The organism is Micromonospora jinlongensis (assembly GCF_013410645.1).
Taxonomy (GTDB): Bacteria; Actinomycetota; Actinomycetes; order Mycobacteriales; family Micromonosporaceae; genus Micromonospora; species Micromonospora zamorensis.
The window spans coordinates 2,964,178-3,876,605 of sequence record NZ_JACCHK010000001.1 but is presented as its reverse complement, the minus strand read 5'-3'; the positions used below and the strand labels follow the sequence as shown (position 1 = coordinate 3,876,605).

General features: G+C 71.4%; 844 protein-coding genes, 10 tRNA genes, 3 rRNA genes, 11 pseudogenes and 3 riboswitches (2 of these 871 only partly in view). Of the genes and pseudogenes, 538 read left to right on the top strand and 330 right to left on the bottom strand.

The annotated features are described in order from the left end of the window. The 3 genes from HNR22_RS17140 to HNR22_RS17130 all read left to right on the top strand — a co-directional run. Window positions 1-152 carry the final stretch of a DUF3618 domain-containing protein gene (locus tag HNR22_RS17140; protein ID WP_179781206.1) on the top strand. Its footprint begins 502 nt before the window's first position, so only the last 152 of its 654 coding nucleotides appear in the window; the start codon falls outside the window, past its left edge; its stop codon occupies window positions 150-152. Beyond that, window positions 121-1,008: a hypothetical protein gene (locus HNR22_RS17135; protein WP_179781205.1), complete on the top strand. Its 888-nt coding sequence runs from the start codon at window positions 121-123 to the stop codon at window positions 1,006-1,008. Before HNR22_RS17140 ends, HNR22_RS17135 begins: the two co-directional genes overlap by 32 nt. A gap of 149 nt (window positions 1,009-1,157) precedes the next feature. Further along, window positions 1,158-1,667 carry a GNAT family N-acetyltransferase gene (locus tag HNR22_RS17130; protein ID WP_179781204.1) on the top strand — a complete coding sequence of 170 codons (510 nt, stop codon included), beginning with the start codon at window positions 1,158-1,160 and terminating at the stop codon, window positions 1,665-1,667. Between the two features lie 775 nt (window positions 1,668-2,442). Here the strand turns inward: HNR22_RS17130 and HNR22_RS17125 are convergent. Genes HNR22_RS17125 through HNR22_RS17095 form a run of 7 tightly spaced genes read right to left on the bottom strand, consistent with a single transcriptional unit; the run spans window position 2,443 to window position 10,697 of the window. Continuing rightward, window positions 2,443-4,668, bottom strand: a complete 2,226-nt coding sequence (locus tag HNR22_RS17125; protein ID WP_179781203.1) for an AAA family ATPase — start codon at window positions 4,666-4,668, stop codon at window positions 2,443-2,445. Window positions 4,669-4,704: 36 nt separating this feature from the next. After that, window positions 4,705-5,241, bottom strand: coding sequence for a hypothetical protein (locus tag HNR22_RS17120; RefSeq protein ID WP_179781202.1), 537 nt, complete (start codon window positions 5,239-5,241; stop codon window positions 4,705-4,707). Between the two features lie 38 nt (window positions 5,242-5,279). Next, window positions 5,280-6,041, bottom strand: coding sequence for a GTP-binding protein (locus HNR22_RS17115; protein WP_179781201.1), 762 nt, complete (start codon window positions 6,039-6,041; stop codon window positions 5,280-5,282). Further along, on the bottom strand, window positions 6,019-6,504 hold the full coding sequence (locus HNR22_RS17110) for a DUF742 domain-containing protein (protein ID WP_179781200.1): 486 nt from the start codon (window positions 6,502-6,504) through the stop codon (window positions 6,019-6,021). Before HNR22_RS17110 ends, HNR22_RS17115 begins: the two co-directional genes overlap by 23 nt. Then, window positions 6,501-6,974 carry a roadblock/LC7 domain-containing protein gene (locus HNR22_RS17105; protein ID WP_179781199.1) on the bottom strand — a complete coding sequence of 158 codons (474 nt, stop codon included), beginning with the start codon at window positions 6,972-6,974 and terminating at the stop codon, window positions 6,501-6,503. The genes HNR22_RS17110 and HNR22_RS17105 overlap by 4 nt, the downstream gene beginning before the upstream one ends. Further along, window positions 6,971-9,538 (bottom strand): sensor histidine kinase, encoded by a 2,568-nt coding sequence (locus HNR22_RS17100; protein WP_179781198.1) that lies wholly within the window; start codon window positions 9,536-9,538, stop codon window positions 6,971-6,973. The genes HNR22_RS17105 and HNR22_RS17100 overlap by 4 nt, the downstream gene beginning before the upstream one ends. Continuing rightward, window positions 9,525-10,697 carry a hypothetical protein gene (locus HNR22_RS17095; RefSeq protein ID WP_179781197.1) on the bottom strand — a complete coding sequence of 391 codons (1,173 nt, stop codon included), beginning with the start codon at window positions 10,695-10,697 and terminating at the stop codon, window positions 9,525-9,527. Before HNR22_RS17095 ends, HNR22_RS17100 begins: the two co-directional genes overlap by 14 nt. 373 nt (window positions 10,698-11,070) lie before the next feature. On the opposite strand from HNR22_RS17095, the gene HNR22_RS17090 reads away from it, so the two are divergent. Beyond that, entirely contained in the window at window positions 11,071-13,935 is a 2,865-nt protein-coding gene (locus HNR22_RS17090) for an alpha/beta fold hydrolase (RefSeq protein ID WP_179781196.1), read from the top strand. Beyond that, window positions 13,935-14,831 (top strand): ABC transporter permease, encoded by an 897-nt coding sequence (locus HNR22_RS17085; protein WP_088950431.1) that lies wholly within the window; start codon window positions 13,935-13,937, stop codon window positions 14,829-14,831. The genes HNR22_RS17090 and HNR22_RS17085 overlap by 1 nt, the downstream gene beginning before the upstream one ends. A 10-nt stretch (window positions 14,832-14,841) precedes the next feature. On the opposite strand, the gene HNR22_RS17080 is transcribed toward HNR22_RS17085, so the two are convergent. Further along, window positions 14,842-15,540: a DUF4232 domain-containing protein gene (locus HNR22_RS17080; protein ID WP_179781195.1), complete on the bottom strand. Its 699-nt coding sequence runs from the start codon at window positions 15,538-15,540 to the stop codon at window positions 14,842-14,844. Window positions 15,541-16,126: 586 nt separating this feature from the next. Between HNR22_RS17080 and HNR22_RS17075 the strand changes: the two genes are divergently transcribed. Continuing rightward, window positions 16,127-16,588 (top strand): DoxX family protein, encoded by a 462-nt coding sequence (locus tag HNR22_RS17075; protein ID WP_179781194.1) that lies wholly within the window; start codon window positions 16,127-16,129, stop codon window positions 16,586-16,588. Between the two features lie 71 nt (window positions 16,589-16,659). Here HNR22_RS17075 and HNR22_RS17070 read toward each other — a convergent pair whose 3' ends face one another. Beyond that, window positions 16,660-16,965 carry an ArsR/SmtB family transcription factor gene (locus HNR22_RS17070; protein ID WP_099848963.1) on the bottom strand — a complete coding sequence of 102 codons (306 nt, stop codon included), beginning with the start codon at window positions 16,963-16,965 and terminating at the stop codon, window positions 16,660-16,662. A gap of 91 nt (window positions 16,966-17,056) precedes the next feature. On the opposite strand from HNR22_RS17070, the gene HNR22_RS17065 reads away from it, so the two are divergent. The 3 genes from HNR22_RS17065 (at window position 17,057) to HNR22_RS17055 (ending at window position 20,988) form a co-directional block, all read left to right on the top strand. Next, window positions 17,057-18,025 carry a DMT family transporter gene (locus HNR22_RS17065; RefSeq protein ID WP_179781193.1) on the top strand — a complete coding sequence of 323 codons (969 nt, stop codon included), beginning with the start codon at window positions 17,057-17,059 and terminating at the stop codon, window positions 18,023-18,025. 67 nt (window positions 18,026-18,092) lie between these two features. Beyond that, window positions 18,093-18,228: riboswitch (SAM riboswitch) on the top strand. 10 nt (window positions 18,229-18,238) lie between these two features. Next, entirely contained in the window at window positions 18,239-19,525 is a 1,287-nt protein-coding gene (thrC, locus tag HNR22_RS17060) for a threonine synthase (RefSeq protein WP_179781192.1), read from the top strand. A 443-nt stretch (window positions 19,526-19,968) separates the two neighbouring features. Next, window positions 19,969-20,988, top strand: a complete 1,020-nt coding sequence (locus HNR22_RS17055; RefSeq protein ID WP_179781191.1) for a GNAT family N-acetyltransferase — start codon at window positions 19,969-19,971, stop codon at window positions 20,986-20,988. A 9-nt stretch (window positions 20,989-20,997) separates the two neighbouring features. Here HNR22_RS17055 and HNR22_RS17050 read toward each other — a convergent pair whose 3' ends face one another. Beyond that, window positions 20,998-23,190: a hypothetical protein gene (locus tag HNR22_RS17050; protein ID WP_179781190.1), complete on the bottom strand. Its 2,193-nt coding sequence runs from the start codon at window positions 23,188-23,190 to the stop codon at window positions 20,998-21,000. A gap of 179 nt (window positions 23,191-23,369) precedes the next feature. On the opposite strand from HNR22_RS17050, the gene paaN reads away from it, so the two are divergent. Further along, on the top strand, window positions 23,370-25,043 hold the full coding sequence (gene paaN / locus HNR22_RS17045; RefSeq protein ID WP_179781189.1) for a phenylacetic acid degradation protein PaaN: 1,674 nt from the start codon (window positions 23,370-23,372) through the stop codon (window positions 25,041-25,043). A gap of 169 nt (window positions 25,044-25,212) precedes the next feature. Here paaN and HNR22_RS17040 read toward each other — a convergent pair whose 3' ends face one another. Next, window positions 25,213-25,743, bottom strand: a complete 531-nt coding sequence (locus HNR22_RS17040; RefSeq protein WP_179781188.1) for a GNAT family N-acetyltransferase — start codon at window positions 25,741-25,743, stop codon at window positions 25,213-25,215. Between the two features lie 337 nt (window positions 25,744-26,080). On the opposite strand from HNR22_RS17040, the gene HNR22_RS17035 reads away from it, so the two are divergent. From HNR22_RS17035 to groL (HNR22_RS17025), 3 genes are all read left to right on the top strand, one after another. Beyond that, window positions 26,081-26,284, top strand: a complete 204-nt coding sequence (locus tag HNR22_RS17035; RefSeq protein WP_088950422.1) for a cold-shock protein — start codon at window positions 26,081-26,083, stop codon at window positions 26,282-26,284. Between the two features lie 96 nt (window positions 26,285-26,380). Continuing rightward, window positions 26,381-27,517 (top strand): hypothetical protein, encoded by a 1,137-nt coding sequence (locus HNR22_RS17030; RefSeq protein WP_179781187.1) that lies wholly within the window; start codon window positions 26,381-26,383, stop codon window positions 27,515-27,517. Between the two features lie 272 nt (window positions 27,518-27,789). Next, window positions 27,790-29,412 (top strand): chaperonin GroEL, encoded by a 1,623-nt coding sequence (gene groL, locus HNR22_RS17025; RefSeq protein WP_030490078.1) that lies wholly within the window; start codon window positions 27,790-27,792, stop codon window positions 29,410-29,412. Between the two features lie 56 nt (window positions 29,413-29,468). On the opposite strand, the gene HNR22_RS17020 is transcribed toward groL (HNR22_RS17025), so the two are convergent. From HNR22_RS17020 to HNR22_RS17010, 3 genes are all read right to left on the bottom strand, one after another. Beyond that, a complete protein-coding gene (locus HNR22_RS17020; RefSeq protein WP_218906466.1) occupies window positions 29,469-29,717 on the bottom strand; it encodes a hypothetical protein in 249 nt (82 codons plus the stop codon). A 78-nt stretch (window positions 29,718-29,795) separates the two neighbouring features. Next, the gene (locus tag HNR22_RS17015; RefSeq protein ID WP_179781186.1) at window positions 29,796-30,731 is read right to left on the bottom strand and encodes a GNAT family N-acetyltransferase; all 936 of its coding nucleotides are present in this window, start codon (window positions 30,729-30,731) and stop codon (window positions 29,796-29,798) included. 68 nt (window positions 30,732-30,799) lie between these two features. Continuing rightward, the gene (locus HNR22_RS17010; RefSeq protein ID WP_179781185.1) at window positions 30,800-33,454 is read right to left on the bottom strand and encodes a S8 family serine peptidase; all 2,655 of its coding nucleotides are present in this window, start codon (window positions 33,452-33,454) and stop codon (window positions 30,800-30,802) included. 282 nt (window positions 33,455-33,736) lie between these two features. On the opposite strand from HNR22_RS17010, the gene HNR22_RS17005 reads away from it, so the two are divergent. Beyond that, complete coding sequence (locus tag HNR22_RS17005; RefSeq protein WP_179783587.1) at window positions 33,737-35,554, top strand: FAD-dependent oxidoreductase; 1,818 nt, start codon at window positions 33,737-33,739, stop codon at window positions 35,552-35,554. Window positions 35,555-35,642: 88 nt separating this feature from the next. Further along, window positions 35,643-36,179 carry a hypothetical protein gene (locus HNR22_RS17000; protein WP_179781184.1) on the top strand — a complete coding sequence of 179 codons (537 nt, stop codon included), beginning with the start codon at window positions 35,643-35,645 and terminating at the stop codon, window positions 36,177-36,179. Window positions 36,180-36,192: 13 nt separating this feature from the next. Here the strand turns inward: HNR22_RS17000 and HNR22_RS16995 are convergent, their stop codons facing one another. Further along, window positions 36,193-37,593, bottom strand: a complete 1,401-nt coding sequence (locus tag HNR22_RS16995; RefSeq protein WP_179781183.1) for an FAD-binding oxidoreductase — start codon at window positions 37,591-37,593, stop codon at window positions 36,193-36,195. Window positions 37,594-37,661: 68 nt separating this feature from the next. Between HNR22_RS16995 and HNR22_RS16990 the strand changes: the two genes are divergently transcribed. Further along, on the top strand, window positions 37,662-37,946 hold the full coding sequence (locus HNR22_RS16990; RefSeq protein ID WP_179783586.1) for a DUF4031 domain-containing protein: 285 nt from the start codon (window positions 37,662-37,664) through the stop codon (window positions 37,944-37,946). Here the strand turns inward: HNR22_RS16990 and HNR22_RS16985 are convergent. Next, a complete protein-coding gene (locus HNR22_RS16985) occupies window positions 37,918-38,574 on the bottom strand; it encodes an HD domain-containing protein (protein WP_343059851.1) in 657 nt (218 codons plus the stop codon). The two genes, HNR22_RS16990 and HNR22_RS16985, sit on opposite strands and share 29 nt — an antisense overlap. Before the next feature lie 107 nt (window positions 38,575-38,681). Between HNR22_RS16985 and HNR22_RS16980 the strand changes: the two genes are divergently transcribed. After that, on the top strand, window positions 38,682-39,917 hold the full coding sequence (locus HNR22_RS16980; protein ID WP_179781181.1) for an FUSC family protein: 1,236 nt from the start codon (window positions 38,682-38,684) through the stop codon (window positions 39,915-39,917). A gap of 19 nt (window positions 39,918-39,936) precedes the next feature. Here HNR22_RS16980 and HNR22_RS16975 read toward each other — a convergent pair whose 3' ends face one another. Then, window positions 39,937-41,187 (bottom strand): aminotransferase class V-fold PLP-dependent enzyme, encoded by a 1,251-nt coding sequence (locus HNR22_RS16975; RefSeq protein ID WP_246382384.1) that lies wholly within the window; start codon window positions 41,185-41,187, stop codon window positions 39,937-39,939. A 70-nt stretch (window positions 41,188-41,257) separates the two neighbouring features. After that, window positions 41,258-41,378, bottom strand: a riboswitch (SAM riboswitch). 23 nt (window positions 41,379-41,401) lie between these two features. Between HNR22_RS16975 and HNR22_RS16970 the strand changes: the two genes are divergently transcribed. Then, window positions 41,402-42,883 carry a PrsW family intramembrane metalloprotease gene (locus HNR22_RS16970; protein ID WP_179781179.1) on the top strand — a complete coding sequence of 494 codons (1,482 nt, stop codon included), beginning with the start codon at window positions 41,402-41,404 and terminating at the stop codon, window positions 42,881-42,883. A 21-nt stretch (window positions 42,884-42,904) separates the two neighbouring features. On the opposite strand, the gene HNR22_RS16965 is transcribed toward HNR22_RS16970, so the two are convergent. Both HNR22_RS16965 and HNR22_RS16960 read right to left on the bottom strand, forming a co-directional pair. Next, on the bottom strand, window positions 42,905-43,072 hold the full coding sequence (locus HNR22_RS16965; RefSeq protein ID WP_172862117.1) for a hypothetical protein: 168 nt from the start codon (window positions 43,070-43,072) through the stop codon (window positions 42,905-42,907). Window positions 43,073-43,165: 93 nt separating this feature from the next. Beyond that, the gene (locus HNR22_RS16960; protein ID WP_088950411.1) at window positions 43,166-43,504 is read right to left on the bottom strand and encodes a GroES family chaperonin; all 339 of its coding nucleotides are present in this window, start codon (window positions 43,502-43,504) and stop codon (window positions 43,166-43,168) included. A 160-nt stretch (window positions 43,505-43,664) separates the two neighbouring features. On the opposite strand from HNR22_RS16960, the gene HNR22_RS16955 reads away from it, so the two are divergent. Further along, window positions 43,665-44,975, top strand: coding sequence for an AI-2E family transporter (locus tag HNR22_RS16955; protein WP_218906463.1), 1,311 nt, complete (start codon window positions 43,665-43,667; stop codon window positions 44,973-44,975). Between the two features lie 160 nt (window positions 44,976-45,135). On the opposite strand, the pseudogene HNR22_RS32030 reads toward HNR22_RS16955, so the two are convergent. Next, window positions 45,136-45,831 (bottom strand): annotated as a pseudogene (locus tag HNR22_RS32030) (ATP-dependent DNA helicase); the annotation flags it as partial. Window positions 45,832-45,942: 111 nt separating this feature from the next. Next, window positions 45,943-47,340: pseudogene (locus HNR22_RS32025) on the bottom strand (ATP-dependent DNA helicase); the annotation flags it as partial. A 102-nt stretch (window positions 47,341-47,442) separates the two neighbouring features. Between HNR22_RS32025 and HNR22_RS16945 the strand changes: the two are divergent. After that, a complete protein-coding gene (locus HNR22_RS16945; RefSeq protein ID WP_088950409.1) occupies window positions 47,443-47,949 on the top strand; it encodes a DUF402 domain-containing protein in 507 nt (168 codons plus the stop codon). Between the two features lie 23 nt (window positions 47,950-47,972). On the opposite strand, the gene sigJ (HNR22_RS16940) is transcribed toward HNR22_RS16945, so the two are convergent. Further along, window positions 47,973-48,935, bottom strand: a complete 963-nt coding sequence (sigJ, locus tag HNR22_RS16940; protein ID WP_179781177.1) for an RNA polymerase sigma factor SigJ — start codon at window positions 48,933-48,935, stop codon at window positions 47,973-47,975. Window positions 48,936-49,069: 134 nt separating this feature from the next. Here sigJ (HNR22_RS16940) and HNR22_RS16935 point away from each other — a divergent pair, with 134 nt between their 5' ends. The 3 genes from HNR22_RS16935 (at window position 49,070) to HNR22_RS16925 (ending at window position 51,778) form a co-directional block, all read left to right on the top strand. Next, the gene (locus tag HNR22_RS16935; RefSeq protein ID WP_179781176.1) at window positions 49,070-50,011 is read left to right on the top strand and encodes a PPK2 family polyphosphate kinase; all 942 of its coding nucleotides are present in this window, start codon (window positions 49,070-49,072) and stop codon (window positions 50,009-50,011) included. A gap of 128 nt (window positions 50,012-50,139) precedes the next feature. Beyond that, on the top strand, window positions 50,140-50,766 hold the full coding sequence (locus HNR22_RS16930) for a DUF47 domain-containing protein (RefSeq protein WP_053655020.1): 627 nt from the start codon (window positions 50,140-50,142) through the stop codon (window positions 50,764-50,766). Window positions 50,767-50,770: 4 nt separating this feature from the next. Then, a complete protein-coding gene (locus HNR22_RS16925; protein WP_091402868.1) occupies window positions 50,771-51,778 on the top strand; it encodes an inorganic phosphate transporter in 1,008 nt (335 codons plus the stop codon). Window positions 51,779-51,832: 54 nt separating this feature from the next. On the opposite strand, the gene HNR22_RS16920 is transcribed toward HNR22_RS16925, so the two are convergent. Next, the gene (locus tag HNR22_RS16920) at window positions 51,833-52,801 is read right to left on the bottom strand and encodes a Gfo/Idh/MocA family protein (protein WP_179781175.1); all 969 of its coding nucleotides are present in this window, start codon (window positions 52,799-52,801) and stop codon (window positions 51,833-51,835) included. Between the two features lie 153 nt (window positions 52,802-52,954). Between HNR22_RS16920 and HNR22_RS16915 the strand changes: the two genes are divergently transcribed. Further along, window positions 52,955-53,788, top strand: a complete 834-nt coding sequence (locus tag HNR22_RS16915) for an NUDIX hydrolase (protein WP_179781174.1) — start codon at window positions 52,955-52,957, stop codon at window positions 53,786-53,788. 156 nt (window positions 53,789-53,944) lie between these two features. On the opposite strand, the gene pstB is transcribed toward HNR22_RS16915, so the two are convergent. The 7 genes from pstB to HNR22_RS16880 all read right to left on the bottom strand — a co-directional run bounded on the left by pstB (window position 53,945) and on the right by HNR22_RS16880 (window position 61,151). Then, entirely contained in the window at window positions 53,945-54,721 is a 777-nt protein-coding gene (gene pstB / locus HNR22_RS16910; RefSeq protein WP_088950403.1) for a phosphate ABC transporter ATP-binding protein PstB, read from the bottom strand. 17 nt (window positions 54,722-54,738) lie between these two features. Continuing rightward, on the bottom strand, window positions 54,739-55,827 hold the full coding sequence (gene pstA / locus HNR22_RS16905; RefSeq protein WP_179781173.1) for a phosphate ABC transporter permease PstA: 1,089 nt from the start codon (window positions 55,825-55,827) through the stop codon (window positions 54,739-54,741). Then, window positions 55,824-56,915: a phosphate ABC transporter permease subunit PstC gene (gene pstC / locus HNR22_RS16900; RefSeq protein WP_179781172.1), complete on the bottom strand. Its 1,092-nt coding sequence runs from the start codon at window positions 56,913-56,915 to the stop codon at window positions 55,824-55,826. Before pstC ends, pstA begins: the two co-directional genes overlap by 4 nt. Window positions 56,916-56,954: 39 nt before the next feature. Then, window positions 56,955-58,061 (bottom strand): phosphate ABC transporter substrate-binding protein PstS, encoded by a 1,107-nt coding sequence (pstS, locus tag HNR22_RS16895; RefSeq protein WP_179781171.1) that lies wholly within the window; start codon window positions 58,059-58,061, stop codon window positions 56,955-56,957. Window positions 58,062-58,423: 362 nt separating this feature from the next. After that, entirely contained in the window at window positions 58,424-59,350 is a 927-nt protein-coding gene (mshD, locus tag HNR22_RS16890) for a mycothiol synthase (protein WP_179781170.1), read from the bottom strand. Window positions 59,351-59,411: 61 nt separating this feature from the next. Next, window positions 59,412-60,242, bottom strand: coding sequence for a polysaccharide deacetylase family protein (locus HNR22_RS16885; RefSeq protein ID WP_343059848.1), 831 nt, complete (start codon window positions 60,240-60,242; stop codon window positions 59,412-59,414). Between the two features lie 189 nt (window positions 60,243-60,431). Further along, window positions 60,432-61,151, bottom strand: a complete 720-nt coding sequence (locus HNR22_RS16880) for a winged helix-turn-helix transcriptional regulator (RefSeq protein WP_179781168.1) — start codon at window positions 61,149-61,151, stop codon at window positions 60,432-60,434. A gap of 243 nt (window positions 61,152-61,394) precedes the next feature. Between HNR22_RS16880 and HNR22_RS16875 the strand changes: the two genes are divergently transcribed. The 7 genes from HNR22_RS16875 (at window position 61,395) to HNR22_RS16850 (ending at window position 66,476) form a co-directional block, all read left to right on the top strand. Continuing rightward, entirely contained in the window at window positions 61,395-62,453 is a 1,059-nt protein-coding gene (locus HNR22_RS16875) for a hypothetical protein (protein WP_179781167.1), read from the top strand. Between the two features lie 104 nt (window positions 62,454-62,557). After that, window positions 62,558-63,346, top strand: a complete 789-nt coding sequence (locus HNR22_RS16870) for an LmeA family phospholipid-binding protein (RefSeq protein WP_179781166.1) — start codon at window positions 62,558-62,560, stop codon at window positions 63,344-63,346. Between the two features lie 92 nt (window positions 63,347-63,438). Further along, window positions 63,439-63,516: an Ms5788A family Cys-rich leader peptide gene (locus HNR22_RS31870; RefSeq protein ID WP_310503780.1), complete on the top strand. Its 78-nt coding sequence runs from the start codon at window positions 63,439-63,441 to the stop codon at window positions 63,514-63,516. 206 nt (window positions 63,517-63,722) lie between these two features. Then, window positions 63,723-64,571: a sulfurtransferase gene (locus HNR22_RS16865; RefSeq protein WP_088950396.1), complete on the top strand. Its 849-nt coding sequence runs from the start codon at window positions 63,723-63,725 to the stop codon at window positions 64,569-64,571. 2 nt (window positions 64,572-64,573) lie between these two features. Then, window positions 64,574-64,894: a DUF1416 domain-containing protein gene (locus HNR22_RS16860; protein ID WP_099848916.1), complete on the top strand. Its 321-nt coding sequence runs from the start codon at window positions 64,574-64,576 to the stop codon at window positions 64,892-64,894. 143 nt (window positions 64,895-65,037) lie between these two features. Beyond that, a complete protein-coding gene (locus tag HNR22_RS16855) occupies window positions 65,038-65,574 on the top strand; it encodes a winged helix-turn-helix domain-containing protein (RefSeq protein ID WP_179783584.1) in 537 nt (178 codons plus the stop codon). Window positions 65,575-65,615: 41 nt separating this feature from the next. Continuing rightward, window positions 65,616-66,476: a hypothetical protein gene (locus tag HNR22_RS16850; RefSeq protein WP_179781165.1), complete on the top strand. Its 861-nt coding sequence runs from the start codon at window positions 65,616-65,618 to the stop codon at window positions 66,474-66,476. Window positions 66,477-66,495: 19 nt separating this feature from the next. On the opposite strand, the gene HNR22_RS16845 is transcribed toward HNR22_RS16850, so the two are convergent. The 3 genes from HNR22_RS16845 to HNR22_RS16835 form a co-directional block, all read right to left on the bottom strand. After that, window positions 66,496-68,550 carry an amylo-alpha-1,6-glucosidase gene (locus HNR22_RS16845; protein ID WP_179781164.1) on the bottom strand — a complete coding sequence of 685 codons (2,055 nt, stop codon included), beginning with the start codon at window positions 68,548-68,550 and terminating at the stop codon, window positions 66,496-66,498. After that, window positions 68,547-68,927, bottom strand: coding sequence for an SCP2 sterol-binding domain-containing protein (locus HNR22_RS16840; RefSeq protein WP_179781163.1), 381 nt, complete (start codon window positions 68,925-68,927; stop codon window positions 68,547-68,549). Before HNR22_RS16840 ends, HNR22_RS16845 begins: the two co-directional genes overlap by 4 nt. A gap of 79 nt (window positions 68,928-69,006) precedes the next feature. Further along, window positions 69,007-69,381, bottom strand: coding sequence for a DsrE family protein (locus tag HNR22_RS16835; RefSeq protein WP_179781162.1), 375 nt, complete (start codon window positions 69,379-69,381; stop codon window positions 69,007-69,009). Between the two features lie 12 nt (window positions 69,382-69,393). Between HNR22_RS16835 and mtfM the strand changes: the two genes are divergently transcribed. Further along, window positions 69,394-69,498 (top strand): small membrane protein MtfM, encoded by a 105-nt coding sequence (mtfM, locus tag HNR22_RS31675; RefSeq protein WP_030327764.1) that lies wholly within the window; start codon window positions 69,394-69,396, stop codon window positions 69,496-69,498. Window positions 69,499-69,553: 55 nt separating this feature from the next. Next, entirely contained in the window at window positions 69,554-70,144 is a 591-nt protein-coding gene (locus tag HNR22_RS16830; protein WP_179781161.1) for a heme-binding beta-barrel domain-containing protein, read from the top strand. On the opposite strand, the gene HNR22_RS16825 is transcribed toward HNR22_RS16830, so the two are convergent. Beyond that, on the bottom strand, window positions 70,145-71,023 hold the full coding sequence (locus HNR22_RS16825) for an aminotransferase class IV (RefSeq protein ID WP_179781160.1): 879 nt from the start codon (window positions 71,021-71,023) through the stop codon (window positions 70,145-70,147). It abuts the gene before it with no gap. Window positions 71,024-71,092: 69 nt separating this feature from the next. On the opposite strand from HNR22_RS16825, the gene HNR22_RS16820 reads away from it, so the two are divergent. The 4 genes from HNR22_RS16820 (at window position 71,093) to HNR22_RS16805 (ending at window position 74,535) form a co-directional block, all read left to right on the top strand. After that, a complete protein-coding gene (locus HNR22_RS16820; protein WP_088950387.1) occupies window positions 71,093-71,521 on the top strand; it encodes a Fur family transcriptional regulator in 429 nt (142 codons plus the stop codon). After that, window positions 71,518-72,630, top strand: a complete 1,113-nt coding sequence (gene ygfZ, locus HNR22_RS16815; protein WP_179781159.1) for a CAF17-like 4Fe-4S cluster assembly/insertion protein YgfZ — start codon at window positions 71,518-71,520, stop codon at window positions 72,628-72,630. The genes HNR22_RS16820 and ygfZ overlap by 4 nt, the downstream gene beginning before the upstream one ends. A 23-nt stretch (window positions 72,631-72,653) precedes the next feature. After that, window positions 72,654-73,481, top strand: coding sequence for a beta-keto acid cleavage family enzyme (locus HNR22_RS16810; protein ID WP_179781158.1), 828 nt, complete (start codon window positions 72,654-72,656; stop codon window positions 73,479-73,481). Between the two features lie 94 nt (window positions 73,482-73,575). After that, window positions 73,576-74,535 (top strand): asparaginase, encoded by a 960-nt coding sequence (locus HNR22_RS16805; RefSeq protein WP_179781157.1) that lies wholly within the window; start codon window positions 73,576-73,578, stop codon window positions 74,533-74,535. 7 nt (window positions 74,536-74,542) lie between these two features. On the opposite strand, the gene HNR22_RS16800 is transcribed toward HNR22_RS16805, so the two are convergent. Continuing rightward, window positions 74,543-75,340: an alpha/beta fold hydrolase gene (locus tag HNR22_RS16800; RefSeq protein ID WP_179781156.1), complete on the bottom strand. Its 798-nt coding sequence runs from the start codon at window positions 75,338-75,340 to the stop codon at window positions 74,543-74,545. Window positions 75,341-75,452: 112 nt separating this feature from the next. Between HNR22_RS16800 and HNR22_RS16795 the strand changes: the two genes are divergently transcribed. The 6 genes from HNR22_RS16795 (at window position 75,453) to HNR22_RS16770 (ending at window position 79,947) form a co-directional block, all read left to right on the top strand. Beyond that, complete coding sequence (locus HNR22_RS16795; RefSeq protein WP_179781155.1) at window positions 75,453-76,085, top strand: helix-turn-helix domain-containing protein; 633 nt, start codon at window positions 75,453-75,455, stop codon at window positions 76,083-76,085. Next, window positions 76,082-76,804, top strand: coding sequence for a hypothetical protein (locus HNR22_RS16790; protein WP_179781154.1), 723 nt, complete (start codon window positions 76,082-76,084; stop codon window positions 76,802-76,804). Before HNR22_RS16795 ends, HNR22_RS16790 begins: the two co-directional genes overlap by 4 nt. A gap of 71 nt (window positions 76,805-76,875) precedes the next feature. Next, window positions 76,876-77,190: a DUF2516 family protein gene (locus tag HNR22_RS16785; protein ID WP_088950380.1), complete on the top strand. Its 315-nt coding sequence runs from the start codon at window positions 76,876-76,878 to the stop codon at window positions 77,188-77,190. Next, window positions 77,187-78,074: an alpha/beta fold hydrolase gene (locus tag HNR22_RS16780; RefSeq protein WP_179781153.1), complete on the top strand. Its 888-nt coding sequence runs from the start codon at window positions 77,187-77,189 to the stop codon at window positions 78,072-78,074. The genes HNR22_RS16785 and HNR22_RS16780 overlap by 4 nt, the downstream gene beginning before the upstream one ends. Window positions 78,075-78,085: 11 nt before the next feature. Beyond that, entirely contained in the window at window positions 78,086-78,823 is a 738-nt protein-coding gene (locus tag HNR22_RS16775) for an alanyl-tRNA editing protein (RefSeq protein ID WP_179781152.1), read from the top strand. 209 nt (window positions 78,824-79,032) lie between these two features. Then, window positions 79,033-79,947, top strand: a complete 915-nt coding sequence (locus tag HNR22_RS16770) for an SDR family oxidoreductase (protein ID WP_179781151.1) — start codon at window positions 79,033-79,035, stop codon at window positions 79,945-79,947. Here HNR22_RS16770 and HNR22_RS16765 read toward each other — a convergent pair. Genes HNR22_RS16765 through HNR22_RS16745 form a run of 5 tightly spaced genes read right to left on the bottom strand, consistent with a single transcriptional unit; the run spans window position 79,938 to window position 84,504 of the window. Continuing rightward, window positions 79,938-80,906 carry a WYL domain-containing protein gene (locus HNR22_RS16765; protein WP_179781150.1) on the bottom strand — a complete coding sequence of 323 codons (969 nt, stop codon included), beginning with the start codon at window positions 80,904-80,906 and terminating at the stop codon, window positions 79,938-79,940. The two genes, HNR22_RS16770 and HNR22_RS16765, sit on opposite strands and share 10 nt — an antisense overlap. 24 nt (window positions 80,907-80,930) lie before the next feature. Then, window positions 80,931-81,572 carry a response regulator gene (locus HNR22_RS16760; protein WP_179781149.1) on the bottom strand — a complete coding sequence of 214 codons (642 nt, stop codon included), beginning with the start codon at window positions 81,570-81,572 and terminating at the stop codon, window positions 80,931-80,933. Beyond that, window positions 81,569-82,837, bottom strand: coding sequence for a sensor histidine kinase (locus HNR22_RS16755; RefSeq protein WP_179781148.1), 1,269 nt, complete (start codon window positions 82,835-82,837; stop codon window positions 81,569-81,571). The genes HNR22_RS16760 and HNR22_RS16755 overlap by 4 nt, the downstream gene beginning before the upstream one ends. A gap of 11 nt (window positions 82,838-82,848) precedes the next feature. Continuing rightward, window positions 82,849-83,583: an ABC transporter permease gene (locus HNR22_RS16750; protein ID WP_179781147.1), complete on the bottom strand. Its 735-nt coding sequence runs from the start codon at window positions 83,581-83,583 to the stop codon at window positions 82,849-82,851. Window positions 83,584-83,595: 12 nt separating this feature from the next. Next, complete coding sequence (locus HNR22_RS16745; protein ID WP_179781146.1) at window positions 83,596-84,504, bottom strand: ABC transporter ATP-binding protein; 909 nt, start codon at window positions 84,502-84,504, stop codon at window positions 83,596-83,598. Window positions 84,505-84,630: 126 nt separating this feature from the next. On the opposite strand from HNR22_RS16745, the gene HNR22_RS16740 reads away from it, so the two are divergent. The 5 genes from HNR22_RS16740 (at window position 84,631) to HNR22_RS16720 (ending at window position 88,712) form a co-directional block, all read left to right on the top strand. Next, a complete protein-coding gene (locus tag HNR22_RS16740) occupies window positions 84,631-85,494 on the top strand; it encodes an EI24 domain-containing protein (protein ID WP_218906453.1) in 864 nt (287 codons plus the stop codon). Window position 85,495: 1 nt separating this feature from the next. After that, window positions 85,496-86,011 carry an O-acetyl-ADP-ribose deacetylase gene (locus HNR22_RS16735; RefSeq protein WP_179781144.1) on the top strand — a complete coding sequence of 172 codons (516 nt, stop codon included), beginning with the start codon at window positions 85,496-85,498 and terminating at the stop codon, window positions 86,009-86,011. Between the two features lie 187 nt (window positions 86,012-86,198). Then, window positions 86,199-87,329 carry an ABC transporter permease gene (locus tag HNR22_RS16730; protein ID WP_179781143.1) on the top strand — a complete coding sequence of 377 codons (1,131 nt, stop codon included), beginning with the start codon at window positions 86,199-86,201 and terminating at the stop codon, window positions 87,327-87,329. After that, entirely contained in the window at window positions 87,326-88,057 is a 732-nt protein-coding gene (locus tag HNR22_RS16725; protein ID WP_179781142.1) for an ABC transporter ATP-binding protein, read from the top strand. Before HNR22_RS16730 ends, HNR22_RS16725 begins: the two co-directional genes overlap by 4 nt. Window positions 88,058-88,127: 70 nt before the next feature. Further along, window positions 88,128-88,712, top strand: a complete 585-nt coding sequence (locus HNR22_RS16720) for a TetR family transcriptional regulator (protein ID WP_179781141.1) — start codon at window positions 88,128-88,130, stop codon at window positions 88,710-88,712. A gap of 32 nt (window positions 88,713-88,744) precedes the next feature. On the opposite strand, the gene HNR22_RS16715 is transcribed toward HNR22_RS16720, so the two are convergent. Together HNR22_RS16715 and HNR22_RS16710 are read right to left on the bottom strand one after the other, a co-directional pair. After that, window positions 88,745-89,641, bottom strand: a complete 897-nt coding sequence (locus HNR22_RS16715) for a GNAT family N-acetyltransferase (protein ID WP_179781140.1) — start codon at window positions 89,639-89,641, stop codon at window positions 88,745-88,747. 1 nt (window position 89,642) lies between these two features. Then, a complete protein-coding gene (locus tag HNR22_RS16710) occupies window positions 89,643-90,056 on the bottom strand; it encodes a RidA family protein (RefSeq protein WP_179781139.1) in 414 nt (137 codons plus the stop codon). Between the two features lie 253 nt (window positions 90,057-90,309). Between HNR22_RS16710 and HNR22_RS16705 the strand changes: the two genes are divergently transcribed. After that, window positions 90,310-90,843, top strand: a complete 534-nt coding sequence (locus HNR22_RS16705; RefSeq protein WP_179781138.1) for a hypothetical protein — start codon at window positions 90,310-90,312, stop codon at window positions 90,841-90,843. 551 nt (window positions 90,844-91,394) lie between these two features. Here HNR22_RS16705 and HNR22_RS16700 read toward each other — a convergent pair. From HNR22_RS16700 to HNR22_RS16675, 6 genes are all read right to left on the bottom strand, one after another. Then, window positions 91,395-92,402 carry a LacI family DNA-binding transcriptional regulator gene (locus HNR22_RS16700; RefSeq protein WP_179781137.1) on the bottom strand — a complete coding sequence of 336 codons (1,008 nt, stop codon included), beginning with the start codon at window positions 92,400-92,402 and terminating at the stop codon, window positions 91,395-91,397. Window positions 92,403-92,422: 20 nt separating this feature from the next. Continuing rightward, a complete protein-coding gene (locus HNR22_RS16695) occupies window positions 92,423-93,802 on the bottom strand; it encodes a GH1 family beta-glucosidase (RefSeq protein ID WP_179781136.1) in 1,380 nt (459 codons plus the stop codon). Beyond that, complete coding sequence (locus HNR22_RS16690; protein ID WP_179781135.1) at window positions 93,799-94,632, bottom strand: carbohydrate ABC transporter permease; 834 nt, start codon at window positions 94,630-94,632, stop codon at window positions 93,799-93,801. The genes HNR22_RS16695 and HNR22_RS16690 overlap by 4 nt, the downstream gene beginning before the upstream one ends. Next, window positions 94,629-95,618 carry a carbohydrate ABC transporter permease gene (locus tag HNR22_RS16685; protein WP_179781134.1) on the bottom strand — a complete coding sequence of 330 codons (990 nt, stop codon included), beginning with the start codon at window positions 95,616-95,618 and terminating at the stop codon, window positions 94,629-94,631. Before HNR22_RS16685 ends, HNR22_RS16690 begins: the two co-directional genes overlap by 4 nt. A 69-nt stretch (window positions 95,619-95,687) precedes the next feature. Beyond that, window positions 95,688-96,995: an ABC transporter substrate-binding protein gene (locus HNR22_RS16680; RefSeq protein WP_179781133.1), complete on the bottom strand. Its 1,308-nt coding sequence runs from the start codon at window positions 96,993-96,995 to the stop codon at window positions 95,688-95,690. Between the two features lie 185 nt (window positions 96,996-97,180). After that, a complete protein-coding gene (locus HNR22_RS16675; protein ID WP_179781132.1) occupies window positions 97,181-97,939 on the bottom strand; it encodes a maleylpyruvate isomerase family mycothiol-dependent enzyme in 759 nt (252 codons plus the stop codon). A gap of 69 nt (window positions 97,940-98,008) precedes the next feature. Here HNR22_RS16675 and HNR22_RS16670 point away from each other — a divergent pair, with 69 nt between their 5' ends. Next, window positions 98,009-99,091, top strand: a complete 1,083-nt coding sequence (locus tag HNR22_RS16670) for a UDP-N-acetylmuramate dehydrogenase (protein WP_179781131.1) — start codon at window positions 98,009-98,011, stop codon at window positions 99,089-99,091. Window positions 99,092-99,251: 160 nt separating this feature from the next. Here the strand turns inward: HNR22_RS16670 and HNR22_RS16665 are convergent, their stop codons facing one another. Continuing rightward, window positions 99,252-100,040 (bottom strand): class I SAM-dependent methyltransferase, encoded by a 789-nt coding sequence (locus HNR22_RS16665; protein ID WP_179781130.1) that lies wholly within the window; start codon window positions 100,038-100,040, stop codon window positions 99,252-99,254. Window positions 100,041-100,120: 80 nt separating this feature from the next. Continuing rightward, the gene (locus HNR22_RS16660; protein WP_099848859.1) at window positions 100,121-100,888 is read right to left on the bottom strand and encodes an SDR family oxidoreductase; all 768 of its coding nucleotides are present in this window, start codon (window positions 100,886-100,888) and stop codon (window positions 100,121-100,123) included. A gap of 204 nt (window positions 100,889-101,092) precedes the next feature. Here HNR22_RS16660 and mshA point away from each other — a divergent pair, with 204 nt between their 5' ends. The 3 genes from mshA (at window position 101,093) to HNR22_RS31865 (ending at window position 104,254) form a co-directional block, all read left to right on the top strand. Continuing rightward, window positions 101,093-102,457: a D-inositol-3-phosphate glycosyltransferase gene (gene mshA, locus HNR22_RS16655; RefSeq protein WP_179781129.1), complete on the top strand. Its 1,365-nt coding sequence runs from the start codon at window positions 101,093-101,095 to the stop codon at window positions 102,455-102,457. 57 nt (window positions 102,458-102,514) lie between these two features. After that, window positions 102,515-103,030, top strand: coding sequence for a type III secretion system chaperone family protein (locus HNR22_RS16650; protein WP_088952043.1), 516 nt, complete (start codon window positions 102,515-102,517; stop codon window positions 103,028-103,030). A 360-nt stretch (window positions 103,031-103,390) separates the two neighbouring features. Next, complete coding sequence (locus tag HNR22_RS31865; protein ID WP_425488105.1) at window positions 103,391-104,254, top strand: hypothetical protein; 864 nt, start codon at window positions 103,391-103,393, stop codon at window positions 104,252-104,254. 372 nt (window positions 104,255-104,626) lie between these two features. Here HNR22_RS31865 and HNR22_RS16640 read toward each other — a convergent pair whose 3' ends face one another. Both HNR22_RS16640 and HNR22_RS16635 read right to left on the bottom strand, forming a co-directional pair. After that, the gene (locus tag HNR22_RS16640; protein WP_179781127.1) at window positions 104,627-105,922 is read right to left on the bottom strand and encodes an MFS transporter; all 1,296 of its coding nucleotides are present in this window, start codon (window positions 105,920-105,922) and stop codon (window positions 104,627-104,629) included. A 98-nt stretch (window positions 105,923-106,020) separates the two neighbouring features. Beyond that, window positions 106,021-107,307, bottom strand: coding sequence for an MDR family MFS transporter (locus tag HNR22_RS16635; protein ID WP_179781126.1), 1,287 nt, complete (start codon window positions 107,305-107,307; stop codon window positions 106,021-106,023). Between the two features lie 152 nt (window positions 107,308-107,459). Between HNR22_RS16635 and HNR22_RS16630 the strand changes: the two genes are divergently transcribed. Next, window positions 107,460-108,227: a phosphoglyceromutase gene (locus HNR22_RS16630; protein WP_141911319.1), complete on the top strand. Its 768-nt coding sequence runs from the start codon at window positions 107,460-107,462 to the stop codon at window positions 108,225-108,227. A gap of 65 nt (window positions 108,228-108,292) precedes the next feature. Here the strand turns inward: HNR22_RS16630 and phoU are convergent, their stop codons facing one another. After that, window positions 108,293-108,946, bottom strand: coding sequence for a phosphate signaling complex protein PhoU (gene phoU, locus HNR22_RS16625; RefSeq protein WP_179781125.1), 654 nt, complete (start codon window positions 108,944-108,946; stop codon window positions 108,293-108,295). A gap of 204 nt (window positions 108,947-109,150) precedes the next feature. Between phoU and HNR22_RS16620 the strand changes: the two genes are divergently transcribed. Beyond that, window positions 109,151-110,434, top strand: a complete 1,284-nt coding sequence (locus tag HNR22_RS16620; RefSeq protein WP_179781124.1) for an ATP-binding protein — start codon at window positions 109,151-109,153, stop codon at window positions 110,432-110,434. Window positions 110,435-110,457: 23 nt separating this feature from the next. Further along, a complete protein-coding gene (locus HNR22_RS16615) occupies window positions 110,458-111,141 on the top strand; it encodes a response regulator transcription factor (protein WP_030329696.1) in 684 nt (227 codons plus the stop codon). A 301-nt stretch (window positions 111,142-111,442) separates the two neighbouring features. Here HNR22_RS16615 and HNR22_RS16610 read toward each other — a convergent pair whose 3' ends face one another. Genes HNR22_RS16610 through HNR22_RS16600 form a run of 3 tightly spaced genes read right to left on the bottom strand, consistent with a single transcriptional unit; the run spans window position 111,443 to window position 112,859 of the window. Beyond that, complete coding sequence (locus HNR22_RS16610) at window positions 111,443-111,793, bottom strand: type II toxin-antitoxin system death-on-curing family toxin (protein WP_343059843.1); 351 nt, start codon at window positions 111,791-111,793, stop codon at window positions 111,443-111,445. Window positions 111,794-111,825: 32 nt separating this feature from the next. Then, a complete protein-coding gene (locus HNR22_RS16605; RefSeq protein ID WP_145790112.1) occupies window positions 111,826-112,026 on the bottom strand; it encodes a ribbon-helix-helix domain-containing protein in 201 nt (66 codons plus the stop codon). Window positions 112,027-112,061: 35 nt separating this feature from the next. Continuing rightward, window positions 112,062-112,859 (bottom strand): DUF3109 family protein, encoded by a 798-nt coding sequence (locus HNR22_RS16600; RefSeq protein WP_179783583.1) that lies wholly within the window; start codon window positions 112,857-112,859, stop codon window positions 112,062-112,064. Between the two features lie 80 nt (window positions 112,860-112,939). Here HNR22_RS16600 and HNR22_RS16595 point away from each other — a divergent pair, with 80 nt between their 5' ends. Further along, a complete protein-coding gene (locus HNR22_RS16595) occupies window positions 112,940-113,884 on the top strand; it encodes a Ppx/GppA phosphatase family protein (protein WP_179781122.1) in 945 nt (314 codons plus the stop codon). A 75-nt stretch (window positions 113,885-113,959) separates the two neighbouring features. After that, the gene (locus HNR22_RS16590) at window positions 113,960-114,766 is read left to right on the top strand and encodes a TIM barrel protein (protein WP_179781121.1); all 807 of its coding nucleotides are present in this window, start codon (window positions 113,960-113,962) and stop codon (window positions 114,764-114,766) included. Between the two features lie 30 nt (window positions 114,767-114,796). Here the strand turns inward: HNR22_RS16590 and HNR22_RS16585 are convergent, their stop codons facing one another. The 3 genes from HNR22_RS16585 to HNR22_RS16575 are packed head-to-tail and all read right to left on the bottom strand — an operon-like array spanning window position 114,797 to window position 116,844. Further along, entirely contained in the window at window positions 114,797-115,384 is a 588-nt protein-coding gene (locus tag HNR22_RS16585; RefSeq protein WP_088950349.1) for a CGNR zinc finger domain-containing protein, read from the bottom strand. A gap of 19 nt (window positions 115,385-115,403) precedes the next feature. Continuing rightward, window positions 115,404-116,570 carry a glutathionylspermidine synthase family protein gene (locus HNR22_RS16580; RefSeq protein WP_179781120.1) on the bottom strand — a complete coding sequence of 389 codons (1,167 nt, stop codon included), beginning with the start codon at window positions 116,568-116,570 and terminating at the stop codon, window positions 115,404-115,406. 1 nt (window position 116,571) lies between these two features. Further along, the gene (locus HNR22_RS16575) at window positions 116,572-116,844 is read right to left on the bottom strand and encodes a hypothetical protein (protein WP_343059842.1); all 273 of its coding nucleotides are present in this window, start codon (window positions 116,842-116,844) and stop codon (window positions 116,572-116,574) included. Window positions 116,845-116,993: 149 nt separating this feature from the next. Between HNR22_RS16575 and HNR22_RS16570 the strand changes: the two genes are divergently transcribed. From HNR22_RS16570 to HNR22_RS16525, 10 genes are all read left to right on the top strand, one after another. Beyond that, window positions 116,994-117,914, top strand: coding sequence for a proline dehydrogenase family protein (locus HNR22_RS16570; protein ID WP_179781119.1), 921 nt, complete (start codon window positions 116,994-116,996; stop codon window positions 117,912-117,914). Between the two features lie 103 nt (window positions 117,915-118,017). After that, complete coding sequence (locus tag HNR22_RS16565; protein WP_179781118.1) at window positions 118,018-118,818, top strand: alpha/beta fold hydrolase; 801 nt, start codon at window positions 118,018-118,020, stop codon at window positions 118,816-118,818. Window positions 118,819-118,862: 44 nt separating this feature from the next. Beyond that, window positions 118,863-120,155 (top strand): hypothetical protein, encoded by a 1,293-nt coding sequence (locus HNR22_RS16560; RefSeq protein WP_179781117.1) that lies wholly within the window; start codon window positions 118,863-118,865, stop codon window positions 120,153-120,155. Window positions 120,156-120,238: 83 nt separating this feature from the next. Then, window positions 120,239-121,630, top strand: coding sequence for an efflux RND transporter periplasmic adaptor subunit (locus HNR22_RS16555; protein ID WP_179781116.1), 1,392 nt, complete (start codon window positions 120,239-120,241; stop codon window positions 121,628-121,630). After that, complete coding sequence (locus HNR22_RS31385; RefSeq protein WP_343059841.1) at window positions 121,627-122,622, top strand: ABC transporter ATP-binding protein; 996 nt, start codon at window positions 121,627-121,629, stop codon at window positions 122,620-122,622. Before HNR22_RS16555 ends, HNR22_RS31385 begins: the two co-directional genes overlap by 4 nt. Then, a complete protein-coding gene (locus HNR22_RS16545) occupies window positions 122,619-123,803 on the top strand; it encodes an ABC transporter permease (RefSeq protein ID WP_179781115.1) in 1,185 nt (394 codons plus the stop codon). The genes HNR22_RS31385 and HNR22_RS16545 overlap by 4 nt, the downstream gene beginning before the upstream one ends. 233 nt (window positions 123,804-124,036) lie before the next feature. Further along, window positions 124,037-124,246 carry a helix-turn-helix domain-containing protein gene (locus tag HNR22_RS16540; RefSeq protein WP_007465625.1) on the top strand — a complete coding sequence of 70 codons (210 nt, stop codon included), beginning with the start codon at window positions 124,037-124,039 and terminating at the stop codon, window positions 124,244-124,246. Window positions 124,247-124,460: 214 nt separating this feature from the next. Continuing rightward, complete coding sequence (locus HNR22_RS16535) at window positions 124,461-124,562, top strand: 30S ribosomal protein bS22 (RefSeq protein WP_007465623.1); 102 nt, start codon at window positions 124,461-124,463, stop codon at window positions 124,560-124,562. A 122-nt stretch (window positions 124,563-124,684) separates the two neighbouring features. After that, entirely contained in the window at window positions 124,685-125,758 is a 1,074-nt protein-coding gene (locus HNR22_RS16530) for an NAD-dependent epimerase/dehydratase family protein (RefSeq protein WP_179781114.1), read from the top strand. Between the two features lie 55 nt (window positions 125,759-125,813). Beyond that, on the top strand, window positions 125,814-126,893 hold the full coding sequence (locus tag HNR22_RS16525) for a lysophospholipid acyltransferase family protein (RefSeq protein ID WP_218906447.1): 1,080 nt from the start codon (window positions 125,814-125,816) through the stop codon (window positions 126,891-126,893). 1 nt (window position 126,894) lies between these two features. Here HNR22_RS16525 and HNR22_RS16520 read toward each other — a convergent pair whose 3' ends face one another. The 3 genes from HNR22_RS16520 to HNR22_RS16510 all read right to left on the bottom strand — a co-directional run bounded on the left by HNR22_RS16520 (window position 126,895) and on the right by HNR22_RS16510 (window position 130,003). Beyond that, window positions 126,895-127,764 (bottom strand): HAD-IB family hydrolase, encoded by an 870-nt coding sequence (locus tag HNR22_RS16520; RefSeq protein WP_179781113.1) that lies wholly within the window; start codon window positions 127,762-127,764, stop codon window positions 126,895-126,897. Between the two features lie 127 nt (window positions 127,765-127,891). Continuing rightward, window positions 127,892-128,770, bottom strand: coding sequence for a DUF5667 domain-containing protein (locus HNR22_RS16515; protein ID WP_425488060.1), 879 nt, complete (start codon window positions 128,768-128,770; stop codon window positions 127,892-127,894). A 279-nt stretch (window positions 128,771-129,049) separates the two neighbouring features. Beyond that, on the bottom strand, window positions 129,050-130,003 hold the full coding sequence (locus HNR22_RS16510) for an ECF subfamily RNA polymerase sigma factor, BldN family (RefSeq protein WP_179781111.1): 954 nt from the start codon (window positions 130,001-130,003) through the stop codon (window positions 129,050-129,052). 584 nt (window positions 130,004-130,587) lie between these two features. On the opposite strand from HNR22_RS16510, the gene HNR22_RS16505 reads away from it, so the two are divergent. The 3 genes from HNR22_RS16505 to HNR22_RS16495 are packed head-to-tail and all read left to right on the top strand — an operon-like array spanning window position 130,588 to window position 133,143. Continuing rightward, the gene (locus tag HNR22_RS16505; RefSeq protein ID WP_179781110.1) at window positions 130,588-132,216 is read left to right on the top strand and encodes an AMP-binding protein; all 1,629 of its coding nucleotides are present in this window, start codon (window positions 130,588-130,590) and stop codon (window positions 132,214-132,216) included. Further along, window positions 132,206-132,460: a glutaredoxin family protein gene (locus HNR22_RS16500; protein WP_030329740.1), complete on the top strand. Its 255-nt coding sequence runs from the start codon at window positions 132,206-132,208 to the stop codon at window positions 132,458-132,460. The genes HNR22_RS16505 and HNR22_RS16500 overlap by 11 nt, the downstream gene beginning before the upstream one ends. Before the next feature lie 20 nt (window positions 132,461-132,480). After that, window positions 132,481-133,143, top strand: coding sequence for an HAD family hydrolase (locus HNR22_RS16495; protein WP_179781109.1), 663 nt, complete (start codon window positions 132,481-132,483; stop codon window positions 133,141-133,143). On the opposite strand, the gene HNR22_RS16490 is transcribed toward HNR22_RS16495, so the two are convergent. Both HNR22_RS16490 and HNR22_RS16485 read right to left on the bottom strand, forming a co-directional pair. Then, window positions 133,124-133,777 (bottom strand): response regulator transcription factor, encoded by a 654-nt coding sequence (locus HNR22_RS16490; RefSeq protein ID WP_088950337.1) that lies wholly within the window; start codon window positions 133,775-133,777, stop codon window positions 133,124-133,126. The genes HNR22_RS16495 and HNR22_RS16490 overlap by 20 nt on opposite strands. A 53-nt stretch (window positions 133,778-133,830) precedes the next feature. Further along, window positions 133,831-135,135 (bottom strand): sensor histidine kinase, encoded by a 1,305-nt coding sequence (locus tag HNR22_RS16485; RefSeq protein WP_179781108.1) that lies wholly within the window; start codon window positions 135,133-135,135, stop codon window positions 133,831-133,833. A gap of 370 nt (window positions 135,136-135,505) precedes the next feature. Here HNR22_RS16485 and HNR22_RS16480 point away from each other — a divergent pair, with 370 nt between their 5' ends. From HNR22_RS16480 to HNR22_RS16455, 6 genes are all read left to right on the top strand, one after another. Then, complete coding sequence (locus HNR22_RS16480) at window positions 135,506-136,276, top strand: redox-sensing transcriptional repressor Rex (protein ID WP_179781107.1); 771 nt, start codon at window positions 135,506-135,508, stop codon at window positions 136,274-136,276. Beyond that, entirely contained in the window at window positions 136,273-137,670 is a 1,398-nt protein-coding gene (locus HNR22_RS16475) for a glutamyl-tRNA reductase (RefSeq protein ID WP_179781106.1), read from the top strand. Before HNR22_RS16480 ends, HNR22_RS16475 begins: the two co-directional genes overlap by 4 nt. Next, complete coding sequence (gene hemC / locus HNR22_RS16470; RefSeq protein WP_179781105.1) at window positions 137,667-138,635, top strand: hydroxymethylbilane synthase; 969 nt, start codon at window positions 137,667-137,669, stop codon at window positions 138,633-138,635. The genes HNR22_RS16475 and hemC overlap by 4 nt, the downstream gene beginning before the upstream one ends. Further along, window positions 138,632-140,212, top strand: coding sequence for a bifunctional uroporphyrinogen-III C-methyltransferase/uroporphyrinogen-III synthase (locus tag HNR22_RS16465; protein ID WP_179781104.1), 1,581 nt, complete (start codon window positions 138,632-138,634; stop codon window positions 140,210-140,212). The genes hemC and HNR22_RS16465 overlap by 4 nt, the downstream gene beginning before the upstream one ends. 20 nt (window positions 140,213-140,232) lie before the next feature. Beyond that, entirely contained in the window at window positions 140,233-141,216 is a 984-nt protein-coding gene (hemB, locus tag HNR22_RS16460) for a porphobilinogen synthase (RefSeq protein WP_179781103.1), read from the top strand. A gap of 584 nt (window positions 141,217-141,800) precedes the next feature. Further along, window positions 141,801-142,316 carry a helix-turn-helix transcriptional regulator gene (locus HNR22_RS16455; RefSeq protein ID WP_179781102.1) on the top strand — a complete coding sequence of 172 codons (516 nt, stop codon included), beginning with the start codon at window positions 141,801-141,803 and terminating at the stop codon, window positions 142,314-142,316. 29 nt (window positions 142,317-142,345) lie between these two features. On the opposite strand, the gene HNR22_RS16450 is transcribed toward HNR22_RS16455, so the two are convergent. The 3 genes from HNR22_RS16450 to HNR22_RS16440 all read right to left on the bottom strand — a co-directional run bounded on the left by HNR22_RS16450 (window position 142,346) and on the right by HNR22_RS16440 (window position 148,235). Further along, a complete protein-coding gene (locus HNR22_RS16450; RefSeq protein WP_179781101.1) occupies window positions 142,346-145,624 on the bottom strand; it encodes a lamin tail domain-containing protein in 3,279 nt (1,092 codons plus the stop codon). A gap of 94 nt (window positions 145,625-145,718) precedes the next feature. Continuing rightward, a complete protein-coding gene (locus HNR22_RS16445) occupies window positions 145,719-146,735 on the bottom strand; it encodes a GNAT family N-acetyltransferase (protein ID WP_179783581.1) in 1,017 nt (338 codons plus the stop codon). 72 nt (window positions 146,736-146,807) lie between these two features. Further along, window positions 146,808-148,235, bottom strand: coding sequence for a lytic murein transglycosylase (locus HNR22_RS16440; RefSeq protein ID WP_179783580.1), 1,428 nt, complete (start codon window positions 148,233-148,235; stop codon window positions 146,808-146,810). A 55-nt stretch (window positions 148,236-148,290) separates the two neighbouring features. Here HNR22_RS16440 and HNR22_RS16435 point away from each other — a divergent pair, with 55 nt between their 5' ends. After that, complete coding sequence (locus HNR22_RS16435; RefSeq protein WP_088950326.1) at window positions 148,291-148,506, top strand: FmdB family zinc ribbon protein; 216 nt, start codon at window positions 148,291-148,293, stop codon at window positions 148,504-148,506. Between the two features lie 152 nt (window positions 148,507-148,658). Continuing rightward, a complete protein-coding gene (locus HNR22_RS16430) occupies window positions 148,659-151,499 on the top strand; it encodes an ATP-binding protein (RefSeq protein ID WP_179781100.1) in 2,841 nt (946 codons plus the stop codon). 141 nt (window positions 151,500-151,640) lie between these two features. Here HNR22_RS16430 and HNR22_RS16425 read toward each other — a convergent pair whose 3' ends face one another. Further along, window positions 151,641-152,174, bottom strand: a complete 534-nt coding sequence (locus HNR22_RS16425) for a phospholipase A2 (RefSeq protein ID WP_179781099.1) — start codon at window positions 152,172-152,174, stop codon at window positions 151,641-151,643. A 183-nt stretch (window positions 152,175-152,357) separates the two neighbouring features. After that, on the bottom strand, window positions 152,358-154,025 hold the full coding sequence (locus HNR22_RS16420; protein WP_179781098.1) for a glycoside hydrolase family 10-like protein: 1,668 nt from the start codon (window positions 154,023-154,025) through the stop codon (window positions 152,358-152,360). Between the two features lie 206 nt (window positions 154,026-154,231). Here HNR22_RS16420 and HNR22_RS16415 point away from each other — a divergent pair, with 206 nt between their 5' ends. Then, window positions 154,232-155,728: an amino acid permease gene (locus tag HNR22_RS16415; RefSeq protein WP_179781097.1), complete on the top strand. Its 1,497-nt coding sequence runs from the start codon at window positions 154,232-154,234 to the stop codon at window positions 155,726-155,728. Between the two features lie 50 nt (window positions 155,729-155,778). Here the strand turns inward: HNR22_RS16415 and HNR22_RS16410 are convergent, their stop codons facing one another. Genes HNR22_RS16410 through arfA form a run of 5 tightly spaced genes read right to left on the bottom strand, consistent with a single transcriptional unit; the run spans window position 155,779 to window position 161,549 of the window. Beyond that, complete coding sequence (locus tag HNR22_RS16410) at window positions 155,779-156,807, bottom strand: glycoside hydrolase family 43 protein (protein WP_179781096.1); 1,029 nt, start codon at window positions 156,805-156,807, stop codon at window positions 155,779-155,781. Further along, entirely contained in the window at window positions 156,804-157,661 is an 858-nt protein-coding gene (locus HNR22_RS16405) for a carbohydrate ABC transporter permease (protein WP_172862114.1), read from the bottom strand. The genes HNR22_RS16410 and HNR22_RS16405 overlap by 4 nt, the downstream gene beginning before the upstream one ends. Before the next feature lie 10 nt (window positions 157,662-157,671). Further along, entirely contained in the window at window positions 157,672-158,637 is a 966-nt protein-coding gene (locus HNR22_RS31860; RefSeq protein WP_179781095.1) for an ABC transporter permease subunit, read from the bottom strand. Between the two features lie 6 nt (window positions 158,638-158,643). Beyond that, on the bottom strand, window positions 158,644-159,975 hold the full coding sequence (locus tag HNR22_RS16395) for an ABC transporter substrate-binding protein (RefSeq protein ID WP_179781094.1): 1,332 nt from the start codon (window positions 159,973-159,975) through the stop codon (window positions 158,644-158,646). 59 nt (window positions 159,976-160,034) lie between these two features. Next, entirely contained in the window at window positions 160,035-161,549 is a 1,515-nt protein-coding gene (gene arfA / locus HNR22_RS16390; RefSeq protein WP_179781093.1) for an arabinosylfuranosidase ArfA, read from the bottom strand. Window positions 161,550-161,696: 147 nt separating this feature from the next. Between arfA and HNR22_RS16385 the strand changes: the two genes are divergently transcribed. After that, a complete protein-coding gene (locus HNR22_RS16385; RefSeq protein WP_179781092.1) occupies window positions 161,697-162,704 on the top strand; it encodes a substrate-binding domain-containing protein in 1,008 nt (335 codons plus the stop codon). Between the two features lie 16 nt (window positions 162,705-162,720). Here HNR22_RS16385 and HNR22_RS16380 read toward each other — a convergent pair whose 3' ends face one another. The 3 genes from HNR22_RS16380 to HNR22_RS16370 all read right to left on the bottom strand — a co-directional run bounded on the left by HNR22_RS16380 (window position 162,721) and on the right by HNR22_RS16370 (window position 165,691). Further along, a complete protein-coding gene (locus HNR22_RS16380) occupies window positions 162,721-163,446 on the bottom strand; it encodes a methyltransferase domain-containing protein (RefSeq protein ID WP_179781091.1) in 726 nt (241 codons plus the stop codon). A 260-nt stretch (window positions 163,447-163,706) separates the two neighbouring features. Then, the gene (locus HNR22_RS16375; RefSeq protein ID WP_088950315.1) at window positions 163,707-164,015 is read right to left on the bottom strand and encodes a hypothetical protein; all 309 of its coding nucleotides are present in this window, start codon (window positions 164,013-164,015) and stop codon (window positions 163,707-163,709) included. A 38-nt stretch (window positions 164,016-164,053) separates the two neighbouring features. Continuing rightward, the gene (locus HNR22_RS16370) at window positions 164,054-165,691 is read right to left on the bottom strand and encodes an ABC-F family ATP-binding cassette domain-containing protein (protein WP_179781090.1); all 1,638 of its coding nucleotides are present in this window, start codon (window positions 165,689-165,691) and stop codon (window positions 164,054-164,056) included. A gap of 63 nt (window positions 165,692-165,754) precedes the next feature. Here HNR22_RS16370 and HNR22_RS16365 point away from each other — a divergent pair, with 63 nt between their 5' ends. The 5 genes from HNR22_RS16365 to HNR22_RS16345 all read left to right on the top strand — a co-directional run bounded on the left by HNR22_RS16365 (window position 165,755) and on the right by HNR22_RS16345 (window position 169,637). After that, window positions 165,755-166,525: an ROK family protein gene (locus HNR22_RS16365; protein ID WP_179781089.1), complete on the top strand. Its 771-nt coding sequence runs from the start codon at window positions 165,755-165,757 to the stop codon at window positions 166,523-166,525. Window positions 166,526-166,637: 112 nt separating this feature from the next. Beyond that, entirely contained in the window at window positions 166,638-167,006 is a 369-nt protein-coding gene (locus tag HNR22_RS16360; protein ID WP_099848795.1) for a tetratricopeptide repeat protein, read from the top strand. A 121-nt stretch (window positions 167,007-167,127) separates the two neighbouring features. Next, a complete protein-coding gene (locus HNR22_RS16355; protein WP_007465523.1) occupies window positions 167,128-167,382 on the top strand; it encodes a Smr/MutS family protein in 255 nt (84 codons plus the stop codon). 191 nt (window positions 167,383-167,573) lie between these two features. Beyond that, on the top strand, window positions 167,574-168,590 hold the full coding sequence (locus tag HNR22_RS16350; protein WP_179783579.1) for a hypothetical protein: 1,017 nt from the start codon (window positions 167,574-167,576) through the stop codon (window positions 168,588-168,590). 105 nt (window positions 168,591-168,695) lie between these two features. Next, the gene (locus tag HNR22_RS16345; protein ID WP_179781088.1) at window positions 168,696-169,637 is read left to right on the top strand and encodes a threonine/serine dehydratase; all 942 of its coding nucleotides are present in this window, start codon (window positions 168,696-168,698) and stop codon (window positions 169,635-169,637) included. Between the two features lie 92 nt (window positions 169,638-169,729). Here the strand turns inward: HNR22_RS16345 and HNR22_RS16340 are convergent, their stop codons facing one another. Then, entirely contained in the window at window positions 169,730-172,150 is a 2,421-nt protein-coding gene (locus HNR22_RS16340) for a M28 family peptidase (protein WP_425488059.1), read from the bottom strand. A gap of 290 nt (window positions 172,151-172,440) precedes the next feature. Between HNR22_RS16340 and HNR22_RS16335 the strand changes: the two genes are divergently transcribed. The 7 genes from HNR22_RS16335 to HNR22_RS16305 all read left to right on the top strand — a co-directional run bounded on the left by HNR22_RS16335 (window position 172,441) and on the right by HNR22_RS16305 (window position 181,206). Continuing rightward, window positions 172,441-173,640 carry a SpoIIE family protein phosphatase gene (locus HNR22_RS16335; protein ID WP_179781087.1) on the top strand — a complete coding sequence of 400 codons (1,200 nt, stop codon included), beginning with the start codon at window positions 172,441-172,443 and terminating at the stop codon, window positions 173,638-173,640. Next, window positions 173,637-175,370 (top strand): sensor histidine kinase, encoded by a 1,734-nt coding sequence (locus HNR22_RS16330; protein ID WP_343059839.1) that lies wholly within the window; start codon window positions 173,637-173,639, stop codon window positions 175,368-175,370. Before HNR22_RS16335 ends, HNR22_RS16330 begins: the two co-directional genes overlap by 4 nt. After that, window positions 175,367-175,819 (top strand): response regulator, encoded by a 453-nt coding sequence (locus HNR22_RS16325; protein ID WP_179781086.1) that lies wholly within the window; start codon window positions 175,367-175,369, stop codon window positions 175,817-175,819. The genes HNR22_RS16330 and HNR22_RS16325 overlap by 4 nt, the downstream gene beginning before the upstream one ends. Then, window positions 175,812-176,621 (top strand): inositol monophosphatase family protein, encoded by an 810-nt coding sequence (locus HNR22_RS16320; protein ID WP_179781085.1) that lies wholly within the window; start codon window positions 175,812-175,814, stop codon window positions 176,619-176,621. Before HNR22_RS16325 ends, HNR22_RS16320 begins: the two co-directional genes overlap by 8 nt. Window positions 176,622-176,848: 227 nt before the next feature. Continuing rightward, complete coding sequence (locus HNR22_RS16315) at window positions 176,849-177,853, top strand: coiled-coil domain-containing protein (RefSeq protein WP_179783576.1); 1,005 nt, start codon at window positions 176,849-176,851, stop codon at window positions 177,851-177,853. Between the two features lie 36 nt (window positions 177,854-177,889). Next, window positions 177,890-179,452 (top strand): fused MFS/spermidine synthase, encoded by a 1,563-nt coding sequence (locus HNR22_RS16310; RefSeq protein WP_179781084.1) that lies wholly within the window; start codon window positions 177,890-177,892, stop codon window positions 179,450-179,452. Between the two features lie 71 nt (window positions 179,453-179,523). Then, window positions 179,524-181,206 (top strand): serine/threonine-protein kinase, encoded by a 1,683-nt coding sequence (locus HNR22_RS16305; RefSeq protein WP_179781083.1) that lies wholly within the window; start codon window positions 179,524-179,526, stop codon window positions 181,204-181,206. A gap of 44 nt (window positions 181,207-181,250) precedes the next feature. Here the strand turns inward: HNR22_RS16305 and HNR22_RS16300 are convergent, their stop codons facing one another. Next, the gene (locus HNR22_RS16300; RefSeq protein ID WP_343059838.1) at window positions 181,251-181,919 is read right to left on the bottom strand and encodes a potassium channel family protein; all 669 of its coding nucleotides are present in this window, start codon (window positions 181,917-181,919) and stop codon (window positions 181,251-181,253) included. 17 nt (window positions 181,920-181,936) lie between these two features. Continuing rightward, entirely contained in the window at window positions 181,937-183,271 is a 1,335-nt protein-coding gene (locus tag HNR22_RS16295; protein WP_179781082.1) for a potassium transporter TrkG, read from the bottom strand. Window positions 183,272-183,412: 141 nt separating this feature from the next. Between HNR22_RS16295 and HNR22_RS16290 the strand changes: the two genes are divergently transcribed. From HNR22_RS16290 to HNR22_RS16255, 8 genes are all read left to right on the top strand, one after another. Continuing rightward, a complete protein-coding gene (locus HNR22_RS16290) occupies window positions 183,413-184,537 on the top strand; it encodes a glycerophosphodiester phosphodiesterase (RefSeq protein ID WP_179781081.1) in 1,125 nt (374 codons plus the stop codon). Window positions 184,538-185,021: 484 nt separating this feature from the next. Further along, entirely contained in the window at window positions 185,022-186,221 is a 1,200-nt protein-coding gene (locus HNR22_RS16285; RefSeq protein ID WP_179781080.1) for a substrate-binding domain-containing protein, read from the top strand. A gap of 3 nt (window positions 186,222-186,224) precedes the next feature. Further along, window positions 186,225-186,968, top strand: a complete 744-nt coding sequence (locus HNR22_RS16280; protein WP_179781079.1) for an ABC transporter ATP-binding protein — start codon at window positions 186,225-186,227, stop codon at window positions 186,966-186,968. Further along, window positions 186,965-187,693, top strand: coding sequence for an ATP-binding cassette domain-containing protein (locus HNR22_RS16275; protein ID WP_179781078.1), 729 nt, complete (start codon window positions 186,965-186,967; stop codon window positions 187,691-187,693). The genes HNR22_RS16280 and HNR22_RS16275 overlap by 4 nt, the downstream gene beginning before the upstream one ends. Continuing rightward, on the top strand, window positions 187,693-188,583 hold the full coding sequence (locus tag HNR22_RS16270; protein ID WP_088950297.1) for a branched-chain amino acid ABC transporter permease: 891 nt from the start codon (window positions 187,693-187,695) through the stop codon (window positions 188,581-188,583). The genes HNR22_RS16275 and HNR22_RS16270 overlap by 1 nt, the downstream gene beginning before the upstream one ends. After that, window positions 188,580-189,683 carry a branched-chain amino acid ABC transporter permease gene (locus HNR22_RS16265; RefSeq protein ID WP_179781077.1) on the top strand — a complete coding sequence of 368 codons (1,104 nt, stop codon included), beginning with the start codon at window positions 188,580-188,582 and terminating at the stop codon, window positions 189,681-189,683. Before HNR22_RS16270 ends, HNR22_RS16265 begins: the two co-directional genes overlap by 4 nt. A gap of 99 nt (window positions 189,684-189,782) precedes the next feature. Beyond that, on the top strand, window positions 189,783-191,906 hold the full coding sequence (locus tag HNR22_RS16260; protein WP_343059835.1) for a RecQ family ATP-dependent DNA helicase: 2,124 nt from the start codon (window positions 189,783-189,785) through the stop codon (window positions 191,904-191,906). A gap of 299 nt (window positions 191,907-192,205) precedes the next feature. Continuing rightward, complete coding sequence (locus HNR22_RS16255) at window positions 192,206-193,132, top strand: hypothetical protein (RefSeq protein WP_179781076.1); 927 nt, start codon at window positions 192,206-192,208, stop codon at window positions 193,130-193,132. A gap of 140 nt (window positions 193,133-193,272) precedes the next feature. Here HNR22_RS16255 and HNR22_RS16250 read toward each other — a convergent pair whose 3' ends face one another. Further along, complete coding sequence (locus tag HNR22_RS16250; protein WP_088950292.1) at window positions 193,273-193,689, bottom strand: helix-turn-helix domain-containing protein; 417 nt, start codon at window positions 193,687-193,689, stop codon at window positions 193,273-193,275. Window positions 193,690-193,932: 243 nt separating this feature from the next. Here HNR22_RS16250 and HNR22_RS16245 point away from each other — a divergent pair, with 243 nt between their 5' ends. Then, window positions 193,933-194,343, top strand: a complete 411-nt coding sequence (locus HNR22_RS16245; RefSeq protein ID WP_179781075.1) for a hypothetical protein — start codon at window positions 193,933-193,935, stop codon at window positions 194,341-194,343. Here HNR22_RS16245 and HNR22_RS16240 read toward each other — a convergent pair. Next, window positions 194,340-195,500, bottom strand: a complete 1,161-nt coding sequence (locus tag HNR22_RS16240) for a class I SAM-dependent methyltransferase (RefSeq protein ID WP_179781074.1) — start codon at window positions 195,498-195,500, stop codon at window positions 194,340-194,342. The two genes, HNR22_RS16245 and HNR22_RS16240, sit on opposite strands and share 4 nt — an antisense overlap. An 86-nt stretch (window positions 195,501-195,586) precedes the next feature. Further along, a complete protein-coding gene (locus HNR22_RS16235) occupies window positions 195,587-197,293 on the bottom strand; it encodes a DEAD/DEAH box helicase (RefSeq protein WP_179781073.1) in 1,707 nt (568 codons plus the stop codon). Window positions 197,294-197,576: 283 nt separating this feature from the next. Here HNR22_RS16235 and HNR22_RS16230 point away from each other — a divergent pair, with 283 nt between their 5' ends. Next, window positions 197,577-198,227 (top strand): ferritin-like fold-containing protein, encoded by a 651-nt coding sequence (locus tag HNR22_RS16230; RefSeq protein ID WP_179781072.1) that lies wholly within the window; start codon window positions 197,577-197,579, stop codon window positions 198,225-198,227. A gap of 69 nt (window positions 198,228-198,296) precedes the next feature. Here the strand turns inward: HNR22_RS16230 and HNR22_RS16225 are convergent, their stop codons facing one another. Then, complete coding sequence (locus tag HNR22_RS16225; RefSeq protein ID WP_179781071.1) at window positions 198,297-198,524, bottom strand: DUF3107 domain-containing protein; 228 nt, start codon at window positions 198,522-198,524, stop codon at window positions 198,297-198,299. Window positions 198,525-198,588: 64 nt separating this feature from the next. Beyond that, window positions 198,589-199,227, bottom strand: a complete 639-nt coding sequence (locus HNR22_RS16220) for a TetR/AcrR family transcriptional regulator (protein ID WP_179781070.1) — start codon at window positions 199,225-199,227, stop codon at window positions 198,589-198,591. A 1,511-nt stretch (window positions 199,228-200,738) separates the two neighbouring features. On the opposite strand from HNR22_RS16220, the gene HNR22_RS16215 reads away from it, so the two are divergent. From HNR22_RS16215 to HNR22_RS16190, 6 genes are all read left to right on the top strand, one after another. Continuing rightward, window positions 200,739-202,949, top strand: coding sequence for a hypothetical protein (locus tag HNR22_RS16215; protein WP_425488104.1), 2,211 nt, complete (start codon window positions 200,739-200,741; stop codon window positions 202,947-202,949). A gap of 23 nt (window positions 202,950-202,972) precedes the next feature. After that, entirely contained in the window at window positions 202,973-203,947 is a 975-nt protein-coding gene (locus tag HNR22_RS16210) for an alpha/beta fold hydrolase (protein ID WP_179781069.1), read from the top strand. A gap of 5 nt (window positions 203,948-203,952) precedes the next feature. Continuing rightward, window positions 203,953-204,807 carry a DUF3152 domain-containing protein gene (locus HNR22_RS16205; RefSeq protein WP_179781068.1) on the top strand — a complete coding sequence of 285 codons (855 nt, stop codon included), beginning with the start codon at window positions 203,953-203,955 and terminating at the stop codon, window positions 204,805-204,807. A 101-nt stretch (window positions 204,808-204,908) separates the two neighbouring features. Beyond that, window positions 204,909-205,730 (top strand): DUF3152 domain-containing protein, encoded by an 822-nt coding sequence (locus tag HNR22_RS16200; RefSeq protein ID WP_179781067.1) that lies wholly within the window; start codon window positions 204,909-204,911, stop codon window positions 205,728-205,730. A gap of 123 nt (window positions 205,731-205,853) precedes the next feature. After that, entirely contained in the window at window positions 205,854-207,035 is a 1,182-nt protein-coding gene (gene moeZ, locus HNR22_RS16195; protein ID WP_088950282.1) for an adenylyltransferase/sulfurtransferase MoeZ, read from the top strand. A 58-nt stretch (window positions 207,036-207,093) separates the two neighbouring features. Continuing rightward, entirely contained in the window at window positions 207,094-208,035 is a 942-nt protein-coding gene (locus tag HNR22_RS16190; protein ID WP_343059833.1) for a prenyltransferase/squalene oxidase repeat-containing protein, read from the top strand. Between the two features lie 57 nt (window positions 208,036-208,092). On the opposite strand, the gene HNR22_RS16185 is transcribed toward HNR22_RS16190, so the two are convergent. Together HNR22_RS16185 and proB are read right to left on the bottom strand one after the other, a co-directional pair. Beyond that, on the bottom strand, window positions 208,093-209,334 hold the full coding sequence (locus tag HNR22_RS16185; protein ID WP_179781065.1) for a glutamate-5-semialdehyde dehydrogenase: 1,242 nt from the start codon (window positions 209,332-209,334) through the stop codon (window positions 208,093-208,095). Window positions 209,335-209,424: 90 nt separating this feature from the next. Beyond that, window positions 209,425-210,582: a glutamate 5-kinase gene (gene proB, locus HNR22_RS16180; RefSeq protein ID WP_179781064.1), complete on the bottom strand. Its 1,158-nt coding sequence runs from the start codon at window positions 210,580-210,582 to the stop codon at window positions 209,425-209,427. 13 nt (window positions 210,583-210,595) lie between these two features. On the opposite strand from proB, the gene HNR22_RS16175 reads away from it, so the two are divergent. From HNR22_RS16175 to HNR22_RS16165, 3 genes are all read left to right on the top strand, one after another. Continuing rightward, window positions 210,596-210,910, top strand: coding sequence for an MGMT family protein (locus HNR22_RS16175; RefSeq protein WP_179781063.1), 315 nt, complete (start codon window positions 210,596-210,598; stop codon window positions 210,908-210,910). 107 nt (window positions 210,911-211,017) lie between these two features. Continuing rightward, window positions 211,018-212,430, top strand: a complete 1,413-nt coding sequence (locus HNR22_RS16170) for an MFS transporter (protein ID WP_179781062.1) — start codon at window positions 211,018-211,020, stop codon at window positions 212,428-212,430. 27 nt (window positions 212,431-212,457) lie between these two features. Then, window positions 212,458-213,939, top strand: coding sequence for a pyridoxal phosphate-dependent decarboxylase family protein (locus tag HNR22_RS16165; protein WP_179781061.1), 1,482 nt, complete (start codon window positions 212,458-212,460; stop codon window positions 213,937-213,939). A 52-nt stretch (window positions 213,940-213,991) separates the two neighbouring features. On the opposite strand, the gene HNR22_RS16160 is transcribed toward HNR22_RS16165, so the two are convergent. Both HNR22_RS16160 and HNR22_RS16155 read right to left on the bottom strand, forming a co-directional pair. Further along, a complete protein-coding gene (locus HNR22_RS16160) occupies window positions 213,992-215,188 on the bottom strand; it encodes a hypothetical protein (protein ID WP_179781060.1) in 1,197 nt (398 codons plus the stop codon). Further along, a complete protein-coding gene (locus HNR22_RS16155; protein WP_343059831.1) occupies window positions 215,181-215,717 on the bottom strand; it encodes an RNA polymerase sigma factor in 537 nt (178 codons plus the stop codon). Before HNR22_RS16155 ends, HNR22_RS16160 begins: the two co-directional genes overlap by 8 nt. A 270-nt stretch (window positions 215,718-215,987) precedes the next feature. Between HNR22_RS16155 and HNR22_RS31670 the strand changes: the two genes are divergently transcribed. The 3 genes from HNR22_RS31670 to HNR22_RS16140 all read left to right on the top strand — a co-directional run bounded on the left by HNR22_RS31670 (window position 215,988) and on the right by HNR22_RS16140 (window position 218,694). After that, complete coding sequence (locus HNR22_RS31670) at window positions 215,988-216,257, top strand: hypothetical protein (RefSeq protein ID WP_218906443.1); 270 nt, start codon at window positions 215,988-215,990, stop codon at window positions 216,255-216,257. A 206-nt stretch (window positions 216,258-216,463) separates the two neighbouring features. Further along, complete coding sequence (locus tag HNR22_RS16145; RefSeq protein WP_179781058.1) at window positions 216,464-217,045, top strand: NADH-quinone oxidoreductase subunit B; 582 nt, start codon at window positions 216,464-216,466, stop codon at window positions 217,043-217,045. 332 nt (window positions 217,046-217,377) lie between these two features. Then, complete coding sequence (locus HNR22_RS16140) at window positions 217,378-218,694, top strand: DUF2252 domain-containing protein (protein ID WP_179781057.1); 1,317 nt, start codon at window positions 217,378-217,380, stop codon at window positions 218,692-218,694. A gap of 16 nt (window positions 218,695-218,710) precedes the next feature. Here the strand turns inward: HNR22_RS16140 and HNR22_RS16135 are convergent, their stop codons facing one another. Beyond that, complete coding sequence (locus HNR22_RS16135) at window positions 218,711-219,757, bottom strand: alcohol dehydrogenase catalytic domain-containing protein (protein ID WP_179781056.1); 1,047 nt, start codon at window positions 219,755-219,757, stop codon at window positions 218,711-218,713. A gap of 106 nt (window positions 219,758-219,863) precedes the next feature. On the opposite strand from HNR22_RS16135, the pseudogene HNR22_RS16130 reads away from it, so the two are divergent. Further along, window positions 219,864-220,460, top strand: a pseudogene (locus HNR22_RS16130) (NADH-quinone oxidoreductase subunit C); the annotation flags it as partial. Window positions 220,461-220,702: 242 nt separating this feature from the next. Continuing rightward, a complete protein-coding gene (locus HNR22_RS16125; RefSeq protein WP_088950268.1) occupies window positions 220,703-221,665 on the top strand; it encodes a complex I subunit 1/NuoH family protein in 963 nt (320 codons plus the stop codon). A gap of 9 nt (window positions 221,666-221,674) precedes the next feature. Here HNR22_RS16125 and HNR22_RS16120 read toward each other — a convergent pair whose 3' ends face one another. Next, the gene (locus HNR22_RS16120; protein ID WP_179781054.1) at window positions 221,675-222,694 is read right to left on the bottom strand and encodes a glutathione S-transferase C-terminal domain-containing protein; all 1,020 of its coding nucleotides are present in this window, start codon (window positions 222,692-222,694) and stop codon (window positions 221,675-221,677) included. Window positions 222,695-222,783: 89 nt separating this feature from the next. Here HNR22_RS16120 and HNR22_RS16115 point away from each other — a divergent pair, with 89 nt between their 5' ends. Beyond that, a complete protein-coding gene (locus HNR22_RS16115; protein ID WP_179781053.1) occupies window positions 222,784-223,212 on the top strand; it encodes an ester cyclase in 429 nt (142 codons plus the stop codon). Here the strand turns inward: HNR22_RS16115 and HNR22_RS16110 are convergent. Further along, a complete protein-coding gene (locus tag HNR22_RS16110) occupies window positions 223,193-223,768 on the bottom strand; it encodes a Uma2 family endonuclease (protein ID WP_179781052.1) in 576 nt (191 codons plus the stop codon). The two genes, HNR22_RS16115 and HNR22_RS16110, sit on opposite strands and share 20 nt — an antisense overlap. Window positions 223,769-223,863: 95 nt before the next feature. Between HNR22_RS16110 and HNR22_RS16105 the strand changes: the two genes are divergently transcribed. From HNR22_RS16105 to HNR22_RS16060, 10 genes are all read left to right on the top strand, one after another. Continuing rightward, the gene (locus tag HNR22_RS16105) at window positions 223,864-224,481 is read left to right on the top strand and encodes a NuoI/complex I 23 kDa subunit family protein (protein ID WP_179781051.1); all 618 of its coding nucleotides are present in this window, start codon (window positions 223,864-223,866) and stop codon (window positions 224,479-224,481) included. 25 nt (window positions 224,482-224,506) lie between these two features. Continuing rightward, window positions 224,507-225,073, top strand: a complete 567-nt coding sequence (locus HNR22_RS16100) for an NADH-quinone oxidoreductase subunit J (protein WP_179781050.1) — start codon at window positions 224,507-224,509, stop codon at window positions 225,071-225,073. Next, the gene (gene nuoK, locus HNR22_RS16095) at window positions 225,070-225,432 is read left to right on the top strand and encodes an NADH-quinone oxidoreductase subunit NuoK (RefSeq protein ID WP_179781049.1); all 363 of its coding nucleotides are present in this window, start codon (window positions 225,070-225,072) and stop codon (window positions 225,430-225,432) included. Before HNR22_RS16100 ends, nuoK begins: the two co-directional genes overlap by 4 nt. Next, the gene (locus HNR22_RS16090) at window positions 225,429-227,360 is read left to right on the top strand and encodes an NADH-quinone oxidoreductase subunit L (RefSeq protein ID WP_179781048.1); all 1,932 of its coding nucleotides are present in this window, start codon (window positions 225,429-225,431) and stop codon (window positions 227,358-227,360) included. Before nuoK ends, HNR22_RS16090 begins: the two co-directional genes overlap by 4 nt. Continuing rightward, a complete protein-coding gene (locus HNR22_RS16085; RefSeq protein ID WP_179781047.1) occupies window positions 227,357-228,865 on the top strand; it encodes a complex I subunit 4 family protein in 1,509 nt (502 codons plus the stop codon). Before HNR22_RS16090 ends, HNR22_RS16085 begins: the two co-directional genes overlap by 4 nt. Before the next feature lie 55 nt (window positions 228,866-228,920). Continuing rightward, a complete protein-coding gene (locus HNR22_RS16080) occupies window positions 228,921-230,408 on the top strand; it encodes an NADH-quinone oxidoreductase subunit N (RefSeq protein WP_179781046.1) in 1,488 nt (495 codons plus the stop codon). 116 nt (window positions 230,409-230,524) lie between these two features. Next, on the top strand, window positions 230,525-231,400 hold the full coding sequence (htpX, locus tag HNR22_RS16075; RefSeq protein ID WP_179781045.1) for a zinc metalloprotease HtpX: 876 nt from the start codon (window positions 230,525-230,527) through the stop codon (window positions 231,398-231,400). Between the two features lie 147 nt (window positions 231,401-231,547). Further along, window positions 231,548-232,807 (top strand): MFS transporter, encoded by a 1,260-nt coding sequence (locus HNR22_RS16070; RefSeq protein WP_179781044.1) that lies wholly within the window; start codon window positions 231,548-231,550, stop codon window positions 232,805-232,807. 153 nt (window positions 232,808-232,960) lie between these two features. Continuing rightward, entirely contained in the window at window positions 232,961-233,488 is a 528-nt protein-coding gene (locus HNR22_RS16065; RefSeq protein WP_088950256.1) for a dihydrofolate reductase family protein, read from the top strand. A gap of 229 nt (window positions 233,489-233,717) precedes the next feature. Continuing rightward, window positions 233,718-233,981, top strand: coding sequence for an SDR family oxidoreductase (locus HNR22_RS16060; protein ID WP_179781043.1), 264 nt, complete (start codon window positions 233,718-233,720; stop codon window positions 233,979-233,981). A 67-nt stretch (window positions 233,982-234,048) separates the two neighbouring features. On the opposite strand, the gene HNR22_RS16055 is transcribed toward HNR22_RS16060, so the two are convergent. Next, entirely contained in the window at window positions 234,049-234,543 is a 495-nt protein-coding gene (locus tag HNR22_RS16055) for a YajQ family cyclic di-GMP-binding protein (protein WP_088950253.1), read from the bottom strand. Between the two features lie 147 nt (window positions 234,544-234,690). On the opposite strand from HNR22_RS16055, the gene HNR22_RS16050 reads away from it, so the two are divergent. Beyond that, window positions 234,691-234,774 (top strand) — tRNA-Tyr (locus tag HNR22_RS16050). A 747-nt stretch (window positions 234,775-235,521) separates the two neighbouring features. Here the strand turns inward: HNR22_RS16050 and HNR22_RS16045 are convergent. Then, on the bottom strand, window positions 235,522-236,142 hold the full coding sequence (locus HNR22_RS16045; protein ID WP_179781042.1) for a type III secretion system chaperone family protein: 621 nt from the start codon (window positions 236,140-236,142) through the stop codon (window positions 235,522-235,524). Window positions 236,143-236,331: 189 nt separating this feature from the next. Then, on the bottom strand, window positions 236,332-237,891 hold the full coding sequence (locus tag HNR22_RS16040; RefSeq protein WP_179781041.1) for an endonuclease NucS domain-containing protein: 1,560 nt from the start codon (window positions 237,889-237,891) through the stop codon (window positions 236,332-236,334). Window positions 237,892-238,129: 238 nt separating this feature from the next. Between HNR22_RS16040 and HNR22_RS16035 the strand changes: the two genes are divergently transcribed. The 58 genes and pseudogenes from HNR22_RS16035 to truA all read left to right on the top strand — a co-directional run bounded on the left by HNR22_RS16035 (window position 238,130) and on the right by truA (window position 281,939). After that, entirely contained in the window at window positions 238,130-238,753 is a 624-nt protein-coding gene (locus tag HNR22_RS16035) for a hypothetical protein (RefSeq protein ID WP_179781040.1), read from the top strand. A 142-nt stretch (window positions 238,754-238,895) separates the two neighbouring features. Then, window positions 238,896-239,384: a NucA/NucB deoxyribonuclease domain-containing protein gene (locus HNR22_RS16030; RefSeq protein WP_179781039.1), complete on the top strand. Its 489-nt coding sequence runs from the start codon at window positions 238,896-238,898 to the stop codon at window positions 239,382-239,384. Between the two features lie 973 nt (window positions 239,385-240,357). Further along, window positions 240,358-241,026: pseudogene (locus HNR22_RS16025) on the top strand (EAL domain-containing protein); the annotation flags it as partial. Window positions 241,027-241,119: 93 nt separating this feature from the next. Further along, a tRNA-Thr gene (locus tag HNR22_RS16020) sits at window positions 241,120-241,192 on the top strand. A gap of 24 nt (window positions 241,193-241,216) precedes the next feature. Continuing rightward, a tRNA-Met gene (locus HNR22_RS16015) sits at window positions 241,217-241,289 on the top strand. Window positions 241,290-241,423: 134 nt separating this feature from the next. Continuing rightward, entirely contained in the window at window positions 241,424-241,591 is a 168-nt protein-coding gene (rpmG, locus tag HNR22_RS16010; protein WP_007073056.1) for a 50S ribosomal protein L33, read from the top strand. 124 nt (window positions 241,592-241,715) lie between these two features. After that, the gene (locus tag HNR22_RS16005) at window positions 241,716-242,162 is read left to right on the top strand and encodes a MaoC family dehydratase N-terminal domain-containing protein (protein ID WP_088950251.1); all 447 of its coding nucleotides are present in this window, start codon (window positions 241,716-241,718) and stop codon (window positions 242,160-242,162) included. Window position 242,163: 1 nt separating this feature from the next. Beyond that, entirely contained in the window at window positions 242,164-242,556 is a 393-nt protein-coding gene (locus HNR22_RS16000) for a MaoC family dehydratase (protein WP_179781038.1), read from the top strand. A gap of 129 nt (window positions 242,557-242,685) precedes the next feature. After that, a tRNA-Trp gene (locus HNR22_RS15995) sits at window positions 242,686-242,758 on the top strand. A gap of 214 nt (window positions 242,759-242,972) precedes the next feature. After that, on the top strand, window positions 242,973-243,365 hold the full coding sequence (gene secE, locus HNR22_RS15990; protein ID WP_088950249.1) for a preprotein translocase subunit SecE: 393 nt from the start codon (window positions 242,973-242,975) through the stop codon (window positions 243,363-243,365). A gap of 39 nt (window positions 243,366-243,404) precedes the next feature. Further along, window positions 243,405-244,127, top strand: coding sequence for a transcription termination/antitermination protein NusG (nusG, locus tag HNR22_RS15985; protein ID WP_179781037.1), 723 nt, complete (start codon window positions 243,405-243,407; stop codon window positions 244,125-244,127). A 187-nt stretch (window positions 244,128-244,314) separates the two neighbouring features. Continuing rightward, complete coding sequence (gene rplK, locus HNR22_RS15980) at window positions 244,315-244,746, top strand: 50S ribosomal protein L11 (protein WP_088950247.1); 432 nt, start codon at window positions 244,315-244,317, stop codon at window positions 244,744-244,746. 77 nt (window positions 244,747-244,823) lie between these two features. After that, window positions 244,824-245,540, top strand: a complete 717-nt coding sequence (rplA, locus tag HNR22_RS15975; protein ID WP_179781036.1) for a 50S ribosomal protein L1 — start codon at window positions 244,824-244,826, stop codon at window positions 245,538-245,540. Window positions 245,541-245,619: 79 nt separating this feature from the next. Continuing rightward, a complete protein-coding gene (locus HNR22_RS15970; RefSeq protein ID WP_179781035.1) occupies window positions 245,620-246,486 on the top strand; it encodes an ABC transporter ATP-binding protein in 867 nt (288 codons plus the stop codon). Further along, window positions 246,483-247,172: a hypothetical protein gene (locus HNR22_RS15965; protein ID WP_179781034.1), complete on the top strand. Its 690-nt coding sequence runs from the start codon at window positions 246,483-246,485 to the stop codon at window positions 247,170-247,172. Before HNR22_RS15970 ends, HNR22_RS15965 begins: the two co-directional genes overlap by 4 nt. A 340-nt stretch (window positions 247,173-247,512) precedes the next feature. Further along, entirely contained in the window at window positions 247,513-248,058 is a 546-nt protein-coding gene (gene rplJ, locus HNR22_RS15960) for a 50S ribosomal protein L10 (RefSeq protein ID WP_030329872.1), read from the top strand. Between the two features lie 55 nt (window positions 248,059-248,113). Next, window positions 248,114-248,503 carry a 50S ribosomal protein L7/L12 gene (rplL, locus tag HNR22_RS15955; protein WP_099848686.1) on the top strand — a complete coding sequence of 130 codons (390 nt, stop codon included), beginning with the start codon at window positions 248,114-248,116 and terminating at the stop codon, window positions 248,501-248,503. A gap of 572 nt (window positions 248,504-249,075) precedes the next feature. After that, window positions 249,076-252,507, top strand: a complete 3,432-nt coding sequence (rpoB, locus tag HNR22_RS15950; protein ID WP_179781033.1) for a DNA-directed RNA polymerase subunit beta — start codon at window positions 249,076-249,078, stop codon at window positions 252,505-252,507. 80 nt (window positions 252,508-252,587) lie between these two features. After that, complete coding sequence (locus tag HNR22_RS15945; RefSeq protein WP_088950242.1) at window positions 252,588-256,475, top strand: DNA-directed RNA polymerase subunit beta'; 3,888 nt, start codon at window positions 252,588-252,590, stop codon at window positions 256,473-256,475. Window positions 256,476-256,569: 94 nt separating this feature from the next. After that, complete coding sequence (locus HNR22_RS15940) at window positions 256,570-256,938, top strand: hypothetical protein (RefSeq protein ID WP_179781032.1); 369 nt, start codon at window positions 256,570-256,572, stop codon at window positions 256,936-256,938. Between the two features lie 640 nt (window positions 256,939-257,578). Further along, window positions 257,579-257,959 (top strand): hypothetical protein, encoded by a 381-nt coding sequence (locus HNR22_RS15935; protein ID WP_179783572.1) that lies wholly within the window; start codon window positions 257,579-257,581, stop codon window positions 257,957-257,959. A 504-nt stretch (window positions 257,960-258,463) separates the two neighbouring features. Then, entirely contained in the window at window positions 258,464-258,838 is a 375-nt protein-coding gene (gene rpsL / locus HNR22_RS15930) for a 30S ribosomal protein S12 (RefSeq protein ID WP_007465318.1), read from the top strand. A 1-nt stretch (window position 258,839) separates the two neighbouring features. Then, window positions 258,840-259,310, top strand: coding sequence for a 30S ribosomal protein S7 (gene rpsG, locus HNR22_RS15925; RefSeq protein ID WP_007465317.1), 471 nt, complete (start codon window positions 258,840-258,842; stop codon window positions 259,308-259,310). A 75-nt stretch (window positions 259,311-259,385) separates the two neighbouring features. After that, on the top strand, window positions 259,386-261,482 hold the full coding sequence (fusA, locus tag HNR22_RS15920; protein WP_179781031.1) for an elongation factor G: 2,097 nt from the start codon (window positions 259,386-259,388) through the stop codon (window positions 261,480-261,482). A 212-nt stretch (window positions 261,483-261,694) separates the two neighbouring features. Continuing rightward, window positions 261,695-262,888 carry an elongation factor Tu gene (gene tuf, locus HNR22_RS15915; protein WP_088950239.1) on the top strand — a complete coding sequence of 398 codons (1,194 nt, stop codon included), beginning with the start codon at window positions 261,695-261,697 and terminating at the stop codon, window positions 262,886-262,888. 350 nt (window positions 262,889-263,238) lie between these two features. Continuing rightward, the gene (rpsJ, locus tag HNR22_RS15910; RefSeq protein ID WP_007073037.1) at window positions 263,239-263,547 is read left to right on the top strand and encodes a 30S ribosomal protein S10; all 309 of its coding nucleotides are present in this window, start codon (window positions 263,239-263,241) and stop codon (window positions 263,545-263,547) included. A gap of 11 nt (window positions 263,548-263,558) precedes the next feature. Beyond that, window positions 263,559-264,224, top strand: coding sequence for a 50S ribosomal protein L3 (gene rplC, locus HNR22_RS15905; RefSeq protein ID WP_099848680.1), 666 nt, complete (start codon window positions 263,559-263,561; stop codon window positions 264,222-264,224). Continuing rightward, on the top strand, window positions 264,221-264,871 hold the full coding sequence (rplD, locus tag HNR22_RS15900; RefSeq protein WP_007465305.1) for a 50S ribosomal protein L4: 651 nt from the start codon (window positions 264,221-264,223) through the stop codon (window positions 264,869-264,871). Before rplC ends, rplD begins: the two co-directional genes overlap by 4 nt. Continuing rightward, window positions 264,868-265,170 carry a 50S ribosomal protein L23 gene (gene rplW, locus HNR22_RS15895; RefSeq protein WP_007465304.1) on the top strand — a complete coding sequence of 101 codons (303 nt, stop codon included), beginning with the start codon at window positions 264,868-264,870 and terminating at the stop codon, window positions 265,168-265,170. Before rplD ends, rplW begins: the two co-directional genes overlap by 4 nt. A gap of 12 nt (window positions 265,171-265,182) precedes the next feature. Further along, window positions 265,183-266,022 carry a 50S ribosomal protein L2 gene (gene rplB, locus HNR22_RS15890; RefSeq protein WP_088950237.1) on the top strand — a complete coding sequence of 280 codons (840 nt, stop codon included), beginning with the start codon at window positions 265,183-265,185 and terminating at the stop codon, window positions 266,020-266,022. A 12-nt stretch (window positions 266,023-266,034) separates the two neighbouring features. After that, window positions 266,035-266,316 (top strand): 30S ribosomal protein S19, encoded by a 282-nt coding sequence (rpsS, locus tag HNR22_RS15885; protein WP_007465299.1) that lies wholly within the window; start codon window positions 266,035-266,037, stop codon window positions 266,314-266,316. Between the two features lie 42 nt (window positions 266,317-266,358). Next, entirely contained in the window at window positions 266,359-266,817 is a 459-nt protein-coding gene (rplV, locus tag HNR22_RS15880) for a 50S ribosomal protein L22 (RefSeq protein WP_007465297.1), read from the top strand. Next, complete coding sequence (gene rpsC, locus HNR22_RS15875; protein WP_088950236.1) at window positions 266,817-267,704, top strand: 30S ribosomal protein S3; 888 nt, start codon at window positions 266,817-266,819, stop codon at window positions 267,702-267,704. The genes rplV and rpsC overlap by 1 nt, the downstream gene beginning before the upstream one ends. 3 nt (window positions 267,705-267,707) lie before the next feature. Further along, window positions 267,708-268,133, top strand: a complete 426-nt coding sequence (gene rplP, locus HNR22_RS15870; RefSeq protein WP_007465292.1) for a 50S ribosomal protein L16 — start codon at window positions 267,708-267,710, stop codon at window positions 268,131-268,133. Next, entirely contained in the window at window positions 268,133-268,369 is a 237-nt protein-coding gene (gene rpmC / locus HNR22_RS15865; protein WP_007465283.1) for a 50S ribosomal protein L29, read from the top strand. The genes rplP and rpmC overlap by 1 nt, the downstream gene beginning before the upstream one ends. Beyond that, the gene (rpsQ, locus tag HNR22_RS15860; protein ID WP_030489590.1) at window positions 268,366-268,644 is read left to right on the top strand and encodes a 30S ribosomal protein S17; all 279 of its coding nucleotides are present in this window, start codon (window positions 268,366-268,368) and stop codon (window positions 268,642-268,644) included. Before rpmC ends, rpsQ begins: the two co-directional genes overlap by 4 nt. Before the next feature lie 97 nt (window positions 268,645-268,741). Then, entirely contained in the window at window positions 268,742-269,110 is a 369-nt protein-coding gene (gene rplN, locus HNR22_RS15855; RefSeq protein WP_007073026.1) for a 50S ribosomal protein L14, read from the top strand. Further along, window positions 269,107-269,427, top strand: a complete 321-nt coding sequence (rplX, locus tag HNR22_RS15850) for a 50S ribosomal protein L24 (protein WP_179781030.1) — start codon at window positions 269,107-269,109, stop codon at window positions 269,425-269,427. Before rplN ends, rplX begins: the two co-directional genes overlap by 4 nt. Further along, on the top strand, window positions 269,427-269,993 hold the full coding sequence (gene rplE, locus HNR22_RS15845) for a 50S ribosomal protein L5 (RefSeq protein WP_088950235.1): 567 nt from the start codon (window positions 269,427-269,429) through the stop codon (window positions 269,991-269,993). The genes rplX and rplE overlap by 1 nt, the downstream gene beginning before the upstream one ends. 1 nt (window position 269,994) lies before the next feature. Then, complete coding sequence (locus HNR22_RS15840) at window positions 269,995-270,180, top strand: type Z 30S ribosomal protein S14 (RefSeq protein ID WP_007465272.1); 186 nt, start codon at window positions 269,995-269,997, stop codon at window positions 270,178-270,180. Window positions 270,181-270,296: 116 nt separating this feature from the next. Further along, complete coding sequence (gene rpsH / locus HNR22_RS15835; RefSeq protein ID WP_007465270.1) at window positions 270,297-270,704, top strand: 30S ribosomal protein S8; 408 nt, start codon at window positions 270,297-270,299, stop codon at window positions 270,702-270,704. A gap of 16 nt (window positions 270,705-270,720) precedes the next feature. Beyond that, window positions 270,721-271,263, top strand: a complete 543-nt coding sequence (gene rplF, locus HNR22_RS15830) for a 50S ribosomal protein L6 (RefSeq protein WP_088950233.1) — start codon at window positions 270,721-270,723, stop codon at window positions 271,261-271,263. Continuing rightward, window positions 271,260-271,649: a 50S ribosomal protein L18 gene (rplR, locus tag HNR22_RS15825; protein WP_088950232.1), complete on the top strand. Its 390-nt coding sequence runs from the start codon at window positions 271,260-271,262 to the stop codon at window positions 271,647-271,649. Before rplF ends, rplR begins: the two co-directional genes overlap by 4 nt. A gap of 33 nt (window positions 271,650-271,682) precedes the next feature. Then, entirely contained in the window at window positions 271,683-272,297 is a 615-nt protein-coding gene (gene rpsE, locus HNR22_RS15820; protein WP_007465263.1) for a 30S ribosomal protein S5, read from the top strand. Beyond that, the gene (rpmD, locus tag HNR22_RS15815; protein WP_007465262.1) at window positions 272,297-272,479 is read left to right on the top strand and encodes a 50S ribosomal protein L30; all 183 of its coding nucleotides are present in this window, start codon (window positions 272,297-272,299) and stop codon (window positions 272,477-272,479) included. Before rpsE ends, rpmD begins: the two co-directional genes overlap by 1 nt. Continuing rightward, window positions 272,479-272,922 (top strand): 50S ribosomal protein L15, encoded by a 444-nt coding sequence (gene rplO / locus HNR22_RS15810; protein ID WP_030329906.1) that lies wholly within the window; start codon window positions 272,479-272,481, stop codon window positions 272,920-272,922. The genes rpmD and rplO overlap by 1 nt, the downstream gene beginning before the upstream one ends. Window positions 272,923-273,155: 233 nt before the next feature. Beyond that, complete coding sequence (gene secY / locus HNR22_RS15805) at window positions 273,156-274,484, top strand: preprotein translocase subunit SecY (RefSeq protein WP_121653125.1); 1,329 nt, start codon at window positions 273,156-273,158, stop codon at window positions 274,482-274,484. Beyond that, window positions 274,485-275,138: an adenylate kinase gene (locus HNR22_RS15800; protein WP_088950228.1), complete on the top strand. Its 654-nt coding sequence runs from the start codon at window positions 274,485-274,487 to the stop codon at window positions 275,136-275,138. 87 nt (window positions 275,139-275,225) lie between these two features. Next, window positions 275,226-276,077, top strand: coding sequence for a type I methionyl aminopeptidase (gene map, locus HNR22_RS15795; RefSeq protein WP_099848674.1), 852 nt, complete (start codon window positions 275,226-275,228; stop codon window positions 276,075-276,077). 149 nt (window positions 276,078-276,226) lie between these two features. Then, window positions 276,227-276,772, top strand: coding sequence for a DUF1707 SHOCT-like domain-containing protein (locus HNR22_RS15790; protein ID WP_179781029.1), 546 nt, complete (start codon window positions 276,227-276,229; stop codon window positions 276,770-276,772). A gap of 340 nt (window positions 276,773-277,112) precedes the next feature. Beyond that, window positions 277,113-277,334 (top strand): translation initiation factor IF-1, encoded by a 222-nt coding sequence (gene infA, locus HNR22_RS15785; RefSeq protein WP_007073013.1) that lies wholly within the window; start codon window positions 277,113-277,115, stop codon window positions 277,332-277,334. 91 nt (window positions 277,335-277,425) lie between these two features. Further along, window positions 277,426-277,539 (top strand): 50S ribosomal protein L36, encoded by a 114-nt coding sequence (rpmJ, locus tag HNR22_RS15780; protein WP_088952025.1) that lies wholly within the window; start codon window positions 277,426-277,428, stop codon window positions 277,537-277,539. Window positions 277,540-277,806: 267 nt separating this feature from the next. Beyond that, window positions 277,807-278,187 carry a 30S ribosomal protein S13 gene (rpsM, locus tag HNR22_RS15775; protein WP_088950226.1) on the top strand — a complete coding sequence of 127 codons (381 nt, stop codon included), beginning with the start codon at window positions 277,807-277,809 and terminating at the stop codon, window positions 278,185-278,187. Window positions 278,188-278,276: 89 nt separating this feature from the next. Continuing rightward, window positions 278,277-278,684 carry a 30S ribosomal protein S11 gene (gene rpsK, locus HNR22_RS15770; RefSeq protein WP_030329919.1) on the top strand — a complete coding sequence of 136 codons (408 nt, stop codon included), beginning with the start codon at window positions 278,277-278,279 and terminating at the stop codon, window positions 278,682-278,684. Window positions 278,685-278,697: 13 nt separating this feature from the next. Beyond that, the gene (gene rpsD / locus HNR22_RS15765) at window positions 278,698-279,324 is read left to right on the top strand and encodes a 30S ribosomal protein S4 (protein WP_179781028.1); all 627 of its coding nucleotides are present in this window, start codon (window positions 278,698-278,700) and stop codon (window positions 279,322-279,324) included. A 99-nt stretch (window positions 279,325-279,423) separates the two neighbouring features. Beyond that, a complete protein-coding gene (locus HNR22_RS15760; protein ID WP_007465227.1) occupies window positions 279,424-280,446 on the top strand; it encodes a DNA-directed RNA polymerase subunit alpha in 1,023 nt (340 codons plus the stop codon). A gap of 34 nt (window positions 280,447-280,480) precedes the next feature. Continuing rightward, window positions 280,481-281,041, top strand: a complete 561-nt coding sequence (gene rplQ, locus HNR22_RS15755; RefSeq protein ID WP_179781027.1) for a 50S ribosomal protein L17 — start codon at window positions 280,481-280,483, stop codon at window positions 281,039-281,041. Between the two features lie 67 nt (window positions 281,042-281,108). Continuing rightward, window positions 281,109-281,939, top strand: coding sequence for a tRNA pseudouridine(38-40) synthase TruA (gene truA, locus HNR22_RS15750; protein WP_179781026.1), 831 nt, complete (start codon window positions 281,109-281,111; stop codon window positions 281,937-281,939). A gap of 18 nt (window positions 281,940-281,957) precedes the next feature. Here truA and HNR22_RS15745 read toward each other — a convergent pair whose 3' ends face one another. After that, window positions 281,958-283,034, bottom strand: a complete 1,077-nt coding sequence (locus tag HNR22_RS15745) for a hypothetical protein (protein ID WP_246380895.1) — start codon at window positions 283,032-283,034, stop codon at window positions 281,958-281,960. Window positions 283,035-283,137: 103 nt separating this feature from the next. On the opposite strand from HNR22_RS15745, the gene HNR22_RS15740 reads away from it, so the two are divergent. The 5 genes from HNR22_RS15740 to HNR22_RS15720 all read left to right on the top strand — a co-directional run bounded on the left by HNR22_RS15740 (window position 283,138) and on the right by HNR22_RS15720 (window position 288,757). Further along, window positions 283,138-283,743 carry a methyltransferase gene (locus tag HNR22_RS15740; protein WP_179781024.1) on the top strand — a complete coding sequence of 202 codons (606 nt, stop codon included), beginning with the start codon at window positions 283,138-283,140 and terminating at the stop codon, window positions 283,741-283,743. 41 nt (window positions 283,744-283,784) lie between these two features. Continuing rightward, on the top strand, window positions 283,785-285,464 hold the full coding sequence (locus HNR22_RS15735) for an ABC-F family ATP-binding cassette domain-containing protein (RefSeq protein WP_179781023.1): 1,680 nt from the start codon (window positions 283,785-283,787) through the stop codon (window positions 285,462-285,464). Next, a complete protein-coding gene (locus HNR22_RS15730) occupies window positions 285,461-286,261 on the top strand; it encodes a nucleotidyltransferase domain-containing protein (protein ID WP_179781022.1) in 801 nt (266 codons plus the stop codon). The genes HNR22_RS15735 and HNR22_RS15730 overlap by 4 nt, the downstream gene beginning before the upstream one ends. Before the next feature lie 37 nt (window positions 286,262-286,298). After that, entirely contained in the window at window positions 286,299-287,261 is a 963-nt protein-coding gene (locus tag HNR22_RS15725; protein WP_179781021.1) for an aldo/keto reductase, read from the top strand. Between the two features lie 266 nt (window positions 287,262-287,527). After that, the gene (locus HNR22_RS15720; protein ID WP_179781020.1) at window positions 287,528-288,757 is read left to right on the top strand and encodes an MFS transporter; all 1,230 of its coding nucleotides are present in this window, start codon (window positions 287,528-287,530) and stop codon (window positions 288,755-288,757) included. A gap of 57 nt (window positions 288,758-288,814) precedes the next feature. On the opposite strand, the gene HNR22_RS15715 is transcribed toward HNR22_RS15720, so the two are convergent. Continuing rightward, window positions 288,815-289,357, bottom strand: a complete 543-nt coding sequence (locus HNR22_RS15715) for a hypothetical protein (protein ID WP_218906431.1) — start codon at window positions 289,355-289,357, stop codon at window positions 288,815-288,817. A gap of 65 nt (window positions 289,358-289,422) precedes the next feature. Continuing rightward, complete coding sequence (locus HNR22_RS15710; protein ID WP_179781018.1) at window positions 289,423-295,254, bottom strand: ThuA domain-containing protein; 5,832 nt, start codon at window positions 295,252-295,254, stop codon at window positions 289,423-289,425. A 291-nt stretch (window positions 295,255-295,545) separates the two neighbouring features. Further along, window positions 295,546-295,655, top strand: a riboswitch (TPP riboswitch). Here HNR22_RS15710 and thiE point away from each other — a divergent pair. From thiE to thiC, 7 genes are all read left to right on the top strand, one after another. Then, window positions 295,650-296,276, top strand: coding sequence for a thiamine phosphate synthase (gene thiE / locus HNR22_RS15705; RefSeq protein ID WP_179781017.1), 627 nt, complete (start codon window positions 295,650-295,652; stop codon window positions 296,274-296,276). It overlaps the preceding riboswitch by 6 nt. Then, the gene (gene thiO / locus HNR22_RS15700) at window positions 296,270-297,448 is read left to right on the top strand and encodes a glycine oxidase ThiO (RefSeq protein ID WP_179781016.1); all 1,179 of its coding nucleotides are present in this window, start codon (window positions 296,270-296,272) and stop codon (window positions 297,446-297,448) included. Before thiE ends, thiO begins: the two co-directional genes overlap by 7 nt. Further along, window positions 297,439-297,639: a sulfur carrier protein ThiS gene (thiS, locus tag HNR22_RS15695; RefSeq protein WP_179781015.1), complete on the top strand. Its 201-nt coding sequence runs from the start codon at window positions 297,439-297,441 to the stop codon at window positions 297,637-297,639. Before thiO ends, thiS begins: the two co-directional genes overlap by 10 nt. Next, window positions 297,636-298,415, top strand: a complete 780-nt coding sequence (locus tag HNR22_RS15690; RefSeq protein ID WP_179781014.1) for a thiazole synthase — start codon at window positions 297,636-297,638, stop codon at window positions 298,413-298,415. The genes thiS and HNR22_RS15690 overlap by 4 nt, the downstream gene beginning before the upstream one ends. After that, window positions 298,412-299,152, top strand: a complete 741-nt coding sequence (locus HNR22_RS15685; protein ID WP_179781013.1) for a thiamine phosphate synthase — start codon at window positions 298,412-298,414, stop codon at window positions 299,150-299,152. Before HNR22_RS15690 ends, HNR22_RS15685 begins: the two co-directional genes overlap by 4 nt. Next, window positions 299,149-299,934: a bifunctional hydroxymethylpyrimidine kinase/phosphomethylpyrimidine kinase gene (thiD, locus tag HNR22_RS15680; protein WP_179781012.1), complete on the top strand. Its 786-nt coding sequence runs from the start codon at window positions 299,149-299,151 to the stop codon at window positions 299,932-299,934. The genes HNR22_RS15685 and thiD overlap by 4 nt, the downstream gene beginning before the upstream one ends. Before the next feature lie 17 nt (window positions 299,935-299,951). Next, window positions 299,952-301,544: a phosphomethylpyrimidine synthase ThiC gene (thiC, locus tag HNR22_RS15675; RefSeq protein ID WP_179781011.1), complete on the top strand. Its 1,593-nt coding sequence runs from the start codon at window positions 299,952-299,954 to the stop codon at window positions 301,542-301,544. A 161-nt stretch (window positions 301,545-301,705) separates the two neighbouring features. Here thiC and HNR22_RS15670 read toward each other — a convergent pair whose 3' ends face one another. The 4 genes from HNR22_RS15670 to HNR22_RS15655 form a co-directional block, all read right to left on the bottom strand. Continuing rightward, window positions 301,706-304,696 carry a hypothetical protein gene (locus HNR22_RS15670; protein WP_179781010.1) on the bottom strand — a complete coding sequence of 997 codons (2,991 nt, stop codon included), beginning with the start codon at window positions 304,694-304,696 and terminating at the stop codon, window positions 301,706-301,708. A 77-nt stretch (window positions 304,697-304,773) separates the two neighbouring features. After that, a complete protein-coding gene (locus HNR22_RS15665; RefSeq protein ID WP_007465195.1) occupies window positions 304,774-305,082 on the bottom strand; it encodes a cupin domain-containing protein in 309 nt (102 codons plus the stop codon). Continuing rightward, window positions 305,079-306,029, bottom strand: coding sequence for an LLM class F420-dependent oxidoreductase (locus HNR22_RS15660; RefSeq protein WP_179783571.1), 951 nt, complete (start codon window positions 306,027-306,029; stop codon window positions 305,079-305,081). The genes HNR22_RS15665 and HNR22_RS15660 overlap by 4 nt, the downstream gene beginning before the upstream one ends. A gap of 2 nt (window positions 306,030-306,031) precedes the next feature. Then, entirely contained in the window at window positions 306,032-306,817 is a 786-nt protein-coding gene (locus HNR22_RS15655) for an ABC transporter ATP-binding protein (RefSeq protein ID WP_179781009.1), read from the bottom strand. Window positions 306,818-307,087: 270 nt separating this feature from the next. On the opposite strand from HNR22_RS15655, the gene HNR22_RS15650 reads away from it, so the two are divergent. Next, the gene (locus HNR22_RS15650; RefSeq protein WP_179781008.1) at window positions 307,088-308,119 is read left to right on the top strand and encodes an ABC transporter substrate-binding protein; all 1,032 of its coding nucleotides are present in this window, start codon (window positions 307,088-307,090) and stop codon (window positions 308,117-308,119) included. Window positions 308,120-308,222: 103 nt separating this feature from the next. Next, window positions 308,223-309,083, top strand: coding sequence for an ABC transporter permease (locus tag HNR22_RS15645; RefSeq protein WP_179781007.1), 861 nt, complete (start codon window positions 308,223-308,225; stop codon window positions 309,081-309,083). Window positions 309,084-309,170: 87 nt separating this feature from the next. On the opposite strand, the gene HNR22_RS15640 is transcribed toward HNR22_RS15645, so the two are convergent. Further along, entirely contained in the window at window positions 309,171-310,349 is a 1,179-nt protein-coding gene (locus HNR22_RS15640) for an ABC transporter substrate-binding protein (protein ID WP_179781006.1), read from the bottom strand. Between the two features lie 444 nt (window positions 310,350-310,793). Between HNR22_RS15640 and HNR22_RS15635 the strand changes: the two genes are divergently transcribed. From HNR22_RS15635 to HNR22_RS15620, 4 genes are all read left to right on the top strand, one after another. After that, window positions 310,794-313,925, top strand: coding sequence for a nitrate- and nitrite sensing domain-containing protein (locus tag HNR22_RS15635; RefSeq protein WP_179781005.1), 3,132 nt, complete (start codon window positions 310,794-310,796; stop codon window positions 313,923-313,925). Continuing rightward, window positions 313,922-314,329, top strand: coding sequence for a roadblock/LC7 domain-containing protein (locus HNR22_RS15630; protein ID WP_007465177.1), 408 nt, complete (start codon window positions 313,922-313,924; stop codon window positions 314,327-314,329). The genes HNR22_RS15635 and HNR22_RS15630 overlap by 4 nt, the downstream gene beginning before the upstream one ends. An 89-nt stretch (window positions 314,330-314,418) precedes the next feature. Then, window positions 314,419-314,784, top strand: a complete 366-nt coding sequence (locus tag HNR22_RS15625; protein ID WP_088950207.1) for a DUF742 domain-containing protein — start codon at window positions 314,419-314,421, stop codon at window positions 314,782-314,784. Beyond that, entirely contained in the window at window positions 314,765-315,388 is a 624-nt protein-coding gene (locus HNR22_RS15620; RefSeq protein WP_179781004.1) for an ATP/GTP-binding protein, read from the top strand. Before HNR22_RS15625 ends, HNR22_RS15620 begins: the two co-directional genes overlap by 20 nt. Before the next feature lie 47 nt (window positions 315,389-315,435). Here the strand turns inward: HNR22_RS15620 and HNR22_RS15615 are convergent, their stop codons facing one another. The 5 genes from HNR22_RS15615 to HNR22_RS15595 are packed head-to-tail and all read right to left on the bottom strand — an operon-like array spanning window position 315,436 to window position 322,958. Next, on the bottom strand, window positions 315,436-316,524 hold the full coding sequence (locus HNR22_RS15615; RefSeq protein WP_179781003.1) for a uroporphyrinogen-III synthase: 1,089 nt from the start codon (window positions 316,522-316,524) through the stop codon (window positions 315,436-315,438). Next, a complete protein-coding gene (nirD, locus tag HNR22_RS15610; RefSeq protein WP_179781002.1) occupies window positions 316,524-316,871 on the bottom strand; it encodes a nitrite reductase small subunit NirD in 348 nt (115 codons plus the stop codon). The genes HNR22_RS15615 and nirD overlap by 1 nt, the downstream gene beginning before the upstream one ends. After that, complete coding sequence (nirB, locus tag HNR22_RS15605; protein WP_179781001.1) at window positions 316,868-319,393, bottom strand: nitrite reductase large subunit NirB; 2,526 nt, start codon at window positions 319,391-319,393, stop codon at window positions 316,868-316,870. Before nirB ends, nirD begins: the two co-directional genes overlap by 4 nt. Beyond that, a complete protein-coding gene (locus tag HNR22_RS15600; protein ID WP_179781000.1) occupies window positions 319,390-320,829 on the bottom strand; it encodes an FAD-dependent oxidoreductase in 1,440 nt (479 codons plus the stop codon). Before HNR22_RS15600 ends, nirB begins: the two co-directional genes overlap by 4 nt. Next, window positions 320,826-322,958, bottom strand: a complete 2,133-nt coding sequence (locus HNR22_RS15595) for a molybdopterin oxidoreductase family protein (RefSeq protein ID WP_179780999.1) — start codon at window positions 322,956-322,958, stop codon at window positions 320,826-320,828. Before HNR22_RS15595 ends, HNR22_RS15600 begins: the two co-directional genes overlap by 4 nt. A gap of 412 nt (window positions 322,959-323,370) precedes the next feature. Between HNR22_RS15595 and HNR22_RS15590 the strand changes: the two genes are divergently transcribed. The 7 genes from HNR22_RS15590 to glmM all read left to right on the top strand — a co-directional run bounded on the left by HNR22_RS15590 (window position 323,371) and on the right by glmM (window position 328,831). Further along, the gene (locus tag HNR22_RS15590) at window positions 323,371-324,066 is read left to right on the top strand and encodes a class I SAM-dependent methyltransferase (RefSeq protein WP_179780998.1); all 696 of its coding nucleotides are present in this window, start codon (window positions 323,371-323,373) and stop codon (window positions 324,064-324,066) included. Window positions 324,067-324,156: 90 nt separating this feature from the next. Beyond that, window positions 324,157-324,414 (top strand): DUF6364 family protein, encoded by a 258-nt coding sequence (locus HNR22_RS15585; protein ID WP_088950199.1) that lies wholly within the window; start codon window positions 324,157-324,159, stop codon window positions 324,412-324,414. Beyond that, the gene (locus tag HNR22_RS15580) at window positions 324,404-324,697 is read left to right on the top strand and encodes a hypothetical protein (protein WP_179780997.1); all 294 of its coding nucleotides are present in this window, start codon (window positions 324,404-324,406) and stop codon (window positions 324,695-324,697) included. Before HNR22_RS15585 ends, HNR22_RS15580 begins: the two co-directional genes overlap by 11 nt. 129 nt (window positions 324,698-324,826) lie before the next feature. Then, window positions 324,827-326,209 (top strand): MFS transporter, encoded by a 1,383-nt coding sequence (locus tag HNR22_RS15575; RefSeq protein WP_179780996.1) that lies wholly within the window; start codon window positions 324,827-324,829, stop codon window positions 326,207-326,209. A 209-nt stretch (window positions 326,210-326,418) separates the two neighbouring features. Next, the gene (gene rplM, locus HNR22_RS15570) at window positions 326,419-326,862 is read left to right on the top strand and encodes a 50S ribosomal protein L13 (protein ID WP_030489638.1); all 444 of its coding nucleotides are present in this window, start codon (window positions 326,419-326,421) and stop codon (window positions 326,860-326,862) included. A 20-nt stretch (window positions 326,863-326,882) separates the two neighbouring features. Next, window positions 326,883-327,356 carry a 30S ribosomal protein S9 gene (gene rpsI, locus HNR22_RS15565; RefSeq protein ID WP_074314527.1) on the top strand — a complete coding sequence of 158 codons (474 nt, stop codon included), beginning with the start codon at window positions 326,883-326,885 and terminating at the stop codon, window positions 327,354-327,356. Window positions 327,357-327,472: 116 nt separating this feature from the next. Beyond that, window positions 327,473-328,831 carry a phosphoglucosamine mutase gene (glmM, locus tag HNR22_RS15560; protein ID WP_179780995.1) on the top strand — a complete coding sequence of 453 codons (1,359 nt, stop codon included), beginning with the start codon at window positions 327,473-327,475 and terminating at the stop codon, window positions 328,829-328,831. 70 nt (window positions 328,832-328,901) lie between these two features. Here the strand turns inward: glmM and HNR22_RS15555 are convergent, their stop codons facing one another. Together HNR22_RS15555 and HNR22_RS15550 are read right to left on the bottom strand one after the other, a co-directional pair. Beyond that, window positions 328,902-330,089 (bottom strand): pyridoxal phosphate-dependent aminotransferase, encoded by a 1,188-nt coding sequence (locus HNR22_RS15555; RefSeq protein ID WP_179780994.1) that lies wholly within the window; start codon window positions 330,087-330,089, stop codon window positions 328,902-328,904. A gap of 40 nt (window positions 330,090-330,129) precedes the next feature. Continuing rightward, window positions 330,130-331,158 (bottom strand): MmpS family transport accessory protein, encoded by a 1,029-nt coding sequence (locus HNR22_RS15550; protein ID WP_179780993.1) that lies wholly within the window; start codon window positions 331,156-331,158, stop codon window positions 330,130-330,132. 238 nt (window positions 331,159-331,396) lie between these two features. Here HNR22_RS15550 and glmS point away from each other — a divergent pair, with 238 nt between their 5' ends. Continuing rightward, complete coding sequence (gene glmS / locus HNR22_RS15545; protein ID WP_179780992.1) at window positions 331,397-333,310, top strand: glutamine--fructose-6-phosphate transaminase (isomerizing); 1,914 nt, start codon at window positions 331,397-331,399, stop codon at window positions 333,308-333,310. Here the strand turns inward: glmS and HNR22_RS15540 are convergent. Both HNR22_RS15540 and HNR22_RS15535 read right to left on the bottom strand, forming a co-directional pair. Beyond that, a complete protein-coding gene (locus HNR22_RS15540; protein ID WP_179780991.1) occupies window positions 333,297-334,913 on the bottom strand; it encodes an alpha/beta hydrolase in 1,617 nt (538 codons plus the stop codon). The two genes, glmS and HNR22_RS15540, sit on opposite strands and share 14 nt — an antisense overlap. Continuing rightward, window positions 334,910-335,206, bottom strand: a complete 297-nt coding sequence (locus HNR22_RS15535) for a hypothetical protein (RefSeq protein ID WP_179780990.1) — start codon at window positions 335,204-335,206, stop codon at window positions 334,910-334,912. The genes HNR22_RS15540 and HNR22_RS15535 overlap by 4 nt, the downstream gene beginning before the upstream one ends. A 174-nt stretch (window positions 335,207-335,380) precedes the next feature. On the opposite strand from HNR22_RS15535, the gene HNR22_RS15530 reads away from it, so the two are divergent. The 6 genes from HNR22_RS15530 to ung all read left to right on the top strand — a co-directional run bounded on the left by HNR22_RS15530 (window position 335,381) and on the right by ung (window position 340,819). Beyond that, the gene (locus HNR22_RS15530; protein WP_179780989.1) at window positions 335,381-335,749 is read left to right on the top strand and encodes a holo-ACP synthase; all 369 of its coding nucleotides are present in this window, start codon (window positions 335,381-335,383) and stop codon (window positions 335,747-335,749) included. A 54-nt stretch (window positions 335,750-335,803) separates the two neighbouring features. Then, entirely contained in the window at window positions 335,804-337,273 is a 1,470-nt protein-coding gene (locus HNR22_RS15525; protein ID WP_179780988.1) for an NAD(P)H-hydrate dehydratase, read from the top strand. Between the two features lie 79 nt (window positions 337,274-337,352). Beyond that, entirely contained in the window at window positions 337,353-338,471 is a 1,119-nt protein-coding gene (gene alr, locus HNR22_RS15520) for an alanine racemase (RefSeq protein ID WP_179780987.1), read from the top strand. Continuing rightward, window positions 338,468-339,571 (top strand): alpha/beta fold hydrolase, encoded by a 1,104-nt coding sequence (locus HNR22_RS15515; protein ID WP_179780986.1) that lies wholly within the window; start codon window positions 338,468-338,470, stop codon window positions 339,569-339,571. The genes alr and HNR22_RS15515 overlap by 4 nt, the downstream gene beginning before the upstream one ends. Beyond that, window positions 339,568-340,050, top strand: coding sequence for a tRNA (adenosine(37)-N6)-threonylcarbamoyltransferase complex ATPase subunit type 1 TsaE (gene tsaE, locus HNR22_RS15510; protein WP_179780985.1), 483 nt, complete (start codon window positions 339,568-339,570; stop codon window positions 340,048-340,050). The genes HNR22_RS15515 and tsaE overlap by 4 nt, the downstream gene beginning before the upstream one ends. Window positions 340,051-340,117: 67 nt before the next feature. After that, on the top strand, window positions 340,118-340,819 hold the full coding sequence (gene ung / locus HNR22_RS15505) for a uracil-DNA glycosylase (RefSeq protein WP_179780984.1): 702 nt from the start codon (window positions 340,118-340,120) through the stop codon (window positions 340,817-340,819). 5 nt (window positions 340,820-340,824) lie between these two features. Here ung and HNR22_RS15500 read toward each other — a convergent pair whose 3' ends face one another. Continuing rightward, complete coding sequence (locus HNR22_RS15500; protein WP_179780983.1) at window positions 340,825-341,529, bottom strand: helix-turn-helix domain-containing protein; 705 nt, start codon at window positions 341,527-341,529, stop codon at window positions 340,825-340,827. 361 nt (window positions 341,530-341,890) lie between these two features. On the opposite strand from HNR22_RS15500, the gene tsaB reads away from it, so the two are divergent. Genes tsaB through HNR22_RS15480 form a run of 4 tightly spaced genes read left to right on the top strand, consistent with a single transcriptional unit; the run spans window position 341,891 to window position 344,355 of the window. Next, window positions 341,891-342,568: a tRNA (adenosine(37)-N6)-threonylcarbamoyltransferase complex dimerization subunit type 1 TsaB gene (tsaB, locus tag HNR22_RS15495; RefSeq protein WP_179780982.1), complete on the top strand. Its 678-nt coding sequence runs from the start codon at window positions 341,891-341,893 to the stop codon at window positions 342,566-342,568. Next, a complete protein-coding gene (gene rimI / locus HNR22_RS15490) occupies window positions 342,565-343,047 on the top strand; it encodes a ribosomal protein S18-alanine N-acetyltransferase (RefSeq protein ID WP_179780981.1) in 483 nt (160 codons plus the stop codon). Before tsaB ends, rimI begins: the two co-directional genes overlap by 4 nt. Then, window positions 343,040-344,086 (top strand): tRNA (adenosine(37)-N6)-threonylcarbamoyltransferase complex transferase subunit TsaD, encoded by a 1,047-nt coding sequence (gene tsaD, locus HNR22_RS15485; protein WP_179780980.1) that lies wholly within the window; start codon window positions 343,040-343,042, stop codon window positions 344,084-344,086. The genes rimI and tsaD overlap by 8 nt, the downstream gene beginning before the upstream one ends. 14 nt (window positions 344,087-344,100) lie before the next feature. Then, window positions 344,101-344,355 carry a hypothetical protein gene (locus HNR22_RS15480; RefSeq protein WP_179783570.1) on the top strand — a complete coding sequence of 85 codons (255 nt, stop codon included), beginning with the start codon at window positions 344,101-344,103 and terminating at the stop codon, window positions 344,353-344,355. A gap of 31 nt (window positions 344,356-344,386) precedes the next feature. Here HNR22_RS15480 and HNR22_RS15475 read toward each other — a convergent pair whose 3' ends face one another. The 8 genes from HNR22_RS15475 to HNR22_RS15440 all read right to left on the bottom strand — a co-directional run bounded on the left by HNR22_RS15475 (window position 344,387) and on the right by HNR22_RS15440 (window position 351,921). Then, window positions 344,387-345,130 (bottom strand): DUF4142 domain-containing protein, encoded by a 744-nt coding sequence (locus tag HNR22_RS15475; RefSeq protein WP_179780979.1) that lies wholly within the window; start codon window positions 345,128-345,130, stop codon window positions 344,387-344,389. 125 nt (window positions 345,131-345,255) lie between these two features. After that, a complete protein-coding gene (locus HNR22_RS15470) occupies window positions 345,256-345,546 on the bottom strand; it encodes a DUF1707 domain-containing protein (RefSeq protein WP_179780978.1) in 291 nt (96 codons plus the stop codon). 19 nt (window positions 345,547-345,565) lie between these two features. After that, window positions 345,566-346,747, bottom strand: coding sequence for an ROK family protein (locus tag HNR22_RS15465; RefSeq protein WP_088950177.1), 1,182 nt, complete (start codon window positions 346,745-346,747; stop codon window positions 345,566-345,568). A 20-nt stretch (window positions 346,748-346,767) separates the two neighbouring features. Beyond that, the gene (locus HNR22_RS15460) at window positions 346,768-348,030 is read right to left on the bottom strand and encodes a sugar ABC transporter permease (RefSeq protein ID WP_179780977.1); all 1,263 of its coding nucleotides are present in this window, start codon (window positions 348,028-348,030) and stop codon (window positions 346,768-346,770) included. Next, window positions 348,027-348,845, bottom strand: a complete 819-nt coding sequence (locus HNR22_RS15455; protein WP_179780976.1) for an ATP-binding cassette domain-containing protein — start codon at window positions 348,843-348,845, stop codon at window positions 348,027-348,029. The genes HNR22_RS15460 and HNR22_RS15455 overlap by 4 nt, the downstream gene beginning before the upstream one ends. Window positions 348,846-348,960: 115 nt before the next feature. Continuing rightward, entirely contained in the window at window positions 348,961-350,055 is a 1,095-nt protein-coding gene (locus HNR22_RS15450) for a sugar ABC transporter substrate-binding protein (RefSeq protein ID WP_179780975.1), read from the bottom strand. Window positions 350,056-350,234: 179 nt separating this feature from the next. After that, window positions 350,235-350,714: a Cys-tRNA(Pro) deacylase gene (ybaK, locus tag HNR22_RS15445; RefSeq protein ID WP_179780974.1), complete on the bottom strand. Its 480-nt coding sequence runs from the start codon at window positions 350,712-350,714 to the stop codon at window positions 350,235-350,237. Window positions 350,715-350,724: 10 nt separating this feature from the next. Beyond that, complete coding sequence (locus HNR22_RS15440; RefSeq protein WP_179780973.1) at window positions 350,725-351,921, bottom strand: THUMP-like domain-containing protein; 1,197 nt, start codon at window positions 351,919-351,921, stop codon at window positions 350,725-350,727. A gap of 259 nt (window positions 351,922-352,180) precedes the next feature. On the opposite strand from HNR22_RS15440, the gene groES reads away from it, so the two are divergent. From groES to HNR22_RS15425, 3 genes are all read left to right on the top strand, one after another. Beyond that, the gene (gene groES / locus HNR22_RS15435) at window positions 352,181-352,495 is read left to right on the top strand and encodes a co-chaperone GroES (protein WP_030330046.1); all 315 of its coding nucleotides are present in this window, start codon (window positions 352,181-352,183) and stop codon (window positions 352,493-352,495) included. A gap of 70 nt (window positions 352,496-352,565) precedes the next feature. Continuing rightward, window positions 352,566-354,206: a chaperonin GroEL gene (groL, locus tag HNR22_RS15430; protein ID WP_179780972.1), complete on the top strand. Its 1,641-nt coding sequence runs from the start codon at window positions 352,566-352,568 to the stop codon at window positions 354,204-354,206. 125 nt (window positions 354,207-354,331) lie between these two features. After that, window positions 354,332-356,104: a molybdopterin-dependent oxidoreductase gene (locus tag HNR22_RS15425; protein ID WP_179780971.1), complete on the top strand. Its 1,773-nt coding sequence runs from the start codon at window positions 354,332-354,334 to the stop codon at window positions 356,102-356,104. Window positions 356,105-356,453: 349 nt separating this feature from the next. On the opposite strand, the gene HNR22_RS15420 is transcribed toward HNR22_RS15425, so the two are convergent. Both HNR22_RS15420 and HNR22_RS15415 read right to left on the bottom strand, forming a co-directional pair. After that, entirely contained in the window at window positions 356,454-357,014 is a 561-nt protein-coding gene (locus HNR22_RS15420; RefSeq protein WP_179780970.1) for a hypothetical protein, read from the bottom strand. Window positions 357,015-357,847: 833 nt separating this feature from the next. Beyond that, window positions 357,848-358,231 (bottom strand): WhiB family transcriptional regulator, encoded by a 384-nt coding sequence (locus HNR22_RS15415; protein WP_179780969.1) that lies wholly within the window; start codon window positions 358,229-358,231, stop codon window positions 357,848-357,850. Between the two features lie 253 nt (window positions 358,232-358,484). Here HNR22_RS15415 and HNR22_RS15410 point away from each other — a divergent pair, with 253 nt between their 5' ends. Continuing rightward, complete coding sequence (locus HNR22_RS15410; RefSeq protein ID WP_179780968.1) at window positions 358,485-359,303, top strand: LuxR C-terminal-related transcriptional regulator; 819 nt, start codon at window positions 358,485-358,487, stop codon at window positions 359,301-359,303. Window positions 359,304-359,480: 177 nt separating this feature from the next. Here the strand turns inward: HNR22_RS15410 and HNR22_RS15405 are convergent, their stop codons facing one another. Continuing rightward, a complete protein-coding gene (locus HNR22_RS15405; RefSeq protein ID WP_088950168.1) occupies window positions 359,481-359,900 on the bottom strand; it encodes a DUF5319 domain-containing protein in 420 nt (139 codons plus the stop codon). Between the two features lie 185 nt (window positions 359,901-360,085). On the opposite strand from HNR22_RS15405, the gene guaB reads away from it, so the two are divergent. Together guaB and HNR22_RS15395 are read left to right on the top strand one after the other, a co-directional pair. Then, window positions 360,086-361,648 carry an IMP dehydrogenase gene (gene guaB / locus HNR22_RS15400; RefSeq protein ID WP_179780967.1) on the top strand — a complete coding sequence of 521 codons (1,563 nt, stop codon included), beginning with the start codon at window positions 360,086-360,088 and terminating at the stop codon, window positions 361,646-361,648. A gap of 30 nt (window positions 361,649-361,678) precedes the next feature. Then, window positions 361,679-362,797, top strand: a complete 1,119-nt coding sequence (locus HNR22_RS15395; protein ID WP_179780966.1) for a GuaB3 family IMP dehydrogenase-related protein — start codon at window positions 361,679-361,681, stop codon at window positions 362,795-362,797. A 72-nt stretch (window positions 362,798-362,869) separates the two neighbouring features. On the opposite strand, the gene HNR22_RS15390 is transcribed toward HNR22_RS15395, so the two are convergent. Continuing rightward, window positions 362,870-363,979, bottom strand: a complete 1,110-nt coding sequence (locus HNR22_RS15390) for a sugar phosphate isomerase/epimerase family protein (RefSeq protein ID WP_099848583.1) — start codon at window positions 363,977-363,979, stop codon at window positions 362,870-362,872. 184 nt (window positions 363,980-364,163) lie between these two features. On the opposite strand from HNR22_RS15390, the gene HNR22_RS15385 reads away from it, so the two are divergent. Together HNR22_RS15385 and HNR22_RS15380 are read left to right on the top strand one after the other, a co-directional pair. After that, the gene (locus tag HNR22_RS15385; protein ID WP_179780965.1) at window positions 364,164-365,585 is read left to right on the top strand and encodes a M1 family metallopeptidase; all 1,422 of its coding nucleotides are present in this window, start codon (window positions 364,164-364,166) and stop codon (window positions 365,583-365,585) included. 107 nt (window positions 365,586-365,692) lie between these two features. Next, window positions 365,693-367,150: a M1 family metallopeptidase gene (locus HNR22_RS15380; RefSeq protein WP_179780964.1), complete on the top strand. Its 1,458-nt coding sequence runs from the start codon at window positions 365,693-365,695 to the stop codon at window positions 367,148-367,150. A gap of 6 nt (window positions 367,151-367,156) precedes the next feature. Here the strand turns inward: HNR22_RS15380 and HNR22_RS15375 are convergent, their stop codons facing one another. Beyond that, window positions 367,157-368,275 (bottom strand): LCP family protein, encoded by a 1,119-nt coding sequence (locus HNR22_RS15375; RefSeq protein WP_179780963.1) that lies wholly within the window; start codon window positions 368,273-368,275, stop codon window positions 367,157-367,159. Between the two features lie 145 nt (window positions 368,276-368,420). On the opposite strand from HNR22_RS15375, the gene HNR22_RS15370 reads away from it, so the two are divergent. Together HNR22_RS15370 and guaA are read left to right on the top strand one after the other, a co-directional pair. After that, the gene (locus tag HNR22_RS15370) at window positions 368,421-370,118 is read left to right on the top strand and encodes an FAD-dependent oxidoreductase (protein WP_179780962.1); all 1,698 of its coding nucleotides are present in this window, start codon (window positions 368,421-368,423) and stop codon (window positions 370,116-370,118) included. A 66-nt stretch (window positions 370,119-370,184) separates the two neighbouring features. Further along, window positions 370,185-371,741, top strand: a complete 1,557-nt coding sequence (guaA, locus tag HNR22_RS15365) for a glutamine-hydrolyzing GMP synthase (RefSeq protein WP_179780961.1) — start codon at window positions 370,185-370,187, stop codon at window positions 371,739-371,741. A gap of 7 nt (window positions 371,742-371,748) precedes the next feature. On the opposite strand, the gene HNR22_RS15360 is transcribed toward guaA, so the two are convergent. After that, window positions 371,749-372,123, bottom strand: coding sequence for a PspC domain-containing protein (locus tag HNR22_RS15360; RefSeq protein ID WP_179780960.1), 375 nt, complete (start codon window positions 372,121-372,123; stop codon window positions 371,749-371,751). A gap of 143 nt (window positions 372,124-372,266) precedes the next feature. Here HNR22_RS15360 and HNR22_RS15355 point away from each other — a divergent pair, with 143 nt between their 5' ends. The 3 genes from HNR22_RS15355 to HNR22_RS15345 all read left to right on the top strand — a co-directional run bounded on the left by HNR22_RS15355 (window position 372,267) and on the right by HNR22_RS15345 (window position 376,489). Then, window positions 372,267-373,217, top strand: coding sequence for an NUDIX hydrolase (locus HNR22_RS15355; RefSeq protein ID WP_099848569.1), 951 nt, complete (start codon window positions 372,267-372,269; stop codon window positions 373,215-373,217). 970 nt (window positions 373,218-374,187) lie between these two features. Further along, window positions 374,188-375,204, top strand: a complete 1,017-nt coding sequence (locus HNR22_RS15350; protein WP_425488058.1) for an NUDIX domain-containing protein — start codon at window positions 374,188-374,190, stop codon at window positions 375,202-375,204. A 346-nt stretch (window positions 375,205-375,550) separates the two neighbouring features. Next, entirely contained in the window at window positions 375,551-376,489 is a 939-nt protein-coding gene (locus HNR22_RS15345; protein WP_179780958.1) for a CDP-alcohol phosphatidyltransferase family protein, read from the top strand. Between the two features lie 105 nt (window positions 376,490-376,594). Here HNR22_RS15345 and HNR22_RS15340 read toward each other — a convergent pair whose 3' ends face one another. The 3 genes and pseudogenes from HNR22_RS15340 to HNR22_RS15330 all read right to left on the bottom strand — a co-directional run bounded on the left by HNR22_RS15340 (window position 376,595) and on the right by HNR22_RS15330 (window position 380,444). After that, on the bottom strand, window positions 376,595-377,848 hold the full coding sequence (locus tag HNR22_RS15340; RefSeq protein ID WP_179780957.1) for a phosphatidylserine decarboxylase: 1,254 nt from the start codon (window positions 377,846-377,848) through the stop codon (window positions 376,595-376,597). Between the two features lie 557 nt (window positions 377,849-378,405). Then, a pseudogene (locus HNR22_RS31855) lies at window positions 378,406-378,651 on the bottom strand (hypothetical protein); the annotation flags it as partial. Further along, window positions 378,648-380,444 carry a PspC domain-containing protein gene (locus HNR22_RS15330; protein WP_246380890.1) on the bottom strand — a complete coding sequence of 599 codons (1,797 nt, stop codon included), beginning with the start codon at window positions 380,442-380,444 and terminating at the stop codon, window positions 378,648-378,650. The gene HNR22_RS15330 and the pseudogene HNR22_RS31855, both read right to left, overlap by 4 nt. Before the next feature lie 181 nt (window positions 380,445-380,625). Between HNR22_RS15330 and HNR22_RS15325 the strand changes: the two genes are divergently transcribed. From HNR22_RS15325 to HNR22_RS15295, 7 genes are all read left to right on the top strand, one after another. Then, on the top strand, window positions 380,626-381,864 hold the full coding sequence (locus HNR22_RS15325; protein WP_179780956.1) for a PspC domain-containing protein: 1,239 nt from the start codon (window positions 380,626-380,628) through the stop codon (window positions 381,862-381,864). Between the two features lie 2 nt (window positions 381,865-381,866). Beyond that, window positions 381,867-382,553 carry a response regulator gene (locus HNR22_RS15320; RefSeq protein ID WP_088950154.1) on the top strand — a complete coding sequence of 229 codons (687 nt, stop codon included), beginning with the start codon at window positions 381,867-381,869 and terminating at the stop codon, window positions 382,551-382,553. A gap of 581 nt (window positions 382,554-383,134) precedes the next feature. Beyond that, complete coding sequence (locus tag HNR22_RS15315; RefSeq protein ID WP_179780955.1) at window positions 383,135-384,775, top strand: peptide ABC transporter substrate-binding protein; 1,641 nt, start codon at window positions 383,135-383,137, stop codon at window positions 384,773-384,775. A gap of 148 nt (window positions 384,776-384,923) precedes the next feature. Next, window positions 384,924-385,850 (top strand): ABC transporter permease, encoded by a 927-nt coding sequence (locus HNR22_RS15310; RefSeq protein WP_179780954.1) that lies wholly within the window; start codon window positions 384,924-384,926, stop codon window positions 385,848-385,850. Next, window positions 385,843-386,811, top strand: a complete 969-nt coding sequence (locus tag HNR22_RS15305; RefSeq protein ID WP_179780953.1) for an ABC transporter permease — start codon at window positions 385,843-385,845, stop codon at window positions 386,809-386,811. Before HNR22_RS15310 ends, HNR22_RS15305 begins: the two co-directional genes overlap by 8 nt. A gap of 10 nt (window positions 386,812-386,821) precedes the next feature. Continuing rightward, window positions 386,822-387,865: an ABC transporter ATP-binding protein gene (locus HNR22_RS15300; protein ID WP_425488057.1), complete on the top strand. Its 1,044-nt coding sequence runs from the start codon at window positions 386,822-386,824 to the stop codon at window positions 387,863-387,865. Then, window positions 387,858-388,871 (top strand): dipeptide ABC transporter ATP-binding protein, encoded by a 1,014-nt coding sequence (locus HNR22_RS15295; RefSeq protein WP_179780952.1) that lies wholly within the window; start codon window positions 387,858-387,860, stop codon window positions 388,869-388,871. The genes HNR22_RS15300 and HNR22_RS15295 overlap by 8 nt, the downstream gene beginning before the upstream one ends. A 140-nt stretch (window positions 388,872-389,011) precedes the next feature. Here the strand turns inward: HNR22_RS15295 and HNR22_RS15290 are convergent, their stop codons facing one another. Next, the gene (locus tag HNR22_RS15290) at window positions 389,012-389,407 is read right to left on the bottom strand and encodes a chorismate mutase (protein WP_179780951.1); all 396 of its coding nucleotides are present in this window, start codon (window positions 389,405-389,407) and stop codon (window positions 389,012-389,014) included. A 326-nt stretch (window positions 389,408-389,733) separates the two neighbouring features. Here HNR22_RS15290 and pcrA point away from each other — a divergent pair, with 326 nt between their 5' ends. Then, window positions 389,734-392,139, top strand: a complete 2,406-nt coding sequence (pcrA, locus tag HNR22_RS15285; RefSeq protein WP_179780950.1) for a DNA helicase PcrA — start codon at window positions 389,734-389,736, stop codon at window positions 392,137-392,139. Window positions 392,140-392,235: 96 nt separating this feature from the next. On the opposite strand, the gene HNR22_RS15280 is transcribed toward pcrA, so the two are convergent. Beyond that, window positions 392,236-393,012 carry a peptidoglycan DD-metalloendopeptidase family protein gene (locus HNR22_RS15280; RefSeq protein ID WP_179780949.1) on the bottom strand — a complete coding sequence of 259 codons (777 nt, stop codon included), beginning with the start codon at window positions 393,010-393,012 and terminating at the stop codon, window positions 392,236-392,238. A 272-nt stretch (window positions 393,013-393,284) separates the two neighbouring features. Then, window positions 393,285-393,995: a peptidoglycan DD-metalloendopeptidase family protein gene (locus HNR22_RS15275; RefSeq protein ID WP_179780948.1), complete on the bottom strand. Its 711-nt coding sequence runs from the start codon at window positions 393,993-393,995 to the stop codon at window positions 393,285-393,287. A 504-nt stretch (window positions 393,996-394,499) separates the two neighbouring features. Between HNR22_RS15275 and icmB the strand changes: the two genes are divergently transcribed. The 3 genes from icmB (at window position 394,500) to sucD (ending at window position 397,398) form a co-directional block, all read left to right on the top strand. Further along, a complete protein-coding gene (icmB, locus tag HNR22_RS15270) occupies window positions 394,500-394,904 on the top strand; it encodes a coenzyme B12-dependent isobutyryl CoA mutase small subunit (protein WP_179780947.1) in 405 nt (134 codons plus the stop codon). Window positions 394,905-395,329: 425 nt separating this feature from the next. After that, the gene (gene sucC / locus HNR22_RS15265) at window positions 395,330-396,508 is read left to right on the top strand and encodes an ADP-forming succinate--CoA ligase subunit beta (RefSeq protein WP_088950144.1); all 1,179 of its coding nucleotides are present in this window, start codon (window positions 395,330-395,332) and stop codon (window positions 396,506-396,508) included. Window positions 396,509-396,510: 2 nt separating this feature from the next. After that, window positions 396,511-397,398: a succinate--CoA ligase subunit alpha gene (sucD, locus tag HNR22_RS15260; protein WP_179780946.1), complete on the top strand. Its 888-nt coding sequence runs from the start codon at window positions 396,511-396,513 to the stop codon at window positions 397,396-397,398. Between the two features lie 73 nt (window positions 397,399-397,471). Here the strand turns inward: sucD and HNR22_RS15255 are convergent, their stop codons facing one another. Then, on the bottom strand, window positions 397,472-397,738 hold the full coding sequence (locus tag HNR22_RS15255) for a DUF4190 domain-containing protein (protein ID WP_179780945.1): 267 nt from the start codon (window positions 397,736-397,738) through the stop codon (window positions 397,472-397,474). A gap of 198 nt (window positions 397,739-397,936) precedes the next feature. Here HNR22_RS15255 and HNR22_RS15250 point away from each other — a divergent pair, with 198 nt between their 5' ends. Next, a complete protein-coding gene (locus HNR22_RS15250; RefSeq protein ID WP_179780944.1) occupies window positions 397,937-399,226 on the top strand; it encodes a cell division protein PerM in 1,290 nt (429 codons plus the stop codon). 54 nt (window positions 399,227-399,280) lie between these two features. Here the strand turns inward: HNR22_RS15250 and HNR22_RS15245 are convergent, their stop codons facing one another. Then, window positions 399,281-399,796, bottom strand: coding sequence for a DUF4190 domain-containing protein (locus HNR22_RS15245; RefSeq protein WP_179780943.1), 516 nt, complete (start codon window positions 399,794-399,796; stop codon window positions 399,281-399,283). Between the two features lie 329 nt (window positions 399,797-400,125). Here HNR22_RS15245 and purN point away from each other — a divergent pair, with 329 nt between their 5' ends. Both purN and purH read left to right on the top strand, forming a co-directional pair. After that, entirely contained in the window at window positions 400,126-400,746 is a 621-nt protein-coding gene (purN, locus tag HNR22_RS15240; RefSeq protein WP_179780942.1) for a phosphoribosylglycinamide formyltransferase, read from the top strand. After that, window positions 400,743-402,314: a bifunctional phosphoribosylaminoimidazolecarboxamide formyltransferase/IMP cyclohydrolase gene (gene purH / locus HNR22_RS15235; protein WP_179780941.1), complete on the top strand. Its 1,572-nt coding sequence runs from the start codon at window positions 400,743-400,745 to the stop codon at window positions 402,312-402,314. Before purN ends, purH begins: the two co-directional genes overlap by 4 nt. Window positions 402,315-402,409: 95 nt before the next feature. On the opposite strand, the gene HNR22_RS15230 is transcribed toward purH, so the two are convergent. The 5 genes from HNR22_RS15230 to HNR22_RS15210 form a co-directional block, all read right to left on the bottom strand. Then, window positions 402,410-403,450, bottom strand: coding sequence for an ABC transporter ATP-binding protein (locus HNR22_RS15230; protein ID WP_179780940.1), 1,041 nt, complete (start codon window positions 403,448-403,450; stop codon window positions 402,410-402,412). Beyond that, window positions 403,431-404,471 carry an ABC transporter ATP-binding protein gene (locus tag HNR22_RS15225; protein ID WP_179780939.1) on the bottom strand — a complete coding sequence of 347 codons (1,041 nt, stop codon included), beginning with the start codon at window positions 404,469-404,471 and terminating at the stop codon, window positions 403,431-403,433. The genes HNR22_RS15230 and HNR22_RS15225 overlap by 20 nt, the downstream gene beginning before the upstream one ends. Window positions 404,472-404,478: 7 nt before the next feature. Further along, the gene (locus HNR22_RS15220; RefSeq protein ID WP_179780938.1) at window positions 404,479-405,435 is read right to left on the bottom strand and encodes an ABC transporter permease; all 957 of its coding nucleotides are present in this window, start codon (window positions 405,433-405,435) and stop codon (window positions 404,479-404,481) included. Between the two features lie 72 nt (window positions 405,436-405,507). After that, window positions 405,508-406,446: an ABC transporter permease gene (locus tag HNR22_RS15215; RefSeq protein WP_088950134.1), complete on the bottom strand. Its 939-nt coding sequence runs from the start codon at window positions 406,444-406,446 to the stop codon at window positions 405,508-405,510. 197 nt (window positions 406,447-406,643) lie between these two features. Next, entirely contained in the window at window positions 406,644-408,245 is a 1,602-nt protein-coding gene (locus HNR22_RS15210; RefSeq protein ID WP_179780937.1) for a peptide ABC transporter substrate-binding protein, read from the bottom strand. Between the two features lie 448 nt (window positions 408,246-408,693). Between HNR22_RS15210 and HNR22_RS15205 the strand changes: the two genes are divergently transcribed. Beyond that, entirely contained in the window at window positions 408,694-409,554 is an 861-nt protein-coding gene (locus HNR22_RS15205; RefSeq protein WP_179780936.1) for a bifunctional methylenetetrahydrofolate dehydrogenase/methenyltetrahydrofolate cyclohydrolase, read from the top strand. A gap of 140 nt (window positions 409,555-409,694) precedes the next feature. After that, window positions 409,695-410,645: a malate dehydrogenase gene (locus HNR22_RS15200; RefSeq protein WP_088950131.1), complete on the top strand. Its 951-nt coding sequence runs from the start codon at window positions 409,695-409,697 to the stop codon at window positions 410,643-410,645. A 131-nt stretch (window positions 410,646-410,776) separates the two neighbouring features. On the opposite strand, the gene HNR22_RS15195 is transcribed toward HNR22_RS15200, so the two are convergent. Continuing rightward, window positions 410,777-411,613: an MBL fold metallo-hydrolase gene (locus HNR22_RS15195; RefSeq protein WP_179780935.1), complete on the bottom strand. Its 837-nt coding sequence runs from the start codon at window positions 411,611-411,613 to the stop codon at window positions 410,777-410,779. 138 nt (window positions 411,614-411,751) lie between these two features. Here HNR22_RS15195 and HNR22_RS15190 point away from each other — a divergent pair, with 138 nt between their 5' ends. Then, window positions 411,752-412,969: an NADP-dependent isocitrate dehydrogenase gene (locus HNR22_RS15190; RefSeq protein ID WP_091406326.1), complete on the top strand. Its 1,218-nt coding sequence runs from the start codon at window positions 411,752-411,754 to the stop codon at window positions 412,967-412,969. A 324-nt stretch (window positions 412,970-413,293) separates the two neighbouring features. Here the strand turns inward: HNR22_RS15190 and galT are convergent, their stop codons facing one another. From galT to cysC, 3 genes are all read right to left on the bottom strand, one after another. Then, window positions 413,294-414,370: a galactose-1-phosphate uridylyltransferase gene (gene galT, locus HNR22_RS15185; RefSeq protein WP_179780934.1), complete on the bottom strand. Its 1,077-nt coding sequence runs from the start codon at window positions 414,368-414,370 to the stop codon at window positions 413,294-413,296. Continuing rightward, the gene (locus HNR22_RS15180; protein WP_179780933.1) at window positions 414,367-415,191 is read right to left on the bottom strand and encodes a DeoR/GlpR family DNA-binding transcription regulator; all 825 of its coding nucleotides are present in this window, start codon (window positions 415,189-415,191) and stop codon (window positions 414,367-414,369) included. The genes galT and HNR22_RS15180 overlap by 4 nt, the downstream gene beginning before the upstream one ends. 112 nt (window positions 415,192-415,303) lie before the next feature. Further along, window positions 415,304-416,833, bottom strand: coding sequence for an adenylyl-sulfate kinase (gene cysC / locus HNR22_RS15175; RefSeq protein ID WP_179783567.1), 1,530 nt, complete (start codon window positions 416,831-416,833; stop codon window positions 415,304-415,306). Window positions 416,834-417,252: 419 nt separating this feature from the next. Here cysC and HNR22_RS15170 point away from each other — a divergent pair, with 419 nt between their 5' ends. The 5 genes from HNR22_RS15170 (at window position 417,253) to HNR22_RS15150 (ending at window position 421,426) form a co-directional block, all read left to right on the top strand. Further along, the gene (locus HNR22_RS15170; protein ID WP_088950126.1) at window positions 417,253-418,167 is read left to right on the top strand and encodes an ABC transporter ATP-binding protein; all 915 of its coding nucleotides are present in this window, start codon (window positions 417,253-417,255) and stop codon (window positions 418,165-418,167) included. Next, on the top strand, window positions 418,160-419,065 hold the full coding sequence (locus tag HNR22_RS15165) for an ABC transporter permease (RefSeq protein WP_179780932.1): 906 nt from the start codon (window positions 418,160-418,162) through the stop codon (window positions 419,063-419,065). Before HNR22_RS15170 ends, HNR22_RS15165 begins: the two co-directional genes overlap by 8 nt. Further along, complete coding sequence (locus HNR22_RS15160; RefSeq protein WP_179780931.1) at window positions 419,065-419,976, top strand: ABC transporter ATP-binding protein; 912 nt, start codon at window positions 419,065-419,067, stop codon at window positions 419,974-419,976. Before HNR22_RS15165 ends, HNR22_RS15160 begins: the two co-directional genes overlap by 1 nt. A 1-nt stretch (window position 419,977) precedes the next feature. After that, entirely contained in the window at window positions 419,978-420,688 is a 711-nt protein-coding gene (locus tag HNR22_RS15155) for an ABC transporter permease (protein ID WP_179780930.1), read from the top strand. 87 nt (window positions 420,689-420,775) lie between these two features. After that, window positions 420,776-421,426, top strand: a complete 651-nt coding sequence (locus HNR22_RS15150) for a hypothetical protein (protein ID WP_218906418.1) — start codon at window positions 420,776-420,778, stop codon at window positions 421,424-421,426. Window positions 421,427-421,475: 49 nt separating this feature from the next. On the opposite strand, the gene valS is transcribed toward HNR22_RS15150, so the two are convergent. The 8 genes and pseudogenes from valS to HNR22_RS15105 form a co-directional block, all read right to left on the bottom strand. Then, entirely contained in the window at window positions 421,476-424,043 is a 2,568-nt protein-coding gene (gene valS / locus HNR22_RS15145; RefSeq protein ID WP_179780928.1) for a valine--tRNA ligase, read from the bottom strand. Between the two features lie 80 nt (window positions 424,044-424,123). Then, window positions 424,124-426,004: an ABC transporter transmembrane domain-containing protein gene (locus HNR22_RS15140; RefSeq protein ID WP_179780927.1), complete on the bottom strand. Its 1,881-nt coding sequence runs from the start codon at window positions 426,002-426,004 to the stop codon at window positions 424,124-424,126. Further along, entirely contained in the window at window positions 426,001-427,878 is a 1,878-nt protein-coding gene (locus HNR22_RS15135) for an ABC transporter transmembrane domain-containing protein (protein ID WP_179780926.1), read from the bottom strand. Before HNR22_RS15135 ends, HNR22_RS15140 begins: the two co-directional genes overlap by 4 nt. Before the next feature lie 38 nt (window positions 427,879-427,916). Next, window positions 427,917-428,426, bottom strand: coding sequence for a methylated-DNA--[protein]-cysteine S-methyltransferase (locus HNR22_RS15130; RefSeq protein ID WP_179780925.1), 510 nt, complete (start codon window positions 428,424-428,426; stop codon window positions 427,917-427,919). Continuing rightward, entirely contained in the window at window positions 428,423-429,940 is a 1,518-nt protein-coding gene (locus HNR22_RS15125; RefSeq protein ID WP_179780924.1) for a DNA-3-methyladenine glycosylase 2 family protein, read from the bottom strand. The genes HNR22_RS15130 and HNR22_RS15125 overlap by 4 nt, the downstream gene beginning before the upstream one ends. Window positions 429,941-430,011: 71 nt before the next feature. After that, window positions 430,012-431,423, bottom strand: a pseudogene (locus HNR22_RS30995) (FAD-binding oxidoreductase). Window positions 431,424-431,710: 287 nt separating this feature from the next. Further along, window positions 431,711-432,214, bottom strand: a complete 504-nt coding sequence (locus HNR22_RS15110) for a hypothetical protein (protein ID WP_179780922.1) — start codon at window positions 432,212-432,214, stop codon at window positions 431,711-431,713. Continuing rightward, on the bottom strand, window positions 432,211-432,720 hold the full coding sequence (locus tag HNR22_RS15105) for a SigE family RNA polymerase sigma factor (protein WP_179780921.1): 510 nt from the start codon (window positions 432,718-432,720) through the stop codon (window positions 432,211-432,213). Before HNR22_RS15105 ends, HNR22_RS15110 begins: the two co-directional genes overlap by 4 nt. A gap of 138 nt (window positions 432,721-432,858) precedes the next feature. On the opposite strand from HNR22_RS15105, the gene HNR22_RS15100 reads away from it, so the two are divergent. The 5 genes from HNR22_RS15100 (at window position 432,859) to HNR22_RS15080 (ending at window position 436,737) form a co-directional block, all read left to right on the top strand. Then, window positions 432,859-433,365, top strand: coding sequence for a hypothetical protein (locus HNR22_RS15100; RefSeq protein ID WP_246380881.1), 507 nt, complete (start codon window positions 432,859-432,861; stop codon window positions 433,363-433,365). Window positions 433,366-433,426: 61 nt separating this feature from the next. Further along, window positions 433,427-434,161, top strand: a complete 735-nt coding sequence (locus HNR22_RS15095) for a Type 1 glutamine amidotransferase-like domain-containing protein (RefSeq protein WP_179780920.1) — start codon at window positions 433,427-433,429, stop codon at window positions 434,159-434,161. A gap of 94 nt (window positions 434,162-434,255) precedes the next feature. Next, window positions 434,256-435,341: a redox-regulated ATPase YchF gene (gene ychF / locus HNR22_RS15090; RefSeq protein WP_179780919.1), complete on the top strand. Its 1,086-nt coding sequence runs from the start codon at window positions 434,256-434,258 to the stop codon at window positions 435,339-435,341. A gap of 230 nt (window positions 435,342-435,571) precedes the next feature. Further along, window positions 435,572-436,069 (top strand): SigE family RNA polymerase sigma factor, encoded by a 498-nt coding sequence (locus tag HNR22_RS15085; protein WP_343059825.1) that lies wholly within the window; start codon window positions 435,572-435,574, stop codon window positions 436,067-436,069. Then, a complete protein-coding gene (locus HNR22_RS15080) occupies window positions 436,066-436,737 on the top strand; it encodes a hypothetical protein (protein ID WP_179780918.1) in 672 nt (223 codons plus the stop codon). The genes HNR22_RS15085 and HNR22_RS15080 overlap by 4 nt, the downstream gene beginning before the upstream one ends. 279 nt (window positions 436,738-437,016) lie before the next feature. On the opposite strand, the gene HNR22_RS15075 is transcribed toward HNR22_RS15080, so the two are convergent. The 3 genes from HNR22_RS15075 to HNR22_RS15065 are packed head-to-tail and all read right to left on the bottom strand — an operon-like array spanning window position 437,017 to window position 438,853. Next, the gene (locus HNR22_RS15075) at window positions 437,017-437,823 is read right to left on the bottom strand and encodes a nucleotidyltransferase (RefSeq protein WP_179780917.1); all 807 of its coding nucleotides are present in this window, start codon (window positions 437,821-437,823) and stop codon (window positions 437,017-437,019) included. 39 nt (window positions 437,824-437,862) lie between these two features. Continuing rightward, window positions 437,863-438,465, bottom strand: coding sequence for an NAD(P)H-dependent oxidoreductase (locus HNR22_RS15070; RefSeq protein WP_179780916.1), 603 nt, complete (start codon window positions 438,463-438,465; stop codon window positions 437,863-437,865). 13 nt (window positions 438,466-438,478) lie between these two features. Further along, window positions 438,479-438,853: a VOC family protein gene (locus HNR22_RS15065; protein WP_179780915.1), complete on the bottom strand. Its 375-nt coding sequence runs from the start codon at window positions 438,851-438,853 to the stop codon at window positions 438,479-438,481. A gap of 116 nt (window positions 438,854-438,969) precedes the next feature. Here HNR22_RS15065 and HNR22_RS15060 point away from each other — a divergent pair, with 116 nt between their 5' ends. Genes HNR22_RS15060 through HNR22_RS15050 form a run of 3 tightly spaced genes read left to right on the top strand, consistent with a single transcriptional unit; the run spans window position 438,970 to window position 440,221 of the window. Continuing rightward, window positions 438,970-439,428, top strand: a complete 459-nt coding sequence (locus HNR22_RS15060; protein ID WP_179780914.1) for an SRPBCC domain-containing protein — start codon at window positions 438,970-438,972, stop codon at window positions 439,426-439,428. After that, window positions 439,425-439,775: an ArsR/SmtB family transcription factor gene (locus HNR22_RS15055; RefSeq protein ID WP_179780913.1), complete on the top strand. Its 351-nt coding sequence runs from the start codon at window positions 439,425-439,427 to the stop codon at window positions 439,773-439,775. Before HNR22_RS15060 ends, HNR22_RS15055 begins: the two co-directional genes overlap by 4 nt. A gap of 2 nt (window positions 439,776-439,777) precedes the next feature. Then, a complete protein-coding gene (locus HNR22_RS15050) occupies window positions 439,778-440,221 on the top strand; it encodes an SRPBCC family protein (protein ID WP_179780912.1) in 444 nt (147 codons plus the stop codon). Here the strand turns inward: HNR22_RS15050 and HNR22_RS15045 are convergent. From HNR22_RS15045 to HNR22_RS15025, 5 genes are all read right to left on the bottom strand, one after another. Further along, window positions 440,205-441,485 (bottom strand): MFS transporter, encoded by a 1,281-nt coding sequence (locus HNR22_RS15045; protein ID WP_179780911.1) that lies wholly within the window; start codon window positions 441,483-441,485, stop codon window positions 440,205-440,207. The genes HNR22_RS15050 and HNR22_RS15045 overlap by 17 nt on opposite strands. 81 nt (window positions 441,486-441,566) lie before the next feature. After that, window positions 441,567-441,767 (bottom strand): hypothetical protein, encoded by a 201-nt coding sequence (locus HNR22_RS15040; protein ID WP_179780910.1) that lies wholly within the window; start codon window positions 441,765-441,767, stop codon window positions 441,567-441,569. Window positions 441,768-441,878: 111 nt separating this feature from the next. Beyond that, entirely contained in the window at window positions 441,879-442,610 is a 732-nt protein-coding gene (locus HNR22_RS15035; RefSeq protein ID WP_179780909.1) for a class I SAM-dependent methyltransferase, read from the bottom strand. 234 nt (window positions 442,611-442,844) lie between these two features. Beyond that, complete coding sequence (locus HNR22_RS15030; RefSeq protein WP_030337500.1) at window positions 442,845-443,207, bottom strand: PH domain-containing protein; 363 nt, start codon at window positions 443,205-443,207, stop codon at window positions 442,845-442,847. Window positions 443,208-443,273: 66 nt separating this feature from the next. After that, window positions 443,274-444,158, bottom strand: a complete 885-nt coding sequence (locus HNR22_RS15025) for a LysR substrate-binding domain-containing protein (RefSeq protein WP_179780908.1) — start codon at window positions 444,156-444,158, stop codon at window positions 443,274-443,276. A gap of 115 nt (window positions 444,159-444,273) precedes the next feature. Between HNR22_RS15025 and HNR22_RS15020 the strand changes: the two genes are divergently transcribed. After that, on the top strand, window positions 444,274-444,702 hold the full coding sequence (locus HNR22_RS15020; RefSeq protein ID WP_179780907.1) for a VOC family protein: 429 nt from the start codon (window positions 444,274-444,276) through the stop codon (window positions 444,700-444,702). Between the two features lie 78 nt (window positions 444,703-444,780). Here the strand turns inward: HNR22_RS15020 and HNR22_RS15015 are convergent, their stop codons facing one another. Then, a complete protein-coding gene (locus HNR22_RS15015; RefSeq protein ID WP_088950099.1) occupies window positions 444,781-445,104 on the bottom strand; it encodes a hypothetical protein in 324 nt (107 codons plus the stop codon). Between the two features lie 126 nt (window positions 445,105-445,230). Continuing rightward, window positions 445,231-445,539: a 4a-hydroxytetrahydrobiopterin dehydratase gene (locus HNR22_RS15010; protein WP_179780906.1), complete on the bottom strand. Its 309-nt coding sequence runs from the start codon at window positions 445,537-445,539 to the stop codon at window positions 445,231-445,233. A gap of 183 nt (window positions 445,540-445,722) precedes the next feature. On the opposite strand from HNR22_RS15010, the gene HNR22_RS15005 reads away from it, so the two are divergent. Beyond that, window positions 445,723-446,172 carry a (deoxy)nucleoside triphosphate pyrophosphohydrolase gene (locus tag HNR22_RS15005; RefSeq protein WP_088950098.1) on the top strand — a complete coding sequence of 150 codons (450 nt, stop codon included), beginning with the start codon at window positions 445,723-445,725 and terminating at the stop codon, window positions 446,170-446,172. Window positions 446,173-446,302: 130 nt separating this feature from the next. Here HNR22_RS15005 and HNR22_RS15000 read toward each other — a convergent pair whose 3' ends face one another. From HNR22_RS15000 to HNR22_RS14980, 5 genes are all read right to left on the bottom strand, one after another. Continuing rightward, window positions 446,303-447,367 (bottom strand): succinate dehydrogenase/fumarate reductase iron-sulfur subunit, encoded by a 1,065-nt coding sequence (locus HNR22_RS15000; protein WP_179780905.1) that lies wholly within the window; start codon window positions 447,365-447,367, stop codon window positions 446,303-446,305. Beyond that, entirely contained in the window at window positions 447,364-449,292 is a 1,929-nt protein-coding gene (locus HNR22_RS14995) for a fumarate reductase/succinate dehydrogenase flavoprotein subunit (protein ID WP_179780904.1), read from the bottom strand. The genes HNR22_RS15000 and HNR22_RS14995 overlap by 4 nt, the downstream gene beginning before the upstream one ends. Before the next feature lie 12 nt (window positions 449,293-449,304). After that, window positions 449,305-450,111 carry a hypothetical protein gene (locus tag HNR22_RS14990; protein ID WP_179780903.1) on the bottom strand — a complete coding sequence of 269 codons (807 nt, stop codon included), beginning with the start codon at window positions 450,109-450,111 and terminating at the stop codon, window positions 449,305-449,307. 244 nt (window positions 450,112-450,355) lie between these two features. Next, window positions 450,356-451,762 carry a metallopeptidase TldD-related protein gene (locus HNR22_RS14985; protein WP_179780902.1) on the bottom strand — a complete coding sequence of 469 codons (1,407 nt, stop codon included), beginning with the start codon at window positions 451,760-451,762 and terminating at the stop codon, window positions 450,356-450,358. Further along, window positions 451,759-453,195, bottom strand: coding sequence for a TldD/PmbA family protein (locus HNR22_RS14980; RefSeq protein ID WP_179780901.1), 1,437 nt, complete (start codon window positions 453,193-453,195; stop codon window positions 451,759-451,761). The genes HNR22_RS14985 and HNR22_RS14980 overlap by 4 nt, the downstream gene beginning before the upstream one ends. 648 nt (window positions 453,196-453,843) lie before the next feature. Here HNR22_RS14980 and HNR22_RS14975 point away from each other — a divergent pair. From HNR22_RS14975 to HNR22_RS14955, 5 genes are all read left to right on the top strand, one after another. After that, window positions 453,844-454,899, top strand: a complete 1,056-nt coding sequence (locus HNR22_RS14975) for an oligopeptide/dipeptide ABC transporter ATP-binding protein (protein ID WP_179783565.1) — start codon at window positions 453,844-453,846, stop codon at window positions 454,897-454,899. After that, on the top strand, window positions 454,896-455,897 hold the full coding sequence (locus tag HNR22_RS14970; protein ID WP_179780900.1) for an ABC transporter ATP-binding protein: 1,002 nt from the start codon (window positions 454,896-454,898) through the stop codon (window positions 455,895-455,897). The genes HNR22_RS14975 and HNR22_RS14970 overlap by 4 nt, the downstream gene beginning before the upstream one ends. Further along, window positions 455,894-456,901, top strand: a complete 1,008-nt coding sequence (locus HNR22_RS14965; protein WP_179780899.1) for an ABC transporter permease subunit — start codon at window positions 455,894-455,896, stop codon at window positions 456,899-456,901. The genes HNR22_RS14970 and HNR22_RS14965 overlap by 4 nt, the downstream gene beginning before the upstream one ends. 11 nt (window positions 456,902-456,912) lie before the next feature. Beyond that, on the top strand, window positions 456,913-457,899 hold the full coding sequence (locus tag HNR22_RS14960) for an ABC transporter permease (RefSeq protein ID WP_179780898.1): 987 nt from the start codon (window positions 456,913-456,915) through the stop codon (window positions 457,897-457,899). Between the two features lie 146 nt (window positions 457,900-458,045). Further along, entirely contained in the window at window positions 458,046-459,788 is a 1,743-nt protein-coding gene (locus HNR22_RS14955) for an ABC transporter substrate-binding protein (protein ID WP_179780897.1), read from the top strand. A gap of 66 nt (window positions 459,789-459,854) precedes the next feature. On the opposite strand, the gene HNR22_RS14950 is transcribed toward HNR22_RS14955, so the two are convergent. After that, window positions 459,855-460,280, bottom strand: a complete 426-nt coding sequence (locus tag HNR22_RS14950) for a hypothetical protein (protein WP_179780896.1) — start codon at window positions 460,278-460,280, stop codon at window positions 459,855-459,857. A gap of 150 nt (window positions 460,281-460,430) precedes the next feature. Between HNR22_RS14950 and HNR22_RS14945 the strand changes: the two genes are divergently transcribed. From HNR22_RS14945 to HNR22_RS14935, 3 genes are all read left to right on the top strand, one after another. Next, a complete protein-coding gene (locus HNR22_RS14945) occupies window positions 460,431-461,081 on the top strand; it encodes a DUF998 domain-containing protein (RefSeq protein WP_179780895.1) in 651 nt (216 codons plus the stop codon). A 33-nt stretch (window positions 461,082-461,114) separates the two neighbouring features. Then, window positions 461,115-461,486: a YciI family protein gene (locus HNR22_RS14940; protein ID WP_179780894.1), complete on the top strand. Its 372-nt coding sequence runs from the start codon at window positions 461,115-461,117 to the stop codon at window positions 461,484-461,486. 64 nt (window positions 461,487-461,550) lie between these two features. Further along, window positions 461,551-462,789: an RNA polymerase sigma factor gene (locus tag HNR22_RS14935; RefSeq protein WP_343059822.1), complete on the top strand. Its 1,239-nt coding sequence runs from the start codon at window positions 461,551-461,553 to the stop codon at window positions 462,787-462,789. Window positions 462,790-462,877: 88 nt separating this feature from the next. Here HNR22_RS14935 and HNR22_RS30990 read toward each other — a convergent pair. After that, window positions 462,878-463,578: pseudogene (locus HNR22_RS30990) on the bottom strand (XRE family transcriptional regulator). Between HNR22_RS30990 and HNR22_RS14925 the strand changes: the two are divergent. The 3 genes from HNR22_RS14925 to HNR22_RS31665 are packed head-to-tail and all read left to right on the top strand — an operon-like array spanning window position 463,535 to window position 464,389. Next, a complete protein-coding gene (locus HNR22_RS14925; RefSeq protein ID WP_179780892.1) occupies window positions 463,535-464,005 on the top strand; it encodes a hypothetical protein in 471 nt (156 codons plus the stop codon). The pseudogene HNR22_RS30990 and the gene HNR22_RS14925 overlap by 44 nt on opposite strands. A 12-nt stretch (window positions 464,006-464,017) precedes the next feature. Then, complete coding sequence (locus HNR22_RS14920) at window positions 464,018-464,215, top strand: hypothetical protein (protein ID WP_179780891.1); 198 nt, start codon at window positions 464,018-464,020, stop codon at window positions 464,213-464,215. A gap of 39 nt (window positions 464,216-464,254) precedes the next feature. Then, on the top strand, window positions 464,255-464,389 hold the full coding sequence (locus tag HNR22_RS31665; protein WP_281374165.1) for a hypothetical protein: 135 nt from the start codon (window positions 464,255-464,257) through the stop codon (window positions 464,387-464,389). Between the two features lie 209 nt (window positions 464,390-464,598). Here HNR22_RS31665 and HNR22_RS14915 read toward each other — a convergent pair whose 3' ends face one another. Continuing rightward, window positions 464,599-465,501, bottom strand: coding sequence for an NADP-dependent oxidoreductase (locus HNR22_RS14915; protein WP_179780890.1), 903 nt, complete (start codon window positions 465,499-465,501; stop codon window positions 464,599-464,601). Window positions 465,502-465,606: 105 nt separating this feature from the next. Here HNR22_RS14915 and HNR22_RS14910 point away from each other — a divergent pair, with 105 nt between their 5' ends. The 3 genes from HNR22_RS14910 to HNR22_RS14900 are packed head-to-tail and all read left to right on the top strand — an operon-like array spanning window position 465,607 to window position 467,488. Beyond that, the gene (locus tag HNR22_RS14910) at window positions 465,607-466,005 is read left to right on the top strand and encodes a winged helix-turn-helix transcriptional regulator (protein ID WP_179780889.1); all 399 of its coding nucleotides are present in this window, start codon (window positions 465,607-465,609) and stop codon (window positions 466,003-466,005) included. Between the two features lie 55 nt (window positions 466,006-466,060). Then, entirely contained in the window at window positions 466,061-466,981 is a 921-nt protein-coding gene (locus HNR22_RS14905; RefSeq protein ID WP_246380879.1) for an SDR family NAD(P)-dependent oxidoreductase, read from the top strand. A gap of 9 nt (window positions 466,982-466,990) precedes the next feature. Next, window positions 466,991-467,488: a MerR family transcriptional regulator gene (locus tag HNR22_RS14900; protein ID WP_179780888.1), complete on the top strand. Its 498-nt coding sequence runs from the start codon at window positions 466,991-466,993 to the stop codon at window positions 467,486-467,488. Between the two features lie 84 nt (window positions 467,489-467,572). Here the strand turns inward: HNR22_RS14900 and HNR22_RS14895 are convergent, their stop codons facing one another. After that, window positions 467,573-469,717, bottom strand: a complete 2,145-nt coding sequence (locus HNR22_RS14895; RefSeq protein ID WP_179780887.1) for a prolyl oligopeptidase family serine peptidase — start codon at window positions 469,715-469,717, stop codon at window positions 467,573-467,575. 86 nt (window positions 469,718-469,803) lie between these two features. Here HNR22_RS14895 and mshB point away from each other — a divergent pair, with 86 nt between their 5' ends. From mshB to HNR22_RS14880, 3 genes are all read left to right on the top strand, one after another. Beyond that, entirely contained in the window at window positions 469,804-470,730 is a 927-nt protein-coding gene (gene mshB, locus HNR22_RS14890) for an N-acetyl-1-D-myo-inositol-2-amino-2-deoxy-alpha-D-glucopyranoside deacetylase (protein ID WP_179780886.1), read from the top strand. A 17-nt stretch (window positions 470,731-470,747) separates the two neighbouring features. Further along, window positions 470,748-471,182 carry a hypothetical protein gene (locus HNR22_RS14885; RefSeq protein ID WP_179783563.1) on the top strand — a complete coding sequence of 145 codons (435 nt, stop codon included), beginning with the start codon at window positions 470,748-470,750 and terminating at the stop codon, window positions 471,180-471,182. An 82-nt stretch (window positions 471,183-471,264) separates the two neighbouring features. After that, window positions 471,265-471,729: a hypothetical protein gene (locus HNR22_RS14880; protein ID WP_179780885.1), complete on the top strand. Its 465-nt coding sequence runs from the start codon at window positions 471,265-471,267 to the stop codon at window positions 471,727-471,729. Between the two features lie 624 nt (window positions 471,730-472,353). Here HNR22_RS14880 and HNR22_RS14875 read toward each other — a convergent pair. Then, window positions 472,354-473,487 carry a GNAT family N-acetyltransferase gene (locus HNR22_RS14875; protein WP_343059821.1) on the bottom strand — a complete coding sequence of 378 codons (1,134 nt, stop codon included), beginning with the start codon at window positions 473,485-473,487 and terminating at the stop codon, window positions 472,354-472,356. A gap of 79 nt (window positions 473,488-473,566) precedes the next feature. Here HNR22_RS14875 and fdxA point away from each other — a divergent pair, with 79 nt between their 5' ends. Genes fdxA through HNR22_RS14850 form a run of 5 tightly spaced genes read left to right on the top strand, consistent with a single transcriptional unit; the run spans window position 473,567 to window position 477,349 of the window. After that, window positions 473,567-473,893, top strand: coding sequence for a ferredoxin (gene fdxA / locus HNR22_RS14870; RefSeq protein ID WP_007464872.1), 327 nt, complete (start codon window positions 473,567-473,569; stop codon window positions 473,891-473,893). Continuing rightward, window positions 473,890-474,996 carry a succinyldiaminopimelate transaminase gene (dapC, locus tag HNR22_RS14865; protein ID WP_218907870.1) on the top strand — a complete coding sequence of 369 codons (1,107 nt, stop codon included), beginning with the start codon at window positions 473,890-473,892 and terminating at the stop codon, window positions 474,994-474,996. Before fdxA ends, dapC begins: the two co-directional genes overlap by 4 nt. A 16-nt stretch (window positions 474,997-475,012) precedes the next feature. Beyond that, complete coding sequence (locus HNR22_RS14860) at window positions 475,013-476,041, top strand: prephenate dehydrogenase (protein ID WP_179780884.1); 1,029 nt, start codon at window positions 475,013-475,015, stop codon at window positions 476,039-476,041. A gap of 10 nt (window positions 476,042-476,051) precedes the next feature. Then, window positions 476,052-476,702 carry an SIMPL domain-containing protein gene (locus HNR22_RS14855; RefSeq protein WP_179780883.1) on the top strand — a complete coding sequence of 217 codons (651 nt, stop codon included), beginning with the start codon at window positions 476,052-476,054 and terminating at the stop codon, window positions 476,700-476,702. Then, on the top strand, window positions 476,702-477,349 hold the full coding sequence (locus HNR22_RS14850) for a nucleoside/nucleotide kinase family protein (protein ID WP_179780882.1): 648 nt from the start codon (window positions 476,702-476,704) through the stop codon (window positions 477,347-477,349). The genes HNR22_RS14855 and HNR22_RS14850 overlap by 1 nt, the downstream gene beginning before the upstream one ends. Before the next feature lie 50 nt (window positions 477,350-477,399). On the opposite strand, the gene HNR22_RS14845 is transcribed toward HNR22_RS14850, so the two are convergent. Continuing rightward, window positions 477,400-477,957 carry a sugar O-acetyltransferase gene (locus HNR22_RS14845; RefSeq protein WP_343059820.1) on the bottom strand — a complete coding sequence of 186 codons (558 nt, stop codon included), beginning with the start codon at window positions 477,955-477,957 and terminating at the stop codon, window positions 477,400-477,402. A gap of 137 nt (window positions 477,958-478,094) precedes the next feature. Here HNR22_RS14845 and HNR22_RS14840 point away from each other — a divergent pair, with 137 nt between their 5' ends. Continuing rightward, window positions 478,095-481,454 carry a S8 family serine peptidase gene (locus tag HNR22_RS14840; RefSeq protein WP_218906414.1) on the top strand — a complete coding sequence of 1,120 codons (3,360 nt, stop codon included), beginning with the start codon at window positions 478,095-478,097 and terminating at the stop codon, window positions 481,452-481,454. Between the two features lie 51 nt (window positions 481,455-481,505). On the opposite strand, the gene dapD is transcribed toward HNR22_RS14840, so the two are convergent. Then, the gene (gene dapD, locus HNR22_RS14835; protein ID WP_179780881.1) at window positions 481,506-482,465 is read right to left on the bottom strand and encodes a 2,3,4,5-tetrahydropyridine-2,6-dicarboxylate N-succinyltransferase; all 960 of its coding nucleotides are present in this window, start codon (window positions 482,463-482,465) and stop codon (window positions 481,506-481,508) included. Window positions 482,466-482,543: 78 nt separating this feature from the next. Between dapD and dapE the strand changes: the two genes are divergently transcribed. The 8 genes from dapE to HNR22_RS14795 all read left to right on the top strand — a co-directional run bounded on the left by dapE (window position 482,544) and on the right by HNR22_RS14795 (window position 495,128). Next, complete coding sequence (gene dapE, locus HNR22_RS14830) at window positions 482,544-483,617, top strand: succinyl-diaminopimelate desuccinylase (protein ID WP_099848438.1); 1,074 nt, start codon at window positions 482,544-482,546, stop codon at window positions 483,615-483,617. A gap of 389 nt (window positions 483,618-484,006) precedes the next feature. Next, the gene (locus HNR22_RS14825) at window positions 484,007-484,870 is read left to right on the top strand and encodes an LOG family protein (RefSeq protein ID WP_179780880.1); all 864 of its coding nucleotides are present in this window, start codon (window positions 484,007-484,009) and stop codon (window positions 484,868-484,870) included. Next, window positions 484,870-485,415, top strand: coding sequence for an LOG family protein (locus HNR22_RS14820; protein ID WP_179780879.1), 546 nt, complete (start codon window positions 484,870-484,872; stop codon window positions 485,413-485,415). Before HNR22_RS14825 ends, HNR22_RS14820 begins: the two co-directional genes overlap by 1 nt. Before the next feature lie 204 nt (window positions 485,416-485,619). Beyond that, window positions 485,620-489,363 carry an ATP-dependent helicase gene (locus HNR22_RS14815; protein WP_179780878.1) on the top strand — a complete coding sequence of 1,248 codons (3,744 nt, stop codon included), beginning with the start codon at window positions 485,620-485,622 and terminating at the stop codon, window positions 489,361-489,363. After that, window positions 489,360-492,764 (top strand): ATP-dependent helicase, encoded by a 3,405-nt coding sequence (locus tag HNR22_RS14810; protein ID WP_179780877.1) that lies wholly within the window; start codon window positions 489,360-489,362, stop codon window positions 492,762-492,764. Before HNR22_RS14815 ends, HNR22_RS14810 begins: the two co-directional genes overlap by 4 nt. 226 nt (window positions 492,765-492,990) lie before the next feature. Next, the gene (cspE, locus tag HNR22_RS14805) at window positions 492,991-493,194 is read left to right on the top strand and encodes a transcription antiterminator/RNA stability regulator CspE (RefSeq protein ID WP_007464836.1); all 204 of its coding nucleotides are present in this window, start codon (window positions 492,991-492,993) and stop codon (window positions 493,192-493,194) included. Window positions 493,195-493,417: 223 nt separating this feature from the next. Then, on the top strand, window positions 493,418-494,734 hold the full coding sequence (locus HNR22_RS14800; RefSeq protein WP_179780876.1) for a DEAD/DEAH box helicase: 1,317 nt from the start codon (window positions 493,418-493,420) through the stop codon (window positions 494,732-494,734). A 193-nt stretch (window positions 494,735-494,927) separates the two neighbouring features. Beyond that, window positions 494,928-495,128, top strand: coding sequence for a hypothetical protein (locus HNR22_RS14795; protein ID WP_179780875.1), 201 nt, complete (start codon window positions 494,928-494,930; stop codon window positions 495,126-495,128). 107 nt (window positions 495,129-495,235) lie between these two features. On the opposite strand, the gene HNR22_RS14790 is transcribed toward HNR22_RS14795, so the two are convergent. Genes HNR22_RS14790 through HNR22_RS14775 form a run of 4 tightly spaced genes read right to left on the bottom strand, consistent with a single transcriptional unit; the run spans window position 495,236 to window position 498,406 of the window. Next, complete coding sequence (locus HNR22_RS14790) at window positions 495,236-495,688, bottom strand: Rrf2 family transcriptional regulator (protein ID WP_179780874.1); 453 nt, start codon at window positions 495,686-495,688, stop codon at window positions 495,236-495,238. Window positions 495,689-495,691: 3 nt separating this feature from the next. Then, on the bottom strand, window positions 495,692-496,576 hold the full coding sequence (locus tag HNR22_RS14785) for an ABC transporter permease (RefSeq protein ID WP_179780873.1): 885 nt from the start codon (window positions 496,574-496,576) through the stop codon (window positions 495,692-495,694). Next, window positions 496,566-497,345: an ABC transporter ATP-binding protein gene (locus HNR22_RS14780; RefSeq protein ID WP_088950061.1), complete on the bottom strand. Its 780-nt coding sequence runs from the start codon at window positions 497,343-497,345 to the stop codon at window positions 496,566-496,568. Before HNR22_RS14780 ends, HNR22_RS14785 begins: the two co-directional genes overlap by 11 nt. Then, window positions 497,342-498,406, bottom strand: coding sequence for an ABC transporter substrate-binding protein (locus tag HNR22_RS14775; protein WP_179780872.1), 1,065 nt, complete (start codon window positions 498,404-498,406; stop codon window positions 497,342-497,344). The genes HNR22_RS14780 and HNR22_RS14775 overlap by 4 nt, the downstream gene beginning before the upstream one ends. A 173-nt stretch (window positions 498,407-498,579) precedes the next feature. On the opposite strand from HNR22_RS14775, the gene HNR22_RS14770 reads away from it, so the two are divergent. Then, window positions 498,580-499,695 carry an LLM class flavin-dependent oxidoreductase gene (locus HNR22_RS14770; RefSeq protein ID WP_179780871.1) on the top strand — a complete coding sequence of 372 codons (1,116 nt, stop codon included), beginning with the start codon at window positions 498,580-498,582 and terminating at the stop codon, window positions 499,693-499,695. Between the two features lie 32 nt (window positions 499,696-499,727). Here the strand turns inward: HNR22_RS14770 and HNR22_RS14765 are convergent, their stop codons facing one another. Beyond that, window positions 499,728-500,012 carry a hypothetical protein gene (locus tag HNR22_RS14765; protein ID WP_179780870.1) on the bottom strand — a complete coding sequence of 95 codons (285 nt, stop codon included), beginning with the start codon at window positions 500,010-500,012 and terminating at the stop codon, window positions 499,728-499,730. Window positions 500,013-500,164: 152 nt separating this feature from the next. Here HNR22_RS14765 and HNR22_RS14760 point away from each other — a divergent pair, with 152 nt between their 5' ends. From HNR22_RS14760 to nudC, 3 genes are all read left to right on the top strand, one after another. After that, window positions 500,165-501,475: an insulinase family protein gene (locus tag HNR22_RS14760; protein ID WP_179780869.1), complete on the top strand. Its 1,311-nt coding sequence runs from the start codon at window positions 500,165-500,167 to the stop codon at window positions 501,473-501,475. Continuing rightward, window positions 501,472-502,818 carry a M16 family metallopeptidase gene (locus HNR22_RS14755; RefSeq protein ID WP_179780868.1) on the top strand — a complete coding sequence of 449 codons (1,347 nt, stop codon included), beginning with the start codon at window positions 501,472-501,474 and terminating at the stop codon, window positions 502,816-502,818. Before HNR22_RS14760 ends, HNR22_RS14755 begins: the two co-directional genes overlap by 4 nt. A 67-nt stretch (window positions 502,819-502,885) precedes the next feature. Continuing rightward, window positions 502,886-503,845, top strand: a complete 960-nt coding sequence (gene nudC / locus HNR22_RS14750; RefSeq protein ID WP_179780867.1) for an NAD(+) diphosphatase — start codon at window positions 502,886-502,888, stop codon at window positions 503,843-503,845. Window positions 503,846-503,973: 128 nt separating this feature from the next. Here nudC and HNR22_RS14745 read toward each other — a convergent pair whose 3' ends face one another. The 3 genes from HNR22_RS14745 to HNR22_RS14735 all read right to left on the bottom strand — a co-directional run bounded on the left by HNR22_RS14745 (window position 503,974) and on the right by HNR22_RS14735 (window position 505,761). Beyond that, complete coding sequence (locus HNR22_RS14745; protein WP_179780866.1) at window positions 503,974-504,249, bottom strand: hypothetical protein; 276 nt, start codon at window positions 504,247-504,249, stop codon at window positions 503,974-503,976. Between the two features lie 213 nt (window positions 504,250-504,462). Further along, window positions 504,463-504,702 carry a DUF397 domain-containing protein gene (locus tag HNR22_RS14740; protein ID WP_088950053.1) on the bottom strand — a complete coding sequence of 80 codons (240 nt, stop codon included), beginning with the start codon at window positions 504,700-504,702 and terminating at the stop codon, window positions 504,463-504,465. 78 nt (window positions 504,703-504,780) lie between these two features. Next, the gene (locus HNR22_RS14735) at window positions 504,781-505,761 is read right to left on the bottom strand and encodes a Scr1 family TA system antitoxin-like transcriptional regulator (RefSeq protein ID WP_179780865.1); all 981 of its coding nucleotides are present in this window, start codon (window positions 505,759-505,761) and stop codon (window positions 504,781-504,783) included. Between the two features lie 216 nt (window positions 505,762-505,977). Here HNR22_RS14735 and HNR22_RS14730 point away from each other — a divergent pair, with 216 nt between their 5' ends. Beyond that, window positions 505,978-507,270 carry an MFS transporter gene (locus tag HNR22_RS14730; RefSeq protein ID WP_179780864.1) on the top strand — a complete coding sequence of 431 codons (1,293 nt, stop codon included), beginning with the start codon at window positions 505,978-505,980 and terminating at the stop codon, window positions 507,268-507,270. A gap of 68 nt (window positions 507,271-507,338) precedes the next feature. Here HNR22_RS14730 and HNR22_RS14725 read toward each other — a convergent pair whose 3' ends face one another. After that, window positions 507,339-507,581, bottom strand: a complete 243-nt coding sequence (locus HNR22_RS14725; protein WP_088952000.1) for a mycoredoxin — start codon at window positions 507,579-507,581, stop codon at window positions 507,339-507,341. 92 nt (window positions 507,582-507,673) lie between these two features. On the opposite strand from HNR22_RS14725, the gene HNR22_RS14720 reads away from it, so the two are divergent. From HNR22_RS14720 to HNR22_RS14710, 3 genes are all read left to right on the top strand, one after another. Beyond that, a complete protein-coding gene (locus tag HNR22_RS14720) occupies window positions 507,674-509,842 on the top strand; it encodes a UvrD-helicase domain-containing protein (protein WP_179780863.1) in 2,169 nt (722 codons plus the stop codon). A gap of 122 nt (window positions 509,843-509,964) precedes the next feature. After that, entirely contained in the window at window positions 509,965-510,213 is a 249-nt protein-coding gene (locus HNR22_RS14715) for a hypothetical protein (protein ID WP_179780862.1), read from the top strand. 131 nt (window positions 510,214-510,344) lie between these two features. After that, window positions 510,345-510,710, top strand: coding sequence for a WhiB family transcriptional regulator (locus tag HNR22_RS14710; RefSeq protein WP_030490434.1), 366 nt, complete (start codon window positions 510,345-510,347; stop codon window positions 510,708-510,710). Window positions 510,711-511,003: 293 nt separating this feature from the next. Here the strand turns inward: HNR22_RS14710 and HNR22_RS14705 are convergent, their stop codons facing one another. The 3 genes from HNR22_RS14705 to HNR22_RS14695 form a co-directional block, all read right to left on the bottom strand. Then, window positions 511,004-512,350 (bottom strand): AarF/UbiB family protein, encoded by a 1,347-nt coding sequence (locus HNR22_RS14705; RefSeq protein ID WP_179780861.1) that lies wholly within the window; start codon window positions 512,348-512,350, stop codon window positions 511,004-511,006. Continuing rightward, window positions 512,347-513,459: a TOMM precursor leader peptide-binding protein gene (locus tag HNR22_RS14700; RefSeq protein WP_179780860.1), complete on the bottom strand. Its 1,113-nt coding sequence runs from the start codon at window positions 513,457-513,459 to the stop codon at window positions 512,347-512,349. Before HNR22_RS14700 ends, HNR22_RS14705 begins: the two co-directional genes overlap by 4 nt. 215 nt (window positions 513,460-513,674) lie before the next feature. Beyond that, complete coding sequence (locus HNR22_RS14695) at window positions 513,675-513,845, bottom strand: DUF5679 domain-containing protein (RefSeq protein ID WP_167457767.1); 171 nt, start codon at window positions 513,843-513,845, stop codon at window positions 513,675-513,677. Window positions 513,846-514,358: 513 nt separating this feature from the next. Between HNR22_RS14695 and HNR22_RS14690 the strand changes: the two genes are divergently transcribed. Both HNR22_RS14690 and HNR22_RS14685 read left to right on the top strand, forming a co-directional pair. Next, window positions 514,359-514,889 carry a M48 metallopeptidase family protein gene (locus tag HNR22_RS14690; RefSeq protein ID WP_179780859.1) on the top strand — a complete coding sequence of 177 codons (531 nt, stop codon included), beginning with the start codon at window positions 514,359-514,361 and terminating at the stop codon, window positions 514,887-514,889. Between the two features lie 261 nt (window positions 514,890-515,150). Further along, a complete protein-coding gene (locus HNR22_RS14685) occupies window positions 515,151-515,759 on the top strand; it encodes a glycosyltransferase family protein (RefSeq protein WP_179780858.1) in 609 nt (202 codons plus the stop codon). A 332-nt stretch (window positions 515,760-516,091) separates the two neighbouring features. Here the strand turns inward: HNR22_RS14685 and HNR22_RS14680 are convergent, their stop codons facing one another. After that, window positions 516,092-517,381, bottom strand: coding sequence for a zinc-dependent metalloprotease (locus tag HNR22_RS14680; protein ID WP_179780857.1), 1,290 nt, complete (start codon window positions 517,379-517,381; stop codon window positions 516,092-516,094). Window positions 517,382-517,495: 114 nt separating this feature from the next. Here HNR22_RS14680 and HNR22_RS14675 point away from each other — a divergent pair, with 114 nt between their 5' ends. The 7 genes from HNR22_RS14675 (at window position 517,496) to HNR22_RS14645 (ending at window position 524,172) form a co-directional block, all read left to right on the top strand. Further along, a complete protein-coding gene (locus HNR22_RS14675) occupies window positions 517,496-518,509 on the top strand; it encodes a YlbL family protein (protein ID WP_179780856.1) in 1,014 nt (337 codons plus the stop codon). A 96-nt stretch (window positions 518,510-518,605) separates the two neighbouring features. Then, window positions 518,606-521,596 (top strand): UPF0182 family membrane protein, encoded by a 2,991-nt coding sequence (locus tag HNR22_RS14670; protein ID WP_179780855.1) that lies wholly within the window; start codon window positions 518,606-518,608, stop codon window positions 521,594-521,596. 188 nt (window positions 521,597-521,784) lie between these two features. After that, complete coding sequence (locus tag HNR22_RS14665) at window positions 521,785-522,294, top strand: SigE family RNA polymerase sigma factor (protein WP_179780854.1); 510 nt, start codon at window positions 521,785-521,787, stop codon at window positions 522,292-522,294. Then, on the top strand, window positions 522,284-523,231 hold the full coding sequence (locus HNR22_RS14660) for a hypothetical protein (protein WP_179780853.1): 948 nt from the start codon (window positions 522,284-522,286) through the stop codon (window positions 523,229-523,231). Before HNR22_RS14665 ends, HNR22_RS14660 begins: the two co-directional genes overlap by 11 nt. An 83-nt stretch (window positions 523,232-523,314) precedes the next feature. Further along, window positions 523,315-523,388: transfer RNA gene (locus HNR22_RS14655), tRNA-Met, on the top strand. 123 nt (window positions 523,389-523,511) lie between these two features. Beyond that, window positions 523,512-523,585 (top strand) — tRNA-Met (locus tag HNR22_RS14650). Between the two features lie 338 nt (window positions 523,586-523,923). Further along, entirely contained in the window at window positions 523,924-524,172 is a 249-nt protein-coding gene (locus HNR22_RS14645) for a hypothetical protein (RefSeq protein WP_179780852.1), read from the top strand. A 56-nt stretch (window positions 524,173-524,228) separates the two neighbouring features. Here HNR22_RS14645 and HNR22_RS14640 read toward each other — a convergent pair whose 3' ends face one another. Beyond that, the gene (locus HNR22_RS14640) at window positions 524,229-525,560 is read right to left on the bottom strand and encodes an ABC transporter substrate-binding protein (RefSeq protein WP_343059819.1); all 1,332 of its coding nucleotides are present in this window, start codon (window positions 525,558-525,560) and stop codon (window positions 524,229-524,231) included. Window positions 525,561-525,698: 138 nt separating this feature from the next. Here HNR22_RS14640 and HNR22_RS14635 point away from each other — a divergent pair, with 138 nt between their 5' ends. Next, window positions 525,699-526,532, top strand: coding sequence for a phosphoribosylaminoimidazolesuccinocarboxamide synthase (locus tag HNR22_RS14635; RefSeq protein WP_099848396.1), 834 nt, complete (start codon window positions 525,699-525,701; stop codon window positions 526,530-526,532). Window positions 526,533-526,547: 15 nt separating this feature from the next. Here the strand turns inward: HNR22_RS14635 and glpK are convergent, their stop codons facing one another. Further along, window positions 526,548-528,032: a glycerol kinase GlpK gene (gene glpK, locus HNR22_RS14630; protein WP_179780850.1), complete on the bottom strand. Its 1,485-nt coding sequence runs from the start codon at window positions 528,030-528,032 to the stop codon at window positions 526,548-526,550. A gap of 101 nt (window positions 528,033-528,133) precedes the next feature. Here glpK and HNR22_RS14625 point away from each other — a divergent pair, with 101 nt between their 5' ends. After that, window positions 528,134-529,072, top strand: coding sequence for a ribose-phosphate diphosphokinase (locus tag HNR22_RS14625; RefSeq protein ID WP_179780849.1), 939 nt, complete (start codon window positions 528,134-528,136; stop codon window positions 529,070-529,072). Window positions 529,073-529,154: 82 nt separating this feature from the next. Here the strand turns inward: HNR22_RS14625 and HNR22_RS14620 are convergent, their stop codons facing one another. Continuing rightward, the gene (locus HNR22_RS14620) at window positions 529,155-529,610 is read right to left on the bottom strand and encodes an ATP-binding protein (protein WP_179780848.1); all 456 of its coding nucleotides are present in this window, start codon (window positions 529,608-529,610) and stop codon (window positions 529,155-529,157) included. Between the two features lie 119 nt (window positions 529,611-529,729). Between HNR22_RS14620 and macS the strand changes: the two genes are divergently transcribed. Then, complete coding sequence (macS, locus tag HNR22_RS14615; protein WP_179780847.1) at window positions 529,730-530,872, top strand: MacS family sensor histidine kinase; 1,143 nt, start codon at window positions 529,730-529,732, stop codon at window positions 530,870-530,872. Window positions 530,873-530,886: 14 nt separating this feature from the next. Beyond that, complete coding sequence (locus tag HNR22_RS14610; RefSeq protein ID WP_088951996.1) at window positions 530,887-531,540, top strand: response regulator; 654 nt, start codon at window positions 530,887-530,889, stop codon at window positions 531,538-531,540. Window positions 531,541-531,546: 6 nt separating this feature from the next. Here the strand turns inward: HNR22_RS14610 and HNR22_RS14605 are convergent, their stop codons facing one another. The 3 genes from HNR22_RS14605 to HNR22_RS14595 all read right to left on the bottom strand — a co-directional run bounded on the left by HNR22_RS14605 (window position 531,547) and on the right by HNR22_RS14595 (window position 534,007). Continuing rightward, entirely contained in the window at window positions 531,547-532,119 is a 573-nt protein-coding gene (locus HNR22_RS14605; protein ID WP_099848385.1) for a DUF5709 domain-containing protein, read from the bottom strand. Between the two features lie 89 nt (window positions 532,120-532,208). Beyond that, window positions 532,209-533,009, bottom strand: coding sequence for an ATP-binding protein (locus HNR22_RS14600; protein ID WP_179780846.1), 801 nt, complete (start codon window positions 533,007-533,009; stop codon window positions 532,209-532,211). Beyond that, window positions 533,009-534,007 carry an SDR family oxidoreductase gene (locus HNR22_RS14595; RefSeq protein ID WP_179780845.1) on the bottom strand — a complete coding sequence of 333 codons (999 nt, stop codon included), beginning with the start codon at window positions 534,005-534,007 and terminating at the stop codon, window positions 533,009-533,011. The genes HNR22_RS14600 and HNR22_RS14595 overlap by 1 nt, the downstream gene beginning before the upstream one ends. A 225-nt stretch (window positions 534,008-534,232) precedes the next feature. Between HNR22_RS14595 and HNR22_RS14590 the strand changes: the two genes are divergently transcribed. After that, entirely contained in the window at window positions 534,233-535,432 is a 1,200-nt protein-coding gene (locus HNR22_RS14590) for a glycosyltransferase (RefSeq protein WP_179780844.1), read from the top strand. Window positions 535,433-535,457: 25 nt separating this feature from the next. Here the strand turns inward: HNR22_RS14590 and HNR22_RS14585 are convergent, their stop codons facing one another. From HNR22_RS14585 to aroA, 4 genes are all read right to left on the bottom strand, one after another. Then, the gene (locus tag HNR22_RS14585) at window positions 535,458-536,312 is read right to left on the bottom strand and encodes a hypothetical protein (RefSeq protein WP_425488103.1); all 855 of its coding nucleotides are present in this window, start codon (window positions 536,310-536,312) and stop codon (window positions 535,458-535,460) included. 59 nt (window positions 536,313-536,371) lie between these two features. Then, window positions 536,372-537,190 carry a histidinol-phosphatase gene (hisN, locus tag HNR22_RS14580; protein WP_179780843.1) on the bottom strand — a complete coding sequence of 273 codons (819 nt, stop codon included), beginning with the start codon at window positions 537,188-537,190 and terminating at the stop codon, window positions 536,372-536,374. 28 nt (window positions 537,191-537,218) lie between these two features. Continuing rightward, on the bottom strand, window positions 537,219-538,229 hold the full coding sequence (gene rsgA / locus HNR22_RS14575) for a ribosome small subunit-dependent GTPase A (protein ID WP_099848374.1): 1,011 nt from the start codon (window positions 538,227-538,229) through the stop codon (window positions 537,219-537,221). A gap of 121 nt (window positions 538,230-538,350) precedes the next feature. After that, complete coding sequence (aroA, locus tag HNR22_RS14570; RefSeq protein WP_179780842.1) at window positions 538,351-539,652, bottom strand: 3-phosphoshikimate 1-carboxyvinyltransferase; 1,302 nt, start codon at window positions 539,650-539,652, stop codon at window positions 538,351-538,353. A gap of 103 nt (window positions 539,653-539,755) precedes the next feature. Between aroA and HNR22_RS14565 the strand changes: the two genes are divergently transcribed. From HNR22_RS14565 to rsrA, 5 genes are all read left to right on the top strand, one after another. Beyond that, a complete protein-coding gene (locus HNR22_RS14565; RefSeq protein WP_179780841.1) occupies window positions 539,756-540,466 on the top strand; it encodes an SOS response-associated peptidase in 711 nt (236 codons plus the stop codon). A 197-nt stretch (window positions 540,467-540,663) separates the two neighbouring features. Further along, window positions 540,664-541,056, top strand: coding sequence for a WhiB family transcriptional regulator (locus tag HNR22_RS14560; protein ID WP_088951995.1), 393 nt, complete (start codon window positions 540,664-540,666; stop codon window positions 541,054-541,056). A gap of 52 nt (window positions 541,057-541,108) precedes the next feature. After that, window positions 541,109-541,726 carry an alpha/beta family hydrolase gene (locus tag HNR22_RS14555; protein WP_179780840.1) on the top strand — a complete coding sequence of 206 codons (618 nt, stop codon included), beginning with the start codon at window positions 541,109-541,111 and terminating at the stop codon, window positions 541,724-541,726. Window positions 541,727-541,953: 227 nt separating this feature from the next. Next, the gene (locus tag HNR22_RS14550) at window positions 541,954-542,778 is read left to right on the top strand and encodes a sigma-70 family RNA polymerase sigma factor (RefSeq protein WP_179780839.1); all 825 of its coding nucleotides are present in this window, start codon (window positions 541,954-541,956) and stop codon (window positions 542,776-542,778) included. 1 nt (window position 542,779) lies between these two features. After that, on the top strand, window positions 542,780-543,067 hold the full coding sequence (rsrA, locus tag HNR22_RS14545) for a mycothiol system anti-sigma-R factor (RefSeq protein ID WP_088950022.1): 288 nt from the start codon (window positions 542,780-542,782) through the stop codon (window positions 543,065-543,067). Window positions 543,068-543,188: 121 nt separating this feature from the next. On the opposite strand, the gene HNR22_RS32020 is transcribed toward rsrA, so the two are convergent. Next, entirely contained in the window at window positions 543,189-543,263 is a 75-nt protein-coding gene (locus tag HNR22_RS32020; RefSeq protein ID WP_369814844.1) for a 50S ribosomal protein bL37, read from the bottom strand. Window positions 543,264-543,490: 227 nt separating this feature from the next. On the opposite strand from HNR22_RS32020, the gene HNR22_RS14540 reads away from it, so the two are divergent. Together HNR22_RS14540 and HNR22_RS14535 are read left to right on the top strand one after the other, a co-directional pair. Continuing rightward, entirely contained in the window at window positions 543,491-543,706 is a 216-nt protein-coding gene (locus HNR22_RS14540; protein ID WP_179783558.1) for a biotin/lipoyl-binding carrier protein, read from the top strand. Continuing rightward, window positions 543,703-544,212, top strand: coding sequence for a GNAT family N-acetyltransferase (locus tag HNR22_RS14535; protein WP_179780838.1), 510 nt, complete (start codon window positions 543,703-543,705; stop codon window positions 544,210-544,212). Before HNR22_RS14540 ends, HNR22_RS14535 begins: the two co-directional genes overlap by 4 nt. Window positions 544,213-544,224: 12 nt before the next feature. Here HNR22_RS14535 and HNR22_RS14530 read toward each other — a convergent pair whose 3' ends face one another. Then, complete coding sequence (locus HNR22_RS14530) at window positions 544,225-544,848, bottom strand: TetR family transcriptional regulator (protein WP_179780837.1); 624 nt, start codon at window positions 544,846-544,848, stop codon at window positions 544,225-544,227. Between the two features lie 111 nt (window positions 544,849-544,959). On the opposite strand from HNR22_RS14530, the gene HNR22_RS14525 reads away from it, so the two are divergent. Beyond that, complete coding sequence (locus tag HNR22_RS14525) at window positions 544,960-546,549, top strand: MDR family MFS transporter (protein WP_179780836.1); 1,590 nt, start codon at window positions 544,960-544,962, stop codon at window positions 546,547-546,549. 75 nt (window positions 546,550-546,624) lie between these two features. Here the strand turns inward: HNR22_RS14525 and HNR22_RS14520 are convergent, their stop codons facing one another. Continuing rightward, window positions 546,625-548,463, bottom strand: coding sequence for a tetratricopeptide repeat protein (locus HNR22_RS14520; protein ID WP_179780835.1), 1,839 nt, complete (start codon window positions 548,461-548,463; stop codon window positions 546,625-546,627). A gap of 189 nt (window positions 548,464-548,652) precedes the next feature. Between HNR22_RS14520 and HNR22_RS14515 the strand changes: the two genes are divergently transcribed. Beyond that, on the top strand, window positions 548,653-549,684 hold the full coding sequence (locus HNR22_RS14515; protein ID WP_179783557.1) for an SIS domain-containing protein: 1,032 nt from the start codon (window positions 548,653-548,655) through the stop codon (window positions 549,682-549,684). A 25-nt stretch (window positions 549,685-549,709) separates the two neighbouring features. Beyond that, window positions 549,710-551,302: a histidine kinase N-terminal domain-containing protein gene (locus HNR22_RS14510; protein ID WP_179780834.1), complete on the top strand. Its 1,593-nt coding sequence runs from the start codon at window positions 549,710-549,712 to the stop codon at window positions 551,300-551,302. Window positions 551,303-551,712: 410 nt separating this feature from the next. On the opposite strand, the gene HNR22_RS14505 is transcribed toward HNR22_RS14510, so the two are convergent. Then, window positions 551,713-553,173, bottom strand: a complete 1,461-nt coding sequence (locus tag HNR22_RS14505) for a glycosyltransferase family 39 protein (RefSeq protein WP_179783556.1) — start codon at window positions 553,171-553,173, stop codon at window positions 551,713-551,715. Between the two features lie 413 nt (window positions 553,174-553,586). Here HNR22_RS14505 and HNR22_RS14500 point away from each other — a divergent pair, with 413 nt between their 5' ends. Genes HNR22_RS14500 through HNR22_RS14485 form a run of 4 tightly spaced genes read left to right on the top strand, consistent with a single transcriptional unit; the run spans window position 553,587 to window position 557,009 of the window. Further along, window positions 553,587-555,299: a nitrite/sulfite reductase gene (locus HNR22_RS14500; protein ID WP_179780833.1), complete on the top strand. Its 1,713-nt coding sequence runs from the start codon at window positions 553,587-553,589 to the stop codon at window positions 555,297-555,299. Further along, the gene (locus HNR22_RS14495) at window positions 555,296-555,457 is read left to right on the top strand and encodes a hypothetical protein (RefSeq protein WP_179780832.1); all 162 of its coding nucleotides are present in this window, start codon (window positions 555,296-555,298) and stop codon (window positions 555,455-555,457) included. The genes HNR22_RS14500 and HNR22_RS14495 overlap by 4 nt, the downstream gene beginning before the upstream one ends. Continuing rightward, window positions 555,454-556,215 (top strand): phosphoadenylyl-sulfate reductase, encoded by a 762-nt coding sequence (locus tag HNR22_RS14490; protein WP_179780831.1) that lies wholly within the window; start codon window positions 555,454-555,456, stop codon window positions 556,213-556,215. The genes HNR22_RS14495 and HNR22_RS14490 overlap by 4 nt, the downstream gene beginning before the upstream one ends. After that, window positions 556,197-557,009, top strand: a complete 813-nt coding sequence (locus HNR22_RS14485) for a sirohydrochlorin chelatase (protein ID WP_425488056.1) — start codon at window positions 556,197-556,199, stop codon at window positions 557,007-557,009. Before HNR22_RS14490 ends, HNR22_RS14485 begins: the two co-directional genes overlap by 19 nt. Window positions 557,010-557,096: 87 nt before the next feature. Here the strand turns inward: HNR22_RS14485 and HNR22_RS14480 are convergent, their stop codons facing one another. Together HNR22_RS14480 and HNR22_RS14475 are read right to left on the bottom strand one after the other, a co-directional pair. Further along, window positions 557,097-557,354, bottom strand: a complete 258-nt coding sequence (locus HNR22_RS14480; protein WP_007072794.1) for a WhiB family transcriptional regulator — start codon at window positions 557,352-557,354, stop codon at window positions 557,097-557,099. 449 nt (window positions 557,355-557,803) lie between these two features. Next, window positions 557,804-558,754, bottom strand: coding sequence for a diacylglycerol/lipid kinase family protein (locus tag HNR22_RS14475; RefSeq protein ID WP_179780830.1), 951 nt, complete (start codon window positions 558,752-558,754; stop codon window positions 557,804-557,806). Between the two features lie 43 nt (window positions 558,755-558,797). Here HNR22_RS14475 and HNR22_RS14470 point away from each other — a divergent pair, with 43 nt between their 5' ends. After that, window positions 558,798-559,187, top strand: coding sequence for a hypothetical protein (locus HNR22_RS14470; RefSeq protein WP_179780829.1), 390 nt, complete (start codon window positions 558,798-558,800; stop codon window positions 559,185-559,187). 50 nt (window positions 559,188-559,237) lie between these two features. On the opposite strand, the gene HNR22_RS14465 is transcribed toward HNR22_RS14470, so the two are convergent. Genes HNR22_RS14465 through sodN form a run of 3 tightly spaced genes read right to left on the bottom strand, consistent with a single transcriptional unit; the run spans window position 559,238 to window position 560,600 of the window. Beyond that, window positions 559,238-559,645, bottom strand: a complete 408-nt coding sequence (locus tag HNR22_RS14465; protein WP_179780828.1) for an ATP-binding protein — start codon at window positions 559,643-559,645, stop codon at window positions 559,238-559,240. Between the two features lie 32 nt (window positions 559,646-559,677). Then, window positions 559,678-560,199 carry a GNAT family N-acetyltransferase gene (locus tag HNR22_RS14460; protein WP_179780827.1) on the bottom strand — a complete coding sequence of 174 codons (522 nt, stop codon included), beginning with the start codon at window positions 560,197-560,199 and terminating at the stop codon, window positions 559,678-559,680. Continuing rightward, entirely contained in the window at window positions 560,196-560,600 is a 405-nt protein-coding gene (gene sodN / locus HNR22_RS14455) for a superoxide dismutase, Ni (RefSeq protein ID WP_099848348.1), read from the bottom strand. Before sodN ends, HNR22_RS14460 begins: the two co-directional genes overlap by 4 nt. Window positions 560,601-560,653: 53 nt before the next feature. On the opposite strand from sodN, the gene HNR22_RS14450 reads away from it, so the two are divergent. The 3 genes from HNR22_RS14450 to HNR22_RS14440 all read left to right on the top strand — a co-directional run bounded on the left by HNR22_RS14450 (window position 560,654) and on the right by HNR22_RS14440 (window position 563,380). Then, window positions 560,654-561,034, top strand: coding sequence for a S24/S26 family peptidase (locus HNR22_RS14450; protein ID WP_179780826.1), 381 nt, complete (start codon window positions 560,654-560,656; stop codon window positions 561,032-561,034). Window positions 561,035-561,176: 142 nt separating this feature from the next. Next, complete coding sequence (locus HNR22_RS14445; RefSeq protein WP_179780825.1) at window positions 561,177-562,355, top strand: NAD(P)-dependent malic enzyme; 1,179 nt, start codon at window positions 561,177-561,179, stop codon at window positions 562,353-562,355. Between the two features lie 62 nt (window positions 562,356-562,417). Continuing rightward, complete coding sequence (locus tag HNR22_RS14440) at window positions 562,418-563,380, top strand: zinc-binding dehydrogenase (RefSeq protein ID WP_179780824.1); 963 nt, start codon at window positions 562,418-562,420, stop codon at window positions 563,378-563,380. A gap of 153 nt (window positions 563,381-563,533) precedes the next feature. On the opposite strand, the gene HNR22_RS14435 is transcribed toward HNR22_RS14440, so the two are convergent. Further along, a complete protein-coding gene (locus tag HNR22_RS14435) occupies window positions 563,534-564,502 on the bottom strand; it encodes an alpha/beta hydrolase family protein (RefSeq protein WP_179780823.1) in 969 nt (322 codons plus the stop codon). 97 nt (window positions 564,503-564,599) lie between these two features. After that, window positions 564,600-565,649, bottom strand: a complete 1,050-nt coding sequence (locus tag HNR22_RS14430) for an aldo/keto reductase (protein WP_179780822.1) — start codon at window positions 565,647-565,649, stop codon at window positions 564,600-564,602. 89 nt (window positions 565,650-565,738) lie between these two features. Here HNR22_RS14430 and HNR22_RS14425 point away from each other — a divergent pair, with 89 nt between their 5' ends. Continuing rightward, on the top strand, window positions 565,739-566,131 hold the full coding sequence (locus HNR22_RS14425; protein ID WP_179780821.1) for a MerR family transcriptional regulator: 393 nt from the start codon (window positions 565,739-565,741) through the stop codon (window positions 566,129-566,131). A gap of 27 nt (window positions 566,132-566,158) precedes the next feature. Here HNR22_RS14425 and HNR22_RS14420 read toward each other — a convergent pair whose 3' ends face one another. Further along, a complete protein-coding gene (locus HNR22_RS14420) occupies window positions 566,159-567,052 on the bottom strand; it encodes an alpha/beta hydrolase family protein (protein WP_179780820.1) in 894 nt (297 codons plus the stop codon). A 158-nt stretch (window positions 567,053-567,210) separates the two neighbouring features. On the opposite strand from HNR22_RS14420, the gene HNR22_RS14415 reads away from it, so the two are divergent. Further along, entirely contained in the window at window positions 567,211-567,384 is a 174-nt protein-coding gene (locus HNR22_RS14415) for a hypothetical protein (protein ID WP_179780819.1), read from the top strand. Between the two features lie 78 nt (window positions 567,385-567,462). Here HNR22_RS14415 and HNR22_RS14410 read toward each other — a convergent pair whose 3' ends face one another. From HNR22_RS14410 to HNR22_RS14400, 3 genes are all read right to left on the bottom strand, one after another. After that, the gene (locus HNR22_RS14410; RefSeq protein WP_179780818.1) at window positions 567,463-568,578 is read right to left on the bottom strand and encodes an acetate/propionate family kinase; all 1,116 of its coding nucleotides are present in this window, start codon (window positions 568,576-568,578) and stop codon (window positions 567,463-567,465) included. After that, the gene (gene pta, locus HNR22_RS14405; RefSeq protein ID WP_179780817.1) at window positions 568,575-570,644 is read right to left on the bottom strand and encodes a phosphate acetyltransferase; all 2,070 of its coding nucleotides are present in this window, start codon (window positions 570,642-570,644) and stop codon (window positions 568,575-568,577) included. The genes HNR22_RS14410 and pta overlap by 4 nt, the downstream gene beginning before the upstream one ends. A 76-nt stretch (window positions 570,645-570,720) precedes the next feature. Next, window positions 570,721-571,413, bottom strand: coding sequence for a TetR/AcrR family transcriptional regulator (locus HNR22_RS14400; protein ID WP_179780816.1), 693 nt, complete (start codon window positions 571,411-571,413; stop codon window positions 570,721-570,723). A 101-nt stretch (window positions 571,414-571,514) separates the two neighbouring features. Between HNR22_RS14400 and HNR22_RS14395 the strand changes: the two genes are divergently transcribed. The 3 genes from HNR22_RS14395 to HNR22_RS14385 all read left to right on the top strand — a co-directional run bounded on the left by HNR22_RS14395 (window position 571,515) and on the right by HNR22_RS14385 (window position 575,581). After that, window positions 571,515-572,633 (top strand): FAD-dependent oxidoreductase, encoded by a 1,119-nt coding sequence (locus HNR22_RS14395; RefSeq protein WP_179780815.1) that lies wholly within the window; start codon window positions 571,515-571,517, stop codon window positions 572,631-572,633. Between the two features lie 127 nt (window positions 572,634-572,760). Next, a complete protein-coding gene (locus HNR22_RS14390) occupies window positions 572,761-573,426 on the top strand; it encodes a hypothetical protein (RefSeq protein ID WP_179780814.1) in 666 nt (221 codons plus the stop codon). After that, window positions 573,419-575,581 carry a bifunctional polysaccharide deacetylase/glycosyltransferase family 2 protein gene (locus HNR22_RS14385; protein ID WP_179780813.1) on the top strand — a complete coding sequence of 721 codons (2,163 nt, stop codon included), beginning with the start codon at window positions 573,419-573,421 and terminating at the stop codon, window positions 575,579-575,581. The genes HNR22_RS14390 and HNR22_RS14385 overlap by 8 nt, the downstream gene beginning before the upstream one ends. A gap of 73 nt (window positions 575,582-575,654) precedes the next feature. Here HNR22_RS14385 and HNR22_RS14380 read toward each other — a convergent pair whose 3' ends face one another. Beyond that, window positions 575,655-575,834: a DUF6104 family protein gene (locus HNR22_RS14380; RefSeq protein ID WP_088949992.1), complete on the bottom strand. Its 180-nt coding sequence runs from the start codon at window positions 575,832-575,834 to the stop codon at window positions 575,655-575,657. Between the two features lie 120 nt (window positions 575,835-575,954). After that, entirely contained in the window at window positions 575,955-579,713 is a 3,759-nt protein-coding gene (locus HNR22_RS14375) for a multifunctional oxoglutarate decarboxylase/oxoglutarate dehydrogenase thiamine pyrophosphate-binding subunit/dihydrolipoyllysine-residue succinyltransferase subunit (RefSeq protein WP_179780812.1), read from the bottom strand. 280 nt (window positions 579,714-579,993) lie between these two features. Here HNR22_RS14375 and HNR22_RS14370 point away from each other — a divergent pair, with 280 nt between their 5' ends. Both HNR22_RS14370 and HNR22_RS14365 read left to right on the top strand, forming a co-directional pair. Next, window positions 579,994-580,332 (top strand): hypothetical protein, encoded by a 339-nt coding sequence (locus HNR22_RS14370; RefSeq protein ID WP_179780811.1) that lies wholly within the window; start codon window positions 579,994-579,996, stop codon window positions 580,330-580,332. Then, the gene (locus tag HNR22_RS14365) at window positions 580,329-580,724 is read left to right on the top strand and encodes a hypothetical protein (RefSeq protein WP_179780810.1); all 396 of its coding nucleotides are present in this window, start codon (window positions 580,329-580,331) and stop codon (window positions 580,722-580,724) included. Before HNR22_RS14370 ends, HNR22_RS14365 begins: the two co-directional genes overlap by 4 nt. A gap of 58 nt (window positions 580,725-580,782) precedes the next feature. Here the strand turns inward: HNR22_RS14365 and HNR22_RS14360 are convergent, their stop codons facing one another. From HNR22_RS14360 to HNR22_RS14350, 3 genes are all read right to left on the bottom strand, one after another. Beyond that, on the bottom strand, window positions 580,783-581,607 hold the full coding sequence (locus HNR22_RS14360) for an ABC transporter permease subunit (RefSeq protein WP_179780809.1): 825 nt from the start codon (window positions 581,605-581,607) through the stop codon (window positions 580,783-580,785). Continuing rightward, complete coding sequence (locus tag HNR22_RS14355; RefSeq protein ID WP_179780808.1) at window positions 581,604-582,539, bottom strand: ABC transporter ATP-binding protein; 936 nt, start codon at window positions 582,537-582,539, stop codon at window positions 581,604-581,606. Before HNR22_RS14355 ends, HNR22_RS14360 begins: the two co-directional genes overlap by 4 nt. Window positions 582,540-582,680: 141 nt before the next feature. After that, on the bottom strand, window positions 582,681-583,328 hold the full coding sequence (locus tag HNR22_RS14350) for a hotdog family protein (protein ID WP_179780807.1): 648 nt from the start codon (window positions 583,326-583,328) through the stop codon (window positions 582,681-582,683). A gap of 158 nt (window positions 583,329-583,486) precedes the next feature. Here HNR22_RS14350 and HNR22_RS14345 point away from each other — a divergent pair, with 158 nt between their 5' ends. The 9 genes from HNR22_RS14345 (at window position 583,487) to HNR22_RS14305 (ending at window position 592,965) form a co-directional block, all read left to right on the top strand. Next, on the top strand, window positions 583,487-584,299 hold the full coding sequence (locus HNR22_RS14345) for a GNAT family N-acetyltransferase (RefSeq protein ID WP_179780806.1): 813 nt from the start codon (window positions 583,487-583,489) through the stop codon (window positions 584,297-584,299). Continuing rightward, window positions 584,296-585,231 (top strand): 1-acyl-sn-glycerol-3-phosphate acyltransferase, encoded by a 936-nt coding sequence (locus HNR22_RS14340; RefSeq protein ID WP_179780805.1) that lies wholly within the window; start codon window positions 584,296-584,298, stop codon window positions 585,229-585,231. The genes HNR22_RS14345 and HNR22_RS14340 overlap by 4 nt, the downstream gene beginning before the upstream one ends. 263 nt (window positions 585,232-585,494) lie before the next feature. After that, window positions 585,495-586,319 (top strand): DUF4097 family beta strand repeat-containing protein, encoded by an 825-nt coding sequence (locus HNR22_RS14335; protein ID WP_179780804.1) that lies wholly within the window; start codon window positions 585,495-585,497, stop codon window positions 586,317-586,319. After that, the gene (locus HNR22_RS14330; RefSeq protein WP_179780803.1) at window positions 586,316-586,927 is read left to right on the top strand and encodes a helix-turn-helix transcriptional regulator; all 612 of its coding nucleotides are present in this window, start codon (window positions 586,316-586,318) and stop codon (window positions 586,925-586,927) included. The genes HNR22_RS14335 and HNR22_RS14330 overlap by 4 nt, the downstream gene beginning before the upstream one ends. An 86-nt stretch (window positions 586,928-587,013) precedes the next feature. Further along, on the top strand, window positions 587,014-587,715 hold the full coding sequence (locus HNR22_RS14325; RefSeq protein WP_030336721.1) for a response regulator transcription factor: 702 nt from the start codon (window positions 587,014-587,016) through the stop codon (window positions 587,713-587,715). Then, window positions 587,712-589,280, top strand: coding sequence for an ATP-binding protein (locus HNR22_RS14320; protein WP_179780802.1), 1,569 nt, complete (start codon window positions 587,712-587,714; stop codon window positions 589,278-589,280). Before HNR22_RS14325 ends, HNR22_RS14320 begins: the two co-directional genes overlap by 4 nt. 62 nt (window positions 589,281-589,342) lie before the next feature. Further along, window positions 589,343-590,899: a trypsin-like peptidase domain-containing protein gene (locus HNR22_RS14315; protein WP_179780801.1), complete on the top strand. Its 1,557-nt coding sequence runs from the start codon at window positions 589,343-589,345 to the stop codon at window positions 590,897-590,899. Between the two features lie 181 nt (window positions 590,900-591,080). Continuing rightward, on the top strand, window positions 591,081-591,752 hold the full coding sequence (locus HNR22_RS14310) for a BON domain-containing protein (protein WP_179780800.1): 672 nt from the start codon (window positions 591,081-591,083) through the stop codon (window positions 591,750-591,752). A 157-nt stretch (window positions 591,753-591,909) separates the two neighbouring features. Next, window positions 591,910-592,965: a glycosyltransferase family 4 protein gene (locus tag HNR22_RS14305; protein WP_246382171.1), complete on the top strand. Its 1,056-nt coding sequence runs from the start codon at window positions 591,910-591,912 to the stop codon at window positions 592,963-592,965. A gap of 27 nt (window positions 592,966-592,992) precedes the next feature. Here the strand turns inward: HNR22_RS14305 and HNR22_RS14300 are convergent, their stop codons facing one another. Further along, window positions 592,993-594,417: a protein kinase domain-containing protein gene (locus HNR22_RS14300; protein WP_179780798.1), complete on the bottom strand. Its 1,425-nt coding sequence runs from the start codon at window positions 594,415-594,417 to the stop codon at window positions 592,993-592,995. Window positions 594,418-594,582: 165 nt separating this feature from the next. Here HNR22_RS14300 and HNR22_RS14295 point away from each other — a divergent pair, with 165 nt between their 5' ends. The 7 genes from HNR22_RS14295 to HNR22_RS14265 all read left to right on the top strand — a co-directional run bounded on the left by HNR22_RS14295 (window position 594,583) and on the right by HNR22_RS14265 (window position 603,083). Continuing rightward, window positions 594,583-595,416 (top strand): patatin-like phospholipase family protein, encoded by an 834-nt coding sequence (locus tag HNR22_RS14295; protein ID WP_088949977.1) that lies wholly within the window; start codon window positions 594,583-594,585, stop codon window positions 595,414-595,416. Then, window positions 595,416-596,420 (top strand): 1-acyl-sn-glycerol-3-phosphate acyltransferase, encoded by a 1,005-nt coding sequence (locus tag HNR22_RS14290; RefSeq protein ID WP_179780797.1) that lies wholly within the window; start codon window positions 595,416-595,418, stop codon window positions 596,418-596,420. Before HNR22_RS14295 ends, HNR22_RS14290 begins: the two co-directional genes overlap by 1 nt. 83 nt (window positions 596,421-596,503) lie before the next feature. After that, the gene (cutA, locus tag HNR22_RS14285) at window positions 596,504-596,824 is read left to right on the top strand and encodes a divalent-cation tolerance protein CutA (protein ID WP_179780796.1); all 321 of its coding nucleotides are present in this window, start codon (window positions 596,504-596,506) and stop codon (window positions 596,822-596,824) included. Window positions 596,825-596,872: 48 nt separating this feature from the next. Then, a complete protein-coding gene (locus tag HNR22_RS14280) occupies window positions 596,873-600,283 on the top strand; it encodes an SCO7613 C-terminal domain-containing membrane protein (protein ID WP_179780795.1) in 3,411 nt (1,136 codons plus the stop codon). Between the two features lie 142 nt (window positions 600,284-600,425). Continuing rightward, window positions 600,426-601,478, top strand: a complete 1,053-nt coding sequence (locus HNR22_RS14275) for a fatty acid desaturase family protein (protein ID WP_179780794.1) — start codon at window positions 600,426-600,428, stop codon at window positions 601,476-601,478. A gap of 160 nt (window positions 601,479-601,638) precedes the next feature. After that, window positions 601,639-601,932: a 4a-hydroxytetrahydrobiopterin dehydratase gene (locus HNR22_RS14270; RefSeq protein ID WP_179780793.1), complete on the top strand. Its 294-nt coding sequence runs from the start codon at window positions 601,639-601,641 to the stop codon at window positions 601,930-601,932. After that, window positions 601,929-603,083, top strand: a complete 1,155-nt coding sequence (locus tag HNR22_RS14265; protein WP_179780792.1) for an FHA domain-containing protein — start codon at window positions 601,929-601,931, stop codon at window positions 603,081-603,083. The genes HNR22_RS14270 and HNR22_RS14265 overlap by 4 nt, the downstream gene beginning before the upstream one ends. A gap of 52 nt (window positions 603,084-603,135) precedes the next feature. Here the strand turns inward: HNR22_RS14265 and rocD are convergent, their stop codons facing one another. From rocD to HNR22_RS14250, 3 genes are all read right to left on the bottom strand, one after another. Next, window positions 603,136-604,350, bottom strand: a complete 1,215-nt coding sequence (rocD, locus tag HNR22_RS14260; protein WP_179783554.1) for an ornithine--oxo-acid transaminase — start codon at window positions 604,348-604,350, stop codon at window positions 603,136-603,138. Beyond that, window positions 604,350-605,165 carry a dimethylargininase gene (gene ddaH / locus HNR22_RS14255; RefSeq protein ID WP_179783553.1) on the bottom strand — a complete coding sequence of 272 codons (816 nt, stop codon included), beginning with the start codon at window positions 605,163-605,165 and terminating at the stop codon, window positions 604,350-604,352. Before ddaH ends, rocD begins: the two co-directional genes overlap by 1 nt. A 450-nt stretch (window positions 605,166-605,615) precedes the next feature. Further along, the gene (locus HNR22_RS14250) at window positions 605,616-606,488 is read right to left on the bottom strand and encodes a thrombospondin (RefSeq protein ID WP_343059816.1); all 873 of its coding nucleotides are present in this window, start codon (window positions 606,486-606,488) and stop codon (window positions 605,616-605,618) included. A 188-nt stretch (window positions 606,489-606,676) separates the two neighbouring features. Between HNR22_RS14250 and HNR22_RS14245 the strand changes: the two genes are divergently transcribed. Then, window positions 606,677-607,486, top strand: a complete 810-nt coding sequence (locus HNR22_RS14245) for an Fpg/Nei family DNA glycosylase (protein ID WP_179780791.1) — start codon at window positions 606,677-606,679, stop codon at window positions 607,484-607,486. Between the two features lie 181 nt (window positions 607,487-607,667). Here the strand turns inward: HNR22_RS14245 and HNR22_RS14240 are convergent, their stop codons facing one another. Continuing rightward, on the bottom strand, window positions 607,668-608,534 hold the full coding sequence (locus tag HNR22_RS14240; RefSeq protein ID WP_179780790.1) for an aminoglycoside phosphotransferase family protein: 867 nt from the start codon (window positions 608,532-608,534) through the stop codon (window positions 607,668-607,670). A 76-nt stretch (window positions 608,535-608,610) separates the two neighbouring features. Here HNR22_RS14240 and HNR22_RS14235 point away from each other — a divergent pair, with 76 nt between their 5' ends. The 4 genes from HNR22_RS14235 to HNR22_RS14220 all read left to right on the top strand — a co-directional run bounded on the left by HNR22_RS14235 (window position 608,611) and on the right by HNR22_RS14220 (window position 612,335). Further along, window positions 608,611-609,462, top strand: a complete 852-nt coding sequence (locus tag HNR22_RS14235) for an LLM class flavin-dependent oxidoreductase (protein ID WP_179780789.1) — start codon at window positions 608,611-608,613, stop codon at window positions 609,460-609,462. Beyond that, window positions 609,459-609,884: a nucleoside deaminase gene (locus HNR22_RS14230; protein WP_179780788.1), complete on the top strand. Its 426-nt coding sequence runs from the start codon at window positions 609,459-609,461 to the stop codon at window positions 609,882-609,884. Before HNR22_RS14235 ends, HNR22_RS14230 begins: the two co-directional genes overlap by 4 nt. 235 nt (window positions 609,885-610,119) lie before the next feature. Beyond that, on the top strand, window positions 610,120-611,385 hold the full coding sequence (locus tag HNR22_RS14225; RefSeq protein WP_179780787.1) for an AGE family epimerase/isomerase: 1,266 nt from the start codon (window positions 610,120-610,122) through the stop codon (window positions 611,383-611,385). Next, a complete protein-coding gene (locus HNR22_RS14220) occupies window positions 611,382-612,335 on the top strand; it encodes a PfkB family carbohydrate kinase (RefSeq protein WP_179780786.1) in 954 nt (317 codons plus the stop codon). The genes HNR22_RS14225 and HNR22_RS14220 overlap by 4 nt, the downstream gene beginning before the upstream one ends. Before the next feature lie 100 nt (window positions 612,336-612,435). On the opposite strand, the gene HNR22_RS14215 is transcribed toward HNR22_RS14220, so the two are convergent. From HNR22_RS14215 to HNR22_RS14205, 3 genes are read right to left on the bottom strand one after another with little or no spacing between them, the layout of a single operon-like run. Further along, complete coding sequence (locus HNR22_RS14215; protein WP_425488055.1) at window positions 612,436-613,455, bottom strand: LacI family DNA-binding transcriptional regulator; 1,020 nt, start codon at window positions 613,453-613,455, stop codon at window positions 612,436-612,438. Between the two features lie 27 nt (window positions 613,456-613,482). After that, entirely contained in the window at window positions 613,483-614,862 is a 1,380-nt protein-coding gene (locus tag HNR22_RS14210; RefSeq protein ID WP_179780785.1) for an FAD-dependent oxidoreductase, read from the bottom strand. A 21-nt stretch (window positions 614,863-614,883) separates the two neighbouring features. Beyond that, window positions 614,884-616,020, bottom strand: coding sequence for a carboxylate-amine ligase (locus HNR22_RS14205; RefSeq protein WP_179780784.1), 1,137 nt, complete (start codon window positions 616,018-616,020; stop codon window positions 614,884-614,886). Window positions 616,021-616,193: 173 nt separating this feature from the next. On the opposite strand from HNR22_RS14205, the gene HNR22_RS14200 reads away from it, so the two are divergent. The 4 genes from HNR22_RS14200 to HNR22_RS14185 all read left to right on the top strand — a co-directional run bounded on the left by HNR22_RS14200 (window position 616,194) and on the right by HNR22_RS14185 (window position 620,358). Then, window positions 616,194-616,487: a DUF6412 domain-containing protein gene (locus tag HNR22_RS14200; protein ID WP_343059815.1), complete on the top strand. Its 294-nt coding sequence runs from the start codon at window positions 616,194-616,196 to the stop codon at window positions 616,485-616,487. Window positions 616,488-616,588: 101 nt separating this feature from the next. Continuing rightward, entirely contained in the window at window positions 616,589-617,344 is a 756-nt protein-coding gene (locus tag HNR22_RS14195; RefSeq protein WP_179780783.1) for a YidC/Oxa1 family membrane protein insertase, read from the top strand. A 73-nt stretch (window positions 617,345-617,417) separates the two neighbouring features. Further along, the gene (locus HNR22_RS14190) at window positions 617,418-618,824 is read left to right on the top strand and encodes a carbohydrate-binding protein (RefSeq protein WP_179780782.1); all 1,407 of its coding nucleotides are present in this window, start codon (window positions 617,418-617,420) and stop codon (window positions 618,822-618,824) included. 148 nt (window positions 618,825-618,972) lie between these two features. After that, on the top strand, window positions 618,973-620,358 hold the full coding sequence (locus HNR22_RS14185) for a chitinase (protein WP_179780781.1): 1,386 nt from the start codon (window positions 618,973-618,975) through the stop codon (window positions 620,356-620,358). A gap of 51 nt (window positions 620,359-620,409) precedes the next feature. Here the strand turns inward: HNR22_RS14185 and HNR22_RS14180 are convergent, their stop codons facing one another. Together HNR22_RS14180 and HNR22_RS14175 are read right to left on the bottom strand one after the other, a co-directional pair. Continuing rightward, on the bottom strand, window positions 620,410-621,081 hold the full coding sequence (locus tag HNR22_RS14180; RefSeq protein ID WP_179780780.1) for a DedA family protein: 672 nt from the start codon (window positions 621,079-621,081) through the stop codon (window positions 620,410-620,412). Window positions 621,082-621,138: 57 nt separating this feature from the next. Further along, window positions 621,139-621,765, bottom strand: a complete 627-nt coding sequence (locus tag HNR22_RS14175) for a DUF1349 domain-containing protein (protein ID WP_179780779.1) — start codon at window positions 621,763-621,765, stop codon at window positions 621,139-621,141. A gap of 57 nt (window positions 621,766-621,822) precedes the next feature. Here HNR22_RS14175 and HNR22_RS14170 point away from each other — a divergent pair, with 57 nt between their 5' ends. Together HNR22_RS14170 and fabG are read left to right on the top strand one after the other, a co-directional pair. Then, a complete protein-coding gene (locus HNR22_RS14170) occupies window positions 621,823-623,475 on the top strand; it encodes an alpha-amylase family protein (protein ID WP_179780778.1) in 1,653 nt (550 codons plus the stop codon). A gap of 43 nt (window positions 623,476-623,518) precedes the next feature. Beyond that, window positions 623,519-624,277 carry a 3-oxoacyl-ACP reductase FabG gene (fabG, locus tag HNR22_RS14165; RefSeq protein ID WP_179780777.1) on the top strand — a complete coding sequence of 253 codons (759 nt, stop codon included), beginning with the start codon at window positions 623,519-623,521 and terminating at the stop codon, window positions 624,275-624,277. A 54-nt stretch (window positions 624,278-624,331) separates the two neighbouring features. Here the strand turns inward: fabG and HNR22_RS14160 are convergent, their stop codons facing one another. Further along, window positions 624,332-624,748, bottom strand: a complete 417-nt coding sequence (locus HNR22_RS14160; protein WP_179780776.1) for a hypothetical protein — start codon at window positions 624,746-624,748, stop codon at window positions 624,332-624,334. After that, window positions 624,741-625,133 carry a hypothetical protein gene (locus HNR22_RS14155; protein ID WP_141910966.1) on the bottom strand — a complete coding sequence of 131 codons (393 nt, stop codon included), beginning with the start codon at window positions 625,131-625,133 and terminating at the stop codon, window positions 624,741-624,743. Before HNR22_RS14155 ends, HNR22_RS14160 begins: the two co-directional genes overlap by 8 nt. A 955-nt stretch (window positions 625,134-626,088) precedes the next feature. Here HNR22_RS14155 and HNR22_RS14150 point away from each other — a divergent pair. After that, a complete protein-coding gene (locus HNR22_RS14150; RefSeq protein ID WP_179780775.1) occupies window positions 626,089-626,991 on the top strand; it encodes a Gfo/Idh/MocA family oxidoreductase in 903 nt (300 codons plus the stop codon). A 29-nt stretch (window positions 626,992-627,020) separates the two neighbouring features. Here the strand turns inward: HNR22_RS14150 and HNR22_RS14145 are convergent, their stop codons facing one another. Further along, window positions 627,021-627,212 (bottom strand): DUF2795 domain-containing protein, encoded by a 192-nt coding sequence (locus tag HNR22_RS14145; protein ID WP_088949951.1) that lies wholly within the window; start codon window positions 627,210-627,212, stop codon window positions 627,021-627,023. A gap of 129 nt (window positions 627,213-627,341) precedes the next feature. Here HNR22_RS14145 and HNR22_RS14140 point away from each other — a divergent pair, with 129 nt between their 5' ends. Next, the gene (locus tag HNR22_RS14140) at window positions 627,342-628,598 is read left to right on the top strand and encodes an erythromycin esterase family protein (protein ID WP_179780774.1); all 1,257 of its coding nucleotides are present in this window, start codon (window positions 627,342-627,344) and stop codon (window positions 628,596-628,598) included. 99 nt (window positions 628,599-628,697) lie between these two features. Here HNR22_RS14140 and HNR22_RS14135 read toward each other — a convergent pair whose 3' ends face one another. The 3 genes from HNR22_RS14135 to HNR22_RS14125 all read right to left on the bottom strand — a co-directional run bounded on the left by HNR22_RS14135 (window position 628,698) and on the right by HNR22_RS14125 (window position 632,022). Then, window positions 628,698-630,899: an MMPL family transporter gene (locus tag HNR22_RS14135; RefSeq protein WP_179780773.1), complete on the bottom strand. Its 2,202-nt coding sequence runs from the start codon at window positions 630,897-630,899 to the stop codon at window positions 628,698-628,700. Then, on the bottom strand, window positions 630,899-631,486 hold the full coding sequence (locus HNR22_RS14130; RefSeq protein WP_179780772.1) for a TetR/AcrR family transcriptional regulator: 588 nt from the start codon (window positions 631,484-631,486) through the stop codon (window positions 630,899-630,901). Before HNR22_RS14130 ends, HNR22_RS14135 begins: the two co-directional genes overlap by 1 nt. Before the next feature lie 101 nt (window positions 631,487-631,587). Further along, window positions 631,588-632,022, bottom strand: coding sequence for a winged helix-turn-helix transcriptional regulator (locus HNR22_RS14125; RefSeq protein ID WP_246380835.1), 435 nt, complete (start codon window positions 632,020-632,022; stop codon window positions 631,588-631,590). Window positions 632,023-632,097: 75 nt separating this feature from the next. Here HNR22_RS14125 and HNR22_RS14120 point away from each other — a divergent pair, with 75 nt between their 5' ends. The 5 genes from HNR22_RS14120 (at window position 632,098) to HNR22_RS14100 (ending at window position 637,920) form a co-directional block, all read left to right on the top strand. Beyond that, window positions 632,098-633,582, top strand: a complete 1,485-nt coding sequence (locus HNR22_RS14120; RefSeq protein WP_218906400.1) for an MFS transporter — start codon at window positions 632,098-632,100, stop codon at window positions 633,580-633,582. 31 nt (window positions 633,583-633,613) lie between these two features. Continuing rightward, window positions 633,614-634,573: a non-homologous end-joining DNA ligase LigD gene (locus HNR22_RS14115; RefSeq protein WP_179780770.1), complete on the top strand. Its 960-nt coding sequence runs from the start codon at window positions 633,614-633,616 to the stop codon at window positions 634,571-634,573. A gap of 71 nt (window positions 634,574-634,644) precedes the next feature. Further along, entirely contained in the window at window positions 634,645-635,094 is a 450-nt protein-coding gene (locus HNR22_RS14110) for a helix-turn-helix domain-containing protein (RefSeq protein WP_179780769.1), read from the top strand. Window positions 635,095-635,099: 5 nt separating this feature from the next. Beyond that, window positions 635,100-635,510, top strand: coding sequence for a VOC family protein (locus tag HNR22_RS14105; RefSeq protein ID WP_179780768.1), 411 nt, complete (start codon window positions 635,100-635,102; stop codon window positions 635,508-635,510). Between the two features lie 28 nt (window positions 635,511-635,538). Continuing rightward, window positions 635,539-637,920, top strand: coding sequence for an ATP-binding cassette domain-containing protein (locus HNR22_RS14100; RefSeq protein ID WP_179780767.1), 2,382 nt, complete (start codon window positions 635,539-635,541; stop codon window positions 637,918-637,920). A gap of 22 nt (window positions 637,921-637,942) precedes the next feature. Here the strand turns inward: HNR22_RS14100 and HNR22_RS14095 are convergent, their stop codons facing one another. Then, entirely contained in the window at window positions 637,943-638,569 is a 627-nt protein-coding gene (locus tag HNR22_RS14095; RefSeq protein ID WP_179780766.1) for a TetR/AcrR family transcriptional regulator, read from the bottom strand. Between the two features lie 123 nt (window positions 638,570-638,692). On the opposite strand from HNR22_RS14095, the gene HNR22_RS14090 reads away from it, so the two are divergent. Next, entirely contained in the window at window positions 638,693-640,828 is a 2,136-nt protein-coding gene (locus HNR22_RS14090; RefSeq protein WP_179780765.1) for an ABC transporter permease, read from the top strand. 56 nt (window positions 640,829-640,884) lie between these two features. On the opposite strand, the gene HNR22_RS14085 is transcribed toward HNR22_RS14090, so the two are convergent. After that, entirely contained in the window at window positions 640,885-641,310 is a 426-nt protein-coding gene (locus HNR22_RS14085; RefSeq protein ID WP_179780764.1) for a VOC family protein, read from the bottom strand. Between the two features lie 107 nt (window positions 641,311-641,417). On the opposite strand from HNR22_RS14085, the gene HNR22_RS14080 reads away from it, so the two are divergent. After that, on the top strand, window positions 641,418-642,386 hold the full coding sequence (locus HNR22_RS14080) for a helix-turn-helix transcriptional regulator (RefSeq protein WP_179780763.1): 969 nt from the start codon (window positions 641,418-641,420) through the stop codon (window positions 642,384-642,386). A gap of 195 nt (window positions 642,387-642,581) precedes the next feature. Then, the gene (locus tag HNR22_RS14075) at window positions 642,582-643,364 is read left to right on the top strand and encodes a peptidoglycan DD-metalloendopeptidase family protein (protein WP_179780762.1); all 783 of its coding nucleotides are present in this window, start codon (window positions 642,582-642,584) and stop codon (window positions 643,362-643,364) included. Between the two features lie 105 nt (window positions 643,365-643,469). Here HNR22_RS14075 and HNR22_RS14070 read toward each other — a convergent pair. The 4 genes from HNR22_RS14070 to HNR22_RS14055 all read right to left on the bottom strand — a co-directional run bounded on the left by HNR22_RS14070 (window position 643,470) and on the right by HNR22_RS14055 (window position 646,718). Continuing rightward, window positions 643,470-643,544, bottom strand: a tRNA-Arg gene (locus HNR22_RS14070). A gap of 92 nt (window positions 643,545-643,636) precedes the next feature. After that, a complete protein-coding gene (locus HNR22_RS14065; RefSeq protein ID WP_179780761.1) occupies window positions 643,637-644,332 on the bottom strand; it encodes a winged helix-turn-helix domain-containing protein in 696 nt (231 codons plus the stop codon). Between the two features lie 899 nt (window positions 644,333-645,231). After that, window positions 645,232-645,900 (bottom strand): DUF305 domain-containing protein, encoded by a 669-nt coding sequence (locus HNR22_RS14060; protein ID WP_179780760.1) that lies wholly within the window; start codon window positions 645,898-645,900, stop codon window positions 645,232-645,234. Between the two features lie 8 nt (window positions 645,901-645,908). Then, window positions 645,909-646,718, bottom strand: a complete 810-nt coding sequence (locus HNR22_RS14055; RefSeq protein WP_141910951.1) for a thioredoxin-like domain-containing protein — start codon at window positions 646,716-646,718, stop codon at window positions 645,909-645,911. Window positions 646,719-646,815: 97 nt separating this feature from the next. On the opposite strand from HNR22_RS14055, the gene argS reads away from it, so the two are divergent. The 10 genes from argS to HNR22_RS14005 all read left to right on the top strand — a co-directional run bounded on the left by argS (window position 646,816) and on the right by HNR22_RS14005 (window position 665,284). Next, window positions 646,816-648,483, top strand: a complete 1,668-nt coding sequence (argS, locus tag HNR22_RS14050; protein WP_179780759.1) for an arginine--tRNA ligase — start codon at window positions 646,816-646,818, stop codon at window positions 648,481-648,483. 1 nt (window position 648,484) lies between these two features. After that, entirely contained in the window at window positions 648,485-649,870 is a 1,386-nt protein-coding gene (gene lysA / locus HNR22_RS14045) for a diaminopimelate decarboxylase (RefSeq protein ID WP_179780758.1), read from the top strand. A gap of 8 nt (window positions 649,871-649,878) precedes the next feature. After that, on the top strand, window positions 649,879-651,189 hold the full coding sequence (locus HNR22_RS14040) for a homoserine dehydrogenase (RefSeq protein WP_172862230.1): 1,311 nt from the start codon (window positions 649,879-649,881) through the stop codon (window positions 651,187-651,189). A gap of 138 nt (window positions 651,190-651,327) precedes the next feature. Then, complete coding sequence (gene thrC, locus HNR22_RS14035) at window positions 651,328-652,377, top strand: threonine synthase (protein WP_099848224.1); 1,050 nt, start codon at window positions 651,328-651,330, stop codon at window positions 652,375-652,377. Between the two features lie 142 nt (window positions 652,378-652,519). Then, window positions 652,520-655,795, top strand: a complete 3,276-nt coding sequence (locus HNR22_RS14030) for an efflux RND transporter permease subunit (protein ID WP_179780757.1) — start codon at window positions 652,520-652,522, stop codon at window positions 655,793-655,795. Between the two features lie 157 nt (window positions 655,796-655,952). Then, window positions 655,953-656,771: a polysaccharide deacetylase family protein gene (locus HNR22_RS14025; protein WP_179780756.1), complete on the top strand. Its 819-nt coding sequence runs from the start codon at window positions 655,953-655,955 to the stop codon at window positions 656,769-656,771. A gap of 11 nt (window positions 656,772-656,782) precedes the next feature. Then, window positions 656,783-658,015 carry an MFS transporter gene (locus HNR22_RS14020; protein WP_179780755.1) on the top strand — a complete coding sequence of 411 codons (1,233 nt, stop codon included), beginning with the start codon at window positions 656,783-656,785 and terminating at the stop codon, window positions 658,013-658,015. A 230-nt stretch (window positions 658,016-658,245) separates the two neighbouring features. Beyond that, window positions 658,246-659,190 carry a homoserine kinase gene (gene thrB / locus HNR22_RS14015; protein WP_179780754.1) on the top strand — a complete coding sequence of 315 codons (945 nt, stop codon included), beginning with the start codon at window positions 658,246-658,248 and terminating at the stop codon, window positions 659,188-659,190. Between the two features lie 297 nt (window positions 659,191-659,487). Continuing rightward, a complete protein-coding gene (gene rho, locus HNR22_RS14010) occupies window positions 659,488-661,647 on the top strand; it encodes a transcription termination factor Rho (protein ID WP_179780753.1) in 2,160 nt (719 codons plus the stop codon). Window positions 661,648-661,789: 142 nt separating this feature from the next. After that, on the top strand, window positions 661,790-665,284 hold the full coding sequence (locus tag HNR22_RS14005; protein ID WP_179780752.1) for a phosphodiester glycosidase family protein: 3,495 nt from the start codon (window positions 661,790-661,792) through the stop codon (window positions 665,282-665,284). 42 nt (window positions 665,285-665,326) lie between these two features. Here HNR22_RS14005 and HNR22_RS14000 read toward each other — a convergent pair whose 3' ends face one another. Then, window positions 665,327-666,223, bottom strand: a complete 897-nt coding sequence (locus tag HNR22_RS14000; RefSeq protein ID WP_179780751.1) for a phosphatase domain-containing protein — start codon at window positions 666,221-666,223, stop codon at window positions 665,327-665,329. Window positions 666,224-666,501: 278 nt separating this feature from the next. Between HNR22_RS14000 and rpmE the strand changes: the two genes are divergently transcribed. After that, window positions 666,502-666,726, top strand: a complete 225-nt coding sequence (gene rpmE / locus HNR22_RS13995) for a 50S ribosomal protein L31 (protein WP_124821187.1) — start codon at window positions 666,502-666,504, stop codon at window positions 666,724-666,726. A gap of 127 nt (window positions 666,727-666,853) precedes the next feature. Next, complete coding sequence (gene prfA, locus HNR22_RS13990) at window positions 666,854-667,942, top strand: peptide chain release factor 1 (RefSeq protein WP_179780750.1); 1,089 nt, start codon at window positions 666,854-666,856, stop codon at window positions 667,940-667,942. Between the two features lie 127 nt (window positions 667,943-668,069). On the opposite strand, the gene HNR22_RS13985 is transcribed toward prfA, so the two are convergent. Next, window positions 668,070-669,617, bottom strand: a complete 1,548-nt coding sequence (locus HNR22_RS13985) for a diguanylate cyclase domain-containing protein (RefSeq protein ID WP_179780749.1) — start codon at window positions 669,615-669,617, stop codon at window positions 668,070-668,072. Window positions 669,618-669,688: 71 nt separating this feature from the next. On the opposite strand from HNR22_RS13985, the gene prmC reads away from it, so the two are divergent. The 4 genes from prmC to HNR22_RS13965 all read left to right on the top strand — a co-directional run bounded on the left by prmC (window position 669,689) and on the right by HNR22_RS13965 (window position 674,117). Further along, window positions 669,689-670,636, top strand: coding sequence for a peptide chain release factor N(5)-glutamine methyltransferase (gene prmC, locus HNR22_RS13980; RefSeq protein ID WP_179780748.1), 948 nt, complete (start codon window positions 669,689-669,691; stop codon window positions 670,634-670,636). Next, a complete protein-coding gene (locus HNR22_RS13975; protein WP_179783548.1) occupies window positions 670,636-671,283 on the top strand; it encodes an L-threonylcarbamoyladenylate synthase in 648 nt (215 codons plus the stop codon). The genes prmC and HNR22_RS13975 overlap by 1 nt, the downstream gene beginning before the upstream one ends. Then, on the top strand, window positions 671,284-671,895 hold the full coding sequence (locus HNR22_RS13970) for an arsenate reductase/protein-tyrosine-phosphatase family protein (RefSeq protein ID WP_179780747.1): 612 nt from the start codon (window positions 671,284-671,286) through the stop codon (window positions 671,893-671,895). A 107-nt stretch (window positions 671,896-672,002) separates the two neighbouring features. Next, window positions 672,003-674,117 carry a transglycosylase domain-containing protein gene (locus HNR22_RS13965; protein WP_179780746.1) on the top strand — a complete coding sequence of 705 codons (2,115 nt, stop codon included), beginning with the start codon at window positions 672,003-672,005 and terminating at the stop codon, window positions 674,115-674,117. Window positions 674,118-674,129: 12 nt separating this feature from the next. Here HNR22_RS13965 and HNR22_RS13960 read toward each other — a convergent pair whose 3' ends face one another. Further along, window positions 674,130-675,590 (bottom strand): DUF2867 domain-containing protein, encoded by a 1,461-nt coding sequence (locus tag HNR22_RS13960; protein ID WP_179780745.1) that lies wholly within the window; start codon window positions 675,588-675,590, stop codon window positions 674,130-674,132. A gap of 35 nt (window positions 675,591-675,625) precedes the next feature. Between HNR22_RS13960 and HNR22_RS13955 the strand changes: the two genes are divergently transcribed. The 13 genes from HNR22_RS13955 (at window position 675,626) to HNR22_RS13895 (ending at window position 686,622) form a co-directional block, all read left to right on the top strand. Then, a complete protein-coding gene (locus HNR22_RS13955) occupies window positions 675,626-676,915 on the top strand; it encodes a serine hydroxymethyltransferase (RefSeq protein ID WP_179780744.1) in 1,290 nt (429 codons plus the stop codon). Continuing rightward, entirely contained in the window at window positions 676,908-677,333 is a 426-nt protein-coding gene (locus HNR22_RS13950) for a hypothetical protein (RefSeq protein WP_179780743.1), read from the top strand. The genes HNR22_RS13955 and HNR22_RS13950 overlap by 8 nt, the downstream gene beginning before the upstream one ends. Window positions 677,334-677,522: 189 nt before the next feature. Beyond that, window positions 677,523-677,759 carry an AtpZ/AtpI family protein gene (locus HNR22_RS13945; protein ID WP_030488045.1) on the top strand — a complete coding sequence of 79 codons (237 nt, stop codon included), beginning with the start codon at window positions 677,523-677,525 and terminating at the stop codon, window positions 677,757-677,759. Window positions 677,760-677,770: 11 nt separating this feature from the next. Further along, window positions 677,771-678,568: a F0F1 ATP synthase subunit A gene (gene atpB, locus HNR22_RS13940; RefSeq protein ID WP_179780742.1), complete on the top strand. Its 798-nt coding sequence runs from the start codon at window positions 677,771-677,773 to the stop codon at window positions 678,566-678,568. A gap of 67 nt (window positions 678,569-678,635) precedes the next feature. Then, window positions 678,636-678,869 carry an ATP synthase subunit c family protein gene (locus tag HNR22_RS13935; RefSeq protein ID WP_067312849.1) on the top strand — a complete coding sequence of 78 codons (234 nt, stop codon included), beginning with the start codon at window positions 678,636-678,638 and terminating at the stop codon, window positions 678,867-678,869. A gap of 26 nt (window positions 678,870-678,895) precedes the next feature. After that, window positions 678,896-679,435, top strand: coding sequence for a F0F1 ATP synthase subunit B (locus tag HNR22_RS13930; RefSeq protein WP_179780741.1), 540 nt, complete (start codon window positions 678,896-678,898; stop codon window positions 679,433-679,435). Continuing rightward, window positions 679,435-680,256, top strand: a complete 822-nt coding sequence (locus HNR22_RS13925; RefSeq protein ID WP_179780740.1) for a F0F1 ATP synthase subunit delta — start codon at window positions 679,435-679,437, stop codon at window positions 680,254-680,256. Before HNR22_RS13930 ends, HNR22_RS13925 begins: the two co-directional genes overlap by 1 nt. 140 nt (window positions 680,257-680,396) lie before the next feature. Further along, a complete protein-coding gene (atpA, locus tag HNR22_RS13920) occupies window positions 680,397-682,049 on the top strand; it encodes a F0F1 ATP synthase subunit alpha (RefSeq protein WP_179780739.1) in 1,653 nt (550 codons plus the stop codon). A gap of 4 nt (window positions 682,050-682,053) precedes the next feature. Further along, window positions 682,054-682,983: a F0F1 ATP synthase subunit gamma gene (locus HNR22_RS13915; protein WP_179780738.1), complete on the top strand. Its 930-nt coding sequence runs from the start codon at window positions 682,054-682,056 to the stop codon at window positions 682,981-682,983. Beyond that, the gene (gene atpD / locus HNR22_RS13910) at window positions 682,983-684,419 is read left to right on the top strand and encodes a F0F1 ATP synthase subunit beta (RefSeq protein WP_179780737.1); all 1,437 of its coding nucleotides are present in this window, start codon (window positions 682,983-682,985) and stop codon (window positions 684,417-684,419) included. The genes HNR22_RS13915 and atpD overlap by 1 nt, the downstream gene beginning before the upstream one ends. 228 nt (window positions 684,420-684,647) lie before the next feature. Then, window positions 684,648-685,784: an LCP family glycopolymer transferase gene (locus HNR22_RS13905; protein WP_179780736.1), complete on the top strand. Its 1,137-nt coding sequence runs from the start codon at window positions 684,648-684,650 to the stop codon at window positions 685,782-685,784. 88 nt (window positions 685,785-685,872) lie between these two features. After that, entirely contained in the window at window positions 685,873-686,154 is a 282-nt protein-coding gene (locus HNR22_RS13900) for a F0F1 ATP synthase subunit epsilon (protein WP_151491389.1), read from the top strand. Between the two features lie 12 nt (window positions 686,155-686,166). Next, window positions 686,167-686,622: a DUF2550 domain-containing protein gene (locus tag HNR22_RS13895; protein ID WP_179780735.1), complete on the top strand. Its 456-nt coding sequence runs from the start codon at window positions 686,167-686,169 to the stop codon at window positions 686,620-686,622. A gap of 212 nt (window positions 686,623-686,834) precedes the next feature. On the opposite strand, the gene HNR22_RS13890 is transcribed toward HNR22_RS13895, so the two are convergent. Then, window positions 686,835-687,407, bottom strand: a complete 573-nt coding sequence (locus HNR22_RS13890; protein ID WP_179780734.1) for a cob(I)yrinic acid a,c-diamide adenosyltransferase — start codon at window positions 687,405-687,407, stop codon at window positions 686,835-686,837. Here HNR22_RS13890 and murA point away from each other — a divergent pair. Together murA and HNR22_RS13880 are read left to right on the top strand one after the other, a co-directional pair. Further along, the gene (gene murA / locus HNR22_RS13885) at window positions 687,406-688,848 is read left to right on the top strand and encodes a UDP-N-acetylglucosamine 1-carboxyvinyltransferase (protein WP_179780733.1); all 1,443 of its coding nucleotides are present in this window, start codon (window positions 687,406-687,408) and stop codon (window positions 688,846-688,848) included. The genes HNR22_RS13890 and murA overlap by 2 nt on opposite strands. 146 nt (window positions 688,849-688,994) lie before the next feature. Further along, window positions 688,995-689,843, top strand: a complete 849-nt coding sequence (locus tag HNR22_RS13880; RefSeq protein WP_099848176.1) for a 3-hydroxyacyl-CoA dehydrogenase family protein — start codon at window positions 688,995-688,997, stop codon at window positions 689,841-689,843. A gap of 51 nt (window positions 689,844-689,894) precedes the next feature. On the opposite strand, the gene HNR22_RS13875 is transcribed toward HNR22_RS13880, so the two are convergent. Together HNR22_RS13875 and HNR22_RS13870 are read right to left on the bottom strand one after the other, a co-directional pair. After that, window positions 689,895-690,740 carry an ABC transporter permease gene (locus tag HNR22_RS13875; protein WP_179780732.1) on the bottom strand — a complete coding sequence of 282 codons (846 nt, stop codon included), beginning with the start codon at window positions 690,738-690,740 and terminating at the stop codon, window positions 689,895-689,897. Beyond that, window positions 690,737-691,588, bottom strand: a complete 852-nt coding sequence (locus tag HNR22_RS13870; protein ID WP_179780731.1) for an ABC transporter ATP-binding protein — start codon at window positions 691,586-691,588, stop codon at window positions 690,737-690,739. The genes HNR22_RS13875 and HNR22_RS13870 overlap by 4 nt, the downstream gene beginning before the upstream one ends. A 151-nt stretch (window positions 691,589-691,739) precedes the next feature. On the opposite strand from HNR22_RS13870, the gene HNR22_RS13865 reads away from it, so the two are divergent. Next, window positions 691,740-693,746, top strand: coding sequence for a protein meaA (locus HNR22_RS13865; protein ID WP_179780730.1), 2,007 nt, complete (start codon window positions 691,740-691,742; stop codon window positions 693,744-693,746). A gap of 15 nt (window positions 693,747-693,761) precedes the next feature. On the opposite strand, the gene HNR22_RS13860 is transcribed toward HNR22_RS13865, so the two are convergent. Beyond that, window positions 693,762-694,379: a DUF4126 family protein gene (locus tag HNR22_RS13860; RefSeq protein ID WP_179780729.1), complete on the bottom strand. Its 618-nt coding sequence runs from the start codon at window positions 694,377-694,379 to the stop codon at window positions 693,762-693,764. Window positions 694,380-694,449: 70 nt separating this feature from the next. Between HNR22_RS13860 and nucS the strand changes: the two genes are divergently transcribed. Further along, the gene (nucS, locus tag HNR22_RS13855) at window positions 694,450-695,109 is read left to right on the top strand and encodes an endonuclease NucS (RefSeq protein ID WP_088951983.1); all 660 of its coding nucleotides are present in this window, start codon (window positions 694,450-694,452) and stop codon (window positions 695,107-695,109) included. Between the two features lie 29 nt (window positions 695,110-695,138). Here nucS and HNR22_RS13850 read toward each other — a convergent pair whose 3' ends face one another. Next, entirely contained in the window at window positions 695,139-695,798 is a 660-nt protein-coding gene (locus tag HNR22_RS13850) for a methyltransferase domain-containing protein (RefSeq protein ID WP_179780728.1), read from the bottom strand. Window positions 695,799-695,877: 79 nt separating this feature from the next. Continuing rightward, on the bottom strand, window positions 695,878-697,374 hold the full coding sequence (locus tag HNR22_RS13845) for an aldehyde dehydrogenase family protein (protein ID WP_179780727.1): 1,497 nt from the start codon (window positions 697,372-697,374) through the stop codon (window positions 695,878-695,880). A gap of 256 nt (window positions 697,375-697,630) precedes the next feature. Between HNR22_RS13845 and HNR22_RS13840 the strand changes: the two genes are divergently transcribed. The 7 genes from HNR22_RS13840 (at window position 697,631) to HNR22_RS13810 (ending at window position 704,048) form a co-directional block, all read left to right on the top strand. Continuing rightward, the gene (locus tag HNR22_RS13840) at window positions 697,631-698,047 is read left to right on the top strand and encodes an FHA domain-containing protein (RefSeq protein ID WP_088949895.1); all 417 of its coding nucleotides are present in this window, start codon (window positions 697,631-697,633) and stop codon (window positions 698,045-698,047) included. Window positions 698,048-698,165: 118 nt separating this feature from the next. Beyond that, entirely contained in the window at window positions 698,166-699,236 is a 1,071-nt protein-coding gene (locus HNR22_RS13835) for an alpha/beta hydrolase (RefSeq protein ID WP_425488054.1), read from the top strand. A 136-nt stretch (window positions 699,237-699,372) separates the two neighbouring features. Beyond that, window positions 699,373-701,163, top strand: a complete 1,791-nt coding sequence (locus tag HNR22_RS13830; RefSeq protein WP_179780725.1) for a 3-hydroxybutyryl-CoA dehydrogenase — start codon at window positions 699,373-699,375, stop codon at window positions 701,161-701,163. A gap of 40 nt (window positions 701,164-701,203) precedes the next feature. Further along, window positions 701,204-701,698, top strand: a complete 495-nt coding sequence (locus HNR22_RS13825; protein ID WP_179780724.1) for a SigE family RNA polymerase sigma factor — start codon at window positions 701,204-701,206, stop codon at window positions 701,696-701,698. After that, window positions 701,695-702,762: a hypothetical protein gene (locus tag HNR22_RS13820; RefSeq protein ID WP_179780723.1), complete on the top strand. Its 1,068-nt coding sequence runs from the start codon at window positions 701,695-701,697 to the stop codon at window positions 702,760-702,762. Before HNR22_RS13825 ends, HNR22_RS13820 begins: the two co-directional genes overlap by 4 nt. A 64-nt stretch (window positions 702,763-702,826) precedes the next feature. Next, complete coding sequence (locus tag HNR22_RS13815) at window positions 702,827-703,150, top strand: hypothetical protein (RefSeq protein ID WP_244236068.1); 324 nt, start codon at window positions 702,827-702,829, stop codon at window positions 703,148-703,150. A 100-nt stretch (window positions 703,151-703,250) separates the two neighbouring features. Continuing rightward, window positions 703,251-704,048, top strand: a complete 798-nt coding sequence (locus HNR22_RS13810; RefSeq protein WP_179780722.1) for an alpha/beta hydrolase — start codon at window positions 703,251-703,253, stop codon at window positions 704,046-704,048. Between the two features lie 4 nt (window positions 704,049-704,052). Here HNR22_RS13810 and HNR22_RS13805 read toward each other — a convergent pair whose 3' ends face one another. The 3 genes from HNR22_RS13805 to HNR22_RS13795 form a co-directional block, all read right to left on the bottom strand. After that, the gene (locus HNR22_RS13805) at window positions 704,053-705,132 is read right to left on the bottom strand and encodes an AI-2E family transporter (RefSeq protein WP_179783547.1); all 1,080 of its coding nucleotides are present in this window, start codon (window positions 705,130-705,132) and stop codon (window positions 704,053-704,055) included. A 126-nt stretch (window positions 705,133-705,258) separates the two neighbouring features. Beyond that, window positions 705,259-705,447, bottom strand: a complete 189-nt coding sequence (locus HNR22_RS13800) for a DUF397 domain-containing protein (protein ID WP_179780721.1) — start codon at window positions 705,445-705,447, stop codon at window positions 705,259-705,261. Then, entirely contained in the window at window positions 705,438-706,217 is a 780-nt protein-coding gene (locus HNR22_RS13795) for a helix-turn-helix domain-containing protein (protein WP_179783546.1), read from the bottom strand. Before HNR22_RS13795 ends, HNR22_RS13800 begins: the two co-directional genes overlap by 10 nt. 430 nt (window positions 706,218-706,647) lie before the next feature. Here HNR22_RS13795 and HNR22_RS13790 point away from each other — a divergent pair, with 430 nt between their 5' ends. Continuing rightward, a complete protein-coding gene (locus HNR22_RS13790; protein WP_179780720.1) occupies window positions 706,648-706,989 on the top strand; it encodes a hypothetical protein in 342 nt (113 codons plus the stop codon). Between the two features lie 95 nt (window positions 706,990-707,084). Here HNR22_RS13790 and HNR22_RS13785 read toward each other — a convergent pair whose 3' ends face one another. The 4 genes from HNR22_RS13785 to mce all read right to left on the bottom strand — a co-directional run bounded on the left by HNR22_RS13785 (window position 707,085) and on the right by mce (window position 713,218). Continuing rightward, a complete protein-coding gene (locus HNR22_RS13785) occupies window positions 707,085-709,211 on the bottom strand; it encodes a hypothetical protein (protein WP_179780719.1) in 2,127 nt (708 codons plus the stop codon). 179 nt (window positions 709,212-709,390) lie between these two features. Further along, window positions 709,391-710,653, bottom strand: a complete 1,263-nt coding sequence (locus HNR22_RS13780; RefSeq protein ID WP_179780718.1) for a DivIVA domain-containing protein — start codon at window positions 710,651-710,653, stop codon at window positions 709,391-709,393. A 342-nt stretch (window positions 710,654-710,995) separates the two neighbouring features. Further along, window positions 710,996-712,351, bottom strand: a complete 1,356-nt coding sequence (gene ccrA / locus HNR22_RS13775; RefSeq protein ID WP_179783545.1) for a crotonyl-CoA carboxylase/reductase — start codon at window positions 712,349-712,351, stop codon at window positions 710,996-710,998. A gap of 390 nt (window positions 712,352-712,741) precedes the next feature. Continuing rightward, window positions 712,742-713,218, bottom strand: a complete 477-nt coding sequence (gene mce, locus HNR22_RS13770) for a methylmalonyl-CoA epimerase (RefSeq protein ID WP_179780717.1) — start codon at window positions 713,216-713,218, stop codon at window positions 712,742-712,744. Between the two features lie 83 nt (window positions 713,219-713,301). Here mce and HNR22_RS13765 point away from each other — a divergent pair, with 83 nt between their 5' ends. Further along, window positions 713,302-714,501, top strand: a complete 1,200-nt coding sequence (locus HNR22_RS13765; RefSeq protein WP_179780716.1) for an acetyl-CoA C-acetyltransferase — start codon at window positions 713,302-713,304, stop codon at window positions 714,499-714,501. A gap of 55 nt (window positions 714,502-714,556) precedes the next feature. Beyond that, entirely contained in the window at window positions 714,557-715,561 is a 1,005-nt protein-coding gene (meaB, locus tag HNR22_RS13760) for a methylmalonyl Co-A mutase-associated GTPase MeaB (protein WP_179780715.1), read from the top strand. Between the two features lie 94 nt (window positions 715,562-715,655). On the opposite strand, the gene HNR22_RS13755 is transcribed toward meaB, so the two are convergent. Together HNR22_RS13755 and HNR22_RS13750 are read right to left on the bottom strand one after the other, a co-directional pair. Continuing rightward, a complete protein-coding gene (locus HNR22_RS13755; RefSeq protein WP_179780714.1) occupies window positions 715,656-716,969 on the bottom strand; it encodes a DUF2207 family protein in 1,314 nt (437 codons plus the stop codon). Between the two features lie 3 nt (window positions 716,970-716,972). Next, window positions 716,973-717,539: a LemA family protein gene (locus HNR22_RS13750; RefSeq protein ID WP_179780713.1), complete on the bottom strand. Its 567-nt coding sequence runs from the start codon at window positions 717,537-717,539 to the stop codon at window positions 716,973-716,975. Between the two features lie 120 nt (window positions 717,540-717,659). Between HNR22_RS13750 and HNR22_RS13745 the strand changes: the two genes are divergently transcribed. From HNR22_RS13745 to HNR22_RS31370, 4 genes and pseudogenes are all read left to right on the top strand, one after another. Further along, window positions 717,660-718,070, top strand: coding sequence for an Asp23/Gls24 family envelope stress response protein (locus tag HNR22_RS13745; protein WP_179780712.1), 411 nt, complete (start codon window positions 717,660-717,662; stop codon window positions 718,068-718,070). Window positions 718,071-718,195: 125 nt separating this feature from the next. After that, window positions 718,196-719,884 (top strand): coenzyme B12-dependent isobutyryl-CoA mutase large subunit, encoded by a 1,689-nt coding sequence (icmA, locus tag HNR22_RS13740; protein WP_179780711.1) that lies wholly within the window; start codon window positions 718,196-718,198, stop codon window positions 719,882-719,884. Between the two features lie 154 nt (window positions 719,885-720,038). Beyond that, on the top strand, window positions 720,039-720,962 hold the full coding sequence (locus HNR22_RS13735; RefSeq protein ID WP_179780710.1) for a tetratricopeptide repeat protein: 924 nt from the start codon (window positions 720,039-720,041) through the stop codon (window positions 720,960-720,962). Window positions 720,963-721,028: 66 nt separating this feature from the next. Continuing rightward, window positions 721,029-722,010: pseudogene (locus HNR22_RS31370) on the top strand (arginase family protein); the annotation flags it as partial. A 743-nt stretch (window positions 722,011-722,753) separates the two neighbouring features. On the opposite strand, the gene HNR22_RS13725 reads toward HNR22_RS31370, so the two are convergent. Next, window positions 722,754-724,718 (bottom strand): penicillin-binding transpeptidase domain-containing protein, encoded by a 1,965-nt coding sequence (locus HNR22_RS13725; protein ID WP_179780708.1) that lies wholly within the window; start codon window positions 724,716-724,718, stop codon window positions 722,754-722,756. 289 nt (window positions 724,719-725,007) lie between these two features. On the opposite strand from HNR22_RS13725, the gene HNR22_RS13720 reads away from it, so the two are divergent. Next, window positions 725,008-730,089 carry an NAD-glutamate dehydrogenase gene (locus tag HNR22_RS13720; protein ID WP_179780707.1) on the top strand — a complete coding sequence of 1,694 codons (5,082 nt, stop codon included), beginning with the start codon at window positions 725,008-725,010 and terminating at the stop codon, window positions 730,087-730,089. A gap of 74 nt (window positions 730,090-730,163) precedes the next feature. On the opposite strand, the gene HNR22_RS13715 is transcribed toward HNR22_RS13720, so the two are convergent. Both HNR22_RS13715 and HNR22_RS13710 read right to left on the bottom strand, forming a co-directional pair. Further along, window positions 730,164-730,862 carry a class F sortase gene (locus HNR22_RS13715; RefSeq protein ID WP_179780706.1) on the bottom strand — a complete coding sequence of 233 codons (699 nt, stop codon included), beginning with the start codon at window positions 730,860-730,862 and terminating at the stop codon, window positions 730,164-730,166. A 1-nt stretch (window position 730,863) separates the two neighbouring features. Then, window positions 730,864-732,057, bottom strand: coding sequence for a putative sodium/potassium/calcium exchanger (locus tag HNR22_RS13710; protein WP_179780705.1), 1,194 nt, complete (start codon window positions 732,055-732,057; stop codon window positions 730,864-730,866). 618 nt (window positions 732,058-732,675) lie between these two features. Between HNR22_RS13710 and HNR22_RS13705 the strand changes: the two genes are divergently transcribed. After that, on the top strand, window positions 732,676-734,451 hold the full coding sequence (locus tag HNR22_RS13705; RefSeq protein WP_179780704.1) for a glycoside hydrolase family 6 protein: 1,776 nt from the start codon (window positions 732,676-732,678) through the stop codon (window positions 734,449-734,451). Between the two features lie 119 nt (window positions 734,452-734,570). Here the strand turns inward: HNR22_RS13705 and HNR22_RS13700 are convergent, their stop codons facing one another. The 5 genes from HNR22_RS13700 to HNR22_RS13680 all read right to left on the bottom strand — a co-directional run bounded on the left by HNR22_RS13700 (window position 734,571) and on the right by HNR22_RS13680 (window position 738,882). Next, entirely contained in the window at window positions 734,571-734,957 is a 387-nt protein-coding gene (locus HNR22_RS13700) for a hypothetical protein (RefSeq protein WP_179780703.1), read from the bottom strand. Between the two features lie 135 nt (window positions 734,958-735,092). After that, the gene (locus HNR22_RS13695; RefSeq protein ID WP_179780702.1) at window positions 735,093-735,401 is read right to left on the bottom strand and encodes a hypothetical protein; all 309 of its coding nucleotides are present in this window, start codon (window positions 735,399-735,401) and stop codon (window positions 735,093-735,095) included. A gap of 16 nt (window positions 735,402-735,417) precedes the next feature. Then, window positions 735,418-737,076, bottom strand: a complete 1,659-nt coding sequence (locus HNR22_RS13690; protein ID WP_179780701.1) for a sodium:solute symporter family protein — start codon at window positions 737,074-737,076, stop codon at window positions 735,418-735,420. Window positions 737,077-737,260: 184 nt separating this feature from the next. Continuing rightward, window positions 737,261-738,277 carry a hypothetical protein gene (locus HNR22_RS13685; RefSeq protein WP_179780700.1) on the bottom strand — a complete coding sequence of 339 codons (1,017 nt, stop codon included), beginning with the start codon at window positions 738,275-738,277 and terminating at the stop codon, window positions 737,261-737,263. Between the two features lie 11 nt (window positions 738,278-738,288). Then, window positions 738,289-738,882: a hypothetical protein gene (locus tag HNR22_RS13680; protein WP_179780699.1), complete on the bottom strand. Its 594-nt coding sequence runs from the start codon at window positions 738,880-738,882 to the stop codon at window positions 738,289-738,291. A gap of 138 nt (window positions 738,883-739,020) precedes the next feature. Here HNR22_RS13680 and HNR22_RS13675 point away from each other — a divergent pair, with 138 nt between their 5' ends. From HNR22_RS13675 to HNR22_RS13640, 8 genes are all read left to right on the top strand, one after another. Beyond that, the gene (locus HNR22_RS13675; RefSeq protein WP_179780698.1) at window positions 739,021-740,508 is read left to right on the top strand and encodes a catalase; all 1,488 of its coding nucleotides are present in this window, start codon (window positions 739,021-739,023) and stop codon (window positions 740,506-740,508) included. Between the two features lie 258 nt (window positions 740,509-740,766). Next, on the top strand, window positions 740,767-743,181 hold the full coding sequence (locus HNR22_RS13670) for a sensor histidine kinase (protein WP_179780697.1): 2,415 nt from the start codon (window positions 740,767-740,769) through the stop codon (window positions 743,179-743,181). A 12-nt stretch (window positions 743,182-743,193) separates the two neighbouring features. Beyond that, window positions 743,194-743,616, top strand: coding sequence for a roadblock/LC7 domain-containing protein (locus HNR22_RS13665; RefSeq protein WP_179780696.1), 423 nt, complete (start codon window positions 743,194-743,196; stop codon window positions 743,614-743,616). Beyond that, complete coding sequence (locus tag HNR22_RS13660) at window positions 743,606-743,995, top strand: DUF742 domain-containing protein (protein WP_179780695.1); 390 nt, start codon at window positions 743,606-743,608, stop codon at window positions 743,993-743,995. The genes HNR22_RS13665 and HNR22_RS13660 overlap by 11 nt, the downstream gene beginning before the upstream one ends. Continuing rightward, a complete protein-coding gene (locus HNR22_RS13655) occupies window positions 743,976-744,578 on the top strand; it encodes an ATP/GTP-binding protein (RefSeq protein WP_179780694.1) in 603 nt (200 codons plus the stop codon). Before HNR22_RS13660 ends, HNR22_RS13655 begins: the two co-directional genes overlap by 20 nt. A gap of 87 nt (window positions 744,579-744,665) precedes the next feature. Continuing rightward, entirely contained in the window at window positions 744,666-745,703 is a 1,038-nt protein-coding gene (locus tag HNR22_RS13650) for a beta-propeller fold lactonase family protein (protein ID WP_179780693.1), read from the top strand. 158 nt (window positions 745,704-745,861) lie between these two features. Then, window positions 745,862-747,616 (top strand): substrate-binding domain-containing protein, encoded by a 1,755-nt coding sequence (locus HNR22_RS13645; protein WP_179780692.1) that lies wholly within the window; start codon window positions 745,862-745,864, stop codon window positions 747,614-747,616. A gap of 212 nt (window positions 747,617-747,828) precedes the next feature. After that, window positions 747,829-749,310, top strand: a complete 1,482-nt coding sequence (locus HNR22_RS13640) for an exopolysaccharide biosynthesis polyprenyl glycosylphosphotransferase (RefSeq protein ID WP_179780691.1) — start codon at window positions 747,829-747,831, stop codon at window positions 749,308-749,310. A 9-nt stretch (window positions 749,311-749,319) separates the two neighbouring features. Here the strand turns inward: HNR22_RS13640 and HNR22_RS13635 are convergent, their stop codons facing one another. Continuing rightward, on the bottom strand, window positions 749,320-750,450 hold the full coding sequence (locus tag HNR22_RS13635) for a PP2C family protein-serine/threonine phosphatase (protein ID WP_179780690.1): 1,131 nt from the start codon (window positions 750,448-750,450) through the stop codon (window positions 749,320-749,322). 66 nt (window positions 750,451-750,516) lie between these two features. Between HNR22_RS13635 and HNR22_RS13630 the strand changes: the two genes are divergently transcribed. Next, a complete protein-coding gene (locus tag HNR22_RS13630; protein ID WP_343059813.1) occupies window positions 750,517-751,164 on the top strand; it encodes a MarR family winged helix-turn-helix transcriptional regulator in 648 nt (215 codons plus the stop codon). Window positions 751,165-751,224: 60 nt separating this feature from the next. On the opposite strand, the gene HNR22_RS13625 is transcribed toward HNR22_RS13630, so the two are convergent. Together HNR22_RS13625 and HNR22_RS13620 are read right to left on the bottom strand one after the other, a co-directional pair. After that, window positions 751,225-752,835, bottom strand: coding sequence for a SpoIIE family protein phosphatase (locus tag HNR22_RS13625; protein WP_179780689.1), 1,611 nt, complete (start codon window positions 752,833-752,835; stop codon window positions 751,225-751,227). Between the two features lie 125 nt (window positions 752,836-752,960). Next, a complete protein-coding gene (locus HNR22_RS13620) occupies window positions 752,961-754,199 on the bottom strand; it encodes an ROK family protein (protein WP_179780688.1) in 1,239 nt (412 codons plus the stop codon). Between the two features lie 81 nt (window positions 754,200-754,280). On the opposite strand from HNR22_RS13620, the gene xylA reads away from it, so the two are divergent. From xylA to HNR22_RS13605, 3 genes are all read left to right on the top strand, one after another. Further along, on the top strand, window positions 754,281-755,468 hold the full coding sequence (gene xylA, locus HNR22_RS13615; RefSeq protein ID WP_179780687.1) for a xylose isomerase: 1,188 nt from the start codon (window positions 754,281-754,283) through the stop codon (window positions 755,466-755,468). 9 nt (window positions 755,469-755,477) lie between these two features. Further along, on the top strand, window positions 755,478-756,905 hold the full coding sequence (xylB, locus tag HNR22_RS13610; RefSeq protein ID WP_179780686.1) for a xylulokinase: 1,428 nt from the start codon (window positions 755,478-755,480) through the stop codon (window positions 756,903-756,905). Window positions 756,906-756,998: 93 nt separating this feature from the next. Next, window positions 756,999-758,453: an MFS transporter gene (locus HNR22_RS13605; protein ID WP_246380827.1), complete on the top strand. Its 1,455-nt coding sequence runs from the start codon at window positions 756,999-757,001 to the stop codon at window positions 758,451-758,453. A 126-nt stretch (window positions 758,454-758,579) separates the two neighbouring features. Here HNR22_RS13605 and HNR22_RS13600 read toward each other — a convergent pair whose 3' ends face one another. From HNR22_RS13600 to HNR22_RS13580, 5 genes are all read right to left on the bottom strand, one after another. Further along, entirely contained in the window at window positions 758,580-760,253 is a 1,674-nt protein-coding gene (locus HNR22_RS13600) for a glycoside hydrolase family 13 protein (RefSeq protein WP_179783542.1), read from the bottom strand. A gap of 98 nt (window positions 760,254-760,351) precedes the next feature. Continuing rightward, window positions 760,352-761,398 (bottom strand): substrate-binding domain-containing protein, encoded by a 1,047-nt coding sequence (locus HNR22_RS13595; protein ID WP_179780685.1) that lies wholly within the window; start codon window positions 761,396-761,398, stop codon window positions 760,352-760,354. A gap of 68 nt (window positions 761,399-761,466) precedes the next feature. Next, the gene (locus tag HNR22_RS13590) at window positions 761,467-762,435 is read right to left on the bottom strand and encodes a carbohydrate ABC transporter permease (protein ID WP_179780684.1); all 969 of its coding nucleotides are present in this window, start codon (window positions 762,433-762,435) and stop codon (window positions 761,467-761,469) included. A 1-nt stretch (window position 762,436) separates the two neighbouring features. Beyond that, a complete protein-coding gene (locus HNR22_RS13585; RefSeq protein ID WP_179780683.1) occupies window positions 762,437-763,483 on the bottom strand; it encodes a carbohydrate ABC transporter permease in 1,047 nt (348 codons plus the stop codon). Window positions 763,484-763,553: 70 nt separating this feature from the next. Next, window positions 763,554-764,900 carry an ABC transporter substrate-binding protein gene (locus tag HNR22_RS13580; RefSeq protein WP_179780682.1) on the bottom strand — a complete coding sequence of 449 codons (1,347 nt, stop codon included), beginning with the start codon at window positions 764,898-764,900 and terminating at the stop codon, window positions 763,554-763,556. A 251-nt stretch (window positions 764,901-765,151) separates the two neighbouring features. Between HNR22_RS13580 and HNR22_RS13575 the strand changes: the two genes are divergently transcribed. Further along, window positions 765,152-765,925, top strand: a complete 774-nt coding sequence (locus HNR22_RS13575; RefSeq protein WP_179780681.1) for a M23 family metallopeptidase — start codon at window positions 765,152-765,154, stop codon at window positions 765,923-765,925. Window positions 765,926-765,978: 53 nt separating this feature from the next. Here the strand turns inward: HNR22_RS13575 and HNR22_RS13570 are convergent, their stop codons facing one another. The 5 genes from HNR22_RS13570 to HNR22_RS13550 form a co-directional block, all read right to left on the bottom strand. Beyond that, the gene (locus tag HNR22_RS13570; protein WP_179780680.1) at window positions 765,979-766,473 is read right to left on the bottom strand and encodes a TspO/MBR family protein; all 495 of its coding nucleotides are present in this window, start codon (window positions 766,471-766,473) and stop codon (window positions 765,979-765,981) included. 348 nt (window positions 766,474-766,821) lie between these two features. Further along, on the bottom strand, window positions 766,822-766,965 hold the full coding sequence (locus HNR22_RS13565) for a GPGG-motif small membrane protein (protein WP_007464364.1): 144 nt from the start codon (window positions 766,963-766,965) through the stop codon (window positions 766,822-766,824). Then, window positions 766,956-767,732 carry a metallophosphoesterase family protein gene (locus HNR22_RS13560; RefSeq protein ID WP_179780679.1) on the bottom strand — a complete coding sequence of 259 codons (777 nt, stop codon included), beginning with the start codon at window positions 767,730-767,732 and terminating at the stop codon, window positions 766,956-766,958. Before HNR22_RS13560 ends, HNR22_RS13565 begins: the two co-directional genes overlap by 10 nt. A gap of 10 nt (window positions 767,733-767,742) precedes the next feature. Further along, complete coding sequence (locus HNR22_RS13555) at window positions 767,743-768,018, bottom strand: BON domain-containing protein (protein WP_088949847.1); 276 nt, start codon at window positions 768,016-768,018, stop codon at window positions 767,743-767,745. Continuing rightward, window positions 768,015-768,599 carry a nucleotidyltransferase gene (locus HNR22_RS13550; RefSeq protein WP_179780678.1) on the bottom strand — a complete coding sequence of 195 codons (585 nt, stop codon included), beginning with the start codon at window positions 768,597-768,599 and terminating at the stop codon, window positions 768,015-768,017. Before HNR22_RS13550 ends, HNR22_RS13555 begins: the two co-directional genes overlap by 4 nt. Window positions 768,600-768,780: 181 nt before the next feature. On the opposite strand from HNR22_RS13550, the gene HNR22_RS13545 reads away from it, so the two are divergent. Next, window positions 768,781-769,452, top strand: coding sequence for a dTMP kinase (locus HNR22_RS13545; RefSeq protein ID WP_179780677.1), 672 nt, complete (start codon window positions 768,781-768,783; stop codon window positions 769,450-769,452). Here HNR22_RS13545 and HNR22_RS13540 read toward each other — a convergent pair. After that, window positions 769,437-770,126, bottom strand: coding sequence for an SDR family NAD(P)-dependent oxidoreductase (locus tag HNR22_RS13540; protein WP_179780676.1), 690 nt, complete (start codon window positions 770,124-770,126; stop codon window positions 769,437-769,439). The two genes, HNR22_RS13545 and HNR22_RS13540, sit on opposite strands and share 16 nt — an antisense overlap. A gap of 113 nt (window positions 770,127-770,239) precedes the next feature. Between HNR22_RS13540 and HNR22_RS13535 the strand changes: the two genes are divergently transcribed. The 4 genes from HNR22_RS13535 to HNR22_RS13520 all read left to right on the top strand — a co-directional run bounded on the left by HNR22_RS13535 (window position 770,240) and on the right by HNR22_RS13520 (window position 774,564). After that, the gene (locus HNR22_RS13535; protein WP_179780675.1) at window positions 770,240-771,256 is read left to right on the top strand and encodes an NAD-dependent epimerase/dehydratase family protein; all 1,017 of its coding nucleotides are present in this window, start codon (window positions 770,240-770,242) and stop codon (window positions 771,254-771,256) included. Window positions 771,257-771,329: 73 nt separating this feature from the next. Next, on the top strand, window positions 771,330-772,244 hold the full coding sequence (locus HNR22_RS13530; protein ID WP_179780674.1) for an SIS domain-containing protein: 915 nt from the start codon (window positions 771,330-771,332) through the stop codon (window positions 772,242-772,244). Further along, window positions 772,241-773,197: an N-acetylmuramic acid 6-phosphate etherase gene (gene murQ / locus HNR22_RS13525; RefSeq protein WP_179780673.1), complete on the top strand. Its 957-nt coding sequence runs from the start codon at window positions 772,241-772,243 to the stop codon at window positions 773,195-773,197. The genes HNR22_RS13530 and murQ overlap by 4 nt, the downstream gene beginning before the upstream one ends. Before the next feature lie 377 nt (window positions 773,198-773,574). Beyond that, window positions 773,575-774,564: a sigma-70 family RNA polymerase sigma factor gene (locus HNR22_RS13520; RefSeq protein ID WP_088949840.1), complete on the top strand. Its 990-nt coding sequence runs from the start codon at window positions 773,575-773,577 to the stop codon at window positions 774,562-774,564. A 70-nt stretch (window positions 774,565-774,634) separates the two neighbouring features. Here the strand turns inward: HNR22_RS13520 and HNR22_RS13515 are convergent, their stop codons facing one another. Continuing rightward, on the bottom strand, window positions 774,635-775,612 hold the full coding sequence (locus HNR22_RS13515; protein WP_179780672.1) for a C40 family peptidase: 978 nt from the start codon (window positions 775,610-775,612) through the stop codon (window positions 774,635-774,637). 495 nt (window positions 775,613-776,107) lie between these two features. On the opposite strand from HNR22_RS13515, the gene HNR22_RS13510 reads away from it, so the two are divergent. Next, window positions 776,108-776,629, top strand: coding sequence for a DUF6232 family protein (locus HNR22_RS13510; protein ID WP_088949838.1), 522 nt, complete (start codon window positions 776,108-776,110; stop codon window positions 776,627-776,629). A gap of 47 nt (window positions 776,630-776,676) precedes the next feature. Here the strand turns inward: HNR22_RS13510 and HNR22_RS13505 are convergent, their stop codons facing one another. Both HNR22_RS13505 and HNR22_RS13500 read right to left on the bottom strand, forming a co-directional pair. Continuing rightward, entirely contained in the window at window positions 776,677-777,006 is a 330-nt protein-coding gene (locus HNR22_RS13505) for a DUF3817 domain-containing protein (RefSeq protein ID WP_179780671.1), read from the bottom strand. Window positions 777,007-777,031: 25 nt separating this feature from the next. After that, window positions 777,032-777,454, bottom strand: a complete 423-nt coding sequence (locus HNR22_RS13500) for a hypothetical protein (RefSeq protein ID WP_179780670.1) — start codon at window positions 777,452-777,454, stop codon at window positions 777,032-777,034. A gap of 121 nt (window positions 777,455-777,575) precedes the next feature. On the opposite strand from HNR22_RS13500, the gene HNR22_RS13495 reads away from it, so the two are divergent. From HNR22_RS13495 to HNR22_RS13485, 3 genes are read left to right on the top strand one after another with little or no spacing between them, the layout of a single operon-like run. Continuing rightward, window positions 777,576-777,917, top strand: coding sequence for a DUF6158 family protein (locus HNR22_RS13495; RefSeq protein ID WP_425488102.1), 342 nt, complete (start codon window positions 777,576-777,578; stop codon window positions 777,915-777,917). Beyond that, window positions 777,917-778,255, top strand: a complete 339-nt coding sequence (locus HNR22_RS13490; RefSeq protein WP_099848083.1) for an SRPBCC family protein — start codon at window positions 777,917-777,919, stop codon at window positions 778,253-778,255. Before HNR22_RS13495 ends, HNR22_RS13490 begins: the two co-directional genes overlap by 1 nt. A gap of 56 nt (window positions 778,256-778,311) precedes the next feature. Next, on the top strand, window positions 778,312-778,851 hold the full coding sequence (locus HNR22_RS13485) for a DUF1360 domain-containing protein (RefSeq protein ID WP_179780668.1): 540 nt from the start codon (window positions 778,312-778,314) through the stop codon (window positions 778,849-778,851). A 65-nt stretch (window positions 778,852-778,916) separates the two neighbouring features. Here the strand turns inward: HNR22_RS13485 and HNR22_RS13480 are convergent, their stop codons facing one another. The 5 genes from HNR22_RS13480 to HNR22_RS13460 all read right to left on the bottom strand — a co-directional run bounded on the left by HNR22_RS13480 (window position 778,917) and on the right by HNR22_RS13460 (window position 782,441). Next, window positions 778,917-779,111, bottom strand: coding sequence for a hypothetical protein (locus HNR22_RS13480; protein ID WP_179780667.1), 195 nt, complete (start codon window positions 779,109-779,111; stop codon window positions 778,917-778,919). Between the two features lie 23 nt (window positions 779,112-779,134). Next, window positions 779,135-779,368: a hypothetical protein gene (locus HNR22_RS13475; RefSeq protein ID WP_218907803.1), complete on the bottom strand. Its 234-nt coding sequence runs from the start codon at window positions 779,366-779,368 to the stop codon at window positions 779,135-779,137. 76 nt (window positions 779,369-779,444) lie between these two features. Then, window positions 779,445-780,128, bottom strand: a complete 684-nt coding sequence (locus tag HNR22_RS13470; RefSeq protein ID WP_179780666.1) for an SDR family NAD(P)-dependent oxidoreductase — start codon at window positions 780,126-780,128, stop codon at window positions 779,445-779,447. A gap of 45 nt (window positions 780,129-780,173) precedes the next feature. Further along, window positions 780,174-781,055 (bottom strand): helix-turn-helix domain-containing protein, encoded by an 882-nt coding sequence (locus tag HNR22_RS13465; protein ID WP_218907802.1) that lies wholly within the window; start codon window positions 781,053-781,055, stop codon window positions 780,174-780,176. Window positions 781,056-781,346: 291 nt separating this feature from the next. Then, on the bottom strand, window positions 781,347-782,441 hold the full coding sequence (locus HNR22_RS13460) for a 3-deoxy-7-phosphoheptulonate synthase (RefSeq protein ID WP_179780664.1): 1,095 nt from the start codon (window positions 782,439-782,441) through the stop codon (window positions 781,347-781,349). Between the two features lie 272 nt (window positions 782,442-782,713). On the opposite strand from HNR22_RS13460, the gene HNR22_RS13455 reads away from it, so the two are divergent. After that, window positions 782,714-782,932, top strand: a complete 219-nt coding sequence (locus HNR22_RS13455; RefSeq protein ID WP_179780663.1) for a hypothetical protein — start codon at window positions 782,714-782,716, stop codon at window positions 782,930-782,932. Here HNR22_RS13455 and HNR22_RS13450 read toward each other — a convergent pair. Continuing rightward, window positions 782,899-783,642: a phosphodiesterase gene (locus HNR22_RS13450; RefSeq protein WP_179780662.1), complete on the bottom strand. Its 744-nt coding sequence runs from the start codon at window positions 783,640-783,642 to the stop codon at window positions 782,899-782,901. The genes HNR22_RS13455 and HNR22_RS13450 overlap by 34 nt on opposite strands. Window positions 783,643-783,742: 100 nt before the next feature. On the opposite strand from HNR22_RS13450, the gene HNR22_RS13445 reads away from it, so the two are divergent. The 4 genes from HNR22_RS13445 to HNR22_RS13430 all read left to right on the top strand — a co-directional run bounded on the left by HNR22_RS13445 (window position 783,743) and on the right by HNR22_RS13430 (window position 788,162). Beyond that, window positions 783,743-785,032 (top strand): M16 family metallopeptidase, encoded by a 1,290-nt coding sequence (locus HNR22_RS13445; protein WP_179780661.1) that lies wholly within the window; start codon window positions 783,743-783,745, stop codon window positions 785,030-785,032. Next, the gene (locus HNR22_RS13440; protein ID WP_179780660.1) at window positions 785,029-786,372 is read left to right on the top strand and encodes a M16 family metallopeptidase; all 1,344 of its coding nucleotides are present in this window, start codon (window positions 785,029-785,031) and stop codon (window positions 786,370-786,372) included. Before HNR22_RS13445 ends, HNR22_RS13440 begins: the two co-directional genes overlap by 4 nt. Window positions 786,373-786,565: 193 nt before the next feature. After that, on the top strand, window positions 786,566-787,591 hold the full coding sequence (locus HNR22_RS13435; protein WP_179780659.1) for an aspartate-semialdehyde dehydrogenase: 1,026 nt from the start codon (window positions 786,566-786,568) through the stop codon (window positions 787,589-787,591). 130 nt (window positions 787,592-787,721) lie between these two features. Beyond that, the gene (locus HNR22_RS13430) at window positions 787,722-788,162 is read left to right on the top strand and encodes a PPOX class F420-dependent oxidoreductase (protein ID WP_179780658.1); all 441 of its coding nucleotides are present in this window, start codon (window positions 787,722-787,724) and stop codon (window positions 788,160-788,162) included. Between the two features lie 18 nt (window positions 788,163-788,180). Here the strand turns inward: HNR22_RS13430 and HNR22_RS13425 are convergent, their stop codons facing one another. Next, window positions 788,181-788,762 (bottom strand): nucleotidyltransferase family protein, encoded by a 582-nt coding sequence (locus HNR22_RS13425; RefSeq protein WP_179780657.1) that lies wholly within the window; start codon window positions 788,760-788,762, stop codon window positions 788,181-788,183. A 264-nt stretch (window positions 788,763-789,026) separates the two neighbouring features. Here HNR22_RS13425 and HNR22_RS13420 point away from each other — a divergent pair, with 264 nt between their 5' ends. Next, on the top strand, window positions 789,027-789,443 hold the full coding sequence (locus tag HNR22_RS13420) for a CBS domain-containing protein (protein WP_179780656.1): 417 nt from the start codon (window positions 789,027-789,029) through the stop codon (window positions 789,441-789,443). Window positions 789,444-789,519: 76 nt separating this feature from the next. Here the strand turns inward: HNR22_RS13420 and HNR22_RS13415 are convergent, their stop codons facing one another. Then, window positions 789,520-790,626, bottom strand: a complete 1,107-nt coding sequence (locus HNR22_RS13415; protein WP_179780655.1) for a winged helix DNA-binding domain-containing protein — start codon at window positions 790,624-790,626, stop codon at window positions 789,520-789,522. A gap of 196 nt (window positions 790,627-790,822) precedes the next feature. On the opposite strand from HNR22_RS13415, the gene HNR22_RS13410 reads away from it, so the two are divergent. The 5 genes from HNR22_RS13410 to HNR22_RS13390 all read left to right on the top strand — a co-directional run bounded on the left by HNR22_RS13410 (window position 790,823) and on the right by HNR22_RS13390 (window position 795,773). Beyond that, a complete protein-coding gene (locus HNR22_RS13410) occupies window positions 790,823-791,194 on the top strand; it encodes an SCP2 sterol-binding domain-containing protein (protein WP_179780654.1) in 372 nt (123 codons plus the stop codon). Continuing rightward, window positions 791,194-793,254: an amylo-alpha-1,6-glucosidase gene (locus HNR22_RS13405; protein ID WP_179780653.1), complete on the top strand. Its 2,061-nt coding sequence runs from the start codon at window positions 791,194-791,196 to the stop codon at window positions 793,252-793,254. Before HNR22_RS13410 ends, HNR22_RS13405 begins: the two co-directional genes overlap by 1 nt. Before the next feature lie 93 nt (window positions 793,255-793,347). Continuing rightward, a complete protein-coding gene (locus tag HNR22_RS13400) occupies window positions 793,348-794,100 on the top strand; it encodes a lysophospholipid acyltransferase family protein (RefSeq protein WP_179780652.1) in 753 nt (250 codons plus the stop codon). 79 nt (window positions 794,101-794,179) lie between these two features. After that, window positions 794,180-794,788 (top strand): cysteine hydrolase family protein, encoded by a 609-nt coding sequence (locus HNR22_RS13395; protein WP_179780651.1) that lies wholly within the window; start codon window positions 794,180-794,182, stop codon window positions 794,786-794,788. A gap of 4 nt (window positions 794,789-794,792) precedes the next feature. Further along, window positions 794,793-795,773, top strand: coding sequence for a GlxA family transcriptional regulator (locus HNR22_RS13390; RefSeq protein WP_179780650.1), 981 nt, complete (start codon window positions 794,793-794,795; stop codon window positions 795,771-795,773). Here HNR22_RS13390 and HNR22_RS13385 read toward each other — a convergent pair. The 5 genes from HNR22_RS13385 to HNR22_RS13365 all read right to left on the bottom strand — a co-directional run bounded on the left by HNR22_RS13385 (window position 795,655) and on the right by HNR22_RS13365 (window position 800,027). Continuing rightward, window positions 795,655-796,377 carry a hypothetical protein gene (locus tag HNR22_RS13385; protein ID WP_179780649.1) on the bottom strand — a complete coding sequence of 241 codons (723 nt, stop codon included), beginning with the start codon at window positions 796,375-796,377 and terminating at the stop codon, window positions 795,655-795,657. The two genes, HNR22_RS13390 and HNR22_RS13385, sit on opposite strands and share 119 nt — an antisense overlap. A gap of 72 nt (window positions 796,378-796,449) precedes the next feature. Further along, window positions 796,450-797,163: a response regulator transcription factor gene (locus tag HNR22_RS13380; protein ID WP_179780648.1), complete on the bottom strand. Its 714-nt coding sequence runs from the start codon at window positions 797,161-797,163 to the stop codon at window positions 796,450-796,452. Continuing rightward, the gene (locus HNR22_RS13375) at window positions 797,136-798,311 is read right to left on the bottom strand and encodes a hypothetical protein (protein WP_179783541.1); all 1,176 of its coding nucleotides are present in this window, start codon (window positions 798,309-798,311) and stop codon (window positions 797,136-797,138) included. Before HNR22_RS13375 ends, HNR22_RS13380 begins: the two co-directional genes overlap by 28 nt. Before the next feature lie 22 nt (window positions 798,312-798,333). Further along, window positions 798,334-799,512, bottom strand: coding sequence for a sensor histidine kinase (locus tag HNR22_RS13370; RefSeq protein ID WP_179780647.1), 1,179 nt, complete (start codon window positions 799,510-799,512; stop codon window positions 798,334-798,336). 119 nt (window positions 799,513-799,631) lie between these two features. Then, entirely contained in the window at window positions 799,632-800,027 is a 396-nt protein-coding gene (locus HNR22_RS13365) for a VOC family protein (protein WP_179780646.1), read from the bottom strand. A 183-nt stretch (window positions 800,028-800,210) separates the two neighbouring features. Between HNR22_RS13365 and HNR22_RS13360 the strand changes: the two genes are divergently transcribed. Then, entirely contained in the window at window positions 800,211-801,221 is a 1,011-nt protein-coding gene (locus tag HNR22_RS13360) for a hypothetical protein (RefSeq protein WP_179780645.1), read from the top strand. Between the two features lie 173 nt (window positions 801,222-801,394). Further along, on the top strand, window positions 801,395-801,802 hold the full coding sequence (locus HNR22_RS13355) for a four-helix bundle copper-binding protein (RefSeq protein ID WP_179780644.1): 408 nt from the start codon (window positions 801,395-801,397) through the stop codon (window positions 801,800-801,802). A gap of 58 nt (window positions 801,803-801,860) precedes the next feature. On the opposite strand, the gene HNR22_RS13350 is transcribed toward HNR22_RS13355, so the two are convergent. Beyond that, the gene (locus HNR22_RS13350; protein ID WP_179780643.1) at window positions 801,861-802,184 is read right to left on the bottom strand and encodes a plasmid stabilization protein; all 324 of its coding nucleotides are present in this window, start codon (window positions 802,182-802,184) and stop codon (window positions 801,861-801,863) included. Window positions 802,185-802,532: 348 nt separating this feature from the next. On the opposite strand from HNR22_RS13350, the gene HNR22_RS13345 reads away from it, so the two are divergent. Both HNR22_RS13345 and HNR22_RS13340 read left to right on the top strand, forming a co-directional pair. Further along, window positions 802,533-803,006: an STAS domain-containing protein gene (locus HNR22_RS13345; RefSeq protein ID WP_179780642.1), complete on the top strand. Its 474-nt coding sequence runs from the start codon at window positions 802,533-802,535 to the stop codon at window positions 803,004-803,006. Window positions 803,007-803,101: 95 nt separating this feature from the next. Continuing rightward, window positions 803,102-803,500, top strand: a complete 399-nt coding sequence (locus HNR22_RS13340; protein ID WP_179780641.1) for a nuclear transport factor 2 family protein — start codon at window positions 803,102-803,104, stop codon at window positions 803,498-803,500. Window positions 803,501-803,519: 19 nt separating this feature from the next. On the opposite strand, the gene HNR22_RS31660 is transcribed toward HNR22_RS13340, so the two are convergent. After that, window positions 803,520-803,645: a hypothetical protein gene (locus tag HNR22_RS31660; protein ID WP_281374164.1), complete on the bottom strand. Its 126-nt coding sequence runs from the start codon at window positions 803,643-803,645 to the stop codon at window positions 803,520-803,522. 539 nt (window positions 803,646-804,184) lie between these two features. Here HNR22_RS31660 and HNR22_RS13335 point away from each other — a divergent pair. Continuing rightward, window positions 804,185-804,487: a MerR family transcriptional regulator gene (locus HNR22_RS13335; RefSeq protein ID WP_179780640.1), complete on the top strand. Its 303-nt coding sequence runs from the start codon at window positions 804,185-804,187 to the stop codon at window positions 804,485-804,487. A 115-nt stretch (window positions 804,488-804,602) separates the two neighbouring features. Here the strand turns inward: HNR22_RS13335 and HNR22_RS13330 are convergent, their stop codons facing one another. Together HNR22_RS13330 and HNR22_RS13325 are read right to left on the bottom strand one after the other, a co-directional pair. After that, a complete protein-coding gene (locus tag HNR22_RS13330; RefSeq protein ID WP_218906382.1) occupies window positions 804,603-804,983 on the bottom strand; it encodes a VOC family protein in 381 nt (126 codons plus the stop codon). A gap of 142 nt (window positions 804,984-805,125) precedes the next feature. After that, window positions 805,126-806,112 (bottom strand): aldo/keto reductase, encoded by a 987-nt coding sequence (locus HNR22_RS13325; protein ID WP_179780638.1) that lies wholly within the window; start codon window positions 806,110-806,112, stop codon window positions 805,126-805,128. Between the two features lie 129 nt (window positions 806,113-806,241). On the opposite strand from HNR22_RS13325, the gene HNR22_RS13320 reads away from it, so the two are divergent. Further along, window positions 806,242-807,090, top strand: coding sequence for a helix-turn-helix transcriptional regulator (locus tag HNR22_RS13320; protein WP_179780637.1), 849 nt, complete (start codon window positions 806,242-806,244; stop codon window positions 807,088-807,090). Window positions 807,091-807,238: 148 nt separating this feature from the next. Here HNR22_RS13320 and HNR22_RS13315 read toward each other — a convergent pair. Then, window positions 807,239-807,311: transfer RNA gene (locus HNR22_RS13315), tRNA-Arg, on the bottom strand. 158 nt (window positions 807,312-807,469) lie between these two features. Here HNR22_RS13315 and HNR22_RS13310 point away from each other — a divergent pair. Then, window positions 807,470-808,174: a hypothetical protein gene (locus tag HNR22_RS13310; RefSeq protein WP_179780636.1), complete on the top strand. Its 705-nt coding sequence runs from the start codon at window positions 807,470-807,472 to the stop codon at window positions 808,172-808,174. A gap of 240 nt (window positions 808,175-808,414) precedes the next feature. On the opposite strand, the pseudogene HNR22_RS13305 reads toward HNR22_RS13310, so the two are convergent. Next, a pseudogene (locus HNR22_RS13305) lies at window positions 808,415-809,443 on the bottom strand (alpha/beta hydrolase); the annotation flags it as partial. A gap of 165 nt (window positions 809,444-809,608) precedes the next feature. Further along, window positions 809,609-810,049 carry an HPF/RaiA family ribosome-associated protein gene (locus HNR22_RS13300; protein ID WP_179780635.1) on the bottom strand — a complete coding sequence of 147 codons (441 nt, stop codon included), beginning with the start codon at window positions 810,047-810,049 and terminating at the stop codon, window positions 809,609-809,611. Window positions 810,050-810,353: 304 nt separating this feature from the next. On the opposite strand from HNR22_RS13300, the gene HNR22_RS13295 reads away from it, so the two are divergent. From HNR22_RS13295 to HNR22_RS13285, 3 genes and pseudogenes are all read left to right on the top strand, one after another. Continuing rightward, window positions 810,354-811,109 (top strand): single-stranded DNA-binding protein, encoded by a 756-nt coding sequence (locus tag HNR22_RS13295; RefSeq protein WP_179780634.1) that lies wholly within the window; start codon window positions 810,354-810,356, stop codon window positions 811,107-811,109. Between the two features lie 301 nt (window positions 811,110-811,410). Then, window positions 811,411-812,406: pseudogene (locus HNR22_RS13290) on the top strand (cobalamin biosynthesis protein); the annotation flags it as partial. Window positions 812,407-812,558: 152 nt separating this feature from the next. Then, window positions 812,559-814,118, top strand: a complete 1,560-nt coding sequence (locus tag HNR22_RS13285) for a cobyric acid synthase (RefSeq protein ID WP_179780632.1) — start codon at window positions 812,559-812,561, stop codon at window positions 814,116-814,118. Between the two features lie 328 nt (window positions 814,119-814,446). Here HNR22_RS13285 and HNR22_RS13280 read toward each other — a convergent pair whose 3' ends face one another. Continuing rightward, a complete protein-coding gene (locus HNR22_RS13280) occupies window positions 814,447-814,848 on the bottom strand; it encodes a rhodanese-like domain-containing protein (protein ID WP_088949799.1) in 402 nt (133 codons plus the stop codon). 339 nt (window positions 814,849-815,187) lie between these two features. Here HNR22_RS13280 and HNR22_RS13275 point away from each other — a divergent pair. The 5 genes and pseudogenes from HNR22_RS13275 (at window position 815,188) to HNR22_RS13255 (ending at window position 820,577) form a co-directional block, all read left to right on the top strand. After that, window positions 815,188-815,960 (top strand): annotated as a pseudogene (locus HNR22_RS13275) (uridine kinase family protein). Window positions 815,961-816,090: 130 nt separating this feature from the next. Beyond that, the gene (locus tag HNR22_RS13270) at window positions 816,091-817,236 is read left to right on the top strand and encodes a M48 family metallopeptidase (protein WP_179780630.1); all 1,146 of its coding nucleotides are present in this window, start codon (window positions 816,091-816,093) and stop codon (window positions 817,234-817,236) included. Window positions 817,237-817,272: 36 nt separating this feature from the next. Beyond that, window positions 817,273-818,616 carry a dipeptidase gene (locus HNR22_RS13265; RefSeq protein ID WP_179783540.1) on the top strand — a complete coding sequence of 448 codons (1,344 nt, stop codon included), beginning with the start codon at window positions 817,273-817,275 and terminating at the stop codon, window positions 818,614-818,616. A gap of 77 nt (window positions 818,617-818,693) precedes the next feature. Further along, the gene (locus HNR22_RS13260; RefSeq protein WP_030333429.1) at window positions 818,694-818,900 is read left to right on the top strand and encodes a hypothetical protein; all 207 of its coding nucleotides are present in this window, start codon (window positions 818,694-818,696) and stop codon (window positions 818,898-818,900) included. An 84-nt stretch (window positions 818,901-818,984) separates the two neighbouring features. Further along, on the top strand, window positions 818,985-820,577 hold the full coding sequence (locus HNR22_RS13255) for an ATP-dependent DNA ligase (protein ID WP_218906380.1): 1,593 nt from the start codon (window positions 818,985-818,987) through the stop codon (window positions 820,575-820,577). Window positions 820,578-820,587: 10 nt separating this feature from the next. Here HNR22_RS13255 and HNR22_RS13250 read toward each other — a convergent pair whose 3' ends face one another. Further along, complete coding sequence (locus HNR22_RS13250; RefSeq protein ID WP_179780629.1) at window positions 820,588-821,217, bottom strand: hypothetical protein; 630 nt, start codon at window positions 821,215-821,217, stop codon at window positions 820,588-820,590. A gap of 115 nt (window positions 821,218-821,332) precedes the next feature. Beyond that, window positions 821,333-822,154: an SURF1 family cytochrome oxidase biogenesis protein gene (locus tag HNR22_RS13245; RefSeq protein WP_179780628.1), complete on the bottom strand. Its 822-nt coding sequence runs from the start codon at window positions 822,152-822,154 to the stop codon at window positions 821,333-821,335. A gap of 183 nt (window positions 822,155-822,337) precedes the next feature. Between HNR22_RS13245 and HNR22_RS13240 the strand changes: the two genes are divergently transcribed. Continuing rightward, on the top strand, window positions 822,338-823,741 hold the full coding sequence (locus HNR22_RS13240) for a cobyrinic acid a,c-diamide synthase CobB (protein ID WP_179780627.1): 1,404 nt from the start codon (window positions 822,338-822,340) through the stop codon (window positions 823,739-823,741). Further along, window positions 823,738-824,307: a GNAT family N-acetyltransferase gene (locus tag HNR22_RS13235; protein WP_179780626.1), complete on the top strand. Its 570-nt coding sequence runs from the start codon at window positions 823,738-823,740 to the stop codon at window positions 824,305-824,307. Before HNR22_RS13240 ends, HNR22_RS13235 begins: the two co-directional genes overlap by 4 nt. A gap of 13 nt (window positions 824,308-824,320) precedes the next feature. Here the strand turns inward: HNR22_RS13235 and HNR22_RS13230 are convergent, their stop codons facing one another. After that, window positions 824,321-826,450: a transglycosylase domain-containing protein gene (locus HNR22_RS13230; protein WP_179780625.1), complete on the bottom strand. Its 2,130-nt coding sequence runs from the start codon at window positions 826,448-826,450 to the stop codon at window positions 824,321-824,323. A 121-nt stretch (window positions 826,451-826,571) separates the two neighbouring features. Between HNR22_RS13230 and cobC the strand changes: the two genes are divergently transcribed. From cobC to HNR22_RS13210, 4 genes are all read left to right on the top strand, one after another. Beyond that, window positions 826,572-827,639 carry an Rv2231c family histidinol phosphate aminotransferase CobC gene (gene cobC / locus HNR22_RS13225; RefSeq protein ID WP_179780624.1) on the top strand — a complete coding sequence of 356 codons (1,068 nt, stop codon included), beginning with the start codon at window positions 826,572-826,574 and terminating at the stop codon, window positions 827,637-827,639. After that, entirely contained in the window at window positions 827,639-828,754 is a 1,116-nt protein-coding gene (gene cobT / locus HNR22_RS13220) for a nicotinate-nucleotide--dimethylbenzimidazole phosphoribosyltransferase (protein ID WP_179783538.1), read from the top strand. Before cobC ends, cobT begins: the two co-directional genes overlap by 1 nt. A 40-nt stretch (window positions 828,755-828,794) precedes the next feature. Next, entirely contained in the window at window positions 828,795-830,036 is a 1,242-nt protein-coding gene (cobA, locus tag HNR22_RS13215) for a uroporphyrinogen-III C-methyltransferase (RefSeq protein ID WP_179780623.1), read from the top strand. A gap of 315 nt (window positions 830,037-830,351) precedes the next feature. Then, complete coding sequence (locus HNR22_RS13210; protein ID WP_179780622.1) at window positions 830,352-830,609, top strand: hypothetical protein; 258 nt, start codon at window positions 830,352-830,354, stop codon at window positions 830,607-830,609. Between the two features lie 118 nt (window positions 830,610-830,727). Here the strand turns inward: HNR22_RS13210 and otsB are convergent, their stop codons facing one another. The 4 genes from otsB to HNR22_RS13190 all read right to left on the bottom strand — a co-directional run bounded on the left by otsB (window position 830,728) and on the right by HNR22_RS13190 (window position 835,541). Next, entirely contained in the window at window positions 830,728-833,307 is a 2,580-nt protein-coding gene (gene otsB / locus HNR22_RS13205; RefSeq protein ID WP_179783537.1) for a trehalose-phosphatase, read from the bottom strand. 26 nt (window positions 833,308-833,333) lie between these two features. Then, a complete protein-coding gene (locus HNR22_RS13200) occupies window positions 833,334-834,734 on the bottom strand; it encodes a trehalose-6-phosphate synthase (RefSeq protein ID WP_179780621.1) in 1,401 nt (466 codons plus the stop codon). 143 nt (window positions 834,735-834,877) lie between these two features. Continuing rightward, window positions 834,878-835,264, bottom strand: coding sequence for a hypothetical protein (locus HNR22_RS13195; protein WP_179780620.1), 387 nt, complete (start codon window positions 835,262-835,264; stop codon window positions 834,878-834,880). Then, window positions 835,257-835,541, bottom strand: a complete 285-nt coding sequence (locus tag HNR22_RS13190) for a hypothetical protein (protein ID WP_179780619.1) — start codon at window positions 835,539-835,541, stop codon at window positions 835,257-835,259. Before HNR22_RS13190 ends, HNR22_RS13195 begins: the two co-directional genes overlap by 8 nt. Window positions 835,542-835,752: 211 nt before the next feature. On the opposite strand from HNR22_RS13190, the gene ettA reads away from it, so the two are divergent. The 4 genes from ettA to HNR22_RS13170 all read left to right on the top strand — a co-directional run bounded on the left by ettA (window position 835,753) and on the right by HNR22_RS13170 (window position 839,333). Further along, complete coding sequence (ettA, locus tag HNR22_RS13185; protein WP_179783536.1) at window positions 835,753-837,429, top strand: energy-dependent translational throttle protein EttA; 1,677 nt, start codon at window positions 835,753-835,755, stop codon at window positions 837,427-837,429. A 13-nt stretch (window positions 837,430-837,442) separates the two neighbouring features. Further along, the gene (locus HNR22_RS13180) at window positions 837,443-837,889 is read left to right on the top strand and encodes an acyl-CoA thioesterase (protein ID WP_141910847.1); all 447 of its coding nucleotides are present in this window, start codon (window positions 837,443-837,445) and stop codon (window positions 837,887-837,889) included. Next, complete coding sequence (locus tag HNR22_RS13175) at window positions 837,886-838,617, top strand: DUF8185 domain-containing protein (RefSeq protein WP_179780618.1); 732 nt, start codon at window positions 837,886-837,888, stop codon at window positions 838,615-838,617. The genes HNR22_RS13180 and HNR22_RS13175 overlap by 4 nt, the downstream gene beginning before the upstream one ends. A 131-nt stretch (window positions 838,618-838,748) precedes the next feature. After that, complete coding sequence (locus HNR22_RS13170) at window positions 838,749-839,333, top strand: type III secretion system chaperone family protein (RefSeq protein ID WP_088949785.1); 585 nt, start codon at window positions 838,749-838,751, stop codon at window positions 839,331-839,333. Window positions 839,334-839,352: 19 nt separating this feature from the next. On the opposite strand, the gene HNR22_RS13165 is transcribed toward HNR22_RS13170, so the two are convergent. The 3 genes from HNR22_RS13165 to HNR22_RS13155 all read right to left on the bottom strand — a co-directional run bounded on the left by HNR22_RS13165 (window position 839,353) and on the right by HNR22_RS13155 (window position 842,458). Continuing rightward, window positions 839,353-839,781: a globin gene (locus HNR22_RS13165; RefSeq protein ID WP_343059808.1), complete on the bottom strand. Its 429-nt coding sequence runs from the start codon at window positions 839,779-839,781 to the stop codon at window positions 839,353-839,355. 69 nt (window positions 839,782-839,850) lie between these two features. Next, the gene (locus HNR22_RS13160) at window positions 839,851-841,233 is read right to left on the bottom strand and encodes an MFS transporter (RefSeq protein WP_179780616.1); all 1,383 of its coding nucleotides are present in this window, start codon (window positions 841,231-841,233) and stop codon (window positions 839,851-839,853) included. Between the two features lie 232 nt (window positions 841,234-841,465). Next, on the bottom strand, window positions 841,466-842,458 hold the full coding sequence (locus tag HNR22_RS13155) for a mechanosensitive ion channel family protein (protein ID WP_425488101.1): 993 nt from the start codon (window positions 842,456-842,458) through the stop codon (window positions 841,466-841,468). Window positions 842,459-842,789: 331 nt separating this feature from the next. Between HNR22_RS13155 and HNR22_RS13150 the strand changes: the two genes are divergently transcribed. Then, a complete protein-coding gene (locus tag HNR22_RS13150; RefSeq protein ID WP_179780615.1) occupies window positions 842,790-843,326 on the top strand; it encodes an HNH endonuclease in 537 nt (178 codons plus the stop codon). A gap of 27 nt (window positions 843,327-843,353) precedes the next feature. Here HNR22_RS13150 and HNR22_RS13145 read toward each other — a convergent pair whose 3' ends face one another. Further along, window positions 843,354-844,940 carry a DUF6194 family protein gene (locus HNR22_RS13145; RefSeq protein WP_179780614.1) on the bottom strand — a complete coding sequence of 529 codons (1,587 nt, stop codon included), beginning with the start codon at window positions 844,938-844,940 and terminating at the stop codon, window positions 843,354-843,356. A gap of 96 nt (window positions 844,941-845,036) precedes the next feature. On the opposite strand from HNR22_RS13145, the gene HNR22_RS13140 reads away from it, so the two are divergent. After that, window positions 845,037-845,774 (top strand): TioE family transcriptional regulator, encoded by a 738-nt coding sequence (locus tag HNR22_RS13140; RefSeq protein WP_343059807.1) that lies wholly within the window; start codon window positions 845,037-845,039, stop codon window positions 845,772-845,774. Here the strand turns inward: HNR22_RS13140 and HNR22_RS13135 are convergent. From HNR22_RS13135 to HNR22_RS13125, 3 genes are all read right to left on the bottom strand, one after another. Continuing rightward, window positions 845,720-846,493, bottom strand: a complete 774-nt coding sequence (locus tag HNR22_RS13135) for a class F sortase (RefSeq protein ID WP_246382108.1) — start codon at window positions 846,491-846,493, stop codon at window positions 845,720-845,722. The genes HNR22_RS13140 and HNR22_RS13135 overlap by 55 nt on opposite strands. Window positions 846,494-846,568: 75 nt before the next feature. Further along, the gene (locus tag HNR22_RS13130) at window positions 846,569-847,090 is read right to left on the bottom strand and encodes a hypothetical protein (protein ID WP_179780611.1); all 522 of its coding nucleotides are present in this window, start codon (window positions 847,088-847,090) and stop codon (window positions 846,569-846,571) included. 106 nt (window positions 847,091-847,196) lie between these two features. Then, window positions 847,197-847,661, bottom strand: coding sequence for an AsnC family transcriptional regulator (locus HNR22_RS13125; RefSeq protein ID WP_179780610.1), 465 nt, complete (start codon window positions 847,659-847,661; stop codon window positions 847,197-847,199). Window positions 847,662-847,809: 148 nt separating this feature from the next. On the opposite strand from HNR22_RS13125, the gene HNR22_RS13120 reads away from it, so the two are divergent. The 14 genes from HNR22_RS13120 to HNR22_RS13055 all read left to right on the top strand — a co-directional run bounded on the left by HNR22_RS13120 (window position 847,810) and on the right by HNR22_RS13055 (window position 860,752). Next, a complete protein-coding gene (locus HNR22_RS13120) occupies window positions 847,810-848,712 on the top strand; it encodes a tryptophan 2,3-dioxygenase family protein (protein WP_179783534.1) in 903 nt (300 codons plus the stop codon). After that, window positions 848,688-850,013, top strand: coding sequence for a kynureninase (gene kynU / locus HNR22_RS13115; RefSeq protein WP_179783533.1), 1,326 nt, complete (start codon window positions 848,688-848,690; stop codon window positions 850,011-850,013). Before HNR22_RS13120 ends, kynU begins: the two co-directional genes overlap by 25 nt. Beyond that, window positions 850,010-851,347, top strand: a complete 1,338-nt coding sequence (locus HNR22_RS13110; protein ID WP_179780609.1) for an FAD-dependent oxidoreductase — start codon at window positions 850,010-850,012, stop codon at window positions 851,345-851,347. The genes kynU and HNR22_RS13110 overlap by 4 nt, the downstream gene beginning before the upstream one ends. Beyond that, complete coding sequence (locus HNR22_RS13105) at window positions 851,344-852,852, top strand: 2-hydroxymuconic semialdehyde dehydrogenase (RefSeq protein WP_179780608.1); 1,509 nt, start codon at window positions 851,344-851,346, stop codon at window positions 852,850-852,852. Before HNR22_RS13110 ends, HNR22_RS13105 begins: the two co-directional genes overlap by 4 nt. A gap of 20 nt (window positions 852,853-852,872) precedes the next feature. Further along, window positions 852,873-853,670, top strand: a complete 798-nt coding sequence (locus HNR22_RS13100) for a 2-keto-4-pentenoate hydratase (RefSeq protein WP_179780607.1) — start codon at window positions 852,873-852,875, stop codon at window positions 853,668-853,670. Next, on the top strand, window positions 853,667-854,602 hold the full coding sequence (locus tag HNR22_RS13095; protein ID WP_179780606.1) for an acetaldehyde dehydrogenase (acetylating): 936 nt from the start codon (window positions 853,667-853,669) through the stop codon (window positions 854,600-854,602). Before HNR22_RS13100 ends, HNR22_RS13095 begins: the two co-directional genes overlap by 4 nt. After that, entirely contained in the window at window positions 854,599-855,723 is a 1,125-nt protein-coding gene (gene dmpG / locus HNR22_RS13090; RefSeq protein ID WP_246380818.1) for a 4-hydroxy-2-oxovalerate aldolase, read from the top strand. Before HNR22_RS13095 ends, dmpG begins: the two co-directional genes overlap by 4 nt. Further along, window positions 855,720-856,493: a 2-keto-4-pentenoate hydratase gene (locus HNR22_RS13085; RefSeq protein WP_179780605.1), complete on the top strand. Its 774-nt coding sequence runs from the start codon at window positions 855,720-855,722 to the stop codon at window positions 856,491-856,493. The genes dmpG and HNR22_RS13085 overlap by 4 nt, the downstream gene beginning before the upstream one ends. Next, on the top strand, window positions 856,490-856,912 hold the full coding sequence (locus HNR22_RS13080; protein WP_179780604.1) for a Rid family hydrolase: 423 nt from the start codon (window positions 856,490-856,492) through the stop codon (window positions 856,910-856,912). The genes HNR22_RS13085 and HNR22_RS13080 overlap by 4 nt, the downstream gene beginning before the upstream one ends. Continuing rightward, window positions 856,909-857,433 (top strand): 3-hydroxyanthranilate 3,4-dioxygenase, encoded by a 525-nt coding sequence (locus tag HNR22_RS13075; protein ID WP_179780603.1) that lies wholly within the window; start codon window positions 856,909-856,911, stop codon window positions 857,431-857,433. The genes HNR22_RS13080 and HNR22_RS13075 overlap by 4 nt, the downstream gene beginning before the upstream one ends. Beyond that, on the top strand, window positions 857,433-858,434 hold the full coding sequence (locus tag HNR22_RS13070) for an amidohydrolase family protein (protein ID WP_179780602.1): 1,002 nt from the start codon (window positions 857,433-857,435) through the stop codon (window positions 858,432-858,434). Before HNR22_RS13075 ends, HNR22_RS13070 begins: the two co-directional genes overlap by 1 nt. An 88-nt stretch (window positions 858,435-858,522) precedes the next feature. Next, window positions 858,523-859,986 carry an amidase gene (locus HNR22_RS13065; protein ID WP_179780601.1) on the top strand — a complete coding sequence of 488 codons (1,464 nt, stop codon included), beginning with the start codon at window positions 858,523-858,525 and terminating at the stop codon, window positions 859,984-859,986. 57 nt (window positions 859,987-860,043) lie between these two features. Then, window positions 860,044-860,358 (top strand): aa3-type cytochrome oxidase subunit CtaJ, encoded by a 315-nt coding sequence (gene ctaJ, locus HNR22_RS13060; protein WP_435794572.1) that lies wholly within the window; start codon window positions 860,044-860,046, stop codon window positions 860,356-860,358. After that, window positions 860,345-860,752 (top strand): DUF5130 family protein, encoded by a 408-nt coding sequence (locus HNR22_RS13055; RefSeq protein ID WP_179780600.1) that lies wholly within the window; start codon window positions 860,345-860,347, stop codon window positions 860,750-860,752. The genes ctaJ and HNR22_RS13055 overlap by 14 nt, the downstream gene beginning before the upstream one ends. 161 nt (window positions 860,753-860,913) lie before the next feature. On the opposite strand, the gene pepN is transcribed toward HNR22_RS13055, so the two are convergent. Next, window positions 860,914-863,463: an aminopeptidase N gene (gene pepN / locus HNR22_RS13050; protein ID WP_179780599.1), complete on the bottom strand. Its 2,550-nt coding sequence runs from the start codon at window positions 863,461-863,463 to the stop codon at window positions 860,914-860,916. Between the two features lie 221 nt (window positions 863,464-863,684). Between pepN and HNR22_RS13045 the strand changes: the two genes are divergently transcribed. The 4 genes from HNR22_RS13045 (at window position 863,685) to HNR22_RS13030 (ending at window position 866,933) form a co-directional block, all read left to right on the top strand. After that, window positions 863,685-864,311 carry a mycothiol-dependent nitroreductase Rv2466c family protein gene (locus HNR22_RS13045; RefSeq protein WP_179780598.1) on the top strand — a complete coding sequence of 209 codons (627 nt, stop codon included), beginning with the start codon at window positions 863,685-863,687 and terminating at the stop codon, window positions 864,309-864,311. 202 nt (window positions 864,312-864,513) lie between these two features. Next, window positions 864,514-865,089 (top strand): hypothetical protein, encoded by a 576-nt coding sequence (locus tag HNR22_RS13040; RefSeq protein WP_179780597.1) that lies wholly within the window; start codon window positions 864,514-864,516, stop codon window positions 865,087-865,089. An 88-nt stretch (window positions 865,090-865,177) separates the two neighbouring features. After that, window positions 865,178-866,377 (top strand): DUF1015 family protein, encoded by a 1,200-nt coding sequence (locus HNR22_RS13035; protein WP_179780596.1) that lies wholly within the window; start codon window positions 865,178-865,180, stop codon window positions 866,375-866,377. A gap of 88 nt (window positions 866,378-866,465) precedes the next feature. Then, window positions 866,466-866,933, top strand: coding sequence for a ribose-5-phosphate isomerase (locus HNR22_RS13030; protein WP_179780595.1), 468 nt, complete (start codon window positions 866,466-866,468; stop codon window positions 866,931-866,933). A 2-nt stretch (window positions 866,934-866,935) separates the two neighbouring features. On the opposite strand, the gene HNR22_RS13025 is transcribed toward HNR22_RS13030, so the two are convergent. Then, a complete protein-coding gene (locus tag HNR22_RS13025; RefSeq protein WP_179780594.1) occupies window positions 866,936-867,277 on the bottom strand; it encodes a hypothetical protein in 342 nt (113 codons plus the stop codon). 140 nt (window positions 867,278-867,417) lie between these two features. On the opposite strand from HNR22_RS13025, the gene HNR22_RS13020 reads away from it, so the two are divergent. Continuing rightward, on the top strand, window positions 867,418-867,963 hold the full coding sequence (locus HNR22_RS13020; protein ID WP_179780593.1) for a hypothetical protein: 546 nt from the start codon (window positions 867,418-867,420) through the stop codon (window positions 867,961-867,963). Window positions 867,964-868,149: 186 nt separating this feature from the next. Here the strand turns inward: HNR22_RS13020 and HNR22_RS13015 are convergent, their stop codons facing one another. Both HNR22_RS13015 and HNR22_RS13010 read right to left on the bottom strand, forming a co-directional pair. Beyond that, window positions 868,150-868,416, bottom strand: coding sequence for a hypothetical protein (locus tag HNR22_RS13015; protein ID WP_179780592.1), 267 nt, complete (start codon window positions 868,414-868,416; stop codon window positions 868,150-868,152). 95 nt (window positions 868,417-868,511) lie between these two features. Then, entirely contained in the window at window positions 868,512-870,656 is a 2,145-nt protein-coding gene (locus HNR22_RS13010; protein ID WP_179780591.1) for a M14 family zinc carboxypeptidase, read from the bottom strand. Between the two features lie 195 nt (window positions 870,657-870,851). On the opposite strand from HNR22_RS13010, the gene HNR22_RS13005 reads away from it, so the two are divergent. From HNR22_RS13005 to HNR22_RS12995, 3 genes are all read left to right on the top strand, one after another. Then, entirely contained in the window at window positions 870,852-871,361 is a 510-nt protein-coding gene (locus HNR22_RS13005) for a SigE family RNA polymerase sigma factor (protein ID WP_179780590.1), read from the top strand. Beyond that, the gene (locus HNR22_RS13000) at window positions 871,358-872,200 is read left to right on the top strand and encodes a hypothetical protein (protein ID WP_179780589.1); all 843 of its coding nucleotides are present in this window, start codon (window positions 871,358-871,360) and stop codon (window positions 872,198-872,200) included. Before HNR22_RS13005 ends, HNR22_RS13000 begins: the two co-directional genes overlap by 4 nt. A 126-nt stretch (window positions 872,201-872,326) precedes the next feature. Next, window positions 872,327-872,824, top strand: a complete 498-nt coding sequence (locus HNR22_RS12995) for a GNAT family N-acetyltransferase (protein WP_179780588.1) — start codon at window positions 872,327-872,329, stop codon at window positions 872,822-872,824. Here the strand turns inward: HNR22_RS12995 and HNR22_RS31850 are convergent. Beyond that, window positions 872,767-873,072, bottom strand: a complete 306-nt coding sequence (locus HNR22_RS31850) for a putative immunity protein (RefSeq protein ID WP_425488053.1) — start codon at window positions 873,070-873,072, stop codon at window positions 872,767-872,769. The genes HNR22_RS12995 and HNR22_RS31850 overlap by 58 nt on opposite strands. 333 nt (window positions 873,073-873,405) lie before the next feature. On the opposite strand from HNR22_RS31850, the gene HNR22_RS12990 reads away from it, so the two are divergent. Both HNR22_RS12990 and HNR22_RS12985 read left to right on the top strand, forming a co-directional pair. Further along, window positions 873,406-873,756 (top strand): hypothetical protein, encoded by a 351-nt coding sequence (locus tag HNR22_RS12990; RefSeq protein ID WP_179780587.1) that lies wholly within the window; start codon window positions 873,406-873,408, stop codon window positions 873,754-873,756. Window positions 873,757-873,804: 48 nt separating this feature from the next. Beyond that, complete coding sequence (locus tag HNR22_RS12985) at window positions 873,805-874,020, top strand: hypothetical protein (protein ID WP_179780586.1); 216 nt, start codon at window positions 873,805-873,807, stop codon at window positions 874,018-874,020. A 102-nt stretch (window positions 874,021-874,122) separates the two neighbouring features. On the opposite strand, the gene HNR22_RS12980 is transcribed toward HNR22_RS12985, so the two are convergent. Next, window positions 874,123-874,196: transfer RNA gene (locus HNR22_RS12980), tRNA-Gly, on the bottom strand. 200 nt (window positions 874,197-874,396) lie between these two features. Here HNR22_RS12980 and HNR22_RS12975 point away from each other — a divergent pair. The 6 genes from HNR22_RS12975 (at window position 874,397) to HNR22_RS12950 (ending at window position 880,052) form a co-directional block, all read left to right on the top strand. After that, a tRNA-Pro gene (locus tag HNR22_RS12975) sits at window positions 874,397-874,470 on the top strand. A 137-nt stretch (window positions 874,471-874,607) separates the two neighbouring features. Beyond that, entirely contained in the window at window positions 874,608-875,948 is a 1,341-nt protein-coding gene (tig, locus tag HNR22_RS12970; protein ID WP_179780585.1) for a trigger factor, read from the top strand. Between the two features lie 196 nt (window positions 875,949-876,144). Beyond that, on the top strand, window positions 876,145-876,786 hold the full coding sequence (locus HNR22_RS12965; protein ID WP_088988027.1) for an ATP-dependent Clp protease proteolytic subunit: 642 nt from the start codon (window positions 876,145-876,147) through the stop codon (window positions 876,784-876,786). 10 nt (window positions 876,787-876,796) lie between these two features. Beyond that, window positions 876,797-877,459 (top strand): ATP-dependent Clp protease proteolytic subunit, encoded by a 663-nt coding sequence (locus tag HNR22_RS12960; protein WP_007464109.1) that lies wholly within the window; start codon window positions 876,797-876,799, stop codon window positions 877,457-877,459. 209 nt (window positions 877,460-877,668) lie between these two features. After that, window positions 877,669-878,964 (top strand): ATP-dependent Clp protease ATP-binding subunit ClpX, encoded by a 1,296-nt coding sequence (gene clpX, locus HNR22_RS12955; protein ID WP_088949750.1) that lies wholly within the window; start codon window positions 877,669-877,671, stop codon window positions 878,962-878,964. Window positions 878,965-879,254: 290 nt separating this feature from the next. After that, the gene (locus HNR22_RS12950) at window positions 879,255-880,052 is read left to right on the top strand and encodes a carbon-nitrogen hydrolase family protein (RefSeq protein ID WP_179780584.1); all 798 of its coding nucleotides are present in this window, start codon (window positions 879,255-879,257) and stop codon (window positions 880,050-880,052) included. On the opposite strand, the gene HNR22_RS12945 is transcribed toward HNR22_RS12950, so the two are convergent. Beyond that, window positions 880,049-880,273, bottom strand: a complete 225-nt coding sequence (locus tag HNR22_RS12945; RefSeq protein ID WP_088949748.1) for a hypothetical protein — start codon at window positions 880,271-880,273, stop codon at window positions 880,049-880,051. The two genes, HNR22_RS12950 and HNR22_RS12945, sit on opposite strands and share 4 nt — an antisense overlap. 635 nt (window positions 880,274-880,908) lie before the next feature. Here HNR22_RS12945 and HNR22_RS12940 point away from each other — a divergent pair. The 3 genes from HNR22_RS12940 to rrf all read left to right on the top strand — a co-directional run bounded on the left by HNR22_RS12940 (window position 880,909) and on the right by rrf (window position 886,122). Then, a 16S ribosomal RNA gene (locus HNR22_RS12940) occupies window positions 880,909-882,423 on the top strand. Between the two features lie 379 nt (window positions 882,424-882,802). Continuing rightward, window positions 882,803-885,912 (top strand): 23S ribosomal RNA (locus HNR22_RS12935). Between the two features lie 93 nt (window positions 885,913-886,005). Beyond that, window positions 886,006-886,122: ribosomal RNA gene (gene rrf / locus HNR22_RS12930) — 5S ribosomal RNA — on the top strand. The 16S, 23S and 5S rRNA genes sit together here, the layout of an rRNA operon. Window positions 886,123-886,319: 197 nt before the next feature. Here rrf and HNR22_RS12925 read toward each other — a convergent pair. Next, window positions 886,320-887,006 carry a hypothetical protein gene (locus HNR22_RS12925; protein WP_179780583.1) on the bottom strand — a complete coding sequence of 229 codons (687 nt, stop codon included), beginning with the start codon at window positions 887,004-887,006 and terminating at the stop codon, window positions 886,320-886,322. Between the two features lie 69 nt (window positions 887,007-887,075). On the opposite strand from HNR22_RS12925, the gene HNR22_RS12920 reads away from it, so the two are divergent. The 3 genes from HNR22_RS12920 to HNR22_RS12910 are packed head-to-tail and all read left to right on the top strand — an operon-like array spanning window position 887,076 to window position 891,495. Beyond that, window positions 887,076-889,694 carry a valine--tRNA ligase gene (locus tag HNR22_RS12920; RefSeq protein WP_179780582.1) on the top strand — a complete coding sequence of 873 codons (2,619 nt, stop codon included), beginning with the start codon at window positions 887,076-887,078 and terminating at the stop codon, window positions 889,692-889,694. After that, the gene (locus HNR22_RS12915) at window positions 889,691-891,025 is read left to right on the top strand and encodes a glutamate ligase domain-containing protein (protein ID WP_179780581.1); all 1,335 of its coding nucleotides are present in this window, start codon (window positions 889,691-889,693) and stop codon (window positions 891,023-891,025) included. Before HNR22_RS12920 ends, HNR22_RS12915 begins: the two co-directional genes overlap by 4 nt. Beyond that, window positions 891,022-891,495, top strand: coding sequence for a DUF4233 domain-containing protein (locus HNR22_RS12910; protein WP_179780580.1), 474 nt, complete (start codon window positions 891,022-891,024; stop codon window positions 891,493-891,495). The genes HNR22_RS12915 and HNR22_RS12910 overlap by 4 nt, the downstream gene beginning before the upstream one ends. 42 nt (window positions 891,496-891,537) lie before the next feature. Here the strand turns inward: HNR22_RS12910 and HNR22_RS12905 are convergent, their stop codons facing one another. After that, window positions 891,538-893,004 (bottom strand): VOC family protein, encoded by a 1,467-nt coding sequence (locus tag HNR22_RS12905; protein ID WP_179780579.1) that lies wholly within the window; start codon window positions 893,002-893,004, stop codon window positions 891,538-891,540. 142 nt (window positions 893,005-893,146) lie between these two features. Here HNR22_RS12905 and ndk point away from each other — a divergent pair, with 142 nt between their 5' ends. Then, the gene (gene ndk, locus HNR22_RS12900; protein WP_088949743.1) at window positions 893,147-893,572 is read left to right on the top strand and encodes a nucleoside-diphosphate kinase; all 426 of its coding nucleotides are present in this window, start codon (window positions 893,147-893,149) and stop codon (window positions 893,570-893,572) included. A gap of 37 nt (window positions 893,573-893,609) precedes the next feature. On the opposite strand, the gene sigJ (HNR22_RS12895) is transcribed toward ndk, so the two are convergent. From sigJ (HNR22_RS12895) to HNR22_RS12885, 3 genes are all read right to left on the bottom strand, one after another. Then, a complete protein-coding gene (sigJ, locus tag HNR22_RS12895; RefSeq protein ID WP_179780578.1) occupies window positions 893,610-894,488 on the bottom strand; it encodes an RNA polymerase sigma factor SigJ in 879 nt (292 codons plus the stop codon). Beyond that, window positions 894,485-894,916, bottom strand: coding sequence for a carboxymuconolactone decarboxylase family protein (locus tag HNR22_RS12890; RefSeq protein WP_218906371.1), 432 nt, complete (start codon window positions 894,914-894,916; stop codon window positions 894,485-894,487). Before HNR22_RS12890 ends, sigJ (HNR22_RS12895) begins: the two co-directional genes overlap by 4 nt. Before the next feature lie 111 nt (window positions 894,917-895,027). Then, window positions 895,028-896,188 (bottom strand): acyltransferase family protein, encoded by a 1,161-nt coding sequence (locus HNR22_RS12885; RefSeq protein WP_179780576.1) that lies wholly within the window; start codon window positions 896,186-896,188, stop codon window positions 895,028-895,030. A 169-nt stretch (window positions 896,189-896,357) separates the two neighbouring features. Here HNR22_RS12885 and HNR22_RS12880 point away from each other — a divergent pair, with 169 nt between their 5' ends. From HNR22_RS12880 to HNR22_RS12870, 3 genes are all read left to right on the top strand, one after another. Further along, entirely contained in the window at window positions 896,358-897,908 is a 1,551-nt protein-coding gene (locus HNR22_RS12880; RefSeq protein ID WP_179780575.1) for an alkaline phosphatase D family protein, read from the top strand. 381 nt (window positions 897,909-898,289) lie between these two features. Next, a complete protein-coding gene (gene ileS / locus HNR22_RS12875) occupies window positions 898,290-901,460 on the top strand; it encodes an isoleucine--tRNA ligase (RefSeq protein WP_179780574.1) in 3,171 nt (1,056 codons plus the stop codon). A gap of 97 nt (window positions 901,461-901,557) precedes the next feature. Then, window positions 901,558-902,247, top strand: coding sequence for a 1-acyl-sn-glycerol-3-phosphate acyltransferase (locus HNR22_RS12870; RefSeq protein WP_179780573.1), 690 nt, complete (start codon window positions 901,558-901,560; stop codon window positions 902,245-902,247). Between the two features lie 15 nt (window positions 902,248-902,262). Here HNR22_RS12870 and HNR22_RS31365 read toward each other — a convergent pair whose 3' ends face one another. Further along, the gene (locus HNR22_RS31365; RefSeq protein WP_246382817.1) at window positions 902,263-903,483 is read right to left on the bottom strand and encodes a hypothetical protein; all 1,221 of its coding nucleotides are present in this window, start codon (window positions 903,481-903,483) and stop codon (window positions 902,263-902,265) included. Window positions 903,484-903,561: 78 nt separating this feature from the next. Between HNR22_RS31365 and HNR22_RS12860 the strand changes: the two genes are divergently transcribed. The 6 genes from HNR22_RS12860 to HNR22_RS12835 all read left to right on the top strand — a co-directional run. Next, a complete protein-coding gene (locus tag HNR22_RS12860) occupies window positions 903,562-905,556 on the top strand; it encodes a TIGR03960 family B12-binding radical SAM protein (RefSeq protein ID WP_179780572.1) in 1,995 nt (664 codons plus the stop codon). Between the two features lie 243 nt (window positions 905,557-905,799). Then, entirely contained in the window at window positions 905,800-906,240 is a 441-nt protein-coding gene (locus HNR22_RS12855) for a hypothetical protein (RefSeq protein WP_179780571.1), read from the top strand. Between the two features lie 10 nt (window positions 906,241-906,250). Further along, window positions 906,251-907,723 (top strand): hypothetical protein, encoded by a 1,473-nt coding sequence (locus HNR22_RS12850; protein WP_179780570.1) that lies wholly within the window; start codon window positions 906,251-906,253, stop codon window positions 907,721-907,723. 10 nt (window positions 907,724-907,733) lie between these two features. After that, window positions 907,734-909,137 (top strand): type VII secretion-associated serine protease mycosin, encoded by a 1,404-nt coding sequence (gene mycP, locus HNR22_RS12845; RefSeq protein ID WP_179780569.1) that lies wholly within the window; start codon window positions 907,734-907,736, stop codon window positions 909,135-909,137. 151 nt (window positions 909,138-909,288) lie between these two features. Beyond that, a complete protein-coding gene (locus HNR22_RS12840; RefSeq protein WP_179780568.1) occupies window positions 909,289-910,101 on the top strand; it encodes a TIGR03936 family radical SAM-associated protein in 813 nt (270 codons plus the stop codon). Between the two features lie 131 nt (window positions 910,102-910,232). Next, window positions 910,233-912,428: the 5' portion of an Rne/Rng family ribonuclease gene (locus HNR22_RS12835; protein WP_179780567.1), read on the top strand. Its footprint extends 894 nt past the window's final position; the window shows 2,196 of its 3,090 coding nt (coding positions 1-2,196); it begins with the start codon at window positions 910,233-910,235; its stop codon lies beyond the right edge, outside the window.

The following is a 912,428-nucleotide window of genomic DNA, read 5'->3' as shown; positions in this document are numbered from 1 at the left end:
ACAACCTGCGGGAGCCCGCGCAGCAGGCGGCCCAGTCAGTGCGGTCCACCGCCCAGCAGGGGGTGTCCGCAGTCCGCGATCAGGGCCGTTCGGCCGCCGGGCAGGTGCAGGGGGAGACGCATGCGGCCGCCGACGACCTTCGGCAGCGCTGACCCGATCGGCGCGTCGGGGCCGGGGCGGGTGATGCGGGTTCGCTCCGCGTCTGCGCCGGCCCCGGCCCGGCCGGTCAACGAGGACCTGGTCTTCCGGTTCGGTCCGCTGGTCGGCGTCCTGGACGGCGCGACAGTGCCGGACGGTTTCGACACCGGCTGCGTGCACGGGCCCGAGTGGTACGTCCGGCACCTGGCCGCCCGGATCGGTGTCGCGGAAGCGGTCCGCCCGGCGGCCCGGCTGACCAGCAACCTGGCCGCGGCCATCCTCGCGGTACGCGCCGACCACGGCGGGCAGTGCGACCTCGACCATCCGGGCACCCCGTCCAGCACGGTCTGCCTGCTGCGTGACTGCGGCGACCAGGTGGACTACCTGGTGCTCTGCGACAGCCCACTGGTCCTGGACACCGGCGGCCAGGTCAGCGTCGTGACCGACAACCGGCTGGACACGGCCATGGCGGAGCTGCGGGAGACGGTCGCGGCCGTACCGGGTGGCGGGGCGGACCCGGTCACCCGGTTCCGGCACGCCGTGAGCGTCCAGCGGGAGCGGATGAACCGCACCCACGGCTACTGGGTCGCTGCGGCCGACCCCGACGCGGCCTTCCACGCGGTGACCGGGACCCTGCCACGGCACGGCCCGGCGGCGCTACGCCGGGCGGCGCTGCTCAGCGACGGCGCGTCCAGCGCGGTCGAGCAGTTCGGGTTGACCGACTGGGCCGGTCTGCTGGACCTGCTGAGCACCGACGGGCCGGGCGGGTTGATCGACCGGGTCCGGGCCGCCGAGCGCGACCACCCCGACCGGCTGCGCCGGCACAAGCCCACCGACGACGCCTCGGTGGTGTTCTGCGAGTTCGAGTAGGCGGATCAGGAATTTTCTACCCCGACGGGTGACAACGGAGCGTGAGGAGGAACACCGAAGCCGCCCGACCGGCCGGTACGACTGACCGGACCGCCACTGGATGTCCAATGGGGTGGACTTCGAGCATTGAGGCCGGCAGACTGCGGCACGTGGCGGGTGCGGTCCGGCTGGAGCCGGTGGACGAGCAGAACCTGGAGCCGTTGCTCTCCGTAGCGGCTGCTGAGGCCGAGCCGGATGACGTGATGCCTCCGGTCGAGGCGCCCGCAGGTTGGTCGCTCGCCCGTCGGGAGGCGTTCCGCGACTTTCACCGAGCGAGTTTCGGTGGCCTGGACGGCCCGACCGGTTCGCAGATGTACGCGATCCTCGTCGGCGGCGAGGTCATGGGCATGGTCCGGATGACGCGCTGTGACGAGCCCGGCACGGTGGAGACCGGCATGTGGCTCGGGCGCTCGGCCCGGGGCCAGGGGATCGGCGTCGTCGCCCTGCGCGAGCTGCTGAACGCGGCTGCGCGGGCCGGCATGCGGGCCGTCGTGGCGGAGACGACCCGGGACAATTTCGGCGCGGTCGCCGTACTCGAGAAATGCGGCGCGAAACTGCGCGAGGCCGGCGGAAAGGTGCGCGCCGAGATCTGCCTCGATTCGACGCCGCCCGCGCTCTGAGCCCCCGCCGGTCGACGGCGACCGGGTTGGTCGGCGGCGACCGTGGGGGCCACCGCCGACCGCCTGGATCAGGCTGGCACGCGGACGATGTCGTAGTCGGTGTTGGGGGCCGACTCGACGTCCAACCGGCCGTTGACCACGTACACGCCGAGCCGAGCAGGTCACCGGTGGCCGGCGACCGCAGTTGCGGGCCGGTGATCTCCCGCTGGACCACCCCGGCGGTGTAACCGACGTTCATCCGGACCACGGCGATGACGTTGGTCAGGTTGCGGATCACGTAGAGGGTGCGCCCCCGCAGCACCAGCCCGTCGGCCCGTTCCACCGAGTAGCCACCGAGGTCGACGAGGCGGCTGCCGCCGGTACGCGGGTCGACCCGGACGAGCTGGCCGCTGAGCATCTGCGCGACCAGCAGATCCCCGTCCGGCAGCGCCACGATCCCGTTGTGGTGCACATCCGGCGTCGCGGCCGGTGCGTAAGTCCCCCCGCCACACCGCTCCGTCCAAGATAGATCCCACGTACACGGTCGTCCCGCGACCGATCGTCAGCCCTTCGGGGGTGAATCCGTTCGGCAGGGCGATCCGGCCGGGAATGGTTTCGCCGGATGGGGTCGCCGGTGCACCGACCGTGACCAGGGTCGCCGCCGCCACCAGGGGGGCGAGGAGGAGGGAGGACAACGTGCGCAAGGAACACCGCCTGACGTCGGAGTGAACAAGTCCACTGAGGAAAGTGACGTCAAAGGAACGCCCGGGTGTGGGGAAAGGTTGTCCTGCTCTGATCACTCCCGGTTGGCGGCGTACGCGGCCAGCCAGGCGACCTGGGCCGGGTCCAGTGACGGGCGTACCCGTGCTCGCGCGGCCGCGACGTGTTCGGCGGTCACCGTGGCGGCGGCGAGCGACTCACGCATCGCGGCCAGCGCCGCCTCCCGGACCAGCGCCGCGCAGTCCGCCGCGGAGAAGCCGGTCAGTTCGTCGCCGAGGGCGGCCAGGTCGACGTCCGGGGCCAGTGGCACCTGTCGGGACGCGGCGCGGAGGATCTCCGAGCGGGCCGGCCCGTCCGGCGGCGGCACGTAGACCAGCCGCCCCAACCGGCCCGGGCGCAGCAGCGCCGGGTCGACCAGGTCCGGCCGGTTCGTCGCGCCGATCACCACCACGTTGCGCAGCGTCTCCACCCCGTCCAGTTCGGTGAGCAGTGCGGCGACCACCCGGTCCGTGGTGCCACCGTCGGTGGCCTGGCCGCGTACCGGGGCCAACGCGTCCACCTCGTCCAGGAAGATCAGGGTGGGAGCCGCCTCCCGAGCACGGCGGAACAGCTCCCGGACCGCGCGCTCGCTCTCCCCGACCCATTTCGAGAGCAGCTCCGCTCCCTTCACCGACAGCACGTTGGCTCGCCCCGACCCGGCCAGCGCGGTCACCAGATAGGTCTTGCCGCAGCCGGGCGGCCCGTAGAGCAGCACGCCGCGCGGCGGCTGCACCCCGAGCCGGGCGAACGTGTCCGGGTAGGTCAACGGCCACAGCACCGACTCGGTCAAGGTCTGCTTGACCTCGTCCAGGCCACCCACGTCGTCGAGGGTCACCGAGGCCAGATCCAGGGTGGACGCCGCCATCGTGGTCGGCCGGACCACCTCCAGGGCAGCGGTGAAGTCGGCCATCGACACCGTCGGCGTCTCGGCGGACTTCTGCCGCAGCGCCGCGCGTACCCCGGCCTCCCGGACCAGCGCGGCCAGGTCCGCCGCGACGAAGCCGGGGGTACGGGCGGCCACCTCGTCCAGCCGGACGTCGTCGGCCAGCGGCACCTGCCGGGTCAGCACGGTGAGTTGCTCGCGGCGCAGCGCCTGATCGGGGAGCGGGATGCTGATCCGCAGCGACAGCAGGTCGGGCGCGCGCAGTGCGGGATCGGCCGCCTCCGGTCGGCTGGTGGTGCAGACCACGGCGACGCCGGCTCGAATGCACTCGGTGAGCACCTGGCGGAACACCGTCGCCACCGGGCCGGGGCTCTCCGCCGGTGCGAGGGCCTCGACGTCGCTGACCAGCAGGACCGCCGGCCCGCCGTCCCGGGCCGCCGCCGCCGCGCCGCGCAACCGGTCGGCTGCGGCCTGGTTGGTCAACGCGGCCACCTCGGGCGCCCAGAGGGGATGGACGCGGGCACCGACCCGGGCGGCAACGGCCCGGACCAGCGCCGACTTCCCCGAACCCGCCGGGCCGACGAGCAGCACGCCCAACGAGATGGTGGTGCCCAGCCGGCCCAGCACCTCGCGGTGGTGGAAGCCGAGGTCGAGCAGTTCGGTCAGCTCCTCGGCCTGGGCCCGCAGACCGGGCAGCTCGTCCACGTCCGGCGCGTCGTCCGGCACGTCGGCCGCCGGGGCCGCGTCGGCCGTCCCGCGCGGCCGGCCCGGCGCGGTGTCGACCGGGGTGGGCCCGCCGTGGGTGGTCGCGCCATGCTCCCAGGCGATCACCGTGTTCATGGTGACCAGAGCCCCGGCCGACGGTTCGATCTCGACCACGCTGAGCAGGGTGCTGGTCCAGGCGAAGCCGACCGTGTTGGCCAGGCTGCGTCGAGCCGCCTCGACCAGGCTGCGCACCGACGCGTCCGGCAGCACGTCCTGCGGCAGCAGCGACACGTCGTCGCCCGCGGTGAGCACCTTGCCCAGCAGGGCGAGCCGGAGCATCTCCGGGCTGACCGCCGCGACCACCTCCACCGGGCCGGCCAGGACGACCCGGTCCGCCGGGGTCAGCGGCATCGGAGTGACCCGCACCTGACCGCCGTCGCGCAGGCCCAGGTTGCCCAGGATCAGGTCGTCGGCGTACAGCAGGGCGCTGCTAGCGCCCGGCGCAGCCGCCGCCACGATCCCGGCCGTCTCCCGACGGCCGGCAAGCCGGACCGGGTCGCCGGGGCGCAGCCCGAGCGCGGTCAGCGCCTCCGGGTGCAGCCGGACGATGCCCCGTCGGGCGTCCAGCGCGGCCGGCCGAAGGCTCGCCGTCAAGGTCAGGTCGGGTTGCGCCACCGCCCGACCGTAGCCGCCGACGGCCAACCTTGCCGGTCAGCGCCGCGGATCCAGCTCGTCCAACAGCGACGGGTCCCGGCGGATCAGCTCGGCCAGCCGTGCCGCCGGGTCCGGGGTCAACCCGTTCGGGCCGGGTGCCCAGGCGGGAACCGTCCGGCCGGAGAGCGGCCAGGTCGGCGGAGGTGTCACCGGGGCCACCGGCGGTGTCACCGGTGCTGCCGGGGGCACCGGCCCGACCGTGACGTCCGGCCCGTCCCAGGAAACCCGCAACGGGTACGTCCGCCCGGCGTGCTCCACGTGCACGGTCACCGCCAGTCCCGGGTGGGCACCGACGATCTGACGCACCGCCTCGGCCACCTCCTCGACCGGCCCCCAACCGGCCACGTCGGCCGAGGGGTCCACCCCCGCGTGGCGGGGACCGTGCCCGCCCGGCACCGCGTCGCGGGCGTCGCCGCGCGCGAGCTCGGGCTGACCCGAGTGCGGTGTGGTGTCGGCACGGTCGTTGACCCGTCGGCGTTGCGCCTCCTCGCGCCGGGCCAGTCGGGCCAGCGTCTCGTCCAGGTCACCCCTCACCACAGAACTCCTTCCCGCCACGGCCGGAGCCGGTCAGCTCAGGCCCTCCGGTCCCGCGTAGCCCGGTCCCGCGCACGGTCCAGGACGACCAGCAGGGCATCCCGTACCGAGAGCCGGTCCCGGGCATCGAACTGCACCAGGGGAACGTGGTCGCCGATGGCCAGCGCCCACCGGATCTCGCCGAGTTCCAGGGCCAGCCGCCCGTCGAAGGCGTTCACCCCGACCACGAACGGCAACCCGGCCCGCTCGAAGAAGTCGATCGCCGGGAAGCAGTCGTCCAGCCGGGCGCTGTCCACCACCACCAGGGCGCCGAGCGCACCCCGGGCAAGGTCGTCCCACATGAAGCCGAACCGGGACTGCCCCGGCGTGCCGAACAGGTAGAGCTTGAGGCTGCGGTCGATGGTCACGCAGCCGAAGTCCATGGCCACCGTGGTGGTGGTCTTGGAGGATCGGGCACCCGGGTCGTCCACGCCGATCCCGGCGGTGGTCATCTCGGCCTCGGTGGTCAGGGGCGCGATCTCCGAGATCGCGCCCACGGTGGTCGTCTTGCCCACCCCGAAGCCGCCGGCAACCAGGATCTTGACCGGGACCGGCGGCGCGGCGGGTCTTCCGACCGGCGGCGATGACGCCCGCGTACCGGACGGGGGCTGATACGGCGGCGGCGGTGCGCTCGACGGCTGCTCGGCCCGCCCGACGATCGGCCCGGTGCCCGGTGACATGCCGTACCGGGCGGCGGCGCTGTTCGCGGCGACCCCGCCGAGCGGGGCGACCGGCCATTCAGGAGATCGCACGGAGTCCATCAATCACTCGCAGGATGAGGTTGGGGTCGAGAGCGTCGTCGGTGTCGGTGACGTGCACGTCCAGGTGCCCGGCCGCCCGGAGGTCACCGACCAGGACCCGCGTCACGCCGAAGTGCAGCCGGGTCCGGGCCGAGATCTCGGCCACCGAGATCGGCTCGGCGCAGAGCGCGATGATCGCCTGGATCTCCGGTGCCATCAGGACCCCGGGAGGGCTGCTCCACCAGCCGCTGTCCGGGCGGACGGTCACCTGCGTCTCCAGCCCGATCGCCGGGTCGGCACCCGCCACCCGCCCGGAGGTGAGCACGAATGGACGGGGACCGGCCGGCCCACCGCCCCCCTCCTCCGGCTCGGGCAGCGCCGGTGCCGCGACGCCGTCCCCGGCCGGGGACGGCGCGCGCAGGTACGGGCGGATCCGGACCCGGGGGTCCGGGTCCGGATCCTCGCCGGCGACCTCGGGGGTCATTGTTGGACGGCGTTCTTCAACTCGACGATCAACCGCGGGGTCAGGGCGCCACCGGCCCGCCCGGCGAAGAGCGTCATCTCGTACGCGACGGTGCCCAGGTTGGCCGACCGGTCCGCGACGACCCCGAGCACGGAACCGCTACTGATCGCGCTGATCAGCAGGTAGCCGTCGGCCATGTCGACGATCACCCGGTTCAGGCCGCCGAGCGCGTACCAACTGGCCGCCCCACCGGCGAGGCTGGTCATTCCGGAGACCACGGCGGCCAACCGCTCGGCGTTGGACCGATCCTTGATCGCCGACATGGCCATCAGCAGGCCGTCCGAGGAGACCGCGATCGCCTCCAGGACCCCGGCGGTGCTGGAGGTGAAGGAGTCCAGCAGCCAGTTGAACGTACGAGCCTCCGGGCTGAGGTCCCCGATGGCGGCGGTCGGGCTCTGGTCGACGTTGTCGTGCAGGAAGGGGCTGGTCACCGTGATGATCCCTCTTCGTTCCGGTGGTCTGGGCTGACTTCGCGGAGAGCACGGGCGACGCCCTCCTCGAACTCGCTGATCTGATCTCGGACCTCGGCCGGGTCACCGAGGTGGGTACTGGGCGGCTGGCAGGCCGGGATGGCGGTCAGGTTCGCCCCCGGCACCCGCCGGCTCAGCCGGGCCCGACCCGACGTGCCATCCGACGGTCCCGCGTTGTCCGTCACCGTCGGGCCGGCGCCACCCGGTGTGCTCGGCAGGTCGACGGTCACGCTCGGGTCCGCCATGGTCGACCGGACACCGGACGCGGCCTCGGCCCGGCGTACCCCGGCCTGGAAGGCCTCGACCAGGGCGCGGGCTGCGTTGGGGTCCGCGCCGGTGGCGTCCACCGGCCGGGTCGGCGCGGCGGTGGCGTGCAGGCTGGCCCCGGGCACCCGCTGCCGGACCCGCGGCCCGGCCGGCGTGCCCGACGGCTCCGGCGCCTGGGGTGTGGGAGCGACCTGCTCCGTCTGGCCGGGGCCGAACGCGTTCCAGGACGGGCCGGCCTCCAGGCTGCGGGTGGCTCGGCTGAGCAGGTCCGAGTCGAAGCGGGCCGGCGCGGCGCCGGCCGCCGCGAGGGTCCGCGCGTCGTGGTCGTCGTCCGCCGCGGTGGCCGTACGTCGGTCCCGTGCCGGCACGGCGGCCCGGGCCACGGCGGCCCCGGCCCGGTCGGCGCGGCGCAGCACCAGTGACGCCGACGGGATCTCCAGGTGTGCGGTCACCCCACCGCCGCCGGTGGCGGCCAGGCCCACCTCCCAGCCGTGGCGACGGGCCAACCGGCCCACCACGAACAGGCCCAGCACCTCGGTCGGTGCCAGGTCGAGCCGTTCCCGGCGGGTGAGCCGGGCGTTCTCCTCGGCCAGCCGTTGCTCGCCCATGCCGATGCCGTGGTCCACCACAGTGATCCGGGCGCCGAGGCCGGACGCCTCGGCGGCAACCAGCACCCGCGTGTGCGGCGGAGAGAAGACTGTGGCGTTCTCCATCAGCTCGGCCAGCGCCAGGATGAGGTCACCGACCACCGCCGGCGCGGCCGAGATGCCCGCGGGCACCCGCACCTCCACCCGGGTGTAGTCCTCGATCTCGCCCAGCGCCAACCGGACGACGTCGGCCAGCGGCACCGGCGCGGTGTGCGCGTCGGCCCCGGCCGCGCCGGAGAGCACCACGAGGCTGCCGGCGTTGCGCCGCAGTCGGCTGGAGATGTGGTCGAGGCGGTACAGGTGCTCCAGCCGGCCCGGGTCGGCCTCCTGCTGCTCCAGCCGGTCGATCAGGGCGATCTGCCGGCCCACCAGGTTCTGGGTGCGCCGCCCGACGTGACCGAACATCTGCGCCACGTTGCGTCGGCCGGCGACCTGCCGCTCGACCAGCCGCGCGGCGGTGGTCTGCACCCGGTCGAAGGCCCGCGCCAGGTCGCCGATCTCGTCGTTGGCCCGGACGTCCACCGGCTCCAGCCGGACCGGTTGTGGGCTCTCCGTCTCGTCGTCGGTGACCCGGACCAGTTCGGCCTCGGCGACCCGGGCGACGCGGTCGGCCGAGCGGGTGAGGCGGGTCAACGGTCGGGCCACGGTCCGTGCGACCGCCGCACTGAGCATCACCACCAGCGTCAGGATCAGCGCCGCCGCGGCACCGACCAGGTACGCGGCGGTCAGCGCCCGCCGCTGCTCGGCGGTCACCTCGGTGAGCACGTCGGCGACCAGTTTCTTCTCGACGAACTGACCGAGTCGGATCATCGTGCGGACGGCCGGGAAGAGCGCCTCGATCGGCACGTCGCGGACTGCGCCGGCCGGGTCCCGGGCGCTGGTGACCAGGAAGTCGGGGCTGGTACGCGCGGCCACCGCCGCGTCGTTGAGCTGCGCCACCGCGAGCTGCTCGGGCGTGATCAGGGCGCGGAAGCGCCGACTGTCGACCTGGAGCGCGGCGATGCACGCCACGTAGGCGGCGCTGGTGTCCGGGCTGCCGATGACCTTGACCAGCACGCTCAGGGTGGCGCAGGCGCCCAGGCCCTCGTCGGCGCGGAGCAGCCCGTCGAGGGCGAGCACCTGACGGCCCGCCTGCGTTTCGGTGTCCACACCGAACGCCAGCCGCAGGGAGTCGATCATGCCCACGTTGACCGGACCGAACGCGTCCATCACCTGCCCGGGGTTCGCGGCCCGGGCCAGCACGGCCGTGCGCAGGTCGCTGAGGCTGGACACACCGTCCAGGGCGCGGTCGACGCGGTCGGTCAGCGCGTCGTTCCCGTCGGCCCGCAGGTCGGCCGCCCGGTCGTCCACGTCGGCGGACTTGCGGATCAGCTCACTCCGGTCGACCCGGCCGAGCAGGAAACCGACGGAGAGGATGCGTTCCTGCTGGAGGTCCTGGACCAGGCTGCCGACGCGACTGGCGAGTCGTACCCGGTCGGCGGTGTCGCCGGCCCGCTGTGCCGCGGCCACCCGGTCGAGCATCACGGGCACGGCCAGGCCGACCATGCTGAGCAGCGGGATCACCACGAGCAGCGCGAGCTTGCCGCGGATGCGGAGCCTACCGAGCAGCATCGAACGCCCCCCACTGCGCGGTCTCCGGCTCCCGGAGCGCGCCGGTCGGTTGCAGCTCTCGTGGGTCGGCGGCGGCCGGTTGCCAGGGGTCTCCCCGGGACGGGGTGTCGGGGGCTTCCGACTGGGTCGCAGCCAGGGTGGCCCGGCGTCGGGCCCGGCGACCGGCGCCGATCAGCAGTGCGGCGAGCCAGCCCAGCAACAGCACGGCGACGACCCCGGCGGCGATGGTCAGCCAGCGGTCCCGGTCCAGCCCGTCGATGCGCTCGACCAGCAGGGCGTCCAGTTCGGCGAGGATGACCGGCTGGAGTTGGCGCGCCGCGCGGTGCGTGTTGAGCCCGGCGGCTGCCAACTGACCCTGGTCCACGCCTCCGGCGCCGGGGGTGGAGAACGCGGCCAGCGCCTCCACCGAACGCTGGTAGGTGTCGAGCGGGGTCAGCACGTTGGCGCCGAGATCGGTGCTCTCCGAGCCGTCGACGGCGGAGCGCAGGTTGTCCACGACGTCGTTGGCCGGCGCCAGGGCGGTCACCCGCAGGCCGGTCAGCTCCATCAGGCCACGGGGTTGCTCGACGGCGGGCCGGCGGGAGATCAGCGTGCCCAGGTCGGCGAGCCGGCCGGCGGCCACCACCGCCTCGGGCAGCTCCTCGCCGGCGCTGTCCTGGAGGAAGAAGGAGTCCGTTGCGGGGTCGCGTACCAGGCCGGAGCTTTCCCGGACCTTGCGGTGCAGGGCCAGCAGCAGGTCGGCCGCCTCGCCGTACGCGGTGTAGGCGGACTCCGGGTCGGCGGGGCTGCGGCCGCGCAGCGCCTCAAGCTTTGCGCGTACCCCGGCCCAGCGCTCCTGGCTGAGCAGCTCGACGCCGATGCGGGCGTCCACAGCGGCGGCCTTCTCGACCGCCTGGTCCAACGCCTCCCGGGCGACGGGGCGACCGTTGACCGCGGCCGACTGGGCCTCGACCAGGGCATCGGTGACCCCGGCCAGGGCGCCGAGGTACTGCACACCGAGTCGTTCGCGGGCGGCCAGGGTCCGGTCGTCGCTGGTCTGCCGCCAGGCAGACGTGACGAGCAGACCCACGGGCACCAGCAGTGCCCCGACGAGCAGCAGCGGCAGCAGTCGGCCCAGCGTGGACGGCCGTCGACGGGCCCGCGGCGCGGGGACTGTCATGTGTGTCTCCTCCGGCGGGGAAGCGCGAGTTGGCGCGGTCTCGGGTCAGCCGATAAGTCCCGTGCACCGGACCGGAAAACTAATCGAAACCCCCACCGGTCAGACCTCGGTCGGCGAGTCAGGTTCGCGTCACTTCGAGCAATGTCAGCATTTGTCCGCGCCTCCAGCCCACTTTGTTTCGTCGATGGGTGTGACATGGAGGGATCGAGGTGGATATCCGGCATAGATCGGAATTCACGGAATCCGAAGTCAACTCACTGTGCCGCGTCGGACGTTGCGCGCTCGCACCCCTCTCGACACCGATCGGGGCAACCGGACGGACGTACGGCGGATCTCAGCCAACGCTCAGGCTGCGGGCCGTACCGTGTGCCGCATGACATCGCCGTCGCCGGCCGCGTGGTTCCGGCGTGCCCTGCCCACCCGCCGTCGCGCGATCGCCGCAGCGGCGGTCGTCGTGCTGCTGGCCGCCGCCGTGACCTGGGCGGTGTGGCCGCAGGGGCCGGGCGTACGCACCGAAAGCGCGATGCTCACCGTCCGCTCCGGACCGTCCGGCGACCAGCCGGTGGATCTGGACACGACCTTCTACCTGCCGGACGACGCGTCGTCCGGGCGGAAGGTGCCGGCGGTGCTGCTGGCACACGGGTTCGGCGGCACGAAGGAGTCGGTGCGCTCCGACGCGGAGGAGTTCGCCGGTCGCGGCTACGCGGTGCTCACCTGGACGGCCCGGGGCTTCGGTCGCAGCGGCGGTGAGATCCACCTGGACAGCCCCGACTACGAGGTGCGCGACGCTCAGCGGCTGCTGGACTGGTTGGCCGCTCGGCCGGAGGTGCGCACCAACGCCGCCGGTGACCCGCAGGTCGGTGTGGTCGGCGGCTCGTACGGCGGCGGGTTGGCACTGCTGCTGGCCGCCCAGGACAGTCGGGTCGACGCGATCGTCCCCATGATCACCTGGAACGACCTGTCCCGCGCCTTTCTGCCGGAGAGCACCGGCGGAGCGCCGACCGAGGGCGTGTTCAAGAAGGGCTGGGCCGGTCTGTTCTTCGGTGGCGGCGGCAACGTGGGTTCCGGGCCGGCAGGGCTCTCCGGTGCGACCGCCGCCCAGCCGCAGGGAGCCCCGGAGTCGGCAGGTCCGCCCAGTCCCGGGCCGGGCGCTGGCCCGGGCACCGGTCCCGGTGGTGCCCCGGCCGGTGCCGCCGACCCGTCCTGCGGAAGGTTCGCCGCCGACGTGTGCGCCGCGTACCTGCGGATCGCCACCACCGGTCAGGCCGACCAGGCCGCCGTTGACCTGCTGCGCCGCTCCAGCCCGGCGGGTGTCCTGGACCGGATCAAGGCGCCCACCCTGCTGGTGCAGGGTGAGGCGGACACCCTCTTCCCGCTCGGTGAGGCCGACGCGAACGCGCGCGGCATCGCCGCCGCCGGCACCCCGGTGCGGGTCGCCTGGTTCACCGGCGGGCACGACGGTGGCAGTGGACCCCGCTCGGACGAAGACCGGGTGAAGTTCCTGACCGTCCAGTGGCTCGACCACTACGTCAAGGGCGAGGGCGACGCGCCCGGCGACGACTTCACCTGGTCGCGGATCGCCGGCTTCGACGCGCTCGACCGGGGTCTGGTCGCCACCGGCTTCCGCCGCGCCGACTACCCGGGCCTGACCGGCAACTCCCGCCGGGAGATCCCGGTCGCCGGCCCGGCCCAGCCGATCGCCAACCCGCCCAACGGCAACCCAGCCGCGATCTCCTCGATCCCGTTCGCCGGCGGGCTCGCCTCGCTGCTGGACGGCGTGGCCGGTGACGTGCCCGGCCAGCACGCCCGCTTCGAGTCGGCGCCGCTGACCGAGGCGGTGGACGTGGCCGGTGCGCCGACCGTCACCGTGCGGGCCGCGTCGCCCACCGGCGAGGCGGTGCTGTTCGTCAAGCTCTACGACGTCGACCCGGACGGCGCGGCCACCCTGCCGAACGGGCTGGTCGCCCCGATCCGGCTCACCGGCCTGCCGCAGCAGGTGCAGGACGCCCGCCCGGTCACCGTGACGCTGCCCGGGATCGTCCGACGGGTGGAGGCCGGCCACCGGCTGCGCCTCGTCGTGGCCACCTCCGACCAGGCGTACACCACGCCCGCCCAGCCCACCGTCTACACGGTGGCGGTGGACGGCGCTGTCACCCTGCCCACGGTCAGCGGCGAGCCGATCCCCACCGCCGCGACGCTCTGGCGCTGGGTGCTCGCCGGCCTGCTCGCCGCCATCGCCGTCGGGCTCGTCGTGGTCGTCGCCGTGGTCCGCCGCCGGCACCGTCGCCAGGACCGCTCGGTGCACCCGGAGTACGCGGACACCCCGCTGGCCGTGCGCGCACTGCGCAAGGAGTACGCGGACGGCTTCGTCGCGGTGTCGAACGTGGACTTCGAGGTGCACCCGGGTCAGGTGGTGGGTCTGCTCGGGCCGAACGGCGCCGGCAAGACCACCACCCTGCGGGTGCTGATGGGGCTGACCCAGCCGACCGCCGGGGAGATCTACGTCTTCGGTCGCCGGTTGGTGCCCGGCTCGCCGGTGCTGTCCCGGATCGGCGCGCTGGTGGAGGGCCCCGGCTTCCTGCCGCACCTGTCGGGTCTGGACAACCTCAAGGCGTACTGGCGGGCCACCGGACGGCCGTGGGAGGACGCGCAGTTCGACGCGGCGCTGGAGATCGCCGGGCTGGGCGACTCGGTGCACCGGAAGATCAAGAACTACAGCCACGGGATGCGTCAGCGCCTCGCCATCGCCCAGGCCATGCTCGGTCTTCCCGAGCTGCTGGTGTTGGACGAGCCGACCGACGGGCTCGACCCGCCGCAGATCGCCGAGATGCGCCGGGTGCTCCAGCGCTACGCCACGGACGGGCGCGCGGTGCTGGTCTCCAGCCACCTGCTGGCCGAGGTGGAGCAGACCTGCACGCACGCGGTGGTGGTCAACAAGGGCCGGATCGTGGCGTCCGGGCCGGTGGAGGAAATCGTGGGCGAATCGCCGAGCGTGCTGTTCGACGTCACCGACCCGGTGGCGGCGCGCGCGGTGCTGGACCGGCTGCACGGGGTCCGGGTCCTGCCGGAGAGCGACGGCCAGTTGGTGGTCGACACCAACGGCACGGCCCGCAGCGAGGTGGTGGCCGAGCTGGTGCGTGCCGGCATCGGAGTGGACCGGGTGGTGCCCCGGCGGCGCCTGGAGGACGCGTTCCTCGCCCTGGTGGGCGAGAACTCTCGGGGAAGCGGTGACCGGTGATGGCAGGCTCTTCCGTCGAGACGCCGCTGGGCGTGACCGACCCGGCCGGTGCGGCCCGGGGTTACCGCCCGTCGGCCACCATGCCCTTCGCGGCGGAGTTCCGGCGGCAGGCGTCCCGGCGGCGCACCCAGCTGGCGCTCGGCTTCATGGTGCTGCTGCCGCTGATCATCCTGATCGCGTTCCAGTTCGACTCGGGCGGCGACGACGACAACGGTCGCAACGAGTTCTCCAGCCTGGTCGAGCTGGCCACCTCGGGTGGCCTCAACTTCACCCTGTTCTCGATCTTCGTGTCGGCGTCGTTCCTGCTGGTGGTGGTGGTCGCGCTGTTCTGCGGCGACACCGTCGCCAGTGAGGCGAGCTGGGGCAGCCTGCGCTACCTGCTGGCGATCCCGGTGCCCCGGGCCAGGTTGCTGACGGTGAAGCTGGTGGTCGCGCTCGCGTACTCGGGGCTGGCCCTGATCCTGTTGGCCGGCACCGCGCTGCTGGCCGGGACCCTGCGCTACGGCTGGTCGCCGCTGCGCAGCACGGTCGCCGCCGAGCTGGAACCCACCGAAGGGCTGCTCCGGTTGCTGGCGGTGCTCGGCTACCTGGCGGTCGTACTCCTGGTGGTGGCCGGGCTGGCGTTCCTGCTGTCGGTGACCACGGACGCCGCGTTGGGCGCGGTGGGTGGTGCGGTGCTGCTGTGGATCCTGTCCAGCATCCTGGACCAGATCACCGCCCTGGGCGCGGTACGCGACTTCCTGCCCACCCACTTCAGCACCGCCTGGCTGGGGCTGCTCTCGACTCCCGTGCAGACCGACGACGTGGTACGCGGATGCATCTCGGCGATCAGCTACGCGACGTTGTTCTGGGGGTTGGCGTTCTGGCGCTTCACCCGCAAGGACATCACCAGCTGACGGGCCGGGCTCACAGCCGACTGTCGGGCGGGCTCACCGACGACGGCACGGCGCTCGGCACCGGCGGCGGGGCCGGGCGCGTCGGCGCCGGTGCGGACGGGTCGGCCTTCTTCCATGCGCTGACGCCGATCCGACCGGTGTTGCCCAGGTCGACCGGCCCGTCCGGGTCGACCTCGTGGGGCGGTTGGCCGGCTGCGGGTGCCACCGTCAGGAACTCGCCCGTGCTGGCCACCACTGTCGGGTCGGTGACCAGGTTGCGCCAGAGCACCACGGCGGTGGCCCGCTCGTCGGGGGCGAGGGTGACCTTGCGGGGCGGCTGGTCGAAGCCCGAGGTGATCTCCTTCGCGCCGTTGACCACGCGCAGCATAATCGGCTCGCGCTGCTCGTCGTAGACGTGCAGCACCGGGTATCCGTTGAGCTGGTAGGGGCGGTCGCCGCAGTTGACCAGCTCCAGGCCCAGGGCGCGAAGGCCCATCGCGGCGTCCGACCCGGTCGACCGGATCCGGACGCCGGACGCCGGGCACTCGGCCAGCGGGTCGGTGCTCGCGGACGGGCTCGCCGACGCACCGGGTGCGGTCGGCGGCGGGCTCGTGGGGTCCCCGGACTGGCCGCGATGGTCGCCGGGTGCGCAGGCGCCGAGCGCGAGCGCAGACGCGAACACCGCGAGCGATCGGCCGGCCCGTCGTGCTGCCATCTTGCGGGAGATCATCGACCGATCCTCGCGCACGGGAGGCCTGCCGCCGCTGCCCACCCAGCGCGCCGCTGCCCGCCGCTGCCCACCCTGCCCGTCGCGGCCGCCGCGACCCGCCGCTGCCCGCCTTGATCGACTCGGTCTCCTTGAATCCGGGGCATCCTGGCCCCAGGGATACCGCGGCTTCAAGGAAACCGAGTCGATCACCGGGATCGGCCGGCTGCCCACGTCGGGTCGGCGGGGTAGGCAGGCTGCCCACGTCGGGTCGGCGGGGTAGACAGGCTGTCCACGTCGTCGGCGGGGTGGACGGGCTGTCCACGTCGTCGGCGGGGTCGATGGGCTGTACGGCCCATCAGGCAGGCTGTACCGTCATTCGGGAGCGCTCCCATACTGCGGTTGACGCGGCACTGACGCCAATTTTCCTGCGTAACCGCAGCTCAGAGCGTCGGCACGACGCAGTCCGGCCCCGCCTGCTCGTCGCTGGCGGGCATTGCGCCGACATATTTCAACCGGGGATCTTCCCACCAGCAAGGAATTTATTAACTTCGATATAGCCATGCGTCACGATGGACGGGATCCATCCATTTTCCTCAATGGAGGTCCCATGAACGTCTCTCGGCTCGGCGGGCCGACCCTGTCCCTGTTCCGCATCGTGATCGGCCTGCTGTTCACGTTGCACGGCCTGACCTCGGTCTTCGGGTTGTTCGGCGGCAACCCGATGACCGGCAAGGCGGTACCGCTCGGCACCTGGCCGGGCTGGTGGGCCGCCCTGATCCAGTTGGTCTGCGGCGCGCTGGTGCTGGCCGGGCTCTTCACCCGACCCGCCGCTCTTCTGGCATCCGGCTCGATGGCGTACGCCTACTTCGTGGTGCACCAGCCGGATCACCTGCTGCCCATGCAGAACGGGGGCGAGCTGTCCGCTCTCTTCTGCTGGTCGTTCCTGCTGATAGCGGCCCTCGGCCCGGGTGCCTGGGCGCTCGACACGCTGCTCGCCCGGCGTCGCGCCGACTCCCCGTCGGCACCAGCGCCCGGCTCGGTGGCCGAACCCAGCTCGGTGGCCGTCTGACCGCACTCGTACCGCGCGTCGCCGGGGCCTCGACGAGGCGGCTCCGGCGGCGCGCTCGGCGACGGCGGGGGTCAGGCCGGCGGGCGAGGGCTGAGGACCGCGTCCAGGAGGCCGGGGTAGAGCTCGTTCAGCTCGTCACGCCGGAGTCGGACCAGGCGGCTGGTGCCGGCGGCGCGGGTGCGGGTGAGGCCGGCCTCGCGCAGCACCCTGAGGTGGTGGCTGCGGGTCGCCTTGGAGACGCCGAAGTCGAAGCTGCCGCAGGCCGCCTCGCCACCCTCGGCGAGCGCCCGGACGATCTGCAACCGCACGTCGTCGGCGAGTGCGGCCAGCACGGCGGTGACCGGTACGGCGGTCAGTTCGGGTTCGTGCGGCTCCATGTGAGCAGTGTAACCCTTGTTCGACAATTGTCGAACAAGCTCCTACTGTCAGTTCCGTTGGTTCGACGATACTCGAACATTGGAGCTGACGATGCGATCCCGCGCCGCCGCATACCCGCTGCTCGCCGTCCTCGCCTGGGGAGTGATGTTCCCGGTCCTGGCCACCGCGCTGACCCGGGTCGACCCGCTCAACCTGACCACCGCCCGCTACCTTCTCGCCGCCGTCATCCTGGTCGCCGTCCTCCTGCTGCGTGAGGGTGCCGGCGCACTGCGGTTGGGTGGTCGGGCGGCCGAGGTGGTGGTGCTCGGAGTGGTCGGCTTCGCCGGCTTCAACCTGCTCACCAGCCTGGCCCTCGAACACGCCGCCCCGCAGCAGGTCGCGCTCTTCGTGGCCACCACCCCGGTGATCACCCAACTGGTCCGTTGGGCCCGTGACGGCGTACGCCCGAAGCCGCTCCTGCTGGGTCTCTCCCTGGTGGCGCTCCTCGGTGTCGGCCTGGTGATCACCCGCGGGAGCCTGACCGGGCTCGGCCAGTTCGGTCTCGGTGGGCTGATGATGATCGGCGCGGTGCTCGGCTGGGGCATCTACACCCACGGTGCCAGCCGCTTCGGCGAGTGGTCGCCACTGCGCTTCACCACGCTGACCGCACTCGCCGGCACGGCCGCCATGCTGGCCGCGAGCATCGGCGCCGACGCCGTCGGCTGGCAGCACGCGCCGGCCGCCGCCGACCTCGTGGCGGTCACCCCGCAACTGGCGTACGCGGTGGTCCTGGGCGCCGTGATCGCGGTCCTGGCCTGGAACACCGGCGTGCAGCGACTCGGTGCCGCCAACGCCGCGTTGTTCATGAACCTGGTCCCGGTGACCACGTTCGCGGTGCAGATCGCCCGCGGCTACCGCCCGGAGCCCGTCGAACTGGTCGGGGCCGCCATCACGATCGCCGCCCTGGTCGCCGCGAACCTGGCCACCCGGCCCCGGACCCGCTCCGCGGCGCTGCCCCGGACCACAGCGGTCACGGACCCGGTCGCGGTGATCGACCCCGCGGCGGTGAGCGTCCGCTGACCCACTACCTGGGATCCGCCCTGGAGGCCGCGCCCGGGTTTGCCTAGACTCGACGGCACAACTGCATACCTCATCCAGAGGGGCTGAGGGATACGGCCCGACGACGCCCCGGCAACCACCCCGCGCGCTCACCGCTGAGCGACCCGCGGGGCAGGTGCCAATTCCGTCCCCGCCGCACCGTGCGATGCGGGGAAAGATGAGAGGACTCTCGACATGACGTCGACGCTCGCCGCCTCCGGCATCGACACCTCCGCCAGCCCCGCCCGCGCCCTGGTCTGTCGCGCCTGTTCGGCGCGCTACCCGCTCGCCGCCCAGCACGCCTGCTACGAGTGTTTCGGCCCGCTCGAGGTCGACTACGACACCGCCTCCCTGGCGACGGTCACCCGGGAGCAGATCGAGGCCGGGCCGAAGAACATCTGGCGGTACGCCGCACTGCTCCCCGCCGGTCAGGACCCAGCCAGCCGGGTCACCCTCGACCCAGGACTGACCCCGCTGGTGGCGGCCCCGCACCTCGCCGCCGAGCTGGGCATCACCGCGCAGCTCTGGGTCAAGGACGACAGCGCCAACCCCACCCACTCGTTCAAGGACCGGGTCGTCTCGGTGGCGCTCACCGCCGCGAAGGCGCTCGGCTTCACCCGGTTCGCCTGCGCGTCGACCGGCAACCTGGCCAACTCGGTGGCCGCGCACGCCGCCCGCGCCGGGGTGCCCTCGGTGGTCTTCATCCCCAGTGACCTGGAGCAGGGCAAGGTCATCACCACTGCCGTCTACGGGGGCGAGCTGGTCGCCATCGACGGCTCGTACGACGACGTCAACCGGCTCTGTGGCGAGCTGGTGGAGACCGACGAGTTCGAGGACACCGCGTTCGTCAACGTGAACGTCCGCCCGTACTACGCGGAGGGCTCCAAGACGCTCGGCTACGAGGTGGCCGAGCAGCTCGGTTGGCGGATCCCGGCGCAGGTGGTGATCCCGATGGCCAGCGGTGAGCTGCTCACCAAGATTGACAAGGCGTTCTCCGAGCTGGTGGAGATCGGTCTGGTCGAGGCGCCGGCCGGCGGCTGGAAGGTCTTCGGCGCGCAGTCCGCCGGTTGCAACCCGATCGCCACCGCCCTGCACGCCGACACCGACACGATCACCCCGGTCAAGCCCACCGGCATCGCCAAGTCGCTCAACATCGGCGACCCCGCCGCCGGCCTCTACGCGCTGGAGGCGGTCCGCCGCACCGGCGGCTGGATGGAGTACGCCGACGACGACGAGATCCGCGCTGGCATCCGCGATCTGGCCCGCACCACCGGCGTCTTCGCGGAGACCGCCGGTGGGGTGACAGTGGCGGTGCTGCGCAAGCTGGTCGAGTCCGGCCGACTCGACCCGACGGCGGAGACCGTGGTGTTCAACACCGGCGAGGGTCTGAAGACAATCGACGCGGTGGCCGGTCAGGTCGGGCCGACCCACCACATCAAGCCCTCGCTGCGCGCCGCCCGCGACGCCGGCCTCCTGGGCTGACCCGCCGCCCGGGCGCGTCGCTCGGTCGGTCTTCGCCGGTCGACGCCGGCCTCGGCCGGGCTTGATCCACTCGGGTTTGCGGAAGTCGGGGTGTCCGGGCCGCTTGGACACCCCGACTTCAGTGAAACCGGGTGGATCATGTGCAGGGCCGCGTCGTGCGGGCTGGTTTGACGGGGGAGTGGGCCCGCCCGGAACCGGTCCGAGTCGATCAGTCGGTAACTGGGTTTTAGCTGTGAGTGTGGGAAACCCGCCGCTACGGACTTGACGGCAGGAACCGGACGGCGCAAGATGCTCCGTGCGGGAGGGCATTTCGCCGAAGACTTTTGAAGTTCTTGCGACCCAACGCCGGAGGCGTTGTGCGAGTGTCCCTCCCGACCAACGTTCGATCGGGCCAGCGAGTAATTCGCTGGCCCGATCGCTTTTGTACGGTGCACGCTCACCGCATGAGCATCACCATCGCGTCGTTCGACGGCGCCGACCGCACCTCGGTCGACGAGGCGTACCGGATCGGCGCGGCGGCCATCGAGGTCGACCTGCCGGACTTCCCACCCTTCTGCCGACGCCGCTTCGACGCGCTGTTCCACACGCCGATGCCCGGCACCGAATCGCTCTGGGCGCTGGCCCGGCTGGACGGCGCGCCGGCCGGCTACCTCCAGCTGGACCTGCCGCAGCTCGACAACACCGACAACGCCACCGCCGAGCTGACGGTGCATCCCGAGCTGCGGCGCCGGGGTGTCGGTCGCGCGCTGCACGAGTACGGCGTACGCCTGCTCCGCGAGCGCGGCCGCAAGCGGGTCGTCGCGATGACCGTCTCCGCGCTGCCCGACGGGCCGGCGCGATCAGCGGCGGGAGACGCGTTCGCCGCCACCACCGGCGCCCAGTCGGCGCTGCCCGAGGTGCGTCGCCGCCTCGACGTCGACGCGATCGACCGGATCGCCCTGCGCGCGGCGCTGGCCGAGGCCCGGCCGCGGGCGGAGGGCTATCGATCGGTCTGCTGGCAGGGTTCCACCCCGCAGGAGTACGTGGCGGACATCGCCTACCTGGACGGCCGGTTGCTCATGGACGCGCCCATGGGCGACGTGCAGTGGGACCCGGAGCAGGTGGACGCCGAGCGCATCCGTGGCACCGAGCGCGCCCTGGACGCCCGGGGTCGGCGGCGCTACCACCTCGGGATGCGCCACGAGGCGTCCGGGCGGCTGGTCGCCTGGACCCTGCTGGACGTGAGCGCCTCCACCGACTGGCACGCCTTCCAGCAGATCACCATCGTCGACCCGGCCCACCGTGGGCACCGGCTCGGTCTCATCGCCAAGGCGGAGAACCTGCACCACCTGCTGACCCACGAGCCGACGGTCCGCGTCATCGACACCTTCAACGCCGCGAGCAACAGCTACATGGTGGCGATCAACGAGCAGCTCGGCTTCCGCCCGGTGGACGCCTGGAACAACTGGCAGCTCTCCCTCTGACCCGGGCGGTCACCCGTCCGTCCGCTCCAATCGCCCGACCAGCTCGCGGATCGCGTCGTGGAAGTCGTCGTCCGGGGTGAACCGGTGGCCCTGCACCGGTGGGGGCACGGTGTCGGTCGGTGGGATGAGCAGTCCCTTCGGGTCCCGCACCCGACGGTCGACCCGGGCTGCCGGGTCGTCGGGTCCGTCCAGGAGCGGGACGAACACCGGTCCGCCCACCGCGTCGGTGTACCGCCACAGGTTGATCCACCGCCAGGCCAACCGGCCGCCGACCTCGCGCAACATCTCGTCGCTGACGTACGCCGGGAAGATCCGCCGGTAGCGGTTTCCGAGCGGGGAGCCGTAGGTCAGCAGGGCCACCCGTCGGCGACAGTGGTCGGGGAGTTGCAGGATCGTCACCGCCGCGAGCACGCTGCCGTGGCTCTGTCCGGACAGCACCACCGCGTTCCCGTCGGCGGTGAGCTGCCCGATCCGGCGGGTCAGCTCCGGGACCGCCCGCTCGACGTAGCACGGCGGGGCGAGCGGGTGCGCGGCGCGCGGCCAGAAGGTGGCCAGTTCCCAGAGCACCCCGACCAGCCGGATCGCGCCGGATCGGTAGGCGACCAGTCCCATCACCGCGAGGACCGTGGCGAACAGCCCGATCAGCAGAGCGCCCAGGTCGGTCACGAAGATCACCGGACGGGCCAGCGACTCGCCGCCCAGTCGCAGCGCCAGCGCACCCGGGCCGGGACCGACCACCGAGAGCCCGGCCGCCGCGAGGGTGAGCAGTGCCAACACCACGTACGCGGCGACCAGCAGCGGCCCGAGCCGATCCGTGAGCCGGGCACGCACGATCGCGTCGCGGACGGCCCGGACCCGTTCCGGGGCCGCCCGGGAGGCTTCCGGATAGTCCCGCCGGACCAGTTCCTCGGCCTCCCGGCGGCGACGGCCACGGCGAAGCCGGGGCACGAGCACTGCCGTCATGATCACCAGGAGCACGGCGAGGGAGAAGCCGAGGGTGGCCCAGCGGAAGGCGATCGGCGGCGACAGCGGTGGCGCACCAGGCGGTAGCGGCCGTGCCGGCGTCGGGCTGGAACCACGGTCCAGATACTCGGCGAGCCCGTAGGTCAGGCCCGAGTCGTAGGCGACGCCCAGCCCGATCGCGACGGTGATCAGCACCGGCGCGCCCAGCCCGGCCAGCAGGAAGTGGGGGCGAGGAAGGGAACGCCGCTGCACCACGACCACCAGGCCGAGCATCGCGAGCAGCGCCACCTGCCCGGCGAACAGCCCGGCGGCAAGCATCCCGTACCCCGGCAACATTCCCTCGGCCGTCCACGACGGACGTGGCAGCGACGCGTACCCCAGGGTCAGTGCGGTGAGCGCGACGGCCACCCAGCGGATCGTCAGCGAACTGCGCTGGTCGTGCTCTCCGCGCCGCTCGATCGCCGGTCGGCAGAGCAGCACCACCGCCCCGGCGAGCAGCACCACGTCCGCCGCCAGCAGCAGCCAGCCGGGCACTGTGGCGTCGTGCGGCGCCAGAGCCAGCAGCAGAGTGAGGTTGAGCGTGCCCAGCGCCACCGCGACGTGCACCGAGCGCAAGCGGCGCAGCAGCGACCGAGTGTCCCAGAAGGCGGGCGCGTCGAGCCGGTCCGCACCCACCCCGGGCGCGTGGTCGCTGTCCTCGGGGAGCTGCCAGGTCCGGGCACCGAGCCGCCAGATCAGGACGATCGCGATGATCGGGGGTACGGCCAGCAGCGCGAGCCGCTGACCTGGTGGCACGCCGCCCAGCCAGGAGATCTCCCGCCGCCCCTCCAGACACCTCGGGTAGGCCGCGCACTGCCAGGCGATCAGGTCGAGGGACACCCCGACGGCGGAGAGCACGTACATCGCGGTCATCGTCGCGGCCAACACTCGGCACAGCGCCCGCGCGGCACGGCCTTCGCCACCGGTGACCGGCAGCATCCAGACCGCGATGTTGCTGAGCATGAACGGCAGGAGCAGGACCAGGGAGAACGTCCGGGTCGCGGTGCCGCCGGTCAGCCGGCTCCAGCGGTACGCCTCAAGCGTCACCCCGTCGCGGTCCGCGGGGGCACCGTAGCCGGGCCGCGGTCGGTAGAAGCCGGCATTGTCGTCTCCCGCGACCCGCGCGACGATCGGCCGGTCGAGGATCGTCTCCGGCCCCTTGTCGGCGACCCCGTGCACCCGGATCTCGGTGATCCTCACCCGCCGCCCTCCCGTGGCCGGCTCTCCTGGCCGGAGGCCCGCGGTTACCCGCTGGCGCCGCGGGCAACCGCGGTGCCGTCGGTCATTGGCGCTTCTGCTCCCGAACCCGACTGCGGCATGAGCCGCTGTCGGGCATTCGCGCTACTGCTCGCGGACCGGACTCAGGCATGATGGCGGGCATGACGGAGACCCCGCATCCCCTGTACGACAGGCACGCCGACACCCTCAACCGTGCGCTGACCGCGATCACGGAGCGGGGCTACTGGTCCGCCTATCCCGAATCCCCCAGCCCTCGGGTGTACGGCGAGACCGCCGCCGCCGACGGCAAGGCCGCCTTCGAGGCGTACCTCGGTGGTGACTTCCCGCTCGACCAGCCGGGCGCTGGCGACCGGGTCGCCACCGAGACGAGCCCGTTCGGGGTGGAGCTCGCGGTGCGCTACCCGCACGCCGGCCCCGGCGAGCTGGTGAGCGCCGCCTCCGCCGCACTGCCGGCCTGGCGCGACGCCGGCCCGCAGGCCCGGGTGGGAGTCTGCCTGGAGATCCTCGACCGGCTGCACAAGAACATCTTCGAGCTGGCCAACGCGGTGCAGTTCACCAGCGGGCAGGCGTTCGTGATGGCCTTCCAGGCCGGCGGCGCGCACGCACTGGACCGGGCCCTGGAGGCGCTGGCGTACGCGTACGCCGAGATGACCCGGCACCCGGGCACGGCAGGCTGGGAGAAGGCCGCCGGTAAGGGTGACCCGCTGCGGATGACCAAGACGTTCCACGTGGTGCCGCGTGGGGTGGCGCTGGTGATCGGCTGCAACACCTTCCCGACCTGGAACTCGTACCCCGGGCTGTTCGCCTCGCTGGTCACCGGCAACCCGGTGATCGTCAAGCCGCACCCGCGCGCGGTGCTACCGCTGGCCATCACCGTGAAGTACGCCCGGGAGGTGCTCGCCGAGGCCGGGTTCGACCCGAACCTGATCATGCTGGCGGCCGAGGCGCCCGGTGAGAAGCTCGCCAGCGACCTGGCCCTGCACCGCTCCGTGAAGATCGTCGACTTCACCGGCTCCACCGAGTACGGCGACTGGCTGGAGACGCACGCCCGGCAGGCCTCGGTCTACACCGAGAAGGCCGGCCTGAACACTGTCGTCATCGACTCCACCGACGACTTCGCCGGCATGTGCCGCAACCTCGGTTTCACGCTGACCCTTTACAGCGGCCAGATGTGCACCACCTCGCAGAACATCCTCATCCCCGCCGGCGGCATCGAGACCGACCAGGGGCACAAGAGCTTCGACGAGGTGGCCGGCGGGATCGCCGCAGCGGTCGGCAAGCTCACCGCCGACCCGGCCCGAGGCGTGGAGCTGACCGGCGCCATCGTCAACGACGGGGTGCTGGAACGGCTGGCCGAGGTGACCAGGGTCGGCGAGCCGGTGCTGGAGTCGCGGGCCGTGGCGCACCCGGCGTACGCCGACGCGGTGGTGCGTACCCCGACGATCGTGAAGCTGGCGGCGGACGACGCGGAGACGTACGGCCGGGAGTGGTTCGGGCCGATCTCGTTCGCCATCGCCACCGACTCCACCGCGCACAGCCTGGAGCTGCTGCGCCGGACTGTCGGCGAGAAGGGCGCGCTCACCGCCGGGGTCTACTCCACCGACGAGACGGTGCTGGACGCCACCGAGGCGGTCGCGGTCGAGGTCGGGGTGCACCTGTCCTGCAACCTCACCGGCGGGGTGTTCGTGAACCAGTCGGCGGCGTTCTCCGACTTCCACGGCAGCGGGGCCAACGCGGCGGCCAACTCGGCGTTGACCGATGGGGCTTATGTGGCCAACCGGTTCCGGATCGTTCAGTCGCGGCGTCACGTGTAGTGGTTGCGGTGGGGGTTTCCGGGGCAGCCCGACCCGCTCCGGGCGGTCAGGCTTGATCCCTGCGCGGGTCGGGCTGCCCCGGAAACCCTTTGTGGGCACTGTGGCGCGGGCGCTTCCGGTTTCTTTATGGGGGCATCTCAGTGGTTCTGCCTTGGGATGGGTTTTTCTTTTAGGCGGGTCTGCGCATCTGTAGCTCGTTCAGGGCTGGGATTGTGGGGTGGGGGACTCGTACCCCGGTGTCCTTGAAGCCCAGCCGCTGGTACGCCCGGTAGGCGCGGTCGTTGCCGACCACGACCTCCAGCAGCAGCTCCGGTCGGCCGCAGGCCCGTGACCAGTCGGCCACCCCGTCGATCAGGTCGCCGAGAAGGCCGCTGCCCCGCCAGGTCGGCGTGACGTACACGGCGTAGATCACGGTCAGCCCGGGCTCGTCCGGGGCGACAGTGCCACCGGCATGCCCGACCAGCCGACCGCCCGGGTCCGCGACGAACTGCGCGTTGTTCGGGCCGGCCGAGGTGTACGCGACCCGTGCGGCGTACTCGTTGTGCGGTCGGGCCGCCGCGTCCGCCAAGGTCTCCAGGAAGGCCAACGGTGCGTCGGCGAGCATCTCCAGTCGCAGCGCCCGCATCCGGGCGGCGTCCTCCGGCCGGCCCCGGCGGATCTCCGCCCGACGAACGGAGGTCGAGTCCGTATCGGTGGTCATGCCGCATGCCTATCACAGGGGGCGAACGGCATTTTCCGGGTCGGGCCCGATCTTCACCGGGCCGCGGCGCAGCCTCGATCACCTTCCCCCAGGCACTCACGACGATAAATCCGTCGGATCGCTGCGCCGGGTCGACCGGTGCGGCCGGAGCTGGTGTCGAAGCCACCAGGGCCATGCCCGATTTGTGGTCGTGCGCGGCTGTCAGTCCTCGTGTAGCGTGCGATTTCGGTCACCTGCTTCAATGGCGGTCATCGATTGCCGAGGTGGTGGTCCGAGGGCGCCCGGCCGCTCCGTGCGCCGGGTCAGGCAGCACCGCGCAGAGTGAGGGAAGTGCACCGTGGCACAGGGCAGCGTCAAGTGGTTCAACGCCGAAAAGGGCTACGGCTTCATCGCCGTCGACGGCGGTCAGGACGTGTTCGTTCACTTCTCCGCGATCGAGATGGACGGCTACAAGGCGTTGGACGACGGCCAGCGGGTCGAGTTCGAGATCGCCCAGGGCCAGAAGGGCCCCCAGGCGGAGCACGTACGCGTCATCGCCTGACCGTTCGCACCGGTCGGCCGCCGCCTTGGGGGCTGGCGGCGCGGGCGCGCAGCCGGGAAGATCGTGAACCGTTCCAGCCGATGCTGAGGAGCGTTCATGACCGACCAGCCACCCTCGTCCACCCCGCCCTACGGGCCGGGTGAGCCAGGCCCGTCCGACCCGACGCAGGGTCAGCCTGGCCCGGCCGGTCAGCCGCCTGGCTCCGTGCCGGGTCTCCCGCCGGCTGGTTGGGATCCTGCGCAGGGTGCCTGGGGCCCGGCCGGTCAGCCGCCGCAGGGGTGGGTGTTCCCGCCCACCGGGGGCTACCCGCCGGGAGCGGGGCCCTACGGTCCGCAGCCGTGGCATCCGGGGCCGCCGGTCAACTGGTACCCGCCGGGTTACGGGTACGACCCGAACGACCCCCTGGTCACTCCACCCGGTGCCGGCCTCGCCGGCTGGTTCAGCCGGTGCGGGGGAGCGCTGCGCCGAGGCTGGCGGCAGTTGGTGCCCATCATGCTGCTCACCCAGGTGCTGCCCGCGGCGGTGCTCTCGGTGATCTCGCTCGGGGTGGACCCGTCGGCGAACTGGGCCGCCGAGGCCGAGACGAGCACGACCGCCGCCCTGCCGGACAACTTCGCCGTCGAGCTGGTTGGCCTCCTGGTCGTGCTGATCGGCGGCAGCGTGCTGGTCGGGTTGTTGCAGGCCGTCGGGTGGGCTGCCGGCAGTTGGGTGATCACCCAGCAGGCGGCCGGTCAGCCGGGCAGCCTGGATTCAGCGCTGCGCTACGGCATCCGTCGGGCACTCGGGCTGTGGGGGTGGACCCTGCTGGTCAGCCTGCTCATCGGCATCGGTGTCTGCTTCTGCGTCCTGCCGGGTATCTACCTGGCGTTCGCGCTGAGCATGGCCGGTCCGGTCTACCTCTTCGAACGCCACAACCCGATCGGCCGGTCGTTCCGGATGTTCCACGACCGGCTCGGCCTGCTGCTCGGTCGGGTGGCCCTGGTCGCCCTGGCGGTGATCGTCGGCACCTTGATCCCCGGCGCCCTGGAAGGCGTGGGCACCTCGGCGTTCGGTACGGATCCCTTCGCGTCCCCGGGCAACGCGGTCGGGGCGGTGGTGGTGATCGGGATCACCGCGGTGCTGGCCCTCCCGGCCCACCTCGCCCAGATGATCGGTCTGCTGGTCACGTACGCCGAGCAGCGCGCCCATGAGGCGCCGGTGAACACTCCCGGACTGGCCGCGGAACTCGGCTGAGCGGCCCCATCGTGCTTGCACTCGGCAGGGGAGAGTGCTAAACAAGTCATTGGCACTCGCATACCGTGAGTGCCAACGGTCGGGACGGTGGGGCCAGGTTGTGCCGGTGTGGAGACACCGGGGCAGCACATGGCCGGTCGTCGCGGGCTATCCGGCCCGGCCGAAGGACGTCGTCGTCGCCAGGTGGCGACGTCCCTAGGTGCGCACACCAGGCGGCCCATCCGGGGCACACATCTCGGGTGGCCCGTGAGTGTCCAGGAGGACAACGCCGTATGGCCAAGATGATCGCTTTCGACGAAGAGGCTCGCCGCGGCCTCGAGCGGGGCATGAACCAGCTCGCCGACGCCGTAAAGGTGACCCTCGGCCCGAAGGGCCGCAACGTCGTGCTCGAGAAGAAGTGGGGTGCCCCCACCATCACCAACGATGGTGTGAGCATCGCCAAGGAGATCGAGCTCGAGGACCCGTACGAGAAGATCGGCGCTGAGCTGGTCAAGGAGGTCGCCAAGAAGACCGACGACGTTGCCGGTGACGGCACGACGACGGCGACCGTCCTGGCCCAGGCCCTGGTTCGCGAGGGCCTGCGCAACGTGGCCGCTGGCGCCAACCCGATGGCCCTGAAGCGGGGCATCGAGGCCGCGGTCGCGAGCGTCTCGGAGGAGCTGTCCAAGCTCGCCAAGGACGTCGAGACCAAGGAGCAGATCGCCTCCACCGCCTCCATCTCCGCTGGCGACAGCACCGTCGGCGAGATCATCGCCGAGGCGATGGACAAGGTCGGCAAGGAAGGCGTCATCACCGTCGAGGAGAGCAACACCTTCGGGCTGGAGCTGGAGCTCACCGAGGGTATGCGCTTCGACAAGGGCTACATCTCGGCCTACTTCATGACCGACCCGGAGCGTATGGAGGCCGTCTTCGACGACCCGTACATCCTGATCGCCAACAGCAAGATCTCGTCGGTGAAGGACCTGCTCCCGATCCTGGAGAAGGTCATGCAGTCGGGCAAGCCGCTGCTGATCATCGCCGAGGACCTGGAGGGCGAGGCCCTCGCCACCCTGGTGGTCAACAAGGTCCGTGGCACCTTCAAGTCGGTCGCCGTCAAGGCGCCGGGCTTCGGTGACCGCCGTAAGGCCATGCTGACCGACATCGCCATCCTCGCCGGTGGCCAGGTCATCAGCGAGGAGGTCGGCCTCAAGCTCGACGCCGCCAGCCTCGACATGCTGGGCCGCGCCCGCAAGGTCGTGGTGACCAAGGACGAGACCACCATCGTCGACGGTGCCGGTGACGCCGAGCAGATCCAGGGCCGGGTCAACCAGATCCGGGCCGAGATCGACAAGAGCGACTCCGACTACGACCGCGAGAAGCTGCAGGAGCGGCTGGCCAAGCTGGCCGGCGGCGTTGCGGTCATCAAGGTCGGCGCGGCCACCGAGGTCGAGCTCAAGGAGCGCAAGCACCGCATCGAGGACGCCGTTCGCAACGCGAAGGCCGCCGTCGAGGAGGGCATCGTCCCGGGTGGTGGCGTCGCGCTGGTCCAGGCCGGCAAGACCGCCTTCGACAAGCTCGACCTGGTCGGCGACGAGGCGACTGGTGCGAACATCGTCAAGGTCGCGCTGGACGCCCCGCTGCGGCAGATCGCCGTCAACGCCGGCCTTGAGGGCGGCGTCGTGGTGGAGAAGGTCCGTAACCTCGAAGCGGGTCACGGCCTCAACGCCGCCAACGGCGAGTACGTCGACCTGCTGGCCGCGGGCATCATCGACCCGGCCAAGGTGACGCGCTCGGCGCTGCAGAACGCCGCTTCCATCGCGGCGCTGTTCCTCACCACCGAGGCCGTTGTCGCGGACAAGCCGGAGAAGACCCCGGCTGCCCCGGCTGGCCCGGGTGGCGGGGACATGGACTTCTGAGTCCAGTTCCGACACAGAACGGGGCGGGCCGCTGACGCGGTCCGCCCCGTTCGTCGTCAGGTCGGCAGTGGGCGCTGGTTGCGCCGCTTCTGTGCCCGGTTGTACGGCGGAAGCAGCTGGATCGGCTCGTCCACCATCTCCCGTGGCTCCTCGACGACCGCCGACCCGTCGTCGGTGGTCATCTCGGCCAGTTGCTCGGCGTCGCCGTAGTCGAGCCGGTCGAACGGCAGTTGGCCGGGGAGTTCGCCGACCGGTTTCCAGGTGATCGGCGGGCCGTCCTCGGTCTGGTCGTCATCCGTGGTCATGGCTGCCTCCTCTACCGAAACGGTAGGGGGCGTCGATGACCGACGCGGGCGAATGGATCAATATCCCCTTTGCCCCGGTTACGCCACCGACAGGGTCCGCCGGTACAGGAAGAAGACCCGCTCGATCCGGGCACCCGCGCTGCCCGAGTAGAACGGCACCGGTCCCACCCAGCCGATCTCCGCCCGGGTCAGCCCCGCCGCCTGCTGGTCCCGCAGGCAGCGCCGCAGCAGCACGCCACCGATGCCCGACCCCTCGGCTGCCGGCGCGGTGCCCATCGGCCCGAACCAGCTCGGCCGGGACGACCCGTACGCGGCGAAGCCGAGCACCTCGCCGCCCCGCTCCGCCAGGTGGCAGCCGGCGCCGTCACGACCCACCGACCCGGCCAACTCGCCGTCCCACGTGCCGCCGAAGGTGGACCGGGCGAACGCGGTCAACGCCGGGAGGTCCGCCGGCTCCGCCCGGCGCACTGTGACGCCCTGATCGGCCAGCCGCCTCTCCGCCGCCTCGGTGGACCGCAGTGCCGGTGACCCGTCGTACGACAGGTCGGCGGTCATGTTCCAGGCGGTCCGGTCCTGCTGGTAGCCGAGCGCGAGGGCGGCGCAGACCGCCGGGGTGTAGCGGACGTCGATGCCCGGCCACGCGTAGTACGGCGGGTTCCCGGCCAGCAGCACCTCGGTCACACCGCGCTCGGCCAGCACCTGCTCGGCCCGCCCCAGCAGCGCCCGACCGACGCCCCGGCGACGCTGATCCGCATGTACCGCGACCAGGTCGACATGCCCGATGCCCGGCTCGGTCGACGACACCGAGCAGAACAACACCCCGACCAGGTCCGCACCCCGGTACGCGCCCAGCCCGACCACCGGCCGGTCGGCGGCGGCCCGGGGCCAGAGCACGTCCACGATGGCGGCGGCCTCGGTGGCGTCCTCGGGAAGGTCGAGAGCCTGCTCGCAGAGCCGCACCACGGTGTCGGCCAGGTCGGGGGTCAGCTCGGTGACGGTGATCTCGGCGTCCATGGTCGCCGACCCTAGAACACCGTGTGGCGGCCCGCGCTCCCGCCCGTCGGATCAGGAAGGAAACCTGCCTATTGCTGGGCGGCGCGCACGGCGGCGTACGCGTCCACCTCCCCGGCACCCGTGACGTTCGACGGAGCACCGCAGGCGTCGGACGGGTTGTCGGAGCGGTAGGTGGGCGTCGCCGCCGTGGCGGTGTCCCGCAAAATCTGCCGGGTCCGGGCCACGTCGCCGACCAGCGCCGGGTTCGCCGACCACATCAGCGCGACCACCCCGGCCACCTGCGGGGTCGCCATCGAGGTGCCGTCCAGCGCGGCGTACGTGCCGCCCGGCATGGCCGACACCACACCCACACCCGGCGCCAGCACGTCCGGCTTACTCGCACCCGGCACCGGCCCGCGCGAGGAGAACTCGGCGACCCGGCGCTGCGCGTCCACCGCGCCCACGGTCAGCACGTCCGCGTACGGCGCCGGTGGGTCGTCGATCGACGCGCACCACGGCCCGGTGTTGCCGGCGGCGGCGACCACGAAGATCCCGGCGGCGTCCAGTGCGGCGGTTGCCGGCCGCAGCACGCGCTGGTCGCAACCCTCGATGGGCGGGCAGCCCCACGAATTCGTCAGCACCTGCGGGGCGCGCTCCGGACGGCCGTCGGTCAACGGGTCGCCACCGGTCGGGAAGGGCGCCAGCATGAACTGGAGGCAGTCCAGGTAGTGCGCGGGGCTGCCGAGGTTGCGGTCCAGGTTGACGCAGCCCACCCACTGCGCGTCCGGCGCCACCCCGATGCCGTCGCGTCCCACCGCACTGCCCACCGTGTGGGTGCCGTGCCCACCCTGGTCGGTCGGGCTGCGGGTGTCGTCCCACGGGTCGTACCAGGAGTCGTCTCCGCCCCGGAACCCGGCGCGCAGCGCCGGATGGGCGCCGTCCACCCCCGAATCCGAGCTGCCCACCACGATGCCCGTGCCGGTCACCCCGAGCTGGGACCACACCCGGTCCGCGCCGATCTGGCGGATGTTCCACTCGGGGCCGGTGGGCGTCGGCGCGGTGCCCCGGTTCTGCCCCGCCGGGGCCGGCAGTGGCCGCAGACGTTGGCTGACCAGCACCCGGGCCACCTCCGGCCGGCGGGCGAGCCACGCCCGCACCGCCGGACCGCCGTCGACCTCCACCGCGTTGACCAGGTAGTACGACACCGGATCGAGTCGCAGTCGACGCAACCCCCGGAGCAGGTCGGCCTGGCTCTGCTCGGCGGTCGTCACCAGCCGTCGGTAGACCTCCGTCGCGCGGGCGTCCCGCCCGGCCCGACCCGCCGCGCCGGCCGGCAGACCAGTCAGGTCGGCCTGCGTCCGCAGCACCACGAACAGTCGCTCGCCGTACAGGCCCGGTTGGCCCGGACCCAGGTCGACCACACCGAACGCCACCAACAGCACCACGGCTGCCACCGCGGCGGACCGGCGGCTCGGGGTACGTGCCGTCGGCCGGGCGAGCAGCACCGCGTACCCGATGGCGACCAGGACCGCGACGGCGAGCCCGGCGCCAGCGGCGGCCGCCACCCAGAACGGGATGTCCCGGGTGCCGACCAGCAGCAGGGTGATCTCTTCCGGGTCGGTGAAGGCCAGCGGGCCGAGTGCGGCCAGGCCCACGAGCCAGCCGGTCGCCGTTTGGCCGGCGCGTGCGGCGACGGCCGGGTCGGTGGTGGGTCGCCAGGCCGCGGCCCACAGCGCGGCCAGTGCGAAACCCACCGGGGGCAGGGTCAGCAGCGCCGGCAACTGCGCGCCGGACTGGCCGGTGCCGGCCGCGAGCAGCAGCAGCGCCACCCCGGCGACCAGGCCTCCGAGCAGGACGAGCCGGGCCGGCCGGGGCGGTCGGCCAACCGCGAACCGGGACCAGAAGGTGGCGTCCAACAGTGTCGCGGCCAGCACCCCCAGCGCGGCTGCCGCCAACAGCGCGAGGATGGTTTCCAGGAGCCCGCCGAGTGCGCCCAGCCAGGCCCACGGCAGCAGCAGCGCCAACCCGGCGGCGACCGCGAGCAGCGGGACCGACCCGGTCCGGCGCAGGCGCCGCTGGGGTTCGACCGGGTTCGTGCTCCCGGCGGCGGTCGAAGCGGCGTCGACGCTCAGCCCCGGGCTTGCGACGGCCTCGACTCGGGCGACGTCACCGTTCAGCGCCGCACCACCGGTGCCGACGTCCGGCGACGACGCGGTGCCGGCGGGCGCGCTGCCGTCGCCGGGTGATGACGTGCTGGCAGCGGGCGCGGTGGCGTCGCTGGCCGTTGGCGCCGTGGCGTCGTGCGTTGCGCTGGCGACCGAGCCGGACGATCGTCGCGCCGACCAGAGCACGGCGAGCGCGCTGAGCAACGCGGCGCCGGCCAGCCCGGCGAGGTACGCCTCGTGGTGCACCGGCGGCACGACCCGCAGCAGTGTGAGCACGCCGAGAGCGAGTGCCCCGATCAGCCAGGCCCTCCCGGTGGCCCGGACCGTGGCCGACCGGGGCAGCACGGCCAGCAGCAGGGCGGGTGTGCCCACCAGCACGACGGTGACCAGGCCGAGTACCGGCCAGAGCCAGCCGACGCGGTCCAGCCCGAAGCCCAGCAGCACCTGATCGGTGACCCAGCCGCCGGTCTGGGTGGCCGCAGTGACCGCGACCGTCCAGCAGCCGACCAGCACGGCTGCGACCACCGACCAGGGGGAGCTGCGGTCGCTGAATCCGGGTTGCGCGGGGTGACCTTGCATCCGAGAACCTTACGACCGCGGCGAGCGGTTTCAACCCGGCCGTCGCGTTGCGGGTTGACCGAAGAACCCTGCAGATCTTGGACAGTTTCCGTCAGCCGCTGACGGAAACTGTCCACGATTTCCGATCGGTCGGCCGGGAACGGAGCTGAAGGGCCTGGGTGCGATCCGCCCGGAGGGCCCGGCAGCGAGACGTGCCGTGCACACGACGTGGCAGTACCGGGCGGGCGGCGAATGTCGACACGCTGGCCTGGCGGTTACCGTGGACGGGTGCGTGACCCCAACATCTCCCGATCCGTCGCCGGCCAGCTCTCGCCGGTCCGCCGTGCGTCCGACCTGCGTCGACTGCGCGCCGAGCGCTTCGACGTCCTGGTCATCGGGGGCGGGGTGACCGGTGCGGGTGCCGCTCTGGACGCGGCGTCCCGGGGCCTCAAGGTGGCTCTCGTCGAGGCGCGTGACCTCGCGGCGGGCACCTCCAGCCGGTCGAGCAAACTCATCCACGGTGGCCTGCGCTACCTGGAGCAGTTGGAGTTCCACCTGGTGCACGAGGCGCTCACCGAGCGCGGCCTGCTCGCCACCCGGCTCGCGCCGCACCTGGTACGCCCGGTGCCGATCCTGGTGCCCCTGCCCGCCGGGCGAGGGCTGCGGGACCTGCCGGCCCGCATCTTCCGCCGCTCCTACTACGGCGCGGGTGTGGCCGCGTACGACGCCTTCGCCGGAATCTTCGGCGGTGGGCGGGGCATGCCACTGCACCGGCACCTGACCCGCGAGGGGGCCCGACGGGTCTTTCCGAGTCTGCGGCCCGACACCCTTGCCGGGGCGATCCGCTACTACGACGGGCAGGTCGACGACGCCCGCCTGGTGGTGACCCTCGCCCGCACCGCCGCCAGCCTCGGCGCCACTGTGGTGAGCAGCGCCCGCGCCGTCGGGCTGATCCGGCAGGCGCGTGAGGTGACCGGCGTCCGGGTCCGTGACCTGGAGGCGCCGGCAGGCTCACCGGACGCGGAGTTCGAGGTGCACGCCCGTACCGTCATCGCCGCCACCGGTGTCTGGAGCGACGACATGTCGCGGATGCTCAACGACGTGGGCCTGCGGCCCGGCGTCCGGGTGCGCGCCTCGAAGGGGGTGCACCTGGTGGTGCCCCGCTCGGCGATCACCGGCGAGGCGGGGCTCATCCTGCGGACGGCGAAGTCGGTGCTCTTCGTCATCCCGTGGGGCGGGCACTGGATCATCGGCACCACGGACACCGACTGGCGGCTGGACCGCTCCCACCCGGCCGCCTCGGCCAGCGACATCGACTACCTGTTGCAGCAGGTCAACACCGTGCTGGACCGGCCGCTGACCACCGCCGACATCGAGGGGGTGTACGCGGGGCTGCGGCCGTTGCTGGCCGGCGAGGCCGACTCGACGTCGAAGCTCTCCCGTGAACACGCTGTCTTCGAGCCCATGCTCGGGCTGCTGCTGGTCGCCGGCGGCAAGTACACGACGTACCGGGTGATGGCCTCCGACGTGGTCGACCGGGCGGCCCGCCGGCTCGGCGGCACGCGCTCGTCGCGTACCGCCGACCTGCCTCTGCTGGGTGCCGACGGCTACCCGGCGATGTGGCGGGACCGGGCCGACCTGGCCCGCCGGCACGGCGTGCCGGTGGGCGTGGTGGAGCACCTGCTGGAGCGGTACGGCACCCTCACCCTGGACCTGCTGGCCCTGATCGACGCCGACCCGTTGCTCGCGTCTCCGCTGGCGGGTGCTCCGGAGTATCTGGCGGCTGAGGTCGCGTACGCGGCGCGGGCCGAGGGTGCGCTGCACCTGGAGGACGTGCTGACCCGGCGGACCCGGATCTCGTTCGAGACCAGCCACCGGGGGCTGGAGTCCGCGGAGCACACCGCCGAGCTGATGGGCGCGGTGCTCGGCTGGGACGAGGCGACCCGGGCCCGCGAGGTGGAGCACTACCGCGCCAGGGTGGAGGCCGAGCGGCAGTCCCAGTTGATGCCGGACGACGCCGCGGCGGACGCCGCCCGGCTCGGCGCTCCGGATGTGCGGGGTTACGCCGCCGACCGTGGCGGCGACGACGATCAGGCGGAGCTGCGTCCGTCCGCTCGATGACGAATTGCGACGTTACCAATGGGTAACCATCGATACCGACCCGGATGGTGGTTTCGGTCGCTACCTACGGTGGGGTAGGTTTCCGCGCGTGCTACCCCGCGCGCGCCCTCGTCTGCTCCTACCCCTCCTCGCCGTCGCGCTCGTCGGTGCCCTGACCGGGTGCTCGCTGTTCGACCGGGACAAGCCGGATACGACTCTGGCGCAACCGTCCGCCCCGGTGGCGGGAGGCGGATCGCAGCTGGAAATCCCGACCACCGTCGCCGCCGGTCAGGTCAGCCTGCTCCAGCGGCTCGGCGAAGACGGGCCGATGCGCACCCTGAGCGTCGAGCGCAACGGCGCGTGGCAGTGCCTCGACTGCGCCGGCGACGGGGTCACCTCCCGGGGCACCCTCGCACCGGAGCTGACCGAACGGCTCCAGGTGCTGCTCGCCAACCCGAGGTTGGCCGCCGAGACCGATCAGGCCCGGAGGTACCGGACCACCTGCATCGACGCGCTGACGTCCAGCCTGCTCACCTCGACCGGGCTGATCACCTCGCAGGACTGCCCTGGTGAGGAGCGCACACCGGTCGCCGGGGAGATCCTGCTGCTGCTCACCCAGGCGACCCCGGCCGAGGTCAAGGGCTGACCTTCAGCCAGGGTCAGAGCACCTTGCCCGGGTTGAGCAGACCAGCCGGGTCGAGGGCCGACTTGATCGCCTGGTGCACCCGGACGCCGACCGGCCCGATCTCCCGGGCCAGCCAGTCCCGCTTGAGCAGCCCCACCCCGTGCTCGCCGGTGCACGTGCCGCCGAGGTCCAGGCCGAGCCGCATGATCTCGTCGAACGCCCGCCGGCCCCGCTCCACACTCGCCGGGTCGGCCCGGTCGACCACGATGTTCGGGTGCATGTTGCCGTCCCCGGCGTGCCCCACCACCCCGATCGGCACCTCGCACTCCGCCGCGATCCGGGCCACCCCGTCCAGCAGCGCGGCAAGCGAACCGCGCGGCACCGCCACATCGTCGATCACCAGACCGCCGTTGCCACCCGGGTAGGCGTCGGCGGCGAACTTCTCCATGGCGGGGTGGGCCAGCCGGCGGGCCTGGAGCAGCGCCGCCGCCTCCACCGCGTCGGTGGCCGCGTAGACCTCGTCGGCGCCGGCCGCCTCGCACACAGCGGCCAGGGCAGCAAGGTCGTCGGCGGCACGGGTGCCGGTGTCCGCGGCGGCCAGCAGCAGGGCCTGTGCGTCGGTCCGCAGCCCCATCGGCTGGTACGCCTCGATCGCCCGGAGGTGGGTCTGGTCGAGCAGTTCCAACAGGCTGGGCGTGAGCCCGCGGGCGGCGATCTCGGCCACCGCGGCGCCGGCCGCCGCCGTGGACGGAAAGACCGCCACCAGGGTCAGCGACTCGGCCGGCGCGGGCCGCAACGCCACGGTCACCTCGGTGATCACCCCGAGGGTGCCCTCCGAGCCGACGAACAGCCGCGTCAGGTCGTACCCGGCCACCCCCTTGGCCGTACGCCGGCCGGTGCGCAGCACCTCACCGGAGGCGAGCACCACCTCCAGGCCGAGGACGTACTCGGTGGTCACGCCGTACTTCACGCAGCACATGCCACCGGCGTTGGTGGCCACGTTGCCGCCGATCGTCGACGACTCCCAGGAGCCAGGATCCGGCGGATACCAGAGGCCCTGCTTCGCCACCGCCCCGGCCAGCGCCGCGTTGACCACCCCGGGTTGGACCACCGCGATCCGGCTCACCGGGTCGATCTCCCGGATCTCGTCCATCGCCACGGTGCTCAGCACCACCGCGCCGTCCACCGCGTTCGCCGCGCCGGCCAGCCCGGTGCGCGCACCCTGCGGCACCACGGGTACGCCGTGTCGCGCCGCTGCCCGGACCACGGCGACCACCTGGTCGGTGCTGCGCGGACGGGTCACCACGAGCGGGGTGCCGGCGGCGCACAGGTCGGCCTCGTCCCGCTGGTGCATCCGCAGCAGGTCCGGGTCGGTGAGCACGGCGTCGCCACCGAGCGCGTCGCGCAGGTCGTCGAGGAGATTGGTGGGGGCCATGCAGCCGAGGCTAGGTCGCCAGCGGGCGATCATCAACATGATCAACTGTGCCGGATAGCTTGGGCACCATGCTCTACCTGGACCGGCCTGCCTGGCCGTGGCGCGGTCGGCTCTGGTCGCACCTGATCAGCGACGTCTCGTACGCCGAGCTGCACGCCTTCGCCGAGACGCTGGGCGCGCCCCGACGCGGCTTCGACCGGGACCACTACGACATTCCGGCCGACCGGTTCGCGGCGGCGGTGTGGCTCGGCGCGCAGGTGGTGCCGAGCCGGGAGCTGGTCCGGTTGCTCCGCTCCGCGGGCCTGCGTCGCCCGAAGCACCTGGTCAGCCCGCGCCCGCCGACCCCTCGCTGAGCGCGGCCAGCTCGCGGCGCACGTTGTCCCGGGCGGGCTCCTCCCATCGGGCGGCCAGCGGCGGCAGCCGGAACAGCGCGGGCAGCGCCAGCAGGCTCGTCAACACCGCGGCCCGCCCGGCCCGGAAGGCCGGCTCCGGCACGTGCGCGTACTCCCGCCGGATGGCTGCCGCGTACCTGTCGTAGTCGGCCGGCGGCGCGGCCAGCACGGCGAGGTCCGCGTCGCACAGCAGGGCGCCGTCCGGGTCGCCCGGTGCCACCGTGTGCCCAGCGGTGAGCAGTACCAGCCGGCGCGCCTCCGCCGCCGTGGCCGCCGGCACCCCGAGCCCGGCGAGCACGCTCTCGGCCAGCGCGGCGCTGTCGCGTTCGTTGGCGTCGCCGGCGGACCGCGGGTCGTAGACGGCGTCGTGGAACCAGGCCGCCAACCGGACCACGTCGGGCCGGCGGGCCAGGTCGGCGTGCTCGTCCACCACGTCGAGCACGGCCGTCAGGTGGGCCACCGTGTGATAGTGCCGGTGCGGCTCCCGCCACCGGGCGAGCAGCTGCTCCCCGGCACTGGTCGACGTCAGGCCCGAAGGCGCACCGGCGCCCCGGGCCGCGATTCGCCAGCGATCCAGCAGATCAACCACCGCCCGAGTCTGCCGCATCCACCCAGGACGCGCGAGAAAGGGAGGATTCAGCGGGCCCACCACGGGTAGTCGCGCCCATGGCCGTGGCCCGGGACAAGCGACCTCCGATGGTGCGACGCACCCCGTTGCGCGAAGGGCTGGTGGACATCGACGGCGCCCGGATCGCCGAGGCCACCGAGGAGCTGCGCCATCGCGGCCGGGCCACCCTGCACGACCGGCTGCACCGGGTGCGGATGGCCGGCGGACTCGCCGTGCAGGCCGGGCTGGCTGCCGGGCTGGCGTACTTCGTCTCGCACCGGCTGCTCGGCAACCCGCAACCGGTGTTCGCGCCGATCTCCGCGGTCGGCACTCTTGCCGCGTCGGTCGGCCAGCGGTTCCGCCGGACCGTGGAGTTGATCGTCGGGGTAGGGGTCGGGGTTGCCGTCGGCGACCTGCTGATCTACCTGCTCGGCACCGGGGCCTGGCAGCTCGGCCTGGTGGTGACGGTGGCGATCCTGCTCACGATCTTCGCCGGGGCGAGCGTCGCCATCGTCATCCAGGCGGCGGCCACGGCGGTGCTGATCGTCACGCTGAGCCCGTCGACCCAGAACCTGGAGATCCCCCGCTTCGTCGACGCGTTCCTCGGCGGTGGGATCGCGCTGCTGGTCACGGCGGTGCTGCTGCCACTGAACCCGCTCCGGGTGATCAACCGGGCTGCCCGGCCGGCGCTGGACCTGCTCGCCGCCCAACTCGACGCCACCGCCGACGGGCTGCGCAACCGTGACCGCGCCGGCATCCAGCGCGCACTGGACCGGCTGCGCAACAACAAGGAGGAGCTGGCCACCCTGGCCGAGGCGATCGAGGGCGCGAAGGAGACAGCCACCCTCTCCCCGGCCCGTTGGCACCGCCGCGACGAGTTGACCCACTACGCGGAGGCGGCCGACCCGATCGACCGGGCGATGCGCAACAGCGGCACGCTGATCCGCAGGTCAGTCACGCTGATCGAGGACGAGGAGCCGGTGCCCGATCCGATGCCGGACGCGATCAACCACCTCGCCGAGTCGGTCCGGCTGCTCAAACACGAGTTCGCCGCCGGCGAGGAACCGGAGAAGGCCCGCGAGCGGTCGCTGCGGGCCGTCAGCGAGGCCGGGCGAGCGTACGGCGACGGGGTCGGCTTCTCGGGCAGTGTGGTGGTCGCCCAGATCCGGACCACCGCGAGCGACCTGCTGGTGGCCTCCGGAATCGAACAGGAGGAGGCGAACCGGTGGATCCGCACCGCCTTCGGTGAGCAGGAGCGCCCGGTCGGAGAGCCCGCCGAGCCGGGCGAGGCGCCGAGACCACCCACCGCCCCGCCGGTCGGCTGAGCGAGGGCGCGCGGAGGCCTCAGCCCAGCTCGGCGAGCGCGGCGATCAGCCGGTCCACCTGGGCCGCCGTGCTGCCCAGGCCGATGCTGGCACGCAGCGCGGTGGGCGGCAGGTCCCGCCGACCGGTACGCCCCGCCGCCTCGGCGAGCAGCCGCCGGGCCAGCGGGTGAGCGCAGAACAACCCGTCCCGTACGCCGATGTGGTGCTCGGCCGCCAGCCGCGCGGCCACGTCGCTGGACTCCCAGCCGGCGACCACGAACGAGACGATCCCGACGCGGGGCGCGTCCGGGCCGAAGGTGCGCAGCTCCACGACGTTCGGCAGGGCGGCGATGCCGGAGCGCAGTCGAGCCAGCAGCCCCTGCTCGTGGGCGGCCAGTGCGGCCCGGTCGGCGTCGTCGAGCGCCGCACACACGGCTGCCAGCGCCACCGCCCCGAGCAGGTTCGGGGTGCCGCCCTCGTGCCGGGCCGGCCCGGTCGCCCAGGTCACGTCGTGGGTCGCCGGCCCGACGTGGCTGGTGGCACCACCACCGGCCAGGTACGGCGGGGCGTCGTCCAGCCAGTCCGCCCGGCCGATGAGCACACCCGCACCGAACGGCGCGTACAGCTTGTGGCCGGACACGGCCAGGTAGTCGACGTCGAGCGCGAGCAAATCGACCGGGACGTGCGGGGCGAGTTGCGCGGCGTCCAGCACGATCCGGGCGCCGTGCCGGTGTGCCACCCGGGCCAGCTCGGCGACCGGCCACAGCTCACCTGTCACGTTGCTGGCACCGGTCACCGCGACCAGTACCGGCAGCGCCAGGTTGCTGCCCCGGCGCAGCTCGGTGAGGGCGGCGGCGAGGTCGCGTACCGCCGCGTCGGGGTCGGTGGGCACCGGCAGCCGGACCGAGCCGCGTGGCCAGGGCAACAGGTTGGCGTGGTGCTCGGAGGCGTTCGTGACCACCGTCGTGCCGGCCGGCAGGGAGCGCGCCAGCAGGTTGAGCGCGTCGGTCGTGTTGCGGGTGAAGATCACGTGGTCGTCGGCGCGGACGCCGAAGAAGTCACCGACCGTCTGCCGGGCCTGCTCGTAGGCGAGGGTGCAGCGCCGGGACAGCGCTCCCGCGCCACGATGCACGCTCGCGTACCACGGCAGCAGCTCGGCCACCGCGTCGGCGGCGGCCCGCGCGCACGGTGCGCTGGCCGCGTAGTCCAGGTTGATCTCGCCTGGTATGCCGAGAACGTCCAGCGGTCGCGACGAGGCCGGCCGGGCCGCGGCGTCGAGGCGGGTGGGCAGCGAGGGGACAAGGGTGACGGACACGCCGGAACCTCCGGGGTCAGGGACCCCGGGTGCGGCATCGGGACGGGGTCCGCGCTTGCCCAGCACACCGATCGGGCTGGGCCCGGTCATCACCCGGGGCACCCCACCGCGAACTCGACGAGGGTTGCCGGCCAGCAAGCCGGGGCTTGACGCTGGCGCTCGTGACCTGCCGGCAGCATAGCGGCTGCCGATGCGACCGGACCAGCCGGCGGCAGATCGCTACGCTGACCGCATGGCCGACACCCCGCCCGGTTCACCCCTGCCGTCGTCGCCCGCGCCAGCGGCCCCGTCCGTCGGCGAGGCACCCCGGATGCCGCTGCGCCGACTGGGCTGGCGGCGGTTCCTGGCGCTGGCCGGGGTGGTGCTGCTCATCGCCGCCTGTGCGGTGTTCATGGTCTTCACGCTCGGCCAGTCGCTCGGCGTGCAGGCCCTGCTGATCGGGGTGGCCGCCGCCATCCTGCCGGTGCCGGTGCTGGTCGCCTGCTTCCTCTGGCTGGACCGGTACGAACCGGAGCCGTTGAAATATCTGATCTTCTGCTTCGCCTGGGGAGCGTTCGTCTCCACCGCCGCCTCGCTCACCGTAAACGACTTCGCGGCCAACCGCTTCGAGGACTGGGGTCTGCCCGACGCGCTCACCGGGGTGCTGGTGGCACCGTTCATCGAGGAGCTGACCAAGGCGCTCGGCCCGATCCTGCTGCTGGTGTTCCGCCGCCGCGAGTGGTCCGGGATCACCGACGGCCTGGTCTACTGCGGGCTGTCCGCGGTCGGCTTCGCCATGGTGGAGAACATCCTCTACCTGGGCGGGCTGGGCTACGCGTCCGGTGTCGACCGGTACGGCCCGGCCACCGGCATCCAGCAGGTCATCGCGATCTTCATCCTGAGGATCCTGCTGTTCGGGTTCGCCCACCCGCTCTTCACCTCGATGACCGGTGTGGGGCTGGGCATCGCGGCGCGGACGGCCGACCGGCGGGTCCGGGTGCTCGCCCCGATCGGCGGCCTGCTGCTGGCGATGATGTTGCACGGCACGTGGAACCTGCTGCCCACGCTGACCCAGGCCACCGGCCAGGCGTTGATCATGCTGTACGGCTTCCTGGGCCTGATGGTGCCGGTGTTCTTCGGGATGGTGGGGCTGGCGGTGTGGCTGCGCGCCTGGGAGGGGCGGCTCACCGAGCGGACCCTGCCGGACTACGTACGCGCCGGCTGGCTGAGCCCGCCAGAGGTGGCCGCGCTGAGCAGCCTCGGCCGGCGGCACGCGGCCCGCAGGTGGGCCCGGCGGGTCGCTGGTGACGCCGGGGTGCGCGCCATGCGCGGCTACCAGTCCGCGGCCACCCGTCTGGCCCTGCTGCGCGACGGCACCCTGCGCGGCCTGGACCGCAAGCCCGCCGACCAGGACCGGAGCGCGCGAGAGGAGCGGGAGCTGCTGGACGCGATCACCGCGTACCGGTCGTTCTTCGTCGGCCGGGACCCGCAGGCCCCGACCGGGGTCTGGGACGGCAGCCGCTACCACCTGCGCTTCCCGGACGGTACGCAGCGCCCGGTGGACGCGCCGGACGAGCCGGTGGTGCCGATTCCGGTGGTGCTGGCCCCTGCCGCGCCTCCGGTGGGCTACGCCCCGTCCGGCTGGCCCGCTGCCCTGCGACCGCCCGCGCCCTGGCCGCCGCATCACCCCTGACGGCCGGTGCCCCGGCCCAGCTCAGGTCATCAGGGTGGTGAGGAAGTCACCGAAACCCTGGAACATCGCGATCAGGGCTGCCCCGATCGCCTTGAACATCTGCGCGGCGCCGTCCGGCCGGAAGGCCACGAAGTAGATCAGGAACGCGACGCTGCCCCAGGTCAACAACTTCTTAACGAATACCGGCATCGTCCCTCCCCAGGGCCACGGTCGCCGGATGGCTTCCCGTCGTGCGGCCGGGCAAACGGCGCGCGGCGGGGCGTGGTGGCCCGGGGAGGTGCGTCAGAGGTAGAGGCCGGTGGGGTCGTTCTCGATCCGCTCGGCGGCCACGGCGTGCACGTCCCGCTCGCGCAGCAGCACGTACCCACGGCCGTGCAGCTCGACCTCGGAGCGGTCGTCCGGGTCGAAGAGCACCCGGTCGCCGGAGACGATGGCGCGGACGTTCGGGCCCACTCCCACGGCGGTGGCCCAGGCGAGGCGTTTGCCGACCTGGGCGGTCGCCGGGATGACGATGCCGGCGGTGGAGCGACGTTCGCCCTCGCTGCCCTCCATCCGCACCAGCACCCGGTCGTGCAGCAGGCGGATCGGCAGGCCGGCGTCGAGATCGTTGTCGACGGTCACGCCGCAGACGCTACCGTGTGGCCGACGGCCGGCTGCCGGTGGTTACGCCGGTGGTGGCGGGGGCAATGTGTGGCGGAACTGCCCTACGGTGTCGGCAACGGACGTATGCTGTCCGACCTGTCGCCGTGGGCGGACCGATTTCTTCTGCCAGGAGGTGCGCTTGAGCCGCTTCGAGCGGGTACGCGGGCGGCTGCGCCGCGCCTACCAGTCACGACAGGATTCGGCGCCTGCCGACGAGGGCAGCACGAGCGAGGAGTTGAGCGGCGTGTCGGACGCCGCCCGGGTGGCGTCGCCGGCCGTACCGGGGCCGCCCGCACCGCCGAGCGCCTCGGTGTTCGGCGCGGAACCTCCGGTGGACCTGCACAGCTCAACCTCCAGCCGGGATGACGCTGACGTCCCGCACGGGCTGCGGATCGCCGCCGCGTGGTGCTGGCGCCTGATCGTGATCGGTGTGGTGGCCTGGGCCCTGCTCCGGGTCGTCGGCACGATCAAGATCGTGATCATCCCGCTGGCCATCGCTCTGCTGCTCTCCGCGCTGCTCGCGCCGGCGGTGGGCTGGCTGTTGCGGGCCCGACTGCCCCGGTCGCTGGCGACGGCGGTGGTTCTGGTCGGCGGCCTGGCCGCGGTGATCGGCACGCTGACGCTGGTGGTCAACGAGTTCATCCGCGGTGTGCCGGAGCTGAGCGAGAAGTCCTCGGAGGGCGTCCGGCAGATCCAGGACTGGCTGAAGACGGGCCCGCTGCACCTGTCCGACGGCCAACTCGACCGCTACATCGACGAGGCGCAGGCCTGGATCAACGACAACACCTCGAAGTTCACCAGCGGTGCGCTGAGCACGGCCGCGACGCTGGCGGAGGTGCTGACCGGCACGCTGCTGGTGCTCTTCGCGACGTTCTTCTTCCTGCGTGACGGCAACCGGATCTGGCGTTTCCTGGTCCGGCTGCTGCCGGTGGCCGCCAGGTGGAAGGTCGACGACGCTGGCCGCGCCTCCTGGCACACGCTCGGCGCCTACGTCCGTGCGACAGTGCTGGTCGCCTTCATCGACGCGGTCGGCATCGGCATCTTCCTGGTCATCTTCGACGTTCCGTTCGCCTTCCCACTGGCCGCGCTGGTCTTCCTCGGCGCGTTCATCCCGATCGTCGGTGCGGCGCTCTCCGGTGGCGTGGCGGTGTTGGTGGCGCTGGTCGACAGCGGCCCGGTCACCGCGTTGATCATCCTGGGGGCGGTGATCGGTGTTCAGCAGATCGAGGGGCACGTGCTCCAGCCGCTGATCATGGGCCGGGCGGTCGCTCTCCACCCGCTCGCCGTGATCATCGGTATCGCCGCCGGTGTCGTACTCGCCGGCATCACCGGCGCCCTGGTCTCCGTGCCGCTCATCGCGGTGCTGAACACCGCGGTCCGCCGGCTCGCCGCCCGAAGGGTCCCGGACACCCCACCCGACGCCGTGGTGGTCGCCTCCCAGGCCCCCTGACCTCCCAGGCCCCTGACCTCCCGGGCCGCTGGCGTCAAGATCACGCACGATCGTGGAAACAGTGGCCTCCCCGCTCGGGGAGGCCACTGTTTCCCTGTTGTAGCGCGATCTTGGCGGCGCGACAGCGGCGCGCGGGGCGGGGCGTCGCGGCGCGTTGGGTTCAGGACTTGGCGAGGCGTTCCAGGGCGCCGCGGGCCACCTCGGGGCGGGTCGTGTACCAGAAAGGCGGCAGCGAGCGGCGCAGGAACGGCCCGTAGCCCCGGGCCGTCTCCAGCCGGGAGTCGAGCACCGCGACCACGCCCCGGTCGCCGGTCGCCCGGATCAGCCGGCCCACACCCTGGGCCAGCCGGACCGCCGCGATCGGCACGCTGACGGCGGAGAAGCCGGAACCACCACCGGCGTCCACAGCCGCCGCGCGGGCGGCGGCCAGCGGCTCGTCCGGACGGGGGAAGGGCAGCCGATCGATGACGACGAGCTGACAGGCGTCACCCGGCACGTCCACCCCCTGCCACAGCGACATCACCCCGAACAGGCAGCTCGCGCGCTCCTCCCGGAACCGGCGGACCAGCAGCGGCAGGGCCTCCTCGCCCTGGAGCAGCACCGGAAGGTCGGTCCGCGCCCGCAGCAGCTCCGCGGCCTGCTGCGCGGCCCGCCGGGAGGAGAAGAGCCCGAGAGTACGACCACCGAGTGCCTCGACCAGCCCGAGCAACTCCTCCCCGGCGGCCTCGGGGAGCCCGGAGACGCTGGGGCGGGGCAGATGCGCGGCGACGTACAGGATGCCCTGCCGGGCGTAGTCGAACGGCGACCCGACGTCGAGGGACCGCCACCCGGGACCCTCGGTGGCCGGTACGACGGCGCCGGCGGTGACATCTCCAGCGAGGCGACGGCCCGGCGCCTCGGCGGCCGGACGGCCCGGGCCGGTGCGGGCGGCCATCGCGGCCGCGGCGGGAGTCGGCGGGGCGGGCGGCGGCGCGTCCAGCCCGAGGGCGCGGGCCACCGTGTCGAACCGGCCGCCCAGCGCCAGGGTCGCCGAGGTGGCGACGACTGTGCGTTCGTCGTACAGGTGGGTGGCGAGGGTGCCGGCCACCGAGAGCGGCGCGACCACCAGCGCACGACGGCTGCCGCTGTCGTTCTTCTCCACCCAGGCCACGTCGTGGTCGGCCTCCTCCAGCAGCCGCTGCGCGGTGGTGGAAAGCTCGTCCAGTGCGGCCTTGGCCTGCTGCTTGCGGACCGGGTCGGGGTCGTCGGCCTTGATGTCGCCGATCGCGTCCAGGGCGGAGCGGGTTGCCGCGTCGAGCAGCGTGCACGCCTCCCGAAGAGGCGTCGGCAGCCCGGCGGTGAGCCGCCCGGCCGGCGCCTCGGCCAGCCCGACCGCGAGGGCGTCACCGGCAGCGGTGAGTGCCTCGGCGGTCTCCGGCCGCAGCAGCGTACGGGCCCGTCGGGTGGTCCGGTCGATCAGCTCCGGCACCAGCTCCGCCTGGGCCGCGGAGGAGACGCGGTCGGCCAGCTCGTGCGCCTCGTCGACGATGAGCAGCTTGTGCGGTGGCACGATGTGCCGGTCGGCGAGCATGTCGACCGCGAGCAGGCTGTGGTTGGTCACCACGATGTCGGCCTCGCGGGCACGGGCCCGGGACGCCTCGGCGAAGCACTCCTGCCCGAACGGGCAGCGGGTCGCGCCGACGCACTCGCGGGCCGGCATCGACACCAGCCGCCAGGCCTGGTCGTCGACGCCCGGGTCCAGCTCGTCGCGGTCGCCCGTGGCGGTCTTCTCGGCCCAGTCACGCAGCCGCTCGATCTGCTTGCCCAGCCGGCCCGCCTCACCGAGCCACTTCGTCCCGCCGCCGGGGCGGGCCGCCGGGGCGTCGAAGAGGGTGTCCTCCGGCTCCTCCTCGGTGGAGTTGTCCAGTCGGGCGAGGCAGAGGTAGTGGTGGCGACCCTTGAGCACCGCGAAGGTGGGCCGACGGCCGAGCACCGGCTCGACCGCGTCGGCGAGTCGGGGCAGGTCGTGGTCGACCAGCTGGGACTGCAACGCCAGGGTGGCGGTGGAGACCACCACCGGGCCGTCCACGGTGAGCGCCGGCGCGAGGTAGGCCAGTGACTTGCCGGTGCCGGTGCCGGCCTGCACGAGCAGATGCTCGCCGCCGGCCACGCACTCCTCGATCGCTTCGGTCATCTGCTGCTGGCCGGGGCGTTCCGCGCCACCGGGCACCGCGCCGACCGCCGCCGCCAGCAGCTCTGTGCCGCTGGGCCGGGCACCCCTCCGGCGGCCCTTGGCGCGGGCCGACGGGGTGGCGGAACCGGTGGCGGTGCGGGGCGGAGTCACCGTGCGACGGTACCCGTCGTCGCCGACACCGGCCGCGCCCATCCGGCGCGTGGCGAGATGCCGGTACGGCCGGTCGGTCCGGGCCATGCCGTCCGGTTACCGCCGCGCTACGACGCGTGGGCAGTATCGGTTAGGGTGCGAATCATGCCGAGCGACATGGTCCGAGTGATCTACCGCAAGTACGACGGCAGCGCCCACCGCGACTACCCGGCCCGCCGGCTCACCGAGGACGATCTCGGCATCTGGCTCGGCGTGCCCGAGGGCACCGCGTCGGTCTACCACGGCCGGCCATCGGTGGAGAAGATCCCGTTCGTGCTGCTGGTGCCACATCGCGCCTGGTGGACGGCCATGTTCAACCCGCCGCCCCGCACCAGCGAGGTCTACTGCGACATCACCACCCCGGCCCACTGGGAATCCGACGACGTCGTGCACATCATCGACCTGGACCTCGACGTGGTCCGGCGTCGAGCCACCGGCCTGGTGGAGCTGCTCGACGAGGACGAGTTCGCGGAGCACCGGGCCCGGTTCGGTTACCCGGACGACGTGGTGGCCGAGGCCGAAGCCGCAGCCCAGCGGCTGCTCGGGTCACTCGGCGACGGCACCGAGCCGTTCGCCACCGCGTACCGCAAGTGGTTGGCCCTCGTGGTCTGAGGCCGCACGCCCGGTCGGTCGGCTCACCAGCGCGGCGGCCAGGTGTCGTCGTCGCCCAACGGCGCCAGGCCGGTCAGTTTCTCCGGGTTGAGCTGGTTGTAGATGGCGGTGATCCGCCCCTGGTCCACGGCGAACGCGGTGACCAGTCGGATCGGCCGCCCGTCGCTGTGCGCCGTCTCCATCTGTAGGCCGAGCGCGCCGTCGACCAGCACCGGTCGGGACCGTACGCGGTCGGCGTACCGGCCGGCGCGGCCGAACAGGCCGAGCGTGAAGCGACCCACCGCCGCCGCGCCGAGCACCGGCTGCCGGGCCGCGGGGAAGTGCCCGCCGGAGTCGCCGACGAAGACGACGTCCGGCGCGAGCACCCGGAGCAGCTGGTCCAGCTCGCCGGACTCGGTGGCGGCGACGAACGCTTCGAGCACCCGGCGCTGCTCGGCCAGGTCGGCGGTGTGCCGGGGGACGTCCGAGGAGGTGATCGCCCGCCGTGCGCGGGAGGCGAGCTGGCGGGCGGCCACCTCGGTGGTGCCGAGCGCGTCGGCGACCCGGGCGAACGGCACCGCGAACACGTCGTGCAGCACGAGGGCGACCCGCTGCTCCGGCGCGAGCCGTTCCAGCACCACCAGCAACGCCGCGCCGACCTGGTCGGTGCGGACCGCCCGTTCCGCCGGGTCCGTCGCGTACGCGTCCGACGACGGGCCGCCCAACGCGCTCACCACAGGTTCCGGCAGCCACTGCCCGGGGTACGCCTCCCGCCGCACCCGGGCCGAACGGAGCACGTCCAGGCAGATCCGGGCGCAGGTGGTGGTCAGCCACGCGGACAGTTCACGGATCTCGGCGCGGGCCGTCGGGTCGGCGAGCGCCCCGGCGTAGCGCAGCCAGGTCTCCTGCACCGCGTCCTCCGCCTCGCTGCGGCTGCCCAGCATCCGGTGGGCCACCACGAGCAGCCGGCCCCGCTCGGCCTCGAACTCCGTCGCCAGGTCCCGCACGACCCACCACCCTCCCGGTCGGCACCGTCCTGGCGTACATCCTCCCGTCGACCGCACGCGCTGGCAGCCCCGCCCGTCATCCGAGGGGTGGCCCTCGGCGGGCGGATGGCCTGCGGGTGGGCGATGATCCGTGGATGAGCGCACCCCAGCAAGGGCAGATCGTGGCACCGGTCGGTGGCTCCGTGCGGGAGCTGCTGCGGGTCACCGCACCGGTGGATCTCGGCGGGATCGATCCCCGTGCCACGCCCGGCCTGCCGGAGACTGTCGGTCGCGGTGAACGCCGTAAGGCCTGGGCGCGGGAGCAGGTGGAGCTGGTCGGCGGAGAGCTGGGCCGGCAGCAGGAGATGCTCTTCGCGATGGCCAAGACCGGGTCGGAGCGGCCCGCGCACCGGGTGCTGCTGGTGCTCCAGGCCATGGACTGCGGTGGCAAGGACGGCACGATCAAGCGGGTGGCCGGTGCGATGAACCCGCTGGGTCTGCACATCCGCTCGTTCGGGCCGCCAACCCGGAAGGAGTTGCGGCACGACTTCCTCTGGCGCATCCGGCGGGAGCTGCCGCCGCCGGGTTACGTGGGGATGTTCAACCGCTCGCACTACGAGGACGTGTTGATCGCCCGGGTCGGTGCGCTGGTGCCGGAGGCGACCTGGCGGGCCCGCTACGACGCGATCAACTCGTTCGAGCGGGAGCTGACCGAGGGCGGCATCACCGTGGTCAAGGTGATGCTGCACATCTCGTACGAGGAGCAGGGCAACCGCCTGCTGGAACGGCTCACCGACCCGCAGAAGCACTGGAAGTACAACCCCTCCGACATCGACTCCCGGGGGCACTGGGAGGACTACCAGGCCGCGTACGCCGAGGCCCTCAGCCGGTGCACGACGGACGCCGCGCCCTGGTTCGTGGTGCCGGCGGACCGTAAGTGGTACCGGGACTGGGCGGTGGCCCATCTGCTGCGTGAGACGTTCGACACGCTTGATCTGGGGTATCCGGCTGCCGATTTCGACGTGGCTCAGGAGCGGGAACGCTTGCTTGCTGGGGGACCGGGTGCGCGTGGGACGGCCGAGATGAACAGCAGGTGAACGAGCGGTGAATGAGGCTTGGCCAGGGGTGGGCCGGCGAATTCACGGTTCTGTCGGCTCCTAGCATTCACCGAGCGGACGTTCTTCGGGCGCCGCCACCCTTCCACCGACGCGACGAGGTCTGTGCTGTGAAGTTTTCCTTCCGCCCCACCGAGGGCGCCTTCTACGAGCTCTTCACCAGGGCCGCGCAGAACCTGGTCCGGGGCACCGCGCTGCTCAACGAGCTGGCCCTGCCCGGTGTCGACGTGCAGTCCGTGAGCGAGCGGCTGACCGAGGTCGAGCACGACAGCGACCAGATCACCCACGACCTGTACAAGAAGATCAACTCGACCTTCATCACGCCGTTCGACCGGGAGGACATCTACCGACTCGGCTCGCTGCTCGACGACGTGATGGACCACCTCGAGGCCGTCGGTGACCTGCTCTACCTGTACGGGCTGACCGAGCTGCCGGCGCTGCCCCGTGAGCTGCACGAGATGGTGAACGTGCTCGACCAGCAGGCCAAGCTGACCGCCGACGCGATGCCCCGGCTGAAGTCGATGAAGGATCTTGAGGACTACTGGATCGAGTGCAACCGGCTGGAGAACGAGGGCGACCGGATCAACCGGCAGCTGCTCGTCCGCCTCTTCTCCGGCGAGTACGACGCGTTGACGGTGCTGAAGATGAAGGAGGTCGCCGACGAGCTGGAGGCCGCCTGCGACGCCTTCGAGCACGTGGCGAACACCGTCGAGACCATCGCCGTCAAGGAGTCCTGAGCCGGTGTCCCCTGAACTCATCGCCGTGCTGGCGGTGATCGCGGTGGCCCTGGCGTTCGACTACACCAACGGCTTCCACGACGCCGCCAACGCGATCGCAACAAGCGTCTCCACCCGGGCGCTGACACCCCGGATCGCTCTCGGGCTCGCCGCGGTCGGCAACTTCGTCGGCGCGCACTTCGGCGCCGGTGTGGCCAAGACCGTCGGCGACGGGCTGGTCACCCTCCCGACCGGGGTGAACAGCCTCGGTGTGGTCTTCGCCGGGGTGCTCGGGGCGATCGCCTGGAACCTGATCACCTGGTACTTCGGTCTGCCCTCGTCCTCCTCGCACGCGCTCTTCGGCGGTCTGGTCGGCGCGACCCTGCTGTCCACCGGCGGCATCGTGCAGTGGGGCAACATCGGCGAGAAGGTGCTGCTGCCGATGGTGCTGTCGCCGATCGTCGGCCTCACCCTCGGTTACCTGCTGATGCTGGCCATCCTCTGGCTGTTCCGGAAGGGGCAGCCGGGCAAGCTCAACCGGGGCTTCCGCTGGGCGCAGACCGCCTCGGCCGCCGCCATGTCGGTCGGCCACGGCATGCAGGACGCCGCCAAGACCATGGGCATCGTGGTGCTGGCGCTCTACACCGGCGGTTTCCAGGAGAGCAAGACGCACATCCCGGGGTGGGTGTTCTGGACCTCGGCAACGATGCTGGCCCTCGGCACGTACGCCGGTGGTTGGCGGATCATCCGGACCCTCGGTCGCAAGATCATCGACCTGGGGCCGCCGGAGGGCTTCGCCGCCGAGACGGTCGCCAGCGCGGTGCTCTACTTCAACGCCCTGGTGTTGAAGGCCCCGATCTCCACCACCCACACGATCACCTCGGCGATCATGGGTGTCGGCGCGACCAAGCGACTCTCCGCGGTCCGCTGGAACGTCGCCGGCAACATCGTGCTCGCCTGGATCATCACGTTCCCGGCCGCAGCGCTGATCGCCTGCGTCACCTACCTGCTGGTCCGGCCGCTCTTCGGCTGACCCGGCCCCGGGCCCCTTGTCGACGCCTCATGCGTCAACAAGGGGCCCGTTCCGTCAGACGTAGCGCACGCCGATCTGCTCGCGGACCATGTCCAGCAGCGCCATCACCTCGAGGGTCGTGGAATGCGGCACCACCGGGCTCTCGGTCAGGCCGGCGGCCAGGCAGCGCTGCACCTCGATCGCCTCGTACTGGTAGCCGTTGCCGGATCCGTCGGCGACGATCGTCTCCGGCTCCGCGCCAGCCCGGTGCAGGGTCACGGAACCCGGACGGAAGAACGGCTCCGGCAGGTCGATCCGCCCAGTCGTGCCGGTGATCGAGGCGGTCTGCCCACTCAACCCGACCATGCCGCAGCTCAGGGTGGCCAGTGCTCCGGTGTCGTAGCCGAACAGCATGCCGGTGTTCTCGTCCGTCCCCTCCGGGCCGAGCTGCGCCCAGGAGCGGATGTGCTGCGGCACGCCCAGCAGCAGGTGGGCCAGGCTGATCGGGTAGATCCCCAGGTCGAGCAGGGCGCCCCCGCCCAGCGCCGCGTTGCGCATCCGGTGCTCCGGCGGGAACGGCCCGGCCACCCCGAAGTCGGCCCGGACGCCGGTCACCGTGCCGATCGCCCCGTCCGCGATCAGCTCGACCACGCGCAGGATCATCGGATTCAGCCGCATCCACATGGCCTCCATCAGGAAGACCCCGGAGGCGCGGGCGGTGTCCACCAGCTCGGTGCTGGTGGCCAGGTCGAGGGTGAACGGCTTCTCCAACAGCACCGCGCGCCCGGCGGTCAGGCAGGTCATCGCCGCCTCGTAGTGCGCGGAGTGCGGCGTCGCCACGTAGATCGCGTCGATCTCCGGGTCGGCGGCCAGCTCCACCCAGGAGCCGTAGGCGCGCTTCGCGCCATAGGTGTCGGCGAAGCGCTGCGCGCTCTCCGCGGCACGGGAGCCGACCGCGACCAGCTCGGCGTCCGGCACCAGCCGGAGGTCTTCGGCGAAACGGCTGGCGATGTGGCCGGTGGCCAGGATGCCCCAACGAGTCATGTCGGGCACGCTAGCCCAGCCAGGTGAACCACCCGGTGCCCGGCCGCCGACCAGCTCATCCGTCGGGACCTCGGTGCGCTCCGGGCCGCCCCGCCGGCCTGCCCGCACCCCGCGCGAGCCAGCGCCGGTTCGCCGGGGAACTAGGCTCGCGGCATGACGATCGACAGCGACGGTTTCGCCGCCCCGGCCGCCCTGGTCGAGCACGCCCGCCGGTTCCAGGCCGAGGGTGGCACCCCGGTGACGCCGCGGGTCGCGGCCACCGTGCTGCTGCTGCGTCCGACCGACGACGACTTCGAGGTGTACGTCATCCGCCGGGTTGCCGCCATGACCTTCGGCGGGATGTACGCCTTCCCCGGCGGCGGGGTGGACCGCTCCGACTCCGAGGCGCACCTGGACTGGGCCGGGCCGGCGCCCACCGAGTGGGCCGGGCGGCTCGGGGTGACCCCGGACGCCGCCCAGGCGGTGGTCTGTGCCGCCGCCCGGGAGGTCTTCGAGGAGGCGGGCGTGCTGCTCGCCGGCCCGGACCGGGCGACAGTGGTGGGCGACGTCAGCGGCGACGACTGGGAGGCCGCCCGGCAGGACCTGGAGGGGCGCCGGCTGGGCTTCGCCGCGCTGCTCGCCGAGCGTCAACTCACCCTGCGATCGGACCTGCTGTTGCCGTGGAGCCGGTGGATCACCCCGGAGTTCGAGCCGCGCCGCTTCGACACGTACTTCTTCGTCGCCCTGCTGCCGGCGGGGCAGCGGACCCGCGACGTCTCCGGCGAGGCCGACCACACCCTGTGGATCCGGCCGGCGGACGCGCTGGCCCGGGCCCAGGCCGGGGAACTGACCATGCTGCCGCCGACCATGGTCACGCTGGCGCAGGTGGCGGCGGCCGGCGACCTGGCCGGAGTGGCGCGAGCGGCGGCCGAACGGGACGCGGCCACCCCGATCACGCCGCGCCTGGACCTGCCCCCGAACGGCGAACCCCGCTTCGTCCTGGGCTGACCCGGAGTTGCCGCGCTGCCCGCCTCTCGACGTGCGCGGTCCGGTCCCGGTCCCGGTCCCGCCAAGATCGCGCTCGAACGTGGAAGTAGTGGCCTCCGTTTCCGGCGAGACCACTACATCCTTGATCGAGCGCGATCTTGGGTAGGGGTATGCGGCTCAGCCGAAGCGCCCGGTGATGTAGTCCTCGGTCTTCTTCACGCTCGGGTTGCTGAAGATCTTCTGGGTGTTGTCGTACTCGATCAGCCGGCCCGGGTCGCCGGTCTTCTCGATCGAGAAGAAGGCGGTCCGGTCCGACACCCGCGCGGCCTGCTGCATGTTGTGCGTCACGATGATGATCGTGAACTTGTCCTTGAGCTGGAACATCAGGTCCTCGATCGCCAGGGTGGAGATCGGGTCCAAGGCCGAGCACGGCTCGTCCATCAGGACGACCTGCGGCTCGACCGCGATCGTCCGGGCGATGCAGAGCCGCTGCTGCTGACCGCCGGAGAGGCCCGCGCCGGGCTTGCCCAGCCGGTCCTTGACCTCGTCCCACAGGTTCGCCGAGCGCAGCGCCTTCTCGGCCGTGTCCTCCAGGATCGACTTCTTGCGGACCCCGTTGAGCTTCAGCCCGGCCACCACGTTCTCGAAGATGCTCATGGTGGGGAACGGGTTCGGCCGCTGGAAGACCATGCCGATCGTGCGCCGGACCGCTGTGACGTCCACGTCCCGGTCGTAGATGTCCTGGTCGTCGATGGTCAGGCTGCCCTCGACCCGGGCACCCGGCAGCACCTCGTGCATGCGGTTGATCGACCGCAGGAACGTGGACTTGCCGCAACCGGACGGCCCGATGAGGGCGGTGACCGTCTTCGGCTCGACGGTCAGGTTGATGTTCTCGATGGCCTTGAACCCGCCGTAGTACGCGGTGACGTTCGAGGCTGAGACGCGCTTGGCCATGGTGGTACCTCCGGGGTTCATCGGCTGAGCCGGTTGCGACGGGCCAGCAGCTTCGCCGCGATCGTCAGGATGAGCACGAGGGCGACCAGGGTGAGTGCCGCGGTCCACGCCCGTGCCGGTGCGTACTTCGACGCGTCACCGGCCTGCTGGTAGACGAAGAGGGACAGCGACGACTGGTTGTTCTCGAAGGGGTTCGTGTTGATCGCGGCGCCGCCGCCGGCGACCAGCAGCACCGGCGCGGTCTCGCCGGCCGCACGGGCGATGGCGAGCATGACGCCGGTGACGATGCCGGGCAGTGCCGTCGGCACCACCACCCGCAAAATGGTCTTCCACTTGGGTACGCCGAGCGCGTACGCGCCCTCGCGCAGTGGTGCCGGGACGAGGCGGAGCATCTCCTCGGTGGACCGGACGATGGTGGGCAGCATGAGCACGCTCAGCGCGAGCGCGGCGGCGAAGCCGGAGAAGCTCGGCCGGCCGTCGTTGAACCACGGCGACACGACCAGCACCCAGAACGCCAGCACGAAGAGGCCGGAGACGATCGACGGGATGCCGGTCATCACGTCCACGAAGAACCGGATCGCGAAGGCGAACTTGCCCCGGCCGTACTCGACGATGTAGATCGCGCAGAGAACGCCGAGCGGGACGGTGATCAGGGTGGCGATGCCGACCTGCTCCAGCGTGCCGACGATCGCGTGGTACGCGCCGCCGTTGGCGTCCCGGGCCCCGATGTTGTTCATCGAGGTCTGGAAGAAGTTGGCGTCGAACCGCTCGGCGCCCTTGCTGACCAGCGTCCAGACCACCGAGACGAGCGGCAGCACCGCCAGCACGAAGGCGGAGTGGATCAGTGCGCTCCAGGTGCGGTTGCGCGCCGATCGGCGCCCCTCGACCGCGTTGGCGGCGGCGAAGAGCCCGACCAGGTAGAGGATCGCGCCGAGGACGACCACGAGGACCGGGCCGCCGATGTCGGTGCCGTAGACGATCACGGCGGAGAGCACCAGGGCTGCCACGGCGATGGCCGGGGCGGCGTACCAGGGCAGCCGCCTGGCCCGCAGCGAGGCGGGCTGGGCCGGCGGCCGGGTGCGGTGGGAGGTGACGGTTGTGGTCATGCGGCCGACTCCGTGAACTCCCGGCGGCGGTAGATGATCGCCCGCGCCGTGATGTTGACGATCAGCGTGATGGTGAACAGCACCAGGCCGGAGGCGATCAGCGCGCCCCGGCCGGTCTCGTTCGCCTCGCCGAACGCGTTGGCGATGTTGGCGGCGATGGTGTTGCCGCCGTTCTGGATCAGGTTGAACGAGATGCCGAAGGTGATGCCGAGGGTCAGCGCCAGGGCGATGGTCTCGCCGAGCGCCCGGCCGAGGCCGAGCATCACCGCGGCGATGATGCCGGGGCGGCCGTAGGGCAGCACCGCGGTGCGGAGCATCTCCCAGCGGGTGGCGCCCAGCGCGAGGGCGGCCTCCTCGTTCGCGGTCGGCGTCTGGAGGAACACCTCGCGGGAGAGCGAGGTGATGATCGGCAACACCATGATGGCGAGCACCAGGGCGCCCAGCATGATCGACTTACCGAACGGCCCGTCGCCGCCGAAGATCGGGATCCAGCCGAAGTACTCGTTCAGCCAGACGGAGAAGTCCCGGACCGGGTTGATGAAGATGTCCCGCCCCCAGAGGCCGAAGACCACGCTCGGCACGGCGGCGAGGAGGTCGACCAGGAAGCCGAGCGCGGTGCCCAGCCGGCGGGGTGCGTAGTGCGAGAGGTAGAGCGCGATGCCCAGCGCCACCGGTACCGCCATGAGCAGCGCCAGCGCCGAGCTGAGCACGGTGCCGAAGGCGAGTGTGCCGATGCCGAACTTCGGCTGCGTCTCGTTGGGAGACCAGCCCTCGTAGGACCAGAAGTTCTCGGTGTTGGCGCGGAGGGCCGGCACCGCCTTGGCGATCAGGAAGATCGCGATGGCGGCGATGATGACCAGAACGGCGGTGCCGGCGGCCAGTGTGAGACCGCGGAAGGCCCGCTCGGCGCCGAACTTACGGCTGCGCGGCAGTGCGCCGCCGCCGCCCAGTCCGGTGCCGCCCGGGGAACGGGTGCTGACTGGTGCCTCGGCCACACGCGCCGAGACACCGGCGGGCCACTCGTGACTCTGGGTCACGCGCGTCCCGCCGGTGCCGGCGTCGGCCGAGCGGTGAGGGGTTTCACCCATCTGCTCGCTCGATTCGGTTGCGGAGGTGGTGGGGTCGGGTCAGGAGAGGTTCTTGACCGCGGTCTCGACCTTGGTGCGGACCGTCTCGGGCAGCGGGGCGTAGCCCAGGTCGGTCAGCGAGGTCTGGCCCTCGGCGCTGGCGGCGTAGCCCAGCAGACCCTTGACCAGCTTCAACTTGTCGGCCGCGAGGCCCTTGCTGCAGACGATCTCGTACGTCGCCAGGACGATCGGGTAGGCCCCGGCCTCCTTGGTGTTGTAGTCGATCTTCAGCTTGAGGTCGTCGCCCTGGCCCTCGACCGCCGCGCCGGCGATGGTCTTGCCGGCAGCCTCGGCGGTCAGCGCGGCGAACTCGCCCGCGCCGTTTCCGATCTTGGCCATCTTCAGGCCGGCGTTCTCGGCGAACGACCACTCCATGTAGCCGATGGAGCCGTCGGCGCCCTTGACCGAGCTGGCCACGCCGTCCGAACCCTTGGCGCCGGTGCCGCCCGGGGCCTTCCACGCCTTGGCCTTGCCGAGGGTCCAGTCGGCCTCAGCGGTCTTCGACAGGTAGTTGGTGAAGTTGTCGGTGGTGCCCGACTCGTCCGAGCGGTGGACGGTCTGGATGGTGGTCGACGGGAGCTTGGCGTCCGGGTTGTCGCCCTTGATCGCCGCGTCGTCCCACTTGGTGACCTTGCCGGCGAAGATCTTCGCCAGGGTGGCCGGCTTGAGCTGGAGGTTGTCCACACCGCTGACGTTGTAGGCGACGGCAACCGGGCCGATCACCATCGGCAGGTGGATGGCCTTGCCGCCGACGCACTTGGCGTCGGCCTGCGGCTGCTCCTCCGGCTTGAGCGCGGAGTCGGAGCCGGCGAAGTCGGCGGTCCCGGCGATGAACGCCTGGATGCCTGCGCCCGAGCCGGTCGGCTCGTAGTTGATCGTGGTGCCCTGGCACTTCTGCTGGTACGCCTTGATCCACTCGGCCATGGCGTTCTTCTGCGCCGACGAGCCCTGGGCGTTCAGCGTTCCGGTAGCGCAGTCGACCGCGGCGGTCGAGCCCGAAGCGCTGGCGCCGGAGGCGGGCTCGTTGTTGTCCGAGCCGCATGCACTGAGGCCGAGCGTCGCGGCAAGGGCGAGGCAGGCAATAGTGCCGTACCGCTGGAGCTTCACCTGAGGGGTTTCCCTTCGCGTCTGACTTGGCGCCCCGATCCCGGGGCCCGAGGACCGGCACTGACCGGCTGACACGAAAGTTAGAAGTGCCAGGTAGCCGGTTCGCCGGTCACAAGTGAACGCAGGGTGAACACGTACGGCCCGCGAGGTGACCGCTTGCTGAGGGTGAGTTGTCCGTTAAGTGAACCGGGGTACACCTGTCGGAAGTATGGGTATATTTCCGGTTCGACGTTACGGCGCCGACGCCCGGCCGTTACCCGCCGGTGATCGGGCCCAGCCGCCAGCCGCCAGCCGCCCGCCGACAGCCATGAGCCTGCGGCCGGCGGCAGGCGGCCGGCTGAGGGGTCGTGCGGTGACGGCGGTCAGCCCAGGTGGTAGTTGATGTGCGCGGACCAGCGGGCGAAGCCCAGCCGTTCGTAGAGCGCGACCGCCCCGGTGTTCGACTCGTCCACGTAGAGCATCACCCGGTCCAGGCCGCGCTTGTCCCGCAGGTACGCCAGCCCGGCGGTGGTCAACGCCCGGCCGAGCCCACCACCGTGCGCGGTCGGCTCCACTCCGAGGACGTACACCTCGCCGATCCGGGCCGACCCGGGCCGCTCATGCACCTTGGTCCAGTGGAAGCCGAGCAGTCGGCCGGTCGCGGTCTCCTCGGCGAGCAGGAAGCCGGCCGGGTCGAACCACGGCTCGGCAAGCCGGGCCCGGAGGTCGTCCGAGGTCCACCGGCCCTGCTCCGGGTGCTCGGCGAAGGCGCGCGCGTTGAGACTGAGCCAGGTCGCGTCGTCCGCACCGGGTTGGAACGCGCGCAGCGCCACCCCGTCGGGCAGGCGTGGCTCGCCGAGCGGGGCGGCCAGGGGTCGGCGCAACTGCCAGAGCACCCGCGCCCGGGTGAAGCCGAGATCGACGCCGAGGGCGGCGGCGGACGGGTGGTCGCCGTGGGCCCACGCCCGCAGTGGCCCGGTGGCCGAGGCGAGCACGCCCCGGGCCAGGGCGCGGCCGGTGCCCCGCCGCCGGTACGCGGGATGCACCACCAGCTCGACGCCGATGCCACCGACGGGGTCGGTCGTGTCCAGGTGTGCGTACCCGGTCAGGGTGCCGTCGTCGGCGCGGGCGATCAGGTGCAGAGCCGGGGCGTCCGGGTCGCGCAGTCGGAGCAGGACGTGCTCGTCGAGCGGGTCCGCGCCGTCGGTGTCGCCCGCGGAGCTGGCGAGGGCCAGCACGTCGGCGATGTCCGCCGGTGTCAGTCGGTCGGTCCGGGTCACCTGGTCGCTGGTCGGCTCCGCGCTGCTCATCCCGTCACCGTATCCGTTGCGTGTCGTGACGCCCGGACCGTCGCCGAGCGAAAGCTGTGGCTCAGGTCGGGTCGGTGGGCAGTGCCTCCAGGTCGAAGCGCGCGGTCAGGTCGGGCAGGATCCGCCGCAACGCGTCCACGGTGCCCTGCCGGTCGCCGCCCGCGTCGTGCAGCAGCACCACCGAGCCCGGTTCGGCCTGGCTCAGCACCGTTGCGGTGATCTTGGCGGCGCCGGGTAGATCCCAGTCCGACGGGTCGACCGACCAGTGCAGCGGGGTCATGCCGAGCTGCCGCGCCACCGACACCACCGGGTACGTCCAGGCGCCGCCCGGCTGGCGGTACCAGACGATCGGCGCGTTCGGCACGGCCGCCCTGATCGCCTCGTTCGTGCGCAGGAGATCGGCCCGAATCGCGTCGGCCGACCGGGTGCCCAGGCCGACGTCGTGGTGCCAGGAGTGGTTGCACAGGGTGTGGCCGTCGTGCGCGATCGCCTGGACCAGGTCGGGGTGGTTCTGAGCGTTCTCGCCGACCACGCAGAACGTGGCCTTCACATCGAATTCGCGCAGCGTGGCGAGGACCTGCGGGGTGTACCGCGGGTCCGGCCCGTCGTCGAAGGTCAGCGCGAGCCGTGGGGAGCCGGTGGTGGCGTGCGCGCCGAACAGCTTGTCGCCGCCGCCGTCCCGCTCCGACCCGTCCTGGCCGGCCTCGGCGGGGCCGTTGCTGGCGCCGGGGTTCGGAACGCCGTCCGGCTCGCCGTCGCTGGGCTGGTCGGCGTAGTGCGGCCCGTCCGAGTGCGCGGTGACATCGGTGGGATGCCGGGGGGTCGGGTCGACGACGAGGCTGCGGCCCAGCGCGTACGCCGAGCCGAGCAGCGCCGCCAACACCAGCGTCACGATTCCCGTCGCCCGCGCGGTCGAACTGCCCCGCGTCACGGCTTCCGCCCGGTCTGCCGGCCAGGCCGACCCGTCGCCCCCGTGGTCACTGCGCGCACCGTCGCCCCTTTCTCCGACAAACCCGGCAGTCAGAATAGAACCGCCAAGCCGCGCAAAAAGGGCATATAGGAAAGCTGAGTGACTCGCCGATCAGACGGGCAGGGGCGCGTGCTCCGCCTCGGGCAGGGACCGCGACGGCGGGACGACGAACTTGTAGCCGACCTGGCGGACGGTGCCGATCATCGACTCGTACTCGGAGCCGAGCTTGGCGCGCAGTCGCCGGACGTGCACGTCCACAGTGCGGGTGCCGCCGAAGTAGTCGTAGCCCCAGACCTCCCGCAGGAGCTGGTCCCGGGTGAACACCCGCCCCGGGTGCTGGGCCAGGAACTTCAGCAGCTCGAACTCCTTGTAGGTGAGGTCGAGAGGGCGGCCCTTGAGCTTGGCCGCGTACGTGTCGGGGTCGATGGTCAGCTCGCCGGCCCGGATCGAGCCACCGGCGCCGGCGGTCGCGTTGCTCAGGCGGCCGACCGCGAGCCGCAGTCGTGCCTCCACCTCGGCGGGACCGGCCGAGGCGAGGATGACGTCGTCGACGCCCCAGTCGGCGTTCAGTGCGATCAGGCCGGCCTCGGTCACCACCGCGACCAGCGGCACGCCGAGCCCGGTGGCGTGCAGCATCCGGCAGGTCGCCCGGGCCTCGCTCAACTCCGACCGGGCGTCCACCAGCACCGCGTCGGGGCTGGGGCCTGCGACCAGGGTGCGGACGTCGCGCGGCGCGGTGCGGACCGAGTGCGGCAACAGGTCGAGTGCCGGCAGCACAGCCGACGGTTCGCCTGCGCGCGCGGTCACCAGCAGCAGGATCTCCACGATCACCTCCGTCCCGGCGGCGCTTCGGCCGCACGCGACCAGACACACTCGCGGGGGAGTGTGCTGAGAAATTGCGTGGTCCCGGCGTCGCTGACGGGCGGGTAACGGGGTTGAGCGTAACCGATCGCCTCGGCCGCGCCCTCTGGCTATTTCCCGTTTGTCTACCTTGCCCCTGATCGTGGAGCAGATTTTAACGTTGCTGAAACCCGTGACCGTCGTGTCCGGCCGACGGTCTGGCACGATCGGGTCGTGTTTCCCTCCACCTCGCCCGAGGCCGGCCGCGAATCGTGGCCCGCCGGGCCCCACCCGGGCCCGGCCGCCGCAGCGACGCGCGGCAACCCGCCCGCGCCGCGTACCGGTCCGGCCACCACCGACGGCGAACGTCGTGAACGGGGTGGGCCACGCCGAGCCCGTCGCTCCGGCGAACCGGCCCGCCGATCCGAAGACGAGATCGACGAGCCGGAAGAGGAGGTCGTACCCCCGGTCGAGGTGCACCGTCAGCTCGCGTTGACCATCGCCGGCTTCGCCGCGCTGCTCGGCGTCGGCCTGGTGCTCGGCGCGCAGACGTCCGGGCCCGGTCACCGGCTGCCGTTCGCCTTCATCATCTTCGGCGTCCAGTTGCTCTTCGTGCTCGCCTGGACGATTGCCATGCGCCCGCCCGCGATGCTGGTGGTCGCCGGGATCAGCGCCGTGGTCGCGGCACTCGCCGACATCGCCGCGGTGCAGACCGATGTCGCCGGGCTGGCGCCACTGGGCTACCTGGCCGCTGGCGGGTTCCTCGCCGCGGTGCTCGGCCAGCTGGTCCGCCGCGTCGACCGGGTCCGCGTCACCGACTCCCTCGGCGCCACGCTGCTCATCGTGGTCGGGGTGGTGGCCTTCGGCACCCTGATCGTGCTCAGCCGGATCCCGGCCGGCACCCAGGCGATCACCGTCTGCCTGACGGCGAGCGGCGTCGCGCTGACCGTCGCCCGGCTCACCGACGCCGTCCTGCCCTGGCCCCGGCTGGCCCCGCAGGTGCCCCGGGGGGCTGCCGGCGTGGTGGCCGGCGCGATGGTCGGCACGCTGACCAGCGCACTTCTCGGCAGCTACCTGGTGGCGCCCTTCACGCCGACCCGGGCCGCCGTGATCGGCCTGGTCGCGGCGGTCACCGCCGTGCTCTCCGACCTCGCCGTCGGGTACGCGGAGGCGGGCCGGCTGATGGCCGGAGAACCGCCCACCATGTGGGTGGCCCGGCACATGCAGGGTCCGCTCGGCGGTTTCGCCCTGGCGGCGCCGGCCGCGTACGCGATGTGCATGCTCTTCCTCTGAGTCACGGTTGAGCCTGGAGCCGGTCGGGTACCTACGGGTGCGCCGCGCAGCGGCACCGGTGTGGAAGACCCGTCGCGGTGCGGCGGGTGGAGACAGGAGGCGGCGTGGCGGAGGACTATCCGGCGGACGGGGCGCGGCCCCGACGGCGAGGCCGCAAGCTGCTCATCGGCCTGTTCGTCCTGCTCCTGGTGGTGGCGGGGTTGCTGGTGGTCGCCGACCGGGTGGCGGTCGGGGTCGCCGAGCGGGAAATCGCGAAGCGGGTCAGCCAGGAGGTCAGCAAGCAGGGGGCGCAGGCCGCCGAGCCCGATGTGAAGGTTTTCGGCACGCCGTTCCTCACCCAGGTGCTCGATGGCCGCTACCAGCGGATCACCATCAACCTGCGGGACGTGCAGGCCCCGGTCGAGGGCGACGTCGTGCGGCTGTCGGTGCTGGACGTGGACGCCCGCAACGTCCGGGCCTCACTGGACACCCTGCGTACCGGCCAGGGTGACATCGTGGCGGACACCGTCAACGGCACCGGCACGATCAGCTACGACAGCCTCGCCGCGCTGTTGAAGCGTCCGGGGCTCACGCTTGGCGAGCAGAACGGCAAGCTCGCCGTCACGGGTCCGGCCGACATCCTCGGTCAGAAGATCACGATCAGCGGCACCGCCGACGTCACCGTCGCAGACAACGGCGCCGTCGCCCTGCGCTTCAACGACCTGGACGCCGCGGGCCTGCCGAACCTGCCGATGGCGCGCGGCCTGCTGAACAACTTCGCCAAGAGCATCTCCATCGACGTGCCCCTGCCCGAACTGCCGTTCCAACTCGCCGTCCGGGAGGTCCGGCCGCTGCCGGAAGGGTTGGCTGTCACCGCCGACGCGAAGAACGTACCGATCAATTCCGTCAGCTGAGTGGGAACCCGATCCGGCAGGTGATCCGGTCGATTCCCGGATGGTGGTCGGCTCAGTGGCAGCCCGGTCACTGGCTGGTAGGCTCCCTGGCCATGGGGACCCACCTCACCAAACGGCGCGCGGTCGACCTGTGCCGCGTGGCCACCTGCCTGTGTCGCCCCGTCATCTGACGGCGGGGCTGTCTCCGGCCGCCTGACGGCGGCCACCGGCACAGGGTTCTCGCACCCTCCGGTGATCCCACCGAATGCCCGGCAGCGGCGCCGTCGCACGAACCCGTGATCCCGTCCTTCCGCTGGGTCCCGCGCGTGGTGCGACAGTTACACCCATCAATGCTCGCGCGTTGGCTCACCATCCATCCTCACCAGGGAGTGATTCGATGAGTCGCGACACCGCACTCGTTTCGGCCGAATGGGCCGAGAAGAACCTCGACGCCCCGGGCGTCGTCTTCGTCGAGGTCGACGAGGACACCTCGGCCTACGACACCGGCCACATCGCCGGTGCCATCAAGATTGACTGGAAGACCGACCTGCAGGACCAGGTCCGTCGGGACTTCGTCAACAAGACGCAGTTCGAGGCGCTGCTCTCCGAGCGGGGCATCAGCAACGACGACACCGTCATCCTCTACGGCGGCAACAACAACTGGTTCGCCGCGTACGCCTACTGGTACTTCAAGCTCTACGGCCACGGCGACGTGAAGCTGCTCGACGGCGGTCGCAAGAAGTGGGAGCTGGATGCCCGCCCGCTGGTCACCGATTCGGTGGCCCGCCCGGCGACGCAGTACGTCGCGCAGGAGCCGGACACGTCGATCCGGGCCTTCCGGGACGAGGTCGTGGCCGCGATCGGCACCAAGAACCTGGTCGACGTGCGCAGCCCCGACGAGTTCGCCGGCCGGCTGCTCGCCCCCGCCCACCTGCCGCAGGAGCAGGCGCAGCGGGCCGGGCACATCCCCACCGCGATCAGCGTCCCGTGGTCCAAGGCGGCCAACGAGGACGGCACCTTCCGGTCCGACGACGAGCTGCGCAAGATCTACGGCGACGCGGGGCTCGACGACGGCAAGGAGACCATCGCCTACTGCCGGATCGGCGAGCGCTCCTCGCACACCTGGTTCGTGCTCCAGGAGCTGCTGGGCCACCGCAACGTCAAGAACTACGACGGTTCCTGGACCGAGTACGGCTCGCTGGTCGGCGTGCCGGTCGCGCTCGGTGACGAACCCGGGGAGGCCTGATCATGACGCTTCCCATCGCCGCGGGTTGCGCCGCACCGGACCAGGCCGCACCGTTGCCGGCCAGTCTGGACCTGGAGAAGGAAACCGTCATCACCGGGATCGTCCGCTCCACCGAGGACGAGCCGGTGCCGGGCGCGTACGTCCGGCTGCTCGACTCGACCGGTGAGTTCACCGCCGAGGTGGTGACCTCGGCCGCCGGCCAGTTCCGGTTCTTCGCCGCGCCGGGCTCCTGGACGCTTCGGGCGCTGTCCCGGCACGGCAACGGCGACACCGCCGTCACCGCTGGCCGTGGCGTCAACGAGGTTGGCGTCACCGTCGCCTGACCCATGCTCTGATCGACCGGGGCCGGTCACCCTCCTGGGGTGGTCGGCCCCGGTCGTGTGTTCGGGCCGTCCCGCCGGCCCGGGCCGCGAAATCAATCGGCATACGTCACTATCTACTGGTGGAAATCACGGGTGAGGGTGGCATGTCCGGCGAAGAGGTTCCGATCGTCGTCTGCGTCAGCGCGGACATGTCGATGCGGGAGCGTGTGCTGCGTCAACTCGACGGCCTCGGCCCGGTGCTCAGCTGTGCCGACCTGACCGAGCTGCGCGAGCTGCTGGCGTCGCCGGCCGCCCCGCCAGCGGCCCGTTCCGCGACCGTGCCGCCCGCCGCTCCGGTCGGTCCCGCGATCGTGCCGCCCGGAGTGCCGCAGGGCCTGGTCAGGTGGGGTGAGCTGGTCGTCGACCGGGCTGGACACCGGGTCACCTGGCGCGGGGACCCGCTCCCGCTCACCCCCACCGAACGGGAACTGCTCGCCCTGCTCATCGGCCCACCGCTGGTGGTGTGGAGCTACGAACAGCTCTTCGCCGCCGTGTGGCGCGGCCCGTACCGGGGCAGCGCCATCCTGCACTCCGCCGTCAAGCAGCTCCGGCACAAACTGCGTGGTCTCCCGGGAGGGCCGCAGGTGCACACCGTCCAGGGGATCGGCTACCGGCTCGATCCACCACCCCGCTCGACCTGACCGCCGGTGGGCCGGCGGCGGACCCGTGACACCATGGCCGGGTGAACGGTGCTGTCCAGACGGGTTGGGCTCCTTCGGCCGGTCCCGCCGCGCCGCCTCCTGCCCGGTCGTGGCGGCGTTGGTTGCTGGCCGCGACGGCGGCCTGGGCCGTGTTGCTGGCCCTGCTCACCTGGACGTCGGTCCGCGACGACCCACCGACCGTGCGCGAGCAGCGGTCCCTCGACCAGGCCGGCCCGGTGGTCGACCGGGCGATCGGTGAGCTGGCCCGGGCGGCCGGTGCGGCCGGTCTGCTGGAGCTGGGTCCGGCGCGGATCGCGGAGGGTTGCCGGGTCACCCCGTTCGCCGACGGGGCGAGGCTGCGGCGTGACGTCGGGGTGGTCGCGCCCACCGGCACCGAGCAGACCGTGCTGAAGGGGATCGCCGAGCGGCTGCCGGCGAGCTGGCGGACCGGGGTGGGCCCCGGGCTGAACGGCATCGAGCTGTACGCCGACGCCGGAGAGTTCGTGGCCGTCCAGGGACGGCCGACCGCGGATGGTCGGGTGCGACTGGTCGTCGACACCGGTTGCCGGCCGGTCGGCTCCGGTTACACACCGGTCGCGGCCACCGCCGGCCCGGAGGCCGCCGCCCTGACCGCGGCGCTGCGGGCGCTCGACCGCCCGGCCGACGCCGCGCCGGAGCTGGTCACCGCACCCTGCCCGGGCGGCGGGTCGGCCCACACCGTACGTTCCGCTGAGGGCCCCGGCCCGGCCGCGTCGACAGCCGCGCTCGCCGCGCTGGCCGGCAACGCCCCACTGCTGGACCAACCCCCGGTGTACGCGTACCGCACCGGCCCGGTCACCGTGCTGGCGGAGCTCAACCAGGACGCGACCCGGCTGGCCGCCACCGTCGGCTGCCCGGGTTGAGTCGGGCGGCTCGTTCGGATCAGCCGCCGCCCGGCTGATCCTCCGGGTCACGGCTGCGACCCAACGCGTCGACCTTTCCCCACCGGCCGGGGATGTCCAGCAGCTCGACCCGGCCCATGCCGGGTGGCACCGCCGGGTCGATGATCAGGTGCTCGCCCTGCGGCTCCAAGCCCAGCATGACCCGGAGCAGCAGCAGCGGAGTGCCGGTCGACCAGGCCTGCGGGCTGCACGCGGTCGGGTACTCCACCGGATAGTCGGTGAGGTCGCGGGCGTATCCGGCGAACGCCTCCGGCAGCCGCCCCTCGAAGTACCGGGACGCGGCCAGCATCGTGTCGCAGATCAGCCCGGCCTCATGCCGGAAGCCGTACCGCCACAGCCCCCAGGCGATGATCGAGTTGTCGAACGGCCACACCGTGCCCACGTGGTACCCGATCGGGTTGTACCGCCCCTCGTCCTCGGCGAGCGTCCGCACCCCCCACCCGGAGAACAGGCGCGGCCCGAGCAGGTGCTCGACCACCTTGCCGGCGCGGGACTCGTCCACGATGCCGCTCCACAGCAGGTGCCCGATGTTCGAGGTGAGCGCGTCCACCTGCCGGCCGTCGGCGTCCAGCGCGAGCGCGTAGTACTCGCGGTCGGCGATCCAGAAGTCGCGGTCGAACCGCCGCTTGAGGTCGGCGGCCTCCCGCTCCAGCCGGTCGGCGTACGCCGGGTCGTTCCAGAAGGTCCGGGCCAGCCGGGCGGCCCGGATCTTCGCGTCGTACGCGTACCCCTGAAGTTCGCAGGTCGCCCGGGGGAAGTCGGGCATCTCGCCGTCGGCGTACGAGATGGCGTCCCAGGAGTCCTTCCAGCACTGGTTCTGCAGACCGGTTTCCGGGTTGCGGGTCTGGTACCAGAGGTAGCCGGTGCCGAGCAGGTCCCCGTACGTGTCGATCCACTGCAACGCCGCGCGGACGTGCGGCTCCAGCCGGCGGACCAGCGCGGAGTCACCCGTCCACCGTTCGTACTCGTCGATCAGGATGATGAACAGTGGTGTCGAGTCGGCCGACCCGTAGTACGGCGAGTGTGGCTGCTCCTCGAAGCCGGCGGTCTCCCCGTACCGCAGCTCGTGCAGGATCTTGCCGGGTTCCTCGTCCCGGAAGTCGTCCACCCGGTGCCCCTGTAGTCCGGCCAGCATCAGGATGGTCGGTGGGACCAGCTCCGGCAGGAACGGCAGCACCTGCAACGAGGTGATGATGCTGTCCCGGCCGAACAGGGTCATGAACCAGGGCAGTCCGGCGGCGATCAGCCGAACGCCCAGGGCGATCGACTCGTAGCGCAGGGCGGCCAGGTCGTTGAGGCTGCGCCGGTACGCCCCGGCCAGTGGCTGGCAGTCGCAGCCGAGCTTGGGCGCCCGGTCGATCAGTTCCTGCTGCTCGGCCCGGATGGCGTCCGCGCTGCGGCTGCCGCCGTAGGGGAGGGTCGCGCGGATGTCCTCACCGCGCGCCCCGAAGACGACGCTGGACACGCGCAGCCGGGTGGTCCACCTGCCGTTGCGGGCTATCCGGATCCGGAAGGTCATCCCGGTGGTGTCGACCTGCGCCGGCGCACTGGTGCTGACCGTCGTCTCCCGGTGGAACGCCTCCCGACGGTAGGTCAGCCGCAACTCGTTCTCCGAGACCGTGACCGTGGTGCGCCCCTTCTTCTGCCGACGGTGTTTGATCTCGAACAGGTCGGCGAAGTCGGCCGCGATGTCGATCCGGACGGTGAACTCGACGTCCGCCTCGGTGTGGTTGAGGACGGTCAGTTCCTCCGCGAAGCTGCCCACGATCGCACGGCTGCGGATCACCGACGCCTTCGCGTCCAGGTAGTGCGTGGGTTCGCCGGGGGCGAGGAAGAACTTGGTGCGGTACGACTCGGTGTCGTCGACGGAGAGGGCGTGCAACCGCTGGCCGTCGAGGGTGAGCATCCACTTGGACAGGAACCGGGTGTCGAAGGAGAACAGCCCGGTGGGGAAGTCGTAGGACGGCTCGATGTCCCCCCGCCGGTCGCTGACCAGGAAGGTGTTGCCGTCCAGAATGCTGACGAGTTCCTTCACGTGAGTCGCCTGGCCGCCCGGCGGGCCACGTCACGGGGGTCGCGGGTGCCGGGTGGGTCGGGGAAGAACCGGCGGAAGGCGAGGAAGAGCACCACGTTTCCGCTGAACGTGCTCTCGTTGCGCAGCACCGCCGCGACACCCTGGGCCTCGCCGGTGATCAGTCGATCGAAGAGGGCGGCGCTGCTGAACCAGATGGCGTCGGCCGGCCCGCGCTCGCGGCTGACCCGCACCGACCCGGGCCGCATCCGGACCAGCCAGTGCTCGGTCCGGTGGTCGCTGCCGAGGTCGATCTGCAGTGTTCCGTCGGCCAGGCCGCCCAGGACGTCAGGGGCGCGCGCCGGCAGTGATTCGAAGAACCTCTCCGCCGCCTCGGTCACATCCGAATCGTAGGCAGCCGTCCGAGATGTCGGGTCGGTATCGGCACTCCGCCCGGATCAGCCCCACCGCGTCGGATGGTCAGTAGACCAGTGCCTGCGCGCCCTCGGCCAACGCCTCCTCGACGAAGACCGCGGCGCCCGCGATCCGCACCCCGGGCAACACGTCGTCCGGGCCGATCTCCCGGCGGGCGGCGCACTGGGTGCAGGCGGTCACCCGGCCACTGGTCAGGATGACGTGCAGCAACTCGGCCAGCGGTGCGGAGTGCGGCAGCTCGAACTCCTGGGCGCGACCGGGCAGCGCGAACCAGGTCGATTCACCGGTCAGCCAGAGCGACACGTCCACCCCGGCCGCGACGGCCGTCGCGGCGACAGTGAATGCCTGCGCGCACCGCTCCGGGGCGTCCGCCCCCGCGGTGGCCTTGACGACGAGAGTGCGGGCCATGTGGCCCAGCATAGGATGGCCGGGATGGTTACCGAGATCGGGTTTGTCAGCCTGTTGGTCGCTGGCCTGGGCGGGCTCGCCGGTGGCCTGGTCTACCTTGCCGTACGCATTTCGAGAGGACGCTGGTGAGCGCGAGGAGTGAGCCGGGCCTGCGAGCCCCGCAGTCGCGAACGAAGGTGGCCCTGTGAGCGACGAGAACCCGCTGCAGCCGCCGTGGCTGAACGCGCCGCCGGTCGAGGAGTACCCGTTCGAGGAGAGCCACGACCTGCGTGTCGGGCCGAAGCTGCACCCCGCCCTGGACGGCCTGCTGCCCTACATCGGGCTGTGGCGCGGCCGGGGCAAGGGTGGTTTCCCCACCATCGAGGACTTCGACTACGCGCAGGAGATCCGGATCAGCCACGACGGCCGACCGTTCCTGCACTACGAGTCCCGCGCCTGGATCCTGGACGAGCAGAGCAAGCCGGTCCGGCCGGCCGGTCGTGAGATCGGCTGGTGGCGGCCGGTGCTGGTGGACGGGCGGGCGACCGACGAGCTGGAGGCGCTGCTGAGCACCCCGACCGGGGTGATGGAGCTGCACCTGGGCAAGCGCACCGGCACCCAGGTCGAGTTCGCCACCGACGCGGTGGTCCGGACTCCGACCGCCAAGGAGGTCACCGGCGGGCAGCGACTCTTCGGCATCGTCGAGGGTGCGCTGCTGTACGCCCAGGAGATGGCCGCCATGGGCCACGGTCTCAGCCCGCACCTCTCCGCCCGGCTCGTCCGGGTCGGCGGCTGACTAGACCGGGAAACCCAGCAGGGCGTGCAGGGCGGGGGTGCGCGGGCAGCGAGCCCGACGCACCCCGTCCAGCGTGTGCACCTCGGCGGCTCCGCGTAGCGACGAGGTGAACCACAGACCGTCCGCGGCGTGCAGCTCGGCCACCGTGACCAGCCGCTCGGCGGTGTTCAGGTCCAGCTCGGCGGCGTGGGCGAGCAACCAGGCGACGGTCGTGCCGGCGAGGATGCCGGTGGTCGCGGCCGGCACGGTGCAGAGCGTGTCGTCGGTGAGCCACACCACGTTGGCCGTGGGGCCCTCCAGCGCGTAGCCGTCGGAGGAGACCCAGAGCACGTCGTCCACGCCGGCCCGGCCGGCCCAGCGCCGGGCGGCGCTGCTGACCGCGTACGACGTGGATTTGATCCCGGCCGGCAGCCAGCTCAGCCCGGGGCGAGCGTCGGCGGGCACCCCCAGCGGCAGGGTGGCCACCCTGATTCCGCTCCGCCGTGCTGCCCGGGAAGGCGCCGGAACCTCGGCCAGCGTGGCGTAGACCGTCGGCGGGCCGCCGGCTTCCGGGCCTCTCGTGCAGACCAGCCGGAGCGCCCCTTCCACTGGCGTCGGCCAGCCTGCGCGTACCTCGTCGAGCAGGTCGGTCAGCGCTGCGGTGGGGGGTAGGGGCAGGTCGATGGCGGAGGCCGCCGCGACCAGGCGGGCCAGGTGCTCGTCGCGCAGCCACGGCCGGCCGTGCCGCAGGTGCATGGTTTCGAAGATGCCGTCGCCGTGCACGACGCCGAGGTCGTCGGGGCGAAGCACGGGGTCGCCGGTCGGAATCAGGCCGCGCCCGAGCACGGCGATCTGCGCGGTCGGGCCGACCGCGCCCTCCCCGCCGGACGACTTCACCATGACCGTCGAGCGTAGCGGCGGTCGATCGCGATGTGAGGAGCAGCCTGGTGGCCGAACTATGATCGGACGGTGTCCGAATCCTCCCTCGCGGAAATGCTGCGGGCCCGTGGGCTGCGGCTGACGGCCCAACGGCAGCTCGTCCTCCAGGCGGTGCTCGATCTGGGGCACGCCAGCCCGGAGCAGGTGCACACCGCCGTCCGGGAGGTCGCGGCCGGCGTCAACATCACCACCATCTACCGCACGCTTGAGCTGTTGGAACGGCTCGGCCTGGTCACCCACACGCACCTGTCGCACGGCTCACCGACCTATCACGCCGCCGGAGAGCACCAACACGTCCACCTGGTCTGCCGGGAGTGCGGCGCGATCGACGAGATCGATCCGGAGCTGCTGCGCCCGCTCGCCGACCAGTTGGCCACGCAGCGCGGGTTCCGGGTGGATATCGGGCACGTGTCACTTTTCGGCGTCTGCGTACGCTGCGAGAACGGGGACGACAAATGATCGACATCGCGGGCGCGGTGGCCGTCGAGGGCATCGACGAGGCCAGCCGTGACCAGCCGGATCCGGCGCATGTCGCGGCCGGGGTGCGGGGGGTGGCCGCACACTACGGCGACCCGCTGCGTGAGCAGCGCACCCTCGACACCGAGGTCGGTCTGGTCGACCGGTCGCACCGGGGGATCATCGCGGTGCCCGGGGAGGAGCGGGCCAGCTGGCTGCACACTGTCACCTCGCAGCACCTGAGCGCGCTCGCCGCCGGTGAGGGCACCGAACTGCTGGTGCTGTCCCCACACGGGCACATCGAGCAGCACGCCATGGTCGCGGAGGACGGCGAGACCACCTGGCTGGACACCGAGCCGGGGTCCACCGAGGGTCTGCTGGCCTACCTGAACAAGATGCGGTTCTTCAGCAAGGTCGAGCCGCGCGACGCGACCGCCGAGCGGGCACTGTTGTCGCTGGTCGGGCCGGCGGCGACGGAGGCGCTGGGCACGCTCGGCGTGACCGGGCTCGCCGAGCCGGACCAGGTCGCGGTGCCGGGTCCGAAGTTCCCGCACGGTGCCGTGCCACCCCGGGCGAGCGCCCGGTACGACGTACGGCCGCTGCCGATCGGTGGCTGGGCCCGACGCGGCCCGCTCGGGGTGGACCTGCTGGTGCCCCGCTCGGCAATGGAGCAGGTCGTGGCGGAGCTGCGCGGCGCGGGCGTGCCGGTCGCGGGGCTCTGGGCGTACGAGGCGATCCGGGTGGCCGCGCGCCAGCCCCGGGTCGGGGTGGACACCGACCACCGGACCATTCCGGCCGAGGTGGACCTGATCGGCCCGGCGGTGCACCTGGACAAGGGTTGCTACCGGGGGCAGGAGACGGTGGCGCGGGTGCACAACATGGGTCGGCCGCCGCGTCGCCTCGTACTCCTGCACCTGGACGGGGTGACCACCGACCAGCCGCCGGCGGCCGGTACGCCGGTGACCCTCGACGGCCGGGCGGTCGGCTTCGTCGGCACCGCAGTGCTGCACCACGAGCTGGGTCAGGTTGCCCTCGCCGTGATCAAGCGGAACGTCTCCGACGACGCCGCGCTGATGATCGGCGAGACCGCGGCGGCGATCGACCCGTCCTGAGCGGGCCGTCTAGGATCGCCGGCATGACGACAGGGACGTTGATCACGGTGGCCCCGACCGGCGCTGAGTCGGCCAAGGCGGAGGTGCCGGCGCTGCCGGTGACCCTCGACGAGTTGCTGCTCACCGCCAAGGAGTGCGAGGCGCTCGGTGCCGCCGTGATCCACGTCCACATCCGCGACGACGAGGCGCGGCCGAGCCTCGACCCGGTGCGCCTGGCCGACACGGTGGCGGCGCTGCGGGAGAGCACCGACCTGATCGTGCAGCTCTCCTCCGGCGGCGCGGTGACCGATCCGGAGGCCGCTCGGCTGGCCGTCCTCGACGCCAGGCCGGACATGGCCTCCTGCACGATGGGCACCGTCAACTTCGGCGACGACGTCTTCCTCAACCGCTGGGAGTTCATCGTCGACCTGCACACCCGCATGCAGGAACGCGGGATCGTGCCGGAGTACGAGATCTTCGACCTCGGCCACCTGTCCGCGTTGCAGCGGTTGCTCGGCAGGTACGGCCTGCCGGCCGGCGGGCACGTGCACGTCGACTTCGTGATGGGCGTGCCGGGCGGTATGCCGGGCACCACCGAGACGCTGGTCGCGGCGCACCGGATGCTGCGGGACCTGCCCGAGGGCACCACGTTCTCGGCCACCGGGGTCGGCCGCAGCACGATTCCGGTACTGCTGGCCTCCCTGTCGACCGGCGGGCACCTGCGGGTCGGCATGGAGGACACCGTGACGTACGCCAAGGGCCGTCCGGTGGAGTCCAACATGCAACTGGTCGCCCGCGCGGTGGGTTTCGCCCAGCTCGCTCAACGCCCGCCGCTGACCACCGCCGAGGCTCGCGAGCTGCTCGGGCTGTAAGGGCGGGCCGGTCCCGCGCTCCTGTCACCCGGGCGGTGGACCTCCTGGTCACCCCGCCGCCGGGCACCCCCGGACCGTCGGTACCGTCCAGCGCGTGACGAAGACGTACGAGGGCGGCGCGCCGCTCGCCGAGGTGGTCCGGTCCGGGTTCGTGGAGGGTGTGCACCGCGGCTCGGTGGTGGTGTTGGACGCCGCCGGTGTCGCGGTGGCGGCCGCCGGGGACGTGACCTCGCCGGTCTTCCCCCGCTCGGCCAGCAAGCCGATGCAGGCGATCGGGATGATCCGCGCCGGTCTGGCCCTGACCGACCCGGCCGACGTGGCGCTGGTCTCGGCGAGTCACGCGGGCGAGGAGTTCCACCTGGCCCGGGTCGGTGCGCTGCTGGAGCGCGCCGGGCTGGACGCGTCGGCGCTGCACTGCCCGCCCGACCTGCCGGTGGGCGCCGCGGCCCGGGAGGCGGTGCTGCGCGCCGGTGGTGGCCCGAGCCGGGTGCAGATGAACTGTTCCGGCAAGCACAGCGGGATGCTGCTGACCTGCGAGGCCGCCGGTTGGTCGCGGGAGGGCTACTGGCGGCCGGAGCACCCGCTACAGCAGCGGTTGCGGGCCACCATCGAGGAGTTCACGGGTGAGCAGGCGGCGGCGGTGGGGGTCGACGGTTGCGGTGCCCCGGTCCTCGCGGTGTCGCTGACCGGCCTGGCCGGGGCGTACCTCCGGCTGGTCGACGCCGAGCCGGGCTCGGTGCCGCGCACGGTGGCCGACGCGATGCGGGCGTACCCGGAGATCGTGGGTGGCACCCAGGCCGACGACACCCGGCTGATGCGCGGGGTGCCGGGGCTGCTGGCCAAGGTCGGCGCCGAGGGCGTGATCGCCGTGGCGTTGCCGGGCGTCGGCGCCGTCGCACTGAAGATCGACGACGGCGCCGACCGGGCCCGGATGCCGGTGCTGGTCTCCGCGCTGCGCCGGCTTGGCGTGGACGCTCCGGTGCTGACCGAGTACGCCGAGGTGCCGCTCTTCGGCGGCGGCGTCCCGGTCGGCGCGGTCCGCCCGCTCTGGTGACTGTCGTCTAGCTCAGGAAGTCGAGCAGCGCGGCGTTGACCGGCTCCGGACGCTCCAGCGGCAACAGGTGTGCGGCGTCCGGCACGTCCGGCAGCCGTACCGCGCCGGGGACCTCGGCGGCGATCCGGTCGGCGAGCCGGCTGATGTCCGGTACGTCGGCGGCGCCGGCGGTGACCAGGACGGGCACCGTCAGCTCGCCGAGGCGACCGATCGCCGGCGGCGTCAGCTCTCCCACCTCCACCGCACCGAGCGCCAGCTCGGCGGCGAGCGCACGCTGGTCCATCTCCTGCGCGAACGCGACGAGCGCGGGGTCGACGTCCTGCGGCTGGCGACCCGGACCGACCACCCAGAACCGCACCTCACCGGCAGCGCCGGCGACGAAGTCGTCGGGGTCGACCTCGCCGACCAGTTCGTCCCAGAGGTCGTTCGCCTCCTCGGACCACTCGTTGCCGGAGACCGCCGTGTCGAACAGCGCGAGCGCGCTCACCCGGTCGGGGTGGGCCAGTGCGGTGTCGATGGCGACCGCGCCGCCGAAGGAACAGCCGACCAGGGCGGCCCGGGGCAGGTCGAGTGCGTCCAGCAGCCCGGCCACGTCGTCGTGGTGCGCGAACGGGGTCGGCGGCAGCTCCGAGTCCCCGTAGCCGCGCAGGTCCGGGACGATCACCCGGTGGCGGGCGGCGAGCGCGGGAAGCTGCCCTCGCCACATCCGTCGGTCGGCGATGCCAGCGTGCAGCAGTACGACGGGCGAACCGGTGCCCGCCTCGTCGTACGCGATGCTTGCTCCATTGACTGTGATCTTGTGCACGGACGGACCGTACGGATCGGGGGAGCGGGGCGCAAACGGGGCGCTGAGACGTTGCTAACTATGGCTAGCGTTTCGCTTGCAGGAGCTAGCGCGGCCGGTTAGCGTCGGAGTCATGGCCACACCGAAGGACCTTCCCGACGTCGGCGGGTTCATCCGCGATCTTCGGCGGAACGCCAAGATCTCGCTCCGGCAGCTCGCCGAGCAGGCGGGGGTCAGCAACCCGTACCTCAGTCAGATCGAGCGCGGCCTGCGCAAACCCAGCGCCGAGGTGCTCCAGCAACTGGCGAACGCGCTGCGGGTCTCCACCCCGGCGATGTACCTGCGCGCCGGGCTGCTCGACGACAAGGAAGGCCACGGCGTGCTCGCGGCCATCGCCGTTGATGCCGACCTGACGATGGCTCAGAAGCAGTCACTCACCCAGATCTACGAGACGTTCCGCCGGGAGAACACCCGGCTGGCCGACGCCCAGGCCCCCGCCGAGGGCAGCGGCACCGGGTCCACCGGCGGCACGGCCGGGGCGACCACCCCGACCGATGTCGGCGATCAACCCGCCGACGTGGCGAACCTGGCCGCCACCGGCCCCACCACCGCAGGCGGCACCCCGACCGAGGCCGTACTCGAGTCGGTCGCCGTCACCGAGGCGGGCACCGCACCCGCCCCGGGCAGCACCAACACCCCCGAGAAGAAGGCCGCCGGTCCGGCGGTCCGCGAGGCCGCCACGGCGGCCGAAGAGGAGACGTCATGAGCGAGCCGAAGACCAACCGCATCCCCGCCCCGATCTACGCCGCCGCTGGCGCCGGTGAGCTGGCCATCGAGCAGTTGCGCAAGCTGCCGGCCGTGGTCGGCGTCCTCAGCACCCGGGTCGTCGCCGACCTGGGCGGCCGGGCCGTGCTGACCGGCTACGAGCTGCGCCAGAAGGCCACCGAGACCCTGCGTACCGCCAACGAGACCGCCGGCACGCTGCGCGAGCGGGCGCAGGCCGAACTGGACCTGGCCAAGCTGCGCGACTCGGCCGAGCTGGCCAAGCTGCGCGAGGCCGCCGACCTGGCGAAGCTGCGCGAGGTCACCGACCTCGACAAGCTGCGCGCTGCCGCGACCCGCAACGCCATCATGGTGTACGCGGGCGCCCAGGCCGCCCAGGAGCGGGCCTTCGCCGCGTACGGTGCGCTGGTCGCCCGGGGCGAGCGCGTCGTCGGCGCCGGTGTGCTGGAGGCCGCCGAGACGGTCAACGCCGACATCGAGGCCACCCAGGGCGTGCCGGCGACCACCTCCACCGCCACCCCGGCTCCCGCCGCCCCGGCCCCGGCCGAGGTGCCGACCCCGGCCGACGTGGCCGAGATCGCCGAGGCCAAGCCGGCCGCCGTCAAGAAGGCGGCGCGGGCGCCGAAGGCCGACAAGCCGGCCGCGACCCCGTCGGCGAAGCTGCCCCGGGCCACCAAGCGGACCCGCCCGGCGGCCGAGTAGTTCGCCATGTCGACGACCCCGGCGGCGTCCTTGTCGGACGTAGCCGGGGTCCTCGACATAAGCTTGCCGGCATGGCCAACGCCGCGCCGATCTTCGCGTTCGAAGTCCGCTACGTGATCGAGCTGATCCTGCTCGTCTTCGCGCTGATCGTTCAGGGCGTCGCCCTGGTCCACGCGATCACCCAGCGCTCCGACGCCTTCCCCGCCATCGGGACACTTCCCAAGGGTGGCTGGATCGCCATCCTGGCGGTCTGCCTCGTGCTGACCCTGCTCGGCTTCGGGCCGATCAGCCTCTTCGGACTGATCGGCATCGCCGCCGGTCTCATCTACCTGCTCGACGTTCGGGTCGGCCTTCGCGACCTCAGCGACGGCAAAGGGTTCTGGTGAGAGGTTTCCGCTGGCCACCCCCACCGGACAGCGGCCCCCGCACCTGGGGGCCCGGTCCCGGTGGGCCGCGTACCGGCCGCCCGGCGCTGCCGGAGCCGGACACCGACCTGGTCGCCACCCCGCACGGCGTACGGCTGGAGCGGCTGGTCACGGGCACCGGTGATCCGGTGACCGTGTTCGCGCACGGGCTGGGCAACGGGATTGCCACCACCCGCCCGTTCGGCAGTGGGGTGACGGGCCGCAAGGTGTTCTTCCAGTTCCGGGGGCATGGCCGCTCCGAGGCCCCGGACGGGCCGTGGAACTACCTGGACCTCGCCCGGGACCTGCGGGCGATCGCGGACCTCGGCGGTGCCAGTCGGGCGTTCGGCGCCAGCCTCGGCGCCGGTGCCCTCTGCCGGCTGCTCGTGGAGAGCCCGGACCGTTTCGAGAAGCTGGTCTTCTTCCTACCCGCGGTGCTCGACCGGCCGCGTGGCCCGGTCGCGCAGGAACGCATCACGGACCTGCTGGAGGCGGTGGAGAGCGGGGACGCCTCGGCGGTCGCCGACGTCGTCACCCTGGAGCTGCCCCCTGCGGTGCGTAACACTCCCGCCGGCTGGGCGTACCTGCGGCAACGGCTCGACCAGTTGCTCCGCGACGGTCTGGCCGGCGGCCTGGCGGGCCTCGCCGAGCAGACGCCGTTGCGCGACACCACCGCCCTCGCGGCGGTGACCGCGCCGGCGCTGGTGATCGCCAACGCGGGCGACGACCTGCACCCGGTCGAGGTCGCCGAGCGACTCGCCGCCGCGTTGCCCCAAGCCACCCTGCACGTGTACGACCGGCCTGGGGTCCTCTGGTCGGAACGCGCCGACCTGCGGGACCGCATCGCCGGCTTCCTCAACGAGTAACGTGCCCTGTCATGGGCGTCACACAACATGGCCGGACGCACCGGCTCGACCTCGCTGACCCGACCCTGCGTGAGTGGACGTGCACGGTCCTGCACGCCGACGCCGAGCAGGGCATCGTGCTGGACCGCTCGGCGTTCTACCCGGGCGGCGGTGGCCAACCGCCGGACCACGGCGTGCTGCTGTGGCAGGGCGTGCAGACCCGGATCGTCGGCACCCGCAAGGGCGACGACCCGTACCTGATCCCCGCCGAGGGTGGCCCGCTGCCGCCGGCCGGCACCGAGGTCGTCGGCGCGGTGGAGGACGAGCGCCGCACCCGGCTGATGCGTACCCACTCCGGGCTGCACGTGCTCTGCGGTGTGGTGTTCCGCGACTTCGGTGCTCTGGTGACCGGAAACTCGATGGAACCGGGCGAGGCTCGGATGGACTTCAACCTCCCCGAGGTGCCCCCGGACTTCAAGAGTCGGATCGAGGAACTGGTCAACGCGGAGGTGGCCGCCGACCGCTCGGTCGCCACCCGGGTGCTGCCGCGCACCGAGGCGCTGGCCCTGCCGGACATCATCCGTACCCAGTCCAACCTCATCCCGCCGGACGAGCAGGAGGTCCGGATCGTCGACATCGTCGGGCTGGACGTGCAGGCCGACGGCGGCACCCACGTCGCGTCCACCGCCCAGATCGGCAAGGTGCAGGTCGTGAAGGTGGAGAGCAAGGGCCGAGCCAACCGCCGGGTCCGAGTCAGACTGGTGGACTGAGACGCCCCGGGCTGGACCGGTCGCGAAATGAGAGACACGGGCCGCTACGCCCTGTAGAGCTGCCTCAGATATGGGGCGCGTGCGGACGGCGAGTGCCGCCCCGTTTGTGGGGCAGCTCTACAGGGAGCGCCGAGGTCTCCCCGCGGTTCGCCAGAGCGGTCCGGGAATTCGGACGCCGGTTGTCAGGTATCGCTGACAACCTCGCAGGTATGACACAACCGCTCGCAGGAAAGATCGCGCTCGTCGCCGGTGCCACCCGGGGCGCGGGTCGGCAGATCGCCGTCCAGCTCGGCGCCGCTGGCGCCACCGTGTACGCCACCGGTCGCAGCAGCCGCACCGGTCGCTCGGAGATGGACCGGCCGGAGACCATCGAGGAGACCGCCGAGCTGGTCACCGAGGCCGGGGGCACGGGCATCGCCGCCCAGGTCGACCACCTGGTGCCCGAGCAGGTCCGCGACCTCGTCGCCCGGATCGACGCCGAGCAGGGCCAACTCGACGTGCTGGTCAACGACATCTGGGGCGGCGACCCGCTGGTCACCTGGGACAAGCCGGTCTGGGAACAGCCGCTGGACGCTGGCTTTCGGACCCTGCGACTGGCCATCGACACCCACATCATCACCAGCCACTTCGCTCTGCCGCTGCTGATCCGCAAGCCGGGCGGGCTGCTGGTGGAGATGGGCGACGGCACCAAGGCGTACAACGACGACAACTACCGGCTCTCGGTCTTCTACGACTTGGCCAAGGTGTCGGTCAACCGGCTCGCCTTCAGCCAGGCACACGAGCTGAAGCCGCACGGCTGCACGGCGGTGGCGCTCACCCCCGGCTGGATCCGCTCCGAGGCGATGCTGGAGCACTTCGGAGTGACCGAGGACAACTGGCGCGACGGTGCTGCCACCGACCCGAACTTCCTCATCTCGGAGACCCCGGCGTTCGTCGGCCGCGCGGTGGCGGCGCTCGCCGCCGACGACGACAAGGCCCGCTGGAACGGCCAGTCCGTCGACGCCGGCACGCTGTCCAAGGTGTACGGATTCACCGACCTCGACGGCAGCCAGCCGGAGGGGTTCCGGTACATCGTCGAGGTGGTCGACGCGGGCAAGCCCTCCGACGTCACCGGCTACCGGTAGAGCGCCCGGAACCGGTCGGCCGCGTCGGTGAACAACCGCCGCAGCTCGGGCGGGTCGAGGACCTCCACCTCGGGGCCGAGCCCCAGCAGTTGGTGGTACGCGACCTCGACGGACTCGACGGGCAGCCGGGCCACCACCCAGCCCTGCCCGTCGGGTGCGCCGGCGGCGGCGACCAGCTCGTCGTACACGAAGGGGGCATCGACCAGGTGCCGGAGCCGGCGCAGGCCGGCCGGGCTGAGCCGGACGGTGACCTCGGCCCGCAGCATGGTCCGCAGGAACGACCCGGCCTGCTCGCGCCAGTGCCCGGCCAGGTCGAAGCCCTCGTCCCGCTCGAAGCTCTCCTCGCCGACCTCGACCCCGGTCACCCGGTCCACCCGGTAGGTGCGGGTGTCGCCGCCGACCCGGCCGACCAGATACCAGGCACCGCTCTTGAGCACCAGCCCGTACGGCTGGACCCGCCGGGTCACCTCCCGGTCACCGCGCCGGTAGCGCAGCTCCACCACCCGGTCGCGCCAGACCGCCCGGGCCAGCTCGGTCAGCCACGGCGGCGGCGCGGTCTCCCGGAACCAACCCGGCACGTCCAGGTGGAACCGCTGCCCGGCGCGGGCCGGGGCGTCGCGCAGGGCCGGCGGCAGGGCGGCGAGCACCTTCAACTCGGCGGCGGCGACCGCGTCGGCGAGCCCCATGTCGCCGGCCGGGCCGGGCAGCCCGGAGAGGAAGAGCGCCTCCGCCTCGTCCCGGGTCAGCCCGGTCAGTCGGGTGCGGTAGCCGCCGAGCAACCGGTACCCGCCGGCGCGGCCCCGGTCGGCGTAGACCGGCACCCCGGCGGCGGAGAGCGCCAACACGTCCCGGTAGACGGTCCGCTCGGAAACCTCCAGCTCCCGCGCCAGCTCACCCGCCGTCATCGACCCGCGCGCCTGCAACAACAGGAGCAGCGAGATCAGCCGGGAGGCGCGCACCCGCCCATCCTGCCCGGCCCCCGCTCACCGCCCGCCGGGGGTCAGCAACCCCCTGTCGTACGCGGTGGCCACCGCGGCGGCCCGGTCGTTGACCCCGAGCTTGGCGTACACGTGCAGCAGGTGCGTCTTGACGGTGGCCTCGCTGATGAACAGCCGAGCCGCCGCCTCCCGGTTGGAGGCACCACGGGCCACCAGGGTGAGCACCTCCAGCTCACGCTGGCTGAGCGGCTCCTCGACCGGTGCACGCAGCCGGCCCATCAGCCGGCCGGCGACGCTCGGCGCGAGCACCGACTCGCCCCGGGCGGCGGCCCGTACGGCGCGGACCAGTTCCTCGCGGGGCGTGTCCTTGAGCAGGTAGCCGGTGGCACCGGCCTCGATCGCGGGCAGCACGTCGGCGTCCGTGTCGTACGTGGTGAGCACCAGCACGCGGGCGGTGCTGCCGGAGCGGGCCAGCCGGCCGATCGCGGTCACGCCGTTCATTCCGGGCATCCGCAGGTCCATCAGCACCACGTCCGGCCGCACCGTCGCGACCAGGGCCAACGCCTCCGAGCCGTCCGCGGCCTCGCCGACGACCTCGAACCCGGGGTCGCCGGTGAACATCCCGCGCAGCCCGTCGCGCACCACCGGGTGGTCGTCGACGATCAGCAGCCGTATCGGGGCGGTCAACCGGCACCTCCCGGCAGCGCGGGGACGGACGCCGAAATGGCGGTGCCGACTCCCGGTTCGGATTCGACGGCCAACTCGCCACCGACCCGGGCCACCCGCTGCCGCATCGCGGTCAGCCCGTACCCGCCGCCCGGCTCGCGGGGCGCAGGCTGCCCGGCGACGTCGAAGCCCGTCCCGTCGTCACGGACATCGAGAGTGACCACGTCGGTCATGTACGACAGGGTCAGCCCGACCCGGGACGCGGCGGCGTGCCGGGCCACGTTGGCCAGCGCCTCCTGGGCGGCCCGCAGCAGGGTCACCTCGACCTCCGGGTGCAGGGGGCGGGGCGTACCGGTGGTGGCGACCTCGGCCCGTACCCCGTTCAGAGCCGACCAGCGCCCGCCCAGCTCGACGAGCGCGTCCGGCAGCCGGGCTGTCTCCAACGTCTCCGGACGGACGGCCCGCACCGAGCGGCGGGCCTCGGTGAGGCTCTCCCGGGCCAGCGCGAGCGCGTTGTCGACGTGCCGCCGCCAGTCGGCGGAGCGGTCGCGGGTCTGCTCCGCCGCCTCCAGTTGGGTGATGATCCCGGTCAACCCCTGGGCCAGGGTGTCGTGGATCTCCCGCGCCATCCGTTGGCGCTCGTCCAGCACGCCGGCCTCCCGTGCCTGGGCGAGCAGTTGGGCGTGCAGCCCGGCGTTCTCCCGGACCGTCTCGGTGAGTTGACGGTTGGCCTCGCCGAGCTCCGTCATCAACCGCCGGCGTTTGGTGTCCTCCTGTTCGGCGATCATCGCGAACCAACTCACCGAACCGGCCACCAGCAGGTTGAAGAGCACCAGCACCAGCCAGAGTGGCCAGTGCGACGTCACCACCGCCAGACCACCGCCCTGAGACGTGGCCACGAGGGCGGCCGTGGTGACCATCCCGGCGACCCGCCAACGCCCGGGCAGCACCGGGAAGGCGTGGATGTAACCGATCCAGGCGAAGAAGCCGTACCACGGGCTGGCGGCCACCAGCACGGCCGCGAGCGTGAGCAGTCCGGCGTAGTAGACCGCCATCGGCCTGCGCCGGCTCTGCCAGTCGGGGTGCAGGGTCACGAACCAGGCGACCCAGCATCCGGCCGCCACGGCGACCGCGAGGGTGGGCGCCGCCCCGGGGCTGGCGGGTGCCGGTGCGACGAGGGCCAGCAGGGTGCCCAGAGCCAGCCCGCCGTACGGGAACACGCGATAGACGTTCGCCTCGCGCTTTCGCCAGTTGGTCAGACGGTCGTGCCCACCGCTGCTGGTCATCGGATCCCCGCTCACTCCCAGCGGAACAGTTTCGCCGCGCCGGCCCCGGCCGCCACGGCGATCACCGCCATTATCGCCAGGTGCGATGGCTGCGGTGACGCGCCGGTCCAGGCGTCGAGGAGCGCCTGCACCCCGGGCGGCGTGTAGTCGCCGATCCGCGCCACGGCGTCCGGAAGCAGGAACCGGGGCAGATAGACCCCGCCGAAGAACATGGTGAGCAGGAACAGTGGCACGGCCAGGGCCTGAGCCGCCTTCGTCGTCCGGGCCACGGCGGCGACCAGCAGCCCGAGCGCCAGCAGCGCCGCCGTGCCGAGGACGAACGCCAGGATGAAGCCGAGCGGGTGCCGGGGGAGCGGCACCCCGAACGCCAACCGGCCGACGATGATCAGCAGCAGCGCGCTGGCCAGGATCGCGGCCAGGGCCACCACCATCTGGGCGGCGAGCAGAGCGGCCGGGTGCGCCGGGGTGGTCGCCAGCCGACGCAGCACGCCGCGTTCCCGGTAGGTCGCCAGCGCCATGGGCAGCGTGTTCACCCCGACCATGGCGAGGGTGACCACCAGCAGCGACGGGGCGAAGTAGTTGACGAAGTTCTGCCCGTCGAAGTTCGGATCCGGCTCGCGGAGTGAGGGGATCAACCCGAGCACCACCAGGATCATTGTGGGCAGCCCGACTATGGTGAGCAGCGTCGGTAGGTCCCGCAGGTAGAGCCGCGCCTCGATCCTCAGGATCTGACGGAAGGCGTGCATGCTTGCCCCTTTTCAGTCGACGGGCCGGTGCCCGGTCAGCTCGACGAAGGCGTCGTCGAGGGTGGACTGCTCCAGCCGCAGGTCGGCGGCGACGATCTGGTGGCGGGCGAGCACCGAGGTGACGGCGTGCAGCAGGTCACCGGTGCCGGTCACCACCACCTGGCTGCCGGTGCGCTGCACGGCGGACACCTCGGGCAGGTCGGTGAGGAGCCGGTCGTCGACCGGTGCCGAGGGCCGGAACCGGATCCGCTGCTCCGGAGCCACCGCCGACACCAGGCCCGTCGGGGTGTCCAGGGCGACGACCCGGCCCCGGTCGATCACCGCGATCCGGTCACAGAGCCGCTCGGCTTCCTCCATGAAGTGGGTGACCAGCACGATGGTCACTCCGCTGTCCCGGACCTGTTCGATGAGACCCCAGGTGTCCCTGCGGGCCTGCGGGTCCAGCCCGGTGGTCAGCTCGTCGAGGATCGCGATCTCCGGGTTGCCGACCAGGGCCAGCGCGATGGAGAGCCGCTGCTTCTGACCGCCGGAGAGCTTCTTGTACGCGGTGTTCCGCTTCTCGCCGAGGCCCAGCTTGTCGATCAGAGCGGCCGGGTCGGCCGGGTTGCGGTAGAACGAGGCGTACAGCTCCAGGGCCTCGGCCACCCGGAGTCGGTCCGGCAGTTGGCTCTCCTGGAGTTGCACCCCGACCCGCTGCCGCAGCTGCGCCGCGTCCCGGCGTGGGTCGAGCCCGAGGACCGACACCCCGCCCCCGTCCGGGACACGCAGCCCGGCGACACACTCGACTGTCGTGGTCTTGCCGGCGCCGTTCGGGCCGAGCACGCCGAAGATCTCCCCGGCCTCCACGGTGAGCGACACGTCGTCCACCGCCGTCAGATCGCCGTACCGCTTCCTCAGGTGGGTCACCTCGATGACCGACATCGTGCCGCCCTTCGCCGCTGTCCTCGTACCCCCTCAAGGGTTGTCGGGGTGACCCGCCGGCGAATCGACTGGTCGGCGATGATCCCCGGCGTCCCCGGTGGATCAGCTCCGTCAACCAACCGGTTGATGTGGACGCGGAGAGTCACTGCTACGGCTCCACCCGGCGGATCGGATCATCGGTCGATAGGCTGCTCGATCGTGGATGTCAGCAGAGTCGCCAGCCCGGTCACCGGAGTCGTCGGCCGCTTCCTCGCCGGGGCGGGGCTGCTCGTGCGCGGGCTGGGCCTCTATGTCCGCAGCCCGGGGTTGATGCTGCTCGGGGTCGTGCCGGCGCTGATCTCCGGCGCGTTCTTCCTGGCCGCGCTCGGCACCCTGGTGTACTTCGTGGACGACCTCGCCGCGCTGGTCACCCCGTTCGCCGACGACTGGTCGAGCACCGCCCGCAGCCTGGTCCGGGTGATCGCCGGCCTGGCCTTCCTGGGGCTCGGCGGCCTGCTCGGCGTGCTCACCTTCACCGCCGTCACCCTGGTCATCGGCGACCCGTTCTACGAGAAGATCTCCGAGCAGGTCGAGCAGCGGTACGGCGGCACGCCGGGCGCGGTGGACGTGCCCTTCTGGTCGTCGTTGCGGCGTAGCCTCGCCGACTCGGTACGACTGGTGGCGCTCACCGCGCTGGTCGGGATTCCGCTCTTCCTCGCGGGCTTCATCCCCGTGGTCGGCCAGACGGTCGTCCCGGTGATCGGCGCGGCAGTGGGCGGCTGGTTCCTCGCCGTGGAGCTGGTCGGGGCACCGTTCTACCGACGCGGCATGCGGCTGCCGCAGCGCCGGACGATCCTGAAGGCCGACCGACCCACCGCGCTCGGCTTCGGGGTGGCCGTCTTCCTCTGCTTCCTCATCCCGCTCGGCGCGGTGTTGATCATGCCGGCGGCGGTCGCCGGCGCGACGCTGCTGGCCCGCCGATCGCTCGGCCAGTCGATCGAGAAGGACTGACATGGAGATCACCCTGGTCGAGGGGGACATCACCACACAGCAGGTCGACGCCATCGTGAACGCCGCCAACTCGTCCCTGCTCGGTGGCGGCGGGGTCGACGGCGCCATCCACCGACGCGGCGGGCCGGCCATCCTGGCCGAGTGCCGGGCGCTGCGGGCATCCCGCTACGGCAGGGGTCTGCCCACTGGCCAGGCGGTGGCGACCACAGCGGGGGAGCTGCCGGCCCGCTGGGTGATCCACACCGTCGGGCCGGTCTGGTCCGCCAGCGAAGACCGGTCGGCGCTGCTGCGCGACTGCTACGCCAACAGTCTCCGCGTGGCCGACGAGCTGGGCGCGACCACCGTGGCCTTTCCGCTGATCTCCGCCGGCATCTACGGCTGGCCGGTCGAAGACGCGGTCCGGCAGGCCCTGACGGTGCTGCGCCCGGCCACGCCCGCCACCGTCGTCGAGGCCCGCCTGGTGCTGTTCGGGGCGGACACCCATGCCACTGCCTGCCGCGTTCTCGACATCGCCTGATCACTACGCCGGGCGGCCCCTGTCCGCCTGATCACTACCGGCCTGGGTGGCGTCCGCGGTCCGCTCGCCCGGGCTGTTTTCGCAGCGTGCGGTGTGGCGAAGGCATCAGCGGAGCACGTCAACTTTTACCAACAGCGTGTTGATAACATGTCGACATGATGTCGATAACCTACGAGGGCGGGCGCTGATGTTCCTCGCAATTCGTGAGCTGAACTTTGCCCGCCTGCGGTTCGCGCTGATGGGCGCGGTGATCGCCCTGATCGCAGTGCTGATGGTGATGCTGTCGGGCCTGTCGGTCGGGCTGGTCCGCGACGGGGTGTCCGGGCTGCAGAACCTGCCGGTCACCTCATTCGCCTTCGCGCAGGACGTCCAGCGTGACTCCGCGTTCTCCCGCAGCGTCGTCGACCTGTCGGCGGTGGACGAGTGGGACGCCCAGCCGGGCGTCGCGGATGCGGCACCGTTCGGCAACACGCTGGTGAACACGCGTACCGACCGGGGAACCGAGGTCGATCTGGCACTGTTCGGGGTGCAACCCGACTCGTTCCTGTCTCCGTCGGTCAGTCAGGGTGAACGACTGGGAACCGAGGACGGAATCGTGGTCAGCCCCACGGCGTTGGACGCGGGCCTGCAGATGGGCGACACGGTCACCATCGATCGACTCGGCACGCGACTGCGGGTCGTCGGCGTCACCGAGCAGCAGGACACCTTCGGACACGTGGACGTGGCGTACGTGCCGCTGGCGGCGTGGCAGGCCATCAAGTCCGGCACCGCCCCCGGCACGGCGCTGCCGCAGCGTGCCGCAACGGAAATCACGGCGGTGGCGGTTCGCGCGGACGACGGAAAGTCCGTCGACCTGGCCGCCGGGGACACCGCGGCAGGCACCGAGAGTCTGACCCTGAAGGACTCTTACGGTGCCTCGCCGGGATACACCGCCGAGACGACCACCCTGCAACTGATCCAGGGATTCCTGTACGCGATCTCGGCGCTGGTCGCCGGAGCGTTCTTCGCGGTGTGGGCGATCCAGCGCAAGCCGGAGGTGGCCGTCCTGCGGGCGCTGGGCGCCTCGACCGGCTGGGTGTTGCGGGACGCGCTGACCCAGGCGTTCGTGCTGTTGGCGGCTGCTGTCGCCGTCGGTGTGGGGATCGGGCTCGCGCTCGGCGCCCTCATCACCGGCAGCGGTATCCCGTTCGCCCTCAGCATGCCGAGCATCTCCGCAGCCGGTGTCGGCCTCGTCGTCCTCGGCCTGGTCGGAGCCGGCGCGGCGGTCATCCGTATCACCTCTGTCGACCCGGCCACCGCTCTGGGAGGAAACCGATGAGCAGTCGTCCCGCTCCGACCGCTTCGACCACACCCGTCGACGACGCACCCGAGCGGCTCGGGTTGGTGATGCGTGCGGTGTCCCTGCGGCACGGCAACGCCGCCGAGACCGTGCAGGCGCTCGACGACGTCGACCTGACGGTGCGACCCGGTGAACTCGCCGCCGTCGTGGGTCCGTCCGGTGCGGGCAAGTCCAGCCTGCTCGCCGTCGCCGGCGGTCTGGCCCGGCCCGACCACGGAACCGTCACCGTGGCCGGTCAGGACATGACCGTGCCGAGTCGCCGCACACGGACGGAGTTGCGCCGCCAACATGTGGGGTTCGTGTTCCAGTCGGGCAACCTACTGCCGGCGTTGACCGCCGCCGACCAGTTGCGGCTGCCGCTGCGGCTGGGGCCGCGGTCGCAGCGGTCCGGCCGTGACCCGCTGGAACTGCTTGCGGGCGTCGGCATGGCGGACAAGGCCGACCGGCGCCCGCACCAACTGTCGGGCGGCGAACGTCAGCGCGTCGGGATCGCCCGGGCACTGGTCACCGAGCCCAGCGTGCTGTTGGTCGACGAACCGACGGCGGCCCTGGACCGGGCCCGCAGCCACGAAATCGTGCAGCTACTGGCCCGCGAGGCCCGGCAGCGGTCGGTCGCGGTGGTCATGGTCACTCACGACCACGATGTGCTGCAATACTGTGACACCGTCTACGAGATGGTCGACGGCAAGCTCGCGGCCAGCAGCTAGCCACGACGGCAGGGTGCGGGCGCGGCGCACGACCAGACCGGTCACGTCCGTCCGGAACAAGGGGGGCGGCGTGCCGAAGATCCAGGCCGCGACTGTCGCTGAGCACCGGGCCTCCCAACGCGCCGCGCTGCTCGACGCGGCCCGCACCCTGCTGTCGAAACACCCCGAGCAGATCCCTGGTCTGGCCGAGGTCGCCCAGCACGCCGGCCTCGCCCGATCCAGCGTCTACTCGTATTTCAAGTCCCGCGCCGACATGTTCGACGCACTCGTCATCGACACGTTCCCCCGCTGGTCGGCGTACGTCGAGAAGCACATGGACGAGGCCGCCGCCCCCGGGCCGAAGATCCAGGCGTACGTGGAAGCCAACCTGCAACTGGTTGCCCGAGGCGACCACGCACTGGCCCGCGCGCTGGCCTCGGCGGGTAGCAGCGAGACACTCGCCTCGTCCAGTCGACTCATGCACGACCGCCTGGAAGCCCCGCTGCGCGCCGCGCTCACGGATCACGGCTCGTCGGACCCGGTCCGCATGGCAGAACTGGTCCAGTCGATCGTCTACGCCCTGAGCCGGATGATCGAGGGAGGGCTTCCCCTGCGGACCGCAACCGGCCTCGCCCGCGAACTTCTCAGCCCGTACCTCGATCTCGACAACGGCTGAGGGTTCGGCCCGACCGGGCGACGATGATCAGGTCAGGTCAGCTCCGCCAGGCAGGACCACTGGGACGCCACCGGCCGGTAGCCCAGCCGGGCGTTGATCGCCAACATCGGCGCGTTCGCCTCGTCGTTCGAGGTGTACGCGACGCGTACGCCGGTGGCGGCGGCCCGGTGCAGCGCGGCCGCCTTGGCCAGCCGCGCCAGCCCTCGGCCCCGGTACGCCGGGATGCTGCCGGTGTAGTCCGACCACATCCGGTCCCCGTCCCGCTTCACCAGGCTGAACGCGACCACCTCACCACCGACCTCGGCCGCTATGCTGGCCGCCTTGTCCAGCCCGAGGTTGTCCCACACGTCGTACTGCCAGCTCTCGTAGCTCTTCGCGTCGACCGGCACGTCGCCCGGTTCGTCCGCCGCCGAGGCCACGTCCGCCATGTACAGGAGGTGCGGGTCCAGGTCGGCGATCGGAAGCAGCCGTACGCCCGGTGGCGGGTCGGGCAGCGCGGGTGCCGGATTCAGGTCGAGCGCGGAGTAGCGCACCTCCCGACTGGGCTCGTAGCCGTGCCGCCGGGCGTACGGCAGCGCGTCGGGCTGTGCCATGGCACGCACCCGGCGGATTCCCAACGGGCGGAGGAAGTCGGTCGCGGCGGTCAGCAGGGCGGTGCCGATGCCGTGCCGCCGGTGTTCCGGGTGCACGTGCAGCAGGTTGATGCCACCGACGTCCGCCGCCGACGTCGTGCCGATGCGTTCGGCGGACACCCAACCGACCACCCGCTCGTCGACCTCGGCCACGAACGCGGTCCAGTCCTCCTCGGGCGGCGGTTGGGCGATCATCTTCGCGGTCGACTCGACCCCACGCACCAGGTACGGGTAGACAGTCGCCCGCAGGGCCACCACGGCCGGGGCGTCGTCGGGTCGTGCCACCCGGATACGCATGTCAGGCCTCCGTCCGTACGGCGGCGACGGCCTCGACCTCGACGAGCTGGTCGGTGTAGCCGAGCACGGCGACCCCGAGCAGGGTGCTGGGTGGGTCGTGGTCGCCGAAGAAGTCCCGCACCACCTCCCAGACGGTCACCAGATCCTTCTGCTGCGAGGACGCCACGTAGACGGTGGTCTTGACGACGTCGGTGGGGGTGGCGCCGGCCGCCGCGAGGGCGGTCTCCAAATTCGCCATCACCTGCCGGGCCTGTGCGGCGTGGTCGCCCGGCGCGACGGTGCGTCCCTCAGCGTCCAGCGGGCACGCCCCGGCGGTGAAGACCAGCCGGGCGGGCGGCTCGACGACGGCCGCGTAGGCGTACTCGGCGACGTCGGACAGGGCGGGGACGTGCAGCAACGCGACAGGATCCGGCATGCCGGCGAGGCTAGCGACGATCACGCACCCGGGCGACGCATTAACCGCCTGGGCGGCAGCGACCTCACGGGTATGACGGGCTGCTGATTCGCAGCTGGGCCCGGGTGCGCGGAGTGGTCCTTCGCTCTGCTCGGGCCGGGGCAGACATGCGTCGATTCCTTCAGTATTCTGCCCGGGCTGGGTTCGTCACTGCACGGGGGCAAACGACTCGCCGCGTTGACGGCTGGGATTTGAAGTGAGGAAGAGGTAAGGCATGCGTGTGCTGTCCAAGGCTGCGGTGGTTGGCGTGGCAGGTGCCGCGGTGGCGGCGACCTTCGCCGGCGTTGCGCTCGCGGCAAACGATGACTCTCCGACGGATACCAACGGTGGCTCCATCGTGGAGGATTTCAAGTACCCGGGCGCGGCGGCCATTCTGGCCGCACAGAACATCGAGCTGATCTCTGGTGACGGTCACATCGTGCTGGCCGACTGCGGCACCCCCGTCAGCAACAACATCGGCGTGATCAAGGTGTGGACGACCGAGCCGATCGGTCAGTCGAGCGATGGCCTGGTCTGCTTCAAGGCTCTCGCGGCCACCGGCCGGCTTGATCTCAAGGTGCCCGGCGTCTACGAGATCCGCGGCGACGGGCAGACCTCGACCACCGGGCACAACGGGACGGCGACCGTCACCACCGACGCCGGCACGAAGACCACGAAGGACCTGGACCCGAACGGCAGCACCCAGTTCGGGATCGGCGACGGCGGCGAGGAGCCGACCACCCTGCTCCAGTTGACCGTCAAGCCGTGAGCTGACCGGCTGTCGTCCTGGGACGGCTGCCGGCACGCTGGAGCGACGACGGGCGATGAAGGCGCAGTTTGCTGACGGCAGATACACGGTGACGATGGATCGGAACGAACTCGTCGTCATTATTTCCGCACTCGTCATGCTCGATGAGGTGGTGCCGTCGGACGGCGCTCCGAGACTACGTCGGCCGGACGAGGGAGGACTTCAGGCGGCTCACCGACGAGCTGGCGGAAGTCTGCGGCCCGGAGCCGTACCGGCCGGAGGACGATCGGCTGGCCGGGCACTGAGTCGCACGATTCGGGTCGTCCCCTGATACGGGGACGACCCGAGCCGTATCCGGAGGGTGCCCGACCGTCGGCGGGCGGTCTGCCCGACAGGTAGCGGCGTCGGCGGCGACGGCCCAGGACGCGGCAGCCAGGGCGACCGCCTCGGCGAACGAACCCACCAGGTCCGCCGTCTGGGCGCAGGCTTTCGCCACACGGGCCCGAAAGTACGCGACGGACGCCTACGCCTCGTACAAGCGGGCCTACGACCACGCCTCGTCCGGACGTCGACTACGCCGACTCGCGGACGACCAGCTCGGTGGGGAGCATGACGGCCTGTTCGATGGTTTCGCCGGCGGCGAGCCGGAGCAGTTGCCGGGTCATCCGGCGGCCGAGTTCCACGATCGGCTGCCGGACGGTGGTCAGCGGTGGCTCGGTGTACGCGGCCGTCTCGATGTCGTCGAAGCCGACCACCGCGACGTCGTCGGGCACCCGCCGGCCGGCTTCGCGCAGCGTCCGCAGGGCGGCGTGCGCCATCAGGTCGGAGGCGGCGAAGACGCCGTCCAGGTCGGGGTGCTCGGTGAGCAGACGACGCATCGCCGCCGCCCCGGACTCGCGGGTGAAGTCGCCGACGGCGATCAGCTCGGGCAACCCCGCGTCGGCGACCGCGCTGCGGTAACCGCTGAGTCGTTCGATCCCGGCGACCATGTCCTGTGGGCCGGCGATGGTGGCGATCCGCCGCCGACCGATGTCGATCATGTGTCGGACGGCTGTGGTCACCCCGGCCACGTGGTCGACGTCGACGTACGGCACGGGCACGTCGCCGAGCGGCCGGCCGCTGACCACCACCGGGATGCCGAGCCGCGCCAGTGTGCCGGGCAACGGGTCGGCGCCGTGCAGCGAGGCGAACAGCACCCCGTCGACGTGCCGGCCGGTGGTGTACCGCTCGACCCGCTGATGCCCGGCCGGCGAACCGGCGAGCATCAGCACCAGTTGCTTGTCGGCCGCCTCCAGCTCCTGGCTGACGCCACGGATGATGCCGGGGAAGACCTGGTCGTCGGAGAAGACCCGGGTGGCCGCCTCCGGCATGACCAGGGCGATCGAGTCGGTGCGTTGGGTGACCAGGCTGCGGGCGGCCAGGTTGGGCACGTAGCCCAGCTCGGCGACGGCCCGGGTGACCGCCTCCCGGATCGGCTCCGCGACGGTGGTGGAGCCGTTGACCACCCGCGACACGGTGGCGCGGGACACCCCGGCCCGCGCCGCCACCGCTTCGAGCGTCGGCCGCTGCGCCGTCGTCATCGCGCCTTTCCCCCCGCTCGTCACAGCCCGTTCCGGGAGATCACCTCCTGGTACCACCGGGCGCTGGCCTTCGGTGTGCGCCGCTGGGTCAGGTAGTCGACGTGCACGATCCCGAACCGCTTGCGGTAACCCTCCGCCCACTCGAAGTTGTCCAGCAATGACCATACGAGATAACCGCGCAGGTCCACGCCCCGGGAGATCGCCTCGTGCGCCGCGCGCAGGTGCCCGTCGAGGTAGGCGATGCGATCGGTGTCGATGACCTGTGTCGGCCCGTCGGGCGAGTCGGCGCCCGGCTTGTCGGGGAACGCCCCACCGTTCTCGGTGATCAGCAGGGGCACGCCGGGGTAGTCGGTGGCGATCCGTTCCAGCAACCGGGTCAGCCCGGCCGGCTCGATCATCCAGCCCATGTCGGTCAGCGGCCCGGTCGGCGGCACGAAGTGCACAGCGCCCTCGGTGCCCGGGTAGGCGTCGTTGCCGGCGCCGTCGGGTCGGCCTGCCACGTAGCCGGGCGCGTAGTAGTTGATCCCCAGCAGGTCGATCGGTGCGGCGATCAGCTTCTCGTCACCGTCGCGGATGAACGTCGGCTCGATGATCCGCGCGACGTGCTCGCGGACGTCGTCCGGGTAGCCGCCGGCCAGCAGCGGGTCGAGGAAGATCCGGTTGTGCAGGCCGTCGACCAGACGCACCGCGGCGGCGTCCGCCGCGCTCTCCGGGTCGACCGGTCGCACGTCGGCCGGGTTGACGGTGATGCCGACGCTGCTCGCGCCGGCTGACCGCAGCGCCCGCGCCGCCAGGCCGTGGCCCAACAGCAGATGGTGTACGGCGGTGAAGGCCGCTCCCGGGTCCTGCTCGCCCGGGGCGTGCACCCCGTTGCCGTAACCGAGGTAGGCCGAGCACCACGGCTCGTTGAGCGTGGTCCACACGTCGATCCGGTCGCCGAGGCGGGCGTACACGGCGGTGGCGTAGGTGGCGAAGTGCTCGGCGGTGTCCCGGTTGGTCCAGCCGCCACGGTCACCCAGGGCCTGCGGCAGGTCCCAGTGGTAGAGGGTGACGATGGGGTCGATTCCCCGATCGAGCAGGGCGTCGGTGAGACGGTCGTAGAAGTCCAGCCCGCGCGGGTTGGCCGGGCCGGTGCCGTCGGGCTGGATGCGGGGCCAGGCGACCGAGAAACGGTACGCCCGCAGGCCCAGCTCGGCCATCAGCGCCACGTCGTCGGCGTACCGGTGGTAGTGGTCGCAGGCGACGTCGCCGGTGTGACCCTGGTACACCTTCCCCGGCGTACGGCTGAAGGTGTCCCAGATGGACGGACCGCGACCGTCGTCGCGGGCCGCGCCCTCGATCTGGTACGCGGCGGTGGCCGCCCCCCAGAGGAAATGGTCGGGAAAACGGAGTTCCTTCACGCCTTGACCGCACCTTCCATGATCCCGCCGATGATCTGCCGGCCGAACAACACGAAGACCAGTAGCAGGGGCAGCGTCGCGATCGCTGTCCCGGTGAACACCTGCGACATGTCCTGGTAGTAACCGTCCGACAGCGCCCGCAGGGAGAGCTGCACGGTGGGATTCGCCGGGTCGTTCAGCACAGCGTACGGCCACAGGAAGTCGTTCCAGGTGGTCATGAACGTGAGCAGGCCGAGCACGGCGGCGGCCGGGCGCAACGCGGGCACCACGACGTGCCACCAGATCCGGGCGGTGCCGCAGCCGTCCATCCGGGCGGCCTCGATCAGCTCGTCGCTGATGGCCTGGCCGGCGTACTGCCGCATCATGAACACCCCGAACCCGGTGACCAGCACCGGGACGATCACCGCGGGCAGCCGGTCGTTCCACTGCAGCCGGGTCATCAGCAGGTACAGCGGAATCACGCCGAGCTGGGTCGGCACCATCATCGTCGCGATGATGACCAGCAGCAGCGCGTTGCGACCGCGGAACCGCAGCTTGGCGAAGGCGAACCCGGCCAGGCTGGAGAAGAACACCACGGACACGGTGACCGTGCTCGCCACGATCGTCGAGTTGATCAGGCCGGTGGCGAAGTACGCGTCGGTGTTGTCGAACAGCCGGGCGATGTTCGCGCCCAGGTTGCCGCCGGGGGTGACCGGGGGCGGCAGTTGGCCCATCGCGTCGTTGGAGCGGCTGGCGACGACGATCATCCACCAGATCGGGAAGATCGACAGGCCGGCCGCGACGACCAGGGCCAGGTAGGTGAGCGGGCTGGCCCGCCAGAGCCGGCTCATCGCGCCGATCCCTTCCGTGCGTCGGGGCCCGATCCGCCGCCGAGGCGGCGCAGGATCAGCACATTGACCATCGCGACGATCGCGATGAGCGCGAAGAGCAGCCAGGCGACCGCCGAGCCATAGCCGAAGTTGTAGTGCGGGGCGAAGGCGTTCTCGAACATGTACATGGTCAGGGTCTGCGACTCGCGCAGCGGTCCGCCGCGGATCGGGTTGGTGCCGGAGTGGAACATCCGGGGCTCGGTGAAGAGTTGCAACCCGCCGATGGTGGCGATGATGGTGCAGAAGATGATCGTCGGTTTGAGCAGTGGCACGGTGACCGACCAGAACTGTCGGGCCCGGTTGGCGCCGTCGATCGCCGCCGCCTCGTACAGGTCCCTGGGGATGGCCTGCATGGCGGCAAGCAGGATCAGCGCGTTGTAGCCGGTCCACCGCCAGTCGACCATGGCGGAGATGGCCACCCAGGAGGCGAACCGGTTGGACTTCCAGCCGATCGGGTCCATCCCGATCAGGTCGAGCAGCCAGTTGATCATGCCGAACTCGCGGCCGAAGAGCACTCCGAACACGATCGCCACGGCGGCGGTGGAGGTCACGTTGGGAACGAGTACCGCCATCCGCCAGCCGGTACGCGCCCGCAGGCCCCGGTTGAGCAGATTGGCCAGCCAGAGCGCGGCGAGCAGCTGCGGGACGGTGGAGATCACGAAGATGCCCAGCGTGTTGACCAGCGCGTGCCAGAAGTCGGTGTCGGCGAGCAGTCGGGTGTAGTTTTCGGCGCCGATGAACGGGTGGTCGGTGCCGAGCAGGTCCCAGTCGTGCAACGAGACCCAGAAGGTGTAGGCCAGCGGGTAGGCCCCGAAAATCGCAAAGATCAGGAAGAACGGGGCGATGTAGAGGTACGGCGAGAACCGGGTGTCGAGCCGGCTGAAGCGACCTGTCGGACGCGGGGGTGCCGGTGCGACCGGCGGGCGGGCTTCGAGCTGGGCGGTCATGCCCGGGGACTCCTTTCGCCGTGCGGGCGGGACTCCGGTGACCGGGGCCCGCCCGCACGATCGCTCGGGCTACTTGGCGGCGGCCTTCTTGGCGTTGGTCACCGCGTCCGTCCAGCCCTGCGCGGGGCTGCGCTGGCCCAGCTCCACGGTCCGCACGGCGTTCTCCACCTCGGTGCGGACGGCCTGGTTCTTCGGGCCCATGTAGACCGGCTTGAGGCTCTTCGCGCCGGTGCCGAAGATCGAGCCGACGGGCGCCCCGGAGAAGTACGCGTTGGTCGCGCCGGTGATCGCCGGGTCGTCGAGTGCCTGCGGCGAGGAGGGCAGCGGGCCCTTCGCCTTGAACGCGCCGATCTGACCCTTGGCGCTGGTCAGGAACTTGGCCAGCTCGATGGCCTCGGCCTGGTGCTTGCTCTGCTTCGGCACGGCGAGGTGCGACCCGCCCCAGTTGCCGCCGTTGCCGGGCACCTTGGCGATGTCCCACTTGCCCTGGGCGGCCGGGCCGGAGTTCTGCTCGATGACACCGGTCATCCAGGCGGGGCAGGCGATGGTGGCGAACTTCGACTGCTTGAAGGCGGACACCCACTCCTCCGACCAGGAGCCGTACTTGCCGGAGAGGCCCGAGTCGATGATGTCCATGGTGGTGTCGTAGGCCTGTCGCACGGCCGGGTTGCTGTCGACGACCAGCTTCTCGCTGGTGTCGTAGTAGCTGTAGCCGCTGCTGTTGCCGGCGGTCTGCAGCAGGATCGTGTTGAACGTGTTGGTGGCCGCGTCGAGGAAGGACGCCCCGGTCTTGGCCGCGGCGAACTTCTCACCGGTGGCGATGTAGTCCGGCCAGGTGGGCCAGAGCTTGGAGACCTCGTCGCGCTCGGTGGGCAGGCCGGCCTTCTCGAAGAGGTCCTTGCGGTAGCACATGGCGATGCCGCCGACGTCGGTGCCGAGGCCGATGAGCTGCTTGCCGTCGGCGGTCAGGCCGGCGTTCCACTTCCACTCGAGGAAGTTGCCCTTGAGGTCGGCGGCGCCGTGGTCCAGCAGGTTGACGAAGTTGCCGGGGTTGGCCTTGTACTCGACCATCAGCCCCTCCTCGATGGCCACCACGTCGCCGGCGCCCCGGCCGGCGGCGAGCCACTGGGTCAGCTTCGGCGAGTACTCGTCGAGGTTGGTGCCGGTGCCGCGCTCGACGATCTTCACGTCGGGATTCGCGGTCATGTACTCCTGGTAGAGCTGCTCGTAACCGAACTGACCGAAGACGTCGACGGTCAGGGTGACCGGCCCGTCCCCGCTCTGCTCGTCGCCGCCACCGCAGCCGGCGGTGACGAGCAGGGCGGTGGTCGCGGCGAGGGCTACCGCGGCGAGCCGGCGGCGCGGGAAGACAGCCATGGGTTTCGACCTCTCTCAAGGTGGTCGGTGGTGGCAGATGGTTAAGAGAGCGCTCTCACGGACAGGGTGGTGGGACATGTCCGGCCCTGTCAAGAGAGCGCTCTCTTTGATATCCCGACGTGACCCACGACGTGTTCGAGGGCGCCCCCCCGTCAATGGGTGACGCCCTCGTCGGCAAGGCCCGCTCAGTCGGGGCGCAGACCGTCCAGCAGGCCCCGGTCCCCGGCGACATCCAGCGTCTCGAAGCTCACCCGACCCCAGAGCGCCAGCAGCAGGTCGCTCGCCGTGCCGCTGACCTGCGCCCGGGCATGGTGGTCGTCGTGGTCGAAGATGGTCGCGGTGTCGAGCAGCGCCACCCCCTCGCCACGTAGCCGCAGATACCACTCCTGGGCCGCGTCGGTCGCGGAAAGCTGCACCACCCCGTGCCAGTCGCCCGGCACGTGCCGCCGACCCGCCGGCAGCCAGGTGTCCAGAACCTCGCTCACCCCGTCGGCCGCCAGCTTCGCCTCGACCGGGTCACCGGCCCCGATGGCGAGCTGGGCGTCCCAGCGGTGCACCGCCGTCTCGTGAGCCATCCGACGCGGCCAGAAGCCGGCCTTCTTCGGCTGCGGCGCCCAGTTCCACGCCGGTGCCTCCGGGTCGAGGCCGTCGAAGACGGTCAACAGCCGGTCGTACCCCTGCTGCCAGAGCTGGAGCGGGCTCACGCCCGGGTCCGCCTCGATCGGCTCGCGGCGGGCCGGCTGCGCGGTCGCGCCGGAGCCGACGAACGACGACACCCAGTGATAGATGCCAGCGAGGTGCAGTGTCAGGTCGTTGACCGTCCAGCCCGGACAGGACAGCACCGGTGTCTCCGGCGGCGCCTCGGCCACCGCCGCCGCGAATGCCGGACCTTCCGCCCGGAGCGCCCCGATCCAAAAATCCTTGCTGCCCTGCAGTCTGCTCATCGCCATCCTCCCGGGGGTGCCGGGCGACCAGTGGGTGCCACGGCTACTACTCAGCCTAAGGTGAAGGGCGTGCCAGACGCCTCCGCCCAGCCGACAACCGCAGCCGATCGTGCCATCCCTGGTCCACTGGCCAGCTACACGACTCTAGGGATGGGTGGGTCGGCCGCGCGCATCGTCACCGCCGGCAGTGCCGAAGAGATCATCCGCGCGGTCCGGGACGCGGACGAGCAGGTCCTGATCCTGGCCGGTGGCAGCAACCTCGTGATCGGCGATTCCGGCTTCCCCGGCACCGTCGTCCTGGTGCGCTCCCGGGGCCTGCGCGTCGTCGCGGAGGATGCCGGGTCGGTCACCGTACGGGTCGAGGCCGGCGAGCCGTGGGACGACCTGATCGCCGCCACGGTCGCCAACGGCTGGGCCGGTCTGGAATGCCTCTCCGGCATCCCCGGCTCGACCGGCGCAACCCCGATCCAGAACGTCGGCGCGTACGGCCAGGAGGTCGCCGAGACGATCACCGGCGTCGAGGTGTACGACCGGGTCGAGGGCACCCGCCAGATCATCCCCGCCGCCGACTGCGGGTTCGCCTACCGAGGCAGCATCTTCAAGTACGCGGACCGCTGGGTGGTGCTCTCCGTCGACTTCCGGCTCACCCGGTCCCCGCTCTCCGGGCCGGTGCGCTACGCCGAGCTTGCCAGGGCGCTCGGTGTCGAGGTGGGCGACCAGGTGCCGCTGGCGGACGCACGGGCGACGGTGCTGCGGCTACGCGCGGGCAAGGGCATGGTGCTCGACGCCACCGACCCGGACACCCGCTCCGTCGGCTCCTTCTTCACCAACCCGGTGCTCGACGGGGCGACGTACGAGCTGCTCCGGGAGCGCGCCGCCGACATCGGCGACCCGCCCGCCTGGCCGGGAGCCGACGGCATGGTGAAGGTCAGCGCGGCCTGGCTGATCGACAAGGCCGGCTTCACCAAGGGCCACCCCGGCCCGGGCGGGACGGCCATCTCCAGCAAGCACACGCTCGCCCTCACCAACCGCAGCGGCACCGCCCACACCGCCGACCTGCTGGCCCTGGCCCGCGACATCCGCGACCAGGTCCACGCCCGCTTCGGCGTAACCCTCCACCCCGAACCAGTCCTCGTAAACTGCACCCTCTAACCCACCCCCCACCCCCACACCCACCCCCCTCCCATCCGGTCGATCATGGAGTTGTGGTGCTGGGCAAACGGGATACCCGGGGTGAAAACACCCACCATAACTCCATGATCGACCGACCGGGGCCGGGCGGGGGGTTCGGGGCGGGTCGGGCCGGCGGGGGTCAGGGGAGGGGCCAGGGGAGGGTCAACTCGCCCTGGCGCCAACGGCCGGGGCCGTTCAGGATCGGCCAACTGGTCTCGCGGAGGCGGCTCACCGCTCTGAGCCAGCGTTGGCGGGGGCCGAAGGTGGCGTACGGGGCGGCGGCCTGCCAGGCGTCGTCCAGCGCGCGGATCAGATCGTGCACCGGCTCACCGGGAACGTTGCGGTGAATCAGCGCCTTCGGTAGCCGCTCGGCCAGCTCTGCGGGGCTGCCCAGCGTGGTGAGTTTCGCGGCGAGGGTCAGCGTCCGGGGGCCCTGGGCGTCGATCAGCAGCCAACTGGCGAGGCGGCCCAACTCGTCGCACGTGCCCTCGACGAGTGCCCCACCCGGGGCCAGCGCGGCGGTCATCGTCCGCCAGGCGTCCGACACCTCGCTCTCGTCGTACTGTCGGAGCACGTTGAACGCGCGGACCAGCACCGGCCGGAGCCCGGCCAGCTCGAACCCACCCCGGGCGAACGTGAGGCCGGGGGGGTCGGCGGCCGGCGCCGCCGCGGCCACCCGGGCCGGGTCGATCTCCAACCCGACCAGCCGTACGTCGGGACGCACCCCCGCCGCCAGCCGAGCGCGCAGTTCCACAGCGGTCACCGGGGTGGCGCCGTAGCCGAGGTCGACCACCAGGGGGTCGGCCGCCGCCGACAGCCGGTCGGCGCAGGTGGCGACGATCCAGTTGTCCACCCGACGGAGTCGATTCGGGTTGGTCGTGCCCCGGGTGACCACGCCGAGCGGCCGGCGCCGCGCCGCGCCGCTCATACCCGGCTCACTCCTCGCGCTTCACTGGCCGCTTGTGTTCGCGACTGCGGGGCTCGCAAACCCGGCTCACTCCTCGCCCTTCACTGGCTGACTCGGTGCACCTTGTGCTGGGCGGCCTGCGCCCGTGGTCGGACCACCAACCGGTCGATGTTGACGTGCTCCGGGCGGGTGGCGCACCAGGCGATGCAGTCGGCGACGTCCTCGGCGACCAGCGGCCCCGGCACCCCGGCGTAGACGGCGGCCGCCCGTTCCGCGTCACCCTCGAAGCGAACCAGCCCGAACTCGTCGGTCTTCACCATGCCCGGGTCGATCTCGATCACCCGCAGCGGCCGGCCGCACAGCTCCAGGCGCAGGGTGCCGGCAATGGCGGTCTGCGCGTGCTTCGCCGCCGTGTAGCCGCCCCCACCTTCGTAGACGGTCAGTCCGGCGGTGGAGGAGACCACCACGATGGTGCCGGAACCGGACGCCTCCAGTGCGGGCAGCAGCGCCTGGGTGACCCGCAGAGTGCCGAGCACGTTGACGTCGTACATCCACTGCCAGTCGGCGACCGAGCCGGACTCCACCGGGTCCAGTCCACGCGCTCCGCCGGCGTTGTTGACCAGCAGGGTGACCGGCCCGGGTGCCTGCGCGGCGGCCTCGGCCAGCGCGGCCACCGACTCGTCCGAGGTGATGTCGCAGGTCACCGCGGTGGCCTGCCCACCGGCGGCGGTGATCTCGGCGACCAGGTCGGCGAGGCGTTCGGCGCGGCGGGCGGCCGCGAGCACGTGGAAGCCCTCGGCGGCGAGCCGGCGGGCGGTGGCCGCGCCGATCCCGCTGGATGCTCCGGTGACGATGGCGACAGAGGTCATTTCGACATTGTGCCCCGGCCGCACGATCCGCCCCGACCGGGCGCGGGGGCACCCGTTGACGGCGTCCCCTTGATGAGGTCCGTCACCCGTGGGGGCCGCGCCGGGAATTTCCGAAGCCCGATGGGGAAGATGACATCCGGCGCACAGGTTGACCGAGAAGCGCCGGTCGTGCGAGACGGCATCAACCGTGGCGAAGGAGCGGATGTGGCGGAAATGCACACCGGTGTCGGGCGTCAGCGAGGTGCCCAACCGTGGCCCCGGCCTCGCCGCATCGCCACCCTGTCGGTTCACACCTCCCCCCTGCACCAGCCCGGCACGGGCGACGCCGGTGGAATGAACGTCTACATCCTCGAAGTCGCCCGGCGGCTCGCCGAGGCCAACGTCGAGGTGGAGATCTTCACCCGGGCCACCTCCGGCGACCTCCCCCCGGTTGTCGAGATGGCGCCCGGCGTGCAGGTCCGGCACATCACCTCCGGGCCCCTGGAGGGCCTCACCAAGGAGGAACTGCCCGGCCAGCTCTGTGCCTTCACCGCCGGGGTGCTGCGCGCCGAGGCGTCCCGCCCGCCCGGGCACTACGACCTGATCCATTCCCACTACTGGCTCTCCGGTCAGGTCGGCTGGCTGGCCAAGGAGCGGTGGGGTGTGCCTCTGGTGCACACCGCGCACACCCTCGCGAAGGTCAAGAACGCCCAGCTCGCTGCCGGTGACCGACCAGAGCCGAAGGCTCGGGTGATCGGCGAGGAGCAGGTGGTCGCCGAGGCGGACCGGCTGGTCGCCAACACCCGGGTCGAGGCCAGCGACCTCCTCGATCGGTACGACGCCGACCCCGCCCGCGTGTCCGTCGTACAGCCGGGTGTCGACCTGGGCCGGTTCCGGCCCGCGCCGGGCGAGCGGTCCGCGGCTGCCCGCAAGGCTCGCCGCCAGCTGGGGCTGCCGGCCGAGGGGTACGTCGTCGCCTTCGTCGGTCGGATCCAACCGCTCAAGGCCCCGGACGTGCTGATCCGCGCGGTTGCCGCCCTGCGGGAGCGTGACCCGGCACTGGCCGACCAGGTGACCGTGGTCATCTGCGGCGGGCCCAGCGGCAGTGGCCTGGACCGGCCGACCGCCCTGATCGAGCTGGCCGGCAAGCTCGGCGTCACCGACGGGGTGCGGTTCCTGCCCCCGCTCACCGGCGACGACCTGCCCGCGCTGTACCGGGCCGCCGATCTCGTCGCCGTGCCGTCGCACAACGAATCGTTCGGGCTGGTCGCCCTGGAGGCACAGGCCTGCGGTACGCCGGTGCTGGCCGCCGCCGTCGGAGGACTGGTCACCGCCGTACGGGATCAGGTGAGCGGCGTACTCATCGACGGCCACGACCCGGTCGACTGGGCCCGTGCGCTGGGTCGCCTTCTGCCGGACCGGGCACTCCGGGCGGTGCTGGGCCGAGGCGCCGAGCAGCACGCCCGGCAGTTCTCCTGGGACCGCACGGTCACCGGCCTGCTCGGGGTGTACGGCGAGGCGATCGCCGGGCAGCGCGCCCGACTCGCGGCGGACCTGGCCGGTGATCCGGCGCTGTCCTGCTCCTGGTGACCCGGTACACCGGTCGCCAACCGGTGCGTTGGCCGGGTCGGTCGTAGAGTGGGTCCGGTGAGCCCGAAGAGCGATCTTGCGACCCTGATCGAGTCGGTCTGTGCCGAGCGTGACCTGGCCTGGGAGTCGACCGGCCCCGGCTCGTACGCGGTGACCCTGCCGGGCACCCACAAGCTCAAGACGATCTGCAACCTGATCGTCGGCGAGCACGCGCTGCGCATCGAGGCGTTCGTGATGCGTCAGCCGGACGAGCGCCGCGAGGAGCTGTGGGCCTGGCTGTTGCAGCGCAACGCGCGTATGTACGGCGTCTCCTTCTCCACCGACGCCGTCGGCGACGTGTACCTGACCGGGAGGGTCAACCCGGCCGGCGTGGACGCCGACGAGTTGGACCGGCTGCTCGGTTCCGTGCTCACCTACTCCGACGAGTCGTTCGACACGATGCTGGAGATCGGCTTCGGCAGTTCGATCCGTCGGGAGTACGAGTGGCGGGTCAAGCGCGGCGAGTCGACCGCCAACCTGGCCGCGTTCGCCCATCTCTTCGAGCCCTCCGGCTCCGGCCCCGACCCGGCCTGACCGCACAGCGGCACCGCGCTCGGTGCCGCGCCTCCCGCGCCTCCCGCGATGAGGGTGGTTCGGAGTGCTCCTGACGGGTATGCCGCACCGCGCGGTGCGGCAAGGGACCCCCGCGCGCCGAGGACGGAGTGCCAAGGAGCGGAGCATCCCATGGCTCAGCGGAACAGCTCAGGTCGCGGCGCGACTGCGACCAGGACGAAGCGACAGGCCGGTAACCAGACGCCGGGTACCCCGGGAGTCTCCGAGTCGGAGATCTCCCGGATGCGGGTGGACGACATCCGCGGGCAACTGCGCAAACGCGGGGTCTCCGGGATCTCCGCGCTGCGTAAGCCCGACCTGGTGAAACAGCTGGTGCGTTCGATGCGGGCCGGCGCGGGTCGGAGCAGCACCGGCCCGTCGGGTCGGGCCACCGGCACCAGGGCGTCGGCGGGTCGTGCCGCCGCCACCAAGAAGTCGGCGGCCAGGGCGGCGCCGAGCCGGGCGAAGGCCGCGCCGGCGAACAAGAGCGCACCGGCGAAGCGGGCAGCGGCGAAGAAGACGACCGCCGCCCGCAAGTCGACAGCGGCCAAACGGACGACGGCGGCGCAGAAGACGACGGCGGCGAAGAAGACGACAGCCGCCAAGAAGACGACGGCGGCGACGTCTACGGCCGCGCGCAGGACGGCGACGGCCCGTACGGCGCCGGCCCGCAAGGCGCCGGCCAGGAAGGCGCCGGCGCGGCCGGCGGCGAAGCGTACGGCACCGGCGAAGCGCACAACGGCGAAGCGGGCGGCGCCCGCCAAGCGCACCACGGCAAAGCGTGCGGCCCCTGCCAAGCGCACCGCGCCGGCCGGTGGCGGCGCGGCAGCCGGTGGGATCCGGACCGGACGGGGAACCGGACGGTCGGTCCGCAGCTCGCAGGTGATCTCGTCGTTGACGGATCGGCCGGAGCGGCCCGGGCGGAGCCTGATCACCGCGAATCACGAGGTGATCCAGCGCTGGGCCCGGGAACGCGGGGCGAAGCCGGCGACCATCGCCGGCACCGAGCGGGATGGTCGGGCGGGTGTGTTGACCTTCAACATCCCCGGATACCGGGAAAGCAGCCGGATTCGGGAAATCACCTGGGATGACTGGTTTTACACTTTCGACCTGCGCAAGCTGAACCTGATTTATCAGGAACAGATGCGCGACGGCCGGCAGAGCAACTTCTTCCGGACCGAGTCACCCGATCGGGAAGACGGTTAGGCGTTTGCGGGAATGGCTGCCGGGTACGCGGCTGTTGCCAATGACCGAGGCCGGAACAGCGGATACTCGCCAGTTGTGACGGGCGAGACAGCCGATCTGGGTTGAATCCAGAATCCGGGCGAACTAGCTTTATTGCACCGCACCACGCTTGGAAACGTTCGGGGGAGCGGCGGATCGATCAGATCCGCGCACCAGGCGAGGTGCGAGGGGACGGGTGGATAACCGTTGGGGGACGGTGACCACCTGTTTGGACCGGCGGCGTGAGCGGGCGACGCTTACGGGGGTGAGTGTCTGCCCGCCGCCGCCGGCCCCACCGGCGGGCGCCCACCATGACTTTCGGGTCGTGGTGGGCGCTTTGCCGTGGAATGCTGATTACGCGGTTGGCACGCGGTCTGCGGTTGTTGTCAATTCTGGCCGGGCGGCCTGACGCAGCGCGGCGACGTGTCGTTCCCGGGGTGGCCCGGCCAGCAGATGCCCGAGCGCGGCCAGCAGGCCCACCCCACCCACGATCAGCCAGTGCAGGTCGCCGAGGTGCTCAAGGCTCACTCCGCCGAGCGTGGGAGCGATGAAGGCGGCCGCCGGGAACGTCAGGTAGAAGACCGACTGGTAGCGCGCGCGCAACTGCGGCGGTGCCAGGTCGGCGTTGATCTGCGCGTTGGGCGGGGCGGCGAGCATCGAGCCGACCGTCCAGACCACTGCGGCGCCCAGGTAGACGGCCAGTTCGTCGGCGACGGCGAGCACCCCGAAGCCGAGCGCCAGCAGTGCGGTGGAGGCGGCCAGCACGACGTCCTTGCGGTGCCGGTCGATCAGCCGGGGCACGAACAGTTGCCCGATCACGATCAGCGCGCCGCCGAGCGCCACCACCACCCCGTACGCCGACGGGCCCAGGCCGTCCGCCCGCATGGCCAACGGCATGATCGTCGACGTCTGCATGGTGAGTACGGCCAGCACGAAGGTGAGCCCGACGAAGACCAGGAACGTGCGGTCGGTCAGCGCGGTGTGCAGTCCTGGCCGGCGGGGCCGGACGGACCTCGCCGCGGCACGGGCGGCCGGCGGATGGTCGGCTGTGGGCCTGGCCAGACGCAGGGTTTCCGGCACCTTCCAACCGATCACGGCGGCGGCGGTCAGAGTGGCACCGGCGTCAACCAGGAACAGCGCGGTGAAGCTCGCCTCGGCCAGCACCCCGGCGAGCAACGAGGCGACCGCCATGCCCAGGTTGAACGCCCAGAACTGGAGGTTGAAGGCGCGTGAGCGGCGCTCGGCGGGCACCACGTCGACGATCGCCGCGACGAACGCCGGGCTGGGCATCGAGTGGACCACGCCGACGAGCGCGGCGAGCACCGCGATCAGGAGGAGGGGTCGGCTGAAGGCGAGCGCCACCATCAGGGCGGCCGTTGCCAGGTGCGCGGCGAGCAGCGTCGCCCGGCGGCCCCAGCGGTCGGCGAGCACCCCGCCGAGCAGCACTCCGGCGGCTCCTCCGGCCCCGTACGCGCCGACGACAGTGCCGGCCAGCCCGACGCTCGCCCCGCGGACGTCGGTGAGGTACAGCGAGAGGAACAGCATGGCGAAGGCGCCGGCCCGGTTGATCAGTAGGCCGGCCCAGAGGTACCAGAAGGTGGCGGGAAGTCCGCCTGCGGTGTCGTGCCACCAGCGCCGCGCGGCGTACAACCGGCCTCCCTACAGTTCAGCTTCTTAACCGTTTCATCTGCACGGTAGAAAACCCGGGCCGCGTCGCGCCAGTTGAAGCCCGAACCTCGGGCGTGTCGTCAGACGGCGGCCTCGGCGGGCTGGGACCCCCGGGTGGCGGTGACCGGTGTCAGCGCCTCGCCGGAGCGGCGCAGCGCGGCGGCACGCCGCTCCCGGGCCGGCCCCGACACCAGGTGGGCCACGGCGGTCACGACGCCGAGCGCGGCGCAGCCGTACCAGAGCGCGTCGTTGCCGATGTGCTCGCGCACCAGGCCGCCCAGGATCGGCGCGCTGGCCCCGGCGATCTGCCAGGAGAGGGAGAAGACGCCCTGGTAGCGGCCGCGCAGCTCGGCGGGGGAGAGCTCGGCGATCAGGGTGGAGTTGGACGGCGAGTTCAGCATCTCGCCGACCGTCCAGATCAGCACGGTCAAGCCGTAGAACCAGGCGGTGCCGGCGAACGCGGTCAGCCCGAACCCGACGCCCATCACCACGGATGCCAGCGCGAGCACGTGTGAGCGGCTCCGACCCCGGATCAGTCGGGGCACGAAGAGCTGGCCGACCACGATCAGGATGCCGTTCAGCGCGATCACCGAGCCGTAGGTGGCCGGGCTCAGGCCGTCGTCGCCCATCGCGATCGGCAGCATCGAGATGTGCTGAAGGAAGACCAGCGCGGCGAACAGGTTGAGTGCCACGAAGCCGAGGTAGACCCGGTCGGTGAGGATCGTGCGCAGGGCGCCGCGCGGAGCCGCGGTGGTGACGGTGGCGGTGACCGAACGAACCTGCCGGGTCTCCGGCACCCGGCTGAAGATGATCAGCGCGGTGATCAGCATCGTGCCGGCGTCGACCACGAACAGCAGCAGGTAGTCCGCCTGCGCGGCGAGACCGGCGAGGACGGCGGCGCAGGCGAAGCCCAGGTTGATCGCCCAGTAGTTGAGCGAGAACGCCCGCAGTCGGTCCTTCGCCGGCACCACGTCGATCATCATCGCGCCGAACGCGGGTCGGGCCGCCTCGGCGAACATGCCGAGCAGCAGGGCGCCCAGCGCCACCGCCCAGAGGTCCCGGGCCAGGCCGAGGCCGAGCATCATCACGGCGGCGCCAACGTGTGCGGTGAGCAACGTCGGTCGCCGGCCCCACCGGTCCGCGAGAGTGCCGCCGGCAGTGGTGCCGAACGCGCCGCCGACGCCCCACAGGCCGATCACAAGCCCGGCCTGGGAGGCCGAGAAGCCGCGTTCCTGGGTCAGGTAGATGGCGAGGAACACGAGGACGAACGAGCCGAGCCGGTTGATCAGGGTGCCCGACCACAGGTACCAGAAGGTGGTGGGCAGGCCGCCGGTGGTGTCCCGGAACCAGCTCCGCATCGTCCGCATATGGCGCCCCGCTTGCAAGTAATGACCGATGTGACTGTTGCGCCTTACAACCCTAGTGGCGGGCCGAGCCGCTGGTCACCCGGATTTTCACGTGGTGGTCGTCACGACGGCTGCCCGCGTGTCCCCTCGGCGGTTGAGGCAGGATGATCCGCATGACTGCGAGCGAAGGGCCCACCGTCGGGACGCTGGTCCTGCTGCGACACGGTGAGAGCGACTGGAATGCCAAGAACCTCTTCACCGGTTGGGTGGACGTCGACCTGACCGAGAAGGGCGAGGGCGAGGCGAGGCGCGGCGGTGAGCTGATGCGCGAGCACAGCCTGCTGCCGGATGTCGTGCACACCAGCGTCATGCGCCGTGCGATCCGCACCGCCGAGCTGGCGCTCAACGCCGCCGACCGGCACTGGATCGCGGTGCGCCGGTCGTGGCGGCTCAACGAGCGGCACTACGGCGCCCTGCAGGGCAAGAACAAGAAGCAGACCCTCGACGAGTACGGCGAGGAGCAGTTCATGCTCTGGCGCCGGTCGTACGACACGCCGCCGCCGCCGATCGCGGACGACGACGAGTGGTCGCAGGTGGGTGACCCCCGCTACGCGCTGCTGCCGACCGAGCTGATGCCGCGTACGGAGTGCCTCAAGGACGTCGTCGACCGGATGCTGCCCTACTGGTACGACTCGATCGTGCCGGACATCCTGGCCGGCCGGACGGTGCTGGTGGCCGCGCACGGCAACTCGCTGCGCGCCCTGGTCAAGCACCTGGACCAGATCTCCGACGAGGCGATCGCCAAGCTCAACATCCCGACGGGCATCCCGCTGCGCTACGACCTCGACCCGCAGCTGCGCCCGCTCACGCTGGGCGGCACCTACCTCGACCCGACCGCCGCGAAGGCAGCCGCCGCGGCGGTGGCCAACCAGGGCCGCTGAGCTGTCGGAAAGGGCCCCCTGTCACGCGCGAAGCGATGATCGGGGGCCCTTTCTCGTCTCGTACGTCAGTTGCTGGTGGGCGCGCTCTGCCCGGTGATCAGGTAGATCACGTGCTCGCCGGCGTTGACCGCGTGGTCGGCGAAGCGCTCGTAGAAGCGACCCAGCAGGGTGGCGTCGATCGCGGTCTCCACCCCGTACGGCCAGTCGTCGCCGAGCAGCACCGCGAACAGGTTCTTGTGCAGCTCGTCCATGGCGTCGTCGTCGCCGTCCAGTTCGCCGGCGAGGTCGACGTCGGGCTTCGCCAGCACCGAGCCGATCTTGACCGCCATCCGGTCGGCGATCTCGGACATCTCGGTGAAGACCGTCCGAAGCTCGGCCGGGACGGCGGGGGAGGGGTGCCGGCGCAGCGCGGTCTTCGCCACGTGCTCCGCCAGGTCGCCCATCCGTTCGAGATCAGCGGCCACGTGCAGCGCGGTGATCATCGCCCGGAGGTCGGAGGCGACCGGCGCCTGTCGGGCGAGCAGGTCACAGACCCGCTCCTCGACGTGCCGGTAGAGGTCGTCGATCTCGGCGTCCCGCTCGATGACCGTCTCGGCGGCCTGCCGGTCGGCGGTGAGCAGGGCCCGGGTGGCCTGGCGCATGGCGGCGCGGACGCCCTCCGCCATGTCCACCAGCAGTTGGCTGACGATCTGGAGGTCGGCCCGGAACTCGTCGCGCATCATCACGTCCTGTGTTCGGTCGCCGCCGACGGGTGCCGGCGCAGGGGGTTGAGCAGGTGCGACGCCAACGGTAGGGCGCGCGGACGGACCCCGGATGAACCACGGTGAACGACGTCAGACGCGGGGGTGAACAGTTCTGAAAGTGAGGGTGGTTCGTCCCGATCTGTGTGGTAGCCAGGTTAACAATGACCCTACGATCGCCGGGTGGAGTGGGCAGTGGCGGTCGTGGTCGCCGTGGCGTTGGTGGCCGGGTTGGCCGCCGGTTTCCTGCTGCCCCGGTTCCTGCCCGCACGGGACGGCCGCTCCACGTCGACGGGCAGCGCGAGCTCCCGCTGGAGCAGGGGGAGGCCCGCGATAGCCGACGAGCAGCAGACCGGGCTCGGCCGCCGGACGATCGACTCGCTCCGGGCCGGCGTCGTGGTACTCGACAACGACGACGAGCCCGTGCTGATCAACCCGGCCGCCCGCGCGATGGGGCTTCTGCGTACCGGCAGCACCCCCGGCTCGATAGCCGCGCACCCGCTGATCCGTACCCTTGCCGGCCAGGTGCGACGCACCGGCGTGCGGCGCGAGATCGAGCTTGACCTGCCCCGAGGTCGCGACAGCGCGGGCGAGAACCCACTCGGCGTGCACCTGCGGGCGATGGGTCTGGGCAACGGTTTCATCGCCGTCGAGGCGGTCGACGTGACCGAGTCGCACCGGCTGACCCGGGTGCGACGCGACTTCGTGGCCAACGTGAGCCACGAGCTGAAGACCCCGATCGGCGCACTTCAACTGCTGGCCGAGGCCCTGCTGGACGCCACCGAACCGGCCGACGCGGCGGCGCCCGACCTCTCCGAGGACCTGGTGGCTGCCCGCCGGTTCGCCGAACGCATCCAGCACGAGTCGACCCGGCTGGGCCGGCTGGTGCAGGAGTTGCTGGAGTTGACCCGCTTGCAGGGCGCGGAACCGCAACCACCACCGGAGCCGGTCGCGCTGGACTGGGTGATCGCCGAGGTCGTCGATCGGACCCGCACCACCGCCTCCGCCCGAGGTGTCGAGGTGACCGTGGACGGTCAGCGGGGCCTCACCGCGTACGGCAGCGACTCGCAACTCGCCACGGCGGTGGCGAACCTCGTGGAGAACGCCATCAACTACTCCGGCGCGGACACCACGGTGCGGGTCACCCTGCGCGGCGACGACGAGCACGTCGAGGTCGCCGTCGCTGACCAGGGCATCGGCATCGCGCCCACCGACGTGGACCGGATCTTCGAACGGTTCTACCGGGCCGACCAGGCCCGCTCGCGTGCCACCGGCGGCACCGGGCTCGGGCTGGCGATCGTGAAACACATCGCGAGCAACCATGGCGGACGGGTCGAGGTGTCGAGCACTCTTGGTGGTGGATCGACGTTCACCCTCCGGCTGCCTGCCAGTCCACCGGACGACCTCCTGGCGACACTGCCGCCGGTTGGGATCGAGTCCGGTCCGGCTGGGCTACGGCAGGTCTGACAGCAATGGAAAGGAAATCCCCGTTGAGCCGCGTTCTCGTGGTCGAGGACGAGGAGTCGTTCTCCGACGCCTTGTCGTACATGCTCCGTAAGGAGGGTTTCGAGGTTTCGGTCGCCGCGACCGGCACCGACGCCCTCACCGAGTTCGACCGGACCGGCGCCGACATCGTGCTGCTCGACCTGATGTTGCCCGAGATGTCGGGGACCGAGGTCTGCCGGCAACTGCGGCAGCGCTCGGCCGTGCCGATCATCATGGTCACCGCCCGGGACAGCGAGATCGACAAGGTGGTCGGGCTGGAGATCGGCGCCGACGACTACGTCACGAAGCCGTACTCGCCGCGGGAGCTGGTCGCCCGGATCCGTGCGGTGCTGCGCCGGCAGAGCCCGGAGGTGGCCGAGGCGGGTGCCCCGACGCTGGCCGCCGGGCCGGTGCGGATGGACATCGAGCGGCACGTGGTGACCGTCGACGGCGGGGCCGTGCAGCTGCCGTTGAAGGAGTTCGAGCTGTTGGAGCTGCTGCTGCGCAACGCGGGCCGGGTGCTGACCCGTGGCCAGCTCATCGACCGGGTCTGGGGTGCGGACTACGTCGGTGACACCAAGACGTTGGACGTGCACGTCAAGCGCCTGCGCTCCAAGATCGAGCCGGAGCCGTCCGCGCCGCGCTTCATCGTCACCGTGCGGGGTCTGGGCTACAAGTTCGAGCCGTGATCGGCGTACCTGAAGGGGGTCTGCGCTCGGCGCAGGCCCCCTTCAGGCTGTCCGGACAGTGGCTGGGGTGGTGTCCTTCTCCGCCTGTAAAGCTGCCCCAGTTATGGGACGGCGCAAGCGCGTTGCGCTCGCGAGGGCTGGGGACACACGCCGCCCTGGCCCGACGGGTGTACCCGCGCCACCCTGGTCTGCTGCCCCATTGCCGGGGCAGCTCTACAGGTGGAGAAGGGATGGTCCGGTGGGCCGGCAGCGGACGGACCAATGCCTGGTGGGACAGCACGCGGGCGCGTTCGGGTGCTGTTCAGAACAACTTGTGCAAGGCGCCCGCGATGTCGGCCACCTCCGTCAGCCGGCTTTCCGTAACGCTGATGACGAGGTCGTACGCGATGTCCTGGTCGACCTCGTCGAGCTGAGCGATGGTGACGGCGTGATTCTGGAGCAGGAAAGTGATCGCCACGATCCAGCCGATCCGCTTGTTGCCGTCCACGAACGGGTGGTTGTTGACCAGTGAGTGCAGCAGTGCCGCTGCCTTGGTCCACAGGTCGGGGTAGGCGTCTTCGCCGAACACGCTCGTCTGCGGCCGGGCCACAGCCGACTCGACGAGGCCGGCGTCCCTGATCCCAACGCCGATCTTGCGGGCGATGCTCGCCACGTCAGCGAGCGTGGGGTAACGGGTCTCCGTCATCACTCCGCCAGGCGAGCGAGCAGCGTGGCGTGACGCTCGATGATCTCGTCGGCGAGGTCGCCGAACTCCTTGGCGTTCCGCCGGGCCAGGTAGTCGTCGATCGCGGTGACGACGACGGCGTGCATCGACCGTGCCTCTTCGTCCGCAACGAGACGGAGTCGCCGTTCACGGTCGTCGTCAAGTCGCAGCGTCATGGCCATGCCGAAAATGGTAGCAGCAGTGCTACCAAGATCCGCTAGAGTTGGTCGGCGGGGTGCGGGGCGACCATGCCCTGCTTCGTCCGGGCCGCGCACAGCTCGGCCAGCCGCTCGTACGCGGCAGCGCCGATCAGCGCGGTCAGCTCCGGGGAGTACGACAGGTACATCGGTTCGGCGCCGACGTGCGCGTCCGTCGAGGAGGTGCACCACCAGTCCAGATCGTGCCCGCCGGCTCCCCAGCCCCGCCGGTCGAACTCGGACAGGGTGGAGACCAGCACCTTGGAGTTGTCCGGGCGCTTGACCCAGTCCTGATCGCGGCGGATCGGCAACTGCCAACAGACGTCCGGCTTGTATTCCAGCGGGTGCACCCCGTCGCGCAACGCCTGGGCGTGCAGGGCGCAGCCACCCCCGCCGACGAAGTCGGCGTCGTTGAGGAACACGCACGGGCCGTCGGCGCCCTGGGTGGCGGTGCGGCGGGCCGGGTTCTTGCCGTCGATGGTGTCCTCGTCGGTCCAGTTCTTGAACCCGCGCCGGAAGTGCTGCCAGGTTTCCGGGGTGAGCCGCTTGACGGCGTTGCGGACCCGCTTCTCGTCGTCCGAGTCGGTGAAGAACGCCCCGTGCGAGCAGCAACCGTCGGCGGCCCGACCGGCGATGATGCCGTGGCAGCCCTTGCCGAAGATGCAGGTCCAGCGGGAGAGCAGCCAGGTCAGGTCGGCCCGGATCAGGTGCGTCTCGTCAGCCGGGTCGGTGAACTCGATCCACTCCCGGGGAAAATCCAGTGGCACCTCGCGACTGCGCGGATCGCCCGGGTCGTCCACCAGCACACGGAGCTCCATCGTCACCCGGCCCAGCGTACGCGTGGTGGCGTCCGCAGGCCGACGAGCCGCGCAAACGTGTTGCGCCTAGGGTCTTCACCATGCGACTGGGTGTCCTCGACGTCGGATCCAACACGGTGCACCTCCTCGTGGTTGACGCGCACCACGGCGCGCACCCGTGGCCGGCGCACTCCGAGAAGGTGGTGCTCCGGCTGGCCGAGCAGATCGGCCCCGACGGTGCGCTGACCGAGGCGGGCGCCGACGGGCTGGTCAAGGCCGTCGGCATGGCGAAGGCGGCGGCCGCCGGGCTGGAGGCAGACGACCTGATCGCGTTCGCCACGTCCGCGGTGCGCGACGCCACCAACGCGGCCGACGTGCTGGCCCGGGTCCGGGACGAGACCGGCGTACGGCTGGCGGTGCTCTCCGGTGCGGACGAGGCGCGGATGACGTTCCTGGCCGTGCGGCGGTGGTTCGGCTGGTCGGCTGGTCGGCTGCTGGTGCTGGACATCGGCGGTGGCTCCCTGGAGATCGCCGCCGGGATCGACGAGGACCCGGCCGCCGCGGTCTCGCTGCCGCTCGGCGCCGGCCGGCTGACCCGGGAGCGACTGCGGGTCGACCCGGCCAGCGTGGCCCCGCCGTCGGCGGAGGCCGTCGAGAAGCTCCGCGAGTACGTGGACGGCCGGCTGGACAAGGTGGTCGACCAGATGACCGAGGTCGGCTGGGATCGGACGGTGGCCACCTCGAAGACGTTCCGCACCCTGGCCCGACTGGCCGGGGCGGCGCCGTCCGGTTCCGGGCTCTGGGTGCGTCGCAGCCTGACCCGCGCCGGGTTGCGGCAGGTCATCGGGTTCATTCGGCACATCCCGCCGGCGAAGCTCATGGAGTTGGAGGGTGTCAGTGCGGGGCGGGCCCACCAGTTGCTGGCCGGCGCGGTGGTCGCCGAGGCGGTGATGCGCCGCCTGGATCTGGACTCGCTGGACATCTGTCCGTGGGCACTGCGCGAGGGGGTCATCCTCCGTCGGCTGGATCAACTCGAACCGATCTGAGCGGGCTCCCGGTTTCGGGCGGTTTGCCGGCGCTCGTCACGATGTCCCGGGCGCTGCCGGGCTACGCTGGTTGATGTGACTTCCCGCGTTCCTGTGCTTCTGTCCAGCTCGTCGGTCTTTCCCGAGCCGACCGCGGCGGCGTTCCAACTGGCTGCGGCACTCGGCTACGACGGCGTCGAGGTGATGGTCTGGACCGACGTGGTCAGCCAGGACGCGGGCGCGCTGCGCGGCCTCTCGGAGCACTACGGCGTGCCGGTGCTCTCGGTGCACGCGCCCTGCCTGCTGGTCACCCAGCGGGTGTGGAGCCCGGACCCGTGGGAGCGGCTGCGGAAGGCCGCCGAGCTGGCCGAGACGCTGGAGGCGCCGACCGTCGTGGTGCACCCACCGTTCACCTGGCAGCGGGACTACGCGCGCAACTTCACCGAGGGGCTGGCCACCGTCGGGGACCGGTTCCCCGGGCTGCGCTTCGCCGTGGAGAACATGTACCCGGTGCGGATGGCCGGTCGGCAGTTCGTCCCGTATGTCCCGGGTTGGGATCCCACCGACACCGGCTACCCGTCGTACACCCTGGATCTGTCGCACTGCGCGGCCTCGCACAGCGACCCGCTGGAGATGGCCGACCGGATGGGCGCCGGTCTGGCGCACGTCCACCTCGGCGACGGCACCGGTGAGGGCCGCGACGAGCACCTGGTGCCCGGTCGTGGCACCCAGCCGTGCGGTGAGCTGCTGTCCTCGCTGGCCGGGCGTGGCTTCACCGGGTCGGTGGCGGTGGAGGTCGCCACCCGGGGCGCGAAGAGCCGCGCGGTGCGCGAAGCCGACCTGCGCGCCGCGCTGGAGTTCGCCCGCCAGCACCTGACCGCGCCGTCACCGGTCGACGTCTGACCCGTCCGCCCGAACCGGGCGGTGGCGGTGTCAGCTGACCGGCGAGAGCGAGTCGACGCCGGCGGTCGGCTGCGCGGCGACCGTCACCTGCTCGCCGATTGCCGCCCGCTTGCGGGCCCGGTGCGCCGCCACGTGCGAGCGGGTGGCGCACCGCTCCGAGCAGAACCGCCGGCAGCAGTTGGACGACGTGTCCAGGTAGACGTTGCCGCACCGCTCGTCGGCGCAGACCCCGAACCGGGCGCTGCCGTACTCGCAGAGCCAGACCGACAGCCCCCAGACCGCGCCGGCCAGGTATTCGGCACTGACCGAGGCACCGCGGCTGGTGACGTGCATGTGCCAGTCGCTGGAGTCGTGCCCGGAGATGCGCGGCTGCACCGGAAACGCCTCAAGCAGCGCGTTCAGCTCGGTGACCGCCTGGCCGTCACGCCCGGAGGTGCCGTACTCGAAGACGTCGCGCAACCGCTTCTGGGCCCGTCGGAAGATCGCGACGTCCCGGTCCGCGACCTCGTCGCGCATCCAGGCGTTGTCGTCGGGGAAGAGGGCCCGCAGGTCGTCGAGGTCGTCCAGGCGGGCGTTGACCAGGTCAACACCGGTCCGGGCGTACGCGTCGAAGTTCACGCCCCCAACGGTAGACGACTCACGGGGTGCGCGGCGCGTCGATGTAGTGGGGCAGGAACCGCGCGTAGCCGTCGGTGATCAGGCTGGCGCTCTCCCGCACCCCCACCCCGGCCGATTCGCCGTCGACGATCCAACTGCCCAGCACCATCCGGTTGCCCGCGAACTGCGGCAGCGCCCGGAACTCCTGGTAGCACCAGCCCTCGTCGCCGTAGATCCCCGGGTTGGTGATCTCCTCGTCGGCGGTGACGATGCGTACCGAGCCGCCCTCCCGGCCGAGCAGGGGCTTGGCCACGTACTCGGACATGCCGCGCGGCGAGTCGAGGTACGCCGGGAGCAGGTACTCGTGGTCGGGGTACAGCTCCCACAGGACGGCGAGCAGCGCCTTGTTGGACAGCAGCAGCTTCCAGGCCGGCTCGATCCAGGTGGTCGGGGTGCCCGGTGCCAGTGCCGCCGGCCCGTACGGCTCGGCCAGCATCCACTCCCACGGGTAGAGCTTGAAGCAGGTGGTCACCGGAAGGTCGTCGGCGTCGACGAAACGCCGGCCGTCCCAGCCGATCTTCTGGATCGGGAGCAGCTCGACGTCGAGGCCGGCCTGTCGGGCGGTCTCGGCGAGGTAGCCGGCGGTCATGTGGTCCTCGCCGGACTCCTCCTCGTTCGACCAGAGCACGTGCACCCGGCGCTCGTGCAGCCCGGCCCCGATCTTGGCCCAGGCGCCGACCAGCCGCTCATGCAGGCTGTTCCACTGATCCAGCTCCGGCCGGGTCTGCTCCAGCCAGTACCACTGGATGATGCTCGCCTCGACCAGCGCGGTCGGGGTGTCCGCGTTGTACTCCAGCATCTTCGGTGGCCAGGTGCCGTCGTACGCCAGGTCGAAGCGCCCATAGAGGGTGGGTGGCGCCTCGCGCAGCGACCGGGCCACCGCGTCGGCCGCCCACTGCGGGATGCCGAACTCGGCGTACCGGCGGTGGGTCACCACGTGCTCGGCGGCGGCCACGGACATCCGGTGCAGCTCCTCGGTGGCTTCCTCCAGGCGCAGCACCTCGTCCAGGTCGAAGGCGTACGCGGCGGTCTCGTCCCAGTACGACATGATCCCGCCGTCCGGCAGCTCGGTGTCGACGTAGACCAGCCCCTGCTCCCGAATGGTGGTGTCCCAGTCGGGTCGGGGTGTGACCGTCATACGGCGCATGTCAGCCGCCGCAGGCGGCGAGGTGGGTGCCGAACCCGCCGCGATCGGGCAGAGCCGCGGTGGTCGGCTCCGGGGCGGCGCGACCGGCGGCGGAGTCGGGGACCCGCATCGCCAGCGCGACCGTGTCGCCGCCGCCGACGGGCCCGAGAGCGCAGTCGTCGTCATCGTCGTCGTCCGAGGTCATGTTGCAGCCGGAAAGGGCGAGCGCGAGAGCGGTGAGCGCGCCGAGCTGCACGGAGGCCGACCGGAGCCGGCGGCGGGGGCGTTGGTCCACGGCATCGTTGTAGCCGATCGGCGCCACCGCCGCCGTCCCGCCCCTGGGTCAGGAGGGATTTTGTTGTGCAACGGGCCCTTCCCGGCATCCGGGCGGGCCGCACCGCCGCCCCTCGGCGGGGGCCCTGGCAGGGGCGTTACGCTCGGCTCATGCTCCGTTCCGTCATCCTCGCCGCCTCCCGGTCATCCCAGGTCGAGCGGCTCGTCGCGACTGCCCCGTACACCCGGGACGTCGTCCGCCGGTTCGTCGCCGGCGCTGCCACCGACGACGCGTTGCGCGCGACCCGCGGGCTCGTCGACGACGGTCTCGCTGTCACCCTCGACCACCTCGGTGAGGACACCGTCACTCCCGAGCAGGCCATCGCCACCCGCGACGAATACCTGAAGCTGCTGAAGACGCTCGCCGCCGCGGGGCTGACCCCGGCCGCCGAGGTGAGCGTGAAGCTGTCCGCGCTCGGCCAGATGTTCGACGAGCAGTTGGCGTACGACAACGCGCGGGCGATCTGCGCGGCGGCCGACGCGGCGGGCACCACTGTCACCCTGGACATGGAGGACCACACCACCACCGACTCGACGTTGGAGGTGCTGGGCCGGCTGCGCAAGGACTTCCCGTCGACGGGCGCGGTGCTCCAGGCGTACCTGCGCCGGACCGAGTCGGACTGCCGGGAGCTGTCCTCGGCCGGGTCGCGGGTGCGGCTGTGCAAGGGCGCCTACAAGGAGCCGGAGTCGGTGGCGTACCAGTCGGCCCGTGAGGTGGACAAGTCGTACGTGCGCTGCATGAACATCCTGATGTCCGGCGACGGCTACCCGATGCTGGCCACCCACGACCCTCGGATGATCGCCATCGGCGAGGACCGGGCCCGGTGGTTCGACCGGGGGCCGGAGCGCTTCGAGTTCCAGATGCTCTACGGCATCCGCCCCGAGGAGCAGGCGCGCCTCGCGGGCGAGGGTTACACCGTGCGGACCTACGTCCCGTACGGCGACGAGTGGTACGGCTACCTGATGCGCCGGCTCGCCGAGCGCCCGGCCAACCTGGTCTTCTTCGGCCGCGCCCTGATCTCCAAGAAGTAGCCCGACATCGGTCGACGGGCCGGCGGTGACCCCCGGGGTCGCCGCCGGCCTGTTTCGCGTGATCCGGGTGACTCCCTTGACCAGGAGCCTTAGCTTCTGAGCTGTGACAACTAGCCAGGTGCGGCGCGACGGCGGACACATCGCGTACGAGGCGCACGGGCAGGGCCCGCTGGTCGTCCTCGTGCACGGCATGGGGGAGAACCGGGCGAGCTTCCGGCACCTCACGCCACTGCTGGTGGCGGCCGGTTACCGGGTCGCCTCGGTCGACGTCCGGGGGCACGGGGAGTCCACCGCCGGCTGGCCCACGTACGCACCGGCCGAGGTCGGCGCCGACCTGCTGGCCGTCGTCCGCGACCTCGATGCCGGGCCGGCCGTGCTGGTCGGCAGCTCGTCCGGCGCCGCGGCGGTGATCTTCGCCGCCACCGACGCCCCCGAGCTGGTCTCCGGCATCGTGCAGATCGGCGCGTTCGTCGGTAAGCCGAAGCTCAACCCGCTGCTGCGGTTGACGCAGGCCGCAGTGCTGCGCAGCCCCCGACTGTTCGGGAGGTTCCACAACACGCTCTTCCCGGTGCACCGGCCCACCGATGACGCCGCGTACCGCCGGTCGATGGTGGCCAACCTGCGCGAACCCGGCCGGATGGCCGCGACCCGCGGCGTGATCGCGCCGGCCGAGCCGCACTGGACGGCCCGCGCCCCCCAGGTCCGGCAACCCGTGCTGGTGCTGATGGGTTCCAAGGATCCGGACTTCCCCGACCCGGGCGCGGAGGCCCGGGCCGCCCGCCGGCTCTTCCGCACCGCCGAGGCCCGGATGATCGAGGAGTCCGGCCACTACCCGCACGCCGACCGGCCGCAGCGCACCGCCGAGGAGCTGCTCGGCTTCCTGGCGGTGTGCACCGGTGCCTAGGGTCGGCCTCGCCCCTCTCAGCAATTGGTCGTACCCTTCGGCGGGTGACTGACGGGGTGCAGCAGCCAGCACCACGGCGGCTCTGGCCGCTGTGGACGGTGCTCGTGGTGGTCTTCCTGCTGCTGGGCTGTGGCCTGCCGGCGCTGCTCGTCGTCGGAGTGATCCGGGAGAACGGCACCCGGTCCACGATCAGCCGGGCCGGGGTCTCGACGGCCGACGATCCCGCCACCGCGGTGGCCCGAGGGCTCGCCGACCGGATGACCGCCCAGCTCCAACGACAGTCCGCGGCCCTGCTCGGCGGCGACCGCACCGGTTTCCTCGCCGTCGCCGACCCCGCCGCGCACGGCGACCTGCGCCGACGCTTTGCCGCGCTACGCGAGCTGAAGGTCACCGTCTGGCGGGCCGAGCCGAGCGGTCTGCCCGCGCCGATCACCGACAAGCCGGGCGAGTGGCGGCTCCTGGTGCGTTTCCAGTACTGCTTCGTCGCACCGAACTGCCAGCCCAGCCCGGTGCTGATCGGCACCCGCTGGCGGGAGAACGGCGACCAGCCCCGGTTGGTCGCCATGGAGGAATCCAGGTCGGCGGAGACCGGCACCCGACCATGGGAGATCAGCGACCTGGCCGTGGCGATCGGCGCGCGGACCATCGTCGCCACCACGCCAGCGCTGCGCGGCAAGCTGCCCGGCCTGCTCGCCCAGGCCGAGGCGGCGGCCAAGGTCGCCGACGGGTACGTGGCGCCGGGGTCGTCGCCGCCGGACCGCTACCGGATCTTCTACGCCGGCCGGAACGAGTGGAAACGCTGGTACGGCGGCGACCGGCCAGAATGGACCGGCGGCTACGCGGTGACAGTGGGCGGCGGCCATCACGAGGTCGTGCTCAACGCCGACGGGCTCTCCAGCAGCGGCACCGACGACCTGCTCCGACACGAGTTGACCCACGCGGCCTCGCTGCCCGAGCGTGGCTACCCGGGTAAGGCGACCTGGTGGCTGGTGGAGGGGCTGGCCGAGTTCGCCGGCGCCGGCGGCCAGGCGGTCGACCGGTACGAGGGGATCGCCGAGGTCCGCAAACTGGTCCGGGGCGGTTGGGACGGCAAGTTGGAGGGCATCAACCCCGCCGACGACGCCTCCGCCGAACGGGTCGGCGGCAGTTACGGCGTGGGCTACCTGGCCGTCCGGCACCTCGTCGACCGGTACGGGCCGCAGCGGTTGCTGGCCTTCTTCAAGATCGTGGTGCACGACCGCAGGACCCTCGACGAGGCCGCCGAGCAGGCGTTCGGCGAGCAGTGGTCGACGCTGCACGACGAGTGCGTCGCGTACGTCCGCGCCGCCGCCGCCTGACCGGCACCTCGTCGTCCAGGGCCTTCGGGCGGGAGTAACCGAGCGGCTGGGGGCGCCCGGACGGCTGGTCGTACCATCGATGGGTGCGCCGCCCTCAGTTGCCGCGGCCCGCCAGCACCACGCGGCCCCGCCTGCTCATCGCCCTGACCGCCGTCGCCGTCCTCACCGCCACCACCGCCGCCTCGTGCGGTGACGACCAGCCGCCTGTCGCGCTCGCCTCGGCCGCCCGCAATCAGGTCAGCGAGGTGATCGACGCGCCGGCGACGGTGACGGCCCGGGCCGCCGCCACCCTGACCGCTCCCGCCGACGGCACCCTGTCCAGCCTGCGTGTCCAACCGGGACAGTCGGTGAAGCGTGGCCAGGTTCTCGCCGTGGTCGACTCGCCCTCCGCCCAGCAGCGGCTGCGGCAGGCGAAGGAGGCGTTGGACGCGGCGAAACGCGCCGGGCGGGGTGTCTCGACGGGTGACCTGACCGGCAGCCGGCGCGACACCGACAAGGCCGCGAACGAGGCGTTCGACGCCGCCCGGAAGGCCGCCGAGAAGATCGCCGACCCGCAGCTGAAGAACGCGCTGCTGACCCAGGTGACGTCCGCCCAGCGGCAGTACACTGCCGCCGCCCGGAGCGCCGACCAGGCCGTCCGCGCGGTGCAGCGGGGGATCAGTGGGCTGAACTCGGCCGTCGGCGCGCTGTCCGCGGCGCAGCGGCTCCAGGCCCAGCAGGGGTACGACCTGGCGAAGTCGACGGTCGACGCGCTGACCCTGCGCGCTCCGATCGCCGGTGTGGTGCAACCCGGCGGCACCCGGGCCGGCGGCGGCGCGACCGGAGGCCTCGCCGGGCTGTTGGAGCAGGCCGGTGGCGCTCAGGCCGCCGGCCTCGACCCGTCGGTGCTGGCGCCCAGCCAGGGTGGACCGCCGGCCGGGGTGGACGACGCGGTCGCGGTCGGCGGCCGGGTCACCGCCGGCACGCCGGTGCTGACCGTGGTCGACACCGGGCAGTTGGGGCTGCTCGCCGAAGTGGACGAGACCGACGTGCTGCTGGTCAAGGCCGGTGTGACGGCCACGGTCGAGCTGGACGCCGTCACCGGCGCCAGCTACGACGCCACCGTCCGGTCGGTCGACGTGCTGCCCACCAGCTCCGCGCAGGGCGGGGTCAGCTACCGGGTACGCCTCGCACTGGGCGCCGGGAAGCTGGCCGAGGACGAGCGCGCCCCGACACCCCGCCCCGGCATGAACGCGATCGTCCACCTGCGGGTCCGCGAGGCCGCCGACGCGGTGACCGTTCCCGCCTCGGCGGTGTTCTCCGCCGACGGGCGGGACGCGGTCTGGGTGGTCCGCGACGGCAAGGCCGGCCGGGCGGCGGTGACCGTGGGCGTCCAGGGGTCGGATCTGGTGCAGATCCTCAACGGTGTCCAACCCGGTGACCGGATCGTGGTGCGCGGCACCGACCAGGTGCGCGACGGCCAGGAGGTGCGGTGACCGGCGCACCGCCGGCGATCGAGGCGGTGGACGTGTCCCGGACGTACCACCTCGACGGGGTGTCCGTCGAGGCGTTGCGCGGGGTGTCGCTGGTCGTGCAACCGGGGGACTACGTGGCCCTGGTCGGCCCGTCCGGCTCGGGCAAGTCCACGCTCATGCACCTCCTCGGTGGGCTGGACCGGCCGACCGGTGGCCGTCTGGTGATCGGCGGGCGGGACGTCAACGCGCTGGCCCCGCCGGAGATGGCCACACTGCGCAACGAGACGATCGGCTTCGTCTTCCAGGCGTTCCACCTGCTGCCGCGTACCTCGGCGGTGGAGAACGTGGCCCTGCCGCTGGTCTACCGGGGTGTGTCGGCGCGGCAGCGCCGGGAGCGGGCGGCGGCGATGCTCGGCCGGGTCGGCCTCGGGCACCGACTGGACCACCGGCCCAACCAGATGTCCGGCGGTGAGCAGCAACGGGTCGCCATCGCCCGCGCGCTGGTCACCGAACCGACGGTGCTGTTGGCCGACGAGCCCACCGGCAACCTGGACAGCGTCACCGGCGCGGCCGTGCTGGAGCTGTTGGAGCGGTTGAACGCGGAGTCCGGGGTGGCGCTGGTGATGGTCACCCACGATCAGGAGGTGGCGGCTCGGGCCCGTCGCCGGATCACGATGCGCGACGGCGTGGTCGTGGCGGACAGCGCCGCAGTCGACAGCGCCGCGGCCGCACACCCGGCAACCGCCGACGACCCGCACCCCGACCATGATCGACCGCCGTCCGTTGATCACGGTCGACCTGCGACACTGGTCCCCGCTCCCAGCGCGGAGCCCCGGTCCGCGTCCGGAAGCGGTCCGGGGCACCCGTCCGGTGGCTCCGGTGGCGCCGCCGGAGCCACCGGGCGCCTTCCGCACGAGGTCGAGCGGCCCGAGACCGACCCACGCGACGTCCCCCCGGGCGCCGCCGACTCCCCGGGTGATCCCCGGACCGGCCGGCCCGGAGGCGCGGCGTGAGGGTCGCCGAGGCGTGGCGGGTGGCGCTGGACGCCCTACGGGCCAACCGGTTGCGCAGCGCGCTGACCATGCTCGGGGTGATCATCGGGGTGGCCTCGGTGGTCCTGCTGGTGGCGATCGGCACCGGCACCAAGCAGAAGGTCGAGCAACAGGTCGAGGGCCTCGGCTCCAATCTGCTGCTGGTCGTCCCCGGCCGGATCGAGGTGGGCAACGCGCCGGTGGTCTCGCCGCTGACCCTCAAGGACGTGGACGCCGTCACCCGGGTGGTCGGCGATCCGGACCGGGTGGCGGTCACCGTCGCCTCCGGTGCGACCGCGCGAGCCGGCACCCGCTCCGACTTCACGACAGTGCAGGGGGTGCTGGAGACCACCCCGGCGGTGTTCACCCGGTCGCTGGCCCGGGGCCGCTACCTCACCGGCACCGACGTGGACACCAGCCGGCGGGTGGCGGTGCTCGGCGACTCGGTGGCCCGCGCGCTCTTCCCCGACCGGGACCCGCTCGGCCAGCAGGTGGCGCTGGCCGGGGTGCGGTTCCGGGTGATCGGCGTCTTCGCGCCGCTGGGGCAGAGCCTCGGCGTCGACCGGGACGACGAGGTGCACGTACCGGTGACCGCCGCGCAGCGACTGTGGGGCACCCAGCGGGTGGACGGCATCGCGGTGAAGGCACCCGACCGGGAGCGCATCGACGAACTGGGCGAACGGATCGTCGCCGAACTGAACCGCCGCCACCCCGACACCGAGTTCAGTGCGGTCACCCAGCAGCAGATCCTCGGTGTGCTCGGTGACATCCTCGGCGTCCTCACCGGCGTCCTGGCCGCCATCGCCGGCATCTCGTTGCTCGTCGGCGGCGTCGGTGTCTCCAACATCATGCTGGTCAGCGTCCGGGAACGGACCCGGGAGATCGGGCTGCGCAAGGCCGTCGGCGCGCGCCCGCGCGACATCGGGGTGCAGTTCCTGCTCGAAGCGGTGCTGCTCACCACGATCGGCGGGCTGACCGGGATGGCGCTGGGCGTGGGGACCGCCCTGCTGGTCAACGCGCTGTCGCCGATCCCCGCCGCGATCACCTGGTGGTCGTTGGCGCTCGCCTTCGGCGTCTCGGCGGTGGTGGGCATCGTCTTCGGGGTCGTGCCCGCGCAGCGCGCCGGCCGGCTCGACCCGGTGGTCGCGCTGCGCGCCGAATGAGCGAGCAACCGGGACGCCAGGTGGGCGTTGGAGCAACCGGACGCCGGTCGCAGGCGGGCAGATACCGGGAGCACGGATCGGGTGAACCAGCGATCGAAGCATGATCAGTTGTACGAAGGGATCGCGCCGGTCACAACCGCCCCGCTACCGTACTGGTAACACGCGCGTCGCCGGCCCGGCCCGGAGCATCCCTCGGGTTGGCACGCGCCGGGCATGGGATGGGTCGGTGAGCCATGGCCGGGTCGCAGTCCGACGGACGGCTGTCGGAGGTCAAGTTCCTGACCGTCGCTGAGGTGGCGACGGTCATGCGGGTGTCGAAGATGACGGTCTATCGACTGGTGCACAGCGGTGAGCTCACCGCCGTCCGGGTCGGCCGCTCATTCCGGGTGCCCGAGCATGCGGTGCACGAATATCTTCGGGGTGCTTTTCAGGAAACCGCCTGAGCCACCGTTCCGCCCTCCAGGTGCCACGTAACCGGCATCGACGGGGGCGCGTTGGTCCGGCTGACGCTCTCCGGCTACCCTGGAGCCCGACCGAGACCCCACCGGTGCGCCCCGCCGCCCAGACTGGTCCGGTCCGTTGTCCGCAAGCGGTCGCCGTCGCCACCTGCGTGGTGTCATCCGGTCCGCCCCGAACGTTGTATCGAAAGGCTGTCGTATGGGCTCGGTGGTCAAGAAGCGCCGTAAGCGCATGGCTAAGAAGAAGCACCGCAAGCTGCTGCGCAAGACCCGCGTCCAGCGTCGCCGTCTCGGCAAGTGATCGCCGCCGGGCTCCTAGCCCGGCGTTCGGCGTCACTTGCCAAACTGTCGACCCCCGGAGGCTCAGGTGATCAGGCCGTGGTCGTCCCGGCTCGATCCATCCTGCCGGGGTAGGTGCGTCAGATGACCCCCGGTGGCACCTCAGGTGCTCCGGGGGTCGTCGTCGTCACCGGGGTCGGCCGCTATCTGGGTGCCCACGTGGCGGCCCGACTCGCCGCCGACCCGCGGATCGAGCGGGTCATCGGGGTGGACGCACCGGACTCGGGCACCGAGTTCACCGACCTGCTCGACCGGGTCGAACGGATCCGCGTCGACAACGAAGCGCTCGGTGGGCTCCTCGCCGACCTGGACGTCGACGCGGTGGTGCACCTCGCGCTGGTCAGCTCTCCCGACCCGCAGCACGGTGGCCGGTCGGCCATGAAGGACCAGAACGTCATCGGCACCATGCACCTGCTGGCCGCGTGCCAACGGGCACCCCGGCTGCGCAAGATCGTGGTCCGCTCGTCCACCGCCGCGTACGGGGTGTCGTTCCGGGACCCGGCGGTCTTCACCGAGGAGACCGAGCCACGCGAGGTCCCGCGCGGCGGTTTCGGCCGCGACATCCTCGACCTTGAGGGGTACGTCCGTGGTTTCCGGCGCCGTCGGTCCGACGTCACCGCGACGGTGCTGCGCTTCGCGCCGTTCATCGGCTCGACCGCCGACACCACGTTGACCCGCTACTTCGCGCAGCCCTTCGTGCCGACAGTCTTCGGCCGCGACCCCCGTCTGCAGTTCCTGCACTTCGACGACGCGTTGGAGGTGCTGCACCGGTCGATCGTGGAGGATCACCCGGGCACGTACAACGTCGCCGGCCCCGGGGTGTTGTCGCTGTCCCAGGCGATCCGGCGAGCCGGCCGGGTGGCCGTGCCGGTGTTGGAACCGGGCCTCTCCGGTGCCGCCGCGCTGGCCCGCACCATGGGTTTCGGCCGTTACGGCCTGGACCAGGTCGACCTCTTCGTGCACGGCCGGGTGGTCGACACCAGCCGACTTGAGCAGGAGTACGGCTTCACGCCCCGCTCCACCGCCAAGGCGTTCGAGGACTTCATCCGCGCCCACCAGGGTGGGGTGGTGGTCACCCGGGGTCAGTTGGCCGCTGCCGAGCAGCTCGTCCTGGACGGCATCCGGCAGGTCCGCTCCGCGGTTCAGGAGCGGCCATGAGCGCGAGGAGTCAGCCGGTTGTGCGAGCCGCGCAGTCGCCAACCGAGGTGGCGTCATGACCGGGCCGGCAGAGGGGCGTGACCCGCAGGGGGTCGGGCGCTTCGACGTACCCCAGCAGTCGCCCGCACCGGATGCGGAGCCGGCGCGGCGCAACGGGCATCGGCCGGCGGCGCGGGTCGCCCCGACGCCCACGCCGGCCGACGAGGTCGACACCGCGGCCACCGACGAGCCCGTCGGCGCGGGCGACGCCTCGACGCCGGGTGGCACCCCTCCGGCCGTGGCGGACCGGCCGGGGGACCACTGGGACCGCAAGGTCGCCAACGGGCTGGCGTTCCTGCGCCGACGGCTCGCCGGCGACTACGAGGTCGACGAGTTCGGCTTCGACCCGGAGTTGACCGACGCGGTCTTCCACCCGCTGCTGCGGCTGCTCTACCGGGACTGGTTCCGCACCGAGGTCAGTGGGGTGGAGCACGTGCCGGTCGGCGGGCCCGCCCTGGTGGTCGGCAACCACTCGGGGACGGTGGCGCTGGACGCGTTGATCCTCTCGGCTGCCCTGCACGACAAGCACCCTGCCCACCGCTACCTTCGGCTGCTCGGCGCCGACCTGGTCTTCCGGATGCCGGTGGTCTCCGAGCTCGCCCGCAAGACCGGCGGCACGGTGGCCTGCAACCCGGACGCCGAGCGGCTGCTCGGTGGGGGAGACCTGGTCGGTGTGTTCCCCGAGGGCTTCAAGGGGGTCGGCAAGCTCTACGCCGACCGGTACAAGCTGCAACGGTTCGGGCGGGGCGGTTTCGTCTCGGCGGCGCTGCGCACCGGCACCCCGATCGTGCCGGTCGCCATCGTCGGTGGCGAGGAGATCTACCCGATGCTCGCCGACATCAAGCCCCTGGCCCGGCTGCTCAAGCTGCCCTACTTCCCGGTCACGCCGACCTTCCCGTGGCTCGGCCCGCTGGGCATGGTGCCGCTGCCCAGCAAGTGGCTGATCGAGTTCTGCCCGCCCATCCCGACGGCCCACCTGACCGACTCGGCGGACGACCCGCTGGTGGTGTTCAACCTCGCCGACCAGGTGCGGGAGACCATCCAGCAGACCCTGCACACGTTGCTGGAGCGACGGCCCGACCCGTTCGGCCCCTGAGTCAGTCGGCGCGGCGGCGGCGCTGCAACGCCAGGCCGGCGGTGACCGCGCCGGCGACCAGACCGGCCGCCGCGGTCGACGGCACGGCGATCTTGACCGCGCGCCGGCCGGTGCGGAAGTCCCGTACCTCCCAGCCGTGCTGGCGGGCCTGCCGCAGCAGGGTGCCGTCCGGGTTGACGGCCACCGCCCTGCCCACCGCACGGAGCAGCGGCAGGTCGTTGGCCGAGTCGCTGTAGGCCGCGCAGCGGGTCAGATCGAGCCCTTCCACCGCGGCGAGATGGGTGACCGCCTCGGCCTTCGCCGGCCCGTGCATCAGGTCACCCACCAACCGCCCGGTGTACGCCCCGTCCGCGATCTCGGCCACCGTGCCGATGGCACCGGTCAGGCCGAGCCGTGCGGCGATCACCCGGCCGATCTCCACCGGGGCCGCGCTGACCAGCCACACCCGCTGGCCGGCGCCCAGGTGACCTCGGGCGAGCTGGTGGGTGCCGGCCCAGATCCGGGGAGCCATCATCTCGTCGAAGATCTCCTCGGCGAGGCGCTCCACCTCGTCGACCCGCCAGCCTTGGACGAAGGCCAGCGCGGCCTCCTTGGCCAGCGACATGTCACCGGCGTGCTCCCGGGCCAGCAGCCGGAACCGGAGCTGCTGCCAGGCGAACCGGGCAAGGTCGGAGGTGGTGACGTAGTTCCGGGAGGCGAGCCCGCGGGCGAACCAGTAGATCGAGGCGCCCTGCATCATGGTGTTGTCCACGTCGAAGAACGCCGCGGCCGTCGAATCCGGTGCGGTAGCCGGGGCGAGGTCGGTCTCCGCCCAGCCCGCGGTGTGCCCCTCGGCGTCGGTGCTGACCGTCACCTTACGGCTGCGCGCCACGCGACTCCCTTTCTCACCGGTACGACGGATGCCTCCCAGCGAAGGGTAGCCGCCGGATACGGTCGACCGGCCGAGCACAGAACGAACTGTGGCGCGGCCGGTCGGACCTGCGGTATAGGGGTGCGGGTCAGCGCGCCCCGGGGCAGGCGCTCGGGTTGGGGCCGAGGGTGTCGCTGGCGGTCGGGGCCGGGAGGCCGCAGGCGACTGCCGCGCGCAGCGCATCCGAACGCTCCCGGATGGTGTCCAGGAGGACCAGCGACCGTTGGGTCCGGGCCCGGTCGGCGCGGGTGCTCCCGTCGAGCAGGCCACTCACCGCCCGGCGTTGGCCCGAGACGAAGGTGTTGAGTGTGTCCAGGCTGCCCGACTCGGCCCGCTGCACGGCGGCGGCGGTCAGCAGGCGTACGCCCTGCCGGGTGTCGGCGTCCATATCGTCGAGGACCGCGCTGTAGCCGATCCGGTCGCCGCGCAGCTTGGCTGCCTCGCCGACTCTGGTCCGGGCGAAGTCCAGGAAGAGCTGGCCGCGGCTGATGTCCGAGCTGGCCAGGGCGAGTTGCGCGCGTTCGGTCGAGCGCTTCATGCCGTAGAGGGCGTCGCCGGGCACGGCGTTCTCGCTGGCGGCGGAGATGCCGGAGACCGCGATGGCGCCGGCCGCGATGCCGATCAGGATCGCGCCACGGGCTCGGGCCCGCCGGGCGGTGACCGCCGGCAGGAGCCGCCCGCGGGTCGTCGTCGTGGTGGTTGGTTCGGTGGCCGCCGGTGCGGTGCCCAGCCCTTCGCGTTCGGCGGTCGCGAGCAGCATTGCCCGCAGGCCGGTACGGAAGTCCGGGTTCACCTCCACAGCCGGAGGGTCGACGGTGAGCCGCTGACCAACCGCGACGAGCGACGCGAGCTGACCGTCCACCCGGGATCGCACGTGGTGTCGTCGAGCGCCGTTGGCCTCGTCGAGAAGCTGCGCGAAGCGCTCGGCGCGCCGGCGGGAGAAGAGGATGTTGTCCACCGCAGGCACCTCCTCTCGCTGGTCACGGCCGGTCGGCCGCGGTCGTTGCCAGCGACCGGGCGGCAGTGTGACACCACGGAGGTGAGGTGCCGCCGGCGTGCCGGTCGGACCTCGTGCCCCGGGCCTGCCAGGACATCCACCGGTCGCACCCGGAGAAACGCGGCGGACCGGGCACGGGTTACGGGCCTGGCGGGCCGGAAATTACAGAAAGTGATCGTCGTCACCGGGCGGGACCGACTCTGACCTGCAAGGACGTTGATCGGCGTCCATCGGCCCCGCCGAAACAATCTACGGCTGGAAGCCGTCGGGAAGGAGGCGGGCCAGGGCGCGAACCGCCCGGTACTGGAGGGCCTTGATGGCGCCCTCGTTCTTGCCCATCGCACGGGCCGTCTCGGCGACCGAGAAGCCCTGGAGGAAGCGGAGCACGATGCACTCCTGCTGCTCCGGGTTGAGCTGTTTGACGGCGGTGAGCAGCGCGACGTTGGTGATGTGCTCCACCACCGCGGCCTCCGGGCTGCCCTCCGGGCCCCGGTCCTCCCGGTCGGCGTCGAGCACGTCGCCGGTGGTGACCTCCAGCCGGTAGCGGCCCGACTTGAAGTGGTCCGCGACCAGGTTGCGGGCGATCGTCACCAGCCAGGCGCCGAGGTCTCGGCCCTGCCAGGTGAAGCTGCCGATCCGCTTGAGCGCGCGCAGGAAGGTGTCCGAGGTGAGGTCCTCGGCGAGTTGCCGGTTGCCGACCCGGAAGTAGACGAATCGGAACACCGTGTCCACGTACCGGTCGTAGATCAGACCGAACGCCTCGGACTCGCCGGCCTGGGCCCGCTCGATCAGCGTCCAGACCTCGGTGGCGGGGTCGGACGGGTCCGGGCGGCTCGGGAAGCCGGTCGGGGTGGTGGCGGTGGTGGCCGGCACTGCCGGGATCACCGCTGTCTCACCCGCCGCCGGGTCGGTGGTCACCGCTGGTGTGTCGCTGACCCGTCGTCCCTGCGCGGGCAACGGTCGGGGCGGTACGGCGACGCGCCCCCCGGGCGGTCCACCGTTCCCGCCCGGCACCGCGGGGCGTGGCGTCGGTTCGTTGTGGTGTGGCCGGCTGCGTGTCCGATGCGCCGCGCCGTCGCCCCGCACGGCGGTGCCGTGTGGGTCGTCCAGCGGGGAACGGGCCATCGGCCGCTCGTTGACGTGTGAGCGGGCCGGCTGACCGGTCAGGCCGAGCGGGCGTTCCGCGTAACCGAAGGTGGTCACCGGGCTGCCCCCGTCCCGTTGGCCACCGGACGGGCCGGTCTGTAGGTCATCGGGACGGGCCGACCGGGATCCCGGTCGGGCAGGACGGTCATGGGAGTTGCCGGCGGGCGGCAACTCCCATGGAGGTGCTGGTCCAATGCGCTCACAGGCACGGGGGCCTCCTCGGGCTGAGGGGTGTCGACTCACGGCAAATGGGGTGACCCGACCCGAGTGATGATAGGGCCAACGTCACCCGCGCGTGGCAAGTCCGTTACACAAGGCGGAAGTATTTCCCGCTCCGCCGCACCGGTGGCGGACCGGTTGTCCGTCGTGTGCGTTTGACTTTGCGTCGGTGCGGTGTTCCAGGATGGATCACCTGGTCCGGGGCTGATTGCCCGTTCGGCTGGTCGCCGCGCCGGGCGGCCGCGCTCGCTTGGCCGAGGCGTCTGTGGACGGTTTGGACCGTCCCATCGACAGGACCAGGCCGGACCGTCGGCGGCACACAGGAGAGTCCCGTTGATGGGACTTTCGCAGTGCCGCTCCCGGGCGCTGGCCCACCTGTCGGCCATAGTCTGTCGCCGCGCGCTGTGCCAGACTCGATCACCGTGCAGGACTCCTCGGCAAACCCCGCGCCGAACCTCGCCGACCGGGTCCGCCGGGCGGCTCTCGACCGCGATGACCGGGCCGCGCTGCACTGGCGCGACCAGACACTCAGCTGGTCCGACCTGGATGCCGCGGTGGACGCCGTCGCACGTGGCCTGTCGGCCGCCGCGCCGCCCAGCGACCCCGGCGGTACACCGCCGCGCGTCGCGATCGCGCTGCCCAACACGCTCGACTTCGTGGTCACCTGGCTCGGCGCCCTGCGCGCCGGGCTGGTCGCCGTGCCGGTCAACCCCGGCTTCACCGCCCCGGAGCTGCGGCACGTGCTGGCCGACTCCGGCGCGTCGGTGCTCATCGCCACCGATCAGGTCCGGAGCCTGGTCGCCGACGTGGCCGCCGAGCTGCCCGCGCTCGGCCACGTGTCCGGCACCCCGCCGACCTCCGAGGCACCCGGACCGCCGGCCCGCCCGCGACGAGGCGGTGCCGACCTGGCTGTACTGCTCTACACCTCCGGCACCGAGGGGCGGCCCAAGGGGGCGATGCTCTCGCACCAGGCGCTGCTCGCCAACCACGAGCAGGTCGACGGGATCCAGCCGCCGGTGGTCGGCCCGACGGACACCGTGCTGCTCGCGTTGCCGCTGTTCCACGCGTACGGGCTCAACTCGGGGCTCGGCGCGGTCGTCCACCATGGCGCGACCGGCGTGCTGCTCGACGAGCCGGGCCCGACGGCAGGGCTGGACGAGATCGCCCGGCACCGGGTCAGCGTGCTGGTCGGCGTACCGTCGATGTTCCTGACCTGGGCCGATGCCCCCGCGGCCCGCGCGGCGACCGCGTCGGTGCGGGTGGCGGTCTGCGGCGCGGCGCCGCTGGAGCCCGCCGTCGCGGCGCGCTTCACCGAGGCCACCGGTCATCAGGTGCACATCGGGTACGGCCTCACCGAGACCGCCCCGGTGCTCACCTCCACCCTGGTCGGTGGTGTGGCCAAGGCGGGTTCGATCGGTCGGCCACTGCCCGGTGTGCGGCTGCGCCTGATCGGCGCCGACGGGGTGGACCTGTGGCGCGACGGGCTGACCGTTCCCGACGACGACCCCGATGAGCTGGACATCTCCGATGTGTCGCCGGGCACCGACCCGGGGCAGATCGTCGTGTCCGGCCCCAACCTCTTCGACGGTTACTGGCCCGACGGTCGGGGCGGCCCGGACGCCGACGGCTGGTGGGGCACCGGCGACATCGCGTACGCCGACGAGGACGGTGACCTCTTCCTGGTCGACCGGCTCGGCGAGCTGATCCTGGTCAACGGGTTCAACGTCTATCCGCACGAGGTCGAACTGGTGCTCACCGGGCACCCCGGGGTGGCCGAGTCGGCGGTACTGGGTGTGCCGCACCCGCGGACCGGCGAGACTGTGCGGGCGTACGTGGTGCCGGCGCCCGGGCGACCGGTGACCGGCGACGAGCTGCTCGCCCACTGCGCACGGAACCTGGCCCGGTTCAAGTGCCCGACCGCCGTCGAGTTCGTCGACGCCCTGCCGCACTCGGCGATCGGCAAGGTACGAAAGGTCCAGCTCCGGCCGGCGACGCCAGCCGACCCGCCCGCACCCGCCGACACCCGCACGGAGGTAACCGATGGCCACTGACGCCCGGCTCGCCCTGATCACCCGCCCCGGCTGCCACCTGTGCGACGACGCCAAGGCCGCGCTCGACCGGGTGGTGGCGGTCACCGGCGACAAGTGGGTCGAGTGGGACGTCACCGGCGACGAGGGGCTGGAGCGGGAGTACGGAGACCGGCTGCCGGTGGTGATGCTCGACGGCAAGGAGCACGGCTACTGGCGGGTCGAGGAGGACCGGCTGCTGCGGGACCTGACCACCCCGCAGCTCTGAGCGGTGCCTAAGGTGTCCTGATGACCCCTGCACACCCTCATCTCGTGTGGGACTGGAACGGGACGCTGCTCAACGACCTCAGCCTGGTGGTGTCCGCCACCAACGTCGTGTTCGCGAGCCTGGGCGGGCCGACGGTCACCCTGGACGAGCACCGGGTGCGGTTCCGCCGACCGATCGCCGAGTACTACGCCGAGGTGCTCGGCCAGGCCGTCGACGACGACGAGTTCGGCCGACTGGACCGGATCTTCCACGACGCGTACCGCACCGGGTTGACCACCTGTGAGCTGGCCGCCGACGCGCGCACCGCGATGGCCGCCTGGCCGGGCAGTCAGAGCCTGCTCTCCATGTGGTTCCACGAGGAGCTGGTGCCGACCGTGCACACGTACGGGCTGACCGGCCACTTCGCCCGGGTCGACGGGCTGCGGGCCACGGTCGGCGGCGGCCGTAAGGCCGAGTCGCTGCAACTGCACCTGGCCGAGTTGGGCGTGGACGGCGCCTCGGTGGTGCTGATCGGCGACTCCATCGACGACGCGGACGCGGCCCTCGCGGTGGGCGGCCGTGCGGTGCTCTACACCGGCGGGTTCACCGACCCGGCCCGGCTGCGTGACTCCGGTCACCCGGTGGCCGACACGCTCACCGACGCGGTGACCCTGGCCCGGGAGATCAGTTCCGCAGGTAGGTGAGGACGGCCAGCACCCGCCGGTGCTGCTCGGTGTCGGGCGGCAGGGTGAGCTTGGTGAAGATGTTGCGCACGTGCTTCTCCACCGCGCCGTCGCTGACCACCAGGGAGCGGGCGATGGCCGTGTTCGAGCGGCCCTCGGCCATCAGGGCGAGCACCTCGCGCTCGCGGGGGGTCAGCTCGCTCAGTGGGTCGTCGCGGCGGCGTCGGGCGAAGAGCTGACCGACCACCTCCGGGTCGAGCACCGTGCCGCCGGCCGCCACCCTGCGCAGCGCGTCCAGGAACTCGTCGATCGCGGCCACCCGGTCCTTGAGCAGGTAGCCGATTCCGCCGCCGGCACCGCCGGTGGTGGCGAGCAGATCATCGGCGTACGAGACCTCGACGTACTGGGAGAGCACCAGGATCGGGGTACGCGGCACCAACCGGCGTGCCTCCACCGCTGCTCGCAGCCCCTCGTCGGTGTGCGACGGCGGCATCCGGACGTCGACGATCGACACGTCCGGGCGGTGCTCCACCACCGCCTCGACCAGCGCGTCGCCGTCCCCGACGGCGGCCACCACCTGGTGGCCGCTCTCGGTGAGCAGCCGGACCAGCCCCTCCCGGAGCAGGACGGCGTCGTCCGCGATCACGATGCGCATGGCTGTGTTGTCTACCACGTCCGGCCCGTAGTGGGGGCGCGGCACGGGACTGATCACAGCGGGAGCTCAGCGCGGATCTCGGTGGGGCCGCCGGCCGGGCTGACCACCACCAGTTCACCGCCGGCGGCCCGGACCCGGTCGGCGATGCCAGCCAGCCCGTGCCCCTTGGCCAGGTGCGCGCCGCCCTGACCGTCGTCGCCCACCCGCACCTGGAGGTGGGCGCCCTGCCGGGCGACCGCCACCACGGCCTCGGTGGCCCGGGCGTGCTTGGCGACGTTGGTCAGCGCCTCGGACACCACGAAGTACGCGGTGTTCTCCACCGCCGGGTCGAGCCGCCCGCCCGGGGTGCCGAGCTGCGGATCCACCTGGAGCTCGATCGGGATCAGCCCACGCGCGGCGATCGCGGCCAGGGCGCTGGGCAGGCCCCGGTCGACCAGGATCGGCGGGGCGATGCCCCGGGACAGCGCCCGCAGCTCGGCCAGCGTGTCCCGGGTCTGGGTGACCGCCTCGTCGATGGTCCGGCCGGCCGCCTCCGGGTCGGAGGCGAGCTGCATCCGGGCCCGGCTGAGGTCCATCGCCAGGCGGACCAGGCGCTGCTGGGGGCCGTCGTGGATGTCGCGTTCCAACCGACGTAGCGCGGATGCCTCGGCGGACACGGCGGCCCGCTTCTGCTCCTCCAGCACGGTGATCCGGTCGCGCATCTCGGCCACCCCGGTCAGCATGGCCTTGGCGAAGCTGGCCTGGAGAAGCGCGCAACCCCGGACCACGATCGGCAGGGTGATCAGGAAGAACACCCCGGTCGCGGTGTACAGGCCGATTCGGGCCGTGGTCGAGTCGCCCAGACCGAGCAGTTGGGCCAGGTCCTTGTCACCCTCGCCGTCGGCTCGGGGAAGGGCCCAGTCGTAGGCCCAGTACAGCGAGCCGGCGATCGCTCCGGCCCACCAGACCAGGGCCACCACGAAGGTGCCGACCGCAGCGATCAGCCGCAGGATGCCGTGCGCCAGGTCGAGCCAGGACTGGGCGTCCCGCATCGGCACGAAGATCCGCCGCCAGGCGTTCGCGCCCGTCTCGGGCAGCCGGTAGTGCGGCCGGATCCGGGGCTGCCGGAGCACCGCGGGCAGCCGCAGCCGCTCGATGTCGGCGAGCCCGCGGGCGGCGTACAGGGTGCCGCTGAGGATCGGCAGGCCGACCACCGTCACCACCAGGCCGATGCCGACCGCGGTGCCGACGATGAGGACCACGAAGCTGGCCACCGCCAGGGGCAGGCCGAGCAGCACGTACCCGGAGTCGACGAAGAGTTGGCGGGGGATGCTCGGTGCCAGCGTCGGTGGGTCGCTGGTGGCGGCAACGGCGGTCATGCCCAAAAGGCTAGGCATTCGGACTTCGGGTCCCCATCCCGAAGCCCTGCCTCTCCCCCGTAGTGCTGCCCCTACCACCCGGGGGACAGCCCCGGAAGGCTCGGCGCGGGATTGGTCAGAGAAGTCGGGATTGAGCAATAATCGCCCGGGCGGCGTGGGCGGAGGCCCGTCGGATCGATCTTGCGGAATGGAGGTGCTGGTGAGGTTGCGTGACGCAGCGGCAAGATCGCGATTTGTGCACGTCTTCACAAGCGCCTACTCTGTGACTCCGACGCGCCCTGCTAGCACAGCCGGCAATCTCGGTCGCCAGCGGGAGTCCATAAGCGGCCGACCAGCGGAGTTGGCCGAGGATCGCACCGCACGGAGTCTCATGAGTCAGCACCGTCACCCAGGCGCGCCCGGCCGCGCCGGTGCCGTACCGGCGCTACCGGATCTGCCCGAGGCGACCGTCGCTCGGCTCCCGGAGTACCTGCGCGCGCTGCACAACCTCGCCGACACCGGGCACGAGACGGTCTCCAGCGAGGGCCTCTCCGCCGCCGCCGGTGTCAACTCCGCCAAGCTCCGCAAGGACCTCTCCCACCTCGGCTCGTACGGCACCCGGGGCGTCGGCTACGACGTCGCGCTGCTGATCGAGCAGATCGAGTTTGTGCTCGGGCTCACCCAACGCAGGGCTGTCGCCCTGGTCGGCGTGGGTAATCTCGGTCACGCCCTGGCCGGCTACGACGGCTTCGCGGGCCGGGGCTTCCGGATCGCCGCACTGCTCGACGCCGATCCCTCCCGGGTCGGCGAGGAGATCAACGGCCTGGTTGTCCGGCATGTCGACGACCTGCCGGCGGTCGCCGCGGAGGAATCCCTGGCGATCGGCGTGATCGCCACCCCGGCCGCAGCCGCCCAGCAGGTCGCCGACCAACTGGTCGCCGTCGGCGTGACAAGCATCCTCAACTTCGCACCGTGCGTACTCTCGGTTCCGGAGGGGGTCGACGTGCGCAAGGTCGACCTCGCCATCGAGCTGCAGATTCTGTCCTTCCACGAGCACCGCAAGGCAACGCTGACCGCGCTGCCCGCCACCGGCGGGTCCGCTCTCACCGCCCTGCCGGGCGGGTTCGCGGCCACCGACACCCAGGAGGCGATCGGCACGTGAAACTGCTCGTCGTCGGCGCGTCCTATCGGACCGCCCCGGTCGCCACGCTGGAGCAGCTGGCTGTGCCCCCCGCCGACCTGACCCGCACCCTGGACCGCCTGATCGCCCAGCCGTACGTCGCCGAGGCGGTGATCGTCTCCACCTGCAACCGGGTGGAGGTCTACGCCGCCGTGTCCGGTTTCCACGGCGGGCTCGGCGACGTCTGCGCCGTCCTGGCCGAGCAGGCCGGCAGCCCGCCGGCGGCGCTCGCCAGCCACCTGTACGTGCACTACGACACCGCCGCCGTCGACCACGTCTTCCGGGTCGCCACCGGCCTGGACTCGATGGTCGTCGGTGAGGCGCAGATCCTCGGGCAGCTGCGCGACGCGTACCACTGGGCCACCGGCGCCGACTCGGCCGGCCGGCTGCTGCACGAGCTGATGCAGCAGGCGTTGCGGGTCGGCAAGCGGGCCCACGCCGAGACGGGCATCGACCGGGCCGGCCAGAGCGTCGTCACCGCCGCGCTGGAGCTGGCCGCCGGGCACCTCGACGGCGACCTCGCCGGCCACCCGGCCCTGGTGGTCGGCGCCGGCGCGATGGGCTCGCTCGGGGTGGCCACGCTGTCCCGGCTGGGTGCTGGGCCCCTCACCGTCAGCAACCGGGGCGCCGACCGGGCCGTCCGGCTCGCCGAGTCGTACGGGGCGAGTGCGGCGCCGATGACCGAGCTGGCCAACACCCTCTCCACAGTGGACATCGTAGTGGCCGCCACCGCGTCCACCGAACCGGTCCTCACCCGTCCGGTGGTCAGCGCGGCGCTGGCCGAGCGGGACCCGGCCCGGGGCCCGCTGGTCCTGCTCGACCTGGCCGTACCGCGCGACGTCGAGGATGGTGTCGCCGAGCTGCCCGGCGTCGAGGTGATCGACATCGACCGGATGGCGGCGCTGCTCGCCGACGGTCCGGCGGCTGCCGACGCCGCCGCCGTCGAACGGATCGTGCTGGCCGAGGTGGAGGGCTTCCTCACCTGGCTGCGCGGCGCCGACGTGGCACCCACCGTGGCCGCGCTGCGCGGCCGGGCCGACGACGTGGTCACCGCCGAGCTGCGCCGGCTCGCCCAGCGCCGCCCCGACCTCGGCGACGACCTGCGGGCCGAGGTGGCCCGCACCGTGCACCGGGTGGTGCAGCGACTGCTGCACCAGCCCACCGTCAAGGTGCGCCAGTTGGCCGCGGAGCCCGGCGGCGACCAGTACGCGGCCCTGCTGCGCGAGCTGTTCGACCTCGAGGTGCCGCAGACCTCTCCGGTGGACACCGTCCCGGACGTGCTGACCCCCGACCTCGGCACGGCACTGCTCGGCACCGACCCGGTGTCCGGAGCCGACGCCGCCGAGCCGACCCCGCCCACCGGAGGTGCGCGATGACCGCCCCCCTGCGCCTCGGCACCCGGGGCAGCGCCCTGGCGATGGCCCAGTCCAGCCAGATCGCCGAGGCGTTGACCGCCACCACCGGACGCCCGGTCGAGCTGGTCGAGGTGATCACCGCGGGCGACCGCTCCAACGCGCCGGTGCACCGGCTCGGCGTCGGGGTGTTCGTCTCCGCGCTGCGCGACGCGCTGACCGCCAGGACGATCGACTTCGCGGTGCACTCCTACAAGGATCTGCCCACGGCCGCCGCCGCCGGGCTGCACATCGCGGCGGTGCCGGCCCGACAGGACCCGCGCGACGCGCTGATCGCCCAGGGCGGCCGGACGCTCGCCGAGCTGCCGCCCGGTGCCACGGTGGGCACCGGCGCGCTGCGCCGCATCGCCCAGCTGCACGCCCTCGGGCTGCAACTGGAGGTCACCCCGATCCGCGGCAACATCGACACCCGCCTAGCGCGGGTGCTCGGCCCCGAGGCCGACCTCGACGCGGTCGTGCTGGCCCGGGCCGGGCTGGCCCGGATCGGTCGGACCGACGCGATCACCGAGACGCTCGACCCGATGCTCATGCTGCCCGCGCCCGCCCAGGGTGCGCTGGCGGTCGAGTGCCGGGTCGATGACCAGGACCTGGTCGAGCTGCTCGCGCTGCTCGACCACGCACCGTCGCGCGCCGCGGTCACCGCGGAACGCGCGTTGCTGGCGACCCTGGAGGCCGGGTGCAGCGCACCCGTCGCCGCCTACGCCGAACTCGCCGAAGGTGACGACGGCGATGAGATCTACCTGCGCGGGGCGGTGATCAGCCCGGACGGCACTCGTGACCTCCGGCTGTCCCGCACCGGAACGCCCGCCGACGCGGCGGAGATCGGTAAGGCACTCGCCGCCGAACTCCTCGAACTCGGCGCCGACTCGATCCTCGGCCACGAAGGACACACCGGCCCGGGGACCCAGCAATTTGGGAGCACAGAATGACCCGCACCCGTAAGCCCGTCGGCCGTATCGCGTTCGTCGGGGCTGGCCCCGGTGACCCAGGTCTGCTGACCCGTCGGGCACACGACGCCCTGGTCGACGCCGACCAGGTGATCTACGACCGGGGAGTCCCGGAGTCGTTGCTCGCCGTCGTTCGTGCCGATGCCAGGGACGATGCCGAGTTCACGCCGGCCGAGGGCGCGCCCGGGGACGTGGCGAAGGTGCTGATCTCCGCGGCCCGTTCCGGGTTGAACGCGGTGCACCTCGTCGCCGGCGACCCGTTCGGCCACGACTCGGTGGTCAAGGAGGTGCAGGCCGTCGCCCGCACCGCCGCCCACTTCGAGGTGGTGCCCGGCGTCGGCCAGGCCGAGGGTGTGGCCACCTACGCCGGTGTGCCGCTGCCGGGTGTGCGGACGGCTGCCGACGTCGAGGACGTCAGCGCACTGGACTTCGAGGCGCTGGCCACGGCCGTCGGCCGGGGTTCGCTCGCGCTCGCCGTGGACGCCGGTGACCTCGCCGCCGTCCGGGACGGGCTGCTCGCCGCAGGGGTCGACGGCACCACCGGCGTCGGCGTGACCGGCGACGGCACCGGCGAGACCCAGTACACGACCACGTCGACCGTGGACAGCTTCGTGGCCGCCGCGCTCGGCTTCACCGGACGGGTGGTGCTCACCGTCGGTGTCGGGGTGGGTCAGCGCGACAAGCTGAGCTGGTGGGAGAACCGCCCGCTGTACGGCTGGAAGGTGCTCGTACCCCGCACCAAGGAGCAGGCCGGTGTGATGAGCGCCCGACTGCGCGCGTACGGGGCCATCCCGTGTGAGGTGCCGACCATCGCGGTCGAGCCGCCGCGCACCCCGGCGCAGATGGAGCGCGCGGTCAAGGGCCTCGTCGACGGCAGGTACGCCTGGGTGATCTTCACCTCGGTGAACGCGGTCCGCGCGGTCTGGGAGAAGTTCGCCGAGCACGGTCTGGACGCCCGGCACTTCGGCGGCGTCAAGATCGCCTGCATCGGTGAGGCGACGGCGGACGCGGTCCGCGCGTTCGGCATCCAGCCGGAGCTGATCCCCAGCGGGGAGCAGTCCTCCGAGGGGCTGCTGGCCGAGTTCTCCCCGCACGACGAGATCCTCGACCCGGTGGGCCGGGTGCTGCTGCCGCGCGCCGACATCGCCACCGAGACGCTCGCCGCCGGGCTCACCGAGCGCGGCTGGGAGGTCGACGACGTGACCGCGTACCGGACGGTGCGGGCCGCGCCGCCGCCCGCCGAGATCCGGGACGCGATCAAGTCGGGCGGGTTCGACGCGGTGCTCTTCACCTCGTCCTCCACCGTGCGCAACCTGGTCGGCATCGCCGGGAAGCCGCACGCCCGGACCGTTGTTGCCGTCATTGGGCCCAAGACGGCGGAGACCGCGACGGAGTTCGGCCTGCGGGTCGACGTCCAGCCGCCCCACGCCTCGGTGCCCGACCTGGTGGAGGCGCTCGCCGCCTACGCCGTCGAGCTGCGCGAGAAGCTGGCCGCCATGCCGGCCAAGCAGCGCCGCGGCTCGAAGGTGCAGGGCCCGACCGCTCTGCGCTTCCGGTAGTCGTTCGAGGAGGCCCTTCCATGTCGTACCCCGAGATCCGGCCCCGCCGGCTGCGCCGCACCCCGGCGATCCGCCGGCTGGTGTCGGAGACCCGAGTCGACCCGGCCGAGCTGGTCGTGCCGATGTTCGTCAAGGAAGGGCTGACCGAGCCGCGGGCCATCGGTTCGCTCCCGGGGGTGCTCCAGCACTCCCGGGACTCGCTGCGCAAGGCGGCGGCCGAGGCGGTCCAGGCCGGTGTCGGCGGGATCATGCTCTTCGGCGTGCCGGAACGGCGGGACCCGACCGGTTCCGGGGGCATCGACCCGAACGGCATCCTCAACGTCGCCATCCGCGACGTGGTGGCCGAGGTCGGTGACGACACCGTGGTGATGAGCGACCTGTGCCTGGACGAGTTCACCTCGCACGGGCACTGCGGGCTGCTCACCCCCGACGGCGAGGTGGACAACGACTCCACCCTGGCCGCGTACGCCGAGATGGCGGTGGCCCAGGCCGCCGCCGGGGTCGGCATGGTCGGGCCGTCCGGAATGATGGACGGCCAGGTCGGCGTGGTGCGCCGGGCGCTCGACGCCGCCGGGCACCAGGACGTCGCCGTGCTGGCGTACGCCGTGAAGTACGCCTCCGCCTTCTACGGCCCGTTCCGGGAGGCGGTGGAGTCGGCGCTGGAGGGCGACCGACGCACCTACCAGCAGGACCCGGCCAACCTGCGCGAGTCGCTGCGCGAGGTGGCGCTGGACGTCGCCGAGGGCGCCGACCTGGTGATGGTCAAGCCGGCGCTGCCCTACCTCGACGTGGTGTCGGCGGTCCGGGCCGCGGTGGACGTCCCGGTCGCCGCCTACCAGGTCTCCGGTGAGTACGCGATGGTCGAGGCTGCCGCCGCGAACGGCTGGATCGACCGGGAACGCGTGATGCTGGAGACGCTCACCTCGATCAAGCGGGCCGGCGCGCAGGTCATCCTCACCTACTGGGCGGTCGAGGCCGCCGGGCTGCTGCGTCAGCGCTACTGACCCCAGGTCCGACCCCGGCCGCGCTGTCTTCCTGGCCTGCGAAGGCGGCGTCGGCTCGCGCACGGCCGGCGCGTCCTGCCCGCGTGCCCCGTCGGCACGCGGCGCGGTATAGCTGCCCGACGTACCGGCTCGTGGACCGACCGACCTGCGGACCCAGCGACCTGCGGTGCTGCGGACCCGCAGACCCGCGGACCCACCGGCAGAAACGGCTCGCGGAGCGTAACCATCTGACGAGCCGCCCCCACCTCCCCTCCCGCCTTTGCTCTGCACCCACGACGGCGACGCTCACCCTCCGCTGTCGGCGCATATTGAACTGCAGAGCAAAGGGGGCGGGTATGGGGTGGTGGGTCTGCTGGCGAGGATGGGGATTCCCCCTGGTCAGTCCGGTGATGTGTCCGGCCTGGTCTGGCTGCTCGACGGGGCAGCGTAAAACCCCGTGACGCGCTGTAGTGGCGGGTGTAATTGGTGCCGCGTGCACGGACAGTGATCCGCCGGGCTGCGGACGATATCCACAGGTCAGCTGGTTGTCCACAGGCCCGGCAAGCGGGATTGCGTCCAGCTCCACCAGGCGGGACGGTGGCGGCATGAGTGATTCGCCAGCCTCAGCCGAGCCGGTCCTGCTCACTGAGCCTTCCGACGCGCCCTGGCCTGCCGCCGGTATCGTCCGGGCGGTCCGCCGTCGCGCCGACCTGAGCCAGCGCGAGCTGGCCCGGTGGGCGGGTGTGCACCATGCCACCATTGGCCGGATCGAGGCCGGCCGCATGGTGCCGAGCATCGTCCTGCTCCGGCGCATCATCGGTGTGGTGGGCTGCCGGTTGGCCGTGGTAGACGAGTTCGGCCGGGTGCTCAAACCGATGCAGGACTGGCAGGACACGTACAACGGCGCGGACCGTCGCTACCCGTCGCACCTCGACACCATTCTCGACCCTGAGCCGGGCGAATGGTGGGCGGACATCTACGGGCTGGCCCGTCCCCCCGAAACGTTCTACCGCGACCGGGCAGTTCGGGACGCGATGCGGCGCCGAAGCCAGTGGGAGGTGCGTGTGGCTCAACACCGGCACCTGCCCCGACCACCGTGGCCCCCGCGCGGGGTGGTCTGACCTTGACACCAGCGAGGGAACGCGCGACGTCAGTCGTCGTTGGTGATCGTGCCGACCGCGAGCGGGTCGGCCAGCCGCAGGCCGGGGACCCCGGCCACCAGCAGCGTCAGCTTCTCGTCCGCCTCCCGCTTACGGTCACCGCGTACCGACACGGGGAACGCCACCGACGTCTGCCCGGCCGCCAACACCTTGCAACCGGCGTACGGGTCGAAATCCGAACCACCCTGCGCCGTGAGGCCGACCGTGGTGGCACAGAGCAGCACCGGCTGGGACAGCGGCCGGGACACCGTGGCGGTGAAGGTGAGCCGCCTGGTGCCCTGGTTGCCCTCGACCACCGTCGTGTCGGCGACGGTCAACGACGCCCGGGACCGGAACCGGGCCACCTGCGGGTCGTGGTCACTGGAACCCCGCGACCCGTCGCCGGTGAACTCCGCCGGCCAGTCGGCGTTGATGTGCGCTGCTCGCACCTGCACCAGGTCGCCGTAGAGCGCGTCGTTCACGAACAGGTGGTCGAGCGTCTGCGCCTGCCCCTCGAAGCTGTACGAGTACGCCGACGCCGGCACGTCCGCCACCAGGTTGTCCCACAGGTTGTGCAGGCCCGCCTCGTAGAGCGGTGCGAGCTGGTCCGAGGGCGTGGGCTGGCTGCCGGTGGCGATGGGATCGTCCGGGCGGGGGAAGACGTTCAGGTCCCCGCCGTAGACCACCCGGGCGGTCTGGTCGGCCGCCTCGATCGCGGTGACGATCGCCGCGCCGTACCTCGCCTGCTCCCGCCGCTGCCCGACCCGACTGTCCGGGCCCGAGGAGTAGTGGTTGCTGAGCGCGTACAGGGTGAACCGCTCGGTCGAACCGGGTGCGGCGGCCACTGTGAACTTGCCCAACTGGGGAGCGCGGGTGAAGACGTTGCTGCCATCCCGACCGGTCGAGGTGTCCACGTCCGACGGGAGCACCGCGTTGAGGGCCTTCGGGTTCTGCACGTCCGCGTTGGCCGGCAACCCCGCAGCTCGGTACTGGACGGTCGGTGCCGAGCCCAGCAGCGGGTCGTTCGCCGTCGCGGCCGCCAGCGACAACCGGTCCGTGCGGTACAGGAAGGCGGCGGTGATCCCGCGGGCGTCCGCGCCGGTCCGGTCATAGGCAGCGGCGTACGCCGGCCCACCGGCTGCCGCCACCGTGAGCGCCAACTCCTGGATGCTGTCCGGAGCGCCGTCCGCGTTGTCGGTGTCGCCGCAGCTCAACGTGGTGCCGGAAACCGTGCAGATGTCCTGGTCCTCGGCCTCCTGCACCAGGATCAGGTCCGGTGCGTGCAGGTCCTTGACGATCTGGTCGGCGAGAGCACCGAGCTGCTGCCGGTAGTCCGCCTCACTGCTCGGCACGTAGTCGAACGGCGGGTTGACGCCCGGGCAACCGGCGTTGCCGGTGAAGTCACAGCCGTCGAACGGGTCGTCGCGGTAGTCGTACAGGTTCTCCACGTTGTAGGTGGCCACGGCCACCTCCTGCGACCTGTCGGCCGGCTTGGGCGGGTTGTTCTTCGACGGGTCGGCCCCGGCGGCGAACTCCGCCCGCTCGACCTGGACGCCGTACTTCTCGAACGAGTAGTAGACCCCGCCCACCGCGTCCACGCGCAGCGTGTCGAAGGTGCGCGCCGGCGGGAGCAGCGCGGCGCTGTCCCCGGCGGTGGCCTTCACACCCATGCTGCCGAACAGCGTCCGCTGGCCGTTGCCGTCGTCGAAACGGCGGGTCGGGTCGTTGTCCAGCGGGTGCGAATCACGGAAGACCCGCCGGGTGTACGGGTCGGCGCGGTCCAGCAGTGGATCGTCCCGGTCCACCACCCACAGCTCGGCGTCGGCCGTGGACGAGAAGACGTCCCGTCCGCTCACCGCGCCGCTGCCCGCGCGTACCCGCATCCGGGCGCCCTCGTGCCGCTCCCAGAAACGCTGCGCGTCGGTCACCTCGGCCGGTGGCACCGCGTCGGTGACCTCGACCGCGGTGTCAACGGCCAGCCCGCCGGCGATCCGGCGGACCAGCGAGGCACCGGAGAGCTGGGTGAAGCCGAAATACTCCGACACCCGGGCCCGCAACACCACCTCGTCGCCGACCGCCGGGACGTAACCGCCGACCAGTGAGGTGAACGCGCCCATGAACACGAAGATGCCGTCGGAACTGGTCGGGTCGCCGTCGGTGTCGCCCGTGCGGCTCTGGAGGAAGAAGCCGTGCTGCTCCGCCCCCGCCGAGGTGCGCGCCAGGGTCAACTGGGTGATCACGCCGCGGACGTCGTACAGGGTGCTGCTCGTGCCGTTGCCGCTCGCCGGTGCGAGCGGCGACCGGTCGCTCGGACCGGACTCGGCGTCGGTGGTCGGACCCTGCACCTCGCCGACGGTCAGCTCCCGGGTCACCTGCACGACCAGCGCGCAGCTGGCGGTGCCGCCGTCCGCGTCCGTCGCGGTGAGGGTGACGGTGTACGCCCCGGCGGTCAGGTCGGCGCTGGTGCCGACCGTGGCGCGGGCGGTGCCGCCCACCCCCTCTGCGGGGGTGACCGCGGTGCGGGTGATCGAGCCGGTGGTCGGGGTCGGGCTGATCCCCGTCACGGCCAGGTCGACGATCGTGTCGTCGGGGTCGGTGGCGGTGACCTCGCGCGTCGCGGCCGTGCCCGCCGCGGTGACCAACGGGCCCCCGCAGGTCAGCGTGGCCGGCACGTCGGCCGGGCCGCCGCCGTCGACGGTGTGTGCGCCGAGCCCGTCGAAGGTGTCGACCGGGAAGCCGGCCCACTGCGCGGCCGGGTCGAAAGCGTCCGTCGGGTCCGTGTCACCGGCGGCCACGGTTGGCAGCCGGCGCAGGGTGTTGTCGGCGGTGCTGGTTGTGCCGGCCCCCCACTCGGTGCCCGGGTCGACCCCGACCTGCCCGATCGAGTCGAGCACTGTGGTGCCCCGGCGCAGCACGATCGCGTCGTCACCGTTGAGCAGGCTCGCCCCGGTGGTCTGGTCGGCCTGGGCGAGGATGGCGGCCCCGGCCGAGGCGCTCGCGAACACGAACGCGTCACCAGCGGCCACGCTCCCGGTCAGCGCGATCGTGGTGGCCGTGGTGGAGCCGTTGAAATAGAGCTGCAACTGGTAACCACCGGCCGCCAGGTCCACGGCGGCGCCGGTGCCGTTGAACAGCTCGATCGCCTTGTTGTTCGACGAGCCTTCGACGTACTCGGAGATGAACAGGTCGGTGGGCGCGGCGCTGGCCGCGGTGGGTGCGACGCCGAGCGCCGTGATGGTCACGGCGGCGGTGGCGGTCGCGAGCGCGGCGATTGAGCGGCGCGGGCGCATAGGGCCTCCACGATGGGTGGATGGGGGTCGAACGCACGTTAAGGTGCGCGGCTGTCCGCCGTCCATCCCCAAGTGGACAGTTTCGTGAATTCCCTCAGCGGGGTGGGTCGAGGCGGTGCACCAGCTCAGCGACGTCGACGCTGTATTCGCACCAGTCCCGGTCGGACCGGTAACCCAACTCGGCGTTGACCTTCAGCATCGCCTCGTTGGCCTGCGCGTTCCAGGTCTGCACCTCGATCAGCTCCGGCTCGGCGGAGCGCAGCTCCAGCAGCATCCGAGCCTTGATCGCCCGGTCGATGCCGTAGCCGCGGTGGTCCTGCGCGACGATCGTGTCGTACTGGTCGGCGCGGGTGGGGTGCTGCGCCGGGACCACCACCTCGGTCAGGCCGGCAACCTCGCCGCTCTGCTCGTGCCGGGCGAGCACGATGTACGGCTTCATGCCCCGCCGGTGCAGGGTGTCGAGGCTGTCACGCAGCCGCTCCGGGTCGTAGGAGCTGGGGCGCAGCTCACCGTCGTCCACGTCGCGCACCTCGGCCTTCGCCCGCGCGTACGCCTCGATCAGGTCATCCGGTGGCCCGCCGGGGAAGAACTCCAGGTGGTAACCCGCCCCGATGCCGGTCGCCATCTCGGCCAGCTCGGCCCAGTCGACCGCGGTCAGGTCGAGCACGCTGCGGGTCTCCACGTATTCCCGGGCGAAGCCGAGCGACTCGTAGAAGGCCACCGCCGGCGTGTCGCCGACCACCTCCACCCCGATCGACTGGAAGCCCTCCTGGTAGACCCGGCGGGCGGCGCGCAACACCAGGTCACGACCGAGACCGCTGCGCCGCGCGGACGGGTGCACCAGCACCTCGAGCACGCCGATGTCACCGAGGAGCAGCACGTGCACCTGGCCGAGCACCGCGCCCGGGTCGCCGGGAGCGGTCGGCTCAGCCTGGGCGATCCAGGAGATCCGCCGCTCGCCGGGCATCACCTCGGCGAGGTATTCCCGCAGCGAGGTCTCCCGCCACGGCGGGTCCTGCGGCAGATCGGCCGCCAGGACCGCGTTCAGCGTCGACAGCAGCGACGCGATCTCGGCGGACGACGCGGTCCTGGGGTCCCACTCGCGCACCATCACCCGTCTAGCTTGCCGCTAACAGAGGCCGGGGGGAAGTGTCCAGTTCTCCAACGTATCGAGACGATCACTTCACGAGCGACTGGCCCGTCCGTACTGGTTCGCGGTGTCGTAGACGTCCTGGGCGTAGCGCCGCACGTCGTTGTAGGAGAGGATCGCGTTCCACCAGTCGCCCGGAATGCTCAGGTTCCGGCCACCCTTGCAGAGGTAGTTTCCCGCTGCCAGGGCGGCGTCGTCCAGGTCGTGCGGGTCCTTCTTGCCGTCGTTGTCGGCGTCCGCGCCGATCTCCTGCCAGGTGGTCGGGATGAACTGCATCGGCCCGATCGCCTTGTCGAGGACCGGGTCCCCGTCGAGCGCCCCACGGTCGGTGTCGATGATCCGCATCCGGCCGTCCTTGCCGTCCAGAGGCAGCCCGATGATCTTCGGCAGTGCCATGCCGTCCGCCCCCAACCGCGCGCCGTTGGCTGAGCCGTGCCCCGACTCGACCTTGCCGATCGCGGCCAGCGTGGTCCAGCTCAACGCGCAGCTGCGGTTGGTCTGGGCGAGCACCAGCTCGGCGTACCCGTACGCCTGCATGGCGGTCGGGGGGACACCCACCTTGGCGCCGACCTGCTGAGCCCAACCGGCCAGAGCGTCCGAGGGGCGACCCCCGACCACCGGCCCGATGGCGGGCCCGGTCGGCAGCCCACTGCCGGGGAGGCCGCCACCGGGCAGCCCACCGCTGGGCAGCGGGCCGGTCGGCACCGGCCCGGTGGGCAGCGGGCCGGTGGGGAACCCGGACGGCGCCGCTGGCGGTACGGCCGGCGTGGCGGAGGAGTCGGCCGCGACCGGGCGCGGTGCGCGGATGGTGGCCGGCACGAGCAGCGCACCCGCCGCTGCGGTCGCGGCCACCAGCGCCAGCAGGAACACACCGGGCAGGGTGAGCCGACCGCTCGGCCGCCGAGCCCAGGCGCGGGTCGCATGGGCGGCGGCGGTCGCTGCCCGACGTGGCTCCAGCCGTACCGCGTGCGCGAACGGCACCCGCCGACGCCGGGCGGGATCGGACGCCGGCACGACGGGTACGCCGTCCACCATGGTCTTCGCCGGATCCGCGGTGGCGGCCACGGCCGCGGTCTTCGCATCGCCGTCGGCGGTGCGGGTCTTCGCATCGGCCGGCGTGTCGGCGCTCGGTTCGGCGGGCTTCGGCGCGGCCGGGTCACCGGCGCCGGCGTCCGCCTTCGCGTCCTCCACCGTGGCGTCCGCGGTCTTCGGGTCTGCGGTCTTCGGATCCGCGACCGAGGTTGCCTCGGCCTTCGCGGCCGGGCCGGGGGCGGCCGGTGCGGGTGTGGCCGCTGGTGTGGTCGACCCCCCACCCCCGGACCGTCCGCTCAGCCATGGCCTGCGGGGTCGGGGCACCGCGCGCACCGGATCGGGTGCGGCCCCCGAGCCCTCCAGTGGGCCGTCCAGCGGCGCGGCCGGTCGTAACGGTTGCACACGCGTGTCGTCCTCGCCGTCCACCACCCGTCGAGTATCACCCATGCCCCGCCGAACGTCAGGTCCCCGTACCCTGGGTGCCATGCCCCGGTACGAGTTCCGCTGCCGCGCCTGCGGAGACACCTTCGAGGTCAACCGTTCGATGGCTGCGGCCGGTGAGCCGGCCACCTGCCCACAGGGACACGCCGACACGGTCAAGTTGCTTTCCGCCGTCGCGGTCACCGGCCGGGGTGGTTCCGCCGGTGGTGCTCCGGCACCCGCCGGCGGTGGCTGCTGCGGCGGCGCCTGCGGCTGCTGATCGGGCCAGTTCGCCGCCGCCTGGTGGGCAGTCCTTGCCGGGAGCGGGTCCGAGTGGCACCTTGAGGCGGCACCTGCCCGGCCGTTCTCACGATGCGTGATCGCTCGGATTCAGGCAGCATGAATCCGACGTCACGGGCGGAGGTTCCACGCATGTCGCCACGGATCCAGCTCCCGAGCGGTTGGGTGACCTTCGTGTTCACCGACATCGAGGGCTCGACCCGGCTGGCCCAACTGCTCGGTCCGGACTACCGGCCGGTGCTCGCTGAGCACCGGCGGTTGCTGCGCCGGACGCTGGCCAGCACGGGTGGCGCGGAGCTGCTGACCGAGGGCGACTCGTTCTTCCTGGCCTTCGAGGACGCGGCGGCGGCGCTGACCGCCTGCCTGACCGCCCAACGGGCATTGTCCAACCACGACTGGCCCACCGCGGAAGCCGCACCCCGGGTGCGGATGGGCCTGCACACCGGCTACGCCGAGCCGCGCGACGGCGAGTACGCCAGCCCTGAGGTGCACCGGGCCGCCCGGGTGGCCGCCGCCGCCCACGGCGGGCAGGTCCTCTGCTCGGCGTCCACCGCACGTCGGGCCGAGCCGTTGCCGCCCGGTGCGACCCTGCTCGACCTGGGCCTGCACCGGTTGCGCGGCTTCGACGACCGGGAGCGGCTGTTCCAACTCATCGCACCGGGCCTGGAGCGGCAGTTCCCCCGGCCCCGCACCGCCGACACGGTGCCGCACAACCTGCCGACCCAGGTGACCTCGTTCGTCGGTCGGCAGACCGAGCGCGTCGAGCTGGGCCTGTTGGTGCGACAACACCGCCTGGTCACCGTGCTGGGAGCGGGCGGCGCGGGCAAGACCCGCCTCGCTGTGGAGCTGGCCAGCGGCGTCGTCGAGGCGTACCCGGACGGGGTCTGGTTCGTCGACATCGCCGCGGTGACCGACCCGGGGCTGGTGGCGTTCGCGATCGCCGCGGTGCTCGGCCTGCGACCCGAGCCGGGCCGGCCGATGCTGGACACCCTTGTCGAGTACGCGGCCAACCGCCGCATGCTGGTCGTACTGGACACCTGCGACACCCAACCGGCCGCCTGCGCGGAGGTGATCGCGCGGCTGCTGTCCGGTGGGAGCGGCGTACGGGTGCTGGCCACCAGTCGGGAGTCGTTCAGCCTGCCGGGCGAGGTGGTGTGGCGGATCCCGCCGCTCTCGGTCGACCCACGGCCGGACGGCGTGGAAAGCGACGCGGTGGCGCTCCTGCTGGACCGGACGGCGGCGGCGCGCGGCGGCCGGCAGCCGGACCCGGCCGAGTCGGCCGATCTGCGCCGTGTGGTGCAGCGGCTCGACGGGTTGCCGCTCGCCATCGAGTTGGCCGCCGCCCGACTGCGGGTGCTCTCCGTCGGCCAGCTCGCCGAGCGACTGGACGACGTGCTCGGCACCCTGGACGCCGGCCGGGACGACCCGGAGCCGCCGCCGGTGGAGCGGGGCTGGTCCGGCAACCAGCAGGACACCGTGGACCTGGTCGCGGCGGCGGCCGGCGCGACACCGCCCAGCCCGGCGACCAGGGCGGTGCATCGCTCGGCCACCGAGCGGCACCTGACCATGCAGGCCACCGTCACGTGGTCGTACCGGACGCTGGGGCCCCGGGCCGCCCGCCTGCTGCGCTGGCTGGCGGTCTTCGCCGGGCCGGTGGACCTGGGGACGGTGGAGTGGCTGCTGGGCGACGACCCGCTGGACCCGCTGTCGGTGCTGGTGGACAAATCGATGGTCCTGGCCGAGCCGCGTGCGGCGGGCAGCACCTACCGGATGCTCGATCCCATCCGGGCGTACGCGGCACGGCGGTTGGCCGAGGCGGGTGAGGAGCAGGCCGCCCGGAACCGGCACGTGGCCTGGTCGGCGCATGCGCTGGGCCAGGCACACCTGGGCCAGGACGGCCGGCCCGTCACGCTGTCGTTGTACGCCCTGGACCCGCTGGCCGGGGAGTTGCGCGCCGCGCTGCGGTGGTGCGCCACCGGTGGCAGTGCCCGTGCCGGTCTCGGTCTGGCTGGTGGCCTGGACCAGTGGTGGCTGGAGCGGGGCCTGGCCCGGGAGGGGCGGCTGTGGTTGTTCCGGTTGTACGGGCGGATCGCCGAAACGGGCGAGCGGATCCCGGAGGCGGAGCTGGCGGCGGCGTACCACATGCACTCGCTGCACGCCGGTGCCGACGGCGAGTTCGCGGAGGAGCTGCGCTACTCCCAGCGCGCGGAGGCAGCCGCCCGTCAGGCCGGTGACGCCGGGTTGCTGGCCCGGGTGCTCGCCGGCAGGGCCGCGCCACTGGTGGACATGGGGCAGTTCGTCGAGGCCGAGCGGGTGTGCCGGGAGGTCATCGACTGGGCGCACGGGCAGGACGTGGTCGGCGAGGCGTTGTTCGCGGTGTTCAGCCTGGCCGAGCTGCTCTGGCGGCGGGGCGCCCTGGAGGAGGCGGCCGACCTGCTCGGGGCGGTCCGCCCGGTGGAGGCGGCCCGGCCGGTGGAGCGGGGCCGGCGTTCGGTGGACATGCTGCTCGGGATGGTCGCGCTGGCCCGGGGCGACGTCGTCGCCGCACACGAGCACCTGCTGGTGGCGCTGCGGTCCCGGATGGGGCACGGCTACCACGGCCGGGCGTGCGACACGTTGAACGCGGTCGCGGTGCGCTGCGCCATCGGCGGGGACCGGTTGACCGCGGCTCGCCTGTTCGGGGCGGCGCAGGCCACCCGGGCGAGCATGCGGGCGACCCCGGGCATCTACGGCGGCTACTGGGCGGAGCAGCAGGCACAGCTGCGTACGGTGCTGGGTGACGCGGCCTTCGACGACGCATACGGCGAGGGTGCCGAGTTGGGGCTGGACGAGGCGGCGGCGCTGGCCCTCGACGTGGAACACCCGGACCTGGCGGCCGACTCGACCCGCTTCAGCACCGGCCTGTCCCAGCCAACCCCCCGCCGTCCCGCCGACCCGGACCGCCACCCGGCAACCCGAACCGAACGCGCCTAACCCACACACCCCAACCCACCCCGGCCCACCCCCACCCGCCCTCGTTGACCATGAAGTTATTGCTGCGACACGCCGGGCGGACGGGCAATAACTTCATGATCAACGGGTGAAGGGGGTTGGGGTGGGTGGGGTGGGGTGGGGTTAGGCGCGGGCTTCGGCTTCGGCTTGGGCCTTCATTTGGGCGGCGCGGTCGATGTCGGCCTGCTGTACGGCCGCCACGGAACCGAAGACGCTGACCGCCTGGTAGTAGGTCCAGGCCAGGCTGTAGCAGGCCGGTCGGACGACCGCGTTGTACGTGGTGCAGACGCGCTTCAGGTCCTCGTAGAAGGCGCTGTCCAGTCGGGACTTGTTGGCGGGGAACTGGCCGACCGCCTTGTAGTTGCGGTAGCCGAAGTCGTGCCGGTAGCAGCCCAGGTTGAAGGTGAACCCGAGCGGGTTGTCCGGGCTGGACGAGCAGTAGTCGGTGGACCAGTTGAAGTTGTACTCGGCCCAGGGGGCCCGGTTGACGCGGGCGCTGTTCCAGGCGTTGTAGCTGGACGCGCTGGTCTGCGTCCAACTGGACAGCACGGACAGCTTCTGCGCGGGGGTGACGGCGGCGGCGGGGGAGGCGATGGCGAGGGTGGCGAGCAGCGCGAGCGCGCCCGAGGCGAACAGGGTGGCGAGACGTCGGGGCACGGGTTACCTCCGCGGGGGTGGGCGGGTGGGACGGAAGTTACCGGCGGGTCACCGGATGTCGATCAGTTTCGATCAAGTGATCAACTGCTCGGTATGTGCCTCGCCAACTATTGGTGACATGCGTTCAAACAGACGAATGCCCCGGGCGCACGAGGCGCCCGGGGCGTTCGTCGGGAGAACGGGTCAGCGCAGGACGAATGCCGGCGGGCTGGCCGGGCTCTCGTTGGCCGACCGGTCGAGCGCGGTCACCTGGTAGGTGTAGCGCTTACCGGGCACGGCCGAGGTATCCACCCAGGACTGTGCTCCGCCGGGCGTGGCCCGGACGGTGTCGACCAGGTGCGCGGCGTCCGCCGTGCCACACCGACCGGGCAGGGTGGTGCCGTCGAAACGGTAGATCGCGTACGAGGTGGCGGTGCCGAGTGGCCCGACGCCGTCCGCCGGTTGACGCCAGGTCAGCCGTACTCCGTCGGCCTGTCGGGCCGCCCTGGTGACCACCGGGAAGAGCAGTGGCTTGGCCGGCAGGTGCGTCATGGCCGGCACCAGCGCGGGCCGGGAATAGTGCTCGGCCGCGTAGATGTCGGTGGCCCCGAGGCGGTTGGCCCGCACCTGGACGGCGGAGAAGTGCACGTTGCCCTGCACCTCCGGGTACGACCGGTTGAGCGTCAGGTGGTCGGACAGCTCACGCGGGTTCTGCCAGAACGGCCCGTACGCGGGGTCGCCGCTCTTGTAGTCGGCTTGGCCGATGTAGAGCTGCACGCGGGTCCCGCGCACCGTCTCGGCCCACCACGGGACGAGCCGCGCGTAGTCGGCGGCCGGGTACTGGCCGATGTACCAGTAGAGCTGCGGCACCACGTAGTCGATCCACTCCTGCTTGACCCACTTGCGGGTGTCGGCGGAGATGATGTCGTACGACTGGCTGCCGGTGGTGTCCGAGCCGAGCGGGTCGGCGGTCTGGTTGCGCCAGATGCCGAACGGGCTGACGCCGAACTTCACCCGCGGCTTCGCCGCCTTGATCTTGCCGTTCATCTCCTGGATCAGCAGGTTGATGTTGTCCCGCCGCCAGTCCGCCCGGTCGGTGAAACCCCGGTTGTGTGCGGCGAAGGTGGCGTCGTCGGGCACCTGGTAACTGCCACTGGGGTAGGGGTAGAAGTAGTCGTCGAAGTGCACGCCGTCGACGTCGTACCGGCTGACCGCGTCCATCATCGCGGTCTGCACGAACTCGCGTACCTCGGGAATGCCGGGGTTGTAGTAGAGCCGGCTGCCGGCCACGCCGGCCGGCGGGTAGGCGAAGGTCCAGTCGGGGTGCTGCCGGGCCGGGTGGTCGGGGGCGAGCAGGTTGAGGTCCGCGCCGGCGCCGCCGGGGGCCGGCATGGAGACGCGGTACGGGTTGAACCACGCGTGGAATTCCAGGTTGCGCTTGTGTGACTCGTCGACCAGGAAGGCCAGCGGGTCCCAGCCCGGGTCCTGCCCACGGGTGCCGGTCAGGTACTCCGACCAGGGCTCGTACGGCGACGGCCAGAGCGCGTCGGCGGTCGGCCGGACCTGCACCACGACGGCGTTGTGGTTCAGCCGCTCGGCGAGGTCGAGCAGTTCCCGATACTCGGCCTGCTGGGCGGCGACCCGGTCCGGGCTGGTCTGGGACGCCTTGCTGGGCCAGTCGATGTTGACCACCGACGAGATCCACATGGCCCGGAACTGCCGCTTCGGAGTGGCGGGGTCGGTGGTGCAGTTGGTGCTGGAGGTGCTGGTGGCGCTGGCCGTGTCGGGCGCCGCGTTCGCGGGGGCGGCGGCGACGAGGCTGCCGAGCAGGGTGGTGATCAGCCCGGCGGCTGCGAGGCGAGTTGGCTTCATGCGGTGTGTCCCTCCGTTGGGGCTCCCGTGTGATGAGCGCGGCACCCTCGGCAAGATTCGCCGACGGCTATCTACCGCTGGTAGGAAATTTTCACAGTCGGGCCGTTACCGCAAGGGCTCGTGGTTGACCATTCCCGCCGCTGGGTAGCAACGCCGGTCACCGGCCGCCACGGGGGTGGTCGCACGGTGGTGGGAGGGGTGAGCGCATGTCCGTGCTGCGCACAAAACCGATCAAGGACGTGATAGCTCAAGGTGAGGCGGACGGCAGCGACGGCCAGCTGGGGCTGAAGAGGCGGCTCGGTGCGATCGACCTCACCGGCTTCGGCATCGGCATCGTGATCGGCACCGGCATCTTCACCCTCACCGGAATCGAGGCCCGCGACAGCGCCGGCCCGGGCGTGGTGATCTCCTTCGCCATCGCCGGCGTGGTCGCCCTGCTCGCCGCGCTCTGCTACGCCGAGCTGGCCTCCAGCGTGCCGACCGCCGGCAGCGCCTACACCTACGCGTACGCCACGATGGGCGAGATCGTCGCCTGGATCATCGGCTGGGACCTGCTCCTGGAGTTCGCCCTCGGCGCCGCCGTGGTGGCCCGCGGCTGGTCCGGCTACCTGGCCGAACTGCTCGACCTGCCGACCCGCTGGTTCGGCGAGGAGGGCAGCACGGTCAACGTCGGCGCCATCGCCATCGTGCTGATCCTCGGCATCGTCGCGATCGTCGGCATCCGGGAGTCCGCCCGGATCACCAACCTGCTGGTGCTGGTCAAGGTGGCCATCTGCGTGTTCGTGGTGGTCGCCGGCCTGTTCTTCGTCAAGGCCGCCAACCTCACCCCGTTCATCCCACCGGCCGAGCCCGCCGGGAGCGGCGACGACGGCATCAAGCAGCCGGTCACGCAGGCGCTCTTCGGGCTGGAGCCGTCGGTCTTCGGCTTCGTGGGGGTGCTCAGCGCCGCCGCGGTGGTCTTCTTCGCGTACACCGGCTTCGAGGCCGTGGCCAACCTGGGTGAGGAAACGAAGAAGCCCAAGCGGGACCTCACCCTGGGTCTGCTCGGCACGCTGCTGATCTCCACCGTGCTCTACATCGGCGTCTCGCTGGTGGTGGTCGGGATGGTGCCCTACACCGAGATCGACCGGGGTGCCCCGATCGCGTCGGCGTTCGAGTCGGTCGGCGCGGGCTGGGCGGCCGTGCTGGTCTCCATCGCCGCGGTCGCCGGCCTGACCAGCGTCATCCTGGTCGACCTGGTGGCGATGGGCCGGATCGGGTTCGCCATCGCCCGGGACGGGCTGATCCCGCCCTCGATCGCCAAGGTGCACCCGCGCTGGGGCACCCCGTACCGGATCTCCGCGATCATGACGGTGGCGGTCGCGCTGCTGGCCGGCTTCCTGCCGTTGTCCGCCCTCGCCGACCTGGTCAGCATCGGCGCGCTCTGCGCGTTCGTGCTCGTGTCGATCGCCGTGCCGATCCTGCGTCGCAAGCGCCCCGACCTCGAGCGTCCGTTCCGGGTGCCGTTCTCCCCGGTGCTGCCGGTGGTCTCCGCGCTGGCCTGCTTCTATCTGATGCTCAACCTGTCGGTGGAGACCTGGCTGCGGTTCCTGGCCTGGATGCTGCTCGGCGCGATCATCTACTTCGGCTACGGGTACCGCCGCAACCGGCTGGCCCAGCACGAGCCGGCGGTTGCCCCGACCCCCCGCGAGCCGACCGCCTGACCGACACGTGCGGAAGGGCCCCAGCTTCCGGGCCCTTCCGCACGGCCAGCTCAGGGGCGGGGCTGCGGCGTGGCCGTCGGACCCTTGACGACCGGCTTGCCGTCGACCCAGGTCACCTCGTCGAGCCACACCTGCCGGCCCGGGTCGGTGCTGCCCTCCTGGCCCGGCGGCCAGGCGTGGTACAGCAGCCAGGTCCGCCCGTCCCTGACCACCATCGACGCGTGGCCGGGGCCCGAGGCGGCCCCGTTGCTCTTCAGGATCGGGTTCTCGGTGGCCTTCACGCACGGGCCCGTCGGACCCTCGCAGACCGCGTAGCCCTCGGCGTACTCCGCCCTGTCGTACGCGTTGGCGGCGAAGAAGAGCAGCAGCCGACCGTCCTGACGGTGGAAGAACGGCCCCTCGATCAGGGTGCCCTCCCACGGCTCGGTCTGCTTCAGCAGCTTCGTCGGCTCACCGACGAGGGTCAGGCCGTCGTCGGCGAGGCGCTGCGACCAGAGCCAGGTGTCCACCCCGATCGCGTTGCCGTCGTTCTTCCACAGCAGCCACAGGCTGCCGTCGGTGTCCCGGTACGGGCTGGCGTCGATCGCCCCGCCCAGGTCGGCCTGGCAGATCAGCGGGCCGGCAGCGTCATCGGAGTACGGCCCCTGCGGCGCGCTGGCCACCGCCCGCCCGACGCACTGCCGGCCGGACTCCCGGCCGGCGACCGTGTAGTAGAGCAGGAACCTGTCCGGTGCGAGCTGGATCGCCTCGGGCGCCCAGGTCTTGCCGGCGTCCGCCCAGTCCGGGAGCGTCGGCAGGGCATCCCCGGCCTCGGTCCAGTCGACCAGATCGGTCGAGGTGAGCACCGGGACGTTGCGGCCGCCGGAGTTGGTGTGGAACAGGTACCAGGTGTCGCCCACCTGGATCGCCTGCGGGTCCGGGGCGTCGGTCTTCACGACCGGGTTGGTGAACACGCTGGAGTCGCTCCCGCTGCTCGTGGTGGGGGTGGGTTCGGTGCCGTCGGAGCAGCCCGCAACGAGCAACGCGGCGGCGAGAACGCTCGCCGCCGCGCCACGTCGCCGGGCGGTCGTACGCGTCATCCCTTCAGACCGCTGCGGGAGACACCCTGGATGATGTGCCGCTGGGCCAGCACGAAGAGGATCAGCACCGGCAGGCTGGCCAGCACCGCACCCGCCATGATCACCGGGTAGTCGGTGACGTACGAGCCCTGGAGCAGGCCCAGGCCCGGCGGCAGGGTGAGGTTCTCCGGGCTGAACAGCACGAAGATCGGCCAGAGGAAGTCGTTCCAGTTGGTGAGGAACGACAACACGGCCAGGGTGGCCAGCGCCGGCCTGGACAGCGGCAGCACCACCTTGTAGAAGATCTGCCACTGGTTGGCGCCGTCCAGCGTGGCGGCCTCCTCCAGCTCGTTGGGCAGGGAGAGGAAGAACTGCCGCAGGAAGAACACCCCGAACGCGCTGGCCGCACCGGGCACCACGACCACGGCGAGGGTGTCGATCCAGTTGAGCTGGTCGACGATCAGGAAGTTCGGGATGATCAGCGAGGTCGGCGGGATGAACAGCGTCCCGACGATCAGCGCGAAGGTCACCCCGCGCCCCCGGAACTTCAGCCGGGCCAGGGAGTACGCGGCCATCGAGGCGGTCACCAGCACCAACGCCGAGTGCAGCGTGGCGGCCACCATGCTGTTGAGGAACCAGCGCAGCACCGGGTTCGCCGAGTTGTTGAGGATCTGCTCGTAGCCGTAGCCGGCGAGCGGGTTCGGCAGCCAGCTCGGTGGGATCTGCTGGGCGGCCGTGTAGGTCTTCAGCGAGGTGATGACCATCCACACCAGCGGGACCAGGAAGATCAGGGCCAGGGCGACCAGGGTGGCGTAGAGCCCGACCCGGCGCAGCCCCGGTGCGGAGCCGTCGGTGGTCGGCGTGGGCGTCGTCATGGCGGTCCCCTCAGTCTTCCTTGTAGCGGAAGAGGCGGAAGTTGGCGATGCTCACGACCGCCAGCAGCAGGGCGAACACGATGCTCATCGCGGCGGCACGACCGGCGTTGTTGTTGCGCAGGCCCTCTTCGACGATGAACCACACCACCGTGCGGGTCTCCGTGCCGGGCGTCCCCTGGGTGATCAGGAACGACTGACCGAACATGTTCGCCGAGGCGAGCACGGTCGTCGTGATCACGAAGAGCAGCACCGGCCGCAGCCCGGGCAGCGTGACGTTGCGGAACCGCTGCCACGCGTTCGCGCCGTCCATCCGGGCCGCCTCGTACAGCTCCGGCGAGATGTCCTGGAGGCCGGCCAGGTAGATCACCGCGTTGAAGCCGGAGGTCCACCAGACGGTCACCCCGACCAGCGAGATCCACGCCCACGGCATGTTCGTCACCCAGGGGGTGTCCGACGGCAGCCCGACCACGCCGAGGAGCCGGTTGACCAGGCCCAGGTTGGCGTCGAGCAGGAACCGCCAGAGCAGGCCGATCACCGCGACGCCCAGCACGTACGGAGCGAAGTAGATCGCCCGGAAGAACGTCCGGCCCGGGAAGGACCGGTTGAGCAGCAGTGCCAACCCCAGCGGTACGACCACCAGCAGCGGCACCGACAGCACCGTGAAGATCGCGGTGGCCCGGATGCTCTGCCACCAGTCGCCGTAGACGGCGGAGTCGCTGGAGAAGAGCTGCTTGTAGTTGTCCAACCCGACGAACGGCCGGTTGGGCAGCTGGAAGTCCCACTGGTGCACGCTCAGCCAGAGGCCGAGGATGATCGGCAGCAGGCCGAACACCCCGAACAGGACCAGGTAGGGGGCGAGGAACAGATATGGCGTCGCCCGTCTGGTCCGACCCGCCGAGGCGGCCCGGCGGGCTGCCTCGGCCGCCGGGGGCGGCGCGTCACCGCGCGCCGCCCCGACCTCGATCACGTCCGCCACGGGGTATCAGCTCCCGTACTTCTTGCGGTTGTCCTCGAGCTGCTTGTTGGCCTTCGCCACACCGTCGTCGAGCGCCTGCTTGGGCGACTTCTTGCCCAGCGCGGCCTCGTTGAAGGAGTTGTAGAAGGTGGTCATGACTTCGCCGAGACCCGGGGCGGCCGGCGGGAACGCCGCGTACTCCAGCTCGGGGGCGAGCGACGAGATCTCCGTCAGCGCCTTGAACTCGGCGCCCTCGCGGACGGCCTTACGGGCCGGGATCTGGCCGCCCTTCGCCCAGTCCAGCGAGTGCTCGCTGAGCCAGTTGATGAAGACCTTGGCACCGGAGACCTTGTTGGCGTCGTTGGCCCGCTGCTTCACGATGGTGAAGTTGTGCGAGTTGGCCCAGGCCGCCGGCTTGCTGCCGATCTGGGGGAGCGGGGCGACGCCCCACTGCACCTCGGGGCTCTTCTTCAGATCGTTGATCTGCCAGATGCCGTTCCAGGTGAAGGCGTTCTTGCCGCTCTTGAACGACAGGTAGTCGGCGTCCTGACCGACGTTGGCCGGCGAGAAGCCCTGCTTGATCATGTCGACCAGCCAGGTGCACGCCTCGACAGCCGGGTCCGAGTTGAAGGTGGCCTTGGCCACGTCCGCGTCGAAGAGGGTGGCGCCCCACTGGTTGAGCAGCGAGTAGAAGGTCATGCCGCCGGTGAACTGGAACGGGCTGACCCAGAAGCCCTGGATGCCGGCCTTCTTCAGCTCGGTCAGCGCGGCGACGTAGTCGTCCTTCGTCGTCGGCGGCTTGTTCGGGTCCAGGCCGGCCTTCTGCATGACGGACTTGTTGTAGTAGAAGCCCAGCGGGTGCATGTCCAGCGGGATGCCGTACCGCTTGTTGTTGTAGAGCCCGCCCTTCCACACGGTGGGGGCGAAGTCGCCCTCGGCGAGCTCCAGGTTCTTGGCGACGTCGTCCAGCTCGGTGATCACGCCGCGCGCGGCGAAGGTGGCGAGCTGGTCCATGTGCATGACCGCGATGTCCGGGCCGTTGCCGCTGGAGGCCGCGCCGGGGAGCTTGTTGTAGTAGTCCTCCCACTGGTACGTGGCCACCGACACGGCGATGTTCTTGTGCTCGGTGTTGAACTGGTTCACCAGCGTCTTGAAGATCTCGCCGTCACCGCCGGTGAAGCCGTTCCACAGCTTCAGGTCCACCTTGGGGCCGGTGTACTCCTTGCCCCCGTTGCCCGCAGCCGGACCGGAGGCGCTGTCATCGCCTCCACCGCAGCCCGCGAGGGTCAGCGAGGCCGCGGCGCCGAGTCCGAGACCGAGGCCGAGCAGGCGACGCCGGCTCATGTCGTTCTGGATCATGCTTTATCTCTCCTTGAGGGGGACGGATGAATTGTGCCTGCTCAGAACCGGTGTGACACCTACGCGTTGGCCGGGCCGAAGCGGAGCACGCTCCAGGACACGGCGGGCAGGCGCACTGTGCACCGGCCGCCGTCGGGGGTGGGGGTGGGCAGGTCCCGAGGCGTCACCCGGTCGGGGTCGGCCTCGGTGTTCGTCGCCGACGGATCAGACCCGGCAGCGATGCTCTGGAACGAATAACCGGATAGTCCTGGCAGACCGCGCAAATCGATGTCCAATGCAAGGTCCGTATTGTCCCGGTTGACCGCGAACACGGTCAGCTCGCCGGTCTCCTCGTCGTGCACGGCGACGGTGTCGAGCACCGGCACGTCCCCGTACTTCTTCGTGTCGTAGCGCGGCGACACCGGGTCGGTGCGCAGCACGGTGCCCCGGGCGTGCCGGGCGGTCAGCGCGAACGGGTGGAAGATGCTCTGCCGCCAGGCCGGGCCGCCGTTGCGGGTGCGGATCGGCGCGATCACGTTGGCGAGCTGGGCCTGCGCGGCCACCCCGACCCGGTCCGCGTGGCGCAGCAGGGTGATCAGCAGATCGCCGACGACCACCGCGTCGACCGCTGTGAAGTCGTCCTCGATCAGCGCCGGGGCCTCGACCCAGCCGCGCCGGTCCAGGTCGGCCTGGAGGCGGGACTCGTACCAGACGTTCCACTCGTCGAAGGAGATCTTCAGCTTGCGCTTGTGCCGCTGCTTGGCGGCCACGTGGTCGGCGGTCGCGACGACCTCGGTGATGAAGTTGTCCATGTCGACGGCCGAGGCCAGGATGCTGGCCTGGTCGCCGTCGGACGGGTCGTAGTAGGTGTGCGCCGAGATGTAGTCGACGTGCTCGTAGGTGTGCTCCAGCACCGTCGCCTCCCAGGAGGCGAAGGTGGGCATCCGCCGGTTGGAACTGCCGCAGGCGATCAGGCTGATCGACGGGTCGATCATCTTCATCGCGCGGGCGGCCTCGGCGGCGACGCGGCCGTACTCGTCGGCGGTCTTGTGGCCGACCTGCCACGGGCCGTCCATCTCGTTGCCCAGGCACCACAGCCGCACCCCGTACGGGTCCTCGGCGCCGTGCTTGCGCCGCAGGTCGGAGAGCTCCGTGCCGCCCGGGTGGTTGGCGTACTCCAGCAGGTCCAGTGCCTCCTGGACCCCGCGCGTGCCGAGGTTGACCGCCATCATCGGTTCGACGCCGGCCTCGGCGGCCCAGGTCATGAACTCGTCCAGCCCGAACGCGTTGGTCTCGATCGTCTTCCAGGCCAGGTCGAGTCGGCGGGGCCGGTTGCCGACCGGGCCGACCCCGTCCTCCCAGCGGTAGCCGGAGACGAAGTTGCCGCCCGGGTAGCGGACCACCGAGACGCCCAGCTCACGGGTCAGGTCCAACACGTCGCGGCGCAGGCCCCGGGAGTCGGCGCTGGGGTGGCCGGGCTCGTAGATGCCGCCGTAGACGCACCGCCCCATGTGCTCGACGAATGAGCCGAAGAGGCGTCGGTCGGCCGGGCCGATGGAGAAGGCCGGGTCGATCGTCAGCTGCGCGGTCCGCAAGGGGGTGCCACCTTTCCTCGTGCCGATGCCCGGGTGAGCGCGGTCACCGTTCACCCGGTGTCCATCGTTTCTACAACGTTGTAGGCAACGTTGTAAAGGGTTGCCCAGACGGTAGGGTGCGGAGTGTTACATCGGGGAGGTTGCGGAGTGCGACACAGGCTCAAGGACGTGGCCGAAAGGGCCGGGGTGTCGGTGAAGACCGTCTCCAACGTCGTGAACGGTTACGTGCACGTCCGGCCGGACACCCGTGCCCGGGTCGAGGAGGCGATCGCCGAGCTCAACTACCGGCCCAACCTCTCGGCCCGCCACCTGCGCAAGGGCCGCACCGGCGTGATCGCGTTGGCTGTGCCGGAACTGGACATCCCGTACTTCGCCGAGCTGGCCCGCTACGTGGTCGACGCCGCCGCCGCCTACGGCTGGACGGTGCTGATCGACCAGACCGGGGGTCGGCGCGAGCAGGAACGGGTGGTCGCCTCCGGCATCACCGACCACCTGATCGACGGGCTCATCTTCAGCCCGTTGGCGCTCACCGCCGAGGACCTGGCCGGCCTGGACGGCACGCCCATGGTGCTGCTCGGCGAGCGGGTCGAACACGGCCCCGCCGACCGAGTGGTGATCGACAACGTGACCGCGGCCCGGGAGATCACCGCTCACCTGATCCAGCTCGGCCACCGCCGGATCGCGGCCATCGGCTCCCAGCGCACCGACGAGGGTGCCAGCGCCCGGCTGCGCCTGGCCGGCTACGCCGACGCGCTGCGCGCCGCCGGGCTCGACTACGACGAAGCCCTGGTGGCGCCCGCGTCGGCCTGGCACCGCGCCGACGGCGCCGCCGCCATGCAGGGCCTGCTCACCTCCGGCGTACGCCCCGACGCCGTCTTCTGCTTCAACGACACGCTCGCCCTGGGCGCCCTACGCGCCCTGCACGAGGCCGGGCTGCGGGTGCCCGAGGACGTGGCGGTGGTCGGCTTCGACGACATCGAGGACGGCCGGTTCTCCATCCCCACCCTGAGCACCGTCGCCCCGGACAAGGAGAAGATCGCCCAACTGGCGGTCGAACTCCTGGCCAACCGCCTGGACGGCGACCGCACCGCCCCGGCAAAGGCGCTTTCCGCTCCCTACCGCCTGGAACTCCGCGAATCCACCCGGGCGCTGTAAGCCGCCACCGGCCTGGTCAGTCGAAGAAGCGGGCCAGGTGTGACTTCGGGGCGGTGTCGGCGTCCGGTGGGAGCGGAGTCAGGTCGGCGAAGATCGAGGCGCCGTCGCAGCCGGCGTGCAGGGGATACCACCGTGGGGTGCCTGGTGGGCGGCCCTGGCAGATCCCCTTGAACGTCTGCACGTCCATCAGCCGGACGTGGGTCGGGTCGGCCACCGCGTTCACGTGCCCCCACCAGGGACTCATCACGTGCAGCACGCCACCCGGCCGCAGCACCCGGTGACACTCGTCCACCAGCGGCAGGAAGTCGATCAGGTGCTCCAGGATGTGCACCGCGAACAGGACGTCCACCGAGTTGTCCGCGAGTGGCAGCGAGCCGGACAGGTCCGCGACCGCGTTCACCCCCGGCGCCGGGTAGATGTCCAGCCCCAGGTTGCTCGACCACTGCTTGGTCGGCCCGCAACCGAGGTCCACGACCACCGGCGCCCGCCCCCCGATGCCGACCCGGCACCAGATGCCGTAGACGCCCGCCAGTCGGCCCACCAGGTCCCGTACCAGCCGTAACTGGCTCGGCTCGGCGACGTCCCCGCTGAGATGGGCCACCCCCCGGTCGAACCGCACCTCCACCGCCAGGCCCCGCAGCCGGTCGTCGTGTCGAACCTGGTCCACCCATGCCTGGGCGAGGGAATCGTCGATCGCCCGCAGCCGGTCGGCCGAGGGCGGAGTCTGTGCCAAAGCGACCATTCGGGCCACCTCCCGCCGCGCGATACCCGCAATCGCGCCCGGTATGCCCCGCTCGGCAGCCCGGCGGGCATCGCGGCGTTAAGCGACATACCTCTGGGTCATAAATATGACTCAGAGGTATATCGCTCTCACCAGTAACACCGGCCCGAGTCGGCGCACACGCGATGAGGCGGGGCCGCGGAAGGCCAGGCGCCTTGTGCGCGAAGATGGCCACGCTGGGCGGCCACGCGGCGGGCGGCCACGCGGGCGGGCCGGTCGGGTCAGCCCGAGAGGGTACGGCGGCCGCCGCGCATCCGTTGGCGGGGTGGCGGCTCGGCGGGCTTCGGCCGCTTGAGGTGATAGCGGTGCAGCTCGTTGTTGCCGGGCAGGGACGGGTCCTCGCTCATCGCGACCAACTCCCAGCCCTGGTCACCGGCCCGGTTCAGGTGGGCCAGGGCGGTGTCGCCGTACGGCGTCACGTCGACCATCGAGCCGTCCGGGCCGTACCAGACGAAGACGACCTCCCAGCCGAGGTCGTTGGTCGCGGCCTGGCGGCGGCGGACCAGCAGGGCGTACTCCCACTTGAGCATGGCGTCATTCTCACCCCGCGCTGGCCCGCCGGCACGGATCAATCCTCGGCGATCCGCCCGCCGTCGACGCGGAGCCGCCGGTTCGTCTCGATGGCGGCCAGCATCCGCCGGTCGTGGGTGACCAGCAGCAGCGTTCCGGGGTAGCTGGCCAGCGCCGACTCAAGCTGCTCGATGGCGGGCAGGTCCAGGTGGTTGGTGGGCTCGTCGAGCACCAGCAGGTTGACCCCGCGACCCTGGAGCAGGGCCAGCGCCGCCCGGGTCCGCTCACCGGGGGAGAGGGTGGCCGCCGGTCGCGGCACGTGCGCCGAACGCAGCCCGAACTTGGCCAGCAGGGTCCGCGCGTCCGCCGGCGACATGTGGGGTACGGCCGCGTGGAACGCGTCGATCAGCGGCGCGTCGCCGAGGAACAACCCTCGGGCCTGGTCCACCTCGCCGATCACGACGCCGGGCCCGAGTGTGGCGGTGCCCGCGTCCAGCGGCAGCCGCCCCAGCAGCGCGGCCAGCAGGGTGGACTTGCCCGAGCCGTTCGCCCCGGTCACCGCCACCCGGTCCGCCCAGTCGATCTGGAGGTCGACGGGGCCGAGGGTGAACCCGCCCCGGCGTACCACCGCACCTCGCAGCGTGGCCACGACGGCGCCGGCGCGGGGGGCGGCGGCGATCTCCATCCGCAGCTCCCACTCCTTGCGCGGCTCCTCGACCACGTCGAGCCGTTCGATCAGCCGCTCGGTCTGCTTGGCCTTGGCGGCCTGCTTCTCGCTCGACTCACTGCGGAACTTGCGGCCGATCTTGTCGTTGTCGGTGGCCTTGCGGCGGGCGTTCCGCACGCCCTTCTCCATCCACCCACGCTGGGTGCGGGCCCGTGCCTCCAGCCCGGCCTTGGTGTCGGCGTACTCCTCGAAGTCGGCGCGGGCGTGCCGGCGCGCCACCTCGCGCTCCTCCAGGTAGGCCGCGTAACCGCCGCCGTAGTGGTGCACCTGCTGCTGGGGCAGGTCCAGCTCCAGAATCCGGGTCACCGTGCGGGTGAGGAACTCGCGGTCATGGCTGACCAGCACCGTGCCGGCGCGCAGCCCGGTGACGAACTCCTCCAGGCGCTCCAACCCGGCCAGGTCCAGGTCGTTGGTCGGCTCGTCGAGCAGGAACACGTCGTAGCGGCTGAGCAGCAGCGACGCCAGCCCCGCCCGGGCCGCCTGACCGCCGGACAACCCGGTCGTCGGGTGGTCCAGGTCCACCGCGAGCCCCAGGTCGGCGCTCACCTGCTCGGCGCGCTCGTCCAGGTCCGCGCCGCCGAGGGCGAGCCAGCGCTCCAACGCGTCGGCGTACGCGTCGTCGGCGCCCGCCGCCCCAGCGGTCAACGCCTCGGTCGCCGCATCCAACGCCGCCTGCGCCGCGGTCACCCCGGTCCGCCGGGCCAGGAAGTCCCGTACCGTCTCGCCCGGCCGCCGCTCCGGCTCCTGCGGCAGGTGCCCGACACTCGCGGAGGGCGGGCTGAGTCGCACGCTGCCGGCCTCGACCGGCAGCAACCCGGCGAGGGTACGCAGCAGCGTCGACTTGCCGGCCCCGTTCGGCCCGACCAGGCCGATCACGTCACCGGGGGCGACCACCAGGTCCAATCCGGCGAAAAGCGGGCGGTCGCCGTGCCCGGCTGCCAGGTCCTTGACGATCATCGTGGCGCTCATCAGGACGGCAGCCTATCCGGCCCCCCCGCATACGAGCGCCCGGCAGCGGGCAGACTCAACGACGTGGTGACCACACTCGCGATCGACTGCGGCGGCGGAGGCATCAAGGCCTCCGTGCTCGACGAGGCGGGAACGATGCGGGCCCGACCGTTGCGGGTGCCCACGCCGTACCCGTTGCCGCCTGCGCTCTTCGTCCGGACCCTGCTCGATCTGGGCGGGCGCCTGCCAACGGCGGACCGGCTGACCGTCGGCGTACCCGGAATGATCCGGCACGGGGTGGTGGTCGCCACGCCGCACTACGTGACCCGCAGCGGCCCCCGCAGTCGCGTCGACCCGGACCTGCTCGCCGAGTGGTCAGGCTGGGACGCGCGGGGCGCCCTCGCGGACGCGTTCGGGGTGCCGGCGCTGGTGCTCAACGACGCCGAGGTGCACGGCGCCGGGGTGGTCGCCGGCACCGGCTGCGAGCTGGTGCTGACCCTGGGCACCGGGCTGGGCAGCGCGCTCTTCGACGGCGGGGTGCTCGCACCGCACCTGGAGCTGTCGCACGCGCCGGTGCGGTGGGGCACCACCTACGACACGTACGTGGGTGAGCCGGAACGCCGGCGGCTCGGCGACGCCTTCTGGTCCCGGCGGATCCGGCAGGTGGTCGACGGGCTCCGCCCGGTGTTCCGCTGGGACCGGCTCTACCTGGGCGGGGGCAACTCCCGGCTGATCCGGCCCGAGCAGCTGGCCCGGATGGGCGACGACGTGGTGGTGGTGCCGAACACCGCCGGGATCGTCGGCGGTGTCCGCGCGTGGGAGCTCTCCGTCGGCCGCCGGGACGCCCGCACCTGACCTTCTCGGTGCCGCAACTGACCCGATCGCGACTGCCGGGAACAGTCGCCAAACGCCCGGTGTTGTGCCAGCGTCGGAACAGGTGACGGTGCGACCCGAGGGGGTGGGGCAGATGGATCTTCTGGCGGACTACCGGCGGGCGACCATGTTCTTTGAAACCGGTGACCCGAGCGGAGCGGCCCGACTGCTGGAGCCGATCATCGACGCCGAACCCGGCAACACGGCCGTACGGCAGTTGCTGGCCCGGGCGTACTTCCAGTCGGCGCAGCTCAACCGCGCCGAGGAGCACCTGCGGGAGCTGGTCGACCGGGACCCGAGCGACCACTACTCGCACCACGTGCTCGGTCGGACGCTGGAGCGGCTCAACCGGCACAACGACGCGCTGCGGCACCTGCGGATCGCGGCGGCGATGTACGCGACCAACGACGACTACCGGATCGCGCTGGAGCGGGTGGAGACCCGGGTGGGCGGCACACGCTGAGCGTGGACCGGTGACATGGCAGGGGCGGTCCTTCGGGGCCGCCCCTCCGTCGTCCGGCGGGTGGAGTGCCGGACGTGCCTAGGATGGCGGACATGGGACCTGACCGGCCGGGGACTGCGGCATGAAGCTCAAGCTGGACCTGCACGAGATCTTCAACAAGGGCCAGGACATCGACCGCGCGCTGCGCGGGATCATGGACGAGGCGGTGGCGAAGAAGGCCACCCTCGTCGAGATCATCCCCGGCAAGGGGTCCGGTCAGCTCAAGAAGCGCGTGCTGCGGTTCCTCGACCAGAAGGACGTCAAGCAGCTCTACCACCGCGTGGAGAAGGACTCGAAGAACTTCGGCCGGCTCTTCGTGCACTTCCGCTGGAAATAGCTACCGAGCCGCGTTCGGCGCGCCGCAGCCGCCGGCGGTGGTTTGCTCGTGGGGGTAGCGCCGGTGGACCTGCGACGTCCCACCGGTGACGAGCAGCAACGAGGGCAGGGATCCGCGTGGCTAGCAGGTCTCGGGACACGTCAAGTGGACGGGCGCGCCGCCGCCCCGGAATCGGTTGGCTGGGCCGCCGCCTGCCGGCCCGGGCGGTCGAGGCGGCGTCGCACCTCCAGGCGTTCGTGCTCTCCGGCGTGGTCACCGTGCTGGCCTTGCGGGCGTACCTGGAGGCCACCAACTATCCGCAGCTCGGCGGCGGCGGACTGCACATCGCGCACGTGCTCTGGGGCGGCCTGCTGCTCGCGGTCGGCCTGGGGATCCCGCTGGTCTTCCTTGGCGAAGGGCCGCGAACAGCCGGGGCGGTGGTCGGCGGCGTCGGGTTCGGGCTGTTCATCGACGAGGTGGGCAAGTTCGTCACCACCGGCACCGACTACTTCTACGCCCCGGCAGCCGCCATCATCTACGTGGCGTTCGCCCTGCTCGTCCTGCTCACCCAGGCGGTACGCGGGCGTACCGGCCGGTCCCGGCTGACCTCGGCGGAGCGCACCGCCAACGCGTTGGACGTGGTGCTCAGCGGTCAGCCTGCCGGTCTGACCGACCGGCGGCGGGCGGAGGTACGCCGTCTCGTGCGGGGCGCCGGGTCGGCCACCGAGGCGGCCATGGCGCAGTTGCTGGACACCCTGCCCCGGCGGGAACCGCCGCCGGCCGGGTTCTGGCAGCGGTCGATGGACCGGGCCCGGCGTCTCGCCGTCTGGGCGACCAGGCAGCGCTGGCTGGTCTGGCTGGTGGTGGCCTACCTGGTGGTGGAACCGTTCCTGATCATGGTGGCGGTGCTGCTGGACGGCGTGACCGGAGAGCTGGACCAGGAGCGCGAGTGGGGCGCGGTGCTGGGTGTCACCGCCACCGCCCTGGTCACCGCGGTGCTCAGCCTGCGGGCGGCGTGGCTGCTGCGCTCGAACCGACCCGATGCGTTCCGGCTGTTCAAGCTCGCCCTCCTGATCGACCTGCTGTTCGGGCAGGTTTTCAACTTCACGGTCAACCAGTTCGGTGCGGTCGCCGTGGTCGCGCTCGACCTGGCCCTGCTGGGGGTGGTGACCGCCGAACACCGCCGGCTGCGGCGCGCCGCCGACCGCGGCGACCATCCACCGCGCTGACGTGGGCGGACCCCGGCCACTGACGCGAAGGGCATCGGCGAAGGATGGCCGACGAAGCTCCATAGGATGGCTCACCGACGACGGTCGTAGTGAAGGGCGTTTCCCATGGTGAACAGAAGCGACGTCGAGGCGGCCGCCGCGCTGGTGCAGGGGCGGGTGCGGGAAACCCCGGTCATCGCTGTCGACGGCGCCGATCTGGGCGTGCCCGGCCAGCTCAGCCTCAAGTTGGAGCTGCACCAGCACACCGGCTCGTTCAAGCCGCGCGGCGCGTTCAACCGGATGCTCCAGGGGCCGCTGCCGCCGGCGGGGGTGATCGCCGCGTCCGGCGGCAACCATGGCCTCGCCGTCGCGTACGCGGCCCGGTCGCTGGGCGTGCCGGCGGAGGTCTTCGTGCCGGTGACCTCCTCGCCGGTCAAGGTTCAGCGGCTCGCCGGGCTGGGTGCCCAGGTGCGGCAGGTGGGTCAGCACTACGCCGAGGCGTTGGCCGCGAGCACGCAGCGGGCGGACGAGACCGGCGCGTTGGTCGTGCACGCGTACGACCAGCCGGAGGTGGTGGCCGGTCAGGGCACCGTCGGCCGGGAGCTGGAACGGCAGGTGGACGGGATCGACACCGTGCTGGTGGCGGTCGGCGGCGGCGGGTTGGTGTCCGGCATCGCGGGTTGGTTCGACGGCTCGGTACGTGTCGTCGCCGTCGAGCCCGAGCAGATCCCCACCCTGCACTCCGCGCTGAAGGTGGGCGGGCCGGTCGACATCGAGGTGGGCGGCATCGCCACGGACTCGCTGGGCGCCCGCCGGATCGGCGACATCGCGTTCGACACCGCCCGCCGGACCGGGGTGGTCTCCGTGCTGGTCAGCGACGAGGATCTGGTGCGGGCGCGTCGGTTGCTCTGGTCGGAGCTGAGGGTCGCCGCCGAGTTCGGTGGCGCCGCGGCGCTGGCCGCGCTCGTCGGCGGCGCGTACGTGCCGCGGGCGGGAGAGCGAGTGGCGGTGATCGTCTGTGGCGGCAACACCGACCCCAGTGACCTGGGGCCCGCCGCGCCGCACTGACCGGGCACCGTAGGTAGGTGGTGCGTCCGCGGGTGCAGAGCAAGGACGCGGGTCCGGCGGGTAGCACCCCCGCCGGACCACGACCCGTCCCGTCAGAAGGGGTAGGTGCGCGCCACCGCCAGCATCTCGGAGCTGTGCGATCCGACCACGCCGACGGCCGGCGGCCGGGGGCGGAAGCCGGGCAGCGCGTCCAGACCGTCGCTGGCGTCCATGGCCCGCAACGCCACCTGCCCGGCGATGGGCCGCAGGGTCAACGTGACCTCGATGCCCTCGGTGGGCGGGGCGTGGAACACCAGCCCGAAGCCCCACCTCCCCTCGCGGGGCTCCACCGGCACCGGCCGTCCGGCGACCTCGGCCCGCAGGACGGTGGCCGTCGACGTGTCGACGTGCAGGGTGGCGAGCCGGGCGGCCCGCTGCGGGGTGAGCCGCAACCGCAGCGTGCGTTCACCACCAGACGTGGTGTCGGCCACCACCTCCAGCTTCGGTGCCGGCAGGTTCGCCGCCTGTGCCGGCCCGGCCCGCAGTTCACCGTCGCCGAGCCCGGGGAAGTCGTCGCCGACGTCGGCTGTCCCGTCCACGTAGCCGTCCGTCCACGACTGCGGGTCACTCTCGTGGCTGAGCCAGCGGGCCTGGCCGGTGCCGGCGTCCATCGCGTACATCAGGTGGGTGGGCGCGGGATGGGCGGCGTCGAAGCGGTCGACGCCCAGCCCGACCCCGGCGAGCACCACCGCCGCCACGGCCGTGGCGGCGGCCGGGAGCACGCCGAGCCGTCGGGCCCGCAGCGCCAGCAGGCCGCGCTGGCCGCCGGCCTGCGGGTGCAGCAGGTCGACCACCGGCAGGGCGGTCAGGCCGAGCAGCACCGCGACCAGCGCGGCAACCCCGCCCATGCCCATCCCCAGCGCGGGGAAAAGCAGCACCACGGTGGGCAGCAGGATGACCACACCGACGGCCGCGGCGGCGGTCACGGCCACCACCGGCCACGGCCCGGTCTGCCGGGTACGCAGCGCGACCAGCCCACCGAGGGCGCCGGCCAGCGCCGGCACTGTGGTGAGGTACGCCCCGCCGGGCACCGCCACGGCGAGCAGCACTCCGAGCAGCGCCAGCCAGGCCAGCCCGCCGACCGCGAGTGCGGCCGGGCCGATCCGGCGGCGGGTCAGCGCGTACCAGGCGAACAGGATGGCGGCGGCGAGCGCCACGACGGCCAGGCGGTACCAGATCGGCCGGTACGGGTCGAGCAGTTCCGCGTACCCCGGTCGGATCGTGGTGATCGCCAGCCAGAGCAGTTGGGCGGCGACCGGCGCGACCACGATCGGCACCAGGGCCAGCCCGAAGCCGGCGGCGAGCCGGCCGATGCTGGCCCGGCCCTGCCGACGGGTCAGCCAGCCCAGTGCGGCCACCGCCGCCACCGCGAGCAGGGCAAGCGGCAGGGTGAGCGTGCCCGGGTAACGGACGAGGCCGCCGGGGACCGGGAAGTAGGTGGCGTCGTGCCCGGAGCGCAGCTCGGTCAGGTTGGTCGCGCCGAACTCCCGGGCCAGGCCCAGCGCGTTGTCTCCGTGCTGCTGGAGGCTGCCCCGGTTCATGGCCTCCGGGGTGTCCAACGGTGTGTGGTAGATCGCGCCACCGTCGATGTACGCCGAGTTCAGCCCGATGAACTTCTGATCCAGGAACGCGGTGAAGTCGGTGTCGTTGGGCAGCGCCCGGTAGATCTCCACCGCGAACGAGGTGCCGACCGGGTGCGGTGCGGCCCGGCCGAAGATGTCCACCAGTTTCGCGTTGTTCCGGGACGTCTCGAACATGATCACCGGCCCGGTGGAGCCCCGCGCCTCCAGGTTGAGCACCACCCCGCCGTCGGCGGCCAGCGGGTGACTGGTGGCGAACGCCGCCGCGCCGCACAGGCACGCCTCCTCGGCGTCGGTGAGCACGAAGACGATGTCGTTGCGCGGTCGGGGGCCGGTGGTCAGCGCGCGGGCCACCTCCAGGATGGCCGAGGTGCCGGCGGCGTCGTCGTTGCCACCCGGCCCGGTCTGCACCGAGTCGTAGTGGGCGGCCAGGAAGACCCGACCGGTCGAGTCGGTGCCGGGCAGCCGGGCCACCACGTTGCGCACGCGCGCCAGTGTCGCCCCGCCCGCCGCCCCGCTGAGCTGGCCGGCCTCCGGTGCCACAGTGTCCTGCACCTCGGTCTCCAGGCCCAGGCCGCGCAACTGCTGCTCGAGGTGCGCGCGGACCTGGTCGTTGGCCGGGCTGCCGGCAACGTGCGATCGGGCCGCGATCACCTGGACGTCCTCGTACGCCCGGCTGGCGCTGAACTCACCCGCCGGCGCGTCCGCCGGCTTCGGTGCCGGGGTGCGCAGGTCGAGCAGGCTGCCGGCGCCGACGGCGGCCAGCGCGACCAGAGCCGCAGCGGCGGCCAGGAGCCGCCGGCGAGGTCGCGTCAGGGCCCGGTCGGCAGGGGGTACGCCTGGAGCCGGACGGGCCGGCGTGCCCGTCGTGGCCGGGGTGGTGGGTGCGCCCACGGGAACTCCTCGGGGGGTGGTGGGGCCTGGGGTGGCACCATCCTGCCCGTCAGCGGCCACCGATGGGACGGCCGGTAGGCCCTCCATCGACCGCCCGCCCGGTTTGTCATCCGACGGGCAGTGATGAGGCCCATCCCCGCCCGCGCCGGAGCCATCGTGTTGTGTGCGACCGTTGTCTAATACAGGATCAGCAGGGCACTCGGAAGGAGCCCGACATCACCAGCGAACTCCCGCGCCTCGCGGCGGTGACCCGGCCGACCCGGGGAGCCGGTCTGACCGGTTCCCCAGTAGTGCCGTACCCGCACGGCGGTCTGGCGCGGCACGCCAATCTGCCACCGGGCGAGCGGTTGCGGGTGCTGCTGGTGGAGGACGACGAGGGCGACGCCTTCCTGGTCGGCGAGCTGCTCGCCGAGACGAACTCGATGATCGACCTGATGGTCGCCACCAGCCTCCGGGAGGCGCGGCAGCGGATCGCCGACGTCGACTGCGTCCTGCTCGACCTGGGCCTGCCTGACGCGCAGGGGCTGGATGGGCTGCGCCAGGTGCTGGAGATGTCCAGCGGCGCAGCGGTCTGTGTGCTGACCGGCCGCTCGGACGAGCACCTGGGCGTCGTGGCGGTCGCCGAGGGCGCACAGGACTACCTGGTCAAGGGTCAGGTCGACGGGGTGCTGCTGACCCGGGCGCTGCGCTACGCCGTGGAGCGTAAGCGCGCCGACGAGAACGCCCGGCGGCTGCGCGAGGTCGAGTTGCGCCAGGCCGAGTCGGCGCGACTCGAGCGCGGCCTGCTGCCCCAGCCGCTGATGACGACCGACCAGGTGGCGGTGCACACCTTCTACCGGCCCGGCCGGCACGCCGCGTTGATCGGCGGGGACTTCTTCGACGTGGTGCAGACCCGCCCGGACCGCATCGACCTCATCGTCGGTGACGTCTGCGGGCACGGGGTGGACGAGGCCGCGCTCGGTGTGGAACTGCGGGTGGCCTGGCGGGCCCTGGTGCTCGCCGGAGTGCCGGACGACGAGGTGCTGCCCGCGCTGGAGCAGGTGTTGATGAGTGAGCGCCGCCTCCAGGAGATCTTCGCGACGGTGGCCACCACGAGACTTGACCTGGACGCCAACCGGGCCACCGTCCGACTCGCCGGGCACCCGCCGCCTCTGCTGCTCTCCGGCGGCCGGGTCGCCCCGGTGCCCGCGCCCGGCGGCCGACTGCTGGGCGTACGACCCCGCCGGCCGATCGCCTACGACCTGGAGTTCGACACCGATGACTGGTCCCTGCTGATGTACACCGACGGCCTCATCGAGGGGCGGGTGGGAGCGGGCAACGAACGCCTCGACGTGCCGGGGCTGACCGGCCTGCTCGACGAGCCCACCAACCGGTCGGTGTCGCTGCCCGAGCTGCCGGCCTGGCTGGTCGGCCGGGCCGAGCGGCTCAACGGTGGCGCGCTCGCCGACGACGTGGCCATGCTGCTGGTCAGCCGGGGCGGTGGCCGGTGAGGCCGGTGGTCGGCGGCTGGAGTCTGCGCCGCCGGGTCATCAGCCTGCTCACCGTCGTGGGCTTCCTGTTGATCGCCCTGGCCGGCGCGGAGGCGGCGATGGCCGCCCGCAACCGCACCCAGATCGACGCCGTCCTGAACGAGACCGGCCCGTTGCGGGTGCAGTCCCAGGAGTTGCTCAACGCGCTGCTCGACCAGGAGACGGCGATCCGCGGCTACGCGGTCAGCGGTGATCAGGACGACCTGACCCCCTATCGGGAAGGGCTCGCCCAGGAAAAGAGCGTCGTCGCCTCGATGCGGACGCTCCTGGACAACTATCCGCAGATCAGCCAGGAGCTGCGGACCGTGGAGGACCGCATCGCGCAGTGGCGGCAGTCGGTCGCCGAGCCGGTGATCGCCACCACCGAGCGGAGCGGCACCAGCGCGGGCCAGGCACTGGTCACCGAAGGTGCCCGGCAGCAGTTCGACGACGTGCGCACGGCGGTCAACGACCTCCAGGAGGAGGTCCTGGCCGCCCGGGAACAGACCGCGAGGAACGTGCGCACCAGCAGCAACGTGCTGGTCGTCCTGCTGATCGTGGCCGCACTGGTGGTGGTCGTGGCCGGTGCGGTCCTGCTGCTGTCGCTGGACCGGATGGTGGTCCGGCCACTGACCGGCCTGGCCATCCAGGTCCGCGAGGTCGCCGAGGGCGACTACCAGCACCGCATCGCCACCGTCGGCCCGCCGGAGTTCATCCAACTCGGCGAGGACGTGGACGCGATGCGTCAGAAGATCGCCGCCGACCTGGCCGAGGTGCGGGCTGCCCGCGAGCGCATCGAGTGGGTCAACAGTCAGCTCCAGAAGCAGGCCGAGGAGCTGACCCGGTCCAACCGTGACCTGGAGCAGTTCGCGTACGTGGCTTCGCACGACCTCCAGGAGCCGCTGCGCAAGGTGGCCAGCTTCTGCCAGTTGCTCCAGCGCCGCTATGCCGGGCAGCTCGACGAGCGGGCCGACCAGTACATCGCCTTCGCGGTGGACGGCGCGCAACGCATGCAGCGCCTGATCAACGACCTGCTCGCGTTCTCCCGGATCGGCCGGCTCACCACCGGTTTCGTCGAGGTCGACCTCAACAAGGTGATGGGCGACGTGGCCGGCCAGACCGAGGCCGCGCGGCAGTACGCCGACGCCGAGCTGACCTGGACCGACCTGCCGGTGATCTCGGGTGAGGAACCGCTGCTCACCAACCTGCTGGCCAACCTGGTCAGCAACTCGATCAAGTTCCGGCGCGCGGACGTCGCGCCCAAGGTGCACATCTCGGCCCGGTTGGTGGGCGCCGAGTGGGAGATCAGCTGCCAGGACAACGGCATCGGGATCGAGCCGGAGTTCGCCGACAAGATCTTCGTGATCTTCCAGCGGCTGCACTCGAAGGACGCGTACCCGGGCACCGGGATCGGGCTGGCCATCGTCAAGAAGATCGTCGAATACCACGGTGGCCGGGTCTGGGTGGACACCGACGTACCGGAGGGCACCGCGATCCGCTTCACCCTGCCGGCACTTCCGGCGGACGTGCAGGCGGCTGCCGCTGTCGACTCGCCGGAGGAGCCGCCGGCTCTGGCCGCGGGCGACACGACGGCCTCGAACGAGGATCCGGCAGAGCCGGCGGAGCAGTCGGGAGGGCCGGACCGGCCGGACCGGGCCGACGGGGCGCCGGAAGGCGGTAGAACGGGTGACATGAGGGAGACGGTGGGATGACCGCGCCGGCGGATGGCAAGAGCCCGATCGAGGTCCTGCTCGTGGAGGACGACCCGGGTGACGTGTTGATGACCCAGGAGGCGTTCGAGGAGCACAAGCTGCGTAACCGGCTGACCGTCGTCTCCGACGGCGCCGAGGCGCTCGCCTACCTGCGGCAGGAAGGCCAGTACGCCGACGCGGTGACGCCGGACCTGATCCTGCTCGACCTCAACCTGCCCCGCCGCGACGGCCGGGAGGTGCTGGAAGAGATCAAGAAGGACGAGGACCTGCGCCGGATCCCGGTCGTGGTGCTCACCACCTCGCAAGCCGACGAGGACATCCTGCGCAGCTACCAGCTGCACGCCAACGCCTACGTGACCAAGCCGGTGGACTTCGAGCGCTTCATCTCGGTGGTCCGTCAGATCGACGAGTTCTTCGTCAGCGTGGTCAAGTTGCCGCCGCGTGGCTGACACCCTGCTCGACGACGTTGGCGACCTGCTCCGGGAGGCCGCCGACCAGGTCGTGCTGCCACTGTTCCGCAAGCTCGACGACGCCGACGTGTCGGAGAAGGCGCCCGGTGAGGTGGTCACCGTCGCCGACCAGCGGGCCGAGGAGCTGCTGTCGGCGGGGTTGCGTCGACTGCGTCCGGGCTCGATGGTGGTCGGCGAGGAGGGCGTCGCCGACGACCCGGCGCTGCTGCGCCACCTGGGCGACGGCGGGGACGTCTGGTTGGTCGACCCGGTCGACGGCACCGCCAACTTCGCCGCTGGTCGCCGGCCGTTCGCCCTGATGGTGGCGCTGCTGACCGACGGACGGCCGAACGCCGGCTGGATCCTCGACCCGCTCGCCGACACCCTCGCCGTCGGCTCGGCGGACGACGGCACCCTGCTCAACGGCCGCCCGGTCGACACCACCGCCTCGCTGCCGCCGCTCGGCGAGCTGCGTGGCGCGGCGATGACCAAGTTCCTGCCGTCGGAGATCCGGGACCGGGTCCGCGCCGGCGGTCAACGCCTCGGTGAGCTGCTGCCCGGCCAGCACTGCGCCGGCCGCGAATACCTGGACATCCTCACCGGTGAGCAGCAGTTCGTCCTCTTCTGGCGCACCCTGCCGTGGGACCACGCTCCAGGCACCCTGCTGGTCCGCGCGGCCGGTGGCGTCGCCCGCAGGTTCGACGGCGCCGACTACCACCCCTCCGACGACGGCCGCGGGCTGCTCGTCGCGGCCAACGAGCAGATCTGGGACGAGGTACGCGACGCCCTGCTCAGCCCCTGATCCGGACGCTGCGCGAGGCGTCTGGACGCGCTGCGCGATGGCGCTGGAACGCTCTGTCGACATCTGGGCGGCCCGGCGGTCAGGGGGATGGTCAGCAGCCCACAGTCCGGTATCGTGACCGGCGGTCTCCGCCAGCAGGCCGCCGACCGGCGCCGGCGGGGACGCCGCCGCGCAGTGGTTCACCGGGGGCCGGCGGTCGACGGAAGGACGCTTTCGTGCCCAGGACCATGCTCCGCCCGCGGCTCGGTCGCCGCAGTCTGTTCGCTCTGCTCGCCGCCGTCGCGCTGGTGCTCGGCGGTGCCGCCGTGCCCGCGTACGCGGAGCCCGGCGAGGGGGGCAGCAAGAAGCTGCAGGACGCGTTGGAGCTGACCGCCAAGGGGCACATCGAGGCGAAGGCCAAACTGGACAACTCCAAGCGTCGCCAGACGGCGCTGACCGGCGAGCTGGCGGCGGTCGAGGGTCGACTGGTCGGGCTGAGCGCCCAGGTTGGCGAGGTGGCCGCCCAGTCGTACCGGGTCGGCCGGCTCACTCCGGCGACCATGCTGCTCAACACCAGCACACCGCAGGCGTTCCTGGAACGCGTCAGCGACCTCGACATGATGGCCCAGCGGGACAGCAAGCGGCTGCGTGACCTCGTCGAGACCCGGGAGCAGGCGCAGCAGGCCAAGGTCGCCATCGACGCCGAGGTCCGTGAGCAGCAGAAGCAGCTCGCCGTGATGGCGAAGAAGAAGAAGGAGGCCGAGGCGGCTCTCGCCGAGGTCAGCTCGGGCAGCAGCAACGGTTTCAGCGGCGGCAGTTCCACCTCGGCGAAGCCGGCCCCGCGCAACTCCGACGGGTCCTGGCCGTCGGAGTCGTGCTCGGTGAAGGACCCGACCACCTCCGGCTGCATCACCCCGCGCACCCTGAACGCGCTCAAGGAAACCCAGGCGGCCGGCTACAAGCGGCACGTCTCCTGTAAGCGCGAGGGCGGTGGCGGCGAGCACCCGAAGGGGCGCGCCTGCGACTTCGCGGCCGCCACGAACGGCTTCGAGGACCGCAACGCGACCGGTGGCGACAAGGCGTACGGTGACAGCCTCGCCGCCTGGCACGTGCGCAACGCCGACCGTCTCGGCGTGCTCTACGTCATCTGGTACCGGCAGATCTGGCACCCCGGCACGGGGTGGCGTTCGTACAGCGGCAGCGGCAGCCCCGCCGCATCCCACACGAACCATGTTCATCTCTCGATGTACTGACCCGGAGCACCAGCTTCGCTGCGTACCATCGCGACGATGAGCACCCCACCGTCCGACGTAGCGGCCCCGCCGGCGTCCTCGGCCCCGCCCGTTGCGGTCACCGGCCGGGCGCTGCCCAACGGCCTGGCCGCCTTCCTGGTCTTCTTCTCCAGCGGCGCCGTGCTGGTGCTGGAAACCGTCGCGCTGCGCCTGGTGGGCCCCTACGTCGGGGTGACCCTTCAGGTGACCAGCTCGGTGATCGGCATCGCGTTGGCCGCGATCGCGTACGGGGCCTGGTCCGGTGGTTGGCTGGCCGACCGGCGCAACCCGCGTGGCCTGCTGGCACCGGCGCTGGTGCTGGCCGGCATCGCCACCGCGATCACCCTGCCCGTCGTCCGGTACGCCGGTGAGGTGCTGCGGGGCGGTGCGGCCAGCGCGATCCTGCTGCTGGTGGCGCTGGCCGTGTTCGTGCCGGCCGCGTTGCTGGCGGCGGTCACGCCGCTGGTCGTGAAGCTCCAGCTCGCCGATCTGCGCCGCACCGGCCAGGTGGTCGGTCGACTCTCCGGGATCGGCACGCTGGGCGGCATCACCGCCACCCTGCTCACCGGCTTCGTGCTGGTCGCCGCGCTGCGCAGCACCGTCATCCTGCTGACCCTCGCGGTCGCGCTCGGGCTGGTCGGCCTCGGCCTCGGCTGGTACCTGCGCCGGCAGGAGCCCACCGAGCTGCCCGGTCCGGCCCGGACCCGGGCCGCGCTGGCCGTGCTCGGCCTGGTCGGGGCAGGGCTGACCACCGTGGCGCCGAACCCGTGCGACATCGAGACGGCGTACCACTGCGCCCGGGTCACCTCCGATCCGGACCGGCCCACCGGACGGACGCTGTTGCTCAACTCGGCCCAGCACTCGTACGTGGACCTCGCCGACCCGAAGCACCTGGAGTACGCGTACACGAAGTGGATCGGCGCGGTCGCCGACGTCGCCGCGCCGGCCGGCCAGCGGCTGGACGCGCTGCACCTGGGCGGCGGCGGGTTCACCGTGCCGACCTACCTGACCGCGACCCGGCCGGGCACCGGGAACGTCGTGTTCGAGATCGACGGCGGGCTGGTCGAGCTGGGCGAGCGGGAGTTGGGCGTACGCCCGGGGCCGGAGCTGCGGACGGTGGTGGGCGACGCCCGGATGCTGGTCGTCGGCGAGCCGACGGACAGCCGTGACCTGGTGGTCGGTGACGCCTTCGGTCACCTGGTGGTGCCCTGGCACCTGGCCACCCGGGAGATGGCCGCCGAGGTCCGGCGGGTCACCCGCCCCGGCGGCGTGTACGTGCAGAACGTCATCGACTACCCGCCGCTGCGGTTCATCCGCGCCGAGCTGGCCACCGTGGCGGCCGAGTTCCGGCACGTCGCCCTGATCGCGCCGCCGGAGGCGCTCGCCGAGCAGCAGGGTTCCAACTTCCTCATCGTCGGCTCCGATGCGCCGCTGCCGCTGGAAGCCGTCCGCACCCGACTGGGCGAGGTGGACCCCAAGGTCAGCCTGCTGTCCGGCGCGGCGCTGACGGATTTCGTCGGTGAGGCGATGGTGCTGACCGACGACTACGCCCCGGTGGACCAACTGCTGGCGACCGCCTGAACGAGTGACAATCCTGACCGATTCCGATCCTCGGGGTGTAGGTCGGTGGGTTGTGGGCAACAACGCACACCATGGGTGGTGGGGACCGAAAGGGCGCGCAACTGCTCGATCAGCGGTACCGGCTGATCGAGCAGCTCGGCGCGGGCGGGATGTCGGTGGTCTGGCGCGGGTACGACGAGGTGCTCGGCCGCCAGGTCGCGGTGAAGGTGCTGGCCTCCCGGTTGGCCAGCGACCGGGCCTTCCGCCACCGGATCCGGATCGAGGCGCAGGCCGCCGCGCGGCTCTGCCACCCCAACATCACCAACGTGTACGACTACGGCGAGTCCGAGCAGGTCGGTCTGACCGTGCCGTACGTGGTGATGGAACTGGTCGACGGCGCCTCGCTGGCCAGCCGGCTGGGCCGGGAGAGCCAGCTTCCGTGGCGGGAGGCGGTGACCATCGGCGCGGAGGTCAGCTCGGCGCTGGCCACCGCGCACGCCCGCGGTGTGGTGCATCGTGACGTGACCCCGGGCAACGTGATGCTCACGTCGACCGGGGTCAAGGTTGTCGACTTCGGCATCTCCGCGCTGGTGGGTGAGAGCGAGAAGGGGCCGGACGGCGCGCTGCTGGGCACTCCCGCGTACCTCGCCCCGGAACGGCTGGACAACGGTCAGGTCTCCCCGGCCACTGACGTGTACGCCGTCGGGCTGCTGCTCTACCGGATGCTCACCGGCCGGTTGCCGTGGCAGGCCAGCACCACCACCCAGATGTTGCGGGCGCACATGTACACCGACCCGGATCCGATGCCGGAGGTGCGGGGGCTGCCCGACGAGGTGACCGACCTGGTGCGGCGCTGCCTGGCCAAGCAACCCGCAGACCGGCCGGCGACCGGCGAGGTGGCCCGGACCCTCGCCGACGCGGCCGGGATGCTGGCGGCGGTGCCGGTCTCGCCGGCCGGAGGGCCGCTGGACCCGGCCGCGCTCGCCAGCGCGGGCACCACGATCCTGCCCTGGTCGGCGGAGACTGACGCGTTGCCGATATCCCGTACCCGCCAACGGGACCAGCGGGTGCGCCAGCGGGTGGGCCGTCGTCGGCGGGTGGAGGCCGGGGTGGCTGCCGTCGGGCTGATCGCGGTCACCGGCGTCATGTGGGGGTTCACCTCGCGTACCCCGGCCAGCGGTGAGGGCCGGCCGACCACCGAGGCCCGGATGGGCCTGCCGGCGAAGGTGCCGTGCGAGGTGGCGTACGCGCTGCGCACGGACTCCGGCACCGACTTCGCCGCCGAGCTGACGTTGACCAACACCGGTGAGAGTGAGCTGCGGGACTGGGCGATGAGTTTCACCTTCCCCGGTCAGCAGACCGTCACGAAGGCGGAGCCCGCGCCGGTGCAGCAGCACGGCAGCACCGTGCTGGTCCGGCCGGTGGCCGAGCGCACCACGCTGGCGCCCGGCGCGGCCGAGAAGCTCACCCTCACCGGAAAGTACAGCGGGGCGAACCCGCTGCCGGTCGAGTTCCGGCTCGGCGACGTGACCTGCGGCGTACGCGTCTCCGGGGTGGCCGGCAGCACGGCGTCCACCGCCCCGCCGAGCACAGCGGCCACCACGGCGAAGACCCTGCCGAAGGCCCCGCCCAAGGCCCCGCCGAAGGCGGCGACAGCCGGCGGCGGCCAGGGTCCGGGTGGCTCCAGCTCGGGCAGTGGCGCGACGAAGGCCAAGCCTGAGAAGCCCGGCAAGGGCAAGGGGTCGGGTGGTGGTTCGGGAAAAGCGGGAAAGTGACCAAGGGTAAGGGGAAGGGGAATGGCGGCAAGAAATGACGCCGTTCAGCGTCGTCCCGCGAACCGTTGCACCTGGTCGATCCCACCCTCCACCACCAGCAGCCCACCCTGCGCCAACGCCGTGTCGTCCGAGGCGTAGCGGAAACGCTCACCGGGCGCCTTCGCGCCGATCACCCGGACCCCGGAACGCTCCTCCGGACGCAGGTCGAGCAGGGTGCGCCCGACGAGCGACTCCGGCACCCGGACGGTGGCGATGGCGAAGTCGTCGTCGAACTCGATGAAGTCGAGCAGCCGGCTGACGATCAGGTGCGCCACCCGCTCGCCGGTCTCCGCCTCCGGGAAGATCACGTGATGCGCGCCCACCGACGACAGGATCTTGGCGTGTTTCTGCGAGGTGGCGCGTGCCCAGATCTGCGGCACACCCAGCTCGACCAACGCCAGCACGGTGAGGACGCTCGCCTCCACCGACGCCCCGATGGCCACCACCGCCCGGTCGAAGCTGGTGATGCCGAGCTGTCGCAGCGCACCCTCCTCGGTCGAGTCGGCCTGGACCACCCGGTCGAGCTGGGCGGAGAAGCGCTGCGCCTGATCCGGGTTGCGGTCGACGGCCAGCACGTCGTGGTCCATCCGGGTGAGCGACGCGGCCAGATGGCAGCCGAAGCGACCCAACCCGATCACCACGATGCCCCCGCCGTCCGATCGTCTCGCCGACACCTCGACCCTCCTCGCTCCTAGCCGACAATGGGTTGTTCCTGGGGGTAGCGGTAGAGCCTGCGCCGGGTGTTCAGGGCGATCGCCGACCCGAGGGTGAGCGGCCCGACCCGGCCGATGAACATCAGCACGGTCAGCACCAGCTGGCCGCTGGCCGGCAGCTCGCCGGCCAGACCGACGGTGAGCCCGGTGGTGCTGAACGCGGAGGTGACCTCGAACAGGGCCGCGACGAACCGCGCACCCTCGGTGAGCAGCAGCAGGAGCATGGTCCCGGCGGTCACCAACGCGACGCTGAGCAGGGCCACGGTCACGGCCTGCCGCTGACTCGCGGTGGCCACCCGGCGGTGCCCGACCGTCACGTCGGGCTCGCCGCGCAACTCCGCCCAGATGGTGAACGCGAGCAGGAAGAACGTGGACACCTTGATGCCGCCGGCCGTGCTGGCACTGCCGCCGCCGATGAACATCAGCACGATCAGCAGTGGGTAGCTCTCCTCCTGGAGGGCGGCGATGTCCAGCACGCTGAAGCCGCCGGTGCGACTCAACGCGATCTGGGTGAACGACGCGAGCACCTTGCCCCCGGCGTCGTACGAGCCGATGGTGCTGGCGTTGGTCCACTCGGAGGCGAGCAGTCCGAGGAAACCGATCAGCAGCAGGGCGATGCTGCCCCAGATGGTCAGCTTGGTGGCCACCGCCCACCCCACCGGCTTGCGCCATTCCCGGACGGCCTCGAACAGGGCGGGAAACCCCAGTCCGCCGACGATGGCCCCGAACGCCAGCGGCAGCGACACCCACGGATCACGGTCGAAGGCCAGCAGACCCTCGGTGTAGAGCGCGAAACCACCGTTGTTGAATGCCTGGACGGAGTGGAACACGCCCGACCACAGGGCCCGCCCGGGCGGATAGTCGTACGCCCACCAGAGGCGGCCGGCGACCACAGCGGTCATCACGGCCTCGCAGGCGAAGACCGTGATCGCGATTCGGCGCAGCAGCCGACCCACGTCACCGATGCCGAACTCCGCCGTCTCGGCCTGCACCAGCAGCCGGTTGCGCAGGCCAAGCTGGCGTGAGACCACCAGGATGACCAGCGCCGCCGCGGTGAGGATGCCGAGACCACCGAGCTGAGTCAGCAAGGTAATCACCAGAAGGCCGGCGCCGGACCAGTAGTTGGGGGTGTCGTTGATCGCCATCCCCGTCACCGACACCGCCGACGTGGCGGTGAACAACGCGGTGACCAGGGGCGGGCGCTGATGCTCGATGGTCGACCAGCGGGTCATCAGCAGCCCGGTACCCAGCAGGATCGGCACCAGGAACCCCAGCGGCACCAGCCGCACGGGGTTGCGGAAAAACCGGCGCACCAGACAATCTTCCTTTCCCGCCCGTCGCCCGGAGCGGGAACGCTCATTCCGGAGATTCACCTCCCGGCCAACCCTCGACCAACTGCCGGCCAATCCGGGGCGGTCTGCTGAAGCGGCTCACCCCCACGACAGGAGACGGCGTTGCGACGTACCCTTTCGACCCTCGGCCTGGCCGGCGTGCTGCTCGCCGCCGCCGCCATGGCCGTGCCCACCATCGCCGCCGCCGAGCCCTCGGTCGGCGCGGACCGCACCCGGGCGAACGACCGGCCGATCGTGATCGGTCACCGAGGTGCCAGCGGCTACCGGCCGGAACACACCCTGGAGGCGTACCGGCTGGCGATCCGGATGGGCGCCGACTACATCGAGCCCGACCTGGTGTCCACCTCCGACGGCGTCCTGGTCGCCCGGCACGAGAACGAGATCTCCGGCACCACCGACGTGTCGACGCACCCGGAGTTCGCGGCCCGCAGGGCGACGAAGACCATCGACGGTGTCGCCGTGACCGGCTGGTTCACCGAGGACTTCACAGTGGCCGAGCTGAAGACGCTGCGGGCCAAGGAGCGACTGCCGCAGGTCCGCGTGGCGAACACCGCGTTCGACGGCCGCTTCGAGGTGCCCACCCTCCAGGAGGTCATCGACCTGGCCAGGACCGAAGGGCGGACACGGGGCCGCACCATCGGCATCTACCCGGAGACCAAGCACCCGACCTACTTCACGTCGATCGGCCTGCCGCTGGAGGAGCCGCTGCTGCGGGTGCTGCGGCAGAACAAGCTGGACCGCAGGAACTCGCCAGTCTTCATCCAGTCGTTCGAGACGGCCAACCTGCGACGGCTGAGCCGGATCACCGACGTGAAGCTGGTCCAACTGCTCGACGCCGCCGGCCGCCCGTACGACTTCACCGTCGCCGGTGACACCCGCAGCTACCAGGACCTCGTCACGCCCGCCGGGCTGAAGTGGATCGCCGGGTACGCCGACGGCATCGGGGCGAACAAGAACCTGCTCGTGCCCCGGGACGCCGCCGGCGCCCTGCTCGCCCCCACAAACGTCGTGCGCGACGCGCACCGTGAGCGGCTGCTCGTGCACTCCTGGACGTTCCGCGCGGAGAACCAGTTCCTCCCGGTGGACTTCCGGATCGGCACCGACCCCAACGCGCGCGGCGATATCACCGCCGAGTACGAACTCTTCCTCGGCCTGGGCCTGGACGGCGTCTTCAGCGACCACCCGGACACCGCCGTCGCCGCCCTCGCCGGCCTCGCCGGGAACTGACCCCTCCGCCCGTCGGCGGGGAACCTGCCCGCCGAGCCGACCTCGGCCCGGAGCTGATCCGCTCCGAGCCGACCGCCGGGCCGATCACGCCCGGCCCACCGCTGGCCCGCCGTCCGCCACCCGGACGGCGGGCCAACGCAAGATCACGCTGGATCCAGGATGTAGTGGCATCGCCGCGAGTTCGATGCCACTACAACCACGATCGAGCACGATCTTCGAGCGTGCAGCGCGGCGGCCCACGACGGCCCCTGTGGTTGACCGATCGGGGCAGATGGGGCGAGGCGACACAGACCTCGGGTGGTCCGTGGAGGTTCAGGCCACCGGGAGCGCCGGCTCTCCGGTGACCGTGCGGCCCGTTGTAACCCCCGGCCACCTCATTCCTGTTACTTGTGTGTTTCCGCCACATAGCTCGTGGGTGACGTCACTTCTAGCGTGAGCCGTCACGAAGAAGTTCTCTCCCTCCGAGTCCTCATGTGGAGTCGCAATGACGGTCCGGACGACGCGGCGGGTGTTCCTCTCCGCCGCCACGATGATGGCCGCGGCGCTGGCCGCCACGGCCTGTGGTAGCCCGCAGGACACCGCCACCGGCGGCGGCGACAACGCCGCGCCGGTCAAGGTCGGCCTGGTGTACTCCCAGTCGGGTGCCCTGGCCAGCTACGGAAAGCAGTACATCGAGGGTTTCAAGGCGGGGCTGGACTTCGCCACCAAGGGCACCGGCAAGGTCGGTGACCGGAAGATCGAGTTGACCGAGGTCGACGACGCGGGCGACCCGGCCAAGGCGGTCTCCGCCGCGAAGGACCTGATCGGCAAGGGCACGAAGATCATCGCCGGTTCCACCGCCTCGGGCGTGGCGCTCCAGGTCGCGCCGATCGCCGCGCAGAACAAGGTCCTGTTCATCTCCGGCCCGGCCGCCACCGACGCGGTGACCGGCGCGAACAAGTACACGTTCCGCTCCGGCCGGCAGTCCTACCAGGACGTGGTGACCGCCAAGTCGTTCATCGGCGACCCGGCCGGCAAGAAGGTCGTGGTCTTCGCCCAGGACGGCGCGTTCGGCGACGCCAACGAGGCAGCTGTCAAGGCCGTCATCGGCAGCGCGGGCGCCACCGTGAGCAGTGTCCGGGCCCCGGCCAGCGCCACCGAGTTCACCCCGTTCGCCAGCCAGATCAAGGCGGCGAAGCCGGACCTGCTGTTCGTGGCCTGGGCGGGCACCACCGCCCCGGCGATGTGGCAGACCCTCGACCAGCAGGGCGTGCTCGCGTCCACCACTGTCGTCACCGGCCTGGACATCCGCGCCTCGTGGCAGACCTTCGGCACCGCCGGCGCCAAGATCTCCTTCCTGTCGCACTACTTCGACGGTGCCAGCGACACCGAGGCCAGCAAGGCGCTGAAGGCGAAGGTCACCACCACCGACCTGTTCCACCCGGACGGCTTCGCCGCCGCCCAGATGGTGGTCCGCGCGGCGCAGGAGGGCGGGGACGACGTCGACAAGATGGTCACCGCCCTGGAGGGCTGGAGCTTCGACGGGGTCAAGGGCAAGATGACCATCCGGGCCGCCGACCACGCGCTGCTCCAGCCGATGTTCCAGGCCAAGCTGACCGGCAGCGGCACCGAGTTCACGGCCACCGCGCAGAAGAGCCTCACCGGTGACGAGTCCGCGCCACCGGCCGTGGCCATGAAGGGCTGACCCATGCTCGCCACCCGCGGTCTGACCTGGCGGATCGGTGAGGTCGCCATCGTCGACAGCGTCTACCTCGACCTCGCGCCCGGGGAGTTCCTGGGCGTGATCGGGCCGAACGGCGCCGGCAAGACCTCACTGTTCAACCTGATCACTGGCCTGCGCCGGGCCACGGAGGGCCGGATAGTTCTGGACGGGCAGGACATCGGGGCGCTCCCGCCGCACCGGCGGGCCCGCCTCGGACTGGGCCGTACCTTCCAGGCGTCCTCGGTCTTCGGCTCGCTCAGCGTGCGGGAGAACGTCCGGCTCGCCGTGCAGGCGCACCGCGGGGGCTCGATGGCACTGTGGCGGCGGGCGGCGGCTGACCGGGAGGTCGCCGCCGCCGCCGACGCGGCGCTCGACCGGGTCGGCCTCGCCCACCGGGGTACGGCACTCGCCGGCACCCTGGCCCACGGCGAGAAGCGCAAGTTGGAGATCGCCCTGCTGCTCGCCGGTGAGCCGCGGGTGATGCTGCTGGACGAACCGATGGCCGGCGTCAGCGCCGAGGACATCCCCGAACTGGTGGCCGTCATCAAGTCGCTGACCGGCGACAGCAGCCGGGCGGTGCTGATGGTCGAGCACCACATGGACGTCATCCTGGAGTTGGCCGACCGGATCGCCGTCATGCACCACGGCGCGCTGCTGGCCTGCGACACCCCGGAGACGGTGATGGCCAACCCCACGGTGCAAGAGGCCTACCTGGGGGAGTCGCTGTGAACGAACCGATCCTCACTGTGGAGGACCTGTCGGTCCGGATCTCCGGGCTGCACATCCTCCAGGGGGTGTCCTTCGCGGTCGCCCCGACCGGCGTGACCGTCCTGCTCGGTCGCAACGGCGTCGGCAAGACCACCACGTTGCGCGCGATCGTCGGCCTCACCCCACCTGCCGGGGAGGTCCGCGGCACCATCCGGATGGGTGCGCAGAGCCTGCTGGCCCAGCGCACGCACCGGCTGGTCCGCGGTGGGCTCGGCTACGTGCCCGAGGACCGAGACGTGTTCGCCGGCCTCACCGTCGCCGAGAACCTGCGGCTCGCCGAGCGGCGCGGCACCACCCCGGCGTACGACAAGGTCTTCGCGCTCTTCCCGGAGCTGGACCGGCGCGGACGGCAACGGGCGGGTTCGCTCTCCGGTGGGCAGCAGCAGATGCTCGCGATCGGGCGGGTGCTGCTCAACGACAACCGGCTGCTGCTGGTCGACGAGCCGACCAAGGGGTTGGCGCCGAAGGTGGTGACCGAGGTGGCCGAGGTGTTGGAACGGGTCGCGGAGTCGGTGCCGGTGCTGCTCGTCGAGCAGAACCTGGCCGTCGTACGCCGACTGGCCCGCGACGCGGTGGTGCTGGCCGCCGGCAAGGTGGCCTGGACCGGCGACGCCCGTGAGCTGTTGTTGGAGACGGCGCTGACCAAGTCGTTGCTGGGTGTCGGCTCGGCGGAGGTGTCCCACTGATGGGGACCGTGATCCTGTTGGCGTTGACCGGGCTGGGCCTGGCGGCGCTGTACTTCCTGGTCGCGTCGGGCCTGTCCCTGGTCTTCGGTCTGGCCGACGTGCTCAACTTCGCCCACGGGCTGTTCCTCGGCGTGGGCGCGTACGGCACCTGGTGGGCGGCGGGCAACCTGCCGGGCGCGGGCTCCGACGGGTTCGGCTTCGTGCTCGCTGTTGCCTTCGGGGTGGCCGCCGGCACGCTGGTCGCGATCCTGGTCGAGCTGGTGCTGATCCGACCGCTGTACTCCCGCACCATCGAGCAGGTGCTGGTGACCGTCGGTCTGTCCCTGGCCGGGGTGGCGTTGTTGCAGGCCACCTGGGGTGCGGACGCACGCCCGTTCCCGCGTCCCGACTGGACTCGGCAGGTGACCGGGATCCTCGGCGCGCAGGTGCCCAACGGCGGCCTGCTGCTGATCATCGCGGCGGTGCTGGTGCTCGGCGCGATCCTGGCGTTCCTGCGCTGGACCCGGTACGGCCTGGTGATCCGCGCTGGGGTGGAGAACCGGGAGATGGTGACCGCCCTCGGCATCGACGTACGCAAGGCGTTCACGCTGGTCTTCGCGATCGGTGGGGCGGCCGCCGCCCTCGCCGGTGCGCTCGGCGGGGTCTACTTCGGCACCGTCTCGCCCGGTCAGGGCAGCTCGCTGCTGATCTTCGCGTTCATCGTGGTGGTGATCGGCGGGATGGGCTCGGTGGTCGGCTCCGCGTACGCGGCGGTCGTGGTCGGCCTGGTGCAGCAGTTCGTCAACTACTACGGCACGTCCGGGCTGGGCGACATCTGCGTGGTCGGGCTGCTGGCCGTGGTGCTGCTGCTGCGCCCGCAGGGCATCGCCGGAAAGGTGGCAACGGCATGACGGTGATCGACGCGCCTCCCGCGCAGGTGCCCGACGAGTTGACCCCGCAGCGGGGGCGGTGGCACCGGGTCCGCCCGTTCCTGCCGCTGGTCGCGCTGGTCGTGCTGGCGATCCTGCCGTACTCGACGATCTCCCTGCCGGGGATCTTCGAAGGGCCGGTCAACTCGCCCGGCACCCTGCAACTGCTCGCCATCTGCCTGATCTTCGGTGGCCTGGCGGCCGGGTACGACCTGCTCTTCGGCCGGACCGGCATGCTCTCCTTCGGGCACGCGCTGTACTTCGCGGCCGGTGTGTACGGCACCGACATCCTCATCACCCGGGCCGGTCTGCCGCTGTGGCAGGCGGCTTTGCTGACCATCACGGGCGGGACGATCCTCGCCGCGCTGCTCGGCGCGGTGGCGCTGCGCACCGTGGGTATCGCGTTCGCCATGGTCACGTTGGCCTTCGCCCAGGTCGGCGCGATCCTGGTGGCCCGGGACTTCGGTGGGCTCACCGGCGGCGAGGAAGGTCTGCCGCTGGACGTGTCCGGGCTGCCCGCCGGGCTGGTGGGGGTGACGAACACGGTCAACCTGTACTGGCTGGCGCTCGCGTACCTGACGCTGGTGGTCTTCGTGGTGCACCGGGTGAGCGGTTCCCCGACCGGTCGGGTGCTCGCCGGGCTGCGTGACGACGAGCGGCGGATCGGTGTGCTCGGGCTGGACCCGTACCGCTACAAGCTGGTGGCGTTCACCCTTGCCGGCGGGCTGGCGTCGGCGGGCGGGGTGGTCTACGTCCTGATCGTCGGCGGCGCGTCGCCGCACATCACGTCGTCTGAGCTGACCCTGTCGCTGCTGGTCATGGTGGTGCTCGGCGGGCCGGGCACCCGGTGGGGGCCGGTGCTCGGCGGCGTCCTCTACATGTACCTGGACCACCGGCTCACCGCGTTCGGCACGAGCGACGCGGTGGACAACCTCCCGGCCGTCCTCAGCCACCCGTTGAGCCAGCCGCTGTTCGTCCTGGGCACGGTCTTCATCCTGGCCGTCTACTTCTTCCCAGGAGGCCTCACGAGCCTGGCCCCCCGCCTGTCCCACCTGACCCGCACCCTCCGCCCCCGCCGATAACCCCGTTGATCAAGAGGTTTGCGTCAGAATCCGGCCGAATAGTGACGCAAACCTCTTGATCAACAGGGGGATGACGGACGGCGCTGGTAGAAATGCCGGGTGGAGACAGCAGAGCGGGCAGGGGTGCGGGAGCGGGCTGAGGCGGTGCTGCGCCGGCTGGCCGGTGACCACGCCCGCCTGCGTGAGGACCAGTGGCGGGCCATCGAGGCACTGGTCGTCGACCGGCGACGGGTGCTCTGTGTGCAGCGGACCGGTTGGGGCAAGTCGGCGGTCTACTTCGTGGCCACCGCACTGCTGCGTGAGCGCGGGGAGCACGGCCCGACCGTCATCGTCTCGCCGCTGCTGGCGCTGATGCGTAACCAGGTCGAGGCGGCGGCCCGGGCCGGCATCCGGGCCCGCACGATCAACTCGGCGAACCTCGACGAGTGGGACGAGATCACCGCGGAGATCCAGACCGGTGCCGTGGACGTGCTGCTGATCAGCCCGGAACGCCTCAACAACCCGGACTTCCGCGACGGGGTGCTGCCGAAGCTGGCCGCCACCACCGGGCTGCTGGTGGTCGACGAGGCACACTGCGTCTCCGACTGGGGGCACGACTTCCGGCCGGACTACCGGCGGCTGCGCACCTTCCTCGCCGAGCTGCCCGAGCGCACCCCGGTGCTGGCGACCACCGCCACCGCCAACTCGCGGGTCACCCAGGACGTGGCGGAGCAGTTGGGCGACGCCCTCATCCTGCGCGGCACCCTGGACCGCGAGTCGCTGCGCCTCGGGGTCCTCGACCTGCCCAGCCCGGCACACCGGCTGGCCTGGCTCGCCGACCACCTCGATCAGCTCCCCGGCTCGGGCATCGTCTACACGCTGACCGTCGCGGCAGCGGGGGAGACGGCCGAGTTCCTGCGCTCCCGGGGCTACCCGGTGGCGTCGTACACCGGGCAGGCCGACGACGCCGACCGGCGCGCCGCCGAGCAGGACCTGCTCGACAACAAGATCAAGGCGTTGGTCGCGACGAGCGCCCTCGGCATGGGCTTCGACAAGCCTGACCTGGGTTTCGTCGTCCACCTCGGCGCGCCGCCCTCGCCGATCGCGTACTACCAGCAGGTCGGCCGCGCCGGCCGCGCCGTCGAGCACGCCGAGGTGCTGCTGCTGCCCGGCGTCGAGGACGCCGCCATCTGGCGATACTTCGCCTCGCTGGCGTTCCCACCCGAGCAGCAGGTGCGCGCCGTGCTGGCCGCCCTGCACCCCGACCGCCCGCTCTCCACCCAGGCCCTCGAACCGCTCGTCGACCTGCGCCGTACCCGCCTGGAGCTGATGCTCAAGGTGCTCGACGTGGACGGCGCGGTCCGCCGGGTGCGCGGTGGATGGCTCGCCACCGGCGAGCCCTGGGTCTACGACGAGGCCCGGTTGCGCCGCGTCGCCGAGGCGCGCACCGTCGAGCAACAGGCCATGCGGGAGTACGCGACCACGTCCGAATGCCGGATGCGGTATCTACGGGAACGCCTGGACGACACCGGGGCGACCGACTGCGGCCGGTGCGACAGGTGCGCCGACCCGCTCTTCTCCGCCGACGTGTCGACAGCCGCGCTCGCCGCCGCGCAGACCTTCCTGGGCCGCCCCGGCGTGGAGATCGCCCCGAAGAAGCTCTGGCCGACCGGGTTGGACGCGGTGGGCGTACCCCTCAAGGGCCGGATCGCCCCCGCGGAGCAGGCGTTGCCGGGCCGTGCCGTCGGGCGCCTCTCGGACCTCGGTTGGGGTGGCCGGTTGCGTGATCTCGTCGGCCCGGAGGCGCCGGACGCGCCGGTGCCCGACGACGTGGTCGGCGCGGTGGTGGAGGTGTTGAAGGCGTGGGCGCACGGCGACGACCCGTGGCCCCGCCGGCCGGTGGGGGTGGTCGCGGTCGGTTCGCGGCGACGGCCCCGGCTGGTCGGGTCGCTCGCCGAGCGGATCGCCGCCGTGGGCCGGCTGCCGCTGCTCGGCGAGGTCATCCCGGCCGGTCCGGGCGGTCCGGCCGGGCCGCGCGGCAACAGCGCCCAACGGGTACGCGCGCTGCACGACACCTTCACCGTGCCGACCGACCTGGCGGACGCCCTGGCCGGCCTGGACGGCCCGGTGCTGCTCGTCGACGACCTGATCGACTCGGGTTGGACGATGACGCTGGTGGCCCGGGCCCTGCGGCGGGCCGGCGCGCCCGACGTGCTCCCGCTCGCCCTCGCCGTCGCCGGGTGACCCGCCGCCCCTCGCGTCGGTCGCCGGGCGGGTCCTCGGCGCTGCTCGGGTTCGGGGCGTCGTCCGTGCCTGGTCGAGGGCGTTATTCGGCGCTGCGGGGCGGTCTGCGCCGGTCGGGTGGGAAAGTTCCCGGGCGGCGTCGAATGCGACCGTCGCCACGCCGTCCGGACGTCGGCCTGGGCCGCCCCGACGCGGCGGTACCGTGGGCGGTATGACCGACCAGCAGCCCGTCAACCGCGCGCACGACGGCACGGGTAGGACCACCGTCGACGAGGCGGGCCACCTGCTGGGCGTCGGCGGTGCCTGACCAGGTCTCCGCCGCGCCGGACCGGAGCACGCTCCGGCTGGCGCTGGTGGTCGGTGGGCTGGTGCTGGCGGTGCTGCTCGGTTTCGGCCTCGGCCGGATGAACACCACAGGCACCGCCACCGGCAGCCCGTCGTTGGCCGCCGATCACACCGACCCACCGGGGATCGGGCCGCACAACCACGGCAGCGCCACGAGCACCGATCAGGGCGCGGCCACCGAGCCGGGCGGTCTGGCGGTCAGCTCGGCCGGGTTCACCCTGGCGCCCCTGACGACCGAGTTCCCGGCCGGCCGCCCCGGTCAGCTCCGCTTCCAGGTGCGCGACGTGCAGCGCCGGCCCGTCACCCGCTTCGCCGTCGTGCACGACAAGCCGATGCACCTCATCGTCGTCCGCCGGGACCTGACCGGTTACCAGCACCTGCACCCGACCATGGCGGCGGACGGCACCTGGTCGGTGCCGTTGACCCTCGCGCAGCCCGGGGTCTGGCGCGCGTACGCCGATTTCACCGTCGTCGCCGACAACGGCGCGCAGACCGCGGTGACCCTCGGCGCGGACCTGGTCGTGCCCGGTGACTACCAGCCTCGTCCGCTGCCCGGTCCGGCCCCCTCGACGACGGTGGACCAGTTCACGGTCGGCTACCAGGGCACCCCGCAGGCGGGGGCGACAGTGCCGCTGACGTTCCGGGTCGACGGTGCTGGCGGCGCCGCCCCGCTGGAGCGGTACCTCGGGGCGTACGGGCATCTGGTGGCGTTGCGCGAGGGCGACCTCGGCTACCTGCACGTGCACCCGGAACCGGAGCTCGTGGACGGCCAGATCAAGTTCTGGCTGACCACCCCCGGCCCCGGCCGCTACCGCCTGTACCTGGACTTCCAGGTAGGAACCGAAGTCCACACCGCCGAGTTCACCCTCACGGTCCCCTAACCCACCCCCGCCCCGGCCCGATCCCGTTGATCATGAAGTTATTGCCTCGCGCTGCGGCGTGTCGCGGCAATAACTTCATGATCAACGCGGGCGTGCGGGGGGTGGGGGCGGGGGGTGCGGGGGGTGCGGGTGGGATGGGGTTAGCCGGCGCGGCGGATGGGGCGGCGGGCCAGGTAGCGGAGCAGGTCGCGGATGTGGTGCTTCTCCTCGGCGGGGACCGTCGGGTCGGCCAGCCGGTCCAGGATGGCGCGGACGTCCGCTTCGACGGGGCCGTCGTCATGGCGTCGACGGGGGGTGGGGCCTGCGTCGGGCAGCCCGAGCGCGCGGAACGCGGCAGCGACCGGTAGGTCCAGTGCGGCGCAGAAGCCGCGCACCTTGGCCAGCTCGGGATAATCCTGCCAGTCACCCGCCAGCCAGCGGAACACGGTGGAGCGTCCCACGCCCGTGTGCGAGGCAAGATCGGTCACGGTCCAGCCACGTTCGTCACGAGCGTCATCGATGGCGCGCCGGACGAAGCGGGCGAAGGCCATCTGCGGTGATACCTCGGCTGATCCCATCCCTGTGTGTCTTTCCCCCTTGCCGCACCGGGACGATGCGCCTTTCCGAGGGTAGTACGCCCACGGCCGGAAACAATTGACTGACCGCACAATCTGTCCCGTGGACGAGACTTTTCCGCGACAGCATGAGGCCAATCGAAAATTGCATCAAGCGATCACCATCGTTCTTCCACTAAGCTCGGTGCCCGTCCCCGCATGGCCTGCGTCTGCCGCGTCCGACCGCACCACCGCCCGAGGAGCACCATGGCCGAACCGAGCCGCCCCCAGCCGTACCAGCCCGGTGCGGTGAGCCTGTTCTTCGTTGCCAAGGCCGGCGTCTTCGCTGCCGGGTTCTGGATCTGGCTGCTGGTGCTGGTGCTCCGCACCAGTTCCGCGACGGGTCTCCAGGTGCTGGCCGCCACCGGCGCGATCACCACCACGCTGGTCGCGGTCGTGCTGGGTGCCCGGATGGCGTTGCAGCAGAGCGCGGCCATCCGGCACGCCGAGACCAAGAAGCTGCTGGTGGACATCTCCTGGAACGCCTTCGCCGCCGCCGGCAACGCCGAGAGCGCGGGAAAGGTCGTACCCTTCCCGACCGTCCCGGGCGACGGTGAGCGGGTCAGCCAGCGCAACGGCGCCCGGGACCGCAGTGGCGGCAGCGATCGCCGTCGCTAGGCGGCGGCCTCCTCGGCGGCGGAGAGCAGGGTCTCCAGTCGGGGTGTGACCTGCCACTGGTCCACCAGCTCGCGGTACTCCGCGTTCTGCTGTTCGCTGGCCTCGCTGCCGGTGCGGCGGGCACGGATCAGCAGGTTGCGTGGCGTGTGCTGGGAGTCCACGAACTCCACCACCTCGGCCCGGTACCCGTGCACCCGCAACAACCCGGCGCGCAGTGCGTCGGTGAGCACGTCGGCGAAGCGCTCGCGCAGGATGCCCTGCCGGGTCAGCAGCTCGTACGGTGCCGGGGTGGGGTGGGCGCGGAGCTGCTTCGCCAGGTCGTGGTGGCAGCACGGCGCGGCCAGCACCCAGCGGGCCTCCCAGCGCACCGCGCGGGCCAACGCCTCGTCCGTGGCCGTGTCGCAGGCGTGCAGCGCCAGCACCAGGTCGGGTGCGGGGTCGACGACGGCGTCAGCGATCGTGCCGGCGACAAAGCTGATCTGGTCGGCCCAGCCGAGCCGCTGCGCCAGTTCGGTGTTGCGCCGCCGCTGGTCCTCCCGGACGTCCACGCCGACCAGTTGGACGTCGAGCCCTCGACTCGCCAGGTAGCGGTACGCCGCGAACGTCAGGTACGCGTTGCCGCAGCCGAGATCGACCACCCGCAGCGAACCGGTCAGCTCGTCGGGCAGGGTCGCGGCCAGGGCACGCAGGAACGCGTCCACCTGGCGGCGTTTGGCCGCCGAGCCACCGATCTCGGCGAAGATCGGGTCACCGGGGTCGAGCAGGTATTCCTTCGTCCGGTCGTTCCCGCTCGGCGTGGCCACCGGGCGGGACGTCGCGGCGCGGTGCACCTGCGCCTCGCCGGACTTGGTCACCCGGAGTTGGAGCGTCGCGTCGGCCGTCTCCACGTGCCAGTTGCCGAACGGTTCGGCCAGCAGCTCGTCGATCGCCTGGATCGTCTCCGGACCGGGGGCGACGTTACGGGTGTACGGGCGCGTGCCGTCGGAGGTGGCGATCTGCAGTCGCGGGCCGGCCTTGAGCCGCACCGGCCGCAGTTCGGCTCGAGCCACCACGGGATGGCGCCCACGGCGTCGTCCGGCGGCGACCGCCCGGGTCAGCGCGGGGTCGAGCAGCAGCGCCCGCACCTCGGTCAGGGCAACATCCAGTGGTTCCGGCATCGTTCCATCTTCGGCAGGTGGGGTGGGAAGGGAACATCCCCCGTACCGCGCGAGGCGGTGCGGGGGATGTCAGGTGTGGCTGTGGGTCAGTCCGCGGTCGCCTCGGCCGGCGTACCCGCACCGGAACCGCCACCACGGCGGCGCCGGCGCCGGCGCGGCTTGGACGGCTCGCCGTCGGACGCGGCGGCCGGCTCGGCGTCACTGCCAGAATCGGCGGAGATCACCGCGGTCGGCTCGCCCACGACCGTCTCGCCGGCCCGGCGGCGACGCCGGCGGCGCGGGGTACGGGTGCCTTCGTCGGCGGTGTCGCCAGCCTCGGTGATCGCCGGTGCCTCGGCCACGGCCGGCGTGCCGGCGTCGGAGCGGTCGCGGCGGCTGTCGCCCCGACCACGGCGCTCGCCTCGCCCCTCGCCACGGCTCTCACCGCGTCGGGGGCTCCGGCCGCCACCGCTGTCGCCCCGACGGGAGCGCGTCGTCCCGCCCAGGTCCTCTTCGATCTCGGCGGACAGCCCGGCCCGGGTGCGCTCGGCCGTCGGCAGGGTGCCGCTGACCTCGGTCGGGATGTGCAGGTCGGTGTAGAGGTGCGGCGACGTGTGGTACGTCTCCGGCGGCTCCGGCATCTCCAGACCCAGGGTCTTGTCGATGATCCGCCAGCGCGGCATGTCGTCCCAGTCGACGAAGGTCACCGCGACACCCGTCGCGCCGGCCCGGCCGGTACGACCGATCCGGTGGGTGTAGGTGTCCTGGTCTTCGGGGCAGTCGTAGTTGATGACGTGGGTGACGCCGGTGACGTCCAGCCCTCGGGCTGCCACGTCGGTGGCGACCAGAATGTCGATCTTGCCGGCCCGGAAGGCCCGCAGCGCCCGCTCGCGTGCACCCTGGCCGAGGTCACCGTGCACCGCGGCGACCGCGAACCCGCGGAAGTCGAGGTCCTCGGCGACGCGGTCGGCGGCCCGCTTGGTGCGGGTGAAGATCATGGTCAGCCCACGCCCCTCCGCCTGGAGGATGCGCGCCACCACCTCGACCTTGTTCATCGAGTGGGTGCGGTAGACCAGCTGCTGGGTCTGCGGCGACGGACCGGTCTCGGCGGTGTGCCCGGCGTGGATCGTCATCGGCTGGCGCAGGAAGCGCCGGGACAGGGTGACGATCGGGTCCGGCATGGTGGCCGAGAAGAGCATCGTCTGACGGTCTTCCGGAAGCATCGCGAGGATCTTCTCGACGTCGTCGAGGAAGCCCAGGTCGAGCATCCGGTCGGCCTCGTCGAGGACGAGCGCGTGCACCCGGTCCAGACGGAGGTGCTTCTGCTTCTGCAGGTCCATCAGCCGGCCCGGGGTGCCGACCAGGATCTCGACGCCCTTGCGCAGTGCGTCGATCTGCGGCTCGTACGCCACGCCGCCGTAGATCGGCAGCACCCGGACGCCCCGCGTCCGGCCGGCGGCGGCGAGGTCCTTGGCGACCTGGATGCCCAGCTCGCGGGTGGGGACGACGACCAGCGCCTGGGGGACGCCGTCACTGCCCTCGCCCGGCGCGAAGACGCGATCCAACAGGGGCACGCCGAAGCCGAGGGTCTTGCCGGTGCCGGTGGGCGCCTGACCGATCAGGTCGACGCCGCGCAGCGCGATCGGAATCGCGTACTCCTGGATGGCGAAGGCGCGGGTGATGCCCGCCGCGGCCAGGGCCTCGACGGTCTCGGCGCGGGCGCCGAGTGCGGCGAACGTGGGGGCCTCCGGTCGAACCGGGGCAGTGGGGGCCAGTTCCTGGCCGCCCATCAAATCTTGAGTCAGCTCGCTCATGTGGATGTGGGGGTGCCCTCTCGTGGGTGCGCCCGTCATGTCCTCAGGGCGCGTTCGGTATGACGCGGGCCACACGGTCGGCGGCAGATTGCCGAGCCGGACCGGGCCGCACGCGCGCCGCGGGCTGAGCTTCGATCAGATCGGCGCCCACGGCAACTGCTCCATGCTACCTGAACAGGGATACCCCCGTCCCGATTCCCATCCGGCCACCCGCCACGCGGGGCAATGAAATGTGACCTACGTCACGTCAATCCAGCTCGTGGGATGCCGGTAGCCTGCGCTCGTGTCCACGCCGAGCACCCCCGGTCCCGCCGTCGCCGACCTGCTCGGCCTGGTCGCCTTCGGTGAGCTGCTCGCCTTCGAGCGGATGGCCGGTGACGCCCGGCTCGCCCCCGACCTGCGCCGCCGGGCCGCGCTGAACGAGATGGCCGCGGCCGAGATCGCCAACTACCAGCGTCTCGCCGACCGACTCACCGCGCTGGGAGTGCCGCCGGAGGAGGCGATGGCACCCTACGTTGAGCCGTTGCAGGCGTACCACGACTCGACCGAGCCTCGGGACTGGGCGGAGGTGGTCACCAAGGCGTACGTCGGGGACGCCATCACCGACGACTTCATCCGGGAGATCGCCGACGCGCTGGAAGAACCGGACCGGGCGCTGGTGCTGGACGTCCTGCACGACTCCCGTTACGCGGACTTCGCCGCGGCGGAGATCCGGGTGGCCGTCGCCGACGACCCCCGGGTGGCAGGCCGGCTCTCCATGTGGGCGCGACGGCTGGTCGGCGAGGCGTTGTCCCAGGCGAGCCGGGTCGCCGCCGAGCGGGCCGCACTCACCGCGCTGATCGCGCGGGGCGACCGGGTCGACGTGTCGGGGCTGTTCGGCAGGCTCACCGCCGCGCACACCGCACGGATGGCCGCCGCCGGGCTGAACAACTGACCGCCCGGGAAGCCGGTGCCGGCCCGCGGCAGGTGGGCCGACGCCGACCTGCCGCGATGGCCGGACCGGTCAGCGGACGGTGAAACCGACCGCCCGGGGCGACGCCTCGGCGATCTCGACGTAGGCGACCTTCTCGACCGGCACGATGACCCGTCGGCCCTTCTCGTCGGTCAGGGAGAGCGTGCCGCCGTTACCGGCGAAGGCGTCGGTCACGATCTGCTCGATCTCGGCCGGCGACTGCGCGCTGTCTACTACCAGCTCACGCGGCGCGTACTGCACGCCGATCTTGACCTCCACTGTGCCTCCTCAACTGGGGCGAAAGAACCGCCCTGCGAAGGCTATCCGATCACGGGGTCGGCGGTCAGGCTGACTCACCTTGCAGCGGGAAGCTCGCGATGCCCCGCCACGACAGCGCGGCCACCAGCGCTTCGGCCTCCGCCTTCGGCACCTGCCGGCCACCGGCCAGCCAGAACTGCGCGGCCGTCTCCGCGGCGCCGACCAGCCCGGAGGCGAGCAACTCGGCGTGCGACCGGCTCACGCCGGTGTCCGAGATGATGGTGTCGGTGATTGCCGCGATGCAGCCCTGCTCGACCCGCTCCACCCGTTGCCGCACCGCCGGGTCGTTGCGCAGGTCCGACTCGAAGACGAGCCGGAACGCCTCGCTCTCGTGGTCGACGAAGTCGAAGTACGCCCGCACCGACGCGCTGACCCGTTCCTTGTTGTCGCTGGTGCCGCGCATCGCGTCCTGCACCTGAGCGACGATGGCGTCACAGTGCGTGTCGAGCAACGCCAGGTAGAGATCCATCTTTCCGGGAAAGTGTTGGTAGAGCACGGGCTTCGAAACCCCGGCCCGCTCGGCGATGTCGTCCATCGCGGCGGCGTGGTAGCCCTGTGCGACGAACACCTCCTGCGCCGCAGCGAGAAGCTGCTTACGGCGCGCGGAGCGGGGCAGGCGGGTGGGCCGTCCCGCGGTCTGTGCACCGTTGCCCGCAGCGGTCATGGGTTCCTCCGAGTTCTCCGTACGAGCCGGCATTTTCCCCCCAGACCGGGCGAGGCCCGCGATCACCGTCGTGGAAATGGCCCGCCGCTGTAACTTATCGCCACTCTCGGCACACGGTAGCCTCAGCGGGGGCGACCAAGGAGCGCGCGGTGAGTGAAACAGGTCAACCCGGAGCCGCTACCCCGGGAGAGCACGGTGACGGAGCGGGTCAGCACGACGACCCGAGCCGTTCCGTCAGTGGGTGGGCACCCCCGGCGGGTGGGTGGCCGCGAGCCGCCGATCACGAGGATGTCCGGGAGCAGGCGCCGCGTTGGCAGCCGGACCCCGCGTCCGGCTGGCGTACCTCCTCCACCAGGCATGGAGACCTGCCGTCGCCGCTGGCCGGGCTGCCGGGTGACCTCGATCCGCCGACCCGGGTCAACGGCCACCACGCCAACGGTGTGCACCATCCCGATGACGCCAACGGCGTCCGTCGCCCGGGCCTCGAACCGACAGTGGGACGTCCCACGCCGGTGAGCGCACCCCCGGGGCTGCCCGTCGAGGGCCGCCCCGAGTCGGCCAGTGACCGGCTGGTGGTGCCCGCCCAACGTCCCGTCCCGCGTGTGGAGCAGGGAGTCGACGAGCCCGACGGCCCAGCCGCCGATCCGACCGCCGCGCACCGCGCCCGCTGGGCCGAGCCCGGGCTGCCCACGTCTGCGCCGCCTGCCGTCCAGGTGCCGCCCGTCGGCACCGCCGCGTCGGGTTTCGAGGTGCCGCCCGGCCTCCACGCGCCCAACGCCGAGCGACTGGCCGCCGAGGACCCACCGGCCGCCGGGTCCCGCGACCGGCGGGACCCGCTCGCTCCGGAGCACCAGGCAGCACCGGGACGCACCTCGGGGCCGGCCGGGCACGCCGACGCGACCGAGCCGGCTCGCGCCGGCGAAGGCCCCCGCCCGGGAGAAACGCACCGGGCCGGGGAATCGTCGGCCATCGAGCCGGACTGGTCGGGGCCGAGCTGGAACCGCCCGAGTTGGGGCGGCGGCTGGGCACCGCCCTGGTCCCGTCAGGACGACGAGCCGGCTGCCCCGCCGACCAGGGACGAGTCCGCGCCGGGTTGGGTCGCCGAGCCCGTCCAGCCGTACGAGCCGGTGCGGGCCGAGTCACCCCGCCCGTACGAGCCGGTCCGCGCCGAGCCGCCCCGCGGGTACGTCCCCGTCCGGCGCGAGGTCGCGTCCGAGGCGGCGCCGGAGCGCTCGGCCGAACCGACCAGCGGGCCGCCGGCCGACCGGCCGTCCTGGGCCGCCCCGCCCGCTGTCCCGCCCACCGATCGCCCGCTCCGGGCTGCCGACCCGGACCAGCCCCCGACCAGCGAGCCGGGCGTGCCGTCACCAGGCACGCCGCCGTTGGTCCCGCCGGGCACGCCGTCACCGGCCGTGGATCGCCCGGCCTGGGCAGGCGGCCCGACGCCGACCAGCGGGGCGCCGGCCAACCGGCCGTCCTGGGCCGGGTCCGGAGCCAGCCGTGCGCCCCGGATCGACCGGCCGTCCTGGGCTGGCGGTGCGGCCGATCCCGAGCCCAGCAGTGGCCCGCCGGCGCGGCCGTCCTGGGCCGGGGGTTCCGACCCGGCATCGACCGGTACGCCGTCGGCCCGTCCATCGTGGGCTGGCGGTGCGGCCGACTCCGAGCCCACCAGTGGCCCGCCGGCCCGGCCGTCCTGGGCCGGGGGTTCGGACCCGGCATCGACCGGTACGCCGTCGGCCCGCCCGTCGTGGGCTGGTGGTGCGGCCGATCCCGAGCCCACCAGTGGCCCGCCGGCCCGGCCGTCCTGGGCCGGGGGTTCGGACCCGGCATCGACCGGTACGCCGTCGGCCCGCCCGTCGTGGGCTGGTGGTGCGGCCGATCCCGAGCCCACCAGTGGCCCGCCGGCCCGGCCGTCCTGGGCCGAGGGTTCCGACCCCGCGCCGACCAGTGCGCCGCCGTCGCGGCCGTCCTGGGCCGCCAGCCCGGCGCCGGCCGATGCGCCGCCGCCGGCGCCAGCCGGGCCACCTCCCACGCTGGCCGAGGCGCCACCGGCTCCGGCGGGCCCGCCCCTGGTCGCCGAGCGCCCCACCTGGGCTGGCGGACCGCCCACCAGCCCGGCGAGCACCGCGCGGGAAGAACGGCCGGACTGGTCCGAGGGCCGCATCCCCGCCACCCCCGTCGACCGTCCCTCGTGGGGGGCGATCCAGTCGTCCATGCCCCGTGGCGGTGACGACGGCGAGACCCCGGGCATGCCACGGCCCGAGATCCGACCAGCCACCGCGCCATTCCGGCTCCGCCCGGCGACGCCAGACCTGCCCGGCCCGTCTCCCGTCGACTCGCACCGCCCGGCCGCGCCGACCAACGCCCCGTTACCCGGTGACCTCACGTCGTCCTCGACGGGATCGACTCCGCCCCCTGCCACGAACGGGTCCGAGCCCCACGACCGGCCAGGACCCGCGTCCGCCTCCCCCTATGCGGCTCGCCGATCCGCACCCGACCCGACGTCGTCGTCCGAACCGGCCGACGACGCCCGGCAGTCGGACCCGAAAGCGGTGGTGCTGCCGCAGCGCGTCCCCGCAGAACCGGACGTGCCCGTCGTGCCGGAGCCGCCAGCTGTGGAGCCACCCGCCGAAACTCCGGAACTCGCCCGCATCGCCACCCACCTTCGTCGGGACGACGAGCCAGCCCCGTTGCGGGAGCGCCCCGAGGGGTTCGACGTCAACGCGATCCTGGACGCCGTCCGCGAGGTGGCCGGTGTCCGCGACGCTGCGCTGCGTCGTACCCCGGCGGGAGCGCACAGTCTCCGACTCGACCTGGCCGACGGCGCCGACCCGGCCGAGGTGAGCCGACAGGTGGCCCGGCTGCTTCAGGATCGGATGGGGCTGGCCGCCGCCCCGCAGAACGTGCCCGGTCTGCCCAGCACGCCGCCCCCGCCGGTTCGCCGTCGCGTTGCCGAACCCCGGGCCGCCGAACGGCGTACCCCGGAGCAGAGCGTGACCGCACGCGATGCCGGCGCCGAAGCGCGTACCGGTGAGGTGCGGGCGGTCGAGACACCGACGAGCGGTCGTCCGTCGGGTGCTCGGGTGGAGGCCATGCCGGCAGGCATTGAGCAGAGGCCCGCCACCGACATCTCGCGCCGCCGCCGGTCGAACGCCCCGCACCGAGGCCGCGCCACGGTCGAGGAGCCGGGATCGGTCTCGGCCGCGCCGGCCGGTGCCGCGACCGGGAGCCCGGCGACGCTCGGCACGTCGTACTCCGGTGGTCAGGTGACCACGACGGAGTCGGCGCCGTCCCGACCGCTGGACACCGGCGGCACGCCGGGGCCACGGGTGGTGATCGACCACGTGCAGGTCAGCACCTTCGGCCTGGACGCGAACGTGGAGGTCCGGCTGCTGGCCGGGGGCGACAGCGCCTCCGGGTACGCGACCGGGCCGGCGGTGGACGGCTACGTGCTGCGGCTCTGCGCGGTGGCGGCGGCCGCCGCGGTGGACGAGCTGCTGCGCGGCGCCGAGAACGCCGAGCGGGGGCGCTGCTTCGTCGAGCACGCGGCGGTGGTGCCGTTCGGCAACTGCGAGGTGGCCACCGTGGTGGCACTGCTCGTCTGTGAGGGCTGGGTCGAGCAGCTCGCCGGCTCGGCTCTGGTCGCCGGTGATCCCCGGCAGGCGGTGGTCCGGGCGACCCTCGCGGCGGTGAACCGTCGGCTGGAGGCGCTGCTGTCCTGAGTGGTCCGAGGCAGACTGGAACGATGAGACGCGCCACCCTCTGGCCGGACCACCTGCTTCCCGACCACCGTGTCCCGCCACCGTGGCCGGGCAGGGAGGTCCGCCTCGACGGCCGGGTCACCTACGTACGGGACACCCCGGCCACCGCCGCCGGCGCGGAGCCGGCACTGTACGTGCACGGGCTGGGCGGGTCGTCGCAGAACTGGACCGACCTGGCCGGGTTGCTCGCCGACCGGCTCGACGGTCAGGCCATCGACCTGCCCGGCTTCGGCCGCAGCGAGCCGGGCCCGCGCTACACGATTCCGGCGTTCGCTGATCTGGTGGTCCGCTGGATCGAGCACTCCGGTCGGGGCCCGGTGCACCTGTTCGGCAACTCGCTGGGCGGCGCGATCGCGGTCCAGGTGGCCGGGCTCCGGCCCGACCTGGTCCGTACGCTCACCCTGATCTCCCCGGCGCTGCCGTTCCTCGATTTCCGTCGCTCGCTGCAGGGGCGGATGCTGCCGGTGCTCGCCATCCCGCGCGGCGAACGGCTGGTCGCCCGGCACCTCACCCAGCTCGCTCCCGAGGTGATGGCCCAGCAGGTGCTGGAGGCGTGTGTCGCCGATCTGAGCCGCATCTGCGACCAGCGCCGGGCCGAGGCGCTGGAGGAGATCCGGGTTCGGTACGAGGCGGAGCACTACGCCGCCGCGTACGTCCGGACGTTCCGCGGTCTGGTCTCCAGTTTTCTGCGGGCGTACCTGCCCGGGCCGGGTTCGCTGTGGCGCCTCGCCGAGGCGGTGCGCGCACCGACCCTGGTGGTGGGCGGCCGAGCGGATCGCCTGGTCGACGTACGGGTCGCGCCGCAGACCGCCCGGGTCATCCCGGACAGTCGGCTGATGATGCTCGACGGTGTCGGTCATGTGGCGCAGTTGGAGGTGCCCCGGCTGGTTGCCCGGGCGGTCGTCGGCCTCCTCGCCGAAACGGGGGACACCGTCAGGCGGCCTGATCTGGCAGGCTGACGTGGATGCCCAGCTCAGCCCCCCTCCCCGGTCGCCGTCAGCGACGCTTCGCGCTGTTCGCCCAACTGGTGGCGGTGGTGTTGGCGGTCGGCGCGGTGGTGACGGTGATCGCCGAGGGGCCGGGTGGGCATCCCGCTGCCGACCGGTTGGCCGCCGACGAGATCGTCTCGCTGCCCCCGCTGGTGGCCGCGCCACTGCCGCCGTCGGTCAGCCCGTCGCCCTCCGAGGCGGTTCCGTCCAGCCCGTCTCCGGTGCTGCGGGCGCCCGGTGCGGTCCCGAGTGCCGGCACGGGGGGTTTCGGCTACGACGACCGATCCGGCCCGGTGCTGGGTCGTGCGGGTGAGCTGCGGCGTTACCGCGTCGCGGTGGAGTCGGGCAGTAACGAGGACGCGGCCGAGTTCGCGCTGGCGGTGCGGACGGCGCTCGCCGGGCCGGGCAGTTGGGTCGACAGCGGCAGGCTGCGGCTTCAGCAGGTGCCCGGGGACGCGCCTCGCGACTTCACCGTCTACCTGGCCACCGCCCGTACGGCGGGTCGGATGTGCGCCGACGGTGGGGTGGACATCCGGGTCGGGGGTCGGCCGTACACGTCCTGCCGCGCGCCCGGCCAGGTGATCATCAACCTGGATCGGTGGCGGCTGTCCGTGCCGCACTTCGTCTCGGCCGGCGTGCCGCTGGCGGTCTACCGGACGTACGTGGTGAACCACGAGGTGGGTCACCAGCTCGGGCACCGGCACGAGCGCTGCCCGGGGGCGGGCAGGCCAGCGCCGGTGATGATGCAGCAGACGCTGTTCCTCAACGGGTGCCGGGTCAACCAGTGGCCGTACCTCGACGGGCGTCGCTACGCCGGTCCTTCCCTGTGAGCGACGGGCCGACACGCCGACTTCCAACCCTCCATCAGGCGTCTTGCGGCAATAGCGGCAAATTCGGAGAAATGCCCGAATAATCTGGCAGGCTCGACGTCATGACGCCGTCGTCCCGTTACGGCCCACCCCAGCCGCCCGACCCGTCGGGCCGGCCGGTGTACGTGCGTCCCACGCTCGTGCGGATGCACCGGCGTCGCCGCCGCAGCCTGCTGCTCGGCCTGCTCGTCCTCGCCACCGCGATCGGCGTGACGCTGTACCGCGCCGGCGAGCCGCCACCCGAGACTCCCGCCACCACCCAGGGCGGCATGGGCCACGGCGGTGGGATCCCCGCCCACCCGGTGCCCACCAGCTATCCGTCGGTCGGAGCGGGACGGTTCACCGCAGCCGACGGCGAGACACCCGAGCACGGTGCGGACGGTCCGCTGCGCCGTTACCGGGTCGCGGTCGAACGTGGCACCGGCCAGGACGCCGACACGTTCGCCGCCACTGTCGACGAGGTGCTGGCCGACCCACGCAGTTGGATCGCCTCCGGCGACCTGCGGGTGCAACGGGTGGCCGATGCGGGGGCCGCCGACTTCACCATCTACCTGGCCACCCCGGTCACGTCCGAGCGGATGTGCGCCGAGGGCGGGCTGACCACTGAGCGCTACACCTCCTGCCGGCTGCCCGGCCAGGTCATCATCAACCTGGCCCGCTGGATGGAGGCGGTCCCCGACTACGGCGCCTCGCTGGACACCTACCGCACCTACGTGATCAACCACGAGGTGGGCCACGAGTTCGGCGAGGAGCACGAGGCCTGCCCCGGGCCGGGGGAGCCCGCGCCGGTGATGCAGCAGCAGACGTACGGCCTGAACGGCTGCGTCGCCAACGCCTGGCCCTACCTCGACGGCCGTCGCTACGCGGGTGACATCGTCCCCTGATCGACCGGGTCGTCGGTTATTCCCGCTCCCGCATCGCGGACCACGTGTCGTCCCTCATGGCCGAGCGGGGCTCCCGCGAGCAACAATGGCGCGGTTCACACCGCCGATCCCGGGGAGTCCACCGTGTCGTTGCCCCCGCTCGTCGAGCCCGCCGCCGAGCTGACCGTTGACGAGATCCGCCGCTACTCGCGCCACCTGATCATCCCGGATGTCGGGGTGACCGGGCAGAAGCGGCTGAAGAACGCCCGGGTGCTCTGTGTCGGCGCCGGTGGCCTCGGGTCACCCGCCCTGATGTACCTCGCCGCGGCCGGGGTCGGCACCCTCGGCATCATCGACTTCGACACCGTCGACGAGTCCAACCTCCAGCGTCAGATCATCCACGGCGTGTCCGACATCGGCCGGTCCAAGGCCGAGTCCGCCGCCGCGTCGATCCGCGAGATCAACCCGCTGGTCAACGTGGAGATCCACAACACCGCCCTGGACCGGGAGAACGTCCGCGAGATCTTCGCGCAGTACGACCTGATCGTCGACGGCACCGACAACTTCGCCACCCGCTACATGGTCAACGACGCGGCGGTGCTGCTCGGCAAGCCGTACGTCTGGGGCTCGATCTACCGCTTCGACGGCCAGGCGTCGGTGTTCTGGGCCGAGCACGGCCCCTGCTACCGCTGCCTCTACCCGGAGCCGCCGCCGCCCGGCATGGTCCCCTCCTGCGCCGAGGGCGGCGTGCTCGGTGTGCTCTGCGCGTCGATCGGCTCGATCCAGGTGAACGAGGCGATCAAGCTGCTCACCGGCATCGGTGAGCCGCTGGTCGGCCGCCTGATGGTCTACGACGCCCTGGAGATGGAATACCGCAAGATCAAGGTCCGCAAGGACCCGAACTGCGCGCTCTGCGGCGAGAACCCGACGGTCACCGACCTGCTGGAAGACTACGAGGACTTCTGCGGCGCGGTCTCCGAGGAGGCCCAGGAAGCCACGCTCGACGCGACCATCACGGCACTCGAACTCAAGGAGTGGCAGGACGCCGGCAAGGACATCTTCCTGGTCGACGTCCGGGAGCCGGCCGAGTACGAGATCGTCCGCATTCCCGGCTCCACGCTGATCCCCAAGGGCGACATCATCTCCGGCGAGGCGCTCGCGAAGCTGCCGCAGGACCGGCAGATCGTGCTGCACTGCAAGTCCGGCGTCCGGTCCGCGGAGGCGCTCGCCGCGCTCAAGGCGGCGGGTTTCCGGGATGCCGTGCACGTGCAGGGCGGCGTGCTCTCCTGGATCAAGCAGATCGACCCGGCACTGCCCGCGTACTGATCGATGGGCCGGGGCGGCCCACACCGCCGCCCCGGTAAATCGACGCACCTGACGCCGGGTGGCCCTTCACCCGGAGCGACGCAGCCACTCCGGGCCAACCGATTCTCCGAGGCGGGATCGCGTCTGCGCAGGTAGCGTTCCCGCCGTGGTCGACTTGGAAGCGGCGATCGGGTTCGTCGTGGCGCATGGGGACGCGGTGGAACGAGCCCGCCTCTCCTGGCTTCGCAACGGCACGGCCGTGCCGCCCGAGATGCTGGAGACGGCCGAGGTCGGTCAGTCACCCGACGGCGGGTGGCCGGCCACCTGGGGCGGTGCGATGGCCTCGATCGATGCCACCTGTTTCCGGCTCGCCGAGCTGGACGACCTGGGTGCGCTCGGCCGTCCCGCCGCTCGCCGGGCGCTCGACTGGCTGGCAGCGCGACAGCAGGCCGACGGCAGTTGGGACGAGGACGCGTCGCTGGCCGACTCGGCCCCGGAGTGGGCCCGGCCCGGCGATCCGGAGGCCGGGTTCCTCCAGTCGGCCAACGCCGGTTTCTGGCTCACGGTCGCCGGCCTGGACGCCCGCGCGTCGGGCCCGCTCGACCATCGGGTCGGTGGGGCGTACGCCGGGGTGGTGCAGGCGGCGGCCCATTCGCTCGCCGCGCGGCTGCGCCCGGACGGTAGCTGGCCCTCGTACCTCGCCGCTGGCTGGCTGAGCGCGGCCGTGCTGCACCGGCAGGAGATGTTCCAGGAGTCGGCGCGGATCCAGGTGGTGCTCGCCGAGCGGATGCCGAAGATGTCCCCGGGGGACGTGGCCTGGTTGGCTTCCACGCTGCGCCGGGCCGGCATCGATCCACAGGACTGGATCATGGTGCGGGCGTTGCGCCGGCTGACCGAGACGCAGCGCAGCGACGGCGGCTGGGAGAGCGACGGCGGCCACCAGTTCGACGTGCACGCCACGTTGTCCGCGATCCGGGCCGCCCGGCCCGCGACGGCCGGAGCCGCCTCGCAGCCGGGCTGAGGCCGGCCAACAGCCTTGTCACGGTCCTCGGTCGAGCCGAGGACCGTGACGCAGGCCTCAGCGGAGGTGCCCGTCCCCGGTGACGACGTACTTGGTGCTGGTCAGCTCGGGCAGGCCCATCGGGCCGCGGGCGTGCAGCTTCTGGGTGGAGATGCCGATTTCCGCGCCGAACCCGAACTCGCCCCCGTCGGTGAACCGGGTGGAGGCGTTCACCATCACCGCCGCCGCGTCCACCCGGGCGACGAAGTCGCGGGCCGCGCTCGCCGAGTCGGTGAGGATCGCCTCGGTGTGCCCGGTGCCGAAGCGGCGGATGTGCGCGACCGCCGCGTCCAGCGAGTCGACCACGGCGACCGAGATGTCGGCCGACAGGTATTCGGTGGCGAAGTCCTCCTCGGTGGCCGGGACCACGGCGGCGGAGTAGGCGGCCACTTCGGGGGAACCGTGCACGGTCACCCCCGCCTCGGCGAGCGCGGCCAGCATCGGCGGCAGGAACGCGTCGGCCACGCTCGCGTGCACCAGCAGCGACTCGGCGGTGTTGCAGGTGGAGAGGCGTTGCGTCTTGGCGTTCAGGGTCACCGCGACGGCCTTCGCCACATCGGCGGCGGCGTCGACGTAGACGTGGCAGTTGCCCACCCCGGTCTCGATCACCGGAACGGTCGACTCCTCGACCACCGTGCGGATCAGCGACGCGCCACCGCGCGGAATCAGCACGTCGACGAGCCCCCTGGCGCGCATCAGCTCCTTGACCGAGTCGCGGGAGCTGGCGTCGAGCAGCTGCACCGCGTCGGCCGGCAGCCCGGCGTCGGCGACCGCGTCCCGCAGCACCGCGACCAGCGCGGCGTTGGAGTGCGCCGCCGAGGACGACCCGCGCAGCAGTGCCGCGTTGCCGGATTTGAGGCAGATCCCGGCGGCGTCCACTGTCACGTTCGGTCGCGCCTCGTAGATGATGCCGACCACCCCGAACGGCACCCGGATCTGGCGCAGCTCCAGCCCGTTGGGCAGAGTCGAGCCGCGAACGACCTCGCCGACCGGGTCGGGCAGCGCGGCCATCTGGCGCAGCGCGTCGGCGATGCCGGCCACCCGGCCCGCATCGAGGGCGAGCCGGTCCAGCACGGCCGCGCTCAGCCCGGCCTCCCGGCCGGCCGCCAGGTCCGTCTCGTTCGCGGTCAGGATCTCCGGGGTACGCGCCACCAGCGCGTCGGCCATCGCCACCAGCGCGGCGTCCTTGACCGTACGCGTGGCCACGGCCAACTCGGCGGCGGCGTCCCGCGCCCGTCGCGCCTGCTCGCTGACGCTCATGCCGGCACTCCGCTGCGCTCCGTGCCGCCCTGAGGCACCACCGCCCTGAGCCGATGATTCGCTCGCTGACGCTCACTCACTATTGACTCCTTAGAGCAGTACCAGGTCGTCGCGGTGGACGACCTCTCGTTCGTACGCCGGGCCGAGCGCCGCGGCGAGTTCGGAGGTGGAGCGGCCGAGCAGCCCGGGCAGCTCCACCGCGTCGTAGTTGACCAGCCCCCGGGCGACCGACGCGCCGGCGGTGTCCACCAGGTCCACCGGGTCACCCGCGGTGAATGTGCCGTCCACGGCGGTGATGCCGGCGGGCAGCAGCGACTTGCGCCGCCCGACGACGGCGGCAACAGCACCCGGGTCGAGGTGCAGCCGCCCTCGGGGCGAGGTGGCGTGGGCCAGCCAGAACAGCCGGGCCGTCGGGCGTTGCCGCTGCGGGTGGAAGAGCGTGCCGACCGGCTCGCCGGCCAACGCCGGACCGGCCAGGTCGGCGGCGGTGAGCACCACCGGGATGCCGAAGCCGGTCGCGATCCGGGCGGCCTCGACCTTGGTCACCATGCCACCGGTGCCGACACCGGACCGGCCGGCCCCGCCGATGGTGATCCCGGCGAGATCCGCGTCGCCGTGGACCTCGGTGATCCGGGTCGACTGCGGCTTGGCGGGGTCGCCGGTCCAGAGCGCGTCCACGTCGGAGAGGAGCACCAGCAGGTCGGCGTGCACCAGGGCGGCCACCAGCGCGGCCAGCCGGTCGTTGTCGCCGAACCGGATCTCCTGGGTGGCCACCGTGTCGTTCTCGTTGACGATCGGCACCGCCCGCAGGTCGAGCAGCTTGCGCAGCGTCCGGTACGCGTTGCGGTAGTGCGCGCGCCGGGTCACGTCGTCGACGGTGAGCAGCACCTGCCCGACCGTGCGGCCGTGCCGGGCGAAGCTGGCCGCGTACCGGCCGATCAGGAGGCCCTGCCCGACGCTGGCGGCGGCCTGCTGGGTGGCCAGGTCGCGCGGGCGTCGGATCAGGCCGAGTGGGGCGAGGCCGGCGGCGATCGCGCCGGAGGACACCAGCACCACCTCGCGGCCTTCGGCGGTGAGCCGACCGAGGGTGTCGACCAGCGTGTCGACGCGCTCGTCGGCCAGGCCGCCGGTGGCGGTGGTCAACGAGGATGATCCGATCTTGACGACGACCCGCCGGGCCGTCGTGACTGCGTCGCGCACCCGCCCATTCTGCGTGGTCACGGCGGCATCGCCCGGCGGCGTTCCCATATGGTGGCCGATTGTGACACCTGACGAGTACGTCGAGGCGGTGCTCGACCTGGTCGAGCGGATCCCGGAAGGCCGGGTGATGTCGTACGGCGGGGTCGCCGACGCCCTGGCCGAGCGCTCGGGCCGTGCCTCGGCTCGGCTGGTGGGCAACATCATGGCCCGACACGGCGGTTCGGTGCCCTGGCACCGGGTGGTGACCTCGGCCGGCCGGCTGCCGCCGGGCCACGAGCGGGAGGCGCGGGCCCGACTGCGCGCCGAGGGGGTGCCGCTGCGCGGCGAGCGCGTGGACATCGCGGCGGCCGCTTGGTCTCCGGACCGGGAAGGGTGACCGAAGCGGAACGTGCGCGACGGCCACTCTGCGCGGGCCTGCCCGGCGGCTTGATCGCCAGATTGAGGGATGTGACCTCCGGCATAACGTGAGTAACATTCGGCCCCATGAAAACGCCGCCGGGCACCGGCTCGTCAGCCGGCCCGCTGCCTCGACCGGTGCACGCCGGCTACGCGCTCGGCTCACTGGCGACCGGCGCGTTCGGCACCGTGCCCGGTCTGTTGCTGCTGCCGTACCTCACCGACACGCTGGGCGTGGCCGCCGGCATGGCCGCGCTGCTGGTGCTGCTGCCCAAGGCATGGGACGTGCTGGTCAACCCGGTCGCCGGGCGGATCTCCGATCGGACGCGGTCGCGCTGGGGCGCCCGCCGGCCATACCTGCTCATCGCCGGCCTCGCGCTCGCCGTCCTGTTCGCGTCGATCTTCGCCGCGCCGTTCGGCAACGGTCCGGCCGCCGCCGCCTACGTGGCCTTCGCCTTCCTCGCCACCGCCACCGCGTTCGCCTTCTTCCAGGTGCCGTACGTGGCGATGCCGGCGGAACTGACCGACGACTACGCCGAGCGCACCCGCCTGATGACCTGGCGGATCGCGGTGCTGGCGCTGGCCATCCTGGTGTCCGGCGCGGTCGCCCCGCTGGTGGTGAGCGCCGGCGGCGACGGGGTGGCCGGGCACCGGTGGATGGGCCTGTTTGTGGCGGCGCTGATCGCCCTCGGTGCCCTCGGCGCGTTCCTCGGCACCCGATCCGCGCCCACCGGCACGGTGGGCGGCAGCGAGCCGACGCTGCGCGCCCAACTCGCCGTGGCGGGCGCCAACCGCCCGTTCCGGGCGTTGCTGATCTGCTTCGTGGTGCAGTCCGCCGGGGTGGCGACGATCCTGGCCGGGGTCAACTACTTCGCGGGGCAGATCCTGCGCGACGACGAGAGCGGGCCGACCCTGCTCTTCGTCTGTTTCGTCGGGCCGGCGCTGCTGGTGATGCCGATCTGGACCCGGGTCGGTGCCCGGCTGGGCAAGCGCACCGCGCTGGTCGTCGCCTCGCTGATCCTCGCCGCCGGGGCGCTGGCCCTGGTCGCCGCGCCAATGCTGCCGGCGGTCGTGGTCTACCTGGTGGTCGCGGCGATCGGCGTCGGGTACGCGGGGCAGCAGGTCTTCGCGCTGGCGATGCTGCCGGACTGCATCGCGTACGACACGGCGCGCACCGGTCGACGGCAGGCGGGGGTGTTCACCGGCCTGTGGACCGCCGGGGAGACGTTCGGCCTGGCGCTCGGCCCGGGCATCTACGGGCTGGTGCTCCAGATCTCCGGCTACGTCTCGTCCGACACCGGCTCGGCGGCCGCCCAGTCGGACTCGGCCCGGCTGGGCGTCCTCCTCGGCTTCACGCTGATCCCGGCTCTGCTGATAGCGCCCCCGATCCTCCTGCTACGCCGATACACCCTGACCCCCGCCGCGCTGACCGCCGCCCTCGCCACCCCGGTCGACGGTTCGGTCGATCATGGAGTTGTGGTGGGGGACGAAAGCCATTGACCGTCACGAGAAGGGCACCATAACCCCATGATCGACGAGACCAGGGCCGGGTTGCCTGCCGGGGTTGCGGCCGAGGTCGCGCTCGACGAGGTTCGGCGGCTGCGCGCCGGGGACCGGCCGATCCACGGAGGACGGCTGTTCGCGTACGTCTACGACCCGGCGGTGCCGGGGCTGGACGAGCTGGCCGCCGCCGCGCACCGGGAGAGCGCGCACGTCAACGGGCTGGACCCGACCGCGTTTCCGTCCCTGCTGGCCATGGAGAACGCGCTGGTGGGCGCCGCCGGCCGGGTGCTCGGCGCAGGCCCGGGCACGACCGCCCCGGACGTCGTCGGCAGCGTCACCAGCGGTGGCACCGAGTCGCTGATCCTCGCCGTCAAGACGGCCCGGGACGCCCATCCGGAGATCACCGCGCCCCGGATCGTGGTGCCGTCGAGCGCCCACGCCGCGTTCGCCAAGGCGGCGCACTATCTGCGGGTGGCGATGGACGTCGTGCCCGTCTCCCTGGACACACTGCGTCCCGACCCGGCCGCGATGGCCGCCGCCATCCGCCCGGAGACGGTGCTGGTCGCCTGCTCCGCGCCGTCGTACGCGCACGGGGTGGTGGACCCGGTCGCGGAGATCGCCGCCGCAGCGGCCGACGCCGGGGTGCGCTGCCACGTGGACGCCTGCTTCGGCGGCTGGACCCTGCCGTACCTGCGCCGTCTGGGTGAGCCGGTGCCGGCGTTCGACTTCGCGGTGCCCGGGGTCACGTCCATCTCGGTGGACCTGCACAAGTACGCGTACGCGCCGAAGGGCGTGTCGGTGCTGCTGCACCGGGACGCCTCGCTGCGAGCGCCGCAGTACTTCGCGTACGCCGACTGGCCCGGCTACACGATGATCAACCCGGTGATCGCGTCCACCCGGTCGGGCGGGCCGATCGCCGCCGCGTACGCCACCGTGCGGCACCTCGGCGACGACGGTTACCTGCGACTGGCCACCGTCACCCGGGACGCGGTCGCCGGCCTGGCCGACGCGGTCCGCGCCGTCGACGGGTTGCGGCTGATGGCCGAGCCGGAGTCGACAGTGGTCTGCTTCACCGCCACCGAGGATGGCCCCGACCTGTTCGTCCTGGTGGACGAGCTGACCGCGCGTGGCTGGCACACCCAACCCCAGCTGTCGTACGCGGGGCTGCCGGCGAGTGTGCACCTCACGGTGACCGCCTCGGTGGCGCCCCGCGTCGGCGACTTCGGCCCGGACCTGGCCGACGCGGTGGCCGCGGCCCTGGTCGCGGGGCCGGTGCGGCTGCCCGCCGAGCTGGCGGCCCTGGTCGGCGCCCTCACCCCGGACGCGCTGACCCCGGAGTTGGTCGAGGGCCTGGCCGCCGGGCTGGGCATGGGCGACGAGCCGGGTGGTGCGCCGCTGCCGGAGCGGATGGCGGTGGTCAACACGCTGCTCGACGCCGCACCGCCGGCGCTGCGGGAGCGGCTGCTGGTCGAGTTCGTCGGGCTGCTGCAACGTCCCACCTGGTGATGCCGCACGGTCCGGTCCGCCGTCCTCCGACGGCGGACCGGACCGGACCGGCTCAACGGTAGGTGATCACGACCATGTTGTCCGGGTCGTAGACCTCCTCCACGAAGTCGAAGTCCGCGTCCATGGGCCGCACGTCCACGTCGGCCTCGCCTGCAGCCACTGTGGTGCCCGCCGCGACGCGGAAGCCCAGCGTGAGCACGACCTCCTTGCCGCCGTCGAGCCCTTTCAGGTCGCAGGTCACCGGCTCCCGGGTCGTCTCCGGATCGTTGCGGCAGGCCGCCCAGCCGTCGCCGTCCGGGCGCACCGTCGCCGGCAGTCCGAGCCGCAGGGCCACGTAGGAGGCCGCTCCCGTTGTGTTGTGGATGCGCACGGTCACCGTGCCGACCCGAGAGCCGTCCGGCGTCTCGGCCAGCACCAGGTTCGTGGCGGTGACGACAAGGTTGACGTCGTGCCGGTTCTGACCGAACGTCGTCGGCCCGGAGACCTGGGCGAAGGCCTCGCCCTTCCAGCGGTAGCCCCGCCACTGCCGCTGTGACCACTCGGCGGGCCAGCCGCCCCCGGGAGCTATGTCACCGACCTGTACGCGGACCGTGCCGTCGCCCACCACGTCGAGTGCGAACAACCACTCCGGCTTGTCGATGGTGGTCGCGACCACCCGGCCGAGCGTGATCACCTTCCCCGCCTTGTCCCGGTCGAAGGCGACCACCTGCATCGGCCCTTTGGTGCCGAACACGCACTGCACCAGCGCCACGGTCTCCACCGCGCCGTCCCCGTCGACGTCGCCGTGGTCGAGCGCCACGAGCCAGTTGACGCCCTCGCGGTCGTCGCCGCTGATCCGTACGCCCGTCGTCGGGCACCCCCGTCCGGCCCGCCACGCCGGCAGGGTCACCGACGCGCCGAGCAACTGTGCCCGGCTGATCCGGCCGTCGGGCGCGGCGGAAGCGGGGCCGTCACTGGTCACGGAAGGGCTGGGGGTTGGCGTCGGCGTCGGCGTGGGCGACACCGACACGCTCGGTGTCGGCTCGACCGGACCTGGCCGGTGGTCCGGGCCGCTCATCGCCGCGTACCCGATGGCCGAGCCGCCGAGCAACGCGAGCGCGGTCGTGGCGGTGGCCCCCCACCGGCGCCGGTTGCGGCCTCGTACCGTCCGTCGGACGGCGGCGGGACCGGGCACCTCGACCTTGTCCAGCACGGTACGCCGGTAGTGGGCGAACTCCTCGGCGAGGTCGAGGGTCTCCTGCTCAGACATCTCGCACCTCCTCAAAGGTGTCGCGTAGGTGCGTCGCCAGCGCCGTGCGTCCCCGGTGCAGCCAGGATTTGACGGTGCCCTCGGCGACCCGTTCCTGGGCGGCGATCTCGGCGACCGACAGGTCGGCGAGATAGTGCAGGACGACGGCCCGCCGCTGCTTCGGCGGCAACTTCGCCAACGCGGTATCGAGGGCCACCCGGTCGGGGCTCGGCTCGGCGACGTGCGTCTCCCGCTGCCGCAGCAGCCACGCCTGGGCGGTCCGCAGTCGCCGCCAGCGGTTGTGGCCGAGGTTCCAGGCGACCTTGCGTACCCAGGCCAGCGGATCCTCGTATCCGGCCAGCCGGTCCCAGCGGGCGTACGCCCGACAGAACGCCTCCTGGACCAGGTCCTGGGCCTGCCCGCGGTCACCGGTGTAGGCGGTGAGCTGCACGACCAGCCCACGGAAGTGGGCGTGGTAGAAGTCGTCGAAGACCAACTCGGTAGCCGCCGGTGCGGAGCTGCCCGGGGGGTCCGGTGGCCGTCCGCCCACCTGTACTTCTCTTGTCACAAGCACTCGTCCTCCCCGTGGTGGCCGCGGGCGGCGTGGTCGCCAGCATCGGTCACACACTCGGGCGCGTCGGCAGGTTGCGGGTCGACCGGTGGCGTTTCCTGTCGTGTCCGGGACATCGCCTGTCACCGCACAGATCCGGCAACCAATCAACGGGCGTCAGTATAGACAAATGTCGCTAAAAGGAGGTTTTGTGGCATTGGCCGGTTCCGTACGGTCAAGTCATCAAGCCACAACGACACGGGAGAGACGATGACGATGCGGAAGATCCTGATCAGCGGAGTGACTGCGGCGGCCGGGCTGGTTCTTGGCGTGGGTGGCGCGGCGGCAGCCGTCACGGCGATCGGCCCCGGCCCCGGTGCCCCGGGCGAGATCGGCCCCGGTCCGGGCGTGTCCCTCGCCATCGGCCCCGGACCGGGTGCTCCCGGTGAGATCGGCCCCGGTCCGGGTGCGCCCGGGAAGATCGGTCCTGGCCCGGGCGTCGCGGAACTGACCGGGCCCGGCTCCACGGTGACGGCCTGAGCACTGCGTACCGGCGGGACGATGGTTGCGCGACGGGCCCGGCCAGCACCGCTGGCCGGGCCCGACCGGCAGGTCTGACACGAGCTTTCACGATGGTTCCTCCCGCGACCCTCTTCGTCGGGTGACGTGCGTGGCCCGGAGAAGCCACGAACGAGGCTCGGAGCTGCTGTGGTTGACTGTCCGGTGGGGGACAGAAGGGAGCGGTCGTGCAGCTACCGGCAGTGCTGGGTGAGCCGATCCGGTTCGTGCTGAACTGGGGGCGCCGCTACTCGCTCTGGGTGTTCAACTTCGGTCTGGCCTGCTGCGCGATCGAGTTCATCGCCACCAGCATGGGTCGGCACGACTTCATCCGGCTCGGTGTGATCCCGTTCGCCCACGGCCCCCGGCAGGCCGACCTGATGGTGGTGTCCGGCACGGTGACCGACAAGATGGCACCGGCCATCAAGCGGCTCTACGACCAGATGCCCGAGCCGAAGTACGTCATCTCGTTCGGCGCCTGCTCCAACTGCGGCGGCCCCTACTGGGACTCGTACTCGGTGACGAAGGGTGTCGATCAGCTCATCCCGGTCGACGTCTACGTGCCCGGTTGCCCGCCCCGGCCGGAGGCGCTGCTGCACGGCATCCTGCGCCTACAGGAGAAGATCGCCGCCGAGCAGTCGGGCATCGGCGGTGTGCCGCAACGCGATGTGCTGGCCGCGCCGCTGGACGCACCGCCCCGCGAAGCCGCAGCCCCGCGCTCCGTCGACTCCCTCACCGCCGCGCCGGTGCGCCCGCCCGCCGCCAACTGACGGCGGCCGAGCGCCGCCCGGACGAGTCCGGGCGGCCGGGATCAACCGGTCAACCGTTGGCGGCGACGGCCAGCGTGGTCTCTGAGTAGGGTCCCCGTTTGTGAACACGTGTATCTGGTCCTCCCGTGCTGGCGGCCGGTGCCGATCGCGCCGGCCGCCTGGATAGACGCCAGCGAACCCATGGTGTGGTTGCCGTCGCACGACCATCAATTCGCGTCGGTCCAGCATCGGTGACGAGATGGCCCGCAGCTGCCCTTGTCGACCTTCCGGTCGAAGGGGACAAGTCGGTTGTCCGAGGTTCGGGGTGGCCGGGCCGGGCTAGCCTGCGGTTCATGAGCAGTTCAGTGGACCAGCGGTCCGCCCACATCGTCGACGTGCTCACCGAGGAGTTCGGTGCGTCCATGGCGATCGACCCGGCCGCCTTCCGCCGCAAGTTCCGCAAGATGGCGGCCTCGCCATTCGCCTTCTACCGGGGCAGCGCCGCGCTGTTCTACGCCGACCAGCTCGGCGACTTCGCCGACGACCGGTTCCTCGACGAGCGGACCAGCCGGGTGTGGATCCACGGTGACCTGCACGCGGAGAACTTCGGCACCTACATGAACGCCTCCGGGCAACTGGTGTTCAACGTCAACGACTTCGACGAGGCGTACGTCGGGCCGTTCACCTGGGACCTGCGGCGGCTCGCGGCCAGCGTGGCGCTGCTCGGCTACGGCAAGGCGCTCTCCGACACGGCGATCGGCGATCTGGTGGCCGGCTTCGCCCGGTCGTACCTGACCGAGCTGCGGGCGATCGCCGCCGGAGGTGACGACGCGATCGGCTCGATCACCCTGGAGAACGCCGACGGTGTGCTGCGCCGGGTGCTCCAGCAGGCCCGGCTCAACACCCGCGTCGACCTGCTGGCCGCGCAGACCACCATCGACAACTACGAGCGACGGTTCTCCATCGGTGACGGGGTCTTCGAGATCGACGACGCCACCCGGGACCGGGTGCGGGCCGCCTTCCAGGACTACCTGGGCACCCTGCCGAACGCTTCGACGCAGCTTCGGCCGGTGGCGGCGCGGATCAAGGACGTGGTGCTGCGCAAGGGCGTGGGCATCGGCTCGGCCGGGCTGCCGTCGTACAACCTGCTGCTGGAGGGGCACACCCAGGCCCTGGAGAACGACGTCGTCATCTACATGAAGCAGGCGCAGGTGCCGGCGGTGGCGCGGTACGTGACCGACGAGTCGGTCCGCGGCTACTTCCAGCACCAGGGTCACCGGACCGCCGAGTCGCAGCGGGCGTTGCAGGCGCACGCCGACCCGTGGCTGGGCTTCACCGAGCTGGACGGGGCCGGGCAGCTCGTCGCCGAGGTGTCCCCGTACGCCGCGGACCTGGACTGGTCGGACGTGAACGAGCCGGAGGAGCTGACCGGGGTGCTCGTCGACCTCGGTCGGGCGGTGGCCCGGATGCACTCGGTCGCCGACGACGAGTCCAGCCACGACCTGGTGGACTACTCCACCGAGGAGGCGATCGTCGCGGCGGTGGACGCCGACGAGCCGGGCTTCGTCGCCCACCTGGTGGACTTCGCCCACGCGTACGGGGTGCGGGCCCGGCAGGACCACCAGCTCTTCGTCGACCTGTTCCGCAACGGCCGGCTGCCGGGCATCTGATCGGGCGTGGCGTCGCTCAGGACGCGAACTCCAGCACCACCTTGATGTCGTCCGGCCCCGGGGTGTAAGCGTCGGCGTATCTGTTCACCGGCACCCGACGGGTGATCAGCGACTCGAGCCAGACCTGGTCGGCGCCGGCCAGCGCCTGCGCGGCCATGTCCCAGTGCCGCCGGTTGGCGTTCACCGAGCCGAACACCACGTTGTTCTCCAGCACGAGCTCACGGTTGAGTGCGCCGGCGTCGAAGTTGATGGTCCGGCCGCCGCTGGACACTCCGGCCAGGCAGACGATCCCGGTGGGGCCCGCCTTGCACATGACGTCGAGGACCACAGTGGGCGCACCGGTGCACTCGATCACCACGTCCGGCTCGAAGGGCAGGTCGTTGACCGGCACCGCGTGGTAGGTGGCGCCGAGCCCGGCGACCAGCTCCGGCTTCGGCCCGTCGGTGGCCCGGTCCAACACGTGCACGGTGAGCCCGCGTTGGGTGGCGAGCAACGCGGCCAGCAGCCCGATCGGCCCAGCCCCGGTCACCAGGACTGTCTGCGGCTGCCACTCGGCCCGGTGCCCGATCCGCTCGATGTGGTCCCAGGCCTTCGCCACCACACTGGTCGGCTCCAACAGCACGCCGACCTGGGCCAGCGCGGGGTCGAGCGCGACCGCGAACCGGGGCTCGATCCGCCAGCGGTCCCGGGCGAACCCGGGCAGCGCCTTGATGCCGTGTTCGGTGTACTGGCCGTTGCGGCACATGTCCCACTCGCCGACGGCGCAGTTGGGGCAGGGGACCGGGTCGGGATGCCGGACGATCCCGGCCACCAGGTCGCCGGGTTGCATGGTGCCGCTGGAGTCCTCGATCACCCGGCCGAGTGACTCGTGCCCGATGACCAGGTGGTCCCGTCCCGGTGGCGCCTCGCCGTACTCTCCGGCGATGATCTCGTGGTCGGTGCCGCAGATCCCCACCGCCAGCGCCTCGACCAGGACCGAGCCTTCCTCGGCAGCCGGCTCCGGCTGATCCTCGGCGAGGTTCAGCGAGTTGGCGACCCCGGGTTTCACAGTCACAGCGCGCACGCCCTCATCTTTCCCCGCCGGGGGCTGCGCCGCGCCCAAAGCCGGCAGATCATCTGGCATCGGCGGCGGCCCGGGCCCGGGCCCGGCCGGCACTAGGATCAGCGGCATGACTCCCGAAGCCCTCGGCGCTCGGCTGGTGGCGCTGCTCGCGCCGGTCGAGGCGACCCCGTCGGTCTCCGGCGGGCAGCGGTTCGCCCGGGCCACCGTCGACGTGCCGCCGGAGAGCTGGCTGGTCGCCGTTCGCGCGGCCCGCGACGACACCGAGCTGGCCTGCGACTTTTTCGACTGGCTCTCCGCCGTCGACGAGTTGGCCGAGGGCTTCGACGTGGTGGCGCACCTCTGGTCGACGCGGCTGCGGCACGGTGTGCTGCTGCGTACCCGGTTGCCGCGCGCCGAGCCCACTGTCGCGTCGGTGGTCGATGTCTACCCGGGTGCCGCCTGGCACGAGCGGGAGACGCACGAGATGTTCGGCATCGACTTCGCCGGCCACGGCGAGCTGCGTCCGCTGCTGCTGCCCCCGGAGTTCGAGGGTCACCCGCTGCGCAAGGAGTTCGTGCTCGCTTCCCGGGTGGCCAAGCCGTGGCCGGGCGCGAAGGAACCGGGCGAGTCCGAGGCCGGCGGTGGGCGCCGGCCAATCCGCCCGCCGGGTGTTCCGGCTCCGGGTGAGTGGGGCACCACGCCCACCCCGGCCGGCGCGGGTGGTGTGGGGGAGGGGCCGCGTGGCGGCACCCCGGCCAGACCCGCCGGTGATCGGCCCGCGCGGCCCGCTCCGGGGGCCCGTCCGGCGCGTACTCCCCGGTCTGCGGCGGCCGACGACGGCCCGGCCGTGCCCGAGCAGCCCGCGCCCGATGCCGGCCCGGGCTCACCCGACCAACCGGCGCCCGGCCCGGTCGCGGACCCGCCGGCCCGCGCCGAGCGCACCGACGACGACGGGGGTACGACCTGATGCCGCTCTGGGTGGAGCTGGTGCTGCGGGTGGGTGGCGTGCTGGTCGCGTTCCTCACCCTGCCGTTGCTGGTGGGCCAGGCCGAGCACAAGGTGATGGCACACATGCAGGGCCGGCTCGGCCCGATGTACGCGGGCGGCTTCCACGGTTGGGCCCAGCTGGTCGCGGACGGGGTCAAGTTCGTGCAGAAGGAGGACGTGACCCCGCGCGAGGCGGACCGTGCGGTGTTCCGGCTGGCCCCGGTGGTGGCCCTGGTGCCCTACCTGTTGGTGCTGCTGGTCATCCCGCTCGGCCCGAACGACCTGGTCGGGCAACCTCTGGACATCGGCCTGTTCTTCGTGCTGGCCGTGGTCGGTGTCGGGGTGGTGGCGGTGCTGATGTCGGCGTGGGCGTCAGCCAACAAGTACAGCCTGCTCGGTGGGCTGCGGGGTGCCGCACAGCTGCTCGGTTACGAGCTGCCGCTGGTGCTGGCCGCCGCGTCGGTGGCGATGGCGGCGGGCACGCTCAGCCTGTCGGGCATCGTCGAGGCGTGGCAACCGTGGTGGCTGCTCTGGCAGGCGCCCGCGATGATCATCTTCTTCGTCGCCGGGGTGGCCGAGATCCGCCGGCCGCCGTTCGACATGCCGGTGGCCGACTCGGAGCTGGTCTTCGGTTACATGACCGAATACACCGGGCTGCGTTTCGCGTTCTTCCTGCTCGCTGAGTACGTCGGCATCGTGGTGATCGCCGCGCTGACCACTGTGCTGTTCCTCGGCGGATGGCAGGGCCCGTTCGCGGACGACCAGCTGGGTTGGCTCTGGACGCTGCTGAAGGTCTTCGCCGTGTCCTTCGTGATCATCTGGCTCCGGGTGTCCTACCCCCGGCTGCGCGAGGACCAGCTCCAGCGGCTCTGCTGGCTGGTGCTGGTGCCAGCGTCCCTCGCCCAACTGGTCCTCACGGCAGCCGTCCGCGTCGCCCTGTAGGAGCGCCGCTCAGCGCAGCGGGGTGTGTGCGGGGTCGACGGGCTCGGCCGGCGGCGGGGGCGGGCTGCCGTCGCCGAACGGGCGGCCACCCAGGACTTCCCGGCCGTGCGGGGTGAGCCAGTTCGACAGGTCGGGGCCGAGCGGCACGACCCCGGTCGGGTTGATGTCGCGGTGCACCTCGTAGTAGTGCCGCTTGATGTGGTCGAAGTCGATGGTGTCGCCGAAACCGGGGGTCTGGAACAGGTCCCGGGCGTACGCCCACAGCACCGGCATCTCACTCAGCTTCTGCCTGTTGCACTTGAAGTGGCCGTGGTAGACCGGGTCGAAGCGGACCAGCGTGGTGAACAGCCGCACGTCGGCCTCGGTGATGGTGTCCCCGACGAGGTAACGCTGATCGGTCAGCCGCTCGGTCAACCAGTCCAGCCGGTCGAAGAGCTGGTGGTACGCCTTGTCGTACGCCTCCTGGCTGCCGGCGAAGCCGCACCGGTAGACGCCGTTGTTGACGTCCCGGAACACTACGGCGTTGACCTCGTCGATCTGCGCCCGCAGGTGTTCGGGGTAGAGCTGCGGAGCACCGTCGCGGTGGTACGCGCCCCACTGCGTCGACAGGTCGAGGCTCATCTGCGCGTAGTCGTTGGTCACCACCTGCCCGGTCGGCACGTCCACCATCGCCGGCACGGTGATGCCGCGCTCGTAGCCGGGGAAGCGCTTGAAGTACGCGTCCTGGATGCGCTCGATGCCGAGCACCGGGTCCCGGCCGTCCGGGTCGAGGTCGAAGGTCCAGCTCCGGGCGTCATGGGTCGGGCCGGCCACCGCCATCGAGATGGCGTCCTCCAGGCCGAGCAGCCGTCGCACGATGATCAGGCGGTTGGCCCACGGGCAGGCCCGACTGACCGCCAGCCGGTACCGGCCCGGCTCCACCGGGTACCCGTCCCGCCCGTCCTCGGTGATCCGAGTGGCGATGTACCGCTGGTCGCGGGTGAACTCGCCACCCGGCTCGACGTACTTCCCGCCTGTTTCCTCGCCCACGTCACCCTCCCGGTGTTGTTACTGCCCTGCTTCCCATCCTGACCGATCTCCAACCGACCGACCGGGTGAGCCCGGATACCCTCGCGGGCATGACGGATGTGGAGGCGGCGGCCCGCCGGTTCATCGCCGACGTGTGGAACGCGCGCCGGGAGGAGTCCGCGTACGAGTTGATCGCCGAGGACTGCCCGGGGCTGGGCGGCACCGGGCCGGAGGCGACGCTGGCCTGGCACCGCGAGCGCCGGGCGGCCTTCCCGGACCTGCGCTACAAGATCGTGGACGTGGTGGCGGCCGGCGAGCGGGTGGCCGTGCACTGGCGGGCGGCCGGCACGCACGCCGGGCAGTTCGGGCCGGTGCCACCGACCGGGCAGGTGGTCAGCTACTCCGGTGCGACGTTCCTGCGCTTCGACGCGGCGGGCCGGATCGTCGAGGTGTGGAGCTGCAACGAGCTGTTCCAACTGCTCCAACAACTCGGAGTCGAAATGCTGCCCCCGACCGCCTTCAGCGGGCCCGGGGCGTGATCCGACTGATCGGCAGATTGATCGGGAAGGGCTCGCCGGTGTCGACGAACTTCGTCCACCGCCCGGTCTCGACGTAGACCTCGTTCACCGCGTCGATCCGGTAGGTCACGACCTCCAGCTCGCCACCCTCGGTCTCGATCCGCCAGTAGTAGGGGATGCCGGCCTGGGCGTACAGCGCCGGCTTCAACACCCGGTCGATCGAGCGGGTGCTCGGCGAGACGATCTCGATGGCGAGCACCACCTCGTGCGGTTCGTACTTCGACGGCTCGCGGGCGGCGGCGACCGACGTGGTCACCAGAACGTCGGGGATGAACGAGCGGGTGCGGTTGATACGCACCGCTACCCCCTGAGTGACGTCGTAGTCGTCGGGGCAGTCAGCGTGCAGCTCGGCCATCAGTAGCCCAGCGATGATTTGATGCTTGCGGGTGGGGGAGGGGGACATCAGCAGCACTCCATCGAGCAGTTCCCGGCGGCGGCCATCCTCGGGCAGCGCATCCAGATCGTCAGTCGTCCACTCGCTCTCGGGCGGGTAGTCGCTCTGCAGCGCGGCGGTCATGGCAGGTCCTTCCAGGTGCGTTCGTTCTCCCCGCGACCACGGTACCGCCCTGGACCTGTGGGTGGTGGTCGCGCGCGCCGGGGCCACAGGGCAGGATGGTCGACATGAGCGACCCCAGCGAGCACGGCGACCCGGCCAGCGCCACCGGCGCGCGTGGCCTGCCCGGCGCGGGCCTGGTGAAGGGGTTGGCGGTCACCCTCAAGACGATGACCAGCCGGTCGACCACCCAGCAGTACCCGGACGTCGCCCCTGACCTGCCGCCCCGCTCGCGTGGCGTGATCGCGTTGTCCGAGGAGAACTGCACGGTCTGCATGCTCTGCGCGCGCGAGTGTCCGGACTGGTGCATCTACATCGACTCGCACAAGGAGGAGGTGGCGGTGCCCGGCGCCGCCCGCCCCCGCCAGCGCAACGTGCTCGACAAGTTCGACATCGACTTCTCGCTCTGCATGTACTGCGGCATCTGCATCGAGGTCTGCCCGTTCGACGCGCTCTACTGGTCGCCGGAATTCGAGTACGCCGAGTACGACATCAAGGACCTGCTGCACGACAAGGACCACCTGGGTCAGTGGATGGCCACGGTTCCGCCGCCGCAAGCGCACGACCCGAACGGTGAGCCGGCCAAGGAGGAGACGGCCGCCGCGCGCAAGGCGGCCGCCGCCCGTCCGGCCCCTCCGTCGGTACGATCCGATGCCGATCAGGACCCCGCGTCGTGACCGTCCGAGCCGGAGAGGCGGCCCGGTGACCGGAGCGGATGTGCTGCTACTCGCCCTCGGCGCGGTGGCGGTGGGTGCCGGGGTGCTGGTGGTGACCACCAGACACCTGGTCCGGGCCGGGCTCTACCTTGTGGTGTGCCTGGGCGCGCTGGCCGGTGACTTCCTGGTGCTCAGCGCCGAGCTGGTGGCCTGGGTGCAGGTGTTGATCTACGTGGGCGCGGTGGTGGTCCTGCTGCTGTTCGCGGTGATGCTGACCCGGGCCCCGATCGGAGCCTCCGACGACCTGGACCGGCCTGGCTGGTCGGCCGCCCTGATCGGTGGCGGTGCTGGGCTGGGGCTGACCGTCCTGCTCGTCGACGCGTACCGCTGGAGCAGCGTCGCGCTGCCCGCGGCGGGCACCGCCGAGCGGCTGGGGGAGCAGATCTTCCAGTCCTGGGTGCTGCCGTTCGAGGTGCTGTCCGTGCTGCTGCTCTCCGCGCTGGTGGGCGCGATCGTGCTGTCCCGGCCGGACATCGGCCGACCCGCCCCGCAACGCGAAGCCACGGCAGCACCGGCTGTCCGGGTGGACGTCGAGCCCGGGGGGCGCCGGTGAGGCCGGTCATCCCGTACGTCACCGCCGCGCTGCTGTTCGGCCTCGGTGTCTACGGCGTGCTGCGCCGCCGCAACGCGGTGCTGGTGCTGATGTCGGTCGAGTTGATGCTCAACGCGGTCAACCTGATCCTGGTAACCGCGGACACCACCGCCCGCGCCGTGCTGCCGCACTCGGGGCAGGTCTTCGCGTTGTTCGTCATCGTCCTCGCCGCCGCCGAGATCGGCGTGGGGCTGGCGATCGTCCTCCAGCTCTACCGGTTGCGGGCCACCGTCGCGGTGGATGACGTGCCGCTGACCGAGCCGGCGCAGCCCGCCGACGAGCGAGAGCCGGCCGTCCTGGACACGGAGGCTCGCCGGTGACCGGGCTGCTCGGGGCGCTGCTGCCCGCCGTGCCGCTGGCCGCCGGCCTGCTCGGCCTGCTGCTGCCACCGGCCCCACGGGACAACAGCGCGACCGGCGGCGGTCGGGCCCGCGGCGCTGCCGTCGCGCTCGGGGTCACCGGTGCGGCCGTTGCCCTGGCGTTGGCCGTCGCGTTGCTGCTGACGGTCGACGGGCCGACGGAGACGTCGACCACCTGGGTCGACGTCGGCGGGCTGATGGTGACCCTCGGCGTACGGCTGGACGGCGCCGCCGCACTGGTCGCGGTGGCGGTCACCGCGGTCGCCCTGGCCGTGCAGGTCTACTCGATCGGCTATCTGCGACGCGGCCCGCACGACGACATCGACGTCGACCACCGCTACCCGCCGTACGCGGCCCAGATCAGCCTCTTCACCGGTGCCATGCTGCTGGTGGTGGTCGCCGGCGACCTGATCATGCTGCTGGTCGGCTGGGAGGTGATGGGCCTCTGTTCGTACCTGCTCATCGCCCACGACCGTCGACTGCCCGGCGCGCCGGCCGCCGCGATGAAGGCGTTCCTGGTGACCCGGGTCGGTGACGTCGGGTTCCTGCTCGGCATCGCGCTGCTGGGCGTGTCGACGGGCAGCTTCCGGATCGCCGACGTCCTCGCCCACGACCACTCCGGTGTGACGTTGACCGCTGCCGGCCTGCTGCTGCTCGCCGGTGTCGCCGGTAAGAGCGCGCAGTTCCCGCTGCACACGTGGCTGCCGGACGCGATGGCCGGCCCGACGCCGATCTCCGCGCTGATCCACGCCGCCACGATGGTCGCCGCCGGCGTGTACGCAGTAGCCCGCCTCTACCCGCTGTTCACGGCCGCGCCGGTGACGCTGACCGTGCTCGGGGTGGTCGGCGCGATCACCCTGCTGCTCGGCGCGCTCGCCGCCACCGCGCAGGACGACATCAAGCGCGTGCTGGCCTGGTCGACGGTGTCCCAGTTGGGTTACATGACCGGCGCGCTGGCGGTCGGCTCCCCGTCGGCGGCGCTGTTCCACCTGCTCACCCACGCCGCGTTCAAGGCGCTGCTGTTCCTCGCCGCCGGCGTGGTCATCCACGCGGTCGGCACCACAGTGATGTCGGAGATGGGCGGGCTGCGGCGCAGCATGCCGGTGACGTTCTGGTGCACCGTGGTGGGCCTGGGTGCGCTGGCCGGGGTGCCGCCGCTCGCTGGTTTCTGGAGCAAGGACGGCGTGTTGACGGTCGCCGAGTCCGCCGCGTTGGAGGGCACCGGCCCGGCACCGTCCTGGGTGGGCTGGCTGGTGTGGATGGCTGGGCTGCTCGGCGTGGCGATCACCGCCTGGTATGCCGGCCGGCTGCTGCTGCGCGCCTTCTTCGGCACACCACGCCTGCCGCTGGTCCGCCCGCACGACCCGCCGGCGGTGCTGCGCTGGCCGGTGCTGCTGCTGGCCGTGCCGGCCGCACTGCTCGGTCTGGCCGGCTTCGTCGGGCCGTTCGCCGACCGCCTGCGCTTCCCGACCGTGCCGGTGGCGGGCTCCGAGGACGGCCTGGTCCACGTGGGGCCGGGGGTGCTGCTGCCGCTCGCGTTGCTGCTGGTCGGTGCCGGGCTGGTCACGCTGGGCTGGCGTCGGGACCCGACCGCCGACCCGGCGGTCGCGCTGGGTCCGCTGCGGCCGGTCTTCGCCCGCGCGTTCCGGCTCGACGACGTCCAGCACACCCTTGTCGTACGCCCCGTCCGCGCGCTGGCCCGCGTCGCGCGCACCGGCGACGAGGTGGTGGTGGACGGCGCGGTCGAGGGCAGCGGCCGGGCCGCGTCCGGTCTGGGCGCGGGGCTGGCCACGCTGCACCGAGCGGCGTTGCCCCGGGCCGCCGCCGGAGTGCTGGCCGGCGCGCTGCTGATCGGGCTGGCCGCCGCCGTGATCGGAGTGAACCTATGACGTCTGGGCAGGTGTTGCTGGTCGCCGTCCTGGCGGTGCCGGCGCTCGGCGCGGTCGCGGTGGCGGCGACTCCCCGGGACCGGGCGGCCCGGCTGGTCGGCACTGTCGCGGCGGCGCTGACCCTGCTGGCCGCGGTGCCGCTGGTGTTCGGCGGTCGAGGTTGGGTCGCCTGGTCGGCCGGAGCGCCGGCGGTGCGTCCATGGCACCAACTGGACCTGCCCTGGGTGCCCGGCCTGGAGTTGCGCTTCCACCTCGGCGTGGACGGCATCTCGTGGCCGCTGGTGGTGTTGACCGCGCTGCTCACGTTGCTCTGCTGCGCGTACACGATGTGGCGGGTTCCGGACGGCGGCAGTGGCCGGGCGTTGGTCGCGCTGCTGCTGGTGGTCGAGGTGGGCATCCTGGGCACCTTCCTCGCCCTGGACCTGGTGCTGTTCTTCCTGTTCTTCGAGGTCGTCCTGCTGCCGATGTACGCGATCATCGCCGGCTGGGGTGGCGCGGACCGGCGTCGGGCGGCCCGCAAGTTCGCGCTCTACACCCTGTTCGGCTCGGTGTTGCTGCTGGTCGGCGTGTACGTGGTTGTCGCCGCCGCAGGCACCGCCGACGTGGTGGCCCTGACCGGCGGGGCGGGGATGTCCAGGGGCACCCAGTTGGCCGCGTTCACCCTGCTGGCGTTGGCCTTCGCGGTGAAGAGCCCGCTGTGGCCGTTGCACTCCTGGCTGCCCGACGCGCACACCCAGGCGCCAACGGTGGGCAGTGTGGTGCTGGCCGGCGTGCTGTTGAAGATGGGCACCTACGGTCTGATCCGGGTGGCGGTGGGGGTGGCGCCGGAGGGCGCCCGCTGGGCGGCGCCGGTGCTCGGCGTGCTGGCCGTGGCCGCGATCCTGGTCGGCTCACTGGTCTGCCTGGCCCAGTCCGACGTGAAGCGGCTGATCGCGTACTCCAGCGTGGGACACATGGGCTTCGTGCTGCTGGGCGTCGCCACGCTGACCGCCATCGGCATCCAGGCGGCGTTGATCGGCAACATCGCGCACGGGGTGATCACTGCTCTGCTGTTCTTCCTGGCCGGGGCGGTGAAGGACCGTACCGGCACGGGCACCCTCGCCGAGTTGTCCGGGCTGCGGGAGACCGCGCCCCGGTTGGCCGGTCTGCTGGCGTTCGCGGCTGTCGCGTCGCTCGGTCTGCCCGGGCTGGCCGGTTTCTGGGGTGAGGCGTTCGCGGTGATCGCGGCCGTCCAGGTGGGCGGCCCGCTCTGGACCACCCTCGGGGTGCTGGCCGCGATCGGCGGTGCGCTCACCGCGGCGTACTTCCTGCGGCTGCTGCGCCAGGTCACCCACAACCGTCCGAGCCCCGCCGTCGGGAGGGTCGGCCCCGGCCTGGCCGGTGCGGAGCTGACCGCGTGGGTGCCGCTGGTGCTGCTCGCGTTGGCCATCGGGCTGGCCCCGGCGCTGGTCCTCGGCATCGCAGAGGCTCCCGTCGACGCCCTGATCGGGGTGGTCTCCCGGTGAGCGCGAGGCGTACGGCGAAGCGGAGCCCCGCAGTCGCGAACAGAGGCAGGCTCACATGAACGTGGTGCAGAGCGTGGACAGCGTCGCGCTGCTGCCGGCCTACCTGGCCGCCGGCACCGCCGTGCTCGTGCTCCTCACCGACCTGCTGCTGGCCCGGCCACGGGCCACCATCGTGGTGGCCGCGCTGGGCGCGCTCGGCACCGCCGTCGGCGCCGCCCTGGTCGGCGCGGCTGGGGAGCGCCGGACGTTCTGTGTCGGCGCGGACTGCTCCTGGATCTTCGGCGGCCGGGCCGCCCTGGTCGGCGCGGTGGTGGCCCTGCTCACCCTGGGCGTGCTCGGGCTCTCCGCACCCGCGCTGCGGGCGGGGCGGTCACCGGTGGGGGAATACTGCTTCCTGCTGGCCTGCTCGATGACCGGCGGCGTGGTGCTCGGTGCGGCCGGCGACCTGATCACCCTGATCGTCGCCCTGGAGACGCTGACCCTGCCGCTGTACGTGCTGGTGGGCCTGCGCCGGGGGAGCCTCGCCAGCGCCGAGGCGGCGGTGACGTTCTTCGTGGTCAGCGTCGTGGCTACCACGCTGACCCTGCTCGGCGCGGCGCTGCTGTACGCGGTGACCGGTGGGCTGCACCTGGACCGGCTCAGCGCGTTGCTCGCCGAACGGCCGGAGTTGCGGGACCTGCCGCTGACCACCGCCGCGGTGGCGGTGCTGCTGGTCGGGCTGGCCTTCAAGGTGGCGGCGGTGCCGTTCCACGCGTGGGCGCCGGCCACCTACGACGGCGCGCCGCTGCCGGTGGCCGCGTACCTCTCGACGGCGTCGAAGCTGGGCGGCCTGGTCGCTCTCCTCGCCGTCGTGCAGCGGGCACTCCCACCGGATCAGACCGGCCCGGTGCTCGCCCTGCTCGCGGTGCTCACCATGACCGTCGGCAACCTCGTCGCGCTGCGCCAGCGGCGTACCGTCCGGCTGCTCGCCTGGTCGTCCGTCGCGCAGGCCGGCTACATCCTCGCCCCGCTGGGGGCGTTGGCGCTGGCCGCCGGCCGCACCGACGAGGCACGCTCCGCCGCGTACGCCGCCGCGATGGCGTACGCCGTCTTCTTCGTGGTGTTGGAGCTGGCCGCGTTCGCCGGGGTGACCGCGCTGCGCCCGGCCGGTGCGGACGGCGGCACGCTGGATGACCTCCGTGGGGCGGCCCGCCGGCACCCCTGGCGGGCCGCAGCGCTCGGTCTCGCGCTGGTGGGCCTGGCCGGCCTGCCGCCGGGGCTCGCCGGCCTGTTCGCGAAGGTGACAGTGGTCCGGGCGCTGCTCGATGGCGGGGCGGCCTGGCTGGCGCTCGTGGTGGCGCTGAACGCGGTGATCGGGCTCGCCTACTACCTGCGGGTGACCGCCGCGCTCTGGGCACCGACGCCTCTCGCCGCCCCGAGCGGCGGCGGCGTTGCCGCCGTACCCGTGGTGGGTGTGGTGGCCGTGGTGCTGGCGGTGGCGACGGTGGCCGCCGTGGTGCTCGGCGTTGCCCCGCAGTTGGTGCTCGATCTGGCCGGCCGCTGACCTGACCTGGCACTTCGGTCTCAGTGAACTCTCAGCGTTGAGACGGATGGTTGGTGGGTACCGGGTTGTTGAACCGGTCAGCGGATCCCGGCGATCCGTGCACCGAAGGAGACATCGTGCACCACAACCGTCTGAAGACCGCAGCGCTGCTTGGCCTGCTCAGCGCCCTGATCCTCGCGGTGGGCTACTGGTTCGGCGGCAGTGGCGGTCTGGTCATCGCTGTCGTCGTCTCACTGGTCATGAACGGCGTCACCTACTTCTACTCCGACAAGCTCGCACTGCGCTCGATGGGGGCCCAACCGGTCACCGAGGCACAGTTCCCCGAGCTGTACCGGATGGTGCGGGAGCTGGCTACCGACGCCCGGCAGCCGATGCCGCGCCTCTACGTGAGCCCGACCTCGCAGCCCAACGCGTTCGCCACGGGTCGTAACCCGCAGCACGCGGCGGTGTGCGTGACCCAGGGGATCACTGAGATCCTCGACTACCGCGAGCTGCGCGGTGTGATCGGGCACGAGCTGTCACATGTCTACAACCGGGACATCCTGATCTCCAGCGTGGCGGCCGGTCTGGCCAGCATCATCACCCTGCTGGCGAACCTCGCCTTCTTCATCCCGCTGGGCGGCGGGGACGACGAGGACCGGCCGAACCCGGCCGTGCTGCTGCTCACCCTGATCCTCGGCCCGATCGCGGCCACGGTGATCCAGTTGGCGATCAGCCGGAGCCGTGAGTTCCAGGCGGACGCCTCGGGTGCCGAGTTGAGCCGCGACCCGCTGGCCCTGGCCAGCGCGCTCCGCAAGATCGATGCGGTGGCCCGCCGCCGGCCGTTGCCGGCCCAGGGCCAGCTCACCAGCACCGCGCACCTCATGATCGCCAACCCGTTCCGGGGCGGCGGCATGGCGGCGCTCTTCTCCACCCACCCCAAGATGGAGGACCGGGTCGCCCGGCTGGAGCAGATGGCCGCCAACGCGGGGCCGGTGCAGTTCCAGCGCTGACCCGCTGCTGATTCACGCCTCCGCCCGTACCCGGTCACATCGGGTACGGGCGGAGCACTGTGTCGAAGCGGATATCCGGTGTCGCCCCGTCCGGCGGCGGCGTTAGGGTCGTAACGGCTCACGCTCATTACATCCTCGGAGGTTTCGGTGGCCGCGCTGCGTCAGTACCTGGGTGTGTGGCGGATCCCCGGCGCGCCGATGCTGCTGATCACCGGCATCATCGGGCGGCTCGGGATCGGCATGACACCACTGGCGCTGCTCCTGGTGGTCGAGCAGGTGACCGGGCGGTACGCGCTGGCCGCCATCGCGGGCGGGATCTACGCCGTCGCCGGCGCGGCGCTCAGCCCCGTGGCCGGGCGGGTCGCCGACCGCGTCGGCCCCACCCCCATCCTGCTGGTCACCGCCGTGGCCCACCCGCTGGCGCTCATCGCGCTGCTGCTGGCCAGCCGCTCGGGCGACGACGCCCTACTCACCATCTACCTCGCCAGCGCCGTGGCCGGTGCCACGTACCCGCCGCTCACCGCCGCCATCCGTAACGCCTGGAACGAACTGACCAGCCCCAGCTCCGGCCGGTACCCGCTGCGCAACACCGCGCTGGCAGCCGAGACCTCACTGTTCGAAATCGTCTTCGTGCTCGGCCCGCTGCTCGTAGCCGGTTTCGTCATCTTCGCCGACGCTGCCGCCGCGCTGATCGGTGCGGCCGTGGTCACCCTGTTCGGCACGACCGCCGTGGCCCTCGGCCAGGTGATGCGCGGCTGGCGCCCGCACCCGAAGGAGCACCACGCCAGAGGGCTCGGCCCGCTGCGGGTCGGTGGATTCCCGGCCCTGCTGGTCTGCGTGGCCGGCCTCGGCATCGCGTTCGGCGCCGCCGGGGTGATCGTCCCGGCGTACGCGAGCGGCCACACCACCGACGATTCGGAGAGCCTGGCCGGCATTCTGCTCGCCGTCTGGGGGATCGGCAGCGCCATCGGCGGGTTCTGGTTCGGCGTCCGCAAGCCGTCGCCGAACATGACCCGACAGTTCGCCCTGCTGCTCGCTGCGGTCGCCGGCACCTTCGCGGTGTTCGCGGTGATGCCCACCCCGCTGGCGCTGGGCGTCGCGCTGGTCGTCGGCGGGGCCACCATCGCGCCCGCGCTGACCCTGGAGAACACCCTGGTCGGCCGAATCGCCCCAGCCGGCATGCTGAACGAGGCGTACACCTGGGTCGTCACCGTGGCGGTCGCGTCGAGCGCGGCCGGCGGCTCGGTGGCCGGCCTGATCGTGGACCACGCGGGCGGCGTCAGCTGGGCGTTCCTCTTCGCCGGAGCGGCCGTCGCCGTCGGGGCCGCGGTCGCCGCGCTGCCCGCCGGGCCCATCGCCCGTGCGGAAAACACGGCCGTACGCGCCGAACAGCCCGTCACCGTCTGACCCGCTGCCTCCTGGCTCGCCTTCCGTGCTGGGCTTGATCCACTCTCGTTCCCGGCCGGCTTGATCCACTCGGGTTCCTTGAATTCGGGGTGTCCCTGCGCGGCGGATGCCCCGACTTCAAGGAACCCGAGTTCCGCCGCCTACCCTGGTCGTATGGCCAAGGTTCTATATTCGGCGACGGCGTCGCTCGACGGCTACATCGCCGGCCCGGGCGGCGACATGTCCTGGTTGACCGACCACCTCGGCGGCGAAAATCCGACGGCGGAGCGACTGCTGCACAGCGTCGGCGCGATCCTCGCCGGCAACGGCACCTTCGGCGGCGACGACCCGAACCGCGGCACCGACAGCGAAGGCGCGTTCGGCGGCCAGTACCACGGGCCGGTGTTCGTCCTCACCCACCAACCACCGGCCGAGCCACCCGCCGACGTCACGTTCGTCGGTGACCTGCACACCGCCGTCGCCCAGGCCAAGGAGGCCGCCGGGGACCGGTACGTCAACATCCTCGGCGCGAACGTCGCCAAGCAGTGCATCGAGGCCGGGCTGCTCGACGAGATCCTCATGTTCTTCGCCCCGGTGCTGCTCGGCGACGGGGTGCGCATGTTCGACCACCCGGGCGGCACCAAGGTGCGGTTGGTGCCGCTGCCCGGCGAGACCGAGCACTGGTACAGCGTCGTCTACTGAGCCCGACTGTCCACGCCCTCGTCGTCGATGGATTCCCGCCTGACGAGCCGAGCGAGCCGCCGCCGGGCTGGGGCGGTCGACGCCGATCCGTTGGTTGACGACGGCCTGGGTGGGTTCATGCCGCCCCGGAGCTTCATGCCGGCATGGGCGCTTCGACGGCCGACCGCTGAACGCCGCCGCTCGGCACCTGAATCAGTTTCAGGTCATGCATCCCGGGAACGAGGCTGCCATGTCCGAGTCCGAGCCCAGGGAAGAGCGTGCGAAGAGGGCGGTGCGTGACGTCCACCGGGCCGCCACCCGGCATCAGGACGCCGATCTCCACGAGGCGGCGGTGGAGATCAGCCGCATGGCTGGTGAACTGGGGCACGATCCAGGCTCGATCGAGGATTGGCGGCGCTGCCCGGTGTGCGGGGCGGAGCCGGGGGCGCTCTGCATCCAGGTGCCGGGGCACGACATGGTCGACGGGGTGCATCCGGAGCGCATCAGGCAGTAGGACGCGACCCTCTCCCGTTGCTGAGCGGATCGCGTCTTCGGCGGCGGTTCAAGCGGCGGTCGCGGCCTTACCTGTAGTTGTTGAACTGGAGGGCGACGCCGAAGTCCTCACCCTTGAGCAGCGAGATGACCGCCTGGAGGTCGTCCCTCTTCTTGCCGGTGACCCGCAACTGGTCGCCCTGGATCTGCGCCTGCACGCCCTTGGGGCCCTCGTCGCGGATCTTCTTGCTGATCGCCTTGGCCTTGTCCGTCTCGATGCCCTGGATCACCTTGCAGTCGATCTTGAAAATCTTGCCGGACGGGCGCGGCTCGCCAGCGTCCAGCGACTTGAGCGAAATGTTCCGCTTGACCAGCTTCTCCTTGAACACGTCCAGTGCGGCGAGGACCCGCTCCTCGGTCTCCGCCTGAAGACCGATCGCCTCCTCACCGGACCAGGAGATCTCCGCGCCGGTGCCGCGGAAGTCGAACCGCGTCGCGAGCTCCTTTTCCGCCTGTCGAAGGGCGTTGTCGACCTCCTGGCGGTCAACCTTGCTCACGATGTCGAACGACGGGTTCGCTGCCATGTTTCTGCTCCTGCTGTCCGGCGGTCTGGGCTTGCCGTCGGCCGCCGACCAGCGGCACGACCCCCTGACCGTACCCGGTTGCGGAGGTGCCGGGGGAAGCCGCTATCCTTGCTTCCGCCGCCGCGTTACGACGCGGTGGGGTGCCCTGGCGGGTTGCCCGAGCGGCCAATGGGAGCGGACTGTAAATCCGTCGCGAAAGCTTCAGAGGTTCGAATCCTCTACCCGCCACCAGGTGCAGACACGGCCCCTGACCAGCAGCGATGCTGATCGGGGGCCGTTGTCGTTTGTCTGGTCGAGTCCGGCTAGGTCCAGCCGTTGATGACTGGTTGTGGGCAGATGGTGGGCAGGTCGATCTTGCCTCTCAGGGCTCCGCTGGGGGCTGCGAACGCCCGTGCTCCGGGAGTTGCCAGCCCGGCGCGATCGCACCTGGAGCACCGGCTGAGGCTGCCGCGGGCTCAGCTGGCTTCGTAGGTCGCCCGGGGGCAAGCCAGTCCCGGGGTTGGACTGGCGCGGCAGTCGGAAGCCCTCGCCCTCGATCAGGTCGACCTGCCGGCTTCCGTGCCGCCTGGCCTTGGTCGTGCTGCGTCTGGATCAGTGGAGGTCGGGGCGGCGGTCCGGCGGCAGTCGGTGGCTTCCGCCCCGGCGCCGGAGGCGGCCGGGGCGGCTTGCCGCCGGCCGGCTCACCGCCCGCGCCGTGCGGAGCGCGGCGCCTTGATCCAGAACAGAAGAAATCGGCAATGAAGCCATTCGGCTCCGGTCCGGGGTGCCGCACGTCTGCTGCCGCCAGGGACTCGAACCCTGAACCCCTCTGGCGGTCTGTGGATCATCCCAGAACGGGCGGATCGGCCTCCTGAGCTGGGCGAGATCTCTCGTGGCCTTACACCGCTTAACAGCCCTTGTCAGCGCCAGTTGTGCCCGGCTTGTGCCCGAGGACCTCACCGATCCATCGCTCAAGAGGCCAGTAGCCGGCCGCCTAGCTCAAGCGAGGCTGAGCAGATCAGCCTCAAACGCACCCGATGAGCGCCACCCGAGCAACTTGACGATCTCGAAGCTCATGTTGCGCTGGGTGTAGTCGCGGAAAACCGGGTCAACTTCGGCAGCAAGCGCGTCGAAGCAAGCCGCGACCGGTTTATGAGGGCTCCGGTCCTCCCAGTGGAGTGCTTGGTTCCGCGCCTGCCAGACCACGTTCTTGAGACGCTGGGAGTTGCCGATCTGCCGACCGTCTGGCGAAGGAACAAGTCCGCCGTGGACGGCAGAGATGCCCTGCTTGCCGTACTGGATCAGGGCAGCTGCTAAGGCGTCGACCGAAAACCGGTGAGCTTCAACTGCGGCCTGAAGGTCGGGCAGCGCGGCACTCTGGTCGTGATGCTCCTTGTCCGGACCCCAGTACGCGTCCCACTGCATACCGGTCGCTAGCCCCACGTCCTCAGCGTTCTCAGCGTTTAACGCGAGCCACGCCGCCCTCCCATACTCGGCCTCCATCTGCTTCCGGAGCCCATCAAGTCGCGCTTCGAGGTCCTGGAGCGCCTCGTACTCATCCCAGATGAGCGGAAGCAGACTTGTAACAGCGTGTCGAATCTCGTCGACGTACTTGCTCATCGACAACACGGGGCCACCCACAGCGACGAGCACCTTTCTTCGACTGATTGCAATGCCAAGGATGACATAAGCCGTTCCACTGGCGGCTGGGCGTGCGACGCGCAGGGCCCTGAGGCAGCCTGGCCTCTAGCCAAGGGCAGCGGTACCGGCTTGCCCGGACGGCTCTCCCGGATTGTGATAGCTCGCTTTTTAGGGTTTCCGTAGCGGTGCCTCGATGTGGACGGTCTGCGCCGCGATTTGGGCTCTGAGGCGCTCCATGGCGTCCCAGTGCCGATCGCGGAAGGCCTCGAACGGCAGGGAACCACCCCATCGGAAAGCGACCATCCCCGGCTTCGGGAAGTCCAGATCGTCATAGTCGCGCCGGACGAGGGCACCGGCGTCGAGTTCAAGTTTGAATCGGACAAGCCAGGCGCCCTCAGCCGGGGCGATCTCGTACGCGTGCAGGCGCAGGCCGAGCCTCCGGAGCGCGGCCGCCTCGTCTTCCGGGTCCGGGTAGAACATCGACCACGCGAAGTAGTCCTCGACGGTCTCCTTGATCACGGCAAGCAGATCGCCGGCAACCGTGGCTCCGTCCCAGTGCAGGGCAACCACGAGCCCGGCGACCCGGTTGCCGGTTTTTGCGTCGAGCACCGCGACGCGAAGGGACATCGGTGACTCGGCGAGATCCTGGGGGCTGAGCTCGGCCAGCGGGCGGATGATGCCGGGGTTGCGGATGCGCACCGCGATGGTGTGCTCGGAATAGATCTGCTCGATCCCGTCCAGCCACCGCGCTACGACCTCCCGGCACTCCGGGCTGGTCGGCATGCTGCCAAGCGTTAGCTCACGCGTCGCCGCCCAGTGCGCTGGCCGGCTCGGCGACGACCAGCGAACGAAGGCGGTATTGGTGAAGCCCGGCATCTCGACGGCCGCCCGGATGAGGAGATCATCGACACCCAGCCGGTCACGGCGGGCGAACGCCCCCGCTTTTAGTACCTCGGTTGCGTGCCAGCCGCCTGCGGTCGACAGCAAATGACCCAGCTTCTCGGGGCTGCCTTCCTCCAAGTCGTCGGCGTGATGGCCGGTTAAGACCTTGGCCAAAATGTCGTGCTCGGCGGGGTCGCGTGGATAGTCCTCCCCGGTCGGCGACCGGACGGCCGTCCCAAGGATGACGTAGAGAGCGTACGGGAACATGACCTCGGTCACGTCGTTCTGCATCAGGATGCCGATCTGGTGCGGCGCCCCCATTTTGGCCAGTGCGGCCGATATCAGGGCGAAATCGTCGTGCCGCTTTGCCGGATCGGAATACAAAAAAATGTCGTGCGCCGAGGTCAGCACGACGGAACCGGACCGCGCGAGCGGCTCAACCCGGGTGATGGACCAGGCGTCGTCGGCCAGCTCGGCTCGGTAGCCGGCCACGTCGTGATGCCGCGCGGCGTAGTCGGTGAAGGCGCGGTGGAGTTCGCGCCAGTGTGTCGAGACGAGGATGCACCGGAACTCGGACTCGTCGATCTGCTGCTGCGACCGCAGGATCTCGCTGTACTTGAAGATCTCGTGGGCGGCCTCGCGGGCGCTGTGGTCGGAGCACTTCACCTCGATCACCACCACGTTGCCGTACCGGTCATGGGCGACGATGTCGACGCGTCCCGACGCGCCGTCTGGGTCCCGGAGGGTAACTTCCGTGTCGACGAGGGTCATGCCGGGTTCGATCAGTTCGAGATGATCGGCGAGAAACGGCGTGAACTCGCGCTCTGGGACCTGACCGTTGCTCATGACGTCCTTACGGCTCGATGAGGATCCTCCTACCGTAACGTGGCCGCCGGGCTCCCGAGAAGGCGATGCGGTCGCGTAGTAGGGAGCGAGGAGGGAGAGTATCGGAGACACCCTCTCTGTTTCAGCGCCGGCCATCCACTCGCAATGACTCAACGCGGCGGGAAACGAGCAGCCCGCCGATCACGACACGGCTATCCACGGGACCTAGCCCTTGATGGCCATTGGTACGTTTGCCGCCATGGAAGCACAAGATGCGGTTTCTCTAGCCGCCACATTAGGCGGCACGGCCGTCGGTATCGCGGGCGTCTTAGCGACACTCTCTGCTGCCCGCAGGCAACAAGAAGCTGCTCTGACGATTGCTCGTGAGCAGGCCGAACGCCAAGAAAGGGCTGCTCAGAAAAACCGTCAACAACGGCACCTTGAGTCGGCCTACAGAGCTCTTGCCAGCTGGTTGGCAGAGTGCGAAGTGGAAGTGCAGCGACTAAACGACTTGCTGTGGCTAGACGGCACCGAGAATGATCCAACAGCCGTAGGTAATAATGAAGCATCCTTCGGTCGGCCTGCAGCGGTATTCCGAGAGTCCCACATGTGGACTGCAGCCACTTGGGGCAAGATGGCCGAATTCTTTAGGGTGAGTAATTCTTTCTGGGCTGGTTGCTACAAGCTGCATCTAGCCAAACGCGACTCCGAAGCCAGCGAGACCATGGAGGCCAAGGTCAAGATCTATGACGAGATGAGCGACCTTTCCGGCACAATCGGCGAATTATATGACGTCATCGACCAAGTGAGGGCAGCGCTGCGCGCCGACCTGCTCGACCCGTCACCTCTCACCCTTGGAGAATTCGATCAAGAAGATCGATGACGAGCTGGTTATCGTGACTCCGGACACGGCGAGCAGCCTCAGACCTTGAAGCGGAACCTTGATCCGCTCGGCCGCGGCGCACAGGTCAACTCGTCCGTCGCCCACAGGCCAGCCGCCCACACCGTAGCCCAACACTGCCTCGATGAATGAGGTGCGATGCGATAACGCTACCGGCGGTCAGGCATCCGCCGGATGCGTCATCCCGTGGTACGCCAGCGCGGTGCAGTACAGCACTGCATCCTATCCCGAGATGGCATCACATGTTTCACGGGCGCAGGCGTCAGGGCTGCCGGGTGGCTCTTTCGCGGCTCCACTCTTTCGAACCACCAACCAGACTATTATCGATCGAAACCGCAATCTCGCATGCGGAAATCCCCCCCAGGTCGACGGCAAGACTTGCGATGAATATCCGCTTGCTTCCTCCTATGAAGGGCTTTCAGCCGGAGGAACCCGCCGAACCTTCAGCGGGTGTTCATTCAGCGGTATCCCTTCGGCCACCGGACCGGCAGGTGTTAGCGTGTGCATGATTGCTGCGAATCAGAACAACGCGCATGGTGGCTTGCATACGCAATTTTACCGCGCGGAACGGATGTTGGATGGCGATCCCTTCCGCGTCCTTGTTGTTTCGTAAGCTGAGCGAGGGGATGTAGCCTGCCGCAATGGGTATGGCTCGGAGGGCGTCTCACTGACGCCCTCCGAGTCGTCGTTGTAGGCAAGCTGGCAGACGTCACCCACCATCTGTTTCGATAGATAGGAGAGTGGTCCGCAATGCCAGGCCAAGAGTACCGTCCGAGCGAATGGATAGACGTTCGAGTGTCTGACCATTGGTTTGGAGTGCTAGACGCCGGAGATGTGCCGGTAGAGTCAGGTGATTGGTCTAACGGCCTAGTAGTGAAGATGAGTCACGGTGCCATGATCTACACCGGCATCTCACATGGCTACGTCCGGGTAGCGGTTGAGGTTCTGGAAAGCTCGCCGGAATACCTAGACATTAGCGATTGGGATGAAGTCATCGATTCTTCCGTCTACTCTGCGAGCGGCGAACTTCGCGTGGACTCGCCCGATACCGGTGCCGCCACTGGTCTTGCCGTTCTTAGCTCCAACGGTCCAGGTCACTATCGGATCAGGGTGCATGCCCGAGGTAGGGACACAAATTATGACGCTGTTCAGAACGACCCAGTAGAGGATTACGTCCTACTGGCGTGGCCTGCAGCCGCAGGCGTTGATGTCCTCCACAAAATCAGTGACAAATGCGGTGCCGATCTTCGTGCGAGTGTAGGTTAGGGCCGTTTGCGCCTGCTGAATTCTCGCGAGAGCGTCGAAACCACGCGCCTCACGGGGGCAGGTAGGGGTTCTAGCGTCTGCAGGGGCCTCACAGCGGTCTTGCCGGTTTCTGCTGATCGGGATGACCTGGTGTCGCTCCCTTGACGAAAGGAGAGTCCTGCCGTCCGGTCGATCCAGCGAGCTGGCTCGCGTTCGGCTGCCGTGCCCTGCCTGATGCTTGAAGGTATTGGCGTCCTGGTGGCGGGCGAGCGGGTCGTTGTTAAGCATGGGTACTGTTCCGCCGCCGTTCCAGCAGGGTCGTCCTAATGTCAGCCGCCCGGGCTCCCGAGGACTTCGTGGCGGTGGCCGAGCACACCGGTCAGTTGAGCCGGCTCACGGAGGTGGTGCTCCGCGAGGGGCTGCGCCGCAGCCGGGACTGGGCTCTGGCCGATCAGCCGCTGCCCATCGCGGTCAACCTCGCGGCCCGTACGCTCACCGACCAGCACTTCCCGGACCGGGTCCAGGAGTTGCTGACCGAGTACGGGGTGCCGGCGCAGCGGCTCACCCTGGAGATCACCGAGGCGGGCGTGCTGGACGGCACGGACCGGCCCATCCCGACCCTGCGGCGGCTGCGCGACCTCGGCGTGCGGTTGTCGGTGGACGATTTCGGCACCGGTGACTCGTCCCTGGCGCATTTGCGCCGGCTGCCGGTGCACGAGGTGAAGGTGGACCGCTCCTTCGTGCAGGGCATGGCGACCGACCCGGGGGACCTGGCGATCGTCAACGCCGTGGTGACCCTCTCGCAGCAGTTCGGCCTGGCGGTGGTCGCCGAGGGCGTGGAGAGCGAGTTGACCCTGGAGCTTCTCCAGGACATCGGCTGTGAGATCGGGCAGGGCTTCCTGTTCAGCAGGCCGCTGCCGTACGAGCGGTTGGCCGCCTGGTTCGGTGCCCAGGTCGAGCCGGAGACGGTCGCCAGCGGGGAGCTTCCGCGCCTGCGTGTCGTGCCCTGAGCAGGGCGCGGACGATCACCGGGGATCCGATTTCACCTGTCGACCCGGGCCGTGTACTCTTACTCCTGCGCGCCCCACGGGGAGATCGCGCAGGCCCCCTTAGCTCAGTCGGCAGAGCGTCTCCATGGTAAGGAGAAGGTCTACGGTTCGATTCCGTAAGGGGGCTCGAGGGTTCAGCTGGACCCATCGCAGCGGTGTAGCTCAGATGGTAGAGCAAGCGGCTCATAATCGCTGTGTCGCCGGTTCAAGTCCGGCCACCGCTACTCTCGTCTTCCGGGCTCGTTGCCGGTGGTCGTAAGAAAATGGGCGCTTCTGGCGCCCACTTTGCATGTCCGCGCTGTCAGCGTCTAGGCTGGCGCGTCGTAGTTGTTTCCGTTAGCGAGGAAGGCACTCCGCCGTGGCGAAGGCTACCGATGTCCGGCCGAAGATCACTTTGGCGTGTGTGGAGTGCAAGGAGCGCAACTACATCACGCGCAAGAACCGGCGTAACGACCCCGACCGCATCGAGCTGAAGAAGTTCTGCCCGCGCGACGGTCGGCACACTGTCCACCGCGAGACCCGCTGACCCGGGGCCGGCTTCGCGCCGGCCGCTGTCGAAGCTTTCAATCGCCGATCTGACCGGTTTGGCGCGGCTCCGCCGCCGCCTGCCGACCAGATCGGCGATTGTGCTTTCCGTGTAGGTTCGCGGCATGTCTCTGGACCCTTCCTTCGTCGGCCGGACCTATCCGCCGACCGCCCCCTATCAGGTGGGCCGAGAAAAGATCCGTGAGTTCGCCAGCGCCATCGGCGCCACCGATCCGGCTCATCACGACCCGGAGGCCGCTCGGGCGCTGGGCCACTCCGACGTGGTGGCCCCGCCGACCTTCCCGGTGATCATCACGATGGCCGCGAGCAGCCAGATCATCGAGGATCCGGCCCTGGGCGTGGACTACAGCCGGGTGGTGCACGGCGACCAACGGTTCGCGTACACCCGGCCGGTGGTCGCCGGCGACGAGCTGGTCTGCACCAACACCATCGAGGACGTCAGCACCCGGGGCGGGCACGGCTTCCTGACCACCCGCACCGACGTGAGCACCGTCGGCGGGGATCCGGTCGTCTCCGTCTGGGCCAAGTACGTCGTACGCGGGGAGGCCTGAGATGGAGTTGGCAGCACAGACGTTCCGGGTGACCCGCGCGGACCTGGTCCGCTACGCCGGCGCCTCGGGCGACTTCAACCCGATCCACTGGAGCGACCGGGTCGCCACCACTGTGGGTCTGCCCGGGGTGATCGCCCATGGCATGTTCACCATGGCGTTGGTCGGCCGGGCGATCACCGAGTGGGCCGGGGCACCGGACGCGGTGGTCGAGTACGGCGTCCGTTTCACCCGGCCCGTGGTCGTCCCCGACGACGACCAGGGGACCGAGATCGAGGTCACCGCGCGGGTCCGTGAGGTGACCGAGGACGGCCTGACCCGAATCGATGTGACAGCGGTCTGTGGGGGCGAGAAGGTTCTCTCACAGGCGCGGGCGACCATCCGTTCGACCCGCTGAAGTCTCCCCGCCACGCGTGGCGGGGAGACCGGTTGGGAAAGTCGGGTGGCTACCCGTACACTGGTCCGCCGTGGGGCAAGTGACCCCTGCTCGGTCGTCTGTGGCCGCGTGGGGCGAGTGTTGCCGCATAGGGGTGTAGCTCAATTGGCAGAGCAGCGGTCTCCAAAACCGCAGGCTGCAGGTTCAAGTCCTGTCACCCCTGCGCCTCAGGCCTGACCGTTCCCGTGGGTCGCGCCGCCAGCTTGGCGGCGTCCGGCCCGTGGTGGTGGCATCGGCGGGGTGGTTCCGAGGCAATCGGGGCCCTCCGGATGATCCACCGGCCGCGGCCCGTCGCGGGACGGTTGGGCCCGGCCGGCGTGACCAGCGCCGCGTACGCCACTCGGCGTGCGACCCGAGATTCCGCGACGGAGGGCGAAGTGGCCGACAACAAGCGGCACGGCGAGGACGCCGGCGACGATCGTCTGGACGACGAGGTCGTCGACGACGTAGCCGACGACGACGCCTCCAGCGCGGACGAGCCGGTTTCCCGGGGAGGCACCGCCACGCGGTCCCGCGCCCGGGCAGAGTCGGCGGACAGCCGACCGACCACCCGGTCGGAAACGGGTCGGGTGGGCGTGTTCGGCCGCATCGCCCGGTTCTTCCGCGAGGTCGTAGCCGAACTGCGTAAGGTCATCTGGCCGACCCGCAAGGAGTTGCTGACCTACACCGCCGTGGTGGTGACGTTCGTCGCGGTCATGCTGACGATCGTCGGTGTGCTGGACTACGGCTTCGCCAAGGTCGTGCTGTTTGTCTTCGGCAACTCGGACTGACCGGCTGCCTCCAGCCGATAGTGACGGAAGTGAGCGAGCGTGCCTGAGTACGACGAGACCGCCGGACCGGTGGACGAGCAGTCCACGGTCGCGACGGCGGCTGGTGACGAGTCGGTTGAGGCCGCCAGCGAGCCGGAGTTCCCAACGACCGAGCCCGCACCGGACGAGGAGTACGACGCAGTTGCCGAGCTGAGGCAGAAGCTGCGCTACGCGCCGGGTGACTGGTACGTGGTGCACTCTTACGCCGGCTACGAGAACAAGGTCAAGACCAATCTCGAGACCCGGATCACGAGCCTCGACATGGAGGACTTCATCTACCAGGTCGAGGTGCCGACCCGGGAAGAGGTCGAGGTCAAGAACGGTAAGCGTTCCCAGATCCAGGCCAAGGTCTTCCCGGGCTACATCCTGGTCCGGATGGAGCTGACCGCCGAGTCGTACTCCTGCGTCCGTAACACCCCGGGCGTGACCGGCTTCGTCGGCGCGACCGACCGGGCCGACCGGCCCGCCCCGCTGTCCCTCGACGAGGTGCTGAAGTGGCTGGCGCCGGCCGTCGAGACCGAGCAGAAGAAGTCGAAGCCGGAGATCAAGGTCCTCGACTTCGAGGTGGGCGACTCCGTCACCGTCACCGACGGCGCGTTCGCATCGCTGCCGGCCACCATCAGCGAGATCAACGCCGACCAGCAGAAGCTCAAGGTGCTGGTGTCGATCTTCGGTCGCGAGACCCCGGTGGAGCTCAACTTCAACCAGGTCGCCAAGATCTGACTGGTCGTCGGCGGCGGGCCTGGCCCGCCGCCGACGTCGGCGTAAGCCCTCCCGCTCGACCTCGGCGGACGAGTGGGCTGCGGCCTGCGCTACTCTTGAATGTCGCCGCTGTCGCACCGCGCTGACCGTGCGCGCTCCGAGGGCGGCGACAGCCGCATTTTCCCAGCTCCAAGCCCCAGGAAGTGACATGCCTCCGAAGAAGAAGCTCGTCAAGACGTTCACGCTTCAGCTGCCGGCGGGCCAGGCCACGCCGGCGCCGCCGGTCGGCCCCGCGCTCGGCCAGCACGGCGTGAACATCATGGAGTTCTGCAAGTCCTACAACTCGCAGACCGAGTCCCAGCGGGGCGACATCGTCCCCGCCGAGATCAGCGTCTACGAGGACCGGTCCTTCACCTTCGTGCTGAAGACCCCGCCCGCTGCCCGGCTGCTGATCAAGGCCGCCGGTGTGCAGAAGGGCTCGGGTGTTCCGCAGTCCGAGAAGGTCGGGTCGGTCAGCCGCGCACAGCTGCGTGAGATCGCCGAGAAGAAGATGGCCGACCTCAACGCCAACGACCTGGCCCAGGCCGAGAAGATCATCGCCGGCACCGCCCGGTCGATGGGCATCACCGTCAACGACTGACGTCGGCCAAGCCTTCGACCCGACCGTGGGAGGGCTCGCGCCGAGCGGCCCGCCAGAGACCACAGGAGTAATCAGCAATGCAGCGCAGCAAGAGCTACCGCAAGGCCGCCGATGTCATCGACCGGTCGAAGCTCTACACCCCCTCCGAGGCCGTGAAGCTGGCCAAGGAGACCACCAACGTCAAGTTCGACGCCACGGTCGAGGTCGCCATGCGCCTCGGCGTCGACCCCCGCAAGGCGGACCAGATGGTCCGCGGTGTGGTCAACCTGCCGCACGGCACTGGTAAGACCGCCCGCGTGATCGTGTTCGCCAGCGGCGCGAAGGCCGAAGAGGCCGCTGCCGCGGGTGCCGACGAGGTGGGCACCGACGAGCTGGTCGCCCGGATCCAGGGTGGTTGGCTGGACTTCGACGCGGCGATCGCCACGCCGGACCAGATGGCCAAGATCGGCCGGATCGCGCGGATCCTGGGCCCGCGCGGTCTCATGCCGAACCCGAAGACCGGCACGGTGACCATGGACGTCACCAAGGCGGTGCAGGACATCAAGGGCGGCAAGATCACCTTCCGGGTGGACAAGCACTCCAACCTGCACCTGATCATCGGCAAGGCCTCCTTCACGGAGAGCCAGCTGGTGGACAACTACGCCGCGGTGCTCGACGAGGTGCTGCGTGCCAAGCCGTCCGCGGCCAAGGGCAAGTACCTCCGCAAGGTCATCCTGACCACCACGATGGGCCCGGGTGTCCCGGTCGACCCGAACCTGGTGAAGAACCTCCGGGAGGACCAGGCCGAGGCCTGAGCCGACAGTTCGCTCCACCGGGGCGCCGCCACGACTGTGGCGGCGCCCCGGCGCGTTTGAGATGTGGCAGGCTCGGCCCATGCGGCTGGAAGACGTCTGGTTGCGGTACCACCGGCGAGGGCCGTGGGTGTTGCGAGGCATCGACGTGCACATCGGTCCGGGCGAGGCGGCGGTCGTGCTGGGCCGCAACGGGGCGGGCAAGTCGACACTGCTCCAGGTGGCCGCCGGGGTGCTCCGGCCGGGCCGGGGCCGGGTCACCGGCCGCCCGGCGCGGGTGGGCTGGGTGCCGGAGCGTTTCCCGGCCGACCAGCCGTTCACCGTGGCCCGCTATCTCACCGGGATGGCCCGGGTGGCGGGGTTGGGCAAAGCGGCGGCCGACGAGGCGGTGACCTCCTGGACTGACCGGCTCGGGTTGTCCGCCTTCCGCTCGGTCCGACTGCCCGAGCTGTCCAAGGGCACCGCGCAGAAGGTGGGCTTGGCCCAGGCGATGCTGCGCCCGCCGGGCCTGCTGGTGCTCGACGAGCCGTGGGAGGGGCTGGACGCCGCCACCCGTGAGCTGGTGCCCGAGTTGATCGCCGAGGTGCTCGCCGCCGACGGCGCCGTTCTGGTCAGCGACCACCGTGGCGAGACGATCCGGCTGCCGGGCGCGCGCCGCTGGCTGGTGGCCGACGGTTCGCTGACCGAGGAGACGTCGTCGGCGGACGAGACCCTCGCCGTGGTCGAGGTCGCGGTGCCGGCCGCGCGGGTCGCCGGCACCGTCGCCCGGTTGCGCGCCGAGGGCCACCACGTGCTGGGAGTACGCGCCGATGCCTCCACCGCCGCCGCACAGGCGCGGCCCCCCGCGCCGTCGATCCGACCGGCGACCGGTGAGCCGACACCCGATCAGTCCGGGGCCGACCAGGGCGTCGACCCGGTGATCGAGCCAGCAGCGGGGGAGGCCCGGTGATGGCCCTGGTGCGGATGCGGTTGGCCGGTTTCCTGCGGACCGGGCGTGCGGTGGCCCCGTTGCTCGCCGGCCTGGTCGTTCTCGGCACCCTCTACGGCGGTGGCCGCGCCCAGCCCGCGGAGGCGTACGGCGTCTCGGCTGTGGTCCTCTTCCCGGTCGTCGCCTGGCAGACCAAGATCCTTCTGGACGTGGAGCCGGACGTGCAGCGCCGGCTGGCGCAGGTCGCGGTCGGGGTGGCCCGGGAGCGGCTGGCCGGGCTCCTCGCCGCCGGTGTGGCGGCTCTGGTGACGGTGGCCGTGGCGCTGCTCTTTCCCTGGCTGGTCGGTGGGGTCTCCGGCCCGGTCGACCCGGGGGACCGGTCGATCCCGGTCGGGCTCGCGCTGGGAGTGTGGGCGCACCTGCTCGCCGTACCCGCTGCGGTTGCCCTGGGCGCGCTGGCCAGCCGGGCGTCGGTGGGCGGTGCCGGGTACGGCGTCGCGGTGCTGGCCCTCGGCGGAGTCGGCGCGGTGGTGCTCGGCCTGAGTGGGTCGGTGGCCCCCTGGCTGGCGCCGCCGATCATGGCCGCCGCACGCACCACCGGCGGCGACGCGGCAGCGCTCACCCTGCTGGGGCTGAGTGGGTGGGCGCTGGCCTGGAGCGCTGCGGTGCTCGGCGGCTATCTGTGGCGGCGGCGGGCCCAGGGCTGACCGCTGCCGGGCGTCGTGGTGCGGCTCACCGGCCGCGATTTGGCGCTGGTGGCCGGGGCGCGTACTCTTCAACCGTCATCCGTGTTCTCACGGATGAGGAACCACCCAGAGACCGCTGGTCACCGTGCTTCGGCACGGTCGAAGGCCCCGCGACATCGGGCGACCCGCGTAGGGCGGCAAGCGTAACTCGGCAGTGTTCATGGTCCGCCGACTGTGATGATCTGCCGGCCCTCGCCCCGTGCGCCCTGCGCCGGGGCTTTTTCGTTGTCGTGCTGCCTCCGCCCCCGTTCCCGCCTCGGCGGTGACGGGGACCAGCCTCGAGTAACGAGAGAGGAGGGACATGGCGGACAAGCCGATCCGGGCCGACAAGGCCACGGCCGTTGCTGAGCTGACCGAGAGCTTCCGCAGCTCGGGCGCCACCGTGCTGACCGAGTACCGCGGTCTGACGGTTTCCCAGCTCACCCAGCTTCGGCGCTCGCTCGGCGCCGACACCAGCTACACGGTCGCGAAGAACACGCTCGCGAAGCGTGCTGCGACGGACGCGGGCATCACCGGCCTCGACGAGCTGTTCACCGGTCCTACCGCGCTGACTTTCGTTTCGGGCGACGTCGTCGAGGCGGCGAAGGGGCTTCGCGACTTCGCGAAGGCCAACCCGAAGCTCGTCATCAAGGGCGGTGTCTTCGAGGGCAAGGCCATTTCCGCGGCCGAGGTCACGAAGCTTGCCGACCTGGAGTCCCGCGAGGTGCTGCTGGCCAAGCTGGCCGGCGCGATGAAGGGCAACCTGAGCAAGGCCGCGGCCCTGTTCCAGGCCCCGCTGTCGAAGACCGCCCGCCTGGCGGCAGCTCTGCAGGACAAGCGCGAGAAGGAGGGCGCCGAGGCGGCCTGATGGCCCCCACGGCGCACCAGTTCTTACTTAACAGAATCAGGAAAGGACGCCAGATATGGCGAAGCTCAGCACTGTCGAGCTGCTCGACGCGTTCAAGGAGATGACGCTGATCGAGCTCTCTGAGTTCGTGAAGCAGTTCGAGGAGACCTTCGAGGTCACCGCCGCGGCTCCGGTCGCGGTTGCCGCTGCCGGCGGCGGCGCCGGTGGCGCTGCTGCCCCGGCCGAGGAGGAGAAGGACGAGTTCGACGTCATCCTCGAGGCTGACGGTGGCAAGAAGATCCAGGTCATCAAGGTCGTGCGTGAGCTGACCGGCCTGGGCCTCAAGGAGGCCAAGGACGCGGTCGAGTCCGCGCCGAAGGCCATCCTGGAGAAGGTCAACAAGGAGACCGCCGACAAGGCGAAGGCCAAGCTCGAGGGCGAAGGCGCCAAGGTCACCCTCAAGTGACCTGAGCTCCACCAGCGCGCGTGTCCCGGCTCGTGAGCCGGGACACGATCGCATCGCGGCGGGCGGTGATCCGACACGGATCGCCGCCCGCCGTGTTGGTGGATCCGGCGCCGACCGGCCCTGAGCTGGGCCGGGACCACCGGCGCCAGCGACCCGAACGAGCGCGGAGGGTCGCCCGCCAGGAGGAAAGAAGCGGCGACCCGGATACCGGCCCTTGACGCGGCCCCGGGCTGCCAGGCACGCTGACACCAGCAAGACACCGCGCTTGCGACGGCCACGACGTGGGTATGACAGCGGCGGCACCATCGGCCGCTTCGACCCGAGCGGCCCAGTGGGGACGTTGCGTTCTGAGCGGCCCGGCAGACCTCGGTTGACGGGGGCCGAGGCACGTTCCGCAAACGCCCTGCGGGGTGGGCTGGACAGCGGTTAGCCTCTCGGCTACACTGCTAGTTTGCGCTGCCTTCCGACTTGACCCCTGCTCGGAAATGTCCGTTTACGGATATTTCTGGTGGGGTCATTGGAGTGCACGCGTACCAGCCGTTCTGCAGCACCGGTCCTCGGAAGGACGCATCTTGGCAGCTTCCCGCCCTGCGAAGACCAGTCGTACGTCGAGCGCATTCGCTCCCCGCCGAGTTTCATTCGGCAGGATCACCGAACACCTCGAGGTCCCCAACCTCCTTGCCATCCAGAACGAGTCCTTCGACTGGCTCGTCGGCAACGAGGCTTGGCAGGGCCGGTCGGCGGACGACCCGCACGCACGCTCGGGTCTCGCGGAGATCCTTGAAGAGATCAGTCCCATTGAGGACTTCTCCGGCACCATGTCACTTTCCTTCTCCGCGCCGCGCTTCGACGAGGTCAAGGCCTCGATCGAGGAGTGCAAGGAGAAGGACCTGACCTACTGCGCTCCGCTCTTCGTGACCGCGGAGTTCACCAACAACACCACTGGCGAGATCAAGAGCCAGACGGTGTTCATGGGTGACTTCCCGATGATGACGCCCAAGGGCACCTTCGTCATCAACGGCACCGAGCGCGTCGTGGTCAGCCAGCTCGTCCGGTCCCCGGGCGTGTATTTCGACAAGCAGCCGGACAAGACCTCCGACCGCGACCTCTCCAGCGTCAAGGTCATCCCGAGTCGGGGTGCCTGGCTGGAGTTTGACATCGACAAGCGCGACACGGTCGGTGTACGTATCGACCGTAAGCGTCGGCAGGCCGTCACGGTCCTGCTCAAGGCCGTCGGATGGTCGGCTGAGCGGATCCGCGAGCGGTTCGGCTGGTCCGAGCTGATGATGACCACGCTCGAGAAGGACCACATCGCCGGCGCCGACGAGGCTCTGCTCGACATCTACCGCAAGCTGCGCCCTGGCGAGCCGCCGACGCGCGAGAACGCCCAGACCCTGCTCGACAACCTCTTCTTCAACCCGAAGCGGTACGACGTCGCCAAGGTCGGGCGCTACAAGTTCAACAAGAAGCTCGAAGTGAACGTGCCGATCACCACTGGCACGCTCACCGAGGACGACATCGTCGCCACCGTGGAGTACCTGTGCCGGCTGCACGCCGGTGAGGACGGCTACGAGGCCGACGACATCGACCACTTCGGCAACCGTCGCCTGCGCACCGTGGGTGAGCTGATCCAGAACCAGGTTCGGGTCGGCCTGTCCCGCATGGAGCGGGTCGTCCGCGAGCGGATGACCACGCAGGACGTCGAGGCGATCACGCCGCAGACCCTGATCAACATCCGCCCGGTGGTGGCGGCGATCAAGGAGTTCTTCGGTACGTCGCAGCTGTCCCAGTTCATGGACCAGACCAACCCGCTGGCGGGCCTGACCCACCGGCGCCGGCTGAGCGCGCTCGGCCCGGGTGGTCTGTCCCGCGAGCGGGCCGGCTTCGAGGTCCGCGACGTGCACCCGTCCCACTACGGCCGGATGTGCCCGATCGAGACGCCGGAAGGCCCGAACATCGGCCTGATCGGCGCGCTGTCCACCTTCGCCCGGGTCAACCCGTTCGGCTTCATCGAGACGCCGTACCGGAAGGTCGTCGAGGGTCGGGTCACCGACCAGATCGACTACCTGACCGCGGACGAGGAGGACCGGTTCGTCAAGGCCCAGGCCAACGCGCGCCTGAAGGCTGACGGCACGTTCGCCGAGGACCGGGTGCTCTGCCGTCGTAAGGGCGGCGAGACCGAGGACGTCGTCCCCGGTGCCGTCGACTACATGGACGTCTCGCCCCGGCAGATGACCTCGGTCGCGACCGCCATGATCCCGTTCCTCGAGCACGACGACGCCAACCGGGCACTGATGGGCGCGAACATGCAGCGCCAGGCGGTGCCGCTGGTCAAGGCCGAGGCGCCGCTCGTGGGCACGGGCATGGAATACCGGGCCGCGGTCGACGCTGGCGACGTGGTGGTCGCCGAGGTCGGCGGTGTGATCGAGGATCTCTGCGCCGACTACGTCACCATCCACCAGGATGACGGCCACCGCCGGACGTACCTGCTGCACAAGTTCCGCCGCTCCAACGCCGGCTCCTGCGTCAACCAGAAGCCGGTGGTCTTCGAGGGCGACCGCGTCGAGGCCGGTCAGGTCATCGCCGACGGTCCGTGCACCGACGAAGGCGAGATGGCACTCGGACGCAACCTGCTGGTGGCGTTCATGTGCTGGGAGGGCCACAACTACGAGGACGCGATCATCCTGTCGCAGCGCCTCGTGCAGCAGGACGTGCTCACCTCGATCCACATCGAGGAGCACGAGGTCGACGCCCGGGACACCAAGCTCGGTCCGGAGGAGATCACCCGCGACATCCCGAATGTCAGCGAGGAAATGCTCGCTGACCTCGACGAGCGCGGCATCATCCGGATCGGTGCCGAGGTCGTCCCCGGCGACATCCTGGTCGGCAAGGTCACGCCCAAGGGTGAGACCGAGCTGACCCCGGAGGAGCGACTGCTCCGCGCGATCTTCGGTGAGAAGGCGCGTGAGGTTCGGGACACCTCGCTGAAGGTGCCGCACGGCGAGACCGGCACGGTCATCGGTGTGCGCACGTTCTCCCGCGAGGACGGCGACGAGTTGCCGCCGGGTGTCAACGAGCTGGTCCGGGTCTACGTCGCCCAGAAGCGCAAGATCCAGGACGGCGACAAGCTCGCCGGCCGGCACGGCAACAAGGGCGTCATCTCCAAGATCCTGCCGATCGAGGACATGCCGTTCCTTGAGGACGGCACCCCGGTCGACATCGTGCTCAACCCGCTCGGTGTGCCGAGCCGGATGAACATCGGCCAGGTTCTGGAGACCCACCTCGGTTGGGTCGCCAAGACCGGTTGGAAGGTCGAGGGTGACGACGCCGACTGGAAGCGCCAGCTCCGCTCGATCGACGCGCACGAGTCCGAGGGGGACACCAACGTGGCCACCCCGGTCTTCGACGGTGCCCGCGAGGAGGAGATCTCCGGTCTGCTCGAGTCGACCCTGCCCAACCGGGACGGCAAGCAGCTGATCGGGCGTACCGGCAAGGCACAGCTGTTCGACGGTCGTTCCGGCGAGCCGCTGCCCGACCCGATCGCGGTCGGCTACGTCTACATCCTGAAGCTCAACCACCTGGTCGACGACAAGATCCACGCTCGTTCGACCGGGCCGTACTCGATGATCACGCAGCAGCCGCTGGGTGGTAAGGCGCAGTTCGGTGGTCAGCGTTTCGGTGAGATGGAGTGCTGGGCGATGCAGGCGTACGGCGCCGCGTACGCCCTGCAGGAGCTGCTCACGATCAAGTCCGACGACGTGCTCGGCCGGGTGAAGGTCTACGAGGCCATCGTCAAGGGCGAGAACATCCCGGAGCCGGGCATCCCGGAGTCGTTCAAGGTGCTGCTCAAGGAGCTGCAGTCGCTGTGCCTCAACGTTGAGGTGCTCTCCAGCGACGGTGTGGCCCTGGAAATGCGCGAGACCGACGACGAGGTGTTCCGGGCCGCTGAGGAGCTGGGCATCGACCTGTCCCGGCGCGAGCCGAGCTCGGTCGAAGAGGTCTGAGGTGAGCGGTCGGGGGCCGGTTCGCCGGCCCCCGACCCCGCCCGAGAATTAGCAGTACAGACGACGACATAGGGGACATAGTGCTCGACGTCAACTTCTTCGACGAGCTGCGCATTGGTCTCGCCACCGCCGACGACATCCGTCAGTGGTCGCACGGCGAGGTCAAGAAGCCTGAGACGATCAACTACCGCACCCTGAAGCCGGAGAAGGACGGGCTCTTCTGCGAGAAGATCTTCGGTCCGCAGCGTGACTGGGAGTGCTACTGCGGTAAGTACAAGCGCGTCCGGTTCAAGGGCATCATCTGTGAGCGCTGCGGCGTCGAGGTGACTCGCTCCAAGGTCCGTCGTGAGCGGATGGGGCACATCGAGCTCGCTGCTCCGGTGACCCACATCTGGTACTTCAAGGGCGTTCCGAGCCGGCTGGGCTACCTGCTGGACCTCGCCCCCAAGGACCTCGAAAAGATCATCTACTTCGCCTCGTACGTCGTGACGAGCGTGGACGCGGAGTCGCGTCACCGTGACCTCTCGACGATCGAGAACGAGATCCTGGCCGAGAAGCGGCAGTCCGAGAACAGCCGCGACTCGGAGATCGAGAAGCGGGCCGCCAAGCTCGAGGCCGACCTGGCCGAGCTGGAGGCCGAGGGCGCGAAGGCGGACGTCCGGCGCAAGGTCAAGGAGGGCGGAGAGCGCGAAATGCGCCAGATCCGCGACCGGGCCCAGCGCGAGATCGACCGCCTGGACGAGGTGCTGGACACCTTCCGCAAGCTGGAGCCGAAGCAGCTGGTCACCGACGAGCTGCTCTACCGCGAGCTGCGCGACCGGTTCGGTGAGTACTTCACCGGGTCCATGGGCGCCGAGGCGATCAAGGCGCTGGTCCAGAACATGGACCTCGACGCCGAGGCCGAGAGCCTGCGGGAGACCATCCGGTCCGGCAAGGGTCAGCGGAAGATCCGGGCGCTCAAGCGGCTCAAGGTCGTGGCGGCGTTCCTGAACACCCGCAACTCGCCGCTCGGCATGGTGCTGGACTGCGTCCCGGTCATCCCGCCGGACCTGCGCCCGATGGTGCAGCTCGACGGTGGCCGCTTCGCGACCTCGGACCTGAACGACCTGTACCGCCGCGTGATCAACCGGAACAACCGCCTCAAGCGACTGATCGACCTCGGTGCTCCCGAGATCATCGTCAACAACGAGAAGCGGATGCTCCAGGAGGCCGTCGACGCGCTGTTCGACAACGGCCGTCGCGGCCGGCCGGTCACCGGCCCGGGTAACCGCCCGCTCAAGTCGCTGTCCGACATGCTGAAGGGCAAGCAGGGCCGGTTCCGCCAGAACCTGCTGGGCAAGCGCGTCGACTACTCCGGCCGTTCGGTCATCGTGGTCGGCCCCAAGCTCAAGCTGCACCAGTGCGGTCTGCCCAAGCAGATGGCGCTGGAGCTGTTCAAGCCGTTCGTCATGAAGCGGCTGGTGGACCTCAACCACGCGCAGAACATCAAGTCCGCCAAGCGGATGGTCGAGCGTCAGCGCCCGGTCGTGTGGGACGTGCTGGAAGAGGTCATCGGCGAGCACCCGGTGCTGCTCAACCGGGCGCCGACCCTGCACCGCCTGGGCATCCAGGCCTTCGAGCCGCAGCTGGTCGAGGGCAAGGCCATCCAGATCCACCCGCTGGTCTGCACGGCGTTCAACGCCGACTTCGACGGTGACCAGATGGCGGTGCACGTGCCGCTGTCCGCCGAGGCTCAGGCCGAGGCGCGGATCCTGATGCTGTCGTCGAACAACATCCTCAAGCCGGCCGACGGTAAGCCGGTCACCATGCCCACCCAGGACATGGTCATCGGTCTCTACCACCTCACCCACCTCACCGCCGGTGAGAAGGGCGAGGGCCGGGCGTTCAGCTCGGACGCCGAGGCGCGGATGGCCTTCGACAACGGTGAGCTGCATCTGCAGGCGCCCGTCAAGATCCGCCTTCGTGGTGTGGTCGAGGTCGACAACGGTGCCGGCGCCGAGGCGTGGTCCGCTCCGGAGGGCTTCGTCGAGGGTGACGCGCTGACCGTGGAGACCACCCTGGGTCGGGTGCTGTTCAACGAGACGCTGCCGCAGGGCTACCGCTTCGTGAACTACGAGATCCGCAAGGGTCAGCTCTCCGCGATCGTCAACGACCTCGCCGAGCGCTTCCCCAAAGTGGCGCTGGCCGCCACCCTGGACGGGCTCAAGGAGGCCGGTTTCCACTGGGCCACCTGGTCCGGCGTGACGATCGGCATGGAGGACGTCATCGCTCCGCCGCGCAAGGCGGAGATCCTGGCGAAGTACGAGAAGGAAGCCGACCGGATCGACAAGCAGTACCAGCGTGGTCTGATGACCGCCGAGGAGCGTCGCGGCGAGCTCATCGAGATCTGGACCAAGGCGACCAACGAGGTCGCCAAGGAGATGGACACCGCGCTGCCGCAGGAGAACCCACTGTGGAAGATGATCCACTCGGGTGCCCGCGGTAACCTGCTCCAGCTCCGGCAGATCGCGGCGATCCGTGGTCTGGTGGCCAACCCGAAGGGCGAGATCATCCCGCGGCCGATCAAGGCCAGCTACCGGGAGGGTCTGTCCGTGCTGGAGTACTTCATCTCCACGCACGGTGCCCGTAAGGGTCTCGCCGACACCGCGCTGCGGACCGCCGACTCGGGTTACCTGACCCGTCGTCTGGTGGACGTCTCGCAGGACGTCATCATCCGTGAAGAGGACTGCGGCACCGACCGGGCGATCCCGATGCAGATCGGCGAGAAGCTGGACGGCAAGCTCGTCGTCCACACCCACGCCGAGACCAGCGTGCACGCCCGGACCCTCGCGGACGACATCAAGGGGCCGGACGGCACCGTGGTGGCCGAGCGCGGCCAGGACATCAACTCCATCGGGGTCGACAAGATCGTCGCCGCCGGCGTGGAGACGGTCCGGGTGCGCAGCGTGCTTACCTGCGAGTCCAAGCTGGGTGTCTGCGCGGCCTGCTACGGCCGGTCGCTGCCGACCGGTAAGTCGGTCGACATCGGCGAGGCGGTCGGCATCATCGCCGCCCAGTCCATCGGTGAGCCCGGTACGCAGCTGACGATGCGTACCTTCCACACCGGTGGTGTCGCGGGTGAGGACATCACCCAGGGTCTGCCGCGTGTTCAGGAAATCTTCGAGGCTCGGGTCCCGAAGGGTAAGGCGCCCATCGCCGACACCCCCGGCCGGATCCGGATCGAGGACGGCGAGCGCTCGCGCAAGATCATCGTGGTGCCGGACGACGGCAGCGAAGAGATCGTCTACGACAAGATCTCGAAGCGCGTCAAGCTCCGGACCCACGACGGCGGTCACGTCGCGGTCGGCGAGAAGCTGACCGAGGGCACCATCGACCCGCACGAGCTTCTGCGGATCATGGGTCCGCGGGCGGTCCAGGTCCACCTGACCAGTGAGGTCCAGGAGGTCTACCGCTCGCAGGGTGTGCTCATCCACGACAAGCACATCGAGATCATCATCCGCCAGATGCTCAAGCGGGTGACGGTCATCGACTCCGGCTCGACCGAGTTCCTGCCGGGTGTGCTGGTCGACCGGGCGCTGTTCGAGTCGGAGAACCGCCGACTCGTCTCGGAGGGCGGCGAGCCCGCCGCTGGTCGTCCGGTGCTGATGGGTATCACCAAGGCCTCGCTGGCCACGGACTCCTGGCTCTCGGCGGCCTCCTTCCAGGAGACCACCCGGGTGCTGACCGACGCTGCGATCAACTCGCGCAGCGACTCGCTGGTCGGCCTCAAGGAGAACGTGATCATCGGAAAGCTCATCCCGGCCGGTACGGGCATCAGCAAGTACCGCAACGTCCGGGTGGAGCCGACCGAGGAGGCCAAGGCCAAGGTCTACTCGATGACCGGGTACCCGGAGACCGACTACGGCTTCGGGCCGGCCGGCGGGCAGGCTGTGCCGCTGGACGACTTCGACTTCGGGTCGTACCGCTAAGCACCAATCGCACGACGAGGCCCCCGGTTTCCGCCGGGGGCCTCGTCGTGTCCGGACCCACCCACCCCCGGGCCGAGTTCGGCATGATGGGGGTATGACGACCGCACCCGGGCAGGTGCCCGTCGCGCAGCAGGGCCTGCGCCACCCGCTGGATCCGGATCCGGCCCGTGCCACGAAGGCGCGGGCGGTCTTCGCGCTGGGGTTGCTCGGCATGCTGACCGGGCTCTTCGTCGGCGGGGTGGTGCCAGCGACGGTGGCGCTGCAACTGGCCCGGCAGGCGCGCCGTGAGGCGTACGCCTCGGGGGGTTTCCTGACCGGCGGCGCCTGGCTGCGACGGGGGGAGCGGATGGCCTGGGCCGGCCTCGTGCTGGTCGCGGTCACCGTGGTGGCCGCGGTGGTGATCGGGGTGGTGCGGTTGGCCGGCGCGCCGTTCGGCCACGACTACCCGGCGAACATGGACTGAGCCGCCCGCGGCCGCGCCGGGCGCGGACGGCGGCGCCCTCGGCGGTAGCCTGGCCGGTGTCCGCCGTGCGGCGGCGGTGCCCTTTCGACAGGAGGACCTCGTGACGGAACCGGCGCGGCCCCCTGCGGACGAACCGGCCGGTCATCCGGATGCGCCGACCCCGCCCGAGCCGAGTGACTGGGCGCGACCGGACCAGAGCAGCGAACCGCACCCGCCCACGGCCACGCCGGGCGCGCCGTCGTCCCCGGCGCCGTCATCTCCCGCGCCGCACCCCGGCTGGGGCCCGACCACGCCGACCGGCTCAGGTCAGCCGTATCCGGTCTCCGGTGCGCCGACCCCGCCGGGATGGGGTCCGCCGTCGTCTGGGCCTGGCGCATCTCCCGGTTGGGGTCCGCCGCCGTCCGGGCCTGGCAACCCGGCGGGTTGGGGTCCGCCGTCGTCTGGGCCTGGCGCACCTCCCGGTTGGGGTCCACCGTCGTCCGGGCCTGGCGCCCCGGCGGGTTGGGGTCCGCCGTCGTCTGGGCCTGGCGTGCCTGCGGGTTGGGGTCCGCCGCCACCGGGTCACGCGCCCGGTTGGGGTGGCATGACGGGGCATCCGGTGCCGCCGCCCACCGATGACCAACGCCGGCCGCCGAAGCGGGTGGAGATGGTGCCCGGCACGCCGTTCGGTGTCGTGCACCTGGACGTGGCGCCGGTCACCTCCGGGCTGGCCATCGGGGCGCTGGTGGCCGGGGTGGCCTCGGTCCTGGTCTCGCTGCTGGTGATCTGCTTCGGGGTGAGCTTCAAGGACGACGGCGGGGCCTGGGCCTCCGGAGCGTTCGCCGTGCTCGGGGTGCTGGCTGGCGTGGCGGCGATCGTCACCGGTCTGCTCGGTCAGCGGCAGATCCGTCGGCCGGTGACGCCTCCCGCGGTCCGGTTCACCGGCCGTGGGCTCGCCGTTGCCGGAATCAGCTGTGGCGTGGCGGGAGGGGTGCTCAGCCTCCTGGGCCTGGGCCTGGCACTGCTTCTCACTCTGGCCTGAGGCCGGCCACCGTCCGGTCCGCGAGGCCGAGGCCCCCAGGCGACCACCCGGTGCCGGCCCGGGGCCGACGGGTGGTCGCGCGGGGAAGCCGGTACACTTGTGTCTGCAGGTGCCCATCGCGGGCGACGGGGCAGGACGAGATCCGGCCGGCGGATGTGAGACAGTCGCCGGGCCATTCCGTTTTGACCTGGGCGGTTGTGGTAGGTACTCTTTCCCCTTGTGCCCGGGCATGCCCGGGCAACTCGTGCGTGCGCTGTCCCCGGAGTCCGGGCGGCGGCACGACAAGCCAAAGATCCGGGGCGGGGCGACCCGCGCACCGGTGAACAAACCCGGTACGCACGCGAAAGCGTCGCAACGGGGCCGTGACGAGGGCGACACGCCCGACCGCGGGTGCCGGGGTCTCCGCAAGGTGACCCTGGTCGGAATGTAGGAGAGCCGGTCATCAGGCCGGCTAACGAGCGACGGCGCGGCCGCGAATGCGGCCGAAGGGAGCGGAGAAACCCGGTGCCCACGATCCAGCAGCTGGTCCGAAAGGGCCGCCAGGCGAAGACGACCAAGACCAAGACCCCGGCGCTGAAGGGTTCCCCTCAGCGGCGCGGCGTGTGCACTCGCGTGTACACCACCACTCCCAAGAAGCCGAACTCGGCGCTGCGCAAGGTCGCTCGCGTGAAGCTCAGCAGCCAGATCGAGGTGACCGCCTACATCCCGGGCGTCGGTCACAACCTCCAGGAGCACTCGATCGTGCTCGTGCGCGGTGGCCGGGTGAAGGACCTCCCCGGCGTGCGTTACAAGATCGTTCGCGGCTCGCTGGACACCCAGGGTGTCCGCAACCGCAAGCAGGCGCGCAGCCGTTACGGCGCGAAGAAGGAGAAGAGCTGACATGCCGCGTAAGGGACCCGCTCCGCGGCGGCCACTGGTCGCTGACCCGGTGTACAACTCGCCGCTGGTCACCCAGCTGGTGAACAAGATCCTGCTCCGCGGCAAGCGTCAGCTCGCCGAGTCGATCGTGTACGCGGCCCTCGAGGGCTGCCGCGAGAAGTCCGGCACCGACCCGGTCGTCACCCTCAAGCGGGCGATGGACAACGTCAAGCCGACCCTCGAGGTACGCAGCCGTCGTGTCGGTGGCGCCACCTACCAGGTGCCGGTCGAGGTCCGCCCGACCCGGGCGACCACGCTGGGCCTGCGCTGGCTGGTCACCTACTCCCGCGCTCGTCGCGAGAAGACCATGGTCGAGCGGCTGATGAACGAGCTGCTGGACGCGAGCAACGGCCTCGGTGCCGCCGTCAAGCGGCGCGAGGACACGCACAAGATGGCCGAGTCGAACAAGGCCTTCGCGCACTACCGCTGGTAACACCCTGGTTCCGGCGCCCTCGCGGCGCCGGAACCGCCACCAGTTGAGTCGAGACGACGATAAGTAGGGATTGAAGTGGCCGCCGCAGACGCGCTCGCCAACGTACGCAACATCGGCATCATGGCGCACATCGATGCCGGTAAGACCACGACCACCGAGCGGATCCTGTTCTACACCGGCATCACGTACAAGATCGGTGAGGTCCACGAGGGCGCTGCCGTCATGGACTGGATGGAGCAGGAGCAGGAGCGTGGCATCACCATCACCTCCGCTGCTACCAAGTGTGAGTGGAAGGGCCACACGATCCAGATCATCGACACGCCGGGCCACGTCGACTTCACGGTCGAGGTCGAGCGGTCGCTGCGGGTTCTGGATGGTGCGGTCGCGGTCTACGACGGTGTCGCCGGCGTGGAGCCGCAGACGGAGAACGTCTGGCGGCAGGCCGACAAGTACAACGTCCCGCGTATGTGCTTCGTCAACAAGCTCGACCGGACCGGCGCCGACTTCTTCCGCTGCGTGCAGATGATGATCGACCGGTTGAACGCCACCCCGCTGGTGCTCCAGATCCCGATCGGGCTTGAGGGCGACCACATCGGTGTCGTCGACCTGATCGGCATGCGCGCTCTCACCTGGCGTGGGGAGACCCAGAAGGGTGACGACTACGCGATCGAGGAGATCCCGGCCGAGCTGGCCGACTCCGCGGCCGAGTGGCGCGAGAAGCTGATGGAGACCCTGGCCGACGTCGACGACTCGGTGATGGAGAAGTACCTGGAAGGCGAGGAGGTCTCCGTCGAGGAGATCAAGGCCGCCATCCGGCGTGCCACCATCGCCGGCAAGGCCAACCCGGTGCTGTGCGGCTCGGCGTTCAAGAACAAGGGCGTCCAGCCCATGCTCGACGCCGTGGTCGACTTCCTGCCGTCGCCGCTGGACGTTCCGGCCATCGAGGGCACCGCGCCGGACGGCGAGACGCCGCTGGTCCGCAAGCCCTCCAAGTCGGAGCCGTTCTCCGGTCTGGCCTTCAAGATCCAGACGGACAAGCACCTCGGCAAGCTCACCTACGTCCGGGTCTACTCCGGTCTGCTCGAATCCGGCTCCCAGGTGGTCAACTCCACCAAGGACCGCAAGGAGCGGATCGGCAAGATCTACCAGATGCACGCCAACAAGCGCGAAGAGCGTCCGACGGCGCAGGCCGGCGACATCATCGCCGTGCAGGGTCTCAAGCAGACCACGACCGGCGACACGCTCTCCGACCCGGCGAACCCGGTGATCCTGGAGTCGATGACCTTCCCGGAGCCGGTCATCTCGGTGGCGATCGAGCCGAAGACCAAGTCCGACCAGGAGAAGCTCGGCACCGCGATCCAGCGGCTGGCCGAAGAGGACCCGACCTTCCGCGTCCGCTTGGACGAGGAGACCGGTCAGACGGTCATCTCCGGCATGGGCGAGCTGCACCTGGACATCCTGGTCGACCGGATGCGGCGTGAGTTCAACGTCGAGGCCAACGTCGGCAAGCCGCAGGTGGCGTACCGCGAGACCATCCGCCGCAAGGTGGACAAGGTCGAGTACACCCACAAGAAGCAGACCGGTGGTTCCGGCCAGTACGCCCGCGTCATCGTGAGCGTCGAGCCGCTGCCGCTGGACAACGAATCGCCGACCTACGAGTTCGCCAACGCCGTCAGCGGTGGCCGCATCCCCCGGGAGTTCATCCCGTCGGTGGACGCCGGTGCGCAGGACGCGCTTCAGTACGGCATCCTGGCGGGCTTCCCGCTGGTGGGTGTCAAGCTGACGCTGCTCGACGGCCAGTACCACGAGGTCGACTCGTCGGAAATGGCATTCAAGATCGCCGGCTCGATGGTGATGAAGGACGCGGCCCGCAAGGCCGATCCCGCGCTGCTCGAGCCGATGATGGCCGTTGAAGTCACCACTCCTGAGGAGAACATGGGTGACGTCATCGGTGACCTCAACTCCCGCCGCGGCATCATCCAGGCGATGGAGGAGCGCAGCGGCGCCCGCATCGTCAGGGCTCTGGTGCCGTTGTCGGAGATGTTCGGCTACGTCGGCGACCTGCGGTCGAAGACCCAGGGCCGGGCTAGCTACAGCATGCAGTTCGACTCCTACGCCGAGGTTCCGCAGAGCGTCGCGAAGGAGATCATCGCCAAGGCAACGGGCGAGTAACGCCCTGAGCAGGTGATTCGTGGTTGGTCGCGGGAGGTTTCACCCGCCCGCGGCCACCACGATCGGATCGCGTGAGACCGGGCCTGTAGGCTTCATCGCCGCAGAACCCACAATGGCTTCCCGGCCTTCTGGCCGGAAAGGCTGTCGACAGAGTCCTAAGCGCCGACCGGCGCGCCGGGCGTACGAACCAAGAAGTCCACAGGAGGACACCAGTGGCGAAGGCTAAGTTCGAGCGGACTAAGCCGCACGTCAACATCGGCACCATTGGTCACATCGACCACGGTAAGACGACGCTGACGGCGGCCATCACCAAGGTCCTGCACGACCAGTACCCGGACCTGAACCCCTACACGCCGTTCGACGAGATCGACAAGGCGCCGGAGGAGAAGGCCCGCGGCATCACGATCTCGATCGCGCACGTCGAGTACCAGACCGAGTCGCGGCACTACGCGCACGTCGACTGCCCTGGGCACGCCGACTACATCAAGAACATGATCACCGGTGCCGCGCAGATGGACGGCGCGATCCTGGTGGTCGCGGCGACCGACGGCCCGATGCCGCAGACCCGCGAGCACGTGCTGCTGGCCCGTCAGGTTGGTGTGCCGTACATCGTCGTGGCGCTCAACAAGAGCGACATGGTCGATGACGAGGAGCTCCTGGAGCTCGTCGAGCTCGAGGTCCGTGAGCTGCTCTCGTCGCAGGAGTACCCGGGCGACGACCTGCCGGTGGTTCGGGTTTCGGCGCTGAAGGCCCTCGAGGGTGACCCCGAGTGGACCGGCAAGCTGCTGGACCTGATGACCGCGGTCGACACCTCGATCCCGCAGCCGGAGCGCGAGGTCGACATGCCGTTCCTGATGCCGGTTGAGGACGTCTTCACGATCACCGGTCGTGGCACCGTCGTCACCGGTCGCGTGGAGCGCGGCGTTCTCCTGCCGAACGAGGATGTTGAGCTCGTCGGTATCAAGGAGAAGAGCTTCAAGACCAAGGTCACCGCGATCGAGATGTTCCGGAAGACCCTGGACGACGCCCGCGCAGGCGAGAACGTCGGCCTGCTGCTGCGTGGTACCAAGCGCGACGAGGTCGAGCGCGGCATGGTCGTCGTGAAGCCGGGCTCGAACACCCCGCACACGGAGTTCGAGGCGACGGTCTACATCCTCTCCAAGGAGGAGGGCGGCCGGCACACCCCGTTCTTCCAGAACTACCGCCCGCAGTTCTACTTCCGGACCACGGACGTCACCGGTGTCGTCACCCTCCCCGAGGGCACCGAGATGGTCATGCCGGGCGACAACACCACCATGTCGGTGAAGCTGATCCAGCCCATCGCCATGGAGGAGAACCTCAAGTTCGCGATCCGCGAGGGTGGCCGCACCGTCGGCGCCGGGTTCGTCACCAAGATCATCAAGTGAACTAGGTAACCCCGATTAGACCCGCCGCCGGTCGTGCGGCATACTAGTCAGGTTGCGTAACGACAGTTCGTCGCCTGTGTTCGGCTTTCGCTGAACCTCCGGGTGGCGAGGCAGTCGAGCGTGGGGTGGTTGGCGGCCCAGTCGCCAACCACCCTCGCACGGCGTTCAGGTCGCGGTAATGCGATCGGCGCCTTGACCCACCGCGCGGTCAGCACCGCTCCGGAACCACGGGGCGGAGCCCGATCCGAGGGCGCGACACGCCCGACCGCGGGGGTCGGCGAAGTGGGCCTGTACCAGCCGGTACAGGCGCCCGCAACACAGCGGCATCGAGAGAAGGAACAGAAGCCACCATGGCGGGACAGAAGATCCGCATCCGGCTCAAGGCCTATGACCACGAGGTCGTCGACTCCTCGGCTCGGAAGATCGTCGAGACGGTGACGCGCACCGGGGCGCAGGTCGCGGGCCCGGTGCCGCTGCCCACGGAGATCAACCGTTTCTGCGTTATCCGCTCGCCGCACAAGTACAAGGACTCGCGCGAGCACTTCGAGATGCGCACGCACAAGCGGCTGATCGACATCATCGACCCGACCCCGAAGACGGTCGACTCGCTCATGCGCCTCGACCTGCCGGCTGGCGTCGACATCGAGATCAAGCTGTAGGGACCGGACAAATGGACAGGCAAGTCAAGGGGATCCTGGGCGCCAAGCTCGGCATGACCCAGGTCTGGGACAACAACCGTGTTGTTCCCGTGACCGTGGTCGAGGCCGGCCCGTGCGTCATCAGCCAGGTTCGTAGCGCCGAGAAGGACGGTTACTCCGCGGTCCAGCTGGCGTACGGCATCATCGACCCGCGCAAGGTCAAGAAGCCGATCAGCGGCCACTACGCCAAGGCGGACGTGGCGCCGCGCCGGCACATCGTCGAGCTGCGCACCACGGACGCTGGGGAATACTCGCTCGGCCAGGAAGTCACGGTCGAGGAGTTCCCGGCCGGCGTCACCATCGACGTCACCGGCAAGACCAAGGGCAAGGGCTACGCCGGCCCGATGAAGCGGCACGGCTTCCACGGTCTGGGTGCCGGTCACGGTGTCGAGCGCAAGCACCGCTCGCCCGGCTCCATCGGCGCCTGCGCCACTCCGGGTCGTGTCTTCAAGGGCACCCGGATGGCCGGCCGGATGGGTGGCGTGCGGTACACCGTGCAGAACCTCACCGTCCAGGCGGTCGACACCGAGAACAACCTGCTGCTCGTCCGGGGTGCCATTCCTGGTCCCAAGGGCGCGCTGGTTCTGGTCCGGACCGCGGCCAAGAGCAAGGTGAAGAAGGGTGGTGCGGCCAAGTGACCACCGTTGACGTGCGCACCGTCGAAGGCACCACCAGCAGCTCGGTCGAGTTGCCGGCGGACATCTTCGACGTGCAGGCCAACGTCGCGCTGATGCACCAGGTCGTGGTGGCCCAGCTCGCGGCGGCCCGACAGGGCACGCACAAGGCCAAGACCCGCGGCGAGGTCGCCGGTGGCGGCAAGAAGCCGTACAAGCAGAAGGGCACCGGTCGCGCCCGCCAGGGCTCGATCCGCGCGCCGCAGTTCGCCGGCGGTGGCGTCGTGCACGGTCCCGTGCCGCGCGACTACAGCCAGCGGACCCCGAAGAAGATGAAGGCCGCCGCTCTGCGGGGTGCCCTCTCCGACCGGGCACGCGCCGGGCAGGTGCACGTCGTCGAGGCGTTCGTCTCGGGCGAGAAGCCGTCGACCAAGGCGGCCCTGGCCACGCTGACCAAGCTCACCGAGGCCCGTCGGGTCCTGGTCGTGCTGAGCAGCACCGACGAACTGAACTGGGTGTCGCTGCGCAACGAGCCGCGGGTGCACCTGATCGAGTCCGGCCAGCTGAACACGTACGACGTGCTGGTGGCCGACGACGTGGTCTTCACCAAGGACGCCCTGGACGAGTTCCTGGGCGTGCCCGCCGAGACCACCGAGGAGGGTGGCAAGTGAGCACCATCGCCGACCCGCGCGACATCATCGTCGCGCCGGTCGTCTCGGAGAAGAGCTACAGCGAGCTGAACCGGAACTGGTACACCTTCCTGGTGCACCCGGACGCGAACAAGACCGAGATCAAGATCGCTATCCAGCAGATCTTCAACGTCCGCGTCCTGACGGTCAACACGCTCAACCGCCAGGGTAAGCGCAAGCGCACCAAGACCGGCTTCGGTCAGCGCAAGGCGACCAAGCGGGCGATCGTGAAGCTGGCTGACGGTGACCGCATCGAGGCCTTCGGCGGCCCGGTCAGCTGAGGGGTGTAGACAATGGCTATCCGTAAGTACAAGCCGACGACGCCGGGCCGACGTGGCTCCAGCGTCGCTGACTTCGCCGAGATCACCCGGTCCACGCCGGAGAAGTCGCTGCTGGCTCCGTTGCCGAAGAAGGGCGGGCGTAACGCCCACGGCCGGATCACCACGCGGCACCACGGCGGCGGTCACAAGCGCCAGTACCGTCTGATCGACTTCAAGCGGGTCGACAAGGACGGCGTGCCGGCGAAGGTCGCTCACATCGAGTACGACCCGAACCGCACGGCGCGCATCGCGCTGCTGCACTACGCCGACGGCGAGAAGCGGTACATCATCGCGCCGAAGGACATGAAGCAGGGCGACCGCGTCGAGTCCGGTCCGGGCGCCGACATCAAGCCCGGCAACAACCTGCCGCTGCGCAACATCCCGGTCGGTACCACGATCCACAACGTGGAGCTGCGTCCGGGTGGCGGGGCCAAGCTGGCCCGTTCCGCCGGCGTCGGCATCCAGCTGCTCGGCCGCGAGGGCGCGTACGCGACCCTGCGTATGCCGTCCGGCGAGATCCGGCGGGTGGACGTGCGCTGCCGCGCGAGCGTCGGCGAGATCGGCAACGCCGACCAGTCGAACATCAACTGGGGCAAGGCCGGCCGGATGCGGTGGAAGGGCAAGCGCCCGACCGTCCGTGGTGTCGCCATGAACCCGGTCGACCACCCGCACGGTGGTGGTGAGGGTAAGACCTCCGGTGGTCGCCACCCGGTCAACCCGCAGGGTAAGCCCGAGGGCCGCACCCGCCGTAAGGGCCAGCCGAGTGACCGGCTGATCGTCCGCCGCCGCTACGCCACGCGTAAGCGCGGCTGAGGGAGATAAGACATGCCTCGCAGCCTGAAGAAGGGCCCGTTCGTCGACGACCACCTGCTCAAGAAGGTGGAAGTACAGAACGACAAGGGTTCCAAGAACGTGATCAAGACCTGGTCGCGGCGCTCGACGATCATCCCCGAGATGCTGGGGCACACGATCGCCGTGCACGACGGACGTAAGCACGTCCCGGTGTTCGTGACCGAGGCGATGGTCGGGCACAAGCTCGGCGAGTTCGCGCTGACCCGCACGTTCAAGGGTCACGAGAAGGACGACCGGAAGAGCCGTCGGCGCTGACGCCGCCAGGCATACGGATAGAGGGAACAAGGGGTTACAGCGATGCCAGGAAAGGGCGACGCTCCGGTGCTTCCGGGCGCGCGGGCGGTTGCGCGGCACGTGCGCATCTCGCCGATGAAGGCGCGCCGGGTGGTCAACCTCGTCCGCGGCCTGCCCGCGAAGGAGGCGCTAACGGTGCTGCAGTTCGCGCCGCAGGCTGCGAGCGAGCAGGTGTACAAGGTGCTCGCTAGCGCGATCGCCAACGCGGAGAACAACGAGCGGCTGGACCCTGACGCGCTGCTCGTCAGCGAGGCCTTCGTTGACGAGGGCCCGACGATGAAGCGGTTCCAGCCGCGGGCGCAGGGTCGGGCGTACCGAATCCGCAAGCGCACCTGCCACATCACTGTGGCGGTCGAAGCGGTCGCGCCGGCAGCGCCGAGGAAGGCCGCGGCGAAGAAGGCCGCCCCGGCCACGGAGGCCGCACCGGCCGAAGCGCAGAGCAAGACGGAGGACGCCGAGTAATGGGTCAGAAGGTTCACCCCACTGGGTTCCGGCTCGGCATCTCGACCGACTGGAAGTCCCGCTGGTTCGCGGACAAGCTCTACAAGGACTACATCGGCGAGGATGTCAAGATCCGCCGCATGATGTCCAAGGGCCTCGAGCGTGCCGGGATTTCCAAGGTCGACATCGAGCGCACCCGCGACCGGGTCCGCGTCGACATCCACACCGCCCGGCCGGGCATTGTCATCGGCCGTAAGGGTGCGGAGGCCGACCGGATCCGCGGCGAGCTGGAGAAGCTCACCGGCAAGCAGGTTCAGCTGAACATCATCGAGGTGAAGAACCCCGAGTCGGACGCCCAGCTGGTTGCGCAGGGCGTGGCCGAGCAGCTGTCCAGCCGGGTCAGCTTCCGTCGGGCGATGCGCAAGGCCATGCAGTCGGCGATGAAGAACCCGGTCTGCAAGGGCATTCGGGTTCAGGTCTCGGGTCGCCTCGGCGGCGCCGAGATGAGCCGGACCGAGTTCTACCGTGAGGGCCGGGTTCCGCTGCACACGCTGCGGGCCAACATCGAGTACGGCTTCTTCGAGGCCCGTACGACGTTCGGCCGGATCGGTGTCAAGGTCTGGATCTACAAGGGCGACGCCGTTCCGGGCCGGGAGGCTCCGGCCGAGGCCGGTCCGTCCCGCCCGCGTCGTGGTGAGCGTGGCGACCGTCCCGAGCGTCCGCGCCGTGGCCGGTCGGGTTCGTCCGGCACCACGGCTGGTGGCACCGAGGCCGGCCGGGCTGCTGCGACCACCATCGCGCAGCAGGCCGAGACGCCGAGCGGCGAGCCGGTCGACAGCGCAGCTGTCGCCGCAACGGCTACCGCTCCGGCCGCGACTCAGCCGGCAGAAACGCAGCAGGAGGGCTGACAGATGCTGATGCCGCGCAAGCCCCCGAAGGGCTTCCGCAAGCCGCACCACCCGGACCGCAGTGGCGCGTCCAAGGGTGGTAACCGGGTGGTCTTCGGCGAGTTCGGGATCCAGGCTCTCGAGCCGGCGTACGTGACGAACCGGCAGATCGAGTCGGCACGTATCGCGATGACTCGCCACATCAAGCGTGGTGGCAAGGTCTGGATCACGATCTTCCCGGACCAGGCCCTCACCAAGAAGCCTGCCGAGACCCGGATGGGTTCCGGTAAGGGTTCGCCCGAGTGGTGGGTCGCCAACGTCAAGCCGGGGCGGGTTCTCTTCGAGATGTCCTTCCCCAACGAGCAGATCGCGCGAGAGGCCATGCGTCGCGCGATCCACAAGCTCCCGATGAAGTGCCGCATTGTTACGCGCGAAGTGGGTGAATCCTGATGGCAGCGGGCGTTAAGGCGACCGAGCTGCGTGAGCTCTCCGAAGAGGAGCTGGTCACGAAGCTGCGGGAGGCCAAGGCGGAGCTGTTCAACCTCCGCGTGCAGGCCGCAACCGGGCAGCTGGACAACAACCGGCGGTTGCAGGTCATCCGTCGGGAGATCGCCCGGATCTACACGATCATGCGTGAGCGCGAGCTGGGGCTCTCGGCCGCGCCGACTGAGGTGACTGCATCATGACCGAAGAGACCGCCACCGCCGCCGCGCGGTCGCGCCGCAAGGTCCGTGAGGGCCTGGTGATCAGCGACAAGATGGACAAGACCGTCGTGGTCGAGGTCGAGGACCGGGTTCGGCACGCGCTGTACGGGAAGATCATGCGCCGTACGGCCAAGCTGAAGGTGCACGACGAGCAGAACGCCGCTGGCACCGGCGACCGGGTTCTCATCATGGAGACCCGGCCGCTGAGCGCCACCAAGCGTTGGCGGATCGTGGAGATCCTGGAAAAGGCCAAGTAGCGAAGGCTCGAGCCCGGCGTTGCGTCGGGCGTAGGTTCCGCCAGGCTCCGGCCGGCCGCTACGGCGGCCGGAGAACCGGCAGACATAGGAGATAGACGTGATTCAGCAGGAGTCGCGACTGCGCGTCGCCGACAACACGGGTGCTCGGGAGATCCTGTGCATCCGGGTTCTCGGTGGCTCGGGTCGGCGCTACGCGAGCATCGGCGACGTCATCGTGGCCACGGTCAAGGACGCGATCCCGGGTGCCGGTGTGAAGAAGGGCGACGTCGTCAAGGCGGTCGTCGTTCGCACCGCCAAGGAGAAGCGTCGGCCGGACGGCTCGTACATCCGCTTCGACGAGAACGCCGCCGTCATCATCAAGGACGGCGGGGACCCGCGTGGTACCCGCATCTTCGGCCCGGTGGGCCGGGAGCTGCGGGACAAGCGGTTCATGAAGATTATCTCCCTCGCGCCGGAGGTGTTGTGACCGTGAAGGTCAAGAAGGGCGACACGGTCGTCATCATCGCCGGCAAGGACAAGGGTGCCAAGGGCAAGGTCATCGCGGCCTACCCGCGGCAGGACAAGGTCCTGGTCGAGGGCGTGAACCGGGTCAAGAAGCACACCCGTATCAGCACCACCCAGCGTGGCGCCAAGACCGGCGGCATCGTCACTCAGGAGGCCCCGATCCACGTCTCGAACGTGCAGGTCCTGGACTCCGACGGCAAGCCGACCCGCGTCGGTTACCGGATCGACGACAACGGCCAGAAGGTCCGCATCGCGCGTAGCACCGGTAAGGACCTGTGATGACCACGGCTACCGAAAAGACCCTGCCGCGCCTCAAGGAGCGGTACCGCAACGAGATCGTGGCCCAGCTGCGTGAGCAGCACAGCTACGGCAACCCCATGCAGGTGCCGCGGCTGGTCAAGGTCGTCGTCAACATGGGTGTCGGCGAGGCTGCTCGCGACGCCAAGCTGATCGACGGCGCGGTCCGCGACCTCGCCACGATCACCGGCCAGAAGCCGCAGGTGCGGCGGGCGACCAAGTCCATCGCGCAGTTCAAGCTTCGCGAGGGCATGCCGATCGGCGCGAAGGTCACCCTTCGTGGCGACCGGATGTGGGAGTTCCTGGACCGGCTGCTCTCCATCGCGCTGCCGCGTATCCGCGACTTCCGCGGCCTGGACGGGCGCAAGCTGGACGGGCACGGCAACTACACGTTCGGTCTGACCGAGCAGTCGGTGTTCCACGAGATCGACCAGGACCGGATCGATCGCCAGCGGGGCATGGACATCACGGTGGTCACGACCGCCACGACCGACGACGAGGGCCGGGCGCTGCTCAAGCTCCTGGGCTTCCCGTTCAAGGAGAACTGAGATGGCCAAGAAGGCGCTGATCATCAAGGCGGCCGCGAAGCCGAAGTTCTCGGTTCGCGCGTACACCCGCTGCCAGCGGTGCGGGCGTCCGAAGGCGGTCTACCGCAAGTTCGGGCTCTGCCGGGTCTGCATCCGGGAGATGGCTCACCGCGGTGAGCTGCCGGGCGTGTCCAAGGCTTCCTGGTAAGGGCGACCGCGTCCCGGCCGTCGGCCGGGAACTCCTGCACCGATTAGGTATTGCTCTTCGCCGTAGGCCCGGGGCTGATGCCCGGGGAACCCCGGCGAGAAAGGCTGACGAAATCCATGACGATGACCGACCCGATCGCAGACATGCTCACGCGTCTGCGTAACGCCAACCAGGCGTACCACGATCAGGTGAAGATGCCCTACTCCAAGATCAAGGCGAACATCGCCGAGGTCTTGAAGGCCGAGGGTTACATCGCCACCTGGTCGGTCGAGGAGCCCGAGGAGGGCGCCGTCGGCAAGCGACTGGTCGTCGAGCTGAAGTACGGCCAGAACCGCGAGCGGAGCCTGGCCGGCATCAAGCGCGTGTCCAAGCCCGGTCTCCGGGTGTACGCCAAGTCGGACGGGCTCCCGCGGGTGCTCGGTGGGCTGGGCGTGGCGATCATTTCGACGTCCCAGGGGCTGCTGACCGACCGGCAGGCCCGCAAGCGGAGTGTTGGCGGGGAAGTCCTCGCCTTCGTCTGGTAACGGGAGACTGGTAGAAATGTCGCGAATTGGACGTAAGTCGATCCCGGTGCCAGCCGGCGTCGACATCACGATCGACGGGCAGACCGTCAAGGTCAAGGGCCCCAAGGGCCAGCTTGAGCACACCCTCGCCGAGCCGATCACGGTCGAGCGGGCCGAGGATGGGCAGCTGAGCGTCAACCGGCCGAACGACGAGCGCAAGGCCAAGGAACTCCACGGCCTGAGCCGTACGCTGGTTGCCAACATGATCGTCGGGGTCACCGAGGGCTACCGCAAGAGCCTGGAGATCGCCGGCACCGGTTACCGGGTCACCGCCAAGGGTTCGGACCTCGAGTTCGCGCTCGGGTTCTCGCACCCGGTGGTCGTCCCCGCCCCGGCGGGCATCACCTTCACGGTGGAGCGGCCGACCCTGTTCCACGTGGCTGGCATCGACAAGCAGCAGGTCGGTGAGGTCGCTGCCAACATCCGGAAGATCCGCCCGCCGGAGCCCTACAAGGGCAAGGGCGTGAAGTACCAGGGCGAGGTCATCCGCCGCAAGGCTGGAAAGGCAGGTAAGAAGTGAGCGCCACGCTGCTCAAGCGCCGCCGCGGCGTTGCCGCCAAGCGCGCCGTCGGGCGTGCGCGTCGGCACTTCCGCGTCCGCAAGAACGTCAGTGGTACGGCCGAGCGTCCGCGCCTGGTCGTCACTCGCTCGCTGCGGCACATGGTTGCCCAGGTCGTCGACGACACCAAGGGTCACACCCTGGCGTCGGCGTCGAGCCTGGACGCCTCGCTGCGTGGCACGGAGGGCGACAAGAGCGCCCTGGCTGGCAAGGTGGGCGCGCTGCTCGCCGAGCGGGCCAAGGCCGCCGGCGTCTCCAAGGTCGTCTTCGATCGCGGTGGCAACCGGTACGCGGGGCGAGTCGCCGCGCTTGCCGACGCCGCCCGCGAAGCCGGGCTCGAGTTCTAACAACCCCGTCACGAGAGATAAGGAAGGCTGCTGATGCCAGGTCAACAGCGCCGTGGCGGCGGGTCCGGTGGCAACGAGGGTGGTCGCCGCGACAACCGCCGTGAGGGCGGCCGCGGAAACGCGCCCGTCGAGAAGACCCCGCACCTTGAGCGGGTCGTCGCGATCAACCGCGTCGCCAAGGTCGTGAAGGGTGGTCGTCGCTTCAGCTTCACCGCCCTGGTGATCGTCGGCGACGGCGACGGCACGGTCGGCGTGGGCTACGGAAAGGCCAAGGAGGTGCCCGCGGCCATCGCCAAGGGTGTCGAGGAGGCCAAGAAGCACTTCTTCAAGGTTCCGCGGATCGGCCAGTCGATCCCGCACCCGGTCACGGGTGAGGACGCCGCTGGCGTCGTGCTGCTCAAGCCGGCTTCGGCCGGTACGGGTGTCATCGCCGGTGGTCCGGTGCGCGCCGTGCTGGAGTGCGCCGGGATCCACGACGTGCTCTCGAAGAGCCTCGGCTCGTCGAACCCGATCAACATCGTGCACGCCACCGTGGCGGCCCTGAAGGGGCTTGAGTCCCCCGAGCAGGTCGCGGCGCGTCGTGGTCTGCCGGTGGAGGACGTCGCGCCGGCAGCCATGCTGGCGTCGCGTGCGGGGGTGGCGCGCTGATGGCACGTCTGAAGGTCACCCAGCTCCGGTCCGGTATCGGGACCAAGCACAACCAGCGTGAGTCGCTGCGTTCGCTCGGTCTCAAGCGGATCAACGACGTGGTGGTCAAGGAGGACCGGCCCGAGATCCGCGGCATGATCTTCACTGTGAGCCACCTCGTGAAGGTCGAGGAGGTCGAGTAATGACGATCAAGGTTCACCACCTGCGCCCGGCGCCCGGTTCCAAGACCGCGAAGACCCGTGTGGGTCGCGGTGAGGGTTCCAAGGGCAAGACCGCTGGTCGCGGTACCAAGGGTTCCAAGGCCCGTAAGAACATCTCGGCGGCGTTCGAGGGTGGGCAGATGCCCATCCACATGCGCCTTCCGAAGATGAAGGGCTTCAAGAACAAGTTCAAGGTGGTCTTCCAGGTGGTCAACCTGGACCGACTCGCTGAGCTGTTCCCGAATGGTGGCCAGGTCGGCCCGCTGGAGCTCGTCGAGTCCGGCGCGGTCCGCAAGGGTCACCCGGTCAAGGTCCTCGGCACCGGGGATCTCGGCGGTGTGGCGCTCCAGGTGTCTGCGCACGCGTTCAGTGCGTCGGCCAAGGAGAAGATCGCTGCTGCCGGTGGCTCCGTCACCGAGCTGTAAGGCGTACAACCCATGGCGCCCGTCCAGTTGTGAGCAACTGGCGGGCGCCATGGTCTGCCTGGGGCCTTAGCGCCCGGTAATATCGGAATCGATTTATGTAGTCGGGCGCATCTGCCCGGACCGGGGTGGGGCTGTTAGAGTCCCATCCCAGCCATGGATTGCGGGCGCTCGCCCGTGATCCACCCCGACCCGCCAGGGATCACCGGCGGCCCGCCTCGCGCAGGAGGAAGAAGTTGCTGTCCGCCTTTCTCAGTGCGTTCCGTACGCCTGACCTGCGCAAGAAGCTGCTGTTCACAGTAGGCATCATTGCGGTCTACCGGCTGGGCGCGACGCTCCCCAGCCCGGGCGTCTCGTACGGCAACGTGCAGAAGTGCCTCGACACCATCCAGGGGGACACCACCGGGGTGGTGAACCTGCTCAACCTCTTCTCCGGTGGAGCGCTGCTGCAGCTCTCGGTCTTCGCGCTGGGCATCATGCCCTACATCACCGCGTCGATCATCCTGCAGCTGCTGACCGTCGTGATCCCGCGCCTGGAGCAGCTCCGCAAGGAGGGCCAGGCCGGTCAGGCGAAGATCACGCAGTACACGCGTTACCTCACCCTGGGCCTCGGTGTGCTCCAGGCCTCGGCGTTCGTGGCTCTGGCCCGCTCCGGGCAGCTGTTCCAGAACCGCTGCGACCAGTTCCCGATCATCCCCACCGGCACCGGCATCCCGGACTGGCTGACCCTGACCATCCTGGTGATGACGATGACCGCCGGCACCGGCATGGTCATGTGGCTCGGTGAGCTGATCACCGACCGCGGCGTCGGCAACGGCATGTCCGTCCTGATCTTCACCTCGATCGCGGCGCGGCTGCCCAGCGAGGGCTGGCAGATCAAGACCAGCAAGGGCTGGGACATGTTCGCCCTGGTCATCGCGCTGGTCCTGGTGGTCATCACCGCGGTCACCTTCATCGAGCAGGCGCAGCGCCGCATCCCGGTGCAGTACGCCAAGCGGATGATCGGCCGCCGGATGTACGGCGGCACCTCGACCTACATCCCGTTGAAGGTCAACCAGGCGGGTGTCATCCCGGTCATCTTCGGCTCGTCGCTGCTCTACCTGCCGCAGCTGGCCCTGCAGTTCTTCGACCAGACCGACCCGGGCAAGACCCAGGCGTGGATCCAGAACAACCTGGTCAACCCGAGCAGCCCGATCTACATCGCGGTCTACTTCCTGCTGATCATCTTCTTCACGTACTTCTACGTCTCGATCACGTTCAACCCGACCGAGGTCGCTGACAACATGAAGAAGTACGGCGGGTTCGTGCCGGGCATCCGCCCGGGCAAGCCGACCGCCGACTACCTGGACTTCATCCTCAGCCGGATCACCCTGCCGGGCGCGCTCTACCTGGGCGTCATCTCGATCCTGCCGAACTTCTTCTTCATCTGGCTGGACAACCAGCAGTACCAGAACTTCCCGTTCGGCGGCACCGCTGTGCTCATCATGGTCGGCGTCGGTCTGGAGACCGTGAAGCAGATCGAGAGCCAACTCATGCAGCGGAACTACGAAGGGTTCCTGCGGTAGATGAGACTCGTTCTGGTTGGCCCGCCGGGGGCGGGCAAGGGCACACAGGCCGAGTTCATCGCCGCGCACCTCTCGGTGCCGAAGATCTCGACCGGAGACATCTTCCGGTCGAACGTCACCCAGGGCACGCCGCTCGGGGTCGAGGCGAAGCGCTACATGGACGCGGGCGAGCTGGTTCCGGACGAGGTCACCATCAACATGGTCCGGGACCGGCTGGCCGAGCCCGACGCCAGCGAGGGTTTCCTTCTCGACGGTTTCCCGCGGACCACTCCGCAGGCGGCCGCTCTGGACAAGCTCCTCGCTGACCTGGGCACCGCGCTCGATCTGGTCCTGGAGCTGGTGGTCGACGACGACGAGGTGATCCGGCGGCTTTCCGGGCGGCGTACCTGCCGGGGTTGCGGCAAGATCTGGCACGTCGAGTTCGACGCCACGACCCGGCCTGGCATCTGTGACCGGTGCGGCGCCGAGCTGTTCCAGCGCGACGACGACAAGCCGGAGACGATCGCGACCCGGCTCCGCGAATACAGCGAGAAGACCGCACCCCTGGTCGACTACTACGGCGCTCAGGGCAAGCTGGTCGGGATCGACGCCACCGGCCCGGTGGAGGACGTGACGACCCGGGCCATCGACGCCCTGCGGTCGTACGGCGGCTGAGGTCCGGCCGGGCCACGGCGGATAGAGTGCGAACAGCGGGGTACGCGTTATGTGCCCCGCTGTTCGGCAACGAAAGGTAATCGCTCCATGCGTCGTCCCCAGCTGGACATCCAGCTGAAGACCCCTGACCAGATCGAGAAGATGCGGGCCGCCGGGCTGGTGGTCGCCGAGGCGCTTCGCCGGATGCGGGAGGCTGTCGCCCCCGGGGTGAGCACCGCCGATCTGGATGCCATCGCCGAGTCGACCATCCGCGAGGCGGGTGGCGTTCCGTCATTCAAGGGCTATCACGGTTTCCCGGCGTCGATCTGCTCTTCGGTCAACGAGCAGATCGTGCATGCCATCCCGTCGCCGAAGCAGGTGCTCCAGGCCGGTGACCTGATCTCGATCGACTGCGGTGCGGTCCTGGACGGGTGGCACGGCGACTCGGCGATCACCGTCGGGGTCGGCGAGGTCGACCCGGCTCTGCTGAAGATGGCTGCGGTCGCCGAGGACGCGATGTGGGCCGGCATCGCCGCCGCCGCCCGTGGTGCGGCCAGCGGCAAGGGCCGACTCACCGACATCTCGCACGCGGTGGAGACCGCCGTCCGCAAGGGCGGCCGGTACGGCATCGTCGACGGCTACGGCGGGCACGGCATCGGCACTGAGATGCACCAGGACCCGCACGTGCTCAACCACGGTCGGCCGGGCAAGGGCCCACGCCTGGTCCCCGGCATGGCGCTGGCCATCGAGCCGATGATCACGATGGCGTCCCCGCGTACTGTCGAGTTGTCCGACGGGTGGACGGTGGTGACCCGCGATGGCTCGGTGGCGGCGCACGTCGAGCATTCGATGGCTCTGCTGCCGGACGGGGTCTGGGTGCTGACCGCGTTCGACGGCGGCCGGGCCCGCCTGGGCGACCTGGTGACCGCCCGCCAACCCGCCGCCTCCAAAACCCCCTGAAACCCCCACCCCCAGGGCGTCCACCCCCGGCGCCGACCGTTGATCATGAAGTTGTGGTCACGACACGCCGGCGTCGGTGGCGATAACTTCATGATCGACCGAGCCCTGGGGTGGGGCATGACTGGCGTGACGGTGGCATGCTTGCCGGCATGGACGGGCGCGACGGGATGCGGGCCTCGGACTCGGACCGTACGGCGGTGGCCGACCGGTTGCGGGTCGCCCTCAACGAGGGTCGGCTGGATCTGCACGAGTACGACGAGCGGTTGCAGCGGGCCTACGCCGCGCGCACGTACGCCGAGTTGGACGGGCTGCTGACCGATCTGCCGCCGGTGACGCCCGTGGAGCGTTCGGGGCTGTCGCCGCTCACCCCGGCCGCCCCGCCGAGTGTCGGTGACCAGCCTGCCCCGGTGGCGCGCGGCGTCACGGCCCGCTGGCTGGCCGAGGTGTGGCTGCCGTACCTGAAGGTGATCTCCATCGTGGTGACCATCTGGGCGGTGACGTCACTGCTCAGCCAGGACCTGCTCTACTTCTGGCCAGCCTGGGTGGCGGGGCCGTGGGGCGCGGTGCTGGCGGTTCAGACGATCACCGGGCTGGCCGGGGGAGAGCCAAGGCGCCAAGCGGTCAAGCGACAGCGCAAACGGGCAAAGCGCAAACCACGCGCCACCAACCCAGAAAACCCCCCACCAACAACCTGACCCCACCCCAACCCCAACCCGCCCAGGGCCGACACCCCTCCCGTCGATCATGAAGTTATAGCCGCCGTTCCCGGCGTGTCGTGACGCTAACTTCATGATCAACGGGGCTGGGGGATGGGGCCTGGGGGTGGGGGCAGGGGTGGGTGGGTGGCCGGTTTGGCGTGCGAGTGCAGGCCGGCGTACACTTTCAGATCGGCGCACAGCGTCCACTCCGGCATGCCCACCCTGCGCTTCGGTGGGACCTGGAGCCGCGGCTGGCGCGGTCTTCTGATTCTGATCAGATTTCCGTGTAAGACGTTGTGGGCCGCCCGGAGCAATCGACGTCAGGACAGCGGAGGACATGCCGAAAAAAGACGGAGCCATTGAGATCGAGGGTCGGGTCATCGAGCCCCTGCCGAACGCCATGTTCCGGGTGGAGCTCGCGAACGGCCACAAGGTGTTGGCTCACATCAGCGGCAAGATGCGGCAGCACTACATCCGCATCCTTCCGGAGGACCGGGTCGTCGTCGAACTTTCGCCGTACGACCTGACCCGCGGGCGCATCGTCTACCGCTACAAGTAGTCCTGACGACGGCCGGGAAGTCCCGTGTCCGTCTTCGACGTCTGGTGTCGTGCAACGCGCGTCCCCGGGCCAGATGGGAAGTAAGGCAACCGTGAAGGTCAAGCCGAGCGTCAAGAGGATCTGCCAGAAGTGCCGGGTTATCCGCCGGCACGGCCGGGTCATGGTCATCTGCAGCGACCCGCGCCACAAGCAGCGCCAGGGCTGACTCAGCCCGTCCGGCCGTAACACCGGCCGGGTGGCGTTGGTCCAGGCGGATCCTCAGCGACACACACATCACACATGCTCGTCCCAGCCACGAGCGGTACGCGAGACGTACTCCTGCGTGGCTGACCCCCGGTCGGAGGCCGGGGCCCGCTCGGGCAGCGACCGTTCCCGGTCGCCGGCGCTAACCGCGTCGGAAGGACGGGACGGTCGGTAGCGGGATGGGACGGGTCCACACCTCCGCCACACATCACGAGGAGTACGCCCGCACATGGCACGTCTAGTCGGCGTGGATCTCCCCCGCGAGAAGCGGATGGAAATCGCGCTCACCTACATCTTCGGGCTCGGTCGCACCCGCGCCCAGGAGACACTCGCCGCTACCGGCATCTCGCCGGACAAGCGCGCTCGGGACCTCACGGACGAGGAGCTCGTGCAGCTCCGCGACCACATCGAGGGCAACTACAAGGTTGAAGGCGACCTGCGCCGCGAGGTCGCCGCTGACATCCGCCGCAAGGTTGAGATCGGCTGCTACGCCGGCATCCGGCACCGCCGGGGTCTGCCCGTGCGTGGCCAGCGGACCAAGACCAATGCACGGACCCGCAAGGGCCCGAAGCGGACCGTCGCCGGCAAGAAGAAGCCCGGCAAGAAGTAGATTTTGACCGGAATTCGGGTCGATGTCGGGTCTAGGAAGACCAGACCGTCCGGCCCAATCCGGAAAGTCAACTAGGAGCGCACAGACTTATGCCACCGAAGGCTCGTGCCGGAGCCGCTGTCAAGAAGGTCCGGCGCAAGGAACGCAAGAACGTCGCCCACGGGCAGGCGCACATCAAGAGCACGTTCAACAACACCATCGTGTCCATCACGGACCCGACCGGTGCGGTCATCTCCTGGGCCTCCGCTGGCCAGGTGGGCTTCAAGGGCTCCCGCAAGTCGACTCCGTTCGCCGCGCAGCTGGCCGCCGAGGCTGCCGCGCGTCGCGCCATGGAGCACGGCATGCGCAAGGTCGACGTGTTCGTCAAGGGCCCCGGCTCCGGCCGGGAAACCGCCATCCGTTCGCTGCAGGCCGTGGGCCTCGAGGTCGGGCAGATCGCCGACGTCACCCCGCAGCCGCACAACGGGTGCCGTCCGCCGAAGCGTCGCCGGGTCTGAGAGGTAGAGAGAGATGGCTCGTTACACCGGTGCAGACTGCCGCCGTTGCCGGCGGGAGAAGATGAAGCTGTTCCTCAAGGGCAGCAAGTGCGATGGTCCGAAGTGCCCGTTCGAGTCCCGGCCGTTCCCGCCCGGGCAGCACGGCCGCGGCCGCACGAAGGAGACGGAGTACCTGCTCCAGCTCCGTGAGAAGCAGAAGGCCCGTCGTGTCTACGGCGTGCTGGAGAAGCAGTTCCGCGGTTACTACGAGGAAGCCGTTGGCAAGCAGGCCAAGACCGGTGAGGTCCTCCTGCAGATCCTCGAGTCGCGGCTGGACAACGTCGTTTACCGGGCCGGCTACGCCCACTCGCGGGACATGGCCCGCCAGCTGGTCAAGCACGGTCACTTCACGGTGAACGGCAAGAAGGTCGACATCCCGTCGTACCGCGTCAAGGAGCACGACATCATCGAGGTTCGGGGCAAGAGCAAGGAGCTCACCCCGTTCGTCGTCGCGCAGGCTCAGGCCGGCTCGAGGGCGGTCCCGGCGTGGCTTGAGGCCATCCCGAGCCAGATGAAGGTGCTCGTGCACTCCCTCCCGGCCCGGCAGGTCATCGACACGCAGGTCCAGGAACAGCTGATCGTCGAGCTCTACTCCAAGTAGTCCGAGCTCGTTCGGTGGCCCGCCCTCTCCGGGCGGGCCACCGGAACAGTTTGTGTCGTGGGCGTCAAATAGCGGGCGCCCCGGAAGAGAAGAGAAAAGATGCTCATCAGCCAGCGACCCTCCCTGTCCGAGGAGTCGATCAACGAGACCCGGTCCCGGTTCGCCATCGAGCCGCTGGAGCCGGGCTTCGGCTACACCCTGGGCAACTCGCTGCGGCGCACGCTGCTGTCGTCGATCCCGGGCGCGGCCGTCACCTCGATCAAGATCGACGGCGTGCTGCACGAGTTCACCACGATCCCCGGTGTCAAGGAGGACGTGGTCGAGCTCGTCATGAACATCAAGGAGCTGTGCGTCAGCTCCGAGCACGACGAGCCGGTCAGCATGTACCTGCGCAAGCAGGGCCCGGGCGACGTGACCGCGGGGGACATCCAGCCGCCGGCCGGCGTCTCGGTGCACAACCCGGATCTCAAGCTCGCCACCCTCAACGGCAAGGGCCGGCTCGACATGGAGCTGACCGTCGAGCGGGGCCGGGGCTACGTGACGGCGGCGCAGAACAAGCAGTCCGGCGCCGAGATCGGCCGCATCCCGGTCGACTCGATCTACTCGCCGGTGCTGAAGGTGACCTACCGCGTCGAGGCGACCCGTGTCGAGCAGCGCACCGACTTCGACCGGCTGATCATCGACGTCGAGACCAAGCCGTCGATGGGTCCGCGTACCGCGCTGGCCTCCGCCGGTTCGACGCTGGTCGAGCTGTTCGGCCTGGCCCGGGAGCTGGACGAGACCGCCGAGGGCATCGACATCGGGCCGTCCCCGCAGGACGCCCAGCTGGCGGCGGACCTCGCCCTGCCGATCGAGGAGCTGGACCTCACCGTCCGCTCCTACAACTGCCTCAAGCGCGAGGGCATCAACTCCGTTGGTGAGCTCATCGGGCGTACCGAGGCCGACCTCCTCGACATCCGCAACTTCGGGCAGAAGTCGATCGACGAGGTCAAGATGAAGCTCGCCGGGATGGGTCTCGGGCTGAAGGACTCGGCTCCGAACTTCGACCCGGCGCACGTCGTGGACACCTTCGGCGAGGCCGACTACGACACCGACGACTACCGCGAGACCGAGCAGCTCTAGTCCGCGCTGCCGCCACAACTGAGGAGCACCAAAAATGCCCACGCCCACCAAGGGCCCCCGCCTCGGCGGCAGCCCCTCGCACGAGCGGCTGATGCTCGCCAACCTGGCGACCGCGCTGTTCCAGCACGGCAAGATCCAGACCACCGAGACGAAGGCTCGGCGGCTGCGTCCGCTGGCCGAGCAGCTCATCACCAAGGCCAAGCGCGGTGACCTCGCCTCGCGGCGGCGGGTGCTGGGTGTCGTCAAGGACAAGGACGTGGTCTACGCCCTGTTCGACCAGATCGCGCCCCGGTACTCCAACCGCCCCGGCGGTTACACCCGGATCGTGAAGACCGGTCCGCGCAAGGGTGACAACGCTCCGATGGCCATCATCGAGCTGGTGGAGGAGCTTCAGGTCGCCGAGCCGAAGGCGAACAAGAAGACCGCCGCCCGCAAGGCCGCGCAGCAGGACAAGGTCGAGGCGCTCGCCCCGGCCGACGAGACCCCGAAGTCGGCCCCGGCCGACCAGGACTCCGAGGCTCCGGTGTCGGCGTCCGGTGACACCGCCGAGGCGCGCGAGGACAGCGACCTCGCCACCGAGGAGAACAAGGCCTGATCTCGGGCAACGTCGGGCCCGGCACCCCATCGGGGTGTCGGGCCCGACCCATGACAGGAGGTACGAGGTGGACGAGCGGATCCGGCTGCGGCTGGACGTCTCGTACGACGGCACGGGCTTCTCCGGCTGGGCCGCCCAGCCGACCCGGCGCACCGTCGCGGGGGTGCTGGTCGAGACCCTGGACCTCGTCCTCGGCGCCGGCACGGCCACCGGGCTGACGGTGGCCGGGCGGACCGACGCGGGAGTGCACGCCACCGGGCAGGTGTGCCACCTGGACCTGCCCGTCGACGTGTGGCGGGAGCACGAGGGGCGGCTGTTGCGTCGGCTGGCCCGCCTGCTCCCCACCGACGTACGCGTACGGGCGATGACCGAGGTGCCGGCCGACTTCGACGCCCGGTTCTCGGCCACCTTCCGGCGCTACGAGTACCGGGTCACCGACGCGCCCTTCGGTGCAGAGCCGCTGCGTCGGCACGAGGTGCTGGCCTGGCCCAAGCCCCTGGACCTGGCCGCGCTGAACGCCGCGGCGAGCGGGCTGGTCGGTGAGCACGACTTCGCCGCGTACTGCCGGCGTAAGGAGAACGCGACCACGCTGCGCGAGGTGACCCGGCTGGACTGGCGTCGCGACCCGGACGGCATCCTGGTGGCCACCGTCCAGGCCGACGCGTTCTGCCAGGCGATGGTGCGCAGCCTGGTGGGGGCGATGCTGGTGGCGGGCGACGGCCGCCGCCCGGTCGAGTGGCCGGGCAGCCTGCTCACCAGTGAGGTTCGCTCCAGTGAGGTGACGGTGGCCCCGGCACGTGGGTTGACCCTGGTCGCGGTCGGCTACCCGGCCGACCCGGCCGACTACGCCCGCCGCGCCGACCTCACCCGCCGGCTGCGGGTCCCGGTCGAGGGCTGACCGTCGACGGCGTGCCGGTCAGTTGCCCGGCAGTTCGCCGTCGTCGGTGCTGCCGCCCTGGGTTCCGCTGCTGCCGGTCGGCGCCGCCGTCGGCTGTGCGGCGCTGCCACCGTCGGCCCGCTGTTGCAGCACCCCCCGGCTGAGGTGCAGCTCGATCATGTCGAACAGGATCTCCCCGACCTTGGCGTCGCCCGCCTTGATCGCCGTGCCGTCCTTCTGGACCACCAGCGCGTACGCCAGGTAGTGGCCCCGGACCTGCCAGCCCACCCGCGCCGGGGCGCTGGCCAGCACGTCGGTGCCGTCGCCCTCGCCGGCGGTGAGGCCCCGGAAACGGCCCTGCCGTTCGTCGAGCAGCGGCCGGATCCGGTCCCGGGCCCGTTCCGCGCTGACCTTGTCGGTGAGGTTGAACAGGCCGGCGGTGACCAGGTGGTCCCCGTCGGGTGTCCGCAGCGTGGCCCGGACGATCTGGTTGCAGCCGAGTCGGACCAGCAGGTCGGCGACCTCACCGGTGGCGGCGACGGCACAGCTGGCGCTGGACTGGGTCTTGAGGACCTGGTAGCTCGGCTGGCCGTCGTTGAGCTTCAACTCCTTGCCGGGGAAGAGTTCCTTGGCGGTGAGCGGGGCCTGGTCGGTGTCCCGGGAGTCCAGGGTGAGCCGTTGCGCCGCGGCGGACGTCGGGGCGGCGTTCGGCTGGAACGTCGGGGTGGCCTGCGGTTGCTGGTTGCGGTTGTCGAGCAGCGCGGCGGCGCCCAGGCCGCAGAGGGCGAGCAGCACCAGGACGGCTGCGCCGCCGATCAGTACCTGCCACAGTCGGCCGCCGCCGCGTCGAGCTGGTGGCTCTATCGGTGACGCCGAGGTGTAGACCTGGCCGAGGGGCGCGGCGGGCGGCATCTCGGCACGAGTCGCCGGTGGCGGCGGCGGTGGCGACGACGACGGCAGCGAAAGCTGGTTCGCCCTGGGCAGCGACGGGGTGGGGAAGCGCGACGGAGAGGGCCCCGCGGGCGGGGGCGGACCGGCGCCGAGCACCGACAGGTCGGACCCGGGCTCCGGGTACTCCTCGAAAGCGTCCTCATCGGACTCGTACCGATACACCATGTCGCCCAGAGTAAGAGCCATTGTCCCTTTTGGGGATAATATCCGGGAATTGTGCGCGCAGGCCGTGTCATGGCCGGCCCGGGCCGGTGCGAGAATTGCCGGCGTGACCGGCGACCACTACTTCACCGCGCAGCCTGCCAGCGAAGCCCCGGCGCGCGAGATCGAGTTCTCCGTCGCCGACCGCGACTACCGGCTCGCCTCGGCCGGCGGGGTCTTCTCCGCCAGCCGGCTCGACCCGGGCACTGGGGTGCTGCTGCGCAAGGCCGAGCTGCCCGCAGCCGACACCAGCGGCGACCTGCTCGACCTGGGCTGCGGGTTCGGACCGATCAGCTGCGTGCTGGCCGACCTCGCGCCGGCGAGCACCGTCTGGGCCGTCGACGTCAACGCCCGGGCCCGTGAGCTGACCGCCGCCAATGCGGTCCGGATCGGCGCCGGCGACCGGGTCCGGGTCAGCGCGCCGGACGACGTGCCGGCGGACGTTTCGTTCGCCCAGATCTGGTCCAACCCTCCGATCCGGATCGGTAAGGACGGGCTGCACGACCTGCTGCTGCGGTGGCTGCCCCGCCTCGCGCCGGACGGTGTCGGCTGGCTGGTCGTCGCCCGGCACCTCGGCGGCGACTCGCTGCAACGCTGGCTCACCGAACAGGGCTGGCAGGTGGAGCGGTACGCCAGCCAGAAGGGCTTCCGGGTGCTGCGAGTCACCCGGTAATTGGATGTACCCTCCGCCCCTCGCTGGGGCAGGATCCCCGCGTGGGATACGTGGACGTGGCAGGGGTCGGGCACATCCTGCCCGACGGTAGGGAACTCTTCGCCGACGTGTCGTTCCGGGTCGGGGAGGGCGCCAAGGTCGCCCTGGTCGGCCCGAACGGCGCGGGGAAGACGACACTGCTGCGGATGGTCGCCGGCGACCTGCCGGTGCGGAGCGGCGTCGTCGCGCGCGCCGGCGGCCTGGGCGTGATGCGCCAGTTCATCGGCATGATCGGGGACGAGTCGACGCTCGCCGACCTGGCCTTGTCGCTGGCCCCGCCCGCGCTGCGCGACGCCGGCCGCCGGCTCGGCGAGACCGAGACGGCCATGCGGGCGGCCGAGGCCCACGGCAAGTTCAGCAACGCCGCGGGCAAGGCCCAGTTGGCGTACGCCGACGCGCTCGGCGCCTGGGGCGAGGCCGGCGGCTACGACGCCGAGGTGCTCTTCGACACCGTCGCGACAATCGTGCTCGGCCTGCCCTGGGACACCGTGCGCGACCGGCCGGTGCGCACCCTCTCCGGTGGCCAGCAGAAGCGCTTCGCGTTGGAGCTGCTGCTGCGCGGCCCGGACGAGGTGCTGCTGCTCGACGAGCCGGACAACTTCCTCGACGTGCCCGGCAAACGCTGGCTGGAGGCGCGACTGCGCGAGTCGACCAAGTCGGTGCTCTACGTGTCGCACGACCGCGAGCTGCTGGCCCAGAGCGCCGACCGGGTGGTCGCCGTCGAGGGTGGCAGCGCCTGGGTGCACCCGGGTGGCTTCGCCAGCTGGCACTCCGCCCGGGTGGCCCGACACGCCCGCCTCGACGAACTGCGTCGTCGCTGGGACGAGGAGCACCAGAAGCTGCGCGAGCTGATGCTGATGTACAAGCAGAAGGCCGCGTACAACGACGGGTTGGCCTCGCGCTACCAGGCTGCGCAGACCAGGCTGCGCAAGTTCGAGGAGGCCGGGCCGCCGCCCGTACCGCCGAAGGACCAGGACATCCGGATGCGGCTGAGCGGCGGGCGGACCGGCAAGCGCGCGGTCATCTGCGAGCAGCTTGAGCTCGACGGCCTGACCTTCCCCTTCGACCTGGAGATCTGGTACGGCGACCGGGTGGCGGTGCTCGGTGCCAACGGCAGCGGCAAGTCGCACTTCCTGCGGTTGCTGGCCCGGGGCGGCACCGACCCCGACCCGGCGAACGGGCCGGTCGACGGGGCGGGCGCGCTCGCCCCGGTGGCGCACGACGGCACGGCCCGGCTGGGTGCCCGGGTCCGACCCGGTCACTTCTCCCAGACCCACGACCGGCCGGAGCTGATGTCGAAGACGCTGGTCGAGATCCTCTGGCGGGGTGACGAGCATCGCACCGGGATGGACCGGCACGCGGCGATGGGGGTGCTCAGCCGCTACGAGTTGGCCGCGCAGGGCGACCAGCGCTTCGGCACGCTCTCCGGCGGGCAGCAGGCCCGGTTCCTGGTGCTGCTGCTGGAACTGTCCGGGGCGACCCTGCTGCTGCTCGACGAACCCACCGACAACCTCGACCTGGCCAGCGCGGAGGCACTGGAGGCGGGTCTGAACGCGTTCGACGGAACGGTGATCGCGGTCACCCACGACCGCTGGTTCACCCGGTCCTTCGACCGGTTCGTGCTGTTCCGGGGCGACAACGAGGTGGTGGAGACCCCGGAGCCGGTCTGGGACGTCGGGTGATCCCCGCCGACCTGCCCGACCGGCTCTGCGCTGTCCGGGGGGTGGTCGCCGTGGCGCTCGGTGGTAGCCGGGCACGTGGCGAGCAGCGCCCGGACTCCGACTGGGACCTGGGCCTGTACTACCGGGGCGAGCTTGACGTGCCGGCGCTGCGTGCGGTCGCCGCGACAGTCACCGACGACGCCGACGTCGCGCTCACCGCCCCGGGTGGATGGGGCCCCTGGGTCGACGGCGGTGGTTGGCTGCGGATCGGCGGGGTCGCCGTGGACCTGATCTACCGGGACCTCGACCGGGTGCACCGGGTCTGGACGGACTGCCGGGCCGGGCGGTACGAGGTCGGGGTGCAGGCCGGGCACCCGCTGGGGTTCTACTCGTCGGCCTACGTCGGCGAGGTGGCGCTGTGCCAGGTGCTGGCCGACCCGACCGGCCAGCTGAGCCGGCTGCGGGAGCAGACCCGGGAGTACCCGCCCGCACTGGCCGACGCGCTGGTGGCCAGCGGCTGGGAGGCCGGGTTTCTGTTGACCGGCGCGGCCAAGGCCAGTGCCGGCGGGGACAGCGGGTACGTGGCCGGCTGCCTGTTCCGGGTGGTCGGGGTGCTCGCCCAGGTGCTGCACGCCCGAGCGGGCCGGTGGCTGGTCAACGAGAAGGGGATGATCGCCGCCGCAGGGCGGCTGCCCGGGGCACCGCCGGACTTCGCGCGGCGGGCGCAGGCACTGCTCGGCGCCGTCGGCCACAGCCCCGCCGAGTTGGCCGCCACCATCGGCGCCGCCCGTGAGCTGGTCACCGAGGTGGTCGGCTGAGCCGCCGCCGAGGTGGACCGTGGCCGGCGGGCATAGGGTGGATCTCGTGACTGAAATGACCTATCGCCGGCTGGGCGACTCCGGGCTCGTGGTGTCCGTGGTCGGCATCGGCTGCAACAACTTCGGCCGAAAGCTCGACCTCGACGGCACGCGGGCGGTGGTTGACGCCGCCCTGGACGCCGGGATCAACCTGTTCGACACCGCCGACATCTACGGCGAACCGCAGGGCGGCTCCGAGGAACTGCTCGGGCAGGCGCTCAAGGGGCGCCGGGACGACGTGGTGGTGGCCACCAAGTTCGGCATGGACATGAACGGCCTCAACGGGCCCGACTTCGGCGCGCGTGGCGCCCGCCGCTACATCGCCCGGGCCGTGGAGGCGTCGCTGCGTCGGCTCGGCACCGACCACATCGACCTCTACCAGATGCACGAGCCCGACCCGGGCACCCCGATCGACGAGACCCTCGCCGCCCTGGACGACCTGGTCCGCGACGGCAAGGTGCGTTACCTGGGCAACTCCAACTTCACCGGCTGGCAGATCGCCGACGCGGACTGGGTCGCGTCGTCCAACGGTCGGGCCCGCTTCATCAGCGCGCAGAACCACTACAGCCTGTTGGAGCGTTCGGTGGAGGCCGAGGTGATCCCGGCCTGCGAGCGGTTCGGCCTCGGCATGCTGCCGTTCTTCCCGCTCGCCAACGGCCTGCTCACCGGAAAGTACAAGCGTGAGGCCCAGCCGCCGGCCGGCAGCCGGCTCTCCGGCGGTGGCCGGTACGCGGAGCGGCTCGCCGCAGCCGACTGGGACACCATCGAGGCGATCGAGGCGTACGCGGCCGAGCGGGGTCTGACCATGCTCCAGGTGGCGATCGGTGGGCTGGCCGCCCAGCCGGCGGTGACCTCGGTGATCGCCGGTGCCACCACGCCCGAGCAGGTGGTGGCCAACGCCGCCGCCGGCACGTGGGAGCCCAGCGACGAGGATCTGGCGGCGCTGCGCGCCGTTCTCTGAGCCCTCGAGAGTAGGGGTTGCGGATGACGATCGCGCTTTGTGGTGCACATCACAAGGTGCAGACCTGAAGCCGGGCCCGACTGACGCACCTTCCTTTGTCGAAAGTCCGCACTGAGGATTCCTGACGCGGCTCTGGAGGGCGGTACGGCGTCCCCCCTACGTCGCCCAGGAGCGGTGATTGTCTCGGCGGGATCGGCCTCTGAGCACCGTTGTCGTCGCGATTGGACCGCTCGCCTGACCGCCGGGCCGGTAATACGGTCGGCCGCATGGTGGATCTGAAGCCTTACCGGGACGCGCTCGCGCTGCCAGGGTTGCGACCACTGCTGCTGGTCGCGATCCTGGCCCGGGTGCCGGTGGCGGCCACTGCCGTGGCGATCACGTTGCACGTACTCGACCTTGGCCACGGCTACTTCGCCGCCGGACTCGTCGGAGCCGCGCTGACTGTCGGCTCGGCGCTCGGTGCCCCACTGCTCGGCCGGCTGGTCGACCGGCGTGGCCTGCGGCAGATGCTGCTGCTGACCACGGCGGTCGAGGCGCTGTTCTGGGGTACGGCGCCGGTCCTGCCGTACCCGCTCCTGCTCGGTGCCGCGTTCGTCGGCGGGCTGCTCACCCTCCCGGTCTTCTCCGTGGTCCGGCAGTCGATCGCCGCGCTGGTCCCGCCGACCCAGCGCCGTCAGGCGTACGCGCTGGACTCGATGTCGGTGGAACTCAGCTTCATGATCGGGCCGGCGGCGGCGGTGGCCCTGGCCACCACGGTCTCGCCCACCCTGGCCATGTACGCGGTCGGCGGCAGCGCCGTGCTGACCGGACTCGCGCTGCTCGTGCTCAACCCGCCGACCCGCGCACGGGGCGAGGAGGCGACGACGGAGCAGCCACCGCCCCGCCGGCGCTGGCTGACCCCACGGCTGATCGGTCTGCTCGCCGGTGGCGCGGCCGGCACGCTGGTGATCGCCGGCACCGATGTGACGGTGGTAGCGGTGCTGCGTGACGCCGGTCAGGTCGACTGGAGCGGTGTGGTGCTGGCGCTCTGGGCCTCGTACTCGTTGGTCGGCGGTTTCACCTACGGCGCGCTGTCCCGCCCGGTTTCGTCGGTGGGCCTTGCTGTGGTGCTCGGCCTGGTCACCGTTCCGGCCGGCCTGGGCAGCGGCGAGTGGTGGCTGCTGGCGCTGGTGCTGCTGCCGTCCGGGGCGCTCACCGCACCGACCGTAGCCGCCACCGCCGACGCGGTGAGCCGCCTGGTGCCGGCCAGCGTACGAGGGGAGGCGATGGGCCTGCACGGCTCGGCGATGACGGTGGGGGTGGCGCTCGGCGCCCCCCTGGCCGGAGCGGTAATCGATGCCTCCGCACCGGCCTGGGGCTTCGCCGCGACGGGCCTGCTCGGCGCGCTGATCGCGCTGGCGGTGCTACCGACCGAGTTGCGTCACAGGCGCTCCGACGCCGCCGAGGCCACCAGCACCCCCACCGCCGCTTCCACTCCCGTCCGACAGTCGGTCTAGAAGGAAGATCCGGCATGTCGGTACGGCGTTTCGCCCGCCTCTCCGATACCGGGTCGATCAGTCGTCCGACGTGGCGCGGCGGCGGCCGAAGAGCATGGCCACCCCCATCGCCGCGGCGACGAGCACGAGGCCGGCCGCCGCGAACGGCCACCAGCCGGCACCCGCCCCGCGTTCTCCGTCCGTCGTTCTGGTCACCGCGACCGGTGCGGGCACCGACGGTGACTGTGCTGCCCGGGCCTGCACCGTGGCGGTCGCCTCGCTCTTGAGTGGAGCGGGGGAGTTCACCGTCACCTTCCACGTGCCGGTGGAGAGCACCGGGCCGCTGCTGTAGAAGCCCTGCCCCTCGGGCTGTGGCTCCAGTTGCACCGGACCGACCTTCTGCCCGTCCGGGCCGGTGGCGGTGAGGACCAACCGCACCACCCGGTCCAGCCGGCGGCCGTCGGCGTAGACGGCCTGGATGGTGACCCCCTCAGCCCCGTCACCGGCCACCGTCAGTTTGAGTTTGTCGGCCTGAGCGCCCGCCGGGGCAGCGGAGAACAGGGTCAGGGCCAGCCCGACGAGAACGGCGGCCAACACCTTGCGGACACCCGTCACGGACATCTCCTCACTACCTACGAGGGAAGCCCCTCCCCGACGTCATGACGTCGGGGAGGGGCCTCGTCGGATCAGAGCTGGCGGCCGGGTGCGAGCCGGGTGGCATCCTCACCCAGACGTCCGGTGCCCTTGATCGGAGCGCCGTCGTTCGCCTTCACCCCGGCCTTGCTGGCCGCGCCGCCGAGCCGGACGATCATGGCGTCGGCGTCCCGGATCAGGACCTCCCGGATCTCCGACTCGGCCACCAGGGTGGCGTCGGCGGCCAGCGTACGGAAGGCGGTCAACTGCTTGATCGCCTTGTTGTCGTTGCCGGCAGCCTCGGCCTGACGGGCCGCGTCCAGCTTCGCCGTCAACTGCTTGTGCGCCTTGGCCGAGAGTCGACCCGTCGCCTTGAACCGGTCCAGCAGGCCCTGCATGTCCCGGAACGAGGTGGTGACGAAGAACCGGACCGCCGAGGTGGTCTGGTTGCCCGCCTTGTCGGTCGCGGTCACGGTCAGCTCGTGCAGGCCGAGCGGCAGCTCGTACATGGCCTGCAGGGTGCCGCTGGCGTACGCCCTGCCGTCCAACGTGCCGACCACGGACGCGATGCCCGAGGTCGGGTCGACAGCCTGCCAGGACACCCTGACGTCCTGGCTGTCACCGTAGAGCTGGCCGTCGGCGATCCCGGACACCAGCAGCGTCGGCTTCGTGCCGTCGATGCGCAGCACCGCCGACTTGAGCGTCTCGGCGTTGCCCGCCTTGTCGGTCGAGCGGAACAGCAGCTCGTGCTGCCCGTCGCCGGTCACCTCGACCGGCGTCGTGTACGGCGTCCAGGTGCCACCGTCCAGGGACCACTCCACCGTCTTGACGCCGGAACCGGCGTCGGTCGAGGCCAGCACGACCGGGATCGTCCCGTTGTGCCAGCCGGCGTCGTTGGCCGGCGCGAACGTCGCAGTGGTGACCGGCGCGGTGGTGTCGATCTTGACCGTGACGGTCTTCGTCGACTCCACGTTGCCCGCCTGGTCGGTCGAGCGGAACCGCACCTCGTGCTCGCCGTCCCCGCTGACCGCCACCGGAGCGGTGTAGGCCGTCCAGGTGGTGGCACCGTCCAACTGGTATTCGGTGCTGGCGAGCCCGCTGCCACCGGCCTCGTCGGCGGCGGCGAGGGTCACCGTCACCGGCCCCGTGTACCAACCCTCGGTCGGGGTGCCGGACACCGTCGCCGTGGTGACCGGCGCGGTCTCGTCGGCGACCTTCGTGCTCAACCGGAAGTAGTCGAACGCGGCGGTCTTGGAGGCGGTCTGGTTGGCGCCGAGGGTGAACAACCCGACCTTCGGGGTGGCACCCACCGCGCTGTTGGTCAGCGCCTCCAACGCGGTCCAGGTCGTCCCGTCGGCCGAGTACGACGCGGTGAACGTGTTGCCGACGCGTGCCAACCGCAGGTGCCACACGGCACTGGTGAGGCTGGCCGCCTCCGGCTGCGGGTTCTGCACCGTCCCGGCGATCTCGCTGCGGAACTCGATCCGCCGCGTCACCGCCTGGCCGGCCTGGTTGTCCGCGATGAAGTCCAACTTCAGGTAGTTGTCGTCGTCGGCCTGCACGAGCAGACCGGCCTGCTGGTACTGCTCGTTCAGCAGACTGCCGTCGACCTTCGTCTCCAGGGTCCAGTCGCCGGACGGCGCGGTCTGGAGGATGAAGTTCTTCGGCCCGGTGTTGTCGGTGCCGTAGATGTCACCGTTGGGCACGTCGATCCGCAGCGCGCCACCGGTGACCCGGTAACCGTTCGGGTCCTCCCGCGTGATGGCGTCCCAACGGCACTTGTCCAACGTGGAACCGGTGAACTCGTCCGACGGGTCGACCGGGCCGGCCGGGGCGTCCGGCGTGACCTGGAACGAGTCGAACGCGGCGTCGACCACGGGTGCCTCGGTGCCTCCGTTGAGCGCGAAGACCCCGATCCGCGGGTTGGTGATGCCGGCGAGCGCGGCCGACTGGCCGACCGGGGTGAAGGTCTGCCCGTCGCCCGAGGCGGCGGCGGTCAGGTTCGTCCCGTCGCTGGTGATCCGCAGGTACACGGTGTCACCGGCCGGTGCGGCGGCGCTGTCGGCGGCCTCGTTGCGAGGCGTGCCGGCTGTCTCCCGGATGAACTCCACCCGCCGGCTGCCGTTGTACAGCAGGTCCAGCTTGGCGTAGTTGTCGTCGTCGCCGTACACCAGCACACCAGCCTGCTGGTAGTTCGCCGTCACCGGCAGCGTGACCTTGGTGGTCATCTCCCAGGCGCCGGTCGGAGCCGCCTGGAGCACCAGGTTGGTGGCGTCGTTGCGAGCGCCGTAGAGGTCGCCCACCGCGGTGGGCAGCCGCAGCGCACCGCCGCTGAGCGAGTAGAGCTGGTTCTCCCGGACCACGCTGGTCCAGCGTTCCTTGTCGAGGCTGTTGCCGTTGAAGTCGTCCGAACGCGCCCCGAAGCAGGACGTGTCCGGAGCGTCGACCCGCACCGGCACCGTGGCGTACGACTTGGCGCCCTTGCTGTCGGTCACCGTGAGGGTGGCCGTGAAGGTGCCCGCGTTGGTGTAGGTGTGGTTGGCGTCCAGTGTGGTCGCCGAACCTCCGTCACCGAAGTCCCAGGCGTACGTCAGCGGGGTGTCGCCCTCGGCGTCGGTGGCCGTGCCGTCGAAGGCGACGGTGACCGGCGCGGTGCCGGTGGCCGGGGTGGCCGTGGCGCTGACCACCGGCGGCGCGTTCTCGGTGACGCCGCGGCCGATGAAGTCGATCCAGTTGACGTTGAACAGTGAGCCCGTCCCGCCGTTCGGGTCGCGGGCCAGGAAATACAGCGAGCCGCTCGCGGCACCGGTGACCGGCGCGCTCACGTCCGTGTACGTCTGCCACGCACCGGTCGACGGCACGACGGCCGTGGCGACCACCGGTCCGTCAACCGCGCCCGCACGGACCTCGATCCGACCGCCGGCGGCCGCCGAGGCGGCCCGGAACCGGATCTCGGTGATGTTGGTCAGGTCCGCCGGGGCGACCGACCACCAGTCACCGTCCTCGATGAACGCGACGCTCTGGCCGCCACCAGCGGTGTCGGCGCCGGCTTCCCGCTGCACGCCGGCGTCGCCGCCGCCGGTGCTCACCGGGGCGCGCCCGGTGGCGGTGAAGTATTCGGCCTGCTTCTGCTTGGGCTGGAGGATCTCGATCGCCCGACCGGTGAGCGGGCCGGACCCTCCGGCGCCGCCCTCGTCGGTGTAGGTGGCCTCGAAGACCGCGAACACGTTCGCCTCGGCGCCGTGCCCGGAGGCGAGCGACGTCTGGACGGTGCCGGTGCAGCCGGTGTGCTGCTCCAGCGGGTGGGCGTGCTCGTCGTGACCGAGCAGCACCTGGAGCTGCACCTTGTCGCAGTCGACCTGCCCGTCCTCGGGGTCGGTCACCTTGACGGTGTAGCGGACCTGGTCACCCCAGTTGAAGAAGCCACCGTCCGGCGGGAACTCGATGGTCACCGTCGGCGCGGTGTTGCCCACGGTGACCGGCACGTTGGCCACCGCGGTACGGCCCTTCGGGTTGGTGACGGTGAGCTGGGCGGTGTAGCTGCCGGCCGTCGCGTACGTGTGCGTCGGGTTGGCCTCGGTCGAGGTCTGCCCGTCGCCGAAGGTCCAGGCGTAGGTGAGCGTGCCACCGTCCGGGTCTCGGGAGCCGGCGCTGGAGAAGGTGACAGTCAACGGCGCCGGGCCCGAGGTCGGGTTGGCGGACGCCGCCGCGATCGGGGCACGGTCACCGGCGGTGTAGTCGATCCGGTAGACGCCGGAGTTGTCGTTGTTGCCGCCGAAGCCGCTGCCCCACTCGATCAGGTACAGGGCACCGTCCGGGCCGAACTCGAAGTCCATCGGCCGGACCATGCTCATCCCGGTGAGGAGCTGGTTGATGTCCACCAACGACTTGCCGTCGGGGGTCATCTGCATGGTGTACATCTTGTTCTGGTTCCACTCGCCGAGCAGAGCCTTGCCGTCGTAGTACGCCGGCCACTTGCGGTTGGAGTTGAGGTCGGCGTCGTAGCGGTAGACCGGGCCGCCCATCGGCGCGCCACCGCCGCCGATCTCCGGGTAACGCGCGTCACCGGCGTACCCGTAGTCGACGGTGGCCGGGACGACCGGCGGGAGGTTGGTCAGGCCGGTGTTGTTGGGCGAGTTGTTCACCGGTGCGGCGCAGTCGAACTTCGGACCGCTCGGGCCGGACGGGAACGTGTAGTCGTTGTACGCCTCGTTCGTGCCCGTGCAGTACGGCCAGCCGTAGTTGCCGGGGGTCACGACGTTCCACTCGACCAGGCCCCGGGGGCCCCGGTTCGGGTTGTCCGCGTTGGCGTCCGGCCCGTAGTCCGCCACGTACAGCGTGTCGGTCTTCGGGTCGGTGCCGATCCGGAACGGGTTGCGGAAGCCCATCGCGAAGATCTCGGGGCGGGTCTTCTCGGTGCCCGGCGCGAAGAGGTTGCCCGTCGGGACGGTGTACGTGCCGTCGTCCTCCGGGTGGATCCGGATCACCTTGCCGCGCAGGTCGTTGGTGTTGCCCGAGCTGCGCTGCGCGTCGTAGTCCTGGCGGCCCGGCCGCTCGTCGAGCGGCGAGTACGCGCTCGACTCGAACGGGTTGGTGTTGTCACCGGTGGCCAGGTAGAGGTTGCCGGCGCTGTCGAAGGCCATGCTGCCGCCAGCGTGGCAGCAGGTGTTGCGCTGGGTGTCGACCCGCAGCACCTGCTTCTCGCTGGCCGGGTCGATGGTGTCGCCGGTGACAGTGAAGCGGGACAGCAGGTTGCGGGTGACCCCGTCGTTGGGGGCGTAGTAGAGATACACCCACTTGTTGGTGGCGAAGTCCGGGTCGAGCCGGATGCCGATCAGGCCGTCCTCGTTGCCGGTGAAGACGTCCAGGTCGACGGCGGTGACGGTGCTGCCGGTGTCCGGCTTGACGATCTGCACGCGACCGTCGCGCTCGATGTAGAAGACGCGCCCGTCTCCGGCGATGTCCAGCTCCATCGGGTTGCTGGTGTTGCTGTCCAGGGAGACCTTCTCGAAGTTCGAGGTCTTCGAGGCACCGCAGTCGGCGTTCTCTACACCGGCCGCGGTCCGGATGCCGCCGAGCAGGTGGGACAGGAACTCGGGCTCGGCGTACGACTCTCGGGTGTGCCCGCCTCCGGTGTACCAGGATCGACCGCCGTCGAAGTCCTGGCACCAGGCGATCGGGTGGTCGGCCCCCATGGCACCGGCGCCCGCGGTGTAGCTCTTCTCGTCCAGGCTGGCGAGCACGTGCACGTCCGGCCGGGGGTTGGTCTGGTAGTTGTACCACTCGTCGAACCGGGACCAGCGGTCCGGCAGCCCGGCCGTGGACGGGTGGGCGTGGTCCTCCACCTTGACCGTGGCCTGCTGGTTCTGCGGGTGGTTGGCGAAGTACGCACCGACCAGGTCGCCGTACCAGGCCCAGCTGTACTCGGTGTCCGATGCGGCGTGGATGCCGACGTAGCCGCCGCCCGCCTTCACGTAGCGCTCGAACGCCGCCTGCTGCTCGGCGTTCAGCACGTCACCGGTGGTGGAGAGCCAGATCACCGCCTTGTACTTCGCCAGGTTGGCGTCGTTGAATGCGGCGCCGTCCTCGGAGTTGTCCACGGTGAATCCGTTGGCGGCACCGAGCTGTTGGATGGCGGCGATGCCGGTCGGGATGGAGTCGTGCCGGAAACCGGCGGTCTTGGAGAAGACGAGGACGGAGAAGGGATCGGCCGCGGCCTTTGGCGCTTTCGGCGCCACCTGGCTGACCGGGGTTGCGGCTTTCGCATCCCGTGGGGGGACCTGGGCAGCCGCCTGGGCGGGCGTGCCGAACAGGGTGGTCGAGGCCATGGCCAGGGAGATCAGGGTTGCGGTGATGGGTACGCGGGCACGACGAGAACGGGACACGCCGCCTCCTGTGTCGTAGTGACAGAGCTCGCGGGAGTCGGCTCGCCGAAGGCCGTCCCTGATGGAGCCGGTGGTGACACCGCGTCACGGTGCCCCCGCCAACATTTTGTCGAATCGCTGAACAAATTAATTCGGCTGGCTCAATGTCCGGCAAGATGCCGGCAGGTAACGGTTCTGCAACGGGGGGCGACATTCCGAATAGGACCGGGATGAAGCGCCCCACCTAATCCGCCTTCTCGACCCGTCGACACCCGCCTTGGCAGACCGGCGGATCTGTCGTACGGTGACACGCAAGTAACCCACGGGAGCCCGGTGTACCGGGCTGAGAGGGGGGCTGACAGCCCCCGACCGTCGAACCTGATCCGGATAATGCCGGCGCAGGGAGGAGCGTTGCCGTGCCGTCCCTGGGGCGACTGCATCTGATCACCGACACCCGACCCGGGCGAGACCCGCTCACCGTGGTCCGGGCCGCCCTCGCGGTGGCCCGAGCCGACCTGGTGGTGCAGGTCCGGGTCGAGGATTCCGCCACCGACCGCGAGGCGTACGAGCTGGCCCAGCGGGTGCTGGCGCTCTGCGTGCCGTACGGGGCGACCTGCCTGGTCAACGACCGGTTGCACGTGGCGCTGGCGGTCGGTGCCGCCGGTGGGCACGTCGGGGCCGACGACCTGCCGGTCGCCGCCGCCCGTCGGGTGCTCGGCCCGGCCGGCGTGCTGGGCGCCACCGCCCGCGCGCCGGGAACAGCGACCGCGGCGGTCGCGGCGGGAGCCAGCTACCTGGGCGTCGGGCCGTGCCACACCACCAGCACCAAGTCCGGCCTGCCGGATCCCATCGGGCCCGCGGGCGTACGTGCCGTCGTCGACGCCGTCGACGTGCCGGTCATCGCGATCGGTGGCGTGACCGCCGAGCGGGTCCCGGAGCTGCGGGCCGCCGGGGCGTACGGGGTGGCGGTCGTCGGGGCGGTCTCCGCTGCCGCCGACCCGGCGCGGGCGACCGCCGAGCTGATCGAGGCACTGACGTGCTGACCGGCCGGTCGGAGTCAGCACGATCGAGCGACCGGGCTCGGCCGGACGTCGCGGTGGTCGGGGCGGGGCCGATCGGGCTGGCGATCGCCTGGCGCTGCGCCGCCCGAGGGCTGCGCGTGGTGGTGCATGATCCGGCGCCCGGCTCGGGGGCGTCGGCGGTGGCCGCCGGCATGCTCTCGCCGGTCGCCGAGGCGTACTTCGGTGAGCGACAGCTGACCGGGCTGCTGCTGGCGTCGGCCGCCCGCTGGCCGGCGTTCGCCGCCGAGCTGACCGCGGCGAGCGGCACCGCGATCGGCTACCGGACCGAGGGCACCCTGATGGTCGGGCTGACCGGCGACGACCTGGCCGAGGCGCGCCGGCTCTGGGCGTACCAGCAGGGGTTGGGCCTGCCGGTGACCCCACTGCGCCCCAGCGAGCTGCGCGACCGCGAGCCGGCGCTCGCACCACGGCTGCGCGGCGGCGCGCTCGCGCCCACCGACCACCAGGTCGACCCCCGGCGACTGGTGCCGGCGCTGCGCACGGCCGCCCAGCGGGCCGGCGCGGTGCTGGTGCCGCAGGCGGTCGCGCACCTCTCCGATGTGGAAGCGACAGTCACCGTGGTCGCCGCCGGCTGCGGGGCCGCCGCCCTCACCGGCCTGCCCGTCCGGCCGGTGAAGGGCCAGATCCTCCGGCTCCGCGCGCCCGACGGCGTCGCGCCGGGCTTCCGGCGCGTGATCCGGGGGTACGCCGACGGCGAACCCGTCTACCTGGTGCCCCGCGCCGACGGCGAGGTCGTGCTCGGCGCGACGGTCGAGGAACGGGCCGACACCACCGTCACCGCCGGTGCGGTGCAGCGCCTGCTCCGCGCCGGAGTCGACCTGCTGCCCGAGCTGGCCGAGTACGACCTGGTCGAGGCGGTCGCCGGGCTGCGCCCCGGCACGCCGGACAACGCGCCGATCCTCGGGCCGTTGCCCGACCGGCCGGACGTGCTGGCCGCCACCGGGCACCACCGGCACGGCATCGTGCTCACCCCGATCACCGCCGACCTGATCACCGAGCTGGTGCTCGACGGCGTGCCCGACCCGCTGCTCGCGCCGTTCGGACCCGAACGGTTCCGTGTCGGCTCGGCCGATCGCACGCCGGCCGCGACGGGCGGACCTGAACCGACGATGGAGGGGGACCGGTGGAGTTGACGGTGAACGGGGCCGGACGCAGCGTCCCCGGTGGCGCGTCGGTGGCCGACCTGGTGCGCGACATCGTGCCCGAACAGCGGGGGGTGGCTGTCGCGGTGAACGGCGAGGTCGTACCCCGGGCCGGCTGGCCGGCCACTGTGCTGCGCGACGGCGACCGGGTCGAGGTGCTCACCGCGGCGCAGGGCGGGTGAGCGGCGTGACGTTCGAGCTGGGTGGGGAGACGTTCACCTCGCGGTTGATCCTCGGCACCGGCGGTGCCGCGAACCTGCACGTGCTGGAACAGGCGATCCGGGCGTCCGGCACCGAGCTGGTCACGCTGGCGCTGCGCCGGGTGGGCACCGCGCCGGGCTCCACCGGTGGGCTGCTGGAGCTGCTGGACCGGTGCGGGGTACGGCTGTTGCCGAACACCGCCGGCTGCCACACCGCGACCGAGGCGGTGAAGGTGGCCCGGCTGGCCCGGGACGCGTTCGACACCGACTGGGTCAAGCTGGAGGTGATCGGCGACGAGCGGACGCTGCTGCCCGACGGGGTGGAACTGCTCCGCGCCGCCGAGGAACTGGTGGCCGACGGCTTCACCGTGCTGCCGTACACCAGCGACGACCCGGTGCTCGCCCGCCGGCTCGCCGACGTGGGCTGTGCCGCGGTGATGCCGGCCGGTTCCCCGATCGGTTCGGGGCTCGGCATCGGCAACCCCCACCACATCCGGCTCATCCGGCAGGGGGTGGACGTGCCGGTGATCCTCGACGCGGGCATCGGCACCGCTTCCGACGCCGCCCTGGCCATGGAGTTGGGCTGCGACGCGGTGCTGCTGGCCAGCGCGGTGACCCGGGCCGAGGACCCGGTGGCGATGGCGACCGCGATGCGGTACGCGGTCGAGGCGGGCCGGCTGGCGGCAGGCGCCGGCCGGATCACCCGACGCTTCCACGCGCTGCCGTCCACACCCGACGAGGGAAGACCCGACCTGTGACCCCGCCGTCCGGTGTTGTCCTGTTGACCGACCGGCTCGTCGCGCGGGGCGGGCTCGACCGGGTCGTGGCGGGAGCCGTGGCCGGGGGAGTGCGCTGGGTGGTGCTGCGGGAGAAGGACCTGCCCCGCGCCGAGCGCGCGGCGCTCGCCGTCGACCTGCGGGCGATCCTCGCCAACGTCGGCGGGACCCTCGTCGTGGCCGGCCCCGACCCGCTCGGCGGCGACGCCGTGCACCTGCCCGCCGCCGGCCCGTACCCGCCGCCGACCCACAGCCTGGTCGGCCGCTCCTGCCACGACGAAACCGAGCTGAACCGCCTGACCACCGAGCACTACGCAACCGTCTCCCCGATCTGGCCCACAAAGACAAAACCGGGCTACGGCCCACCCCTAGGACCGGCCGGCCTGCGAAAGCTGGTCAGGATCAGCAACGCGCCGATCCTGGCGCTGGGCGGAGTGGAAACCCCAGAACAGGTAACCGCCTGCGTCGAGGCGGGAGCCACCGGAGTAGCCGTACTGGGCGCACTCATGCGATCCGCGAACCCGGCCGAAACAGCCGCCACCCTGACCAGCGCTTATGTCGAGGCGGTCACCCCTGTGCTGACCCAAACCCGGCGCGGGGTCACCCAGGTCTCCACGTCAGGGCTGCGGCCGACCGTGCCCACGCAGGGATCAAGCCTGACCGCCCGGAGTGGGCACGGTCGGCCGCAGCCCCAAACCGCAACCAAGGAGGAGAAGTGACCCCCAGCACAATCCTCACCATCGCCGGCTCAGACTCCGGCGGCGGCGCGGGCATCCAGGCCGACCTGAAGGTCTTCGCCGCGCTGGGCGCGTACGGCACCAGCGTCATCACGGCGGTCACCGCACAGAACACCCGAGGCGTCGACGCCGTCCTGCCGTTGCCTCCGCGCACGGTCACCGAGCAGTTGGACAGCGTGCTCGCCGACTTCACCGTCTCGGCGGTCAAGACGGGGATGCTCGGCACCCCGGCGGTCGCCGACGTGGTGGCGGAGGCCGCACGTGCCGGCCGGCTGCCCCAGCTCGTCGTCGACCCGGTGCTCGTCGCCACGAGCGGCCACCGGCTCGGCGTGGTGGGCGCGGTGGAGCGGCTGCTCCCGTACGCCACTGTGGCGACGCCGAACTGCGCGGAGGCCGCGGCCATCACCGGACGCCCGGTGGACGACGTGGCCGGGATGGTCGTGGCCGCCGAGGCGCTCGCGGCCGGCGGCCCAAACCACGTCGTGGTCACCGGGGGTGATCTGGACGGCGGCGAGGCGGTCGACGTGCTGCACGGCGGCGGTGTCACCACGCTGCTGCGCGCCCCCCGGGTGACGACCCGGCACACCCACGGGACCGGGTGCTCGTTCTCGGCGGCGATCGCCGTGCGGCTCGCGCTGGGCGATCCGGTGCCGGCGGCGGTGGGGGCCGCCAAGGAGTACGTGCTCCGGGCGCTGACCGGCGCGCGGGGTTGGGAGCTGGGCGCGGGGCGCGGACCGCTAAACCACTTCGGCTGGTCCGCTTGATCACCAGGGAGGCTGTCATGCACGCACGAGGCAAGGTGTACGTCGAGGGTTCGCGGCCGGACGTCCGGGTGCCGTTCGCCGAGGTGGGGTTGACCGGGGATCTTCCGCCGGTGCGGCTCTACGACACGTCCGGCCCCGGGTCGGACCCGGAGGTCGGGTTGCCGCCGCTGCGGGGACCGTGGATCGCCGAGCGTGGTGACGTGGCGCCGGTACGGGGTGCGGGCACGCCACTCGCCGGGGTCGACGGTCGCCGGCCCACCCAACTCGCGTACGCGCGGGCCGGTGTGGTGACGCCGGAGATGGAGTTCGTGGCGATCCGGGAGAACGTCGACCCGGAACTCGTACGGGCCGAGATCGCCGCCGGCCGTGCGGTGCTGCCGCTCAACGTGAACCATCCGGAGTGTGAGCCGGCGATCATCGGTAAGGCGTTCCTGGTCAAGGTGAACGCCAACATCGGCACCTCGGCGGTCAGCTCCTCGGTCGCCGAGGAGGTGGAGAAGCTCACCTGGGCCACCCGCTGGGGTGCGGACACCGTGATGGACCTGTCCACCGGCAAGCGGATCCACGAGACCCGCGAGGCGATCGTGCGGAACTCCCCGGTGCCGATCGGGACGGTGCCGATCTACCAGGCGTTGGAGAAGGTCGGCGGTGACCCGGTGAAGCTGAGCTGGGAGGTGTTCCGGGACACCGTGATCGAGCAGGCCGAGCAGGGCGTGGACTACATGACGGTGCACGCCGGGGCGCTGCTGCCGTACGTGCCGCTGGCCGTGGACCGGGTCACCGGGATCGTCTCCCGGGGCGGCTCGATCATGGCGGCGTGGTGCCTGGCGCACCACGAGGAGAACTTCCTCTACACCAACTTCGCGGAGCTGTGCGCGCTGCTCGCCAAGTACGACGTGACGTTCTCCCTCGGGGACGGGCTGCGCCCCGGCTCGATCGCGGACGCCAACGACGAGGCGCAGTTCGCCGAGCTGCGCACCCTCGGCGAGCTGACGACTGTCGCCTGGGAGTACGACGTCCAGGTGATGATCGAGGGCCCCGGCCACGTGCCGATGCACAAGATCAAGGAGAACGTGGACCTCCAGCAGGAATGGTGCCACGAGGCGCCCTTCTACACGCTCGGTCCGTTGACCACCGACATCGCGCCGGCGTACGACCACATCACCTCGGCGATCGGCGCCGCGATGATCGGCATGTTCGGCACCGCGATGCTCTGCTACGTGACTCCGAAGGAGCACCTCGGCCTGCCGGACCGGGACGACGTGAAGGCGGGCGTGATCGCGTACAAGATCGCCGCCCACGCGGCCGACCTGGCCAAGGGTCACCCTGGCGCGCAGGAGTGGGACGACGCGCTGTCGAAGGCGCGGTTCGAGTTCCGCTGGGAGGACCAGTTCAACCTCTCGCTGGACCCGGAGACCGCCCGGTCGTACCACGACGCGACCCTGCCCGCCGAGCCGGCGAAGACGGCGCACTTCTGCTCGATGTGCGGCCCGAAGTTCTGCTCCATGAAGATCACCCAGGAGCTGAAGGAGTACGCGGCCCGCGGCATGAAGGACAAGTCGGAGGAGTTCGTCTCCGGCGGCGGCCGGGTGTACCTGCCGCTGGCCTGACCCTGCGCGGTGCGCACTTTAAGTGACCAGGTCGGGGTGATCCACTCGGGTTCACTGATGTCGCGGTGTCCGGGCCGGTGGGACAGGCCGCCATCAGTAAACCCGAGTCGATCAAGCAGGTAGGCAGGCCGATCGGCGTTCCGACGTGCCCGCGGGTGGGGTCACTCGCGGTGGTGCCGACCGGTGGAGCGCAGCGACCGGCGACGGTTGTCCTGCTCCGGCTCGTTGTCCGACACCGGCTTGCTCAGCCCGGCGACCCAGTCGACGAACTCCTCGTCCTGGGCAGGCAGCGGCTTCACGTCGTTTGCCGCCTCCTGGCTCTCCTCGTCGGCCCGGGACCGGTTGCGGCGGAAGAGGCCACCGAGCCGTCCTCGGCGGGAAGGCTGCTCGGCAACCTTGCCCGACTTCGACGCGGCCGGTGTGGCGTCGGTGCTCGCCGACTCGTCGGTGCCGGTGCCGGTGCCGGTCGCGGCGTCGGAGGGCGTGCCAGCCGTACCCGGCACGACCGGCGCGTCCGGCCGGCTCGGGCTTCCAGGGCGGGCGGCTGTCTCGCCGGCCGCAGCCGGGCTGGTCGGCGTCGTCCGATCCGCCGAACTGTCCGCTGCCTCCGTCTGTCCGGCGCGCTGGGTGGTGTCGAAGGCGTTCCAGGTGCTGGCCCGGCTGAGGTCCGGCAACGGCGCCCGGTGCCGGGGCCTCGGCGTCGGCCCGGTCGCCTTGTCCGACCCGGTCGCCTTGTCCGACCCGGTCGGCGTCTCCGAGGTCGCTGGCCCCGGGGCGGAGGTCTGCGGCGGCACCGTCCAGGCCGCGCTGACCGGCCAGGCCGAAGGTGCTGGCGTCCACCGGTCGGCGTCCGGGTCACCGGCGGCCGTGCTCCCGAACAACCCGGTGCCGGGACCGTCCTCGGTGGCGGCCGGCCCGTCGTCGGCTCCGCCAGCCCGCTCGGTTGCGGATGCGCTGGTCAGGTCGGCCGTCCTGGCCTCCGGGCTGGTTGCGGTGGCCGGGGTGCGCGGCGGGTTGGCCGCGTCGGCCTTCGAGCTGGTTGCGGTGGCCTCGCTGCGCGGCAGGTCGGCTGCCCCCGCCTCTGCGCTGCTCGCGGCGGCCGGGGCGCGGGGAGGCTTGGTAGCTTCCGCCTTCGGGTCGGCTACTTCCGCCTTCGGGCTGGATCCTTCCGCCTTCGGCGTTGGCGCCTCGGCCGGGACGCGGGAAGGCCGGGCTGCTTCCACCTTCGGTCCGGCTGCTTCCGTCCTGGCGGTGGCGGCCCGGGTGCCGGGTGGGTTGACCGCCTCGGCCTCGACGCCGGCAGGTGCCCCCGTCGAACCGGTTACGGCGGTCGGGGCGGCTGCTGTCGCGTCGCCTGTGGTGGTCGGGACCGCTGCCGTCGCGCCGGCTGCGATGATCGCGCCGGTTGCGGTGGTCGGGGCGGTTTCGGTGGTCGGGGCGGCGTCGGTGCCCTGGCTCTGCTTGCTCGGAACGGGAGTCGCGGTGGTCGTGTCAGAACCGGTGCTGTCGGCGGACCTGCCCGACCGGGTGACCTTCCTGGTGCGGCCGGTGGTCGCCTCGTCGATGATCTCCGGCTCGGATGGCGCGGTGTCATCGACCGGGTCAGAGATGGTGACACCCGGACTGACCTTCGGCTTACGGACCCTGCGCGGCTTGATCGGCACCGCCGCATCGCCCGTACCGGCGTCGGCTGCGCCTGCGCTGGCCGCTTCGGTGGCGGTCGTGCCCGTGCTGGTCGTGCGCGCACTGGCCGTTCCCGCACTGGTCGCGCCCGTGGCCGTCGTGAGCGTGTTTGTTGCGCCGTCGGCCGGGGCGCTGGCAGGGCCGACTGTCGGGGTGGCGGCATCGGCGCGGCCGTCCTTGGCGCTGGCCGGAGTGGCGTCGGTGGGGCTGCTGACGCTGGTCGCGGCTGAGCGCTCGGCCTCGGCCGGGGAGGTGACATCGTCCGGGATCGACCGGCGCGTCTGCGCTCCGGCGGTGAACTCGCCGGTCGGATCGGTCAGCCAGGCTGCGGGTTTCGCCGGAACGGCGGGGGTCGGACCATCCTGGCCGCCCGTGGTGGACGCCGGCCAGTCCCAGTGAGCCGGGGCGGTGCGTACGCCATCGGAGCCGGTTGCCGCCCACGGACCTGCGACGACACCACCGGCCGGCTTGGCGGCGGAGGTCGGTTGCGCGTCGGTGCGTTCGGTGGTGTCCGGGTCGTTCGTCGAGTTCGCCGACGCGGCGCCCGGCAGGGCCGGGCCGGCGGGCAGTGGGCGCAGGATGTCGGACGGCTCGATCGCCTGCGGATCCGCGCTGCGAGCGCCGGTCGGCCAGCGCAGCAGCGCTGCGGCCGCCGCGCCGAGCGCACCGGCGAGGATCGCGATCAACGAGCCGTAGTAGGGAGTGGCCTGGTAGCGGTCCACGGCGTCACCCGGGCCGGCGGTCAGGTACGCGAATGCCACCAGCACCGGACCGGCGACCCCGGTGGCCCCGCTGATCAGGGGTGCCTGGCCCTGCCGGCGAGCCAGCCCGGCGGTCGCCGCGCCGGCCAGCAGCGCCACGATGGGCAGCAGGAGCAGCGACAGCCGTTGCGCGGCGTCGTCGGCCAGCCAGCTCGGCTCCAGGACGCCGAGCCGCACGGTCGGCAGCGGGCCGGTCGTGCCGAGCGACGGAAGGACCGAGATCAGCGCCAGCAGCCAGACCGCGCCGGCCACCGCGGCCATGTTCCAGCCCAGCTCGGGCCGGAGCAGGACGGCGATCGCCGCACCCGCCCCGATGACCGCGCCGAGTACGGCGCAGATGCCCACCGCCCACACCGGGTCGACGGAGATCAACTCGGCGGCGCGGGCGGGCTGCATGCAGAGCGGAGCGATGACGGTGGCACCGAGCGCCGCCGCGCCGCCGATCGCCAACTGCCGGCCGGTGCTGACCGCCGGTGCGTCGCGGCGAGCGAGGCGTCCGGTCAGGACGGCACCGACGACGGCGGCGTTCGCGGCGAACCAGCCAACCCAGACAAGCTGGGTCGGCCACTGGTTGACGGTCGTACCGGTGAAGGCGCCGGTCAGCCGGACGATGCCGAAACCGTACGCGACGCCGAGCTGGCCGGCTCCGGCCAGCACGCTCACCCCGAGCGCCGTGAGCAGCAGTCTGCCCCAGGTCCGAAAGGCCATGTCGGGCACGTTACGCACCCGGTACACCGAATCGCCACCGGCACGCCGCGCGGCGCGCAGGCCCGCGCTCGGCGGGTCTACTTGAGTTCGACCAGCCGAGCCAGGTAAGTCGTGTCTCCGACATTGGTGAGCATATGTACCGCGCCCGGATCCCGGTAGACCACGCCGCCGGTGGGCTCGTCGGCGTCGATCCGGGTGCCGTCGATCGTCTGTACGACGTTCTTCGCGCCCTCGATCGCCACCACCAGGTAGGGGTGGTCATGCCGGTGCAGCGGCTGCCGCTCGCCTGGTTCGAGGCGGATGTGCCAGACCCGGACCCGGTCGTTCTCGTACACGATCTCCTGGCCCACCGGCCCGAGTTCGGTTCCGTCGATCACGTCGGTCATCGTTCTCCGTCCAGTTGGGGGAGCACCTCGGCGGCGATCAGTTCGAGGTGGTCGAGGTCATTGAAGTCGATCAGACGCAGGTGGACCCGGGTGGCGCCGGCCGCGGCGAACTCGCCGATCCGCTGCGCGAGCTGGTCGGGTGAGCCGACCACCGGGTCCTCCGGCGGCAGCGCGCTCTTCTCGTGCAGGGGTGCGGCCCGCCGCTGGGCCTCCGCGTCGGTCCGGCCGATGGCCACGACGATCCCGGCGGAGAGCACCAGCGGGTCGCGCCCGGACTCCGCCCGCCCGGTGCGCTCGCATGCCTCAAGCACCCGGTCGTACGCCCTGGCGGTGTCCGCCACGGACTTGAACGGCATGTTGAACTCGTCGGCGTACCGGGCGGCCAGCTCGGGGGTGCGCTTCGGGCCGCGACCGCCCACGATGATCGGGGGCCCGGGCACCTGCACCGGCTTGGGCAGGGCGGGTGCGTCCACGAGCCGGTAGTGGTCGCCGGTGAAGCTGTAGGTCTCGCCGGACGGGGTGCCCCACAGCCCGGTGATGACCTCAAGCTGCTCGGCCAGCCGGTCGAAGCGCTCGCTTACCGGCGGGAACGGGATGCCGTACGAGGTGTGCTCGCGCTCGTACCAGCCGGCGCCGATGCCCAGGTCGACCCGGCCGCCGCTCATCTGGTCGACCTGCGCGACCATCATCGCGAGCGGGCCGGGCAGGCGGAAGGTGGCCGACGTCACCAGGGTGCCGAGCCGGATCCGCTCGGTCTCCCGGGCCAGCGCGGCGAGGGTCAGCCAGGCGTCCGTGGGGCCGGGGAGGCCCGGGTCGGCGCCCATCGACTGGTAGTGGTCGGCGCGGAGGAACCCCTCGTAGCCGCAGGCCTCGACCAGCCGCGCGAACCGGAGCTGGGTGTCGTAGGTGGCGCCCCGGTGGGGTTCGGTGAAGACCGACACCCGCATGCTCATCGTCCTTCCGTGCCGGCCGTGGCCGGTTCGTCGCGTTCCATCAACAGCTCGTGCAGGTCGGCGCTGACTCGCGCGACATCGGCCAGGTGGGCGTTGCGGCCCAGGGTGCGGGGCCGGGGGATGTCGACGTCGAGCACCTTGCGGATCCGGCCGGGGCGGGGGCTCAGCACGACCACCCGGTCGGCGAGCAGCACCGCCTCGTCGATGGAGTGGGTGACGAAGACGATGGTCGGCTTGTTCTCCATGTGCACCCGCTGGAGTTCGCCGGAGAGTTCCTCGCGGGTGAGCGCGTCCAGCGCGGAGAACGGCTCGTCCATCAGCATCACCCGAGGCTCACCGATCAGCGACCGGCACAGCGAGACCCGCTGCTGCATGCCGCCGGAGAGTTCGTGCGGCAGCCGCTTCTCGAAGCCGGCCAACCCGGCCACGTCGAGCAGTCGCCGGGCCCGCTCGCGGTGCTTCGCGCGGCTCCAGCCGAAGATCTCCACCGGCAGCAGGACGTTGTCCAGCACGGTGCGCCAGGGCAGCAGCGCCGGCTTCTGGAACAGCATGGCGATGTCCTGGCGAGGGCGGGCGATCGGCGTACCGGCCACGGTGATCTCGCCAGCGGTCAGCGGGAGCAGCCCGGCGATCAGCCGCAGCAGGGTGGACTTGCCGCAGCCGGAGCGGCCGAGCACCGCGACGAACTCGCCCTCGGCGACGTCGAGGTCGATGCCGCGCAGCGCCTCCACCCGGCCAGACCGGCCCTCGAAGGTACGGGACACCCCGGACAGTCGGATCATCTCCGGCGCACCTCCGCTGAGTGGACGGTCAGGAATCCGACAAAGGCTAGCGGGCGTGTCTGTGTATCGCACCGTCCGGGGTGGTCGTCAGGTTGTTTCCGTTCCGCAACCCGATACGCCTGGCGTCGCAACTGTGGGTTTCTCGTACGCTGTGCCCGCGAAGAGTCCCCTCACGACGGCGGCGTCCGGCTTCCACCCCTCTCGCCGGCCCGTCACGACAACCCCCTCCGGCGGCCCTCGGCCCCGGTAGGAAAGGACATGGTGCTACTGATGAGAAGGCTGACCCGTACGGTCGCTACGGCCGCGCTGGCCACTGCTCTCGCCCTCGTTTCCGCCTGCAGCAGCGGGTCGGACTCGTCAGACGACGCCAAGGGCGGCAACGGCGGTGCGCTGGAGAAGGTGACCTACCTCACCTCCTTCGGTAACTTCGGCCGTGACTCCTACGCCTGGGTGGCGAAGGAGAAGGGCTTCTTCAAGGACGCCGGCTTCGACGTCGAGATCAAGGCCGGCCAGGGCACCGGTGGTGTGATCTCGACCATCGTCGGTGGCCAGGCCCAGTTCGGCCCGATCGACCTCACCGGCGGTCTGCTCCAGGTCGGCAACGGCCAGGCGAAGGACTTCACCGTGGTGGCCGCGATCCAGCAGCGCACCATGGCCGGCATCGCCACCGTCGAGGGCAAGAACATCGCCTCCCCGAAGGACCTGGAGGGCAAGAAGCTCGCCGACACCCCCGGGTCCGTGGTCCGCAACCTGTTCCCGACGTACGCCCGGCTCGCCGGTGTGGACGTGAACAAGGTGACCTGGGTCAACGGTGAGGCCCAGAACCTGATCAGCACGCTGGCCACCGGCCAGGTGGACGGCATCGGCCAGTTCGTCGTCGGTCAGCCGACGATCGAGGCGGTCGCCAAGAAGAAGGCCGTCATGCTGCCGTACAGCAACGTGATGCAGGACCTCTACGGCAACGTGCTGATCACCTCCTCCAAGATCGCCAAGGAGAAGCCCGAGATGGTGAAGAAGTTCACCGGGGCGCTGCTCAAGGGCCTGGAGTACAGCCTGGCCAACTCCAAGGAGGCCGGCGAGATCCTGAAGAAGAACGTAGAGGCCTCCAACCCGGTCGCCGCCGCCGCCGAGCTGGAGCTGATGGCCGCGTACGTGCGCTCCGGCAACACCGGCACCGCGATCGGCACGCTGGACAGCGGTCGGGTCGCCAAGAGCATCGCCATCCTGCAGGGCGCTGGCGCGCTGAAGCAGAACATCACCCCCGAGCAGATCATCGACTTCAGCCTCGCGCCGAAGGCCTGATCGTCCGGTCGTCACCAGGGGGTACGTTCCGCCGACTCCGGTGGGGCGTACCCCCGTCGCTCGTCGGCCCCCCTGGGGGCCGAGGGATTTCGAGGAGGACAAGATGACCGACGTCCGGTCAGCGGATCCGGCGGTGGCGGCATCCCCACCCCCGGGTGCCGGCCCTGAGGCGGGGCGCGCGGGTCGAGGTGCCGGCTTCGGGGCGGGGGCCGGGGCGGCGCTGCTGCCGGCGGCCGGCCTTCTGATCGCCTTGGCGGCGTGGTGGCTCATCGCCCGGTTGGAGCTGGTCCACCCCGCGGCTCTGCCACCGCCCGGTGGTGTGCTCGCCGCGTTCGTCGACAAGCCCGCCCAGATGCTGGAGCACACCTGGGACACCCTGCTGGAGATCCTGATCGGTTTCGTGCTGTCGGCGGCGGCCGGTGTCCTGATCGGACTCTCCCTGGCCAGCTCCCGCACTGTGGAGCGGATGTTCACCCCGCTGCTGGTCGCGGTGAACGCGGTGCCGAAGATCACGCTGGGCCCGTTGTTGGTGGTGGCGCTCGGCTGGGGTCAGAAGCCGATCCTGACCATGGTGTTCCTGCTCTGCTTCTTCCCGATCGTGCTCTCGACCGCGACCGGGCTCACCACCACGCCGGCTGACCTGGCCGAACTGGTGCGCTCCTGGAACGCCTCCCGCTGGCAGGCGTTCCGCAAGGTCCGCTTCCCGGCCGCGTTGCCGCAGATCTTCGTCGGGCTCAAGGTCGCGATGCCACTGGCCGCGATCGGCGCGGTGATCGGTGAATTCCAGGCCGGCGAGAGTGGCCTCGGCTACGTGATCACGCAGTACGCCGGTATGGGGGACACCGCCACCGCGTGGGCGGCGATCATGTTGGTGGCGCTGGTCAGCATCCTGCTCTACTCGGCGCTCGTGCTGAGCGAACGGATCGCGCTGCCCTGGGTCCGCGAAACCACCAGCAGCCGCTGACCCGCCGCACGATCAGCATCCGGAACAAAGAGGGCCGGCCTCCCCAGCGGGAGGCCGGCCCTCTTCATGCACGGTGGCCGGGGAGCGTTACCCCGCCAGGCGCCAGCGGCCGTTACGGGCGACCAACGTGGTGAGCGCCTGTGGCATCAGGCCGCTGTGGTTGTCCGGCGTCATCCGGATCGGGCCGGACAGGCCATCCATCTGGGACGTTTCGAGCACGTCCCGAAGGCCGTCGCGGTCCACCTTGCCGACTTCACCGCCGGCGCGCAGTTCCGCGTCGGCGATCAACTGGATGGCGTCCGCGGCGAAGGACGACGACCCGTTGTAGCCGCCGAAACGGGCCGTGTAGTCCTGGAACCACTGTCGACGTGCCGCCTTGGCCGGCGTCGTCGCGATCACGTCGTCGATCACCATGGTCTGGGTGAAGATCAGCGTGGCTCGCTCGGTGGCCCTGGCTGCCTCGCCGAGGAAGAGGTCACCGGCCGCACCCGTGTCGAAGAACAGCGACCCGCGGAAGGTGGTCTGCGAAGCGCTGGTGGCCGCCAGCGTCGCCTGCTCCGGTGGCGTCCAGAAGACGAGCGCGTCGGGCTTGCCCGACGTCAGCTGCCGGACCTGCTGATTGACGTCGGTGTCGGTGGTCTTGACCTTCTGCTCGCGCAGCGTGATCTTGGCCTTTTCCAGCTCGCTCCTGAGGGCGGTCACGCCCTCCCGGCCGTAGTCGTCGTCGCTGACGAGCATCCCCACCTTGCGGATGTTGTTGCGACGCAGTTCGGTGGTGAGTGCGGCGGCGCTGTCCACGGCGTTGGGGCCGAGCTTGAACACGTAGCGCCGATCGGCGACCGGGCTGGCGATGGCGCCGGAAGCGGCGAGCGCAATGGTGGGAATCCGCTTCTCGTTGATGGTGCCGACCGCACCGACCGCGCATTCGTTACAGCCGCCCATGATGATGGCGCTGACTTGGGAATCGCTGCTGAAGTCGACGATGTTGCGAAGTGACTCGGCCGAGTCGGAACGGTTGTCCTTCACCTTCAGCTCGATCTTCCGGTTGTTCAGTGCTCCGGAAGCGTTCAACTGGTCCCTCTTGAGTTCCAGCGCGCGCTGGTATGCCCGCCCGACGGGGGCGGCGGCGCCGGAGAGTTCGAGGTCGGCAGCGATCACGATCGGACTCGTGTCCTGCTCCGCCCCGCCAAACTGGCAGCCGGTGAGCGTGGTGGCCACTACGGCCGATGCGAGCGCCGCGATGGTCGCGGAGCGGATGGGGCTCAACTCAGTCCTCCAGGTGCGGGCGCGGGCGCTGCCCGGTCACCGCCGCTAATCCGTCCTCAGTGGAGGACGGTATCTCCTCTGCCGTACGGTGTGCGCGAAGCCTGCAAAACCTTGCCAATGGCCGGCGCTGTGGTCAAGCGCGGACCCCGGCAGCATTTTCGGGACGGCCATCCCACATGCTGGGGTAACGCAATGTTTGCAAAAGCTCACTTTGCATACACGCGTGACCACTCTGGAGTTACATGCCCTGTTCAGGGGCTTGCGGAAATGAAGGTATCAGTTGCCCGGATCACGGGATGCGCTCCGTCCGACCGTTTCCTACCTCACTGCGGCTTCCCAAACCCGATCTTCTCTGATGAAATCGCGGCCGTGCCGCGCGTGGTCCCCTCCGCTTACGGCATGGCTCGGCGGCTCAGGCGGGGAAGAAACGACGGAGGCGATGTCGTGAGCACCGGACCGACGACCCTGCCCGCGCTCGGCGACAGCGCTCGGCGTCCCCGCCGAGGGTTGCCGAGACTGCGGGACGCCCGGATCCGGTCCAAGCTGGCCCTGATCCTGGTTGTCCCGGTGGCGGCGGTGATCGCGCTGGCGACGGTCCGCCTGATCTCCGTTGGCGAGGGTGCCTTCGACGCCACCCGGGCCCGATCGCTGACGGCCCTCTCCATCGACGTCAGCGCCCTCACCCAGGACCTTCAGGCCGAGCGGATGGCCGCAGCGGCCTACCTGGCCACGCCGCAGCAGCCGGCCGACGCGTACAACCTGCGGGTCCGCGAGACACAGCAGCAGGTGGACGAGTACCGCGCCGAGCGAGGCCGCGTCGGCGAGGTGCCGGCGGCTCTACGTGACCGGCTGGCCGCCATCGACGAGCACCTGTCCACGTTGGACGGCACCCGTCAGGAGGTGCTGGACCGCCGGCAGATGGCAGTCGCCGAGGCAGTGCTCCGCTACGGGGTCATCCTCACCGACCTGGTCTCGTACGGTGACGGCCTGGCCCAGCTGCCCGGCGACGAGAGCCTGTCGGACAGCCGCCGTGCGGTCGCCGCCTTCGCCCGCGCCAAGGCCTCCGTCGCCGAGGAGCAGGCGGTCGCCTTCACCGCGTTGACGGCGGGCCAGCTCGACTCGGAGCAGTTCTCGTCCTTCGTGGCGACGCTGACCAGCCAACAGGAGGCCCTGGTCTCGTTCTCGCTGGCCGCCGACCCGGTGCAGCGTGCCCTGGTCGACAGCACCGTCTCCGGTGACGCGGTCGGCCTGGCCGACCGGGTGGCCACCGACATCACCCGCTCGGTCGGGCAGCGCCCGCTGGTCACCGCGCAGGACGCCACCGCCGCCATCGGCGCCGTGAACGACCTGATGCGCTGGGCCGAGATCCAACTGCAGGACCGGCTGTTCCAGCAGGCCGACGAGGCACGCGCGGACGTCATTCGGCAGGCCGTGGTCGAGTCGATCCTGGTGCTGCTGACCCTGATCATCGCCGTGTCGCTGGCCGTGGTGCTGGCCCGCTCGCTCAACCACTCGCTGCGCCGGCTGCGTGAGGGCGCCCTCTCGGTGGCCAACCACGACCTGCCGGACGCCGTGCAGCGGCTGCAGACCATGGGCAGCGTGGGCGACGGCGGGGTGGAGGAGATCGTCCGCCAGGTCCGGGACCCGATCCAGCTCAACACCCGCGACGAGGTCGGTCAGGTGGCGTTGGCCTTCAACGTCGTCCACCGCGAGGCGGTACGAGTCGCCGCCGAGCAGGCGGCGTTGCGTACCAGCGTCTCGGCGATGTTCCTCAACCTGGCACGTCGTAGTCAGACCCTGGTCGACCGGATGATCGGCGAGCTGGACGCGATCGAGCGCGGCGAGGAGGATCCGAAGCGGCTCGCGCAGCTCTTCGAGCTCGACCACCTGGCCACCCGAATGCGCCGCAACGACGAGAACCTGCTGGTCCTGGCCGGCGCCGACTCCGCTGCACCGCGTCACGACAACGCGCTGGTGGTGGACGTCCTGCGCGCCGCCCAGTCCGAGGTCGAGCTGTACAACCGCATCGAGTTCGGGACGGTCGACACCGACATCTCGGTGGCCGCGCACGCGGTCAACGACGTGGTACGCCTCGTCGCCGAACTGCTCGACAACGCCACCCGGTTCTCACCACCGAACACCACAGTGGTCGCCGACGGTCGCCGCATCCGTGACTACGTCCTGATCCAGATCGAGGACCGCGGGCTCGGCCTCACCGACGAACAGCTCGACTCGCTCAACCGTCGGTTGGCCGCCCCGCCGAGCGTCGACGTCGCCGCGTTCCGGCTGATGGGTCTGGCCGTGGTGAGTCGGCTCGCCTCCCGCTACGGCATCCGGGTCGAGCTGCGCCGCAACGTCGAGGGCGGCACCGTCGCCCAGGTGACGCTGCCCGCCGCCACGGTGGTGCTGCCCAGCAACCGGGGACGCGACCAGGCGCTCACCCGGCCGCGTCAGCCGATGGCCGTGGAGCAGACCCCGCTCACGCCGGTCGGTCACACCGAGCAGTTCGCCGGTGCCGCGACCTCGGCGGCGACGCTGCCCGACCAGTGGCGGAGCAGCCCACCGGCACCCGCCCAGTGGCAGTCCCCGCTGGACTCGCGGGACACCAACTCTCCGGTACAGGCGGGCGGCTACGCCGGCACCCGCTCGGCAGCGCCGGCGGCACCGGCCCCCGTCGCCCCGCTCCCGCCGGCGCCCGCGTACAGCAACGGCGCGGGCGCCTCGGCGGGCAGCCCGACCGTGGCCTACCCGACCATCGATCCGCTGCCCCGGCGCGGCTCGACGCCGGACACCGCTGACGGGCGTGGCGCGACGCCGGGCTTGCCGGTCGGGCCGGTCGCCGGCCTCGGCGCGGTGACACCGCCCGCCGCGCCCCCAGCACCCGCTGCCCCGCCGGCATCCGCCGCGCCGGTCAGCACCAGGCCGGACTTCCCGGCCGAGGCGCCGATCTTCCGGGAGATGGAGGCGGTCTGGTTCCGGTCGCACGGCGACGACGCCACCGCGATCTTCACCCGACCCAATTTCGACGAGCCGCCGGCTCCGGCCGACGCCGGCCCGCGCTCGGGCAACGGCGCTCAGCCGAGTGGCGGGTCCGTGCCGCCCGCCGCGCCGGCCCGGCCGAAACTGCCGACCCGTACCCCGGGCGGTTCCAACACCGACGGCACCAGCACGCCGGGTGCCGCAGGCCATGGCACCGCGACCGGCGGCGGCTTCGGCGAGCCGCCCGCAGCGCCCCCGTCGTACACACCGCCCCCGGCGGCCCGGCCCGCACCGGCCGCGCCCAGCGCGCCGTCGGTGGACCCGGCCGCCTGGCGGACGGCGGCCGACGAGGGCTGGTCCCGGGCCAGCAGGGCGGCCGAACCGGCTCCCGCCGGGACCACCCGCTCCGGGTTGCCCAAGCGGGTGCCGCAGCAACAGCTCGTGCCGGGCGGCATCGAACCGAAGAGCGGCCGGGACCGCAGCCGGCGGACCCCGGACGAAGTACGAGGTCTGCTGTCGGCCTACCACCGTGGTGTACAGCGCGGTCGGACGGCCGGAACGGACCTGAACAGCACCTCGACCAAGGAGAGCCGATGAACAGGCCAGCTGCCATGCAGGACATGGGTTGGCTGCTCACCAACTTCGCCGACAGCGTGGCGGGTATCGCCCACGTGGTGGCGGTGTCCGCCGACGGGCTGCTGCTCGCGTCCTCCCGGGACCTGCCGGGGGACCGGGCGGATCAGCTCGCCGCGATCACCTCCGGTGTGGTGAGCCTGACCGAGGGCGCAGCCCGGATGTTCAGCGCGGGCGGGGTGTTGCAGACAGTCATCGAGATGGACAGCGGGTATCTCTTCCTGATGTCGATCAGCGACGGGTCGTCGATGGCCGTGCTGGCCGCGCGCAGCTGCGACGTGGGCCAGGTGGGCTACGAGATGGCCCTGCTGGTCGAGCGGGTGGGTGCCGCGCTGGTGCCACTGCCGCGTGACGCGGTGCGCTCCTAGCACCGGAAGGCGGCGCTCGAACCGCGCGCCGAAGCAGGGATGAAAGGCGGCACTGGCCGGCTCTACAGTGGACGGGGAGGTGATCGGGAATGGACCAACGGCGCGTTGACCCGCGTGGCGCGCTGGTGCGTCCGTACGCGGTCACCCGGGGTCGTACCGAACCTCGACAGGACATCGCCCTGGAGGCCGTCCTGACCGCGTCGCTCACCCAGGTTGCCGAGTCCCGCTTCGCCGGGCATGACAAGCACCGAATCGCCACGGTCTGTGAGGGCCGAGCACAGTCGCTGGCGGAGATCGCCGCGTACACCCGGATGCCGCTGGGCGTCGCCCGGGTGTTGGTCGCCGACATGGTGGCCGAGAGCCTGCTGACGTTACACACTGCTGCTCCCGCCGAGGGGTTCGAGGAGCGGATGGAACTGCTTGGAAGGGTGCTAAGTGGACTTCGCAGGCTATGACCCCGCTGGGGGGCGGCCGGGCCGGGGAATCGTCTCCGCGAAGATCGTCGTCGCGGGCGGCTTCGGCGTCGGTAAGACGACACTGGTCGGGGCGATCTCCGAGATCACACCGCTGACCACAGAGGCGTTGATGACCGCGGCGGGTGTCGGCATCGACGACCCGTCCAAGGTGCCGGGCAAGGAGACCACCACGGTCGCCATGGACTTCGGCCGTATCACCATGGCCCAGGACCTGATCCTGTACCTCTTCGGTACACCGGGTCAGACCCGGTTCTGGTTCATGTGGGACGAGATCATCCGAGGTGCGGTGGGTGCCGCCGTGCTGGTGGACACGCGCCGGATCACCGACGCGTTCGCCCCGCTGGACTACTTCGAGAACCGCAACCTGCCGTACGTGGTGGCCCTGAACCGGTTCGACGGTGCCCCCCAGTACGAGCTGGAGGAGGTCCGCGAGGCGCTGGCCATCTCGCCGCAGGTGCCGCTGGTGATGACCGACGCCCGGCACCGGGACTCGGTCAAGCAGGTGCTGGTGACGGTGGTCGAGCACGCCATGCTCCGCCTTGAGGCCGAGCACGGGCGGGGTTTCCCGACGCCGGTCGGCTGAGCCGTCGCGTCATGGCCGGCCGGCGCACGCCGGTCGGCCATGACGCGTCAGTCCACCCGGAGTCGGTAGCCGCGCTTCACCACGGTCTGCACCACGCGGGGCGCGCGCAGGCCGGCCCGTAGACGGGCCACCGCCATCTCCACCGCGTGCTCGTCCGCGCCCCGGGGCAGCGTCCGCAGCAGCGCCGTGCGGGACAGCACCCGACCGGGCGACTGGGCCAGGGCGCGTAACACGGCCATCGGGGCGGGCGCGAGCGGTCGCAACTCGCCGTCGATCACCGCGGCGTGCCCGCGCAGCGTGAGGAGGTGCCCGCCGGCCTTGAACGTCACGGTCCTGCGGGGCAGTTCGTCGACGATCGTCCGCACCAGTGCCCCCAGCCGGGCCCGGCTCGGCGCGCTGACCGGCACCCCGCGCCGGAGCAGCGGCTCTGCGGTCACCGCGCCGACGCAGCTGGCGAGCACATCGTTGCGGAACGCGGTGAGCAGCGCGTCGGTGCGGTCCCCGGCTGCCCGCAGCAGCGCCTCGGCCGCTGGCGCCGAGGTGAAGGTCACCGCGTCCACCAGTCGGCCGGCGATCAGGTCGATCAGCCGGTGCAGCGGCGCCGGGTCGCTCGGCGGGGCCCAGCGGTAGACGGGCACCTCGATCACGGTGGCACCGGCCGCCTCCAGCGCGAGGGTGCACTCGGGCTGTCGCTCACCGTGCAGCTGCATGGCGATCACCTGCCCGGCCACACCTCGCCGACGCAGGTGGTCGACCACCTCGTCGCAGCTCTCCGAGGCCGGCGACCACTGGTCGTGCAGCCCGGCGGCACGGATCGCGCCGCGTGCCTTCGGGCCACGGGCAACCACGTACGAGCTGGCCAGCACCGAGCGCAGCGGCTCGGCCAGCCCCCAACCCTCGGCCGCCTCCAGCCACCCGCGCATGCCGATGCCGGTGTTGGCCATCAGGATGTCCGGCGGCTGGTCGAGGCACGCGCGGGTCGCCTCGCGCAGCTCGGTGTCGTCGGACAGCGGCACGATCCGCAACGCCGGGGCGAGCACCACCCGGGCGCCCCGGCGTTCGAGCAGCGCGGCCAACTCGTCGCGCCGCCGGTCGGCGGTCACCCCGATGGTGAAGCCCGCCAGTTCTTCCCGCATCAACCCTCCTGTCGCAGCCGCACCTCGACGAGCCCGTCGCGGCAACGCGCGTCGTGCCGTGCCACGGCCACCCCGGGCAGGTCGAGGCAGTGCCCGCTGCGCAGGTCGTACACCTGCTTGTGCAGCGGCGAGGCGACCGTCGGCACTCCGCCGCGGCTGCCGACGATGCCCCGGGACAGCACGTACGCCCCGGAGACCGGATCGCGGTTGTCGATCGCGAACAACCCGTCCGCGGTGCGGAAGAGAGCGATCTGTGCCCCGTCGACCAGGGCGGCGACCCCTCGGTCCGGTTCCAGGCGGTCGAGGGGGCAGACAGCGGTCCAGCTCAGCGTGGTGGTCAGGTTCATCGTCGTACCTCCGGTAGGCCCAGGGTGACCGGTTGCCGACGGTGCGCGAGTCCGCCCGTGGGGTGCTCGCGCACCGGCACCGGTTGGCCGCGTTCCCGGGCGAAGGTGATGGACGGGTCGGGCACGTCGGGCGCGTTGACGAAGGAGGTGTAGCGGCGCAGCCGGTCCGGGTCTTCGAGCACGTCACGCCACTCGTCGGAGTACGACGACACGTGCTGGGCCATCGCCGCGTCCAGTTCGGCGCAGAGACCGAGCGAGTCGTCCACGATCACCGCGCGCAGGTGGTCCAGGCCGCCGTCCATCGCCTCGATCCAGCCGGCCGTGCGTTGCAGCCGGTCGGCGGTGCGGATGTAGTAGATGAGGAACCTGTCGATCAGCGAGATCAGCGTTTCCGTGGACAGGTCCGTGGCGAACAGGTCGGCGTGCCGGGGGCGGAAGCCTCCGTTGCCGCCGACGTAGAGGTTCCAACCGGTCTCGGTGGCGATGATGCCGAAGTCCTTGCTGCGCGCCTCGGCGCATTCGCGGGCGCAGCCGGACACCGCTGACTTGATCTTGTGTGGAGCCCGCAGCCCTCGGTAGCGCAGCTCCAACGCGACGGCCAGCCCCACCGAGTCCTGTACGCCGTACCGGCACCAGGTTTCGCCCACGCAGGACTTCACCGTCCGCAGCGCCTTGCCGTACGCGTGACCGGACTCGAAGCCGGCGTCCACCAGCCGCCGCCAGATCTGCGGCAACTGCTCCACCCGCGCCCCGAACAGGTCGATGCGCTGCCCACCGGTGATCTTCGTGTAGAGCTGGAAGTCCCGGGCCACCTCACCGATCACGATCAGCTTCTCCGGGGTGATCTCGCCGCCGGGGATCCGGGGCACCACCGAGTAGCTGCCGTCGCGTTGCAGGTTGGCCAGGAAGTGGTCGTTGGTGTCCTGCAACGACGCCTGCTCACCGTCGAGCACGTGGCCGCTGCCCAGCGAGGCGAGGATCGACGCCACCACCGGCTTGCAGATGTCGCAGCCGCGCCCCCGACCGTGCTCGGCGACCAGCCGGGAGAAGGTGCGGATCCCGCGCACCCGGACGATCTCGAACAGCTCCCGCCGGCTGACGTCGAAGTGCTCGCACAGCGCGCTGGACTGCGCCACCCCGGCCGCGTCCAGGAGCTGCTTGAGCATCGGCACGCAGGAACCGCAGCTGGTGCCGGCCCTGGTGCACGCCTTCAACGCCGGCACGTCCGCGCATCCGTCGGCGATGGCGGCGTCCACGTCGCCGCGGGTCACCGCGTTGCAGGAGCAGACCTGGGCGTCGGCGGGCAGCGTACCCGCGTCCGCCCCACCGCCGTCCGGGGCGAGCAACGCCAGCGGCGCGGCCGGCAGCGGCCCGCCCACGCTGGCCCGCAACGTCGGGTACGCGCTGGCGTCACCGACCAGCACCCCGCCGAGCAGTGTGTGCGCGTCGTCGGAGAGCACCAGCTTCGCGTAGACCCGGGTGGCCGGGTCGGTGAACGTGACGTCCAGACAGCCCGGAGTCACACCGTGGGCGTCACCGAACGAGGCCACGTCGACACCGAGCAGCTTGAGCTTGGTGGCGGTGTCCGCGCCCGGGAAGGTCGCCGCGCCACCGACCAGCCGGTCGGCCACCACCTCGGCCGTCGCGTACCCGGGTGCGACCAGGCCGTGGCAGGTGCCGTCGACCGCCGCGCACTCGCCGATCGCCCAGATCCGCTCGTCGGCGGTGCGGCAGGTCGCGTCGACCAACACCCCGCCGCGCGGACCCAGGGGCAGCTCAGCGTCCCGGGCCAGCTGGTCCCGGGGCCGGATGCCGGCGGCCACCACCACCAACTCGGCGTCGAGCACGCCACCGTCGGACAGCTCCAGTGCGGCGACCGTCCCGTCCGGGCCGGGTCGGATCGCGCTGGTCGCCACCCCGAGGTGGGTCCGTACGCCCAACTCGTCGACGTAGCGCCGCAGCATCGCGCCACCGGCCTGGTCCACCTGCACCGGCATCAGCCGGGGCGCGAACTCGACCACGTCGGTGCTCAGGCCGAGCAGCCGTAGCGCGTTGGCCGCCTCCAACCCGAGCAGCCCGCCACCGATCACCGCGCCGACCCGCCGGCCGGAGGCGTACGCCCGGATCGCCGCCAGGTCGTCCAGGGTCCGGTAGACGAAGACCCCGGGCAGCTCCGCGCCGGGCACCGGTGGCACGAACGCGTACGAGCCGGTGGCCAGCACCAGCGCGTCGTACTGGTATTCACCGACGTCGGTGCTCACCACCTGCCGGGCCCGGTCGATGGCGGTGGCCGGCTCGCCCAGCCGCAGCCGCACCCCGTCGTGCGGTGTGTACAGGTTGAGCTCGCTCTCACCCACCCCGTCGAAGTACGCCGAGAGCCGCACCCGGTCGTACGCCGGGCGCCGCTCCTCGGCCAGCACTGTCACCCGCCAACGGCCCTCCGGGTCACGGGCGCGCAGCGCGTCGACGAAGCGCTGCCCGACCATGCCGTTGCCGATGACGACCAGATCGCCGCCGCTCATCGCGTCACCTCCACCGATTCCGCCTGGCTCAGCCAGTCGACGATGCCGCCCACCGCGTCCCGGCACCCGCCGCATCCGGTTCCGGCGCGGGTCGCCGCCACCACCGCGTCGACAGTCCGGGCCCCGGAGCGCCAGCTCCGTACGAGTGCGCCCTTGCTCACCGTGTTGCACTGACAGACCGTGGCCGCATCCGGCATCAGCGCCGGTGAGGCGGCCGGAGTCGCGCCGACCGTGCCGAGTGCCCGGCCCAGCAGGAGCGCCCGCCGGTCGGTCGGCACGGGGTGACCACGGTCGAAGAGCTGGATCACCGTGCCGACGGCCGGGTTGTCGCCGAGCAGGATCGCGCCGATCAGCCGCTCGTCGCGGATCCGCAGCCGGGCGTACGTGCCCCGGGCCGGGTCGGTGAAGGTCAGCTCCTCACCCGGCCCGCCACTGACCGCGTCACCCATCGAGGCCAGGTCGATCCCGGCTGCCTTGAGCCGGGTCACCACCGGCTGGGGCCGGTACCGCGCGAGCGGGTCCGTCCCGGTCAGCACGTCGGCGAGCACCCGGGCCTGCGCCCAGGCGGGTGCGACCAGCCCGGTGAGCACGCCGTCGTGCTCGGCGCAGTCGCCGATCGCCGAGATGGACCGGTCGTCGGTGCGGAGCCGGTCGTCCACCACCACGCCGCGCCGGACGTTCAGGCCGGCGGCCCGCGCGAGGGCGGTGTCCGGGCGTACGCCGCAGGAGAGCACCAGCAGGTCGGCGCACAACGTCCGGCCGTCGGCCAGGTCGAGGCGTACGCCGGTGGCGTCGGCGGCCACGCCGGTCGCCGGCACCGCGAGCTGCACGGTGACGCCGAATCCGGCGAGGGTGCCGGCGAGCACCGCACCGGCCGCCCTGTCGAGCTGCCGTTCCATCAGGTGCTCCCTGGGGTGCACCACTGTGGTGGCGAGCCCTCGGCTGGCCAGCCCTCGGGCGGCCTCCAGGCCGAGCAGCCCGCCGCCGAGCACCAGCGCGGTGCGTGCGCCGTCCGCCGCGGCGAGAATCCGCCGGCAGTCGTCCAGGGTTCGGAACGGGACCACCCGCTCCGGCAGCTCCGCCGGGTCGAGGCCGGGCAGTGGCGGCACCACGGCCCGTGCGCCCGTGGCCAGCACCAGGTGGTCGTAGGAGATGCGTTCGCCGTCGTCGGTGCGCACCTCCCGGGCGGACCGGTCGATCGCCGCCACCGGTACGCCGGTGCGCAGGTCGATGCCGTGCCCGGCGGCCTCGGTCAGCTCCACGTCCGGCTCGTCGATCCGTCCGGCCAACAGGGTGGAGAGCAGGATCCGGTTGTACGCGCGGTGCGGCTCCGCCCCGAGCACGGTGACCTTCCGGTCCCCTTCGCGGGCGTGCAGCTCGCCGGCGAGGCGGGCGCCCGCCATCCCGTTGCCGACGATCACCACCCGGGCCGTCATGCCTTCGCCACCCGGACCGCGCAGATCTTGAACTCGGGCATCCCGGAGATCGGGTCCACAGCGTCGTTGGTGACCGAGTTGGCCCGTCCCGCACCCGGGTAGTGGAACGGCGCGAACACGGTGTCCGGTCGGATCCCGGTGCTGAGGCGCGCCGGGGCGCACAGCTCACCCCGGCGTGAGGTCACCCGCACCGGGTCGCCGTCGTCGATGCCCAGCCGGGCGGCAAGGTCGGGGTGCAGCTCGACGAACGCCTCCGGGGCGGCGCGCCGCAGCGCGGGCACCCGGCGGGTCTGGGTGCCGGACTGGTACTGGGCCAGCACCCGGCCGGTGGTGAAGTGCAACGGGTACGTGGAGCAGACCTCCTCGGCGGCCGGCCGGTGGTCGACGGGGTGGAACCGGGCCCGGCCGTCCGGGGTCGCGAACCGCTCGGCGAACAGCCGTGGCGTGTCCGGCCCGTCCTCGGTCGGGCAGGGCCACCAGACGCCGTCGTCGCCGTCGATCCGGGCCCAGCTGATGCCGGCGTAGTCGGCGATCCCGCCGGCGGAGGCGCGGCGCAGCTCGGCGAAGACGGCGGCCGGGTCGGCCGGGAACCGGGCTGCCGCCTCGGTGGCCGCGGCCTCGTCGGGGGCCAGTCTCGCCGCGAGGGCGGAGATGATGTCCAGGTCGGTCCGGACGTCCGGTGGGGGTGGGCGCAGCGCGCGGCGACGCAGCACCCGACCCTCCAGGTTGGTCATGGTGCCGTCCTCCTCGGCCCACTGCGCGGTGGGCAGCACCACGTCGGCCAGCGCGGCCGTCTCGGAGAGCAGCAGGTCGGCGACGACAAGCAGGTCGAGATCGCGCAACCGGCCCTCGATCCGGGACGCCCGAGGTGCGGAGACCACCGGGTTGGAGCCGAACACCAGCAACGCGCGGGGGCCGTCCGGAGTGCCGAGCGAGTCGAGCAGCTGGTAGGCCGGCACACCCGGGCCGGGCAGCTCGTCGGCCGGCACCCCCCAGACACCGGCCACGTGCTCCCGGGCCGCCGGGTCGTCGATCCGCCGGTAGCCGGGGAGCTGGTCGGCCTTCTGCCCGTGCTCCCGCCCGCCCTGGCCGTTGCCCTGGCCGGTGAGGCAGCCGTACCCCGAACCGTCGCGACCCGGCAGGCCGAGGGCGAGGGCGAGATTGACGTACGCGGTGACCGTGTCGACGCCCTTGGCGTGCTGCTCGGCGCCGCGCGCGGTCAGGATGATCACGCGACCGCCGGTGCCCAGCGCGCGGGCGGTCTCCTCCAGGTCGGCCACCGGCACGCCGGAGAGCTGCTCTGCGCGGGCCGGCCACCAGGCGGCGACGCTGCGGCGGACCGCCTCGAAGCCGGTGGTGCGTTCGGCCACGTAGGCCCGGTCGACCCACCCCTCGGTGAGGGCGATGTGCAGCAGCGCGTTGGCCACCGCGAGGTCGGTGCCGGGCAGCGGTTGCAGGTGCAGGTCGGCCTGGCGGGCGGTGGCGGTGACCCGGGGGTCGACGACGATCAGCCGGCCGCCCTTGCGGCGCTGCTCGGTGAGCCAGCGCACCAGCGGTGGCATGGTCTCCGCCGGGTTCGCGCCGACCAGCAGCAGGGTGTCGGCCCGGCCCAGGTCGGCGAGCGGGAACGGCAGCCCCCGGTCGATGCCGAAGGCGCGCATCCCGGCGGCCGCCGCCGAGGACATGCAGAACCGTCCGTTGTAGTCGATGTGCCGGGTGCGCAGCCCGATCCGGGCGAACTTTCCCAGCGCGTACGCCTTCTCGTTGGTCAGGCCGCCGCCACCGAAGACGGCGACCGCGTCCCGGCCGGCGTCCTGCTGGACCGCGCGGATGCCGGTGACGACCCGGTCGAGCGCGGCGTCCCAGCTCGCCGGACGCAGCTCACCGGTGGCCGGGTCGCGCAGCAGGGGAGTGGTCAGCCGCTCCGGGTGGTCGAGCAGTTCGGCGGCGGTCCAACCCTTCTGGCAGAGCCCGCCCCGGTTGGTGGGGAACTGGCGGGGGTGGACCGATACCCCGTTGTCGTCCTCGCGCAGCGCCATGCCGCACTGCAGGGCGCAGTACGGGCAGTGCGTCGCCACCTCCCGGGGTGCCAGCCCCGGTCGAGTTGCCGACCATGCACCGTCTGTCATGTCGGCAAAGCGTGCCGCCGGGCGGTTTCCGGTCCGGGTCTCTTCTGTTTCGGTCCTGTCAAGTGGGGCTCACACCGCACGCGGGCACGGCAGAGGACGGATGGTCGCCAGCGGTCGAGGGCGGCGGGTCATCCGCGTCTCACCGGACTGCGCTTGACGGGCGTGCGGGTGGTTGGGCGACGGGCCGCCGGGGCAGGTGGGTCCGGCCCATCGGTGCTCGCTTGTGGAGATCTTGGACAGTTTCCGTTCTCACGTAACGGAAACTGTCCAAGATCTCCGGCAGGCCGAGGGCGACCCCGGTGTGAACGCGTTTGACGGGTTCCGTGGTAGCTACCGCCGCGCCGCTGACGACATCAGCGTCGTTCGCCGGCTTATAATGTGGGAAAGTTGTCTCAAAAAGTGGGAGAGCGCGATGAGCGTGACGGACGTATTCGACGCGGTGGCCGGCACCTACGACGAGGCCCGCCGTCGGCTCGTGCCGTGCTTCGACGCCTTCTACGGCACGGCGGTCCAGGTTGCCGCGCCACCGCTGCGGGCCGCGCTCGCCGCCGGTCGTACGCCGGTGGTGTTGGACCTGGGCGCCGGCACCGGCCTGCTCTCGCTGCTGCTGGCCGCCGCGGTGCCCGGTGTGCGGCTGACCCTGGTCGACGGGGCCCCGGCGATGCTCGCCCGCGCCACCGAGCAGTTGGACGCCCGGTCGGTGCCGCACCGGACGGTCCGGGCTGACCTGGCCGATCCGCTGCCCGCCGGCCGGTACGACGCGGTGGTCAGCGCGCTGGCGATCCACCACCTGGACGACGACGGCAAGCGGGCGCTCTACCGGAGGGCCGCCGCCGCACTCGTGCCCGGCGGGGTGTTCGTCAACGCCGAGCAGGTCGCCGGCCCGACCCCGGAGTTGGACCGGCGCTACGACGAGGTGTGGATGCAGCGGATCACCGAGCTGGGCTCGTCCGGTGAGGAGATCGCCGCATCCCGGGAGCGGATGCGGCACGACCGGCCGGCGACCGTCGCCGACCAGTGCCGGTGGCTCGCCGAGGCGGGCCTGGTCGACGTCGACTGCTACTTCAAGGAGTGGCGCTTCGCGGTGTTCGGCGGCCGGGCCCGGTGAACACCGCCGGTATGTGCGTTTCGACGTCGGGGGGTGAGCCGGCGGTCGCGTGGATGACTGTCGGTCACACCGGTGGGTAGTCTCAGCGGCATGACTGCCAAGGTGACTCTGTCGTTTACCGACGAGACGATCGAGGAGGCCCGGCGGTTCGCCAAGCGCGAAGGGCTGTCGCTCTCCGCATGGATGGACCAGGCCGCCCGCGAGAAGGCGCTGCGCGAGGTGTTCACCGCGCACGCCGCCGCAGTGGGCCGTGCCGGTCTGGACCTGGAGTCCGCCGCTCTCGCCGACGCCCGCGAGGTGGGCATGGTCAACGACCTGCTCTCCGGCGGACGACCGCGTGCTGCGTAGGGGAGAGGTCTGGCGCATCGAGGGCGCCCGGGAACGCCTCGGCCTCGTGGTCAGCTCGGACGTCTACAACTCCACCGACGTACCCATCGTGATCGTGGTCGAGGTGGTGGAGGAGTCGCTGCTGCGCGACTCGCCGCTCGCCGTGTCGATGGGCCGGTACGTGGTGATGCCCGACCGCATCTCCTCGCCCATGAAGAAGTGGTTCACCGACTGCGTGGACGTCGCCGACACCGACACCATGATCCGGGTCAGCCGCGCGCTGCGCATCCTGCAACAACTCTGAGCACCGGCCTCACCACCGCCGCCGGCCCGTGGTGCGGTCCCCGTTTCCGGGCCGACCCGCGACGGGCACTGCCAGGTAACCGGGCGTTCCTAGCGTTCCTCCTCGTCACATCGACGAGGAGGAGCCGCCGTGAGCACGCTCACCAGCACCGCAGTCACCACCCGGCCGCCGGCTGCCACCGGGCGTGCGCGCCGGCTCGACGACTGGCGCCCCGAGGACCCCGACTTCTGGCGTACGACGGGCGCGCCCATCGCCCGGCGCAACCTCTGGGTCTCGATCTTCGCCGAGCACGTCGGCTTCTCGGTGTGGAGCCTCTGGTCGGTGACCGTGCTCTTCCTCGGCCCCGCGTACGGCATCGACCCGGCCGGGAAGTTCCTGCTCACCGCCGTGCCGGCCGCACTGGGCGCGGTGCTGCGGCTGCCGTACACGCTGGCGGTGGCCCGTTTCGGCGGGCGGCGCTGGACGATCATCAGCGCGCTCCTGCTGCTGGTGCCAACGGTGCCGATGACGGTGCTGCTGGAACCCGGGGTGTCCTACTCCACGCTGATGGTGCTCGCCTGCCTGACCGGTGTCGGTGGCGGCAACTTCGCCTCCTCGATGGCGAACATCAACCTGTTCTACCCACAGCGGCTCAAGGGTCGGGCCCTCGGGCTCAACGCCGGCGGCGGCAACCTCGGCGTACCCGCGGTGCAGTTGGTCGGCCTGGCGGTCCTCGCCACCGCCGGTGCCGCGTACCCCCGTCTGGTGCCGGCGGTATACCTGCCGCTGATCGTGCTGGCCGCGCTGGCCGCGGCCCGCTGGTTGGACACCGTGCCCGGGGCGCGCAACGAGCCGGGCGCGCTGCGTGAGGCGGCCCGCGACCCGCACACCTGGGTCATGTCGGTGCTCTACATCGGCACCTTCGGCTCGTTCATAGGGTTCGGTTTCGCCTTCGGCCAGGTGCTCCAGCTCCAGTTCGCCGAACGGTTCCCCACCCCGGTCGACGCCGCCTGGCTGACCTTCCTCGGCCCGCTGGTCGGTTCGCTGATCCGCCCACTGGGCGGGCACCTGGCCGACCGGTTGGGCGGGGCCCGGGTGACCTTCTGGAACTTCGTGGCGATGGCGGCCGGCGCGGGCACCGTGCTGTACGCCGCCCGGGAGCGGTCGTTCGGGATCTACCTGGCCGGGTTCCTCGCCCTGTTCGTCTTCTCCGGCGTCGGCAACGGCTCCACCTACAAGATGATCCCGGCGATCTTCCGGGCCCGGGCGGCGGACGCGGTGACGTCGGGTGGCCGCGATCCGGAGGCCGCCGCGCGGTGGGCCCGGCGGATGACCGGCGCGTTGATCGGCATCGCGGGTGCCGTCGGGGCGTCCGGCGGGGTGCTGGTCAACATCTCGTTCCGCCAGTCGTTCCTGGGCTCCGGCAACGCCGACGCCGCCTACCTGGCCTTCATCGGCTGGTACGCGTTGTGTTTCGCGGTCACCTGGGTCGTCTACCTCCGGCCGAGGGCCGATCGGCTCGCCAACGTGTGAGCTGGACCACGGCCGGCGTGTCGCCGCGCACGAGCGCACCCCCGTTTTGACCTGCGGACGGGGCGCCGGGTATCGTTGCCTGCTGTTGTACGACATCCAGAGGCGTGCCCTATCAGGTACGCTTGGTCGTTCGTGCGCGCTGGTCCGGCCTGCAAGATCTGGTCACCTCGGCGCGCGACCCCAGACCGACGACGAGACAAGGTAGACCTGTGCGTACGTACAGCCCGAAGCCGGGTGAGATCGAGCGTCAGTGGCACGTCATCGACGCCTCTGATGTCGTGCTGGGCCGCCTGGCCACCCACGCCGCCACGTTGCTGCGTGGTAAGCACAAGCCGACTTTCGCGCCGCACGTCGACACGGGCGACTTTGTCGTCATCGTGAACGCGGGCAAGGTTGCGTTGACCGGCAACAAGCGCCAGACCAAGGTTGCTTACCGCCACTCCGGTTACCCGGGTGGTCTGAAGCAGATCGGCTACGAGGAGCTGCTGACCAAGCGCCCCGAGCGGGCCATCGAGCTGGCCGTGAAGGGGATGCTCCCGCACAACAAGCTCGGCCGTCAGCTGATCAAGAAGCTGAAGGTCTACGCCGGTGCCGAGCACCCGCACCTCGCGCAGCAGCCGGTGCCGTTCGAGATCAAGCAGATCGCGCAGTGAGCGCGGGCGAAGGAAGCAGCATGACCGACATCACCGAGACCGAGGTCGCCCCGGAAGCCCCTGAGGCCACCGAGGCGCCGGCGCCCGTCGCCCGCGCGCCTCGCGGTGACCGGCCGATCCAGACCGTGGGCCGCCGCAAGGAGGCCATCGTCCGGGTCCGTATCGTCCCGGGCACCGGCAAGATCACCTGCAACGGCCAGGACCTCGAGGCGTACTTCCCGAGCAAGGTGCACCAGCAGCTCATCAAGGACCCGCTGGTCACCGCCGAGAAGCCCGAGCAGTTCGACGTCATCGCCAACCTGCGTGGCGGCGGCACCACCGGGCAGGCCGGCGCGCTTCGGCTGGGCATCGCCCGCGCGCTGATCATCAACGACCCGGACGACCGTCCGGCCCTGAAGAAGGCCGGCTTCCTGACCCGGGACGCCCGGGTCAAGGAGAGCAAGAAGTACGGCCTCAAGAAGGCCCGTAAGGCTCCCCAGTACTCGAAGCGCTGATCTTCAACAGCGCGTTGTACTTCTGACGGACGGCCGGTCCGCCTCCCCGCTAGGGGGAGGTGGGTCGGCCGTTCCGCTTTCTCCTCATTGGCAGTGCTCATCGGAGGTTGGCGGGTATGGGTCGGTTGTTCGGCACGGACGGCGTACGCGGGCGGGCAAACGCGGATCTCACACCGGAGTTGGCGCTCGCGCTCGCTGTGGCCGCCGCGCACACGCTCGCCGAGACGGACCGCAGCCATCCGCCGCTGGCCGTCGTGGGCCGGGACACCCGGGCCAGTGGCGAGATGCTGGAGGCCGCCGTGGTCGCCGGTCTGACCAGCGCCGGCGCCAACGTGGTGCGGGTCGGCGTGCTGCCCACCCCCGCGGTGGCGTTCCTCACCGCGGAGGCCAAGGCCGACCTCGGCGTGGTGCTCTCCGCGTCGCACAACCCGATGCCGGACAACGGCATCAAGCTCTTCGCCGCCGGCGGGCACAAGTTGCCCGACGAGATCGAGATGCGGATCGAGGCGGCCGTCGAGACGAACGCCACCACCGCCTGGGACCGCCCGGTCGGTGCCGGCATCGGCCGGGTGCACGACCTGCTCGACGGTGCCGACCACTACGTCCAGCACCTGGTCAGCACCGTGCCGCAGCGGCTTGAGGGCCTCAAGGTCGTGGTCGACTGTGCCAACGGCGCCGCCGCCGAGGTCGCCCCCGTCGCCTACCGGGAGGCCGGCGCGGAGGTCGTCGCGATCCACGCGGAGCCGAACGGCCTGAACATCAACGACGAGTGCGGCTCCAACCACATCGAAGCGCTGCGCGAGGCCGTGGTCGAGCACGGCGCCCACCTGGGCATCGCCCACGACGGCGACGCCGACCGGATTGTGGCGGTCAGCGCCGACGGCGACGAGGTCGACGGCGACCAGGTGATGGCGATCCTCGCGCTGGCCATGCGGGATGCCGGAACGCTCACCCAGGACACCCTGGTGGCCACCGTGATGAGCAACCTCGGGCTGCGGCTCGCGATGTCCGCGCAGGGCATCCGGCTGATCGAGACCAAGGTCGGTGACCGGTACGTGCTGGAGGAGTTGCGCGCCTCCGGGCTGGCGCTCGGCGGTGAGCAGAGCGGTCACATCGTGATGCCCGCCCACGCCACCACCGGCGACGGGGTTCTCACCGGCCTGCACCTGATGGTCCGGATGGCGGCCACCGGCAAGTCCCTCGCCGAGCTGGCGTCGGTGGTCACCAAGCTGCCCCAGGTGCTGATCAACGTGCCGGTCGGCGACCGGACCGTCGGTGCCGCCGCGCCGGCCGTGCGCGCCGAGGTCGAGCGGGCCGAGGCGGAGCTGGGCGAGACCGGCCGGGTGCTGCTGCGCCCGTCGGGCACCGAGCCGCTGGTCCGGGTGATGGTCGAGGCGGCCACCGAGGCGACCGCCCGTGAGGTCGCCGAGCGGATCGCCGAGCTGGTCCGCGCCGCCAGCCCCGCCACGTCGTAGGTCGGTTGGAGGCTGTGGAGCTGAATCGGTTACGACATCAGCTCCGCAGCCCCACGGCCGGTCCGTCGGGTCAGCGGCGCAGAGCGCGCAGCCGGCTGACCGCCTCGGTCAGCACCTCGGGGCGCTTGCAGAAGGCGAACCGGACCAGCCGTCGGCCCGCCTCCACATCGTCGTAGAAGACCTGCGTCGGCACCGCCACCACACCACAGCGCTCCGGCAGCGAACGGCAGAACTCCACCCCGTCCCGGCCGCCGAGGGCGGTGATGTCGGCGGTGACGAAGTACGTCCCCTCCGAGTCGAGCACCTCGAACCCGGCGTCGGTGAGACCACCGACGAGCTGGTCGCGGCGCTGCTGGAGCCCGTCGCGGAAGCCGGTGTAGTAGTCGTCCGGCAGGGCCAGCGCCACGGCGACCGCCGGTTGCAGCGGCGCCGCGTTGACGAAGGTGAGGAACTGCTTCACCCGCAGCACCGCCGAGACCAACGCCGCAGGGCCGCTCGCCCAGCCGACCTTCCAACCCGTGCAGGAGAACGTCTTGCCGGCCGAGGAGATGCGCAGCGTCCTCTCCCGCATCCCGGGCAGGCTGGCCAACGACACGTGCGGGCTCGACGCGTCGGTGAAGACCAGGTGCTCGTACACCTCGTCGGTGACCGCGTACGCGCCGTGCTCCTGGCACAGCTCGGCGACCAGCGCCAACTCGGCCGGGGTGAAGACCTTGCCGGTCGGGTTGTGTGGTGAGTTGAGCAGCACCAGTCGGGTGCGCGGGCCGAACGCCGCGCGCAGCGCCGCCGGGTCGAAGGCGTACCGGCCGTCGGCCGCGGGCCGCAGGGTCACCGGCCGCCGGACCGCGCCGGCCAGGGCGATCGAGGCGGCGTACGAGTCGTAGTACGGCTCGAAGCACACCACCTCGTCACCCGGTTCGCAGAGGGCGAGGATGCTCGCCGCGACCGCCTCGGTCGCGCCCGCGGTGATCACGATCTCGCCGTCCGGGTCGTACGACAGGTCCTGGAACCGCTGCTGGTGGGCCGCTACCGCCGCGCGCAGGGCGGGAATCCCCGGGCCGGGCGGGTACTGGTTCTGCCCGCCGCGCAGCGCCTCGGCGGCGGCGGCCAGCATCTCCGGCGGACCGTCGGTGTCCGGGAAGCCCTGCCCGAGGTTGACCGCGCCGGTGCGCACGGCGAGGGCGGACATCTCGGCGAAGATCGTCGTGCCGAACGGCCGCATCCGGGCCACCAGCGGGTCGACATCGGTGCTCGTCACCTGCGCCAGCCTACGGCCACAGCCGGGTCCAACCCCAGCCTCACTCCGGTGCGCAGGAGATGCCGTAATACCCCTGTTCCTTGATGACCACCGGCTTGCCGACGCCGCTGATCGTGACGGTGCAGTCGATCGGCGTGGCGTTGTTGATGTCGGGCCCGGTGGCCTCCACCATCACCCTGGTCTTGCCGTTGGTCCGAATGGTCGCGCGCCAGGGCAGCTTCGCGGCGTCGACGTGGATCAGGTCGCTCTCGGCGTCGTAGTACGCGATGTCCGCCGTACCCGAGCCGGTTACCTCGTAGACCACGGTCACCGGGGCCGGCTCCGACGTCGGCCGAGTGATCGGCTGCTTGCGCGGGGTCGGGGATGCGGCGCCGGGTTGCTCCGGAACGGGCACACCCCTGGTGGGTGCGGTCCAACCGTCGTCGGGAACAACCCACGGCTCCTCGGCGACCGGCTCCGAGCCGGGTCTGTCCAACAGGAAACCACCCGCGCAGAGGCAGCCGCAGACGATCACGACCAGCACCACGAAGACCGCGACGATGATCCCGACGATCCGGCCGCTGTTCGTGGTCTGGCTGCCGCTGGACTGCGGGTAACCGGGGTAGGCGTACGGCGGTGGATAGCCGTAGGGCGGCCATCCGGCTGACGGCTGCCATCCGGCCGGCGGTGGCTCCCCGGGAGGCGGGGTCCAGTCGGTGGGCGTCGGCCAGCCTGCGTGCGGCGGCCATCCCCCGTGCGGGGGCGACCCGGCGTGGATCGGGTCCGAGGCGTCGGGCGGCTGCGGCGTCCACGGGGACGCTGGCGATCCGGGCGTCCACGGGGACGGTGGCGATCCGGGCGTCCACTGGGTCGTGGGCGGTTGCGGCGTCCAGTTGGTCGTGGGTGGGGACGGCGTCCACGGTTCGGGCGTCCACGGGGCCGGCGGGGCCCACGGCTGGCCCGGGGCGAGCGGGTCGGGTGCCGGGAGCGGAGCCGAGGACGGCGGTGCCGTCGGATCCGACGGTGGCGGGCTGGGTGCCGGGTCCGACGGGGAGGAGGGGGACGGATCGGGCGGGGGCGCGTCGGACATGGCTGCTCCGGGCGGGAGTGGGTATGGGATGAACGGGCCGAGGGCGGGCGCGCCGAACCCGCCGAGAGACTGTCGTACCCGACGGCGCGCCGCAACCCTGTCACCTCCGGGCGGCCCCGGCCGGGCCTGCGACGCTCGTCCCGTTGCGCCCCGCCAAACCCCGATCGCTCAGATTCCGTGATTGATAACCCGACTTTCGAGCACCCATCATGAGTGAAACTGAGTTAGGCTGCGGGCCATGTGTGGAATCGTGGGATACGCGGGCGCGCGCCCCGCACTCGGCATCGTGCTCGACGGGCTGCGGCGGCTGGAATACCGCGGCTACGACTCGGCGGGCGTCGCGATCGTCTGCGACGACCGGCTGCTGACCGAGAAGAAGGCCGGCAAGCTGGCCAACCTTGAGAAGGTGCTGTCCGAGCGGGCCGCCGACGACCCGACCTCCTGCGCGGCCAGCCCGATCGGCATCGGTGACGGCACCACCGGCATCGGGCACACCCGGTGGGCCACCCACGGCGGCCCGACCGACCGCAACGCCCACCCGCACGTCGCCCCCGACGGCCGGGTCGCGGTGATCCACAACGGCATCATCGAGAACTTCGCCAAGCTCCGTAACGAACTGGAGGCCGACGGCGTCCAGTTCACCAGCGACACCGACACCGAGTGCGCCGCGCACCTGCTCGCCGCCGCGCTGGCCGACCTGCGCGCCGCCGGCCAGCCGGACAGCCCGCAGCTGCTCGCCGCCGGCATGCGGGTGGTCTGCCAGCGGCTGGAGGGCGCGTTCACCCTGCTCGCGGTGGATGCCGGCGTGCCCGGCGCGGTCGTCGGCGCCCGGCGCAACTCGCCGCTGGTCGTCGGCCGCGGCGACGGTGAGAACTACCTGGCCAGCGACGTGGCCGCGTTCATCGAGCACACCCGGGAAGCGGTCGAGCTGGGCCAGGACCAGATCGTCCTGATCACCGGTGACAGCATCGAGATCACCGACTTCGACGGCCAGCCCGCCGCCGGCAAGGACTTCCACATCGACTGGGACTCCTCGGCCGCCGAGAAAGGCGGCTACGACTGGTTCATGCTCAAGGAGATCGAGGAGCAGCCGCAGGCCATCGCCGACACGCTGCTCGGCCGGCTCACCGAGACCGGCGAGATCGCCCTCGACGAGGTCCGCCTCAGCGACCAGGACCTGCGCGACGTCGACAAGATCTTTATCGTGGCCTGCGGCACGGCGTACCACGCCGGCATGGTCGCCAAGTACGCCATCGAGCACTGGACCCGGATCCCCTGCGAGGTGGAGCTGGCCAGCGAGTTCCGCTACCGCGACCCGGTCCTCGACCGGTCCACGCTGATCGTGGTGATCTCGCAGTCCGGCGAGACGATGGACACCCTGATGGCGCTGCGCCACGCCAAGGAGCAGAAGGCCCGGGTGCTGGCGATCTGCAACACCAACGGCTCCACCATCCCCCGTGAGTCGGACGCCGTGCTCTACACCCACGGCGGGCCGGAGATCGCCGTCGCCTCGACCAAGGCGTTCCTCACCCAGGTCGTCGCCTGCTACCTGATCGGCCTGCACCTGGCCCAGGTGCGCGGCATCAAGTTCGCCGACGAGGTGGGCGCGGTGGTCGCGCAGTTGCAGGAGATCCCCGGCAAGCTGCGCGAGCTGCTCGACCGGATCGAGCCCGTCCGTGAGCTGGCCCGGGAGCTGAAGTCCGAGCCGACAGTGCTGTTCATCGGCCGGCACGTCGGCTACCCGGTGGCCCTGGAGGGCGCGCTGAAGCTCAAGGAACTGGCGTACATGCACGCCGAGGGCTTCGCCGCCGGCGAGCTGAAGCACGGCCCGATCGCCCTGATCGACAAGGGCACCCCGGTGATCTGCGTGGTGCCCTCGCCGGTCGGCCGGGGCATGCTGCACGACAAGGTCGTCTCCAACATCCAGGAGGTCCGGGCGCGCGGTGCGCGGACCATCGTGATCGCGGAGGAGGGCGACGAGGCCGTCGTCCGGTACGCCGACCACCTCATCTACGTGCCGCGTACGCCGACGCTGCTGGCCCCGCTCGTCACCACGGTGCCGTTGCAGGTGCTCGCCGCCGAGATCGCCGCCGCCCGTGGGCACGACGTGGACCAGCCCCGCAACCTGGCCAAGTCGGTCACCGTCGAGTAGGCCCCTCAACGACCTGGCCCAGCACGACCCGGGCCATCCCGTCCAGCGCGGGATTGCCCGGGTCCCAGTAACCGGTGTGGCCTCCTCGCCCACTGCCGAAGACCCGACCGCCGAACCCGGGATCCGACGGGTCGTGACCGAACCACAGCTCGTGGCCGGTCCGGTCGGGCCAGGCCAGCGCGGCGGCCAGCGGAGCCGAGCCGGACAGCGCACGTCGGCCCAGCTCGTCCACCGGAAGGGCCCCGCGGATCACGTCGTCGGGAGCGCTGCTCGCCCAGACCTCCCGGGCGGGCACGCCCAGCTCGGCGGCGTGCGACGCACCGACGCCGGGGGAACCGACGAAGACCAGCGCGTCGGCGGCCAGCCCGTGCTCCCGGGCGGCCATCCCCACCACCAGCGAGCCGTAGCTGTGCCCGAGCACGGTCTGCCGGGCCGGTGGTCCCTCGTGGGTGGCCCGCAGCCCGTCCTGAAAGCGGTGCAACGCCGGGCCGGCATCGCGTGCCAGGCCCGCCGAAGCCGCATCGGTCACGAAATCCGGGGCGTCGTAGTCCAACCAGAGCACCGCCGCGCTGCGTTCAGCCGGGGCGAGCGTGGCGCACCGGTCCAGCACCCGCGCCGCCCTGCCCAGCTCACCGGGGGCGTCGTCCAGCCCGGAACCCATCCCCGGCACGTAGGTGAGCACCCGGTCGGCCTGATCCGGGTCGCCGAGCGCCAGCACCACCCGACCCTCACCGGCCGTATCCAGCCCCAGCAGGTACGCCCGCGGCTCCTCGCCGCCCGCCAGTCGTCCGCTCAGCGCGTCCAGACCGGCCAACCGCTCAGCCACCCCGCGCAGCCGGACCGACGCGAGTGCCCCCGGCGGCACCTGGGTCAGCAACCGCCGCCGCTCGGCCAGCAGCTCCTCCCGCCAAACTCCGAGCCGCAGCCGGTTGGCCTGGTCGCGGGCGGCCACCGGCATCCCGTCCAGTCGGCCGACCAGCGCCGGCTCGTGCCCGATCAGCCACCGGCGCTGCGCCGGTGTCAAACCCGCCCACCAGGCGCGGACCAGCGTCGGCGCCGCGCCGGGGGCCGGCCGGTCCGGCGGTGGCGGAGACGCCCAGCCGGTGCCGGCGGCCCGGGCCAGCTCGTCCAACCGGTCGGCGGCGACCCGGTCCGCGGCCCCGGCCTCGTCGAGCGCGTCCCGTAGGGCTGCCGCCACCCGGGCCGCAGCCACGCCGGCCCGCTCGGTCGGCCGGGCCCGTTCTGGATCGACGTGCACCCCACCCGAGCGGTCCACCAGCAGGCCGGCCGCGTCCGCCAGGGCGACCGCATCGGCGAGCCGCGCCTTCGCCACGGCCAGCCGACCGGCCAACTCGGCCAGCACCTGGTCGACCTCGATCAACACGGGTGCGACCGACGTCAGCTCGTCACGCAGACCGACGAGCCGGGCGTCCGCCGCCGTGGCTGCCGCGCCCGACCAACCGCCCCGCAACCGCCCGTCCGCCGTACGCAGCTCACCGACGCGTCGGTCGACCAGCCCGGTCAACCCGGCCCACGCCGTCCCGGCGGCCCGCCACCCGCGCGGATCGGCTGCCCACAGGTGTCGGTAGGCGACGCTGCTCACCGGTGCAGGGCGGCGAACCGGTCGGCCGCCCGGTCGTCGACCGACTCGTACGCCTCGGCCGCCGCCCGCACCCCGGCGGAGGCCCCCGCGACCCGAGCACCCACCCGGCAGAACCAGGAGTGCACGGCTGCCTCCACCCCGGCCAGGGCCGCGCCGGCCCGCCACTCGGGTGCCGTCACCAGCAACCCGGGCACCCCCGCGAGGCCCAGCGCCAGCCGGTGCGCGCCGTCGTCGAGCACGACGGCGACAGCACGCAGTTCCTCCGGCCGGACGACGAACGGCTCATCGGTCATGACCACACCCCCACCGACGATCGGGATCGACGCGCTGACGCTAGGCGCGTACCGGAGGTCGCCGAGTGCCCCGTGGACAGCCGGCGGCGAGGCGTACCCCGGCCTGTCCACAGGCGTTGCCCACCACGGGCCCGACGGCTAATCTGCGGCCCCGGCCGCCGGTAGGGTGAAGTGGTGATCGTCGCTGTCGGCATCGACGTCGTCCTGGTCGACCGGTTCGCCCGGGCCCTGGCACGGACGCCGCTGCTCGCCGACCGGCTCTTCACCACTGCCGAGCGACACACCCGCGCCGGCGCCCCGCGCTCGCCGGACTCGCTTGCCGCCCGCTTCGCCGCCAAGGAGGCCGTGGCCAAGGCGCTCGGCGCTCCGGCCGGGCTGAGCTGGCACGACTGCGAGATCGTGCCCGACCCGGACGGCCGCCCCTGGCTCGCCGTCTCCGGCACGGTCGCGGCGGCGGCCGACGCGCGTGGGGTCAACCACTGGCATCTCTCGTTGTCGCACGACGGGGGGATCGCGTCGGCGATGGTGGTCGCGGAACGGTGACGTCGGCTGGGCGGGCCGACCCGGTCCACCCGCAAACGATTGGGACACGGTGGCATGAGATCGGTGTGGCGGGTGGCCGACGTACGGGCGGCCGAAGCAGGGCTGATGGGCACGCTGCCGGAGGGGACGCTGATGCAGCGGGCCGCCGCCGGGCTGGCCCGTCGCGCCGCGCTGCTGCTCGCCGAGCGGGGCGGGATCTACGGCGCCCGGGTGCTGCTGCTGGTCGGTTCCGGCGACAACGGCGGCGACGCGCTGTACGCGGGGGAGCGGCTGGCCCGCCGGGGAACCCAGGTGTCCGCCCTGCTGCTCACCCCCGGGCGTGCGCACGCCGCCGGGCTGGCCGCCCTGCGAGCGGCCGGCGGCCGGCTGGTGCCGCAACCGGCCGGCCCGGTCGACCTGGTCCTGGACGGCATCGTCGGCATCGGCGGCACCGGTGGGCTGCGGACGAGCGCGGACGAGGTGGTCCAACGCCTCGGCGAGCTGCGTGGGCGCGACGGCGATCGCGCCACCATCCTGGCGGTGGACGTGCCGAGCGGGGTCGCGGTGGACACCGGTCACGTGCCGCTGTCCGCGTCCGGCCGACCGACAGCGGTCCGCGCCGACGTGACGGTGGCGTTCGGCGCGCTCAAGCCCGCACTGGTGGTCGGGCCGGCAGCCGCCCTGGCCGGGCAGGTGGAGTTGGTCGACATCGGGCTGCGCCCGTGGCTGCGAGGCTCCCCGGCGCTGCGGGTCACCGAGTGGACCGACCTGGTCGACTGGTGGCCGGAGCTGGGCCCGGCGTCAGAGAAGTACAGCCGGGGCGTGGTGGGGGTGTCGACCGGCTCGACGACCTACCCGGGCGCGGCGGTGCTCTCCGTCGGCGGCGCTCTGGCCGGGCCGACGGGCCTGGTCCGCTATGCCGGCGGTGCCCGGGCCGAGGTGCTGCACCAGCACCCTTCGGTGATCGCCAGTGGGCGGGTGGCCGACGCGGGCCGGGTGCAGGCCTGGGTCTGCGGCTCCGGCCTGGGCACCGGAGAGGACGCGGCGGCCGAGCTGCGCGCCGTGCTGGCCTCCCCGGTGCCGGTGGTGCTCGACGCCGACGCGCTGACCCTGCTGGTGGACGGCTCACTCGCCGACCGGCTGCGCGGGCGGGACGCGCCGATCGTGGTCACCCCGCACGACCGGGAGTTCGCCCGGCTGTGCGGGGAGGAGCCCGGTGCCGACCGGGTCGGCTCCGCGCTGCGGCTCGCCGCCTGGATGAACGCGGTGGTGCTGCTCAAGGGGGACCGCACGGTGATCGGCACGCCGGACGGCCGGGCGTACGTCAACCCGACCGGCACCCCGGCGCTGGCCACCGGCGGCACGGGTGACGTGCTGGCCGGGCTGCTCGGCTCGCTGCTGGCGGCCGGGGTGCCCGCCGATCAGGCTGCCGCCTCGGCCGCGTACCTGCACGGGCTCGCCGGCCGGGAGGCGGCCCGGGGTGGGCCGGTGACCGCGCCCGACGTGGTGACCGCACTTCGCCCGGTTGTCGCCCGGCTGGGCTGATCGGCCCGTTCCGGCCGGGTCGGCGTCCGGGGCGTGCGTCGCCGCCCTCGGTGATCACGGCGGAAAGTAGGCTGGGCGTATGTGGCAGGCCGAGGTACGCGTCGATCTTGACGCGATCCGCGAAAACGTGAGCAGGCTCCGCTCCGGCACCAGCGCCGAGTTGATGGCCGTGGTGAAGGGCGACGGGTACGGCCATGGCATGCTTCCGGCCGCCCGCGCCGCGCTCGACGCCGGCGCGGACTGGCTCGGTGTCTGCACCCTCGACGAGGCGCTCACCCTGCGGCGGGCCGGAGTGACAGTGCCGGTGCTGGCCTGGCTGCTCGCGCCGGGGTTGCCCCTGCACGAGGGGGTCACCGCCGGGGTGGACCTGGGCGCGGCCAGCCTGCCGCAGCTGGACGAGATGATCGGGGCGAGCCGGCTCGCCGGGCGCCCCGCCCGCCTGCACCTGAAGATCGACACCGGGCTGTCGCGGGGCGGGGCGACCGTCGCGGACTGGCCGGCGCTGCTGGACGCCGCCGCGAAGGCGCAGGCCGACGGCCTGGTCGAGGTGGTCGGCGTGTGGAGCCACTTCGTGTACGCGGACAGCCCCGGCCACCCCACCACCGATCGCCAACTGGCCGTCTTCCACGAGGGGCTGGCCATGGTCGAGCGGGCCGGGCTGCGCCCGCGCTGGCGGCACCTCGCCAACTCCGCTGCCACCCTGACCCGCCCGGACACCCACTTCGACCTGGTCCGCCCCGGTCTGGCCATCTACGGGCTCTCCCCCGTGGCCGGTGAGACGTACGGGCTGCGGCCGGCCATGACCGCGCGCGCCCGGGTGATGCTCACCAAGCGGGTGCCCGCCGGCACCGGCGTCTCCTACGGGCACGCCTACACCACGGAGGCGGACGCGAACCTGGCCGTGGTGCCGCTCGGGTACGCCGACGGGGTTCCCCGGCACGCGTCCAACACCGGCCCGGTGCAGCTCGCCGGCGCACGGCGGACGATCTCGGGACGGGTCTGCATGGACCAGTTCGTGATCGACTGCGGCGACGACCCGGTGGCCGACGGCGACGTGGCGACCCTGTTCGGCAGCGGCGCCGACGGTGAGCCGACCGCCGACGACTGGGCCGAGGCGGTCGGCACGATCAACTACGAGATCGTCACCCGGTTCGGCAGCACGCGCGTGCCTCGGATCTATGACGGCGAGCGGCCATGAGCTACCGCATTCCGCGTCCGCGGACCGCGGCGGGCCGGGTCGCGGGGATCCTCGGGGCCGCGGTCGGGGTCGCGGCGGCGGGCCTGGCGGCCGGCGTCGCGACCGAGCGCACCCTGGTCCGCCGGCTCAAGGCGGACCCGGCCGACCGCTACGCGCACGAGGCGTTCGGCGAGCAGCGGTACGACGAGGCGTTCCGTCTGGAGCTGCCGGACGGCACGGACATCCACGTCGAGGTGGTCGAGCCGACCAGACCGGTGCCGGGACATCCGACGGTGGTGCTGGTGCACGGCTTCTGCCTGGACATGGGGACGTTCCACTTCCAGCGCCAGATGCTCGCGGCCCGAGGTGACTACCGGGTAGTGGCGTACGACCAGCCCGGTCACGGTCGGTCCGGCCGGTTGGAGACCGGGGAGTACGACCTCGCGGTGCTCGGCCGAACGCTGCGCCAGGTGATCGACCGCACCGCCCCGGACGGGCCGCTGGTGCTGGTCGGTCACTCGATGGGCGGCATGACCATCATGGCGTTCGCCGAGTTGTTCCCGGAGCTGTTCGGTGACCGGGTGGTGGGCACGGTCCTGATGGCCACCTCGGGCGGGCTCGTCGCCGAGACCAAGCTGGTCGCGCCCGCGCTGCTCGGCCGGGTCGGCGGCCCGGTGCTGTACATGGTCAGCAACGCCACCCGGTACGGCGGGCCGGTGATCGACAAGGCCCGCAAGTCGACGTCGAACGTGGCCTGGCTGCTGACCCGCAAGTACGGCTTCGGCACCCGCAAGCCGAGCCCCGCACTTGTGTCCTATGTGGAGATGATGAACTCCCGGACGTCGGCCGACACGGTGACCCGCTACCTGCGGACTCTGGCCACCCACTCGCGCTTCCCGGCTCTCGCGGCGTTGGCCGCGACGCCGGTGCTGGTGGTGGTCGGCGACAAGGACATGATCACTCCGGTGACCCACTCGGAGGAGATCGTCCGGCGGCTGCCGCACGCCGAGTTCGTCAAGATCAAAGATAGTGGACACGTGGTGATGCTGGAGCACGCCGACGAGGTCAACGCCGCGCTCGCGCGGTTCCTCGAATCACTCGCAGAGCCGGAGGAACGGTGAGTCACGTCGTCAAGCTGCCGACCGTCGAGGACACCCGGGAGTTCGGCCGACGCCTGGCTGGGCTGCTGCGCGCCGGCGACCTGGTGCTGCTGACCGGCCCGCTGGGCGCCGGCAAGACCGCGCTCACCCAGGGCGTCGGCGCCGGGCTCGGTGTTCTCGGCGACATCACCTCGCCGACGTTCGTGATCGCCCGGGTGCACCGCCCGGATCCGGCCCGGGGCGGCCTGGTCGCCCTGGTGCACGCGGACGCGTACCGGCTGGGCGCCGCCACCGACCCCCGCGCCGAGATCGACGACCTGGACCTCGACGCATCGGTCGAGGACTCGGTGACCGTGGTGGAGTGGGGTGAAGGCCTGGTGGAGCAGTTGGTCGACGCGCACCTGCGGGTCCGGATCGACCGCCGCGACGACGACACCCGCATCGTCGAGCTGGACCCGATCGGTGGCGACTGGGCCCGTCGGCTCGCCGACCTGGGCTAGGGCGGTCCCTGTCGTACCCGATGCCTAGAGTGCGGGGGACCGACCCGCGCTGTGTGAGAGGTTCCTGATGCCCGACGACGCCCCCGCCCTGGATCTGCTGGCCCTGCTGCCGGAGCAGTGGCGTGCCGTGCTCACCCCGCACCTCCATCTGGCGCGCACCGCCGCGCTGGCCGAGTTCGTCGCTCGGGAATACGCGACGCAGACCGTCTTCCCTCCCCTGGAGGACCTGTTCTCGGCCTACCGGCTCTGCCCGCCGCAGGACACCCGGGTGCTGATCCTCGGGCAGGACCCCTACCACCGGGCCGGGCAGGCGCACGGGTTGAGCTTCAGCGTCCGCGACGGCGTGACGGTGCCGCCGTCGTTGCGCAACGTCTTCAAGGAGCTGGGCGAGGACGTCGGCGTTCCCAAGCCGCGCAGCGGCAACCTCGACGGGTGGGCCGCCCAGGGCGTGCTGCTGCTCAACGCGGTGCTGACGGTCCGTCAGGCCACCCCGGGCTCGCACGCCAACGCCGGCTGGGAGGAGTTCACCGACGCCACCATCCGGGCACTGGACGCCTCGTCGGACCGGGTGGTCTTCCTGCTCTGGGGCGGCTACGCCCGCAAGAAGGCGGCCCTGGTCACCAACCCGCAGCACGTCGTGCTGGAGGCCGGCCACCCCAGCCCGATGAACCCGCGTGGCTTCCTCGGCAGCCGCCCGTTCAGCGCGGCCAACAAGGCGCTCGCCGACGCCGGCCTGCCCACCATCGACTGGGAGCGCACCGCCGGCTGACGAGGTCAGCTTCCGCTGCCCAGCTGCCGGTCCCGGTAGCGGCGCAACAGCTCGCCGGCGCGCGGATCGGTCAGCTCCAACTCGACGAGCGGCACCACCTGGTAACCCCGACCGCCGTGGCGCACCTCGATCGTCTCGGGCAGCTCGTCGCACATCGTGGCCCTGATCTCGCCGTACCGGGTCGACCATCGGTGCTCGCCCGGCTCCTCGGGCTCCAACCACACACCGCCGAACTCGCCCCAGCGAGCGTTCCACCGCTGGCCGTAGTTCCTTTCCAGCCAGCGGGTCAACACCTTCGAGTCCTGCCATCGCACGGCGATCTCCAGCGCGTCCACCGGCACCGGCGCGCCCTGCAACAGGGCAGCCGTACTCCCGGTGATCACCTGTGGGAGGTCGCTGAGCCGGTCCAGCAGCCGATCCAGGCCCATCTCGTCGATCCGCTCGGCGATCGGCCGGGCGACCAGGTCATCCATCCGGGCGTCGAGGTGCGCGTCCAGCGTCTCCACCCCGACAACCAGCTGCACATCCATCGCGGCGAGCAACCCTTCAAGCATGGCGATGCTGGGTGCGCGCCCGCCGCGTTCGATCCGGGCGACGGTCGCCTGACTGGTGTCGGCCAATTCGGCCAGCTCGCACTGGCTCAGCCCGCGCAACTGCCGTTGCTGGTGAATGACGGTGCCGAGCAGAGTGCCGAGACGGGTGGATGGCATTTCGGGATCGTGGACCACGCTGGCCGTAGCCGGCACCGCTGAGGCGGATTCACGACTGGCCGGCCCTCGTGCGGGTTCGCTTGACGAACGGGCGATGTGTGGCGGTTACCGGCCGTTTCCCTGTTGAGCGCTATACCTGTGGGTCATAAATATGACCCACAGGTATAGCGCTTGTTGAGGCATCCGCCGCCAGGCCGGAGCGGTCGGGCCGGGAAGGGGTGAACGGGGGCGCGTGGCCGGAACGGTGGCGTGTCGGCGCGCGACCGGGCCGCCGCGTGACCGAGGCTGTGGCGTGACCGAGGCTGTGGCGGGGGCGGGGCGTGACCGGGGGGCTCCGGCGGGGCGGCTAGGCTGGCTAACCGTGCTCGTACTCGTGGTGGACAGTTCGACCCCTGCGGTGACCGCAGCGCTGGTGGAGGTCTCGGTGGACGATGTCGTGTCCCGGGCGCACCGGTGCACGGTCGATGCCCGCGCGCACGGCGAACTGCTCGCTCCCCAGGTGGACGCGGTCCTCGCCGACGCCGACGCGCGCCCACGTGACCTGAGCGCCATCGTCGCCGGGCTCGGCCCGGGGCCGTTCACCGGGCTGCGGGTCGGCCTGGTCACCGCCGCGACGATGGGTCAGGTGCTCGGCATCCCCACGTACGGCGTCTGCTCGCTGGACGCCATCGGCTACCCGGCGGCGTCCGGCGAGCCGGTGCTGGCCGCCAGCGATGCCCGGCGCAAGGAGCTCTACTGGGCCGTCTACGACGGTGCGGGCCAGCGGATCGTCGGGCCTGAGGTGTCCACGCCGTCGGTGGCCGCGGCCCGCGCCCGGGAGTTGGGCGCGACGATCGCGGTCGGAGACGGGGCACACCGGTACGCCGAGATCCTGGACCTGCCCGTCCGGGTCGAGCCCAGGTACCCGGACGCCACCGTGCTGGCGCTGCTCGCCGCCGAGCGGATCCGGGCGGGTGCGTCCAGTGAGCGGCTCACCCCGCTCTACCTGCGCCGTCCCGACGCGGTGGCGGCTACCGGCCGCAAACCGGTCCTGCCATGACAGCGGTACGGCTCGTCCCGTTCCGCTGGTGGCACATCGACGACGTGCTGCCGATCGAGGCGGACCTATTCGGCGCCGAGCAGTGGTCGCCCGGCATGTTCTGGAGCGAGCTGGCGAACGGGCACCACTACCGGGTCGCCGTCGACGGGGATGGCGCGGTGCTCGGTTACGCCGGTCTCGCCGGGGCTCCTCCGGACGAGGTGTGGGTGCAGAACATCGCCGTCCGCCGGGACGCCCAGCGGCGCGGCGTGGGCCGCGTCCTGTTGGAGGAACTACTCGCCGAGGCGGCCCGGCGTGACGCCCGCAGCACCCTGCTGGAGGTCGCCGTGGACAACGCCGCCGCCCAGCGGCTCTACGCGACGTACGGGTTCGAGCCGATCGGGGTGCGGCGCGGCTACTACCAACCGAGCAACACCGACGCGCTGGTCATGCGGCGCGACGCCGAGCCGACCGGGGACGGACCACACGACCATGGCTGACGAACCGCTGATCCTGGGTATCGAGACCTCCTGCGACGAGACCGGCGTCGGCATCGTGCGGGGGCACACCCTGCTGGCCGACGCGCTCGCCTCCAGCGTCGAGGAGCACGCCCGATTCGGGGGTGTGGTGCCCGAGGTGGCCAGCCGGGCACACCTGGAGGCCATCGTGCCCACCATGGACCGGGCCCTGACCGAGGCCGGCGTCACCCTGGCCGACATCGACGCGATCGCGGTCACCTCCGGGCCTGGCCTGGCCGGCGCGCTGCTGGTCGGTGTCGCCGCCGCCAAGGGGTACGCGCTCGCCGCCGAGAAGCCCGTGTACGGCGTGAACCATCTTGCCGCCCACGTCGCGGTGGACACCCTTGAGCACGGCCCACTGCCCGAACCCGCCATCGCGCTGCTGGTGTCCGGCGGTCACTCGTCCCTGCTGCTCGTCGACGACCTGGCCCGGGGCGTCACCCCGCTGGGCGCCACCATCGACGACGCCGCCGGTGAGGCGTTCGACAAGGTCGCCCGGCTGCTCGGCCTGCCCTTCCCGGGTGGCCCGCCGATCGACCGGGAGGCGCGGGCCGGCGACGCCGCCGCGATCGCCTTCCCACGCGGCCTGACCGCCGCCAAGGATCTCGCCGCCCACCGGTACGACTTCTCGTTCTCCGGCCTGAAGACGGCGGTGGCCCGGTGGGTCGAGGCACGCCAGCGTGCCGGTGAGCCGGTGCCGGTGGCCGACGTGTCCGCGTCCTTCCAGGAGGCGGTCTGTGACGTCCTGACCAGCAAGGCGCTCGCCGCCTGCCGCGCTCAGGGCATCGAGACCCTGGTGATCGGCGGGGGAGTGGCGGCGAACTCGCGGCTGCGGGCGATGGCCGAGCAGCGGGCCGAGAAGTACGGCATCCAGGTCCGGGTGCCCCGGCCGAAGCTCTGCACCGACAACGGTGCGATGGTGGCCGCGCTCGGTTCGCACCTGGTCGCGGCGGGGGTCGCGCCGAGCCGACTGGACCTGCCTGCCGATTCGGCACTGCCGTTGACCACGGTCAGCGTGTGACGGGGGCGGCGGACATGATCGTGCGGATGTGGGAGGCGCGCGCCGAGGCGTACGGCGTCGGCGACCTGATCACCTGGGTGTGCGACACCGCCCTGCCCGAGTTGGAGCACGACCCGCTGCACGTCTCCAGCGAGGTCTTCTCCTCCACCGACCATCGCGTGGTGGTCATCTCCAAGTGGCGCAGCAACCCGCGACCGCTGCCCGATCCGCCCGCCCTGCTGGTGGCCCGCGCTCCGCACTCCTGGGACTTCACCCAGGTCGACCGCTGACGCGAGCCACCAACGAGGCCATCACCGATGGTCAGCTGCGGCGCAGCATCCGGTAGGTGGCGATTCCACCGGTGCCCAGCGCGGCGAGGAAGACCAGCCAGACGACTGTGCTACTGACCCCGACCTGCGGGCCGGCGTTGGCCGCGGCGGCGGCCAACAGGCCGTCGTCACCGGGGGCGGGCAGCGCCGCCGGGGGCAGCTCCGGCCAGCGGACCAGGCCGGTGCTCTCCAGCATCTGCATGTGGTGCATGACGAAGCCGTTGGAGTCGTCGCAGAGCTTGCGGACGGTGGCGTCCCGGGTGCTGGCCCGTACCGCGCCGATCACCGGGAAGATCTTGCCGTGGGCGACCCGGAGCCGGGTGACGAAGATCTGGTCGAAGCGGGCGCCGGAGGCCTTCTGCATCTCCGCCAGCCAGCCCTTCTGCTCGGCCGTCGGCTCGCTGGGGATCGTCGCGCCCAGCTTGTTGGCCGCGTCGACGACGAGCTGGTCGAGCTTCTGGTGCTCACTGGCGATGCCGGCGCCGATCTCCCGTACCTTGGCCGACTGCCCCTTCTCGGCGGCCATCTGACCGGCTGGCATCTCCCACAGCCCCGCCAGCCGTACCCCATTGAGCAGTGTCATGTCGGCGGCGTTGAGCTGCTGCCCGCCGCCGGCGGGCGCGGCCATGGCCACGCCGGGCAGGACACCGATCCCCGCGACGATCGCGATGAGCAGCATCGCCGCTCGGTGGGTCCGGTTGCCCAGTCGGCGATGGGCGGATCTGAGCGGTGCCATGTCTGTGGTGCCTCCTCGGTCCGGACCGAAACGCGTCTGGACCGGACAGCCATACGCTCCCGGCTGCCCGTCCGCCCACTGATACGGACTGATCGCGCGATCAGTTCACCATTTGGCGACGCGGATCAGCGGGTGATGGCGAGGAAGCCACCGAGCAGCAGCAGAGTGAGCGCGGCGGCGGCGAAGAGCATCAGCAGCTCGCGGCGCCCGTGCCCGACGCCGTCGCCGGGCGGGTCGGACAGTGCCGGCAGATCGCGGGTCAGCGCGGCCAGGTCACCGAGGGTGCGTGCCGTCCACACTGCACCCGCCCGGTCGGAAAACTCGTCGAGGGTCAGCCGGCCCGCCGCAGTGTGCCGGTGCAGCTCGGCGACCACCCGGTTGCGGTCGTCGTCGGAGGCGCGCAGCTCGACATCCACGCCGGACAGCGTACGCGGATCAGCCCACGTCGAGGGGGTCGGCGAGGAGCCGTTCGAAGGCCAACTCGGCGGCCCCGATCAGGGGTGCGTCCGCGCCCAGCTTGGGCGTCCTCAGCCGGACGTGCTCCAGGCAGGCCCCGAGCGCGTTGGAGTTGAGCCGGCTGCGGATCTGGGCCGCCGCCGCGAGGTAGAGGTCGCGCATGGTGCCGCCGAAGATGACCATCTCGGGGTTGAAGATGTTCACCAGGTTGGCGACGCCGAAGCCGAGCCAGTCACCGGCCTGGCGGACCGCCGTCTGGGCCCGGGCGTCACCCCGGTCGGCGGCGTCGAAGACGGCCAGCAGAGCGTCGCGGCCCCGGGCATCGGAGCGTCCGGCAGCGCGCAGCAGACCGTGCTCGCCGATCTCGGTCTCCCAGCAACCCCGGGAGCCGCACTCACAGGGCCGGCCGTCGCGCACCACCTTCATGTGGCCGACCTCGCCGCCGTAACCACCGTGCCCGGTCAGCCGACGCCCACCGGCGATGATGCCGGCACCCACGCCGACGTCTCCGTACAGGTAGAGGACGTTGTCGCAACCGGCCGCAACACCCCGTGCGTGCTCGGCGAACGCGGCGACGTCGGCCACGTTGCCCACCGTGACCGGCACGTCGATGCCCAACTCGTCGGCGAGGGCCGAGCCGATCGGCTCGTCCACCCAGCCGGTGGTGGGGCCGAGTCGGACCAGGCCGTCGTCCCGGCGGACCATGCCGCAGACCGCGACGCCGGCGCCGACGCAGATCGCGTCGGCCGGCACCAACTGCTGCATCTCCTTGACCGCGCCGGCCAGCAGTGGCGCGGCCTCCGCGGCCAGTAGCCCGCGTGGTCTGTCCAGGTCGCGACGGTCCAGGACCGCCCCGCCCAACCCGATCCGGGCGGCGCGCAGTCGGTCCACCTCCACCGAGTACGCGTACGCGTAGACCCGGGCCGACTCGGGCCGGACGACCAGTGACGGTCGCCCGGCCCGGCCGGTCTCCTTCGGCGCGCCTTCGCTGACCAGCCCCACCGCGGACAGGTCGGCGGTGAGCGCGCCGATGGTGCTGCGGTTGAGGCCCAGCGTGGTGGTCAGTTCGGCGCGTGTGGTCGCCCCGTGGACGTGCACATGCCTCAGCAGAGCCCCGAGGTTCTGCCGTCGGACGTCGTCCTGGCTCGGTCCTGGGCGCATCGTGGTGCTACCTCCCGCGGTCAGCGGGTGCCGGTGGCTGCCGCGCGGCGACGGGAGAGCGCGTCGACGCTGGCGGCGAGCAGCAGCACGACGCCGGTGACCACGTACTTGACTCCCGCGCTGTAACCCATCAGGCCCATTCCGTTTTCGATGACCGCGACCACCGCGCCGCCGAGTACGGCGTCGAGGACGCGGCCCTTGCCACCGAAGAGGCTGGTGCCGCCGATCACCGCTGCGCCGACCGCGTAGAGCAGTACGTTACTGCCCCCGGTGTTGGGGTCGACCGAGTTGGCCCGGCTGGCCGCCACGATGCCACCGATGGCGGCCATGGACGAACAGATCACGAAGACGGAGATCCGGATCCGGTCGACGTCGATGCCGGCCCGGCGGGCGGCTTCCCGGTTGCCGCCCACGGCGTAGATGTGCCGGCCGTAGCTGGTGCGTTGCAGCACGAAGGTCCAGATGACGAGCAGCACCGCGATGATCGGCACCACGATCGGCACACCCTTGAGCGAGACGATCAGGACGTTGCGGCTGCGCTCCAGGTTGAGCACGTACACCGCGGTTCCGAGGATGACGGCGAGCCCGCCGATCCGCAACGCCACCACCGCGATCGGGTCGGTGATCAGCCCACGCGCCACCCGGTTGCGGTGGCGCAGCAGTTGCACCGCCGCGTAGCCGATGACCGCGAGGGCGGTCAGCGCCCAGCCCAGCGTGGGGGCGAGGTTGCGGTTGGCGATGGAGACCAGCACCTCGTCGCGGACGGAGATGTTGGTGCCCTCCTTCACGAGCAGGAGCACGACGCCCTGGAAGGCGAGGAAGCCGGCGAGGGTGACCACGAAGGACGGGATGCCGATTTTCGCGACGAGCATGCCGAGCGTGGTGCCGATGACCACACCGGTGGCGACGGCGGCGAGCACGGCGACCCACCACGGGTAGCCGAGCACGGTGACCACATTGGCCAGCACCGCCGCGCAGACGCCGCTGGCGAAGCCGGCGGAGAGGTCGATCTCGCCGAGCAGCAGCACGAAGACCAGGCCCATCGCGATCAGCGTGACCGCCGCGCCCTGGGTGAAGAGGTTGGCGAAGTTGCCGGCCGACAGGAACGACGACGGCCGCATGATCGCGAAGACGGTGCAGAGCACGATCAGGCCGAGTACGGCCGGTAGCGCGCCGACGTCGCCACCGCGTACCCGACTGAAGTAGTTGCGGACGTGGCCTCCGACGGTCGGCGCGGGTGTGACGGCCGCGGGGCCGTCCTTCCGCACGGCGGTGGTGGTCATCGGACGCCTCCTGAGATCGAGTCGGCCGGCTGCGGGCCGTCGCCGTTGCTGCCCGGGTCGGTGGCGAGGCCGAGCCCGCCCGAGCGTCCGGCGGTGATCAGCTCGACCACCTGGGCGTGGGTGATGTCGGTGGTCTTCACCTGGGCGACCATCTGGCCGAGGTACAGCGCGGCGATCCGGTCGGAGACGGCGAAGACGTCGTTCATGTTGTGCGAGATGAGCACCACGGCCAGGCCGTTGTCGGCGAGGCGGCGGACCAGTTCTAGCACCTGCGCGGTCTGTGCCACGCCGAGCGCCGCGGTGGGCTCGTCCAGGATGACGAGCTTGCTGTTCCACAGCACCGCCTTGGCGATGGCCACGGTCTGGCGCTGGCCGCCGGAGAGGCTGGAGACGTGCTGACGCAGCGAGGTGACGGTGCGGATGGAGAGCCCCGCCAGCGTCTCGGCGGCGAGCTGTTCCATGGTCGGCTCGTCCAGGACGATGCCGCTGCGCCGCTCCCGGCCCAGGAACATGTTCTGCACGATGTCCAGGTTGTCGCAGAGCGCGAGGTCCTGGTAGACGACCTCGATGCCGAGCGTGGCGGCGTCGCGGGGGCTGCCAATGTGTACCGGTTCGCCGTTGAACAGGAACTCTCCGGCGTCGGTGGGGTGGATGCCGCTGATGCACTTCACCAGGGTCGACTTGCCGGCGCCGTTGTCACCGACCAGTGCGGTCACTTCGCCCGGGTGGACGGTCAGGGCGACGTCGCGGAGCACCTGGACGGGACCGAAGCTCTTGTCGATCCCGCGGAGTTCCAGCAGGGGGGTCGCGGACACGGGGGGTCTCCTTCGCAAGGGAGGTCGGGGCCCGTCCGGCGGGCGCCGCCCGGCACGGGAGGGGTGCTCCCGTGCCGGGCGGCGATGGTCGTCCCGGCGGGTGGTGCGGCGTCGGTCAGCTGATGCCGGCTTCGGCGCAGAACTTGGCGTACGCTGCGGTGCAGACCTGCTCCTTGGTCACGTAGCCGTCGGCGATGACGTCCTTGACGGTCTCCTTGGTGATGGCCTTCGGGGTGAGCAGCACCGAGGGGACGTCGCGGTTGCCCTCCGGGTCCTTCACCGTCTGGCCGGTGTCCTTCTTCTCACCCTTGGCGAGCGCGATGGCCAGGTCGGAGGCCGCCTTGGCCTCTTCCCGGACCGCCTTGTAGACGGTCATGCACTGGTCGCCGGCGAGGATGTTCTGCAGGCCCTCGGTGCTGGCGTCCTGCCCGGTCACCGGCACCTTGCCGTTGAGCTTGTTCTTCTTCAGGATCGAGATGGCCGCGTTGCCGAGACCGTCGTTGGCGGCCAGCACACCGTCGATCTTGCCGTTGGCCTTGGTGAGCTGCTGCTCGAAGATCGTCGCGGCCTGCGCGTTGTCCCACGCGGGCACCGCGTCCTCAGGGCCCTTGACGTACTCCTTGGCGTCGAACTTCGGCTTGAGCACCGAGTCGTAGCCGTTCTTGAACAGGGTGGCGTTGTTGTCGGTGGGGGAGCCGTTCAGGTACGCCACGACGGGGTTCTTGGCGCCCTTCTCGGTCAGGCACTTGGACAGACCCTCGCCCTGCAGCTTGCCGACGGTCTCGTTGTCGAAGCTGACGTAGTACTGGGCGGAGCCGCCCAGGGTGAGTCGGTCGTAGTCGATGGTGGCGACGCCCTGCGACTTGGCCTTGTCGAGCACGGCCTTGCCGGTGCCGGAGTCCAGGTTGACGATCATCAGGACGGTGACGCCGCCGGTGATCATCTGGTCGGCGATGGTCTGGAAGGCGGTCTTGTCGTTCTGAGCGTTCTGGATGTCGGACTGGACGCCGGCGGCCTTGAACGCCTCCTCCAGGAACCGCCGGTCCGCGGTCTCCCAGCGGACCGAGGACTTGCTGTCCGGGAGGATCACGCCGATCTTGGGAGTCTTGGCGGAGTCGGCCGAGCCGGAGCCGGAGTCATCGCTACAGGCGGTCAAGCCGCCGGTCGTGAGCAGGCCCACGGCGGCGATGGTGAGGATCCCCTTACGCATGTGCAGGGTCCTTTCGGAGGTGGGGGAGGTGTTGTTTTGTTGTGCCCGGCAACGTATTTCGCGTCACACCGGCTCCACAAGACCGCGCAGGTGCATAGTTTGTTGGGAGCGATAACAATTCAGCAACGCGACTGTTACTCCCCGGGTATCCCACGGGGGAGTCGACGTAACGAAGGCCGTCAGTGGGTCTGCAACGGCGCGGTGCGGGCGTCGGTCAGCGCCACCAGATCCGCTGCGGCCAGTTCGAGTTGCAGACCCCGCCGACCAGCCGAGACGTAGATCGTCGGGAATTTCAGCGCGGAGTCGTCCAGCACGGTGGGCAGCCGCCTGCGCTGCCCGAGCGGGCTGATCCCACCGCGTACGTAGCCGGTTGCCCGCTCGGCGACCGCCCGGTCGGCCAGCGTCGCCCGCTTGCCACCGACGGCCGCCGCGAGCGCCTTCAGATCCAGCTCGCCGGTGACCGGAACGACCGCCACGGTCAGTGCGCCGTCGACCTCGGTCACCAGCGACTTGAACACGCGCTCCGGTGGCACGCCGAGCGCCACCGCCACCAACGCGCCGTAGTTCGGGGCGTCCGGTGCCACCCGGTACGGATGGGTGCGGTGCGCCACCCCACGCTTGACCACCAGTGCCGTCGCCGGAGTGCCCTGTCCTGCCACACCGGCGACGCTAGTCGACCGGCCTACCGATCAGCACTGTCGGTGCGCCGGCGACCCGGGTGAGCACCAGGCTCGCCGCCTCGTCGCCGGCCAGCCGCAGGTCCCGCCGAAGCTGCTCCGGGGTGAGCGCGGAACCCCGCTTGAGGATCTCCACCCGGCCCACCCGACGGTCGCGCAGCAGCGCCCGCAGGCGCTTGAGCGAGAACGGCAGCACGTCGGTGATCTCCAGGCAGCGCGCGTACGGGGTGGGGGTCGGATGGTCGGCGTAGAGGTAGGCGATGCTCGGGTCGCCCAGAGTGGCGTCCAGTTCGGCGGCGAGTTCGGCGACGAGGTGCGCGCGGACCACCGCCGGGTCCGGGTCGTACAGGTAGCGACGCGGCGGCCCGACCGGCGCCTCGTCGGCACCCGAGCCGCTGAGCTGGTCGCGGCGGGTCTTGACGCCCTGCTGTCGGTAGAGGGTGGCGCGGCGGGGCACCTCCGCCAGGTCACCACACCACAGCGCGGCCTCGACCAGGTCGCCGTCGACACCGACCCACTCCGCCTCCGCGCCCGCCGGAATGAGCCTGTGGTCCAGCCCCGGCGCCACCTTCACCACGGTGCGCGGCACCCGCTCCGCCAGCCCGGTCACGAAGTCCCACGGAGGCGAGTAGGCGCGCGGGTCGAAGACCCGTCGCCCGGTGCCGGTGGTGCGGCGGGCAGGGTCGCAGAAGACCGCGTCGACCCGGGAGACGTCGAACGCGGTGGCATCCCCGCACTCGACAGTGAACAGGTCGGCCAGCCCGGCCGCCTCAGCGTTGGCGGCGGCCATGGCGGCGGTCACCGGGTCGGCCTCCACCCCGTACACCCGGATGCCGGTCCGGGCGGCGGCCAGCGCGTCGGCGCCGAGGCCGCACCCGAGGTCGGCCAGGGTGCGCACGCCGGCCGCGTGGAGCCGGGCGGCCCGACGGTCGGCGACCACCCGGCGGGTGGCCTGCTCCAGGCCGGGGCGGGTGAGGAACATCTCCGCGGCTGCCGGGCCGAACTTGCCGATCGCCCGGTGGCGCAGCTCAGCCTGGGTGAGCGCCGCCGCGGCCAGCGTCGGCGGCACCCCGGCCGCGCGCAACGCCGACGCCGCGGCCAGTGGATCACCGCCGGCCAGCCCGGCCGCCGCCGTGAGCGCGGCCGACCCCTCGGGGGTACGCAGCGCCGCCAGCTGATCGAGATCCACCCGGTCATTGTCCGGGTAGACCCGGAAATCCGGGCTGGCGGGGCGCGACTCGCTGGCACTCTCCTTGACGGAGTGCTAGCCACGGAATAACCTGCGATTAGCACTCTCACCCTGAGGGTGCCAGCTTCCGGGTCTCACGACCCGGGTGCGCACGCCAGGCGGACCGGCACCCGCGACGACGGCCCCGCCCGGTGGCATGAGGCAGATTGACGCTGGTCGGCCCCGCCGGCCAGCAACGAAACCAGTACCCCAGGAGGGTATGCCCGTGACTACCGCGACCAAGGTTGCGATCAAGCCGCTCGAGGACCGCATCGTGGTCCAGGCGAACGAGGCTGAGACCACCACTGCGTCGGGCATCGTGATCCCCGACACCGCCAAGGAGAAGCCGCAGGAGGGCACTGTCCTCGCTGTCGGCCCGGGCCGCGTCGACGACAACGGCAACCGGGTTCCGGTTGACGTGCAGGTCGGCGACACCGTCCTCTACTCGAAGTACGGCGGCACCGAGGTCAAGTACGCCGGCGAGGAGTACCTGGTGCTCTCCGCCCGCGACGTCCTCGCGGTCATCGAGAAGTAAGCAACCGATCAGTGCCACTGCCCCGGTCCGGCTCGCCGGGCCGGGGCAATGGCGCTTCGAAGGGACATTAATGGCGAAGATCCTGAGCTTCTCGGACGACGCCCGGCACCTGCTGGAGCACGGTGTCAACGCCCTCGCGGACGCGGTCAAGGTCACCCTCGGCCCGCGCGGGCGCAACGTCGTCCTGGACAAGAAATTCGGTGCGCCGACGATCACCAACGATGGTGTGACCATCGCCAAGGAGATCGAGCTCACCAACCCGTACGAGAACCTTGGCGCGCAGCTGGTCAAGGAGGTGGCGACCAAGACCAACGACGTCGCCGGCGACGGGACCACCACCGCGACCGTGCTGGCCCAGGCGATGGTTCGCGAGGGTCTGCGCAACGTGACCGCCGGGACCAACCCGGCCGGCCTCAAGCGGGGCATCGACGCGGCGGCCGCCAAGGTCTCCGAGGCGCTGCTCGGCCGTGCCGCCGATGTCACCAGCAAGGAGTCGATCGCGAACGTGGCGACGATCTCCGCGCAGGACGCCACGATCGGCGACCTGATCGCCGAGGCGATGGAGCGGGTCGGCCGCGACGGTGTCATCACCGTCGAGGAAGGCTCCATGCTCACCACCGAGCTGGACGTGACCGAGGGTCTCCAGTTCGACAAGGGCTTCATCTCGCCGAACTTCGTCACCGACCTGGAGAGCCAGGAGTCCGTCCTTGAGGACGCGTACATCCTGGTCACCACCCAGAAGATCTCGGCGATCGAAGAGCTGCTGCCGCTGCTGGAGAAGGTCCTGCAGAACAGCAAGCCCCTGCTGATCATCGCCGAGGACGTGGACGGCCAGGCGCTCTCCACCCTGGTGGTCAACTCGCTGCGCAAGACCCTCAAGGTCTGCGCGGTCAAGGCCCCGGGCTTCGGTGACCGGCGCAAGGCGATGCTCCAGGACATCGCGATCTCCACGGGCGCCGAGCTGGTCGCCCCGGAGCTGGGCTACAAGATCGACCAGGTCGGCCTGGAGGTGCTCGGCACCGCTCGGCGCGTCGTGGTCGACAAGGAGAACACCACGATCGTCGACGGCGGTGGCCAGAAGGCCGACGTTGCCGACCGGGTCGCCCAGATCCGCAAGGAAATCGAGGCCTCCGACTCCGACTGGGACCGGGAGAAGCTGGCCGAGCGGCTGGCGAAGCTCTCCGGTGGCATCGCCGTCATCAAGGCTGGCGCGGCCACCGAGGTCGAGATGAAGGAGCGCAAGCACCGCATCGAGGACGCCATCGCGGCGACCAAGGCTGCGGTCGAGGAGGGCACTGTGCCCGGCGGCGGCGCCGCCCTGGTGCAGATCCTCTCGGTCCTCGACGACGACCTGGGCTTCACCGGTGACGAGAAGGTCGGTGTCTCGGTCGTGCGCAAGGCGCTCGTCGAGCCGCTGCGCTGGATCGCGCAGAACGCCGGTCACGACGGCTATGTCGTGACGCAGAAGGTCGCCGACCTGGAGTGGGGCAACGGCCTCGACGCCGCCAAGGGCGAGTACGTCGACCTGGTCAAGGCCGGCATCATCGACCCGGTGAAGGTGACCCGCAACGCGGTCACCAACGCCGCCTCGATCGCTGGTCTGCTGCTCACCACGGAGAGCCTCGTGGTCGAGAAGCCGGAGCAGGCCGAGCCGGCCGCCGGCGGCGGCCACGGCCACGGTCACGGCCACCAGCACGGCCCGGGCTTCTGACCCGGTAGCGCCACCCGTTCCGGGGCACACCGTCGTACGGCGGTGTGCCCCGGCTCGTCTTGTGGGTCTCTTACCGACGCCGCCGTTGTTGGCGAGTGGACCGGATGATCGCGCACACTGGGCCGATGAGCACCACGTCGCGGCGCTACGCCGCGCTGGCCGGGATCACCGCCGCCGCCGTCGCGATCGGAATCGCCGAACCGGTGGCGGTCCTGACCGGCCCCCGGTCGGCACCGCTGGTCGCGGTCGGCGGGGTGGTCGTCGACGCCGTCCCCGAGTCGCTGAAGCAACTCGCCATCGACCTCTTCGGCACCGCCGACAAGATCGCGCTGCTGGTTGGTACGGGCCTGTTGCTGGGAGGGTTCGCGGCGCTGTTCGGTGTGCTGGCGGTCCGGCGGCTGGCATTCGGCCTGGCCGGCATCGCCGCGTTCGGCGTCATCGGCGTGGCCGCCGCGCTGACCCGTTCCGGTGCGGACGCCGCCGACGCACTGCCGTCGCTTGTCGGCGCCGGTCTCGGCGGCCTGGTGCTCTGGCTGTTCATCGCCGGCCCGTTCGAGCTGGACCCCTGGCCCTGGTCACCGCCCACTCCGATCGTGCCGCCGGCTGCGTCGGTGCCGCCCGCGGGTCCGGTGCCGCCCGCCGCGCCGGTGTCGCCTGCGGGTCCGGCGCTCGGGTCGCGGGCCGAGCCGCCCTCGGCGGCCTCGCCGACGCCGGAAGGCCTGCCGGTGCCGGTGACTCCCGCCGAGCCGGTGTCGCCTGCTGGCCCGGTGACGCCCGCCGCGCCGGTGGCTCCGGGCGGGCAATCCGCGACCGGGGCTGCAGAAGTCGACCCTGAGTCGCGGCGGCGGTTCCTCACCAGCAGCGGGGTGTTGCTCGGCACAGCCCTGGCGGCAGGTCTCGGTGGGCGCTGGCTGGCCGGTCGACGCGGGGTGTCCGCCGCTCGGGACGCGATCCGGCTGCCCGCGCCGGTCGCCCCCGCAGCTGCCGTACCCGCAGGCGCGGACCTCTCGCTGGCGCAACTCGCGCCGTACGTCACCTCGAACCTCGGGTTCTACCGGATCGACACCGCGCTGGTGGTGCCCCAGGTGGACCCGGACAGCTGGCGGCTGCGGATCCACGGGCGGGTCGGCACCGAGCGCACGTACACCTACGCCGACCTGCTGGCCCGGCCACTGGTCGAGCGGTACGTCACGTTGGCCTGCGTCTCCAACGAGGTGGGCGGAGATCTGATCGGCAACGCCCGCTGGCTCGGCGTACCCCTGCGGGAACTGCTCGACGAGGTCGAGCCGGACGCGGACGCCGACCAGGTCGTCGGCCGGTCCGTCGACGGCTGGACCTGCGGCACCCCCACCGCCGCGCTGCGCGACGGGCGGGACGCGCTGCTGGCGGTCGGCATGAACGGCGAGCCTCTGCCGGTCGAGCACGGCTTCCCGGTCCGGATGGTGGTGCCCGGCCTCTACGGGTACGTGTCGGCGTGCAAGTGGGTGACCGAGCTGGAGCTGACCCGGTTCGCCGACTTCGACGCGTACTGGGTGCCGCGCGGCTGGTCCGTCCAAGGACCGATCAAGACCCAGTCGAGGATCGACACGCCCCGGGGACGTAACCGGCTGACCACGGGGCCGGTGACCATCGCCGGCGTGGCGTGGGCGCAGCACCGGGGCATCCGCCAGGTCGAGGTACGCGTCGACGACGGCGAGTGGCAGCAGGCCGAGCTGGCCCCGGCCGTGTCGGTGGACACCTGGGTGCAGTGGTCCTGGCGCTGGGACGCCACGCCAGGCGAGCATCGGCTCCAGGTCCGGGCAACGGACGCGACCGGCGAAACCCAGACCGAGCGTACGCAGGATGTCGTCCCGGACGGTGCCACCGGCTGGCACACGGTCACCGTCACCGTCCGCTGATCCGGCGGTGCCGGGCGGTCCACGCCGGCTCCGGCGGTGCCGGACGGGTCCGCCCCGGCTCTGGCGGTGCCGGACGGGTCCGCCCCGGCTCCGGCAGTGCCGGGCGGTCCACGCCGGCCGGAACCCGTCGGCGCGCTGTCGGTCCGGCCCGGTGGGCAGTGTCGCGCCGGCCGTGTGAGCCCGACCGTGCAGATCTTGGACAGTTTCCGTTAGCGGCTGACGGAAACTGTCCAAGATCTACCGGGCGTGGTGACGGTGTCCTTGTGTTTGTGGGGGATATGCCGCTGGCCGGCACCCCGGGTGGGGGTGCCGGCCAGCGGTCGGGTCGTTCAGTGTGCCGTTCGGTGGGTCAGCTGTTCCAGTGCTGGGCGACCAGGTCGGTGGCCTGCTGCTCCCACTGCGCGTAGGCGTCCGGGTAGGCGGAGACCTGCACGGTCTGCGCGGCCTCGGTCAGCGGCATGTCCTGCCACCCGTCAACCTGCTTGAGACCCTTGAGGAACGCGGTCGTGGAGTACTCGGGGTCGGTGATCTGCTCCGGCGTACCCCAACCCGAACTCGGGCGCTGCTGGAACAGGCCCAGCGAGTCGTGGTCGTTGGCGTCGCCGAGGTGGCCCAGGTTCTCCAGCTTGGACTCCTGCAGGCTCGTGGCGATGGAGATGACCGCGGCGCGCTCGGGCAGGCCGGCCTTCTTCGTGGCGGCGATGATCGCCTTGACGTTCGCGGTCTGCTCATCATTGAGGGTGATGTGGGACTGGTCGCCCTGCGGCTTCGGGGCGGCCGACTGCACCGCTACCGCGACCGGCTTGGCATCCACGGGGTTGGCGTGGGCGGCGATCGGACCGGCGAAGACACCACCGGCGAACGCGAGACCAGCAACAGACAACATGCTCTTACGGAAGATCGTGTTCATGGGGGTAGCTCCTTCGGGGGTAGGAAACACCCGGCCACTGACGGGGGTCGGCGGCACAAGGGTGTGAGCACCTCGTCCGGCGCTGCATCAAACAAAGGGAAAGTTTGGGGAGGTCGGCACCGGCAAGCCGGGGGCTTGCGGGGGGCCGGGGTGGCGGGTGCTGCGAGCCGGGGGGCTCGGGCGCCGGGTTCATGTGTAACGACCGGGGGTCGGGGGTCATTCCCCGGTGGGCCCATCGCCGACATCCGCTCGTGTGAAGCGGTGCCGGGGTGTCTGGCGGTCGTTGCGGAAGTCTTCAACGATCCGGCCCGGGCCGGCATTCCAACCGGCTACCAGCGTTTCCAACCCTGGCGGGCCGGTGAGCCGGTGGTCCTGCGATCGTCAGGGTATGTAACGACCCCGCCCCGGCCATCATTCCGATCCACGGGTGCGACCGGTCACTGGCCAAAGGCCCCGAAGGCCTCGAACCTCGTGCCGCGGTCATCGGCGCCCTCGGCTTAACCCCTCAAACCGGACAAACCCCCCATGCGGCCGTGCGGTCGGCTCAGCCCGTTCGTTCTGGGCATGATCCACTCGGCTTTGCCGAAGTCGGGGTGTCCGAGGCGGTGGGATACCCCGACATCATTGAACCCGTGTCGATCATGCGGATTTTTGGCGAGACCGGGCGGGAGGCCGATCCGCCTAGGGTCGGGGATGTCGAGCCGCCCAGGGCCCCGACGGCGTCGAGCCGTCCAGGGCTCCGAGAGCGTCGAGTCGCCCAAGGGCCCCGGGGACGTCGAAACCGCGCCCCCGAACCAGGGACGCGGTTTCGCGGACGTCAGGTACGTGTCGGGTCAGGCGACGTTGCGTTGGACTGGGATGGCTGACTTGTGCGGGTGGCCCAGTCGGGCCTCCAGCCGTGCGACGTCGACCCGGGCGTGCCGGCGGTCTGCCAGGTCCTCCCAGCCGACGGCGAGCAGTCGCAGTCGTTCCGACTCGCTGAAGCCACCCCACACGCCGTACGGCTCACGGACCGACAGCGCGTGTGCGGCGCACTCGGCCCGGACCGGGCAGGCGCGACAGACCGACTTGGCGGCGGACTCGCGACGCAGTCGGGAGGAGCCGCGCTCGCCGTCCGGGTGGAAGAACTGGGCGCTGTCCCGCCCTCGGCAGGCACCGAGCCGTTGCCAGTCCCAGAGATCGACGATGGGTCCGGGCAGTCTACGTACGTTCGACATCAGCACCCCTCCTCCCGCGCGGCTCCGCGAGAATCCTTGTGGCCGGCATCCGGGCGGCGGGCCGCGCAGGCGCACCGTTCCCGGCCTGGACATCCCGGTACCCGGGCCGCAGCCGACTCACACGTGTGTGATCGAAAACGTCCTACAAATTGCGGCTTTTGCCCCATCTGTCGGAAAAGTTCAAAGGATTGCCGGGAACCCCCTCCCCAGCTGACCCCGTCATGGTCTGCTCGTTGGCGGAGAGGAGACCACAGTGCGTACCGTCCTTGTGTGCGTTCGGACACCACTCGCGGCCCAGCACCTTGCTTCTGCTGCCGCGCGGCTGGGGTTGTCAGCAATCGTTCGTACCGCAGTCTCCGATCCTGAGGTGATGCTGCGGCTGGCCGAGCGACCGGCCGACGTCGTGTTGGCCGACACGGCCCTCACCCGGCCGGACAGCGCCGGCTTCGTTCGTCGGGTCCTGGCCCGCGCGCCGCAGGCCGCGGTGCTGCTGCTCGGCACCGAGGAGTCCGAGGCGGCGGCGGCCACCATCAGCGCTGGTGCCCGAGGGCTCATTCAGAACGTCGACCACGATCTGACCAGCGCGGTGGCCAAGGCCCTCCTGCTGCTCACGGCACCCGGTCGGGCCTCCCGGCAGCGGATCACCGATCCGGCCCGGGATGCCGCGGCGGTGGGCGGTTCCGGTCGCTCCGGGCCGTCGCCGCGTGGCTCCGGCGAGCCCGGCTGGTCGGCCACGCCCGGCGAAGGGTCGGCGGGGATGCCGTCGGTGCCGGTGCAGCGGGGGGACGACGAGGCCGAGTCGGCGACCGGCGAGTCGTCGGCCGACCAGACCGATCCGGCCCGGCCCGCCGCGAACGCCCGGCCCACCCGGGCGTCGATCGGGCTCACCGAGCGGGAGCTTCAGGTGCTGCTCGGCATGGCCGAGGGTAAGAGCAACGCGGAGATCGGCCGGGAGTTGTTCGTCTCGGAAGACACGGTCAAGACGCACGCTCGCCGGTTGTTCCGCAAGCTTGGGGCCCGGGACCGGGCGCACGCGGTGGCAGCCGGCTTCCGCGCCGGGCTGGTCGCCTGAGGGAGGCGCCGCACGCCATCACCCCCGGCACACGCCGCGCCGCACGCCACTGTCATCGCGCCGCGCCGCGCCGCTAGCCACGGTCACCGCGCCGCTAGCCACGGTCACCGCGCCGCAAGCCGCGGTCACCGGCCCGCGCCGTACGACACCATCAAAAGGCGTCCACGCGCCCGGCCGTCACTGCGTTGCGGTCGGGGTGCCCGGCTCGTCCTCGGTGCCCTCGGTCAGGGTGTCGTGCACGCCGTCGGCGTAGCCACGGGCGTAGTCCCAGGTCACGTAGTGGTCCGGGTCGGGGTCGTACGCGGGCTCGTGCACCCGGGGCCGGCCCGAGTTGAGCAGGTGGCGCAGGTTGCCCCGGAGCAGGTCCCAGTCGAAGTAGTGCGGCTCTCGGCAGTCCTCGCATTCGATCACCAGGCCACGGACCCCGATCGGGGCGAGCAGGGCCTGGTAGATCTCCAGGTCGGCGAGGTCTTCCAGCACGTCCTGCCGCTCGACGTCGGTCAGCGGATCCGGCGTCGGGTCATCGCCCGGCTCATCCAGACCCGCGGTGGGATCGGCCGGGTCGCCATTGAACGGGTCGATGGGCTCGTCGTGCACCCCTTCACCGTAGACCCAACGCGGCGCGGCCGTCCGCCCCCGGGCCGTGCGCCGGGCCGGGCCGCCACAGACGGGTCGCCCAGGTCACTGGGTACGATGAGGCGACGTGCCGGCACCGTGGCGCGCTCCGGTGCCCGCCCGCGCCACCTCGCTGAAGCCCATCCGAGCAGCTCAGGGGAGCAATCGTGGAAAATTCGCCCAGCACCGATCTTCCGGCCGGCGTCGAGCACGCCGACCTGGGCGGCCACCTGCCCGAGCTGCCGGCAGGCTCCGCCCGGGTGGTTCCGCTCGGCCTCACCTTCGACGACGTGCTGCTCCAGCCGGGCGAGTCGGACGTGGTGCCCAGCCGGGTCAACACCCGGACGAAGCTCACCCGCAACGTCGAGTTGTCCATTCCGCTGCTCTCCAGCGCGATGGACACGGTGACCGAGGCCCGGATGGCGATCGCCATGGCCCGCCAGGGCGGCATCGGCGTGTTGCACCGCAACCTCTCGATGGAGGACCAGGCGCTCCAGGTCGACCTGGTCAAGCGCTCCGAGTCCGGCATGATCACCAATCCGGTGACCGCCAGCCCGAACGACACGCTGCGCGAGGTCGACGAGCTGTGCGGGCGTTACCGCATCTCCGGCGTCCCGGTGGTGGACGGCGACGGCCAGCTGGTCGGCATCGTCACCAACCGCGACATGCGTTTCGTCTCCGAGCCGGACACCCCGGTCCGCGAGATCATGACCCACACCCCGTTGATCACCGCCCGGGTGGGCGTGAGCAAGGACGACGCTCTCGCGCTGCTGCGCCAGCACAAGGTCGAGAAGCTGCCGATCGTCGACGAGTCGGGCCGGCTGCGTGGCCTGATCACCGTCAAGGACTTCACCAAGAGCGAGCAGTACCCGGACGCCAGCAAGGACGACGCCGGCCGCCTCCGGGTCGCCGCCGCCATCGGCGTCGGCGAGGACTCGTACAAGCGGGCCCGTGCCCTGGTCGACGCGGGCGTCGACGTGCTGATCGTGGACACCGCGCACGGTCACCAGCGGGCCGTGCTGGACATGGTCCGCCGGCTCAAGGCCGACGTCACGGTCGACATCATGGGCGGCAACGTGGCCACGTACGCCGGCGCGAAGGCGCTGGTCGACGCCGGCGCCGACGGCGTCAAGGTGGGCGTGGGTCCGGGCGCGATCTGCACCACCCGGATCGTCGCCGGGGTCGGCGTGCCGCAGGTGACCGCGATCATGGAGGCGGCCCGGGCTGCCCGCCCGGCGGGCGTGCCGGTGATCGGCGACGGTGGCATCCAATATTCCGGCGACATCGCCAAGGCCCTGGTGGCCGGTGCCGACACGGTGATGCTCGGCAGCCTGCTGGCCGGCTGCGAGGAGAGCCCCGGCGAGTTGATCTTCGTCAACGGCAAGCAGTTCAAGACCTACCGCGGGATGGGGTCGCTCGGCGCGATGCAGTCCCGGGGTCAGGCCAAGTCGTACAGCAAGGACCGCTACTTCCAGCAGGACGTGCTCAGCGACGACAAGCTGGTCCCGGAGGGCGTCGAGGGTCAGGTGCCCTACCGGGGGCCGCTCTCCCGGGTCGCCCACCAGCTGGTCGGCGGGTTGCGACTGGCCATGGGATACGCCGGTGCGGAGAACATCCCCGATCTGCACCGCCGGGGCCAGCTCATCCGGATCACCGCGGCCGGGCTGAAGGAGAGCCACCCGCACGACATCCAGATGACCGTCGAGGCGCCCAACTACCACACCCGCTGACCCACCACCCCCAACCACCTGGAGTCCCCCATGCGTGACGTGGTCGAGATCGGGCTGGGCAAGACCGCGCAGCGCGGCTACCACCTGGACGACATCGCCATCGTGCCGAGCCGCCGGACCAGGGACGTCGACGACGTTTCCACCTCCTGGCAGCTCGACGCGTACCCGTTCGGTATCCCGTGCGTCGGCCACCCCTCCGACGCCACCATGAGCCCTGCGTCGGCGGTGCGGCTCGGCCAGCTCGGCGGCCTCGGTGTGCTCAACGTCGAGGGGCTCTGGACCCGCTACGAGAACCCGACCAAGGTGCTGGAGGAGCTGGCCGGCCTCGACGAGGACGCCCGCGCCACCAAGAAGCTCCAGGAGGTGTACGCCGAGCCGATCCGCCCGGACCTGATCGCCGAGCGGGTTCGTGAGCTGCGCGCCGGTGGCGGCACCGTGGCGGTGCGGGTCTCCCCGCAGCACACCCTGGCGCTGGCTCCGGTGATCCTGGACGCCGGGGTGGACATCCTGGTCATCCAGGGCACCATCGTCTCGGCCGAGCACGTGTCGACCACCGACGAGCCGCTGAACCTCAAGGAGTTCATCGCCGACCTCGACCTGCCGGTGATCGTCGGCGGTTGCACAGACTACAAGACCGCTCTGCACCTGATGCGTACCGGCGCGGCCGGGGTCATCGTGGGCATCGGTGGCGACGAGTGGTCGACGACCGAGTCGGTGCTGGGGATCCGGGTGCCGATGGCCACCGCGATCGCGGATGCGGCGGCGGCCCGTCGCGACTACCTCGACGAGACCGGCGGCCGGTACGTGCACCTCATCGCCGACGGTGACATCCAGACCTCGGGTGACATCGCCAAGGCGCTCGGCTGTGGCGCGGATGCGGTAATGCTCGGCGAGCCGCTGTCGCTCTGCGAGGAGGCCCCCGCTGGTGGTGCCTGGTGGCACTCGGCGGCGAGTCACCCGTCGCTGCCTCGGGGCGCGTTCGAGGTTGCCGGTGAGCCGCTCGGGTCGATGGAGGAGCTGCTCTTCGGGCCGGCCGACGAGGCCGACGGCCAGCTCAACCTGTTCGGTGGGTTGCGTCGGGCGATGGCCAAGTGCGGCTACCGCGACCTGAAGGAGTTCCAGAAGGTCGGCCTGGTCCTCGACCGCTGACCCTTCTCTCAGACGCCGGAAGGCCGGCCCCGCGATGCTGCGGTGCCGGCCTTCGTCGCGTTCAGCCGGGAGTCACTTGTCCAGGTAGATGGTGAGGTCGGACATGTTGCGGTAGCTGGTGGCCGCGAAGTCCAGCGACTGGCCCTTGTTGTCGGCGCCGCCGGGGGCGGTGTCCATCTCCCAGTTGGCGTGGTGGAAGTTGCGCTCGCCGATGGTCTGGAAGAACTGCTGGAAGTTGAGGTCACCCTCGCCCAGCGGGGTCATCTGGTACCCGTTGGGAACGCTGGTGTCCCGGTCGCCATCCTTGGCGTGGAAGAGCGGGAACCGGGTGGTCCGGTCGGCCACGGTGAGGATCGGGTCGAACAGGTCGGTCACTTCCTGGCCGGCCGGGTTGACGTACTTCTGGTGCTTGTAGCGGGCCACGTAGGCCCAGTAGATGTCGAGCTCGAAGAAGACGTACCGCGGGTCGGTGATCTCGAAGAAGTACTCCAGCCGGCGGATGCCGGACGACCGGGTCTGCCGGCCCTGCGCGTCGCGCGGGCCGCGGTCGATCAGGAAGCTGTACGCGGCGTCGTGGTTGTGCGTGTACAGCCGCATGCCCCGGGCCCGGGCCTGCCGGCCCAGCTCGTTCCAGATGTCGGCGGCGGCATCCCACTCGGCCTTGTACGCGCTGCTGGTCGGGTCGCTGCCGGTGCCGATGTTCTTCATGCCGAGTTCCTCGGCGATGTCGAGCTGCTGCTGGAAGGTGGCCGGCTGGATCGAGGCGTGGGTGCCGTTGGCCACCAGACCGTTGTCGTCGAGGATCTTGCGGATCTCGGTGGGGGTGATCTGCCGGCCGAGGATCTCGGTGCTCTGGGTGTAGCCGGCGAACTCGATCTCCTTGTAACCGATCTCGGCGAGCCGGGCGAGGACGCGCTCGAAACCGTAGGGCACTCCACTGTCGTCGGGCGCGGCGGTGATCCGGTCGCGGACGCTGTAGAGGATGATGCCGCGGTTCTTCGCCGGGATCAGCGGCTCGACGCGCAGCTTGCTCTTGGGTTTGGCGAGCGCGGGGGTGCCGGTGGCGAGGACCGGCAGGCCGGCCGCTCCGATTGCGGCGGCTGCGCCGGCGGACGCGGCGAGCAGGGACCGACGGCTGAGTCGGCCGGTGGGGGTGGCGTCGGGTGCGGTGTGGTCTGGCATGGTTCCACCTTTCGCGACGGTGGTCGGAGATCGACACTAACGTCGGTCAAAGTCGAAAGAAAGTATCGATCGATGGCAACTTTTGTTTGATTCAACGAAAGTTACTGATGACCGTCAATACGGGCCGCGTCGCCGGCGGCGCTGACTACGCTCGTCCTGACCGGAGGTACCGCAGGGGGTGTGCATGGTCCGGACTGGACGGAGATCGGCCGGCAGTCGGTTGGCCGCCATCGCCGCCGCGTTGACCTGCGTCGTCGGACTGGCCACGACCGGTTGTACGGGCGACAGCGACGGTTTCCGCCCCGGTGCGGCCGACGCGGGCGACCCCTACGTGCCGGGGCGCGGCAACGGCGGCTACGACGTCTCGCACTACGACCTCGACGTCCGCTACGACCCGTCGACGGACCGGTTGACCGGTCGCGCCGTCATCACGGCCACGGCCACCCAGGACCTGTCCCGGTTCAACCTGGACCTGGCCGGCCTGACCGTCAGCGCGGTCACCGTGGCCGACGCACGAGCCGACCACCGGCGCGGCGACGGCGAGCTGGTGGTGACCCCGCGCGCCGGGCTTCCACGCGGTCGGCAGTTCACCGTGGCGGTCGACTACGCGGGTGTGCCCACGGCGGTGGACGACGGGTCGTTGGGCAGCGGGGGTTTCCTGCACACCGCCGACGGCGCGGTCGCGCTCGGCCAACCCGACTCGGCCGCCACCTGGTTCCCGGTCAACGACCACCCGTCGGACAAGGCCAGCTACGACCTGGCGGTGACCGTCCCGGACGGCCTGGCCGCACTGAGCAACGGGGTGCCCGGCCCGAAGAACAGCGCCGACGGCTGGACCACCTGGCACTGGTCGGAGCGAGCCCCGATGGCCAGTTACCTGAGCACCCTGGTGATCGGCGACTACCGGGTGGTGACCGGCACGCACGCCGGCCGGCCGATGGTCACGGCGGTGGCGGCGAGCCTGCCCGCGACCGGCGGCGCGGCCCGCTCGCTGGCCCGTACCGGTGCGATAGTCGATTTCCTGGCCAGCCGCTTCGGCCCGTACCCGTTCGACTCGTACGGCGGGATCGTGGTCGCCGACGACCGGATCGGGTACGCGCTGGAAACGCAGTCCCGCCCGGTCTACGGGCCTGCCTTCTTCACCGACGACCGGCCCAACCCGAGTGTGGTGGCGCACGAGCTGGCCCACCAGTGGTTCGGCGACAGTGTGTCGCTGACCAGGTGGAGCGACATCTGGCTCAACGAGGGCTTCGCCAGCTACGCGGAGTGGCTGTGGGAGGAGCACGACGGCGGCCGGACCGCGCAACGCAACTTCGAGCTCCAGTACGCGGCGACCGACTGGTCGCAGCCGTCGGTCGAGCCGGGCCGGGAGTCGATGTTCGGCACGGCCGTCTACAAGCGGGGGGCGCTCGCGGTGCACGCCCTGCGCCGGACCGTCGGTGACGACACGTTCTTCCGCATCCTGCGGACCTGGACGAGTGAGCGGGCGGCGGGCAACGCGACCACCTCGGACCTCGTCGCGCTGGCCGAGCGGGTGGCGGGTCGGCAGCTTCGACCCCTCTTCGACGCCTGGTTGGTGGGGGGATCAGCGCCCACACTGCCGTGACGGGGCCGTGATCGCCGGTCGATATGCTCCCGCCTGCGTACGACGGGGGACCGTCCGCGCGCGGAGCGGTGGACGCCGTCACCGCGACCGTACCGGGGAGGTTCGAGATGCGGGTGACGCGGCACGACCTGCGGGTGGGCGTCGGTCTGCTGGTGACCGGGGCGCTCGCACTGTCCGGATGCGACTCGTCGGCCCCGGAGGCGGCGTCGGCGCCGAGCGCGTCGCCCACCCCGTCACGGACGTTCACCGCCGGCGCCGAGGGGGTCGGGGACGCCTACTTCCCGACCTACGGCAACGGCGGCTACGACGTCGGGCGGTACACGGTCAAGGTGCGCTACGACCCGGCGAAGGACCGGTTGACCGGTACGACCACCGTGCAGGCCACCGCGACCACCGACCTGTCGACGTTCAACCTCGACCTGGCCGGCCTGACGGTCACCGCGGTCACCGTGGACGGCGCGCCGGCGACCCACGAGCGGAAGCGGAACGAGCTGGTGATCAAGCCGGCCTCCGGCCTGATCAACGGCAACGGGTTCGTCGCCGAGGTCACCTACGAGGGTGTGCCGAAGCCGCTGAAGAACGAGACGCTCGGTGAGGGCGGGTTCCTGCACACCCCGGACGGTGCCATCGCCCTGGGACAGCCCGAGTCGGCCAGCACCTGGTACCCGGTCAACGACCACCCGTCCGACAAGGCCGCGTACGACTTCGAGGTCACCGTGCCCGACGGTCTGACCGCGGTCAGCAACGGCGTGCCGGGCGGCAAGGCCAGCAAGGACGGCTGGACCACCTGGAAGTGGTCGGAGAAGTCGCCGATGGCGAGCTATCTGAGCACGTTGGTGATCGGCAAGTTCCGGATCACCACCGGCGAGCACAAGGGCCGCCCGGTCTACAACGCGGTCGCCACCAACGTGGCCAAGGGCGCAGCCGACACGTCGATCGCCCAGACCGTCAAGGTGGCCGACTACCTGGAGAGCGTGTTCGGGCCGTACCCGTTCGACGCGTACGGCGGTGTGGTGGTCACCGACAGCCGGATCTCGTACGCCCTGGAGACGCAGAGCCGCCCGGTCTACTCCGCCGGCTTCTTCCGGCAGGGCGAGAACACCGAGGTGGTCGCGCACGAGCTGGCGCACCAGTGGTTCGGTGACAGCGTCGCGCTGGCCAAGTGGGAGGACATCTGGCTCAACGAGGGCTTCGCGACGTACGCGGAGTGGCTCTGGGCCGAGCACACCAGGACGTACACGGCCAAGGAGGCGTTCGACAACCGGTACGCCCGGATGTCCGCGCAGGTGTGGAAGACGCCGCCGGGCAAGCCGGGTGCCAAGGACTTGTTCAGCGAGTCGGTCTACCAGCGTGGCGGGATGACCCTGCACGCCCTGCGGGTGGCAGTGGGCGACAAGGCGTTTTTCGAGATCGTCAAGACCTGGGCGGCGGAGAAGCGCAACGGCACCGCCACCACGGCCGAGTTCGTCGCCCTCGCCGAGCGCATCTCCGGCGAGCAGCTCGACGCGCTCTTCGACGCCTGGTTGTACGGCACGAAGAAGCCGGCCCTGCCCAAGCGGCTCTGAGCGGGGTCAGTTCCTGACGACCAGGGTGGGGTTGGCGGCGAGGTAGGCGTCGGCGCGGCCGGCGCGGAGTTCGGTGATGAACTTCCGGCCGACGGCGGTGAGCTGTTCGCCGCGGTAGGCGCTGCCCTTGCCGACGCCGGACCCGGGCAGGCCGACGAGCACGAACTTGTTGTCCGGCATTCCACCGAGGGCGTACGCGATGTCGACGATCCGCCGCCCACCCACGTAGATCAGCGTGTCACCCAGCGCCGCGACGACCTGGTCGACCCGCTCCGGTTGCCGGGCCAGACCCTCGTCCAGGATCTTGCTGGTCAGTGCCTTGATCAGTTGCTGCTGGTGACGCTGCCGGGCGTAGTCGCCGCCGGTGATGTAGCGCTGCCGCGCGTAGTCCAGTGCCTGCCAGCCGTTGAGGTGCTGCTCACCCTTCTCGTAGACCTGCTGCGGACCGGTGTAACCGCCCGGCACGCTCTCCCGGTACTTGCCGTCCGGTCGGCGGTGCATCGACTCGACCCGCTGGTCGACGTAGATGTCCACTCCGCCCAGCGCGTTGACCAGCTTGTCGAACCCGTTGAACGTGAGCACCGCGCCGGCGTCGATCCGCAACCCGGTGTACCCGGCGACCGTGCTGCGCAGCAGCTCGTACCCCTGGGCCGTGCTCGGCTCCTTGGGTTTGCCCGGCACCCGGCTGCCGAAGCTCATCGCGTGGGTGAGCTTGGTCTTGCCACCCTTGTAGCCGGCCTTCGGGAACGCCGGGATGTCCACCAGCAGGTCGCGGGGGAGCGAGAAGAGGTACGCCTGGCCCAACCCCTTCGGCACGTGCAGCACCAACACGGCGTCCGAGTGCGGTTCCCATCCGGGCACGCTGACCCGGGTGTCCACACCGACCAGCAGCAGGTTGAGCGGGCCGGTGATGTCGGCGCCCGGCGGTGGGCCGCTGGGGCTCGGGGTGGGCGTCGCGATCGGCGTCGGCGTCGGCGAACCGGCCACCGGAGCGCCACCCGGTTTGTTGTCGCTGGTCAGCCGGGTGATCACCACCGTGCCGGCCGCGATCAGCGCGACGGCGGCGAGGGCCGTCAACCCCAGCAGCAACCACCGTCGGCGCGGCGCCATCGACCCGAGGATCATCTGAAATTCCCTCCACCCGTCTGGTGAACAACGCTCCGACGGGTGCTCCGGGTTGCGGCCGGAAGGCGCCGGGTCGGTCGGCCGGAGCATGATCGCGCAAAAACGGGCGCTAGCGCGAGCGCTACTCGCGAGTAATGATGCATCCATGCGGTATGACGTGGTCGTCATCGGGTCCGGCTTCGGCGGCAGCGTCACCGCGCTCCGGCTGGCCGAAAAGGGCTATTCCGTCGCTGTGCTGGAAGCCGGCCGGCGCTTCGCCGACGACGAGTTCCCGCAGACGTCCTGGCGCGCCCGCCGGTTCCTGTGGGCGCCGAAGCTGGGCTGCTACGGCATCCAGCGGATCACCCTGCTCCGCCCGGCCGCGAAGCGCTCCGGCGGTGGTGTGCTGGTGCTCTCCGGAGCCGGGGTGGGTGGCGGCTCACTGGTCTACGCGAACACCCTCTACGAGCCGCTGCCGGCCTTCTACACGGACCCGCAGTGGCGGGACATCACCGACTGGCGCGACGAGTTGACCCGCCACTACGACCAGGCGAAGCGGATGCTCGGCGTCACCACGTACCCGGTGAACACCGGCGCGGACCGGGCCATGCGGGCGGTGGCCGAGCGGATGGGGGTGGGGCACACCTTCCACGCCACCCCGGTGGGCGTGCACATCGGCCGCCCCGGCGAGCGGGTCGCCGACCCCTACTTCGGCGGCGCCGGTCCTGAGCGCACCGGCTGCTCGCACTGCGGCGGGTGCATGACCGGCTGCCGGCACGGGGCGAAGAACACCCTGGTCAAGAACTATCTCTGGCTCGCCGAGCGGCTGGGCGCCATCGTGCACCCGCTGACCACGGTGACCGCCGTCAAACCCGCCGCGGAGGGCGGGTACGAGGTGCACACCGTCCGCACCGGCGCCTGGGTGCGTCACCGTCGCCAGGTGATCCACGCCGACCAGGTGGTGTTCGCCGCCGGAGCGCTCGGCACCCAACGGCTGCTGCACGCCATGAAGGACGACGGCGTGCTGCCCGGGCTCTCGCCCCGCCTGGGCGAGCTGACCCGGACCAACTCGGAGGCGATCCTGGGTGCCTCGGTGGCACGCCAGCAGGCCCGGGCCGAAGGGCTGGACTTCACCGACGGCGTGGCGATCACCAGCTCGTTCCACCCCGACCCGCAGACCCACATCGAACCGGTCCGCTACGGGCGCGGCTCCAACGCGATGGGGCTGCTCCAGTCGCTGCTGGTCGACGGCGGCCCCCACCGGGTACGCCGCTGGCTGGGCAGCATCGCGCGCCAGCCACGGCTGGCCGTCCGGATGCTGTCCGTGCGCGGCTGGTCGGAGCGGACGGTGATCGCCCTGGTGATGCAGTCGGTGGACAACTCACTGACCACCCGGTGGCGGCGCGGCTTGTTCGGTCGTCGACTGGTCACCGGCCCGGGCCACGGCACCCCGAGCCCGACCTGGATCCCGGCCGGCAACACCGCGGCCCGACTGCTCGCCGACGAGATCGGCGGGACCCCCGGCGGCTCCCTCACCGAGCCGTTCGACATCCCGGTGACCGCGCACATCCTCGGCGGGGCGGCCATCGGCGCCACCCCGGCCGACGGGGTGGTCGACCCCTGGCACCGGGTGTACGGGCACCCCGGGCTGCACGTCGTCGACGGCGCGGCGGTCTCGGCCAACCTCGGCGTGAACCCGTCGTTGACGATCACCGCGCAGGCGGAACGGGCGATGTCCTTCTGGCCCAACCGGGGCGAGGAGGACCCCCGCCCGACGCTCGGGTCCCCGTACCGCCGGCTGGCACCCGTACCCCCGCACCACCCGGCGGTGCCGACGGACGCCCCGGGCGCGCTGCGGCCCTGAGGCCGGCGGGCGTGGTGGGCGAGCCCGTGCCAGACGCGTCCGTGACTGTCGGTAGGATTTGCGCACATGAGCCTGCCTCGCCCCGTCCTCGTGGTGGACTTCGGAGCCCAGTACGCCCAGCTCATCGCGCGCCGGGTCCGTGAGGCGAAGGTCTACTCCGAGATCGTGCCGCACTCGATGCCGATCGCCGAGATGCTGGCGAAGAACCCCGCCGCGATCATCCTCTCCGGTGGCCCCGCCAGCGTCTACGCACCGGACGCACCGCAGATCGACGCGGGCGTGTTCAGCGCCGACGTGCCGGTCTTCGGCATCTGCTACGGCTTCCAGGCGATGGCCCAGGCGCTCGGCGGCACTGTCGCGAAGACCGGCAACCGCGAGTACGGCGGCACGCCGCTTCGCCCCCGCCTGCTCGAACCCGGTGTGCTGCTGCGCGACCTCCCGGCGGACCTGCCCGTCTGGATGAGCCACGGTGACGCCGTCACCGAGGCGCCCGCGGGCTTCACGGTGACCGCCGAGTCGGCGGGCGCGCCGGTCGCCGCTTTCGAGGACGTGGCCGGCCGGCGTGCCGGCGTGCAGTTCCACCCGGAGGTCGGGCACACCGCGCACGGCCAGGAGATGCTGACCCGCTTCCTGTACGACATCGCCGGCATCGAGCCGACCTGGACGCCCGAGAACATCATCGACGAGCAGGTTGCCCGGATCCGCGCCCAGGTCGGCGACAAGGAGGTCATCTGCGGCCTGTCCGGCGGGGTGGACTCCGCGGTCGCCGCCGCGCTGGTGCACAAGGCGGTCGGTGACCAGCTCACCTGCGTCTTCGTCGACCACGGTCTGCTGCGCGCCGGTGAAGCCGAGCAGGTCGAGAAGGACTACGTCGCCGCCACCGGCATCAAGCTGAAGGTGGTCGACGCCACCGAACGGTTCCTCGGCGCGCTGGCCGACGTGACCGACCCGGAGCAGAAGCGCAAGATCATTGGCCGGGAGTTCATCCGGGTCTTCGAGGCCGCCGCCCGCGAGATCGCGTCGCACGGCGACGTCGAGTTCCTCGTCCAGGGCACCCTCTACCCCGATGTGGTGGAGTCTGGCGGCGGCACCGGCACCGCCAACATCAAGAGCCACCACAACGTCGGCGGTCTGCCCGAGGACCTGAAGTTCGCCCTGGTCGAGCCGCTGCGCACCCTCTTCAAAGACGAGGTCCGGGCGCTCGGCCTCCAGTTGGGCCTGCCCGAGGCGATGGTCTGGCGGCACCCGTTCCCCGGCCCCGGCCTGGCCATCCGGATCATCGGCGCGGTCAACCAGGAGCGCCTCGACCTGCTCCGCGAGGCCGACCTGATCGCCCGCGAGGAGCTGACCGCCGCCGGCCTGGACCGGGGCGTCTGGCAGTTCCCGGTGGTGCTGCTCGCCGACGTCCGCAGCGTCGGTGTGCAGGGAGACGGGCGCAGTTACGGGCACCCCGTGGTGCTGCGCCCCGTCTCCAGCGAGGACGCCATGACCGCTGACTGGTCACGACTGCCCTACGAGGTGGTTGCCCGGATCTCCACCCGGATCACCAACGAGGTGGCTGAGGTGAACCGAGTGGTCCTGGACGTGACCAGCAAGCCGCCGGGCACCATCGAGTGGGAGTAGGCGCCGGTCAGGCAGCCGGCGGCGTGTTGAACGGGGTCGTCGGCGGGTAGGGCGGCGTCGGGGCGTACCCCTGTTGCGGACCGCCGGGCGCGGGCCTGGCGGTGGGCTGCGGCGTGGCGGTGGGCTGCGGCGCGGTGCCCGCCGGGTGCGGCCAGGCCGGCGCGCCGGTGGGCTCCTCCGGCATCAGAAACCACATGATCGGGTACGCGAACAGCGCCAGCCCGCCGGTGAGCAGGCCGCTGACCGCGAAGAGCACCCGGACCAGAGTGGGATCGATGGCGAAGTAGCGGCCGACGCCGCTGGCGACACCCGCGACCATGCGGTCGGTGGTGGGTCGCCGGAGCTGCTTGTACGGGGCGTGGGGAGCGGTGGTCGATGTCATGACCCCACTGTCCGCGCTGGCGGCCGGCCCGCCCTCGGTGACCGCCCGGATCCTTACCCTGACCGATCCCTGATCGGTGTCAGACAGTCAGGAATCCGACTCTTTTCCGTTCCGGTAACCAGGCGCGGGGAGAATTTGGTCCCGTGACCACCTTGCTGGAGCCGCTCCGCAGGATCGCGGCATACGCAGTTTGTGCTGATTCAAGAGGCCGAGTCTTGCTGGTCCGCGCATCGGAGCGCTCCGGCACCCCCGGCACGTGGTCGCTGCCTGGCGGGGCGGTCGACCACGGCGAGGACCCGAACCACACGGTCGTCCGGGAAACCGCCGCCGAGACCGGCCTCTCGGTCGCCGTCTCCGGCCTGGCCGACGTGCTCGCCGACATGCGCGCACTGCCGGACCGCGGCATCACCATCCACACCGACCGGTTGATCTACCGGGTGGCGGTGCGTGGCGGCACACTGGCCGACCGGGTCGGCGAGCGCCCCACCGACCTGGCCCGCTGGTACACGCTCGACGAGGCGCGCGAGCTGCCCCTGCGCTCGTTCACCGCACGCGCCCTCGGGCTGCCCGCCTCCTCGGCCGACGTGGTGCCCGACGAGGCGCCCGAGTTCCCCTCGTTCTACGCGGTGCCCGGCCCGGACGGGCTGCACCGGGCGCAGCGCTTCGCCGCGTACGCCGTCTGCACCGACCCGGCCGGCCGGGTGCTGCTCACCCGGGTCTCCGACGGCTACCCCGGCGCCGGCTGCTGGCACCTGCCCGGTGGCGGCACCGACTACGGCGAGCAGCCCGGAGCGGCCCTCATCCGCGAACTGGTCGAGGAGACCGGGCAGACCGGCCGCCTGGTCGAGCTTCTCGGAGTGGCCAGCCACCGCGACGCCGCGTCACTCGGTCCCGAGGGCTACCCGATCGACTGGCACGGGGTGCGCGCCTTCTACCGCGTCGTCGTCGACCAACCCAACCCGCTGACCGTGGCCGACGTGGGCGGCTCCACCTGTGAGGCCCGCTGGTTCGGGCGCGAGGAGTTGGGCGCTCTCCCCACCCACCACCTCACCGAGGTGACCGCCGAAGCAGTCCAAGCCGCCCAACTCACCTGACCGCTGGTCAGCCGGCCCTCTTTCTGGCGCCGCTGTGGCCTGCGGTGATGCTGGTTCCGCTGGTCTCGCGCCAGGCCCGTGAGTATCCGCGCTGCCTGGCGTCCGGGTGTGCCCGTTGCGTGCGGTCGTCCGGTCCGCGCTTGTGGGGTCGTGCGGTCTTGCGCTCGTGGGGTCGTGCGGTCGAGGGGTCGTGGGCTCGTGCGGTCGTGGGCTCGTTGGGTCGTTGGGTCGTGGGGTCTTACGGTCGTGCGGTCGTGTGGTCGTCCGGTCGTGCGCTCGTGGGGTTTACGGTCGTGGGGTCGTGAGGTCGTGCGGTCGTGCGGTCGTGCGCGCTTCGCGGGCCGATCGGGTGTGGACACCCGGCAATCCCACGGCGAAGTGCTGCGGCCGAATGATCGACTCGCTTTCATTGAAGTCGCGGTATCCCCAGCACCAGGACACCCCGATTTCCGCAAAACCGAGTCGATCATCGCCCGCGCGGCCTTGTAGCAGCGCGGCGATTCATCACAGCACGGACACATCGGGGCAGAAGGGGCGGCCGTCAGGTAAGGGGCCGGTCCTACCGAGCTGAGGCGGTTAGAAGTCAGCCCGGCACGGACGGTCGGCGCCACTGGTTGGCCCGGCGGCGGTGCCCGCCCGTGACAGTACGGGCACCGCTGGCGCAGGCCCTGCCGGTCCGGTCCTGTCGGTCCGCGCGGCGCTGGTCCGGTCCTGTCGGTCCGCGCGGCGCTGGTCCGGTCCTGTCGGTCCGCGCCGCGCTGGTCCGGTCCTGTCGTGCCCCTCCACCCCTCCTACCCGCCTCGCCCCCGTTGATCATGAAGTTATTGTCAGGACACGCCGAGATGGACGGCTATAACTTCATGATCGGCGGGTGGGTTCCGGGGTGGGTTTTGTGGGCGGGCGGGAGTGGGCTGGGATGGGGTTCTTGCGGCGGGTTGGGGTTTACGGGGTTTTGTGGGACGGGGATCGGGTGCTGGTGGTTCGGGACGGGGTCGAGGGTGAGTTTCCGGGGGTGTGGCGGCTGCCAGGAGGTGCTGTCGCGCATGCTGAGCATCCCGAGCGTGCCGTGGTTCGGGCGGTCGCCGAGCAGGCCGGGCTGACCGTTGCAGCGGGTCGACTGCGTGCAGTGGTCGCGGACGTGACCAGTCATCCGGAGGGCGTCTCGCTGCACACCGACCGGCTGTTCTTCGAGTTGACTCAGCGTGTCGGCAGGTTGGAGGGAGGCTCGCCGGGCGGCGGCTCGCCGGGCGGCGGCTCGCCGGGCGGCGGCTTGCGGGGCGACACTTCGCTGGGTGACCACAGTGCGCTGGGCGCCGGGCCGGTGGCTGACGCCTCGACGGGCGACGGTCCGAGGGCTGACGGCTCGCTGGGTGACGGGCCGGCCGCTGACGCCGGTGGTGGGTTGGTTGATCGCGTTGCTTGGCTCACCCTGGCCGAGGCGGCGGGGTTGTCGCTGACACCGTTCACCGCCGAAATGCTCGGCCTGCCGGTCACGCCGCTGCCGCCCGGGACGCACCGGCCGGATCAGTCGTTTCCGCCGCCGCACCCCGACCGCCGGCTGCGCTTCGGGGCGTACGGGCTGGTGACCGATCCGGCCGGGCGGATCCTGCTCACGCAGATCGCGGACGGCTATCCGGGGGCTGGCTTGTGGCACCTGCCCGGTGGGGGTACCGATCACGGTGAGCAGCCCACCACCGGGTTGCTCCGGGAGCTGGTCGAGGAGGGTGGTCAGCTCGGCCGGGTGGTGGAGCTTCTCGGGGTGGACAATCTGCACAACCCTGCCGCACTCGGCCCGGAGGGTCGGCCGTTGGACTGGCACGGCGTACGGGTGATTTATCGGGTGCTGGTGGACGTACCTACCGATGCGGTGGTCACCGAATCCGCAGGGGGCTCGACGGCGAGGGCCGGGTGGTTCACCCGTGCCGAAGCTGTTGAGCTGCCGTTGAGCAACATCGCTGCGCTGGCAATCGGACAGAGTGGCCGATAGCACGCCGCTCAGTGAGCCGAAATGGTGGCCCTCCGGTACAGTCAAAGGCGGGAATGATGGAGGAAACGGGCGATGAAGCCCGGGATGGGAACAAGCGAGCGGTTCGAGCGGTTTAAGCCAGATACAAGTACCGCCGGCAGCTATCGCCAAGCCATGTTCCCCTATGCGATGGTGTACTCCGCAAAACGGCTGCCGGGCCACGCAAGGTCCGGCACGAGACAGCCGGACACCCGCCCCCACGGCGGTCAGCCGATCCGGTGATGGAGGAAACGTGCCGAGAGCCCCATGGCGCCGGCGTCGTACTACTGACAGTCCGCGCCCCGCAGGGCGTCGCTGGGCGGGCAGGTTGCGCCGCAGCAGCACGTTCGCCCGCCAGGTGCTGCTGGTCCGGGTCGGTCGTCGTGACGACGACCTGCACGCGACCGACCTGGCTCCGACCGAGCACCGGTACGCCGACCGGCAGCGCCGTCGTTACGGCCTGGACCGGCTCAGCCGGCCGGCTGTCAACGTCGGTCGGGCGGAGATCGAGGCGGTGATGCCGGTCAGCCCGGCGATGCCGCCGATGGTGTACGCCGACGAGGCGTCCGCCGGGACGATCCCGCTGCTTCCCGGCGAGCGCACCATCGCCCGTCGGATGAAGTTCGGCCTGGTCAACGCCTGCACGCTCGCCAGCCTGATGCTCGGCATGCTGGCCATCTTCCTGGCCATGCAGGGCGAGGTGCGCATCGCGGCGCTCTGCCTGATCGCCTGCGTCGCCTTCGATGGTCTGGACGGCGCACTGGCCCGCCGACTCGGGGTGGCCAGCCCGTTCGGCGCGCAGATGGACTCGCTCGCCGACATGTGCTCGTTCGGTCTCGCCGCGCCGGTCGTGGTCTACGCCTCGCTCGCCGGCTCCGTCTCCACCGCCGCGGCGGCGGTGGCGTGCGCTCTGGTCGCGGCCTGTGCCGCGATTCGACTGGCCCGCTTCAACGTCTCGCCCAAGGACGGCCGCTTCTTCTGCGGCGTGCCGACCACGATGGCGGCGGCGGTGCTCGCCCTGACCGTGGCGATCGGCCTGCCGGTGCCCGGGGCCGTGCTGGTCGCCGGGGTGGCGCTGCTGGCCTTCGCGATGGTTTCGAGCTTCCCGTACGCCAAGCTCGCCCGCCTGGTGAAGCTGCCCCCGTGGCTCTGGCTGGCTCCGGTGATCGGCGCGCTGGTCGACATCCGGATCACGTTCGCGCTGATCGTGGTGGGCTACCTGGTCAGCGGGCCGGTGCTCTGGCTGCGGCAGCGTCGCACCGCCTGAGCACAGCACGTCGCACCACCTGAGAGCACAGCACGCCGTACGGCTTGATTGCAGCAACGAGAACGGGGCGCCGCGGACAGCGGCGCCCCGTTCCTCGTTGGTGGGTCAGCGCCAGCGGGCGATGACCGTGGAACCGCCGACGACCTTGTCGCCCGGCCCGACCAGCGGGTCCGCGGCATCGGCCGGCAGGTAGACGTCGGTCCGGGAGCCGAACCGGATCAGCCCGAAGCGCTCGCCCCTGGCCAGCAGCGCGCCGATGGGCGCGCGCTGCACGATCCGGCGGGCGATCAGCCCGGTGCGCTGCGCGACCACCACCGTGCCGCGAGCGGTGTCCAGCACGGTGTACGCCGCCACGTTGTGCTCGGCGTCCGGCTTCATCGCGTTGACGAAGCCGCCGTCGGCGACGAAGTAGTCCACCACCTTGCCGGCGACCGGGGCCCGGTTGACGTGCACGTCCAGCACCGACAGGAAGACCGCGACCCGGAGCCACTCGCCGTCGCCGAAACGCTCGTCGTGCAGCCGCTGCACCGACAGGACCTTGCCGTCCGCGCTGGCGACCACGGCGCTCGGGTCTTCCGGCACGTCCCGCTCCGGGTCGCGGAAGAACGCGGCAACCGGCCCGGCGGCCAGCGCCGGCAGCAGCCAGAGCTTGGACGACGGACGCGCCACCCGGGCCAGCGCCGCGAGGCCCAGCGCGATGCCCGCCGCGGCCACGCCGTTGGAGTCGATGTGCATGCCGCGGGTCAGCGGCACGCTCGACGGGCGGTGCGCGGGGGCCAACCTGTCGGCCGTGGCCGGGCTGGCCGGGGTGAACCGCAGCCGGTAGACCCGCACCGGTGGAGAGTTGCGCAGCACCAGGTCGGCGCCGACCCCGTAGAGGGCGTCCTGTCGAGCCAGCTCGGTGGCCGCGCCGGTGGTCCGGCCCGGCATGGCGATCGTCGCCACGCTCAACACCGCGCCGTCGGAAAGGTATTTGGCCAGGCCCTCGATGCCGCTGCGGGTCTCCTCGGCGGTGCCGGCGAACACCTCGCCGGCGATGACGACCCCGGCGGGCTCGGCCTCGGCCAGCGAGTCGACGACGCTCACCCGGTCGGCGACCCAGCGACCCTGGGCGGTGATGTGCTCGCGGAGCGCGGCAGCGCCGAACGGCTCGGCGGGCACCGCGGTGAGCCGGTCACCGGGGAGCAGCGCGTCGATCGCCGCGGCCAGCACCGCGGACTCCGGGCTCGCCCCGACCAGCAGGGCGGCCTTGGGATCGTTGATCCGGGCCAGCTCGGTGACGAGCGTACGGGCGGCTCGCTCGCCGATGCGGACCGGACCGGACCGGCCGGTGGTACGCACGGCGGGGGACTGGGTCATGTCGGGCGGGCTCCTGACGGGGTAGAGACGGGAATCGCGGCGGGACCGCCATGGCGGAACGGGCCGGCCGGCGGAGGCGAGATCTCCACCGGCCAGCATATGCGTCCGTTCGCGTCAGCCGTACCGCCGTAGCGGTGGAGTAGGCCGATGCCGCCAGGCGCCCAAGGTCAGGCCTGCCCGCGCCGGCCCTTCCGCTCGTCGTCCGACTGGTCGCCGACGGCCTCGGCCGGGTGGTCGGGGCGGGTCGGCTCGTCCCCCTCCGGGGCCGGTCGGGTGTCGATCCCGAGGGTCGGCTCCTCGTTCCGGTCGTCGGGCCGGCCGGAGACCGGCGAGGTCTGCTCCTCGGATGGCGGATGGGCCAGCCAGGCGGGGTGGATCACCTCGGCGGTCGGCGCCTCCGGTGCGGGACCCGAGGGGGCAGGGTCCCACGGTGTCGGACCCGAGGGGGGAGCGTCCCAGGTGGACCGTTCGGCCTCCCAGACCGGCAGCGGGGCGCCGGAGGTCGGAACGGCGGCACCAGCGGTCGGTGCGGCCGCACCGGAGACGGGTGCGTTCGCGCCGGAGACGGGGGTGGTGGCCTCGGTGGCGGCGGCCTCGGTGGTCGCCTCCGGTTGCGGCGACCGGCCTGAGCGCAGCGCTCCGACCAGCCCGAAGACCCCGATCAGGATGAGCGCGCTGGCCAGGAACCAGCCGACCGCGGGGAGCGCGAGCCCGAGCAGTTGGGCGAGCAGCCACCAGCCGGACAGCGCCAGGAACACGAGCCCGAAGGCGAAAGACACCAGATCAGTGCGGTGAGCCTTCACCGGGTCACCTCCAGATTGCCGGCATTGACGTGGACGTAGAGGCGCAGGGTCCCGCCGCCGGGGCCGTCCGCGCCGACATCGGTGGTCTCCCGCAGGCGACCGTCCAACCCACCGGACCGGTTGCCGAAGATGTTGGCGTCGCCGGCGTTGACGTCGGCCACCGTGGTGACGTCCACGTTCGGCGGTACGACAACGGTCGCCTGGCCGAAGTTGATGGCGACGGTGACCTGGCTGTCCCGTTTCGTGAAGTCGATACCGCGCAGGTCGAGCACGGCGTCACCGAAGCTGTTCTCGTACCGGTCGGCGAGGTCGCGGTAGTCGGTGGGCGCCCAGGTCACTGCACCGTCGACTCCCCGGATCCGGTCGTAGGACTCGGCGACCGTCGCCGTGCCCAGCGCCGCCGCGGTCACCAGGCCGAGCGCGATGAGCCAGCGGGCCCGGCCGAACCAGGTGCCGACCAGCAGCCCCAGCGCGATCGTGGCCAACGCGGCCGCGAAGTACGACGAGGCGCTGATGGCGAAGACGTCCAGCAGGTCGAGCAGGGCGACCACACCGAGGACCAGGAAGATCAACGAGAAGGTCACCGCGCCGAGCGGCGAACGCTCCTTGGGGCGCTTCGGCGGCTTCGGTGGCTTGGGCGGAGGGGCCGCGGCCGGAGTCGGCGAGGCGTACGGGCCGTGCGGCGCGAACGGAGGCCGGTATCCGGACGGTGGAGGGGCGGTCGGATAGCCGGACGGGGCAGCTGGCGCGCCGGCCACGGGCGCCGACGGCCAGCCGACGCTGGGCGTGGCGGTGCTCGGCCAGCCGGTGGTTGGTGTCGGCCAGCCGGCCTGGACAGCCGTAGTGCCGGCCGGTTGCCCCGACACGGGACCAACCCCGGACACCGGCTGCGTGGGGGCGGAGAGCTGCGGACCAGCGGTCGGCTGCACGTCGTACGCCATGGTGGGTGTTCCCCCCGTCGTCGCGGTGACGTACGCGGGATCGCCGCCGGCCCCCGGTGTCGTCGTCAGCGGGCCGGTCGACGGCGCGACGCCGTACGACGGCGCTGGCCAGGCCACCGGCGGAACCGGACCGGGCGTTGGGCCGGGCGGCGCGGACGGCGCCGGCCCGCCCCGGGCGCTGGGCTGCGGGGTGCGGCTGTCCCGGTTGAGCAGCAGCGCGCCGGCGACCAGGATGGCCGCGCCGAGCAGCACCGCACGGAAGGCGTCGGTGACGATGTAGCCGAAGCTGGCCGCGACCAGGATGCCCAGGACGATCACGGTCACCGGCGACATGCTGGAACGGCCGCGCCCGAGCATCGACTCGACAGGGGACGCGGTGTCGCCCTCGTTGGGAATGATCAGCCAGGCCGCGACGTACACCAGGATGCCGATGCCCCCGAAGAACCCGAGCACCGCGAGCAGCACCCGCCACAGCACCGGATCGGTGTTGGTGGCTCGCCCGATCGCCGCGCAGACGCCGGCCAGATACCGTCCCTCGCGCGGCCGGACCAGCCCGTACCGCGAGGTGAAGCCGGTGCCGCCCAGCGGTGGTGGCGGCGCGGACGGACCGGGACCGCCACCCTGGCCGGGTGGTGTGCCCGCGGTGCCGCCGGCTCCGTAACCGGTGCCGGCCGCGAAGCTGGGGCCCGGGCCGGTGGGCGGCGCGTAGCCGCCGTACGGATCGGTAGGTGCGGCGCCGGGTTGGGGACCGGACGTGCCGGGTTCGGTCCATCCGCCGGGCGGCGTGGGCGGCGACGTGCCTCCCGGTTGTGCCGACCCGGGACGGGGTGGCGGGGCAGCTTCCTCGGTCATGCTTCGATCCTGCTGCGCGGCGCACCCGAACGACCTCAGGACCCGACCCTGACCCCACCCTGAGATCCGGCGGCCGGAATGTCGGGGGCGTCCCCGTGGTCGTGGCCGCCGCAGCGTGTGACGATCGAATCACCGACCTCGACCATCCCGCCACCGTGACAGGGAGCCTCCGATCAGCACCGTGACTTCGCCTCCGCGCCTCTACCGCGCACCCGAGCACCGGATGGCCGCCGGCGTCGCCGCCGGTATCGCCGACCATCTCGGCATCTCGGTGCTGCGGGTGCGCGTCGCGTTCATGGTGCTGCTCGGGTTGAGTGGGCTCGGCCTGCTGCTCTACGCGGCCTTCTGGGCCGTGGTGCCGCTGCGGCCCGGTGACACCGCGGTGCCGCCCCGGCGCGACGTAGCCCAGCTCCTGCCGTTCGTGGGGATCGGCCTCGGCGTCCTGTTGATCCAGGTGATGGTCTTCGACTCGGTCGGCGCGGCGGGCACCGCCGGCTGGCTGGTGGCCATCATCGCGGTCGGCGCCGGGGTCATCTGGCACCAGTCGGCGCCCGAACGGCGGCGGCAGTGGGTCGACACGATGCCGGTGCCGTGGCTCGGCGCGGTCGTCGAGGAGAGTGACCGGCGGGCCTTCGTGCTCCGGTTCATCGGCGGGGGCGTGCTGGTCGCGGTCGGCATCATCGGCGTCGCGGCGGTCTACTCGCCGGCGCAGAACTTCGACGCGGTGATCAATGGCGTGATCTTCGCGCTGGTCGGGCTGGCCGGGGTCGGCGTGGTCGCCGCGCCGGTGCTCTGGCGGACGTACAGCCAGCTCCGCTCGGAGCGTGAGGGGCGCATCCGCGAGCAGGAGCGGGCCGAGTTGGCCGCGATGGTGCACGACCAGGTGCTGCACACGTTGGCGCTGATCCAGCGCAACGCCGGTGACGTCAAGACGGTGCAACGGCTGGCCCGAGGGCAGGAGCGTTCCCTGCGCAACTGGCTCTACAAGCCCACCGCGTCGCCCAGCGAGCGGTTCGCCGCCGCTCTGGAGCAGGCCGCCGCCGAGGTCGAGGACACCTTCGCGATCACCGTGGAGACCGTGGTGGTGGGGGACCGGGAGACCGACGAGAAGGTCGGCGCGCTGGTCGCGGCCGCGCGGGAGGCGCTGGTGAACGCCGCCCGGCACGCTGGCGTGCAGACCGTGTCGCTCTACGCCGAGGTGGAGCCGGATCAGGTCAGCGTCTTCGTCCGGGACCGGGGCAAGGGCTTCGACCCGGATACCGTGGAGGACCACCGGCACGGCGTACGCGGCTCGATCATCGGGCGGATGAAGCGGCACGGCGGACGGGCCGAAATCCGGTCCGGCCCGGGGGAGGGGACCGAGGTTCGGTTGATCCTGCCGATCTCCCGGGACTCGTCCGCAGCGGAGAGGAACAGATGACCATGGCCGAGCAGTCGACCGAGCACCTCGACCCGGCGGAGGCCCGCCCCGAGCGGCTGCGGGTGTTCCTGGTGGACGACCACGCCATGTTCCGGGCCGGGGTGCGCGCGGAGCTGGGCGCCCACGTCGAGGTGGTGGGCGAGGCGAGCACGGTGGCCGAGGCGGTCACGCGGATCGCCGCCGTCGGACCGGACGTGGTGCTGCTCGACGTGCACATGCCCGACGGCGGCGGACGCGCGGTGCTGGAGGCGATGCGCCGCACCCACCCGCAGGTCAAGTTCCTCGCGTTGAGTGTCTCCGACGCGGCGGAGGACGTGATCGGGCTGATCCGCGCCGGGGCCCGGGGGTATGTCACCAAGACCATCTCCCCGGACGAACTGGCTGCGGCGATCCGCCGGGTGGCGGACGGGGATGCGGTGTTCAGCCCGCGGCTGGCCGGCTTCGTGCTGGATGCCTTCGCGGCCCGACCGGACGCACCGGTGGCCGACCCCGAGCTGGACCAGCTCACCAACCGTGAGCGGGAGGTGCTGCGGCTGCTGGCCCGGGGGTACGCGTACAAGGAGATCGCGAAGGAGCTGTTCATCTCCATCAAGACGGTGGAGACGCACGTGTCGAACGTGCTGCGCAAGCTCCAGATGTCCAACCGCTACGAGCTCTCCCGTTGGGCGGCGGACCGCCGGCTCGTGTGACAGCACGTCACCGGGCCGGAGGATCAGACAGACGATCTTTGCGCCCTCGTCCACCCAGCCGGCTGAGCGTGCCCGTGCAGCCGTAGTCGACCTCATCCGGACGGGTCGAAAAACGGATGGTGACGTACGTCCCATCGGGCAGAGGTGAGGCCCCGCGCGTACGCAGGGACCGAAGGCAGGTTTGCGGGTGACGCAACGTATTTCCTGGTCAGTGCTGCCCGGACCGACCGTTTTATGATCATTTTTCAAGTATCGGCAACGTGGCGGGCAACTAACGGCTTGATAACGGCACCTTCACGGAAGAGGCCAGTTGGTGTCACAGTGGCAGCACCTCACCATCGGTGTGTGGCACTCCGTACGGCCAACGACCACGTCCTCGCCGCTCGCGGCGATTCGTGGCTGTGCCTCCTGCGTCGTGTCGCGCCTCGTTGGCGGGGGAGCCCGGCGGATCGGAACATCAGGGTGTCCCCAACTTCCCTGTGGTCCCGGCGACCCGCGCCCCGGGGTGGTCGGGCGGTGTCACCCCCAAACGTGCGTGAAACCCACGACGGAACCTGGTTAGAAAGAGGAGGCCCCTCGGAATGAGAGTCTCGAAGCGGGCGACGAGCGCAATCGCGCTCAGCGCGGCTGCCGCGCTTGTCGCGAGCGGTTGCTCGAGCGGTGACAGCAACGACGACGCTGCCGCCAGCAAGGACGGCGCGATTTCCGTCCACGGCGTCCAGCCGGAGAACCCGCTGGTCCCGTCGAACACCACGGAGACTGGCGGCGGCAAGGTGATCGACTGGCTGTTCACCGGCCTGGTCGAGTACCCGAACGACGGTGGGGCCCCGCGCAACGCGCTGGCCGAGTCCATCAACACCACGGACTCCAAGGTCTTCACGATCAAGATCAAGAAGGGCACGAAGTTCCACGACGGCACCGAGGTGAAGTCGAAGAACTTCGTCGACGCCTGGAACTGGGCCGCCTACTCGCCGAACGGCGCGCAGAACGGCACCTTCTTCTCCGACATCCAGGGCTTCGAGGACACCTACACCACGGACCCGGACGGCGCGGACGGCCCGCAGAAGGCCCCGCCGCCGAAGGCCGACAAGATGTCCGGCCTGAAGGTCGTCGACGAGCAGACCTTCGAGGTCACCCTGGCGGCGCCGACCGCGGTCTTCCCGACCAAGCTCGGCTACAGCGCCTTCATGCCGCTGCCGGACGTCTTCTTCACCCAGAAGCCGGAAGAGTTCGGCAAGAAGCCGGTCGGCAACGGCCCGGTCAAGTTCGTGTCGTGGGAGGACAACGTCCTCATCAAGCTGACGCGCTTCGACGACTACAACCTTCGCGACAAGATGAAGGTCAAGGACGTCGACGTCAAGCTGTACCAGGACGAGACGGCCGCCTACGCCGACCTGCTGGCGAACAACCTCGACTTCATGGAGGTTGTCCCCACCTCGGCGCTCGCCGGTGACAAGTGGAAGACCGACCTCGGTGACCGGGGCCTGTCGACCGTCACGCCGTCGACCGCGCTGATCGCGTTCCCGACCTACGACAAGCGCTTCCAGAACCCGAAGCTGCGTCGTGCCGTGTCGCTGTCGATCAACCGGCAGGAGATCTCGGACAAGATCTTCTTCGGTACCCGCAAGCCGGCCGACAGCTGGGCGAACCCGCTGACCCCGGGCGCCAAGCCGGGCAACTGCACCGCCTGCAAGTTCGACCCGGCCACGGCCAAGACGCTGCTGACCGAGGCCGGCGGCTTCACCGGTGAGATGGTCTTCTACTACAACTCGGACTCCAGCCACAAGGACTGGATGGACGCCGTTGCGCAGCAGGTCAAGACCAACCTGGGCATCAACGCTCGGGCCGAGGGCGTGCCGACCTTCGCGGTCTTCCGCCAGAACATCAACGCCCACAAGATGACCGGCCCGTACCGCGCTGCCTGGCAGCAGGACTACCCGGACGTCGAGAACTGGGTCAACCCGCTGTACGTCACCGGTGGCTCCTCGAACGACGGTCTGTACAGCAGCAAGGAGGTCGACGCCCTGGCGAAGCAGGCCAGCGCCGCGCCGAGCCTGGAGGCCTCGCACGAGGCGTTCTCCAAGGCCGTCGAGCTGGTCGACCAGGACGTCCCGAGCATCCCGATCTACTTCTACGGTCAGCAGTCCGGCCACTCGGAGAAGATCAAGAAGCTCGAGCTGAACAACGTCGGCGAACTCGACATCACCTCGGTCGAGCTCTGATCCGAACGGTCTGACCCCGGGTCGGGCTCGCCACATCCGGTGAGCCCGACCCGGGGCCGTTCCGCGACTGGGTGTTACAACACTCCACTCGCACGTTGTCACCACCGTGTCGGCCGTCCGACGCGCCCCCTGTCTGGAGGACCACCCCATGGGCCGTTATCTGTTGAGACGGCTGCTCCAACTCGTGCCGGTCTTCATCGGTACGACGTTCCTGATCTACGCCCTCGTCTGGGCCGTCCCGGGCGATCCGTTCGCCGGCAAGTGCGGCGAGCGACGCTGCCCGGACCAGTACATCGCCTTCATGACCGAGAAGTACCACCTCGACCAGAACGTCTTCGTGCAGTACGCCAACTACATGAAGAACCTGCTCCAGGGTGACTTCGGTCAGACGTTCTCGCAGCGCGAGATCGGCGACATCATCGCCACGGCGTACCCGAACACGCTGAAGCTGGCCCTGGTGGCACTCGCCATCGAGGCCGTGATCGGCCTCGGCGCCGGCGTGCTGACCGGTCTGCGCCGCAACGGCTTCCTGGACAACCTGGTCCTGGTCTCCACGCTCTTCCTGATCGCGCTGCCGGTCTTCGTCGTCGGCTTCGTGCTCCAGTGGCTCCTGGGCGTGCAGTGGGGCATCGTCAAGCCGACCGTCTCCTCAGAGATGCGGTGGTCCGAGCTGATCGTGCCGGGCTTCGTACTGGGCAGTGCGTCAGTGGCCTACATCGCCCGGGTTGCACGTACGAGCATCGCGGAGAACCGCCGCGCCGACTACGTGCGCACCGCGATCGCCAAGGGTCTGCCGATGCGCCGGGTGGTGGGCGTGCACCTGCTGCGTAACTCGCTCATCCCGGTGGTCACCCTGCTCGGCACCGACCTCGGTGCCCTGATGGGCGGTGCGATCGTCACCGAGGGGATCTTCGGCATCAACGGGATCGGCCGTGCGGTCTACCGCGCGATCGTGACCAAGGAGAGCGCCACCGTGGTGGGCATTGTGGTCGTCCTGGTGCTGGTCTATCTCTTGATGAACCTGCTGGTTGACCTGCTCTACGCCGCCCTGGACCCGAGGATCCGTTATGAGTGACCCGAGTACCGCATCCATCGTCAGTACCCCTGGCGCGCACCCGACCGACTCCGCCGCCCCTGCCACCGCAGGTCAGCCGCAGAGCAACGAAAAGCCCCGTGGCCTGCTCGGTGACGCCTGGCGGGACCTTCGCCGCAAGCCGTTGTTCTGGATTTCGGCCACGCTGATCGTGATCTTCCTGCTGATGGCGCTCTTCCCGGCGCTGTTCGCCCCGGGTGATGCGGTCAACGGATCGCTGTCCCGCAGCCTCGACAAGGCGTCCGGTGACGCCTGGTTCGGCTACGACCTGCAGGGCCGTGACGTCTACGCCCGGGTCATCTACGGCGCGAGTGCCTCTATTCAGGTCGCCGTGCTTGCTGTGATCGGCACGTTGCTGGTGGGCGGCACGATGGGCATCATCGCCGGCTATAACGGTGGCTGGGTGGACGGGCTCCTGAGCAGGATCGCCGACGTCTTCTTCGGCCTTCCCTTCGTGCTCGGCGCGATCGTCATCCTGACCACGTTCAACGGCTCGGGAACCAGCAACAGCAAGTTCGAGATCACGGGCTTGGTAACGATCTCGCTGATCGTGCTGAGCTGGCCGGTCGTGATGCGCCTCATGCGTTCCTCGGTGCTCGCCACCAAGGAAGCCGACTACATCGTCGCGGCCCGCGCCCTGGGCGCCGGCACCGGCCGGATCATCCTCAAGCACCTGCTGCCGAACTGCCTGGCCCCGCTGCTGGTCTACGGCACGATCATGGTCGGCTCGTTCATCGGCGCCGAGGCCACCCTGTCGTTCCTGGGCGTCGGTCTGAAGTCGCCGGTGGTGTCCTGGGGCATCATGATCAGCGACGGTAAGGATTTCCTCCGAGTCGCGCCAGGGCTGGTCTTCTTCCCCGCCGCGTTCCTCGTCACCGCAGTGCTGAGCTTCGTGATGCTCGGTGAGGCGGTCCGCGAGGCCCTCGATCCGAAACTCCGCTAGGGGATATCCAGTGTCCGACATTCTCGTGTCCGAGCAGTCCGCGCCGGGACCCGGCGGGTCCGGACGTCCCTCCGGCCGGCTGCTCGAGGTCGACGACCTGCGGGTGGAGTTCCGCACCCGGGACGGCGTCGCAAAGGTCATCAACGGGGTCACGTACCACGTCGACGCGGGGGAGACCCTCGCCGTGCTCGGCGAGTCCGGCTCCGGTAAGAGCGTCACGGCGCAGACCATCATGGGCATCCTCGACACGCCGCCCGGCTTCGTCACCGGTGGCCAGGTCCGCTTCCACGGCAAGGACATGCTCCGCATGTCCGACGAGGAGCGCCGCCGCATCCGCGGCGAGGGCATCGCGATGATCTTCCAGGACGCGCTCTCCGCGCTGAACCCCGTCTTCACCGTCGGGTTCCAGATCGCCGAGCAGTTCCGGGTCCGGCGGGGCATGGGTCGCGCGGAGGCCAAGAAGCGCGCGATCGACATGCTCGACCAGGTCAAGATCCCGAACGCCAAGGGCCGGTTCAACAACTACCCGCACCAGTTCTCCGGCGGTATGCGGCAGCGCGCGATGATCGCGATGTCGTTGGCGCTCGACCCGGAGGTGCTGATCGCGGACGAGCCGACCACCGCCCTGGACGTGACCGTGCAGGCCCAGATCATGGACCTGCTCGCCGAGCTTCAGCGTGAGCGGCAGATGGGCATGATCCTGATCACCCACGACCTCGGCGTGGTCGCCGACGTCGCGGACCGGATCGCGGTCATGTACGCGGGCCGGATCGTCGAGGAAGCCAACGTGTACGACCTGTACGCCAAGCCGGCGCACCCGTACACCATCGGTCTGATCGAATCGATCCCGCGCCTGGACGAGAAGGGGCAGCAGCTCCGGACCATCAAGGGCCTCCCGCCGAACCTGATGAACATCCCGCCGGGCTGCCCGTTCAACCCGCGCTGCCCGATGGCTCAGCCGGTGTGCCGGGAGAAGGTCCCGCCGCTGCTGCAGGTCGGCCCCTCCCGGGCCAGCGCCTGCCACTTCGCCGAGGAGCTGGTGAACCGTGTCTGAGAACATCCTCGAGGTCAACGACCTGGTCAAGCACTACCCCGTCACGCAGGGTGTGGTGTTCAAGAAGACCGTCGGCCAGGTCAAGGCGGTCGACGGGGTCTCGTTCGGTCTGCGCGCCGGTGAGACGCTCGGTGTGGTGGGCGAGTCCGGCTGCGGCAAGTCGACCCTCGCCCGGGTGCTGATGAACCTGGAGAAGCCGACCGCCGGCAGTGTGCTCTACAAGGGCCAGGACATCTCCAAGCTGTCCGGCGGGGCGCTGCGACGCCTCCGCCGGCAGATCCAGCTGGTCATGCAGGACCCGTACACCTCGCTGAACCCGCGGATGACCGTCGGCGACCTGCTCGGTGAGCCGTTCGAGATCCACCCGGAGGTGGCACCGAAGGGCAGCCGCCGGGCCAAGGTCCGCGAACTGCTCGACCTGGTGGGACTCAACCCGGAGCACATCAACCGGTACCCGCACCAGTTCTCCGGCGGTCAGCGTCAGCGCATCGGCATCGCCCGGGCGCTCGCGCTGCGGCCCGAGATCATCGTCTGCGACGAGCCGGTGTCGGCGCTGGACGTCTCCATCCAGGCTCAGGTGATGAACCTGCTGGAGCAGCTCCAGGGCGAGTTCGGGCTGTCGTACGTCTTCATCGCGCACGACCTGTCGGTGGTTCGCCACCTCTCGGACCGGGTCGCGGTGATGTACCTCGGCAAGATCGTCGAGATCGGCACCGAGGACGAGATCTACGAGCGGCCGACGCACCCGTACACCCAGGCACTGCTCTCCGCGGTGCCGGTGCCGGACCCGACGCAGCGGAACAACAAGACGATCATCCGGCTCACGGGTGACGTGCCGTCGCCGATCAGCCCGCCCTCGGGCTGCCGGTTCCGGACCCGCTGCTGGAAGGCGCAGGACGTCTGCGCCGAGCAGGTCCCGCTGCTGGAGATCCGACAGGGCTCGGACCACCCGAGCGCCTGCCACTTCGCGGAGCGGCGCCAGGTCGTCGCCACCCACGAGGCGTGAGTCACCGGAACCGCCTGCCGACGTCACCACGACGACGGCAGGCGGTTCCGTCTGTCCGTGGCCCGGGGCCGGCGCCGCGTGGTGCAGCGGCGGTCACGGGGGGCCGACGGGCCGGGTGAGTCACAGTGGGCCGGTGCGGCTCACAGCGGGCCGCGGCCCGCGCGGAGCAGCAGTAGGGCCAACTGGGTGCCGTCGGCGCCGAGCGCGACCCGGAAGCGCTCCAGGATCTCGCGTTCGCGGGAGAGCACCAGGCGCGTCCCGCCGGACGCCATCCGGGTCACCCCGACCTCCTGGGACAACGCGGCCCGCTCCTGCCAGAGGGTGATCAGGGCGTGGTCGATCTCATCGATCCGTTCTCTGATCTGCACGATCCGCGCGGAGGCGGACGGCTCCTCGGTGCCGGTTCGTGCCTCGGCCGGCCCAGCGGCCTCGGCCGTCGGCGACAGGGGTACCGCCGGCTCGCTCCCGTTGACCGCTGGCTGCTCGGCCTTCGGTCGGGTCGGGCCGCCGCTCTGCTCCATCACGTCTGTCATCATCGGGTACCTCTCGCACGGTGGTGCCCGGTGCCCGGAACCCGGGACGGAAAAAGCCCCGGACTCCAGGAGCCCGGGGCTTTCGTAGGTCTGAATCGATCAGGCGCGACCTACGGCAGCCGGACTCCCGGTGCCGTAGTAAAAGTAGTAGCGCGCAGCGATCACGCCGTCGAGTATGCCCACGTCGACGCCGGGTGCGCAAGCATTCCGCGGTGAGACACCGATCTTTCCCCGCCAGGGTCGCCGTGCGGTGGCAGCACGCGGTCGGGCACGGGCTGCTGAGCGCCAGAGGCGGCAGTGTCCGACTGGCGGCATAGACTTGTCGGGCGATGCATCCTCTCTTCGACATTCCCGCGTCCCCGCCTGCGCCGGAGTCCGCGCCGGCCCGCCCGGACCGGCCCCGGCCCGCCGCCGTCCGCCTCGATCCGCAGCAGTTGCTCGCCGGGCTCAACGGGCCGCAGCGCGACGCGGTCAGCCACGCCGGCTCGCCGCTGCTGATCGTGGCCGGCGCCGGGTCCGGCAAGACCCGGGTGCTCACGCACCGGATCGCCTACCTGCTCGCCGCACGGGACGTCCATCCCGGCGAGATCATCGCGATCACCTTCACCAACAAGGCGGCCGGCGAGATGAAGGAGCGCGTCGCCGCGCTCGTCGGTCCGCGGGCGCGCCTGATGTGGGTGTCGACGTTCCACTCCGCGTGTGTCCGGATCCTGCGCGCCGAGCACGAGCACGCCGGCCTCAAGTCGACCTTCTCCATCTACGACGCGGACGACTCCCGGCGACTGATGCAGTTGGTCACCCGCGAGCTGGATCTCGACCCGAAGCGCTACCCGGCGCGTGGGTTGGCCGCCCAGGTCTCCAACCTCAAGAACGAGCTGGTCGACCCGGAGCAGTTCGCCGCACGGGCCACCGGGCCCAACGAGCGGGCGCTGGCCGAGGCGTACACGCTCTACCAGCGCCGCCTGCGTGAGGCACACGCACTGGACTTCGACGACCTGATCATGACAACGGTGCACCTGCTCCAGTCGCACCCACACGTCGCGGAGAGCTACCGCCGGCGGTTCCGGCACGTGCTGGTGGACGAATACCAGGACACCAACCACGCCCAGTACACGCTGATCAAGGAGCTGGTCTCCGGCACCGAGGGGGTCGAGCCCGCCGAGCTGTGCGTCGTCGGCGACGCGGACCAGTCGATCTACGCGTTCCGCGGTGCGACGATCCGCAACATCCTGGAGTTCGAACGCGACTTCACCGACGCCCGGACGATCCTGCTGGAGCAGAACTACCGCTCCACCCAGACCATCCTCAACGCGGCCAACGCGGTGATCGACCGCAACACCTCCCGCAAACCCAAGCGGCTGTGGAGCGAGGCCGGCGCCGGCGAGCAGATCGTCGGTTACGTGGCCGACACCGAGCACGCCGAGGCCGACTGGGTGGCCCGGGAGATCGACCGGCTGGTCGACGCCGACGAGACCCGCCCCGGTGATGTCGCTGTCTTCTACCGCACCAACGCCCAGTCCCGTGTGTTCGAAGAGGTGTTCATCCGCGTCGGCCTGCCCTACAAGGTGGTCGGCGGGGTGCGCTTCTACGAGCGCAAGGAGGTCCGCGACGCACTGGCGTACCTGCGTTCGGTGGTCAACGACGACGACACGGTGAGCCTGCGGCGGGTGCTCAACACCCCCCGTCGGGGGATCGGCGACCGCGCCGAGGCGTGCGTCGAGGCGCTCTCCAGCCGGGACCGGATCTCCTTCGGCGCGGCGCTGCGGCGGGCCCGGGAGGCGCCGGGCATCTCCAGCCGGGCGGCCAACGGCATCGCCGACTTCGTGGCGCTGCTCGACGGGGCCCGGGAGCTGTCCGAGACCGGCACCCCGGAAGAGGTGTTGGAGGCGCTGCTGACCCGCTCGGGCTACCTCACCGAGCTGGAGGAGAGCCTGGACCCGCAGGACGCCGGTCGGGTGGACAACCTCCAGGAGCTGGTCAGTGTCGCCCGGGAGTACACCGAGCGGATCGAGGCGCTGGGCGAGGAGGGGGAGCGGGCCACCCTGGCCGGCTTCCTGGAGCAGGTGGCGCTGGTCGCGGACGCCGACCAGATCCCCTCCGACGACCCCGACCACCAGGGGGTGGTCACCCTGATGACGCTGCACACCGCCAAGGGGCTGGAATTCCCGGTGGTCTTCCTGACCGGGCTGGAGGACGGCGTCTTCCCGCACCTGCGCTCGCTGGGCGACACCCGCGAGCTGGAGGAGGAGCGCCGGCTGGCGTACGTCGGCATCACCCGCGCCCGACAGCGGCTCTACCTCTCCCGGGCGGTGACCCGCTCGGCCTGGGGGCAGCCGTCCTACAACCCGCCGTCGCGGTTCCTGGAGGAGCTGCCGACCGAGCTGGTGCACTGGGAGCGCACCGAAGGGTCGTACACCTCGTGGGCTGGCGGGGGCGGCGGCGTCGGAGGCCGCGCGGACCGCGCGCCCGGCGCGCGTGGCAACTTCACCGGGGGTACGCCGAAGGCGGCCCAGTTGGCGCAGCGGCTCGGCGTGGACGCCAGTCGGCTGACCACGGCCAGCGAGTTGCCGCAGGGGCCGAAGGTGGCGGCCGGGGACCGGGTCAACCATCAGCGGTACGGGCTGGGGCGGGTGCTCGCCGTCGAGGGGCACGGCCCGGGCGCCCGCGCGCAGATCGACTTCGGTGACCAGACCATGTGGCTGGTGCTCCGGCACGCCCCGGTCGACAAGCTCTGACCCGTCGCGCCCGCACCATTGCACTGAAGCAGGGATGGAGGGCCCTCAGGCCCCTCCATCCCTGCTGTTGCGCCCGGACCGCGCTGGGAGGTCGCCTCAGCAGCCGAGGTCGACGCCGCGCGCCCGCATGAACGGGGCCGGGTCGATCTGGTTCCACATGCCCTGGTGCACCTCGAAGTGCAGGTGCGGGCCGGTGGCGTCACCGGTCGCGCCCTCGTAGCCGATGACCTGGCCGGCCTTCACCTTCTGGCCGACGGTGACCGCAATGCGGCTCTGGTGGGCGTAGTGGGTCAGGTATCCGTTGCCGTGGTCGATGAAGACGGAGTTGCCGTACCCGTCGGAGGCGTCGCCGGCCTGGGTCACTGTGCCTGCGGCCGCGGCGCGGAGTGGCGTGCCGGAGGGTAGCGCCAGGTCGATTCCTGCGTGCAGGGTGCCCCAGCGCTGCCCGTAGCAGGAGGTGACGGCTGCGCCCGGCATCGGGTTGACCCAGGCGGGCGTGGGCTTGGTGGTCTTCTTCGGCTTCGGCTTCGGCTTGGCCTTCGCGGTGGCCGTCTTCGCGGGCGTCGGGCTGGCGCTGGCCGCGGACGGGCTCGGTGTCGGGCTCGCCGAGGGGGTGACCGGTGTGCTCGACTCGCGGGCGGAGCGGTCGGCCCGGCTGGCGGCTTCGGCCCGGCTCTGCGCGTCGAGGGAGACGGCTGCGGGTGCCGGGTGGTCGCCGCCGGTGGTGGCGACCGCGACGCCACCGAGGCCGAGGGCCACCAGGGCGGCGGCGCTGAGCACGATGAGGCGGTTCCGCCGGCCGGCGCGCTGCGGTTGCCCGGTGTGGGGGGCGTCGGGGGTGTTCTCGTTCTGGACGGGGCTGTCTTCCTGCACGGCGGACCTTCACAGTCGAGGGGCACTTGACCTCGAAATACTGGTGTCGGACCGAGCCGGGGTGGGCGCGGGGACCGGGTGACCGCGCGGCGGGCGACGTGATGGCTGCCCGGATATGACCCGCTCTACGGCGTTCTATCCGGAAAAGTGATCATGCCTCGTGGTGTCGCCGGTCACAATCGCGGCTGTGACCCGGGATACATCCGCCCGGCGTAGGCAACGAAAACCGCCCGGATCGACAGATCCGGGCGGTCAACGGTCGTTACGCAACGTCAGGAGGCGGCTACCTCGTTGTAAAATGTCTCGACTTGCAGCTTGATGTCCACTCCGCGGTCCTGGAGGAACGGCACCGGGTCGACCGGCTGGCCCTTGACATGGATCTCCAGGTGCAGGTGCGTGCCGTAGGCGTGGCCCGTCTGGCCCACCAGCCCAAGCTGGTCGCCGGCCTTGATCTGCTGGCCTTCCTTCACGCTCACCGAGGAGGAGTGGCCGTAGATGGCCTCGCTGCCGTCGGCGTGCTGAACGATCACCGCGTTGCCGTACCCGCCGAACCAGCCGGCCTTGGTGACCAGCCCGTCGTGGATCGCCACGTAGGGCGTGCCCTCGCCGGCGACCAGGTCGACGCCGGTGTGCATCTTGCCCCAGCGGAGCCCGTAGGGGGAGTTGAAGTCGTAGCCCTGCAGCGGCAGCAGCCAGACCTCGGGCTCGGCGCTGTCCTTGCTGCGGTCGTCGTCCCGCGAGGCGCGGTCGGCGTTCTCGGCACGGGCCGCCGCGTCCTGACTGGTGACCGACGCCTGCTTGAGCTCGTCGAGCACCGAGGGGCTGACGTCCTTGGCGTCCGGCAGAGCGCTCGCGCCGAGGGCGACGATGCCGGCCCCGACGAACGCCGTGGTGACGACAGCGGCGTAACGGCTGCGCGGTGGGGTGGGCACACGGCGACGACCGCGATATCGATCGGGCTCAGACGACAGGCGCTGGCGCACGCACACCCTCCGTTGTCGGGGTTCCGAAGCGGCCGGTGGGCGTTCGTGAAGCTCCAATGAACGTCCGCTGACCGCGTCGTCACCCGTCCATGGACCTGATGACAACCGTGGACACGTTAGCCAACCACCAGGCGAGTCACAAGCTAGACCGCCAAACTGGCGTGTCGATCTGTCCGTTTGCGTCCATGATTGTCACGCATCGCGACGCCAAACGGTGCCCCTGATGCTGCCCGTTCGTCGCCGAGCGTGACCGATCCGGCGGAGTCGTCCGACTTGACTCAGGGCGGTGCCGGAATGCCTCGGCCGGCCGCCCCGGATCTGGCTCGGCGGCATCCCCGGACGGCCCCCGGTCCGCTGCCCGCCACTTCGGGCCTGCCCGTACGACAATGTCGGGCAGGGACCGGCGGCGCAGCCCGGTTTCCGGCCCCGATTTCCTGGGCCGGGCCCGCCGGGTTACCGTTCGTTCAGGTGAAGGCCCGTGAAGCCGGTGAAAGGTGTGCGCTGATGAGCTCTCGTATTCGGGTCGTCGTCGCCAAGCCCGGCCTGGACGGCCACGACCGGGGCGCGAAGGTCGTCGCGCGCGCTCTGCGGGATGCCGGCATGGAGGTCGTCTACACCGGCCTGCACCAGACTCCCGAGCAGATCGTGGAGACCGCCATCCAGGAGGACGCCGACGCGGTCGGCCTGTCCGTCCTCTCCGGCGCACACATGACGCTCTTCCGGCGGGTGCTGGAACTGCTCAGTGAACGGGACGCCCGCGACATCGTCGTGTTCGGTGGCGGCATCATTCCGAACGGCGACATTCCCGAGTTGGAGGAGCTGGGCGTGGCGAAGATCTTCACGCCGGGCGCCACCACTCAGGCGATTGTCGAGTGGGTCCGGCAGAACGTGGCGCAGCCGGTTTCCTGAGGCTCGTTGCTCGGCGACCGGATTTGGGCACGGGGGAGGGGCCGGACGCACCCCTCACACGTCCGGCCCCTCTATGCACGATGCCCCGCCGCCACCCCTCGACCGACAGGGCATCGGCCGTCTCCCGTCGTCACGCTTCTCAGCGCTCCGACATCTGACTCAACGACGCCCCCACGGCCGGGTTACGCAAGCCGGACAACATCGCCCGGATGGTTGATGCCATCCGTGTCGTGGCCGGAAACACCCGCGTCCGATGTCCGGTTGTGCATTACCGCACACCGCGCACCCGCTCGGTTGCCGGTGGTGCCGACCTCGCTAGGCTGCGGCCAATGGCCTGTTTCAACTGATGACAGGCGTCAAACTGTTTTTTGAACGCTGGTGGCGGCGCGACGGCGCGCCGCGGAGACGGGACGGGACGCGCAATCGTGGACCTGTACGAGTACCAGGGGCGGGACCTGTTCGAGCGGCACGGCTTGCCCGTGCTGGCCGGCGGCGTCGCCACTACCCCGGAAGAGGCCCGTGCGATCGCCGAACGCCTCGGCGGTCGCGTGGTCGTCAAGGCGCAGGTGAAGGTCGGCGGCCGAGGTAAGGCCGGCGGCGTCAAGCTCGCCGAGGGCGCCGAGGAGACGGTGGCCCGCGCCACCGACATCCTCGGCATGGACATCAAGGGTCACACCGTCCACAAGGTCATGATCACGGTGACCGCGGACGTGGCCGAGGAGTACTACTTCTCGTACCTGCTCGACCGAGCGAACCGCACCTTCCTCTGCATCGCCAGCGTCGCCGGCGGCATGGACATCGAGCAGGTCGCCGCCGACACCCCCGACAAGGTCGTCAAGGCCCCGATCGACGCCGTGAAGGGCGTGGACGAGGCCAAGGCCCGCGAGATCGTGACCGCCGCCGGTTTCCCGGCCGAGGTCGCCGACCAGGTGGTCGAGATCGCCGTCGGCCTGTGGCAGGCGTTCGTCGCCGAGGACGCCACCCTGGTCGAGGTCAACCCGCTCGCCAAGAACGGCGACGGCCGGATGCTCCTGCTCGACGCCAAGATCAGCCTGGACGAGAACGCGGCGTTCCGGCACCCGGACCACGAGGCCCTGGTCGACCAGGCCGCGGTGGACCCGCTGGAGCAGGCCGCCAAGGCCAAGGACCTCAACTACGTCAAGCTCGACGGCGAGGTCGGCATCATCGGCAACGGCGCGGGTCTGGTCATGTCGACCCTCGACGTGGTCGCGTACGCCGGTGAGCGGCACGGCAACGTCAAGCCGGCCAACTTCCTCGACATCGGCGGTGGCGCGAGCGCCGCGGTGATGGCGAACGGGCTGGAGATCGTGCTCTCCGACCCGGCCGTGAAGAGCGTCTTCGTCAACGTCTTCGGCGGCATCACCGCCTGTGACGAGGTCGCGAACGGCATCATCCAGGCGTTGGCGCTGCTGGAGCAGCGCGGCGAGCAGGTCAGCAAGCCGCTCGTCGTCCGTCTCGACGGCAACAACGCCGAGGCTGGCCGGGCGATCCTGGACAGCGCGAACAACCCGCTCGTGCAGCGGGTGGACACCATGGACGGTGCGGCCGAGCGGGCCGCCGAGCTGGCAGCTGCGGGGGTCTGATCATGGCTATCTGGCTGACCAAGGACTCGAAGGTCATCGTCCAGGGGATGACCGGTTCCGAGGGTTCCAAGCACACCCGGCGGATGCTGGCCGCCGGCACGAACGTGGTGGGCGGCGTCAACCCGCGCAAGGCGGGCCAGAAGGTCGACTTCGACGGCACCGAGCTGCCGGTCTTCGCGTCCGTCGCGGACGCGATGGCCGAGACCGGAGCCGACGTCACGGTCATCTTCGTGCCGCCGCAGTTCACCAAGGCCGCCGTGGTCGAGGCGATCGACGCCGCGATCGGCCTGGCTGTGGTGATCACCGAGGGCGTGCCGGTGCACGACACCGCATCGTTCTGGGCGTACAACGTGGCGAAGGGCGAGCAGACCCGGATCATCGGGCCGAACTGCCCCGGCATCGCCTCGCCCGGCGCGTCCAACGCCGGCATCATCCCGGCCGACATCACCGGCTCCGGCCGGATCGGCCTGGTCAGCAAGAGCGGCACGCTGACCTACCAGATGATGTACGAGCTGCGCGACATCGGCTTCTCCACCTGCGTTGGCATCGGCGGTGACCCGATCATCGGGACCACCCACATCGACGCCCTGGCGGCGTTCGAGGCCGACCCGGAGACCGACGCCATCGTCATGATCGGTGAGATCGGTGGCGACGCCGAGGAGCGGGCCGCCGAGTTCATCAAGGCCAACGTCACCAAGCCGGTGGTCGGCTACATCGCCGGCTTCACCGCTCCTCCCGGCAAGACCATGGGTCACGCCGGGGCGATCATCTCCGGCTCGGCCGGCACCGCCGAGGCGAAGCAGGCGGCACTGGAGGCTGTCGGCGTCAAGGTCGGCAAGACGCCGACCGAGACCGCGAAGCTGATGCGGGAGATCATGTCCGGCAACTGAGCCGGTCAGGCAACACCGAAGGGGGTCGACCGCAGCCGGTCGGCCCCCTTCGGCGTACGCGCTCGTCGCTGGATCAGTCGTTGTTCCAGAACGGGTAGTTGCCGGTGGCGCGCAGGATCGCGCCGCCGATGATGTTGATCACGCCGAACACGATGGCGAGGTAGCCCAGTAGCGGTGACTGCCCGTACCGACGGGCGTCGCGGATGGACAGGTAGCCGAAGATGATGCCCAGGATGCCGCAGCAGATCAGCCCGAGCACGATGCCCAGCACGCCCCAGAGCGTGGTCCGGTCCCGTCCCCGGGCCGGTGGGGGCGGGGGTGGCGGGTATGGCGTCGTCACAGCGTCCTCCGGGCGGTCGTGGGCGGCGAGCCGGCCGGACCGCGACCGGCGGACCCGACCCGGGTGGCGGCGACTCGCGCCCCCTCTGGCTGAGGCTAGACCGGGCCGGGTGGGCTGGGCCCCGGTTCGGTCAACTCGCCGCCCTTCGGGCGGCTTAACGGACTGCCACCGCCCGCGCGACGTGCCAGAGTAGAGCGGATGTCCCCCGTCACCCCTGACCGTCCCAGCCGTCCCGGCGGTGTGAGCGCCGACGACCGGCCGGTCGATCGTGCCGCCCGGGCCCGACGGGTGCCCGCGCCCCGCACGGGCGGGGCGCCACGTGGGCGCGCGCCGTTGCCCGTCGCCGCCGGGGTGGCGGCCGGCTGGGCCGCCCTCACCTCCTACCTCCCGGTCGCCATCGTGCTCGGCCTCGTCCAGCTCGGCACGGATTCGACGACACTGGTCAGCACCCTGCGCACGGCGCTGGCCGGTTGGCTGCTCGGCCACGGCGTGCCGCTGCACACCGACTCCGGCCCGCTCGGGCTCGCCCCGCTGGCGCTGACCGTGCTCGCGCTCTGGCGGCTCAGCCGGGCCGGTGTGCACGTCAGCCGCGCGATCGGCGCCCGGGACACCCGCTCACCGCGCCGCGCGCTGCTCGCCGCGGGCGCGGTCGGCATCGCGTACGCGCTGCTGGGCGCACTCGCGGCAGTGCTGGTCGGGGCCGGTGGGCCGACGGTGTCCCCGATCCGGGCGGGCGCCACGTTCGCGGTTGTCGGCACACTCGCTGCACTGATCGGTGCCACCCGCATCACCGCCGTGACCCGGCTCCTCGTCACCCGGCTGCCAGACCCGGTGCGGGACGGCGTTCGCACCGGCCTGGTGGCAGGGCTGCTGCTGCTCGGCGCGGGTGCCGGTGCGGCCGGTCTGGCGGTGGCCACCGGCGGCGGCGACGCGGCCGACATGATCGGGGCGTACCGGACGGGGGTCGCCGGGCAGGCCGGGATCACAGTGGTCAGCGGCGCGTACGCGCCGAACGCGGCGATCTGGTCGGCCAGCTATCTGCTCGGGCCGGGCTTCGCGGTCGGCACCGACACCGCGGTTCGCACCAGCGAGGTGTCGGTCGGCGCACTGCCAGCCGTGCCACTGCTCGCCGGTCTGCCACGAGGCCCGGTGGATGGCTTGGGCGCCCTGCTGCTCGCGGTGCCGGTGCTGGCCGGGATGGTGGCCGGCTGCCTGCTCGCCCGCCGGGTGGCCCGACTCGCCGGGCCGGAGCGGGCCCCGCAGCGCTGGGCCGAGGTGCTGGCCCCGGCGGCGCTGGCCGGGCCGGTGGCCGGCGTGCTGCTCGGTGTGGCCGCCGCGGTCTCCGGCGGGCCACTGGGTGCCGGTCGGCTGGCACAGGTCGGGCCGGTGGGCTGGCAGGTCGGTGCGGTGGCCGCTGTCGTCATCGCGGTCGGCGCGCTGCTCGGCGCCGCCGCCACCCGGGCCCTCACCCGCACCCCCGCGCAGTAGACGCGCGCGGGGCGCCCCGGACGAATCCGGAGCGCCCCGTCGAATCCGAGCTTGTCAGGGCTGGGTGGGCAGGGCCACGTTCGCCACGATGCTGAGGATGATCAGGATGATGCCCAACCCGACAGCGACCGCGCCGCAGATCAGGCCGGCCTTGGCCTGCCCGGCGTTGTTCGCCTGGCCCTGGGCGACCTTCTGCCGGGCGAGGTAACCGGTCACCACGGCCGCGATGCCGACCGGGATGCCCAGGTAGAAGCAGCAGATCAGCGGGATCGACGCGATACCGAGGATCATCGACACCAGGCCGAGGGTGTTGTTCTGCCCCTGAGCCCCCTGCGGGTAGCCGGCGTTCGGGTACGTCGGACCGCCGCCGTACTGGGGCTGCTGCTGGCCGTACGGGTCCTGGCCGTACGGCTGTCCCGAGGTCGGCTGCTGGCCGTACGGCTGACCCGAGGTCGGCTGCTGGCCGTACGGGGCCGCCGGCGGCTGGCCGTACTGCGGCGGCTGGGGTGCGTTCGGGTCCTGGTTGGGCTGCTGGCCGTACGGGTCCTGGCCGGGGTTACCGGGTTGCATTCGAGAGCTCCTTGAACTGGTTCCGTCAGTTACTGCTGTTGTTGCCACCCATGATCGCTGTCAGTCCTCGGATTGCACAGCGCGGCAGGACCACGACATCGTCACGGTGCTGCCGATCGACGGTTGCCGTTGGGGTGGTGACCGGGCGACACGCGGTGCTCCTCAGTGCAGCGACACCGCTGGTGTGCCGATCGGTGCGGGGGCGCGGACCGACGAGGTGTCAGGTCCGAGCGAGCGGCAGCGTACCGGGTCGATGCACGTCGGCACTGTCAAAGATCGGCGCGCCGCCCAGCCGAAGGGCTTCCTGACCTGCCCGATAGGGTGGCCCGGTGACCGAGCCCGCGCCTGTCGCCCGCATCGTCGTCCTCATCTCCGGCTCCGGTAGCAACCTCCAGTCGCTGCTGGATGCCGCCGTCGACCCCGCGTACGGTGCGCAGGTCGTCGCGGTCGGCGCGGACCGTGACGGCATCGCGGGCCTGGACCGGGCCGAGGCCGCGGGGGTGCCGACCTTCGTCGAGCGGGTCCGTGATCACGCCACCCGGGAGGACTGGGACCGGGCGCTCACCGCGCACGTCGCGAAGCACCAACCCGACCTGGTCATCTCCGCCGGTTTCCTCAAGCTGGTCGGCCCGCACTTTCTCGCCGCCTTCGGCGACCGCTATTTGAACACCCACAACACCCTGCTGCCGGCGTTTCCCGGCATCCACGGCCCGCGTGACGCCCTCGCCTACGGCGTGAAGCTCACCGGGGCCACCCTCTTCTTCGTCGACGCCGGCATGGACACCGGGCCGATCGTCGCGCAGGTCGCGGTGCCGGTGCTCGACGACGACGACGTGGACACGCTCACCGAGCGCATCAAGGAAGCCGAGCGGCGCCAGCTCGTCGAGCAGGTCGGTCGCCTGGTCCGCGAAGGCTGGACCATCACCGGAAGGAAGGTCACGGTTCCGTGAGTCCCACTCAGGACGGGCGCCGCCCGATCAGGCGGGCGCTGGTCAGCGTCTACGACAAGACCGGGCTGGTCGAGCTGGCCCAGGCCCTGCACGCCGCCGGTGTGGAGATCGTGTCCACCGGAAGCACGGCGGGCACCATCGCCGCCGCCGGTGTGCCGGTGACGCCGGTGGAGACGGTGACCGGGTTCCCCGAGGTGCTCGACGGGCGGGTGAAGACCCTGCACCCGAAGGTGCACGCGGGTCTCCTCGCGGACCTGCGCAAGGACACGCATGTCGCGCAGCTCGACGAGCTGGGGGTGGCGGCGTTCGACCTGCTGGTCTCCAACCTCTACCCCTTCCAGGCGACCGTCGCCTCCGGCGCCGACGTCGAGGAGTGCGTGGAGCAGATCGACATCGGTGGCCCGGCCATGGTGCGGGCCGCCGCCAAGAACCACGCCTCGGTCGCCGTGCTCACCGACCCGGCCGGTTACCCGGCACTGATCGGCGCGCTCGGCGAAGGGGGCTTCACCCTGGCCCAGCGCCGCGCGCTGGCCGCTCGGGCGTTCGCCGACATCGCCGAGTACGACGTGGCCGTGGCCCGGTGGTGCGCGCAGGAGCTGGCGCCCGCCGACGACTGGTGGCCGCAGTTCGCGGGGCTGGCGCTGCGCAAGTCGACAGGGCTGCGCTACGGCGAGAACCCGCACCAGCCGGCTGCGCTCTACACCGACCCGGACGCCCCGGCGGGGCTGGCCCAGGCCGAGCAGCTGCACGGCAAGGAGATGTCCTACAACAACTACGTCGACGCGGACGCCGCCTGGCGGGCGGCGAACGACTTCGCCGACCAGCCGGCCGTCGCGATCATCAAGCACGCCAACCCGTGCGGCATCGCGGTGGGCGTGGACGTGGCCGAGGCACACCGCAGGGCGCACGCCTGCGACCCGGTGTCGGCGTTCGGCGGCGTCATCGCGGTCAACCGGCCGGTCTCGGTCGAGCTGGCGCGGCAGGTGGCCGAGATCTTCACCGAGGTGGTGGTCGCGCCCGGCTTCGACGAGGGCGCGGTCGAGGTGTTGCAGGCCAAGAAGAACATCCGGCTGCTGCGGGCGCCGGCCTGGACGCCGGCGCTGGTGGAGTTGCGGCAGGTGACCGGTGGCGTGCTGGCCCAGGTCGCCGACCGGGTGGACGCCCCCGGAGACGACCCGGCGACCTGGCAGTTGGCGACCGGCGAGGCCGCCGACGAGGAGCTGCTGCGGGACCTGGCGTTCGCGTGGCGGGCGGTCCGTGCCGTGAAGAGCAACGCGATCCTGCTCGCCAAGGACGGTGCCACCGTCGGGGTCGGCATGGGTCAGGTCAACCGGGTCGACTCGGCGCAGCTCGCGGTCAACCGCGCCGGCGCAGACCGGGCTCGGGGTTCGGTCGCCGCCTCGGACGCGTTCTTCCCGTTCGCCGATGGCCCGCAGATCCTCATCGACGCCGGCGTCCGCGCCATCGTGCAGCCCGGAGGCTCGATCCGCGACGAGGAAGTCATCGCCGCGGCGAAGAAGGCCAACATAACGATGTACCTGACGAAGACCCGCCACTTCTTCCACTAGGCCGCCAAACCCCGCGAGACCCCGTTGATCATGAAGTTGTTGCCCGGCCGGTCGGCGTGTCGGGACAACAACTTCATGATCAACGGGGCTTGGGGTCAGGCCGGTGGGGTTGTGGGGCGGAGTTCGGCGAAGTGGCAGGCCGACGGGTGGGGGTCCGCCGCTCTCGGGACCGTTGCCGGGTCCTCTACGGCGCAGATCTCCTGGGCCTTCCAGCAACGGGTGCGGAAGTGGCAGCCGCTCGGCGGGTCGGCCGGGCTGGGCACGTCGCCGACCAGCCGGATCATGTTGCGCTGGTCGCGGGCCTCCGGGTCGGGCACCGGCACCGCGGAGAGCAGAGCCTGGGTGTACGGGTGGGTGGCCCGCTCGTAGATCTCGTCCTCGGTGCCGATCTCGACGATGCGGCCGAGGTACATCACCGCCACCCGGTCGGCGATGTGCCGCACCACGGACAGGTCGTGGGCGATGAAGATGTACGACAGCCCCAGCTCGTTCTGCAACTGCTTCAGCAGGTTGATCACCTGGGCCTGGATGGAGACGTCCAGCGCCGACACCGGCTCGTCGCAGACGATCACCTCGGGTCGCAGTGCGAGTGCCCGGGCGATGCCGATGCGCTGTCGCTGACCGCCGGAGAACTGGTGCGGGTACCGGTTGATGTGCTCCGGGTTGAGCCCGACCACGTCCAGCAGTTCCTGGACCCGCTTCTGCTTGCTGCCCTTGGGCGCGGCATCCGGGTGGATCTCGAACGGTTCGCCGATGATGTCGCCCACGGTCATCCGCGGGTTCAGCGAGGTGTACGGATCCTGCATCACCATCTGCATGTTGCGCCGCACCCGGCGCAGTTCACCGCCGGAGGCCTTGAACAGATCCTTGCCCTCCAGGGTCGCCCCTCCGGAGGTGGGCGTCTCCAGGCGCATCAGCAGCCGGGCGAGGGTGGACTTGCCGCAGCCGGACTCGCCGACCACACCCAGCGTCTCGCCCCGACGCAGCTCGAAACTCACCCCGTCGACGGCCTTCACCGCGCCGACCTGCCGCTGGAACAGCACCCCCTGCGTGATCGGGAAGTGCTTCACCAGGTTGTCGACGGAGAGGATCGTCTCGCCGCGGACCTTGCTGGGGCTAGCGGGCGGCGCTGTCATCACGGACCTCCTGCGCGAAGTGGCAAGCGCTGGTCCGGCCGTCGCCGAGGACCAGGTCGTGCGGCACGACGTCCACGCAGACCTGCTGGACGTACGGGCACCGGGGGTGGAACGGGCAGCCGGACGGGATGCGCATCAGGTTCGGCGGCAACCCCTTGATCGTCGACAGTTCCTCGCCGCGGACATCCAGGCGCGGGATCGACTCCAACAAACCCTTGGTGTACGGGTGGGCGGGCGCCTTGTAGAGCGAGCGGACGTCGGCGTGCTCGACGATCCGGCCGGCGTACATGACCGCGATCCGGTCGGCGACACCCGCGACCACGCCCAGGTCGTGGGTGATCAGGATCATCGCCATGTTGCGTTCCTGGCGCAGGTCGGCCAGCAGGTCCATGATCTGGGCCTGGACGGTCACGTCGAGCGCCGTGGTGGGCTCGTCGGCGATCAGCACCTTCGGGTCCAGCGCCAGCGCCATGGCGATCATGACGCGCTGCCGCATGCCGCCGGAGAATTGGTGCGGGTAGTCGCCGATGCGCTTGGCGGCACCGGGGATCTTGACCAGATCCATCAGCTCGATGGCACGGCGTCGGGCGTCGGACCGGGACAGGCCGGAGCGCTGACGCAGCGTCTCACCGATCTGCCAGCCGACCGGAAACACCGGGTTCAGGGCGGAGAGCGCGTCCTGGAAGATCATCGCGATCTCCTTGCCGCGTACCTGCCGGCGCTGTTCCTCGGAACGGGTGAGCAGGTCCTGACCCTGGTAGAGGATCTGGCCGGAGCGGACGAACGCGGGCGGGGTGTCCAGGATGCCCATGATCGCCTGGGCGGTGACCGACTTGCCCGAGCCGGATTCGCCGAGCACGGCCAGTGTCTCGCCGGCGTCCAGGTGGTACGACACGCCGTTGATCACCCGGGCCACGCCCTCGTTGGTGCGGAACTCGACGTGCAGGTCCCGCAACTCCAGCAGGTGACCGCCCTCGGGCGTGGCGGAGGCGGGTGTGGGTTCGACGGTGGAGTGGGTCATCAGAGAGTCACCGCAGCTTCGGGTCGAAGGCGTCACGGATCGCGTCGCCGAGCATGATGAACGCCAGCACGGTCAGCGCGAGGAATGCCGACGGGACGATCAGCGGCGTGGCTGCCTCCCGCATGTGGATGCGGCCGGTGTCGATGTCCTGGCCCCACGAGATGGTCGGCGCCTTCAGGCCGATGCCCAGGAAGGAGAGCGTCGCCTCGGCCGCGATGAACGAGCCGAGCGCGATGGTCAGCACGACGATGACCGGGGCCAGCGAGTTCGGCAGGATGTGCCGCCACATGATCCGGCTGTTGCCGGCGCCGAGCATCCGGGCCGCCGCGACGTAGTCCTGCTCCTTTGCGGTGATCACCGAGGAGCGAACCACGCGGGCGGCGGTGGTCCAGCCGAGCAGGGCGAGCACGAAGACGACAGCGCCGATCCGTGCCCACTGGCTGTCACTGGAGACCCGCTTGAGCAGCACGATCGCGGCCAGCAGCAGCGGGATGCCGAGCACCACGTCGATCACCCGGGAGAGCACCGCGTCGACCCACCGGCCGAAGTAACCGGCCAGCATGCCGATCACCAGCGCGATGATCCCGGTGCCGAGAGCGGCGAGCGCGCCGACCAGCAGCGAGGCGCGGGTGCCGTAGACCGCACGGGAGTACGTGTCGCAGCCCTGGAAGTCGTACCCGAAGATGGCCCCGCCGGACGGCCCGGCGTGCTGCCGGGAGAGCAGGCAGTCGTTCGGGTTGTTGGCGGTGAACACCCCGGGGAGCAGCGCCATCAGGGTGAAGATGACGACCAGCGTCAGCGAGATCCAGAAGATCGGGTTGCGGCGCAGGTCCCGCCAGGCGTCCCCGGCCAGGCTGCGGGGCTTGTTCGCGGCCCCGATCTGATTGGGTGTGCCCGGCTCGCCCGAGGGGCCACGCCGCGCGGCCTGGTTCTCGGTCGCCGCCACAGTCTCAAAATCACTCATGCCTGCACCTCGCTGCGCTCGGCCCCGGCATGAGAGCCCAAGCACGCTGCGTTGATCATTCGTTCGCTGCGCTCACTCATAGCGGATCCTCGGGTCGAGTACGGCGTACAGGACGTCCACCACCAGGTTCGAGACCAGGTAGACCACGACGAGCACGCTGACGATGCCCACCACCAGGGGGCCGTCCTCGGTGCGGATGCCGCGGAAGAGGTTGAAGCCGACGCCGGGGATGTTGAAGACGCCCTCGGTGATGATCGCGCCGCTCATCAGGTTGCCCAGCTCCACACCGAGGAAGGTGACCACCGGGATCAGTGAGTTGCGCAGCACGTGGACGATGACGATGCGGCGCTTGACCAGGCCCTTGGACCGGGCGGTCCGGACGTAGTCCGCGCGCAGGTTCTCCGCCACCGAGGCCCGGGTGAGCCGCAGCGCGGTGGCCAGCGACAGCGAGCCGAGCACGATGCCTGGCAGCAGGAGCGCGTAGAACGTCGGGTCCGAGCCGGCGGTGGGTGGGAACAGCTGCCACTTGACGCCCAGGAAGTACTGCGCCAGCGGCGCCAGCACGATCGTCGGGATGCCCAGCACCAGCAGGGTCAGCACCAGGGTCGAGTTGTCGAAGATGCTGGCTCGGCGGATACCGGCGATCACGCCCGCGCTGACTCCGAAGATGATCGCCACGGCGAGCGCGATGAGCGCGAGCCGCACGGTGACCGGCCAGGCCTGCTGGAGGATGTCACCGATGCTCCGACCGGTGAGCGACTCGCCCAGGTTGCCCTGGAGCAGGTCCTTCACGTAGTCGAAGTAGCGGTAGAAGAAGCCGCCGACGCCCGTCTGATCGAGGTTGTACTTCTCGGTCAGGTAGGCCCGTTGGGCTGGCGTCACCGGCCGCTCACCGGCGAGCGCCTGGATCGGGTCGCCCTGTCCGGCGAATGTCAGCGCGTAGACGATCAGGGTGGTCCCGAAGAACGCCAGGACCATCTGCAGTAGGCGCCGCAAGATGTAGCGGAACATGCTTAGCAGTCTCTCCGGAAATGTGCGAAAGGGTCGCAGGACGGCATCTCTGGTCGTACCCGAAATATCCGAGACGTGCCGTCCGGCCCGGGGGAGCCGGCACCACCGACGCCGGGTCCGCTGCTGCGGCCCGGCTCCGGTGGCGCGATTTGGGCCACCCGGGCGTCGTCGCCCGGGTGGCCCGCACCGTGGTCAGCTCAGCTGGCCGCTTCGATCTTGACGAGGTTGACCCGCTGGAACAGGTCCATCTGCACGTTCTTGACCTTGGACGAGTGGCCGAACACGTTCTCGCCGAAGCGGAGCGGGATCACCGGCATGTCCTTGGCCAGGATGTCCTCCGCCTGCTGGTACTTGGCGATCGCCTCGTCCTGCGTCTTGGCGGCGGAACCCTCCTTGACCAGCTTGTCGAACTCCGGGTTGCTGTACCCGTAGTAGTTCGACGAGCCGTTCGTGCTGTACAGCGGGCCGAGGTAGTCCTCCATGGTCGGGTAGTCCATGACCCAACCCATCCGGAACGCACCCACCGGCGTCTTCTTCTCGACCTTGGTCAGCAGGTCGGCGAACTTCGGCTCGGCCGAGCCGACGGCGTCAACGCCCAGGTTGGCCTTGAGCTGGTTGACAGTGGCGTCAACCCAGTCCTTGTGGCCGCCGTCGCCGTTGTACGAGATGACGATCTTCGACGGACCACCCGCGGCCTGGTAGAGCTTCTTGGCCTCGGTCGGGTTGAACTCGCCGGCCTTGCCCGCGGTGTTCTCCCGGTAGCCCGGCAGGACCGGCGAGACGAAGGAGCGCGCCGACTGCTGCGAGCCCTTGAAGACCGACTTGGTGATCTCGTCACGGTCGATCGCCATCGAGATGGCCTTACGCACGTCCGGGTTGCTGTAGTCCTTGTCGAACGTCGGGAACGCGAGGAACTGGAACGACGACATCGGGCTGGTCTGGTACCGGTCGCCCAGGTCGCTCGGCGCGGTGCTCAGGCTCTCGGTCGGGATCGTCGGCAGCACGTCCAGGTTGTCCGCCAGGACGTCCGCGTAGGCCGCGGTCAGCTGCTGGTAGATCCGGAACTCAACGTTCTTGACCTTGGGCTTCTCACCCGGGTACGCGTCGTAGCGCTCGACCTCGATCTTGCTGTCGTGCTGCCAGGTGCCCTTCATCTTGAAGGGGCCCTGCCCGATCGGCGCCTGCTCGTAGGAGTCCTTGAGCACGCCCGGGGCCGAGAACGCGGCGTCCGGCATCGGGTAGAACGCGTTGTAGCCGAGCACCGTCTTGAAGTCGATGTACGGCTCGGAGAGCGTCACGGTGAAGGTGAGGTCGTCGACCTTCTTCAGGCCGGACATCTCCTTGGCCTTCGGCGCCTTGCCCTGGAGGTCGTCGTAACCAGCGATCTTCTCGAAGAAGTAGTTGCTGTCCTGACCGTTGGGGGCGTACGCGCCGTAGTTCCAGGCGTTGATGTAGTCCTCGGACGTGACCTTCTCACCGTTGTGGAAGGTGAAGCCGTCCTTGAGCTTGATCGTCCAGACCTTGTTGTCCGAGGAGGTCACCGACTGGGCTGCGACCTCGTACGGCTTGTTCTGGGCGTCGTAGTCGACGAGCGGGCTGAACAGGCCGGCGATCACCTGCGAGCCGGACGTCTCGGTGGTGTTGGTGGGAACCAGGTGCTTCGGCTCGCCGATCTGGATGCTGACCGCCGAATTGCCGTTGCCGCCGGATCCACCGTCTCCGCCGCTGCCGCAGGCCGCGAGGCCCAGCGTCACCGCGAGCGGGAGGGCGGTCCAGGCGGCGAGTCTACGAACTCGCATTGAGCCTCCTCATCTCCTCACGCTGCGCAGTCAGGCCCGACGCTGGGTTACGCTGCGCAACAAGCGGCAACGGTAGGTCGGCGACGGGCCTTCGACAACGACCCGGTTGCGGGTGGGTAACGGTCCGGGGGTGGTCCCCTTGTCGGAGGCGGATCCACCTGCTAGCGAAAACCGCCGTAAACCTCATCAGCCTGCGAAAATCCTGTCGTTTGTTGGGGTGACTCTGCCCGTCTGAGGCAAGATGGACTCTGCGGGTGGCGGCATCCGCTCTCCGTCGTGCCCGACCCGCCTGTCTGATTCGACGGTGACCGAATGAACAAGTGGTGACTGAGAGTGACGAGCAACACGTTACTTACGGTCATGTTCGACGGTGGCGACCGAGGTGGCGACGAGCCGCGCGGGTGAGGTCCGTCTGAACTGCGGTCGGTGGCCGTGAGACGATCTGGACGTGACGGCGACGCTTCTGGACGGCAAGGCAACCGCGGCGGAGATCAAGGACGAGCTGCGGATTCGGGTGAAGGCACTCGCGGAACGCGGCATCACCCCCGGGCTGGGCACGGTGCTGGTCGGGGCGGACCCGGGCAGCCAGGCGTACGTCAACGGAAAGCACCGCGACTGCGCCGAGGTGGGCATCGCCTCGATCCGCCGGGAGCTGCCGGCCGACGCCACCCAGCAGCAGGTCGACGACGTGGTGGCCGAGCTGAACGCCGACCCGGCGTGCCACGGCTACATCGTCCAGCTGCCCTTGCCGGCCCATCTCGACACCCAGCGGGTGCTGGAGCTGATCGACCCGGACAAGGACGCCGACGGCCTGCACCCGGTCAACCTGGGCCGGCTCGTCCTCGGCTACGACGGCCCGCTGCCCTGCACCCCGCGCGGCATCGTGGAGCTGCTCCGCCGGCACGACGTGGCGCTGCGCGGCGCGACCGTCGCGGTGGTCGGTCGGGGCAACACCGTCGGCCGACCGCTCGGCCTGCTGCTCACCCGCCGCTCCGAGAACGCCACCGTCACCCTGTGCCACACCGGCACCCTCGACCTCGCCTCGCACACCCGGGCCGCCGACATCGTCATCGTCGCGGCCGGCGTACCGGGCCTGCTCACCGCCGACATGATCAACCCCGGTGCGGTCGTGGTGGACGTCGGCATCACGCGGGTGATCGGCGCGGACGGCAAGGGCCGCTACACCGGCGACGTCGACCCGGAGGTGGCCGAGACGGCCGGTGCCCTGGTCCCCATGCCCGGCGGTGTGGGGCCGATGACCCGGGCCATGCTGCTCACCAACGTCGTCGAGCGCGCCGAGCGCGGCTGACCCCGCGCGCCGGTGGCGCCGAACCAGGACGGCGGTGACGTTCGCCCCATCCCGGCGATGGCCGCCGCCCCTGGCCTGATCGGTGCCAGGATGACTGATACGGTCCGGAAAACCGACTGGTATCAGGGAGTGGGACGACCATGGGTAAGAAGGTCACTGTCGTCGGGGCTGGCTTCTACGGCTCCACCACCGCACAGCGCCTGGCCGAGTACGACGTCTTCGACACCGTAGTGATCACCGACATCGTGGAGGGCAAGCCCGCGGGCCTCGCGCTCGACCTCAACCAGTCCCGGGCCATCGAGGGCTTCGAGACCAAGGTGGTCGGTGTCACCACCGGCCCCAACGGTGAGGGCTACGAGCAGATCGAGGGCTCCGACGTCGTCGTGATCACCGCCGGTCTGCCGCGCAAGCCCGGCATGAGCCGGATGGACCTGCTGGAGACCAACGCCAAGATCGTTCGGCAGGTCGCCGAGAACGTCGCCAAGTACGCCCCGAACGCCGTCGTCATCGTGGTCTCCAACCCGCTGGACGAGATGACCGCGCTGGCGCAGCTCGCCACCCAGTTCCCGAAGAACCGGGTGCTCGGTCAGGCCGGCATGCTCGACACCGCCCGGTTCAGCAACTTCGTCGCCGAGGCGCTGAACGTGCCGGTGGCGTCGGTACGCACGCTGACCCTGGGCTCGCACGGCGACACCATGGTCCCGGTGCCCTCGAAGAGCACCGTCAACGGCAAGCCGTTGCGTGACGCGATGCCGGCCGAGCAGATCGAGGAGCTGGTCGTCAAGACCCGCAACGGTGGCGCCGAGGTGGTCGCGCTGCTCAAGACCGGTTCGGCGTACTACGCTCCGTCCGCCGCCGCGGCCCGGATGGCGAAGGCCGTCGCGGAGGACTCGGGCGAGGTCATGCCGGTCTGCGCCTGGGTCGACGGCGAGTACGGCATCTCCGGTGTCTACCTGGGTGTCGAGGCCGAGATCGGCGCCGAGGGCGTCAAGCGGGTCGTCGAGACCGACCTGGACGCCGACGAGCGCGCCAGCCTCCTGGAGGCGGCCGAAGCCGTCCGCGCCAAGCAGGGTGACATCTCCAGCATGTAGTTCCCCGAACCAGAACGACCCGAAGGGCCCGCCGGCAACCGGCGGGCCCTTCCCCGTCCCACCCCCCTATCTGCGGTTGATCATGAGGTTGGCGGCAGTGATGGAGATCGAAAACCCCGTCAACCTCATGATCAACCAACTCGGGGGGTGCGGTGGGGTGGGTTGGGGGCGGGGAACTGGGTGAAGGGGGTGGCCAGGTGGGGGGTGGCCAGGACGGTGGGGGAGTGGGCGCGGAGCGCGGCCCGCCGGGAGGTGCGGGCCAGGTCCGGGTCCACCTCGTAGGCGTACGCCAGGTCGGGGTCGACGAGTTGCACGGCGTGCACCAGCATGTCGCCGGTGACCAGCATCCGTTCGTCGGCCGAGGTCAGGAGCACCGACTGGTGGCCCGGGGTGTGGCCGGGGGTGGGCAGCAGGCGTACCGCCGGGGTGAGAGTGGTCTCACCGTCGACCACCCGGAGCTGGCCGGCGGCGCGCAGGGGTGCGATCAGGCCGGCCGGCAGCCCGGGGTTGATCGTCTCCGCCGCGTCCAGCTCGGCGCGTTGCACCAGATAGCTGGCGTTCGGGAAGTACGGCCGACCCGGCGTGCCGGTGACGGCCCAGCCGATGTGGTCGCTGTGCAGATGGGTCAGCACGACCGTGTCGACGTCGGCCGGGTCGATGCCCGCCGCGTCCAGCTCGGCGGGCATCCGGCCGGGCACGGGTGTCCAGCTCGCGGCCGGCGCGTCCACCGGCCCGATCCCGGCGTCGACCAGGGTGACCGGCCCGTCGCCGGAGCGGATCGCGAAGCTGCGGAACGGCAGCCACCACTGCGCGTCGGCGGTCACCGAGCCCGGGTCGAGCCGGTCGGCCTCCGCCCAGTGCGCCGCCGTGGCCTGCGGGAACGCCTCCGCACGGGGCTGGAAGAAGGCACCCTCACCGTCGGTGAGTGCGGTGACCGTGATAGACCCAAGGATGCGGTTCAGTGGCATCGGGCGATGATTCCAGGGCATTCCTGTTCCGCGCAGCCCGGTTTCCACCGGTCGGTCGAGGCCGGCTGGGGGCTGCCGGCCCAATTGCAGTACGCTCGTACTGCTTGAGCACGTGTCCCCCGAGAGGAGCGCCGGTCGATGGCGAAGATCAAGGTAAACAACCCGGTCGTTGAACTCGACGGCGACGAGATGACCCGGATCATCTGGAAGCAGATCCGGGAGCAGCTGATCCTGCCCTACCTCGACGTCGACCTGCACTACTACGACCTGTCGATCCAGCACCGCGACGAGACCGACGACCAGGTCACGATCGACGCCGCCAACGCCATCAAGGAGCACGGCGTCGGCGTCAAGTGCGCGACCATCACCCCGGACGAGGCCCGGGTCGAGGAGTTCGGCCTGAAGAAGATGTGGCGGTCGCCCAACGGCACCATCCGCAACATCCTCGGCGGCGTCGTCTTCCGTGAGCCGATCATCATGTCCAACGTGCCGCGGCTGGTCCCCGGCTGGACCAAGCCGATCATCATCGGCCGGCACGCCCACGGTGACCAGTACAAGGCCACCGACTTCGTCGTCCCCGGCCCGGGCACGGTGACCATCACCTACACCCCCGCCGACGGTGGCGCGCCAATGGAGATGGAGGTCGCCAACTTCCCCGGCGGCGGCATCGCCATGGGCATGTACAACTACGACGAGTCGATCCGGGACTTCGCCCGGGCGTCGTTCCGGTACGGGCTGGACCGCAACTACCCGGTCTACCTGTCGACCAAGAACACCATCCTCAAGGCGTACGACGGTCGGTTCAAGGACCTCTTCGCCGAGGTGTTCGAGGCCGAGTTCAAGGCCGAGTTCGACGCCGCCGGCATCACCTACGAGCACCGGCTGATCGACGACATGGTCGCCGCCGCGCTCAAGTGGGAGGGCGGCTACGTCTGGGCCTGCAAGAACTACGACGGTGACGTGCAGTCCGACACCGTCGCGCAGGGCTTCGGCTCGCTGGGTCTGATGACCTCCGTCCTGCTCTCCCCGGACGGTCGTACCGTCGAGGCCGAGGCCGCCCACGGCACTGTCACCCGGCACTACCGGCAGTACCAGAAGGGTGAGAAGACGTCGACCAACCCGATCGCGTCCATCTACGCCTGGACCCGGGGCCTGGCCCACCGGGGCAAGCTGGACGGCACGCCGGCGGTCACCGAGTTCGCCAACACCCTGGAGCAGGTCATCGTCGACACCGTCGAAGGCGGCCAGATGACCAAGGACCTCTCGCTGCTCATCTCGCGGGACGCCCCGTGGCTGACCACCGACGAGTTCATGAACGCGCTCGACGAGAACCTCGCCCGCAAGATCGCCGCCTGATCCAGGCGTACCGCATCATCGGAGCCCGCCGGCGTCTCAGCCGGCGGGCTTCGGCGTGTCCGGGGCTGACGCGCCGGTTGTCGTCACCGCCGTCGGCGCGCCTCGTTGACCAGGATGGACGAGATGCCAGTCGCGTCCAGGAAGGTTGACCTCGGTCGACCCGCGGCACCCGTGCGCCGATCAGCCAGCCTTCCCGGCTGTGCCGTGCACAGCCAGCCGTCCCTTCCCTGCGGGGGGCCCTGTCCCGGGCCCCCCGCGCCCTGTTTCGCAGCGCTCAGCGCGGGGTTTCGCAGCGCTCACCGCAGGGCGGGAAAGCAGCGCGGCTCAGGCGGCGCGCAGCAACTCGGCGGCGCGCTCCGGGGAAATGTCGTTGATGAAGACACCCATCCCGGACTCGGAGCCCGCCAGATACTTCAGCTTGTCCTTGGCGCGCCGGATGCTGAACAGCTGAAGGTGCAGGTGGCCGAACTCCCGGTCGATGCGCACCGGCGCCTGGTGCCAGGCCGAGATGTACGGCATCGGCATGTCGAACAGGCCGTCGAAGCGGCGCAGCAGATCCAGGTAGAGCGGCCCGAAGGCGTCCCGCTCGCTGTCGCTGAGCGCCGGGATGTCCGGCACCACCCGGCGCGGCGCGACGTGCACCTCGAACGGCCAACGGGCCGCCGCCGGGACGAACGCCGTCCAGTGTTCGTTCTCGGTGACCACCCGGTCGCCGGTGGCGCGCTCGGCGGCCAGCACGTCCGCGTACAGGTTGCCCCCGCCGGTCCGCTCGGCGTGCCGGCGGGCCGCGGCCAGCAGCGCGCGGGTGCGCGGCGTCACGAAGGGGTACGCGTAGATCTGCCCGTGCGGGTGGTGCAGCGTGACGCCGATTTCGACGCCCCGGTTCTCGAAGCAGAAGACCTGCTCCACGCCGGGCAGTTCACCGAGCACCTCGGTGCGGTCGGCGAGCGCGTCCAGCACGGTGCGGACCCGGCGCGGGGGCAGGCTGGCGAAGGACGCGTTGTGGTCCGAGGTGAAGCAGACCACCTCGCACCGCCCGAGGCCCGGCCGGACCGACGTGAACGGGGTGATCTCCCCGGGCTCGTCGGCCACCCGGCCGCTCAGCGACGGGAACCGGTTCTCGAAGACCACCACGTCGTAGTCGGGCGCGGGGATCTCGGTCAGCCGGTCGCCCACCGACGGGTCGAGCGGGCACTCGTTCGCCGGCGGGAGGAAGATGCGGGTCTGCCGGTGCACGGCGACCGCCACCCACTCGTCGGTCAGCGGGTCGTAGCGCAGTTGGGACGCGGGAGGCGGCGGCGGCAGGTCGCGGCGGTCCGGCTGGTCGCGGACGGCGTCGTCGCGCTCGTCGAAGTAGATCAGCTCCCGGCCGTCGGCCAGGTCGATCGCGGTGCGCTTCACGGCGCCGTCCCCTCACTCGTCGGCGTGCGCGTCGCGCGGCCCGCCCCTGTTGCCTTTACCATGATCAATTCGCCCACGTGTTCGCCGAGTACCCGTCGAGCGGGCGGAGGCAACTGGTCGTCGCTGACCAGTACGTGTGCGGCGGCCAGCTCGACGATCGAGGAGATGCCCACGGTGCCCCACTTGGTGTGGTCGGCGAGCACCACCAACCGGTCCGCCGCGGCCACGAGCGCCCGGTCGGTCTCCGCCTCCATGAGGTTCGGGGTGGTGAAGCCGGCCCGCTCGGTGATGCCGTGCACGCCCAGGAAGAGCAGATCCAGGTGCAGCGACCGGACCGCACCGACCGCGAGTGGACCGACCAGCGCGTCCGACGGTGTGCGTACGCCGCCGGTGAGCACCACCGTCTGGTCCGGTCGACCTCCGGCGTGCAGGATCTCGGCCACCGGCAGCGAGTTCGTCACCACGGTCAGGCCCGGCACGTCCACCAACCTCCGGGCCAGCTCGGCGGTGGTGGTGCCGGCGGAGAGGGCGACCGCCGCGCCCGGTCGGACGAGTTGGGCGGCCCGGTCCGCGATGGCGGCCTTCTCCGGCAGTTGGCGGACCGACTTGGCGTGGAAGCCCGGCTCGTCGGTCGACCCCGGTCCGGCTGTGGTGGCGCCGCCGTGCACCTTGGCCAGCAGGCCGCGCTCGTGCAACGCCTCGAGGTCACGGCGGATGGTCATGTCGGAGACACCGAACTCGGTGGCCAGCTCGCTCACCCGGACGCCGCCGGTCGACCGGACCCGCTCCAGGATGGCCACCTGCCGCTGCTGAGCGAGCATTGCCGTGCCTCCCGGGGGTCCCCGTACTCTCACGCGGTCAAACGTGTTCCAACAAAGATGAACACTAGCGCGTAGCGGGCAACGGTGGAAGGAACGGGGGTGCGGCGACGCCTCAGGCGGAGGCGATCTTCAGCTCCACCCAGCCGGTCTCGGTCAGGTGGTGCAGCACCGCCTGCACCGCGTCCGGGACGCTCAGGTCGGTGGTGTCGAGCACCAGGTCGGCGTCGGTCGGCTCCTCGTACGGGTCGTCGATGCCGGTCATCCCGGTGAGCAGGCCCGCCCGCGCCCGCGCGTACAGGCCCTTACGGTCCCGCCGCTCGCACACCTCCAGCGGGGTGGCCACGTGCACCAGCACGAAACCCGCACCGGCGGCCAGGGCCATCTCCCGGGCAGTGGCGCGGGCAGCCGCGTACGGGGCGATCGGGCAGCAGATGCCCACCCCGTGGTGCCGGGCGACCTCGGCGGCCACCCAGCCGATCCGTCGGACGTTGAGATCCCGGTCGGCCTTGCTGAAGCCCAGCCCGGCGGAGAGTTCCCGGCGCACCACGTCCCCGTCGAGCAGGGTCACCGTCCGGTCGCCGCTCTCGCGCAACGCGTCCGCCAGCCCTCGGGCGATAGTCGACTTGCCGGAACCGGAGAGGCCGGTCATGAAGACCACCAGCCCCCGGTGCCGGCGCGGCGGCCGGGCCCGGGCCAGCTCCCTCGCCACGGCCGGCGGGGTGTGCCACTCCGGCAACGGGAAACCGCGGTCGAGCAGGTCGTCGATCTCCTGCTGCGTCAGCGCGAGCCGGCGGTTGCGCGGTGGGATGTCCTCCCGCCAGCGCCACTGCCCGTCCCGGTTGTCGTACGCCAGCTCGCGCGGCACCAGCACCCGCAGCCCGGCGCCGGAGAGCATCTCGCCGGTGGAGAGCAGGTGGGTGACCCCGTACGAGGCGGAGACCCGGGCGCGCAGCAGCGCGTCGCTGATCTCCTCCTGCCGGTGCGACAACGGCACCGCGACCAGGGTGGCGGGCGGCATCCGGTCGCGGGCGGCGAAGACGGCGCGTACCAGCGCCTCCGGCGGGAGCCCGCCGACGCCACCCTCGCCGACCGGGATCATCACGAGCAGGTGCGCGGCCAGCGTGCGGGCGGCATGCGCGATCTGGGCGAGCTGCGGACGATGCAGCGGCCGATCGGCGATGACGCCGAGCACCCGGCCCGGGGGCAGCAGCGCCCGGACCTCCTCCGGGCTGCGGCGCAGCCGTTGGAACGGGCCGTGACCACCGTCGCCCAGTCGCCGGACCTGGCCACCGACCCCCGCCACACCCTCGCGGACCGGCCAGACGTCCGCCACGTCCAGGGCAGCCGCCGGGGCGCCCTCCCCGTCGGTGAGCACCAGCGCCCGACGGGCCGGGTCGCGCGGATCGAAACTCTGGGCCAGGGCGGCCGGCACCTGGAGGGTCACCGCGACCTGCCACGGCGCGCCGTCGGCCAGCCGGCCGCGTCGGCTCACCGAGACCAGGTCAGCGCGGGTCATGAAGCCGGTCAGAGGGGCGTACGCACCGGTCAGCAGCAGCTCCAGATCCGCGAGCTCACCCGGACGCGGCGTGTACGCCGGCGCGTCCCGCAGCACCTCGTCGGGCAGCACCCAGCCGTTGCTCATCCACACCCCCCACTCGCTGACCGGCACACAGTTTCGCAGCCGACCGCCGATCGGTCGAGGGCGCCACTCCACGACCCCGACGGGCTGAAGCAGCGCCGGATCCGCCAACCCGCCACCGACCGCATCCGGCTGCACACCTTCCGCTCGTCGCGCAGCCGGGCCGCGAACCCGTCGACACGCCCACCATGGCCGTCACCAACGACCGTCGCCTGCCCGATTACTGCCCGTTGAACGGAACGTGAATCGTCCCACCCCCGATGGGCTTTTTCCGAGGCGGGGTGGCGCCGGGCGCCGGACTGCGGAAAAACCTCCCCAGCAGCAGGGCAGGGGACCTTAGGGGTCCGCTACGCCAAGGATCAGGGAAGCGCCGGGGGCGCGCCGGTGCCGGAGGCAGGCCCGCACTCCCTACGCTGGGCACCGTGACACTGATCGCGACCCAGTCGCTCACCAAGACGTACGGAGGTCGGGTCACCGCGCTCGCCGACCTCACCGTCGCCGTCGAGCCCGGGATCATCGGCCTGGTGGGCGCGAACGGCGCCGGTAAATCCACCTTGATCAAGATTCTGCTCGGCCTGATCGCACCAACCAGCGGTCAGGTCTCGGTGCTCGGCATCGACCCGACCGCAGACCCGGCGGCTGTCCGCAACCGGGTCGGCTACATGCCGGAGCACGACTGCCTCCCACCGGACCTGTCCGCCGCCGAACTGGTCACCCATCTTGGCCGGATGAGCGGCCTGCCCCGCACCGCGGCTCGCGAGCGGGCCTCGGAGGCGCTGCGGCACGTGGGGCTCTATGAGGAGCGCTACCGCCCGGTCGGTGGCTACTCGACCGGCATGAAGCAGCGGGTCAAGCTGGCCCAGGCACTGGTGCACGACCCCGACCTGCTGCTGCTCGACGAGCCGACCAACGGCCTGGACCCGGCCGGCCGCGACGCCATGCTGGCCCTGGTGCACCGGATCGGCACCGAGTTCGGCATCTCCGTGCTGGTCTGCTCGCACCTGCTCGGCGAGGTGGAGCGGATCTGCGACACGCTGATCGCCATCGACGGCGGCAAACTGCTGCGCGCCGACCACATCTCCGCGATGACCTCGGCCACCGACGTGCTCGCCGTCGAGGTCAGCGAGGGCACCGAGGAGCTCGCCGCCCGGCTCGCCGAGCTCAAACTGCCGGTGGCGCGCGACGGGCGACTGCTCCTCGTGCCACTCGCCGACGACGGCACCTACGACCTGATCCTCGGCGCGGTCGCCGAACTGGACCTGCCACTGCACCGACTGGACCAGCGCCGGCACCGGGTGGCCGAACTCTTCGCCACGAGGGAGCTCTCCCATGCCTGAGCCGACCGCAGCCGCCGTGCGCCCCGCGCCGACAGGCGTCATCCACGACATCGGCTATCAGCGCTACGAGGGCCCGAGGCTGGGCCGCCGCCAGGTCTTCGGCGCCCTCTACCTGCACGGGCTGCGCACCGCGTTCGGGTTCGGGCGCAGCGCCAAGGCCAAGATCTTCCCGTGGCTGGTGGTCGGCATCGTCTCCCTGGTCGCGGTGGCCCTGGCCGCGATCCGCAGCCAGATCGGCGAGCCGGTCGCCACGTACGCCCAATTCGCCGACGCGATGAGCTGGCTTGTCATCTTCTTCGTCGCGGTCGTCGCTCCGGAGCTGGTCTCCCGGGACCTGCGCAGCGGTGTGCTGCCGCTGTACTTCTCCCGGCCGCTGCCGCGCGCCGACTACGCGCTGGCCAAGCTGCTGGCGTTGGTCACCGCCCTCTGGCTGCTGCTCGGCGGGCCACAGCTGCTGATGTTCCTGGGCGCCGCCTTCACCACCAAGCAGGGCATGCGCGGGGTGTGGAACGAGCTGCTCGACCTGCTGCCCGGGTTGCTCTACGCCGGGCTGTGGGCGGTGGTCTTCGCCTCGGTCGGGCTGCTGGTCGCCTCGCTGACCGGCAAGCGTGCCTTCGCCGCCGGCGGGGTGGTGGCGGTCTTCCTGATGACCACCCCGATCGTCGGGGTGCTGAGCATCCTGCCGTCGCGCGCCGCCAACGAGCTGGCCGGGCTCGCCTCGCCCTCCACGCTGGTGCAGGGGGTGGGCATCTGGTCGCTGGGTGACCTGCTGGTCGAGGGCGATCCGGGCGAGATGATGATCGGCGGGTTCGGCCCGGTCTACGCCCTGGCCGCAGTGCTGTTGGTCGCCGGCGCGACCGCCCTCCTGCTGGCTCGCTACCGGAAGGTCGCCTCCTGATGAGCACGCTGAGCCTGACCGGGGTGTCCCGGTGGTACGGCAACGTGGTCGCGGTCAACGACATCAGCATGGCCCTGGGGCCGGGCGTGACGGGGCTGCTCGGCCCGAACGGCGCCGGCAAGACCACCCTGCTGCACATGATGGCCGGGTTCCTCGCCCCGTCACGCGGCACGGTCACCCTCGACGACGAGCCGACCTGGCGAAACCCCGACGTCTACCGGCGGCTGGGGCTGGTCAGTGAACGGGAGGCGGTGCAGGGCTTCCTCACCGCGTACGAGTTCGTGCATGCCAGCGCGAAGCTGCACCGGCTGCCCGACCCGGCGGCGGCGGCCCGGCGGGCGATCGACCTGGTGGAGCTGGAGTCGGCGCAGGACCGCCGGATCGGCACGTACTCCAAGGGCATGCGGCAGCGGGCCCGGGTGGCCGCCGCGATGGTGCACGACCCGCAGGTGCTGTTGCTCGACGAGCCGTTCAACGGGATGGACCCGCGCCAGCGGCTGCACATGATGGAGCTGCTGCACAGCCTGGGCGACGCCGGCCGGACGATCCTGTTCAGCTCGCACATCCTGGAGGAGGTCGAGCAGGTCTCCGGGACGGTGCAGGTGATGGTGGCCGGGCGGTTGGCGGCCTCCGGCGACTTCCGGACCATCCGCCGGTTGATGACCAACCGCCCGCACGTGTTCGCGGTGCGGTCGACGAACGACAGGGCGCTGGCCGTCGCGCTGATCGCCGAGCCGTCGGTCAGCGGAGTCGAGTTGGACCCGACGGGCCTGACCGTGCGCGCCGGTGACTACGGCGCCTTCACCCGGGCGCTACCCCGGATCGCGCTCAAGCAAGGCATCCGGGTGCGCCAGCTGGTGCCGTCCGACGAGTCTCTGGAGAGCGTCTTCTCCTACCTGGTGGAGGCCTGACATGTCGACCATTACCTGGATCACCGCACGCGGGCTGTTCGGCCGGCGTCGGTTCCTGCTGCTGCTTCCGTTGCCGTTGGTGCTGCTCGGGCTCGCCGTGCTCTGCCGGTCGCTGGGGGTGGACCCGGGCGAGTGGGGGCCTCCGGTGCTGGTCGGCCTCGGTCTGGCCGTGGTGCTGCCGGTGGTTGCGCTGATCATCGGTACCGGGGTGCTGGGCGCCGAGATCGACGACGGCACTGTGGTGCACATCCTGACCAAACCGCTCCCGCGGTGGCAGATCGTGCTGCCGAAACTCGCGGTGGCCGCCGGGATCACCGCGGTGACCGTCGCGGTGCCGCTCTACGTCGCGGGCGTGCTGGCCGCTTCGGTACGCCTCGGACTGGCGTTGGCCGTCGCGGCGGCGCTCGGCGCGCTGGCGTACTCGGCGTTCTTCCTCGCGCTCAGCCTGGTCACCAGGCGGCCGGTGCTGCTCGGCCTGGTCTACGTGCTGATCTGGGAGGGGCTGCTGGGCAACTTCGTCAGCGGCACCAAGGTGCTCTCCATCCAGCAGTACGTGATCGCCCTCGCTGACCGGATCGCCCCCACCGGGCTGCTGGAGACCACCGTGTCGGTGCCGGTGGCGTCGGTGATGACCGCTCTGGTCAGCATCGGTTTCACCGTGCTGGCCATCGACCGTCTGCGCTCGTTCAGCGTGGCCGGCGAGACGAGCTGACACCGGTGCCAAGCGCTGTTCCGGCCAGCCCCCGCCTGGCGGTAGGGCTGGCCGGATGGACCGGTCAGGCCACCTCGGGCCAGGCTGATGGGCGTGAGCGTCGAAGCGGAGCAGACGTCGTTGGCTGAGCCGTACTCCCGGAGCAGCCGGCCATGGCTGACCAGCCTGGCCGTCGCCGGGTTGGCCTGCGCCACGGTCGCCACGGCCGCTCAGGGCACCGGCCAGTTCCACTGGTGGGCCGTGTTCATCCTGATCCCGGCCGCCCTGATCGCGGCCAGCGGCGGGCCGTTGCTGGCCCGTGGTGGTGGCCGGGCCTTCGCCGGTTACATGCTCGCCTGCATCGGCACCCTGGTGTTCGCGGTGGGCGCGCTGCTGATGTTCGGCGTGATGGGGCGGGGTTGGCCGCTGCTGGTGGTGCTGCCCTGTCTGGCGGTCGCCGGCACCTACTACTGGCGGGCGGCCCACCCGCTGGCCCGTGGCCTGCACCGGGCGGTGGCCCTGCTCGCGCTGACCGGTGCCCTGCTCGGTCTGACCCTGCAACTGATCCGGGTGGACCTGATCGACCTGGATACCGGCTGGTGGGGTGCGTTCCTGATGCTGGCCGGGGCCATCGTGCTGGGCAACGCGGGGGAGCTGACCCGGCACCGGATGCCGTACCGCCTCCAGGCGATCACCCTGCTGGTGGGGCCCGCGGTGGTCGCGTTCCTGCTCGGGCTGCGCTTCCTGCGCGGTTGGTGACACCGGTCCGCCGCCGCCCCCGGGGGGGGTGGGCGGCGGCGGACACGGGTCAGAAGGCGCAGGCGATGACGAGCTCCGGGGTGCGGTCGGGGAGCAGGTCGAGTTTGGCGATCCGGCCGGCTGCCCGCAGGTCGTCGGCGACCAGGGTGAGCTGTTCCAGGAGCGCCGCCGGGCCGAGCGCCTCGGCCAGCGGCACCTCCGCCCTCATCGACAGCTTCCGCTCCGACTTGGCCCGTCGCACCTGGCTCAACGCGTCGCCGGCGAGCCGCAGCAGCGCCGGGTCACCCGACCCCTCGATCGTCCGGGCCACCTCGTACGTGGTGGGCCACGGCGCACGGTGCACCGAGCCGTACCGCCACCACGACCAGACCTCCTCGGTCACGTACGGCAGGAACGGGGCGAACAGTCGCAGCTGCACCGACAGTGCCGAGGCCAGCCCCGCCCGCGCCGAGTCGGCCCCCGCGCCGGTGCCGTAGGCACGTTCCTTGACCAGCTCGATGTAGTCGTCGCAGAACCGCCAGAAGAACGCCTCGGTGGCCTGCAACGCCGCCGTGTGGTCGTACGAGTCGAAGGCGGTGCTCGCGGCGGTGACCACGGTGGCCAGCTCGGCGAGCATGGCCCGGTCCAGTGCAGCGGTCGCCGGCGCGCGTAAGGCGTCCGCCGCACCCAGCCCGAGCGCGAACTTGGACGCGTTGAGCAGCTTGGTGGCCAGCCGCCGACCGATCTTGATCTGCGCCGGGTCGAAGGCCAGGTCCATGCCGGGCTTGCCGCTGGCCGCCCAGTAGCGCACCGCGTCGGAGCCGTGCTGCTCCAACAGCGCCAGCGGGGTGACCACGTTGCCCTTGGACTTGGCCATCTTCTTGTGGTCCGGGTCGAGGATCCAGCCGGAGAGCACGGTGTCCCGCCAGGGCAGCACCCCGTGCTCGAAGTGCGAGCGAACCACGGTGTCGAAGAGCCAGGTCCGGATGATCTCCTGCCCCTGGGGGCGGAGGTCCATCGGGAAGACCGTGGCGAACAGGTCCGGGTCGGTCTCCCAGCCGCCGACGATCTGCGGGGTCAACGACGAGGTGGCCCAGGTGTCCAACACGTCCGGGTCGCCGATGAAGCCACCCGGACGGCCGCGCTGCGACTCGTCGTAGCCGGGCGCCGGATCACTGGATGGATCGACCGGCAGCGCGGACTCGTCCGGCGTGAGAGGGTGGGACCAGTCCGGCTCGCCAGTGTCGTCGAGCCGGTACCAGACCGGCACCGGCACCCCGAAGAAGCGCTGGCGACTGACCAGCCAGTCACCGGTCAGGCCACCCACCCAGTTGTCGTAGCGGTGCTTCATGTGCGCCGGCACCCAGTGCAGCTCCTCGCCCCGGGCCAGCAGCGTCGCCCGCAGCTCGGCATCCCGGCCGCCGTTGCGCAGATACCACTGTCGAGTCGAGACGATCTCCAGTGGCCGGTCGCCGCGTTCGTAGAACTTGACCGGGTGGGTGATCGGGCGCGGCTCACCGATCAGGTCACCCGCGTCGGCCAGCATCCCGACGATCTCCCGGCGGGCGCCGTTGACGGTCTGCCCGGCCAGCGCCGCGTACGGCTGGGCCGGCACCCCGGCCGGCGGATCGGGCAGCAGCCGGCCGTCCCGCCCGATCACCACCCGGGTGTCCAATCGCAGCTCACGCCACCAGGTCACGTCGGTCAGATCACCGAACGTGCAGACCATCGCGACGCCGGTGCCCTTGGCGGGGTCGGCGAGTGGGTGGGCATACACCGGCACCTCGACGGCGAACAACGGGCTGCGCACCGTGCCGCCCACCAGGTCGGCGTACCGCTCGTCGTCGGGGTGACAGACCAGCGCCACACAGGCCGGCAGCAGCTCGGGTCGGGTGGTGTCGATGAGCACCTCACGCCCATCGGGCGTGGCGAACCGCAGCCGGTGGTACGCGCCAGGGCGCTCCCGGTCCTCCAACTCCGCCTGGGCGACCGCGGTGGCGAAGCCGACGTCCCAGAGCGTCGGTGCCTCCGACTGGTACGCCTCGCCCCGCAGCAGGTTGCGCACGAAGGCCCGCTGACTGGTGGCCCGGGCGACCCGGCCGATCGTCGTGTAGGTCAACGACCAGTCCACCGAGAGCCCGAGCCGCCGCCACAACGCCTCGAACACCTGCTCGTCGGTGACCGTCAGTCGTTCGCACAGCTCGATGAAGTTGCGTCGGGAGATCGGGGTGGGGTCACGGCGGGCCGCGTCGTCGACCGGGGACGCCGGTGGCCGCCACACCGGGTCGTACGCCAGCGCCGGATCGCAGCGCACCCCGTACACGTTCTGCACGCGCCGCTCGGTGGGCAGCCCGTTGTCGTCCCAGCCCATCGGGTAGAAGACGGCCTTGCCGCGCATCCGCTGGTAGCGCGCGACGGTGTCGGTGTGCGTGTACGAGAAGACGTGCCCCATGTGCAACTCGCCCGATACGGTCGGCGGAGGGGTGTCGATGGCGTACACGTCCTTGCGCTCCGTCTTCGAGCGGTCGAACGCGTACGTGCCCTCCTCCTGCCAGCGGCGTGCCCAGCTTTCCTCGAGCCCGTCCAGGGTCGGACGCTCGGGAACGCCGGCGCGGGCCGTCCTCGCCGTTTCGGTCATCCTGCGATCGTAGGCACCTGTCCGGTGCCGGGCGACGTAGTTGCCGCCGAACACACCGGTGACCGGGGCATTCACCGAAGCTAGATCAGCGAGTCGCGCCACTGCCGGTGCAGGGCCGCGTACCGGCCACCGGCCTCGGCCAGGACGGCGGGCGGGCCGTCCTCGACGACTTTGCCGTCGTCGAGGACCAGCACCCGGTCGGCGGTTTCCACGGTGGAGAGTCGGTGCGCGATCACCAGGGCGGTGCGGTCGCGCAGGATGGTGCCGAGGGCCCGCTGCACCAGCCGCTCGGTCGGCACGTCCAGCGACGACGTCGCCTCGTCCAGGATCAGCACTGCCGGGTCGGCCAGGAACGCCCGGGCGAACGCGACGAGCTGCCGCTGCCCGGCGGAGAGTCGGCCGCCGCGCCGGTGCACCTGGGTGGCGTACCCCTCGGGCAGTGCGGCGATGAAGCTGTGCGCACCGATCGCCCGCGCCGCGGCCTGGACCTCGGCGTCGTCCGCGCCCGGGCTACCGAACCGGATGTTCTCCGCGACGGTCCCACTGAACAGGTGGTTCTCCTGAGTCACCAGCACCACCGCCCGGCGCAGGTCGGCGTCGCGCACGTCGCGCAGGTCGACGCCGTCCAGCCGTACCGTGCCGGTGTCCGGGTCGTGGAACCGGGCGACCAGCTTGGCGATGGTCGACTTGCCCGCGCCGGTCGGCCCGATCAGCGCCACGGTCTGCCCGGCCGGCACGGTCAGCTCCAGCTCGGCGAGGATCGGGGTGTCCGGGCGGTAGCCGAAGGACACCGCCCGGAAGGTCAGCTCACCGCGACCGGGGCCGGTCGGCAGCGGGGTGGGTCGGGCCGGCTCGGCGACGGCCGGTCGTTCGTCGAGCACCCCGGCCAGCTTCTCCAGAGCCGCGGTGGCCGACTGGAGCGAGTTGTAGAACTGGCTCAGCTCCTGCATCGGCTCGAAGAAGCGGCGCAGGTAGAGCAGGAACGCGGCGAGCACGCCGACCTCGGTCTGCCCGCCGAGCACCCGCCAACCGCCGTAGCAGAGCACCACCGCCACTGTGACGTTGCCGATCAGCTTGATCGCGGGCGAGTACGTGGCGATCAGCCGGAACGCGTGCAGGCTGGTGCGTCGGTAGTCGTCGCCGAGCGCCACGAAGATCCGTTGGTTGCGCGGCTCACGGCGGAACGCCTGCACCGCCCGGATGCCCCGCATCGACTCGACGAAGTGCACGATGACCAGCGCGACAGCGTCCCGGGTCCGCCGGTAGGCGCTGGCCGAGGACCGGGCGAACCAGCGGGAGAGCCAGAACAGGAACGGAAAGGCGAGCAGCGTCACGGCGGCCAGCGGCAGGTCCAGCCAGAGCAGGATGGCGGCCACCGACAGGATGGACAGCCCGGCCAGCACCAGGCTGTCGATCCCGCCGTCGACCAGCTCGGCGATCGAGTCCAGGTCACTGGTGAGCCGGGAGACCATCCGGCCGGAGGTGTACCGCTCGTGGAAGCCCACCGACAGCCGCAGGAAGTGCCCGAACACCTGCTGCCGCAGGTCCAGCAGGACGGCCTGGCCGATGCGCGCGGAGAGGGTGAGGAACCCGCGACGGGCCGCGTACTCGGTCACCGAGGAGGCCGCGAACGCCCCGGCGACGGCGACCAGCGGGCCGGGGTCGCCGGCCCGCAGCGGCGGGATGGCCCGGTCGATGCCGATCATGACCAGGTACGGGCCGGCCATCGCTGCGGCGTTCTGGGCCAGCAGGAGGCCGACCGCGACGGCGAGTCGTCCCCGGTGCGGGCGCAGCAGGTCGGCCAGCAGGACCCGGCTGAGCCGGCGCAGCCGGGACACCGCCTCGGGCGTGGTGTCCTCGGCCCGGCTCCGGTCGGCCTCCGGGTCGGTGGCGGTTCCGCGCCAGCGGGTGAGTTCGGGCTCCTCCTCGGGCGGTGGGTCGGCCTGCTTCGGGACGGTCACGAGTGCACCAGCCCCCAGCCGTCCGAAGCGGAAGGGCTGGACCCGGTGGCGCCGGACGGCGGTGGATGCCCGGCGGGCGGCTCGCCGGTCCTGGGTGGCGGTTCGGCGGCGAGCAGTGCCCGGTAGGCCGGCATGGTGGCGAGCAGCTCGGAGTGCCGGCCGGTCGCGGTGATCCGGCCGTCCTGGAGCAACGCCACCCGGTCGGCCAGCGCGATCGTCGACGGCCGGTGCACGACCAGCAGCGCGGTGCTGTCGCGCAGGACCCGGCGCAGCGCCGCCTCGACCAGCGCCTCGGTGTGCACGTCGAGCGCGGACAGCGGGTCGTCCAACACCAGCACCGGCGGTCGGCCGAGCACGGCGCGCGCCAACGCGAGCCGCTGCCGTTGCCCGCCGGAGAGGGACAGCCCCTGCTCACCCACGCGGGTGGCCAACCCCCACGGCAGGTCGTACGCGAATTCGGCCTGAGCCAGCGCGAGAGCGGCGCGTACGTCGTCGTCGCCGGCGTCCGGGTGACCCAGGGTGAGGTTCTCCCGGACCGACATGGAGAACAGCGTGGGTTCCTCGAACGCCACCCCGACCAGCCGGCGCAGCGATGCCAGCCGCAGCTCGCGCAGGTCGTGCCCGTCCAGGGTGATCCGACCGGCGGTGACGTCGTGCAGCCGGGGCACCAGGGACAGCAGTGTGCTCTTGCCGGAGCCGGTGGCCCCGACCAGGGCCAGCGTCTCACCCGGCTCGATGGTCAGGTCGATCTCGTGCAGCACCGGTGCGGCGGCACCCGGGTAGCTGAACGCGACGCGCTCGAAGCGGAGCCGCCCGCGGACCGCGTCGCGGGGGAGCGCGAGCGCGCCGGGGGAGTCCACGATCCGGGGTGGGGTGTCCAGCACCTCCTGGATCCGGTCGGCGGCGGTGGCGGCCTCCTGGCCGTTGGCGATGATCCAACCGAGCGACTGCACCGGCCAGATGAGCATCAGTTGGAGGCTGACGAACGCGACCAACTCGCCGATGGTGAGTGCGCCTCCCGCGGCGGCGGCCGCCCCGGCCACCAGCACCACGCCCAGGGTCACGTTCGGCACCAGGTCGAGCAACGCCGAGGTGTTGGCCAGCAGCCGACCCTTGCCGACGCCCGTGTCGTGCAGCCTCCGAGCCCCACCGGCGAAGCGGGCGGCCAGTTCGGGCCCCCGGCCGTACGCCTTCATGGTGCGCAGGCCCTGCGCGGTCTCCTCGACCAGGGTCGCCACGTCGCCCTGCTGGTCCTGCATCCGCCGGGACGCGGCGTGGTAGTGCCGCCCGAACCGGCGGCTGATCAGCAGCAGCGGCACCGCGCTGGCCGCCACCAGCACCCCGAGTGCCGCGTGCAGGTTGATCAGCAGCACCACCACGACCACGTAGGTGGTCAGGTTGAGCACCAGGAAGAACACGCCGAAGGAGAGGAACCGGCGGATCACCGACAGGTCGCTGGTGATCCGGGAGAGCAACTGCCCGGACTGCCAGCGGTCGTGAAAGCTCGTCGGCAACCGTTGCAGGTGGGCGTAGACGTCGGCGCGTAGCGCCGCCTCCATGCCCACCGCCGAGGAGGACTGCACCCACCGGCGGATGAAGATGAGCACCGCCTCGACCACGCCGAGCAGCAACGCCAGGCCCCCGAGCTGGAGCAGCCCGGCAGGTTCGTGGCGGGCCACCGGCCCGTCCACCACCCGCTGCACGACCAGCGGTACGGCGATCCCGGCCGCCGTGCCGGCGAGCCCCGCGAGGAGCAACCAGGCGAACTCGGCGGCGTACGGGCGCAGGTAGGGGCGCAGCCGCCAGAGGTTGTGCGCGGGGTGGCTGCCCGCGGCGGCCCGGGCGGCCGGGTCGCCGTCGCTCTCCACAGGCACTACCAGACGGTAGCGTCTAACAGGTGTCGATGCCTCTGTCAGCTTGCCGTCAAGCGCCGCTCATGACCGAGAAGCCACTTCTTCACGTCCAGCCCCCAGCGGTAACCGCCGAGCGTCCCGTCGGTGCGGAGCACCCGGTGGCAGGGCACGAACAGTGCCGCCGCGTTGCGGGCGCAGGCGGCTGCGGCGGCCCGCACCGCCGGGGGCCGGCCGGCCAGTGCCGCGTACCCGGTGTAGGTGACCGGGGTGCCCGGCGGCACCTCACGCAGCACCTGCCAGGCGTGCGCCATGAACTCTCCGCCGGAGAGCTGACGGACCGGCACCGCGTCGATGGCGGCGAGGTCGCCGTCCAGGTAGGACCGAACTGCCGTGCTCACCGGGCCGAGGTCGGCCAGCTGTCGCAGTGGCGCCCGCAGGGTGGGGTGGACCAGGGGCAGCAGCGCCGCCGGGTCCGGGGTGAAGCCGGCCGCCCGTACGTCGCCGTCCGGGCCGATGAGGATGCTCAGCGGGCCGGTCGGTGTGCTCAGGACGGTGCTGTCGATGCTCATGCCGCTCTCCAGAGTCTGATCGTGGCGTAGGACCGCCAGGGACGCCAACGGTCGGCGTACCCGTCGAGGGTTTGTTGGTTGTCGGGCAGGCCGAGCGCGGCGGCGCCGCGCCGGACCGCGAGGTCGGTGCTGAGCAGGATGTCGGGGTCGCCGAAGGCGCGCATGGCCAGGTAGTTGGCCGTCCATGGGCCGATGCCGGGCAGGGCGAGCAGCCGCTGCACGGCTTCCTCCCGATCCACCCCCGGCGCCAGGTCGACCGTCCCGTCGGTGACGGCCCGCGCCAGCCCGCGCAAGGTCTCCCGCCGCCCCACGGGCATCCCGAACCCGGAGTCCGGCACGCGCAGCAGCTCGTCCGCGCTCAAAAACCCCCGCAACCCGCGGGCCCCCGCCGCTCCGCCCCGCCCCCCGTCGCCCCGTTGATCATGGGGTTGGCCTGGAGTTCGATCTCCATCGGCCTCGTCAACCTCATGATCAACCGGGTCATGGGCGGCCAGGAGGCGGGTCAGGGTTTTTTGGGCTGCGGTTACCGAGATCTGTTGGCCGACTACGGCGCGGACGGCCATTTCGAAGCCGTCCACCGCGCGGGGCACCCGGATGCCGGGCTCGGCGGCGACCGCCGGTGCCAGCGCCGGGTCCGCCGCGAGCGTGCCGTCGATCGCCGCCGGGTCCGCGTCCAGGTCGAGCAGCCGGCGACAGCGGGCCACAGCGGGTGCCAGGTCGCGCAGGTCGGTCAGCCGCAGCGTCGCCGCCACGTGCCCGTCCGCCGGGGTCAGGGCCACCTCGCCGGTGCCGTGTGGCAACCGCAGACCCCGGTGGTACGTCCCGTCGCGGACCTCCTCCACGCCGGGCAGCGCCCGCACCGTGAGGAAGTCCAGCAGCGCCCGGGCGTGCAGCGGCGGGCGGTACGCCAGCCGGAGCGCGATGGTCCCCGCCCCGACCGCCGCCTGCTGGCGCCCACGGGCCGTGCGCAGGTCGGACGGGGCGCTCGCGTACACCTCGCGGAGCGTGTCGTTGAACTGCCGCACGCTGCCGAAGCCCGCGGCGAACGCGATCTCGGCCATCCCGAGGTCGGTCGTCTCGATCAGGATCCGGGCGGTCTGTGCCCGCTGCGCCCGGGCCAGCGCCAGCGGCCCGGCACCCATCTCGGCGCTCAGCATCCGGTGCAGGTGCCGTTCGGTGTAGCCCAGACGGGAGGCCAACCCCGGTACGCCGTCCCGGTCGATCACCCCGTCCGCGATCAACCGCATCGCCCGGCCGACCACGTCGGCGCGGATGTCCCACTGCGGCGAGCCGGGCGCGGCGTCGGGCCGGCAGCGGCGGCAGGCGCGCAGTCCGGCACCCTGCGCCGCGGCGGCGGACGGGAAGAACCGGACGTTCTTCCGCTTCGGCGTGATCGCCGGACAGGACGGCCGGCAGTAGATGCCGGTGGACGTCACGCCGGTGTAGAACCAGCCGTCGAACCGCTGGTCACGGCTGTCCACGGCCCGGTAACACCGCTCGAAGTCCATCTCCATGTCACCGATGATGCCCCGCTCGGTGCGTCGTCGGCTGGCGGGAATCGGACCTCGGCGTGCGCCCGACGTGGTCAGCGGCGACGCCGGTGAGGCTGGCCGGACCGGGCGGACTGACCGGCGCGGCTGGGCTGGCCAGATCGGCTGGGCTGGCCGGAGCGGGCCGACGTGCCGGACCGGTTGGGTTGGCCGGTCAGCAGCGCCGACCGGAACACGCCGTCCGGGTCGTAGCGCTTCCACAGCCGCCGCACCCGGGCCCCGGTCTCACCCGGGTAGATCCGGGCGAACGCGGCCGGGTCCGGGCGGCTCTCGAAGTTGACGTACGCGCCGTCGGCGCGGGCACCGACGGCCCGCCAGGCAGCGTCCAGCGCCCCGGCACCCTGCGGCGGGAACACCGAGGCGACCACCATCGTGTGCTGGTGGCGATGGGAGTACGCGGTCGCGTCGGGCGCGACGTCGTTGACCGCCCCACCCAACGAGCGGAGTTGGACCACCGCCCGCCCCGGCCCGGTCACCGCTCGCGTCACGGCCCGAGCGCCGGCGTCGTCCAGCCCGGTGAACAGACCGTTGGTGGTCGTGCCCCGCTGCTGCCCCACGTTGGGGTGCAGGTGCGCGGTCGGCACCAGCGTCGGGTAGGGCAGCAGGTCGGTCCGGTGTTCGAGCACCTTGCCGATGGCGAGCAGTGGCTCCACCGCCGGTCGGGCCCGGCGCAGGCTCTCGACGGCCACCACGGCGGTGATGGACATGAGGACCGAGCGACCCTCGGCGTACACCACGGCGGCCGCGGACAGCTCCCGTGGGGCCTGCGCGAGGTAGCTCGTCCACTCCCGGATGGTGCGACCGTCGGCGTGCGCCTCGACGACCAACTGCGCCACGCCGACGTTGCGCTGCTCGGCCGCCTCGATCTCGAAGGCCACCACGATCCCGGCGCCGGCTCCGGCGCCCCGGACCAGCCAGAACAGCTCCGGCTCGTGCGCGGCGTCGGCGCGTACCAGCGTCCCGTCGGCGAGCACCACCTCGACCGCGCGGACGCGGTCGATGGTGAGGCCGTGGGCGCGGACCAGCCACCCGACACCGCCGCCGGTGGCCAGGCCGCCGACACCCACGCCGCCGTAGTCACCCGAGCTGACCACCAGGCCGTACGGGGCCAGCGCCTTCGCGACGTTCGCCCAGCGGGCACCGGCCTCGACCCGGACCAGCCCGGCCCGCTCGTCGAGGACCTGCACCCGTTGAGCATGGACAGGTCGATGACCACGCCACCGTTGTTGGAGGAGGCCCCGGAGAAGCCGTGCCCGCCGCTGCGGACGGCGATGGGCAGCCGCTGCTCCCGCGCGTACCGGAGTGCGTCGACCACCTGCGCGGTGGTCTTCGGCAGCAGGACGGCGGCCGGCGACGCCGACGTGGTGTACGTCGAGCGCAGTTGCGCGTACCGGCGGTCGCCGGGTGTGACGATCTGCCCCCGGAGGGAGTCGGGCACCCGGGCCATGGCGGTGGTCATCGCTGCCCCGGCAGCATGCGCCTCGGGTGTCCGGAATCGGTCATGGCCCAAGGATGAGCGGGCACACCGGGCTCGACAAATTCCGTGGGCCGGCGCCCGCTGTCGCCGTGACGCGCGACGCTCGCCGGTACGGGGGAGCGCGGCGGGAGAGTGGCCGGGATCTCCGCCCGACTCCGTGATTTACCTCGCCGTCGTCCCGGCCGGCCGAGGACGGGCATGGAAGTGGGACGGCCGTCCGGCCGGCGTTGGGAAACCGCCGGCCGGACCGGTCCTACTCAACGCGACGGGCTCGGCGTGGCCGTCGGCGTGCCCGGCACCCCAGGTACGCCCGGCGGACTCGACGGGTTTGGACTGGCAACCGGGTCGCCCGGCCTGCCGGGCACACCCGGCGGAGTCGACGGGCTCGGCGTGGCCGTTGGCCGGCCCGGTACACCGGGCGGGCCGATCGTCTTCCCCGGGGGCATCTCCGCCTCGGGGCTCGATTCGAGCGGCACCAGAGTGGGCGCGGACGGGGTGGGTACCGGCGGGCTGGGCACGGCCGCCGGGCCCGCCGGGCTCGGCACGGCCGGCGGAGGCCCGTCCGATCCGCTGGCGGCCAGGGCGATCGGAGCCGCGATCAGGATCGCCGCGAGCGTGCCCACCGCCCCCATCGTCACCGTGGCGCGGCGTCTCTTGCGGACCCGCCGTTCCGCTCGGTTCAACTGGTCATGCACGATCGGTGCCTCCTCGGCCAGGTCGGTGAGGGTGGAGCGGATGAGGCTCTCGAAGGGATCGATCATCGCCGTACCTCCAGCAACTCGATCTCCGGCAGCAGGTCGCGCAGGCGCTTGACCGCCCGGTGCGTACGGCTGCGGACGGTGCCCACCGAGCAGCCGAGCAGCTCGGCCACCCGGGCTTCGGGCAGGTCCTCGTAGTAGCGCAGGACCACCACCGTCCGCTGCGCCGGTGGCAGGTGGCGCAGCGCGGCACGCATCGCCAGCCGTACGTCGGAGCCACCGCTCGGGTCGTCGCCGACCGGCTCGTCGGCCGGGTTGAGCGGCGTCTCCCGCCGTCGGCGAAGTCGCCGCCACCAGCTGATCTGCTCGCGGTACATCACCACGCGGAGATATCCCTCGGGATCGGCGTGCCGGATGGTCTCCCACTTCGGGATGGTTCGCGCCAACGCCGACTGGAACAGGTCCTCGGCGGCGTTGCGGTCCCCGGTCAACAGGTACGCGACCCGCATCAGCGCCGGTGTCCGGCTGCCGACGAACTCGGCCAGCCGAGCGCGTTCGTCCTCGTCCACCCACCACCCCCGTTTCGTTGTCACCTGTACAGACGCCCCAGGTCATCGTCGCTATCCGCGATCCGGGGTGTTTTCGACCCGGAAGTGTCGGTCGTGACGGGTACCGTCCGGCCACCAACTGAAGAAGGGGTGCGGGACATGACGAGCGTGGCGGGTTGGGCGGCGGCGTCGACACCGGGCGCGTTCCCGGCGCTGCCCCGCGCGGTGGCGCAGTCCTTCTACCGCCGGATGCGGGCCGTCGCACCGGCCGCCGTCGGCGCCATCGAACGGGACCGGGCGGCCGACCCCGAGCAGGTCTTCTCCGACACCGCCTGTGGCCGGTTGGTCGGCTCACTCGACGACGCGGGCCTGCGTGCACTCGGGATGTGGACCCACCACTGGTGCATGCGCTTCTACGACGACGACACCCGCGTCGGCCGGCGGTTGGTGCGCGAGATCGCCGCGCGGGCCGGGTTGGGCTGGACGGCCGACGAGGTGCGCTGGATGCTGCGCGAGTCGTTCTCGGTCGGCCCGGCCGCCGCCGACCGGTTCACCCTGCCCCGCGCCGCCGCGGCGCAACTGCCCCCGGCCGACCGGCCGTCCGAGGCCCATTGGCCTGAGGTCGAGGTGCCCCGCCAGCGCAGTGGCCGGCACGCGGGCGGGTAACCGGCTGCCTCGTGGCTGCGGCAGGATGGACGCCGCACCGCCCCGACGGAAGGACGCCCCGATGCCCGCCAGCGAACCGACCATCATCGCCACCAGCATGGGCTTCTCCCGGGGCGACCGAGGGCCGTACGACATGCGCCCCAGCCCGGTCTTCGAGCTGGCAGCCGAGCTGGCCGAGGCTGGTCCGCAGCCACGAATCTGCTACCTCGGGCAGGCCGTCGGTGACCAGCCCACCTCGCTGACCGCGGTCTACGGCGCGTTCGCCGACACCCGGTTCCGGCTGTCGCACCTCGCTCTCTTCCCCATGCCGAACGTCGAGGACGTCCGCGCCCACCTGCTCGCCCAGGACGTGATCTGGGTCGGTGGCGGCAGCGTGGCCAACCTGGTCGCCGTCTGGCGGGTGCACGGGCTCGACGACATCCTGCACGAGTGCTGGCAGGCCGGTGTGGTGCTGGCCGGTGTCTCCGCCGGCTCGATCTGCTGGCACGTCGGCGGTGCCACCGACAGCTTCGGTCCCCGACTGCGCGGCTTCACCGAGGGGTTGGCCTGGTTGCCGTACGGCAACGGGGTGCACTACGACAGCGAGGGCCAGCGCCGCCCGCTGATGCACGAGCTGGTGGGCAACGGGACGCTCCCGACCAGCCACTGCACCGACGACGGGGTCGGTCTGGTCTACCGGGGCATCCGCCTGGTCGAGGCAATCGCGGACCGCGAGGGCGTCTCCGCGTACGAGGTCAGCCGTGTCGCGGACGGCAGCGTCCGCGAGGCGGTCATCGCCCCACGCCTGCTCGGCTGACGACCGGTCGGCGCCGCCCCCTCGCCGGGGCCGTGCCGCCGGAAACCGAGCCGCCTGGACCGCCCCGGCCGGCACCCGCGTAAGCTGGCCGGTCGTGAGTCTTTCCATCGGCATCGTCGGCCTGCCCAACGTCGGCAAGAGCACGCTTTTCAACGCGTTGACCAAGAACGACGTGCTGGCGGCGAACTATCCGTTCGCCACCATCGAGCCCAACGTCGGCGTGGTCGGGCTGCCCGACGAGCGGCTGGGCAAGCTGGCCGAGATCTTCTCCTCGCAGAAGGTGCTGCCGGCCCCGGTGTCGTTCGTCGACATCGCCGGCCTGGTCCGCGGCGCCTCCAAGGGGCAGGGCCGGGGCAACGCCTTCCTGGCCAACATCCGGGACGCCTCGGCGATCTGCCAGGTCGTGCGGGCCTTCTCCGACCCGAACGTGGTGCACGTCGACGGCAAGATCTCCCCGGCCGACGACATCGAGACGATCAACACCGAGCTGATCCTCGCCGACCTGCAAACGCTGGACAAGGCGCTGCCCCGGTTGGAGAAGGAAGCCAAGCTCCGCAAGGACCGGGCCGCCGCGGTCGCCGCCGCGAAGGCCGCGATCGAGGTGCTCGACGGCGGCACCACCCTCTACTCCGGGGCCGCCGCCGCCAAGATCGAGCTTGAGCACCTGCGCGAGCTGCACCTGCTCACCACCAAGCCCTTCCTGTACGTCTTCAACGTCGACGAGGCCGAACTGGCCAACGAGTCGTTCCTCGACGAGCTGCGCGCCCTGGTCGCCCCCGCCGAGGCAGTCTTCATGGACGCCAAGATCGAATCTGAGCTGGTGGACCTGCCCGAGGAGGAGGCCCGCGAGCTGCTGGAGTCGATCGGGCAGAACGAGCCTGGCCTCAACCAGCTCGTCCGGGTCGGCTTCCGCACGCTCGGCCTCCAGACGTACCTCACGGCCGGCCCCAAGGAAGCGCGCGCCTGGACCGTCCCGGTCGGCGCCACCGCGCCGGAGGCCGCGGGCGTCATCCACAGCGACTTCCAGCGCGGCTTCATCAAGGCGGAGGTCGTTTCGTACAACGACCTGGTCGAGCACGGTTCGATGGCGGCGGCCAAGGCGGCGGGCAAGGTCCGCATCGAGGGCAAGGAGTACGTCATGCAGGACGGCGACGTGGTGGAGTTCCGCTTCAACGTCTAGTTCCGGTTCAACGTCTGCCGCCTAAGCGTCGCCTCGTGGTGAAGCTGAGGGCGGCGATGGTCGCTAACACTCGGACGATTTTCCTGGCTGGGTGGGCCTTGCCCTGAGGCAACGAGGCCCAGCTGGTGATGTATGTCCTCGTGACCCTGCCGAGGCGAGTGAGCCGCTGGTCATGCAACCTTTCCCCTCCACAGCCGGTACTACCTGTGACTGGGGAGAAAGGCGGGGACGTGATCACACCGGAGGGCTTCGACGAGTTCGTCGCGACCCGCTCACCTCGGCTGCTGCGCACTGCGTTCCTGCTTACACGGGACTGGGCGGCGGCTGAGGATCTGCTGCAGACGGCATTGGCGCGGGCGTGGGAAGCGTGGCGGCGTATCGAGGGTGACCCGGAGCCGTATGTGCGTCGGATCATCGTCAACGCGTACGCGTCGTCCTGGCGGCGCCGGTGGCGGGGCGAGGTGCCCACGGCCGATCTTCCTGAGGTGGCCGCCGGGCCCGACCGGTACTTGGCTCTCGACGACCGGGACCGCCTCTGGCGGGCATTGGGTCAGCTGCCTCGTCGGCAGCGCGCCGTGCTCGTGCTGCGGTACTTCGAGGACCTGCCGGATGCCGAGATCGGCGAGGTCCTCGGCTGTTCCGTCGGCACGGTGAAGAGTCAGGCCAGCCGGGCGGTGGCCAAGCTCCGCCTCGACGAGACGTTGGCGCCGGAAGGGATGCTGCAATGAATCTGACCGATCTCCCGCAGGTGCTCGATGAGCGTTCCGGCGATCCAGCGAAGCAGGTCATGCACGACGTGCGATTGCGCGGCGTACGGGCGAAGGTGATGGCGCGGCGCCGTCGCCGCATCGCGACTTGGACGACCTGCGCGGTGGTCGCCCTGGGCGGCGTCGCCACGGCCGCCGTCGCACCCGGGCTCCACGCGGACGTCACCCCCGTTCCGGGGGACAGCCCGTCGCCGGTACGCACCATCGACGGGTTCCCCGAGTACGCCGACGGTGCCCGGCTCGTGGCCGTGAAGTCCGCGACGCTGCCCGAGCGCCGTGTCGAACTGACGATCGTGCCGACCACCCTCGATCTCGTCGTGTCCAGCCGCTGCGACGACGCCCTGCTTCAGGAGCAACTGAGCATCAACGGCCACGATCTCGTCGCCCAGGGCGACTGCGGCGCTGGACACCTGGGTCCCGGTTGGGCCAACTACGACGTGGCGGTCGGCAGGCCCTCCACTTTTGTCTTGACGATCACTGGGAAACGCCAGTTGAACCAGTCGGGCGACATTCAGACGCAGGTCCCGTCGAGCGGCACGTTCGGGCTTGCCATCGGCGAGCGGGTCCCGCTTGACCAGTACCCGGTGCCATCCCGGTCGTCATCGTCTTCGCACCCTGAACAAGATTGACTTGCACCCGGGGCGCCAAGATGTCGCTGCTGGCCTGGTGCTGTTCGACAGCACCGGTATCCACCTTGCTGCTGCGTCAACGGCAGCGTTCGCAAGCTGATGAGGAGTGACTAACTGAGTGTCAGGCTCGCCGCAGCGGATGACCCGGTCGAGATGCAGAGTCTTGTCGCCCGCCCCTTCGTGTCGGCCGACCGACCCGGCAGCAGCGGCCGCTCGCGGACGGCATCCGACGTTGGTGCCGCCCTGGAGCCAGTGCCTTTCTCGGGGCATGCTGCGACGTCAGGGACGGAGGGCCTTCTCGCCATGTACGGCGGTGTACTCCGCTGCGAGCCATGGCCCCAGGTCGTCGATGAGTTGGCGCAGGACAGCTGGGTCCGCCGACGGTGCACGGCCGGTCCTGGCAGCCCCGCGCATCTGCTCGGCACGTGCCGGGTAGTAGGTGCCAAACGCCTCGGCGGACTCGGTGAGGTCGCTCGTCCAACCTCCCCAACGAGGCATGACCAGAGTGAATCCGGTCCTGACGATGCGACGAGCGACGAGTCTGCTGAGGCCCCTACGTTGGTTGTCAGTGGTCGCCCTGGCTGCCTGCCTGCCCCATTCCGGGAGCGCCAATGACAGGTCGCCGTTCGTCTCCCGGGCGAGCAGAGCAGTGGGCCGGTAACGGGGAAGATCCTCGGCGAGGTCGTCGCCGAGCAGTGGAGTGCACAGGCAGGCGACGAAGAAGCCGAGATCGTGGCGTTCACGCTCGCTGAGGAGGGTGCGTGTGCTGAACAGCAGGATCCCCACACCGTCGATCTGGTCGAAGGACTCGTCGAGGGACTGCGCGATCCTCGCCGCATCCAGCCGGTCGGCCTCGGTCGGTTCGGCGTGCAGGGCGAGCAGCAGGTCAAGATCGGAGACCCCGAGCTTGGGGGTGCCGCGCGGGATGCTGCCGTAGACGTAGGCGCTGTGCAGCCGACCGTCGCCGAAAGCATCGACTATCCGAGCGCGTGCTGCGGCGACGACGCCAGCGAACGCGTCTGGGACGCGACTCATCGCACCCTCGCGGGCGATCGTCCCGTCGACGTCCAGTCCTCTCCCGATCATGGGGCCACTCTGCCGGAGCACGCGGTTTCCGCGAACCGGTTAACGGGCGTCGAGTGGTACGGAGATGGCGTCCCGGATCATGGCCACAGCTCGGTCGACCTCCTGCGCTGTGGCGGAGGAGTCGTCCTGCTCGGACTCGTGCACGAATGCCGTGACGCCACGGCGGCTGCCGCAGTAGTCCACGATCCCGTGCTCGATCTGCGTCCGCAGCGCATGCCCGTACCCGTGGCGCTCGTAGAGGCCGGCGTCGTCGCCGGCGATGGGGAGCAGGTGGGTGGTGAGGCGTTGCAGCTTGGGTTGGATGCCCGTGGAGGGGGCGTAGTCGAACGCCCAGCCGTTGATGAAGACACGGTCGATCCACCCCTTGAGCAGGGCCGGCATCGACCACCAGTAGACCGGGAAGACCAGCACGAGGTCGGTGGCGCGGGCGAGGCGCTGCTGCTCGCGGCGCACGTCGGGCGGGGGCTCGCCACGCTGCTGGTATGCCCGACGGTCGGCCACACCGAACCTCGGGTCGAAGCCCTCCTCTGCCAGGTCGGCGATCTCGACCGAGCCCGGGCGCAGCGCTGCCGCGAGCTGCCGAACCGTGTGGTGCGTGAGGGACCCGGGCTCCGGGTGCACGGCTACCAGCAGGGTGTGCACGGGTGCGCGTCCCCTACCGCTCGGCCCAGACGCCCAGCTCGTTGCCGCTGGGGTCGGTGAAGTGGAACCGGCGGCCGCCGGGGAACTCGTACGGCCCGTTCACCACCTGCCCGCCGGCCTCCTTCACGGCTTGGACGGAGCGGTCGAGGTCGGCTGAGTAGAGAAGCACCAGCGGGCCGCCCGCCCGGACGGCCTGATCCTCGCGGAGACCGCCGACCTCGGCCGCGGAGTCGCCGTGCGGGCTGCGGATGCCGGCGTACGCCGGCCCGTAGTCGTTGAACTCCCAGCCGAACGCGTCGGCGTAGAAGCGCTTGGCCTCGGCGAGGTTAATCACAGTGAATTCGACGTAGTCGATGGCGTGGTGCCGGTGCGGCGATGGCTCAGACATGCACGGCATTGTGCTCCCTGGGTGTGACGCGACCGCAACATGCAACCAAAGGTTGCGCGAGAGTGTGGGGCTGTCGTAGGTTGAGTGCAACCAAAGGTTGCGAAGGGTTGAGGCTCATGGAGCAGGGAACCATCGAACGCGACATCCACGTCGACGCGTCACCCGAGGTGGTCTTCGAGGTGGTCAGTCAGCCCGAGCACATGCGGGAGTGGTGGCCCGACGACGCGCGGTTCGAGTCGGTCGCGGGCGCGCCCGGCGAACTGGTGTGGCGCAACGCCGACACCGGCGAGACGACGACCGTCGCGCTCGCCGTCGTCGAGGTCGACCCGCCGAAGCGATTCTCCTTCCGGTGGTGCTTCACCGAGCCGGACCGCAGTGGGCAGGCGCTGCTCGTCACCTTCGACCTGATCCCCGACGGCACGGGGACACAGATCCGGATGACCGAGACCGGGTTCCGCGAGATGGGCTGGGAGATCGCCGTCCTGGAGGCGCAGTACCAGGACCACGAGAACGGTTGGGACCACTACATGCCCAGGCTGGGCGCGTACGTCGCGCAGCTGGTCTCCACCCCATGAGTACGGCGGTCGACGACGAGCTGTGGTCGGCGATCGGTGATCCCACCCGTCGTACGATGATCGATCTTCTGCTCTCCGACGGGCCGGGCACCGCGACGTCGTTGAGCAGGCGGCTACCCGTCACCCGTCAGGCCGTCGCGAAGCACCTGGCGGTCCTGGACCGGGTCGGGCTGATTCACGCCGAGTCGGCCGGTCGGGAGCGTCATTACCAGGTCGACGAGGCGCAGCTCGCCCGCGCCGTCGCGCAGTTGGCGACGGTTGGCTCCACCTGGGACGCCCGACTCCGCCGGATCAAGCGGATCGCCGAGGCGATCGAACGCACCCGCACCAACAACGAAGGAGACTGAGAATGGTCGACATTCTGCACCGCGTCGGCGTCGTCGCACCGCTCGACGACGTCTACCGAGCGGTGGCAACTCCAGAGGGACTCGCCGGTTGGTGGACCACCGACATCGTGGGCAAGAGCGAGGTCGGCGGGCAGTTGGCGTTTCGGTTCGGCGACCTTGGAGGCTTCGATATGGAGGTCCTGGAGCTTGACCCCGCTGGCCGGGTGCGGTGGCGGGTCGTCGACGGTCCCGAGGAATGGATCCGCACCGAGGTCAGCTGGCGTCTCGACCAGCGCGGTGAGTACACGATTGTCCAGTTCGCGCACGAGGGCTGGCGCGAGCCGGTCGAGTTCATGCACCACTGCAGCACCAAGTGGGCGACGTTCCTGATGAGCCTCAAGGAGTTGGTGGAGACGGGGCACGGCAGGCCGGCGCCGGACGACGTCAGCATCAGCGACTGGCACTGACCTCGGTGACGACCGGGTCGCCGGGGGTTCGCACGCTCCGCCGCGAGAGCGCGAACGCCCCGGCGATCAGGCCGAGGGCCACAATGGCCACGGCGCAGAGCAGCAGCGTCGGTCGGGGGCCGATGACACCCACCAGCGGCCCGCCAAGCATGGTGCCCAGCGGCACCGCCAGCACGAGGATGGCACCGTTCGCGGCGAGCACCGCGGGCAGCTGGGTGGTCGACGTGCTGCGCTGGAACAGCGCCATCGACGTGGACATGTACGGCGCCCAGATGAAGCCCGCCAGGGCGAACGCCGGCAACGACACGCCGACCGGTGCGCCCAGGCCGAGCGGCAGCATCGCGACGCCGAACGCGACGACGATGCCGATGGTGGTGGCTCGCAGTGGCCAGCGGCGAAGGTAACCGGCGACCAGACCTCCGGCGAGCCCCCCGATGCCGAACGCGGTGTAGTAGGCGCCGAGCAGCGTCGCGGACGCGTGCAGGTCGTCGGTGATGTGGATCGGCATCGCCACGTACACCGGTCCGAAGAGGAAGAAGAACCCGAGGCTCAGCACCAGCAGGCCCAGCAGGGCCGGGTTCTGGCGGATGACCGCGAAGCCGGCCGTTCGCGATGCGCCGCTCTCGGACCGTGCGGGTCCGTCGTTGGCGGGAAGGGCGAGACGGTACGTGAGGGCCAGCGCGGCGAAGGTGGCGGCGTCGATGGCGATGACCCAGACCGGCCCCACCCAGCCGATCAGGATGCCCGCCAGTGGCGGGCCGACGATGGTGGCGAACCCTCCGATGGTGCTGAGCACGGCATTGGCCGGCAGATGGTGTCGCTGCGGCAGCAACTCGGCGATCAGGGTGAACCGGCCGGCGGAACCCCACGAGTGCAGCAGCGCCGACGCGGCCAGCAGGACCACGTACAGCCCGATGGTGAGCACGCCGGCGATGTGGGCGAGGGGGATCGCCGCGAGTGCGGAGGCCCGCAGGATCGCGTCCCACCCGGCGAGCTGCGCGCCGCCGCGCCCACGCAGCAACCGCCCGAAGATGACCGTCCCGGCCGCGCTGGGCAGGGTGTACGCCGCCATGGCCACCGCGATCCAGATGCCGCGCTGACCGTGCGGGGCGAGTTGGATGGCGAGCCACGTCACCGCGACCAACGCCATGCCGTCGCCCAACGCGGACACGGTGAGCCCGGGCAGGACGCGCCGGAGCTGTGGGTGACTGATCACCGGCCAGTACGGCGAGGAGCGTGGGAAACGGGCGGCGTCGGTTGGCATGCTGCCAGCTCACCCGGCGCGGGCCCGACGAAGCAAGAAAGGCTGCTGGCAGCAGAATCAGCCAAGCGCGAAAGGTTCCAATTACCGGTGCGGGCTGTCGTCCTCGCGGGCAGCGCGGAAGGACGAGCCGATGGCGGCCACGATCGAACCCACCGAGGCGAGCGACACCGCCACCGTGCCGGCGGTGTCGGCACCACCGTCCCCGGTCACCTTGAGGATGATGCCGCCGGTCATCAGGACGACCGACAGGGCCAGGACTGCCTGGACGGCTCGTTTGCTCATGGCGGCACCTCACTCTTTCTGGCGGCGGGAGATCGACTCGGGTTCCTTGAAGTCGGGGTGTCGTCGTGGCGATGACACCCCGACTTTCCGGAACCCGAGTCGATCAAACGGTTACTCCGCCCGGTAGACGGAGATGTGCGACGGGCTGTCGGCGTGGAACGGTCGCCGCTGCCAGTCGGCGTACCGTTCGGTTAGCCGGAGCCCCGCCTGCTGCGCCATCTCGTCGATCTGGTGTGGCCAGGCGTACCGCATGGCGAACGGCCGCAGGTGCACACCCTCGGCGTCGAAGGTGATGGTCTGCCGGATGAACCGCTGCGCCGGCCGGTCGTACTTGTGCAGCCGGATCGTCGCGGAGTCCTCGGTCACGGACCGCACCTGCACCTGCTCGTCCGAGTCGAAGTCGCGCGGGTCGGGCACGAACGTCTCGATGACGAACGCGCCGCCGGGCGACAGCACGCGGGCGACGTTGCGGAAGCAGTCTGCCTGCCGCTCGGCGTCCACCAGGTTGAACAGCGTGTTGAAGACCAGGTACGCGAGCCGGAACTCACCCTTCACCGGCACGTCCGCCATGTCGGCGACGACGACCGGGATCTGGTCGCCGCCGGGCTTGGCCCGCAACTGCGCCACCATCTCCTCGGACGCCTCGACACCGTGCACGCTGAGACCGCGCTCGGCCAGCGGCAGTGCGACCCGGCCGGTGCCGATCGCCAGTTCGAGAACCGGACCCCCGTCGGCCAGCTCGGCCAGGAAGTCCACCGCCGGCGCCGGGTCGGGGTTGCCTGGGCCGTCGTAGTCGGCGGCCCAGAGCCGGCCGAAGAGGCCGGGATCATCGAAGACCGACATCAGCGGCCTCCGGGGTTGGTCAGGGTGTCAGCGGTGTGCTCCCGCGTGACGGTCGTCGGAGCAGATCTGCTCACGAAGCCTCGATTCCTCAGGTCGGATGACGCTCGGTTCGGGGGACCTCGTCGTTTCTGGCATGGTGCTGCTCCCTTCACCCGGCTGTCGACCGAGGACAGCAGAGGATGCCGTGGCCCGGCAACGCATTTACGTACGCCGGGCCGACGGCGGGCCGAACGGTCAGGAGATGTGGTGCAGGATCACGTTGTGCACGTGGTGGCTCTTCTGCGCGCCACGGAACTCCACCTCGTAGGTGTGCGTGCCGACGTGGATCGCGATCGCTCCGGTGGAGAAGAACGAGCCACCCCAGGACTTGTTGCTGACCACACTCACGCTGGTGATCTTCGAGTACGGGATGCTCGTGATCGCGAACCGCTTCCCGACGAAGGAACGGTCCTGGATGATCACCCGGCGGTCGGTCAGCCCGATGAACCCGGTGCCGGTGCCGACAGCGTCGTAGACGGCGATGATCTGCTCACCCTCGAGAAGGCCACTCTCGATCTGCTGGACCTGCTCTTTGCGGTCGTACGCGATGTTCGCCATGAGATCCAGGCTAGAAAACCGGTGCCGACGTGCCGGCACCGGCAATGACCACGAACTCGCCGTGCCTCATCGGGCGTTCGCGTCGGTCGCGGCGCGGACGAACTCGCGTACCCGGGTGGTGGTGTTACTGGGCAGCCAGACCGGCCCTCGCTCGATCGGTGGCGCGTCGTGGATGGGCACGTACGCCACGTCGGGGCGGGGGTAGTAGCGCCTCGTGTGCTCACCCACCGGTAGGACGCCCCGGCCCAGTGCGACCAGGGACAGCATCTCGGAGAAGGTGTTCCCGGCGGGTCCCTTCGGCACCGGCCGGCCGGCCGGGGTGCGCTCCGGGGTGCGGTCCCGTTTGAACTCCACCGAGGTCACTGCCGGGTACTGCACCACCGGGTGGTCGGCGAGGACCTCCAGCGACACCGAGCGTTCCCGGGTGAGCGGGTGACCCGCCGCGACCGCCAGCGCCCGGTCCTCGGAGAGCAGCGCCGGGCCGGTGGCCATCCCGTCGAAGGGGAACGACGCGATGAGTACGTCGGTGGAGCCGTCCAGGAGGCCGGACCGGGTGTTGGCCAGTTGCGCCTCCCGCACCTCGACCTGGCAGTCGGGATGCCGCTCGCTGAACAGGGCCACGGCCCGCAGCAGCACCGGCGCGGTCCACTCGCCGAGGAACGCCACCCGTAGGGTCCCGGTGACGCCCCGGCCGGCGTCGACGGCCCGGCGGACAGCCTCGTCCATCTCGGCAACCAGTGGGGCCAGCTCGTCGGCGAGTTGCCGGCCGATCGGGGTGAGCCGGACGACCCGGCTGGTGCGGGCGAACAGCGGTGCGCCGATCCGACGCTCCAGCTTCTTGATCACGTGGCTGACCCGGCCGGTGCTGACGGTCAGTCGCTCGGCGGTGCGGCCGAAGTGCAGCTCCTCGGCGAGGGTCAGGAACGTCTCGACCTCGTACCGCTCCAGCACGTCCGCCCCGATCGTTGACCTGTGGGCAACGATCGTAGCGATATCGGCTCTTGGTCGCCGGTTCCGGTCAGCGGATCGTGAACGCGGCAGGGATAACCGAGCGAAGGGCTGCGACATGAGCATCGACGAACAGCGGACGGACGTCAGTGAGGTACGGGTGACGGGCTTCGACCACCTGGTGCTGACCGTTGCCGACGTCGAACGGGCACTGGACTTCTACTGCGGCCGACTCGGCCTGGCGCCGGTACGGGTCGACGAGTGGCGCGCGGGCACCGTCCCGTTCCCGTCCGTGCGGATCAGCCGCGACAGCATCATCGACCTGGTCCGTGGCGAGCGGCAGGACACGAACGTCGACCACTTCTGCCTGGTGGTGGCACCGCTGGACTGGGCCCGGGTGGTCGACTCCGGAGCCTTCACCGTGCTGACCGGGCCGGTCGGGCGGTTCGGCGCCCGCGGGTCGGCGACCTCCATCTACGTGCAGGATCCGGACGGCAACTCGGTGGAGCTGCGCTGGTACCCGCAGGACGCCGTAGCCGACCGGTGAGCCCCAGCCGCCTGACGACATGCGGAAGCCCCGCGCCTGCCTGTCGGAAACGGGCGGGCGCGGGGCTTCGGCGACAGGTCAGTGGTCGCTGCGCGGGTCGTGGTCCGTGCTGCGGCTGCCGGCCTTGGCCAGGCCCCGGCTCACCAGGTAGCCGATGGTGAGCAGGGTGATGTACCACCAGGCCTTGTCGGCGGCGAAGTAGTCGCCGCCGTCGTTCGCGGCACCGTCGCCGACGGCGTTCGAGGCGATCAGCACACCGATGACGGCGAGCACGTAGATCGCCAGCTCGCTGGTCTTCCAGGACGGCTTCGTCTCGTCTCCGCGGCGGTTCACGCGGCGGACGTCGTGCTGGCCGGCGTGCTCGACGTGGTCGTTGGCGCGGTTCTGCGTGGGGGTGGTCATGTCAGCTCCTGAAAAGCACTGTTTGAGAAGTTCGGGGCGTTCCGAGGGCCTTGTCAACCCTCGTACCGAACTGGTACCCGAGTGCCTTTCAGAAAAACCTCAGATGTTCATAAGAATTGACGAGACTCAGGACTCGGTGACCGCCCGGTACGCGTCCTCGATGCGGGCGGCCAACAGAACCTCGCCCTCGGTCAGCGGCTCACCGTTGCCGTGCCCGACCCGGATCTGGGTGCTGTCGGACTGCCGGCTGATCTCCGGGCGAAGGTGCAGCGCATCCGCGACCACCTTGACCCGTTCAGTTAGTGCCGCGTGTTGGGTATCGTCGATCGCGAGCGTCCGTCGGATCTGCTCCCCCTCGCGTGTCCAACCAGACAGCAAGGTCAACGCGTCGGCAAGGTAGTCGTGCTTGGCCCTGCTGTTGAACAGCACGCGCATCACCGCACCCCCCAAGCGCCGTTGCCGGCTCGTGGCCAAATCGTCGCCATCCCGTGTCTTGTCGGTGTCCTCTAGTCTCTCGCCGCGCGGAAGGGGTGTCCACGCCCACACTTCCGTGTTCTATTGGCCTAGCGGACGGCTACGGTACCCAAACCGCCGATTGATCTGGCACCCTGGACGCCCGTGCGGACCGAACGGGCGAATGGTGGCGGGCAGGTCGAACGACGAGACCTGAAGGTGATCGTCGGCGCGGCGATAATCCGGGACGGGCGGGTGCTCGCCTGCGCGCGTTCCGCTCCGCCGGAAGTAGCGGGAATGTGGGAGTTTCCGGGCGGAAAGGTCGAGCCGGGCGAGGCGGAGATCGACGCGCTGATCCGGGAGTGCGTCGAGGAACTTGCCGTACGCGTCGAGATCGGCGACCGGGTCGGCCGTGACGTACGGATGGCGCACGGCCGCTCGGTGCTCAAGGTGTACGCGGCCCGCCTGCTCGACGGCGAGGAACCCCAGGCGTTGGAACACGAGGCGCTGCGCTGGCTAACCGCCGACGAGCTGGACTCGGTCACCTGGCTCCCCGCCGACGCCCCCATCGTCGCAGCCCTCCGCCCCCTCCTGCGGCCCCCCAGCTCCCGTTGATCATGAAGTTATCGCCGCGACACACGGAGCGAGTTGGCAATAACTTCATGATCGACCGGGGGTGGGCGGGGGGTGGGTGTGCGGACGGGGGCCGCGGCGATAGCCGCGGCCCCCGTCTTCGTTGAGGTTTCTAGTGCTTGTTGTCCTGGTCCGGGTGCGCGAAGTTGAGGTGCTCCGGAGGCAGCGGGAAGGTCACGTCGTCACCGAACGGCGACGGCGCGGCGGCCCGGTCGAACGTGAGCTCGGTCAGCGGAAGCTTGCCCCGGTCGTCCACCGCCGGAGCGGTCGGGTGGGGCACCTCCCGGTGCCAGTTGACGCCGCTTTGCGCCTGCGCCTCAGCCTGCGAGTCGTGGGAGCCACCCGCATGCGAGTGCAGCCCACCACGGGCTGAGCCCGGCGTCGGCGAGCCCTGACGGGCGGTGGTCACGCTGGTCTGGGGCGTCTCGCCCCGACGGAAGATCTTGCTACCAAGCCACACAAGGGGATCGTACCTGCGGTCGACGACCCGTTCCTTCATGGGGATGATCCCGTTGTCAGTGATCTTGATGTGCTCGGGGCAGACCTCGGTGCAGCACTTGGTGATGTTGCAGAAACCGAGGCCCTGTTCGGCCTGTGCGTACTCCTTGCGGTCCGTCCGGGTGTCCAACGGGTGCATGTCCAGCTCGGCCGCCCGGATGAAGTACCGCGGGCCGGAGAACGCCTGCTTGTTCTCGTCGTGGTCACGGATCACGTGGCAGACCGTCTGGCACAGGAAGCACTCGATGCACTTGCGGAACTCCTGCGAGCGCTCGACATCGACCTGCTGCATCCGGTAGTCACCCGGTGCGACGTCCGCCGGTGGGGCGAACGCGGGCGTCTCCCGTGCCTTCTCGTAGTTGAACGAGACGTCGGTGACCAGGTCCCGGATGACCGGGAAGGTACGCAGCGGGGTGACCGTGACCGTTTCCTCGTCGCCGAAGGTCGACATCCGGGTCATGCAGCCCAGCCGCGGCTTACCGTTGATCTCCATGGAGCAGGAGCCGCACTTGCCGGCCTTGCAGTTCCACCGGCAGGCCAGGTCGGGAGCGTCGGTGGCCTGCAAGCGGTGGATGACGTCGAGGACCACCTCGCCCTCGTTCACCTCCACCATGTAGTCCTGCAGGTCCCCGCCGGTCTCGTCGCCCCGCCAGATCCGGAACTGACGCTTCGCGCTCATCGGTTGTCCGCCTCTCCAGCGTCTGCGACGAGGGCGTCGAAGTCGGCCAGCTCCTCGTCGGTGAGGTACTTGGAAAGCTCCGCACGGTCGAAGAGGCCGATCAGCTCCGGCCGCATCTTCGGCAGCGGCTTACGGGTCAGCCGTACGCTGTCGCCGTCCAGCGAGCAGACCAGGTTGACCTGCCGCCACTTCGGCTCCATCGCCGGGTAGTCCTCCCGGGTGTGCCCGCCGCGCGACTCCTGCCGCTCCAGCGCCGCCTTCGCGGTGCACTCCGAGACCACCAGCATGTTGCGCAGGTCCAGGGCCAGGTGCCAGCCGGGGTTGTAGCGCCGGCCGCCGAACGCGCTTACCTTGGCGACCCGCTCGCGCAGCTCGGCGAGCCTGACGAGCGCGTCGGCCAGCTCACCCTCCCGCCGGATGATGCCGACGAGGTCACCCATGACCGCCTGGAGGTCCTGCTGCAGGGTGTACGGGCTCTCGCCGGTGTCGCGCTGCAGCGGAGCGAGCGCGGTCTCCACAGCAGCCTCGACCGCGTCCACTGCCACCTTGGGTCGGGCGGCGAGCCCGTCGGCGTAGCTGGCCGCGTGCCCGCCCGCCCGCTTGCCGAAGACCAGCAGGTCGGACAGGGAGTTGCCGCCCAGTCGGTTGGAGCCGTGCATGCCGCCGGAGACCTCACCGGCGGCGAACAGCCCGCGCACCGTGCCGAACGCCGCGCCGGAGTCGGGGTCCACCTCGACGCCGCCCATCACGTAGTGGCAGGTCGGGCCGACCTCCATCGCCTCCTTGGTGATGTCAACGTCCGCCAGCTCCTTGAACTGGTGGTACATCGACGGCAGGCGGCGACGGATCTCCTCGGCCGACTTGCGGGAGGCGATGTCGAGGTAGACGCCACCGGCGGGGGTGCCCCGGCCGGCCTTGACCTCGCTGTTGATCGCGCGGGCCACCTCGTCACGGGGCAGCAGCTCCGGCGGACGCCGGTTGTTGTCCGGGTCGGTGTACCAGCGGTCCGCCTCCTCCTCGGTCTCCGCGTACTGCTTGCGGAAGACGTCGGGGACGTAGTCGAACATGAACCGCTTGCCGTCGGAGTTCTTCAGCACGCCACCGTCACCACGCACCGACTCGGTGACCAGGATGCCCTTCACCGAGGGCGGCCAGACCATGCCGGTCGGGTGGAACTGGAGGAACTCCATGTTGATCAGCGTCGCCCCGGCGCGCAGCGCCAACGCGTGCCCGTCCCCCGTGTACTCCCAGGAGTTCGAGGTGACCTTGTAGGAGCGTCCGACACCGCCGGTCGCCAGCACGACGGCCGGTGCCTCGAAGAGGATGAACTCGCCCGACTCGCGGTAGTAGCCGAACGCGCCGGCCACCCGGTCACCGTCGAGCAGCAGCTCGGTGATGGTGGTCTCGGAGAACACCTTGATCCGGGCGTCGTACGAACCGAACTCCCGTTGGTCCTCCTGCTGGAGCGACACGATCTTCTGCTGGAGGGTGCGGATCAGCTCCAGGCCGGTCCGGTCGCCCACGTGCGCCAGGCGCGGGTACTCGTGGCCACCGAAGTTGCGCTGCGAGATCTTGCCGTCCTTGGTGCGGTCGAAGAGCGCACCATACGTCTCCAGCTCCCAGATCCGCTGCGGCGACTCCTTCGCGTGCAGCTCGGCCATCCGGAAGTTGTTCAGGAACTTGCCGCCGCGCATGGTGTCGCGGAAGTGCACCTGCCAATTGTCCCGGCTGTTCACGTTGCCCATCGCGGCGGCCGCGCCGCCCTCGGCCATCACCGTGTGCGCCTTGCCGAACAGCGACTTGGAGATGATCGCGGTCTTCTTGCCGGCCAGCCGGGCCTCGATCGCCGCGCGCAGACCGGCGCCGCCGGCCCCGATGACGACGACGTCGTAGTGGTGTCGTTCGATACGAGTGGTTGTGGTCATGTCAGGGGCCCTTTAGTTGATGAACCGCAGGTCGGAGAACCAGCCGGCCGCGAGCGCCATGATGTAGAAGTCGGCCAGCGCCAGGGTGCCGAGGGTGATCCAGGCGAGCTGCATGTGGCGGACGTTCAGGGCCGAGACGAACGTCCAGGCCTTGTAGCGCACCGGGTGCTTGGAGAAGTGCTTGAGCCGGCCGCCGATGATGTGCCGGCAGGAGTGGCAGGAGATCGTGTACGCCCAGAGCATCACCACGTTGAGCAGCAGGATGATGTTGCCGAGCCCGAAGCCGAAGCCCTTGGGGGAGTGGAAGGCGAGGATCGCGTCCCAGGTGTTGATCAGCGAGATGATCGCGGCGGCGTAGAAGAAGTAGCGGTGCAGGTTCTGACCGAGCAGCGGGAAGCGGGTCTCACCGCCGTACTCCTTGTGCCCGTCCGGGACGGCGCAGGCCGGCGGCGACAGCCAGAACGACCGGTAGTAGGCCTTGCGGTAGTAGTAGCAGGTGAGCCGGAAGAGCAGCAGGAACGGCAGGGTCAGCGCGGCGTCCGGGATGATCCACCAGCCGGGCAGGAACCGGCCGAAATGCGAGGCACCCTCGACACACCGGTCGGTCACGCACGGGGAGTAGAACGGGGTCAGGTAGTGGAACTGGTCCACCCAGTACCACTTGTGCATGAAGACCCGGACCGTCGCGTACGCGACCCAGGCGCTGAGCCCGATCACGGTGATCAGCGGGGCGAACCACCAGCGGTCGGTACGCAACGTCTTCGCCGCGATCGCGGCGCGCGCCCGCGCTCCCCGCGGCCTCGTTGCCGTTGAAGTCATTCGAGTCGTCTCCTCGACGGGCCCGTACGGGCGGGCGGATCTTTCTCCGGTCGGCACGCGGACCGGCGAACCCGCACCCGCTGCCACGTCATGCGCACACCAACGACCACGCCGGATCGACCGACGCAGCTAAGTGACACACGTTACGCCGATCTCTGCGAGCCGTCCGCGCAAGGGACCGTCCCGTGTGTCTGGCCTGCGGAAAAGGCCCTCGATGCGGCAGCCGGTGCCGCATCGCCGAACGTCAGCCCGAGGCGCCCCCGGTGAAGTGCCAGGACGCCAGCCGCACCGAGGGCGCCGACCACCATGCACCGTCCACCCGATCCGGTTGGCGCACCGCCCGCGCTCCCAGCCCGAGCACGGCCCCGGGCCCCAGCGCCCGCGGGTACGACTCGGTGAACCGCAGGTCGCGGACCGCCCGCACGACAGTGCCGTCCTCGATGAGCCAGACACCGTTGCGGGTCAACCCGGTGACGACGAGGCTCTTCGGGTCGAGCACCCGGGTGTACCAGAGGTCGCTGACCAGCAGCCCACGGCGTACGCCGGTGACGAGCGCGGCGGTGTCCGCGTCGACGACCGCTCCGGCCGCCGCGCCGGTGGTGCTCCGACCGGTCGCGCTGGCCGGGCCGGCCGTCGCGCCGGACAGCCGCAGGTTGCGTGCCATCGGGCCCCAGGTGGCGCCACCCGCGACAGCGTGCCCGGTGGACCGCGTACCCGCCTCGGCCGCCGTCCGCCGATCGTGGGCGACCGCCCGGGTGGTGCCCGCCTCGACCAGGGTCAGCGCCCCTCGCGCGGTGCCCTCCGCGTCGAACGGCAGACCGGACGCGCCCAGCGGGTCGTCCACCAGGGTCACCGCCCGGTCGAACTGGGCCGCCCCCGGCTCGACGAAGGACTGCCGCTCGGCGTACCGCTTGCCGTTGAAGCCGTACCAGGACAGGTTCTGCAACAGGTCCGCCACGGCGGCCGGCTCGAACACCACCTCGTAACGCCCCGGCGGCAGCTCCACCGGGTCGGCCGCCGCCTGCGCCTTCGCCGCGGCGTGCGCGCCCAGCTCAGCACCGTCGAGGTCGGAGAGCCGGTCGCTGGCGAACCGGGCCACCCCGTCCGCGCCGTCGCTGCGCGCGATGCCGTCCATCGCCGCCTCCGCCGAGCGGCCGTACGCCGTGTGCCCGGCCGAGTTGGCGAACGCCGACAAGCGGTGCGCGGTGCGGCAGTAGCCGGCGGTGCTGAGGCCCCCGGCGGCGGCCACGAATGCGCCAACCCGGTCGGCCCGCTGGTCCGGCTCGGCGTACGCGGTCGCCTCGTCGACGGGCGGCGCGGCCGGCACGGGCGTCGGTGCTACCAGCCCCGGCCAGCCCGGGTCCGGCGGGCAGAGACGCGCCGCCGCCAGGGTGCGCTCCACCAGCGCGCGCAGCCCGTCGGCGGTGACCACGCTGCCGCTGCCAGCGGCGGTCCGACCGTCGATGTGCAGCCGCAGCCGGACCCCGACGGTCGACTCCGCGACGTTCTGGTGGATGGCCGAGTTGGCGAACCGGGTCAGCGCCAGGTCCGCCCGGGTCACCACCGCGTCGGCCTGCGCGGCCGGACCGCCGAGGCGTCGAACCAGCTCGACGACCTGCCCGGCCAGCTCCAACTCGGAAGGCCCACTCACGCCGACACCCCCACCCGGACGTTCCTGAACCGGGCCGGTGCGGCCGGGTGGCCGGTGTGGCCGATCTGGCCGGGCTGGCCCTTGCCGCAGTTGGGCGTGCCCCAGGAGACCGTCTCGCTGGAGAGCATGTCCATCGAGCGCCAGAAGAGCGGGCCGATCCCGGTGTACGTGGGATTGCGCAGCATCCGCCCCCGCCGCCCCTTCTTGATCTCCCAGCCGACCTCGCAGCCGAACTGGAAGTTGAGCCGCTTGTCGTCGATCGACCAGGACCGGTTGAGGTCCATCAGAACGCCGTCGTCGGTGGCCGCGATGATCTCCTCCAGGGTGTGCGGGCCGGGTTCCAGACCGACGTTGGTCATCCGCACCATCGGCAGTCGGGCCCACCCGTCGGCCCGTACGCTGCCGCCGTAGTCGAGGCTGGCCATGGCGGCGGAGTCCCGGCCGGCGAGCACCCCCACCCAGCGACCGTCGCGGACCGCGTCCCGCTTGACCGCCGGGGAACCCTCGTCGTCGAAGCCGAAGCTGCCCAGCGCGCCAGGGATCGTGGGGTCGATGGTGATGTTCATCAGCTCGGAGCCGTAGCGCAGCGAGCCGAGCTGCGCCAGATCCAGCCAGGACGTGCCGGCGAACGCCGCCTCCCAGCCGAGGATCCGGTCCAACTCGATGGCGTGCCCGACCGACTCGTGGATCTGGAGGGCCAACTGCTCGCCGCCGAGGATCAGGTCGGTCTCGCCGGCGGGGCAGAGCGGCGCGGTCAGCAGCGCCCGGGACTCCTCGGCGATCTGCGCGGCGTGCGCGGCCAGGTCGAGCGACTCGACCAGCTCCCATCCCGTGGTGCCGTACTGCCCCCGGTAGCTGGGCCAGGACCGGCGCTGCGTCTCGCCGTCACCGATGGAGGTGGCGGAGATGCCGCCGCCGCACTCGCGGATCCGCTGGTCGATCCGGTGGCCCTCACTGGAGACGAACCATTTGGCGGTGTCCCAGATCTGGTAGAGGCCCTCGGCCAGGTCGGCGCCGTGTTCGGCCATCGTGCGCGTCGCGCCGACCAGCAGGTCACCCTTGTCCGACAGGGGCACCCCGAGCGGGTCGATCTGGCAGCCGGAGGCCCAGCTCGCGGTGACCGCCTCGGCCGGAACCAGGTCGACCGGCGGGCCCGGCACCCGCGCGCTCGCCATGGCCGTCCGCGTCGCGCGCCGGCCGGCGTCGCGGGCGGCGGCGTCGGAGAGATCGGGTACGGCGTAGAAGCCCCAACTCGCACCGACAAGTGCCCGGACACCGATGCCGATGCTCTCGTCCTGGGTCAACTCCTCCACGTCGCCGTTGCGCGCGGTCATCGACTCGTAGCGGCGGTGCATCACCCGCGCGTCGGCGTACCGGGCGCCCGCGTCGAGGGCGGCCTGGACGGCGGCGGTGGCCGCGTCGAACTCGGTCATGCGACCGACCCTAGGCCAGCCGACCGACACCCGTCAGGGGACGAGGTCCTCCGGCCGAATGACTCCGTCGCCCGCTCCCGCTCCAGCCCCGTCCCGCCGCGCTCGCCGCTCCGCTTGCCGCAAGATCACACAACATCATGGTTGTAGTGGTGTCGGCGTGTCAGTGATGTCACTAGATCCTGGTTCGAGCGTGACCTTGGCGGCGGTGGGCCCCAACCCCGCTTCCGGTCTCTCGGGGACGGTGGTTCGTCGTCAAGATCCACGCAACATCAGGGATGTTGCTGCCTCTTGCGTGTCGGAGGCAGCAACATCCGGGAAGTTGCGTAGATCTTGGCGCGGGGCGCGGGGCGCGGGGCGCGGGGCGCGGGGCGCGGGGCGCGGGGCGCGGGGCGCGGGGCGCGGCGACGTCGACGTCGACGTCGACAGCGCAGCCAAGGTGCGATCGCGGCATGAATGGGCGTGGATGGCGAGGTGACGGGGGTGCGGGGCCGATGCTGAGTCGTTACGCTCGGGCCCGCTGACACGTGCCGACTTTGTAGCTTATTTTCACCCTCGGGACTTTCCTGTAAGTTCCCTTCGTCACTGAGGGAGGTGGCCGTGGACAGCTCGGAACCGTTGCCGTCCGGCGATCCGGACGACCGTCCCGCCGTGCCGGCACAGCGCTCCGACGAGGACGCCTACCTGCGGGTGCGCGACCTGCGGGTCCAGTTCGACACCGAGGACGGCGTGGTGCGCGCGGTCGACGGGGTGTCGTTCGCCGTCGAGCGGGGCCGCACCCTCGGCATCGTGGGTGAGTCCGGTTCCGGCAAGAGCGTCACCTCGCTGGCGATCCTGGGCCTGCACGACCCCAAGCGGACCACCATCACCGGGGAGATCTCCGTCGGTGGTCGGCAGGTGGTCGGCCTCGGCGACGAGGACGTACGCCGGCTGCGCGGCCGGGACATGGCGATGATCTTCCAGGATCCACTGTCGGCGCTGCACCCGTACTACACGGTGGGTCGGCAGATCGCCGAGGCGTACCGGGTGCACCACCCGAAGGCCAACCGGCGCGAGGCCCGCCAGCGGGCGGTCGACATGCTGGACCGGGTGGGAATCCCGCAGCCGGCGCGCCGCTTCGACCAGTACCCGCACGAGTTCTCCGGTGGCATGCGCCAGCGGGCGATGATCGCGATGTCCCTGGTCAACGACCCGGCGCTGCTGATCGCCGACGAGCCGACCACCGCACTGGACGTCACCGTGCAGGCGCAGATCCTGGACCTGCTCGCCGACCTCCAGGCCGAGTTCCACTCCGCGATCATCCTGATCACCCACGACCTCGGAGTGGTCGGCCAGGTCGCCGACGACGTGCTGGTCATGTACGGGGGTCGTGCCATCGAGCGGGGCAGCGTCGAGCAGGTGCTCCGCTCGCCGCAGCACCCGTACACCTGGGGGTTGCTCTCCAGCGTGCCGTCGCTGCACGGCGACGCGGACGCGGACCTGGTGCCGATCCCCGGCAACCCGCCCAGCCTGATCAATCTGCCGTCCGGCTGCGCGTTCCACCCCCGCTGCCGGTACGCGGACCGTGCCGGCAGCCGTTCCCGCAGCGAGGTGCCCGAGCTGCGCGCGGCCGGGGCCGACGGCCACCTGGTCGCCTGCCACCTGAGCGCGCAGGAGCGGGCCGCGTTCTACGCCGAGGACGTCGCATCCGTGGGGGTGGCCCGATGACCGACGAACCACTGTTGCGGGTGCGCGGGCTGACCAAGCACTTCCCGGTACGCCAGGGGCTGCGCGCCACCGGCCTGGTGCGGGCGGTGGACGGCCTGGACTTCGACGTGCGACCCGGCGAGACGCTCGGGTTGGTGGGGGAGTCTGGCTGCGGCAAGACGACCACCGGTCGGATGCTGGTGCGGCTGCTGGAGCCGACGAGCGGCAGCATCGAGTTCGCCGGGCGGGACATCACGCACGCCGGCCGCCGGGAGCTGCGCCCGCTGCGTCAGGAACTCCAGATCATCTTCCAGGACCCGTACGCCTCGTTGAACCCGCGGCACACCGTGGGCCGGATCGTGGCGATGCCGTTGCAGGTCAACGGGATCAAGCCACCGGGTGGCGTGAAGGCCCGGGTGCAGGAGCTGCTGGAGCTGGTCGGGTTGAACCCGGAGCACTACAACCGGTACCCGCACGAGTTCTCCGGCGGTCAACGTCAGCGCATCGGCATCGCCCGCGCGTTGGCCCTGCGGCCCAAGCTGATCGTCGCCGACGAGCCGGTCTCCGCGCTGGACGTCTCGATCCAGGCGCAGGTGGTCAACCTGCTGCGCAACCTGCAACGGGAGCTGGGCCTGGCGTTCGTGTTCATCGCGCACGACCTGGCGGTGATCCGGCACTTCAGCCAGCGGGTCGCGGTCATGTACCTGGGTCGGATCGTGGAGATCGGCGACCGGGCGGACATCTACGAACGGCCCCAGCACCCGTACACCCGGGCGCTGCTCTCGGCGATCCCGGACGTCACCCAGCTCGGCCCGGCGGGTCGGATCCGGCTGACCGGTGACGTGCCGACCCCGCTCGACCCGCCGTCGGGCTGCCGGTTCCGCACCCGCTGCTGGAAGGCGCAGGACGTCTGCGCCACCGAGGAGCCGGCGCTGGTGCCGCGCGACGGTGGCCGGCAGGCCACCGCGTGTCACTTCCCCGAGGTGGCGGCTCCGATCTTCGAGGAGGTGCCGTCGTGAGCCTGTCCCCGGTGGAGGGTGTGGCGCTGGCCGAGATCGAGTCCCACCCGGACGCGAGCACGCCCGCCGCGAAGGGGGTCGTCGGCCGCTCACCCGGTCAGCTCGCCTGGATGCGACTGCGTCGCGACCGGACGGCCGTGGTCAGCGGCGTACTCCTGGTCTTCTTTCTGCTGTTGGGGCTGGCCGCCCCGCTGATCGAGATGGCCTACGGGATCGGGCCGCGGGAGCAGTTCCAGAACCTGCTGGACGGTTTCGGCATGCCACTGGGCTACGCCGGCGGTGTCACCGGGGACCACTGGTTCGGCCTGGAGCCGAACCTGGGTCGGGACATCTTCATCCGGTTGATCTACGGGTTGCGGACGTCGCTGTTCATCGCGTTCGCGGCGGCGCTGATCACCGCGACGATCGGGGTCGTGCTGGGCGCGCTCGCCGGCTACCTCGGCGGCTGGCTCGACGCGGTGATCAACTGGATCACCGACCTGACCCTGGCCATGCCCTTCCTGATCATCGCGCTGGCGCTCACCCCCACCGTCACGCTGCGCTTCTACGGTGAGCGGGGGCAGGTGTCGTCCGCCTTCGGGGTGGGCGTGCTGATCGCCGTCTTCGCCATCTTCGGCTGGACCAGCACGGCCCGGCTGGTTCGCGGGCAGGTGATCGCGCTGCGCGAACGGGAGTTCGTGGAGGCGGCCAGGGCCAGCGGGGCCGGGCTGGGGCACATGCTCTTCCGGCAGCTGCTGCCCAACATCTGGGCGCCGATCCTGGTGTCGTTCTCCCTGGCGGTGCCGCAGTTCATCACCAGCGAGGCCGCGCTGTCGTTCATCGGTGTCGGTCTCAGCGACGAGACCCCGAGCTTCGGCCGGATGATCTACGACAGCCTGGACTTCCTCCAGACCGACCCGGCCTACGTGTTCTTCCCGGGCATCATGATCTTCGCGCTGGTGTTCGCCTTCAACCTCTTCGGTGACGCGTTGCGTGACGCGCTCGACCCGAAGTCGTCCCGGTAGGGGTCAAAATCATGGCGCGATTTCTGCTCAAGCGACTCTTCTCCGCCACGCTGACCCTCTTCGCGGTGAGCGTGTTGACCTTCCTGATGTTCTTCGCCCTGCCGCGCGACCCGGTCAGCAGCATCTGCTCGAAGAACTGCAACCCGGAGCGGCTGGAGCGGGTCCGCGACGACCTGGGCCTGAACGACCCCCTGGTCAGCCAGTACGCCGGCTACATGAGGGGCATCGTCACCGGTCGCGACCTGGGCAGCGCCCAGGGTGGCCGGTGTGACGCGCCCTGCCTGGGCTGGTCGTACGTCACCAACGAGGCCGTCTCGGACACCATCGCCCGGGTGCTGCCGGTGACGCTGAGCATCGTGATCCCGGCGGCGATCCTCTGGTTGCTGCTCGGGGTCGGCCTCGGCATGGTCTCCGCGTTGCGGCGGGGCACCTGGCTGGACCGCCTGGCCATCGGCTTCTCGCTGACCGGCGCCTCGTTGCAGCTCTACTTCGTGGGCGCGGTGCTGCTGCTGGTCTTCGTCTACAACCTGCGGCTGCTGCCGGTGCCGAGCTACACGTCCCTCTTCGACAATCCGGCGAAGTGGGCCAGTGGGCTGGTGCTCGCCTGGGTGGCGCTGGCCTTCCTCTTCTCGGCGATCTACGCCCGGCTGTCCCGCGCGCAGATGCTGGAGACGCTGTCCGAGGACTTCGTCCGGACCGCGCGGGCCAAGGGCCTGGCCAAACCCAAGGTGTACGGGAGGCACGCGCTGCGCGCGGCGATCACCCCGGTGGTGACCATCGCCGGGCTGGACGTGGGCGGGGCGCTGGGCGGCACGGTGATCACCGAGACGACGTTCGGCATCCAGGGGTTGGGGCGTACGGCGGTGGACGCGGTGCGCTCGGGTGACCTGCCCACGATCATGGCCACGGTGCTGATCGCGGCCGTCTTCGTGGTGCTGGCGAACGTGCTGGTGGACCTGCTCTACGCCGCCATCGATCCACGGGTGCGGCTGCGCTGACGGCCGGGTGTCCGCCACACCCACCAATGGCGAAATTTATCGACAACTGTTACACAACTCGTAGGTTTTCTTCCTTACGATCCTCGGGACGTCGGCGGTTCTCGCCCCGACGAAACCGCACGGCACATGGGTGAAGGGGGTACTTCATGAGACCACGCGTGGTGGCTGCCGCAGGCGGCGCGATCGCTCTGGTTGTGGCATTGGGTGCGTGCTCGAAGAACACGGGCGAGGGCACCACTGTGGACACCGACCGGAAGCAGAGCGGGGTCATCGCGACCGACCCCAAGGACTCGCAGGGGCCGGCGGCCGAGGTGAGCGGCGCTGCGAAGGGCGGCGTCTTCAGCATCATCCGGGAGTCGCCGATCTCCCACCTGGACCCGCAGCGGACGTACTCGTTCGCCGGTCTGATGGCCAACCCCCTCTGGTCCCGTTACCTGACCACCTGGAAGGACGACGGCAAGGGCGGCCTGGTCCTGGTGGGCGACCTGGCCGAGACGCCGGGCAAGAACGTCAACAACGACTGCAAGGTCTGGGAATTCACCGTCAAGGACGGGGTGAAGTTCGAGGACGGCCGGCCGATCACCTCCAAGGAGATCGCGTACGGCATCGCCCGCTCCTTCGACCCGGACCTCTCCGGCGGCCCGACCTACATCCAGGAGTGGCTGGCCGACACCGCGCAGTTCGACACCAAGTGGGACTTCAAGAAGAACAAGACGTCGCTGCCGCCGGGCCTGAGCACGCCGGACGCGAAGACGCTGCGCTTCGAGTTCGCCAAGCCCCGCTGTGACCTGCCGTTCGCGGTCTCGCTGCCGACCACCGCGCCGCTGCCCGCCGACAAGGACACCGGCGTCGACCTGGACAAGCAGCCGTTCTCGTCCGGGCCGTACAAGGTCGCCAAGAACCAGGTCGGCGTGTCGATCACCCTGGACCGCAACCCCAACTGGGACCCGAACACCGACCCGGTCCGGCACCAGTACCCGGACCAGTTCGTCTGGAGCTTCGGCCCGACCGCGGACGCCGCCAACAACCGGGTGATCGCCGACAACGGCGCCGACCAGAGCGCGCTCGCCTTCAACACCGTGCCCGCCTCGCTGGTCGCCAAGGTCGCCGGGGACGCATCGCTCAAGTCGCGGACGATCCTCTCGCCGACTCCGAGCGCCAACCAGCTCGTCATCAACAACCAGCGGGTCACCGACCTGAAGGTGCGCCAGGCGCTCAACTACGCCATCGACCGGGAGGGGATGATCAAGGCGCTCGGCGGCCAGACCGTCGCCGCCCCCCTGACCACGCTGATGCCGTCGGCCACCATCGGCTACAAGGCGTACGACGCGTACCCGGCGGGCGCCAACGGCAACGTCGACAAGGCCAAGGAGCTGCTCGGCGGCAAGACGCCGGAGCTGGTTCTCGGTGTCGCCGACAACTCGACCGAGCAGCAGCAGGGTGCCCAGCTCAAGGCGAACCTGGAGCGTGCCGGCTTCAAGATCACTGTCCGGAACATCTCGGACGACGCGAAGCTCGACGAGATCAAGAAGAAGGACAATCCCTGGGACCTGTACATCGGTAACTGGGCGGCGGACTGGCCCAGCGGGGCGTCGATCCTGCCGGTGCTCTACGACGGCCGCACCATCAAGGCCGAGGGCAACAGCAACCAGTCCTACTTCAACGACCCGGCGATCAACGCGGAGATGGACCGCATCCTGGCACTGGCCCCGGCCGACCAGGGACCGGAGTGGGCCAAGCTCGACGAGCGGATCATGAAGGAGTTCGCACCGGTGGTGCCGCTCTACGTCGACGTGGCCTACAACGTGCACGGGTCCAAGGCGGGCGGGATCTTCATCTCCAGCGTCTTCGGCTACCCGTCGTTCGTGAACGCGCACGTCAAGCCGTAAGTCACACCGCAGACAGGGGTCCCCTCCCGACGACGCCGTCGGAAGGGGACCCTGCTGTTTCTGGTCTCAGATCCGGCTCATGGTGGAGGCGTAGCCGCCTCCGCCGGGGTAGGTCCACTCGCCGGTGACCGTGGTGTCGTCGGCGCTGAACGTGCCCTCGTAGTACGCCGGGCTGCCTTTCGCGCCGGCCCAGATGGTCAGCTTGTCGCCGGCGAGTTCGTAGACGTAGTCGAAGGTGTTGCCGGTCGTGTCGTAGAACCGTGACACCACGTCCGTGCCGACCGGCTCACCGAACGGGTGCAGGTTGCCGATGACTTCCAGCCCGGTGACGGGTTGGCCGAACTGACTTAGTTCGACGTGCTGAAGCAGGAAGAACCGGCCGACCATCCACTCGTACCGCACGGTGCCCTCGGCGCCGCCGGTCACCGACCAGGTGCCGACCAGACGGTCCAGGGCGGTGAGTTCGGCGCTCGGCTGGGTGTACTCAGACAACGGGTCCTCCTCGGTGGGTGCTTGCCGGTACCTCGAAGGCGGCGCTCGGGCTTTGACGTCGACGCCACGTGACCCAGGTCACCCTCTCTGGGCGTCAAGGTTCGCGGTGCGGCCGCGAGGTAGCGGCAAGCACCCACCACGGAGGAATTCATGGCCACCACCACCGCCACCGTTCCCACCCGCCGCCGCTCGTCCGAGCGCCTGCTCCTCGCCGGTAGCCTCGCCGGACCGGTGTTCTTCGCCTCGGCCGTGACGCAGATGCTCACCCGGGAGGGCTACGACATCACGCGGCACCCGATCAGCCAGCTGGCCACCGGACGTCTCGGCTGGATCCAGATCACCACATTCGTGCTCGCCGGCCTCGGCGCGATCGCCCTCGCCGTCGGCGCCCGGCGCACGCTCACCGAGGGCACCGGCCGACGTGCGCTGCCAATCTTTGTCTTGATCTTCGGTGCCGGGCTCGTCGCGGCCGGGGTGTTCACCATGGATCCGGAGTACGGCTTCCCGGTAGGGACTCCGGACGGGCCGGTCGGCGAGATGTCCTGGCACAGCATCGTGCACTCGGCAGCGGCCGCCATCGCCTTCACCGCGCTGGCCGTCGCCGCCATCGTGCTGTCCATCCGTCACATCCGCCGTCGGGCCGCCCTGCTGGCGGTGCTGAACGGCCTCGCCGCGCTCATCCTGCTGATGCCGATGTCGCCGAGCCACATGAGCATTCAGATCGCAGTGAACGGCCTGGTCGCCTTCACCTGGACGACGGCCGTCGCCCTCTCCCTGCGCCGTTCGAGCTGGTCGGCGTAGCGTGACCCGAGCCCCGCGAACACGAGGATGACCATGAAGTATCTGCTGCTCAGCTACACGCCGGCCGCAGCCTGGGACGCCGCGACCGCCGACACCCCGTCCGAGGAGGCGCTAGCCGCGTTCGCCGCGTACCAGCGGTTCGAACAGGAGCTGATCGAGACCGGCGAGTTCGTCAGCAGCGAGGGACTCGGTCACCCGGCGGTCAGCACCACGATCCGCAGGACCCCGACCGGCGTGGTGGCCACCGATGGCCCGTTCGTCGAGCTCAAGGAGGTCCTGGCGAGTTTCGCGGTGATCGACGTGAGCAGCCAGGAGCGCGCGGTCGAGATCGTCTCGCGGATGGTCGATGTTCTGGGCGAGCCGATGGAGATCCGGCCGATCATGGGTGCGGACTTCGTGGCATGACCAGCCGCGTTCAGCATGGCCCGACGGCGGCAGACTGGGAGGGCACCCGAACGGCAGGACCGGCGTGACACCTGACGTCGAGCATCTGCTGCGCACCGAGGCGCCGCAGGTTCTCGGCGCGCTGGTGCGGCGCTTCGGTCACTTCGACATCGCCGAGGACGCGGTCCAGGAGGCCCTGCTCGCCGCGAGCAGGATTTGGCCGGCAGACGGCGTACCGGAACACCCGCGCAGCTGGCTGATCCGGATCGGGTACCGGCGGATGGTCGACCTGCTCCGCACCGACCAGGCCCGACGCCGCCGCGAGCGGCACGCCGGCATGAGCGAACTGGCGATGCGAGACCCGAGCCGGCAGACGGGCCCTGCGCAGGAAACCGATGACAGTCTCACGCTTCTGCTCCTGTGCTGTCACCCCGCGCTGAGCCCCACCTCCCGGGTGGCGCTCACGCTGCGCGCGGTCGGCGGCCTGACGACCACCGAGATCGCACACGCCTACGGGACGACCGAGAACACCATGGGCGCCCGGATCAGCCGCGCCAAACAGCAACTGGCCCGCGCCGGCGCCCGGTTCACGCCGCCAACCGACGCCGACCGCGACAGTCGGCTGAACGCCGTCATGCAGGTGCTCTACCTGATCTTCAACGAGGGCTACACCGCCTCCACCGGAGACGAACTGGCCCGCGTGGACCTGACCCGGGAGGCGATCCGGCTGACCCGCATGCTCCGTGACGCCCTGCCGGACGACCCCGAGGTGACCGGGCTACTCGCTCTGATGCTGCTGACCGAGTCGCGGCGCGCTGCCCGTACCGACGGCGACGAGTTGGTGCCGCTGGACGAGCAGGATCGGACCCGGTGGGATCACGAGCTGATCCGCGAGGGCACCGAGCTGATCGACAGCGTTTGGCCGCGGCGCGAGATCGGTGCGTACCAGCTACAGGCGGCAATTGCGGCCGTGCACACGGCGGCCGCGTCGCCGGACCTGACGGACTGGCCACAGATCGCGGCACTGTACCTGGGACTGGAACACCTCAGCCCGACCGCACCGGTACGGCTGAGCCGGGTGGTCGCGGTCGCGCACGCGTACGGGCCGGCCCGGGGGCTGGCCCTGCTCGACGACCTCAACCGGAGCTACCACCTGGACGAGGAACCGCTGACCCGGCAACGCGAACGCGCGATCCGCGCACACCTGCTCGAGATGACAGGTGACACGGTCGGCGCGGCGGGGCGGTACCGGGAAGCTGCCGCCCTGAGCCGGAACCAGGTCGAACAGCGGTACCTCCAACGCCGAGCCCACGCCCTCGGCTGACCGATCCTCAGCCGACGTCCGCGCATCAGCGCCATCAGCGTGCGCATCGACGTCCCAGCAGGCGCTGCAGGCGGGGTAGCGCCTTGTCCTATTCGGGCGACCTGTTGTAGTGGTCGAGCGTCGCCTTGGACGTGGAAGCATCCCGGAAGGTCAGCTCCCACGGGCCGGTGTTGACGTCCATGTCCTTGCCGAACCCGACCCATTTCCCGGCCATCCGTCGGCCGGTGGGCTCTACCAGTAGCTGGATTGCGCCGTGGTACCGGGCTCCCCGGTAGTAGCCGGCGGGATCGGTCTGCTCCACCAGGTGCCGGTGACCACGACACCGTCCACGGTGAGATCCATTGACAGCGACGATGCCGCCGAGCCGGGCAGGCTGCGCACGGTTAGCCGGTCGCCGTGCTGGAGGACAACCACGAAGTGCTGCCCGGCGAATGAATCTCCCCGCCCGCTGGAGTGGTATTGGTAGCGGCTGAGCCAGACACCTTCGTAGGACGCGTGGACCGCGAGCGGCTTGGGTGTCGGCGTGGCCAGGGTGGACATGGGCGAGGTCAGGTCGTGGCCACCGTGTTGGTCATCGACGGCATGGCCATTGGGTATCGCGGCGAAGCCGAGCAGCGATACCGGCAGGCCGGTGACGACCTCCAGGGCGCGGGCGTACACGGGCCGCGGTGCGGCGATCGCGCCAGATTCCCAGCGCTGGACGAGTCTCTTGTTTGCGTCGTTGGGCTCGACGGACCGTGACGTGATGTCGGCCGAACGGTTGGCTCTGGAGGTGCGGCATGCGTGGATGACCTACCAGCACGCCCGGTACCCGCGTCTGGCGGAGCTGCTGCCCGCGTTGGTGACCGAGATGCATCGCGCCCACGCGCAGGACCCGGAGGCCGGACGGGTGGCGGTGGTGGAGGCGTATCGGGTGACGGCCGCGCTGCTGGTCAAGCTGGGCGAGGGGAACCTCGCCTGGTTGGCCGCTGACCGGGCGATGTCAGCCGCCGCCGGTGACCGGGTGTTGTTGGCCTGCGCGGCGGTGCAGTTGGGCCAGGTACTGCGGGCATCGGTTCGGGCAGGGCCGGTGATGCTCGCCGCCGCCTCCCAGATCGCCCCTGGCACGCCGGGAGAGTTGTCACTGCGTGGATCGCTGCTGGTGCAGGCCGCCCTGATCGCGGCCAGGGCGGTCGACGATCGGGTGGTCGGTGAGCTGCTGGACGAGGCGGCCTAGCTGGCCGATCGGGTGGGCGACGGTCACGACCACTACCGGACGGCGTTCGGGCCGACGGCCGTCGAGCTGGCGCGGGTCGCCGCCGCAGTGGAGTTGGGCGACGGGCCACAGGCGGTCGCCCGGCACGAGAAGGCGATCGGGCGGAACGGGTGGCGGTGGCTGCCGGTCGAGCACCGTGCTGCGCACCTGATCGACGCGGCGCGCGCCTAGCTCCAGACGGACGACCTCACCAACGCGGCCCGGGTCCTGTTGCAGGCCGAGCGCATCGCACCCGCCGAGATCCGCGACCGGCCAGCCGTGCGGGACGTGGTCGCCCAGGTCGCCCGTGACCCGAACGCCCCAGCCACGATCACGCAGCTCGCCATCGGCCTCGGGGTGCTGTGAGCGTGGCGGGTTCACCCCAAATGGCGTCCAAGGTCACGCTCGATCCTGGATCGAGTGGCTATCTGCCGCCGGGATGCCACTCCATCCTGGATCGAGCGCGATCTTGGGGAGTTGGCCGCGTATCGACGCCCACTCTGCGATCTCAACCGGCTTGAGATGCAAGCACATGGCGCGAGCGGCATGCGCGACGGCCAGGCTTTCGCTGCGGGTCAGGGGACGAGCACCACGCCGCCGCGTACGCCGCCTCGGGACAGCCGGTCATGGGCTGCCGCCGCGTCGGCGAAGGGGTACACGCCAGCGACCCGGAGCGGGACGTCGCCGCTGGTGACGAGTTTGACCAGCTCGCCCAGCCGGGATCCGTCCGGTATCACCTCCAGCGCGAAGGTCCGGATTCCCCGCACCGACTCCGGGCGGAGCGGGGGTGACGCGGCCACGTAACCGCCGCCGTCCCGGACGAGGTCCAGCAGCGAGGACCCGATCACCGCCAGGTCGATGACCGCGTCGAACGTCCCCGTCGGGTCGTCGGCGCGCGACAGGAACGCGGCGCCCAGCGACTCGACGAACTCACGGTCGTCGAGCCCGGCGAGTCCCGTGGCGTGCAGGCCGGTCGCCCGGGCCAGGGCCAGAACGAACCCACCGACCTGCCCGGCGGCACCGGTGACGAGCACTGTCGAACCCGCGGGGAGCGCGAGCAGGTCGAGGGCCTGGGCGGCGGCGAGGCCGTTGGTCGGCAGGGTCGCCGATTCGGTGGCGGGGACGCCGGTGGGCGCGGAGGTCAGCCAGGCGGCATCGAGGACCACGTACTCCGCGTGGGCGCCGACAGTGGTTTGCAGCCACGGCGAGAAGCCGATGACCTCGTCGCCGATCCTGAACTCCTCGACCGACGGGCCGACCGCGTCGACGCTGCCGGCAACGTCCCAGCCGGGCGTGTACGGCAGACCGGTCGGCAGCGGGGCCGGGAACCGACCGGAGCGGACCATCAGATCGACCGGATGGACGACCGACGCCGCGACCCGCACCCGGACCTGCCCCGGCCCTGGCTCGGGCACCGGCACCTCGGCCACGTGCAGGACCTCCGGCCCTCCGAACTCTGCATAGCTGACTGCGCGCATCGTCGTCTCCTTCATGGGATTTCGTGTTCACCACGACCGTACGAATCGTCGGCACTGTGAGTAAGTAGGTACCTTGAAGTGCCTAGGGCACCCGGAGGAGGCAGCATGGCGACGACGAGCGCGGCGCAACGCCGTGAGCAGGCCAAACGCGACTACGACGCGTTCCTGGAACAGTGCCCCACCCGTGAGCTGCTGAGCAGGCTCACCGACAAGTGGGTCGCCCTGGTGATCCCAGCGCTCGCCAGTGGCCCGCAGCGGCACGGCGAGCTCGCCCGCCGCGTCGCCGGCGTCAGCCAGAAGATGCTCACCCAGACCCTGCGCACGCTAGAGCGCGACGGCCTGGTCACCCGCACGGTCACCGCCTCGGTGCCGGTCCGCGTCGACTACGAACTCACCCCGCTCGGCCATGAGCTGTTCCCGGTCATGATCGCGATCAAGAACTGGGCGGAGACGCACATGGACCGCGTCTTCGACGCCCGGACGCAATACGACGCACGCCCCTGAGCGCATCGACCAGAGCGTGCCATCAGACGCTGCCCCTCAAGGCCGACCAGAGGACTTGCGTCGCCGCGGGTTCGCGTTTGCGTTCGCGCGCGCTCAAAGCCATAGCTTTGCCGCCATGACGACACAGACCTGGATCATCACCGGTGCGTCCCGCGGTTTCGGGCGAGCACTGGCGGAGTCGGCGCTCGCCGCGGGCGATCATGTGGTGGCGGCGGTACGCCGGCCGGACAGCGTGGCCGACCTGGCGGCCAAACACCCCGACAACTTTCTGATCGCGAACTTCGACGCCCGGGACATCGCTGCGGCGGCGTCGCTCGTGCGGGCCGCCCTCGACCGCTTCGGTCAGCTTGACGTTCTCGTCAACAACGCGGGCCGGGCAGTTGTCGGAGCGGTCGAGGAGGTCAGCGACGCGCAGCTGCGCGAGTTGATGGATCTGCACCTGTTCGGCCCGGCCGCGCTCGTGCGGGCGGCGTTGCCCGCGATGCGTAGCCGGGGCGCCGGGATGATCGTGCAGATGAGCAGCCAGGGCGGGAGGATGGCGTTTCCCGGCGTATCGGCCTACTCCGCGTCGAAGTTCGCCCTCGAAGGCTGGTCCGAGGCGCTGGCCGGGGAGGTCGCACCGTTCGGGATCCGCGTGATGATCGTTGAACCGAGCCGGTTCCGGACCGACTTCAACGCCGCCGACGTACTCGAATTCACCGAGGCGTCCGAAACCTACCGTGATCTGCTCGCCGCCGTCCGCGCGGACATGGCCGGGACCGACGGCCGCCAGGAAGGTGACCCAACGCGGGCGGCGGAGATCATCGTGTCCCTCGCACACAGCAACGAGGTGCCGCTGCGTCTGCCGCTCGGGCGCGAAGCGGTCGAGCGCATCTCGGGCGTGTACCGGCGTGGTCTGGACGAGGTCGAGCGGTGGGCCGAGACTGCCCGCAGCGCCGACTTTGACGGCGTCCCGGCGTCGGTCCGGCCGATCTAGGGTGATGTCATGGCCACCGACGATCTGATGACCAGGGCCTTGGAAATGGTCGGGGATGACGGCCCGCTGTCGGTCGAGGTGATCCACCGCCTCACCGACCTGGCCGACGTCCCCGAGCCGATGACGATCGCCGAGGTCGCCGACCTCCTCGACATCACGCCTCACACGCTGCGTTACTACGAGCGGGCCGGGCTGGTCGAGGTGGCCCGTGACAGCCACGGTCATCGCGTCTACGACGGCGCAGCGGTGCGGCGCCTGGTGTTCCTCACCAGGATGCGGCTGTCCGGGATGCCGATGCGCGACCTGCAGCACTACATTTCGCTCGTGGACGCCGGGCAGGACACGGTGCCCGAGCGGCTCGACATGCTGCTTGAACATCGCGACATCATCCGTCGCCGGATTCGTGAGCTGACCCTCTCCCTCGCGGCGACCGAATACAAGATCGCCACGTACGGCGGCTCGACCGGACCAGACGTCGCGGCCCTCGACACCGCCACCGAACTGTAGGGCCCCACTCGATCCTGGATCCGGCACGATCTTGGGAGTGGGCAACAGATCCCCTGGAGCCCTCTCGACAGGGCTCGGTGCTGCTTACAGCAGGTGGGTGCGGAGGAAATCCAGTTCCAGGGGCAGCAGCCGCTCGGCGGTGCCGTTCGCGGCCATGTGCGTGGCACCCGTCAACGGCAGCACGGCGTGCGGGCGGCCGGCGCTCAGCAGGGCCGCGGAGAGCCGCAGGGTGTGCGCCGCCACCACGTTGTCGTCGGCCAGACCGTGCACCAGCAGCAACGGGCGGGCCTGGTCCGGGCCGGTGACCGGTTCGGCGGCCATCTCGACCAGCGAATGGTGCGCGTAGACGTCCGTGCCGTCCTCCGGCAACCCCAGATAACGCTCGGTGTACGCGGTGTCGTACAGCGCCCAGTCGGTCACCGGGGCGCCCGCGATGCCGCACTTGAACAGCTCCGGGTGGCGTAGCACCGCCAACCCGGCCAGCCACCCCCCGAACGACCAGCCCCGCACCCCCACCCGATCCAGGTCCAGGTCGGGGTGCTTGCCGGCGAGTGCGGTCAGCGCGTCGATCTGGTCGGTCAGGATCACGTCGGCCACCCGACGGTGGATCGCCTTCTCGAACGACGGGGCCACTCCCGGCGTACCCCGGTTGTCGATGGTGACCACCGCGAACCCGGCGTCGGCCCACCACTGCCGCTCCAACCACGCGGCCCGCGCCGCCACCACCTCCTGGTGCCCCGGGCCGCCGTAGACGTCCAGCAGCACCGGCAGCCGCCGGCCCGTCACGTGGTTGTCCGGGTAGAGGACCGCCGCCGGCAAGCGCCGGTCGGTCACCCGTTCCAGCAACGGCAGCGGAGAGTACGGCGGAGTCGCGGCGAACGACCGCAGCTCGGCGATCTCCTGACCGCCGCGACGCACCGTCCAGCGCACCCCGGCATGGTCCAGCGACGCGACACCGATCGCCAGCACGTCCCCGCCGACGGCGGCGGTGTACCAGCCCGAGTCGGTGGTGAGCCGACGCGCGTCCACCCCACCGCCGATGGTGGTGCGGACCCGGAACAGGTGCCGCTCGCTCGGCTCGCCGTCGCTCGCCTCCACCAGCAGGTCCGCGGGGCCGCTGGCCGCCGGCAGCCGACCCACCACCCGCCGCACGTACAGCGACGGCGGGGTGAGCAGGGTGCCGTCGGCGAACAGGCACCGTGCGTCGTACCCGTCGTGTGCCAACTCCCCGCCGACCAGCACCCGGCCGTCCGGCAGGTGCGCCGGGGTGCCGGCGATCGGCTCCACCCAGCGCGGGTCGGCCAGCTCCGCGTGCACCTGCGTCTCACCCGTGCGCGGGTCCACCGCCAGCACCAGCCCGTGCTGCTGTGAGCGGCGCAGCACCGTGATCAACGGGCTGCCCTCGACCCAGCTGACCGCGGTCAGATACGGGTAGGTCTCCCGGTCCCAGTGCACGTCGACCCAGCCGTCGTCCAGGTCCAGCAGGTGCAGGCTGACCTCGGCGTTCGGCCCACCAGCCCGGGGATAAGCGACGGCGGTCGGCGGACTGGCCGGCTGGGCCGGGTCGTGCAGGTGCCAGCGTTCCAGGCGGGACTCGTCGACGCGGGCGGCGAGCACCATGCGCCCGTCCGGCGCCCACCAGTAGCCCCGGTACCGGCCGAACTCCTCCGCCGCGATGTGCTCGGCCAGACCCCAGCTCACCCCGGCGTCCTCACCGGCCAGCAGGGTGTCGGTGCCATCGGCCTCGATCACCCGCAGCTCGCCCCGGCGGACACCCTCGGCCGCGTCGGTCACGTACGCCAGCCGTTGCCCGGTCGGGTCCGGACGGGGGTCGAGCACCGGGCCGACGGTGGCCACCTCCACCACGTCGCCGTGCACCAGATCGGCCCGGAACAACCGCCCCGCCAGCGCGAAGACCGCTACCCGGCCGGGGGCGTCCAACGCGTACGAGCCGATGCCCGCAGCGCTGAGCCGCAGCCGCTCCCGCAGCGCGCGCTCACCGGGGGAGAGTGACCGGACGTCCCCGCCCTCACCGAGCAGCGTTGCCGGGTCGGCGACCAGGCGCTCCTCGGCCGTGGCCACGTCCAGCAGCCAGAGCGCGTCCGCCGCGTCCTCCGGCCCCGCGGAGCGCAGGAAGATCACTCGGGAGCCGTCGTCAGCCACGGAGACAGCGCGTGGCGCGCCGTGGCTGAACCGGCGTGTGCGGGCGGCCAGCTCCGGGAAGTCCACAGACCAAATCGTAGAGCCGGACCGGAGGTGATGTGGCCGACCTGGGCGGACGCGTCCGCGTCGACCGGAGCAGAACGCCGGTTAGAGTGACCGTCGTGACGATGCTGCCCGACCGCCGCCTGCTGCTGGTCCACGCGCACCCCGACGACGAGTCGATCGGCACCGGCTCGACGATGGCCCACTACGCCGCGAACGGCGCGCACGTCACGCTGGTGACCTGCACCCTCGGCGAGGAGGGCGAGATCCACGTGCCCGCGCTGGCCCAGCTCGCCGCCGCCGAGGCCGACCAGCTCGGCGGGTACCGGATCGCCGAGCTGGCCGCCGCGTGCGCCGCCCTCGGCGTCAGCGACCACCGCTTCCTCGGCGGCGCCGGCCGCTACCGCGACTCGGGGATGATGGGGCTCGCGACCAACGAACACCCCCGCGCCTTCTGGCAGGCCGACCTCGACGAGGCCGCCGGGCATCTCGTGGAGATCATGCGAGAGGTACGCCCGCAGGTGCTCATCACGTACGACCCGAACGGCTTCTACGGTCACCCCGACCACATCCAGGCGCACCGGGTGGCGATGCGTGCCGTCGACCTTGCCGCCGCCGAGGGCTGCGCCCCGCTCAAGGTCTACTGGACGGCCATGCCGCTCAGCGTGCTGGAGGCCGGCATGGCGCACTTCGCCGAGTCCGCCGACAACCCGTTCGGCGGCATCGAGGACATCGCCGACCTGCCCTTCGGCACCCCGGACGCCCAGATCGCCGCCCGCATCGACGGCACCGACCAGCACCTGGCCAAGGAAACCGCGATGCGGGCGCACGCCACCCAGATCCCAGCCAACTCCTGGCTCTACTCGATCGCCGGCAACTTCGGCGGCGAGTTCATGGGCGTGGAATTCTTCACCCTCGCCGTCGGCGAGAAGGGCCCGGGCACCGGGCCGTACGGCTGGGAGGACGACCTCTTCGCCGGGCTGCCCGAGGAGACCGCCCCGGACCGGTCCCCGGTCGCGGCGGCTGGTCTCCGGTGACCCTGCCCGCCGCGTCGATGACGGTCGTGGACGACCAGGACACCCCGCCTCCGGCGGGGCCGCCGCCGCGACTGCTGGACCTGAGCCTGCGGCTGGTCGGCGCGATCGTCGTGGTGATCGCCGGAGTGGTGACCGGGGTGTTGGAGCTGCTGCTCGCCACGGTCCGCGTCGGTGGGCAACTGATCGGCGTGTCGGCCGTTCTCGCCGTCGGCGCCAACATCGTGCTGAGCTGGTTCGCGTACGAGGCGGTCGGCCGCAGGTGGGCTGTCGCACTGCCGGCGGTGCCGTGGTTCGCGCTGATGGCGGTGGCCGCCATCCGGACCACCGAAGGCGACCTGCTGCTGTCCGGCGACAACTGGGTCGGCCTGGCGATGATCGTCGCCGGTGCCATGACCTTCGCGGTGATGGGCTTCCGGCAGATCCTCGCCCCGCCACACACGCTCGGCGGCTGATGACGCCACCCAGGTAGGGGTGGTAAATATTCCTGCCAGAGATGCGGGCCCCGCGACGGGGCGTACGGCAGGAGGTCCTGCGATGGACAGACGGTGGCGTGACGTCGGGGTGCTCGTTGCAGCACTGTTCGCGGTCAACGTGGTCGCCCGACTGATCATCCGGTTCGGTTTCGAGGGTGACGACACCGCAGCCGACCGGGTGTCACTGGCGATGTTCGCGGTGATCGGGCTGATCCTGGCCGTGGTCGCCTTCCGCTGGGCTCGTCGTCGGCCACTGGCGGGCTGGGGAGCCGACATGGCCCTCGTCGTACTGGTCGCGATGCTGTTGACCGTCCTGGTCGGGCCCCTGCTGATCGGTCACAACCCGTTCGCCGGCGGCGCGGCGACGTTCTTCGCCCAGATCTGGCTCTACCTGCTCGCCGCCGGCGCCGGGGTGCTGATCGGGTACCTCCTGCTCACCGCGCTCGGACGTGACTACCGCTCGCAACAGCTCAAGCGGTACGCCGAGGTCAAGGCCGCGAAGCCCCGCCGCGTCGTACGCCGCTGACCCTGCCGCCACGCCCGTAGGGCAGCCGTCGACCAGGCAGGCGTACGGCCAGGCAGGTGTCCGGCCAGATAGGTGTCCGGCCAGGCAGGCGTTCGCCTGCCGATTCGGTCCAGTGTGCAGGCCTTGATCGACTCGCGTTCCGTGAATTCGCGGTGTCCGGGCCTTGATCGACTCGGGTTCCGGAAAGTCGCGGTGTCCAGGGCGTGCGGATACCGCGATTTCCTGAAAGCCGAGTCGATCAGCGCTTCGGCGGGTGCGGGTCGCGCGCGGCGGTCGGTGCTGGTCCGTGCTGGTCCGTGCTGGTCCGCGCGGCGGTTGGTGCTGGTCCGTGCTGGTCCGCGCAGCGGTCCGTGGCGGCCGGCGCCGCTGGCCGCAGTCAGGCTGCTGGTCCGAGGTGCGTCCTGGCGGGCCTGTGCGGGCCTTGATCGACTCGGGTTTCATGAAGTCGCGGTGTCCGGGCCGTGATCGACTCGCGTTCCAGGAATTTGCGGTGTCCGGGGCGTGCGGATGCCGCGATTTCCTGAAAGCCGAGTGGATCAGCAAGGCCGAGTGGATCAGCAAGGCCGAGTCGATCAGCGAAGCCGAGTCGATCAGCGCCTCCGTTGACCCGCCGAGGTGGTGGGGTCAGTGCGGGGCGACCCGGGTCAGGTAGGTGTGGTGGGTGACGAAGCCGAGCCGCTGGTAGAGCGCGACCGCCGCCGTGTTGTGCTGCTCGACCTGGAGGAACGCGCGCGTCGCACCGGCGGACACGCCCCAGGCGGCCAGCTCGTGGATGACCTGGCGGGCCAGCCCCTGCCGGCGGGCCACCGGTGACACCTCGATCAGGCTGAGGCCCAACCAGCGCCCCTGGCCGGTCACCGTGCCCCGGCCGACCGCCACCAGCGTGCCGTCGACGTACCCGTGGGCGAAGCGGACCTGGTCCACGGCGGTGAGCACGTGCCGGGCGGCGTCCGGCAGGCCGCCCTTGCGGCCGGCGGCGACGGCCAGCCACCCCTCGCTCGGCGCGGTGGCCAACTCAACGACCACACTTTCCCACCGGCGAGCCTGCCCACCAGCGCCGCCGGCTTGACCACCAGCGATGTCGGCCTGCTCACCAGCAGCGCCGGCCTGCCCACCAGCGAGGTCGGCCTGCCCACCAGCCAGGTCGGCCTGCTCACCAGCCAGTTCGGCCTGCCCACCAGCCAGTTCGGCGCGACCGGCAGCGGGTGGGGTGCCGACGGACGACGGCGCAGGCAGGGGGAGTGGCGCGGTCTGTACCAGTGTCGGCGGGCGGGCGGTCCAGCCACGGGCGTCCAGTTCGGTGCCGACCGGCGCGGCGAGCGGGAGCGGCGTATTGATCATCGCGGGTTGGCCCTGCTCGGCGTACCAGCGCTCGACCTCGTCCACGGCGGCGGCCAACGGGCGGTCCGGGTCGCCGATCGGCAGCGCGGAGTTGGCGCGCCCGGTCCAGCCGTCCGCCGAGCGGAGCAGCCAGTCACCGATGCGGCCCCGCGTCGGTGCCGGCCAGGCCTCGTCGGCGGCCCGTTCCAGCGCCACCACTGCTGCCGCGGTTGGCCGACGGGTCGGTGGCACTCGCTTGGCGCGGTGGACCTGCGTCACCGGAACCCGCAGCGGGCCGTGCGCCGTGGCCAGCGTGAGATGGGTCTCGCTCAGCTCCACCAGCTCGCCGAGAGCATCGGAGAATAGCGGCCGACCTTCGCGAATCCCCACAATCCGGCGAACCACGATCCGGTGTCCCACATCCTGCTGTCGGAGCACGATCGACCCCCTCCCCGGCGAGATACTAGGCTCTTACCGTCGCGGGAGATCGCGACGTGTCTTGCGGAGGAGAAGACCGGTGACCTACATCATCGCCGAGCCGTGCGTGGATGTGCTCGACAAGGCATGCATCGAGGAGTGCCCGGTCGACTGCATTTACGAGGGCAATCGGATGCTCTACATCCACCCCGACGAGTGCGTCGACTGTGGTGCCTGTGAGCCCGTCTGCCCCGTGGAGGCGATCTTCTACGAGGACGACGTCCCGGAGCAGTGGAAGGACTACACCGGCGCCAACTACGAGTTCTTCGAGGACCTGGGCTCGCCCGGTGGTGCCTCGAAGATCGGCAAGGTGGAGAAGGACGCCACCTTCGTCGCCGCGCAGCCGCCGCGCGGCGAGGGCCACTGAACCGGCCCGCGCCGGTCTCGTCGCGGCTGCCCGAGTTCACCTGGGACACCCTGGACGCCGCGGCCACCCTGGCCGCGGCGCATCCGGAGGGCCTGATCAACCTCTCCATGGGTACGCCGGTCGATCCGGTGCCCGAGGTGATCCGCCGGGCGTTGGCTGACGCGTCCGATGCTCCCGGTTACCCGCTGACCGCCGGCACGCCGGCGCTGCGGGCCGCGATCGCGGCGTGGGTGTCCCGGGCCTGTGGCGCCAGCGTCGACAGTCTCGGTGTGCTGCCGACCATCGGCTCGAAGGAGCTGGTCGCCTGGCTGCCCACCCTGCTCGGCATCGGCCCGGGTGACGTGGTGGTGGTGCCGTCGATCGCGTACCCCACCTACGAGGACGGGGCCCGGCTGGCCGGTGCCACCGTTGTTCGTGCCGACTCGCTCACCTCGGTCGGGCCGACCTCGCGGGTCCGGTTGGTCTGGGTCAACTCGCCCGGCAACCCGACCGGCCGGGTGCTGCCCGCGGCGCACCTCAAGAAGGTGGTCGACTGGGCGCGGGAACGCGGCGCGGTGGTCGCCAGCGACGAGTGCTATCTGCCGCTGGGCTGGTCGGCAGAGCCGGTCTCGGTGCTGTCCCCGCAGGTCAGCGGCGGCAGTTACGCCGGGGTGCTCGCTGTGCACTCGCTGTCCAAGCGTTCCAACCTGGCCGGCTACCGGGCCGGCTTCGTCGCCGGTGACCCGGCGCTCGTCGCCGAGCTGCTGAAGGTCCGCAAGCACGCCGGCATGATCGTGCCCGCGCCCGTGCAGGCGGCGATGGTGGCCGCACTGGAGGACGAGCGACACGCCGAGGAGCAGCGGGAGCGCTACCGCGCCCGGCGAGAGGTGCTCGCGGCCGCGTTCACCGGTGCCGGGTTCACCGTCGAACACTCCGAGGCGGGTCTCTACCTCTGGCTCACCCGAGGTGAGGACTGCTGGGACACCGTCGACTGGCTGGCTCGGCGGGGCATCCTGGTCGCCGCCGGCATCTTCTACGGCCCCACGGCCGGGCAGCACGTGCGGGTTGCGCTGACCGAGTCCGACGAGCATGTCGCGGCGGTCGCCGGCCGGCTGCGGGCCTGACCCCGGGCGGCCGGCGATGACCGACGGCACGACCGGGCGGTACGCCGGGGTGCGGGCGGCTGTGATCGGTACGGGCCTGATCGGCGGCTCCGTGCTGCTGCGCCTGGCCGAGGCCGGCCTGGACGTCGTCGGATGGGATCCGGACCCGGCTACCCGGGAGCGGGCCCAGCACCGGGGAGTTGTCGCCCCGGCCACGATCGAGCAGGCTGTGGCCGGGCGGGACGTGGTGTTCCTCTGCGGCCCGCTGCCCACTCTTGCGGGCACCCTGGCCCTGGTGGCCGAGCTGACCGCGCCCGGCTGTGTGCTCACCGACGTCGGCAGCACCAAGGTCGAGGTGGCCGAGGCGGCCGACCGACTCGGGCTCACCGACCGGTTCGTCCCCGGGCACCCGATGGCCGGTGCGGAGTCCGCCGGTCTGACCGCCGCGTCGCCGACCCTGCTGGCGGGTGCCGCCTGGGTGCTCTGCCCGGCGCCGGGCGCCGCGACCGACGCCTTCCGCTGGCTGACCGGGCTGCTGGTGGAGCTGTTCGACGCCCGGGTCGTGCCGATGTCCGCGTCGGCGCACGACTCGGCGGCCGCGCTCGCCTCGCACGTGCCGCACCTGCTGGCCGGTGCGCTGGCCGGGGCGACGCAGCGGGCGCCGCTGCGCGACGCGGTGCTGACGCTGGCGGCGGGCAGCTTCTCCGACGGCACGCGGGTCGCCGGCACACCGGCGGAGCGGACCGCGAACATGCTGCTGGGCAACCGCGACCGGGTCCTGCACGAGCTGGACGAGGTCCGCGGCTTCCTGGACGGGCTGGCCGCCGCCCTGCGGGCCGACGACGCGCCGGCGCTCGTCGCCCGGTACGCGGAGGCGAGAGCCGCCCGGTCGGCGCTGTCGGGTCGGCGGTTCGTCGGTCAGACCCGGGAGTTCGCGGTCGACGGCGACCACGACGCCGAGGTGACCTGGCTGCGTGGGCTGGGCGACGTCGGCGGGCACCTGACCGGGTGTCAGGTCGACTCCGGGACGGTTTCCTACACCGCGTGGCTCCCCGTGGCTGACTAGGCTGACGGGCATGGCGATGGACGGCCCGGTGGTGCAGGTGCGCGGCGAGGTGACCCGGGAGGTGCCGCCCGAGCTGGCCCGGTTCGCGGTCACGGTGACGGCCCGTGGTCGGGATCGGGAGGCGACGTTGACTCAGCTCGCAGAGCGGGCCGCCGCCGTCCGGGTGCTGTTGGACGGTTCCGACCCGGCGGTGGCCCGGCGGGAGACCGGCGACCTGTGGGTCCGGCCGCAGACCAAGCGCTCGGGCGAGCGTGTGGTGGGATGGCTCGGCAGCGTCACCACGACGGTCACGGTCACCGACTTCACCGCTCTCGGTGAGCTGATGCTCCGGCTGGCCGACCAGGATCAGGTCTCGGTGAGTGGCCCCTGGTGGGAGCTTCGTCCGGACAGCCCCGTGCACCGCGAGGCGCGACACGCCGCGATCCGCGACGCACTGCTGCGCGCCCGGGAGTACGCGGAGGCGCTCGGCGCCCGGGTCACCGCACTGATCGAGCTGGCCGACACCGGCCCGGTCGCCGGACCGATGTTTGCCCGGGCGGCGTTCGCCGGGGGTGGCGGCGCGGGTGGTGGCCCGCCGGAGCTTGAGCTGGACCCGCAGCCGCAGACCGTGCAGGCGGCGGTGCAGGCGCGGTTCGCCATCAGCGATCCGGTTCTCGACTGATGCCGCCGGCCGAGGTGCTGTCCGTCGACGAGCTGGTGGGACGGGCGTTGGTGCTGGCGGAGGCGGGCCCACGGCAACTGCTCGGCATCGCCGGGGCGCCGGGTGCCGGGAAGTCCACGCTGGCGGAGCTGATCGTGGCGGAGGTCGGGCCGACCGCCCGCCTGGTGCCGATGGACGGCTTCCACCTGGCCCAGTCGCAGCTGGTCCGGCTGGGCCGCGCCGACCGCAAGGGCGCGGCGGACACCTTCGACGCCAATGGCTATGTCTCGATGCTGCGCCGGTTACGCCGCCTGGAGCCGACCTCGGTCTACGCGCCGGAGTTCCGGCGTGAGCTGGAGGAGCCGGTGGCCGGGGCGATCGAGGTGCCGCCGTCGGTGCGGCTGGTGGTCACCGAGGGCAACTACCTGCTGCTGCCGGACTACCCGTGGCAGGAGATCCGGCCGCTGCTGCACGAGGCGTGGTTCCTGGACCTGGACGCCGAGCTGCGCCAGCGCCGGTTGACGGCCCGGCACGAGGCGTACGGTCGATCACCGGAGCAGGCGCGAGCCTGGGCGTTGGGCAGCGACGAGTCGAACGCGGCCCTCATCACCCCTACCGCCGACCGGGCCGACCTGGTGGTCCGCCTGTCGGAGCCCCCGCCGGCCTGACCGCCCGGGGGCGGGCCGCGGCTCGACCGGCCCGTCGGCGTCGACCCCGGTCAGTCGAGTTGACGGACCGGCCGGGCCGGATTGCCGACCGCGACCACGTTGGCCGGTAGGTCCCGCGTGACCACCGCGCCCGCGCCGACGACGGTGTTCGCGCCGATCGTCACGCCGGCCAGCACGATCGCGCCACCGCCGAGCCAGACGTTGTCGTCGATGGTGATCGGCTTGGCGGCCTCCCACTTGTCCCGTCGTGGACCGGGTTCGACCGGATGCGTCGGGGTCAGCAGTTGGACGTTCGGTCCGATCTGGACGTCGGCACCGATGGTGATCGGTGCGACGTCGAGGAAGACGCACTGGTAGTTGACGAAGCTGCGGGGCCCGATCCGGATCTGCCAGCCGTAGTCGCAGTAGAACGGCGGGCGGATCCAGGTGTCCTCGCCCAGCTCGCCGAGGAGTTCACGCAGTGCCGCGATCCGGGCCTGCGGGTGGGCTGCGGGACTGGTGTTGAAGCGTTCCATGAGCCGGGCGGCCCGGTCCAGGTCGCCGATGATTTCGGGATCGTCGGCGATGTATGGCTCGCCGGCGAGCATCTTGTCCTTCATGGAGGTCACCGCCCGATCATGCCGGCCCGGTTCGTCGGCTCGTGGCAGGTCCGTCATTTTTCGGACTTCATTCTGCATACCCAGTATGTAATTCTGGGTTGTCAATGTGACTCTCATCCATCAAGACGCTTGACGAGGAGGATCCGTTGCACCAGGGAAGAAGATTGGCCGCCCTCGGCCTCGTGTTCACGCTGGCGCTCTCCGCGCCGGCTCCCGTCTCAGCCGCAGCCGCCGCGCCTGCCCCACCGGGTGGCACCGACCAACAGTCCACTCCGGGTGGACCCACCACCAACCGCTCGACCACCGTCACGCTGATCACCGGTGACCGGGTCACCGTCACCGCCTCCGGCGCCTCGGTCCGGCCCGGCGCCGGCCGCGAGGATGTGCAGTTCCTGGTTCAGCGCGAGCGTGGTCGACTCACTGTGACACCGACGGACGCGCTGCCGTTGCTGCGCTCGGGCCGGGTGGACCGGCGACTCTTCGACGTCACCGGCCTGGTCGAGGCGGGTTACGACGACGCCCACCGCAAGACCCTGCCGCTGCTGGTGGCGTACGGCTCGACGGGCACCGCTCGGCGTGCCACGGCCGCTCTTCCCGGCACGAGGGTGACCCGCGACCTGCCGGTGATTGGCGGCGCCGCCCTGAACAGCGACAAGTCCTCCCTCGACGCGGTCTGGGAGACGGTCACCACCGGTCCCGCCGGGGCCCGGCTCGACGCGGCGGGGGGCGTCGAGCGGATCTGGCTGGACGGCCATCGACGGGTGACCCTCGACCACAGCGTGCCGCAGATCGGCGCGCCCGCCGCCTGGGCGGCCGGGTTCACCGGGGCGGGAGTGTCCGTCGCGGTGCTGGACACCGGCGTCGACGCGACCCACCCGGACCTGGCCGGCAAGGTGGCCGAGGCGCGCAACTTCACCGAGGTCGACGACGCCCGGGACACGGTCGGTCACGGCACCCACGTGGCCTCGACCATCGCGGGGACCGGCGCTGCCTCCGGCGGCAAGTACCGGGGTGTGGCACCGGACGCGACGCTGCTGGACGGCAAGGTCTGTGAGGACGCGGGCTGCACCGACTCGGCGATCCTCGCCGGCATGCAGTGGGCCGCGGTGGAGAAGAAGGCCGCAGTGGTCAACATGAGCCTCAGCGGTTGGGACACCCCGGAGGTCGACCCGGTCGAGGAGGCCGTGCAGACCCTGACCGCCCAGACCGGCACGCTGTTCGTCCTCGCCGCTGGCAACGACGGCTCGGACGGCTCGGTCGGCTCCCCGGCCAGCGCCGACGCCGGGCTCGCCGTGGGTGCGGTGGACCGCGACGACGAGCTGGCCGACTTCTCCAGCCGGGGCCCGCGAGTCGGCGACGACGCGTTGAAGCCGGACATCACCGCGCCCGGCGTCGACATCGTCGCCGCGAGGTCCGCCAACGGCGTCATCGGCGATCCGGTGGGGGACCGCTACGTCACCCTCTCCGGCACCTCGATGGCCACCCCGCACGTGGCCGGGTCGGCCGCGCTGCTGGCCCAGCAGCACCCGGGATGGCGGGCCGACCGGCTCAAGGCCACCCTGATGGCCGCCGCCAAGCCACACCCGGACCAGACCGCGTACCAGCAGGGGGCCGGGCGGGTCGACGTCGCACACGCGATCACCCAGCAGCTCACCACCGACCCGGTCAGCGTCTCGTTCGGGCGCACGCTCTGGCCGCACGGTGACGACACCCCGATCACCCGCACGGTGACCTGGCGCAACGACGGTCCGGCTCCGGTCACCGTGGACCTGAGCATCGAGGGCGCCGGCCCCGGCGGCCGCGCGCTACCGGCCGGCCTGTTCGTCCTGGGCACCAACCAACTCACCGTGCCGGCGGGTGGCACGGCCGCCACGACCGTCACCACGGACACCCGGCTCGGCGACGCCGACGGTTACTGGACCGGGCGGATCGTGGCCCGGTCCGGTTCGGCGGTCGCGGTCACCCCGCTGGCCGTGAACCGGGAGGTGGAGAGCTACACGCTCACCGTGGAGCACCTGAACCGCGCCGGCGCGCGCACCTCGGACCACTGGACCCTCCTGCTCGGGATGGACACCTTTGGCGCCTGGGACCTCGTCAGCTCCGACGGGGTGGCCACCGTGCGGGTGCCCAAGGGGCACTACGGCCTGAGTGGCCTCGTCTTCGAGCCCGGTCCGGACGATGAGCAGCGCGGGATGTCCCTGTTGATGCAGCCCGTGCTGACCATCGAGCGGGACACTCGGATCGTCGTGGACGCCCGGCGGGCCAAGCCGGTGCGGACGACAGTGCCGGACCGGACCGCCGTCCCGCAACTGATCGACCTCAGCGGCAACTTCACCGCCGACGACGGCAGTGGGTACGGCGTCGGGCTCTGGGCGGAGACGTTCACCGGCCTGACCAGCGGTCAGATCGGCAAGCCGGTCCCCGCCGACCAGTTCGTCGCCACCGTCAGCAGCCAGTGGACCACGCCGGACACGGCAAACAGCCCGTACCTGTACGCGCTGGCCGAAGCGGTCCCTGGCCGGATGCCCACGGGGTTCGTCCGCGACTACGCCCGACGGGACCTGGCCACCGTCGTGCACCAGTTCCGTGGTGGCGACCCGGGCATCGAGGCCGAGCGGATCGTGTTCCCCGTGCTGGAGTACAACGTCGGCGGCTCCGCCCTGATCCTCCCCACCGCCGTGCCGGGCCAGCGGGTCGAGTACTACAACACCAAGGGTGTGCGGTGGGAGTCCGAGATCGACTTCGGAAAGCGGGACGAGGAAGGCTGGTTGAACGCGCAGGCGGCGCTCTTCTCCGTCCCCACCGCCTACCGCGCCGGGCGGACGGTCCAGGAGATCTGGAACCAGGCGCCGTACTCGCCGTCCTTCCCGAACCCGCGCTGGCCGTACCAGAGCGTCAGCCGGGTCGGCGACACCATCCTGGTCGACGTGCCGATATTCAGCGACGCGGCCGGGCACCCGGGCGGCTCACTGAGCGACAGCGAGCACACCAGGCTCTGGCGCAACGGCAAGCTGGTCGGCGAGAGCGAGTACGCCGGCTACGGAGAGTTCGCCGTGCCGCCGGGTAGGGCGGACTACCGCCTCGTCACGTCCTCGAAGCGAAGCTTCACCGACCTGAGCACCGAGGTGGAATCCAGCTGGACCTTCCGGTCGAGGCACGTCGCCGGTGAGACGCCGGCCCGACTGCCCCTGTCGGCGGTGCGCTTCGCGCCGCCGCTGCGGGTCGACAACAGCGCTCCGGCCGGTCAGGGCTTCGTCGTCCCGGTGCGCGTGCAGCGGCAGCCCGGCGCTCCGGCCGCCCGGGTGGACAAGCTCGCCGTCGACGTCTCGTACGACGGCGGGAAGACCTGGGCCAAGGCGAAGCTGGTCCGCACCTCGGCCGACGGCTGGTCGGCACTGTTGCGGCATCCGGCCGGCCCTGGCCATGTGTCGCTGCGGGCCACCGCCCGGGACACCGCCGGCAACACGGTGACCCAACGGATCATCCAGGCGTACCGGTTGCGCTGAGGCGTACCCCGTCCGGGTCCGCGGCCGTGTGCCGCGGACCCGGCGGGGCCGTCAGTCGTTGGCGTGCAGGGCGGCGTTCAGCTCGATGCCCCGGCCGGTGCGCGGCCGGGCCTCCAGCGCGCCGTTCACCGAGTTGCGCCAGAACAGCAGGCCGTCGACGCCGGACAGCTCCCGGGCCTTGACCACCCGGCCGTCCGGCAGCGTGATCTTCGACGCGGCGGTGATGTAGCAGCCCGCCTCGACCACGCAGTCGTCGCCGAGGGAGATGCCGACACCGGCGTTCGCGCCGATCAGGCTGCGCTCGCCGATGCTCACCTTCTCGGTGCCGCCACCGGAGAGCGTGCCCATGATCGAGGCGCCCCCGCCGACGTCGGAGCCGTCGCCCACCAGCACGCCCTGCACGATGCGCCCCTCCACCATCGAGGTGCCCACGGTGCCGGCGTTGAAGTTGACGAAACCCTCGTGCATCACCGTGGTGCCGGCGGCCAGGTGAGCGCCGAGGCGGACCCGGTCGGCGTCGGCGATCCGCACACCGGAGGGCACCACGTAGTCGGTCATCCGGGGGAACTTGTCCACCCCGTACACCGCCAGGTGCCGGCCGGCCGCGCGCTCGATCACCCGCAGCTCGTCCACCCGCTCCGGCGGGCACGGCCCGGCGGACGTCCAGGCCACGTTGGCCAGCTTGCCGAAGATGCCGTCGAGGTTGAGCTGGTTGGGTCGCACCAGGCGGTGCGAGAGCAGGTGCAACCGGAGGTACGCGTCCGAGGCGTCCTTGATCGGGTCGTCCAGCGAGCCGATCACGGTGACCACCTGGACGGTACGCAGACCGGGCAGCGACCGCTCACCGAGCGCGGCCGGCGGCAGGTCGAGCACGTCCGCCTTGTCCTCGCCGGAGACCAGCGGCAGCTCACCCAGGCCCAGCTTGCCGGTCGGGTACCAGGTGTCGAGCACCTGCTCGTCGGCGGTGACCGTGGCCAGGCCGATGCCCCAGGCGGAATCTGCGGACGTCACTGTTACACCTCTCGGTCACGGCCGAGCTGACCTCGGCTCGCTCCTCGCGCTGACAGACCTGAAGGTACCGTGCGATCCATGGAGAACCCGCTGACCCCCGAGGTCCTCGCCGATCCGGTGCAGCTGACCCGCGCTCTGGTCGACATAGAGTCCGTGTCCCTCAACGAGAAGGCGATCGCCGACTGTGTCGAAGAGGTGCTGCGGGGCGTACCGCACCTGACCACCCACCGACACGGCAACACGGTGATGGCGCGCACCGACCTCGGTCGGTCGCAGCGCGTCGTGTTGGCCGGGCACCTCGACACGGTGCCCCTGAACAACAACTTCCCGTCGACCATGCGTGGCGACCTGATGTACGGCTGCGGCACCTCCGACATGAAGTCCGGCACCGCGTACGCGCTGCACCTGGCGGTGACGCTGCCCAACCCGCGCTACGACGTGACGTACTTCTTCTACGAGGCCGAGGAGATCGAGTCGCGGTACAACGGGCTCAACCTCGTGGCCCAGGCGTTCCCGCAGTGGCTGGAGGCGGACTTCGCGGTGCTGCTGGAGCCGACGTACGGCATCGTCGAGGCGGGCTGCCAGGGCACCATGCGCTCGGTGGTCACCACGACCGGTGTACGCGCCCACTCGGCGCGCTCCTGGCACGGGGTGAACGCCATCCACGCCGCCGGTGAGGTGCTGCGGCGGCTCCAGACGTACGAGGCGCGCCGGGTCACCATCGACGGCTGCGACTACCGCGAGGGCATGAACGCGGTGCGGATCAACGGTGGGGTCGCCGGCAACGTGGTCCCCGATCACTGTGAGGTCGAGGTCAACTACCGGTTCGCCCCGGACCGCAGCCCGGCCGAGGCGGAGGCGCACCTGCGGGAGGTGTTCGCCGGCTTCGAGGTGGTGGTGACCGACACCGCGCCGGGCGCTGCCCCCGGGCTGGAGGCGGCCCCGGCGAAGGAGTTCCTGGCGGCGGTCGGTGCCGCGCCGATCGGCAAGCTGGGCTGGACGGACGTGGCCCGGTTCGCGGCCATGGGCATCCCGGCGCTGAACTTCGGCCCCGGTGACCCGAATCTCGCCCACCACCCCGACGAGCACGTCGAGATCAGCAAGATCCGCGACGGCGCGGCAACCCTGCACCGCTGGCTGGCACCAGCCTGACCCGGCCGCCCCGCCTCTCGCGCCTGCCGGCGCTCTGCCGGTGATCAAGAGGTTTGCGTCAGCCTGGCCCGTTGTCGGCGACGCAAACCTCTTGATCAGCTCCGGGTGGTGCGGGGGTTGTGGGGGAGACGGGGGTTGGGTTCTGGTCGCGGGTGCGGCGGCGTTCGGCCACCACGTCTCGGATCCGTCGCTGCATCTGGCGACGGATCCGGATCATCTCGTTGTTGCTGATCACGCTGTCTCCTCCCCCGAAGGCGCGCGCCCGGGCATACCCGGTATGTGAATAGTAAGACGTACGGGGAAGCCGAATAGTTGCCCATGATCCCGAACTATTTCTCGGCGTCCCCGCCCCGCACACCCGGCCGGTGTCGCTCCACTACGGTTGCCCCATGAGCCAGAACAACGGGCGGGAGGCCGGTCGCGGTCCGGGACAGGAGCGGCACCGGGGCGCGGTCACACTGCGCAGAGGGGCGATTCCGAGCAGCACCGCCGACCAGCGGTTGCTGGATTCACGGGGGCGGGGCGACTGGAAGACCAAGGACGCCTGGCGTGCGCTGCGCATCCTCTCCGAGTTCGTCGAAGGCTTCGACACCCTCGCCGACCTGCCACCGGCGGTCAGCGTGTTCGGCTCCGCCCGCAGCGGACCGGACAGCGCTGAGTGCCAGCTGGCCGAGGAGTTGGGCGGCGCGCTGGCCCGGGCCGGCTACGCGGTGATCACCGGAGGTGGGCCGGGGGTGATGGAGGCCGCCAACCGTGGTGCCAGCGAGGCCGGTGGGCTCTCCGTCGGGCTCGGCATCGAGCTTCCGTTCGAGCAGGGCATCAACGAGTGGGTCGACCTCGCCATCGACTTCCGCTACTTCTTCGCCCGCAAGACGATGTTCGTCAAGTACGCGCAGGCGTTCGTCGTGCTGCCCGGTGGCTTCGGCACCATGGACGAGCTGTTCGAGGCGCTCACGCTGGTGCAGACCGGCAAGGTGACCCGGTTCCCGGTCGTGCTGATGGGGGTCGCGTACTGGCAGGGGCTGCTCGACTGGATGCGCGACACGATGGCCGCCGACGGCAAGATCGGCCCGGTCGATTTGGACCTGATCTGTCTCACCGACGACGTCAACGCCGCGGTCCGGCACATCGTCGAGGCGGAGGCCGCGCTCTCCGTCGAGCAGGAGGCGGTCCGCGACGAGGCCGTCGCCCGCACCGGCGCCGACCAGCAGGCCGCTGCCGAGCAGGCCGCCGATCAGCCACGGGACAACTGATGGCGGCGATCTGCGTCTTCTGCGCCTCGTCCCGCACCCTCGACCAGCGCTGGTTGGACCTGGCCGCCGAGACCGGCGCGGAGCTGGCCCGGCGCGGGCACACGCTGGTCAGTGGTGGCGGCTGCGTCGGCATGATGGGCGCGCTGGCCGACGGTGCCCGATCCGCCGGTGGGCGCACCGTCGGGGTGATCCCACAGTCGCTGGTCGATCTGGAGGTCGCCGACCTGGCCTCGGACGAGCTGCTGGTGACCGACTCGATGGCCAGCCGCAAGACCCTGATGATCGAGAAGTCGGACGCCTTCCTCACCCTGCCCGGCGGGCTGGGCACCCTGGACGAGCTGTTCGAGGTCTGGACCACCGCGACCCTCGCCCTGCACGCCAAGCCGATGGTGCTGATCGACACCGACGGGTTCTACCGCCCCCTGCTGGACTGGCTCGACGCCCTGGCCGACCAGAACTTCCTCAAAAGCGCCGGCCGCAACCTCCTGACAGTGACCACCACCGTCCCCGAAGCCCTGAACGCCCTAGAGTCCCGCCTAACCTGACCCCCCACCCCACCCCCAACCCCCGGGCGCCCCCGCCCTCACCCCGTTGATCATGAAGTTGGCGTCACCGCCGTCGGCGTGTCGCGCCGCTAACTTCATGATCGACGGAGGTGGATGGGGTGGGGTTGGGGTGGGGGGTTGGGTGGGAGGGGTGGGGTTGGGTGGGTTGGGGTGGGTGTCGTACGGGTCTGATGGGATGAGCTGATGCAGGCGTACCGGTTGGTGCGGCGGTCCGTGGGGCCGGCGCGGGGGGACGGGGCAGCGCCTTCTGGCGCTTCCGTGCCCGCCGGCAGCAGCGCGTCCACGGGTGGTGTCGGCGAGTCGGGTGGGGCCGGGCACACGGGTGGGCCTGAGCGCGGAGCGCGGCCTGAGCCGGTCGCCGGGCCGGGAGGTGTGCCCGGGTCCGCAGGTGTGGCCGGGTCCGAGCTGGCGGCCGGGCGGGAGCCGACGGGCGGCAGTGGTTGGCGGGTCGACCCGGTGCAGGCCGAGGTGGTCGGGCACACCGACGGGCCGATGCTCGTGCTCGGTGGCCCGGGCACCGGCAAGACCAGCACGCTCGTCGAGGCGGTCGCCGCGCGGGTGGCCGAGGGGGTCGACCCCGAACACATCCTGGTGCTGACCTTCGGCCGTCGAGGCGCGACCGCGCTACGCCAGCGCATCGAGGCCCGGATCGCCCAGGACGGCCACCGGGTGCTGCGCGAGCCGCTGGTGCGCACCTTCCCGGCGTACGCCTTCGGGTTGCTCCGCCGAGCCGCCGCCGAACGGGGTGAGCCCTCACCCCGGCTGCTCACCGGCCCGGAGCAGGATCTGATCATCCGCGAGCTGCTGAACGTGGTGGGTGAGGAGCCCGAGGACGACCCGGTCGGTTGGCCGACCGACCTGCGCCCCGCCCTGCGTACCCGGGCGTTCGCCGGTCAGCTGCGCGACCTGCTCATGCGTGCCGCGGAGCGGGGCGTGGGCCCGGTCGACCTGGCCCGGCTGGGCGAGAAGCTCGGCCGCGAGGACTGGCCGGCTGCCGCCCGCTTCCTCCGGGAGTACGTGGCAGTGCTCGCGCTGCGGGACGTCAGCAACCGGGGCTCCATCGCGTACGACCCGGCCGAGCTGGTCCGGGCGGCCACCGGGCTGCTGCGTGACGACGAGGAGCTGCTGGCCGCCGAGCGTCGCCGCCTCACCCACGTGTACCTCGACGAGCTGGCGGACACCGACCCCGCCCAGGTGGAGCTGCTCTCGGTCATCGCGGGCGGGGGCAAGTCACTCGTCGCGTTCGCCGACCCGGATTCCTCCACGTACGCCTTCCGGGGCGCCGACCCGGCCGGGGTGGCCACCTTCCCGCACCGCTTCCGGACCGCCTCCGGGGCACCGGCCGCACAGGTGCTGCTGACCACGTCGTACCGGGCCGGGCCGGGTCTGCTCGCGGCGATCGCCCGGCTGGGTCGCCGGCTGCGCGGCCCGGCGGCGCACCGCCGCCTGCACCCGCTGCCGGACGCGCCGCCCGGGGTGGTCGAGGTGCACACGTTCCGCTCGGCGACCAGCGAGGCCGCCTGGCTGGCCCACGCGCTGCGCTCGGCCCACCTGCTCGACGGCGTGCCGTGGTCGCGGATGGCGGTGCTGGTGCGGTCCACCGCGTTGCAGCTGCCCACCCTGCGGCGGGCACTGCACGCTGCCGGCGTGCCCACCGTGGTGCACGGCGAGGACCTGCCCCTGCACCTGCAACCGGCGGTCGCGCCACTGCTGCTCCTGCTGCGCTGCGCGCTCGAACCCGATCGCCTGGACGAGGAGGCGGCGGTCGCTCTGCTGCACTCGCCGCTGGGTGGAGCCGACCCGCTGGCCGAGCGGCGGCTGCGGCAGGGCCTGCGTGCGCTCGCGCTGGCCGGCGGTGACCGACGCCCCTCCGGGGAGCTGATCGTCGAGGCGTTGCGCGATCCGACGGAGCTGGCCGACATCGACCGGCGCTGGGCGGAGCCGGCGCAGGCGGTGGCCGGGCTGCTGGCCACCGCACGCGATGCCGCCGCCCAGCCAGGGGCGACCGCCGAGGACGTGCTCTGGGCGGTCTGGGACGCCAGTGGCCTCGCCGAGCGTTGGGCTGGCGCGATCATTCAGGGGCGGCCGGCGGCCGGCGAGGGGGACCTGGCCCGGCGGCGGCGGGCCGAGGCGGCCGACCGCGACCTGGACGCCGTGCTGGTGCTCTTCGACGCGGCGGCCCGGTTCACCGACCGACTGCCCGGTGCCCGCACCGAGGTCTTCCTCGACCACGTGCTCGCCCAGGACCTGCCGGCCGACACCATCGCCCCGACCGCCGACCGGGGCGCGGCGGTGCGCCTGCTCACCGCGCACGCCGCCAAGGGCCTCGAATGGGACCTGGTCGCGGTGGCCGGCGTGCAGGAGGGCATCTGGCCGGACCTGCGACTACGCGGCAGCCTGCTCGGCTCGGAGCGCCTCGTCGACGTGTTGGCGGGTCGATCGGCCGGCGGCGCGAGCGTGGCGAACGTGGTGGGTCAGACCTCGGCGTTGCTGGACGAGGAACGCCGGCTCTTCCACGTGGCCATCAGCCGGGCCCGGCACCGACTGCTGGTCAGTGCCGTGGCATCGGCCGCTGTCGGCGGTGACGACCACGAGGAACAGCCGAGCCGGTTCCTGCACGAGCTGGGCCCGACCGCGCCACCCACCCCGCCCCCCGGTCCGCCCACCCCACCCACCGCGCCACCCGGTCCGCGCACCGGCCCGCCGTCCGGCGAGCCCACCGGTTCAGCGGCCACCCCGACCACTACCGCTGGCGCGACCGGCAATGGCGGCGCGGCAGCAGGCAACGGCGGCGCGGCAGTCGGCAACGGCGGGGCCGCGGCGGGCAATGGCGGCGGCGGCGCGAGCGGAGGCGGTGGCGCTGGCGCGACGGGGGAGGACGGGGACGGCGAGCCGGACCGCCCCGGGGCGCTGCCGGTCACTCGTCCACCCCGGGCGCTCACCCTGCCGGCGCTGGTCGCCGAGCTGCGTACCGCCATCACCGACCCGGCTGCCCCGGCAGCCCGGCGGCGCGCCGCGGCGGCCGAGCTGGCGCGGCTCGCCGCCGCCGGTGTCCCCGGCGCGCATCCCGACGACTGGTGGGGGTTGCGCGGCCTCTCCGACGACCGGCCGCTGGTCGACGAGGGCAAGCCGGTGCGGGTCACCCCGTCGGCGATGGAGAGTGCCCTGCGGTGCAGCCTGCGGTGGCTGCTGGAACGGCACGGTGGCAGCGGCCCGACCAGCACGGCGCAGGGGGTGGGCAACCTGGTGCACGCCGCCGCGATGCTCGCCGAGGACGCCAGCGCCGACCGGGGCGCGCTGCTCGACTATGTGGCCGCGCGGTTCGACGCGATCGAGCTGGCGGCCCGGTGGATGGCCGGGCCAGAGCGTGAACGCGCCGAGGCGATGGTCGACAAGCTGCTGCGCTGGCTGGCCACCAACCCGCGTCGGCTGCTCGCGATCGAGCACGAGTTCGCCGTCCGCCTGGACGACCCGAACCGGCCGGTCGACCTGACCGGTCGGGTGGACCGGCTGGAGGTCGACGAGGCCGGGCGGCTCGTGGTGATCGACCTGAAGACCGGCAAGTCGACAGCTGTCACCGGCGCCGAGCTTGCCGAACACCCGCAGCTCGGCGCCTACCAGGCGGCGGTGGAGGCGGGGGCGTTCGCCGAGTTCGGAGACGAGTCGGGGGGTGCTGCGCTGGTGCAGCTCGGCACGTCCGCCAAGGACGCCAGGGAGCAGAACCAGCCGGCGCCCGGTGAGGGGCCGGCGGCCGGCTGGGCGACCGCGCTGGTCCGGCGGACCGCCGATACGATGGCAGCCGCCACGTTCGCCGCGGTGGCCAACTCGAAGTGCCGGGTCTGCCCGGTGCGTACCAGCTGCCCGGTCTCCGGGCAGGGGCGCCAGGTGGTCGAGCCGCCGACCGTCCGACGTCCGGAGACCCCATGACCCAGCCCACCCTGTTCGGCGCGGGCCCCGCGCCGACGCCCCGGCTGGCGGACTCCGGCCCCCGCTACACACCGGTCGAGCTGGCCAAGCTGCTGCGGTTGCCGGCGCCCACCCGGGAGCAGGCCGCGATCATCGCCGCCCCGGTGGAGCCGTTGCTCGTGGTCGCGGGCGCCGGGTCCGGCAAGACCGAGACGATGGCCGCGCGGGTGGTCTGGTTGGTGGCCAACTCGTACGTGCGCCCCGAGCAGATCCTCGGGCTGACCTTCACCCGGAAGGCGGCCGGTGAGCTGGCCCACCGGGTACGGACCCGGCTCGACCAGCTGATCCGCCGCGTTGGCCGGCAGGGTCGGGACCCGCTGGACGACCCGCTCGCCGGTGAACCCACCGTCTCCACGTACCACTCCTACGCGGGGCGGATCGTCACCGAGCACGGGCTGCGGGCCGGTTACGAGCCGTCCACCCGGCTGCTCACCGAGGCCTCCCGTTGGCAGTTGGTCGACCTGCTGGTGCGCAACTACGACGGTGACATGTCCGAGGTGGACCGGATGCCGAGCACCATCACCGACGCGGTGCTGGCGCTCGCCGGGGAGCTGGACGAGCACCTGGTCGCGCCGGACCAGCTGGCGGCCTGGACCGGTCGGTTCTTCGCCGAGGTGCAGTCCCGGCCGGGTCGGGTTTACGCCGACGTGCGCAAGGCGCTCACCCTCCAGCAGACCCGGCTGCGCCTGCTGCCGCTGGTGCGGGCGTACGCCCGGCGCAAGGAGGACTTCGAGGCGATGGACTTCGCCGACCAGCTCGCCCGGGCGGCCCGGGTGGCCCGGGACCACCCGGGGGTCGGTCAGATCGAGCGGGACCGTTTCCGGGTGGTGCTGCTCGACGAGTACCAGGACACCAGCCACGCCCAGGTGGTGCTGCTCAACGCGTTGTTCGGTGGCGGGCACCCGGTGACCGCGGTGGGGGACCCGTGCCAGTCCATCTACGGCTGGCGGGGGGCCAGCGCGGGCACTCTGGACCGGTTTCCCACCGAGTTCGCGCGCGCCGACGGTCAGCCCGCCCAAGCGCTCGGGCTCACCACGAGCTGGCGTAACCGCCCCGAGATCCTCCGGGTGGCGAACGCGCTGTCCACTCCGCTGCGCGCGGCGGGTGCCCAGGTCCCGGAGCTGCGCTCCGCGCTGACCGTCCGGGACCCGATCCCACACCGCAGCCCCGGCGGCGCGGCCGGCGGCACTGTGCACTGCGCAATGCTGTCCACGTACGCCGACGAGGCCGACTGGATCGCCGACAGCGTGCTCGCCGCCTGGCGTGGAGCGGCCCGGATGCCGGGCGCGGCCCCCGAGCACATCCCGGTGGCACAACGCCCGACGACGGCCGTGCTGGTGCGCGTCCGCAGCCAGATCCCGGCGATCGAGTCGGCGCTGCGTGAGCGCGGTCTCCCGGTCGAGGTGGTCGGGCTGGGCGGCCTGCTGGACACCCCCGAGGTACGCGACGTGGTCTGCACGCTGCGGGTGCTGGCCGACCCGACCGACGGTGCCGCGCTGCTGCGGTTGCTCACCGGCGCCCGTTGGCGGATCGGGCCACGTGACCTGGTGGCGCTGCACCGGCGCGCGCGGGCCATCGCCAACGCCCGGCGACAGGTCGCCGCCGACGACACCTCGGAGATCAGCCCCGACCTGCTGGACGAGGCGACCCTGGTGGAGGCGCTGGCCGATCTCGGCCCGGCGCAGGCGTACTCGGCGGAGGGCTTCGCGCGGCTGCGCGCGTACGGGCTGGAGTTGGCGCTGCTGCGCTACCGGCTGGACCAGGCACTGCCGGACCTGATCGCGGACATCGAGCGGACCATCGGCCTGGACGTGGAGGTCGCGGTCCGGGCCGGCCGGGACGGCGCTGGCGACGCGGGCCTGGCCCGGGGCCACCTGGACGCCCTGGGGGACGTGGCGGCCCGCTTCAGCGGGGAGACGCCGGGGGCGACGCTCGCCGGCTTCCTGTCCTACCTGGCCGCGGCCGAGGACGAGGAGCGTGGTCTGACGCCGGGCGAGGTCGAGGTGGTGGAGGGCGCGGTGCAGGTGGTCACCGCGCACGCCGCCAAGGGCCTGGAGTGGGACGTGGTGGCCGTGGCCGGGCTGAGTCGTGGGCTGTGGCCGGGTCCGGTCCGCAACTCCGACCACTGGTTGGGTGGGCTCGGGGTGCTGCCGTTCCCACTGCGCGGCGACGCCGACGGGTTGCCCGAGCTGGCGCTCGACGAGGCGGCCGACCAGCGGGCGGTCGCCCGGGCGGTGACCGACTTCACCGACGCCTGGCGGGCCCACGACGAGCGGGAGGAACGCCGGCTGACGTACGTGGCGGTCACCCGGCCGCGCCGGCTGCTGCTCTGCTCCGGCTACTGGTGGGGGGAGGGCACGAAGCGGCCACGAGGCCCGTCGGTCTTCCTGCGTGAGGTGTACGACGCCTGCCTCGACGGCGGGCCGGGGCACCTGATCGACGTGTGGGCGCCGGAGCCGACCCCGGATGCGACGAACCCGACGGCCGAGGTGGTGCTCCGCGCGGAGTGGCCGGCCGACCCGTTGGGCGGTCGCCGGCCGGCACTGGCCGAGGCGGCCGGGTTGGTGCGCCGCCTGATGACCGACGGCCCGGCCTCGGTGGTCGCCGGGCCGGTCGGCTCGGTGGTGGACGGGCCGATGGTGACCGTCGAGCCGGAGGTGGACCCGGAGGTGGCGCGCTGGCAGCGCGAGGCGGATCTGCTGCTGGCCGAACGGGCCGAGCTGACCAGGCTCTCCGGTGCGGTCGAGGTGGCCCTGCCCGGGCAGTTGAGCGTCACCCAGCTGGTGGCGTTGCGGCGTGACCCGGCGGGGCTGGCCCGTACGCTGCGCCGTCCGGTGCCGACCGAGCCCAACCCGTACGCCCGTCGCGGCACCGCGTTCCATGCCTGGTTGGAGCAGCGCTTCGGCGCCGACCGCCTGCTGGACCTGGACGAGTTGCCCGGTGCGGCCGACGCGGATGCCGCGCCCGACGAGGCGCTGGTCGAGTTGCAGGAGCGGTTCCTGGCCAGCGAGTGGGCCGACCGGTCACCGGTGGAGGTGGAGGTGCCGTTCGCCACGGTGATCGCCGGAGTGGTGGTGCGGGGCCGGATGGACGCGGTCTTCGCCCGGCCGGGTGGGCGGTTCGACGTGGTCGACTGGAAGACCGGCGCGCAGCCGACCGGGCCGGCGGCGGACGTGGCTGCCGTGCAGTTGGCCGTGTACCGGTTGGCCTGGGCGGAGCTGGCTGGCGTGCCAATCGACCGGGTGGGCGCGGCCTTCCACTACGTCCGGCACGGTGTGACGGTTCGGCCCGCCGACCTGCTGGATGTGACGGGGCTCACGGCCATGATCGCCCAGTTGCCCGAAGATTCCGCCCAAGGTTGACCGCTGGCGGGAAAACCATGATACGTTGGCCGGGTTGCAGTTTTGGTTACCAGAGACTCTGTGTGCGCCTGGCGGGATTGTGGCCCCAGGCGCTCTTTGTTGTGTCCGGAGTTCTCCGGGCGGGGCGACCAGAAGCGACAGGCGATTCGCGCATCCCCGCGCGGAGCGCTCCTCTTCGGGCACGCAACAAGTGCGAGTCCGACGTTCCGTCAAGGAGACGAAACACATGGCTATTGGCACCGTGAAGTGGTTCAACGCTGACAAGGGCTTCGGCTTCATCACCCCCGACGGCGGCGGCGCTGACGTCTTCGCCCACTTCTCGGCGATCCAGTCCTCCGGCTACCGGAGCCTGGACGAGAACCAGCGGGTCGAGTTCGAGGTGACCCAGGGCCAGAAGGGCCCGCAGGCGGAGAACATCCGCCCGCTCTGATCTTCGGATCGGTCAGCATTACCTGTCGCGCCCTCCGGGCGTGACGGTGACGGGACCGGCCCGCCTCGCCGCCGCCTGCCTCCGCAGGCGGCGGCCCGGTGGCGGGCCGGCCCGTACTCCAATCGGTTCGTGCTTGTGAGTCCCGGCTGCCTTTTTGCCGCCGGTGACAGCGCCGACTTCGGCGCCCTCCCTCGACACGTGCCGCGTCGAGGAAGGCTTCCGCATGACCACAGTTATTCCTTCTTTCGCTCATACCGGGCTGGCACCGGCGTTGCTCACCGCGTTGACCGCGCAGGGCATCAACGAGCCGTTCCCGATCCAGTCGGCGACGCTGCCCGACTCGCTCGCCGGCCGGGACGTGCTGGGCCGGGGTCGTACCGGCTCGGGCAAGACCCTTGCCTTCGGGCTTGCGCTGCTGTCCCGCACCGCCGGCCGTAAGGCCCGGCCGGGTCGCCCGCTGGCCCTGGTGCTGGTGCCGACCCGTGAGCTGGCCCAGCAGGTCACCACCGCGCTCGCCCCGTACGCCCGCGCTGTCGGGCTGCGCTGCGCCACCGTCGTCGGCGGGCTGTCGTTGCAGCGGCAGGCCGACGCTCTGCGCGCTGGCGCCGAAGTGGTTGTCGCCACCCCCGGCCGGCTGCACGACCTGATCAACCGCGGCGACGCCCGGCTCGACCAGGTCGAGATCACCGTGCTGGACGAGGCCGACCAGATGGCCGACATGGGCTTCCTGCCGCAGGTCACCAAGCTGCTGGAGCAGGTCGCGCCGCAGGGGCAGCGGATGCTCTTCTCCGCCACTCTGGACGGTGGTGTGGACCGGCTGGTCCGCCGCTTCCTGAGCAACCCGGTCACCCACTCGGTCGACCCGGGCACCGCCACCGTGACGGCGATGACCCACCACGTGCTGCACGTCGACGCGCTGGACAAGCCCGACGCGTTGACCCGGATCGCCGCCCGCGAGGGCCGCACCATCCTGTTCATGGGAACCAAGCACCGCGCCGACCGCCTCGCGCGTCAGTTGCTGTCCAAGGGCGTACGCGCGGCCGCGTTGCACGGCGGCAAGTCCCAGCCGCAGCGCACCCGGATCCTGGAGCAGTTCCGCAACGGCCAGGTGACCGCTCTGGTCGCCACCGACGTCGCGGCTCGGGGCATTCACGTGGACGGCCTGGACATGGTCGTCAACGTGGACCCGCCGACCGAGGCGAAGGACTACCTGCACCGGGGCGGCCGGACCGCCCGGGCCGGCGAGTCCGGCTCTGTGGTCACCCTGGTCCTGCCCGAGCAGCGTCGGGACGTGTCCCGGCTGATGGCCACCGCCGGCATCCGGCCCGAGTCGGTCCAGGTGCGCTCCGATGGCGAGGCGTTGGCCCGGGTGACCGGTGCGCGTGAGCCGTCCGGGGTGCCGGTGACCATCGTCGCGCCTCCGGCTCCCGCCGCTCGTGGCGGACGCGGTGCCGGTGGCACCGCCACCGATGGCGGCGCCCGCCCGGCACACCGGGCGTCGGGTCGGTCCCGCCGTCCGCGCCGCCCTCGTACCGTCTGATCTTCCGCGCCTCGACCGACCCGCCCCGCCTCGGCGAGGCGGGTCGGTCTGTCTTCGGCCCTGGCCGGCCAAACTTCTGAGTCGGTAATCAGCCTCTGCTCGGTCGGCTGGCCGACTGCGCCACGGCTGACGGTGGTCAAGGCTGACCAGCGGGGGAGAGCCGGGCGGGGGGCCCGGCCCGGGAGGGGTGACCATGGCGGGCGAAGCCGGCTCGGGTGCACTACGCGAACTGATCCTGGTGGTCGCGGTCGCGCTCGCCGGGCTGTTGCTCGCCATGGTTGCGGCCTTCGCACCCTGGCACGCCACCCCGGCGGGTAACGCTCCCGCCGGCCTGGTGGAGCTGCGCGGCCCTGGCGACCAGGGCTCCGGCCCGGCGGTCGCACACGTGGGTTGAGCAGCGACCGGCCGACCGGTGCCGGCGGAGGGGCAGGCCCGGTCAGGATCGGTACGAGATGTGGTCGGGTCGGCGGGGCACCGACCCGACCACATCACCGCCGCCGTTCACGAGGTGGTGGGGGCGTGGTCGGTCGAGTTGCGGGTGAGCAGGTCGGCCAGGGTGGTGCTGTCGACCACCGTGGCGATCGCCCCGTGCACCGCCAGCCAGACGTCGGTCAGCCCGGCGGCCACGCCGTGGTAGCCGGCGCGCTCGGCCGGCAGGCCGCGCACCGTGGTGAGCGAACCGCCGACCGCCCGTAACACGTCCCCGACGGTGATCTCGTCGGCTGGGCGGGTCAGCGCGTACCCGCCGTCGGCGCCGCGATGGCTGTGCAGCAGACCGGCTCGGCGTAGGTCGAGCAGGATGCCCTGCAGGAAGCTGAGCGGGATGTCCTGCACCTCGGCCAGGCTGGCGGCCTTCACCAACTCACCGCCTCCGCTCCCGCCGTCGCCGCGACTGGCGGCGGCGACGGCGAGCATCGCCCGGAGCGCATAGTCGCTGCGCGCGGAGACGTACACGGGTCAGTTGCCCGCCTGGTCGAGCACGCCCCAGCGCCGCCGGATCGCCTTGTCCGCCGCGCCGAAGGCAGCATCCACGCCGAGGCCGAGCACCAGGATGACGATCATGGTGGAGAGCAGCCAGGGTGCGTCGGACAGCTCGCGGGAGTAGGTCAGCTGCGCGCCGAGCGACGTCTGCGAGATGCCGACCACGATCAGCTCACCGGCCATCAGGCTGCGCCAGGAGAACGCCCAACCCTGCTTGAGCCCGGCGACGATCGCCGGCAGGGCGGCCGGCGCGATGACGTACCGGTAGAGGTTGAGCCCCCGGGCGCCCAGGTTGCGACCGGCGCGCAGCAGCAGCGGTGGCACGTAGTCCACACCGGAGATCACCCCGTTGGCGATGGACGGCGCCGCGCCGAGCACCACCACGAAGAAGATCGCCTTCTCGCTCAGTTCGAACAGCAGGATGGCCAGCGGGAACCAGGCGATCGACGGCATGGTCTGCAACGCCGTGATCATCGAGCCGATGGCGGCCCGGAGCACCTTGGACCGGGCCACCGCCAGGCCCAGCAGCAGGCCGACCGCGACCGAGAAGACATAGCCGACGGCGGCCCGCCGCAACGTCGTGACCAGGCCCTCCCAGAGCTGCGGGCCCTGAGCCTGGTTGACCAGCTCGCGGCCGACCTCCAGCGGTCCCGGCAGCGAGTAGGGCGGCTTCCAACCCGACCAGACCACCAACTGCCAGGCCAGGATGGCGATGGCCAGCGCGGCGAGCTTGGGCCAGGTGGCGGCCCAGATCCGGGAACCCCGGGAAACCTCCTGGTCCCGGCCGGCGATCTCCAGCGCGTCCAGGCCGGAGATCTGCGCGTCGGTACGCGCGGTGTTGGTCAGGGTGTCACTGGCCATGGCGGCCCACCTCCGTACGGAGCCGCTCGGTGACCTCGGCGGCGATGGCGGCGACCTCGGGGGAGTCGATCCGTCGGGGGCGCGGGATGTCCACCTCGGTGGAGTAGATGATCCGGCCGGGACGGCTGGAGAGCAGGATGATCCGGTCGGCCAGTCGGGCGGCCTCGCGGACGTTGTGCGTCACGAAGAGCACGGAGAGGTTCCGCTCGGACCAGATGCGTTCCAGCTCGTCGTGCAGGATGTCCCGGGTCATCGCGTCCAGCGCCCCGAACGGTTCGTCCATCAGCAGCACCGGCGTGTCCAGGGCCAGCGTGCGGGCCAGCGCGACCCGCTGCCGCATGCCCCCGGAGAGCTCGTGCGGGCGCTTGCGGCCGAAGTCGGCCAGGTGCACCGTACGCAGTAACTCGGCGACCCGCTCGCGCCGCTCGGCCCGGGGCAGCCGGCGCAGCTTCAGCGGCACCTCCACGTTGCCGTCGACGGTCAGCCAGGGAAACAGCGCCGGTTCCTGGAACATCAGCCCCGGGTTAGCGTCGCCGGCCAGCGTGATCTGCCCGCCGCTGGGCCGGTCCAGCCCCGCGACCAGGTTCAGCAGGGTGCTCTTGCCACAGCCGGAGGCGCCGACCAGGCAGACGAACTCGCCGGGTGCGACGTCCAGCGACACACCGTCGAGGGCCAGGACGGCGTTCGGCCCGCGCCCGTACACCTTGGTCACGCCGGAGAGCGCGACCGCGGTGGTCGCGCTCTGCGGCGTCGTCGTGGTCGACGTCATGGCTGGACGACCTCGGGCTTGCCCTGCGACTTGAGCGCGTTGTTGAGGTACTTGAGGTCGTACAGGCCCTTGAGGTCGACCGGTTCGGTCAGCTCGACCTCGACGGCGTGGTCGAGGCCGGCCTTGAGCGAGGTCGCGATCGGGTCGTTGGTGAACTCCAACGTCGGCCACGCCTGCTTGATGAGCTTCAGGTCCAGCGGCTTTCCGGTGATCTTGCCGATCGCCTCGGAGATGGCCTGCTGGGCCTCCTCGGGCTTGGTGTTGACGAACTCGTTGGCGGCCACCTGGCCGTCGACCAGCTTCTGCACCACGTCCGGGTGTGCCTTGAGGAACTTCGTGCTGACCAGCAGGTTGGTGATGACGAACTTCTTGTCCGGCCACAGGTCGCGCTCGTCGACGAGCACCTTGCCGCCGGCGTTGACCAGGCGGGAGGCGAACGGCTCGGGCACCCAGGCACCGTCGATCGCGCCGCTGTTGAACGTCTCGACCGTCTGGGCGTTCTCCTGCGGGACGATCTTGACGTCGCCGCCACCCTCCTTGGTGGTGGTCAGACCCTGCTGCTTGAGCCAGTAGCGGATCGCCACGTCCTGGGTGTTGCCCAGCTGCGGGGTGGCGATCTTCTTGCCCTTCAGGTCCTGCGCGCCGGCGATGCCGGGCTTGACCACCAGCGCCACACCGCCGGAGGCCGCGCCGGAGATGACCCGGACGGCCTCACCCTTGGACTTGGAGAAGGCGTTCACTGTCGGGTTCGGACCGATGTAGGTGGCGTCCAGCGCGCCGGAGAAGACGGCCTCGATTGCGGCCGGGCCGGCGTTGAAGGTCTTCGGGTCCAGCTTGACGTCGGCGCCGAGCTTCTCGGCGAAGATGCCCTTCTCCACGCCGACGACGGCCGGCGCGTGCGTGATGTTGGGGAAGTAGCCGAGGCGCAGCGTCACCGGGCCGGAGCTGCCGCCCGTGCCCTCGCTGTCGTCGCCGCACGCGGCGGTGCTGCCCAGGGTCGCCGCACCGAGGGCGGCGAGAGTGGCCAGGGTGACCAACCGGCGCATGGGAAGCCGTCTCATCGTCCATCCAATCCGCAGTATTCCTACTTAGTTGGTAGGAAGACTGGGCCAGGCTGCGGTCAGCGTCAAGACCCATCCACATGGCGGGATGGCGCGTCTCAGTTATGTCGGTATTTCCTACCAGCTTGCTAGGTTAAACCGGACTCGGTGATCGGCAGAGAGGCGAATTCGCGATGAGCTTCCACTGGTTCCTGCCCACCTCCGGCGACGGCGACCAGGTCGGTGCCGCCACCGTCACCGCGGGCGCCGCCCGGCACGACCGGGCCGCCACCGTGGCCTACCTGGCCGAGGTCGGCCGGGCCGCCGAGACACACGGCTTCACCGCAGTGCTCACGCCCGTGGGCGCCGGCTGCCCCGACCCGTGGATCGTCTGCGCGGCGGTCGCCCAGCACACCGAGCGGCTCGGCATGCTGGTCGCCGTTCGGGCCGGCTTCGCGCTGCCCACCCTGATCGCCCAGCAGGCCGAGGCGTTCCAGGCCATCTCCGGTGGCCGGCTGTCGCTCAACATCGTGACCGGCGGCGACCCGGCCGAGCAGCGGGCGTACGGCGACTTCCTCGGACACGACGACCGCTACGCGCGCACCGGCGAGTTCATCGAGGTGCTCCGCCGCGCCTGGGCCGGCCGGCCCTTCGACTACGCCGGGAAGCACTACCGGGTCGACCAGGGCGGCCTGGCCACCCCACTCGCCGAGCCGCCGCCGGTCTACTTCGGCGGCGCCTCCCCGGCCGCCGAGACGGTGGCCGCCCGACAGGCCGACGTGTACCTGATGTGGGGCGAACCGCCGGCGTCGATCGCCGCCCGGGTCGCCCGGGTCCGTGCGCTCGCCGCCGAGCAGGGCCGCACCCTGCGCACCGGTCTGCGGCTGCACGTCATCGCCCGACCCACCGGCGCCGAGGCGTGGGCCGAGGCCGACCGGCTGCTGGCCGGGATGAGCCCCGAGCGGATCGCCGCCGCCCAGGCCAGGTTCCGCCGGATGGACTCGGTCGGTCAGGCCCGGATGGCCGCGCTCAACGCCGGTCGCACCGACGGGCTCACCGTCGCGCCGAACCTCTGGGCCGGCGTCGGTCTGGTCCGCGAGGGCGCCGGCACCGCGCTGGTCGGCAGCTACGCCGAGGTGGCGGCCCGCATCGACGAGTACGCGGCGCTCGGCGTCGACGAGTTCGTCCTCTCCGGCTGGCCGCACCGGGAGGAGGCAGAGCGGGTCGGCGCCGAGGTGCTGCCCCTTGTCCGCCCGATATCCGAGCGGCATCACGCGGCGGGTGATGAACGACGCGTGGGGTCGCGGTAAGCCTCGCTCGACGCGGTTCGCGCCGACCCGGGTTATCCCTCGGCGGCGGGTCGGCTGTGCACCACCAGCTCGTCGATCTCCAACCGGCCGACGCGCAGCTCCCGCACGACCGCCCGGCGGATCGCCAGCCGGCCGATGACCAGCGCCCCGACGGCCACGGCCCCGACGGCCACCGCCCCCACGGCGAGGGCGCCGAGCGACGCCGCGCCCGCCGCCCGCGCGCCGGTGGCTGCCGCGCCGGTAGCCCGCGCGCCCGTAGCCACCGCGCCGCTCGCGCGCGCCCCGGTCAACCGCATCAGGCGTGCCTCTCGTCTCATCCCCCCATTGTCCCCGTACCGCCGGTCGCCCGCTTGCCACCGGTCCCGGATGTCACCCCACTGCCCGACGCACCCGCCGTCTCGCCCTCGCGGTGGCGGCGGCTCCGGGAGGTCGCGGGTGGCGGGGGTGCCGACGCGCTAGGGTCGATCCCGTGGCGGCGCGGAGATCCAGAATTCCAGCGACGAAGTATCCGGTCGAGCGGTTCACCCTCGACAACGGCCTGCGGGTGGTGCTCACCCCTGATCGCAGTGCCCCGGTGATCGGGGTGGCGGTGGTCTACGACGTCGGCATCCGCTCGGAGCCGGAGGGGCGCACGGGCTTCGCCCATCTCTTCGAGCACCTGATGTTCCAGGGGTCGGAAAACCTGGAGAAGCTGGCCCACTTCCGGCACGTGCAGGGCGCTGGTGGCACCTTCAACGGCTCCACCCACCTGGACTACACCGACTACTTCGAGACGCTGCCGAGCAACGCGCTGGAACGCGCGCTGTTCCTGGAGGCGGACCGGATGCGTGGCCCCCGACTGACCGAGGAGAACCTGCGCAACCAGGTCGACGTGGTCAAGGAGGAGATCCGGGTCAACGTCCTCAACCGGCCGTACGGCGGCTTCCCCTGGCTGACCCTGCCGCCGGTCATGTTCGACACCTTCCCGAACGCGCACGACGGCTACGGCTCGTTCGACGACCTGGAGTCGGCGACCGTCGCCGACGCGGCGGACTTCTTCCGCCGCTACTACGCCAGCGGCAACGCGGTCCTCGCCGTCAGCGGTGACATCGACGTGGCCGAGGCGACCGAGCTGGTCACCCGCCACTTCGGTGACGTGCCGGCCCGACCGGCACCGGAACGGCCCGACTTCACCGAGCCCGAGCTGACCGCCGAGCGGCGCACCTCGTACACGGATGCCCTGGCGCCGCTGCCGGCGGTGGCCGGCGCCTGGCGCGTGCCTGACCCGGTCACCGACTTCGCCGGCTACCTGCCGTACGTGGTGCTGGCCGAGGTGCTCACCGACGGCGACGCGTCGCGGCTGGTCGAGCGGCTGGTGCAGCGCGACCGCACGGTGACCAGCCTCGGCGGATACCTCGGTTTCATGGGTGACCCGTTCGACGTCCGCGACCCCACCGCGCTGCTGTTGCAGGCGCACCTGCCGCCCGGAGGCGACGTGGACAAGGTGCTGCGCACCATCGACGAGGAGTTGGACCGGCTGGCCACCGACGGGCTGACCGACGGTGAGCTGGCCCGCACCCAGGCCCGGATGGCCACCCATCTGCTGCGGGACACCGACGCGGTGCTCGGCCGGGCGCTGCGGATGGCCGTACTGGAACAGCAACGCGGCGAACCGGGCCTGCTCAACGAGTTGCCCCGGCTGGTCGGCGACGTCACCGAGGACCAGGTCCGGGCGGCCGCGGCCACTCTGCGGCCGGAGCGCCGGGCCGCCATCGAGGTCATCGCCGGAGGCGCCCGATGACTGGTACGAAAACCGCTCCCGTCGGGCCGCGTACGCTGCCGCCGCTGGGGCCGACCCGCAAGCTCAAGGTGCCCAAGCAGGCCGAACGTACGCTGCGCAACGGTCTCACCGTGATCGCCGTACGCCGGCCCGCCGTGCCGCTGGTCGAGCTGCGGCTCTGGGTGCCGTTCGGTCGGGTGCACCTGGCTCGCGGCGCGATGCTCTCGCAGACGATGCTCTCCGGCACCGAGTCGATGACGAGCGTGCAGCTCGCCGCGGAGTTGCAGAAGGTGGGTGGCGGGCTCTCCGCGGGCGTCGACCCGGACCGGCTGATGCTCTCGGGTGCCGGGCTGGTCACCGGCCTGGACCGGATGCTGGAGCTGCTGGCCGAGGTGCTGACCAGCGCCAGCTACCCGAGCGACGAGGTGGCCACCGAACGGGACCGACTGGTCGACCGGATCCAGGTGGCGCAGAGCCAGCCGGCGCACCTGGCCCGGGAGGCGCTGCTGAAGCGGATCTACGGCCGCCACCCGTACGCGACGCAGACCCCGGAGCCGGGCCAGATCCGCGCCGTCCGACCGGCGGCGTTGCGCACCCTGCACGAGGAGCGGGTCCATCCGGCCGGCGCGCAGTTGGTGCTGGTCGGTGACGTGCAGCCGGAGAAGGCACTGGACGCCGCCGAGCGGGCGCTCGGCGGCTGGGCCGGCGCCGGGCGCGTGGCCGAGTTGCCGGCGACGCCGCCGCTGGAGCCGGGCCCACTGCTGCTGGTCGACCGGCCGGGCTCGGTGCAGTCCTCGCTGCGGATCGCGCTTCCGGCCGTGTCCCGCACCGACCCTGACCACGCCCCGCTGCAACTGGCCAACCTGATCTTCGGCGGTTACTTCTCCTCCCGTTGGGTGGAGAACATCCGCGAGGACAAGGGCTACACGTACGGCCCGCACTCGGGGATCGAGCACTCCGTGGCCGGGTCGGTGCTGGTGGCCTCCGCCGAGGTGGCCACCGAGGTCACCGGGCCGGCGTTGCTGGAGACGACGTACGAGTTGGGCCGGTTGGCGTCGCTGCCACCGAAGCCCGAGGAGTTGGAGCAGGCCCGTCAGTACGCCCTGGGCACCCTCCAGCTCGGCATGTCCACCCAGGCCGGGTTGGCGGCGTTGACCAGCGCGTACGCGGGCAACGGGCTGCGCCTCGACTTCCTCGCCGAGTACGCGGCGAGGTTGGCGAAGGCGAGCATCGACGATGTCGCGCGTGCCGGCGCCCGGTACCTGGCACCGGCTCGGGCGGCGGTCGTGGTGCTCGGTGACGCCGAGCGGGTCACCCCGGGCCTCGCCGCGCTGACCACGGTCCAGACCGAGCTGAAGCAGTGAGCGAGCGAGCCCGGCGGCTCAGCAGCGGGCCGTCTCACGGCGGCGCGGAGCGTAGCGGAGCGCTGGCGTGAGTGGGGAGGCGGCGCCGCCGTTGGCGCGGTCCACGCTGGATCGGGCCGCCCACCGGCGGGGCGACTCGCAGTGGCTGACCGAGGCGTGGCTGCGTGGCCGGGTGCTGCTGCTCGACTCGACCGACGAGGGTCGGACGTTGGCCCGCACCGACACGTCCCCACCGGCGTTGGTGCTGTTCCGCGCGGCCGACGTGCCGGCCGGGTCCGAGTCGACGGCGATGTTCCTCGGTGTCGAGCCGGACGGGGTGCCGGTCTTCGCGGTCGACGCGCCGCTGCCGGCGTTACCGGGGACCCGGGCGGTCAACCTGCGCGAGGTGGGCCACCTGCTGGCCGACCGGGAGGCCGGCATCTTCACCACGGCGTTGGCGCTGGTCAACTGGCACACCCGGCACGGCTACTCGGCGACCACCGGGGCGCCGACCGCGATGGACGAGGCGGGTTGGTCCCGGGTGGACCGCAACGGTGGGCGGATCTGGCCGCGTACCGACCCGGCGATGATCGTGCTGGTGCATGACGGTGTGGACGGCTCGGACGGTCGCTGCCTGCTCGGCAACAACGCCGGTTGGCCGGGCACCCCGGGCGGCCGGCGCTATTCCTGCCTGGCCGGCTACGTCGAGCCCGGCGAGTCGGCGGAGGCCGCCGTGCTGCGCGAGGTCCGCGAGGAGGTGGGCATCGGGGTCGAGCGCATCGGGTACGTGGGTAGCCAGGCGTGGCCGTTCCCCGGCTCGCTGATGCTGGGTTTCCTGGCCACCGCTAACCCGGACGATCCGGTGCGGGTCGACCCGTCCGAGATCGCGTACGCCCGGTGGTTCTCGCGCCGGGAGATCGGGGCGGCGCTGGCCGGGCGGACGGTGGACGTGGGTGACGGTGCCCAGCTGATCCTGCCGCCGCCGTCGTCGATCGCGCTGTTCCTCATCCACCGGTGGCTGGACGGCTGGGTGGACGCCGACCGGTGAAGCACGGTCCCGACCCGTGGCCGCCGTTGCCGCGGCGGTCACGGGCCGGGAACACGGGCCGTCGTGGTCGGTGGGTGCGATAAACGCGGCGGGGGAGCCGATCCGATCACGACGGACGTCTTGTCGAGTCAGGTGCCGTTGCGGCCCGGTCTGTGTCGGAAGGCCGCGCGCGGCTCGACCAGCGGCACGACCTTGACCCGTTGTTTGCCGGCGCGGACCGCGCCGACAGTGGCCAGAGCGCGGGCCAGCAGCAGTGCGGCGTCCCGGTCCTCGGCGTGCACGGTCTGCCGTCGCGGCTCGGGGGTGGTCGTCTCGTCGCGGAGTCGGTGGCCGTCTGCCCAGGCAGCGGCGATGTCCCCGTCGGCGACGGCGCGGATGTCGGTGCGAACGATCAGGAACCGCATGAGGGTCTCCGGATGAGCCGCGACGGATAAGCCAGTGTGGAAGTTCCACGTATCCGAGGGCCATGTTACGCCCCGTGTTCGTCCCAGCAACTGAAACGCGCCTATCAGTTCGGAGCGTCGTCCGATCGGTGGATGCAGCTCAGGGACGTCGGCGGGCGTGTACGGCGACGGGGCCGCCGGCAGTGTGCCGACGGCCCCGTACCTGTCACCGGATCAGTTCAGATCGAACTGGCCCTTCTTTGCTCCGGTGATGAAACCGAGCCACCCTGCGCGATTGAACAGCAGCACCGGACCGCCTCGGTCCTTGCTGTCGCGCAGGGCGACCGCCGACGGGCCGGCGTTGAGTGGGGCGACCTCCACGCAGTTGGAGGTCTGGCTGCGCGTGCTGGTACGCCACGGGGCATCCGCCAGCGAGTGAGCGGAGACGGACGGCGTGTTACGGATGTCGTTCATGGTTCTGCTCCTGATGTGAAGCGATCCGATGGGACGAGTGGTGCCGCACGCCCCGACGGAGGGTCGGTCCCCCGTGGATCACCGATCCGTCAGCCGCCCCGAGGCCCGGCGGCGCTGGGTCGGCGCCGTTGCCGGCCCGAACGCCACTGTGGATGGGGGCGTCGCCTCGGTCAGCCGTCCCGTTGACTCGATCAGCCAGGAGAGGGTGTCCTCGGCGTTCAGTGCCGACGTGCATAGCCACTCGAACACCACTTTATAGCGATTTAGCGCGATTGCCTCGGTCGACATGACGTCGGTGAAGCCACCTTCGATGGCCAATGTCTCCGGATCGAGGGGATCGGCGAACCGGTAGACCGAGAACGCGGTCGGCGGGAGGTACCAATTGCCGATCTGGGTGTCGCGAAGCAGCACGTGCAGCGTCACGTTCGGCAGCAGGGCCAGCTCACAGAGCTGGAGCAGTTGCTCGTGCAGCACCTCGGGCGGCCCGGCGCGACGGCCGAGAGCGGCCTCCTCCAGCACGGCGGTGTAACGGGGCGCGTGCGGCTCACGGGTCAGCAACGACTGACGGGCCATCCGCGCCTGCACCTCGGTCTCCGGCTCGTCGTCGGGCTCGGGCTCGCCCGCGCCCGCGCCCACCTGACGGGCGGAGACGATCCGGACCTGGGCGTAGCCCGGGGTCTGCAACAGGCCGGGCACCAGCACCGGGTTGTACTCGGAGATCTCGGCGCAGCCCGCCTCCAGCTCGGCCCAACTGCGCTGCTGCTGCGTCATCACCGGGAAGTTCTTCAACCAGCCGCGCATGTCGCCGGCCTCGCTGGTGATGCCGAGCAACTCGTCGTGCACCGCCTGGTCGACGCCGTAGAGATCCAGCAGGTCGCCGACGTCCTGCGGGTCCGGTCGGCTGCGGCCGTTCTCCAGTCGGGACAGTTTGGACGCGGAGGCCCAACCGATACGCTCGATGACCTGGTCGCCGGTGAGGCCCGCGGCCTCACGCAGACGGCGCAGCTCGACGCCCAACCGGCGGCGACGCAGGATCGGGCTGGGTGCGGCAGGAGGCACAGTGTCCTCTTTCCCGTCGACCGCCGCTGGCGCGACGGTAACTGTATGAAATTCGCCCCCCACGGTCAGTATGGACGGCGCGACCGGTGTCGGAGGTTCCGGCGGGGGCGTGTCCTGCAAAAATCGGACCACGGGAATGCCGGACGATGACGGACCCGCGGTCGCGGCCCACGTCGACCTCGCCCAGCCGGGCAGGCCATCCCGCCGGAGGGACCCATGCGCACGATCCTGCGCCGACCCGACTTCCGCCTGCTCTTCGGCGGTCTGCTGGCCAGCATGACCGCCGAGTCGATCCTGCTGCTCGCGCTCGCCATCTGGGTCAAGGATCTGACCGGCTCGAACGGGCTGGCCGGTGCCACGATCTTCGCGGTCATCGCGCCGATGATGCTGGCACCGCTGGTCGGCTGGTTCGTCGACCGGTACCCGCGTCGTCCGTTCTTCCTGGCCGCGAACGTGCTCACCGCCGCCCTGCTCACCCCGTTGTTCGCCGTCCGGCACGCGGGCGACGTCTGGATCGTCTACCTGGTGGCCGCCCTCTACGGGTTGTCGTCCATCACGCTCGGCGCGGCGCTCAGCGGGCTGCTCCGGGAGATGGTGCCGGTCGAGCTGCTGGCGGAGGCGAACGGCCTGCTCCAGACCGTACGGCAGGGGATGCGGCTGATCGGCCCGCTGGCCGGCGCGGCGCTGTACGCGGCGCTCGGTGGGTGGGCGCTGGCCGGGATCGGCATCGTCGGATTTCTGACCGCCGCGGCGGTGGTGACCGCCCTACCCACTCCGCAGCAGGCGCCACCGCCCGTCCGGCTGCGCTGGCCGGCCGAGCTGGGCGCGGGCCTGCGGCACCTGGCAGGCGAGCCGGCCCTGCGCCGGGCACTGCTCGGCTACGGGCTGGGATCACTGGTGATGGGCTTCAGCGAGTCGCTCATCTTCGCGTACGTCGACCAGGGGTTGAACCGGGACGCAGCGTTCGTGGGCGTGCTGGTCACCGTGCAGGGCGTGGGTGGGCTGCTCGGCGGGCTCTGCTCACCGGCGCTGGTCCGCAGGCTCGGTGAGGTCGGCACACTGGCCGCCGGGGTCGCGTTCTTCTCGCCGGCCGCGCTCGCGCTCGCGTACCCCGATATCCGGCTCGGGTTCGTGGCGGTGCTGCTGGCCGGCGTCTCGCTCCCGCTGACGATGGTCGGGCTGCACACGCTGATCCAGCGGCGGACCCCGCCCACGCTGGTCGGCCGGGTCGCCGCGGCCACGCAGGCGGTGGTCAGCGGCCCGCAGGCGTTCTCCATCGGGGCCGGCGCCCTGCTGGTCGGGTTCCTGGACTACCGGCTGCTGTTCGCGCTGGTCGGGGTGGCCACCCTGGTCGCCGGCGGCTACCTCTGGCGGGGCCGGCACCTGAGCGCGCCGACCGGCACCCGCCCGTCCACGCCGACCCTCCCGGTGCTCCCGGCGCCCCGGCGACCGGCGGAGGACGCCGACCGGCCGCTGGCGACCGGCACCCACCTTCCGCCGCCACGGTGACCGACCTCGGAACACGACGAGCGGCCGCCCCGGGTGGGGCGGCCGCTCGTCGACAGTGATCTGGCCGGTCAGGCGGTGAGGGTCTCCAGGTGCTGCTTGACCTGGGTGATCGAGGGATTCGTCAGGGCGCTGCCGTCGTCGAAGCGCAGGGTCGGCACCGTCTGGTTGCCGCCGTTGACGCTCATCACGAACTCCGCGGCCTTCGGGTCCTGCTCGATGTCGACCACCTCGTAACCGATGCCCTCCCGGTCGAGCTGCGACTTCAGCCGGTGGCAGTAGCCGCACCAGGGGGTGGAATACATCGTCAACATGGTCGGATCCTCCAACTCCTCCGGCCGCGGCTTGCGGATCAAGCCGAGGCTGTTCGCTGCAACGCTGAGGGGAGCTGAGATGATTCCTGGTTGTGGTGGTTCACTCAGCGTCGGAACATGTGCTCGCCGGGCTGGACCCTGAGCAGCGCTCCGCGGTGACCGCACCCGCCGGCCCGGTCTGCATCCTGGCCGGCGCGGGCACCGGCAAGACCCGGGCGATCACCTCCAGGATCGCCCACCGGGCACTCTCCGGTGAGATATCCCCCCGGCACGTGCTCGCGGTCACCTTCACCGCCCGGGCCGCCGCCGAGATGCGACACCGTCTCACTCTGCTCGGGGCGCAAGGTGTTCAGGCACGGACCTTCCATGCGGCCGCGTTGCGGCAGGTGCGGTACTTCGCGCCCCGCCTGCTGTCCGGCCGGGCCATGCCCGAGCTGCTGGACAGCAAGGTGCGGCTGGTCACCCTCGCCGCGGCCCGGGTCGGCCTGCGCACCGACCGGGCCGCGGCGCGCGACCTGGCCGGCGAGATCGAGTGGGCCAAGTCGTCGCTGGTCGAGCCGACGGACTACGTGGTAGCGGCCGCCCGGGCGCTGCGCGACACACCGCACGAGCCGGCGAAGGTGGCCGAGGTGTTCACCGCGTACGAGCAGCTCAAACGCTCGAACGGCGTGATCGACTTCGAGGACATGCTGCGTGCCGCGGTGTGGGGCATCGAGGAGCATCCGGACGTCGGCGAGCAGATCCGCACCCAGTACCGGCACTTCGTGGTCGACGAGTACCAGGACGTCAACCCACTCCAGCAGCGGTTGCTGGACGCCTGGCTGGCCGGCCGCAACGACCTGACCGTGGTCGGCGACGCCAGCCAGACGATCTACTCGTTCACCGGGGCCACCTCGGCGTACCTGGTCGACTTCCCCCGCCGGCACCGCAACGCCACGGTGGTCCGGCTGGTCCGCGACTACCGCTCCACCCCGCAGGTGGTCGGGCTGGCCAACGCGGTGATCTCCCAGGCCCGGGGCACCGAGGCACGGTTGCGGCTGGAGCTGCGCGGGCAGCGCCCACCCGGCCCCGAGCCGGACCTGCGGATCTTCACCGACGAGCCGGCCGAGGCGAACGCGGTCGCCGCGCGTTGCCGTGCCCTGATCGACGCGGGCACGCCGGCGAAGGAGATCGCCGTGCTGTTCCGGGTCAACGCGCAGTCCGAGGCGTACGAGAAGGCGCTCACCGAGGCCGCGGTGCCGTACGTCGTGCAGGGCGCGGAGCGCTTCTTCGAGCGGACCGAGGTACGTCAGGCGATGGTCGCGCTTCGCGCCGCCACCCGCTCGATCCCCGGAGAGACGCCGCTGCCGGCCGCCGTCGTCGAGGCGCTCACCGCGGTCGGCTGGGCCCCGGACGCACCCCCGGCCGGTGGCGCCGCCCGCGAGCGCTGGGAGGCGCTGTCCGCGCTGGTCCAGCTCTCCGAGGAGTACGCGGCCAGCCCCGAGGTGGTGCCGATCGGCGAGGCCGCGTCGGTGGAACGTCCCGTCACCCTCACCGACTTCACCGAGGAGCTCGCCCGCCGGGCCGCCCAGCAGCACGTGCCGACGGTGGACGGGGTGACCCTCGCCTCGCTGCACTCCGCCAAGGGGCTGGAGTGGGACGCGGTCTTCCTGATCGGCCTCGCCGAGGGCACGATGCCCACCACGTACGCCAAGACCGTCGAGCAGGTCGAGGAGGAGCGTCGGCTGCTCTACGTCGGGATCACCCGAGCGCGGCAGTGGCTCTGGCTGTCGTACGCCGCCGCACGCTCGCCGGGCGGACGGGCCCGGCGGCCGTCACGGTTCCTGCCCCAGCTGGACCGCTCCGGCGGCACCGAACGGGCGGCCGGCGGCGTCGGCCCGGCAGCCAAACGCACCGAGCGGCGTCGCACCCAGATCGTCTCCTGCCGGATCTGCGGCGCCACCCTGCTCGCCGGCCCGGACCGCAAGCTGGGCCGATGCCCCACCTGCCCGTCCGACATCGACGATGAGCTGCACGAACGGCTGCGCGAGTGGCGGCAGCGGGTGGCCGGGGCGCAGAAGGTCCCCGCCTACGTGGTGTTCACCGACGCGACGCTCATCGCGCTGGCCGAGCGGCGGCCCGAGCGGTCGGAGGAACTGATCGCCATCGCCGGCATCGGCCCCCGCAAGCTGGGCCTCTATGGGGAGTCGGTGCTGGCGCTGGTGGGGGGCGCGGGGGTGGACGATGTCTGCCCGGAGAAAACTTTCGAAATCTCGTCGTAAATTCGTTTGCCCTCGCCCCGGCGCGAGGAATAGCCTCAGGACACACCACGCGAGCGGCGCCATTCCGGCTGCTCACGGGGGTTGGTCCAGTCGATCCGAGGAACGTGAGGGAGGTGGCACCCGTGGAGATCTTCACCTATGAGCGTCTGGCGGCGATGCCGTCTGTCCACGCTCCGCTGTCGGCTGTCCGGGTGGCCCTCGCGGCTGCACGACCGTCGGTTCCGCAGGTGCACCAGGTTCAGACCGAGCTGAGCCTGACCCTCGCACCAGTCGGAGTCGAGGGGACCAGTGGCTCCACGGGCAATGGCATCCAGATCGCCAAGAAGCGCATGGATGTCCGCGGCGTTCCACCTCGAGGTAAACCGGTCTGACCATCAGACACCGGCTCACCTCGAGGCCGCGGAACCCGCTTACCGGGATCCGCGGCCTCAATTTTTTGCCCGCCGTAAGTACGTCGGAATGCGATCCACGAGATCGAATGTGAGAGAGAGGTGACCGGGAGATGAGTCTGGCGTTGGCCCCACTCGACATGAGCGTCGAGATGGAGGCGAACCTGCCCTGCCGGAAGTTCGACCCCGACCTGTGGTTCTCCGACTCGCCCACCGAGCTCGAGCTGGCCAAGTCGCTCTGCGGGGACTGCCCGCTGCGCGTCGAATGCCTGGCCGGAGCCGTTGAGCGAGCGGAGCCCTGGGGCGTCTGGGGCGGCGAGATCTTCGAGCGTGGCGCGGTCGTCCCGCGTAAGCGGCCCCGTGGCCGTCCGCGTAAGGAGGACGTCGCTCGTGACGCCGAGCTTCGCGTCGAGGCCGAGGCGCGCCTGGCGGCCAGTGGGCTGTCCGAGGTGCGTGGCGCGGTCCGGCTGGCAGCCTGACGTGTTCCCGATCCGTACCAACTACGCCGGTGTCACACCGGCAGTGAGTGAGAAGACGATGTTCAACGTCCCGAGTGGAGCCTTCGAGATGCAACTACTCCACGAAGCGTTGTCCCGGGCTCGAATGCGGCGGCCTCAGGCCGGTCGTACCACCACGAGCACTGAGGCAACCCGATCCGCCCGTACCGTCGCCATGAACAGCCGCAACCAGACGGCACGCGACCTGGGCGTTCTCTAGTACCACCGCACACAGAAGGGCGGGTGCCGACCGGCACCCGCCCTTCTGGACGTCCTCAGGCAACCGGGGCGAAGCCGGGCAGCCAACGCTCCAGGATGCTGCGGTACGGGGCCTTCGCCTCCAACTGGCAGAGCACCCCGATCGAGCCGAGCGTCACCCGGTGGATCAGCAGGTACGACGGCGGCAGGTTGAGCTGCCTGCTCAGCTGGTACGTGGGGGAGCGCGGGCTGGCGAGTCGACCCGCCTCGGCCCGCAGCCAGGCCCGGGTGAACCGGAACCCGTCCGCCGCGATGGGCTCCAGCATCGGACGGATGAAGTCGAGCACCCCCTCGGCGTCGATCTGCTCGGTGGCGCCGATGAAGCCCTCCGAGCGCAGACCCGCCACCACCTCGTCGGCGTCGCCGCGCAGGGCCATCGCGGCGATGCGACCGATCGGCTCCGGCGTGCCCTCCGGCATCCGGGCCACCGCACCGAAGTCGATCACCCCGAGTCGGCCGTCGGGCAGCAAACGGAAGTTTCCCGGGTGCGGGTCGGCGTGCAGCAGCCCGGCCCGCTGCGGAGCGGAGAGGTGCAGGGTGGCCATCAACCGGCCCGCCTCGTCCCGCTCCTCCTCGGTGCCCTCGCGGATGATGTCGGCCAGCGGGGTGCCCGTCACCCACTCGGTGACCAGCACCCGGGGGGCCGCGTTGATCACCTGTGGGATGTAGATCTCCGGGTCGTCGGCGTACGCGGCGGCGAAGGCGCGCTGCGACTCGGCCTCCAGCTCGTAGTCCAGTTCCTCGGTGATCCGCTCGCGCAGCTCGACCAGGAGGGGCTTGACGTCCAGACCGGGCTGGATGGCCCGGAACATCCCGCCCAGCCGGGAGAGCTGCTTGAGGTCGGAGAGCAGCGCTTCACCGGCGCCGGGATATTGGATCTTGACCGCCACATCGCGGCTGTTCGGTGCGCCGGACTCGTCGAACCCCGGCTCCCGCCACCGTGCCCGGTGTACCTGGCCGATGCTTGCGGCGGCGGCCGGGGTGTCGTTGAACTCGACGAACAGGTCCCGCCAGTCGGGGCCGAGCTGCTCGGCCAGCACCTTGTGCACGCTGGCGACCGGCAGAGGTGGTGCCGCCTCCTGGAGCTTCGTGAGCGCCTGGCGGTAGGGCGCCGCGACCTCCTCCGGCAGTGCCGCCTCGAAGACCGACAGCGCCTGGCCGAACTTCATCGCCCCGCCCTTGAGCTGGCCCAACACGCTGAACAGCTGCTCGGCGGTGCGCTGCTGGATCTCCGCGGAGATCACGTCGGAGGCGAGCCCGGTGACGCGCTTTCCCATGCCGAGAACGGTCCGGCCGGCGAAGCCGAGCGGCAGGGCGGCGAGCTTGGCGGTGCGGGACACGGCGCGGCGCGGGATGTCGGTCACACCGTCATTGTTACCGACCGGAGGGCTCCGCTGCTGGTCTGCGGCCGGGCTGGTGCGGACACTCGACCCCGCGAGCACCCGCACGCCGGGTGTGGCGGCCAGCCCCGACGGCGGAAACGGCCCGCGCCGGTGATCTCCATGGCCCCACCGAGGGTCTCCGGCTGACCGCCGTCGAGCTGCGTCAGCGCCTCTGCCAGCGCGTACCCGATGGCTGCCAGCAGCGTGCTGGTCGCGCCGGCGGCGACCGGGTCGGTGGCGGCGAGTTGCGCGGCGAGCCGCGGCCAGTCCGGGTCGCGGTCGGCCCGGTGCAGCTCGACGCAGTGCAGGCAGGGCCCGGCCGGTGGGCGGACCAGCGGCCCGACGACCGGTACGCCCTCGCGCAGCGTGACCAGCAGGTGTGGCTGCCGGCGTTGGGCCAGACCGGCAGCGACCAGCGCGGGTGGCCGGTCCGTGCCGAGCTGGATCACCAGGTCCACCCGGGTGGCCCGGCCCCGCTGGGTGCCGGTGCCCGGTGCGACGCGGTTGACCGCGGCCCGCACCGCCGGTGCCAGCGGGTGGCCCAGCTCGGTGGCGGGGATTCCCGTGCCGACGAGGTCGACGGGGCGGACCGGGCCGGTGAGGTGGGGGATCACCTGCCCGACGCCGGCCTGGGCCAACGCCACCGTCAGAGGCCCGCCGAGCGCCCCGGCGCCGGTGAGCACGACCCGGGTGGTCCGCCGACGGCGCAGGACCTGTGCGGGGGTGCCGGGCAGTCGAGCGGCGGCCAGGGCCAGCGCGCCGGCCTCCGCCGCCAGCCGGGCGCGGACCGGGCCGGCCAGGTCGCGGGGGAGCAGGCTGTGTGCGGGCACCAGCAGGCCGGCCGTACGCAGGGCGTCGAGCAGCGTACGTGCCTCGTCGGCGGTGACCCGGACGGTGGCCGCGTGCGCCAGGACGGAGCGTTCGCTGCGGGTGCCGTCGAGCAGGTCGAGCAGATGGGCGGCTCGGGGATTGGCCAGCTCCAGCAGCACGGCGGGCCCCGGGCCGACGCCGAGCTGGAGGGTGTGCCGGTCCCGCCAGAGCCGACTGAGGCCGGGCAGCAGCGTGGGACGGGGCAGTACGGTGCGGCTCATGGTCACCAATCGTGACCGTGACTTCGCGTTCGGTCGATCGTTGTCCACAGGCGCCCAGGCCGCTGTCCAGCGTTGTCCACAGGCTTTGGTGGGTTTTCCACAGGCCGCCGACGAGGCTGTCGGTCACCCGACAGGCGGTCAACGTCCCGCCGACCGCCCGAAACGGCAACGGGGCGGGGTGGCCACCGGCCACCCCGCCCCCGTCACCCGTACGGTCAGACCTTGGCCTTGCCCAGGATGCGGTTCACTGTTGTCCCGCAAACCGGACACTTGCCCTTGGCCATGTTCATTCCGGTCTTCGAGACCTCGACGTGTCCCTCGAAGTCCCGCTTCTCCTTGCACTTGACGCAGTAACCGTTGTAGGTCGTCTGGGCCTGGTCGGCCACGGTGCCCTCCTCGTCTCGTCCGCCGGTCAATGCCGTCCCGGCGGGGTGCCCGGCGGCGGGCCACACGGGGCGCCGGCGCTGGGTCTCACTCCGCGGCCACCTTCGTGACCGCTGGTTCGCGGACCCTACCCAGGTCTGGGCAGTTCCATGTCAGCTGTGCATCGACACTGTGAGCAAGTCGACGTCGAGAGTGTGCATGGCGAAATAGGTCGGATAAGTCAGTTTGGCGGGGACACGCCGACCAAACCCTCACAGCCACCCGTGCGAGTGCCCCCCGCGCGGCCTCCGCGCCGGTGATCACCTACGGTGGAGAGGCGTCGTGTGACACCGCCATCGGCGTTCACGAAGGGTGACGAGATGGCGCGGCGGGGCCGTCGTCAAGAAATTTTCCGGACGCCTGGCGACCAATCACCATTTTCCGGGCGCGTGTCGCGCGGTTGACCCTTGCGGACCCCTGGTCAGTACGCATTAGCTTTCCTTCGTGACACGTAGCCGAGGCTGCGCGGGCCAGTGATGGCGGGGACGCGCAAGCCGGTCGTCGAGGTGCGGCGCAGCCAGCGCCGACGACGCACGGTGTCCGCGTACCGTGACGGCGAGCGGGTCGTCGTTCTCATCCCGGACCAGTTCTCCCGAGCCGAGGAGAGCGAGTGGGTCGACCGCATGCTCGCCCGGCTCGCCGCCCGGGAGGGGCGCCTGGCCCGCTCCGACGCCGAGCTGCTGGCCCGGGCCACCCGGCTCATCGACCTCTACCTGGCCGAGTACCCCACGAAGGCACTGCCGGCCAGCGTCCGATGGGTCACCAACCAGAACGGCCGGTGGGGCTCCTGCACCCCTGCCGACCGCAGCATCCGGATCTCGCACCGAGTTCAGGAAATGCCCGACTGGGTGATCGACTACGTGCTGTTGCACGAGCTGGCGCACCTCATCGTGCCCAGCCACAACGCCCGGTTCTGGGCGTTGGTCGGCCGCTACCCGAAGGCGGAACGCGCCCGCGGCTACCTCGAAGGCGTAGCCGCTGCCTCCTGCGCACCGCTCCCCACCTGATCCACAGACCCCGAGTCTCAGGGCTGCCGCACGCCGAGCCCTCGGAAAGCCCCGCCGCCCCGGGCGCCGTCCCGCCCCGCGCCCCGCGCCCCGTCCCGCGCCCCGCGCCCCGCGCGCCGGCATGATCGACTCGCCTTCCTGGAAACCGGGCTATCGATGCCCTCCGGACACCGCGGTTTCAATGAATCCGAGTCGATCATGCCCGGTGTGCCCGGTCCACGCAGGCGAGCGGGTGGTCGGGGTGGGCGCTAGGGTCGGGGGGTGGCACGACGGGTGGTAGTGGCGTTGCTCGGGCCGGTTCCCTGGTCGCCGCCGGGCGTCGACCGGGCCGAATGGCGAGCGGCTCTCGCGGAAGATGTCATCGACCTGCTCGCCACGCTCAACGAGGTGGAGATCGCCGTCGCGGTCACCCCGGCCGACCGAGCCCTCGCCGACGCGCTGGTCTGGCCCGGCACCGCGGTCTACGAGGTGGCCGAGCCGACTCCGAACGCCGTGTTCGCCGCGCTGGAGGGCTACGACCAGGCGGCGGTGCTGGTCGGGGACGTGCCGGACCTGCCCGCGCTGACTGTCGGCAAGCTGCTGCGCCCGCTCACCACCCGACCCGTCGCGGTGGCTCCGGTCGACGGCGGCGGTCCGGGCCTGCTCGGGGTGGCTGTGCGGCTGCCCGTGCCGGGCTGGCTACCTCCGCTGCACCTGGACACGGCAACGCCGACGGACGTTCGTTCCGGTGCCCCTCGACCGGGGGACGTGGCGGTCACCGCCGGCTGGCGGCGACTGCGCGGCCCGGCCGACCTGGCCACGCTGGACCCGGCCTTCGAGGGTTGGGAGGCGACCCGCGCCCTGCTCTCCGGCTCGGGCCGACCCGCCTGACCGGCACGCTTCCCGACCGAGGGCCGTCACCTGCTGCCCAGCCAGGGCCAGCTGCACGGCCGGGCGCCCGCCGTCGAACAGTGCGGAAACTCGGTTTCAAGCATCACGAGCCCAGCTTCGCCGGGCCCAGGCATGACGAGCCCAGCTTCGCCGGCCCAGGCATGACGAGCCCAGCTTCGCCGGGCCCAGGCGTCATGCACCAGGGCCACGGCCCAGGCGTCATGGCACCAGGGCCACGGGCCCAGGCGTCGCAGGCCCAGGCGCCACCACCCCAGGGTGACGGGCCCAGGCCCCGGCGTCGCGGCCCAGGCCCAGGCGTCACGACCCAGGTTTCAGGACTTGGTGTCGTCCTCGCCGTCGGTCTCGTCGGGCTGGCCCGGGGACTTCTCCTCCACCCCACCGGGGGCGGTGAAGTCGAAGCTGTCCAGCTCGCTGAGGTCCATGTCGTTCATCGCGAAGGCGACCGGGTCGGCGAAGTCGTCGTCCGACGGGAGCAGGTCCGGGTGGCCCCACACGGCGTCGCGGCCTTCGATGCCGCGGTGCTGGGTGAGCGCGGCCCAGAGTGCCGCGGCCTCGCGAAGGCGCCGTGGGCGCAGCTCCAGGCCGACGAGTGCGGCGAAGGTCTGCTCGGCGGGGCCACCGGCGGCACGGCGACGGCGGAACGCCTCACCGAGCCGGACGACGTTGGGCAGCCGGTCGCTGGCGGCGCTGTCCACGACGTGGCAGACCCAGCCCTCGACCAGGGCGAGTGCGGTCTCCAGTCGGGCCAGTGAGGCCTTCTGCGCCGGAGTGTCCTCCGGGGTGAAGATGCCCTCCAGGGCGATCGCCTGCATCGACTCCGGGTCGGTCGGGTCGACCCGGCCCATCGCCTCCTCGATCGCCTCCCGGTTGACCCGGATGCCTGAGGCGTACATCTCGACCGCGCTGAGCACGTGACCGCGCAGCCACGGGACGTGCTGGAACAGCCGCTGGTGGGCGGCCTCACGCAGCGCCACGTACAGGCGGACCTCGTCCTCGGGAAGCTCCAGGCCCTCGCCGTACGCCCGGATGTTGGCCGGGATCAGCGCGGCCGTGCCGGCCGGGCCGAGCGGCAGCCCGATGTCGCCGGCGGAGAGCACCTCCGCAGCGAGCGAACCGAGGGCCTGACCCAGCTGACCGCCGAAGAGCGCGCCGCCGAGGGAGGCCACCATCGACTGCATCGGACCGAGTTGGGCGCGGGCCTCCGGTGGCACCAGGTCGCCCATCGCGCCGACCATCCGGCTGGCCACCGGGTCGCAGAGCTTGCGCCACACGTCCAGCGTCTTGAAGATCCACTCATTGCGGTTCCAGGCGACCGGGGACTGGATGCCGGACGGCCACGCCGAGGCGGGCTCCAACCACAGATCGGCCAGGCGCAGCGCCTCCTCGACCGCGTTGCGCTCATACGGTGACACCGCCGGGTCGCCGGCGGCCGCGAGCTGGCTGGCTGCTACCTGCCGGGCCAGGTCCCAGTTGACCGGCCCGCTGCCCGGCGCGGAGAGCAGGTGCTGCAACTGCGACATGAACTGCTGCATCTGCGCGGGATCGTTGGGGTCTGGTGGTTGACCACCCGGGAGCGCGAAACCGAACGGAATATCAGGCACGACGTCTACGGTACGCGGACCGCGCCCCAGGTCGCCGCCGCTGGCGTTGCGCTGAGGGCGAAGTCGCGTGCGCATCCGGCAGGAGGCGTCCGGTCGGTCGGTACGCTCTGCGGCATGAGACGTCGTGGCCTGACGGTCCTGCTCGGTGCCCTGTTCACCGCCCTGCTGAGCATCGGGGTGCTCCGGGTTCCGATCCCGTACGTGGTGCTGGGTCCGGGCCCGACGGTCAACACCCTGGGTACGGCCGACGGCAAGGAGGTCATCCAGGTCACCGGGCGGGAGACCTCGACCTCCGCCGGTCAGCTGCGGTTGACCACGGTGGGTGTGCAGCCCACGGTGCGGTTGCGCGGGGCGATCGCGGGCTGGTTCTCCGACGACGAGGCGGTGGTGCCACGCGAGCTGGTCTACCCGCCGGGGGAGTCGACGGAGCAGGTCGAGCAGCGCAACGCCGAGGACTTCAAGGCGTCCCAGACCAGCGCGGAGACCGCCGCGCTGCGGGAGCTGGGCTTTCCGGTGCAGGTGGTGATCAAGACGGTGTCCGGTGACGGGCCGGCCGCCGGGGAGTTGAAGGCGGGCGACGTGATCACCTCCGTCGACGGTCAGCCGGTGCCGGTGGCCGCGAAGGTCACCGAGCTGGTCCGGGCCAAGCCGGCCGGTACGGCGTTGACCATCGGCTACACCCGGGACGGCGTGCCCGCCACGGTGGCCGTGACCAGCCGGGAGCAGGACGGTCGGCCGCGGATCGGTGTCGAGATCGACCAGCAGCAGCCGCACCCGTTCACCCTCGGCATCGACCTGGAGGACATCGGTGGGCCGAGCGCCGGTCTGATGTTCGCCCTGGGCATCGTGGACAAACTGACCCCGGCCGATCTCACCGGCGGTCAGATCATCGCCGGCACCGGCACCATTGACGACGAGGGCACCGTCGGCCCGATCGGCGGGATCGCCCAGAAGTTGGTCGGCGCCAAGCGCGCCGGGGCGAAGGTGTTCCTGGTGCCGGCGGACAACTGCGCCGAGGCGGTCCGCAATCCGCAGCCGGGTCTGCCCCTGCTGCGGGTGGGTTCGTTGGACGAGGCGATGACCGCTCTGGAGGCGTTGCGCGCGGGTGGTCAGCCGACGCGTTGCTGACCGGTGTGACCGTGCCCCGACACGCTCAGGAACACCCCGTACTCTGGGTGCCTGGTCGGAGCCGATCACATCGAGCGTGCGGAGCCAACAGTGGTAATGCGTAGCAGCAGCCCCCTTCCGAGGATGAGCCGGCGCGGGCGCGTCACCATCGCTGTCCTGGTCGGGGTGTTCGTGCTCTTCACCCTGCTCGGGTGGGGTGTCCAGGCGTGGACCGACTGGCTCTGGTTCGACGAGGTGCGCTACACCGAGGTCTTCACCGGTGTCCTGCTCACCCGGCTGGTGCTCTTCCTCGCCGTCGGTCTCGGCATGGCGGTGATCGTCGGTGGCAACCTGTGGCTGGCCTACCGGTTGCGCCCGCGGCTGCGTCCGCACTCGGTGGAGCAGGCGACGCTGGAGCGCTACCGGATGGCGCTCAGCCCGCGGCTGGGCACCTGGATCGCGCTGACCGCCGCGGTGGTCGGGCTCTTCGCCGGCCTCTCCGCGCAGAACCGGTGGAACCAGTGGCTGCTCTTCCGCAACGGCGGAGACTTCGGGATCAAGGACCCGGAGTTCGGGGTGGACATCGGCTTCTACGTCTTCCAGCTGCCGTTCTGGCGTTACCTGCTCGGCGTCGCCTTCACCGCGGTGGTGCTGGCGGTGATCGGCGCGCTGGCGGTGCACTACCTCTTCGGCGGCGTCCGCCTGCAGGGCGTCGGGGACCGGATGAGCAACGCGGCCCGCGCGCACCTGAGCAGCCTGGTAGCGGTCTTCGTGCTGTTGAAGGCCGTCGCGTACGTGCTGGACCGGCGGGCGATGCTGCTGGAGTACAACGAGGGCGCCAAGTTGTACGGCGCCGGCTACGCCGACGTCAACGCGCTGCTGCCGGCGAAGGAGATCCTGGCCTACATCTCGATCGTGGTGGCGATCGCGATCATCGTGTTCTCCAACGCCTGGATGCGGAACCTGGTCTGGCCGGGGATCTCGCTGGCGCTGCTCGGCGTGTCCGCGGTGGCCATCGGCGGCATCTACCCCTGGGCCGTGCAGACCTTCGAGGTCAAGCCGAGCGCCAAGGACAAGGAAGCGCCGTACATCCAGCGCAGCATCGACGCGACGCGAGCGGCGTTCGGGCTGGGGGCCACCGAGACGACCCCGTACGCGGCGAACAACCTCACCCCACCGGCGAACCTGGCCACCGACACCTCGGTGGTGTCGAACGTGCGTCTGCTCGACCCGCAGCTGGTCAGCGAGACGTACACCCAGCTCCAGCAGGTGCGTGGCTTCTACGACTTCGGCCCCAAGCTGGACATCGACCGGTACGGGGTGAACGGGAAGGTCTCCGACTACGTGGTCGGCGTCCGGGAGATCAACTACGGCGAGCTGACCGACCAGCAGAACACCTGGATCAACCGGCACACCGTCTACACCCACGGGTACGGGCTGGTGGCCGCCCCGGCGAACCAGGTGGTCTGCGGTGGGCAGCCGTTCTTCGTCTCCGGCTTCCTTGGCGAGAAGACCCAGGAGGCGTGCTCCTCGCAGACCGAGCAGATCCCGGCCAAGCAGCCGCGGATCTACTACGGCGAGCGGATGGCGGCCGACGACTACGCGATCGTCGGGCAGTCCGACCCGAACAAGAAGGCCGAGTTCGACCGGCCGGTCGGTGAGGGTGGCGGCGAGTCCTATACCTACACCGGTGAGGGCGGCGTGGAGATCGGCTCCTTCACCCGGCGGCTGCTGTACGCCATCAAGGAGCAGGAGTCGAACTTCCTGCTGTCCGAGGCGGTCAACAAGGACTCCAAGCTGCTCTACGTGCGTAACCCGCGTGACCGGGTGGAGAAGGTCGCGCCGTTCCTCACGCTGGACGGCGACCCGTACCCGGCGGTTGTCGACGGCCGGGTGCAGTGGATCGTCGACGGCTACACCACGGCGGCCACCTACCCGTACGCGGAGAAGGTCAACCTCCAGACCGAGACCACCGACGAGTTGACCAACCGGGGCACCTTCCAGCTGGCCCGGGAGGACGTCAACTACATGCGCAACTCGGTGAAGGCCACTGTCGACGCGTACGACGGCACCGTGAAGCTCTACGAGTACGACGACACCGACCCGGTGCTCAAGGCATGGAACAAGGCGTTCGGTGGTGACCTGGTGCTGCCGAAGGCGGAGATCCCGGTCGAGCTGACCGAGCACCTGCGCTACCCGGCGGACATGTTCAAGGTGCAGCGCAACCTGCTCACCAAGTTCCACGTGACCAACCCGGGTGACTTTTACTCGGCTCAGGACTTCTGGCAGGTGCCCAACGTGCCGGACGCCCCGGACAGCGGCCAGAAGCAGCCTCCGTACTACCTGTTCACCCAGTTCCCGGGGCAGGAGAGCCCGCGGTTCCAGCTCACCTCGGCGGTCACCCCGAACGGCCGGCAGAACCTCGCCGCCCTGATCTCCGGGTCGTACGTCGAGGGGAAGCCCCGCCTGGAGGTGCTGGAGTTGCCGGACCAGACCCGGATCTCGGGCCCGGTGCAGGTGCACCAGCAGATGACCAACAACGCGAACATCCGTCAGCAGCTCAACCTGCTCTCCAGCAACCAGGCCCAGGTGCAGTACGGCAACCTGCTGTCGTTGCCCTTCGCCGACGGCATGCTCTACGTCGAGCCGGTCTATGTGAAGAGCAACCAGCAGGACGCGTACCCGCTGTTGCAGAAGGTGCTGCTCTCCTACGGTGACGGTGGCTCCTTCGTGGCGCTGGCCGACAACATCAACGACGGCATCAAGCAACTGGTCGAGCAGGGTAAGAAGGCCGGGCAGGGCACGTCGCCGCCTCCGACCACCGGGGGCAACCCCACGACCCCGACGCCGACGCCGACGCCCAGCGGGACCGCCACGCCGGCACCGACGCCGAGCGCCAGCATCCCGCCGCCGACCGGCGACCTGGCCGTCGCGGCGGACCGGGTGCAGACCGCGATCACCGAGGTCCGGGCCGCGCAGACGTCCGGCGACTTCGAGCGGTACGGGCGTGCGCTGAAGGCCTTGGACGAGGCGCTCACCGCGTTCCAGCAGGCGCAGCAGGCCGCCGGCACTGCCAGTGGTGGCCCGTCGCCGAGCCCCGGCGGCTGATCCACCACAGCGGGAAGCACGTCTCGGAGCCCCCGCCGTCCGGACCGCACCGGTCCGGACGGCGGGGGCTCCGCCGTGTCCGGTGGTGTGCCCGTTTGTCACCTCACCGACAGGTTCGGTCGGACCGCAACCTGCGGCATCGGTCCGCCGTCCTCATTTGCAACGGGGTGGGATGAGGGGGAGCAGTCGTGAGGGACGCGCAGAGCTTTGATGACTTCTACCGCAGCACGGCGCGGCGGATGGTGCGGTACGGCTGTGCGGTCACCGGCGACCACAACGAGGCGCAGGACCTGGTGCAGGAGGCGTACGCCCGGGCCTGGCGGCAGTGGGGGAGGTTGTCGGCGCATCCGGCGCCGGAGGCGTGGCTGCGGCTGGTGGTGTCCCGCCTGGCGACCGACCGCTGGCGGCGGCTGGGCGGCCTGCGTGGCGCGCTGCGGCTGGCCGGGCCTCCACAGCCGGTCCCTCCGCCCAACGAGGACAGCGTGCTGCTGGTCCAGGCCCTGCGTCAGGTGCCGGCAACCCACCGGCGGGTGTTGGCGCTGCACTACCTGTTCGACATGCCCGTCGAGGAGATCGCCCGAGAGGTCGACGTGCCGGTCGGCACTGTGAAGTCGTGGCTTTCCCGCGGCCGGGCCCGACTCGCCGCGTTGCTGCCCGATCTGGCCGTCGTGGAACTGGAGGCCACCGATGTCGCGTGAACTGTCTGAGATGTACCGGTCCCTCGCCGCCGACGCCGACGCTCGCGATCTGGGCGTCCCCGAGGTGCTGCGGCACCAGGCGGACCGTCGGGCCAGGCTGCGTGCCGCCGGGAGCACCCTTGCCGTGGCCCTGGTGGTCGTGGGCGTGGCTGTCGGGACCCAGGTGGTCGCTCCGCAGTCGGCGACCGTACCCTCGCCGGCCGGCACGCCCACGCCGCCGGCGCCGTCATCCGCGTCGCCGTCGCCGAGCGTGACCGGCGGTCCGGCATCACCGCCCGCCTCGCCGACCCCGCCGGGACGCTCCCCGGGTACGACGGCGACGTCTCCCGGTGTCACCGGTGCGGCGCAGCCCACGACGCCGACCAGCATCCCGGATCGGGCGTTCTTCCGGCTCGCGGCGGCCAACCAGATCGGCATTGCGCCGGAATTCCGGGACCTTGAGGTGCTGCCGAACCTGTGCGGCGCCCGCTTTTCGAGTGAGGGGGCGATCGTGCAGCGTCGGGCCCGGAACGTGGTCTACAAGCTGCCGCAGAATCCCGGTGCGGGGCACGTCCCGGACGGCACGTACACGCACTCCATCACGATCTACCGGGCCGGGCGCGCCGACGACCTGCTGGACGAGCTGCGGCGCGCGGTGCGCGACTGCCCGCAGCAGGAACGGCCAGGTGACAGCGCACCGGTGCTGAGCAGGCAGCGTCTGCTCACCGACACCCGCTATGGCGACGAGTCGGTGCTGTTCGAGATGCGCCGCCCGGATCAGGACGTCAACGGCGACCCGACGGGTGTGGAGGACGTGCGGCTGATCCGGGCGATCCGGGTCGGCGACGTGGTGACCATCCTCTGGGAGCAGGGCTGGGAGAACACCTACAGCCAACGGGCGCAGGTCGACGCGGACAGTGCACGGGCGGTCGCCGCCGTGAAGGTCTGGCTCGGCTGACCGCGGTGGCCGGCTCGCGATCCGGCGGATTCGGATGTCGTTTTGCGGGGCCCGGGGGTGGTGCGCTACGGTTAGCGAGCCGACGCGGGGTGGAGCAGCTCGGTAGCTCGCTGGGCTCATAACCCAGAGGTCGCAGGTTCAAATCCTGTCCCCGCTACGACAGAAAGCCCGTCCCCGGTTCGCCGGGGGCGGGCTTTCGACATTCTGCGGTGTCGGCCGCAGCGGTTGGTGACCCCCGCTGATCATCGCCGGGACGCATGGGTTAGTCTTAACCAGTCGACGCGGGGTGGAGCAGCTCGGTAGCTCGCTGGGCTCATAACCCAGAGGTCGCAGGTTCAAATCCTGTCCCCGCTACAAATGGAAATGACATGAGTCCGGCCCCCACAATGTGGGGGCCGGACTCGTTTGGCGCCTCCGCGGGGGGACGAGACCCCCGCAGGGGCCGGCACCTCGCAGGCACCGGCCCCTCGCGGCGGCGGTGCTGCCGCAGATCTTCGGGTGCGAGAGATCCGAGCACCGTAGGGTTGACCATGGATGGAATCCGACCACCTTGGACGATCCCTGTAAAGATCGTCATCTTTGCCGGCGTTGCCGGAACATTTCGCGCTCCAGGGCACTCCGGAAAGATCTCGGTTCCGTGATTCGGCGCGGACCGACGTGCCGGGGTTGCGTCCTTCGGCGAGGATGGGCACATGTCTTCATTCGGTAAGTGGTGGGGCCGACTCAGCGCGGTCCTCGGTGGGGCCGTTCTGGCGGTCTTCGTGCCCGTCGCGGCCTGGGCGTCCACGGGCACCGGCGAGCTGGTGGTGGAAGCCGCCCGGCGTCGGGGCCGCAGCGGCTTCGGGATCCTTCCGCTGCTCTGCTGCCTGGTGGTGGTCGCGATCATCGTGTTCCTCGTGCTGCGTCTGATGCGCAACCGTCGCGGCGGCCCGCCGCGCTGACCCGGCAGCCGGTCAGGTCGGTCCACGGCGGCGGGCCGTGGGCCGACCTCCGGTCGTCACGCCGCCAGGGCGGCGTTGGCCTGGGCGATGAAACGTGAGGTGGCCGCCCGGGTGCCGGCCCGCTTGACGCGGATGCTCTCCGCGGTGGCGACCAGCAGGGTCCGCACCTTCGCGTGCCCCTTCGGGGGTGGCGCCGGGGCCGGCCCGAGCTGGTCCGCGATGGCCTCTCCGAACGCCGCGGCCCGCTGCTGGGCCGGATCGGTGATGCTGCCCTCGGCGTAGCGGCGGACGGCGAGACTGGCGTTCAGGCCGCGTTCGTGGCCGAGGACGGTGCCGGCCTCGCCATTCGTGGTCAGGAAATTGATCACGTCGGTGACGGTGTCCGGGTGGCGGGTGCCCCGGAACGCTGCCCAGAACATCGAGGCGCGCGCCCACTGCGCACCGGTCGGCCCCGGCAAGCCGACCATGCCCAGCTCGGCCCCGGTGAGCCGCTGCAATTCGGGCAGTTGGTGGGACCACGCGAACGACGCGGCGGTCAACCCGGTCACCACCAGTTGCCGGGACGGCTCGCCGCTGTCGGCCTGCTCGACCAGCGCAGCACCCGGGGTGGCCCGCGCCCTGCGGGCCCGCTGCCACAGCTCGAACCAGGCGATCAGCTGTTCCACGCCGAAACCGAGCTGCTTACCCCGGTAGAGTTCGCCGCCCTGTGACCGCAACCAGAGCCAGAGCGCCCGGTAGTCACCGGATCCGTCCATGGTGCCGGCCACCTGGCCGTCGCTGGCCTCGGTGACCTGCTCCGCCCAGGAGATGTACTCGGCCCAGCTCATGCCGGCGCGCGGTTCCGGCACCTGTAGCTCCCGCAACAACTCCCGGTTGAAGACCACACCCGCGTGGGTCTGCCCGCCGGCCACCGCCATCGTCCGCCCCTCCACCGTGCCGTAGCGGATCAGCCCCTCCGGCAGGCCCCGCAGATCCAGACGGTGGTCGGCGACCCGGTCGGTGAGGTCGAGGATGATCTGGCGTTGGGCGTACTCGGTCAGCATGGCGTCGTCGATCTGGACCAGGTCCGGTACGTTGCCGCCGGCCGCCTGGGTGGCCAGGCGCTCGTAGTAGCCGTCGGCGCCCTGCCAGGTGACCCGGAAGGTGACCCGGGGGTTGCGCTCCGAGTAGAGCCGCAGGACCTTCTCGGTGAGCGTCGCCCGCCTGGGGCCGCCCCACCAGAAGACCGACAGCTCGACCGGCCCGTCCTGGGTCGAGGTGGCGGCGTCGTCGCTGCACCCGGCCAGCCCACCGGAGGCGAGCAGAGGTGCGCCGACCAACGCGGTCAGCAGTCGGCGCCGGCCCGGGTCGGCGCCGAGGCGGTCGAACGGGGGTCGAACAACGGGCACGGGGGTCTCCTGGACCTGCGAGGGCGGCGGTCGGACCATTCACGCAGGCAGTGCACGAAGGTGTCAACGTCCGTCCGGTCACCCCCGGCGAGGGTGGTCGAATCAGGCCTTCCGATGTCGCATGGTGTACTAGGGCGCGTGGAACTTCTGCACTCGGGCAAGGTTCGGGACGTCTACGCCGACGGCGATGACCTGATCCTGGTCGCCTCGGACCGCATCTCGATCTACGACGTGGCGCTGCCGACGCCGATCCCGGACAAGGGTCGCCTGCTCACCGCGCTCTCGCTCTGGTGGTTCGAGCAGCTCGCCGACCTGGTGCCGAACCACGTCATCTCGGCAACCGACGTGCCCGCCGAGTTCGCCGGGCGGGCGATCCGCTGCCAGCGGCTGGACATGGTCCCGGTCGAGTGCGTGGCCCGGGGTTACCTCACCGGCGGCGGCCTGCGGGAGTACGAGCAGACCGGCGCGGTGTCCGGCATAACCCTGCCCCGAGGGCTCGGCGAGGCGTCAATCCTGCCCGAGCCGATCTTCACACCGTCGAGCAAGGCGCCGATGGGCGAGCACGACGAGCCGATCACGTACGACGACGTGGTGGACAAGGTGGGTGAGGCCACCGCCGAGCGACTGCGGCAGATCACCATCGACGTCTACCGGCGCGGCGCCGAGCTGGCCGCCGACCGGGGCATCCTGATCGCCGACACCAAGCTCGAGCTGGGTTGGGCACCGGACGGCACCCTGGTCCTCGCCGACGAACTGCTCACCTCCGACTCGTCGCGGTTCTGGCCCGCCGAGTCGTACCAGCCGGGCCGGGTGCAGTTCTCCTACGACAAGCAGTACGTGCGGGACTGGGCCACCGGCAGCGGCTGGAACAAGCAGGCGCCCGCGCCGGACGTGCCCGACGAGGTCGTCGAGGCGACCCGCGCCCGCTACGTCGAGGTGTACGAGAAGCTCACCGGCAACCGCTGGGAGTGACCGCCGAGTCGGCGGTCACTCCACCCAGTCGAGGGTGCGCTGCACGGCCTTGCGCCAGTTGTGCAGCTCCCGGTCGCGCAGCTCCGGGGTAATGGTGGGCTCCCACTGGGCGTCGGAGCGCCACTTCGCCCGCAGGGTGGCCAGATCCGGCCAGAAGCCGACCGCCAGGCCGGCCGCGTACGCGGCCCCCAGACAGGTGGTCTCGGTGATCCGGGACCGGACCACCGGCACGTCGAGCACGTCGGCGAGGAACTGCATGAGCAGGCCGTTGGCGGTCATCCCGCCGTCCACCCGGAGCCGGCGTAGTGCCACGTCGGAGTCGGCGTCCATCGCGTCGACCACCTCGCGGGTCTGCCAGGCCGACGCCTCCAGCGCGGCCCGCGCCAGGTGCCCCTTGGTGATGTAACCGGTCAGACCGGCGATCACCCCACGGGCGTCGGTGCGCCAGTGCGGGGCGAACAGCCCGGAGAACGCCGGCACCACGTAGCAGCCGCCGTTGTCGTCCACGGTGCGGGCCAACTCCTCCACCTCCGCGGCCGTGGAGATCAGCCCGAGGTTGTCGCGCAGCCACTGCACCAGCGAGCCGGTGACCGCGATCGCGCCCTCCAGGGCGTACGCCGGCGGTTGGCCCTTGATCTGGTAGGCGACCGTGGTGAGCAGGCCGTGCGTGGACGGGACCGGGGTGGCGCCGGTGTTGAGCAGCAGGAAGCTCCCGGTGCCGTAGGTGCACTTCCCCTCGCCCGGCTGGAAGCAGGTCTGCCCGAACAGGGCGGCCTGCTGGTCTCCGAGAGCGCTGGCCACCGGCACCCCGGCGAGCACTCCGGTGGCGGTGCCGTACACCTCGGCGGAGCAGCGGATCTCCGGCAGCATCGCCGCCGGGACGCCCATCGCGTCCAGCAGGTCCGGGGCCCAGTCGAGGGTGGTGAGGTCCATGAGCATGGTCCGGCTGGCGTTGGTCACGTCGGTGACGTGCTCGCCGGTCAGCTTCCAGATCAGCCAGCTGTCCATGGTGCCGAAGAGCACCTCGCCGCGCTCCGCGCGCTCGCGCAGGCCGTCGACCTCGTCCAGCAGCCAGCGCAGCTTCGGGCCGGCGAAGTAGGTGGCCAACGGCAGGCCGGTGCGGGCCCGGAACCGCTCCTCGCCGTACGCCGAGGCCAGCTCCCGCAGCAGCGGCCCGGTCCGGGTGTCCTGCCAGACGATGGCGTTGGCCACCGGGCGACCGGTGGCCCGGTCCCAGACGACTGTGGTCTCCCGCTGGTTGGTGATGCCGACGGCGGCCAGGCCGGCCGGGTCGGTGCCGGCGGCCCGCAGCGCCTCGGAGACCACCTGCTGGACGTTGTCCCAGATCTCCTCGGCGTCGTGTTCCACCCAGCCTGGTTGGGGGAAGATCTGCCGGTGTTCGCGCTGGGCCACGGCGACGATGTCCCCGGCGAAGTCGAAGACGATGCACCGCGAGGAGGTGGTGCCCTGGTCGATGGCGGCGACGTACTGGGGGGTCACCGCAGCACCGTACCCGGACCGGCGTTCGGTGCGACAGGCGTCACGGCCGGTTGCGGCCCGCCGCCGAAGGCTGCCGTCCGGGTCGCCTACGATGTGCGAACGTGCGCGACATCGCCGTTTTCAGTGGAACTGCCCATCCCGACCTGGCCGCCGAGATCTGTGCCCACCTCGGGGTGCCGCTGCATCCGGTGCGGGTCTCCCGATTCGCGAACGACTGTCTGGAAGTGCAGTTGCAGGCCAACTGCCGGGAGCGGGACGTCTTCCTGATCCAGCCGCTGGTGCCACCCGTGCAGGAGAATCTGGTCGAGCTGCTGCTGATGATCGACGCGGCGCGGGGCGCCTCGGCCGGCCGGATCACTGTGGTGCTGCCGCACTACGCGTACGCCCGCTCTGACAAGAAGGACGCCCCGCGGATCTCGATCGGCGCCCGGCTCGTCGCCGATCTGCTCGTGTCGGCCGGCGCGGACCGGGTGCTCGCGATGACCCTGCACTCGCCGCAGGTGCACGGCTTCTTCAGCGTCCCGGTGGATCACCTGCACGCGCTGCGGGAGCTGGCCACCCACTTCCGGCGCTACGACCTGAGCAACACCGTGGTGGTCTCACCCGACCTCGGCAACGCCAAGGAGGCGGCGGCCTTCGCCCGGTTGCTCGGCACGCCGGTCGCGGCCGGTGCGAAGCAGCGGTTCAGTGACGACCTGGTCAAGATCAGCGCGGTGATCGGCGAGGTGACCGACCGGGACGTCATCGTGCTGGACGACGAGATCGCCAAGGGCAGCACGGTTGTCGAGTTGATGGAGCATCTGCGGGGCCTGAAGGTCCGGTCGATCCGGCTGGCCTGCACGCACGGCCTCTTCTCCGGCGACGCCCTCCAGCGGCTCAGTGACCAGGACGGCGTCCTGGAGATCGTCTGCACCAACACGGTGCCCATCGCGGACTCCAAGCGGGTGCCGAAGTTGCAGGTCCTGTCGGTGGCGCCCGCCCTGTCCGAGGCGATGCGCCGGATCCACAACGGGGAGTCCGTCTCGGCGCTGTTCGCCTGAGCCGCAAGCCCCGGCCGCAAGCCGCAGCCGCAAGCCGTCCCCGCAGCCGCAGACTGCAGCCGCGGGGAGCGGCTGCGGCGGATCAGCGCGTGGTGCGGCCGTGGCTGATGAGGCCGGCGGTGATCCGGACGGTGGTGCCGGAGGAGCTGGTGACGACCTCCATGGCGTCGGTCAGCTCGCGGGCCAGCCAGAGGCCCCAGCCACCGGCGGTGTCCGGGGCCGGCCGACTGCGGTCGCCCAGTCGCTGCGGGCTGATCCCGTGCCCGTGGTCGGCCACCTCGCAGACCAGCAAGCTGGACTCGTGCCAGAGGCGCAGCCATCCACGCCCGCCGCCGTGCCGGACCGCATTGGTGATCAGCTCGTTGATCGCGAGCACGAAGTCGTCCAGCCGTTGGCCGGTGAGTCCGCAGGCATGCGCGCATGAGGTGACCGAGTGTCGAATCTCGGTCACCTGGGCCTGGTCGAAGGCCTCGGCGATCAGGAGGGCAGGTTCGATGGGCACAACCGTACGCGGTGCGTGCGGATCTGCGTTCGTCATGGGCCCGTCCCGGCGGCGGATCTCGGAGTATTTCGCGGCTTTTCCACCGTACGTCAGGGTTTCCCGAACCGCACTCGCTGCTCGCCGCGCGGTGGACGGGTTGTGGCATCCTGACCGCCATGCCGTCGCCGCCGGGTGGATTCGAGGTGCCGCTGTGGCGTGCGCTGGCGGTGTTCCGGCTGGCGTCCCTGGCGTACGTCTGCGTGCTCGCGGTGCGCGACGCCGACCGGTACGACCACCCGTACGCCGTCGGCGCCCTGATCCTGGTGATGGCGGCCTGGACCGCGGCGACCGCGGTCGGGTACGCCCGGCCGGCCTGGCGGCGCTGGCCACTGCTGCTGGCCGACCTCGGGGTGGTGCTGACCGTCGTGCTGGCCACCCCGTGGGTGGTCGGTCGGGCGGCGCTCGCCACCGGCGTACCCACCATGGGGGTCGCCTGGATGGCCGGCCCGGTGCTGGCCTGGGCCGTCTCCGGCGGTCGGCGGCGGGGCACGATCGCCGCGCTGCTGGTCGCCGGCGCGGACCTGACCACCCGGGAGCGGATCGGCCAGTCCTCGTTCACCGGGGTCATCCTCATGCTGCTCGCCGGGGTGGTGGTCGGGCACGTGGCCCGGCTCGCGGCGAGCGCCGAGGAACGGCTGCAACGCGCGGTGGAGTTGGAGGCCGCCACCCGGGAGCGGGAGCGGCTGGCCCGGGGCATCCACGACTCGGTGCTCCAGGTGCTGGCGATGGTGCAGCGGCGAGGCGCCGACCTGCCCGGTGAAGCCGGCGAGCTGGCCCGGTTGGCCGGCGAGCAGGAGGCCGCGCTGCGGGCACTGATCGCCGGCACCAGCCCGGCGAGCGCTGCCGTGCTCCCCGACGGCACCGAGGCCGCGGCGGTGGACCTGCGGACCCTCCTCGGCCGGTACGCCTCGGCGGCGGTGGTGCTCTCCGCCCCGGCCACCCCGGTGCCGCTGCCTCGGCGGGTGGCCGGGGAGTTGGCCGCCGCGACCGGCGCGGCCCTGGACAACGTGGGGCGGCACGCCAGCGGGCGGGCCTGGGTGTTGATCGAGGATGAGGGGGCGACGGTGACCGTGTCGATCCGCGACGAGGGTCCGGGCATCCCGGACGGCCGGTTGACCGAGGCTGCCGCACAGGGCCGGCTCGGCGTGAGCCAGTCGATCCGGGGTCGGGTGGCCGACGTCGGCGGGACGGTTCGGATCGTGTCCGCCCCCGATGCCGGCACCGAGATCGAGCTGACCGTGCCGAGGGCACAGCGGTGAACCCGACCCGGGTGATGGTGGTCGACGACCATCCGATGTGGCGGGAGGGGGTGGCCCGCGACCTCACGGAGGCGGGCTTCCTGGTGGTGGCGACCAGCGGCGAGGGGCGACAGGCCGTCCGGGTGGCCGCCGCCGCCCGGCCCGACGTGGTCGTCCTCGACCTGCAACTACCGGACATCTCCGGCGTCGAGGTGATCCTGGGTCTGCGCGCGGCGCTGCCCGACGTACGGGTGCTGATGCTCAGCGCCAGCGGCGAACAGCAGAGCGTGCTGGACGCCGTCAAGGCAGGGGCCACCGGTTACCTGGTGAAGTCCACAGCGCCCGCCGAGTTCCTCGACGCGGTCCGCCGCACCGCGGCCGGCGAGGCGGTCTTCACCCCCGGCCTGGCCGGGCTCGTCCTCGGCGAGTACCGCCGGCTGGCCGCCCGGCCGGGGCAGCCGACCGACCCTGCCGGCGGCGCGCAGTCCGCAGCGCCCCGGCTCACCGAGCGGGAGACGGAGGTGCTGCGGCAGGTGGCGAGAGGACTGTCGTACAAGCAGATCGCGCAGCGGCTCGGGCTGTCGCACCGCACGGTGCAGAACCACGTGCAGAACACCCTGGGCAAGCTGCAACTGCACAACCGGGTCGAGCTGACCCGGTACGCCATCGAACGCGGCCTGGACGACTGACCCCGGTCAGACCGAGCGCGGCGGCTCCGTCTCGTGGATGGCCAACTCCTCGGCGGTCGCCCCGCCGCCAGCCGAACCGGCGTCGTACGCCACCGAGTCGGTCTCCTGGTCCGTGTGCGCCCCCTCGTCCGGCTCCACCAGCCGGCCGACGGTGGCGTCGGCCACAGTGCCGAGCTGACCGTGGTCGTAGAGGGAGACCGGTGAGTTCGGGTCCGAGGTGGGCCCCGGGTCCATCACGTCGGCGTCCAGCTGGGCCTCCGCCGCGGCTTCCAGATTGTCCGCCTCGAAGGCGATCTTCGGGTCGATCGTCCCGGCCAGCGGGTCGTCGGCCGGGCGCTCGTAGACCTCGCGGTCGAGCTTGTAGTCCAACGACTCACCGTCGAGCTGCTCCTCGGCGGTCGTCCCGAACCGGTCCACCGCCACCGGCGTACGGTCGCCGGGCAGTTGGGCCGGGTCCGGGCCGTCCGCCTCGCGCCCGGTGAGGACGTCGTCGTTGGCGGTCGAGTCGTCATCGGCGGTGTCGGGCAGGCCTTGCGCCTCGGTGTCGGACACGGGGGTCGGGTACTCGTTGTCGCGCATGTCTGATCACTACCCGCTGCCCTCCCGCCATAACCGGAGCACCGCAGGCTGTGCGGTGGCGAAACCGGCACCGGTGGCGAAACGCCCCGTCAGCCGAGGTGGGCGACCTCGTCGTCCGGGTGCAGGACGCACCAGACGACCTTGCCGTCCGGTATTGCGCTGCTGCCCCAGCGGCGGGCCACCGTGTCGATCAGCAGCAGGCCGCGGCCGCCGGCCCGGTTCGGCGGGGACAGCCCGGCGAACGTCGGCAGACGCGAGGAGTGGTCGCGGACCGCCAGGTGCAGGGTGCTGTCCTGTGGAGCGAGCCGTACGGTCATCGGGGTGCGGGCGTGCGCCACCACGTTGTTCACCATCTCGGTGAGCGCGATGCAGGCCGGGTCGACCAGCATCGGCATGCCCCAGCGTTGGCAGCCGGTGGTGACCAGCTCGCGGGCCTGCCGAGCGGCTCCCACCGTCGGGGCCAGGTCGGCGGTGAGCACCGCCGCCAGCGGCGTCGCAGCGACCGCGGCCAGCGCGCCGTCGAGCGTCGGAAAGGCGGGCACGCCAGCGAGAGCGGGGTCCGGGTGGGCGGGCCCGTCGACCGCCGGGTCACACAGCAGCAGATCCGCGGCGGGCCAGTCGGCCACCTCCCGGCGAACCTCGGCGAAGATGCCCCGGCCGACCTCATCGACGATGCGCAGCCCGGTCACGTCGGCCACCACCGGGCCCGGCCGGTCCGCGAGTCTGGCGAGCAGCGCGCCGCGTACCGCCTCGGCTCCGGCGGCGTCGAGCACACCGGTCAACCGGACCACCGCCGACGACTCGTCGATTTCCACGAGACAGTTCGACATGATCGGCTCATTGTGCGCGCCGGTCACCGTTCGCGCATTCGGGCGGTCGAAGCCGGTCATCAGCGGACCATCCGGGACCGACGGCTGATCGCCGCCATCGTGCCGACGGCGGTGCCGGCTGCGGCGAGACCGAACGCGGCGGTCATCCGCACCAACTGACGCCGTCGACCGTGCCAGCCGCCGTCCCGGCGGGCCTCGGCGTCGGCGTCGAACACGTTGCCGCTGCTGTCCACCCGAGCGCCCGGACCGAACTGGGTCCGCTGGAGGTACCAGCCGAGGGTGCGTTCCACCAACGCGGGCGCCAGCCGCCACTGCAGGCCGATCAGCCGGGCCGCGCCACCGGCGTACGCCTCCCGGCGGGGCCGGCGCAGCAGCCGGACGATGGTCTCGGCGACGACCTCCGGCGGGTAGATCGGAGGTGGTGGCAGCAGTTCCCGGCCCGTGTGGTTGGCCGTGTGCCGGAAGAACGGGGTGTCGATGGTGGCCGGCAGCACGGTGCAGACCGAGATCTGACCGCGGCCGGTGACCCGCAGCTCCTGCCGGACCGTGTCGGCGAGCCCTCGGATGCCGTGCTTGCTGGCGTTGTACGCCGACTGGTACGGCATGGCCACCTCGGCCAGCACCGACGCGTTGTTGACCAGCACACCGCCGCCGGCCGCCCCCAGGTGGGGCAGGGCAGCCTTGATGCCGTGCACCGCTCCGAGCAGATTGACCTCCAGCACCCGGCGGAACTCGGCGACCGGGATCTCGTCGAACAGGCCCACCGCGCTCACCGCGGCGTTGTTCACCCAGGCGTCGATCCGGCCGAACTCGGCCGCCGCCCGCTCGGCCAGTCGCTGCACCGACTCCAGATCGGTCACATCGGTCGGTACGACCAGCGCCTGGCCGCCCAACTCCCGGCAGCGCTGCGCGACCTGTCGTAGGGCCGGCTCGCTGCGGGCGGCCAGCACGACGGCGGCACCCCGGCGGGCCAGGGCGTACGCGGTCGCCGTGCCGATCCCGCTGGACGCGCCGGTGATCACCACGGTCGAATCGTCGAGGGTGCGGGTCAGCGGCATTCTCCAGCGGTACCCCCGCCTGGCCCAGGTCATACCACCGACGGCTTGTCGATCATCGTCGAACTCGGGTGGCCTGTGGCGCTTTGTGGTTGCCGTGGCGCAAGTGTCGGTGGCACTCGCGGGGACTCTTCCTGATCTGCCAGGTTTCGACTCCGCGCCCGGGGGTTAATGGGACGCTCTGACCGGGAGGACCACCGCCGAGGAAAGATCGCAGGGAGGTGACCCATGCGCGTCGGCCTCGTCTGCGCGCACGCCAGTTCGTACCGCCACGCCGACGGCCCACCGGTCGGCACCCGACAGCACATTGCGCGGGTTGCCGCCGAGTTGGCCGAACGAGGCCACGACGTACGGCTCTACGACCGCCGGGACGATCCCGGCCTGCCGGCGATGGTCGACGTCGACGGTTACCAGGTGTACCGGGTGCCGGTTGGCCCGCCCACCCCACTGCCCACCGCCGAGCTGATCCCGTACGTGACGGAGTTCGGCCGCTGGTTGGCCGACGAGTGGGCCGGCGCCTGGCGACCCGAGGTGGTGCACGGGCACTACTGGATCGGTGGTCTGGCCGCCGCGCACGCCGTTCGCGAGACCGACATCCCGGTGGTGCAGACGTTCCACTCACTCGGCATCGAGCAGTTGCGCCACCTGGGCGGCCGCTACGACGGGCCGGGGGAGCGGATCACGCTGGAACGCGCGCTGACCCGCGCGGTGGACATCGCGGTGGCCCAGTCGAACGACGAGGTCGACGAGCTGACCCGGATGGGTCTGCAACGCAGCTCGGTGGCCCTGGTGCCCCCGGGGGTGGACATCGAGCAGTTCCATCCCGACGGCGAGGCGGCACCACGCGAGCAGCGGTCCCGCATCCTCTCGGTCGGCTCGCTCTCCGCGGGGCACGGCCAGGAGGACCTGATCCGGGCGATGCGGCTGGTCGGCAACGCCGAGCTGGTGATCGCTGGCGGGCCACCGGCCGACCAACTGGCCAACCACGCCGAGGCGCGACGGCTGCGCGAGCTGGCGGAGCAGGCCGGCGTCGTCGACCAGGTGCGGCTCGTCGGCGCGGTGCCGCACGACCAGATGGCCACCTGGTACCGGTCGGCGGACGTGGTCGCCTGCACCCCGCACTACTCCTCGGCCGGTCGGGTCTCGCTGGAGGCGATGGCCTGCGGCGTGCCGGTGATCGGCTACGCGATGGGTGGCCTGGCCGACGCGGTCGTCGACGAGGTCACCGGCAAGCTCGTGCCCCCCGGCGACGTGCGGGCACTCGCGGTCTCGATACGTCGGTTGCTCGCCGACAACGCCGGGCGGTTCGCGTACGGGCACGCCGCGGTGGACCGGGTCCGCAGCAGCTACACCTGGGAGCGGACCGCCGGCGCACTGGAGCGCCTCTACGAGCGGGTGGTGAGCCGCCGCAAGCCGGTGGAGGCCTGAGCGGCAGGTCGGGCGGCCCGGTCGGTCAGCCGGGACGGGTCGCCGCGACCATGGCCCGGTCACTGCGTCGCGTCACCGGGCGCTGCTGCTGCGGCTGCGCGTACCGGGTCAGCCCGATCACCGCGGCCAGGGTGACCAGGAAGCCGACGGCCGCCAGCCACTCCCGGCCCGGCCAGATCTTGTCGTTGAGCAGCAGCAGGCCGACGATCGCGGCCGGCACCGCACCGGCGGCGTCCATCGCGGCGACCGCGGCGGTCGTCGAGCCGCGCTGCATGGCCAGGCCGAGCAGCAGCTGACCGACGATCGAGTGGGCGATCAGCAGGTAGAACAACGGGTGGGCGAGGAACGCCTCGGCGGACGACGCGGATGCCAGTGGCCGGGCCGCGACCGCGGCCGAGCTGAACGCCAACCCGGCCAGCGAGCCGAGGGCCACCGAACCGGGCGCACCGTGCAGCCGGACGGCGAAGACCCCGAGCACCGCGATGATGCCGAGCGCCACCAGCAGGGCGATCGAGCCGGCGGTGCCGAGCTGCTTCGACGGCGCCGGGCGGGCGGACAGCACCAGGGCGGTGATCCCGGCGAAGAGCAGGGCCAGCAGCACCACCTCCGCCGCCGGTAGTCGCCACTTCAGCACCAGCACACCGAGGATGGCGGTCACCCCGAGCCCGGCCGCCACGCTGGCCTGCACGAGGAACAGCGGGAGGTCCCGTCGGGCCAGGAAGGCGAACACGAAACCGCCGATCTGGCAGCCCAGACCGATCAGGTACGTCCGGTGCCCGGCGAGGCGCAGCAGCAGGCCCGGATCGAAGGTGTGGTGAACCGTGGTGCGGGCCGCGGCCACCGACTGGAGAAGGTTGGCGAAGCCGTACGCGACGATCATCGTCGCGAGAAAACACCAGCCGGAGGAGACCACCTGGCGAGGATAGAGGTTGCCGGGGGTCAGCGCTCGGCTGGGCGATCGAGCCTGGTGAGGATGTCGCGGTGCAGCACACCGTTGGTGGCCACCACACTGCTGTCGGTGCCCGGCGCGCCGGCCGGGGCCGGTTGACCGAACAGATCCGTGACCGTGCCACCCGCCTCGGTGATGATCGGGACCAGCGCCGCCACGTCCCACAGGGACAGCTCCGGCTCGACCATCACGTCCAGTGCGCCCTCGGCCAGCAGCATGTAGCCGTAGAAGTCGCCGTACGCCCGACTGCGCCAGGTGGCCCGCATCAGGTCGAGCATCGCGTCGAGCCGACCGGCGCGCTCCCAACCGTCGAGCGACGAGTAGCAGAAGCTGGCGTCCGCGATCTCCCGCACCGCGGACACCCCGATCCGCTCGCCGGCGGCGGGGCCGCGACCGGCGTACGCGCCCGCGCCCGCGCTGGCCCACCAGCGCCGCCCCAGCGCCGGGGCGGACACCACGCCGACCGCCGGCCGGTCGCCGTCGTAGAGCGCGATCAGGGTGGCCCAGACCGGCACGCCCCGGACGAAGTTCTTGGTGCCGTCGATCGGGTCGATGATCCACCGGCGGCCGTCCGGGTCGGTGGACGGCCCGGCGCCGTACTCCTCGCCGAGCAGCCCGTCCACCGGCCGGTGCCCGGCCAGCAGGGCACGGATCTCCCGCTCCACGGCGGTGTCCGCGTCGGAGACCGGGGTCAGGTCGGGCTTCGCCTCGACCCGCAGGTCGAGCGCGCGGAACCGGGCCGTGGAGATGGCGTCGGCCCGGTCGGCGAGCAGGTGGGCGAGGGCGAGGTCGTCGGCGTACCCGGTCATCCCGGCAACCTAGCCGACGCCCGTCGACTCACTCGTCGGGGCCGCGCCGGTCACCCTCGCCGGGCCCGCGCTGGTCGCTCTCGCCGCGCGAGTCACCCTCGCCGGCGCGGGAGGCGAGCAACCGGCGGTACGACGCCAACCGGCGCGGATCGGCCTTGCCGGCGGCCACCCAGGCATCCAGCCCACAGGCGGCCTCGTCGGTCGTGTGCTGGCAGTTGGGCGGGCAGTCGACGGTGCCCTCGACCAGATCCGGGAAGCCGTGCAGCAGGCTGTCGGCTGAGACGTGGGCCAAGCCGAAGCTGCGAATGCCGGGGGTGTCGATGATCCAGCCGGGGTCGGTGTCGACGCCGGGCACCGGTGGCAGCCGCAGCGCCACCGCGCTGGTGGAGGTGTGCCGGCCACGGCCGATCGCGCTGACCACACCGACCGCGCGCAGCGCGTCCGGAACGAGGCGGTTGACCAACGTCGACTTTCCCACCCCGGAGTGCCCGACCAGCACCGACACCTTGCCGCTCAGCAGCGCGCGCAGCGCGGACAGGTCGGAGTCGGGGCGGTTGAGCACGTACGGCAACTCCAGCTCGGTGTAGTAGCCCAGCACCTCCTCCGGCCCGGCCAGGTCGGCCTTGGTGAGGCAGAGCAGCGGCTCGACGTCCGCGTCGTACGCGGCCACCAGGCAGCGGTCGATGAACCCGGTGCGCGGAGGTGGGTCGGCCAGCGCGCTGACGATCACCAACTGGTCGGCGTTGGCCACCACCACCCGTTCCAGCCGGCCCTCGGCGGTGGTTTCGTCGTCGTCGGCGGTGCGGCGCAGCACCGAGCGTCGCTCGGCGATCCGGACGATGCGGGCCAGGGCGCCCTCCGCGCCGGACGTGTCCCCGACCAGGCTGACCCGGTCACCGACCACCACCGACTTGCGGCCCAGCTCGCGGGCCCGCATCGCGGTGACCGTGGGCAGCTCGGCCCCGACCACGCCGCGTTCGGCTCCGGACAGCACGCAGGTGTAGCGCCCCCGGTCGACGGCGATGACGAAGCCGTCCACGGCGTCGGAGTGCTGGGGTCGGGTGCGCGTACGCGGGCGCGACGACTTTCCGGGCCGTACCCGTACGTCGTCCTCGTCGTACTCGCGCCGTCTGGTCGCCAGGACCTGTCCTCTTCTCGCGTCAGCTCTTGCCGGTCACCATCGCTGACCATAGTGCCGGGAACTCGGGCATGGTCTTGGAGGTACACCCCACGTCGTCGACCTCGATGCCGGGCACGGCGAGACCGGTCACCGCTGCGGCGTGCGCCATCCGGTGGTCGTGGTAGGTGCGGAACACCCCGCCGCGCAGTGGCCGGGGCCGGATCTCCAGCCCGTCCGGTGACTCGGTGACGTCCGCCCCGAGTGCGGTGAACTCGCGCGCGAGTGCGGTCAGCCGGTCGGTCTCGTGGCCACGGATGTGCCCGACGCCGGTGAAGACGGACGGCGAGTCGGCCAGCATGGCCAGCGCGGTCAGCGCCGGGGTCAGCTCGCTGACGTCGGAGAGGTCGGCGGTCAGGCCGTGCACCACGCCGGTGCCCCGGACGGTCAGCCCGCTGGTGGAGAGGGTGACCTCGCCGCCCATCCGCTGGAGCAGCGAGCGGAGCTGCTCGACCGGCTGCGAGCTGCTGCGCGGCCAGCCCTGCAGGGTCACCTCGCCGCCGGTGACCAGGGCCGCGGCGAAGAACGGCACCGCTCCGGAGAGGTCCGGCTCGATCTCCCAGCCCCGCCCGGTGAGGGGACCGGGCTCGACGGTCCAGACGTCGGGCGTGCTGTCGTCGACGGCCGCGCCGGCCGCCCGCAGCATCTGCACCGTCATCCGGAGATGCGGCGCGGACGGCACCGGCGGGCCGACGTGCCGCACGACGACGCCCCGGTCGAAGCGCGGGGCGGCCAGCAGCAACCCGGAGACGAGCTGGCTGGAGGCGGACGCGTCGATCACCACCTCACCGCCGGTGACCCGGCCGGTGCCGAGCACGGTCAGTGGGAGGCTGCCCGAGCCGGTGACGTCGATGCGGACACCCAGCGACCGCAGTGCCTCGATCAGCGGACCGAGCGGTCGGGTGCGGACGTAGGGATCGCCGTCGAAGGTGACCTGCCCGTCGGCCAGCCCGGCCACCGGTGGCACGAACCGCATCACGGTGCCGGCCAGGCCCACGTCCACGTGCGCGGGGCCGACCAGCGGGTGCGGCCGGACCAGCCACTGCTCGTCGTCGCTGATCGACACGTGCGCGCCCATCGCGCGCAGGCCGGCAGCCATCAACTCGGTGTCGCGGGCGCGGAGCGGCCCGGCCAGCGTCGACGGGCCGGCGGCCAGCGCGCTGAGCACCAGGGCGCGCGCGGTCATCGACTTGGAACCGGGCAGGCGCAGCGTCGCCGCCACCGGGTCGGACGCGGTCGGTGCGGTCCACGGCTGCGGCGGCCGGGTCGCTGTCAGGTTCCCCACGGTTACATTCTGCCGTGCCGGCTGGTGGACGGTGTGGCCCGGCGGTCGTACTCCCGGTTGGCGGGACAGCCGACGGGGCCTCCGACGCGTTAGCGTGTGCCCCATGTGCGGCAGGTACGCGACGACCCGGAGCTCCGGCGAGCTCAGCGCGCTGTTCGAGTCGTCCGACGACACCGAGGGCGCGGTCCGTCCGGACCACAACGTCGCGCCGACCGACCGGGTGCCCCTGGTCCGGGTGAGCCCGGAGGGGCATCGCCGTCTCTGTGTCGGTCGCTGGGGTCTGTTGCCGCACTGGTCCCGTTCCGCCGCCGGGGCCGCCCGCATGATCAACGCGCGGGCGGAGACGGTGGCCACCAGCCGGGCGTACGCCGGGTCGTTCGCTCGCCGCCGCTGCCTGGTCCCGGCCGACGGCTGGTACGAGTGGGTCCGTCGGCCCGACGGCGGGCGGCAGGCCTACTACATGACCCCCACCGACGGCTCGGTTCTCGCGCTGGCCGGCATCTGGTCGGTCTGGGAGTCCGGTGCCGACTCCCGGCTCACCTTCAGCGTGCTGACCACCGCGGCGCTCGGCGACCTGGCCGAGGTGCACGACCGGATGCCGGTGCTGCTGCCGCCCGAGCGTTGGTCGTCATGGCTGTCACCGACCGACGAGCCGGAGCGGTTGCTCGTTCCGGCGTCGGCGGAGTGGCTGGCGGGGTTGGAGATCCGACCGGTGGGGGCGGCGGTGGGCGACGTTCGCAACGACGGGCCGCAGCTGATCGCCCGGGTGTCGGTGCCGCCGACGGCGACTCCGCAGGAGCTGACCCTGTTCTGACGCTGCCGCGCATCGTCAGGCACCGATTTGACAGGGTTGCGCGCGATTCGTCTCCTGGCTGTTCAGTCATGTTCCCGGCAGACCCTTGTCCCGATGTTGCGAAGTGCGATAGAACACAGCGCCGGTAGTGGCTGTCGATTCGCACGGGGCGGACGACGTCCACCGATCTTGCCGGTCCCACGGGGGAGGTGGGTGGATTGACACGAGCGCGTATGCCCCGCCCGCACGAGGTGGCTGCGGCGCGGCGAGATCCGCGACTGCTGCGAGCGGTGCGGGAACGGCAACAGGACGACGCATGGCGCACCAGAGGCACCTGTCAGAGCGTCGATCCGGAGACATTCTTTCCGGCACCGAACGAGCCGGCGGACGCCGCTGTCGCACTGTGCCGCGGCTGCGACGTGCAGGGGTCCTGTCTGGCCTGGGCCCTCGACGTCGGTGACTGCCACGGTGTGTGGGGTGCCACAACGCCCCGCGAGCGGCGGGCGATGCTGGTCGCCTGGCGTGGCGAGGTCGAGCCGGACCCGGACGCCGTCGACGATCCCGGCCCGCCGGTACGGGACCGGCTGCTCACCCTGGTGCCGCTGAGCTGACCAACGGCCCGGTCCGTCACGCGTCGTCTGCCAGGCGGCGCAGAATGGGTCGGTGCCAGCCAGCGACGAGATCGACACTCCGCGCGGTCCGGCGGGGATCACCACAGACCTGCCGGACCGCCCTGCCACCGCTCTGCTCGTGCTCGGGCACGGAGCGGGCGGCAGCATCGACGCGCCCGACCTGCTAGCGGTACGCGACGCGTCGGTCGCGGCCGGCCTGGCGGTGGTCCGGGTGACCCAGCCGTACCGGGTCGCGGGTCGACGTGCCCCGGCACCGGCGGGTCATCTCGACGAGGCGTGGACGGCGGTGCTCGCCGTGCTGCGTGACAGGCACTCCGACGTGCCGACGGTGCTGGTCGGCGGTCGTTCCAGCGGCGCGCGGGTCGCCTGTCGGACGGCGGGCGCGGTGGGGGCGGTCGGTGTGGTCGCGTTGGCCTTTCCGCTGCACCCGCCCGGGCGGCCGGAGCGCTCGCGGGCCGGCGAACTGGACACCGGCCTGCCGACGCTGGTCGTCAACGGCGACCGGGACCCGTTCGGGACGCCGGAGCCGTCGCCGGCCGTGCAGGTGGTGAGCCGTCCCGGGGAGACGCACGCCCTCCGGCGGGACCCGGTTGGCACCGCGGCCGTGGTCCGGGACTGGCTGCGGGCCCGGGGCTGGACCGCCGACTGACCCGGCTCGCCCGGCCGACCGTTTCCGGTGCCGGGCGAGGGTCGTTGCATCCGATGGTGGCACCGGCCCGATCCGGACCGACGGCACCAGTCCTCCCAGGCCCTTCCTGGTCCCAGCGCCGGCCGCCGTCGGGGCCGGGACCAGGAACGGGGAGGGCCGGGCGGAATGCCCCAGTGGTCATCTCGCGTTACCAACCCTGGACGACTTTTCTGCGAGGGGGGTGACCGGTGCCGACCGAGACACGGAGCCTGGAACGGGACGAACGGGACGCCCGGCAGCTGAAGCGGCTGCTGGATAGCCCGGAGTGGCCGGCGACGGCGGGGCCGGGCGGGGCGGGTGTGGTGAGCACGGGCACACCAGCCGGAAGTGAATCTGCGGGCAGGTCCGTGCGCGTATCCTCGGCGGGAAAGCATCCGACGCGAGGGGATGTGCGGTTGACCACCGAGAAGACGGACGAGCGCAGGGCCCGATTCGAGCGGGACGCGATGCCATTCGTCGATCAGCTCTACGCTGCTGGGCTGCGGATGACGCGCAACCCGGCGGATGCCGAGGACCTGGTTCAGGAGACCTACCTGAAGGCGTACGCCGCCTTCCACCAGTTCGAGCAGGGCACGAACCTGAAGGCCTGGCTCTACCGGATCCTGACCAACACCTACATCAACTCCTACCGCAAGCGGCAGCGCCAGCCGATCCAGGCGCCCACCGAGGAGATCACCGACTGGCAGCTCGCCGAGGCCGAGTCACACACCTCCAGTGGGCTGCGCTCCGCCGAGACGGAGGCACTGGACCGGTTGCCGGACAGCGACGTCAAGGAGGCCCTCCAGCAGTTGCCGGAGGAGTTCCGTTTGGCCGTCTACCTGACCGATGTCGAGGGCTTCTCGTACAAGGAGGTCGCGGACATCATGGGCACGCCGATCGGCACCGTGATGTCGCGTCTGCACCGGGGCCGTCGTAATCTGCGCAAGCTGCTCGAGCGCTACGCCGGGGAGCGGGGCTTCAGTGCGGCCCGCTCGGCGAAGGGCTCGAACGCCGCTGCCGGCCGGGAGGTGTGACGTGAGCTGTGGGGAGCCGCACGAGACGGATTGCCGCGAGGTGCTCGCGGAGGTCTACCTCTACCTGGATCTGGAGTGCGCCGACGAGCGGCGCTCGCTGATCCGGCACCACCTGGACGAGTGTGGGCCCTGCCTGCGCGAGTACGGGCTGGAGCAGGAGGTGCGGGCGTTGGTTGCTCGTTGCTGCGGCAACGAGACCGCGCCGGACGAGCTGCGCGAGCGGCTGCGGGTCAAGCTCACCGAGCTGGTGGTCTTCGAGACCACGGAATCCCGAGAGTTGGCTGACTGAGCGTCGGCGTGGCACAGCTTCAAGACCGGTGGCCCGGGTCGATGTCGACCCGGGCCACCGGTGTACCCGGCGTCCGCCGGGTCGGGCTGAGCGGTGACGGGCCGTGGGCCCGTCGACGCGTTCAGGAGTTGGGACGCTTGCCGTGGTTGGCGGCGCTCTTCTTACGAGCCTTCTTCTTCCGGGACTTCTTCGCCATGCTGACCTCCTCGTGATGGGTCGGATCCGTCCTGCGCACGACCTCGGCGCCAGTGCACCCACCGGCGGTCCGGCGTCGGGTCCGACCCGCTGATGGTAGTGCGGTCGACACCCGCCGCCTTCCCCAGGGCGGGCGTGCCATCCCGGCCGTGCCGCTGCGCGACCGCCACCGGGCGACGCATGATTGGATACGACGGCAGACACATCGCGATGAGGGAGGGCCCGGACATGGCCGAGGAGATCCGCGCCGAGATGGTGGCGAACGTCTGGAAGGTCGTCGCCACGGCAGGTGACACGGTGGCCGAGGGCGACACCCTGGTGATCCTCGAGTCGATGAAGATGGAGATCCCGGTCATCGCCGAGTCCGATGGTGTGATCCAGCAGCTCGCCGTGCACGAGGGTGACGTCGTGCAGGACGGTGACCTCATCGCGGTGATCGCTTGACCGGCTTGCGGGTTCGTCCTGCCCAGCCGGCCGACTTCCCGGCGGTGGCCCGGCTGACGGTGGCCGCGTACGAGGCGGACGGTCAGCTCAAGGGCGAACACGGGTACGGCGAGGTGCTGGCCGACGTGTCGAGCCGGGCCGCCAGCGGTGAGGTGCTGGTCGCGGTCGACGAGGTGACCGACGCGGTGCTCGGCTCGGTGACCTTCGTTCTGCCGGGCACGCCGTTCGCCGAGCTGTCCGGGCCGGGCGAGGCGGAGTTCCGGATGCTGGCGGTCGACCCGGGCGCCCAGGGTCGGGGCGTCGGTGCGGCGTTGGCGCAGGCGTGCGTCGCGCGTGCTGTCGAGCTGGGCTGCACGGCGCTGGTGATCTGCGTCCGGGCCGGGATGGCCGATTCGGCGCACCGGCTCTACTCGCGGCTCGGCTTCGTCCGCGCACCGGAGAAGGACTGGGCGCCGGCGGCGGGTGTGGACCTGCTCGGCCTGCGACTGGCCCTCACCCGCGGCTGAGCCGCCGATCGATCAGCCGCGCGGGCTCCCCGAGGTGGCGGCCGCCGCACTCTCGTCGGGCTCCGCTGAGGCACCCGCGCCGATAGCGCCGAGCAGCTCGTCGGCCACCTCCAGCGCGAGCCGGCGACGCTCCTCGTTGGTGATGCCCGGTGCCCGGACGGCGAACCAACTCGTGTGCACGGCGAACAGTGACAGTGCGGCGCGCAGTTGGGCGGCGGGGGAGTCGTCGCCCCGGCAGAGGGCGCTGGCGAGCTGCATCATCCGGCCGCGCATCTGCTGGCCGGAGGCGAGGCTCTTGAGCACTGTCTGGTTCTGCTCGAAGAAGCGCATCACGGACGGCTGGTCGCCGCCGAACATCGTGTCGGCGTAGCGGGTGATCAGCTCGCGCCGGGTGGCCAGGGTGGCCGGCTGCGTCGCGGCCCAGGCGTTGAGGGCGTCCATCTGCTCCAGCCGGTCCTCGACGAAGCTGGCGACGATGTCGTCCTTGCTCTTGAAGTGGTAGTAGAGCGCAGCCTTGGTGACGTTGAGACGCTCGGCGATCTCCCGGAGCGAGGTCTTCTCGTACCCCTGCTCGGTGAAGAGCTCGAGCGCGACGGCCTTGATCCGATCCCGCGTCCCGCCTGTGCTCTCCCTCACGCATGCCCCCCAATTGGCTTGACCGTTGCTTGTACCCAACTTACCGTGCGGCTAGTAAGGTGACTAGCCGGGCGGCAAGTAAGTGTGGCAATCTTCGGGGGGAGCTTACCCATGACTCAGGCAACCCAGGCCGGCGTGCGACCCAACAACATCAGGGTCGTGCTGTTCGGGCTGATGATCGCGATGATGCTCGCGATGCTCGACAACATGATCGTCAGCACCGCGTTACCGCGGATCGTCGGCGAATTCGGCGGGCTCAACCACTTCACCTGGGTGGTTACCGCGTACGTCCTGGGCACCACCGTCTCCACCCCGATCTGGGGCAAGCTCGGTGACCTCTACGGCCGCAAGTCGGTCTTCCTGACCTCGGTGGTCGTCTTCCTCGTCGGCTCCGCACTCTGCGGCATGGCCGGCTCCGGCATGCTCGGCGGCCCGCAGGACGGCATGGTCCAGCTGATCGCCTTCCGGGCCGTGCAGGGCCTCGGTGCCGGTGGCCTCATGGTCGGCGTCATGGCGATCATCGGTGACCTGGTCCCGCCGCGCGAGCGTGGCCGCTACCAGGGCATGATCGCCGGCATCATGGCCATCGCCATGGTCGCCGGTCCGCTGGCCGGCGGCTTCATCACCGATCACCTGTCCTGGCGCTGGGCGTTCTACGTGAACCTGCCGCTGGGCGGGATCGCGCTGCTCGTGCTGATGACCACCATGCACCTGCCGAAGTACCGCACCGAGCACCGGATCGACTGGCTCGGCGCGGGTCTGCTCTCGGTCGGCATCACCGCGATCGTGCTCATCACCACCTGGGGCGGCAACGAGTACGACTGGACGTCGCCGCAGATCTTCGGCCTGGCCGTCCTGGCCGTGCTCGCGTTGGTGGCGTTCGGCCTGGTGGAACGCCGCGTCCAGGAGCCGATCCTGCCGTTGGCGCTCTTCGCCAACCGCAACTTCGCGTTGATCTCGGTGATCGGTTTCCTGCTCGGCTTCGCGATGTTCGGGGCGATGAACTTCCTGCCGCTCTACCAGCAGACCGTGCAGGGGGCGTCGGCGACCAACAGCGGTCTGCTGCTGCTGCCCCTGATGTTCGGCATGCTGGTGGTCTCGCTGGTCATCGGGCGGGCGATCACCCGCAACGGCAGGTACCGGGCGTACCCGATCATCGGTGGTGTCGTGATGACCGCGGGCATGGCGCTGCTGTCCATGCTCGACACCGACACCAGCAAGCTGATGTCCTCGCTGTACATGGTCGTGCTCGGTGTCGGCATGGGCTTCCTCATGCAGACGTCCATGCTGATCGCGCAGAACAGCGTGGAGCAGAAGGACCTTGGCGCGGCCAGTGGCGCGGCGACCTTCTTCCGGTCGATCGGCGGCTCGTTCGGCATCTCGCTGTTCGGCGCGATCTTCGCCAACCGGCTGGCCAGCTCCGAGGGCGGCCGGGCCTTCGGCGGCGAGTCCGGCGGCGCGGGCATGGACCTGGAGAAGCTCAAGGACCTGCCCGCCCAGGCCCGCGACATGGTGCTCGGCGGCCTCTCCGACGCGATCTCGCACGTCTTTCTCTGGGCGGTGTTGTTCACCATCGTGATCCCGGTGCTCGCCTGGTTCATCAAGGAGATCCCGCTGCGGACCGCCAACGAGGCGCCGCCGCAGGCCACTCCGGAGGAGGAGGCCGAGGTCGCTCTCGGCAAGGCGGCCCCGGTCGCCTGACCCGACATCCTCACCGCGCGCCGCGTCGTCCCGTCCGGGCCGGCGCGGCGCGCGCCTTTTCCCGCGACCGTGCGGCTAGCGGGTGCGTGCGCCGCGCAGTCGTTGCCAGAGGCGGCGTAGCGGGTTGCGGGGGCGGGGGACCTGGGGGGAGAGCGGGCCGAGCAGTTCGCCGGCCAGTGCCGCGGTGGCGGGGTCCAGATCCGGGGCGGCCAGTGCCAGGTGGGCCAGTGAAGCGGCGATCGGGACCGGTCGGGTCCGTGCCACGGCGGCCGCGTCGGCGAGCCGCTCCGCCACCACCCGCGCCACGTCCGACCGCACCGAGGGATCCACCCAGGCCGCGGTGACCAGGGCAAACAGTGCCGCCTCGGTGACCCAGTCCTCGACACCCCAGATCAGGTCGAGCAGCACGCGGCGGCGGGTCGAGCCCTCCCACGGCTCGTCGGTGCGATGGTGCAGCAGCCCCAGGCAGGCCCACACCTGCACACCACGGACCCAGACCGACGGGTCGTGGGCGGCCAGCAGTCGACCCACCGCGTTGGCCGGTGCGGCCGGCGGGTGCACCAGCAGGCCGAGAAGGTCCGTCACGCCGAGGCCGGCCAGGCCGACCGCCGCGTCGTACGCCGCCGGTGGGTGCGGCCACGCCGGGTGTGCGACCTGCCCGATCCGTTCGACCGCCGTCGCCGAGGGTGCCGGCAGCGCGGGCGTGGGCACGTCGTCCGCGTAGCGCCACAACCGTTGGGCGGACGCCCGCCGGGGCTCGCGCGGGTCGGGCTCCGGCGCGCCCCCGACGACCTCGATCCGCAGCCCGGGCGCGGTGGACGTCGCCGTCCGGACGGCGCTCGGCGGGGCGGCGGCGGGCAGGCGTACGGCGCTGCCGAGACCGTTGTCGTCGTCGGCCACCGCCTGGCGCATCGCGTCGACCAGCGGACCACCGGCCGGGGTCAGTTGGCCGAGCCAGGGCCGCGCGCGGCAGCACTGGGCCAGGTCGCCGTGCTCGTGGCTGTCGTCGGGGTGGTCGCGGACGAAGTCGGCGAGCGCGACCAGGTGGGCCAGGTCGCCGTCGCGCAGGTGCCGCAGGCGGTGTGCGGTGTGCACGGCGCAGTCGAACGACGGGTCGCGCGCGAGCGCCCGCTCGGTCCACTCCAGTGCCTCGTCGAGGCGGCCGATGTCGGCCAGGGTGCCGGCGATGTCCGCGTAGATCGCCAGGTCGTCGGGGTCCAGCTCGACGGCCCGGCCGAGGGCCGCGAGGCCTTCGCGGGTCCGGCCCGCGCTGCGGTACGCGTACCCGAGCCAGACCTCGCCCATCTTCGAGGGTTGTGCGCGTACGCCACGGGTGGCCCAGCGGACGGCGAGGGTGACTTCCCCGAGACGCCGGGCCAGCGCGGACGCCGCGCCCAGCAGCAGACCGTGCTCGGGGTGCACGGTGACCGCGTTGCGGGCCAGCGTGAGGTACGGCGTCAGGGCGCCCCGGCCGACCCGGGGCACCGGGTCGGACAGCGCCGCGCAGACCTGCATGAGGACGCGGGCGATGTGGTCCGGGGTCAGCCGTTCGACCAGCTCGGGCGCGGTGACCCAGGGGACGCGGGCCCACTGGGTGCCGGGCGAGTACGCGGTCGCCGCGGCCAGCAGCTCCAGCCCTTCGGCGGGGCGGCCGGCGGTGGCGAGCAGGTGGGCGCGGGCGACGACCGCCCCCACGAAGGTGTGGTGGTTGATCGGGAAGAGGTCGAGACCGCCGCCGCTCGCCGCGGCGAGTCGGGCCAGCGTCTCGTGCACCTCCGGCAGGGTGGGTGCTCGCGCCAGCGCGCCGGCGAGGTGCCCCGCCGCGTGGTGCAGGTCGCCCTCGTCGAGTGCCAGCCGGGCGAGCGCCAGCTCCTCCGTCGCGGAGAGTGCGGGATCGTCCGTTCCCTCGGGCACGTCGTCCTCTCGTCGCTCGGCCAGGCGGATGCAGCGCTCCCAGCGTAGTTGATATTGAGATCAACTGGTGATCACCTGCGCAGTACTGCTCGTTCGATTGCTGAGATACGGTTAAAAGTGCAAGACTGAGCAAGAATCGCGCGGCAACCGCGCAGGGGAGGGGTTTTCGTGACACGTGCAGGGGCCGGCATGGCCGCCGACATCGACGAGCAGCCGGCTGGCTACGCCCGCCTGCTCTCGACCGCCAACGCCGCCGAGATCGCCCGGGTGGCGGCGATCATCGCCGAACGCCGCCCGCGGCACGTCGTCTTCACCGCCCGGGGCACCTCGGACCACGCGGCCCTCTACGGGGCGTACCTCACCGAGATCCGTCTCGGCCTGCCCGCCGGGCTCGCCTCGCCCAGCGCGGTCACCCTGTTCGGGGCCCGCCCCGACCTGTCCGACGCGCTGGTCGTCGGGGTCAGCCAGAGCGGCGGTTCGCCCGACCTCGCCGAGGTGCTGCGCGCCGCCCGCGCCTCCGGGGCACTGACCCTCGCGGTGACCAACGCCCCCGACTCGCCGCTGGCCGAGGTGGCCGAGCTGAGCGTCGACATCGCCGCCGGGCACGAGCGGGCGGTCGCCGCCACCAAGACGTACACCGCCGAGCTGCTCGCTCTGCTGATGCTGGTGGAGGGGATCCGGGCCGGTGACGGCGTGCTCCCGGCGGCCGAGCGGGAGGCGCTCGACGCGCTGCCCGAGCTGGCCGCCCGCACCCTGGCCGACGACACCCCGGCCCGGCTCGCGCCCCGCTACCGTTTCGCCCGGCAACTGGTCACCACCGGGCGGGGGTACGCCTACCCGACCGCCCGGGAGGCCGCGCTGAAGCTGATGGAGACGTCGTACCTGCCGGCACTCGCCTTCTCCGGCGCCGACCTGCTGCACGGCCCGCTCGCGATGACCGACCCGGAGGTCCCGGTGCTCGCGGTCGTCGGGTCCGGTCCGGGTGGACGGTCGATGGGCGAGGTGCTGCCCCGCCTCGGCGAACGCCGCGCCGACGTCGTGGTGGTCGGCTCCGCCGAGGTGCCGGGCGCCACCCGGCTGGCCGTTCCCGAGGTCGACGAGCGGTACGCCCCACTGCTGGACATCCTGCCGTTGCAGCGGTTGGCGCTGGCCCTGGCGCTGACCCGAGGTGAGGACCCGGACGCGCCGCGCGGGTTGAAGAAGGTCACCGCGACGATGTGAGGCGCGGCGTGGCACCCTGGTCACCGTGTCCACGCTGCGCGACCTCGCCGAGGAGCACACCCATCTCCGTCCGGCCGACATCGACCACCTGCACCGGATCGCCGGCGACTGGCAGCTGCTCTCCGATCTGTCCTTCGCCGACCTGCTGCTCTGGGTGCCGGTCGACGCCGACGGCACGTTCCTCTGCGTCGCCCAGGTCCGGCCGACCACCGCACCCACCGCCTACCAGGACGACCAGGTGGGGCGCATCGTCGGCGGGCCGGAGGTGGCCCACCTGGGCGTCGCGTACTCCCAGGGCCGGATCTGGCGGGAGGGCGACCCGGTCTGGTACGGCGACGTGCCGGCCCGGCACGAGGCGATCCCGGTCCGGCTGCGGACCGCCGAGGGGGAGGCCGGTGAGGTGATCGCCGTGGTGGGGCGGGACACCAACCTCTCCACCGCGCGCACCCCCAGCCAGTTGGAACTCAACTACCTGACCACCGCCGACGACCTGGCGCAGATGATCGCGGACGGCACCTTCCCGCCGCCCCGGCATCCGGGCGAGACCACCTCCGCGCCCCGGGTCGGCGACGGCCTGGTCCGGCTCGACGCCGGCGGCAAGGTCACCTACGCCAGCCCCAACGCGCAGTCCGCGTACCGCCGGCTGGGCTACGCCTCCCACCTGGTGGGCGAAGACCTGGCCGCGCTGCACCGCAGGCTGGCCGGTGACCCGCTGGACGGCACCGAGGCCTCGAACGGCATCCTGGCCGCGCTGCGCGGTGAGGCGCCACCCCGACGGGAGATCGACGCCCGCGGTGCCACGATGCTCACCCGAGCGCTGCCGCTGATGCCCGCCGGGGTGCCGATCGGCGCGCTGGTGCTGGTCCGGGACATCACCGAGGTCCGTCGCCGGGACCGAGCCCTGATCACCAAGGACGCCACCATCCGGGAGATCCACCACCGGGTGAAGAACAACCTCCAGACCGTCGCCGCGCTCCTGCGGCTGCAGGCCCGCCGGGTGTCCATGCCGGAGGCACGGGTCGCGCTGGAGGAGTCGGTCCGCCGGGTCGCGTCCATCGCCCTGGTGCACGAGACGCTCTCCATGTCCAGCGACGAGGCGGTCGAGTTCGACGGCATCGTCGACCGGGTGGCCAGCGCGGCGACGGAGGTCGCGGCGACCGAGGTGAGCGTCGGCATGCGACGGAGAGGCAGCTTCGGCGTGCTGCCGGCGGAGATCGCCACCTCACTGGTGATGGTCCTCAACGAGTTGCTGCTCAACGCCGTCGAGCACGGCTTCCCGCCGAGCGACGAGGACGACGAGCCCTCGGTGCCCGCCGCCTCCGGGATGGTGCCGGCCGCCGTGCCCGAGGTCGACCCGGCCGAGCGACCCGAGGTGGTGGTCTCGGCCCACCGGTTCCGCAAGATGCTGCACGTATCGGTCACCGACAACGGGCGCGGCCTGCCACCGGACTTCGACGCCGAACGCGCCAGCCGACTCGGCCTCCAGATCGTCCGGGCCCTGGTCACAGGTGAGCTGCGCGGCACCATCGAGCTACGCGCCGGGGCCAACGGCGGCACCGAGGCCGTGCTGGTCGTCCCGCTGGCCCGCAACGCCCCGGACGGTCGTTCGCAAGCCTGAGAGGCGACGCCAGCCGCCCTCCGTCCGGCCGCGATCAGCCGAGTCCGCGCGTGCCCGCCCTGGGTCCGCGTGCCCGCGCTCGGGTCCGCGCGTGGCCGTCCGGGCCGCGCCGGGTCCGTCCCGGTCATGCGGTTGACGGGCTTCGACGACGAGGGGCTGGACGGTCTTATCGTTTTGAGCGATATACCTCTGAGTCATATTTATGACTCAGAGGTATATCGGCTAAAGGGCGGATGGCCGCCGGGCCGCCGGTGGGCCGCCGCCCGCCTGCCAGCTGCCCGCCGCGCCCCTGCCAGCTGCCGCTGCCCACGTGCCGCCTGCCAGCTGCCCCGCCGCCCGCCCCCGCCGCGCACATGTGGCGTCGGTGCTCGCGCGCGGCTGGCCGGCGATCGGCGGACGCAGCAGCCGGGTCAGTTGCCGGGGCGGGTCAGCAGGGCGACGGTCAGGCCGGGGCGCGGCCAGACCTGGGTGACGGTGAACTGCGCGCGGAGGGCGTCGCCCTTGGCGCCCGGCACGGCTGCCAGCGGCTCGGCGTGCCGGCCGGCGAGAACCAACCACACCCGGGGCGTGCCGGCCAGACACTGCGCCGGTCGCGGGCACTCGGCGGCCCACAGGTCGCCCCGGCGGACCTCGTCCTCGGTGACCAGCACGTCGCGTGGCGGGTCGCCGAGGTGGTACTCGATGCCGAGGTCGAGGAAGAGCCAGCTGTGCCGGGGCGAGTAGACCACCGCGTCGCCCGGCCGTTGACCGTCGCCGATCACCCGCGCCGCGCCCGCGTAGTCCACCGGTGCGCTGCGTGGCCACTCGTGGGTCCGCCGCAGCGCGGCCTGGTCGGGCAGGCCGAGCAGCCCGGCCAGGACCACCACGACGAGCGCGGCCGGCGCGGCCACCGCGGCCAGCGCCGCGCCCGCCAGCAGGCACGCGAAGGGCACCACGAAGACCAGGTACCGGGGCACCCACAGGGGTACGACAGTGCCTGCGGCGAAGAGCAGCAGCACCGGCAGCAGCACCGCGCTCACCGGCAGCAGGGCGCGCCGCCCGAGCCGGGCAGCGCCCAGCGCGGCGACCCCGACCAGCAGGCCGCCCACCACGCTGCTCTGGGCCACCCCGCCGGGCAGGGCGGTGAGGTCGTCCAATCGCGCCAGGTTGACCCAGTTCAACTGCCGCGACTGCTGGGTCCGGGCCTTGAGCAGCAACGGACCGGCCAGCAGCGCGACCGGAACCACGGCGACCACCCACCGCCACACCCGCCGGTCCGGCTGGGCGGTGGGGCGGTTTTGGGTGGCGACGCCGGCCTCGGCGGGGCCGCGCCACCAGGCGAGCAGGACGACCAGCGCGTGCGCGGCGAGCAGCGTGAGCGCGATCAGGTGGATGAGCCCGAGAGCGGCCGCGGCGGCGGCATAGCCGGCCCACCGGGCCCAGCTCGGCCGGCGCAGAGCGGTCACCAGCAGCAGGGTGGCGAGCACCGCGAGCATGGTGGCCAGCGCGTACGGGCGGGCCTCCTGACCGTAGCGGGAGGTTCCGGGGAGCACCGCGAACAGCAGCCCGGCGAAGAGACCGGCACGCCGGTCGACGAGCCGCGCGCCGAGCACGGCGAGCAACCCGGCGGCCACGGTCATCGCCAGCACGGCCGGCGCGCGCAGGGCGATCGTGGAGTCGCCGAAGACCTCGGTCCAACCGTGCATCAGCAGGTAGTACGGCCCGGTGGCGGCGTCGATGGTGCCGGCCAGCCGGGCCAGGTCGGCGGGCGACCGGGTGGCCGCGCTCCAGGTCGCCAGCTCGTCGCGCCAGAGCTGGGCGGAGCCCAGCCCGGTCAGCGTCACCGCCAGGGTCAGCAGCGCCGGGGCGAGCCAGACCGGCAGGCGGCGCAGGTGCTCCCACGCCGCTCCGATCGACTCGGACAATCCGCCCACGGTCCGAGCCTGCCACGGGCATGCCGTTCGTGGGTGTCAGCCGGCCGCAGGCGGGGATGACGTCGTCTGGTCGGACAGCCCTCAGCCCGTGATGTGGGATCCAGCACGCGGACATTGGCCGGCCCCCATGGGGTGTGGCAGCATGAGCCCCATGACCGCCGCAGTCGTCCGCCGCTTCGTGGCTCGTCGCCACGTCGATTACGGCCGCGTGCGCAGCGCGATCTGTCCGGCCTACTGACGACGCCCGACCAATCCGTCTCGGGCGCGCTCCGCGCCGGCTGTCTCAGACACCGTTGTCCCGCCCGCTTCCGCCGGGTCGGCCGCCGCGCCCCGCGTGCCCCGAGGCACAGCAGACAACGGAGGACGCCGCGATGGCGGTCAGCAGCACCCCGGCCCGATCCGAGGACCCGACGACCCGCCCGGCCCGGGCGCCGCGCCGGCCCCGGGGTGAGGGTCAATGGGCGCTCGGCCACCGCGAGCCGCTCAACCCCAACGAGCGGATCAAGAAGGACGACGACCCGCTCAACGTCCGGGCCCGGATCGAAACCATCTACGCGCACCGCGGCTTCGCCTCCATCGACCCGCAGGATCTGCGCGGCCGGTTCCGCTGGTGGGGCCTCTACACCCAGCGCAAGGCGGGCATCGACGGCGGGCGCACCGCCGTGCTGGAGCCGCACGAGCTCGAGGACGAGTTCTTCATGCTCCGGGTCCGCATCGACGGCGGCCAGCTCAGCCTGGCCCAGCTGCGGGTGATCGCGGACATCTCCCGGGAGTTCGCACGGGACACCGCCGACATCACCGACCGGCAGAACATCCAGTACCACTGGATCCGCGTCGAGGACATGCCGGAGATCTGGCGTCGGCTGGAGTCGGTCGGCCTGCAGACCACCGAGGCGTGCGGCGACTGCCCGCGCATCGTGCTGGGCAGCCCGGTCGCCGGGGTCGCCCGCGACGAGCTTCTCGACCCGACCCCGGCGGTCGACGAGATCGTCGCCCGGTACGTCGGCGACAAGCAGTTCTCCAACCTGCCCCGCAAGTTCAAGACGTCGATCTCCTGGCTGGTCGACACCCCGTACGAGTCGAACGACATCGCCTTCCTCGGTGTCGACCACCCCGAGCACGGCCCCGGCTTCGACGTCTGGGTCGGCGGTGGTCTCTCCACCAACCCGATGCTCGCCCAGCGGCTCGGCGTCTGGGTGCCGATGGCCGAGATTCCGGACGTGTGGGCCGGTGTGGTCGGGATCTTCCGCGACTACGGCTATCGCCGGCTGCGCAACCGGGCCCGGCTGAAGTTCCTGGTGGCCGACTGGGGTGTGGAGCGTTTCCGCGAGGTTCTGGAGAAGGACTACCTCGGTCGCACGTTGCTCGACGGTCCGGCGCCGACCCTGCCGTCGAAGCCGATCGACCACGTGGGCGTGCACGAGCAGGCCGACGGGCGGCACTACGTGGGTGCCGCACCGGTGGTCGGGCGCGTCTCCGGCGCACAGCTCGCCCAACTGGCCGACGTCGTCGAGGCGCACGGCAGCGACCGGGTGCGGCTCACCCCGTACCAGAAGCTGCTGGTGCTCGACGTGCCGTCGGAGCGGACGGAGTCGCTGGTCGACGCGCTGCGCGGGATCGGTCTGGAGGCCCGGCCGTCGGCCTGGCGGCGCGGCACGATGGCGTGCACCGGCATCGAGTACTGCAAGCTCGCCATCGTCGAGACCAAGGCCCGCGGCGAGGAGCTGGTGGCCCGGCTGGAGCAGCGGCTGCGCGACTTCGACGCGGACATCTCGATCCACATCAACGGCTGCCCGAACGCCTGCGCACGGACCCAGGTGGCCGACATCGGGCTCAAGGGTCAACTGGTGGTCGGCCCGGACGGGCGGCAGGTGGAGGGCTTCCAGGTGCACCTGGGCGGCGGGCTGGGCATGGCCCAGGGTCAGACCGCCGGTTTCGGCCGCAAGCTGCGCGGCCTGAAGACCACCGCGGACGAGCTTCCGGAGTACGTGGAACGGCTGGCCCGTCGCTACCTGGCCGGTCGGAGCGAGGGCGAGACGTTCGCCAACTGGGTGATCAGAGTCGACGAGGAGGAACTGCGGTGAGCAGCGAGAACCGAGCGGCACCCCTGTACTGCCCGTACTGCGGCGAGGAGGACCTGCGGCCGAACGAGGCGGGGCACGGCGCCTGGGAGTGCCGCGCCTGCACCCGGGTGTTCTCGGTGAAGTTCACCGGGCTGCTCTCCCGGGCGGTGACCCGATGAGCCTCGTCTCCGCAGCGAACCTGCGCCTGGTCGGGCCGGGTGGCCCGACGCCGAGCGATCCGGCCCGGCGCGACCCGGACGAGCTGCGCGTCCTGGCCGAGCAGGCTGCCCGGGACCTGGAAGGTGCCCCGGCGCTGGAGATCGCCGGCTGGGCCGCGCAGACCTTCGGCGACCGGTTCTGCGTCACCAGCTCGATGGCCGATGCCGTGCTGGCCCACCTGGTGTCCCGGGTGGCCCCGGGCGTGGACGTGGTCTTCCTCGACACCGGCCTGCACTTTCCCGAGACGCTCCGGGTGCGCGACGAGGTCGCCCGGACGCTGCCGGTGAACGTCCGGTCGATCCGGCCCCGACTCACCGTCGGCCAGCAGGACGGCCAGTACGGCCCCCGGCTGTTCAACAAGTCGCCGGACGACTGCTGCCAGCTCCGCAAGGTGGAGCCGCTGGAGCGGGCCCTGACCGGGTACGACGCCTGGGCCGCGGGTCTGCGCCGGGACGAGTCGCCGACCCGGGCGAACACGCCGGTGGTGACCTTCGACGCGCGGCGCGGCAAGGTCAAGGTCAACCCGATCGCGGCGTGGTCGCAGCGGGACGTGGACGCCTACATCGCCCGCTTCAACGTGCCGGTCAACGAGCTGTTCAAGCAGGGGTACGGGTCGATCGGCTGCTGGCCGTGCACCCGCCGCACGAAGGCCGGCGAGGACGCGCGGGCCGGCCGGTGGGCCATGTTCGAGAAGACCGAGTGCGGGCTGCACGTCTGACCTCGCCAACGCCGACCCCGACCGGCCCTGGTGCGGCCGGCGGGGTGACTCCGGTGGTGCTGGTCGCGCACGGCAGTCGTGATCCACGCGCGGCCGACGCCACCCGGGCGCTCGCGCGAGCCGTGTCGTCGGCCCGGCCGGGCACACCGGTCCGGGCGAGCTGGCTGGACCACACCGAGCCGGGGCCGACCGCCGTCCTGCGCGACCTTGCCCTGGCCGGTCATCGTCAGGCGGTGCTGGTGCCGCTGCTGCTGACCGCCGCGTACCACCATCGGGTGGACATCCCGGCGGCGATCGCCGCGGCGGCGCAGGCCGGGCCACCGCTGGCGGTACGGGTGACCGACGTGCTCGGTCCGGCGGACGGCACTGTCGATGCCGGGCTGCTGGGCGGGCTGCGCCGCAGGCTCGGTGAGGCGCATCCGGGCCGCTTCGACGCGTTGGTGCTGGCCGCTGCGGGCACCCGGGACGCGCGGGCGCGTCGCTCGGTGGGCCAGGTCGCGGACGCGCTCGCTGTGGAGTTCGGGGTGCCCTGCCGGGTGGCGTACGCCTCGGCGGCTCCACCGGCGGCCGGCGTGGCGGTGTCCCGGCTGCGGGCGGCTGGCGCGCGTCGGGTCGCGGTGTGCGCGTACTTCCTGGCGCCGGGCCTGTTCCACGACGCGGTGGCCGAGGCGGCCCGGGCGGCCGGTGCCGTGTCGGTCGCCGGGCCGTTGACCGACGCGCCGGAGTTGGTCGAGCTGGTGCTGCGCCGGGTCGACGACCGGCGCTGCCGGCCGATGGTCCCGCCGATCGGGTGACCTGTGCCGGCGCGGTGATCCTGTGTCAGACAGCGGAACGCCCCGGTGGGTGAACCCACCGGGGCGTACAGCTGTGTCGTTGGGGGATCAGGCGGAGTGAGCGCGCAGCACCCGGAGACCGCCGCGCCGCTTGACAGCGCGCCGCTCCTCCTCGCTCATTCCGCCCCAGACGCCGGCGTCCTGACCAGACTCGAGTGCCCACTGCAGGCACTGGTCGGTCACGGAGCAGCGCCTGCAGACGGCCTTGGCCTGCTCGACCTGCAGGAGAGCCGGTCCGGACGTCCCGATCGGGAAGAACAGCTCCGGGTCCTCGTCGCGGCAGACAGCATGGTGACGCCAGTCCATGGCGGCAACACTCCTCATTCTGGATGGGTGGCAAACAATTGCTAGTGGTGCTTTTCCTATATGCATCCGCAGTGCCGGTGGTGACAGTTAGCGTCCGACCATTCGGCAGTGCGTGAGCAGGCGGTGATCGCCGGGGACCTGCTGGAACAGCTCAACCTGACGAGCATATCCAGGCAATGTCCCGGTAACTCAAGTTCGCTTGTGAATACTTTCACGAACGCTCGTGATGTCAAGGGTGACGCTCGGAAAAACTCCGGGCGGTGAGCAAGCCCACAACCCATTTGTCCGGGTTCCAGTGCTTTCCTGGTTACCCGCCGTGCCACAGTCGAGGATCAATATAGTACAGTCCGCGTGACATTGCTGACATTTCCGGCACCTGCCCCTCGGTGTGGCGGCAACCGGCCGATGTGGCTGCGGTCACCGTGTCGGCCTAGGGCAGTACCCGAGACCTAGCAGATTACTCTCAGTGCGGCGGGAACGGAGGTGAATCTGACTTTCTCCCGCTCGCCGAGATAGTCGCCGTCCAGCTGGAACGCCTGCGGACGACTGGAGAGCAGGGTGAACTCCGCCGTGTCATGGAGTCGTAACACCTGTCGACCTCGTGGATCCGGCTGCCGACCCAGGAACTGCGTCACTGTCCGTGTTGTGCTAGCCACCCGGAGCTGACGCAGTGCCAGCACATCGAGCCCGAGGTCGAACGACGCGGACGGGTTCGGGTTGACCTCCCGGTCGCCCAGGTACGTCCATGGCGCCGTGTTCTGGATGATGACGGTGGCCAACTCCGCCTCCGCCTGCTCGCCCGGGCGCTCCAACGTGATCGCGGGATGCCGGCGGTCCGAGGCGAAGAAGTACTGGTTCATGATCGAGCGCAGGTAGAGCGACGGCGTGGACACCCGCCCCTTGCGCCGGGCCTTCTCCACCCGGTGGATCACCGCGGCGTCCAGGCCGAACCCGGCGCAGAAGGTGAAGTAGCGGTCGTCCGCCAGGCCCAGCCCGACCGTCCGGCTCCGACCCAGCCGCAGCCCTTCCAGGATCATGCTGGTCGCCTCCGGCCACTCCCGGGGCAGACCCACGGCACGGGCGAACACGTTGGTGGAGCCGCCGGGAACGGTGGCCAGCGCCGGCAGTCGCTGGGCCATCGGGGCGTCGTCGGCGCCGGTCGGCGGGTCGGCCGTCATCAGGCCGTTCACCACCTCGTTCACCGTGCCGTCGCCACCCAGGGTGACGACCAGGTCGACCCCCTCCGCAGCGGCCTCCCGGGCCAACGCCGTGGCGTGCCCGCGTCGGCGGGTGTAGCGCACGCTGAGGTCTACTTCGCTGCGCAGCGCCCGGACAAGCACGTCCCGGCTGCGTTCGCTGGTGGTGGTGGCCTTTGGATTGACCACCAGGACGGCCCGCATGGGCGGCACTGTACCTCCCGACAGCCCGGGTATCGTGGCGCGCGTGACCATCGACTCGGCCCCGTTTCCCGTCACGCTCCGCTGGGCGGTCCGGCTGCTGTGGGCGGAGGCGGCCGTCGTCGGGTTGATCGCCTTGTGGTTGATCTGGGCCGACCTCACGGCCACCACCACCGATCTGCTGTCGGCGTTGCTGGTGACGGTGTTCGCGATCGGGGCTGCGGTGGTGCTCTGGGCGTTGGGCCGGGCGCTGCTGCGCCTCCAGGCGGGCGCACGGGCCCCCGCGATCGTGCTCCAGCTCATGCTGCTGCCGATCGGGTGGTTCATGATCCAGGCCGGGCTGGCCTGGCTGGGTGTGCCGTTGATGGTGCTCGGCCTGGGCGTGGGCTGGCTGCTGGTCAGCCCTCCGACGACCCGGGCGCTCGGCTTCGAGTGACCCTGCCGACGTGCGCCGGAAAGTGACTCGGCCGGCCTGTGCCGGGTCGGTCAGTAACTGCCGGAGCGGCGGGTGAGCAGCGCGATCGTGGCCCGACCGTCGGCGGCCGTGGCCGATGCCGAGGTGGTCAGCGCGGTGAGCACCTTCCAGGCGAAGGACGACTCGCCGGGCAGCGTGGCGCCCCGCACGGTCGGCACTGTCACCTCGACGGTCAGCGCGTCCTCGGTGACCGCGAAGCGGCACTCCAGCTCGGCGTCGCGGGTGGCGATGGCGAGCAGCATGGCGCACGCCTCGTCGACCGCGATCCGTAGATCCTCGATCTCGTCGAGCGCGAACTGCAACCGGGCCGCCAGACCGGCGGTGGCGGTGCGGAGCACGCCGAGGTAACCGCCGTCGGCGGGCACCGTGAGGTGCACCACGTCGTCGTCGGTTGCTGGCTGGCCAGTCAGTTGAGTCACGCCTCATCCCCCCGGTCGGGGACTCTACCCGGTCAGTCGCCGGTACGCGTGCCGACGTTGGTGGCCTGGCCGGCCAACTGGTTCAGGGCGTCGCCGCTGAGCCGGTAGGGGACCCACTCGCTCATCTGCTCCGCCCCGATCGAGGCGTAGAACCCGGCGGCCGGATTCCAGTTGATCATCCACCACTCCAGTCGCTGGTATCCACGTCGTACGCAGATGTCGGCCAGGGTGGCGAGCAGCAGCCGACCGGCCCCGGTGCCGCGGGCGGGCGGCCGGACGTAGAGATCTTCCAGGTAGATGCCGTGCACCCCGGCCCAGGTGGAGAAGTTGAGGAACCACAGCGCGAAGCCGATCGGCTCGTCGCGCTCGTCCACCGCGACGTGTCCGAAGAGCGCCGGAGCGGTCGCGAACAGGGCCGAGGTCAGTTGGTCGACGCTCAGGTGGCACTGCTCCGGGGCACGTTCGTACTCCGCCAGCTCGTGCACCATGGCGACGACGGCCGGTACGTCCTCGGGACGTACCGGCCGGATCGTCGGGATGACCGGGGTGGTCACGCCTTCTTGGTCTCCCAGAAGATCTTCGAGATCTCGTCGATCTTCCCGAGCAGCTTGTCGGCGGTGGCCGGGTCGAGGCTGCCCTTGACGCCACCGGCGCCGGCGAGCTTGGTGGCCTCGTTGAACAGGGTGTGCAGGTTCGGGTACTTCTCGAAGTGCGGCGCCTTGAAGTAGTCGGTCCAGAGCACCCACAGGTGGTGCTTGACCAGCTCGGCGCGCTGCTCCTTGATGATGATGGCGCGGGTGCGGAACTCCGGGTCGGTGTTCGCCTGGTACTTCTCGCAGATCATTTTGACCGATTCGGCCTCGATCCGAGCCTGAGCCGGATCGTAGACACCGCACGGCAGGTCGCAGTGAGCGCTCGCGGTGACGCGGGGCGCAAGGATGCGCGGAAGTCGCATCGGGATCCTCCATGGGAAGTTTGCGATGATCAAAGGCGACATTACTCCTGGGAATGCTCCCCGAACGGGTGGAGGTGAAACCAGTGGGCGCCGATCACCCGGCTGAGGCGGCCCGGTTGCGGAGACCGCTGACCGCCGTTCTGGTGACCGGGCCGTCCATGGCGCCGACGCTGCGGCACGGCGACGCGGTGCTGGTACGCCCCGGTGGCCGCCCGATCCGACCAGGGGACGTGGTGGTCGCGGTCTTCCGGACCCGTCCCGAGCTGCTGGTGGTGAAGCGCGCGGTCCGGCCACAGGACGGCGGCTGGTGGCTGCGCGGGGACAACGACCTGATCACCGACGACTCCCGGGCGTACGGGGTGGCCGACGTACGGGGGAGGGTGGTGGCCCGTTACTGGCCGCGCCCGGGGCGGGTCCCTCCCCGGCGGATATGACCCTGCTCACATCCGAGGGGCACTGCCGACACTATGCTCGGAAAGTGCCCGGGTGACCCCCGCACAGCGTGCCACCGCTCGCCGCCCACCTCGCGGCAGGGCCGGCCGCCCCGTCTGCTCGACAGATACTGGAGTCACCACCATGTCTTCGTCCACCGTGGACCCCGCTGATCCCGTCTTCCTGCTGCACCGGGGCGGCAAGATGGCCGTCGCCTCGACCGTGCCGCTCACCAGCCGGGAAGACCTCTCCCTGGCGTACACCCCGGGGGTGGCCCGGGTGTGTGAGGCGATCGCCGTCGACCCCGATCTGGCCGACGACTACACCTGGGCGGCGCACGCCGTCGCGGTGGTCACCGACGGCTCGGCGGTGCTCGGGCTCGGCAACATCGGCCCGCGCGCGGCGCTGCCGGTGATGGAGGGCAAGGCGGTGCTGTTCAAGCAGTTCGGCGGGGTGGACGCGGTGCCGATCTGTCTGGACACCCAGGACGTGGACGAGATCGTCGCCGTGGTGCGGGCGCTCGCCCCGTCGTTCGGCGGGATCAACCTGGAGGACATCAGCGCGCCGCGCTGTTTCGAGGTGGAGCGCCGGCTCGACGAGGCGCTGGACATCCCGGTCTTCCACGACGACCAGCACGGCACCGCCATCGTGGTGCTCGCCGCGCTGCGCAACGCGGCCACTCTGCTCAACCGCAAGCTGGGTGACCTGCGGGTCGCGGTGAGCGGTGCGGGCGCGGCCGGGGTGGCCGTGACGAAGATGCTGATCGCCGGGGGTGTGAACCCCGACCAGGTGGTGGTCTGCGACTCCAAGGGGATCATCGGCCGGCATCGCACCGAGCTGACCGGCACCAAGGCCGAGTTGGCGGCGAGCACCAACGCCGACGGTCGCCACGGCGACATCACCGAGGCGCTGCGCGGCGCGGACGTGCTGATCGGGGTCTCCGGTGGGCAGATCCCCGAGAGCGCGGTGGCTGGCATGGCACCCGACGGGATCGTGTTCGCACTGGCCAACCCGACCCCGGAGGTGCACCCCGAGGTGGCCGCCCGGCACGTCGCGGTGGTCGCCACCGGGCGCAGTGACTACCCCAACCAGATCAACAACGTGCTGGCCTTCCCCGGGGTGTTCCGCGGCGCGCTCGACGCCGGCGCCACCCGGATCACCGAGGCGATGAAGGTCGCCGCGGCGGACGCCATCGCCGGCGTGGTGGCCGAGTCGTTGACCGTCGACGCGATCGTCCCGTCTCCGCTCGACCCGCGCGTCGCGCCGGCCGTGGCCGAGGCGGTCGCCGAGGCGGCCCGCCGCGACGGCGTCGCCCGCCGTTAAGGACGCACGGGCCGGGTGCCTGTGCGCCGGGCACCTTCTTAACGGGCGCTCAGCTTGTTACCGTGCCGATCATGCGTGCTGCTTTCGCCTCCCGCTTCAACGACGCCGACCCGCTCACCGCGCTCACTGTCGGTGAGCAGCCCGAGCCGACCCACCCGGCCGACGACTGGGTGACCGTGCAGTTGCGCGCCACCTCGCTCAACCACCACGACCTCTGGTCATTGCGCGGGGTGGGTCTCACCGAGGCCCAGCTGCCGATGATCCTCGGCTGCGACGCGGTCGGGCAGGACCCGGAGGGGCGCCCGGTGGTCGTGTACCCGGTGGTGGTCACCCCGGGTGACCCGCGCGGGGTCTCCATCCTCTCCGAGCACTTCGCCGGGACGCTCGCCGAGCGGGTCGCCGTACCCCGGTCGAACCTGATCCCGCTGCCCGACGGCATGTCGGCGACCGACGCGGCGTGCCTGCCCACGGCCTGGCTGACCGCGTGGCGGATGCTGACCACCAAGGGCCGTGTCGCGGACGCCGACAGCGTGCTGGTGCAGGGCGCGGGCGGTGGCGTCGCCACCGCGGCCGTCGCGCTCGCCGTCGCCATGGGCAAGCGGGTGTACGCGACCAGCCGCGACGCCGCCAAGCGTGAACGGATCTCCGCCCTCGGCGCCACCGCCGTGGAACCCGGTGCCCGGCTGCCGGAACGGGTCGACGTGGTGATCGAGACGGTGGGTGCGGCCACCTTCGACCACTCGCTGAAGTCGGCCGCGCCGATGGCCCGGATCGTGGTCTCCGGCGCTACCGCCGGGCACCAGCCGGCGGTCAACCTGCGCCGGCTCTTCGCGATGCAGCTGGAGATCCTGGGCACGTCGATGGGCACGCCGGGGGAGCTGTACGAGCTGCTGGCGTTCTGTTCCGAGAACGAGGTGCGCCCGGTGGTGGACAGCGTGGTGCCGTTCAGCCGTGTGGAGGACGCCTTCGCCCGGCTGCACTCCGGGGACGCCTTCGGCAAGATCGTCATCGACCACGCCGCCTGACGCTGCCGTCATGCGATGCCGCGCTGCGCTGCGGCGCCCGGCCTTGGCTGCAAGATCGCACAACATCACGGAAATAGTGGCCTCCGCGTCGTGGGAGGCCACTATTTCCTGGTTGCTGCGTGATCTTGAGGGCGGAGCGGCCGGCCCGGTGAGTCAGAGGTGGTCGTCGAAGGTGGCGATGTCGCCGCGGGTCGCGTCGGTGGAGATGCGCTTCTTCGCCGCCGGGTCGCCGTAGAGCGACCAGCGAAGGAACTCGACCGACGTGTCCGAGACGACCCGCAGCGTGGCGCCGTCGCTGAGCAGCGCCCGCCCGTGGTCGCCCTTGGGCAGGCTCAGCATCGCCTTCGGCCAGGGCACCTTGTCGTACGCGGCCTTGCCCGCCGCGTACTCGACCACCTCGTCCAACTCGCCGTGCACGAACAGTTGCGGCGCGGCCGCGCCGGCGAACGCGGTGCCCACGCCGAGCGCCGTGCCAGCGAACACCACACCCGCGTCCAGCCGCTCGTCCCTGCTCGCTGTGAACAGCCCGATGGTGGTCACCCCACCCGCCGAGTGCCCGGCCGCGGCCACCCGCTCGCCGTCCAACCGGCCGCGCAACGCGTCGCCGGCCTTGCCGTCCAACGCCAGCACCTGATCCAACGCGTACGACACGTCGGCGGGCTGGTTGAGCACGTCGAGGACGTTGTTGTCCGCGCCCCGGGAGGTGTGCGGGAACGTCGGCGCGGCCACCACGAACCCCGCCGCCGCCCAGCGGGTCAGCAGCGTGGCGTAGTCGTCCGGCCGCCCACCCAGACCGTGACTGAACATCACCACCGGGAACCGGCCCTCCGCCGCCGCCGCGGACCGCTTGGCCGCGCCGCCGGACTGCCCGGCCGCCGGGTACCAGAGCGTCGTCGGCAGCGCGCGGCCGTCCCGGTCCAGCTTCAGTTGGCGTACGCCGACCGCGAAGGCGCGCTGCGGGGCCTTTCCGGCGGGGACCTGCGGTGTCGGCGTGGCGGCGGCCTTCGGCTCGACCGGCGGTGCCTGCCCGCTCCGGCTCGGGCGGGTGTCCGCTGAGCAGCCGACCAGACCGGCCATCAGCACGGTGCTGGCCATCAGTGCGGGAGTGACACGACGCGACATGAATCCAATTGTGCCCTGCCCGGCGGACCCGCCCGGCGGGCTTCGGCGCGCTGTGTCCACCCGGTCACCGGCCGCTGCGTCCCGGTGTCAGGTTCACTCAGGCCGCAGCCCGGTCGGCGAGGGGGCGTCGCCGCAGCGCCGTGTCGGTCAGAGCACGCGGCCGGAAGGCGGCGTTCGGGTTGTACAGGTTGGTGCCGGGCGGCACTATCTCGTCGATCCGGTCGAGGGTCGCGTCGTCCAGGGTGAGCGCGGCGCCCTTGAGCAGGTCCTCCAGTTGCGGCATGGTGCGCGGTCCGATGATCGCCGAGGTGACGGCCGGATGGGCCACGGTGAAGGCGATGGCGAGCTGTGGAAGCGTGCAGCCGATGCTGGCCGCGAGGTCGACGAGCTGCTCGACGGCGTCGAGCTTGGTGGCGTTCTCGGCGATCGTGGGATCGAACTGCGCCGGCCGCAGGGCGGCACGCCCCATCGACAGGTCGACGGGCTGGTCCCTGCGGTACTTCCCGCTGAGAAACCCGAAGGCGAGCGGGCTCCAGACCAGCACCCCCATGCCGTAGCGCTGGCAGACCGGCAGAGTCGAGGCCTCGACGCCGCGGGCCAGGATCGAGTACGGCGGCTGCTCGGTGCGCAGGCGTCCGAGGCCGCGGCGCTCGGAGACCTGGTGCGCCTCGACGATCTCCTCCGCGGGGAAGGTCGAGCAGCCGAAGGCGCGGATCCTGCCCTCGCGGACGAGGTCGGTGAGCACCGAGAGTGTCTCCTCGATGTCGGTCGAGGGGTCGGGGCGGTGCACCTGGTAGAGGTCGATCCAGTCGGTGTCCAACCGCCGGAGGCTCCCCTCGACAGCCTTGAGGATCCAGCGCCGCGAGTTGCCACCCTGGTTGGGGCCCTCGCCCATCGGGAAGTGCACCTTGGTGGCGAGCACGACGTCGTCGCGGCGCCCGCGCAGCGCCTTGCCCACGATCTGTTCGGACTCGCCGCGGCCGTACATGTCGGCGGTGTCGACAACGTTGATGCCCTGGTCGAGGGCGGTGTGGACGATGCGGACGCAGTCGTCGTGGTCAGGATTGCCGACGGCACCGAACATCATGGTCCCGAGGCAGTGGGTGCTCACCTCGATGCCGGTGCCGCCGAGGGTGCGATAGCGCATGCCGATGCTCCTAGGTGATTCAGTGGTGATCACCTGGCACCGTAGGAGCTAGAGTCGGCTCTAGGTCAACCCTCGCTACCCTGCTCGGCATGGCTGAGGTCACCGCGAGTCTGAGCATCGGACAGGTCGCCGAACGCACCGGCTTGAGCGTGCACGCGCTGCGCTTCTACGAGCAGCAGGGTGTCTTCGTCAGCCCCGTACGCCGAGGGCCTGCCGGGCGTCGGGTCTACAGCCAGGACGACGTCGACTGGCTGAGCGTCTGCATCATTCTCCGCGCCTCCGGCATGCCGCTGCCCGCGCTCCGCCGCTACGCCGACCTCGTTCGCGAGGGCGAGGGCAACGAGGAGGAACGACTCGCGCTCCTGCGCGAGCACCACGGGCGCGTCACCGACCAGCTCGGCCGGCTCGCCCAGTGCCTGGACCTGATCACCTTCAAGGTCGGGGTGTACGAGGACGTGCTCGACCAGAACCGACAGGCGTGACCTGCCCGGGCGTCAGTGGGCGGGGCGTCAGTGGGCGGGGCGGAACTCGTAGCGGGTCAGGGGAGTGCGGGCGTCGGCCGGGAGGCGGGCTCCCGCCGCCCTGTCGCCGTAGAGCGTCCAGCGCAGGAAGTCGGTGGTGGTGGCGAGGACCGGGGCGAAACCCGGGTGGCCCGGCGTGAGGTACGCGCCGTGGTCCTGGCCGAGAAGGCTGAGGAACGCGGCCGGGCCAGGGGTACGCCCGTACGCCGCCCGCCCGACCGTCAGCGGCACCACGGCGTCGGCCGTGCCGTGCACGAAGAGCACCGGCGCGGCCGGCCCCGCGAAGCTGCCGGGCAACCCGCCCCCGGCGATCACGATCCCGGCGCGCAACCGGGCCGGGTGCCCCTCGCTGAACATGCCGGAGGTGGTGAAACCGCCCGCCGAATGGCCGGCGGCGGCGATCGAGGTCAGATCCAGGTGCCCGGCGAGCGGATCCTCGCGGTTGCGGTCGAGCCGCCCGAGGTGCCGGATCAGCCGCCACGCGTCGGCCGGCTGGTTGCGGACGTCGGCCCGGGTGAAGTGGGCGGCGCCCTGCCGGGTGTGCGGGTACGCGGGAGCGGCCACCACGAACCCCGCCGCCGCCCAGCGGGTGGTCAGGCCGGCGTGCAGATCGGGTCTGCTGCCCAGCCCGTGGCTGTAGACCACCACCGGGAACCGGCCGGACGCCACCCCGTCCGTCGACGCCGGGAACCAGATCGTCACCGGCAGGGGGCGCGCCGAGCGCGGATCGAGGGTGAGCGTACGCACGCCGACGGCGTACGACCCCTCGGGCGCCCGACGCGCCGACACCGGCCCGGTGGCCTCGTCGGTCGTGGCGGTGGCCGGCGCGCAACCAGCCAGCAGTGCCGTCACCAGTACGGCGACCAGCCGTCGCGCCCCCATGGTTCCACGGTAGGTGCCCAAGTGTGCGCAACGACCCCGCCGTCCGGCCCGGCTGTGCCCGCCACCCGGTCGGGTCCGCTCCGCCGGGCGGGTCGACCCGAGCGGGGCGGCGTGGGCGGGGGCGGTGCGTCTGGACCGGCTTCGCTAGGGTCACCGGCATGCCTGAGAACTACACCGACCCCAGTGGCAACACCGAGGCGTTCCGCGCGTTCAGCCAGACGCCGGAGGCCGCCGCGCCGGCGGAGTCCCCGTCCCGCCTGCCGCTGATCATCGGCGCGGCGGTCGTCGTGGTCGTGCTGGTCGCCCTCGTCGCCTGGCTCGCGACGAGCTGAGCGTGCCGCACCGGGTCTGCGCGCCCAGCCTGCGGCCGGCGGACGACCGCCGTCGATCCCGCCGCCGCTGACGGGTCGTCAGTGGCCCGCGACCACGTCCCGGGTCTGCCGGGCGATCTCCCGTTCCTCGTCGGTGCGGATGACACAGACGCTCACCTCGGCGCCGTCGGGTGAGATCACCCGGTCGCCCTCGCCGCCGTTGCGGGCATCGTCGACGGCGATGCCCAGCCGGTCCAGGCCGGCCAGGGCGGCAGCCCGGACCGGCGCCGCGTGTTCGCCGACCCCGGCGGTGAAGGTGATCGCGTCGACGTGGCCGAGCAGCGCGTAGTACGCCCCGACGTAGCCGGTGATGCGCCGGCAGTACACCTCGAAGGCCAACTCCGCCGCCTGGTCACCGGCCGCCCGGCGCTGGAGCACCTCGCGCATGTCGTTGACGCCGGTCAACCCGAGCAGGCCGCTGCGGTGGTTGAGCAGGTCGTCGATCTCGTCGACCGACAGCCCGGCCTCCCGGCGCAGGTGGAAGATCACCGTGGGGTCCAGGTCACCGCTGCGGGTGCCCATCACCAGCCCCTGCAACGGGGACATGCCCATCGACGTGGCGACGCTGCGACCGTTCGCCACCGCGCAGGCGCTCGCTCCGTTGCCCAGGTGCAGGGTGATCGTGTTGAGCTGCTCGTACGGGCGGCCCAGCAGCTGCGCGGTGCGGCGGGACACGTACGCGTGCGAGGTGCCGTGGAAGCCGTACCGGCGGATGCCGTACCGCTCGGCGACCTCGCGGTCGATCGCGTACGTCGCTGCGGCCTCCGGCAGGGTGTGGTGGAACGCGGTGTCGAAGACGGCGACCTGCGGGATGTCCGGCAGCGCCGCGCGGGCCACCTCGATGCCGGCCAGATTGGCCGGGTTGTGCAGCGGGGCGAGCGGCACCAGGTCCTTGATCGCGGCCAGGACCGCGTCGTCGACCAGCACCGGTGCGCTGAACTTCCGGCCACCGTGCACCACCCGGTGCCCGACCGCCGTCAGACCGGTCAGGTCCAGCCCGTCCAGGATCTGCCGGACGGCGCTGGCATGGTCCGGCGGGCCGCCACCGGGCTCACCGACCCGCTCGACGGTGCCGTGGTCGAGCACCTGGTCACCGTCGTAGCGGCGCCACTTCACCGACGACGACCCACAGTTGAGCACCAGCACGCGACTCACGACGCCTCCTCGGTGGCCGCCTGGATGGCGGTGATCGCCACGGTGTTGACGATGTCCGGCACCACGGCGCCCCGCGACAGGTCGTTGACCGGTCGCCGCAGGCCCTGCATGACCGGGCCGACGGCGACCGCCCCGGCCGAGCGCTGCACCGCCTTGTAGGTGTTGTTGCCGGTGTTGAGGTCCGGGAAGATGAAGACCGTGGCGTGCCCGGCGACCGGGCTTCCCGGCAGCTTCGTCGCCGCCACCGCCGGGTCGATCGCCGCGTCGTACTGGATGGGCCCCTCGGCCAGCAGGTCGGGCCGCCGTTCGCGGACCAGCGCGGTGGCCGCGGCGACCTTCTCCACGTCCGCACCGGCACCCGAGCTGCCGGTGGAGTACGACAGCATGGCCACCCGGGGTTCGATGCCGAACCGGGCGGCGGTGTCGGCCGACGAGATCGCGATGTCGGCGAGCTGGGCGGCGTCCGGGTCGCGGTTGACCGCGCAGTCTCCGTAGACCAGCACCCGGTCCGCCAGCAGCATGAAGAAGACGCTGGAGGCCACCGAGACCTCCGGCACGGTACGGATGATCTCGAACGCCGGTCGGATGGTCGCGGCGGTGGTGTGCGTGGCACCGGAGACCATGCCGTCGGCTCGTCCGGTCGCCACCATCAGGGTCCCGAAGTAGTTGGGCTGGGCCACGATGTCGTGCGCCAGTTCGGCGGTCATGCCCCGATGGGCGCGCAGCCGCGCGTACTCGGCCGCGAAGTCGTCCCGCCAGTCGCTGGTGACCGGGTCGACCACGTTCGCGTCGCCGAGGTCGATGCCCAGCTCGCGGGTCCGCCGGGTGATGTCGTCCGGTCGGCCCAGCAGCGTCAGCTCGGCCACCCCACGGCGGAGCAGGATCTCCGCCGCGCGCAGGATCCGGTCGTCGGCGCCCTCCGGCAGCACCAGGTGTCGGCGTTGCGAGCGGGCCCGGTCGATCAGCTCGTTCTCGAACATCAGCGGGGTGACCCGGGTCGACCGGCTGACCCGCAGCCGGCGGGCCAGGTCGTCAGTGTCCACGCAGCGCTCGAACGCGCCGAGCGCCGCCTCCACCTTGCGCGGGTTGGTTGCGCTGGGCCGGCCCTCGATCCGGCTGGACGCGGCCACCGTGTCGTAGCTGTCGCTGCGCACGGACAGCACCGCGAGCCCGGTGTTCAGCCCCTCCACCAACCGCATGACCCGGGGGTCGGGCTGCTCGCCGAGCGTGAGCACGAGTCCGGCCACCGACACCTGCCCGGCCACGTGCGCGGCGCTCGCGGCGACGAGCAGGTCGGCCCGGTCTCCGGGGGTGATCACCAGGGCGCCCTCGGTGAGGTGGTCCAGCAGGGTCGGCACGTGGGCCGCGCCAACCACGAAGTCCAGCACGTCCCGGCCGAGCGCGGCGTCGTCCCCGGCCAGCAGGGTGGCGTCGAGCGCCGCCGCCACCTCGGCCACCGTCGGCGCCGACACCGTCGGCACCTCCGGGATGGCGTACGCGGGGACCGGCAGGCCGGGCAGTGTCATCGGCCCGGCCACCCGGTTGGCCATCACCGCGAGCACTGTCGCTCCCAGGTCGGCCAGATCGTGGTACGCCCCCCGCATGGCCGCCGCGACGGCCGCCGGCTCCTGCCCGAAACCGTCCACCACCGGCACCACCACACTGCCGAACTCGGTGGCCAGCCGGGCGTTGAAGGCCAGCTCCCGGGGATGGGCCGGGTCACCCGGGTCGTCGAAGTCGCTGCCCACCACGACCACCGCCGGGCAGCGCCGCTCGACCGCCCTGTACCGCTCGACGATCCGGGAGATCAGCTCCTCCCGGCGCCCGTCGGCGACGAGCGTCGCCGCCTCGGCGTATGTCATGCCGGTCAGGTCGGCCTCGGGCAGGTCGACCCGGTAGCGGTCGTGCAAGAGGGCGAGGATCGGGTCGGGGCCGGTGCCGGAGACCAGCGGCCGGAACACGCCGATCCGCCCGACCTGGCGGGACAACAGCTCCGCCAGCCCGAGGGCGATGGTCGACTTGCCCCCGCCCGAACCGACGCTGGTCAGATACACGCTGCGAGCCACGTACCCACCCTAGAAGATCGCGAGATCCGCTACCCAGGCCCAATGGCCCCCGTCCACCGCCTGATCCGACAGGTGGTCATTTCTGCCGCAGGGCTGCGATGCCGGCCAGGAAGATGTCGATGCCGGCCAGGAACTGCTCACGGTCGTCATGTTCGCGTAGCTGCGTCACCGTCGCGTGCACGAACGGGTACCTGGCGGGGTCCAGTTGCGCCCACCGCGCGGCGGTGGTGTTGAGGAATGCCTCCCGGTCCGCGTCGCGGCCAATGAGGTGTCGGGCGTTCGCGGCGTTCTGTACGGCGACGCCGAGGACGTAGTTCAGGAGCGTTCCGGCCGCGTCGAAGCGCGCCCGCTCGGGGACGGCGAGCGCGTCCAGCAGCCTGCCGATGCTCTCGTAGAAGTCCAGCAGCGCGGGCCGCCACGGTTGCCGGGAGAGTTCCGCCCCGACCCAGGGGTGGGTGTGGATCGCGTCGAACAGGCCCTGGGCGAGGAGGCGCAGGGTGTCGCGGGGCCCTGCGGCGGTGGCCGTGCCGGACAGGACGCGGGTGATGACGTCGTCGGTGGCCGCCGCGAGCAGGTCGCCCTTGTCCGCGACGTGGTGGTAGATCGCGCCGTAGCCGGTCTTCAGGCGAACGGTGAGCGCACGCAGCGTCAGCGCGCTCTCGCCGTCGCTGTCCAGGATCTCGATCGCGGTCTGGATGATCAGCTCTCTGGACAGGCTGTCCGTGCGCCGCGGGGACTGCGCGGATCCGTTCGCCGCTCTCTTTGCCATGCCCCCAGTGTCGCACCTGTTGGATCGACGCTCCAACCCTGTGTTAACGTCGTTTGGAGCGGCGATCCAACAGGGTCGTCCATCAGATCCGGAGGACCACCATGACGACACCGCTCACGATCATCGGAGCAGGTCTGGGTGGCCTGGTGCTGGCCCGCGTGCTGCACGTACGCGGTGTCCCGTGCACGGTCTACGAGGCGGAGGCGTCCCCGGCGACGCGTGCCCAGGGCGGCCTGCTGGACATCCGCGACTACAACGGCCAGCCGGCGCTGGAGATGGCTGGCCTGACCGGGGAGTTCCGCAAAATCATCCTGGAGGGGCGTCAGGCGATGCGGATCCTGGACCGGCGCGGGACCCTCCTGCTCGACGTGCCCGACGACGGCACGGGTGGCAGCCCAGAGGTGCAGCGCGGTGAACTGCGGCAGATGTTGCTCGACTCGCTTCCCGCCGGCACCGTCCGCTGGGGCCACAAGGTCAGCGGCGTCCGCACCCTCGGCGAGGGCCGCCACGAGGTGTCCTTCGCCGACGGCACCGCCGTCGTCACGAACGTGCTGGTCGGCGCGGACGGCGCCTGGTCCCGGGTCCGACCGTTGCTCTCCGACGCGACACCCGAATACACCGGCTTCTCGTTCATCGAGACCCACCTGTTCGACGGGGACGCCCGGCACCCGACCAGCGCGGAAACCGTCGGCGGCGGAGCGATGATGGTGCTCGAGCCGGGCAAGGGAATCCTGGCCCATCGGGAGCGCGACGGGAACCTGCACACCTGGGTGATGCTCGCCAGGTCGCAGGACTGGTTCGCCGCCGTCGACTTCACCGACCCCGACGTCGCCACCGCTCGGATCGTGCAGGAGTTCGACGGCTGGGCGCCTGAGCTCACCGCTCTGGTCACCGACGGCGAGACCCCGCCGGTCCTGCGCCACATCTTCACCCTGCCCGCCGAGCACCGGTGGGACCGGACGCCCGGGGTGACCCTGCTCGGCGACGCCGCACACCTGGCGGCCCCCAACGGCGAAGGTGCCAACCTGGCCCTGTTGGACGGCGCAGAACTGGGCGAGGCCATCGCCGCGCACCCCGACGACGTGGAGACGGCGCTCGCCGAATACGAGCAGGCCATGTTCGTGCGTAGCGTCGGGGCGAACGCCGAGGGCCCCGACCTTGAGGACATGCTGGGCGACGGCACACCCCACAAGCTGATCAACGCCTTCATCGGCGGCTGACGCTGACTCGCCCGGCTGCCGGGCGGGGTGGTGGCGGCGACCCGTCGTGGCCCGAGGGTGCGGTCGGCGTCTCATTCAATGAGCCGTCGTCAGAGCTGAGAAAAATTCACGCTTAGACTCCCACCCCATGACCACCCGGGGCTTGAGCAGCGACGATACGCCGACCGGGAGGCTGACGCCGGCAGGCATGGCCGGCGGTTCCCGGGCCCGCCCGGCGGCACCGGTCGATGAGCCCACCATGGTGGTCGACCGCTCCGACGGCCCCACCGCGCTGATCGCCGCCGTGCCCCAGCCGCCTCCGGTCTTCGTCGACCCCAGCGGCCGACGCCGCTCCCGCCTGCGCTGGCTCGCGTACGTCGTCGGTCTGCTGGGCCTGACCTACACCGGGCTGGTGGCCGTCAGCTTCGCCGGCGGCATGGTTGAGCCGCACACGGTTCTCCCCTTCTTGAACGAGGTCGAGCAGTCTGAACGGCCCCAGTCGCCGCAGGCCGAGGCGATCAGCGCCATCCCCGAGCCGTCGACAGCCGTCCCCCGTACGCCGGTGGCCACTGTGGCACCCACCGTCGCTCCGGCTCCCCGTTCGCCTGTCCCCACACGGTCACCGAGCGCCACCCGCCCGGCGAGAAGTGACCCCGCCGGCGTGCCGACCTCGCCCAGCCCGGGGCGGACCACCTCGGCGGCCCCGACACCCGCCGACTCACCCTCGACCGAGGACCCGCCGCCCCCGCCCGAGGAAATCATCGACATCGAGCCCGGCGGTTCGCCCACCGACGGGCTCCCCGCTGATGGCTGAGCCGGCGATCACGGCCCGCCGCCGCCGGGCCGTACCGCCACCGCGTTGGGTGCTGCTCGTCATGCTGCTGGCGGTCCTGGCCGGCGTGCTCCTGGTCAACGCGTACGCCAACGCCTCCTTCACCCCGGACCACCAGCACAGCAACCAGGGGCAACGCGAGGTTCCCACCTCGGTGGTGAACGGGGGCCCGATCATCAGTGCCAACAGCGAGCAGGTCCGCTCATACCGCCTGCCGGACCGGACCATCGCGCTCACCTTCGACGACGGCCCCGACCCGGTCTGGACCCCCGAGGTTCTGCGCGTCCTGGACGCCCACCAGGTCAAGGGCACGTTCTTCGTGCTGGGTTCGCAGGTCGCCCGGCACCCCGACATGGCCCGCAACCTGGTCGAGGGCAGCCACGAGCTCGGCGTGCACACGTTCACCCACCCCGACCTCGCCGAGCTGTCCGGATGGCGGCGAGACCTGGAATACGCCCAGACCCAGCTCGCCCTCGCCGCCGTCACCGGCGTGCGCACCTCACTGGTCCGGTTTCCGTACTCCTCGCATGCCGACGCGATCGACGACCAGGACTGGCCGGTGCTGATCGCCGCCGGTGACCTCGGCTACCTGACGGTGCTCAACGACACCGACAGCCAGGACTGGGCGCTGCCCGGCGTCGACAGGATCATCGAGAACGCCACCCCGGACGGTGCCTCGGGCGCGATCACCCTCTGGCACGACGCCGGCGGTGACCGCGCACAGACCGTCGCCGCCCTCGACCGCTTCATCCCCATGATGAAGGAACGGGGATACCGCTTCGTCACCGCGACCGAGGGACTGAACCTCGCCTTCGCCGCCGCCGGTGTCGACCACCGGGCGGAATCCGGTGCGGCAGCCACCGCGGGGGACCGCTGGCGCGGCCGGATGCTGGTCTGGGCGGTACGGGGCGCCGACCACGTGCTGAGCGTGTTCGGGATCCTCTTCGTGCTCGTCGGGGTGCTCACGCTGGGGCGTACCGCCGTGCTGTTCCTGCTCGCCGGGCGACACGCCCGCCGCCGTCGGGCCAGGGACTGGACGTGGGGGCCGCCGGTCACCGCGCCGGTGTCGGTGATCGTCCCGGCGTACAACGAGAAGGAGGGGATCGCCGCAGCGGTCCGTTCACTCGCCGGCGGCGACTATTCCGGCGGAATCGAGGTGGTCGTCGTCGACGACGGCTCCACCGACGGGACCGCGGACATCGTCGACGCCCTCCGTCTGCCCAACGTCCGGGTGGTGCGCAAGCCCAACGGTGGCAAGCCCAGCGCGTTGAACACCGGCGTGGCGCTGGCCCGGCACGATCTGATCGTCATGGTCGACGGGGACACCGTCTTCGAACCCGACGCCGTCCGCCGGCTCGTGCAGCCCTTCGCCGACCCGCAGGTGGGCGCGGTGGCAGGCAACGTGAAGGTCGGCAACCGGCGCAGCCTGATCGCCAAGTGGCAGCACATCGAGTACGTCATCGGATTCAACCTGGACCGGCGCCTCTACGAGACGCTGCGCTGCATGCCGACGGTGCCCGGGGCGATCGGCGGCTTCCGGCGGCAGGCGCTGCGCTACGCCGGGGGAATGACCGATGACACCCTGGCCGAGGACACCGACGTCACCATGGCGCTCGGCCGGGCCGGCTGGAAGGTCGTCTACGAGGAGACGGCCCGCGCCTGGACCGAGGCGCCGACGAGCATCGGCCAGCTCTGGAAACAGCGCTACCGGTGGAGCTACGGCACCATGCAGGCGATGTGGAAGCACCGCCGCTCCGTGTTCGACAGGGGTGCGTCCGGCCGGTTCACCCGGCGTTGCCTGTTCTTCCTCAGCCTCTTCGGCGTGCTGTTGCCGCTGCTCGCGCCGGTGATCGACCTGCTGGCCCTGTACGGCCTCTTCTTCCTCGACCGGACCGCCACGGCATTGGCCTGGCTGGTCATGCTCGGCGTGCAGCTGGTCACCGCAGTGGTGGCGTTCCGGCTGGACCGGGAGAAGCTGGGCGTGCTGTGGGTGTTGCCGCTCCAGCAGTTCGTCTACCGGCAGTTGATGTATCTCGTGATGATCCAGGCCGTGGTCACCGCGTTGACCGGCGGCCGGTTGGGCTGGCAGAAACTGCGACGCACCGGCCTGGAACCGGTCGCCTCCCGGACCGGCTGACCGGCAGGCGCCGGTCAGCCGCCAGTCGCCCGTCAGATTCCCGGTCGGGCGGCGCTTCCCGGCAGCGGGTGGCTCAGTCCTCGTCGATGTCGTCGAGCCGGGCCAGCCAGGTGGCGAACCGCTCGATCGGCGTCTCGAAGTCGGGGTTGAGGTCGACGAAGTCGCGCAGCCGCTCGCCCAGCCACTCCAGGGTCACCTGCTCGTCGCCCCGGCGCTCGACCAGCTCCTCGATGCCACGGTCGGTGAAGTACATGGGTACGTCCTCGTGCTCGGCCCGGCGCGGGCCGGGCGGTCGGATGGGTGAAGGGACCGACGGAGCCGGGGCAGGGACCGTGGTGAACGGCCCTGCCCCGGCTCTCGCGGTGCGGTCAGGTCACGGGCGCGGGAGAGCCGCCTCGATCAGCGCGTTCTGCTCGACCTCGTGGGTCTTGGCCGAGCCGACCGCCGGGGCGGCCGCCGCCGGGCGGGAGATCCGCCGCAGCCGGACGTCCGTGAGGTGCTCCAGCAGGTTGAGCGCGACGAACGACCAGGCGCCCTGGTTGGCCGGCTCCTCCTGCACCCAGGCGAAGTCCTCCGCGTTCGGGAACTGCGCGAGGGCGGCCCGGATCTCCTCCACCGGCAGCGGGTAGAGCTGCTCGATCCGGAGGATCGCGGTGTCGGTGACGCCGCGCTCCTGCCGGGCCTGGAACAGGTCGTAGTAGACCTTGCCCGAGCAGAGCAGCACCCGCTTCACCGCTTCCGGTGCCGGGGCGGCCGTGTCGCGCAGCACCGGCTGGAAGGTGCCGGTGGTGAAGTCCTCCACCGACGAGACGCAGAGCTTGTGCCGCAGCAGCGACTTCGGCGTGAACACCACCAGCGGCTTGCGCTTGGGCGACAGGGCCTGGCGGCGCAGCAGGTGGAAGTAGTTCGCCGGAGTCGTCGGGATGGACACCCGCATGTTGTCCTCGGCGCACATCTGCAGGAACCGCTCCGGCCGGCCGGAGGTGTGGTCCGGGCCCTGGCCCTCGTGGCCGTGCGGCAGCAGCAGGGTGACGGCGGAGCGCTGGCCCCACTTCACCTCACCGGACGAGATGAACTCGTCGATCACCGACTGGGCGCCGTTGACGAAGTCACCGAACTGGGCCTCCCAGGCGACCAGCGCGTTGATGTTCTCCACCGAGTAGCCGTACTCGAAGCCCATCGCCGCGTACTCACTGAGCAGCGAGTCGTGCACGAAGAACCGGGAACGCTCGCCGTCGCCGGTGAGCGACTTGAGCGGCAGGTAGTCCTCGCCGGTGCGGGAGTCGACCACCGAGGCGTGCCGCTGGACGAACGTGCCACGGCGCGAGTCCTGGCCGGCCAGCCGGACCGTGACCCCGTCGTGCAACAGCGCACCGAGCGCGATGATCTCGCCGAAGCCCCAGTCGATGTTGCCCTCGACCGACATCTTGGCCCGCCGGTCCAGCAGCTGCTGGATCCGCTTGTGCGGGGTGAAGCCCTCCGGCAGGTTGATGTGCGCCTCGCCGACCGCCTTGACCACGGACGCGTCGGTGGCGGTGTCGACCTGCGGCTCCGGCTCCTCCTCGCGGCGCGGCCGGTTGAGCTGGCGCGGTGCCGACGCGGCGTCCCGGGTGGCCTTGAAGACCTTCTCCAGCTGTGCCTGGTAGTCGCGCAGCAGCTCTTCCGCGTCCTCCACGGTGATGTCGCCGCGACCGATCAGCTCCTCGGTGTAGAGCTTGCGGACCGAGCGCTTCGAGTCAATGATCTTGTACATCTGGGGGTTGGACATCGACGGGTCGTCGCCCTCGTTGTGCCCGCGCCGCCGGTAGCAGACCATGTCGATCACGACGTCCTTGTTGAACGTCTGCCGGTATTCGAAGGCCAGCCGGGCCACCCGGACCACGGCCTCCGGGTCGTCGCCGTTGACGTGGAAGATCGGCGCCTGGATCATCCGGGCCACGTCGGTGCTGTAGAGGCTGGACCGGCTGTATTCCGGGGCGGTGGTGAAGCCGACCTGGTTGTTGACCACCACGTGCACGGTGCCGCCGGTGCGGTAGCCGCGCAGCTGCGACAGGTTGAGCGTCTCGGCGACCACGCCCTGCCCCGCGAACGCGGCGTCACCGTGCACCGCCAGCGGCAGCACTGTGTAACCCTCGAGCTTGAGGTCGATCCGGTCCTGCTTGGCCCGGACGATGCCCTCCAGCACCGGGTCCACGGCCTCCAGGTGCGACGGGTTGGCCACCACCGACACCTTGACCGAGTGCTCGCCGTCGGGGGTGGTGAACTTGCCGTTCTGACCCAGGTGGTATTTCACGTCGCCGGAGCCCTGCGTCGAGCGCGGGTCCAGGTGGCCCTCGAACTCCGAAAAGATCTTCTCGTACGGCTTGCCGACGATGTTCGCCAGCACGTTGAGCCGACCCCGGTGGGCCATGCCGATGACGACCTCGTCCAGGCCGTTCTCGGCCGAGGACTCCAGCACCTCACCGAGCAGCGGGATGAGCGACTCGCCGCCCTCCAGCGAAAAGCGCTTCTGGCCGACGTACTTGGTCTGCAGGAAGGTCTCGAACGCCTCGGCGGCGTTCAGCCGGTTGAGCACGTGCTTCTGCTCGTCGGCGGCCGGCTTCTCGTACTTGCGCTCGATCCGCTCCTGAACCCAGCGACGCTCCTCCGGGTCCTGGATGTGCATGTACTCGATGCCGACCCGGCGGCAGTACGAGTCGCGCAGCACGCCGAGGATCTCGCGCAGCTTCATCCGCTGCCGGCCGGCGAAGCCGTTGACCGGGAACTCGCGGTCGAGGTCCCACAGGGTGAGCCCGTGCTGGAGGACATCCAGGTCGGGGTGCTTGCGGATCTTGAATTCCAGCGGGTCGGTGTCGGCCATCAGGTGACCGCGCACCCGGTACGCGTGGATCAGCTCGTGCACCCGGGCGGTCTTGTTGATCTGACCCTCGGAGTTGACCGCGACATCGCGCATCCAGCGCACCGGCTCGTACGGGATGCGCAGCGCGGTGAAGATCTGGTCGTAGAAGCCGTGCTCGCCCAGGATCAGCTCGTGCATCACCTTGAGGAACTCGCCGGACTGCGCGCCCTGGATGATCCGGTGGTCGTACGTGCTGGTCAACGTGATGATCTTGCTGACGGCCAGCTCGGCCAAAGTGGCCTCGGACATGCCCTGGTAGGGGGCCGGGTATTCCATCGCGCCGACACCGATGATCGCGCTCTGGCCCTGCATCAGCCGTGGCATCGAGTGCACGGTGCCGATGCCGCCCGGGTTGGTCAGCGAGATCGTGGTGCCGGAGTAGTCCTCCATGGTCAGCTCGTTGCGCCGCGCCCGTCGGACCACGTCCTCGTACGCCTGCCAGAACTGTCGGAAGTCCATCGTCTCGCAGCCCTTGATGGAGGGGACCACCAGGTTGCGGCTGCCGTCCGGCTTGGCCAGGTCGATCGCGATGCCGAGGTTGACGTGCGCCGGGCGGACCACCGCCGGCTTGCCGTTGGCCTCGGTGAAGGAGTTGTTCATCTCCGGGTGCTGGACCAGCGCCCGGACCATCGCGTAACCGACCAGGTGGGTGAAGCTGACCTTGCCACCGCGCCCCCGGGCGAGGTGGTTGTTGATCACGATGCGGTTGTCGACCAGCAACTTCGCCGGGACCGCGCGGACGCTGGTCGCGGTGGGCACGCTCAGCGAGGCGTCCATGTTCTGGACGATCTTCGCGGCGACGCCACGCAGCGGCGTGGTCTGCGGACCGTCAGCGGCCGGCGCAGCGGCCTTGGCGGCCGGCTTGGCCGGTGCGGCCTTCTCCGGCGCGGCCTTGGGCGTGGCCGGAGCGGCGGCGGGCTTGGCCGGTGCCGACTGCGCGGCGGCCGGCTTCGTGGCGGTCGCCGGCTTCGCCTTGGTGCTCGGCTGGCTCACCTCGGCGGCTGCCTCCGGCTGGCCGTCGGGCTCGGGAGCGGCGGCTGGCTTGTTCGACGACTCGGCGCCGCGCGGGGTGGCCGCTCCGGGCGCCGGGCGGTAGTCGGCGAAGAAGTCGTGCCAGGCCGAATCGACGCTCGTTGGGTCGGCGAGGTAACGCTGGTACATCTCCTCGACGATCCACTCATTCGGGCCGAAACCCGCTAGTGGGTTCTCCTGCGAAGTCTGCTGGGTCGACACGGCCGGTAATCGCCTCTTTCACGCGGGTTTGTGTGGCACGCGGTGTGTCCCTCGCGCCCGGTCAGGGGCACGGAGGGGACGACTCCCAGGCTACGCCGTACCGATCCCGCAGGCATTTCCGCCTCGGTCCCGTGGCCGGTTTCACAGAAGATGCCAGAAGTTCACCAACCGCTGCGGGGTCGGCCGCCAACTGCTAGGTGGGCCGCCGGGAGCGTAACGGCAGGCAACTGAGTACGGATGCAGATGTCTCCGTGCCGCGATTCCGGTGAGGATCCTTCGCATGGATCACAACGGGGTACGGGGGCGCTACGGCCGGAGTGTGGCGGTGGCGTCCGGTTGGTACGTGACGGTCGGTGCGGCAGTGGCGGTAGGCCTGGCGAGTGTGCCGAGCCCGCCGCCGACGGACTGCTCGGCCTGGTTCAGTTGCCTGTCGCCGGGGGAGTCTCTGGCTCTGGTCATGCTGGTGTGGGGTGGGCCGGTGCTGGCCGGGTTGCTCGTCGTGACGGCGCTGGTGGCCGCGCTGGTCGTCCGGCTGGTGCCCTCGGCGGTGCTCGCCGGCACCCTGTCCGCCCTGATCACCGTCACGATCTGCGCAGCCGTGTACGCGGGGCGCTCGTGAAGCGGCTCGGCCTCGGAGGGCTCTTCTTCGTCTGGTTGTACGGGGTGCCGTTCCTGCTCCTGGTGGGCCTGATCCGGCGCACCTCGAAGCCGTACGCGCCGACCCACGAGGCGGCGCAGGCGTTCGGCGCCGGCACCGACGCCGTGCTGATCGTCGCTCTCCTGCTCAACGCGCTGCCGATTGTCGGGCTGTGGCTGGCGGGCGAGGCGGACTGGCGCCGGCACTTTCGCTGGGCGGTCGGCGGGATGGTGGTGGTGTATCTGATGGTCGTTCTGGTCGGCCGGATGGCCACCGGTGTCCTGATCGGCCACACGCCCGCCGACGACGAGCCCGCTCCGGCGGTCACCCAGTGCATTCCGCGCAGCGGCGGCCGGGGCTGCCCTGGCGGGTGAGCCTGGCCGGCGTTCCGGGGTGACGGCGGCGTGTCGTCGCCACCCCGGACCGGTCGACTCAGGAGATGTCGCGGCGGCGCATCAGCAGCGTGCCGACCACGCCGGTGACCACCGCGTAGCCGATCAGCACGGCGGCGCCCGCCCAGCGCGGCGGGTTGCCGGGGATGTCCCCCCCGGTGACCATCAGCGACGAGGCCAGCGACGGCACCAGCAGCTGGAGGTTGTTGATCCAGTCGCCCCAGCGCGCGGCCAGGATGCTGATCACCACGATGGCGCCGATCGAGCCCCCCAGGTAGAGCAGGATGCCGGTCACGGTGGCACCGATCTGGCTGCGGATCAGCACGCCGATGCCGACGCCGAACACCGCCCAGAGCAGGTACGCGAGCAGGTTCAACCCGATCGCCCGCCAGGCCGCGTCGTTGCCCAGTTGCGAGCCCAGCCCGATCGCGTTCAACACCGCCGAGCCCGCGATCAGGTTGAACGCGGTGGTGACCAGCCAGAACAGCAGCGCCAGCACCCCGGCCGCGACGAGCTTGGCGCTCATCACCGCGGTGCGGTGCGGCTGGGTGAGGAAGGTGGTGGTGACCGTCTGGTGGAAGAACTCGCTGGTCACCACGATGATGCCGAGCAGCATCACGATGAGCAGCCCGAAGAACTGCCCGGTGGTGAACAGGTTCGACGAGAGCGCATCCGGGCTGGACGCGGCTGCCAGGGTGTCGACCTGGTCGGCCGGCACCTCGCCGAGGTCCCCACTGGTGAGGGTGTCGGCCTGCAACCAGTTGATCAGCAGGGTGAGCGCCCAGAGCGGCAGTGAGATGAGCGCGAAGACCCACCAGGTGTTGGTGGTACGGATCTTGAGCAGCTCGGATCGGACCAGATTCATCGGATGCCCGCCTTTCCGGCCGTCAGCTCCAGGAAGACCCGTTCCAGGTCGGGCCGTTCGGTGGTCAGTTCGTGCAGTTCCACACCGGCGGCCAGGGCGGCCCGACCGATCGTCGGGGCGTCCACCCCGGCGACCAGCAGCGTGCCGTGCTCGTCGGTGTCGACGGTCGCCGACTGCGCCTTCAGCGCGGCGGTCAACGCCTCGGCCTGCGGGGTGCGGACCCGGACCACGGCGCCCTGCGCCATCGACCCGAGGACCTGGTCGACCGGCCCCTGCCGGACGAGCTGACCGGCCGCGATGATCACCACGTCGTCGGCGAGCAACTGCATCTCCGACAACAGGTGGCTGGAGACCAGCACGGTCCGGCCCTCGTGGGCCAGGTTCTTGAGGAACCCGCGCATCCACCGGATGCCCTCCGGGTCGAGCCCGTTGGCCGGCTCGTCCAGGATCAGCACCCGGGGGTCACCGAGCATCGCCGCGGCGATGCCGAGCCGCTGCTTCATGCCCAGCGAGTAACCCTTGAACTTGCGCTTCGCCGCCGGGCTCAACCCGACCAGGGCCAACACCTCGTCGGCCCGCTGCTTCGGCAGCCCGGCCGCCGCGCAGATCACCCGCAGGTGGTTGATGCCGGTACGGCCCTTGTGCGCGCTGGAGGCCTCCAGCACCGCGCCGACCTGCCGCAGCGGGTCGGCGAGGTCGGCGTACCGGTGACCGCTGATGGTGGCCGTGCCAGCGGTCGGCGTGACCAGATTCAGCAGCATGCGCAGCGTGGTGGTCTTGCCTGCGCCGTTCGGGCCGAGGAAGCCGGTCACCCGCCCCGGCGCCACGGTGAAGGACAGGTTGTTCACCGCCCGGACGTTCTTGTACTGCTTCGTCAGACCGGACACCACGATCTGACCGTCGCTGGTGGGGCTTCTCTGCCCGTCAGACATCGTTCTCCTCCCGTGTGTGGCGTCGAGGTACGCCGTGGCACAGCGTGACGGCCCGTGGCAACAAGGTCAATCAGGCGCGGTCGCTACGTTCTGGTCCGCCGTGGGGAGGAGGCGACTCATCCCTGGGGACTACGGCGGAGGTCAGCACGCGATCCAGGTCGCCCGGGCCGCGCCCAGCAGCGCGCCGTCCGGGCCGTACAGGCTGGTCCGCACGAGCGCCTTGCGTCCGTCGACGCCGAGCAGCTCTCCGGTCACCACGCACTCGTCGCCCGGCCCGGGCAGCACCGTGACCACGGCGGCGATCCGGCCCAACAGGTACGGGCGACCGGGCGCGAGCACCGCCCAACCGCCGGGGCAGTCCAGCGCCGCCCAGACCGTGGCCTCGCTGACCTGCTCGGGTGCCCGGAACGGCGCCGCGGTCCGCCCATCGGGCAGCCGGCCAGGAAAGATCCGCAACCCGTCCGCCCGCTGCGGCCCACAGACGTAACAACCGGGGAACGGATGCTCGACCAGGCCGGGGAAGTGGGCCGCCGCGGCCGCAGCCGTGGCCAGGTCCACCGGGGGTACGACGGCATCGACGACCGCGGCCGGGCGCACCTCGGCCACCAGTTCGCCGGACGGGTCACGGACCGCACCGTCGACCAGCGTCAACTCGGTCTCCAGCGGTGGTGGCCGGCGCAGCGTCACCTCGACCGGTTCGCTGCCGCCGGCCTCGGTGGCGAACACTCCCGCGCTCCAGCCGCCGTTGCCGGAACCGGGGGGCCCGTTGTAGCGGGACTCGATGCGCATCGTCGACCTCCGGTGGGCGTACCGGCGCCTTCGCCGGCCTGCCCGGGCAGCCTCGCATGGTCTTCGCGGGGTGCCGCCAGCGGTCTCGCCTGCCGGCGTTCACCCGATCGACACCGGTGGTCCCCATGGATGGCAACCCGGGCACCTACACAGATCCCATGGCCGTTCTGCATGCCGCTGGCACATCCCTGAAGACCAGCGGATACACCCTGCTGATCGCCGACGACCCCACCCAGGTCGCGGCCGCGCAACGCCTGCGCCACGAGGTGTTCGCCACCGAGCTCGGCGCCACCCTCCTTCCCGGCGAGGCCGGGTTGGACGTGGACCCCTTCGACGCGTACTGCGACCACCTGATCGTCCGAGAGGACAGCACCGGCGAGGTGGTCGGCACCTACCGGCTGCTACCGCCCGGACGCACCGACCAGCGGTACGCCGAGGACGAGTTCGACCTCTCCGCGCTCGACCCGCTCCGCGACGACCTCGTCGAGGCGGGCCGGTCGTGCGTGCACCCGGACCACCGCTCGGGTGCGGTGATCAACCTGATGTGGGCCGGCATCACCCGGTACCTGCACCTGCGTGGCTCCCGCTGGCTCGGTGGCTGTGCCTCGGTGCCGGTGGCCGACGGTGGGCGGACGGTCGCCGAGGTGTGGAGCCAGGCCCAGGCCCGGCACCTGTCGCCGCCGCCGCTGCGGGTCCGCCCACGGCGACCCTGGTTCGCCGAGTCGGCCGCGGCTCGCGGCCCGGCCGCCGCCGCGCCGGTGGCCGCCGCCGCGCCGGTGGCCTCCGCCGGACCGGCGGGGCGCGTCGTGGTGCCACCGCTGCTGCGGGGCTACCTGCGGCTCGGCGCATGGATCTGCGGCGAGCCGTCGTACGACAGCGACTTCGGGTGCGCGGACTTCTACGTGCTCTTCTCCCTGGATCGGATGAACCCGCGCTACCTGCGCCACTTCCTGGGCGGGGAGCAGCGGTGATCACCGGGGCGCACGACCTGTGGCGGCCCTCCTCGGGCTGTGACGACGACTGCCTGCCGGCGGCCGGCGAGGTGCCCACGGTGCCGGTGGCCCGCCGGGTGCTGCGGTTGGTCGCCGCGACCGGAATGCTGGTCGCCGGGGTCGGCCTGGTGCTGCTGCTGCCCGTGCTGCCGACCCGGGAGCGGCAGGCGGCGGTGCGCGGCTGGGCCCGGGCGACCACGCGGGCGTTCGGCGTCCGGCTGGTGATCCGGGGCCGGCTGCCCCGGCGGCGGGCGCTGCTGGTCGCCAACCACGTCTCCTGGCTGGACATCCTCGCGGTGCTGGCGGTCGCGCCCACCCGGATGGTCGCGAAGCGCGAGATCCGCTCCTGGCCGGTGGTCGGTCTGCTGGCCGCGGCGGCGGGCACGGTCTTCGTGGACCGGTCCCGGCCGCGGGCACTGCCGACGAGCGTCGGCCGGGTCGCCGAGACGCTGCGCGCCGGCCGGTCGGTGGCGGTCTTTCCGGAGGGTACGACCTGGTGCGCTGGTGACGGCACTGCCGACTGCCGCCCGGGCGGCGGTTTCCGGCCGGCGATGTTCCAGGCGGCCATCGACGCGGGCAGCCCGGTGGTGCCGCTGCGTCTCACCTACCGCTGCGAGGCCATCGGCTCCACCACCACGGCAACGGCTTTCCTCGGTGCGGACACCCTGCTGCGCTCGGTGGCCCGGGTGGTCGCGGCGCGGGACATCGTGGTGACGGTGACGATCGCCGCCGCGCTGCACCCGGCCCGTGCTGCCGACCGGCGGTTGCTGGCGAGGGCGGCCGAGTCGGCCGTACACCTGCTGCCGGCAGGCGGCGTGGCGCGGACCCGGCTGCGTCCGGTGCCCACAGTGACCCCGGCGGTCGCCGTCCCGACGCCCGTCTCCGGCCGCAACCTGGACCTGGCGGCCTGAGGCCGCCCTGCCCTCCGCCCCCGCCCGCCCTGCCCTCCGCCCCGCCCGCAGGATTACCGACCAAGATCCGCGCAACATCGGGGAAATTGCTGCCTCCCGCGCGCCTGACGCAGCAATATCCGGGAAGTTGCGCGGATCTTGGGGCGCGGATCTTGCGGCGCGGTGGCCGACAGCTCGCGACCTGTCTTGTGCTATCGCGATGTATCGCGTTACTGTCCTCCTTGTCAGGCGCGTGTCCGCGCGTCGTCGAGGGGAGGAAACCCATGGCCGGATGGACGGTCGAGAGCCCCCAGCGGCTCACCGTGGACGGCCCGGTCACCCGGCTGGGCGTCCGCCTGGTGAGCGGCCGGCTCAACGTGGTCGCTACCGACGGCCCGACCCGGATCGACGTCACGCAGGTCGGTCGCCGGCCGGTCCTGATCGACCACGCCGACGGCCGGCTCACCATCCGCCAGGAGCGCGGCCATGGCTGGACGGACGTCCTGCGCTGGTTCCGGATGATCCACCGCTACCCCCGGGTGGACGTCTCCCTCGCCGTGCCCGCCGACGTCCTCGCCGACCTGGGGCTGGTCGCGGGCTCGGTGGTCGCCTCCGGTCTGCGCCGGCAGACCACGGTGCACGTGACCGCCGGCCAGATCACCCTGATGGGCCTGCGCGGCAACACGTCCGCGACGATCACCTCCGGGCCGGTGGAGGCTCTCGGCGTCCGGGGCGACCTCACTCTGGAGACGGTCTCCGGGGAGGTGATCCTCGCCGACAGCGCCGCCGAGCGGGTGCGGGCGCAGACCGTCTCCGGCGCGATCACCTGCGACCTGGACAACCCCCGGCGCAGCGAGATCCGGTTGACCACCATCTCGGGCAGCATCACCGTCCGGGTCCGCGAGGACAGCGACCTCGCCGTCCAGCTGCACACCGCCTCGGGCCGGATCACCAGCGGCTTTCCGCAGGTACGCACCTCGACGTTCCCACTGCGCAGCAGCGAGGGAGTGCTCGGCGCCGGCGAAGGTAAGCTCTGGGCTTCCGCGACCTCGGGGAGCATCGCCCTGCTCGCCCGAGCGGTCGACAACGACGGGGAGGAGCTGCCGTGACCGCCGTGTTCAGCCACGGACGGCTCCGGCTCTACCTCCTCAAGCTCCTCGACGACGGCCCGAAGCACGGGTACGAGCTGATCCGCCTCCTGGAGGACCGGTTCCTCGGGCTCTACGCGCCCAGCGCCGGCACCATCTATCCCCGTCTGCAACGGCTGGAGGCCGAAGGGCTGGTCAGCCACACCGCGGCCGGCGGCCGCAAGACGTACGACATCACCGACGCCGGCCGTGCCGAGCTGCACCAGCGGGCCGGTGAGCTGACCGAGTTGGAATCGGACATCGCGGCCTCGGTGGCCGATCTCTCCAGCCTGGCCGGCGAGATCCGCAGCGAGGTGCGCGGGTCGGTACGCGACCTCAAACGGGAGCTGAGCGAGGCCACCCGGCAGACCCGGCGTACCCGGTGGGAGGCCCCCGCGGCGCCGCTCCGGCCGACGTCGACTGCCGGGCCACAGGCCGCGTTGCTCGACGAACTCGACCAGCGGCTGGCCACGTTCACCGCCGAGGTGAGCCGGCTCGTGCGCGCCCGACAGTTCAGCGAAACCCAGCTGAGCACCGCCATCCGGCTGCTCGACGGCGCCTTGGACGGGCTGCGCCGCCTGCTGCGCTGAGCAGGGTCAAGGGCCGGGTCACGACTCACAGGGATTTTCCAGGAACCATCCAGCGCCGGCGCAGTGACGTCACCGATGATGGGCCCATGCCCGCTACCCAGACCGAGGCGCGACTCCTCGTCGTCGAGGACGACCCCAACATCCTCGAACTGCTCTCCGCGAGCCTGCGGTTCGCGGGCTTCGACGTGGCCACCGCGACCAGTGGGAGCGCGGCGCTCAACGCCGCCAAGGACCACCGGCCCGACCTGGTGGTGCTCGACGTGATGCTCCCCGACCTGGACGGCTTCGAGGTCATCCGGATGCTCCGCGAGGGCGGCACGCGTACCCCGGTGGTCTTCCTGACCGCCCGGGACGCCACCGACGACAAGATCCGTGGGTTGACCCTGGGCGGCGACGACTACGTCACGAAGCCGTTCAGCCTGGAGGAGCTGACCGCCCGGATCCGGGCCGTGCTGCGCCGCACCACCACCGGCGAGCAGGCCCCGTCCCGGCTCACCTTCGCCGACCTGGAGTTGGACGAGGAGACCCACGAGGTGCACCGGGCCGGCCAGCGCGTCCAGCTCTCGCCGACGGAGTTCAAGCTGCTGCGCTACCTGATGCTCAACGCCAACCGGGTGCTGTCCAAGGCGCAGATCCTCGATCACGTCTGGAACTACGACTTCCGTGGTGACGACAACATCGTCGAGTCCTACATCTCCTACCTGCGACGCAAGGTCGACACCACCCAGCCCCGGCTGATCCACACCCTTCGCGGCGTCGGGTACGTGCTGCGCAAGCCGGCGGCGTGAACCGGGTCCAGCAGGCGAAAGGGCGGGTCCGCAGCGTCCCGCTGCGGGTGAAGCTGGTCGCCTCGGTGCTCGCGCTGGTCTCCGGCGCCCTGGTGGTGATCAGCGTCTCGACCGCGTACTTCCTGCACAACTACCTGGTCGACCAGATCGACCTGGAGCTGCGCGAGTCGGCCGACCGGATCCAGTCGATCATGCCCTCATCGAACACGAACTCCGTTTCGTTGCCCAGCGACTACGTGGTCGTGCTGACCAGCCCGTCGACAGGCAAGGTGCAGGGCTTCGCGTACGACACGTCCCGCTTCCAGACGAAGGATCTGCCGCCGTGGCCGGACGACGCGGCCGGGTTCGCGGCACAGGAGCGGGAGCAGGACGGCAAGCCGCGCACCGTCCACGCGCGGGACAGTTCGGTGCGCTGGCGGATGCTCTACACCGAGTTGCAGAACGGCCAGATGGCGGCCATCGGCGAGCACCTGACCGACGTCGACTCCGCCGTCAAGCGGCTGGCCTGGATCGACCTGCTGGTCGGCGGTGCGGTGCTGATCACGTTGGCCTCGGTCGGCGCGGCGATCGTCCGGACCAGCCTCAAACCGTTGGTGGAGATCGAACGCACCGCCGCCGCGATCGCCGGCGGTGACCTGACACGCCGGGTGCCCGACCCGGAGGAGGGTCAGGCCGAGCCAACCTCGGAGCTGGGCCGGCTCTCCCGTGCGCTGAACGCGATGCTCACCCAGATCGAGGCGGCGTTCACCGCCCGAGCCGCCTCGGAGACCTCGGCGCGCTGGGCGGAGAGCGCCGCCCGGGACGCCGCCGCCTCCGCTCAGGCGTCCGAGGCGCGGGCCCGCCGCTCCGAGGAGCGGATGCGGCAGTTCGTCGCCGACGCCTCCCACGAGCTGCGTACTCCGCTCACCACCATTCGCGGCTTCGCCGAGCTGTACCGGCAGGGTGCGGCCCGTGCGCCGGAGCAGACCGCCGGTCTGCTGCGCCGGATCGAGGACGAGGCGGCCCGGATGGGGCTGCTGGTGGAGGACCTGCTGCTGCTCGCCCGGTTGGACATGGAACGGCCGCTCTCGCTGACCCCGGTGGAGTTGCCGGTGCTCGCATCCGACGCGGTGCAGGCCGCGCGGGCGATGGCACCGGATCGGCGGATCGAGCTGGAGATCGAGCCGGACGCGGGCCCGCTCGTCGTGTCCGCCGATGACGCGCGGCTGCGCCAGGTGATCGGCAACCTGGTCACCAACGCGCTGACCCACACCCCGCCGGACGCCGACATCCGCGTGCGGTTGCACAGCGAACCGGGCGGTTTCGCCGTGGTGGAGGTCGCCGACACCGGCCCGGGCCTCTCCCCGGAGCAGGCCGAACGGGTCTTCGAACGTTTCTACCGGGCCGACGCGGCGCGGACGCGGCGAGCCGACGGCAACACCGGCACCGGCCTCGGCCTGGCCATCGTGGCGGCGCTGGTCGCCGCCCACCACGGCTCGGTCTCGGTAGCCGAGACGCCCGGTGGTGGCGCCACCTTCCGGGTCCGGCTCCCGCTGCTGGCACAGATCGACGCGGCGGACGAGTGACTTTCAGCCAACTTCCAGGACGGTTCCAGGTTGATCGCAGTGCGGAGGGAGAAGGTAGTTCCATGACCGAGTTCGAGTCCGACCCGCAGCGCCGGCCGGCCCCCACCGACGCCGAGCCGTCGCACCCCACCGCCGAGCTGCCGCGTGACGAGCGCGCGCAGTCCGACTCCCCGACCACTCCCGTCCAGGTCGTCCCGACCGCCGGTGACGACACCACGGCCGTCACTCCCGCCGCGCCCGCCGCTCAGCCGGCCGCCCCCCAGCTGACCGGGTACGAGCCGCCGGCCGCCACCCCGTCCGCGCCGCCGTACCCGGTCTCCGGCTACCCGGCGCCCGGCCAGCACGGCTACCCGCAGCCGACCGCCGGCCACCACCCCGGCGCGCCCTGGTACGCGGGCCAGCAGTCCGGCTGGGCCGGCGGGGGCCAGCCGGGCGCCTACCCGCAGCACGGGCAGCACACCCAGCACCTCGGCCAGCACGGCCAGCACCCCGGGCAGCAGCCGGGCCAGCCGGTCCCGCCGTGGGGCCCGCAGGTCGCGCCGCCCGGCAGTGGCCCGCGGCCGAGTCGGATCGCCAAGTTCGCCGGAGCGGGCGTCGCGGTGTTCGCCCTGATGCTCGGCTCGGGCGTCGCCGGCGGTGCTCTCGCCCTCGCCCTCGACGGGGACGGCGGCGGCATCACCCGCACCTACTCGGCGGCGCCGGTCATCAACAGCGCCGACCTCCCGAAGATCGCCGCTTCCGTGCAGGACAGCGTCGTCTCGATCACCACCGACAGCGGCGAGGGCTCCGGGGTGGTGCTCAGCGCCGACGGGTACGTGCTGACCAACAACCACGTGGTCGCCAACGCCGCCGGTGGCGCCGTACAGGTGATCTTCGCCGACGGCAAGAAGGCCGACGCGAAGATCATCGGTACCGACCCGAAGACGGACCTGGCCGTGGTGAAGGCCAACGGGGTCAGCGACCTCAAGCCGGCCAAGTTCGGCGACAGCGACGCCATGCAGGTCGGTGACCAGGTGCTCGCCCTGGGCAGCCCGCTCGGCCTCCAGGGTTCGGTGACCTCCGGCATCCTCAGCGCCCGGGACCGCACCATCCGGGCCGGCGAGGGTCAGCCGCAGGACCCGACCCAGCAGCAGAGCCAGGCCGTCAGCTCGATCTCCGGCCTGCTCCAGACCGACGCGCCGATCAACCCGGGCAACTCCGGCGGCGCGCTGGTCAACACCCGGGGCGAGGTGATCGGCGTCAACACCGCCATCGCCACCTCCGGGCAGAGCACCGGCAACATCGGCGTCGGTTTCGCCATCCCCAGCAACAAGGCCAAGGACGTCGCGGGCAAGCTCCAGCGCGGCGAGAAGGTCAGCCACCCGTCGCTCGGGGTGGGCGTCAACCAGGCCGAGGGCGGCGGCGCGCTCGTCGCGTCGGTCACCCCGGGCAGCCCGGCCGAGAAGGCCGGCCTCCAGCGTGGCGACGTCGTCACCCGATTCGGCGACAAGCCGGTCAACGACTCGGACGACCTGGTCGGCGCGGTGCAGGCCGGCAAGGTCGGCGACCGGGTCGAGGTGCAGTTCAAGCGGAACGGCGCCGAGAAGTCGGTAACCGTGACGCTCGCCGAGACGTCCTGACAGACAACTGAACCTGCTTCCTCCCTCCGGCGGCGGGTGGCGGGGCCGAGGGGGTCGGCTCCGTCACCCGCCGCTTTTTTCCGCCCGGCGGCGGTTCACCCGGATCGGGTGAACCGCCGTCACCCGGGTTTCCGGCACTTTCGGCTGGAGTCTCGGCGACCGGGAACCGGGGGTGGGTGCCATGACCGGGGTGGTGGATGTCCGCGAGGACCAGCGGATCCAACGCGACGTCCTGGCGCAGTTGGCCTGGGACGCCCAGCTGCAACCGAACGAGATCGGCGTGAGCGTCGACCAGGGAGTGGTCACCCTGACCGGGTTCGTGGACGGTGCCGCTCGCAGTTGGGCCGCGACCCGGTGCGCACAGCGGGTCCGGGGCGTCCGGGCGGTGGCCGACGAGATCGAGGTGCGGCTGCCCGGTACGCCGGGGCGTACCGACGCCGAGGTTGCCCTCGCCGCGTCCCGGGCGTTGGAGTGGGACAGCTTCGTGCCCGCCGAGCGGCTGGACGTGACAGTGGCCAACGGCTGGCTGATGCTGCGCGGTGAGGTCGAGTTCGGCTGGCAGCGGCGCGCCGCCGAGGGCGAGTTGCGCCGGCTCGACGGCGTACGGGGTCTCACCAACCTGATCGAGGTACGACCTCCGGCAGCACCGGTCGCCGACGGGTTGCGACGGGACGTGCAGCGGGCGCTGATGCGCACGCTCGGTGCGGAGCGGGTGACCGTCGAGGTGGACGGCGACACGCTCGTCCTCGCCGGGGTCGTCCGATCCTGGTGGGAACGCGAGCAGGTCGAGCGCGTGGCCTGGTCCGCCCCCGGCGTGCGGGCAGTCCACGACCAGATCCTGGTGGGCGGGTGAGCGTCCGCCTTGTCCGGTTTACCCGTGACGTCACTGGGAAATCGCCGCCGACCGTCCGGACCGTCTGTGACGCCGCACCGGGGATCAACGGGGAGGACTCGTGGCCGTGAACCACTCGCCTGCGGGCCGCCCGGAAGAGCGGTCGTTGCGCATCGCGATGGTGGTTCCCCCCTGGTTGTCCGTTCCGCCGCCCGGCTACGGCGGCCTCGAACAGGTCGTCGCCGCCCTGGTGGACGCGCTCTGCCGGCAGGGGCACGAGGTCACGTTGTTCGGTGCCGGTGACGACCACGGCACGGCGGCCCAGGGCTTCGTCTCCACCGTCCCCGAGGTGCAGTACGAGCGGCTCGGCGAGTCACTGCCGGAGCTGGCTCACCTGGCCCGGGTGAATCGGCTGATCACGGCGGCCGACTTCGACGTCATCCACGACCACACCACGATCGGCCCGCTGGTCGCCGGCCGCCGGGCGGTGCCGACGGTCGCGACCGTGCACGGCAACCCCGTGGGGGAGTACGGGGACGTGCTCAGCGACATCGACTCCGGCGTGGCCCTGGTGGCGATCTCGCACGCCCAGCGTCGGCTGAACACCGACCTGCCCTGGGCCGGCACTGTGCACAACGCGCTGGACATCCGTGGCTTTCCGCGTAAGACCAGGCCCGGGACGGGACCGGTGCTGTGGCTGGCCCGCTTCAGCCCGGACAAGGGCCCCGAGGTCGCCATTCGGGCGTGCCGGGAGGCAGGGGTGCCCCTGCTGCTGGCCGGCAAGTGCAACGAGCCGGCCGAGCGCCGCTACTACGAGCAGGTCGTCGCGCCGCTGGTCGACGAGACCGTGACGGTCGTGCTCAACGCCGGCCGCGCGGAGACGCTGCGGATGCTCGTCGACGCCCGTTGCCTGATCATGCCGATCCAGTGGGACGAGCCGTTCGGCATGGTGATGCTGGAGGCGATGGCGACCGGCACACCGGTGGTTGCCCTCAACCGGGGGGCCGTGCCGGAGCTGATCCGGCCCGGGCTGACCGGGCTGGTCTGTGAAGGGCCGGAGGAACTGGCCGCGGCGGTGCTCGCGGCGGAGCTGCTCGACCCGGAGGACTGCGTGGCGCACGTCGCGGAGAACTTCTCGGTCGAGCGGATGGCGGAGGGTTACGCGGCGATCTTCCGACGCTTCGCCGCCGGCCGGTACGACATCCGCGAATCGGCCCGGGTCCCGGCCCGCTGACCCGCCCACCCCGGCGCGTCCGCGCGGTCAGACCTCGGCACCGCCCAGCTCAACGATGGCGGCGTCGAGCCGAGACGCGTACGCCGGACTGATGCCGCCCTCGCCGAGGCGGACCGCGACCTTCTCGCGCAGCCGGGCCACCGGTGGCGCCAGCTCGTCGCGGCCGGAGCTGACCGCAGCGGTCAGGTTGCGCAGCTCGTTGCGCAGGTCGAGGCCCACATCGTCGCGGATCTCCCCGGCGCCCAGCCCGGCGCTGATCAGCCCGTCGACCCGGTTGGCGGCCTCGACGAGGGTGCCCGGATCCGAGGCCGGCGAGCCGGTGCTCGGCTTCGTCGGCGGCGTGGACGCGCTCGGCGCGGACGACGCGGGGACCGGTTGGTCGCTCGGCGGGGTGGTCGCCGGGGCGACCGAGGGCTGCGTCCGGGGTCTCGGCTCATCCTCGGGCAGAAGGGCCACACCGGCCAGCGTCACACCGACGGCCAGGACGAGCAGCAGCACCAGCCGTCGACGGGACCAGCCCGAACCGGCGGCTGGCCCTCCCGCCGCGGCTGGCACGGTGGCCGGCTGCGGCGGCAGGGGCCGGGTGGGCACCCGGATGGTCGCGGCCGGGGGATCGGCGGGCAGCAGCTGGTCGCGCAGCGCGGCGGCGACCTGCCGTGCGGTCGGCCGGTCGGCCGGGTTGCGGGCGAGGCTGCGCAGGCAGATCCGGGCCACCGGTGGGGGCAGGTCCGGCAGGTCGGCGAGCGTGGGCGGCGGGCCGGCGGCCAGCGCGGCGCTGAGTTGCTCCCAGGTGTCCGCCGGGTACGGGACCCGGCCGGTGAGGGCCTCGTGCAGCAGCACGCCGAGTGAGTACACGTCGGTGGACGGCTGGGCCGGTGCGCCGTCGAGGCGTTCCGGGGCGACGTACGCCGGCGTGCCGAACGTCTCGCCGTCCTCGTCCTCGTCGGGCGCGCCGATCCGGGTGGCGATGCCGAAGTCGAGCACCTTGACGCCCGTCGCGGTCATCATCACGTTGGCCGGGGTGACGTCCCGGTGCACGATGCCGAGCCGGTGCGCCGCGGCCAGCGCCTCCGCGACCTGGGCACCCACCTCGATCGCCTCGGCCAACGGCAGCGGCCCCTCGGTGAGCCGCAGCTCCAACTCCTCGCCGCTCAGCAGCTCCATCACCACGAACGAGGTGATGGAGCCGTCCGGATCGACCGTCTCGCCGTAGTCGTGCACCGACGTCAGATGCGGGTGCACCAACTGGGCGGCGGCCCGGGCCTCCTCGCGCACCATGCCCCGGAACCGCGCGTCGGCGGCCAGCGAGGGGGCGAGCACCTTGAGCGCGACGAGCCGGTCCAGCACCTCGTCCCGGGCACGCCAGATGACCGACATGCCGCCGGCGCCGATCTGGTCGAGAAGTCGGTATCTGCGAGCCAGTAACCGGCCCGGATGCAGTGCTGCCTTCACCGATCGCACCTGCCTCAGGGGTGGGAGCCGTATCAGGTTGCGCGAATGTCTCCGGCCTGTCAACGCCGTCACCGTCCGCTGTCGACGGGCGGTGCCTGCCGTGCGCCGACCGCCCGGTGCCGGTGGCCGGCAGGTCGGCTGCGCGCCCGTGCCAGGATGGGAGGCATGGCGGCGGGACCGGTGGCATTCGTGCTCGGCGGCGGGGGCGTGCTCGGCGCGGTCGAGGTGGGCATGTTGCGGGCGCTGTTCCGCGCCGGCATCACACCCGACATGGTGCTCGGCACCTCGATCGGCGCGGTGAACGGCGCACTGGTCGCCGCCGACCCGACGGAGGCGGTGACCGACCGGCTGGTCCGGCTCTGGGCCTCGCCGGAGGCCAGCGAGGTGTACGGCGACTCGGTCGCCCGGCAGTTGCGCCGTTTCGCCGCCCGTACCCACCTGCACTCTCGCCGGCCGCTGCGCCGGCTGCTGGAGACCGAGCTGGGCGTGGACACCACCTTCGCCGACCTGCGGGTGCCGTTCCGCTGCTGCGCCGCCCACATCGAGCGGGCGGCCGAGCACTGGTTCGACAGCGGCCCGGTGGTGCCGGCGGTGCTGGCGTCGGCGTCGGTGCCGGGTCTGCTCCCACCCATGGAGATCGACGGCGCGCACTACGTGGACGGGGGCATCGTCAACTCCATCCCCATCGGCGAGGCGGTGGCCGTCGGCGCCCGCCGGATCTACGTCCTCCAGGTGGGTCGGATCGAACGGGAGCTGACACCGCCCCGCCGGCCATGGGAGATCGCGCAGGTCGCGTTCGAGATCTCCCGCCGGCACCGCTTCTTCCGGGAGATGGCGGCCCTACCCGAGGGGGTGGAGGTACACGTCCTGCCAACCGGAGGGCTGAACCCCCGCGACGACACACCGTGGGCGTACCGGGACATGGCGGCGGTGGGGCGGCGGATCAGTCGGGCGTACACCGCCTCCCGGCGCTACCTCGCCACCCACCTGGAGCGATGATGCCGCTGCCCCCCAGGTGGCTGCGTCGGTTGCTGTTCGCCCCCGCCGTGGTGGCGCTCGCGTTCGTCGTGGTCACCACGTTGCCGATCTGGGCGCTGCTCGCCGCCGCCGCGTCCCCGCTCGTCCCGGGTCGGTTGCGTCCGCTGCGGCTGCTCTGGATCGGCTGCGTCTACCTGGTCTGGGATGCCGCCGCGCTGCTCGCGCTGTTCCTGCTCTGGGTCGCCTCCGGCTTCGGCTGGCGGACCCGGTCCCCGGCCTTCCAGCGCGCACACTACGTGCTGGCCGGCTGGTTCCTGCGGGTGCTGTTCTGGCAGGCCCACTGGACCCTGCGGTTGCGCATCGACGTGGTGGGCACCGACCCGGACACGGCGCTGCCCGGCCGGCCCGAGTTGGTGCTCTGCCGGCACGCCGGGCCGGGCGACTCGTTCATCCTGATCCACGGGCTGGTCAACTGGTTCAACCGGGAGCCACGGATCGTCCTCAAGGACACCCTCCAGTGGGACCCGGCGATCGACGTGCTGCTCAACCGGCTGCCCAACCGGTTCATCGCGCCGACGCCGGAGCGCGGCGAGGAGACGGTACGCCAGGTCGGGCACCTGGCCGCCGGCCTGGACGACAACGACGCGTTCGTGATCTTCCCCGAGGGTGGCAACTTCACCCCCAAACGACGACTGCGTGCCATCGCACGCCTGCGTTCCCTCGGGCTGGAACGGATGGCGCTGCGCGCCGAGCGGATGCGTCACGTGCTCGCCCCGCAGCCCGGCGGAATGCTCGCCGCGCTGGACGCCGCCCCGGACGCCGGGGTCATCTTCGTCGCCCACACCGGGTTGGACCGGATGCTCACCGTCGCCGACGTCTGGCGGGAGCTGCCCATGGACAAGCGGATCGTGATGCGGTTCTGGTCGGTGCCACCGGAGGAGGTGCCGGCCGGGCGGCAGGAACGCATCGACTGGCTCTTCGACTGGTGGGCGCGGATCGATGCCTGGATCGCGTCTAACCGGTGAGCGCGAGGAGTGCAGCGCAGCGGAGCCCCGCAGTCGCGAGCGAAAAGCGGGCTCAGCACCACCTTGCCGCGTAGGGTGCGGTCGTGGATCAGATCTGCGTGGTGACGACGGTGGTGGATGCGCGTTCGGTCGCCGACGTGCTGGCGGCTGCGGCCGTCGCCGGCAGGCTCGCCGCCTGTGCCCAGGTGGGTGGTCAGGTGGACAGCACCTACTGGTGGAGGTCCGGCGTGGAGACCAGCACCGAGTGGTCGGTGCAGTTCAAGACCGCACCCGACCGGCTCTCCGCGTTGGTGGACCAGATCCGGGTCAGCCATCCGTACGAGGTGCCGGAGATCCTGGTGTCCAGGGTGGAGAGCGGCGACCCGGCGTACGCCACCTGGGTGCACGAGCACACCCGACCCTGAGTACGCGCACTCTGGGCCGCACCCCGGTCGGCTTCCGATGATGACCGGGTGGACGACACCCGCTATCCCTGCCCCGCCTGCGGTGCTCCGGCCGACCTGACCGTCGGGTGCACCGGCTGTTCCCGTGCGCCCGACCCGACCGCCGCCGAGGTGGTCCGGCTGAGCCGCGAGATCGCCCAGCTTGAGCCGCAGGTGGAACGGGCTCGTCACGCGTACACCGAGCTGGCTGGTCGCCTGTCGGCAGTGTCGCGGCGGCGGGCCGAGCTTGCGGCGGTCGTCCGTGCGGGGTTGGCCGCCTCCGCCGGGGCACGCCCGGCGCCTCTCGTCGGGCCGGTGCCAGCTCTCGTCCCGGTCGCGGCGCCGGGCGCGGCCGAAACCTCGACCCGGACCGTCCAGGGTCTGCTCTTCGTCCTCGGTGGACTCCTGCTGGGCACCGCGGCGGTCGTGTTCACCGCGGTGGCCTGGGCGGCGGTGGGAGTCGGCGGACGGGCGTCGATCCTGGCCGCGCTCACCGCGCTCGCGCTCGCCGTGCCGCTGCTGGCGGTCCGTCGAGGTTTGCGGGGCACCGCGGAGACCTTCGCCGCGGTGGGTCTGCTGCTGGTGGTGCTGGACGGTTACGCGGCCTGGTCGGTGGACCTGGCCGGGGTGGCCGGGTGGCCGGGCAGCCGGTACGCCGCGCTGGTCGGGGGGGCCAGCGCGGCGGTCGCCGTCGCGTACGGCCGGTGGAGCGGGTTGACCGGGCCCTGGTTCGCCGCGCTGCTGGCCGCCCAGCCGGTGCTGCCGTTGCTCGCCGTCGGGGTCGAACCGGGTGCCGCCGGTTGGTCACTGGTCCTGCTGGGGGTGGCGCTGGTGAACCTGGCCGTGCTGGCCACGCTGCGCGGCCGGGACGGGGTGGCGTCACTCGTCGGCAGGGTGTCGGCCGGGATCGGTCACGTCGCCGCGCTCGTCGGTGCCGCTGGCTGCGCCCTGACGCCGCTGATCCTCGGACGGGCGGCAGGTTCGCCACTGCTGGCCGGGTTGCCGCTGCTGCTGGTCGCGTTGACCGGGTTCGGTGCGGCCTGGCTGGTCGGCGGGCGGGCGCTGCGGGCGGTGGCCGCCGGGCTGCTGGTGCCGGTGCTCGCCGCCGCCCTGCTGCGCCCGGTGGCCGAGCTGCGGCCGTCCCTGCTGCTGCTCGCGGCGGCGACGGTGGCGCTCGGTCTGGCCGCCGCGGTGCGGGCCCTGCCGGTCAGGTCCGGAGCGGAGGTGGCGGGCGCCGGTGGTTGGCTTACCGGCCCGCGCGCCGGGGCGCTGCTGGTCGCGGCGGGCACGGCGCAGGTGGCCGCGCTGGTCACCGCCGCGCTGGCGGTCGCCGCCGCAGGCCGGTCGCTGCCGCCGTGGCGGGGAGCCGGCAGGGGACCGGACCTGGACTGGGGCTGGCAGCTTGCACCCGCCGTGGCGTTGGGGGTCGGCGCGACGGTGCTGCTGCTGCCCCGGCGGGCCCGAGCGGCGCTCGCCACGGCCGGCGCGGTGGCGGTGCTGCTGGCCCTGCCGGCCGGGTGGACGGCCACCTGGCCGCAGGTCCTCGCCGTCGACCTGGTCGGCGGGGTCGCACTGCTGCTCGCCGTCCTGATCCGCCCGGCGACCCACCCGGCCTCCCTGCTCACCCGTGCGCTCGGCGGTGCCGTCCTGCTCGGGCACGGGCTGTTGGTCGCCCTGGCCGCCCCGGCCGGTGTGCTGGTGACGCTCGCCGTCATCGCCCTGGTCGGGCTGGCACTGGCCGTTCGGCGGGGCACCGGGCCGTACCGGCAGGTGGCCGGTGTTGGTCTGCTGGTCGCGCAGCTCGCGCTGCCCGGCATCGCGGCGGTGGCGTCGTTCGCCGTGGGCGCGCCGCCCTGGTGGCAGGCGCGGTTCGCGCTGATCGCCGCCGGGCTGCCGCTGGTCGCGGTGCTCGCGGCGCGTCGCCAGCGGGTGGAGCTGATCGGGTACGCGGTGACCGGCGCGCTGGTCGCCATGACCGTGCCCGGCATCGCCCCGCTGGTCGTGGCGGGGAACGAGCCGATCGCGCTGTACGCCGCGTTGGCGGCGCTGGGGGTCGCCCTCGTCGTCCGCTGGGATCGGCAGGAGGACACCGCCGACCGGTCGGTCCCGGTGGTGGTGGCGGGCGGCGCGCTGGCGGTGGTCGCCGTGCTGGCGGCTCTGCCGAGAGTGCTGACCGCGCTCGTGTCGCCGTACGGCGGCCCGGGACGGGTCTGGTCGGGGGTGCCCGGGGTCGTCGCCGAGCCGGCAGCGCTGCCCGTCGGGTTGGCGCTGGTCGTGCTGGCGGTGGCCGCCGTGCTCGCCGGCCGGCGGGTCCGCCCACCGGTGCTGCCCGCGCTGCCGTTCGTCGCGGCGGCGCTGCCGGTGCTGCTCGTCGCGGTCGGAGCGCCGTGGCCGGTGCTGCCTGCCGCCGTGCTGCTCGCCGGATCGGCCGCGCTGCTGCTCGCCGCTCTGACCGCGCCTCGCCCGGCGCTCGCACCGATCGCCGTACCCCTGGGTGTGGTGTTGGCCGCCTCCGGTGTGGCGGGGCTGCTCGCCACCCGAGCCGGTTCGCTCGCTGCCGAGGGGGTGCTGTTGGTGGTGGCGGTGGTCGTCGCCGTCGGGGGGCGCACGATCGAGGTACGGGTAGCCGGGTGTCTCGCCGCGGTGGGTGCCGCGTCCGCGTTGGCGGTGACCGCCTCGCTGGTCGGAGGGCTGCCGTTGCGGGCCGCCGCGTACCCCCTGTTGGCGGTGGCCGCGCTGGTGCTGGCCGTCGCCGCCGCGACCACCCCGGCGCGGGGCCTGGTCGGGCGGGTGCTGGACGCTGCCGCGCAGGCCGTGGCACTGGTGGCGGCGGTGCTCACCGTCGAGGCGGCGCGACACCTCGCCACGGCGTGCGTGCTGTGGGGTGCCGCCGTGGCGCTGCGGTTGCTGCGCCGGGGTGAGCCGGCCGGCCGGCGGTGGGCGTTCGCCGGCATCGCCGCCGGTAGCGAGCTGCTCGGGGCATGGGTGTTGCTGGCCGCCGGTGGGGTGACGGTGCTGGAGGCGTACACCCTGCCGGCAGCCGCGCTCGCCGTCGGCGCGGGCCTGCTGGCGTTGCGGACCAGGCCGGGGCTGACCAGCTGGCCGGCCCTCGGCCCAGGGCTGGTCGCGGCGCTGCTGCCGACCCTCGTGTCGGTGCTGACCGGGCCGGACCCGCAGCCGGTGCGGCGACTGCTCCTCGGCGCGGCGGCGCTGGGCGCTGTCCTGGCCGGGGCGACCCGCCGATGGCAGGCGCCGGTGCTGCTCGGCGGTGGCGTGCTGACGCTGCTGGCGCTGCACGAGTTGGCCCGGGGGTGGGATCTGCTGCCCCGGTGGATCTACCTCGGGGTCGGCGGGCTGGCGCTGGTCGGTCTCGCGGCCACCTACGAGCGGCGGCGGCGTGACCTGGCCCGCTTGCGGGCCATGGTGGCCCGACTGGGTTGAGCCGTATCAGTGGGGGTAGGGCTCTCCCTACCCCCTACTCGGGGGTTGCCTGGGTTACTCAGCGCTACCGAGACCGGGAGACTTGACAATAAGCCCGAACCACCCCGGTACGGGCGCAAGCGGATCGGGAACGGGAGCAGCGATGGCGCTCGGAGCGGTGGCGGAACCGCCGGTACGACGGCGAGGCAGTGACTACGCACAGTTGTCCCGACGGATCAGCCAGGCGGGCCTGTTGGAGCGGCGCCCCGGCTGGTACGTCGCCCGCATCGTGCTCACCCTCGGGGCCTTCGTGGCCGGCTGGGTGGCCGTGTTCCTGCTCGGCGACTCCTGGTGGCAGCTGCCGCTCGCGGCCCTGATGGCGGTGGCCACCACCCAGGTCGCGTTCCTCGGTCACGACGCCGGGCACCGCCAGATGTTCCGTCGGCGCGGTCCCAGCGAGCTGGTCGGGTTGTTCGCCGGCAACGCGGCGGTGGGAATCAGCTTCGGCTGGTGGGTCGACAAGCACAACCGGCACCACGCCAACCCGAACCACGAGGACGAGGACCCGGACGTCGGCGCGGGCGCGCTGGTGTGGACGCCCGAGCAGGCGCTGGAGACCCGGGGGATCAACCGCTGGATGGCCAAGCGGCAGGCGTACCTCTTCTTCCCGATGCTCCTGCTGGAGGGTCTGAGCCTGCACGTGGCGAGCATCCGGGCGATCGTCGGGCGTGACTCGGACGGCCGGTACACCACCCCGATGCGGCACCGGGCGGTCGAGGCGGTGCTGCTCGTCGCACACACCGCCGGTTACGTGGCACTGCTGTTGGCGGTCATGTCGCCGGTCAAGGCGCTGCTCTTCGCCGTCGTGCACCAGGCACTGTGGGGCCTCTACATGGGGTGTGCGTTCGCGCCGAACCACAAGGGCATGCCGATGCCGACCGCCGAGGACGAGCTGGACTTCCTGCGCAAGCAGGTGCTGACCTCCCGTAACGTGCGGGGCAGCCGGATGGTGGACACCGTGCTGGGCGGGCTCAACTACCAGATCGAGCACCACCTGTTCCCGAACATGCCCCGCGCCAACCTGCGGCGGGCGCAACCGATCGTCCGCGCCTACTGCGCGGAGCAGGGCATCCCGTACGCCGAGACCGGGCTGGTCGAGTCGTACCGGCAGGCGCTCGGTCACCTGCACGAGGTGGGACAGCCGCTGCGCGGCTGAGCAGAAACGGCCGCACTGCGGCTGGGCGAGGGGGGCGGCGGGGCGGCATCAGATGCCGCCCCGCCGGCGCGTTCCTGGACCCGCTGGCGGTGCCCGGCCGCTGAGTCGTCGGACGGTGGCGTGTCCGGCCGGTCGGACGCCGCACCGGTAGGGTCTGGTCATGGCAGACCTGCTCACCGCGGACGCGGTGCGAGAAGAGCTGGGCGGGCTGACCGACTGGTCGGGCGACCCGACCGGAATCGGTCGCACGGTCCAGTTCGGCAGTTTCCCGGACGCCATCGCGGTGGTGGACCGGGTGGCGACGGTGGCCGAGGAATCCGACCACCATCCCGACATCGACATCCGATGGCGGACCCTGACCTTCCGCTGTGTCACGCACTCGGCCGGTGGGGTCACCCACCGTGACATCGAGCTGGCCCGGCGGATCGACGACATCGTCCGGAGCGCGGCATGAGATTCGAGATCAGCAAGGTTCTGGACGCCATCGAGGGGCGGGTCTGCACCGACCCGTCGCTGGCGAGGGCGGTCATCGACCTGGCCGAGGTGATCCGCTACCAGGACATCGACGGCGGTCGGCCGGCCAGCCTGCTGCGCCTCGGCATGGTCATCGACGCGCTCTCCCGCGAGTTGGAGGAGGACAGCGTCCAGGTCTACGCGGTGGTGCACCGGGCGTTGCTCTCCGACGCCGACCTCACGTCCAACGAGCGGATGGTCGTCCGCCGCTGGGCCGACGACGGGCTCGTCGAGGTGCTCGACAACCCGGGTGACCGGATGTTGGAGGTCGCCGACCTGCTCGGGTTGCCGGTGCTCAGCCGGGTGCGTTTCGACGGGCTGCGCGGTCGGTTCCCGTGGCTGGTCGAGCAGCCCGGCCGGGTGGTCGCGCCGGTGCCGGGCGCCGGCGGGCCGGTGTTCATCGCGCACGTCGGTGGTGGGCACTCGCCGGTCGCCGGCAAACGTTCGCCGACCGGGGTGAAGCTGCTGGCCCGCCAGTGGCGTTGCCCGGAGTCGGGCTGCGCGCTGTTCGGCGGCGGTGGTGGGGGTGGCGCGTTCGCCGACCTGGCCGGGGGCGCCGACCGCAGCCCCGCAGCGCAGCCGCCGCCCGCGCTGCGCAACGGCGTACCGACCTGCCCCCGACACGGCGTACGGCTCGGTGACGGCGGGCCTCGCCCACGTTCGGAGGTCCTCGCGGTGCGGGTCGGTGGCCTGGTCCGGCGGCGGTTCGTGCTCAGCGAGGACCAGCCGGTGGTGGCCGGCCGGGCACCCGAGCAGGACGGCGGGATCATGCTCGGCCAGTGGCTCAACGACGAGGCCCGGCGATGGATCAGCCGTGGTCACGTCCACTTCGAGCTGCGGGTCGGCGAGGTCATCGTCACCGACGTCAGCACCAACGGTTCGGGCATCCGGCCGGCCGGTTCGATGGCCGAGTCGGACCGGATCCCCCTGGCACCTCAGCAGTCCCGGGTGCTGGGCGAGAACGACATGGTGGAGTTGTACCCCGGGGTGCAGATCGGTCGGGCCGAGGAGTTGCCCACCGGCGCCCCGTTCACCCCCACGTCGGTGATGGCCGAGGCGCCGACGATGGCCATGCGCCTACCGCGTCCCTGACGCGAAGGGCGGGCGTCGGCATCCCGACGCCCGCCCTCGGCACATCAGTGGTTCAGCTGGCCAGCACCTCGGCCAGCTGGGCCACCGCCAGGTCGATCTCGTCCTCGGTGATCACCAGCGGCGGGGCGAGCCGGATGGTGGAGCCGTGGGTGTCCTTGGCGAGCACACCGCGCGCGGCGAGCCGCTCACAGGCCTCCCGGCCGGTCATCAGCGCCGGGTCGATGTCCAGACCGGCCCACAGACCGCGGACGCGTACCCCGACCAGACCCTTGCCGACCAGACCCTCCAGGCCGGCCCGCAGCCGTTCACCCAGCTCCGCCGAGCGGCGCTGGAACTCGCCGGTGGCGAGCAGTCGCACCACCTCGATGGCGACCGCGCAGGCGAGCGGGTTGCCGCCGAAGGTGGAGCCGTGCTGGCCGGGCTTGAGCACGCCCAGAACGTCGGCGTTCGCGGCCACCGCCGAGACCGGCACGATGCCGCCGCCGAGCGCCTTGCCGAGCAGGTACATGTCCGGCACGACGCCCTCGTGGTCACAGGCGAAGGTCGCGCCGGTACGCCCCAGACCCGACTGGATCTCGTCCGCGATGAAGAGCACGTTGCGCTCGGTGCAGACCTGGCGTACGCCCGGCAGGTAGCCCTCCGGTGGCACCACCACGCCCTGCTCGCCCTGGATCGGCTCCAGCAGCACGGCAACGGTGTTCTCGTCGATCGCGGCGGTCAGCGCCTCCAGGTCGCCGTAGGGCACGACAGTGAACCCCGGGGTGTACGGCCCGAAGTCGGCGCGGGCGTCCTCGTCGGTGGAGAAGCTCACGATGGTGGTGGTCCGGCCGTGGAAGTTGCCCTCGGCCACCACGATGTTGGCCTGCCCGGCGGGCACGCCCTTGACCTGGTAGCCCCACTTGCGGGCCACCTTGATCCCGGTCTCGACCGCCTCGGCGCCGGTGTTCATCGGCAGCACCAGGTCCTTGCCGCACAGCTCGGCCAGTTCCCGGCAGAAGTCGGCGAACTGGTCGTGGATGAACGCGCGGCTGGTCAGCGTGAGCCGGTCCAGTTGTGCGTGCGCGGCGGCGATCAGCTGTGGGTGCCGGTGGCCGAAGTTCAGCGCCGAGTAGCCGGCCAGGCAGTCCAGGTAACGCCGGCCGTCCACGTCGGTGAGCCAGGCACCCTCCGCGGACGAGATCACCACCGGCAGCGGGTGGTAGTTGTGTGCCGTCCAGCGCTCGGCGTCCCGGACCGCGCCCGGCGTACGCAGCTTGTCATCCACGATCACTTGCTTGCCTTTCCCTGACGGAGTCGCAGCGTGCAGCACTTCGGTCCGCCGCCGGCCTTACGTAGCTCGGACAGGTCGACCCCGATGGTTTCGTAGCCCCGGTCGCGCAGCTTGGCGGCCAGGTCGGTGGCCTGCGCGGGCAGCACCACGTGCCGGCCGTCGCTCACCGCGTTCAGGCCCAGCACCTCGGCGTCGGCCATGGTGGCGTGCACGGCGTCGGGGAAGAGCCGGCGCAGCACGGCCTGACTGCCGGGGGAGAACGCCTCGGGCAGGTACGCCACGCTCCGCTCGTCGAGCACGGTCAGCGCGGTGTCCAGGTGGTAGAACCGCGGGTCGACGAGCTGCATGGTGATCACCGGGTAGCCGAAGACCTCCTGCAACTGGGCGTGCGAGGCGTGCGCCGTGCGGAAGCCGGTGCCGGCCAGCAGGTGGTCGCCGGCCAGCAGGACGTCGCCCTCGCCCTCGTTGACGTGCTTCGGGTCGTACATCTCGAAGCCCGCGTCCTCGAACCAGGCGCGGTACGCGGGTGCCTCGTCGGCCCGCTGCGGGTCGCGGAACTGCACGGCCATCGCCTTGCCGTCGATCACAGTGCCGCCGTTGGCGGCGAAGACCATGTCGGGCAGGCCGGGCACCGGAGTGATCTCCTCGACGGTGTGGCCCAGGTCGCGGTACGTCTGGCGCAGCTGCTCCCACTGTCGGACGGCCAGCGCGGCGTCGACCGGCGCGGTCGGGTCCATCCAGGGGTTGATCGCGTAATCGACGGCGAAGTACGTCGGCCGGCACATCAACAGGCGCTGGCTGGTGGCGTCCATCGTCATTGTCCTGCTCCCAGGGGTCGGGCGCGCCCGGCCACCGTGGCCCACGGGCTGGCGCCGTTGCTCAACGGTATGCGGCGTCAGCGGCAGGATCCACCACTGAGAGTTGCGCGGACCGAACATTCGTTGCGTGTGGGCGGTCTGCGGCTGCGAATCATTGCGCAGAGGCTTGTGCGGGTCGGGATTCGTGTTTCGGGCCACCCGCCCCGAGGGCTTCGCGGCCTCTGCGCTGCCTCACCGGGTACGTCACCGGGCCGCACCAGCCAACGTCCGGATGCCGGACCTGCCATGCGACGGGGACAAGCCTGACCCGGGAAACACTTCAGGGGCGGCGAACCGCCGCCCCTGAAAGGGTGTCGCCCGGCCGGTGAACCACCGGAGTGTTCGGGCTGCCGGCGAACCGCCGGCTTTTCGCCGGTGCATCACCGGCGAGCGGAACAGTGCCCGCTAGAAACGATCGACAAACTGTGAGTCAAGCCACTCCCGGAAGCGCTGCACCCAGTCGCCGTCGGTGGTCGGCCAGTCGAACTGGCCGGTCATCGCCAGCACCCCGATCACCACGGCGGCCAGCCCGATCAGCACGCCGAAGAGCGCGTCGGTCTTGCCGGCGACGTGCCGGCGGCGGGTGGCCATCAGGCCGAGCACCGAGAGCACCGCGCCGAACGCGCCGAGCCCGATGCCGTACCCGGCCAGGGTGCCGGTCAGCACGAACATCGCACCGGCCACGGAGACGATCAGGCCGAGGGTGGCGAGCAGGCTGGCTCGCGGCTTCGGCCCGCGCGTCACCGGCGGCTCGGGCGCGGTCGTGCCCGGGGTCGGGTCGACCGGGCGGTCGGTGGTGACCCGGTCCGTCGTGTCGGGTCGCCGGGTCGTGCCGTCGAGGTCGGCGTCCCGGTCGGCCGTGCGCCCCGTGGTCGGGTCGGTGCCGGGCCGGGGCTCGGTCACGACCGGGCTGGCGCCGCCGCTGCGAGGCTCCGTCTCCGCCGGGCGGGCGGTGGCAGCTGCGCTCTCCGCCGGTCGGGCGGTGGCGGCGCGGGCTACCGCGGCCCGCGCGGCGGCGCGCCGCTCAGCCTCGCCGGGCTGGTCGCCGGCCTGCTCGTCGGTTGCGGCGGTGCTGCGGTACGTCGTCTGGTCCGCGTCCCGATCGGTGACCACCGGGCGACTGCGCTTGCCGTCCCCGGGCTGGTCCAGGTCGGTCTGGGTTGCGTTGTCCCGGCCGCTGTCGACCGGGGTGTCACGATCGTCGATGCGACCGTCGAGGTTCTCGTCCCGCGTCGGTGCCGGCTCGGACCGGCGGGACAGCGAAGGAATCCTGACCACTACACACCTCCTGATGAATGCGTGGTGGCCGACGGAGTAGGTGGCATCCACGCGGTACCGCCCTGAAGTACCCACCTGGGCGTTTCCTGACACCAATCCTGGGTACGGGCTCGCCGCTCGGCCTTGATCGACTGTCACGGCCGCCGAGTCGATCGCCGTGCCAGCGCGGCTGGCTATCCTTGGCACCCGTGCCAGAGGGACACACGATCCATCGCCTGGCGGCCCGGCACGCCGAGCTGTTCGCCGGGGACAAGCTGCACGCCGCGAGCCCGCAGGGCCGCTTCGCCGACGGCGCCGCCCGGCTCACCGGGACCGTGCTGGAGAGCACCGAGGCGTACGGCAAGCACCTGCTGCACCACTACGCCGACGAGCTGACGCTGCACGTACACCTCGGGCTGTACGGCAAGTTCACCGACGGCCCGGGGGAGCCGCCGGAGCCGGTCGGTCAGGTGCGGCTGCGACTCGCCAGCGACCGGCACTGGCTTGACCTGCGCGGGCCCACGGCCTGCGAGTTGATCACCCCACCCGAGGTGGCCGCGCTGCGGGACCGCCTCGGACCGGACCCGCTGCGCGCCGACGCCGACCCGGAGCGGGCGTACGCCCGGATCTCGCGCAGCCCGACGCCCCTCGCCGCGCTGCTGCTGGACCAGTCGGTGCTGGCCGGCACCGGGCTGATCTTCGTGACCGAGGCGTTGTTCCGGGCCGGCTTCCCGCCGACGATGCCCGGTCGAGGGCTCACGCGGGCCAACTGGGACGCGCTCTGGACTGACCTGGTCGGGCTGATGCGACTCGCGGTCGAGCACGGCCACATCGACACCGTGCGCGACGCCCACCTGCCGGAGGCGATGGGCCGGCCGGCGCGGGTGGACCGACATGGTGGTGAGGTGTACGTCTACCGCCGCCCCGGCGCGCCCTGCCACGTCTGCGGCACCGAGGTCAGCCGCGGCGAACTGGCCGGCCGCAACCTGTACTGGTGCCAGACCTGCCAGGCCGCCTGAGCTGCCTGCTCCGACGCCCCGCGCGGGCGTCCCGGCGCTCGCCCCGCCCCGCGCCCCGCGCCCCGCGCTTGATCGTGCTCGAACAAGGATGTAGTGGCCTCACGGATCGGCGGAGGCCACTACATCCTGGATCAAGCGCGATCATGCGTCGGGTTCGGACGACCCGCGGCGCCGCCGGACGTCAGCCGGCGTCGAGCAGCCAGCGGACCACCTCGACCTGGTGCGGAAGGACGACCGCACCGTCGATGCTCCAGGCCAGCGTGTGCCCGATCGTCCAACCCCGGGCCCGCTCACGGTCCAGCCCCAGCTCGGCGGTGAGCCGATCCAGCCGGTGCCGGACGGCGACCGGCGAGTGGCCCAACTCCCGACCGCGCACCATCGGCACGACCGAGAACTCCCGCTCGCCGGTCAGCGGCTTCGGGTCGATCGCCAGCCACGGTTCCCGGTCGGCAGCGAGCACGTTGCCGGCGTGCAGGTCCTGGTTGACCAGCACCTGCTCGCCCTGACTCGACGCCAGCCCGGTGAGCAGGTCGAGTGCCGCGTCCAGCAGCCGTCGCTCGTACGGCCGGCCGGCCCGATCCCAGTTGTCAGGCATCCGGTCGATCCAGCCGGAGGCCTCCTCGGCCAACGGGGTGAACGGCGCGCCGGCCGGCTGCCACAGCCGGGGCAGCAGGGCGGTCACCGCGTCCAGCGCCCGGTCCATCGGAAGGTCGTGCAGCGGAGTGCCGGGCTGGCAGCGTTCCACCAGGAGGGCGCGTCGTTCCGGGTCATGCGCGAGCAGCCGGATCGCCCCGTCGCCGTTCCACTGGGCCAGGGCGTCGGCCTCGTGCCGACTGTCCTCGTCCGGGTACTGGAGCTTGAGCACCGCCGCCGTGCCGTCGGGTAGGTCCGCGGGCAGTGCCAGGGATGCGTAGGCGTACCGGAAGGGCGGGCCGAGTCGCAGCGACCACCGCTCGGTGCACTCCGCCAGCCATGTCGGGAGGGTGCCGAGCCAGGTCCGGCCCACCGGTGTCGTACGTACCCAGTCGAGGCCCTCGGGGAGATCCATCCGACCATCCTGGGCCGTCCACCGCTGCGTTGGTGGGCTGTTCCCATGCCGGGTCCACAGTGGCTAGCGTGGGGCCGTGCAGATCGGCGTGAACGTACCGAACTTCGCCCCGGGTACCGACCCCGACGTGCTGCGTCGGTGGGCGCAGACGGTCGAGGGTCTCGGCTTCGATCTGCTGATGGTCTCCGATCACATCGCGGTGACCCCGGACGTGGCCGAGCAGTACCCGGCGCCGTTCTACGAGCCGTTCACCACGCTGTCCTGGCTGGCCGGGGTGACCTCCCGGGTCCGGTTGGGCACCACTGTGCTCATCGTCCCGTACCGGCACCCGCTGCTCATGGCCCGGATGGCGGCGAACCTCAACCGGCTCAGTGGCGGCCGGCTCGTCCTCGGGGTCGGCGTCGGCTGGGCCCGGCAGGAGTTCGAGGCGCTCGGCGTGCCGTTCCAGCGGCGTGGCGCGCTGACCGACGACCACCTGCGCGCCATGCGCGACGCCTGGCAGAACACCGACGATTACGACACGGGTGCGATCCCGATCTGGGTCGGTGGCAACAGCGAAGCCGGCATGCGCCGCGCGGTCCTGCTCGGTGATGCGTGGCACCCGCTGCGGGTGGCACCCGGACGGCTTGCCGACGCAGCCGGACGACTGAAGACCATCGCCGGTGATCTGGGCCGCCCGGTGCCCGCGTTGGTGCCGCGCATCGCACTGCAGGAGACCCGGGAGCCGGTCACCGCCCCGGACCGGCTCGCCGGTGTCGGCACCATCGACCAGATCATCGCCGACATCGACCAGATCCGACTGCTCGGCGCCGAGGCGGTGGTGCTCGACCCGTTCAACGGCGACCTGACCGAGATCCGCCAGCCCGAGCGCGCCTGGCGGACACTGGCGGCCGTGGCCGCACATTACCGATCCCAGGAGGGCCGATGACACCCGACGACGAAAAGTTTCTCCGCCGCGCCGTGGAACTCGCCAGTCAGGCGGGGGCTTCCGGCGAACGGCCGTTCGGCTCGTTGCTGGTCGATGCCGACGGCGTCGTCCTGATCGAGGACCACAACACAGTGGTCTCCGAGGCGGACATCACCGCCCATCCGGAGTTGAAGCTGGCCCGCTGGGCGGCTCGGGAGCTTCCCGCCGGGAAGGCCGCCGGCACCACCATGTTCACCAGTTGCCAGCCCTGCCCGATGTGCGCGACCGCCATCGACCGTTCCGGCCTCGGACGTGTGGTGTACGCGCTGTCCAGCGAGCAGTTCGAGGAGGTCAAGCCCGCCACGCCGCCGCTGCCCCCGGTTCGGTACGAGGGGCCGGCGCTCTTCGACGAGGCGCGCCAGCCGATCGACGACTATTACTGACCAGATCCGAGCCGGAGCGGTGTGACGCAACCGGAATTGACAGTCGACCGATTGCCGGAGCAGGGTTGGGAAGTGACAACGATGTCAACGGGCAAAAGGGGGAATTCATACGCATGATCACTCCCGATCGTCTCCGCAGCTCGGGGCGTCCCGTTGGCGGTTTTCCGGCGCGGACCCGGTCCGCCCGCCGATCCTGGCCGTATGTCCCTTTCCTACCCGACGGTGACCAGCTGAGATGACCGACGTGCCCCGATCCGACGCCGCAAAGACCCCCGCTCCCGCCGGGTCACCCGACCTGCCCGACCTGGACGATTTCCTCGCCGATCAGGCCCGCACACTGCTCGACACGGCCGGCCGGTCGCTCCGGCCCGAGGGCGGCTTCTGGTGGCTCACCGACGACCGCACCCCGGACCGCGGCGAGCCGGTGTTCACCTGGATCACCTGCCGGATGACCCACGTGGGCGCCCTCGCCCACCGCCACGGCGACCCGGACGCCGCCGCTCTCGTCGACCACGGAATCGCCGCGCTCAGCACCCTGCTGCGCGACGACCGGTACGGCGGTTGGTTCAGCGCGGTGGACCAGCAGGGGGCACCCGTCGACGATCGAAAGGCCGGCTACGACCACGCGTTCGTGCTGCTCGCCGCGTCCAGTGCGGCGCGGGCCGGCCGGCCGGGCGCGGAGCGGTTGCTCGCTGACGTGCTGAGCGTGGTGCGGGACCGGTTCTGGGACGACGACGCTGGCGCGGTCCGCGAATCGTGGAACCGGGACTGGACGGTCACCGAGGACTACCGCGGCGCCAACAGCAGCATGCACATGGTCGAGGCGTTCCTCGCCGCCACCGCCGCCACCGGCGACGCGAGCTGGGCCGACCGGGCCCTGCGGATCGCCACCCACCTCGTGCACGGCGAGGCTGCCCGGCACGACTGGCGGCTGCCCGAGCACTTCACCGCCGACTGGACGCCGCTGCCCGACTACAACCGGGACCAGCCCGCCGACCCGTTCCGCCCGTACGGCTCCACCATCGGCCACTGGCTGGAATGGGCCCGGCTGCTGCTCGAACTGGAGGCTGTCCTTCCGCAACCTCCTCGGTGGCTGCTCGCCGACGCCCGTGCCCTGTTCGCCGCCTCCGTACGGCGGGGCTGGGCGGTCGACGGCGCCGACGGCTTCGTGTACACGATCGACTGGGACGACCGACCGGTGGTCCGTTCCCGGATGCACTGGGTCCTCGCCGAGGCGGTCGGCGCGGCGATCACCCTGCACCGGCGCACCGGGGACGCGGTCTACGCCGACTGGTACCGGGTCTTCTGGGCGTACGCCCGGCGCACGCTGATCGACGGCACCGGGTGGCGGCATGAGCTGGACGCGCAGAACCTGCCCTCCGACACGGTCTGGCACGGCCGGCCGGACGTCTACCACGCGTACCAGGCGGTGCTGCTGTCCCGCGCGGCCGACGGGCTCGGCGGCACCGGCCCGCTCGCACCGGGCGAGGTGGCCGCGTGATCGTGGTCGCGGGTGAGGCACTGATCGACCTGGTGGTCACGGCCGAGGGTCAGCGGGCGGTGCCGGGGGGCTCCCCGGCGAACGTGGCGGTCACCCTGGCGCGGCTCGACCAGCCGGTACGACTGCTGGCCCGGCTGGGCACCGACGAGTACGGCCGGCAGGTCGCCGAGCACCTGCGGACCAACGGGGTGGACCTGGGGTGGGCGGTCCGCGCCGAGGAGCCCACGTCGGTGGCGGTGGCCACGTTGGACGCCAGCGGGCAGGCCAGTTACGAGTTCCGGCTGGCCGGCGCGGCGGACTGGCAGTGGACGCCGCAGGAACTGCCCGAGCTGGTTGGTTCCCCGGCGACCGCCCTGCACACCGGGTCGCTCGCGCTCGCGCTGGCCCCCGGCGCGCAGGTGCTGGAGGACCTGCTCGCCCGGGAACGTCACCGGGACGGGCTCACCCTCTCGATCGACCTCAACCTGCGTCCGAGCATCGTCACGAACCGGCCCGCCGAGCAGGAGCGGGTGCGCCGGCAGGTGCCCCTCGCGCACCTGGTCAAGGCGAGCGACGAGGACCTGGCCTGGCTCTACCCGGACCGGTCGGTGGCCGACGTGATGGCCGAGTGGCATGCGGCCGGGGTGTGCTGTGCGGTCGTGACCCGGGGCGGTGAGGGTGCCTGGCTGCTCGCCCCGGACGGCACGCTGCACGAACAACCGGCGGTACGCACCACAGTGGTCGACACGGTCGGCGCCGGGGACTCGTTCACCGGCGGTCTGCTCGCCGCGCTGGCCGACCTGGACGCACTCGGCGACCGGCCGGTCGACCGGCTCACCGCGGTGACCGCGCCGCAGTGGGCTGCGGTGCTCCGGCAGGCCGCCACGGTTGCCGCGTTGACCTGCGGACGCCGAGGCGCAGACCCCCCAACCCGCGCCGAGGTCGAAACCCTCCTAACGGCGGAGAGCTAGAACCCCTAACCCGGTCGATCATGGACTTGTGGTGGGCGTTTGAGCGCACTTCGCGGCATACGCCCGGCACCGCAACTCCATGATCGACCCCGAGGAGGGGTCAGGGGCGGGTCAGGCCGCGGGGTAGGAGCCTTGTCGGGAGCACCGTGGTTGTCGGTTCGGAGTCGTCGCCGGCGATGCGTTGGAACAGCCGCTCGGTGGCTACCCTCGCCAGCTCCCGGGTGTCGTACCCGACGACGGTCAGCGGCCGGGGCATCAGGTGCGCCAGTTCGAAGTCGTCGAAGCCGACCAGCGCGGCGTCACTGCCCCGCCGGTGCAGCTCCTGGAGCGCGCCGACGGTGAGCCGGTTGTTGGCACAGAAGAACGCGGTGGGCGGGTCCGCCAGGTCGAGCAGCGCGGCGACCGCCCGGCCGGCCTCCTCGGGAGCGATGAGCCTCTCGCGGACCAGCGACTCGTCCGGCTCGACGCCCGCCGCCTCCAGCGCCGCGCGCGCCCCGACCAGTCGCTCGCGCATCGTGGGCACGCTCGGCGCGCCCAGCAGGAGGCCCACCCGGCGATGCCCCGCGTCGAGCAGCGCGCCCACCCCGGCATGGCTGCCGCCCCGGTTGTCCAACAGCACGGCGTCGGCGTGCAGCCCCTGCGGCGGCCGGTCCAGGAACACCACCGGCATCCCCAGCTCCACCTCACGACGCAGGAACGAGTGGTCGAGGCCCGCCGGCACCACCAGCAGCCCGTCGACCCGGCGCTGGGTGAAGTCCTGGAGCAGGGCGCGTTCCCGCTCCGGGTCCTCCTCCGACGAGGCGGTGATCAGCATGGTGCCGTGGGCGGCGGCGATCTCGGCGGCGACGCTGGCGATGGTCGCGTAGAACGGGTTGGCGATCTCCTCGATGAGCAACCCGACGGTGGCGTTGAGCTGCCGGGAGCGCAGGTTGCGGGCGATGTCGTTGCGCCGGAAGCCCAGCTCGGCGATGGCGGCCAGCACCCGGTTGACCAGTTCCTGCCCCACCGGCTCGTCGTTGACCACCCGGGAGACCGTCTTCAGGCTGACGTCGGCGCGCCGGGCCACGTCGACCATCGTCGGGCGTCGACGCACTGTCGGCCGGGTCGGGGTCTGGGTCACGGGGTGGTCCTCCACGGCGGACGCGGGTCAGCGGGCGAGCGCGGCGAGCGCATCGACTGCTTTTCGGGCGGCGATGAGCACCGGGTCCCACACCGGCGCGTACGGCGGAGCGTAGCCCAGGTCCAGTGACGTCATATCGTCCACCGTCATGCCGTTCCAGAGTGCCACGGCCAGCGTGTCGATCCGTTTGGCCGCCTCGGACCAGCCGACGATCTGCGCGCCGAGCAACCGGCCGCTGGGACGCTCGGCGATCAGCTTCACTGTCATCGACCGGGAACCGGGGTAGTAGCCGGCCCGATTGGTCGACTCGGCGATCACCGACACGAAGTCGAAGCCGGCCGTCCTGGCCTCGCCCTCGCGCAGGCCCGTCCGGCCCACCTCCAGGTCGCAGACCTTGGTCACCGCCGTGCCGATCACGCCGGCGAACGTGGCGTACCCGCCGCCGATGTTGATCCCCGCCACCCGGCCCTGCTTGTTGGCGTGCGTGCCCAGCGGCACGTGCACCGGCATTCCACTGACCCGGTGCAGGGTCTCCACGCAGTCACCGGCAGCCCAGATCCCGGGCAGCCCCGGCACGCGCATCCGGCGGTCCACCCGGACCCCACCGGTCGGCCCGATCGGCAGCCCGGCAGCCTCGGCGAGCGCGGCGTTGGGGCGTACGCCGAGGCCCAGGACCACGACGTCGGTCGGCATCGGCCCCTCGGCCGTGACCACCGCGGACACCCGGCCGTCCCGCTGCTCCAGGCCGGTCACCGGCAGGCCGGTCCGGATCGTGATGCCGAGGCCGCGCATGGCGTCGGCCACCAGCTCGCCCATGTCGCCGTCCACCGTCGCCATGGGCTGGTCGCCCGCCTCGACAAGGGTCACCGAGAGGCCGCGCTGGATCAGGGCCTCGGCGATCTCGACGCCGATGTAGCCGCCGCCGACCACCACGGCCCGGCGCGGCTTCGGCTCGGAGTCCAACCACTCGCGCAGTGCCGCCCCGTCGTCGAGGGTCTGCATGCCGAACACGCCACCCGCGTCGGTGACCGCCCACGGCGGCTTCACCGGCACCGCGCCGGTGGCGTACATCAGGTCGTCGAAGCGCTCGCGGACCTCTCCGCCGCCCTCCAGGTCCCGGGCGACGACCTCGCGGCGTTCCAGGTCGATGGTCGTGACCTCGTGGCGCATCCGGACGTCCATCGCGTACTCGGTGCGGAACGTCTGCGGATCCCGGGCGATCAACGCCTCCGGGCCCGGCACCAGGCCACTGATCCAGTACGGGATGCCGCACGCCGAGTAGGAGGTGAAGTGGCCCCGCTCGAAGACCACGATCTCCAGGTCGTCGCGGCCGCGGCGGCGTCGGGCCTGGGACGCCGCCGACATTCCGGCGGCGTCCCCGCCGATGACGATCAGCCGTTGCGCCACGGGCTCATCCTGTCACGAGGGTCAGGCACGGGTCTGTCGCGCGACGTCCTGCACCACGTCGGTGAGTTGTCCGGTGCGCTCGTACACCGCGCGCTGCCGTGCGGCCCCGGTGCCGTGCCGGCGCAACCCACCCAGCAGATCGGTCACCTCGGCCCAGTCGTCATGCTGCTCCAGCGCCGGTCGCATCCGCTCGACGAACCGGTCCAACAGCTCCCAGGCCGGGCGCAGCTCACCGGTGGTGACGTCGACGGCCTCGCCGTCCAGGCCGTCGTGGGCGGCTCGCCAGTGCGCGCCGACCAGCAGGTGGTGGTCGGTCTGCAACGCGGGCCGGCCGGCCTCGACATCCGCCATCGCGGTGGCCACCAGGGCCCGGACCAGCGCGGCGACCAGCACCGCGTCGTCCACCGACGGGCAGACGTCGCCGATCCGCAGTTCCACCGTCGGGTACTTCGCCGACAGACGGGCGTACCAGTAGAGCATCCCCTCGTCGAGCATCACCCCACTGGAGATCAGTTGGCGGATCAGCCGCTGATAGTGCTCGTGCGACTCCAGGAACGGCGTCGGCGCTACCGACGGCCAGCGCTCCCACTCCACCGATCGCCAACTGGCGTAGCCGGTGTCCTCGCCGCGGGCGAACGGGGAGTTGGTGGTGATCGCGTGCAGCATCGGCAGCCACGGCCGTACGTGGTTGAGCACCTGCACGCCGGTGTCCGGGTCGGGCACGCCCACGTGCACGTGCATGCCGTTGTTGCCGGGGCCGGGGACGAGCAGTCGGAACCGCTCGATCATCCGGTCGAAGCGGGGCTTGTCCACCACCGGCGGCACCGGGCCGTCCACCGGGCCGGTGCCGATGGCGAGCAGGGTCACGCCGGCCCGCTCGGCGGCTTCGGCGAGCGCCCGACGCAGTACGCCGAGGGAATGCCGGATCGACGAGAGCTCCAGGCCGGGCGGGCTGCCGATCTCGATCTGACTGGTCTGGAACTCCCGTTCCACCTGCCCGCGCAGCTCAGCCGGCACCTGTTCCATGACCAGATCGACGGCCGGGACCGCGGCTCCGGTGTGCGGGTCGACGAGCAGGAACTCCTCCTCGACACCCACGGTGAGCAATCCGGTCGCCGCAGCCTCTTCGCTGAGCGCCTCCGCCACCTGACCGGTCATCGACACCACCGCCCGTTTCTGCCGAATCGCGGTCCATCCGCGTCGGTCCGTCGTCTGGTTACCCAACGTGGTGATGCTGGGAAACGTGGCGGCGGCGCGTCCTCCTCGGCGTGCCGGCAGCCGGGGGTCGCGATTCGCCCGGACGGCGTGACACCGGGTCCTATGCTGAGGCCGTGCCGGTGCCGCTGGGATTCGTCGGGTTCGCGTGGCTGTACGCGTTCGCCCAGCTCACCATGCTCGCGGGCCGGCCGGCCGACCTGCTCGCGGGCGCCGCGCTGACCGCCCTGGTGCTGCTCGCCGTGGTGCTGGCGGCTCGGGTGCACGACCGCGCGGGTACGCCTGGCGCGGGCCCCCGGTGGGCCGGGTTGCGCGCCCGGTCCCGTGGTCGACGGGTGCCCCGGCAGATCGACCCGGACGCCGCCGGCCGACCTCGCCCCCGCGCTCCCGGACACCCCTCGGCCGCGTAGCGCCACGCCGCAGCGCGGCCGATCCCGCCGTCACCGGTCCCCCTGTCGAGCGGACACCGCCCGGGGGAGGGCCCCACCGGAATCGGACCGAGGGGTTTTCCATGCTTGCCTTCGCACCACTGCACGACGTTGTCGGCGCTGCCGGCACGGCACTGTCCTGGCTCACCGACCTGCTCGAACCACTGGCCGGCGGGATGGCGACCGCCGCCGCCATCGTGCTCTTCACCGTCGCCGTCCGACTGTTGATCTCGCCGCTCACCGTCGCGCAGGTCCGCGGCGAGCGACGCCGCGCGGCGCTCGCCCCACAGGTGCGTGATCTCCAGCGACGGTACGCGGACGACCCGGCGGCGCTTCAGCGCGAGGTGTTCGCGTTGTACCGGGAGGCAGGGGCGAACCCGGTCGCCGGCTGCCTGCCGTTGCTGCTCCAGGCTCCCTTCCTGCTGGTCCTGTACCGGCTGTTCACCACGAGCGAGGGTGGCACCGGGCTGCTCGACGAGCGGCTCGCCGGGGTGCCGCTGGGTCACCATCTCAGCGACGGGTTGGGCGGGGCGGCCGGCCCGCTCTTCGCCGTCCTGCTGGCGGTGCTGCTGGCGGTCGCGTGGTGGTCGTCGCGGCGGGCCCGTCGGGCGTCGGCGGCGGTCGGCACGGTGGCCGGTACGCCCACCGAGGGGCCGGGGGCGGCCGTGCTCGGGCGGCTGCTGCCCCTGCTGCCGTTCACGACGGTGCTGGTGGCGCTGGTGCTGCCGCTAGCCGCAGTGATCTACCTGGTCACCACGAGCGTGTGGTCGGCGGTCGAGCAGGCGGTGCTGCGCCGACCCCAGGCACCTCCGGCGTCCGCCGAGACAGATCGACGTTGACAACTGTGTGGACGGGACGTACAACTTCGAGAGAGCGCTCTCTCAATCCGTCCCCGCGCAGAGAGGCACGTCCATGCCACCTCCCTCGGCGGCCACCGCCGGCCCACCCATCCGACGCCGCCTGCTGGCGTCCGCCCTGCTCGTCGCCACCACCACCGCTCTGGCCGGTGTCACCATGACCGCGCAGGCCGCCGTGCCGCCACCACCCGCCGGCTGGAGCACGGTCTGGAGCGACGACTTCACCGGCGCGGCCGGCACCCTGCCGTCGGCCGCCAACTGGATCATCGACACCGGGCACAACTATCCCGGCGGCCCGGCCAACTGGGGCACCGGCGAGATCCAGAACTACACCGCCAGCACCGCCAACGTCAGCCACGACGGTGGCGGCAACCTGCGGATCACGCCGCTGCGGGACGGTGGGGGTGGCTGGACCTCCGCCCGGATCGAGACCGTGCGCAGCGACTTCAAGGCCCCGGCCGGCGGCGTGCTGGCGATCGAGGGCCGCATCCAGATGCCGAACGTCACCGGTGCCGCGGCAGCCGGCTACTGGCCCGCGTTCTGGGCGCTCGGCGCGCCCTACCGGGGCAACTACCAGAACTGGCCGGGCATCGGCGAGTTCGACGTGATGGAGAACGTCAACGGCATCAACTCGGTCTGGGGCGTGCTGCACTGCGGCGTCGCCCCGGGCGGGCCGTGCGACGAGTTCAACGGCATCGGCGCGTCCCGGGCCTGCCCGGGCGCCAGCTGCCAGTCCGCGTTCCACACCTACCGCTTCGAGTGGGACGCGTCGATCAGCCCGCAGCAACTGCGCTGGTACGTCGACGGGCAGCTCTACCACACCGTCACGCAGAGTCGGGTCGGCGAGCCGGCCTGGTCGCAGATGACCTCGCACGCGGGCTACTTCCTGCTGCTCAACGTGGCGATGGGCGGGGCGTTCCCGAACGGGGTGGCCGGCAGCGGCACGCCGACTGCGGCGACCGTCCCGGGTCGGCCGATGCTGGTCGACTACGTGGCGGTTTACCGGCGCGGCGGTGGCACCACCCCGCCGCCCACCACGCCGCCGCCCGGCGGCACGAGGGACGCGTACGGGCAGATCCAGGCCGAGGCGTTCAGCGCGCAGAACGGCGTGATCGTCGAGGCGTGCGCCGAAGGTGGGCAGAACATCGGCGCGCTGCGTAACGGGGACTGGGTGCGCTACGACGACGTCGAGTTCGGCTCCACCCCGGCGCGGGACTTCGTGGCACGGGTGGCCTCCGGCGCGGGTAGCGGGGTGAGCGGCCTGGTCGAGGTGCGGCTGGACAGCCCGACGGCGGCACCCATCGGCAGCTTCGCGATCGGCAACACCGGGGGCTGGCAGAGCTGGCGCTCGGTGCCCGGCAACGTCGCCGCGGTCACCGGCCGGCACTCCGTCTACCTCACCTTCACCAGCGGCCAGCCGAACGACTTCGTCAACGTCAACTGGTTCACCTTCCGCCGCTGAGGCGGGCGCCTTTCCGGCCTCCCGTCGCGTCGTCGCGCGGCGGGAGGCCGGTCGCTCGCGTCGACCTCTGGACAGAAACAGTTAACTGTCTTAATAATTAGCGGCAACGTTGACATCCGTGGATGCCCGCCCGGGCGTGGAGGGTCGCATGAAACCAGCCAGATCCCTTGTCCTGTCCCTGGTCGCCGCACTCGCGGCGACGCTCGGCGCGGTCTGGGTGGCGCTGCCCGCGTTCGCCGCCGGAGCGACCGCCAGCTTCGTCAAGACCGCCGACTGGGGGGCCGGCTGGGAGGGGAGGTACACCATCACCAACGGCGGCAGCTCGACCATCAACGGCTGGAGCCTCGCCTTCGACCTGCCGTCCGGCACCACCCTCGGCAGCTACTGGGACGCGTTGCTCACCTCCGCCGGCCAGCGGCACACCTTCACCAACCGATCCTGGAACGGCAGCATCGCCCCGGGTGCCTCGGTCTCCTTCGGCTTCCTGGCCAGTGGCTCCGGCTCGCCGAGCGGTTGCCAGCTCAACGGCGCGGCCTGCGGCGGCGGCACCCCGCCCACCACGCCGCCGCCCACCACCCCACCGCCCACCACGCCGCCCCCGACGACCCCGCCGCCGACCGACCCGCCCACCGGTGACCTGCCGAAGCACCTGCTCACCGGTTACTGGCACAACTTCGACAACCCCGCCGTCGAGCTGCGGCTGCGCGACGTCCCCAACGAGTACGACCTGGTCGCGGTCGCCTTCGCCGAGGCCACCGCGACGCCCGGAGCGCTCACCTTCGGCATCGACCCCGGCCTGGCCGCCGCGCTCGGCGGCTACACCGACGCGGACTTCACCGCCGACGTGCGCACCCTGCACAGCCGGGGCAAGCGGGTGATCCTCTCGGTCGGCGGCGAGACCGGCCGGGTGACCGTCAACAACGCGGCCTCGGCCACCGCGTTCGCCGACACCGCCGCCGCGCTGATCGCCCGCTACGGCTTCGACGGGATCGACATCGACCTGGAGAACGGGCTCAACTCGACATACATGGCGCAGGCGCTGCGCGCGCTCCGGGCCAAGGTGGGGGCCAGCCTGATCATCGCGATGGCGCCGCAGACCATCGACATGCAGAACCCGGCCGGCGGCTACTTCAAGCTGGCGCTCGACATCAAGGACATCCTGACCGTCGTCAACACCCAGTTCTACAACTCCGGGGCGATGCTCGGCTGCGACCAGAACGCCGCCTACGGCCAGGGCACTGTGAACTTCATCGTCGCGCTGGCCTGCATCCAGTTGGAAGCCGGGCTGCGCCCCGACCAGGTCGGTCTCGGCCTGCCGGCGGGGCCGGGGGCGGCCGGTGGCGGCATCGTCGCGCCCAGCGTGGTCAACGCCGCCCTGGACTGCCTGACCCGGGGCACCAACTGCGGCAGCTTCCGGCCTCCGCGCACCTACCCCGGCATCCGTGGCGCGATGACCTGGTCGGTGAACTGGGACGTCAGCAACGGCAACGGCTTCGCCAACGCGGTGGGGCCGCACCTGGACACCCTGCCCTGACCATGCTCGTCGGCGTCCGGCCAGGACGCCGGCCCTAAGCGGGAACGCGAATCAGCGACCGGCGGTCACCGACCGCCGGTCGTCGCGCTCCCGGCGGCGGCGGACCTTGCGGATCACCCACATCACCACCATGACGACGAAGACCGCGACGATCGCGTAGTTGAACCAGTCGCTGTAGCGCTCGACGTTCTGCCAACGGCTCCCGAGCGCGTACCCGGCCCCGACGATGAGACCGTTCCACAGCCCGCTGCCGATGGTGGTGAGCAGAATGAACTCGCCCAGCGGCATCCGGTTGGCCCCGGCCGGCACGGAGACCAGGCTGCGGACCACCGGCACCACCCGGCCGATCAGCACAGCCCAGCGGCCGTGCCGTTCGAACCAACGGTCGGCCTTCTCCAGGTCGTCGCGGTCCACCAACGGGATGCGGTCCAACCAGCGCTTGAGCCGCTCCTCGCCCAGCGCCGCGCCGAGCCAGTAGAGCACCAGCGCACCGACCAGCGAGCCGACCGTCGCCGCCACCACCACGAGTACGACGTTGAACTGGCCCTCGTGGGCCAGGAAGCCAGCCATCGCCAGCACGATCTCGCTGGGGATCGGCGGGACGATGCTCTCCAACGCCACCAGCAGCGCCACGCCCACCGGGCCCATCGCCTCGATCACCGAGGCCACCCAACCGGTCAACCCGGTGAACTCGGACGGGTCGCCACTCTGGGCGTACGCCATGGTCGTCCTTCCGGTCGGCTTCAGGGGATCGGAGGGTCATACCCGGCAGGGCCCGCGCTACACCTGCGCTCCGTGCTCCGGGTGTAGCGCAGTGTCCGCCGGCCCCTGCCGCCACCCGGTGAACACCACGGTCAGGCCGGCGCGGGACGGCGCGCAGCAGAACGGCCCGGCCAGCGCCTCGGCCGCCGGGTCCAGCGGGGTGAGCCGGACCAGTCGCCACGGCTCCTCGTCGACCCGGGCGCGGACGGTCAGCGCGTCTCCGGCCCGGCTGACCCGCACTGTCACCTCCCGGCCCGCCCACTGCGGCACCGGCGCCACCGACCAGTCGGAGAACTCCCGGGTCACCACCGCGCCGAGCTGCGACTCGCCGTCGCTCATCTCGACGCCGGCCTTGGTCCACGTCCGTTCGTCGACGCGGACGAGCACACCGGCCTGGTCGAACTGCGCCGAGAAGTCGAGCCGGAAGCTCACCTCCATGGCCGCGCCGACGGGCAGCGGTGCCAGCAGGGCCGGGCCGTCGTCGTGGACGAAGCCGTAGCTGGTCTGCCGCCAGAAGTCGCTCTCCGCGGCCGGTTCGACGACCAGCTCACCGGCCGGGCCCTCCTCGACGCGTACCGGCGGGTGGAGCCAGCTGCCCGCGGACCACTCCAGCGGTTCGCTCGGCGGCACGAGGTCGTTTTCCATGACCGGCACGATAACCAAGGGTTTGCCGCGCTGATCGTTCGGAGATGTTCCTCCGGCATGGGTGACCGTTGGTATTCCGAAGCCGTCGTCTACTGCCTCGACATCGACACGTACGCCGACTCCGACGGCGACGGGGTCGGTGACATTCGTGGGCTGATCGGGAGGCTGGACTACCTGGCCCGTCTCGGCGTGACGTGCCTGTGGCTGCACCCGATCCACCCGTCGCCCAACCGTGACGACGGGTACGACGTCACCGACTTCTACAACGTGGACCCGCGCTTCGGCACCCTGGGCGACTTCGCCGAGCTGCTGCACCAGGCACAGAACCGCGGCATCCGCGTGATCATCGACCTGGTGGTCAACCACACCTCCGACGAGCACCCGTGGTTCCAGTCCGCCCGATCCTCGCCGGACTCGCCGTACCGGGACTGGTTCGTCTGGTCCGACACCGAGCCGGACGACCGGCACCAGGGCATGGTCTTCCCCGGCGAGCAGAAGGAGACCTGGAGCTACGACCGCACCGCCAAGGCCTGGTTCTACCACCGGTTCTACAAGTTCCAGCCGGACCTCAACTTCGCCAACCCGGAGGTCCGGGCCGAGGTCAAGAAGATCATGTCGTTCTGGCTCCAGCTCGGTGTCTCCGGCTTCCGGATGGACGCGGTGCCGTTCATCATCGAGCTGACCGAGCCGGGCAACCCGAACTCCCCGAAGGACTTCGAGTTCCTCACCGAGATGCGCCAGCACGTGCAGTGGCGCCGCGGCGACGCCGTCCTGCTGGCCGAGGCGAACGTCGAGCCCGACGAGCTGCCGACGTTCTTCGGCGACGGCAGCGGCTCCGGCAACCGGATCCACATGCTCTTCGACTTCATGCTCAACGGTCGGCTCATGCTCGCCCTCGCCCGGCAGGACCCGGAGCCGCTGATCGACGCGTTGCACGACACCCCGAAGCTGCCGGTCGGCGGGCAGTGGGCCACCTTCCTGCGCAACCACGACGAGATCGACCTGTCCCGGCTGACCACCGAACAGCGCAACCAGGTGTACGAGCAGTTCGGCCCGGACGAGAACATGCGCATCTACGACCGGGGCATCCGTCGCCGGCTCGCCCCGATGCTCGGCAACGACCGTCGTCGCCTCGAACTGGCGTACGCCCTCCAGTTCTCGATGCGCGGCACGCCGGTGCTGCGCTACGGCGAGGAGATCGGGATGGGCGAGGACCTGTCGCTGCCCGGCCGGGAGGCGATCCGTACCCCGATGCAGTGGTCGTTCCAGCCGAACGCCGGCTTCTCCACGGCGGACCCGGAGAAGCTGGTCCGCCCGGTGATCGACAAGGGTGAGTTCGGCTACCAGAACGTCAACGTCACCGCCCAGCGGAGCGACGCCAAGTCGCTGCTCGCCTGGTTCGAGCGCATGATCCGTACGCTGCGTGAGGCTCCGGAGATCGGCTCCGGCTCGACCACCCACATCGACGTGGCGATGCCGGCCGGAGTGCTCGCGCACCGGGCGGACGGGCCGACCGGGACCATGGTCTTCGTGCACAACCTCGGCACCGACGACGTCGAGGTGGACCTGAGCAGCCTGGAGCCGGAGGCCGACCTCCCGATCGACGTGCTCACCGACCGCGGTTACGGCGAGCTGGGCAAGCTCGGCGCGGTGAAGGTCTCCGGGTACGGATACCGGTGGATTCGCCTATGCCGAGGGTCCGCCTGTTGACGTTAAGCTCCTCCGATCGACCGCACGTTACTGGGAGGTAATCATGTCGGAGGAGCCCCGCGTCGCCATCGTCACCGGAGCCGCACGCGGTATCGGTGCGGCCACCGCCCGGCGGCTGGCCGCCGACGGGATGGCCGTCGCCGTGGTCGACATCGAGGAGTCAGCCACCAAGGAGACGGTGGACGCCATCGCCGCCGACGGTGGCCGGGCGCTCGGTGTGGGCGCCGACGTCTCCGACCGCGATCAGGTCGAGGCGGCGGTGGCCCGTGTCGCCGCCGAGCTGGGCGCGCCCACCGTCCTGGTCAACAACGCCGGCGTGCTGCGCGACAACCTGCTGTTCAAGATGACCAACGCCGACTGGGACACGGTGATGGGCGTGCACCTGCGCGGTGCGTTCCTGTTCAGCCAGGCCGCGCAGAAGCACATGGTGGACCGCAAGTGGGGTCGGATCGTCAACCTCTCCAGCACCTCCGCGCTGGGCAACCGGGGCCAGGCGAACTACGCCGCCGCCAAGGCCGGCCTCCAGGGCTTCACCAAGACGCTCGCCATCGAGCTGGGGCCGTTCGGGGTGACCGTCAACGCGGTCGCGCCCGGCTTCATCGTCACCGACATGACCGCTGCCACCGCCGCCCGGATGAAGGTCGACTTCGAGGACTTCAAGAAGCACGCGGCAGCCGAGATCCCGGTGCGTCGCCCAGGGTTCCCGGAGGACGTCGCGCACACCATCTCGTTCCTGGCGAGCGAGGGTGCCGGTTTCGTCTCCGGCCAGGTCATCTACGTCGCCGGCGGCCCACGGGACTGACCCGTCCTCCCGACGAGGGCGTTCCTTCGCGCAGGGGACGCCCTCGTCGCCGGGTCAGGCGGGGTCGCGGCGGGTGCGCCAGAGCCAGATCAGGCCGAGCACCGGCAGCACCAGCGGGATGTAGCCGTACCCGCTGCCGAACTGCGACCAGACCGTCTCGTCCGGGAAGAGATCCCTGTCGACCAGGCTGAGGATGCCGACCGCGACCACCCCGACCAGTTCCACCGAACAGCACGCCAGCGCGACCCGCCGCCCGGTGTGCCCGGAACGGGCGAGCCCCACCGCGGCCACGATGTAGATGAGCGCGGCCAGCGCGGACAACAGGTACGCCACCGGGGCCTCGTCGAACTTGGTGGCGATCTGGAGGCCGGCCCGACTGGTCGCCGCGATGGCGAAGAGCAGGTAGACCGCGATCAGCAGCCGACCAGGCCCGGTGTTCGTGCGACGCCGGAGCGGTTGTGTCTCAACCACCGAGCACCTCCCAGGTCTGCTGCAACCGGACCACCACCACCGGGGTCACCAGGCAGACCGCGCACACGATCGCCGACCCCCATCGGGTCGGCTCCATGCGGGCCAGCACCCACGCCAGCGGCGGCAGGCAGACCAGCGTGACCAGGTAACCGAAGAAGGCACCGGGCTCGCCGGGCCGATCCCCGCCGCCGACCGCGACGAGCGCCAGCACGCCCAAGACGAGCAAAGCCACTTCGAGTACGGCCAGACCGACGAACTGCGCCCGGTCCGGCGGCCGTTGGCGAACCGCCCCCACCAGCGCCCACGCCGCGACGAGCAGCGACAGCACGATCGACACGGTCGCGACGATCCCGTCCACCGGTGAGTCGGCGCTCACGCTGGTCACCGGACCCGCCCGGTCGTTGCCTCGGTCACCGGCACAGCCTACTAACCGTCGTAGTAACGGGATGACCCTGCCTCGCCACCGCCGGACGCGGGCGGCCGGCAGGGTGTCCGCCGCTCGCTGTAGACCTGCCCCGTAAGTGGGGCGAGGCGCGGTCGGGCGTGGTGGTCGGGGGTCACCCGCGGGGGGCGAGGCGGGGTCGGGCGTGGTGGTCGGGGGTGACCCCGCGCGGGGGCGAGGCGGGGTCGGGCGTGGTGGTCGGGGGTCACCCCGCGCGCGGGGCGAGGTGGGGTCGGGCGTGGTGGTCGGGGGTGACCCCGCGCGGGGGGCGAGGTGGGGTCGGGCGTGGTGGTCGGGGGTCACCCGGCGCGGGGGCGAGGTGGGGTCGGGCGTGGTGGTCGGGGGTCACCCCGCGCGCGGGGCGAGGCGGGGTCGGCCTTGGTGGTCGGCTCGTTCACCCCCGCGCGCGGGGCGCGGGGGATTCCCATGATCGACTCGGTTTTCTGTAAAGCGGGGTGTCACGGGCTCCGGATGGCCCGGAATCAAAGAAGCCGAGTCGATCACGCGTGCGGCGGCCCCGTCCCGATGTCCCGCCCAGGACCAGGCCCAGGCTCCGCCCCACGGGTGGGGCAGCTCGACAGGCACCGACCGGGCCCCGGCACCGACCGGGCCCCGGCGCCGACCGGGCCCCGGCGCCGACCGGGCCCCGGCCCCGACCGGGCCCCGGCACCGACGCGACCCCGGCACCGACGGGACCCCGGCACCGACGGGACCCCGGCACCGACCGGACCCTGGTCACGCCCGGACCCCCGGTCACGCCGGGACCCCGACCAGGCATGGTGGCACCGGACGTGAGCTGGTCCGGTTGGTCGACCCGCCGCCGATGCCCCTGGTGGGGCGACTAGCGTGGATCGCGTCCGTGGCGTTGCCGCGGGGTGGGGAAACAGCGGAGGTACACGTGCTGCGGTTCGGTTTGTTCGGCACCGGTCACTGGGCGATCGAGACGCACGGGAAGGCGTTGCACGCACACCCGGACGCGGAGTTGGTCGGAGTGTGGGGGCGTAACCCGGAGCGGGCCTCCGCGCTGGCCGAGCGGTACGGGGTGCCGGCCTACGCCGACGTCGACGCCCTGATCGAGCAGTGCGAGGCGGTCGCCGTCGCGCTGCCGCCGGACGTCCAGGCCGATATCGCGGTCCGGGCCGCCTCCGCCGGACGGCACCTGCTGCTGGACAAGCCGCTGGCGCTCAGCGTGGCCGACGCCGACCGGGTGGTCGCCGCCGCCGAGGAGTCCGGGGTCGCCTCGGTCGTCTTCTTCACCCAGCGGTTCCAGCCGAACGTGACGGCGTTCCTCGCCGCCACCGCTGCCGCCGGGGGGTGGCAGCACGGCCGGACCACCGCCTTCGCCTCGATCTTCCAGGAGGGCAGCCCGTACGGCGGCTCGTTGTGGCGCCGGGAGCACGGCGCGCTCTGGGACATCGCCCCGCACGCGCTCTCCATCCTCCTGCCCGTGCTGGGCCGGGTGACCCAGGTGGCGGCGATGGACGGGCCGAGCGGCATGGTGCACCTGCTGCTCACCCACGAGGGCGGTGCCACCAGCAGCGCCTCGCTCTCCCTGGATGCCCCGACCGAGTCGATGGCCCGGGAGTTCGTGTTCTACGGCGAGAACGGCATCGAGAACGTCCCGTTCGGCGAGAACGACGCCGCGACGGCGTTCGGCGTCGCGATCGACCAACTGGTCGAGCAGGTGCAGGCCGGCACCCGCGACCACCGCTGCGACGTCCGCTTCGGCCGTGAGGTCGTCGGCATCCTCGCCGCCGCCGAAACCGCCCGCGCCGAATCCCGCACCGTCGCCCTTCCGTAACCCCGAGGGTCGAGGCGCTGGAGGACAGCTCAGGAGAGGGTGGTCAGCGCGGCGCTCAGCTCGTCCGGTGAATCGAACTGATCCGCTGGCAACGCCTGCAACATCTGCAACATCGCCGTGCTGGCCCCGTTCTCCTGGCCCCAGCGGACCAGATCCTCCCGGGAGACCGGGTAGTCGAGCCCGGCCAGGTACTCCTGCAACTGAACGCCGGTGACGGTCATGTCGGCCGGCTACCCGCTCGCGGTGGCCGTACACCGGCTCGGTCGGCACCCCCCGGCGGCCCGGCGGCCGGCGTGTCGGCCCGCGGCGCGCCGACGGTTTGCCGCAGCGGCGGCCGGGTAGCCGCTGGCATGCTGGTTCAGCGGCTCGGCGCGCCGAGCGACTTCGACCCGTTGCTGGAGCGCGTTCGCGACGCCCGGGTGGTGATGATCGGAGAGTCCACCCACGGCAGTTACGACTACTACCGGTTGCGTGAGCAGCTCACCCGCCGGTTGATCGCGGAGTGCGGGTTTTCCTTCGTAGCCGTGGAAGGTGACTGGCCGGACTGCGATCGGGTGCACCGCTCGGTGACGGCAGCGCCGGGTGGCGCACTCGAACCGCAGTTCGCCCTGGAGCAGTTCGAGCGGTGGCCGACCTGGATGTGGGCCAACGCCGAGGTGGCCCGATTCGCCAGTTGGCTGCGGGCCTGGAACGTGGAGCGGCCGGAGGATGAACGGGCCGGGTTCCACGGGCTCGACGTGTACAGCCTCTGGGAGTCGATGCAGGCGATCTTCGACTACCTGGGGGAGGAGGACCCGACGTCGCTGGAGGCGGCGCAGGACGCCTACCGCTGCTTCGAGCCGTACGGCAAGAGGGTCGAGGAGTACGGCGCGGCCAGCAGGTTCGTCTCCGCCCGTTGCGAGGAGGAGGTGGTCCGCCTGCTCGCCCGCACCCGCGAACACGCCCTCTCCGACGGTCCGGATCGCTTCTCGGCCTGGCAGAACGCGGAGGTGGTGGCCGGCGCGGAGCGGTACTACCGCGCGATGGTGGCCGGCGGGCCGGACTCGTGGAACATCCGCGACACCCACATGCAGGACACTCTGGACCGGCTGCTGGAGCGGTACGGGCCGGACGCCCGGGGGATCGTCTGGGCCCACAACACGCACGTCGGGGATGCCCGGGCCACCGACATGGCCGCCGACGGGATGGTCAACATCGGTCAGTTGGCCCGGGAGCGGCACGGCGACGACGCGGTGGCCCTGATCGGCTTCGGTAGCTATCGGGGCACGGTGATCGCCGCTCCCCGCTGGGGCTCGCCCGCCGAGGCGATGGTGGTGCCTCCGGCGCGGGAAGGATCGGTCGAGCGGCGGTTGCACGAGCTGATGCCGGAGCGGGCGGTCCTGATCTTCGGCGGCGACGACCAGCCGGGCTGGGTCACCGAGACCGTCGACCACCGGGCGATCGGGGTCGTCTACGACCCGTCCTTCGAGTCCTGGGGCAACTACGTGCCGACGCGACTCGGAGACCGTTACGACGCCTTCGTCTGGTGCGACGAGACGACGGCCCTGCACCCGCTGCCGGTCCCGGCCGCCCCCGGCGAGATGGAAACCTACCCGGCCGGGGTCTGACCCGACCCGGTGGCGCCGATCATGGAGTTGTGGTGCCGGACCAACGCCCCGGACCGGGGCACGGCGGACACCACAACTCCATGATCGACCGAGCGGGCCTCAGACCCGCGTGGGGGTCCGGTCCTCCAGGTGCTCGCGCAGGCCCTCGCCCTCGATGTCCACGTTGGGCAGGGCGCGGTTGAGCCAGCGGGGGAGCCACCAGGCGCGGTCGCCGAGCAGGGACATCACCGCCGGCACGATGGTCATCCGGACCACGAACGCGTCGATGGCCACGCCGATGGCGAGCGCGAAGCCCATCGACTTGATGATCGGGTCTTCGAGGAACACGAAGCCGCCGAAGACGGACATCATGATCAGAGCGGCGGCGGTGACCACCCGGGCACCGTGGCCCATGCCGCTGATCGTGGCCTCGCGCGCGGTGTCGCCGTGCACGAAGTCCTCCCGCATCCGGGAGACCAGGAACACCTCGTAGTCCATGGCCAGCCCGAACAGGATGCCGATCAGCAGGATGGGCAGGAAGCTGACCAGCGGGGCCGGGGTGTCCAGGCCGACCAGGTTGGCGAGGTGACCCTGCTGGAAGATCGCCACCGTGATGCCGAACGTGGCGGCCACGGTGAGCAGGAAGCCCAGCGCCGCCTTGAGCGGCACCAGCAGCGAGCGGAACACCAGCATCAGCAGCAGCACCGAGAGCCCGACGACCAGCAGCAGGTAGATCGGCAGCGCGTCGGAGAGCTTCTCCGAGACGTCGATCCCGATCGCGGTGGCGCCGGTGAGCAGCACCTCGACGCCCTGGACCCCGCCGACCGCGTCGCGGACGTCGTGCACCAGGGTCTCGGTGGCCTCGTCGGTCGGGCCGGTCTTCGGCACCACGCCGAGCAGCGCGGTCCGACCGTCCGGGCTCAGCTGCGGCGGTGCCACCGCGAGGACGTTCTCGGTGCGCTGGATCATCGCGGTCACCTGCGGCACTGCGGCCGCGGTCGCCTGCGCGTCGTCGCCCGCCACGACCACCGCGAGCCGGCCGGTGAAGCCTGGACCGAAGCCCTCGGTGGTCAGGTCGCTCGCCACCCGGGCCGGTGAGCCCACCGTCGCCGTGCTGGCGTCCGGCAGGGCCAGCCGCATGTCCGGCGTGGGCAGCGCGAGCAGGCCCAGGCCGAGCAGCGAGACCAGGATGACCGGCACCCGGAAGCGGATGACGAACCGCGCCCAGCGGAAGCCGAACCCGGAGCGGTCCTCGGCCGGCAACGTCTCTTCGCCCACCGGCTCGCCCGGTGCGGCGGCGTCGACCGTGGAACGCAGCCGGCGCGGCAGCACCCGGTTGCCGGCGAAGCCGAGCAGTGCGGGCTGGAGGGTGATCGCCACGAGCACGGCGATGGTGACGGTGCCGGCGGCGGCGAGACCCATCACGGTGAGGAACGGGATGTTCACCACGGCCAGGCCGGCGAGGGCGATGACCACTGTGGCGCCCGCGAAGACCACGGCGGAACCGGCGGTGCCCACCGCGCGGCCGACCGCCTCCTCCGGGGACAGGCCTTCGAGCAGGTTCTGTCGGTGCCGGGAGGTGATGAACAACGAGTAGTCGATGCCGACGGCGAGGCCGAGCATCAGCGCCAGGATCGGTGCGGTGCTGGTCAACTCGATGACGCCGCTCAGCGCGAACAGACCGGCCATGCCGACGCCCACGCCGATCAGCGCGTTGAGCATGGTCATGCCAGCGGCGACCAGTGAACCGAACGTGATGATCAGGACGATCGCGGCGACCAGTACGCCGAGCGCCTCGGTGGAGCCGATCTCCGGCTCACCACCCAGCACCTCGCCGCCCGGGGCGACCTGCCAACCCTTCGCCTCGACGGCGGCGCCGACCTCCTCGTACGCGGTGCGCTGCTCGTCGGTCACCTCGTCGCCGCCGGTGGCGAACTGGACCTGGACCAGCGCGTACCGGCCGTTGGGCGAGACCGCGCCGACCTGGAACGGGTTGACTGCGCCGACCACGCCGGGCAGTGTCGAGGCCTCCTGGACCAGCTCCTGCACCACGGCCTGCCCCTCGGGGGTGGCCAGTTGACCGTCGGCCGGCGCCTTGACCGCGATGGTGCCGGTGGCGCCGCTGGCCGCGGGAAACTGCTCGCTGAGCAGGTCGAGCGCGCGCTGGCTCTCGGTGCCGGGCATGGTGAAGTTGCTCGCCGTCGGGCCGCGCAGGGTCGCCGCGGCCAGGCCGGCGATGACGAGTACGACGAGCCAGAGCGCGACGACGAGCCGTCGCCGGCGCAACGCGCCCCGGCCGAGCCGGTAGAGCAGGGTGGCCATCAGGAGTCCTTGTCCTCGGTCGTGGGTTGTTGGGGCAGGGGTGCGTCGACGGGTTCGACGGCCCGCCGGACGAGGGTGAGCAGGGCGGAGCGCAGGTCGTCGTCGGTGATGTCGGCGAACTCGCCGCACGCCTCGGAGATCCCGGCGAGCAGCACCAGCGCGGCGATCCGCGCACCGGGCCGTTCGGAGTGCCCGGCCAACGCGTCCCGCAGCCGGTCGGAGATCTGCTGGATGTGCGCGAAGGCCGGCTGGCACAGCAGCTCCGGGAACTCGCCGCGCAGCACGGCGATCTCCCGCCGGAACCGGACCGCGAGGTCGACGAAGCCCTGTGCGGCGACCTCCTGCGCGGCCGCTCCGGTCAGGCCGGTGAGGCGGTCGTCGAGGTCCCGCAGTACGCCGATCGCCGGAGCCATCAGCTCGGCGAGCAGGGCTTCCTTGTTGGCGAAGTGGTAGAGCACGGTGGCCTTGGAGCAGCCGACCTCACGGGCGATGTCCTGCAGGGAGGTGCCCCGGTAGCCGGTCACCGTGAACTGCCGAGCCGCCGCAGCGAGAATCTCACCGTGCGTGTCGGACACCGCTCTGACCATGGTCGGTCCACCTCCCGCAAACCAGCATGCCTGACCGATCGGTCAGACCCTGACCGATCGGTCAGAGGGAAGCGGTGGCGTTCACCACACGACGGTCGGGTTTATCCGCCGTGCTCGGTGTCGTACCTGGTCCGCGCCTCGGCGATGGCCCGGCGGTGCCGCTCGGCCCAGCTCGTGAGTGCCACCAGCGACTCGTAGAGCTCCAACGCCATCGGGGTCGCCGTGTACTCGACCTTGGGCGGGACGGTCGGATAGACAGTGCGGTGCAGCAGGCCGTCCCGTTCGAGGTTGCGCAGCGTGAGCGTGAGCATCCGCCGACTGATCCCCTCGACGTTCCGCTCCAGCTCGGTGAAGCGCACCGGCCCGTGCGAGGCGGCCACCAGGATGCCGATGCTCCACTTGCCGCCGACCCGGTCGAGCACCTCGCGGACGGTGCACGCCCGGGCCTGACCCGGGGTGAACGGCACGTTCTCGGCCGCGCAGGTCAGCTCGGCCTCGACCAGCGCGGACACATCGCTGTTCCTCTGGGACATCAAAGTGCCTCCTTCCGCTCCGGTTCATGGTCACAGACGATGACCTCGGTAACAAACCGTGCACCAAGGAGGGGTTCCATGGACCGTGTCGTCCCGTCCCGCTGGCCAGCGCTGCTGGTGCTCTGCGCCGGCAGCCTGATGATCATCCTGGACGGCAGCGTGGTCGCTGTGGCACTGCCCGCCGTGCAACGCGACCTGGGCTTCACCGCCGCCGGCCTGGCGTGGGTGGTCAACGCCTACCTGGTCGCGTTCGGCGGTCTGCTGCTGCTCGCCGGCCGCCTCGGCGACCTGCTCGGCCGGCGGCGGGTCTTCCTGGCCGGCATCACGCTGTTCACAGTGGCCTCGCTGGCCTGCGCGGTCGCGACCGGGCCGGCGCTGCTGGTCGCCGCGCGCTTCGGGCAGGGCGTCGGCGGCGCGCTCGCCATGGCTGTCAGCCTCGGCATGATCGTCCGGCTCTACCCCGAGGCGGCCGAGCGGGCCCGTGCGATCGCAGTGTTCAGCTTCACCGGGGCGGCCGGCGCGTCGGTCGGCACGGTCGCCGGTGGGGTGCTCACCGAGGCTGCCGGCTGGCGGTCGATCTTCCTGGTCAACCTGCCGATCGGGGCGGCCATCCTGCTCGCCGCCGTCCGCCGGCTCCCCGCCGAACGGGGCATCGGCCTGCGGTCCGGCCTGGACGTGCCCGGCGCGCTGCTTGCCACCGCCGGACTCATGGTCGCCGTGCTGGGCATCGTGGGCACCGCCGAGCACGGCTGGACCAGCCCACGCACCCTCGGTACGGCGGTGCTCGCGGTGCTGCTGCTCGGTGGGTTCGCCGTACGTCAGCGGGTGGCGACCGTCCCGCTGCTGCCGGCCCGGGTGCTGCGCGTACCGGGCCTGGTCGCGGCGAACACTGTGCAGTTCCTCATGGTCGCCGCGTACTTCGGCTTCCAGTTCCTGCTCGCCGTGGAGCTGCAACTGGTGCTCGGGCTGGACGCGTCGGCCACCGGCTGGGCGTTCCTGCCCACCCCGGTGGTGATCGCGGTGGTGTCGCTCGGCTTCGCCGGTCGGCTGATCGCCCGCTGGGGTGCCCGGAGCGTGCTCCTGGCCGGGCTCGGCCTGGCGACCGTCGGGTTCCTGCTGCTCGCCCGGCTGCCCGCCGACGGCGGCTACACCGCGGACGTACTCCCCGCCATGCTCGTCTTCGGGGTGGCCGGCGGCCTGACGCTGCCGGCGGTCACCACCCTCGCGATGGCCGGCGCGACCGATACGGACGCCGGGCTCGCCTCCGGCCTCGCCAACACCACCCAGCAGGTCGGCGGCGCGGTCGGCCTGGCCGTGCTGGCCACCCTGGCCGCCGCTCGCAGCGACGCTCTGCGGGCTTCCGGCTGGGCCGAGGCGGCAGCGCTCGCCGGCGGCTACCGGACCGCGTTCGCCGTGGCCGCCGGTCTGGTGGTCGCCGCGCTGCTGGTCGCGGTGACGACACTGCCCCGACACCCGGCCGGCGCCGCGCCCCACGCCGGTCCGTCGGACCCGGTCGGCGCAGGGGCCGGAAACGATCCGCACCGAAGCGCCGCGTCCGGTTGACCGACGGCACTCAGGCCGGGAGGGTGGTCGGGTGAGCGAGGCTGACGAGACCCGGGACGGCGTGGCCCTGACCAACCTGGACCAGCCGTTGTCCGACCGCGACGACGCGACGAAGCGTGATCTGGTCGACTACCTCGACGCGGTCCACGACCCGATCCTCGCGCAACTGCGGGGCCGCCCGCTGTCGGTGATCAGGGTCCGCCCCGGCCAGCCACCGTTCATGCAGAAGAACCTGCCCCGCTACACGCCGGACTGGGTCCGCCGGGTGCCGGTCTGGGCGGAGGCGTCGCACCGCGAGATCTCGTACGCCCTCTGCGACGACCGCCGTACCCTGCTCTGGTTCGCCAACCAGCGGGCGGTGGAGTACCACCCGACGCTGGCCACCGCGGCGGACCCGCACCGCCCGACCCACCTGGTGCTCGACCTGGACCCGCCGGAGGGCGACGGGTTCCGCGCGGCGGTCGCCGCCGCTCTGCTGGTCCGCCAGGCGCTCGCCGACTCCGGCCTCGCCGGCGCCGTCAAGACCAGCGGGGCCAAGGGCGTGCACGTGTTCGTCCCGGTGGCCGACGAACCCACGGCGGAGGAGTTGGCCGCCGCCACCCGGGCGCTCGCCGTCCGCGCCGAGCGGCTCGACCCGGCGCTGGCGACGACGGCGTACATCAAGGAGGACCGGGGTGGCCGCGTCTTCGTGGACGCCACCCGCGCGGGCGGGGCCACCGTGGCCGCCGCGTACAGCCCTCGACTGCGCCCCGGGATGCCGGTCTCCTTCCCGGTCGACTGGGCCGACCTGACCGAGGTGACCTCCGCCGACTTCACCATCCGGACGGTGCCGTCGCTGGTCGCCGACGGCGATCCCTGGGCCGCGCTGATGCCGGCCCCGCAGCCGCTCCCCGCAGACCTGGTCGCCGAGGGCCGGACCATCCCGGTCGCCCGGGTGCAGGCCATGCACGAGGGGAAGCGCCGGGCCCGTGCCCGCCGGGAGGCCGGCTGACCAGGTTCGTCGGCCCTCGCTCGCGCCCGGCGGCCGGCTGATTGTCGGTGGGTTGTGGCACGATTTCCCAGGTGAGCAGCAAACCCGACGCGACCCAGCGACTGGGCGACCTGGCGCGGCTGCGCCGGGTCCGCGACCGGATCGACCGGGAGTACGCGTCTCCGCTGGACGTCGAGGCGCTCGCCCGTGGCGCGCACATGTCGGCGGGGCACCTCAGCCGCGAGTTCCGGCTCGCCTATGGCGAATCCCCATACAGCTACCTCATGACACGACGGATCGAGCGGGCCATGGCGCTGCTGCGTCGTGGCGACCTGAGCGTCACCGATGTCTGTTTCGCGGTGGGCTGTTCGTCGCTGGGCACCTTCAGCACCCGCTTCACCGAGCTGGTCGGCGCGCCGCCCAGCGTCTACCGCCGTCAGGCGGCGCAGGCGACGGCGGGGATGCCGTCGTGCGTGGCGAAGCAGGTGACCAGACCGATCAGGAATCGAGAAGCGCGGGTCACGGAGCCGCAACTAGCGTGACGGCCATGGACATCACCATTCACTCCAGCTTCCTTCCGCACACCGATCCGGACGCCTCCCTGGCCTTCTACCGCGACATCCTCGGCTTCGAGGTCCGCCTCGACGTCGGGTACGAGGGGATGCGCTGGATCACTGTCGGGCCGGTCGGCCAGCCCAGCACAGCCATCGTCCTGCACCCGCCGGCCGCCAACCCGGGCATCACGGACGCCGAGCGGCAGACCATCCTTGAGCTGATGGCCAAGGGCAGCTACTTCGGTGTCAACCTCGCCACCACCGATCTGGACGCCACGTTCGCGAAGCTGGAGGCCAGCGACGCCGAGGTCGTCCAGGAGCCGACCGAGCAGCCGTACGGTGTGCGCGACTGCGCCTTCCGCGACCCCGCCGGCAATATGATCCGCATCCAGCAAGTGCGCTGAGTCGTCCCGCCCGACAGATGGAGACACGATGAGCACGGCCACCCAGCCGTCCGCGCCGCACGTTGCCGACAGCCACGACCTGATCCGGGTGCAGGGCGCGCGCGTCAACAACCTCAAGGACGTCAGTGTCGAGATCCCGAAGCGGCGGCTGACGGTGTTCACGGGTGTCTCCGGCTCCGGCAAGAGCTCGCTGGTGTTCGGCACCATCGCCGCCGAGTCGCAGCGGATGATCAACGAGACGTACAGCGCGTTCGTGCAGGGTTTCATGCCGACGTTGGCGCGGCCCGAGGTCGACCTGCTGGACGGCCTGACCACGGCGATCATCGTGGACCAGGAGCGGATGGGCGCCAACTCGCGGTCCACCGTCGGCACCGCCACCGACGCCAACGCGATGCTGCGCATCCTGTTCAGCCGGCTCGGGCAGCCGCAGATCGGCTCGCCCAACGCGTACTCCTTCAATGTCCCCTCGGTGAAGGCGACCGGTGCGATCACCGTCGAGCGTGGCGCTGGCAGGACGAAGACCGAGAAGGCGACCTTCACCCGTCTCGGCGGCATGTGTCCGCGGTGCGAGGGCATGGGCGCGGTCACCGACATCGACCTGTCGGCGCTGTACGACGACAGCCTCTCGCTCAACGAGGGCGCGATCACGATCCCCGGTTACAGCATGGAGGGCTGGTACGGCCGGATCTTCCGTGGCTGCGGCTACTTCGACCCGGACAAGCCGATCGGCAAGTTCACCAAGCGGGAGCAGCACGACCTGCTCCACCGGGAGCCGACCAAGATCAAGGTCGACGGCATCAACCTGACGTACGCGGGTCTGATCCCGTCGATCCAGAAGTCCTTCCTCTCCAAGGACGTCGACGCGTTGCAGCCACACATCCGCGCCTTCGTGGAGCGGGCGGTGACCTTCACGACGTGCCCCGACTGTGCCGGCACCCGGCTCAGCAAGGAGGCCCTGTCGTCGAAGATCAAGGGAAAGAACATCGCCGACGCCTGCGCGATGCAGATCAGTGACCTGGCCGCCTGGGTACGCGGGATCAAGGAGCCGTCGGTGACCCCGTTGCTGACGGGGCTGCAACACCTCCTGGACTCGTTCGAGGAGATCGGCCTGGGTTACCTGTCCCTCGACCGGCCGTCGGGCACCCTCTCCGGTGGCGAGGCGCAGCGCACCAAGATGATCCGCCACCTGGGCTCCTCGCTCACCGACGTCACCTACGTCTTCGACGAGCCGACGATCGGGCTGCACCCGCACGACATCCAGCGGATGAACGAGCTGCTGCTCCAACTGCGCGACAAGGGCAACACCGTGCTGGTCGTGGAGCACAAGCCGGAGGCCATCGCCATCGCCGACCACATCGTCGATCTCGGTCCCGGCGCCGGCACGGACGGCGGGACCGTCTGCTACGAGGGCACCCTGGAGGGTCTGCGCGCCAGCGGCACCATCACCGGCCGCCACCTCGACGACCGGGCGACCCTCAAGGAGATGGTCCGCACGCCCACCGGCAAGCTGGAGATCCGTGGCGCGACGGCCAACAACCTGCGCGACGTCGACGTCGACGTGCCGCTCGGCGTGCTCGTCGTCGTCACCGGCGTCGCCGGCTCCGGCAAGAGCTCCCTGGTGCACGCGTCGATCCCCGCCGGAGCGGGAGTGGTGTCGATCGACCAGGGCGCGATCCGGGGCTCACGGCGGAGCAACCCGGCCACGTACACCGGGCTGTTGGACCCGATCCGTAAGGCGTTCGCGAAGGCCAACGGTGTGAAGCCGGCGCTGTTCAGCGCCAACTCCGAGGGTGCCTGCCCGAGCTGCAACGGTGCCGGTGTCATCTACACCGACCTGGGGATGATGGCCGGCGTCGCCGCTCCCTGCGAGGACTGCGAGGGCAAGCGGTTCCAGGCGTCGGTGCTGGAATACCGTTTCGGCGGTCGTGACATCAGTGAGGTGCTGGCGATGTCGGTGACCGAGGCCGAAAAGTTCTTCGGGGCCGGCGAGGCGCGTACACCCGCCGCGCACGCCATCCTCGACCGGCTCGCCGAAGTCGGGCTCGGCTACCTCAGCCTGGGGCAGCCGCTCACGACCCTGTCCGGCGGCGAGCGGCAGCGGCTCAAGCTGGCCACCCACATGGCCGAGAAGGGCGGCGTCTACGTCCTCGACGAGCCGACCACCGGCCTGCACCTGGCCGACGTCGAGCAGTTGCTCGGCCTGCTCGACCGCCTCGTCGACTCCGGCAAGTCGGTGATCGTCATCGAGCACCACCAGGCGGTCATGGCCCACGCCGACTGGATCATCGACCTCGGTCCGGGCGCCGGCCACGACGGTGGCCGGATCGTCTTCGAGGGCACCCCGGCCGACCTCGTCGCCGGTCGCTCCACCCTCACCGGCGAGCACCTGGCGGCGTACGTCGCCAGGTGAGCCCGTGGGCGGCGACCGTCGATCAGCGCTCCGCTCGGCGTGGCCGGCTGATGGGGGCGCTGAGCATTCCGGTGATGGCGTCGACGAGGAAGTCGCCGACCTCGGGCCATCGCGGGTCTTCACCGTTGCGTTCGGCGCGCGCCTCGACCTCGGCCGTCGTGGTGCTGACGATGCGGGTGATCAGGAGCGCCCGGCCGGCGACCACCTCCGGGTCGAGGTGCCGTAGCCGCGCGGCCAGTGACTCGCGCAGCTCCAGTGCCTGTGGCGTGGTGTCCTGGGCTTCCCGCATGATCGGCTGGGTGGCGGGGTTGTGCAGCATGTGTTCCAGGAACCGGGCGCGCCAGCTCGGGCGCGGCAGCTGGTCGAGGACCCGCATGCTCGGCTCCACGAGACCGCGGATGTCGCCGAGGACGGAGTCCTCGGGTGGGGGCATTCCCTCGCGTTGTGCCGCCACGTCGCGCACGTGGCGGGCCATCAGCGCCTTCAGCAGGCCCTCGCGCCCGCCGAAGTAGTAGCGCACCGCCGAGTGGTTGGTGTTGCCGGCCGCCTCGGCCACCCTGCGGTCGGAGACCTCGGCGACTCCCGACTCGGCGAACAGCCGCTCCGCCGCGTCCAGCAGCGCGGTGCGGGCCGCCTCGGACCGCCTCATGACCGGCCCCCTCGTGTCCTCGCCCGGATGTGACTCAGGTCAACCTAGCCGGATTCCCGGTCCCGGCATCCGCCGCCTACAGTTTGTAAGTCAACTGGCGTACAAACATGAGCTGGAGCGTGCATGGATACCGAAGCCGTGATCGAGGCTGCCGACGTGGTGGACGGCCGCCCGCCCGGCGCGGACCGCAAGGAACAGATCATCCGAATGGTCGCCCTGTTCGTGATGCCGTTCCTCATGGTCACCATGATGTTCGCGACCTACATGTCGACCATGCACTCACCGCACCCCCGGGACATGCCGGTCGCGGTCGTCGGCAGCGGCGCCACGGCGCAGGCCGTCGTCGACGGGCTCAACGCCGCTGACAGCACCGAGGCCACCCTGGTGGCCACCCGCGACGACGCGGTCGACCTGCTGCACGACCAGGAAGCCACCGGCGCGCTCGTCCTGCCCACCGACGGCAGCGCCAACGCCACCATCCTCACCGCCTCGGCGGCCGGCGCCTCACAGAACGCCACCGTCCAGCAGTTGCTCGCGCCCGTGGCCTTCCAGAACAGCTGGCAGACCACCACCGAGGACGTCGCACCGCTACCCGCCGGTGACTCGGCCGGCATCGCGGTCCTGTTCGCCGCGATGGGCATGATGCTGGCCGGGTACGTGCCACTGAGCATCATGGTGATGGGCGTCCCCCACCTGCTGCGGCTGCGACGGTTCCTGCCCGTGCTGGCCGGCTGGTCCGCGTTCACCAGCTCGATCATCTGGCTCATCCTCGGGCCCATCGTGGGTGCCGTCGACGGCCACTACCTCACCTTCCTCGGCGTCGGCATGCTCGCCACCGCGGCCGTCGGCCTGGCCCAGCTGCTGCTCTCCAAGCTGATCGGGCCCCTCGCGGTGCTGCCCGGCATGCTGCTCTGGGTCGTGTTCGGCATGCCGGCGTCGAACCTTGCCCTGTCCGTGCACAACATGCCCGGCTTCTTCCAGTTCCTGCACGGCGTGCTGCCGCTCCCGGCGGCCGGTGAGGCACTGCGCTCGGTCCTGTACTTCGACGGCAACGGCCTGGGCACCCACCTGATCGTCCTGGCCGTCTGGATCGTCGCCGCCCTCGCGCTCTGCCTGCTCAAGGAGCGGAGCGCGAGCGGGAAGATGATCCCCGGCGTTCCGCCGATCAGCCACCCCGACGCGAAGGCGCCCGCGCTCGCCGGCGGGCCGCCGCGCTCCAAGCGATTCCGGTACGTGGCCGCGGCCGGCTTCCCGCTGGCCATCCTCGTGGTCGTCGTGGGCGCCATGGGGTTCTCCATGCACAAACCGCAACCGCACGACATCCCGGTCGTCGTGGTCGCCGCCGCCCCGGGGCAGGCTCAGCAGACCGCTGCCGGTCTCAACGCACAGCTCGACGGCATCCTCGACGTGACCGTCGCCGACACCGCCGATGAGGCCACCGAGCAGATCCGCTCCCGCGAGGTGGTCGCCGCCTTCGTCCTGCCGTCGGCACCGGGCGCTCCGGCGACGCTCTTCTCGGCGTCCGCCGCCAACGCCAGCCAGCAGTCCGCGATCCGCGCGATCTTCCAGCCGATCACCGCGGCCCAGGGCCTCCCGCTCACGCTCACCGACGTGCAACCCCTGAGCGAGACCGACACCGGCGGCAGCAACAGCATGTACGTCGGCATGTCCTGGATCATGGCCGGTTTCCTGTTCCTGGCCGTGCTGCGCGGCGGCGCCCCGCACGTGCGCCGTTTGCGCCAGTTCCTGCCGCTGCTGGGCGGCTGGGCGATCGGCATGTCCGTCTGGCTGTGGTTCCTCTTCGACGTCCTCATCGGCGCGATCAGCGGCAACGCCCTGGAGACGATCGCCTACGGCGCCCTGACCATCTTCTCGGTCTCCCTGGCAACCGGAGTGCTCACCCGCACCGTCGGCCTGGCGGGCATCATCCCGATGATGGTGGTGCTGATGATGGCCGGCGTGCCCGCCTCCGGCGGTGGCATGTCGGTGTACCTGGTCCCCGAGGTGTTCCGCCCCCTCCAGGACGTGCTGCCGCTGCCCGCGGCGGTCGACATCGCCCGATCGCTGCGGTATTTCGACGGCGTCGGCGTCGGGCAGAACCTGCTGGTCATCGCCATCTGGGGCGCTGTCGGGCTCGTCGGAAACCTGGTGATCGACCAGTGGCTCAAACGCCGTGAGCGCCGCTCGGACTCCGGCGGCCCGGACGCGGGCACGGCACCCGAGGCGCACCTGAGGTTGGTGCCGGCCGAGGCGCACTGAGCGGCACCGGGCCCACCGCCGATCCCTCGCGATCGGCGGTGGGCCGTTCCCTGTGGTCAGGCGGGGTTGTACTCGACGGCGACGTCGAGCACCCAGGTGACGCCGAACGGGTCGGTGAGCATGCCGTAGAGGGGAGCCCAGCCGGCGGGCGCGAGGTCGACCAGGATGGTCGAGCCCTCGCTCAGCTTCTTCCAGTAGCCGGTGATCTCGTCGGCGTCGCTGCCCCGGACCGAGACGAAGAACGGAGTCTCGCCCTGGCTCCACGGCCGGGCCGACGGCACGTCGTACGCCATGATCTGGAAGCCCTCGGCGGACGTGACCTGACCCCACATGATCTGGTCGGCCTCGTCCGGGTTCTGCACGTTTTGGGCGTCGGCGTAGGTCACCGCGGCGAGGTCCCCGCCGAAGACGGCCCGGTAGAAGTCGAGGGCGGCCCGCGCGTTGCCCCGAAGGTTGATGTGCGCGACGGTGTTGATGCTCATTGCTGCTCCTCGTGTGACGTGGCCCGTGGCTGTTGCCCGGGTCCGACGCCGACGATGGCAGGGGTAGCGGTCAGGTTGTGGCCGCTACCTGGAGCAGACTCGGATGCATGGCCACGACCTCCGCGAGACTGCTGTCGCTGCTCTCGCTCCTGCAGGCCCGACGTGACTGGCCGGGCGGCCTTCTGGCCGAGAGGCTGGACGTGAGCCCGCGTACGGTGCGACGCGACGTCGACCGGCTGCGCGAGCTCGGCTACCCGATCACAGCCTTCAAGGGGCCGGACGGCGGGTACCGGCTCGACGCGGGCGCCCAACTGCCACCGCTGCTGTTCGACGACGTGCAGGCTGTCGCCATCGCCGTCGCGCTCCAGGTGGCAGCCCTCTCCGGGGCGGACATCCAGGAGGGCGCGGCGCGAGCGCTGAACACCATGCGGCAGGTCATGCCCAGCCGGCTGCGGCACCGCATCGACGCCCTCCAGGTCACCGCCGTCGGACAACCCGCCACCGGACCGGACTCCCCGGTCGACAGCACCGTGCTGACAGCCATCGGCGCGGCCGTCCACACCCACGAGGTTCTGCGCTTCGACTACGCCTCGACGAGCGCCGCCACCGACGCGCCGCCCCGCCGCGTGGAGCCCCACCACCTCGTCACCTGGAAGGGGCGCTGGTATCTCGTCGCCTGGGACCTCGACCGGGACGACTGGCGAACCTTCCGCTGTGACCGGGTCAGCCCGCGTACCCCGACCGGACCACGCTTCACCCCACGACAACTGCCCATGGGAGACGTGGCCACGTACGTCACGGGCCGCTTCCGAGGTTCGACCGACACCTCGGCGTGGCCCTGCGTGGGCGAGGTCATCCTCGGCCTTCCCGTCGCCGTCGTCGCCGCGTACACCCGCGACGGGCTTGTCGAGGAACTCGGCCCCGACCGCTGCAAGCTCGTAGAGGGCTCCTGGTCCTGGGTCGGCCTCGCAGCCGCGCTCGCCAGGTTCGACGCGGACATCGAGGTGATCGGGCCGGCCGAGCTCAAGGCTGCCTTCGCGGGGCTCGCCCGCCGCTACGCCGAAGCAGCAGGATGACGGCAGGTTGCCGACACCCACCGTGCGGTAGAGCAAAGGATGCCCGGAGCAACAGTCTTGACAGGGCACACATTGATCACCTTAAGATCCACACTACCGCGAACGGGCTCATCGCTACTGCTCCATGTTGAACGTTGAGCACCCGCGTTCCGATTCCGAGCGAGGACGTCTGTGCGGCAAGCCGAAGGAGCAGCGGTGGACATCGGGCACTCGCCGCAGCACATCAACCGTCGTCATCTGCTCGGCGTGATCACGGCCGCACTCGCCGCCGGTGTCATCCCGGAGGCGTGGCTCGCGGAAGCGGCGTACGGCGCCACACCCCGGTGGAACCGCCCGTTCGACAAGTGGGTCCCGATCACGTCGTCGTTCGGGTCGCGGACGGACCCGATCACCGGCGAGACGAAGTATCACGCCGGCACCGACTACAGCTACTCCGGGATCCTCGGCTATCCGATCCGGTCGATCGCCGCCGGCACGGTCACGAGCGCCGCTTACAGCGCGAGCGGTTATGGGAACTACGTGGTCATCACCCACGCCGATGGCTGGCAGAGCCTCTACGGGCACATGCGGGACACTCCCGTGGTCCGGACGGGCGCGCAGGTCGCCGCCGGGCAGCAGGTCGGCGTGGTCGGCACGACCGGTCGCTCGACCGGGCCGCACCTGCACCTCGAGGTGTTCCGCCCCAACGGCTCGCTGGTCGACCCGGAGTCGATCCTCACGGGCGCGCCCTACGCCGGGGCACCCGGATCACCCCCCGAAGTTCTCACCAAGGACGGATTGATGTATCTCATCTGGAGCACCTCCGGCACTGGTTTCCTGGTCACCCCCAACCGCGTCATCGGGTTCCGGACATTGGCCCACTACAACCTGTTCAAGCGGATCATCAACTCCAACCAGGCCGCCGCCCAGCCGGACACCTTCAACCTGGCCGAGATCGACATCATCAACGCGTACCTGAACGGGACCGTGCCGGCCTGACAGCCGGCAGCGATCGGGTCTCCGGCGGGCCCGGACGGTCGGGAACACGAAAATGGCCTCTGACCTGGTTTCCTGGTCAGAGGCCTTTCTGTGTTGCTCGAGCAGTGGTGCCCCCGGCAGGATTCGAACCTGCGCCCCCGCCTCCGGAGGGCGGTGCTCTATCCCCTGAGCTACGGGGGCTCAGCGACTGGAGAAGACTAGCAAACCCTCCCCGCGTACGCCGAATCGGTATCGGGTGAGCCGATCGTGTCGGTAACCGGCCCACCCGGTGCTCAGGCCGCCGCGATCGCCCGCCCGCAACTGGGTAGCGGGTGCAGGACGATTCGCCGGGGGAGCCGACGCGGCCACTCGTTGCGCGGCCATGAGCCGTCCACGATCAGGTGCACGGTGCGCTGCTCCTCGCCGCTGAGCCGCAGCACGAAGTCGCGGGGGAGCGGCGGGTCCACCGTCGGCGTGGTGATCATGAAGCGCACCCGGCCACGGGACGAGACCGCGGAGATCACGTCCGCCGCCGGCATGGTGCCGCGCAGTCGGACCCGGCCGATCCAGTAGACCTCCGCGAGGTGCTCCTGCGCGGCCCGGGTGATCGCCGGGTACTCACTGCGGACCCAGCGCTCGACCGCGCTGACGCAGAGCCCGCAGGCCCGCTCGCGAGGCTCGCGCGGACCCAACCCCCAGGCCCGCAGGTACGCCCCGACCGCGCCAGCGTCCAACGGCAGGTCGAAGCGCCGCTGGATGAGCGTGGTGAGGCTCTGCCGCGTCCACAGCTCCTCGTCCAGGCCGAACTCGTCGGGGTGGACGCCCCGCAGTGTGTCGATCAGTTCGAGTTCCTGTTCGCGGCTGAGCATTCCCGGCTCGCCCTGCCGCTGTCCGCGACGGACGGCTGCCACCGCCCCGTCACCGCCAATGGTGTGGCGTCGGCACCAGCTGGTGACCGAACGCCGTGCGTCTCTGAGTGCAACCCCCACGTCTTGGGCAACGAGCCCGAATCGCAACTGGTCACGATATGTGCGGAGAAAACTCTCTAAGCAACGTAATCGCCCGTGCCTCGCGATTCCCCCACAACGGACAAATGGTTGCTTTCAGGGCGCGAGTCAGTGTTCGCGCGCCTTGATCGACTCGGGTTTCAAGAAGTCGGGCTGTCCCGCTCATGTCGACACCCCAGTTTCCTGAAACCCGAGTCGATCATCCGCCGGGTGGCCGGGTGGCCGGGTGGCCGGGTGGCCGGGTGACCGGGTGGCCGGGTGGCCGGGTGGCCGGGAAGTTCGGGCCGTGGGGGAGTTCGGAAGGCGGGTGGTGTCCGGGGCGCATGCAGGCGGGCGTGCCCGTTGATCGACTCGGGTTCCTGAAAGTTGGGGTGTCACGGTCGCCTTGACAGCCCGGCTTTCTGAAAGTCGAGTCGATCATCGGCGAGGTGGCGAGGTGGCGAGGTGGCGAGGTGGCGAGGTGGCGAGGTGGCGAGGTGGCGAGGTGGCGAGGTGGCGAGGTGGCGGGGAAGGTCGGCACGTCCGGGTGGCGGGCAGGCCCGATTGGCCGGGGTGAGGCGCAAGCTGGCCGGTGCGCGCGTTGATCGACTCGGGTTTCTGGAAGTCGGGGTGTCCCGGTCACGTCGACAGCCCGGTTTCCTGAAACCCGAGTCGATCATGGGCGGTGCCGCGTGTCGGCTGGGCGTGGGCTGGACTTGGGCGTGGGCCGGGCCGGGCGTGGGCCGGGCGTGGGCGTGGGCCGGGCATGGGCTGGACTTGGCGTGGGCCGGGCGTGGGCCGAGGGCGTGGGCGGGGCCGGGCATGGGCGGGGGTGGTACGGGGCGGGCCCGCGTCCCGCCTTCGTGTGGCGGAGACGCGGGCCCGGTGTGCCCGTGGGTCGGTCAGCCCTTGGCCTGCGCCTGGAGCTGCCGGAGGTTGTTCAGCTCGGTCTGCTGGGTGGCCTTCATCGTCCGAGCCACCCGCAGCACCTCGTCGTTGTCGGTCTCGCCGAGGGCCGCGTCGATCATGTGGATGCCGCCGAGGTGGTGGTCGTACATCAGGGCCAGGAACTGCCGGTCGACCTCGATGCCCTTGGCGTCGCGCAGGGCGGTCATCTGCTGCGGGGTGGCCATCCCGGGCATCAGCCCGTTCTTGACAGTGGCTCCGTCGGACATCCACGACATGGGTGGCTGCGACCCGGTGGGGCTCAGGTCCCATTCGCGCAGCCAGGTCTGCATGGCGCCGATCTCGCCCTGCTGCCCGGTGGCGATGTCGACGGCGATCTGCCGCACTTCGGGGAGGGTGGCCGACCGGTACGCGATCAGGCTCATCTCCACCGCCTGCGCGTGGTGGGTCGTCATGTCCCGGGCGAAGCCCGCCTCGACCGACGCGTCACCGGGTCGGGTGAGGCGCGGGGTGAGCAGACCGCCCGCGTACCCGAGGAGCAACCCCACCACCACCATGACGGCGAGCGCCAGCACGCCGTAGCGCGACGCCGGCGCCCGGCCGTCCTCGTCCGGGACGGCCGGGGTGTCGTCGTACTCGTTGTCGGTGGTGGCGGGGGCAGTCATCGCCGTCCTTACTGAGTGGGCTGCTGCTGGAGCTCACGCGGCGTGGTGCCGGTGGCGGTGATACCCGTGTTGCAGAGCGCCGTCGGGCCCTCGACGGAGGCGTTCACCCGCAGGTCCTTGATGAACTCGTCGATCCGCGAGTCGTCGGCGTTGTCGACCTTGAGCTGGTAGCCCCAGGCCTGCAGCGAGATCGGCTTGTCCAGGCCCTCGTACGGGCTCATCAGCGTCTTCTCGACGCCGCGGACCTTGCCGGCGAGCTTGTCGACCTGGTCCTTGGGGAGGTCGGGCCGGTAGGTGATCCACACGGCGCCGTGCTCCAGGCTGTGCACCGCGTGCTCGTTGGCGATCGGGGCGTCGTAGACGTCGCCCATGCAGTTCTGCCAGGCGGCGTTGTGCACCCCACCCACGGGCGGCGAGTAGTTCCAGGTCAGCGGGCCCGACTTGTGCGACTCGTACTTCAGGCTGTCCGGGTCGGACTTGCGGATGTTGGCGATGCCGTCGATGGCGTTGGCCCGCTTGTCCCACGGCTTGGAGCCCTGGAACGACGCCCAGGCGCCGTAGCCGATGATGCCGGCCGCGAGGACGCCCACCGCGACGAAGAGCGCGATCGGGCCCCAGGCGCGGCCCTGGCTCACCTTGACCGGGGTGACCGGCTTACGAGGGCCCTTGCCACCTGCCCGGGGGGAGCCCGCCGGCTTGCCCGTCGGCTTGCCGGAACCGGCCTTGGCGCCGGCGGCGGGCCGGCCGGCGGCCGGCTTCTTGCCGGTGCTGACCACGGTCGGGCGGCGCTCAGGGCCACCCGGGGTGCTGATGCTCATCGTGCCTCGTCAAGTCGGTCGGTCAGGGGAGTGGCGGGCCGGATGACGCGCAGGGGAGCCGCCGAGTGCCCGAGTCTACCCCCGATAACATGGTTGGGTGACTCCTGCAGAACTAGCCTCGGTCGTCCTCGCCGCCGCCCACGCCGTCTTCGAGCAGCGTGGGCTGGACCGCGCCGCGTTGCCGGCGAGCACCGTGGTGGAGCGACCGCGCAACCCCGAGCACGGCGACTACGCCTCGACGCTCGCGCTGCAGTTGAGCAAGAAGGTGGGCGTCCCGCCTCGGGAGCTGGCGGCGGCCCTGGCCGACGAACTGGGCCGGGCATCGGGCGTCAAATCGGTCGAAATCGCCGGGCCGGGCTTCCTGAACATCCGGCTCGACGCGGCTGCGGCCGGTCAGCTCGCCCGGGTGATCGTCGAGGCCGGCGCGGAGTACGGGCGCAGTGACCGGCTGGCCGGCGAGAAGATCAACCTGGAGTTCGTCTCGGCCAACCCGACCGGGCCGGTGCACATCGGCGGGGTCCGCTGGGCTGCCGTCGGCGACGCGCTGAGCCGGCTGCTGCGGGCCACCGGCGCCGACGTCGGCACGGAGTACTACTTCAACGACGCGGGTTCGCAGATCGACCGGTTCGCCAGGTCGCTGCTCGCCGCAGCCAAGGGTGAGCCGGCGCCGGAGGACGGCTACGGCGGGGCGTACATCGCCGAAATCGCCACCGAGGTGCAGTCCCGCCGGCCGGAGGTGCGGACCCTCGACGACGACGCCGCCCAGGAGGTCTTCCGGGTCGAGGGCGTCGCGCTGATGTTCGACGAGATCCGCTCCTCGCTGCGTGACTTCGGGGTGGAGTTCGACACCTACTTCAACGAGAAGGACCTGCACGACCGGGGTGAGTTGGACCTCGCGTTGAACCGGCTGCGCCAGCAGGGGCACCTCTACGAGTCCGAGGGCGCGACCTGGCTGCGCACCACCGACTTCGGTGACGACAAGGACCGGGTGCTGCGCAAGTCCAACGGCGAGTGGACGTACTTCGCCGCGGACTGCGCCTACTACCTGGACAAGCGTGAGCGCGGCTTCGAGCGGGTCGTGATCATGCTGGGTGCCGACCACCACGGCTACATCGGTCGGATGAAGGCGATGGCCGCCTGCTTCGGCGACGACCCGGAGCGCAACCTGGAGATCCTCATCGGGCAGCTGGTCAACCTGCTGCGCGACGGCGCCCCGATGCGGATGAGCAAGCGGGCCGGCACCGTGATCACCCTGGAGGACCTGGTCGAGGCGATCGGCGTGGACGCCTCCCGGTACGCGTTGGCCCGCTACTCCAGCGACTCCCCGATCGACATCGATATCGAACTGTGGACCAGGGCGACGCGCGACAACCCGGTCTACTACGTGCAGTACGTGGCGGCCCGGACCGCGGGCGTGGCTCGCAACGCCGCCGAGGTGGGGCTGGTCCCGGGCGACGGGGACGCGTTCCGTCCCGAGCTGCTCGACCACGAGAAGGAGAACGAGCTGCTCAAGGCGCTCGCCGAGTTCCCCGCGGTGGTGGCCACGGCCGCCGAGCTGCGGGAGCCGCACCGGGTGGCCCGTTACCTGGAGGAGAGCGTCGCCGCCTCCTACCACCGGTTCTACGACAACTGCCGCGTGCTGCCGCTGGGCGACGAGGAGGTCACCGACCTGCACCGTGCCCGGCTGTGGCTCAACAACGCCACCCGCACGGTGATCGCCAACGGCCTGCACCTGCTCGGCGTCTCCGCTCCCGAGAGGATGTGACATGCGGGCTCATGAGGCTGGTGCGCTGCACGCGGACATCAGCAACCAGGGGCCGGCGTGGCTGCGTACCCCCGAGGACGTCAACGCCCTGATGCCGGCGCTGTGGCCGCGCAGCGTGACGCGGGAGGCCGACGGCGCGGTCGCCGTCGCGGGCCTGAGCGTCCGCGACATCGCGGCCGAGTTCGGCACCCCGGTGTACGTCCTGGACGAGGCCGACCTGCGCTCGCGCTGCCGCGACTTCCGGGCGGCCTTCCCGACCGAGGACATCTTCTACGCGGGCAAGGCGTTCCTCTGCCGGGCGGTGGTCCGGATGATCGCCGAGGAGGGCCTGCACCTGGACGTCTGCACCGGAGGTGAGTTGGCCACCGCGTTGTCGGCCGGTATGCCGCCGGAGCGGATCGGCTTCCACGGCAACAACAAGTCGGTCGCCGAGCTGTCCCGTGCGCTGGACGCCGGGGTGGGACGGATCATCGTCGACTCGTTCACCGAGATCGACCGGCTGACCGCGCTGGCCCGCGAGCGGGGGGTCCGGCCGCGGGTGCTGGTCCGGGTCACGGTCGGCGTCGAGGCGCACACCCACGAGTTCATCGCCACCGCCCACGAGGACCAGAAGTTCGGCTTCTCGCTGGCCGGCGGCGCCGCCGCGAACGCCGCGTTCAAGATCCTCGACGAGGGTGTGCTGGAGCTGCGCGGTCTGCACTCGCACATCGGCTCGCAGATCTTCGATGCCAGTGGCTTCGAGGTCTCGGCCCGCCGGGTGCTCGCCCTCCAGGCGCAGATCCGCGACGCGCGCGGGGTGGAGCTGCCCGAGCTGGACCTCGGCGGCGGCTTCGGCATCGCGTACACCTCCCAGGACGACCCGGCGACACCACAGGACCTGGCCAAGCGCCTCCGCAAGATCGTCGACTCGGAGTGCGCGGCGGAGAACCTGGCCGTGCCGCACCTGTCGATCGAGCCGGGGCGGGCCATCGTCGGGCCGGCCGTGTTCACCCTCTACGAGGTCGGCACGGTCAAGGAACTCGACGGCATCCGGACGTTCGTCAGCGTCGACGGCGGGATGAGCGACAACATCCGTACCGCCCTGTACGACGCGTCCTACTCGGCGACGCTGGCCTCGCGGGCCTCGACCGCGCAGCCGTTGCTCGCCCGCGTGGTGGGAAAGCACTGTGAGTCCGGGGACATCGTGGTGAAGGATGAATTCCTGCCCGCCGACGTGCAGGCCGGAGATCTTGTCGCGGTGCCCGGCACCGGTGCCTACTGCCGGAGCATGGCCAGCAACTACAACCACGTGCCCCGGCCACCGGTGGTCGCGGTACGCGACGGCCAGGCGCGCCTGATCGTCCGGCGGGAAACCGAAGAGGACCTGCTCGCATTGGATGTTGGATGACGTCACCTGTGCGCTTGGCGCTGCTCGGCTGCGGCACTGTCGGCCAGGAGGTGGTCCGGCTGCTGCACGAGCAGTCGGCCGACCTGGCCGCGCGGATCGGCGCTCCGTTGGAGATCGCCGGCATCGCCGTCCGTCGGCTCGGCCGTGACCGGGGTGACCTGCCGGTCGACGAGGACCTGTTCACCACCGACGCGCTCGGCCTGATCAAGCGCGACGACGTGGACGTGGTGATCGAGGTGGTCGGCGGCATCGAGCCGGCCCGAGGCTGGCTGGTCGAGGCGCTGCGCGCCGGCAAGAGCGTGGTCACCGCCAACAAGGCGCTGCTCGCCGAGGACGGCGTCGCTCTGCACGAGGCGGCGGCCGAGGGCGGCGGCGACCTCTACTACGAGGCGTCCGTGGCGGGGGCCATCCCGCTGCTGCGCCCGTTGCGGGAGTCACTGCACGGGGACCGGATCAACCGGGTCACCGGCATCGTCAACGGCACCACCAACTTCATCCTCTCCGCCATGGACGCGACCGGCGCCGGCTTCGCCGAGGCCCTCGAGGAGGCCACCGCACTGGGGTACGCGGAGGCCGACCCGACCGCCGACGTCGAGGGCTTCGACGCGGCGGCGAAGGCGGCGATCCTCGCCTCGCTGGCGTTCCACACCCGGGTCGGCGCGGCCGACGTGCACCGCGAGGGCATCACCGAGGTGACCGCCGCGGACATGGCCAGCGCCCAGGCGATGGGCTGCACGATCAAGTTGCTCTGCATCGCGGCTCGAGGCGTCGACGCCAGCGGTCGGGAGACCGTCAGCGTCCGGGTGCACCCGGCGATGATCCCGCGCAGCCACCCGCTGGCCAGCGTGGGCGACGCGTTCAACGCGGTCTTCGTGGAGGCGGACGCGGCCGGGCAGCTGATGTTCTACGGCCGGGGCGCCGGGGGTGCGCCGACCGCGAGCGCCGTGCTCGGTGACGTGGTCGCGGTGTCCCGCAACCGGCTCGCCGGGGTGCGCGCGGCCAGCGAGAGCGCGTACGCGGACCTGTCGGTCCGGCCGATGGGCGAGGCGTTGACCCGCTACCACGTCAGCCTCGACGTGGCCGACCGCCCTGGTGTGCTGGCCTCGGTGGCGAGCGTGTTCGCCCGGCACGACGTGTCGATCGCGACCGTTCGGCAGGGATCGGCGGGCGGGTCCCCGGGCCGGGACGGCGATGCCGAGCTGGTCATCGTCACGCACGTCGCGCCGGACGCCGCGCTCGCCGCGACCGTCGGTGAGCTGCGCGGTCTGGACATCGTCCGGTCGGTGACCAGCGTGCTGCGGGTCGAGGGCGGCGCCTGAGTCGTTGGACCATCGACGGGGCGGCTCGCGCGTCCCGCCAGGTGGGTAAGCCGGGGTGTGCGATCGACGGCTCGGGCAGGCTGGTCCAAGGTGACCCTGATGCCGGGTCGGCGCGGCGGTAGAGGCGAGGAGAACGACATGTGGCGGGGTCTGATCGAGGCGTACCGGGATCGGCTGCCGGTCACCGCGGCCACGCCGGTCGTCACGCTGCACGAGGGGAACACCCCGCTGTTGCCGGCGCCGGTGCTGTCCGCCCGGATCGGTTGTGACGTGCACCTCAAGGTGGAGGGCGCCAACCCGACCGGCTCGTTCAAGGACCGAGGGATGACCCTCGCGGTGTCCAAGGCGGTCGAGGCCGGCAACAAGGCCATCATCTGCGCTTCAACCGGAAACACCAGCGCCTCCGCCGCGGCGTACGCGGCCCGTGCCGGGTTGACCTGCGCGGTGCTGGTGCCGCAGGGCAAGATCGCGCTGGGCAAGCTGGCCCAGGCGTTGGTGCACGGCGCGAAGCTCCTCCAGGTGAGTGGCAACTTCGACGACTGCCTTTCGCTGGCCGCGAAGCTGGCCCAGGACCACCCGGTCGCGTTGGTCAACTCGGTCAACATCGATCGGCTGCACGGTCAGAAGACGGCCGCCTTCGAGATCGTCGAGGCGCTCGGTGACGCGCCCGACATCCACTGCCTGCCGGTCGGCAACGCTGGCAACATCTCCGCCTACTGGATGGGCTACGCGGAGGAGCGGGACGCGGGCACCACCACCCGGACGCCGAAGATGTACGGCTTCCAGGCCGCCGGGGCGGCCCCGATCGTGACCGGCCAGGTCGTGCCGGAGCCGTCGACCATCGCCACGGCGATCCGGATCGGCAACCCGGCGAGCTGGACCAAGGCGCTGGACGCCCGGGACACCTCCGGTGGCCTGATCGCCGCGGTGACCGACCGGGAGATCCTTTCCGCGTACCGGCTGCTCGCCCGCGAGGTGGGGGTCTTCGTCGAGTTGGGCAGCGCGGCGAGCGTGGCCGGCCTGCTCCAGCAGGCCGCGGCGGGCGCGGTGCCGCCCGGGTCGACGGTGGTCTGCACGGTGACCGGCCACGGTCTGAAGGACCCGGAGTGGGCGATCTCCACCGCGCCGGCGCCGTTGACCATCGCGAACGACCCGATGGCCGCGGCCCGCGCTCTCGACCTGGCCTGAACGCGCCACCGCCTGGTCGGTGACCGGCGGAAGCCCGCCGATTTGCGGGACGGGCGTGGGGGCGGCGGGGGTTCTGGTGATCGTGTCGGGCACACTTTCACGTATCCCCGCCCGCATTCTCGTTCAGGAGTGAACCAGGCCGATGTCGCTGCTCGCCAGATTCAGCCTCGCCAACCGAGGGCTTGTCGCCCTCATCGCGGTGGTGATTACGGCGTTCGGAGCGTTCGCCGTGCCGTCGCTGAAGCAGCAACTGCTGCCGTCGCTCGAGTTCCCGGCCGCGTTCATCGTGGCTCCCTACCCCGGTGCCGGCCCCGAGATCGTCGAGTCACAGGTCACCGAGCCGATCGAGAACGCCCTCCAGGGCATCCCGGGGCTGGACAAGGTCACCTCCACGTCCCGCGAGGGCTCGGCCACCGTCCAGGTGATGTACGAGTTCGGCACCGACCTGGACGACGTGGTCAACAAGATGCAGACCGCGCTGAGCCGGATCGACTCCCAGCTGCCGGAGGGCGTCGACCCGCAGGTCATCGCCGGTAGCACCGACGACCTTCCGGCGGTCGTGCTGGCCGCGACCGGCGCGGGGGACGAGCGGGCGCTGGCCGAGAAGCTGCGTACGGCGGTGGTGCCGGAGCTGGAGGGCGTCGAGGGGGTTCGCACGGTCGAGGTGACCGGCACCCGCGACGACGTCGTGCTGGTCACCCCGGACCCGGCGAAGCTGGCCGCGGCGCGGGTCCAGCCGACGGCGATCGGCGCGGCGCTGAAGACCAACGGCGTGGCGGTTCCCGCCGGCGCGGTGACCGACGGCGCGCTGTCCCTTCCGGTGCAGGTCGGCACGCCGATCGCCACCCTGGAGGACCTGCGCGGCATCGTGGTCGCCCCGGGCGCGACGCCGGTGCGTCTCGCTGATGTGGCGAGCGTCGAGCAGCAACTCGCTCCGGCCACCGCGATCACCCGAACCAACGGCAAGGACAGTCTCGGCATCGCGGTCACCGCCGCGCCGGACGGCAACGCGGTGCAGATCTCGCACGATATCCGCGACCGGCTCGACGACCTGAAGGACGCCTCCGGCGCGGAGCTGACAGTGGTCTTCGACCAGGCGCCGTTCGTCGAGAAGTCGATCGAGTCGCTGACCACCGAGGGCCTGCTGGGCCTGGTGATGGCGGTCATCGTCATCCTGGTCTTCCTGCTGTCGGTGCGCTCGACGGTGGTCACCGCCGTCTCCATCCCGCTCTCCGTGCTGGTGGCGCTGATCGCCCTGTGGATCGGCGACTACTCGCTCAACCTGCTCACCCTCGGCGCGCTGACAATCGCTGTCGGCCGGGTGGTGGACGACTCGATCGTGGTCCTCGAGAACATCAAACGACATCTGGAGTACGGCGAGGAGAAGCGGCACGCCATCATCACCGGCGTCCGCGAGGTGGCCGGCGCGGTGACCGCCTCCACCCTCACCACCGTGGCGGTGTTCGCGCCGATCGCGTTGGTCGGCGGGTTCGTGGGCCAGCTCTTCGCGCCGTTCGCGATCACCGTGACGGTGGCCCTGCTCGCCTCGCTGCTGGTGTCGCTGACCGTCATCCCGGTCCTCGCGTACTGGTTCCTCAAGCCGCGCGGCGGCACCGCCGACGACGAGGCGGTGCGGCGCGGCGCGGAGGAGAAGGAGCTGCGCAGCCCGTTGCAGCGGGCCTACCTGCCGGTGATCGGGTTCGCCACCCGCAAGCGGTCGACCCGCTGGATCACCGTCGGGCTCGGCCTGCTGGTGCTCTTCGGCACCTTCGGCCTCGCGCAGAAGCTGGAAACCAACTTCCTGGACGACTCCGGCCAGGACACCCTCAACATGAGCCAGGAACTGCCGGCCGGCAGTGGTCTCGCGGCCACCGACGCGGCGGCCAAGCAGGTCGAGTCAGTGCTGTCCCGGACCGAGGGCGTCCAGACGTACCAGGTGACCGCCGGCGGCGGGGACAACCCGTTCGGGGGCGGCGGCAACAACATCGCGACCTGGTCGCTGGCGCTCGACGGCGACACCGACGCAAAGCAGATGCGTGAGGTGCTGCGCGAGGAGTTCGACAAGCTCGGCAGCGGACTGGGTGAGATCAGCTTTGGCGGCGGGCAGGAGGCGTCGACCAGCCAGCTGGAGGTGATCGTCCAGGCCAGCGACCCGGAGGTGCTGACCCGGGCCGCCGAGGAGGCCCGTACGGCGATGGCCGGCGTGCCGGACGTCGAGGATGTCACCACCAGCCTTGCCGCGCAGGTGCCGCGTGTCGACGTGACCGTCGACCGGGTCGCGGCCGGTCGGGCCGGGCTCACCGAGGCCGCCGTGGGGCAGCTCGTGTCCCAGGCGTTCCGGGGAGCGCCGCTGGGTCAGGTCACGCTCGACGGCCAGCAGCAGAACGTGGTGCTGCGGCTCGGTACGCAGCCGCCGATGTCGGTGGAGCAGTTGCGGGCGCTGCCGGTGGGGCCGGTCAAGCTGGGCGACATCGCGCAAGTCAAGCAGGGCGAGGGGCCGCAACAGGTCAGCCGAATCGACGGTGAGCGCAGCGTGTCGGTGACCGGCGCCGCGACCGGCTCGAACCTGGGTGCGACGAGCCAGGAGCTGCAGAAGCGGCTGGACGGCATCAACGTACCCGGAGCGACCTTCACCATCGGTGGCGTCAGCGCGGACCAGGCGGACGCGTTCGGTGATCTGGGCCTGGCGGTGCTGGCCGCGATCGCGATCGTGTTCCTGATCATGGTGGCCACGTTCCGCAGCCTCACCCAGGCGCTGATTCTGCTGATCTCCATCCCGTTCGCGGCGACCGGCGCGATCGGCCTGCTGCTGGCCACCGGGACGCCGCTCGGCGTGCCGGCGCTGATCGGCGTGCTGATGCTGGTCGGCATCGTGGTGACCAACGCCATCGTGCTGCTCGACCTCATCAACCAGTACCGTGCGCAGGGCATGGGGGTCCAGGAGGCCGTGGTCGAGGGTGGCCGGCGTCGTCTGCGCCCCATCCTGATGACCGCTGTGGCGACCATCTTCGCGCTGCTGCCGATGGCGCTCGGGTTGACGGGTGAGGGGGGCTTCATCTCTCAGCCGCTGGCGGTCGTGGTGATCGGTGGCCTGCTCAGCTCCACGCTGCTCACGCTGATCCTGGTGCCGACGCTGTACACGATGGTGGAGAACACCAAGGAGTCGCTGCGGGCTCGGCGCAGTCGGCGGCGCTCCGGTGACCCGGGGGTGCCCACGGCGGACACCGACGAGGCGGCTGCCCCGAATCAGGTAGCGGTGCCGAGCGCCGCACCAGTCCCGGCGGCGGCCGGGGGTGCGCAGCCGGCCAGCCGTCCCGCACCGTCGGGCGCGTTGGTGGAGGGCACGGACCAGTTCGAGGTGTTGCGGCTGCCCCGTAGCCGCACCTCGCCGCTGCCTCCGTCGGAGCCGACCGAGTAGGTAGGACCGCATCGCGGAGCGCCCCCGGCAGGGTTCTGCCGGGGGCGTTTCCACGTTGATCGGTAAAGACACTCCGATCCGACGCACTCGGCACTGCACGTCACGTCTTGCATACTCCAGGTGAGCGGCTGGGGGTGTGGTGACGCAGGACGGGCGGATGGCCGAGGGTGCGCGCGGGTGGGCGCGTCGCGATCTCCTGCGCCGCAGCCTCCTGATCGTCGGCGGTGTGGCCATCGGTACGGCGACGTCCGAGCTGTGGTGGGGCACCCATCGCCGGACGCCGCTCGCCGGCGGCCCCGCTGGCGCCACCTTCGGCAACGGGCGGCAGGGCGTCGGCAGCGGCGCACTGGAGGTCGTCTGGTCGGTGCCGACCGGGCAGCGACTGGTGGCCCTCACCTTCGACGACGGCCCGGCACCACAGTGGACTCCGATGGTGCTCGACACGCTGGCCGAGCACCGGGTCCCGGCCACCTTCTTCCTGGTCGGGGCGCAGGTTCGGCGGCACGCCGACGTCATCCGTGACCGGCTCTCCGGGCACGAGGTGGGCAACCACAGCTGGGCACACCGGGACCTTGCCGAACTGGACGCCACCGAGGCGTACGACGATCTGCGTCGCAGCCACGACGCGATCGGCGACGTGACCGGGGTGCCGCCCCGACTGCTTCGCCCGCCGTACGGCCACCTGGGCGGGGCGGTGCTGCACGCGGCGGCCCGGCTGGACTACCGACTCGTGCTCTGGTCGCTGCAGATGGTGGAGCGTGAGTTCCCCGGCGACCCGGCCGGCCACGCCCGACGGATCGTGGCCAACGTCCGACCGGGAACGATCGTGCTCGGACACGACGTGGGAGCGCGTCGGCGGCTGGTCGCGTTGCGCGGACTGACCGACATGATCAACGGACTTCGGTCGCGCGGCTACACATTCGTCACCGTCTCCGCGCTGCTGGCAGCAGGTGTAGCGCCCGTACCGAGCAGGTAGGGTCGCGCTCCGTGGCGTCCACCCTCTCGGTTCTGACCGGCAATCGGAGCTTCCGCAACCTCTTCCTCGCCGAGTTGGTGGTCTTCGGCGCCGACTGGTTCGTCATGGTGCCCCTGCTGGTGCTGCTGCCCCACCTCACCGGCAGCGGAGTGTGGGGCGCACTGGTGTTGGCCGTGGACACCGGCATCGTGGCGCTGCTGCTGCCGTACACGGGCACGATCGCCGACCGCTTCGACCGGCGGAAGATCATGATCGCCGCGAACGTGGCCGCGCTCGCGGGCGTGTTGCTGCTGCTCGGGGTCCGGGACGCGGGTACGGCGTGGTTGGCGCTGGTCGCGATCGGCGTGGTGGCGGTCGCCAAGGCGTTCTATTCACCGGCCGCCCAGGCCGCGCTGCCCAACGTGCTGGAGCCGCACGAGCTGGCCGCCGGCAACGCCGTGGCCGGCTCGGCCTGGGGCACCATGACAGTGGTCGGCGCCTCGCTCGGCGGCGTCCTCAGCACCGTCGCCGGCCCGTACGTCTGCTTCTGGGTGGCGGCGGTGGGCCTGGCGCTGGCCGCGGGTCTGGCGACCCGGATCCGCCGGCCCCTGCAGGCGCCCCGGGACACCACCCGACCGGCCCAGAGGACCTGGGCTGCGGTCCGCGAGGCGCTCGGCTACATCGGGCACCGGCCTCGGGTGCTCGCGCTGGTCACTGTCAAGTCGGCGGTCGGCCTGGGCAACGGCGTGCTGACCGTCTTCCCCTTGCTGGCCGGCGTGTACGGCGTCGGCCCGCTCGGTGCCGGCCTGCTCTTCGCGGTGCGGGGAGCCGGGGCGTTGGTGGGACCGATCCTGATGCGTCGGGTGCTGACCAACCGAGCCTGGCTGCTGCCCGCGCTCGCGCTGTCCATGTCGCTCTACGGCCTGTCCTACCTGGGCGCATCGGTGGTCCGTTGGTTTCCGTTGGTGCTGCTGCTGGTCTTCCTGGCGCACTTCGCGGGCGGTAGCAACTGGGTGATATCGAACTTCGCCCTCCAGGGTGAGGTCCCGGACCACCTGCGGGGGCGCGTCTTCGCCACTGACATGATGCTCGCCACGCTGGCCATCTCGGTGAGCCAACTGGCGGTGGCCATGGTGGTGGACGTGGTGGACGAACGCGTCGTGCTCGCCGGCTGCGGGCTGATCACCCTCGTGTACGCGGTGGGCTGGCGGATCGCCACCCGTCGGCTCTCCCTCACCGACGCGACCCCCGAGCCGGTCGGCTGAGCCGAGCGGGTCCCAGGCTGCGGACGGGGGACCGGATCGTCGGTGCCGGGCCCTAGGCCCTGTTTCATAAGAACTGGCCGGCCTGCGGCGGGCCCGGACGACGACCGACGGCGTTGCGGTTTCGTCCGGATACAACACCGGTATCCGAACGAAACCGCGCCTTGCCGGATCGCCGCCCGGACTCCGCCTCGGCTCGACCGCCCTTATGAAACAGGGCCTAGCATGAGCGCGTGCCGACGAACTTCACCGCCGGGCCGGTTCGCGTCCGGGTCCCCGCCACCAGCGCCAACCTGGGCCCTGGCTTCGACGCGTTGGGTCTCGCCCTCGGGCTCTACGACGACCTGGCCGCCGAGGTGACGTCGACTGGGGTCCGCGTGACGGTGACCGGGCAGGGTGCCGGCGAGCTGCCCGACGATGACCGGCACCTCGTGGTGCGGGCCATGCGCGCCGCCTTCGACGTGCTCGGCGCCCATCCCGAGGGGTTGAGCGTGGAGTGTGTCAACCGGATCCCCCAGGCGCGGGGGCTCGGGTCCTCGTCCGCCGCGATCGTCGCCGGGGTGTTGCTGGCCCGCGCCCTGGTCACCGACGGGGAGCACCGGCTGGACGAGGCGGGCGTGCTCCGGTTGGCCGCCGAGATCGAGGGCCATCCTGACAACGTCGCGCCCTGCCTGCTGGGCGGCTTCACGGTGGCCTGGTCCGAGCCGACCGGTGCCCGGGCGGTGTCCCTGCCGGTCTCCGACGGGGTGCGGCCCATCGTTTTCGTGCCGGCGGAACGCGGATTGACCGCCACCGCCCGGGCCGCGTTGCCGGCCACCGTGCCGCACGGCGACGCCGCGTTGACCGCCGGGCGGGCCGCTCTGCTGGTGCACGCGCTCACCGCCGACCCGACCCTGCTGCTGCCGGCCACGGTCGACCGGCTCCACCAGGATTACCGGGCAGCCGGGATGCCAGCGACATCCGCCCTGGTCAACGCGTTGCGAGCGGCCGGTGTGGCGGCTGTGGTCAGTGGGGCGGGGCCGACTGTGCTGGCGCTCAGCGAGCCTCCGGCGAGCTTCCCAGCGGGAACAGACTGGCAGATCTGGCAGTTACCGATAGACGTCAGCGGCGCACGGGTTGCCCGGGGTAGACTTGGACACGCCGAGCGGGACCCTGTTGCCGCAGGTCGGAAGAGTTGATTACGCTCTAGACCTAGCACAGCCGCGAAGCACGCGATCTCCTGCGGGGCGGCGCACCCCCGAAGCTCTCGGCGGTCAGCCCGTCCACCCCTGCCAAGGCCCACGCCGCACCGCAGTTTCCACAGGTCGCCGCAGACGGCGAGACCTGCTCACCGACGTTGGTGAGTCGGGATACCGACCGGCTGCTGTGTCACAGACTCCCGCGACGCGTCCTTGCGAGGCGGGGTGCACCGAGGCCGCCCGGCCACCTGAGTTCCGACTCCGGGCAGCCACGGCCTTATCGAGGGAAGGATTCCATTGAGCGACACCACCGACGTGACGTCGGATGTTTCCAACGTCGCTGGCGATGCCACCGCAGCCGCTCCCGCCCGTCGTCGGCGTAGCGGCACCGGTCTGTCGGCGATGCTGCTGCCAGAGCTGCAGAGCCTGGCCGCGTCGCTCGGCATCTCCGGCACGGCTCGCATGCGCAAGGGCGAGCTGATCGCCGCGATTTCCGAGCGGCAGGGCGGCAACGCCGCCGGGACCCCTCGACCACGGGCCGAGGTCGCGGCCGCGGCCGCTCCGACCCGTGAGGGGGTGCGCGCCGAGGTGCGGGAAACCGCCGACCGGCCGGCAGCCGAGGGGCGCAGCGCCGATCAGGCGTCCGCCGAGCCGGCCGCCGAGACCGAAGGTCGCACTCGCACCCGGCGGAGCCGGACCGCAGCAGCGGAGACCCGTCCGACCGAGGCGCGTCCCGCTGAGGCGCGTCCGACCGAGGCCCGCACCGAGGAGGCGCGTACCGAAGAGGCTGGCGCCGGCGAGCGGACCGACCGCGGCGAGAATCGCCGGGACCGGGCTGAGCGCTCCGACAGGGGCGAGCGTGCCGAGCGCTCGGACCGGGGCGACCGTGCCGACCGGGGCGAGCGTGCTGAGCGGGGCGACCGTGCCGAGCGGGGCGAGCGTGCCGAGCGGGGCGAGCGCAACGACCGGGGCGACCGTGCTGAGCGGGGCGACCGTGCTGAGCGGGGCGACCGTGCCGAGCGCAACGACCGGGGCGACCGTGCCGAGCGGGGCGAGCGCAACGACCGCGCGGAGCGTTCCGACCGGGGCGAGCGCGCCGAGCGCAACGACCGTCCGGAGCGCAACGACCGCGGTGACCGTAACGACCGTGGTCAGCGTGCCGAGCGTGTCGAGCGGGACAGCGACGACGACGACGGCGAGGGTGGCGGCCGGCGCGGCCGGCGCAGCCGTTTCCGCGACCGTCGTCGCGGGCGGGGCGAGCGCACCGAGACCGGTGCCGACACCGGTGGGCGTGAGCCGCAGGTCAGCGAGGACGACGTTCTCGTCCCCGTGGCCGGCATCATCGACGTGCTCGACAACTACGCGTTCGTGCGGACCACCGGCTACCTGGCCGGCCCGAACGACGTCTACGTCTCGATGTCCCAGATCAAGAAGTACGGCCTGCGCCGCGGTGACGCGATCACCGGTGCGGTGCGGGCGGCCCGCGAGGGCGGCAACAGCGGTGACCAGCGGCGCGACAAGTACAACCCGCTGATGCGGCTGGACACGATCAACGGGATGGAGCCGGAGGAGGCCCGGCGTCGACCGGAGTTCTACAAGCTCACTCCGCTCTACCCGCAGGAGCGCCTGCGCCTGGAGACCGAGCCGCACATCCTGACCACCCGGGTCATCGACCTGGTCATGCCGATCGGCAAGGGCCAGCGGGCACTCATCCAGTCGCCGCCCAAGGCGGGTAAGACGATGGTGCTGCAGGCGATCGCGAACGCGATCACCCGCAACAACCCGGAGTGCCACCTGATGGTGGTGCTGGTGGACGAGCGGCCCGAAGAGGTCACCGACATGCAGCGGTCGATCAAGGGCGAGGTCATCGCGGCCACGTTCGACCGTCCGCCGCAGGACCACACCACGGTGGCCGAGCTGGCCATCGAGCGGGCCAAGCGTCTGGTCGAGCTTGGACACGACGTGGTCGTGCTGCTCGACTCGGTGACCCGGCTCGGTCGGTCGTACAACCTGGCTGCTCCGGCCAGTGGCCGGATCATGTCGGGTGGTATCGACTCCACCGCGCTGTACCCGCCGAAGCGCTTCCTCGGCGCGGCCCGCAACATCGAGAACGGCGGGTCGTTGACCATCATCGCCACGGCGCTGGTGGAGACCGGTTCCATGGCGGACACGGTCATCTTCGAGGAGTTCAAGGGCACCGGTAACGCGGAGCTGAAGCTGGACCGGAAGATCGCCGACAAGCGGACCTTCCCGGCCATCGACATCAACCCGTCCGGTACGCGTAAGGAAGAGGTCCTGCTCGCACCCGAGGAGCTGGCGATCATCCACAAGCTCCGGAAGGTGCTGCACTCGCTGGACTCGCAGGCGGCGATGGATCTCCTGCTGGACCGGCTCAAGCAGTCCCGCACCAACATCGAGTTCCTGATGCAGATCGCGAAGTCGACGCCGGGGGAGTAACCATCCCCGGGTGAGACGAAGGGGCACGGCCACACCGGTCGTGCCCCTTCGTCATGTCTCCGGGCGGCATGTGATGGAATTTTCCTTCGGTTCAGTCGATAGGTATTGAAACTTCTATTCATTGCCGGGTTGACTGTCGTCCATGCGTACCCGCAGACGATCCGCCCGCCGCACCGGCGTCCTGCTGCTGACGCCGCTGCTCGCCCTGGCCCTGTCGCCGCCGGCCACCGCCGCACCCACCGTCGCCCCGCCCACCGTCGCCTCGCCGTCCCTGGCCTCACCCACCATCGCGGAGGACGCGCCGCCCGCGTCCTCCCGAGCGGCCGGCTCGGTCAGCCTGGCCGCCGCCCCGACAGCCGCGACCGCCCCGACCGCCGTCGCTGGTGGTCTGGAGCCGGCCGGCGGGCTGGAAACCACGAAGGCCACCCGCCCGGTCGCCCCGGGCGTGCAGCTGACGTCCTTCGACAGGTACGACGCCGAGGGCTGGCTGCGCGCCGACGCGCTCACCACCGACCTGGCCGGCGGCTCCACCGTCGACTACGTCAACTCCGGCGCGGTCAGCCGCGCCGAGCCGCTGCGAAAGGCGGTGGACCAGTCGCGTGCGGTCGCCGCGGTCAACGGCGACTTCTTCGACATCAACAACTCCGGTGCCGCCCAGGGCGTCGGCGTCCGGGACGGAGAGCTGATCCAGTCCGGAGTCAGCGGTCACCGCAACGCGGTGGCGGTCACCACGAACGGCCTCGGCCGGGTGATCGAGGTGAACTTCGACGGCAGCGCCACCCTGCCCACCGGGCCGGTCCCGCTGACCCAGTTCAACAACATGGTGCAGGCCGACGGCATCGGTGCCTTCACCGAGCTGTGGGGGACGTACACCCGGCAGCGTGCCGTGGAGGGCGCGGCCCGGGTGGTCGAGGTCACCGTGACCAACGGTCGGGTGGCCTCGGTGGGAAGCGTGGCCGGTAGCGGCCCGATCGCCGCCGGCAGCACCGTGCTGCTCGGCCGTGACCTCGGCGCGGACGCGCTGGCCGGCCTGCGCCCCGGTGACCCGGTGGCGGTGGCCTGGCGGCCGAAGCCCTCCGACGGCAGCACCCTGCACGCGGCGGTCGGGGGCGGCAACGTCCTGGTCCGCGACGGCGTTGTGCAGAACATCGCCGATCCGACCCTCGCCCCCCGCACCGCTGTCGGGTTCAGCGCCGACGGTCGAAAAATGATCATGCTGACGGTGGACGGCCGTCAGGTCGACAGCCGCGGCGTGACGCAGACCGAGATGGGCCGGATGATGGCCGAGCTGGGTGCCCACCACGCGCTCAACCTGGATGGCGGCGGATCGTCCACGCTGCTGGCCCGGGAGCCGGGCGCGCCCGCCGTGCAGGTGGAGAACGGCCCGTCCGACGGCAGCGAACGGGCCGTGCCCAACGGCCTGGCCATCTACGCGCCGAAGGGCAGCGGGCGACTCACCGGCTACTGGGTCGAGACGGCCAGCGACCCCACCGCCGCCCCGGGTGTCTCACCGGTGCGAGGTGGGCGGCCCGACCGGGTCTTCCCCGGGCTGACCCGCACCCTCACCGCATCCGGCTACGACGAGACGTACGGCCCGGCGGCCGGCGCTCCCACCTGGCGGGCGACCCCGGCGGTACGCGGCCGGGTCGACCGGGACGGCGTGTTCCACGCCGGCGCACCGGGGGCCAGCACGGTCACCGCCGCACGGGGGCGGGTCACCGGCTCGCTGAACCTCACCGTGCTCGGCCCGCTGGCCCGGATCGGCACCACCACGCCGCGGGTCGGGCTGACCGGCCGGGACGGTAGCGCCCTGGTCGGCGTGGTCGGGTACGACGCCGAAGGCAACACCGCGCCGATCGAGCCGGCCGACCTCACCCTCGACTACGACCGGGACCTGCTGCGGATCACCCCCACCGGGGACGGCAACCTGTCCGTCGCCGCGTTGGGGGACACCGGCTCGGGCCTTGTGACCGTTCGCGTCGGACGCACGAGCGCGGTCCTGCCGGTCACCGTCGGGCTGACCGACGTGCCGGTCGCCGGTTTCGACGACGCCGCTTCCTGGCGGTTCAGCCAGGCCCGCGCCAGCGGGTCGGTCGCCCCGGCGCCGGGGCACACCGGCACCGGCCTGCGCATGTCGTACGACTTCGGCCAGTCCACCGGCACGCGGGCCGCGTACGCCGACCCGCCCGCCTGGATCGAGGTGCCCGGTCAGCCGCAGGCCTTCGGGATGTGGGTCCACGGCAACGGCACCGGGGAGTGGCCCAGCCTGCACCTGCACGACGCCCAGGACACCCAGCACGTGCTGCGTGGCCCACTGATCACCTGGACCGGCTGGCGGTACGTGGAGTTCGCGGTGCCGGCCGGGGTGCAGTACCCGGTGCGGGTACGCCGCTTCTACGTGGCCGAGACGAATGCCGCCGCGCAGTACACCAGCGAGGTGATCATCGACGACCTGGTGGCGAAGGTGCCCCCGACGGTCGACGTGCCGGAGGTGGCTCCGCGTACTGATCGGGTGGTGGTCCGCGATGGCACGGTGGACGGTGCGCCGTGGCGGTTCGCGGTGCTCTCCGACGCCCAGTTCGTCGCCGCCGACCCGGACAGCGACCTGGTCGCCCAGGCCCGGCGGACGTTGCGCGAGGTGCGGGCGGCCCGGCCCGACTTCCTCCTGATCAACGGCGACTTCGTGGACACCGCCTACCCGGCCGACTTCGCGCTGGCCCGGAGGATCCTCGACGAGGAGCTGGGCGAAGAGCTCCCCTGGTACTACGTGCCCGGCAACCACGAGATCATGGGTGCCCCGATCAGCAACTTCGCCGCCGCGTTCGGTGCCACCTCCCGGGTGTTCGACCACAACGGCACCCGGTTCGTCACGCTGAACTCGTCCACCGGCACGCTGCGCGGCGGGGGCTTCGACCAGGTCCGGATGCTCCGCGAGACGCTGGACGCCGCGGCCACCGACCGGCGCGTGGGTTCGGTCGTCGTCCTGCACCACCACCCGCCGCGCGACCCCAGCCCGGCGCAGGCCAGCCAGCTCGGCGACCGCAAGGAGGCGGCGCTGCTGGAGCAGTGGCTGGCCGACTTCCAGCACCGCACCGGCAAGGGAGCGCTGTTCGTGGGCGGGCACGTCGGCACCTTCCACGCCGACCGGGTCGACGGGGTGCCGTACGTGATCAACGGCAACTCGGGCAAGACGCCGTCCACCCCTGCCAACCAGGGCGGATTCACCGGCTGGACGGAGTTCGGCGTGGACCCGGTGACCCCGACCGAGGCCGACCGGGCCCGCCGTGACCCGCTCGCCGAGGGCCCACGCTGGGTGGACGCGGAGTTCCACGCGCACGTCGACCGGCTCACGGTGGCCGCCCCGGCCAGCGTCGCGGTCGGCACCCCCGCGGCGGTCACCGCCACACTGACCCAGCCCGGCGGGCGTACGGTCCCGGTGACCGCACCGGTCAGCGCCGACTGGTCGGCCTCGCCGGGAGTGCACATCGGCACGGCGGCCGGGGTGCGCCGATGGCACACCGCCCGATTCGACCCGGCCACCGGCACCCTGACGGCACTGCGGCCCGGCGCGCCGGTACGCCTGACGGTCGATGTCAACGGCGCCCGCGCCGAGGCCGCCATCACCGTCACCGGCTGAACTGTCCGGACGGGCCCCACGCGCGGGGCCCGTCCGGACACCTCAGAAGTCGCCGTCGGCCACCTGGAAGACGGTCAGGCCGAGGGCCCGCCACATCTGGACCACCTGGACACGGTCGTCGAAGACACCGGCCACCCGGTAACGGTCCTTGATCTCCCGGTCGTAGATCTCCCGCTTCACGATCGAGTCCTTCCGGGAGTCGCCGACGGCACGCAGGTGCAGGCCGAGGTAGGGGACCCGGACATGCCGGGCCAGCCACGCCTCGGTGGCCGCGCGGGCGGAGGCGTCCCTCCCGGAGCAGAAGACCACCCCGTACCCGGCCGCGTGCATCGCCCGGACCGCCGCGATCACCGCCGTGTTCGGCTCGTCCTCGCCCACCCGGGTCATGTCGTACGGGCTGCGGGACACGGCCAGCGCGACGGTGCCGTCGATGTCCACCAGCACGATCTCGGGTGGCTCGGTCGACGGCGGGTGCACGACGGCGGGGCGTCCGGTGCGGGCCTGCGGCACCGGCAACGGCAGGGTCCGCCCCTCCAGGTACCGCTCGTGCAGCCGACAGATCGCCTCGGCACCGACCCGTTCGGCCTCCGGGCGGGCGGCGTCGCGGCGCAGGCACTCGGCCAGCGGCACGTCGGTGAAGTCGTGCACCTCGAAGTCCGCGCCGTTGCGAGCGGCCAGCTCAGCCCAGTCACGCAGCGTCCGTGAGCGCAGGTTGGTGTCGTCCACGCAGACGTCCGCGCGGGCCCGCAGCAACGCCTCGACCTGGGCCCGCTGCACGACGGTCACCTGGGCCTCGGCCCACTGGGTGAAGAGTCGCTCGCCGTGCAGCATCCGGCGTAGGTCGTCCCGGTTGACCCGGACCACGGACGGCTGGAGCGTGCGGGCGAACGTCGTCTTACCCGAGGCGGGCAGTCCCCGGGTGGCGATCAGGCGGGTCATCGGCGTCGCACCTCCGGCTCGGAGTGCGTACCCCCTGCGGGGTACCCGGCGGCGGTCCGCCGCATGGGCGAATGCCCCGTCGGGCCGTGGGAATGCGGAGGGGGCGGCACATGTTGACGATGCCGGACGAGGTGTGCGGCCCGATTACCGGGTCGGCTCAGGCCCATGGCACACTGGTCAATCGGCCACCGGTTCCGGTTCACGCCCGAGCCCGTCGCGTACGGCGCGACGAGCGATGACGGCGACCCGGCGACCACCAACGAGAGGACCGAAGCGAGATGAAGTCAGGCATCCACCCGGAGTACGTGACCACCGAGGTCAGCTGCTCCTGTGGCAACACGTTCACGACCCGCAGCACCGCCAAGGGCGGGGCGATCCACGCCGAGACCTGCAGCGCCTGCCACCCGTTCTACACCGGTAAGCAGCGCGTTCTCGACACCGCCGGCCGGGTCGCGAAGTTCCAGCAGAAGTACGCCAAGGTTCAGGCCAAGAAGGCCAAGTAGTTCCTCGTTCGGCGCCCGCGTCCGGTTTTTCGCCGGACGCGGGCGCCGTCCGCATTTCCCCCAGTTTCCGCCCGGCCGCCGGCCTTCCGGCTCTCCCGGCGCGCACCGTCGAAGGAGCATCCGCAGCATGAGCAGCGAGCGTCTGGCCGGCCTCCTCGACGAGTACGCCGAGCTGGAGAAGCGGCTGGCCGATCCGGCCATCCACGCCGACCAGGCGACCGCGCGCAGGGTCGGCCGCCGCTACGCCGAGCTGGTGCCGCTGCACAAGGCCGCCGGCGAGTTGGAACAGGCCCGCGCCGACCTGGTGGCGGCCCGCGAGCTTGCCGCGGAGGACCCGTCCTTCGCGAGCGAGGCGGAGTCGATCGCCGCGACCCTGCCCGTGCTGGAGGAGCGCCTCGCCGAGCTGCTCATCCCGCGCGACCCGCACGACGCCAAGGACGTGATCGTCGAGATCAAGGCCGGCGAGGGTGGCGAGGAGTCGGCGCTGTTCGCCGGCGACCTGCTGCGGATGTACACCCGCTACGCCGAGCGCCACGGCTGGGTCACCGAGGTGATCGACGCGCAGGATTCCGACCTCGGCGGGGTCAAGGACGTCTCGCTCGCCATCAAGACCAAGGGTGTGCCGGAGGGCGGGAGCGGCGTCTGGTCCCGACTCAAGTGGGAGGGCGGCGTGCACCGCGTGCAGCGTGTCCCGGTCACCGAGTCGCAGGGCCGGATCCACACCTCCGCCGCCGGGGTGCTGGTGCTGCCGGAGGCCGAGGACGTCGACGTCACCATCGACGCGAACGACCTGCGCATCGACGTGTTCCGCTCGTCCGGCCCGGGCGGCCAGTCGGTCAACACCACCGACTCGGCGGTGCGGATCACCCACCTGCCGACCGGCATCGTCGTCTCCTGCCAGAACGAGAAGTCCCAGTTGCAGAACCGGGAGCAGGCGATGCGGATCATGCGGGCCCGGCTGCTGGCCGCCGCCCAGGAGCAGGCCGACGCCGCCGCCTCGGACGCCCGGAAGGCCCAGGTGCGCACGGTGGACCGCTCGGAGCGGATCCGCACCTACAACTACCCGCAGAACCGGATCACCGACCACCGGATCGGCTACACGGCGTACAACCTCGACCTGGCGCTCGCCGGCGAGCTGGACGGGGTGCTGGACGCCCTGACCGAGGCCGACCGCGCCGCCCGGCTGGCCGGCGACACCGAGCTGACCCGCCGCTAAGCAGGCCCCGCGCGTCCGCCCGCCCCGCCCCGCCCCGTCGATCATGGGGGGCTGTGGTGGGCGGTTTGTCACGTCGTGGGCCTTTGGCGAGGCACCACAAGTCCTTGATCGACGCCAGTCCTGGCGGTCAGCTCGCGCGAGGACGGGACTTGGCGCGCAGCATCTCCCGGTCGGCCAGCTCGAAGGCGACGCTGAGCGCGTCGCGCAGCCCGCTGCCGCCGGAGACCTCCGCGAAGCCGATGCTCACACCGACCGGCGTGCCCGGCACCAGCGACTCCCAGTCCTCGAGTCGGACGGCGGCCTCGATCCGGCGGGCCACCTCGGCGGCCTCGGTCATGCCGGTGTCCGGCAGCACCACGACGAACTCGTCTCCGCCGTAGCGGGCCACGAAGTCGCCCCGGCGCATCACCCGGTTGATCACCCCGGCGATGCGTTGGAGCACCAGGTCCCCGGAGTGGTGCCCGTGCCGGGTGTTGACCGCCTTGAAGCCGTCCAGGTCGCAGACGCCGATCACCACCCGCTCGCCCCGGGTGACCACTGCCGTGATGTAGCGCTCCAGCCGGCGTCGGTTGGGCAGCCCGGTGAGCGGGTCGGTCAACGCCTCGCCCTCGAACCGCGCCGCCTCGCGACGCATCTCCTCATGGTCGATGCGGGCGGCGATGCCGTCGATGTAGACGTCCCGCAGCCGGTCGTTGCGTTGGGCGGCCAGCCGGAACGCCAGGCGGTCGGCCCGGTGCGCCGCCGGGTGGTCTCCGGCGCGGGTCAGCGCGATGCTGCGCAGCCGGGCCGGCTCGGCCGCTCCGAGCGTCTCGGTGGAGACGTGCACGGTGTCCAACCGGGTGACCGCCTCGATCGGCCGCCCGGCGGCCACGGCCAGGCACACCTGCCCGAGCTGCCGCAGGTCGCGGGCGCGGGCGCTGTCTCCGCCGTGGCTGATCAACCGGGCCGGCTCGGCCTCCCCGGCGGTCGCCACCTGGTCGCCGAGCGCGGCCTGCCGAGCCGCCGCGTAGCCGTACGCGGCGAGGCTGCTCGGGCGGAGCTGGCCGGCCCGCCCGGTGCGGACGAAGCGGGCCAGGTCGGCGGCCACGTCCCGGAGCACCCGCAGACATCCGTCGCTGTCACCGTTGTGGTCCAGTGCCACCGCGTTGCGCAGGCGGATGCCCGGCGCGGCGAACGTCTCCTCGGGGATGCCGGCGGTCAGCCCGAGCTGCCGGGCCCGCTCGATGGCGCCGAGAGCGTAACCGTGGAAGCTGAGGTAGCTGTAGGCCATCGCCAGGTCGTGCCAACCCCACGCGGTGTCCCGGTCCGGGTCCTCCACCGCGCCCAGGGCGCGGGCGGCTCGGACGAGGTGCATGACGCAGCGGTCCAGTGCGCCCTGGTGGTGGGCGGCAAGCGCGGCCAGCGCGTTGAGGTGCCCGTGCAGGTACGGCTCGGCGAGGTCGCGGACCGCCGCCGACGCCTCCTCGATGGCCCGGGTGAACTCCGCGGTCCGACCGAGATTGATCAGTGCGGAGAGGCGCTGCACCAGCGCGTCCGCTCGCGCGGCCGGGTCGCTCGTGGTGCGGATCACACGCTCCAGCAGGACGTACGACTCCGCGGAACGGCTGGCCTCCTGCAGTGCACGGGCGTGCGTGAGGACATCAACCTGGTCATCGACCCGGTCGAGCCAGCCCACCCGCCAACCTCCTGCCGTGCGCCTGGGCGCACCTGTTCGTCGCGTCGCCCGCGACGCTTCATGATTATGTCGTGAGTACTCTGCCGCAACACCCCCCCGAAGGGACAGGCCCCGTCCGTCCGTCCGCCGCGGTGGCCCGATCGGCCCGGGTGCTCGCCGCCGCCGGGCTCGGCTCGGCCCGGGTGGAGGCCGAGTTGCTGGCCGCGTACGTGCTCGGGGTGCCCCGGGGTCGGCTGGCGCTCGCCGACGACCTCAGCGACGACCAGCTGGCGCGGCTCGACGACCTGACGCGTCGTCGCGCCGGGCGGGAGCCGTTGCAGCATCTCACCGGTCGGGCCGGGTTCCGGCACCTTGAGCTGCTGGTCGGCCCGGGTGTCTTCGTGCCCCGGCCGGAGACCGAGTTGCTGGCCGGGTGGGGCGTCGAGCAGGCCCAGGGCCGGCCCGACCCGCTGGTGGTCGACCTGTGCAGCGGCTCGGGCGCGATCGCGCTGTCGGTGGCCCAGGAGCTGCCTGGGGCGCGGGTGATCGCGGTGGAGCGGTCTCCGGCGGCGCTGGCCTGGTTGCGGCGCAACGCGGCGGAGCGGGCCGCGGCGGGGGACCGGCCGATCGAGGTGGTCGAGGCCGACGTGACCGCGCCGGATCTGCTGGCGGACCTGGTGGGCCGGGTGGACGTGCTGCTCTGCAACCCGCCGTACGTGCCGGACGACGTGGTGGTCCCGCCGGAGGTGGCCGGGCACGACCCGGCGGAGGCGGTCTTCGGCGGCGCGGACGGTCTGGCGGTGATCCGGCCGGTCGTCACCCGGGCGGCGGCGCTGCTGCGCCCCGGTGGCGCGTTCGGGGTCGAGCACGACGACACGCACGGCGCGGCGGTGCCCGCTCTGCTCGCCGGGCACGGCTGGTTCACCGCTGTCACGGAGCACCGGGACCTCACCGGACGCCCCCGCTTCGCCACCGCGTCCCGACGGGCGGACGGCCAGCACGCCCCGGTCGGGGCGGCGTGGCAGACTGACTCCCCGTGATGCTCTACGACTGCCGGTCGCCCGCCGATCGGGACCGCGGCATCGCTGCGGCGATCGAGGCGGTCAAGAACGGCGAGCTGGTCGTCCTTCCGACGGACACCGTGTACGGGATCGGCGCGGACGCGTTCACCCCGTACGCGGTCAAGGCGCTGCTCGATGCCAAGGGCCGGGGTCGGCAGATGCCGCCGCCGGTGCTGATCGGCTCGCGGCACACCCTGGACGGGTTGGTCTTCTCGCTGCCCACCGCCGCACGGGACCTCGTGGAGGCGTTCTGGCCGGGTGCCCTGACGATCGTCATCGAGCACTCGCCGAGCCTCCAGTGGGATCTGGGCGACAAGACGGGCACGGTGGCGGTGCGGATGCCACTGCACCCGGTGGCGTTGGAGGTGCTGCGCGAGACGGGCCCGATGGCGGTCTCGTCGGCCAACAAGACCGGGCAGCCCGCGGCGGTGACCGCCGAGGAGGCGCGTGACCAGCTCAGTTACTCGGTGCGGGCCTACCTGGAGGCCGGGCCCTGCCCGGACCCGGTGCCCAGCACGATCGTGGATCTGACCGGTGAGGTGCCGCAGCTGCTGCGGGCGGGGGCGATCCCGTTGGAGAAGCTGCGCGACGTCGTACCGGACCTCATCGACGGTCGGGCGGTCTGAGTGCCCCCGTTCACGGTGCTGCACGTCTGCATGGGCAACATCTGCCGCTCGCCGATGGCGGAGCGGCTGCTCGCCCTGGCGGTGCGGGAGCGGTTGACGCGGCGTGCGGAGGACCCGGCCCGGGCCGAGGAGCTGGTGCACAGCCACAGCGCCGGGACGGGTGGTTGGCACGCGGGCGAGGAGATGAACCCGCCGGCGGCGCGGCAGGTGACCGGCCGGGGTGGGGACGTCGAGGGGTTCGCCGCCCGTAAGTTGCGCTCGGACCACATCGACGCCGCCGACCTGGTCCTGACCGCCACGGCGGACCAGCAGGAGTACGTGGTGGCGCTGCGGCCGGACGCGGCGGCCCGCACGTTCGTGCTGGGGGAGTTCGGCCGGCTGCTGGCCGCGGTGGACGCCACCGCGTTGCCGCCGGGTGATGCCACTCCGGAGGCCGTGTACGCCCGGGGTGTGGCTCTGGTTGCGGCGGCCCACGACGCCCGGTTGGGCGCCTCGGCGTTGCCGACCGATGATCTGGACGACCCGTGGGGTCGCGGTGACCAGTGCTTCAGCCGGGTCGCCGACGAGATCGAGGAGACGGTGCACCCGCTGGCCGGCGCACTGCTGCCCTGAGCCTTGGTGCGAGTTTCCTCCGGGTTTGGGGAAAACCAGGGGCGAAAGGGGCATTTCGGGTCATCCTGAACGGGTCCTAGCGTGACCGGCTCCTGCGGGGAGAGCTGATGATCCGGGCCCATCTCGACAAACTGCTGACCGTGGTGATCGCCGGAGTGCTGGCCGGGTTGGTGCTGGCCGCAGCCGCCCTGCCGGCGGCCCTGGCCTTCGGGATCGGGTTCAGCAACCTGTCCACGCCGTACTCGGAGCTGCCGAACACACTCCGTACGCCGCCGACCGCCCAGCGCTCCAACCTCTACGCCAACGACGGCACCACCCTGATCACCTCCTTCTACCAGGAGGACCGGGTGGACGTGCCGCTGCACGAGGTGGCCCCGGTGATGCGCCAGGCGATGGTGGCCGCCGAGGACGTCCGGTTCTACCAGCACAGCGGCGTTGACCTGCGCGGCGTGGTGCGCGCGTTCACCGTCAACAAGCGGGACGGGCGGACGCGGCAGGGCGCCTCCACGCTGACCATGCAGTACGTCCGCAACGTGCTCAGCAGCGACCCCCGGCTGACCGAGGCACAGCGGGTGGCCGCCACCGAGGTCACCACAGTGCGCAAGCTCCAGGAGATGCGCTACGCGCTCGCGCTGGAACGCGAACTCGACAAGGAGCAGATCCTCACCCGCTACCTCAACATCGCCTACTTCGGCGCCGGGGCCTACGGCATCGCGGCGGCCAGCAAACGCTACTTCTCCCGGTCTCCGGCCGACCTGACCCTGGCCCAGGCGGCGCTGCTGGCCGGCCTGGTCCGCTCACCGGACAGCGACGACCCGATCAACGGCGACGCCGACAGCGCGCTGGCCCGACGGTCGTACGTGTTGGAGCGGCTGGTGGAGTCGGGGCAGGTGCCGGCGGACGCGGCGGCGGCGGCCCGGGCCGAACCGTTGCAGCTGCAGCCCAGTGAGACCCCGAACGACTGCACCGGGGTGCCCGAGGCGCACAACGACTGGGGCTTCTTCTGCGACTGGTTCACCCGTTGGTGGAGCAGCCAGTCCGCGTTCGGCGCGACGGCCGACGAGCGGCAGCGCGCGCTGCGCCGGGGTGGGTTCTCCATCGTGTCGTCGCTGGACCCGGGGGTGCAGCGGGCCACCACCGAGCAGGTGCTGAAGATCTACCGGCCGACGGACGCCGAGGCGGTGCCGACCGCCGTGGTGCAGCCGGGCACCGGGCGGGTGCTGGCGATGTCGGTGAACCGGGCCTACAGCGTGCAGGACAACCCGGTCGGGCAGAAGAACCGCCCCAACACGGTCAACCAGCTGGTCGCCGGCGGTGGGGCGATCGAGGGGTACCAGGGTGGCTCGACGTTCAAGCTCTTCGTCATGCTGGCCGCGCTGGAGTCCGGCCTGCCGCTGTCGACCGACTTCGTGGCGCCGACCCAGTTGCTCACCCGTTTCCCGGTCACCGGGGAGGCGAGCTGCGACGGTCACTGGTGCCCGACGAACGCCAGCCCGTCGTCGATGGACGGCCCCCGCACCATGTGGAGCGCGTTCGGCCGCTCGGTGAACACGTACTTCGCCTGGCTCACCGAGAAGGTGGGTGCCGACCGGGTGGTGGAGATGGCCGAGCGGCTCGGCATCGTGCTGCGGGCCGACTCCGACGCCAAGCTGGCCCGCTACGGCGCGAAGAACTGGGGCCCGTTCACCCTGGGCGTGGCCGCGACGACGCCGCTGGACCTGGCCACCGCGTACGCCACGGTGGCGGCCGAGGGGACCTGGTGCGCACCGCTGCCGGTGGTCTCGATCACCGACTCGGGCGGCCGACCGGTCGACGCCGCCAAGCCGGACTGCCGGCAGGTGCTCGACCCCGACGTGGCCCGGGCGGCCACCGACGCGGCGCGCTGCCCGGTCGGCGATCAGTCGATGTACGGGCGCTGCGACGGCGCCACCGCTCCCGGGCTGCGCGCGCGGCTCGGCCGTCCCGTGGCGGGCAAGACCGGAAGCTCGGAGCGGTACGAGACGGAGACGGTGGTGGCGTTCACGCCGCAGTTGGCGGTCGCCTCGATGGCGGCGAACCCGGACGATCCCCGGGATGCGGTCGGTCAGGCGGTGCAGGCCCGGATGGTGGACGCGGTCGGCGAGGTGCTCGCCGTCGCCCTGCGCGACCAACCGGTACGCGACTTCGTCCCGCCGAGCGAGCGAACCGCCCTCCAGGTCACCGGAGCCCGCACCGGCAACTGAGACCTGCGGGGATCAGGGGGCCTGTTCGGCGTTGCGCGCTATGTTGCGGGCCATTCCGCCGAAGACCACCGCGTGGAAGGGTGCCACCGACCCCCAGTAGGCGTGGCCGCTCAGCCCGCGTGGCAGGAAGACCGCGCGTTGCTGGTAGCGGCTGCGGCCGTCGTCGGTTGGCAGCACCCGCATCTCCAGCCAGGCCCGGCCGGGCAGCCGCATCTCGGCGCGCAGCCGGAGCAACTCGCCCGGGACGATCTCCTCGACCCGCCAGAAGTCCAGCGCCTCACCGACCTGGAGGCGGTGCGGGTCGCGTCGGCCCCGACGCAGCCCGACTCCGCCGACCAGCCGGTCCAGCCAGCCCCGGATCGACCAGGCGAGCGGGAACGAGTACCAGCCGTGCTCCCCGCCGACGCCCTCGACGACCCGCCAGAGTGCCGCCGGTGAGGCGTCCACCACCCTCTCGCGCACGTCGGTGTAGGCGGTGCCGCCGGACCACTTTGGGTCGGTGGGCAACGGCTCGGCGGGCGCGTCCGGGCCGCTCGCGTTCGACCAACGGGTTTCCACCTGGGCGTCGCGCACCTTGGCCAGCGCCAGCGCCACCGCGTCGTCGAAGCCGGTCAGCCCGCCCGGCGGGTCGGGTACGTAGCGGGCGATGTCGTGTTCGTCCGCGACCGCTTCCTGGATCAGGCTCTCCACCAGCGGGCGGGCGATGGCGTTCGGCACCGGGGTGATCAGGCCGACCCAGTGCGAGGAGAGCGACGGGGTGAGCGCCCGGACCGGCACGATGATCCGCCGGCGCAGCCCGGCGACTCGGGCGTAGCGCTGCATCATCTCGCGGAACGTCAGCACGTCCGGCCCGCCGATGTCGAAGCCCCGGTTGACCTCCGCCGGCAGCGCGGTGCAGCCGACCAGGTAGTTCAGCACGTCGCGGACGGCGATCGGCTGGATCCGGTTGCGCACCCAACGCGGCGTGATCATGGCGGGCAGTCGCTCGGTCAGGTACCGCAGCATCTCGAACGACGCCGAGCCGGAGCCGATGATCACCGCGGCCCGCAACACGGCCGTGGGCACCCCGCTGCCCAGCAGGATCCGGCCCACTTCGGCCCGGGACCGCAGGTGCGGCGAGGGGACGGCGTCGGTCGCCGGCAGCGGACCGCCCAGGTAGACGATTCGACGTACGCCGGCAGCGCGGGCCGCCGCCGCGAAGTTGGTCGCCGCCGTGCGATCGGCCTCCTCGAAGTCGGACCGGCCCAGCGAGTGCACCAGGAAGTAGGCGACGTCCACGTCGGCGAACGCGGCGGGCAGCGTGTCCGGTCGGCTCAGGTCTCCCTCGACGATCTCGGCCGCCGACGCCCAGGGCACGTCCCGCAGCCGGACCGCCTTGCGGGCGAGGCAGCGGACGGTGTGCCCGTCGGCCAGCAGCAGCGGCGTCAGCCGCCCGCCGATGTATCCGGTGGCTCCCGTGACGAGGCATCTCACAGGTCCCAGTGTGCGGCCCCCTAGACTCGTTCGCTGTGGAGACCGAGACGAGCACCTTCTGGGGGCCGGATTTCGCGCAGCTCAGGGCCACCGACCCGGAGATCGCCGGGGTGGTCCTCGGCGAGCTGGACCGGTTGCGGGGCGGCCTGCAGCTCATCGCCAGCGAAAACCTGACCTCGCCGGCGGTGCTGGCCGCGCTCGGCTCGACCCTGACCAACAAGTACGCCGAGGGTTATCCGGGCCGGCGCTACTACGGCGGCTGCGCCGAGGTGGACCGGGCCGAGGAGATCGGCATCGCCCGGGCCAAGGAGCTCTTCGGTGCCGAGCACGCCAACCTCCAGCCACATTCCGGGGCGAGCGCCAACCTGGCCGCGTACGCCGCGCTGGTGCAGCCGGGTGACACGGTGCTGGCGATGGACCTGCCGCACGGCGGGCACCTCACCCACGGCAGCCGGGTGAACTTCTCCGGCAAGTGGTTCCACCCGGTCGGCTACCCGGTGCGGCCGGACACCGAGCAGATCGACTACGACGAGGTACGGGACCTGGCGCGGGCGCACCGACCCAAGCTGATCATCTGTGGTGCCACCGCGTACCCCCGGCTGATCGACTTCGTCCGGTTCCGGGAGATCGCCGACGAGGTCGGCGCGTACCTGATGGTGGACGCCGCGCACTTCATCGGCCTGGTCGCCGGCCGGGCCATCCCGTCCCCGGTGCCGTACGCCGACGTCGTCTGCGCCACCACCCACAAGGTGCTGCGCGGCCCGCGCGGCGGCATGATCCTCTGCCGCGAGTCGCTGGCCCAGCGGATCGACAAGGCCGTCTTCCCGTTCACCCAGGGTGGCCCGCTGATGCACGCCGTCGCGGCCAAGGCGGTCGCGCTGCGCGAGGCCGCCCAGCCGGAGTTCCAGACGTACGCCAGGCAGGTCGTCACCAACGCCCAGGCGCTCGCCACCGGGCTGACCGACGAGGGCATGCGCCCGGTGTCCGGTGGCACCGACACCCACCTGGCCCTGATCGACCTGCGGGAGCTGGGGGTGACCGGCGCCGAGGCCGAGCGACGCTGCGACGCCGCGTCGATCACCCTGAACAAGAACGCCATCCCGTACGACCCGCAGCCGCCGATGGTGGCCTCCGGCATCCGGGTGGGCACGCCCAGCGTCACCACCCAGGGCATGCGGGAGGGGGAGATGCGGCAGGTGGCCACCCTGATCGCCCGTGCGGTGCGCACTGATCCCGGGGCACCGGGCGGCGCCGACGAGCTGACCCGGCTCGGTGCCGAGGTGGCCGAGCTGGTCGCGGCGTTTCCGGCGTACCCCCGTGGCTGAGCCCGGGGTGGTCGAGCCCGACGCCGACCGACGGTGGCGGCTGCGGCACCTGCCGGTGCTGCTGGCCGCGTCGGCGGCGCTCGCCGCGGTCGCCGCGGTGGTGGGTGGGGTGACCGGCGGCGCGACGGCGGCGCTCGGCGCGGTGGCCGGCGTGGGCGTCACGGTGCTCAGTTACACGCTGACCACGGTGGTGCTGGCCCGGGCCGACCAGATCAACCCGCAGTTGCTGCTGCCGCTCGGGCTGGGTCTGTACGTGCTCAAGTTCACCCTGCTGGGCGTGGTGATGGTGGCGGTGGCGTCGACCGGCTGGGCCGGGTTGGTCCCGCTCTGCCTCGGCATCGTCGCCGGGGTGGCAGTGTGGACGGCGGTGCACATCTGGTGGCTGACCACGGTGCACGCCCGTCGGCCGCAGGCCTGACCTGGTCGTTGGCCGGTCGTCCCAACCAGCGGACGCGCCGCAATGTGTCGGCCTCCGGTCATTTTCCGACGGGCGGAAGGGGAGTAGCGTGCCCACAGACGACCGCGCCCACGAGAAGCCCACACAACGTTGGTTGTGCGGGGGGTGAGGCACAGCCTCGTCTTCCCGGCTGATATCGTTCGCCCCGTCATGGCTGGTGACCAAACCCCCCGTCCAGCCGGTGAACCGGACGACATTCCGTCCGGCGCCGGTCAGGGTTGGACCGCGCTCAGCTACCTCATCGGAGGCATGCTCGTGTGGGGTTTCATCGGTTGGCTTGTTGACCAGTGGCTCGACACCGGTGGCGTCGCCACCGGGATCGGCGTCGTGCTCGGTATGGCCGGGGGCATCATCCTGGTCGTCCGCCGGCTCGGCACGCCTACTTAGGAAGGGACGCGGTGTTCGGACAGGCGAATGTCCTGGCAGCGGGCCAGGCGAATTTCCCACCCACGGTGGAGGACTTCTACCTGCCCAGCATCCTGCCCTGGGGTGCACACGACTCGTACTGGTTCACCAAGATCACGGCAATGGTCTGGATCGCGGTCGGCGTCCTGATCATCTTCTTCCTGGCGACCTATCGGAACCCGCAGCTGGTGCCGACGAAGAAGCAGTGGTTCGCCGAGTCGATCTACGGCTTCGTGCGCAACAACATCGCCGTCGACATGATCGGCCACGCGGGCGTGCGGTTCGCGCCCTACTTCACGACGCTGTTCTGCTTCGTGCTGCTGACGAACGCGTTCGCGATCATCCCGCTCTTCCAGATCTCGCCGAACTCGCACATCGCCTTCCCGGCGATCCTCGCGATCATCAGCTACGTGCTGTTCAACTACATCGGCATCAAGAAGCACGGCTTCGTCAAATACTTCAAGAACTCGCTGATCCCGCCGGCACCCTGGTACATCCTGCCGCTGCTGATCCCGATCGAGCTCTTCTCGACTTTCATCGTCCGGCCGTTCTCGCTCGCGGTTCGTCTCTTCGCGAACATGTTCGCCGGTCACATGCTCCTGCTGGTCTTCACGCTCGGCGGTTTCGCGATGCTGAGCGCCAACGCCTGGCTGGCCCCGGTCTCGGTGCTCTCCTGGGTGATGACCATCGCGCTCACCTTCCTCGAGTTCCTGGTGATCTGCCTGCAGGCGTACGTCTTCACCGTCCTCACCGCCAGCTACGTGCAGGGCGCGCTCGCCGACGAGCACTGATCCACCCGCACCAACCGTTGTCGTCCCGCGTGAGAGTCACGTGTGATAACCAGGAGGAACCACACCAATGGACGCTAGCGTTCTCGCCGAGGTCACCGGTAGCACCGCTGCCATCGGCTACGGCCTCGCCGCCATCGGCCCCGGCATCGGCGTCGGCCTGGTCTTCGCCGCCTACATCCAGTCGACCGCCCGTCAGCCGGAGTCGTCCCGGATGACCCTGCCGTACGTCTGGATCGGCTTCGCCGTCATCGAGGCGCTGGCGCTGCTGGGCATCGCCTTCGGCTTCATCTGGGCCGGCTGATCCCGCCCCTAGACCGGGAGGTAACCATGTACTTCCTCGCCGCTGAGGGTGGTGAGTCGACCCACAACCCGATCATCCCGCTCTGGCAGGAGATCGTGGTCGGTTCGGTCGCCTTCGCCGTGCTCTGCTTCGTGCTGATGAAGTTCGTCTTCCCCCGCATGGAGCAGACGTTCCAGGCTCGGGTCGACGCGATCGAGGGCGGCATCAAGCGCGCCGAGGCCGCCCAGGCCGAGGCGAACCAGCTGCTCGAGCAGTACCGTGCCCAGCTCGCCGAGGCCCGGACCGACGCCGCCAAGATCCGTGACGACGCGCGGGCCGACGCCGAGGGCATCCGGCAGGACATCCTCGCCAAGGCGCGGGAGGAATCCGACCGGGTCATCCAGGCCGGCAAGGACGCGCTCGCCGCCGAGCGGGCCACCATCGTGCGCGAGCTGCGCACGGAGGTCGGCACGATCGCGGTGGATCTCGCCAGCAAGATCGTTGGCGAGTCGCTGGCCGACGAGGCACGACGCAAGGGCACCGTCGACCGGTTCCTGAGCGGTCTCGAGAGCACGGGGGCCCGCTGATGCAGGCCGCCAGCCGGGAGTCGTACAAGGCCGGGGCCGAGCGCCTCGACGCGTACGTCCGCGGCAACGACGCGGTCGCGGCGGCACACACCGCCAACGACCTGCTCGCCGTCGCCGGGCTGCTGCGGCGCGAGCCGCGGCTGCGCCGGGCCCTCTCGGACCCGGCCCGGTCCGGCGCTGACCGCGCCGAACTGCTCGGCGGGATGCTGCGCGGCAAGATCGGCGACGGCGCGCTCGACCTGCTCGCCGCGCTGGTCTCCGGCCGTTGGTCGGCACCGTCGGAGTTGCTCGACGGCGTCGAGCGGCTCGGCGTGGAGGCGGCACTGGCCAGCACCGAGGCCTCCGGCGATCTCGGCGAGGTCGAGGACGAGCTGTTCCGCTTCGGGCAGGTCGTCGCCGGCCAGCCCGAGCTCTCGGCGGTGCTGTCCAACCCCGCGGTTCCGGTGGACCAGCGGGGGGTCCTGGTCGGCGAGCTGCTCTCCGGCAAGGCCCACCTGGCCACCGTCCGCCTCATCGAGGTGGCGCTTGCCGGCTTCGGGGGGCGTTCCTTCAGCGGATCGCTCACCCGGCTCGTGGAACTCGCCGCCGAACGGCGGGACCGTCAGGTGGCGTACGTCACCGTGGCGGCCCCGTTGAGTGACGACGAGGAGCGCCGGCTGGGTGCGAGCCTCGCTGGGATATACGGTCGAGAGGTCTCCGTCAAGCAGACGGTCGACCCCCACGTCCTGGGTGGCGTGAGCGTGCGGGTCGGCTCCGACCTGTACGACGGCACCATCCTTCGCCGCCTCAACGAGACCCGCAACGCGCTCGCGAAGCGCTGAACGGCTCGCCGCCCAGCGGCTGAGCGGCTCCGCCGCCCAGCGTCGGGGCGGCTCCGCCGCTCAGCGCCCGGATTGACAGACGCCATTCGGACCGGTCGGTACTAGGTATCCCGGGCCCCTGAATTTTAAGGAAGCAGAGGATGGCCGAGCTGACCATCTCGACGGAGGAGATCCGCGGCGCCCTGGAGCGCTACGTCTCTTCCTACTCGTCCGACGTCTCCCGCGAGGAGGTCGGCACCGTCGCCGACACCGGTGACGGTATCGCCCACGTCGAGGGCCTGCCCTCGACCATGACCAACGAGCTTCTCGAGTTCGAGGACGGCACGCTCGGCGTGGCGTTGAACCTCGACGTCCGGGAGATCGGTGTCGTTGTTCTCGGTGACTCCGCCAAGCTGGAGGAGGGGCAGCGCGTCAAGCGCACCGAGCGGGTTCTCTCCGTTCCGGTGGGCGACGCCTTCCTCGGCCGCGTGGTCAACGCGCTCGGTGACCCGATCGACGGGCTCGGCGACATCGCCAACGAGGGCTTCCGCGAGCTGGAGCTGCAGGCTCCGAACGTGATGTCCCGGCAGTCCGTCGACGAGCCGCTGCAGACCGGCATCAAGGCCATCGACGCGATGACCCCGATCGGTCGGGGTCAGCGGCAGCTGATCATCGGTGACCGGAAGACCGGCAAGACCACTGTCGCCCTGGACGCCATCCTCAACCAGCGCGACAACTGGCGCACCGGCGACCCGAAGAAGCAGGTCCGCTGCATCTACGTCGCCATCGGCCAGAAGGCCTCCACGATCGCCTCCATCAAGGGGCAGCTAGAGGAGGCGGGCGCGATGGAATACACCACCATCGTGGCCTCCCCGGCCTCCGACCCGGCCGGCTTCAAGTACCTCGCCCCGTACACCGGCTCGTCCATCGGGCAGCACTGGATGTACGGCGGCAAGCACGTCCTGATCGTCTTCGACGACCTGAGCAAGCAGGCCGAGGCGTACCGGGCCGTGTCGCTGCTGCTGCGTCGCCCGCCGGGCCGTGAGGCGTACCCGGGCGACGTCTTCTACCTGCACTCCCGCCTGCTGGAGCGCTGCGCCAAGCTCTCCGACGAGCTGGGTGGCGGCTCGATGACCGGTCTGCCGATCATCGAGACGAAGGCCAACGACATCTCGGCCTTCATCCCGACCAACGTCATCTCGATCACCGACGGCCAGATCTTCCTGGAGACCGACCTGTTCAACCAGGGCGTTCGTCCGGCGATCAACGTCGGCACCTCGGTCTCCCGGGTCGGTGGCGCCGCGCAGGTGAAGCCGATGAAGAAGGTCGCCGGTTCGCTGCGGCTCAACCTCGCGCAGTACCGCGAGCTGGAGGCGTTCGCCGCCTTCGCCTCCGACCTGGACCGGGCCTCCCGCGCCCAGCTGGACCGCGGTTCGCGCTTGGTCGAGCTGCTCAAGCAGCCGAACTACTCGCCGTTCCCGGTGCAGGAGCAGGTCGTCTCGGTCTGGGCCGGCACCGAGGGCAAGCTGGACGACATCCCGGTGGGTGAGGTACGGCGCTTCGAGTCGGAGTTCCTCCAGTACCTGCGGCACAAGCACGAGGGTGTGCTGGCCGGCATTGCCGACAACCAGTGGAACGATGACATCATCGGCTCCCTGGACAGCGCGATCGCCGAGTTCAAGCAGGTCTTCCTCAACAAGGAGGACGAGCGTCGGGTCAACGACGCGCCGGCCGCACCGCTTGAGGGCGACGAGAACCGCGAGACGGTGACCCGCTTCCGCGACGGCGCGACCGACCGCCCGGCCGAGAGCTGATCCCGTGGCGGCCCAGGTACGCGTTCTTCGTCAACGGATCCGCTCGGCGAAGTCGATGAAGAAGATCACCAAGGCGATGGAGCTCGTGGCGACGAGCCGGATCGCCAAGGCTCAGGCCCGGGTGCAGGCGTCCCTGCCGTACGCCCAGGCCATCACCGGTGTGCTCACGGCGCTGGCGTCCAACGCGCGGATCGACCACCCGCTGCTCACCCCGCGCGAGCGGGTGCGGCGGGCCGGCGTCCTGTTGGTCACCAGCGACCGTGGCCTGGCCGGCGGTTACAGCTCCAACGCGATCAGGATGGCGGAGTCGCTGATCGCGCGGCTCAAGGCGGACGGCAAGGAGCCGGTGCTCTACGTCATCGGGCGTAAGGGCGTCGGGTTCTACCGGTTCCGCGAACGGCCGATCGAGGCCAACTGGACCGGGTTCAGCGAGCAGCCGTCGTTCGAGGACGCCCGCGCCGTCGGTGAGACGCTGATCAAGGCGTTCACGGCCGGTGCGGACGACGTCGACGGCGGTGCCGGAGCGGACGGGGTGCTCGGCGTCGACGAGTTGCACATCGTCTACACCGAGTTCCACTCGCTGATGACGCAGAACCCGGTCACCAAGGTGATCGGTCCGATGCAGGTGGAGGACCGGCCGCGCTCCGAGGGGCTGCTGCCGGCGTACGAGTTCGAGCCGGAGGCGGAGGCGCTGCTCGACGCGCTCCTGCCGAGGTACATCAACACGCGGATCTACGCGGCGTTGATCGAGTCGGCGGCGAGTGAGTCGGCGGCACGGCGGCGGGCGATGAAGAGCGCCACCGACAACGCCGAAGAGATGATCGAGAAGTACACGCGCGAGATGAACTCGGCTCGCCAGGCCGGGATCACCCAGGAGATCAGCGAGATCGTCGGCGGCGCGAACGCGCTGGCCGCGTCGGGAAGTGAAGTGTGATGACTGCACCAGTAGAGACCAAGACGGCCACGGGTCGCGTGGTCCGGGTCATCGGCCCGGTCGTCGACGCCGAGTTCCCGCGCGACGCCATGCCGGCCCTGTTCAACGCGCTCAACGTTGACGTTCAGCTGTCCGGCGGTGAGAAGACGCTGACCCTGGAGGTCGCCCAGCACCTGGGTGACAACCTGATCCGTGCCATCTCGATGCAGCCGACGGACGGCCTGGTTCGCGGCGCTGAGGTGCGTGACCGCGGCGAGCCGATCACCGTGCCGGTGGGCGACGCGGTCAAGGGCAAGGTGTTCAACGCGATCGGCGAGGTGCTCAACCTCAAAGAGGGCGAGACGTTCGAGGCCGACGACCGGTGGGGCATCCACCGCAAGGCCCCGGCCTTCGCGGACCTGGAGCCGAAGACCGAGATGCTGGAGACCGGCATCAAGGTCATCGACCTGCTCGCTCCGTACGTCAAGGGCGGCAAGATCGGCCTGTTCGGCGGCGCGGGCGTGGGCAAGACGGTGCTCATCCAGGAGATGATCACCCGGGTTGCCCGCAACTTCGGTGGTACCTCGGTGTTCGCCGGCGTGGGTGAGCGCACCCGTGAGGGCAACGACCTCATCGCCGAGATGACCGAGTCCGGCGTCATCGACAAGACCGCACTGGTCTACGGCCAGATGGACGAGCCGCCGGGCACCCGGCTGCGGGTGGCCCTCTCCGCGCTGACCATGGCGGAGTACTTCCGGGACGTGAAGAAGCAGGAGGTGCTGCTCTTCATCGACAACATCTTCCGCTTCACCCAGGCCGGTTCGGAGGTGTCCACCCTGCTCGGCCGTATGCCGAGCGCCGTGGGTTACCAGCCGACCCTGGCCGACGAGATGGGCGAGCTCCAGGAGCGGATCACCTCCGTCCGGGGCCAGGCCATCACGTCGATGCAGGCGATCTACGTGCCGGCGGACGACTACACCGACCCCGCTCCGGCCACCACGTTCGCCCACCTGGACGCGACCACCAACCTGGAGCGGTCGATCTCCGACAAGGGCATCTACCCGGCCGTGGACCCGCTGGCGTCCTCGTCCCGGATCCTCGCCCCGGAGTTCGTCGGCCAGGAGCACTTCCAGGTCGCCACCGAGGTGAAGCGGATCCTGCAGCGCTACCGCGACCTGCAGGACATCATCGCCATCCTCGGTATCGAGGAGCTCTCCGAGGAAGACAAGATCACCGTGGCCCGGGCCCGGCGGATCGAGCGCTTCCTCTCGCAGAACACGTACGCCGCGGAGCAGTTCACCGGCGTGCCGGGCTCGACGGTCCCGATCAAGGAGACCATCGAGGCGTTCCGCAAGATCAGCGAGGGTGAGTACGATCACTTCCCCGAGCAGGCGTTCTTCATGTGTGGCGGTCTCGAGGACCTCGAGGCCAAGGCTGCGGAGCTGATGAAGGACTGACCAGCCCGATCGGATCTGCAACAAAAAGACTGCCCCGGCAATGCCGGGGCAGTCTTTTGTTCATGTTCGCGTCCTATCATCGTCGCGGTCCGTTACTCGTGGTCGGCACAGACGAGCCACCCGAGATACGGTCGTTCCGCGCTCATACGTGAAAGAGCGTTGATCTTTGCAACCTTTCGGCGACGTGCGCCCGTCTTCCTCCCGTGGGGCGTGACGAACGGAGAACTCGTGGGTAAGGCCGGCAAGAGTGGCCGCAAGTCGTCGGTCTGGCGGGGTGTGCCGCGCTGGGCCAGGATCTGCACGGTGTTCGGCACCGTGTTGACCGTGCTCAGCGGTGCCGTGCTGGTCGGCACCGAGGTGCTCATGGCCCGCTACGAGGGGGCGGTGGGCAAGGCGGACCTGTTCGGCGACCAGGCGGCCGGTGCCCAGGCGAAGAAGAGCGAGATCAAGGGCCCGCTCAACATCCTGCTGGTCGGCATCGACCCGCGTACGGCGACGGCGGCGCCGCTGGCCGACTCGATCATGGTGCTGCACGTGCCGGCGACGATGGACCGGGCCTACCTCTTCTCACTGCCGCGCGACCTCTACGTGCACATCCCGGCGTTCAAGAAGGCCAACTTCGCGGGCGAGTCCACGAAGATCAACGCCGCCATGTCGTTCGGCAGCCAGGTGCCGGGGGCGAACCCCGACGCCGCCCGGGGCTTCGAGCTGCTGGCCACCACCGTGCAGAACGTGACGGGCATCAAGCGGTTCGACGCTGGCGCGATCATCAACTTCACCGGCTTCCAGAAGATCGTCGATGCCATGGGTGGCGTCAACATGTACATCGAGCGGGACGTGAAGTCCGAGCACAAGCAGCCGGACGGCAAGGCCCGGCCGGGCAACACTCGCGGCGAGGGCTACGTCGGGCCGCAGGCGGTCTACAAGAAGGGCAACCAGCACCTGAGTGGGTGGCAGGCGCTGGACTACGTTCGGCAGCGCTACCCGAAGAACGGCGTTCCGGACTCCGACTACGGCCGGCAGCGCCACCAGCAGCAGTTCGTCAAGGCCATGGTCGGCCAGGCGTTCAGCGCCGATGTGGTGTCCAACCCGATCAAGCTGGACAAGGTGCTCCGCGCCGCCGGGCAGTCGTTGATCTTCAACGGACGGGGCAACAGCGTTGTCGACTTCGGGCTCGCCCTGAAGGACATCCGCCCCAACACGATCCAGATGATCAAACTGCCCGGTGGTGGCATGTACGACGGCAAGAAATACCTGGGTGAGCAGTTCCAGCCGGGGGTCCCGGACTTCTTCGCCGCGCTGAAGAACGAGCAACTCGACCCGTTCCTGCTGGAGCACCCCGATTTCGTCAACAAGACCAAGTAGCCGGGGCGCGGTTCTCCCCACCCGCGTGGGGCGCGCGTCGGCGTCAGGCTAGACTTTCGGCAATCCGTAGCCGCAGCAAGGAGACAGCGTGGCACAGCAGCTTCACGTCGAGCTCGTCGCCGTCGAGGAGAAGGTCTGGTCGGGTGACGCCGAGATGGTCGTCGCTCGCACGACCGAAGGCGAGCTGGGTGTTCTGCCGGGGCACGCGCCGCTGCTCGGCCAGCTCGCCGAGCCCGGCCAGGTGCGCATCAAGCTCGCCGGCGGTGAGCAGGTCGCCTACGAGGTGGCCGGCGGCTTCCTCTCGGTGAGCGCCGACGGTGTCACCGTCCTGGCCGAGAGCGCAACCCCGGTTTCCGCACCGAGCCGCTGAGTCACACCGGGGATGGAGATCGTCGAAGGATTCGGGATCGGCGTAGTCGTCATCCTCCTCGCGCTTTTCGTTCTCTTCGTCCGGCGAGCTCTGGTCACCCGCAGCGGTGGCATCATCCGGCTCAGCGTCCGGGTCTCCACCATGCTCGACGGCCGCGGCTGGTCGCCCGGCTTCGGTCGGTTCGCCGATGACGAGCTTCGGTGGTACCGGATGTTCAGCTTCGCGATCCGCCCCAAGCGGGTGCTGTCGCGCAAGGGGCTGGCGGTGGAGCGCCGCCGATTGCCCGAAGGTCAGGAGCGGCTCTCCATGCCGGCCGACTGGGTGATCCTCCGCTGTACCAGTCACCACGCACCGGTGGAGATCGCCATGGCGCGATCGACCGTGACCGGTTTCCTCTCCTGGCTCGAGGCCGCCCCTCCGGGGGCGGTCTCGCCACGTCTGGCCTCCCAGGACTGGCCGGCCGCCTGAGGGCTGCTGTGGCTGCCTGAGCCGTCTCTGGTCGCCGCCGGGAAGCCCTTCCGCGTGATCGACTCGGTTTTCGTGATGTCGGGGCGTCCTGCTGGTCTGGATGCCCCGTTTTTCTTGAACCCGAGTCGATCACGCCGCCCACTCGGTTCACGTAGGCGTGGGGGCGGCCAGATCGGGAAGTCACTGCCCGACGTGGTGCAGAGCCCCTCTGGTCAGCGCTTGCCGCCGGGCACCCATAGCACGTCTCCCGCCGGATTTGCCGTTCTTGACAGGATAAAGAGCAGATCGGAGAGCCGGTTGAGATACTTTGCCGGGAGCGTGCTGGTTCGGTCCGGGTCGTGGGCCACCAGCGCCCACGCCGCCCGTTCGGCACGCCGGGCGATGGTTCGCGCCACATGCAGCAGCGCCGCGCCCGCGGTGCCGCCGGGGAGGATGAAGGAGTCGAGCTTGCTCAGGCGTGCGTTGTACTCGTCGCACCAGCCTTCCAGGCGCTCGACGTACTCCTCGGTCACCCGCAGCGGCGGGTACTTCGGCTCCTTCTCGACCGGGGTGGACAGGTCGGCGCCGACGTCGAACAGGTCGTTCTGCACCGACCCCAGCACTCCCCGCAGCGCCTCGTCGAGCTCGCCTATGGCGATCGCGACACCGATCGCCGCGTTGCACTCGTCGACATCCGCGTACGCGGCGATGCGTGGATCGGTCTTCGGCACCTGCTCGTTGTTGCTCAGCCTGGTCATGCCGGCATCGCCGGCCTTGGTGTAGATGCGCGTGAGGTGGACGGCCATGACGCACAGCCTACGGATTCCCGACCTGACGATCCCGGCGCGGCCGGACAGCTCCGCCAGTTGGCCTGTGGTGGTGGGCCCCGGCGACGCGGGCGACACGGCGGTCAACGACGTCGACGTCATCCGGGTCCACGGTGACGCCCGCCTGGCCGGCACCGTGCACGTGGTCGGCGCCAAGAACTCGGCGCTGAAGCTGATGGCCGCCGCGCTGCTCGCGCCGGGCCGCAGCGTGATCACGAACGTCCCGCGGATCACCGACATCGCGATCATGGGGGAGGTGCTGCGCCGGCTGGGTTGTGACGTCCGGTTCGACGCGGACGACCCGGTCGACCCGATGGTCGCCCGCGGTGGGGTGGCCCGGTCCCGCTCGGTGACCATCGACGTGCCCGAGCAGCCGGGCGCCGAGGCCGACTACGACCTGGTCCGGCGGTTGCGCGCGTCGATCTGTGTGCTCGGCCCGCTGCTGGCCCGTCGGGGGTACGTGCGGGTGGCCCATCCCGGCGGCGACGCCATCGGGTCACGGGGGCTGGACATGCACATCTCCGGGCTGACCCGGATGGGTGCGGAGATCTCCGGTGAGCACGGGTTCGTCATCGCCTCGGCCCCGCACGGGCTGCGTGGCGCGGACATCGTGCTGGACTTCCCCAGCGTCGGCGCGACCGAGAACCTGGTGATGGCGGCGGTGCTCGCCCAGGGCACCACGATGATCGACAACGCGGCCCGCGAGCCGGAGATCGTCGACATCTGCACGATGCTCAACGAGATGGGCGCGCGGATCGTCGGCGCGGGCACGTCCACGTTGCGGATCACCGGGGTCCCCGGTCTGCGCCCGGTGCGCCACGCCACGGTGGGGGACCGGATCGTCGCCGGCACCTGGGCGTTCGGCGCGGCGATGACCCGGGGAGACGTGACGGTGACCGGCCTGGACCCGGCGTATCTGGAGGTCGCGCTGGACAAGGTGGTGGCGGCCGGTGGCCTGGTGGAGACCAGGGGGGACGGCTTCCGCGTACGGATGGACGAGCGGCCCCGGGCGGTGGACGTGGTGACGCTGCCGTACCCCGGCTTCGCCACCGACCTGCTGCCGATGGCGATCGGGCTGGCCGCGGTCAGCGACGGCGCCTCCCTGATCACCGAGAACATCTTCGACGGCCGGTTCATGTTCGCCAACGAGATGATGCGGCTCGGTGCGGACATCAAGACCGATGGGCACCACGCGGTCGTCCGTGGGCGGGATCGGCTCTCCGGGGCGCCGGTGCGGGCCACCGACATCCGCGCCGGCGCGGGGCTGATCATCGCCGGGCTGTGCGCGCAGGGGGTCACCGAGGTCTCCCACGTGCATCACGTCGACCGGGGGTACCCGGACTTCGTGGCCGACCTGCGCGCACTCGGGGTGGCGGTCGAGCGGGGCACCGCACCGGAGGAACCGTCGCTGGAGATCTGACCCGCCGGGAGGCCCCGAGGCAGGCCCGGGCAACGCCGCCGGACGGGCGCCTTGCCGGGCAACGCCGCCGGACGGCCCCTTAGCCATCGTTCAGGCTCGCCGACTAGGGTGTTTGCAGGCACTCAATCGCAGCGAGGGAGAAGTAGATGGCGGGTCGACTCGCGGTCGTCGGGGCCGGGCTGATGGGCTCCGGCATCGCTCAGGTGGCGGCGCAGGCCGGCTGGCAGGTGACGTTGCGCGACCTGGACGACGCGGCCACCACCCGGGGGCTGGGCGGCATCCGGAAGTCGCTGGAGAAGTTCGCCGAGAAGGGCAGGATCGAGGCGTCCGAGGTCGAGGCGACGCTGGCCCGGATCACCCCGACCACCGACCTGGAGGCGGCGGCGGACGCGGACATCGTCGTCGAGGCGGTCTTCGAGCGGCTGGAGATCAAGCACGAGGTGTTCCGCGCCCTGGACAAGATCTGCAAGGCTGACGCGGTGCTCGCCACCAACACCTCGGCCATCCCGGTCACCCAGATCGCCGCGGTGACCGAGCGACCCGAGTCGGTCGTCGGCACCCACTTCTTCTCCCCGGTGCCGATGATGCAGCTCTGCGAGCTGGTACGCGGTTACAAGACCAGCGACGCCGCGCTGGACACCGCACGGGCCTTCGCCGAGGAGATCGGCAAGACGGTGGTGGTGGTCAACAGGGACATCGCCGGCTTCGTCACGACGCGGCTGATCTCCGCCCTGGTGATGGAGGCGGTCAAGCTGGTGGAGTCCGGCGTGGTGTCCGCCGAGGACCTGGACACGGCCTGCCGCCTCGGCTTCGGGCACGCGATGGGTCCGCTGGCCACCACCGACCTGACCGGTGTGGACGTGCTGCTGCACGCCTCGAAGAACATCTACACCGACACGGCCGACGAGAAGTTCTTCCCGCCGGAGCTGCTCCAGCGCATGGTCACCGCGGGCGACCTGGGCCGCAAGACCGGCAAGGGCTTCTACACGTACTGAGCGGGACATGGAAAGGGGGCGGACGCACAGCGCCTGCCCCCTTTCTCCGCGTCAGCCGTCGCGCTTGGTGGTCCAGCGGAAGGTGGTCAGGCAGAGCACCACGCCGATCACGCACCACAGGGCCAGCACCAGCGCGACCCGGCCCAGCTCGAACGAGCCGCCCGGTTCCTGGGCGCCGAAGCCGTCGGGCAGGAAGACCGACCGCAGCCCCTGGCACATCCACTTGAGCGGGAACAGCGCCGCCACCTGCTGCATCCAGGTGGGCAGGTCGGTGAAGACGAAGAACACCCCGGAGATGAACTGGAGCACCAGGGCGACCGGGGTGACCACCGCCGAGCCGCTGCGGGCGGTGCGGGCCAGCGACGAGATGGCGATGCCGCACAGGGTGCAGGCGGTCACCCCGAGCCCGGCGACCCAGCCGAAGGTCAACCACTTCCCGGCGGTGCCCGGCAGGTCGAGGTCGAACAGCGCCACCGCGACGGCCAGCAGCAGCGCGGTCTCGGCGATGCCGATCGCCACCACCATGATCACCTTGCCGGCGAACCAGACCCACTTCGGCATCGGCGTGCCCCGGTAGCGCTTGAGCACCCCCCGGTCCCGTTCGATCGGGATCCAGATGCCCAGGTTCTGGAAGCTCACCGTCATCAGGCCGGTCGCGATCATGCCGGTGATGAAGTACTGGGTGTACTTGACCCCGCCACCGATCTCGCCGCTGAAGATCGACGCGAAGATCAGGATCATGATGATCGGGAAGCCCATGGTGAAGACCACGGACTCCCGGCTGCGCAGGAACTGGGTGATCTCCAGCCGGCCCTGGCGCAGCGCGAGCGCGCCAGCGTTCGGTCGCTGGCCCCGTGGGGCGGCGACCGCGGAGGCCGGTTTTGTCGTGGTCGTCATTGCGCGTGTCCGATCATTTTCAGGTAGACGTCCTCCAGGGTCGGCCGGGTCACCGTGAGGCCGGGGACCTCGCCGCCGTGGCGCGCGGCCAGGTCGGCCACGAGGGCCGTCGGCGTCGCGGTTTGCGCAAGCTCCAGCGTCCCGTCCGGGGTACGCCAGGAAACCGTTGCCAGGGCCTCCTGCCGGTTGCCCAGCCGGTTAGGGGCGGCCACCTCGACCAGCCGGCCACCGGCGATCACACCGACCCGGTCGGCGAGCGCCTCCGCCTCGTCCAGGTAGTGCGTGGTCAGCACGATGGTGGTGCCGGCCGCGGCGAGGTCGCGGATCAGCTCCCAGAACTCGCGGCGGGCCTCCGGGTCGAAGCCGGTGGTCGGCTCGTCGAGGAAGAGCAACTCGGGGCGACCGATGATGCCCAGCGCCACGTCCAGGCGGCGCTTCTGCCCGCCGGAGAGGGTGTGCGTACGGGCCTTCGCCTTGGCGGCCAACCCGACCCGCTCGATCACCTTGTCCGGGTCGTCGGCGTCGGGGTAGAAGCCGGAGAAGTGCCGGATCACCTCGGCCACGGTCAGCTCGTCGAACTCGCCGGTGCCCTGGAGCACGATGCCGACACGGGAGCGCCAGTCGGCGTCCGGGTGAGCCGGGTCCGCGCCGAGCACGAAGACCTCGCCGGCATCCCGGTGCCGGTAGCCCTCGAGGATCTCCACGGTGGTGGTTTTGCCGGCGCCGTTCGGGCCGAGCAATGCGAACACCTCACCGCGGCGCACGTCGAGATCCACGCCCGCCACCGCCACGTTGTCGCCGTACGCCTTGCGCAACCCTCGGACGGAGATGGCCAGCTCGTCATCCATGCCGTCCAGTGTGCGTCCTGACTCTGCCGGCCCGGTGCCCGGGGTGTGGCGGTGCGCGCCACTGCGGGTACTTCGCACCCGGATGTCCCCGACATGGACCTGTGTGGTTTTCCACAGCCCCTTTTACTGGGCGGTAACTTAAACTCCGGCCATGGACGAGACGGCATTTCCGGGACGGCTGCCCGAGCGGGACCGCCCGTGGGTGATGCGTACCTACGCCGGCCACTCGTCGGCGACCGCGAGCAACGCTCTCTTCCGCCGCAATCTGGCGAAGGGACAGACCGGCCTCTCGGTCGCCTTCGACCTGCCCACCCAGACCGGGTACGACCCGGACCACGAACTGGCCTCCGGCGAGGTCGGCCGGGTCGGCGTGCCGGTGGCGCACCTCGGCGACATGCGGGCGCTCTTCGACGGCATCCCGCTCGCCGACACGAACACCTCGATGACGATCAACGCTCCGGCGATGTGGCTGCTCTCTCTCTACGGGACTGTGGCGACCGAGCAGGGCGCCGAGCTGGCCCGCTGCTCGGGCACCACCCAGAACGACATCATCAAGGAGTACCTGTCCCGGGGGACGTACATCTTCCCGCCAGCGGCGTCCCTGCGGCTCACCGCCGACGTGGTGGCGTACACGCTGCGGGAGATGCCCCGGTGGAACCCGGTCAACATCTGCTCGTACCACCTCCAGGAGGCCGGGGCCACGCCCGTGCAGGAGGTCGGCTTCGCGCTGGCCACCGCGGTCGCCGTCCTCGACGCGGTCCGTGACTCCGGCCAGGTGCCGGCCGAGCGGATGGGCGACGTGGTCCAGCGGATCTCGTTCTTCGTCAACGCCGGGGTGCGTTTCGTCGAGGAGATCGCCAAGATGCGCGCGTTCGGCGTGCTCTGGGACGAGATCACCCGGGACCGGTACGGGGTCACCGACGCCAGACAACGTCGGTTCCGCTACGGCGTGCAGGTCAACTCGCTGGGCCTCACCGAGGCGCAGCCGGAGAACAACATCCAGCGCATCGTGCTGGAGATGCTCGGCGTGACGATGTCCCGCGACGCCCGGGCCCGCGCGGTGCAGCTGCCCGCCTGGAACGAGGCGCTGGGCCTGCCCCGCCCCTGGGACCAGCAGTGGTCGTTGCGGATGCAGCAGGTCCTGGCGTACGAGTCGGATCTGCTCGAATATCCCGACATCTTCGCCGGCTCGCACGTGATGACCGCGTTGGTCGACGAGATCGTCACCGGGGCGCGGGTCGAGCTGGACAAGGTGCTGGAACTGGGCGGCGTGGTCGCCGCCGTGGAGACCGGCTACCTCAAGAGCGCGCTGGTCGGGTCGCTGGCCGAACGCCGCAGGCGGCTGGAGTCCGGTGCCGACGTGGTGGTCGGGGTCAACCGGTACACCGAAACCGAATCCTCCCCGCTGACCGCCGCCGGCGCGGAAGCCGTCGAGCAGGTCGACCCCGCGGTCGAGGCGGCCGCCACCGAGGGCGTACGCCGATGGCGGGCCGACCGGGACGCGGCCGCCGTCGACGCGGCCCTCGGGCGGCTCCGCGCGAACGCCGCGACCACCACCAACCTGATGCCGGCCACACTGGAGTGCGTGCGGGCCGGGGTGACCACCGGCGAGTGGGCCGGCGCGCTGCGCCAGGTCTTCGGCGAGTACCGCGCACCGACCGGCCTGGCCGGCGCCACCGGCAGCGGCGGCGACCCCGGCCTGACCGCCGTCCGCGAGCGGGTCGCCGCCACCGCCCGCGAGCTGGGCAGCGGCCGGCTGCGGCTGCTGGTCGGCAAACCCGGCCTGGACGGGCACTCCAACGGCGCCGAGCAGATCGCGGTACGCGCCCGCGACGCCGGCTTCGAAGTCGTCTACCAGGGCATCCGGCTGACGGCGGGGCAGATCGTGGCCGCCGCCGTCGAGGAGGACGTCGACCTGGTCGGGCTGTCCGTGCTCTCCGGGTCGCACCTGGCCGCCGTGCCGGCGGTGCTCGACGGGTTGCGCGCCGCCGGCCGGGCGGACCTGCCGGTGGTGGTGGGCGGCATCATCCCCGCCGGCGACGCGGACACGCTCCGGGCCGCCGGGGTGGCCCGGGTCTTCACCCCGAAGGACTTCGCCCTCACCGGCATCATCGACGACCTTGTCACCGTCATCCGCCGGGCCAACGACCTGCCCTGACCCGTCGATCAGGCGTCAGACGCGGAAGCCGGCGGCGCGGGCCGCGTCGCGTTCCCGGCGGCGAACGGAGCGCCGCCGGAAGAACCAGTAGACGAAGAACACCAGGCCGAGCAGGAAGACGAGCACCAACACCGGCAGGATGATCGCCACCAGCGAGACCACCACGCTGGTGGCGTCCTCAGCGGTGCTCGCGACCGGGGCGCCGAACCCGGCGGTGGTCGCGTTGACGATGGGACGTGCCGCGGACTTGAGCAGGTGCACGCCCAGTGCCAGCAGCACGCCGGTGACGACCGGCACCCACTGGTGGGTCGAGAAGAAGGTCTCCGGGTCGCTGACCGTCACCGTCTCCGACGAGGAACCGGCACCGAAGGCCAGGCCGCCGGCGGTGGGCCGGACCACGGTCTGCACCACGTCGTTGATGTGGTCGACGACGGGCACCTTGTCCGCCACCACCTCGACGGCGAGCAGCACGGCCATGATGAGGATGACCCAGCCGTTGCCGAGCCAGGTCCAGCCACTGGGCAGGTCGATCAGATCGGTGTAACGGCCGAGGAGACCGAGGATGAGCAGGGGTATGTAGGCGTTCAGCCCCGCTGAGGCGGCGAGGCCGGTGCCGGTGAGGACTTCGAACACGGTCTCAGCATGGCATCGACGCGCCAGTGCCGCTCCTGGCGACCGGGGGGTCCTCAGCTACCCTCGTCGGGTGCGGTTGGTCATTGCGAAGTGCTCGGTGGACTACGTCGGACGGCTCTCGGCTCACCTGCCGCTGGCCACCCGGTTGCTGATGGTGAAGGCGGACGGGTCGGTGTCGATTCATGCCGACGACCGGGCGTACAAGCCGTTGAACTGGATGAGCCCGCCATGTCGGCTGGAGGAGGCCCCCGGTGTGTGGCGGGTGGTCAACAAGGCTGGCGAGGAGTTGCGGATCACCCTGGAGGAGATCTTCCAGGACACCTCGTACGAGCTGGGTGTCGACCCCGGCCTCCGCAAGGACGGGGTGGAGGCGCACCTCCAGGAGTTGCTGGCCGCCAACCCCAGCGCGTTGGGTGAGGGGTTCACGCTGGTCCGCCGCGAGTACATGACCGCGATCGGCCCCGTCGACCTGCTGTGCCGGGACGCCAACTCCGGTTCGGTCGCCGTCGAGGTCAAGAGGCGTGGCGACATCGACGGCGTGGAGCAGTTGACCCGGTACCTCGAGTTGATGAACCGTGACCCGCTGCTCAGCCCGGTTGTCGGGGTCTTCGCGGCGCAGGAGATCAAGCCGCAGGCCCGGGTGCTCGCCACCGACCGGGGCATCCGGTGCGTGGTCGTGAACTACGACAAGCTGCGGGGCATCGAGAAGGACGAGCTGACGCTGTTCTGAGCGGCCCAGCTCCCGGTGGGTCGTGCGGCTCAGCTCCCCGTACGCACCGCGATCAGCGACTTGGGCAGGCCGAACACCCGCTCGACCAGCATGGTCGAGTCCGGGAAGTAGTGGCGCATCTGCGAGCGGTCCAGCAGCTCGGTCCAGAGCACCTGGTGGATGGCGGCGTCGTGGCTGCGGGTCGGCTTGTGCCCCAACGGCCACCGCCTGGCGAACGCGGTGCGCAGCCGCACCGGTAGGAACTGCATGCCCGGCGCGATCCAGTGTGGCTCGATCGGGAAGTAGCGGTAGGGCGTCTGCACCCAGTGCCGGTCGGCCAGCGAGCGGACGGCGGCGGCGAAGCGCAACCGGCGTTCGTGCCCGCCCACGTGCTCCAGCACCGAGTTCGAGAAGACCATGTCGAAGCTGCCTCCGGCGAGGCGCGCCGGGAGGTCGCAGGCGTCGGCCTGCTCGACGTGGGCCCACTCAGGCACAACGGCCGGGGGTTTTTCCAGGTTGACGACGGTCACCCGGGCCGGCCGGACGGTGGCGCGGTGCCAGGTGCCGAGCCGACCGCCGAGATCGACCACGTGCATGTCGCCGATGTCGGGGAAGGTGCGCGCCAGCCAGTCCGAACGGTGCCGACGTCGCCGGGCGCTCCACGACTGGTCACTGTCGACAAGGCGGTAGCGCAATCGATTGGGGCCCATTTAACGCAATGTACCGCCGTAACCACCCGTACACACATGTCGATTCGCCGATCCTTGTTGAAGATCGGCTATCTGACACTCACCTTCCGTACATCACCTTGATCGCCTTGACGAGCCGGGCCACGTCGGTCGGCGTCCGTTCGAAGGTCATCGACGGCAGCAGCGACCGGGCGCGACGCCGGGTGATCGCCTTGGCCCGGCCGAACTCGCGCAGCCCGTCCTCCCCGTGGATCCGCCCGAAGCCGGAGTCGCCCACCCCGCCGAACGGCAGGGTGGACATGCCGGCGAAGGTCAGGGTGGAGTTGACCGAGGCCATTCCGGAGCGCAGCCGCCGGGCGATGGCCACCGCGCGCCGTCGGCCGAAGACCGAGCCGCCCAGGCCGTAGGGCAGGGCGTTGGCGCGGGTGACGGCCTCGTCGGCGTCGCGGACCCGGCTGATGGTCAACGTGGGGCCGAAGGTCTCCTCCTGGACGGCGGCCGACTCCTCCGGCACGTCCACGAGCACGGTCGGGTGGACGTACGGCGGTTGCACGGCGCTCGGGCCACCAAGCACGGCGCGCCCACCGGAGTCGATCGCGGCGTCGATGTGCCGGCGGATCACGTCGATCTGCCGGGGCATGGTGATCGGGCCGATGTCGCTGCCTTCCGGCCCGACGGTCAGCCGACCGGCGCGGGCCACCACCCTGTCGACGAAGGCGTCGAAGACCGAGTCGACGGCGTAGACCCGCTCGATGCCGATGCAGGTCTGGCCCGCGTTGGTCATGCCGCCCCAGACACAGGCCTCCGCGGCGGCGTCCAGGTCGGCGTCGCTGTCGACGATCATGGCGTCCTTGCCGCCGCCCTCGATCAGCACCGGGGTCAGCGTCTCGGCGCACGCGGCCATCACCTTGCGGGCGGTCGCGGTGGAACCGGTGAAGGCCACCTTGTCGACCCCGGAGCGGCACAGAGCGGCACCCACGTCGCCCAGCCCGTGCACGGCGGTGAACACCGGGTGCTCGGGCACCACCTCGGCGAAGCTGTCCACCAGCCACTGGCCGACGGCGGGCGTGTATTCGCTGGGCTTGAGCACCACGGCGTTGCCGGCGGCCAGCGCGTACGCGGCGGAGCCGATCGGCGTGAAGACGGGATAGTTCCACGGCCCGATCACGCCGACCACGCCGTGCGGCTGGTATTCGAGGTGACCGGAGAACTCGGCGAGGATGAGCCGGGACCGCACCCGGCGTGGGCCGAGCACGCGGCCGGCGTTGCGGGCGGCCCAGTCGATGTGCTCGATCGCGGTGACGATCTCGACGATCGCGTCGGCGACCGGCTTGCCGCCCTCGACGTGCACCAACTCGGCCAACTGCTCGATCCGCTTGGCGAGCAGCGCGCGCCACCGCAGCAGCCGGTCGCGGCGGCCGGTGAAGCCGAGCCCGACCCACCACTCGCCGGCCGCCCGGGCGCGGTCGACGGACTGTCGCACCTCGGCGTCGGAGGCGATCGGGAGGCGACCGGCCTCGGTGCCGGTGGCCGGGCTGGTCGAAACCAGCTGGCCCTCCTCGATGACCGGGGTACCCGGGACATGCACAGCCGTCATGACGGAAGTCTAGACCCGAGAACTACTCGCTGGTAGGTCCGCGATCCGAGGCGGCGGGACGGGAGTCGCTCCACCCCGACCGATCGTTGATCAGTGCAGGTCAGGGCAGCGATGGCCTGTGCGGTCCGCCCGAATCGTCGAACGGCAGGTGGCCGGGAGGTGACGAGAGGCTGACCGGCCGGTCGGTATTGACGATTACCGTCTGATGGCAGGCTGACGCGCGGAGTGACGGTGTGGGGTGGAGGGCTGACTGTCCATGGAGGAACATCCGGAACTGATGCCGCTGTTGACGGTCGCGGGTGGGCCGATGCGCGGTGCGAGCTTTCGACTGCGGGGCGAGCCGCAGGTGATCGGTCGGGCACCGACCGGCCACGTGGTCATCGCCGACCCGCATCTGAGTCGTCGGCACGCCGAGGTGTGGCTGACCCCGGAGGGGCCGTCCCTGCGGGACCTGGGCTCCACCAACGGCACCTGGCTCAACGACCGACGGATCAGCGAGGTCGAGCTGCTCTCCGACGGCGACGTGATCCGGCTCGGCCGGACCGAGCTGCGACTGTTCGATCCCGGTGTGGCGCTCACCGACCCGGTGGGGCTCAGCTTCGGGCCGTCCCGGCGGGACGTCCGACCGACGCTGCCGCTGCCGTTGGCCGCGCCGCCCAGCGGACGTCGCTGAGACGGGAGGGCCCCTTCCCTCCCACCCGGCGCACGTCGGATGCTGAGTGCGGTCCACACCCGGGGCGCGCCCCGGGTGTCCGCCGGACACCTGGACCGGCGGGGGCCCGCGTGGCAGCATGCCGCGGATGGAGACCGAGCAGCGGACCGTGACGGCGAACGGCATCACCCAGGCGGTACGGGTGGCCGGCCCGCCGGACGGCACACCGGTGCTGCTGATCCACGGCAACTGCTCGTCCGCGCTGTTCTGGGAGCCACTGGTGCGGCGGCTGCCGCCGACGCTGCGGGTGGTCGCACCCGACCTGCGGGGGTACGGCGACTCCGAGACGGCGCCGGTGGACGCCACCCGGGGCCTGCGCGACTTCGCCGACGACGTGGCGGCCCTGCTGGACGACCCGACGCTCTTCGGTGCCGACGCCCGCCCGGTGGTGGTCGGGCACTCCCTCGGTGGCGGCGTGGCGATGCGACTGCTGGTCGACCATCCGCACCGGGTGGGAGCGTTGCTGCTCGCGGCACCGGTCTCCCCGTACGGCTTCGGCGGCACCCGTGACCTGACCGGCACGCCGACCACACCCGACTTCGCCGGCACCGGCGCCGGCACGGCCAACCCGGACTTCGTCGCCCGGCTCGCGGCCGGTGACCGCAGCGCGGACGCCCCGGCCAGCCCGCGTGCCGTGCTGCGAGCCACGTACGTGGCCGATCCCGCCTCGCTTGTCGAGGACGAGGATCTGCTGCTGGACACCGTGCTCTCCACCGCCACCGGGGACGACAACTACCCGGGCACGGCGGTGCCCTCGGAGAACTGGCCGGGCACCGCACCGGGGGAGCGCGGCGTGCTCAACGCGCTCGCGCCGACCTTCTTCCGGCTCGCCGACGAGCTGGTGGCCGTCGCCGAGAAGCCCCCGGTCACCTGGGTACGCGGCGCCGCCGACGTCATCGTCTCGGACACCTCGCTGTTCGACCTGGCGTACCTGGGCTCGCTGGGTCTCGTGCCCGGCTGGCCGGGCGAGGACGCCTGCCCACCGCAGCCGATGGTCGGCCAGACCCGGGCGGTGCTGGAGCGGTACGCGGCGGCCGGCGGCGCGTACCACGAGGTGGTGCTGCCCGGCTGTGGTCACAGCCCGCACCTGGAGCGCCCCGCGGAGTTCGTCGCGGAGCTGCTGGCACTGACCACCGTGCCGACCGCCTGACAGGCGCTCTGGCACCCGCCGGGGCATGGGTGAAATATCCCACGGCGTCTCGACAACCCAGCGTCACGTGGCAGACTCGCGCGCATAACCTTAGCGGCCGTTCAGTGGTCGTGCGGAGTCTCTGGGGAGGCCGGTCGTGGCGCGCGATTTCAGCACCGTTGGCGTGGTGGGGCTGGGCACCATGGGTGCCGGCATCGTCGAGGTCTTCGCCCGTAACGGCATCGACGTGGTGGCCGTCGAGATCTCCGAGCCGGCGCTGGAGCGCGGCCGGGCCACCCTCGCCGGCTCCACCGACCGTGCCGTCGCCAAGGGCAAGCTCGCCGCCGCCGACCGCGACGCCCTGCACGAGCGGGTGCACTTCGCGGTCGGGCTGGACGCGCTGCACTCCGTCGACCTGGTCATCGAGGCGGTGCCCGAGCACCTGGACCTCAAGCAGCGGATCTTCGCGGAGCTGGACCGGGTCTGCCGGCCGGAGACCATCCTCGCCACCAACACCTCCTCGTTGAGCGTCACCGAGATCTCGGTGGCCACCAGCCGGCCCAACCAGGTGATCGGCATCCACTTCTTCAACCCAGCGCCGGTGATGAAGCTGGTCGAGGTGGTCCGCACTGTCGTCACCTCGCCCGAGGTGGTCGCCGACGTCGAGGCGCTGTGCGCCCGGCTCGGCAAGGTCGACGTCACCATCAACGACCGGGCCGGGTTCATCGCCAACGCGCTGCTGTTCGGCTACCTCAACCACGCGGTCGGCATGTTCGAGGCGCACTACGCGACCCGGGAGGACATCGACGCCGCGATGAAGCTCGGCTGCGGCCTGCCGATGGGCCCGCTGGCGCTGATGGACCTGATCGGCCTGGACACCGCGTACGAGATCCTGGACACCATGTACCGGCGTGGCGGGCGGGACCGCCGGCACGCCCCGGTGCCGCTGCTCAAGCAGATGGTCACGGCGGGGCTGCTCGGCCGGAAGTCGGGTCGGGGCTTCTACACCTACGAGCGGCCCGGTTCGCCGGTGGTCGTACCGGACGAGGCGACGCCGCTGGCCACGGAGGCCGCGGTCGCCGACGGCGCGCGGGCCATCACGAAGGTCGGCGTGGTGGGCTCCGGGACGATGGCCACCGGGATCATCGAGGTCTTCGCCAAGGCCGGCTACGAGGTCGTCTCGGTGACCCGCGGCATGGAGAAGTCCGCGAAGGTCTGCGAGGCCGTGAAGACCTCGCTGAACAAGGGCGTGGTGCGGGGCAAGCTCGCCGAGGCCGACCGGGACGCCGCGCTCGGCCGGATCAGCTGGTCGGCCACGCTCGACCACCTTGCCGACGTCGACCTGGTGGTCGAGGCGGTGGTCGAGGAGCTGAGCGTCAAGAAGGCCCTCTTCGCGAGCCTCGACGAGATCTGCAAGCCAGGCGTCGTGCTGGCCACCACCACCTCCTCGCTGCCGGTGATCGACGTGGCGATGGCCACCCATCGGCCGGCCGACGTGGTGGGGCTGCACTTCTTCAACCCGGCGCCGGTCATGCCGCTGGTCGAGGTGGTCCGCACCATCCGCACCTCCCCGGAGGCCACCGCCACCGCCCGCGCTGTCTGCGCCGCCCTCGGCAAGACCGGCGTGGTCTGCGGCGACCGGTCCGGGTTCATCGTCAACGCGCTGCTCTTCCCCTACCTGAACGACGCGGTGAAGATGCTGGAGGCCAGCTACTCGACGGCCGACGACATCGACCACGCCATGAAGCTGGGCTGCGGCTACCCGATGGGCCCGTTCGAACTGCTCGACGTGGTCGGGCTGGACGTCTCGCTGGCGATCCAGCGCGAGCTGTACCTGGAGCTGCGCGAGCCAGGCTTCGCGCCCGCGCCGCTGCTGGAGCACCTGGTCACCGCCGGCTACCTGGGCCGCAAGACCCGCCGCGGCTTCCGCGACCACTCACACCGCTGACGGGGTCAACGCCGGAGGGGCCCGGCCGCGTCTGAGGGATGTGACCTTCGAGGAGTACGTCGGCACCCGCGGCCCGGCCCTGATCCGGCTGGCGCGGCTGCTGACCGGTGACGAGCACCGGGCCGAGGACCTCACCCAGGAGGTGCTGTCCCGGGCGTACGTGCACTGGCGCAGGATCTCGCGGGCGGACCGGCCCGACGTGTACGTACGTCGGATGCTGGTCAACGCCAACCACTCCTGGTGGCGTCGCCGGTCCAACCGTGAGCTGGTCGTCGACACCTTCGCCGACCGGGCGCAGCGTGGCGACCTCGGCCGCGAGGCGGCCGACCGGGACGAGATGTGGCGGCTGATCCTCGGCCTGCCCGAACGCCAGCGGGCGGTGCTGGTGCTGCGCTTCTACGAGGACCTCGACGACGCGACCATCGCCCAGATCCTGGACTGCTCGCCGGTCACCGTCCGCACCCACGCGATGCGGGCGCTCGCCAACCTCCGGGAGCGCTGCGGTGCCCCGGCCACGAACGGGAGTCGACCGTGACAGACCTCGACGAGCGGATCGTCCGAACCCTGCGGGACCGTGCCGAGGGCGCCGTGGACGCCGACCGGCTGTTGCGGGCTTCCCACGCTCGGGGCCGCCGCCGCCAACTCCACCGCCGGGTCGCCGCAGGGACCGCGTTGTCCCTGGTCGGCGCGCTCGGCATCGTGGGAGTGATTGGGACGGGCCTCGACGGGTTGACCGGCCGCCTGCCCTGGACCGCCACCACGTCGACCGGTGCCGCGCCGGTGCCCCCCCTCGCCGGCGGGGTGCCCGGTGCCGCTGCCGACCCGGCGCTGGTCGGCGCCGATCCGCAGGTGCTGCACTTCGGACTCGACCCGACCCGGGCCCGCTACCTCGGCTGGGAGGTGATCCGAGATCAGGGCGAGACGGTACGGCTCAGCGTGGCAGGCAGCGAGGAGGTGCGCATCGACGTGGGCAGGTCCTCCGACCTGTCCAGCACCGTCACCATCGACGGGACGTCGTTCGAGGTGACGGAGCTGGGACGCCCGATCTTCGACGGCGCGATCCGCCCGGTCAGCGGCATGGCCCGTGGGCTGGTCAAGTTGTGGCAGCCCGCGCCGGGCCTGTACGCCCGTGCCGTCATGCTGCACGGGGACCGTGCCGTTCTGAATCAGGCGGTCGAGGCCCTGCGCTGGAAGGAGGCCCGACGATGCGCCGCGCCGCTGCGGCTCGGTGCCCTGCCCGAAGGCGCGAAGGTCACCGTCTGCTCGGTCGACATCGACTCGTACCCGAGACTGGTCACCGCCCGGTTCGCCCTCCAGCGGGCCGCGATGGAGAACATGTCGGTGGAGTACCGGTACGCGAGCAAGGCGGGCACCTACACCGAGGCGGATCGGACCATCGGGGGCCGACCCGCGTTGCTCTCCGCGAAGGGGACGAGGTTGGAGCTGGTCGGCATCCCCCAAACGGTGGTGACCGCCGACTTCGGCTGGCCCTGGGATGGTGAGAGACCCGCGAGCATCTTCACCGAGGCGGAGGCGACGGCCCTGCTGGCGGACGTGAAATTGTCCGAGGACCCGACCCAGCCGCAGAGCTGGGAGTGACCTCAACCGTTGGGCGGGCTGGCCGCGAGGTCGTCCCGCCCGACGGACCGTACGCTTGGTGACTGTGAGCCCCCGTCGCAATCGCCCTCGCCGGGACGAGAACGCCAACCTGGACGCCGACCGCGTCCGGCAGGGCGTCGCCTCGGTGCAGCAGTGGACCGACGGCGCCTGGCAGGTGCGCGGCATCGGCGCGGGCGCGTCGGTCAAGACGTACCGCTGTCCCGGCTGTGACCAGGAGATCCGACCCGGGGTGGCGCATCTGGTGGCCTGGCCGGCGGACGGCCTGGGTGACCTGACCGACCGGCGGCACTGGCACAGCGGCTGCTGGCGGGCCCGGGACCGGCGTGGCCCGGCGGTGCAGCGCGGCCGGGGCACCCCGCGGTACTGAGCGACTGCCCCGGGGCGCCCCGCGCCACGGCTGAGCGACCTGGATCACCCTGTTCGTGCCTGGGCGGGCGGCGGCGGCGACTTCGCGCCAGACTTGGGCGGTGAGCACAGCGATCCGCGCGTCGTCGATCCTGCCCGGCCGCCGGGAGGACATCGAGCTGCACACCGCCGATGGTCTGCGGCTGGTCGGCGAGTTGGCACTGCCGGCCGACCGGCCGCCGGTGGCCACCCTGGTCTGCCTGCACCCGCTGCCCACGCACGGCGGGATGATGGACAGCCACGTGTTCCGCAAGGCGGCCTGGCGGCTGCCCGCGCTGGCCGACCTGGCCGTGCTGCGGTTCAACACCCGGGGCACCAGCAGCATGCGCGGCACCAGCGAGGGTGCGTTCGACGGCGCGGTGGGGGAGCGGTACGACGTTGCCGCTGCCATCGAGTACGCGGAGTTCGCCGAGCTGCCCAACATCTGGCTCGTCGGTTGGTCGTTCGGCACCGACCTGGCGTTGAAGTACGGCTGCGACCCGGCGATCGCCGGTGCGATCCTGCTCTCCCCGCCGCTGCGCTTCTCGGCCCCGGAGGACCTGGCCACCTGGGCCGCCTCGGGTCGACCCTTGACGGCGCTGGTGCCGGAGTTCGACGACTATCTGCGCCCGACCGAGGCGCGGGAGCGGTTCGCGGCGGTGCCGCAGGCCGAGGTGGTCGGCGTCCCGGGGGCCAAGCACCTGTGGGTGGGCGACGCGGAGACGGTGCTCGACGAGATCGTCCGACGGGTCAACCCGGCCGTCGAGGTGCCGCTCCCGACGACCTGGGACGGCCCGATGGAGGCCGGCGACGTCAGCGCGTACGCCGACCGGACGGTGGCCTCGTTCGCGGACACGCCCGTGCCGCAGCCGGGCGACTGACCGGTCACCCTCTCTCCTGGCGGGGCAGCACCACCTCGCGCAGGATCAGTTGCAGCGCGGCCACCGTGGGGATGGCGATCAACGCACCCACCACGCCCAGCAGCGCCACCCCGAGCAGCGCGGCGAGCAGGGCGGCCACCTCGTTGACCTCCACCGAGCGCCGCATCACCTTCGGGTAGATCAGGTAGTTCTCCACCTGCTGGTAGATCAGGAAGAAGATCGCGCAGGCGATGCCGGTGGGCAGGTCGGACGCGAAGCCGACCAGGCTCACGATCACCGCGCCCAGGGTCGCGCCGATCTGCGGGATCAGGTCGGTCACCGCGACCACCACGGCCAGCGCGAACGGGTACGGCAGGTCGACGATCAACGCGAACACGAAGGTGGTCGCGCCGGCCAGCACCGCGATGCTCAGCGCCCCGACCATGTAGGCGCCGACCTTGGCCAGGATCTCGTCGCCGATCAGCTGCACCCGCTCCCGCCGCGACCGGGGCACCAGCGAGTAGCCCAGCGAGCGCAGCTTGTTGAAGTAGGCCAGGAAGTAGATCGTCAGCACCAGCACGGTCAGCGTCCGGAACACCGTGCCGAAGATCAGTTGAGCACCGCCGAGCACCCCGCCGAGGGCCCGCCCGACGGTCTGCGCGTTGGCGGCGCCCTGCACCCGTTCCACCACGTCGTACCGCTCCACCAGGTCGTTGACCGTCGGATTGCGGCGCAGCTCGTCGAGCAGGCTCGGGATCTGGTCGATGAACTGCCCGGACTGGGTGACGATCGGCGGGACCAGCGCGACCACGCCGCCGCAGAGCAGCAGCACCACGGTCAACGCGACCCCCGCCACCGCCAGGCCGTGCGGCACGCCCCAACGGCGTAGTCGGACCACCGCCGGGTTGAGACCGACCGCTAGGAAGAGCGCGATCACCACCAGCACCAGGATGCCGCCGGCATTGCGAATCCCCAGATAAAGGGTGTACGCCAGGAGCACGCCCAACGCACCGGTGAAGCCGATCAGGAAGCTGCTGCGACGCAGCGGGCGCCCCGGCGTGCCGAACTTCCCGGACGGGACGGCAGGCGGTTCGTCCGGGTCGATTCCCGGAGCGGGGACCGGCACCGGCGGTGGTGTGTCGACCGGTGCGGTTTCGGTCGACGGGGGACCGGGCGTCACGTCCGGATCGTCAGCCGACGGGTCGTGCTGTGGCACCAGGGACCTCCCGGCTCAGGCCGTCGGACGACCGGCGACAGCGACGAACGCCCGCCACGCGGCCGGCGCGAACATCAGCACCGGGCCGGTCGGGTCCTTGCTGTCCCGTACGCCCACGACCCCGGGCAGATTGTCCGCCACCTCGACGCACTCACCATTGCCGCTACGGGTGGACGTGCGCCAGCGTGCACCGGTCAGGTCCATGACGTCACAACTTCCTTCATCAGTTCGATCGACTGGCGGCGGGATAACGCACCGTTTCTGATCATCTCCCAACGCGCCAGCAGCGTAGCGACCTCATCGTCGCCATCGACCACGAGACCGTCAATCTGGTGCTCCATGTGCCCCACCCAACCGCCGTCGGCGCCTCGGGCCAGATTGAACGGTCCGGACAGACCGACGTGCAGCCCAGTGTCGGCCGGAACGATGTGCAGGCTGACGTGCGGTCGCTCCAGGCTGGCGACGAGGTGGACGAGCTGCTCGACCATCAACCCCCGGACCCCCTCGCCGGCGCGCCGCAGCACCAACTCGTCGACCACCGCGACGAACTGCGGAGGATCCGGCTGAACCAGGAGCGACTGTCGGTCCAGGCGTGCGTGGACCCGTCGTTCCACCTCGTCGTCGCTCAGCAGGTCGTCGCAGCGGATCACCGCGCGGGCGTAGTTCTCGGTCTGGAGCAGGCCGGGGATCAGCGTGGGTTGGAAGCAGCGCAGTTGCCGGGCGCTGCGCTCGGCGTCCAGCCAGGGCCGGAACCAGCTCGGCTGGCCGTCGCGCTCGGCGAGTTTGAGCAGGTAGACGAGCAGACCGCCGGTGGTCAGGACCTCGTCGGCGCGGGCCAGGAAGAGCCGGTCGAGCGGACGCTGGCCCAGCTCCAGCGCGGACACCATCGAGCCGGAGTAGTGCACCAGCCGACCGAAATCCTCCTGGCTCATCCCGGCGGTGGTCCGCAGCCGGCGCAGTTGCGCACGGATCATGTCGGCCGTCGGCGCGGCGTCGCCTTCCACAGTGCCTCCGCAGGTCGAGGGTCGTCTCCACCGGTCGACCCGGCGGGTCACGTCGTCACCGCAGTCACCCCACCGGACTCGCCGATGCCTTCCGACCGTAGCGGTGTCCTCAGCAGACTGTCACGTACCGGGTCGTCCCGGACCACTCCGGTTCACACCGCGCGGGCCTGCCGTTTCCACCTCGGCGCGACCGCGCCCTAGTCGAGGAGACAACCCCATGCCCACGTCTCGCCCCGCCGGCCGGTCGCTGCCCGTCACCGTCACCTCGGCGTCGCGGCCGTCCAGCGGCTGCACACCGCCGGGTTCCCACTCAGGTGGGAAGGCACGTACCCGGGTGTCGCGGTTGTCCACCGGCCGCACGCCGCCGGGTCCCCACTCGGGCGGCGGGGGACGCACCCCCGTGTCGGGGTTGCCCCAGCCGCGGCTCGGGCCGTACCCCCTGTTTCCCCGGCCCTGCGGCGCGCGGACGCCGCACACCCCGCTGCGACCCATGTGGTGCTGCCGGGCAGACGGCCAGCCGTGGCCCTGCGCGGACGCCCGGCTGCTGCTCAAGGCGGAGTTCGACACCGACCCGGCGGCGCTGACCATCTACCTCGCCGGGCTGTACCACGAGGCGGCGCACGACCTGTACCAGCTCAATCCCTACGACGGGCCGGCACCCCGTGAGTTGTACGAACGCTTCGTGGCGTGGGGCCCGTTCCGTCGCCCGATCATCGACCCACCACCCGACCACCAGCCCTGATCCACTCGCCTTTCATGAAATCGGGGTATCCGGGTTACCCGGACACCCCGATTTCACTGATGTCGTGTCGATCATGCGGCTCGCGACGCCGGCCGTCAGTCCTTCTCGATGGTGACCTTGCTGGGCTTGGCGCTGCGCTCGTCGGTGGTCGGCTTGCTGGGCCGCTTGCCGTTCTCACCGGTGCTGGTGATCTTGGTGGGCTTGGCGTCCCGGCCACCCACACCCGGAACGGCGGCCACTGTCGGCTCCCCGTCCACCCCGGCGCTGGCTGCGCCTCCGTCGACGGTGGTCACCGGCTCGGCCACCGGTCGGGTCGTGGACTGCCCGGCACCCTCGGCCCCGGCGTTCACCGGCTGCCGGGTGTCGGCGGGCTCGGTCTTGAGGCTGGTGGCCGCACCCGACCCTGGCGACGTGCCCGCGTCGGCGGTCGCCGCGCCCGAGACGGTCGCCGCGCCGGACACGGTCGCGCCGTCGTCACCGTCTTCGGCCGCGCTCCGGCTCGCACCGTCACCGGCGGCCGGCGCGGTCGGGCCGTCGATCGGCCCCGCGACGCTCTGCAACCGCAGCTCGGCCATCTGCCGCTGGAGCTCGTCGGACTCCTGCCGGGACTTCCACGTCTCCTGCCGAAGGTCAGCGAGCTGCTGCTGGGCCTGGGCGATCTCCAGCATCACCTGTGCGAGCTGCTGCCGGCCCGCCGCCGACTCCTGCTGGGTGGCCGCCAGGTGCTGCTGCGTGGTGGCCAGGTGCTGCTGGGTGGTGGCCGCGTACTCCTCGAACTGCCGGCGGGAGGCTGCGACATGCTCGTCTGCCTCGCGGCGCTTGTTGCCGGCCTCGGTCTCGGCCCGGCGCAGCAGCTCGGCGGCCTCCGCCTCGGACCGCTGGCGCAGCGCAGCCGCGTCCTGCTCGGCCGCCTGCCGGATCCCGGCCGCACCCTTCTCGATCTCGTTCTTGCGGGCCGTGTATTCGGTCTCCAGCTCGTTCTTGCGGCCGGAGTATTCGGCTTCCAGCTCGTCGTGGCGAGCGGTGAAGGTCGACTCCATCTCCTGCTGACGGCTGGTGAACCCGGTCTCCAGCTCCTGCTGGCGAGACTTGTACTGCTTTTCCAGCTCGTCGCGGCGCTTGGCGTACTCCTGCTCGGCCGTGGCCCGCCGCTGCGCCAGCTCCCGGTCGGCCGCCTCCCGCCGGGAGTTGACCTCCTGCTCCACCCCGGCGCGCCACGCGCCCAGCTCCTGCTGGGTCTGCGCCCGGGCGTGCTTGACGTACTCCTCGGTCTCGGCGCGCATCCGCTGCACGTACGCCTCGGTCTCGGCGCGGTTGCGCTTGGCCGACTCGGAGGCCTGCGTGGTCAGCCGCTCCGCCTCCTGCTGGGCCTTGGCGCGGGTGGCACGGCCAGCCATCGACGCGTCGTCGATGATCTGCTTGGCTTCCTGCTGCGCCTTGGCGTGGGTGGCCCGGCCGGCCTCGGTGGCGGTGTCGGTGAGCCGCTTGGCCTCCTGGAGGGCCTTGGCGTGCACCTCCTTGGCCGCTTCGCGCAGGTCGCTGGCCTCCTGCCGGGCGTTGGCCAGTGCCTCGCGAGCCGCCTCGCGCAGCTTGGTCGACTCCTGCTGGGCCCGGGTGTGGATCTCCTTGGCGGAGTCGCGTAGCTGGGTGGCCTCCTGCTGGGCCTTCGCCAGCGCGTCCTGCGCCGCCTTGCGTAGCTGTGCCGACTCGTCCTTGGCAGCCCGCAAGGTCGCGTCCGCCTCGGCCCGCTTGGCGGTGCTGTGCCGCTCCTCCTCCGCGCGGCGCGCGGCGAGGGCGATCTCGAAGTCCTTCAGAGCCCGCGAGGCCTGCTCGCGGGCCTCCTCGATGATGTGCTCGGCGGCGTTGCGGCGGGCCTCGATCTCCCCGTTGGCATCGGCCAGGATCTGCTCGGCCTGCTCCTCCGCGAGGGTGAGGATCGACTCGACCCGCGGACCGAGGTGCCGGAACGAGGCGCGGTCCACCACGTTCATCTGCTTGCGCACCTGACTCAGGTCGCGTTGCAGGACCTCGACCTGGCCGGCGAGCTTGTGGATCTGTGTGTACGCCTGTTCCCGTTCGGAGGCGAGGGTCGCGATCTCGTGCTCGGCACGCGCGACATACCGGTCGACCTGTTTCTTCTCGTACCCCCGCAGAGCGGACTCGAAGCTGGGCTCCGTCGTCACGTCCCCGCCGAGAGCGAACAGTTCCTCGCCGTGCGACATGCCCCCATCCTCACACGCAACGGGCCCTGCTGGGGCGATACGGACGGGCCTTGTGCGAGCTACTTCACTCCGTTGCGAGTGGGAGATTCCACGACCTGGGAAACGCACACGGCGCGAGGTGGCACCGGTCACCCGGTGTCACCTCGCGCCGTTCGATGCCCCGACCTGACGGCCTCGCGTCAGCCAGCGGACTCCGCGGGGACCCGGTCCTGACCGCCCTCGGTCTTTTTGGCCTCCGGCTTGGCCGCGGGAGCGGCAGCGGCCGGCATGCCCGGAACGATGCCGGCGAGCCCGGAGAGCATCTGACCCAGCTGCGACGTGACCGCGTCCTTCTGCCGGGTGAGGTCCTCGACCTCGCGGCGGGCGGCCTGCGTGGTCAGCTCCGCCTCGGTGCGGGCCTCGGTGAGCAGGCGCTGCGACTCGGCCTTGGCCTCGTTGAGCGTCTTCTCGGAGTGCGCCTTGGCCTTGTCGACCGTCTCGGCGGCGTTGCGCTCCGACTCGACCCGCCGGGCCTCGGCGCGCTGCTCGATCTCCTTGGCGCGCTCCTGCGCGGCCCGGGCACGCTGCTCGGCCTCGCTGACCAGCTTCTGGGTCTGCGCGACCTGGGCGGCGTGGCGCTCGGACTCCTCGCGCTCGGCCTTTTCCCGCCGCTCGGCGAGCTGGAGCTCCAGGGCCTGAAGGTCCTTGTCGCGCTTGTCCCGCGCGTCGGTCAGCAGCTTGGTCGCCTCGGCGCGCTTCTCCTCGGCCTCGCGGGCGGCCTTGGCTCGCTGCTGGGTGATCTCGCGCTCGGCGGTGGCGCGGAGGGTGGCCACCTCCCGCTCGACGGTCGACTTCAGCTCGGCCACCTCGTGCGCGGTGACGGTGCGAAGCTGCTTGGTCTCGCGGTCGGCGTCCGCGCGCAGCGTGTCGGCCTCGCGGCGGGCCTGCACCCGGACTTCGGCGGCCTCGCGCTCGGCGGCCGTACGCAGGTTGCCGGCCTCGCGCTCGGCGCTGGCCTTCATGGCCGCGGCCTCGGCACGGGCCTTGTCGGTGATCTCGCGAGCCTCGAGGCGGGCGGCGGAGAGGATGCCCTCCGACTCGCGCTTGGCCTCGTTGCGGTGGTCGTTGGCCTGCTCCTCGGCGAGCCGGAGGATCTGCTCGACCCGGGTGCCGAGCCCGGAGAGGGTGGGCCGGCTGTTCTCTTCGAGCTGCTTGTTCGTGTCGGTGAGCTTCTGCTCCAGCGCACTCATGCGCTGCTCGGCCTGGCGGAGCCGACGCTGGGCGTCGTTCATCCGCTGCTCGGCCTCGGCACGGGCCTGCTCGGACTGGGTCAGCGCGGCGGTCATCCGGCCGAGGAAGTCATCGACCTGGTGAGTGTTGTATCCGCGTAGGCCTACGGTGAAATCTGGCTGCGAGTTCGCGTTATCGAAGAACGCGAGAGGGGAGGACTGCTGCTGGGGCATTGGGACATACTGGCAGACGCCCCAGGGTGCTTCGCAAGAGCGGTGCGGAGCTTTCGTGCCCTCTTTACATGGTCAACTTCCGCGATCGGCGGAGCCGGACCAATCGGCGATCTTGGCAGGTCCCGGGCGGGACGGATGCCGTGCCACGTGATCCGGAAAAGGGCCCCGGGGTCACCCCGAGGCCCTTTGTTCGATCCGAGCAACCACGCGCTAATCGGGTTGGAAGAACAATGGCCGATCACCGCATTGGCCATCCACCGCTCGTCCGTCCGGCTGGTGTCCAGGTCAGTGCCCCGAACCGGCGTGCGCCGGTCAGTGCCCCCGGAACCGGCCGTGCGCCGGTCAGTGCCCCCGGAACCGGTTGATCGCGTCCTCGTGCTGGGCCCGCAGCTCCCCGTCGCGTACGCCCAGCCCGTCGGTGGGTGCCAGGCAGCGCACCCCGACCTTGCCCTGGTGGGCGTTGCGGTGCACCTCGTACGCGGCCTGACCGGTCTGCTCCAGCGGGTAGGTGCGGGACACCGTCGGGTGCACCTTGCCCAGCGCGACCAGGCGGTTGGCCTGCCACGCCTCGTGGTAGTTGGCGAAGTGGCTGCCGACGATCCGCTTGAGGTGCATCCACAGGTAGCGGTTGTCGTACTGGTGCAAAAAGCCGCTCGTGGATGCGCAGGTGACGATGGTCCCACCGCGCCGGGCCACGTAGACGCTGGCGCCGAACGTCTCCCGACCCGGGTGTTCGAAGACGATGTCCGGGTCCTCGCCGCCGGTCAGCTCGCGGATCCGCTCGCCGAAGCGCCGCCACTCGTTCGGGTCCTGGGTCTCCTCGTCCTGCCAGAAGCGGAAACCCTCCGCGGCCCGGTCGATGACCAGGTCCGCGCCCATCCGGCGGCACAGCTCGGCCTTCTCCGGCGAGGAGACGACGCAGACCGGGATCGCACCGCCGTTGAGCGCCATCTGGGTGGCGTAACCGCCGAGGCCACCGGAGGCGCCCCAGATCAGCACCACGTCGCCCTGCTTCATGTTGGCCCCGTGGTGCGAGACGAGCTGCCGGTACGCGGTGGAGTTGACAAGCCCTGGGCTGGCCGCCTCCTCCCAGCTCAGGTGTCGCGGCTTCGGCATCAGCTGGTTGGCCTTGACCACCGCCATCTCGGCCAGCCCGCCGAAGTTGGTCTCGAAGCCCCAGATCCGCTGCTGCGGGTCGAGCATGGTGTCGTCGTGCCCTGCCGCGTCCTCCAGCTCAACGGAGAGGCAGTGCGCGACCACCTCGTCGCCGGGTGCCCAACGGGTCACTCCGGGGCCGGTGCGTAGCACCACGCCCGCCGCGTCCGAGCCGACCACGTGGTACGGCAGGTCGTGCCGGCGGGTCAGCTCGGAGAGCCGGCCGTAGCGCTGGAGGAACTTGAAGGTGGACACCGGCTCGAAGATGCTGGTCCACACGGTGTTGTAGTTGATCGCGCTGGCCATCACCGCGATCAGTGCCTCGCCCGGCGCCAGCTCCGGCGTCGGCACCTCCTGCACGTGCAGCGCCTTGCGCGGGTCCTTGTCCCGGGTGGCCATGCCGTCGAACATCCGGGACTCCTCGGCGCGGACGACCACACCCCGGTAGCTCTCCGGTACGGGCAGCCCGGCGACGCCGGCGAGCTCGCGGTCCGGATCGTTCGATTCCTCCGCCGCCATGATCGCTTCGAGGATGTCCTGCACGGTGACCTCCGGTTCGTCCGCACCCGAATGGGCCGGGGTGCTGCCATCGTCGGCGCCGGTGGGGCACGACCACCATGTCGGCATTCGACACATCCGACCCCGGTCGCGCTCCTGTGGGGCGGACGTTACTGAACGGTAGCTAAAGCCGGAAGTCCTGTGTGAAAAACTGCATCCGCCGATGCGTGAAGCTGCCCGGCCACCCCGCCAACCGAGCACTGACGTGCGCCCCGGCGGGGCAACCCCGACCCCCGGGCCCCCAACGCCCACGCCGACAAGCGCAGGCCCCGTTGATCAAGAGCTTTCGGTCACCTGCGAGCCGCAGGATGACGCAAACCTCTTGATCAACGGGGCGGGACGGTGGGACGTGCGGGGGTGGGTGGGGGTGGGTGGTCAGTGGGGGGTGGGGGCCGGTTCTACGAGTTCCACCAGGACGCCGCCGGCGTCCTTCGGGTGTACGAAGTTGATGCGGCTGTCCGCGGTGCCGCGTCTCGGGGTCTCGAAGAGCAGCCGCATTCCCCGCTCGCGCAGTGCCGCGCAAGCCTTGTCGATGTCCACCACGGTGTACGCGACCTGCTGCACGCCCGGCCCGTTGCGGTCCAGGAACTTGGCGATCGTCGACTCCGGCGTCAGCGGGGCGAGCAACTGCACGCAGCCGCCCTCGGTGGTCGGACCAACGGACAGCATCGCTTCCCGTACGCCCTGCTCGGCGTTGGTCTCGACGTGTACGCAGCGCATCCCGAACGTCCGCTGGTAGAAGTCGATCGCGGCGTCCAGGTCGGCGACCGCGATCCCGACGTGGTCAATCTTGCGAAGCCCGATGTCCGTGACGTAGTCCTCACCGGGCTCGGCGGGGGAGTTCTCAGTCATGGCGTTAGTCTGGCCGAACAAGCGTTAAGGCGTACAGCTCGGCACCCCCCTCGAACAGCTCGGCACCCCCTTCGGAGGCAGGCATGGCTTCGGTGATCATCAGCGGCGCGCGGACCCCGATGGGGCGGCTGCTGGGCAACCTCAAGGACCTTCCGGCCACGAAGCTCGGCGGGATCGCCATCAAGGCGGCCCTGGAGCGGGCCGGCGTCAGCCCGGACCAGGTCCAGTACGTGATCATGGGGCAGGTGCTCCAGGCCGGCACCGGTCAGATCCCGGCGCGGCAGGCGGCGGTCGAGGCTGGCGTCCCGATGTCGGTGCCGGCGCTGACCATCAACAAGGTCTGCCTCTCCGGCCTGGACGCGATCGCCCTGGCCGATCAGCTGATCCGCGCCGGCGAGTTCGACATCGTGGTGGCCGGCGGCATGGAGTCGATGACCAACGCCCCGCACCTGCTGTTGGGCCAGCGCACCGGCTACAAGTACGGCGACGTGGTGGTCAAGGACCACATGGCGCACGACGGGCTCAGCGACGCCTGGGACTGCTGCTCGATGGGCGAGTCGACCGAGCGCCTCGGCGCCAGGCACGGCATCACCCGCGCCGAGCAGGACGCCTTCGCCGCCGCCAGCCACCAGCGGGCCGCCGCCGCGCAGAAGAACGGCCACTTCGCCGACGAGATCGCCCCGGTGGTGATCCCGCAGCGCAAGGGTGACCCGCTGGTCATCAGCGAGGACGAGGGCATCCGCCCGGACACCACCGTGGAGTCGCTGGCCAAGCTGCGCCCGGCCTTCGCCAAGGACGGCACCATCACCGCCGGCAGCTCGTCGCCGATCTCCGACGGCGCCGCCGCCGTGCTCGTGATGAGCAAGGCCAAGGCCATCGAGCTGGGGCTGACCTGGCTGGCCGAGATCGGTGCGCACGGCAACGTGGCAGGCCCGGACAACTCCCTGCACTCGCAGCCGTCCAACGCGATCAACCACGCTCTGAAGAAGGGCGGCCTGAGCGTCGCGGACCTGGACCTCATCGAGATCAACGAGGCGTTCGCCCAGGTCGGCGTGCAGTCCACTCGGGACCTCGGCATCAGCCCGGACAAGGTCAACGTCAACGGCGGCGCGATCGCGCTGGGGCACCCGATCGGCATGTCCGGCGCGCGTCTCGTCCTCACCCTCGCCCTGGAGCTGAAGCGGCGCGGTGGCGGCACCGGCGCGGCGGCCCTCTGCGGCGGCGGTGGCCAGGGCGACGCGCTGATCATCCACGTGCCGGGAAGCGCAGCGGCGGACCGGTGAGCGCGAGGAGCGAGCCGGTTCAGCGAGCCCCGCGGTCGCGAACGAAGACGGCACTGTGAGCGAGGCGGCTGAGCAGGCCCCGGCAGCGGGCACCACGTCGGTGCGCCGCAGCCGGGACGTACCGCAGCTGGTCGAGCGGGCCCGCGCGGGCGACCCCCGCGCGGTGGCCCGGTTGATCACACTGGTGGAGAACGGTGACCCGCTGCTGCCGGCGGTCGCCGCGGCGCTGGCGCCATACGCCGGGCAGGCCCAGGTGGTCGGTTTGACCGGCTCACCGGGGGTGGGCAAGTCGACCACCACGAACGAGCTGGTCCGCGCGCTGCGCGCACGCGGGCACCGGGTCGGCGTGCTGGCGGTGGACCCGTCCAGTCCGTTCACCGGCGGGGCGATCCTCGGCGACCGGGTGCGAATGCAGGACCACGCCACCGACCCGGGCGTCTACATCCGGTCCATGTCCAGCCGGGGGCATCTCGGCGGGTTGTCCGCGGCGACGCCGCAGGCGGTCCGGGTGCTGGAGGGCGCCGGCTGCGACGTGGTGCTGGTGGAGACCGTCGGCGTCGGGCAGGCCGAGGTCGAGGTGGCCTCGCTGGCCGACACCACGCTGGTGCTGCTCGCACCCGGGATGGGCGACGCGATCCAGGCGGTCAAGGCCGGCATCCTGGAGATCGCCGACGTCTTCGTGGTCAACAAGGCCGACCGCGACGGTGTCGACGCCACCGTCCGCGACATCCAGGGCATGATCGCGCTCGGTGAGCGCGGCCCCGGGCAGTGGCGGCCGCAGGTGGTCCGCGCGGTCGCCTCGCGGGGCGAGGGCATCGACGAGATCGCCGCCGCCATCGACAAGCACCGGGGTTGGCTGGTCGAGCACGGCGAGCTGCGCCGCCGCCAGGAGGCGCGGGCCGCCGCCGAGGTCGAGGCCATCGCGCTCGGCATCCTCCGGGCCCGGATCGGCTCACTACGCGACGGTACGGAGTTGGCCACGCTCGCCACCAAGGTGGCCGAGGGTGCGATCGACCCGTACACGGCGGCCGACGAGTTGCTCGCCCAGCTCGCCCGCTGAACCGCCCGCTCGTTGCGTCGCCGTCTCGCGCGGTCTGCTGAGCCGGAACGACCCGACGGGCCCGCCTCGGCGGCGTCCGGCGAGGTGCTGGCAGTCAGGTGCGTGTGAGGGCGTCCCGTTCACACCGGGTGAGCAGCCACGGAAGGTGCGGGACGCCCATCCGCCCGCCGCCGAGCGCGGTGAGGACCAGCGTGATGTCGCCGACGCGCATCACCACCCGGTTGCCGCTGGCGTAAGCCTCGTCGCCGATGCCCGGCAGCGGGGTGGCGACGCCGCGCGCGTTGGCCCGCCACGCGATCTGTCCCGCCGTACCGCCCGCCCACGCGGCCCGCAGCACAGTGGTGTCGTCGAGCTCGGAGCGGAAGTCGACGCGCTGCGGTCGGCGTTCCACGCGTACGGGTTGACCGACGAGCCGCGCGACGTCCTCGACGGACACCGGAAGCGGCCCGGCCCGCACATCACGCACCTCGCCGAAGACGTCGGTGACCGACGGGCCGGTCAGTTCGCTGTCGGGTCCGGCCGGCGGCCGGGGGTCGTGCACCCGGATCCGGCGATAACCGCCGCGGTAGGACGACCAGAGGTTGCGCCGGACACCGGCGCCGAGGTCGAGGACGTCGCTGGCGTGCCGGGTCACGCCCAGCGCGGCGCCGTACGCGAGGTAGCGGTCCCAGATCGCCACCGCCGACGGCGGCAGCTCGGCGAACTGCTCGTGGTTTCGCAGCCAGGCCCGCACCCCGAGCCAGCGGGCGGTGGCTTCCGACCCGGCCGGAGTGGCTCGCTCGCCGATGTGCTGCACCAGGCCCGCGAGCACAGCGGCGACGGTGAGGGAGACGAGGAACGTCCAGCGGAGGTGGGTGCGGTGCACAGCCACGAGGCCGCAGACCACGCCGACCGCGAGTGCCCCGAGGTACAGCGCGGTCATCATCGACCGCCCGAATCGGCGTTGCGACAGCCCGGCCGCGCGGGCGTCGGCGACCACGGCCGCGTGCAGCCGGCTGTTCCAGGTTTTGGACTCGTTGTCGTCCCGGAAGGCCAATGCCGTCAACGGCACCACACCGTCGACGGCGAGCTCGCGAACCCTCGCCAGCACCTGCCGTTCGTACGGCCGTAGGCCGCCCTCGTCGGGATGCTCCCCGGCGAGATGGATGGTGGTCCCATAGGGATCGGCTTCCGGCTGTCGCAGCTCGACGTAGCCGGCCGCGGCCAGGTCGAGCAGTGTCGACCCCGCTGCGCCCGCGTTCGTCGACCCGCTGTTGACCAGCAAGCCCGCCACGGCGGGCGGCTCCGGGCCGAGATCCATGGTGGCCGGTAGGGCGGCAGGCGACACTGGGCGGGTGGCGACCCGGCAAGCCGCGTACGCGAGGAGCCAGAGCCCGAGACCGGCACCGGCGAGGAGGAGGTCGGGCACGGCCTAGAAACCGACCGCGATCACGGCACGCTCGGAGTCGGCCACGGCGAACAACTCACGCCGGTGGAAGCCGAGCATGCCGGCGACCAGGTTCGTGGGGAAGCTCTCGATCGCCGTGTTGTACTGCTGGACGGCGTACGTCATGAACTGCCGCGAGTAGGCGATCTTGTCCTCGGTGCTGGCCACCTCGCTCTGCATCACCGCGAAGTTCTCGCTCGCCCGCAGCTGCGGATACGCCTCGGCGAGTGCGACGAGACGACCCAGCGCCTGGCTCAGCGCGTTCTCGGCGTCGGCCCGCCCCGCGTCGCCGCCACTGTGCGCGACCGCCACGCCGCGTGCCGCCACCACGGCGTTCAGGGTGCCGCGCTCGTGCGACGCGTATCCCTTGACGGTCTCGACGAGGTTCGGGACCAGGTCGTGCCGTCGCTTGAGCTGCACGTCGATCTGGGACCAGGACGCATCGACCTGGTTGCGCATGCGGACCAGCTTGTTGTAGACCCGGATCAGCCACACCGCGACCAGCAGGACCACCGCCGCGCCCACGAGGCCGGCGGCAAGGATCGATGTCATCTGGGCAAGATAGCGAACGGGGCGTGCCGCACCGACCGGGCGTCCACAGCGGACCTCGCCCTAGTACGCTCGCACGGCCCCACGCCGCCGGCGCGGGGCCGGTGCGACGGGTGGGAGAGCATGGCTGACGACGCGACCCAGGAGCTGTCGGTGACCCCGGACGCGGTGGCGGGCGGGAGCACGCACGTTTCCGACGAGGTGGTGGAGAAGATCGCGGCGGCCGCCGCCCGAGCGGTGCCCGGGGTGGGCGAGTTGGGCGGCGACGTGGCCCGGTTCTTCAACGCGGTGCTCGACAAGGTCGGGCTCGACCAGGTCGGCGACGCCCGGCGCGGCTGCTCGGCGCACGTCACCAACGGTGCGGCGGTGATCAACCTGGTCATCGTGATCGAGGGTGGCCGTCCGGTGCCGGAGGTGACCGACGCGGTCCGCGCGAAGGTGACCGAGGCGGTCGAGGCGTACGGGCTGCGGGTTGACGAGATCAACATCAGGGTCGACGACGTGGAGCTGGGTTCCCCGACCTCCGTCGCCTGACCCCGGGGCCGGCGTCGGTCGCCGACCGGCACCGGTTACCGACCGGTACAAACATCCTTAGCGATCGTTCAGGCGCGCGTTCTACACTCGGTTCTGATACGAGGACCCGAGGAGGAACTCCGCGCATGAACGCCGACGAGATCGCTGCCGGACGGGCACGCTGGCAGGCCCGGTACGACGCCGCGCGCAAGCGGGACGCGGACTTCACCACGCTCTCGGGCATGACGGTGGACCCGGTGTACGGGCCGCCGGAGGGCACCGCCTATCCCGGCTTCGAACGGATCGGCTGGCCGGGCGAATATCCGTACACCCGGGGTCTGTATCCGACCGGATACCGCGGACGGACCTGGACGATCCGGCAGTTCGCCGGCTTCGGCAACGCCCAGCAGACCAACGAGCGTTACAAGATGATCCTCGGCGCCGGCGGTGGCGGCCTCTCGGTCGCGTTCGACATGCCGACGCTGATGGGCCGCGACTCGGACGACCCGCAGGCGCTCGGCGAGGTCGGCCACTGCGGCGTCGCCATCGACACCGCCACCGACATGCAGGCGCTCTTCGACGGCATCGACCTGGCCGACGTCACCACCTCGATGACCATCTCCGGCCCGGCCGTGCCGGTGTTCTGCATGTACCTGGTCGCCGCCGAGCGGCAGGGCGCCGACCTGTCCAAGCTGGACGGCACGCTGCAGACCGACATCTTCAAGGAGTACATCGCGCAGAAGGAGTGGCTCTTCGACCCGGAGCCGCACCTGCGCCTGATCGGCGACCTGATGGAATACTGCGCCGCCGAGATCCCGCGCTACAAGCCGCTGTCGGTCTCCGGCTACCACATCCGTGAGGCCGGCTCGACCGCCGCGCAGGAGCTGGCGTACACCCTGGCCGACGGCTTCGGCTACGTGGAGCTGGGTCTCTCGCGCGGGCTGGACGTGAACGTGTTCGCGCCGGGGCTGAGCTTCTTCTTCGACTCGCACCTCGACTTCTTCGAAGAGATCGCCAAGTTCCGGGCCGCCCGCCGGATCTGGGCCCGCTGGCTGCGCGACGTCTACGGCGCGACCAGCGAGAAGGCCCTCTGGCTGCGGTTCCACACGCAGACCGCCGGTGTGTCGCTGACCGCGCAGCAGCCGGTCAACAACGTCGTACGCACCGCCGTCGAGGCCCTCGCGGCGGTGCTCGGCGGCACCAACTCGTTGCACACCAACGCGCTGGACGAGACCCTGGCGCTGCCCACCGACGAGTCCGCCGAGATCGCCCTGCGTACGCAGCAGGTGCTGATGGAGGAGACCGGGGTGGTCAACGTGGCCGACCCGCTCGGCGGCTCCTGGTACGTCGAGGCGCTGACCGACAAGATCGAGGCCGAGGCGGAGGAGATCTTCGCCCGGATCCGGCAGCTCGGCGGGGAGGGGCCGCACCAGATCGGCCCGATGACCTCGGGCATCCTGCGCGGCATCGAGGACGGCTGGTTCACCGGGCACATCGCCGAGTCGGCCTTCGTCTACCAGCAGGCCCTCGAAAAGGGCGACAAGAAGATCGTCGGGGTCAACTGCCACACCGGTACGGTCGCCAAGGAGCTGGAGATCCTGCGCATCTCGCACGAGGTGGAGCTGGAGCAGCGCCGGGTGCTCGCCGAGCGCAAGGGCGCCCGGGACGAGTCGGCGGTCCGCGCGGCGGTGGCCCGGATGGTCGACGCCAGCCGCACCGACGAGAACATGATCCCCGCCATGCTCGACGCGGTCCGCGCCGAAGCGACCCTGGGGGAGATCTGCGACGCGCTCCGCGCCGAATGGGGCACCTACCGCGAACCCGCCCGCTTCTGACCCATACCACCACCCCCGTCGATCACGCGTCCGCCGCCCGCGTCCGGGCGGCAGAAATGCCCGATCGCCGGGGGTGGGGGTGGGGCGTGAGAGTTGCAACGTCGGGGTTGCGGGTGAGCTGAGATCGGGGGCTCACGTGCGAGACTAGGTAACCATGAGCGACCCACGGATCACCTCGTCGATCTTCACCCGCGGCGCGGTCGACCTCAGCACGCTGCGTGGCCCCGCACCAGCAAGTCCCCGCCCCGGCACGCCCCCGCAGGGCGGCCCGTCCAACGGCGCCCCGGGCGCGCCCACCGCAGGCGGTAACACCGCCATCGTGGACGTCACCGAGGCGACAATCCAGTCTGACGTGCTCGAACGGTCGATGGCCATGCCCGTCGTCGTGTTCTTCGGCGCCGCCGGCTTCCCGGAGAGCGACGAGTTCGCCCCGGTGCTCGAACGGCTGAACGCCGAGGGCGACGGCACCTGGGTGCTGGCACGGGTCGACGTGCAGGAAAATCCGCGCATCGCCCAGATGTTCCGGGTCCAGGGCATCCCCATGGTCTACGCGGTCGTCGGCGGGCAGCCCGTCGACGCCTTCTCCGGGGTGGTGCCCGAGGCGCAGCTTCGGCAGTGGCTGCAGGCCGTGCTCAAGGCCGGCGGCGTGGCCGTGGCCGAGCCGGAGGACCCCCGCCTCGACGAGGCGGACGACGCGCTGATGAGCGGCGATCTGGACGCCGCCGAGCAGGCGTACAAGAAGATCCTGGCCGACGCGCCCGCGGACGCCGCGGCCACCGCGGGGCTGGCCCAGGTCGGGGTGGCCCGTCGAGTGGCCGGCGCAGATCCCACCACCGCGCTGGCCGCCGCCGAGAGCGCCCCCGACGACGTGGCCGCCCAGCTGCTGGCCGCCGACATCGAGGTGCTCAGCGGCCTGGCCGAGCAGGCGTACGCCCGGCTCGTCGGTCTGGTCCGGCGCACCGCCGGCGACGACCGCGAGACCGTCCGCCAGCACCTGGTCTCGCTCTTCTCCATCGCCGGCCCGGACGATCCGGCGGTCGCCTCGGCACGCCGGGCCCTGGCCAGCGCCCTGTTCTGAGTTCGTAGCACGCCAGCGCGGGCCGGCGTTCCGGCCGGCCCGCCCGACCACCGAGGACGGGAGCTCATGATGCGCCGGATCGCCGTCCTCGACGCGCCGACAAACCTTGGCCTGCGGCCACCGACGTCCACGTCGGTCCCCGGTTGCGGCAAGGCACCCGGCGCGCTGCGCGACCACGACCTGCTGGCCCGGCTGCGCGCCCGCGACGCCGGCTGCATCACCCCACCCCGGTACGACCCGGGCGACTGGCGGCCCGGTGACGGCGTGTGCCACGCCCGGGAGATCGCCGACTACTCGCTGGCGCTCGCCGAACGGATCGGCTCGATCATCGACCGGGGGGAGTTCCCGGTGGTGCTGGGCGGCGACTGCTCGGTGCTGCTCGGCTCGGCGCTGGCCATGCACCGCCTCGGTGAGGCCGTCGGCGGGCGGATCGGGCTGGTCTTCGTCGACGGGCACTCCGACTTCCGGCACCCCGGCAACGCCTCCTACGTCGGCGCGGCCGCCGGTGAGGACCTTGCCCTCGTCACCGGCCGTGGGCAGGCCGACCTGGCCGCCCTGGAGGGCCGCCGGCCCTACTTCCGCGACATCGACGTGGTGGTCCTCGGCATCCGCGCGCAGGACGAATACCGGCTCGACCTCCAGGCCGCCGGCATCACCACCCGGCCGGTCCCCGCACTGCGCGCCGAAGGTGCCGCCCGTACGGCCCAGTGGGCGCACGAGCAGCTCGCCGACTGCGCGGGCTACTGGGTGCACATCGACGTGGACGTGCTCGACCCCGCGGTGATGCCTGCCGTGGACGCTCCCGACCCGGGTGGCATCGCCTTCGCCGAGCTGGAGATCCTGCTCGCCGGCCTGGTCGACACCCCGCACTGCCTCGGCGTGGAGCTGACCGTCTTCGACCCCGACTACGACCCGGACGGCTCGTACGCTGCCGAGATCGTCAACACCGTGGTCGCCGGCCTGGCCCCGGTCAGCGCACCGGAAGCGGTGCCGCCCCGACTGCTCTCGGCCCGGCCGACCCCCGGCCCCCGGCGCGGCAACGGCCGGACCCCGGCCGCCACCGAACGACCCGACCGTTCCCAGCGGCTCGACGGGCTGGATCGTGCCGAGCAGCTCGATGGGCTCGTTCGTGGTGCGCGGCCTGACGGGCGGGAGCGGGGCGAGCGGTTCGATGAGCTCGTTGCTGCCGAACGGCTCGATGCGATGCCGAGCGCGATGGACGGCGAGGAGTCGTCCGCCGACGTTCCCCCGTGGGACCCGTCCGTGGACGCCAGGTCGCTCGCGGAGGCCGGATCCTCCGATACCGGGTCTGTCAGCGACGCACCCGAGGGCCTCGGGTCTGCCGGCGTTGGTTCTTCCGACGGCCGTTTCCTCATGGGCGCAACGCCGCACGACACCGCGGCCGAGACGGAACCAGCCGTCACCAACGGTCAGGCCCGCTCCGAGCAGTCGGGCGTCGCAGCGGACATCGCCGCCATGCTCGAGCCGGAGCTGGTCGAGCGGGCGCTGGTTGAGCGGGAGCCGGTCGAGCCGGAGCCGGTCGGCCCGCCCGCGTCGGCCGGCCCAGGCCTGCTGCGGCGACCTTCCTCACCGGCCCAGGACCCCTCGGACCACCACAAAGCCGACACGGTCTGACCCGTCTGGCGGCCCACCGGGCCGTGATCGACTCGGTTTCACGGAAGTCCGGGTATCCAGGTGGCTCCGACACCGCATTTTACGTGAAACCGAGTCGATCAACGCCTGCGCGGTGCGGCGGGCCGCTCGCCGCGGGGTGCGCTTGTCGCGCGGGTGTCAGGACGGTGGGAGGGCGCGGAGGAAGCGCTCGGCGATCGGGACGGCCGAGGCAGTGCTGGCCCCGCCCTTCTCCACGAACACGGCGAACGCCACGTCGCCCCGCCAACCCACGAACCAGGCATGGGTGTGGGCCGGGTTGTCGTCGTACTCGGCGGTGCCGGTCTTGCCGTACACCTCGCCCGGCACATCCTTGAGCGCGCTGCCGGTGCCGCTGGTGACCACCTCGCGCATCATCGAACGCAGCGCCGCGACCGATTCCGGCTTGAGCTGCTCACCCGCCGCGGCTGGCTTGGCCGGCGCCGGGTCGAGCAGCAGCTTCGGCTGCTCGAACCGGCCTCGGGCGACGGCGGCGGTGGCGCCGGCCATGGCCAGCGGGCTGACCAGGGTGGTGCCCTGCCCGAACGAAGCCGCGGCCTGCTCAGCCAGGCTGCCGCCCGTCGACACCTTGCCGGTGAAGGCGTCGGTGCCGAGGTCCCATTGACCCTCCAGGCCCAACGCGCGGCCGGCAGCGGCCAGCCCGTCACCGCCGAGCTTCGGGGCCAGCGAGGCGAACGCGGTGTTGCAGGACTTGGCGAAGTCGGTGCGGAACGGCACCGAGCCCAGCTCGAAGTTGTCGGAGTTCTTGAAGGACCGACCGTCGACGGTGAAGGTCTTCGGGCAGGCCACTGGCCCGTCCAGAGTGACAGCGCCCCGGTCCAGCAGGCCCAGCGTGCTGACCACCTTGAACGTGGAGCCCGGCGGCACCTGGGCGGTGAAGGCCAGGTTTTCCCCGGCCGGCCCGGGGCCGTTCGCCGCGGCAAGCACCGCGCCATCGCTGATCCGGAGTGCCACCAGGGCGGAGCGGCGGGACTCGGCGCGCAGCGCCCCGTCGGCCGCGTTCTGGGCGGCGACGTCCAGCGTGGTCTTCAGCGTCTGGCCCGGCTGCGGCTCCCGACGGAACAGCTCCGTGCCGGTGGACTCCAGTTTGCCGCCCTCGGCCGGCCGCTCGACCACCACGGTCAGCCCGGGCGCGCCGCGCAGCCGTTCGTCGTAGCGGCCCTGCAACCCGCCGTGCCCGACCAGGTCACCGGCGACGTACCGGTCCGGGTGTGCGGTGAGGTCGTCCGCCTGCGCCGGGTCGACAGTGCCGAGCACCGCCCGGGCGAACTCCCGGGTCGGCGCCAGGTCGACCTTGGCGGAGATGAACTTGGTGCCGTCCAGGTCGTAGATCCGGGGCTTGATCTGGAGGTACGCCTCCTCGCGCAGCGACACCACCTCGACGAAGGCACCCGGCTCGGCCTCGGCGACCCGCTCGGGCAGGTCGGCCAGGTCGACGGCGGGCACCAGCGCCGGACGGATCGCCTTGAACGCCCCGTCGAGGTCCTTGACCAGCTTCTTGATGTCGGTGACCCCGTCGGGCTGCACGCCCACCCGGACCACCGGGCGCGGGGTCACGAGCGGTTGCCCGGCGGCGTCCAACACCGCGGCCCGGGCACCGGCGTCGCGGCGCAGCGCCAACCGGTCACCCTTGGTGAGCTGCTCGTGCACCACCCGTGGCTCCCAGATCACCTGCCACTGGTCGTCATCGCCGTGGGCGAGGCGTAACTCCCGGTCGTACGCCCAGCGGGCCTGACCGGGCAGGTTCCACTCCACCTGGACCGTCGCGGTCGCGATGTCCTTCGTGACCTTGGGCTCGCCGCGCCGCTTCAGCGTGGGCGGGGTGGCCGCCAGCTCACCGGAGAGCTCCTTGATCTCGCGAGTCACCTCGGTCGACGGCAGCTTGTTGCCGGTCGGGTCGATCAGACCGACCGCCTGGAGATCACCGCTGCGCCAACCGCTGAGGAAGGCGTCGACGCTGCTCTGCGGCCCGTCGTCACCCGAGCAGCCGGCGAGAACGCCGGCCGTGAGCAGCGCCGTGGTGAGGGCGGCGGTCAGGCGGCGGGCGTGGTTCGGCCGGTGGGGCCGGGGGTACGACAAGGGCATGGAGCTGGTCCTTCCGATCTCAGACTGCCCTCGCACGGTAGTACGCCGACGCCGTCCCCAACGTCCCCCGACCGCGCGAGCGCGGGTAAAGACGGGCCGCGCCCGTGTGATGAACATCGCGTGGCGGGGTATCCCGCAGCCGGCCAACCTCGGACCCGCAACGGGTGAAAGGACAAAGTCCCGATCCGGACGTCTGGCCAGTGGTCCGCCGACGAAGGCGAAGAACGGCAGGGCCTAGGCTGGGCGGCAGAGTGACCCACAACGCGGTGGGTCGAGGGGAGTGGCACCGATGGACCGGCGTCCGGCGATCAAACCGGAACCCGACCTCCGGCAGGATGACTCCGGCCGGGACGACGACAGCTTCGATTCGGCGACCGACGGGGACGGCTACGGCCGGCTCGACACGGGAGTCACCGGGCTGACCGGGTCGAGCATCGACACCATCTACGATCTGGGCCTGCCGACCGAGGCGTTGGCCGACGACGTGGAGGACGCCGAGCTCGACGAACCAGTTCCCAACGCGGAGCGCCTGGTGGCCCAGGCTGTCGCGCTCGCCGGGGACGACCACGACGCGGCGACACTTGTCGGCCGTTTCTGGCGGTTCGCCCCGGACGAGGAACTGGTCGGCTTCACGGCAGAGGAGATGCTCGACGCGGCCCGGGCACACCGGGACCTCGCCCAGCAGCGGGTTCCCGGCGAGTTGAAGCTGCGAATCCACGAACCGCACGCGGACCAGCACCACACCGTCGTCGAGATCGTCACGGACGACATGCCGTTCCTGGTCGACTCGGTCACCGCGTTGCTCAACTCGTACCACCTCGACGTGCACCTGCTGGTGCACCCGCTCGTGGTGGTCCGACGGGAGCCGCTGGGGCGGCTCACCGAGGTCTCCGCGGACGTGGAGCCGGATGACGCGATCTCCGGCGACATCATCGAGAGCTGGATGCGGATCGAGATCGACCCGGTCCGGGACGCGGCCGAGCGGGACCGGCTGCGCCGCGAGTTGCAGCGGGTGCTCACCGATGTGCGGGAGGCGGTCGAGGACTGGCCGAAGATGCGTCAGCGGGCCCTCGCGCTCGCCGACGAGCTGGCCTCGGCCCGCACCTCGGACAATCGCCCACCGGTGCCGGAAAAGGACATCACGGACTCGGTGGAGCTGCTGCGGTGGCTCGCCCACGACCACTTCACCTTCCTCGGTTACCGCGAGTACCGACTGGTGGACGCCCCCGGGGGTGACACCACCGACCCGGTCGACGGCAAGGCGTTGGAGGCGGTGCTCGGCACCGGGCTGGGCATCCTGCGCTCGGACTCGCCGGACGCGCGGTCGTTGTCGTCGATGACGCCGGAGGCGCACGAGAAGGTGCTGGAGAAGCGCCTGCTCATCATCACCAAGGCCAACTCGCGGGCCACCGTGCACCGCTCGGCCTACCTCGACTACATCGGCTTCAAGATCTTCAACTCGGACGGCGAGGTGATCGGCGAGCGCCGTTTCCTGGGTCTGTTCTCCACGGCCGCGTACCGGACCAGCGTCCGCGAGCTGCCGGTCGTACGCCGCAAGGTCGCCGAGGTGCTGGACCGCTCCGGCCTGAGCCAGCGCAGCCACTCCGGCAAGGATCTGATTCAGATCCTGGAGACGTACCCGCGCGACGAGCTGTTCCAGATCAAGACCGACGACCTGTACCACGCGGTGGTCGGTGTGCTGCGGATGGCCGGGCGTCGGCAGTTGCGGGTCTTCCTGCGCCGGGACGCGTACGGGCGGTTCATCTCCTGCCTGATCTACCTGCCCCGGGACCGGTTCACCACGCAGAACCGCCTTCGCATGCAGGACATCCTGCTGCGCGAGCTGAACGGTGTCGGGGTGGACTACACCACCCGGGTCACCGAGTCGATGCTGGCCCGGGTGCACTTCATCGTCCGCACCGACCCGACCCGGCCGCCCGGTGACATCGACGCCGATCTGCTGGCCGAGGAGCTGGCCGACGCGACCCGGCTGTGGGACGACGACTACCGGCTGGTGCTGGAGCGCAAGCTCGGCGACGAGCAGGCCAAGCACCTGTTCACCCGGTACGCCGACGCGTTCCCGGAGGGCTACAAGGACGGGCACACGCCGTACGAGGCGATGAAGGACCTGGCGAAGCTGGAGCTGCTGGAGGAGCCCGGCCAGCTGGAGATGCACCTGTTCCGCAAGCAGCTCGCGCCCCGGCCGGGTACCCGGGTGCCCGGTGCGGACCTCGCCGAGGCCATGGACGTCCGGTTCAAGGTCTACCGGTACGGCGAACCGATGATGCTCTCCGCCGTGCTGCCGGTGCTGCACTCGCTCGGTGTGCGGGTGGTCGACGAGCACCCGTACGAGGTGGACCGCATCGACGGCCGGGTCTACCTGTACGACTTCGGCCTCATGCTGCCCGAGGGGCACCACGAGCTGTCCGAGGTGCGCCCACACGTGGAGAACGCCTTCGCGGCGGCATGGCGCGGCGAGGCCGAGGTGGACCGGTTCAACGAGCTGGTGCTGCGTGGCGGGCTGACCTGGCGGCAGGTCGTGGTGCTGCGGGCGTACGCGAAGTACCTGCGGCAGGCCGGCACGGTCTTCTCGCAGGACTACATGGAGCAGACCTTCATCGCGTACCCGAGGATCGCCGCGTTGCTGGTGGAGCTGTTCGAGACCCGGTTCGCGCCGGGCGAGCAGACGACCGATCAGCGGCAGCAGCGCAGCGGTGAGCTGGTGGAGATGATCCGGGAGGCGCTGGACGACGTGGCCAGCCTCGACCAGGATCGGATCCTGCGCTCGTACCTGACGCTGATCGAGGCGACCCTGCGGACCAGCTTCTACCAGAAGCGCGCCGACGGGCGGCCGAAGGCGTACGTGGCGTTCAAGCTCGACCCGCAGGCCATCCCGGACCTGCCGGCGCCGCGACCGAAGTTCGAGATCTTCGTGTACTCGCCCCGCTTCGAGGGTGTGCACCTGCGGTTCGGGCCGGTGGCCCGGGGCGGTTTGCGCTGGTCCGACCGTCGGGAGGACTTCCGGACCGAGGTGCTCGGCCTGGTCAAGGCGCAGATGGTGAAGAACACCGTGATCGTGCCGGTGGGCGCCAAGGGCGGCTTCGTGCTGAAGCAGAAGCCGGGTGACCGGGACGAGGCGGTCGCCTGCTACCAGGAGTTCGTCGGCGCGATGCTGGACGTCACCGACAACATCGTCAGCGGGCAGATCGTGCCTCCCGAGGACGTGGTCCGGCACGACGGCGACGACCCGTACCTGGTGGTGGCCGCCGACAAGGGCACGGCGACGTTCTCCGACATCGCCAACGAGATCTCCAAGACCCACAACTTCTGGATGGGCGACGCGTTCGCCTCCGGCGGTTCGGCGGGCTACGACCACAAGAAGATGGGCATCACCGCCCGGGGCGCCTGGGAGTCGGTCAAGCGGCACTTCCGGGAGCTGGGCCTGGACACCCAGACCCAGGACTTCACGGTGGTCGGCGTCGGCGACATGTCCGGCGACGTGTTCGGCAACGGGATGTTGCTCTCCGAGCACATCCGGCTGGTGGCCGCCTTCGACCACCGGCACATCTTCCTCGACCCGGACCCGGACGCGGCCACCTCGTACGCGGAGCGGCGGCGGCTGTTCGATCTGCCCCGCTCGTCGTGGGAGGACTACAACCCGGAGCTGATCTCGGCCGGCGGCGGCATCTTCCCGCGTACCGCGAAGTCCATCCCGATCACGCCGCAGGTCCGGGCGGCGATCGGCCTGGACGACGACGTGACGCAGCTGTCGCCGCAGGAGTTGATGAAGGCGATCGTGACCGCCCCGGTGGATCTCTTCTGGAACGGCGGCATCGGCACCTACGTGAAGGCGTCCACCCAGACCAACGCCGAGGTGGGCGACAAGTCCAACGACGCGATCCGGGTGGACGGGCGCAGCCTGCGCTGCCGGGTGGCGGGCGAGGGCGGTAACTTGGGCTGGACCCAGCTCGGCCGGATCGAGTACGCGTTGACCGGTGGCCGGATCTACACGGACTTCATCGACAACGCGGCCGGGGTGGACACCTCCGACCACGAGGTGAACATCAAGATCCTGCTGAACACCGCGGTGGCCGACGGCGAGTTGACCACGGCCGAGCGGGACGAGCTGCTGGCCGGGATGACCGACGAGGTCGCCGAGCTGGTGCTGCGGGACAACTACGACCAGGCGCGGGCGATCAACAACGCCCAGGCCCAGGCCGCCTCGCTGCTGCCGGTGCACCGCCGGATGATCAACGAGCTGGAGCGGTCGGGCGGGTTGGACCGGACGCTGGAGGCGCTGCCTCCGGACGAGGAGCTGGCGGTCCGCAGCGAATCGGGCCTGACCGCGCCGGAGTTCGCGGTGCTGCTCGCGTACGTGAAGATCGTCCTGGAGCGGGAGATCCTCACCGAAGGGCTGGCCGACGAGGAGTGGACGACCGAGGTCCTGGTCAACTACTTCCCGACGCCGATGCGCGAACGGTTCGCCGAGCGGATGGGCCGGCACCGGCTGCGCCGGGACATCGTCACCACAGTGCTCGTCAACGAGGCGATCAACCGGGGTGGCATCTCGTTCATCTTCCGGGTGGTCGAGGAGACCGCGGCCAGCGCGGCGGACGTGATCCGGGCGTACGTGGTGGTCAGCGAGGTGTTCGGCCTGCGGGACCTGTGGGACGCGGTGGAGGCGCTGGACAACAAGGTCGCACCGGAGTTGCAGACCAGCGTCTACCTGGACACCCGCCGGCTGCTCGACCGGGCGGTGCGGTGGCTGGTCTCCAACCGGCGCTCGCCGATCGACGTGCCGGCCGAGATCGCCCGGCTGCGGGACGGGGTGACCCGACTGCTCCCTGGTCTGGAAGACCTGTTCTACGGCAACGAGCGGCAGGCCATCGCCGCGCACATGGACTCGATGACCGAGCGTGGGCTGCCCCGCGAGCTGGCGGAGCGGGCGACCCGACTGATGTACAGCTTCGGTCTGATGGACGTGGTGGAGACCGCGAACGTCAGCGGACGGGACGTCGGCGAGGTGGCCTCGGTCTACTTCGTGCTGTCCGACCTGTTCCGGGTGGACTCGCTGCTGTCGAAGATCTCCCTGCTGCCGCGGGAGGACCGCTGGCAGACGCTGGCCCGGATGGCGCTGCGCTACGACCTGTACGCCGCCCTGGCCGCGCTCACCGCGGAGGTGCTCGACTCCACCCCGGGCGACCTGCCGCCGCACGAGCGGGTGCAGCAGTGGGAGCAGTCGAACGCCACCTCGATCCACCGCGCTCGACGGGCGATGGGGGAGTTCGACGAGTCGCGGGCGGACCTCGCCGCCCTCTCGGTGCTGCTGCGCCAGATCCGCACCCTGGTGCGGACCTCCGCGGCCGCCTGAGTCAGGCACACCGGACGCGGTCCGGCCGATCGGGTTACCCCGACCGGCCGGACCGCGTTTCGTTTCGTCTCCGGTCAGGCCATCAGGCTGGCGAAGACGACGATGTTGTCCGGGTAGCTCTTGGCGGCCGTGTCGAACTGACCGCCGCAGGTGACCACCCGCAGGCCGGGCCGGTCGCTGGGCCCGTACACCAACTCGGTGGGGAAGGCTGTCTTCGGGTACGACTTCACCGAGTCGACGGTGAAGGTGGCCGGCACTCCGTCGGCCCGGCGCACGGTGACGGTGTCACCGGGGGTGAGGGCGCCGAGGTCGAAGAAGACGGCCGGGCCGAGCACCGCCGAGTCCACATGCCCAACGATGACCGCGTTGCCCGTCTCGCCGGGACTCGCACCCGGCTCGTACCAGCCGGCCTTGTCGGCCTGGTCGAGCGGAGGAACCTGGACGGTGCCGTCCGGGTTGGTGCCCAACGACATGATCGTCGCGTCGACACCGATCCGGGGGATCTCGATGCTGGTCGGCGCCGAACGGGCCAGTCCCGCCGGCGCGTCTCCGACCGGCTGCCCGTCGACCGGCGGGGCGTCGTCGGCGGTGGTCGCCGACCCGGTGACCTCGGGACCGGCCTGGGCCAACGGCTGCGGCGGTCGGGGAGCGGGTGTGTCCTTCAGACTGGCGCCGATCATCCCGGCGCCAATCATGGCCATGGTGACGACGACGGCCGCGCCGGCGGCACGCCACGGTCTCCCGTGACGGCCGCCGGCCCGTGTCGTCGTCACGTCAGACGAGCGAACCATCGGTCCGTCGGCGACGCATCAGCACGATCCCGCCCAGCGCGGCAGCGCCGAGCAGGCCCGCCCCGCCGGTGGCCAGGCCACGGTCGGTGCCGGTGCTGGCGCCACCGTCACCACCGTCGACACCGCCGTGCGGCAGCACGACGAGCTCACCCTCGCCGCACGAGCCCTTGAGCTCGTAGCGGCCCGGCTTCGCGTCCTTGTCGACCTTGGCCTCGCCGTAGTAGACGAACTCGCGCTCCTTCTCCCAGTCGCGCTCGTCGGAACGGCCCTCTTCCGAGCCGTAACCGCCGTGCTCGTCCTTGGACTCCCAGCCCTTGTCCGAGCCGTACTCGTCGGAGCCGTGCTCGTCCTTGGACTCCCAGCCCTTGTCCGAGCCGTACTCGTCGGAGCCGTGCTCGTCCTTGGACTCCCAGCCCTTGTCCGAGCCGTACTCGTCGGAGCCGTGCTCGTCCTTGGACTCCCAGCCCTTGTCCGAGCCGTACTCGCCCGAGCCGTGCTCGTCCTTGGACTCCCAGTCCTTCTTGCCTTCGTCCTTGGAGTCCCAGTCCTTCTTGTCGCGGCTGTCGTCCGCGTCCTGGCCGTGCTCCTCGCCCTTCCAGTCCTTGCTGCCCTCGTCGCCGTAGGCGTCGGCGGCAGCGCCGCCACCCTGGCCGCCGGGCTGGGCGCCGTCGGTGGGCGGCTGCGGCTTGTCCTTGCCGTCTTCGCCCTTGCCCTCTTCGCCCTTGCCGTGCTCGTCCTTGCCCTTGTCGTCCTTGCCGTGCTCGTCCTTGCCCTTGTCGTCCTTGCCGTGCTCGTCCTTGCCGTTTTCGTCCTTGCCCTCGTGGTCCTTGCCCTTGTCGTCCTTGCCGTGCTCGTCCTTGCCCTTGTCGTGGTCCGAGGAGTTCTCATCCTCGCGCCACTCGCGGTCCTCGCCCCGGTCTTCGTGGGCCGGCTTGAGCTTGACCTTGCCGGTGACCTTGGACCACACGTACGCGTGCTCCTGCCGATCCGGGCAGATCTCGAGGAGCTTGACCTCTTCGCCAGCCTTGACGACGTGCGGCTTGGCGTAGACCTTGCCGTCGCGGTCCTTGGCGTCGTCGTGGCCGTCGGCGAACGCGATCCCCGGCGCGAACACCAGGAGCGATGCACCGCCGAGCGCGGCGCCCGCAACGACCTTCCCGAGCATCTTCTTAGCCATGACCTGCGTCACTCCATCCCTGTTGTCCTGTGCCCGGCGACAACCGAGCTAAGACCGACGTTAGACGGTTTCATGACTTATGAAGTGAAAGATTCGCGTTTTGACCTTTGATCCAAGTAAGAGATGAAGGGGTGCTACGCGGCTTTCGCCGCACTGAGTGTCGTCTCAGGCGCGCGACGCCCTTTCGAGCGGCCCACGGCGTTCCGGCCTCCCCGTGCCCGACCCGCTCGGCTCATCCCGGTCGCGGCGGGTCCGGTCCGCAACGTGCTGCCCGAGCACACTCAGGGGTATCGTCCGAAACGGATCGAGGGACGGTAGGCGCGCGCAAGGCATCGAGCCATTGCCATGGAAGCGCTCCCATGCGAGAATCGTCCAACGCGGTGAGGTGAGCCACACCGCGCAGGCTGGGAGTCGAGGGCACCGGTTCGCCGGGCGGCGTCCCGCCGCCGATCCACCGGCCGACGCATCGGCCGCGCACCACCACCACCACCATCGCCCGTCCGGGTCGGGCGCCCCCCAAAGATTCCCGTTGGCGCCGGAGGCCGTCCGTGCAGGACGCCCACCGGGCCGTCTCCCGGGCCGTACGCGGGCCCGGTCTCGCCCAAGGAGATCAGTGGCATGAATGTGTGGAGAAGGCTGTCCGGCCCACGCCGGACCATGGCGCTCGCCGGCGCGGGTGTCCTGGTCGCCGGCGGGTTGGTGACGATTCCGGTCACCGCGGCGCAGGCCGCGACTCAGTGCGACATCGCCTACACGAGCAACGAGTGGCCCGGCGGCTTCACCGCCAGCGTCACCATCAAGAACGTCGGTGACCCGCTCAACGGCTGGACGCTGGGCTGGACCTTCCCCAACTCCGGCCAGCGCGTGCAGCAGGGCTGGTCGGCCGAGTTCACCCAGTCCGGCAGCCAGGTCACCGCCCGGAGCCTGTCCTACAACGGCACCCTAGCCACTGGCGCGTCGACCAGCATCGGCTTCAACGGCGCGTGGAGCGGCAGCAACCCGAAGCCGACCTCGTTCACCCTGAACGGCGTGGTCTGCAACGGTGGCACCACGCCGCCGACCACGCCCCCGCCGACCACGCCGCCGCCCACCACCCCGCCGCCCACCACGCCTCCGCCCACCACCCCGCCCCCGGGCACGAAGGTGGACAACCCGTACGTCGGCGTGCGCGGCTACGTGAACCCGGAGTGGAAGGCCAAGGCGGACGCCGAGACCGGCGGAAGCCGGATCTCCAACAACCCCACCGCCGTCTGGCTGGACCGGATCGCCGCGATCAACGGCACTCCGGACAGCAGCTCCAACGGCGCCTTCGGAGTGCGTGAGCACCTGGACGAGGCGCTGCGTCAGGGTGCCGGCTACATCCAGTTCGTGATCTACAACCTGCCTGGCCGGGACTGCTCCGCGCTCGCCTCCAACGGTGAGCTGGGCCCGGACGAGCTGCCCAAGTACAAGGCCCAGTACATCGACCCGATCGCCGCGATCCAGGGTGAGTCGAAGTACAGCAGCCTGCGGATCATCAACATCATCGAGATCGACTCGCTGCCGAACCTGGTCACCAACACGTCCGGTCAGCCCGGCGGCACGGCCATGTGCGACACGGTCAAGGCCAACGGCGCGTACGTCAACGGTGTCGGCTACGCCCTCGCCAAGCTGGGCTCGCTCGGCAACGTCTACAACTACATCGACGCCGGTCACCACGGCTGGCTGGGCTGGGACTCCAACTTCGGCCCGACCGCCGACATCCTGAAGACCGCCGCGGTCGCCTCCGGCAGCACGGTCAACAACGTGCACGGGTTCATCACCAACACCGCGAACTACTCGGCGCTGCGTGAGCCGTACTTCAAGGTCACCGACAACGTCAACGGTCAGACGGTGCGGCAGTCCAAGTGGGTCGACTGGAACTTCTACGTCGACGAGCTGTCCTTCGCCCAGGCGTTCCGCGACAAGCTGGTCTCGGTCGGCTTCAACTCCAACATCGGCATGCTGATCGACACGTCCCGCAACGGTTGGGGCGGTTCCGCGCGGCCCACCGGGCCGGGCGCCACGACGACCGTCGACACGTACGTCAACGGAGGCCGCATCGACCGCCGGGCCCACCTCGGCAACTGGTGCAACCAGTCCGGCGCCGGCATCGGCGAGCGGCCGCGGGCCAACCCGGAGACGGGTATCGACGCCTACGTCTGGGTGAAGCCGCCGGGTGAGTCGGACGGCTCCAGCAAGGAGATCCCGAACAACGAGGGCAAGGGCTTCGACCGGATGTGCGACCCGACGTACGGCGGCAACGCCCGCAACGGCAACAACCCGTCGGGTGCTCTGCCGGACGCGCCGATCTCCGGTGCGTGGTTCTCCGCCCAGTTCCAGGAGCTCATGCGCAACGCGTACCCGGCGCTCTGACCGGATCGCTTCCGCACCCACCGGCCGCCAGCAGTTGGTGAGGCACTGCCGGCGGCAGGTTCCCCCCGGGTCCCCGGCCCGACCGTTCTGGTCGGGTCGGGGACCCCCCTCATGCCAAATCAGGGCACGGTGCGCTCGATTGCCGCCCGGCCCTGCTCGGCCAGGTCACGGCGGGCCTTCTCCAGGTTTTCCGGCGTGAGGTCCTGCCCGCGGGCCATCACCAGATCCTCCGGCTCCCAGGGCTGTTCGCCCCCGGTGCGGATGTTGTCCCCGCCAGCGCCGGTGCCCGTCCCGGTCGCCCCGGTGCCGGCAGCGTACGGGTCACCGATCAGCTCGTCGGTGTCCGGTGCGAGGTCGTCCGGTCGGCTGCGGGGCTCGGCGAAGCCGGGAGTGTCCCGGTCGGGCCCACCTCCGGTCCGAAGCTGCGAGACGGTGATGTCATCATCCACCGCCGAGGCCACCTCCGGGCTGTCCTCCAACGGCGGTTGGCGATCGCGATCGGTCATGGTGCTGCCTCCTGGGTCCGACACGGTGCCTGGATCCCCTCGCGTACCCCTTCGTGCCGCGCTCATGCCGCACGGCCCGGCGGTCAGGTGCCAGGCCGTGCGGAGGGCGTGCGGTCGGGGCCGGGAGCCCGGCGGTCAGGTGCCCGGCTGCTGCTCGTTCGGGGCCGGCGGGTCCGCCGGGCGCAGCCACTGCCAGAGCAGCATGAGCAGGCCGAAGACGAGCATCGACAGCCCGGCCCACAGGTTGATCCGTACACCCTCGGCCTTGTCGATCTCGGCCCGGCTGTCGAAGATGCCGATCAGCGTCACGATGATCCCGTACGCCACGAAGAGGCCACCGATCACCCGGCGGATGTCGAACAGCCGGGCTGCGGCGGACCGCCGTTGCTCCGCCTGCGCCTCGTCGATCAGCGGGTCCTGTGCCGGCTGGCCGTCGTTGCTCATCTGCCGACCCCTTTCCTTAGAAGACCGGGATGTAGAAGAGGGCGGCCAGCGCGACCGCGATCAGACCGAGCAGCACCGGGGAGCGGTACCAGACGGCGTCCCCGGCGAGCACGTCGCCCTTCAGGTCGATGCCGCCCATCCCGTAGACCAGCCCGCGCAGCTCCTCGTCCCGTTTGGGCGCGGTGAGCGGGGTGATGATCGCGGCGACCACCACCGCCGTGACGAAGGCGAGGCCGGCGCCCCAGAAGCTCTCCTCCAGGTCGGAGTTGAAGTCGATCACTCCGCCCTTGTAGAGCAGGTAGAGGCTCAGCGACACCAGGGTGCCCAGCAACAACGACCAGAAGCCGGCCAGCGCGGTCATCCGCTTCCAGAACATGCCGATGATGAAGGTGGCGAACAGCGGCGCGTTGAAGACGGAGAAGAGCGCCTGGATGTAGTTCATGATGTTGCTGAAACCGGCCGCGATGAACGCGGTGCCGATCCCGATCACCACAGCGGCGACCGTCGCCCACCGGCCGATCCGCAGGTAGTAGTCGTCCGACCGGCCGGGCCGGAGGTATGCCTGCCAGATGTCGTAGGTGAAGACGGTGTTGAAGCCGCTCACGTTGGCCGCCATGCCGGCCATGAACGAGGCGAGCAGGCCGGTGACCGCCACCCCGAGCACGCCGTTGGGGAGCAGGTCGCGCATCAGCAGCGGGATGGCGTTGTTGTACTGGAGGTCGCCGCTCTCCGCGCCCAGCCCCTTCACCGTCACCAGGGCCACCAGGCCGGGAATGATCGTGACCAGGGGGATGAACAGCTTCGGGTACGCGGCGATGATCGGCGTGCGCCGGGCGGCGCTCATGTTCTTGGCCGAGAGGGCCCGCTGCACCTCGGCGAAGTTCGTCGTCCAGTAGCCGAACGACAGGACGAAGCCCAGGCCGAAGACGATGCCGAGCCAGTGCGCGCCGAGCGGGTTGGCGGTGCTGCCGGTGTCCTGCCACGCGTGCAGGCCGGCCTCGCCGAGTTTGGTGTCGCCGACCGCGTCCATCAGACCGTTCCACCCGCCGACCTTGACCAGGCCGATCACGGTGACCGGGATGAGACCGGCCAGGATGACGAAGAACTGGAGCACCTCGTTGTAGATCGCCCCGGACAGGCCGCCGATGGTGATGTACGCCAGCACGATCGCCGCGCCGACCACGATCGCCGTCCAGAGCGGCCAGCCGAGCAGCGCCTGCATGACGAGGGCCAGGGCGTAGAGGTTGACACCGGCGATCAGCACCTGGGCGACGGCGAAGCTGAGCGCGTTGAGCAGGTGGGTGGGGCGGTTGAACCGCAACCGCAGGTACTCCGGGACGCTGCGGACCTTGGAGCCGTAGTAGAAGGGCATCATCACGATGCCCAGGAAGACCATGGCCGGGACCGCGCCGATCCAGTAGTAGTGGACCGTCATCACACCGTACTGGGCCCCGTTCGCGGCCATTCCGATGATTTCCAACGCGCCCAGGTTCGCCGAGACGAAGGCGAGACCGGTCACCCAGGCCGGCAGGGAGCGGCCGGAGAGGAAGAAGTCGACGCTGGTCCGGATCGCCCGGCGAGCGGCGAAGCCGACCCCGAGGACGGTGACGAAGTACAGCGCCAGAATCAGGTAGTCCAGGCCGTTCATGTTGAGCCGAAGACCGTCGCCGTCCATCCCGTCACCCCTCGTGCCGACGTCTGCGCTGGCTGTACGCGCGCGCCGTATTACCCCCGACGGGCGGTTTCAATCCCCCTGGAGGGATGAGGCGTGTTCGGCTCCGTTCGGGCGGTCCCGCAGGCTGTCGACGACAAGGGGCACCCCGGCCATCGGCCGGAGCGCCCCTTGTCGGTCGTGAGACTCAGCGACCCAGTACGCGGTCCAGGAAGTCCCGGTAGTTGCGTACCGCCATCCGTAGTTGCTCGGTGTCAGCCGAGCCCGCGTCCTGCCACCCGCCCAGCGTGTTCTTCTGTGCGGCCAGTGCCGAGGAGAGGGCCTGGATGGCCTCCTCCACCAGCGACTGGGCCTCGCCGGCCGCCGCGTGCGGATCGTCGACGAAGCGCAGCTGCACGTCCCGCCAGCGGTCCCGGAAGCCCTGCGCGGTGTCCGTGTCCAGGAGCGTGGCCGGCTCGGCCGCGACGGTCGACCCGGCGGGCCGCGACGTCCCGGCGGACTCCAGCGAGGTGCTGGTGCCGTCGGTGGTGACCGGTACGCCGTCCGCGTCCGGGTCGACCATCTCCGGCGTGGCGCTGCCGTAGCCGGCCGTACCGACGTCCGGGTCGCCGGTCAGGTCGTCGCGCCGCTCGGGGGCGCCGTCCGTGCTCCCCGGCGCTACGACGGTCCGCGAGGAGGTGTCCGCGTCGGCGCGGTCGTCGAGATCCGCGTCGTCGTCGACATCAGTGTCGCGGCGGTGCAGCTCGGCGGTGGGGTCGGCGCGCAGGCCCTCACGCTCACCGTCCTCGGCGCCGTCGCCCGGCTGGGCAGTCCGCTCGGCCCGGGGGTCCGGCTGGTCCTGCGGGCGCGGGCTGGCCAGCGCGGAGGCGGCCACCGCGTCGGCCACCGTGGTGGCGCCGAACGTCGTCGGCAGCGGCCCCGGCTCGTGGAAACCGCCCTCGTCGGTGGACCGGTCGTCCCGCCGCTGGCGAGGGTCGGCGTCGTCGGCCCGCTCGTCGTCGACCGGGTTGTACGCCGCATCCCGTTCGGTGCCGTTCGTCCGGTCCGGGTCGGTGGTCTGCTCGTCGAAGGTGCCCCGTTCGTCGAGGGCGTCCTCCGGGACGTCGGAGCGGCTGGTCCGGTCGCCGGCCGGGGGTACCGGCACGGGCGCGGACCGCACGGCCTCCGGATGGTCGTTGCTCACCTGTTGCTCATCCTGGCGCATCGGTGGCCTCCTCAGCGGCTCGTGGCGTCGTGGTCCGGGTGGTGGCGCTGGTCGGGCGTGTGCTGGCCCAGCGGTTCCTCGCCGAGCAGGTCGGCGAAGAGTGCCCGGTAGTGGACGACCGCCTGCCGGAGCTCCTCGGTGCTGGCCTCGCCTCGGGTGTTGCGCAGGTGGATGTCGTGCGCGTCCCGGTAGTTGCTCAGCGTGCGGGCGTGCTCGACGGAGAGGTGGGCGATCTGGTCGGAGAAGTCGCCGGTCGGGTAGCCCTGCTCCTCGATGAGCCGGGTGACCAGTTCGTCGGCGTCGCCGACGGTCTCGCCGGGTGAGTCGATGAAGCGGACCTGGAGTTCCTCCCAGGCGGCGCTGTAGCGGGCCCGGGACTCCGGGCTGAGCGGGGTGAGCGAGAGCTCGGCGTGCCGGCGTTCCCGATCGCGCAGCTCGCGCTCCGCGGCGGACCGGCTGTCCTGCTCCGCCACCACCCGGTCGTACTCCGGCCCGAACTTGCTACGCAGCGCGCGGCGGCGGCCGAGCTGCCGCACGGCCACGGCAGCCGCCGCGACGATCACCAGCACGACCAGCACGATGACGATTACCTGAGTGGGCGACATGGGCTCCTCCTTCGTCTCCTGGTATTCCCTCCGCACACTGATCGCCAATCCCGATCCGGGACACTTTCCTGACGACAGACGCAGTTCACCGTCCCACTGAAACTTGACTCATTCCAGAAAAGGCGGTTGGGTGGGGTGATGCACCCACAGACCAGCAAGCCGATCCTCACCACCCGGCAGGGTCACCCCGTGCACAACAACCAGCAGCAGCGGACGGTTGGCTCCCGAGGGCCCGCGACGCTGGAGAACTACCACTTCCTGGAGAAGATCAGCCACTTCGACCGGGAGCGGATCCCCGAGCGGGTGGTGCACGCGCGCGGTTTCGTCGCGCACGGCGAGTTCGAGGCGTACGGGACGATCGGCGACGAGCCGGCCGCGACCTACACCCGGGCCAAGCTGTTCCAGACCCGGGGCACGAAGACCCCGGTCAGCCTCCGCTTCTCCACCGTCATCGGCGGCCGGGACTCATCCGAGGCCACCCGCGACCCGCGTGGCTTCGCCGTGAAGTTCCGCACCGAGGACGGCAACTGGGACCTCGTCGGCAACAACCTGCCGGTCTTCTTCATCCGGGACGCGATCAAGTTCCCCGACGTCATCCACTCGCTGAAGCCGGACCCGGTGACCTTCCGGCAGGAGCCGAACCGGATCTTCGACTTCATGTCCAACACGCCCGAGTCGATGCACATGCTCACCTGGCTGTTCAGCCCGCGCGGCATCCCGGCCAACTACCGGACGCAGGACGGCTTCGGCGTGAACACGTACCGCATGGTCAACGCCGCGGGCGAGGGCGTCCTGGTCAAGTACCACTGGAAGTCGCGGCAGGGCATCGAGTCGCTGACCGAGGAGCAGGCCGCCGCCATCCAGGCGCGCGAGCTGGGCCACGCCTCCAGGGACCTTTACGAGGCGATCGAGCGCGGCGAGTACCCGCAGTGGGAGCTGAACGTCCAGATCATGAGCGACGACGAGCACCCGGAGCTGGACTTCGACCCGCTGGACGACACCAAGACCTGGCCTGAGGACGTCTTTCCGCTGCTCCCGGTCGGCCTGTTGACCCTCAACCGCAACGTCAGCAACTTCCACAACGAGAACGAGCAGATCGCGTTCGGCACCGGCGTGCTGGTCGACGGCCTCGACTTCTCCGACGACAAGATGCTGGTCGGGCGCACCTTCTCCTACTCGGACACCCAGCGCTACCGGGTTGGCCCGAACTACCTCCAGTTGCCGATCAACGCCCCCCGCCAGGACGTCCAGGTGAACACCAATCAGGACGGTGGTCAGATGGCGTACGGGGTGGACAGTCGGGGCGGCAACCCCCACATCAACTTCGAGCCGTCCTCGGTGGCCGGTCTGCAACAGGCTGACGAGTCGTACCGGGAATACCAACCGTTCGTCTCGGGCCGGGTCATGCGGGCGCCGATCGAGCGGCAGAACAACTACGCCCAGGCCGGCGAGCGCTTCCGCACCATGCCGCAGTGGGAACGCGACGACCTGGTGAAGAACATGATCAACCTGCTGGGTCAGTGCGACAAGCAGATCCAGGAGAAGATGGTCTGGCACTTCAGCCAGTGCGACGACGCCTACGGCCGACGGGTCGCCGAGGGCCTCGGCATAGCCGACGACGCCTGACCCGTCCACCACGACGAACGCCCCGCCGGTCCGCCAGCGGGGCGTTCGCCGTCTGCCCGCAGGGCCACACCCTCCGGCGCGGCGCGTCTCGGAGCGTCGATCTCGAGGCGACGGGCGGTAGTGCAACGGCCCTTGATTACGTATCCTGCCCAAGGCGCCCGCGCTGGTGCCCGACGTCGACGCCGGGCACGCAACCGGCCGACGCGTTGCCCGGCGGTGCCGGCACCCCTCCTGCCACCCCTGTACGGGCGAGGTCTGATGAGAACCCGCGACTGGCCGATCCGCTCGAAGCTGACCGCCCTGGTCGTTGCGCCGGTGAGCGCGCTCCTGGCGTTGTGGATCTTCGCGACCACGTTGACCTTCGGGCCCGCCCTCAATCTACTCTCGGCCCGCACCCTGCTGTACGACCTGGGCCGTCCCGGCGAGGCGGTGGTCACCGAGTTGCAGCGGGAACGCCGCCTCTCGGTGGTGCAGCTCGCCGGCAGCGCCGATCTGCCGGCCCTGGCCGAGCAGCGTCAGCGCACCGATCGCGCGGTCGCCGAGCTGCGCCGCCGGGTTGACGGAGAGGCGCTGCGCGACGCGGCCGACGACCTGCTGGAGGACCGTGTCGACCGGCTGGTCACCGCTCTGGCGGCGCTGCCGACGGGCCGGGACTTCATCGACGACCGGATGATGGACCGTCCCGGCGCGATCGGCCTCTACAGCGGCATGGTCACCGCGGCCTTCCAGGCGTTCTCCGCGATGGCCACCCTGACCGATCCGGACATCAACCGGCAGGCGCTGGCGCTCACCGCGCTGGGCCGATCCCGGGAGCTGCTCGGCCAGACCGACGCCATGCTGGCCGGCGTACTGACCGTCGGCCGCTTCGCCGACGGGGAACACGCCCAGCTCGTGCAGTCCATCGGCAACCAGCGGTGGCTCACCGAGAACGCCGTGGCCGACCTGCCCGAGGCCGGGCGCGTCGCGTACCAGCGACTGACCGAGAGCCCGGCGTTCACCAGCCTGCGCGCCATGCAGGACGCTTTGGTCGCGGCCAACCGGCCCGGCCGGCCGCCGGTGGACGCCGCGTCCTGGCAGGCCAGCCACGATGCCGTACAGCAGCAGCTACGGGACTTCGAGCTGGCCGAGGCCGACGGTCTCACCGACCGCTCAGTGCCGATGGCGGTCCGGATCCTGGTCCGGCTGGCCGCCGCCGGGGTGCTCGGACTCGCCGCCGTGGTGATCTCGGTGCTGGTGGCGGTGCGGGTCGGCCGCACCCTGGTCCGACGGCTCAGCGGCGTCCGTACCGCTGCGCTGGAGCTGGCCGAGCACCGGCTGCCGGACGTGGTGACCCGACTGCGCCGAGGCGAGCAGGTCGACGTCGCCCGGGAGGCGCCACCCCTGGAATACGGCAACGACGAGATCGGCGAGGTAGGGCGCGCCTTCACCGAGGTGCAGCGCACCGCCGTCCAGGCCGCGGTGGACGAGGTCACCCTGCGTCGCGGGCTCAACGAGGTCTTCCTCAACATCGCCCGACGGAGCCAGAGCCTGGTGCACCGTCAGCTGCACCTGCTCGACCGGATGGAGCGGCGCGCGGAGGACCCGGACGAGTTGGCCGAGCTGTTCCAGGTCGACCACCTGGCGACCCGACTCCGCCGGCACGCCGAGGACCTGGTCATCCTCGCCGGCTCCGCGCCCGGCCGTGGGTGGCGAAACCCCGTCGCGATGGTCGACCTGATCCGCGGCGCGATCTCCGAGGTCGAGGCGTACGACCGGGTGGACATCACCGCCGTGCAGCCGGCCGGAGTGCTGGGCCGGGCCGTCGGCGACGTCATCCACCTGCTCGCCGAGCTGGTCGAGAACGCCACCGCCTTCTCCCCGCCGGACACCCGGGTCACCGTCGTCGGGGAGCAGGTGGCCAACGGGTACGCCCTGGAGATCACCGACCAGGGGCTGGGCATGTCCGACGCGGCGCTGGAAGCCGCCAACACCCGACTGGCCAGCTCGCCCGAGTTCGATCCGGCGCAGAGCGCGCGGCTCGGCCTGTTCGTGGTGGCCCGGCTGGCGGCCCGGCACCACGTACGGGTGCGGTTGCGGCCCTCCGGCAAGGGTGGAATGACCGCGGTGGTGCTGATCCCCACCGACCTCGTCACCACCGAGCCTCCGGCCGGCCCCGACCCCGCCACCCTGGGTGCCGCCTCGGCCGACGCGGGCCGACGGCTGGCGCGCCCGGTACGCCGGGCAAGCGTGCCCCGCGCACGCACCCGCCCGTCCACGTCCCCGACCGCCGCCAAGTCCCCGCCCGCTTCGTCCGCCGTCGCGACGCCGGCCGCCTCCGCCACCGGGGGATCGACCTCGGACACGTCCGCGCCGAACGGGACTGGCGACGCGGGAGCGGAATCCTCCGCCGCGACGACTGACGACGGGCTGGACGGCCTGCCCCGCCGGGTGCGACGCCACACTCCCGTCGCCCAGCCCCGGTCGACCGTCACCGACACCCCCTCGCCCCGGTCCCCGGAGGAGGTCCGCCGAGTGATGGCCGCCCTCCAGGCCGGCACCGCACGCGGACGCGCCACCGTGATCACCCCGGCGGCGCCGAACGGCCCGGCGGCCACGACCGACCCCACCGGCCCGGCGGCCACGGCCGACCCCACCGACCCGGCGACGACCGCCGAACTCCCCAACCGCGACTGAGAGGGACGCCTAGTGCGGCATTCGACGAAGCAGAGCGCCGGCCTCGACTGGTTGCTCGACGAGCTGGTGCAACGGGTCCCGGCCGCCCGGGAGGCGGTGGTGCTCTCCGCCGACGGTCTGCTGCTCGGCTGCTCGGCCGAGTTGGAGCGCTCCGACGCAGAGCACCTCTGTGCCCTCGCCGCCGGCTTCTCCAGCCTGGCCCGAGGCGCCAGCCGGCACGTGGACGGCGGCCCGGTCCGCCAGACCGTGGTGGAGATGGAATCGGCGTACCTCTTCGTCACCGCCGCCGGGCAGGGAGCCTGCCTGGCGGTGGTGAGTGACGCCGACGCGGACATCGGGCTGGTCGCGTACGAGATGGCGATGCTGGTCATCCGGGTGGGGGAGAGCCTCGCCGCGCCGGCCCGATCGTCGGTGGGAACCGGTGATGCGGACTGAGCCGCCCGGGCCGCAGCACGAGTGGCTGGACAGCGACGCCGGCCCGGTGGTGCGGCCGTACACCCTCACCGGAGGGCGGGTACGCTCCGCCGTCGACGGTTTCAACCTGGTCGCGTTCGTGCTGGCCGGATCGGACGTCGACGCGGCGAGCCATCCGCACCTGCTCCCGGAGCACCGACGGCTGATCGCGTTGTCCCGCCAACCGGTGTCGGTGGCCGAGTTGGCAGCCGAGCTGGACCTCGCGGTCGGTGTGGTCCGGGTCCTGCTCGGTGATCTCCTGACTGAAGGCCTGGTCGCGGTGCACGAGCCGCCGGCCGCCGGCATCCTTCCCGACGACGACATCCTCAAGGCGGTGGTCAGTGGACTCCGTGCGCTATGACCATGTGGGCACCAGCACCACGATCCCGCTGGCACTGAAGATCCTCATCGCGGGAGGCTTCGGCGCTGGCAAGACGACGTTGGTGAGCGCCCTGAGTGAGGTCCGCCCGTTGCAGACCGAGGAGGTGCTGACCGGCGCCGGGATCGGCACCGACGACATCTCCGGGGTGGAGGGCAAGTCGACCACCACGGTGGCGATGGACTTCGGCCGGATCACCATCAACGAGGACCTCCAGGTCTACCTGTTCGGCACCCCTGGTCAGGACCGGTTCTGGTTCCTCTGGGACGAGCTGGCCTTCGGCGCGCTCGGGGCGGTGGTGCTCGCCGACACCCGTCGACTGGCGGACTGCTTCCCCTCCATCGACTACTTCGAGCAGCGGGGCATCCCGTTCGTGGTGGGCGTGAACTGCTTCGACGACTCGCGTCGGTTCAACCTGGAGACCGTACGCCGGGCGCTCGACCTGGACCCGGACGTGCCGATGGTGCTCTGTGACGCCCGGGACCGGCAGTCCGCAAAGATGGTGTTGATCTCTCTGGTCGAGCATGTGGCCCGGCAGCGCGGGGAGCCGGTGCCGACGGCCTGAGATCCGGGCCGGAAAGCCGGTTAAGGGCCGGGCAACGCGGGCAGCCTCTGGTTGGATCAGCGGGGGACGCCAGCGGAGGAGTCGGACGTGAGTGGTCAGGGTGAGATCGTCCACATCGGGGGTTACACCGCGCAGAGCGGTGGGCGGGGCAGCGGCATCGTCGCGGCGCGCCGCGACCCGACGACGGGGGCGCTGACCCCGCTCGGCACGGTGGCGGTGACCGCGTCCCCCTCGTTCCTGGCGCGGCATCCCACCCACCCGGTGCTCTACGCGGTCAACGAGCTGACGGACGGGGAGGTCAGCGCCTGGCGGGTCGGGTCGGAGGGCAGGCTGGACCCGCTCGGCAGCCGGTCGACCGGCGGTGCGGAGCCCTGTCACCTGGCGGTGCTGCCCGACGGCGGTCACCTGGTGGCGGCCAACTACGGCAGCGGCAGCGTCGCGGTCTTCCCGCTCGACGCGCAGGGCGTGCCCGGCGAGCGCACCGACCTGGTGGTGCACGAGGGGCACGGCCCCGACCCGGAGCGCCAGGACGGCGCCCACGCCCACATGGTCTCGCCGGGTGCCGGCCGGGCACCGCTCCTCGCGGTGGACCTCGGCACCGACTCGGTCTACCGGTACGACCTGGACGACGCGAGCGGGCGTCTGGTGCCCCGTGGACCGCGCATCCGCACGGCACCCGGCACGGGGCCCCGGCACCTGGCCCGACACCCGGACGGACGACGCTGCTACCTCGTCGGTGAGCTGGACGCCTCGGTCACCGCGTACGAGCTCACCGACGACGGCGCGTTGCACCAGCGCGGTCGGGTCGAGGCCAGCGAGCGGTCCGGTCATGTTCAGCCGTCGGAGGTCGCGGTGGCCCCGGACGGTCGCTACCTCTATGTCGCCAACCGGGGGGCGGGGACGCTGGCGGTCTTCACCCTGGCCGGGGAGCTGCCCGAGCTGGTGGCTGAAGTGGACACCGGTGGCGAGTGGCCCCGGCACTTCGCGCTGATCGGTGAGCACGTCTACGTCGCCGACGAGCGGGCCGACATGGTGCGCGTTTTCCGGAGAGACATCGAAACCGGTGTGCCCGAGGCGGTCGGGGAACCGGTGCTGGTGCCGAGCCCGACGTGCGTGCTTCCCTGAATCTGCGCCGTTCAAACGCGAGGGCGACGCTGATTAGGCAACGCCCCGGGGCCGGTGCGTCACTCTGTGTCGCAAAATGGAGGTCAACTGTTTCTCCTGCGTAACTTTAGTCCGAACGGATGTGGCAGAGAGGGCACCTTGTACGCAAGATGGTCACCGTGTCAGCAGGCCGCCATCGCATGCGTTCGAAACTCCACCTAGCAGCCGCCGCCGCGACGGCGACGGTGCTCGTCGTCACGACCGGCGTATGGTTCGGCTATCGGGAGTTGATCCAGCCCAACTGCTCGGGCGAGATCCGACTCGCCGTGGCGGTCGCCTCCGAGCTGGCCCCCGCGGTGGACGCCGCCGCGTCGCAGTGGGTCAAGGACGGTGCCGCGGTGGGGCCCACCTGCATCCGGGTGGACGTCTCCGCCTCCGACCCGGTCGACGTGGCCGCAGTGGTGGCGGCGAAGCACGGTGCGGTCCTGGCCGGTGTGGGGCAGGCCAGCGGCACCGCCGTCAGCCCTGACGTCTGGGTGCCCGACTCCTCGACCTGGTTGCTGCGCTTGAAGAAGGACGCGACGGCGTTCGCCCCGACCAACGGCGCGTCCATCGCGCGCAGCCCCATCGTCGTGGCGATGCCGGAGCCGATCGCGACCCGGCTGGGCTGGCCGGACAAGAAGTTCAACTGGACCGACCTGCTCAAGCAGGTCAACAACACCAGCACGCCGCTGCGGACCGGAATCGTCGAGCCGACCCGCGACGCGGCAGGCCTGTCCGGCCTGCTGTCGCTCACGGCGGCAGCCAACGGCGCTGGCGGAGACGCCCAGCAGAACACCGTCGGCGCGCTTCGCGCACTGGCCACCGGGCGCTCCTCGCTCCGCAACGATTTGCTGGCCCGCTTTCCCACGGCCAACGACGCGACCTCCATCGCCAGCGGCCTCGGCGCGGCCGCCCTGTCCGAAGAAGACGTGATCGCCTACAACAGCAAGAAGCCACCGGTGCCGCTCGCCGCGCTCTACATGGAGCCGGCGCCGATGCCGCTGGACTACCCGTACGCGGTGCTGCCCGGCATCGAGCCGAGCAAGGCGTCGGCGGCCCGGGTGCTGTTCGAGCTGCTCACCAGCCCCACCTTCCGCAACCGGCTCGCCGCGCAGTCGCTGCGCGCGCCGGACGGCAACTGGGGTGAGGGCTTCAAGGCGCCGCAGGGCGCCCCCAGCCCGTCCGGCGGCGCGCCGACCGCACCGGCCAACGGTGGCACCGCCGCGGGTGGCCTCGACCCGGCTGCGATCCAGCGGGTCGTCTCCAGCTGGTCGATCGCCACCCAGTCCGGTCGGATGCTGGCCGTCATCGACGTCTCCGGCTCGATGAAGGAGCCGGTGCCCTCCGCCAACAACCGGAGCCGGGAGGAGGTCACCGTGGACGCGGCACGCCGCGGCCTCGGCCTCTTCGACGACTCCTGGTCGATCGGCCTGTGGACCTTCTCCACGAAGTTGGTCGGCAACCGGGACTACCGACAGCTGATCCCGATCGGACCGCTCTCCGGCCAGCGGGCCCAGCTTGAGGGGGCGCTCGCCACCATCAAGCCCTCCAGCGGCGACACCGGCCTCTATGACACGATGCTGGCCGCTTACCAGGCCGTGCAGGAGGACTGGCAGCCCGGCCGGGTCAACTCGATCGTGCTGTTCACCGACGGCAAGAACGAGGACGACGGCCTCAGCCAGCAGCAGTTGCTCGCCAAGCTCAAGGAGCTCGCCGACCCGGAGCGACCGGTCCAGGTCATCATGATTGGCATCGGCGAGGGCGTCAGCAAGGCCGAGCTGGAGTCGATCACGAAGGTGACCGGCGGCGACGTCTTCGTCACCAAGGACCCGAGCGAGATCGGCAGCATCTTCCTCAGCGCCATCGCCCGGCGCCCCCCGGCGCCGCGCTGATCCGGCGCTCAGACGCCAGAGGGTCTGCCGTACCGTCAATCCGGTGCGGCAGGCCCTTTTTGGCCACCGTGTTGAAGAAAAGTGACGGCAATACGTCCGAAGCAATCGGCCGTCATAGTTGTCAAGGCAGGATGTCGACTGTTCCGGCATAGTCGGTCCGCCTCCGGACCGACCCGTCGGCCGGGGCCATCCTGAACAGAGTGGGAGGGCCGGTGACCGCGGCGACACTGTTGACCCCCGCCACGTCGGCGGGGCCGAATGGCCGTCCTGCTGGTCTGGTGGCGCGCGCCGACGAACGGTCCTACGTCCGGGTTCTGGTGGTGCTGGACACCACCATCCTCATCATCGCGCTGCTCATCGGCTACGTCACCCGCTTCGGCGACAACGAGCCGACCGGCTCGGACGTCCCGTACGTGTTGGTCGCCCCCGGGTTGGTGCTGGCCTGGCTGATCTCGCTCAAGTTTCTCGGCTGCTACGACGACCGGGTGATCGGCTACGGGGCGGACGAGTACCGGCGGGTGAGCTCCGCCAGCCTGCGACTGGCCGGTGCGATCGCCATCGTCGGTTACATCGCCGATTTCGGCGTTTCCCGGGGTTTCCTCGGAATCTCCTTCGCGGTGGGCACCGTCGGGCTTGAGGTGGCGCGGTTCGCCGCCCGCAAGCGCCTGCACCGGGCCCGATCGCTGGGCGCCGGGTGGTCCCGCAAGGTGCTGGTGGTCGGCGACACCGCCCACGTGTTGGAGTTGGTGCACACGTTGCGCCGCGAGCCGTACGCCGGATACCAGGTGGTCGGCGCGTGCATCCCGGACGCGCTGCTCGCACCGGTGGCACAGCGGCTGGGCGACGTGCCGGTGGTGGGGTCCTTCCGGGGCATTCCGGAGGCGGCCACCGCGATCGGCGCGGACACCGTCGCGGTGACCGCGTCGGGTGAGCTGACCGCGGCCCGTCTGCGTCGCCTCGGTTGGCAACTGGAGGGGACCGGCGTCGACCTGGTGGTGGCACCCGCGCTGACCGACGTCGCCGGCCCGCGGATCCACACCCGCCCGGTCGCCGGCCTGCCGCTGATCCACGTCGAGGCCCCGGAGTTCCGCGGAGCACGCAAGCTGGTGAAGGGTCTCGTCGACCGGTCCGTCTCGTCGCTGGCGCTGGCGCTGCTGCTGCCGCTGATCGCGTTCATCGCCCTGGCCATCAAGGTGGACAGTCGGGGTCCGGTGCTGTTCCGGCAGGTCCGCGTCGGCCGGGGCGGGCAGGAGTTCGGCGTGTTCAAGTTCCGCACCATGGTGGTCAACGCCGACGCCATGCTCGCCGAGTTGACCGCCCGCAACGAGACCGACGGCCTGATGTTCAAGATGCGCCAGGATCCCCGGGTCACCCGGGTGGGCCGGGTGCTGCGCAAGTGGTCACTGGACGAGCTGCCGCAGCTCGTCAACGTGCTGTTGGGTCAGATGAGCATGGTCGGGCCGCGCCCGCCGCTGCCCTCGGAGGTGGCCCGCTACGACGGCGACGTGGCCCGGCGGCTGCTGGTCAAGCCGGGCATGACCGGCCTCTGGCAGGTCAGCGGTCGCTCGGATCTGAGCTGGGAGGACGGCATCCGGCTCGATCTCTACTATGTGGAGAACTGGTCCCTCGCCGCCGACCTCACCATCCTCTGGAAGACCTTCGGAGCGGTGCTGAACGGCCGCGGGGCTTACTGACCGCGCCGGTCACGGTTGCGGGCCGTACCAGTCCAGGCAGACGACCACCGCGTCGTCGACCAGGTCACCGGCCACGAACGCGCGCAGGTCACCGATCAGCGACCGGACGGCGTCCAGCGGCGCCATCGGCCCCGTCCGGCGCAGGAACCGGTCCAGTGCCGTCCCGCCGTAGCGCATGTGCTGCCCGGTGGCCTCCAGCACTCCGTCGCTGACGACGAAGAGCCGGTCGTCGCGCTCCAGCGGGAACTTCTGCTCGTGGTAGTCGGTCGCCTCGAACATGCCGAGCGGGAACTGCGCCTCCAGGGGCTGCTCGGTGACCTCCCCGCCGCGCAGCAGGACCAGTCGGGGTGAGCCGGCGTCGACCACGGCCATCGTCCCGGAGCGAAGATCCAGCTCCATCAGCAACGCGGAGAGGTGCTGCTCGCCCCGGTACAGGTCGTAGATGGCCTGGTCGGCGAGGGCGGCCTGGTCGGCCAGGCTCAGCCCGGCCCGGCGCGCGTTGCGCAGCGCGTGGGTGGCCAGCGAGGTGAGCAGGGAGGCGGCGACGCCCTCCCCGGTGCCGTTGATGGTGGCCAGCCAGAGCCGCTCCCCGTCGTCGGACCAGTCGAAGCTGTCGCCGCGCACCGTGTACGCCGGCTCCAACTGCCCAGCCAGGCTGAACGAGGGTCGGATCCGACTGCGGCCGGGAAGCAGGTCCCACTGCATCTCGGCGGCCAGAGTGAGGCGCTGGCTGCGCCGCGCCGCCCGGTAGACGTCGGTGCCGGCGGATACCGCCGCCACCTCGTGGGCGAGCGCCGTGGCGATCTCGGCGAGCGCGGCGAGAACGTCCGGGTCGTCCGGGACGGGCGACAGGCACAGCACCCCCCGGCGCTCGCCACGCATGGTGACCGGGAACCACCCGTTGCCGTCGGTGAGTATCGGTGACTGGTGGTCGAAGGCCCGCCAGGCGGGGTGCCCGGGGCTGTCGATCGGCTCACCGTCACCGAGCGGCAGGAGCTCCGCGAGCCGGTAGTCGACCTGGTACAGCTCGACGTCGGTGATCCCGTACGACCGGCCGAGCACGTCGCCGACGCCACTGACGAGCCGGTCGGCCGGTGTCTGGTTCAGGGCGCGCCGTGCCTGACTGACCGGTTCGCTCATCGTCGCTCCCTTGCTAAAGCTCGACCACCAGCGGGTTCGGAGTATTCTCGGCCCACCATGGCCGATGTGAACGGTCCGACGGACCCCGAGACGAGTATGGCTGCCGCGCTGGACGCGGTGGCTGCAAGCCTGCTGGGCATCTGGGAATCTGCCCGGGAGGGGACCGCCAGTCGCGTCTCCGGCGCCCAGCTACGGGCCGTGATGGTGGTGGAACAGGCCGACGGGATCAACCTGCGTCGGCTCGCCACCCAGCTCGACATGCTGCTCAGCTCCGCCAGCCGCCTCTGCGACCGGCTGGTCGCCGCCGGCATGCTGGAGCGCGAGCCGGGCCGCTTCGACCGGCGGGAGATCTCGCTGCACCTCACCCCGGAGGCCCGCCGGCTCCTCGCCGAGATTCGGGCGGAACGTCAGGAACAGCTCGGGGCCGTGCTGGCCGGGATGAGCCCGGAGGGTCGCGACGCGCTGCTGCGTGGGATGCGGGAATTCGACGAGGTCGGTCGCCGCCAGCAGGCGGACGCCACGTCGGTACTGGGCGAGCCCACGGAGCAGGAGGACTGGCCGGGCCCGGACCGGCCCGGTGGGCGGTCTCTGCCCACCGATCCGGCCCGGCAGACCGGTGGGGCCTGGGCAGGCTCGTCGGGTGCCCAGGAACGCTCGGTCGGCCCCACCCGGGACTGGCCGGCCGGCGGCCCACCGGTGGCGCGCAGCGCCTGATCGCGCCGCTCGGGCCTGGTGCGGCCGTGAGCGGGTCGCGCACATTCTGGCCGGAACCGCTCACGCCGGCACCGACGCACAGACGGCCAGCATCGCGACGTCGTCGTGGGCCTGCCCGTCCAACCAGTCGTCGACAGCCCGGAGCACCCGGTCGATCAGCGCCGACGGCGGCTGCCCGGCCGCCGACGCGACCGCCGCACGCAGCCGGGCCTCACCGAACATCACCGCGTCGCGGGGCCCGCGCGCCTCGGTCACCCCATCGGTGTACGCGAGCAGCAGGTCGCCCGGGTCGAGGTGCACCCGGGTCTCGGCGAACCGTGCGGCCGTCAGCGCCCCGACCGGCATGCCACCGACCGGGACCGGGGTGACCGTGCCGTCGGTGGTGACCAGCAGTGGTGCCGGGTGGCCCCCTCCGGCGATCCGGACGTCCACCCCGGCGGGCCCGCGGTCCAGGGAACCGAGCAGCAGAGTGGTGAGCTGGCTGCGCCGCGCCGCGTCCGGCGCGTCGAACAACGCACGGTTGAGCAGCTCGATCAGCTCCAGTGGGCGCTGCTCGACAAGCCGCAGCGTCTGCAACGACTGGCGGACCCGGCCGGTCAGCACGGCTGCGCCCACGCCCCTGCCGCACACGTCGCCGAGCGCGAACAGGGCGCCGCGCGGGTGCGGGAACACCTCGTAGAAGTCGCCTCCGATGCGGAGGCTGTCTCCGGCGGCCCGGTAGCCGCCGGCCAGGGTCACGCCGGGCACGGAGGGCAGCTCGGGCGGAAGCAGACTGGCCTGCAGGACCCGGGCCAGGTGGGCCTGCTCGCCATGGAGGTCGGCCGTGGCCAGCGCGGCACCCGCCCGGGCGGCGAACTCCCGGGCAAGCTCGATGTCGCGCTGGTCGAAGTCGGCCCGCCCGCCGCGTCGGACGAGCAGCAGAGCGCCGACCGACCCTTCGGCGCCGAGCATCGGGCTGACCAGCACCATGCCGGGGTGGCCGAACCCGGGCGGCAGCATGGCGGCCAGGTCGGCGAGCTCGGTGTCGCGCCAACGGCTCGGCTCGGTGAGGTCGCCGGTCAGCGCCTCGGCGAGCCCGGGGACGGTGTCGGTCAGCGTCTCCGGGGCCAGCCCACTGACCGGGGCGGGCTCGCCGTCGGCGTACCGGATCCAGCGGGCATGCGGCTCGGCCGGCGCGGCCGGTCGGGGCAGGGCCACGGCGACGTCGGCCAGGTAGGGCACCGCGAGGGTGGTGGTTGCCAGGAGCACCTGGTCCCGGTGCAGGGACAGCCCGAGCCGGCTGCCGGCCTGGGCGAGGAACGCGGTGCGGGAGCGTTCGGCGAGCAGGGCGTCGGCGCGGGCTTGCTCCTCGGTGGCGTCGCGCACGTACCACGCGAAGCGGGAGCCGGCGAGCTGTCGCCGGACACCGCGCAGTCGTCGGCCGCGGTGGTCGGCGTCGAAGCGGTCGGCGTCGCTGGCGACCGCCCGGGCCAGGGCCGCCACCGGGCAGCGGGACAGCCCGGTGCCGACGGTGATCTCCGGGAGCAGCTCCGCCGCCATGGCGTTGAGCAGGGTGACCCGGCCGGTCTCGTTCGTCGTGAGGACCGCCTCGGCGAGACCGTCGAGCAGCTCGCGGGCCAACGGCGGGTCGGCTGGCAGCGGAGTGCCGCTGGGTTGCCGGGCCGTGGTCACCGCCGGACGCCGGCTCGCGTCTGACGACTCGTGCGCATGCTGCTTCTCGACTCCTCACACGGCATCGTTGCTGAGGGGCAAAGAATACCGATCCGCACCGACAGACGCCCAGTGCGCGGTGTCGATCAGCCGGAGCGGGCCAGCCACCCGGCGGGCTGGGCGACGATCCGGCGGACCACCGAGCCGGCGGCACCCACCGCGGCGGCCTCCGCGCCGAGCGTCGACGGCCGGACCGTGACCGGCGACCAGGCGGCGGTCAGCACCCGGCTGGCGATCTCGGCGAGCACGGGAGGGCACAGCCAGGGCGCCAGCGCCGCGTACCCGCCGCCGAGCACCACGGTGTCCAGGTCGAGCAGGTTCACGACGCCGGCCACCGCGACGCCGAGCGCCGTCCCGGCGTCGTGCAGCGCCCGGAGCGCGTCGGCGTCGCCGGCCTCGGCCAGCTCGGCCAGCCGCGCCGTCGCGGTGTCCGCCGGAAGCTCCGCCCGGGCCAGCCCGGCAGCGGCCACGATCGCCTCCTGGCCGGCGTACTGCTCCAGGCAGCCCTGCCCGCCGCAGCGGCAATGACGGCCCTCGGGGTGGACCGGAAGGTGCCCGATCTCACCGCTCCAGCCGCGCACGCCGCGGAACAGCGCCCCATCCAGCACGATGCCGGCGCCGATGCCCACCTCTCCGGAGATGTGCAGGAAGCTGGACGGGCCGGGTGGCCGGGAGTGCAGCTCACCGAGCGCGGCGAGGTTGGCCTCGTTGTCCACGACCAGGACGGGGACGCCGGGCACCTGCTCGACCAGCGGCGGATGCTCGGCGAGCAGTGCGGGCACGGGCACGTCGCGCCAGCCGAGGTTGGGCGCGAGCCGGACCATCCCGGCGTCGTCCACCAGGCCGGGCACCGCGAGCGCGGCCCCGACCAGGGTGAGGCCCTGCTCGGTGGCGTCGTCGCGGGCCGCCACGGCCATCTCGACCAGTTGGGCCAGCGCGTCGGTGGGAGCCACCGGGCGTAGGTCGGCCCGGTGCACTGTGCGATGGCGGACCTGGCCGGCGAGGTCCACCACGCACACCGCCAGGTAGTCGACGTTGACCTCCAGCCCGAGCCCGGCCGGCCCCAGGTCGGCCAGGACCAGCCCGCGTGCCGGACGTCCGGCGCCGGAGCGGGGCGCCGGGTCGGATTCGCTGACCAGTTGGCCGGCGAGCAGGTCCTCGACCACCGCGGAGACGGTGGCTCTGGTCAGGCCGGTCGCGGTTGCCAGGTCGGCCCGGGACGGAGGACGGTGGGCTGCGGCGATGCGGCCGAGCACCAGGGCGAGGTTGAGCTCGCGCAGACTGCCCTGACGGACTGCGCCGGCCGGGGCGTGGGTGAGGCTCACCCCTTGACAGTGCCATAGGGCGAGCAAATAATTCAATGGCTGAACAAATAGCGGACAACACCACCACCCCGGAGGTCGCTCATGGCACCCCGTCCCACTCCCGCCGACAAGTTCTCCTTCGGGCTCTGGACCGTCGGATGGCAGGCCCGCGACCCGTTCGGTGACGCGACGCGCCCCGAGCTCGACGCGGTCGAGGCGGTGCACCGGCTCGCCGAGCTGGGCGCGTACGGCATCACCTTCCACGACGACGACCTGATCCCGTTCGGCGCCGACGCCGCCACCCGTGACCAGCACATCGCCCGGTTCCGCAAGGCTCTCGACGAGACCGGCCTCGTGGTGCCCATGGTCACCACCAACCTCTTCACCCACCCCATCTTCAAGGACGGCGGTTTCACCAGCAACGACCGCGACGTCCGCCGGTACGCGCTGCGCAAGGTGCTGCGCAACGTCGACCTGGCCGCCGAGCTGGGCGCGAGCACCTTCGTCATGTGGGGTGGCCGCGAGGGCTCCGAGTACGACGTCGCCAAGGACGTCCGCGCCGCGCTGGACCGCTACCGCGAGGCGGTGGACCTGCTCACCCAGTACGTCATCGACAAGGGCTACAACCTGCGGTTCGCCCTGGAGCCCAAGCCCAACGAGCCGCGCGGCGACATCCTGCTGCCCACCATCGGGCACGCGCTCGGCTTCATCTCCCAGCTGGCCCACCCGGAGATGGTCGGCCTCAACCCGGAGGTCGGCCACGAGCAGATGGCCGGGCTCAACTACGCCCACGGCATCGCCCAGGCGCTCTGGCAGGGCAAGCTGTTCCACCTGGACCTCAACGGCCAGCGTGGCATCAAGTACGACCAGGACCTGGTCTTCGGCCACGGTGACCTGATGAACGCGTTCGCCCTGGTGGACCTCCTGGAGAACGGCGGCCCGAACGGCGGGCCGACCTACGACGGCCCCCGGCACTTCGACTACAAGCCCTCCCGCACCGAGGACATGGACGGTGTCTGGGCCTCGGCGGCGGCCAACATGAGCACCTACCTGCTGCTCAAGGAGCGGGCAGCGGCGTTCCGCGCCGACCCCGAGGTCGTCGAGGCACTTGCCGCCAGCAAGGTCGGCGAGCTGAACACGCCGACGCTCGGCGCGGGCGAGAGCTGCGACGAGTTCCTGGCCGACCGTTCCGCGTTCGAGGATGTCGACGTCGACGCGGTGGCCGCCCGGGGCTTCGCGTTCGTCCGGCTCAACCAGCTCGCCGTCGAGCACCTGCTCGGCGCCCGCTGAGGCCCCGCCATGCCGTTGGTCGCAGGCGTCGACTCGTCCACCCAGTCCTGCAAGGTGGTCATCCGGGACGCGGAGACCGGTGCCCTGCTCCGGCAGGGCCGGGCGCCGCACCCGGATGGCACCGAGGTCGACCCGGAAGCCTGGTGGCAGGCACTGCGTAGTGCCGCCGACCAGGCCGGTGGGCTGGCCGACGTGGCCGCGATCTCCGTCGCCGGCCAGCAGCACGGCATGGTGTGCCTCGACGAGGACGGCCGGGTGGTCCGCCCGGCGCTGCTGTGGAACGACACCCGATCCGCCGACGCTGCCGCCGACCTCGTCGAGGAGGCCGGCGGCGGCGCGGCCGGGCGTCGGTTCTGGGCCGAGGCCACCGGCAGTGTGCCGGTGGCCAGCTTCACCCTCACCAAGCTGCGTTGGCTGGCCACACACGAGCCGGAGCGGGCAGCCCAGGTGGCGGCCGTCTGCCTGCCGCACGACTGGCTGACCTGGCGGCTGGCCGGCGCACCGGGGCTGGACGCGCTGCGTACCGACCGGGGTGACGCCAGCGGCACCAGCTACTGGTCGCCGGCCACCGGGCAATACCGACTGGACCTGTTGGAGCGGGGCTTCGGCCGGCGGTTGGTGCTGCCCGAGGTGCTCGGTCCGGCAGAGTCGGCCGGAAAGCTCTCCGACGTACTGGGTGGGCCGGGCGGCGCGCTGCTCGGCGCGGGCACCGGGGACAACGCTGCCGCCGCGCTCGGCGTCGGCGCCGGGCCCGGTGACGTGATCGTCTCGATCGGCACCTCCGGCACCGTGTTCAGCGTCGCCGACGTGCCCGCCGCCGACGAGAGCGGTGCGGTGGCGGGCTTCGCCGACGCGTCCGGTCGCTTCCTGCCGCTGGTCGCGACGCTCAACGCGGCCCGGGTGCTGGACGCCGCCGCCGCGATGCTCGGGGTCAGCCTGGACGAACTGGCCGAGCTGGCACTCTCCGCGCCAGCTGGCGCGGGCGGGCTGGTCATGGTGCCCTACCTGGAGGGTGAGCGGACGCCGAACCGTCCGCTCGCCACCGGAGCGGTGCACGGCCTGACCCTGCGCACGTCGACCCCCGCGCACCTGGCCCGGGCCGCCGTGGAGGGCATGCTCTGCGCCCTCGCCGACGGCCTGGACGCGCTGACCGCGCAGGGTGCCACGGCCCGCCGGGTCATCCTGGTCGGCGGCGGAGCCAGGTCGGCCGCGGTCCGTCGGATCGCGCCGCAGGTCTTCGGCTGCCCGGTCGTCGTCCCGCCAGCCGGGGAGTACGTCGCCGACGGCGCCGCCCGCCAGGCCGCGTGGGTCGCCCTGGGTGGTCCCACGCCGCCGGTCTGGGCGGTCGAGGGCACCGAGGAGTACGCCGCCGAGCCCGTCCCCGCCGTGCGTGACCAGTACGCCGCGGCCCGCGGACTGGTTCTCGACCGGCGCTGACAGTCGGGATCGACGCGGGTGGGTGCCGGTCGACGCTGACCGGCACCCACCCGCGTGACGACCTCCTCGACTGAGTCTGGTTGGCTGCCGGTCATGACGGTGACCAGTGGCGGGCCCGGCCAGGGGCGGGCGCAGCCCGGCCCGCGCCCCCCTGGCCGGGGTGGTGGCCCGGCCCACCGGTTGTACAGCGTCGTGGTGTTCGTGCTGCTCGCCTCCCTGGACAACGTGGCGATCGGGCTGGTGCCGCCGCTGTACGGCCCGATCTCCGACGCGTTCAACGTGTCGGGGCGGCTGCTCGGTCTGGTCACCGCGGTCAGCTTCCTGGTCAGCGCCGTGGCGGCGGTCGGCTGGGCGTACGTCGGCGACCGGACCAACCGCAAGCCGCTGCTCATGGTGGGCACGCTGCTCTGGGCGGCGGGCACCGGCGGCAGCGCGCTCGCCGGCGGCTACCTGACGTTCCTCACCGCCCAACTGGTCGCGGCGGTCGGCCTCGGTGCGGTCGGCTCGGTCGGCTTCTCGGTGGTCACCGACCTGATCTCACCGACCCGGCGCGGGTTGGTGATGAGCTTCTGGGGGCTGTCCCAGGGGATCGGCACCCTGGCCGGCACGCTCGTCGGCGGGCTGCTCGGTGCGACCGACTGGCGGCGACCGTTCCTGCTCCTGACCGGCGTCGGCCTGGCCGCCACCCTGGCATACCTGTTCACGTACGACGTCCGCCGTGGCCAGAGCGAGCCGGAACTGGCCGGCAGGCTGGACGCCGGCGCCGAGTACGACTATCGGATCAGCCGCGCCGACCTACCGCGCATCCTGGCCCGACGGACCAACCGGTGGCTGATCCTGCAGGGTCTGACCGCGCAGGCCGCCTTCGGCTCGCTGGTCTGGCTGCCGGTGCTCTTCGCCGAACGGGCCGAGGCCCAGGGATATTCGACGTCGACAGCGGTGGTGGTGGGCAGCGTCTTCGCCACACTGTTCCAGCTCGGCGGGGTGCTCTCCATCGTGGGCGGCCTGATCGGCGACGCGGCGCAGCGCCGTACGCCGAGAGGGCGCGCCCTGGTCGCCGCGGTGGGCATCCTCGCGGCGCTGCCGTTCTACCTGGTGTTGTTCTTCGTTCCGGTGACCATCGACGTGCCGGACGGCGCGAGTGGCGGCGCGGTTGTCGGCGCGGTGCTGGCCAGCGTCTTCACCGAGCCGTCGGTGGGGCTGAGCCTGCTCACCGCGGTCGTCGCGCTCGCGCTGACCTCGGCCAACTCGCCGAACTGGTTCGCGCTGATCGCCGACGTCAACCCACCGGAGCACCGGGGCACGGTCTACAGCCTGGGCAACCTGGTCAACGGGGTTGGTCGCGCGGCCGGCAACGGGTTGGTCGGGGTGGCGTTCCAGGGGCTGCGAGCGGCCTTCCCGCCGCCGTTGAACTTCGCCGTCGGGCTGGCTGCGTTCCAGCTCTTCTTCATACCCACCGGCGTCATGTACTGGCTCGCCTCGCGGACCTCACCCGAGGACATCGACAACGTGCACGACCTGCTGCACACCCGCGCCGACCGCCTCTGACCAGCTCCAGCGCCCCAACCCTCCAACGCCTGCCCGGTCGATCATGGAGTTGTGGTGCCCATTTTGGCCTTTGCAGGTGTTTGTCACCCACCACAACTCCATGATCGACGGGACTGGGCGGCGAGGTCAGCCTCGCAGCCAGACTGTTACGTCGGTCGGGACGGTCTTGTCGTCATTCAGGGGTGCGCTGGTGGCGAGCACCTCGGCACCGGCCGGCAGCGGCACCGCGGCCGCACCGAAGTTGGTCAGCACGGTCAGCTCACCGTTGCGGAAGGTCAGCGTCTCGTCGCCCGAGGACACCCACTCCAGGGTGCCCCTACCCAGCCCGTGCTCCCGGCGCAGCCGCAACGCCGCGCGGTACAACTCGTACGTGGAGCCGGGCACGTCGCGCTGGCGGTCCAGCGCGTACTCCGCCCAGAGAGCGGGCTGCGGCAGCCAGCTCGCGTCGGTGGGCCCGAAGCCGTACGACGGGGCGTCGGCCTCCCACGGAATCGGCACCCGGCAGCCGTCCCGGCCACGCTGGGTGTGCCCGCTGCGCTCCCAGGTCGGGTCCTGCCGGGCCTCGTCGGGCAACGTGGTGTGCTCGGGTAGCCCCAGCTCCTCGCCCTGGTAGAGGTACGCCGAGCCAGGCAGGGCGAGCATCAGCAGGGTGGCTGCCCGGGCCCGGCGCAGACCGAGGGCCGCGTCCGGCTGCGGGTCGCCGATGCCGATGCCGTTGGGCCGTACGGTGCCGATCGGCAGGCCGAGCCGGGAGGCGTGCCGCACCACGTCGTGGTTGGACAGCACCCAGGTGGTCGGCGCGCCGACCGAGTCGGTCGCCTCCAACGAGCGGGTGATCACCGCGTACTGGGCCGGTGCGGTCCACGCGGCCAGCAGGTACTCGAAGTTGAACGCCTGGTGCATCTCGTCCGGGCGCACGTAGCGGGCCAGCCGCTCGGCCGGCTCCACCCACGCCTCGGCGACGAGCACCCGCTCGCCCGGGTAGCTGTCCAGGACCTGCCGCCACTGCCGGTAGATCTCGTGCACGCCGTCCTGGTCCCACATCGGCGGGCGCGGCTTGTCGATCTCGTTGCCGGAGAGAATTTCCTGCGGCTCCTGCCAGTCGGCCAGGTCGGCCTGCTTGATCAGGCCGTGCGCCACGTCGACCCGGAAGCCGTCCACCCCACGGTCCAGCCAGAACCGCAGCACGTCCAGGAACTCCGCGTGGACCTCCGGGTTGTCCCAGTTGAGGTCTGGCTGGCCGGTGTCGAACAGGTGCAGGTACCACTGGCCGGGCTGCCCGTCCGGGTCGACCGTCCGCGTCCAGGCCGGGCCGCCGAAGACGCTCTGCCAGTCGTTCGGCGGCTGGTCACCGGTCGGGCCGAGGCCGTCCCGGAAGATGTACCGGGACCGTTCCGGGCTGCCGGGCGCGGCGGCCAGGGCGGCCTGGAACCAGCGGTGCGCGGACGAGGTGTGGTTCGGCACCAGGTCCACGATCACCCGCAGGCTGCGGGACCGGGCCTCGGCGATCAGCTTGTCCGCGTCGGCGAGGGTGCCGAACAGCGGGTCGATGTCGCGGTAGTCGGCCACGTCGTAGCCGGCGTCGGCCTGCGGCGACGGGTAGAACGGGGAGAGCCACACCGCGTCCACGCCCAACTCGACGAGGTGGTCGAGGCGGGCGGTGATGCCGGGTAGGTCACCGATTCCGTCCCCGTCCGAGTCGGCGAACGAGCGGGGATAGATCTGGTAGATGGTCGCCTCGGTCCACCAGCCGGTGACCGGGTGACCGGAGGGGGTCTGCTGCGTCGGATCGGTGTTCAGGGTCTTCTCCCGTGTCGAGCTGTGGGTGGACTGCCGGCGGTGCTCCTGCCGGCCGCGTCGCCGCCAGCCGCCGGCCGGCGGTGAATGGTTGAAGTTTTTCAGTGTGCCCGGGGTGGTGCGGTCGAGTCCCGGACCACCAGCCGAGTGGGCAGGATCACCGGCGTGGCGCCGCCGGTGCCCTGGTGACCCACGAGGGGGCCCGGAGGTCGGGCTCCGAGCGGGTCGAGCAACATCCGTGCGGCCAGTCTGCCCTGCTCGGCGGCGGGTTGGGCGATGGTGCTCAGCCCGAGCACACCGGCGAGGTCGTGGTCGTCGATGCCGATGACGCTGACGTCCTGCGGCACCCGCAGTCCGGCGTCACGCAGCGCGGTCATCGCGCCCATGGCCATCTCGTCGCAGGCGGCGACGATCGCGGTCGGCGGCTCGCCGCGGGCCAGCAGCTCCTCGGTGGCCCGGGTGCCGCCGTCGATGGTGAACGAGGATTCGATGTCCAGGGTCGGGTCGAGCCGCAGACCGGCGGCGCGCAGTTCCGCCTGGTAGCCCCGGCGGCGGTCGAGGTGGGTGGTGAAGGCCAGCTCGTCGTCCGGGTCACCGGAGATGTGCGCGATCCGGTGGTGCCCGAGGTCGAGCAGGTGCCGGGTGGCAGCCCGGGCGGCGGCCACGTCGTCGATGCGGACGCAGGGCCAGTTGGGCACCCTGCTGCCCGAGCTGATGGTCACCCCGGGGAGTTCCAGGGCGGCCAGCGCGGTCAGGTCGGCCGGCCGCAGCGGCGTGGCGACCAGCATGATGGCGTCGACCCGCTTGTGCAGGTTGGCCGTACGCAGGACCCGCTGGCGGACCTGCTCCCGGCCGCCCAGGTTGTAGAGCAGCAGGTCGTAGCCGGACTGGTGGAGGTATTCCTCGACCGCCTCGACGATGGTGCTGAAGAACCAGCGGGTGATTCGGGGGACCACCACCGCGACCGTGCCGGTCCGGCCCCCGGCCAGCCGGGACGCGCTCGGTGAGACCTCGTAGTCGAGCTGCTCGGCGGCGGCGAGCACCCGGCGTCGGGTGGCGGCCGAGACCGTCGGCAACCCGCGCAGGGCCCGCGAGACGGTGGCCGTGGACACTCCGGCCAGCCGGGCCACATCATCAATCCTCGTCACGGTTCCCCCGCTCGGTGCCCGGAGCGCCCGCCGCCGCCCGAGGGGCCAGGCGGCGGCGGGCAAGCGGGTCAGCCCTTGACGCTGCCGGCGAGCAGACCTCGCACGAAGAAGCGCTGCAGGGACAGGAAAACAATGAGCGGTACGACGATGGAGACGAACGCGCCAGCGGTGAGGCGCTGCCACTCGTTGCCCCGGGTGCCGGCCATCTCGGCGAGCCGGACGGTGAGCGGAGCCGTCTCGTTGCCGCCGCCGGCGAAGATCAGCGCGACCAGCAGGTCGTTCCAGACCCAGAGGAACTGGAAGATGCCGAACGCCGCCAGTGCCGGGGTGATCAGCGGCAGCACGATGGTGCGGAAGATCTTCGGGTGGGTGGCCCCGTCGACGCGGGCCGCCTCCATCAGGTCACCCGGCAGTTGCGAGATGAAGTTGTGCAGCAGGAAGACGGCGAACGGGAGCGCGAAGCAGGTGTGCGCGAACCACACCTGGGCGAACTTCTGCTCGTCGACCAGATCCCAGGCCGGCATCAGGGTGACGCCGCCGAGGGTGACGCCGGTGGAGAAGAACTTCAGCAGCGGCACCAGGGCCATCTGCAGCGGCACGATCTGCAACGCGAAGATCGCGATGTAGACCCAGTCCCGGCCGCGGAAGTTGATCCAGGCCAGCGCGTACGCGGCCAGGCAGGCGAAGGCGAGCGGGAAGAGCACCGACGGGATGGTGATCGCCAGGGAGTTGATGAAGGACCCGGCGAGCTGCCCGGAGGACGACGACCGCCCGAACAGGACCTGCTGGTAGTTCTCGAACGTGAACTGCGGGTTGGTGAAGGCCGTCCACCAGCCGGTGGTCTTGATCTCGTCTTCCGGTCGGAGCGAGGAGACGAGCAGACCGAAGGTCGGAATGGTCCAGACCACCGCGATGATCACCGAGACAAGGGTGGCGGTGCGGCTGTTCAGCCGCTTGCGGACCCGTCCGGCAGTGGTGGTCGGGGTGCCGTCGGTCTTCTGGGTGCCGGCGGCGACAGTGGGCGTTGCGGTCGTCATCTCAGCCCTCCCGCTGTTGACGGAGGTTGCGGATCTGGTAGATCACGACCGGGATGACCAGGATGAAGAGGAAGACCGCGAGCGCGGAGCCCTGCCCGTTCTGGCCGTACCGGAACGCCTGGTTGTACATCTCGCTGGCGATCACGCTGGTGTCGTAGTTGCCGTTGGTCGAGGTCCGGACGATGTCGAAGACCTTGAGCGTGGCGATCGTGAGGGTCACCACCACGACGATCAACGCCGGCCGGATGCTCGGCATGGTGATCTGCCAGAACATCTGCCACGGGCTGACCCCGTCGAGCCGGGCGGCCTCCACGATGTCGCCGGGGATCGCCTTGATCGCGGCGGAGAGCACCACCATGGCGAAACCGGCCTGGATCCAGACCATGATGACGATCAGCAGCAGCGTGTTCAGGGGTGATTCGAGCAGCCACTGCTTGGGCTCGCCGCCGAGGCTGACCACGATCTGGTTGAGCAGGCCGATCTGGTCGCCCTCACCCCGGTAGGCGTAGACGAACTTCCAGATGATGCTGGCGCCCACGAAGGAGATGGCCATCGGCAGGAAGATCAGTGACTTGGCCACGGACTCGAACCGGGCCTTGTCCACGAGTACGGCGTAGATCAGGCCGAACCCGGTCGCCACCAGGGGGACCAGGAGCACCCAGATCAACGTGTTGATCAGGACCCGGACGATCGAGTCGTCGGAGAACATCCAGCCGTAGTTGCGCAGCCCCACCCAGTTGGTGCTGCTCCCGTCCATCAGGGAGAGCATCGTGGTGCGGATGGCCGGCACGACCAGGCCGATGGTGAGCAGCAGCAGCGTCGGCAGCAGGAAGAAGAGCGCGAAGAGCCCTTCCCGCGGCTTCGTTCGGCGGGGGAGTGGAGCTCCACTCGCCGAGGCGGCGACGAGTTGTGCCTCCCGTCGCCGGGCGAACCAGGCCGGCACCACGTCGAGCAGCAGGAGCAGACCGCCCACCACCACGACGAAGGCGACCAGCCCGTACATCAGCATGAGGAGCTTCGGCTGCTGATCGGCGAAGTCGAACTCCATCAACCCTCCCTCTCGGGTCCACCGCAGTCGGTGGCCCGGCCCGCGGTCACGGGCCGGGCCACCGCCGGGATCACTTAGGCCAGCTGCTCTCGATGCCCTGGAGCACCGGGGCGGTCGCCTTGCCGTTCAGCCACTCGACCATGCCCTTCCAGAACGTTCCCGCGCCGACGGCGGCCGGCATCAGGTCGGAACCGTCGAAGCGGAAGGTGCCGCTCTTGTCCTGGAGGATCTGGACGGAGAGCTTGTCGATCGGGCTGGCCACGTTGGCGATGTCCAGCTTGTTGTTCGCCGTGACCCAGTTGCCGAGCTTCGCGCGGCTGTTGACGTACTCGGCCGAAGCCAGGTAGGTCTGCACCGCCTGGACCTCGGGACGGTCGGCGTAGCCGACGACGAACTCGCCCGCGCCCAGCACCGGCTTGCCCTTGGCCGGGTCGATGGCCGGGAAGTAGAAGGCGAACGCGTCGCCGTCCTCAGCCACCTTGGTGCCCTCGGGGAACTGGTTGGCGTAGAACGACGCCTGCCGGTGCATCGCGCACTTGCCGTTGGTGACCGGCACGCCCGCCTCCTGGAAGGAGGTGGTGGTGATGCTCTTGACGCCGCCGAAGCCGCCGTTCATGTACTTGTCGTTCTTGAGGATGGTGCCGGCGCGGTCGACCGCGTCGACGATCTTCGGGTCGTTGAACGGGATCCCGTGGGTGGTCCACTGGTCGTAGACCTCGGGGCCCTGGGTCCGCAGGATCACGTCCTCGATCCAGTCGGTGGCCGGCCAGCCGGTGGCGTCACCGGACTCGACGCCCGCGCACCACGGCTTCATGCCACTGGCGGCGATCTTGTCGCTCAGAGCGATGAGCTGGTCCCAGGTGGTCGGAACCTCCCAGCCCTTCTCCTTGAACGTCTTCGGCGAGTACCAGACGAAGGACTTCACGTTGGCACCGAGCGGCACGCCGTAGAGCGTCCCGTTGACGGTGCCGTACTTCAGCCAGTCGGCCGGCATGTTCTGCTCGGCGAGGGCCTTGGTGTCGGCGCTCAGGGACTTCAGCTTGCCGGCGTCCGCGAAACGCTTCACGAGGCCGGGCTGCGGCACGAAGGCGATGTCGGGGGCGTTGCCACCGTCGACCCGGACGGGGAGCTGCGCCTCGAACTCGCCGCTGCCCTCGTAGTCGATCTCGATGCCGGTGCACTTGGTGAAGTCCGACCAGGAGCGCTCAAGCAGGTCGGCCTCGGCGTCACGGATGGACGCGTAGATGGAGACCTTCTTGCCGTCGTGGCCCTCGTACTTGTCGTATGCGGCGCACTCCGCGGAGCCCGCGTTGTTGCTCTTCTTGTCGTCGCCGGTACCGCAGGCGGTGGCGCTGAGCGCCAGCCCGAGTACGCCGGCGATCGCGAAGGCCTGGCGTGGTCTGGTGAAGACCGCCATGCCGTCCTCCTTTCTAGCCGGCGCGGTCGTGCTCAGAGGCCCGGCGCCGGTCCCGATGGGCGTGCACACATGTAAGCGCTTGCATCCGGTCCGGTCCACCCCCTGTCAGACACGAGCGAGTAACAATCCGGAAACCTGCGGGCTGCCTCGTGGGCGCGCTCCCGGGGCGGATCTCCGACTCTTTCGAAGATTGACGATATCTGTCAGGCTAGGGCCACCCCATCGAAGGTTTTCGACATAGGAGGAGCTGTATGCGAAAGCGGTGGATCAGCCTGCTGGTAGCGGGTGTGCTCGTCGGGGGAGTCCTGGCGCCAGCCAGCCCGGCGCTGGCCGCGCCGACCTTCAAGGTGCCGTTCCCGTGCGGCCAGTCCTGGTCCGGGCAGACCCGATCGGGTCACAGCCCGGCGAACGCCGTCGACTTCAACCGCACCGACGATCAGGGCGACCCGGTCGTGGCGAGCGCGCCCGGCACCGTCGACCGCGTGACCGACCTCGGTGGCACCAGCTACGGCAAATACGTCCGGATCAACCACGGGGGCGGTTACAGCACCTACTACGCCCACCTCAACGGCTTCAACGTCTCCGTCGGGCAGACCGTCGGCTACGGCAAGGTGCTCGGCTGGGTCGGCACCACCGGCGGGTCGACCGGCCCGCACCTGCACTACGAGCAGCGCCTCGACGGCGCCGACATCAAGGTGCGCTTCAACGGCACCCTCGCGCTGTACTGGGGCACCAAGACCTACACCAGCGACAACGGGTGCTCCTCGGGCGGCGGCAACGGCACGGTCGACACCAGCGGCACCCCGCTGACCGTCCGCTCCGGCCCGGGCACCGGGTACGCCTCGGTGGGTACGGTCGCCGACGGCACACGGGTGACCATCGCCTGCCAGACCAGCGGCACCACGGTCACCGGCACGTACGGCACCAGCTCGATCTGGGACCGGATCGGCAGCGGTCGCTACATCGCCGACGCGTACGTGTACACCGGATCAGACGGATACATCCCCGGCGTGCCCCGCTGCTGACCGGGGACTGCCACGGTCCCCGGCGGGGCGCCCCCCGTCGGGGACCGGTCAGGTCAGGAGTTCAGCTGCCAGATCGACAGGTTCAGGGCGGCGGCGAAGGTGACCCAGGCCCAGTAGGGCAGCAGCAGCGCCGCCGCCACCCGCGACACCCGGGCGAACAGCACCACGGTGAGCCCGATCGCCAGCCACATCACCACGATCTCGGCGAACGCCAGCCCGTACCGCCCCGCACCGAAGAACAGCGGGGTCCAGATGGCGTTGAGCACCAGTTGGGCGGTCCACGCCCAGAGAGCGGGGCCGAAGCCGATCCGCTGCCACACCAGCCAGCCGGCCACCGCGATCAGTGCGTAGAGCAGTGACCAGACCGGGCCGAACAGCCATGAGGGCGGTGCCCAGCTGGGCTGCTGGAGGCTCGCGTACTCGCCGGTGGTGCCCTGCACCCCCAGGCCCCCGATCGCGGCCGCGACGAAGACGGCCGCCGCGAAGCCCACGAGAGCCCACCACCGCCGCCGGCCGGAGGTCCTCGACGCGTCCTGAGATATCTCCATGGTCGAGATTATTTCCATCCAGCGTCAGGTCAAACCGCCGGTAGGGCGGAGGAGGTACCCGGCACCCGCATCGGCCCGACCGCCACCAGCGAGGTCCTGTAGAGCTGCCCCATCCATGGACCGCGCCTGGCGCGGCCGTGCCCGTGCCCGTGCCCGTGCCTCCTGCCCCATATCTGGGGCAGCTCGACAGGGGCTCAACGGAGCATCTGCGGTCGGCCCGAGGCCGGGATCAGGAGCCGGAGCGCCCACAAGAAAGCGCCGGGACCGCCGCGGCCGGTGCTCCTGTCGGGAGGACGGAGCTCCGGTCGCGGCGACCCCGGCGGGTCCCGGTGTTAGGAGGTACGCACGCTAATTGAAGATGCTGACACCACCCGGGCCGACCAACAGCCCGACAACGATGAGGACGATGCCCCACAGGATCTGCCGGCGGAACAGCGCGAGGATGCCGGCGACCACGAGTACGACTGCGAGAATCCAGAGAATCAGCTCCATGACCTCTGACTACCCGACTGGCCGATCGGGGAAACCTGGTCGGTGTCGAGTTGATCGCCGACGTGGAAGACGCTGTACGCCTGCTTGATCACCGGGTGCGCGACGTTGCGGACGCGTACGCCGCCGGGGGTCGTGCCGCGCTCGGTGCCGGCGTGCGCGTGCCCGTGCAGGGCCAGCGCCGTGGGTGCCGAGTCGATCGCCTGCCCCAACTGGTACGAGCCGAGGAACGGGTAGATCTCCAACGGTTCACCGGCCAGCGTGTCCGGCACCGGGGAGTAGTGGGTGAGCGCGACCAGCATGTCGCAGTCCAGCGAACGGAGCGCCGCGCCGAGAGCCTCGGCGCTCTCGTTGGTGGTCCTGACGAACGCCTTCATCTCCGGCTCGCCGAAGTCGCTGGCGCACCGCCCGGCGAACCCGCCGCCGAAGCCCTTGACGCCGGCGATGCCGAGCCGACCGCCCGCGCAGTCCAGCACGACGCCGTTGCCTTCCAGCACGGTGATGCCCGCGTCCTCGAGGACCTTCACCACCTGCGGCACCTGGTCACACTGGTGGTCGTGGTTGCCCAGCACGGTCACCACCGGCACGGCCAACCCACCGAACTCCTCCGCCACGCAGCGCGCCTCGGCCTCGGTGCCGTGCCGGGTCAGGTCCCCGGCCAGCAGCAGCACGTCGGCGCACTCCGGCAACTCCTCCAACGCGGGGCGGAACCGGCCGACCACGTCCTTGTCCAGATGTACGTCGCCCACGGCGGCGATCCGGATCACCATGGAACCTCCCTCAGGGCAGTTGCTCGATCTCCGTGGGCGCCTCGACGCGGATCACCCCGATGTCGCTGGTGATCGGTACGTCCGGGAAGCGCTCGGACACCCGACGCAGGATCTCCTCGCGCCGGTGTGGGCTCTCCACCTCGCCGTAGAGCACGATGGCGCGTTCCCGCCGCACCACGGTGATCCCCTGTTCGGCGACGGCGGGGTCCTCGGCGAGGAGCCGTTGGATCTCCGCCTCGACGTACTCGTCCGGTGGCCCGGCGCCGATGTCGCGTTGGTGGGTCACGATGTCCCCTCTCCGGTCGGGGTGCCGGGGGCCGGCACCACCTCCAGCCGGTCCAGCAGCACCAGGAACGCCTCGGCGTACGGCGAGTGCTCCGTCTCCTTGCGTACCCGTTCCCAGTCGATCTGCTCCCGCAGGGACCGGGCCAGCGGCAGGCCGCGGGCGAAGTCGCAGTAGTGCTGGGAGAAGCTGAGCAGTTTGTGCACCATCAGCTGGGAGGCGGACAGGACCGGCATCTGGATCGCGTCCACCGGCCGGATGACCGTGTCGGCGAACGTCTCCTCGGTCACCGGTGTCTCGATCGGCCGGTGGATCAGATCCACCATCCGGCCGTCGTCGAAGACCTTGACCAGCCAGTCCTCCGGGGGGCGCTCGGCGACGAACCCGGCGGCGACCAGGGCCTCCAGCGCCTTCTCCACGTCGACCTCCCGGATCAGGAAGTCGACGTCGTGCTCGCTGGAGTGGCCCCCGTGGGCGTAGACGGCGAAGCTGCCGCCCAGGGCGAACGGGATCTCGGACTGCTTGAGCACGGCGGCGACCTTCTTGAGGGTGTGCACCAGACTCTCGTCTCCGCGCTCAGCCATCTGGATCTCCCGTCGTCATGTTGGTGGACCGGCGGTCGGATACGAACTCCGGTACCCGGCATTCCGGTCGGCCACACCTGCGGGTGTCCCGGTCGGGTGTCAACAGGGATAAACCGTCACATACCTCACGGACCAGGTGCGTGGGTCGGATAACCTGTCGAGGGTGGCCAGATCATCGGGGATGCGACGACGCAGGGCCCGGTTGCGCACTGTCGCCCTCATCGGCATCGACGGCTCGGGCAAGACCACTCAGGCACACCGACTGGCCGACGCGCTGACCGCGGCCGGCCGCCCCGCGAAATACCGCCGCAACGCCAGCGGCCGTCGTTGGCTCGGCCGGCTCGCCAACCGGCTCGGGCGGCCCGACGCCCAGCGGCTGGTCGGGCGCGACGGTGTGCTGGCGGTGGAATCCGTGCTGCGCTGGCTCGCCATCGCCGTAGCCCTGATCAGCTGTCTGCTCACCGGCCGGACGGCGGTCATGGACCGTTACTCGGCCTGCCAGTACGCGAGCATCCGGGCCCACGGTGGGCAGCGCTGGGAACGGCTCGCACGGGCCGGCTACCGGCTCTTTCCGACGCCCCAGGTGACCTTCCTGCTGACCGTGGACCCGGCGGAGGCGTACCGGCGCATCGAGGAACGCGGCACCGATCACGAGACGATGGGCTGGCTGACCGCGGCAGACACCGCGTACCGGGCCCTGCCCGAATACCCGAGTTTCGTGCTGGTGGACGCGGGCCGCCCGGCCGAGGAGGTCACCGAGCAGATCCAGGCGCACCTGGAGACCTGGCTGCCAGCGTCCGCCAAGGCGACACCCGGTGAGGTGGGCCCGCTGGTGACTCAGGCCCGCCCGTAGACCGGAACGGTGGCACCGCTGGTCGGGGCCGACTCCTCCGACGCGAGGAAACGGATCACCGATGCGATCTCGGCCGGCGCGACCCAACGGGAGTGGTCGGCGTCGGGCTGGGCGGCCCGGTTGGCCGGGGTGTCGATGACGCTGGGCAGCACGGTGTTGCAGCGGACGTTGCGGGGCCGGTATTCCACCGCGACCGCGTTGGCGAAGGCCAGCACCCCCGCCTTGGCCGTCACGTAACCGGCCGCGCCGGCGAACGGTGCGACCGCCGCGCGGGCCGAGACGCACACCACCGCGCCGCCGCCAGCGGCCACCAGGTGCGGCAGCGCGGCCTGGGTGACCAGGTAGGTCGGTCGCAGGTTGACGGTGAGCATCCGCTCGAAGACCTCGATCGGGGTCTCGTGCACCAGACCTTCGCTGGCATACCCGCCGACGAGGTTGACCATGGCCCGCAGGGGCGCCGCCGGGTCACCGGCGGCAGCCTCGACCGCCCGCGTCGCGCCCGCCGGATCGCTGAGGTCCGCGACCAGCCGGAGCACCCCCGCCGCCGGCTCCGACCCGGGCCGGGCTTCCCGCTCCGGTACGACCACCCGCCAGCCCGCCTCGACGAACGCGGCGACGGCCGCCCCGCCGAGCCCGCCGGCCCCTCCGGTCACCAACACGCTGCGCTCCGCCATGCGCCTCACGCTAGCGCCCCGTCCGGCCGGCGCCTGCCGGTGCTCCACAGCCGACGCTCTGCCGAGAGCAGAGCGGCTGGCCGAATCGCCTGCCGGCGGCGCAGGATCGGCGGATGCGGATCCTCATTCTCGGTGGCACCCGGTTCCTCGGTCGGGCGGTGGCGCAGCTCGCCCTCGACAAGGGCCACGACGTGACCTGTGCCGCCCGGGGCGTCTCCGGCGTCGTGCCGGCCGGGGCCCGGTTCGTGCCGGTCGACCGGGACGACCCGGACGCCCTGGTGCCGCTCGCCGACGACGGCTTCGACGCCGTGGTCGACGTGACCCGCCAGGTCAGTCACGCCCGGCACGCGCTCTGGGCACTTGCCGACCAGGTGGGCCACTGGTCCTTCGTGTCGACGATCTCGGTGTACGCGGACAACACCACCCCGGGCCAGACCGCCGCGGACGCACCGGTGCTGCCGGCCGCCCCGGCGGACGTGGACGGTCCGGTCGGCCCGGACCACCGCTGGTACGGCGAGTGCAAGGTGAGCATCGAGCAGGCGGTCCGGGAGCGGGTGGGCGTGGACCGGTCGTTCATCTGCCGAGCGGGCCTGATCGTCGGTGCCGAGGACCCGAGCGACCGCTTTCCGTACTGGGTGCGGCGGCTGTCGGCCGGTGGAGAGATCCTCGCGCCCGGGCGGCCGAATGACCGGGTGCAGTTCGTGGACGTCGCCGATCTGGCGGGTTGGTTGCTGCACGCCGCCGGCACCCGCCTCAGCGGCACGTACGACGGCATCGGGCCGGCGATGACACGGGCGGACATGCTGGCCGGGGTGGCGGCCGGGCTGGACGCACCGGAGCCCGTCCTGACCTGGGTGGATCAGGAGTTCCTGGCGTCCCGCGACGTCCGCGAGTGGTCGGGGGAGCGGGCGCTGCCCCTGTGGGTGCGACTGCCGGAGTTCGGCGGCCTGATGGACCGCGACGCCCGACCGGCTCTGGACGCCGGGCTGGCGGTCCGTCCGTTGTCCGACACCGTTCGGGCGACCGCGTCCTGGATGGCAGCGCAGCCGGCCGCCGTACGGCAGGGTGGTCTCGACCCGGCGGATGAGGCGGCGGTCCTGCGGGAGTGGCAGGCTGTGCGGGACCGGTGATCCCGGCTGCCGACACTTTCCCTACCGGACAGTCATAGTTGACGCTCACGCTTGGTGAAAGTAAGTTTCACCCGTGGCGAAGAGTCCGAAGATTTCTGCGAGTCAGGAGCCCGGTGGGCTGATCGTCCACATCAGCGGGCTGTTGCCGTCGCTGTCTCCCGCCGAGCAGCGGGTTGCCCGACTGGTCGTGTCCGATCCGGCCGCTGCGGCCCGGCGGACCATCACCGACCTCGCCACCGCAGCGGAGACATCCGAGGCGACCGTCATCCGGTTCTGCCGATCGGTGGGCATGGACGGTTACCCGCAACTGCGCATCCGCCTCGCCGCAGAGGCCGCTCGCCGGATCGAGCCGCCGGACGCCCGGGTGGTCGGTGGTGACATCCCGCCCGGCGCCGACCTCGCCCAGATCATCGCCACCATCGCGTTCAACGACGCCCGAGCGGTCGAGGAGACTGCCGAGCAGCTCGACCCCGCCGTCTGTGAGCAGGTGGTCGAGGCGATCAGTGGCGCCGGTCGGATCGACATCTACGGCGCCGGCGCCAGCGGCTTCGTCGCCTCCGACTTCCAGCAGAAGCTGCACCGCATCGGCCGGATCGCCTTCTACTTCCCGGACGTGCACACCGCGTTGACCTCGGCCGCCCTCCTCGGCCGGGGCGACGTGGCGATCGGCATCTCGCACACCGGCACCACCTCCGACGTGATCGAGGTGCTGGAGCAGGCCCGCACCCGGGGTGCCGTCACCGTGGCACTGACCAACTTCCCGCGTTCGCCGATCGCCGACGTCGCGGACTTCGTGCTGACCACGGCGGCCCGGGAAACCACCTACCGCTCCGGCGCGACGGCCAGCCGGTTGGCCCAGCTCACCGTCGTCGACTGCCTCTTCGTAGGGGTGGCCGCCCGCAACCGGGCCCGGGCACGCAAGGCACTGGAGGCGACCGCCGAGGCGGTCCAGTCGCACCGGGTGGGTGCCAACCGGAGGCGGGCATGACGGCTGGTGCGGTGGAGCCGGACGAGGACATGCCAGCACCGCCCGCCCGCCCGACGGTCCGGGTGGGTGCGCCCACCGAGCGGCGCAACCCGCTCAGCGTCGACCTCGACCTGATGTCGACCCGGGACGTCCTCACCGTGATCAACGAGGCGGACCGGCGGGTGCCGGCCGCGGTCGCCGCGGTGCTCGACGAGATCGCCACCACCGTCGACCTGGCCGTCGCGGCACTGCGCGGCGGTCACCGGGTGCACTACTTCGGCGCCGGTACATCCGGCCGCCTGGGAGTGCTCGACGCGGCCGAGCTGGCGCCCACCTTCAACTCGCCCCGGCACTGGTTCTGCTCCCACCTCGCCGGTGGCCCGGACGCCATGTGGCGGGCCGTGGAGGACGCCGAGGACGACGAGCGGGGCGGCGCGGTCGAGGCGGCCAGTTGTGTGCGCGCCGGTGACCTGGTGGTCGGTCTGGCGGCCAGCGGACGCACCCCGTACGTCCTCGGGGCGCTCGCCTCGGCCCGGGCCAAGGGAGCTTCGACTGTGCTGCTCTGCGCCAATCCGGAGGCGGAGGCCGCTCGCTCGGTCGACGTGTTCATCGGGGTGGACACGGGACCCGAGGTGGTGACCGGGTCGACCCGGATGAAGGCGGGCACCGCACAGAAGTTGGTGCTCAACACGTTCTCGACCGCTGTCATGGTGCGTCTGGGCCGGGTCTACTCGAACCTCATGATCGATATGGTCGCCACCAACGCGAAGCTCCGGGGCCGAATGATCTCGATTCTGGTCGAGGCCACCGGCTGCTCCGAGCAGGTCTGCCAGCAGGCCCTCGCCGCCGCCGACGGTGACCTGAAGACGGCACTCGTCTCCCTGGTCTCCGGCGCCGAGGTCGACGCCGCCCGGGCCGCACTGGCCCGCTCCGCCGACCAGGTCCGCGGCGCCCTCGCCCTGCTCGCCTCCTGACCCCGCCGCCCACCGGGAAGCGAACCGGGCTTCGGATTGTTCATCAGGCCGGGGGGTAATAACACTCCCGATGGATGAACCGACCGGTCCGCCGGTGCGTATCAGCCAGTGACCAGGATCGCAGCAGGGTGGTGACCCGGGTCGCTGTGCCCCCGGGCCGGCGGTGTTGCCATGGTCGGTGACCCGTGCGTGGCGCCCAGCGTAGAGCCGCCAGACGGGGTCCTGACAGCAAACATGGACCGTGCTCTCAGCTACTACTCAGGCATTCGTGACACTTTCGACTCACGAGACGGAATCCCCGACACGTCTCATCTGTTGTGTAGGTGTCAGCACCGATGGGCACAGCAGAAGTTACCAGGGGCTGACGGACGTGGGGAATGGCAAGGAACCGGGCAACCGGCGCGAGCGAGGGGACCGTGGGCAACGTGGACAAGAACATCGGCATGCGAACCGACGAGGTTGCCGAGGAGCGCGACCTGGTCGGCGTCTACCTGCACGAGATCTCCCGGACGCCACTGCTGGACGCCGCCAAGGAGGTCGATCTCTCCAAGGCGATCGAGGCGGGCCTCTACGCCGAGCACCTGCTCGGTGAGGACGCCCTCCCCGCCGGTGTCGACCGGGCCGACCTGGAGTGGCTGGTCGTCGAGGGAGAGCGGGCGAAGGACCTCTTCATCCGCGCCAACCTCCGACTGGTCGTATCGATCGCCCGCCGTTACGTGCGCTCGGGCATGCCCATGCTGGACCTGATCCAGGAGGGCAACACCGGCCTGGTCCGGGCGGTCGAGAAGTTCGACTACGAGCGTGGCTACAAGTTCTCCACCTACGCGACCTGGTGGATTCGCCAGGCGATCAGCCGGGCGATCGCCCAGCAGGAGCGCACCGTCCGTCTGCCGGTGCACCTGGTGGAGGACGTCAACCGGATGCGCAACGTGGCGCGGCAGCTGACCCGTGAGCTGGGCGCCGACCCGGAGCCGGAGCAGATCGCCGCCGCCCTCGGCGTCACCGTCGAGCGGGTCAACGAGCTGCGCCGCTGGTCACAGGACACCGTCTCGCTGGACACCCCGGTGGGCGACGACGGCGACACGAAACTCGGCGACCTGGTCGCAGACAGTGACGCGCCGTCGCCGGAGGACATCGTCCTCAGCGGTCTGGAGCGGCAGCGCATCGAGGGCCTGCTCAACCACCTCGACGACCGGTCGGCGGGCATCATGCGGGCCCGCTACGGCCTGGAGGACGGCCGGGAGCACTCGCTCACCGAGGTCGCTTCCCGGTTCTCGCTCTCCCGCGAGCGGATCCGACAGTTGGAGATCCAGGCTCTCGGTCGGCTGCGTGAGCTGGCCCGGGCCGAGGGGCTGCAGGCAGCCTGACCTGGTAGTGAATACGGCGAACGGCCGGCGTCCGATAGGGGGACGCCGGCCGTTCGCCGTATTCGTTCGACTAGCGGACCCGACCGTAGCCCTGGATGGGCATCATGTTCATGCCCCGCTTGAGCACGTTGCGACCGGCGCTCGGTGCGTCGATCACCTGGCCGTCGCCCACGTAGAGGGCGACGTGCCCGAGCCCGCTGTAGAACACCAGGTCGCCTGGGCGTAGGTCGCCCCGGCCGATGTGCGCGACAGCGCCCCACTGCATCCGGGTGTTGTGTGGCAGCGACTTTCCGGCCGCCCGCCAGGCCGCCGAGGTGAGCCCGGAACAGTCGTAGCCGTTGGGCCCGTCGGCTGCCCAGACGTACGGCTTGCCCAGCGCGCCGAACGCGTAGCGCACCGCGGCCCCGGCGTCACCTGCCACTGCGGGCACGTTCCTGGCCTCGGCCACCGCGGCCTTGGGTTCGGGTCGCTCGGTGGCCGACCCGTACGCCTGCTCGCGCAGCTCGTACAGTCTGGCCAGGTCCTGCTCGATCTGCTTCTTGCCTGCCGCGAGCTCACGGGCCTGTGCGGCCTGCCGGGTCAGTGTCGCGTCCAGGCGGGACTTCTCGTCGAGCAGCCGCCGCTGGTCAGCGGTGTAGCCGGAGATGCTCTCCTGCCGCTGGCGGGTCAGTTGGTCGAGCGTGCCGAGGCGGTCCAGCAGCGCGGTGGCACCCTCGGCGCGCAGCAGGGCGTCCGCGGTCCGCAGGCCGCCGGTCTTGTACGCGGTGCTGGCCAGTTTGCCCACGTCGGCCTGGCTCTGCTTGGCCTGCTCTTCGAGTGGGCCGATGCGGGCCTGTAATCGGGCCACTGCGGCCTCGTTGGTCTTGATCTCCTCACGCAGCTTGTTGTACGACTCGACGACCCGCTCCAACTCGGTCGAGGACGTCTCGATCCGGCGGGTCAGGTCGGCGGGGGACGGCTCGGCGCGAGCCACCGCCGTCGGGGCGATCAGCGCGGCCGACATGCCGGCCAGCGCCACGGTGCGCAGCAGGTTTCTCAGGGATGACAAGAGCGGAAGGCCCCTCTCCCACGGCCGCCGGGGCTGCTGATGCCCTCGGCGACACCGGCCGGGGCCACCCGGGCGGACGGCACTGGGCCGGACCGGCTCGCCCAACCTAACCCGGGACGGATGTTGCTCGCAGTTGAAGCAGGGGCGAATGTTGGCCAAGTGGTCTGTCGTACCCCTGCGATCGGTGGCGTCATCGTGACTGTTGACGCCTGGCAGGGAGGGGCGTACTGCCCTTTTCGTGCCCTACTGACGGAAATACGACTTTCGTCGTTCCGGGCGTATGCCGCCGGAGATCTGCCCCCCATAACCGATAAAACCTGAAATGGATGCTGTTTCTCGGCGATGTCCTGCGGTTGGAGGAGCTGTCGAGAGTCCGCAAATGCCCAGGCCGGCTGGCGTTCCCCCAACACAATGAACGGAGCCGGGAATCCCGTCGACCGGTAGCGATGTCATTCAGCGGGTCATCTCGGCCAACCGTCCCCCGCGGGAGGAACCGTGAATCGTGAAGGCGCAGGAACGACGCCGCCGCGAACGGTGCCGGGCGCCCGGTCGACCCTGCTGTACGCACGGCCCGGCATCATCGTGACCGTCGACCGGTTCACCGCCGGTCGAACCAGCTACCAGGTCGCCGACCTGACCCATCTGCGGACCACCCGGGGCCCGCACGACCGGATCGCCGTACGGGCCGTGGTCATCACCGCCAGCATGCTCGGCGGTGTCGGGCTGTTGCTCGGCTTCACCGGAGGTCTGCACCGCCTGACCGCCGGGGCGTACCTCATCCTGGGTGCGGTGTTCCTGCTTCCGGCCGCGCTCGCCCTGGTGGGCGATCGCTGGCGCCCACCGCCCTACGAGCTGTGGGGGTGGTACCGGGGAACGGAGATGCTGCTGTTCACCGCCGACGACGAACGGCAGTTCGGCCAGGTCACGCGGGCACTGTTACGGGCCCGGGAAGTCAACCGGTACGGCGGCTGGGTCGATCCGCTCGCATCGGCCGACCCGTGGCGACCCAGTCGTTGACCCGACGGCGATGGGCCGGCGCCAGGTGGCGTCGGCCCAGCGGCCGCTCAGCGGGCGACCGGCTCCGGAGCTCGCTGCTCCTGCGGCGCGGCCAGCCAGGCGCTGACCCGGCGCTCCGCGTAGAACGAGACGAACGGCACAGTGCCGGCCAGCATCACGAGCAGCATCCGCTTCAGCGGCCAGTCCGCGCGGCGGCTCAGGTCGAACGCGGCCACCAGATAGATCATGTAGAGGAAGCCGTGCGCCGGCCCGATCGTCTCGACCACTACCGCGTTGTCGAACACGTACTTCAGGGGCATGCCGATCACGACCAGCAGGATCAGCACCACGCCCACGATCCAGGCGATCACGCGGTACCGGGTAAGGGCAGCGCCCACCGTCGTCCGTCCTTCCGAGCCCGGCTCAGCCGGGATAGTCACCGGGCCGGGCGCCCGGATTGGCGTTCAACCATGACAGGTAGTGGTTGTAGGCGGCCAGGTCATTGTCCTGGACGGCATCGTCGCTGACCGACGCCCGGGAGACCCGCACCGGTCGGCGCACCGCCGGGCGGGAACCCGTGGTGACAGCCGGCTCCGGCGCTTCGACCGGGTCCGCCGGTGGCGCGTCGGCCTCCGCCGCCCCTTTGCGGGCCAACTTCACCTCGCGCCACCACACGTAGACCACGAAGCCGGCGAAGATCGGCCACTCGACCGCGTACCCCCAGCTCAGGCTGTTGCCGGCCGCGGCTCGGCTGACCTGCCACCAACCCAGTCCGAGGAAACCCAGGGTCAGCACGACCATGGCCACGTGGCGCGCGATCCACGCCGGGGTCCAGAGCCGCCTCATGACGTCGAGGGTACCGGGGACGGCGCCGGTCTCCGACACCGTGTCGTAGCTGACGCGGGTTTGGCGTTCCCGCGCCTGGGCAATCGTCTAGACGCCAGCCCAAACGAGATCAAGGGGGGCGATCATGACCGGATCGGTACGTGAGGACGGCTTCGCGTCCAGCGGCAGCAGCGATATGAGCCCGGAGCAGCGGGTGCCCGAGTGGGGCGGCGACGACCTCGTCGACCCGGCCGACTCCACGGGTCTCGACGGCGATCTGCCCGGCATCGACCCGACGGAGTTGACCGACGAGGATCTGATCCGCGAGATGCACAGCCTGCACCGCACGCGCCTCGACACCCTGCGGCACGCGTCGGACTCCGCGCTCGCCAACCACCTGCGGCGGACGGCGGAGCTCGAGACCGAGTACCTGGCCCGCCACCCGGGCCGGGAGGTCGACCCCAGCCGCCTGCGGGACGCCTGATGCCGGCGCGCGCCGTGCGCGGCATGTCCGCGCCACCCGAGGTGGTCTTCAACACGGCCACCGACCCTGACCGCGCCTCGGCCTGGCTGCCGGAGCCGCTACGAGGCGACGGCAGCCCCGCCGCCGAGATCAATGGCGAGGAGTTGCGGGCCCGCTGGGGTGACGGCGACGGCGACGACTGGTCCGCCGAGATCCGGGTGGAGCCCGCGGATTCCGGCGGCGCCCGGATCCAGCTCGACCTGGCCGACGGCTCGGGAGGGGCGGGCCCGGACCAGTTGGCCGACGAAGCGCTCACCAACCTGGCACGCGAGGTCGCCGACAACCTCCAGGCCGGCTGAGCCGGCCACGCGGGGACACCACTCCCGCACCACCACGACACATCTGAGGAGACCGGGTGAGCGACACTGGCCTGCGACAAAAGGCGGCACGGTTGCGCCGGGCGTACGCGCCGCACGAACACCGACCGCTCGGCGGCTATCTGGTCGCGATGGGCGCCTACGCCGGGGTGACGGGCGCCCTGGCCGGTCTGGTCAAGGCGACCGGTCGGCCGGTGCCGGAGCGTCCCGCCCCGTCCGACGTGGTGCTGCTCTCCATCGCCACGCACAAGCTGAGCCGGCTGCTGTCCAAGGACGCGGTGACCAGCCCCCTGCGGGCGCCGTTCACCCGTTACGACCACCCGATCGGCAGCGGCGAGGTGATGGAGCAGGTCCGCGACTCGGGCAGCCCGACCCGGCACGCCATCGGCGAGTTGCTGAGCTGCCCCTTCTGCCTGGCGGTCTGGGTGGCCACCGGGCTGACCGGCGGCCTGGTGCTCGCGCCCCGGCTGACCCGGCTGGTGGCCACCGCGCTGACGGCGGTCGCCGCGTCCGACTTCCTCCAGATGGCGTACGCGACGGCGCAGCAGGCCGCCGAGGGTGGGCACGACGACGACTGAGCAGGTGAGGACACCGACAGCGGGGGCCGGCGCATGCCGGCCCCCGCTGTCGAATGTCGTACGTCTCAGCGCTGCATGCCGGACCAGCCGTGCGGCGACTCCGGCTCCCGTTCGTCCTCGTCCGCCCCGGTGATGATGTCCCGGTCCACCGCCGTCTTGTCGTGCTCGTTGGCGAAGTCCGGCTCGGGCGTGGTGTCCCTGCCGTTCGGCGGCTGACCCAGCGCCGGCATCTTCTCGTCGTGGGTCTCGTGGTCGGTCATGTCGGTGTCCCTTCTGCGGTCGCTCACCCGATCGAACCGCCCAGCAGGTCGCTGGCCTCGTCCACCGCGTACTCGCCCTCGGGCAGCGCGTCGATGCGGGCGAGCAGGTCCGGCGGAAGCTCGGCGGCCACCGCCCGGCGGTAGATCTCGGCCTGGGTGACCCGCTCCTGCGCCCGGTAGATGTCGTCGAGCAGGTCGTCGAGGGCCCGGGTGTCCGGCTCGCCGGACACGGATGCGTCGTCGGTCACCTCGATCAGCTACCCGGGGCGGAATCGGTCAAACGTCACGCCGGTGTTCCAGGTGCCGGCACCTCCGGACCACTCCCACACGTGCTCACCAGGGCAGTGGCCCTGCCTCGTCCTGGAAGGTCCCCGTCGGCCCGGACGGGTCCAGGGTCGCCAGGCGTACGACCTGTCGGGCGCTCTCCGTCGCCGGTCGTCCGATGCCGAAGGCGGCGGTCATGTCGGTCGCGGTGGGGCCCGGTTCGAGGGCGTTGAACTTGATGCCCGGCTGGGCCTTGGCGTACTGCACCGTCAGCATGGTGGCCGCGGCCTTGGACGCCGAGTACAGGGCGAGCGGCAGACCGTACTCCGGCCGCTCGGGATTGTTCACCGCCCAGAATGATCCCGCGCTGCTCGAGACGGTGACGACGTTGGGATTCGACGACCTGCGAAGCAGGGGCAGCGCCGCCTCCGTGACGCGGACGATTCCCACCGCGTTCGTGTTGAAGGATCGCAGCGCGGCGGGGCCGTCGAGCCCGGTCTCCAGAACGCCCGCGTTGTGCACCAGGACGTCGAGTCGGCCCTCGTCCGAGTCGATCGTCGCCAGTGCGCCGCGCACCGATGCGTCGTCGGTCACGTCGAGCTGGACGAAGCGGGCCCCGAGCGTCGCCGCGGCCTTCTCGCCTCGCTCGACATCACGAGCGCCGAGGTAGACGACGTGCCCCAGCTCCAGAAGCTGTCGGGCGGTCTCGAAGCCGATGCCCTTGTTGGCTCCGGTGATCAGCGTGACAGTCATGCCCATTCCTTTCGAATACCTGACCCGAAAGGGCCGCTGCGAACGCTATGCGCGTTCCACCGGCGTACCTGGAGCCCTCTTCAGCCTGGGGTCTGGCAGGACCCCCTCTGCGGTTGTGGGCAGGCCCGCGGAGGCCAGGAGAGCCAGCTTCTCGGCGTTGTCGGAGCCGGCGTCGGGGTGGTAGACGACGAGCATCAGGCCCTCGGTTCCGGCGATGCTCAGCCGTTCCCGGTTGAGGACGAGTTCGCCGACCTGTGGGTGGTCGATCCGAATCGGCGTCCCGCGCTGGCCGCGTACCTCATGGCGGGCCCAGAGCTGACGGAATCGGGCGCTCGCCAGAGACAGCTCTCCGGTGAGCTCGATGAAGCGGGGGTCGTCGATGTCCGTGCCCACGGCCTGTCGCAGGTTCGCCACGAAGCACTCCGTGATGTTTTCCCAATCCGGGTGCAGCGCCTGCTCGGCGGGGTTCAGGAACAGGTCCCTGAGCTGGTTGCCGCCTTCCACGAGGCCTGGAGAAAGAGCTGTGGCGAGGCTGTTCGAGGCCAGGATGTCGAAGTACCGTCCCTCGATGAATGCGGGCTGCACGAGGGAGTCCAGGAGCTTGAGCGCACCGGACGGAACCGTCTCCCGGCGCGCCCGGCGTCTGCGCCTGTGGGGAGCACCCGCGACCAGCGTCAGCAGATGGGCCAGGTGCTCGTCGTCGAGCTGCAGTACGCGGGCGATGGACTCGAGCACCTGCACGGACGGATTTCGGTCGCGGCCCCGCTCCAGGCGCAGGTAGTAGTCCGCGCTGACACCGGCGAGCATGGCGACCTCCTCGCGCCGCAGGCCCGGCACGCGTCGCACGCCCGCGTTGGGGATACCGGCCTGCTGCGGCGTCACCAGGGCCCGCCGAGCACTCAGGAAAGCGCCAAGCTCGTTCGACATCTCGCTCACCAATCGATCGTATGGTCGGGCGCAGCGGCCAGCGGGGGGTCTGTCGCACCCCTGGCTCCCGCTGGTGGTCCGCCTACAGACAGCGCCGCCCCCGACCTTGTGGGTCGGGGGCGGCGCTGGTGTCGGTGTGCAGGTCGCCTCTCGGCGAGTGGCACTACGCGGCTCCAGCCGGACGGTATTCCGCGAAGGCTATTTAGGTGAGGCCCGGGGACACTGGACACACCGACACCCCTGTCAACGAGCCGACCCCCGCCGGTGTTCCGTGCCCTCGGGTGGCAGCCGTCACACCGTCGTCGGCAGGGTGGCCCGGCGGGCCCGCACGGCGGAGGCCAGGCGGTCGAGCACCTCGGCGGTGTCGTCCCAACCGAGGCAGGCGTCGGTGACCGAGCGGCCGTACTCCAGCTCCCGGGTCGGGTCGAGCTCCTGCCGGCCCGGCAGCAGGAACGACTCCAGCATCACGCCGGTGATCCCGCGCTGCCCGTCAGCGAGCTGGGCGGCCACGTCCGCGGCGACCTTCGGCTGGTTGCGGTGGTCCTTGCCGCTGTTGGCGTGACTGGCGTCGATCACCAGCCGCTCCGGCAACCCGGCCGCGCGGAGCAGGTCGAGCGCGCCGGCGACCGACTCCGCGTCGTAGTTGGGCCGGCCGCCGCCGCCGCGCAGCACCAGGTGCCCATCCGTGTTACCCCGGGTGTGCATGATCGCCGGGGTGCCGGAGAAGTCGATGCCGGGGAAGACGTGCGGCACCCCGGCGGCGCGGATCGCGTCCACGGCCGTGCCGATGCTGCCGTCGGGGCGGTTCTTCATGCCGATCGGCATGGACAGGCCGGAGGCGAGCTGCCGGTGCACCTGGCTCTCCACGGTGCGGGCACCGATCGCGCCCCAGGCCACCGTGTCCGCGATGTACTGCGGGGTGATCGGGTCGAGGAACTCGCAACCCACCGGCAGGCCGAGACGCAGCACGTCGAGCAGCAGCGCCCGGGCCAGCCGTAGGCCGGTGTTGACGTCCCCGCTGCCGTCCAGGCCCGGGTCGTTGATCAGGCCCTTCCAGCCGACCGTGGAGCGCGGCTTCTCGAAGTAGACCCGCATGACGATCAGCAGGTCGTCAGCCACCCGGTCGGCGGCACCACGCAGACGCTCCGCGTAGTCGAGGGCGGCGGCCGGATCGTGCACCGAGCAGGGGCCGACCACCACCAGCAGGCGGTCGTCCTCGCGGTCCAGCACCCGACCCACCGCGCGGCGGCCGGTCAGCACGGCCGAGGCGAGCGGGGCGTCCAGGGGTAACTCGTGGTGCAGGAGGGCGGGCGTGGTCAGCGGCACGACACGGTCGATCCGCTGATCGCTGACCCGATTGGTCTCCGGGGTCGTCACGGTGGGCATCCTTCCGCCGACCGTGCCCGGGGCCGGTGCCCGGGACGAGCCGGCTGCTCGTACGCAAAAGGGCAGGAACGACAGCTCCTGCCCAGCCGGCTCGGTCCGTGGTGACGTCAGTTCATGGTGAAGTCACCGGCGGGCGAGCCGGCTGCCTAAACCATCGATAGGAACGCGTCACCGGGCCAGCGTACCCGACCGGGCGGGAACCTCCGGCCGTCGTCCCAAGATGCGGGGCGGAAGCAGCGTGCCGGGGACGAGGTCGGGGTAACAGGGGTGCCATGACCAACGAGCAGAGCGATCAGGACCGGGTGGAGTCCCGCGCCCACCACCTCCTGCCCGAGGAGGAGGCAGTGGGCAGCGACGACCCGGAGGCGCAGGCGGAGGCGATCCTCGCCGAGTCGGACGTCCGCGAGGCGGACCAGAACGCGGCCCCGGACACCGTGCTGGAACGTCGTACCTCGGATCAGACGGTGGTCGCGGTCGAGCCGCCGGACTGAGCAGTCGCCCCACGTGCCCGGCGTGACCCCCGGTAGGTCTGCTCGCGCAGCCAGGCCAGCGGACCTGCCACCCGCAGCTCGGGTGGCAGGTTGCGCACCGGGTCGAACGCGAGCGCGGCGTCCTCCTCGGCGCTGAGCTGCGCACCGATGCTGACCTGCCCCACCGGCCGCCACGACCCCACGGCGGACGCGACCGCGAGCACCAGACGCGGCGTGTCCGCCCGGGTCGCGGCGGCCACGGTGCTCAGGCTGCGCCCCAGGGCGACCGAGTCGGGGTCGGCCAGTGCGGCCAGCCAGATCCGGCGCCGGCCCACGCGGTAACACATGATCGTGGTGTACGTCCCGGTGAAGCGGCGTCGGGGCAGCGGCAGGTTGCGCAGCACCGGGGCCGCGCCGCTGGAACTGACCAGCAGGTCGAAGGGACGCTCGCCGTCGCGGTGCAGGCGCAGCGCGAGACCCAGCACGTCCGGCCAGCTGCCAGGCGTGGGCGTTCCCTTGGAGATCCGGACGGTGGCCCGGTACCGGCCGGGCTCGTCGAGCAGACCGACCCCGATGGGTGGTCCGGGCGTACCCCAGATCATCGTGTCGCCGACGAAAGAGTGACCGGCCGGATGCAGCAGCCGGCCGTGGCGCCGCCGGCCGAGCGCGGCGCTGGCGCGTTCGACGGCGGTGGCGGCCCAGCCGGCGGACGGGGGCGTGGTGACAGTCATGCCCCTCCGTTACCCCGCGCGGCGGCCCCGATGCGGCGGGTCGGCTCGCCGACCGACCGCACGTCACCTTTCCGCCCGCGAGATCGGATAGCGTCGGGGCATGCCCGACAGCGGTTACCCCTGGCCCATCGAGACGTCCCGACTGGACAACGGCCTGCGCGTGGTGGTGAGTGAGGACCGCACAGCGCCGGCCGTGGCCGTCAACCTCTGGTACGACGTCGGCTCCCGGCACGAGCCGGCCGGGCAGACCGGCTTCGCCCACCTCTTCGAGCACCTGATGTTCGAGGGTTCGGTGAACGTGGCGAAGACCGAGCACATGAAGCTGATCCAGGGCTCCGGCGGCTCGCTCAACGCCACCACCAATCCGGACCGGACCAACTACTTCGAGACGGTGCCGGCCGAGCACCTGGAGCTTGCTCTCTGGCTGGAGGCCGACCGGATGGGCGGCCTGGTCCCGGCGCTCACCCAGGAGACGCTGGACAACCAGCGCGACGTCGTCAAGAACGAGCGCCGGCAACGCTACGAGAACGTCCCGTACGGGGACGCCTGGCTGCGGTTGCTGCCCCTGCTCTACCCGCCAGGGCACCCGTACCATCACGCGACGATCGGCTCGATGGAAGACCTGAACGCCGCCGACCTCGCCACCTTCCAGGCGTTCCACCAGACCTACTACGCGCCCAACAACGCGGTGCTCACCGTGGTCGGCGACGCCACCGCCTCGGATGTGTTCGCGCTGGCCGACAAGTACTTCGGCGCCCTGCCCGCGCGCGACGACATCCCGTCGGCCCCGGACGGCCGCAGCGTCCCGGCCACCGGGCAGACGGCCGTCGAGTCGGTGAGCGCCGACGTGCCGGCGCCCCGGGTGTACATCGCCCACCGCAGCTACCCCTTCGGCACCCCCGGCTACAACGTGATCACCGTGCTCGCCACCATCCTCGGCAGCGGTCGAGGCAGCCGGCTCTACCAGCGGCTCGCCGACGGTGAGCGGATCGCCCAGCCGGACCTGGTCGGGGCGTACGGGGTGGACCTCGCGCACGCCCCGGCGCCGCTGATCGCCACCGCCACCGCCCGCCCCGGAGTGAGCGCCGAGCGGCTGGCCGAGGGGTTGGCCGAGGTCGTCGACGAGTTGGCCACCGTGCCGGTCACCGCCGCAGAGCTGGACCGGGCCAAGGCGCTGCTCAGCACCGGGTGGTGGCGTCAGCTGTCCACCGTGGACGGCCGCGCCGACCTGCTCGGCCGGTACGCCACGCAGTTCGGCGACCCGGCCCGCATCGCCGACCAGTTGCCGGGCCTGCTCGCGGTGACCGCCGAGCAGATCGCCGAGGCCGCCGCCGAGGTGCTCGCCACCGACCGGGTGGTCCTGACCTACCTGCCCGAGGAGACCTCATGACGCTGATCGCCGACCGTCCCGGCCCGGGCACCGCCCGCCCGTACCGGTTCCCGCCGGTGGTCCGCCGCACCGCGGCCGGCGGCCAGGTCGTCGCCGCGCACCTGCCCGGGCAGAACCTCGCCGTGGCGCTGCTGCTGCTCGACGTGGGCGCGGGCCAGGAGCCGGTCGGCAAGGAGGGCCTGTCCGGCGTGCTGGCCAAGGCGTTGGAGGAGGGGACCGCGCAGCGGGACGCCGCCGCGTACGCCCTCGCCGTCGAGGGGCTCGGCACCGCCTTGATGACCGGGCTGGACTGGGACTCGTTCCAGGCCAGCGTGGTGATCCCGGTGGACCGGCTCAGCGCGGCCGTGGAGCTGCTCGCCGAGGCGGTGCGGACGCCCAAGCTGGACCCCGCCGATGTGCGCCGGGTCCGCGACGACGAGGCGACCGCGCTCCGGATGGACTGGGCCAACCCGGGCCCGCGCGCCGACGCCGCGCTGCGCGCGGACCTGTTCGGCGCGGAGAACCGCTGGGGACGGCCGATGCACGGCGACCCGGACTCGGTCGCCGGGTTGGACGTGGAGGACGTCACGGTCTTCCACTCCGAGTGGTTCCTGCGCCCCGGCACCCTGATCGTCGCCGGTGACCTGGACCGGATCGACCTGGACGCGCTGGCCGCCGCGGCGTTCGCCGGCACCGGTGGCGGCCCGGCCGAGAGGGGCGGCCCGCTCGACGTGCCGCTGCACACCGGCCGGCGGATCATCCTGGTGGACCGTCCCGGCTCGGTGCAGTCGACGCTGCGACTGGGTCACCCGTCGCCGCACCGGGCACACCCCGACCACGTGCCGATGACGCTCGCCGGCACGGTGCTCGGCGGGGCGTTCACCTCCCGGCTCAACCACCTGCTGCGCGAGGTGCACGGCTACACGTACGGCATCCGGGGTGACTTCGCGTCGTCCCGGCGGTTCGGGCGGTTCGCGGTCAGCTCCGGCGTGCAGACGGCGGTCACCGCGCCGGCCCTGGTCGAGGCGGTGGGCGAGATCACCCGTACCCAGGCCAGCGGGGTCACCGAGGACGAGCTGGAGGTGGCGCGGTCCTGGCGGGCGGGGCAGCTCTCCGTCGAGTTGCAGAGCCCCCGGGCGATCGCCTCCGCGCTGACCACGCTGGTGGTGCACGACCTGCCGGACGACTACCACGCCCGCCTGCGGGAGTCGCTGCTCGCCGCCGACGTGGACCAGGTCTCCGCAGCGGCGGCCGCCCACCTGCACCCGGACGCGCTGACCCTGGTCATCGAAGGCGACGCCGCGGTCATCCGCGACGACCTGACGGCAGCTGCCCTGGGCGACCTGATCACCAACCCCTGACCGGCCCACGCACCCAGGCCCTCCCTCGTTGATCATGAAGTTATCGCCCTCCGCGTCGGCGTGTCGCGGCAATAACTTCATGATCAACCGAGGGGTGGTGGGGTCGAGGTTTTTCGTGGGGTGGGTGTGATGCGGGCCTGGGGCGTGGGAAAGGGCTCCCGGTTGCGGGGGTGGGCTGGGTAGCCTCGCGGGCATGAGGATCGGCATTGTGGGGTCCACCGGCCAGGTCGGTGGCGTGATGCGGCAGGTGCTGGCGGAACGGAAGTTCCCGGCGGAGCAGGTGCGGTTGTTCGCCTCGGCGCGGTCAGCCGGGCGGACGCTGCCGTGGCGCGACGGTGAGGTGACAGTCGAGGACGCCGCGACCGCGGACTACTCCGGACTGGACATCGTGCTCTTCTCGGCCGGTAAGGGCACGGCACGGGAGCTGGCACCCCGGGTCGCCGAGGCCGGCGCCGTGGTGATCGACAACTCCTCGGCGTTCCGGATGGACCCGCAGGTGCCGCTGGTGGTCGCCGAGGTGAACCCGCACGCGGCCCTCGACCGCCCGAAGGGCATCATCGCCAACCCCAACTGCACCACGATGGCCGCGATGCCGGTGCTGCGCCCGCTGCACGCCGAGGCTGGTCTGATCGGCCTGGTCGTCTCCACGTACCAGGCGGTCTCCGGTGCCGGGCTGGCCGGCGTCGCCGAGCTGGACGAGCAGGTCCGCAAGGTCGCCGAGCACGCCGCGGGGCTGGCCTTCGACGGCTCAGCCGTGGAGTTTCCCGCGCCGCGCTCGTTCACCCAGCCGATCGCCTTCAACGTGCTCCCGCTGGCCGGCTCGATCGTCGACGACGGCTCGTTCGAGACCGACGAGGAGCAGAAGCTGCGCAACGAGAGCCGCAAGATCCTCGAAATCCCCGACCTGAAGGTGTCCGGCACCTGCGTCCGGGTGCCGGTCTTCACCGGTCACTCGTTGCAGATCAACGCCCGGTTCGCCCGGCCGCTCACCCCGCAGCGCGCGCACGAGCTGCTGGCCGACGCGCCCGGTGTGGCGCTGACCGACGTGCCGACGCCGTTGCAGGCCGCCGGCCAGGACCCGACGTACGTGGGACGGATCCGCGCCGACGAGACCGCGGATTACGGGCTGGCCCTGTTCTGCTCCAACGACAACCTGCGTAAGGGCGCCGCGCTGAACGCGGTGCAGCTCGCCGAGCTGGTCGCCGCCGAACGCCGCTGACCGTCGCCGTCACCGGGCCCTCGCCGCACGTCGGCGGGGGCCCGGTCCCGTTCCGGCGGCCTGCTGCGACGATCGGCCGGTCGTGCTTGGATGGGGCGAGTCCGATCGATCGCCCCACCTGGAGGAAACCGTGCCGGATGACCGCGTCCAGCAGGCGTTGACCGATCTGGTCGCCGGGCGCTCGATGGGCGTCCTCGCCACGATCAAGCGGGACGGGCGGCCACAGCTGTCCACAGTGGTCTACTCCTTCGACCGCGACGCCGGCCTGATCCGGGTCTCGGTCACCGGCGGCCGGGCCAAGACCGCCAACCTGCGCCGGGACCCGCGGGCCAGCTTCCACGTCGGCAGCGAGGACGGCTGGGCGTACGCGGTGGTCGAGTGCCGCGCCGAGCTGACCGCGCCGGCCGCCGAGCCCGGCGACGAGACCGTCGAGGAGTTGGTGGCGCTCTACCGGGGGCTGCGCGGCGACCACCCCGACTGGGACGAATACCGTCAGGCCATGGTCGACGAGGCGCGGCTGGTGCTGCGCCTGCACGTGGAGCGCATCTACGGGATGCCGCCCCGGGGCTGACGCGCCTGCCGCCTCCGGTCAGCCCGGTTCGATCACGGTCACCCCCGGCCAGCGCTGCGCGGGTCGGTGCCGGGCCAACCGCTGCCGGGACCGGGCCACGTCCACCCGGGCCGGGTTGTGCCGCCAGACCCCGCCCAGCAGATCCGCCAGACCGTATGGGGCGCAGACCTCCAGGCGGTCGGTCGGGTCCAGCCGGACGACCACCGCCGTCGCATACTCCGGCCAGGTGGCCACCGCCTCGGCCACGCTGCGGTACGGCTCGATCGGGTCGCCGCCGAACCTCGCCGCGTACCAGGTGTGCACCGCCGCCTGGTTGCGTGCCTGCCACGGCGGCTCGGGCCACGCCGCCGTCAGGCGGGCGGTGGCGCGGTGGTCGTCGTCGCGGGTCAGCCTCGTCGGGTCGAAGAAGACCACGTCCACGTCCCGGACCGTCGCCGGGTCGAACCCGTCGCCGTACCGCTCGCCCCAGACCAGGTCGCGCAGGGCGCCCGCGCCGATCCAGGCGTCCGGCAGCCCGGAGTCACGCACCACTGTCAGTGCCCGGGTGAGCCAGGCGCAGCCGGCGACCAACTCCCGCAACTCCTGCTCGCCCGTCGTCATCTGCCCACCGTAGGCAAGCAGCACCAGGCGGCGGAAACGGACGTACGGGGCACGCGCTGGCGATTCTCGTCGGATACCTCGCCAGCCCGCTGTTCGCGTTGGTGATCCTCCTGCTGTTGCCGACCTTCTCCACCCTGACCAGCAAGTGGATTTGACGGACTGCGGCGTTTGCGGCACCGCCACGGACAGCCCGGCGAGCCGTCGGCGTTACCCCCTCCGGGGCGGCGGGTAGACGGGCCGTGCCGACACCGAGAGGGGAGCACCATGACAACGGTCGGAGAGTTCATGACGACCCGGTTGGTGACGATGGACGGCAACGACACGCTCATCGCCGCCGCGCAGGAGATGCGAGACAGCGCGATTGGCGATGTGGTGGTGACCGACGGCGACAGCGTGGTCGGCATCGTCACGGACCGGGACATCGCGGTCCGAGGTGTCGCGGAGAACATGGACCCGGGCTCGACGCAGCTCAACCAGATCACCACCCGCGACGTGATCACGGTGAGCCAGTACGACGACGTGGTGGCCGCCGCTGACCTGATGCGTACGTACGCCGTACGCCGGCTCCCGGTGATCGACGACGGGCGTCTTGTCGGCCTGATCTCGATGGGTGACCTCGCGGTCGAGCGTGAACCGCAGTCGGTGCTCGCGGACATCAGCGCCGACGATCCAAACAACTGACCGTCCGCCGCGGGCGCGCCGGCTCTCCCCTTCGGGGGGAGGCCGGCGCTGCGGTGTCGGGGACCGGACTCAGGGATCAGGACTGGTCGAACTGGAGCCGCACGTCGGTGACCCCACGAGCGGCGGCCACCGTCGCGGCCTCGGCGTCGACGTCGCGTCGGACCCGGGCGGACAGCGGCGTCCACGGGGTGACGGTCAGCTCCAGTCGCTTCTTTCCGGCCTGCCGTGCCCGCCAGGTGCCGGTCACCTCCCCGTCCACCAGCAGCGCGCCCGGATTGCCGATGGCTCGCCACAGTTGCTTCTGGTGCTCGCGTTCGGGCACCAGCAGGTCACGATCGCGACCAGCGAGGAACGGATCGCCCGGCGGCAGCAGCCGCACCAGCCGGGGCGGCGGCGCGTTGGTCAGCGCCTCGACCGCGTCTGCCGGAAGCCAGGCGGGTCGCCCGTCGACCCGCACTTCCACCAGGCCCGTCGGCCAGACCCGACGCAGCTCCGTCGCCGAGGAACCGAGGAAGCCGGCGGCGTCGGCCGGGGTGGCCGGGCCGAGCAGCCGCAGGTATGTCGTGACCAGCTCGGCGGTGTGCGCGGCGGCGGCCGGCGGGTCGGTGCGCTCGGGCAGTGGGGCGAGCCGGGCGGCGCGGCCGGACACCACGAGGCGCACCCCACCGGCGAGCCCGGCCTGTTGGAAGACCGAACCGGAGATGTGTCGGGCCTGGCACACCCGGCAGTCGTAGGTCAGCTCGGTGGGAACCCGATCGGAGACGGCACGGCTCACCACGCCGCGTTCCAACTCGGTGGTGACCACCGACTGGAACGCCTCGGCGGTGGCCCGGAAGGCTGCCAGCCCGAGCCGCGCACCCGCGCCGATCTGGCCCGGGATGCGGCGGGTGGCGTCGGCGTCGCTGAGCGGCCAGATCGCCGCGGCCAGCGCCGGCAGCTCGGCCCGGCGGTGCAGGTGCGGGGCACCGCGCATCGACCAGACCAGCTCCAGGCGGTCGTCCGGCCCGGTCGCGCCGCGCGCCGCCAGTGCCTGCCGCGCGGTGCCGTAGGGCGTGTCCTGCACGCCGAGACCCAGCACGGCCAGGTCGCCCGGACGAGGGCCGCCGGAGCGGTCGAGCTGCTGGGCCGCTGCCCGGTAGGCCAGCACCTGCCGCCGGCCGACCTCTGGTGTCTGCCCGGTCATGTGCCCTCCCGTCGCGCACGTCCCGTCCGGGACGCTACCGCGCTGGCCCGACGCCGCCCGGCGGCTCACCCGATCCGGGCGAGGTTGACCGGGGAACAGGCGGGGACCCGGGCGGGGACGTGCAACGCCTGCCGGCCGCGCCACGCGAGCGCGCTGGGTGGGACCCCGGGCCCGGCAACTGGGAGGAGTGGACCCGATGGTGGACGCGACCACGAGGTTCTTCGAGGACCTGGACCGGCGGGGGTACGAACCCCTGCTGGCCAAGACCTCCGGGACAGTGCGTATCGACCTGCACGAGGGGGCGCAGACCCGGCACTGGCTGCTGAGGATCGACCGCGGCCGGCTGGACGTGAGCCAGGAGGACCAGGAGGCCGACACGGTCATCGGGGCGAGCCCGGTGCTCTTCGACGACATCGCCTCGGGTCGCGAACACGGCCTGGCAGCGCTGTTGCGCGGGGACATGACGGTGCTGGGGGACGCTCGTCTCGTCGTACAGGTGGAGCGGATCTTCCCGGGTTCCCCGGACGCCCGTGGACCCCGTCGGCGTTTCGTGGGGGAGGCGGACTGATGGGGCAGAGCAACACGATCCGGATCCTGGACGGCAACACGTTCGTCGTCTGCGAGGACACCGGTGACATCGAGGCGACACCGAGCGAGCCGACCGGACTGTTCTCCATCGACACCCGGTTCCTGTCGACCTGGGTGCTGACCGTCAACGGCGAGCGGCTGAACTCGCTCTCCTTCGACGACCTCCAGTACTTCGAGTCCCGGTTCTTCCTCGTCCCGGGGATGGCCACGCACTACGTGGACGCGAAGCTGTCGATCATCCGCGAGCGCGCGGTGGGTGGCAGCTTCTGCGAGCAGCTCACCATCCTCAACCACGACGAGAAGCCGGTCGACCTGGAAGTCCGGATGGACGCGGCGTCGGACTTCGCCGACCTGTTCCAGGTCAAGGACGAGATCGTGAACAAGAAGGGCGAGATCTACACCGAGGTCGAGTCGGACCGGCTGCGGTTGGGGTACAGCCGGGGCAACTTCCGGCGCGAGACCGTCATTTCCTCGTCGATGTCCCCCCGGTACGACAGCAAGGGCTTCGTGTACACGGTGCACCTGGAGCCCAACGAGCAGTGGGAAGCCTCGATCGACGTCCAGACGCACGCCGTCGGCCCGGGCGGCCGGGACCTGCGTTTCGGGCTGCGCGTGCACGGCGACGAGCGGCTCGCCCTCCAGCACGACCTGGAGCAGTGGATCGCTGACGCCCCGAAGGTCAACAGCGAGCACGGCCGGGTGGCCGCCACGTACCGGCGCAGCCTGATCGACCTGGCGGCGCTGCGCTTCTCGCCGCTGTCGCTGGGCGGCGCCGTCCTGCCGGCCGCCGGTCTGCCCTGGTTCATGACCATGTTCGGCCGGGACAGCATCCTCACCTGCCTTCAGACGCTGCCGTTCACCCCGCAGTTGTCGAAGACGACGCTGCGCATCCTGGCCTCCCTGCAGGGCAGCCGGTTCGATGACTTCCGGGATGAGGACCCGGGGCGCATCCTGCACGAGATGCGCTACGGCGAGACCGCGGCCTTCGAGGAGCAACCCCACTCGCCGTACTACGGCTCGGTGGACGCGACACCGCTGTTCGTCGTGCTGCTCGACGAGTACGAGCGGTGGACCGGGGACGTCGCGCTGGTCAAGGAGTTGGAGCGGGAGTCCCGGGCGGCGCTGAAGTGGATCGACAACTACGCCGACCTGGTCGGCAGCGGCTACATCTGGTACGAGCGACGCAACACCGACACCGGCCTGGAGAACCAGTGCTGGAAGGACTCCTGGGACTCGATCTCCTACCGTGACGGCACCCTGCCGCCGTTCCCGCGGGCCACCTGCGAGGTGCAGGGGTACGCGTACGACGCGAAGGTCCGCGCGGCCCGGCTGGCCCGCGAGTTCTGGGATGACCCGGAGTTCGCCGACCAGTTGGAGCGGGAGGCGGCAGCCCTGAAGGAGCGGTTCAACCGGGACTGGTGGGTGGCCGACGGCGAGTTCTACGCCCTGGCCCTGGACCCGGACGGTCGTCAGTGCGACGTCCTCAGCTCGAACATCGGCCACCTGCTATGGAGCGGGATCGTCGAACCCGAGCGGGCGGAGAAGCTGGCCGCCCACCTGGTGGGGCCGCGGCTCTTCTCCGGCTGGGGAGTGCGCACCCTCGCCGAGGGGGAGGCCCGGTACAACCCGATCGGCTACCACAACGGCACGATCTGGCCGTTCGACAACTCCTTCATCGCCTGGGGTCTGCGCCGGTACGGCTTTCCCGAGGAGGCCGCCACCATCGCCAACGGCATCCTGGACGCGGCCACGTACTTCGATGGCCGGTTGCCGGAGGCGTTCGGTGGCTATCCCCGGGAGCTGACCAAGTTCCCGGTGGAGTATCCGACGGCGTGCAGCCCGCAGGCCTGGTCGACCGGCACCCCGCTGCTGCTGCTGCGGACCATGCTCGGTCTGGAGCCACACGAGGGTCACCTGTCTGTCGAGCCACGGCTGCCGGTGGGCATGGGGCGGATCGAGGTGCTGGACATCCCGGGTCGCTGGGGCCGGGTGGACGCGTTCGCCCGGGGCCGACTGGACCTGGACAAGCTCGCCGACTGAGCGACCGGCCGACGAACCGGCGGCGGCGCGCAACCCGCGTCGCCGCCGGTCGCCACCCAGCCGAACCACAGGCTGGCAGGGTAGATTCTGCGGATGCCGGAGCTCGTGTACCCGCCCGTTATCGCCGCCGCCAAGACGATGTTCCGTCTCCTCGACCTGAAGATCACCATCGAGGGCGCCCACCACGTACCCCGCACCGGCGGGGCGGTGCTGGCCAGCAACCACGTGAGCTACCTCGACTTCATCTTCGCCGGCCTGGGCGCGAACCCCTCGGGGCGGCTGGTCCGGTTCATGGCCAAGCAGTCGGTCTTCGCGGACCGGATCGGCGGCCCGTTGATGCGCGGGATGAAGCACATCCCGGTGGACCGGCAGGCCGGCGCTGCCTCGTTCCGGGCCGCGGTGGACGCGCTCAAGCGTGGCGAGGTCGTCGGTGTCTTCCCCGAGGGGACGATCAGCCGGTCGTTCACCGTGAAGGAGCTCAAGAGCGGCACGGTCCGGATGGCCCGCTCGGCGAAGGTGCCGGTGCTGCCGGTCGCGGTGTGGGGCACCCAACGGCTCTGGACCAAGGGCCGCCCGCGCACGCTGACCCGCCGGCACACCCCGATCACCATCCTGGTCGGCGAGCCGATCAACCCGGCGGACTTCCCGGACCCGAACGTGCTGGCCGAGGAGCTGACCACCCGGCTCAGCGCGCTCGTCGACCGGGCCCAGAGGGACTACCCGGACGCCCCGGCCGGCCCGGACGACACCTGGTGGCTGCCCGCGCACCTGGGCGGCAGCGCGCCGACGCCGGAGGAGGCCGCCGTTCTGGACGCCGCCGCCGAGCAGCGCACCCCCAGCGCCTGACGCCGACGTGGCCGGATCGTTCCGCACCGGGGCGTGATGGTGTCTGCCGGCGCGGTCCTCGTCCGGTCAGGATCGGAACATGAGCAGAGCAGCACTCGTCGTGATCGACGTCCAGGAGTCCTTCCGTCAGCGCCCGATCTGGGCGTACGGCTCCAACCCCGACCTGGTGCGCCAGGTCGAACGACTGGTCGCCGCGGCCCGCGAGCGCGGCGACCTGGTGGTCTGGGTCCTGCACTCCGAGCCGGGCACCGGCGGGTTGTTCGACAGTGCCCTCGGGCATGTGCGGCTGATCGACGGGCTGGTCCCGGCCGAGGGTGAGCCGACGCTGGTCAAGACCGCGCACAACGCGTTCACCACCACGAACCTCCAGCAGGTGCTCACCCACGCGGGCATCCAGGACATCACCGTCTGCGGCATCCGCACCGAGCAGTGCGTGGAGACCACCGCCCGGGTCGGTTCCGACCTCGGCTACCGGATGACGTTCGTCACCGATGCCACGCTGACCTTCCCCATCCCGCACCGGGACCTGCCGGAGACCGCCACGGTGGCGGAGATCCTGGCCGACCCGCGCACCCTCAGCAACGAGGAGATCGTCACCCGCACCGAGTACGCGCTGGCGGGCCGCTTCGCGACGATCCGCACCGTGGACGAGGTGACCGGCGCGGCCCTCGCCGGCACCCGGAGCTGACGCGATGACCCGGGTCGTCTTCCTGCTGGTCCCGCAGCTGCACCTGCTGGACCTCGCCGGGCCGGCCCAGGTCTTCTCCAGCGCCGCCGACCTCGGTCTCGACTACCGGCTGCACTACGTCGCCGAGCGGGAGCAGGTGACCACCGTGCAGGGCGTACCCCTGGTCGCCGACACCCGGTGGCCCGAGCTGGCCCCGGACGACCTGGTCATCGTGCCCGGTTGGCGGCCGGCGGCGCACGGGCCGCAAGGGCCGGTGTCGCCCGACGACCTGCGGCGGCTGGCCGGGCACCATCGTGCCGGTGGCACGGTGGCCAGCATCTGCGCCGGGGCGTACGCCCTCGGTCGGGCCGGGCTGCTCGACGGTCGACGTTGCACCACCCACCACGAGGTGCAGGACGACCTGGCCCGCCGGCACCCGGCGGCCCAGGTCATCCGCGACGTGCTGTACGTGGTCGACGACCGGGTGGTCACCTCGGCCGGAATCGCCAGTGGCATCGACGTGGCGCTGCACCTGGTGGCCACCCGGCATGGCCCGTCGACGGCCGCGAAGATCGCCCGCACGCTCGTCGTCTACGCCCGCCGCAACGGGCACGAGCAGCAGGCCAGCGCGATGATGCGGCACCGCTCCCACCTGTCCGACTCGGTGCACCGGGTGCAGGATCTGATCGACAGCCGGTACGCCGAGACGCTGCCGCTGGCCGAGTTGGCGGCTGCCGGCGGCCTGGCGGAACGGACGCTGACCCGGCTGTTCCGCGCGGCCACCGGGCTCACCCCGCTCGGCTACCAGCAGGTGCTGCGGGTGGAACGTGCCGAGCACCTGATCGGCCACGGCACGACAGTGGAAGCCGCCGCGCGGACCGTCGGCTTCAGCGATGCCCGGATGCTGCGCCGCCTGCGAGCCCGCGCCACGAACTCGGCTCCGGCCCCGAGCGGTAGTAGTCGTCCCGGGAGTGGAACTCGACCGGCAACGAGCCGGGCAGCGTGACCCGGGTGTCACCGGCGAGCAGGGCGGGGCCGGCCCGCAGCAGCAGCACGTCGCGCTCCTGAGCCGACAGGTCGACCAGTTCAGGTCGGGTGAGCCGGAACATGGCCACCGCCCGGCGGACCTGCCGGGCCAACGCCACCACCTCTCCCGCCGGGCCGCCGAGGGCCAGTGCCGGCTGTTGAATGGTGCGCAGCGCGTCGCAGACGATCAACAGGTGCGACGGCTCGTCCTGCTCGGCGACCGGCAGCTCCAGCCGGGACGGCCACTGCCAGCGGATCTGCCCGCTCATCAGGCCGTTCAGCCGCGCGGGTGGCCGCGCCCGGGGCAGGTCGTCGGCGACCAGCGACAGGTGGGAGCCGCTGCCCACCCAGCAGATCCGCTGGTCGGTGACGGTCACCGCGACGGGCTCGGGTAGCTGCCAACGGCGCCGTGTCTCGCTCGGCCCGAGCAGGTAGCCCGCGACCAGCAGACGGTGGCGGGCGAGGACCCGTTCGCCGTGCACCGGACGCAGGTTGTAGCGGCGATCCAGGGTCGGCCCCACCTCGTTGTCCGGGGCGTCGAACCGGTGCGGACCGATGAAAAAGGGGGACGCGTCGGCGTGCATCGTCACGACCTCCCGATCAGCTGGCTGTGTGCTGAAGCCTGTCGGATCGGCGGGCCGCTGTCATGACGCCTGTTAGGGGGTCGGCCGGTCGTGCGCCGCGTGTGACCGGTAGATGCCGATCTCCTCCGGGCGGACGAGGCCGTCCTCGATCGCGCGGGCGAGTAGTGCCGCCTTTGTGGCGGCCGGCCGCCCCGCCCGGGTGTACTTGATCCGCGCACGGTCGACGTACTGCTTCACCGTGTGCTCGCTGATCTGCATCCGGCGCGCCACCGACGCCTTGGACATCGACTGGAACCAGAGCAGCAGCGCCTCACGTTCCTTGTCGGACAGCATCGGCCGGTCCGGCCGGGGGTCGCCGACCATGGCTCCGGCCAGCGCCGGCGGCACGTACGGGCGATCGCTCGCGGCGGCCAGCACGGTCGCCACGCAGTGCTCCCGCCCCTCGTGCTTGGCCAGGAACGCCACCGCCCCGGCGTCCAGCGCGGCGAGCATGGTCTGCGGGTCGGTGTGCTCCGAATAGACCACGACCCGCCGCCCGGCGGCGCTCAGCTCGGCCAACTTGTCCAACGCCATCCGCCCGTGCAGCCTCAGGTCGAGCAGGACGACGTCGGCGTCCGGCGCCACCCGCAGCACCTCGTCCGGGTCGTCGCCGGTGGCCAGCACGGTCAGCCGCGGCTCGGTGGCGAGCCAGGCGCGAACTCCCTCGACCACGACGGGATGGTCGTCGACGATCGCCACACCGATCGGCCGTTCGCCGGTCATCGCTGCCACCGGGTCTGCGCCCATCTGATGTACCCGTCCCGTTCGTAGAGGTGCTGCACCTGCCCATCGTCGTACTCCCCGGGTGGCGGGCCGGTCGCCTCCGGCCCCTCCCGGTCCGGCGTGACCAGGCTGACCACCACCTCATCCGGGCCGGAGACCACGGTCAGCCGAGCCCAGCCCTCGGCGTCGGCGAGGGTGCCGGTGAGCGGGTCGGCCAGCCGGCGTCGGATCTCCACCGGTAACGGTGGTGGGGTCCCGATGGTGACCAGGTCGATCGGTAGGCCGTTGCGTTCCGCCAGGTCCGCGGCGGCCCGCAACTCGTGCAGCAGGGGGTCGGGCACGTCGTCCGACTCGGCGATCAGGCGGCGCAGCCGGGCGGCGGCCAGCACGCTGCGGCGCTGCACCTCCGGGTCGTTGGGGTCGGCCTGGCCGGCGGCCAACTCCCCGAGCACCCGCCCGGCCGCCGAGCTGACCAGGGCGAGCCGGTCCCGACGGTCACGGAGGCCACGCTCCGCGGCGTCGCGCTCCGCCGCCATAGTATGGCCGGCGGCCGAGACGGCGGCGCGTTCGCGCGCCAGCGAGACGATCGTCGTGCTGCCCACGAACACCGCCACCGGCAGCGAGAACGTGCCGTAGACGTACATCACGTAGCGGGCCACGTCGACCGGGTCGGGACCGTGCCCGAGCACGGCGACCAGCGCGATCAACGCGTGCGTGGTCAGCAGCGCGATCAGCCCCACGACCCGCCGGCCCCACAGGGCCAGCACGAAGAACCAGCCGAGCGTGCCCCACACCCAGTTGGCGGCGGCGAACAACTGCCGCTCACCGACCGCTGCGAAGACGGCCGCGTCGACGGCGAGCAGCAGCGCGGCCAACGGCCACGGCGGCAGCGGTGCGCCGCGCAGCAGCCGTACCCCGGCCACCGCGCCGGTCACCGCGACCAGCGCCCAGGCGCCGAGCACCACCGCCGGCGCGGCGAACTCCGCGCGGGCGGCCCACACCGCCGGTAGCCCGATCGCGACGTGCCAGGCCAGCGCGATGGCGACGGCGGCGATCCGGGCACCCCGGTCGGAGGCCTGCGCGACGGCAGCCGGCGCGGCGAGCCCCTCGGTGGGGACCGGCTCCCGGGGGGCCGGCACGCTGGTCCGGTCCGGTGCCTGCGGTGCGCCGATGGTGTGCGCTGGCGCGCCGAGGTCAGCCGACACCAGGCCACTCCAGTCGGATCCGGGTGCCCGCGCCGGGTGCCGAGTGCACGTCGGCCCGACCGCCGACCGCCGCCATCCGGCCGCCGATCGACTCGCGTAACCCGTACCGGTGGGGTGGGACGGTGGCCGGGTCGAAGCCGGGGCCGTCGTCGACGACCTCGACCACAACGCCGATCGCGTCCCGTTTCAGCCGCAGCGTGGCCCGCGCGCCCGGCGCGTGGCGGACCACGTTGGACAACGCCGCGTAGGCGCTCTCGCCGATCGCGTCGGCCACCCCCGACGGGACCGCACAGGACTCCAGGTCAAGGCGCGCCGGAAGCTCGGGCAGGCGGGCCGCCACGACCCGCAACCGCCCGTCCAGCGGCACCGGGCCGTCGCCGGCCACCGGGCCGACGTCGGTGAGTGCGACGAGAGTACGCAGGTCGGCGGCACACCGGTCGCGGAAGGCAGTCGAGGGCCCGGACACCGCGCCCAGCCCGACCATGGTCAGGGTGCCGAGCACTGTGTCGTGCAGGTCGCGGTTCTGCTGACGTTCCGCCTCGCGGGCGGTTCGTGCGACAAACGCCTCCCGGGTCAACCGTTGATGCTCGACGAACGCGCGGTCCGCACGGCCGATCCGTCGACGCATCACCGCCGTCATCATCGCCGTGCAGGCGGTCTGCACCAACAGGGTGGCCGCGTGCGCCCGAGCCTCGATGGGATTGCCGGCCGCCTGCGCGCCCGTCACATACGCGGCGACGACGAGCAGCCCGGCCGGGATGGACCAGCGCGCCGGGGCGGTGGCCTGGGTGTTGATCACCGTGGTGCTGGCCAGCACGGCGATCCAACTGCCCTCGCCGGGAAGGACCCCGGGTGCCACCATGACGGGGATGAGGAGGCAGGCCACCGCGGTGACCGCGATGTCACCGGCGACCAGGCTCGGTGTGATCCCGTGGCGCAACGCGCGGTGCGCGTACCAGAGCGACCAGCCGGTCAGCGCGGCCACGCCGGGCAGCAACACGGCTGGCTCGACTGGCGGGGTCTGCACCGACAGGGCCACCGACGCGCCCACCAAACCGCAGGTCAGCCGCAGCAGCGCCGGCAGTGTGGTGAAGATGAGGCCGAATGCGCCGCCGGCCGGATTGTCCAGCGCGGGCGGCGGCACGGGCGGGGTGGCAACGGCCGGCATCGGGAAGTGTCCTTCCGACAACGACCCGGTCCGGGTCCGTGCGGTAGAGATCGACATCGGACAATAGCACGGCTGCTGTCGAACGTTGACTCCATTGTGCGCAGAGTGTCGCTAATGCGTCACTCTGTGCTGCGGGGTTGGAGCAGGTCCCACCGGTTGCCGTAGAGATCGGCGAAGACCGCGACAGAACCGTAAGCCTCGTGGCGTGGCTCCTCCAGGAAACGCACCCCGGCGGCCACCATCCGGGCGTGGTCCCGGGCGAAGTCCTCGGTGTACAGGAACAACCCGACCCGGCCGCCCGTCTGGTCGCCGACCCGGGCACTCTGCTCGGCGGTGCTCGCCCTGGCCAGCAACAACGCCGTCTCCCGGGCGCCCGCCGGGCGTACCACCACCCATCGCGAACCGTCGGGTCGGGCGGTGTCCTCCACCAACTCGAAACCGAGGTCGCCGACGTAGAAGTCGATCGCCTCGTCGTACTCCCTGACCACCAGCGCGACCAGTCCCAGATGTGCCATCCGGTCATCATGCCGCCGGGCGCAGGGATGATCCACTCGCGTTTGCGGAAATCGGGGTGTCCGGGACGCCCCGACACCCCGACATCACGAAAGCCGAGTCGATCACGACAAGGTCGGCCGTGTCAGGTGCCCGGCGGGAACCGAGTGTGGCCCTGGTTCGTCCCATCCTCGGGTGGAGAGGTGGTGAGCCGGATGCGCTCGTCCCGGACGGTACTGGCGTTCGCACTGCTCGGTATGGCGCTGGCTGGCTGCGGTGGCACGACCACCGGGCCGGGCATGGCCGAGGAGCCCGGCCCGGCGCAGGTCGTCGACTCGTGGACCTCCTGCGCCACGGCGGCACCACAGGCCGGTGCGGTGTTGTCGGTGCCGGACACGGCGACGCCGACGCCGACCGCGCCCGAGCCGAAGATCGGGCGCATCGACCCCGCGTTCACCCCGGTCGCCGCCGTGCTCTGCGGACGGGAGATCCGGCCGGGCGTCAACGGAGGCCGGGAGCAGACCGCCACGGAGCGACGCGCCGAGCAGATCGCACCGCTGCTCGCCGCGCTGCGCCTGCCCAACGAGCAGGCGGACGGGGAGATCGCCTGCACCCTCGACATGGTCATCCCACCCTGGGTGGCCCTGCTCGACGACCGGGGGCGCTGGCTGCGACCGTACCTTCCGACGAACGTCTGCGGCAGGCCGCGCGCCGAGGTGAGCGACGCGCTCGCCCGGCTGTCCTGGACCACTGTGGACACCCGTACCGTGGGGCAGATCGAATCCCCGGCGGCCGAGGCCGCCGGATGCGCGCAACGGTGGGCGGACATGGTGTGGGTGGAGACCAGCAACGGACGCCCCGGGCCGCCCGCGCCGGCCACGTCTCCGGCCGCCGGGCCGCTGCGCCTCTGCGTCTACCAGGTGCCCGCGTCGCAACAGGGTGGCGGCAAGCCGGCGGGCGATTTCGTGTACGGCGGGCCGCTGCCGGCCGAGCGTCAGGCGGGCGTGCTCCGTGGTCTGGCCAACCGCCGGGCGGTGACCGACTGTCAGACCCCGGCGTCGCGCTTCGCGGTGCTGCGCCCGCTGGACGGTGCCGCCGGACCCGACCGGTACGTGGAACTCGACGGCTGCCGCCGCTTCCTGGTCGCGCCACCGACGGGTGGAGCGCAGCTCGGTCAGGGCGACGAAGCGCTGGCCACCCTGCTGGGGCCCGTCTGAGCCCGTCCAGTGGATCGGCACACCCTCCAACCGCAAGCTTCCTGACGTGGCCCAGGCTCTGGTCGACCGGACCGCCGGGCCGTCCCGGGCCTGACGACCATCCGGCCGTGCCCGGACGTGTGCGGGGCGAGACTTCGGGTAGGGCCGAGGGAACCCGACGAGAGGATTCCTCGATGCCGAGCACCACGATGCCGATGCTGGAGACGTACCCGAAGTCGATCAACCTGGACCGGGCGAAGCTTGCGGCGGCGATCGACGCCCTGACCGACTGCGCCCAGGCGTGCACGGCGTGCGCGGACGCCTGCCTCAGCGAGGACATGGTTGCCGACCTGACCAAGTGCATCCGGACAGACCTGGACTGCGCGGACATCTGCACCATCACGGCCCGGGTGCTGTCCCGGCACACCGGCTACGACGCGAACCTCAGCCGGAGCCTGCTGGAGGCGTGCGCCACGGCGTGCAGGTCGTGCGGTGACGAGTGTGCCCGGCACGCCGACATGCACGAGCACTGCCGGATCTGCGCGGACGCCTGCCGGGCTTGCGAGCGGGCCTGTCGGGACCTGCTGGCCACGATGAGCTGACCGCCGCGCGCGGTGCCGGGCGTCGAGGTGCGTCGGCACCGCTCACGCGGAAGCCTCGCTACTTCGACAGGGCGCGCTCCAACTCCGCCTTCGACATCGACGAGCGCCCCTTGATGCCGCGCTGCTTCGCCTCGTTGTAGAGCTGCTCCTTGGTGCGACCCTTGGCGCCGATGTGGGAGCGCTTACCGCCGCGGTGCCCGGACGACACGTCGTTCCGCGACGACCGGCTCGACGTGCGCGCCTCACCCGAGCGGGCCCGTTCCTTGTTCACCGTACGGGCCGCGATCTCCTTGGCCCGGCCGGCGGAGGCGCCCCGCTCCTGCGCGCTCTCCTTGATGTGCTCGTACTGCCGCTCCCTCTTGGGGCTCGATCCTGCTGGCATCGGTGCCTCCCGCAGCCGCTGTCGGGTGAGGTCGAGACCCGGTTCGCACACACCGAGGTGCGATCGAGACATCCCAGGCCGGGGCGTCGCACTCACGCTTTCGGGGCCACGATGCCCAGTCGCCGCAGAGGTCAAACGAGTGCCGCCGAACCCGCGTGCCCGACCGTCGCCCCGCACCTTGTCCACGCGGCGGAACAGCGCGGGCCGTCCCGGCCCGCCCCGGGCCGGCTGAGCACGGCAAGGGCGTACGAGTCGACTGGCGGTCGGTGGCTGTTCCGATTACCGTTGGGTACGGGTCAAGACAAGCGCCCTTCCTGTTACAGATCTTTACGGGAGGCGTGCGCTCCTATGACTGAGCGTTCCTGGCTCTTCCAGACCCACTTCGACCGTTCTCCACTGGCAGTCAGCCGTGGGCGGGTCACCCCAGTGACGCTCGCCAACCGCCAGGCGGTTGGCTCCCCTGAGCTGAGTTCCTCCGAGCTGTCGTTCCACGTGGCTCGCTTCACCGAGCCCACCGACCTGTCCGCGGCCATCTCCGCCGACCGGATGGTCGTCGCCCCGGTGGGTTATGTCGACATGGACACCGCGCCGCGCCTGGCGACGGCACTGTTCAACGCGGTCGACAGCCATCCCGAGGTCTGTTGCGACCTGACCGGCGTCGGCTTCTTCAGTGCCGCGGGCGTGCACGCCCTCCTGCTGGCGCGGGGCCGGGCGGAGAGAGTCGGTTCTCGCTTCTCGGTCCGAGGCGCCAGCGGAGTCACCCTGCGGGTGTTGCGGATCACCGGCGTGGAGGCTCTCCTCCTCGACCTCGAACGTGGCTGAGACGCGCCGATCCGTGGGTTCGGACGCACTGCCAGCTCGCCATGTCGGAGGTTGTTGGTAGAAGGAGCATGAGCATTGTCGTGAGGGGGTCGAGCATGGAGGTACGGGACGCGGCCAGACGGTGGGCGACAGTGTGGGCGCACGGCTGGCCCGCCAAGGACGTCGACGGCATCGCCGGGCTGCAAGCCGAGGACGGCGATCACTGGGCGTCGATGTTCCGGCCGTACCGGGGGCGTGTGGGGCTCCGCGCGTACCTGCGGGAGTGTTTCGACGAGGAGACCCGCCCGGCCGAGGTCTGGTTTGGCGACCCGCAGGTCGACGGCGACATGGCGAGCGTCGAATACTGGGCGGTCACTTACCCGAACGACCGGCCGTTCACCATCTCCGGCTGCACCCTGTTGCGCTTCGACGACGGGGGCCTGGTGTCCGAGGCCCGCGACTATTCCCATGCCAAGGAGGGGCGATTCCTGCCGCCCGCCAACCTGTTCGGGTGACACTCCGGCCGCAGTGGTGTCACCAGGTGTCCGGGCGGTCCAGGTCACGGGCCGGCTGGTACCCGCCGAGGGCCACCAGGCCGTCCGACTCGCGGTAGCCCCCGCCGACGGCGTTCGCAGCTGCACGGTCGACGGGACTGCTCACGTTGGCAGAGAAAATCTCTGTGCGAAGAGCTAGATATTCTTCCCGGCATGAGCTAACGTTCCTGAGGTCAAAGACGGAGCAAGTAAAGACGCTGACGTGACCGCCCCGCACGAGGGCGAAGGAGCCGGGCCAGGAAATTCGTGGGTCTGCTCAGAAGTTGCGGGTGAGGCCGAGGCTCGTTCAGGGCTTCACCCGAGGCAAGCAGGGTTCGTCGTACGTGTCAGGGCCATGAAGTCGCGTGGGGCTCGGACACCGGCGGACAGCAAGAGGAACGACAGAGAAATCAGAGGCAAGGGAGGGCACAACACCGTTGGATCGCCCGCTGTCAGCCGCAGTCCTGGGCTGGGCGCGGACACCGCAGTTTCCATCGAACGAAAGGTGGTCTCCGGTCACGCTTATGCGATCCTCGCACCCGATGCCGTCGTTGGCGGCCGGTGTGGACAAGACAAGCCGACGTTCCGTCGGCAGATGGTGTTCCTGACCCACAACCCTTGGGCCCCGGTGCTTCCGAGCACCGGGGCCCTCGTGATGGAGGTTTGATGACCCAATCCGACGACATGCTCGACGACGAGGACTACCCCGCCTACACCATGGGCCGTGCCGCCGAAATCATCGGCTGCTCGCAGGACTTCCTACGTCGGCTCGGAGACGCCAAACTGATCGACCCGCAGCGCTCCAGTGGGGGGCACCGCCGCTACTCCCGTTATCAGCTCCGCCTTGCCGCGCGAGCCCGGGAGATGTGCGACCAGGGCACCGACATCGCCTCGGCCTGCCGGATCATCATTCTTGAGGACCAACTCGAAGAGGCCCTTCGACGCAACGAGCGCTACCAGCAGGGCTGAACACACCGCACGCCGCGGCCTCCCGCACAGGTGACGCCGAGCGCCACACGGTCCCTCCCACCACGGCAGGGACCGCTCGTCGTCTGCGGAGGGTCCCGGTCGGGTGGCGCCCAGCTCAGAGCTGCTGGACGATCTGGACCGGGTTGCCGTCCGGGTCGGCCGTCCAGGCGATCAGCAGGCGGTCGAGCCACCGGTGCGGTGCGGCCAGTGCGGGGGCGCCGCTCGCCGTGAGTGCGGCGTACGCGGCGGCGGTGTCGTCGGTCCAGAGGATCACCGCGGCCCGCTGACCCTGGGACACGGGGTCGAGCCCGTGATCATCGCGGGTGGAGGCCACCGAGGCGACGCCGATCTTGTAGCCGTCGAGCACGAGATCGATGTGGATCGGCTCGCCCTCAACTGGAACCCGGAAGGTCTCGGTGAAGCCGAGACCGGCGTAGAACTCGGCCGCGCGCAGAACGTCCTCAGAGAAGAGGATCACCTGAGGAGTGCGGAACATCGACACATCCCGACGCTATCAGCGCGGCCGAGCTCACCGCCGCCCCATAAGTACGTGCACACCGCCGACGTCAGCGAGCATCGGCACGCAGCCGTCGAGATCCGGCACCCGGACTACCCGGTTAAGGCCGCATGACGAGGCACTAGTTACCGACGCCGAGGCTCGACATGAACGCCGCCGGGTAACGGTCACCGCGCGCGGCACCCTTCGGCACGGCCGCCTCGATCTCTTCGAGATCATCGGCCGACAGCTTCACGTTCAGCGCCGGCAACGCCTCGGCCAGCCGCTGCCGGGTGCGCGCACCGACCAGCGGAACGATGGACGGGTCCTGTGCCGCCACCCACGCGATCGCCAACTGCGCCACCGTGCACCCCTTCGCGTCGGCGACCCGGCGCAACGCCTCCACCAGGGCAAGGTTGTGCGACGCGTTCTCGGCGGAGAAGCGGGGACTGCGGTTACGCGGATCGTCCGCCCGCCCCGGCACCCAGTTCCCCGAGAGCAGGCCACGGCTCAGCACCCCGTACGCGGTCAGCCCGATGCCCAGCTCCCGCAGCGTGGGCAGCACGTCAGCCTCGACCGCCCGCGACAGCAGCGAATACTCAATCTGAAGATCAGCAATCGGATGGACGGCGTGCGCCCGCCGGACGGTCTCCGCGTCAACCTCGGAGAGCCCCACATACCGCACGTAACCGGCGTCGATCATCTCCTTGATCGCGCCGATCGTGTCCTCGATCGGCACCGACCGGTCGAGCCGGGCCGGCCGGTAGATGTCCACGTAGTCGACGCCGAGCCGGGTCAGCGAGTAGCTCAGGAAGTTCTGCACCGAAGCCGGGCGGGAATCCTGACCGGCGAACCGCATGCCCGGCCCCACCTGCTGCCCGAACTTCACACTCAGCAGATAGCTGTCCCGGTCGCGTCCCCGCAACGCCTCCGACAGCAGCAGCTCGTTGTGCCCCATGCCATAGAAGTCACCGGTGTCGACCAGCGTGACCCCCGCGTCCAGCGCGGCCCGTACGGTGGCGATGCTCTCCTCGCGATCGGCCGGGCCGTACGTGCCCGACATGCTCATCGCCCCCAGCCCCACCGCGGAAACCTTGGGACCCGTGTTGCCCAGAGTGCGTGTCTGCATCGAAACTCTCCCTCATCGGTCGATCTCGGCTCCACCCTGCGCCGCTTTTCGGCCCGCCGGCAGCGGAGCGCTTGTCGTGGGAGCGCCGCTCCCTGGCTCGGTGCCCAGTCCCCGAGGCAGCATGGAGGCATGCAGCGTGAGCAGCTCGCCGACTTCCTGCGACGCCGGCGCGAGGCCATCCGCCCCGCCGAGGTCGGCATCGCCGACGGCCCCCGCCGCCGCACCGCCGGCCTGCGCCGCGAGGAGGTCGCCATGCTCGCCGGCATGTCCGTCGACTACGTCGTCCGCCTTGAGCAGGGCCGCAGCAGCCAGCCATCGACCCAGCTGCTCGGTGCCCTGGCCCGGGCCCTGCGCCTGACCGACGACGAGCGAAGTCACCTGTTCCACCTGGCCGGCCACCAGCCGCCGCCCGCCGACGGCATCGCCCGCCTGGCCCGGGCCGGCCTGGTCCGCCTGCTCGACCTGGTGGGCGACACCCCCGCCATGGTCCTGTCCGACCTCGGCGAGGTCCTGGCGCAGAACCGCATGTCGATCCTGCTCACTGGCGACCACACCGGGCTGACCGGCGACCACCGCTACGTCGCCTACCGCTACTTCACCGACCCGGTCATCCGCGACCTCCACGGCCCCGAGGAATGGCAACGGCACGCCCGCCAGCAGGTCGCCGACCTGCGCGCGGTGGCCGGCCGGCGGGCCGGCGACCCGGCCGTGACCGACCTGATCGAACGGTTGCGGGCTGCGAGCGACGACTTCCGGCGACTGTGGGCCGAGCACGAGGTGGCGGTGCGCCGGGCCGACCGCAAGACCTTCATGCACCCGCGCGTGGGCCGCATCACGATGGACTGCGAAACCCTGGTCACCCCCGACCTCGGCCAGCAGCTGCTGGTGCTGACCCCGGCCGACGCCGAGGCGCGGGAGAAGCTTGAGCTGCTGCGCGTGCTGGGGGTCGAGGAGTTCCCGGCCGGCGTGCCTCACTGACAGTGCCCGCGGTCCCGCTTGGCATGGGAACGCGTGGATGACGTCGCGAACATAGTCCGCGCTGGTCTGCAGCAAGGTGGGCGATGTCCGGGGCAGGTTGTCGCTGGGCGGACATCAGCACCAGGCCGCTGACCTGCGGCGGTGAAGGTGCGCCCGGCAGGATTCGAACCTGCGGCCTTGGGATTAGAAGTCCCCTGCTCTATCCGCTGAGCTACGGGCGCGTGACGTGGATGTCGCGCCCAGAGGGTACCGCCGTCCTGCTGCCCGGCGGTGAAATGGGTGCCCGCGTCCACGTTGTCGAGCAGGGTCTCACGTCGGCCGCCTGGTGGGCATCCGGGTTCCCGCGGACCGACCTGGCCCCGGACCGTACCTTTGGCTGGTGTTGCTGGATTCCGACGCCGAGAGCGACGTCGCCTACGAGCTGTGCCAGGTCGTCGGTCGTGCCATCCTGCCGTACCGGTCGTCGGACGACGACCAGCACCACGGCACCGCGTTCTTCTTCCAGGGCGGCGACGACCCGGTGGGGGAGTCGCTGCTGACGGCGGCCGACCTGGTCGGCACGCCGGGTGGTGAGCTGGGGCTGCGGACGAGCGTCACCGAGCCGGCTGGCGTCGCCCCGGCAGCCGTGTCCGAGGTCGAGATCGTGCCGGGTTGGGCCCGTTACCCGGGCGACGGGGTCGCGGTGCTGCCGACCGCGGGCCTGCACCGGTTGGCCGGTGACGGCGGCTGGCGGTGGCGGGTTCAGCCGGTCCCGGCGGGGATCGCCGCCGGGCCGGAGGTGGTCGCCCGCCTCGGCGCCGACGCCGGTTCCGCTTTCGTGCTGGCCCATGGGGTACGCGAAGACGGGTCGCGTCCGCTGGAGGTCGCGATCGAGCGGGTGGTCCGCGACACGGACGCCGTGCGGATCACCACGGCGCTGCCGCAGGGGTACGTCGGCGCGCCGGTCTTCGTCGTCCAGCCCGACTCCAGCGGTGAGCTGTCGCCGTACTGCCTGGGCCTGGTGCTGCCCGGCGTCGGCGAGCACCCGGTGGCGACCTTCGACCGGATCCGCGCCGTCCTCCCGGCGACGCCCGGCGACATCTGAGCCCCGCGCGGCAACGTCTGAGCCCCGCGCGGCAACGTCTGAGCCCCGCGCGGCAACGTCTGAGCCGCGCCCGGCAACGTCACCCGCGCCTGGCGTCGCCCTCCGGACTGGTCAGCCGCCCGACGGCGCGGCACCTGCCGTGTCAGCCGTGGACCGTCGGCTCTCCGGGAGCCCGGTGCCGGTGCCGGTGGAGGCTTCGACGGTCGGCGGCGCGTCGACTGACGGAGGGTCGGCCGATGCGGGGTCGGCGGTAGCCAGGGCGGCCGGCGCCACGTCGGTCGGCCCGGCGTCGGCGGTGACCGGATCGGCCGGGGCGGTGGGGCCGGCGGCGAGGAACGCCTCGGCCCAGCGACCCACCTCGTCGAAGACCTTCTTGCGAACGGCCGGGCCGGAGAGCGTGAGGTCGTGCAGCCCGCCGTCGAAGCGGGCCAGGGTGACGTGCCGGCCGAGGCGGGGCGCGTACCGGACCATGTGCTCGACGTCCAGCACGGCGTCGGCCAGGGTCGCGTTGTCGTGCCACCTGGTGCCCCGGAAGGAGCGGGTCGAGCAGGCCAGCAGCACCGGCACCTGGATGTCCAGGCCGGCGCGCAGCCGGCGTTGCCCAGTGCGGATCGCGTTCAGCCAGCCGGCCCGGACCGGGAACCCGGCCAGCGGCTTCCACGCCAGGTCATAGGTCCACTCGCCGCGGTGGTCGGAGTGGATGCTCTCGCCGTACACCGTGCCCAGCCCGAACGGCAGGATGCGGTGCGGCGCCCTGCGGCCCAGGCGGGAGACGGCGGCCGCGAGGGGTCTGCGCACCGCCCAGGGGGCATTCAGGTCGAAGAATGGGCTGTTGAGCACCAGGCCATCGACGGTGCCGGTGTCGCGGCGGGCGTCCGCCCAGAGCGAGATGATCAGGCCGCCGGTGGAGTGGCCCATCGCCAGCAGGGTGTCGTGCCCGTCGTCGGAGCGGATGATCTCGGCGGCGGCGTCCAGCTCGGGGAAGTAGTCGCTGATGTCACGGCAGAAGTTGGGGGTCTGGCCCGGCAGCAGACTGCGACCGTATTTGCGCAGGTCGAGCGCGTAGAAATCCCAGCCCCGTTCGGCGAAGAAGTCGGCCAGGTGGGTCTGGAAGAAGTAGTCGACGAAGCCGTGCACGTAGAGGACGGCCCGCCCGGTGGGGCGCTCGGCGCGCCGCCGGACCAGGGTCGCGACGACCGGTCCTTCGTCGTCGGTGCCCAGGTCGATCGTCTGCCGCTCGTACGGCGGCCCCAACACGTCCGGTTCCACGAACGCGACGCTACGCCGCGAACCTACCCAGCGGTAGCCCGCGTCCTGACTGGCCCCCGCGATCCTGGCCTGCCCCCGCGATCCTGCTCCTGTTGCCGTGGCGCAGCCTGTGCGAGCTGCGTGCGCGGCCCCGAAGGTGCAGGATCGCGGGGCGCGGAGCGTGGGTCAGACCGTTTCCGCGTCAACGCGGCTCGGGTCGGCCACGGGCAGCCGCTCCTGGTCGTCGGCGGGGTCCAGCTCACCCTGCGGCTGCGGGACGTCGCGCAGGTGCTTGTTGTGCCGGGGCTCCTGGCGGGTCTTGGCGTCGTTGAGCCGGCGGCGCAGGTCGTCGCGGACGTCGTTGAGCGCGGCGTGCAGGTCCTCCTCGGCCGAGGTGGTGACGATCTTCTGTCGGCCGGCGATCCAGCACTCCAGGGTGACCTTCTGGCCACGGGCCTCCCGGTCCTTCACCGACACCTCGAGCTCGGTGGCGTCGGCGTGGAAGCTGGCCAACCGGGCGTCGAGGGTGGCGAACTGCTCGGCGATCCAGTTGCGGTCGCCCTGCGAGAACCCGGCACCCACCCGCAGGCACTCCGCAACGGTGGCCGGGTTCGCCACGGCGCTCATCGCTGCGCCTCGGAGACGTTTGCGGAGCCGATTTCGGTGATCATCATGGCGCTGACCTCTCGTCGACGTGGAGCTGTCGGTGTTGCGTTGATCAAATGCATACCCAGTTCGGGCGGCCCCGGAAACCGCCGACGTCCAGTCGGGCGGGTCGGACGTACCACATCAGGGCGTGATCAGGGCTTTGTCCACAGGTGGCTTCGTTGTCCACAGGTCGGGGCGGGGTGCTGGTGATGGCCGCCCTCAGCGCAGAGGCTCGATGTCGAGTCGACTCGCGCTGGCAGGCCCCGATCCCCCTGGAGGGACGATGTTCGACACTTACGTGACAATCGTCGGCAATGTGCTGACAACGCCCGAGTGGCGGCGTACCACCCAGAGCAACACCCTGGTGGCCAACTTCAAGGTCGCCTCGACCGCCCGACGGCTCGACCGCGACAGCGGCCGGTGGGTCGACGGCAACTCGCTGCGCGTCCGCGTCAACTGCTGGCGCAAGCTCGCCGAGGGCGTGGCGGCATCGGTCATGGTCGGCGATCCGGTGGTGGTCTGCGGGCGGCTCTACACCCGCGACTGGACCGACGACGCCGGCAACCACCGCACCCTCTACGAGTTGGAGGCGGTCGCCGTCGGCCACGACCTTTCCCGAGGGCGTGCCCGGTTCCTGCGCAACCGGCCCAGCGTCACGACCAGCACGGTGGAGGACGCGGAGGCCGAGAGCCGGGTGCATGGCGAGCCCACCGAGCCGGTCCCGGCCGGGCAGGCGCCCGTGCTGCCCGACGACCGCCCGTTGGACGACGACTTCGAGCTGCCCGACTACGCCGCGCTGCGGACCAGCCCGTTCGTCGACGGCCCGGTGGATGGGGATCTCGCCTCGAGCGGCGGGCGGATCGGTCAGGTCGACGTCCTGCCCGACCTCGACGACGAGCTGGCCCTCCCACCCGAGGAGGACGAGGGCAATGCCGACCTGGACGACGAGCTGGAGCCGGTGCCGGACGAGGGTCAGCCGGAGCCCGCGCAGTCCGGTCGGGGGCGGCGTGGCCGGGGCCGGGTCCCGCAGCCGGCATGACCCATCGGTCCGGCCCTCGCGGCCCGGGCGCCTGACGGTCCCGTGCCGTCGGGCGCCACGCCGCCCGTCACCGCCTCTTTGGCGGCTGGGTCAGTCGGTCGGGGCTCCGGCAGCACCGCACGAGACGTAACGGCACGACGGGGGCGGGGTGGCGATGCGATCAGCGTCGTCACCCCGCGTGACAACAACTGAAAGACCGGCCAGCCTGGTGTGCCACGAAGCGTCCTTCACTGGTGCAGCACCGTGGGCCGGGCTGGTTCACGGGTTGCTCGTCTAGGCTGGCCGGCCGGAGGTGGTGCGGGTGCGACGGACAGCGCCGGTGGCGAACGCGGTGGGGCTACTGGCCGGGTACGCGCTCGACAGGCTGCTCGGTGATCCGCGCCGGTGGCACCCGGTGGCCAGCTTCGGTCAGGCCGCCGGAGCGCTGGAGCGCGGCCTCTACCGGCCGGACCGAACGGCGGGTACGGCGTTCACCGCGCTGGCCGTGGGCGGGCCGGTGCTGCTCGGGGCCGTCGCCGCAGCGGCGACCCGGCACCGGCCGGTGACCCGGGCGGTGCTCGTGGCCGCCAGCACGTGGACCGTGCTGGGCGGCCGCACGCTGCGGCACGAAGCCACAGTCATGGGTCGGACGCTGCGCGCCGGTGACCTTCCCGCAGCCCGTCAACGCCTCGGTCACCTCTGCGGACGGGACCCGTCGACGCTGGGCGAGTCCGAGCTGGCCCGCGCCACTGTCGAGTCGCTCGCCGAGAACACGTCCGACGCGGTCGTCGCCCCGCTGGTCTGGGGCGCCGTCGCCGGTCTGCCCGGGCTGCTGGGCTACCGCGCGGCGAACACCCTCGACGCGATGGTCGGGCACCGGTCTGCGCGCTACGCACGGTTCGGCACCCCGGCCGCGCGGCTGGACGACGTGCTCAACCTGGTGCCGTCCCGGCTGACCGGGCTGCTCACCATCGCTGTCGCGCCCGTCGCCCACGGGGATCGGCAGCGGGCCTGGCAGGTGTGGCGGCGTGACCGCAACGACCACCCGAGCCCCAACGCCGGCCAGTGCGAGGCGGCCATGGCCGGCGCGCTCGGCGTCCGCCTCGGTGGCCGCAACGTCTACTTCGGGCGCTCCGAGGTGCGGCCGTTCCTCGGCGACGGCCCCCGCCCCGAGGCGCGGCACCTGAAGCGTGCGGCCCGGATCTCCGGCGCGGTCGGGTTGGCGGCGGTGGGGTTGGCGGCCGCATACCCGGTGACCCTCGGCCGTCTGGTCGGCGCGGTGGGTCGGCGCGGGCTGGCCGCCGTGACCGGCGGGCGCGGGCTGGCCGCCGTGGCGGGTGGGCTGGGGCCCGTCGCCGGCGTCAGCGGGCGCAGGCTGGTTGGTGCCGGCGGGCGCAGGCTGCGGGCTGTCGGAGCGGGCGGGGCCGTCGGAGCGGGCGGAATCGTTGGTGCCGGGCGGGGGAGCGGGCGGTGAGTGGCGGGCTGCTGGTCGCCGGCACGACCTCCGACGCCGGCAAGAGCGTGCTCACCGCCGGGATCTGCCGTTGGCTGCACCGGCAGGGCGTGAAGGTGGCGCCGTTCAAGGCGCAGAACATGTCGAACAATTCCGCGGTGGTCGTCGGTCCGGACGGGCGCGGCGGCGAGATCGGACGAGCCCAGGCCATGCAGGCCGCAGCCTGTGGGCTCGCGCCCGATCTGCGGTTCAACCCGGTGCTGCTCAAGCCGGGCAGCGACCTGGCGAGTCAGGTGGTGCTGCTCGGCGAGGCCGTCGACACCATCACCGCCGGCACCTTCCGCCACCTGCGTCCCCGGCTCGCCGAGACCGCGTACGCGGCGCTGGCCGAGCTGCGGGAGACGTACGACGTGGTGATCTGCGAGGGTGCCGGCAGCCCTGCCGAGATCAACCTGCGGGCTGGTGACTACGTCAACATGGGGCTGGCCCGGCACGCCAACCTGCCCACCATCGTGGTCGGCGACATCGACCGGGGTGGCGTCTTCGCCTCGATGTTCGGCACCGTGGCGCTGCTCGACCCCGCCGATCAGGTCCTGATCGCCGGCTTCGTGATCAACAAGTTCCGAGGTGACCTCGGGCTGCTCCAGCCGGGGCTGGACATGCTGCGACACGTCACCGGCCGTCCCACGTACGGGGTGCTGCCCTGGGCACTCGACCTGTGGCTCGACGCGGAGGATTCACTCGCCTACGGCCGTGTGCTCGGCCGCCCCGCCGCCCCGCACGGCACCGAATGGCTGGACGTGGCCGTCGTCCGCCTGCCCCGGATCAGCAATGCCACCGACGTGGAGGCGCTGGCCGCCGAGCCGGGTGTCCGCGTACGCCTCACCATCGAACCGGCCGAGCTGGCCGCCGCCGACCTGGTCGTCCTCCCCGGCTCCAAGTCAACCGTCGCCGACCTCGCCTGGCTGCGCGAAACGGGCCTCGCCGACGCGGTTGCCGCACACGTGGCGGCCGGCAAGCCACTGCTCGGTCTCTGCGGCGGTTTCCAGATGCTCGGCCGCGCCATCCATGACCCGGTGGAGAGCCGGCAGGGCAGCGTGCCGGGGCTGGGCCTGCTACCCATCGAGATCACGTTCGATCCGCGCAAAACCGTCCGGCAGTCGGTGGGCACCGCCCACGGTGGCCTTCCGGTGCGCGGCTACGAGATCCACCACGGGTACGTCTCGCGCACCGACCCCACCCTGGCCCCGCTGCTGACCGGCGACGACGGTGTCGGCGAGGGAGCCGTACTCGGCGCGGTGCACGGCACGCACTGGCACGGGGCGTTCGAGTCCGACGGGTTCCGCCGGTGGTTCCTCACCGAGACGGCTCGCCTGGCCGGCCGTACCGGTTTCCAGGTCGCACCGGCCACCAGCTTCGCCGCCGCCCGGGAACGCTCGCTCGATCTGCTCGGTGACCTGGTCGAGGAACACCTGGACACCGACGCCCTCTGGCGTCTCATCGAATCCGGGCCACCGGCGGGCCTCCCCTTCATCCCACCCGGCCCCCCACCAACCACCACGCCGCCTCAGAACTAACCCCGACCGCCGCCTCCGTCCGCCGTGGACTCGCTGGCCGTGGTCGATCATGCACTTGTGGTGCCCGTTGTATTCCGACTAGCCCCTTTCATCCCCCACCACAACTCCATGATCGATGGGGCGAGGGTGGGCAGGGCGGGTCGGGGTGGGCTCGGCGGGTCGGGGTGGGGTAGGACGCGGCCGGGCGGGACGGTCGGGTCGGGGTGGGCCCGGCGGGTCGGGGTGGGGCAGGACGAGGCCGGGCGGGACGGACGGGTCGGGGTGGTGCGCGGCGGGTCGGGGTGGTGCGCGGCGGTGCGCGGTGGTGCAGGTGGGGTGGGATGGAGGACTAGGGGCGGATGTCGGCGGGGCGGTCGGTTGTCGGGAGGCCGGCGGCGAGCCAGGCGTCGACGCCGCCGATCATGTCGGTGGCCCGGCGCAACCCGAGGGTCTGCAAACTGGCGGCAGCGAGGCTGGAGCTGTAGCCCTGCCGGCACACCAGCACGATCTCCCGGTCGTACCCGGTGGCCTCCGGGATCCGCCAGGCGCTGGCCGGATCAAGCCGCCATTCCAGCACGGTACGGTCGATGACGACCGCGCCCGGCAGGTCGCCCTGTTCGCGGCGTTGCAGATCGGTGCGGGTATCGACCAGCAGCGCACCGCCGCGGACCGCCTCGACGGTCTGCTGCGGAGTCAGTCGGTGCAGCCCGGCACGGGCCTGTTCGAGCAGGGCGTCGATACCGGGGCTCATCACATCTCGGAGCACCACCCGATGATGCCGATTCGGTGGCGCCCCGGGGCGGCGAACGGGCCGCCCGTCACCCGTCGCCGCCCCAATTCCCCCGGACGTGACGACGGCCGGCCAGGGGTGGTCAGTCGGGACGTGTCACCCGGCCCGGTCAGGCCGCTGATACGGCGTGATCCACTCGGCTTTGCGGAAACCGCGGTATCGGGCCGACTGGGATACCGCGATATCAATGAACCGGAGTCGATCACCCAGGCGAGCGGTGCCGGCGGCATACTTTCGGTCATGCACCACGCGAGGCTGGGCTGACCTCCGAGGCCGGACGGCCGGCACCGCACCGCGCCGCTGCGCCGACCCCCGAGGCCGGACGGCCGGCACCGCACCGCGCCGCTGCGCCGACCCCGGAGGCCGGACGGCCGGCACCGCACCGGAGGGCTGTGGACAGCACCCGAACGGCCGATGACGTCGGCGGGCCGGCCGGTCGTCGGACTGGCAGGTCGTCAGTGGCAGTGGTCGAGGCGTACGCCGAACTGGCCCGTCGGGTGCTCGCGGAACCGGCGCGGTTGGGGCGGACCCGGCTGGTGGCGGTCGACGGGCCGAGTGGCGCGGGCAAGAGCCGGTTCGCCGCGCGCCTCGCGGATGCCCTGGCGGCGCTGCCCGGCGGCCGGCCGCCCGTGGTGCACACCGACGACCTGCTCGACGGTTGGGACGACCAGGTCACCTTCTGGCCCCGACTCGACGAGGGGGTGCTCGGCCCGCTGCGGGAGGGGAGGGCCGGCGCCTATCGGCGCTACAGCTGGGTGCGGCAGAGCTTCCTGCCCCGGCCGGTTCCGGTTCCGGTCGCGCCGGTGCTGGTGTTGGAGGGGGTCACCGCGGCCCGTGCGGTCGTCCGGCCGGAGGTGACCCTGTCCGTGTTCGTCACCGCGCCTGCCTCGTTGCGGTTGGAGCGCGCGGTCGCCCGGGACGGGCCGGAGATTTTGCCCGAGCTGCGTCGCTGGCACGCCGGTGAGCAGGCGCACTTCGCGGCCGACGACACGGCCAACCGCGCGGACCTGCTGGTGGATGGCGCGCCGACGCTGCCGCACGACACGGACCGGTACTACCTTCGCATCGGTTGAGCGGGGGCATGGACGTCTGTCAGCGGCTACGGCACGATGCGAGAGGGCCGCCACCGGCAGGGCACTGGGCGGGACGGCGGCCAACGGCACGACGCGAAGCACTCAGGGCGCGGCGATCGGGGGACTCATCATGTCGGCAACGGACGCGCCCGCGCGGCGCCGGATCACCCTCACCGGCATCAGCTCGCGGGCCTGGGAACATCCGGCCGACCGGGGCGCCCTGGTCGCCCTGCGGGAGCTGCGCGGGTTCGACGACGTGGTGCGGTCGTTCTTCGGCATGTGGAACGAGCGTGGTTTCCGGCTGTCCGTGCTGGCCTCGGGGATCCGGGTCGACCATCGGCAGTATCCGGCGGTGTGGCAGCGCTACGCCGAGGCAGCGGCGGCGCTCGACGTGGCGGAACTGCCCGAGCTGTACGTGACCCAGTCGCCCTGGTTGGGCGCCGAGGCCGTCGGCCTGGAACGGCCGTTCATCGTGCTGAACTCCGCCTGCGTGCAGCACCTCGACGAGGACGAGCTGCGCTGCCTGCTCGGCCACGAACTGGGACACGTGGGCAGTGGGCACGCGGTCTACAAGACCATGCTCATGATCCTCACCCGGTGGGCGGCCAACCTGAGCTGGTTGCCGGTGGGAGCGATCGCGCTGCGGGCGATCATCGCGGCGATGCTGGAGTGGTGGCGCAAGGCCGAGCTGTCCGCCGACCGGGCCGGTCTGCTCGCCGGGCAGGACCCGGCCGCCGCGCTGCGGCTGCTCATGAAGCTCGCGGGCGGCGGTGACCTGTCCCAGATCGACACCGCAGCGTTCCTTGAGCAGGCTGCCGAGTACGCCGGCGGTGGCGACCTGCGCGACAGCCTGCACAAGATCAGGATGACGGCGTGGAGCACCCATCCGGCCCCGGTGGCCCGGGCGGCGCAGCTCCGCCAGTGGATCGACTCCGGGGCGTACGGGCAGGTGCTGGCCGGTGACTACCCGCGCCGCGACGACGACAGCTCGACCAGCGTGTCCGAGGAGATCAAGGCCGCTGCCGAGTCGTACCGGGAGGAGTTCAGCCGGTCCACCGACCCGCTGGTCGGGTTGCTGCGCCGGCTCGGCGACGGCGCCAGCGACGTGGGCGAGTGGGTGGGCGGCACCGCCGGGCGGGCCCGCTCCTGGATGGACGCCGCCACCGAGGCAGCCGGCCGCGCGCAGCGCGCCGGCCGGGCCGCACCCGGCGCGCGGGCGGGTGCCGGGCCGGCGGGCGGCGGTGACGGTACGGGCTCGGCCGGCACGTCGGGGTAAGGCCGGCATACGATGCCGGTCATGACCTCACCGATCATGTCCGAGTCCGAGGTGCGGGCCGCCGTCGAGCGGGAGATGCCCGGCGTACGCGCCGACCTGGAACGTCTCGTCCGCATCCCCGGCATCGCCTTCGAGGGCTTCGACCACTCACACGTGGAACGTTCCGCCGAAGCGGTCGCCGAACTGCTGCGCGGCTGCGGCCTGGACGTCGACATCGTGCGTTCCGGCGGTCAGCCCGCGGTGCTCGGCCGTCGGGCGGCCCCGCCCGGTGCGCCCACCGTGCTGCTCTACGCCCACCACGACGTGCAGCCGGTCGGCGACCGGTCGCTGTGGGAATCCGACCCGTTCGAGCCGGTGGAGCGCGATGGCCGGCTCTACGCCCGGGGCGCGGCCGACGACAAGGCCGGCATCATGGCGCACATCGCGGCGCTGCGGGCGTACGGGGACGCGCTGCCGGTCGGTGTGGTGCTCTTCATCGAGGGCGAGGAGGAGTACGGCTCCGACTCGCTGGAGCAGTTGCTGATCGAGCACCGCGACGAGATCACCTCGGACGTCATCGTGATCGCCGACTCCGGCAACTGGGACATCGGCGTACCGGCGTTGACCACCTCGCTGCGCGGCGTCGTCAACTGTTTCGTCGAGGTGCGCACGCTGGACCACGCGGTGCACAGCGGCATGTTCGGCGGTGCCGTGCCGGACGCGCTCACCGCGCTGGTCCGCCTGCTGTCGACACTGCACGACGACGCCGGTGACGTGGCGGTGGAAGGGCTGGTCGGCCGGGAGGGCGCCACCGTCGACTACCCCGAGGACCGGATCCGGGCCGAGGCCGGGCTGGCCGACGGCGTCCAGTTCATCGGCACCGGCCGGATCACCGACCGGCTCTGGACCAAGCCCGCGGTGGCGGTGCTCGGCATCGACGCGCCGTCCACCAGCGAGGCGCCGAACGCCCTGGTCCCGGCCGCGAAGGCGAAGCTCAACGTCCGCCTCGCTCCGGGCGACGACCCCAAGCGGGCGTACGCGGCGATTCGCGCGCACCTGGAGAAGCACGCTCCGTGGGGTGCCCAGGTGACCGTCAGCCTGGAGCACGACGGCAACCCGTGCGTGATCGACGCGTCCGGGCCGATGTTCGACGCCGCCCGGTCGGCCTTCCGGGCTGCCTGGGACGGCACCGACCCGGTGGACGTCGGCATCGGCGGTTCGATCCCGTTCATCGCCACCTTCCAGGAGATGTTCCCCGATGCGGCGATCCTGGTGACCGGTGTGGAGGACCCGCACGCCCGTGCGCACGGCCCGAACGAGAGTCTGCACCTGGGTGAGTTCGCCAAGGTCTGCCTCGCCGAGGCGTTGCTGCTCGGCAATGTCGCCGCTGCGCGTCGTTAGGTCACGGAACGGCGATTTCGGGCCTGATCTGGGAGTTTACGGCGTGTCGGATGGTCAGCTGTTATAGCCTTTCGTACATGAGTACGAACGAGGTGATGGCCCGGTTGGGGGCCGCTGTCAGCGCGCTGGGGGACGTCGACGTCTCCGCGTGGTCCGAGGACACGCTCAACGAACAGCTCGGTGAGCTCTCCGCCGCACTGGTCGCCCTCGACTCGGTGCTCTCCCGTGTCGCTGGCGAGGTCCGTGCCCGGGGGTTGCGCATCGAGGAGCCCGTCTCCGCCTGATCGTCGTCCGCGTTGGTGGGCGGCGACCTGCCGACACCGCCCGGGCACGGCAATGCCCGGGCGGTGTCGGAGGTGACTGGCAGGATGAGCTGCGTGCGGTTCCTCGACCTGGCAGCCACCTCCGCTGCCGTCAGCGTCACCAGCGGCCGGCGGGCCAAGGTGGAGCTGCTCGCTGACGCGCTGCGCCGGCTCGACCCGGGCGAGGTCGAGCCCGGTGCCGGCTATCTCGCCGGTGAGCTGCGCCAGCGACAGACCGGGGTGGGCTACGCGAGCCTGCGTGACCTGCCGCCACCGGCCGCGGAGCCGACGTTGACGGTGGCATCCGTGGACGCGGCCATCGAGCAGATCGCCGCCGTGGCGGGCACGGGTTCGCAGGCCCGACGGCGGGCGCTGCTCGGTGCCCTCTACGCGGCGGCGACCGCCGAGGAGCAGCGTCTGCTCACTGGCCTGTTCAGCGGCGAGCTGCGCCAGGGCGCCCAGGCGGGGTTGCTCGCCGAAGCGGTCGCCCGGGCCGCCGAGGTGCCGGTGGCGACGGCCCGACGGGCCCTGCTGCTCGCCGGTGACCTGCGTGCCGTGGCGGTGGCCGCGCTGTCCGGCGGGGCCGCCGAGTTGGCCGGGTTCGGCCTTCAGGTCGGCCGGCCGCTGGCGCCGATGCTGGCGCAGAGCGCCCCCTCGGTCGACGAGGCACTCGCGGCGACCGGCACGCCGGCGGTGGTCGACGTGAAGCTCGACGGCATCCGCATCCAGGTGCACCGCTCGGGCGCCGACATCGCCGTCTTCACCCGCAGCCTCGACGAGATCACCGCCCGGGTGCCCGAGGTGGTCGCCGCGGTCCGGGCTCTCCCGGGCCGCGAGCTGGTGCTCGACGGCGAGGCGATCGGCCTGGACGAGACGGGCCGCCCGCTGCCGTTCCAGCAGACCTCCAGTCGGGCCGCCCGACGCACCACCCCCAGCACCACCGGGCGCACTCCGGTCGCCCCGGCGGTGCTCGCGGCAGCCGCCAGCACCGGCGCGACAGTGCTCACTCCGTACTTCTTCGACCTGCTGCACCTCGACGGCGAGGATCTGATCGACCTGCCCGGCCGGGAGCGGTGGGCCGCCCTCGCCGGCGCGGTCGACTCGTCGCTGCTGGTCGGTCGGATGGAGGTCGACGGCCCCGAGCGGGCCGCCGCCGCGTTCGCCGCCGCACTCGACGCCGGGCAGGAGGGCGTGGTGGTCAAGGCACCGGACGCCCCCTACGACGCCGGCCGGCGCGGTGCCGCCTGGGTCAAGGTCAAGCCCCGGCACACCCTCGACCTGGTGGTGCTCGCCGTCGAGTGGGGCAGTGGCCGGCGCAAGGGTTGGCTGTCCAACCTGCACCTGGGCGCGCGCGACCCGCACACCGGCGGGTTCGTCATGCTCGGCAAGACGTTCAAGGGGCTCACCGACGAGTTGCTGCGGTGGCAGACCGAGCGGTTCCTCGACCTCGCTGTGGAGCGCGGCGACTGGGTGGTCCGGGTCCGGCCCGAGCAGGTGGTGGAGATCGCCTTCGACGGGGTGCAGACCAGCTCGCGCTATCCCGGGGGGATGGCGCTGCGGTTCGCCCGGGTGGTGCGGTATCGCGATGACAAGTCCGCCGCCGAGGCGGACACCATCGACGCCGTCCGCGCGATCCACGCCGGCCGTCCCACCGGGTGACCGGCCCGGGTCACCTGCTGGACAGCGATCTCGCGTAGTTCACCTGGTTGTTGAGGTGCTGCACCTGACCCTGGTCGCTGACCGGGATCCGCGCCACGTACTGCTGCGCGCCGTTGGTGACCGTCACCTGCACGGTGCCGTGGTGCCGGGTCTCCTTGACCAGCAGGAAGAGCAGACTCAGGACGAACAGGCAGAAGAAGCCGACGATGGCGCAGACCAGTGCCCAGGTGGCCACCTTCTCCTCGCGCTGCCAGTAGTCGGCCACGTGCCAGGTCGCCCCGGCCAGCGGCAGCACCCCGGCCGGCGTACGGATGAAGGGTGGGCTCACCGCGATCTCGGCGATCTGCACCGCGACCACCTCCGGCCCACTGGCGTAGCCGGTCAGGGCCGGGGGCACCGCCATCGGGGTCGGTGGGTAGGGCCCGACCGCCGGCCACGCCCCGGCCGGCTGGGCCGGTCCCCATGCCCCGGCCGGCTGGGCCGGCGTGACCGGGAACGGTGTCGTCGGCGGTAGGTGGGCCGGGGGTGCCGTCGTCGGGAGTGGCGCGGTCGGTGGTTCGGCGGCCCACGGGTCGATCGGCGGGTGCGCCCGGGTCTCCGGAACGGGCTCGGGCAGCGGTGCCGTGGGATCCACGCTCATCGGGACCCCCAACGTGAGGTGAACACCCGGCGGAGACTACCGGCTGCCGTGGCGTCCCCGGTGCCCCCGAGTGTCCGGTTGAGTCGCCGGAACGGACCGGGTCGGGCCTGTCCGGTCAGGCGGACGTGCTCGGGGTGGGTTCGGCCGCCCGGTCCAGCGGGGCCGGGGTGGTGCCGAGGCCGGCCGCCCGGCGTGCCTCGCGGCGGGCCACCCAGCCGTAGCCGAACAGGGCCATCACCGCGAAGAGCCACCACTGCACGACGTAGCCGAAGTTCTGCCAGTTGTTGGCGTGCCCGACCGGCACCGCCTTGAACGCCGGGTCGGCCGCCGGGGTCTGCTCGTCCAGCAGCAGATAGGCGCCGTAGACCGGGTAGGGCAGTTCGCCGGCCAGCCGGGACACCCCGATCCGCCGGATCTCCAGCCGCCCGTCGCGCCGCGCCACCGCGCCGGCGCCGCTCTCGGTCTCGTGCACCCGACCGACAACTGTCACGTCGCCGGTCGGCACGGCCGGCACCTGCGGCTGGGCGGTCGCCCCACCCGGCGCCGGCGGGATCCAGCCCCGGTCGATCAGCAGTGCCGTGCCGTCCGCGAGCACCAGCGGGGTGAGCACCTCGAAGCCGACCCGGCTGTCCACCGTCCGACCACGGACCAGCACGGTGTTCGTCGGGTCGTACCGGCCGGTGACTGTCACCCGGGTCCAGACCTTGTCCTCGGCGGGGGCCGGGCCAGTCGTGCCCGCGCCGCCGGTGGGAGCGCGCAGCGCGTCGGCCAGTGGCGTCGGGGCCATCCGCTGGCCCGCGTCGATCCGCTCGTTGACCTCGGTACGCCCCCGGTAGCGGTCCAGCTGCCAGTTGCCGAGGAACACCATGACGGCGGCGGCAACCAGGGTCAGCGCGAGAGCGCCCAGCCAGCGTGGGCTCAGCAGGAACCGGTACACGGCACCGAGGCTACTCGTATGACCGGCGCCACTGACCTGGACCGGGCCGGAGCCGTGCCAGGAACCGGGTCGGTGGCTTCGGTTGGCGGTGCTCACGTCTCCAGCCGGACGGGTATCGTCACGCCGACGGATCGGCCCCGGTCGTCCCGTCGCGTACCCGCCACCGCTCGCGAGGAGTCGATGATGACCGTCGTGCCGCGCCTGGTGCTCAGCGCACCGTCCTCCGGGCACGGTAAGAACGCGCTGGCGATCGGGCTGCTCGCCGCACTCGCCGAGAGGGGGGTGGACGTCGCCGGGTTCAAGCTCGGGCCGGACCACGTCGACGCCGCCTACCTGGGCCTCGCCTCCGGTCGGCCGGGTCGGGTGATCGATCCCCGGCTGGTCGGCATGGACCGGCTCGCCCCGCTGGTGGCGCACGGTGCCGCCGGTGCCGGGCTGGCCGTGGTGCAGGGCAGCATGGGCCTGTACGACGCGGTCGGTGGTCGCCCGGAGCAGGAGTCGACGGCCGCCGCCGCGGCGGCGCTGCGCAGCCCGGTGGTGCTCGTCGTCGACGTGGCCGCGATGGGTCAGTCGGTGGCGGCCCTGGTGCACGGTTTCCGCTCGTACGACGAGCAGTTGTGGCTCGGCGGGGTGATCCTCAACCGGGTGGCGTCGTCGCGGCACGAGGCGATGCTGCGCGAGGCGTTGGACGACGTGGGTGTGCCGGTCTACGGTGCGCTGCGTCGCCAGGACCTGCCGGCGGTGCTGCCGTCGCGGCGGCACGGTGTGGCGCCGGTGGTCGACGGCTCCGCCGACGCCGCCCGCGCGGTCCGTCGGCTGGGCGAGGCCGTCGCCGCCACTGTCGACCTGGAACGACTGCTCGGGCTGGCCCGCTCCGCCCCAGACTTGCCCGCCCCCGCCTGGTCTCCCGAGGAGGCCCTCGGCACGTTCACCGCCCCGGCGGACCGCCCGCTGGTGGCGCTGGCCGGTGGGCCGGGCGGCAGCTTCGGCCACCCGGAGACCGCGGAGTTGCTGCGCGCCGCCGGCGCAGAGGTCGTCACCGTCGATCCGCTGCGCGACGAGGCACTGCCGGTCGGCACCCGCGCGCTGGTCATCGGCGGCGCGCTGCCCGAGGCGTACGCCGAGCAGTTGTCGGCCAACCGGCGGCTCTGCATCGCGGTGGCCGAGTTGGCGCGGACCGGGCGTCCGGTGGTCGCCGAGGGCGCCGGCCTGCTCTGGCTGGCCCGGGAGTTGGACGGGCTGCCGATGTGCGGTGTCCTGGACGCGATCGGCGTCAGCCGGGACGGTCTGGTGGCCGGCTACCGGGAGGCGACCGCCCAGACCGACAGCGTGGTCGCCGCCCAGGGCACGGTGCTGGTCGGCCACAAGGCGCACCGTGCGGTGCTGACCCCCCGCGCTGGTCAGCGCCCGGCGTGGAGCTGGGAGGGCGGCACGCCGGAGGGGTTCGTCTGGCGCAACGTGCACGCCTCGCAGCTCACCCTGCACTGGGCAGGTCATCCGACGACGGCGGCCCGGTTGGTCGCCGCCGCGGCGGCCGAGCCGACGACCGAGGCGGTGCCGGCGCAGCCCGGCGGGGTGCCGGCGTGATTGGTCAGGTGGCGGTGCGCCGCTTCCCGGCGTTGACCGTCTCCACCCCGCGTACGGAGGTGCGGCGACTCACCGCGGCGGACGCGGAGGCGGCCGGGGAGATCTTCGCCGACAAGTTGACCCGGCGCTGGCTGCCGCTGCCCGACGACTCCGGGCCGATCGACGGGCACGCCTGGTGCACCGAGCTGGCCCGGCAGCGGCGGGACAGCGGCGAGGGTGACCACTACGCGGTGGTCCGACGCGAGGACGACCGGGTGGTGGGCTCGCTGTGGACGCGGCGCACCGACTGGGGCGCCCGTCTCACCGAGGTCTCCTACGCGATGGCGCCACACGCGCGGGGCTTCGGCTTCGCCGCCGAGGCCGTGGACGCGGTGGCCATCGCGCTGATCCTGGAGCACGGCTTCCAACGGGTCGAGCTGCGGGTGGCACCCGGCAACCTGGCCTCGCGCCGGGTCGCCGAGAAGGCCGGGTTCAGCTACGAGGGCCTGCTGCGCAACGCCGGGCTGGTCGGCGGCGGCCGGGTGGATCTCGAACTCTGGTCGTTCGTCGCCGCCGACCTGCGCTGACCCTGCCTGCTGGTCAGCCGACGATCGCGTCCGACGGTGGGGTGAACTGGCGGGTCGGTGTGCCCTTCAGGCCGTCGCGCAGAGTCTCCGACACCGCCTTGATCGGGATCTGGGACTGCCCGTCACCGACCGCGTTGAACGGGTTGTCCGGGTCGGAGATGAAGCTCGCCGCGGCCAACTCCGGTGTGTAGCCGACGAACCAGGCGGACCGGGTGCTGTCGGTGGTACCGGTCTTGCCGGCCACCGGGCGTCCGACAGTGCCCCGCACGCTGTCGGCGGTGGACCAGCCGCCGCAGCTCCCGCGCGCCGGGGTGTCGCCGGTGGGGCAGCGGGCCGCGTCGGTGGCCGCCCGGGCGGCGTCCGCGCTGACCACCTGCCGGCAGCGGGGCTTGGCCACCTCGCGATGGATGCCGCCCGGGGTGGCGTACGTGGTCGGGGTGCCGTCCCGGTTCATGATCGACTGCACCGGGATCGCCTCGCAGTAGCGCCCGTCGGCGGCGATGGCGGCGTAGGCGTTCGCCATCTCCAGCGGGGTGGCGTCGGAGACGCCCAGGGTGAACGCGCCCCACTTCTTCGCCTTGTCCGGGGACGCGTGGTCCCGGTCGACGTCGGTGCGCCACCGCAGCCCGAGCTGCTCGGCCAACCGGACCGCCCGGTCCGCGCCGACCTTCTCCTCCAGCCAGACGAAGTACGTGTTGACCGATTTACCGAAACCGGACCACATGGTCTGTTGGCCGGTCATCGCGCCGCTGGCGTTGGAGGGCGACCACCCGTCGTAGACGGCCGACCGGTAGCGGTAGGGAGCGTTGAACGAGGTGGAGAGCGTCATCCCCGAGTCCAGCGCGGCCAGCATCGGGAACATCTTGAACGTCGACCCGGCCTGGTAACCCGCCAGGTCACCGCCGCCGAGCAGCGGCGCCACCGTGTTCGGGTAGTTGGCCTTCACCTTCGGCCCGGCCTCGGGATTGGAGCTCTGCGGGTTCTCGCTGAGATCCAGCGAGTACGTCCGGTTCACCGCCATCGCCTTGACCCGCCCGGTGCCCGGCTCGGAGACCACGATCCCGTTGGCGAACGGGCTGCCGGTTGCCTCCTTGGAACCGACGTTCTTCTCCGCCGCCTCCTGGATCTTCGGGTCGATGCTGAGCACGATCCGGTAGCCGCCCCGGCGCAGCTTGTCCATCCGCTCCAGCCGGTTCGCCCCGAACGCGGGCTGCGCGCTCCACCAGTTCTTCAGGTAGTCGCAGGCGAAGCCCCAGCTGTTGTACTTCTCCGCCACCGCGGCACAGTCGTGCGGCGGGGTCGTCAGCTTCAGCCGGATCGGCTCGGACTTGGCGGCGGCGGCCGAGTCGGGGGAGAGGTAACCGAGCTGGCTCATCCGGTCCAGCACGTAGTCACGCCGCCCGGTGGCCTCCTTCTGGTCGGAGTCGGCCGGGTCGTACTCCGACGGGGACTTGACCAGCCCGGCGAGGGTGGCGGCCTCGACGGGGGTGAGGTCCTTGGGGGTCTTGGAGAAGAAGATCTCGCTGGCCGCGTAGATGCCGTACGCCCGGTGCCCGAAGTACGCCGAGTTCAGGTAGCGCTCCATGATCTGTTCCTTGCTCATCTCCTTCTCCAGGTCCAGCGCCATCCGCATCTCCTTGACCTTGCGAAGGCTGGTCTGCTGGGTGGCTTCCTGGACCTCCTTGGGCGTGGTCGCGCTGTCCCGCAGGGCCATCCGGACGTACTGCATGGTCAGCGTGGAGGCACCCTGTGAGCCGCCGGAGCGGGCGTTGGACACGAAGGCGCGGGCCACGCCCTTCGGGTCGACGCCGTGGTGCTGGTAGAAGCGTGAGTCCTCGGCGGCGACGATCGCCTGCTGGATGTTCGGCGACATGTCCGACAGCTTGGTGTACTGCCGGTACTCCTCGTAGAACATGGTCAGCACGGTCTTGCCGTCCGGGGCGTAGACGTACGAGGTCTCGGCGGGCAGCGCGGTGGTCAGCAGTCTGGTCTTCTGCTCCGTGGCGTGCGCGGTGGCCTTCGCGCCGAGCCCGGTGAGGGCGACCAGTGGGTACGCGGCGGCGGCGATCACGATTCCGGCGATGAGTCCGGCGCGAAGTAGAGGGACGAGTCGACCAGCGGCAGTAAGGGGTCGGTTACTCACATGGCCAAGTTATGACATTTCCGATTCATACCTGAGAAGAACTCTTAAACCGGCGGGTGGTGACGTGGCTTACGCCGAGATCGACTGTCCCACCGGCCACCTTCCCGGCAGGATCGCGGACATGCCTGAGCCGATCGCCGCCTCCGAGCCCGACCTGACGCACCACGGTGACGTCGAGGTCGGCGACGGTCTGATCGACCTCGCCGTCAACGTCCGCCAGGCAGCGCCTCCCGCCTGGTTGGCCGGTCCGATCGCCGCGACTCTGACCGACCTGGCGCGCTATCCGGACCCGACGCCGGCCCGGGCGGCGGTCGCCGCCCGACACCGCCGTCACCCGAACGAGGTGCTGCTCACCGCAGGCGCGGCCGAGGGCTTCGTGCTGATCGCCCAGGCGATGCGCGGGGTGCGCCGACCGGTGGTGGTGCACCCCCAGTTCACCGAGCCGGAGGCGGCGCTGCGGGCCGCCGGACACCCGGTCGAGCGGGTGCTGCTGGACCCCGCCGACGACTTCCGGCTCGACCCGTCCCGGGTGCCCGCCGACGCCGACCTGGTGATGATCGGCAACCCGACGAACCCCACGTCGGTGCTGCACCCGGCGCAGACGCTTGCGGCGCTGGCCCGCCCCGGCCGGGTGCTGGTGGTCGACGAGGCGTTCGCCGACACCACCATCGCCCCCGGCCATCCCGGCGAACCGGAGTCGCTGGCCGAGCGGCGCGACCTGCCAGGGCTGCTCGTCCTGCGCAGCCTCACCAAGACCTGGGGCCTGGCCGGCCTCCGGATCGGCTACCTGCTCGGCGCCCCGGAGCTGCTGACCCGGCTGGCCGCCGTCCAGCCGCTCTGGGCCGTCTCCACACCCGCGTTGGCCGCCGCGTCCGCCTGCGCCACCACGGTCGCGGTCCAGGCCGAACGCGCGATCGCCGTCGATCTCGCCGCCGACCGCGACCACCTGGTCGCCCGCCTGGCCAACCTGCAAGGTGTACGCGTCGTCGGCCGCCCCGCCAGCGCGTTCGTCCTGCTGCACCTGCCGGGCGCGAGCGCGATCCGAGCCGCTCTGCGGGAGCGGGGCTGGGCGGTACGCCGGGGCGACACGTTCCCCGGCCTCGGCCCGGACTGGCTGCGGGTGGCGGTGCGCGACCGTAACACCACCGACGCGTTCATCGAGGTGCTGCGCGAGACCATGGAGGCATGATGCTGGAGACCACGATCGCCGCGATCCGACCGGCGGACGAAGCGGCCATGGCCGCCGCCCGCGAGCTGCACGGCCGGCTGACCAAGCCGGCGGGCTCGCTGGGCGCGCTGGAGGACCTTTCGGTACGCCTCGCCGGGCTGGCCGGGGCCTGCCCACCGCCGCTGCCGGAGCCTGCCGCGGTGGCGATCTTCGCCGGCGACCACGGTGTGCACGCCCAGGGGGTCAGCCCGTGGCCGCAGGAGGTCACCGGGCAGATGATCGGCAACTTCCTGGCTGGCGGGGCGGTGGTCAACGCGTTCGCCCGGCAGGCCGGCGCGTCGGTCACCGTTGTCGACGTCGGTGTGGCCACCCCGCTGCCCACCGGACCGGTCGCCGATCCGGCTGGGCTCGACCCGGCCGGCACCGATCCGGCCGTGCTCGACCCGGCGGTGCCCCGACTGGTTGTCGCGTCCGTCCGCCGGGGCACCCGCGACTTCACGGTGACCGCCGCGCTGACCCGGGACGAGGCGCTCGCGGCGGTACAGACCGGCATCCGGATCGCCGACGAGCTGATCGACGCCGGGGCCGGCATCCTGCTCACCGGTGACATGGGCATCGGCAACACCACCCCTGCCGCCGCGCTGATCGCCGCCTTCACCGGTGCCGACCCGCTCGACGCCACCGGCCGGGGCACCGGGATCGACGACCCGACGTACGCCCACAAGGTCGCCGTGGTGCGCTCCGCGCTGGCCCGGCACGCGCCCGACCCGGCCGACCCGCTGGGTGTGCTGGCCGCCGTCGGTGGCCTGGAGCACGCCGCGCTGGCCGGGCTGATCCTGGGTGCCGCAGCCCGCCGTACGCCGGTGCTGCTGGACGGCGTGATCGCGGTCTCGGCCGCGCTGGCCGCCGCCGCGTTCGCCCCGGCGGCGGTCGGTGCCATGGTCGCCGGCCACCGTTCGGCCGAGCCCGGCGCCACGCTGGCACTGCGCCACCTCGGCCTCGACCCGCTGATCGACCTGGGGCTGCGCCTCGGCGAGGGCACCGGCGCGCTGCTGGCGTTGCCCGTGGTCACCGGCGCCGTCCGGGTGCTGCACGAGGTCGCCACCTTCGACTCCGCCGGCGTGGCCGAGAAGTGACCACACGCAGCGAGCGAGCCGTCCGCCCGGGTGGTGCGGCGTGACCTCCAGTCCGTACCCCCTGGGTCTGCGGCTCGACGGGCGGCGGGTGGTGGTGGTGGGCGGTGGCGCGGTCGCCACCCGGCGCGTGCCCGCGCTGCTGGACGCCGGTGCGGACGTCCTGCTGGTGGCACCGGAACTGACCCCGGCGTTGCGCGCCCGGGTCGACGCGGGTCGGTTGCACTGGGTGCCGCGCCGGTTCGCGCCCGAGGACCTGGACGGCGCGTGGCTGGTCCAGGTCGCGATCGACGACCCGATGGCGGCGGCCTCGGTGAGCGCTGTCGCCGCCGAGCGGCGGATCTTCTGCGTCCGGGCCGACGACCGCACGGCCGCCACCGCCTGGACCCCGGCGGTGACCCGGCACGGCCCGGTCACAGTGGCGGTGCTCGGCGGCGGCGACCCGCGCCGGGCGATGACAGTCCGCGACGCGATCCGTGACCTCCTCGCCGTTCGCCTGGCACCGGACGGCACCGCTCCGACGCAGAGCCGGCCCGACGCCTCGACCGGTCGGCGGCAGACCGGGCGGGTGGCGCTGGTCGGGGCGGGGCCGGGTGACCCCGAGCTGATCACCGTCCGAGGCTGGCGGCTGCTCACCGAGGCGGACGTGGTGGTCGCCGACCGCCTGGTGCCGGGGCTGCTCCTGGACGAGCTGCGCCCCGATGTCGAGCTGGTGGACGCCTCGAAGATCCCCTACGGCCCGTCCCGGGCGCAGGAGGAGATCAACCAGATTCTGGTCGACCGCGCCCTGACTGGCGCCTTCGTGGTGCGGCTCAAGGGCGGCGACCCGTACGTCTTCGGGCGGGGCGGCGAGGAACTGCTGGCGTGCGCGGAGGCCGGTGTGCCGGTGACCGTCGTGCCGGGGGTGACCAGCTCGATCGCCGCGCCGGCCGCGGCCGGCATCCCGGTGACCCACCGGGGGGTGGCGCACGAGTTCACAGTGGTCTCCGGGCACCTGGCACCCGACTCGCCAGCCTCGCTGGTGCGCTGGGACGCACTCGCGGGTCTGCGCGGCACCCTGGTGATCCTGATGGGGCTGAAGAACCTCGCCGCCATCACGGCCACCCTGATCGCGCACGGCCGGCCGCCACAGACGCCGGCCGCCGTCGTCCAGGAGGCCACGACAGGCGTCCAGCGGGTGCTGCGGTCCACGCTCGGCGCGGTGGCTGCCGATGCGCTCGCGGCCGACCTACGCCCGCCGGCGGTCGTCGTGGTGGGCGACGTGGTGGACGCACTCAACGGCTGACAGCGACGGCGTTGGTACGGCTGACGGCTCGACCCGCGCCGGCAACGCCGGTCACGGCGTGGGAGCGAGCTGAAAAGTAGATCTTGGACAGTTTCCGTTCGCGCGGAACGGAAACTGTCCAAGATTGCCGGCTGTGGCGGCTTAACTGGCCTGGGGTCGCGGCGGCCTCCACGCATTTCGGCGGCCGGGACCGCAAGATCGGCGCGGCGGTGGCTGATGTGTCGTCGATCCTCGTCGGGTCGTTCCTGGCGATCCCGGATCGAGCGGATTCGCCACCCCGGACACCGCGCTGTTCGCGTGCGAGGATCTGCCGTCATGGGCCTAGCGGATGCTCTCGCCGAGTGGACGGACGTGGACGGCGCCCAGTACGAGTTGGGCAGGGCGACAGGCCTGTTTGCGGATCGCACTTTTTTGCAGGTCAAATGGGTTTTGTGGTCCAGCAATCCGCTCGGTCAGGCGCTTTACGACATGCTGCACGCGTTGGTGAGGGCCGGCGTTCTGGAGTACCGCGACGAACCCGACCACCAGTTTCGGTGGAGGACGGCGGCCCCGATCGACGGCCTTGACGGCTGACCGTTCTTCAGGCCGCTGAGACCGATCCTCGAAGCCCCTGTGGAACGGTGGCAGGAGCCGGGACGGACGGGGCCGGAGGCGCAAGCGCCTCCGGCCCCGTCGTCGTGCGAGTTGTCGACTACTGCTTGAGCATGTTGTCCAGCAGCAGCGCGCAGCGGATCAGCCCGAGGTGGCTGTACGCCTGCGGGTGGTTGCCCAGGCCGCGCTCGGCGAGCGGGTCGTACTGCTCGGGGAGCAGCCCGGTCGGACCGGCGGTGAGCACCATCTGCGCGAACAGCTCTTCGGCATCGGTGCGGCGACCGGTGCGCAGGTACGCCTCGATCAGCCACGCCGTGCAGATGTGGAAACCGCCCTCACGGCCGGGCAGGCCGTCGTCCCAGTGGTAGCGGTAGACGACCGGGCCGCTGCGCAGATCCGCCTCGATGCGCAGGACGGTGGACAGGAAGCGCGGGTCGTCACCGGCAAGCAGGCCGGAGAGCCCGATCCAGAGCGACGAGGCGTCCATGTCCTCGTCGCCGTACGCGACGCTGTACGCCTCGACGTCGGCGTGCCAGCCGTGCTCCAGCACGTTGGAGCCGATCCGGTCGCGCAGGTCCTTCCACTCGGGCCGGTCCTCGCCGCCGTGCTCGCGCATCACGTGCAGGGCACGGTCCACGGTCATCCAGCACATCACCTTGGAGAAGACGTGGTGCCGTGGTGGCAGCCGGGCCTCCCAGATGCCGTGGTCGGGCTCGTGCCAACGGCGACGAACCGCCTCGACCATGTTCTCCAGGACGCGCCACTCGTCGTCGCGGACGGAGCCGCGCGCGTCGGCGACGGCCGCGATCAGGTCGGCGATGGGGCCGAAGACGTCCAGCTGCAACTGGTGGTTCGCGAGGTTGCCGACCCGGACCGGCCGCGAGCCAGCATAGCCGGGCAGCGTGTCGATGACCGCTTCGGCGCCCAGCTCGTACCCGTCGATGGTGTAGAGCGGGTGCAGGCGTTCCGGGTGGCCGCCGGTGCGCTCGATGCAGCCGTCCACCCAGCGCAGCAGTGCCTCGGCTTCCTCGACGGAACCCAGGTCGACCAGTGCGCGGGCGGTCAGCGCCGCGTCGCGCAGCCAGCAGTAGCGGTAGTCCCAGTTGCGGACGCCGCCCAACTCCTCGGGGAGCGAGGTGGTCGCCGCGGCCAGGATCGAGCCGGTGGCCTCGTGGCAGAGCCCGCGGAGGGTGAGCGCGCTGCGGGCGACCAGGTCACGAGCGGTGGACGGCAGCCGAAGCGAGGCCACCCAGTCCTTCCACGGCTGCTCGGCGGCGGCCTGCCGCTCGTGGATCGGCACCCGGTGGTGCTCCAGGCTGTGCGTGCCGAAGCGCAACTCCAGCACGACCTGCCCGCCGGCGGCGGAGAGGTCGACGATCGCCTTGGCGGTCTCGTACCCGCCGTCGTTGCCGACCTCCCACTCCACGCCGGGGGCGTAGAGCGCGACCGGCTCGTTGGAGCCGAGCACCAGCAGGCCGTCGCCGATCGGCTGCAACTGCACGGCGACCTGACCGAACTCGGGCCTCGGCGCGAACTCCACACGGGCCTTGCCGCTGCCGGTGAGCACCCGGATCAGGGTCGAGTCGCCGGTGATGACCGCGGGGCTGTCGTCCGGGGTGGTCTCCCGGGCCGGCTTGTCCAGCCAGTCGGTGACGGTGAGCCCGGACCACCGGGTCTCCACTGTCATCGTGCCGGAGCGGTAGCGCTGGCCCAGCGGGATGCCGCCGCGTTCCGGGGCGACGCTGAAGTGACCGGCCGGGCTGCCACCCACCAGGTCGGCGAAGATCGCCGCCGAGTCCGGCTTGGGGTGGCAGAGCCAGCTCACCTTGGCTTCGGGGGTGAGCAGAGCGACGGTACGACCGTTGGCCAGCATGGAGTGGCGCTCGATCGGCACCGCCCGCTCGCCGAACAGCCAGTGTCGACGGGTCTCCAGCAGCAGCGCCAGCGCGCGGGCGGCCTCCAGCGGGTCGGCTACCCGGTAGCTGGCCTGGGTGTCCCCGGGGCCGATCTTGATGCCGAGGTCGGGACCGTGCAGGTGCGCGAACCCGTTCTCGTCGGTGATGTCGTCACCGATGAACAGCACCGCGCTGGAGGCGAGCTGGGTCCGCAACTGGTCGAGTGCGGTGCCCTTGTGGGTGGCCACGACGGAGAGCTCGATGACCTCCTTGCCCTGGGTCACGGTGACGCCGTCGAAGGTCGCCGGGCCGTTGCGGACCGCCTCGATGGCGGCGGCAGCGACCTCCGGGTCGACCCCTCGGGTGTGCACGGCGACGCTGGCCGGCTTGCGTTCCAGCCGGATGCCCGGGTGCGCGGAGGCGATGTCGCGCAGCGCGTTGCGCACCTGCTGACGCACCGCGACCAGCTCAGGGGAGAGTCGCTCGACGAAGCCGATGTCGAACTCGGAACCGTGACTGCCGACGAGGTGCACCTCGCTGGGCAGTCGGGACAGCGCGGCCAGGTCGCGCAGCGCCCGGCCGGAGACGACCGCCACGGTGGTCTGCGGCAGCGCGGCGAGCGCGCGGACCGCGGCAACCGACTCGGGCAGCGGGACGGCCGTGCTCGGGTCCTCCACGATCGGCGCCAGTGTGCCGTCATAGTCGCAGGCGACCAGGAGCTGGGGAACCCGGGCGATCCGGCCGATGGCGGAGCGCAGCTCGGGGTCCATCACCCCGGTGGCCATCGCCGCTCCGTCGTTGACGGTCGTGTTCACTCGGCCTCCGCCTCGGAAACTCCAAGCTCGGAGAGGAAAGACTTGGCCCAGTGGCCCACGTCGTGGGTACGCAGGTGACGTTGCATTGTCCGCATCCGGCGGCGTGCCTCGGTTTTCTCCACGTGCACTGCCCGGAGCAGGGCGTCCTTGACCGCGTCCGGGTCGTGCGGGTTGCACAAAAAGGCCTGGCGCAGCTCCGTTGCGGCGCCGGCGAATTCACTGAGCACGAGCGCGCCACCCTGGTCGGCGCGGGACGCGACGTACTCCTTGGCTACCAGATTCATTCCGTCTCGCAGCGGTGTCACCATCATCACATCGGCGGCAACGTACATCGCGGCGAGTTCACTGCGACTGTACGACTGATGCAGGTAATGCACCGCCGGCACGCCGACCCGGCCGAATTCGCCATTAATCCGACCAACCTCGCGCTCCACCTTGACCCGTAGTGCCTGGTAGTGCTCTACGCGCTCTCGGCTGGGCGTGGCCACCTGCACCATAACCGCGTCGGGGACTGTCAACTTTCCGTCAGCAAGGAGCTCGCGGAAGGCCTTGAGTCGCAACTCGATGCCCTTGGTGTAATCCAGCCGGTCCACGCCGAGGATTATCGTCTTCGGGTCGCCCAACTCGGCACGGATCTGCTTCGCCCGGGCCTGGATCGCCGGGTCGGCGGCCATCCGCTCCATCTCCTGGGTGTCGATCGAGATGGGGAAGGCTCCCGCCTTCACCTGCCGACCGTCGACCTGGATCATCTGCCCCTCGTAGCGCAGCCCGAGCAGGTGCCGGGCCAGCCGGACGAAGTTCTGCGCGGCCAGCCGCTGCTGGAAACCGACCAGGTCGGCGCCGAGCAGACCGCGCAGGATCTCGGTGCGGAACGGCATCTGCATGAACAGCTCGATCGGCGGGAACGGGATGTGCAGGAAGAACCCGATCCGCAGGTCCGGGCGTAGCTCACGGAGCATCGCCGGGACCAGCTGCAACTGGTAGTCCTGCACCCAGACCGTGGCACCCTCGGCCGCGACGTCCGCCGCGGCCTCCGCGAACCGCGCGTTGACCAGGCGGTACGCCTCACGCCACCGGCGCTTGTAGGCCGGCGTCTCGACCGCGTCGTGGTAGAGCGGCCAGATCGTCGCGTTGGACTGGCCCTCGTAGTAGCGCTCCAGCTCCTCGGCGCTGAGCGGGACCGGATGCAGCCGGATCCCCTCCAGGTCGAACGGCTCGGGAGCCGGGCCGGTGCCACCAGCCCAGCCGACCCAGGTGCCCTGGTGTTCGGCGAGCACGGGATGCAGCGCGGTGACCAGCCCACCGGGGCTACGTCGCCACTGCCGCCCGTCGGGTGTGCTCACCTCGTCGACCGGCAGACGGTTCGCCACTACGACAAAGGAGCTTCGGACGGTCACGATCGGCCACCTCCGGGTACTGACGGGTCCACCGCGATGAGCGTACTGAGCGTAGCTGCGGCGTCTTGTGCCTAGTGCCGGAGTCTCCTACCCGCCTCGGTCTGACCGAACCCTAGTGGTGATCTTGTCGACAGCCGCGCTGGTCAGAGGTCGATGATGGGCCATTCCTTGGGCAGTACCTCCCCGAGCAGCTCCCGCCGATCCGTCATGATCGGCGTCACTGCCCGAGCCGCCTCCATCGCGGCCTGGGCCAGATCCATGCCGCCCAGGGTCCGCGACCAGCCGCCGAGGATGGCGCACATGTCGTGCTCCACCGGAGTGACCACGACCTGCCCCAGGTCGCCGACGATGTCGAGCAGTGGCCAGCCGTCGCTGGTCACCTGGCGGTACGCGGCTGCCAGGCATAGCGCCGGGATGATCACGCGCTGCCCCTTGTCCGCGACTTTTGCGATCTGCTCCCCGACCGCCTCCGTGCCTTCCGAGTAGGCGAGGAGACATCCGGTGTCGAGGACGAGGCCGGCATCAGTCACGAATGACCATCCGTCCGCGAGACGCCTCGGCCAGCAGGGCGGCCGCCTTGGAGCGCAGTTCAGGGGTGATCTTCGCGTGTGCCTCGTCGAGCTTCCTGCCCGCCTCGGCGAGGCCTTCGTCGGTCAGTCGGAAGCCCACCTGTCGAAGCGCCCGTCGTGTGCGCTCGCTGGCCATCCGCTGACGAACGGAGTCGGTGATGAAGGCGGAGACGTTGGCTTCCTCGGCCAGTCGCTCGGCCACGTCATCCGGAACGCTGATGGCGATCTTCTTGGTCATACCCGAAACGCTAGTTGGTGATACCGGGCCGGGCAAGGAGATGCGCCCTCGTACTCCTGGGGCGGGGTGATGTGGGCGAACCGCGTCGTACCTGTCAGGATTGACGATGGCGTGCGCGCGGCCGGTCACCGGCCGGCGGCGGCGGGCGGTCTTCGCAGCCCGCGCCCGCGCCGCCGATCAGCGACAGCAACCGACGGAGGTAGCCCGCACCGTGGCCCAGTACATCTACGTCCTGGAAAAGGCCCGCAAGGCGCACGGCGACAAGGTCGTGCTCGACAACGTGACGTTGAGCTTCCTGCCGGGAGCCAAGATCGGTGTGCTCGGTCCGAACGGCGCCGGTAAGTCCAGCCTCCTCAAGATCATGGCAGGGCTGGACAAGCCGAGCAACGGCGAGGCCCGGCTGATGCCCGGCTACACCGTCGGCATGCTCGCCCAGGAGCCCCCGCTCAACGAGGCCAAGACCGTGCTCGGCAACGTCGAGGAGGCGGTCGCCGAGACCAAGGCCAAGCTGGAGCGCTTCAACAAGATCGCCGAGCAGATGGCGACCGACTACTCCGACGAGCTGATGGAGGAGATGGGCAAGCTCCAGGAGGAGCTGGACCACCTCGACGCCTGGGACGTCGACTCCAAGCTCGAACTGGCCATGGACGCGCTGCGCTGCCCGCCGCCGGACGCCGACGTGACCCAGCTCTCCGGTGGTGAGCGCCGCCGCGTCGCGCTCTGCAAGCTGCTGCTGGAAGCGCCCGACCTGCTGCTGCTCGACGAGCCCACCAACCACCTGGACGCGGAGAGCGTCTCCTGGCTGGAGCAGCACCTCGCCAAGTACGCCGGCACCGTCATGGCGATCACCCACGACCGGTACTTCCTCGACAACGTGGCCGGCTGGATCCTGGAGCTGGACCGCGGTCGGGCCATCGGCTACGAGGGCAACTACTCCACCTACCTGGAGAAGAAGGCCGCCCGCCTGGCCGTCGAGGGTCGCCGCGACGCCAAGATGAAGAAGCGCCTCACCGAGGAACTGGAGTGGGTCCGCTCCAACGCCAAGGCCCGCCAGACCAAGTCCAAGGCCCGCCTGGACCGGTACGACGAGATGGCCAACGAGGCGGAGAAGACCCGCAAGCTCGACTTCGAGGAGATCCAGATCCCGCCGGGCCCGCGTCTGGGCAGCACGGTGATCGAGGCGGTCAACCTCAGCAAGGGCTTCGGCGACCGGCTGCTGATCGACAACCTGTCGTTCTCGCTGCCGCGCAACGGCATCGTCGGCATCATCGGCCCCAACGGCGTCGGCAAGACCACCCTGTTCAAGACCATCGTCGGGCTGGAGGAGCCGACCGGCGGCCAGGTCCGGGTCGGCCCCACCGTCTCGCTGTCGTACGTCGACCAGAACCGCGAAGGCCTCAACGGCGACAAGACCGTCTGGGAGGTCGTCTCCGACGGGCTGGACTACCTGATGGTGGGCAAGGTCGAGATGCCGTCGCGGGCGTACATCGCCGCGTTCGGCTTCAAGGGACCGGATCAGCAGAAGCCGACGAAGGTGCTCTCCGGAGGTGAGCGCAACCGGCTCAACCTGGCGCTGACCCTCAAGATCGGCGGCAACGTCATCCTGCTCGACGAGCCGACGAACGACCTGGACGTGGAGACGCTGTCCAGCCTGGAGAACGCGCTGCTGGAGTTCCCCGGCTGCGCCGTGGTCATCTCGCACGACCGGATGTTCCTGGACCGCGTCGCCACGCACATCCTGGCCTGGGAGGGCGACGACCAGGACCCGTCCCGGTGGTTCTGGTTCGAGGGCAACTTCGAGGCGTACGAGAAGAACAAGATCGACCGCCTCGGCGCGGAGGCTGCCCGGCCGCACCGGGTGACCTACCGCAAGCTGACCCGCGACTGACCGGGCCGAGAAGGTGTCTGACCGGTTCGTCTACCACTGCACACTGCGCTGGTCCGACCTGGACGCGTACGGCCACGTCAACAACTCGCGCTTCCTCACCCTGTACGAGGAGGCGCGGGTGGCGTTGATGTTCGCCGGCGGCCGGGCCTGGGGGGTCGGCTCGTTCGCCGACGGGGTGGTGATCCGTCGGCACGAGGTCGACTACCTGCGCCCGGTCGACTACGCGCTGGGCCGGGCCACCGCGGAGGCGGCGCCCACCGTTCGGATCGAGCTGTGGGTGGAGGAGATCCGGGCCTCCCGGTTCACTGTCGCGTACGAGCTGTACGACGGCGAGGTGCTGGCCAGCCGCGCCCGTTCGGTGCTGGTGCCGTTCGACCTGACCCGCCAGGTGCCCCGACGGATCACCCCTGAGGAGCGGGATTTCCTGCTCACGTACGCCCCACAGGGCGGCGTGGCATGACCCGGCCGGGTACGGCCGAGCCGGGACGGACGACCGCGTCGACCCCGACGCACGCTGTCGCCGGGGTGGCGGACGCGGGCGCCTTCCTGGCCCGGCTGGTCCGGCTGGATCCGGTCGCACCGGTCCGGCTGCGGCCGGCCGGTGGGCCCGGCCGGGTCGCCCTCTGGGCGCGGCTGCCGTGGCAGGTCCTCGTGGTCCGCACGGTGGCCGGTGGGCCGGCCGAGGACGTCACGGTGGCCGCCGCCGAGCTGCTGGCCGAGCTGGAGCGCGGCGGTGCGGCTCTGCCGACCCGCCGGGACGCTCAGTGGCGGTGGCCGCTGCCGCCGGTGCGCAGCCGGCAGGTGGAGGCGCTGCCGGTCGCGGAGCTGCGACGGATCGCGCAGGCGGCGGCGGGCACCCTGCGGACGGCGAGCGAGCAGGGGGTGGCCGGTCGCGCGGTGGGTCAGCGAGCGCTGCGCGATGCGTTGCTCGACCACGTGGCCGTGCTGGTCACTCCGGACGGGCCGCCCGCCGAGCCGGTCGAGGTGCCGCAGCGGCTGGTGCAGGCGGTGGTCCGGATGGGCTTCCTCGGCGCCGCTGACGGCCCGGTCGCCGGCCACGGCGGTCCCGACGTTCAGGTGCGCGTGGCAGGTCGTTGGGTTGGCCTGGTGGGACCATACGGAGCGGCATGGTCGCAGAAGGCCACGGATCTTGCCGTGACACCCCTGAGCACTCGTCCGAACGGCTGACCCCTGCTCATTCTTCTGGGCTGGGGCGGTCGTTGGGGGGGTGCTTCAGCTCGGCTGTCCGGGTACCGTCCATCCTCGGATCCAACGCACCGTAGGCGGCTGGATCCGCTGGGGAGTGAGGTGCGCGAGCGATGCCGTGGTGGTCATGGCGCCCCGGTCCCGCCGACGGCGGCGATCCGGAAACCCGAAGCGGGATCACAGTGGAGAGCGCGGTCCGGGTCGGGCCGCCAAGCCCCCGCCAGCCGGGGGACGACTGCCCGGCCAACGAGCGGCCGGTGCTGTCCGAGATGCCCGCCAACGTCGAGCCGGTGAGTCTGCGCCGGGTCTGTGACGCACTCGACCTGCTCGACGTGCGCTACCTGGCCGATGGCGACGGCAACCTGCTGGCCATGTGGGAACGGCACGCGGTGCTGGTCACCCTCGAAGGGCCGGAGGACGAGATCCTGGTCATGCGGGCACGCCCACACGCCACCGTCCCGCCGGACTGGGCCGACCGGGCATACCGGGTGGTCAACGAGTGGAACCACACCCGCCGGTTCTGCAAGGCGTACATCGGCGACCCGACCGAGCGCGGGCAGCTACCGATCTACGCCGAGCTTCAGGTGCCGCTCGGCGCCGGCACCCACGACGCGCTTCTGGTCGAGATGCTCGACTGCGGCGCGGCGGTGGCCACCAGCTTCGTGGACTGGCTGCACGACGAGGGCGCGCTGCTCTGACGCAACCTCGGCCCGGCGGTCAGCCGCCGTTGGCCGGGTCCTCCTCGGCGTTGACCATGAAGTACGCGGCCCGCTCCAGGTAGTCCCACAGGGTGGCGGCGATCTCCGGCTCGAGCTCGAGCCGGTCCACGGCGCGGCGCATGTTCCGCAGCCAGGCGTCCCGCTCGGCGGCGCCGATCCGGAAGGGCGCGTGCCGCATCCGCAGCCGCGGATGACCCCGCTGGGCGGAGTACGTGTTGGGGCCGCCCCAGTACTGCATGAGGAACAGGGTCATCCGATCCGCGGCCGGCCCAAGGTCTTCCTCCGGGTACATGGGCCGCAGCAGGGGATCGATGGCGACGCCGGCGTAGAACTCGTCGACCAGCTTGCGGAAGGTGGGCTCGCCGCCGACCGCTTCGAAGAGGGTCATCGACGCACCAGGACGGTCGGATTCACCTGCGGGGTTCACCGTTCCATCCTGCCAGGTGCGCTCCGTGCCGGCCCGACCCGTGCGGGGTGCGTCGGATCACGCCGGGGGTCAGGTGACCGCGTGACGGCGGTGCCCGTCGCCGGAGCGCGGCTCGGGAGTGCCCGCCGCCGGGTCGTCCTTGACGGGGCTAACCGGTTCCTGCGGCGGCTCGGCGTTGGCCGCGGTGGCCGCGGCGATCGCGTCGTCCATGGTCTGCCGGTCCGGCCAGCGCAGCACAGCCACCCCCATGAGCACCACTCCGGCCGCGCTCCACAACCCGACCACCACCGGGATGGGGAACCGCTCGGAGAGCAGCCCGGTGGCCAGCACCGCGAGACCCTGGATGACCTGGACACCGGTGGCCATCACGCCGAAGGCGCGGGCGCGGAAGCCGTTGGGCAGTGCCTGGACGAACAACCCGTTGGCCATCGGCAGCATGCCGGCGACCGCGAACCCGCAGAGGGCGGCCAGCAACGCCACCACCAGCGGGGACGGGTCGAACAGCGCCGGCACCAGCACCAGTGGGGCGAGCACCGCGAGTGGCCGCATCAGCTTCATCCGGCGGGCCGGCCCGAACAGCCGGCTCACCAGCAACCCGCCCAGGATGAAGCCGACGGGGTTGGCCACCATGATCACCGCCTGCGCCGCGCCCCTGCTCAGGTTGCCCTTGGCGCCCTCGTTGGCCCAGGCGGCGGCGAGCCCCTCCGGGACGATCGAGAAGAGCATGGCGCTGAAGACCAGCACCGCGATCGCCCGCAACACCGGTGTGCGGAACACGATGGCGAACCCCTCGCGCGTCTCCCGCAGCAGGTGGCTGCGGTGCGCCGGGTTCATGGACGCCGGGCGGTTGCGTACGCCGAGGCGGACCAGCAGCGCGGACAGGCCGAACGTCGCCGCGTTGAACAGCAACGCGACCACCGGGTCGATCGAGGCGACCGCTGCGCCGAACACGTACCCGACGACCTGGGCGGCCTGCCCGATGCTGCTGTTCAGCGACAGCCCGAGCACCAGCCGGTCCCCGGTGAGCATCTGCGGCATCAGCGCGGACTTCGCCGCCTGGCTGGGTGGGTTGGCCAGTGTGGCAGCGAAGATCAGCACCAGCACCGCCTGGTACGGCAGGTTCGGGATGGCGATGAGCAGCATCAGCAGCATGCGGATGACGTCACACGCCACCATGACCTTTCGGTACGGGTACCGCTCTGCCAGTGCGGCGAGCACGGGACCACCGAGCAGCCAGGGCAGGAAGCTGACCGCGAAGGCTGCCGCGGAGAGCGCGACGGACCGGGTCTGCTGGTAGACGAGCAGGGTGACTGCCGCCTTCGCGACGTAGTCACCGACCCAGGAGAGAGCACCAGCCACGAACACGGCCCGAAACTCGTGCTGGGCGAACACTTCGCGAAAGGTGGCGGGGCCTTCCGCGGAAGATCGCTCGTCGGGCACCGTCGCCTCCATCGGCTCCGGTTCAGCCGCTCGTGGCAGCCAGGCCGGAAGCCCTCGTCAGATCTGCGGATCAGCGAGTATGTGATCACGCTCCGGCGGGAACGCGTGTTCCGGATTCTGCCCGATCGTCTGACAACTAGCTAGGGCGAACGGATCGATCGTCGCTTCCCCGACTGAACGAACGGACGATACCTGAGGGGCCGGGCGGCTGGCGACCCTGCATTGGCGGACAATTTCGCCTGGGTCAGGTGGCGCCGCCCTGACCGGTCTCGCTGTCGGGCAGCGGCCGGGTCGGCAGTCCGGGATACATACGAGCAGCGGCGATCTGCGCGGTGATCCCCGAGTTCTCGAGCGCCTCGGCGAGCCGCCGACGCAGCTCCCGACCCACCGCGAACTGCCCGTCCGCGGTGGTCTTCACCACCGTCCGGATGACCGCGCCGTCCACCGTCACCTGCTCGACGCCCAGCACCTCCGGCGCCTCGACGATCTCCGGCGACAGCTCCGGGTCCACCGCGATCGAGGCGGCCGCGGTCCGCAGGACGGCGGTGGCCTCCTCGGTGCTGTTGAAACCGATCGGCAGGTCCACCACCACGAGGGCCCAACCCTGGCTCTTGTTGCCCACCCGGATGATCTCGCCGTTGCGGATGTACCAGAGCACCCCGCGACCGTCGCGCACTGTGGTGACCCGCAGCCCGACCGACTCGACCACGCCCATCGCCTCGCCCAGGTCGACGTTGTCGCCCACGCCGTACTGATCCTCGATGAGCATGAACAGGCCGGCGATCAGGTCCTTGACCAGGCTCTGCGCGCCGAAGCCCAGTGCCACGCCGACGATCCCGGCGCTGGCCAGCAGCGGGGCCAGGTCGAAGCTGAACTCGCGCAGGATCATCAGCAGCGCGATCCCGAAGACGAACGCCGTGGTGAGGCTGCGCAGCACCGAGCCGATCGCCTCGGCCCGCTGCCGCCGTCGCTCCGGTACGAACTCGGCCGGGTCGACCGCAGCGGTGGGCACCCGCTCGCGCAGCGGCCGCAGCATGGTCGGCACCGCGCCGTCGGTGGTGGTCCGCACCAGCCGGTTGATCGTCCGGTGCAGCGCCCAGCGGGCCACCATCGCCACGACCAGGATCAGCAGCACCCGCAGCGGCTTGAGCAGGATCCAGTAACTGCCCTCGGCGAACCAGGCCGATTTGGTGATGTCGTAGATCCACTCGCAGGAGGTGCTGCCCTGGCAGCTCACCGAACCGGCGGTGGACAGGGCAAGGGGCGTCACGCTGGCGGCACTCACCCTGTCTTCGTACCGCAAGGGACCCGACGGTCCGCCGCCGACCCACCGGCGGGTGAACTGCCGCAGAGGGCGCGACCGGAACGGGGCGAACCGGCCATCGTGACAGGTGCGAGAGAGAGCTTCATGTCCGACCCCGGATTAGTGCGTGCAATCCGGGGTCCGATCAGGGACTATTGGCGCAACGGACGTCGGTGATCGGCCCGGCGTCGACCGGGTGGGCCGGCGTGCCCGACCCCGGTCGGCGGCGGTTCGCAGCAGCCGCTGAACCGGGAGGGTGAGCGCGATGCCTGACATACGACCCGCGGTGGGCTCCGGCGCGTTGGTCCTCAACGCCACCTACGAGCCGCTGTGTGTCGTGTCGGTGCGCCGCGCCGCGATCCTCGTCCTCTCCGCCAAGGCGGTCTGCGTCGCCGACGGTGACGGCATCCTGCACAGCGCCCGGGATGCGCTCCCGGTGCCGTCCGTGGTCCGGTTGACGCGCTTCGTCCGGGTGCCCTACCGGACTCACGTCGGGCTGTCCCGGCGGGCGATCTTCGCCCGGGACGGGTGGCGGTGCGCCTACTGCCGGGGTCCGGCCGAGACCATCGACCACGTCTTTCCGCGCAGCCGCGGTGGCCGGCACGCCTGGGAGAACGTGGTCGCCGCCTGCGCCCGGTGCAACCACACCAAGGGCGACAAGACCCCGGCGGAGATGGGGTGGCGGTTGCACGCGCTGCCGGCCGCGCCGAAGGGCACTGCCTGGCGGGTGCTCGGGCACCGCGCCCCGGACCCTCGCTGGGCCGACTGGCTGGACCTGCGCGAGCCCGAAGCAGCCGCCTGACTCCGCGCGGAGCGGTCCTCCTCCGGCTCAGTCCTGCTGGTCGGCTACCCGGCGCGCTGCGCGCTCGTGGCGGTTCGCTGCCCGCCCGTATGCCATCGCCAGTAGCCGGTCGATCTCGGGCAGCATCTGTGGACCAGGCATCACGATGCTGCCGAAGCCGTACAGCGCGTAGCCCGGGTGCGGTGCGAGGGTGTCCAGCCGGGCGAAGTCGAACGCGTCCCGGTGGTCCTCGAATGCCTTGGGCGGGAAGCCGAAGAGTCGCTCGAACTCGGCCCGGCCCAGGTCCAGGTTGAGGCGGAAGACACCAGGGCGGTCAAGCTGTGCGGCCTCGTCGAAGCCGGGCACGTCGTGCTCGACGATGGTGGCGAACGGCTGGCGGCGGTCCGGGCCGAGGTAGAAGAACCGGTCACCCCAGGCCACCTCGGGTGACCCGTTCTCCTCGCTCGCCACGACCTGTTCGACGCCGGGCAGCGAGAGAATCCGGTCGGCGAGCGTGGCCGCATCGACGCCGGTCGGGATGTGCAGCACCGCATCGGCATGTTCGATGGTGGCCTGGTCCAGCGGAAAGTACCGGTAGTCGTGCGCCCGTTGCTCGGCTGGTCCGATGTCGGACGCGCGGACGTACCCGGGAAGGTCGTCCTCCTGCTGGAGTCTGCCTTCGTAGGTCGACCTGGCGGGTGCCTCGATGCCGAGCGCGGGGCTCGCGCCCAGGCTGCCGACGACCACCGCGTACCGGTCTCCCAGCAGTGACGCGACGATCGCGCCGGCACCGGCCCACGACACATCCGTGCCGTCCATCGTCATCGTGCTGAGATGGCGCTGGAGGTGCGTGTTGTGCGCGAAGGCCAGCGTGGGTCCGCGGTGGGCTTCGGCCGCCCGGATCGCGAGCAGGTTCTCGGCCATCAGCGCGTCCCGGACCCCGGCCAGGCGGACGAAGCGTTCCCCCTGGGCCAGTGGTGCGGCGGCCGCGGCGTGGTAACGCAGCAACGCGACCGCCGACGTGGCGTGTACGAGCGCCGCCGGCCAGCCCTCGGGTCGCCGGGGTGCCTGCAGGTACAGCTCGGTCAGCAGGTCGTCGGCGATCACCCGCAGTCGCTGAGCGTCGGTCGAGCGACCGACCGACCGGCCCGGCTCCCAGATCGCGGCTGTGTCACTCCACCGCGTCTCATCCCCGATCAGGTCGTCGATCTCGGCGGAGCGGTCCAGGCCGAGGAAGTGACAAACCTTGTTGAGGTGGCGCCGCGGACTCGGGGCGCTCTCAAGCTCCACCGGGGCGTCGAAGCCGTGGAACGTCAGGCGCTCGGCGACCGGCCGTCCGGCGTTCCACTCGCGCATCCGCAGCAGCAGGTCGCGGTTGGCCGGGGCCGCGCCGAACCCGTGGCTGAACCCCTCGGTGAGCGCACGGTCGAGCGTCACGACGCCGCCCTGCACGAACTCGTCGGCGATCAGCCCTGCGACCCGGTCGCTCTCCAGCGCGATCGACCGGTAGCCGTGCTCGGCCAGCGTCATGAAGGCCTCGTTGCGGACCTGGAGGAAGGCGGACTCACCATGCGTCGGCTCGCCGATCGCGAGCAGGGCCGGTGATCCGGCAAGCAGGTCGAGAAGGGTCGTCATTGCATCAACCGTATCGTTGAACCAGCGGTTGAAACTTACGAGTGTTGGAGCGCGGTGGCAGCCACGAAACCCTCAAACCCAGGTGTACGCCGACCGGTGGATCTCGCGCGTCGGCACGGCCTGTCCGCGCAGGCCGTGCGCAACTACGAACGCGACGGCGTCCTGCCTCCGGCCGAGCGCACCCCGAACGGCTACCGCCGGTTCACCGAGGTGCACGCCAAGGCGTTGAGCGCCTACCTCGCGCTGATCGCGGGCCACGGTTACGCGGCCAGCGGCGACATCATGCGCGCCGTCAGCCGGGGCGAGATCGACACGGCCCTGCGTACGATCGACCAGAGTCACACAGTGTTGCAGCGCGATCGGGAGACGCTGGACGTGGTCGAGGCGGCGGTCGTGACGCTCACCGGAACCAGGCCGTCACCGCAGAGCCGGGAAGCCGTGCCGATCAGCGTGCTGGCACACCGGCTCGGGCTGCGACCCGCGACGCTGCGCAAGTGGGAGGTGGCCGGGATTCTGCGGCCAGGGCGCGATCCCGCGACCCAGCACCGCGTCTACTCACCGGACGACGTGCGCGACGCCGAACTGGCCCACCTGCTGCGTCGGGGCGGTTACCGGCTCGACCACATCGCCGGCGTGCTGCGTCGGGTGCGCGACGCGGGCGGCGCCGAACCGCTCGCCGCGTCGCTGCGCCAGTGGCGGCAACGGCTCACCGAGCGCAGCCGGGCCATGCTCACCGGGGCCGCGCGGCTCGCCGAGTACATCGACGTCGACACCGGGCATCAACCATCACGCGCCTTGACCAACGAGGCGAACACCACCACGTTGTCCGAATAGCCCCTCTCGCCGCCGACCCACTGGCCGCCGCAGGTGATCAGTCGCAGGCTCGGACGGCTGAAGTCGCCGTACACCTCGTCCACCGGCAGCCGATCCTTGTCGAACCGCTCCACCGAATCCACCTCGAAGATCGCCACGCTCCGGTCGGTGCGGGTGACCTCGATCTGGTCCCCGGAGCGCAGTTCGCGAAGCTTGTGGAAGACCGCCGGCCCGCTGGTGGTGTCGACGTGCCCGACGATCACGGCCGGGCCGTACTGACCGGGGGTGGGCCCCTGGTCGTACCAGCCGGCCTCCTGGGCGCGGGCCGCGTCCGGCACGGCGATGGTGCCGTCCGGGGCGATGCCCACGTCGTGCACCGGCGCCTCGACGTCGATCGTGTCAATGGCGAGGTTGGTCGGACGGCTGGACGACAGCACCGGGAACTTCTTCGGTGGCGGTCGGAAGCCGGCGCTGAGCTGATCCGGCAACAGGCTCATGCCGGTCACCTGCTCGACGCCGAGCATCGCCACGATCAGCACCATCAGCGCGGCGACGGCCAGGACCGGCAACCCTGGTCCCGTACCGATCCGGTGTCCGGCCAACGGCGACCCGGCCGGACGCCTCGGTGGCAGCGGCTGGGTGGTCGGATCCGTGGTGGCGATGCTGGCCGACCCGGCCTGACCGGCGACGCGGCGCAGCCGGCGGGAGGCGCGGGCCACCAGCCGGCCGGAGGCGCGCAGCGCCGGCCCGGCCCGGAGGCGGGCGCGGCGGTCCGGCCGCGCACGCGCGGATCTGCGGGTCATGGGTCGTCCGGCTCAGGAGCCGGCTCCGGTCCGACGTCGGCCGCCCGCCATGCCGAGCGCGATCGCAGTCGCCACCAGCGCCACGCCGCCGAGCACCAGCAGTGAGCCGGTGCCGCGACCGCCGGCCGTCCCGCCGCCCCCGGTCGCCGGTCCCTTGCTGGGCGACGCCATGTTCAGCACTGTCAGGTTCGTCGTGGCCGTCTGGCCGTTCTGGCAGCGAAGGTCGACCGCGTAGTCGCCGGCCTGCTTGTTGCCCGGAATGGTGACCTGCCCCTTGAGGAAGCCGTTGTCCGGTCTGAGCACCACGTGATCGAAGGCCTCCGAGTGCACGTTGGCCTGCCGGTTGTTGTCGTTGTCGCAACTCGCCCGGATCGTGACCCGGCTACCGGCCTGGGCGCTGTTCGGCGTCACCTCGACGAAGGTGTTCTCGCCGGCACGGGCCGGCGCGACAGACATCAGGACGAACGCCCCGACCAGCCCGACCAGTGTCAGTGCGGACGAGAGCGCGCGGTTGATCGTGCGGATTCCCTGCATGATTTCCCCCCAACCGGCGACGACCGCCGGAACCCTCCCCTGGGCACGCGGGCTGCTTTCCCGCTGGCGCGGGAGCAAACCCGCAGGCGGTGAGGGTGAGGTGGGGTCAGCGCTGACGCGGGGCGACCCCGGTCGGGGGGATCGGCGTGATCGGCTGCCAGCCCAGCGGGGACGACAGGACCATCGTGCTCGACGGCTGGCCGTACGGGGCGAGTCGGTCGATGACCCCCTCGAACGCGCCGATCGAGCTGGCGGCCACCTTCAGCACGCTGCACGCGTCCCCGGTGATCCGGTGGATCTCCAGGATCTCCGGCCAGCCCGCCACCGCCGGATCGTGCAGGATGCAGCGCGCGCCGTAGCAGGACATCCGGATCAGCGCGATCACGGTGCGGCCGGCTCGGCTCAGGTCGACATGGGCGTGGTAGCCGGTGATGATCCCGGACTCTTCCAACCGGCGAACCCGCTCGGCGACCGCAGGTGGCGACAGGTGCACCCGCCGGGACAACTCGCTGAAGGACAGCCGCGCGTCGGCCTGCAACTCGCGCAGCAGCGCCCAGTCCATGTCGTCCACGCTCAGACCTTACTTTCGTGAACCGACTTCGCCTAGTTGCCTTTGGTTCGCCAGGAGAAGGGGGCGAGAGCCGTTGATCTGGCATTCCGCAGGCCGATCCGACCGAGGGATCATGACGTCGGCGAGTCCGGGGGAGGGAGACGAGATGGTGGATCAGACGGAGCGGCGGGCGCCGAACCGCCCCGCCCCGGTGCGACCGGTGACCCCGGCGCAGCGGGCCGCCCAGGCGGAGCGCACCGGTGGCGAGCCCACGCTGGAATTCGCCGACATGGTGCCGTACGACGCGTACGTGCAGGCCAGCGCCCTGCACCGGATGCAGCACCCACTCAGCAGTGACCCGGGCGAGATGTCCTTCCTGATGGTCAGCCAGATCATGGAGCTGTACTTCGGGCTGACCTGCCACGAGTTGCGGGAGACCCAGCGGCTGCTCCGCGCCGACCAGATCTGGGACGCGTTGGCGCCGTTGCGTCGAGCCAAGCTGCACCTGGAGGGCCTCAACGCCGCCTGGCAGGGGCTGCGCTGGATGAGCCCGGCCGACTTCAACCGGTTCCGCAACCTGCTCGGCGAGGCCTCCGGCTTCCAGTCGGCCATGTACCGGCAGTTGGAGTTCCTGCTCGGGCTGCGTGACCCGACGCTGATCCGCCCGTTCCGTCGACAGACCGACGTGTACGCCGCGCTGACCGCCGCGCTGGCCACGCCGAGCCTCTGGGACGATGTGCTCGCGCTGCTCGCCCGGCGTGGCGTCGACCTGCCCGCTGACCTGCTCGACCGGGACGTTGCCGTCGAACATGATCCGCACCCGTCGGTCGAGGCGGCCTGGGTACGGATCTACGACGACGGCGGCCCCGACAACCACCTGCGACTGCTCGGTGAGGCGCTGAGCTCGGTCGCGGAGGAGTTCGGCGACTGGCGGTGGAACCACGTCAAGGCGGTGCAGCGGACGATGGGCGCCAAGGTCGGCAGCGGAGGCTCCGCCGGCCTGGCGTGGCTGCAACGCAGCATGGCCCGGGTGGTCTTCCCGGAGCTGTGGTCGGCCCGCACCGCGATGTGACCGGAGAGCGAGACACCCCTGTGCACACCCCAGAACGAGAGGCGCACCGCCTCGACGAAGCCGACCCGGGTCACCGGCACCTGTTCCACGTGCCCCCGGCCGACGGCGGCGACCACCCCGAGTCGGCGTACCTCGCCGGCAACTCGCTGGGCCTGCAACCCCGGGCTACCCGCGACGAACTCCTCGCCGACCTGGACGCCTGGGCGCGGCTCGGCGTCGAGGGGCACGTCGAGGCGGCGCGCGCGTGGCTGCCGTACCACGAGTTGTTGACCGCGCCGGCCGCGCGACTGGTCGGCGCCCGCCCGGCAGAGACCGTGGTGATGAACTCGCTCACTGTCAACCTGCACCTGCTGATGGTGAGCTTCTACCGCCCGGCCGGCGCGCGCACCCGCATCGTCATCGAGGACGCCGCGTTCCCGTCGGACAGCTACGCGGTGCGCAGCCAGGCCCGGTTCCACGGCCTGGACCCGGACGACACAGTGGTCCGGTTGCGCCCGCGCTACGGTGAGGACGCCCTGCGCACCGAGGACGTGACCGCCTACCTGGCCGCCGAGGGCGACCGGGTGGCGCTGGTGCTGCTCGGCGGGGTCAACTACCTCACCGGTGAGCTGCTGGACATCCCGGCGATCACGGCCGCCGGCCGGGCGGCCGGCGCGGTGGTCGGTTGGGACCTGGCCCACGCGGTCGGCAACGTGCCACTTGCCCTGCACGACTGGGATGTCGACTTCGCCGCGTGGTGCTCCTACAAGTACCTGAACGCAGGTCCGGGTGCCCTGGCCGGCGTCTTCGTGCACGAGCGGCACCTCGGCGACGAGACCCTGCCCCGCTTCGAGGGCTGGTGGAGCACCGCGGCGGCCACCCGCTTCGAGATGACCCCGGTGTCGCGGCCACCCGCAACCGTGGAGGCCTGGCAGATCTCCAACCCGCCGATCTTCGCGATGGGCCCGGTGCGCACCTCGCTGGAGGTGTTCGACGCGGTCGGCATGCCGGCGTTGCGCGCCCGCAGCCAGCGACTCACCGGCTGGTTGGAGTCGCTGCTCGACGAGGTCGTCGTCGACCGGCCGTTGCGGGTGGTCACCCCGCGCGACCCGGCCCGGCGGGGCTGCCAGCTCTCGGTGCGCATCGGCCACGGCAGCGCGGCGGAGCTGACCAAACGCCTGCGACACGAGCACGGCGTCATCGCCGACGCCCGCGAACCGGACGTCATCCGGTTCGCCCCGGTGCCGCTCTACTCCACGTACCTCGACTGTTGGCGGGCCGCGGCGGCGCTCGCGGCGACGGTGGGGCAGGCGAACTCGTGACCGCGCGGCGCGACGAGGTCGCGATCATCGGTGCCGGCCTGGCCGGTTGTCTGGCCGCCTGCTTCCTGGCCCGGCGCGGCTACCCGGTGGCCCTCTACGAGCGCCGCTCCGACCCGCGGGCCGGCACGGCCGAGCGGGGCCGGTCGATCAACCTGGCGCTCTCCGAGCGCGGCCTGGACGCGTTGCGCCGGATCGGGCTCGCCGAGCAGGTGATGACCGACGCGCTGCCGATGCGGGGCCGGATGATCCACCCGGTCGAGGGGGAGCAGCAGTTCCAGTCGTACAGCGCGGCCGGCGACCGGGCGATCAACTCGATCAGTCGGGGCGCGCTGAACAACGCCCTGCTGGACGAGGCCACCGCGCTGCCCGGTGTGCGGGTCGTCTTCGACCACCGGTTGGTCGGGCTCGACCCGACCGACGGCTCGCTGAGCTTCGAGACACCGCAGGGCACGGTCGCCGCCAAGGCGTCGGTCGTGCTGGGTGCCGACGGCGCCGGCTCCGCGGTGCGGGGGCAGTTGCTCGCGTACGGGCTGCTGAACGAGAGCGTGGACTTCCTCGACTACGGCTACAAGGAGTTGACGATCCCGCCGCTGGGCGGGGACTTCGCCCTGGACCCGGATGCTCTGCACATCTGGCCGCGTGGCACCTCGATGATGATCGCGCTGCCGAACCCGGACCGCTCCTTCACCTGCACGTTGTTCTGGCCCAACGACGGGGCCGGCAGCTTCGCCTCGTTGACCAGCCCGGCCCAGATCGAGCGGCACTTCGCCGAGCACTACCCGGACGTCATCCCGTTGGCCCCGAACCTCGTCGACGACTACCGGCACAACCCGGTGGGCGTGCTCGGCACTGTTCGCTGCACGCCCTGGCAGGTCAACGGGAGCGTCGGCCTGCTCGGTGACGCGGCGCACGCGATCGTGCCCTTCTACGGGCAGGGCGCGAACTGCGCCTTCGAGGACGTGGTCGAGTTGGACCGCTGCCTGGACGAGTGCGCCGACGACTGGCTGGCGGCGCTGCCCCTCTTCCAGCGACGCCGGCAGGAGAACGCCGAGGCCATCGCCACGATGGCGCTGACCAACTTCGTGGAGATGCGGGACAAGGTCGCCTCCCCGGTCTTCCAGACGCGGCGGCGGGTGGAGCACGCCCTGGAGCGGGCCCTCCCCGGCCGGTACGTTTCGCAGTACGAGCTGGTGTCGTTCTCCACCACCCCGTACGCGGAGGTGCGCCGCCGGGTGCGCCGACAGCACCGGGTGCTGGGGACGGTCGTCGGCGGGGCCGCGTTGCTGCTGGTCGGCGCGATCGGCGCGGCACTGAGCCGAGGGAGGCAGGAATGACCGGCCTGTGGGACCCGCGACTGACGGCCGGCCACGCGCCAGGTGGCCCGCAGCGGTTGCGCAACTTCGTCGCCGGCGAGTTCGTCGACGGCGGGTCGACGTTCACCAAGGCCAGCCCGGTCACCGGGGACCAGGTCTTCGAGGTGGACGAGGCGTCAAAGTCTACTGTGGACGACGCGGTGGCCGCCGCCCGGGCGGCGCTGCGCGGGCCGTGGGGCCGGATGGGCGAACGGGAACGCGCCGAGGTGCTGCGCCGGGTCGCCGACGAGTTGGAGCGCCGCTTCGACGATCTGGTCACCGCCGAGGTCGCCGACACCGGCAAGTCCATCGCCCAGGCCCGCACGCTGGACATTCCTCGTGGCGCGGCGAACTTCCGGGCGTTCGCGGAGATCGTGGCGACCGCGCCCACCGAGTCGTTCACGACGGTCACCCCGACCGGTGGCCGGGCGCTCAACTACGCGCTGCGCAAACCGGTCGGCGTGGTCGCGGTCATCGTGCCGTGGAACCTGCCGCTGCTGCTGCTCACCTGGAAGGTCGCCCCGGCGCTGGCCTGCGGCAACGCCGTGGTGGTCAAGCCCAGCGAGGAGACACCCGCCTCGGCGACGGTGCTCGCCGAGGTGATGGCCGCCGCGGGCGTACCGGCCGGGGTGTTCAACCTGGTGCACGGGTTCGGACCGGACTCGGCGGGGGAGTTCCTCACCCGCCACCCCGGCGTGGACGCGATCACCTTCACCGGCGAGTCGGCCACCGGCGGCGCGATCATGCGAGCCGCCGCCGACGGCGTGAAGGCGGTCAGCTTCGAGCTGGGCGGCAAGAACGCCGGCCTGGTCTTCGCCGACGCCGACCTGGACGCCGCGGTGGCCGGCTCGGTGCGGTCCAGCTTCACCAACGGCGGGCAGGTGTGCCTCTGCACCGAACGCATCTATGTGCAGCGCCCGGTCTTCGAGGAGTTCACGGCCCGGCTGGCGAAGCGGGCCGGTGAGCTGGCGTACGGCTGGCCGACCGACGAGGCCACCGCCACCATGCCGCTGATCTCCCATCAGCACCGGTCGAAGGTGCTCGGCGCGTACGAGCTGGCCCGCGCCGAGGGCGCCGAGGTGCTCACCGGTGGCGGCACGCCCACCTTCGGTGACGCCCGCGACGGCGGGTCGTACGTGCAGCCGACAGTGCTCACCGGGCTCGGCCCGCAGGCGCGCACCAACCGCGAGGAGATCTTCGGGCCGGTGGTGCACGTCGCGCCGTTCGACACCGAGGACGAGGCGTACGCCCTCGCGAACGGCACCGAGTACGGCCTCGCGGCGACCGTCTGGACCCGGGACGTGGGCGTCGCGCACCGGGCCGGCGCTCGGTTGGACGCCGGCATCGTGTGGGTCAACACGTGGTTCCTGCGTGACCTGCGCACCCCGTTCGGCGGGGTGAAGGCGTCCGGCATCGGCCGGGAGGGCGGCGTGCACTCGCTGAACTTCTACTCCGAACTCACCAACGTCTGCGTGGACCTGTCGTGAGCCGTAGCGAGGGAGCGGGCATGGAAGCTGACATCGAGGCCGCCAACCGGGAGCTGGCCGACGCCCGCAGCACCGGTAAGCCCTGCCCACCGCTGCGCGGGCGGCTGCTGCCGGAGGGCGACGTCGAGTCCGCGTACCACGTGCAGCAGCTCCAGGCGCGGGCCTGGCAGGGCCGCGGCGAACGCCGGGTCGGCGCGAAGATCGGGCTGACCTCCCGGGCGGTGCAGGAGACCTTCGGGGTGTACCAACCGGACTTCGGCATGCTGACCGACGCCATGGCGGTCGGCGACGGGGTCGAGGTGCCCATCGACCGGCTGCTCCAGCCGCGGGTCGAGGCGGAGATCGCGTTCGTGCTCGACAAGGATCTCGCCGACCCGCAGATCACCACCGTCGACCTGATCCGCGCTGTGGATCACGTGCTGCCGGCGATCGAGATCGTCGACTCGCGGATCGCCGGCTGGGACATCTCCATCGTGGACACCGTCGCCGACAACGCCTCCAGCGGGCTCTTCGTGCTCGGCACCACGCCTCGCCGCCTCGCCGACGTCGACCTGCGGCTGTGCGGAATGGTGCTGGAACACGCCGGCGAGCCGGTCTCGGTCGGCGCCGGCGCGGCCTGCCTGGGCAACCCGCTGCACGCCCTGCACTGGTTGGCCAGCACGCTCGCTCGCGCCGGTGACCCGCTGCGCGCCGGCGACGTGGTGCTCTCCGGGGCGCTCGGCCCGATGGTCCCGGTCACCCCGGGGGCCGCGTACGAGGCACGGATCTCCGGGCTCGGCTCGGTGCGGACATCCTTCAGCGACAGGGGCGGCCAGTGACCACCAACGTGGCGGTGCTGGGATCGGGAAACATCGGCACCGATCTGATGATCAAAGTTCTCCGGCTGAGTGACAGCCTGAAGATGGTGGCGATGGCCGGCATCGACCCGGAGTCCGACGGGCTGGCCCGGGCCCGCCGGCTCGGCGTGGCCACCACCGCCCACGGCGTGGACGGGCTGGTCGCGATGCCCGAGTTCGCCGACGTCGAGCTGGTCTTCGACGCCACCTCGGCGGGAGCGCACCGACACCACGACGAGGTGCTGCGCGCGCACGGCCGCACGGTGGTCGACCTGACCCCGGCCGCGCTCGGCCCGTACGTGGTGCCGCCGGTCAACCTCGACGAGCACCTGCACGAGTCGAACGTCAACATGGTGACCTGCGGTGGGCAGGCGACAGTGCCGATCGTCGCCGCGGTGCGCCGGGTCACCCCCGTGGCGTACGGGGAGATCGTCGCCTCGATCGCCTCCCGGTCGGCCGGCCCGGGCACCCGGGCCAACATCGACGAGTTCACCGAGACCACCGCTCGGGCCATCGAGGTGGTCGGCGGGGCCGAGCGGGGCAAGGCGATCATCGTGCTGAACCCGGCGGACCCGCCACTGCTCATGCGGGACACCGTCTACTGCCTCTGCCCGGACGCCGACGTCGACACCCACGCCATCGCCGCCTCGGTGGCGGACATGGTGGCGGCGGTGCAGGAGTACGTCCCCGGCTACCGGCTCAAGCAGGACGTGCAGTTCGACCGGGTGCGGGCGTACGCGCCGACGCTCGGGCGGCAGCTCACCGCGTTGCAGGTGTCGGTCTTCCTGGAGGTCTCCGGTGCCGGGCACTACCTGCCGGCGTACGCCGGGAACCTGGACATCATGACCTCCGCCGCGCTGCGTACCGCGGAGCGGCTGGTCGCCCTGCGTTCCTCGGAGGTGGCCGCGCCATGACGGACCTGTACATCCAGGACGTGACGCTGCGCGACGGCATGCACGCCATCGCCCACCAGTACAGCGTCGAGCAGGTCCGCACCATCGCCGCCGCGCTGGACGCCGCCGGGGTGGCCGCGATCGAGGTGGCGCACGGGGACGGGCTCGCCGGTTCCAGCGTCAACTACGGCCACGGCGCGGCCAGCGACGCCGAGTGGATCTCCGCAGCCGCCGAGGTGCTCACCACGGCGAAGCTGACCACGCTGCTGCTGCCGGGCATCGGCACGATCGCCGACCTGAAGGCGGCGAAGGCGCTCGGGGTGACGAGCGTCCGGATCGCCACCCACTGCACCGAGGCGGACATCTCCGCCCAGCACATCTCCTGGGCCCGGGAGAACGGCATGGACGTGGCCGGGTTCCTGATGATGTCGCACATGAACGATCCGGCCGGGTTGGCCGGGCAGGCCAAGCTGATGGAGTCGTACGGCGCGCACTGCGTCTACGTCACCGACTCCGGCGGTCGGCTGCTGATGTCCGACGTGGCGCAGCGGGTCGACGCGTACCGGCAGGTCCTCGCCCCGGAGACGCAGATCGGCATCCACGCGCACCACAACCTGTCGCTCGGGGTCGCCAACAGCGTGCTCGCCGTCGAACACGGTCGGGTCACCGGGTCCGCGCCGGTCGGCCCGGACGCGCCCCACGGCCGGACCGTCCGCGTCGACGCCTCCCTCGCCGGCATGGGCGCGGGTGCCGGCAACGCACCGCTGGAGGTCTTCGTGGCGGTCGCCGAGCTGCACGGCTGGAAGCACGGCTGCGACGTGTTCGCGCTGATGGACGCGGCCGACGACATCGTCCGCCCGTTGCAGGACCGGCCGGTCCAGGTGGACCGGGAGACGCTCTCCCTGGGGTACGCGGGGGTCTACTCCAGCTTCCTGCGGCACGCCGAGCGGGCCTCCACCAAGTACGGCGTGGACGTCCGGTCGATCCTGGTCGAGCTGGGCCGGCGCCGGATGGTCGGCGGCCAGGAGGACATGATCGTGGACGTCGCACTCGACCTGGCCGGCAAGGAGCAGGCTGTGAGCGCGAGGAGTGAGCCGGGTTTGCGAGCCCCGCAGCCGCGAACGAAAGGTGGCGCAGCATGATCGGACCGGACATCGCCGGGATCGCCGAGAAGCTGGGCGTGGCAGCGGCCACGGCCACCGCGATCCCGCAGCTCGCCGCCGAGACCGGCCTCGACGTGGATGCCGCGTACGGCGTGCAGGCCGCACTGCTCCAACGCCGGGTGGATGCCGGTGAGCGCCTCGTCGGGTTGAAGATGGGGCTGACCAGCAGGGCGAAGATGGCCCAGGTCGGCGTGGACGAGGTGATCTGGGGGCGGCTCACCAACGCGATGCGGGTCCCCGACGGCGGTGTGGTGGACCGGGCCGCGTACATCCATCCCCGGGTCGAGCCGGAGGTGGCGTTCCTGCTGGACCGGCTGCCCGAGCCGGGTGAGCCGGTCGGCGACTTCGCCAGCGCCGTCCGCGCGGTCGCCCCGGCCATCGAGCTGATCGACTCCCGGTACGCGGACTTCCGCTTCTCGCTTCCGGACGTGATCGCCGACAACACCTCGGCCGCCGCGTTCGTGATCGGGCCGTGGTCGCCGGTGCCCACGGGTCTGGACAACCTGGGTGTGCTGCTGGAGGTCGACGGGCAGGTGGCGCAGGTCGGTTCGACGGCGGCGATCCTCGGCGATCCACGCCGGGCCCTCGACGAGGGCATCCGGCTGGCCGGCCGGCACGGTGTGCGGCTGGAGTCCGGGTGGGTCTTCCTGGCGGGCGCGGCCACCGCGGCTGTGCCGCTGCGTCCCGGCGCGCACGTCCGTGCGGTAGTGGAGAAGCTCGGCACGGCGTCGCTACGGGCCTCGTCGTGACCGCGCGGGTGGTGGCCGGCAAGGCTGTGCCTCGGGGGGCCTTTCCGCACGTCAAGGTGGCGGGTGGGTTCGTCTTCGTCTCGGGTACGTCGTCGCGGCGGCCGGACAACAGCTTCGCCGGTGTGTCGGTGGACGAACTCGGCACCACCAACCTCGACATCCGGGTGCAGACGCGAGCCGTGATCGAGAACATCGGCGATCTGCTGCGCTCGGTCGGCGCGGACCTCACCGACCTCGTCCAGGTCACGTCGTACCTGGTCAACATGAACGACTTCGGTGGTTACAACGAGGTGTGGGCGGAGTTCTTCGACGCGTCCGGGCCGACCCGCACCACGGTGGCCGTGCACCAGCTGCCGCACCCGCACCTGCTCATCGAGATTCAGGCCGTGGCCCTTCTTCCCTCGGGAGGTCAGTCGTGAGTGAGATCGCCGAACCGTTCAGCTTTCCCGGGTGGATCGCGGACAACCAGCACCTGTTGAAGCCGCCGGTGGGCAACAAGGAGATGTTCCCCGGCGGGGACGACTTCATCGTGATGGTGGTGGGCGGGCCCAACCAGCGCACCGACTTCCACGTGGACCCGTACGAGGAGTTCTTCTACCAGGTCAAGGGCAACATGCACATCAACCTGGTCACCTCCGAGGGGCCGCGTACGGTGCACGTGCGCGAGGGTCAGATGTGGATGCTGCCGCGTAACACCCCGCACTCGCCGCAGCGGCCGGAGGCCGGCTCGATCGGTGTGGTCGTCGAGCGGGTCCGTGAGGAGGGCACGCTGGAGACGTTCCAGTGGTACTGCCCGGAGTGCGGCAACAAGGTGCACGAGGTGGAGTTGCAGGTCCGCGACATCGCCGCCGACCTGCCGCCGGTGTTCCAGGCGTTCTACGCCGACGAGCAGGCACGCACCTGCGCCAACTGCGGCACCCTGCACCCGGGCAAGGGCTGATGCCCGCAGGCGTGGTCGACGTGCACACGCACGTCGTACCGAAGGGGTGGCCGGACCTCGGCGCGGCGTGCGGTGGGTCCGGCTGGCCGTGGCTGCGGGTCGACTCCGAGCGGGCCGCCATGATCATGGTGGGGGAGACGGAGTTCCGCCCGGTCGGCGCCGAGTGCTGGGACGCGTCGCGCCGGCTGGCCGACATGGACGCCGACGGCGTGGACGTGCAGGTGGTCTCGCCCACGCCGGTCTTCTTCAGCTACGACCGTCCGGCCGACCAGGCGGTGAAGGTCGCCCGGATCTTCAACGACCTGACCCTGGAGGTCACCGCCGCCGGTGGTGACCGGCTGGTGCCGTTCTGTCAGGTGCCCCTCCAGGACCCGGACGCCGCCTGTGCGGAGCTGGACCGCAGCCTGGCCGCCGGGCACGTGGGCGTGGAGATCGGCAACCACGTCGGCGACCGGGACCTGGACGACGCCGGGGTGGTCACCTTCCTCCAGCACTGTGCCGAGGTGGGCGCACCCGTCTTCGTCCACCCGTGGGACATGCCGGACGGTCCACGGCTGAACCGGTGGATGGCCCGGTGGCTCGCCGGGATGCCCGCCGAGACGCACCTGTCGGTGCTGGCGATGATCCTGGGTGGCGTCTTCGACCGGGTGCCCGAGTCGCTGCGGATCTGCTTCGCGCACGGCGGCGGGAGCTTCCCGTTCTGGCTGGGCAGGGCCGACAACGCCTGGCAGCGCCGGGGCGACCTGGTCCGGGGCGCGTCCGTCGCCCCGCCCAGCAGCTACGTCCACCGGTTCAGCGTCGACTCGGTGGTCTTCGCGGCGCCCGCGCTGCGGCTGCTGGTCGACACCATGGGGGAGGACCGGGTGCTGGTCGGCAGCGACTACCCGTACCCGCTGGGGGAACGGCCGGCTGGCGCGGTGGTCCGCGACGCCGACTTCCTCACCGACGCCCAGCGCGACAAGCTGCTGTCCACGAACGCCCAGCGCTTCCTGCACGGCTGAGCGCCTCGGCGGGTCGGCCGGCCGAGTGGTGGGTGAGTCCGGCGTGTGTCGGACGCTTGGGGCCCGTCCCAGCGGGCAGGATGAGGGAATGGCCGAGCCGCACGACCTGACCGCGTTGGAGCAGGCCGCCGCGATCGCCCGCGGCGAGCTGACCAGCGTCGACCTGGTCGAGCACTGCCTGGGCCGGGTGGCCGCGCTCGGCGACACCGTGGGCGCGTTCGTCACCGTCACCGAGGACCTCGCCCGGCAGGCCGCACGCGCCGCCGACGCCGTGCCGGTCGATGAGCGCGGCCCGTTGCACGGTGTGCCGACCGCGATCAAGGACCTGACCCTCACCGCCGGCGTGCGCACCACCTTCGGTTCGGCCGCCTTCGTCGACTTCGTCCCGCCGGTCGACGCCGACGTGGTCCGGTTCATCAAGGCCGCCGGCCTGGTCAGCCTCGGTAAGACGACCACCTCCGAGTTGGGCTGCTCGCTCTACTCGGAGGGCCGGGTCGCGCCGCCGGCCCGCAATCCGTGGCAGTTGGCGTACACCGCTGGTGGGTCCAGCGGCGGCGCGGCGGCGGCGGTGGCTGCCGGGCTCGTCCCGGTCGCCCAGGGGTCCGATGGCGGTGGCTCGCTGCGCATCCCGGCGTCGCTCTGCGGCCTGGTCGGCTACAAGCCCAGCCGTGGCGTGGTCTCCGGCGGGCCGCTCGGCTCCGGTGCGTTCGGCCTGCCCACCAGCGGCCCGCTCGGGCGGACCGTCGCCGACGTCGCCGCGCTGCTCGACGTGATGGCGGTGCCGGTCCCCGGCGAGCCCTACCTGTCGCCGCCCGCGCCGCCCGGCGGATATCTGGCCGTGGCCCGTCGGGCCGAGCCAGGCCCGCTGCGCATCGGCCGGTTCACCACGCCGATGCTCGCCGACGAGCCGGTGCACCCCGACTGCGTGGCCGCCGTGGACTCCGCCGCCGCGCTGCTCACCGCGGCCGGCCACGAGGTGGTCGAGGTGCCGCCGCCACTCACGCCGGCGGTGTGGCCGCTGTTCGAGATCCTCTGGTACGTGCTGGCGCTCGCCCCGGTGCCGCCGCAGCGGGAGGCGGAGCTGCTGCCCCTGACCCGGCTGATGCGCGCCCGGGGCGCGGAGATCTCCGCCGGCACGCTGGCCACCACCCTCGGTGAGTTGCAGGCGCAGGTCCGCCTCGGTGCCCGTCGCACCGCCGGTGTCGACCTGCTGCTCTGTCCCACCCTGGCCGCGCCGCAGGCGCCCGTCGGCTGGTTCACCGCCGATGGTGACCCGGCGGCCGACTTCGACCGGCAACGCCGCTTCTCGCCCTACTGCGCCATCTTCAACGTCACCGGCGATCCCTCCGTCTCCCTGCCGGTCGGCACCACCACCGACGGCCTGCCCGTCGGGGTGCTGCTCACGGGCCGGTACGGCGACGACGCGCGGCTGATCGCGACCGCTGCGCAACTGGAGAACTCCAGTGACGGATGGGATCGGCACCCCGCAATCTGGCGGGCCGTCGACTCCGCTAACGTGAATGGTGACGGCGTCGGGTGGCCAGCATCATGATCATCCATCCGACCCGCTTGTTCGAGGTCGTCCTTCTTCCGCCTGGGGGCGTTGGGATTGTCTGTTACCGAGACGTTGCTGGTCTTCGTCGGCATCCCGCTGGCCGCGGTGCTGGTCATCGCCGGCCTCACCTATGCCGGTAGCAGCGGTGGTGCCACCGGCGGTGGCCGTGGTGCCAAGCGCTACCGCCCGGGCCGGCCCTTCGACTTCACTCCGGTCTGGTTCCTGGGCCGCCCGGAGCAGCTGGCCGACTCGGCCGGCACCGCGCTGACGGCGGGGGCGCAGGCGCCCGCGCTGACCAGCCACAAGCTTGAGCAGGCCAGCGTCGAGGCGCCGGCCGGTGGAACCGGAGGCGCAAGTGACCGTTGGTGAGAAGCACGCCGGGTCGGAAAATCCGCCCGAGGTGCTGGACGGGCCCTTCTCGACCCGCCAGCTGCTGCGCATCGACGAGGCGTTGCGCCTTGCCGACCAGGGCACCGGCCTGGTCTTCTCGGTCTTCGTCGGTGGTCTCGACGAGCCCGTCCGGGAGCACGCCCAGCGGCTGCACCGCCAGCTCGCCGACCCGGACAAGTCGGTGCTGATCGCCGTGTCGCCCAACCAGCGTCAGCTGGAGATCGTCACCGGGCGGTACGCGCGCAAGCGCATCCCCGACACGTACGCCAAGCTGGCCGCGCTCTCGATGGCCGGCGCGTTCAGCGGCGGTGACCTGGCCGGTGGCATCATCAACGGGCTCGACCAGCTCGCCAGCCACGCCGGTAAGGGCTGACCCCACACATCCGACGAACCCCGGTCCGCAGTCGCGGGCCGGGGTTCGTCGTGTGTCGGCCCACCGTCAGCGTGGCCGCTCCGGGGCCGGACGGGCACAAAAGCGGCCCGGGGCCGGCGCGGGCTCACACCCACGCCGGCCCCGGGCCGGACAACCGCTGGTCAGGCGCTCTGCGCGTCCTTCGCGCGGGCCTTGAGCGCCCGCAGCACGCCGTCGCGGCCCTCGGCGACCAGCCGGCGCAGCGGGCCGGGGTGCCCGTCGCCGGCCAGCCACGCGTCGGTGGCCGCCACCGTGTCGTCCTCCACCAGGTAGGTCGGGTACGCCAACTGGGCGAACTCCTGCGCCGGCTCGCTGTCCCGGGTGGCCCACACCTGCGCCACCGTCGCGAAGTACCGCTCCCGGTACGGGGCGATCAGCTCCACCTGGGTCGGGTGCGCGAAGCCCTGCAACAGTGCCCGGTGCCGCCAGTTCGGCAGCGCGTCGGGGCCGGTCAGCAGCGCCCACAGGGCGGCCTTGTTCTCGGCCGTCGGCAACAACGCCTGGGCGTACGCGGCCTCCCGCTCACCGCTCGCGGTGCGGTCGCCGGCCAGCTCCGCCTCGATCTCGGCGGCACCGGCCGCGCCGTTGGCCACCAGCGCGGCGAGGACCGACCAGCGCAGCTCGGTGTCCACGGTCAGCCCGGCCGGAATGCCGGTGTCGTCCAGCCAACCGCGCAGGGTGGCCAGGTCCTCGTCGGAGCGTGCCGCCGAGGTGAACGCGCGGGCCCAGGCCAGCTGGAAACCGCTGCCGGGCTCGGCGCTGGCGAGCGCGTCCCGGGCGGTACGGGCCAGGTCGGCCCAACCGGTCGGCGCCCAGGCCGGGTCGGCGTACAGGGTGAGCGCGGTGGTCGCCTGCCGCAGAGTGGCGGTGACCAGGTTGATGTCGGTCTCGGCGGGCAACCCGCTCAGCGTGAGCGCCACGTAGTCACGGGCCGACAGCTCCGCGTCGCGGATCATGTCCCACGCGGCGGTCCAGCACAGCGCCCGGGCCAGCGACGACTCGAAGCCACCGATGTGCTGCACCACGTTGGCCATCGACCGGTCGTCGAGGCGCAGCTTGGTGTAGCTCAGGTCGTCGTCGTTGAGCAGCAGCACGTCGGCCGCCCGGACACCGCGCAGCTCGGCGAGGTCGGTCCGCTCGCCGGCCACGTCCACCTCGTAGCGCTCGCGACGGACCAGCCGCCCGTCGGTGAGGTCGTACAGGCCCACGCCGATGCGGTGCGTCCGCAGCGTCGGGTACGCGGTCGGCGCCTCCTGGAGGACCGCCACCTGCTCGTAGGTGCCGTCCGCGCCGATGGTCACCTCCGGGCGGAGCGTGTTGACCTGCGCGGTCTCCAGCCACTGCGCCGCGAACTTGCGCAGCTCCCGACCGGAGGCCGCCTCCAGCTCGGTGAGCAGGTCGTCGAAGGTGGCGTTGCCCCAGGCGTGCTTGCCGAAGTAGGCCCGCAGCCCGGCGACGAACGGCTCCTCACCCACGTACGCGACGAGCTGCTTGAGCACGCTCGCGCCCTTGGCGTAGGTGATGCCGTCGAAGTTGACCTCGACGGCCTCCATGTCCGGCATCTCGGTGTAGACCGGGTGCGTGGAGGAGAGCTGGTCCTGCCGGTAGCCCCAGTTCTTGCGGATGGACAGGAACGTCGTCCACGCCTCGGTGAACCGGGTGGCGTTGGTGTTGCACCAGTGGCTGGCCCACTCGGCGAACGACTCGTTGAGCCACAGGTCGTTCCACCAGCGCATGGTGACCAGGTCGCCGAACCACATGTGGGCCAGCTCGTGCAGGATCGTGTTGGCCCGCTGCTCGTACTCGAAGTCGGTGACCTGCGAGCGGAACAGGTAGTGCGACTCGGCGTGCGTGACGCAGCCGAAGTTCTCCATCGCGCCGGCGTTGAAGTCGGGCACCCAGAGCTGGTCGTACTTCGGCAGCGGGTAGCGCACGCCGAACTTCTCGTGGAAGAAGTCGAAGCCCTGCTTGGTGATCAGGAACAGGTCGTCGGCGTCCAGGTAGCGCGCCATCGACGCGCGGCAGAACACCCCCAGGTCGATGCCGTCGTGGCTGTCCCGCACCTCGTGGTACGGGCCGGCGCACATCGCGGTGATGTAGGTGCTCATCCGGGGCGACACGGTGAAGTGCAGGGTCTTGAGCCCCTCACCCGCCGGCTCCTCGCGCTGCACCGGCATGTTGGACACGGCCCGCCAGTGCGCCGGCACGGTGGCGTGCCAGGTGTAGACGCTCTTCAGGTCGGGCTGGTCGAAGCAGGCGAACACCCGCTGCGCGTCGGCCGTCTCGAACTGGCTGTAGAGGTACGTCTCGCCGTCCACCGGGTCGACAGTGCGGTGCAGACCCTGGCCGCTGTTGGAGTAACCGAAGTCGGCGTCGACGACCAGGGTGTTGTCGCTGTCCAACGAGGACAGCACCAGGCCCTTCTCGGCCGACCAGTCGGAGAGGTCGACGGGGGAGCCGTTCAGCGTCGCGGAACGCACCGACTCGGCGGCCAGCTCGATGAACGTGCTCGCACCCGGCTCCGAGCAGCGGAAACGCACCTCGGTCGTGGACCGGAACGTGCGGCCGTCCGCCGCCAGCACGGCGGTGGACAGGTCCAGACTGATGTCGTACCCCGTCACATTGAGCAGGCGGGCCCGCTCGGTCGCCTCGACCTGCGTCAGGTTGCGCACTCCCGGCACTGTTCGTCTCCATCCCAACATCTCGCCGTACGCCCGGCGGCGCCCGTCTGCCAACCGCTCGTGGCGGCCGGCCCGAACCGAGTCTTCCATGTACGAGCAGCCCGCGGTGGCCGAGGTCACGCTCTCATTCGGGTGCCGCTCGATGGGCTGCGGGGTGAAGATTCCCCTGAGACGCCGGACTGCCGGCGCCCCCGTCGCGAAGGGACCTCACCGTGACCGATCGTGTCACCGCCGACATGTGGTTCGATCCGGCCTGCCCGTGGGCGTGGATCACGTCCCGCTGGCTGCTTGAGGTCGAGCAGGTCCGTGACGTGGACATTCGTTTCCACGTGATGAGCCTCGCCGTGCTCAACGATGGCCGGGACGAGCTGCCCGAGGAGTACAAGGAGTTCCTGAAGACCGCCTGGGGCCCGGTGCGGGTCTGCATCGCCGCCGAGCAGCGGTACGGCACCGACGCCCTGCGCCCCCTCTACACCGCGCTCGGCACCCGGATCCACCTCGGCAAGGAGGAGCGGGGTCACGAGCTGTACGTCGCCGCGCTGACCGACGCCGGTCTGGACCCGGCGCTGGCCGCGGCCGCCGACAGCACCGACTACGACGAGGCGCTGCGGGCCAGCCACGAGGCCGGGATGCGCCCGGTCGGGCAGGACGTCGGCACGCCGGTCGTCCACGCGCCCGGTCCGGACGGCACGCCGGTCGCGTTCTTCGGCCCGGTGATCACCCCGGCTCCGAAGGGGGAGGCCGCGGGCCGGCTCTGGGACGGCGTCCTGCTGGTCGCCGGCACGCCGGGCTTCTACGAGCTCAAGCGCACCCGGGAGCAGGGCCCGATCTTCGACTGAGGTGTGCGTAGGGCCCCCGGTCGACGCCCGGCGTCGGCCGGGGGCCCTTCCATCGCCGAGCACCTCCGCAGCGCGCCCCGCTCGGCGTGTCGCGTCGTGGCGATGCCCGCCCCGTCACCGGGAGACCGCCGCGCTCGTTGGCCTGCATGTCCGCCGCAGCGACCCGCAGGGCCGCACCCCGCAGTTCGTGGAGGCAATCCCGATGGCCAAGCACCGTGCGTCCGGTGACGATCAGCTGACCCGGCAGGGGGTGATCGACACTCCCGGCGCGGCCTACTGGTCCGTTGACGACTCCCGCTGGCCGGCGGTCCGCCCGGACCTACCCGCCCACCTGGTCGACCTGCTCGCGCCGCCCATCGTGGTGGGCGTGGCCCGGGTTCCGGTGACCTCCCGGCTCACGCCGCCCGCGTCGGCCGACCCTCTGACGTCGGCCGTCGACTCCGGGCCGACCGACCTCGTGCCGTCCACCGCCGCGTCGCCAGTGCCGGCGCTGCCGGTCCCGGCGCTGCCCGTGTCGGCGACGCCCGTCCCGTCGGCGGCGGCACCGGCCCAACCCGCGCCGCCTCCGCCGGCGCCCGCCCCCTCGCGTCCGGTGCCGACGCCGCCGCTGAGCCCGCGACCCGTCCCGTCGCCGCCGCCCGAGCGGCCCGTGCCGGGGCCGCCCGCGTCACCCCGCCGTGCCGTGAACACCGGGCCGGTCGGCACCGCCCGGCGGGGCAACGGCGGGCCGGCAACCGCAGGCAGGCACCGTCGGGGCGCGTCCGACCGCACCGGCTGACCCCTCCGCCCGGCCTGGCGCTTTCATCTGGTGGACCCCCGCGGGTCCCCCTCCGACGGCGACACCGTCGCCGGTAGCGTCAGCGGGTATGACGGTCGTGCATCCGATCCCCCGAGCGTGGGTCACCACTGGTGGCACCGGCGCGCAGAACTACGACGAGTTCGCCGACGACGCGGAAATCACCGCGATCATCGAGGCGAACCCGCACAGTGCCCTCGGCATCGAGATGCCACACCGCGCCCCGCAGAGCCTGGGCAAGTCGTTCCTGGACGCCTTGCCGGACGCGGTCGCCCGCCTCGCCGAGGCCAAGGCGGACGGCAGTTACACCCCCGCCGAGCAGGTGGTGGTGCTCTACCGGATCACCGCACCCGGCGAGGAGCCGGCGTACGGGCTGTTCGCGATGGTGGACACCGACCAGATCTCCACCCGGGCCGACGAGCCCGGTCTGGTCATCCGCAACGAGGACGTCTTCATCGCCAAGGTGCGCGAGCGGGTGGCACTGGCCGAGGCGCTCGGTCACCTGCTCTCACCCGTACTCCTGCTCCAGACCGGGCGCGGCGACGAACTGCACGCCGCGCTCGCGTCGGCGACCGAGATGTCCGGCGCGCCCGCCGCGACGGACACCGACCAGGCGGGGCGCACGCACGCCATCTGGCTGCTCGGCCCCGGGCCGGAGCAGGCCGCGTTGACCGCCCTCGCCGGCGGCGGGGAGCTGGTCGTCGCGGACGGCAACCACCGCAGCCTGGCTGCCCAGACCGGCGGGCTGTCGCGCTTCCTGGCCGTGGTGACCACCCCCGCGTCGGTGGCCATCCAGCCGTACAACCGACTGGTCAGCGAGCTGACCACCACACCGGCCGAGCTGCTCGACCGGCTGCGGGCCGCGGGCGCCGAGGTCGAGCCGATCGACGGCCCGGTCGAGGTCCCGCAGGGTGGCGGCACCGTGCACCTCCGCCTCGACGGCCAGGGGTACGCGGTACGCCTGCCGGCCACGGCCTCCGCCCGCCTGGAAAACCTGGACCACGCCCTGGTCGAGCGGCTGCTGCTGCGCGACGCGCTCGGTCTGGACCCGGGCGACAAGAGGATCACCTACGTCGGTGGTGACTACCCGGCGAGCTGGCTCACCGGTGAGGTCGACGCCGGGCGGGCCGAGCTGGCCATCCTCATCGCGCCGGTGACCGTGGCGGACTTCGTCGCGGTGAACCTGGCCCGGGAGAAGATGCCCCGCAAGAGCACCTGGTTCACCCCGAAGGCGCGTGGCGGTCTGGTCGTCGCCGAGCTGCCGCGCTGAGCGTTCCCCGGCACGACCGTGTGACGAACCCGGCTCTCCGACGCCGCCCCCGCGACGTCGGAGAGCGGGGCCTGACAGACTGCCCGGTATGCGCGTCTACCTGGGATCCGATCACGCCGGTTTCGAGTTGAAGGTGCACCTGGCCAACCACCTGGCCAAGCAGGGGTACGACGTCGTCGACGTCGGCCCGCACAGCTACGACCCGGACGACGACTACCCGACGTTCTGCCTGCACGCCGGCGACCAGGTGGTGGCCGATGAGACGGGCCTGGCAGTGGTGATCGGTGGGTCCGGCAACGGCGAGCAGATCGCCGCCAACAAGGTCGCCGGCGTCCGCGCCGCGCTGGCCTGGAGCGTCGAGACGGCTCAGCTGGCCCGCCAGCACAACGACGCGAACGTCGTCGCGATCGGTGCCCGGCAGCACACGTTGGACGAGGCCACCGGCATCGTCGAGGCGTTCCTGAACACGCCGTTCTCCGGCAACGAGCGGCATGCCCGCCGGATCAATCAGGTCGCCGAGTACGAGCGGACCCGGCAACTGCCCGTCCTGCCCTGAGGTCAGCGCGGCGAGCGGGGCAACTCCTCGCGGGGCACCCAGTTTCGGCGGACGACCACCACCCGGGCTTCCGCCTCGGCCAGATCGTCGTCGGTGGGCCGGGCCGCGTCCCGGGCCCGCAGCGCGGCGCTCAGGCCCACCTGGGACGAACCGGAGCCGACCAGCCCCCGCAGCCCCCGCTCGCCGTCGCGCTCGTCGCCACCCGGGCCCCGGCGGCGCGGTGGCGGGTCGTCACCGTCATGCACCCCGGAGGTGCTGACCGTCGGGCTGTCGGTGCTGCGCCCAGCCGGCTCCGAGTCGGGGTGGTGGCGTAGCCGTCGCCGTCGTCGGTCGGGGTCACCCATCAGCCGACCGTACCCTGCCGGGGGTGGGATTCGGCACTGTCGCGTCGGCCGGCGTCTCGGGCGGGGTCGGCGACCCATTTGCCGGCTGGCTACCCTCGGAATCAGGCGGTGTTGTTGCCGTCGGTCAGGGGGAGGACAAGATGGCAGACCAGACGCAGCCGTGGGCGGAGCGGACCGTGGAGGTGCCACCGCAGGCCGGCGTCGGGGTGCCGCCGCAGCGTGACGGGTTCCGCCGGGGAGTCGCTCCGGTGGGTGAGCCGCGCACCCCGCGGACGGAGCCGTTCCCGGTGGTCGAGCAGGAGCCGACCGGCACCGGCTGGCCCGGTGAACCGGTGCCCCGCCGCTCGCTCAGCTCGCGGATGGCACAGCTTCGGCGCGGCGGTGAATGGAGCGCGGCGGCTGGCCTTTTCGCGTTCGTGTGTTGGGGGATCTGGGCGCTGTCCGGCCAGGGTGACCTGAGCGGTCCGTTGCTCGTGCTGGTGCTCAGCCTGCTGGTGGCGGTCGGCCTGTTCGCCCTGTTCCGGTTGGTCGGCCGGGTGGTGCTGGAGCGGCAGCTCGGTCGGGTCCGGCGCGGCGCGCGCGGCGCCCACCTGGCGACGGCGGTGTTCCTCGTCGGCCTCGGTGTGGCCTGGCTCCAGCAGACCGAGTGGGTCGTCTCGGCCTGGAACTGGATCTCCTCGAACTGATCACGGGCGCGTACGGGCGGGTCGGCTCTGCGCCGCCCGCCCGTACGCCCGGTCGCGGCACGCCGCGACGCCGGTCGTCTCCCCACCAGGCAAGGCTGCTGCTTACCCGGCCGGCCACGGTTCATCCGTGGCCGGCCGGTTCGACTGGTATCCCGTTCGGGGCGGCTCGATCCGCTCACGTTGCGGTCAGTGGGTGCCGCCGTGCCCCTCGGCGTCGGCGCGGGGCGAGACGACCCGGGCGGCCGGGTCCTCGACGCCGGGCTCGCCGCCGTCGGGGGCCACCATCCCGTCGTAGTTGTAGAGCGGCTGGCCGTCGTCGTGCTGCTTGGTGGTCTTGATGTAGCGGTGCATCATGCCGTCGATCTCCAGCTCGACGAGGGCTTCGCCGCCGGTGTCGTGGGTGCTGCCGTCGCGGGGGCCGCCGATCAGGTGGGCCGTGGTGTTCGTGTCCATGGACAATGCCCTACCCGCGAGCCGCCGGCCGGAAACGGGCGAAATGTCGGCGGGCGGTGCCGTGCCGGCGCGCGGACACGGCACCGCCCGGGAGATCAGGCGGCGGGCTGGGCCGCCGCGTAGTCGCGGGCCACCCGGACCATTTCCACCAGTCCGCCGGCGTACTCCTGGGATTCGCCGTGTGCCTCGTCGAACGGCGGCTGGAAGCCGACACCCTCCCACTGGTTGGTCGCCGGGTTCCACCGGTCGTTGCCGACCTCGAAGTCCCAGGCGAAGATGCCCAGCTCGTAGTAGAGCTGGTCCGCCGAGTTGCCGGCGGCGGAGTAGAGCACGTCGGCGACCGGCCCGGTCTGCGACGGCCAGGTGACGGTGCCGCGTTCCTGCGCGATGGCGCCGACGATCCGCCGGGCGCTGTTGAGGAACAGCGTCGACTCGTCGATCGACGGTCGCGGCAGGGTGACCCGGCCGTCGGCCCGGTACGCCCCCGGCGGCCACATGAAGTACCCGCCGTAGGAGTGCACGTTCATCGCGAACTTGATGTTCGAGTGGGCCTTGGCGAGCGCGATCACGTTGCTGCTCTCCGCCTCGGACAGCTCGGCGGTGCCCGCGTAGGTGCCGGAGAGGCAGTTGGCGCTGGCGCCCACGTAGCCGTCGAAGTACGACCCGACGGTGTAGTTGCGGTTGAGGTCGACGCCCCACGAGGTGCGGTACTTCGGGTCGCGGGCCGCCCCGGTGCAGTGGTTGACCAGGTTCTTGCGCTGCATGTTGAAGTCGTTGAACGAGTAGTTCGCGCCGTCGGGGTTGACCGTCGGGATGACGAAGATGTCGACCTGCTCCAGCAGCTCGCGGGTGGCCGGGTCGGTTCGGGCGTTGGCCAGCATCCGCTCGGCGAACTCCAGCGTGACCAGCGGCGTGGCCCACTCCCGGGCGTGCTCCTGGGAGTAGGCGAGCACGCCGACCCGGGAGCCGTCGCGGTGTACGCCGAGGCGCAGCGCCTGCACCGTCCACGGCCGTGCCGGCACCTCGGTGCCCTGTAACCCGTCGTCGAGCCGGGCCGGACCGGCGACCGGCATGGGCAGCCCGGTCGAGCCGTCCTCGACGGTGGCCCGGAAGCGGTTCGGCTGACGGGAGTTGATCGCCGCGGCGACCTCGTCGGTGGTGCTCACCGTCTTGCCGGCGGTGTCGGTGGCCAGCGACACGGTCAGCACGCGATCGCGGTAGCCGACGGTCAGCGGACGGTTGCGCCGGCCCGGGTCGACCGTCCGCACCTGCACGCCGTTCATGCCCTGGTCGCCGAAGCGGACCGACTCGACCACCACGGCCGCCACGGCCGGGTCACCCAGGTACGCGACGGCGTTGCGCCGGTATCCCTGGGTCTTGTTCGGCAGGTCGATCACGTCCACCAGATCCCGGTACTGGCGGGCCAGCCGCTTGATCCGCGCCTGGATGTCGGTCGGCGTCAGGTACGCGTCGATGAAGTCCTTCTGGTAACCGGCCGGCAGGGGCGGCGGGGTGGCGTTGGGCCAGAGCGTCGGCGTGACCACGCGGCTGGCCCCGCCGAGGCTGGAGGTGGCGGTCAACTGGACCGGCCGGTTCGGCACCGGCTGGGGAAGGTTGTAGTGGTACTGGTACTCGCCGGAGTCCTCGAACCGGTACAGCGGGAACGACCCGGTGGCGCCGTCCGCCGTCCGCCAACTGACGGTGATCTCCACGTCCGGGTCGTCGGTGGCGGTGGTGGCCACCTGGGCCTGGAGGAACGTCTGGCCGCTCGTGGTCCACCAGTACGCCTGCTGGACCTGGAGGGTGTCCACGGCTGCGGCGGCGGTGGTCCGCTGGCCGGCGGCCGGAGCGCGCAGCCCGGCGGCGGTGCGGGCCTGCGCCGCGCGAATGCTCTCGGCATGGTGCCGGCTGCCGTCCCCGGCGCGCTGCACGACCTGTACGGCCTTCGCGCCCTGGGCGGTCAGCTCGGCGAGCTGCGTGCCGCTGAGCACGAGGTCGGCGAGGATCCGCCCGTCGCGCGCCCGGGGCCGGTTGGCCAGGTCCGCGCCGGTGGCGACGAGCCGGTCGAGTTGTGCCTGGTCACGTAGCTGCACCCGGACCAGGGCGGTCTCGGTGGCGCTCAGGGTGATCGGTGGTGCGGGATCGGCGGGTGCCGCGGTTCCCGCAGCGGGGTGGGACAGCACTGCGCTGAACAGGATCGCTGTGGTGGCGGCAGCTGTCCACCGTCGTCGGACGATCATGTGCCCTCCTGACGGACATCGATGTACCTGCTCCTTACACCAGTGCACAGATCGACACCTGTCAAGGTGATGCCGCGTTGGTTGTAGCCTCCGGACGTCGTTCGGCGTTGATCCCGTGACATGTCCGCGAGTTCCGGAGCAACCCGGCGGGCCAGACCCCGCGTGACTACCTCGAAACGGGGATCGGAGGCCTGAATGAGCGATCGCGACAAGGCGTTCGCCGAGTACTTCGCGGCACGGTCCGGTGCCATGCGCGGCACCGCGTACCTGCTGTGCGGCGACTGGCACCGTGCCGAAGACCTGGTCCAGACCGCGTTCGTCAAGCTCTACCGGGTCTGGAACCGGATCTCCCGGCACGAGGTGCTCGACAGCTACGTGCGCCAGATCCTGATCCGGACATTCCTCGACGAGCGCCGCCGCGGTTGGTGGCGGCGTGAACGGGTGGGTGGCGAGGACGCCGACCAGGTGGCCCCGCCCGACTCGCCGGAGAGTCGACTGGTGCTGCTCCAGGCGCTGGCCCGTGTGGCACCGCGCCAGCGGGCCGTGCTGGTGCTGCGTTACTGGGAGGACCTGTCCGTCGAGGATGTCGCGGCGCTGCTGGAGTGTTCTCCAGGGACGGTGAAGAGCCAGGCGGCACGCGGGCTCGACACGTTGCGCGGCCTCCTGGCACCCACGTACAGCGGGATCGAGATGGGGGAGCGATGAACGAGGAAGAGTTGCGCGAGGGTCTGCGCAGCGAGATGGCGAGCATTACCCCGCCACCACCATTGAGTACGGGAGCAGCGCTCGGCGCGGCCCGGCGGACGCACTTCCGCCGCCGCGCGGTGTGGGCGTCTCTCGGATCGGCGGCTGTCGTGCTGGCGGTCACCGGCTTCGCGGCCGTCACCAATCCGGACGGCCACCTCTACCAGCCGGCGGGCAACGGGCCACTGGCCTCTCCGGACGCATCGGGGGACACCAAGCAGGCGTGGCCGACCGGGCCCGACGGTCGACCGCAGGAGGACCGGACCGCGCGGGCCGGGTCCAAGCACGACCAGGGAGTTCACCTGCTCAACGAGGCTGTCTCGGTCATACCCTCCGGCTACACCACGCCGGAGGACCCGCCGGGCCAGTCCGCCGAGGAGCGGACGCTGCGGACCCACCAGGCGCAGTTCGAGAACAAGGTGAACGGCGTCGACGTGTGGAGCTACTCGTCCTCCGTGGCGGTGGCCCAGGGCAAGGGCACCGGGCGCGTGATCGTCGAGGTGCACGACGCCGGCAACCCGCTGCCGACCGAGCCGTGCGCCCTGGCCCAGAACTTCTGGGGCATGCAGGGCGAGTGCCAGGTCGAGACGGTGGGAGCGGCGCAGGTCGGCGTGGTGGTCCGGCCGGGCAGCGACGAGCGGCTCGACCAGTGGTCGGCGTACCGGCACCCGGATGGTGTGGTGGTCTTCGTGGCGCAGGGTGTGACGCTCGACGAGAGTCGGCCGGCGTTGACGAAGCTGCCGTTCTCCGTGCCACAGCTGGCGGCCCTCGCCGTCGACGAACGGTTTCACCTGAAGTGACACGGCAACTCGGCTGAGCCGAGTGGGTCCAGGTGCCGCGACCGTGTGGTTCACCTGGGCCTTGCTGTGTGTCAAAGCCCGCCGCCGTGGATCACCCGGTGAAGTGCGGTTGTAGCGTCAGCGCCCATGAGCTGGCTGCCCGACGATTTCGTCCACCCCGTCCACGTGCCCGTGCCCGGCACCACGCTTCACCTGCGGCCGATCCGGGAGGCGGACACCGCGCTCGACTACCCCGCGGTGATGGGCTCCCGGGAGCGCCTGTGGGAGATCTTCGGTCCGGCCTGGGCGTGGCCCAACGAGAAGATGACCTACGAAGAGGACCGCATCGACCTGCTGCGGCACGAGATCGAGATAGCCGCGCACCAGTCCTTCAACTACGCGCTGCTGAACGCGGACGAGACGGCGATCCTGGGCTGCGTCTACGTCGATCCGCCCGAGCGCACCGGCTCGGACGGCGAGGTCTCCTGGTGGGTGGTGGACGACCTTGTCGGCGGCGAGGCGGAGCGCGCACTCGACGCGCTGGTGCCGCAGTGGATCGCCGCCGACTGGCCCTTTCGACAGCCCCGTTATCTGGGCCGCGACATCGCCTGGCAGGAGTGGCTCGCGTTGCCGCGCGCCTCGTGACGCGTAGGTGGGCTCGCGCCCGCCGAGCGAGCCTGCGTCATCGTGACCTCACCCCGCACCCAGGCGCGGGCGTGCTCGATCGCTTCCCGCGGTCGAGGGTCGTCCGGCCGAACCGACTCGAACTGGTGCAGGACGTGCTCCGCGCAGGACGCCGCCCACAGGGCGAGGAGGTGGTGATCCGGATCGGTGAGGCTCCCACCGCGGCGAAGCGTGATGAAGCGCGGGTCCCGCACCTTCGGGAGGATCATGGCTGGGACGTCCTCCAGGCCGAGCCGGTGTCCCCGGGGGCAGCCTCTGGCCTGGGCCGGAGGCTGGTGGAGCGGGGCGACGGGAATCGAACCCGCGTAGTCAGTTTGGAAGGACGAAGATCACGGCCGACACGGACCTGGTGAGGCAGGCCAGTCGGAGGAGGTGGGGACCCTTCGTGCCCGCTGGTGACCGCCGGAGGTACGGGCTACTCGTACGTGGATGGCACGGCGAGCTGCCCATTGATCACGTTGCCCGCCCCGCGTAGTTTCGTCCTTGTGGCTTACGGGGATGCTACGGCGACCGATGTCCGATCTCGGCGTTGGTTGCCATTGGTGCTCAAGCTGTCCGGCCTGGCGCTTGTGGTCGCGGTCACGGTGGCAGTGACTCTGCTGGCTGTCGACAGACGCAGAGAAGCGGACGCACGCGATGGGGTGCAATGGTGCCACCAAAAGGTCATCCAGCGGGCACTGGAGGACCAGAAGGCCACCGAATCAGCTGAGGTCCGGTTCCTGGGAGAACAGTTTGTCATCGGCCAGAACGATGCCGGACGACCCGGCATCGAGGTTGACGGTGCCGTGTCGATCGCCGGGGTGGAGTCACGTTACTCGTGCGCCCGGGAGTACACGGACGGCACTGGCCGCCTGACGGTGCACTGGGCCAATGAAAGGACTGGACAGGGCTAGCTGTGGCAGTGATCGGACGGCAGGCAAGCGGATCTCCTCGTCGACTCGGTGGGACTGGCTGGCTTTCACTTCCACGACCTACGCCGTACCGACAACACCCTCGCCGCCGCCTCTGGGGCCAGCACCCGAGAGCTGATGCACCGCCAGGGACACGCGACCATGCGGGCGGCCCTGATCTACCAACACGCCACCGGCGAGCGGGACCGTGAGATCGCCCAGGCGATGGACCGCGGCATCGCCGGAAGTGCACGCCGCCGGCCATGAATGGCACGCGGATGGCACGCGGATGGCACCCAAGATCCAGAGCGGGGGAGAAACGAACGGCCCAGGTACCGCGATCATGCGGTCCACCTGGGCCTTCGTGTGTGGAGCGGGCGACGGGAATCGAACCCGCGTAGTCAGTTTGGAAGACTGAAGCTCTACCATTGAGCTACGCCCGCGTGCACCCACCTGAGCGGGTCGCGCCGACAGCGTACCCAATGGCTGTGCCCGGCGCGTAGCCACGCCACCGCCTGACGCGCCGCGTCGTCCCGGCGCCGCGTGGCCACCCCCGAAGATCCGGGTTTCGGGGGATCTGTCCGGGTGGGGGATGCCCCGGCACCGCCTGAGGCGCGGCGACGGCATAGACTGCTCGTCGCCACGGGGTGTGGCGCAGCTTGGTAGCGCACTCGCTTTGGGAGCGAGGGGCCGTGGGTTCAAATCCCGCCACCCCGACTGTCGTCCGCGGCCGGGCCGCCCCGGGTGCCGCCCAGTGCGGTCCCGGGCGATGCCGGAGCGTCAGGCCGGCTCGCCTACACTCGATGGGCTGAATCACGCCCAGACTCAACTGAGATCCGTCAAGGAGTACGCCTGTGAAGAGCACCGTCGAGACTCTGAGCCCGACGCGCGTGCGGCTCGCCATCGAGGTGCCGTTCGTCGAGCTCGAGCCGAGCCTCAAGAAGGCGTACCGGGAGATCGGTTCGCAGGTCCAGGTCCCGGGTTTTCGCCGGGGCAAGGTGCCGACCGCGGTGATCGACCAGCGGGTGGGCCGGGGCACCGTCCTCAACGAGGCGGTCCAGGAGGCCATCCCGGAGAACATCCTCGCCGCCGTGCGTGAGCACGACCTCAAGACGCTGGGGCGTCCCGAGGTCGAGATCACCGAGTTCAACGACGGTGACTCGCTGAACTTCACCGCCGAGGTCGACGTCCGGCCCGAGATCACCATCCCGGACACGAGCACCATCGAGGTGACCGTCGACGAGCTGCAGATCGACGAGAGCGAGATCGACGAGCAGGTGAAGAACCTGCGGGAGCGCTTCGCGACCCTCAAGACCGTCGAGCGGGCCGCCGCCGAGGGTGACTTCGTCCAGATCGACCTGAACGCCACCGTCGACGGCGAGGACGTGCCGGGTGGCCAGGCGAGCAACATCTCCCACGAGGTGGGCAGCAAGCAGCTCCTGCCGGGCCTGGACGAGGCCGTGGTCGGCCTCTCCGCCGGCGAGGAAACCACCTTCACCACCCAGCTGGTCGGCGGCGACTTCGCCGGTCGCGACGCCGACGTGGCGGTGACCGTACGCACGGTCAAGGAGAAGGAGCTGCCCGAGCTGAACGACGAGTTCGCCCAGATGGCGAGCGAGTTCGACACCATCGAGGAGCTGCGCGGCGACCTGCGGGCGCGGGTAACCCAGGGCAAGCAGGTCGAGCAGATCTACGCCGCTCGGGACAAGGCCCTGGCGCAGCTCGTCGAGGCTGCCGAGATCCCGGCCCCGGAGGGTGTCGTCCGCGAGGAGGTCGAGAGCCGCAAGCAGGCGATGGTCGACCAGCTCGAGCGGATCGGCGCCTCCATGGAGGAATACCTCGCGGCTGAGGACAAGACCGAGGAGCAGATCGACGCCGAGCTGACCGAGGCGGCGACCGAGGGCGTCAAGGTCCAGCTCCTGCTGGACACGCTGGCCGACGCCGAGGACGTCCAGGTCTCCGACGACGAGTTCGGTCACGAGATCGTGCACCGGGCGCAGCGCGCCGGGATGGCTCCCCAGCAGTACTACGACCAGCTGGTGCGCTCCGGCGCCGCCGCTGCGGTCTTCGGCGACGTGCGGCGGGGCAAGGCGCTCGCCGCTGTCATGGAGCGCATCACGATCAAGGACGAGGCCGGCAACCCCGTCAGCCTCGACGCGCTGCGCGCCGCCAACGAGGCCGAGCACAACCACTGATCGTCGGGTGCGGCCGCCGTCCGCCGCTGCGCGGTGGATGGCGGCCGTTTCCCTTTCCGGGGTACGGCCCGGAAGCCCGCGCCGCGGGTACGCCCGACACAGCTGCGCTGAGAGCGAACAGTGCCCCGACCGGGACTCTGCCGCCCCGCACAGCGGTTAGTGTCGGGAAAGACGGTACGGAGAGCGAAGGGCTGCCATGACCGACATGCACATCCCCAAGAAGTCGCTCCGGGCGATTGACGCGCGCGGTGGCGACTCCATTGGCAACCTCGACGACTCGGTCTACAACCGGTTGCTCAAGGAGCGCATCATCTTCCTGGGCAGTGAGGTGACCGACCAGGTCGCCAACCGCATCTGCGCGCAGCTGCTGCTGCTCGCCGCGGAGGACCCGGACCGCGACATCAACCTGTGGATCAACTCGCCGGGTGGCTCGGTCTACTCCGGCATGGCGATCTACGACACCATGCAGTTCATCGACAACGACGTGTCGACCGTGGCGATGGGCATGGCTGCCTCGATGGGTCAGCTGCTGCTCTGCGCGGGCACCAAGGGCAAGCGGTACGCCCTGCCCCACGCCCGGATCATGATGCACCAGCCGTCCGGTGGCCTGGGCGGCACGGCGTCCGACATCGCCATCCAGGCGGAGCAGATGCTTTACACGAAGCGGATGTTCCAGGAGCGGGTCGCGCACCACACCGGCCAAGACCAGTCGCAGATCGAGGCGGACTCGGACCGGGACCGTTGGTTCACCGCCCAGGAGGCCATGGACTACGGCTTCATCGACAAGGTGATCATCGGGGCCGCACAGGTTCCGGATGGCGCCGGGACCCTGAGCTGAGGAGCTGACGATGACCGATCTGAGCCTGCCGCCCCAGTTCGCGGCCGTGCACAACCGCTACGTGCTGCCGTCGTTCGTCGAGCGCACGTCGTACGGGGTCAAGGAGTCGAACCCGTACAACAAGCTCTTCGAGGACCGGATCATCTTCCTCGGCGTCCAGGTGGACGACGCGTCGGCCAACGACGTGATGGCCCAGCTGCTGACGCTCGAGGGCACTGACCCGGACCGCGACATCATCATGTACATCAACTCGCCGGGTGGCTCGTTCACCGCGATGACGGCGATCTACGACACCATGCAGTACGTCCGTCCGGACATCCAGACCGTCTGCCTCGGGCAGGCCGCCAGCGCGGCGGCGGTGCTGCTGTCGGCGGGCACCGCGGGTAAGCGGATGGCTCTTCCGAACTCGCGGATCATCATCCACCAGCCGGCCACCGAGGGCGGCTACGGGCAGGGCTCGGACATCGAGATCCAGGCCCGGGAGATCCTGCGGATGCGTACGCAGCTGGAGGACATGCTGTCCCGCCACTGCAACCGCCCGATCGAGCAGGTTCGCAAGGACATCGACCGTGACAAGATCATGACGGCCGAGGAGTCCAAGGAGTACGGGCTGGTCGACACGATCCTGACCAGCCGCAAGAAGGGTCTGCTGGCGACCCACTCCGCCAGCTGAGCAGTACCGGGTCAGAGGTTGGCCGGGGCTTTCGTTCCCGGCCGACCTCTGACACACCCGTTTTGGGGGTCGGAGAATGCCCCGCCAGCGGGTAACGTCGGGTCCGTACCGCTTCGCCGGTCGGCCGGCGGGGCGAACCAAGCCGGGCGGCGCGCAGCGTCCGCAGGTCAGGGCCGGGTCTCCGGCCGATGAGTGCAGGGAGAACGTAGGTGGCACGGATCGGTGACGGCGGCGACCTACTGAAATGCTCCTTCTGCGGCAAGTCGCAGAAGCAGGTCAAGAAGCTCATCGCAGGCCCAGGGGTCTACATCTGCGACGAGTGCATCGATCTCTGTAACGAGATCATCGAAGAGGAGCTGGCCGAGTCCGGCGAGGTGAAGTGGGAAGAGCTTCCCAAGCCGATGGAGATCTGCCAGTTCCTCGACAACTACGTCGTGGGGCAGGATCAGGCCAAGAAGGCCCTTGCGGTCGCGGTCTACAACCACTACAAGCGGATCCAGGCCGAGGCGGCCAACGCGCCAGGCTCCGGCAATGATGCCGTCGAGCTGGCGAAGTCCAACATCCTGCTGCTCGGCCCGACGGGGTGCGGCAAGACCCACCTGGCGCAGACCCTCGCCCGGATGTTGAACGTCCCGTTCGCCATCGCCGATGCCACGGCGCTGACCGAGGCGGGTTACGTCGGCGAGGACGTGGAAAACATCCTGCTCAAGCTGATCCAGGCCGCGGACTACGACATCAAGCGCGCCGAGACCGGCATCATCTACATCGACGAGGTCGACAAGATCGCCCGCAAGTCGGAGAATCCGTCGATCACGCGTGACGTTTCCGGTGAGGGCGTGCAGCAGGCTCTGCTCAAGATGCTCGAGGGCACGGTGGCGAACGTGCCGCCGCAGGGTGGTCGGAAGCACCCGCACCAGGAGTTCATTCAGATCGACACCACCAACGTGCTGTTCATCTGCGGTGGCGCGTTCGCGGGCCTGGATCAGATCATCGAGTCCCGCACCGGGCAGGGTGGCACCGGCTTCGGTGCCCGGCTCCGGTCGGTGTCCGATCGGTCGACCGACGACATCTTCAGCCAGGTCATGCCGGAAGACATGCTCAAGTTCGGGTTGATCCCCGAGTTCGTGGGCCGGCTGCCGGTGATCACCAACGTGCGCAGTCTGGACCGCAGCGCCCTCGTGCGCATCCTCACCGAGCCGCGCAACGCGCTGGTCCGGCAATACCAGCGCCTGTTCGAGCTGGACGGGGTCGAGTTGGAGTTCGACGAGCCGGCACTGGAGGCGATCGCCGACCAGGCGATGCTGCGGGGCACCGGTGCCCGTGGTCTGCGCGCCATCATCGAGGAGGTTCTGCTCTCCGCGATGTTCGAGGTGCCCAGCAACCCCGACGCCGCCCGGGTGTTGATCACCCGCGAGGTGGTCCTGGAAAACGTCAACCCGACGATCGTTCCGCGCGAGTTCACCGGGCGCCGTGCCCGGCGGGACCGCGAGGAGAAGTCGGCCTGATCCTCCCCAAGTCACGCCGGCCGCTCACTCCTGACGCGGCCGGCGTGATCGCGTTCGGCGGTCCCATTCGCCCGACCGGGTGACCACCACCATCTTCAGCCGGGCCGGTTCGCCGCTGTCGTCACGCTGACTCCGGGGGGAAGCGTTCCGTCGCGCCGACTCGCTCGCTCTGTCCACGGTGTCGCGGCTCCCCAATGTCGCGCTGCCGGCCGTACTGGCGCTGTCGGTGCCCTGGCCCCCGACCGCCGGCGATGCTGTCCACGCCGGCACTCCCGCCGTACCCTGTGGTCATGCGTGTCGCCGTCTGCCAGCTGAACGCCCGGGACGACCGCAAGGCCAACCTGGCCGCCGCCGAGGTCCTGCTGGAACGCGCCGCCGCCGGCGGCGCGGACCTGGCCGTCCTGCCGGAGTACGTCGACTACCTCGGCCCCGCCGCCGGGTTGCCGGCATCGGAACCGGTGGACGGGGAGGTCGGCAACTTCTTCGCCGGGGTCGCCCGACGGCTCGGCATCTGGGTGGTGGCCGGCTCCTTCCACGAGGCCGGCCCGGACCCGGAGCACACCTGGAACACGTCGCTGGTCTTCGACCGCTCCGGCGCCCTGGCCGCGAGCTACCGCAAAATCCATCTGTACGACGTGGAGATCCCCGGTCGGGTCTCCTACCGGGAGTCCGCGAGCGTGGCGCCGGGCGTGCAACCGGTGGTGGTGGACGTCGAGGGCCTGCGGGTCGGCCTGTCGATCTGCTACGACCTGCGCTTCCCGGAGCTCTACCGGCTGCTCGCCACCGATGGCGGCGCACAACTGCTGGTGGTCCCCGCGGCATTCATGATGCACACCGGGCGGGACCATTGGGAGGTCCTGCTACGGGCCCGGGCAATCGAGAACCAGTGCTTCGTGGCGGCGGCTGGCCAGACCGGCGACCACGAGCCAGGTCGCACCTGCTTCGGGCGCAGCATGGTGGTCGACCCGTGGGGGACGGTCCTCGGCCAGGTGTCGGACGGCCCAGGTGTGTCCGTCGTCGACCTGGACCTCGACCGCCTTGCCGCAATCCGGGCCGAGCTGCCCAGTCTGGCCAACCGCCGGCTCTAACCCTCCAGCAGGACGCCGATCACCGCGAACCCGGCGATGGCCGCAGCGGTGACCAGCAGCGCGGTGGTCATCCGGGACTTGCCCCGTCGGGCCAGCCGTCCCACCGAGAGCACCAGGACGACCAGCACGACCGCACCGATCACCACCTGCCAGAACGGCAGGAGGAGGCCCAGTAGCGCCTCCTCGGCGAACACCCTGGTGCCCAGCCCGGACTCATCCATGTCTGACACTCTGGCACGTCGGGACAGCCCGCGTCCCCAGGCTGCGCCGGGTGCCGTCGCGCCCCGGTCGGTCAAACCAGTGATGAACCCTGATTTGCCTTCTCCGGGCCGTCCGCGTAACTTTCTCTCTGCACGGGGAACGCCGGACAAACCGGCGGAGAACGGGCACCGGGCTCGTGGCGGGAACGCCGAGCGAGACCGAGGATCGGGCGGTGCGGAACACTCCGGATACGGGGTTGCGAACGCGAAGCCGACCGGGTAGGGTTTTGAAGCCGGCAGGAGCCGGGCGGAGAGCCGCGACGCGGCGATCGGCCGGTCTGCGGCTTCCCACGACAGTAACGACCGCCGGTCACGGCGTGCGTCATCGTGGATCCGGACGAACCAGGTTGATCACCTCGGATACGAGGTTGACAACGAAAGTTCGACCAAGTAAGTTTGAGCGGTTGCCCCGAAACGGGGTTCCACTGAGGTGGGGCTTCTGGTCGGTGTGTGGTTGTTCTTTGAGAACTCAACAGGGTGCTTGTAAAGCCAGTGCCAATTATGATTTATACCCCGGACTGGTCAGTTTTTGCTGGCTGGTTGGGATTCCTTTGGCAACATTTGTTTGTTGCCGGGATAGCTGTTCAACTAATTTTTTGTTGGAGAGTTTGATCCTGGCTCAGGACGAACGCTGGCGGCGTGCTTAACACATGCAAGTCGAGCGGAAAGGCCCTTCGGGGTACTCGAGCGGCGAACGGGTGAGTAACACGTGAGCAACCTGCCCCAAGCTTTGGGATAACCCTCGGAAACGGGGGCTAATACCGAATAGGACTTCCGGCCGCATGGCTGGGGGTGGAAAGTTTTTCGGCTTGGGATGGGCTCGCGGCCTATCAGCTTGTTGGTGGGGTGATGGCCTACCAAGGCGACGACGGGTAGCCGGCCTGAGAGGGCGACCGGCCACACTGGGACTGAGACACGGCCCAGACTCCTACGGGAGGCAGCAGTGGGGAATATTGCACAATGGGCGGAAGCCTGATGCAGCGACGCCGCGTGAGGGATGACGGCCTTCGGGTTGTAAACCTCTTTCAGCAGGGACGAAGCGAGAGTGACGGTACCTGCAGAAGAAGCACCGGCCAACTACGTGCCAGCAGCCGCGGTAAGACGTAGGGTGCGAGCGTTGTCCGGATTTATTGGGCGTAAAGAGCTCGTAGGCGGCTTGTCGCGTCGACCGTGAAAACTTGGGGCTCAACCCCAAGCCTGCGGTCGATACGGGCAGGCTAGAGTTCGGTAGGGGAGACTGGAATTCCTGGTGTAGCGGTGAAATGCGCAGATATCAGGAGGAACACCGGTGGCGAAGGCGGGTCTCTGGGCCGATACTGACGCTGAGGAGCGAAAGCGTGGGGAGCGAACAGGATTAGATACCCTGGTAGTCCACGCTGTAAACGTTGGGCGCTAGGTGTGGGGGACCTCTCCGGTTTCCTGTGCCGCAGCTAACGCATTAAGCGCCCCGCCTGGGGAGTACGGCCGCAAGGCTAAAACTCAAAGGAATTGACGGGGGCCCGCACAAGCGGCGGAGCATGCGGATTAATTCGATGCAACGCGAAGAACCTTACCTGGGTTTGACATGGCCGCAAAACTCGCAGAGATGTGAGGTCCTTCGGGGGCGGTCACAGGTGGTGCATGGCTGTCGTCAGCTCGTGTCGTGAGATGTTGGGTTAAGTCCCGCAACGAGCGCAACCCTCGTTCGATGTTGCCAGCGCGTTATGGCGGGGACTCATCGAAGACTGCCGGGGTCAACTCGGAGGAAGGTGGGGATGACGTCAAGTCATCATGCCCCTTATGTCCAGGGCTTCACGCATGCTACAATGGCCGGTACAATGGGCTGCGATACCGCGAGGTGGAGCGAATCCCAAAAAGCCGGTCTCAGTTCGGATCGGGGTCTGCAACTCGACCCCGTGAAGTCGGAGTCGCTAGTAATCGCAGATCAGCAACGCTGCGGTGAATACGTTCCCGGGCCTTGTACACACCGCCCGTCACGTCACGAAAGTCGGCAACACCCGAAGCCGGTGGCCCAACCCTTGTGGAGGGAGCCGTCGAAGGTGGGGCTGGCGATTGGGACGAAGTCGTAACAAGGTAGCCGTACCGGAAGGTGCGGCTGGATCACCTCCTTTCTAAGGAGCACCTTCACCTGAAAGGGTGCAAGGAGCCCGCGGCCCACGGATGTTGGGTCGGGGTGCTCAGATGGCGGAGACACTGGCAAGTTTTCCCTCGGCAACGGCCGGGTTCCTTCTAGTACAGCCGCTCTTGGGTGGTGGGAACGAAGTCCCTGGTGCGGCTGAGGAAGAATGTGAGCACCCTGTTGGGTCCTGAAAGAACAACCATCGTGTTGTTGTTTCAGAGACTTGGCCGGCCTCCTGTGTGGGGGCTGGAAGTCTGCCAGGCATGGCCTGGCCCCATATACCGCCAACTGTTGTTGGTTTGGTGTGGGGCGGATCGGGTTGTGGGTTGGTCGTTTGTTGAGAATTGCACAGTGGACGCGAGCATCTTTGTGGTCAAGTTGTCAAGGGCGAACGGTGAATGCCTTGGCACCAGGAGCCGATGAAGGACGTGGGAGGCCGCGATAGGCCTGGGGGAGCTGTCAACCAAGCTGTGATCCCAGGGTGTCCGAATGGGGAAACCTGGCACCAGTCATGTGGTGTCACCCACACCTGAACACATAGGGTGTGTGGAGGGAACGCGGGGAAGTGAAACATCTCAGTACCCGTAGGAAGAGAAAACAATTTAGTGATTCCGTGAGTAGTGGCGAGCGAAAGCGGATCGAGGCTAAACCGGCTGCGTGTGATACCTGTCAGGGGTTGCGTGGTCGGGGTTGTGGGACCCTGCTGAACAAGCTGACACTTGTTCGAGAAGTTACAAAGTTAGTGGCTAGTCGAACAGTCTGGAATGGCTGACCGTAGACGGTGAAAGTCCGGTAGGTGAAAGTTGCTGACCTTCTGTGGGTGTTCCCGAGTAGCGGCGGACCCCTGAAATCTGCCGTGAATCTGCCAGGACCACCTGGTAAGCCTAAATACTTCCTGGTGACCGATAGCGGACAAGTACCGTGAGGGAATGGTGAAAAGTACCCCGGGAGGGGAGTGAAATAGTACCTGAAACCGTTCGCCTACAATCCGTCGGAGCCTTGCGGGGTGACGGCGTGCCTTTTGAAGAATGAGCCTGCGAGTTAGTGGCATGTGGCGAGGTTAACCCGTGTGGGGGAGCCGTAGCGAAAGCGAGTCTGAATAGGGCGATTCAGTCGCGTGTCCTAGACCCGAAGCGGAGTGATCTAGCCATGGGCAGGCTGAAGCGCGGGTAAGACCGCGTGGAGGGCCGAACCCACCAATGTTGAAAAATTGGGGGATGACCTGTGGTTAGGGGTGAAAGGCCAATCAAACTCCGTGATAGCTGGTTCTCCCCGAAATGCATTTAGGTGCAGCGTCGCGTGTTTCTTGCCGGAGGTAGAGCACTGGATGGTCTAGGGGGCCCACAAGCTTACCGAAATCAGCCAAACTCCGAATGCCGGTAAGTGAGAGCGCGGCAGTGAGACTGCGGGGGATAAGCTTCGTAGTCGAGAGGGAAACAGCCCAGATCACCAGCTAAGGCCCCTAAGCGTGTGCTAAGTGGAAAAGGATGTGGGGTCGCATAGACAACCAGGAGGTTGGCTTAGAAGCAGCCACCCTTTAAAGAGTGCGTAATAGCTCACTGGTCAAGTGGTTCCGCGCCGACAATGTAGCGGGGCTCAAGCACACCGCCGAAGCTGTGGCATTCACATTTAACCTCGCTTGGACTTGATTCCTTGTGCAGGTGTGTGGATGGGTAGGGGAGCGTCGTGCCGCGAGTGAAGCAGCGGGGTGACCCAGTTGTGGACGCGGCACGAGTGAGAATGCAGGCATGAGTAGCGAAAGAAGGGTGAGAAACCCTTCCGCCGGATGACCAAGGGTTCCAGGGCCAGGCTAATCCGCCCTGGGTGAGTCGGGACCTAAGGCGAGGCCGAGAGGCGTAGTCGATGGACAACGGGTTGATATTCCCGTACCCGCGAAAGAGCGTCCCTGATGAACCTCGTTGTGCTAACCACCCGAACTGGCTGATGTCTTCGGACGGATGTTGGGGAGCGTGGGAACCTGATGGGTAGTAGTCAAGCGATGGGGTGACGCAGGAAGGTAGCTGAGCCCGGCCGGTGGTTGTGCCGGGGTAAGCGTGTAGGCCGTGTTGTAGGCAAATCCGCAACACATATAGGCTGAGACGTGATGCCGAGCCGATTCAGGTGAAGTCAGTGATCCTATGCTGCCGAGAAAAGCCTCTAGCGAGTTCTTAGCGGCCCGTACCCCAAACCGACACAGGTGGTCAGGTAGAGAATACCGAGGCGATCGGGCGAACTGTGGTTAAGGAACTCGGCAAATTGCCCCCGTAACTTAGGGAGAAGGGGGGCCGGAGACGTGAAGCCCCGCGCGGGTGGAGCGTTGTATGGCCGCAGAGAGCAGGGGGAAGCGACTGTTTACTAAAAACACAGGTCCATGCGAAGAAGTAATTCGATGTATATGGACTGACGCCTGCCCGGTGCTGGAACGTTAAGGGGACCTGTTAGCTCTTCGGGGCGAAGCGGAGAACTTAAGCGCCAGTAAACGGCGGTGGTAACTATAACCATCCTAAGGTAGCGAAATTCCTTGTCGGGTAAGTTCCGACCTGCACGAATGGCGTAACGACTTCCCCACTGTCTCAACCACAGGCCCGGCGAAATTGCAGTACGAGTAAAGATGCTCGTTACGCGCGGCAGGACGGAAAGACCCCGGGACCTTTACTATAGCTTGACATTGGTACTCGAATTAGCTTGTGTAGGATAGGTGGGAGCCGGTGAAGTCCATACGCCAGTATGGGTGGAGGCAATCTTGAAATACCACTCTGGTTGATTTGGGTATCTAACTTCGGACCGTTATCCGGTTCAGGGACAGTGTCTGGTGGGTAGTTTAACTGGGGCGGTTGCCTCCTAAAAGGTAACGGAGGCGCCCAAAGGTTCCCTCAGCCTGGTTGGCAATCAGGTGTTGAGTGCAAGTACACAAGGGAGCTTGACTGTGAGACTGACAGGTCGAGCAGGGACGAAAGTCGGGACTAGTGATCCGGCACTTGCGAGTGGAAGCGGTGTCGCTCAACGGATAAAAGGTACCCCGGGGATAACAGGCTGATCTTCCCCAAGAGTCCATATCGACGGGATGGTTTGGCACCTCGATGTCGGCTCGTCGCATCCTGGGGCTGTAGCAGGTCCCAAGGGTTGGGCTGTTCGCCCATTAAAGCGGTACGCGAGCTGGGTTTAGAACGTCGTGAGACAGTTCGGTCCCTATCCGCCGTGCGCGTAGGATACTTGAGAAGGGCTGTCCCTAGTACGAGAGGACCGGGACGGACGAACCTCTGGTGTGCCAGTTGTCCTGCCAAGGGCACGGCTGGTTAGCTACGTTCGGAAGGGATAACCGCTGAAAGCATCTAAGCGGGAAGCCTGCTTCAAGATGAGGTATCCCACCCCACTTTGTGGGGGTAAGGCCCCCAGCTAGACGACTGGGTTGATAGGCCGGAAATGTAAGCCCGGTAACGGGTTCAGTTGACCGGTACTAATAGGCCGAGGACTTGACTACTAAGCTGCTACGCGTCCACTGTGCAACTCTCGATAAACGAACAACAGACCACACACGTGTTGGTGTTGGTGTTGTTTGACATGTCGATAGAGTTACGGCGGTCATGGCGGAGGGGAAACGCCCGGTTACATTCCGAACCCGGAAGCTAAGCCCTCCAGCGCCGATGGTACTGCACTCGTGAGGGTGTGGGAGAGTAGGACGCCGCCGGACAATCTTTCCAGAAAGGGTCACCCGTTATCGGGTGGCCCTTTCTGCGTTTACCCTGAGCCTCAGTTGTTCGACTCGGGAACACCCAAACCGCGGTGGCCGCGGCCGCTCGACACCCCAGATATCAGGAAAACCGAGTCGATCATCGGGATCTGGGCGCCAGCGGTCCCGCGCCAGGCACGTGCGGCCGGTGGGGCGCGTCAGCCCCGGGTCTGCATGCCGTTGCGGAGGTTACGCAGCAGGCCGCCGGCGTCGCCGACCGACCGTCCCGGGAACATTGCCATCACCACGCTGCCGTGGTCGGCCCAGCCGCAGACCGCGAAGTCTCCGCCCTCGCCGCTGGTGCTGCCGCACTTCATCACGCCGCCCAGGTCACCGGCGGGCAGCTCGCGGAGGCCGCTCACCGCACCGGTCTCGTCCGACATGAGGCGGAAGAGACTGTCCAGGTCCCGTTCCGGCTGCCACAGCAGTGTGGTGCCCCCGAAGATGAGCACCGAGCGCTTGTCGTCCGCCGGGTCCCGGTAGACGGTGCCGAAGCTGCGGTCCAGTTCGATATCCGCCGCCAGGCCGCTGCGCAGGTAGTCGGCGGTGCTCTTCGCCCGTTCACTGTCGTCTCGGGTCAGACCCGCGACCTGGTCGGGCGACGTCAGCTGGGTGTCCTTCTGCTGTGCGATCCGCCACCCACCGACACCCAGCACCCCGGCGCCAGCGAGGCCGACCACCAGGGCGGCCGTCCAAGCGATCTTGCGCCGGCGGGACCAGCCGCCCGACCGCTCGTCCGGGTCGCCACCGGAGTCGCGGGTGCTCAGCTGGATCGGTTCTTCGGTCAGCTCGACCGGCTCGCGACCGCCGTCGAGCGAACGCTCGGTGAGATGTGCGTCGGACATAGCCGACACCGTACGCGAACCACAGGTGGCGCACGTCAGGTCTGCGGAAGCCCTCCGTAGACTTGTCAGGTGACCGAGAGACTGGATGCCCACCGCCCCGCAGCCCCGACCCTTGCCGGCCAGTACCAGCCCGGCGAGGTAGAGCAGCGACGGTACGAGCAGTGGGTGGCCGACGGGCACTTCCGGGCGTCCGCCGACAGCGACAAGCCCCCCTTCACGATCGTCATCCCGCCGCCGAACGTCACCGGCTCGCTGCACATGGGCCACGCGTTCGAGCACACGCTCATGGACGCCTTGACCCGGCGTAAGCGGATGCAGGGCTTCGAGGCGCTGTGGCTGCCCGGCATGGACCACGCCGGCATCGCCACCCAGAATCTGGTGGAGCGCCAGCTCGCCGCCGAGGGCCTGTCCCGGCACGATCTCGGCCGGGAAAAGTTCGTCGAGCGGGTCTGGCAGTGGAAGGCCGAGTCCGGTGGGGCGATCCTCGGGCAGATGCGGCGCCTGGGTGACTCCGTCGACTGGGACCGTGAGCGCTTCACCATGGACGAGGGGCTGACCCGCGCCGTCCAGACGATCTTCAAGAAGCTCTTCGACGAGGGGCTCATCTACCGGGCCAACCGGATCATCAACTGGTGCCCGCGCTGCCTCACCGCCCTCTCCGACATCGAGGTCGAGCACACCGACGACGACGGTGAGCTGATCTCCATCCGTTACAGCGACGAGGTCGTGGTGGCCACCACCCGGGCCGAGACGATGCTGGGCGACACCGCCGTGGCGGTGCACCCGGACGACGAGCGCTACCAGCACCTGATCGGCACCGAGGTCGAGCTGCCGCTCACCGGCCGTCGCATCCCGATCGTCGCCGACGCGCACGTCGACCCGTCGTTCGGCACCGGCATGGTCAAGGTGACCCCGGCACACGACCCCAACGACTTCGAGATCGGCCAACGCCACGACCTGCCCGCGCTCACCGTCATGGACGAGCGCGGGGTGATCACCGTGCCCGGCCCGTTCGAGGGGCTGGACCGGTTCGAGGCGCGGCCCGCGATCGTGGCCGCACTGCGCGAGCAGGGCCGGATCGTGGCCGAGAAGCGGCCGTACGTGCACGCGGTCGGGCACTGCTCGCGGTGCAAGACGACCGTCGAGCCGCGGCTGTCGTTGCAGTGGTTCGTCAACACCGCCCCGCTGGCCCAGGCCGCCGGTGACGCGGTGCGCGACGGGCGGGTCCGCATCGAGCCGGCCGAGCTGGCCAAGCGCTACTTCGCCTGGGTCGACAACATGCACGACTGGTGCATCTCCCGCCAGCTCTGGTGGGGGCACCGGATCCCGGTCTGGTACGGCCCACAGGGCGAGATCGTCTGCGTCGGCCCGGACGAGCAGCCGCCGACCGGCGACGGCTGGCGGCAGGACGAGGACGTCCTGGACACCTGGTTCTCCAGCGCGCTCTGGCCGTTCTCCACCCTCGGCTGGCCGGAGCAGACCCCGGACCTGGCCAAGTTCTACCCGACCAGCGTCCTCGTCACCGGCTACGACATCCTCTTCTTCTGGGTCGCCCGGATGATGATGTTCGGCCTGTACGCGATGGACGGCAAGCAGCCGTTCGACGTGGTGGCCCTGCACGGCATGGTGCGCGACGAGCACGGCAAGAAGATGTCCAAGTCGTTCGGCAACGTCGTCGACCCGCTGGACTGGATCGACCGGTTCGGGGCCGACGCCACCCGGTTCACGCTGGCTCGTGGCGCCAACCCCGGGCAGGACGTCCCGGTCAGCGAGGAGTGGTGCCAGGGCTCGCGTAACTTCTGCAACAAGCTCTGGAACGCCACCCGCTTCGCCCTGATGAACGGTGCGCACACCACTGGCGACCTGCCGCCCGTCGAGCAGCTCTCCACCGTCGACCGGTGGATCCTGTCCCGGCTGGCGCACGTCACCGCCGAGGTCGACGAGCAGTTCGAGGCGTACGAGTTCGCCAAGGTGTGTGACCTGCTCTACCACTTCGCCTGGGACGACGTCTGCGACTGGTACGTCGAGCTGAGCAAGCCGGTGCTCGGCGAGGGCGGTGAGCGGGCCGAGGCGAGCCGCCGGGTGCTCGGGCACGTGCTGGACCAGCTGCTGCGGCTGCTGCACCCGGTCATCCCGTTCGTCACCGAGGAGCTGTGGCTCGCGCTGACCGGCGGCGAGACGGTGCAGAAGGCCGCCTGGCCGGTGGCCGACCGTGCGCTGATCGACGACGCCGCCGAGGCCGAGCTGCTCAGTGTGCAGCGGGTGGTCACCGAGATCCGCCGGTTCCGTTCCGACCAGGGGCTGCGTCCGACGCAGCGGGTGGCCGCCCGGCTGGACGGGCTGACCGGTGCGGGCATCGCCGCCCACGAGCCGCTGATCCGTTCGCTGGTCCGGCTGGACCCGGCCGGGGACGACTTCCAGGCCAGCGCCACGCTGGCCATGCCCGGCGCCGTCGGTGTCGCGTTGGACACCCGGGGGTCGATCGACCTGGCCGCCGAGCGGGCCCGGCTGACGAAGGACCGCGCCGCCGCCGAGAAGGAGGTCGCGCAGGCCCGGGCGAAGCTCGACAACCCCGCCTTCATCGGCAAGGCCCCCGAGCCGGTGGTCGCGAAGATCCGCGACCGGCTCGCCACCGCCGAGGCCGACCTGGTCCGGATCGACGCTGCTCTGGAGACACTTTCCTCGTGACCGACCGTACCGAATTCGCCGCCGTCGAGGCCGAGCTGAACGCCCGCGGCTTCACCCGCATGGTCTTCGAGCTGGACCGGATCGAGTCGCTGCTCGACCTGCTCGGCAGCCCGCAGCGGGCGTACCCGGCGATCCACCTGACCGGCACCAACGGCAAGACCTCCACCGCGCGGATGATCGACTCACTGTTGCGGGCGCACGGGCTGCACACCGGGCGATACACCAGCCCGCACCTGGAGACCGTCCGGGAGCGGATCAGCCTGGACGGGGAGCCGGTCAGCGAGGAGCGGTTCGCGTCGGTGTACCGGGAGATCAAGCCACTGGCCGAGCTGATCGACGCCCGGTCCGACGAGCCGCTGACGTACTTCGACATGACCACCGCGCTGGCGTTCGCCACGTTCGCCGACGCGCCGGTCGACATCGCGGTGGTCGAGGTGGGCCTCGGCGGTGCCGAGGACGCCACCAACGTCCTCCAGGCGGGGGTCTGCGTGATCACCCCGATCGGCCTGGACCACACCGAGTGGCTCGGCGACACCATTCAGGACATCGCGCTGGCGAAGGCCGGCATCATCCACCCGGGCGCCACCGTCATCGTGGCGGCGCAGGACGAGGAGGCGGCAGGCCCCCTCCTCGACCGGTGCGCCGAGGTCGGGGCCACCATCGCGCGGGAGGGCGGCGAGTTCGGCGTCCTCAGCCGGGCGGTCGCCGTCGGCGGCCAGGTGCTCAGCCTCCAGGGCCTGGGCGGCGTCTACGACGACGTGTTCATTCCGCTGCACGGGGCCCACCAGGCGCAGAACGCCGCGGTGGCGCTCGCCGCCGTGGAGGCGTTCCTGGGCGCCGGGAGTCGCCGGCAGCTCGACGTCGAGACGGTCCGGGAGGGCTTCTCCTCGACCAGTTCCCCGGGTCGGCTGGAGCGGGTGCGCAACGCCCCGACCATCCTGCTGGACGGTGCGCACAACCCGCACGGCATGGCCGCCACCGTCACCGCGCTCCAGGAGGAGTTCGCGTTCAGCAAGTTGGTGGCGGTCGTCGGCGTCCTCGCCGACAAGGACGCGGAAGGGCTGTTGGAGCTGCTGGAGCCGGTAATCGACCAGCTGGTGGTCACCCGCAACAGCTCGCCACGGGCGATGCCCACGGACGACCTCGCCGCGCTGGCCGCCGAGATCTTCGGTGAGGAGCGGGTGTCGACGGCCGAGGAGATGCCGGACGCGATCGAGCTGGCGGTGGCGCTGGCCGAGGAGGACGTCCCCGGTGAGCTCAGCGGGGTCGGGGTGCTCGTCACCGGTTCAGTGGTGACGGTCGCCGACGCCCGCCGGCTGCTGAAGCGATGACCGGCCCGGAGCGGGACCCGCACGCCACCAACGACCCCACCGACCAGGCTGCGGCCGGTGCGCCGGCTGATCAGGCCCCGGCCGGCTCGCCGGCCGATCGACCCGAGGATGGGCCCGTCGCCGGGCAGCCGCGGCGTTCCGGGTTGCGCAACCCGGAGGCGGCGGTACGCGGCCTGGGTGCGGGAACCCTCGGGTTGGAGGCGCTGGTGCTGTTGCTGGCGATCCAGCCGGTCCGGGTGGTCGGCGGTGACCTGAGCGGCGCCGCGATCGGTGTCGTGGTGGCACTGGCGGTGGCTGCGATCGTGCTCGCCGGCATGATGCGCCGACCGTGGGCATGGAATGCCGGCACGGTGCTCCAGGGCCTGCTGATGCTGGGCGGCCTGCTGCACTGGTCGCTGCTCGGACTGGGCATCATCTTCGCCCTGGTCTGGGCGTACGCGCTGCACGTCCGCCGGGTCATCCTCGGCTGACGGCCGACAGTCGGCCGTCAGCCCGAGGCGGACCGGGCCGGATCAGGCGTCGGCGCGTTCACGCCACTGGGTGAGGGCGATGCCGTGGCCGTCCGGGTCACGGAACGCCGCCGCCCACACCTCCAGCTTCGTGCCCCGGTTGACCACCCGGGGCGCGTACGTGAAGCGGACGCCCGACCCGCGTAGCCGCTCGTACGCCGCTTCGATGTCGTTCACCTCGAGGTTGACGTGCACCAGTCGGCGGCTGATCGGCGCCGCCCCGGTCACCTCGCGCAGGACGAGCCGGGTCGCGCCGGAGGCGAGGATGGCGTTGTGGGCGCCCTGGTCGACCTCGGTGAAGCCCAGCACGTCGCGGTAGAAGCCGAGCGAGCGGGACAGGTCGGTCACCAGCAGGGTGAGACCCACCCCACTGATCGGCGCGGTCGGATCCGCGGCCGCGTCCGAGTCGAACCCGAAGATCGCCTGGTCCAACTCCTCGTCGGTGACCGTCTCGCGGCCCGCCCTGGCCGGGGCGGGGTCGTCCAGCGGGAGGTCGAGGGGGTCCAGTGGGTCGGTCGCTCCCGGCCCGGAACGCTGTGCGGGCGGCGGGTCGACGCGTTGCGCGCTGAGCGGCTCGAGGGGGTCACCGGGGGGTGGGGTTGCCCGGTCGTCCTCCGGCAGGTCGAACCGGTCGGCGTCGGGTTCGTCGAAGCGCTCCTCAACGGGTGAGCGTGGTGCCGGGGTGGCCCGCCGGGGCAGCCCACCACTGGCCTGCTGCTCGACGAGGACGCCCTCCAGCACCACCGGGCCGCCCGGGCTCTGGTGCATCACCACGGGCTCGCGCTCCTCGGGCACGACGCCCGGGTCGTCGCGCAGGGGGTCGTCGCGCAGGGGGTCGGTGCGCAGGTGATCGCTGCGTACCGGGTCGGGGCCGAGCGGGTCGCGGAACGGGTCGCCGAGCGGGTCGCGGAGGTCGTCCCGGAAATCGTCGTCCGGCCCACGGTCGGCCCATGGCGGGGCGTCCTGCTGGATCAACACCTCGTCCACCGCGTCGACGTCGGCGAACTCCGGCGGGAGGTCGGCGACGGCGGCGGCCGTCTCGGCGTGGGTCGGCACCTCGTCCCAGAGGACCTTGACGTGCCGCTGGTCGTCGAGCGCGACCCGGATCGGCAGGGTCTGGCCCAGCGACGGCCACTTCGAGACCGGCACCCGTGGTTCGATGATCTTCTTGGATCGCGGTGGCAGGCCGGGCGCGTCGATCACCAGTTGGAGTTCGCAGCGGCCGAACGCGTACTGGGTGGGTGGTTCGGAGGCGCTGTGCACGTGGCCGACGCCGACCACCCAGGTGCGCCCGCCGCCGCGTACGGTCGCCAGCGCGATCGCCAGCACCAGCAGGGCGACCCCGAGAGCCACGATGGCCCAACTGGTCATGCCCAGCCCGAAGAGGACGACGAACGTGGCCACGGTGCCCAGCACCGTGCCGATCAGTTTGCGTACCGGCGCGATGGGCCGGCTCCCGCCATTCGCCACAGTGGACCTCCCGGGGGTCAGGGCCAGGCTAGGCCGGATCGGCCACCGGGGGAAAGACCGGCCGCCGCGCCGGCGCCGGGACCGGGTCGCTAGGCTGACCGTACCGATCTCGAGCGTTCAACGCGTACAGGAGGAACCCAGCGTGTCCAGCAACAGCCCGGATGAGCGCAGCCTCGTTCTGATCAAGCCCGACGCGGTCCGCCGCGGCCTGGTCGGCGAGGTCCTCTCCCGCTTCGAGCGCAAGGGGCTGCGGATCGACGCGATGGCGCACCGGACGATGGACGCGGCGCTCGCCGACGAGCACTACGCCGAGCACGTCGACAAGGCGTTCTACCCGCCGCTGAAGGACTTCATGACCGGCGGCCCGCTGGTTGCCCTGGTGCTCTCCGGCGACCAGGTCATCGACGTGGTCCGCGGTCTGGTCGGCGCCACCGACGGGCGCAAGGCCGCTGCCGGCACCATCCGGGGAGACCTGTCGCTGTCCAACCGGGAGAACCTGGTGCACGCCTCCGACTCGACGGACAGCGCCAAGCGCGAGATCGCGCTCTGGTTCCCCGAGCTCGGCTGACCAGGGGTCGTCGACACGGGGCTCGCGGGCGGCGGGTTCAGTCGACCGACGGCAGTTTCGCCGGGTTGCCCACCACGTAGACCCCGGTGATCTGGCCGTCGGCCGCCGTGACGGTCAACGTGTAGCGGCTGCCGTCCGCGCGGACGAGCAGGGCGCCGGGTTCGCCGTTCAGCTCCAGCCGACGCAGCGTCCAGCCCCGGCTTCCCGGACCGTAGATCCCGGCGAAGAAGCGGGCGATCCGGTCCGCCCCGGTGACCGGGTTGCGGGCGGCCCGCGCCCGGCCGCCTCCGTCGTTCCACGCCGTGGCGTCCCTGGCGACCAGCCCGGTCAGTGTCGCCAGGTCACCGTCACGGGCGGCGGCGAGGAACGCGTCCAGCAACCGCTCCCGCTCCGAGCGGGTGGCGGTGAACCGTCGCTGCTCCTGGCGTACCCGGGCGGCCGCCCGGTGGTGAAGCTGCCGACAGTCCTCGGGGGTCCGGTCCAGGATCTCGGCGATCTCGGCGTACGGCAGGTCGAACGCGGTGTGCAGGACGTACACCGCCCGCTCCGGCGGGGTGAGCCGCTCCAGCACGTGCAGCAGGGCGGTGGACAGCGAGTCGCGCAGCTCCGCGCGGTCCAACGGCCCGAACGGCGAGGGCTCGGTGGGCACCGGCTCGGGCAGCCACGGCCCGACGTACGTCTCGCGGGTCGCCTGGCGGGCCCGCAGCCGGTCCAGGGCCAGCCGGGTGACGACCCGGGACAGGTAGCGGCGCGGCTCGGCCACCGTCGAGCGGTCCACGCCCAGCCAGCGCAGGTACGCCTCCTGGAGCACGTCCTCGGCGTCGTGCCGGCTGCCGAGCAGGCGGTACGCCAGCCCGAGCAGCATCGGCCGGTGCACCTGGAGCGCACCGGCCGCCTCTGCCGCCTCGCTGGTCACACCTGCGCCGGAGGCTCCAGGCGCATCGTCACCCCGATCCGGTTCCACACGTTGATTGTGGCGATCGCGAAGACCAGGTCCGCCAGTTCCTTCTCCGACCAGACCTTCGCGGCGGTGTCCCACACCTCGTCCGGCACGCCGTGCTCGCCGAGTTCGGTGACCGCGTCGGTGAGCGCCAGCGCGGCGCGCTCCCGCTCGTCGAAGAAGGGCGCCTCCCGCCAGGCGGCGACAGCGAACAGTCGACGGCTCGCCTCGCCCTTGGCGAGAGCGTCCCGGCTGTGCATGTCCACGCAGTACGCGCACCCGTTGATCATCGACGCGCGCAGCTTGATCAGCTCCAGCACGGTGTGGTCGACGTTCGTCTGGACGTACTTCTCCAACCCCATGACTGCCTGGTACGCCTGCGGCGCCACCTTGCTCGGGTTCATCCGTTGCACGGCTACCTCCCTGATCGGTCCGACACCGTGACGACGGACCGGCCGGGGTGAGGTGTGACAACCGTGGCTGTGACCCCGCTCATGCCCGACGGACGGATGGGATCAGCGACCCGCCGGCACCGTGTCCGGCAGGACCTCGCGGGTCGGGGGGATCTGGACGTCCTCGACGGGCGCGACGGGCGGGGTGGGCGCGGTGTCGGCGCCCTCGCGCGGCCCGCGCCGGGTCACCCGGGCGGCCAGCCGGCGTCCCACCTCGATCATCGGCAGCTCGACCCAGCGGTAGAGCACGTCCGCGACGATCAGCGCCACCACCACGGCGCCGAGGAAGACCCCGGTGCTGCGCCGCCCCAGCGCCGGCAGCAGCCCGATCGCCACCCGTGCCGCGATGGACTGGATCAGGTACATCGAGTACGACCGCTCGCCGATGAAGACCAGCGGACGCAGCCCCAGGCCGCGGGCGAGCACGCTGCGCGAGAGCAGGGGCGGCAGCAGCAGCGCGGCGGCGGCGGCGTAGGTGCCGATCAGCGCCTCCTGGCCGAACCGGATCGGCCAGTACTGCACGGACGCCTGGAACGCGATGAAGACCACGATCACGGCGGTGGCCGTCACCGGGTGGGTCAGGGGTCGGACCAGCGCGAAGCCCCGGGGGTGGTGCATCACCACGGCGGTCAGGCAGCCGAGCAGGATGGCCACGTAGTGGATCGGCCAGCTCAGCCAGGCGATGTCCGGCGGGATCATCGCGATGAAGAGCACGAGCAGGCCGGCCGTGACCGCCAGCCGGCGGCGGAAGGCGGCGGTCACCAGGACGAACGCGATGGCCGGCCAGAACAGGTAGAACTTCTGCTCGATCCCGATCGTCCAGGAGTGCAGGTACGGCGCGGTCCCGGGCAGGAGTTCGTTGATGAAGAGCAGGTAGTACTTCATCAGGCGTTCGATCGTCTCGGCGCTGCCGCTCAACCGGGCCAGCCCCCAGGTCAGGAACAGCACCAGCAGGTAGACCGGCATGATCCGGAAGAACCGCCGCAGGTAGAACGCCCGCAGCGAGACCTTGCCGTACCGGTGCTCCTCGCGCAGCAGCAAGGTCGTGATCAGAAAGCCGGAGAGCACGAAGAACAGGTGTACGCCGATCCACCCGGTCAACCACTTCCACGACGGACCGCCGTAGTGGAAGGCAAAGACCATGATCGCGGCAACCGCCCGCAGCCCGTCCAGGGCGGGGAACCGACGCATGGCCTGGAACTCGTTGAACTGAAGCGAACGCACCGGCGAAGTTTGCGTGAACGCCCCACCGGCGTCAAGCGGCCACGTCCACTCGCAACCGGCGGGGCGTGCCGTCCGGACAACCGGCGTTCCGACCCACGTCACCCGGACCGCCGATCGCGGTCATCTCCGCCCGGTAGACCGACGGGGTCAACCCTGAACGGGAGGAAGCATGACCGAGCTTGATCGACGTACCCTGCTGCGGGCCGGCCTGGTGGCCGGTGCCGGAGCCGCCGGCGGCGCGCTGCTGGGCGGTGCCGGCGCGTTCGCCGCCCCGGCCTGGCGCCCCGCGGGACGGCCGGTGCTCACCCACGGCGTGCAGAGCGGTGATGTGACCGCGGACTCGGCACTGGTCTGGACGCGTGCCGACCGGCCGGGCCGGATGCTGGTCGAGGTGAGCCGCCGACCCGATTTCCGGGGCGCGCGGCAACTGCGTGGCCCGGTCCTCGGCCCGGGCGGGGACTTCACCGGCAAGGTCCGGCTGCGCGGCCTGCCGGATGCCGAACGGCTGCACTACCGGGTCCGGGTGGAGAGCCTGGAGCGGCACGGAGTGGTCAGCGAGCCGCTGACCGGGTCACTGACCACCGCACCGGGTCGCCACCGGCGGCGTGACGTGTCGTTCGTGTGGACCGGCGACGTCGTGGGGCAGGGCTGGGGGATCGACCCGAACTTCGGCGGGATGTCGATCTTCCGGGCGATGCGGAAGACCCGGCCGGACTTCTTCCTGTGCAGCGGCGACACCGTGTACGCCGACGGCCCGCTCGTCGAGTCGGTGACCCTGCCGGACGGGCGGATCTGGCGCAACCTGGTCACCCCGGAGAAGAGCAAGGTCGCCGAGACGCTGACCGAGTACCGGGGACAGTTCGCGTACAACCTGCTCGACAGGCATCTGCGGGAGTTCGCCGCCGAGGTGCCGCAGATCAACCAGTGGGACGACCACGAGGTCCTGAACAACTGGTACCCGGGCGAGATCCTGGACGACCCGCGCTACACCGAGCAGCGGGTGGACGTGCTCGCCGCCCGGGCGCGGCAGGCGTTCAACGAGTGGCTGCCCGTGCCGGTCGACGGGCCGATGTACCGGCGTCTGTCGTACGGGCCGATGCTGGACGTGTTCGTGCTGGACATGCGGACGCACAAGGACCCGAACGACGGCAACACGTACGCCGACCCGAAGCGCGGTCTGCTCGGTCGTGAGCAGCGGGAGTGGCTGATCCGGGAACTCAAGCGCTCCACTGCCACCTGGAAGGTCATCGCCAACGACCTGCCGATCGGGGTGGTGGTGCCGGACGGTCCGGGTGCGCAGGAGGGCGTCGCGCAGGGCGACCCCGGTGCGCCGCTCGGTCGTGAGCTGGAGTTCGCCGAGGTGCTGCGGGCCACGCACCGGGCCGGGGTCACCGGCATGGTCTTCCTCACCGCCGACGTGCACTACTCCGCCGCGCACCACTACGACCCGTCCCGCGCGGCGGTCGGCGACTTCACCCCGTTCTGGGAGTTCGTCTCCGGCCCGGCGCACGCCGGTGCGTTCGGCCCCAACGCGTTGGACGGCACGTTCGGCCCGCAGGCGGCCTTCGTGCACGCCCCACCGCGCGCGAACACCTCCCCGGCGGAGGGCTTCCAGCACTTCGGCGAGGTCACCATCGACGGCGAGTCGGAGGCCCTCACGGTCCACCTCCGCGACCGCGACGGCGCCTCCCTCTGGACCACAACCCTCCCGGCCCCCTGACCCGAGTGCGCTGATCATGAGGTTGACGGGCGGATCGGTGATCCACTCACCAGTCAACCTCATGATCGACGGGGTGGGCGGTGGGTGTGGGCGGTGGGGGAATAGTCGGGGGCGGGGTCGGGGGTGGGTCTTGTATCGTTGAGCACCGTAAGGCGATGACCCGGCCATCACCGGTGAGCCTCCGGAAGAACAGCCGGGCAACCGGCCCAGTAGAACCGGACGGGTGCGGCCCGTCACAGCCGGCAATGAGCGGGCGGTCGATCCTGACCGCCAAGCGGGGTGGTACCGCGGGCCACCCGGGAGCGCCGTTCGAGGCGTACCCCGGACGGTTCGTCCTCGCAGACCCACGTTGAGTGAGCTGCATGAGGAGAGCGACCCCCGATGGCCTATCCGTTGCACGACCCGACCGCCGCCGGTGTCCCGGCGAGCCCGGACCTGCCCGCGGTCGAGCGCCGGGTCCTGGAGCACTGGACGGCCGACAAGACCTTCGAGGCCAGCGTCGAGGCCCGCCCGGCCGGCGACGACGGTAAGAACGAGTACGTCTTCTACGACGGCCCGCCGTTCGCCAACGGCCTGCCGCACTACGGCCACCTGTTCACCGGGTACGTCAAGGACGTGGTGCCGCGCTACCAGACCATGCGCGGGCGGCACGTCGAGCGGCGCTTCGGCTGGGACTGTCACGGCCTGCCCGCCGAGGTGGTGGCCGAGAAGCAGCTCGGCATCACCAGCAAGGCGGAGATCATCGACCTGGGCGTGGCCCGGTTCAACGACGCCTGCCGCGCCTCGGTGCTGGAGTTCACCCAGGACTGGGAGCGGTACATCAACCGGCAGGCCCGCTGGGTCGACTTCGCCAACGACTACAAGACCCTCGACCTGGACTACATGGAAAGCGTCATGTGGGCCTTCAAGACCCTGCACGACAAGGGTCTGATCTACGAGGGTTTCCGGGTGCTCGCGTACTGCTGGCGCTGTGAGACGCCGCTGTCGAACACCGAGACCCGGATGGACGACGTCTACCGGGACCGGCACGACCCCACCCTGTCGGTGTGGTTCGGGCTGACCGCCGACGAGTCCGCCCCGGAGCTGCTGCGCGGGCCGGTCAAGCTGGGCGTCTGGACGACCACGCCGTGGACCCTGCCGTCGAACCTGGCGCTCGCCGTCGGCCCGGACATCGAGTACGCGGTGCTGGAACACCGGGGTTCCCCCGACAGCGAGCGCAGTGGGGAGCGGTTCGTCGTCGGCGCGGCGCGGCTGGCCGCGTACGCCAAGGAGCTGGACTCCTTCGAGCAGGTCGGCACGGTGTACGGCAGTGACCTGGTCGGACGCCGCTACACCCCGCTGTTCGACTTCCTCGTCGAGCAGGCCGGGGAGAACGCCTACCAGGTGCTCGGCGCGGAGTTCGTCACCACCGAGGACGGCACCGGGATCGTGCACCTCGCACCGGCCTTCGGTGAGGACGACCAGAACGTCTGCAACGCCGCCGGCATCCCGACCATCGTCACGGTGGACGACCACACCCGGTTCACCGCGCTGGTCCCGCCGTACCAGGGTGAGCAGGTCTTCGACGTCAACAAGCCGGTGATCCGGGAGCTGAAGGATCGGGGGGTGGTGCTCAAGCAGGACACCTACACCCACTCGTACCCGCACTGCTGGCGCTGCGACACCCCGCTGGTCTACAAGGCGGTGTCGTCGTGGTTCGTCGCGGTGACGCAGTTCCGGGACCGGATGGTCGAGCTGAACCAGGAGATCAACTGGACGCCCGGCCACATCAAGGACGGCTCGTTCGGCAAGTGGCTGGCCAACGCCCGAGACTGGTCGATCAGCCGCAACCGGTTCTGGGGTTCGCCGATCCCGGTATGGAAGTCCGACGACCCGAACTACCCCCGGCTCGACGTCTACGGTTCCCTCGCCGACATCGAGCGTGACTTCGGCGTACGCCTCAGCGACCTGCACCGGCCGGCGGTGGACGACCTGGTCCGCCCGAACCCGGACGACCCGACCGGTCAGTCGATGATGCGTCGGGTGCCGGAGGTGCTGGACTGCTGGTTCGAGTCCGGGTCGATGCCGTTCGCCCAGGTGCACTACCCGTTCGAGAACGCTGACTGGTTCGAGCACCACTACCCGGGTGACTTCATCGTCGAGTACATCGGGCAGACCCGCGGCTGGTTCTACACGATGCACGTGCTGGCCACCGCGCTGTTCGACAGGCCGGCGTTCCGCAACTGCCTGAGCCACGGCATCCTGCTCGGCTCGGACGGGCGCAAGATGTCCAAGAGCCTGCGCAACTACCCGGACGTCTACCACGTCTTCGACGCGTACGGCTCGGACGCGATGCGGTGGATGCTGATGTCCTCGCCGGTGCTGCGCGGCGGTGACATGGCGGTCACCGAGACGCTCATCCGCGACGCCGTCCGGCAGGTGCTGCTGCCGCTGTGGAACGTGTGGTACTTCTTCACGCTCTACGCCAACGCCGACGGGCACCAGGCGCGTCGACGTACCGACTCGACGCACCTGCTCGACCGGTACGTGCTGGCGAAGACGAACGAGCTGGTGGCCACGGTCGGCGCGCAGATGGACGCGTACGACATCTCCGGCGCCTGCGCCACCGTCCGGTCCTACCTGGACGCGCTGACCAACTGGTACGTGCGCCGCTCCCGGGACCGGTTCTGGTCCGGTGACGCCGACGCGTTCGACACGCTCTGGACCGTGCTGGAGACGCTCTGCCGGGTGGTGGCGCCGCTCGCGCCGTTGACCGCGGAGGAGATCTGGCGTGGCCTGACCGGGGAGCGGTCGGTGCACCTGACCGACTGGCCGGAGGCGACCGAGTTCCCGGCCGACCACGACCTGGTCGCCGCGATGGACGCCACCCGGGCGGTTGCCTCGGCGGCGCTGTCGCTGCGCAAGGCCAAGGGTCTGCGGGTGCGGCTGCCGCTGTCGAAGCTGACCGTGGCCTCGCCCGCGGCGGAGCAGTTGCGGCCGTTCGCCGACCTGGTCACCGACGAGGTCAACGTGAAGGCCGTGGAGTTCAGCGCTGAGCTGTCCGCGTACTGCGAGCAGGTGTTGACAGTGGTGCCCCGGGCGCTCGGCCCGCGGGTCGGCAAGCAGGTGCAGCAGGTGATCAAGGCGGTCAAGGCGGGGGACTGGGAGCTGGTCGACGGCGCCCCGGTGGCTGCCGGCGTCACCCTCGCCGAGGGCGAGTACGAGCTGCGGCTGGTCGCCGCCGACGCCGAGCACTCGGCGCCGCTGCCGGGCGGTGAGGGTGTGGTGGTGCTGGACACCGAGGTGACCCCGGAGTTGGCCGCCGAGGGGTTGGCCCGCGACGTCGTGCGGGTGGTGCAGCAGGCCCGCCGGGACGCCGACCTGGACGTGTCGGACCGGATCGTGGTGTCGGTGTCGGCGTCCGACGAGGTGCGCGCGGCCGTGTCGGCGTACCTCGACTTCGTCTCCGGCGAGGTGCTGGCCGACTCGGTGGACTTCGCCGAGGGCCTCGACGGCTTCGCCGGTGAGGTCGGCGAGGGCGAGCAGGTAACGGTCACCGTCCGCCGGTCGTAGCGCACGGACGCGGACGCCTCCACACCTCCGTCTGCGGGGTGTGGAGGCGTCCGCTACCGTGACACCGCCTGCTCGCACCTCATCTGCCGGAGGACCAGTGCCCCTGCTCTACACCATCGGCAAGCTGACCGTGGCGCCCACGCTGCGGGTGGCGTTCCGCCCGACCGTGGAGGGTCTGGAACACGTGCCGGAGACCGGCGGCGCGATCTTCGCCGGCAACCACCTCTCGGTGGCCGACGAGCTGTTCCTCGGCACGGTCGTGCCCCGACACCTGGCGTTCTGGGCGAAGTCGGAGTATTTCAAGGGCACCGGCGTGAAGGGTGCGATCTCCAAGTTCGTGCTCACCGGCCTGGGCGCCATTCCGGTCGAGCGGGCCGGCGGCCGGGCCGCGCTGTCCGCGTTCGACGCGGCGATCCCGGCGCTCAAGGGCGGTGACCTCGTGGTGGTCTACCCGGAGGGCACCCGCTCGCCGGACGGCAAGCTCTACCGAGGGCGGACCGGGGCGGCCCGACTGGCGATCTCCGCCGGCGTGCCGATCATCCCGGTCGGCATGATCGGCACGGACAAGGCACAGCCGATCGGTGCCCGGGTGCCGCGTCCCGGCACCGCCAAGATCACCGTCCGGTTCGGCAAGCCGTTGGACTTCACCGGCCGGCCGGACGACCGGACCTCGCTGCGGCAGATGACCGACGAGCTGATGAGCGAGATCCAGAAGCTCACCGGCCAGGAGTACGTGCCCCGCTACGCCCCGCCGCGCGCCCACCCGGACCCGACCCGCGAAGCCTGACCTGCGGGGCGTTCCTCAGCCCTTGGGTTGGACGATCTGGGCGCGCAGCGTGTTCAGCAGGGTGGCGCTGTCGCCGACGGAGAGCCGGGTGAACACTCCGGTGGCGATGCTGCCGTGGTCGACAGAGGTGCAGACCACCACGTCGCTGCCGTCCGCCCGGCCGACCGCGCAGCGCTCATGCCGACCGCGTACGCCGGTGTCCACCGTCTCCGGGGCGTTCAGCGCGTAGCGGTCGGTGAGCCGGCTGATCTCGGCCTCCGCGTCCGACTCCGGGCTCAGCCGGAAGCCGGTGCCGCCGAAGACCGTCACCCGCTTGCCGCTGTTCGTGGAGTAGACGCCGGCGAACGTGTCCTCGGCCAGCCAGTGCTCCTGGCGTACCTCGTTCTCCAACTGCTTGGCGGTCTCCGCGCTGCGGCTGTCCTGACGCAGGCTGAGGTCCTCGATCTGGACGGGCAGTGCCGCGCGGGCCGGGTACTGGGCCGAGACCGGGAACCCGTAGTAGGCAGGGCACCCGCAGCAGCAGGCGAGGGTGAGCAGCAGCAGCCACGGCCAGCGGCGGCGTCGGCGGACCGGCACCGGAACGTACCCCTTGGGGGCCTGCCAGTCCGGCGGCGGCGCCGGTGGCGGCGGGCTGGACCGCCGGCCGCGACGCTGCTTCGGCGGTCGGGCCGGCGTCGGGGGAGGTGCGGGCGGCGACATCGGCCGACTCGGCATCGTGGGCCTGGCGGCCTGTGGCGGCACCGGGGCGGCCTGCGGCGGCAGCGGGTGCGGGCCGACCGGGGGAGCGGGCGGACCGGACCACTGCCGGGTCGACGGCGGCGACGGGTAGGGCATCGTCGGAGGCAGCGGGGGCAGCTCGGCGGACGGTAGGTCCCAGCCGCCGGTGTCCACGCCGGCCCACGGGTCGACCGGGGTCTGGTGCTCGGGCGGCCCGACGGGCACGGCCTGCGGCGGCGTCGGCTCGGCCGACTCGCCCCAGGCGGGCCGGCGCGGCGACGGAGGCGGCACCGGGGCCGAGCCGCTCCACCGGGGCGCGGGAACGTCGGCGGTGGCGGTCGACTCGGGCTGGCCCGACGGCTCGGGTTGGTCCGCAGCTGTGGGCTGCGCCGAGGGCTCAGGCTGGTCCGATGGTACGGGTGGGGAGGTCGGCTCGTCGGCGGCCGCCGGATCCCGGTCCGGCTCCGCGCCCGGGGTGTTCCCGTCGGCCGGCCCTGCTCCCGTCTGGGGCTCGGGCATCGCGGCAATCTCCTCTCGCGCCGGTCCGAGGTTAGTACCGCGTCGCCACCGTCGGACGGGCGCGTACCCTTGGGCATCATGAGTGCCCCGTCCACGACGCCGCGCGCGGCCGCGACCAATTCGGTCTGGCCCCAGCTCGAGCCGCTGCTGCCCCAGGTCTCCAAGCCCATCCAGTACGTCGGGGGCGAGCTGGGTGCGGTGACTAAGGACTGGGATGCCGCAGCCGTGCGCTGGGCGTTGATGTATCCGGACGCGTACGAGGTGGGCCTGCCCAACCAGGGCGTGCAGATCCTCTACGAGGTGCTGAACGAGCTGCCCGACACCCTCGCCGAGCGGACGTACGCGGTCTGGCCCGACCTGGAGAACCTGATGCGCACGCACGGCGTGCCGCAGTTCACCGTCGACGCGCACCGGGCGGTACGCGGCTTCGACGTGTTCGGCATCTCCTTCTCCACCGAGCTGGGTTACACCAACATGCTCACCGCGATCGACCTGGCCGGCATCCCGATGCTGGCAGCCGACCGCACCGACGCCGACCCGGTGATCGTGGCCGGCGGACACGCCGCGTTCAACCCGGAGCCGATCGCCGACTTCATCGACGCCGCCGTGCTCGGCGACGGCGAGGAGGCGGTCCTGGAGATCACCGCGATCGTCCGGGAGTGGAAGGCCGAGGGCTCCCCGGGCGGCCGCGACGAGCTGCTGCTGCGGCTGGCCCGCACCGAGAGCGTCTACGTGCCGCGCTTCTACGACGTCGACTACCTCCCGGACGGGCGCATCCAGCGGGTCGTGCCGAACCGGGCGGACGTGCCGTTCCGGGTGCACAAGCGCACGACGATGGACCTGGACGCCTGGCCGTACCCGAAAAAGCCCCTCGTGCCGCTGGCCGAGACGGTGCACGAGCGGTACGCGGTGGAGATCTTCCGGGGTTGCACCCGGGGCTGCCGGTTCTGCCAGGCGGGCATGATCACCCGTCCGGTCCGGGAACGGTCGATCACCACGGTCGGGCAGATGGTCCGTGACGGCCTGGAGTTCTCCGGCTTCTCCGAGGTGGGCCTGCTGTCGCTCTCCTCCGCCGACCACTCCGAGATCGGCGACATGTGCTCTGGCCTCGCCCAGCAGTACGAGGGCACCAACGTGTCGCTGTCGCTGCCGTCGACCCGGGTGGACGCCTTCAACATCGACCTCGCCCAGGAACTGTCCCGCAACGGGCGGCGGACCGGCCTGACCTTCGCCCCGGAGGGCGGGTCGGAGCGGATCCGCAAGGTCATCAACAAGATGGTGACGAAGGAAGACCTGATCCGCACCGTCGTCACCGCGTACACCAACGGCTGGCGGCAGGTGAAGCTCTACTTCATGTGCGGCCTGCCCACCGAGACCGACGAGGACGTCCTCGAGATCGCGGAGATGGCCCACGAGGTGATCAGGGCCGGGCGGGCCGCCACCGGTTCCAAGGACATCCGGTGCACCGTCTCGATCGGCGGGTTCGTGCCGAAGCCACACACCCCGTTCCAGTGGGCCTCGATGGAGCGTCCGGAGGTCATCGACCACCGGCTCAAGATCCTCAAGCAGGCCATCAACTCGGACCGGTCGCTGGGCCGCGCCATCGGCTACCGCTACCACGACGGCGAGCCGTCGCTGATCGAGGGCCTGCTCTCCCGGGGCGACCGCCGCGTCGGCTCGGTGATCCGCAAGGTCTGGGAGGACGGCGGCCGGTTCGACGGGTGGAGCGAGCACTTCTCGTACCAGCGCTGGGTGGACGCGGCTGCCGAGACGCTGCCCGCGTTCGGGGTGGACCTCGACTGGTACACCACCCGGCAGCGCGAGGAGCTGGAGGTCCTGCCCTGGGACCACCTGGACTCGGGCCTGGACAAGGACTGGCTCTGGCAGGACTGGCAGGACTCGGTCAGCGAGTTCGAGCAGGACGACTGCCGGTGGACGCCCTGCTTCGACTGCGGCGTCTGCCCGTCGATGGACACCGAGATCCAGATCGGCCCGACCGGTAAGAAGCTGCTGCCGCTGACCCCGCTGGGCGGCAACGGTATGAAGGTGCCGGCCTCCGGCCACTCACACTGACGCGCCATCGGGGCAGCGCCGGGCGGCGTTGACCCACTACTCTCCACTTCCGACATCCCCCAACGGGTCCGCTCCTCGCGGACCCGTTGGCGTTGGTCGGGCTTCCTGACACCCCCCGCACATGACATCGACAACTGTCGGTTCGTTCGGACGGCGACCAGGGCTGCCCCGACGTGGTCAGACTTCGATACGCTGCGTCTGACATGGACCGACCCCGAGGGTCGGAAACGGGGGAGGAACCGCATGGGGAGCTTGCCGCCGCCGAACACCGGCGATCTGCACGTCAGCGTCGAGGACCTGGACGCCGCCGCCGCGTACGTCGAACGGCTGAAGCAGTATGTCGAGGACACTCTCAGCTACGAGATGGAGCGCATCAAGGAGCGGATGAAGGGCGACAGCAACAACGCCCAGGCCGTTCCGAACGGCACGCCCTTCGGCGCGTTCGAGGACGCCCGCCTGCAGTGGCGGACGCTGGAGACCTCCACGGCCAACATGGAGCTGCACCTCAAGACGCTCTCCCAGAAGCTCGCCGCGCTCAAGCAGGGCACCGAGGACATCGCCAAGGCGTTCCGCGACGCCGAGGCGCGCAACGGCGCCAACGGCAAGGAGATCGAGCGGCTGCTGGAGTCGGCGGCTCCGCCGCCCCCTGCCGGCGGCACGCCCACCTACCCGCACACGGCCTGAGGGGGACGTCATGGCTGGAGGAACCTGGGAGCGGTGCGTCCGCGAGGTGACGCTCTCCGCGGACCCGGAAACGGTCGGCTCGGTCGGGATGGGGTGGAGCAACCTCTCCGCCGGCCTGGGTCATCTGCGGGACGCGCTCGTCGGTCGGTCGTTCGTCGGCCCTGTCGCGACGGGTCAGGAGCGCCCGCACGTGGGTGGTCTGCCCGGCATGCTCACCGGCTGGAAGGGCAGCGGCGGTGACGCGTACCGCGAGCATCTCGGCAAGATCGGCAAGCAGATCGAGGATCTGATCACCGACGCGAGCAACGTCAGCGGCGCGTTGACGCGGATCGAGGGCGACATCCGCAAGGTGGTGGCCACGATCCCGATCCCGTTGGGGGACGACTTCGGGTGGAACGAGTGGAGCCTGCCCAACGGCACCGAGCTCGATGACGCCCGCGACGGCGAGAGCTCGTCGGGCTTCCTCGCCGCGCTGCGCGCGGACTACCAGAGCAACCCCGCGTCGTACGCCGACGGGGCGTTCCGCGACAAGGCCGACGACCTCGAAGCGACCATGAAGGTCGACGGCCAGGCCGGTGACCAGAAGCGGGGCGGCTTCTGGGACACCAAGGCCCATCTGGACAACTGGTACCGGGACAATCAGCAGGCGGCGAACGCGGCGATGTCACCGCTGCCGCCGGCCGTGTACACCGAGCGTCCAAAGCTGGTGGTCGGCGATCCAGGACGCTCTTTCGACGACTACCGACCCGACGATCGGGTGCCCCCGAAGGGGTTGCCTGAGACCGGCGGCATTGGGGGCGGCGGTGGTGGCGGCGGTGGCGGTGGTGGCCCGTCCATCGGCAGCAGGCCGCCCGGCATCAGCGACATCAACGGGGGCCCCACGTCCACGGTGGCCCCGTTCACCCCGACGACGTCCGGTGGCCCCGGCGGCGGCCCCTCGTTCGAAGGCTCCGGCCCATTCGCGCCGCCGACCACCGGCTCCGGCTATCCGGACGGCGACGGCGGCTACAGCACCGGCCTGGCCGGTGCCGCGCCCACCACCATCGGTGGCGTGGGTGGTGGCCTCGGCAGCGCCGGGGTCGGCAGCGCCGGTCTCGGTGGAGCCGGCGGTGGGTTCGGTGGCGGCGTCGGCGCGGGCGGTGGGCTCGGGTCCGGCGGTGGTCTGGGTGCCGCCAGCGGGATCGGTGTCGGCGGTATCCCCGGCATGGTGGGTGGCGGCAACGGAAAGATTCCGCCGGTGACGAGCGCGGCCAACGCTCTGCGTACCGCCGCTGGCGCGGGTGCCGGTGGTGCCGGCATGCCGGGCGGCGCGCGTGGCGGTGCCGGGATGGGCGGCGCCGGGATGATGGGCGGCGGCATGATGGGCGGCGCGGGCGGTGCCGGGCACGGCGGTGGCACCGGCTCCGAACACTCGTCGTGGTTGACTGAGGATGACGATCCGTGGGGTCCTGGTGACGGGGCGTCCCCGGGCGTCCTTCGATGAGGACGGACGGATGAGGGTGAATGCTGCAGCGTTCCGGCCGGTGACTGCCTGCCTGCTGGCGGGTCTCCTGGTGCTGGGGGCCGCCCAACCGGCGGCCGCCGCGCCTCGGCGGGCCGAGCAGTGGTATCTGGACGAGCTCCGGATCTCGCAGGCGCACAAGCTGTCCACCGGGCAGGGCGTGGTCGTGGCCGTGATCGACAGCGGCGTCGACGCGAATCACCCGGATCTCAAGGGCCAGGTGCTGGCCGGTGGCCGCAGCGACGGCGGCAGTGGAGATGGACGGGCCGACGCGCAGGGGCACGGCACGCACATGGCCGGCATCATCGCGGCGACGAACGCCAGCCCCGACGGCGTGGACGGCATTGCCCCCGGCGCGAAGATCCTGCCCATCAGGCTGGACGCCTCTGCGGATGATGCGCCGTACGACGAAGTGACGGTCAGCCGCGGCATCCGGATGGCCGTCGACGGTGGCGCCAAGGTGATCAACGTGTCACTGGGCAAGCCGTCGGCCGTCACCCCCGAAGAGGTCAGCGCCATCCAGTACGCCCTGGAGCACGACGCCGTCGTGGTGGTCGCCGCCGGTAACACCGCCAAGGGCAGCGTCAAGGTCGAGGCTCCCGCCAGCGTCCCCGGCGTGATCGCCGTGACCGGGACGACCCGGGGCGGCAGCTTCTGGTCCGGCTCGGTCCAGGGCCCCGAGGCGGTGGTCGCCGCACCTGGCGATGACATCTACAACGCCGGCCGCAACAAGGGCTACGGCTGGGGTGACGGCACCTCCGACTCCACGGCGATCGTCTCCGGTGTGGCCGCGTTGATCCGATCGAAGTACCCGAACCTCGACGCCGCCAATGTGATCAACCGGATCATCCGGACCGCCCGGGACGCGGGCCCCGCCGGCCGGGATCCGCAGTACGGGTTCGGCCTGATCGACCCGGTGACCGCGCTGAGCGCGAACGTGCCGCCGGTCAGCGCCAATCCGCTGCTAGACCCGGCCGTCGCGGCCAACCCGGCACCCACTCGGACAGCGGACGCGGCCGAGGAGTTCGACGTCACCCAGCACGGCGACCGTGGCGGCCCCACCGACCAGCAGGTCATGGTGGTCGTCATCGGCATCGCCGTGGTGCTGGTGCTGCTGCTGGGGTTGGCGGTGTTCCTGATCTGGAACCGACGTCGGTACCGCCGCGAGGCGGCCCTGGCCGCCGACCTGCCGGACGACCTGCTCGACCAGGTGGCCACCGACGGGTACGCCCCACCGGGTGCTGGTTACGCCCCGCCACCCGGTTACCCCGCACCCCCGGGCTACGCCCCACCGTCCGGCTACGCCCCACCGTCCGGCTATGCGCCGCAGCCGCCGGGCTACGGCCCGCCCGGCGGGGGCCCGTCGGCTCCACCGGGGAGCGACAACCGGTCCTGATCGCCGATGGCCGGCCGGGTGACCTGTGTGTCACCGGCCGGCCATTTGGCGTCCTGGCCGGGTGATCATGGCCCCCGTCGACCGGTTTCACCCCGTTCGTCGGGGCGAGGCGACAGCCCCGGCTGCGTACCGTCACGGACCCTGCGCCAGGATGGGTGCACACGCAGGTACCCCCGAGGAGCCCACGATCGCCAAGAAGCCTCAACCCGAGGGCGGCCAGGCACCGGTCGTCCAGCGCGTCCGCATCCGGTACGCCAAGCGCGGCCCGCTGCGGTTCACCTCGCACCGGGACTTCGCCCGTGCCTTCGAACGCGCGCTGCGCCGGGCCGCCGTGCCGATCGCCTTCTCCCAGGGTTTCCACCCGCACCCGAAGATCTCCTATGCCAGCGCCGCCCCCACCGGGGTGGCGAGCGAGGCGGAGTACCTGGAGATCGCCCTCCAGTCGGAGGTCGACCCGGAGGCGCTGCGCGCCGCGTTGGACGCCGCGCTCTCACCTGGGCTGGACGTCCTGGACGCCGTGGTCGCCGAGGGAGGGAGTCTCCCGGACCGGATCGAGGCGTCGCGCTGGTACATCGAGATGCCCGAGGTCGACCCGGCGGTGCTGCGCACGGCGGTGGACGCCTTCGTCGCGGCCGACGAGGTGCTGGTGGAGCGGATGACCAAGCAGGGCCGACGCACGTTCGACGCCCGTGTCGCCGTGATATCCATCGATGTCCCGGCGTCGGCACCGACGCCTTCCGGGGCGCCGGCCGTACCGTGTGCGATACTCGAACTGGTCGTGCGGCAGGTCACCCCGTCCGTACGGCCCGATGACGTCCTTTCCGGCCTCCGCGTGGTGGCCGACCTGGAGCCGCCGGTTTCGCCGAGGGTGACCCGGCTGGCTCAGGGCACGTTGACCGCGCAGGGTGCGATCGTGGATCCGTTGGATGCGGACCGCGACGGGGCAGCCATCGTTGGGCACTGACCGACGGTCGGTGTTCTGGCAGGCAGACTTCGGCGGTCGCGCACCACGCGCGCCCGGCGGAAACACTTTTGCGGCGACCCTGCGTGGCAGCGCTCACCCGCGCCCGGGCTAGCCAGAACTGGAGAACGTCCATGCTCGAGAACGAGCCCGAGGGCGGCGAACGGACCGGTTCACAGCCGGCCGGTGAAACCGCCGACGACAGCACCACGGTCGACGGCGCCGCCGTTGTGACCCCCACCACGGCCGTCGGCTCGGCCTCGGTCGAACCGGCAGGCGCGGAGACGGCTGAGCCCGCCGCGCCGGTGCGGCGTGCGAGGACGACCCGTCGTCGGGCCGCCCCGCTCAACCAGGCGGAGCAGACCGACGCGCCGATCGAGGCGTCCACGGGTGGGTCCGGCAGCGTCGAGTCGCCGCAGGCGGAGGTCTTCGCCCCGGTCTCCGGTGACCAGGACGTCGCACCGAAGACCCCCCGGCGCCGCCGCAAGGCCACCCCCGTCGAGACCACCGCCGAGGAGCCGCTGGTCGCCGCCTCCGCGGAGGCGGCCTCGGCCGAGGTGGTCCCGCCGGTCAAGGTGACCCGGACCAGGCGCAAGAAGGCCACCCCGGCTGCGGTCGAGGAGCCGCCCGCCACCGAGCAGCCGGCCGCCGTCGAAGAGCAGCCCTCGATCGAGGAGCCGGTCGTCGTCGAGGAGCCTGCGGAGTCCGACCTGCGCGAGGCCGAGGCCGAGCTGAACGACACGGACACCCTTCCGAGGGCGAGCGCCGCCGAGCTGGCCTGGACCAGTGGTGCGCAGGAGCGCTCCGGCGAGGTGCCGCCAGGTGTGGCCGTCCCCGCTGTGGCCGATGAGCCCGACGAGCCGGCCGAGGTCGAGCCGGAGCAGCCGCGTACCCGTCGTCGGAGGGCCGCCCTCTCGGCGCCCACCGTGCTGTTCATGGCACCCCAGCCGGACGCTGTGCCGGTGACCCGGCCGGTGGAGCCGGCTCCGGTCGCCGAGGAGCCGGCTGTGGAGGAGGCCGCCGAGCCGTCCCGCCGCCGCCGGCGTGGTCGCCGCGACATCGAGCCGGTCGAGCCGGTCGAGGCGATCGAGGCCGAGGAGGAGCCGGTCGAGGAGGCCGACGAGGCCACCGAGACGGATGAGGACGACGAGGACAGCGCCGCCGCGCGCCGTCGGCGCCGGCGTGGTCGCCGGGGCCGGGGCCGCGGCAAGGGTGGGGCCGACGACGCCGAGGACGAGGAGTCCGAGGAGGCGGCGCAGGCCGACGAGGAAGAGACCGCAGAGGTCGAGGCCGAGAGTGACGAGGACGAGGAGACCGAGGGCGGCGATGGCCTGACCCGTCGTCGCCGGCGTCGTCGTCGCCGTGGTGCGGGCGACACGGAGGGCGCCGCGGACGACGGTGTGCCGACCGTGGTCAAGATCCGTGAGCCGCGCCGGACCGTCGACGAGGTGCAGGGCGTCTCCGGCTCGACCCGCCTGGAGGCCAAGCGTCAGCGCCGCCGCGACGGCCGGGAGCAGCGGCGTACCCGACCGCCGATCCTCAGCGAGTCGGAGTTCCTGGCGCGCCGGGAGGCCGTCGATCGCGTGATGGCGGTCCGCCAGCGCGGTGACCGTACCCAGATCGCCGTCCTGGAGGACGGCGTGCTGGTCGAGCACTACGTCACCCGCAACTCCTCCGGCACCATGGCCGGCAACGTGTACCTGGGCAAGGTGCAGAACGTGCTGCCGAGCATGGAGGCGGCGTTCGTCGACGTCGGCCGGGGCCGCAACGCGGTGCTGTACGCCGGCGAGGTCAACTGGGACGTGTCCGGCCTGGAAGGGCGGGCCCGCTCGATCGAGCAGGCGCTGCGCTCCGGCGACTCCGTGCTGGTTCAGGTCACCAAGGACCCGATCGGGCACAAGGGCGCCCGGCTGACCAGCCACATCGCGCTCTCCGGCCGGCACCTGGTCTACGTGCCCAACGGCAACGCGTCCGGGATCAGCCGCAAGCTGCCGGACAACGAGCGCAAGCGGCTGCGCGACGTGCTCAAGAAGCTGGTCCCGGACGGCGCGGGCGTCATCGTCCGCACTGCCGCCGAGGGCGCCACCGAGGACGAGCTGGCCCGTGACGTCAAGCGGCTCCAGGCGCAGTGGGAGGACATCCAGGCCAAGGCCGCCGAGGGTGGCGCCCCGGCGCTGCTCTACGGGGAGCCGGACCTGGTCATCCGCGTGGTCCGTGACCTGTTCAACGAGGACTTCCGCGAGCTGGTGATCGAGGGCGAGCAGTCGTACGACATCGTCGAGTCGTACCTGTCGCACGTCTCTCCGGACCTGGTGGACCGGGTGCGCCGG

Bases quoted from the DNA above. Each gene is read 5' to 3' on its own strand.
- HNR22_RS17135 (WP_179781205.1), top strand. From the start codon at position 121: ATGCGGCCGCCGACGACCTTCGGCAGCGCTGACCCGATCGGCGCGTCG.
- HNR22_RS17115 (WP_179781201.1), bottom strand. From the start codon at position 6,041: ATGGACTCCGTGCGATCTCCTGAATGGCCGGTCGCCCCGCTCGGCGGG.
- HNR22_RS17110 (WP_179781200.1), bottom strand. From the start codon at position 6,504: ATGACCCCCGAGGTCGCCGGCGAGGATCCGGACCCGGACCCCCGGGTC.
- HNR22_RS17100 (WP_179781198.1), bottom strand. From the start codon at position 9,538: ATGCTGCTCGGTAGGCTCCGCATCCGCGGCAAGCTCGCGCTGCTCGTG.
- HNR22_RS17095 (WP_179781197.1), bottom strand. From the start codon at position 10,697: ATGACAGTCCCCGCGCCGCGGGCCCGTCGACGGCCGTCCACGCTGGGC.
- HNR22_RS17090 (WP_179781196.1), top strand. From the start codon at position 11,071: ATGACATCGCCGTCGCCGGCCGCGTGGTTCCGGCGTGCCCTGCCCACC.
- HNR22_RS17085 (WP_088950431.1), top strand. From the start codon at position 13,935: ATGGCAGGCTCTTCCGTCGAGACGCCGCTGGGCGTGACCGACCCGGCC.
- HNR22_RS17080 (WP_179781195.1), bottom strand. From the start codon at position 15,540: ATGATCTCCCGCAAGATGGCAGCACGACGGGCCGGCCGATCGCTCGCG.
- HNR22_RS17075 (WP_179781194.1), top strand. From the start codon at position 16,127: ATGAACGTCTCTCGGCTCGGCGGGCCGACCCTGTCCCTGTTCCGCATC.
- HNR22_RS17070 (WP_099848963.1), bottom strand. From the start codon at position 16,965: ATGGAGCCGCACGAACCCGAACTGACCGCCGTACCGGTCACCGCCGTG.
- HNR22_RS17065 (WP_179781193.1), top strand. From the start codon at position 17,057: ATGCGATCCCGCGCCGCCGCATACCCGCTGCTCGCCGTCCTCGCCTGG.
- thrC (WP_179781192.1), top strand. From the start codon at position 18,239: ATGACGTCGACGCTCGCCGCCTCCGGCATCGACACCTCCGCCAGCCCC.
- HNR22_RS17055 (WP_179781191.1), top strand. From the start codon at position 19,969: ATGAGCATCACCATCGCGTCGTTCGACGGCGCCGACCGCACCTCGGTC.
- paaN (WP_179781189.1), top strand. From the start codon at position 23,370: ATGACGGAGACCCCGCATCCCCTGTACGACAGGCACGCCGACACCCTC.
- HNR22_RS17040 (WP_179781188.1), bottom strand. From the start codon at position 25,743: ATGACCACCGATACGGACTCGACCTCCGTTCGTCGGGCGGAGATCCGC.
- HNR22_RS17030 (WP_179781187.1), top strand. From the start codon at position 26,381: ATGACCGACCAGCCACCCTCGTCCACCCCGCCCTACGGGCCGGGTGAG.
- groL (WP_030490078.1), top strand. From the start codon at position 27,790: ATGGCCAAGATGATCGCTTTCGACGAAGAGGCTCGCCGCGGCCTCGAG.
- HNR22_RS17020 (WP_218906466.1), bottom strand. From the start codon at position 29,717: ATGACCACGGATGACGACCAGACCGAGGACGGCCCGCCGATCACCTGG.
- HNR22_RS17015 (WP_179781186.1), bottom strand. From the start codon at position 30,731: ATGGACGCCGAGATCACCGTCACCGAGCTGACCCCCGACCTGGCCGAC.
- HNR22_RS17010 (WP_179781185.1), bottom strand. From the start codon at position 33,454: ATGCAAGGTCACCCCGCGCAACCCGGATTCAGCGACCGCAGCTCCCCC.
- HNR22_RS16995 (WP_179781183.1), bottom strand. From the start codon at position 37,593: ATGGCCCCCACCAATCTCCTCGACGACCTGCGCGACGCGCTCGGTGGC.
- HNR22_RS16990 (WP_179783586.1), top strand. From the start codon at position 37,662: ATGCTCTACCTGGACCGGCCTGCCTGGCCGTGGCGCGGTCGGCTCTGG.
- HNR22_RS16980 (WP_179781181.1), top strand. From the start codon at position 38,682: ATGGTGCGACGCACCCCGTTGCGCGAAGGGCTGGTGGACATCGACGGC.
- HNR22_RS16970 (WP_179781179.1), top strand. From the start codon at position 41,402: ATGCGACCGGACCAGCCGGCGGCAGATCGCTACGCTGACCGCATGGCC.
- HNR22_RS16965 (WP_172862117.1), bottom strand. From the start codon at position 43,072: ATGCCGGTATTCGTTAAGAAGTTGTTGACCTGGGGCAGCGTCGCGTTC.
- HNR22_RS16945 (WP_088950409.1), top strand. From the start codon at position 47,443: ATGCCGAGCGACATGGTCCGAGTGATCTACCGCAAGTACGACGGCAGC.
- HNR22_RS16935 (WP_179781176.1), top strand. From the start codon at position 49,070: ATGAGCGCACCCCAGCAAGGGCAGATCGTGGCACCGGTCGGTGGCTCC.
- HNR22_RS16920 (WP_179781175.1), bottom strand. From the start codon at position 52,801: ATGACTCGTTGGGGCATCCTGGCCACCGGCCACATCGCCAGCCGTTTC.
- HNR22_RS16915 (WP_179781174.1), top strand. From the start codon at position 52,955: ATGACGATCGACAGCGACGGTTTCGCCGCCCCGGCCGCCCTGGTCGAG.
- pstB (WP_088950403.1), bottom strand. From the start codon at position 54,721: ATGGCCAAGCGCGTCTCAGCCTCGAACGTCACCGCGTACTACGGCGGG.
- pstA (WP_179781173.1), bottom strand. From the start codon at position 55,827: ATGACCACAACCGTCACCTCCCACCGCACCCGGCCGCCGGCCCAGCCC.
- pstC (WP_179781172.1), bottom strand. From the start codon at position 56,915: ATGGGTGAAACCCCTCACCGCTCGGCCGACGCCGGCACCGGCGGGACG.
- mshD (WP_179781170.1), bottom strand. From the start codon at position 59,350: ATGAGCAGCGCGGAGCCGACCAGCGACCAGGTGACCCGGACCGACCGA.
- HNR22_RS31870 (WP_310503780.1), top strand. From the start codon at position 63,439: ATGGGGACCCACCTCACCAAACGGCGCGCGGTCGACCTGTGCCGCGTG.
- HNR22_RS16865 (WP_088950396.1), top strand. From the start codon at position 63,723: ATGAGTCGCGACACCGCACTCGTTTCGGCCGAATGGGCCGAGAAGAAC.
- HNR22_RS16860 (WP_099848916.1), top strand. From the start codon at position 64,574: ATGACGCTTCCCATCGCCGCGGGTTGCGCCGCACCGGACCAGGCCGCA.
- HNR22_RS16855 (WP_179783584.1), top strand. From the start codon at position 65,038: ATGTCCGGCGAAGAGGTTCCGATCGTCGTCTGCGTCAGCGCGGACATG.
- HNR22_RS16835 (WP_179781162.1), bottom strand. From the start codon at position 69,381: ATGCTGGGCCACATGGCCCGCACTCTCGTCGTCAAGGCCACCGCGGGG.
- mtfM (WP_030327764.1), top strand. From the start codon at position 69,394: ATGGTTACCGAGATCGGGTTTGTCAGCCTGTTGGTCGCTGGCCTGGGC.
- HNR22_RS16825 (WP_179781160.1), bottom strand. From the start codon at position 71,023: ATGGTGAAGTCGTCCGGCGGGGAGGGCGCGGTCGGCCCGACCGCGCAG.
- ygfZ (WP_179781159.1), top strand. From the start codon at position 71,518: ATGATCGACATCGCGGGCGCGGTGGCCGTCGAGGGCATCGACGAGGCC.
- HNR22_RS16810 (WP_179781158.1), top strand. From the start codon at position 72,654: ATGACGACAGGGACGTTGATCACGGTGGCCCCGACCGGCGCTGAGTCG.
- HNR22_RS16795 (WP_179781155.1), top strand. From the start codon at position 75,453: ATGGCCACACCGAAGGACCTTCCCGACGTCGGCGGGTTCATCCGCGAT.
- HNR22_RS16790 (WP_179781154.1), top strand. From the start codon at position 76,082: ATGAGCGAGCCGAAGACCAACCGCATCCCCGCCCCGATCTACGCCGCC.
- HNR22_RS16785 (WP_088950380.1), top strand. From the start codon at position 76,876: ATGGCCAACGCCGCGCCGATCTTCGCGTTCGAAGTCCGCTACGTGATC.
- HNR22_RS16775 (WP_179781152.1), top strand. From the start codon at position 78,086: ATGGGCGTCACACAACATGGCCGGACGCACCGGCTCGACCTCGCTGAC.
- HNR22_RS16770 (WP_179781151.1), top strand. From the start codon at position 79,033: ATGACACAACCGCTCGCAGGAAAGATCGCGCTCGTCGCCGGTGCCACC.
- HNR22_RS16755 (WP_179781148.1), bottom strand. From the start codon at position 82,837: ATGACCAGCAGCGGTGGGCACGACCGTCTGACCAACTGGCGAAAGCGC.
- HNR22_RS16750 (WP_179781147.1), bottom strand. From the start codon at position 83,583: ATGCACGCCTTCCGTCAGATCCTGAGGATCGAGGCGCGGCTCTACCTG.
- HNR22_RS16745 (WP_179781146.1), bottom strand. From the start codon at position 84,504: ATGTCGGTCATCGAGGTGACCCACCTGAGGAAGCGGTACGGCGATCTG.
- HNR22_RS16740 (WP_218906453.1), top strand. From the start codon at position 84,631: ATGTGGACGCGGAGAGTCACTGCTACGGCTCCACCCGGCGGATCGGAT.
- HNR22_RS16735 (WP_179781144.1), top strand. From the start codon at position 85,496: ATGGAGATCACCCTGGTCGAGGGGGACATCACCACACAGCAGGTCGAC.
- HNR22_RS16730 (WP_179781143.1), top strand. From the start codon at position 86,199: ATGTTCCTCGCAATTCGTGAGCTGAACTTTGCCCGCCTGCGGTTCGCG.
- HNR22_RS16725 (WP_179781142.1), top strand. From the start codon at position 87,326: ATGAGCAGTCGTCCCGCTCCGACCGCTTCGACCACACCCGTCGACGAC.
- HNR22_RS16715 (WP_179781140.1), bottom strand. From the start codon at position 89,641: ATGCGTATCCGGGTGGCACGACCCGACGACGCCCCGGCCGTGGTGGCC.
- HNR22_RS16710 (WP_179781139.1), bottom strand. From the start codon at position 90,056: ATGCCGGATCCTGTCGCGTTGCTGCACGTCCCCGCCCTGTCCGACGTC.
- HNR22_RS16705 (WP_179781138.1), top strand. From the start codon at position 90,310: ATGCGTGTGCTGTCCAAGGCTGCGGTGGTTGGCGTGGCAGGTGCCGCG.
- HNR22_RS16700 (WP_179781137.1), bottom strand. From the start codon at position 92,402: ATGACGACGGCGCAGCGGCCGACGCTCGAAGCGGTGGCGGCGCGGGCC.
- HNR22_RS16690 (WP_179781135.1), bottom strand. From the start codon at position 94,632: ATGAGCCGGCTCTGGCGGGCCAGCCCGCTCACCTACCTGGCCCTGGTC.
- HNR22_RS16685 (WP_179781134.1), bottom strand. From the start codon at position 95,618: ATGACCGCCCAGCTCGAAGCCCGCCCGCCGGTCGCACCGGCACCCCCG.
- HNR22_RS16680 (WP_179781133.1), bottom strand. From the start codon at position 96,995: ATGGCTGTCTTCCCGCGCCGCCGGCTCGCCGCGGTAGCCCTCGCCGCG.
- HNR22_RS16675 (WP_179781132.1), bottom strand. From the start codon at position 97,939: ATGAGCAGACTGCAGGGCAGCAAGGATTTTTGGATCGGGGCGCTCCGG.
- HNR22_RS16665 (WP_179781130.1), bottom strand. From the start codon at position 100,040: ATGAGCGGCGCGGCGCGGCGCCGGCCGCTCGGCGTGGTCACCCGGGGC.
- HNR22_RS16660 (WP_099848859.1), bottom strand. From the start codon at position 100,888: ATGACCTCTGTCGCCATCGTCACCGGAGCATCCAGCGGGATCGGCGCG.
- HNR22_RS31865 (WP_425488105.1), top strand. From the start codon at position 103,391: ATGCGGGCCGGCGCGGGTCGGAGCAGCACCGGCCCGTCGGGTCGGGCC.
- HNR22_RS16635 (WP_179781126.1), bottom strand. From the start codon at position 107,307: ATGCGGACGATGCGGAGCTGGTTCCGGGACACCACCGGCGGCCTGCCC.
- HNR22_RS16630 (WP_141911319.1), top strand. From the start codon at position 107,460: ATGACTGCGAGCGAAGGGCCCACCGTCGGGACGCTGGTCCTGCTGCGA.
- phoU (WP_179781125.1), bottom strand. From the start codon at position 108,946: ATGCGCGACGAGTTCCGGGCCGACCTCCAGATCGTCAGCCAACTGCTG.
- HNR22_RS16605 (WP_145790112.1), bottom strand. From the start codon at position 112,026: ATGGCCATGACGCTGCGACTTGACGACGACCGTGAACGGCGACTCCGT.
- HNR22_RS16600 (WP_179783583.1), bottom strand. From the start codon at position 112,859: ATGGAGCTCCGTGTGCTGGTGGACGACCCGGGCGATCCGCGCAGTCGC.
- HNR22_RS16595 (WP_179781122.1), top strand. From the start codon at position 112,940: ATGCGACTGGGTGTCCTCGACGTCGGATCCAACACGGTGCACCTCCTC.
- HNR22_RS16580 (WP_179781120.1), bottom strand. From the start codon at position 116,570: ATGCGCCGTATGACGGTCACACCCCGACCCGACTGGGACACCACCATT.
- HNR22_RS16570 (WP_179781119.1), top strand. From the start codon at position 116,994: ATGCTCCGTTCCGTCATCCTCGCCGCCTCCCGGTCATCCCAGGTCGAG.
- HNR22_RS16540 (WP_007465625.1), top strand. From the start codon at position 124,037: ATGGCCGGGTCGCAGTCCGACGGACGGCTGTCGGAGGTCAAGTTCCTG.
- HNR22_RS16535 (WP_007465623.1), top strand. From the start codon at position 124,461: ATGGGCTCGGTGGTCAAGAAGCGCCGTAAGCGCATGGCTAAGAAGAAG.
- HNR22_RS16530 (WP_179781114.1), top strand. From the start codon at position 124,685: ATGACCCCCGGTGGCACCTCAGGTGCTCCGGGGGTCGTCGTCGTCACC.
- HNR22_RS16525 (WP_218906447.1), top strand. From the start codon at position 125,814: ATGACCGGGCCGGCAGAGGGGCGTGACCCGCAGGGGGTCGGGCGCTTC.
- HNR22_RS16500 (WP_030329740.1), top strand. From the start codon at position 132,206: ATGGCCACTGACGCCCGGCTCGCCCTGATCACCCGCCCCGGCTGCCAC.
- HNR22_RS16495 (WP_179781109.1), top strand. From the start codon at position 132,481: ATGACCCCTGCACACCCTCATCTCGTGTGGGACTGGAACGGGACGCTG.
- HNR22_RS16490 (WP_088950337.1), bottom strand. From the start codon at position 133,777: ATGCGCATCGTGATCGCGGACGACGCCGTCCTGCTCCGGGAGGGGCTG.
- HNR22_RS16485 (WP_179781108.1), bottom strand. From the start codon at position 135,135: ATGACCGCCGTTGCCGCCACCAGCGACCCACCGACGCTGGCACCGAGC.
- HNR22_RS16480 (WP_179781107.1), top strand. From the start codon at position 135,506: ATGAGTCAGCACCGTCACCCAGGCGCGCCCGGCCGCGCCGGTGCCGTA.
- hemC (WP_179781105.1), top strand. From the start codon at position 137,667: ATGACCGCCCCCCTGCGCCTCGGCACCCGGGGCAGCGCCCTGGCGATG.
- HNR22_RS16465 (WP_179781104.1), top strand. From the start codon at position 138,632: ATGACCCGCACCCGTAAGCCCGTCGGCCGTATCGCGTTCGTCGGGGCT.
- hemB (WP_179781103.1), top strand. From the start codon at position 140,233: ATGTCGTACCCCGAGATCCGGCCCCGCCGGCTGCGCCGCACCCCGGCG.
- HNR22_RS16455 (WP_179781102.1), top strand. From the start codon at position 141,801: ATGAGTGATTCGCCAGCCTCAGCCGAGCCGGTCCTGCTCACTGAGCCT.
- HNR22_RS16450 (WP_179781101.1), bottom strand. From the start codon at position 145,624: ATGCGCCCGCGCCGCTCAATCGCCGCGCTCGCGACCGCCACCGCCGCC.
- HNR22_RS16445 (WP_179783581.1), bottom strand. From the start codon at position 146,735: ATGGTGCGCGAGTGGGACCCCAGGACCGCGTCGTCCGCCGAGATCGCG.
- HNR22_RS16435 (WP_088950326.1), top strand. From the start codon at position 148,291: ATGCCCCGGTACGAGTTCCGCTGCCGCGCCTGCGGAGACACCTTCGAG.
- HNR22_RS16430 (WP_179781100.1), top strand. From the start codon at position 148,659: ATGTCGCCACGGATCCAGCTCCCGAGCGGTTGGGTGACCTTCGTGTTC.
- HNR22_RS16420 (WP_179781098.1), bottom strand. From the start codon at position 154,025: ATGAAGCCAACTCGCCTCGCAGCCGCCGGGCTGATCACCACCCTGCTC.
- HNR22_RS16415 (WP_179781097.1), top strand. From the start codon at position 154,232: ATGTCCGTGCTGCGCACAAAACCGATCAAGGACGTGATAGCTCAAGGT.
- HNR22_RS16410 (WP_179781096.1), bottom strand. From the start codon at position 156,807: ATGACGCGTACGACCGCCCGGCGACGTGGCGCGGCGGCGAGCGTTCTC.
- HNR22_RS16405 (WP_172862114.1), bottom strand. From the start codon at position 157,661: ATGACGACGCCCACGCCGACCACCGACGGCTCCGCACCGGGGCTGCGC.
- HNR22_RS16395 (WP_179781094.1), bottom strand. From the start codon at position 159,975: ATGATCCAGAACGACATGAGCCGGCGTCGCCTGCTCGGCCTCGGTCTC.
- HNR22_RS16380 (WP_179781091.1), bottom strand. From the start codon at position 163,446: ATGGTCGCTTTGGCACAGACTCCGCCCTCGGCCGACCGGCTGCGGGCG.
- HNR22_RS16375 (WP_088950315.1), bottom strand. From the start codon at position 164,015: ATGCTCAAGTGGGAGTACGCCCTGCTGGTCCGCCGCCGCCAGGCCGCG.
- HNR22_RS16370 (WP_179781090.1), bottom strand. From the start codon at position 165,691: ATGAGCGCCACGATGATCGTCAAGGACCTGGCAGCCGGGCACGGCGAC.
- HNR22_RS16360 (WP_099848795.1), top strand. From the start codon at position 166,638: ATGGATCTTCTGGCGGACTACCGGCGGGCGACCATGTTCTTTGAAACC.
- HNR22_RS16355 (WP_007465523.1), top strand. From the start codon at position 167,128: ATGAAGCTCAAGCTGGACCTGCACGAGATCTTCAACAAGGGCCAGGAC.
- HNR22_RS16345 (WP_179781088.1), top strand. From the start codon at position 168,696: ATGGTGAACAGAAGCGACGTCGAGGCGGCCGCCGCGCTGGTGCAGGGG.
- HNR22_RS16325 (WP_179781086.1), top strand. From the start codon at position 175,367: ATGACCGCGCCGGCGGATGGCAAGAGCCCGATCGAGGTCCTGCTCGTG.
- HNR22_RS16315 (WP_179783576.1), top strand. From the start codon at position 176,849: ATGCTCCGCCCGCGGCTCGGTCGCCGCAGTCTGTTCGCTCTGCTCGCC.
- HNR22_RS16310 (WP_179781084.1), top strand. From the start codon at position 177,890: ATGAGCACCCCACCGTCCGACGTAGCGGCCCCGCCGGCGTCCTCGGCC.
- HNR22_RS16305 (WP_179781083.1), top strand. From the start codon at position 179,524: ATGGGTGGTGGGGACCGAAAGGGCGCGCAACTGCTCGATCAGCGGTAC.
- HNR22_RS16285 (WP_179781080.1), top strand. From the start codon at position 185,022: ATGACGGTCCGGACGACGCGGCGGGTGTTCCTCTCCGCCGCCACGATG.
- HNR22_RS16280 (WP_179781079.1), top strand. From the start codon at position 186,225: ATGCTCGCCACCCGCGGTCTGACCTGGCGGATCGGTGAGGTCGCCATC.
- HNR22_RS16270 (WP_088950297.1), top strand. From the start codon at position 187,693: ATGGGGACCGTGATCCTGTTGGCGTTGACCGGGCTGGGCCTGGCGGCG.
- HNR22_RS16265 (WP_179781077.1), top strand. From the start codon at position 188,580: ATGACGGTGATCGACGCGCCTCCCGCGCAGGTGCCCGACGAGTTGACC.
- HNR22_RS16250 (WP_088950292.1), bottom strand. From the start codon at position 193,689: ATGGGATCAGCCGAGGTATCACCGCAGATGGCCTTCGCCCGCTTCGTC.
- HNR22_RS16245 (WP_179781075.1), top strand. From the start codon at position 193,933: ATGGCCGAACCGAGCCGCCCCCAGCCGTACCAGCCCGGTGCGGTGAGC.
- HNR22_RS16240 (WP_179781074.1), bottom strand. From the start codon at position 195,500: ATGCCGGAACCACTGGATGTTGCCCTGACCGAGGTGCGGGCGCTGCTG.
- HNR22_RS16235 (WP_179781073.1), bottom strand. From the start codon at position 197,293: ATGAGCGAGCTGACTCAAGATTTGATGGGCGGCCAGGAACTGGCCCCC.
- HNR22_RS16220 (WP_179781070.1), bottom strand. From the start codon at position 199,227: ATGACCGCTGCGGGCAACGGTGCACAGACCGCGGGACGGCCCACCCGC.
- HNR22_RS16210 (WP_179781069.1), top strand. From the start codon at position 202,973: ATGAGACGCGCCACCCTCTGGCCGGACCACCTGCTTCCCGACCACCGT.
- HNR22_RS16205 (WP_179781068.1), top strand. From the start codon at position 203,953: ATGCCCAGCTCAGCCCCCCTCCCCGGTCGCCGTCAGCGACGCTTCGCG.
- HNR22_RS16200 (WP_179781067.1), top strand. From the start codon at position 204,909: ATGACGCCGTCGTCCCGTTACGGCCCACCCCAGCCGCCCGACCCGTCG.
- HNR22_RS16185 (WP_179781065.1), bottom strand. From the start codon at position 209,334: ATGAGCGTCAGCGAGCAGGCGCGACGGGCGCGGGACGCCGCCGCCGAG.
- proB (WP_179781064.1), bottom strand. From the start codon at position 210,582: ATGGGAACGCCGCCGGGCGATGCCGCCGTGACCACGCAGAATGGGCGG.
- HNR22_RS16170 (WP_179781062.1), top strand. From the start codon at position 211,018: ATGAAAACGCCGCCGGGCACCGGCTCGTCAGCCGGCCCGCTGCCTCGA.
- HNR22_RS16165 (WP_179781061.1), top strand. From the start codon at position 212,458: ATGATCGACGAGACCAGGGCCGGGTTGCCTGCCGGGGTTGCGGCCGAG.
- HNR22_RS16160 (WP_179781060.1), bottom strand. From the start codon at position 215,188: ATGTCTGAGCAGGAGACCCTCGACCTCGCCGAGGAGTTCGCCCACTAC.
- HNR22_RS31670 (WP_218906443.1), top strand. From the start codon at position 215,988: ATGACGATGCGGAAGATCCTGATCAGCGGAGTGACTGCGGCGGCCGGG.
- HNR22_RS16140 (WP_179781057.1), top strand. From the start codon at position 217,378: ATGAGCAGTTCAGTGGACCAGCGGTCCGCCCACATCGTCGACGTGCTC.
- HNR22_RS16125 (WP_088950268.1), top strand. From the start codon at position 220,703: ATGCCGCTCTGGGTGGAGCTGGTGCTGCGGGTGGGTGGCGTGCTGGTC.
- HNR22_RS16115 (WP_179781053.1), top strand. From the start codon at position 222,784: ATGACGGATGTGGAGGCGGCGGCCCGCCGGTTCATCGCCGACGTGTGG.
- HNR22_RS16110 (WP_179781052.1), bottom strand. From the start codon at position 223,768: ATGACCGCCGCGCTGCAGAGCGACTACCCGCCCGAGAGCGAGTGGACG.
- HNR22_RS16105 (WP_179781051.1), top strand. From the start codon at position 223,864: ATGGTCGACATGAGCGACCCCAGCGAGCACGGCGACCCGGCCAGCGCC.
- HNR22_RS16085 (WP_179781047.1), top strand. From the start codon at position 227,357: ATGACGTCTGGGCAGGTGTTGCTGGTCGCCGTCCTGGCGGTGCCGGCG.
- HNR22_RS16080 (WP_179781046.1), top strand. From the start codon at position 228,921: ATGAACGTGGTGCAGAGCGTGGACAGCGTCGCGCTGCTGCCGGCCTAC.
- HNR22_RS16065 (WP_088950256.1), top strand. From the start codon at position 232,961: ATGGCCAAGGTTCTATATTCGGCGACGGCGTCGCTCGACGGCTACATC.
- HNR22_RS16060 (WP_179781043.1), top strand. From the start codon at position 233,718: ATGTCCGAGTCCGAGCCCAGGGAAGAGCGTGCGAAGAGGGCGGTGCGT.
- HNR22_RS16055 (WP_088950253.1), bottom strand. From the start codon at position 234,543: ATGGCAGCGAACCCGTCGTTCGACATCGTGAGCAAGGTTGACCGCCAG.
- HNR22_RS16045 (WP_179781042.1), bottom strand. From the start codon at position 236,142: ATGAGCAAGTACGTCGACGAGATTCGACACGCTGTTACAAGTCTGCTT.
- HNR22_RS16040 (WP_179781041.1), bottom strand. From the start codon at position 237,891: ATGAGCAACGGTCAGGTCCCAGAGCGCGAGTTCACGCCGTTTCTCGCC.
- HNR22_RS16035 (WP_179781040.1), top strand. From the start codon at position 238,130: ATGGAAGCACAAGATGCGGTTTCTCTAGCCGCCACATTAGGCGGCACG.
- HNR22_RS16030 (WP_179781039.1), top strand. From the start codon at position 238,896: ATGAATGAGGTGCGATGCGATAACGCTACCGGCGGTCAGGCATCCGCC.
- HNR22_RS16005 (WP_088950251.1), top strand. From the start codon at position 241,716: ATGTCTCTGGACCCTTCCTTCGTCGGCCGGACCTATCCGCCGACCGCC.
- HNR22_RS16000 (WP_179781038.1), top strand. From the start codon at position 242,164: ATGGAGTTGGCAGCACAGACGTTCCGGGTGACCCGCGCGGACCTGGTC.
- rplK (WP_088950247.1), top strand. From the start codon at position 244,315: ATGCCTCCGAAGAAGAAGCTCGTCAAGACGTTCACGCTTCAGCTGCCG.
- rplA (WP_179781036.1), top strand. From the start codon at position 244,824: ATGCAGCGCAGCAAGAGCTACCGCAAGGCCGCCGATGTCATCGACCGG.
- HNR22_RS15970 (WP_179781035.1), top strand. From the start codon at position 245,620: ATGCGGCTGGAAGACGTCTGGTTGCGGTACCACCGGCGAGGGCCGTGG.
- rplJ (WP_030329872.1), top strand. From the start codon at position 247,513: ATGGCGGACAAGCCGATCCGGGCCGACAAGGCCACGGCCGTTGCTGAG.
- rplL (WP_099848686.1), top strand. From the start codon at position 248,114: ATGGCGAAGCTCAGCACTGTCGAGCTGCTCGACGCGTTCAAGGAGATG.
- HNR22_RS15940 (WP_179781032.1), top strand. From the start codon at position 256,570: ATGACGACCGCACCCGGGCAGGTGCCCGTCGCGCAGCAGGGCCTGCGC.
- rpsG (WP_007465317.1), top strand. From the start codon at position 258,840: ATGCCGCGTAAGGGACCCGCTCCGCGGCGGCCACTGGTCGCTGACCCG.
- rpsJ (WP_007073037.1), top strand. From the start codon at position 263,239: ATGGCGGGACAGAAGATCCGCATCCGGCTCAAGGCCTATGACCACGAG.
- rplC (WP_099848680.1), top strand. From the start codon at position 263,559: ATGGACAGGCAAGTCAAGGGGATCCTGGGCGCCAAGCTCGGCATGACC.
- rplB (WP_088950237.1), top strand. From the start codon at position 265,183: ATGGCTATCCGTAAGTACAAGCCGACGACGCCGGGCCGACGTGGCTCC.
- rpsS (WP_007465299.1), top strand. From the start codon at position 266,035: ATGCCTCGCAGCCTGAAGAAGGGCCCGTTCGTCGACGACCACCTGCTC.
- rplV (WP_007465297.1), top strand. From the start codon at position 266,359: ATGCCAGGAAAGGGCGACGCTCCGGTGCTTCCGGGCGCGCGGGCGGTT.
- rpsC (WP_088950236.1), top strand. From the start codon at position 266,817: ATGGGTCAGAAGGTTCACCCCACTGGGTTCCGGCTCGGCATCTCGACC.
- rplP (WP_007465292.1), top strand. From the start codon at position 267,708: ATGCTGATGCCGCGCAAGCCCCCGAAGGGCTTCCGCAAGCCGCACCAC.
- rpmC (WP_007465283.1), top strand. From the start codon at position 268,133: ATGGCAGCGGGCGTTAAGGCGACCGAGCTGCGTGAGCTCTCCGAAGAG.
- rpsQ (WP_030489590.1), top strand. From the start codon at position 268,366: ATGACCGAAGAGACCGCCACCGCCGCCGCGCGGTCGCGCCGCAAGGTC.
- rplE (WP_088950235.1), top strand. From the start codon at position 269,427: ATGACCACGGCTACCGAAAAGACCCTGCCGCGCCTCAAGGAGCGGTAC.
- HNR22_RS15840 (WP_007465272.1), top strand. From the start codon at position 269,995: ATGGCCAAGAAGGCGCTGATCATCAAGGCGGCCGCGAAGCCGAAGTTC.
- rpsH (WP_007465270.1), top strand. From the start codon at position 270,297: ATGACGATGACCGACCCGATCGCAGACATGCTCACGCGTCTGCGTAAC.
- rplF (WP_088950233.1), top strand. From the start codon at position 270,721: ATGTCGCGAATTGGACGTAAGTCGATCCCGGTGCCAGCCGGCGTCGAC.
- rpsE (WP_007465263.1), top strand. From the start codon at position 271,683: ATGCCAGGTCAACAGCGCCGTGGCGGCGGGTCCGGTGGCAACGAGGGT.
- rpmD (WP_007465262.1), top strand. From the start codon at position 272,297: ATGGCACGTCTGAAGGTCACCCAGCTCCGGTCCGGTATCGGGACCAAG.
- rplO (WP_030329906.1), top strand. From the start codon at position 272,479: ATGACGATCAAGGTTCACCACCTGCGCCCGGCGCCCGGTTCCAAGACC.
- HNR22_RS15800 (WP_088950228.1), top strand. From the start codon at position 274,485: ATGAGACTCGTTCTGGTTGGCCCGCCGGGGGCGGGCAAGGGCACACAG.
- map (WP_099848674.1), top strand. From the start codon at position 275,226: ATGCGTCGTCCCCAGCTGGACATCCAGCTGAAGACCCCTGACCAGATC.
- HNR22_RS15790 (WP_179781029.1), top strand. From the start codon at position 276,227: ATGGACGGGCGCGACGGGATGCGGGCCTCGGACTCGGACCGTACGGCG.
- infA (WP_007073013.1), top strand. From the start codon at position 277,113: ATGCCGAAAAAAGACGGAGCCATTGAGATCGAGGGTCGGGTCATCGAG.
- rpsM (WP_088950226.1), top strand. From the start codon at position 277,807: ATGGCACGTCTAGTCGGCGTGGATCTCCCCCGCGAGAAGCGGATGGAA.
- rpsK (WP_030329919.1), top strand. From the start codon at position 278,277: ATGCCACCGAAGGCTCGTGCCGGAGCCGCTGTCAAGAAGGTCCGGCGC.
- rpsD (WP_179781028.1), top strand. From the start codon at position 278,698: ATGGCTCGTTACACCGGTGCAGACTGCCGCCGTTGCCGGCGGGAGAAG.
- HNR22_RS15760 (WP_007465227.1), top strand. From the start codon at position 279,424: ATGCTCATCAGCCAGCGACCCTCCCTGTCCGAGGAGTCGATCAACGAG.
- rplQ (WP_179781027.1), top strand. From the start codon at position 280,481: ATGCCCACGCCCACCAAGGGCCCCCGCCTCGGCGGCAGCCCCTCGCAC.
- HNR22_RS15745 (WP_246380895.1), bottom strand. From the start codon at position 283,034: ATGGTGTATCGGTACGAGTCCGATGAGGACGCTTTCGAGGAGTACCCG.
- HNR22_RS15720 (WP_179781020.1), top strand. From the start codon at position 287,528: ATGGTGGATCTGAAGCCTTACCGGGACGCGCTCGCGCTGCCAGGGTTG.
- HNR22_RS15715 (WP_218906431.1), bottom strand. From the start codon at position 289,357: ATGTCCGTGACGGGTGTCCGCAAGGTGTTGGCCGCCGTTCTCGTCGGG.
- thiC (WP_179781011.1), top strand. From the start codon at position 299,952: ATGCACGCACGAGGCAAGGTGTACGTCGAGGGTTCGCGGCCGGACGTC.
- HNR22_RS15670 (WP_179781010.1), bottom strand. From the start codon at position 304,696: ATGGCCTTTCGGACCTGGGGCAGACTGCTGCTCACGGCGCTCGGGGTG.
- HNR22_RS15665 (WP_007465195.1), bottom strand. From the start codon at position 305,082: ATGACCGACGTGATCGACGGAACCGAACTCGGGCCGGTGGGCCAGGAG.
- HNR22_RS15660 (WP_179783571.1), bottom strand. From the start codon at position 306,029: ATGCGGGTGTCGGTCTTCACCGAACCCCACCGGGGCGCCACCTACGAC.
- HNR22_RS15655 (WP_179781009.1), bottom strand. From the start codon at position 306,817: ATGATCCGACTGTCCGGGGTGTCCCGTACCTTCGAGGGCCGGTCTGGC.
- HNR22_RS15650 (WP_179781008.1), top strand. From the start codon at position 307,088: ATGAGAAGGCTGACCCGTACGGTCGCTACGGCCGCGCTGGCCACTGCT.
- HNR22_RS15645 (WP_179781007.1), top strand. From the start codon at position 308,223: ATGACCGACGTCCGGTCAGCGGATCCGGCGGTGGCGGCATCCCCACCC.
- HNR22_RS15630 (WP_007465177.1), top strand. From the start codon at position 313,922: ATGAACAGGCCAGCTGCCATGCAGGACATGGGTTGGCTGCTCACCAAC.
- HNR22_RS15625 (WP_088950207.1), top strand. From the start codon at position 314,419: ATGGACCAACGGCGCGTTGACCCGCGTGGCGCGCTGGTGCGTCCGTAC.
- HNR22_RS15615 (WP_179781003.1), bottom strand. From the start codon at position 316,524: ATGCGGGAAGAACTGGCGGGCTTCACCATCGGGGTGACCGCCGACCGG.
- nirD (WP_179781002.1), bottom strand. From the start codon at position 316,871: ATGAACCTGACCACCACGCTGAGCTGGACCGCTGTCTGCCCCCTCGAC.
- nirB (WP_179781001.1), bottom strand. From the start codon at position 319,393: ATGAGCGGCGGCGATCTGGTCGTCATCGGCAACGGCATGGTCGGGCAG.
- HNR22_RS15600 (WP_179781000.1), bottom strand. From the start codon at position 320,829: ATGACGGCCCGGGTGGTGATCGTCGGCAACGGGATGGCGGGCGCCCGC.
- HNR22_RS15595 (WP_179780999.1), bottom strand. From the start codon at position 322,958: ATGACAGACGGTGCATGGTCGGCAACTCGACCGGGGCTGGCACCCCGG.
- HNR22_RS15590 (WP_179780998.1), top strand. From the start codon at position 323,371: ATGAGCGTGACGGACGTATTCGACGCGGTGGCCGGCACCTACGACGAG.
- HNR22_RS15585 (WP_088950199.1), top strand. From the start codon at position 324,157: ATGACTGCCAAGGTGACTCTGTCGTTTACCGACGAGACGATCGAGGAG.
- rpsI (WP_074314527.1), top strand. From the start codon at position 326,883: ATGACCGACATCACCGAGACCGAGGTCGCCCCGGAAGCCCCTGAGGCC.
- glmM (WP_179780995.1), top strand. From the start codon at position 327,473: ATGGGTCGGTTGTTCGGCACGGACGGCGTACGCGGGCGGGCAAACGCG.
- HNR22_RS15550 (WP_179780993.1), bottom strand. From the start codon at position 331,158: ATGTCCGACGCGCCCCCGCCCGATCCGTCCCCCTCCTCCCCGTCGGAC.
- glmS (WP_179780992.1), top strand. From the start codon at position 331,397: ATGTGTGGAATCGTGGGATACGCGGGCGCGCGCCCCGCACTCGGCATC.
- HNR22_RS15535 (WP_179780990.1), bottom strand. From the start codon at position 335,206: ATGACCGATGAGCCGTTCGTCGTCCGGCCGGAGGAACTGCGTGCTGTC.
- HNR22_RS15525 (WP_179780988.1), top strand. From the start codon at position 335,804: ATGAGATCGGTGTGGCGGGTGGCCGACGTACGGGCGGCCGAAGCAGGG.
- alr (WP_179780987.1), top strand. From the start codon at position 337,353: ATGTGGCAGGCCGAGGTACGCGTCGATCTTGACGCGATCCGCGAAAAC.
- HNR22_RS15515 (WP_179780986.1), top strand. From the start codon at position 338,468: ATGAGCTACCGCATTCCGCGTCCGCGGACCGCGGCGGGCCGGGTCGCG.
- ung (WP_179780984.1), top strand. From the start codon at position 340,118: ATGCCCGACGACGCCCCCGCCCTGGATCTGCTGGCCCTGCTGCCGGAG.
- HNR22_RS15500 (WP_179780983.1), bottom strand. From the start codon at position 341,529: ATGCCATCCACCCGTCTCGGCACTCTGCTCGGCACCGTCATTCACCAG.
- rimI (WP_179780981.1), top strand. From the start codon at position 342,565: ATGACAGCGGTACGGCTCGTCCCGTTCCGCTGGTGGCACATCGACGAC.
- tsaD (WP_179780980.1), top strand. From the start codon at position 343,040: ATGGCTGACGAACCGCTGATCCTGGGTATCGAGACCTCCTGCGACGAG.
- HNR22_RS15480 (WP_179783570.1), top strand. From the start codon at position 344,101: ATGATCGTGCGGATGTGGGAGGCGCGCGCCGAGGCGTACGGCGTCGGC.
- HNR22_RS15475 (WP_179780979.1), bottom strand. From the start codon at position 345,130: ATGGCACCGCTCAGATCCGCCCATCGCCGACTGGGCAACCGGACCCAC.
- HNR22_RS15465 (WP_088950177.1), bottom strand. From the start codon at position 346,747: ATGCGCCCAGGACCGAGCCAGGACGACGTCCGACGGCAGAACCTCGGG.
- HNR22_RS15460 (WP_179780977.1), bottom strand. From the start codon at position 348,030: ATGACCACCACCGCCGTGCGGAAGGACGGCCCCGCGGCCGTCACACCC.
- HNR22_RS15450 (WP_179780975.1), bottom strand. From the start codon at position 350,055: ATGCGTAAGGGGATCCTCACCATCGCCGCCGTGGGCCTGCTCACGACC.
- groES (WP_030330046.1), top strand. From the start codon at position 352,181: ATGCCCGTGACTACCGCGACCAAGGTTGCGATCAAGCCGCTCGAGGAC.
- groL (WP_179780972.1), top strand. From the start codon at position 352,566: ATGGCGAAGATCCTGAGCTTCTCGGACGACGCCCGGCACCTGCTGGAG.
- HNR22_RS15425 (WP_179780971.1), top strand. From the start codon at position 354,332: ATGAGCACCACGTCGCGGCGCTACGCCGCGCTGGCCGGGATCACCGCC.
- HNR22_RS15420 (WP_179780970.1), bottom strand. From the start codon at position 357,014: ATGAACACGATCTTCCGTAAGAGCATGTTGTCTGTTGCTGGTCTCGCG.
- HNR22_RS15415 (WP_179780969.1), bottom strand. From the start codon at position 358,231: ATGTCGAACGTACGTAGACTGCCCGGACCCATCGTCGATCTCTGGGAC.
- HNR22_RS15395 (WP_179780966.1), top strand. From the start codon at position 361,679: ATGCGTGACGTGGTCGAGATCGGGCTGGGCAAGACCGCGCAGCGCGGC.
- HNR22_RS15390 (WP_099848583.1), bottom strand. From the start codon at position 363,979: ATGCCAGACCACACCGCACCCGACGCCACCCCCACCGGCCGACTCAGC.
- HNR22_RS15385 (WP_179780965.1), top strand. From the start codon at position 364,164: ATGGTCCGGACTGGACGGAGATCGGCCGGCAGTCGGTTGGCCGCCATC.
- HNR22_RS15380 (WP_179780964.1), top strand. From the start codon at position 365,693: ATGCGGGTGACGCGGCACGACCTGCGGGTGGGCGTCGGTCTGCTGGTG.
- HNR22_RS15375 (WP_179780963.1), bottom strand. From the start codon at position 368,275: ATGATCCTCGGGTCGATGGCGCCGCGCCGACGGTGGTTGCTGCTGGGG.
- HNR22_RS15370 (WP_179780962.1), top strand. From the start codon at position 368,421: ATGCGGTATGACGTGGTCGTCATCGGGTCCGGCTTCGGCGGCAGCGTC.
- guaA (WP_179780961.1), top strand. From the start codon at position 370,185: ATGAGCCTGCCTCGCCCCGTCCTCGTGGTGGACTTCGGAGCCCAGTAC.
- HNR22_RS15360 (WP_179780960.1), bottom strand. From the start codon at position 372,123: ATGACATCGACCACCGCTCCCCACGCCCCGTACAAGCAGCTCCGGCGA.
- HNR22_RS15340 (WP_179780957.1), bottom strand. From the start codon at position 377,848: ATGACCCAGTCCCCCGCCGTGCGTACCACCGGCCGGTCCGGTCCGGTC.
- HNR22_RS15330 (WP_246380890.1), bottom strand. From the start codon at position 380,444: ATGACCGAGGAAGCTGCCCCGCCACCCCGTCCCGGGTCGGCACAACCG.
- HNR22_RS15320 (WP_088950154.1), top strand. From the start codon at position 381,867: ATGGCCGAGCAGTCGACCGAGCACCTCGACCCGGCGGAGGCCCGCCCC.
- HNR22_RS15315 (WP_179780955.1), top strand. From the start codon at position 383,135: ATGAGAGTCTCGAAGCGGGCGACGAGCGCAATCGCGCTCAGCGCGGCT.
- HNR22_RS15310 (WP_179780954.1), top strand. From the start codon at position 384,924: ATGGGCCGTTATCTGTTGAGACGGCTGCTCCAACTCGTGCCGGTCTTC.
- HNR22_RS15305 (WP_179780953.1), top strand. From the start codon at position 385,843: ATGAGTGACCCGAGTACCGCATCCATCGTCAGTACCCCTGGCGCGCAC.
- HNR22_RS15290 (WP_179780951.1), bottom strand. From the start codon at position 389,407: ATGATGACAGACGTGATGGAGCAGAGCGGCGGCCCGACCCGACCGAAG.
- pcrA (WP_179780950.1), top strand. From the start codon at position 389,734: ATGCATCCTCTCTTCGACATTCCCGCGTCCCCGCCTGCGCCGGAGTCC.
- icmB (WP_179780947.1), top strand. From the start codon at position 394,500: ATGAGCTCTCGTATTCGGGTCGTCGTCGCCAAGCCCGGCCTGGACGGC.
- sucD (WP_179780946.1), top strand. From the start codon at position 396,511: ATGGCTATCTGGCTGACCAAGGACTCGAAGGTCATCGTCCAGGGGATG.
- HNR22_RS15250 (WP_179780944.1), top strand. From the start codon at position 397,937: ATGTCCCCCGTCACCCCTGACCGTCCCAGCCGTCCCGGCGGTGTGAGC.
- HNR22_RS15245 (WP_179780943.1), bottom strand. From the start codon at position 399,796: ATGCAACCCGGTAACCCCGGCCAGGACCCGTACGGCCAGCAGCCCAAC.
- HNR22_RS15230 (WP_179780940.1), bottom strand. From the start codon at position 403,450: ATGACAGCGCCGCCCGCTAGCCCCAGCAAGGTCCGCGGCGAGACGATC.
- HNR22_RS15225 (WP_179780939.1), bottom strand. From the start codon at position 404,471: ATGACCCACTCCACCGTCGAACCCACACCCGCCTCCGCCACGCCCGAG.
- HNR22_RS15220 (WP_179780938.1), bottom strand. From the start codon at position 405,435: ATGAGTGATTTTGAGACTGTGGCGGCGACCGAGAACCAGGCCGCGCGG.
- HNR22_RS15215 (WP_088950134.1), bottom strand. From the start codon at position 406,446: ATGTTCCGCTACATCTTGCGGCGCCTACTGCAGATGGTCCTGGCGTTC.
- HNR22_RS15210 (WP_179780937.1), bottom strand. From the start codon at position 408,245: ATGCGAGTTCGTAGACTCGCCGCCTGGACCGCCCTCCCGCTCGCGGTG.
- HNR22_RS15200 (WP_088950131.1), top strand. From the start codon at position 409,695: ATGGGTAAGAAGGTCACTGTCGTCGGGGCTGGCTTCTACGGCTCCACC.
- HNR22_RS15195 (WP_179780935.1), bottom strand. From the start codon at position 411,613: ATGCCACTGAACCGCATCCTTGGGTCTATCACGGTCACCGCACTCACC.
- HNR22_RS15190 (WP_091406326.1), top strand. From the start codon at position 411,752: ATGGCGAAGATCAAGGTAAACAACCCGGTCGTTGAACTCGACGGCGAC.
- HNR22_RS15180 (WP_179780933.1), bottom strand. From the start codon at position 415,191: ATGCTCGCTCAGCAGCGGCAGGTGGCCATCCTGGAGCGGGTCCGGTCG.
- cysC (WP_179783567.1), bottom strand. From the start codon at position 416,833: ATGAGCAACGGCTGGGTGCTGCCCGACGAGGTGCTGCGGGACGCGCCG.
- HNR22_RS15165 (WP_179780932.1), top strand. From the start codon at position 418,160: ATGCCTGAGCCGACCGCAGCCGCCGTGCGCCCCGCGCCGACAGGCGTC.
- HNR22_RS15160 (WP_179780931.1), top strand. From the start codon at position 419,065: ATGAGCACGCTGAGCCTGACCGGGGTGTCCCGGTGGTACGGCAACGTG.
- HNR22_RS15155 (WP_179780930.1), top strand. From the start codon at position 419,978: ATGTCGACCATTACCTGGATCACCGCACGCGGGCTGTTCGGCCGGCGT.
- HNR22_RS15150 (WP_218906418.1), top strand. From the start codon at position 420,776: ATGGGCGTGAGCGTCGAAGCGGAGCAGACGTCGTTGGCTGAGCCGTAC.
- valS (WP_179780928.1), bottom strand. From the start codon at position 424,043: ATGACCGAAACGGCGAGGACGGCCCGCGCCGGCGTTCCCGAGCGTCCG.
- HNR22_RS15130 (WP_179780925.1), bottom strand. From the start codon at position 428,426: ATGAGCATCGACAGCACCGTCCTGAGCACACCGACCGGCCCGCTGAGC.
- HNR22_RS15125 (WP_179780924.1), bottom strand. From the start codon at position 429,940: ATGGAGATGGACTTCGAGCGGTGTTACCGGGCCGTGGACAGCCGTGAC.
- HNR22_RS15110 (WP_179780922.1), bottom strand. From the start codon at position 432,214: ATGATCGATCCCTTCGAGAGCCTCATCCGCTCCACCCTCACCGACCTG.
- HNR22_RS15100 (WP_246380881.1), top strand. From the start codon at position 432,859: ATGACGAGCGTGGCGGGTTGGGCGGCGGCGTCGACACCGGGCGCGTTC.
- HNR22_RS15095 (WP_179780920.1), top strand. From the start codon at position 433,427: ATGCCCGCCAGCGAACCGACCATCATCGCCACCAGCATGGGCTTCTCC.
- HNR22_RS15080 (WP_179780918.1), top strand. From the start codon at position 436,066: ATGAATCTGACCGATCTCCCGCAGGTGCTCGATGAGCGTTCCGGCGAT.
- HNR22_RS15075 (WP_179780917.1), bottom strand. From the start codon at position 437,823: ATGATCGGGAGAGGACTGGACGTCGACGGGACGATCGCCCGCGAGGGT.
- HNR22_RS15065 (WP_179780915.1), bottom strand. From the start codon at position 438,853: ATGTCTGAGCCATCGCCGCACCGGCACCACGCCATCGACTACGTCGAA.
- HNR22_RS15060 (WP_179780914.1), top strand. From the start codon at position 438,970: ATGGAGCAGGGAACCATCGAACGCGACATCCACGTCGACGCGTCACCC.
- HNR22_RS15055 (WP_179780913.1), top strand. From the start codon at position 439,425: ATGAGTACGGCGGTCGACGACGAGCTGTGGTCGGCGATCGGTGATCCC.
- HNR22_RS15050 (WP_179780912.1), top strand. From the start codon at position 439,778: ATGGTCGACATTCTGCACCGCGTCGGCGTCGTCGCACCGCTCGACGAC.
- HNR22_RS15045 (WP_179780911.1), bottom strand. From the start codon at position 441,485: ATGCCAACCGACGCCGCCCGTTTCCCACGCTCCTCGCCGTACTGGCCG.
- HNR22_RS15040 (WP_179780910.1), bottom strand. From the start codon at position 441,767: ATGAGCAAACGAGCCGTCCAGGCAGTCCTGGCCCTGTCGGTCGTCCTG.
- HNR22_RS15035 (WP_179780909.1), bottom strand. From the start codon at position 442,610: ATGTCGGTCTTCGATGATCCCGGCCTCTTCGGCCGGCTCTGGGCCGCC.
- HNR22_RS15030 (WP_030337500.1), bottom strand. From the start codon at position 443,207: ATGGCGAACATCGCGTACGACCGCAAAGAGCAGGTCCAGCAGATCGAG.
- HNR22_RS15020 (WP_179780907.1), top strand. From the start codon at position 444,274: ATGAGCATCGACGAACAGCGGACGGACGTCAGTGAGGTACGGGTGACG.
- HNR22_RS15015 (WP_088950099.1), bottom strand. From the start codon at position 445,104: ATGACCACCCCCACGCAGAACCGCGCCAACGACCACGTCGAGCACGCC.
- HNR22_RS15010 (WP_179780906.1), bottom strand. From the start codon at position 445,539: ATGCGCGTGCTGTTCAACAGCAGGGCCAAGCACGACTACCTTGCCGAC.
- HNR22_RS15000 (WP_179780905.1), bottom strand. From the start codon at position 447,367: ATGAGCGCGAAGCGTCAGTTCCGGATCTGGCGGGGCGACGAGACCGGC.
- HNR22_RS14995 (WP_179780904.1), bottom strand. From the start codon at position 449,292: ATGACCACAACCACTCGTATCGAACGACACCACTACGACGTCGTCGTC.
- HNR22_RS14990 (WP_179780903.1), bottom strand. From the start codon at position 450,111: ATGACTTCAACGGCAACGAGGCCGCGGGGAGCGCGGGCGCGCGCCGCG.
- HNR22_RS14980 (WP_179780901.1), bottom strand. From the start codon at position 453,195: ATGACCGAGTTCGACGCGGCCACCGCCGCCGTCCAGGCCGCCCTCGAC.
- HNR22_RS14970 (WP_179780900.1), top strand. From the start codon at position 454,896: ATGACCGACGAACCACTGTTGCGGGTGCGCGGGCTGACCAAGCACTTC.
- HNR22_RS14960 (WP_179780898.1), top strand. From the start codon at position 456,913: ATGGCGCGATTTCTGCTCAAGCGACTCTTCTCCGCCACGCTGACCCTC.
- HNR22_RS14955 (WP_179780897.1), top strand. From the start codon at position 458,046: ATGAGACCACGCGTGGTGGCTGCCGCAGGCGGCGCGATCGCTCTGGTT.
- HNR22_RS14945 (WP_179780895.1), top strand. From the start codon at position 460,431: ATGGCCACCACCACCGCCACCGTTCCCACCCGCCGCCGCTCGTCCGAG.
- HNR22_RS14940 (WP_179780894.1), top strand. From the start codon at position 461,115: ATGAAGTATCTGCTGCTCAGCTACACGCCGGCCGCAGCCTGGGACGCC.
- HNR22_RS14925 (WP_179780892.1), top strand. From the start codon at position 463,535: ATGTCGGCCGAACGGTTGGCTCTGGAGGTGCGGCATGCGTGGATGACC.
- HNR22_RS14915 (WP_179780890.1), bottom strand. From the start codon at position 465,501: ATGCGCGCAGTCAGCTATGCAGAGTTCGGAGGGCCGGAGGTCCTGCAC.
- HNR22_RS14910 (WP_179780889.1), top strand. From the start codon at position 465,607: ATGGCGACGACGAGCGCGGCGCAACGCCGTGAGCAGGCCAAACGCGAC.
- HNR22_RS14900 (WP_179780888.1), top strand. From the start codon at position 466,991: ATGGCCACCGACGATCTGATGACCAGGGCCTTGGAAATGGTCGGGGAT.
- HNR22_RS14885 (WP_179783563.1), top strand. From the start codon at position 470,748: ATGACGGTCGTGGACGACCAGGACACCCCGCCTCCGGCGGGGCCGCCG.
- HNR22_RS14880 (WP_179780885.1), top strand. From the start codon at position 471,265: ATGGACAGACGGTGGCGTGACGTCGGGGTGCTCGTTGCAGCACTGTTC.
- HNR22_RS14860 (WP_179780884.1), top strand. From the start codon at position 475,013: ATGACCGACGGCACGACCGGGCGGTACGCCGGGGTGCGGGCGGCTGTG.
- HNR22_RS14855 (WP_179780883.1), top strand. From the start codon at position 476,052: ATGGCGATGGACGGCCCGGTGGTGCAGGTGCGCGGCGAGGTGACCCGG.
- HNR22_RS14850 (WP_179780882.1), top strand. From the start codon at position 476,702: ATGCCGCCGGCCGAGGTGCTGTCCGTCGACGAGCTGGTGGGACGGGCG.
- dapE (WP_099848438.1), top strand. From the start codon at position 482,544: ATGGAGAACCCGCTGACCCCCGAGGTCCTCGCCGATCCGGTGCAGCTG.
- HNR22_RS14825 (WP_179780880.1), top strand. From the start codon at position 484,007: ATGAGCCAGAACAACGGGCGGGAGGCCGGTCGCGGTCCGGGACAGGAG.
- HNR22_RS14820 (WP_179780879.1), top strand. From the start codon at position 484,870: ATGGCGGCGATCTGCGTCTTCTGCGCCTCGTCCCGCACCCTCGACCAG.
- HNR22_RS14815 (WP_179780878.1), top strand. From the start codon at position 485,620: ATGCAGGCGTACCGGTTGGTGCGGCGGTCCGTGGGGCCGGCGCGGGGG.
- HNR22_RS14810 (WP_179780877.1), top strand. From the start codon at position 489,360: ATGACCCAGCCCACCCTGTTCGGCGCGGGCCCCGCGCCGACGCCCCGG.
- cspE (WP_007464836.1), top strand. From the start codon at position 492,991: ATGGCTATTGGCACCGTGAAGTGGTTCAACGCTGACAAGGGCTTCGGC.
- HNR22_RS14800 (WP_179780876.1), top strand. From the start codon at position 493,418: ATGACCACAGTTATTCCTTCTTTCGCTCATACCGGGCTGGCACCGGCG.
- HNR22_RS14795 (WP_179780875.1), top strand. From the start codon at position 494,928: ATGGCGGGCGAAGCCGGCTCGGGTGCACTACGCGAACTGATCCTGGTG.
- HNR22_RS14785 (WP_179780873.1), bottom strand. From the start codon at position 496,576: ATGGCCAGTGACACCCTGACCAACACCGCGCGTACCGACGCGCAGATC.
- HNR22_RS14780 (WP_088950061.1), bottom strand. From the start codon at position 497,345: ATGACGTCGACCACGACGACGCCGCAGAGCGCGACCACCGCGGTCGCG.
- HNR22_RS14775 (WP_179780872.1), bottom strand. From the start codon at position 498,406: ATGAGACGGCTTCCCATGCGCCGGTTGGTCACCCTGGCCACTCTCGCC.
- HNR22_RS14770 (WP_179780871.1), top strand. From the start codon at position 498,580: ATGAGCTTCCACTGGTTCCTGCCCACCTCCGGCGACGGCGACCAGGTC.
- HNR22_RS14765 (WP_179780870.1), bottom strand. From the start codon at position 500,012: ATGAGACGAGAGGCACGCCTGATGCGGTTGACCGGGGCGCGCGCGAGC.
- HNR22_RS14755 (WP_179780868.1), top strand. From the start codon at position 501,472: ATGACTGGTACGAAAACCGCTCCCGTCGGGCCGCGTACGCTGCCGCCG.
- HNR22_RS14745 (WP_179780866.1), bottom strand. From the start codon at position 504,249: ATGCGGTTCCTGATCGTTCGCACCGACATCCGCGCCGTCGCCGACGGG.
- HNR22_RS14740 (WP_088950053.1), bottom strand. From the start codon at position 504,702: ATGAACGACATCCGTAACACGCCGTCCGTCTCCGCTCACTCGCTGGCG.
- HNR22_RS14730 (WP_179780864.1), top strand. From the start codon at position 505,978: ATGCGCACGATCCTGCGCCGACCCGACTTCCGCCTGCTCTTCGGCGGT.
- HNR22_RS14725 (WP_088952000.1), bottom strand. From the start codon at position 507,581: ATGTTGACGATGTATTCCACCCCCTGGTGCGGCTACTGCCACCGGCTG.
- HNR22_RS14710 (WP_030490434.1), top strand. From the start codon at position 510,345: ATGAGTCTGGCGTTGGCCCCACTCGACATGAGCGTCGAGATGGAGGCG.
- HNR22_RS14700 (WP_179780860.1), bottom strand. From the start codon at position 513,459: ATGAGCCGCACCGTACTGCCCCGTCCCACGCTGCTGCCCGGCCTCAGT.
- HNR22_RS14690 (WP_179780859.1), top strand. From the start codon at position 514,359: ATGGCGGGGACGCGCAAGCCGGTCGTCGAGGTGCGGCGCAGCCAGCGC.
- HNR22_RS14675 (WP_179780856.1), top strand. From the start codon at position 517,496: ATGAGACGTCGTGGCCTGACGGTCCTGCTCGGTGCCCTGTTCACCGCC.
- HNR22_RS14670 (WP_179780855.1), top strand. From the start codon at position 518,606: ATGCGTAGCAGCAGCCCCCTTCCGAGGATGAGCCGGCGCGGGCGCGTC.
- HNR22_RS14660 (WP_179780853.1), top strand. From the start codon at position 522,284: ATGTCGCGTGAACTGTCTGAGATGTACCGGTCCCTCGCCGCCGACGCC.
- HNR22_RS14645 (WP_179780852.1), top strand. From the start codon at position 523,924: ATGTCTTCATTCGGTAAGTGGTGGGGCCGACTCAGCGCGGTCCTCGGT.
- HNR22_RS14620 (WP_179780848.1), bottom strand. From the start codon at position 529,610: ATGACGAACGCAGATCCGCACGCACCGCGTACGGTTGTGCCCATCGAA.
- macS (WP_179780847.1), top strand. From the start codon at position 529,730: ATGCCGTCGCCGCCGGGTGGATTCGAGGTGCCGCTGTGGCGTGCGCTG.
- HNR22_RS14610 (WP_088951996.1), top strand. From the start codon at position 530,887: ATGGTGGTCGACGACCATCCGATGTGGCGGGAGGGGGTGGCCCGCGAC.
- HNR22_RS14605 (WP_099848385.1), bottom strand. From the start codon at position 532,119: ATGCGCGACAACGAGTACCCGACCCCCGTGTCCGACACCGAGGCGCAA.
- HNR22_RS14600 (WP_179780846.1), bottom strand. From the start codon at position 533,009: ATGACCGGCTTCGACCGCCCGAATGCGCGAACGGTGACCGGCGCGCAC.
- HNR22_RS14595 (WP_179780845.1), bottom strand. From the start codon at position 534,007: ATGCCGCTGACCCGCACCCTCGACGATTCGACCGTGGTGATCACCGGC.
- HNR22_RS14590 (WP_179780844.1), top strand. From the start codon at position 534,233: ATGCGCGTCGGCCTCGTCTGCGCGCACGCCAGTTCGTACCGCCACGCC.
- HNR22_RS14585 (WP_425488103.1), bottom strand. From the start codon at position 536,312: ATGATCGTCGCGTACGGCTTCGCCAACCTTCTCCAGTCGGTGGCCGCG.
- hisN (WP_179780843.1), bottom strand. From the start codon at position 537,190: ATGACCGGGTACGCCGACGACCTCGCCCTCGCCCACCTGCTCGCCGAC.
- HNR22_RS14565 (WP_179780841.1), top strand. From the start codon at position 539,756: ATGTGCGGCAGGTACGCGACGACCCGGAGCTCCGGCGAGCTCAGCGCG.
- HNR22_RS14540 (WP_179783558.1), top strand. From the start codon at position 543,491: ATGGCCGAGGAGATCCGCGCCGAGATGGTGGCGAACGTCTGGAAGGTC.
- HNR22_RS14525 (WP_179780836.1), top strand. From the start codon at position 544,960: ATGACTCAGGCAACCCAGGCCGGCGTGCGACCCAACAACATCAGGGTC.
- HNR22_RS14515 (WP_179783557.1), top strand. From the start codon at position 548,653: ATGGCCGCCGACATCGACGAGCAGCCGGCTGGCTACGCCCGCCTGCTC.
- HNR22_RS14500 (WP_179780833.1), top strand. From the start codon at position 553,587: ATGGCGGTCAGCAGCACCCCGGCCCGATCCGAGGACCCGACGACCCGC.
- HNR22_RS14490 (WP_179780831.1), top strand. From the start codon at position 555,454: ATGAGCCTCGTCTCCGCAGCGAACCTGCGCCTGGTCGGGCCGGGTGGC.
- HNR22_RS14480 (WP_007072794.1), bottom strand. From the start codon at position 557,354: ATGGACTGGCGTCACCATGCTGTCTGCCGCGACGAGGACCCGGAGCTG.
- HNR22_RS14475 (WP_179780830.1), bottom strand. From the start codon at position 558,754: ATGCGGGCCGTCCTGGTGGTCAATCCAAAGGCCACCACCACCAGCGAA.
- sodN (WP_099848348.1), bottom strand. From the start codon at position 560,600: ATGCGACTTCCGCGCATCCTTGCGCCCCGCGTCACCGCGAGCGCTCAC.
- HNR22_RS14450 (WP_179780826.1), top strand. From the start codon at position 560,654: ATGCTCCCCGAACGGGTGGAGGTGAAACCAGTGGGCGCCGATCACCCG.
- HNR22_RS14445 (WP_179780825.1), top strand. From the start codon at position 561,177: ATGTCTTCGTCCACCGTGGACCCCGCTGATCCCGTCTTCCTGCTGCAC.
- HNR22_RS14435 (WP_179780823.1), bottom strand. From the start codon at position 564,502: ATGTCGCGTCGTGTCACTCCCGCACTGATGGCCAGCACCGTGCTGATG.
- HNR22_RS14430 (WP_179780822.1), bottom strand. From the start codon at position 565,649: ATGCGCTATCGCACCCTCGGCGGCACCGGCATCGAGGTGAGCACCCAC.
- HNR22_RS14425 (WP_179780821.1), top strand. From the start codon at position 565,739: ATGGCTGAGGTCACCGCGAGTCTGAGCATCGGACAGGTCGCCGAACGC.
- HNR22_RS14420 (WP_179780820.1), bottom strand. From the start codon at position 567,052: ATGGGGGCGCGACGGCTGGTCGCCGTACTGGTGACGGCACTGCTGGCT.
- HNR22_RS14415 (WP_179780819.1), top strand. From the start codon at position 567,211: ATGCCTGAGAACTACACCGACCCCAGTGGCAACACCGAGGCGTTCCGC.
- HNR22_RS14400 (WP_179780816.1), bottom strand. From the start codon at position 571,413: ATGGCAAAGAGAGCGGCGAACGGATCCGCGCAGTCCCCGCGGCGCACG.
- HNR22_RS14395 (WP_179780815.1), top strand. From the start codon at position 571,515: ATGACGACACCGCTCACGATCATCGGAGCAGGTCTGGGTGGCCTGGTG.
- HNR22_RS14390 (WP_179780814.1), top strand. From the start codon at position 572,761: ATGACCACCCGGGGCTTGAGCAGCGACGATACGCCGACCGGGAGGCTG.
- HNR22_RS14385 (WP_179780813.1), top strand. From the start codon at position 573,419: ATGGCTGAGCCGGCGATCACGGCCCGCCGCCGCCGGGCCGTACCGCCA.
- HNR22_RS14380 (WP_088949992.1), bottom strand. From the start codon at position 575,834: ATGTACTTCACCGACCGTGGCATCGAGGAGCTGGTCGAGCGCCGGGGC.
- HNR22_RS14370 (WP_179780811.1), top strand. From the start codon at position 579,994: ATGGATCACAACGGGGTACGGGGGCGCTACGGCCGGAGTGTGGCGGTG.
- HNR22_RS14360 (WP_179780809.1), bottom strand. From the start codon at position 581,607: ATGAATCTGGTCCGATCCGAGCTGCTCAAGATCCGTACCACCAACACC.
- HNR22_RS14355 (WP_179780808.1), bottom strand. From the start codon at position 582,539: ATGTCTGACGGGCAGAGAAGCCCCACCAGCGACGGTCAGATCGTGGTG.
- HNR22_RS14350 (WP_179780807.1), bottom strand. From the start codon at position 583,328: ATGCGCATCGAGTCCCGCTACAACGGGCCCCCCGGTTCCGGCAACGGC.
- HNR22_RS14345 (WP_179780806.1), top strand. From the start codon at position 583,487: ATGGCCGTTCTGCATGCCGCTGGCACATCCCTGAAGACCAGCGGATAC.
- HNR22_RS14335 (WP_179780804.1), top strand. From the start codon at position 585,495: ATGGCCGGATGGACGGTCGAGAGCCCCCAGCGGCTCACCGTGGACGGC.
- HNR22_RS14325 (WP_030336721.1), top strand. From the start codon at position 587,014: ATGCCCGCTACCCAGACCGAGGCGCGACTCCTCGTCGTCGAGGACGAC.
- HNR22_RS14315 (WP_179780801.1), top strand. From the start codon at position 589,343: ATGACCGAGTTCGAGTCCGACCCGCAGCGCCGGCCGGCCCCCACCGAC.
- HNR22_RS14310 (WP_179780800.1), top strand. From the start codon at position 591,081: ATGACCGGGGTGGTGGATGTCCGCGAGGACCAGCGGATCCAACGCGAC.
- HNR22_RS14305 (WP_246382171.1), top strand. From the start codon at position 591,910: ATGGTGGTTCCCCCCTGGTTGTCCGTTCCGCCGCCCGGCTACGGCGGC.
- HNR22_RS14295 (WP_088949977.1), top strand. From the start codon at position 594,583: ATGGCGGCGGGACCGGTGGCATTCGTGCTCGGCGGCGGGGGCGTGCTC.
- HNR22_RS14290 (WP_179780797.1), top strand. From the start codon at position 595,416: ATGCCGCTGCCCCCCAGGTGGCTGCGTCGGTTGCTGTTCGCCCCCGCC.
- HNR22_RS14275 (WP_179780794.1), top strand. From the start codon at position 600,426: ATGGCGCTCGGAGCGGTGGCGGAACCGCCGGTACGACGGCGAGGCAGT.
- HNR22_RS14270 (WP_179780793.1), top strand. From the start codon at position 601,639: ATGGCAGACCTGCTCACCGCGGACGCGGTGCGAGAAGAGCTGGGCGGG.
- HNR22_RS14265 (WP_179780792.1), top strand. From the start codon at position 601,929: ATGAGATTCGAGATCAGCAAGGTTCTGGACGCCATCGAGGGGCGGGTC.
- ddaH (WP_179783553.1), bottom strand. From the start codon at position 605,165: ATGGACGCCACCAGCCAGCGCCTGTTGATGTGCCGGCCGACGTACTTC.
- HNR22_RS14240 (WP_179780790.1), bottom strand. From the start codon at position 608,534: ATGGATCTCCCCGAGGGCCTCGACTGGGTACGTACGACACCGGTGGGC.
- HNR22_RS14230 (WP_179780788.1), top strand. From the start codon at position 609,459: ATGACACCCGACGACGAAAAGTTTCTCCGCCGCGCCGTGGAACTCGCC.
- HNR22_RS14225 (WP_179780787.1), top strand. From the start codon at position 610,120: ATGACCGACGTGCCCCGATCCGACGCCGCAAAGACCCCCGCTCCCGCC.
- HNR22_RS14205 (WP_179780784.1), bottom strand. From the start codon at position 616,020: ATGACCGGTCAGGTGGCGGAGGCGCTCAGCGAAGAGGCTGCGGCGACC.
- HNR22_RS14195 (WP_179780783.1), top strand. From the start codon at position 616,589: ATGCTTGCCTTCGCACCACTGCACGACGTTGTCGGCGCTGCCGGCACG.
- HNR22_RS14190 (WP_179780782.1), top strand. From the start codon at position 617,418: ATGCCACCTCCCTCGGCGGCCACCGCCGGCCCACCCATCCGACGCCGC.
- HNR22_RS14185 (WP_179780781.1), top strand. From the start codon at position 618,973: ATGAAACCAGCCAGATCCCTTGTCCTGTCCCTGGTCGCCGCACTCGCG.
- HNR22_RS14180 (WP_179780780.1), bottom strand. From the start codon at position 621,081: ATGGCGTACGCCCAGAGTGGCGACCCGTCCGAGTTCACCGGGTTGACC.
- HNR22_RS14175 (WP_179780779.1), bottom strand. From the start codon at position 621,765: ATGGAAAACGACCTCGTGCCGCCGAGCGAACCGCTGGAGTGGTCCGCG.
- HNR22_RS14170 (WP_179780778.1), top strand. From the start codon at position 621,823: ATGGGTGACCGTTGGTATTCCGAAGCCGTCGTCTACTGCCTCGACATC.
- fabG (WP_179780777.1), top strand. From the start codon at position 623,519: ATGTCGGAGGAGCCCCGCGTCGCCATCGTCACCGGAGCCGCACGCGGT.
- HNR22_RS14145 (WP_088949951.1), bottom strand. From the start codon at position 627,212: ATGACCGTCACCGGCGTTCAGTTGCAGGAGTACCTGGCCGGGCTCGAC.
- HNR22_RS14140 (WP_179780774.1), top strand. From the start codon at position 627,342: ATGCTGGTTCAGCGGCTCGGCGCGCCGAGCGACTTCGACCCGTTGCTG.
- HNR22_RS14135 (WP_179780773.1), bottom strand. From the start codon at position 630,899: ATGGCCACCCTGCTCTACCGGCTCGGCCGGGGCGCGTTGCGCCGGCGA.
- HNR22_RS14130 (WP_179780772.1), bottom strand. From the start codon at position 631,486: ATGGTCAGAGCGGTGTCCGACACGCACGGTGAGATTCTCGCTGCGGCG.
- HNR22_RS14120 (WP_218906400.1), top strand. From the start codon at position 632,098: ATGGACCGTGTCGTCCCGTCCCGCTGGCCAGCGCTGCTGGTGCTCTGC.
- HNR22_RS14105 (WP_179780768.1), top strand. From the start codon at position 635,100: ATGGACATCACCATTCACTCCAGCTTCCTTCCGCACACCGATCCGGAC.
- HNR22_RS14100 (WP_179780767.1), top strand. From the start codon at position 635,539: ATGAGCACGGCCACCCAGCCGTCCGCGCCGCACGTTGCCGACAGCCAC.
- HNR22_RS14095 (WP_179780766.1), bottom strand. From the start codon at position 638,569: ATGAGGCGGTCCGAGGCGGCCCGCACCGCGCTGCTGGACGCGGCGGAG.
- HNR22_RS14090 (WP_179780765.1), top strand. From the start codon at position 638,693: ATGGATACCGAAGCCGTGATCGAGGCTGCCGACGTGGTGGACGGCCGC.
- HNR22_RS14085 (WP_179780764.1), bottom strand. From the start codon at position 641,310: ATGAGCATCAACACCGTCGCGCACATCAACCTTCGGGGCAACGCGCGG.
- HNR22_RS14080 (WP_179780763.1), top strand. From the start codon at position 641,418: ATGGCCACGACCTCCGCGAGACTGCTGTCGCTGCTCTCGCTCCTGCAG.
- HNR22_RS14060 (WP_179780760.1), bottom strand. From the start codon at position 645,900: ATGACTGCCCCCGCCACCACCGACAACGAGTACGACGACACCCCGGCC.
- HNR22_RS14055 (WP_141910951.1), bottom strand. From the start codon at position 646,718: ATGAGCATCAGCACCCCGGGTGGCCCTGAGCGCCGCCCGACCGTGGTC.
- lysA (WP_179780758.1), top strand. From the start codon at position 648,485: ATGCGGGCTCATGAGGCTGGTGCGCTGCACGCGGACATCAGCAACCAG.
- thrC (WP_099848224.1), top strand. From the start codon at position 651,328: ATGTGGCGGGGTCTGATCGAGGCGTACCGGGATCGGCTGCCGGTCACC.
- HNR22_RS14030 (WP_179780757.1), top strand. From the start codon at position 652,520: ATGTCGCTGCTCGCCAGATTCAGCCTCGCCAACCGAGGGCTTGTCGCC.
- HNR22_RS14025 (WP_179780756.1), top strand. From the start codon at position 655,953: ATGGCCGAGGGTGCGCGCGGGTGGGCGCGTCGCGATCTCCTGCGCCGC.
- HNR22_RS14005 (WP_179780752.1), top strand. From the start codon at position 661,790: ATGCGTACCCGCAGACGATCCGCCCGCCGCACCGGCGTCCTGCTGCTG.
- HNR22_RS14000 (WP_179780751.1), bottom strand. From the start codon at position 666,223: ATGACCCGCCTGATCGCCACCCGGGGACTGCCCGCCTCGGGTAAGACG.
- rpmE (WP_124821187.1), top strand. From the start codon at position 666,502: ATGAAGTCAGGCATCCACCCGGAGTACGTGACCACCGAGGTCAGCTGC.
- prfA (WP_179780750.1), top strand. From the start codon at position 666,854: ATGAGCAGCGAGCGTCTGGCCGGCCTCCTCGACGAGTACGCCGAGCTG.
- HNR22_RS13975 (WP_179783548.1), top strand. From the start codon at position 670,636: ATGCTCTACGACTGCCGGTCGCCCGCCGATCGGGACCGCGGCATCGCT.
- HNR22_RS13965 (WP_179780746.1), top strand. From the start codon at position 672,003: ATGATCCGGGCCCATCTCGACAAACTGCTGACCGTGGTGATCGCCGGA.
- HNR22_RS13945 (WP_030488045.1), top strand. From the start codon at position 677,523: ATGGCTGGTGACCAAACCCCCCGTCCAGCCGGTGAACCGGACGACATT.
- HNR22_RS13935 (WP_067312849.1), top strand. From the start codon at position 678,636: ATGGACGCTAGCGTTCTCGCCGAGGTCACCGGTAGCACCGCTGCCATC.
- HNR22_RS13930 (WP_179780741.1), top strand. From the start codon at position 678,896: ATGTACTTCCTCGCCGCTGAGGGTGGTGAGTCGACCCACAACCCGATC.
- HNR22_RS13925 (WP_179780740.1), top strand. From the start codon at position 679,435: ATGCAGGCCGCCAGCCGGGAGTCGTACAAGGCCGGGGCCGAGCGCCTC.
- atpA (WP_179780739.1), top strand. From the start codon at position 680,397: ATGGCCGAGCTGACCATCTCGACGGAGGAGATCCGCGGCGCCCTGGAG.
- atpD (WP_179780737.1), top strand. From the start codon at position 682,983: ATGACTGCACCAGTAGAGACCAAGACGGCCACGGGTCGCGTGGTCCGG.
- HNR22_RS13895 (WP_179780735.1), top strand. From the start codon at position 686,167: ATGGAGATCGTCGAAGGATTCGGGATCGGCGTAGTCGTCATCCTCCTC.
- murA (WP_179780733.1), top strand. From the start codon at position 687,406: ATGACGCACAGCCTACGGATTCCCGACCTGACGATCCCGGCGCGGCCG.
- HNR22_RS13890 (WP_179780734.1), bottom strand. From the start codon at position 687,407: ATGGCCGTCCACCTCACGCGCATCTACACCAAGGCCGGCGATGCCGGC.
- HNR22_RS13880 (WP_099848176.1), top strand. From the start codon at position 688,995: ATGGCGGGTCGACTCGCGGTCGTCGGGGCCGGGCTGATGGGCTCCGGC.
- HNR22_RS13875 (WP_179780732.1), bottom strand. From the start codon at position 690,740: ATGACGACCACGACAAAACCGGCCTCCGCGGTCGCCGCCCCACGGGGC.
- HNR22_RS13870 (WP_179780731.1), bottom strand. From the start codon at position 691,588: ATGGATGACGAGCTGGCCATCTCCGTCCGAGGGTTGCGCAAGGCGTAC.
- HNR22_RS13865 (WP_179780730.1), top strand. From the start codon at position 691,740: ATGGACGAGACGGCATTTCCGGGACGGCTGCCCGAGCGGGACCGCCCG.
- HNR22_RS13850 (WP_179780728.1), bottom strand. From the start codon at position 695,798: ATGGGCCCCAATCGATTGCGCTACCGCCTTGTCGACAGTGACCAGTCG.
- HNR22_RS13845 (WP_179780727.1), bottom strand. From the start codon at position 697,374: ATGACGGCTGTGCATGTCCCGGGTACCCCGGTCATCGAGGAGGGCCAG.
- HNR22_RS13840 (WP_088949895.1), top strand. From the start codon at position 697,631: ATGGAGGAACATCCGGAACTGATGCCGCTGTTGACGGTCGCGGGTGGG.
- HNR22_RS13835 (WP_425488054.1), top strand. From the start codon at position 698,166: ATGCCGCGGATGGAGACCGAGCAGCGGACCGTGACGGCGAACGGCATC.
- HNR22_RS13800 (WP_179780721.1), bottom strand. From the start codon at position 705,447: ATGGACCTGACCGGTGCACGCTGGCGCACGTCCACCCGTAGCGGCAAT.
- HNR22_RS13795 (WP_179783546.1), bottom strand. From the start codon at position 706,217: ATGATCCGTGCGCAACTGCGCCGGCTGCGGACCACCGCCGGGATGAGC.
- HNR22_RS13785 (WP_179780719.1), bottom strand. From the start codon at position 709,211: ATGTCGCACGGCGAGGAACTGTTCGCTCTCGGCGGGGACGTGACGACG.
- HNR22_RS13780 (WP_179780718.1), bottom strand. From the start codon at position 710,653: ATGCCCCAGCAGCAGTCCTCCCCTCTCGCGTTCTTCGATAACGCGAAC.
- mce (WP_179780717.1), bottom strand. From the start codon at position 713,218: ATGACTGAGAACTCCCCCGCCGAGCCCGGTGAGGACTACGTCACGGAC.
- HNR22_RS13765 (WP_179780716.1), top strand. From the start codon at position 713,302: ATGGCTTCGGTGATCATCAGCGGCGCGCGGACCCCGATGGGGCGGCTG.
- HNR22_RS13750 (WP_179780713.1), bottom strand. From the start codon at position 717,539: ATGACATCGATCCTTGCCGCCGGCCTCGTGGGCGCGGCGGTGGTCCTG.
- HNR22_RS13745 (WP_179780712.1), top strand. From the start codon at position 717,660: ATGGCTGACGACGCGACCCAGGAGCTGTCGGTGACCCCGGACGCGGTG.
- icmA (WP_179780711.1), top strand. From the start codon at position 718,196: ATGAACGCCGACGAGATCGCTGCCGGACGGGCACGCTGGCAGGCCCGG.
- HNR22_RS13735 (WP_179780710.1), top strand. From the start codon at position 720,039: ATGAGCGACCCACGGATCACCTCGTCGATCTTCACCCGCGGCGCGGTC.
- HNR22_RS13725 (WP_179780708.1), bottom strand. From the start codon at position 724,718: ATGCCCTTGTCGTACCCCCGGCCCCACCGGCCGAACCACGCCCGCCGC.
- HNR22_RS13720 (WP_179780707.1), top strand. From the start codon at position 725,008: ATGGACCGGCGTCCGGCGATCAAACCGGAACCCGACCTCCGGCAGGAT.
- HNR22_RS13710 (WP_179780705.1), bottom strand. From the start codon at position 732,057: ATGGCTAAGAAGATGCTCGGGAAGGTCGTTGCGGGCGCCGCGCTCGGC.
- HNR22_RS13705 (WP_179780704.1), top strand. From the start codon at position 732,676: ATGAATGTGTGGAGAAGGCTGTCCGGCCCACGCCGGACCATGGCGCTC.
- HNR22_RS13700 (WP_179780703.1), bottom strand. From the start codon at position 734,957: ATGACCGATCGCGATCGCCAACCGCCGTTGGAGGACAGCCCGGAGGTG.
- HNR22_RS13695 (WP_179780702.1), bottom strand. From the start codon at position 735,401: ATGAGCAACGACGGCCAGCCGGCACAGGACCCGCTGATCGACGAGGCG.
- HNR22_RS13690 (WP_179780701.1), bottom strand. From the start codon at position 737,076: ATGGACGGCGACGGTCTTCGGCTCAACATGAACGGCCTGGACTACCTG.
- HNR22_RS13685 (WP_179780700.1), bottom strand. From the start codon at position 738,277: ATGCGCCAGGATGAGCAACAGGTGAGCAACGACCATCCGGAGGCCGTG.
- HNR22_RS13680 (WP_179780699.1), bottom strand. From the start codon at position 738,882: ATGTCGCCCACTCAGGTAATCGTCATCGTGCTGGTCGTGCTGGTGATC.
- HNR22_RS13675 (WP_179780698.1), top strand. From the start codon at position 739,021: ATGCACCCACAGACCAGCAAGCCGATCCTCACCACCCGGCAGGGTCAC.
- HNR22_RS13670 (WP_179780697.1), top strand. From the start codon at position 740,767: ATGAGAACCCGCGACTGGCCGATCCGCTCGAAGCTGACCGCCCTGGTC.
- HNR22_RS13660 (WP_179780695.1), top strand. From the start codon at position 743,606: ATGCGGACTGAGCCGCCCGGGCCGCAGCACGAGTGGCTGGACAGCGAC.
- HNR22_RS13635 (WP_179780690.1), bottom strand. From the start codon at position 750,450: ATGAGCGAACCGGTCAGTCAGGCACGGCGCGCCCTGAACCAGACACCG.
- xylA (WP_179780687.1), top strand. From the start codon at position 754,281: ATGGCACCCCGTCCCACTCCCGCCGACAAGTTCTCCTTCGGGCTCTGG.
- xylB (WP_179780686.1), top strand. From the start codon at position 755,478: ATGCCGTTGGTCGCAGGCGTCGACTCGTCCACCCAGTCCTGCAAGGTG.
- HNR22_RS13605 (WP_246380827.1), top strand. From the start codon at position 756,999: ATGACGGTGACCAGTGGCGGGCCCGGCCAGGGGCGGGCGCAGCCCGGC.
- HNR22_RS13590 (WP_179780684.1), bottom strand. From the start codon at position 762,435: ATGACGACCGCAACGCCCACTGTCGCCGCCGGCACCCAGAAGACCGAC.
- HNR22_RS13585 (WP_179780683.1), bottom strand. From the start codon at position 763,483: ATGGAGTTCGACTTCGCCGATCAGCAGCCGAAGCTCCTCATGCTGATG.
- HNR22_RS13580 (WP_179780682.1), bottom strand. From the start codon at position 764,900: ATGGCGGTCTTCACCAGACCACGCCAGGCCTTCGCGATCGCCGGCGTA.
- HNR22_RS13575 (WP_179780681.1), top strand. From the start codon at position 765,152: ATGCGAAAGCGGTGGATCAGCCTGCTGGTAGCGGGTGTGCTCGTCGGG.
- HNR22_RS13570 (WP_179780680.1), bottom strand. From the start codon at position 766,473: ATGGAGATATCTCAGGACGCGTCGAGGACCTCCGGCCGGCGGCGGTGG.
- HNR22_RS13565 (WP_007464364.1), bottom strand. From the start codon at position 766,965: ATGGAGCTGATTCTCTGGATTCTCGCAGTCGTACTCGTGGTCGCCGGC.
- HNR22_RS13560 (WP_179780679.1), bottom strand. From the start codon at position 767,732: ATGGTGATCCGGATCGCCGCCGTGGGCGACGTACATCTGGACAAGGAC.
- HNR22_RS13550 (WP_179780678.1), bottom strand. From the start codon at position 768,599: ATGGCTGAGCGCGGAGACGAGAGTCTGGTGCACACCCTCAAGAAGGTC.
- HNR22_RS13545 (WP_179780677.1), top strand. From the start codon at position 768,781: ATGCGACGACGCAGGGCCCGGTTGCGCACTGTCGCCCTCATCGGCATC.
- HNR22_RS13540 (WP_179780676.1), bottom strand. From the start codon at position 770,126: ATGGCGGAGCGCAGCGTGTTGGTGACCGGAGGGGCCGGCGGGCTCGGC.
- HNR22_RS13535 (WP_179780675.1), top strand. From the start codon at position 770,240: ATGCGGATCCTCATTCTCGGTGGCACCCGGTTCCTCGGTCGGGCGGTG.
- murQ (WP_179780673.1), top strand. From the start codon at position 772,241: ATGACGGCTGGTGCGGTGGAGCCGGACGAGGACATGCCAGCACCGCCC.
- HNR22_RS13520 (WP_088949840.1), top strand. From the start codon at position 773,575: ATGGCAAGGAACCGGGCAACCGGCGCGAGCGAGGGGACCGTGGGCAAC.
- HNR22_RS13500 (WP_179780670.1), bottom strand. From the start codon at position 777,454: ATGAGGCGGCTCTGGACCCCGGCGTGGATCGCGCGCCACGTGGCCATG.
- HNR22_RS13490 (WP_099848083.1), top strand. From the start codon at position 777,917: ATGCCGGCGCGCGCCGTGCGCGGCATGTCCGCGCCACCCGAGGTGGTC.
- HNR22_RS13480 (WP_179780667.1), bottom strand. From the start codon at position 779,111: ATGACCGACCACGAGACCCACGACGAGAAGATGCCGGCGCTGGGTCAG.
- HNR22_RS13470 (WP_179780666.1), bottom strand. From the start codon at position 780,128: ATGACTGTCACGCTGATCACCGGAGCCAACAAGGGCATCGGCTTCGAG.
- HNR22_RS13465 (WP_218907802.1), bottom strand. From the start codon at position 781,055: ATGTCGAACGAGCTTGGCGCTTTCCTGAGTGCTCGGCGGGCCCTGGTG.
- HNR22_RS13460 (WP_179780664.1), bottom strand. From the start codon at position 782,441: ATGCCCACCGTGACGACCCCGGAGACCAATCGGGTCAGCGATCAGCGG.
- HNR22_RS13455 (WP_179780663.1), top strand. From the start codon at position 782,714: ATGACCAACGAGCAGAGCGATCAGGACCGGGTGGAGTCCCGCGCCCAC.
- HNR22_RS13450 (WP_179780662.1), bottom strand. From the start codon at position 783,642: ATGACTGTCACCACGCCCCCGTCCGCCGGCTGGGCCGCCACCGCCGTC.
- HNR22_RS13445 (WP_179780661.1), top strand. From the start codon at position 783,743: ATGCCCGACAGCGGTTACCCCTGGCCCATCGAGACGTCCCGACTGGAC.
- HNR22_RS13440 (WP_179780660.1), top strand. From the start codon at position 785,029: ATGACGCTGATCGCCGACCGTCCCGGCCCGGGCACCGCCCGCCCGTAC.
- HNR22_RS13435 (WP_179780659.1), top strand. From the start codon at position 786,566: ATGAGGATCGGCATTGTGGGGTCCACCGGCCAGGTCGGTGGCGTGATG.
- HNR22_RS13425 (WP_179780657.1), bottom strand. From the start codon at position 788,762: ATGACGACGGGCGAGCAGGAGTTGCGGGAGTTGGTCGCCGGCTGCGCC.
- HNR22_RS13420 (WP_179780656.1), top strand. From the start codon at position 789,027: ATGACAACGGTCGGAGAGTTCATGACGACCCGGTTGGTGACGATGGAC.
- HNR22_RS13415 (WP_179780655.1), bottom strand. From the start codon at position 790,626: ATGACCGGGCAGACACCAGAGGTCGGCCGGCGGCAGGTGCTGGCCTAC.
- HNR22_RS13410 (WP_179780654.1), top strand. From the start codon at position 790,823: ATGGTGGACGCGACCACGAGGTTCTTCGAGGACCTGGACCGGCGGGGG.
- HNR22_RS13405 (WP_179780653.1), top strand. From the start codon at position 791,194: ATGGGGCAGAGCAACACGATCCGGATCCTGGACGGCAACACGTTCGTC.
- HNR22_RS13400 (WP_179780652.1), top strand. From the start codon at position 793,348: ATGCCGGAGCTCGTGTACCCGCCCGTTATCGCCGCCGCCAAGACGATG.
- HNR22_RS13395 (WP_179780651.1), top strand. From the start codon at position 794,180: ATGAGCAGAGCAGCACTCGTCGTGATCGACGTCCAGGAGTCCTTCCGT.
- HNR22_RS13390 (WP_179780650.1), top strand. From the start codon at position 794,793: ATGACCCGGGTCGTCTTCCTGCTGGTCCCGCAGCTGCACCTGCTGGAC.
- HNR22_RS13385 (WP_179780649.1), bottom strand. From the start codon at position 796,377: ATGCACGCCGACGCGTCCCCCTTTTTCATCGGTCCGCACCGGTTCGAC.
- HNR22_RS13380 (WP_179780648.1), bottom strand. From the start codon at position 797,163: ATGGGCGCAGACCCGGTGGCAGCGATGACCGGCGAACGGCCGATCGGT.
- HNR22_RS13370 (WP_179780647.1), bottom strand. From the start codon at position 799,512: ATGCCGGCCGTTGCCACCCCGCCCGTGCCGCCGCCCGCGCTGGACAAT.
- HNR22_RS13365 (WP_179780646.1), bottom strand. From the start codon at position 800,027: ATGGCACATCTGGGACTGGTCGCGCTGGTGGTCAGGGAGTACGACGAG.
- HNR22_RS13355 (WP_179780644.1), top strand. From the start codon at position 801,395: ATGCCGAGCACCACGATGCCGATGCTGGAGACGTACCCGAAGTCGATC.
- HNR22_RS13350 (WP_179780643.1), bottom strand. From the start codon at position 802,184: ATGCCAGCAGGATCGAGCCCCAAGAGGGAGCGGCAGTACGAGCACATC.
- HNR22_RS13345 (WP_179780642.1), top strand. From the start codon at position 802,533: ATGACTGAGCGTTCCTGGCTCTTCCAGACCCACTTCGACCGTTCTCCA.
- HNR22_RS13340 (WP_179780641.1), top strand. From the start codon at position 803,102: ATGGAGGTACGGGACGCGGCCAGACGGTGGGCGACAGTGTGGGCGCAC.
- HNR22_RS13335 (WP_179780640.1), top strand. From the start codon at position 804,185: ATGACCCAATCCGACGACATGCTCGACGACGAGGACTACCCCGCCTAC.
- HNR22_RS13330 (WP_218906382.1), bottom strand. From the start codon at position 804,983: ATGTTCCGCACTCCTCAGGTGATCCTCTTCTCTGAGGACGTTCTGCGC.
- HNR22_RS13325 (WP_179780638.1), bottom strand. From the start codon at position 806,112: ATGCAGACACGCACTCTGGGCAACACGGGTCCCAAGGTTTCCGCGGTG.
- HNR22_RS13320 (WP_179780637.1), top strand. From the start codon at position 806,242: ATGCAGCGTGAGCAGCTCGCCGACTTCCTGCGACGCCGGCGCGAGGCC.
- HNR22_RS13300 (WP_179780635.1), bottom strand. From the start codon at position 810,049: ATGAGCGCCGTGGCGAACCCGGCCACCGTTGCGGAGTGCCTGCGGGTG.
- HNR22_RS13295 (WP_179780634.1), top strand. From the start codon at position 810,354: ATGTTCGACACTTACGTGACAATCGTCGGCAATGTGCTGACAACGCCC.
- HNR22_RS13280 (WP_088949799.1), bottom strand. From the start codon at position 814,848: ATGAGCCCCGGTATCGACGCCCTGCTCGAACAGGCCCGTGCCGGGCTG.
- HNR22_RS13270 (WP_179780630.1), top strand. From the start codon at position 816,091: ATGTCGGCAACGGACGCGCCCGCGCGGCGCCGGATCACCCTCACCGGC.
- HNR22_RS13265 (WP_179783540.1), top strand. From the start codon at position 817,273: ATGTCCGAGTCCGAGGTGCGGGCCGCCGTCGAGCGGGAGATGCCCGGC.
- HNR22_RS13260 (WP_030333429.1), top strand. From the start codon at position 818,694: ATGAGTACGAACGAGGTGATGGCCCGGTTGGGGGCCGCTGTCAGCGCG.
- HNR22_RS13255 (WP_218906380.1), top strand. From the start codon at position 818,985: ATGAGCTGCGTGCGGTTCCTCGACCTGGCAGCCACCTCCGCTGCCGTC.
- HNR22_RS13250 (WP_179780629.1), bottom strand. From the start codon at position 821,217: ATGAGCGTGGATCCCACGGCACCGCTGCCCGAGCCCGTTCCGGAGACC.
- HNR22_RS13240 (WP_179780627.1), top strand. From the start codon at position 822,338: ATGACCGTCGTGCCGCGCCTGGTGCTCAGCGCACCGTCCTCCGGGCAC.
- cobC (WP_179780624.1), top strand. From the start codon at position 826,572: ATGCCTGAGCCGATCGCCGCCTCCGAGCCCGACCTGACGCACCACGGT.
- cobT (WP_179783538.1), top strand. From the start codon at position 827,639: ATGCTGGAGACCACGATCGCCGCGATCCGACCGGCGGACGAAGCGGCC.
- HNR22_RS13210 (WP_179780622.1), top strand. From the start codon at position 830,352: ATGGGCCTAGCGGATGCTCTCGCCGAGTGGACGGACGTGGACGGCGCC.
- otsB (WP_179783537.1), bottom strand. From the start codon at position 833,307: ATGGCCACCGGGGTGATGGACCCCGAGCTGCGCTCCGCCATCGGCCGG.
- HNR22_RS13190 (WP_179780619.1), bottom strand. From the start codon at position 835,541: ATGACCAAGAAGATCGCCATCAGCGTTCCGGATGACGTGGCCGAGCGA.
- HNR22_RS13175 (WP_179780618.1), top strand. From the start codon at position 837,886: ATGACCCGGCCGGGTACGGCCGAGCCGGGACGGACGACCGCGTCGACC.
- HNR22_RS13170 (WP_088949785.1), top strand. From the start codon at position 838,749: ATGCCGTGGTGGTCATGGCGCCCCGGTCCCGCCGACGGCGGCGATCCG.
- HNR22_RS13160 (WP_179780616.1), bottom strand. From the start codon at position 841,233: ATGGAGGCGACGGTGCCCGACGAGCGATCTTCCGCGGAAGGCCCCGCC.
- HNR22_RS13150 (WP_179780615.1), top strand. From the start codon at position 842,790: ATGCCTGACATACGACCCGCGGTGGGCTCCGGCGCGTTGGTCCTCAAC.
- HNR22_RS13145 (WP_179780614.1), bottom strand. From the start codon at position 844,940: ATGACGACCCTTCTCGACCTGCTTGCCGGATCACCGGCCCTGCTCGCG.
- HNR22_RS13130 (WP_179780611.1), bottom strand. From the start codon at position 847,090: ATGCAGGGAATCCGCACGATCAACCGCGCGCTCTCGTCCGCACTGACA.
- HNR22_RS13105 (WP_179780608.1), top strand. From the start codon at position 851,344: ATGACCGGCCTGTGGGACCCGCGACTGACGGCCGGCCACGCGCCAGGT.
- HNR22_RS13100 (WP_179780607.1), top strand. From the start codon at position 852,873: ATGGAAGCTGACATCGAGGCCGCCAACCGGGAGCTGGCCGACGCCCGC.
- dmpG (WP_246380818.1), top strand. From the start codon at position 854,599: ATGACGGACCTGTACATCCAGGACGTGACGCTGCGCGACGGCATGCAC.
- HNR22_RS13085 (WP_179780605.1), top strand. From the start codon at position 855,720: ATGATCGGACCGGACATCGCCGGGATCGCCGAGAAGCTGGGCGTGGCA.
- HNR22_RS13070 (WP_179780602.1), top strand. From the start codon at position 857,433: ATGCCCGCAGGCGTGGTCGACGTGCACACGCACGTCGTACCGAAGGGG.
- HNR22_RS13065 (WP_179780601.1), top strand. From the start codon at position 858,523: ATGGCCGAGCCGCACGACCTGACCGCGTTGGAGCAGGCCGCCGCGATC.
- HNR22_RS13040 (WP_179780597.1), top strand. From the start codon at position 864,514: ATGGCCAAGCACCGTGCGTCCGGTGACGATCAGCTGACCCGGCAGGGG.
- HNR22_RS13035 (WP_179780596.1), top strand. From the start codon at position 865,178: ATGACGGTCGTGCATCCGATCCCCCGAGCGTGGGTCACCACTGGTGGC.
- HNR22_RS13030 (WP_179780595.1), top strand. From the start codon at position 866,466: ATGCGCGTCTACCTGGGATCCGATCACGCCGGTTTCGAGTTGAAGGTG.
- HNR22_RS13025 (WP_179780594.1), bottom strand. From the start codon at position 867,277: ATGGGTGACCCCGACCGACGACGGCGACGGCTACGCCACCACCCCGAC.
- HNR22_RS13020 (WP_179780593.1), top strand. From the start codon at position 867,418: ATGGCAGACCAGACGCAGCCGTGGGCGGAGCGGACCGTGGAGGTGCCA.
- HNR22_RS13015 (WP_179780592.1), bottom strand. From the start codon at position 868,416: ATGGACACGAACACCACGGCCCACCTGATCGGCGGCCCCCGCGACGGC.
- HNR22_RS13010 (WP_179780591.1), bottom strand. From the start codon at position 870,656: ATGATCGTCCGACGACGGTGGACAGCTGCCGCCACCACAGCGATCCTG.
- HNR22_RS13005 (WP_179780590.1), top strand. From the start codon at position 870,852: ATGAGCGATCGCGACAAGGCGTTCGCCGAGTACTTCGCGGCACGGTCC.
- HNR22_RS13000 (WP_179780589.1), top strand. From the start codon at position 871,358: ATGAACGAGGAAGAGTTGCGCGAGGGTCTGCGCAGCGAGATGGCGAGC.
- HNR22_RS12995 (WP_179780588.1), top strand. From the start codon at position 872,327: ATGAGCTGGCTGCCCGACGATTTCGTCCACCCCGTCCACGTGCCCGTG.
- HNR22_RS31850 (WP_425488053.1), bottom strand. From the start codon at position 873,072: ATGATCCTCCCGAAGGTGCGGGACCCGCGCTTCATCACGCTTCGCCGC.
- HNR22_RS12965 (WP_088988027.1), top strand. From the start codon at position 876,145: ATGACCGACATGCACATCCCCAAGAAGTCGCTCCGGGCGATTGACGCG.
- HNR22_RS12960 (WP_007464109.1), top strand. From the start codon at position 876,797: ATGACCGATCTGAGCCTGCCGCCCCAGTTCGCGGCCGTGCACAACCGC.
- HNR22_RS12950 (WP_179780584.1), top strand. From the start codon at position 879,255: ATGCGTGTCGCCGTCTGCCAGCTGAACGCCCGGGACGACCGCAAGGCC.
- HNR22_RS12945 (WP_088949748.1), bottom strand. From the start codon at position 880,273: ATGGATGAGTCCGGGCTGGGCACCAGGGTGTTCGCCGAGGAGGCGCTA.
- HNR22_RS12925 (WP_179780583.1), bottom strand. From the start codon at position 887,006: ATGTCCGACGCACATCTCACCGAGCGTTCGCTCGACGGCGGTCGCGAG.
- HNR22_RS12910 (WP_179780580.1), top strand. From the start codon at position 891,022: ATGACCGGCCCGGAGCGGGACCCGCACGCCACCAACGACCCCACCGAC.
- HNR22_RS12890 (WP_218906371.1), bottom strand. From the start codon at position 894,916: ATGAACCCGAGCAAGGTGGCGCCGCAGGCGTACCAGGCAGTCATGGGG.
- HNR22_RS12880 (WP_179780575.1), top strand. From the start codon at position 896,358: ATGACCGAGCTTGATCGACGTACCCTGCTGCGGGCCGGCCTGGTGGCC.
- ileS (WP_179780574.1), top strand. From the start codon at position 898,290: ATGGCCTATCCGTTGCACGACCCGACCGCCGCCGGTGTCCCGGCGAGC.
- HNR22_RS31365 (WP_246382817.1), bottom strand. From the start codon at position 903,483: ATGCCCGAGCCCCAGACGGGAGCAGGGCCGGCCGACGGGAACACCCCG.
- HNR22_RS12860 (WP_179780572.1), top strand. From the start codon at position 903,562: ATGAGTGCCCCGTCCACGACGCCGCGCGCGGCCGCGACCAATTCGGTC.
- HNR22_RS12855 (WP_179780571.1), top strand. From the start codon at position 905,800: ATGGGGAGCTTGCCGCCGCCGAACACCGGCGATCTGCACGTCAGCGTC.
- HNR22_RS12850 (WP_179780570.1), top strand. From the start codon at position 906,251: ATGGCTGGAGGAACCTGGGAGCGGTGCGTCCGCGAGGTGACGCTCTCC.
- mycP (WP_179780569.1), top strand. From the start codon at position 907,734: ATGAGGGTGAATGCTGCAGCGTTCCGGCCGGTGACTGCCTGCCTGCTG.
- HNR22_RS12840 (WP_179780568.1), top strand. From the start codon at position 909,289: ATGGGTGCACACGCAGGTACCCCCGAGGAGCCCACGATCGCCAAGAAG.